Raw genomic sequence first — 922,746 nt, 5'->3', positions numbered from 1 at the left:
TCTGATTCCTTTACCTTTTTTTCCTTTTCCAGCAATAATGCAGCAACCGCCTGATCCGTATTTTTAACCATAGCACTGGTCCCGGATACAGTCGGCTTTAAAATTCCATTGATAAGCACCAGCACAGAGGGAAAGATCAGAACACAAAAACCCAAAACGAAAGGCCTGAATAAAGGATAAAAGTCCACCGGTTCTGCGTTGGCAATATGTCGCCAAATGCGGGAAGCGATATACCAGGTTGCGGCAAAACCTGCTATGCCGCGGCCGACACCGATCAGCTGACTGCACAAGGGGATCATCTCATTGTACAGTTGGTCTAATACGTTTTGCAGACTTCCGATATTTTCGGCCATACCGCTCTGAGCGTGTCCGATCAGAGGCATGGCAATGCCCATTACCACCATTAAGGCGGTTATAAATAAATATTTCATAAGGTTGCTGTTATTTTATGCCTGACATTTTACGTACTCCCTCTATTTCCGAAAGCTGTTTCCGGCGCTGGAGTACCAGCATGGATGTGCTTGAATTAAAGTTGTTGAGAAAGGTGCTCTTATCTTCCATATCGGCATAGATCCTGTCAATTTCCCTGATCCTTTCGTCATCGCTCATTCGCAGCTTATTTGCCGTCACCACACTAGCCAGGTCATCCAGGTTGCGCAGGCTCTCTGAAGCCAGCCTGCCATAAACGCCGCTGATGTATTCCATTTCTTTCGGATTAAAGCAGTTGGCATTTTTAAAGCGGTTGAATGCGGACTTGTAATCTTTCACCAGACGGACCTGGTAATTAATGATGCCCGAGACCTTGTAATACTTCTGCACAGCCGGGCTTACCTGTAACAGGCCGTCCAGAAACAATTCGTGCATATTAAAATTACCTTCCGAAATATTTTTGATCGTCCCGTACCCATTACTGACAATGGTATAACCCTTTTTAAGATCCGTTAGGATGGATTTGAGCTGCGCCAGTTTTTCAATGTTGAGCGCCAGCTGCGCTATCTCATCGGTCTGTGCCTTTGCTTGTGGGATATGAGCCAAAAACATTAATGCGACCCATAGCATGATTAAGTATTTTTTCATTTTAGTTTCCTTTTATACCGTACCAGGTACGGATGTTATCGAGATCATTTTTTTCGTTGCTCCGTTGAACAGCAAGCAGGATAATGGAATTGCTGAAGGCATTTGCAAAATCAAGCTGTCCGGTACTCTCGGTATACAATACGTCGATGCGTTCGATTCGCTCACTGTCCTTCATCTCCAGCTCCCCGCTTCTTACTACCTGGTCCAATTTTTCGATAGTCTGTTTACAGTCTGTTTCCAGCTTTTGGAAAACCCTATCAAAATATTTTTTTTCAAGGCTGCTGAAAATGCCGGACTGATTGTATTCCCGTTTTATGCGGTCTATCTTCTTTGCAATCAATTCCTGCTGCTCTAAAATATCCCGGCCCCTGGAATACCTGCCAACTTCAGGGTTAACCGTTTTCAGGGAATTGAAAAAATCAGAATGCAGGCCGAAGTCGCCGTTTTTAATGGCGCTAATGGTATTCAGGCCTTTCTTTGAAATATCATAGCCCTTTTTCAGATAACCGCCATATACCTTTAGGGAAGCAATCTGTTCCAGCAGGTATTTTTTCTGGGTTTTCTTTTGCCGGAGCCATTCGTCGAATGTCTGTGCTCTGATCGCCCCTGCACTCAAGAATACTAGGAGTAGCATTATTATTATCTTCATTTTCTATCGCTATTATTGGTTATTGTAATCCGTACATTTTCTTGATCACCGCTATTTCTTCGGCGGACTTACCCCGGCTCAGGCTCAGCATCGCGTTTTGATTATTAAAAACCTGCAGGTCTGCATAATTCTGTTCCATTTTCTCAGCCGCCGCGTTAATGATCTCAATGCGTTTCGCATCGGTCATCTGTGTTTTAAAGGAATTGGCTACAAGCATGATCTGGTCAATATTTTTAAGGGTTTCACCAAGGATGCCACTATAAACACTGCTCATGTATTCAATCTCCTTTAAAGTAAAGTGGCTATCGTTACGCAGGAGGCCCCAGGCATGGTTGTATTCCTTAATCAACCGGCTTTGCTTGTTGGTAATTTCTTTGATGCGCTGGTAATAACTGATGATGCTTTTCACCTTTTTCAGTTCATCAAAATACTTTTGATACAGCTCTTTTTGCTTATCAGTCCAATCCGTTATCTGATCGAGCTTTAGTTTGGACATTTCATTTTCCAGTACCTTCTGCGCATTCTGCAACCAGATCACCTTGTTCTGTTGCCGCTGGATCTTTAGATCGATAGCTTTGATCACTTTTTTTGCTGCACCTTTGATCAGGTCCAGAATGGGAATCTGAGCGGACACTTTTACAGGCTGGAAAGCAATGCAGCAAACAAGCAGCGCTATCCTAAAAATTGTTTTTATCATGACTTATCTTTTATTGTTGCACAAACTCTTCTACTTGGTATCCGTATTCAACTTCTTCTTCAATAAGTATCCGTCTATTGATACTATCGAATATGCAATAACGGTTACCGCCTATCTCAATGAGATGCCCATTGGAATGCCAACCATAGGTTGCAAGCCAGGATTTTTCCCCGAATGGTTTTTCATTTAAATAACTCGTTTCGGTAACCCGGTAAAGGCTTCCCTCCATCGTTATCTTCATAGTTTTGGGAATCCCCGGGTGTCCTGATCCGTGACCATCATTAAAGTATATAGTGTGATCTTTTAATGCGGATAACACTGCACTATGAGCTGATATAAAATGGTTTAGGACTCTGAGCAACTGCACAATCCTTTGGATTACATTTGGCTTTTTCATTCTTATTAATTTTGGATGATTAATGGTTTTTGCGTTTTCATATCAGCGACCAACGCTGCTATACCTTTTTGAATACTTCCGTATTTCTTTGTGTACTGCGCTACCAAAACCTTTTCTTTCTCTTCCGTGGAATAAGCATAATACTCTTCCGGAGAAACCTCGGTGCGGTAGACCCTGCTCTGGATACCGGCAAGGCTGATGAAAACTTCTTTGTATTTCAGACGGGGATCGTTGGCCTTGTTAACAGAAAGGACAAGTGCCTTTTCCTTATCCGTCAAGCCGAGCAGCTCCTGAATCTGGTCGAACTTATTCTGGTACTTGCTTTGGTCAAGAAGGATCTTACAATCTGAATTATTAATGATGGCCTGCTTCACTACAGGGGATGAAATAATATCTTCTATGTCCTGAGTAACAACCATTGCTTCCCCAAAGAATTTCCGGACCGTTTTAAAAAGGTATTTTATATATTCTGCGAATCCCTCTTTCATTAAAGCCTTCCAGGCTTCTTCGATCAGGATCAGCTTGCGCACACCTTTCAGCTTCCTCATCTTGTTGATGAACACCTGCATGATGATAATCGTGCAGACCGGAAAAAGAATTTTGTGCTCCTTGATTGCATCAATTTCAAAAATTACCAGGCGCTCCTGTAACAGGTTCAGATTCTCCTTTGCATTGAGCAAATAATCAAACTCACCTCCTTTGTAATAAGGACGCAGGACATACAGAAAATTATTTACATCAAAATCTTTCTCTTTTACCCCGTCTCTTTCCAGAGCCGGAACAAAGTCTTCTTTCAGAAACTCATAGAAGGTGTCGAATCCCGGAAACAGGTCTGCATTATTTTCCAGCTTTTCAAAGTAAAGCTGGATGGCATTACTGAGCGCTACATATTCACTTCTCTTGAAAGTCTCGTCTTCACTTTTCCAAAGCGCCACCAGTAAGGTTTTGATACTCTCTTTCGTTTCTGTATCCAGGCTGTCACCCTCACCAATATAAAACGGATTGAACTTAATCGGGTTATCTTCCGAGTAGGTGAAATAATAGCCGCCAACCAGGTCACAGAGTCCTTTGTAACTATGCCCAACATCGACAATAACGATATGGGTTCCTTGTTCGTAATAGCTCCTGCAAAAATGATTTGTCCAAAAAGATTTGCCGGAGCCACTAGGACCGATCAGAAATTTATTCCGGTTAGTGGTGATTCCCCGGAGCATAGGTTCATCACTGATATCCACATGCACAGGCTTTCCGGTAGGCCTGTCCCCTAAGCGAATGCCCACGGGACTAAGTGATGTGCGGGAACCGGTTTCCTGATTAAAAAAGCAGGTAGCCTGTTCGGTGAACGTGTCAAAAGAATCGTTCATCGGAAAATCTGCTTCGTTACCGGGTATGCCTGCCCAGAATATCTGAGCTGCACCTGCCGTTTCCTGTTTGGCAACGGCATCCATTTTGGCAAGTGCGGAGCTGACCTGGTTTTTCAGATCTTTCAGCTCGTCTTTGTCTTTTGTCCAGACCAGGATATTAAAATGCGCTTTTACCGGAAGCCTTTGTTCCCCTATGGCCTCGTTTAAAAAATCATTCGTGGCATCCCTGGAGATGCTATTCTCCCGGCTGTAGGCGGATAAAGACTGAAGCCGCAATCTTTTGCTTTCCAGTTTTTTGATGGTTTTCTGCGCATCATCAATAAATACATATTGATTGTAAATGTGGTTACAGGGTAATAGCTGCCCGAGGGGACTGGCAAAGCCTACGGAGAATTTCGTTTTATCGGTGCTGTATTTGTCGTAATTGATCCTGCTGCCGCAAAGGGCAGGAAGATCTGCTGCATCACCCAGGGTATATAGCTGGCAATGTTGGCCACCCACCTGTATATCTCCTTTATTGAACTGGGTATCCTTGAGAATAAATTGATCTGTTTCTTCAGCAAGGAAGCAATACCGTTCAATAATGCCCATCGTCCGTTCATCGCTATAAAAATCTGCATCCTTCAGGCGTTTCATCCCCACAAAACCGCTATCCTGCATGATCTGTCGGAATTGTCCGCAGGCATCTAAAAAATCCTGAAGCATGGTAGCTTTAAGGGTCTGCTCGGGAACAATACTGCGGCGCAGTAGGTTTGAAAACAGAGAACTTCCATTTTTCCGGCCTGCCGGTTTTTTGGTTAGGAAAATATAGCAGCTGTGATCCAAGTAAGGGCGCTCATTAAAAAAGCGGTCACTGCTCCTGGACAGGAAGCTGATGTCTTCTTTTTTGAAATCGGGTTTGAATTTGGAATCAATAAACCAATCCTGTTTGTGCAGTATGCTGTGTTTGGGCAGTACCTTGATGGCTTTTACCCAAGCCTGGTGGAACGCTTCGTATTCACCATTCGACAGGGAAAATAGTTCCGGCAGCTCTACTTTAAAACCTACTGTTATATCTCCCTGTTTGCTGAGCACACAATCGTGCTCGATACCCATTATAGGCATTAAATCATCCATCCACTTTTCCATCTCACAATTCCTTAAATGATTTACTTTTTGAACCTTATAATTTCGGTCCCTTATTTTTCTTTTCTTTAGCAGGCAGTTTTTCTTGCTCTATATCCATATCCAGCTTTTTCTCTTTCCGGTTAAACTCGATAATTTCCGGGATTGAAGTTTCAGACCAGGGTACTTCCCTGGCAATTGAATGTTGCGTGAGTCCATAACGCATTATCGTTTCCTCTAAATCCCAGCCACCGTTCCTTGCGTATCCCACCGGATCAAGGTACTCTTCCATGGGAATCTCAATGATGACAATATCTTTAGGTAATTCTATGGATTCCCTTAGATCAAGCTCACGGTATTCATGATTTAACGGGTCATAAGAAACCCAGTAGTACTTCCCATCCGGGGTGCTGTCATATGCTATATCCGCGAACTTTATTCCTTCAGAAAGGAAATCATCTTTTGGACGCAGGGCATCCATTTTTAAATCAACATAAAAAGGATGGCCCTTAATCTCAATAACCGGGAGAATTCCACTAAGCCGCTGCGCTAACGCATCCCGGTTAACTATTAACTCAAAATCGGTTTTATCCTTTAATTCTTCTATTGTCTTCCCGGTTTTTAAAGACATACCTACCGGGTCTGAATCAACCATTGAAGGGATTCTTACTTCCTTTACATTATCACTATTGTCGCTTTCAATATTCTTTGTATCCAAATCAAAATCCAGAAGGTAATGGCTTCCCTTATAATACATTTCACTATACTGTATGGCATTATTCGGTTTGTAGGCTTGCCGGATCTCTTCCTTCATCACATCCACGATAAATTCTGTTCCTTCTATCTCAATCCTTGGCAATGCTCTCGGAAGCTGATTAATAGTATCCGGAATATTATTTTCGGCAATATCAAGCCCCAGGATAGAGCTTTCTATGGGGATAATTTGTGCTACATGATACGTTATGCCCGGGTCGATATTCTCAGGATCACCATTATCTCCATGGAGTTGTTGCCAGGCCACTTCATCCAGATCGCGGTAAGCCGGAAGCACAAATTCTACAATATGTTCTGGTGGAAGATTTACCGTATTGTCCGGAAAAACAACCTGCTCCCGTTTCTGGAGATCATAATGTCCAACATACTCCCATTCATCATCCATCATGACCCTGCAATCTTTGAGATCCACAATCTTAAGACCTTCTTCAACCGGGTGCAATAGCAGGTTTTTTAAGTCTACCAGGTACACTGTTCCCGCTATATCAACTTTTACCTTTTCACGTTCCATCCTCACTAAAAATTTACTTTATCTTTTATTCGCCGGTTTCCTAAAAACCTTTCTACTGTTACACTTTACTACTTTGGGTATGCTACGGGATGCCATAAGCTTCATCATCCCATGCTCGCCATATTTATTGCTCATTCCGTAAACTTTATAAACCAGTCCAGACCCGGCGGTCAGGATGATCGCAATACAGATATACTGGTTGACCCCGATAATGTAAAGGGCGGCAAACAGCACCAGCAGCCCAAGAATTCCGCCACCGAGGTACCATATATATTGAGCTTTAAGACCTTTGAACTCGACACTCTTGTTGATCCCTTTATTGATCGCATATACACTGGCCATGGGTTATAATTTTATTTTTATTTTTCTTTCGTTTTTAATTGTCGGAACCTGTTCCTCCTCAAATTCCAGCTCTTCATCAAGTTGATAATCTGTAGCGGGTAAGAAAACGCCGAGATCCATTCCCAGCTCCTCAGTCTCGATATCTTCTATATCTATAGGCTCCAGGTCCTCTTCAACGCTCACCATTGCATCCGCTTTCTGTTTCTCCCTTATATTCTCTTCAATTTCTTTGGAGAGCACAAGCAGCTGCACTTTCATTTCTTTCAGCTCATTTTCCTTTTCAAAAGGCTTTGCTACGATTTCCTGCAGCATGGTCAGGTTCTGCTCAGCATCTTCATTTTTCTTTTGGTATTGCTCCTTTACCTTGCTCACCCTGTCAATTGCATTGAGAAAATAACGGGCTGCCAGCTTTGGATTATCAACGTTAGGGATACCGTCGTTATAGGTATATTTGATACCGGATTCGGGGCTTTCTGCGTAAAGTGAATTTTTATATACACCAAAAAAAACATCAGCCCTTTTTATGAACAGATCGAAACCGTATAGAGTACCTATTTTTTCGATCTTCGTTGCGACATCTACCTCATGAATTCCGAATTGCTGGTACAGGCTAAGGATCTGCTTGCCGATATCTTCGGATTCAGTGCTCTTTACCCCGATGATCCGGACCGGATTGAGCTTTATACCCTCTTTATCGAATTGAAGTGCCTTTTTATACCTTACCTCATCCCCGGTAAGTAGCTCCAAGGTCCTTGCATTTGCCTTCTGCTCCTCCAATTCAGCATCTATTTGGTAGCGTGACCGGGAAACATCCCTGAAGTGAGCGGTTTTCAGGCTTTCCATCACAGCGACCTTTTTCTCCAGCTTGCTTTTCTCCAATAAGGAGGTGTCGCCGGAAAGTATTGCTATGTATTCTGAAAAATTCATTCCGCTCTTTTCATCCATAGAACCTTCATCTATGCTTCTCACGTTCAGCTCGCTGTTTTTCATCTGTGAGATGAAAAGCTGTTTGTTTTTAAGCAGGTTGAACTTATAATTATCCAGGCTCTGCTCCACTGCGTAGATATAGTTCATGACCTTATCACCGTAAAATTCTTTGGCAATCCTGTTACCCTGCCTCGCTCCACGACCGTTGCGCTGCTCCAGCTCTGATGGTTTCCAAGGGATATCTATGTGGTGCATGGCTACAATGCGTTCCTGTACATTTAAGCCGGTCCCTGCCTTCTCCGTGCTTCCGATCAGGATACGGATCTCGCCCCTGTTCATTTTGCGGAACAGCTCAGGTTTCCTTTTCTCTGACCAATTATGGATAAAGGTGATTTCCTTTGCAGGTATTCTAAAATCCTTTACCAGCTTATCCTTTAAAGCGTCATAGATATTGAACTGACCAGGCTTTGGCGTTCCGATGTCCGAAAAGACAATCTGGGTTCCTTTATGCAGCTGGCTTTTGTTATACCACTCTGCTACCTTTCTTGCACAGACATTTACCTTGTTATCCGGGTGATCTCCGTACCGGTGGGGATGTATGAGCCGCAGATCTGCAGACATCTTTTTTGCATAGTTGGTGGCGATAAGCATCCTTGCCTTATCTTCCGAAGATGAAAGCTTAGGCCTGCCCAAAACGGTTGCATCACCACTTTTGGCAAATACCATGAGCCGCTTGATAAAGTCCAGCTGGTCCGGTGTGGGCTTAATATTGACAAGCACCTCATCCAGGGCTGGTTTATCCAGGCTGATATGTTGAGCAGTCTTATAATCTGTGATCTCATTATAAAACATGGCCAGCTCAGGAACCTTGATAAAATGGCGAAACCGTTCTTTGGCAATGATCTGGTTGGTAACCGAAAATTCAAAGTCGGTAGTTTTACGGGCAAATACCGCTGCCCAGCCATCGAAGTTTTCAATGTCTTGGCGGGCCATTTCCTTTGGACGCAGGTATTTGAAAATAAGGTACAGCTCGGTAAGGCTATTGGAGATCGGTGTACCGCTCAAGAAGGTAACACAGAGATCGGAATCAAACTTTTGCTGCAGCGTGCGCACGGCAAAAAGCATATTGAGCGCCTTCTGACTGCCCTCAACGTTTCCCAACCCGGCTACCCGGTTATGCCTGGTGGTAAAAGTCAGGTTCTTGAATTTATGGGACTCATCAATGAATAGATGATCAATACCGGTCTGCCTAAAATCTATGCCATCGTCTTTCTTATCCTCTATCCTGCGCTCTATAGCCCTTAATTTGCCAGCAAGATTAGCTTTACGTATTTCAAGTCCCTTTAGCATTGCTTTGGAAACATTCCCGTCCAGCGTGCGGACCGTATCTATATCCATTTCAACACAATCGAGTTCGGCAGAAAGTATTTCCTGCTGTACTTCGGCAGCCTGCGGGATTTTGCCAAACTGATCATGCGTTAGAATAATACAGTCCCAGTTATTGTTTTTGATCTCATGAAACAGCCTGACCCTTTTAGAGGACTCATAGTCATTTTCATCTGGCGCCAGTACTTTTGCGTTCGGGTAAGCCAAGCGGTAAGTATTCCGGATCTGATCCACATTAGCTTTCAGGGCAAGTATCATCGGTTTGGATACAATACCTAGCCTTTTCATTTCCTGGGCAGCAATGATCATGGTAAGCGTCTTACCCAGACCCACCTCGTGGTCTATCAGTCCGCCCCTGTTCTGTACCAGACGCCATGCAGCATCCTTTTGCGAATCATACAAATCCGATATGCCCAATGCTTGCCTGTCCAGGCCCGGAAAAGTCAGGTGGCTTCCATTGTATTCCCTTAACCGGTAGCAGTTGAATTTTTCATTATAAAGGTTTTCGAGATTTTTCTGCTCTGCTGCAGGTAGGTCTTGCAGCCAATGGATAAAACCGGTCCTGATGCTTTCAATTTTCTGATGGGCAAGCTGCGTGGCCTCGTTATCAGGCAACCGAACCTTCTCACCATCAATTGTGGTTTCATAAGTAAAATAAGGCGCTGTATTTTCCAGTGCATTTTCCAGCAGGATATTCCCATACACTTTACGTCCATTCTTTGGCGCAATGGCGTATTCCTGTTCTATCTTTGCATTACGGGACGAAGACGTTACCTTGAATGCATCCAGTGATGGCAGAAAGTTGATCTTCGTTTCAACGGCAAATAGCTGCGTTGCAAATTCTTCATAGTACCGTACCGGAATCCACCTTTCCCCCAGGTTGAAGTCCAAAAGTTCAAAGGGAATGTTTTCAGGCTGAGCCTGCTCCAGGGCTTCAAGACTTTTTTGATACTGTATAGCATCTTCGGCATCAGGTTTTATCTCCTGTAATTTTTTCAACCTGTCCACCACGTTCCCACTCAGAAAAGCATCAGCGGTCTGCCAAACACCCGATACAGGATTATGATAAACATGGTTGCCAAGTTCAGCTATTGTTTCAGCCTCGCTTTTATGGATCAATTCTGAAATATAGTCCAGGTCAACTTTGCCCTGCACGTTCAGGCAATGTGCCAGCGCATCAACGGCATCCTCCGTTTCAAAACTGGCCTGCGGCTTATTCAGGTTTACCGAAAAAATATCGGATTTGACATACTGGTCTTTTTCGCGTCGCTCCAGGGAGGAAAGCATAGTAATGCCAGAAGTTGTATCGGCCAGCAAAAGCCTTTGGTTGCTTTTAGTATTTAACAGTCCGTACTGTTTAACCAGCCGGTCATAATTTTCGTTCAATTGCTTCCTTAGCTGATCCCCCTCGTCCTGGGAATCGCCTCCTGCTTCAACAGCAAATAAGGCATGGTAGACATCTCTTGTATGGATGTACTGCTTATAGAAATCCTGGTGGTCATTTCCAGCTAACGGCTTAAATAAAGGTTCTGCATTTTCCCGGTCCGTATAAACTAAATTTCCGACCTGGCTACCCGACAGCACAAGCATACCCTCCTTATAAAAAGGCTTCATATCCTGGAAGGGAATTGCAGCACTTCGGTCTATACCGAAGGCATCTTCAAAACTTCTGTCCCCTTCGTAGGTGAAATCATAAGCATATTGCTGAAGGTCCTCACCAAGCTTCTTTATCTCAAATGCAAGTTGAGAAGCATTCATCCATTGGGCAGATAAATTGATCTCTGCGAGGTTGGAATACAGTTTATAGGTATAATAATTCCCTTTCGCCGTTTTGCCCGTCAAAAGCAAAATGCTCTCATGTTCGGGGCGTTCCGTTGTCTTTACCGTGCTGATGATCCTTACGGTCTGTTTTTGGATATAGGTATGATCCTTTTCCTGCAGATAGGAAAATGCCCTGTTGATCGTTTCGGCAGGCATAGCCTCAAAAAGACCTAATTGTACGGAAGCTTCCAACGCTTTTGTTTCCGGCAGCGGTAAAAAGGTGAGCTTTTTACCTGGGGCACTGATTTCTTTTGCTTCCTTTAAGGAAGGAAAATTCTTTTGGTTGAAATTGATATAAAAATCAGTACTCAGCTGCTCCAGAAGGGGCTGCCGCAATAACTCCAAAGAGCCGGAATGCCATACCATTTCATGTGCCTTACCATATTGGTTAAGGCCAGGACTAACCTCACCAAGATAAATGTGCTCATTTCCCGGTTTTGCTATATAGGTATTCAGATAATAATCTCCGAACTGGTTTGCTGATTGAACGGTTCTTACCAATAATTGCTCGTTGGAAGAAAGCTCCTGCTTCGATGCGTTTTTTTGAACGATAAGGAGGTGACTTGGCGCTTCGGTATTGCCGGTATCCTTCATAAGGTTATCCGGCATGACCATAAGGCTTACGAAATCCGAATGCTCAAATAAAAATTGCCGGGCAGCTTCGTTGGATGGGCTGTTCAAAAACCCGTTTGTAGTAATATAAGCCAGCAGACCGCCATCGGCGAGCTTATCAAGCCCTTTTGCAAAAAAGTAGTTATGGATCTTGCCCGTAAGCCGGGGGTTCCTGATCTCCGGATCATTAACCGAGAAATTGCCGAAAGGAATATTGCTGATCACCAGGTCATAGGTTCCATTATCAGCAGCACCGGTTTGCTCCAGGCCGGTAACATGGACTTTCATACCATTTGGGATAGTACTGCAGAGCGCTTGTAAAACCTTGCCCGTTAAGATATCCTTCTCAATTGCGGTGATCCTGGCATCCGGATAATTTGCGGCGGCTTCTGTTACAAAGACACCGGCTCCGGCGCTGGTTTCCAAAATATGCTGAGGTTCTATCCCATTTTCCTTTAAGACCTTGAATATGGTCTGGGGAATCAATTCCGGAGTATAGAAGGCGGAAAGGATGCTGTTCTTCAGGGAAGCGACTACTGTTTTATATTCCCCTTCGTCGAAATGATCCCTAAGTAGAGAATACAAAACTTCAACTTCAGCGTAAAATTTAAAATCCGAATCCGTCGCACCACGGGATGTCCACTCCGATCTTGTACCAGGCCCCAGCAATACACTTTTTATTCCGCCAAAACCTGAATACTTTTTAAGGGCGGCAACCTGGTTCTGATCCAGCACCTGGCTTTCCCGGTAATCCAGCGCTATACGGATTGCCGCTATGTTGTCATAAAGTTTATCTGCTGTATTATATGCCATCGCTCACACCTTTTCCGCCTCACTGGGGCATTGCTTTAATTCAAATACTCATGCACTTTGCCGATCACTGCATAGCGCAGAAACCGGTTGCCTTCATTTGCTTCACTGAAATCGAAAACTTCAAATGTTTCGCTGCAGCATTCCATGAGGTTGAGCACCTCATACCGCAGCACACCTATTTCCCGGAATTTTTCAAAGTCCTGTTGAAACTCTGTTTCAAGAAGTTCAAGCAGGTAGTTGTACCGGGATGGTTTCAGCACAGCGGTCATTTCATTGAGCGCCAGCTCCTCGATGATATATGCAGGTTTATCTTCGCTAAGTAGCCTGAGCACAAGCGGCATAACCTGGCTGACCTTGACCTCCAGATAGGTACTGGTTATCAAATCCCCTTCCTGCCGGATCAGCAGTTCCGGGTTATTGATAAGGATATAAGCCTTCAGTTTTTCTTTAAGGATGTTTAGCATAGCGGTTATTTTTTTAGAGCCGTTGGCCTTTCTTTTTTGTTCTCATGCTCTCGATTTTCAGGCATTTTAGCTCACGCACTTTTGGCGGGAGTAATTGTCCGGTATAGCTTGTTCCCTGCCGCTGCGCCAGCCCAACCGGGTCCAGCTCTTTTAGGGCTGGAACATAAACCTCTCTTACGGTCGAAGGATATTTGGCATGGATGCTGTAATTCCCCAGGTAGATATTTTTTGTATCGGTATCATAAAAGAACCTGGTTAAACCTTCCTGTTCTCCGATGTCACCAAGGGTCATCCTGTTGTACGGGTTATCCACCTGGCGGAATTCATGCTTTTGTATATCGACAAAAAACTCGGTGCCCTTGATATCGACAATGGGCAGTTCCCGTTCTACGGGATCAACCTGCCCGGCAGGCTTATATCCCATATATTTTTCCATGCCCATTATATTCCGAAGAACGATTTGATGATCGTTGCTACCACAACCAGGAAGATGCAGCTCCCGAACCATGCAGAGGCCACCTTTGAAGTATCCGGGTCACCCGCATTCCATTTCTGGTACACCTTCACTGCTCCTATAAGCCCCAATAGCGCCCCGATAGCATACATCAGGTCACATCCTGAATCAAAGTATCCACGTACTTTCTCGTTGGCCTCATTGATACCGGCAACTCCATCCTGGGCTGCTGCATACAAACTTGCAACAACCATTACAAGGGTTATTACACCCGCTTTTAAACTTTGGGAGATCTTCATCAATCCCTTCTTCACCTTTTCCATCTTCACTTGATTTTATCACTCCACTTGACAGCTTTTGCTATCCTTCATTTCTCTAAAATCCTTCCCTTGGCTCCCCGGCTATCAGGCCAGGGAGCGGGGAAAGTTGCTGCCGGTTTCCACCTCATCCTCTAATCAAACCAACCGCTCCGGCAGCTGTAACTTTGCGGGCAAACCTTCCCCAACATCCTCCATTTCCATCCGCTGAAGGCTGCCCGCAATTCCTTTATGTTTTGATTTTTTACAGCCCTCAGAAACGAGCAGCCGTAATTTGTATTGGCGTTTTATACAAAACGGGGCAACGATCTCCACCGCTTATCCAATTCTTCCTCACTGAACGTTACCCCACAAATACTTTCCGCATGTTGTATAATGAAATTATTAAGAGCGATCCTGTAGGCAGGTCTGCGTAACCCGCTATAGCTATCCAGTCGCTGACTAAGCTGCTCCAGCAGTTCGTCCTTGCTGATCTCTTTTCCTGCCTGCTCCAGGATGCGCTCTTTTATCTCGTCTATGATTTCTTCCAGTTCTTCAAAAGGATCAATATCCTGCCCACGGTCATCTTCCGGGGTTTCCTCTGCTACATGCCCGGCGGGGCTATCCTGCCTGCCTGCCAAATTGCTTCTGATCTGTTTCCTGTAATAGAGCACGCCGATCACGGCATAATAAACCAGAACAGCTATTATCACCGCTGTCCCATATTGCTTCCACGTAATTGCTTCGAACATCTTCATATCTTTTGGTTTCTAAATATTCCGGGTTTATTCCCGTTGTTTACGATAGCAAAAGTGCAGCAGATCTGAAGCCCTCTTTTACAACCTGTGACAAGGTTGTCCAGAATTATTTTTCAGAAGATTTTTATAAGAAATTGGCTGTGGATGATCCAACTTGAAGTACAGCCGTTGTTAATCTGGTATGAGAGATAGCAGGACCTTCTTTAATAGGTCATTTTACCGGTTCTGTTTTACAATTTGAGTGAAGGTCACAAGTCAATTCTGATTAATAATAATTCGTGAATTATCTAGCAACAGGATAAATTTTAGGCAAAAAAAAACCGCCTAGAACAGGCGGCTTAATAGGAACAATATAAGTCTGACTAAATTATTCATCTTTTTGGTCCAGCATTCTATCTAATGAAACGGTGAGATCATCAAGGAAAGGATGCCGGCTCTTTTTGCGGATCAACATTCCGTGAAATACCCGGTACGGGTTACCCACATTCACATTAAAAGCGGCTTCCAGAACATTTACGACCTGAATCACATCACCTTTACCAAAGTTTATAGCACCTCTTGCCTGTAGGGCATAGGCGAGTTCTATTAAAGCTGACTTGGAATCAGTCCAGGTCAATTGGCTCTTTCGGTCCGGGGTCGATTGATCTTGAGTAACATGAAGCGCAGGAGGATTGATCTGCTGTTTAAGGTAGGCAAGTAATTTTTCGTAAGCCTGCAGCTTTGATAAAATAAAACTATTAGGTGTCGTAAATGTCAGGTCCATATCCAGCATATACACCGGAACCTCGGAAGCATAGAGGTTTTTACGAAGAAACCACAATTCGTCCAGGTTGCTGATACCTCTGCGGTAGTAATTATAGATATGTTTATTACGGTCGAAATATGTTGCCTTGGATTCGAGGATTCTCATGTAGTAATGTTTCTGTTCCTCCGCAGATCCTATCGGCTTATGTGCTTCCGTTTCATAAAGCTCATTGTAATAAATCAGCTCACGCAAAAACATAGGTTTTACCTCTTTAAAAAAAATGATCTCTTCCTTTTCATCCTGGAAATTATGGGTTATGAAAAATTCCTTAAGTTCTTTCAATATACTATCCATAAGATAAAAGGATTGTTCGGCCTGTTGCAAATGGTTTTCCGTTTCAATCGAGATCCTTTGCAGTTCGGTATCCATTTTCGCTAACAGCGCTCTCGAAAACTTGTCCATATGTGTGTTGGTGTTTGGTGCCTGGATTGATTTCATTCTTTAATGTTTCAGTTTAATTGACTGAACGAAACTACAATGGCATTGACCCTTCAGAATGGCATCTAAGGGCTTTTTGATGGTGAGGTAGGTGAAATAGCCGGCGGAATACTTCATAAAAAGATGAAGTATTTACAAACCGACAAGTGCAAATTATTCAAGTCTGCTTTTTAGAATACGAAAAATGTATATCCGTGTAAATTTGTGATGAAAATGTAAGTTAAAGGAGTGAATTCGTAAGCAGCTGATAACTCCCGTTATGCTTAACTGGTAAATATCCCCAGGTATATACCTGATTAAATTTTATCGTCTAAAATTCCCAAAGATAAATTTTGATAATTTGTATATATAATTACACATGGAGAGAAAAAACTATTATTTTTAGAATCAAACAAAGGGGACCTGAAATGCATATTAACGACAAAAAGAAAGAACACATAGACGCCGAGGCTTTCAGGATTTTAGCACTTCTTGAAGAAAAAATTACCCCTTCAGTACAACCTAAAACTAAAAAGGATTATGGTTCATTGGATCATACTATAGGCTTTGACCTGACCGATAAAATAGTCGATGCCCCACAAATATTTTCAGAGGCAGATCATTATGGCAATACTATTTCAAAACGGGAGGTGTACGATAATAGATCCATAGGTTTAAATGAACCGGATTATGTGAAGCTGAAGAAACTAGCGAATACCATATCACAGGAAAAAAGCATAAATCATAAAGTAAGTAAGGATTTTATTGGAAATAAAATATTCGAATGGTTAATCAAAACCCATAAATCAAAAAAAGCAGACAATACTTTATCGAATTTCCTTTTGGATGAATTTCAAAAAGAAATGTCCCATCTCAAAATCCGTTTTCCAATTCTCTATTTACACATTAAAAATCCGTTTCAAATTGGTAAGGCAACTTTTGAATATTTTACCAAAGATTACTTTGACAAGCTGATCATACACAACAGAGCAAAGGGATCAATAACCAGTGATGAAAACCATGAACAGTTAAGAAAGAGTCATCAAGGAAAAGTATTTGTATCTATTTCCGTAACAGGGGAAAAGAAAAAAGCGGAGGAAATCGCACTCGAATACTGCTCACTGGCAGTCGATATACTTAAGATGTGTTCCGATACGACAGATTTCCCTTTCATAAAACTTGGTTTTGATATTGATTCAAGGGTAAAAGCTGCCACAAAAGCAGAAGTTATCATTACCAGCGCTGATAATGAACTCGAAGATTTCAATCTCAACTTATATATGCCAGCAAACCATTATAGTATTGGTCCCGACCAATGGAGGCGAAGCGTGGAAAGACAGATGGGTTTGTTCCATGAGTTTTTACTGGATCTACCCGATGAACCTACAGAGCTGCAAAGCTTAATTATAAACAGTATAAAGCGGTATGGCAATGCCATATCCAATTCTAATCTTCATCAAAGGGTTGTGGAACTTTTTACCATATTGGAATCTCTACTCCTGTTCGATAGTAACTCCCCGATCATTGAATCCGTTTGCAAATATTGCTCTAAGCTGGTTTTTAAAACTGTTGAAGATCGAAGGAACGCAATCGAGCTCATGAAAACGATGTATGATGTAAGGAGTAAGCTCATACATCATGGGAAAGAGGCAAAATTTGAAATGGATAATTTGCGGAAGCTCCAACTTATCGTAGTAATGCTCTTAGGTATCCTGGTGCAAAAAACAAAGACGCATAATACAAAACAAAGTGTTTTACAGGAAATTGAAGATGCAATACTTCAGGCGTACGGTTAAAGGACTTCTTCAGCTTAAAATTATTTGGCAATTTCATTTTTCAGCTGTTCTTCCAATGCCTTCAGCCTGTCTTCTGTGAGGGTAAAGGGTCCCTTGGAGGTGCTTTCAATATCTTCAGATATTTCCTTCATACGCCCAACAGTTCTGGCTAATAACAGAGTGGCCATTTCGTTATAGTCACTCGCCTGCCAAAGGTTTTCATTTTTTGCGAAACGATGTATATAAGATCGATTTTTTATTCGAGTTCCAATATTTCTGGTTTCCTCTTCCAGGTACTCTTTTATATAGTCTTCCGCACTGATGGATGAATATTTTTCACGAAGTGACTGTACTGTCTGGTAATAATTTGTGAGTACTTCCCTGGTTGTCTTGTCGAGTACCAGTGCGCGGTCTTCAGCTGTGGACTTATCCTGGACTGAATTCTCGACCTGGTTAATAGCAGGTTTGCGTTCAGTAATATTCGTATAAATTACTGTACCCAGCCACCCAACGCCTCCCAATAATGTCGAAAAAACGAGAATTTTCACCTCTTTCGATTTTAGTAATGCCCATATTGAATTTTCAGGACTATCTTTTGCAATACGGGCTTTCTCCTCAATTTCAGCTTTGGCCATAATAAGCAGATTGATAAGTTTACCTTTATCATTTAGCCATGCCTGGCTATTCTGGTAGTGACCTGTATTGAATATGAAATCTTTAGGACGGAATGTAATTGTGCCCAATAAATCAACATAGACCGCCTGATCGCCATCCAAAGCTCTGAAGTATCCCAACAAGCGCAGTTTTAAATTTCTAACCTTATTTAGTAAGTCTGCCTGTTTATTCTCTATTAAAACTCTACCTTCTTCACCAGAAAGATATAGATTAAACTCTTCCTCCGTAAGAATTTCGTTAGGCAGTTCCTCCACCTCCCTTAAAAATGATGTTATCCGAATTACTTCCTTCTTGTTCATTAAAATTTTGCCCAGGTTACCTTAAATTATTGCACCAATATAGTACAAATAAAAATTATGAACTACCTGTTTGCACCAATTGCTGCCATAAATTCTCTCCGGTAGGTTTCACTTATAGGAAGTTCAGTCCCCTCTTCTAAATAAACAGTATTGGTATCCACTTTAATCATTTTGTTTACGTTAATGATATAAGACTTGTGTATCCGGAAAAATGGTAGCTCACTTAATTCCCCACTGATTTCCTTAATCATTCTATTGGTTAAATATTCTCGCTGATGGGTATTTATCTGTGAATAGTTGGAGGAACCTTTAATGTACAGTATATCTTTCTTGTCGATTTTGATGTGTACATTCTTCCCATCTCCTGGAACAATTAAAAAATCTGTTTTCGGTTTAGCATTTAGCCTTTTGTTCTTAAGCCAGACTGAAGCCTTCTTAATGGCTGATTCAAATGTTTCTAGGGTAACCGGTTTCATAAGGTAATCAACTGCGTCAACCTTAAATGCCAAATGGGCAAAATTGGTGTATCCTGTCGTGAATACAAGAGCAGCATAATTTTTAATAGATTCAGCCAGGTCTATTCCATTTAAACCGGGCATATCAACATCTAAAAAAATAATATCAGCAACAATTTCTTTGCTCACTATTTTTTTAAGCGCAACCAAAGGGTCAGTTTCCCGTCCGACTAAAATCAAGTCAGGAATTGCGGCAACCAGTGTGGCCATATAGTCTAAAATATAGTCATGGTCATCAACAAGGAAGATTCTATTACTCATAAACTGATCTTTAAATCGACTTCATAAACCCCATTATGCAGCCCTGTCTGCAGTAAATAATTTTGATCGAAGTGCTTATCTAATCTCGCCTTCGTGTTTGCAATACCAATAAAGTTACTTCGGACCTGGTTAGAGGGTGATACAAAATTTTCCGAATGAAAATGCAAAATCCTACCATCATAATCAATGGAAATAAAAGCCGGATGATCCTGATCCTTTAATTGCCCATATTTAAAAACATTCTCTACGAAATTGAGGAATATCAGAGGCGGCAAAAAAATACTTTTTTCATCCGCTGCGAAAACGGCCTTGAATGTTAGGTATAGCTGGTGCCCGTTCAGCGTTTGTTGAATTTCAAGATACCTATTTATTTGAGCCAGGTCATCAGCTAATGATACTTTTGCGTTTTCTGCATTATTACGAACAGAATACTGCATCATTTCCGAAAGCATTGCAACTGTTTTTGCTATATCAGGATTAGTGGGCACTAGTTTATAATAGATAAAAGTCAGCGTGTTCAATAAAAAATGTGGATTTACCTGGCTTCTTATAAAATCGTTTTCGAGCCTGATCTCCCTTTCTTTGCTGTCTGCCAATTCTTTAACCTTTTCGATGCTGTATCTGGCAAACCAATAGCCAGTGCTTATGGACCATATAAAGAAACTGCGCCATAACCCTTTAGCAATATCTTCAGAACTTATAAGCATCCCTGGTCGATGTAGAATGTATCGGATTAAGCTGCTTATCAGGCATAGTAGGGCGGCATATGAACAAACCTCTACAACTGCGAGAAATACTTTTGATATAACAATGCTTCTTTTTCCTATTAAAGAGGGCATGTAATAGTGAGCATTGAAATAAAAATACAAAATGTCGCAGCTATAAAAAACACCAAATAGTAGCAGATTGGCCCTGCTACCTGTGAATATCAATACGCCTATTTCTGAAATTATAAAAATAGATATAGCTGTGGTGTGCCAAAAAAAAGACACTAGATTTTTGGCTTTAAGTTGAAACATAAATTGGAGTTTTTGGATTTCACATTCCCAAACCGCCATTTCACATTACCATAATGGCAATTCAGATAATGATCAAGATTTTGATGGGGACGCGTATTAATTTTATATCAGAAAAGGCAAAAGACCTAAAAAAAGAAATATGAAAACAACAAAATCAACAACTAAGATCAGCAGTAAAAGGCTATTTATTTTTAAGAGAAATAATGCAGATGAGCGCAATGGTGCCGCCAGTACTTTGCACCCTACAACAACAACAATTACTAGCCAACCCACAACAAGCCTGGGTTGCTAAAAGTCGGAAAATTATAGTCATGCCTAGGCATGACTTTATCATCAGTCTATAAAATTACATCTAATTTAAGTTTTTGTAAGTTTTTGCCTCTACAAAGTATTCAGGTTTAAACCCTCTTTTTTTTCAGGTAATTATTACCTCTCGATATTTTCATAAATGTTGGTTTATTGTGCTTGGTTCTTAAGTAAGACTACACTGTTCTATTCGCCGTACTGTTTCTTTGCTCCTTTGGATTCACTTCATTATCTAAACCAAAACCTCCCCAAATCTAAAACGCCAAATTATGAAACGTTTTAAGTTAATGCTCAGCGCTGCCGTACTGTTAGCTGCATGTTCTGCCACAGCCATGGCCGGTACTCCTAAAGGTGAAACCAAGGATGCCAAATCTGAAGTAACAACTACTACTACAGACAATCTCCATTGGTACAAAGTCTCTTATGATAACCCATCAGTATATCCGAACGGTTATATCAAAAGCGGCGCGCCAGTTCAATTTACTGGCGACAGAGAGGGTGCCATGAACGAAAATATTTGCCCTACCGGCGATACTTATGATTGTCTGCGTGGATTTTCTGGTACGCCGTCTTTACCAACTGAAAATGTAGGTACAGACCAGGTGCAAACTGATGAGCAACCTTAATTAAACAATGGGATGTAGGCATAGAATGCTTACACCCCATTTTTACCTATTTCTTAGGTCTTGCCAATAATGCTTCTTTATTTGAATGATAAGCTGGTACGAGTTTAACTGGCTTTCCGGATATAAGATCTTGCAGTTCTGATTCAGTTACATGGGTAGTAATCCCCCGAACTACTCCATCAGGGTCAATTATTATCATATAAGGCGTCGGTTTTATTTCGTATCTATGCATTAATAGTGAGTCATACGCAATAACTAGGTTTAAATTATTATCTTTTCGATTACGTTCGTACAGTTTGCGTATTGATTTATTATTAGAACCATGTTTATATTGTGATCCAGTATAACCAACCAATAAGAATTGGACTCTGCCTTTAAACTTGCTTTGTAATACATTTATTCTGGGTTGGCTGGAAAGACAAACTCCACAATACTGATTCCAAAAATCGAGTATCAGCCATTGCCCCTTAAAATCTCGTAAAAAAACTTTCTTTTTACCGTAATAGTGAACATCGTTTAGCTGGAAGTCTGGCATAGCCTTTCCTACAGTTGGAAGTTCAGTTTCTGTCTGTTGGGCTTTGCAATTAATAAAGGCAAATGCAAGGATAATATAAATTAGCTTTTTCATTTTTTTTAATTAGTATAACCATCATTTTGTATTAGGTATGGGTTTTTCTGTATCTCAGCAAAGGGAATTGGATATAGCTGGTCCGTGATTTGCCAGTTTGGAGATTTTGATAATCCAAGGACATCATCCGCTTTGCCAGTTCTCTTCAAATCAAACCACCTGTTTCCCCATTCGGCGAATAATTCAACTTGTCTTTCTTTTTGAATTGCTTTGAACAAGTCGTCTTGGTTAATCCCCGGATTTGCATTTCCAGTCTTTGTAAGCCCGGCTCTGTTTCTAATCACATCAACATCATCAAGTGCACCCGAAAGGTTATTTTGCTTTACCCGTGCTTCAGCTCTAATCAAATAGAGCTCAGCAAGCCGCTGCACAATATAATTTTCTGTGATAGGGCTTGACGTTCTAGCCTTGTATTTATTCAGATAATAATAGGCCACACCACTTAATGTGTTGCTTTTTAGCCATGCAGTTTTTCGGTTATCGCCAGGCTCAAAAGCCGCAAGTAAATTTGAAGTGACTGTGAATGTTGGCTTTACCGTGGTCGATGCAGGAATGAACTGAGCACCTTCGGCAGTATTTCCGGTAACTTTAGAGATTCCAAATATTACTTCTTTAGACGAAGCAAGAAAAGCACTATTTAAAGGCTCGAGGCTGTATTTCCCCGAACTAATTACGTCTGTTGCCATTGCTTCGGCATCTACCCATCTATTTTGATAAAGATAAACCTTTGCCAGTAAGGCAGTAGCAGCGCCTTTGTTGGGTCTTGTGCTAACTGACGTGGCGTAAGAATTAGTTAACAATGTTCTTGCTTTTTCTAGATCACTAATGATTTGTTGATACACCTCATCTTTTGATGTGCGTGGCATAATACTATTTTTCTGGAAATCAGTTGTTGTTTCGAGTGGTACGTCGCCAAACAAGTTTACCAAATAGAAGTAATGCAGCGCCCTTATGTAAAGCATTTCACCCTGCAACTGATTTTTCAATGACGGCGTTAAAGTCTTGGAACTATTCAGGCCATCAATTACAGCATTAGCCTGATAGATATTCTTATATGGGTTTGACCAGAAAGTTGAGCTTATCGTTGAATTATCGACCAGGATGGAATTAAATCTAAATGCCTCATGGCTAGGACTAGGGTTTACATTAGCGAATTCATCGCCGGACAGCCCTGTGTATAGCGTTATGCCACCATTGCAAAACGACAGCGAAGATGAAACCATGTTATAATATAATCCTACAACTGCAGCCGTGGCAGTTTGATCATCTGCAAATATTCTGCTCTGCTCTGCCAGTGTTCCGGGTGCACCTACCTGAAGATATTTTTTGCAGGAGCTAAACATGCAAGCAATTAAAATTGTGCAGATTGTTGTTTTTTGAAATTTTGATATTTTTTTCATGTCCTTACAAGTTTAGTTGAAAGCCGGCAACAATAGTTTTCAAAGGCGGGAGTACAAAGAAGTCCTGACTTTCAGGATCAGCGCCTTTGTAATTCGTTATTGTGAGAAAGTTCTGCGCCTCTGTGTAAACCCTTAACCCACTAATATGAATGCGCTGCAACCATTTAACCGGAAACCGATATGATAAGGAAACGTTCCTTAATTTTATAAATGATGCATCTGTGTACTTGCCATCTGATAACGCAAGGTATCCAGCTGCACCAGAAACTACACTTGGTCCCGAAGAGAACTTTTGAATTTCAGATACATCACTAGGTCGTTGCCATCTCTTCAGCACAATGTCCGGTTGGTTGTAAATCTGTCCTGGCGGTGACACGCCCAGCTGCGCAATATAGTTTAGCCCTGTTTGTTTGGTAAACTGAAAGAAGAAACTCAAATCCAAATTCTCGTACGATAAAGAATTTTGCATCCCCCCGTAGAATTTAGGATCTCTATTCCCGAAATTTTGATAATCGCCAGTTGCAGTCAGCTGACCATCGCCATTATAATCCTCGAAAGTATAAACGCCAGTTTGAGGATTCACACCGAGGTATTTGTAGCCTCGTATTATATTTAAGGATTGACCAACAACATAGCTATTCCTGTAGCTTGACGTTTCGATGTTGGGGAATGCTATAAGTTTATTTTTGGGTATTGATAAGTTAATACTAGTTGCCCATCTAAAATCTGCACGAGTAAAATTTTTCGTTGTCAGGACTAATTCAAATCCAGAATTTTGTACCAGCCCAGGAAAGTTCCTCACGACATTAGAAAAACCCGTTTGGCTGGGCAATACATAACTAACTAGCTGATTGCTTGAACGATTAAAGTAATAGGCAGCGGAGATAAAGACTCGATCCTTTAGGAAACCTGATTCAATTGCAACTTCGAATTTCTTACTGATTTCCCAGTTGTATTCCGGATTGTAAAGACTCCTTGGATTCAAACCAGATAAACCATTGTAGATATTAGCGGTACTTGACCAAAGATTTAAAAACTTATAGTCACCTATTTGGTCGTTACCTGTGGTGCCATAACTCGTTCTAATCTTTCCATAACTTAGAAATGATAGATTGTCTTTGATGAACTGTTCTTGGTAGAAAAGCCATGCCAACCCTAAGGCTCCAAAATTTGCCCACTGCCTATCAGGACCAAAACGGCTGGAACCGTCTTTCCGGGCGCTCAAATTCAAGATGTATCTATCTTGAAAATTATAGTTAATTCGACCAAAGAAAGCAGTATATCTATACTCCGTACGATCATTTGTAGCTCTTATTAATCCGGCTGCACCTATTGAGCCAAGTAAAAGGTCAGACGTATAGTTCGTTCCATACTGGTAATCCGTTATACCTATTTTATTCTGTAGAGTATTCCCAACTAAAACATTTAGTTTACCAAAGCTACCTTTGAGACTGTATTCCAATTGGGGCTCGATAATCCAATTTTGATTACTAGAGTTGGAAAATTCTGAGGATGGCAAAAGTCCAGAGCCTCCGTTTGGGTCGATTGAAGATTTTGGTTGCAGCGTAAACTCATCTGTCCTGAAAGTATTGTACCCAAAATTTGTCCTAATTGTGAGGTTTTTTGTAACCAAATAGTTAAGATTTAAATTGGCCGAAAGATTTTCATTTCTCGAATTATATTTCTGTTCCAACAACGATAGCGGGTTAATATGGCTGTTGAGTGAATAAAAAGTAACACCAGCCTCTGCCCAATTTAAATTTCCGGCGGCATCAAACAATTGCAAATTTGGCGGCAAATTTATGTATCTGGTCAAATCATACCTTGGCATTCTGTTCTTGTCATTTGAATACATTCCTGAAAATAGAAGATGAAATTTATCATTGGTTGTCCTATGATTAATGTTAAAATTCACAGATGCAACATTGTCCGAAAAGTCTCCTGGATATACAGTAGTTTCTCTATGGTAATTGGCACCTAACAAAAACTGGGTTAAATTATTACCACCCGAAACAGAAGATTGGATATTATTGGAGTAACCAGTGTTTCCAATAAGCAGGTTTTTGAAATCAGTATATCTTGTAGTGTCCCAAAGGGTAATGTCAGGAGCATAGCCAGGATCGGCAACATTGCTGCTTGCCGTATAACCATCATTAGCCAATGCCTCATTTCGCATCTGTACATATTGCTGGGTATTAAGCATACCCATGGTTCGACCAACATGGCTAAAGCCGGAGTAAGTATTGATATTGACCTGCGTACTACCAGGCTTGCCTTTTTTGGTTGTAATTATTATTACACCATTTGCTCCTCGACTACCATATATTGAGGTCGCATCAGCATCTTTAAGTACATCAATGCTTTCAATATCTTGTGGATTAATATTATTTAACGGGCTTAGACCACCTGTACTGATGGAAGTTGGATTATTGGCTGCGGAGCTAATTTTGTTCGTTGCCTGATTGCCAGCTTCAAACGGTACACCATCAATAATAAATAAAGGATTATTTTGGGAAAGACTCAGGTCAATTGAACTCTGACCACGGATTTGTACTTTGAACGAAGATCCTGCCACACCACTTCCTTGTGTAATGACCAAGCCAGATACTCTGCCTTGTAATGCAGCTAACGGATTTGATACTGGTTGGCTTTCTATATCTTTTGCTTTTACAGTGCTGATATTACCTGTGCTTAGTCTTTGTGTTGTTGTACCATATGCTATAACCTGCACTTCATCTAGCTTTGAATTGCTTTTGATCAGGGTAACGGTTATTCCATCTGTTGCCTCAACTTCTTTGCTTTCATAACCAACAAAAGTTATTTGCAGAATTGCTCCCGGAGGTAGATAGACAAAAGAAAATTCACCCCTATTATTAGTTAAGGTAGTAAAGTTTTGTCCTTTTACTTTTATGGATGCTCCTGGCAAAGGCCGACCATCTTGATCGATAATTCTACCTTTTATATTTATGCCCTCACGATTATCGGTCGGTATATTTATAATTGCTTGATTTCTTGGCTTCACAACAATGGTCTTCCCTTTTATCACATAGGTCAAAGCCTGATCTTTAAAACAGGCATCAAGCGTCTGAGGCAAGCTGGCGTTTCTTAGGGACAGATCAACGGGTTTTGCTTTTTTAAGCAGATCATTATCGCACCAGAACAGGTATCCGCTCTGTTTTTCAATTAGCTTAAATACGTTTTCGAGCGGTGCGTTCTTAACGTAGATCGTTATGCTTTGGCCGTACGCTGCAGCGCTGGTCATTAGGCAAAACAATGCGAACAGGGAAAAAGCGAGGTTGGTCCGCAAAAAGATTGCTATTGGGTACCGGAAGAGGACTTCCGGCTTAGACACAGGAATGCCCTTCCAGGCAGGCTTCCACTTTTTGCCATAGGCATTGTGAAAGCATGTATAAAAATTCATACTTTTGGTTGATTGGTTAGTTGATAAATTGTTGGTTACACGCTGACATGAATTAACCCCCAATTTTGCCGGCACCGTCTACAACTCGGTACCGGCTTTTTTTTAAGGGGAATCATTAACTAAAACTTTCTTTTTCTACTTTTTCATGCATTCTGGTTTAAGGTTCAACATTTGATTATTTATATTAAAAACGAACGGTCAGTAGTTTCTTACCTTTAATGGGTTCGCTGATAGCGAAATGGATATTGTTTTCCTGAAGAATCTCCAATATAGTACTGAGGTTTGAATTGCGGTATACACCACCGGTGTAAAGTTTTGTGGGTATCTTTCCTTCATAGGCTACATCAATATCATACCAGCGTGCGACCTGGCGCAAAATGCTCCTGATATCGGCATCCTTGAAATAGATTTTTCCATTTTTCCATGCCAGCGCACTTTCCAGGTCTGCCTGCTGTACTTCCATATTTCCTTCCGAGGCCAATACGGTACGCTCGCCCGGGTTGATTGTCAGATAGCTTCCACCCGAACTAACCTTAACCCTTCCTTCTTCAAGCGTAGTAACAACCCTTAGCTCATCAGGGTAAGCATTAATATTAAAATGGGTTCCAAGTACGGTGACTTCCTGTTGCCGGGTTTTTACAATAAAGGGGTGGGCCTTATCTTTCGCCACTTCAAAATAACCTTCACCGCTCAGGTCTACTTTCCGTTCTGTTAGCCCTGCAAATGTTGCCGGGTATTTTAGTGATGATCCTGCATTAAGCCATACACGGCTTCCATCCTGCAAGGAAACCTGGTAGGTCCCTCCTTGCGGAACTGCAATAGAGTTATAGCTAAGTACGGCCGGTTTACTTGTGGTGGCAATATCGTAAGCTATACGTCCTTCCTTATCCTTTGTTATTTGTAAACCATTTTCTGTTGCGATAAGCCCAGGAGCGAGCTGATCAAGGCTGATTACCCTTCCATCAGCAAGTGTAAGTGTTGCCTTATTGCTGCCGGGAAGAATTGAAGACGCGGTGATTGTCGGCGTTGACGTAGCCGGCGTACTTTTAAGATTTATATAAAGCAACAGTCCAATTAATAGGATCAGTGCGGCCGCTGCTGAGGTAATTTTTATCCATACCGGAAAACGGCGGACAATAGTTTTCTGACTTATTTTGGATTTAATGTTTTCATGCATCCTGTCCCGGATCGCAATGGGGTTGGCTGCGTAGCCTTTCGGCAATTCAAGCAAGCTGTCCTCATAGCTTTCATACCACAAATCATAATAAGCCTGTTCAGCAATCGTCTGCTTTCCATTCTTTATTTTATGGGCAATCTCTAATAATAGTTCGCGGTTATATCCGGCTTCCATAAGGTGGTATTTACCCTATAGTCAGAATAATCTCGTTTCACCCTTAGTCAGGAGAAATATTTATTTAGAGAAAAAATTTGATCCCGTAATAAATAATAGAAGACCGGGAGCAGAAATGGCAAGGCTGCCCTTTAGCTCACGTAATGCTTTGCTCATATGCGCCTCTACTGTCTTTTCAGAAATGTCAAGCGTTTCAGCAATCTGCTTATTGGTTAAGTATTCTTCCCGGCTTAAACGGAAAACGATCCGGCATTTTTCCGGCAGGCGGCCCACGATATTTTCGATCTGATCCCGGAGCTCTTTTTCGAAAGTGTAATCTTCAGGTGAAGGCGACAGCAATACAGAATAATCCGGTAATTGTGCATCACGGTTTCTTTTGCGGTAAAGATGGTCCATAAGGTTTATGATCCTGTACTTAACCGCAACGGCAAGGTAGGTTGCGATGGTGTATTTTAGTTCCAGGGTGTGCCTGTTTTCCCACAGCCGGAAAAAAATATCCTGCACGACCTCTTCAGCCTCTTCGGGGGCATTTAAGCGGTGGCAGGCCACGGAGAAAAGTTTGTCCCAATAGCGCAGATATAAAGCAGATAGTGCCTGCTCATCATCCTGCTTGAGAAGAGCAACCAAAGCAATATCAGAAAGGGCTTTATAATTATTCACGTCAGTGGGGCAAAGTGTAATTCTTTTGGTTTAACTAATATAAGAATTTTTTTACGCTATTAAAAATGGTGGAAGGGTTCTCCTTAAATTAATATGGCCCTTTTTTAAAGGGCCGGTTGTTATTGGTAATAAATATTGATCTGTAATTGTCCGCTCACCCTCAAACCCGTGTTCGGCTCAAAGGTATAAAGCAAGGCATTGCCTTTTTCCAAAAACTTAGCTCCTATAGTTACTAATGGAAACTCAATTTTGATGGGTAGCTGGTTTTCGATGCTGTCGGCAACCTCTGATGCCACGCTAGTGATAAATTTAGGATCAATCCCTACAAGATAGCTTAGCTGGCTACCATCCAGAACAAAATTATTGGTAAACCACGTTTTGAAATCTGTACGGATCTGGCTGGTTTCCGTATACAGATCTGTTGATGAGAGCGCGTACAATTCCGCTTCCTTAGTGGCAACGCCGTCTTCTGTAAATGCTTGTTTAGTCATGTAGTAAAATGTTTTAGTGAAATAATTCATTACTAATATCGTTTTTAAAAAGAAAAACATTACCATGTAATCCATGTTTTACAAAGGAAAATTATCGCCAATCTCCTATGACTGATCTTACCTTAACCAGATCCCCTGTTAAATACGAAGACCTCTACCTCCGTGTTGCGTTATGCCTTATCGCCTCGCACATCCTGATTGTATACGGTGAAAAATTGAGCACCTTTGAAATGATGCTCCTTGAGCAATATTATTACGCGGTACTTAGCAGCGCATTGATTGCGTTCATCATATTCAGTATTATCCGGTGGATCAATATAAAGCTTGATAATCGGTTTCCATGGAAAGAAATGCCACTTCAAAGGGTAGCCATGCAGTTCTTTTGTGGCTTGATGCTGCCTGCTGTAGGGGTGTTCCTGATGGTTGCCATTTACTTTAAAATACGGGGCTACGATATCCTTAGAACAAATTACCTGCGGTATGATTTTATGGTCGTACTCATGCAGTTAATCCTTATCAACCTTTATTATGTTGCCTATTATTTTTATGAGCGTTGGTCACATGCGGAGAAGATACTTTCCAAACTAACGATAAGCGAACAAGACCCTGCGTCTGCGGTGAGGGAAACATTTACCGTGAACAAGGCTACCGGCAACCTGATCCTCCACATTGACGAGATAGCATACTTCTTCCGCGATGGTGAAAGCAATTATGTGCGTACCGGTACCGGGGAGGACTATTTTATAAACAGTGCTTTGGATGAAGTCCAGCAACAGCTGCCCAATGACAAATTTTTCAGGGCAAACAGGCAGCTGATTGTTCACCGCCAGGCATTGAAAGGTTTCGACCTTTTAGCGTATGGTAAGCTAGAGGCAAACCTTGCTCCTGCTTTTAAGGGGGAAGTAGTCATTAGCCAAAAAAGAGCCAGGGACTTTAAATTATGGTTGGAAAAGTAAAACTTTAAGTAACCTTCAACGTTTCCAGTACTGCACCAATCAAGCCCGATGCCAGTTCGTATCGGCTGGAAGAATGGTTTTGCCATTGATCCCCGGTTTTAACCAGTATGTATATCGTACCGTACATTTCGATCCTGACCTCATCTTTGTTGATGGATACCGTCTTAAAGAAAAAAGTTTTATCCTGGTAATGCGCTTCGAGCCGATGGGTAGACATTATTTTTATTTTAGGGTGGCGAAGGTAATAAAAGTGAGCAATTACGACAACGCGTACACCGTTCAGACTTGATATTATTTTTTTAAATACTTAACTTGCCTTTCCTTATTATCTGCATAGTAATCAGCTATATGGAAAACACAAAAGTAAAACGGACTTATGGATCAGCAGAGTTTGCAGGTTCAGGTAAGGGTTATGGTTTAAAAGTTGGCAAGCGTTACCGGATGGGAATTGCACACCTGGTAGATTCCGGCAGCCTTCAGCTCCACCTTGATGAGGGTGATTCATTTCTATTCATCGACTATAATTCCCAAAATGATTTTGACGCAGAATGGAAAGCTTTTGAAAAAATTTCTAAAAGATTATTTTTTGAAACTAATCCAAGGTTATAATGCCGTATTTCCATTGAAGCCCGACACACATGATCATCATTTTACTGGCTTCTTCAATTCTTTTATTTCTGCCAGGATTTCGTTTACCGTACCAGAAATGTGTTGAAGTTCATGGACTTCAGGGACATTTTTTGATTGAAAACTATAATACTCCCATAGCTCAAGGATATCTGAAATCGGAACGACATAGGGTTTATATATGGGATTGAGTGATTCCATGTGTAAGCCCTCTTCATGCAAGGTTACTCTTTTAAATACAAAATCCTGTTCTCCTTTTAATATCGCGATGCATAGGGTTCCGGGCTTTAAAGTGCTCCAGTCCTGCAGATACTTACAGAGGATGTCGCTTCCTTCCGGGATGGGCAACATCGAATCGCCCACAGTTGGAAACATGCGGTAAGTACCCCCAGATGGCAAATTGGGATAGGTAAACCTGGGCAACGATGAAATAAAATCCGGGTCACTGTAGCCAGCGCGATAACCTGCTTTTGCTTTTACCGGCACATATTCTACGTTTTCTTTATTGCTCTTGTCCACCGTAATAGCTAAAATTCTCATCTTACCTCCCTGCAGGTAAATGTCATTCCCCGCTTCCAGTTCGCGGAAGCTCAACTCTGAAATTTTGGTTAGATCAACTTTTAACAAGGTATCTATACTCACCTTAAAATATTCGGAAATATTCAAAAAGTCTTCCGGCTGAGGGGCTCTTGTTTTGCCGCTTTCAAGCGCATTCAACTTAGAACGGGTTATGCCCAAGATATTTGCTAAATGTTCCTGGCTGATTTTTTTGCGCTCCCGGAGCCATTTAAGGTTGGTGTGAAAAAAAACTTTTTGCGTGTTCACTTTGTATTGGTATTATTGGAATCATACAATTGTCACTAATAATGTCAAATGTAGTAAAATAAACTGAAATAGTATGGAACGGCGAATAGTGCACTGTGATTTAGATACCTTTTTTGTATCAGTGGAGCGTTTGCAGGACAGTTCCCTTGTTGGTAAGCCGGTCTTGATCGGTGGTTCTTCCGACCGGGGGGTAGTGGCGTCCTGTTCCTACGAAGCGCGGAAATTTGGGGTGCACAGCGCCATGCCTATGCGCCTTGCCAGGCAGCTATGCCCGGAAGCAAAGCTGGTCCGCGGCGATTATGATCAGTATTCCTATTACAGCAATATGGTAACGGACATCATTTCCGAAAAGGCGCCAATTGTAGAAAAAGCAAGTATTGATGAGCATTACCTGGATATCACCGGGCTGGATAAATTTTTCGGATGCTGGAAATGGACACAGGAGCTCCGCCAGCGGATCATTCGAGAAACGGGCCTCCCCATTTCCTTTGGCTTGTCTGTAAATAAAACCGTGAGCAAGATCGCAACCGGTGAGGCTAAACCTTGCGGTGAACGCCAAGTGGCAGATGGTACGGAAAAATCCTTTCTTGCCCCCCTGTCCATCCGTAAAATACCAATGGTTGGTGAGAAGACTTATGGCCTGCTGCGCAACATGGGGGTTTCCCAAATTCTTACACTCCAGCAGATGGAAGTCTTTACCATGCGCCGGGCACTCGGAGAAAACGGCGTTTCTATTTGGAAGAAAGCCAATGCCCTCGATGACGCACTTGTTGTGCCTTATTCGGAACAAAAAAGCATGAGCAAAGAACATACGTTTGAACAGGATACTATCGATATGGATTTCCTGAAAAAGGTCATGCTAACCTCGATTGACCAGCTTGCCTTTGATCTCCGCAAGGATAAAAAGCTTACCTCATGCCTGACTTTGAAAATTCGCTACAGCAACTTTGATACACATACTATGCAGGTCAAAGTTCCCTATACAAGCTCTGAACGGGTACTTTCTGAAAATGTGCTGCAACTATTCAAGAAGCTTTATACCCGGCGTATGCTTATCCGGTTGATCGGTGTAAAATTCAGCGGTTTGATTTCCGGGAGTTATCAGGCCGATCTTTTCAACGACTCGATAAAAGACATCAGCCTATCGAATGCAATGGATAAGATCCGGGTCAAATACGGGGTAGATAAAATATTAAGAGGAATCAGTCTTTAACTATAAACAGAATACCAATGCTTTTTAACCTGCACAGTAATTATAGCCTGCGCTATGGTACACTTTCCATAAAGCAACTGGTCGATGGGCTTCAATCCAAAGGCTACTATACTGCTGTGCTTACCGACATTAATAACTCTACCGGCTCCCTCATCTTTATTAAAGCTTGCCAACAGGCAGGTATCAATGGGCTTGCCGGTATTGAAATCCGCAATGGCGATCAACTATTATATATCGGCATCGCAAGGAATGAATTTGGTTTCAGGGAACTTAACGAACTCGTTACCGAGTACAACAGAACGAAGAAGCCTTTTCCAGCTATGGCACCTAAATTTAGCCAGGTAACGGTTATTTACCCATTGGGAAAAAGATTAACGCATCCCCTTAGAGAAAATGAATTTATCGGGGTGCGCAGTATCCACCTGAACAAGATCAGGCTTGCAGATCCAGCTACTTTAACAAAGTGCGTCATGTGGCAGCCTGTGACTTTCACCAGTGCGTCCGAATACCAGATGCACATCCAGCTCCGGGCCATTGACCATAATATCCTTATCTCACAGCTTACGCCTGGTGTCCAAACGGCTGATAGCGTAGAAGTCTTTCCCACAAAGGAACAGCTGTTGGATAAGTTCAGAGACTTTCCGGTACTTATTGAAAATACGGAAAAGATGTTGTCGGCCTGCAGCTTTAATTTTGATTTTAAGCAGCATAGGAATAAGAAAACCTTTACGGGCAATAGGTACGATGATAAGCAGCTCTTGCATAAATACGCAATAGACGGTTTCAAGCGGCGTTACGATAAGTCCGATAAAAAAGCAATGGACAGGGTGCTGAAGGAATTGGAGATCATTGACAACCTAAATTTCTCCTCCTATTTCCTGATTACTGACGATATATGTCGGTATGCCCGGAGCAAGAACTTTCATTATGTCGGGCGCGGTAGCGGAGCTAATTCGATCGTCGCGTATTGCCTCGGCATTACCGATGTCTGCCCGATTGAACTGGACCTTTATTTTGAACGCTTTCTGAATCCTAAAAGACAATCTCCCCCGGATTTTGATGTCGATTTCAGCTGGCAGGACCGTGATGAAATGTATGAATATATTTTTCATCGTTACCAAAGCGGCAATGTAGCCTTAATGGGTGCTATGAGCACATTCCGGGACCGGAGCATACTCCGGGAGCTGGGTAAAATATTTGGCTTACCAAAAAACGACATTGACCGGTTGATTAAGGACCCGGAAAATATGCTCAATAAGAATGAGATCATAAACATGATCCTATCTTTTTATGGGCAAATGGCTGATTTTCCAAATATGCGTACCATACATGCCAGCGGAGTGATCATATCAGAGCTTCCCCTTACATGTTACTCTGCACTGGATTATCCGCCCAAAGGTTTGCCTACCGTTCAGTATGACATGCACTTGGCGGAGGACATTGGATTTGAAAAATTTGACATTCTTTCCCAGCGCGGCATCGGTCACATTAAGGATTGTAAAGATATCGTGCAGCAGAACCGGGGGATTACCATTGATACCAGCAACCCAAGGCGTTTTTTCAATGATCCGAAAATTGCTGACCAATTACGTTCAGCAAATACCATCGGCTGTTTCTATATCGAATCACCGGCCATGCGCCAGCTGATAACAAAATTAAAGTGTGATGATTATTTAACCCTGGTGGCTGCTTCTTCCATTATCCGCCCTGGTGTAGCCTCGTCCGGGATGATGAAAACCTATATAGAGCGTCACCGTGATCCATCGAAGGTAGATTACCTGCACCCTGTTATGGAGGAGCAGCTTAAGGAAACTTATGGGGTTATGGTATACCAGGAGGACGTAATGAAAGTGGGCCATCATTTCGGTGGACTTGATCTCGCCGATGCAGACGTTCTCAGGCGCATGATGAGTGGCAAAAGCCGGAGTAAAAAGCACCTGGAAGAAATTCAGGATAAGTTCTTTGACCACTGCGAAAACATGAAATATCCCGAGCATATTTCTAAGGAAATCTGGAGGCAGATGGAATCCTTTGCAGGATACTCTTTCAATAAGGCACATTCAGCATCGTTCGCCGTGGAAAGCTACCAAAGCCTTTACCTCAAAACATATTATCCGCTTGAATTCATGGTGGCGGTATTGAATAATTACGGTGGATTTTATCATCGTAAGGATTATATCAATGAAGCAAAGAAAGCCGGCGGGACGATCTGTTTGCCCTGTGTTAACATCAGTAGTGTCAAAACAAGCATAAAAGGTACTCAGGTTTATCTTGGGTTCGATTGCCTGCTTAACCTGGAATCTGAATTAGGCAAGATCATACCAGAAGAGCGGCTTCGCAATGGAGATTACACCAGCCTGGAAAATTTTATCCTTCGCACCGGGGCCGGGTTGGAGCAGATGGTGGTTCTGATCCGTACCGGGGCACTTCGTTTTACCGGCTATGGCAAAAAGGAAATGCTTTGGGAGGCGCATATCCTGCTTAATGGTGTCAAATATGAAAAGGACCGCAACTTATTATTCGAGCCGGAATCCAGAAAGGCCGTTCTACCCAGGCTGCACACTTCACTGCTCGAAGACCTTTATGACGAAATTGAACTGATGGGCTTCCCAGTTAGCGGCACCATGTTCGATATTATCAAGACAGATTTCCGGGGCGACACCACTGCGCTGCAGCTAAAGCAGTTTGTAGGGCAAACAATCCGGATGGTTGGTGATTTTGTTTGCGACAAATATGTCCGCACTAAAAATGGTCAGATCATGAAATTCGGCACCTTCACCGATGTTGGCGGGGATTTCTTTGATACAGTGCACTTCCCTCCCTCCCTAAAGCAGTACCCCCTTTATGGCCGTGGTGTTTACCTGATTTTAGGCAAAGTTGTATTGGAATTTGATTGCCCGGCAATTGAGGTGCAGAAGGTAGCACGGTTGGAACTAAAGCCTGATCCCAGGAGTGTTTAGCCCCAGTGCTCTCAATATCATTATTTACCGATAATCAAATATTCATAGTTTTCATCATTATTCCGGTTCAGCGCATAATTATACTTTCCCAAATTAATACTTTCTACAGACTTTTTATATTTAGAAAGCAGATCACATATTTCAGGTATAGACGGAATTCCGTTATTTCTATAAGAAATAACAATCTTCGAATTTTTATGCTTCAAAAATAGTGCTTCGAGATCAGACAAAAAATGCAATTTTGATTCGAATTCACTCTTTTTATTGATCGTAATCTCCTTATTTTTTGTTTGGTGATTTATATTACTGACGATATCGTGGTAGTTGGCTAAGCCTTCTAAAAAGTGATACTTTGAGTGATAGGTAACATGGCTGTCTTTATGAAAATATGGTGGATCAATGTATACTAAATCAGCAGCTTCATTACAATCCAGTGCTGAAAAATTAACAGATTTATTTTTCAGCCCATTGCTAAAAGTGATTGTTTTTAATTCAGTGTAAAATTTGTCGAATAATTCTTCAAATGGCCTTTCCCAAGTAGTCTTATTTCCAAATCCGCCACCATTAAAATTCGTTCTTAGGTTTAAGTTTTTTCTATGAAAAAGATTATAAGGACGTTTAATCAGACAACTTTGGAAAAGAATGTAAAAAGCAGAAGCTCTTTTATTTTCACTCTTTAAATCGAGTATATTTTGTACAACAACATCTATTAAATGGTTTTCGTCTTCTGGATAATAAATTTCATGGAAATTTTCCGAAATAGTATTGAGGTAATTTTTTTCAGGATTTTTCTGGAGTAAAGAATCCAATTCTCTTTTGGTTAACTGGAGGGTATTATTTTCAATTAGGGCTTTCCCTATATAATAATTAAACTTAAAGATGTCATTATAGGTAACTGTTTTATTATGAACCTTGGCCATGTAGGCAAATGATCCCGACCCGCCAAACATATCTAAAACTGAACTAAAGCTGATTTTACTTTTTGCTAACTCATCCCAAATTTTTATTATAAGTTTTCTCTTTGAACCGGAATATCTCGTTATTGGTAAAATTAAATCTGACATATATTTTTTAAAATCGCTTTGAGCTTATCGAACTGGGGCTCAGCTATACAAACCAAATTCTTACCACTTGAAGCAGGTATTGGTACATTAAAATAGTAAGGAATTGTTTTCAAAGGTTTACGCTCAACATTGTACCCCTCAGTCATTGATTGATCAATAAAATACCTTTTACGTTCCAGCGTATCATCGCTAAACGCAGAGATTATATAGAATTCTGACTCGAAGTCTAACTTTTTTAGGTGAGCATCGAGTTTTCCAAACTTCTCCACATATTTTTCAATATTCTCGTTGGTCAATTTAGTCTTGGCCTCGATAAAAATCAACTTTTTGTCTGATTTTATCAAGAAGTCAAGCTCCCCCGAAGTTTTTCCATTGATAAATAATTCGAAATTTTTTATGACTGCTAATCCCAACTCTTCAATTGCTTCTGATAAAAAATCTTCAAAGAATTTTGATATAAAATAGAATGCAATCTGAGGCTTTAATGTAAATACAGGTTCATTCTTGAGTGTATCAATCTTAATTTCATTTCGATAATGCTGATATTCCGTTTTATCAGGATTGGTAACCCAATGCAATAGATTATTAGTTTTGCTGTCTTTATCTGGTTTAACATCGCTATATATTCCCAGGGAGGTCTTACCCTCAGAATTGGAAATAAAAAAGTCGTATCCTGCAACGTATTTTAATCCTTTAATTTTACCGACTTCCTCAAAATACTTTTCAAAATCTGCTTTGAAAATATAGCTTTTATCAGTTAGGTAATGATTATTTACAAGATACGATAGAGTATTTGTTAACTCTGCAGCTTTTGTGTCGGCTTTAAAAGCAGTTAAAAGAGGGTCATTAATTACACCACCACGATTGCTCTCCTTTGTAAAGACAAAACTAAATAAGAACCAATAATATTCAAATACATGCTCGTCCTTTATTAGGCTTTTTAAGTCTTGAAAGTTAAACGGAAAAACAAATTCACCATACTTTAATCCGATTTCTTGTTCAGTATTTTCTGCACTTGCTAAAATACCGGGAGGTGACGTAATCCCGGCTGTTTCCAAATTAAATAGCTTTTTGATCCTTTTTTTGTTGATCCATACATCGTCACTTTCAATCAAATTTTCACTAATGAGATCCTCTTTAAAAAAGGACAAAGGTAAATAGGGAACCTGGCTATCATATTTAGGAGTTACCTGGACGCAATTTTTATAAAACTCATCATACCTTAAAGAAGAAATACTTCCAAATATTTTTTTCAGCTTCTCATTTTCAATTTTGTCGATTAATTTTTCATACAGTTTATATGATATTATCAAACTCGTAAGACTTGCATTTACTTTTTGCGCAGAGTCTTTACCGTCGTCCGACCAAAACAGAAAATTATTGGGCTTGTAAACGAACAAAACATTTGATGATTCAATTTTATCTAGTCCAGATAAAATTTCTTTGATATAGAAGGCTGCTACCTCGCGCACTAAAACCGGAACTTTTTCGTCTTCATTCAAGTACTCAAATTTTACGCCAATTGACTCAATAAATTCATTTTTAAATAGTCTTTCAATCGCAAATTCGCCCTCAACAGCATTGCCAATATCAAATAAAAGTTTACAAAAATAGCTTATGGGCTTGTCTAAATCAATTCCATACTCAAAGCAACCTATATTACTGTTATTATCAAACATACTTATAGATAATTTTGAGTGTAAGCCGAAATCACAGAAGCAAGTTGCTCCTGCTTATCTAAATTATCTCTGTACATTATCAAATAAATAAAAAGAGATTCTGGATCATAATCTATTATTTTAAAGTCAGGATTTTGTTCCCTAAACTTGATCTGGCTGTTGCTAAGTTCAAGTTTGATAGGTGAATAAATAAGTAGTTGATTATCGTTAAAAGAAGTGCTATTGAGTTTTTTATTCAACATGTCAATCTCAATATTTTCATTGAATAAAAATAAATGTGTTCTCTTGTTTAGTTCATCAAAAAAATAATTATTTCTCTTATCTAATTTATTATCTAACTCTAATAGACTATTGGCCTCTAAGTAATATTGTAATGGATCAAAAAACCTATTATGTAGCGCAGTTAATGAACCCTCAATTTCAAGTTCTTTTTTAGTTTCTAAGAAGAGGTCGGCTAATTCAAATTTTGCTATTTGTTCATCTGCCGTTTCAGTTTCTGTTGAGGTAATTAGCAATTCGCCAACATGCCTTAACAAATCGCGGTTTCGTTGATGTTTTTTCCGTAAGACTTTCTGCAAAATAACACTAATCTCACCACCTTTATTTGTTTGGAACAGCTGATCTAAAGTGACAATTAGTTCTTCAATATCTTCTTTTTTATAAATATTTGGCAATTCAACGATGTGGGGATTTATGCGGGTATAAAATGCTTCATTTGCATTTTGTAATTGAGCCCTCCCTGATGCATCCGTAATACATGTCAATAATAAATGTCCCTTTATTTTATTAAACAGGTCGATCAGTTCCCGGTACGATGTTAAAAACTGGCTGAATCTTGCTTTCGACTTTTCAAATATTTTTTCAATTTCGTCGATGGAGAAAACAACATATTTACTTTTGTGGGCAAGAATATTTAAAAATAATACCAGAACTTCTCTTCTATTGAAATTCTCAAGTTTTTGCAATCCAAAACTTGTGAAACTTCCGATGGTATATAATCTCCCGGTCCCCAAATATATTAGTTTCTTAATGGCATCTTGATCATGTACCGGGTTCCATAATTCATTTACATAATCTGATATTTGAGAGAAATTGTCCTCAAAATTATTAGCAAACTTTGCTTTAAGCCCCTCTTCATTTCGTAGGTTTTCAATAAAAAGAATAAGATCATTTGTATATTTATCCTGTATTATCCTTAATAAATATAGAATAAGGTCCGGCTGTTCAATGTCAGCACGAGTGTAGATAAAATCGACGTTTCCTTTAATGGAATCAAAGAAAAGTTTCAGATATTTCAAAAGGTTTGTTTTTCCATTTCCATATTGGCCCAAAATCATATTGGTCAGCATTCTTTCACCGTCAATCTGGCTTAAGCTGGCACCAATTTTTTCTTTTGCTTCATTTTGGTCAATAATAAAATATGGAAGCTCTGGGGCTTTACCTTCACCAAGGTCCTTTTTCAACGTTTGAAGCGTCTCTGAACGAGGTGAAAGTTTATTCCACAAGTCTTTTATTTCCATTATTATTTAATTTTAACTTTTAAAACCGGAACATTCCTCACATTAAACCTTTTTCTACCGTCGATAGAATTGACAATGTTACTGAAAAATATATGTTTCTTTCTCTTTTCATGCTCATAATATGTGTTCAAGAATTTATCAAAACTCTCATAAGACATGACCATTACACTCTTAATGTCATAAAGATTTACAAAACCCAAGTCACCCTTCCCTAGTTTTAAAAGGTTTGTGTAACGCTTTTCAAATTTGTCTTTATTTCTTCTATACTTTAAAATTTCTTTAAAACTATCACTTTCAAATAGCAAAATTTTACCTTCTACATCTAACAACCAACTCTGGTAAATCGGTGATAATGTAATTATTTTTAAATACTTTTTCTTAATGAATTTCTTTTTGTCAAGGATTGATAACGCCTGTATCCAATGGTTTCTAACCGCATTATAGTTTCCTAAACTTGCTGATGTAAAATTAAAATGCTTAATACCATAATACTCGTCTAAAAAATCAAACTGCAAGTCTACGTAATCTTTATAGTTATATTTTTTTCCAATCCTAATAAATTTACATAAAGACACGAAAAGGAGAAAATCCGTCTCAAGAATTTTATTAAAAAAAAACAGTTTTTCTGATTCCGAATAATTAAATGCGCTGCTCCTAAGAGATAATAACTGCTCACCAGCCTCAGACAACTCATTTCTCGAGCCGATTAATTTAAATTTATCTTTTGCGAAATTTACAAAATATGAAGCCGCTTTATAAGTCGAATAGATTTGTTTAGAGATCGCATCATCCCTATCAGAACTTAATATATGCTGAATCAGCTTTTCTTTTTCGTTATTAGTTAGATTAACTAAAGTAGATTGAATTTGATCTACTGCTTCTTTGCTCGGAATACCGTAATATTCAGAAAGACCACCTGCCATTCTTTTATATTCCTTAAATAGAAAATTAAGAAGAAAAACATAAAATCTATAATTGAAAGCAGAACTTGAAATCGGATGCTTTTGTTGTGAAACAAATTTGCATACCCATTTAGTCGCTTTAAGCGACTGGTTAAATGGCCTATGCAAGCTTGGTATAAAGGGAGGTATAGTCGTCAATATTTTTCAATTCGGAATTCACGAAGATAGCTTTCTTTTATTTTTTCAAAGCATGGATATTGATAATATCATAAATCACTATGATTATTAATATCTTAAAAATTATTCCAATAGAATTTAAGAAAAATAGAATGAAAATTGGAACATCATTTTATTAGGCGACAATATATTACAAAAGCGCCCTGGAAAGGACGCTTATAAATAAAATTATTGCTTAATACCTACTCAATGCTAAGGTCTAAAGCTGCCAAGCCCTCATAAGCAAAAGGTACTGCCGGATCTAAGGCATCCCGAAATTCTTTCGATACGGTACAGGCTTCCATTTCCTTTGAACTGATCTGATAAGTAGCCAATTCGATAATTCGCTCGTCATTTAGGTCACCCATAAGCCATTCCCATGCAAGGTCGTCAGGTAAAATGGTGGGCATCCTATTTTTTGAATTGTGGATCTGTTTCATAATACCATTAGCCTCTGTGGTTACTAATGCGACTGTCGGCATCACTTCGCCGGTAGTTTGATCTTTCCAATACTGCCATACGCCAGCTATGTAAAAGTAGTCACTCTCTTTGACCGTAATATGGTAGGGATAAGTATCTGGTGTCTTTAAATCTGCACCGGTCTTTTTATTTTTACGATATACATGCTGGTATTCGTAGAATCCGGATGAAAGAATCAAGCACCGGTGTTCTCTTGCTGCCACATTCCATACTTTTCCAGGATCTAAAAGTTCTTTGCCTATAGCATTCATCATGTGATATGGTGGAATATACTTCCCTTGGCTATTTTTATATCCTCTACGCATGTTCGTAGCTTGCTCCCGGTTCTTTATGTATGCAGGAATAAAACCCCATTCCATTTGTCCAATATCAAAATTGGTTTTATCCTCTGTAGGAACAATGACCGCAATCTGGCCATGATTAAATGCGTTTTGTACACCCTGGTTCAAAAAGTCATACTTAGCTACTTCTTTTTCCAGGTTCATCAGCCGAATAAATTCAGCGTGAGAAACCTTTTGTCCGTTATAGTAACACATTGTTATTTCGTTTTAAAATATGCTGTAATTAAATCCCCGATTTCTTCTGCTTCTTTTTGTCTGCCTTGGGGGATAGACATCCAGACTTTTCCCTTTACCGTTGAAGCTTTATGAATAACTAAAGGGTTCCGCTGATCTGGAAAACTAATATGGAAAACCTGCTGATTGCCCACGTCATGCTCCTTGATCTGTAATATAAGTCCATTTAAATCAACCTGGAAATGCTCATTTTCAAATAATTCCATCTGCCAAACAGTTATTTAAATTTACAAAATTATTAGCGCCATTACCAATACTTGATGTTAAAAAAGTCCCTGTTGAGATACAACAAAGACTTTTCAATTTATCCATCGGATAGGGCTAATTCTCATTTCTCATATCACAAGGATCAGCTTCTTCAAAAAATTCACGGGCTCTTCTCAGTCCAGGCACAATGGGAATGCCTTATCTAACACCTTCTTCAAAAAGAACATTGGCAATCTCAACGGCTTTTTCCCGGAACAGGGCTGGCTGGTGTTTATAAGAAGGTGGGTAATCCCCATTGTACCAGGCATAGGCCTATTTATTTTTTGAAAGATATTCCTCAACCTTTTCGCGGTTATTGCCGACGGCCGCAATAGCATCTTTAACTTGCTGGCGGCTAACACCCAATTTTTCTTCCAGGTAAGCTAATTCATAGTCTTCACCTGCTGCAACCTGGTTGCGGTCGCGTGCATCTCTCTTATTTTTATCGTCTGCCATGATATTATATTTTATAGAACAACATTTATTTTTGCGTTTTGTTTCCTTACAACCCTGTTACACAGCGGCCTTAATCGGTTTTATAATATGATTGCAACCTCAACCAGTATTTCCGAAAAGATCAGCAGCGCCGGGCAGCTGGAGAAAGCAGGTGACCTTAAAGGTGCGGAGGATATTTACCTCAACCTTTTAAAAAAGAACAAGATAAATATCGTTGCCTATTCCCGTCTGATGGTTATCTACAGAAAACAGAAGTTCTACCGCAAAGAGCTGATCATCATCAATAAAGCAATCAAATCCTATCTGGAACAGCAAAAAAGTGAGCAAAAGGATTGGATTGCGGAAAATAAAAAAGCGGCATGCATAAGCATGGGGCTTGCAAAGGCCCTGGGGCTGTTAACCGCTAAAGGACATCCTTCTCATGATGATCCGATAATAGCTGCCTGGAAGAAAAGGAGAGAAAACCTGCAAAAAAAGATGAAAGATTGATTTCTTTTATCAGCTTGAGCTACCAGGATTTACTTTCCACAATGCTTACAGGGGATAAAAAAATATTTCAATGTTTATTTGCTTTTTGCACACCCATTGGATATGTTCTCAAGATTCTAAGGGAGGGAAGATTCCAAATTGTTTCTGCTGGCAGACAGATAAGTTACAAGGTAGTCCGCTAGGTCACCAGGTACAATTACTGCATCAGGATGATCTTTGTTTACAATAGTTCCTGGCATCCCTTTAAAATCGGCTGTCTCCGGGTCCTGAACAAGCAGAAGCCCGCCTGCTTCTTTTATAACCTGTGACCCGGCAAAGCCGTCATCACCTGATCCGGAAAGGATAACAGCTATACTTTTATCCCTGTAAGTTTCTGCCATAGATTTATAAAATATATTGACCGCCTGGTTTATCTTTTCGGATTCCAAACGATCCCTTACCTGTATTTGTCCATCTTCAATGGTCGCAAATGTATTTTCCGTAAGTACGTAAATATGATCAGCCTGGGGAACCATCGCTGAAGTGATTTTAACGACGGGCAATTCAGTTTTACTGCTCAATATGTCCGTAAGAAAACTCTTGTGATCCCTTTGCAGATGCATCAGGATAACATAAGCTATGCTTGAGGTTTTTTTAAGACTTTTGATCACTTTGATCATCGGTTCAAGGCCGCCGGCCGAAGCGCCGATGGCTACGAGATATTCTGCTTTATTCATCGTTAGTAAATCTTCCTTTACTATATAGGCTTAATAATTCTGTTTAGTTTGTTCATTCAATTTTAATCCATACCGGGGCATGGTCGCTGCTCTTTTCCCAGCCTCTTACCCCTTTGTCAACTCCAGCATCCGTCAGTCGGTCAATTAAGTGGGGGCTGAGCAGAAAATGATCTATCCTCAGTCCGGCATTACGGCCATAGGCATTCCTGAAGTAATCCCAAAACGTATAAATTGTTTCTTCCGGATATAATTTGCGTATGGCATCTGTCCAGCCTTGGCTTGTAAGCTTTTTAAATGCGGCCCGGACCTCTTTCCTGAATAGCGCATCATCTACCCAGCGTTCGGGCTTGTATACATCCTTTTCCGTTGGCATTACATTAAAATCACCTACCAGGATCACCGGTACATTTATTTTCTTTAATTTATTGGCGTGAGCAGCCAGGCGCTTGAACCATTTTAGCTTATACTCAAATTTTGGACCGGGGTAGGGATTTCCGTTGGGCATATACAGACAGCAGATCACAACATTGTTTACGATGGCTTCCAGGTACCGGCTTTGCTCATCCTCGGGATCTCCGGGAAGTTCCCTCCTCAGTTCTTTGATCTCGTGCTCTCTTGATAGGATGGCTACACCGTTCCAGCTCTTTTGTCCCTTCCATATGGCCTGGTACCCGGCAGAATTGATCGCAACCAGTGGAAACCTCTCCTGCGGGGCTTTCAGTTCCTGGAGGCAGACCACATCCGGCTGCTCTTCTTCTAGCCAGCGTAACAGAACCGGGAGTCTACCATTGATCCCGTTCACATTGTAAGTAGCTATTTTCATCGCTTCCCCACCTTTTGATTTTGCTTTTGCTTTTTTCTTTGGAGCTGCTGCTGCTGCTGCTATCTCTTTTTCTTCCTTTGGCACCTCCCTGACTACATCTGTAGCTTTCTTATCAGCGCGAAATCCCAGGAATGTAGCGGGCTTCCTGATCCTGCCAGTTTCTGTCCAGGCTGCAAATTCGAAATTGGCGACGAGCTCCGGCCTGGCCCAATGGATTTTCGCTCCTTTGGTGTCCAGTACCTTATTGATGAAAGGGCTTTCCTCAATTTCCAAGGACTGGAGCTTTTTGAGTATCCCGGGCATTTCTTTTTCCTTGAAGCCGCCGCCCGAACGCCCGATCCAGGTAAGGTTACCATTTTCATAAGCGCCGAAAAGCAAAGATTTAAAAGAACGGGCCTTATCGGACTCTGCCCAGCCTCCGATTACGAACTCCTGCCGTTTCCTTGTAGGTATTTTCAGCCATTCGTTTCCCCTGGCGCCGGGTATATATTCACTGTCTTTCTTTTTCATCACGATGCCCTCCAGGTCCCGGTCCAGCATCTGCTGATACAGTGCTTTGGCGTCATCGAAACTTGCACTGAACTGCAGCACGTCGCTTCCTTTAACCAGCTGTTGCAATAATTCTTTCCTTTGTGATAGCGGCAGTGCCATAAGGCTATGACCATTAAGGTATAAGAGATCAAATAGGCAGTAGGCTATTGGTGTTCGCTTACCATTATATAGCTGTACTGCATTAAAATCTGGTTTACCTTCACTAAATACAACAACTTCGCCATCAAGAACAGCATCGTGGCCCAGATTCACCAGTGCCTCCGCTATTAAAGGATATCTATTGGTATAATCCAGTCCGCCCCTTGAATTCATGATGACCTTCCCCTTCTGTACAGAAGATATAATACGATACCCGTCCCATTTGATTTCGGCAAGGTAACTGTCCAGGGTGGGGATATCGCTCACCAACCGACAGAGCATAGGTGCAATATTTACGGGCATTTTTTCCTTTGCCATTACCCAACATCATTTTTAGATACTGAAAGCTGGTCTTTTGCGTACTGTGCAGTTGCATCATCCTCCGTTGGTCTGTCTATTCGCTGGTATAAACTCCGCTCCCAATCCTGGAGGGCTTTTGCCGGGGTATTGCCTGAGCCGATAATACCGGTATCAAGATCCGGCCCCAATAGGCAGCTATATCCCGGCCCGTCTTTAAAAAGAACAGGACGCAGTTCGCGTACCGGCCTGGAAAGGTCTTTGGCTTCATAGTTCAAAGTCACTTTCAATTCTTCTGCAATGTTCATCTGTTCCATCGTATCAATGAATTAGGTAATAAGCATAACATGCTCTTTTCCGATTTGTTTAGCTGGTTTGAAATCAAAAAAACTTACGAATAAAGTCCAGACATCGTATGTAATTTTTTATTTCTATATTAGTCGGGAGAGCGTTAATTTAACGGGGTGCGGCCTTGCTGCATTCCGTTTTCCTTTTTTTATCCGGCCGTTCCCTTCGGGCCGGGCTGTCCGCTCTAATTCCTCGCTCAGGCTGCGGGATATCCGCCTCCATCCCTAACGGACATTCCAAAGATCTACGAACACTATATTTCCCCGTTTAATATTCATTCCTATCCCAAAGTGGATCCCTGGTCCCATTTTTTCCCTTTAGCACCACTATAGTACTATACAATTTTAAAGCTCTTCCAAATACCGGCTCTTCATAAAAAGATTGAAGCCAACTACCATAAATACATTTTTCGCATTCGAAACGGATAAAAAGGCAGCGAATCTCGTGTAGCCAAGCCCCCGCACAAGGGCTGCAAAAAAATTTTTGAATGAACGGTTTCCCCCCTAAAGGGACCCCCCATTAAATCAAATATTTTTTGGCTTTCTCCATTTGGCTCCACGAAACTGATTGCTTTCTTTTTTTCCGTTTTTTCTTTTGAAAAATGCTCTTTCGGGCAGGCGGCTGAAAAGGAAAAAAGCGAGTAGCAAACAATTTTTTCATCATTAAAATCAACCGTTATGCAAATCAAAGGCAGGTTAACAGCAGATGCAAAACTGCAGACCACAAAAACAGAAAAACAGGTAGTCAATTTCAGTATTGCCCACAACCAGGGCTACAAACCCAAAGGCCAGGAGTACAGGGAGGAACCGGTATACTTTAATTGTTCATACTGGCTGAACCCCTCGGTGGCGGAACAGCTACTAAAAGGGGCATTGGTAGAAGCAAAAGGCCGCATAGGCACATGGGCCTACATCAACAAGGCAGGCGAACCCATAGCGCAGCTGACTTTCCATGTGGATGATATTGAAATCAAAGCCTACGCAAAAGATCGGGAGCCTTATAACATCCCGGTTAACATGGAAGCAACTGTTCCGGCAATTGGTGCAGATACTTCCGAAGACCTCCCCTTTTAATCCAAACTCAAACCAAAAAATCTTTAATCAAATTCAATTAAAAAATCATGGCACATAACATTTTTTTCAACGAACAAACCGGCAGGCATTCATTTTTTTCCGTTAAAGAGCAGGCATGGCATGGACTGGGGCAGATCGTAAAAGACTATCCTACCAGTTCCGAAGCGATTAAATATGCCGGACTGGATTACCAAGTTGTAAAGGCTCCGCTTTATATTAAAACGGATGGTCTTGCTATTACTGATGCAGGTATAACCGCCCAGGATACTACGTTAAAGGTTCCCGATTACTATGCAACAAAAAGAAGGGACAACAACGCAATACTCGGTGTTGTGGGCAAAGATTACCAGGTGGTACAAAATGCTGATGCCTTTGCCTTCTTTGATGCAATTGTAGGTGGTGGGGATGGTATCCTATACGAAACAGCAGGAGCGTTAGGCCAGGGAGAACGTATTTTCATTACGGCCAAGCTGCCCGATTATATCCGGGTGGGCAAAGAGGACATGATCGAAAAGTATCTGTTCCTTACAACCTCACATGATGGCAGTGGCAGCATTACCGCAGCCTTTACCCCGATAAGAATTGTGTGTCAGAATACCCTCAACGCTGCGCTCGGCAAAAGTTCCCACACGATCAAAATCAGGCATACCGCAAATGCAAAACAGCGTTTGGAAGAAGCTCATAAGGTTATGGGGCTGTCCAATACCTTGTCCGTTCAGATGGAAGGCATCTTTAACCAATGGGCAAAGGTTAGGATCACAGACAACGAGGTGCGCAAGCTGATCCTAATGGCAATGGCACCTAATAAGGAAACCTTAACCAACTTGATCCAAGGTAAGGACGATGAACTATCCACCCTTTATAAAAATACCTGTAATGATGTACTGGCTTATGCCATGAACAGTGAAACCCAACAAATGGAAACAACGAAAGGTACTGTCTTTGGTGCCTATAACGCAGTTACCGGGTACTTTCAGAATGTCCGCAATTACAAAGACGATGAAGCAAAAGTAAAGTCAACCCTTATGGGTGGTACCGCACAGCTTTACAGCCAAAAGGCTTTTAATCTTTGTGTTGATTTTGCGAGTAACGGAGCGGATATTTTCCAGTTCAATTAATTCACCGGGGAGGGCTGTCCCCGGTCGCCCTCCCTCTTTTCATTTAATCTTTCAGCCTTAACAATTATCACTAACGGCCAACCCCTGGGAAGGCACAAACACTAATAACATGTCCATACAAATCATAGAGAAAACCGTATTTCTTGCCGTAGCAAGAAAAATGTTTGAAGCCAGTATAGCAGTGAAAGTAAACGAAAACTTTTATCCCTGTTGCCGGGAAATGTCTAGTGAGCGGATTATTGACATTGTTGCATCCTGGCATACCTTAAACTGGGATTCTTTTGAAAATGAATACAGTGAAGGCGAGCAGATGCCTGAACGGGAGGAACTGCTTATTGGCATAACGCCCCCGCCGCCTACGGCAGTTCAATTTTTGAAATGGCTTCATTGCATCCGCTATAATATTAACCACAACTGTATTCCACGACAGAACACAACGGACTTACAAGATATCCTATTCTTAGACCGGCTGATAAGGGATGTGTCAAAGGCCATTATTGAACAGTTGCCTGATTATAGGGCTGCACTGTGGTCAACTTATAACCTAAACCATCTTTAAACAATGCTATGGGAAGGGAAGGAAAATTCAATGAGGAAAGGCTTTTTAAAATCCGGCGGATGCGTAAAGCGCGCAGACTGTTCAAGCAGATGCCATTATTTGCCTTCGTCATGATGCAGGCAGAGTATAGCGGATACAGTCTTGTACAGTTCCAGGATGATCTAAGGCGCAGGTCAAAACCAAAGCCGAAGAAAAAAGGCAAAAGCCCTTTGGCAAGGTTCGGCAGGTACTGGAGGATACAGCAGCTTATTGCCCGGTATAGCTATACACAAGACGAATCCCTGATCATTAAGGCGATGAAACTCCGGCAGAGGATAACCAAGCCTTACCGGCTGGAGGTACGGCTGAAGGGTATGGTACATGAAATTACCCTCTCGCCCATGACACCTATTCAAGACGTTGAAAGCCTTATTGCAAAATTCAATTTATGTAAAACAGAAAAAGAAATAGACCGGGTATTTGCCGACTTCCAAAAGTTGGCGCACCTGCGGTGAATTTTCTATTCATTAATAAATACAAAATATGGAAAGGCTACATATCTGCTATGACTTCAACTTTAATATTAAAATTGAAGCAGCGAAAGGAAGAATTTATAAAAGGTATTTCACATCTGCTATTGGCAGACACTACGAAGCCGCATTGTGGAGCCTTTATTTTGATCTTAAAAAGAAGCGCAAAAAATTGATTAGCGTAAATGAAGTTAAAGTAACCCGGATTTGCTTTGCCTTCAATGAGGCGTTAGCATCCATCAAGATTAGCCTCGCCGATTACCCGCCACAAATCCCCGGAGATTTAAACGCAGAGGTTAAACACCTGCCAAAGAAAAATAACCATTAACAACCTAAATCAAACAACATGTATATAACTGATTTAACAGGACAGCAAATAGAGGTAACCGATCTGGAAGCAGCCCTTGACATGGTGGAAAAATTCCTAAGCTATACCAAGGTAGAAGAAATTAAATCCCTACAGGAATTTGAGCAGCAAAGACAAAGGTACTGGCAGGACATGAAACAAAAATTATTAACCCTTAAAGAATATTAAAAAATGGAAGCACTATTTCATATCAGAACCGCAAAGTTTGTAGGCCTTATACTTGTCCTGGCAGGTTGCCTGCTCAGGCATTGGATGAAAAGCAGAAGTTTTAACCGCCGCAATAAAATGGGCGTTGAACTTTTCCGCAACCATACCCATCAGGTTTTGCTTACCTCGTTTGAACGTCTGCTAAAACTATTGGGAAGATTGCTCATGATCCTGGGGCTGATCATTATTGGTGCCGACTGGATCAAACATCACTAACAATACCTAAAAACATAAAACTTATAGTTATGGGACGATATATGACTGTAGAATTGAAGGAGAAATATAAAACTGAAATTTTCATCCAGTTACTCAATATGGAACTTGCGGCTCAATATGGTGGGAATATCGGAACGACATTCAACACCTGGGAACATTTAGAGGAACAAGCTGATTATATCAATCATGATGCCGAAGGCCTAAAACAGTTACCCGACTGGAAGCGTCCGATTTCGGCGCAACAGCTTCACCGGAATTTCTTTTGGTTACGGTTTGGCTCATTTTCCTTTAAACTTTCAGGGGAGGGAAACAGTGACGAAGCTAGGGATGCAGTTGCGGTCAGCAAATGGATCGAAAATACAGAAGCAAAATTCATCAATCTATCTGCTTCGGATAATTATAGCCAGGAAATCGTTAAGGAATACCTCAACTATATTTTTGAAGAGGCAGGATATGATCTGTCCGAACTATGGAAAACAACCTAAACAATCTAAAATAAATTTTTATGGAAACGAATTTCTTTAAACAAATAGCCGCTATGCAAGCTAATGGAGAATGGGTAATCGTAGTAAAGCCCATCGGAACAGAAAAAATAATTGTATCCGTACTATACAACGACGACAGCTGCGGAGATAATGCGAGAAAATCCATACCTCCGCTTACGTTTTCCAATACCGCAGCTGCATTGGATGATGCTTTCTTCGCAGATATAAGGACAGCCTTTACGGGAACCATTCAGCTGCATAACAGCATGGAGCATTATCTTAAACAGCAGGAGGCGGCAGGCCAACAGGCACAGATGAATAAAAAGCCGTCCGCTACCATAAAACAAAAAGCAGAACCGATCAGTAAATACGATGCTGCCATCCAAAAGGTAGCGGAGCTGGAAGCACAGGAAAAATACCGGGAAGCATGGATGAAAGTACCCGATCCTGCCGAGTATCCCGACAAGGCCGATTTCCTGCGCAAGCGCAGGGAAGAACTGTCTGTTCATTTCGCACCTGATCTCTTTAATATTTAATCTCCAAAATTTTAAGTCATGTTAATAGCAAAAGCACTCCCCCGGATTTTTTTATACAAAGTCAAAAACGAAGAAGTTAAACTTCCCGATCCCGAACTAAGCCTAAGCCCACAGGCAGTAATGAATTTCTACACAAGGACATACCCTGAACTGGTTACCGCCAAACTTGAAGGCCCGGTCATTCGTGAAGATGAAGTGCAATATAAATTCACATCTACTGTAGGGACAAAAGGATAACCATGAAAAATCAAGTTAAAAAACCCTTCCGGGTAGTATCAAAAACCATCAATTCAGATTTATGGAAACAATACAACAAGATCGGCCAGTTCGCAAAAGATTTAAACAGGCTCAAAAATGCCGCCGAGATACCACAACAAAAATACAGAAGCGTTCCGGTAGCAGATTTGCCGATGCTTTTTTAAACAATACTTTTTGTCCTGTTATATGCGACCCGAAAATTGGCAGGAACTGGAAGCAACAGGAAGCCTACTTTATACAATGCCTCCGGCACTTGGAAGCGGATTTCAAACTAAAACCGATCTCCCTCACAGATGACCCGTATCCGTTCAATATCAAGGCTGCATTTGAGCAGGCAAAACCAATGGTAGCAGAAAAATCCTACTACAAAAAACTGATGCTTATAGAAAATGGTAGCCATCCATTTTGCCTTGCTATCGCTGAGGAGTTTGGGTGTAGCTGCACGCTTTATTATATCCCTCTTGATATGCTGCTAAAGATTATGCGGAACAAAAAGAGAAAAGCTGAAAGCAGGTTATTGGTTACGCTTTGCGCTTACCTCTATTTCATAATTAAAATCCCTTCATATACCAAGGGGGATTTTATAAGCGGCATTTACGACCAGTTCAGGGAATGGGTAGAAAACGATGAGGAGCAATTGGAGCAAAAAGACCTGCAAACGGCAAGGAGTGCTCTTAATGCAGCTGAACATTTTGCAAGACGTTTTCACCGGATTTTAAGTCACCCATCCCATCACGAAAAGTGGCAGCAGCGGCACGACTGCTATAAGCCAAAAGACCTTTTGGGCAAAAGGGTACTTTCTCTATCCCGGAAATTCCATGCCCTTTATAGAAAATACCCCTCCAGGAAGATTTATGATCAGTTCAACTGTGTACAGTTTCCCGACGAATACGACGAAATCATGTCGGCAGACCAGTATATTTCCTTTGTGTGGACTAATGACGGATGGCTTGGAGCGGAAACCGTTAATTACATGAATGATAGCGCAGGTAATTATTCCGGTACCGAAGCGCCTTTGGAATACACCATTTATGATACGCCAGGAGGACGCAAGCCCGAAAATTTAAAATTTGAAAAACAGCTATTCCTTTTAATGGATGATTTGGTAACCCTTTTATATGACCTTAACGATGATAAAGATTAATCAGACATTTGAGCAGGTTTACGAGCCTAAGAAAGCACTGTTGGTTTACGAATCCGTATCCGCTGACAATTTTTATATTGAGGCCTTTGATATCGGGAACAACGGCAAACCTTTAAATGCCCATCCCCTTTCTGTTTCCGAAAGTATTACACTCGCAAAATCCCTTGCCAATACCGCAGAACTGAGCAATACATTCCTGCAGTCCCGGAACCTGTTGCCGGAAAATTTATTGTATACCTCGGCAGGGATGGAAGGCTTTGCCATTTGGTTTACGCCACCACAAAAAGTAGGCCTCCGGTTTATTGAAACCCTCGGCATTCCCTGCGGCAGCGTTGCTGTCCCGGCTATGATCTGGAAGGCCAATAAATCCAGCCTTTCTGTTTATGCGGTCAAGTCCACAAAAAAGTTAAAACCGGACGCCAACCAAAAGTTATATCATGCCCCCTTTTTTAATGTTTATGAAAGCGGAAAGGTCTGTATGGGTACAGTCGAAATCAAAATCGAAGAAGAATGCGGCCTTGAGGATTTTATGGAGCTGTGGCAGGCCTATTTCTATAACTCTTATTTCAGCCATACTATGCATGGCCATGTTCCGGTGAAAGGAAACATAGTCCAGCTTTGGCAGGAACTTTATAAAACCGGGAAAGCGTTCCCGGTAGAACACCTAATCGCTACTTCACTAAAAATAAAAGACCTGTTATGAAAAACGTTAAAACACCAATGCACCTTACCCATAATTTCCTGATCAATCCAACCAACCCGGTAACGGTTAACCTGATCGGCGGTGGGGGTACCGGAAGCCACATGCTGACTGCGCTGGCTAAGATGAACTATTCTCTAAACCATGTAGGTCACCCAGGCCTCCAGGTAAACCTTTGGGATGATGATGTAGTAACCCAACCCAATGTTGGCAGGCAGCTTTTTGCGGAGGCGGAAATTGGCCTCCCCAAATCCGTTGCACTGATCAATAAAATCAATCGATTCTTTGGGTTCAACTGGAAAGCAAAAACGCAACGTTTTGAAAAAAATATGCAAGGCTGTCCTGAAATACAGGCCAACCTGTATATATCCTGCGTAGATACGGCAACTGCCCGGTTTGAAATAGCTGAGATACTTTCCTGCTTCCGACAAAGAAGTGCCATCAATCGGGACGCACCGTTATATTGGCTGGATACCGGAAATTCGCAAAGTACCGGGCAGGTAATCCTGGGAACCATCCCTGAGATCAAACAGCCCCCAACAAAACGGTACAAGCCCGTATCCGTTTTACCTTTCATTACAGATGAATTTAGAAATTTATTGGAAGCAACCGAGGATCAAAACGAACCCAGCTGCTCTACAGCTGAGGCATTGCAAAAACAGGATTTATTCATCAATCCCCATATTGCCATATTGGGTGCATCATTAATATGGAATATTTTCAGCACAGGAATGACCGATAACAGGGGCTTTTTTACCAACCTGAAGGATTTTACGTCTGCACCCCTGAAAGTTGCCTGACAGGGTTTAAAATTGCTCCAGCACCTATAATCCGTTTATAGTTGCGCCTGGAAAAGGAGCAGCCGCCAACCCCTCTTGCTGATTTATTCCTTTTGGAATCGGGGTTGGCGGCTGCGCGTTTGTTGATGGTATTTTATTTACCTAAAACCCATCAGGGTACCACCCGGTATAATATCCGCATAGCTCACTCCAGGTAACCGTTTCCTCTATTAGCACATCGTACGGCGATCCCTTGACCACATGCCAGCCCACTACCGTTGCATCCGCGGCAATGGCTGTTATCACGCCCGCTATTTTCCTTAAGATTCCCAGTATACCTCTTTTTGGTTTTATGCCGGAAGAAAAAATTTTCATCCAATAGTATCCCGAATGCCGAAGCACAGAAGCGGTAGCCAGAATATATTTTGCTTCCCTAACATCCAACCGGGAGATCAATACGGAATTTTCTATAGTGATCAGCTTATCCCGGTAAGCTTCAAAATGTTCCGTGTCCCTGATGCCATCGAGTATAGTCATCATTTCCAGGATATACTTTTGCGCCTCTTTTGAAAAGCCCGGCTGCTGCATAAATTTATGGTAGTCCTGAATGATTGCAATTCCGGTTGCTTTCTCTATTACCGGGTAAACCCTAACCCCTTTATACTTCAGGAAATATTGTTGCAGGTACTTTACCGCGCCTGCATGCGTGGTATCGTTACTGACGGCTACATAATTCCTTAAAGAATCCAGGATTTTATTGTGCGCAATGCCTACGCTGTCATAGGGGTTTCTGTTATTTGCCGCAGGGCTACTATAATTCTTCATAGGATCGGGATTCACCTCACCAACAACAGGATCATTTTGCCGACCCTGATTTTTTTCTTTTGAACAGCCAATAAGTATTGCCAGCACGATCAGCAACACACTCATTTTTAATTTTGATTTCATACGCTTTTGAATTTTATTTTTTTCAAAAGAGCAGATAACCGCTAAGCACATTTGACAACCCCTTTCAACCTTGTATTTTTTGTCTGCCCGGAAATGAAAAAACGGGCATGGGGTACAACCCCATGCCCGCTCTATTTCTTTCAATTCTTTCCTAAGCAGATAGCTGCTCCAGCTTGAGCTTGACTTCTTTTAGTCCGGCTTTGCTAAGACAATCTTCCGCAAAATCCTTGATTTCAGAAACTGCCTCTTTGGGCAGCACCGAGAGTAGCTGCGATATGCTGCCATCTTTTGACTTCAGTCCTCCTTCGATTACATGGCTCAGTAGCAGTATTATTTTTCTGCTGATCCGCTTATCCATCTTAATCATTTCATCCATACTCGGCACGCTTAACAGGGTATCGTAAACCCTTGAAATTTCGTTTGTGTTCATCCTGCTCTATTTTAAATCCTAATCACTATTGATCACCCTACAAATGTAAGGGCATCACCTTGTTTTTACCTCCGTAGAATTTTATCAGGTCGCTGTAATACGCCACCAGCCTGATATTTTTGTCCTGAACTCATTGATTTTGGGAAGATGATTTTGAGGATGATGGAAAGAAAAATGCATACGGTTTCCTGCGGGCAAGCCAGGAATAAGGATATGGTAGATTACCTGGCATCGCTGGGTATTCAGGCGCAAAAAATAAGAGGCTACAGTTACTGGTATTTATCTCCGCTCCGCATAGAAAAATCGGCCTCCTTTAAAATTAATCGGCGATTAAATAGGTGGTATGATTTTGGTCTGGGGCAGGGTGGTAACCTCATTGATTTTGGCATCCTTTACTTCCGGTGTTCCGTCAGCGATTTTTTATCGGGCCTATCTAATGAATCTACTTCTATTCCTGTTCCAGAATTAGCCATCGCAGCAACGCCGGATACCAGGATAAAAATAAGTAACACAAAGCCGCTTTCACACCCGGCGCTCCTCGAGTATATATCCTCCCGGAAGGTATCCCATAAATTGGCCTTTCAGTATTGTAATGAAGTTGACTTCAGTATTGCCGATAAAAAATATTTTGCCATTGGCTTTGCCAATAAACTTGGCGGGTACGAGTTGCGCAATAAATTCTTTAAAGGCAGCAATTCACCAAAGGCGGTAACCTGGTTTAAAAATGGTAATACCCGGCTATGCGTCTTTGAAGGATTTTTCGACTTCCTTTCCTTTCTGACCCTTCAAGCAACCGCAGCCGGAAATAATGATTTCCTGGTGCTCAATAGCCTCGCCTTTTTTGAGGGTGCAACAGAAGAGATGCTGCTGTACAATGCAGTCCATCTCTACCTCGATAATAATCCGGCAGGCCAGACCTGCACCAGGTCGGCTGCAGCGCGGAGCTCAAAATTTCAGGATCGTTCCTTTCTCTATAAGGATCATGAGGACCTGAACGATTTCTTATGCAGCGATCACAGGCTTCCGGATGCATTGGACGCCATGCCTGAAAAGCCACCATGATCAGATCATTTCCCGGGATCATATAACAGCCTTCAAAATAAAAAAGAAGGACCGATGACCTGTGAGCCCCGTCATCGGCCAGATGTACGGTTGTAATACAACCGGTTCTGGCTGCCCTTTTACTCCGGAGTCGTGGGCAGGCTCTATTCGATAGCAATACTTTTTTGAAGTGAAAACGATAACGTGATGGAAGATCAAAAAAACAACCGCATTAAGCTGCTGCAGGTGCGCCTGACAAAAGCGGAGCACAATGCCATTTTAAAAAAATTTTCAAAGACCACAGGTCGGAAATTAAGTGATTATGTCCGCAAAATAATCCTGGGCAAACCCCATATCGGCAAGGTCAGGAACGAATCCCTGGATGACTTTGTAACCGTCCTGGCCCAGCTCAAAATGGAACTCAAAGCCGCCGGTAATAACCTGAACCAGGCAGTGAAAAAACTGCATAGCCTGAACCAGGGCGGTGAGCTGGAGCAGTGGTTGGTATCATGGGAACTGGGCAAAAGAACCTTCCAAAAAAGTGTGGATGCCATTACCCGTCACCTGGATAAAATCAACGACGAATGGTTTCGGTAATCCACCTGGGCAGCTCCTTCCGGCAGGTGTTGAACTACAATGAGAACAAGGTAAAAGAAGGTGTTGCCACATGTTTTGAAGCAGCTTACTACTTAAAAGAGGCCGATAAATTATCTTTTAATCAGAAGCTGGGCAGGCTTCAGCAACAGGCCTCTAAACGCGAAAGCGTAAAGGTAAACTGCGTTCATATTTCGCTGAATTTTGATCCTTCTGAGCACCATTCCCAGGACAGGTTAAAGGAGATTACGGCAGCTTATTTGGATAAGATAGGCTTTGCCGGACAGCCTTACCTTCTCTATGAGCACAGGGATGCCGGGCATCCACACGTCCATATTGTCACCACCAATATCCGTAATGATGGCACACCGATTAGCCTCCACAATTTAGGCAAGATCCATTCTGAACGTGCCCGGAAAGAAATCGAGATTGAATTCAGTTTGGTTAAGGCTGAGGACAGTCCCAAACGGAAAGCCAATGATATAGAGCCGGTAAATATAAGGGCGGAATATGGCAAATCGGAAACGAAAAGGGCTATAACCAGAGTACTCAACTCTGTGCTCAAAGCATATAAATTCAGTTCGCTTCCCGAACTGAATGCAGTGCTCCAACTCTATAATGTCATAGCCGATCAGGGCTCAACGGAATCCCGTGTATATAAAAATGGCGGCCTTACTTACCGTATTCTTGATAAGGATGGTAGCCTGCTTGGTGTACCGATTAAGGCCAGTGATTTCTATAATAAGCCCACCCTAAAGAACCTCGCTCCAATATTTATCGCTAACGATAAGGCTAAGCAGTCGGGTGAAAAATCCTTAAGGACCGCTATAGACCTTGCCTTGTTATCGCCCAAAACCACCAGCCTGAACAGGTTGATACAGGTCCTTGAACAGGGTGGTGTAGATACTGTTATCATGAAGACAAAAGAAGGTACGGTCTATGGGCTCACCTATGTCGACCACAATTCCAAAACTGTATTTAAGGGAAGCGACCTGGGTAAAGCCTATGGTACAAAAGGTATAATTGACCGGCTGGAACCAGCAGATGTACCTTCTGGTCAGGAAAAAATTATCCTCCCAAATCCCCTGCATCATACCCTCGAACAAGGCGGTACTGCTGCTCATTCATCCTCCTTACCTCCTCAGTTTTCCGGGCCAAACTCTGCCCCGGACAATTTCATCGCCGGACAATTGCTGGAAGAACTGGCCCAGCACGATTCTACTTCCGGCTCCACTCCATACGAACTCAGCGGAAAGAAAAAAAGAAGAAAAAAACGAAGATCCATTAACAATTCAAATCCATAAACATCATGCAGACAGGTGAAAACGAACAGGCGCTCAGGAAGATTCTCGACATGACAAGGCTTATAAGCATCATCATCCTATTTATTCATTGTTACTATTTTTTATACGCTGCCTTTAAGGAGTGGCAGCTCACAACCATTTTTACAGACCGCATTTTAGGCAACATCCGAAACACCGGACTGCTCACCGGCTTCCATAAGTCCAAACTCATCTCCCTCGGATTTTTGGCTATTTCCCTATTGGGTTCTAAGGGAAAAAAGGATGACAAGCTGGGTTATAAAACTGCATTTGCATACCTCCTTTCCGGCCTGGCAATTTACTTTTTTTCCTACTTGTCCCTACTGCCGAAGATGGACTATTCCCTCCAGGCAATGACCTATATGGCCATCCTTTCGATTGGCTACTTGCTCATTTTATCCGGTGGCACACTGTGTTCGAGGATATTAAAAAGCAGCTTTAATAATAAGGACATTTTCAACCTGGAGAACGAAACCTTCCCCCAGGAAGAGCGGCTTTTAGTCAATGAAAACTCGGTGAACATCCCGATGAAATACCGCTTAAAAAACAAGTGGCGCAAGGGCTGGCTGAATTGCATTGCGGTTTATCGTAGTGTTTTAATCTCCGGATCTGCTGGTGCCGGTAAGACTGCATTTTTAATCCGGCAGTTTATAGCGCAGGCGCTGGGAAAAGAAAAAGATCCGTTTACCATGCTGGTTTACGATTTTAAATTCCCTGATCTCTCCATTATTGCCTACAATCATTTTTTAAAGAACAAGCATAAGTATAGTGGTAAGCCGGAGTGCCTGTTCATCAATTTTGAAGACCCTTCCCGGTCCCATCGTGGCAATCCATTAGAGCCGCATGGTATGGCAGATATTACCGATGCGTCGGAATCTTCGCGCACCATATTACTTGGACTTAACAAACAATGGCAAACTAAACAAGGGGATTTTTTCGTAGAAAGTGCCCTGAATTTTGTTACTGCGATCATCTGGTTTTTGAGAAAGTACCAGGATGGCGCCTACTGTACCCTACCGCATGTAATCGAGCTGATCCAGCTGGATTACGATAAACTTTTCACTATTTTAAGGCTGGAAAAGGAGATTGAAGTTTTAATCAATCCCTTTGTCAATGCTTATCTCAACGATGTGATGGAGCAGCTTGAAGGCCAGATCGCTTCCGCCAAAATAGCGCTCGCCAGGTTGGCTTCTCCGCAGCTTTATTATGTTTTGACAGGAAGCGATTTCAACCTGGAGATCAACGATCCCGAAAATCCAAAGGTGCTTTGCATCGGGAACAACCCGCAGAAGCAACAGATATACGGAGCTGTTCTTGCCCTGTTTGCAAATCGCTTATTAAAGGTGATCAACAAGAAGGATAAGCTGAAAAGCATGTTGATCTTTGATGAATACCCGACCATCTTCGTTGACCTGGTGCCAACGATTTCAACCGGGCGGAGTAACCGGATCTGCTGCCTGATGGGGGTCCAGTCAATTAATCAGCTGCGAAAAGAATATGGCAAAGAGCAGGCTGATGTCATCATGTCCATTGCCGGCAATATCTTCGCCGGGCAGGAAACCGGCGACAGCGCCAGGCAGCTTTCAGAACAGATCGGTAAGATCATGCAGGAGCGGGAAAGCCTTTCTATTAGTGATAGCGGTACCTCAATCAGCAAGAGCAAGCAACTGGAAGCGGCAGTTCCACCTTCCAAAATTGCCAAACTTTCTTCCGGCCAGTTTGCCGGAATTCTCTCCGATCTGCCACATCAGAAAATAGAGCTTAAGGCTTTTGACTGTGAGGTGATCGCAGACTTTGAAGCTATCAAAAAGGAAGAAGATGCTTATCAGCCCATTCCGGTTATCCGGAAGGTAAACCAGGAAATGGTACTGCGCAATTACCATCAGGTGAAAAATGATGTACAGGAAATTGCCAATAATGAGATCAGGCGGATGCTCAATGATCCTTCTTTAAAGCACCTGGTTATCAAAAAGAATTAATGAATAATGGCCTCCAATCGGAGGCCATTATTCATTAAGGGGGACAAACAATTTTACAGATTTATTTTCTACATTGCATTTACCAACCAAATTATTTACCAATAGTCTTACTGTTGATTTTGTCCCAAAATAAAGCCCTATATGTTTCACCCAATTGAATGCTCATCTTTAGATTCCTCAGAATGATTTGGTTACCCTCAACTCGATCAATGTTGGGCAACGGAATAATAAAAGATTTGTGAACCCTTAAAAATTTGCTTTGTGGCAGTTCACCTTCTAACTCTTTAAGGCTTATATAAACCGGCGTTGCTGTGCCGTTGTGGTAAATAGTAACGCAATTTTTTATACTCTCGATATATTCGATTTCCGATAGCAATATCTTTACAAGCTTGCTTTTCATTTCTGTTTTGACATATATAAAGTCTTCCTCCATTTTTACGGGAACTTGACTAGATGAAAGGGAAATTAATGTCGTGACTTTATGGACGGCTTTTAATAGCCGAGGATAAGAAATTGGTTTTAGAAGGAAATCTACAATGTTAAGATCGTAACCCTTAAGCGCATACTGCTCGTAGGCAGTTGTCAGAATAATTTTGCATTTTCCATTAATTACTTCAGCCATTTCAAGACCTGAAATCCCAGGCATCTGTACATCCAGAAAGGCAAGCTGAATATCCTGGCTAGCAATGATCTCGAGTATCTCAGTGGTATTTGTTGTCGCAATTACAATATTTAAGTTGCTGATCTGAGAAACATGAGCAACTAAATTGTCTATTGAGTGTTGCTCATCATCTACAATGACACAATTTATCATCGGATTAGGAAATTAGTTTAAGTTAATTGAGAGCTGGGTTTTAAACATCGTTTCATCCTTTTCGTTCAAGAAAGTAAATCCGGTTCCATAGACTCTTTTAAGTCTTTTAATGGTATTGCTAATTCCCATGCCGGAGGTTAACTCTTTCGGGCCTATTCTAATTTTATTCGTAGTAACAAAAACTAGGGTGTGATTTAGTTTCACCTCCAGTTGTACTTTTGCAGGATGCTCCGGGTCATTTAGATCCCCGAATTTAAACACATTTTCCAGCAGGGTGATAAGCACCAAGGGTACTATTTTCACATTTTCCGTTTCTCCTTTGATGTTGAAATCAAGATGTAATGTTTGATTATACCTAAGCTGATTAATCTTGATAACATTTTCGAGATGTTCTATTTCTTCGGTTAGATTAGTCATTCTACTATAGCCATCTGGTTTAATAGAATAGCGCATGACGTCCGCCAATAAGAGAATGGCTTCAGACAGTTCCCTGTCTTTGACCCGTGCTTTAGCATACAGCATATCCAGCGTATTGTAAAGAAAATGGGGATTTATTTGAGCTCGTAACGCAGAGGTTTCTTCCATGTATTTTTCATCCTGCATCGTCATAAGGTCTCGCTGCTTCTGAAGAATTGATCTCAACAGAAAATATGCAAATGAATAGAAGAAACAATTTATGATCCAAACAAAACAGGTCGGAAACCATTGTTCAAATGGTAGCATACCGTACTCCGGTTGAAAAAACCTTGCTAAAAAATAATACCTAATCGCATATCGAATACATATCCATATTACAAGAATAACAACAATTCTACATACACTTATCAGTACATCAAATTTTGATTTGGTAGAAAATTTTTTCAGGCAATAGTACAGTGAGTAGAACAGCAAAATATTCTGGCTCAGGAAGAAAATTATTTCCTTTAAAAGAGTTGAGTCTTTATCCAGCAAGGAGTCTATAATATAGACCGCAATAAAATAGGTTCCCCAAAAAGCAACATGCCACTTAATGTTTTTCATAGTACTTTTTTACAAAATCTATCCAATCCTTTTCTGTATCGGCAATAGGAACATCGGGATATATGCCGGTTCCGTCCAGCTTGTTTTGGCCTGCCGGGATAATACGGCGGGATGTAGCAATATATAATTTATATTTACCAGATGGCAGATCTTGCGCATAGAAATTCAAATAATCAATCGCACCCATCGTATGCTCACCAAAAAGTTTCACTTTCGTACTTTGTTTCGCATCCAGCAAAAATATTTCACATGCACTCTGGCAAGCAAAATTGATAACTATTCCCACGTTCTTGGGATGTGCATAAATGGTATCAAGTTTCAAAGTATCATTTTGCCATTCCACATATTTGCCAGCGCTGTCGGTATGATACTTTATCATAGTGTTGGTGTATTTGATATAAGTGGAATCCTTCCCTCCCTTCAAAATATAGTCATCCAGGACTTTCTTCTGATAGATTCCTTCATCAACAGAACAATATTTTGCAGCATTGACATACGTTATTGGATTTGTATATAGGAGAGGCATAAGCGGGTCATAAGCATTCACAGAACCCCCTGTGTTATTCCTAACATCAATGATCAAGTTTCGACATTTTAGTTTAACGGCAGGATTCCGGTTTAGTATTGTATCAATAAGTACTCCGTTAGCTGTTGAACTAGCAGGAACTGAAACCATGAATGTAATACTGTCTAACCAGCGTCCGGATGCAGAGTCCGAATTTCTTTTTAAAAGGGGCAATAAGGGTGCCTTGTATTTGTTAATTTTCTTCCATTTATAATAGGGACCTGTAGTAAAAACTGAATCGTTCCGGAAAAGAGAATGGACATAATATGTCCATCCTGTGCGGGTGCCAGTCGCTTTGGTGAAAAAATTGTCTTTTGATTCCTGTTTAAAATCTAAAAATAACATACCAGGAAAGATCATAATGCTGTCAAGGCATTCGACAACGTAGGCACGGTATTGCAAGGGCTTTTCCTTTACACATTCTATTCCGATAATACAATGATTTGCTTCTGTCTTCCAGTAACCTTCATAGCGCTTCTTTTTTTTTCCAGAATTGAGATAACTATTAATACGAATCAGGTTCTTTTCGCAAAGGCTTTTGTCAATAGAATCCTTGGTTCTGAAAAGGTCAAGATGGCGATCGTGGAAATAATCCACGATCGTCGCCATCATCATGAAAGTATCGGTTCCGTTCTTTCCTATAACCTCATTAATAAACTGATCAAAATTTATATTTTTTGTTTTCTCAGCATATCCTGGATAATCGACCTTTATTTTCTGAATTAGGCTTTCCAAATCTGTTCGTTGTGAAAAACAAGGCGAGAACAGCAATAAGGATACAAGTAGAATACTTAATCTTACCATAAAATAAACATTAATAATCGCAAGGAATTTAACTCAAATATAGGTCAATCAAAATAATCAGTTCGCTTAATTCCGAAGTTTGGATCATCACTTAGCCTCCCAATCCACCTCCCATTACAGTGCATTCGCCATCGGGTACTCGCGATGCAACAGTTCCGGGCTTTTCAGGACCTGGTATAGGAACCGGGACGGGATCTGGCTTGGGCGGAGGTATTGGAGGGTTTGGCGGATTGCCTTTTATAACCCCTCCTCCTTTGATAAATTCCGCTTGATTTGAAGTTAAACCGACAATGACAATCTTTTTTAACCTCAGTTTTTTGCCACGGGAAAGTTCATTTTTTGTTTTCATAAAAAGTGCTTTTGGTAAATGATATACAAATTTAACTTACTACACATTGCAAAGCGTCAACAAAATTAAATAGGATTATTACCGGGACAATCTGGCATATTGTCGATATGAAATCTTTCCAAGCTTTATTCTTTGCCTTCTATAACCCATCATTCACTTTCAATTTCACAATGAGCAAAAGGGAATATATCGGGAAAAAGCCTCTTTCGTATTGACAATAGAACCGTATAAATGATTTCTTTTTTTTAAGTAAGTGCATATATAAATTTGTTTCACCGTAGCGCTTTTATTAGCTATTGCTTAATGATTATAAGTTCCAAATTCTTTATACACCACTAATTACTTTTAAATATTTAGGAGATCCGGCACATAGGATCAAGCAGGAATCAAGCAGTATAATATTTTGCCATACAGGGTGTTCTTTTCATAAGTGGGTTTTGGCTTGGTTTAGGTGCAGGGGTGAATGGCCCTCTCCATAAAAAGAGAGGGCTTTCTTTAATTTTAAGCATGAAATGCTAGATAAAAACTAAGGTTTTTACCTGTAGGCAATACAAATAAGTTACTTGATTTTTGCCTTCATAAAGAAAAGGACTATTTTTTATGAGTTTCTTAAGTTTAAAAATATATCATGCAAATGCGTAAATAGTCGAATGCTTTTTTTATATCCCAATTTCAATTACGGTCCAATTTGCTCTATCTAAAAACTAAGCTTAGGCGTCGAATGAGCAAAAACAATATTGTATTGCAATACATCCCGCTGAATACTTACTCCATGGCGGCAAGAAAGGAGTAAATCACTTTAAATCAATCAATATGAAGCTTGAAAGCATGAAAAGTGCAAAATTTACCCCACTATCAAAAGACCAGATGGTGAAAATAAGAGGTGGTGAAGAAACTGCAGGCGCTTCAAAAGTTATCGGAACTTACGATATAATGTTGCCATGTTCCGGCCAAGCAGGAGGCGTAGATTATGTTCATCAAACGATGGACAAGGTATGGGTTTACAGTTCGGATATTAAGAATGGAGACGGTACAGTGTGCTACAAAAACGAAGGATATGGATGGGTAGAGCATCCACCAAGCAAATAAATTTCCAATTTCCTATTATGCTTGGCGTCTTGCTATATTTTTTAATCTTCAAAATTAACGAAATGAAATTAGAGAGCATAAAAACGGCAAAATTTAAGCCGCTCACCAAGAAAGAAATGTCATTCATTGCCGGAGGTACTCCAACTGATGGAGGAACTAAACAGAACGGTTTACCGGTAGGACAATATGGGCCGGATGGAAAGATATTGTATTATGAGGTTCCTCTGAGGGTTTGGACATCTGATGAAACTTCTAACGGTATTACTTGCTACATTGGAGAGCGATTCACCTCTGTGGGCATGCCAACACCTCCAGGTAATCCTTATAGTTAGTGATATTAAAATGTTTATCCCGCAAGTCGGGATAAACATTCTCTTTTTCCAAACAATGTAAATCATATGAAGACTATAATTTTCATTGCAGAACTCTGTGGATTGCTATTAATATGCTCAGGGAGCAATGCATATCCCTCATACAACGAAGAAATTAATAGGGCTGAGCTGGATATAGTTTCAAATAATTTTGTTGAAGCTAATAAACACTTTAAAAATGCCTTCGATATAAACAATCATCCACAGCCTATCGATGCGGAAAATGCGGTGATCAATGCTGTTATAATAAACGATTTTGATCAAGCCTTCGCATTCGCAAAAAAGATAGCAGAAACAGGGGTTGGGAGAACTTATTTTGAAAAATTAAAGAGATTTTCAATTCTTAAGTCAAAAAAGGAATGGGCTTTATTACTAACATATGCCAGTGAGCAAAAATTAAGAATTGACACTGAGGGCCATAAATTGATAATAGAGTTAATAGACCTCCAAAAGAAGTACCAAAAAATTATATCCCTCGGATTCAATAAAAATACTTCCAAAGAAAATTTAGGGAAACTGACGGACGAAAAATTGGCTATCGAACAGACATTACATAATCTTTTCGTTAAAGAGGGATATCTTTCAGAATATCAAATTGGAGCAAATATAAAAAACGATACACTGTTTTCTTATCCCATTTTCAGTGATATTATCATCTACAGCTACATGCCTGACTTAAGTAAAAAGGAGTTTGTTTATAAAGAACCTGATCAAGCATTCTATCTTTTTATGGATGAGATGAAAAAGGGTACCATATCGTTTTATTATTTACAGGATATCATTACAAATCAGCAAGTAATGAATTTAAGGTTACCATCCATTGGTCAATTTGGTTGTTCATTTTATGCTTGCAAAAAAAGCGAACTTTCTCCTTTTGAGATTGATAATAGAAGAAGAAAAATTGGACTTTGTTCATATGATGATTATATGAAAAAGTTCACTTTTGTCATCGAGAATCCAAATAGTCCTTTCACCATTTTTCCTAAAAACACTGGATTAAGTCAAGACGATGGTCTAACCGGACAGCTCTCTTTACCAAATGTCTGCTCACTCGTATACAAAATTCCAAACTGTAAATAGGATTTATTCACATTTCATAAAATGGTTTTAATTCATTCCCGACAAACCGACGACACTACCGTTGAAATTATTCAGTGGCTCTTTCAGCAAGGTAAATCTATTTTTAGAGCTAATGTGCCTCGGGATATAAAATATGTGCAAAAGGCAATAGATCAGTCTACATTAGATTCGGTTTATATGAACGGTTTAGGCATGATATACCATAATTTAGAAATTGATAACGATGAATTAAGAAGCCAAACCCAAAACTATATTGCCAAAGACATAGAGATTCTTTGGACGAATCTATTCGAACAGGGGTTGGCGGGCTTAAGAACCTTTGGAACATTACCTTTTAGTAATAACAGCTTATCAAAACTTAATGTACTATTAATTGCTAAAAGTCTGGAGTTAACCGTCCCACCTTTCGAAATAATTTATACAAAAAATAGGCTTAAGGAGGTTAAGGATAAGTGGAAAAGGATTATTTGTAAAGGTATGGCAGAAGGAATTAGTATTATGACAAAAGAAGTTATGATCTTTGGGCAACGGACTGAGGAAATAACATCAGATGCCATATCAGACTTCCCCGATAGCTTCTCCCCAACGTTTGTTCAAAAACTTATTGATAAGGCTTTTGAGCTTCGGGTTTTCTTTTTTAATCATCAAATTCATTCTTTAGCATGCTTTACCCAAGCCAATAAAATCTCCCAGATTGATGGCAGAACAGTTGATGCTGAAAGACCACAACGGAGAGTGGTATTTAACTTACCAGAAGATTTAAAAGTAAAAATCACAATGTTAGCAGAGAAATTAAAATTAAATTATGGATCATTTGATTTTATTGTAACCCCAGATCATGAGTTTTATTTCTTAGAAGTAAACCCTTACGGTCAATACGGCTTTTTATCAAAACATGGGAATTTTTATCTTGAAAAAGCAATTGCGGAATTTTTATGAACATAAATGAAGTTTTCAACAATAGCACTAAGCCGTTATTACCACTTACTATATGGTACTTAAAGCCATTAGAGAATAAGAAGGTTTTTATAGTGAATCGTTATGTTTCGATACCGAAATATCAAAGCTATCGATGTAGTGTTTATGCCCCATTGAAACCAATATCAAAAGTACTTTAGTATCATGGATTATAACTTACCGTTCAATTTATTTTCAAGTTGTATTATTGTAAAAGGTGTTAACAGAAGCACTATCTGCGACCTTCAACGAAATAGAGTTCATCTAATTCCAAACTCCCTTTCGAAAATACTGGAGGATTGTAATGGCTCAACAATTTTAGAAGTTAAATCGAAATTTGAAATAGAAGATGAGCATGTAATCAATGAATACTTTGAGTTCCTTAAGCAAGAGGAATTGATTTTCTTTTCAACAAAGCCTGAATGGTTTCCTAAAATGAGTCTCCAATGGGATTCACCACTTGCAATCAATAACTGCATAATCGACATAGATAACTGTTCTAAATTATCTTTTTCGGAAATTTTCCGATCTCTTAATATTTTAGGCTGTCAGTTCCTTGAAATCAGAAGTTATAGTGTTTTCGATATATCATTTTATGAATCCATTTGTGCTCATGCAGAGGGTTCTACAATTATTTCAATAGGTTTTATAGTTCCTTACAACCAAAATTATACCTTAGCAGATTGGGATAGCTTTTGTGATAACAATGTTAGGGTGACCAGTCTTGTCATACATACCAGTAACAAACATGAAAACACAACTTCTACACGATTATCCATTCCTATAGTTTTTTCAGACAAAATTATTTTGGACGAAAAATGCTGCGGAATTATAAGCGATGATTATTTTACCGCCTATATCGAAACCTTTACCGAATCATTAAAGCATAATTCCTGTTTAAATAAAAAAATAAGTATTGACCGGAACGGCAACATTAAAAACTGCCCATCCATGGCACAAAACTTTGGAAATATCGTTGATACGCAATTGGAGAATGTAATTGCTTTTCCTGAATTCAAGAAGTTTTGGAACATAAATAAGGATAAAATAAACATATGCAGTGATTGCGAATTTAGGCACGTCTGCACGGATTGCAGGGCTTATATTGAAAATCCTAAAGATTCATATAGTAAACCTTTGAAATGCGGTTATGACCCATATACATGTGAATGGGAGGATTGGAGCACCTTACCTTTTAAGCAAAATGCCATTAAATTTTATGGCCTTATAAAAGTTGAAAACCAATGAAGAAATTGTTATTAACAGCTTTGGCATTGCTGCAAGTTTCTCTAATGTATGCCGGAGTTTATGATCTGAAAAAATATGGTTCATTAATCAATCAGGCGGAGCTTAATATCATTGAAGGAAAGTATGTCCAAGCATTATCAATTTACGATTCTGCCTTTAGTTATTACACATCCTCGCCATTTACACAAGATCTATATAATGCAAGTTTATGCGCACTAAAAACGAAAAGATCTGATAAGGCAATTTCCCTATGCAGGCAATTAGCGAGCAAAGGTGTTGGCATTCCTTTTTTTAGATTTAACAAGGCTTTCCTCCCTTTATCAAAAAGAAAAGATTGGAACAGCACAATGAATTACGCCAGGACAATAAAAGATTCCTTCGAAAGAGTGAACGTAAGTTTACTTAGAATAATTGATAGTTTAGTAGCCAAGGATCAGAGGGGGAACGCAGAGTGGAAAAAAGCAGGTATGACTTCAAATGCAAAATTGAAGATGTATGCCACCAATGATTCTATAGCGAAAACCTTAAGTAAAATTTTTGAGCAGAAAGGATTTCTGTCTGAAGATATTATAGGCGCACCTTTAACGAAAGAAGGTCACTTAAATAGCATGTTGCCGTTTGATGTAATTTTAGTTCATAATTTTCAATCAGGACAATGGGGTGATACACTCTTTAGTTCTATTTTGGAAAAGGCTTTGAATGCTGGTCAAATCAGTCCATCCTATTATGCATCCATTGTAGATATGGGCTCCAATACTGGAATCCGTCCATACTTTGGAGAAACGAGATTTTACATGCAATATAAATGTAAAATTTACCTCGATCCATATACAAAATCTATAGCATTGACCGTTGACAGTAATAGGCGCAGCATAGGGCTTTGTTCTATCGATGATTTACTTAAGAAAGTTATATTTCGTTCCCAATATCCCAAAAGCGACTTTAAAATAAATGTACATCTTTCTATTATTGGAAGCTACGCGGATAAACTTTCTGAAGAAGCTATGATGAATGAAAGGACATTAATTTATGATCTAGGCAATAATTGCGGAAACAAGATGTGATAATTGGTGGCATAATTTACGTTTTACATCACAAGTACTAGTTGGAAAATCACTGCCTTTTCAGGGCTATAGTACCTACATCCATTTTTGCACCCTTCTTCTGCCCGCCGCCAAAAGTTTGAAAGATGTTTATAGTATCCTTCTTATAACCTTGCTTTTCGATAATTTCCATAACCATTACCGGAGGCGAACCAATATCCACTTTTTATTCCTCATCCTCTTCCCTGTTAATTTGAGATTTTGGAATCTGAACAAATCTGTTCATTTTATCAAACTCTATATTATAGGCATATACCAGATCAGGCTCATTTGGGACTTTTATTCTGATGGATTCGTATGAAGGCAGCTCTTTCTCCTCTCCACCCATGTACACATGATCATCCCACCTTTCTTCCGGATCATGATACACTGTTTCCAGCAATACCTTATCATAAAAGTCCTCGGTATAGATCTGGTAGACTTCACCATCCCTGTTTTCGGCAAAGACTAACAATTTCTCTTTGTGATTTCCCTGGTAACTAGGTTTAGTTCCCAATACCAAAGCAAGCTCATGCTTACCTTTTCCTGTAAAGCTTCCGAAACGCACTAATTCGCTATGTACGCGTTGATCATAAGTTATAAATTCAAAATTCTGCCCCTCGCTGCTGTTTAGGAAATTGACAATTTTTTCTTTGTATGGTGATGGAATACTTCTAGTATAGGCCGCTCCAAAATAGTTTTTATATTTATCATCAAAAGATTGCCTTTCCAAAATCGACGAAGAAGTCAATTTCGGGAACTCCGCTTTTCCCAGCTCTGCTAACTCAAGGAACGCAGCTAGAAGTCTATTATGCTCCGAAATGTATTTATTCTCCTGGTTCAGTTGTTTTTGATTTCTTGCACTTGAATACAAAGAGTATGTAGAGAGCTCCCGGTTATATGGTTTGGCTATGCTATTTACCGCCACGGCAACCTCGCCATTATCTTCAAGTTCATTATGTAAATCGCAGTTCGCACAATAAAGAACATCACCAAATTGAATTTCAGCTAACGTATCCGGTAATCTTTCAAATTGTTCTTTGTAGTTTTTGTCCAATAGTTTTCCTTTCAATAAGTAGGCTTTATCCCCGGTAAATACATCAACCTCCCTTAAAGTATCAGGGTAATTATTTTCACTATGAGCATTGTAATGATGATTAAATTTGTTGGGATCGAGGTAGAAATAATAAAGCGTTCCGAAGAGGATTATAGCGACAATACTTACAGCAGTGATCCATAAAGTTTTTCTTTTCATAGCATTTAGATGGTTTATATTGGCTTTTCAAAAAGAACAAAAGTTATACCAACATATATAAGTAAGCCAAATCTAAAAATTATCAATTCCTATTGTTGACAATTAGAGACAACCTTGGTGTTTTAATCTTTCCTTATAAATATTTTAATGCAAGCATGTAAATGGCTTTTCCTTATTACCATAACAATAAATAAAAATGGGTAAATTTGTATGAAGCAATATTTCGATATGAGAAAAAAGTTTTTACTGGAAGTGCCGATCTCAGACAAGCCATTTCTTGAAGATCTTCAAAAGCAAGGTCATGAAATTGAAATTGTAGAAACCTCGAACCTTCAAGGGATCAATGAAATTGTAGAAGCCATTGTTAAGCTTTCTGCTGCACTGACACCGATCTTAGCCCTTTTCCTAAGCAAGAAATCAAGTTCTTCAGGGCAGAAAAAAATCACAATAGATGGTAAAAAGAAAGTTTTTGAAAACTATACCGCCAAAGAAATTCAAAAATTGCTTGAAGATCTAAAGGATGAAGATTCCTTAGCCAGCAAAAGAATACATTAATCTTCGAAGCGCAACACTCTTATTGGAAGAGAAAGGGTCGCCATTGGTACAGCTGATAGAAAACCTTGAAGCTCGATTACCGGATGTAGAAATTATTCCCATCCGGTCGGCATCCAGTAATATTTTTCAGATTAAACTGTCCGGTACTTATTATATTTTCATCGACGATACTGCCATTGAAAGTGCAGCAAATCTTTATGACTATATATTTAAGGTAGGTTACTCCCATGAGAAAACCATTTTGATCAATTTTGCTATTGATTGCAAGCGCCTGTGCCGTATTTTTCTTGAAAATGGATATGGCGTACATGCTTACAGTGCAATGGATATGGGCCAGAAATTTATACCAGAACTATCTTATACCAGCTATCAATCGGGTTTGGAAACTTCTCTTACAACAGTAGATAAGACCCGCTTTATCGACAACTATTGCCGCTTTTCCATCTTTCATGAATATGCTCATGTATTGTTGAAAAAGGGGAAACTAAACCGGGAACGATCAGCGGCATATTTCAGGGAGCAGATTTCCCAATCCCCCATAATAAAGATGACTGTGGCCGAAAGGCGTGCATCACTACTGGAAAAATCCTTAAAAAGCAATAGTAAATGGTTTGAGCGAGAAGCCTCACTATTTGCACAATCGAAGGAATTTGAAAACTTTTACTCAAGTAACCCATTAGAATATCTTTCTGACCCTCTTTCACTCGATGAATTTATCTGCGATGATTATGCATGCGAGCAGCTGATCCAGGACGCCAGCGACAATATGACTGAGCTTACCGAATTAATCAGCAATCTGACTCTGATGCCATTTATGCATAAGTTCAATAATATGCTTGTCTACGAAATGCATTGGATGATGCCTTTTTTAGCACAAAGAGATGTGCATATGCCAGAGCTTTCGGATGAAGATATCAATGTTGCCCAACGTGAGTATTCACAAAACAATATTTCCAGATATCGTTATGTGCAAGAGCTTTTTCTTCGTTGGGAATTTTTAAAGATGAAGATCAGCAATTCAATTTCGCAAAACTTCCCCTTATTGACACCTCATATGGATACTTTTGTTGACATTATGGAAACAACTGTCAGTAAGGCTACAGAAGCTTCATTCGACTATACAGGCCCTATACATCTATGGCACAATGAGCCTAAGCTCAGTGTTCTAAAAATGGCGGAACACCTCCAAGCTCAAATTGCAGATTACAAGTTTCCATTTCAACAACAGGGAAGACTAGAAGGAATTAAATTCGGCGTTGAAGAATACAATAATTATCTACATCCCGATCTACTTATATTGAACCGAATGAGGATCGGTGAACTGCAAATGTTGTAAATGCCTTCAACGCCATTTATTCTATAGTGATCAGAAAATAACATTACAGCCGTACAAGCTTTGCAATCAGGGACAGATCAGACGCATCCACGGACAACTTCGCTCCGGATGGATATTCGATGGTAACCTGTTGCTTGATTTCCCGTTTTCCAATGTATATATCAGAACGCTCCACTATTTGTTGAGTATATGCCAGCTGCCTTTCTTTATGTCCGCGCAAAACTTCTCCTTGCTGTAAACCTTTGGTAACAGATTGATGAACTCCATAGCCTGATGTTGACTGCAAATTTTCACTGATTCCTTCTTTTTCCACTGATAAAAAATTATGAATATCAGGGTTTGCATCTCCTTGAGCGAACCATTCTGTTTTTGTCTCTTTATATTTTGTAGTATTTGCTGCAGGCCCTCTTAACGGTTTCGGTTATGTATAATAAGTCGTTGATGGCCTTAATTGAAAATCGACCAGCCATGCCAAAAGTTCAATATTTCTTTCATGGCTTTTTATTCCGTTTTTTAGAAAATTATTAAGTGGTTTGAATTTTTCAGGATCACATCTTTTAATTGCTGTATCATATAATTCCTCATCATCCGGCCTTTCTAAGAAGTCCTGCAGCATACGGAGGTCTGACCTTTTACAACCCTGCCGGTAACGAGCCAGGCATTCATTTCTTAAATTGGCACACGTAGGGTGTGTCATGTTAATTGAAAGCACGCCGGCTTCTTTCTTTTCCCGGTACATACGCAGTACCGCAAGTCTATACTCTTCTATCATCTCTCATTATTTAGATAAATAAATCTAACCGAATTTTTCTAAAACTGAAATTGATACATTTGAGCGTAAGCTAGACCGGGCAAGAATAGCAAACCAGTAAGAGGGAAAAGAAACGAATTTTCATGATTACGGAAAACCGTAAAATAATACTGTGCCCATATTATAAATTTGACAAAATGAAAAATTAAAAACTATGCAAATCGACTTTAACAAAAAATATGATATCGTTAAGATTATTGATATCCCGGAAAATGAAATTTCCGAAGAACTAAAAAAGGAATTAAAGAATATTATTAGGTACAAAGATTCCCACGCGGATGAGAACATTTACAATACTGATGATTATATTAATGAACCAGCCTTTAATGGTTCTCAGGAAGCTATAAATGAACTCGAGGCCATTGCGACACTTTGTTTTAATAACGGCGCAATTTATTTCCGGATAACGGAGGCATAGATTATCTTTAAAGTGGAGAAGGCTCCTGCGGCATGCGACACCGATACTTCCGGTTGGAACGACACATAATTCCAACCGGTGTAGAATTACACTATGGGTGAGCTAAATAGGTATTCCGCCTCTTAAATAAATTATTTTTTCCTGCTCTTTGGAACATATTCGTAAGCATGGGAAAATGGTTCTTTATTTCTGATTGATCTTTTACGCTCTAAATCCCAATTACCATCAATGGGATAATAATCTCTTTCACCCCAAACCAACTGAAACATTGTTAGTTCATTTTTATTGAGGTATTTATCCAAAAGATCTTTTCTCAGATAAGTAAACTCTTCCTGGTCAACATACTCCACCTCATAATTATAATTAAAACTGGCAAGTTCGCCATGCGAATCATATAAATCTTTTGAATCCGGCCCTGTAGAAAGTCCCAACTCGTCGATAAGGTTCTTACAGAGATAAATCTTCTGTTTATGTCTATGAAGCGGTATTAAAACATCAATTGTCGCTTCTGTATATACGGTCTCTTTCTCCGTAAACTTTTCTTCTACCAGCTCAATATTTCTACTCCTAAAAATATCCTCAAAGTTTTCGGCCAAACTACTATCAGACGAAGAGGAATATTTAATTATCGGCATCAGTCCATTTGCCAAACTCATTCTTGAGGGAGCGACATAATTAGCCTCTTCAAGAACTTCTATCCAAATTTTGTCAGCTTTTTTTTCGGATAGACGTTTCCCATTTTGCACCAAAACGATTTTGATGTATTCCTTATCCTCAATCTTTGAGCTAGCACTGTAATACCACTTTACAAATTCGTTATGTGGCACGCGCTCACCATCGGGAATTTCTGCTTCGTGTAGCTTGTCCGTATGCGGAAGATTACGGCCGCCATGGGCTAGCTGGCTGTCTGCTAAAAAAGCGGTCCTTACAGTTTTCAAGTCTTTATTGCGAACGAGCACAGTATCAGCCTGGAAAAAGAATTGTCTTTCTTTCGCTTTATTATGCTGGTGCACTAAACCGTAAAGCAAAACCCATTCACCCCTCTTTTGTTGAAAATCCTTACGTTCCAGATAATCCGAAACATCGGGATTCGAATGATCTCCGCACCATGCGGAAAGTGAAATTTTGGTATCTATAAACTGCCTTACTGGAAATCGATCGGATCGTAAGGAATGGTCATCGACCGTCGTCTTTGCTGTAGGATCATGTTTGGGTTCGAATGCATGCAGGAAGCCGATTTCATCATAGGAATCAAACTCATCCTGTCCATCAAGATAGCCGCAAAATTCATAAAAAGCAATATCAATATACTTATCAGCATAACGTTCTGTCGAGGCATGGTTTTCACCCCAATGCTGATAGCTCACAATTTCGATGTCAATCTTTCCAAAAAGTTCAAATTTATAGCCTAGTTGATAGGCACGCCATCGCAAATTTGCCTGGATAGCCAGATACTCTGGCGTTTTGTTATACTGATGGCCCTTACCACGCGCGATATGGCTCATTTTTTCTTTGTCGAAATAATAACCAATCAGGGAGTTACCGTCTCTATACTGACCAGCATTTACATCCACGGCCTGTTCCCATTGGATTATGCCTATTTTGCTGAAGTTTTTTCTGATTGCAATAAGATCGACCACCTGCGCCAGTTTGGAAAACTTACGACAAAGTAATTTTAATGTACCGTAAGCATAATTGCGGGTAATAAGATGGTTCGTCGAGTGAGTTCCTTTAGGATTAAAGACCTCATCACTGAGAAACTTGGACAGGTCTAAAAATTCATTCTCGTATTTATTTTCTCGCTCTTTAAGCAGCACGATACTGGCCGTATTAAGCACCAGACACATCCATTCGAAAATAGTCGGATCGTTAAGTGCTGCACTGGCGTAAAAATCTTTTAAGAACAAGGCTGGAAACTTTAATGCAAACCGGTAAAGCGCGTTAGCAGACTTGCCTTTTAAGCTCTTACTTGTAGAAGTAAAAGTCCATTTTAAAAAATCCGCTGCAAGAAAAATCTTTGCATTCTGTTCTTCGGTAAGGACACTATTGGTTTGCAGTATATCGAACTCTGCAAAAAGGTCTTCTAAAAAATCTTCGCGCAGGTTACGCAGATATTCTGTCCAGGTGATATCCCGATCCTGCATCGTAAGTTCTGCAAGCCTCAATGACCAAAAAGAGAAATTAAATGGATGATCGACAACAAACATTACGTCCTCACTCAAAGTTATCAGCCTAGTTAAATTTTTCGGATGCTTTGACAAGCCTCTTAAATAGCGAACTTGTTTTTCTAAAATAAATTCAGGCGATAGCAATATGGTAGCCGCTATTGATTTATTGTACAAGCGTTGTTTTATATTGCTATCGCCTTTTTTGGGTTTCCCAATTATTTCGTGGACAAACTGTCTTTTCTTGATCGGAAGGAGACTGCAAAGACCGTCTACAATATCTTCGTGATTAGGATGAAGTTTTGTACCATCATCGCCGATTAACACCCTTATCTGTTCACTTTCAAAGAAAATCTCAAAATCTGTAACATTATCTATGAGATACTTTGCAATAAAGTATCCTGCCATAAGATCGTATGTTAGATACACATGTTCACCCCCATTATACCAGTTCCGGATAAATAGTAATTCCTCATCAAGCAGTTTTTTGGTTATAGAATACTTATAATCCGTTCTTGAACCTTCATCAATAAATGCAATCAGATCATCCAAAAGAAATGCTCGTTTATGCTCTTCCCAAAGCTCTTTTGCTATACGTTCTAACGCATGCGATGCAAGGTTTCTGGTGGCAGGGGTTGGCGCAATTTTTCCTTCTTTTTTAATACGCTTAAAAATATTATCATTACACCGTGCGACAAAGTTTTCGAATATGGAATAGATGGAATCAAACCCAAGGGTTACCTGCTTTATATTTTTCCGCTCACTATTGATCGATTCACAAAATATTTTTAAGTACAATGGTTTTGTAAACCTTTCCAGGGAAAGGAAAGAAAGATCCGCCTGGATTTTATAATGTTTGAAATAATTCCGGGTCAATTTCTTTTTGTCTTCGAGATTTGTAAACCCGTAAATGGGATGGAATCTTTTGTCCGATTGATTTACATTCTCCCAAATTGCTTCCCTGTAAGAGGCGCGGCATGTGGTTAAAAGCACCAGGTTCTTGCGTTCGAGGATGTCAGTTTCTATTTGCGGCAAGTCAAGGCTTAGCCGGTCATTGAGAAAACCATTTACATTTACAGACTCATTTAGCCCGTCAAGTATAATAGGAATGCGTTTGTCGTATATCCTACCAAGTGTATCAACACAGTCCAGAAAATCACCAAATGAATATCCGGATTTTATATCCAGGATATTAAGGATCTGATCGCTTAAAGGGTTGTCCCCGGTAAATAGAATTGCGGGTATATAAATTGCAGGAAAGCCTTTGTCTATGAATTCTTTTGCCAATCCCACCGAAAAATTTGTTTTGCCATCGCCGCCATTCCCGTGATAATGGGCCAGGCGCCAGGTGATTGGCATATTACTATGGGAAACATAATATTTAAGTTCCTCTAATATCTGCTTGTGAGTACTTTCTAAATCCCAGATTTTCCTATACTGCTCATCATCGCTCTGTTTTTCAAGCCCGCTTCGCTCCAACCCCTCTCCCGTCGGCCAATTTGGTTTTAAACTGTCGAGCTCATGTTTAATGTTATTAAAAAACAGAATTTCCTGCTCGTAATCATCACCGATCAGTTTTTCAAAATTATTCGGCGTAATATTATTCAGCCTCTTTTTTAATTTTGGAAGAAGCTCTTCAAATGCCTTATTGAACTTTGAATAGCCTTGGATATACTGGTTAAACACAGGCCTCCAAAGCTCGGTAGTATACTCAAGACGTTTTAGCTTTTTCTTTGCCTCTATCCACAATTCTTCCAGTTTTCTAGGATAGTAAGAGATCCTTTGCTCAATAAATTTTTCATTGCAAAGAATCGGGTTAACATAGTAAACCTCAAAATGCTCATTGGGCACATAAAGTATAGCATCAAACTTATTTTTTACGATGCTGAATGTCTTATTGAATGTGTTTTTGAACCATTCTGTGGAAAGTTCAAGTTCATTAAAAAAGGACTGTTTCAATCCATTGAAAAGAGGCTCGTTTATTTTGCCATGTAAAAAGCTTTCATCCCAGATAACAATTTTAGTTTTACCTCCCTTGGGGATTTCATTTATCAGTTCCGTATTGACCCAAAGCTTTTCATCAGGCGTGAGGTCCATTGAGATGCAGAGAAACCATAATTCAAGACCGGGGTGCATCTTTAAGGCTTTGCTTAGTGAAGATTTAATGGCCGATTTTCTATTACTAACATTTAACCTTGCAGATCCTTCATAGTATTTAGCCTGCCAGCCCCACTCTGTACCATGTGGCATCGTCAGATAAAATTCAACCCCATCACCTCCACCGCTGTCATCTACCGGCGTAAAAACTCCTTTCTCACGATAAATTTTTGATGCAACCTGATAGCAGAGCTGCTCAAAGCTTTTCGCTTTTGTAGTTTTATATGGTTGTAATTTGTTCCAGTCTATAATCATTTTCTGTTTGCTCGTTTTCCTAATTTCAAATATACATTGACTAACCTATACATTCTTACACCAAAACTCGGTCTAAAAATCTTTACCCGGTTTTTCGTCCATAGATGAAGATAAAAAACATCTTAAGATTTGTCCCGCAAACGACCTTTCCGAACTCTGCTTAATGATCTCAAACTTATTTCTTCCAATGCACTAAAATCAACCTGTATATTTAAGTCTTTTTCATTTTTATAAATATTGCCGTCATAAAGGAGATCATAGATATTGGCAGTCTGTAGGTCGTAATCCTTTAAGTCCGCGCCCTGAATCCACACCTGGTAGCTGTCCTGCCCATCCTCCACTTCTTCCCTGACAAGGAAAGATCTAAACCTGCTCCCAAAAAGCGGCTCTGCAATGACGGTATATTTTATCAGTTCAACAGCCCTGTTAATAACTTCCTGTTCACTTTGATGAGCAATTTCTTTCACTGGAACATCAATTACAACTATGGACATTTTTTCCTTAAAGAGCAGCTTTATAGCTGGCAGATTTCTTTTTTGGCAGTGGTCAGAAAATATCCCTGCGAAGTGATCCAACTTTTCCTTTTCCGATAACGCTGTGTCGCTCCAGGTACTTTCATAATGGCTGATTTTTCTTTCTCTTAATCGCACTATTGTATCGGCATCTGCGACCCCACTTAAAAAGTACCCTGACAACTCTTCGTCGGTGGTGATTAAATCTACGGCATCGAGTCCGAAAATATTTATCGCAATAGCGACTGCGGTCATAAAGTCAACCATCGAATATATGTATCCTAACAGATCTTCATTTTTTACTTCTACAATACCGGTTATTTCCGGCTTGGAACTTCTTTTGATGTTTCTAAAAATAATTTGATTTTCTTCGTAAACAACGCTGTCCGTACCGGAATGGGAAACAGCATTTCTTATTATCGGATTATATCCTGCAAACAATGTAGTACCTTTTAATCTTGCAAGCGCGAAATTGATTTTATCCCTTTCGGAGAATCCGAGATTTGCCTGAACGAATGATTCAAATAAGCCCTCTTTCAATTTTAAACATGCAACGATGATCGAAAGATAAGGATCATAAAGATCGGCAACCACGTTGCGGTATAGGTTCACGATTTGAATCTGAGTTCTTCTGTTCCAATTCACCTGATTGGCCTTCGTAAAATCAATCTTCTCAAAAATTTCTTCTTCATGGTCCTTGATTAGCCTTAAAGCTATTTGGTTTTCGAAGAAAATCTCTTTGATAAAAACCCTGCTATCGGCATCGTATGCCTCATGAAATAGATGCATAACCTCACGCAACAGTAATTCGCCATTTTCAGTCGTGGTAAAATTTTCCAGAGCTTGCTTATTCACTTCTTCAAGAGAATCAGTTATTGCATTGGCTGTATGAGGTGTAAGTTTAAAATAGTTTCTTAAATTCATTTTATTAAGGGCGTTAATTCCGTACTTTAGCAAAGATAACAATCATACTGCGCAGCCTATTTGCGCACTCATTTTTTTGTCCTAAAATATGTTTTAAACAGCACCTAAACTAAAACGTCCATTTGATAGTTTTTCCAAAAGACCTAACCATTTACTAAAAGTGACTACTTTTTCTTTCTTTTCGTATTACGATCATCGAGTATAATCTTAGTTACAATCTTCGGCCCTTGTAACTTTACATAATTGCCGTGAATCTCTCGAGCTGGATCTTCTTCAATATCTGTTTCCAATTTAGGATCGATAGGCTCTATTACCTCCTCTGCAGCCTCTACCTCATTAAGCTCAGAAATATTATTTGTTGTTATTTCTTCATTTTTAGATACTCTTCTTACATCAAATGCAACTAGGCCTTCAGGGCGAAAGCCAACACGAAAAGTAACGTCAACAGTTTCATCCTTCATCTGTACAAAGCTGCCCTCCTTTGGAACAAAAAACGCATCAAGTCCACATTTTAGCGCGATTTTTCCTTCTTGTCTTGCGCTAATTTTAGCAATAGTGCCCTCCAATCTTTGATATTCCTCTTCTTCTGTGTCTCTTACCGATCTATGATTTATAAGCGCTTTAAACCCGTCACCATAGCCAAGGTGCTCGAAAATAAACTTTTTGTTATAGGAATTATTAACGCTTTGTTCAATGTAAAATTCACACTGGGTACGTGCTACGGGACTGAACGAATCTCCAGCGTCTATCAGTTCCACCGCATAAAGAATAAAAAGATAGAAGGCCGCCTCTGCGCGTAAAATGCGCGACTGCCCCGCATTTTCAAACCACGACCTTAGATTCGCGATGAGTTCTTCTTGTCCAATTTCGATATTTGAAAACCGAACGAGCTTGAACCATAGTTTAAAACTCAATACATGTGATGGGTCTTGTAGTATATTTTCATCTAACATCTTTCGAATGGCAAGTACTTCGTCGCTTTTTAGCATTCCCCAAGCTAGGTCAACTCTTTTCCTATTCCCTTTCACTTTGCCCATCAGTATAGCATAGATAGCCATTATGCGGCTGTGTGGCCTATGCTCACGTTCTACCGTATCAATAATTGACTTGTAGACATCCAGTGAGGCATTGAATTCTCCCATCAGATCGAACGTTCTAGCCTCCCCAATTTTGATATGCTTTCTGGTCTTTAAAACACGATTGGAAAGCCCTAGGGTTTCCTCATTTTCCATAAGTGATTTAGTCGTCTCCATCAATCGCTGGATATCAACGAACTTTTCCATATACCACCGCTTGTCTGGAGCATTCAAAAAGTTCCATCTATCTTCCATGCCCGACATCTCCCGTCCATAGTCTATTGCTTCCATCAACATCTGGAAATGGGCTACATAACCATGCACATTGTAATTGTTGATATGAACGCTGTCAGCAAAATGTTGTGATCCGATTTCTACAAGCTCTTTAAGCCTGCTTTCAGTGACCAGGGATGTCCCTAAACGCCTATAGTTTCTAAGCAGAAATCTAATTTCTCTGCTTTTACACATTCCAGCAATATGATGTAAGTTATAATCGTTCTCTCCTTCTTTTGTGTCGAGTGCTTCACTTATCAGTTTTTCAGCCTCGCGGAATTCCTGAAATTCTTCTGCCTTTTCAAAAATAAATCTACCTAATTGCCCGTGAAAATGACTTTCATTTGGGTAGGCTTTGATTAGGGACTGTAAAACTTCTAATTGTCGTTCTTTTGTCCCTATATCGGACATAAGGCGCGAAAACCGTTCAACACTAAGGTTGGGAGTTTGTTCGCCATTTTCTGGTAGTTCATCATCTCTGTCAAAGAATACCGCCTTAAGAATATCCCGAGTTTCTGCAACCAAAAATTCATTATTCAATCTAAAGTCCTCGATAAATTTTTTTGCGTACGATGCAATATGATCCTTCCAATTCTCACCCGTCCCATGACCAAGAACATGTGAAAGTACAACTTCCGCGAATTTTGCAAACCTAGGGCGCCAATACTCTCCCAACTCTTGACTTTGGTAGTCGAATTGTTGGACAAGTATTTTATGGATATATCTTTTTGCAAGTGGGATTTCTTTTAACTCCCAAATCAGACTCTTTTTAAATAATGAGCGAAACACATAATGGGAAACGCTCTTTTGCGAATAATAGTAAACAAAACATACATATACAGTGAAAGCGACATGGCTATCTGACATCATGTTTATATACTCGCCAACATACTGGTTAAGGCGCTGGCTGTTAAATTCGTTTTCGTTAATGGAAAGGGTAAAGTCTATAACTTCGAATGTTGAGGGCTGCCTATTTAACTCAGACATTTTACGTGCCGTATCTTCCGAACCATACATCTTTACAAGATGCATAAACTGTTCCATTTCAATTCTATCAGCCATGGAGTCGTTCAAAAAGAAAGTGAAATCCCGAGATTTGTCAACCTGTAGAGAGCGGCGAATATGCAGGAATACAATATTGAGTCTTCTCGCATTGAGTTCACGTATGAGCTCATCTAGGCTACCTATGTCAAATACTGATGCCTCAACTATGGCGAGCACTGTCTGATTAACCCTATCAAGTAATGTGGATAGGGCCTGGAATGTCCTTGCGCTTCTTTGAGAAATCAGAACCACAGGAAATTGGCCGCGTAAATCGAAAGCAAGCCTATGTCCCAATATTGTTCCACCACCACCTGGTTTATGTATCAACTCAAATCTTCTTGAACGCTTGGTCGTGCCGAGCAAATTGCGAATCGAATTAAAAAGATCCTGATAGCGGTGACGTTTAACATCTGTGTCAAGTGCAAGCTCATTCCAATTAATATCTTCACCCTTTAGAAAGGACGGTACTTGGGAAACGTCGTCTAATGGCTTCTCACGATAAATAGACTGATGAACAATATTGACTCCATCGTCAGCAAGACGGTAGTAGATATCAGTGACATCAACCGTATCATTCTCTTGAATTTTTGTTCTTCCAGGAACTAAGTAGCGTTGATCGTCTAGATCTGGAAAGACTAAAAATTCTTGTAATTTGCCTATAAACGCCGACGTAGTAATCGGGATTACTGTTACGTCGAATCCAAGACCCACATAGGTTCTAAACTTATCTGCTGAATTTAGATTAGATGTTATAAAAAGGTGCTTCCCCCTGTCTTGAGCAAGCTCAACGTTATCCCATATTTTTACCAGTTCGTTAATATAATCTAGATTGTCCCAAAGATATATAAATACATATGGACGGGTTTCTCTCGCGAAAAACTCCCTCATCATTTCCTGGATAAAGCGATGATAATTTTTAGAACGCCAAGCCTCCAAGTTTCTACAAATAGTATCAGGCATGGATTCGATCCCATTTGCAAAGAGCCAATTTGTACTACCAAGTCCACCGTTCCCAACTAGGTTTCTTTGTCCCCTATTTTGTATCGTAATGTTTACAATACTCCTTGCACCCTGATTTTCAACGTGAGTGTGCAAGCCACCATCCTTTTTGGTAAAAGGATCGAAGTCTAGTACGAAAGACCAGTCTATCCTTGATAATGGCAATAAATAGCTATTATCAACCCCTTCAAAACGGGGTGGAGAAATAAGTACATACCGATTCGTACGATCAAAATTATCAGTTAACTCGCATACTTTTGCCCAGGGATCTTCACTAATAGCGGAGCCATTTCCACCTACTGAATCTCCTTCAAAAGCCAAAAGAATATCTGACGGCTCAGGCTGAGATAGTCTGTCTGAAAGAAATTTAGAAAGGACACGCATATCAGCTAGGCAGGACGCCGAAATAGCAGAATAGTCGGTCGGAGCGTTAGGGTTATGAGCACCGGGATGTGTTCTTTGCAATCTAGTTAGCGCCTCTCTTATCGCGCTATTTGCCAATGAATTTTCATTGCAAATTGTAAGCATATTAAAGTAAGAAAGGGAATCACCTTTCCCCTCATTTATCCCGTCATGATCGAGAAAGCCGGTTATTATCCCGTGGCCGACATCATCACCAAAATGACCAAGTATCAATATCTTCATGAATGCCTCTATGGCGTCACGAAAATCTCCTAGCGCGTGTTTGTGTCTTTCATCATTATGAAAAGTAAGTCCAGAAAAAAGGCTTTCATTAAACTCTCTATATTTTCTATTTACCATCTGAGTTGACATCGATGCTAGTAATTTTTGTTGTAAAGTTGGACTGGCAAAATACCATTAAATCTAAAAAGTTGTCAATATAAGAAAAAGTAGAAGAAGATATTAAAATGACATTGAAGGATTTTTTTGAAATATACGCTGTACCAATATGCATGCAGTGAGTGTCGATTTTCTTATCACTATTAAGGCCGTTCTTACACAGTTGACTTAAGGAATGCCGCAGTCGGAATCTAACAACAAAGTTTGCTCCAGATAAAATAAGTGCCATAGCGAATTTTGAATCATGTACTGAAAATTTGTATCTTTGAATAGATAAGGATTGAAGTACTTTGAATCATTTTTTAAGTATTGCAAGCTTTTCGCATTAAGTAATTAAATATCCTGCTTATCTCATTACAAGAAAGCGTCAATCGTGCGGCTAATGCTTTCTGAATAGGATAATACTTGTAGATCAGCGAGTTAAGAACACAGTTCGATTTCCGCCCCGAAATAATCCCTAAGACTTTAGTAACAACCTGCTTAGTTATTTGGTACCCATACTAGCTTAATATTAGACGTCACATTTTGATTATTCCAACCATATTGAATATTGTCTGATTTTACTAAGGTTTCATTTTTTAAATTTAGCCACTTATCGTCCAAAATAATTCTAATTCTATCAGATGCATCTCTTTTAAGCTTATCTACAATTTTCACATAGATCATAGTAGTTTTAATATTTTTGTGACCAAGTAGTTTTGAAAGAGTTACAATGTCGGTACCAAATAAAAGCTGCAGTGTAGCAAAGGTGTGCCTAAAGCAATGGAAAGTAATATGCTTACCAATTCCAGCCATTTTTAACCATCCAGGCAATGTCCTGTCTGCTAAATGATAAGATAGCCCTTTAAAAACTATACCTACCTCACGATTTCCCAACAGCGTAACAGCTTGGTCAGAAATCGGGTGATATTCAGCCTGCCTTGTTTTATCAATAGAAAATTGAATAAAGTATCTTCCCTTACCACCCCTAATCTCAGACCAATCCAACGTAAGGCAATCTGAAAAACGTAAGCCAGTTAACACTGAGAAAAGCGACGTGCGTTTAACTACTTCTGATTCGCAGGGAGTATCAGCTAATATTTGAAGTTCATCCTGAAATAAAAATTCCCGGTGTGTGTCTTCTGGAGTAATGCTGTCAATTATTTGACCAAGATTAACAGGTATTAATCTTTTTTTAAATGCCACCTTTAAAGTAGCTTTAAACTTAGCAAAATAACTATAAGCCGTATTAATCTTTATAGGTCTTCCTGCTCTTCCAATTGCAGGGGCTGATAAAAGATAATCAGCATACTCTTCACACAGCGTTTCATTTAATTGCGGAAACAAAATTTTCTCACCTACAAATGCTTTAAAGTAAGCAATAGCACTTTTCCAATTGTCACTATTAGAGTTATTAGGTCTTTTGCTTCGTTCTAATTCAAAAAACTCTATAAAATTACCATTGAGCATTCTTTGGGATAAAAACCCAAACCTGAGATTTTGAACGTCTACCTGACGCAATGCTGCTTCTGTTCTAGCAAGTTCTAAGGTCTCTTTATTATGAAACCGTTCCTGAGTTGTATTGGGATTTCCGTAAAGAAATATCTTTAAATAATGTTTTCTCTGCAGTTTCCCTGTATCAGGATTAATTACGGGTGGATATATATCCAGGAATAAAGATTTCCTGCCCTTCCCTATTTTCTTACTTCTTAATGTTACCTTGCTCACTGTCCTTCCCCCCTTTTTAATGATTTGAATACTCTATCAACGGCTATTTTTGAATAGTAATTTACAGTTCCTATTTTAACCTTTGGAACTTTCCTCCTATCAAAAAAACTATAAAGATTACTACGCTTGTCATTAAATTTTACCTCACACTGTCTAGTGGTATAACAATCCTTTTTATCCAACGGTTTCAACGCAAGCTTAGTATTATACTCCTTATCTTTAGCTAAAATACTAGGATCTTTAGGTAGTATCCATTTCTTATAGAGTTGGTCACATGCACGCTGATCAAAGAAAATTTCCTTTCCAATTTTGATTTTGGGAATCCCCTTTCTTTTAAGCAAAATATATAAGGCATCTCTTGAAGTTTTGAATATATTTTTCAGCTCGTTTATTGAGTAACAGTTTTCTCTAGTCAAAATTTCATCTTCTGAATTTTTCACTTTATTAACTTTCAGGGGGAGCGGCTGTAAAATATCTGGCTGTTCAAAAATCGCCAAAAGATTTGCACGTAAAATCCTGAACTTTCTTATCCCAAGATTTGTAGCTTTTAAACGTCCACTATGAATCATTGCATACACAGCTTCGGGCGTGCATTCTAACAAATCTGCTACATCTTTAACTTTCAAAAATTCCTTCGTTACAGATTGCTTTTTTATTTCCACTGTACGCTCTATTGTTTGAACCTTACTTGCCTTTATTTTTTCTTCCTTAACCTTCCTCTTATGATTTTTACTATTGCAAGTGTGACTACAAAATCTTGTCACAGTAGTTTTAGCCATAAAGAGGCTACCGCAAAATTCACATCTTCTGGGAACCGATATATTAGTGCTCATAACTTCATTATTAACTGATAAGACTAAATAAGACAGAATAAATGTTGATAAGCCAAATGATCTCTCCATATCTAACAAAGTGCGAGAGATTAAAACATTGAATTTTCATTTGGGGGACAACTGAGGGACAAACTTACTTAAAACATCGATATATATCCAAATAAAAAAACCTGCAAAAAAGTGACAAGTCACATATTTACAGGTAATTATATCAATTTATCTATTTTTATTTTTGGTTATTTGATATCGTTACTTTCCGATACAAAACTTCGTAAAAATATTCTCCAGTAAATCATCAGTGGTAACCGTTCCAGTGATTTCGCCCAGGTAATGTAAAGCCTGTTTGATATCCATCGCCAGGAAATCAGAAGTTACCGGGTTATCTACATTATCCAGTACCCGCTGTAAGGCATTTTCAGTTTGTTTAAGTGCTTCCACATGGCGGATATTGGTCACCAACGTTTCACTTGTATTAATATGATGCAGATTCACCTGTTCCAGTAAGGTGGTTTTCAACTCATCTATGCCAACCTTTTCTTTCGCCGATAAGAAAACAACATCTAAAGCCTCGAAAGCCTTGCGTTGTTCGGAAGAAATCAGATCTGCTTTGTTGAGTAAAATGAGGTAAGGAATTTCAAGTTGCTTTAAGCCCCTTACCTGCTCTTCAATTTCGGCAGTGGTTTGTGCCACATCAGCCATATAAATGATCAGCTTGGCCTGTTTCATTTTTTCAAGCGTCCGCTCTACCCCAAGGGCCTCAATAATATCGGCAGTATCGCGGATACCTGCAGTATCGATAAAGCGAAACACCACGCCACCGATAGTAAGCTCATCCTCAATGGTATCACGGGTGGTTCCGGCGATATCAGAAACAATGGCCCGCTCTTCATTCAATAAGGCATTTAAAAGAGTCGATTTGCCTACATTCGGTTTTCCGGCAATCACAATCGGAACACCATTTTTAATGACGTTTCCCATTTCGAATGAAGAAATCAATCTGCGCAGCACATGGTTGATTTTGTTCACTAAATTCGTAAGCTGTTCGCGGTTGGCAAATTCGACATCCTCTTCTGCAAAATCCAGCTCCAGTTCAATCATCGAAGCAAAATGAATCAGCTGCTCTCTTAAAGCTTTGAGTTCATTTGCAAAGCCACCACGCATCTGCTGCATGGCTACATCGTGTGATGCCTTGGAATTGGAAGCAATTAAATCGGCCACTGCTTCTGCCTGACTTAAATCAAATGCCCCGTTTAAAAATGCCCTTAAGGTAAATTCACCAGGCTTTGCTGCACGTGCACCCTTGCTGATCAGCAGGTTAATAATCTGTTGAATGATATAATTGGACCCATGACAGGAAATCTCCACTACATGCTCTTTGGTGTATGATTTGGGAGCAACAAACAACCCTGCAACGACCTCATCTATAATATGATTACCATCTTTAATTAATCCAAAATGTAAGGTATGAGAAGCTTGCTGTGCTAAATCCTTCCCTGCAAAGACCTCGTTGGTCAACGAAATGGCATCCGGGCCTGACAGGCGGATTACGCCGATAGCGCCAGACCCTGATGGGGTAGATAAAGCAATGATGGTATCCTGATCGTTCATGTTCAATTTAAAAAATGTAAAATTAAGGCTTATTAACGGCTTTATCGTTTTCGAGAAGTAATTTTTCACAAGGAAAAACTGTAAAGGTATAAATGCTGGATAAAACTTAAGTGCCTAACCTAGCTCACCCTCTGCCCCACTTTTCCATTAATAAAACATTTTCTACAGGTGCGTGTTTACACATCAATCAGATAAACCGTATATGATAAATAATTTTCCCCTAACTGTAAAGCGATCAATAGAACTCCTCGGATTGATGGCCGTAGTGACTGTGATGGTCATTGCAAAAGATATTATTATGCCCATGCTCATGGCATTTTTCATCAGCATTATGCTGCTTCCCGTATACCGTTTCCTGAAAAGAAAAAAGGTACCTGAAACTTTAGCTATTGTTTTACCTATCCTTCTGGTGGCCCTGTTTGTAGCCCTGATTGTATGGTTTTTCTCCAACCAGATTGGAATTTTGGCTAAAGATTTTCCGCAGATTAAAGCCAATGTAACACAGCACATCAATTCGTTAAGCGATTGGGTGAGCAGAATCACGCACTATAATGATAAACAGCAAAAGGCTTTTATTCAGGATAAGAGCGATGACCTGATGAACATGGGTACCTCTTTGGCAGGTGGTGCGGCTGTTACCTTAAGTGGGGTCTTTGTTTTCATCGGACTATTGCCGATTTATATTTATTTAATGCTTTTTTACAAGGATATTTTACTGAGATTTATTTTCATGTGGTTCAAAAACGATGACCACCCTAAAGTAAAGGAAGCCATTTATGAAACGGAATCCATCATCAAGAGTTACCTGATCGGACTATTGATCCAGATTACCTATATGACCGTATTATTGGGCGGAATATTAATGTTGATCGGCATTAAGCACGCTTTGTTAATCGGGGTAATATTTGCCATTCTGAACCTGATCCCATATGTGGGTGCCTTGCTTGGAAACCTGATTGGTGTATTGTTAACGCTGACTTCATCTCAGGAATTATGGCCGGTTATCACGGTCTTAGGTGTTATTGCTTTTGTTCAGTTCCTTGATAATAATATCCTGATGCCCAGAATTGTAGGATCGAAAGTAAAGATCAATGCACTCTTTGCCATTCTCGGGGTATTTATCGGTGGAAGCATCGCCGGCGTGTCCGGAATGTTCCTCGCACTCCCGATTGTAGCGGTATTGAAAATCGTGTTCGACCGTACCGAATCTTTCAAACAATGGGGTGTACTATTAGGTGATGAACGCCCTTCGAGAAGCCCGATGACATTCCCTGCTTTTAGAAAAAAGAAAAATATAGAAACCCGGTCCGGTACAGAAAAATAACATCCTTTATGAAAACTTTATGAAAAAAATAAGCCTGATCATCGCGTGCTGCAGCATTTTATTTTCTGCCTGTAACAGCGACAAAAAGAAAGAAGCGGCCGGTGGCCAGCAAGACACCACATTGGTGCCTGAAGCCGCAGTGCAGAAAAAGACCGATCCTATTACAGGAAAATTATCGGTAATTGGTGAACCTAAACTTGGCGGACCGATAAATATGCGTTTTTCGGTGTACAATAACTCGGATACTGTTGCCAAATTTTGCATCTGGCATACACCTTTTGAAAAATTATCCAGTAAATACCTGGATGTGAACTTAGAAGACTATACTCCTGTTGATTATAAGGGTGCCATGGCAAAACGAATGATGCCACCATCGGCAGACAGTTACCGGAAATTAAATGCCGGCGACAGTACCAGTGCAGATTTTAACCTGGCAGATGCTTATCACATCACCAAAGCCGGAAATTATACCATTAAATACAATTCAGCTACTGTGAGTGGAATTGTAATGACTGACAGTTTAAAAATTTATGTAGGACATTAACCTGATTTTATTGACTGCAATCAAAAAGCATCGTTGTTGAATACCAGCGGTGCTTTTTGATTTAGCATTTAGCTATCGCACCCTTGATCTTTGGTTCCTCCAGGTAAAAGTGCCACAATATCATGACGGCTATGGTTCGGTAGGGCTTCCACTGTGTGGCTATAGCAGAAAGTTCCTCCTTACTCGTATCTTTTGGTAAGTTCTTCAGGTTTTTAAGGGCATTCACGGCAGCAAGGTCACCCAATGGAAAAATATCACTATGGTGTAAGATAAATAATAAGTAAATATCTACTGTCCAATCTCCCACACCCTTCACCCTTTTAAGCTGCAGTCGGATTTCATCTGCAGAAAGTGATGCCAATATCGCTAAGGAGAGTTCTCCGTTAATGATCTTTTGTGCCAGATCCCGAACGTAAACGGTTTTCTGTCGACTGAAATAGCAAGCTTTGAGTTCTTCATCAGTAAGCCTGAGGAAGGCCACAGGATCGATTTCTCCGATTTTAGCCTTCAGTTTATTCAGGGCAGCAAGTGCCGATGCCAGTGAAACCTGTTGTTCCAGAATAATATGGACCAGTGATTCGAAAGTATTAGCCCTAGACCAGAATGGTGGATAGCCATATTTCATCAGAACATGATTAAGATCAGGATCTTGTGCCGCTAATGTATTGCAAAGCGCATGATAGTTGTCGATATCAAAAACTTTAAATCCGGGCATTTACTTGAATAAAATATCATAAGCAAATCTCAGGATTGTTCCGAAAACAACGATGAGGAAAAAGACCCTAACAAACTTATTGCCTTTAAGTAAGGCCAAGCGCGTGCCGAAATATGCACCAAACACGTTAAAAAGTGCCATGGGCAATGCATATTGGTAAAGGATATGTCCAGAATAACTGAAATAAATAATCGCCGCTAAATTGGTAGCCATATTTACAATCTTGGCATGTGCACTGGCACCAACAAAGTCAAATCCTAATGTAGCAATAAAAACCAAAATCAAAAAAGAGCCTGTACCCGGACCAATTAAACCATCGTAAAAGCCAATAACCAAGCCGAATAGCGCAGCCATGAATACCTGCTTTTTTACAGCATGATTTTTTTCCTGATGAATGCCAAATTGCTTATTGAAATAAGTGTAAAGTGCAACCATTATCAGCACGACCAGAATGACAGGCTTGATCACCGCATTATCAATACGGCTCACCAGAAAAGCACCGTAAAGCGCTGCAATGAATGCCATGATCGCACATATTGCCAATACTTTAAAATTGAATTTAACGTGTTTGGAATATTTGAAGGCCGCTAAGGTGGTACCAGCGAGGGAAGGAATTTTAGTGGTTCCTAATAAGGTAGCAACAGGATAATGTGGTAAAATGAGTAAGGTGGCAGGGGTTTGCAATAAGCCTCCGCCACCTACAATAGCATCTATAAAACCTGCGGCAAAAGCAACGAGGCAAAGTAAAATCAGTTCATTTATCAAGAAATATCTTTTTTTTGATCAACACCTGTATGTTCTGTTCTCCCTTTCTCTACTCCTTGTTATCTATTTTGCTATCTCCCGTTTTGTGATTCCTCACTTCCTATTCAGGATTCCCAATTCAATACTCGCCCTACATCCGCTCCGGTGAGGTAATGCCTAAAATAAGCATTCCGGCAAAAATCACATCGGCCGTTTTTTTGCAAAGGTTTAATCGGAACTGTTTGGTATCGCCTGCTTCCGTTTTTACAATCGGCGGAACATCATGGTAGAACTTGTTGAAAAGTTTAGCCAACTCGTATAAGTAATTCGCTAAACTCGCCGGACTGTATGCTTTGGCTGCAATAGCAATTTCTGAAGGATATTTAGCCAGTTGCAAAATCATTTCCAGTTCTATAGGCAATAAATCGCCTGGTCTTAAATTGCTGACTTCAGACTGATATTCCGCTTTGCTCAATAAAGACTTAATCCTGGCATGTGTATACTGGATAAAAGGCCCGGTATTCCCCTGAAAGTCAATACTCTCTGCAGGATTAAACAACAAGCGTTTTTTGGGTTCTACCTTTAGCAAAAAGTATTTCAGTGCGCCTAAACCAATATTTTTATACAGTTCTGCCTTATCTTCTTCCGGAAAATCACTGGTTTTACCCAGTTCTTCTGTTTTTTCACGGGCTGTGGTAATCATACTCTCAATTAACTCATCTGCATCCACCACCGTTCCTTCCCGGCTTTTCATCTTTCCGTTTGGCAAATCCACCATCCCGTAAGATAAATGGTATAAACCCTTCGCCCAGCTTTTCCCTAATTTTTCGAGAATTAAAAACAATACTTTAAAATGGTAATCCTGCTCATTCCCCACCACATAAATCGACTCATCCATATTGAAATCGTCATGCTTCATTTCGGCAGTACCTAAATCCTGGGTGATGTAAACTGAAGTGCCGTCAGCACGCAAGACCAGTTTTTCATCCAGGCCGTCTGCAGTTAAATCAATCCAAACCGAACCATCTTCTTTTTTAAAGAAAACACCTTTCGCCAGGCCTTCGTCAACTGTATCTTTACCCAACAAATACGTGTTACTTTCATAATAGAACTTATCAAAATCAACGCCCAGGTTTTGATAAGTGACATTAAAGCCGGCATAAACCCAATCATTCATGGTTTTCCAGAGTGAAACTACAGCCTCATCCCCCTGCTCCCAGGCCAGCAACATTCGCTGCGCTTCTCTAATTAAAGGCGCATTTTTCTTTGCTACTTCTTCGGTTTCGCCTTCAGCCTTTAAAGCTTCGATTTCCTTTTTAAACTCCTGATCAAAAATCACATAGTATTTGCCTACCAGGTGATCACCTTTTAAACCTGAACTTTCTGGTGTTTCACCATTGCCCCATTTTTGCCAGGCCAGCATTGATTTACAGATGTGAATTCCACGGTCATTGACCAGGTTAACTTTTACCACATCATAACCATAAGCCTTGAGTAATTCAGAAACTGAATAACCCAATAAATTATTACGTACATGCCCCAGGTGAAGTGGTTTATTGGTATTTGGCGAAGAATACTCCACCATTACTTTTTTCCCATTCGACGGAAATACACCAAAATCAGCCGCTAAAATTTCTTCATTAAACTGGTTTAAAAAATAGCTTTCTGCAATACTTAAATTTAGAAAGCCTTTAACTACATTGAATGTAGTGACATTTTCAACATTAGTTACTAGATATTCGCCAATTTCATTAGCCGTTTGCTCCGGCGATTTTTTAGAAAGTTTGGTTATCGGAAAAACCACAATCGTAACCTGTCCTTCAAATTCTTTACGCGTTTCCTGTATATTGATCACACTTTCAGCAACTTCTTCCTGATAAAGTGCAAGAATGGCTTTCTGTGTTTCGGTAATAATAAAATTCATGGCGTAAAAATAAGAAAAAAGTCCGAAGTCGGGAGTGAGAAGTCTGAAGTTCAATTGCAGATTAAATTGTCGCGGAGAGACCCAGGCAGAAACACCTGGGCGATTAAAATAAAGCTAAAGCGAGCCATCATCCTGATACCCGATACTTACTACTTGATACTGCTCTAAAACTTGATACTATTCTAAAATTAAATAGATTTGCAATAACTAACTTATTTTATGAGCGAGCAGCATCTGAATTTTAAAGTAAATGTAACTACCGAAATCGGTCGGTTGCGCAAATTATTAATCCATAGTCCGGATAGTGGTCTTGGCAAAGTGGTGCCTTCAAAAGCACAAGACTGGCTTTTTGAAGATATTGTACACCTGGATACCATCCGTAAGGGTGAATATGACTACTATATTAAGCTATTGATGTACTTCCTTGATCCTGAAAAAATCAAGGGAAGACTCGCCCAGATTGATTCGGAGGAAGGAAACCGAAATTTCTACAAGCCCAATCATCCTGATTTTCACCATTCAGGCTCGGTAATAGAAATTCAGAACTTACTGAGCGAAATGCTGGAAAATGAATCTATCCGTAAAAAATTAGTTGCTGCTGTATGTGCCATTGAAGGATGTACGTATAAAGTTCAGATCGAGTTGAGTAATACTGATCCAAAAGAACTTGCCGAAATTCTTATTTCGGGAACACTGGCCAATGATACCATGATTTTTGCACCTATTCCCAACTTAATTTTTACCAGGGATGTGGGTACTACCATTAACAATTACATTTTATTAAATAAGCCGGCAAAAAAGGCACGTGTTCGCGAAACGCTTTTAATGCGTTATATTTTCTTCAACCATCCACTGTTTACTGATTATCAGAACAATGTATTGGAAATCCCGGATGTAACCATGCACTTTCTGCGTCCGGGTGATGAACCTGCGTTTAGCACCACTTTAGAAGGTGGAGATGTGATGATGGTGAGTCCAAACCATGTTTTAATTGGTTGCAGCGAAAGAACTTCAGAGCATGGCGCCAATGAAGCCATAAAATTATTATTCGACAATGATGTGGTAGAGAAAGTAACGGTAGTTAAAATCCCGAGCAAGCGTGACTATATGCACCTGGATACGGTTTTTACGCAGGTTAAACGCAATACCTGGGTGATTTTAAATTCTATTGCCCATTCACCAAAATACAATCCTTACGAGCCGATCAACTTCTTAAAGGAACCTGAAAAATCAGAAGCGACAACTGCCATTCAGTTTACCAAAGCTAATCCACAGGCACCCAAACATTTTGAGCACGTGGAAGCTTTGCTCAACGACATCAGTCAGAATGATTTAAAAAGCACGGAACCTACCAAAATCATTTACAGTGGAAATAACCAGTTTCCTTATGATTCAAGAGAGCAATGGACCGACTCCTGTAACCTCCTGGCCATTAAGGAAGGCGTGGTTTTGGGCTATGACAGAAATGATAAAACTGTTGAAGCATTTAAAGCTGCAGGATTTGATGTGGTAGATGTGAAAGATCTGATTCAGGATTTGGAAAGTGGTAAGGCAAATGCAGAAACCATTACCGATACGTTAATTTTAATGCCATCGGCAGAACTATCCCGTGCCCGTGGAGGTTTTCATTGCATGAGTTTACCAATATGGAGAGATAATCTTTAAGATAAAGGAGCAAAGAGCGAGGATAAAGCAATAAGGCCAGAACGAAATGCTGGCTTCGCTTTGTCTATCAAGAGCAGCAAAGCAAATCGTTGTTCGCAGAGATACAAGCTTGAGCTTAGTACGATTTATAAAAAGTTTATTAGTGATTTGCTTTAACAATAAACTATTGACTAATGAACTGCTGAACCATTAACTATTGACTAATGAACCAAATAACCAAGCATCTTTTGATGATCCGACCGGTTGATTTCAAATTTAACGAGCAAACGGCAGGCAATAATAAATTTCAGGTAGCATCAGGCCAAAGTGATGTACAAAGTCTGGCTTTGAATGAATTTGATGGATTTGTGGATCTGTTGAGGAAAAACGACGTAGATGTTACTGTAGTTGACGACACTTTAGAACCGGAAACACCTGATTCCATTTTCCCGAACAACTGGGTGTCTTTTCATGATGATGGTTCGGTATACCTCTACCCTATGTTTTCAGAAAACCGCAGACTGGAGCGTAGAAAAGAAATATTGGACGGATTGAAAGAGAAATTCGAAGTGAATCATGTGAGCGATTTAAGCTTTTATGAAACCCAATATACCTTTTTAGAAGGTACAGGAAGCATGGTACTGGATCGCGTAAATAAAATAGCTTATGCCTGTTTAAGTGTGCGTACCGACCAGGAAGTACTGGATAACTTCTGCCTGTTAACAGGATATGAATCCGTTTCTTTCCAGGCGGTTGACAGTACCAATTTCCCGATTTACCATACCAATGTGATGATGTGTATTGGAGATCAGTTTGCTGTAATTTGTTTAGATGCTATTCCAAATCAAGAAGAAAGATTAGCTGTTACCTTGAGCCTGAACAGCACAGGAAAACAAATAATTGAAATAACTTTAGATCAGATGAATCACTTCGCCGGCAATATGCTGCAAGTTGCTAACCAAAGCGGAGAAAGTTTATTGGTGATGTCCGAGCAAGCTTATTTATCTTTAACTGCAGATCAAATCAATATTTTAGAAAAATATGCCAGAATAATTTACGCACCACTTTATACCATCGAAAAAAATGGAGGCGGCAGTGCAAGGTGTATGCTGGCAGAGATTCATTTGCCCGAAAGGTAAAACTTTTTTGGAAATTAGCAGCTTCAGGTCACTCCATCTAAACAAACTACATAACACGTTTTAAAAGACTTTATTATTTTGCTCCTGCTGATTTCGGAGATTTACGCAGAGAAACCACTCTCTTATCTGCGTAAATCTTGAATTTATGGGCTATTCTTTCCTTTGCATAAAACTTAACGTTCTTTGTGGTTAAATTAATTTACGAATCACATTCATGATAGCTACGTCATTATTTATTCCGAATAGTTTTAGTATTTTCGCGAAAACTCTAATATCAATATGTCTTTAGTACAAGAATTACAAACGCGATCAGGTAACAAATGTGAATTATGCAATCAGGAAAATGCTTTAAACATTTACGAAGTGCCCCCAACGAGCAATGCAAATAGCGATAATAGCATTTTAGTTTGTAAAACCTGTCTGGATCAGATTGAAAAAACAGAGCAACTTGATGCCAATCACTGGAAAATACTAACTGAAACCATGTGGTCTGAGTTTCCTCCCGTACAGGTAATGGCCTGGAGGATGTTAAGCCGATTGAGAAATGAAGGCTGGGCATCAGATAGTTTAGATATCCTATATCTTGATGAAGAGACCCTGGAATGGGCAAAGAAAACCGGCGATCACGAATCAGATGGAACAGTAGCATTTCATCAGGACAGCAACGGTACCCGCTTATATGAAGGTGATACGGTGGTATTGGTTAAAACGCTGGATGTAAAGGGATCAACAATAAGTGCTAAATTAGGGACCGTAGTTAAAAATATTCGCCTGGTTCACGACAATACCGAACAAATTGAAGGTAAAGTAGAAGGCCAAACCATCGTCATTCTGACTAAATACCTGAGAAAGGGATAAATTTAATTGTTATGCTGAGCTTGTCGAAGAACATTCATAGAAAGGTGTTTCGACAAGCTGCACTTGACAGGATATACAATTTACCACACCGGTGGTGCATAGAAATTCTGCAGATTCTCACAATCATAGCCAAACCTGGTAATTAAAGATACGGCATCACCAATTTTGTCCACACTCGAATCTATTCTCAAAATTTTATCTGAATCTAATAGGTCTACACTCCAGGTAGCTCCTGAGAGTAAGTGATTTAAATGTTGAGCAATTTTATTTAACTCAACTCCTGTTTGAATATTGGTTTTAAAAATCGAGATCATAGCGCATTTTTTAATAATCTGTAAGGTTTTATTACATAAAGACGAATGAACTTTAAAATTACTTTAAAAAATTTTTAGATTAAACATAAAGCTTTATTAACCAATATTTTAATTAAGACACTTAAATCAGATTTATCGTTTAATTGAATAATAACTATGCCCCCGCGGATATAATTGATTTGCGCAGAACAATAAAATCTGCGGTAATCATCCTGATCTGCGGGAAACCTGATTACGGTGAATATAAATGCTAAATTTGAGGTTGCTCAATATACTCCCGCAGATATAATTGATTTACGCAGAACAATAAAATCTGTGGTAATCATCCTGATCTGCGGGAAACCTGATTACGGTGAGTATAAGTGCTGAATTTGAGGCTACTAAATATGCTCCCGCGGATTTAATTGATTTACGCAGAACAATAAAATCTGCGGTAATCATCCTGATCTGCGGGAAACCTGATTACGGTGAGTATAAATGCTGAATTCAAGGTTGCTAAATATGTTCCCGCAGATATAATTGATTTGTGCAGAACAATAAAATCTGTGGTAATCATCCTCATTTGCGGGAAACCTGATTACGGTGAGTATAAATGCTGAATTTGAGGTTGCCAAATATGTTCCCGCAGATGTAATTGATTTACGCAGCATAACAATAAAATCTGCGGTAATGGAGACCTTCCTTTTCATTATAATTTAAACACATACTGCCTGTTCGTGTTTATAAACATAATGTGAACATGTGTTGAGAAAAACTATTGCGTTGCTCTACCGTAAAAATATTTTCAATACCGATTAATTCTCGATTTAAAATTACATTTTTGCAAAAATTATTTAAAGTAAATGCAGAGTTACTCAGAATTTCTCGATCTAAGCGTTGGCTTTCCACAAGAAGGCTTTGATGTGATAGATGATGAATTATATTTTCAGGATTTAAACCTGATGGAAATGATTGAAACATACGGTACACCCCTGCGTTTCACGTACTTACCAATGGTAACTAAGAAAATTCAGCAAGCGAAGATTCTTTTCCAGACTGCCATTTTAAAGAACAATTACCGTGGCGATTACAAATATTGCTATTGTACAAAAAGTTCACATTTCCGCCACATTGTTGAAGAAGCTTTGAAGAACAATATCCACCTGGAAACTTCTTCGGCTTTTGATATGCCTATGGTTGATGCTTTGGAGAAAAAAGGACATTTAACTAAGGATACGACGATCATTTGCAATGGATTTAAAACTTATCAGTATAAGCAATACATCATTGATATGTTGCATGACGGTTATAAAAACATCATTCCGGTGTTGGATAACAAAGAGGAATTTAACCTTTTTGATGATGAAGTAGATATTGATACGCCTTGTAACCTGGGTATTCGTATAGCAGCTGAGGAGCAGCCTGATTCGCAATTTTATACTTCGCGCTTAGGTGTGCGTATGGAGGATATTATCGATTTCTACAACAATAAAATCGTTCATAACCCGAATTTTCGCGTTAAATTATTACACTTTTTCATCAACTCTGGCATTACCGACTCACCGTATTACTGGAATGAGTTGGAGAAATATGTCACGCTTTACTGCAAGTTCAAAAAGATCAATCCTGATTTAGACACTTTGGATATTGGTGGTGGCATGCCATTTAAAGACTCGTTGGTTTTCGATTTCGATTACGAATATATGGTAAACGAAATTGTTAAACGGATTAAAGAAATCTGCGCCATCCATGAAGTAATGGAGCCGGATATCATTACCGAATTCGGCAAATATACAGTCGCTGAAGCATCTGGTATTTTATATAAAGTTTTAGGCCGTAAGCAACAGAACGACCGTGAACGTTGGTTAATGCTGGATGGTTCTTTCATTACCAACCTGCCGGATGTTTGGGCATTAAATCAAAAATATATTCTTTTGCCCATCAACAACTGGGATGCAGAATACGAACGGGTGAATTTAGGTGGCATCACCTGCGACGGACAGGATTATTACAACCAGGAAGCACATATGAACAGTGTATTTATGCCTAAAACACGTAAAGTGCAATACTTAGGTTTCTTCCACACTGGTGCTTACCAGGAAGTGTTGAGTGGTTATGGTGGTATTCACCATTGCTTATTACCTAGTCCGAAACATGTACTGATCCGCAGAAACCGGGATGAAAGCTTCAATTTTGAAGTTTTTGGTGAGGAACAAAACAGTAAGCAGGTATTGAAGATTCTAGGTTACTAGGTCAGTTGGGAATTTGGAGAGTTCAAAAACAAAATTTCATTACAATTCACAGATACCTCAGTTTTTTTACTGAGGTATTTTTTTTATATTTGAGTATGGCACATGAACAAATTAAGTTATTCGATCGGATCATTGCTACAGATGGTTTGATGGGAGGAATACCTACAATACGTGGGTTAAGATTTCCGGTTTCTGATGTACTAGAATTATTAGCAAGCGGCATGAGTGAGGAACAAATCCTGGAGGAACATCCCATCCTCGAAAAGGAAGACATTAGGGCAGTTCTCTTATATAGCGCACAAAAAGTAAATGAAGACTTAATGTATGAATAATTGGGAAATTTGGACCGACACCAATATATCCCCTATAATTGCTAAATGGATTTCAGAATACACAAATTTTGAAACAAAATCTTCTTTCAGTCTAAATTTGCATTCAGTAGATGACTTGACCATTTTTAGAATGGCTCAAATTAAAAAGAATGTCATAATTCTTTCTAAGGATTCAGATTTCAAAGAATTAATCGATTGGTTTGGTGCTCCTCCAAAACTTATTCTTATTAAATTCGGGAATTGTTCAAATAAACTATTTTGGCAAAAATTAGAACCAAAGATTAATTCAGCATTAGAAGTTCTTTTAAATAAAAAAGAGGAAGTTAATATAATTAGTATCACATAACATATTTTAAATGCAATTCGGTAAAGTAGATGACCCATCAATTATAGATTTCACACTTCCTGCTGATGCGCCGGAAACGGAAGCTATCCTGAAAGCAAATAAAGCCAGGCAGGATTTCAAGGCATACGTAGGCTGTGCGAAATGGAATAAAGCAGACCTAAAAGGTTTTTATCCAAAGGGCACAAAAGACGAACTCACCTACTATTCTACTCAGTTTAATTCCATTGAATTAAACGCCACATTTTACGGAATGCCAAGTAGTGAACAGGTAATCACCTGGACGCAAAAAACTCCGGATGATTTTAAATTCTTTCCAAAACTAACCAATACCATTAGCCATTTTAAAAGGCTAATTAATGTGAAGGAGCCTGTAGCGCAATATTGCGATGCCATCAGTAATTTTGAAGATAAACTCGGAATGGCTTTTCTTCAGCTTCATGATAATTTTAAACCCAAAGACCTGGAGCGGCTGAAAATAGTGGTCAAGGAGTTTCCAAAAGTAATTCCGCTGGCTGTTGAGGTCAGAAATGTTGAATGGTTTTCCAATCCGGCTATTTCAAATGAGTTTGCCAAATTATTTGAAGATAATAGCATTACGAATATTATTGTTGATACCGCCGGACGAAGAGATATGCTCCATATGCGCTTAACCACACCAACTGCTTTTATCCGGTTTGTTGGAGCCAATGATGATCATATTGATAAAAAACGCCTGGATGATTGGGTGGAAAGAATTGTAGAATGGAAGAAAAAAGGTTTGGAAAACCTGTACTTTTTCGTTCACCAGAATGTAGAACTTTCCTCACCATTATTCTCAGCTTACTTTACTGAGCAGTTAAACAAAGCTGCAGGAACTGATCTTAAAATTCCGGTTATGGCCAATTCAAAACCCGCTACCTTATTCTAGACATACGAAGCATCTTGCAGCATAAAAACCTGCAAGACTTTTCTAGTTCACCAACTGCAGTTTCTCTCTTTTACAGGCGATGGCAATAGCCAGAATCAGCCCCAGAGCTACGATGCATAAACTAACTGGAAAAAGATAATCCATGCCAAATCCAATAGAAACAGTACCCAGTAAAGGTCCGGTGATACCTAAGGAAAGATCGATAAACAAGCCATAGCTACCTAATGCTGAACCCTGACTGGATGCGGGAATTAAGCGAACCGCTTCTACTCCAAGTGCCGGAAACACCAGTGAAAACCCTAAGCCCGCAACACCGGCTCCAAAGAGTGTAATCACCGGATCTGCAGCCAGTGCAATAATACTCAAGCCAACCAATTCCATCGCCAGGCAGGCAATAGCAGTTTTCATCCCTCCATATTGATTAATTGCCCCTGCAAAGATCAACCTGCCTAAAACGAACATCACACTGAACAATGAAAGGCAAAGCACGGCACCTGTCCAGTGTAAATAATTATAATATAAGGTGATAAAAGTTGAAATGGCACCAAAGCCAACACCGCCGGCAGCCAGGCAAAGTCCGTATGGTGTTACTTTTTTAAGCACATGCAAAAAGGATTGTGGTGCCTCCTTGCTCGTTCCCATCAGGTTAATTTTACTATGGGCATAAATCAATCCTCCGATACCAATGAGGATGATAAAAACGGCAATGTAGACAATACCGAAAGTATTGCTGATAATCACACCAAGCGGCGCACCTGCGGCAAGGGCGCCATAATTACCAATGCCATTATAACTGATTGCTTTTGCAGTGTGCTGACGACCTAATTTCAAGATAGCCCAGTTGATCGGGCTTGTACCAACCAGCCCTTCAGAAAAACCGGTTATTAAGCGCATCACCATCATTAAGCCTAAGCTGATCATCCGGAAATCCTGCAGGAAAGCCACCGCAAACAATATGATTCCACTTATGATAAAGCCTGCCATGCTCATCATAACCGCAGGCTTCGGTCCGCTTTTATCTACTATTTTCCCTCCAAAACCACGGAATAAGAAAGTGGCTGCATATTGCAGGCTGATCACAATGCCTGCCACCATAGTATTGAATCCCAAAGGACCATGCAGATATTCAGGCAATACGGCTAGCGTAAGGCCAATGGTAAAATAGCCTAAAAAAGTAAAAGTAACATAACTAATAATGGTTAAGTTAATATTTTGCCTGGTCGTATTCTGGCTTTCAGCTTGCATAAAATGTGTATTGCAGCTGCAAATTTGTTTAAAATTATACAAATAATACTTATAAAAGATCAGGGATGACTTTCGGTAAAAACTTCGCTTGAAAAATATACTAATAAACTACCTAAATACGCTTATAGCTACTTTCTATGGCTATTGTTTCTGCTTCTCCGGGCATGATGTTATAGGCACTAAAAATGATTTCATCATCACTAATGATTTCGAGTGCTGTACGCCATCCAAATAACTGATCGCCATATTCAGGATTTCCCCACGAACCTAAGATCGAAAATCCCTTTTCCGTAGCCTCACCGGTTGCCTGCATCATCTGCGTCCCCATATGGAATGTGTCAATCCAGCTCAATGTAAATTTTTGGTAAGGAATGTCAAAGCCAATGATCATTTTGCCTGTTAACGGTTTCCCCCCTAAACTGCTTTGGTAATCATAAGAAATGAACCGGCCATCTAAAATCGATGTAATTTCTGCAATTGAAGGAGATTCATCAGCTAAAACATCTTTTTCGAACCAGGTTTTTGAAGTTCCTTTCCAGTTGCCTGCTAAACTTTTAATCTTTTGGTGAGCGCCGTCCTCCATTGATTGCTCAAATTTACCTTTTGCCATACTCAAATTTAAAAAATATAATAGCATTATTTCTACGAGATGAATATAAAATTCAACCTGAAAATTGATAACTGAAAATTATTTTTCTATCTTGTTTTATGCTAAAAAACCTAGATTTAAGTCAGGTAATTGTACTAGACATAGAAACTGTTCCGCAATACCAATCTTATGAGGATGTTCCCGCCCATCTGCAGGAGCTTTGGGATCATAAAACCAGTCATCAGCGCAAACCTGAGCAAAGTGCCCATGAATTTTATGAGCGTGCCGGCATCTTAGCAGAATTCGGTAAAATAATTTGCATCAGTCTCGGGATTTTCAGTTTTCAAAACCAATCTTATTCCTTACGGCTGAAATCTTTTGCAGGCGATAACGAGAAGGAAATATTAAATCAATTTGCAAGCCTGATTGAAAAACAGTCACCCTCACTCCTTTTTTGTGCACACAATGGAAAAGAATTTGATTACCCCTATATCTGCAGGCGATTATTGATAAACGGACTGGAAATTCCGGCACATCTGGATATTTCAGGTAAAAAACCATGGGAAGTAAAGCACCTGGATACGATGGAAATGTGGAAATTCGGCGACTATAAGCATTATACCTCCCTAAGCTTGCTGGCTGCTATTCTGGATATTCCGACACCGAAAGATGATATTGACGGTAGCCAGGTGCGACAGGTATATTATGAAGAGAAAAATCTGGAGCGCATTGTAACCTATTGCCAGAAGGATGTTGTCACCACGGTCCAGGTATTGTTAAAATTTAAAGGCATGGATATAATTTCAGCAGAAAACATTACCATTGTAAACTGATGCTAAATGTTGAAAACTTAACAATCGATTTTTACAACCGGGATGAAAAGACCTGGTTCAAAGCTGTAAAAACTATTAATTTTAATGTTAAGAAGGGAACGGTTTTAGGAATTGTGGGTGAATCAGGCTCTGGAAAATCCGTTACTTCATTTTCCATTATGCGCCTGCATGACGAACGTACAGCCAATATCTCCGGGAAAATAGATTTTGAAGACATCAGCCTGCTTCATTTAAGTTCGAATGAAATCCGCCAGATCAGAGGAAATCAGATTTCTATGATTTTCCAGGAACCGATGACTTCCCTGAACCCTGTATTTACCTGTGGAGAACAGGTAGCAGAAGCCATCATACTGCATCAAAAAGTAAATAAGCTTACCGCTAAGGAACGAACCATTAAACTGTTTAACGAAGTTCAGCTTCCACGCCCTGAAAAAATATTTGACAGTTATCCGCATCAAATCTCCGGTGGGCAAAAACAAAGGGTGATGATTGCAATGGCTTTGAGCTGCAATCCTAAATTGCTGATTGCAGATGAACCAACAACTGCACTGGATGTTACCGTTCAAAAGACCATTCTGCAGCTGCTTTTAAAACTAAAAGAAGAACGCGATATGGCCATGATTTTCATTTCGCATGATTTAGGCGTAGTTAATGAAATTGCAGATGAAGTAGCTGTTATGTATAAAGGCGAAATTGTGGAGCAGGGCCCTGCAAAAACGATTTTCGAACATCCACAGCACCCATATACGAAAGGATTGCTGGCTTGCCGTCCATCACCTGTCCTGCAGTTAAAAAAACTTCCTGTAGTTGCTGATTTCCTCACCGGAAAAACAGCGGATTTAAATACACATTTGCAGTTATCTAATCAATTAACGGATGAAGAAATTGCATCCAGAAGAGCACTACTTTATGCCAGCCAACCTTTACTCGAGGTAAAAGAACTGTCTACCTGGTATCCGATTTACAATGGATTGTTTGGCAAAGTTACTGATTATGTAAAGGCTGTAGATAAAATCAGTTTCCAGGTTTTTCCAGGAGAAACCCTAGGCCTGGTTGGCGAATCTGGTTGCGGCAAAACCACACTGGGCCGAACAATTTTAAGGTTAATTCAGCCAACATCCGGTAGCATTAGCTTTAATGGGTTGGATATTACCAATATCAGCAAATCTGAATTAAGGAAACTGAGAAAAGACATTCAGATCATTTTTCAAGATCCTTACGCCTCATTGAACCCAAAACTCAGCATTGGACAGTCTATAATGGAACCTTTACAGGTTCATCAGCTTTACCGGAATGATACGGAAAGGAAACAAAAAGTGATGGACTTATTGGCTAAAGTTGGCCTGAAACCTGAACACTTTAACCGCTATCCACATGAATTTAGTGGAGGTCAGCGACAGCGTGTAGTCATCGCCAGAGCACTGGCACTGGAACCTAAATTTATTGTTTGTGATGAATCTGTTTCTGCACTGGATGTTTCGGTACAGGCACAGGTGTTAAATTTAATCAGAGACCTGCAACATGAATTCGGGTTGACCTATATTTTCATTTCTCATGATCTGGCTGTGGTTAAACATATCTCCGACCGCATTCTGGTGATGAATAAAGGTAAAATTGAAGAAGAAGGATTTCCTGAACAAATTTTCCATGCACCAAAAGCAGTTTATACCCGAAAATTAATAGAAGCCATCCCTGGAAGTTAAACAAATACATGCTACGTCATATTCTTATTATGTTGTGCATTGCTACGACTGTAACTAAAGCACAAAGCGTCAAAATCATTCAATCTACCTATCTTTTCGGAAATGCACCATTTGCTGCCTGCCATGCCTCTACCCTTGTAGATTTGGGTAAAGGAAATGTAATGGCCGCATGGTTTGGCGGAAAACATGAAGGCAGTAAAGATGTTGTGATCTGGTCAGCACTTAAAACCCGCAATAAATGGACTGCGCCTATTGAAATCGCAAACGGAATACTGCAGGATACCATGAGGTTTGCCTGTTGGAATCCGGTACTTTTCAAATCAAATAATGGAATGTTAACTTTGCACTACAAGGTTGGGCCAAACCCAAGGGAATGGTGGGCCATGTACAAAACTTCTAAAGACAATGGAAAAACATGGTCTGCTGCCATGAGGTTACCTGACGGATTTCTGGGGCCGATTAAAAACAAACCCATACAACTGAATAATGGCACAATTCTTTACCCCTCCAGCACGGAGAGTTTAGATGAGAAATCATGGAAGGTTCACCTTGAAAAAACAGATGCGAAAAATAACAACTGGAGAAGGATTGAAATAGATTGTGATACTTTTGGTGTTATCCAACCATCCATACTTACTTATGCGGATGGCCGCATGCAACTCCTTTGCCGAAGCAGGCAAAATGTAATTGCAGACAGCTGGTCAGCCGATCAGGGTGAAACATGGTCTAAAATTAAAGCCACTCAACTCCCCAATCCCAATTCCGGCAGCGATGCTGTCACTTTAAAAGATGGTCGGCAGTTACTCATTTATAACCCTTTAAGGGCCGGAAAAAACTGGTGGGAAGGCCGATCGGTATTAAAACTCGCCATATCAAAAGATGGTAAAACCTGGAAGGACATTTATACATTTGAAAACCATGACACTGGGGAATATAGCTATCCGGCAATCATTCAGGATCAGCAAGGGAATGTACATTTAAGCTACACAGCGTTACGTACAAAAATTAAATATGTCATGCTAAAGATAGCAGACTAATCATTTAGATCCAGTAAGACTGAGGCAGTAAGAATTGCTTTTTTTGACGTTCAAAAATGGCCGCTTCAGCATCTTTTCTGTATCTTCGGTAAATTCAGTTTTAAACTATGGCAAAGAAAAAATCGGCAAATATAAAATTCGTTCTGAATCAATTGGTTAGTGATGTGTTCGAAAAAAACAACAATCAACTGCTAAATTATAAACAGGTTTCAGCCAAATTAAATCTTAATGATCAGGAATCTAGAGAAACGATTTTAGAAATTCTGAAAGAAGGAAAAGGCACCGGTGTTTTTCTGGAACCTGAAAAGGGAAAATTTAAACTTAAAGAGCTACAAAATTTCATCATCGGTACGGTGGACATGACTGCTGATGGTTCGGCCTACATTATTCCGGAAGATGAGTTTGAAAAAGATATTTTTGTGGCACCAAAGAAGCTCAAAAATGCTTTGCATGGCGATACTGTAAAGGCTTATGTTTTCGCCAAAAAAAGCGGCCGTAAAAATGAAGGCGAGGTGGTTGAAATCATCAAAAGGGCAAAATCTGATTTCACCGGCGTAATCAAAATCTCCGATCGCTTTGCCTTCGTCATTGCTGATGATAAGAAAATGATGCACGATATTTTTGTGCCGCTGGCAGATACCCTTGAAGCTAAAAATGGCCAGCGGGTTTTAGTAACCCTTTCCGACTGGCCGGAAAGTGCAAAAAATCCAATCGGTATGGTAAAACATGTATTGGGCAATCAGGGCGAAAACAATACCGAAATGAACGCCATCCTGGCACAATATGGTTTTCCGCTGGAGTTTCCACCGCAGGTAGAAAAAGAAGCCAATGCCATTCCGGAAGAAATTCCGGCAGCTGAAATAGCTAAACGTAAAGATTTTAGAAATATACTCACCTTCACCATTGATCCGGCAGATGCCAAAGATTTTGATGATGCCATTTCTTATCAGAAACTGCCCAATGGCAACCACGAGATTGGCGTACACATTGCTGATGTTTCACATTATGTAATCCAGGGAACTGATTTAGATAAAGAGGCTTATAGTCGCGCTACTTCTGTTTATCTGGTAGATCGGGTGATTCCGATGTTACCTGAACGGTTGAGCAATGGCGTGTGTTCCCTTCGTCCGCATGAAGATAAATTGTGTTTTGCTGCGGTATTTGAATTAGATGAGCAGGCCAATATCCAGAACGAATGGTATGGCCGCACCGTAATTCATTCCGACAGAAGATTCAGCTATGAAGAAGCGCAGGAAGTGATAGAAAACAAAGCTGGCGATCATGCAGAAGAAATTCTTAAACTTAATGAGCTGGCATATATCTTACGCGACCGAAAATTTAAAAACGGTGCCATCAGTTTTGAAAGTACAGAAGTTAAATTTAAACTGGACGAATCTGGAAAACCTATTGGTGTTTATGTGAAGGAACGTAAGGATGCACATAAACTCATTGAAGATTACATGCTTTTAGCCAACCGGAAAGTGGCCGAATATGTAGCCAAGAAACAAAAGGGAGAAAAAAAACTCACTTATGTTTACCGCGTACACGATTCCCCTAATATGGAAACCCTGAATACCTTCGCCACTTTTGCTTCCCGTTTCGGATATAAAATCAATACAAAATCAGACAAGGAAATTGCAAAATCACTTAACCACCTCATGGCGGATGTAGAAGGCAAAAAAGAACAGAATATCCTGACTTCACTGGCTATCCGTTCAATGGCCAAAGCCATTTACTCCACAAAAAAAACCAGTCATTACGGATTGGCTTTCGAATACTATACCCATTTTACCTCACCTATCCGCCGATACCCTGATGTGATGGCACACAGACTTTTACAAACCTATCTGGATGGTGGTAAATCAGCAGATGCAGAATTTTATGAAGTAGCCTGCGTACATTCATCTGCCATGGAAAAAAGAGCCGCTGATGCGGAAAGAGCTTCTATCAAGTATAAACAAGCTGAATACCTTGAGGAAAATATTGGTACAGAATACAAAGGCATTATTTCTGGAGTGACCGAATGGGGCATGTATGTTGAAATTGAAGAGAACAAATGTGAAGGGATGATCCGTCTGCGTGATATTTCTGATGATTTTTATGTGCTTGATGAGAAAAATTATTGCATTGTAGGCCAGCGTAAAAAGAAAAAATACCAGCTTGGTGATGAAGTGATGATCCGTGTAAAAAAAGTCGACCTGGCTAAACGTCAGATTGACTTTACGCTTATTGCAGACTAACTGTCTGATGAATAGAAAATACTTTATATCTTCTATCATCGCGCATTATTGTATGAAATGATTGACGTAAAAACAACATAAAATATGATTAATAATGTTGATTTTTGAAATAGAATCCAACCATAAACAACGAGAAGAAGAGGTTATAGATTTGAAAGAAACCTCAATAATAAACAGTGCATGCATACAACAGAGCAATTACAACAAATTTTAGATACAGCAATACAAAATTTAAGGTTTCCGGATCAGCCCAGACAGCTTTACGATCCCATCACCTATATCATTAATCTTGGCGGGAAACGTATACGTCCATTATTGGTCTTAATGGCTACCGAACTATTTGGTAAGGATGCACATGATGCTATCCATGCCGCCATGGCTATTGAAGTTTTTCATAATTTTACACTTGTTCATGATGACATTATGGATAATGCACCCCTACGCAGGGGAAAAGCAACCGTACATGAAAAATGGAGCACCAATACAGCCATTCTCAGTGGTGACGTGATGATGGTTGAGGCGAATAAAAACCTGGCGAAGGTTAATCCTATTTTCTTGAAAGACGTTCTGGATACTTTCAATGCGACAGCTCAGGGCGTTTGCGAAGGGCAGCAACTGGATATGGAATTTGAAAATCGTGATGATGTCAGTATTGAGGATTACATCAATATGATCCGATTGAAAACGGCTGTTTTATTGGGTGGTGCATTAAAATTAGGTGCCATTATCGCTGGTGCATCAGAAAAAGATGCTGATCTCATTTATCAGTTTGGTGAAAATATCGGGATTGCATTTCAGCTGCAGGATGATATTTTAGATGTTTACGCTGATCCAGAAAAATTTGGCAAACAGGTAGGTGGCGATATCATTGCCAATAAAAAGACATTTTTATTGTTGAAAGCCTTATCTAAAACTGATTCTTTCGTACTTCAAAACTGGATCAACAGAAAAGACTTCGAGAATCAGGAGAAAATTCAGGCCGTAACCGAGATCTATAATGAGTTGGGTATACCGGATGAAGCTGAAAAGGAAATGAAAAAATATGCCGCAATTGCGTTTGAAAACCTGAATGAGATTAGCGCATCTCCTATATATAAACAAGATTTACATCAACTGGCAGAACAAATTTTAAAACGAAATAATTAACTTCAGCATTCATCTAAATTAACCCTCATGTACGCCAACTTACCAAACCCAGGAATATCCTTCCAGGTGAAACGATTTTTAAAAATAATAGCTTTTTTATCTTCTGCCTTTCTCCTTGCAACGGGATGTCAGGATACAAAAAGCAGGATGACTGATTTCGTAACGGCTTACAATAAAGAGGCAGCATACGTCAGCAGTCAGTTTGTAAGGAGCACATCCGCTAAGGCAGATTACCGGCAACGGATTATCCAGATCAGGGTGGTCACCACTTATAACCTGAATGATACTGAAAATGAATTCATTAAACAGGTAATGCCAGGCATGATGATGGACTTATTAAAGTCGCAACCCTTAGCTAAAAAACTGATAGAAGCTGGCATCAAATTCGAAATCACCTATTTTACACAATCGTTATCTGAAATTTCTGTTGTTACGATCGATAAAAAGAAACTGGAGGAACTGGACAAAGTTAAATCAAACTCACTTAATGAACCTGGATTTAACAATCCTGGCAAAAATGAACCAGCAAGTCAGCTGGATATGATGCTCGTCACATTAAACAAAAGTCTGCCTTTTACAGATAAATCTTCAGGGATGATAATTTTCAAAGTCGACCAGAACAGCACGGGTGATCTGGTTTACCATGTACATACCCCAAAAGCACTTGAAGCACCGGTTAAAACAAAGGCCGGAATAGAATTAATGAGAAGTGAAATGCTGAGATACGGTAACCTTCAAAAAATCATGCATGAGTTCAGCAGGTTTAATATATCAGCCATTAAATATGTATACTACGATCTGAAGGGAAAAAAACTGAATGAAGTGCGTTTAACAGCTGCCGATATTCAACAGTAGAAATGGAAGACGAAGAATATAAGGAAAGACCAGTTTGGCGAACGATTTTAGCCATCGCTTTCGGCCTGTTTGCCATTGTCCGTTTTGGCATTTTATGCCATAAAATGAATTCGAGGCCTGCTAATGATGGTGTAAAAATTAATTTTAATGAATCTGATTTTCAGGCTATGCCTCCTCAGTCATCAACCATTTCTAAAAAAGCTTTTAATAAACGGCTTTATCAAGACTATCAATTACTCAACCAGCTTAGTCCATCGCAGCTAAAGGCATCCTATATAACTAAACTCACAAAGGATTCATTGGTGGGCCTGAATGTAAATATCTGGTTAAAAATAAACAAGGGTTCCCTTTTCCAAAACACGCATGATGATTCATTAAAATTTGCTTTTAAAACACCTAAAAATTTAAATGTGTTTGTACATGATTTTGAAAGTAAGTTCGCTGTAAACACTACATTTAAAAAATTAAAATCAGGGAATAAAATAAAAAAATACAGAGATTTTCTTAAACTTAGCAAAAATACAAAACTGGTTTCCTACAGCATTATCCAGGCTGGCGTTCAATTCAAGGGAGTGGCTTATGCCTTTAATGAAGGTGATTATTACATGTTTATTGAGTTTGAAAGCAGCATCCTGCCACAGATGGAACTGGAGCATCAGGCACTAAGCTATATTTCCAAACACATTAAAGGAAAAAAGTAAAAGGGAAATAATTATCATGATTAATCAGCAGGAAAACAATTCTGTACTTCATTTCTCCCATTTTTATCCTACTTTAATTTTTGCCCCTCAGGCTTTTGCGAGTTTATATTTGATCCAGAAATCTGAAGATTTCATACCGGCCGTATTTTCTCCAGCCCCTTCAGGAAGATGTTGCCGTCCGGCACCCCGGTTACCGCCCATTCCGCCGCCACTCATACCAACGTGATTCCCACCCATCCTGCTTCTACCTCCTTTTCCACCAGACATGCCCTCACTCATTGATCGGTTGCCGTCTTTTCTGAAAGCTGACGGACCAGGTTGATTAATTTTAATATTATACACAAGTGGTTTTTTAAAATCAAGATTTACCTGCAATTGAGCGAGAGGAATACTTAATTCATAAATCAGATCTTTGTTGGGATGAATATGCATACCCGTTGTAATCCCGTAAGGATTGATGGCTGGCAAATTCCCATCTGTAATATTTTTAAATCCGGAAACCTTAATGCTTTTAGTCATGGCATTTGGATCATGCATTTCAGAGCTTTCACCTGGCCGGGGCCGGTCTTTTACTTCAGCTGTTGCTGGTATCGGCGATTGTTCAATTAAAGGAAATAACAGTTTTACACCGTCCTTCTTTTTACCCTGGGTATTGATATTCAGCGTAATTCCGCCACGCAGAACACTAAATGTAGTTTGGGGATCTAACGATTCAATAATGATATACAGATGCTGATCATCATTGGCCAATGCAAAAGCCAGTTTGGTCGCATCGTTGTACTGGTTAAGGGGCTCATTCCATTCGTTTGAGATGCCATCAGCTTTAAAGGGTTTATCCATCCGGATATTTTCTTCCACTTCCTGGGCACTCAAAGAATAACTGCAGGAGATGATAGCGAAAAGGGACAAGGCAATCAACTTAAAATTCATCTTGATATATTTACAGGCGAATTTATACGGTTGATTGGTTAAAATATGTTATTTAACAGAATTTAACGATGTTAAAAAAACAGCTTAACGCAAAAAGTCCCGGTTTTCACCAGGACTTTCTATGTTATTTTTTATTGATTATTCTGCAACTGCAGCTTCTTCAGCAGCTTCGTCTTGTTTAGCTGCTTTTTTAGCAGGTGCTTTTTTTACTGGTGCCTCAGCAACAACTTCTTTTGCTTCTGCTTCTTTTTTAACAGCTGGTTTTTTAGCTAATGCTTCTTCAATTTCAGCATCAGAGATAGGAAGTACAGATACATAAGATTTGTTATCCTGTTTCTTTCTAAAAACTACTGTACCATCAATCAAAGCAAATAATGTATGGTCTTTTCCTAAGCCAACATTTTTATCTGGATGGTGTTTTGTACCACGTTGACGTACTAAAATGTTTCCAGCGATAGCTAACTGACCTCCGAAAATTTTAATACCTAAACGCTTACTATGCGATTCACGTCCGTTTTTCGAACTACCGGCTCCTTTTTTGTGTGCCATGATTTTATATTTTGTAACTCGCTAAAAGCGAATTATTGGGTTAACAATTAATTATAACGTGATGTCAGAGATCTGAATCTTAGTGAAAAACTGGCGGTGACCATTTTTCTTTTTGTAACCTTTTCTACGTTTCTTGTGGAAAATGATTACTTTATCACCTTTTAAATGAGATACGATCTTAGCTGAAACTATAGCACCTTTAACTGCAGGAGCACCTACAGTGATTGCACCACCATTATCAACCAACAATACATTATCAAATTCAATACTAGCGCCTTCATCTCCTTGCAATCTGTGTACAAAAAGGTGCTGGTCTTTAGCAACTTTAAATTGCTGCCCTGCTATATTTACTATTGCGTACATTGTTTAAATATTAGTTTTTTAATTTTTATTTAACGAGGTGCAAATATAGAACAAATTCAATTAACACACAAACACATATCAAAAATATTTTTATAAAATCCGCAGGAACCAAAATTTAAAGGATTAGGTTTCTCCACATTAATTGAGTTCAAGATATAATCTCCTTAAACATCTTGAAATAATTCAAGTACTACAGAGACAACTTCTGCCCTACTGTGTGCCAGACCTTCATTACACGCCTAAATTTTCATTCAGCTATATTTCTTTTTAAAAGCATTCAAGAAAAGCAGAACGACAAACCAATTGGTTAAAAAATGTTAAAACATTTCTTTATTACGAATAATTCGTAGATTTACGAAAATTAAATAGTTAACCTGATTAATAAAACTTTTATGAAAAAAATTTTAATGACTTCAATCGCCTTATTGGCTGCTATTTCTTCGTATGCGCAAAACCCTGATAAAGCGCTGGCCAGAGTAAGATATACCTTTACACATGTTTGGGATACTACTCAGCGGGATAAGCCCCATATAGAAAATATGTTGCTCATTACCGGAAAAAATGCATCCGTTTACACCAGCTATGACAAACTGAACCAGGCAATCAATACACAAAAGCAGATTCAGGAGCAGATGAAAAACCAGACCGGTAATAATAACGTCAGATTCAACATTAAGAGTGAAACGAAAGTGCCGCTTACCCCGGTCGATTATTTCTTCTTTGCCAATGAACATAAAATGATAACCAAAGAAAAATTATTCAACAATTACCTGGTGGAGGAACCTGCATCACAAATCGATTGGAAAATTTTAAAAGATACCATGAGCTTTTCAGGTATTTCCTGCCAAAAAGCAACGGCTAACTTTAAAGGCAGAAACTGGGTGGCATGGTTCGCAACCGAATTGCCTTTTCAAAGTGGTCCATGGAAGTTAAATGGTTTACCGGGATTGATTATAGAAGCGTACGACACAAAGAAAGAAGTAAAGTTTGAATTTGCAGGATTGGAAAAGGTAAAGGATGAACAAAAAAATGCTGAAGAAGATGCCAAAATAACGATGGGAAATGGTGCTGTTGGCACAGTCAAAATCATGGGGATCGAAACAAGCACTGCTTATTTGGGTCCGGAAATAAAACTGCCTGCCGATGCCATTAAAACCACCCGCAAAGAACTTGATAAATTAAGAGCTGCCCGAGATAAAGATCCACAAGGCTTTCTGCAAGCACAAATGGCTGCAAATGGCATGCAAGGCTCTTTTAAAATGAATAACAATACTCCTCGCCCAGGCGGAACTTCAACAACAGTAAAGGCAACAGAAAATAATCCCATTGAAATTCTCCAGAAAAAATGAGCAGGTTCCTTTTATTCGCATTAGTTTTCTTTACCGGCTTATGTGCCTCATTTGCTCAAAAATCAATCAAGGGAACGGTAAAAGATGATCATGGTAAAGGTATGGAATCCGTGAATGTAAGCCTGAAAGATCCTGAAGGCAATATCATCGGCTATACGCGGACCAATAAAAATGGTGATTTTACCATTGCCATAAATAACGATCAGCTTATTGGTTATCAAATCGAGGCATCAAGTATAGGCTATAAAAAACAAACTGTTTCGATTGCAGATGTAAGCAAAAGTCAGGATTTGATGCTTCAGCCAAGTGAAACCAGTCTGGAAACCGTAACGGTCAGAAATAGGCCATCATTAAAGGCAAAAGGCGACACCCTTAACTACAGCACTGCTGATTTTGCCAACAAGCAAGACCGCAGTATTGGCGATGTACTTAAAAAAATGCCTGGAATTGAAGTTGCCGAAGATGGAAAAATCAGTTACAATGGAAAATCGATTTCGAATTTATATGTTGATGGCGATAACTTGTTGGATGATAAATACAACATCGGAACGAAAAGCATTCCGCAAGGTGCAGTAGATAAAGTGCAGGTTATTCAGAATGATCAGCCGATAAAGATGATGCGGAAGAATAACATGAGCGATGATGTTGCCTTGAATTTAGTTATTAAAGACGATGCTAAACTTAAAGTTATGGGTGATGCAACTGTTGGTGTCGGCATGCCCGATCGCTTTGATGAAAATCTTTCAGCCATGCTCTTCAACAAAAAACTGAAATTTATTAATAATGTGAAGGCAAATAATATTGGCAACGATCCTGGTATTGATTTAACCTCGCATAACTTATCAGATTACCTCCAAAAGATAGGTAACAATAAACCTAATGGATTACTATCCATAGGTGCAGCAGGCGTTCCATCTTTACCACAAAGCCGGTATTTATTTAACCAGGCAGGTTTAATTAACCTGAATAATCTGTACAAGTTCAACAAAGATTTACAACTCAGGGCCAATATTTCTTACTTATACGATCAACGCAAACAGCAGTATAATAAATTTTCGCAAACCTATTTATCAGATCAAACCATCAGTTACACTGAATATCAGAATAATAAAATCAACCCCCAAAAGTTGAGAACCCAGTTTAACCTGAATGGTAATGCCGAAGCATATTACCTGAATAATAATTTTATTTTAGATTATATTCCATTTAAAACTGAATCAGCTTTTTCTATCAACAATATTGCTGCAAACCAAATGCTGAGGCAGCAAACGCTGGATATTTCTAATGAATTCAATTACCGTAAGAAGCTTAAATCTGAAAACATAATCAATTTATATTCTTATTTAAACAGAACAACGCAGCCCGAAACACTAAATATTAATCCGGGTTTAAATGCCGATATCTTAAATAATGGAAATCCGTATTCGGGTTTAATACAGTATATCAGGCTACCAACCTGGTATACAAATAATTATGCATCATTTGCTTTTGTTAACGGAGGTTTTGTGCAGACTTACAAAACGGGCTTCAACATTCAGCTTCAGGAACTTAATTCTGCGCTTTACCGCACACCAAATAACCAAGCCCAGGAAATTGTATCTGATAGTACCGTAAATAACCTCAACTGGCTTAAAACCAGGATTTATGCAGATGCCACCTATGAGTACTCCAGCGAAAAATGGAAAGCGGGCTTAAGTCTTCCTTTAAGTTATAATTATATTGCTTATCATGATCCGTCAAATCATTTAAATAAAAACCTGAATAAAGTGTTTCTGAATCCTTCAGTCAATGTAAAATACCAAACCGGAACTGAAAACTATGTTGTGGCGAATTACACTTTTAAGAATGATTTGGGTGGAATTGATGATGTTTATCGTGGAACAGTCCTAAAAAACTATCGATCTCTTTTTTCAAACAATGCGCCAATTTCAGAATCAGAAACACATAATGTCGGTGCTGGCTTTAACTTTAGAAAAGCCATGCAGATGTTTTTCTTTAACATCTTTGCGAACTATAATGACATGGAACTGAATACCATATCATCTTATCGTTTAAGCAATAACATTCAAGAGCGAATAGTGCTCCCATTACAAAATCATTTTAAAACCCTGTCTTTTAATGTAAATGCCAGTAAATATCTTTTTGCATGGAAGAGTACTGTTAATGCAGGCCTGAACATTTCTCAAAGTAAATATAATCAGTTACAAAATGGCGACTTGCTTCCTTTTAATACCTTAAGCATTTCTTATAACACAGGAATTGAGGCAAAGCTGAACAATTTCATCAATTGGTCTTATACGGCAACTTATTCCGTCACGAATAATAAAGCTAAAATTGCAGATGCCATTCAAACTAATTTTCAGCAATTGAGGCAGCAATCGGCTTTGGCGATAACCACGGTTAAAAATGTATATATCAATATATTGGCAGAACATTTATTTACACATCAATCTACCCAGCCTAACTTAAAATATCTTTTTGCAGATCTGAATGTAAAGTATAGGATTTTAAAGATGAAAACCGATTTGGAATTTGGCATAACCAACCTGACCAACATTAAGAGGTTTGATGCGGTTTATCTTTCTTCCAATTCACTTACCACCGGAACTTATGAAATTCCAGGAAGAGTGGCCATGTTGAAGGCAACCTTTAACTTTTAACCATAAGGTCTCATCAGAATTACTCTTGAGACCTTATGTATTTTACAATTACTGTTCAGTGGTAAACTGAAATGACGTTATATCGTTTTTACTCACTTTAATATCCGAAATTTTACCAGGATCAATCTTATCTATTTCTTCCTTAGATAATTGATTACCATTAAGCACAAAGTTATACCGGGCATTTGCAATAAGACGTTTTCCAGCCAATTCCTTCACAATTCCATTTTTTACATCCGGCTTCTGATCAGTTGTTCTTATGATAACAATCTGTTTTATGGTACCTTTTTTCGGTTCTTCAGATGAAGATAAATCTGTATTCTGAAAAGATGTTACCACCACATTATTCAGATTTGAATCGAACTTTAAGCTATCTTTTAAAATGAAATGACGCATGGTCTCTTTTTCACCAACATTACCATTCATTTTAAAACTTAATATTTTAACTTTCCCAGCAAGCTTATTTAATCCGTCTGCAATGGATTGGCGGGTGGTATCTTCAGTTTCTAAATTGGTTTTAAAGACAAATGTAAAGTGTTTTATAGCATCTGTAGATAACTTTGTGCCTGTTTTAGCTTTCCTGTTTACAGTGATTTTTTTCATTAATGGTTTGTCAATTACAGGCTGCGACTTGCTTTGTGGCAAAACATTTTTAACGATATCTTTAACTGGCATCAAACCTGATTGAACATCTTTTTTATTGATCGTAAAAGCGAGTGTTACCATCAGCAAAACCGGCAACACAAACACATATCTGGTTAAGTTTATTTTTGATGAGCGTTTGGCATTCATCATTTTTATTCTTTTTTTAAGATCTGATAAGTTGAAGTTGTTTACGATCGAAACCGAAGCTTGCAAAGCACCAACATCCAGCAGACTATATTGATAGGCTTTTTTATCGATTCCCTTGTTCAGTATTTTCGCATCTGTTATAAATTCAATATTTTCCCTTACTGCTTTTTTCATCAACCAAACACCAGGATTAAACCAGTAAAAAACCACGCATATTTCAGCCAGAATAATGTCCAACGTATGCCATTCTTCAATATGTATCTTTTCGTGCTCGAGAATATTGCTTAAGTCCTGTGGTTTGTGCAGGCCTGGATTGATATAAATCGCTTGCCAGAAACTAAAGGGACTTACCTGATCATCTAAAAGCCGAACTTTGATATTTTTCAATTGACCGGGTTTCGATTTCTGGTGCATGCTGTTTAGCGAAACAAACTGTAAGATTAACCTGAATGCCATCAAAATTACACCCAAATAAAACAGAATGGTTAAAACTTGCCAGCACATAGAGATATCATCTTGCTGAACGATCTGCCTTACCCCCTGATTGAGTTGTGGCACAAAAGCTGGCAATGACTGATTATTGGCAAAAAGTTCAGTGAGGTTTATAAAAGGATATGCGGAGGAAAATATAATCCCAAAAATTAAAAATAACCGGTTGATGACATAAAACGTTAATCGGCGTAAAACAAGGTAATACGCCATTGCGAAAAGTATAAGAACGATGTTGATCTTAAATAAAATGAGAAAGAAATGAGGCATGGCATTTACTTATCAGGGTTTTCAATCAGGTTGATAATCTCTTTTAATTCTGCTGCACTGATCTTTTTATCCTTCGCAAAAAAGGCTACCAATTCTTTATATGAGCTTTGAAAATAGTTATTCACAAAACCACTCATAAAGCGTTTTTTGTATTCTACCTCCTTCACCTTGGCACTGTATCGGTTTGCATTGGCAAAACGCTCGCTCACTAAATAACCTTTGCGCTCCAGGTTTTTGATAGTGGATGCCAAAGTTGTGTATGGTGGTTTTGGCTCTGGCATGGCATCCATAAAATCCTTTATAAACCCACTGCCGATTTGCCAAACGGCAAGCATCGCTTCTTCTTCCTGTAATGTTAACTTTTCCATTTATTACGAATATATCGTAAATATACGAAATCATCCTAAAAAAAAAGAGACTTAATAAAGGGCAAATAATTAGCCTTTTATTAAGTCCCTTAACATTATTATTTTACCTATCTACTTACCTGATCTTCTTTCTGCCTGTACCAATGTTTCCTGAATAATCTTTCTCATCTGAACAGCTGCATCCAGCAATTTCGGATTGCCATCAAAATCGCCATAAATGGTTACATGTTTTGATTTCTCTTTATAATTAAAGGTAATATCATATCGTGGAACCAATTTAGATTTATCGCTTTTCTTACCAATTGTATCCGGAAAATTCCATAAGCCTATTTCATTTGCTTTTCTGTGCATGTATAATATATCATCGCTTTTTAAAAAAAACTTTTTAGTGATCACAGAATCCTTGGTATTTACATAATGGTATACGCCTGTTTTTGAATCATAACTATTTTCCAACGTATCTTTCAAACCATAGCTAAACTGCATCGACACAAAATCATCCTTCCTGAAAGGTGCATTCTGAATAATGGGTTTATAATAGATGTAACAATAGATGATCATCGGCACGATGATGGTAATGGCTAAGAATATTTTTTTTCCTCTGGTTGACACAATTTGAATTATTGAATGAATGAATTGTTGAATGAATGAATTATTGAATTATTGAATTATAAATGGACAGATGGAGTAAATAAACAGTTGGTTTTAAAACGCTGCAAAGTTTGCATTTTTCCTGAAAAATCTTCTCATCCCAAAATCATTTAATGGCCTAATAAGCTATAGAAATACAGACGCTTGACTCACGACTCCAGACTCCAGACTCCAGACTCCAGACTCAGGACTCCTTCAACTCCCCTTCCCATTTACTTACTACTGCAGTTGCAATGGAGTTACCCACCACATTAGTGGCAGAACGACCCATATCCAGCAAAGGATCAATCCCGATTAACAAGGCCAAACCAGCCTCTGGAATATTAAAACTGGCAATGGTACCTGCGATAACGACCAGCGATGCACGAGGTACACCTGCGATTCCTTTACTGGTGAGCATCAGAATAAGTAACATGGAAATTTGTTGTTCGAAACCCAGGTGAATCCCATAAGCCTGTGCAATAAATAATGAAGCAAATGTCATGTACATCATCGAGCCATCCAGGTTGAAGGAGTAGCCCAGGGGAAGTACAAAACTTACAATTTTATCCTTACAGCCGAAACGTTCCAAAAGCATCATCGTTTTCGGATAAGCCGCTTCACTGCTTGCCGTACTGAAAGCCAGAATTGCAGGCTCCTTCATGTCGTTCACTAAACGGAACACCGGCTTTTTTAAGATTAAGAATCCTATAAAGATCAAGAAAGCCCATAAAATGGCTAAACCGAGGTAAAATTCACCAATAAATATGGCATAAGTATTTAACACATTTAAGCCCTGCTTGGCTACAATAGCCGTCATGGCACCGAAAACCGCTAATGGTGCAAAGTTCATCACATAGCCCGTCATTTTCAGGATCACATGTGCAATGGCATCAAAAGCTTTAATCACCACCTGACCTAAATCACCAATAGCAGCAGTAGCTACCCCAAAGAATAAGGAGAATACCACGATTTGTAAAATCTCATTGGTAGCCATGGATTCGGCAATACTTTTAGGAAACACATGCGCAATGAAATCCTTTACACTCATAGAAGCCTTCTGGATTCCGGTGTTTACCAATTGATCCGGCAGGGTTAACTGCATGTGTTTTCCGGGCTCAAATAAGTTCACCAAAATTAAACCAAGCACGAGCGACATTAAAGACATTGCCATAAACCAACCTAATGTTTTCCCGCCAATACGGCCCACAGCCTTTATATCGCCAACTTTTGCAACCCCTACTACCAATGTGGTAAATACGAGTGGTGCTACAATCATTTTAATCAACCGGAGAAAAATATCACTTAACAGCGTGAAATACTCCAGTTTCTTTTCCCTGATATCCTCATTCTCTCTTTTGATACCTGCATTCAATTTTCTTTCGGCCTTGAGCTGACGATAAACAGCAGATGTAGTATCAGTAGTTTTGGCAATACTGACTTCAATGTTTTTAACTTTCGCATCAGCATTCAATATATTCTGATTGTAAACATCAATTGAATTAACGTTCAAAATGTAGCCTAAGGCAATACCGGCAATCAGCGCAATGAAAATAAAAAGCGTGAGTTTGTTTTTCTTCATGAATAAAAAAGTTTGTAGCCCTGTTAATTTGGTAAAACTACGATAATTACGTGGTGTAACAAATTTGATTTTCTACTGCAATCCTAAATACTTTAATTTTATCTTCGCTGTAACATTAATATCTAAATTATATCTAAATACCGTTACACGCCCTTAAATGGAACAAAAAGACAAATTATTTAAAGAAATCTTTGATGCCAATTCCAAAAAGATATTCCATTTATGTTATGGTTATACCGGTGATACCGATGCCGCAAATGATCTGTTGCAGGAAACATTCTTAAAAGTATGGCAGAATTTAGATAAGTTCAGAAACAAGTCTTTAATCTCAACCTGGATTTACAGAATTGCGGTAAATACCTGCCTGACCTACTTAAGATCAGAAAAAAGACAGGCTAAGGATGAGTTAACGGAAAATATTATTGAAAATAAAATCGAAGAGTTTTCTGAAAAAAATGAGCAGGTTGCCCTTTTATATAAATGTATTTCTAAACTCGAAGAAAACGATCGTCTCATCATCACCATGGTACTTGACGAGCTACCCTATCATGAAATTGCCGATATATCAGGCATTAGCGAAGGCAATTTAAGGGTTAAAATTCACCGTATTAAACAAAAATTAACAGAACTATACAACCAATATGCAAGCGTTTGATCAAATACAGGAGTTGTGGCAAAAGCACGAGGTAGAAGTTAAGTTTTCTGCTGATGAAATGCTGCAACAGGCTAAAAAGGAGGTAAATGGTTTGAAGTTCAAATCTGCGCTCAATATTATAGGTATGGCAGTTTCATGTATTGCCATTGCAGCTTTATGGTTATTCTTCCACTTTGATTCCTGGACAACCCATTTAGGAATTAGTATCACTATTATTACCATCGGAGTTTATACACTAATTCTGTACAGGGACTACAGGCTGATTGCCAAAGCAGATTTTACGGCTCATCCGCAGGAGTATCTGAATAATTTAAAAACTTACCAGTTAAACCGTTTTAAACTTTATAATTCATTATATTGGTTCTACACGATAGCACTTTCTACAGGTATTATCTTCTATTTTATTGAGATACTGAGTTACCTGAATATGATTCAAAAAGTAGGTGCAATTGGCTTCACTTTTATATGGATTTTGTTTTGCTCAACCATTCTGCGTAAGGCAGTGATGGAGCGGGAAAAAGAAAGAATATCCTTATTGATTGAAAAATTTGAACGGATTAGCCAGCAGATAGCTACACCATAAAATTTAGGCACGGTTTTTTCATAATAAAAGCAGAATGAAAAAACTGATTATACCTATTCTTTTTTTGCTTGTGCTCCCCTTTAACTTTGGGTTTAAAACAGATTTTACTGAACCTGTTCAGATTAATTGGGAAACGCATTTCAAGGGCCAAGCCGATATGAATTCTCCTTTTTTTGCATTAACCGCAATGACCTGGGAATACAGTTATGAATCTGTTGTTTACAGAAAACGCGTTACCATTAAGCTGAAAAACGAAGTCAGGATTGACAAAGATCGTTCTTGGGTAAAATGGGATAGAATCAGAAATCCGCAGGTCAGTGCTGATTTGCTTCACCATGAGCAGGGCCATGTAAACATTCAATATATTTTGCTTTCTGAAGCTGAAAGGGTTTTAAAGAACAGAACTTATTCTGTTAATAATTACAAGGCGCAAATTTCACAATTGGCAAATGAAGTAAGTACTTACTTTGACACCATGCAGCGTAATTACGATGATGAAACAGAGCATGGTAGCAACCACAAAATGCAGGCCCGCTGGGATCAGATTATTCAAGATAAAATGGAAGAATCAAGAGCGGCCACTTTAGCCGATGCAGGCAAATAATTTTGGTAAAAAAATAATCAATCCCACCGCAACGGCCACAAAAGCTGCAACCAATACGCCTGCAGCAGCCAAATCTTTAACAGTTTTAATTTTAGGATGATATTCGGGAGAAACGACATCTGCCAGCTTTTCTATTGCTGAATTAATGATTTCAGCAATGATAACCATAGCGATAACCAGCAGAACAGCAATCCATTCATAAGCAGATAGCCTTAAACAGAAAGATAATGCAATGGCCACAATGGCTGCAAATAAATGAATTCTGCCATTGTGCTCGTTTATAAAGAATAATTTAAATCCATTGAACGCATATTTAAAACTTTTAGCCCGATCAATAATGGAGAATTTCTGATTTTCGTTCATTTCATATTCATTGATTAGCTCGGGGAAAGTCCAGGAATAATTTTTATTATATTTTCAATTACCTTATTCCATCACCTATCAGTACAGAATGGCTCTTTCAGCCAATAAAGTTATCATATTTTCTGGTACTATTTTATCACTTCACTCGCAGAGAAGCTATTGCCACTTAATTTATACTGATAGGTTTTCGTTGCAATTTTCGTTGAATCCGCTGCATCTTTAACAGGAAATGACCTGAATAGATCTCCATTCTTTATGAAAAACTTATCATTCCCGGAATATCCCTTTTTCTGGTTTGAAGTCAGCGATGGGAAACTGATTTTATTAAAACCACCACCAGCATACTCAAACACATTTAAATCCAGCATATTCTTTTTCCTCTGCAGTTGCACATAAATCTCCGGGCTGCCATCATTATCAAGATCCATATTCCAGGCATCGTTTAAAATGCCATTTCTTTCAACCGATTGAGATTTGTAATTATTTCGAACTGAATCCGACATTAGAATCTGGTAGCCACCAACTGAATCTACGCCTTTACCCCAGCTTAATACTTCGAAATTCAAACCTGGCTTTACTTCAATGTCTTTATAGAATCTGAAAGGACTTTTTTCCACTTTTACAGGCTCAATTTTAGCAATAACGGGCTGTTCATCCGTACAGGCAAAACAAAACAGCATCCCTGCAGTGAGCAAGAGATGCTGTAACGTATATCGATATGGTTTCATTTTATCAGGTTATATTTAACCCTTCCAAAATAATAAATTTAGCATTTTATTACAAGCTATATTTTATTTCTTCGCTTCTGTCTTTATTTCAGGCGCGCCATTATTTAAAAGTGTTTCCGTGGTGACACTTCTTTTTCCACTTGGTGCAATCACGATGGTTTTCAATACTCTTTTCTCTCCTTTTGGTACCACTACTTTAAATGGAACGCTATACAAAAATGCATTTTCTGATGGCCGCGATGAATCCAAAGAGTAATAAATTTTACCACCCTGAACAGGCACTTTCAGATCGATCATAAAATCGTCGCCATTTAAGGCTTTGTCACGCTGACCAATTGGTGTAGGCACCCAGAAGTTAACACCCATTTTATCCAGGCGGGCCAGGTGCACGGGCAAACGGTCTTCAGAGAAGTTTTTTAAATCTTTACGCTCAACCGGGCTCCATGCAATTTCAGCAAGCGCCATCAAACGTGGGAAAGCGTGATTTTCTATTTTATTAGTGGTTTTGATGTATTCGGTCCACATATTTGCCTGAACACCTTTTATGTATTTTTTTTGATCAGCAGTCAGCACTTTTGGAACAGGATCATAAGCGTAAATTTTTTGGTAAGGTGCCAAACCACCGATGGTTACAGGTTCATCAGGCGATTCGGATTGCTGATGATCGATATATAATCCCATAGAACCCGGCGTCATAATTACATCGTGGTTTTGTTGTGCAGCTGCAATTCCACCAGCCTCGCCTCTCCAGCTCATTACCGTTGCATTTGGCGCGAGGCCACCTTCCAGAATTTCATCCCATCCGATAATGGATCGGCCTTTTTCATTCACATGTTTCTCAATAGTCTGAATGAAATAACTCTGCAGTTCATGCTCATCCTTTAAGCCCTTCTCTTTCATTAAGGCCTGGCAAAATGGAGATTCTTTCCAATAGGTTTTGGGTGCTTCATCGCCGCCGATGTGAATGTATTTAGATGGAAAAATGGCAATTACTTCGTCCAGAACGTCGTTCAGCATTTTAAATGTATTTTCTGATGGCACAAAAATATCGTCAAAAACGCCCCAGGTTTGCTGTACCTGTTTGCCTTTTCTTGATCCGGCCCAGGCAGTTTTATCACTTACAAAAGTATCACGGTCTGGAAAACAGCTTAAAGCAGGGTAAGCGGCAATTGCTGCTGATGCATGTCCGGGCAATTCAATTTCAGGAATAATGGTGATATAACGTTCAGCTGCATACTTCACAAGTTCCTTTGCTTCATCCTGCGTGTAAAAACCTTTTACTTCTGTAAGATAATTTCCCGTTCCGGGATAACGACCAATAATAGATCCATTTCTTACTGAACCCACGGATGTTAATTTTGGGTATTTTTTAATCTCTATCCTCCAGCCCTGGTCATCCGTTAAATGCCAGTGGAAAGTATTGATTTTATAATAAGCAAGCTGATCAATATATTTTTTGATGAAAGAAATCGGAAAGAAATGACGACAAACGTCCAGCATCGTTCCACGATAGCTAAAACGTGGATAATCATTAATGGTAACTGCCGGAATCGTAATTTTATCACCGGTTTTTTCAGGCATCATTTGCATCACAGATTGAACAGCATAAAATAAACCTGCACCTCTGCCTGTGATAACGATCTGATTAGAATTAACTTTAATGGTGTATCCTTCATTGGGTAACTGATCTGCACCAACAGAAGTTAACAGAATACTTTTTTGATTGGGCTGGATAATTTTACTTTCTCTTAAAGCAAAACCTGCTTTGTTAACAATAAAGGCATTTAATAAATCATTCATCCTGGTGCCATCAATGCTCTGGTTGACTAATACTGTTGTTTTGTCCAGGATGAAATTTCCATTGGCCCTTGTAATAGACACCGGTGCAGGAATGATGCCTAGGTTTGGATCACTTTGTGCAAATACACTTATGCTCATTAATACACCAATAAAAACGTGTAATGCTTTGTTCATATTCAGGTTTAATTTTAAGGTTTTCATTAAATTTATCTAATATAGAAATTACCTAAAGAATCTCCATCACACTTTTTTGTTACGCAAAAAAAAAGAGAAACCTGAAAGGGCTTCTCTGCATAAATATTACTAAATAATTTTAGGCTTCAACAGGGTGTTCCTTAGCGGCCAGGTATCTTTCTGCATCCAAAGCAGCCATACAACCAGATCCTGCAGCAGTAACGGCTTGCCTGTAATACATATCCTGCACATCTCCACAAGCAAAAACCCCTTCAATATTAGTCAAAGTTGAACCTGGCTTAGTTAACAAATAACCGGTTTCATCCATATCCAGCTGACCTTGAAAAATATCAGTATTTGGTTTATGACCTATAGCTACGAAGAAACCTTCTACAGCAATTTCTGAAACTTCATTAGATTGGTTATTAACCACCTTAACTGCGGTCACATTTTTACCATTACCCAGAATTTCCTGTGTTTCGGTATTATAATGTACTATAATATTTGGTGTGGCCAATACACGGGCTACCATGGCTTTTGAGGCCCTGAATTCATCCCGGCGAACCAATAAGTGAACCGTTTTACAAAGTTTAGCCAGATAGGTGGCTTCTTCTGCAGCAGTATCACCGGCACCAACAATGGCTACGTCCTGCCCCTTAAAAAAGAAACCATCACAAACTGCGCAAGCGGATACGCCAAAGCCATTATACTGTTGTTCGCTTGGTAGGCCCAGCCATTTTGCTGTGGCACCTGTTGCGATAATAACAGTATCAGCCGTCATGGTTTTAATTTCATCAACCACTACCTTGTGCGGCGTTGAAGAAAAATCTACAGAACTGATAAAACCGAAACGGATATCTGTACCAAAACGTTCTGCTTGTTTACGGAAATCTTCCATCATTTCCGGCCCCATGATGCCTTGTGGGTATCCCGGGAAATTTTCTACATCTGTAGTTTGGGTTAACTGACCACCAGCTTGCATGCCAGTGTACATTATAGGCTTTAAATCAGCTCTGGCGGCGTATATTGCTGCTGTATATCCTGCAGGACCAGAACCAATGATTAAACACTGAACGTGCTCGTTTTCTTGTGACATTATAGTGTGTTTTTGAAATTCTTAAACTGAGGAACAAATTTAATGCTTTAAACATTTGTTAACAAATATACATTGTCAACATAGTTTACTTATTAACATTGCAATAATCAGGTAGATTAAGTCAAAGACAAACCATTACACTAAACCTGTTTAATTTTTATTTTATTTTAGTGACATAACTTGCCGCTCCGGAAACTCTTGAAATGGCCTTACCATTTTTATTTGGGCTTGACGTATAGGTAACACCAGAATCAGCTCCCTGTACATGAATTATTTTGACGCCCTGCGCTTTAACCTTTATACCTGCCCCGGTTACCTTAATGCTATTACAGTTTCCGGTAATCACCACATTAATGCTACTGCCCGCGATATTGATATTTTCCTTTCCTGTAGCTTCTATATTCTTGTTAAGACTACTACCTGTAACGTTGATGGTTTCGCCTGTCTCCTGTGTTCCTGTGCTTACTTTTTGGGCTTTGGTCAACAGCGGCGTGGTGAATAAAAGGGCAAGAGCTAAGCCTACAATCGTTTTTTTAAAGTTTTTCATATTTAGTCATTTTAGCTTTCCCAATCAACAAAGATTATACCACTGATGCTCTAGCTCAAGTTTGTATAACCCCAACACTAAATTTCCTGGTAATTGGTGATTGATTCGCTGCCTCAATCCCCATGGAAATTACCTTCCTGGTTTCCAGTGGATCGATAATTCCATCAACCCAAAGTCTGGCAGCAGCATAATAAGGTGTAGTCTGGCTATCGTATTTATCTGTAATTTCTTTCAGCAATTCAGTTTCTTTTTCTGGTGTGATTACCTCACCTTTTGCCTTTAAAGATGCCTGTTGTATCTGCAACAGCGTTTTTGCCGCCTGTGAACCACCCATCACTGCAATTTTAGCAGTTGGCCAGGCATAGATTAGTCGTGGATCGTAAGCTTTTCCACACATGGCATAATTACCAGCACCGTAAGAATTGCCAATCACAATGGTAAATTTAGGTACGACGGAATTGGCTACTGCATTCACCATTTTAGCACCATCTTTAATAATGCCACCATGTTCTGAGCGACTTCCTACCATAAATCCAGTAACATCCTGTAAAAATACTAGCGGAATCTTTTTTTGATTGCAGTTCATAATAAATCGGGTCGCTTTATCTGCACTATTAGAATAAATCACACCGCCAAATTGCATCTCTCCTTTTTTAGATTTCACTACCTTCCGTTGGTTAGCAACGATTCCGACAGCCCATCCATCGATGCGAGCTAAACCACAAACAATGCTTTGCCCGTATCCTTTTTTATATTCTTCAAATTCCGAATGATCAACCAAGCGGTTGATGATGTCCATTATTTCGTATTGCTTATCCCGGTTTTCCGGAATAATTCCATAAAGTTCTGCTTCATTTTCTTTAGGTTTTGCAGGCTGAATTCGATCAAAACCCGCATTTTGTGGTGTGCCTAACATACTCATGATGTTCCTGATGCTATCCAAACAAGCCTGGTCATTTGGATGCTTATAATCGGTAACACCGGAAATTTCGCAATGTGTGGTGGCTCCCCCCAGGGTTTCATTATCAACGTCCTCTCCTATTGCTGATTTTACCAGATAAGAACCGGCTAAAAACACCGAACCTGTTTGATCAACAATCATGGCTTCATCACTCATGATGGGAAGATAGGCCCCTCCAGCTACACAAGCCCCCATAATGGCCGAAATTTGTACAATTCCATCTGCAGACATCATCGCATTGTTGCGAAACATCCGTCCAAAGTGTTCTTTATCCGGAAAAATCTCATCCTGCATGGGCAAATAAACGCCAGCACTATCCACTAAATAGATTACTGGGAGTCGATTTTCCATCGCGATTTCCTGCGCCCGAAGATTTTTCTTGGCGGTTAATGGGAACCAGGCGCCAGCTTTTACGGTTGCATCATTGGCCACAATCATGCATTGTCTACCTTTCACATAACCAATTCCACAAACTACACCAGCAGATGGACAGCCACCTTGTTCTGCATACATGCCGTCGGCAGTAAAGGCACCAACTTCCAGAAATTCTGAATCTTTATCAATGAGATAGGCAATTCGTTCACGAGCCAATAACTTCCCTTTCTCTTTTTGTTTGGCAGCATTTTTTTCACCGCCACCCTGATAGATTTTTTTGAGTCTGGTTTTCAGTTCGTAAACCAACTGTTTGTTTACATCTTCGTTCTTGTTGAATTCGATATCCATGGAGGCAATTTAAATCTTATTTTGGAATTAAACATAGCGACCAAATTGGTTTCTGGTCTATACCCGATTTTAATCGCTAAGAAAGCAGAGAGGAAGATACAAGGAACACCAAGTTGGTGTTAACACAGCGCATTAGATTCTTGCATCCACTATATGTGATCTATAAATCTCAGCCTTTTTTGTGATAAAAACCTAGTGTCTTAGTTGCAATTATAAATAAAAATAACCACTGATGAAACAGCGAAAAAAGTTCCAAGTAAACACAGAGATAAAGGTTAGAATCTCTGTGCTCCTTCGGTAAACTCGGTGGTTAAAAATTTATACACCCAGCTTAGCGGAAAACGATCTGAATTTTTGATTTTAAATCAACTTATTATTTTATTCAGCAATAAAGTGATACAAGAAAACCACTTCACCTGTAAAAGCAGGTTTTTTCTGACCCTCAATTTCCATTTCAATTGCCATGTGTACCTTTGTTACTCCCCGTAAGTTGACAATAGAAGCCAGTTTAGCTTTAAGCCTGATTTTTGCATTTACGAGTACAGGTTGTGCAAATCTTAAACTTTCGATACCATAATTGATCTCCATTTTGAGATTCTGAATATCTACAATCTCTTTCCATAAATATGGAATAAGTGAAAGTGTCAGGTAGCCATGAGCAATAGTAGAGCCGAAAGGCCCCTCATTTTTGGCTTTATCTTCATCGGTATGAATCCATTGAAAATCAAGCGTGGCGTCTGCAAACTTGTTGATCTGTTCCTGAGTGATCGTATGCCACGAAGAAACACCAAGTTCTTTACCCAAATGTTGTTCAAATTCTGCGTGAGATGTAATAATTTGCATTTTTATAAATTATTTTATTACTAAATTTTAATTGATAACATTTTAAACCTTAAAATAAGACCATCTTATATGAGGTCTTTTTCTTTAAACCAAACTTCATCCGGAACAGCCGAAAAATGATCCATTTTTTCAATTAATACGGTTGCATCCGATTCATTGAAAACCAAATCACGATTTGCAGGTTTTAAAAATTTACTTTGGACCATTATTTCCATCTGAGCAAACAGTGGATCATAAAATCCATTTACATTCAACACCCCGATAGGTTTATTATGTAAGCCTAACTGCAGCCAGGTAAGTACTTCAAAAAATTCTTCGAGGGTACCAAAACCACCAGGTAAAATCATAAAACCATCACTTAAGTCGGCCATTTTCTGCTTCCGCTGATGCATGTTTTCAGTCAGGATCATTTCGGTAACGCCTTTATGTCCTACTTCTTTATCCATCAGAAACTGAGGAATTACCCCTGTAACCAGCCCACCCAAATCCAATACATCATTGGCTAAAAGCCCCATCACACCTACACTTCCTCCGCCATAAACGAGTCTGATTTCTTCTTTAACTAATATCTCTGCTAACTGTTTAATGGCATTACGTAACTGTGCATCACCATTAAAGTTTGAACCACAGTATACGCAAACTGCTTTAAGCTTATTCATTTGATTCTAAAAATTTACCGAAGTTAATATTTTCCGGGCGCTCTGTAAATTTTTATTCTGCAAAAAACTGTTGCAGGTATATTTAAGCCTACGCATGTTAATTGTAGCAACAGTAATTATAGAAAATTTAGTTTTATCTTATAAATTTAATTAGCACATACCTGAAGTGAAATCAATAAAAAAGCGCCAAAAAATTGGCGCTTCTAGCAAGTGCAAAAAGAGAAAATTAAAAACTGTATCGGAAAGTAGCACCGTATGTTCTTGGATCACCTAATACCCCGGCGTATAAACCTGAATTACCTGCTGCAGCCTGTAACTGCTCGTAATAGTTTTTATTGGCTAAGTTTCTGCTCCAAACAAAAACCGAAAACTTATCCGATTTAAAGCCAAGTCTCGCATTCAAAAGTGAATAGCCCTGTACATTTAGTACGCTTGAAGGTGTTGGATTAGAAGAATAAGTAGAACGGTAGCTGGCATCACCGGCAATAAAATAGCGACCTGCTTTAGTAGCCAAATTTCCGGGTGTGCTAAACTCTGCACCACCAGAAACATTCCATTTTGAGATCCCGGGCAACCTTCCACCAGATGCATCTTTAAAGGCTACCTGAGTAGCCACGCCATTCACTAATTCGGTATGACCGGTTTCTTCCAGCGGAAGCGGTGCATTGGTAAACGTCACATATTTTCCGTCAAGATAAGCCAATGCCGCATTTAATGTTAAGAAACGTTCCAGCTGATAGGTTCCATCAATCTCCAAACCTTTAACGTTCACTTTCTCCGCATTGGCCAGGTACCCCCTGTTTACACCCAATTGCGGCGATTGCACATTGGTTTGATAATCTTTAATATCGGTATTGAAAGCGGTTACATTCAGGATTGCGCCTTTGAAAGGTTTCGTTTTAACGCCAAGTTCATAGTGCTCCACATATTCAGGTTTTACTACCGCTAATGATAAATCGGCTTGTCCGTTAGGTGTGGTTGGCAAACCACCTACATTTACGCCAACTGGTTTGTAAGCAGTAGAAAAGGTTCCATATACATTTAATTTAGGGTTTGGTCTGTAGGATACTGTGATGTTACCTGATAAATTATTATTTTCCGTACTGGTATTAAATTGCTGGTTGCTGTAAACAGCTGCTTTCAGCGCCAGCAGTGCAGCATCAGTAGTTTGTAAACCACCGTAAGTATTTCTGTCATAGTCAACGTCTTTTTTATCATAGGTAAACCTTAACCCTGGGAGCACATGTAAATGATCAATCACTTCCCAATCTACCTGACCAAAAACGGCGGTGCTTAATGATTTAATGGTTGAATTGGTTCTGATTCCATAACCATCCAACAAACCTGGTGTCGAATATAGTGCCTGAGCACCTGTGTTACCTGTTTGTACAAACCTCCACTGATCTTTGCCCACTTCTTCCGTCTGCCCCAAACCCTGAAGATTTTGACTTAACGCGAAAACTCCAATAACACCACTCAGCTTTTCTGTGATGTTACCTGCATACCTGATTTCTTGAGAATACTGGTCGTGTCGCGAATTTCCCTGCGATTTTGTTAACGCTGAAAGTTCAGAGAAATCTCTGTCGTTGGTTGGATCCCAGTTCCAGAATCTCCAGGCTGTTGTTGATGTTAATGTTCCATTTCCTATTTTATAATCAACGTTTAAAGATATTCCACCTATAGATTGATTGTGTCGCCAAGGCGTATTGGTATTAATTTCTCTGGAAAAAGGATCAATTTTAGGTTGCTGATAACCCAGGTCTGATACGATCCTGGCATATTGGCGATATGCACTTCTTTCGGTGGGGCTTACCCCGGCAATTACCAGCGGATAACCTGCAGGATGCTGAATACTGACATCACCACTCAACAAAATTTTCAATTTATCTGACGGTGTGAAATACAATTGTCCTTTAAAACCAAGGTTATTCTGCCCGCTGTATCTTCGCTCCTCTCTCGTATTGTAAATGGTACCATCTCGCTGTGTACCGGAAATGGAGATTTTTGCAGCGAGATTTTTTGCCACACCTCCGGAAACTGATGTTTTAGCCTGTATGAAATTATAGTTACCTACACTCATTTCCACTTTAGCGGTAGGTGTTTGCGTTGGTTTTGTTGTGGTGATATTGAAGGCACCCGCAGTTGTGTTTTTGCCAAAAAGCGTTCCCTGAGGTCCGCGGATAACTTCTATTTGTTCAATATCAAGAAAATCTGTCGACGTGGCAGCTGGACGGGCATGATAAACTCCATCAACATAAAAACCCACTCCTGGGTCAATCCCATCATTGGTTAAACCAAAGGTAGAACCCAATCCTCTGATATTTAACGTCGTATTTCGGGCGTTTGAAGCATATAGCTGTACAGATGGTACCAGTTCCTTTAAACGGTTTACGTTGAAAGCGCCGGCGTTTTCTGCAGCCTGACCGCCAATCACCGTAATGGGGATAGGTACATCCTGCAGAACCTCAGATCGTCTTCTGGAAGTTACCACAATCTCGTCTAGCTGAGTATCTTCTACCAAAATAAGTTCAATAGGTGTTTCCTGGAAATTTAAAATCTGAAAATCCTGCGGTTTGTAGCCCACATAACTGATTCTGAGATAAAATGGCGGTTGTTGCCTGGCATCAATAGTAAAGGCACCGTTTGCATCGGTTAGGGTGGCAGTTTTGGTCCCCCTGATGGTAATGGTAGCTCCAGGAATGGTCATATTATTGGCGCCTTTGACAATACCCTTTACCGTATTTTGAGCGAATATTGTACTTGTGGAAATGATGATGGTAAATAAAATAAGTAAACTTTTCTTCATGATTAATTTAGTGTTGTTTGGTTTATATTTTTAATTGTCGTGCCGTACGGAAAAATTTCGAAGAGTGTTTAAACAACAATAATAATTAGCGCAATTCTGAATATCTCTCATTATACGTTTTATATTAAATCTATAGATTTAGTAGGCAAATATATTAAAAAAAAGCATTCTCCAAATTTTATGCTGCAAAAACTGTGATTTGACGTTTTGCTGCAGAAAAAGCTATGTTTCATAAACATGTAGTAACGTAAACAATTTTGTAGCTAGATAATGAATTAATTTGCATGTAATGGCCACAGATTTAGATAACTCATCATTTCAGTACGTGATGAATTCTATGCAGATTTGACTTATTAATGGGAGAAAAAAGTAAAAAAAGTGGGGCTATCTTTTAGGATGCCCCACGTAGTAATATTGTTCGTTAGAAGATTTCCCAATGCCGCTGAATATGCAATTGAATGGAAAGCTTTAACGCTTTTGACTTTCAGCTTATCTCGTATAATTAGGTGCTTCTTTGGTAATGGTGATGTCGTGTGGATGACTTTCTCGCATCCCGGCTGCTGTAATCTGAACAAATTGTGCTTCCTGTAATGCCTCAATCGTAGCTGCACCACAGTAGCCCATGCTTGCGCGAAGTCCGCCGATGTACTGATACATCACCTCTGCCAAAGTGCCTTTAAAAGGAACACGACCAACAATTCCTTCCGGAACTAATTTCTTAATATCATCTTCCACATCCTGGAAATAACGGTCTTTAGAACCTTGCTCCATGGCCTCAATAGAACCCATTCCACGGTAAGATTTAAATTTACGCCCTTCGTAGATAATGGTTTCACCTGGAGACTCTTCTACTCCGGCGAATAACGAACCAGCCATTACCGTATCTGCACCAGAAGCAATTGCTTTTGCGATATCGCCAGTGTGTTTAATACCACCATCGGCAATTACCGGAACACCTGTTCCTTTTAATGCCTTCGCACATTCGTAAACGGCATATAATTGTGGCACACCTACACCAGCAATAATTCTGGTGGTACAAATTGAGCCCGGACCAATACCCACTTTAACGGCATCAGCACCAGCATCTGCTAAAAACTTAGCTGCTGCACCGGTAGCAATATTACCAACAATTACCTGCAAATCAGGATATTTTGCTTTTACTTCTTTTAATTTATCAACAACACCTTTCGAATGCCCGTGAGCGGTATCAATAGTAATGACATCAACACCCGCACTAACCAAAGCATCAACTCGCTGAAGGGTATCGGCAGTTACGCCAACCGCGGCACCAACACGTAAGCGACCACGTTCATCTTTACAGGCAGCAGGGTAATTTTTTACTTTTGAAATATCTTTGAAAGTGATTAAACCACTTAAATAACCATCTTTAGAAACAACTGGCAATTTCTCGATTTTATAATTTTGAAGAATTTCTTCTGCCTGTACCAGGTTTGTTCCTTCCGGGGCAGTGATCAGATTTTCTTTTGTCATGACTTCAGCAATTGGCCTCGCCATATTTTTCTGGAACCGCAAATCACGGTTGGTGATAATGCCAACCAATTTATTATCGCTACTCACTACCGGAATGCCACCAATTTTGTGTTCTTTCATAATTTTGAAAGCATCGGCAACTACCGCGGTTTCTAATAAAGTAACCGGATCCTGGATCATTCCGCTTTCTGAACGTTTAACCTTACGAACTTCTTCGGCTTGTCTGTCAATCGTCATGTTTTTATGCAACATCCCGATACCGCCGTTTTGCGCAATGGCAATGGCCAGTTCAGCTTCTGTTACCGTATCCATTGCGGCAGAAATCAATGGGACGTTAAGCTTAATTTTTTTAGTTAAGAAAGTGGCTGTATTTACATCGCGGGGAAGAATTTCAGAATATGCGGGTACCAGCAGTACGTCGTCATAAGTTAAACCTGTTGCAATAAATTTTGTGGAGTCGAGTTGCATAGCAAATAAATTACGATTTATTATTTGCCAGGCAAAGATAAGATAAATAAGTTGATTTCTAAAACTAGATTGTGTTTTGGAAATGTAAAAAGGAATAAAAATGACCCGAAGATAGTTAAGGCGCTAAATGTTTTCACAACGGAATAATCCTTATTGTGATTTGCTTTCAAGTCAAAGATATACTTAATTTTAATATACCATATACGGGAAACCGTAATGAATTAAAATTAAATGAATTTAAGTTTGATTATGATATTAACCATGTTGGTTTGTTAGGATTGAAAAAATTAAACCAGATATTGTTTGGGTATTTCGGCAAAAATGGCCGCCCGTTCCGCATTTAAATTGTCATCCCATTTCGCTTTAAAGTGACTACCTGTTCAGGAGAAAACAGACCGTTCTGATGTTTTGATAAGCTTTTTTCGCAACTAGATTCGGAAATAATTTTTCAATTTCTGCATAAAATAAAGACTCTTGGGAGCATATCTGCAATTTGATATGGACTATGGTAGCTTCGTTGCTGTGGAGAGATTATGGCATTTTTTTTAAGCGTGAAAATATCTGCGAATGGATTTTGATCTTTAGAAAGGTCTGAATAGAAGATAATCCGGCAGTAGGATGGATTAAACCGAAAAGTTAGGAGGAAAATGGATTTGGATCCGAAGTGAATATTTGTTCAGAAGGAAAGGAACTTAGATGTGCATCATCCGGTAATCAAATTGGTGGCCAGTTTGGCCCGAAACAGAAGGGTCACTTTCGCCGAAATACACAATTCATGCACATCTATAAAAACTTGAGTGTTTTTTTAAACCAACAGTAGAATATAGCTTCAAGCAAAAAGGGTCTCAGCATTAACCAAGACCCTTTTTGTTTCATACTCACGAAATATTATTTTTCAGAGTTTTTCTTTTCAGTTACTTCTGCACGGATTTCTTGTGCTAATACTTTAAGATCTTGCATCGCTTTACGTACACGAGTACCAGCAGCTGCATTGCCAGCATTATAAAATTTTTCCACATCTGCTTCGATAGCAGCAACAGCAGCTTTAACTTTTGAGAATTTTTCCATCGCTAATTGATGTTTTTAAGGTTTAAAAAATTTATTTTTTTCCAATAATACATATTTACCTTGAATTAACAAGAGAAAGCATATTTTAATTTAAAATAAGTTTTACACATATTCACAATCTAAAAATGCCCCTGGCGTATTATACAAGTATTTTATTTAATAATGTGAGAAAATATGTTCACTTAATTTATTTGTTTCGAAAGCCTGATCAGATTATCAAAAGTTTGATTAGCGCTATTTACACAAACTTCATAATCAGCTTCCTCAACCTTTTCATTTATTATACTTACAAATTTTTTCCATTTAGCACCTAATTCTGTCCCATAAACACCGTAATAATGCAAACCATCCCCATTATCTTTAAAATTTGGATTAGCTAAGATATGTTTCTTAATTACGTTTCCGCCTAATGTAGCTCCTTCTAAAACATATAATGCGCCCAAAATCGCTGCATTGTTCTGGTCAGGAATAAATAAGTCAAAATCTAAAGCCGGTAAGGTTAAGCTGTCAATATTCCAATATGCTAAATCTTTTTCCAGTGCATTAAGTTTTAATCGGCTATTCATATCCAATTCCTGCGCGAGATTGGTTTCAAGCATGTTGGCCAGCTTATTTTCCAGCCTTTGATGGATAATATAATTGATGGTAAGGAGTTTCTTATAATCATTTACACTTAGCGTGTGATTCATAATGTCGTGAACAAACATTAACGATTCCAGTTTTTTATGTTTTTCTGCTGTTTCTGTTCTTAATATATCGGCAATCATTCTATTCGTTATTTTTAAATTAAAATGGATATAAAAATAAAAGATTCGAATAAACCATCCGAATCTTTTATTTTTATTTTATTATATTGAATTAATTCATTCTCAGGTGCTTGTTAAACCAGAAATCGTGTACCGAATGTACACATTTCACCAGGTTATCATAGCCATCAGGCTTAGTAAGATATGCATTGGCACCAAATTCAATAGAAGCTTTTACATCATCCGGATTATCTGAAGTAGAAAATAAAATTACTGGTATAGATTTTAAATAAGGAATATCGCGTATAAATTTCAGCAAATCCAATCCGGACAATCCCGGTAGGTTTAAATCCAATAAAATTAATTTGGGTTTGATTTTACTTTCTGCAAACTGTTGCAGTTTGGCCAAAGCTTTGGCGCCGTCTTCAACAATTGCAATCTTCAATGTATCTCCTACCTCCTTGATGGCACTCTGCATAAAAAAAGCATAATCTTCATCATCCTCAACGTAAAATATATCTGGTGTACTCATTATTGTAAATTTTTAAAAGCTACGTAAAACGTAGACCCGGCATTCAGCTTGCTTTCAAACCAAACGCGGCCGTGATGCCGCTCAACCACTCGTTTAACAATGGCTAAACCAACACCAGTCCCTTCAATTTCCTTAACATTATCCATGCGCTTAAACAGTTCAAAAACCCTGTCGTAATACCTGTTATCAATTCCTATACCATTATCTTTAATGGCATAAACCGTTTCTCCTCCCTCAATATACGCAGAAATCTCTATGACAGGTTTTTCTACCATTAAAGAGTATTTGACCCCATTACTCATCAGATTGGTAAATACTTGCGCAATCATGGTCCTATCTCCCTTTATATTTGGCAAATGGCCTAAAATCAATTCGGATTTGTCTGCTTTGAAAGCCGCCCATACTTCAGATTTGATTTCTTGTATCAAGGATGGCATATCAATGGTTTCAAAATTAATTTCAGAACGCCCTACCCTTGCTAAATTTAAGATTTCCTTAATGAGGAAATTCATTTTATCAGCACCAATTAAAATCCTGCTCAACATCTTGATTGCATGATCATCAAGACTTTTGTTTTTCAGCATTAATTCTGCATATGTTTTGATAGAAGTTAATGGTGTTCTTAAATCATGAGAGATGGTATAACTGAAAGTATCAAGCTCTTCATAAGCAGATTGCAATTTTTCATTCAATAACCTGATTTCATTGGCCTTTTTATTTACATCCGTAATGATAATTTCACGAATCCTTAAAACGGAGGCAATTTCTTCTGCCATCCATTTTTCAGAGGTATTGCTGACCACTTCTGACCAGGCTTCAAAAGATTTTCTGGGTGATAGATTAAGTAAACCATTTTCAGACAATACAACTTCTTTATCTGGATTTCCAGCCCAGTTTATGGTTGTTATGAGTTCAGGCTTAAACCAAATAATCATTTCGCCAAGATCTTTACTGATATTACAGGCCAAGATTCCTGAAGCAATGTCTTTATATTTCTTTGCCGGCGAATGTATTTCTGATAAACGATGGGTATAGTAGATGGATTCATCGTTGCTGGCTTTCAACCATTCTGCCAATTCTAAAATATCTTCATCAGCCGGAACCTGCCCAATTGTTTTTAGTCTCTTTTCAAAAATTATAGCTGCACCCGTTGCATTGGTAATAGATAAAATATTTCTTTGATGATCGGTAAGGGCATCAATCAAATACTTATCCTGGCTGAGGTATTCAGAAAGTATGGCTGCAGTGCTTTTAAACTGTTCAACCATTTCAGAATCTTCTTCGTCCTGGCGATATTCCAATGCGGATGACAAGATCTGACCAATCAGTTTCGCACCTTCCCTTGCTTTATAATCAATAAATTTAGGTGAATAATTATGGCAGGCAATTAATCCCCATAGTTCACCATGAGAGATCAGCGAAATACTGAAACTGGAATACACACCCATATTTTTTAGATATTGGATATGAATCGGTGAAACTGCCCTTAAATTAGATTTTGTTAAATCTAATGGCTGATCGGTTAAATAAGTTAAGATATCGGAATCCTGCTCATTAACATCAGCTATTAACCTGGTTAAATTTAGTTTATATAATTCCCTTGCCTGTTTTGGAATATCGGATGCCGGATAATGAAGTCCAAAAAAAGGTTCAAGTTCATCATTTTTTTCTTCTGCAACTACTTCTCCATGACCATCGTTTAAGAACTTATAAATCATGACACGATCATAATTGATGAGTTTTTTAACTTCAAGCGCTGCACCTTTTAATAAAGAGGAAACACTCCTGCCCTGCAACATGGCAGATGCCGAACGTCCGATTATGCCTTGAATGTCATATTGTAAGGTTACAGGTTCAAATTCTATCAGCCAGTTATTTTCAGATTCGGAAATTGTAATATAAAACGGCTTTTTATCAATATTAATCGGATGAGGGTTAATGGCATCAAAATTTTTCCTGATTATACCTAGTTTAAGTAAATCCTCTATGTTGAATTCTGGTTCCTGCTGCGTTAAAAGATGGTCCAGTGCCGAAAGCGGCTGATCAAGAAGACCACTCGCCTGTTTGCTCAAAAAATAATTAATATTCTCACTTACATAAGTAATGTGAAAATCGTTTTTATGTACGGCAATTAAAAAACCATGTGCCTGAACTTTTCCAGGGATATGAATGGGCTCTTTATCGCAATTTGTAAGATCTACAGAAAATTGATTCATATTAAATTTAGATGCTACAAAAATATTAGAATTTTTCAATTAATAAGTATGAAGCATAGGTTTAGCAGTAGTGCAATTTAAATGATTGAGCTTAACATTTATTTTTTATTTTATATTTGTTAAAATTTTAAAAAATCAATTGCAAAACTTGGCAAAAAAAAACATTCTGGTTGTTGAAGATAACCATGCTATTTTAGATGTAATTACGCTCATTCTAGAAAGTGAAGCTTTCCATGTTGAAGGCTTAAATAATGGAACAAATTTTCTAAATCATGTACAGGAATTCAAACCTGACGTGATCATAATGGACATTATGCTTCCTGATATTGATGGTCGGGTGCTCCTTAAAGAGTTAAAGAAAGCAAAGGCTACAAGTCATATACCTGTATTGATGATTTCTGCACGTTATCACTCAAATAATTATATTCTCGATAATGTTTCTGCGGACGATTTCATGGCAAAGCCATTTAATATTGATGAATTAATGGATAAAATTTACGCATTATTAAAGGCTTAGCATATAAATTTTATTCCAAAAAGGCGTAATTTACTCCTTTTAGTTTAGGTGTTCAGTTATCGGCAAGAAATAAACCTTGCAATAATCATTTATTTCCTGACTGCATAATTACAATTTTACAGATTAATCCTTCTTTTTAGCTACATCAACTTTCTTGGCATCTTTTGCTGAAGTTACCTTTTCATCTGCACTTTTAGCTTTCCCATTTTTGGGTGCTGTTGCTTTATTTTTTTCTGCTGCTGTTTTTGAATCTTTCATAATAATATTTTAATTAATGTAATTTAATCTTCGGTGGCAATCCAGGCTTTGGCTTCATCTATTTCATCAGGTTTAAATCCCCTGGAGTTGCCTGGTGTTAAAAAAGTAAAAAAATCAGAAAACCATTCTACACTTTTTTCAGCACTTACCACAGCAATTTTCTTCCACTTGGTAAAGTTTTGCAAACCTGCTTTAGCATCCTGAATCCATGCGCCTGTAGTGAAATTTTTAACTTCAGTATCCAGTACCAGTAAATACCTGATTTCTCCGAAACGATCTGATGTTCTGGCCAGGCCAGGAAGCAGAACATCTTTCAAATCATCGGCACTTACCACACCAGTAGCCCGAACGCCAAAAATATGATCGGGTAATCCCGTAATTTCAGTTAACATATAAAATGGTTTTACTTAGAACAGCACGAACACTTAAGAAGTTTGAATAATATTAAAAATCTGTAAAGTTGTAAAGCATTTAAAACTCTTATCTTCCTGATAACGTTATTAAAACAACTTTAATAAAAACAATAAATTAAACCTATGAAAAGCAATTTAAATAGGCTACTGATAGCCGCACTGTCTGTAGCCATTACAGCTTCCGCCTGTACAAACACGACCAAGACCAACACTTCTACTGATTCTTTAACTGCAGATTCAACAGCGAGTACCGGTTTAAAACCTGCTGGTCCGCCACCAGAATGGGGACAAAGCATTAAGCCGGAAATGCAGTCAGTGATTGAAAAATTAGCAAGCTATGGTGATAAACCCATAGAAACACTTAGTGCTGCAGATGCCAGAAAAAATCATACGCCTACTGATGCCGTTATGGATCTGATCAAAGTAAATCACATAAAATTACCTGCTCCAATGGTTGATACTACCGGAAAAGACATTGATGTTCCAGGTGGAAAAGTTCATTTACGCATTTATACACCGAAATCAGGCAATGGTCCCTTTCCTGTAATTGTTTATTATCATGGCGGTGGTTTCGTTATTGCAAATCTTGATGTTTACAATGCTTCTGCTCAAGGCCTTGCAGAACAGGTTAATGCAGTTGTAGTTTCAGTAGCCTATCGTTTGGCACCAGAAAACAAATTCCCCACCGCACATAACGATGCCTTTGCCGCATATGAATGGGCGATTAAAAATGCAGTGAGCCTGAAAGGAGACCCGGCTAAAATTGCCGTTGTTGGAGAAAGTGCTGGTGGAAACCTGGCTGCAAACGTTTCCATTATGGCCAGAGATAAAAATATTATGGTTCCGGTACACGAAGTTTTGGTATACCCTATTGCACAAGCCAATATGAATACGGAATCTTATAAAATGTACGCCAATGCCAAACCATTAAATAAAGCCATGATGACCTGGTTTACGGAAAAATACCTGACCACAATGATTGAAGCACAAAACCCTAAAATTTCCTTGGTAAATGCTAAGCTGAAAGGGTTGCCACCAACCACTATTATCACTGCAGAAATAGATCCTTTGCATGATGATGGCACCATGTTGGCCAATAAACTGGCTGAGGCAGGCGTAAAGGTAAACAGCAGAAATTATGAAGGTGTAACACATGAATTTTTTGGAATGGCAGCTGTTGTACCGGAAGCTAAAGCGGCCCAGGCATATGCTGCAGAACAATTGAAAGCAGCCTTTAAATAGAACTTCATTAAAGTTAAAACGCCTGTAAAATTACAGGCGTTTTATTTCACTTCATTGTCTAGTCCTGAAATAGCGATGCAAAAACGCATCGTTATAACAATTATTACAAATTTGGGATACCAAAAGCATACCCAAAAAGACTATTCTTATCCTTTAAACATCAGATTATTTTCGAGATTGAACAGGGTGAACTATCTACAACAGGCGCTTTAAAGAAATAGGTCATCCAGTCTCGCTCGACCATAGTGGGCTGGTTGGATACAAGGAATCGGCATTACGACCGAAAGTTATCATCAGCGTGGAGGATGCTATCAAGCGTATTGATGGAAATTCATATGAATTTTATGTCAGCACTCCCCAAGGTACTGCTTATGTTAAAGTCGAACGCCCTGCGGGCAGAAGGGCTTACATCAGAACAGTTCCAGACAGAACCCAAAAGGATAACCTTTTAAGTTTACCGCAGTGTAAATAATGATTAAATAAAAAGAGCTACCGATGGTGGATCAGTAGCCCTTTTATTATCCTACCTTACCCAAAGCCCCATATACCCGCAAAGTGAAAAAGCCAATGAGATTATTGTATATCCAAAGTCCGGTTGCTTACCCAAGTCATATCCTTAAAGTGCCCGGCTCCCTCAAAATCAAAATACCGCTGTTTTAATAACCGCAATCTATATTTGACTGGGAGATAAACTGCCCATTTCGATGCTGTCAATGCTCCGGGATTTGCATAAAGAAAATTCTCCAGGTGAAAATCCAGATCTTCTGATGAGGGAATGAGAAGCTTGTCAAATTCTCCGGTATCCAGCACCTCACTTTCAATTTTAAAACGGCTCTGATCATCATTGAGACTAACATCAATACCGCTCAGATTCCAAAAGAAAGAAAGCGTCCTGTTGATACGTGATCCACTGAATGAATACAGGCTGATTTCTCTTGCTTCAATAAGCATAGGACGCTGTAAATTGGGATCCACGATAAGAAAAACACTGAATTCTGTTCTTAATTTTTCGATCTCTTTTGCACTGTTTTCATCGAGCATCGGATATATTTCCTTGCTGTAAAGGATCTCCATCATTTTTTCACGGATCCGCGGATGTACATCTCCTCCTTCACCAAAAAACAAAGGTCTTCTGCCATCATTTGCCGGAACTACCTCGATCTTTTTGGCATCATGGTCCACAAACCTGATCTTCCAGATTTTAGCCGCCAGTAAAATGTTCTCATTTTCCCTCACCTGGGCAGTAAACGGGATCTGGCCGATCCCGGTACCGGAACTGACGACCTTATAATAGGTCTGCGCATTGAAAACGGTATAAAAATCACGTCCGTTCACAATCTTCTCCCCCTCTACCCCAATAATCAGCTCCCTTCCGAGTTCTTCTAAAAAATCTATCGAAATCAGGTAATCTACAATCTCCACAATTTCAACCTCCGCTATCAATTTAAAAGCATAATTGGATTTTAAACTCCCGACCAGCTTTTTTTTTGTGTTTCCTGAATGCTCCTTGGTGATCGAAAGCGCCTGGTGGAGCAGGATATCATAGGGATAGTCAATGATTTCAGGAGGTTCGATAAAGCCTTCCAGGTATAAAAGCCAGCCTGCAAGTGATTGCAACAGGCTCCAGGGATTCGTTGCATATAATAAAAGCCTGCTTTTCGCCCCTTCCCTACGCCCACTTCTGCCTACACGCTGTATGAGCGACGCAATACTATGCGCCGCATCTAGCTGCACCACCTGGTCAACCGATCCGATATCAATTCCAAGTTCAAGCGTTGAGGTACAGGCAATGGTAAAATTCCTCCGTAACTTGCTCTTCGCAAATTCCTCCACATATTCCCTTACCTGTTTATCAACGGAAGAATGGTGAGAAAAATAATTCGCATGTCCGCCTACCCGCTCCGCTATTTTCATCAGGCTGACCGCGACATCTTCGGCCCTTCCCCTGCTATTGGGAAAAACCAATACTTTGGAATCCCTGCTTTCCCTATAAAGATCCTTTAGCAGTTCCAGCGGCAGGGTATTACCAGTCTGCTCAAAATATTTAAAAACGGTATCCAGGTCCTTTGCGGCCGGATCCTTCAGCACAACCGTTCTTTCGGCTTCACCGGTAAACTTTTTGGCCTCGGCGAAATCGCCCAATGTGGCCGATAGACCAATAACCGAAAAGCTGCCCGAATTGATATCCTGAATCCTGGAGAGCAACGATTTCAAATGAACACCCCTGTCCGAACCAATGAACGAATGGATCTCATCGATCACCACATATTTCAGCTGCGAGAAGAGATTCTTAACATCGTATGGTTTATTGACAAACATGGCCTCCAGTGATTCGGGCGTAATCAGCACGACACCCTGCGGAGCCTTGAGCAATTTGTTTTTGAGCGATTTGTTTGCTTCTCCGTGCCATTTGGTCACTGTAATCTCCATATCAGAGCAGAGGTCTTCCACCCTCATGAACTGATCGTTGATGAGCGCGATGAGCGGGGAAATGTAAAGCACGGCAACCCCGCCCTGGTTGAAATCCACCTTGGACAATATCGGCAGAAAAGCCGCTTCGGTTTTCCCTGAAGCAGTCCTGGATGCCAGGATATAATGTCGGTCATCGCCCATGATCTTTTTGATCGCGGCTGACTGGATATCACGGAAGCTTTCCCAGCGTTTATCCCTGACAAATTTCCTTACCGCAGGAGATAACAGGTCGAACGCTGTCACAGCTCTTCGATCCCGTCCAGGATCAGGTCATCAGGCCTTTCATCGGAAATCTGCACCTGGGAGAACAGGCGGTTTTTATCCAGTCCCGGGTTCTGCCGCAGTATATTGAGGATATTCAGGAAATCGCGGATTACCTCCCTTGGCGTCAAAAATTCATCTGCCCCGGGCTTATTGAACAGCTCTTCCATAAAACTTAAAATGTCCTCATCAGTGATTGCTATTTCCGATTTATAGTTAAAATCAAAGATCAGCTTGAGCTTCTTTAAAAGCACAAATATCTCATTGTTATCCAGCGGCAATAGCCTGATCACCGGTTGGGCAAAATCCCTGATCCCTACAGTCTCAAACTTATTGGTTTCAAGCCTTGTTTTCAGCGCATTATAGCTGAATAGTCCCCGGCGCTCGTTCTGAAGGAATTCAAAAGTGCCGGCAAAGTTGAAAAACAGGTTGGAAACCTTTCCCTGAAAACAGTCGTTATAAATACTTAATATCTTTTCATAGTTTTTCTCCCTCATGGCAGCAGTGGAAATCTTATAAAGGTTAATCGCCTCATCAAGATTGATCATAAAGCCGCTATAACCTATGCTCACAAAAAGTCTGGTAAAGTTCTTGAGCATATCATAATAGTTCAGGTCATTGATGATCTCGCGCACACCCAGGTCTTGTCTGGCCTCGGTTCTGGTGCTATATTCACCCTTTAGCCATTTTAACGCATTTCTCCTGAGCATATCATCGCCTGAAATATAGGCCTGATAATACTTTAGCACTACTGTCCCAAAATCAAATCCACCGCTATCCGAAAGTTCATTGATCGTTTTCATAATCGCATTCTGCACAAGCGGCAGATTGGCCTCCTCACGCATCGAATGTATCGGTAGCTGGTTTTCTTCTGCCGTTCTGCTCACCACCTGCTCAATCCATTTCTCAAGCAATGTCGGCAATGCCCCCCCTTCGGGTTTGGTCTGGATGGCGATGTTATCCATGATGGCAGCATAAAGTGCAAGTCCCTTCCCATCATTGGCATACAGCCTGTTATCTGGGGTAAAATCGGCTTTTGCTACCACAAATTTTTGCTTCAAGGCGACCGTATTGAGCAGGTGCAGGATAAAGGATTTCCCTGAACCGAAATCCCCAATCCAGAACTTTACCATACTGTGTCCATTCTTTACATCTTCAAGTGCAGCAACAACTGCATCGATCTCCTCGGACCTTCCCACAGTAATATGCTGTATCCCGATCTTTGGGACTACACCGCCAATAAGTGAATTGATGATCGCTGTAGCCTCTTTTGGCTTTAAATTTTCTATCATTTTGCTAAAATATTTTGATAATAATTTTTGTAAATCACGTAATTGTCCTCCTCTTCCTCAATCAGGACATCATCGATAAAATCATAACAGCTTTCATTGATACTGTCTATAAGCTGGTTTTTAAAAACACCTTTTTTCCTGGCCATCTCTTCGATCTCATCCTGCGGTACCGCAAAATTATTCCTTTCAAAATGAATAAGAATTTCACTTTGAATAGCAGAGAGTTTAACCTCATCTGTAAACACCTTAGTTTTGTACTGGGCAACAGATACCAGCACAAGGTCCGGCAGATCAGGCACGGTCAAAACCGGCATGACAACCTGTTCATCTTCATCCTGCAGATATTTTTCCAGCAGTTTTACTGTACCGGAATGCTTTTGCTTGATCGTCTCGATTGCATCAGCGCTGAGTGAGATTTTCCTGCGTTTGGGAAGCAATACCGTTGATACTGCAGAAAGGGCCTGTGCTAAATCCCTGTTTGCAATAAGGTTTTCGATCACCACCTGGAAATCATGCAATTGCTCATCGGTTTTAAACAGCTTTTTGATATTGGTTTTGTTCAATGGCCTGTTATCAAAAGTTTCTGATAACAGATCGCAATGGATATAATGCACATATAACCTCAATGCCGCCTGTGGGTCTATGGTAGCGATGTCCTTGGACGCCTCATAATAGATCATCTCTTTAGATGGATTGGAGCTGTTCAATTCCGCCAGGTCCAGTACCATGTCAATATAACGCTGCGTATCTTTTTTAAAATCCCTGCTGATCACCTCAAAAGCCTGCTTCCATCTTCCGGGGCTCTGGGCATACAGTAACCGCTCTGTTTTCCGATCGGGCATATCGACCCGGGGAATCCATACCTGCAGGACCTGCGAGAGCTTATCGCTTATCCGGGAATTGTATTCACGCAAGACCTCTTCATCATTGATATCCAGATCGGTATTGATCTTGCGGGTGTGCCCGTAATGGGCACGCAGTGCATTCTCTGCATGCTTGAAAATATTATAGTGGATATCTAATAGGGAAGATAGCATCGTAAGTTTATAACTATAATCATTCAGTCCGGTTTTAAAACGATTCCGGGTCATCAGGTCGGCTACCGTGTTGAATTCAACTTCGATAGCCGTCCCCTGTTTCCTGTATTTATAGGACAGGTCTTCTAAAATGAGCACGAAAAGCTTAACGATTTCTTTCCTGCAGAAAGGAATGCTGCTGAAATTGTTGCTGGGATACCATAACTGGTTCAGGATATGTACCTGCTGGTCATTAAGGTTTAACTGTTTTTGATATTCGTCACCCAACTTATCTAGCTGCATGGTACCGTTGTATCCAGGATTTGAAAACGGGATCCGTTCACCGGCACCGGTAACGTCGATTATGGATAGTTCCATTTATGTTAATGATGAAGAGTCCTTAATTTAGCGTCTGACAATTGTAGAAAGATAAAAGCGTCCTACATTACCATAGCCACTAATATAGCCAAATTCTGCCCGGATTTCCAAATCAAATCAGCTATTATTTACCCTCACAATGTAGCTCTAAACCAGCTATCAGAATGAGCAGCTGAAATACTATTGATTGTTATTGTTACTTACGAGCCAATTGAATATGCTAAGACAGTTATTTCCATTGTAAATACACTAGCTGATTGGGGGAATAATCACAGAAATAAATTACAGAATGACTTTCATTTGTAAAGGAATCAAAATGAACAGAACTTTATTTAATAATGCCCATCATCATTCTTCATAAGAGCATAATTAATGTCCGTTTAAGGTTCTGAATGATTAATGTGCTTTTATTCCTGCCGTAATATGGCCAACTGCAGGTTTAGATTCCCTATTGCAATTGTGTATAACCAATCCTAAAAATCCTGTTCCAAAAAAAAGAGACAGAACTCCGTTCTGCCTCTCTACCTCAAACTAAACATTACCTAATCAATAATGTAAATGTTTTTATTATGCTAATTTCTTACCCGTCTTGATAAATAAATTCGCTATTTTCTTCACATCAGAACCTGTCAAGAATTCATCGAAACATTCTGCTGCGTGAGACTGTGTAACTGCTGTACCATTAATACCTGTAATCTGAACGCCAGCCTGAGTTGTATTTTGCTCTCCTGCATAAACTGCGTCTACTGCCGAAACACCAGTATCATTACCATTTGAAGTGTAAGCGATCCAAGGCTTTAACGCAGATGCACCTGATACATTCGCAGCCACCATTTGGCGGATATGTGATGCGTGACGAGCCTCTACAGAGTGAATTTGTAAAGCAGTTGTCAATACTGGCATACCTTTCAAAATTGGTGCCTGACCTTTGTAAGCCCTAACACCTGTATCTTCAAAAGCCAATGCTACTTTTAAAAATGTTTGATAATTGGTATCCACGTCTGCAAAACCACCACCGGCTGTAAAATCAAAATCAGCATATACATATTGATCAGCACCACTGATGTTCAAAGCACCTTTCAATAAATCTACGTGTGCACGTTCATGGTTACGAATGGTTGTGATTGCTTGTCTTGCAGGTCCGTCAGGGATATAAGTAGAATTGGCCAATGTTAAGGCATGGTTATAATAATTATATTCCAGGTATTCTAATGCTAAAGCAAAATTTAATACATCATTAACAGAAGATGGATTAGTTTGTCCATAAGCTTTTTGAAATAATGAACCCATTGCTAATGGTAATGCAGCCATAGAAATTTTCTTTCCAACATTGAAAAAATCTTTCATTGCACTGCGTCGCGGACTTAATCTTTCATAGATCTCTCCATCCACTTTTTCTATTTGGTCTAATATATTTAAGATATTCATGATTGCTGAGTTTTAAAGATTAAAGGTTAATTACGTTAATTTTTGTTTTGATATATTTTCCGGCCGCGGCTAACACTTTATCTGGCGTAAGTGCCCCGTCTAATCCACCAGCAACGTTAGCACCTAATGAAGTCAATTCATTTAAATTTGCAAAACTTCCATTAGAAATGATGTCTCTGATATAAGCGGCGTGACGTGCTTCTACCGATACGATTTTACCTGCCGCTACCAGGTAAGCGTCTGTTGTAATCCGTACACCAGCACCGTTATACGCGGCTACACCTAAATCTTCAAATGTCATTGCTGCACCCAAAACGCTGCTAGCACTTGTGAAATCAATAGAAGAGAAATCTACTTCAAGGCTTCCAATCGCAGCTGTACTTAATACATTTTTCAAAAACTCTCTGTGTGCAATTTCGTGGAATTGAATATCCTGGAAATAAGCTTTTTGAGCAGTAGTGAATGACGATGGTGGTGCAGATGCCACTTTAACATAAAATGCAGCTTCCAGTTGTTCTAATGCATAAGCATAATTTAAAACACCAATTTCATTTTTAAAATCTAAGGTCGCCCCAGTCATTACGTTTTCAACACCACGGTCTTTTCTACAACCGGCCGCAACCAAGGCAATACCAGCTGCACTTGCTCCGGCATACTGAAGAAAAGATCTTCTGCCTAGTGAGCCTTTAAATAAACTTTCTTCCTGAAGTTCACTTTTTGTTTCTAGTTCATTGTTTTTCATAGTCATCTATGTTTTAGGTTTTTGAATTCGTTTGATGATACATACGTGACAATTAATCCGCTGGTTTTTCATTTTTGATTTTTTTTTATTAAGTGATTTTAATACATTCACCAACCTATAGCTATGATTACACTAAAAGCCATTATTGTTGATGATGAAGAGTTCGCACGATCGTCGTTATTTTTTTTATTACAACAAAATTGTCCGCAGGTAGAAATCACAGGAATCGCTAAATCGGTAGCCGAGGCCAGGGAATTTTTAGCCCATCATCCCATCAATCTCATTTTTCTGGATATTGCGATGCCGGGTGGTAATGGTTTTGAACTCATTCCTGATGCCCAAAAACACCATGCTGCAGTAATTTTCACCACCGCATATGATCAGTATGCCTTAAAGGCTATTAAGGCAAATGCACTGGATTACCTGTTGAAGCCCATCGACATTGATGAATTAAAAATAGCTGTTGATAAAGTTGCCGAATACCTCAAACGTTTTCAAAACCAGAATGAAATTGATGAACGGATTTCTAATCTGGCCTCAACCCTCAACAATAAATCTGAAATTAAAAAGTTAACCCTACCCTACGGACAGGGCTTTAAAATGGTTGATGTTGATGATATCATTTATATTGAGGCAGACAGCAACTATTCTGTACTTCATTTTGCCGATCAGGATAAAATTACCGTTTCGAAAGTTTTAAGGGAGTTTGAAGAACTTCTTCCTTCTGATCAGTTTGTACGCATCCATAAATCGAGTATTATTAACCTCAATCATTTAAAAGAATATAATTCTAAAAACGGATTGCAGGTTTTCTTAAAAAACGGAGAGAGCATTAATATATCAAGAAGAAGAGCAAGCGATTTTTTTGAGAAAATTAAACTTTTTATCAAGGCTGGAAGTGATAACTAATTTCCTTTCAACACTATTAAAAGCAGATCAAATGGTTAAGAAAATGCAGGTTTTTCATCATTATTCTTTCATTTTTGTCTTGCTGTTGTTGCTTTTGCAGCCTGCTGATCTATTTTCTCAAACAACCTACCTGCCACATTATACTTCGAAAAACGGCCTGGCCAGTAATAATTGCTATTATATTCTGCAAGATAAAAAAGGCTTCATCTGGATTGCTACCGACAATGGGGTTAGTCGCTTTGATGGAACCAACTTTCAAAATTTCACCATTGAAGACGGCTTGCCTGATACACAGATCCTGCAGATGAAGGAAGACAAAAGTGGCCGGCTATGGTTCTTTTCACTAAACGGGCAACTCAGTTATTTAAAGGATGGTAAATTTTATAATAAAAATAATGACCAGCTGCTCAGAAAACTTAATTTCAATACCGTAATTGTATCTTTTCTGATTGACAGAAGCGGAAAAATATGGCTGGGTACCAACTCCAATTTAATTGTTTGCTGGGATGGAAAAATGATCAGAAAGTACATTTCTCCTAACCCTGATGATAAATTTATCAATGCTTTTATTCATGAAGACGAACAGGGAAATATCCTGGCCTATAGTGATTTAAGCGTTCAACGGTTTAATGGCAAAACATTTTCAATCCTCCGGTCAAAAGTACGCCCCATTTCCTATATGACGGCCTGTAACATGCCTGACCAATCTCTCATTTATCTTGATCAGGAAGGACTTAAAATGTTAAAATCAGGCAAAATAAATAACCTGATTTCCATTCCACAGAACCTGATTAAAAACATGTCTGGCTATTTTTATTATGATCAGTCATTAAAAGAAGTATGGCTGGCCAATGCGAATGGCACTTTTGCTTTGAATAAAAGCGGAAAAACAATACAATACCTTCAGGATATTGCGGTAAATCAGGTAATGAAGGATAGTAACCAGAATATGTGGTTTGCCACAACCACAGGAATTTATATGCTGCCGAATGCCAGTAACAGACTTTCCATTATAGATGCAGAATCCGGCCTGAGCAGTAATGTCATCAAGAGCATTACCAAAGACGCGAAAAACCGCTTATGGCTGGGCACTGATGACGCTGTTATTGATATTCTGAATATTCATAATTACCAGATTATGGAAGTAGGTTTAGATGATTTTAAAAAGTACAAAACCATTAAACAACTCTCCTTCGATGCACAAAATGAATCGATTTATTTTGCATCTGATTACGGAATGGGTGTTTTTAAAAACATTTATAAAAATACAGATGATGTCAGCTACCTGAAAGAAGCAAATAATTCCATGTTTGTGATTAAGCATTTTAGTTTAAGTGGAAATAATAATCACCTGGCTTTGGCATTATCATCCGGTGTTGTTTTCTTATCCGATAAAGCACGAAAATTTGAATTTAATTCACTGAAATATAAAGAAAAAGAAGATTTTTTTAAAGACAGGTCTTACCACGTTTTTTATGACCATAAAGGAAATTTATGGTTTTCGAATATTAATGGTTTATCTGAGTTTTCGAATGGCCGCCTGATTAAACATTATGAACATGAACCGCTTTTAACCAAACGGATTAATGATATCCAGCAACTGGCTGACGGCACGCTGATTCTGGCAACAGATGGCTATGGCTTAATCTTCTATCACGAAGGCAAAATAACCAAACAGATTACCCAGGAAAATGGGTTAACCAATAACATCTGTACCAAACTTTTTATTAAAAACAACGAAATCTGGGTACTCACGAATAAAGGCGTAAACAAGATTACCAATTACCCGCAGGCCCCGGCGGTAGCCAATTTCGATTATGGGAAAGATTTGCTGAGTGATGACATCAATAGCTTATTTATTGATGATAGTACCGCCTATTTTGCTACAAATAAAGGGCTGATATTATTTAAATACAACAATAAAAATATTAGCAGGAATTTACCAAAGGTTTACGTTACCTCTGTAATCAAAGATAATGAACGCTTACCTATTGATAAGGAAAACTTCACCTTCGAAAGCGGAAACAGTACTATCCTATTTACTTTTAGCGCTGTAGATTTTACCACCAGCGATATTACCTATCGCTATCGCTTAAACGATCATTCTGCCTGGTTGGAAACCAGAACCAGAAGGTTAGATTTTTCATCCCTGCAATCCGGAGATTATGTTTTCGAAGTATGTGCAAAAAGCCAAAACGGAAACTGGGGCCCGTCAGCCAAGATCGCTTTTACGATTAAAAAGCAATTCTGGCAAAGCCTATGGTTCCTGTCAGTTCTGATTTTATTAGTGGCTTATATTTTTTACAAGGTGGCTGTTTACATTACCCGCAAGCAGAAAGATAAAGAACAGGAACAATTACTCCTGAAAAATAAAGTGCTAATGCTCGAACAACAGGCACTTCAGGCGATGATGAATCCGCATTTTGTTTTCAATGTAATGAACTCCATCCAGCATTACATCAATACGCAAAATACGGCATCAGCAAATAAAGTACTAACTGGTTTTGCACGCCTGATCAGAAAAAATCTGGAAATTTGTACCAAAAGCTATATCTCACTGGAAGAAGAGCTCGAATACCTTAATCTTTACCTGAAACTGGAAAAAAACCGTTTTGGGGATAAACTACATTATATTTTTTCAATTGACCCGGAAATAGACCTTGGCGATACTTTTATTCCCTCCATGCTGTTGCAGCCTTATGTAGAAAATGCTATCTGGCATGGTATTATGCCAAAGGAAACGGAAGGCCAAATCCAGATCAACATTAAAATGCTTGATTCCTTTTATCTGAACATCGAAATTATAGACGATGGTATTGGAATCGAAAACTCTTTAAAAAATAAAAAGGATACCCATATCAGTAAAGGTATGCAACTGACGAAAGAACGATTGAACCTGTTGGCGCAGATTGAAGCAAAACCTATACACTTAAATGTGCACCAAAACGCTATAAATGGTACAACCGTGTCAATTTCCATATCGCTAAAATAATAATTTACCGTTTACTCAATTATTAATACCACTCACTAAATAGAACTTCCCGGGATCATGGTTTAGCCTTAAACTTGTGTTAGAAATAAACGATAGTGTTTATCAAAGACGTTCTTATAGGATTGATATAGATATTTAATAACCTAACCTAAAGCTATATCTTAATTCAGGTTTCATTTGTGTGTTGAAAGCGGTCTTGTTTTTTAAAAAGCGAGACCGCTTTTTTTATGCCTGAAAATTATATTTTTGTATATGCTCCAGCAAGACATTAGCAAACACATTGAAGCCCTTATTTTTTCTTCTGTTCAGAGTATCAGTATCCAGGAGATTAATCTGGCTTTAAATTCGGTATTACAAGAGGAATATACTGAAACGTATATCCTGGAGTGTATAACGATGATTGAGGAGAAATATAATCAGGATGAATTTGCGATTGAACTGGTAAATTTAAACAATGGATACCAGTTTCTCACTAAAAAGGATTTTCATGAAACCGTTAATCAGCTTCAGTTACACCGTTCCAAGAAAAAATTAAGTCAGGCCGCTATGGAAACCCTGGCAATTATTGCTTATCGCCAACCCATTACCAAGCTGGAAATCGAACAAATCAGAGGTGTAAATTCAGATTATTCTGTGCAGCGTTTGCTGGAAAAAGAACTCATCAGCATGGAAGGAAAAGCGGAAACGCCCGGCCGTCCAATTCTTTACCGGACCAGTTCATTATTCATGGATTATTTTGGTTTAAACCATTTAAACCAACTTCCACGGTTAAAAGATATCGCAAAAGATGAAAATGCAGTCGGTGAAAACATAGAGTAAAATAATTTAATTTCTTTGCTGTCAGATTGTTATTAAAAAAGTTTTTTTTTGTATTTTTAAACTATAAAATCAATCTTTATTTTTGTGTTATGAAAGCGCCAAAGAAACTCCCAAACAAGCCAACTACTAAAAAACAGGTAGACGAAGATGACGATCTTGAAGATGACGACATTCAAACAAAGAAAGTAAAGTCTCATGATGAGGATGAAGATGATTTTGATGTTCCATTAGATGACCTGGACAATTTTGACAACTTTGATGATGATGATGACGATTATTAATATTTAAAAAATGATATATTTGAAAAAGCATCCTGCCTGTTGGTTGGATGCTTTTTAATTTTAAAAACATTTCATGCAAATTATACAGGTAAATAATTCAGCCCTTAAAAAAGATTTCTTAGACGTTCCGAAAGTGCTTTACAAAAATGATAAGAATTGGATCTGTCCTTTAGATAGTGAAGTTGAAAATGTTTTTGATCCGCAGAAAAATGTTTTTTTCACCCATGGTAAATGTACCAGATGGGTTTTAAAGGATGAGTCAGGAAAACTGATTGGTCGAGTGGCTGCCTTTATCAATGAAAAAAAAGCATTTCAATATGACCAGCCAACAGGTGGAATGGGCTTCTTTGAATGCATTGATGATCAGCAGGCTGCTTTTTTGTTATTTGATACCGCAAAAGCCTGGTTAATGGAAAATGGGATGAAAGCCATGGACGGACCAATTAACTTCGGAGAAAATGATTCTTTCTGGGGCTTACTGGTGGAAGGTTTTACTCCTCCTTCTTTTGGAATGAATTATAATTTCCCATATTATAAAAAGTTTTTTGATGCCTATGGTTTTACAACAGCATACGAACAACTGACCAATCACATCAATTTAACCGTTCCTTTTCCGGAGCGATTCACCAAAATTGCAAATTGGGTAAGAAATAAACCAGGTTACACTTTTGAATATTTCAGTAAGGCAAATGCTGAGAAATACATTAATGATCTGATGGAAATCTATAATGACGGCTGGCAAGACTTTGAAAATTTTGTCCCCATTAAAAAAGAAACATTAGAGGCGAGTTTTAAAAGCATGGAACCTATCATGGATGAACATTTGATCCAGTTCGCCTATTTTAACGGGGAGCCTGCTTCTTTTGTGGTATTAATTCCGGATGCAAACCAAATGATTAAGGGTTTTGACGGGAAACTGGGTTTGATTGAAAAACTAAAATTTGCTTACCGCAGATGGGTTGGGGTAACCAGGATGCGTGCCATTGTAATGGGAACCAAACCCAAATTTCAGAAACATGGCTTAGAATCGGTTTTATTCATCAGATTAGGAGAATACGTACTGCCTAAAAACCAATATAAAGAACTAGAATTAAGCTGGGTGGGAGATTTCAACGCGCAAATGATTGCCATCCATAAAGCTACAGGTGCTACTTTTGGCAAGAAGCATTTAACCATGCAAAAGGTTTTTAATAAACAGGATTAAAGATCAAGGAACAATGAGTAAGGAGCAAATTAAGCCGTAATATCTTTACTCCTTGCTCATTGTTCCTTATGCTTCAATTCACATTCCCAATTTATCATACAAGTCGATGACCTTCTTGCGAAGTTTATTGATTTCCTCGTCTTTTGCTGCCAGTTGCTCGCGTAATTCATTTGAATTGACAGATGATGAACCCTGATCTACGGTTTCACCAGTCAATAACATCATTACAGGCACTTTAAATGTTTTGGCGATTTGCAGTAACCTGGAAATATTAAGATCCGTTTGGCCAGTTTCAATTTTGCAAAAAGCAGGAGTTGAAATATTCAGCTGTTTGGCAGCTTCTGCCTGACTTAAACCAAGTGCTACCCTACGCTTTTTAATCCGATCTCCAATGTTGTTCATGTTTTTCAAATTAGAGGTGAAATAAGAGAACCTGAATCCGTCTCCTATCTAACATCTCACGTCTTCTATCTATTTCTCCAAAGCAGCAGCCAATTCAGGCAGATCGAAACCCGCATAATTTCCTGAACTCATCATCAATAAATTACTATTTCTATAATTCAGGCTCAACAAATAATCTTTTAGTTTATTTGCATCATTAAAGAATTTAAGCTTTGGGTTAGCAAAAGCTTGCCGTACATCGTCTTCAGAAAATGGCTCCATCCTCTTCTGTTCAAAACTTTTTAAATCGATAAAAACAATGGCTTCATCCGCCTGATTCATCGCACCAGTATACTCTTTCAGGAAATCTTTATTCAGGCTGCTGAAAGTATGTAATTCTATGCAAGCAACTAATTTTCTGGCTTCAAACTGAGCTTTAACCGCATCAATAGTGGCTTTCAGTTTAGATGGTGAATGTGCAAAGTCTTTATAAACATTTGTCGATTCATCAGCAGAAATAACCTCTAATCTTTTAGCTGCGCCAGTAAAAGATGCTATCGCAGTATCAAAGTCGGCCTGGCTGATATTCAGTTCTGCACAAACCAGTTTGGCAGCATTTAAATTCATCAGGTTATGATCACCAAATATTTTTAAAGCCGTTTGCTCTGGCAATAAATAAGTAATTCCATTGTTAATTTCGTGGTCAGGAATGGCATAACCGATCTTTTTGACTTTTGCTTTCGATTGATCTACAATATTGTTCAAATCCTGATCAGCTTTGCAATAAATCAAAGTACCATTTTCTTCAATGGTATCTATAAATTTATCAAACTGAGAAGTATAATCAGCATAGGTAGGGAAAACATTAATATGATCCCAGGCTATACCACTAATTACAGCCACATTGGCCTTGTAAAGATGGAATTTTGGTCTTCTGTCAATTGGCGAAGATAAATATTCATCGCCTTCTATGATCATAACAGGTGCCTCTTCGGTCACTTTCACCATGGTTTCAAAACCAGCAAGCTGTGCGCCAACCAAATAATCAAAATCACGATTATAATAATTCAGCACATGCAGAATCATACTGGTAATGGTGGTTTTACCATGACTGCCGCCAATTACTACGCGCAACTTATTTTTGCTTTGCTCGTAAATATATTCGGGGTATGAGTAAATTTTTACGCCAAGTTCCTGAGCTTTTAACAACTCCGGGTTATCAATTCTGGCGTGCATTCCTAAAATAACGGCATCTAAATCTGCAGAAATCCGGCTTTCCTCCCAGCCCATTTCAGCAGGTAGTATGCCATATTGATCCAAACGTGATTTAGCAGGTTCGAAAATCACATCATCAGCACCTGAAATCTGATATCCTTTTTTATGTAAGGCAATGGCCAGGTTGTGCATCGCACTGCCACCAATTGCTATGAAATGTATACGCATATTAATTAATTATTGAATGAGGGAATTAGTGAATGATTGAATGGTAGTGCGTCATAAACTAAAACATTCTATCAATCACTCATTCAAAAATTCAATCATTATTTCTTTTCAAACTGAGCCGCAACCCAATCGCCATTTTGTTTGTGATCAAGATATTTAATGCCATACTTGGCACATTCAGCGGTAATCATGCTTAAGTCGGGTTCCAGGTAAAAGCCACTAAAGAAAATTTTTCCTTCAGCTTTCAATACTTCTGCATAACGATGGATCTGATCAAGCAAAATATTTCTGTTGATATTTGCAAAAATGACATCATATGTTTCATCCGGAATCACTTCTTTACTGCCGCAAAGTGCTTTTAAGTTGATGACGTTATTCAAAGTAGCGTTTTCTATGGTGCTTTCATAGCAAATATCATCGTAATCAATGGCCATTAAACTTTTAACACCAAGCTTACCTGCCAGGATAGCTAAAATTCCTGTACCACAACCCATATCAAGAATATTTTTGTCGAGCAGATCGGCAGATAAAATATACTGTATCATCATGGTTGTGGTTTGATGGTGACCAGTTCCAAAAGCCATTTTCGGATCAATGATTATCTCATACGGATAGGATGGTTTCGGCTCATGAAAAGTTGCCCGCACATAACAAACGTCATCAATAATCAGCGGACTGAAGTTTTTTTCCCATTCGGCATTCCAATTCTCATCTGCCACATCTTCTAAAATGTATGTGGTCGCAAAATCGTCAGCATACCCGCCAAGCAAATCTTTTAATTCTTGCTCGTTGAAGTTATCTTTAATGACGAAGGCCGTAAAACCACCCTCACTGTCTTCGAAAGTATCAAAACCTAAATCAGCAAGATCACTGATGAGTAGATCTTGCTGAAATTCTTCAATACTATTGAATTTAAATATTGCTTTTATATATTGCATCTAGCTGTTTAATGCTTTAATAATGTCTGTAAAATCGCGTGATTTCAAAGATGCACCACCTATCAAACCACCATCGATATCCTTTTGTGAAAATAAACTTGCAGCATTCCCCGGGTTGCAACTTCCTCCGTAAAGAATGGTCGTATCATCTGCGGTGTTAAAACCATAGTTGGCTTCAATTTCTGAACGGATAAATGCATGAATATCCTGTGCTTGTTCTGGTGAAGCGGTTAAACCTGTACCAATGGCCCAAACCGGTTCATAAGCAATAACAATTTTAGCGAAATCAGTATCGCTTAAACTAAATATACCTTCAACTAATTGCTTTTTCAATACTTCATAATAACTTCCGTTGTTACGTTCATCTAAAGTTTCGCCGATACAGAAAATTGGTGTTAAGCCATTGGCTAAAGCCACCTTAGTTTTTTCAGCCAGTAAAGCATCACTTTCTGCAAAATACTGCCTGCGCTCTGAGTGACCTAAAATAACATATTCTGCCCCAACAGACTTTACCATCTTAGCGGATGTTTCGCCGGTATAAGCACCATTTTCCTTATCACTGATATTTTGAGCCCCAACTTTAACATCATTTCCACCCAACTTTACCAGGCTGTTTAAATGAATAAAAGGTGAGCAAATAATAGCAATTTGATCGCCTTTGCGCTCATCTTTAACCATATTTACAATTTCACTAAATAACGAAACACCTTCATTATAGTCTAAATTCATTTTCCAGTTACCGGCTACTATTTGTTTTCTCATTGTATTTAATTTATTGGTTTGAAGATCCCATTAAAAAGATCATATTAATATTAATAGTTTCTATGAGCGGATGTTAATTCAAAAACTCTCGTTAAAATATCTTTTTCTATGCTACCAAAGGGCAAAGATTTCCTTGCAAACACTTTTTCTGCAGTTTCGAACATTTTTTCTAATTTATAAGATTCGAAGCAATTTCCGCCACCCCAGCTAAAATCAGGGATATGATTTGGAGGAAGGCCGGCTCCGAAAACATTGGCACTTACGCCAACTACGGTTCCTGTATTAAACATGGTGTTGATGCCACTCTTGGAATGATCAGCCATGATCAAACCGCAAAATTGAAGCTGTGTATTTCGCATAGATTGGCTTTCATAATCATAAAGTTTCACTTCTGCGTAATTATTTTTGAGGTTGGAGTTATTGGTATCAGCACCGATATTGCACCATTCGCCCAATACAGAATTACCTAAATAGCCCTCATGGCCTTTTGCCGAGTTTCCCCAAATCACTGAATTATTAATTTCACCACCAGCACGGCTATTGGGGCCGATCGTTGTTCCTGAATAGATCTTCGCGCCCATTTTGATGGATGAATTTTCACAAAGTGCAAAAGAACCGCGGATAAGGCTTCCTTCCCAGATTTCAGCATTCTTGCCCATGTAAATCGGGCCATAAGTGGTATTCAGCACACTGCATTCAACTTTCGCCCCTTCTTCTAAAAAGATATCATGGCCTATTAATTGATTGGTACTGCTGATTGCCGCTGAACTCCGTCCTTTAGTTAACAACTCAAAGTCTTTTCTGATCTCCGTTGGATTATTTGAAAAAATCTGTTCCGGATAGGTCATTTTTAAAAATTTCGAATTAAATTCGATAGGTTTTAACTGATGTCGGGCCTGCTGATAAGTGAAGACATCACTGGAATTAAAAGCAAGAACGATATCACCAGCTAAAAGGATCTCACCGTTTTTAAGTGCTGCTATAGATTGAAGTAAATCTTCATCCGGACATAAGGCACCATTGATATATAAAGAAGCTTCAACCGAAGCAAATTTTGCAGTTAAATAGTTTTGAGTGATAAAACCATAATCGGCTTTCAGGTACTTTCCCCATTTTTCGGCAATGGTTAAAATACCAATGCGCAAATCGGCCACGGGCCGGGTAAAGGTTAGCGGACGTAAAGACATCCAGCTGGCATCATCAAATAAATTGATTGTCATAAGCAGCAAAAATAAAAAAAGTCCCGATGCTTTTGGCAAAGGGACTTCAAAAAATGCTTTTTGTTGCTAAAATTATTTCTTAGCGTAACGGTTTTTGAATTTATCGATACGTCCTGCTGTATCAACCAATTTCATTTTACCGGTATAGAAAGGGTGTGAAGTATGAGAAATCTCTAATTTATAAAGAGGATACTCGTTACCATCTTCCCATTTAATTGTTTCTTTAGTATCTACGCAAGATTTTGTTAAGAAAGCATATTCGTTAGACATGTCTTTAAAAACAACTGGTCTGTAGCTTGTTGGGTGCAAATCTTTTTTCATCGTGTTTTTTAATTTTCTTTTAATTGTGATGAAGCTATCTCGCTAATGCTTCGATGGTTTCATTTGAATATTATTTTAAGTTATTTGTGTGAAAGCATCAAGAACATTTTTGCAATTTGCTGGCAACAACGCTTATGACAATTTCTATTAATCTTTCTACTTCTATTTTAGAGGATGCAAATATCCTAATTTTATTTTTGATTTACAAGCCAAAATTGAGAATTTTAATTTATAGGCCCATCCCTTACAGAGAACACGATAATTATCTTTGATAGAAGCAATGCCAACTCCTTAACTATTAACTCATCAGGCTACAAACTTAAACTTTTTTGAATTCAAAATTGTTTATCCAATATTTAAAAAATATAACTAAATTTGAAATATGAGAAAAGACGGCGCATTTGATGGCATTATCCACTCAAATAGTAGTGGGAAGCTTTATATTAAAAGTCCTGATTTTTTTGCACAGCCACGCATTAAAGAAATGGTTGGCGCATTAATGGAATCCAGTATTTTTAAAAAAATAGAAAAAGATAAAAATAAGAAATAACCTGTAGATGCCTTTTAACCTGCTTTTGTTTCCGCTTGTGGGTGGCTACTATATTCTAATCAGGTTTAGATACCTCCGTTATATCCAATACCGGCTTGAGAGTCAGCGTGTATTACTAAATTCTGCTATTGCCGGCATCATGCTATTAGCTGTGTGTTTTCTGTTACGAACACTATTCATCGCAATATTTCCTGAAACAGTTGCTTATTTAAGCACATTATTACCCATTCGTACACCATATTTTGGTACCACCAGTATGTCATTGTTTGTTGCGGTAGGTGCAACTGAGTTTGCCAACCTGTTTATTAACCGGCTTGACGCGATCAAAAAGGCCATATTTACCTCAGGCAATGAATTTGAACTTTTATTGAGTTCATCCTTTTTTGATGCACACCTTTTACAATTTACGATGGATAGTGGTAAATTTTATATTGGCTGGGTGAAAGAGTTACCAAAACCCTTTACTACCAGTTATATCCGCATTACGCCCGCCTTTAGCGGTTACAGAAACAATGATAAAGAACTCGTTTTTACCACTCAGTATTTAACCGTTTACGCCAGTTATATTGAAGATGGTTCTGTTGCCAACACCAATGAACTGAAAACTGATCTCGTACTTAAAGCGGATAAAATCAATTCCGTTTCATTTTTTGATATGGATATGTACAACCGGTTTAATCCTGTACAGGAGTAATACTTAAGCTAATTCTTTCGGCTATATTTTTCCCAGGTTTCTACCTTGGCTTTTTGCCTCGCCATGTAGGTGTCCGCTATTACCTCTGCAGCACTTGAACCTTCAACCGTTTCCAGCAATTCTTTTAATTTATACTGATCTACATCTGCTTTATAAAGGATTTGAATCAGTTTTGGAAAATCGTTATCGATCAGGTAAGCGAATGCATCAATCAGCACATTGCGCAATTCCTCTTCAGATAAACGCTCTTCGATATCAAAATCTTTGCTGATGATTTTAAGAATAGACATTTTTTTTGATCGTTTTTTCGTATTAGTTGATTGTTGTTTTAGCTAACTGTTTATTGTCTTTCTTTCTAACCGATAGTCATTAGTTCTCTTTGCTCCTTAATCTTTGTTCCTTTATCTTTACCCCCTCACTCCTTACCCACTACACCCATTTAATTTCCTGGCAAAGCTCGATCAAAACGCCATTGGTACTTTTTGGATGAATAAAGCAGACCATTTTATTATCCGCACCTTTTTTCGGAACATCGTTTAGAAGTACAAAACCTAAGGATTTTAACCTTTCCATCTCTTCCAGAATATTATCTACTGCGAAAGCAATATGATGAATTCCTTCTCCTTTTTTCTCCAGAAATCTGGCAATTGCACTATTATCATCTGTTGCCTCAAGTAGTTCTACTTTATTCTCTCCGGTTTTAAAAAATGCGGTTTTCACCTGCTCTGAATCAACTATTTCCGTTTTATAGCAGGAAGTATTCAACAGTAACTCATAGAGTGGAACGGACCTAGAAAGGTTATTTACCGCTATTCCGATATGTTCTATCTTATTCATCGTTTACAAAGGTTGGTTGAATGTAAAAATGCGGCTTTTCTCTATAACCTCATAGCTATTATTTATAATTCTTAGGAAAGTTTTTTTGTATCTTTGTATTATAATTAACAGAATAGAGATGAAACAGCCGATATATTTAGATAATAACGCCACAACACCTTTAGATCCAAGAGTGTTGGAAGCGATGCTACCTTACTTTACTGAGAAATTTGGAAATGCCGCAAGCCGTAATCACGCTTTTGGTTGGGTGGCTGAAGAAGGAGTAGATTATGCTCGTGAGCAGGTAGCCAAATTAATCGGCTGTACTGAAAAAGAAGTCATTTTTACATCAGGCGCTACTGAAGCCGATAACCTGGCGATTAAAGGTGTGTTCGAAATGTATAAAGAAAAAGGTAACCACATCATTACTGCGGTTACTGAACATAAAGCCGTATTGGATACCTGTAAGCACCTGGAGAAAAACGGTGCAAGGGTAACTTATTTAGGCGTTAAAGAAGATGGTTTAATCGACTTAGCTGAATTGGAAGCAGCGATGACTCCTGAAACTATTTTAGTTTCGATCATGTATGGAAATAATGAAATTGGCGTTATTCAGCCGGTTAAAGAAATTTCTGCTATTGCACATAAGTTTGGTGCATTATTCATGACTGATGCGACTCAAGCGGTAGGTAAAATTCCGGTTGATGTAAATGCAGATGGAATAGATTTAATGGCTTTTTCTGCGCATAAAATGTATGGTCCGAAAGGCGTTGGTGCACTTTACGTTCGTAGAAAAAACCCAAGAGTTAAAGTAACTTCACAAATGGACGGCGGTGGTCATGAGCGTGGCATGCGTTCCGGTACCTTAAATGTTCCAGGTATTGTGGGTTTAGGTAAAGCCTGTGAACTTTGCCGCTTGGAAATGGAAAGCGAAGCCATTCGTTTATCTGGCATGCGTGATCGTTTAGAGTCGACTTTAAATAAAATGGAAGAAAGTTATGTGAATGGTAATACACAACACCGTTTACCACATGTGGCTAATATTTCTTTCAAATATGTGGAAGGTGAAGGCTTAATGATGGCCATGAGCGATTTAGCGGTATCATCAGGCTCAGCCTGTACATCTGCTTCTTTAGAACCATCGTATGTATTAAAGAGCTTAGGTTTATCAGATGATTTAGCACACTCTTCTATCCGTTACGGATTAGGACGCTTTACCACTGAAGAAGAAATAGATCAGGCCATTGCAGTTACTGAAAAAGCGGTAAATCACTTAAGAGAACTTTCTCCACTTTGGGAAATGTTTAAAGAAGGAATCGATTTGAGTAAAATTGAATGGGCGGAACACTAAATCAGTTTACGATTGTAGATTGACGAATTGCGATTTGAAAGCTACAATCCAATAAAATAAAAAATTTAATAATTTACGGTGGAAGGGCAATCTAAAATCGTAAATCTAAAATCTAAAATATCATGGCATATTCAGAAAAAGTAATTGACCATTACAATAACCCACGTAACGTAGGTACACTAAATAAAGACAGTAAATTTGTCGGAACAGGATTAGTTGGCGCACCTGAGTGTGGCGACGTAATGCGTTTGCAGATTGAAGTAAGTGAAGATAATGTTATCACTGACGCTAAATTTAAAACATTTGGTTGTGGTTCTGCTATCGCATCTTCATCTCTGGCAACAGAATGGTTAAAAGGTAAAACCATTGATGAGGCTTTATCTATCGACAACATGGATATTGTTGAAGAATTGGCTTTACCTCCGGTAAAAATTCACTGCTCTGTATTAGCAGAAGATGCAATTAAATCGGCCATTAACGATTACCGTGTAAAAAATGGCTTAGAGGCAATTGTTTTAGAAAAATCACACCATTAAAATAGATGTGAGAATTCAGATTTGAGATGTGAGTATGACTTCACAAGTCTCAAATCTCAAATCTCATATCTCATATCTCAAATCTATATCATTATGATTACGATAACCGATAAAGCAAAAGATAAAATCGACCACTTAATGCAGGATTCTGAAATGGGTTCTGATTACTTTTTACGCGTTTCTGTAAAAGGTGGTGGTTGTTCTGGTTTATCTTATAATTTGGATTTCGATAACGAAGAACAAAAAGGTGATCAGTTTTTTGAAGATAGAGGAATCAAAATTGCATTGGATATGAAATCATTCCTTTATCTGGCCGGAACGGAATTAGATTTCACTGATGGCTTAAATGGAAAAGGATTTAATTTTGTAAATCCCAATGCCAGCCGCACCTGTGGTTGTGGAGAAAGTTTTTCAGTATAAATTTAACAGCAAAAAGAAAAAAGCGGCTTGAGAGATTTTTCAGGCCGCTTTCTTTGTTATTTGAGTTGGGATGGCTTACTGCTCATCGTGTTTCTTTCGATAATCGCAGTGGTTTTGCTATTAAAATCTGTAGGTTCAGAAGTATAATCGCCATCAAAGGCAACTCTGCCTTGTCCCTCTCCAATGGTAAAAGGTCCGCTGTGAGAATCGTCGATGTTTATGATGCCACCAATTCCGTTTTTAATATTACTTCCATCTTTTTCTCCAGACATTAAAAAAGCGTAAAAATTATAACCACCATTTCTGTACGCTTTTACCTTTCCGTAAACGGTAAATTTATTTCCACTTCCGCTAATGGCGGTTACGACACTGGTATCTGCTGCACCAATAAAGTTTTTGCCCAACATTTTAATACTGAAATCGCTAGTACTTTGCTCATAAAATTTAACTACGCCATCCATAAGTACATAACCAGGCGTATAGGAGTCGTTGGGTATATTACTATTTTTTATGGTGAAAGGCTTAAATAAGTAAGAGCCATCAATATTTGGGGGCGTAGTACCCTTATTGATAGTAAAACCCAGTTTGGTTAAGCTATCTACATACTGTTGAGGAATAATATCTTCTATTTTCTTAGTCAAGATATCTTCATCGCTTGGATTAATATCTTTGTTTTTGGAGCAAGCTGCAAATTGCAGCACTACACCTACTATTAAAGCAAATGCACATCCCTTGGCTACCATTGTTAAGTTTGTTGTTGTTTTCATCATGCAATTTTTAATTCTAAGTTTTTTAAAATGCCCAATTGCAACTGTAGTGCCAATAGCCATAATCTGTCTCAAATAGATTAAAAACAACTATAAACTACTATATAGATCTACCTAAAATCAGGTATTTCCATTAATTTTTAAACAAAACTGCTGTCCTTTTTTCTTATGGTCTTTTTGTAGTCGCCTTAAATTTTACATTTTTTTATTTAATTTTAGAATAGGTTTATCATACTGTTGCCATTATTAAAGCTAAAAGTATTATTATTGTTAATTATAACGAACACCAAATAACGAGCAATGCCATTAATTAATGAATTTTCAACAGTCCCTACCCTGTTGAGAAATGTTGTAAAAAACATTCATAAACCTGCGGATACTTTTTTAATCCACAAACAGGGAACTGAATGGGTTGAAATTTCATATGAAGATACCCTCAAACGCGCTGATGCCGTATCTGCATACTTTTTAAGCAAGGGTATCAAAAAAGGTGATTGCTTAGGTTTGATGATTGAAAATTCGCCAGAATATGTTTATTACGATCAGGGCATTCAGCAAATAGGCGTTGTTAATGTTTCCATTTATCCAACGCTTTCTGAACAGGAAGTTGCCTATATTATTAACGATTCAGGAATAAAAGGAATTCTTGTGGGGAATAATTTTTTATATCGAAAGGTGCTTAAGGTAGCTTCGAACTGCAAAGCCTTAAAATATATCATTCCGGTATTTAAAGATTTTGAAAAAGTGACCATCCCGGCAGATGTGAATGTTGAGGTGATTGCATTTTCAGATATTCTTGCACTTAAGCACCAGCTTACCGCCGCTGAAAAAGCAGAGATTGAACAATGCCGAAATTTGGTCGAGCCGGATGACATTTCCTCACTCATCTATACTTCCGGTACAACCGGCACGCCTAAAGGAGTTATGCTCACCCATTATAATTTTGTTAAGAATGTTGAAGTTTGCTTGCAGCAGATTCCTGTAATCGATCAAACAGAAACTTTTCTTTCTTTCCTGCCCCTATCTCATGTGTTTGAACGTACGGCTACCTATCATGTATGTTGCGCTCAAGGATGTAAAATTGCTTTTGCGCAAAGTTTAGAATTGCTGGCTAAAAATATGGGTGAAGTTCGCCCGACCGTGATGAGTTGCGTGCCCAGACTATTGGAACGCATTCATGATAAGGCCATAAAATCCGGAACTGCAGCAGGTGGTACTAAAGCTAAAATATTTACATGGGCATTAGAGACAGGAAAAAACTACCGTGTGATCAAAGAAGCAGGTAAAAGCCCGGGCTTAATTTTATCCGGGAAAAAAGCCCTTGCAGAAAAACTGGTTTTTAGTAAAATCAAGGAGAAAACCGGTGGCCGCTTAAAGTTTATGATTTCAGGTGGCGCAGCATTGCCTAAAAATGTAGGCGAATTTTTTGGCGATTTAGGTATTAAAATTTTAGAGGGTTTTGGCTTAACAGAAACTTCACCTGTTATGTCGGTTACCGAATATCACCGTCAGGTTTACGGCACTGTTGGCCGTGTGATCCCTGGCATTGAAGTTGGCATACAGGATGTAGAAACGAAAGAAATTATCAATATCCAAACGCATGATACGTTTAATGAAACATTTGATTGTGAAGAGGGAGAAGTGATTGTTCGGGGCCACTGTGTAATGAAAGGTTATTTTAATAAACCTGCAGAAACTGCCGAAGCTATAGATAAAGACATGTGGTTCCATACCGGAGATATTGGCCGGTTTTATAAAGGAAATCTTCAAATTACCGATCGCCTAAAAAACATGATTGTTAATGCCTATGGAAAAAACGTTTATCCTACACCAGTTGAAAATATTTATTTAAAAAGTCCGAAAATTGATCAGCTATTTTTAATAGGCGATAAACGTGAATTCATTACGGCAATCATTATTCCCAACAAGGAAACACTGGAAGAAACATTTAAACTAAAGCCAACTTTTTTTGAACAGCCCGAAGCTTTCATCAGTGAGAAGGAAATTATCGACTGGATGGAACTTGATATTAAGAAAATCTCCGGTGAGTTGGCAAAGTTTGAACGGATTAAAAACTTCAAAATCAAACGTAATCCATTTAATATTGATGAAGGTGAAATTACGCCTACCATGAAAGTGAAACGCCGCGTGGTAGAAAAGAAATATGCTGAAGCCATTAACGAAATGTATGAGGAAGGTATAGAGGTCGAATCATAAAAAAACAGGAATTTTATTTCATTGGCATATTTAGAAATACAGCCCCACCCGGCATTGCAACCTTATATCGATGCCTATTGGATCTCTGAAATTACAGAATGTACACTTAACCAAACCAAAATTCTTCCTGATGGCTGCGTGGACATCATTTTTAATATTGAAGATGAATACCGAACCGAAGCAGGCCGTATATTAATGAAAAGTGAAGCCATTTACCTTATAGGCACCATGATGCGCTTCAAAGAATACAAAACGATAGGTAAAGCCAAACTATTAGGTATCCGTTTTAAACCCGGAGCGTTTTCTTATTTTTTTAACCTTTCTTCATTACACGAATTTACAGATCAAAGCATTGAACTTAAAAATATTGCACTTCCTGTAATTCATCGCATCGACGAATATACAACTGCATATCTTGATCAATTTCTTCTTCATAAATTATCTCCACCTAAATATTCAATTATCCACATCATTAAAGATATACAGAATCAAAATGGCCAATCAAGAGTAGCTGATATTGCTAAGAAACACTTTACTACACCAAGGCAATTGGAAAGACACTTTAAAAATTCAGTTGGCGTAAGTCCAAAAGACTTTATCAGGCTGGTGCGCTACCAGTTTGTCAGCTCGAAAATTAAAAACAATACTTCAGGCAAGTGTTTAGCCGAACTCGCATTCGAATCTGGTTACTACGATCATGCGCATCTTACAAAAGAAATCAAAAGATTTACCGGATCGGTTCCTTCACAACTATAGATTTTGTCGCTTTTTTACAAAGTGAAATACTGGCCACGCCGTATATTTGATAAAAATAACTATGGTAAAATTTAGCTACACAATACTTTACGTTAAAAACGTATCCGAATCGATTGAGTTTTATGAAAAAGCATTCGGTTTTAAAAGAAAATTGATTACCCCCGAAAATAATTATGGCGAATTATTAAGTGGTGATACTATTATTTCATTTGCTGATGTGCAACTCGCCAGTTCAAACCTTTCGAATGGCTTTAACTTAAGTAAAAGAAATCAAAAACCATTTGGCATAGAACTGGGTTTCACAACGGAAAATGTAGAAATTGTTTTTAATCAGGCAGTGAAAATGGGCGCAACTCCACTGGAAAAAATAAAAATAAAACCCTGGGGGCAAGCAGTAGCTTATGTTCAGGATATTAATGGATTTCTGATTGAAATCTGTTCTCCTATGTCATAATAATTAGCTACCTAATAAATAACTGATTAAGACTGACAAAAGCTGGCTCATTTAATGCTATGGATAAACTAGCTTTTTTAATAAGGAGGGGTGAACCACTACCCCTCCACTATTAATCAACTAATTAACCTAATAAACTCATCAAAAATAAAGATCACAATTGGTTATTCCAAACAAATGCAACAAAATTGCTTTAAAAAATAAAAGCTGAGTTTTGGATGGTCTTAATGATTAAATTATGCAAATACCAGATAATCAGAGATAGGAAAAACTTCAAATCTGTTTATTGAGCAGCTGTATTTTCCTGAAAGTTTGATAAAACAATCCTTTTTACGTTTTTCTGCGCCAATGCTTTTCCAGCGTAAGATGGTTTGTTTGGTCCCCAAATAACTTCACTGTTATTCACACTGATGTTTCCGGTATTTTCAAAGTAAAAGCCAGCAATTGCACTTTTCACCAAACCTTCCACATTACTTGGCCGGCGGTCATAAATACCACCTGTTTCTTTCGTGGTTTTATTTATCTTCACACTCACCTGGTCGAAATGAATATTGGACACTTTATCCTGACTTTCAGCACTGATGTAAACGCCGCTTTCTCCTGTACAACGGATATTGCTGAAATAAATATTACTTACCGCTCCAACATTTCCTTTGGTTTGTCCCTTAGGTAAACGCCAGCCCGCATCTTTGTTATTGGTAGTTGCTCTCGGGTAAGCAGTAATATAAATGGGTTCAGATTTCCCCCACCAAACATCTGTAAAAAGCCTTGATTCAATAATTAAGTTTGAAAAAATAACGTCACTTACCGTTCCTTCATCTCTGTTTTGAATACCCACACCCCGATTACTGTTTACAATGTTGCAGTTATTGATCAGAACCTTACTGATCCGATCCATATTCTCTGAGCCAATTTTAATGGCACAAGAACTGGAAGTCATGGTGCAGTTACTGATTACAATATTTTCACAAGCACCATATTCCTCAAACTCACGCCTGTTTTTAAGACAAATGCAATCATCACCTGATTCGATGTGACAATTTGTGATTCTTACATTTTTACTATGATCTAAGTCTATTCCATCGCTATTTCTGATTTTGATGCTGTTCAATAAGGTAATATTAGAGATCGAAACATCATTACAACCAATGAGGTGAACGGTCCAGTAGGCTGAATTTTGAAAGGTAACGCCATCAATATTTAGCTTTTTACAATCAGTAAGCGTGAGCAGATGTGGCCTCGGGTCTACGATTTCAAAAGGCTTTAATACATAGGAGTCTTCAATTTCTGTTCCCATAAAGGATATACCATTACCATCCAAAATTCCGGTCCCGGTAATACTCACTTGTTGTAGTTTTTCGCCTCCTATCCAAATGGTTCCTTCTCCTTTATTTTCTCTGAATGCACTTTTGGTATATAATTTCTCATCCGGACTGGCAAGAATTTTTGCTCCACCTTCAATTTTTAAATCCACAAAAGATTTTAGATCGAAGGGGCCAGCAAGGAAAACATGACCGGCGGGAACCAATACCTGACCACCACCAGCAGCAGAACAGGCATCTATAGCTTTTTGAATGGCTTTGGCATCATTCGTTTTGCCATCGCCGATAGCACCATAATTTTTGATATTAAACTTTTGTTGGGCAGTGGCATGGAAGGAAATCAGCAGCGAAAAAATAATCAGGATCTTAAATTTCATTTTAGTTAAAGTTGGTTCATTTTTAAAGATTATCATTATGAGAAAGACTACCAGAACACGGTATAAAGTGCAGCCAAAATACCACAAATAATTACCGCAGCAACTGTAAAAGCAGGTGTTACTTTGAACATGCTGCGATCAATCTCAAGACCCTGTGGATTGTCTTTACTTTTGGGATCAGTTAAGGTTACCAGTACCATCAGTATCATAATAATGACAAATACCCATGACATTCTGTTCAGAAATGGAATCGGAGCGATCCATCCATCAGTTAATATGGGTAAAAATTTAAATAGCATTGACAATGGAATGGTGACAAGTGCTGCTGATAATGCGGCACGTGAAGTGGTTTTTTTCCAAAAAAAGCCAAATAGAAAAATCGCAAAGATGCCTGGAGAAATAAACCCTACGTACTCCTGAATAAACTGATAAACCTGATCAAAACTACGTAATGCCGGTGCCACAACTATTGCAATTAAGGAAGCCACCACAACCGACCACCGTCCGATGGCAACCAATCTTCTCTCAGAAGCATCTGGTTTAATAAATTTTTTATAGATATCAAGCGTAAAGATAGTCGCTATACTATTTGATTTTCCGGCAAGTGAAGCTACAATAGCGGCCGTTAACGCCGCGAAAGCCAGACCTTTTATACCCACCGGCAATAAATTCATCAATACAGGGTAAGCATGGTCTGGCTTGACAATGCCACTCGCATCAAGCATTTCCTGTTGAAAATAGCCGCGCTGATAGAGTACAAAAGCAGCAATACCTGGAATAACCACAATTACAGGAATCAGAAGTTTTAAGAATGCGGCAAAAATTAATCCACTCCGGCCTGTTTTTAAATCTGCACCCAATGCCCGTTGTACAATATATTGGTTGCATCCCCAGTAGTTCAGGTTATTGATCCAAAGTCCACCAACTAATACTGCAATGCCTGGCAATTCATGATAAAACTTATCTCCTTTAGAAAAAATCATGTGAAAGTGATCTGAAGCTTCTGATCGCAAAAGCGGAAGTGCACCCAGCACCGTTTGCGTATCCAGTTTTTCAGCAACGAGTTTCAATGCCATGTAACAGGTAATCAATCCGCCAGCCACTAAAACAATCACCTGTATCACATCTGTGTATCCTATCACCTTCATTCCGCCAAGGGTGATGATGGCAGAAAAAATCGCCAGAAATATGATGCAGGTACTAAAAGGGATTCCGGTAATGGTTTCAATGGCAATTGCACCTAGAAAAAAGATAGATGTTAGATTAACAAATACATAAACCAAAAGCCAGAAAACAGCCATTAGCGTACTTACGGTATTGTTATAGCGCTGAGACAGAAACTGCGGCATGGTATAAATCTTGTTCTTCAGGTATATGGGCAGAAAAAATACCGCTACAATAATCAATGTTGCTGCAGCCATCCATTCATAACTGGCTATAGCCAGCCCCATAGCAAAACCAGAACCAGACATCCCGATAAAATGTTCAGCCGAAATATTGGAAGCGATAATGGAAGCACCGATTGCCCACCAGGTTAATGAACCTTCTGCCAAAAAATAATCTTTCGTATCTGTCTGCTTCTTTTTCTTACTTCTGTAAACCCAATAACCGTAGGCCGATACGATAATAAAGTATATAAAAAATACGGCACAATCAAGTGCAGAGAGGTGATTCATATTAGATCCTTATATATTTGGTTTTTTCTAAAAATCAGAAAAAAATTGAATGTTAACTGCCGAATGCTTTTATTTAATTACTTAAACGTTTTCGGTTAAGCGATGATAAATTTTACTATTCAGGTATTCAGCAACTGGTAGATTCCCTTTTAATCAATGTTGATTTAAGGATAATATCCTGGTTATCACCATGGCCTTTTTTATTTAAAATTTTAAACAAACAAGTGGCAGCTTCACGCCCAATCTCAAAAGCGGGTTGTGTAATCGTTGTCAATGCGGGGTTGAGCAAGTGCGCCGTAGCCTGGTTAGAAAAACTGATAATTTTAATATCTTCCGGAATCCGGAACCGGAGTGCCTTACATGCCGTGTAGGCAGGAATGACAAACTCTTCTATTGATGAAAAAAGGGCATCTGGCTGATGCAGACTTAATAATGCGCTGATCTGATGCAGATTTTGTTCCTCATCATTTACATATTTAATAATCAAATTCGTATCCACCGTTAATCCCTTGGCTTCAAGGGCATCTTTGAAACCTGAAAACCTGGCTTTACCGGCAGGCAAATTTTCTAAACCATACAGATAAGCTATTTTTTTACAACCGCACTCAATTAAATGAACGGTTGCGTCGAATGAAATTTCATAATCATCAGTGGTCACATTGTAGGCATCAAGATTTTTATAAACCCGGTCAAAAAAAACCAAAGGTACTTTCTTAACCAGGTTTTTGTAGTAATCGCCATTGTATTCGCTGCTCGATACTGATGTTAAAATCCCATCTACCCTCCCATTCAGCAAACTATTAATGAAAGACATTTCCATTTCAATGTCTTCGTGGGTTTGATAAATCAGTACATGATGGCCATATTTTCTGACAATTTCTTCAATCCCCTTGATGGCGCGCGAAAAGAAATTATTCGCCACAAACGGAATAATTACGGCAATGGTTTTAGTTTTATTACTTCTTAAATTACTGGCTGCAGGATTTGGCGTATAGTTGAGCTGCTTGGCCAGATCCCAAACCCTGTTTTTTGTTTTTAAACTGATTTCGTAGCTATCATTAAGTGCCTTTGAAACAGTTGCAATAGAAATATTGAGTTCCTGTGCCAATCGCTTAATATTAACCTCTCCAGACATTCTTTATTATTTATGTTTTGTTTGATTTATTATTCAGATAGTTCCAAAGTCCATTCTTGAAGTGCCGAATATGAAATGAACTTATCAGGGATAACCGGCTGAATTTCATAAAAATACTAATTCCCTTAACCTTATCTGATTTCAATTACGAAAATATAAAATAATTGTCATAATAATACTTCAACCAAAACAGGAAAGACATTATTAAAACTCACTGACTATAAGCAAACTAATCATGAATTCAACAATATTTATCTAACAATTAATTTCTCCACTAGTAGGTTTAATCTGATTTTACGTAATCGTTTAAGTAAATAAAAACCCTTGATCATGAAAATTTAAGCATTCAAAAACTCAATTTTATACCATAAAAAATTTAACCAAATCATTTCTAATCTTATGGGAAACGAAAATATAGTTTCGAAGGATGATCACAATCCTTTAAAAAACCTTGATCAATGGGAAGAAGATTTATTAGTCCGTTATCCTGATCCAACCAGCATTAATGCAGATAAAAAGGAAGATCAGTTCAGAAATTATGAAGAAACTGAAAAAGATGGTGTAAAAGAATTTTACCGGTTGAACCATACTTACCAAACCTATGATTTTGTGCAGCAGAAAAAAGCTGATTATTTGAAGTTTGATAAAGAAGAAATGCCCATCTGGAGTGCTTTTGATTTCTTAAATAAACTCGTTGATGATTCTGATCCGGATACAGATTTAGATCAGATGCAGCATCTTTTACAAACTTCTGAAGCCATACGCAATGATGGGCACCCGGACTGGATGGTTTTAGTGGGATTGATCCACGATATGGGAAAAGTACTTTGCTTATATGGTGAACCACAGTGGGCAGTGGTTGGAGATACCTTTCCGGTGGGCTGTGCCTATTCAGATAAAATTGTTTATTCAGAATTTTTCAGTGCAAATCCGGATTTTAACAATCCCGTTTATCAAACCAAACTGGGTGTATATACCCAAAACTGTGGTTTGGATCAGGTGCATATGTCGTGGGGCCATGATGAATATGTATATCACATGATGAAACCATACCTTCCGGAACAGGGATTATATATGCTTCGTTACCACTCCTTTTATGCGCAGCACCGCGAAAATGCCTATGATCATCTGATGAATGAAAAAGACCATGAGCTATTTAAATGGGTAAGGTTATTTAATCCATATGATTTGTATTCCAAAAACCCGAACCAAAAAAGCTGGGAAGAGTTAAAGCCATATTATCAGGCATTAGTGGCAAAATACCTGCCTGCTACCATTAAATTTTAAGTAAAAAACAATATATACAAATAAAACAAACCATTTATGAACTTAATTTTACCCTACCATGCGCATTAAAATGATCAGCTTAAAACGTAGTAGCATATTTTTGTTGCTATTTTTCATTGGGCAGTCTTTTAATATTGCATATGCTCAATCAGAGCGAAAAATCTCTGGAAATTTATTAGACAACACTAACCAACCGATTATTGGCGCTTCAGTTTCCGTAAAAGGAACGGAAAAAGTTACCTCTACAGGAGCCGGCGGTTCATTTAGCATTTCTGCTAAAACCGGTGATAAAATCCTTTTTAGTTTTTTAGGTTACCAAACAAAAGAACTTACCGTAGGTGCACCCTCAACCTATCAGGTAATGATTACCGAATCAACCGCTTCATTAACTGATGTGGTGGTAGTAGGTTATGGTAAAAGTTCAAGAAAAGCATTAACCAGCTCTATCTCTACGGTTAAAGGTGATGATTTAAATAAAGGTGCAATTAGTGATATTGGCCAGATGTTACAAGGTAAAGTACCGGGATTAAACATTACCAGAAGTGGAGATCCAAGTCAAAATGCAGCAATCATTATGCGTGGTGCATCAACCCTTCGTGAAGGTGCGCAATCGCCATTATTTGTTATTGACGGCGTAGTTGGTGCAGATATTTCTATTCTTGCGCCAGATGATATTGCTTCAATCGATGTACTGAAAGATGCTGCCGCTGCCGCTATTTATGGTAACAGGGCTGCAAATGGTGTAATTATGGTCACCACCAAAAGAGGTGTTGCAGGTGCAACACAAATTACTTACAATGGGTACTTTGGTATTGAAAACGTATCTAATCGATATGACATGATGAATGCTGATCAATTGAAGGCATTTCTGGCAAAGAACAATTCTGCCCTTACCCCAGCAAATGATAAAGGTGCCAATACCAATTGGCAAAATGAGGTACAAAGAAGCGATGCTTTATCATATAACCATAACATCTCTTTAAGTGGAGGTACCGAAAAGACTACTTACAATGCCAGTTTAAATTATTTTAAACAAGATGGAATTATTAAAACTAGTGATTTAAATAGATTTATCGGCCGCATCGGAATTGAACAAAAAGCATTAAATGATAAGTTAAAAATTGGATTGAACATTAGCAATTCTATAACCAACGCTAATCTGGTTCCGTATCGCAATACGGTACTTTCGCAAATGCTTACCTACCTGCCAACATCGCCGGTAAAGAATGCAGATGGGTCTTATTTCGATAACTTAATCCAGACCAGTTATTACAATCCGGTTTCTATGCTTGAAAACGGTAGAGAGAACCTGAAGAATAAAAATATCTTAGGGAATTTAACTGTTAACTTAAAATTACCATTCGGCTTCTCTTACGATGTTTCAGCATCATACCAGAATAGCCAAAACGTTTACGGTGCATTTTATAATAGCATTTATACTTCCAGGTATAACAATGTTAGAAATACGCCAGAGCCACCTGCAACTCCATCCTTTGTAACCTTGGTGGGTAAAGATGGTTTGGCAGTAAGAAATGCCTATCAAAACACCAATAAAATTATAGAAACGTATTTAACCTGGAATAAAAAATTCGGCGATCACGATATTAATGCCGTGGTAGGTTATTCCTATCAGCAATCGTTAAATAATGATGGTTTTCAGGCTACCTCTACAAATTTTCCAATTAACCAGGTTAGTTATAATAATTTAAGTTTGGGGAACCCGTATGCGGTAACTGATTTTAGAGTCGATTTTAATCCAAATGTAACGTATCAGGAAATTTTGATGATTTCTGATTTTGCAAGGGTAAATTATAATTATAAAAACAAATACCTCATTCAGGGATCGATCAGAAGAGATGGGTCTAATGTATTCGGAATAAATGAAACTTGGGGCTATTATCCCTCTGTTGGTGCAGCATGGAACATTGATCAGGAAAATTTCTTTAAAAACGTAGGCGTTATCAAAACCCTTAAATTGAGAGGTAGTTATGGTATTGCCGGTAACTCGCTTGGTTTTGCCCCGTTGACTACTAAACTCATTTATGGACAGGTAGGACAATTTTATTATAACGGTTCGCCAAGAGAAGGTGCCTATGGTGCAATCCAAAATGAAAACCCTGATTTAAGATGGGAAAGAACCGCTACAACCAATCTTGGCTTAGATTTCGGACTATTTAATGGCAGATTAACCGGATCAGTAGACGTGTATGATAAAAAAACAACAGACCTGATTTTGACATTTCCTGTAGATAATAACTTGTATCCAGGGCCACTTTATACTGCCAATGTGGGTAAACTGAGTAATAAAGGGATTGAAGTGGTTTTAAACGGTACACCAGTAAGCACTGATAACTTCAGCTGGACTACCGGATTTAATCTGGCACATAATCAAAATAAAATCATCACCTTATCTGATGATAGTAGATTCAATATCGAAGATCGGCTTACCGTTTCTCCTGACGGCGCAGGACAAAGTGGTGCTACCTTGCAAATACTTAAGCCAGGCCAACCAATCGGAACTTTTTTCACTTATAAATATGCAGGTAAAAATGCCAATGGTGTTTCACAGTATTATGATGCTGCAGGAAACATAAAAACACAGAACCTGCTTAATAAAACAGACTATTATATTCTTGGAAATGCACAACCGAAAGCTTTATTGGGTTGGTCAAACAATATCAGATATAAGAATTTTGATTTAAGTGTATTTATGAGAGCGGCATTAGGCGTTAAAATTATGAACGTTACACGTGCTGATTTATTCAGACCGAGCACTGCCCAATTCACCAATATTCCTGTAGAGGTTGAAAATGAGTCAACAGCTGATTTCAACTCTTATAAATATTCAAGCAGATTTATCGAAAACGGAAGCTACCTGCGTCTGGATAATGCTACACTAGGTTACACTTTTAAGAAGGGAGTTATTCCTGGTGTAAATTCTATCCGTTTGTATACTACAGCGAATAACTTGTTTGTAATTACGGGCTATAAAGGCATCGACCCGGAGATCAACCAGGGCGGTACTGCTCCAGGGGTAGATACCAATAACTTTTATCCTAAAACCAGAACATTTTTATTCGGGTTAAACGTATCATTTAATTAAAAAATACAAAAGATGAAAAATCTTATTAAATACATAGCAGGTACAGCTTTATCTCTAAGCCTGTTAACATCTTGCCATAAACTGGATTTGAAAGTGGAAACACAGCTAACGCCTGAAACATTTCCTCAAACAGACCAACACTTTATACAGCTAACCGGTCAGGTATATGTACAGCTTCGCCAAAACTGGAGTACCGATTATTTCTTTATGCAGTCCTTAAGTACTGATGAAGCGATTATGCCGGCCAGGGGCGGTAACTGGTACGATGGTGGCGTATTTGAAAACCATCATAAGCATACCTGGAATAAGGATAACGGCCATGTGAATAGTGGCTGGTCGTGGCTTTCCGCAACCATCAGTAAAGCAAATCAAAGCTTGTTCTTACTGAAAGACGCGCCTGAATCTCAGGGAAAAACAGCAGCAGTAGCAGAAGTTAGGGCTACCAGAGCCCTGGCATTTTTCATGATGATGGATTTATGGGGCAATATTCCTGTTGTAACCACTTTCGGGCAAACAACGCCGCCTGAAACCAAATCTCGCCTGGAAGTTTTCAACTTTATTGAAACAGAACTCAAAGAAGTATTGCCTAATTTAAGTAATGTTGTTGGAGCTGCTACCTATGGCCGCCCGAATAAATATACAGCCTATGCTATTCTGGCCAAAATGTACCTGAATGCAGAAGTTTATATTAATACACCAAAATACAATGAAGCGGTAGCCATGTGCGATGCCATTATTGGTGCTTCAGGTTCTCCTTATAGTTTAGAAAGCGATTTTAAAAAGATGTTCTTTATTGATAATGGGCCGCAAATCAAAGAATTTATATTCGCAATCCCTTTCGATCCGGGTTTTAGTAATGGTACCATGATTTTTTCGCGTTACTCCATGCCTCGTTCCTTACAGAAAAAATACAGCTTAAAATTTACGCCAAGTGCACCAATGAGTACCTTGCCTGAATATTATGCTAATTTCAATGATCCTAATGATAAAAGAAATGGACAATGGATAAAGGGATTGCAGACTTATTATGATGGCTCACCGGTAACAGTACCTACCACAAAAAAAGGATATGACCAATTTTATGCAGGTTCTGATGGTTCAGTTGCACTTACCTATCAGGTGAATATCACACCTGATGTTACCCTAAGAGATGCATCAAGACCTTTTGATGCAGGAAATGATGAAATTGCCTGGAATATGGGATACAGAAATAATAAATTTTACTGTGACAGCACCTCATCCAGCAGAAACCAGAATAATGATGTACCGGTTTTCAGATATTCTGATATTTTGCTAATGAAAGCTGAAGCGATACTTCGAGGTGCATCACCTACATTAGGTCAGACTGCACTGTCTTTGGTTAATCAACTAAGAGCGGTTCGTACCACCTCACCAGCCTGGACATCAGTAACGCTGGAAGATTTATATAAAGAACGCTGCAGAGAAATGTCGTGGGAATGCTGGCACCGGAACGATATGATTCGCTTTGGGAAATATGAAGACAAATGGGGCTTTAAAACCGATGCACAAACCTTCCATCGTTTGATGCCCATTCCAGCATCAGCTATGATCTTAAACCCTAAACTGAAACAAAATCCTGGTTACAACTAAATTTAATTTTTGATAAAAGAACTTTCTCTGAAAACTATTTAGAGAAAGTTCTTCTTCATTACAGCTTATCTCAGAAAAATTACCCAAATTCATCTCTATGATTAAACGATTACTTTTCTTTTTCCCACTATTTGCCCCTGCCTTATTACAGGCACAGGTTTTAACAAAATCTCCCGCAGAAATCAATATCACAACCAAATCATTAATTAAAGAACCTGCTGCCTTAAACTTTATTGCCATGGGCGATTGGGGTCGTAATGGCGCCGATCATCAAAAACAGGTTGCTAAACAGATGGGTATGACCGCGGCTGATGTAAAAGCACAGTTTATCATCTCTACAGGTGATAATTTCTATCCCAGTGGTGTGATTAGTCCGCAGGATCCATCTTTTAAGTATTCATTTGAGGATATTTATACTGATTTTTCATTACAGTGGGACTGGTATGTAATTTTAGGTAATCATGATTATAAATCTAATCCGGACGCACAGGTAGCTTATTCAAAAATCAGCCGGAGATGGAAAATGCCCGCCCGTTACTTTGCCAAAAAATTCCCAATTAATGGCGACCTCAACAGCCAGGTTTTAGTTGCATTTATAGATACCAATCCCCTTATTCCGGAATTTTATAAAAACGCTGAGTATGGTCCTAATGTAAAAGGTCAGGATACCACTGCTCAAAAACGCTGGCTGGCTAAAACCCTGGAAGATAAAGATCCTTCTATTAAATGGAAAATAGTGGTTGGCCATCACCCCATGTATACCGGTGGTAGCAGGACAGATGGATATGACACCAAAGCCATCAGAAGTTCGCTTAAACCGATGTTGGATCGTTATGGCGTAGATGTTTATCTTACCGGTCATGAACATAGCTTGCAATACCTCAAACCAGAAGGCAAAACACATCACTTTATATCTGGTGCAGCATCTGAAAAAACTCCGGTAAAACTAATTCCAGATGCACAAATGGTGGCTTCAGAATATGGCTTCATGTTATTTTCAGTTACCAATAACCAATTACGGGTACAAGTAATTAACGATGAAGGTTATATCATCTACAATACCCTCATCAAAAAATAATAAATGGACACTTTACCAATCACCACACCAGTATTACCTGCTCAGAAAAGCAAACGGTTAATTTCACTGGATGCATTAAGGGGTTTTGACATGTTCTGGATTGTAAGTGGCGAAGGCATTTTTCATGGATTGGCAAACGGTGTAAAAGAAAAATACGGATTGGTGCAAAACCCTAAAGATTGGACCATCGCTACAAATGAGCACCTGTCTATGTTGGAGCGGATCTTGATTAATATCAGCAATCAGTTACACCATTCACCCTGGAATGGCTTTACCTTTTATGACCTTATTTTCCCGCTTTTTATTTTTATCTCGGGGGTATCCATGCCATTCTCTTATCAGAAATATTTTGACCAGAAGAAAGCAGGAAATCATTCATCAAAAGCCATCTACAAAGCTTTAATAAAGCGAACACTGATCTTAATTTTATTGGGTATCATTGTAAATGGCTTATTTAAATGGAATGGATATGAAAATACCAGGTTTGCCAGTGTACTGGCCAGAATTGGCCTATCAACATTTTTTGCAGCATTAATTTACCTCAATTTTTCACTACCTAAGCAAATCATCTGGTTTTTTTCTATTCTTATAGCCTACTATTTGATTATGGTTTACGTGCCTGTACCGCATTTTGGCGGTGGCATTTTAACCCCAGAAGGTAATCTCTCCGCCTATATAGACAGGTTATTATTACCGGGTAAATTGCACCGGGTGGTTTATGATCCTGAAGGTTTGCTCAGTACCATCCCTGCAATCTGTTCTGCAATGATGGGTATTTTTGTTGGTACTTTTATCAAGTCTGCCTCTCCTCTTTTAAATACCTCCAAAAAGCTGGCAGGTTTATTTATTGCCGGTACTTTATGCTTAATTGCTGGCTTAGTCTGGGGATTATTCTTCCCTGTCAACAAAACCATGTGGACCAGTTCTTTTGTCCTTTTTGCAGGCGGTTGGAGTATTTTACTTTTCACCATCTTCTATTACATCATTGATGTAAAGTCACTAAAAAAATGGAGTATGCCTTTTGTTTGGATAGGTACCAATTCCATTCTCATTTATATCTCTGCACATGGCCTTTTCAATTTTGAATCTACATCACAATTTCTTTTCGGAGGACTCATCAGCGATATACCAATGGCCTGGCAACAAGCGGGCTTATGGACAGGTGTTTTGCTTGTACAATTATTACTGTTAAAATTTCTTTACGATAAAAAGTGGTTCCTAAAAATCTAACATGAAATTAAAATTTATATTCGCTGCCTTACTTTTCATTCTGACTTCCCGCCAAGGTTGGTCGCAAAATGATGTTGAATCTGCTAAGCACTTAATTCAACGGGTACTACCTAAATTACAAAATTCCTTTATTACTGAAAGTATAGCTGCTAAGAACGGAATGGATGTTTTCGAAATAGAAAGCAGAAATAAGAAGATTATTTTAAGGGGAAGCAGTGGTGTAGCCCTGGCTTCTGCCTTTTATTATTACCTCACCGAATATGCGCATTGCCAAATTACCTGGAATGGCACCAATATGAATATGCCTAAAACGCTTCCGATGGTTGCAAAAAAAGTAAGAAAAGAAACACCTTACGAATATCGGTATTATTTGAACTACTGCACTTTTAATTACAGTATGAGCTGGTGGGATTGGGAAAGATGGGAAAAAGAAATCGACTGGATGGCCTTACATGGCATTAATATGCCATTGGCGATTACGGGTGAGGAATACACCTGGTATTTACTTTACAAAGAAATGGGATTTTCCGATGAAGAACTTAAAGGCTTTTTCACCGGGCCAGCTTATTTTTCGTGGTTTTGGATGGGTAATATAGATGGCTGGGGCGGTCCGCTTCCGGTATCATGGATGAAGAGCCACTTCGAATTGCAAAAGAAAATTTTAAACAGAGAACGTTCATTGGGAATGAAACCTGTATTACCGGCATTTACCGGTCATGTACCAGCGGCTTTTAAAAATAAGTTCCCTAATGCTAAACTAAAGGCTACCAACTGGACCAATGGATTTGCTGACACGTACATTCTGGATTCAGAAGATCCGATGTTTGCGATGATTGGAAAAAAATTCCTGCAAAAACAAACAGAAATGTTAGGTACCGATCACCTCTACTCTGCAGATACTTTCAATGAAAATGAGCCACCATCTGCCGAACCTGAATTTTTGAGTAAGTTAAGCGCCAGAATATATGACGGCATGTCGGCAGCAGATCCGAAAGCTGTTTGGGTAATGCAGGGATGGCTTTTTTACAGTGATAGAAAATTTTGGAAAGAGGCACAAACAGAAGCACTCTTAAAAGCTGTTCCAAATGACAAGATGATTCTGCTTGATCTGGCAACAGAAATAGAACCGGTTTGGAAACGCACAGCAGGGTTTTATGGCAAGCCCTGGATCTGGAATATGCTCCATAATTTTGGTGGAAACACTAACCTGTTTGGTAGAATGGATGTAGTGGCCACGGCTCCGGCCCAGGCCCTAAATGATCCAAAGAGTGGGAAGATGAAGGGAATTGGCCTAACGATGGAAGGCATTGAGCAAAACCCTGTTCTGTATGAACTGATGATGGAAAATACCTGGCAATCCACTCCTATTGATTTAAATACCTGGTTACCAAAATTCGTGTTCAATAGATACGGAAACAAAAACCCCAATGCCTTAAAAGCCTGGGGAATTTTAAGAAAAACAGTATATACCGTTCCTGAAAATAAATACATCAGGGATGGTGCGGAATCCATTATCCAGGCCAGGCCGACTTTTGATTCACTTACGCGCTGGGCCAAAACAACACTCAATTATAATGAGCGTGATTTATTACCAGCATGGGATGAGTTTGTAAAAGCAGCACCAACATGTAAACAAAGCGATGGTTTTCAATATGATATTGTGGATATAACCCGCCAGGTAATGGCCAATTATGCACTTTCAGTTCAAAGAAAAGTGGTTGATGCCTACCTGAACAAAGACCTTAAAAAGTTTAATGCGGAAAGCCAAAACTTTCTTCAGCTTATTACAGATATGGATAAACTACTCGCCACCAGAAAGGATTTCCTGCTTGGACCATGGGTAAGCGAAGCCAGAAAATGGGGTACGAATCCGGAAGAAAAGGCACGGTATGAATTCAACGCTAAAGACTTGATCACGCTTTGGGGCGATAAGAAAAGTCCGCTTAATGAATACGCCTGCAGGCAATGGAGCGGATTATTAAATGATTTCTATAAACCACGATGGGAACTTTTCTTTAACCGTGCAGTAAAATCATTAAATGAAAAAACAACTATAGACCTTAAAAAATTTAACGAAGAGGTAAGTGACTGGGAATGGAAATGGGTAAACCAAAGAAAAGATTATTCCGTTCAACCTATCGGTAACCCGGTAAATACTTCAATTGAAATGTACCAGAAATACCGTAAGTTAATGGCTATAGCACATCAATAACCTCATTTTCCTTTGTAATTTAACCCATTAAAAAAAGATACCGTATTGAATACCATGATAAAAAAACATCGCACTAAATACGGTATCAATATCCTTTTAATAGTTTTCTTACAGGTTATCTTGTTGAGCTATTTCTCTTATAGCCAAACGCCATCTCTTGTAAAGTATGTACAACCATTTTCAGGTACTTCAGCCAGTACCACATTGGCCAGTCAACATATCGAAGATAAAACGGAAAGGTTAGCGAATACCATACCCGCGGTTGCTCCTCCATTCGCCATGACCCAGTGGACGCCGCAAACACAGCTTACAGAAACGAAATGCCTTGCACCCTATTATTATAACAACAGGAAAATTTATGGATTCAGGGCTACACACTGGATTAGTGGTTCCTGTACACAAGATTATGGAAGTTTCACGATCATGCCCACCTCAGGCCGACTAAAAACCAGGTGGAATGAGGTGGCTGATAATTACAGCCATCAAAATGAAGTGGCTAGGCCTGATTATTACAGCATTATTTTGCCAAAACATCAGCTTAAAACCGAAATTACAGCTACCCTTCGCAGTGGCGTAATGAGGATTACCGCACTAAAAACTGACAGTGTTTATATTTTAATCAGCCCGAACAGTGATCAACATAAAGGATTTATTAAAATTGATCAGAAAAAAGGTGAAATCTCAGGTTATAATCCGGTGCACCGGATTTATCAGGGTTGGGGACAACCCACCGGCTTCAGTGGATATTTCTTTATTCAGATTAAAAGGACATTCACAGTAAGTGGCACCTATACTGAAGGAGCGGTTTCAAATCAGCCATCCATCGGCAATAAAAAAGATATTGGCGTATTCGCCGGGTTTAAACTTCAAAAGGGCGAAGAACTCGTAATTTACTCAGGAACCTCATTTACCGGCATTGCAGCGGCAAAGGCAAACCTCCAAAAAGAAATCAATTCTGCTGGTTTTGAAGCGGTAAGAAAAAACACCAAAGCAGTTTGGGAAAAATCTTTAGCGCAAGTTAAAATCAATGACAGCAATGAAAAAAAGAAGAGAATCTTTTATACGGCTTTGTATCATGCCCAGCAACATCCAAGGCTTTTTAATGATGTTGATGGCACCTATCCCCGCTTTGCAGGCAACTATCAGACAGAACAGCTAAATAAAGGCAGCTATTACGATGACTTTTCCATGTGGGATATTTACCGGGCACAATTACCGCTGGTTGAATTGCTCCATCCCAGACTGGCCAATTCTTTTGTCAATTCATTAATATTGAAGGGAAGTCAAGGCGGATGGCTTCCTATTTTCCCCTGCTGGAATAGCTATACTGCCGCCATGATCGGCGATCATAGCACGGCCTTTATTGCTTCGGCTTATCAAAAAGGGATCAGGGATTATGATGTAAAAGAAGCCTACCGTTTAATGCGGCAAAATGCTTTTGAAATGCCGGATTCTGCAGATTACCTGAATGGTAAAGGCCGACGCGGTATCAACAGCTATCTAAAATATGGCTACATTCCAATGGAAGACAGTATTCCTCATGCTTTTCACAAAAAGGAGCAGGTGAGCAGAACACTAGAATATGCTTATGATGATTATGCACTTGCCACAATAGCGAAAGACTTAGGAAAGGTAAATGATTATAATTTACTGGCCAAAAGGTCATTAAACTATCAAAATATTTTTGATAATAAGGTTGGAATGGTGAGAGGTAAATACAGCGATGGCAATTGGTACAAACCCTATCTTCCCGATCACCGTGAACCTTATATTACAGAAGGAACACCCAGGCAATACACCTTTTATGTACCTCATGATATGCCCGGATTAATCTCGCTGATGGGTGGCAAAAAAAGTTTAGAAAACGAACTGGATTCTATTTTTTTAAAGAAAGAATACTGGCACGGAAATGAACCCGGACATCAGATTCCGTTTTTATATAACTATACCTCTAATCCCTGGAAAACACAGAAACAGGTGTCCAGAATTTTGGATGAAGAATATGATGAAGGTGCAGGCGGTTTAAGTGGAAATGATGATGCAGGACAAATGTCAGCATGGTATGTATTTGCATCATTGGGATTTTACCCTGTGGATCCGGTTTCCGGGATGTATCAAATCACCAGTCCTTCTTTTAATCAAATGATCATTTCCTTCGATACAGGTAAAAAATTAAATATTAAAACGGTAAGATCAACCCAAAATGCCATTTACATTTCGAAGATTATGTTAAATGGAAAAATCCTGCGTAAAAATGAGATCACGCATCAACAATTAGTAAGTGGAGGTCTCCTGACTTTTTACCTCCGGGAAAAGCCAACATTGTCGAAATAACGGATCAGTATTATTTATGGAATCAGGTGAATGAAATATTATGATCAGGTGCGATTATATTTCCAAAATCATTACTTTTGCAAAAAATACCCGAAATGAGTATAGGATTATCAGAACAAGAAATATTACGACGTGAATCATTAAAACAATTACGTCAGTTAGGTATAGAGCCTTATCCGGCAGAGGCTTACGACATTAATGTAACTGCCGCAGATATTTTAGCAAACTACGAAAAAGATAAAACTGCTTACAAGACGGTAAGTTTAGCTGGCCGGATTATGGGCCGTAATATCATGGGTGCCGCATCCTTCGCTGAAATACAGGATTCAACGGGCCGTATTCAGGTTTATTTAAAAAGAGACGAACTTTGTCCGGATGAGGATAAAACCTTATATAATACCGTATTTAAAAAGTTATTGGATATTGGAGATTTTATCGGTGTAAAAGGCTATGTGTTTACCACCCAAACCGGAGAAATTTCTATACACGTGACCGAATTTAAGGTTTTAGCTAAATCCTTGCGCCCATTACCGATTGTAAAACGTGATGATGCCGGAAACGTATACGATGGTTTCACCAATCCTGAATTACGTTACCGCATGCGCTACGTCGATTTAACGGTAAACCCGGATTACAAACAAATCTTCATCAAACGCAGCAAGGTGATTAACTCGATGCGTAATTATTTCGATAATCAAGGCTGGATGGAAGTGGAAACACCTATTTTACAGCCCATTCACGGTGGTGCTGCCGCACGTCCTTTTGCCACACACCACAATACTTTGGATATGCCGCTCTATTTGCGTATTGCAAATGAATTGTATTTAAAGAGATTAATTGTTGCTGGTTTTGATGGTGTTTATGAATTCGGGAAAATGTTCCGTAATGAAGGAATGGACCGCACACACAATCCAGAGTATACTTCTATGGAAATTTATGTAGCCTATAAGGATTATATCTGGATGATGGCTATGGTAGAAGAATGTTTAGAAAAAGTAGCTATTGCTACCAACGGATCTGCTGTGGTTAAAGTGGGCGAAAATGACATCAACTTTGAAGGCCCATACGAGAAGCTTACCATGTATGAATCCATTCAGAAATATACCGGTATAGATGTTTCTGCCATGACGGAACATGAACTTATTCAAACCTGCAAAGATTTAGACATTGAAACTGATTCTACCATGGGTAGAGGCAAGTTAGTCGATGAAATTTTCAGTGCTAAGGTAGAGGCCAATTTAATTCAGCCAACCTTCATTACTGATTATCCTATTGAGATGACCCCGTTGGCTAAAAAACACCGTTCAGCTGAAGGTTTGGTAGAGCGTTTTGAGATATTTGTAAATGGTAAAGAAATTGGCAATGCCTATTCGGAATTAAATGATCCCATTGATCAAAGAGAACGTTTTGAGGATCAGTTAACACTTGCTGATCGTGGTGATGCTGAAGCCATGGCGATGGATGATGATTTTGTTCGTGCACTGGAATATGGGATGCCCCCTACCTCAGGTTTAGGTTTTGGTATCGATCGTATTGTGATGTTAATGACCAATCAGAGTACTATTCAGGAAGTATTGTTCTTCCCGCAAATGCGTCCGGAGAAAAAGAAAATTGAGATGACTGCTGAGGAAACAGAACTTTACTCACTGATCAATGAAGATGAGCAACATCTTTTAACAGATATTAAAAGTAAGTTAGCCAACTGGAGCAACAAGAAATGGGATACTACTTTAAAAGCATTAACTTCAAAAGGTATTTTAAAAGTGACTAAAACAGATGATGGTTTATTCCTTTCACATAAATAAACGTATACCATGAGGTAATGCATCTTAACAAAAGCATAACATAAAATTAAAAGGCTTGCTAACAACTGTTTAGCAGGCCTTTTATATATTTACGGCAATTGATAACTAAATCACTGCTATATGAATACTTCAAGTTTAGAAATTAACGAAAGAGAATATTGCATCAAACTAAGTAAAGATGCATTTGATCTAACTTTGGTACGCCAACTGATCAAGAGAATCCAGGCTGAAGCCTTATTTTTCTCCAGAACACAGCATGACGATGACGATATCTTAAGCAAAAGATCTCAGAGAGAAGAGCTGGAAGGCTATGATAATTTAGATGATAAATAAGTTAAAGGTTTCGGGTTACAAGTTCTGGTTAAAATCTCAAAACATGAGCTGAACCTGAACGTGCACCTTTTAACCTTTAACTGTTAATGATTTTAGTTTTAGTCGATATCTAAAGATCCTTCTACTGAATCATCCATTGTTTTTCCGGTTACTACAGAGGCTGCCATTTTTAAGAAAGCAACAGCAGCACCGTTTTTCGTATCCCAATAATAACCTTCAGAAGGAATAACTTTGATCAGGGTAATATTTGGATCTTCTTTTCCACCCTGAAACCAGGTTTTGAGTAGCGGAGTCCATAACTCATCTATTTTCGCCTGGTCTCTGCTGATCTCTGAAATTCCGTAAATATTCACGAAGCCAGAATGTGCGCCAGCCTGAAATAAAAGGTGCGTAAACGGATCAGATGAAATTTCATCATTTTTATGACTATCCTTTAAACTCATGAACCAAAGGTTGCCTTCGTCGTCAACCTGTTGAATGGCCATAGGCCTTACTGATAGAGGCACCCCCGTTTTGATATTGGTACAGAAAAAACAACTCTCTGCCTTCTCTGCGAGGTTTCTAAGTTTTTCAACAGCTTCTTTTCCCCCTAAATCCTGAATGTTATCTTCTTCCTGAGTATGATTAGTACTTCCTTCTTGTGATGTTGCCATAGGTATATATTTTCTATAGACTACAAAATATTTTTTGATTTGGTTTTAACTATTTCAGAAATGAACTTGAATCAAAATTTTTTACATCCCTCGCCCGTCCTCCTCATCTGGATTCAGAATCTTTTATCCGAAGGACATGTATACTCCTTTTAAAGAACAAGTAATTGCAGCAATCCGGGGATTTAGTGCCGTGAGTGAACGAACATCCAAATTCCACAGGTTAGAGATATTTCATAACAACAAACTTGTGCTAACAAGCTTTATGATATGAAATTGCAAATAGAATCCCAAATCCTTAACATCAAACACACTAAACCTCTTCCACAGAAAGCACTCTCTTAGCCAGTTTACCCACCGTTAAACCTTGCACAATAATAGAAAATACAACTACGAAATAGGTAATCCCTACCAACAAAGGCTTATACGGGCCTTCATCCATAGATAAAACCAAAGCAATGGAAACCCCTCCTCGCAAACCTCCCCAAACCAAAACCTTAATGGTACCGCTGCTAAATTTATTTTTAAACGGAATAAGCACCACCGGAATATAAATAGATAAGAACCTGGAAAACAACACAATGATGATACAACATAAACCAATTAACCAATAGTCGGTAATGTTATGAATAATCAGCAGTTCGAATCCGATAAACAGGAATAAAATGGCATTCAAAATCTCATCGATCAGTTCCCAGAATTTGTTCAGGTAATCTTTTGTAACGGCAGACATGGCGGTTCTCTTTCCATAGTTACCAATTACAATCCCAGCGGCAACCATGGTTAAAGGCCCTGAAATATGAATGGAATGGGCAATGAGGTAACCACCCATCACCACTGAAAGGGTGATTAATACCGAAACTTTATAATCATCAATTTTCCGCATGGCATTGGAAGCCCCTAAACCTAAAATAGTTCCTAAAGCAAAACCGCCCAAGGCTTCCTTAATTAATAACCATGAAATATTGGTTGCGCTGATATCAATATCACTGCCCTGTGCCAGTTGAAGGATTACAGCAAAAATCACTACAGCCACCCCGTCATTAAATAAAGATTCTCCAGCAACTTTTGTTTCCAGTGACTTACGTACATTGGCATCTTTAAGCACGCCCATTACGGCAATAGGATCAGTTGGGGAAATAAGCGCACCAAACAATAAGGAATAAATAAAAGGAATTTTAAAACCGAAGAATGGCGCAATATAAAAAACCAATGCACCGACAGCAAAGGTTGAAATCACAACACTTACCGTTGAGAATATAATCACCGGTGCCCTTTGCTCCCTTAAATCAACCAGGTTAATATGAATGGCACCGGCAAATAGCAAAAAGTTTAACATTGCTCCCATTAACACCTCCGTGAAGTCAACATCCTGAAGCAATGTAGAAAAATGATCGAAGGTTTTCGGAAATAAACTACCTGTTAAAACCAATACAATTGAACTGATCATCGCAATGATCATAATTCCGATGGTAGATGGAAGTTTGAGGTATCGGAGATTTAGATAAGAAAAAAATGATGCTAAAACAATAAGCACCGAAAAGGAGTAATATAATTCCATAATTTGATTGAGTACCGGTAAAACCCCAAAATATTAAATAATTTCGACTCGTCTAAAATTATTTTTAGATTATGACATCAATAAGCCGTTTATAGATATAAAAAAAGGAGCCAAATACATTTGGCTCCCTTAATCTTGATGTAATATCAATTAGCGATAACGAACTTGTTGTTGTTTGTCCATCATGCCCATCTGATCTTTCATTTGTTTAATCTGATCGGCCAATAACTTATTCTTATCAGCCTTTTTAGCTTCAGCAAGATAAAGTGTTGCTTCACGTTTATTACGTTTAGCCATCGCAATTCCGGCCAGGCTCAATTTAGCCAATGCAATGTTGTGATCCATCTGCATCCCTAAGCTTAAAGCTGTTTTAAAGTATTTTTCAGATTTCATTGGTGATGTTCTGCTTTCAATTAAACCCACCAATAAATTGTAATATCCATGCTGAACTTTAATTAACTGCCTTTCATAATTGGTAATCCGGTCCAAAAACATTTTTGCTTTAGGCATATTGTCTTTTCTTAAAAACCATTGTGCCAATAACATGTTTTCATTAAAGAAATAAGTTACCAATACGATTAGGCCTAATAAAATAGAAACGATGCCCCAAGGCCAGAAACCGAAAACAAATAAAGCTACTGCGCCACCCAGTAAAGCAAACCCCGCAATTAATCTGATAATATTTGGCATAAATTTTATTCTAATTATTTTTTTTGCAAATATCGTTTTTAAATGGCAGAAATTAGTTTTTAAAATAATAATTTCATTAAAAATTTCACTCATACAACAATTCTCCTCTTAAACATGAAAAAACTCTTCACTATTATATTAATCATATCCGCCATGAATGTTTCCGCACAAGAAATAAATAAAAAAATACATGATCAGGTTCACAATAAAGATATTCTGATTAATGCCTGCACCCGGGATGGCATGGTTACGTTTCCGGAATTTAAAGAGATGTACGAACCATTGTATGCAGCATATACCCCGGACGCTGCTACCATGATTGAATTAAAAAAGCTGGTTAAAAAGGAAAAAATAAAAATCGTTTTTGGTACCTGGTGTGGAGACAGTAAAGTAAATGTTCCAAACTTTTTGAAGATCATGGATGCGTTACATGTTAAAGAAAAGAATATTGAATTTATTGCGGTTGACGGAAATAAGAAAGCTGAAAATGGAATCATAGATGGTTTGGATATTAAAATGGTTCCTACATTTATTATTTATGATCAAAAAGGAATAGAATTGGGCAGAATTGTTGAAGGTCCGAAAACAACACTCGAAGGAGATTTATTGGCTATTTACAAAAAGAAATCATAAACCATTTCAATCTGATTGGAGTTAATATCTTACTTAGATCAGCCTAAATTTAACTAATATATACATTATGTCTGCTGCATTAGAAACCGGTTGGTTAGCCGTTTTAGATCAAGAGTTTGAGAAAGATTACATGAAAAATCTAAAATCTTTTTTAAAGGAAGAAAAGGAAAAAGGTGCAACGGTTTATCCGAAAGGTCAGGATATTTTTAGGGCTATGAATACCACTCCTTTTGACCAGGTTAAAGTGGTTATCTTAGGTCAGGATCCCTATCATGGAGTTGGTCAGGCGCACGGCCTCTCATTTTCTGTACAACGCGGCATGACCATCCCACCTTCCCTAAAAAACATTTACAAAGAATTAGAAACTGATATTGAGGGCTTTAAATCACCACCACACGGAAACTTAATGCATTGGGCAGAACAAGGTGTATTGCTCTTAAATGCCACACTGACTGTTCGTGCCGCCGAAGCCGGTTCACATCAGAATCGCGGATGGGAGATCTTTACCGATAAGATTATAAAATCCCTTTCTGAAAAGCGTAAACACCTTGTTTTTTTACTTTGGGGAAAATATGCGCAGCAAAAAGCTTCCTTAATCGATCAGAAAAAACACTATGTGCTCACTGCGGCTCACCCTTCTCCTTTTTCTGCTTATAATGGTTTCTTTGGATCAAAACATTTTTCAAAGGCAAATCAGTTGCTGATCCAAAATAACTTAACACCTATTGACTGGAAATTGCCGGCTTAATGAACGCTTATTTTATTAGTGGTTTAGGTGCCGATAAAAGAATTTTCTCCAAAATTAAACTTGATGAACGGATTCGTATCATTCATGTAGATTGGATCGTGCCATTAAAAAGAGAATCACTTCCAGATTATGCAAAACGATTGAGTGAAATTATAGACATCTCATCACCATTTATACTGGTTGGCGTTTCATTTGGAGGAATGATCGCTGTTGAAATTTCAAAGATTTTAAAGCCTTTAATGACAATAGCCATATCAAGTACAATATTAAGTAACGAATTACCTTTTCTTTACAGATTGGCTGGCAAACTCCATTTGATAAGATTAATTCCACCAAACCTAATGAAGTCGTCAAACAAATTCAGTCAAAACTTCTTTTTTGGTATTAAATCTACTGAAGAAAAAAACTTATTAACCAAAATTATACAAGATACCGACCCTGTATTTTTAAAATGGGCAATCGCCAGTATTATAACCTGGAAAAACGATATTAGACCAGATAATCTGATTCAAATTCATGGTAATCATGATCGAATTTTGTATTCTAAAAGTGCCATGGTTGATTTCACAATTGAATATGGAACACATTTTATGGTTTATCAAAACGCGAAGGGAGATTTCAGAAATCATCAATAAACTAATCTCGGAGTTCCTTTAATTGATTTTGTCAATAAGAGGAGGAACGACGAAGATATCTGTTTTCAAAAATTAGATTGCTTCACTCCATTTGCTAAGCCATACCCTTCGGTTCGCAATGACGACCAGCCGTATTATTAAGTTGCTTCGCTTAATGATTGGCAATTAAGTTTTTGGAGTTAATATTCCAAAGGCACAATAGGTTCCTTCTTTGTAGTCGACATGATCATCATTGTTTGAAAAGTTTTAACTACAGAAATTTTACTAATCTTCTCCATAATTAAACGCTCATACGATTTGATATCCTTCACGTAAACTTTCAAAAGAAAATCTGCCTGACCGGTAACGTGATGGCATTCTGTAATTTCCTTAATCTGATTCACTTCATCCAAAAAGATTTGAATCGTATTATTTTTATGAAAATCCAGTTGGATCTGAATAAAAGTTTTAATACCTAAACCAAGTTTCTCTTCATCTACCAGGGCATGATAGCTTTTGATAAAACCAGCCGTTTCCAATTTACGAACGCGTTCTAGTGTTGGCGCTGGAGACAATCCGATTTCCTGAGATAGTAGCAAATTCGTAATGCGGCCGTTCTCTTGTAAAATTCTTAAAATTTTAAAATCAATTTTATCTAATTCTGAAGCCATATAAATTCAAAGGTATTGAGAACACAAACATAACCAAATTAAATTCTAAATTTTAACATAATTTATCTAATAAATTTTAATAAATTATTTTTAGATTTACCTAAAAATATAATTAGATAAACATAAATGCAAAGTTTCACTGAGGAGAATTACTTAAAGATAATTTACCACTTAGCAGAAAAAACCGGTAATGTTCAAACCAATGCCATTGCAGAGCAGATGCAAACCAAACCTGCATCTGTAACTGATATGATTAAGAAGTTAGCTGAAAAAGGCTTTGTAGATTACATCAAGTACCAGGGGGTTACCCTTACCGAAAAAGGAAAAAATGCTGCCATCGAGATTGTGCGCAAACACCGTTTATGGGAAGTTTTTTTAGTGGATAAGCTTAATTTTAAATGGGATGAAGTACATGATGTTGCTGAAGAACTTGAACATATTAAATCTACTGCACTGATAGAAAGGCTTGATGAATTTTTAGGTTTTCCAAAGTCAGATCCACATGGCGATCCTATTCCAGATAAGAACGGACGCTTTGCGGTAACACAATTTATCAAACTGATCGATTTAAAAGTTGGTAATCAAGGCACAATTACCGGCGTAAGTCAGCACAGTTCTGCTTTTTTAAAGCACCTGGAAAAATTGGGCTTAACCCTCGGCAAACAAATTGAGATCAGTGATGTTACCGATTTCGATGGTTCAGTAGAAATCCTGATCGCCGGGAAGCAAATCAACATCAGTAGAGAAGTAGCAAAACACATTTTAACAAGCAGTAATGGCAAAAACTGAATCGCTTAGCGAAGTACATCAGAGTGTAAATACCAGTAAAAGAAAAGGTTGGCGGCGAATTTTAGCATTTATTGGTCCTGCCTATTTAATTAGTGTTGGTTACATGGATCCTGGAAACTGGGCAACCGATCTGGCCGGGGGAAGTAAATTTGGCTATCAACTGATCTGGGTATTACTGATGTCCAATCTGATTGCGCTATTGCTTCAGTCACTCAGTGCAAGATTAGGCATTGTTAGGGGTTTGGATCTGGCACAGGCCTCTAAACAGGCTTATCCCCGCTGGGCAAATATTCCGCTATTTGGTTTGGCACAAACGGCCATCATTGCATGTGATTTAGCAGAAATCATCGGCATGGCTATCGGTTTACAATTGCTCTTCGGTCTGCCTTTAATCTGGGGAATTTCAATCACAATTTTTGACACCATATTACTATTATTTTTACTAAATAAAGGCATGCGGGCCATGGAAGGTTTTATCGTATCCATGGTTTTTATTGTGGGCATCTCTTTCCTGGTGGAAATGTTTATTGTAGAGCCTTCTTTAAAAGAAATTGCAAAAGGATTTGAACCTTCTGTCCTCAACGGAGATGCACTGTATATCGCCATCGGCATTATCGGGGCAACCGTTATGCCACATAATCTTTATTTACATTCCTCACTGGTTCAAACCAGAAAAATAGAGCGCAGTAATAAGGGGATTAAAGAAGCTTTGAAATTTAACCTGATTGATACGACCGTTGCCCTAAATCTGGCGTTCTTTGTAAATGCAGCCATCTTAATACTGGCAGCAGCCGCATTTTACAAAAACGGTTTGCATGAGGTGGCAGAGATTCAGGATGCACATAAACTGCTTTCCAATATCTTCGGAAATATAGCCCCAACTTTGTTTGCAATTGCATTAATTGCCGCCGGACAAAGCTCAACTGTTACAGGTACACTGGCTGGTCAGATCATTATGGAAGGCCACATTAATCTTCGTATTCAGCCCTGGTTACGCAGATTGATTACCCGTTTATTGGCCATTATTCCGGCATTTTTTACCATTTTACATTATGGCGATGATGCACTTGGAGGCTTACTCGTATTAAGTCAGGTGGTGCTGAGTTTACAATTAGGTTTTGCCGTTATTCCTTTAATCCATTTCAATTCAGATAAAAAGCTGATGAAGGATTTCGCGATCAAAACCTGGGTAAAAGTTCTAGCCTGGGCCAGTGCGATAACCATTATTGCATTAAACGTAAAATTAGTTATAGAAGAAATAAGTGGCTGGGCAAAGGACGCAAACAACTGGTGGATTTATGTTATTGTCGTACCTGCATTAATTTTTATCGTATTTCTGCTTTTGTATGTATTCTTCCATCCTCTGATTGAAAAGAAAAATCGCGACAGGCAAATGGTGCCTCATGGCAATGCTCTTGACATTGGTAAAATTGAAAAAATCAGTTATAACAGAATTGGTATCGCCGTAGATTTTTCTAAAAATGACGGCAATACGATCAGGCATGCACTTATTCAGGGTGGTAAAGATGCACATTATTACCTGATCCATGTGGTGGAAACTGCTGCTGCCCGTTATCATGGCCAGGATGTGATGGATCACGAAACAGAGAGTGATGCCAGAAATCTGGAAAAATACAGGGTCAATCTGGAAGATTTGGGATTTGATTCCACACCGTTTATTGGCTTTGGAAGCACAGCAAAAGCCATTGCAGAAATCAGCAATAAAAATGAGCTGGAGCTTTTAGTAATGGGTGCTCATGGACACAAGGGCCTGAAAGACCTGATTTTCGGAACCACGGTTGATTCAGTCAGACATAAAGTCAACATCCCTGTACTTATCATCAGATAAGGTTATTTATTAATTTCTTTCATGATTTTTTTAATGCCACCGTCACCAGCGTTATAAACCAATAATTTATTGGCAGGTGAATACAGGTACATGGCAGGATACATCTTAGGAAGGAATGCCGGAATAAACATATGGTTTTTATCCTGCATCACGGTAACATTGGGTTTCTTGTTTAATCCTTTTGCATAAATATCAAAAAACTGAGGAATAATATAGGCTTCATCCAGGGTAATGAGATAAATGTTAGCCTTCTGAAATAGTTTATAATTGGCATTTAATGACTTCATTTCCCGCTGGCAATGCTCACATGTACAATCAAAAAGAATAAATAAATTTTGCTTGCCCTGTTTCAAATCTTTATTAGAAAATGATTTACCATCTAATTTAAAGAAGGTAAACTGAGGCAGTAAAGTAGGCTGTTGCGCTTTAACCTGATAGGTAATGGCTATAAGAAGAACTAGAAGGAAGCTTTTAACTTTCATTTTTAACATTTAAATCCAAACTTAATTGATTTATGAGCAAGATAATCAAATTCCTTTCAGCTTTTACAAACAGATGAACATTCTAATTGTTAATTTAGCCGTTGACGAAATGGAATAATATCAAAATATCACATCAATTTTTAAGATATTTGCAACCCGGCAAATGAGTCTGGATAAATGTAGCGCCATTTGCTGCAAAAATTAATAACAATATCAGCTTTGAAAAACGACATTAATATAAAAAATAAAAGAGCCTATTTCGATTACAATTTACTGGATAAATATGTAGCCGGAATTGCACTTCTTGGAACTGAAATAAAAGCCATCAGGCAAGGTAAAGCCAATATGACTGATGCATTTTGCATGTTTATTGGTGGAAACCTTTATGTACGAAACCTCCATGTTTCTGAATATAGCCACAGCTCATTTTATCATCACGACATAAAAAGGGACCGTGCCTTGCTGCTGCAAAAAAAGGAAATCCGGAAGCTAAAATTAAAGGGCGAAGAAAAAGGCTACACGATTGTACCCCTTCGTATTTTTGTTAATGAACGGGGCTTCGCGAAAATCGAAATCGCTTTGGCACAGGGCAAAAAAGAATTTGACAAACGTGACAGCATTAAAGACAGAGATACCAAACGAGAGCTGGACCGGGCGATGAAAAGATAGTTAGTTTCAGTCTGGAGTCTTTAGTCCTGAGTCCAAATTGACTTAATACTGAGGGCTTTGGACTAAAGACTCAACTACTACCACGCCTGGTCGCCTACTAAAGGTACAAACCTGAAGGTATCCAGTACTATTTTTTCGTAATCAGTTTCGCTTACCCTAATTACCGTAACCATTTTTTGGGTTTTTTCATCACCTACCGGAATAACCAGAATCCCACCGATCTTAAGCTGCTTCAACAAAATTTCAGGAACCAGTGGCGCTCCAGCGGTTACAATAATTTTATCATAAGGCGCATGTTCTGCCACTCCTTTTGAGCCGTCGCCACAACAAAAAACTGGTTTATAGCCCATGCCCGGCAAAACCTTAATGGTACGGTTATATATGTTTTGTTGCCTTTCTATCGTAACTACATTGGCCCCAAGTTCCATTAAAACACAAGTTTGGTAGCCAGAACCTGTTCCTATTTCTAATACCTGATCGCCTTTTTTAATGTGTAGCAATTCACTTTGATAAGCCACGGTGTAAGGCTGTGAAATGGTCTGCCCATCCCCTATCGGAAAGGCAATATCTTTATAAGCCTGGTTCCAGAACGTTTCATCAAAAAAGAAATGACGGGGAACCTTGCCCATTGCTCTTAATACATGCTCATCCTCTATTCCGCGAGATCTTAACAGTTCTACCAGTTTCTTTCTCGCACCACGCTCTCGGTAATTATCAACAAATTTATAGGCCATGAAGTCTCAAAATTAACTTTTTTATATGGTGATGCAAGATAAAGAAATCCACATTAGCCTAAGTTGCAGAAAATCAAAAGCTAAATATACCATTGATAAGTTTGCTTAAATCATCATACTGAAGTGCGGAATTATTTCTACTTTTGGAATCAACAAATTTTAAAGAAAATCAGTATCATTATATCATATATGAAGAAAATCTTACTTAGTTTATTTGCACTGTTTATCTCCATCACCTCATTTGCACAAACAGGAGCAGATTATAATTATACCATAGGCTTCCGTGCCTTTAGTTTAATGCAACTGCCTAAAATATTAAATCAAACCAATACACAGGATTACACCAAGGCTTATGCAAATGGTGCCATGCTTAAGTTCAATGATAACCAAATCAGTTACCGGGTGAGTGGTTCCTATTACCGCAATGATATTCAGTTTGATAATACCTGTGCAACCTGTGAAATCGCTTATGGAAAGGTAACCGATTATTCTTTTAAAGTTGGTTTTGAAAAAAACTTTAACTATTCCAGGGTTCAGCCTTATTTTGGATTCGATCTAGGTTATCGTTCAAACCGCTTTACCGGAACCATAGCACAGCGAAACCAACAAACAAACAGTGCTACACAAACGGCTGATGCCAGTAAAAATGGTTTGGTTCTTACCCCATTAATCGGTTTAAAAGTAAACATCATTTCACAGCTAAACTTCTTTGCAGAAAGCAATCTGGATTTTTATTATTCTTACGAAAAGCAGGATATTACTGGAACCGGTGGTGTAGCCAGAACAGTTACCACCTATAAAAAATGGGAGTTTTTATTAAATCCGGTTTCCCTAGGCTTACAGTTTAGTTTAAATGGGAAAAACTAATAAGGATCTACATCAATCTGCATAAAAATACCTTTAAATTCTTTCGTGGCATTAAATTGTGTAAGGGTCTCGCGTAAAGCATCTTTAACCTTTTGAATGGCGGTATGTTTATCTGCCTTTATAATGATTTGCCTGATATAGAGATTCCGCACCCGGCTTACCAATGGTTGCTCCGGACCAAGTACACGTTTTCCAAATTTTGCTTTTAAAATATTGGCCAGCGAAAGAGCGGCATGATCAAGCACATGTGCATCTTTATGTTTGATGTAAAGAAATATCATTCTTGAAAACGGTGGGTACAGGAACCTCTCCCGTTCTGCAATTTCATCATGATACATACCCTCATAATCATTCTCCACCACCTGTTTAATAATCCGGTTTCCGGCATCGTAGGTTTGGATACATACACTTCCCTGGTCAGCTCTCCTGCCGGCCCTACCTGCTACCTGCGCGAGTAACTGGTAGCTTCTTTCATAAGCCCTAAAATCAGGATAACCTAACAATGTATCTGCATTAATTACACCAATCAGGTTTAAATTATCAAAATCTAATCCTTTAGCTACCATTTGAGTGCCAATTAAGATATCTGTTTTCTTATCCTGAAAATCGTTCAAAATTTGTTGCAATCCGTTTTTTGTTCTGGTACTATCCATATCCAGCCTGGCAATGGAAATATCGGGATATAATAATTTTAACTCCTCTTCTATCCTTTCGGTACCGAAACCCTTTTGCTCAACATGTACTGAGCCACAAGCCGGACAAATATTTACACTGCTTTGCTGGTAGCCACAATAATGGCAATGTAGTTTGCCACTGCTTTTATGATAAGTTAAACTCACATCGCAATTCACACACTTTGGTGTATATCCGCACGTTGCACAAATCAGAATGGTTGCATATCCTCTTCTGTTTTGGAAGAGAACAATTTGCTCCTTTTTCGAAAGTGCCAGGTCAATATCTTTAATTAACACACTGGAGAAATAGGAAACCATAGTTTTTCTCTTGGTTTCTTCAGAAATACTCACCACCTGTTGGTTAGGCAATTGCACACCACCAAACCGCTCCTTCATTTCTACCAGGCCATATTTGCCTTGCAAAGCATTATAATAACTTTCAAGAGATGGAGTAGCTGAGCCAAGGATAACCTTGGCCTGATGCAGGTGTGCCAGGTAAATAGAAGCATCCCTCGCCTGGTATCTCGGTGCCGGATCATATTGCTTGTATGAAGGCTCATGCTCTTCATCCACGACTATCAATTTCAAGTTTTGAAAGGGAAGAAAAACGGCAGAACGTGCGCCAAGAACAACCTTATAAGCACCTGTTCTAACCTTATTCCAGATTTCTACTCTTTCACTATTATTAAATTTTGAGTGGTAAACGCCAATAGCATTACCAAAATAACGCTTAATTCGCTCAACAATCTGTGTGGTAAGGGCAATTTCCGGCAATAGAAATAGTACCTGACCATTTGTATTCTGAATAATTTTTTCAATCAGTTTAATATAAACCTGGGTTTTGCCAGATGCCGTAACGCCATGCAGCAATACCACATCTTTTTCCTTAAAGTGGCCGTTAATCTTCGAAAGTGCATGTTCTTGGGCTTCGTTAAGCTTAAAATTTACGCTAAATTCCTCATCATGTGCAGCCAAACGACTTACTGGTCGTTTAGTAATCACGAAAATATCTTTATCGGTGAGTGCTTTTAAAGCGCCTGGTCCGCAATTGCTCTCTTCTAAAAGTTGCTCCTTTGAAATTGGCAGATTTGTTTTTTGAAGCTTCAGATAAGCCAGCAAGGCATCCAGTTGTTTAGGCGCACGCTCCAAAACATTAAAAAGTTGTTTTAAATTTTCCTGGTCGCTGTAAAAATCGTTTAACTGAATGAACGATTTAAGTAGTGGTTTATATTTCTGTACCACTTCTTCTGCCACCAGTATCAGGTCTTTTTCCAACAAATTATTAATGATGGGGTAAATTGTTTTCTGCCCCAGCAGTTTGGAAACTTCATTAACGGTTAACTTTTCCTGCCTTTTAAGCGCAGTAATGATCATTTCTTCTTTTTCATTGAGCACTACGTTCTCACTAAAACCTTCCGTAAGCATCAGGATGGTTTCACTGGCCAGCTTTAAGCTGGCTGGCAATGCTGCGGTCATAACATCGCCCTCATTACACATGTAATAGTTGGTCATCCAGGTCCAGAACTTGAGTTGCGTGGGCGTTACAACCGGTTCTGCATCAATCACATCAATGATATATTTAGCTTCGTAAGCTGCAGGTGGATTTTTAGATACGGCGCAAATTAATGCAGAATAAATTTTGTGCTTCCCGAACTGAACCACTACCCTTTTTCCTACCGCCACCTGATCATTTAAATCGAAAGGAATTCTGTAGGTGTAGTTTATCGCCAAAGATAAAGGCAAAATCACTTCCACAAAAAGTGTTTCTCTCTCTGTAAAAATATCGTTCTCAAAAATTTCCATTATTTATCTTTAAAGGCAGCAAAAAACAGCATGATCCAACCGAGTACAAATAATAATCCTCCGATGGGTGTTAAAGGGCCAATTAAATTTACAAAATCCAGTTGTAAAATACTTCGCGTAGCGAGTAAATAAAGCGAACCCGAAAACAGGATAATGCCGAAGGTAAAACAAAAATAAGCAATGTTGATGAGCTTATTCCTGTAGCGGGCGAAAGTTGATAAATATAACAGTGCAAAGGTATGATAGAACTGGTAACTCACACCTTTCTGCCAGATTTCCAGAGCTGACGCATCAACCAAAGCTTTTAATGCATGCGCACCGAATGCCCCTAGTAAAACAGCAACTAATCCAAAAAAAGACGCAGTAAGTATTATTCGTTTATTCATAGGTATTTTGCCCTAAGCAGTGGCTAAATTAATAAATTGGTCAAGAACTTCTCACTAATCAATGTAATAAATTAAATTTGTTGCCTAGCAGATGAGAAAAATCATAATTTTAGTAAGCGTATTGTTATTGGGTGTGGCATCAATGTCCTATTTATACTTTTCTAAATTAGGGGTTGAAAACGATGCCAAAGACCTGGCCCTCCAATCTGCTACCAACAATGCGGCCATCCTTTTTTCCTTTCAGAATGATAAAGCCTTTTATGAAATTATGGCAGGACAAGGCCTTTTACAGCAAGCTATTGGTGAAGAAAAAACAAACTTACTTAAACAACTGAAAGAAAGTTTTATTAATAAAAAGCTGATCAATAATTTTGTGCAGGACCAGGAGATTTACATCAGTCTACTGCCTGATACGAATCAAACCCTCAACTTTCTAATTACTGTACAGATCAGGCCTGATCAGGAACTCATCAATTTTCAAAACAAACTTCAATCGATCGTTAAGCCTGTAGTAAAAGAAAAAAATATTTATACGCTCCAAGTGAATGATAGTCTGAATGTATTTTTGGGCATGCAACATCAGGTTTTAACCATATCAACTTCCTTAAAATTAATCAAAAATGCGGCAATCAGGCTTAATGATAACCCTTTTACAGCCTATATTAAAGAATCCAGGCTGCTAAACAAAAACATTCTGGCACAACTGTACATTAATTTCAATCAGGCACCGTTATTATTAAAGAATATTATTGCCGGAAGTATTAATGGCGAAATGGCTTTATTTAAAACACAAAACAGCTTTGCTACCTTGAATTATAATTTCAGCAAAGAGAAAATTTTGTTTAATGGCAATACAGAAATTAAGTCGGCAGATAACTACTTAAAATTGTTTGAGCAGATACCTGTTCAAAACACCAATATTCAGAATATTATTCCCGATCGTACAGCCAGCTACACCGTATATGCCTATGATAATTACCAATCCTGGCAGCAAAAATTAGTCCGCTGGCAGACACTTAAAAACTTAACCGATAAAAGAAATGTATTGATCAAGAAGGTTAAAACAGAATACCGCACAGATTTAAACGCTATATTTCCGTTATATCTAAAAAATCAATTTATCACCTTTCAGTTAAATACCGGAGAAAAATTAGCTGCAATCTCATTGATTAACGGCGAAAAGGTAAAGCAACTTTTATTTGATGTAAGTGAGGACTATAGCGAAGAGATTAAACATTTTAAAACAGCTGATATTCTTTTTACTTACCTGGGTGAACCTTTTAAAAATTTTGTAAAGCCTTATTATGTTATTATTGATAATCAATTTGTTATTGCCAATAATGCAAGTACCGTTCAGTCTTTTTTAAATAGTTATAAAAACAATAAATTACTGATTCAGGAACCAGCCTATCTGGACGCCTTGAATCAGTTACCAAATACTTCAAATATTGGTTTTTATATTAACCTGAAAAACGCAAAGAATATCTTCAGAAGTCAGCTTCTGTTAAAGTATTACCAACATTTACAAGCAGATAGCGGATGGAAAGAATTCGACAGCTTTTATTATCAAATGAGTGCTGATCAAAACAAATTCATCACAAACATGCTTTTAAATAAATACATCAAGCCGAACCCGTCAGATTCGGCAAGTACCCGTTAAATAAGCGATAGCTAAAACCAATTTAAATGAAGAAATTTCTACTTACCATCACATTAATGGGCTGTGGCTATTTTGCTAACGCGCAACAATATGCCTTATTTGGAACCAGAACCATGTTTGATGCTTTCGAAAACGTTTCTCAAAGATCTTTCACTTTGGATTCTTCGCGAAAATTTTCATCGAATTTCTTTCTTCCAAATTTTGGTGCCAATTCAGCCAATATTGGAGAAGCAGAGTATTCCATCAGAAAGTTAACGCAGGAAGGTGTTAATGATACCAGAAATCTTCCGCTAGGTACAGGCGCTATCAATCACTTCTACTTAAATAGCAACGTTTATGTCGTAACTTTTCGCCTTTTCAAATCTTACAAATATCAGAAAGAAATAGGCTTAGCATGGCAGGTAAGAACAGATTCACATATTGATTACACTAACGAAACACTGGCCATATTTGATAATTATGATCGATTTCCTACAGCTACACCGCTAAATGGGATTTTTAACACAAAAGGTTATCAGCAATCTTATCATCAATTCAGTTTTACCTACAGAGAAAATTATAATAAACGGTTAGCCTTTGGATTAAAAGCAAGTGTATTGAGTGGCATTTTATACAACAAACTGGATATCACCAGTTCAAGCTTACGCGTAAATCCAGCATTAAACTCACTCGACATTACTTTTAATGGGAACTATGCGAGTAACTTTTCAGACACTGATGAAATAAACAAAAATACTTTTTTCCCAAATTTCAAAAACCCCGGTTTATCATTGAGCTTCGGCACAAATTATACCACAAAAAAGGGCTTGTTCCTAATGGCTAATGTTAAAGATTTAGGATTTATCTGGTGGAGGAGCGGCACCATCAATAATTCCATTAACAACCGGACAACAACGCTTAATGAGCTGAATGATGAATCATCTAACAACAATCAGGAAATAAGAGATATATTTTTAGGCGGACCAAGCGGAAAGTTTTTAGCAGCTACCAATGCCAAATTTGATGCTTATGTTTCCCGGCAATATGGTTTTTATAAGCCGGCACTGATTGTTTCAAAAAATCTATTTTACAAAGGGGGTGATATTGCATTTGTGAACACCATTATCTATAATAATTTCTCCGCCAGCGTAACCCCGGTTTATAACCTGAACAACATCCTAATGATCGGACTGCAAGGGAAGTATCAAACCCCAAACTTTGAACTTTTTGCTGGTACCGATAATTTATTTTCAACCTTTAACCAGGCCAGAGGGATTTACAATAAAACGGCAGATGTAGGCACAGGCCCTAACGGTGCTTCGGTTTATATGGGGGTAGGCATTAAGTTTGGCAATGTTGTTAACCATCCTCAATTTAGTGATGTAATACCCGGAATCAATGATCAGCAAGAAGGAAGTTTCTTTAAAAACCTGTTTTCTATCTTTAAAAGAAAATAATTAAACTTTTGGTTTAGGCTGGGTCACCACAAAATCTTTTAAATAAAAAGGCTCGAAGTAAGCTACATCCTCAAAGCAACTCTGATTAAAAGCATTAAAGGCTAAGGCCGACATATATTGGGCAGAATTAAAGTTGGATGGATGAAAAACTGCATTTGGATGATTCAGTGCTTCAGCACATTTCGCTGCACCATCACCCAAAAAGCTAACCTGATGTTGTGCCAGTAAATCAGCAAAACTGGTTTCATCAATAATTTTTGCGGAAGTAGGCTCCAGCAATTTTAAAGATGCATCAAATGTGGCCGTATAAACTTCCATTCTTCTGGCATCAATCATCGGACAAATCAGCGCCTCGTATGCAGGATTTTCAATCATAAAGCCGGCAGCCATCATTTCCAATGTTTCAATGGCAATTAAAGGTTTTTCGAGGGCATAGCATAAACCTTTTGCAGTGGAAACGCCAATTCTTAATCCGGTATATGATCCGGGTCCTTTACTAACAGCCACGGCATCCACATCCTGATAAGTTAAACCAGCTTTCCTGATTACTTCTTCAATAAAGAGCGTCAGATTAGCGGCATGTAGGTTTTGTCCGCTTTCCTCTTTCAGTACAACTGTTTTTCCATCAATTGATAAAGCCACTGAACAAACCTGCGTAGCAGTTTCTATCTGAAGTATTTTAGCCATATCACAAAGGTATTAAAAAATGTAAGAAGGTGTTGAGTTTGGAATTTGGAGTCCAAAGTCTGAAGTCCTAAGTCAGAAGTTTGTGAATGAATAAACAACGAACCATTGACCAATAAACTCAGCTAAGGAACCGGATCATGGCCATGTTCTCCCCAGGGATGGCACCGGCCAATTCGCTTCAGAGCCATCCAGCCGCCTTTAAATGGCCCATGTTTGCGAATTGCTTCAATTCCATATTGCGAGCAAGTTGGCGTAAACCTGCAGTTTGCCCCAAGCATCGGGGATATGGCATATTGATAAATCCTGATCAGACCTAAGAATAGCCAGGCAAAAACTTTATTCAACAACTTCATTTGGCTGAATTAAAGTTTTAAAACGCTTGAAAGTAGCAATCAATTTCTTTTGGATGAAGGTAAACTCATATTTCTGTTTTCCTACATATTGAATAGAAAACAATAATAACCCTTTATCGGCTGACAATTGATTATAAAAATATTCTTGTTTATTCAGGCGATAAGCTTCGCGGATGCGTCGCTTAAGCAGGTTACGGTCTACCGCCCGTTTATATCTTTTCTTAGGAACATTGATAACCACCTGCGCAGGAACGCCTGCTGGTTCATCCAAAAAAAGATAAGAAATGCGAAAGGGGTATAATAAAAAAGAAGAACCGTTTTTAAACAGCAGATCTAAATGTTTTCTGCTGCATAACCGTTCTTCTTTCCTGAATGTGTACATATATTTTTGATTGATAATTGCAGATTTTGCTCTGCCGATTCCGAATCCGGAAAAGCAATCAAAAACTATGCTTTATGCTTGCGTTCGTCAGAAACTGTTAATCTTTTTCTTCCTTTAGCACGACGTGATGCTAATACTCGTCTGCCGTTAGCTGTTGCCATTCTTTCGCGGAAGCCGTGTTTGTTTCTTCTCTTTCTTTGCGAAGGTTGGTATGTTCTTTTCATGACTGTATATTATCTTATTAATTTCAAAATTAAGAGGTGCAAATATAAAGTGATTTCTCTACAAATGCAAGTGTGTTTAGTTTTTATTTTTAATTCCGTTTAAATCTTACCGTTTTTAAAAACATTTAAGATTTAATATACGCTAATTATAATCCCAAAGCTGCTTTCAGCTTCACATAACCCGTTTTACTTACCGGCAGCCAGATATCCGATTTCAGCAAGACCACGTAACTATCCTTTTCTTTCAGTTCTATCTTAGTCACTTGCGCCAGGTTAATAATATAAGAACGGTGTATACGAATGAATTGACCGGCATCTAAAGTCTGCTCAAAATAGGCCATGGTTTTATTTTTATAGAAAATTCCATCCACCGTATTCATTTTCACATAATCATCATCGGCTTCCAGGTAATTAATATCAGCTGTTGGAATAATTTTGATTACACCATCTTTTTTAATCACCACCCTGTTGTTTTGCGCAGGACTCAAAGCTGCCGCATCTAAAACAGCTTCTGTATTTTGCTGTTGATTCAACCGGCCGGGAAGTTTTTTCATGGCTGCTTCAAACCTGCCCTTATCAATAGGTTTAAGCAGATAATCAACAGCATTTACCTCAAAAGCTTTAATGGCAAATTCATCAAAGGCAGTGGTAAAAATTACTGCAGGTTTATCATCTACCAGTTCCAGCATTTCAAAGCCACTTATTTTAGGCATTTGGATATCCAGAAAAATAAGATCCGGCTGGTGCAGCGTAATGGCCTTTAATCCTTCAAATCCATCGCAACACTCTGCAACCACCTCTATTTCAGTATGATCAGAAAGATAAAACTTAACAATATCTCTGGCTAAAGGTTCATCATCAATGAGTATCGCTTTGATCATTTTTTTGTGGAATTTTTAAGGTGGTAATATATAAATTATTTGCCTCAATTTCTGTTTGCAATAAGTGCGGATTAGCAAATAAAAGATAAAGCCTCCGCTTGATGGCACTTAAGCCAAAACCCGTTCCGCCAGCGGCCTTCATTTCCGGATCGAATGGATTTTGCACCCTTAAGGATAAAACATGATTCGCTAATGTAACATCTACCTTAATGGTGATTCCGGCTGATGTATTGTACAATCCAAATTTTATGGCATTTTCTACAATGGGCTGCAACAATGTTCCGGGCAGGCTTAAGTTCAACGTATCCTCGGCAACATTAACTTCTATATTCAAACGGTGGCTGAATCTCACTTTCTCTATATCAAGATAAAGTTGAATATATTCCATCTCCTCCTCCACCGTAACCCATAATTCATCATCACGCTTAAGCGTACCCCTGAGGAATGAAGCCAGTTTCGTAATCATTACACCTGCTTCCTTAGGATTTATCATCGTTAAAGCAAAAACAGAATTCAGGCTATTAAAAAGAAAGTGTGGCTGCAGCTGATGCCTTAGCTTATTTAATTCAGCTTCTTTGGCGAGGCTTTTGGCAGCCGTAAGGCGTTCGTGGGTTTCTGTTTGCTCTTCCAGCCGGTACCATAGAATATTGGCTATGGCGCACCATCCGAGGCACATAAATGTAATCAGTCCGCGGAAAGCAAAAGAAAAATTATAAAATTCCTTGTATTCCTTAAAATCGGCGAACAAATAAAGCAAGATATACTTTGCCGTGAAAATAACCACAAATGTTAAAGCCAGACTGACAATGAGCACATAAAGAATACGTTCATTTTTAGGCTGATAATAACCCAGCATATTGCTGATTCCGATACAGGCTGCTGCTAAAAGCACATTACTGACAGCGCTATCAGTAAAGGCGATTATCCATGAAAAGTGAATTACATAATGCAACCCTATGGCACACAATATAGTCCACGCTACAGCAAAGCTGAAGGAGATCTTTTGTATCTGCGGAATAGATAAAGGTCTGGTTGTCAAAACAGTTTGGTTTAGTTTAGTAATGATTAGTTTAATGCAATCGGCCCTGGTAAAAAGCCGAAAGTATGCGTTTATGATAAATGGTGGTAAATCACTTATCTTTGGTTCACTGTCAGATGTTATGCTTCAATAACTTGAATCTCTAAAAACTTTTAATTTCTATCCCGCCAAACATTGCTGTTCCATCTAAGATCAAGGTTTTTTGAATATCACCTGTAGGCGTTAAATGCGATCTTTTATCTTCTACACTGCCAAAAATTGCTGTAACATTTGATTTAATGGCCCAGTTTTGTGGAACGATTAATTTTATCCCACCAAAAATTGCCGTAACATCTAAACTGGCCGTTTCAGCAAAATCTGCCTGAGTCATGATGATATCTGCACCGCCAAATACAGCTGAAATATCGCCACCCTTAAAATTTTTAGAATAAACCGTTTGATTGTTACCTCCAAACACAGCCACAACATCTATAACATCATGATCAAAAGCATGCTGATCCGCCGTTTTAAATTCTTCTTCATTTGTATCGGCAGTATTGAACTGATCTTTGAATTTAGCTTTCATTTTTCGTTTTACTTTAACGCGATCATTGGGTCTCATGATTAAAAAAGCACCAATAATCACCAAACCAAACCCCAGTGCATATTTTGAAAGGTCAAAATCAAAATCCATCCTATCAATGGTATTATACGTACCTATCAAAACTAGAATCAGCCAGCCTATACCTTTAAAATTCCGGCGAATACCTAAATATATCCCCAATACGATAAGCAGACTCCAGATGCTGAATATCCACCTCGGAAAATCCAGGCCAAGGTTATTTAATAAAAAAATGAAGCCAATTGCCGCGATGACGAGGCCGCCAACAACCCTACCCGAAGTATTCTGACGATTATTATGATTGATGTTTTCCATTTCGATTACTTACTATTTATACATCAAAGATGTTGATAAATTAAGTCCTTCAATATACCTGCACCATAAAAAATGGCTAAACAGCGGTGAACAGCCTTATTTTATCGGTAAAAAATATTTCTTAATTTGAGCCCATGAAATATTTACTTGGCTTACTTTTTCTAATTGCTGCTATTGGATTGAAGGCGCAAAACCTTAATTTGCCTTATAAAATATATGATGTAAGAAAACAAAAGGTAATCTCTGTTGATGATATTATTGCTGACATGAAAAATACGGATGTATTATTTTTCGGCGAAGAGCATAATGATTCAGTTGGTCATGATCTGGAAGCAAAGATTTTTGAGAAGCTCAACAAAACCTACTCACAACAAGTAGCACTTAGTATGGAAATGTTCCATACTGATGTTCAGCCGATCATGAACGAATTTCTGGCTGGCTTAATTTCTGAAAAAAACTTTATTAAAGAAGGCAGGGCCTGGGAGAATTATAAGGATTATAAGCCTTTAATTGAATATTCAAAAGCAAATAAATTACAGGTTATTACTGCAAATGCTGCAGCCCGATACAGTAATGCCGTTACTAAAGAAGGCTTGGTTATGCTTGAAAAATTTCCTGCAACATCATTAAGCTTTTTGCCTCCCTTACCAATAGATACTGCAACAGGCAGATATTATCAGAAATTTAACCAATTATTGGGTGGCCACGGCATGGGCACAATGAAAGTTTATCAAACGCAAAATTTCTGGGACGCTACCATGGCCTGGTCTGTTTCAAAATTTATCAATGCCAATAAAGGCATCAAAGTCTTTCACATTAATGGCCGTTTCCACAGTGACGAAAAATTGGGAACACTGGCGAAACTACAGCAATATTCGCCAAAAATTAAGATCCTGAATATATCAGCCTTTTCAGACCCTGCATTTGAAAAACCAGATTGGGAAAAATTTAACAACTTAGGCGATTACATCATCATCACTGATCCAAAATTGAAAAGAAGCTATTAACTAATCATTTAATGCTATTTATCCCCCTTTATGAAAGCGGGGGTATTATATGCTGGCGATGAGCTCAGGGTAACATTTCAAATTTATGAGCCCTATGTATGTTAAGACTTTGCTTTAAGCAAGTCTCTGATTTCAGTTAACAGCATTTCTTCTTTTGGTGGAGCTACTGGTGCAGCAGCAACAGCCTCTTCCTTACGTTTCATTTTATTAATAGCCTTAATCATCATAAATATAACTAAAGCCAGTAATATGAAATTGATTGCTACTGTTATAAAATTACCATAGGCAAAAATTGCTGCCCCTTCAATTTTTTTCGCATCTGCTAAAGCAGTACCCTCTGGTACAGCCCCCCTTAATACCAGGTATAAATTGCTGAAATCTGGTTTCCCGATGATTCCGGCAACCAGCGGCATAATTAAATCATTAACCACACTGTCAATAATCTTTCCGAAAGCGCCTCCAATAATTACACCAACAGCCAGATCCATAACATTGCCTTTGATTGCAAATTCTTTAAATTCTTTTACAAAGCCCATTATATCTGTTTTAATTTATTTACTAAAGTAGCAAACATTAAACTCAATACAAACGTTTAGCGAATAATTTAATCCGTAACCAAGTCATTTGGTGTAATTCCAAAAAAATCTGAAATGATTTGTTTATTTTTGACGCCATTCTACTATATCATATGCTAAAGCAACACTTACAACAAAAATTATTACAAAAGTTATCACCACAACAAATCCAGTTTATAAAATTGTTGCAAGTACCAACCGTTGCTTTAGATACCAGGATTAAAGAAGAATTGGAAGAAAATCCTGCATTGGAAGATCCGAGTTTAATGACGCAGGAAGAACCAAAAGGTGAATATGATGACCTGAATGATGGTCCGGAAGAATTTGAAAGTCAGGCTGAAGATAATAATACGGATGAGTTTAATGTAGATGATTATCTGCAGGATGACAATACCAATGACTACAGCACCAATTACAATAATGGCGATGATGATGAGGAGAAAAAGGAAACACCTATTGCAATAGAAAGTACTTTTTTCGAAAGTCTTCAGGAACAATTAGACCTGGTTCCCCTTTCAGATCAGGATTTTATTATCGGAAAACAGATTATTGGAAGTTTGGATGATGATGGTTATTTACGCCGTCCCTTAGGCTCGATGATTGATGATCTTGCATTTTCACAAAACGTAATGGTGGAAGAGGAAGATGTATTGGAAATGCTGAAGCTGATTCAAAGCTTTGATCCTCCGGGTATTGGTGCACGCGATTTAAAAGAATGCCTGCTGATCCAGTTAAAAAGGAAAGATCCCGCAAATCCGATCATCATAAAGGCAATGAATGTGGTTGAAAATTACCTGGATGAATTTACACGCAAACATTATGACAAACTGGAGAAAAGCCTGGGTTTGGATAGTGAGGAATTAAAAGAAGTTGTTAATGAAATTCTCCGTTTAAATCCAAAACCTGGAGATGCCAACCAGGTAACCACTAAGCAAATGCAAATTATTCCTGATTTTCACATCAGCAATAATGATGGCGTCCTTATTTTAACCCTGAACTCCAAAAATGCACCCGAACTTAAAGTAAGCCGCTCCTACCAGGAAATGTTTGAGCATTATGATAAAGCATCTTCAAAAGATAAAAAGCTAAAAGAAGCGGTTCAGTTTGTAAAGCAAAAATTAGATTCTGCCAAATGGTTTATTGATGCCATTAAGCAAAGGCAACAGACGCTGCTTAAAACCATGAATGCCATTATGCACTATCAGTATGAATACTTTTTAACTGCTGATGAACGTAAAATGCGTCCGATGATTTTAAAAGATATTGCCGATAAAATCGACATGGATATCTCTACGGTATCCAGGGTGGCAAACTCTAAATATGTTCAAACCGAATTTGGTACATTTTTATTAAAATCATTTTTCTCTGAAGCCATTCAGACTGAAAATGGTGAAGAAGTTTCCAATAAGGAAGTTAAAAAAATTCTGGAAGATTGTATTGGGAATGAGGATAAACGCAAGCCCCTGGCCGATGAAAAGCTGACTGAGATCTTAAAAGAAAGGGGTTATAATATTGCCAGAAGAACTGTAGCCAAATACCGGGAACAGATGAACATTCCGGTGGCCAGGTTAAGGAAAGAATTATAGTTGTTTATTTGGGTATTGGTTAGAGACGATTTTTTTCCAGGCAAATTTTAATAAAATACAGACATCATTATTTCGATTGGTGAGACACCCAACTGATAAATAATTGTTATTGACTCATCATTCTCATCCTGGTTGGTGTCTTGCCAGGCAGCTGCACTTTATTCATTAATCTGTCATATACAGGAATATAGACATGATTCTTCCATGTTAAGTGAATAATCGACAGGTAAATTATTAGTTACCGGCTTGATCTGACTGGTCACCACTGCCCAGTTTTTCTGAGAAATCTTTTGCCCGATCATCTGCAGCAGTATCGCCCTGTTTTTCTGGTTCTAAGTTTTCATCCAGGCGGTCATTCCAGTCATTTAAACCTGTAGAAGGATTTTCCTGGGCTTGCTTAAAAAATGTTGATTTTTCCTGATCTTTGTTTTGATTTTCCATTGCGGTGAGTTTACATTCAGAACACCCCAATAGTGGAAAAGTTTATTTCGTGCTGATTATTTGTGAGCAGGCTCATCCTTCGCATTTTTAAACGCTTTCACACTTCTGCCGATTCCGCGCATCAGTTCCGGCAACTTTTTACCGCCAAAAAGTAACAGGATTATAACACCAATTAATATGATTTCTATAGCCGACATAAATTATTTTTAAACAAGATACGCTAAAATAAGTAATATTGTTTTTAAAATATGACTTATACTAAACCAATAACGCTTTTAATGCCCTATCTTTAATCACAGGAACTTTGCCATGCCTGATAAATTCTGCAAGTCCACGCAATTGTTTGATGGATTTTATGGCTTCATACCCTTCATATGTTGTTCTGATTTTATTCAGCAATAGTGTATCCGTTTTAAACATATCACTTTTGGTAAGTAATCCTTTTTTTAAGAAGAGTTTAATCAGTTCAGTCATTTTTCCATTTGCATAGAGATGAACCGGGAGTTTAAATACATCATCATTTAATTTTTTAAATGTCTCATTGATCCATTGCACTTCAGCATCATTATTTACGGCAATTATGCCATTGCTCAGCACCACCGCATTTAAAAACTGCTTAGCCCGCTGGCGGGTAATGATTTCCCCATGAATGCCATCACGCAACGTATAATCCAAACGATCTGCACAAAGCGATGGCATCGGCTGTTCTAAAATATTAAAAACACCATGAATAATCTGATTAGCAGTATAGCCATATTTAAGCAGCACATCCGGAATTTCAGATTTATAGATCACCTCAGCAAAAATCTGCTCATGGTAATCCTCTTCAACATACTCAAATACATAATCACCTACATGGGAAAAAGCCGTATGCGAAACATCATGTAGCAATCCGGCAATTTGTTCAAGTTCAGTGCCTCCCATTTTCTTGATCAGCATGGCTACTCCTATTGCATGTTCTAAACGTGAATGACAAATAGATGGATTAACCAGGAAAATTGCTCCGCTCTGGTGTATGCCAGCTAAACGCTTTAAAGCATCTGTTTGCAAAAGCGCTTCAAATACCTTTGGAAATTCCATATTTCCGTATAAAAAATCATTCAGCTGAATCATATTGATGAGAATAAATACCAAAGCACAATTATACTAATTTATTTAGCATATAAACTAAAAATATTTTCTTTTGATTTTTAATTTGCTATTTAAATTAGTCAAAAAACAACTTTCAAATATTTTGAAAGCTATTATTACAAAATAATGATCTACAATTAAAAAGATATAAAACAAGCAAATTAATAAAACGTTATTATTGTAAATAAACGATAATATGGCAACTGCTCAACAGATTAGAAAAGCATATATAGATTATGTTTTAACCCATGATGAAAAACCAAAAACGGTTTATTCTTTTGCAAAGAAGATTAAAATTACCGAAGCTGAATTTTATCAGTTTTTTTCTTCTTTTGAAAGTATAGAGAAGACCATTTGGTTTGAATTCACTTTTGAAACCATTCGTAAAATAAAGGAGCAGGAAGTTTGGCTACAATATACTTCGCGTGAGAAAATGCTTTCTTTTTTTTACAGCTTTCTGGAAAATCTGAAAAGCGAACGCAGCTTTGTTATTTATAGTTTAAAAAATTACAGGGGTAAATTTTCCACACCTGATATATTGGCGGGTGTAAAGCCAATTTTCGAGAACTTTGCACAGGAAATTATTGATGACGGCCTGGAAAGTGGCGAATTGGCTGAACGTAAATTTTTAACTAAACGTTATAAGGATGCCCTTTGGATTCAGTTTTCATTTATCCTTAATTTTTGGATTAATGATGACAGTGACGGCTTTGAGAAAAGTGATGAGGCCATTGAAAAGGGAATCAACGTTACATTCGATCTTTTTCAGCATTCACCTATTGATAACCTGATTGATTATGGAAAGTTTCTATCCAGAAACGGGAAGTTTAAAGAAAAAATGGGATTATAATCATTAATGAAGACACAACAGAGTATTCCAACTACAAAAGTAGAGCGCTCGGCAAAATTTGTGAAAACAGGTTTTCAGATTGGCGGAAACTATATCAAGCATTATTCAAAGAAATTGTTTAATCCGGATATGGATAGAGATCAGTTAAATGAAGATAATGCAACTGATATTTATAAATCGCTGAGCGAACTTAAGGGTAGTGCCTTAAAAATAGCGCAGATGTTAAGTATGGATAAAAATATCCTACCAAAATCATATGTAGATAAATTTACCCAGTCGCAATACAATGCACCTCCCCTTTCAGGGCCTTTAATTGTGCGTACATTTACCAAAAACTTTGGCAAAACACCTGAGCAGATTTTTGATACCTTTAATCTGAATTCCAGCAATGCCGCATCTATCGGACAAGTACATCAGGCTACGCTCAATGGCAAAAAACTTGCCGTTAAAATTCAATACCCGGGTGTTGGCGACAGTATTTCATCAGATTTAAAACTGGTAAAGCCATTTGCTTTCCGCCTATTGGGAATGTCTGAGCGGGAATTAAATATTTATATTAAAGAGGTTGAAGAACGCTTACTGGAAGAAACTGATTATGAGCTTGAGGTAAGGAGGTCTATCCAGTTCTCTGAAGACTGCAAAAACCTTGATCACGTGGTTTTTCCGAAATACTATCCTGAGTTATCGGGTAAGCGAATCATCACCATGGATTGGCTGGATGGATTACATTTAAAAGAGTTTTTAAAAACTAATCCTTCTCAGGAACTGAGAAATAAAATTGGCCAGGCTCTTTGGGATTTCTATAACTTCCAGCAACATGAGCTTCGTGCTGTGCATGCAGATCCGCATCCCGGCAACTTTATGATCACGCCAGATGAAGACCTGGGTGTCATTGATTTTGGATGCATTAAAGAATTGCCAAATGATTTCTATTACCCTTTCTTCTCGCTCATTTCTACAGATGTAATCAACGATAAAACCAAGACGATTGATGCCTTTAGAAAACTAGACATGATTCATACCGATGATACTGAAGAGCAGGTAGAATTCTACTATAAAGCATATAAGGAAATGATCAGTCTTTTTGCAAAACCTTATATCAGCAAGGTGTTTGATTTCAGTAAAACAGAATTTTTTGAGCAACTATATCTTTATGGTGAGAAGATTTCAAAAATGCCTGAATTTAAACAGGCCAGAGGTGTAAAACATTTCATTTATGTGAACCGCACAAACTTTGGTTTATATCAAATTTTACACGAATTAAAAGCAATGGTGAATACAGACACTTACGAGCCAACCTTAAACCGGTAATTAACAGTTTTTTTTCACCACATTGATCATGTGATCAATGTCAAACGGTTTTTCAATATAATCATCCGCTTTGCATTCCTTTGCTTCTTCTGGCAATTTATTGGATGTGGAAGTAAGCACTGCAGATACATCTTCTGTTTCCGGGTCAGATTTTAAGTCCTTAATAACTTCTGACCCTTTTTTTTCACCTTTAATGTGGTCATCCACTACTACTACATCAGGGTCAATCTCATCTATTTTTTCAACCGGATCGGTCGTTAATGATGCCGTAACATCAAATCCCTCCTCCTCCAGCACCTGGTCCATTATTTCAAGAATTTCTTTATTATCCTGAATAAGCACAACCTTTTTCTTCATATTGATTGTAAGAATATTTTTTTAAATATAGGAAAAAGGAAGTATTCAAAATCCAATTGCCCGTTTTTTTACAATCCGTAAAAGGAAGCACCAAAATTTCGTCTTGAATTAAAGCCCGTTCGTCGAGAATTTTACAGCAATGGTATAAAAGCGAGTAATGGTCTGCAACGTTTTGGTGTCCGTTACGTCTTATCTACAAACAAATAAATTACTTAAATAATTCAATAACAATTAATTAACATTAAATTATTAAACAAAAGATATTATGAAAACTTCAATCAAAACCCTGATTGCAACAACATTAACAGCCATCGTTTTATCAACAGCTGTATTTTCAACAAGCGTTTCCGCTTCAGAAACTCATCCTTTAAAAGTTTCGGCTGTTAATGGCTTTAAAAAAGTTTCTGTGAAAGGAAATGTTGAAGTTATCTTAATTCAAAGGGCAAACAGCGGCGTGGCTTATGCAGAAGATAATACCGGCACCGCAAAAATTTTACAAAGCGGCGATATGCTCCGCATCACTTCAACTGATGGAACTTTTGCAAAATTAATTGTATATGTAACAGATATTTATAGAATTGAAGCTACAGATAATGCAGTAGTTAAAACTGAAGGCAAGTTAAATTCACTGTATCTTCAAATCTTTTTAAAAGGAAACGCACATGCTGAAATCAATACCATTTCAAAAGGCTTATACACCGTAATTCAGGATGATGCCGATTTAAAATTAAGTGGCTCAACAGATACTCATACTTTAGTGATGGGCAACACACAAAAACTTACCATTGATAAATTTGCTGCACTGAAAACCAATATCAAATCCACTGAAATTACAGCTACAGGTAAAGAAATTGCCGCTGTATATTAACCAAAAAATACCCACATAAAAATGGCTTTCTGACTTTCCAGAAAGCCATTTTTTTTGAAAGATTCAGACAATCTTCAGAATTGAAGGGTATCTTGCGCAAATTATTAACCCAATGAACCACTTAATCAAAGGCCGGTATTCAATTCTGTTAAGCTTTATTGCCTATTTTTTAACCTGCTCTTTTGTTATCCGCACCATCCTGCTTATCTTATCTTTTTCACATGCAGATTTCAGTTTTTTCGAAATCCTGAGGTGCTATGCTGTTGGTTTATTTTTTGATGCCGGAACAGCCTTGATCATGACCTCATGCTATGCCTTATATTTATTGCTTCTTCCTGATCGCCTTTACAGGCAGAAATGGAATAGCATTTTAACGCTTTCCATATTTTTTATCTTCGTCATACTAACACTTTTTTCGTTCTTCGCCGAAATCACCTTTTGGCAGGAATTTGAAAGCAGATTTAATTTTATAGCTGTTGATTACCTCATCTATACCTATGAGGTGGTCCACAACATTAATGAATCTTATCCGCTTCCCTATTTAATTTCTGGTATTCTCGCTATTGCCTTAATCATTACCTACCTGTTTAACAGGTTAAAAATTTTCAGCTTAAATGCTGAAAGTAAAATGCCTTTCAAAAAACGCCTTGTTTATACTGTTTCGCTGATGCTGACAGCTATATTGTTCTCACTCTTTGTAAAAAACAGTGCTGCAGAACAGGGCAATAACCGCTATGCCAATGAACTGGGTAAAGCTGGTATTTATTCCTTTTTTGCGGCATTTAAAAATAATGAATTAAATTACCATGAATTTTATCAGCTTATTGATGGCCAAAAGGCTTTTGCCATCGTCAGAAACCAACTGGCACAAAATGGTACAAGCTTTAAAAACGGACTGACGATTTCTAGGAATATTAAGGGTACAGATTCCACTTACCGTCCAAATGTAATCATGATTACGGTGGAAAGCCTGAGTGCTGAATTTTTAGCGCACTATGGTAACAAACAGCAACTTACTCCCCGCATAGATGCCCTGGCAGACAGCAGCATTTTCTTTAGTAATATGTATGCAACCGGAACCAGGACAGTGAGGGGAATGGAAGCACTTACCTTATCCATCCCACCAACTCCCGGCAGCAGCATTATCAGGCGAAATGACAACGAAAACTTGTTTACCGTTGGCCATGTCTTTAAAGATAAAGGTTATATCAATACCTTCTTTTATGGTGGAGATGGTTATTTTGACAATATGAACCATTTCTTTGGCAACAATGGTTATAATATTGTAGACCGCGGAAGAAAATTACTGGATGAAACCTATCAGGGCAGCCGGACATTAATTGCCGACCAGGAAGTAACCTTTGAAAATGCCTGGGGGATTTGTGATGAAGATATCTTTAATGTGGCGATAAAGGATGCCGACGAAAAATATAAGCAGCACCAGCTATTTAATGATTTCATCATGACCACCTCCAACCACAGGCCTTTTACTTTTCCGGCAAATAAAATTAACCTACCCGTAGGAACAAGAGAAGCCGCCGTACGGTATACAGATTATGCCATTGGAAAATTCATCGACAAGATAAAAACACGACCTTATTTTAAAAATACGGTGATCATTATTGTTGCAGATCATTGCGCCAGCAGTGCCGGAAAAAACGAGGTTGATATTTCTAAATATCAGATTCCCTGTATGATTTTAAATTTAAGCCACCAGCCGAATAGGAATATCAGTAAAATGACTTCGCAGATTGATTTATTCCCAACACTCTGGTATTTATTAGGCTGGAGTTATGATAGTGAATTTTATGGTCAGAATGTCCTGGCGGATCATTATCAGCCCAGGGCATTTTTAGGTACTTACCAAAAACTCGCCTACCTGAAGGGCGATAGTTTGCTTTTACTCAGTCCGCACCGAAAGATTGATACCTATTTGTATAATCCATTGAAAAATACACAAAAACCGCATCAGCTATCTAAACAAATGATAAATGAAGGCATTGCCAATTATCAAACAGCTTTTGATTTGTTCAAAGATGGTAAATTGAAACTATAATAAAAGGTAAACAGTAAGAATTTAGCTTTCCATTATGGAAGCAATCTCTTTCTCCATAGATTCCAGTTCTTTCGCCTTTAATTTTTTTACGGTTTCCTTTTTAGGTTCAACGTATTTAACCCCCACACGCAATGCCCTTAAACCGGAAACACCTTGCAACTCTTCGAGTTCAAGTTGTTCTAAATCATCATTAAAATAGCCCTGAACCTGCATGTATTTGATATACTCCATATATTCTTTGGCTTCATCCGGATTAAAATAAACCATTGAAATTTTATCCGGCTGGGTCAGGCGTTCATTCTTTCCTTTGATTAATACTTTATCAATCCGCTTCTTCACCACTTCATAACGGATATTATAGGCACCTTCTACATCGAATCTTCGCTCATCGTTCCTGAAACTAATGTCGATAGGATTTGAATGAATAAAAATTAACTGGGTCGTTTCCAGCGGAAAAGGGATTTCTCCGATTAAACCCTTGGACAGCCTGGCAATCTCCACCATTGAAGTCAGCTGCCATAAGCGGATATTTTTTAAGTATAATAAATCAAAAGGTTTCTGCGGCGCAATTTCCTGCCCGATATAAATGTCATACTCCACCCCGTCTGTTCTAAACTTGGCAAAATAACAAGGATAAGATTCCTGCAGGTTGGCTTGCGATTTTTCCAGGTACTGGCTTACCTCGGTATTGATCATCTGCATGGAAACTTCCAGCTTTCTGCGGTTAGAATAAGCACTCCCGGTTTCAGGAATAATGACCTTAAAATAATCATCTACAATTTCAGCCGTTTGCGGATAGTTGGCCTTGATAATGGAAAGGAAAGGGTAAACCTCAGCAGCAAGGAATTCGTTGAGCTGACTCTCTTCATTTGAAGAAGTCAAATGATCTATCCTTTTAGTCCAGTCTTTACAGTTAAACAAAATTTTCTCTGTAATTTCAAGGGAAACAACTTTCTTGATTGCTTTCAATGCCTGTATTAGACTCTCCAGCAGCACACTCAAATCATCCTTTAAAGCTTTATTCCGCTCAATGGTGGAGTTACGGATATCAATGGCACCAAATAATGGATACATGTGTTTAAATGTAACCGTTTCAATTTCTTTAATCTTGTTTTTACTGCTGTTCTTTTGAAGAAAGTGCCATACGGCCTCATTAAATTTCCACTGTACAGAAGGTTGTAAGGCCGTGAATTTATCCATCAGCACTTCATCCATTTTAGCATTAAAATCCTCGATATTATATTGGAAAAGTTGCCCGATCAAAGGCATAGCCGGGCGCAATCTCGACAATAACCTATCATCAATAATTACTTCATTATCAGAATAAACCTCCAGTACACCGGCCAGCTGGGTATTATAATAAACCGGTAATACAGAATAAGAACATACCCCCGCCTCTTTCAATACCTTTAAGAAAGGATCTTTCAAAATCAGCTCATCATTAATGGAACTTACAAAAATGGCTTTGGGGTTTTCCATATATTTATCAACCAGGGAGTAGAACACCTCTTCTTCTACATAGGAAGCTTTTGCCGAATTGATCAGCTTGCTTTGAGAAAATTCCAGGTGATCAAAAACCAGTTTGTTATTTACCGTTAAAAATGGCATTAATCCAAATTCCAGGTTGCCATCGCCACTTAAGCTTTTCAGTGCCTGGATAACGTGCGTATAAGCATCATTCTGATAATCATGATTAACGAGGGCATCACGAATACCATCAATAGCATGCTGTAGCGTTACATCGGTGATGGAAATGATACTGAATCCATCGAAAGAAAAATCATTTAGTGGCAAATGCTTCAGCAGGTATTCCAGTTCATTATCCTCCTGAAAATATTTTCCAAGTTCTTCAAAATTAAGTTCAGGAAGTTCTCCTTTATACTGGATGTCTACAAACTTGGTATCCGTTTGAATGTTGTAATATTGCGTAAGCTTGGTTTTCTCATTTACATGTCCATAAATAACTTCATTTTTAATTACAGAGGTAAAGTTGTAAAAGCGCAATAAAATAATATTATAAATAAACTTAAGCTGTTTCTTTTCAACCGGTTCGCTATCCTTGGTAATCTTATTTTTAGGATCGTGATCCTTAAAAAAATTGTAAAATGCATTTGTACTGAAGAAAATTTCATCCGGAACCGGGGTACTCAAGGCCCAGAACAAATCATCCTCATTATCCATCAATGGTGTAAGGATGGTAAAAATAAGTTCTAAAGTATCTTTATATTGAACCAGATCTTTTGCCTTGATATTATTTAGGAGTAACTTCTCTTTCTCAATTTTTTCCAGCAGAAACCTGTAAAACTCAGATTTTACGGATTTCTCCGTTTTCAACCTTCCTTTTAAATACTCCACCAGCGGGCGAAAGGAAAGCGACGAATCTATCTGATGCTTGAAACATTCGTTTTTATGTATTTGAATTACGTTGGTATTCATGACGGATTTCCTTTCTTGGAATATTTACAGTTATCTTATTCAGTACAAAGATATTACCTCTTCCTTTAATAATAGGTCTTTATAACGTAATACTTGGAGATGGTCCCCTGACTAAAGCTTTACAAATTTAATACCTAAAGTTTAAAGAAACGTATGGGTACCATCCTTCTGAAGAATGTCCCATTACAAATCGTACAACTGTGAGTGATGCCGGTGCAAAATACAAGCCACCACCTACACCGTGATGCCAGGTGGTAGACACTTCATTCCGTTGCCAAACCCGGCCAACATCATAGAAGCCCAGCAAGCCAATTTGTCCGGGTAAAACATAACTGACCAAATCACCCAGTTTCGCCCTTAACTCTAAATTATTGTAAAAAATATGTTCACCGGCAAACCTGAACTGCCGGTAACCCTGAAGATTACCCTGCCCACCAAGGTATAAGGCCTGATAAAATGCCGGTTTTCCAACCGTTACACCACCACCAAAACGATCGGCCAGAATAAAATTTTTCCTGCCGTCTAAATTTTTATATAAGGCAATACTTGCTGTTAACTGCCCGAAAGAATTTGAATATTGGTTAACACCCTTATAGCCAAGCAATTTAAAATCTACAAAACTTCCCAAGGTAGGTAGGAGGTCATTATCCCTGGTGTTATTGGTGAAATTTACAATCGCCCCGGCAAACATTTTTTCGTTACGCACCGTTAAGCTATCTGCAGAGTGCAACTGATCAGCATTGAGGATAAAACGGCCTTCGTTATCTTCGCGGTTGAACTTATAATACTGATAAGAGGGTCCTACAGAAAAGGTTGATTTGGGTTTACGCCACCTGATGGCTGCATCTACCTGGTACAGGTTAAACCTGGCCCTATAGTAGCGGATATCATCACCATGTTCATCAAAATGAGTATCATTACCTAAACCGAAGAAATTCTGGTTATTATTGGGGGCAAAAGCATAACCGTTTACCAATAAATCTCCCTTACCCAATGCTTTTAACCATTCGCCCTTATAATTAAAACGGAATGCCCTGGTAGAGAAAGAATGCAAAAATGAAACCGTTTGTGAATTGCCCCAGGGTTGCTTACGGAACCCCGGATTGGTTTGCTTGTAAATTAAACCCAATAAAATTCCATCATCCCTGTTGTAGCCTGCGTTTAAATTATATGATCTCCGCACATACATATCTTTAGGGATGTAACTGAAGTTTGCCGTATCATTGGAAATAATTTTGTTGATTTTATTCTGATCATTACCAGCGTAAGTTGCCTTATCTGTACGACCGTATAATTTTACCCTGCCATTGCTATTTGCAAAATCGTAATATTTCTCCCCCTTGCCTCCAATTATCCGGATTTTAATGGCAGAATTTTTATTGTCGAGGATTAAGCTGTCATTCCCGTTGTGCATATACACCCGAATTTCCTTCGTCACTTTGGGATCGAACTTCCGGTCAAACAATTCATCTTTGATATTGCCTTCTTTTGATATTTTATTAATCTTCACCCGCAAACCATTTTCTTTGGTATCGTTGATTTTAATGCGCTCATTTTTATTGGTTACTTCTATATCAACGATGCGGTTAAAGAAATGATAGTAATCATTCATCAGTTTAGGCAAACTGGCTACCCGCTCACGCAACCTTTTTAAAAATTCGTCATGATGTAATGAATAGCTTGGCTCAGGAAGTTTCCGCAAGGCCTTTTCAAAAACGGCATCATTGTAATTGGCGCAGAAATCTTTCACTATCTGATTAAATTCATCTTCCGTTATATTTGCGGTCCAGCGGCTGCTGATTTCCCTGCCTTCCCATAAAAACCAGTTAATATTTTGTATGGGGCGTTCGTAGCCCTGCATCATTGGGAGCAAAGAGGATGATTGTGTAAAACGTTGTAAAAAACCATCTGAACGGAAAAAAACCTGGTCGCGGTCTCTTGGTACAGGTGTATAATTTGAACCATCTTTGGTTTTGGTTTCTTTCCAGCGCCACTGGTCTTCATGCCTGTCCCAATCGCCAAGCAATACATCAAGTGATCTTGCCTTTACCCAGGCCGGGCCATCTAATTTATTATCGTTGTCATCCGTTAATTTTTTATCCATTTTCGGTGAACTGTCTGATTCTCCTACAGGCTCGCGCTCCTCGAATAAGCATAGTGTATTGGCAAAAGCAGATTCAAACTCGCCTAGACCATCATCAGGAGAAACCCAGCCGATAACCGGATTGGTATGTGGAATTTTAGCTGCATCTGCCAGGTCAGGAACAACCAAAGCTGAGAAGGGATGCTGGGCAGACATGTTATCCTTAATTACGTCTTTTGCAAAGGTATTCCGCAAGGCCTCAGGCAGCAGAACCTCCGGGTATTTTTCTATGCTACGCAACACATATTCCTTCCCGTCCTTGTCTTCCAGTCTTAAAGAGCGCGACTGGTTACCTCCTCCACGTTGAGTGGCTTTAAGGCCACCTTTCATTTTTGAGACATGCAACACCGGAACTTTAGTTCTTTCGGCATATTCCTTCCGGTAATTTTCACCAAAAACATACCGATGAAAACGCCCTACGCTATCGTACTCCGGTTTAATGCGTACAAAAATACTATCGGCTGTAAGCGGCTTATCCCTGTTTCTAATTTTTGAAGGAATTTCTGCAAACTTTTTAATATAGCTGTAAACCTGTTTAACGCTGGTATCCGAATAAATGTAATACGCATAGCGCATATCATTATTTTTCAACTGATCAGCAATGACATAGCCCTGCTGCATTTCCTGAAATAAGGAATTTTTGCCCTTTTTATTCGGCGAAACCTTTGAGCCGGAACCACTGATAATCTGCAGTTGTTTCCCTTTAATCATTTGTAAACCATGCTCATGACCCGCCACATAAGTTACATTCGGATAATCGCCAAAAACACCATTTACAGATTTGATCATGTCTTTATATGCCGGATGATTTAAATCTTCAGGACTTAAAAGCGTAGATCTTAACAAAGGATAAACCGAGCCCAAAACCGGCATCGGGATATATAAATTCTTATTTAGGGAAGTCAATGGAAAAAGGTGATTTCTTAAATTAAAATAGCCGCCATGTGGCCCATAACTCTGAAATGGATGGTGTGAAGCCAATAAGATCACCTTGTTTTTATTTTGTTCCAGCATTTCTTCCATGCGTACCAGCACTTCATCTTTGGTATTGCAATCACATTCACCTGCCGGATTTGATTTTTTATATGGAAATAGCCACCACTCACTGTCATAAGCAATGATGGTGAGTTTATCGGTGAGGTTGATGGCTACCGGATCAGGACACCCGTTCGCAGGAATTAATTTAAGCAATGGATCGTTCTGCGCTTTTAAATAATCATCCTGTGCTTTGATTTTCGCCAAACCATCTGGTCCGGATTTATCCCAGTCATGATTACCCGGAATGAAATAAACACTTGCGCCCATATTGCGCATGGGTTCAAATTGTGACCGTAATATTTTTTTTGTCTCCTCTTCTTCAATACTTCCAGGCAAACCCATTCCTGTGGGATAAATGTTATCGCCAAGATAAACCACAGTGGTTTTTTTTGGAATAATCTGCTTGGCGGCATTTTTTAAATCCTGCATCTGGGCAGCATTCATTTCTCCGGCATCGCCGAAAAGAATTACACGGTATTTAACATCATCCTGAGCGAAAGAATTAAAAACAAATAAAAAAAAGAAGGCAATAAATAGGGTAAACGTTTTGATCATCGCTTAGGGGTTATTTCAGATAAAGATAATTAATTTTAATAAAGCCTATCTGACCTTAAACATTAAAATATTTCCTGCAGCTAAAGACCCACCTTCATTTGAAATATAAAGATTATTGTCCCGATCAAACGCAATGCCTTCAGGTTGGTTAAAAGCATCTCCTTTTAAGGCTTGAGTTGATTTTATCTTAAAGTCGGCGTCAGTTATCACCAATAACTTATTCATGGAAGAAAGGATATACCACTCTCCTGTTTTCGGGTTTTTGGCCAATGCCGAAGGGCGGAAATTCATTTTAGATGTACCTGCCGCAGCAGCAATTTCCTGATGAGAAAGTTTAAAAGTTCCTGCAGGCGTAAAAGTGCCTTCATTAAATTTAAAAGCAAATATTTCGGTATCCGACTTTTTACCTTTTTTCACTTCTTTGGTTAAAATATAAACCATACCAGCCTTCTCATCTGAAGCCAAACCTTCATACTCAGCTTTTGGCACCAGGTCTTTTGTTTTAATAACGTCAGCTACTTCCGGAGTATTAATTTTTGAAATGGGAAAAGTATGCAGTTCTCCATTACTCTTAAGCACAATTACCTGATCATTAATGATCGCCAGGTCTTCATAATCACCTTTCCCTCCAAATTTGGTAAATTGTGCATCTTTATCATTTAAGCCCAAATGAAATAAATCACCATCTTCATCCTGAATGGCAAAAACCTGTTTCGGATCTCCATGATGAAAAGTAATGCCCGAAATTTCAAATAAATTCTGTGGCATATTATATTTTACCGGATTAGCCAGATCATAAGGAAAATCTGCTTTTTCAATAGTGGAAACAGCATTTTCTGTTGTCATTTTATCCTTCTTCTTTCCCTCATCATCATGTTTTCCGTTTACACATGAAACCCCGATAAATGCTACGGTGAAAAGTGTAATAATAGCGGTTAGTTTTGTTTTATTCTTATTCATAAAATGAAAATTTAATACTTGTTTTTTAAAAATTGATAGATGGCCAGTTGTGAAGCAATGGCAGGTTCACCAGTTTGAACGGGAACATTTTCCATTTGATCATTTATTATAACAGCCTGCATGTTATCCTGTTTTTGAATCTCGATAATTTCCAGGATTTCTTTTTTAATTTGCTCGTCATAAATAGGAAAGCAAACTTCTATCCTGCGGTAAATATTCCGGTTCATCCAGTCGGCAGACCCCAGATAAACATCGTTTTTACCTTCATTATGGAAGATAAAAATCCGTCCGTGCTCCAGGTAACGGTCTACAATTCTGGTGACTGTAATATTTTCGCTCATTCCCTTCACCCCCGGAATCAACCTGCAGATGCTCCGCACAAACATGTCTATCTTTACCCCACTTTGCGATGCCTCGTATAGTTTATTGATTAAAACCTTTTCTTCGAGGTTATTCATTTTAATGGTGATGGCTGCCGGTTTACCTTGCCTGGCATGTTCAATTTCCCGCTCAATCAACTGAAGAAAAGCCTGCTGCAGGTTAAACTGGGCCACCAGCAAATGCTGAAAAGGAATGAGATCAGCAGAAGCAGGCTTTATGCGTTTTGCCAGAAAAATAAACAATAACTCCACTTCGCGCAGCATTTCTTTATGGGCGGTCATTAAGATATGGTCTGTATAAAAAGAAGCCGTGCTTTCATTAAAATTTCCGGTAGCAAACAATCCCAGATAATGCATCCGGCCCGCTATTTCACGTTTTACCAATGCTACCTTTGCATGCACCTTAAGGGCTGTTACGCTGTAAATAATGTCGACTCCAACCGATTTCATTTTTTTAGCCCACTTGATGTTATTCGCTTCATCAAACCGGGCCTTCAACTCCACCAGAACGGTTACTTTCTTCCCGTTTTTAGCGGCACTGATTAAGGCATTCACAATTTTTGAATCGCTCGCTACCCGGTAAAGTGTTACATAAATCTCCTTGACATTTTCATCTATAGCGGCTTCATTGAAGAACCGCAGCACGCTATCATAACTTTGAAAGGGTGTATGAATGATGATATCCTTTTTGGTAATGGCTGCTGTAAGTGTCTTTTCTACGAAATCAGTATTGCAGATTTTGCGCCATGATGCATTTAAGAGCTGATCATTTTTCACCGGAAAAGCCATCAGGTCTTTCAGGTTATGGTATTGACCACCTTCTACCCTGTTTGCTTTTTTAAGGTTGAAGAGCTTTTTCATCTCCTCAAAAACATTTGGAGGAATGCCCGGCTGATGCAGAAAACGGGTGGCTAAACCCAAATCCCGCTTCATCAGCTGCTTTTCCAGCTGATCGGATAAATTTCCGGAATACTCATCCTTCAGGTCAATCTCCGCATCTCTTGTAATTTTAAAACTAAAACAACCCAGTACCTCATCCAACGGAAATACCCGATCCAGGTGAAACCTTACGATATCATCAAGAAACACTACGAAAGTTTCATTTTCCCCTTCTGTTTTATAAAACCGCGGCAATTCATTGGATGGGATATTTAAAATTACCGACTTGGTTTCATGCTCATTTTTTAAAGTAATGAGGAAATACAGCTCATTATTTGCAGGAAAAAAATTGGTCTCCTGATCCAGGTAAACCGGTTGAAGAAAGGCCATCACCTGGCTCAAAAAATATCTGGTAACTGGTTTTTGAATCTCCGGTGGAAATGGCTGTCCGTAAAGCAGGTTAATCTGCTTTACTTTTAACTGCGGAATAATCTCCAGCTGCAGGATTCTGCCATATTGCTGCTGCTGACGGGTAATTAAATGATTGGCACTTTTCAGCAGGTCTTCTTCAATATGAATATCATTGTTTTCCTTATTGCTTAATTTTTCGAGTGCCAGTAATACAGGCATCCTGACGCGATAAAACTCGTCCAGATTGGAGGAAAAAATGGAAAGAAATTTAATCCGCTCCAGTAATGGAACCGTGCTGCGTCCTGCTTCTGTTAAAATTCGTTCATTAAATTTCAGCCAGCTTAGATCTCTGTTGAAAAAAGCAGTTTCTGTAGTTTGCGCCATTAAAGTTTACCGTAAGCTGCGTATGCAATAACAAAAGCCAATACCGCCGCAATTAACCCAAACATAAAAATATTATAAGCCAGGCGGATCAGTTTGTATTTCCGACCTAAAACTACCCCCTGAGAATAGACATCTGTGATCAATGTGCCATACAAAAAGTCCTTATCATTCATGACCTGAATCATGCCATCAGTATAGCGGGGTAAGCTCATTTTATAAAAATTACCGAAAAACAAGAGGTTAACTTTTTTATTGTCCATGTCTTCCTGGGTAAACTCTCCTTGTGGAATTGACGGGCGGGTAGATAAGATAGATACCACCACACAGGTTAAACTCACCATGAGCAGGATAAACGTGGGGATAATCAGGTTTCCGTGATCTTCCAGTCTCCTGAGCAACAAACTTACAATCAGTGAAAGCATGATGGAATTTACCGTTATCAGGATGTGTGCTTTATTATCTGCCATATCGCTTAAGCGTTGGTTGTTGGCCGAGGTAATCCTGAACATGGTTTCAATTCCTTTATCCGGCCGGTCGCCTTTGCCTTTCTTTTTACCCTCTTTATCATCCAGCACCAATGAAGGTGCAAAATTTTTAGGTTCCTCCTGTTCGGTGGCGATTTCTTCCTGTGCAGTCAGCTTGCTTTTAAGCTTACTGATATTCGCCTGTTTCTGATCGTTGAGCAACAGGGCGGCATAGTCGGTTTGGTAATGGTGCGACTCCATAAACTGGATGTCTCTTTTGCGCCAATCCAATTTGCTGATTTTTTTTTTGTATATCAGTTCAACTTCTTTGTGCATCAGCTTTCCTTTCTTACGGAAATCAGGCAGGCCAAGGTGAAATAAATCAGCATCGCAAATGATTTTGTCGAGCTGACTTTTAGGGTTTTGTGGAATCCTGGTGGCTAAAATCGCATTTTTAACCTTTTCTTTGATGTCTTCCCCCACCTGGTGTTCGCTTAAGAATTTTGCGGCCAGCTCTGCTCCTTTTTCCTCATGTTTCAATGCATCATCGAAATAGCCGGTATCATGAAAATAAGCCGCAACAGTAATGGTGAAAAAATCCGCTTCATTTAACTGGTAGTGATTGGCAATTTGCTGCGCAGCATTGACCACTTCACGGGTGTGTTCCAGGTTATGATAAACCAGGCGTGGATCATGATGGGTATGAAAATAATTACTAACCTGTTTTTCTACCTCAAGTTGCAATTGTTTATAGTCTTGGGACATAGTGCTCTAATGTGATCTTTTTTTATGGTTCGCTCACGCAGTTTTCTGCTTCTTGAAAACAAAAAAAATGACGGGTGATACCGGATATAAAACTACGTTAAATTTAAATAAAATCAAGCCTTTAAACATTTCACAAAATCCGGACCTGGTGGATTTATGCTCCCTGTTTCTTACTCAATCAGGTGCGTCCTGAAAGTTATCAATACAATCACCTGAAAATTAGATTGATGACACATTTACGTTATTTTTTGAAAAAAAGTTTTTTAAAAGCGGATGCAAATTTGTAACATTGCACTCGCAAAAAACAAATGTTTTTTCGGGGCCTATAGCTCAGTTGGTTAGAGTAGAAGACTCATAATCTTTTGGTCCCTGGTTCGAGCCCAGGTGGGCCCACTAATAAAAAGTCGCCCTTCAGTTACACTGAAGGGCTTTTTCATGCCTTTAAAAGCCATTTTATGGGCTATTACTCGTTTTTCGATCCAATATTATTGTTTAGGTTCAACATGATTTTTTGCTTAACTTGGTAAAAAAAACTTAGGAAACGCTCAGAACTTAGAGAAAACTTAGGAAAAACTTAGGAAGTTTTTTTAACCAAAAATTCAAAATGTGACCAAAAGACCCAAACTCTTTTGGTCTTGTCAACTCCATAAACTCGAAAAATATGGCAACGATATCAGCAACAATAATCAAAAAAGAAAGGAGAGCCGATCAAACCTGGAATGTCAAGATCAGAATTTGGCACAATAGTAAACCAGCATATATTGATACGGAACATTTTGTCGGCATTTCACAGTTAAAAAGAAAAAGCAGGGAAAGCGAATCTTTGGTTATCAAGGACAATTTCATTCTCGATCGTGTAGCAGTTGACCTAAAGAAATACCGTGACTGGATCAGCGATAATGCAGCTTTTATTGGCCAACTGTCTGCACTGCAATTACGGGATCAATTGTTAACTATGGATAGAAAAGACATCCCTGATCAAATTGATTTCTTAGCCTTCTGTAATGATTTCATTTCCGCGAAACAAAAGTCTGCTCAGGCTAGCAGCGCAAAAACACTTGCAACCGTCAGAAATAGCCTGGTCGATTATTTCAAATCACCATTTATCCCAATTACCGAAATTAACTATAATTTTCTCAAGCGATATGAGGTATATCTTCAATCAGATAGGGAACTCACCAGAAATAATCACAATGGATGTCCTAGAACCTACATACAGAAAGGTATTTCTGACTCCGGACTGCACAACCATATGCGAGATTTGAGGTTGCTATTCAACGAAGCCAGAAACAAATATAATGATGAGGATCTTGGCATTATGAAAATTTTACACTATCCCTTCAAAAAATATAAAGTAGGCTCAGCACCGATTACCGCACACAGGGACCGTCCGATACAAGAAATAATTAAGATAAGGGATGCTGAGCTTCCCAAAGACTCCAGGGCAGAACTTGCACGTGACCTTTGCATGCTTTCTTTTTATTTGTTGGGGATGAATGCAGCCGATCTTTATGAATTGCCGTTGGCAACTGAGATTAATGAACGGATTAATTACAATAGGGCTAAAACAAGAAAAAAAAGGAAGGACAATGCCTTTATCAGTATAAAGGTGATCAGTGAAGCAGCTCCTCTGCTCGAAAAATATGCGGGTAAACTTCAATTAAGATATTCTTCAACATCTGGCCTTAATTCAGCACTTGATGAAGGATTAAAAATTGTTAGCGAGGTTACAGGAATACCTGATATTGATTTTTATGATATGAGGCACTGTGTGGGAACTTGGGCAAGAAGGAAACTCGGATACAGCAAGGACGATGTGGCGGAAGCTTTAAATCAAACCGACAGAACGGTTACCGATATCTATATTGCACAAGACTGGAGTCTGATTGACAGGATACAAAAGGATATTGTAAACCTGATCGCAACGAAAAGTGAGGCTAAGGGGTAAGCCGATCGCTGTTCAAAATCCTCACAACCTGTATTGACCTGGAGATGGCTTCAAGATCCAGTCGTTCCATCCTGTACACAGCTGAGTGTTGACCATCTTTGATTGGCCTGATCAGACCCTGGTCCACCCAGGTTAAAATATTATTTCTTCCATACAAACGAAAGGCTTCTGACTTACTCACGTATGATTTGATATGACCTAACCTAATCATCGTTTCAATGCTGGCCAGCCCCGTTGCCTGCTCTAAAATATAACTAAGCTGAAAGTCTGTAATTACCCAATTGCCCATATCATCTATCGAATACTCGCAGGTAACTAATTCGGTTACTTTTTGAGGCAACTTTTTCGAGCTCGGCCAACTTTAAAATGTTTTTGTTCTGAGCTGTCTTAAATATAGTAATCAGCTTTTCCTTAAGCCAACGATCTACTGTAGACCTTCCATAGCGCCTGTAAGCCTCACTTTTATTAACATACTCAACCCGTGCCCCAAATAATGAAGTTTCTTTCTGCACGCTTACTTTAGTTACATTTCTCATCATTTCAATAATTTCCTTAAGCCTTGAGCTTCCCATTTGCCTGACCTCCAAACTAACCATCAATCCCTTTCCCTATGTTGCTTACAATCATAGATTATAAAATTATCTAAACTGTATCCTGTCAGAAAAAAAGGACGGAAATAGGCTAAATTAAACCCTATATGAACTCGGAATGAACCAACACCCGTAGTTTTTATTTAGCTGGCTAAGGTTTGTTTATAGAACCCCGCATTGATATTGATGATAAACTCAAAAAAAATGCCTAGCGTTTGTAGAACGCGAGGTTAGAGCCGTTCTGCGGACATCCGTTTTTCTTTAAATTAAATGGCTATTGGCTGCACTCGGTAATCAATAAGGTTAATTGTTTCATTCTCCATTACAGATCAGTTTTGAGCTTTTCGATATCTGCCTTTTTATCCGGATAATCTTCTGCACTGGGAATGATGCCCATGGCTTCTGCATATTTACAGGATGCATTCAGTGCATTGATTTCCTCAAGGATGTCCTCGAATTTTGGCTTATTCAAAATAGTTTCCGAAGGTTTATGCTTTTCAACATTCGCAGCCTGTTTTTCAGCTTTGGGTTTAGCCAGCAGTTTTGACTTTGCTTTTTCTATACCTTTGTTGTAAGCGGAGATATTGGCAAAAAGGGGTCTGGTTTCCGTAACAGGTTGCGTCAACCCCTCAAGGATTTCCTCGTCAATCTCCTGTGCTGTGCCTTTAAAAACCATTGGCGGCAACTGGCATTTTTGATTTACTCCTTCCTGAGATTTTAACAGAACAGAAACGATTAATTCATTCTCTGCGCAGAAGCTAACATTGATTAGCCATGCCCCTGCACTTGGCAGACATTGTAAGGCTAAAAAAAATGCTTCTCATAATCTCGGTCTAATTAAATAAGTTCCCCTGCGTTTAGAGGTACACACCTCATATCCGTTATTTACAATAATGCTCTTGATGATATTTTCAGCATGTCTGATGCGCACGGCATCCCCTCCCGAGATTTGCAAAAGGTCAAGGTTTGAAAAAAAACGCAGTGATCTGGCAATCTCCTGTAAAGCTTTTCTTTCTGTGGTTTCGGCTAATATACTCATGACGTTTTATTTATGGGGCGGCCTCACCGCCCCGGTGAATCAATTGAACTGAAAAGAAATGTGATCATTTTTACCAAGATCTAAGCAAAGATCAAAGGCCACCTGTCCCCTCTGCCTGGCTGTCCCCTCAATAATGGATTTAAATTTGGCCTCATTATCCTTGAACTTGCGAACGTTTTGAAAATAACCAGTAACCGCATTATATGCCCCAAACAGAGTGCCTTTAGTGGTGTCAAGCAATTGCGAAGAATCATTCATGGCATAAGCAAAAACATCATCCACTATATTTCTATACAGGCTGGAGGTTTCATCTACTGTACCATTGCGCAGCTTGTCGAGTACCTCCCGATTTGGAGCCATTGCCAACTGCACCAATTTCTTCACCTCTGCATCACTAATGCGCACCTTTGCCCAATGGTTGAAAATCTGCTCGACCTCCTCCGCGATCCTGCCCGAAATTCCAATCAGCGTATGCGCTTGTTTCAGTCTTTCCCCCGCACCCGAAGAATGGCGAATGCGTATAGCGTTGGTCGAAGAACGCAAAGCAGCGTTTAAGGTATTATTGCACACTATCCTCACAGGCGTAAAAGCAGCAGTAATACTCCCGAAGCCATCATGTGAAGTGGTTAAAAACAAATACTGCTCGATCAGATCATCCTTCCCAACCCTAATGTAAGAAGGAAGCTTGGCGGTGATAAAAATCCGTTCCCCCTTACCTAAAGCACCTGCGGTTTCATACAGGATGCCATCACCACCGCCAACGATACTATCAAAAAAAGCAAAAGCATCACAGTTCTGCACCACGCCGTAATCCTTACCCACTACCCCCAAAACCGTGTCGGAATCGGTGCGTACTGTGGCAAAATAATTGGAAACGGGAATGTCCGAGGATGCCCCGAACAAAATCGCATCGGGATCGGGTTCATTAATCAAGCGCAGGTTTGCACCATCCACGGTGAACAGCGGGCGTTTCTCTACCGAATAATCAAGCCCGGCAAATTGGAGCGCTTCCGCTGCTGTTGGATAGTCTTCCACAATAGTTCCCAATCCATGCCATGCTTTCTCCCTCACTGAGAAAAAATTGTGCCTGTCTTTTTTTTGGTTATAAGCTAAATTGTGTGCCATAATCGTATCGTCTAAAAATTAAAGAATCAGCTAAAAATCAAAATGGCAGATTATCATCAATGCCCTCAAAAGTCGAATTTCCCTCTACTGAAGCAACCGCTTCTGCTCCTTTCGCCACTACATTCGGCAACTCCAAATTACGGACAGCAGCCCCCAACAGTTTAATTGCCGAAGTGTGAAAAGTCAGTGACGCTTTCGCTTCATTGTTTCCACTCATGTAAGCGTTTACACCGATACGCCCGTAAAGCTGAACCCACCCCCCTTTTTTCAAATACTCCGCAATCCCCGTATTTAGCCAATACGAGCAGTCAATAAAGGTGGTAATCTTCTTTTGCTCCCCATTAGAGCGAAATGTGTCATTAATCGCAATTGAGAAGCCTACAACTTTTTTGTCTTCGCTTACTTTTCTAACCACTGCATCAGCGGTCAATCTTCCTGTGATTTCCATCATTTAAAAAATTAAGTGTTACATTTTTTTAGTTCCCTTACCTTTTCCCAAAAAATCTTTTCAAAAGAAAAAACGGAAAAAAGAAAGTCCGGAAAAACGGGTGCCTAGCAAGCGGAGAGCTATAAGTCCCGGAGGGTGATCCGGCGAAGCCAAGATCATTATGCGCTCGCAGCAAGTGAAGCGCCCGAAATTCACGGCCTTTTTATCCGTTTTATTGGAAAGTCTATAGGCATTTTTACGCCCGCATGCCTAATTCAAGACCGCCAAAACTTAAGCCCTACCGCAAATTGGCTCAAAATCAAAAAGAAACTTAATCCACCGCACACATCCTTCTACCCAGTTCAAGTGCCGCCAGAATCGCGGAGGATTTAGCAAGTCCAATCCCCTTAAATCGTGAAAGGCTTTTATGGCCCTGGGCAGCCAGCAAATCCAGTCTGCCACCGACAGCCTTTAAAATCGCTTCGCATAGCGCAACAGCACTCTGATTAGGCCTCCCAGATCCGATTAGTATCGCCATCAGTTCCGCATCACTAAGTGCGTCTGTCCCATGAGCGATAAATTTTTCACGTGGACGCATATCGGGTGCCCAGGTTTTAATCCCCTTAATTCCTTTTTGACTACCTATTTTTTGGCTATCGCAATATTCTGTTCCCTCCAGATGCGAATGGGCAGCAGCATGAAATAAAGAAGAAAAAGCAGAGACCAGAAAGTGAAAGTCTTCTTCGAAGACGACCACATTGGACCTTCTGTAACCTCCATCTAACAGTTTATCACTTCGGGTGATACAGATATAGTGGCTATTGTTAATTGCCCGTTTGAAATCAATGAAGTAATTACGGTTTGCTGAAGAAAAATTTTCAGTTGTAAGATTTGGGTTTTTCATGTCTAACATTTTTGGTACACACAAAATTGCAGATTTGAATTCCCGCTAATCGGTTGTATATTAGCCTATCCGATCAGATCGGATAAAAAAAAGATAACAAAAAACCCAACATTCATTCAAGATGCAACAACTCAGAGAAAGCCAGCGGCTCTGCAGTTATCAGTACTGCGGCAATACATTCGAGGGACGAAGCGATAAATTGTTTTGCAGTGATCAATGCAGAAATCGTGCAAGACGTGATCAGCTAAAAGAGGAAAGATGGAATGCTCCTGTATTTTACGCCAAGATTGGTGAAATTCTACAAAACAATCGTAAGATCCTCAAAGACCTCTACGAAGAAAAAGGCGACTCAGTAATTGTAACCAATTTTCTTCTTAGGGATAGCAGATTTAATTTTGAGTTTATCACCCGAATCCTGAACACTTCTAAGGGCATTTACAAATTTTGTTTTGACTACGGATGGTTATCGCTTGAGAATGGAAACATTCTTATTGTCAAGAACGAAAAGATGGTAAAAATCTAGATCAAATTTTATGGAGTCATCCTGGGTTAGTGTTAAAAGTAAATACATACTTTACTAATAGCAAAGAGTTGACACCTAATCCAGAAACTCTCCCCAGCCCCGTTTTTGTTAATGAATACCAGGATTTTGTTTATTCCTTGCCACCGAATTGATGGATCTTTGTAAAAACAAAAAACAAAGAGATGAATATCGTATTAACAGGTTCTTTAGGGAACATCGGAAAACCACTTATAAGATTATTGGTCGGTAAAGGACATCAGGTAGTAGTAATCAGCAGCAATGCTGAAAGAATATCTGCTATAAAAGCCTTGGGCGCAACTCCAGCAATTGGGACCATAAAAGACGTAGACTTTTTAGCGGCGACATTCTCAGGCGCTGATGTGGTTTATTTAATGGAGGCTTGGGAAGCAATAGGAGGTCTTTTTGATAAGGATATTGACTTTCTTTCGGAATTTATGAAGATCGCCAATAACTATGTTGCAGCAGTGGAAAGGTCTGGAGTAAAAAACATTATTCATTTAAGCAGTATAGGTGCCCATTCAAGTAACGGAACAGGCAGTCTTTTGGTGCACCACAAAGTTGAAAATATCCTTAAGACACTTCCTGAAAACATCAATATTAAGTTCATTCGCCCAGTTGGGTTTTTCAGCAATATTTACCGTTGGCTGCCCATGATTCAATCTCAAAACGCAATCATTCAAAGCTATGGCGGTGATCGGAAAGAGCCCTGGGTATCCCCGTTAGATATTGCGCAAACAATTGCCGATGAAACGGAAAAAATATTCAATGGTAAAACGGTTCAATATGTTGCAAGCGATGAAGTATCTCCAAACGAGATCGTACAAGCCTTAGGAAAAGCAATCAACCAGCCAGAATTGCAGTGGAAAGTTGTTCCTGCAAAACAACTTTTAGATCAGATGATTTCTGCAGGAATCAATGAATGGATTTGTAAAGGATTGATCGAGATGCAGCGGGCGCAGCAAGACGGCAGTTTGTATGAAGATTTTTACCAGCACAAACCTGAACTTGGCAAAGTAAAACTAAAGGATTTCGCAATGGAATTTGCAGAAACCTACAACAAAAAATAGACAATTATAAGATGCCATCGCACAAGCAAAAATGGCTTGCAGCGAATGACATACTCGTTGGAACAATCTTGATAAATAATAATTTATATTTGATCCCTGCAACATCCATCAATAATGGGTGCTGTAATCAACTGACTGGAAATGAAATATACCGAAAACAAGCTACAAAAGTTTAGGTCATTAACTGAGTTTCATGAAACATTTGGCCTCCCGAAACCTGAGCATCCATTAATCAGTTTTATTCGCTTGGAAGACATGACACTACCTGAAAAGGCGTTAGCCGATCATCTGGTCCTGGATTTCTATAAAATTGCTTATAAGGATACGATTGGAAAAGCCAAGTACGGTCAGCATCATTATCACTTCGGTGAAGGTGGTTTGGTTTTCACTGCTCCTGGACAAGTGTTTGAAAAACCCAGAAGCAATAAAAGCAAAGGTCGTATTTTACTTATCCATTCGGATTTTTTTCTTTCCTATTCCTTGTCAAGAAAAATCAAACAGTCGGGATTCTTCACGTATGCTACGGATGAGGCACTTCATTTATCCGAAAAGGAGAAGGAAACCATATTTTCTTTATTTAAGATTGTTGATGATGAGCTTAATAGTCGCATAGATGATTTTAGTCATGACTTAATTATTTCGCAGATTGAATTATTGCTCAATTACAGCAGCCGATTTTACAAGCGACAATTTATTACCCATAAAGCGGTTCACACTGATCTGGTAGCAAAATTTGAAACCATACTTGAATCTCACTTTACACCTGAAATAGCGCTACAAAATAAAACACCTTCTGTTCAATATATTGCAGAACAATTAAACGTTTCCGCTAACTACCTTAGCGATCTGTTACGAACATTAACAGGACTCAATACGCAGCAACATATTCACAACAGACTGATTGAAAGTGCAAAAGCAATTTTATCTACGACAACCCTTTCTGTATCCGAGATCGCTTACCAGTTAGGGTTTGATTATCCCCAGTCGTTTAGCAGACTATTCAAAACTAAAACCAGCTTAACACCTTTGGCATTTAGGAAGTCATTCAATTAAAGCAACATCGCCCAGCCCGAAATCGGACTGGGCGATGATTCCCAAAACAGTAATTTCAATCGATTACTTTGTGTTTTTCTTTTCAGTTACCTCAGCTCTGATTTCCTGAGCCAGATTTTTCAGGTCCTGCATACCTTTACGAACACGCGTTCCTGCAGCAGCATTTCCTGCGTTATAAAACTTTTCAGCATCAGCCTCAACTGAAGCTACAAGCGCTTTAATTTTTGAGAATTTTTCCATAATAAATCAATATTTAAGCAGCAAATATATCAGAATCCCTCAAATCCAAAAAATTTGGACGTAACAAAGCAGGGGGCAAAAGCCCCCTGCTAAGCCTCAACAAAACTAAAACTAAATACCAAGGACTATCTGCCCCTTCCCTTTTTTGCTTCAATCACCACTTCCGGTTCCTGGATAACTGCCTCACCGGCCACCTGTTTTTGATCCACAGCTTTACTGTAAACCGACTTCATGCCCGCATCATAAAAGTCCAAAGTCTTATATTGCGGATTGGCAGCAACAAATCCTTTAGTCTCTCTGCCATCCTTTGAAAAAGAAACCTCATGCACATTACCACGCTGCAAAGACTTCATTAACTGATCCTTAAAACCAGGTTTTTCCAGATCAGCGATCATGAAACGATCAATGGTTGCCGAAAGGTCAAAGCCATACTTCTCCCCAAAGTTTTTCATCGCATATTTACCATCTATCTTCTCTGCAAAATCCAGCTTTAGCCATAGGTTTGCTTTCTCACCACTCTTCAGCACTACATCTTTATTAACTGCACGACCAGAAAGCAAGTTGAACGATTCTTTCGCCGTTACGCCCTTACCCTTATTGATATAAAAGGTCTGGGATATAAGATCAGTTATGTCTGCCTTTTTAAGCGTTGCCTCGTAACTATTAAAAAAATACATATCGGTTTCCTTACTTTTGGAAAAATTGAGTACGTATGAAACTTTGTCCCCAAACCCCGGCTCGTACCTTTTAGCAGGATCCTGCATTTCGATCGTTGGAGACTGGAGGTTGAAGTCCTGTGGGGCATTTGTGATGGATTCTTTTAAAGCTGCATTCAGCTGCTCCCCAAAACCAAGGTATTTCAGATTATTCTGCAAATACACTAAATTCTCTTCATTCATAGATTAAAGATTTAAGATTAAAAAAATTAAGATTTAAAAATTGTTATTGTATTCAGCGACCAGAGCGCAGACGATCCAGAAAACTGTCCTCCCCTTGAGGCCTTTTCATGCTGGAATAATCCCGCAAACCGGTGGCCTGTTTAAATCGGGAAAGACTGAAGCCCTCTACTGGAAAAATATACGAGCGGCCACGAAATTGACAGGACAATTGATCTTCACTAAGCCAAAAATTAACGGAGAAACCCTTTAATGAAACACAGATTTTCACGGCCCGCAGGACATCCAACAGATCTCTGCCAAAAAGCAAATTGATTTTTCGACCAAAGCAAAATTCCGGAACAGCACCAGGAATCTGACAATTCAGTCCAAAAGCGACCCAGCATGATTCATCCAGATCAGCTAACTTCGCATCCTGCAACAAGGCAAAAGCAACCGCCTCCATTGCTGAAGAACACACATAAAGCGAACTACCTGCTGACAAACCGTGTTCATTGTACCAGATCCCTGAAGAAATGGCCATCTGGTGTTTACCAAGATGAAAACTTTCAGAAATACCGTCAGAAAACACAAAATCCAGTTTCCCATCATGACCCCGTTCATAAGTACCTTTAAAGTACTTTTTCAAAACTGCATCCATAGCCCCATCCATTCCAAACCTAAAGGAATTACCTAGAGAATCCAGACCTTCCATAGCTTCGCTGCTGTTCGTTTTTACCAGAAATCATTTGCGCGGACTCCGCTTTTTCTACCAGCTGAACATACGCTCCTGCTTCCGGTTTTTCAAAACGTTCCAAGGCTTTGGAATAAGCTTTTCCAAGCGCTTTCTCCTGTAATGTTTCCCCTTGTTTGTCAATCAAGGCATTAAGTCCCTGGTAAAGCAGATAAGAAATCCCGCCGTCCATCAAAATGGAAACCACCAGCGCCATGCGGTTGCTTCGAAATCCCTCGGGTGCAGTACCGCTGGCCTGAACCATCGAACCATCTGGCATTTCAATTTGCCTGCCTGATAAATAACGGTCTTTTTGATACGGCGTTAATGGCTGCCCATTGATTTCCAGTGGCGCCTGGATCTTTGAAGTATCCGTTACTACAAATTCCCTGGTATTCCAGTCATACTCGATGAGCATATCCCGATACACTCCTCCACGTTCCAGGGATTTAACGACATTCCCCTTCAAGCCGGTAAGCAACTGATCCGCTTCATTTGACGTAATAAATGATGGCGTAATCGCCTGCTTGTATACCGGATGAACCAATAAATCCGGATGCACTAAGCTATCCCGCGAGAGCGAAAGCTTCACATCCATTTCTTTGATTTCAACCCCAGCCCTCGAGATGTTTTCCAACCTGATTAGATTGGTTCTCGATCCTGATAACAGCGCATGAATATCCCTGCGATCCAGCAAGATTTCTTCTCCCCTGGCCAGCCCAATCTCCCGGAGCTGATCCATCGGGAGATCTTTTTCATTTAAAATTTTCCCGTACATGTGCTAAAAATTTAATGTTTTGTATTATTGTTTAACTCGCTCAGGAACCTGAGCGGGTTGACTGCCTGGCCTGCGTAATTCACCCCAAAGTGAAGATGCGGCCCGGTAACCCTGCCTGATTTACCACTAATTGCTACTGCCTCTCCCACATGAACCTGCTGTCCAGGAGCGACCAAAGCCAATGAAAGATGCCCATAGGTCAAAATAAAATCGCCGCTTTTGATCCGGAGATAGTTTCCAATTACAGGGCCATAACCGACATTCACTACCTCGCCATCCATCACTGAATACACTGGCTCATAAAAAGCCCGGAGATCAATGCCATAATGAAACTTAGCGCCCTCACCCGTAACCGGATGTTTCCTTGGTCCATAGGTAGAAGTCAATACAAAAGATTTTAAAGGAAATGTAACTATAAAGCCTGAATCAATTTCCAATCCGGCCTCCTGTCCCCACACCAATCCCATCTGACCAAAAAAGCAAACCAGAAACCAGTTAAGCAACAAAGCTTTATTTGAAAAGCCCGACCAGATTCTCCATTTCCTGATTGATGCGCAAAAAATTGGTGCGCAGAATCTGTTCCTTTCTCCCTCCGAAATCATAAAAAACAGGCAGTTCCTGATATCCCTTCTCTTCATTTTCGACTTCCTTTAAGTTCAGGTTCACCCTGCAATTGACCGCTGAAGTTTCAAATTTACCGGTGTAATCCCCCTGCGCATCCGCGGCAATGATGCCGACCATTTCTCCCGCACCAAGTGATGCGATCTTACCAGCGGGAATCAGTACATCCAGTTTTTCATTGATCGAGACCGATACCTTACTGCGGTCTATCGACAGGCTTTCTCCCCGCTGCTTGCTCTTTCCGAAAATCCGTTCCAGCCAGTCCAGCGTTTCCTTGTTTCGAACCGATCCGGAAAGTACATTTCCAACGACTGCAGTAATTGTGGTCGCTGTATCTTTTCCATATTGCTGCTTGAACTGGGGCAATTCCTGAAGTCCCATCAGCACCGCCACCTTATTGGATCTGGCAGTTGCAATCAAGTTTTCAATCCGGTGCACAAATAAAGTCGGCACTTCATCCAGGATCAATGCCGATGGCAAATTGCCCTTGGTATTAATTAATCGCGTGAGTCTATTCAGTACCACCGAATAACAAGCCGAGTTGATGTTCTGGGTATTTGGATCGTTGGCCAGCACCAAGATCGATGGCTTTTTTTGATCCGAAATCTTTAGCTCGAAATCATCGCCAGAGAAAACCCAGTAGGTTTCTTTGGTAGCCATCCTGGAAATAAAGATTTTAAGCGTTCCCACCTGTCCTTCCAGCTGATCAAAAGCCTTTGCTGTAAAGGCAGTCATAAAAGGAGAAAGCAGTGAAACCAGTTCAGGCTCAGAAAAAAGCGTATTGAAAATCTCTTCATAACTTCTGTTTAAAAAAGACAGGATATGCGGCAACGAAGAATATTTTCCTTTTTCATGACGACTAAGAAAATAAATGGCCGAGGCCAAAAAATTGATGGCTGATTGGGTAAAAAAGGCATCACTTCCACTAGCCTTATCTCCTTTCTTTAGCGCCTCCACTAGCGCCTCCGCAGTTTCCGAGGCATCAGCCAGCGTGCGGATATAATCTGCCCGAAGCGGATTAATGCGCCTGCTTTTTTCCACTTCATTTAAATTGATTACATGAAAAGCCACATCTTTTAGCTTGCCCGACTTTTTTCCCAAAAGAAAATGGTAATAGGCAATTTTGCCCAGGTCAGGATGCTTAAAATCGTACAAACAAATCGAAAATGCCTTGCCAATCAACTGCCTGATAAAGGGGTTCACCACAGAGAAACTCTTTCCAGATCCTGGCGTACCGATGAGCAGCGTTGCCCGGAAGGGATTGACCAGATTGATCCAGCCTTTTCTCACCCTCCGGTTATAATAAAACAGCATCGGGATATTGACCGAATACGGCGTTTCTATTTTCCGTACCTGCTGCATAAAGCTTTCTCCTTCGATATTCCATTGATCCTTTCCCAATGCTGAGCGCAGCATTTTAGAAATATTATCCATTGAAAGACTGATCAGTATCGCCCCAAGTAGCGAAGCACACATATACAGCAACTCATACCAATGGGTATAGCTGAACACCATTCCAGAAGGAAGCCCAAAAAAATACAGGCTCCCGAAATATAGCAATAGTCCAGTACCCAAAGGATACACAATACTTTTTTTAGGATCCAGCTCCGGAGATTTCTTAGCCAACGTGCCGATACTCACCAGGCAAATCAGCATCAAAACAAAAAGCTTCGAATAGATCAGCTGCTGATAGATTGGTATTGCAAAGACCCTAACAATCGCTACTTGGAATAAACCCCAGAACGGTGCATCGGGATAGATAAAAACCGCAAATTCTACCAATATGAAAAAGTAGATCAGGCACCGCATAAAGCCATGCAGCTTCTGAATTTCCCTGGTTTCTTCCATACGCCAATAAATCAAAGTAAATACTAATACAAGATCACGTCCGCATCCAGCACATCACTGTAGCGAATGGGAAAGCTGATACTTCTCCCTGAAAGTTGTTTCTCGCTCAACTGCACCTGCAAAATCTTGTTGCCAGGGAAAGTGAACTTTTTGAAAACAAAAATATTCCGGTAGAGCCGCTTGAACGAGCCATTATCGAATAGCGAAAGTTCCGGAAATATAGGTACAGACTGCGAATTGGTCGCCTTTGCGATCTTTTTATCTTCCAGTGAAAAACGGAGCTGGTCAATATCATAGCCAATATTGCTCTTATTATAAAAGCTCAGGTCAATAAAAATATAATTGCCCAGCGATGCGATCTTATTCAGCCGCGCTTTGATCCCGTAGCGATCTTCACGAGTTTGAAAGATACCCTTACGAGACTTAAGCAGGTCATGCGCCAGTTCTTTCAGTTCCTGCACACCTAACTCCTTCCCCTGACCAATGAATGGTTTCCAATCGTCCAAACCAATCCTGACACTTGGCCGAAACACGCTGTCGGGAAAGGAGTGATTATAAATCAGCCGGAACTGCACAAATCCCCGCTCGCCCGCTAAAGTGAGTATGCCATCGCCATAAGCAATACTTGCGCTATCGGCAAGACTAATACGGATCAAGCCATCAGTAGGTTGATCTAATCTGACACCTGAAAGCGAGCTGTTCAAATAGCGGACGGGCTTATCTGAAACCAGATGCACGGAAGCTGATTTTTTCAGAAAGATCACTGGCAGATCTGTAAAGACTGCAAGCGACGCCATTTGCGAAAAAACCGTCGACATATAAAGACAGCATAAAGCCGTTAGAAAAATTATTTTTTTCATCACAAATATTTTAAATAAATTATAAATGGATCACTGCAGGCCAGCAGCATCAATGAGCAGTACATAGGTACTATATTTCACTTTGGCCCTGTTTTTTTTAATCAGCCCGGAAATGGCTGAAGAAGTGGACTGGAAAAGACGGTCAACTGTACTCATCAGGAACTGCTGACCCGAGGCGGAAGAAACCGATACCCCTTGAATGGATTCGCCACCAATATTTTTGGAAAACTCCCTAAAAAATGAGGATGGTACGTAGAGACCCGACAACCCATCCAAATCATAAACCTCCAGCTTAACCGGGAAGATCTTTCCTGCAAAATGTACGGAGGAAATAGAGAGCTTGATCCGCTGATCTGAAAAGCCGCTCACTAAGGCATACAGCAAACTACCACTGGGCACCCTCACCTCACCTACCACCATATCTTCCAACAACCGGATACGTATCCTCGAACCGGCCAGGGCGGTCACATCCTGATCAACGAGGGCTTTAATCTGCAAAGACACTTTCCCCTGAACATTCCCGGCAGGTTTAACGCGAAGCGAATTGCGGTCCGAAGATTCCTGGAGCTGTTTTAAGCGCAACGACTCTTCCTTTCTTTTGTTTTCTTCCTGAAAAGCCGGATCATTTTGCTTGCTCACGCTATCCATATAGGACATTTGTTTTCGGAAAATCTCCATCGGATCAGCAGCAGACTGCGAAGTAAGCCGGTCTTTTTGGTCCACCCGATCAACAGACTTTCTGGCGGCAGCCAGATCAGAAAGTGCTTTAGCCATCTGCTTATCCTGAGGATTCATCGCCTCATCATGAGCATTCACCTTACTTGCCGAGGTACTTCGTGTCACAGGTATTTGACCACCCACATAGCCGGCAGCCGGATCATTTCTAATCCGATAGCTTCCAGCACCTGATTTAAGTGATGCCGCGATGGAATCCAGACTCCTTTTTTCCGCATCCGAATAACCAGAGCGCAAAACCGTATCCCGTACCACTTCTTCTGAAATCGGATTGATTCCTGAATAACCATCACTGGCCTTATACCGATCACGGTAAGCATCCAGCTTTCCAGAAAGCCCCTGATCCCGGACCTGGTCCGAGATATCTGCAATCTGCCCGTTCATCCCATTAGTGGGAACTTGCTGCTTTTCTTTTCCTGAACGGCTACTGTACACACAAAAGAACAGGCATAAAAACGGCAGGGCCAGCAGCGGCAGAATATACCGGGGCTGTTTAAAATTGATTTTCATACTGTTAAGAATTAAAGGATAAGAAGAATAACAATAAAGCATTAGCGCTCCAGGGATTCAAGCGTTCGTAAGAGCCAGAGCGAATCCAGAGCGGTGAGGTGCTTTTTATTAAGAAGCGTATCAACTTTTTGATTAAGCTCAACATTACGTTTCACCTTTGCAGCCGTACCAGAAATCTCCTCCAGTCCCTGATAAAAGCCACTAGCTCCCAAATCCATAAACCTAGAAACTTCTCCTGCTGGCTTAGCGTTGACACCCATATTTTTACTACCGAAGATGTCCCTAGCTAAAACCAAAAGCGAAAGCCCGATGGATAGTATCATTATGGCAAAAACTGATCTGGGGTAATGGATCATGAATGATCTAACTCTCGCCAAACACCGGTTCCATAATGGGCTAAAAGCATCATTGAGCTCTGATAAAAACCTTTTATCAGCCAGCCTAAAGTGAATTTTTCTGAACATTTTCCAGGTCTTTATTTTCCAGTATTTTCCACTGGGTGATCAATACCCCGTGGGGATTATTTTCACTTCTCGGCATATCCCGCAGAGTGCCTTCGGTAATGAGCGAGCGCACCACGGTTGCACTTCGGCGATCAATACGCTGCTTCCCATAAAACCGGAAATATCGTTTGTGCACGTCCAGAAAGATCGAATCGGTTTGCAAAGTCAGCACCGAAGAAGAAGAAAGCACAGAACTGAAATAACCCTTTTCCTTCAAATCATTGTACTGCCTGGCTCCGGACTCATCCACCAGGTACATTGCCTTTTTCATCTGGTATTCAATGAAGCGGTCATCCGGAGTGAGCGAAAAAAACAGGGAATGGAACAAATCCACGTCTGCCCGGTATTCCGCGGGCCTGTTCATCTGTAAATCCGTTTGCTTGGCCAGCATCGGTACATGGTTATCCAGAATGTAAATGCTCCGCCTGGCAGAACTCACCTGCCGGTAGGCAAAAAAAGATACTACAATAGCGATCACTACCGAGGCCATCAGACTTCCCACCGACACGATAGTGGCCAGACGGATCTTGGATTCTATATTTTTGATCATCATAGTCGAAAAAAATAAAAGGTTAAAAATCAAAAAGACTTTAGCTAAAAGAAACTGCCTCCAGTTTTCTTCGCTACGCCCATCACGCTTTGAGCACCCCTGCCAAAATTGGAAGCGGCAGAGCTTATACCAGAAGTGGAAATGATCCAGGTGGAAATGCTGGGCACAGTAAACATGCAGACTGCTCCAATTACAAAACTTAAGATCACTGTACCAAAGGAAAGTATCCCGTTTCCGGCAAACCAGGCCATTTTCTCCAGATTCGCCGCCGAGCCCTCCTCTCCGATGAGTTCCTTATAGCGGTTAATCTCCACGGTCATCGCATATTTTTGCATTAAAGCCACCAGGTACATCACCAGGTATCCAATGCCCACATATAGGTTTACAGAAATGAATCTGGCGATCCATGTTGACATCGAATCACGGAAAGAAGGCAGAATACTCGCAGCAACAGCGAAGGGTCCAAGAATAATCAGTATGGAAGCGTACAGGATCTGGATCATAAAAAGTACATAAACTGCTATTCGGAGTATCCATATCCCAAGCAATTCCAAAAGCTGCGTCAGTAGTAACTGCATGCCTATTTTCAGGCGGTTCTTGAGCTCAATCACAGGGCTTACCACCGTGGACATCCCTTCCTTAATGGTGGAGCTCACCGAATCCCAGGCCTTTCCCGCCCAGGTATCGGATTCCTTTTCCGCCAGCTCCGTCTCCGCTTCAAAACTATAAAGCGCATTGGCTACCTTTTGCATATAGTCCGCCCTAGTCAGCCGCAATACATTCACATTACTTTGCTCCGAGGCGAACATCTCTTCTGTCTTCACGGCGACCAAGTCCGTTGGAAAAGCAATCATTTTGGTAAAGCTACCCCACCACATGATCACCATTACCAGACCAAAAGGCCTGAGTAGAGGCATAATCTCCAGCTGTTTATCCCCCGAAATCATATCGTAACTCTTGATCGCAAAAAAAATGATCATAAAGATCGCAGCTAACGCCTTGGCATCAGTGATAAAAAGATCAAAGTGCGTCCAGATCGATTCCCGGAGGCCTTTTAAGAATACCATCATACCTTCTTCATACACCCCATTGCCTTGCAAAAATTCAAAAGCGCTCTTATTGTCAGGCTGCTGCGCCACCGCTGAAAGCGCTCCACTCATTATCGTCAGCATGAGCAGAATAAATTTCAAATTTTTCATCATTTAAAAGATTAAGCATTAATATTTCCGATCTGAAAGTACTTTCCTGGCGACTTCCTCATCCGACATGGAAGTCGAAACACCAGCATTCTGACCAGCACCCACCTTTGATTTAACAGCAGACAAGCGGATCATTTTTTCAGCAGTTGCCCGTTTAGAAGTCCAAATCCCCTGGATTTTTCGAAACTCCAATAGCAGCCGCTGATAAGATAATATTCTCGATCCCCGGTCCTGATTGGTTCTTCTGCTTCCTTCCAGCCGCTCAGCAAGCATGGCCACCTGATCTTTGTACCAGCCATAACTTCCCTCGCTGATCAGTTTAGCCTTTACGGAAGGCGAAAGTCCGGATAGAATGTCCACCCGACCGGGATCGGTGACCGGCCTGAACTGCGAGGAATAATAAAACAGCCACAGCGGATCCGCAGCAGAAAATAAACCTGCATTTGCGCTGATCTGATCCAAGGCAACATTGCGAATGGTATCGCTACCCAACTCCATATTCTTATCCGCCCACTGCATCCCTGCTTCCATCCCCATACGAATCGTTTCATGACCTGTGGCTGAAAGCGGCCGCAGATCTGTCTTAGGATAATTCGGATGCAATCCCCAGGTTAGCCAGTAAAAGGGATTGAGCCCCAGAAAACCTCGTGTTGGGGTAAACTTGCTCCTGTCCCAGGATTTAAAGACCATGCGTTCCTGCTGGTTGACCATGCTTTCATCCCTGATGCTGGTTTGGCCCATCGCAAACGAAAACCAAACTAAAAGACCAATCCCCGTCAGCAGCAAATGCCTGCTTAATCCCCTATAAAATCCGTTAACACTATAATTTTTCATCTCTTTAAATATTTAGCTTTTATTAAAATATCCTCCACCATCCGTTTATCCGAATTAATAAAACTGGCAAATGGATTCAGCGCCCTAATGATCCCGCGTTGTCTCGCCGAGTACATTGCCCGCCAGGCCCCATAACAGAGTCCGGAAATAATATGCAGTTCATCACTAATCCTTTTCATCAGCTCATCTCTCCCATTATAATCCATCAGCACATTTTCCCCCTGCTTTAATACAAAACCGCTTACCTCGGTGATCAGCCTGCCCGAACGCCACGCCACTTCCCTTGCCATATTTTCAGCAAAAACAAGCAAATAAGGCTCCTTTCTCCCAATTTCCACCACGGCAGTTGAATAAATCACAATCTGATCACAAGTGCTGTACATACTTTGCAGCATCAAACCATTTCGAAGTGCACCATTGACATTGGAAAGACCAGAATAAATCAATTCCTGTGCGGTGACCACCGTTGCAGCATTCAGGTTAATGTCATTCAGGCTACTTTCAATCTTTTCCAGATAACGCTGGTGACCGAGCGCTGCCGAAGTCCTGACAAATGCATTTTCGGTGATGATGGCGTGATGTCCTGCATCATAGACGATGCGCTGGGAAAAAACTGAAAGTGGAATCACACAGATTATTCCAATCAAGGCCCTGAGACATGACCAAATCCGAACCATAAAAATCCTCATACCAACCCTCATAACCCCATTGCTTTAGCATTGCTCAAAATATCCTCCACCACGCTTTTATCCATACTGATATAATCTGAAAAGGGATTGATAGCCATCAAAATCGATGAAAGCGCAGCTTGATCCAGCATCCGGACCAGTCCCGAAGACAAAGCCGCGATCTGTTGCAGCTCGGTGATTACATGATCAAATAAGATTTTTCTGTCCGAAATTTTCATCTGGTTTAATGACCCATAACTTAAAACCAGCCCAAGCAGGTATCCAGATAAATCCTTTGCCCGGAGTACAAACTCCACTTCGGTTTGGTAAACCAAAGGCAAGAGCAACGGATCACGAGCGGCAGCATCATACAATCTGGACTGATCGGCAATGATGCGGGAAACCAGCGGCGATGCATTCAATCCCACTTCAGCAGCAGAAACCGCCTTCCCCAGAAATGAAAACCTGCTTTGCAATAAACGGTAAGAATCCTTAAGCTTAAAAAGCAGTGTTTTGTTCGCCTGCTCATTCGCTGTATTCTGGGACTGGCGATTCCGCGCCGTTTTCTGTCGTTCATGCTCTGATTTGGAATCCGAAACCAGTTGGTGAATCCCCGCAATATTAAGTGCCTTTCGCTGGGCAAACCCAGCACCGCCATAAAGACCAACCAAACCAAATAACAGGTAAACAATCAGATTAAAAACCTTTTCCATATCAATCATCTCTTTAAGTATTTAGCCTCCGTCAATACACTGTTTGCAATTCTTACATCCATATTGATCCAACTGCCCCATGGATTAAGCGAAGCAAAAACCCCCTTCATTTTTGCCCAGTACATCGCACGCTGCATCCCGTAAGCGATTCCACGGAGTATCCGCATTTCATTGGCAACATGGTTTAGCAACCTGGAGCGTTCCCCTGCATCCAGCAGATTATCCCTGCCCCCTTTCAGCACAAATTCCCCAACCTCAGCAGAAAGCTTTACTGCCCGGAGCTTAAACTCCCTGGCCCCTTCCTCCGCAAAAAGCAACAGCAAAGGATTTGCCTTAGCCAGACTAACCGACTTCTCTACATCACCGGCAATATCAATCCCGATGTCGGCAATCTCTTTAACCGAAAAAAGGTTATTCATTACCGAACTTACTTCAGATAACCCCCGGTAGATCCTGTCCTGCAAATCATTAACAATTACCAGCTGCCCGGTAATGGCAAGCTGCCCCTTAGCAATCAGTGATAAACGTTCATTATTTTTATCCAGCTGATGATTGATCACTGAAGCATGCACAGCGATTGCACCGGAAGTCACAGGGTCTATATAAAGTGCCTGCGCAGCCGCTCGGAAAATAAAAAAGCCTGACAGCATCACCATCAAGCTCAGGGGCACAATACCCCATAATAAAAACCTTTTCATATCCATAAAATTAAATCACCAAAACCTTCTGCTAAACAGAGAAACCTGCACTACTATTTACCAGGGTGACAAAGCTGCCCAGGTCCTTTCCCGAAGAAAGAAAGTCAGCGATAAATCCTTCAATCGCCTCCTGGTAAGACCCAAACCTTAATCGGTAATATTCCACCGCCCTTTTCTCTGGCTTTTCGGTGGTATAACATAAATACTGGGCAAGCGACACCTCAATCCCATAAACCTCTCCGACTGATCCCCTCCTGATGTAAACTTCCTTGAAAGGACCTCGACCTGCCTGGTTATCCAGCTGATTGATGGAGAAAATCTTTCTTCGCTCGACCTCACTGATGGAAAGCAATGCCGCGATATCCGCATAGTTATCCCGGAACTTTCGCTGGTCCAGCAGACAGACCGTATCAGAATTGGAAATAATGCTATCCTTAACAATCGCGTTTCCAATAATATCCCCAAGTTCCTGCGTCACTACGATCACTTCTCCCCAGAATTTCCTTACGGTTTTAAAAAGGAACAGGATATTATCTGCCATGAGTGGAGAGGCTAAACTTTTCCAGGCCTCTTCCAGGATGAGCGATTTCCTAAAGGCATTGCGAAACCGCATTTTCTGGATAAAAACATCCATAATGATCAGCGTGACGATCGGAAAAAGCACCTTGTGGTTTTTGATCGAATCAATCTCAAAGACAATCATTCGCTCGGTCAAAAGGGAAGCATCAGCATCCTCGTTGAGGATTTGCGCAAATTCGCCCCCTTTATAGAACTTTTTCAGAACATAGCGGAACTCATCGATGTCAAAGGTGATTTTTTCCTGTTCCTTAATCTCCGGGATCCTACGCAAAGCAAACTCATAAAACGAATCAAAGCCTAGCTTAAACTCATTCACTTTAAGCCCCTCAAAAACATACAAATAATATCCATTAATCACTGCTGAGATCACATCTTTTTCCACCTGGGTGGCTACGCCATCAGTTCCCTTCCAGATCAGGCAAACCAAAGTCACCAGGAAATCCTTTTTTTCGATATTGTACTCTTCCTTTGAAATCGAAAAGGGATTCATCGTGATCGGCGCGTGCTCCGAATAAGTCAAATACTTTCCTCCGAAATAAGCGCAAAGCCCGGAATAACTGTGCCCGGTATCCACGATCACTACATCCATATCATAGCGTAAATACTGCTCAATGAGCGCATTCATGAAAAATGACTTTCCAGAGCCTGATGGTCCCAGCACAAACTTATTGCGGTTATTGATTCTACCTGTTTTCATCGGCAAATCCATCGGATCCATGGCCAACGGGATACCTTGACGATCCGTGAAGCGAACCAAAAACGAAGAATCCTCATCCCTCTGCAACGATTCCTTAAAAAAAAGACATAGCGCGGCTTCGGCCGTAGTCATAAACCAATCATACTTTTTAAGCTCTACTGAATTGCCCGGCAGCACCGTTCTGAAAAGTTCCATCTGGTTATAGGCATTTGCCGAAGGAATGATCCCGATCTGAAAAAGTGCAGATTCCAGAAAATTGCAGGCCCTGGAAAGCTTTGCATTATCCGCACAAACCAATACATTAAAATGGGCATGCACCAGCAGACGGTTATCCCTGGCTACATCATTCAGTAGCGAAGAAATATCCTCAACGCAGATCAGGTTCGCTGCATCGGGAATACCCGAATGGCGTTTTTGCTTGAGTTCCAGCCCCCGCAAGAGTGAAGACTGCGCCGGCACCTCGATCACCTGGTTAAATACCATCACCGAAAAATCCGGTACCTTGAACAAAAAAGGCAGGAAATCTGCCGGAAAGCCTGCTAATGCATCAGACCCTGATAGATATCCGGAAGTAGCAAGCGAAGCAGGCAAATTGATCTGATCGATATCAATCAGCGAAACTGACCGAAAAGACCGCTTCCCCATTCCAACCTCACTTTCGCCGGGCTTAAAGTTATCCAGCACCACATTTCCATCAGAAAAATTCAGCGAAATTATCCGCATTATATAGCGGTTGATTTCTTTTTCCCTAAGCAGTATTGGTAAACAGCCCGCTTGTTCCAATATCCCCATTACCTTTAATACCATCACCTTAAAATCCCGCAGCATCGCCGGATCATGCACATAAAACCTGCCGCGTGGCACCTGCCGGGTCAATACCAGAACCGTTTCCAGGCCAACATATTCCCGGCCTGAGAAATGCGTAAAGTAAGCCTCACTCAGATACCCGGCTTCTGCCTGCTTATGCTCATAAGCCGCCCTGAAAAACACGTCCTGTTTTTGCAATACATAACCTTCACCCAACATCTTCAAAATCCCCAGAAACAGCGAATGAAAGCCATCATAACCCGAAGCATCCCCACTGTATCTCAACACCGGATTCACCATGCGGATCAATACCGAAAACTCACCGTTCATCCCGTAAAGCAAGTCCATGTCCGCAGATAAATCAATGCCCAGATAAGGCAGCCTGAATTCATTTTGCTTTTGCATACCTGTTTATTTTAGAAAGTTGATTAACCGGATAAAAAACGCCCTTTGAAAAGGCCTTATCATGAAGCCCCTTTTTTTGCCGGGCACCGATATAGAAAAAGCCCGCAATGATGATCCCGGCCATTACCACCGCTCCAAGATACATATTGATCAGGGCCATCATCAAAGCGCCAATCACCAGCGCACCGAGCAGCAGGCCCAGGCCCCAATAAATGAACTTGCCTTTAAAGCCCTTATAGACCATCGGCTTTTGCAGCCCCTTATATACCGGAAATGACCTGGCCATCCTACAAACCAAAAAAAGCCTTCACGATCAAAGAACTCAATACCAAAAAGAGGCAGGATCCGCCCCAGCCCATCAGCTCCTTATTGATATCCTGATCTCCGCTGTTCCACTTCGAATATACCCTGATCCCACCAACTATCCCGACGATCCCCCCAATCACCAGCGCGATATTCGTTGCCGGATCCACATAGGTCTTTAGTGTGGAGGTTGCCGTGTTCAAGCCCGTTACCCCGCTTTGCGCAGAAGCATAACCAAACATAAATAGAAACAGGCCCATAAGCCCGTAAGAGAAATTCCTTTTCATTACCAAAAAATTTAAGTTAAATCCAACCCGAGTAGAAAAACCAGGGCATAAAAAAAGCCGCATCAGCGGCACTATACATTTAAACCATTATCCAAATCAACCAAAAAAAACCAACCCGCTAATCTTAAAGTCCAAAAAAGCCGGCAACCATCAGCCCCAACACCAATACAAAAAGTGAAGAGAAAAACCAGGCCGGCACATCCATACTCACGTCCCTTCCCATTTGCCATTTATGGTAAACGCTGACGGCACCGGCTATCGCGATCAAACCCGCAAGCACGAAGGAGAGGTTGCGGAAAGAAAAAAACGATCCATGCAGGAAGCTTTCTGCCTGCTGCAGCTCAGCCATTCCATTACCTGCACCGGCCTGTAAGATCAGCAATACTTGCAATGGTATTCCAAGAAAAAAACTCCAAATACTTCCCATAGCCACCTCCCAATAAATTGCTAATATGTAACCTTTCCCGTAAACTCAATAGTTTCTGACCTGGCCAACTCAAAGAGCTGCTTTAAGTTCACCCCTGCAGAAGCATAAATCGGCGATTCCGGTACAGGCGTATTTTCCTCATCAATAAAATAATCAATCTCCTCCCCGTCACGCACCTGGAGGGGAAGCAAGACCTCATCCTCCACATCCACCCTGACTGATACCAAGCTATTATCGGCAACATTAGCTGGCTGCCCATTTTTCAGTAAATCGAAGCCGATATTGGCGGAATAATAAAAAAAGTAGATGCCCAGCACCCACGAAAAAAAACTGATCCAACTCATCATTCAAAATTTTCAAGTGATTCCTTAATAAAACTTTTAATCTCGGGATGCCTTTCAAAAAGATATACAATCGAAAAGGCGATCACCCGGTTCATCTCCAGGCCCGAAGCCAGCTTTAGCCGGCCAAGCAAAGCAACCGTGCGGGCATCTACCCTGGGATGAAGCAAATGCCTCTGATCACTACAGTCAAAATCCCGTATCCGGGAAATGATATCCAATGCTTTCCTACCCTTAGCAGCCGCCGCTTCATTCTTAGCATCATCAGGCTTTTTCTCTTTAGCAACTATAACCGGATCTTTATTGGAGGGAATTACCTCCCCCGTGCCGATACTTTTTCTGAGCTCATCCGCCAGAGACTTCATTTGTGTTTTCATATTGAACCATTTAAAAATTAAACCAAAAAACTTAAGAAGACTTGAACTCCAGATATCGCGCATAGACCTTTTCAAAGACCGGTAAAATCAGCGGAAAGATCATCATCGGCGTCTGAAAAGTATTGGTCCGCTGGAAATCAATCCGGTCGGCAATCGCGGCTGATATTTCACCGAATTTAGAAAGCTGCAATTCTACCTCCCTCTGGGTTTCATATTTCACATTTCCCTTGATCCTGTTGGGCACAAAGACCAAAGGCGCATTAGGATTGATCTTTCGAAAGACTACTGAAAAAAGGATTGTAGAATCAAAACTCAGTTCATCATAAGAAAAAGGGCAAAGGGTCAATTCAGCCGAAGAGAATACCGGCAAAAGCCCGTCATCATCCAGTTTTCCGGGCAGATCGATAATTACGATGTGTTCAGGCTTTGCACTAAGCACCGTATACATCGAAGGAAAATGTTCCAGACCTGCCGCAATCACCTCATAAGGCGCATCATTTTCCAGCACTTTTCCCTTTTCATATTTCTGAGCCAGCGATTGCTGATAATCCATATCAATCACCGTCACCTTCCTTTTTTTGACCATCGTTAAAAAGTTGGCCAATAGCAGCGTGAGCGTACTCTTCCCCGCACCGCCTTTCTGGTTTCCTATTATTATAAGCATATCTATAAAAAAATTAATTTATCTGGTATTGGTCCTCGCCATTCCCTTTCTGGCCCGTTTGCGGCCAAGAATAGCCTCATCATCGATATCATCCTTCAGTTCCAGTGGCGTGATCTCATTCGCCCCGTATTCAGCAGCCCGTATTTCCTCCCTAAATTCCGAAACATTGCCAGGATCCGGTTCCTCAACGGTTTGCTTTAAAAGATGCAAAACATCTAGCCGATCCAAAACCTTAACTTCGCAAGACTGAGATGAAACCTCAATGGAAAGCATCTCCTTTAAAGGCATCACTTCAGAACCTTTAAAAACATGCTGACTATGGTGATCAATTATCGTATAGCCATAAGGCAGTTTCCCTTCAGCGCTATGAAAAACAATTTCAAATCCAAGCTTTTTTAATGCAAAGGCCGAAAACTCCGAACTATACCGGACCGGAGAAAGCGAACGGTAATCAGAAATGGGAACTGGAACCAGCCGGGGGGAATAAGCAGGAAGATATTTAAAAAATATTTGTCTGAGCTCAGCAGCCCGCTTTTTATCCAACGCCGAAAGCCGGGCATTAATCAAATTCATATCGACCCTACCCAGCACTTGTCCATAGCGAAAAAGCTCCAGCTTTCCATCAACCGCCTGAAGACCATATCCTTTATTTTCCAACAGCAATTTGAACTGAGCAGTGGTAGAAAAATGGTAAGCCAGCGCCGAATCAATATCCTTTTTACACACCATCTCTGCATCAATTCCCTGCAAGGCATTCAGCGCCGCTACCGCCCTGATCCGTTCAAAGCCAGATGAAATCTTTTTGCCATCCCGGTCTACCCGGCAAGAAACCAGATGTACATGGTGGTGATCGGTGTCCGCATGAAAAACAATCAGGTAAGGATTCTTTCCATATCCCATCTTTTCCAGCCACCGTTCAGCTAAAACCGAAAGCTCCCAAGCAGAGGCAGATTTCCCATCAGCAGAAATCACCGCATGAAACTGAGGCTTGGATATCCTGCTGTTTCCAGCGGCCAAAAGCTTAAAGTAATTGATATAATCCTGCGGACGGATACCAGAGAGATGATCCAATGCACCAAAATTCCTGGCTACCATTAGTTCCCCCATACCCCGGTCAATCTTATCGGTATTGTACCTCACCGCAGAGAAGCTAACCAATGAACTGAGTATCTTGATGATCATATCGCTAGCGATTTGGGTATCAGCAGCAAATCATAGCAAGCTAACCGGATACCTCGTTATAGAAATAGCAAATGAACTTGATGGGTATGGATCAGGCACGGAAAGTACACAGAAACCTAAAGTTCAAAAGAGCATTAGCGCAGACTATAAAAAGAACAAATGAGCTAATTACCTTGCTCGATAATAAGCAAGCTAACATGCTAATCCGCTTACTGAATAGCCAAAAAGCAAAAGAACCAGCGAACCCGATATTCATATAGCTGGCTCACCAAGTAACAATGCATTGAAATAACAAGCTACTCGGTCATCCACTGAACTAACTACTGAGCAACCTGATGAGCTTTCTCATCAATCGCTCAAGTTCCATCTTGATTTTATTGTATTTTCGAAGTTCAAGCAGGAACCTGTCCACTACGACAGCTGAAAGCAGTCCATCCTTATTTAAGATATTGGCATACCTGGCCAGCTGATTGACATTGTTCCCAGCCTTGGAAAGCTCCAGACCTATACCATCTATACTATTCATTACTGCTTTGGAGTCCACGAGCAACCTTTCCCCCTCTCGAAGCAATTTCCTGCGGATCAGATCTGCTTTTTTCATGCCAGAGGATTGTTCCATCTGTAGAATCAATTCAAACTCTTCGTGGGTAAAACGGACATCAATTTTTTTGACGCGTTTTCCGGAAACTAGCGGCGGTCTCCCTTTATATCTCATCTGCGAACATCCTAAACCCACTAATAAAACCTATATAAAACTTCCAAAAGGAAACGAGTTGCGAGTTTCCTGCTCCCTTTATACAGAGCGGATCCCGCGAAAGGATAAAGGCAAGATTCTTTTTGTCCGACAAAAAGACATCTTGCCAATAAAAAAACAAACACACCCCTTCTATATTACATCACCCTCATCTATACTAACCGTGCCACACAGCGCACTTAAGCAAAAACAAAAAAATAAGGCAAAAAAAAGGGGCCTTACGGCCCCTCCCACCTTAACCAAACACAAACAAACCATGCGTTTAAATAAAGTTAATACGGAATTACTCACGTCAGTCTATACAGACCGGGTCCTCACCTGCCCCTGCGCTTTCGTGTATTGAAATCATCTCAACTTCACAGGATTTTCCGTTGCTCACAGAATAATGTTTCATTCCCCAATGTCAAAGATCTTTCCACCGGAAGTATACATCGCCATTAGGCTAAAGAATATCTCCGGTGATCAAATCAACCTAGCCGCATAACCAGCTACACGGTTTCATAGAGGCAAACGTATCAAGGAATCAGTGGGCAGAAAACTTTTGGACTGAACTGGGCTGAATCGGGCCTTCAGTGAACCGGATATGAGCTAAAAATGTTTATGGAACTCAAATCAAGACAAAAATTGATCATGTATATTCATTGTCAGAACCAGACATTTTTTTAGAGATAAGTAACCAGGCAGGGCGATCGGTCCCAACGTCCAATCGCTGAAAAGTTCATCAGCAGCAAGGGAAAACCGAATTTAATGGCCATCGAAACAATGGCCTTTTCAAACTGTTCTGCTTATACAAGTGGTTAAAACCAAAAGCATAAAGTCAAAAACGCAATTTGAAACAGCATTAGCGCTTGAAAAATCAGGTGATCATTCTGCTGCACTGAAGCGCTATGAGCAAGCTGTTTCCACTGATCCCACAAACACAGCAGCCTGGAACAGGCAAATGATCCTTTTTCGCAGATTAAAAACAAAACAACAGGAAGCACAACTCATTAAAAAGGCCATAGTAGCCTATCAAAAAGTGGTTGATACGCATATGCAGGAATGGATTAATGCGAACAAAGATAAAGCTGACCATACCAGAGAACTGGCTACCATGCTTGGCCAGCTTGAACCCAACGGAATGCCCAAAAGGGATCACCATATTTTGGAAAGATGGCAAACCAGGTTATACCTGCTGGAATACCGGCTGAAAAACGCTAAAAAGAAAATAACACCTGCACAAAAGCCAATAGAAAAAAAGAAAATAAATAAATCCCAACCGAGCGCTAAACCATCGAAAAATAAACGCCAGCGAAACAAAAATCCCACAACCTAAAAGCCAGTATTAATAAATAATGTTTTTTGATAGCTAAGTCTAAAAACTTGATAAAACTGCATGGTTCACGAAGCCAGCTCTTCCATGCATGGATTCATGTATATCTTGTGGAAGGATAAGCACTCAACAGGATATTCACTAACAATCTTTGATCAAGGAGATACCTTTTAACCGCACCAAAAACATAAGCCCAGTAGGATTACCATTATTGGAAAATATCTTTACCTCACCCTCTATACCATAATCATCATGTTAATCATTATAAACCCAATCCTTAGGGAGATTACTTAAAAAAACAATCCAGATTCATCTTCAATTAAATGATAAGGTGTTCTAGCTCCCATCTTGGGAAGTGATAAAACTTTAATATTTACTAAGCAGTGTTCAAGATCAAATGTAGATAACTTTACTAAAATTGTTAGTAAAAACTAACAATTTTAGTAATAGCTTTGTTATTACTAAAGTCTTACGTAAGCAGGGCTTGCAAGAAAGGTGATGATGACAGCGGAAAAACAGGAAATATTAACCAAGCTCAGAGCGCAGATCTCAGCAGCGCAGGGATTTAAACCAGCTACTCACGCCCAAGGCGATGGTTTTGGACTGGGCAAAATCGAAGCCTGCTTCCCCAACAATGTTTTCCCAATCGGTACCATCCACGAGTTTCTGGCCGAAAATGCAGAGGATGCAGCGGCAAGCGAAGGCTTTATTGCGGGGCTACTGGCCAAGCTCATGGAAAACGGAAGCTCCTGCCTGTGGATCAGCCGCAACCGAAAATTGTTTCCACCCTCCCTAGAAGCTTTCGGCACCGATCCCCAGCAGATCATCTTTATCGACCTGTACTACACTAAGGAAATCCTTTGGGTCACGGAAGAAGCCCTGAAATGCGAAGGCTTAGCCTGCGTAATCGCTGAAATTTCCGATATTGATTTTGCCCAAAGCAGGCGCTTGCAACTGGCAACAGAGAAAAGCCATGTTACCGGACTGTTACTTCGAAAAGAGCCAAAGCACAGCTTATCTGCAACAGCATGCACCGCACGCTGGCAGATCAGGCCCCAGCCAACAGCACTGATTAATGGAATCCCGGGCGTAGGCAACCCCAGATGGGAGGTGAACCTATTGAAGGTAAAAAACGGAGAAGGCGGCAAATTCTACATCGAATGGGCAGAAGACAGGTTTGCTCCTTTCAAAAACCCAGAATATAGAGCTCAGCCAGAAACCATTTCGCTACCAGAAAGGGGGCTGACCGCATGAGCAGGTTTTTAAGCATTTACTTTACCAATCTACTTTGTGATTACCTGGCCATCAAAAAACCAGAACTTAAAGGCAAAGTTTATGTATTCACCATGTCTCAAAAAAACCGGATCATGGTCACTGCCGCCTCCAGGGAAGCTGAAAAACAAGGCATAGCTGCAGGCACGGTACTAGCCGATGCCAAGGCCATCATACCTGATATCCTTGCCTTTGATGACGAGCTTGATTTCAATAAAAAATTACTTGTTCGCATTGCTAAATGGGCAGTCCGGTATTCCCCAACGGTAGCCATTGATCTTCCTGATGGCATTATTATTGACTCCAGTGGCTGCTCGCACCTGCTTGGTGGTGAAGAAAGCTACCTTCAAACCATAATAGGTAAATTAACAGCATCAGGCTATCACTGTAGCGGTTCGATTTCAGATACCATCGGCACCTCATGGGCAATAGCGAGGCTGGGCAAAAAATCACCGATCATCGCGCCCGCTCAGCAATATAACGCACTTTTAAATTTGCCACCCATGGCTTTGCGACTTGAACAGCCTATTATCCAGCGTCTGCACAAACTTGGTTTTGACAAGATTGGAAAGTTTATTCAGCTTCCTTCCGCCATGCTGCGCAGAAGGTTCGGACAAGAATTTATGCTCCGTCTGGGCCAGGCCCTTGGCACAGAAGAAGAAACCATCACCCCGATTATCATCAAAGCCCCATATGAAGAAAGACTGTATTGCCTTGAAGCTATCCGAACCAAACCCGCCATAGAGATTGCGATTGAAAAACTGCTTCAATCGTTATGCGATCGACTTGCAAAAGAAGGTCTTGGCATCAGGTCGGCAGCACTTAAAGGCTACCGCTTAGATGGACGGGTCACCGAAACGATGATCGGAACCAACCAGCCTACCCATCAGGTACCGCATTTGGCCAAACTCTTCGAGCTGAAGATTGCCCAGATCGAACCGGCTCTTGGCATTGAACTTTTTATACTGACCGCTATCAAGACCGAACCCGTGCACGCCATCCAGGAAAAACTCTGGAGCGGAAAACGAGGTCTTGCTGACCAGGCCCTGGCTCAACTGCTGGACAGGCTTGCCGGAAAGGTTGGTCAGCAGGCGATCAGGAGATATATCCCACAGGCGCACTACTGGCCGGAACGTTCACTCCGCCCAGCGGTATCACTCGAAGAAAAGACAGAAGTCAAATGGCAAAAATCAAATCCAAGACCCATGGAGATCCTGCATAAGCCAGCCGCCATACAGGTCACCGCGCCCATTCCGGATTATCCGCCAATGAACTTTCGCTATAAGGAAGAACTGCACCTGGTTGCAAAGGCAGATGGACCCGAGCGCATCGAGCAGGAATGGTGGATGCAGCAGGGCGAGCATCGGGACTATTATATTCTGGAGGATGACAAGGGCAGACGCTACTGGGTGTTCCGTTCGGGGCATTATAACGAAGAAGGGTCCGCCTGGTTCCTGCACGGATTTTTTGCATAAAAAAAGAAAAGGAGAAAACGATAATGGGCTACTGCGAACTACAGGTCACTTCCAACTTCAGCTTTTTAAGAGGCGCTTCACATCCCGAGGAACTGATCGAACAGGCAGCCGCCTTTGGCTATCCCAAGATTGCCATTACCGACATCAATACGATGGCAGGGATCGTTCGTGCACATTCCGCGGCAAAAAAACATCACATCGAAATTATCCCCGCCTGCCGTCTGGACCTGCTGGATGGGCCATCCCTGCTCGCCTATCCGACCAACCGGGAGGCCTATGGACGTTTATCGGCCCTGCTCAGCGAAGGCAACTTCCGTGCGGAAAAGGGAAAATGCTTCCTCTATAAAAATGATGTTTACAACAGCCAAAAGGACATCGTTTTCATTGCCATACCTCCGGACGCTTTAAGCAAAGGTTTTGATTTCGAGCTCAGCTTCCCCTCAGCACTAAAAGAATACAAACAAAATTTGGGCGGCTCACTTTACCTGGCCGCCAACAGAAACTATCACGGCCAGGACCAGAAAAGATTGTTCAGGCTCAATGAGCTTTCCAAAAACCTGGGTATACCAATGGTAGCGACCAACGACGTCTATTACCACCATCCCCATCGCAGGGAACTACAGGACATCCTCACCTGCGTGAGGGAAAAATGCAGCATCCATACCGCCGGCTTTCGATTGATGATGAACGCAGAAAGGCACCTCAAACCCGTTGAGGAAATGCAGCGGCTTTTCCGACAGTATCCTGATGCGATTGAAAGGACCCTTGAAATTGCAGAAAGATGCCAGTTTTCACTTGATTCTTTGGAATACGTTTACCCAGAGGAAATCCTCTCAGGTGAGCGGGCGCCGCAGGAAGAACTGGAATATCTGACCTGGAAAGGTGCAGAAGAAATGTTCGGGCTTCCCCTGCCAGAAAAAGTGGTTACCAACATCAACTACGAAATGGAATTCGTCAAGGAAATGAATTATGCCAGCTACTTCCTGACCGTGTATGATATCGTTCGTTTTGCCCGGGAACAAAAGATCCTCTGTCAAGGCAGGGGTTCTGCCGCTAACTCCACCATCTGTTACTGCCTTGGCATCACCTCAGTCGATCCCACCAAGTTCGATCTGCTTTTTGAACGTTTTATTTCCTCGGCAAGGAACGAACCACCTGATATTGATGTGGATTTTGAGCACGAACGGCGCGAGGAAGTCATCCAATACATCTACAATAAATATGGAAGGGACAGGGCAGCAATTGTCGCCACCGTTACCCAGCTCCACCAAAAGGGAGCGCTAAGGGATGTGGCCAAAGCCATGGGGCTATCTGCGGATACCATCGACAGGCTTTCGGCCTCGATCTGGGAATTTACAGATGAATGGTTTGAGAGCAACAGGGTTTCCGAGCAGGGCCTCAACCCAAGGGACCCGCTGCTCGTTAAAGTGCTTGAGCTTACCCGTCAGATGATGGGCTTTCCGCGCCAATTAGGCCAGCATACCGGAGGTTTTGTGATCACCAGCGGCAAACTCACTGACCTCTGCCCCATTTTTCATGCCCGCATGGAAGACCGAACGAATATCGAATGGAACAAGGACGATATCGATGCGCTGGGATTTCTGAAAATTGACGTACTGGCCTTAGGCATGCTAACCTGCATCCGTAAGGGATTTGACCTGGCCAAAAAGCATTACGATCTGGACCTGACTTTAGCCTCGATTAATAAAGAAGATGATCCTAAAGTCTATGAGATGATCTCCCATGCCGATACCATTGGCGTCTTCCAGATCGAAAGCCGTGCCCAGCAGCAGATGTTGCCACGACTTCGCCCGTCTTGTTTTTATGACCTGGTGATCGAGGTGGCCATCGTGCGTCCGGGGCCGATCCTGGGCGATATGGTGCATCCTTATTTAAGAAGGAGAAATGGCGAAGAGCCTGTGGAATATCCTTCAAAAGAACTGGAAGAAATACTAGGTAAAACCCTTGGCGTACCGCTTTTTCAGGAACAGGCCATGAAGATTGCCATTGTCGCTGCCAGCTTTACTCCAGCCGAAGCGGATGAGCTACGCCGATCCATGGCTACCTTTAAGATGCATGGCATGGTGACCAAATTCGAGCAGAAACTCGTTGAAGGCATGACCAAGAAAGGTTATAGTGAGGAATTTGCCAGGCGTGTGTTCAAGCAGCTCGAAGGATTTGGTAGCTATGGATTTCCCGAAAGCCACGCGGCAAGCTTTGCTTTGCTTGTGTATGTTTCCTGCTGGCTCAAATGCTACTATCCTGATGTATTTGCCTGCGCGATCTTGAACTCGATGCCGATGGGATTCTATCAGCCCGCGCAGCTGGTCATTGATGCGCGTAACCATGGCGTGGAAGTAAGGGAAATTGATGTCAATGTTTCCAGGTGGGATAACCATTTACAGGAAAAGTCCGGCAAATATTGTGCGCTAAGACTGGGCTTTAGGCAAATATCAGGCATCAGGGAAGATGATGTGGAAGCATTGGTCTTAGGACGGGGTGCTGGCTACCACAACCTCCATTCGTTATTGGATGCAGGCGTTTCTTTGGGCGCTCTGGAAAGGCTAGCCGATGCAGACGCCTTCCGGTCGATGGGCCTGGATCGCAGAGAAGCGCTTTGGGAAGTATCTGCACTAAAAGACAGACCTGTGGCACTGTTTGAAGGCCAACCCTCAGCATCGGACAAAGAGCAGCAAATCCAGCTTCCGCTGATGAGCAAGGGTGAACATGTTGTCCAGGATTACGCCTCTACTTCGCTTTCTTTAAAAGCACATCCAGTGAGTCTGGTGCGAGAAAAACTGAAACTCTTTAATGTCAAATCATCCCAGGACATCAAACAGATCTCCAACGGAAGCCTGATCAAGGTGGCCGGCCTGGTGATCGTCAGACAGCGACCTGGAACAGCTGGCGGGGTCTGTTTTATCACCATCGAGGACGAGACCGGGTTTTCAAACCTTGTGGTCTTCGAGAAGCTCTTTGAAACATACAGAAAAGAAATCCTACATTCGCGCCTCTTGATGGTAGAGGGAAAGGTGCAAAAAGAAGGCGAAGTGGTACACGTGATCGTATCCAAATGCTTTGATTTCACCAAACTGCTCAAAGGGCTGACCACTAAGGAAGATGACCAACTGCCAATCTTAACCTTATCCAGAGCCGATGAAAAATCGCCACCTTACCCTACTGAGAACAAACGCTCACAGCTCAGACAGCCTTCTCCACAGGAAATATTTGATGGCGGAAGGAATTTCAAATAGTCATCTGCCGGTTAAATTTAGATTTTGGAGACTGTTCGAATGGATACCTCTTCAATTGCAAGTTCTAATTTCTCAGTAGACTATTTAAAAAAAATAGTTGAAGACATCAAATTACCTACTATATTCTTCCTCAATATTCTCTCCTAATGCAAGTTTGAGAATAATTTCAAAAAATAATTCATCATCATTCGTAGAGAAAATAACATCTTCGAAATGCGCTCTGGACCGATAGCGAAAGCTTGTATTCCTCAACGACTGTACAAACAAAACATATCAGATTCTGCGTAAAGTAAATAACCAACAAATCTTGCCATTCTTCATTTACTTCTACTAAACCAGAAACAAACCGATCTTGATAGCCTTCAATAGGCAGTGGTTTAGTGATTTCTGTTAAACTTAAGTACTCACAAAAGAGAGGCTATCCCATAATGAGCAGGTCTTTAAATATTAAGGCACCTGCTGGATTATATGCTTAATGAGACAATAGCGCAAAATCAGCGCCGACATTTACCAGCGGATGCGCTGATCATCCATTTCAGGATTTTTGCTTATTTTCATACTATTATATGCTTGTATCCTTGTCGGCATTGTGATAATGTTTCCTCTAAAAATAAGTGGAGTTATGAGTGATTTATTTTTTTGCTAAAAAAAATTTTCTTGAAAGCAACGTTGCATAAATTAGATTGTCTTTTTAATATATTTTTTATAAAAAAATGACTTCATATAAGCCGACCCTAATACAATTGACTATAGGCAATTTAAAATTTGCAACACTAAAAATATTTTTAGTGCTTTTTACAAATGCGATAGCCTGTCTGTCACATGAGTATTCGTACCCGTTTCTTACTTGGATTTTAGGCTTTAGGCAAAATCCTCTTGCACTTGACTATGTCAGTCCAACATCGCATAATATTATACTGTCAGGTGATATCGGGAAAAACGTAAATTACAAGCAAATTATAGACAGTAGAAATGGTGTACGGGGAGGAATAATCGCACTTGCAGGTGCTGGCATCGGTAATGCCCTGCCCTATTTTCGATGTTACTTGCTAACTAAACTGAAACGTATAAGATCAAGTCGTGGGGCAGCAGCGTTTTTATTTTGGCTATATTAAATGGGATCTGCAATCTTATTAAGTTATGCGCCGCTAAGAGTTATTACTGATCATAGAGATATGGCTATAGCTGCGAGGCGCTTTCGTATTTCGACATGGGTATTATTGCCTTTCGTAACAGCGTTCATGGATGAACCGGCCAGTGGGCTTGACCCGCGCGCGGTCGAAGACTTTAGTACACATGTCAAGGCTTTCAATGCCCTTGGTGGTGCAGTCCTGTTAACTACCCATGACCTATTCAAGGCCATTGCGATTGGCACGAGGTTAGGGATTATGCGCCGGGGAGAACTGGTGCATACTTTGGACAAGGGTGGAATATCAGCCGCCGATCTACAAAAAATTTACTTAGAAAGGATATGAAAGTTAGAATCATCATTTTTATTTCCGGTTGGTTGTTTGGTGCCGCCGGATTTTGGGCCTTCCAGCGATTGAACGCCAGCAGCCCTTCTAGTGGTTTCATCTACCCGGTAACGGCGCACTTGTACCGTATGTCTATCCATCAGGATAAGCAGGCGATCTTTAAGGACTGGGTGAACTGGCACTCGCGAGAAAAGGAAGCGATCAATGCCACTATGGAGCGAGAGAAAATGTATGCGGAAGCTGTTTTCCGCGACACGGTCAACGACCCCGGCGTGATTTATTGGCTGGCGATCAGCGGCGAAGGCGGTAAAAATTATGATATCTCACCCTTGCCTGCTGATCAAAAACACAAAGCTTATATGAAACAGATTCTAGTCAAAGGATCAGGTAGCGTATTAAAAACAGAATTCCTGATGCTGCCGCCATTTGCGGAAAGCAGTATTGGCATTCATCAATTGCAGGAGAAATGAGAAAGATCAGCTTAATGATTATATTGTTTTCAATGCTTGCGTTACAGGTTCATGGGCAGGACATGCCGTTGAAAGGGCAAGTTACCGGTCAGGGCACTCCATTGTCCGGTGTCACAATCCGGCTTTATTTGCTGCCAGATACACTTTTATTGAAGCAAATCACCAGTGACTTTCAGGGAGGGTTTAGCTTTAGCCTTCAGGAGCGCCAACATTACCAGTTGAGGTTTACTGCGGTTGGTTATCAGCCTGATGTGCGAGAAGTAAATAAACTTACTTCTGCTTTAAAAGTAGCACTAAAGCCTTCGGTAACCAAACTAGGGGAGGTTATTGTCAGTTCATCACCCAGTGCAATTAGTGTCCGTCAGGGAAAACTAAGCTATAACGTGGAGCAAAGTGCAGGAGCTACTGGCAGTAATGTACTTGAACTTTTACGGCGCACACCCGGTGTGAATGTAGACCAGGATGGTAATATCGTGCTGAAAGGGTCGCCCGCTGTGAACGTAATGCTGGATGGGCGAATGACCTATCTTTCTGGCCAGCAATTGAGCCGCTTACTAGAAGGAATGAATGCCGGGACGGTCAGCAAGATTGAGGTAATTACCACGCCATCCGCTCAATTTGATGCAGCCGGGAACGCGGGCATCATCAATATTCTTAGCCGCCGAACAGGTAAAGCGGGATATGCCCTCAATATCAGCAGCGGGATGACAGTTAGCCGCTACCTGCTGCATTCAGAGAGTATGAATGGAAATATCCGCACCGGTAAAGTCAATTTTTTCGGTGGCTTCGGTTACAATCATAGGCGACGATTTCTGGAAGAAACCAGTACGCAGTTATCCGGTGGTTCGACGTTCTTACGGGATGGGATCAACCCGAACCAAAGCCATTTTTACAGCTATAGCGGTGGTGCCGATATCAGCTTGTCGTCCAGGCAGCAGCTGGGCTTCAGCTATACCGGCACAACTGACGACTGGAGTAAAGATGCAACCGGAACATTAACGAAATTGAATAATGCGAATCAGGTGACTTCCAGGGTACAGAGTCATGACTATGCGAAGGAGCCTTTTTACAATAATATCGTTAATTTAAATTATCAATTTAAGATCGATACGACGGGCAAGGTACTGAACGCCGATGCTAATTATATCGGCTACCGGAATTTTTCGGACGGCTACCTAAACAGCAACAGCTACGATCCGCAGGGCAACCTGATCGGAGGCTTTCAACAATTGAATTTTCACCAACCAGGTAAAATCCATATCCTGTCTTTCAAAACCGACATGGTCTTACCCTTCAAAACCTGGATATACAAAGCCGGACTGAAATACGCCGCTATAGCGACAGATAACAATTTTAGGTATGACTCTCTGGCAAACGGCATCAGCACTTATGCGCCATCACTCAGCGATCATTTCCAATACCATGAACGTATCGCAGCCGCCTACACTACTGTTTCCGGCAAATGGAACGGTACTGATTGGGAAGCCGGTTTGCGTGCCGAACAAACCAACCTGGATGCCAATGCCATCGCTGCGGGTCAGCGCAATACCGCAAGTTACCTGAACTGGTTCCCATCGCTCGCCATCACCCAAAAGTTGGATAAAAACCAGCAACTTGACCTTTCGATCAGCCGTCGCATCAACCGTCCAAATTATGCACACCTGAACCCGGTACGTTACTATACTGATAAATATGCGCTATACCAGGGTAATCCCCGACTCGTTGCCGAAACTTCCTGGCTCTCCCAGCTCTCCTATACCTGGAAAGGCCGTTACATCGCCAGTCTGAACTACAATCATTCAGTTCATTTCATCGGGCGGACAGCCACCTTCAACCCGGTAAGCCAGCTCCTTACCTTAAGCAATGGCAATTTTCCATACCGGGACCGCCTGGAACTGCAATTGATTGTGCCAGTTAAGCTGGCTGCTTTCTGGGAAGTCCAAACCACGACCACGTTCAGCTATACGGCTTATCCCATAGCGCAACTTGAAGGGCCATTAACCGTGACAAAAAAAGCAGTGGATCTGTTTGTCAATCAAACCTTCCGCCTGCCCGCCAGAATCAATTTTGAATTACAGACCCGTTATACTTCGCCAGATCTGAACGGCATCTATATGTCCCGCTATTATTTCACGATGGATGGCGGATGTAAAAAGAGCTTCCTGAACAACAAACTGGATGCCCGTTTGGCCTTTGCCGATCTATTTCATACCGGCTGGTACTGGGGGTATTCTTTGAGCGATACCTTACCTTACAGTTATAAAAACACGCCTGACAGCCGTAGGCTTAGTTTCAGTCTCGTCTATCATTTAGGTGGCAAACTAACGCCCGGAAAAACACACCGAACTGAAGAACAGGATCGATTATAATATGAATAAAATTAAATTATTGCCTCCAAAGAATTCCGCAGCAGTTTGCGGTCAACCCACATGTTTCTAATATTTGACATGTACAGTGGAGCAGTGTTTTCCTATATCCAACAAGTAGAATATAAAGATGATAGGACCAATTTTGTTTAAACTTTTGATAAATTTAGAGATCCCAGAGGCCTTGTTTTTTATTCTGAGAAGGGATGGCAATATCAATACTACAGATATAGAAAGTCCTTAAAAAAATAGAATTATACAGAGCATATCATAGAAATAATAGATAGATAAAAGCCCCGCTAAATGGAAGAAGTCCCGTAGAATACCTGGCGCTCGCTAAAAACAATGAACTTTCTCAAAAGCCCAACTTTTTAAAGGTTAAGTCAATTGCTAATTTTAACTAGATAGTTATTGTTTTTGTAAAGTTGCAATAGTATTTCCTCAGTCAAATAACTGGGTCAAAATGGCTTGAAGGCTCCTTCAGGCTAATTTTTTCTGGGATACATGTTATTACCATAATCCACGTTTAACAACTTAAAATATTCTTAGACCCTGGTCTTTCAGCATTTAAGCAAGGTAAACTGGATCATAGGAATAACTTTATTAATTAGTTATGACGAGGAAAACCCGTCAAAATAAGATGATCTGCCCTAATACAGCCTCATCTATCATAAGGGTGGACTTGCTATTTTAAGATAAAACCGCTAAGCTATATTCGATTCCGGGCAGAACAATTGTATTGTTCAAAACCTGTTCCAGGAGAACAAATTTTCCACCTTAAACAAATAGCGGCTATACCAGAAAAGGTACAGCCGCTACTTATCACTATAAGGGTTTAAAAGAAAACATTACTTGTTTTCAAATAACCTGGCTAAAGCCTTATCTAAATTATCTCCGTAAAGGTTTCTATCCAAAAACTTGCCGTCTGGGGAAATAAGGAAATTCGTGGGAATCGAAGTTATAAAATAGCTTTTGGCAACGGTTCCGGCAAAGGCGTTCTCATCTATTAACTGCGTCCACATTCCAATCTGATCGTTTTCAATCGCGTCTAACCATGCTTTTCTCGCTTCCGCTTTGTCCAAAGAAACGCTGAGTACCGTGAAGCCTTTGTCTTTATACTTCTGATATTGCGCTTTAACATTGGGATTTTCTTTCCTGCAAGGCACGCACCAGCTTGCCCAAAAATCAAGGAATACGTATTTACCCTTGAAATCGGAAAGTTTAACAGTCTTGCCGGAGGCATCCTTTAAGGCAAAGTCAATAATAGGCTTGCCCGCACCTGTCGCTTTAGAAATTTGGAGTTCCTGTTTGAGTGAAACCAATGAGGGATAAGACTGATATTTTTCAGGTAATGTCGAGAGAAGTTGCTCGATAAGTTCGGGTTGAATTTTTTTGCGGGGCCTCCATACCGGCTCAGAGGCATACTCGTTCAGGGCTAATACCGAGAGTAAACTATTAGGATTTTCCTTAACTTGCTTTAGGAATACCCGCTCATCACGGACAGCAAATATAGAATCCATATTTTTAGTATATCGTGCTTCTTTGGCTTCTTTTGGAAGATTAGCCGGAACCGCCCTATTAGCCGCGCTAATCTTTGATATATAGTAATTCAGCGAATCGAAATAAGCCCTGTATTCTTTATTGCCGATGGTGCCGGATCCCGAAACATCTGTTTCCTTAAATTGACTTGAACCAGTCATTTTTACTTCCCCTGGATTCAGGTAAAAACTTTCATAGTTTCTAGGTCCGCCCCTTCCAGGTTCTTTACCCTTAACTTCAATCGTAAGAATTATAGGTTCCTTGGTCGCTTTTTTGAAGCTGAACAGGCCGTTTACTACTTTTGCGCTGTCAAAGTCCATCCTACCGCCCCCAATCTTTCTGTACTGGAGGCTAAGTTCAAAATTTACCTTATCATTAAATTTGCCTGAAACCTCGATTGTGCTCTCCGCTTTCTTCTGACCACTGGCATTAAGTGTCATGCAAAGCACCGTGGTTCCCATCAAATATGGCAGTATTCTAATATTGAACATTTTCATAATTTTATTTTTTATAGATTTCAAGTGAATATTTTATTCTTGGCGGTGACTTTAAATCTTTCGAAAGCAACTCTTCAGCACTGTTTTTATCCAAAAAGCCAAAAAAGACATTAACAGGTAATTCCAACTATTTTTTTTCATCAGGACAATTACAGTTGCAAGGTTTCCAGGTTTTATCTAAAAATTCATTCGATCACTTTTATACCAGTCAGTTATGCGTTCAGCCACAAACTCGTCAAAAAGGCAGCTGTTACTTATACCTTACTTAACACATTATTGGTAGCTTTTAGATTATTGACAGTTGTAAAGCGCAAATGGAGTAGTGGAAATTAAAAAAAGTAAAATTTATATAAAGGAAAATCATCTCAACCTGGATTAGTAATGGTGTTAATTGGGCATTTCGGTGAAAATGAACATCCGTTCTGCGTATGGCTGATTTATCCTTGAATCTTTCTATACATTCCTTGTTTGTCTGGCCCTAAATGACTTGCCGAAATAATAGGTCAGGCTTAGCTTTAAAAATCTTGTGGTAAGTTTATTCAGTGATTCCATTGAAAGGAAGTTTCTGTACATGGACACTGGAAATTTCTGCGTATTAAGGACATCTTTCAAACCTAGAGCAATGTTCAATTTATCGGATAGTGCTTTCTGTTGAATTCCCACAGAGTGAGCACTGATTTTGATCCATTTTAATTATTAAGAAACGAGGAATTAATGGTAGGAATAACATAGTATATGTAGATATTGTCATCAATGACAAGCGTAGATCTGCGTCTACATATGCAGATCAAACAGATCCGGGATGTTAATTATAGTTAAAGTTCCCGGGCACGCTTATCCCCTTCGCTAATTTTAATTAGTTTCGGATTAAAATAGGATCATGTATAGACTTTTATTTATCGCTTTTTTTTTGCTCATAACCGAGTATAGTTTTTCGCAGAGTCTTTCCTATAATAGAGGCGGAACAAAATCTACTCATTATTTTGAGGAAATACCCTATCAGGATATAAATGGCAAAATGATAGTCAAAGTCAAAATCAATGGGATCGATTATAACTTCCTGTTTGATACGGGGGCTCCGATGTGCCTAAGTTCAAAAATCTTAACGGCAGTAAATGCAGAGAAACTTCAGAATAATCAAGTAAAAGATGTAAATGGTAAAAATATATCTAGCCAGACGGTCATCCTTAACGATATTGCCTTCGGTAACCTTAACTTCAATGGTATACCAGCCGCTGTCGGAGTTCCGGACTTTTTTAAATGCTGGAATGTCGACGGTATTTTAGGAAGCAATTTACTAAGGAATTCGATCATCCAAATAAACAGCCAGAAAAAGACTATAGTCATTACCGATCTGGTTGAAAAACTTCAACTAGCCGACAAAAAGGGAATTAGTCTCTTCTTAGACACCATTCAGAGCTATCCTGTATTTAAAGTGCAGCTCTCAGGGAATACAACAATGCGTGTAAATTTTGATACAGGTGACAATGGCCTGCTCTCACTTTCTGAAACTTCGATGGACCAACTTAAAAAAGCGAAAGTTTACGAAACAGTCTATAAGGGTTATGGGGCCAATCAGATAGGAGCATTTGGTTTGGAAAAAGATAATCAGAAGTTCTTATTGAAATTTCTAACCTTCAACATTGCTGACATACATTTGAAAAATGTGATGACTGTAACAAGTAAAGGCTCAGGAGCAAGATTGGGCACTAAAATGCTTGATTATGGGATTGTTACAATTGACTTCCTAAAACAGAAGTTTTATTTTGAAGGAAATGCGAAAGAGATAGACCTGGCTGAAAAGCAGTGGCCGTTTCGTCCAACTTTTAACAACAATAAAATGATTGTGGGCCTAGTCTGGGATGAAGCAGGTAGCAGTGTTTCTTTGGGTGAACAGATTGTCGAAGTTGACGGAACATCTTTTGAAACCGTAGATCTATGTGATCTGCTCAATAAAAAGTCAATCCTTGAAGGGAAAGAAAAATCTACTATAACGATAAGGTCTAAGGACGGCAAATTACGAAAATTAGAAATTGAAAAGAAATGATACGTTTCCTGGTAGCAGAAAGACAGCAAAGAAACATTGAAGCATTTGCAAAGCTATACGGTTATGTCCAATATTTTCACCCTTCCGGTGAAGCGCCTAGAGACTGAGCTGTATCTATAGTATATGGCAGCAAGAAAATGCTTTCAATAGGCAATGATACCGAGCTTATCACTGAGCTCAACAGTATATTTAATAGAGTAGCACCATCCGTTCAAATCTTTGCCTCATCCACGTCAAATCGATTTGATATTAAAAAAATTGCCCCTGCGAATATCGAAGGCTATAGCATTGTATCATGGCAACACCTGGGGTTCAGTCTTCCTTTGTATTTTGTTATTTATAAGAGCATCAAGATAAATATTCCTCATGCGACCAAGGATAAAAAATTCCCGGAACAGCTTTTTTGAAACAAGAACAAAGATCAGATCATATTTGGGGTTTACTCATTTGACACCATTACATTTTCGATGACAACCGCATCAATAATATTGCAAGATTAGGTTATGTTTTTCACCTGCCCTACCTCGAACTATTTGGACTGGTGCTGCTTGGGCATAACACCTTCGACCGCTGACGTCTCGCTGATACTTCAGAAGTAATTTCTGTTCTTCAAATCCATAAAACATTTAAAGTTAGAAAGGAACTTTAAAGGGTTCAGCTTTTTAAGCGCTATAAGTACAACAGTCTGTTAAGCACATTTATTTTAGCTTATTAAACTCAATCCATTGATATTCTGGTGAACTTTCCAGCAATTGCCTGAGAATTGAGGCATGTCCATTTCCAAATATCACCAGGATTCTGTCCTGAGCGCTTTCAGTAATATTCTGAAGATTTCTGAATATGCGTAAATTCCTGCTGTACCAATTGGTTGCAAGAGCATTTGCTCCTCTTTTATCGTCTAGCCTGAAATCCCCTACCAAATAAGACCCATATCCAACCTGATGATAAATTCTCGAATTGATATGTTTGAAGAATGCTAAAAGGCTCATTTTAGTACGCAATTTATCCTCACTTGCGTAAAAGCGTCCGTACATTTTAGTGTACGGATCGTCACTTTTATAATCATAATCTTTAAATAATGCTTTAACATAGTCCGGGTTTACCTGCCTTAACTCGGAAACCATAGAATCATCATCGATTGAATAAATTGTATCTAGTTTCATTTCAGCAGCAATACGCATCCCCAGCTGGTACCTTTCATCCCGTTCTAAGCGATGTGCCCCTGTTTTATATTCTCTAAACTTTTTTGTCGCATGCCAATCAGGCCCCGCTTCAATCGCAATTTTTGTAGGATTAAATTTTTTGATATAATTTACAAGATCTGTAAGCTCTTTTTTTCTTGAAGCAGAAAGCACATCTATTTTATCCTTTTCCGGTATCACATGAGCATCTAATCCAGGATAGTCGAAATGGAAAGACCCAACAAATAGCACCTTTGTCCGATCTTTTGGAAAGAATGATTCTGGTGATGGAACCTCTTTAGTTTGCTGCGCAGATATCGCTGTAGCATAAAAAACGATAAGAATAACTAAGAGAAATGAATGTTTCAATAACGTATTGTTCATATGATTTTTTTGAGTTTTAGCATAAGACACACAATCATTTTATTATGTTGCACAGGGTTGCCTTTTTTCAGCAATTTGATGGCATTAATGCTTAGCCAATGGAAGCACGAAGTTGAAAGCCGAATCCTTACCCAATTCACTGTACATCTTAACTCACTGTGATGATGACGGATAATTTCAAAGCACAAACCGCCCTATAGTGAGGCATCATATGCTTTTCTGACGTACACAAGCAATTTATGAACTATTGTAAAACTATAAAATTTAGTTCTGTTACGGTTTAAATGCTAATTTATCAGTACCCACCTACCCATGGACTTATGTACAGATATTCACTTCTATATTAATGCTGGTTCCCTGGCCATAAGATGACATGATCTCAAATTTGCCGTTTAAATAAGCTACCCTTGCTTTGATATTGGTCATGCCCATTCCTGTTTTGTCATTCAGGCTTTCAGGCTCAAAACCCACACCATCATCCTCAATGGTGATCATAAAACTATCATCATACTGGCTGCATTGCAACAACACGTTTTTTGCGCTCGCATGCCTGACTACATTATTTAACAATTCCTGTACGATACGGTAAATAGTTACCTGCTTGTCTACAGGGATATTGTCCTTAAGGCCGATGCACTGGAAATCAATATTTAAATTATCTGAGATAAAAGATTCACACAAATCTTTCAAAGAAACTTTAAGGCCTAAATGGAGTAAAGATGCGGGCATCATATTGCTCGCTATCGCTCTCAATTCAGTCATGGAGCTATCGAGCCGGCTGATAATTAAATCCAGCTCCTGGTCATTTTCCGAACTCGATTTCGCTGCATATCCTGAAAGGTGTATTTTAACAGCGGAAAGCATGCCGCCCAATCCGTCGTGTAAGTCGCGCGCCACCCTTTTACGCTCTTCATCCTGACCATGGATCATAGCCCGTGTGAGTTTAACCTGATGCTGCTGATCGATGTACTTCAGCTCCTGCTGGTAATTCAATTCTTTTAGTTTCCTGTTCTTTTGAACAAAGAAATAACCGGCAACCAGTATAATAGTGAGAAACGAACTTACCGTGCCCAGCAACCAGTTCATTAAAAGCCTGTTCTTAGCTTCAAGATTCACTTTTTCATTGGCGGCAGTAAGGTCAGAAATCCGTTTCCTGTTTTCCGCACTCCTGAATTTCGCCTCGAGTGCGTTGATTTCTTCAGTTCGCCTACTTTGGTAGAGGCTGTCAGTTAACTTTAACTGACGTTCCAGCCATTGATAGGCAGTTTTTACATTACCCAAATGTACATTGTTCTTAGCCTGCTCCTTAAAAATAGCCTTACTGTTATTAGCGGAAGACATAAAATCGCTGTCTTTCATTACACTATCCAATATAAGCTGGGCACCTTTATAATCTTTAAGATAGGTTAATGAAGAATATTTTTGAAGCAACAGCGAATTTACCATATAAGTTTGTTTGAGTGCTCTTGCCGCGGCAATCCCCATATCATAACTATTCAATGCAGCCTTGAATTGACGCTGGCCGTGGTAGTAGTTTCCTTCAGAGAAATAATAATCGGCTAGTAAATTTGATTTGGGATAACGGATTAAAATAGCTTTTGCCTTATCCAGCATCGCCTTTGACTGCGGAAATTTCCTCAAATAGTTATAATTCAAAGCCGCAAAAACATATGCATTAAGTAAAACCGGTGAATTAGCGGATTTATCTTTTGCCATTTGAATAGCCAGATTATAATAGGTTTCCGCTTTATTGCGTTCTCGGATATTCGTAAAAACCATGGCCAGCTGTGAATAAAAATTTGCAAGTTTAAGTTTATCGCCGCTTTTTTCTGTCAGGGGAATGGTCTTGTTGAGCGTGATATCCACCATCCCCTTTATATTATCCTTTCTTTGTTCAATGATAGCGGTATTATGCAAGGCACGTGCCCGGAAGAGATAGGCTTCCTTATCAGAATAGCCGGAAAGCAGTTTGTCACAAGTTAGGGCAGCGATCCGGCTTCTTTCCAGATCCAGCTCCAGGTACACAATGGATTCATAAAAATAGTAGACCGCTCGCAAATAGGGATACCTTTTTCCAAGTGCGCTGCCCTTGTCCAGGCATAGCTTTGATTTTTTAACCTCATTAATAGTAATGTAATAGTAGGACAAGAGAAAATATGTCCTGGCCTTTATGCTGTCAGATGTATTTAATTTCAAACTGTTACTCAGGCTGTCAGCATAGGCTTTCTGATCCAGCGGCACCTGCGCCTTAGACCACATCGCACAGGACAGCAAAACAAAAAGAACAAGTGTATATTTTCTGGCCATTTATATCATTTAAGCTAATTTTACGGACCTAAATTATCAATTAATATTTATCGCACCACATCTTAATTTTCAATCCCGACCCGTTTTTAATGATACGTTCATTTTATTGCCCGAAATTGTAATTTAAGCTGATATTGAATATTGTAAACAACTCAAGTACTCACATTCCTTCCAGAACTGCGGGTCAATGGTGGATATTCCAAAGCTATCGGTCAACTTATTTTAGAATAGTGTACAATTGATTCTTAGACACTTTGACCATATGGATCTATTGGTTAATCAATTGCAGTTTTCTAAATAGGAGCAAACAAATCGAGTACAGTTTTTCAAAGTAAACTGGCGAGCTAAAGTTTTGTATGAATGATTGGGATTCAGTATGACCAGCCAGACCGAGTTGCATTATCAAATGTCCATCTCCTATTCTGTTGACTATCATTGAAGCGGTCGGCTCTAGTGTTATAAATATCGAACAAGGAGATACCCTAAACGTAGTTCGTGTCAATTCCAAAGCCATTCCATAACAATTACCTATTTTTAAGGTTTCCCATATACTGGTATTTCGGTATTTTTGAAATTCAGCTACAAAACCATCAAACAGTTTAGATCTCCCTTAAAGAATTTGCCTTATAATTGTTCATATTAAATTTTTTATGTTAAATAAAATAATCGAAGGCCAATCTAAGTTCCGCATAATATTGCTATGCTTTTTAATTCTCTTAACTTATCAAGCTTCTGCCCAAAACTTAGATACTTTGAAGCATCGTATCAATCAAATTCTGGCATCAAAAAAAGCTGTTGTTGGCATATCTATTATCGGAAATGATGGTAAAGACACGCTCTCTTTAAACGGTGACAGGCACTTTCCCTTACAGAGTGTATTCAAATTTCATATTGCTTTAGCTATGCTATCGAAGATAGATAAAAGGCAATTTTCCTTGAGTCAAAAAGTTCGTATCACAAAAAACGAGTTATTACCTGATCTTTGGAGTCCGTTAAGAGAAGAAAATCCAAATGGAGGCATGTTTCAAATCTCAACATTAATACAATATGCTGTTTCTCAAAGCGATAATGTTGCATGTGATGCTTTATTACGATTAATTGGCGGCCCAAAAGTGGTAGAAGAATACATGAAAAATAACAATATTAAAGATATAGCCATAAAATTAAATGAAGAGGATATACAAAAAAAATGGGACTTGATGTTCGAAAACTGGACAACACCTAAGGCTGCGTGTGAGGTATTGAAGAAATTTTATAATAATAAAAATAAGCTGCTTTCTGAAAAAAGTTATGGTTTTATCTGGAAGACAATGAAAGAAACTCAAACAGGAGAAGAAAGAATAAGGGGGCTGCTTCCTAAAAATGCTATAGTTGCTCACAAAACGGGTTCATCTGGCACAAACAAAGAAGGTATAACAGAAGCAGTTAATGACATTGGAATCGTATTCTTACCCAACGGAAAATATTTTATTATCAGTGCTTTTGTTAGTAGTTCCAAAGAAAGTAATGAAACTAATGAAAAAATAATTGCGGAGATAACCAAAGTTACTTATGATTATTATAAAGGATCCCTGTGATATTAAATTAATTGACGAAAAGCAACATTACCTACGATGATACTATCTAATGGGCTAGTCTGAAAAAGAGCAAATGTAATTACTATCGAAAGGAAAAATAAAATTAACCGATCGAATTACTGTTCATAAACCTCTGCGCTTACGGTTTCCATAGTTTTCTTTTTAGCCCGCAAAATTCCCGTTACGGTTTTGCGTAGAGTTTAATAAAAAACAATGTAAAACCTTTAAAGAGGGCTATAAAGCAAGATTGCTGACGGTAACCAGAATTAGAAAAACAAAACCGTCACCAAATTTCTTCGTTTGACGGTTTTTTAGAGTGGGCGAGCCTGGCTCAAGCCAGCGACCAAAGAGATTCTGAGTCTACCATAAATAACTGATGTATGCAATTACGAATTTTTCCGCAATCTGCTTGAGACAAATTTTTCATGCTTTTTACATCTTTTTTTGTCTTTGGAGAACCCCAAACATGTTCAAAGTTGCCCGATATAAAGAGCTTTTTGTCAATTTTTTTAGCTCAACGATTATAATTTTTTTAGCCTAACCGATCTATTATGAGGCAAAATGTATACAATTCTAATTTAATAAAACGCATCAATTGGTTCCTTCAGAAGTCATCGAAATTCTTTTAATAGTTTCATCAGGATTATATCTTAACCGGTCGATACAGATAGAGCGGCTAAAGCTTCCGCCATTGGTTTGAATAGCTCCGTTATGATAAATAAAATACCATTGATCCTTAAATTTAACTATAGACTGGTGGTTGGTATTACTGTTTCCCGCTATTTCATTGATTATCCCTTTGTAGCTATATGGTCCATCGATCGAATCGCTTGTTGCATATGCTATCTTCTCGGGAAAACCCGTTGCGTAGGACAAATAATATTTGCCATTATTTACATGAATCCAGGGAGCTTCCGTATATTCAAAGCCCTTCGTGTTTAGTTGCTTCACCTCACCATCTATTTCAATCATATTTTCTTTCAATTTAGCATAATAGCATTCGCTATTTCCCCAGAAAATCCAGGAATGTCCATCTTTGTCCGTAATAACCGTAGGATCGATGCAGGCCCATGCATGGCTGGATGAAAAACAATCTTTATTCACCAACAATGGTTTTCCTAAAGCGTCCTTATACGGACCTTCAGGTCTGTCAGCGACCGCAACGCCTATACCCGACCAGTTCGTACTGATGTACCAATAATATTTGCCAGCTTTTTCTATCACCTGACCAGCGTAAGCATCGCCACTTTTTGCCCAGCTAAAATCTGTGATTTTCAATGGAACAGGGTATTCTATCCAGTTCTTCAAATTTGTAGAGGAATACACCAGCCAATCTTTCATTTTGTATCCCGTTTGCCCACCGGCATAATCATGTCCTGCAAAAAGCCATAGCGTATCACCCAAAACTAAAGCCGAGGGATCTGCCGTGAATTCATGTTTGATAATGGGATTGCCTGAAGCGGTAAAATTATACCGGTCATCAGGCTTCACAGGGCGCAACAGGTTTTCAGGAACTCCTCCCCAAACAGACTGTAAGGAGCGAGCTTCATTGCGTGTAATACTAATCACACTGCCATGCCGGGGATTGAAGTTCTTGGTAAATTTCTCAGGCTTTGAGCTGAAATGAATAAGGTCGGTGCTGCGCTGAAATTCGTAACGAAGATTGGCATACAGGTCATACATCAGAACATATTCTTTAGAATTATTCAGTTTGAATACACTAGATCCCTCAACGACAATCTTTTGTTCAGAATAGGCATCCAGATATTTAAAATCTTCTTTCCAAGGACCCCAAAGGGACTTGCTGGTCGCTTTCTGTATTCCATTGCTGATCTCCTTTCCGGAACTATCTTTGGTATTGCCTTTAAAGAACATGTTATAGGTACCATCTTTATAGACAATATCACCATCTATAGCACCGTATTTTGAGCGAAACATCAATTTTGGTTCTTTTTCGAAGCCGGAAAAATCCTTGTTGGCATAGGCGCCATAAAAATCTAATCTTTTACTATTATTAAATCGAACAGTAAAATAGACCAAGTATTTTTTTACTTGAGGGTCATAAATGGTTTGAGGTGCCCAGACCCATTTAACATCACCAAACTTCGCTGGATAGCTTTTGGCCAGGTCCACTACGCTATGTTGCCAGTTAATTAAGTTTTTGGAATGCAGCATAACTATTCCCGGATTACTTCCCCATCCATCTTTAAACGTATACATATCTGTTGCCGTGATATAATATGCATTTGGCTCTTCTCCACGCAATATGTGCGGATCGCGAATACCGCCGGTAGCTGATATTTTTTCAGAAGCGATAATTGGTTTATTGTCATTCAGGGCAAACCAGTTTATTGCATCTGAACTTACTGCAAAACGTAGCTGTTCCTGTATATTTTTATCCCCGGACCCTTCAAAATACGCAAAAAGATAACCATCAAAATCCGGTAGTTTTTTTTGCTGGCCGACACTTGTGTATGAATTAAGAACAAACAATATAAATGCGAAGAAAAAAGAATTCTTACTCATAATTAATTGATTAATAGTGTTATTTACGAATATTTTATTTAAATCTTTTGATTAATTGTATTGTTTAAAAACTAAAGGTTGTCAATTCGAACCTCAAATTTCATTTTGATCTCATTAATTACGTTGACTATATTTGGTATATTCAAATCTAAATAATAAACGTTATAATAACGATTATAAAATTTAATTATCTTGGTGGACTTAAACGCTCCTGGCTATAATGAGGTTCGTTACTCTCCAAATAGCTATGAACACGATCAGATACCAGATGATCGGGGTATTTTTATAGCTGTGTAGCGCTTTTGGATCACGGATACTTCCGGTGAATAGCCATTAAGTTTCCATAAACTGGCAATGTAGAAGGATTTATCGCTTTAGGGATGTTAATTTTTATGTATTTCGTAGCTCTTAAACTGCTTATATTCCGGCATTTTAATTAATATTGTGAAAAGAATTTAGTGAATTGGCTACAATAAAATCTGTTAATGTGCCAAGTTGGGAGTTGAAGTATGGATAGGTTAAGTGAACTAACGGATGACCAGTTATTACCCTTATTAAAGGGTGGCGACGAGCGTGCGCTACGTTTGATCTATTACAAATACTGGAAAGTGCTTTACAATGAGTGTTGCCGCCGCCTGAATGATCCGCAGCAAAGTGAAGAGCTGGTACAGGATATATTAGCTGACTTGTGGGAGAGCAGGGCGGACCGTGAAATTATCAACCTGGAGGCATATTTAAATACTGCCGTCAAATATGCAGTCTACCGGCAATACCGCAAAAAAAAGATAATGCCCTTTTTTGAGGAGCCATTGGAACATCTCCTTTACGAAAATAATGGTGCCGATTCCGCTTTGTTTCTGAAAGAATTAAATCTGTTCGTAGCGCAGTGGCTGGCCGCACAACCAGAAAAACGCAGGGAAATTTTCATAAGGCGTTACATGGAGGAACAGTCAACAGAAAAGATCAGTCAGGAAATGGGCGTCCCTCAAAAAACGGTACAAAATATACTGCGCAATACCGAAGTAGCCTTAAGGACGGACATCAACAAGTTTCTCGCATTACTACCTTTGCTAATACATAGTCTGAAATAAAAAAAATCACTTTGGTTGGGAGTTTCTGAAAAATAAGACACTGTATTTAGAAACAGTGGTAATTATGTCCGGCAAAAATCAAAAAGAATTTCAGAAACTCGTACAGAAATATCTGGATGGTGAGGCCAGTACTGATGAAACAAATGCGCTTGATGATTATTACCTGCTATTTCGCGATGAACCTGACCAGACTAGCTTATTAAGCGACAAACAATTGTTCTTGCTGGAACAGCGCTTAGAGAACGGCCTGTTCACCCGAATACATCAGCCCGCGAAAGCCTGGAGAATGTGGCCTCGTATCGCATCTGTCGCTGCGACTGTTGCTGTAATTGTATTTGGAGCAAGTTTGTTTGTGTATCATAAACAGCAAAATACAAACATCACAACGAACGCAACTGATATCACTCCCGGAAAAATCGGGGCTACACTTACACTCTCCAACGGTAAAAAGATCCGTCTAAGTGATGCGGCAAATGGGGAGATCGCAAAAGAGGCTGGCATCAGTGTAACCAAGACTGCAGACGGCCAGATAGTTTATGAAATCAAGGAAACTACTTCTATTGAAAATAATATCAATACTTTGACCACTGCCAAAGGCGAAACCTATGTTTTAACCTTGCCCGATAAATCGAGGGTTTGGATGAATGCAGCCTCGAGTTTAACTTATTCTACCAGTCTAAATGAACATAATGAGCGAAGAGTGAAACTTGATGGCGAGGCCTATTTTCAGATCGCGAAGGACAAAGCCCATCCTTTTATTGTTGAGAGTAAAGGTCAGGAGGTGGAAGTTTTGGGTACCCATTTCAACATCAACAGTTACGTTGATGATAAGATTGTCAGAACGACCCTTCTTGAGGGTAGTGTAAAGGTTGTGTTTCAAAAAGGAGAAAGAACTGAAAAAATCTTGAAACCAGGTCAACAGTCAATTCTATTGCCTGATAACCGCATAGCCGTCAAAGAGGTTGATGTGAACGAGGCTGTAGCATGGAGGGATGGTAAGTTTATTTTTGACAGAGAAGACATGGGCACGATCATGCGTAAGGTAGCCAGGTGGTATAATGTCGAGGTAATATTTGAGGACGATATACAAAACAAACAAATTACCGGAAGCGTGTCCCGGTATGCAAATTTATCCGAACTCTTAAAAGTATTGGAGGCGACAGGCAGAGCACACTTTAAAACAGAGGATAGGAAAGTAATCATTACGAAGTAGAATTGGCATAAGCAAAAAAATAGAACTCATTACCAAATCAACATAAATCAACAAACCTAATCAATTAAAAAATGAAGAAATTTTACAGAAAAGTTCCCTAAACCTCATCCCTTCAAGAACAATATAGTAGTAGCCGTCTCCAATCTAATAGAGGCACCGATAGCTATATAAAGCTGATCCCAATTCGCAGTCGGGACCAGCCAATGTTCAGGTTAACCTAGTTAACAATGTGAATTAGACAAACAAGTAAAACCCAAACAGTTCAAACTTAATAAAACTGCCCGAGAACCAAGCGAATATAAATGAAATAAATGTTCGTAAAAGGCATTTTTAAGGGGGCTACTCGTTCCCTTTTGAGCTGTTTAAAAACAATGAAATTTATGATTTTTAAACAATTTGTATGTACGCCGCCTAGCTGCATCAAAAAATCACTCCTAGTTATGAAATTGACTATGATTATCCTGATAGCTGGATTTTTGCAAGTTTCACTGGGTGCCAGTGGACAACGTGTCACCCTCAAAGAGCGTAACACAAGTATTGAGAAAATATTAAAAAAGATAACCGTCCAGACAGGATACGACATTATCTACAACAGTGAGATTTTTGATGCTGCTTCTCCATTAGATATCTCAGTTGAAAATGCCAGTCTAAAGGTTGTTATGGATCGCTGCCTTCGTGGGTTACCACTTACGTATGTAATTAGTAATAAGGATATTGTAATCAGAGAAAAAGAAAAGACAATCTTTGATGATTTGAAGCATTATTTTGGAGAAATTGATGTAATTGGTGTAGTGCTGAACGAAAATGGACTGCCCATGCCTGGTGTGGTCGTCAAAGTCAAGGGCACAAATAAATTGGCAGTGACTGGCGAAAGTGGTCGGTATTACCTCCATACAGACGACAACCAAATTTTGATTTTTAGTTATTTGGGGTATAAAACGACCGAATTAAAGGCAAAAGCTCAGCTTGATGTCAATATGACACTGGATCCGGCGAAACTTGATGAGGTTTTGGTGATCGGCTATGGTACCACTACCAGGAGATTAAGCACAGGTGCTCAGGTTGGAATTACGGCAAAAGACATTGAAAAGCAGCCTGTCACCAACGCTTTGCAAGCAATGCAGGCAACATTGCCAGGCGTACAGGTAATCCAAACCAATGGTTTGCCTGGAGCGGGAATCAACGTTCAGATAAGAGGTGTCAATTCTATTGGAAAAAATAACCGTCCTTTCTATATTATAGACGGTGTCCCATTTCTTTCAGAACCGATTAACAACGCATCTTCGATAACTTCTGTTTTACCCTCCGCGGAAGGAAACACTAGCCCATTAAATGTCATTAATCCTTCAGATATAGAAAGCATTGAAGTACTTAAAGATGCCGACGCCACTGCGATTTACGGTTCTCGTGGAGCCAACGGGGTTGTGCTGATTACTACTAAAAAAGGCTCAGCCGGAAGAACTAAGTTTAGTGTCAATGCGTCTAGCGGGGCATCCGTTGTTGCTAATTTTGTCGATTTGTTAGGTACCGAAGAATACCTGGCCTTGCGTAAAAAAGGTTTCGCCAACCTGACAACCAGTTCCAACACACCTACTACTACCAATGCGCCGGACCTAACGGTATATGACCAGAATCTGAGTAAAAACTGGCAAAAGGAATTGATTGGCGGTACCGCCCGGACACATGATATTTCAGCTAATGTATCGGGAGGAGACGCAAACACCAATTTCTACCTTAGTGGCGCTTATCATCAAGAAGGTAATGTTTATCCGGGAGACCAGGGGTATAAACGCGGAGGTGTAAATGTGAATTTAAACCACAGCTCTTCGAACAAGAAATTTAACCTAGGATTTTCTGCCCTGTACTCAACCGATAAAAACAACATTTCTACCTTAGATCTGTCAAAGTATTCTTATTCTCTGCCTCCAAATTTTTCGGTTTACAAGGCCAATGGCACACTAAACTGGGTAGGAGGTTCAAATCCATACGGTTATCTGCTTCAAACTAATGATAACCGTTCAAGCAATTTGCTGGGAAATCTGAACCTCAGATACACGATACTGGAGGGGCTGGATATCAAATCTGCTTTTGGTTACAGCAAAACAGACATGAACCAGGTTACTTTGAGACCACTAAAATCTTTAAGTACTGAATATTTTGCACCTGCATCAGGAACAGCAGCTTATTCCTACACCTATTCAAATAACTATATCGTAGAACCTCAGATCACTTATAATCATAAAGTATGGAAGGGTACATTAAGTGCGCTTGTTGGCGGCACTTACCAATTTAAACAGTCTAAGCAGCCATACTACACACTTGCTTCCGGATTTAGTGATGATAATTTCATGAGAAATGTAAACCAAGCGACTTCCATTTCCACAAGTAATTCGTCTAAGGATTATAAATATGCTTCGTTGTTTGGACGGTTAAATTACAATATAGAAGATAAATACATTGTTAACCTTAATTTTAGAAGAGATGGTTCCTCCCGTTTTGGCCCAAATAAAAGATTCGGAAATTTTGGTTCCGCTGGTGCGGCCTGGATTTTTTCTGAAGAGGATTTCCTTAAAGATAAAATAAGCTGGTTTAGCTTTGGTAAGCTACGCGGGAGCTATGGGATTATTGGAAGTGACGAGATTGGAGACTATCAGTATTACGAAAGTTTTTCTTCCTATCCGTTTCTCTATAATGGCAACACAAGTTTGGTTCCTACCAGGATCGCTAATAATGATTTTCAATGGGAAAGCACTAAAAAATTTGATTTAGGACTGGAACTTGGCTTCTTTCATGACCGGTTGTCTTTAAGCGCTTCTTATTACAACAACCGGTCGGGGAATCAGCTAATCGACTATCCTTTGAGTACGCAAGCAGGCTTTTCAAGCTATCAGAGCAACTTGCCTGCGACCGTTCAGAACTCAGGATTAGAGCTAAGCATAAACAGTACAAACGTTAAGATCAAAAATTTTTCCTGGACCTCGGCCTTCAACATCAGTAAAAACAACAACAAGTTATTGTCGTTTCCAAATATCGAGAAAACCTCTTATTACACTACTTATCTTGTCGGTAAACCACTCAACGGATACTATGTTTACCAGTTTACAGGCATAAATCCTGCCACCAATTTACCTGCTTTTACCGATTTTGATGGCATAGGCGGGACAGCCAATCCTACATTAGGATTTGCAGCTACCGGAAGTGGAGACCAGTATTTTGCAGGTACTTCTTATCCCAGCTTTTTCGGTGGTTTAACGAATACGTTTACTTACAAAGGTTTAACCTTTGATTTTACTTTTCAATTTGTTAAGCAAAAAGGCGCAACAACAGCAGCTGCGTTTAATAACCCTCCGGGATATGGGTTAAACTCTACTAAGAATTTAGTGGAGCAATATCTGGCTCTTGGCTCTCCCGATTACCTGGTTACAGCAGGCACTTTCAGTGCAAACGGTAGGGCGGCATATAATGCCTACCGTGCATGGTCTGCATCTGATGCCAATATCGTTGATGCCTCATTTATTCGAATGAAAAATGTGAATTTATCTTATTCGCTGCCTTCAAAATGGATTTCTAAAGTGCATGCTCAGCAGGTCAGGGTATTTACCCAAGCCCAAAACTTATTTACAATTACAAAGTATAAAGGTTTCGATCCGGAATCCAAAGGTATCGGGACGCCGCCATTGCGTACAATAGTTGCAGGTTTACAGTTTACATTTTAAAATTTCAGTTATGTCAATAATAATAAAAAAAATATTCTTAGGAACTGCCGCATTCGTAACCGTTGCTTTATCGGCCTGTGAAAAGATGGTGGAAGTCGATCCGCCTATTAATGAAATCAAGAGTGAAGTTGCATTTTCCTCTGATAAACTGGCAGCCAATACGTTGTCAGGTATGTATACTGGTCTTGCTCAATCTTCAACCCAAACTGTTTATCTATCGCTGTACAATTCTCTTTTTGCCGATGACTTAATTTACAATGGTCTCAATGAATCTAGTAATGACGCCTACAATAATAGCTACACCACGATTAGCCTGCTGCAAAACAACATTTTTTCTGACTGGTATTCAACGATCTACAAGGCGAACTCCATCATTGAGGGGCTGCAAAAATATAAGGGTACTTCCGACCTTGTTAAAAAGCAATTAACTGCTGAAGCCAAATTTTTCAGGGCGTACTGTTATTTCAACCTCGTGAACACTTTTGGTGAAGTGCCTTTAGTGCTGACTACAGAGGTAAGTATATCCTCACTGCAACCCAAAGAAACAGTTGACAACATCTATAAGCAGATCATTATCGATTTAACGGCTGCCAAATCAGACCTCTTGCTGGATTATTCAGCTTCATCAAATACAGGAAACGCTTCGAATAAAAGGTTAGGTGTAAATCATTACGTAGCCACAGCTTTGCTGGCCAGAACTTACCTTTTTACAGGCGACTATGCAGCTGCTGAAAAGAATGCTTCTGAGGTGATTGCGGCAACCAATCTTTATTCGTTGATCCCATCGGGAAATATGGCGACTGGTGTATGGGTAAAAGATAACCTGGAAAGCATCTGGCAAATGTCTTCTCCAATTGCGCCTACGAATCAGTACACGGATGAGGCGGGTGCATTTTTACCTTTTTCCGGCACAGAGCCACAGTTTGATATCAGGAAAACATTCAGAGACCTTTTTATTTCAGCTGATCTTCGTGGACAGAAATGGATGGTCAGCTATGGATCGGGTACGTCTCTCAAAGTACTACCTTATAAATATAAATATACTTCAAACGCAACGGCCGTTGCAGCAGGTGTTGCTGAATCTCAGACCGTTTTGCGTCTTGCGGAACAATACCTGATCAGGGCTGAAGCAAGGGCCCGTATAGGTGTTAACCTTTCTGGTGCCCGTGATGACATGAACATGATCCGTTCCCGGGCTAAAGCGACAGAAAGTACAACAACCGTTAAATCGGACTTGATCGACGAAATCCTTCTGGAGAACCGTAAGGAGTTTTTTTGTGAGCAAGGATACCGTTGGTATAATTTAAAACGTACAGGACAGGCAGACTTGGTACTACCCACTTTGAAGCCTGCATACCGCCCCGCTGCAAAACTATTGCCCTTGCCCACCGTAGCCATTAACGCGAATCCCAATCTGAAACAGAACCCTGATTACAGATAAACAAAAATATAAATAACCTAAGTAGCAAAAATCAATTTGACGGTGCTGCTTAGGTTATATTTTAAGTACTATATAATTTCAATTGAATGGATAATAAGATTGTAAAAATCACAAACCTTTCTCATCGCTATGGAACTGCATGGGCAATTCGTGACATCAACTTCGAGATCAATGAATTGGGTGTCCTCGGTTTGCTCGGCTCGAATGGCGCGGGAAAATCAACGACCATGAACATCATGTGTGGAGTACTCAATCAAACAGAAGGAACTGTTGAGGTAGGCAGTTACATGATGCATAAAGACCCGATCTCCGCAAAAAAACTAATTGGCTTTCTTCCGCAAAATGCGCCGCTTTATATGGATCTCACCGTTAAGGAATACCTAACACAATGTGCCTTTTTGCGTTTGGTTGATAAAAAAATGGTAAATGCCGCAGTGGATAAAGCAATGGCTAAATGCGGTGTATCTCATTTTAAGAATCGTCTGATTTCCAACCTGTCTGGTGGCTACAAACAGAGGGTCGGAATTGCACAGGCGATCATCCATGAACCTAAATTGGTCGTACTCGATGAGCCAACAAATGGCCTGGATCCCAATCAGATCTACGAGGTACGCAAGTTGATTAAGGAAGTCGGAGAAGAAAAGGCCGTTATTTTTTCCTCTCATATCCTTTCAGAAATCCAGGCGACTTGTAATCAGGTTAAAATGATTGAAAGCGGAACAATGGTCTTTTCAGATACCATGGAAGCTTTTGACAACTATATAGAACCAAATAGTCTCGTTATGACCCTACTGAACCCTCCGGAATCGATCATTCTGGAAAATCTTAGTGGCGTTAATTCAGTAGAACTGCTGAGGCCTGGAAAATTTAGGATCGGGTTTGATGCTGGACAGGAAATTAGCGAGCGGCTCATTCAAACCAGCGCCGATCAGGGATGGCGTATGCGGGAAATTACACTTGAAAAAAGCTCTCTGGATCAAATTTTTGCACAATTATCAAATAAACAAGCTTCCCGGAAATGAAAAATATATTAAGGATCGCACGCATTGAACTCAGTCAGTTGTTCTATTCGCCTGTGGCATGGATCGTATTAATCGTGTTTATTTTTCAGTCCGGATGGCAATACACTGCAACATTGGAACAGGTGGAGCGGGCCCAACAGATGGGACAGCCAGCGGTTAACCTAACTAGATGGGTGTTTGCCGGATTTTCATGCCTTTTCCCAAATATGCAGGAATACCTTTACTTGTATATCCCATTGCTTACGATGGGACTCATCAGCAGGGAAACCTATAGTGGATCCATTAAGCTGCTTTATTCTTCACCAATAAGGGTACTCGACATCGTGGTGGGCAAATACCTGGCAATGATCACTTATTGCCTAATCCTTATGGCTGTGTTGTCGGGTATAGGTATGACTTCAGTATTTACAATTGACCATGTCGATTTTTGGTTTATTATCTCCGGTATTATCGGTCTATATCTGCTGATCTGCGCATATTCAGCGATTGGGCTATTCATGTCCAGTTTGACCAATTATCAGGTTGTCGCCGCCATCAGTACCCTGGTTGTGCTTGCCGCATTAAATTTTATCGGTGGATTGTGGCAGGATATAAATTTCGTTCGTGACATCACTTATTTCCTTTCCATGGCAGGCAGGGCGCAGGAATCCATAGGCGGATTATTAGGGAGCAACGACATCTTTTATTTTCTGATCGTAATTGTGTTGTTTATCGGACTGACACTATTCAAGCTGGAGTTTGAACGAAGAACGATCTCTATGCCTGCGAAGATAGTTAGATACCTGAGTTTTACACTTTTTATGTTGCTGCTGGGATACCTGAGCACAATGCCACGGTTTATTTTCTATAAAGACATGAGTGCGACAGAAAGTCGTACGCTGACTGCCGAGAGTCAGCAAGTCATCAAAAAGTTTAAAGGACCAATTGTAATCACTACCTACCTGAATTTACTTGATGATAATTACTTTTTCGGCTTGCCGAAATTCCAAAACAGCGACAAGAAGAATTTTGAAATGTATTCTCGATTTATGCCCGATATGCGTATGAAATATGTTTTCTATTGGGCACATTCAGAAAATGAACTTCGATACAAGGAAAATCCAGGTTTGAATGATGAGCAAATCGCAAGAAAAATAGCGAAGGCGATGCAAGTGAACTTCGAAGATTTTTTGCGGCCTGAAGAGATTAACAAAGTGATTGACCTTAAAGGGGAGCGATATAGGTCTGTACGTACGGTTTCTTATCAGGACAACACAACGTTCCTGCGCATCTATGACGATTTGTACAGACAACCGGGGGAGAAAGAAATTACCGCTGCTTTAAAACGGTTGCTTGTAAGCCCACCAAAGGTAGGTTTCGTGAGCGGACGTGGTGAAAGAAGCATCGGCCGTTCTGGAGATAAAGATTACAAAACTTCCACCACAGAAGTCAGTTTCCGGTATTCACTTATTAACCAAGGTTTCGATGTCAAAGAGGTTTCTCTAACGGATAGTATGATGGACAAGCATGTTGACATCCTTGTGCTTGCTGATGCCTTAACCGCGTACAATAAAACTGAACTGGACAACCTCAAAGCTTATATAAAACATGGTGGAAATCTGCTGATTGCCGCGGAACCCGGAAGCGGGCAGATAAACAATCCTTTGCTTGGTTTAGTGGGTGTATCATTAAAGGATGGAATACTCGTTCAAAAAAGTTTAAACTTTGAACCTTCTTTCGTTCTCAGTAATGTGGTCAGTAAAAACTGGACGAGTTTTTTGAAAAACAGTGTATTTGAAAATAATGACAGTGCTTCTGTTACCACTCCAAGTGTGGCAGCATTGGAAGCCGTTTCTAACGCTGGCTTCGAACTTTTTCCAGTGCTTGTAAGTCGGCCTGCAGACACCTGGCTTATTCCAGGACTTCCCACTGATAAAACACAGACGTTATCAGACCCTCGCAAAGATGTAGACAAGAAAAGTTACCCGATTGGTTTTGCTCTGCGAAAAAAAGTTGGAAAAAAAGAGCAGCGTGTCTTCGTAATCGGAGATGCTGATTTTATGAGCAATGTAGAGGTGGGCAGACAGATACCAAAATCATTAAATTTTTCTTTTGTGACAGAACTATTCAGATGGTTTAGTAATGATCAGTTTCCCATTGATACCACTCGCGAAATCCCGAAAGACAATAAATTGATAATCAATAATAGTCAGCTGAAATGGATTCGCTGGGGCCTTTTAGGCTTATTGCCGGGAGCGATCGCGGCTTCGGTATCCTTGATGCTGATTTACAGAAAAAGAAGGTAGTAGAAATTAAAAGAATAGAGATGAAGAATTACACTATTTTAAGCGTACTTTTCTTATTGTGCTTGATTACAGGATTGTCTTTCGCTAAAGCACAGGCTGTGAAGACTACTGATTCGCTGCTAATCTTAACAAACGCAAATGTAATGGATGTGAAGCTTGGTCGCTTCATTAGTGGAAAAGACATTGTAATTTCTGGAGGGCGAATTATCGCGTTGGCTCGAAGAGGTAAAAAATGGAAAGGCGCCAGGGTAATCGATTTTAAAGATAAGTTTATCGTTCCAGGCCTGATTGATGTACATATTCACGTTACTGCACCTTACCAGAACAATATAGAAAACACCTACAGTCACCTTGAATATTATCTAAAACACGGGATCACTTCAATAAGGGATCCCGGAGGAGACGGCTTAGCACAACTCGAGGCTCAGACCAACATTCGGGAAGGGAAGAAAATTGGTGCAACTATTTACTTTGCCTCTTTTATGGCGGGAGACTGGTACTTTAACAGAAATATACACCTCAGGACTAAACCTTATCGGCCCTGGGAGCAACTCATCGTTCCCGGCACCAATCTAGACAGCGCGATGGCAGTAGCTAAGAATTTTGGTGCTACCGGTGTAAAATTATATCACTCTTTTGATCGGGTGTTTTTGCCAAAAGTGGTTGCTGCAGCTAAAAGGCATGGTTTAAAAGTATGGGGACATACGATGATGTATCCTGCGACACCCATAGATGTGGTTGGAGCAGGTGTAGAAGTGCTGTCGCATGTTTCTATGTTAGAAAACCTGACTACGGATACTTTATTCTTTAAGAACCAAACCCCGGCCTCGTATAAAGACAGTGTGATTGCCAACCTCGACATCAGTACTTTCTGTAAGATGATGAAAAAGAACAAGGCCATTTTGGATGCCACCCTTGTAGTTTCAGAAGAACGTGATCCATGGGTGTTTTCACTATTGAAGAGAGTACATCAGCAAGGCGTGGAAATTGCTGCAGGTACAGATAAAGTTGTAGGAATTATCCGGGATTACCCTGTATTGCTTGATGAGCTAAATTTCTTTGTAACCAAATGCGGTTTTACAACCGCAGAGGCATTACGTGCTGCAACAGTGGTTGGCGCCAGAGTCATAGGCCGCGAAAAGCATCTCGGAAAGATTGAAAAAAATATGGATGCTGATCTACTGGTGCTGAAAGGAAACCCACTTAAGGACATTATGGAGTTAGCGAATATCGAAATGGTGATAAAATCAGGAAAGATGGTTAATTAAAGTTCTTTACTGAGCACAATTGGTATCACAAAAAACTCCTCCTCTTACAAAGTAGTGGAGGAGTTTTAAAGTTTCTTGATTGGGATAATATCAACTTAGGATAGTCGATTCTTTTAAATCCCTACCCTTAAGGCCATTAGCCCGAAAACATCTTTTAAGTCTTCCAGATGCAAAACCTCTACATTCCCACGCAAAATACCTTCCTCCTGTAATATGCTTATGAGATGTAAATACTCTGTTTTAATGTCATCATCCTGATATACAATAGCTATTTTACCAGGTTGATTCAACCTTTCCGTGCTCTCTTTAATGCATATCTTATCGATTCGCTTTTTAATTATTTCATAATTGATATTATCTGCTCCTTCCACATCAAACCGCTTTTCATCATTACGGAAAGTAATGGAAATGGGGGTGCCGGGCACATATATGAGTTGAGTGGTTTGCAGCGCAAATGTAGATAATAATGACATTTGATTGGTGTAATTACCAATCAACGCGATATGACGAAGCTGCAAAGCCCGATACGCCCGGATTTTACCGCCATCTAAATTTGACCTTGGCGTAATGGACTGACCGATATAAATATCACTTTCAATTCCGTCAGTTCTAAAGGTTTTAATGTAGCTCGGATGTAGCTGCTGCAAATCCTCGATCATCGCTGCCATAAATCCCGTTATATCCTCATTTAACTTTCCGATTTTTTGCTCTAAAATGTAACGGTTAGCATACCTCACGCCATTTTCAGAATCAGCCAGTCCAAGGTAAGCATTAATATAAGCTAAATAATCCGGGTCTTCAGCAGCTAAGGGCGTTATGAGCGGCCTTAAATTACCACGAAGATAGGTTAGAATAGCTATTTCAACCTCTAAGGTAACTTCCTGCTGGTATCGGGATTTGAATTCGATACATGATATTTTGATCTCTTCCGCAGGACACCCTGAAACGATCAACTTATCTGATATTCTTATGGATTCATCCAGCATACTATGTATATCTTTCAATAGCGCATCGTTGCGTTTTAGTGTCGAGTCTTTAATATCAATTGCACCATAAATCGCATAAACGTCGTCAAATGTGATGGATTCTATTGAGGCACCAGATCCCTTTTTCTGCTCCTCCTGCAGGTAATTCCATGCCGCAAGATGGAATTTCCAAAGGACAGCTGGCTGCAAAACGGTAAAGTGTCGCCGCACAACATCATTGATCTTATCTGAAAAGTGATCAGCACTATTTTTTGTTAACTGGCTGAGCAGAGGCAACGCCGCTGCTATTTTCGCCAGGATGTTTTCGAAAAATGATAGCTCTTTGAAAGCATATATTTCTAAAATACCTACAACCTTTTGTTTGAAAAGCAGTGGCAGACAAGCATAAACTTTGACTTTTTTTGATTCCAAAATATCCTGAATAGGAATTTCAAAATTGTTTCCAGCATTATCCGCTGTAGAATAGTAATAGGTAACAGGATTTTCCTCGTATCCCCTGACGAGTGATTGAAGCAATATTTCGTCTTCGAATTGTTGGCTTGAATCCATCATGAAACTGTATATTTCAGGGTTGATATCCACGATTTTCTCATTATTTAACCTGGCCAGGGATTTTAAACTGAAATGAACAGCGTTATCGCCGCTGAGCACCCCTAAGCTTTTAATCACCTGTTTGTAAATATGCTCTTCGCGTTCCTGGTTTACAAGTTCGTTTCTGATTTGATCAATTGCGAAGGCATCAGTAATATTTTCCAGTACAATCACAGCAAATCCCCTGAGTTCAAAAAGGTGCAGAGGTAAAATCTTCTCCAGTAATAGTAATGGGTCTATACGCGTTGGACCGGCCTGGATTATACTGTCCATGGTAATATCAGGCAATTCACCTGTAAACACAACCTCTATAAACCTGGTATCAATATTTACCTTGTAGTATTCTTCCAGACCGGTTTCAGGATTGATGTAACTATAATGTTCAGGTTCCAGTATCTGAAAGGAAAAGTGGTAGCACTGGCTCAAGATCAGGCGGTAGATATAATTCTTATATTCATTTAACAAATTTACTTCCGGATCTGCGCCACCAACGCTTTTTGCCTTTGCCATACCATTTTTAAAAAGATGATTATATGCATCTGTGCAATAATGTATCTTCCCGGGCAATGGCGAGGTTATGGCAAAAAAACAATCACTTTCATCGGCAAGTAATGGGTTCAGTGCAAAGTAGATTAAATCAAATAGGGATTGGTCATCGGGGCCTGGCAGCAAAGATGAACTCTCCTTGTTACAAGGCAAATATTGTTGCAGCGTTTTAATCAGTTCTTCTATCATTCCCCTTCTGGCCGGGGAAGAGCTGTTTAATTTTTTTAAATAGTTTTCGAGTGGACTAAATGACAAATCACTCTTTATCAGTCTATCAATGGCTGGATTAGAGTGAAATGTAAACGCAGGGGTTTGCATAATTAGTTAATTAAAATATTACCAAGGCATCAGCATAAACAGTCATTGCTGTAATTTATAATAGGATATTTAAGGACGTTTTTTTGCGCGTATAATCAACCGCAGGTTGGGATCATTCGTTAGAAAACTCCAAAACCAGTTGTATGCCAGCTTTGCCTTGTTCCTGAAACCAGCTATTGGTATGATATGTACGAACAGCCAGGTCAGCCAGGCGAGGTAGCCCTTAAAAGAGCCAAAAGGAAGATCTACAACTGCCTGATATTTAGTGATAATGGCCATATTTCCTTTGTTCAGATAGGTGAAAGGCTTCATCCTTTTTTCGTCTATTGAATTCAACAGATTAGCTGCAAGTAACTTACCCTGCTGTATGGCAACCTGTGCCAGTTGAGGATGGCCGTCAGGATAATTTTTGTCTGTAGTCTGACAGCATATATCACCAATGGCGAAAATCCTATCAATCCCTGAAATCCTGTTATACTCATCAACATTTAACCTTCCTCCACGGCCCCTGGATTTATCAGGTAAACCGTTAACGTTGACTGCGACAACACCCGATGCCCAGATAAGGGAACAGGTACTGATCTTTTCACCGTTGGAAAGGATCACCTCGTCATTAATATAATCCTTAACAGCCACCCCCAATTTGATTTGAACCCCTAATTTAAGCAATTGTTTATAAGATTCCTGTTGTGCCTCTTTGCTCATGGGACCTAACAGTTTATCTCCTGAATCTACGAGGTAGATGTTTCCTGCAGCTTCACCCAGTTCAGGATAATCTTTTCGAAGAATATTCCTGCTCATTTCGCCTGCCATGCCGGCCAATTCTACCCCGGTCGGCCCACCTCCTGCAATAACGAGATTAAGCAACTTAGCCCGTTCTTGCAGATTGGTCGTTTTAACGGCTTTTTCCATATTCATTAACAAATGATTACGCAGATACAGCGCATCTTCAATTGTTTTGATTGGCAAAGCTTTATTTTTTAAGGTCTCCAGGCCGTAGAAATTGGTTTCTGTCCCCATAGCCAACACCAAAAAGTCATAGTCAAGTTTACCGCTATCGGTGATAATTTGTTTTTCCTCTTCATGGACACTTAGCAATGTCCCATTATAGAAGCGCACATTTTGTTTTCCTTGAAACATTTTCCGAAAGGGGTAGGTAATGTTGGACGGCTCAATAAAGGAGGTGGCTACCTGGTATAGCAGCGGCGGAAAAAAATGGTAATTATTCTTATCCACCAATACCACTTCGATACCTTTTTTACCAGCCAGTCCTTTTATCAGGTTGATTCCGGCGAATCCACCGCCTACAATTAAAATTCTCTTCATAATTTTATGGTTAGCTTATGGGTAGTTTAGTAAACCTGATGAGCTCGTCCGCCACATGTTCATTGTAGAAATCTGACATGAAAAGTTGTCTATGCCATTCTGTAGAGTTGGGCAGATCAACCAATACTTTATTTGCCATTTGAAACAGATAAGCAAATGCGATAAACCTAATATCACCATTGTATTGTTTTAAGATATGCTCTGTCTTTTCAAACTTATGATTAACGGATTTTGCAAGGCAATGCTTTGCATGCACCAACGGATACGAAGCAGGAGCCTTAAGGTAAGCGGCTATGAGCCGCCCCTTATGGTAATGAGTAGTATAAAACTCCACCAATGTTATCCAAAAAGCTTCCATACCATTCATATTATTGGGTCTTTGTTCAACGTTTATTGATAAATTTTTGGCTAAACTATCAAAACTCAGCGCAAGGCAAAAAGCTATCAGATTATTCAAATTTTCAAAATTATCAATAATTGTATTTACACTAATTTTTGTAACAGCCGAGATGAGTTTAAAAGAGACCTGTTCAATACTGTGTTGGCTAATTACCCTAATCACGTTTTCGGCTATTTGAACACGAAATTCCGTTTTCCTAAATATTTCCATCGGGTCAGCTATGATAAATAAAGCTTATTTACTATTAATCTTACCGATCGCATATTCATACACAACTTTTTTCACTTGAAAATCTGAGTAAGCGGTATTCAGTGTTAATGCGGCCTGTTGATAGAAAGCCTGGGCATCCAAAACATCAGTTGCAGTACTTAATCCCGCTTTATAGTTATCCTGATTTACTTTCAGATTTTCTGTGGCCTGTAACAAGTTCTCTTTAGCGTATCGGATCTGCGTTAGCTCATCTTTCATATCGTACCAGTATTTTAATTAATTAAGATATGGTTAAGATCAACTGTCATATTTAGAATTGAATTTCTTGTAAGATCGCAGTTCATTGCAATCAAACTCAACTCAGCTATTTTTAAACCGTGGTTTATAACGCAAGATGGGCAAAATAAATAATCTATCCTATCATCCCTATACCGATAAACAGCCTTAACTTACTGCGCTGATTCACCAATTGCTTTTTTGAGTATCGCTTCATTGATTCTGTATTCTATCCTGGCATCAATGGTTTCATTATAGGCCTGCTGCCAGATGGCCTGGGCTTCGGATACATCCTTTCCAATTACTGTTCCTGCCTTAAACCTGTCCTGGGTAATCCGCAGGTTTTCTGAAGCCTGTTTCAGGGATAAGTCGGATAGTTTTATTTTTTTTGAGGCCTGGTTTAACTGAAGGTACGCTGACTGTATTTCCAGGTTTACCATTTCGCGGGCTTCTTCGAGCTGTTGTTGCTGAGAGGCAATCTTGAAAGTCTGCTCCTTAACTCTATTGCTCTTTCTGCCCCAGTCAAAAACAGGGATACTAATATTGGCCAAAGCATAATATGATCCCATAAAATTAGACCCGTCTTTGATGTTGACGCCTTTACCCACAGAGGTAATACCACTAACAGATAACCCGAAAGTTGGCCGCCTGTCGCCTTGAAGGATTTTTTTCTGGAATTCCTCAGCTTCAATTGACTTTTTCATAATGAGCAATTCAGGTCTGCCGGCCGATACTGATAATATAGACGGGTTTTTAAGTTCATCAAAATTTCCAGCTAATGAGTCTGTAATAATAAAATCAGATTGCCCTGCCAGGCCGATGACCTGTGCAAGACTTAACCTGGCCAAAAGCAGGCCGTCCTCTGCCTTTTGGATATTGAGGTTAGCCTCATTCAGGTTTACCTGAACCCGCAGCAGATCGTTTTTATAGATAAGGCCTGCGTCGAAAGCATTTTTAAGGTCTTTCTCCAGCGCTTGTAGCATATCCCTATATTGATTAGCTACTTTAATCCTTTCCTTTACCTGAATTACCTGCCAATAAGCTTTATCGACGTTTAGTTCAACCTCTGAAGCTGTGAGCTTTTTCTGTGTTTCACTGATTTCGACACCTTTGGCAGCTGCAGCCTTGCCATTCTGAAGTTTTCCACCGGCATAAATGGGAATGGTTCCTGTTAAAGTTGTACTCCCAAAAAAGTCCGGTATTGCACCATTTAACGCGCCTCCAATTGGTTTGCCCAGATGAACGCCCATAGCGGAACCGTCAATTGCGGGTTTTGCGCTTGCAATAACCGATTGTGACTGCGCTTTTGCGGCATCAATGTTGAACTGAGCGGCTTTCATTCTTTTGTTCTGTTCAATAGCCAGCTTTCTGCATTCCAAAAGTGAATACTTTTTATCCTGACTGTATGTTTGCTGTACTACAAATAGCATAATTGCAGTAATTGCGATTCTAAGATTCATACGTTTATTTTTAAGTAACCTTTAATTGAGCTATTGGAAATTTTACTTTCCAATAGGCACTATCCAGGTTTTGTTTTTATGAGTGTGTATGTGATGGCTTATATTGAATATCAGCTTCCGAATCGGACTCATCATGAATGGGCTGTTCTGGTTTGATGAAGCGGTAGTATAGTACAGGTACAACAAAAAGTGTCAGTATCATCGACACGATCAGACCAAAGGCCAACACGCTGCCCAAAGGTGCCCAGAGTGGAGATTTCCCGGCAATCATAGGAACCACACCTACAGCTGCAGCGGCCGATGTCAGAAATATCGGACGCATACGTCGTTTTGCGGATGCCAGCGCGGCGGCTTTTATGGTGTATCCGTGATCTGTTACCAGTTCGTCGGCATAATCCACCAGGATAATCCCGTTTCTTACCACGATACCGATCAGACTGATAATTCCCATAAAGGCTGTCATTCCCATCGGGTTGCCCGTTACGTATAAACCAAGGAAAGCTCCAAGTAAACTCAAAGGAAATGTTGCCAGGATAATAAGACTTTTTCCAAAGCTTTTAAACTGGAACAGCAGGGTGATAAAGATGAGTATTAGACTCACGCCGAGCGCGGTCATCATTCCAGGCTGGTTCTCGCTGCTTGATTCTGCATCGCCGCCATATTGTAAGGTAATACCTTCGGGTAGCTTAAGCTTGTCAATTGCGGGCTTTACAGTTTTTAGGATCTCGGACGACCTGATGCCATTCTGAGCTTCTGAAAGTACGGTTAAAGTCCGTATGCCGTTACGATGCGCGATTACACCGGTATGCCAGGAGGGTTTTAGTTCAGCGACTTCTTTTAATGGGACTTTTGTACCATAAATCGTGCTCAAATGGATATTTCCCAATACATTGAAATCTTTGCGGTTATTGCTATCAAGCCTGAGGAATATATCAACAGGTTTATTACCTTCCCAAAGCTGGGAAACGGCAAAGCCTTTAAGGCCAGCGCCAAGTGTCTGTGTAATGGCCTGGTTCTGAATGCCCAATCGCGAGGCAACATCTTCTTTTATTTCCAGGTTGGCTGCCAGGTAATCATCCTCATAATCGCGATGTACCCAGTTGGTTCCCTTTGCCTGTTTAAGGATATTCTCAATTTGTGTAGCAACGCGTTTCTGATTGTTCAGATCTTTGCCGATTACGCGAACGGCAATTGGTGATCCCTCCTGAAAACTGAGCTGTCTGAAGCGGACATAGCCATCCTTAACAAACCCTTCAAATTTTTTGCGGTATTCATGCACGATTTCATCTGTTGCCTTTGCACTTTCGGTCGTGATAAAAATCTGTGCAAAATTTCTGCGCGGAATTTCAGGAGCGTATGAGCTCTGAAAGCGTGGAGAACTGGTACCCACGAAACTCGCGGTACCTACAACGCGTTTATCTTTGGTGAGGATAGCTTCTATACCGCGAACGGTTTTTTCTGTTTCGCTAAGAGCGGTACCATTGGGCATCCATACTTCGATATTGAACTGGTTGCGTTCGCTGGTAGGAAAGAACTCCTGGCTTACCTGTCCCGCTGTTACAAAGGAAAGTAGCACAGCGACTACCGCTGCCGCCATGGTAGACTTCGGCCAGCGGAAGCAGAATTCTGCTCCGGCATTAAACACATTCTGCAGCCTGTCCAGTAATGATGTTTTTGCTGGCCTGTCGCTTACCTGGTGCTTAAGTCCTTTCTTGATGAAAACATATGACATATAGGGCGTAAGCAACAAGGCCACCAGCATAGAGGTAATGAGCGCTATCGCGACCGTAGTGGGCAATGAGGCCATAAAATCTTTGGTAATCCCGTTCATAAAAATGGCCAGTGGCGCAAAAGCGAAAATGATAGCCAGGGTCGCAGTAAAAATGGGTACACTCAATTGTTTTGCGGCCTGCCATGCAGCTGTCCAGGGCGTAATACCCTCATCCAGCTTCTCTACATAATTGTCCACTACTACTATGGCATTATCCACAACCATCCCCAGAACGATGATCAACGCTGCAAGAGATACCTGGTGTAGTTCAACGCCCACGATGTACATTATCCCAAAGGTGATCAATATAGCGATTGGAGCGGCAACAGAGGAAACCGCTGCGACCCTGATTGGCAATAGTAGCATTACAACGATGATTACCGAAAGGATAGCCAGGCCAAACTCGACCATAAAATGACTGATACTTTCATCAACAACTTTGGGTTGATCAACTATGGTATCAAATTTAACATCGCCAGGCAGTGTCTTTTTAAACTGAGCTAATTTTTCGTCCACCTTTTTCCCAAAAGCTACAATGTTATTGCCCGGCTGCATCTCTGTTGTAACTAGCATTACTTTATTGTTCCCTATCCTGATAAAGGATGCTTCTTCTTCGTAACGACGTTTTATTTCAGCTATATCTTTAAGTCTTACAACCGTTCCCTGGGGCGTTGTATAAATAATCTGATTGGCAATATCTGCCTCAGTTTTATACTGGCTGTTGGTGAAAATGGGAATGGTATTGGAGTTTATAGTCATTTCTCCCGAATAACCGGTCACGTTCTGACTTTGCAGCGTTCTTACAATTGTTGAGAGATCGAATCCATATTGGTTCAGTTTTTTGTCGTCGATTGTAACGTAGATCTGTTGTCTCTGTCCGCCGGAACGATTAATTTTGGAAACTTCTGGAATGGTTTTCAGCACATCCTCCATCTGGTCTACATAAGCTTCTAGTTCAGCATAACTTCTTGATGAGGAGGAGACGGCAATAATCTGCGCAGTTACATCTCCAAAGTTACTGTTTACAACAGGCCCCATTACAGCAGATGGAATATTGGCATGCAGGACAGTATTTAACCCGTGCTGCAAGGTTGCCCAGAATTTTTTACGGTCTTTTACATTAGCGTTCAGCTGTACGGTGACAAAAACACTCCCATCTTTGGTTTGCGATTTTGTTTTTGCCTTATCTACTTCCTCGAAAGAAAAAAGATATTGTTCAAGCTTATCGGTAACCTGTTTCTCCATCTGGAGTTCGTTGGCACCGGGGTAGAATGCATAAACCATGGCTACCGGCGGGTCGATTTTAGGATCCTCGGAACGTGGCATGTTCAGCAGTGAATACAGCCCGAGCAATAGCAACATCCCCGTGATAACAAAAGTCACCTGTTTATATTTCATAGCAGCTTCTATGAAATTTATATTTCGTTTTTTCATTAAGAATAAAATTGATAGTATTGTGTGTATTTACCTGGATATCAAGCGCGGGCTAAAACGATACTGTGATACCTTCTTTTAAGTTAGATTGCCCGGCAACAATCAGATTATCGCCCGGTGTAAGCCCATCTGTGATGGTCACTTCATTACTACCGCTAAGGTTTCCCGTAGTTACCCTTCTTTTTACCGCCTTTTTATGTTCTGAAGCGATAAATACATAGGTAATGCCATCCGCATCCCGAACAATAGCCGAGGTGGGTATAATAGTTGCGTCTATTTTTTCCCCGGTATTGACGTTCACATTAGTAATCATACCGGGTAATAAAATACCACTGGGATTGTCTAACCTGATTTTCACAATAAAAGTTTTAGAAACAGCGTCTGCCTGTGGATTAACAATAGAGATTACACCATTAAAACTCTTATGTAGCGTAGGCACCTCTACAGTGACCTTAAGCGATTTTTTCATTTCTCCGACTTCACTTTCCGGAACTGATATACGTGCATAAACCTGGTCTGTCTTAATAATGGTAAAAGCGACAATACCTGGCGCCGCAGTACTTCCCCTTTCTACTGACTTGGAACTGACTATGCCCGAAATCGGAGCATATAACCTGCTGTCTGATACTCTTTTGGAATTGATATTTTTGCTGGCTTTAGCCTGGGCCAGTTTGGTCTTTATTTCTATAAAATCCTTTTCCGGCAAACTTCCTTTTTTGTATAACCCTTCCAGGCGGTTAAACATATCCTGGGCCTGTTCCAGCGCCGCGTTCGCTATCGCTACTGAATTGGTGTATTCAGTGGCATCGATGGTTGCCAGTAACTGGCCTTTATTAACATGCTGGCCTTCCTGAACGGAAATGCTACTCACCACACCTGGTACGGCAAAACCTATTTGTGCGGTATTGTCTGGGTCTATTGTTCCGGAATAGGAAAGCTTTTTGGTTTCCGCTACGTTGGAAATCGTTTTGACTTCAACGGGAACAGGAGTTTCTTCCTGTGATTTCTCTGTTTTTTTTCCTCCGCAAGCGGCAAATGTTACAGTTGTAACAATTGCGAGTGCCAATTGGAAAAGGTTGTTCCTAAACATGGTATTTTTAGCTGTTGTTTGCATTACTTTGAATTTGTCTGCAAATATGCTATCAATACCTAAAACCTAACAGGTTTGAATGTTAGGGAAATTGGTCAAAAACTCTGATTTTTGATATCCGGTGATTAAGAGAGGTGTTGATTGTAAAGATAATAACTATCGCTAGCCAATCTAAAAAAAACATTTAAAATGGTTGACTATGAGGCGTTTTTGACTTGGATCGATAGGAAGAAGGGGAAAGACCAGTGTGCCGTTTAAAAAACTTCCCAAAAAAAGACTGGTCGCTAAAGCCTAAACTGAATGTCACCGTCGAAACATTTTGTGCCGGAGATTCTAACAAAATTTTGGCTTCACGTATAATGAATTCATCTATGATCTCCCCGGCAGTCTTATCGGTAACCTCTTTAGTCACCTGGGATAGATATCTTGGTGTAATGAACAATAAATCGGCATAAAAAGTAACACTCCTTTGCTTTGCGTAATGGGTCATCAGTAGTTTTAAAAAACCAGATACCAGTGCTTCCCGTCGGGTGAAATTAGTATTTTGGTTTATCTGATGGTATTTTCTGAAAATAATTCCAAAATCCGAAAATATGGTCAAAATCAGGTATTTGATAGGATCCCATGGATCAGAACGGTCTCCCAGGGACATTGTCTTTTTCTTCAACAACGACATTTCAGCACAAAGATCAGCTGTTTCATTGTCGGTTAATTCGTAATGTAATTGGGTCGTGGAATTGAATAACTTGAAAATATCATCTGTGCTTAATGATATTGCCAGTTGCTCCAAAAAATCCAATGTAAAAGCGAGGCAATGAAAGGAAAAATCTTTCGAAATATGCTCAATCTGATTAAGCGAGTTGTGTAGGATAAGGCAAGCCTGACCCTTTTTTATGCTTTGAGGTAATAAGTTGTGCTGAAATACGAATTCTCCTCTGGTACATACAATCAGTGCGAAATGTTTTGAACGAAATGCTTTTTGAAGCGGAAGCTTTTCAACATCGACTTCGGTCAGTACGTAAAAGCTTTCCTTGAATGTAGAGAGATAGTCTGTATGACGAGTGTCTTCCATTTTTTATTCTGGCTATATTTTTTTTAGAAAATTATTATTTGAAATGGCTAAATTTTCTCAATGCTTTAATTATGGTAGCTAAATGTAGGAATATTTTTTTTGACGGAACAGAAAATTGTTATCCTCAGGACATGAATCAGGCGTACCATTACAGTATGTTTTATTTATAACCTGAGTTCCAAAGAAGAAATAATAATTGAACTCAGGTTTATAATAATGACGTCCACATTTCTGTAAAGCTTCCGTTTATCTTCCGCTGAAATAATGACTTATCAATTCAATTTTTGACGTACCTGTTTTAGACCAATATTCCAATCAAAACGACCTTTCCCATTCAATTTATAACTCCCAGTTTTGTATGTAAAGGTAATTACTAATATATCTGATAATATGGATCAAAAATATGATTATATAGTCCTGGGAGCTGGCTCCGCAGGCTGTGTTTTAGCAAACCGACTTTCGGCGGATAAAAACAACAGGGTACTTCTGGTTGAAGCGGGCCCCGAAGATAATACGATGTTCATTAAAATACCCATGGGTTTTGGTGTTCTTGTAGGGAGTGAAAAGTACGCATGGCATTATCGTACCAAAACCTTTGGGAAAGCGAATATTTATGAGCAATGGGCACGAGGAAAGACGCTTGGCGGTTCCAGCGCGATCAATGGGATGGTTTACAACAGAGGATCACAGGCGGACTGGGATGGTCTTGCCGCAGCCGGAGGTGCAGACGACTTTACCTGGAAACATATTATTGAACACTATAAAAAAATAGAAGACAATCGCCTTGGAGCTACCGTTACCCGCGGAAAAGGTGGCCCTTTGGGTATAGGTCCGCTCTCGGATCCTGACCCATTGATGGAAGCTGTAATCCAAGCAGGAACGAAAGTTGGGTTGAAGAGGCTTGTGGATGTCAATGAATCAGATGAAGAGCGAATCGGGCATACGATGTGTAACATCAAAAACGGTCAACGGGTTAGCGCGGCCCACGCGTTTTTAGAACCCGTACAAAATAGAGAAAATCTGACTATTTTTACTGAAACACTGGCAGAAAAATTAATTTTCAAGGGCAACAGAGTGATTGGTGTACAGATATCACACAAAGGAACAACGGAAAAAATATTTGCCGAAAAAGAGGTCATACTTTCATTAGGCGGAATAAAATCGCCCAAGATACTGATGAACTCCGGGATAGGTCCCGCTGAAGTATTGAAGAAGGCTGGTGTAGACGTAAGACTTGATCAGCAGCATATCGGCCGGCATCTGGTAGAGCATAGAGATCTTGTTTTAAAATACAGGCTCAGGGAAAATATCGGAATGAACAAGTATATCAATAATCCATTGGCACAAGCCGTTTCGGGAATAAAATACTATCTCTCTGGAAGACAAGGCATTATGGCGAAGCCATCCTATCAGGTTATGGGTTTTTGTAAATCAGGCCCGGAAAAGGAGCGTGTAGATGCGCAGATGCTAATGGCACCTTTTACAGTAAATGAATATGCACCGGGGCAGTCACCAACAATAGAAAAATGGGGAGGCGTGCAGGCTTTAGGTTATCCATTGCGCCCTACTTCTGAAGGATATCTGGAAATCACAGGAAAGGACGTTCATTCCGAATTATATATAGACCCCAACTACTGTGCTACCGATCATGATAAAGAGATTCTTGTAAACCTTTATTCAAGACTTCGGGACTTGTTCGCCTCAAACCCGATTGCCGAATATCTTGATCATGAAACACTTCCAGGTGCGAACATGGTTTCTCCCGAGGATTTAATCAACCTGGTTCTTGACAAAGGTTTCTGCGGGTACCACGCAATTTCCACCTGTAAGATGGGGCCTAACGATTATGATCCAGTGGATGGAAAACTTCGTTTGAGAGGCTTTGAAGGAATCAGGATCATGGATTGCTCCATACTTCCAACTATGGTATCAGGCAACGGAAACGGACCGATGATGGCAATGGCTTCCAGAGCGGCAGAGATCATTTTATATGATAAGGAGTAGGTAGCCATTTTTATATATGTAAACGTCCTTTCATTTGAGATATTAAAAGTCTGACAGATGAAAGGACTTTTATTTATGGACTATCAGCCCTAAGTTCTTCGGTAAATTTTCGAATTTCTCGAAATTTACCACGACCTCGCCATGCTTATAAATTTATCACATATTGAAACTTGACTCTACTGATTAAGCTCATAGAGCGATTTTTTTTGTTCAGACCATTAGTTTGACGTGGACCTTAGCGAGCTGCTAAGACCAGCGTGGGGCTGTGTTATCTCACGCGATTGTCATGCTGATCCGATAGCTATCGGATTTATTTTATTAGCAGTTTCCATTGTTTAAAGGTCTAATAGCTAATCGTGGCCAGCATCTTTCATGCTATTAAGAAATGTTGTATTCTTTACTAATTACTTTTGCGCTAGATATTGTGCGAGAAACAGATACACCGAACCTCATTGGTGCAGTATATTTGGTTAGCCCAACAAGGTATCGTGCCATATCATTGATTGAAGAAAAGCTAAAAATACAATAATCAACCCAAACATAAATACATTATAAGCTGCCCTTAATAACCTATATTTTCTGCCGAGAACGACCCCTTGTATATATTCATCTTTAATAAGGGTTTGGTATAAAAAGTCATTATCGCATAATACATGAGTCATTCCTGCAGCATAATCATTCATCTTCATTTTGTAGAAATTTCCAAAAAAAAGAAGGTTTACTTTTTTAGTTGATAAATCTTTTGCCGTGAATTTGCCATTTGGAAGTGAAGGTCTGGTTGCCAGAATAGCAAGAATCAAGGTAATAAGGCTAGTGGCTAGTAGAATGAGCGATGGAATGATCAAATGAAGGGTATCCTTCAAACGTCCAATCCCAAGACTAACAATCGCTGATAAAATAATAGAGTTAACCGTAATCAGAATTTGTGCTTTATTATCCGCCATGTCACTTAGGCGGTGATCATTGCCAGCCGTGATTTTAATGAGCATTTCAATGGAAGATTTTAAATCAAAATCTGACACAGGCACTATATCTATTAATTTTTTATCATTATTCATATCAAGGGGTAGTAGATTTTAAGGAATTCGGTTTTCTTACAAAGATATCAATCATTTTCAGAATGTTAACTGAAAGCGCTGACCTATCATATGCCTATTTTGTTAAGCAATTAAGCCATTTGATGAATTATTATTACCATTTCATGCTACATCATTTTGTCATGATAATCATCTATATTTTTTCATCACCTCAAAATGATGTTCCCCATCCCGTGTCATAAATAAAATTAGAGCATCATTGAATAATATTCAGTGACCAGACTTGTGATCTACGGTCTTTCCTACTTTGAAGTTGTCCTCGAAATGGATCAGCAGCGCTAAATCCGTTTTTTCTATTTCCTTGTTATGCTCTACAATATGTTTCCATGCAAAGTCATCGGTAACTCCTGGTTTAAGACAATACTTATGGTGCGCTGTCGCAGATCAATCGATGCAACTTATAGTGGATTTAAAGAGAATAGCTATTAAGGAATAGTACGGATAAAAATCTTTTAAATAGAGAATTTCTAGTTTTGGATTTAATAACGTCAAACATAGTCTGAAGCTTTTCGCCAACGTATGGCCTTTAATAAAAACTATAGATTACAATTCGCAATTAGCCTGATTCAGACCAAAAATGGCTTAAAATTGACCTACTTAATTTATGGATGTTTTCTGACATTTGACATATTAAATCATTTAAAATGAACAGATTAAAAAACAAAGTAGCGATTATCACCGGCGCTGCCGGTGGGATGGGATTAGCCATAGCAAGAATTTTTGCAGAAGAAGGTGCAAAAGTGGTTGCCACTGATATTCAGGAAGATCTTTTATCAGAGGAAATAGAGAAATTAAAAGCTAATGGATTAAGCGTAGAACATATGGTTTTGGATGTTTCCTCTAAATCCAATTGGCAGGAAGTAGTGGCTAAAACAGCAGAAAAGTTTCAAAAAATAGACATCTTAATCAATAATGCAGGTATTCAAATCGTTAAAGGAATTTTAGAAACCGATGAAAATACCTGGCAAACAATAATTGACATCAATTCCAAATCAGTATTCTTAGGTACCCAGTGCGTAATACCCGAAATGCAAAAAGTTGGAAAAGGCTCAATCGTAAATATTTCTTCAATAGGAGGTATTTTAGGAGGTCAGCGTGCAGATGGAGGAGGTGCGGCATATTCTGCATCAAAAGGTGCTGTTCGTTCTTTTACGAAGCATACTGCGCAGATGTTCGCTAAAGATTCGATTCGTGCAAATTCCATCCATCCTGGAGGAATTGCAACACCTATGGCTTTAGAAGTTGTAGGTGTAGAGACGATTGAAGAACTTAAAGCTTTAGGGGTGAGCCCGCTTCCTCCAAAAATGGGTGATCCTGAAGATATAGCTTACGGTGCTTTGTACTTAGCAAGTGATGAGTCTGGCTTTGTTACAGGTACTGAATTGGTTATTGATGGCGGTTTTATTTCTCAATAAATTTCACTGAAACATAGAATAACTTATTAAATATCAAATCAATAACTTATAATTTGTTTATACAGCTCAAAATTCGCGGGACGGTGTCAAATAAATTGGATTGTCCACCTTTGTTATATACATAGTAGTGAAATTACAAAAAAACGCTACTAGGGAACATTAGTTACTTTAATCCAATTCACTAGCCAAATTAATTATAAGCTTTAGATCTGACACAAAGGTGTTCGAAAATGTCAGTAAGGTTCACTTTATGGGAAAGACTAGAAAAATCTAGTTCTTTCCCATTTTTGTTTTCAGTTAACTTATTGTCTACGAAACTGGTACAACTGATTACCGTTCAAAGCCATGTAGCTGATTAGCCAGCGCATTGAGATAAAGGATTAATTCTTTTTACCAGCTTCCAGCCCTCAAAATTTCGGCCAGGTGTGTAGTAAATTCAATTACATGCATAATTTATAAATGTAATATGCTTGTGTTAGGCATGTTTAATTTTTAGCGGCATACAATGCCGAATTTTTATCGAACAAGTTTTTACAACTGGCAGAACAAAAGTGATAGTCTTTTCCTTTATAGGTAGAGAAATATTTTGAATGCCCCTTTGGCACCGTCATCCCACAAACTACATCTTTCTCTTCGGTATTGGTGGTTTTAGCCATACGCTCATGAGCAGTAGTATCAACCATATGGTCGTGCTTCATCTTTTTCATATCCATCACCTGGTTTACACCCATCACTTTTCCATCTGCCGGTTTCCATTTGTCATACTCCATAATTGAGGTGACAAACAAAGCCTCCTTTAGTCCTTTAAGTTTTTCTACTACATGCAAAGCACCGTCAATACCGGCCGATACACCCGCATTAGTGAGGATTTTGCCATCCTCAACAAACCTTACATGACTGATAAATTTAGCCCTGGGCGTAATTTTTTGCAGGTGCTGATTTAGGTCTGCGATATGAAAGCTGGTTAAGAAACGGTGAATCCACATCGTTCTACGGCGTAAGAATAGCCCTTGCAATGGCATTGTAAACAAAAATAAATTTGGCGAGCGATAAAAAACCCTGAGATCTCCACAAAAGAAATCCCAGGGTAATGTATCATTTTTTAAAAGCGAATTGACGACCGTTATCCTCCAAGCGCCCTGAAAAGGTTAATCAGTGAGGAGTAGGATTTTTGTTTTAGATCAACCTGCTGCATTTCCGCATCAAGCACGCTGCGCTGGGCAACAATAACCTCCAGATAACTGGCATATCCCGATAAATACAAGTCATTAGCCGTTGCAACCGCTTTCTTTAGTTCCTCAACCTCATTTGATTTAAAACGGTATGCCTGTTTATAATTTTCTATCGCTGAAAGCTGAACAGAGACTTCCTGGTAGGCTTTGATAATCCGGCGCTGATAATTGTAAAAAGCGGAAAGTTGTGCGGAGTTCGCCACCAGGCTACTGTTTTTGAGCGCTGCCCTGTTGAGCAAAGGGGCGCTCAGGCCGCCGAGTAATCCCGCAGCCATTGAAGCAGGCGAGAAAAGTAATGGAAGCTTAAAGGAGTTATAGCCAGCATAGGCATCAAGGGTCAGCGAGGGCAGAAATGCCTTTCTTGCGGCATTCACATCTGCCTTCGAGGCAGCGAGTTGCAGTTCCGCTTCCCTTACGTCCGGCCTTGCGAGAATAACTTTTGCAGGAATCCCGGCATAAATTTCCCGTGGCAAGACTTTAGTAATCGCGCTGGTGTCACGCTCGAGGTTTCCCTGGTACCTGCCCATCAGCAGGTTGAGCTCGTTCTCGATCCTATTGATCGCCTGGCGGATTTCAAACTGCCTGCCCTGGGTGGCCAGGCGTTGGGCACGGAACTGACTGACCGCAAGCGCAGTTGCCCGGCCGCCGGCCATCTGGGCCTCCACAATTTCCAGCCCCTTATTCTGCAACTGGATGTTTCGCTGCAAAATCTCCAAACGTTTATCAAGAGCAGTGAGTTCATAATAAAGCGTTGCAACCTGGCTGACCATTTGTGTTTTGTACCACTGCAGACCAGCCTGACTCGAAAGATAGCGGTTATAAGCGGCCTTTTTCCTCTCAGATAGCTTTCCCCAGATGTCAATTTCCCATGAACTCCTAAAACCCGCAAAATAATCCGGCGTCGGGCTGGGGATGCGCTGCTTGTCATTCAAATTATCCGAAAAATTGGTATCGTAATTCCCTACCCCATTCATGGTATAGTCTCCATAATGATCGAGCCCGGCAGATATGCCAGCACTAAGTGAGGGATAGAGCTTTGAGCGGCTAAGGCGGAGATTCAGCCCTGCAACCAAAACCCGCTGAACCCCGGATTGCAGGCTAAAGTTGTTTTTAAGGGCGCTATCAATAAGCCCCCTGAGGTCAGGCTGCGTGAAGACCACCTTCCAGTTCAAAGCCTCAACAGGCGCAGAAGAGAGCCGGCTAAAGGAATCAGGAAGCTTTTTAAGTTCAGGAATTTCTGCCTGCCTGACGGAGCTGCAAGAAGTGATGACTGCGATCAGGCAGGCCATGATCGAAAAGGGGATAATGATTTTAATATTGAGTTTCATTTTAATTAATTTTTAGCGTAGAACTTTTAGCTGCCGACTGTTTTTTACGGGCTGCAAATACCGCGTATAGTCCCGGGATCAGGATTACCCCAAAGAGCGTTCCGATGAGCATTCCCCCTACTGCAGTCATACCAATCGAACGGTTTCCTACCGCGCCTGCGCCAGAGGCTATGCAAAGTGGAATAAGGCCTGCAACAAAGGCGAAAGAAGTCATCAGTATCGGGCGCAATCTGGATACTGCGCCGAGGGCTGCAGCCCTGGCCACTGAAAAGCCAGCTTTGCGCTTCTGTTCGGCAAACTCAATAATCAGAATCGCATTCTTTCCAAGAAGTCCGATAAGCATGACCAGCGCCACCTGGGCGTAGATATTGTTTTCAAGTCCTGCCAGTTTCAGGGTAAAAAATGCCCCGGCGATTCCGGCAGGAAGCGAGAGCAGAACAGGCAGGGGCAAGAGAAAGCTTTCATACTGCGCAGCCAAAATGAGGTAAACGAATATTAGGCAAATGATAAAAATGTAAATCGCCTGGTTTCCAGAAAGGATTTGCTCCCTGGTCATTCCAGACCATTCGATATTAAAACCACGTGGAAGCTTTTCCCTGGCGGTTTTCTCCACTGCCGCAATCGCATCGCTGCTGCTGAAGCCTGCCGCTGCATCACCATTGATCATCGCCGAGGGGTACATATTATACCGGTTGATTTGTTCAGGTCCGTAAACCCTTTCCATGGTGATAAATGCCGAGTAAGGTATCATCTCGCCCCGATCGTTTTTCACATAAAGGTTTAACAGGTCTGTAGGCTTGCTCCGGTATTGGGGATAGGCCTGCAGCATCACCTTATACATCTGCCCGAAACGAATGAAATTGGTGGCGTAGTAACTTCCTACAAGGGTCTGAAGGGTACCCATTGCATTATCGATCGTCACCCCCTTTTGCGCTGCCATGTCCTGATCGACATGAATCATATATTGCGGAAAATTAGGATCAAAACTGGTGAATGCACCAGAAATGGCGCTGCTTTTACGGAGCTCGGCAAGGAAGTCACTGGTTACCTTCGCCGTTTTCGCCATATCCTCGCTCTTGTTTTTATCCAGCAGCCTGAGCTCAAAACCACTCGCGTTTCCAAAACCGGGAACAGTAGGCGGGGAAAAGAATTCAATTGAAGCATCACTGATTCCGCGGGTCTTGGCTTTAAGCGCTACCATAAGCTCATCCACACTCTCCTCCCGGCCGTCCCATGCGGCAAGATTGATCATCGCCATGCCATAAGAAGCCCCTGTGATATCACTCATCAGACTGTAGCCTGCCAAAGTACTGATGTTTTCAACGGATTGGAAACGGCTTGTCACCCGCGCTATCTCATCGAGCACCTGCTCTGTACGTTCAACCGTAGCGCCCGCAGGGGTGGTCACGTTCACATAAATCATACCCTGATCTTCAGTTGGAATAAATCCTGACGGAAGCATGCTCGAGCACAGCCAGCTCAGGAAGATAAAAAGTAAGAGCAAGCCGATAGTGACCACCCTTCGGGAAATGATCAACCTGACCAACCGTCCGAATTTTTTTTCTATCCGCTCGTAGCCCTTATTGAACAGATTAAAAAACCGCTGGAGTACCCCCTTTTTGCTAGTCTCGACATTATGCCGGAGCATTAGTGCGCAAAGCGCCGGAGTTAGCGTTAATGCATTTATTCCTGATATGACAATAGAAATGGCCAAAGTAAGCGAAAACTGGCGGTAAAACACCCCAACAGGCCCGGAAAGAAAAGCTACGGGGATAAACACTGCCGACATCACCAGGGTAATGGCCACAATTGCCCCGCTGATTTCTTTCATCGCCGCGATTGTTGCTTCCATCGGCGGGAGGTGTTCTTCACTCATTTTCACATGCACGGCCTCAACCACGACAATCGCATTATCCACCACTATCCCTATAGCCAGCACCAGCGCGAAAAGGGTCAGAATATTAATGGAGAACCCCATGACCTGCAGAAAGGCCAGCGTACTGATCAACGCAACGGGAACAGCGAGCGCTGGAATCAGCGTGCTCCTGAAATCCTGAAGAAAAATAAAAACAACGATAAATACCAGTATGAAAGCTTCCAAAAGCGTCCTTAGAACCTCATGGATACTGGCATCCAGGAAACGGGAAACATCATAGGCATAATTATATTCCATGCCCGGAGGAAAACTGGTTGATTTAAGTTCAGCCATTTTGGACTTGATGTTGTCGATGACCTCACTCGCATTTGAGCCTGGCCGCTGCTTGATCATAATCGAGGCGGAAGGCTTACCATCGGTCTTGGAAACCATGTCATAGCTGACCGTCCCAAATTCCAGATCCGCGATATCCTTTAACCGTACAAGCGCCCCGTCCCGCCCGGCACGAAGCACCATATTCTCATAATCCTCTTTGTTATTGAACTTACCGCTATAGCGCAGCACATACTGCTTTACTTCTTTGCCCTTGCCGGAATTCTCACCAGCCACACCCGGCGCCGCCTCAATATTCTGCTGACGCATCCTATCGATAACCTCTTCAGCGGAAATATTGTACGAGCGCATCCGATCCGGCTTCAGCCATACCCGCATGGAATAGTCCCTGGCACCCATAATTTCCACAAAACCTACCCCGTCTATTCTTTTAAGTTCCTGCAGCACATTGATATCCGCAAAGTTATAAATGAACTCCTCGTTCATTTCTTTATCGCCGCTGGTGATATTCAGGTAGAGCAGCATGCTGTTTACCTCCTTTTCGGTGGTTACACCAGCCTTAATGACCTCCTCGGGAAGCTCATCAAGCACAGTTGTTACCCGGTTCTGTACATTCACCGCCGCCTGGTCAGGATCAGTACCGACATTAAAAAACACCTGAACCAAGGTTACGCCATTGTTGCTGCTCACCGTATTCATGTAAGTCATACCCGGAACACCATTAATCGCGCGCTCAAGCGGGGTCGCCACAGCCTTGGCACAAACCTCCGCATTGGCGCCGTTATAGCTCGCCGTGACCACCACAGAAGGCGGAACAATGTCCGGAAACTGCGTAATCGGGAGCTTAAAAAGGGCAAGAACGCCCAATAAAATCAATATAAGTGAAATGACCAGTGAAAGTACTGGTCTTCTAATGAAGGTCTCAACCATTTATTTTGGGTTATACCCATCCTGTCCCGCCGGAAAAATTTCCGCAGGAGGAATGGAAAATGAAAAAAAGAATTACTTTCTGGCCAGCAGAGGTTTATCCGAGGTATAGACCGGTTTAATGACAGCGCCATCCCGGATATTCTGTATACCTTCATAAACAATGGTCTCCCCCGCATCAAGGCCGCTTGAGCAAACAAAAAAACCAGGCAGACGCAACTTGGGCACGAAACTTTTCATTTTGACCATATTGCCCTTACCCACAACAAAAACATAGTTTTTGTCCTGGATTTCAAACACGGACTTTTGGGGAATGAGGATGCTGCCTGCAAGTTTAGAGTTTAGCTGCACTTTTCCAGAGGCGCCATGCTTCAGGATATTTTTGGGGTTAGCGAAAACGGCCCTGAAGGCAATTGACCCGGTATTTCCCGAGAATGCATTTTCATGCGTCTGGATCTTGCCCTTTACCGGGTAGACTGATCCATCCGAGAGGATAAGCTGAACCGCTTTATTCTGCTCAAAGCGCCCTTTTCCACTGCGCGTAAATTGCAGGTACTCATTTTCCGAGATGTCAAAATAAGCATACATCTCTTTGGTATCAGAAATGGTGGTGAGCAGCGCACCCTCATCAATGAGGCTCCCGGCCTTCAAAGGAATGCGGTCTATGGTCCCCTGGAAAGGAGAGCGGATACGCGAATAGGAAAGCTTTTGGTTGGCATCATCGATCATCGCCTTTGCCGTTTTGATCTGCGCTTCAGCCTCAGAGAGCCTGGCCTGTCCAAGCGAGCGTTCAGAAGAAGAGATCACCTTTTTATCCACAAGTGTAGCAATCCTTTCCAGCTCAACCTGGGCAATACTGGCTGCAGAAACCGCACTGGCCAGGTTTGCCTTGGCTTTATTGAGTGCAATAACATGTTCCCGGTCGTTCAGCTGAAAGAGCAGCTGTCCTTTATGAACCTTTTCTCCCTCATCTACCAGCACTTTCTCTATAAAGCCATGCGTCCTGGACCTAATGTCCACATTTTTGTAAGCCTGAATATCAGCTACGTAATCAAAGAAAAGTGAAGTATCCTGCTTTGTCAGCTTTAATACCGGTATCTCGGCAATTTCATTATCTTTTTTCTGGGCCGTCCCCCCTGTGCATGCCTGCAATGCGGCAGCCAGGATAGGAATGGCCATCCATTTAATTTTCATTCGTGTGTTTTCCTTATTTTCTCATGCCGTGGCCATAACCAAAGGTTAGCGCACAGCAGCTTAACTGATATCTAATTTAATCCGGCAAATAATATGTCATCCAAATGGAATACATGGGCGGGAAAAACTAGAAGTAAGTCAGCCTGTACAGGAAGGCGTGTTGACCACAAACAAATTGTGGTGCCTCATAACCAGCTAAAGTTGAAACCGGAAAATCGTAGCGCACCTGAAGGCGTTTCTCGAAAGGCTGAAGGTCACTCGCGGCATCATTAACATGCTTAAATTTCTTACGGTACTTTGGCTCTTTATGGTCTACCGCGGAGAGCGATGCCTGCTCGTAGTCCTCCCCTGAAACGGGGCTCACAATAGTGGTAAACTTCACCGAAACAGCCGAAATCTCCCGGGAAAGATCCCTGGTTAGCGGGGAAAAACGTAAAAAACAGGAAGCCAGCAGCAGCAATAGCAGTAACGGGAAATGTTCCGCAACAGCAGAGTGGATTTTAAAGAATGAATCTTCCCTTGTTTTAACCATCGATGCACACTGATTTGGATGCAAAACTACAAATCGCACTACAGAATCCAGTTAAATTACTGTAACAGATATGAAACCTAAAGCTTTTTTCAGGAAAAATGCCCAAAAAACACGATCAGCAAAAGCCTCCCGGAAAATCAGATGCACAACAAGTTATCCCCCCAGTATAAATGCCAGAACAATATATTTTCAAACTTTTTAGCCTCCTATCCGTCTAATTTATATGTTAACAACACAAGAAACCTTTAATTACACCACAATGCCCCTGGTGAGTGGCATCTTAGCCCTTATTTTCGGGACCTTTATTTTCACCTTCGCCATCTGGCGAAGAAACAAACGGCGAAAACTCGTTGGAATTAATGCATTCACCTGCTCAGACAGGATGGTCAACACCAAAAGCACCGAAAGGGTATTGCGATTTTTAGCAGTAGTGCTTCTGCTATCTGGTTTTATGCTCATCACCTTCGAAGCAATAAGCATTGAAGATAAGGTGATGAATGAAATCACAGCAAACTAAAAAAGAACCGCCTAAGTAACAGGCTTTCCAACACAGTTCTCTGCTCCCTGATTCCCTATCAACCAACGCACCAATAACATCAAAAATCCACCCGTTTAATTTCTTTTTTTATTCAATGCGGGGCATAAAGCTAAAATAGTTGCTAACACCACTAGCATTCATATCAGGAATCTCCAGGGCAAGTACAACCAAGGGAATGCAGCAATACAATCAACATCACACCCTGCCCCTTCTCCTGCTTTCCTTATACTCCGAAAGCAATTCACTCTTATAAAACTTATCACCGCCGGGAAGCTTCATCGGCTTCAGCCGGCCCTGCTTCACCATCCGTTTGTACGTACTCTCACTAATGCCCAGATAGTCCTTCACCTGCTGGCGGTTCATTTGCGGATCTTCCTCAAAAACAAGATTCCCGTGATATTTACTGTTATACACCAGCACCAAAATCTGGTGTATTTTAGACAAAAGATCCAAAAGCGCATCCATCCTATTCATGAATCCAAAAATTAAATTCAACATCAAACCCTCGCCTGCCCACAGCCCTTATCAAACAAGCCTCAACAACATCACAAAGCATTAAGACCAACCAAACAACCACAGCATAAGACACTCACCAGCAGACAACTCAGGCAAATAAAAAACATTTCTCCACATCTGTCAAGTTGCCGTAGGGTTGCCATCATGCGCAACCCCAAAACATCCAACCCCGCAAACCTTCTGATGCCGAAAATCCCCACCAAACTTTCCAGTCTCGCGGCAGATCTCACCACGAAAAAAACCCACCTGACCACGGACAGCAAACCAGCTGTAAAGAAAAAATTATATTAAGCAAAAAAAAAGAAAGTGAAAAAATGAATGAGGAACACCTGAATTTCAGGCTAATTGTTGAAGCCCTGGCAAAAATACCCGAACAAACCACCCTTCCAGCCTTTGAAAGCGAAATCAAACTGGAATCCCGCCGAATGACCGACGCCCTGCTTAATGCCCTTTGCCAGGCTACCACAAAAAAGGCAAGAAATCACATCCGTCAGTACCAGCAAGGCCTGCTTAGCTTGCTGTCAGCAGTACAAAAAGCAATCCATGCCTCCCCGGCAAAGACCGCGGGAAATAAATTCAGGCGAGAAATGCTCAACACATTTAGCAATACCATAGCGGAAAACCTGCAACAACTCAGCACCCATTTCCCAGGCCATTTCAACTGGGACAGCCCCCTTCCTGCCCTATACTGGGAGCAAGAACGAATGCAATTAGAAAAGCAGGCCAAAGCAATTTTTCAAAACATGACCACCCTGCAAATAGATACGCAAATCACCAGCTTTCTGCAAAACATCATTACAGTAACAGATGAGGATACCCAGAGGCCCACCTACCGGCAACTCCATTACTGGCGTCTCTTCCTGCCAGCGCTCAGCAAAATGTTCAAAAACGCCGTGCAGAAACCCGGATCACTCGAAACCATTTGCATGCTCATTTCCCTGAACCTCAACCATCCGGCCTTTTATACCTTTTGCTGCAGTTTCATCCAGAGCGAAATACAATCCTGCGAAGACCTCACCACACAATATAAAACCAGCTACTTAATCAAAAAATGCATTAGCCAGGCCGCACCCGCCATTTCGTGCCACCATTCCCCTCACCTGCCCCCAATCAATACCACACTTCTGGAATACATGACCGCCGAAATCACCTACCTGCAATCCATCGACAGCATCGCAGGCGAACTTAGCCATCAGGGCCTGTTAAACAACAGTTACAAAGTTACCCTTACCGTAAAACAACTCGCCATCTTCATCCAACTCCAGGTCAGCGCAAAAATCATCAGCCCCGGAAGCCCCAAACTGCTCCATGAATACATCTCCCGACACTACAGCACCCTGGAAACCAGTCACATCTCCGCCAAAAGCTTTAAAAACGCCTACTACAGCGCATCTACCACCGACCTTGAAAAAGTAATCGACAAACTCCTCACCATGCTGGCCATCGCACAGGAAAAACGCTAGTAACGATCCGGCATCTGCTATATTTTAACCCGGACAGAACCATGAGCCCATGGCTTTATTTATTTCTATAAAAAATATGTTAAAGTCCTGCACTTATTCAAATCCTGCATAAACTATCCTCATCTATATATCAGCTTGTTTTATACTGAACAGGTATACCCTTTGTTCCTTACATATTGACCATGAATGTGATCTGACCCGCTGCGAGCAATTTCTCCTGTCAAAAGGATATTAAATATTCATGAACGGATCCTAAAAACTGCCGCAAATAATCATGGCCCAAACCTGATCCCCTAAATATATACGCTTTCGTCTGAATCATCATTGTTAACGATGACCAGGGCTTAAATACACACCAGGAATTTATGCCGTTTCTCTCCACTAACAAACTATGAGTCATACATTCAAAACCCATACCACATGTATTTTTTTAAACACAAAAATACAAGCTTCATATCTTTAGCATATATTTTTAAAATGTAATATTTTAGTTAGTCATTAAAATGTGACCCTACTGCTTAGACAGACACTTTAGCTTTGTAGCTTTCCAATTGTCAATTCAGTTCATCCATTTTTTGTGAGCGATGCAGGATTTCTAAAACCTCAACACCAGGCTTATTCCCCTGCATTACCCATGTGATTATCACTATTCGTTTATGCGTTATCCAATTTTTTTACTTTTTATTGCCTTATTTACCCTTCCCATGTTATCATCCGCACAGCTTCGAGGCTGTTACAGCCAGCCTTCAGGAGGAGGGCTGGGCAGGTTCTATTACCGCAATATATCCGGCAATAATTATAATGCCACCCCTTTTGCCACCAGCGGCTCAACAAGCAGCTGTAACACATTTACCAGTATTTCAGTGAGCTCGACCCCCTGCCAGGTTGGTGGCTCAAGTGCCAGCTTCTTATTTATTGCGACCGCAAACGTACCAGTCACCTGTTTACCGATAGATGATTATGTTTGGCTTTTTTTTCCCCTGGTCCTAGGCACTGTACTCGTAATAAGGTCACAGGAGCAAAAGAAGAGCGTAAACTGACCTCCTGAAAGGTCATCCCATTTACCGGGAAAGCCAGGTCATGGTTAAAACCTTCTTTAATAATGACCATAGTCTCTGGAGAATATCCCAGTTGATGGGTTTCGAGTGCCGCAAAGTTTTCAGGTTGAATGATAACAGACTGAAAAGCCTAGTAAGAACAGTCTCAAACATCATTACCCGGACAACCCGATTAGTCAAAGCTTATTCATCTTAAAAAAAATAAAAAAAAAGAAACCATTAATTACCTTTACCACAACAGCACCATACCACATTAACCATCCAACCCCACCAGCTATGATTTCTTATCAGTATTTTGTCTACGATCAAGGCTCCTATCTTTTAAAAAGCAAAAAACCAGGCGTAATCATACTGGGTGCATTTTTTGTTTTATTCGGCATGTTGTTTTTTACTTTAATTTTCAAAAGCCCGATCGGCGCCATTTTAGGCGGATCAGCCTTCTTCCTATTTGGATTTTTTTGTATCGCTGCAGCCTTTACAAAAGTCATTTTTAATAAAACAGCGCAAACCATTGAAAGAACCGGAACCCTGGCTTATTTAAATAAACATTATCATTTCAAAGACTTCATCAGCATCGAAACCGTCAGGATCTATACAAACTTTATTTACACCAGAACCGCAGTCAACTTAAGGTTCAAAAAAGCTGGATCGCCTGAGAAAACCGATCTGTTAACCATCGCATCACTTCGAACCAGCAAACAACTCGAACAGTTTATTCATGAATTTCATGAAATCACAGGCTTAAAAAACCAGGAAATCAAACAAGACATGGGCTTAATCCATCAGTAACCCGAGTTCAACCAGAAAACTTTAACATAAATTACGATCCGATCCTTTTTCACCCGCATGTTGAAGATGGCCCTTCGGGTTGACATATCAGGCATTCACCGTCTCCGCAACTGAAGCACCTTTTTCAATTACCCTTCCTGAAGCATCAGAAAGCATCAAACCAACCAATCAACCAAACCTGATTCTATATGAATCAACGCTAATCACCTGGAAAGTCCATCCAGTTTAATTTCTATCTTTTTTAAGGCTATGCATAAAGCTTAAACAGTCGTTAAAACCATTGATTTGATTTATCTTTGAACCTTAAATATCACGAAATGACAGCAGAAGAAGTGAATAAATTAGAAGAATGGTTTAGCAATGCCCCGCGGCCACAAATGCCAGTATATTTAAATGCTGCTGTAATGGTTACCGACTATGACCTGTTCCTCGAATCCCATTTTGTTCCTTTGAGAACCTATCCGGACACTAAAATCAATAAGCCGATCATTTACCGATTAGCGCAGATGAAGCTCATCATTGAAAGCAACATTTAGTATTTCCAAATTAAACTTTTACTTAAAACTATGGTGAAAATAAATGAACAGAGACATTAGCCAGCAACTGAAAAAGTGAGGTTTTCAGGTTACGTTTCCTGGATTAGCCGGCAAATAATATTTTATCAAACTTTAGGTATTTATCATCGTTGATTTTGAAGAAATAAATGATCGCATGCTCGGTCTCACTAATTGCATTTCCTTTTTCATCCAATTCCCCCGAAAATACTACTGAAAGCTGAAGCATTGCAGTCGGCTTATCGAAATTTGCAACCATATGATAGCTCTCAAGTTTACCTTTGATATCATCAGTAACAGATTCATTTGTTTTATATAGTTTGTCGAGATCTACCCTACCAATGCTTTTAATAAATGGCGCATTAAAAAGCGATGTGCAATGATCCTTAAAGTCATCTTCTGTAAATATTTCCTTATACTCCTTCGGCTTTTTATCTTCCTCCACGCCATCATAAACGGCTGACCAAATCTGAGTTGTATCATCCACAAGCGGAAAGTTAAAATAGGTCTTCATTTTTTCTAAATCACCTTTAGATACCGCTGTGCGAAGATTTTTCAGATCATCAATCCATGTGTTGGTCAAACCATAGCCAGCCTCAGTCTTTCCTTCAATTTTGGCCTCTGGCTGATTAGTGGATTGTCGCTCTTGATTAGATTTCCTGACACATGAAGACAATGATATCATTATAGCCCCTGTAAGCAATAACGTAAGTTTATAATTTAATTTCATCACGAAATGGGATATACTCCAATAAGTTATTCGAAGATAATGAAACTTTATAAAGAATATTGTAGCGTATAATAATTAGCATCACTAAACGACCTAAAACCCTTTCAAAACAACGAACTTATTATAACAATGCTTGGCCTAGCGATACTAACAAAGAAACCGTTCCAATCACTTCCCCCTTATTAAACCTTATTCCTTCCTGAATATTCATGTCAGCCTATAGATCATCGAAATTATCTTGTTTGGAAACCACAACATCAGGACTGATATATGGATAATAATTCCCATTTCGATCGCTTTCATAACCTGTGGTCAATGCTAAAACAGCATCAAAGGGCAAAGGAAAAGAAACATTGCCTGTAGTAAATCCAGCCGTATGCCCACCGATAAAATCGTATTCGGCATGCCCCTAAAAGCAAGCGCAGTAACCTCTCCTGAACTTCCCGTAAATATCCCGGTGATCAGCGCCACTCTTTCCTGGTCAAGTAATATACCACTTGGATATGGGCGCGCCATTCTTTTTATGAAATTAATTTTGTTGAGTTTTATAGGACTTTAAGGCAATTGAACGCAAGTGTATAGTTTGCATGAACATAGCTAATCCTCCTATAATCGGTAATGGGAGTAGTTTGACATGATTGATGCCGGTTAAAATACATAGTGACACCCATCCAATCCCTAAGACCATCAGAAAAAACAGACCATTTTTAGTTGCCATAAAAGTCGGTTGTATTGAAATCGTATCCTGACCATAGACTATATTGTAATTTTTAATATAATTCAGAAAATAATCCAGGACATGAGCTTCTCCTGGAGATTTATATTCAAAATTAAATGATTTTTTCTTTCCATTTTTAAAATATAAAACGAGGTATGGATTACCATACCCCTCTTCATACTTATACTTCAATACGTTTTGAAATCTAATCTCATATTTACAATTTTCTTTTAAAGATTGTCCATCATATGAAATAACAATAGACTCGTCTGAAAATTCAAAGATTGTTTGCCTTGAAAACCTTGTCATTAGATACCTTTTCCCTATGATTGGCAATAAAAGGAAAATTGCACATCCTGTCCAGAGAATGAATAAGGCATGAAAGTACCAAAAAAGGAAAGTGGAGAGTAGCATACCAAAGACAATATAGCTATTCATAAAGAGCACATATCGCTTAAAAATTAACACTTTAGCGCTGACCAACATATTTTCCATTAAAATAAAAATTTGTTACATGAATGATAACCGCCAGCAACTGATATTGCGTCGTTAACCGCGTCCTATTTAACCACCTCCGAACCCACCAGCCCCTGGCATACTAGGATGTTGGATTTACTTCTTATATCGTAGGGAAAACACGAATAGCATTCGGACTCCCTGGAAATCTAGGTCCAGCCGTACCTATCGAACTTCCACTACCTGCCATGACGGATCTCATTTCTTCTTGAGTGAGCTCATTTTAGATAGTCTTAAAGCTCATTTTCTTAATTTTCATGTATTCGTCTAAAGAGCATATAATATTTTGATGATGGCGCAAAAGAGGTCAAATTTTGACGACAAATCAAATATAAATCCGATTTGGTATATTAATAATTGTAATTAGTTAGGCTTCAACCGAATAATTTTTATCCTTATTTGTAATAACGATTTCACCGATTTTGTAGCATTAAATGAAATAAATTTAAAAGTATTTAGATAGACAAACTTTTCCTAATTGTATCCAAATGATTGGAACAAATCATCATAATGATTCAAACCCTTCCTTATACTTACTTTAAAAGAAAATACAGTTCAAAAACCTGCGGTAATTTCAGCCAAAATATTGACTATTTCTGATAAAGCACTTGTAGTAGATGCGATCACCGATAGGGATTACCAACTCCATTTTCAGAATCAAAATGAAAAATTGATGACCCTAAGCGTGAAGAATCAGCTTAGGGTTATAACCTAGGCGCCAGATTTAGCCGATGGAAAGATACTCATCGTTGGATCACCCCGGTGATGAAGCCGAATCGAAAGTAACATCTCTCATCTTATTTGCAATAGTAAGCCTCAAAGTGCCCTTTAAAATCAATATTATGTTCCGGCCATTTCACATTAACCTGGCCGCTCACCTTATCCCCTGTGATGGAACTGATGGTGATAATGGTTTGTTCTGAAGAGAATAATGAACCATTCTGACCGCTAGGATCGCCCGGATCATTAACCAGGATATAGGTATCATTGCCAGAAAAAGTGCCTACCTTTTTGGGCACCGTCAGGCGTATCGAAAAATCACTCAATGGCGAGCTACAGTTTTTGGCCCCATCTCCTGCCAGGTATATACTGAACAGATCTTCGGGGCGATAGTTGTTCATACCAAATTTTGTATAACGCTCCAGCGTCACTTTCGCCGTAAAAGGCGATCCGTATAGCTTTCCTGTAACTACCGTCGGCACATCTACCTCGGGTTGGGGTTGATCTTCCTTTTTCTTACAGCAGGTGAATATACTGATCAGGAAGATCACACAAAAGAATCGTCTTAGGAGCTGATAAAAAGTCATTGTCATTGGTGTTAGGTAAAAGTATAGGGAGTTGATAGGATTGATTAATGCATCATTAAAAGACCGGGATGTGCTACGATTTCATCCTGACCGAGCCCAGGCAAACTTCACCTTCTTCGATTCCCGTAACCCATACACTTAAAAATTTAATCCGGTCCCTGGTCAGCGTTTCCAGGTATATCGATTCGCACATGGGTTCCACCGAACCATAGGTTCCGCTGTTGGGGTATTTAGCGGCCAGTTCTGCATCACGAAGCTAGATCCAGAGCCGCTGAGCATTCCTGAATTTTTTAATAAAAGTAGTTTCCCTGGAATAGCTTTTCAGGATCTTTTGGTACACGCCATTTAGTTCCGCATCTGCCTTTTTATAGTCCGAATAGGCCTTCATATTCATGGCAGTTTGTGACTGTGCAAAAGTCGGAGCGATAAAGAGCATCGTCATGACGACAAAAGCCAACAGGAAAATCGGGGATTGGTACAGGTTTCTCATGGATTTGATTACGGACATTCCCAATCAAAACCACAGAAAGATCCTTTTGTTTGAGCAATTTGTTTACCATGCCTGGCCATATCAATGCATTTGACCCCTCACGCCAATTTACAAATACGCAGCCAATCAAAAACTTACAACAAATCTATTCCTGGTGAGACGGGCCAATTTATCCCCGTTTATCCACATATTTAGAAGCTATTGATTTTTCAGTTGTGCTTTCCGATGGCAATGATTCCCAGGTTAACATTTCTGTTTGAATATCACCAAAGGAAACAAGACAGGAATGCTGGTACGATAGTTTTCAATAAAACGCATTAAAAATGATGTCTTTTTATCAGATAAGAAATCAGACAAACTGAGTGTCTTACTCAGGTTTTTTACCTGGATTGCAAACAATAAATCATTGTTATCGTCCAAAATATCCAGGTCTTCGATACCCTCCAGTCGGAAATAATAATTTTTATCCTGATTGGACAGGATAAAATACAATGAATATAAGAATTGGGTGCGGCAACCCATGAGCGCGCTGATTGCTGACATATAAACTAAAACCTAAAAGTAGTAAAAATAGCATGTTTTGTTTCCCTCGTTATTCACATCATCCTACCGGGAATATTATGCTGAAAGCTGATTTATCTCGTTATCTTGCTTCTCATTGATAGTTGCACTCAACCCTTCAAGCGGTATCAAATTCATTAAAACCCTTCTTGTTTCTTGCAACTTTTAGTCGAATTACTCAATAGTTATCAAATTAAGTATCTTAGCGGTACAGCGCTTTAAAAAGTTATTCATGTTAAACTGGAATAAATTACAACCCTACGGAACCTCTAAAGAAAAAAGTTTTGAACAGCTTTGCTATCAGATTGCTAATATACTTTATGAAAATGACAACAACAGGATTACCCCTATTGAAGACCGTGGAGGGGGTGATGGAATTGAATTTTACTTAACTGAGGCTTCAGGACAGGAATGGGGATGGCAAGCTAAGTATTACGAAGGAAGCCCCAGACTAAATGAGCATAACCGAAAAGCAAGTATTATCGGTTCTTTGAAGAGAGCACTAGAGGTACATCCAGCTTTAGTGAAATGGTATCTGTGCATCCCCATGGATTTCACACCAGCTGAACAAAAATGGTTTGATGAAACGCTTCCCACACATATCCCTGATGGTCGCATCGTCAAATTGGTACCGTGGAACCAGTCCCATATTCATAAAATGCTGAACAAACCTGAATGTTATGGTCTCCGCAATGCATTCTTCAATGACCTGGAACTGAGCCCAGACTGGTTTCAAAATGCTTTTGATAACTCCTTTACACTTGTTAAAAATAAGTTCGACGAACTGCTCTACATCCCTGACGAAGAATTTGAATACTGGTATTTAAATCCTGTTCTGTGCAACGATGGTTTCCGGCATCGGATAAGTGCTTATCCAAGGCAGATTCAAAAATTATTTTATAAGCAGCTTCAAAAATTTAAAAGCCTAGAATATACCGCTAAGGAATTTAGGAGCGTCATGGATATCTATAGGTTTGAAATGTCTGGTTTTAACGACCTATACCTGGAAATAAAACCAACATTGGATGCCCTAATGGAACTTTGTTTTCCCAATAATATCAAATCACAGCTCTCAGCGGATTTTGACGATAGTGTCAGAAAACTACAGGAATTCTGCAATGACGGAATGGAAAAAATCAGGCCAGAGATGGCTGCTATCTTCGATGGTGTTACTGACGAGGAAGTTTTAAAAAGACGAAACAATGCCTACTCGGAATTGTCGTCCCATCATTCTGAATGTAAAAAAATTATCGAGGAGATAAAGTACTTTATTCGGGACGCCCGCATTCCATTGAAACGACAACTTGCACATTACCTTGGTGGAGGTGGAGCGGGTAAAACCAACCTGTGCGTCGCAATTGCCAAATCTTATCTTGAAAAAAAACAACCAGTTATTTTTCTACCTGCCGTTAAACTTAGTGGAGATACCCCATTGCAAGATCAGATCTTAAAGATATTTGATATTTTGTCAATATATACTTTTGCCGATTTTCTGGACACCATCAATGCGCTGGGAAAAATATATAATCTTCGCATCCCCATCATTATTGATGGGCTAAATGAAGCCATTACGGCAAGTGGCATTCTAAACCCCAAGTTAAATCAGGATCTGCCAGCCATTGAAAACGAAATAAAAAAAAGAAACAACCTTGTACTGATCACTACTTGCCGGGCTACCTATCAGGAAGCCATATGGCCTGGTACGAGCAAGCTACAGGACAAAAGATTCATTCCGTTACACGGTTTCAGCAATTACGATGAGATTAAAAAACTAGTGAGGAATTACTTTGACCAGTATAAAATACAAGCAGAACTTTCATTTATTTCCCTCAAGCAGTTTTCAAAACCTATTTATCTCAAAATTTATTGTGAAACAGCTAATCCGCAGCGCAGCACGCTAAAAGAGGTTACCTTGGGCCACGATTCCATTTATTCAATCTTTGAAAGTTTCATCGAAATCTGTGATAAGCAAGTATATCATAAACTTGTAAATTGGGGAAAGCCCCCCATAAGTACATACAAAAAGGCTGCTTCAAAAATCCTGCTTGAAATCGGTGAATTTCTTTGGAACAATCCAAAAAGGGCAATCCTTTTACAGGACATTATTGCTCTGGCTGATCCTGATGGATTTACAGACTTTAACAAGAGTGTAACCAATGCACTTTTGCAGGAAGAACTATTGTTCATGAGGGATTATCAGAGCGGTCAGGAATACATATATCTTACTTATGACCTCATGAGCGGCTATTTTATAGGAAAATACCTATTGGAAAGTGCGCCCGATTTTAACGCGCTTTTGAAAAGCGAACAGCTAGAAATGATTACCAGTCATGAACACCTGGCACTATATCCGCATCATGATGATATTGTTGATTGTTTATGTGCCTTGCTGCCCATACATAAGCAGATCTTTGTGCATGATCTGATTGCAGATGAACAACAGACCGAACTCTGGAAACAATTATTTAGCAGCTCTATTAAGGCAACGATTTTGCTATCCCCACAATACATTCCTGAGCGTCAGGTGCAGTACATTTCTGAACTGATTACAGATCAAAAAAATCTGATTTCTATTTTCACTATGTCTGAAGACGTGCTCTTTGTTACAGATCACCCCTTTAATTTCAGTTTTTTTGAAAAAACACTGAGACCAATGGCAATGAATGAAAGAGATATTAGCTGGACTCAGTACATTCTGGATAAGGGTCCAAAGGGACAGAAAGAATTGCTGGCGGAATTTATGCGCTTGCAGGCGAAAGAATCCCATTCCACTGAGCAAAGAAAAAAAACAGCATTGGTTGCCAGTTATCTAATGTGGACACTGACCACGACCGATGAAAACCAGAAATATGAAATTTCTACGGGATTGTTTCATTTTGGGCATAAATATCCTGAAGATTTTTTTGAGCTGGTATATAGTTCCCTGACCATTAATGATCCAACCATCAAAGCCACGATGCTAATGATCGGTTATAATCTGGTGCTAACACTTTCCAGAAACCGCGTTGGTCAACCTGGGCAGTTATTCGACGATATTGTTCAGCAATTACAAAAGAGCATCTTTGATAAAGATTCTGCTTTGTCTACAAATCACATTCTTTCCAGGGAATATGCTTATATGATATTACAGGCCATATCCCGTAAAAACCCCAATCTGATCAACGCTTATACTCTGACAAATATTAAAAAAAGCTTTAGAACCCTCGGTGTAACAAGCTGGGAGGTGGCTCCAGACAAAAATAAAGGTCAATACCGCGAAGGCAATTCCTTGTTTCATTTTCATTTTGAAAAGGAAAACATGTATGCCTTATGTCCCAAAGCAGATCAGTATAAACCCAGTCCTTTGTATAAAAAGCGTCTTGGTAACTTACGATGGAGGGCTTATCAGTTAGGCTATGACTTTGAAAAATTCGGTGAATCTGATAAAAATATTGCAAGGCGCCAAGGTTATGCTGGAGACTATGAAAAAATCAAACGTTTCGCGGACAAATACGTATACATTGCTTATCAGGAGCTCTGCGGCTATTTAAAAGATAGAGGCAAACTTAACGATTCCGTAGATGACGGATATATCCGGCTCGAAATGCCCAGCTTTGAAGCAAAAGCAGCTGAACTGAGATCAGAAACGGCATTGCCTAAAAGCCCCTATTTGGACATTGATTACATCTACGAAGACAAAAGCCTACGCCAATGGTGCAGCGATGATTCCATCCCGAAGTATCAACATCTGCTAAACACCGGGCAGTTCTTGAATAAAAAAGGGAACTGGGTCTTGCTCCGAGGCAAAATTACCCAGTATAAACCAGATCAGGAACGTAAGTTTTATCTCACGATTAACGCTGTATTGGTAAAAGCTCGGAACTTAAAGCTGATGACCAAGCATTTTAGTGAAAACCAAGGCCCCGTAACCTCGATCCCATTTATTTCCAATATCCATGATGCGGAAATACCTGATAGCGATATAATTCCTCAAAATGAATTTTTAGACTGGACATATACAGCTGGAACAACGCCTTATACGCAAAGGACACACAAAAGCACTTTCTTCCGTGATGGCATTCCATTAAGTAAAAAAGAAACCCAAAAATTAAAGCAACTGATTGAAAAGCAAACAGGCATATACGACTATTCATTTGAGTACATCGAAAACTTCCCACAAATCATTATTATGATGAAAAAAGAGGGAACAGAAAAGTTATTGACACCTGAAGAAGTCATCAGACAGGCTGGCCTTGAGGAGCGCATTGAAATCATCGAGGAAGTAAAATACGCCAATGACCGCAAAAACATCAAAGTGTTTCATCCGGTAACCAGCTTCATGAACGAAATCCATCTTTGTAAAAACATTATTGATTTTGCAGGCTTGGAAAGAACCAGCTTTAGTAAAGACCTCTATGATGTAAACGAAGAACTAGCAAGTTTCAACCATACATACGAAAGTTCTAAAGACAACGATGAAGCTTTTACATATATCCGCAAAGATATACTTGATGCTTACCTGAACAATCACGGGCTTAAAATGGTATATATTGTATGGGGCGAACGCGACTATTGGGCGCATGAGGACAACTGGGCAAAAATGGATCGAATGAACAGGCACAGGACTTCTAAAAATATTTACGACTTTTTAATTTATTGACAAAGTGCCTAATCCAAACCCTATACCCGGTCCAAAAGAAAAATTATTGAATCTTCAACTAAAGAGATACATTTATAAGCAGAAATGTTAAAATTATAGCACTATTTTTCATTAAAAAATTGAAATGATAGATTTTAAGGAAATAGCCTCTGGGGAGAATTGGGAATTATTCACAAGAGATTTTTTTCAACAAGAAGGATTTTTTATAGAATCTACGCCTGACCGCGGTCCAGACGGAGGCAAAGACATTTTGTTATCTGAAATCATCAAGGGCAAAATAGGCCAATATAAATTTACATGGCTTGTCAGCTGTAAACATAAAGCCACAAGCAAAAGGGCTGTCAATGAGATTGACGAACAAAATATTCTGGAACGGGTTGCCAGTTTCAAAGCAGATGGCTTTATAGGAATGTATTCAACTGTACCAAGCTCAGGACTCGGAAACAGACTTAAACAATTAAAAGAAAATGGACTGCTTAAGGATTTCAGAGTCTATGACCACAAGTCGATTGAAAATATCTTACTAGGTGTGGGCTATTCAAAATTAATGCTCAGATATCTACCAAAATCCTACCAACAGGTTAAGCCATTACATTCTATATTCTTAGATTATGAACCCCTGGAATGTGCCGGATGCGGAAAGGATTTATTGATTGCAATGACAAAAGAGAATTTATATGCGAATGTAATCTTAGTGACCAAAGGCTCTCCAAGGCATATTGTAGATGTTTATGCTGCGTGTACAGCTTGTGACACTTTACTTCAGAAAAAGTATCTGGCTAATGAAATGGATCCATTCAGTTGGTACAGCTTGAACGATCTAATGAACCCCGCGATATTTATACAATACTTTACTACTATGGTTAATCAGATTAGAAGTGGCAGCCACACCTATGAAGATGAGGCTTTTGACAAAGAAAAAGTGATTTTTCTCAAAATGGCACAAAAGGTAATGCGAGAGATGACTGAACTCGATAGAAAGAGACACAACTTGCTTTCAATATATAAACTTATATAAGGTTAAGGTTTTGGAAAATGAAAAAGCATAACTTCTATTTGAATGATCTTTCTAGAATCGTCGGGTAAACTGAATTCATAGCTTAGTGAATGATCATACGTATCTTTAACATAACGGTAAAAATGCGGGTGATCTTTGATCGATTCTTTAACAGTTTCGACAACTTCCATAAATTCTTTTTGGTCTACAAACATCATCAATGCTGTCTTGGAATCCCTATGCGTTAGATAACCCAAGAGTTGGTTTATAGCTAAAAGGAAGCTTTTTTGACCTTTCCAGAATTTGCATTCTGCAACAAAAAGATTTGAGCCGTCTTTTGCATACTTGAGCAAAATATCCGTCTTTCCTTTTTTATTAAATGCCTCTCCTACTCCAGAGGCTGCCTCATATCTGCTTTCTAAAAAGAGCAGAAAAACGTCACGAAGATCTTCTTCATACTTACCCAAATATAGCGAAGGCTTTCTTTCGATTGATCTACCTGAGTTGTAGAGCACTTCTTTTATATCTTTGTACACCTGATCCTGTAAGACCGGAATCGCTTCTCTTTTTACTCCTGAAGTCGTATCGGAAACAGGAATAGGAATTACTTTTTTTGTAACCGTTGGAGGAATAAGATGTTCACCAGAAGCGGGATTCACCTTTAGACCGATCTTTTCCATAAAATCAAACTTTTGAGAAACTACCCCCTTTCTGGATTGAAGAGAGCTTTCGACCAAATTTTCCAACCCATTATTCCATGGACTAATTTCCGAATGTATGATTGGGAGATTGCATTTTAAAGTTCCTAGAACAGTATTCAGCTCTGCTTGATACTTTTCTGGCTCAAGTTTTTCTAGGGTAATTTTTACCGAAATACTATCGCTACCGATAGACGCATTTTTATCTAAATAAACGACAGTAGACCTCGAAGGAGAGCAATAAAAAAGATTTTTATTTCCTTTAAATGGGATTACTACTGAAATTTCGAATACCTTCTGCTCGTAAGTTTCATTCCAGCGATTAGTCATTTTTCTAGTGGTCTCAATAGGTTGCGATGGTTGCGGCTCCATAATTTCAATAGGCTCGATCGTGTATTCTTTGACGAGCCTCTGCACCATAGCTGGCATATTCGTAGACTCTGTAATCTCCAATTTATCTATATGTTTTAAGCATTCCTTTCTATAGTTCGCGACATATTCGCTTAAAAAGTATTTATTGAACAGGTTCCCCATCATGAGCGTAAAATTAAAACACACTAATATAAGATATTTATGCAAATGTTAACTCCATTTAATTGTGACCTATCAGACTGATTTTTTAAGAGATAAATATTAAGCGAAATATTATGGTAAGTGAATGAATTAACTCAGAATACGTAATTTTCTGTTATAAATGTTAGTAAAAAATTACCGCGAAGAATGATCTTAAAAAACATAGGTGACATTAATATCGACGATTTTTAAGACTTAGTCGCTAATGGGGTTAGGAAGGTAAGACCATCGAATATAAACAGGATATCCCGTTATCCAATGACCAGGATAAACGAGAGTTTTTATACGATGTATCTTCTTTTGCGAATGCTGGTGCGGGCGATTTGATTGTTGGGATTACAGAGGACGGAGCAACAGGACTATCCAATGGATGTCCAGGGGTAGAAATCGACAATACCAATGAATTTACCAGAAAGATAGAGAACCTGCTACGGGATGGTATCGCTCCCGGATTGTTGGAATCAGATTGGAGTCTTTAAGGTCGATCACACACACAATTCTACTGATCAGGATGCCTAAAAGCTGGAATGCTCTCCATCAGGTTATATTTAAAGGTGCAGTATCTTCTGTTGACATCACCTTCAACTGCTTTACAACAACAAATCCAACTCAATCTGGTTAAGGACGGGTGTCATCAGATCGACATCCACATTTGCAGTCTCCAGAGTGACCAGCAGGCTATACCTGACTATCGAATCCGTTTTCCCTAGCTTCTTGCGGCTCCTGTACCACCCGGGTTTTGGATAAATGGCGATCTTGTTGCGTACGGCCATATCAGCTCCCGACATCGTTACAAAATCTTTTTTCACTGACCCTCTTGAACGAACACGCTTGATCGACCACCGTTCCTCTGTATTGTCCACTTGGTCTTCGTCGAGCTCGGCCGCTTTGGAAATCCGCCGCTTAAACTGATCCAGGGTTTCACGTTCCTTTATTACCGCAAATTCCAAAGCATGCGAATGATAATGAAAATTGTTTACATAACGTTTGTTCTTACTGCCTGGGTTGGGTTCAATAAAGTAGGATAAAGTGACCTTTAGGGTGACATCCTGATCAAAAAGTTCTCCTGAGAGCACCTCATCCGGCCATGGAAGATCAAACAGGTGGTATTCCTTGCTCTTCCCCGATGACTTTTCTAAATGATAGGGCTGAATCTCCCGCTCGGCAATTAATGTCAGGCTATTGCTTGCACTGTAAAGTGCATCATCCAGGACAGGAACGCCATATCCAACAGATCTAAGTAAAAGTTTCCTATCAGCTTCATTGAGTTCATTAAAATCCCGGTTCCCAAGCATATTTGCTGTCCAGTCAGCCGAATGAACCATCAGAGCCCGTATGGTCTCCGGCCAGAAACTGGGGTATGCGGTCCTTAACTGAGCGGCCATTTTAGCTGCAAGTCCGGCGGCACCGCTGGTATCTCCGAATGGTAGAAAGGTATACTTCGGATACTCTTTATCAGCTGTCAACAACTTTAGACTATAGTGATCAGACACTGCCACACCGTCAGTACTGCAATTTCCGCCTTCCATCACAATGTCCGGTTTAATTGGCCACTGGCTTTCCCATAATGTGGAAGTTGAATTACTTGGAGCCATTCCGCCATTGGGCGCAAGATGGATATAACCTGTTGTGGGATCAATTCGGTCTTTTCGGGTATAGCTACCAACGGTAACAGCATTATAGGCCTGAGCAGGATCATGTACTGACTCCATCATGTTTAAGTTGGGATAGTCTTCGTGGTTCACAGAAACAACGTTTCCGCTGCTCACTATGATCAGTTGCGGCGCAGTAGGATCTAAGGCAGAACCAAATGCAATCTTATCCAAGGCTGCAGACCAGGCAGAAGGGCGGCCCTTAAAAGCAAAATCTTTGTCCGTAATCGTTAAACAGAATACCCTTGGGTTAGCAGGACGGTCGACAAAAGGTGTACTGGCCGCGTACTCAGTAACGGCACCATAAAGTTCGGGATCATTGGGATCAGAGAGGTTAATGATCTTAAAAGACTCCAGTCCGTGCGTGATCCTAATCCTTCCCCTTTCGGCAAGTACATCAACCATATCGCCATAGAGTGCAAGTCCTGCAACCCCGGTACCGTGTCCACCATTTGGCCAATCGTCACCAGAGCCCCAATCATCTGGTTTATAAGAATATAAGCGCTCATCGGGTAGAAAACTGCTAATCAAGGGATGTAGATTGTTGACGCCACTATCCAAAAGGCAGATTAATACCGAATTTTCATCCAGCGCCATATCGGTACGGCCGATAAGTTCCTCCATCCACTGCGCGTTATCTTCATATTCCTGATCCTTATGACAGATGAAATCAGCCGTTTCCTGAGGCTTACGAATTTCTGAGAGATTGTCCAACAGCATCAATGAACCTGAAAGTTGCTCGGCTGTTCCCTTTACCAGCCTTACCCGGTGCTCTGCAAAAACCAGCTCTGAGGATCCGATCAAAACCCCTGCTGCAGCCAGGTTTTCCAGTACCCTTGCGATCCTGAACTGATCATTTCCGGTTTTACGGAACCAAACCTCCCACCACACAACAGCACCCTCATCCGGAAAGGGAAACTCAGGCTCATCCGCCCAGAAAGATTTAAGGGTCGCAGACCGAATATTTTCAATATTGGTAAAAAGCGAGTAATAGCTTGGCCTTCCAGTATCCTGCCCGCGGTAACGGCCATTCCTAGTCAAATAATCCTGCACCTTATCGATAAACATGCCCACGCCACCTTCAGTCATCATCAGGGTAATGCAATACCTGTATTCCAGCCCATCCTCAGTTTCCCGAAATTCCTCCCTGATGTTGAGTATCTGAAAAAGCGGATCGTCCCGGTCCTGATCCATGTTTTTATAGTCCAATTGAAATCCCCATTCTGAGATAAAATCTACATAAATGGCATCATCACGAACGATCCCTTCGGGCAAGTCGACATCGGCAGGGATACCAAACCGTTGCCTGATGGCCTCGAGTTGGTCAAGAATTCGGTTTCCGTGTAAATTTCTGTTTCTCTGGGCAAGTTCGAGGCCACTTCCAAAAGGGGTTCGTGGGTAAACATAGTCCAGGCTCTGGGCAAAGCCCTCGAGTTTAATGTGTCTTTTGGGATTCTGTCTGGCCATATTTGAGAGGTGCTTTTTTAGATAACGATTTTTGTATTTCTAAAGAATCCAGTTTCATTGAACCAGACAAAATCATTTCCTTAATAGCCTCTTCACATGCCTTAGTAATATCCGAATAATTCAGCCCGACAGCCAGTTCGGCTATCTTCGCATAATTCGGTTTCTTTGAAAATGAGTACCCTTTTGTTGCTTTTTTTATTGTATCACTTACCTCCTGCAGGTCGGGCAGCGGATAACTTACCACGTCATCAAATCTGCGAAATAAGGCCCTATCAAGACTTTCCGGAAGGTTTGTTGCCGCCACGATGATACTGTTGCTTTGATCTTTTTCAATGTTGATCAGAAAACTGTTAAGTACCCTTTTGATCTCACCAATATCCTGCCCCCTGTCCCTGTGCGAACCAATAGAGTCAAACTCATCGAACAGGTAAACCGCCCTGTGATCTTCCATGGCATCAAAGATCATCCTCAGCTTTGCAATGGACTCACCGAGGTATTTGGACATCAATCCATCCAATCTGATAATATATACAGATAAACCCAGCTCACCGGCAATGGCTTGTGCAGTCATCGTTTTTCCTGTCCCTGGAAGTCCGGTAAGCAGCAGTTTTCTTCTTGGGGAAAGATTGTGTTTCTTCAGCAGCTCCCAATTTTTTTGTTCATGGATCAGCTTGGTTAACGCCTCTTTCACAGTAGGTGCCAGTACCATGTCACGAAGGTCTATCCGCGGATTAAAGACCTCGATCAGCTCTTTCAATTCCCGTTTAGGCGCGGAGATGGAAACAGTTTTCGGTGATTCTAAAAATGCAACAGACTTGTCTTTTTTTGCCTTTTCGATTAATTGCTTAAGCTCTTGGGCGACCATAGTATGGCCCTGCCGCGCCTCAGAAGCCGCAATCTGCATAGCAGTAGCGAAGAAACGATGTTCATCGTCCTCCGCGTAAGATTTAATAAGGCTCTTGATTTGATCTGCTGCTGCCATTTTGCAAAAGTATACATTTTTTAGCTGGCGTTAATATCAAAAGCGCCAAATCTTTAGTCCTATAATATCGTGAATTAATTCTGTATTATCTGCTGTTGCTACACCCTTGTTACATCGGATGCATGGCATACGATAATAAATAGTTCATCGGAGCTATCTGAAATTATAAATCTACCTCGTGATTTTTTCAAGCACCGTAAATTCCTCAGAAAGAAACCGAGTTGCAAGTTTTCTTAAACCTTTTAGCTTTTGGAGGAGGAACAGCGGGAAAGCTAAATGGCAACATCCTTTTTGCTCGACATCATTCCGACTCCATTAGTTATACCAAAAACTCGCTCACTATTTATTTAGGAATGTTGGTCGTTTTAGCTGAATCATATTTTGCCGAGACATTGGAGAGTGTAACCTTTCCATTTATTTTCTCTACCCCCATAATGATGTAGCGGTCTTTTTCTGTGTCGGCATCAGTAAAGGCCAGCATATTTTTGATCATATCCTCCTTATTCTGTTCGTTATACTCCTCTCTTTTAAAATCAAGTTTACTGGTTGAGTTCAATCTTCTCCCTCAATAAAATGTCCGTTCTTAGATGCGAAATTTTTATTGAATATTGTTTACGAAAGTGACGAAGAACCCGATACAGCGAAACAGCGTGGTCGCTAGCGCTGGAATTGCCACATTTGTGATTCTTAGGCTCAAATGTCTAAAAGATCCCGGCCCACAACATTTCTATTCGTGAAAATTTGCAATCAATTGCTTTAAAAAGCATTTATTTCATCCCAGACTTTTTCAGGGTTTTGAAGTTCTTCGATTAGATGATGAACCCTTGTGGATGGATTATGGGTTGCGTATTTGTTATCAGAGAAGTTTTTAATCAGTTTCTCAGCCCATTGAGATGCTTGCTTCTGATTGCCATGAAGCAACAGAAAAGAATGCATATTGGGATCATTTTTTTTGTATTTATATTTTTTTCCTGTAATTCGTTCAACTTCCCTTTCCAGAAAACCCTGATAGTTTTTTCTATCCATACTATGATTAACATATTGAAAGTGAAGAAGAAACCACAGTTCGAATGCTTCATTTGTCCATGCCGTTTTGAATCCATTATTCAAAGCATTTTGGATGGCATTATTGAAGTTTTTATCAGAGAAACTATCCTTATCGAATACTACCCATACCCTATCATATTTAACTGTACTATTTTTACGGTATTTTTCAGCATACTCAACAAGGCTATTGGTATTTCTTGCAGCCCCTTCGATATCCATAGTAACCTCAACAGCGCCCCTAGGCAAGGACTTACTCAGTTGATTAAAATAATTAGGTTCAGTTTTCTCGCCTTCGCATACGATTAAAAAATATAGACGCCTAATCCTCGTCTCCACTCCACGCATTTTCTCCCTGCGTGCAAATTGCTTTTTTATTGCATTATCAATTTTGATTATTCTAGCCATTCTTGACAAGTTCGGAAAAATTACCTAAGAACGGGATTGCACCATATCTACCCTGGATATAGTCTTTTTCAAAACTTCGATCTTTTCTAACTTTCTTTTGATCTTCTAATTTATATTCAACTAAAGAATATAAATCCGAAGCTTCAAACTGGTCTTTTTCAGCGAAATAGATCTGATCTCTTCTGAAGCCCCCATGTGTTAACAGATTGGTATCATGGGTTGCAAAGATTAATTGACCATTATTGGGATTAGTTTTCGGATCATTAAAAAGCTTCACAATCTTTTGCGTGATCAGTGGATGGAGTTTTGCATCAAGCTCATCGATTACAACAACCTCTCCCAGAAATAGTCCAAACCAAATGTGAACGGACAAATCAAAAAGTTTGTTGGTCCCTGATGATTCCTGGGAAATCAACGAAAATTCCACATCATCAATATGATTGTTGTTTTCATCATACTTTTTATGATAGGTTACCATAGTTCCGTCTTTAGAGTTTTCCTGATCTCCTTCAAATTTAATATGGCCGAAACCTAAGTTAAACTCCTCAAGGAAATAGGTGAGATGTTCTCGATAATTAGGGTCGCTGATAAAACTGAGACTCATATATCTGGAGTTCTCATGTTTTATACCTGATACGATGTTATGCTCCCCAAACCATTTTAATATAGTCGTCGCAATTTCGACATTAAACTGGTCCGCAACAGAGAGAAATAGAGCATTGCTCCTAGTTCTCATCTCCAATCCAATACCCCCGGGAAATGATGTAGAAATATCGATATCATCCCCAACCCGAACAAATAATTCTTCCTCGTTATCCTTAATACATTGAAACAGCCATTCTGAGTAAACCTTGGAATCGTCTACTTCGAAACCATATCGGTATCTTATACCCTCAATAAGGAATAAGACTTCGAAGTGAGAAGGTTGATTTTCTGTTGCTGTACTCAACAAGAAAGGAACCACCTTAATTTTATCAGTTGAGCCCTTCTTAGCAGAATCCTTCACAATTTCATACATGTTAATCAAAGCATTAATGAAATTACTTTTACCGCTTGAATTTGCACCGTAGATCACAGCACTTCTTAATATCTTGTAGCCCGCTTGTTCGACAACATTATGCTGAAATTCAGTAATTGCCGCAGCCTCTAAACTGAGTGTTTTCTTTTCTTTAAAGGAAAGAAAATTACCAACTGTAAATTCGATTAACATATATCCCACGTGAGAAAATTACTCACTTTGTTTGAGCAAATGTAGTAATATAACAGGAAAGGCCATCATAAAGTGAGAAAAAAACTCATTTATTATAACTCTCGATTTACACTCTAAATGAGTTCGCTTTAAAATAGCATTACTTGTGCCCGTAATTACAAATTACGTAGTAACATCGGCAGAATAGGATATATATTAAGCGGGACTATTTTCAGATACAACGAATTGTATATCATACCTCATTTTGTATATTTCAACGGAAATGATTACTTCCTACTTTTATGAAAATAATCATTTAGGCATTTATTATATCCAACAAGCCTCTGGAAAATCAGAAAGCATTCACCACATCTCGCAAAAAGACAATAACCCCAGCAGACTTGAGACAGGACAAAACTAAAATCATCATTTCAAAATCTTTTTATACACCTTGTCCGCATAAGCGTCGCCCGTCTGCTGCACAGCAGCAGTGGGCGACCCGCGGTTTTCGCAGGCTAAAGAAACGGCCACTCAAAAAACTCAATCAGATAAAGTTCTAAGGGTTTACCCCCGACAGAAAATTTTGGAATTATTATACGAAAGCACATTTACCTCCCATTTATTGAAATAGTGGACGCGATAAATTTTAAGCAAACAGATAAAACACACGCAATGCCACCAATATCAGTGTGGACATCTTTAGATTGCATAGGAAGAAACTGATTCCACAGTCCGATATTTAGCAAATACCATCATTACCCGAATAATTAATTATATTTATCTTCAATCAGCATAAGATCAAACATTATGGCAAAGAATCAGAAAACAACATCTCCCGAGGTTGCATCAAAGGCATCTGAGATATTAAGAAATCCAAACTCTTCAACAATTGCAAAGGAACTTGCAGGATCTGCATTATCACAGAGAACAAAAGGCAACCAGACCGGAAGCATAATGGAGGAAAAAGCATCGAAGGTACTCACCAGTGACAAATACAGCAAAGACACCAAAGAAATGGCTGCGTCTGTTTTATCGCAATCCAATAAGGATAGGTAAATTACGCATTTGATCACCATCGGACTTTCTATAAGTAAATGAATATTGAACATAAAATCTTGATAACCAAATAAGGCGCACTGCTCAAACCGCATGAAAATTTCTACATAATACTATTTTATAAAAAGTTAATGCTTCCAATATTTTCACAATCTCCCAATAATTGGAAAGAACTACAAAAAAAAGTCGCCAAAGTTTTCTCGGACATGGGATTCGATACCGATATAGAAAAGGATATCAACACTGTTTGTGGAAAGGTAAATGTAGAAATTGCCTCTACCTACGGTATTTCCTATGTTCATATTTTGATACGCTATTAAGAAAGAGCTAAGATAAGCATGCTTTTTTACATTTGCTTCGGCAAGTTACTAGCAGTTTATTAACAAATGGCGTAGATTTTAGATGTTTAGCACCTTGCATTTGTAAGTATGATGTACAAGGAAAATCGTGATCTGAGGTTTGCAGGATGAATTAGCGGCATCTACCAGAATTTAAGTCTGAATTCAGTTACTTACTCTTATCTACAGTCCAAGAGTGTATACTATTATGAAATTTCACTGAGCCTTTGCTAAACCATATATAGAAAAGCTCGTCTTCGCTACAATGAGAGTTTTAGAAAAAATTGAGTAGAACTGATTCGTTTAAATGATTAAAAAAGAGGGCCTACTCAATATTTTCAAGAGGCTCTTTTGTTATAATTTACGAATAGTGTCCATCGCAATGAACATCTTGCTAGTGTCCGGTAACCTGATAAAACCGTACTTTTCATAAAATAGTGAAACGATTTCATCTATTGGATCTACCACAACTGCCAAAGATCCCAGTTGGTCAGACAATCCCAAACAATTCTCCAATGCATCCATTAACAGGTTTGCGCCGTAGCCCTTTCCTTTTGCCGCCTTATCGACCGCGAGTCTACCTAACAATATAGTTGGCAGATCCCGGTAGCTTTCAGGGAGTTTCAGAATCAATTCGCTTGGCATATCTTCCCTAGGGATGGAACTGCTAGATAGAGTGTAGAACCCTACAACTTTATTGTCATCATCTGCAAGAACATAGCATGCTGAGAGATTTCTCCTCACATCCTGTGAAGCCTGTTTTGTAATATAGTTGTCCAGCAAAGGAGTTTCACTGTCGAATTTATCCTTTTTATGTAACTTCTGTAATAATTCTATTTTTATTGCCATTCTCGTCTTTAAATTTATTGTAATTTAATCGAGCTTGCTTAAGTGCCGCATTTGGCTCCCGTGGGTTTAAAATGGCATCTAAAAATACTCTCTTATCCTCAATCGTATTAAGGATAGTATTTGTATCCTTGATGATCTTATGGGCCTGGGCCTGAATATGGTAAACAATAAATTCGGACAGGCTTTTAAATCCACTTAGTTCAGAAGCGTACTTAATCAACTCTTTTTGTTCCTTGCTAATGCGAACATCAATTCTATCGTCGATTGTAATTGCCATGTTTTATTTAATTATCTTGAGTATGTATGTATGTATGTATGTATGTATGTATGTATAATTGAGATTTTTATTTTGCTTTCTTTTCTGTTTATATATTATTTAAATGTGTGTTTGAATATGATTATATACTTGCTTAATAAGACCTTATATTATTGATTAATAGCTATTTAATGATATATTTTTTTGTGGACTGAGCCTCGGTGTTTTGATTTCTGATTTTTTATTTATTGTTTTTAATTTATTCGATAGTGACCACATCTAAATGATCCCATTCGCATTAGCAAGACAAATGTACGGAAAATATACGTACAAAATAATTTTTAACTTTTTTTTATCCTCTTTATTTGGTAGAGTAAATTACTAAGTGATCAGATAATTACTTAGTAATTCATTTTAATTGCACGCACAACCAGCAATATATTAGCGTATATGTCATCGTGAATGTGAATTCATTCGCAAAATCAAAAACATTTGTGTCAAAATGTTCAACAATTTTTAGAGTCATCTTCAAGGTCTGAAAAGTTTAATAACTCATCAACCGTGACATCTAATGCTTTCGCAATAAGTAGAAGATTAAATGCAGTTGGATTCGCTCCTTTCAATTCATATGTATTAACGATTTGCTTATCTTTAAAACCAATTTTTATAGCTAGGGCAGATTGAGTTAGCCCAGCTTTTTGTCTTAAATTCTTTATCCTATTTGCCAGCTTGGTTTTAAATTCAGTTATTTCTGTTTTTTCCATGCAGCAAACTGTAGAATATCGAGAAAAATTAAGTCAATATTTATATTGACTTACAATAAAAAAGTTTTATATTTGACTTAGTAAATAGGTATTAATAAGAGTCTTGCAACTACAAAATCTCAGGCCGTTGAAGCAAGACAGCAGTTTAATACCCATATCTATGTGTAGATGTATATCTTTGTACATCGAAATAGATGTGGGGCTGCTGTAAATCCATGTCAACGTAAGGCCTGAGAAACTTTCATGTAGTTATGGTCTGCAGCCTCACATGTATTGTGAAGAGCTTTTCCAACCAAGACTCGTAACCATACGAGCAATGAGAAAACAGACAATCAACCAGTACACCGAACCATCCTCTACGGATCGATCCTGCCCTGCTTGTTACTTTTCCCTGCCCGACACTCAACACCACATCAAATCGTCCCTATCCTCCTGTCCCTTTGACCGGCTCTACGCCCTGAAACCCAAAAATCCCGTCTAGCATACCAAACAGCCTGCCTTAAAGAAAAACAGGTTCTTTAATTCATGGTAAAAGGCAGGATTTCTTTACGCTCACTTAACCATTCCAACATCACGCTCAAACCAACTCCAAATGAAAAATCCGCATAACAAATTCTTTACCCTCATCATCTGCCCCCCAGAGTGAACATCCTAACCAGCTAAAGCCAGACTAAAGAAACACCATCCGCAGCCTAGCCAAAAGCGCATCCCCAAAGCCGCTCACCCAGCGACCTCTTTCCGATTTATCAAAATAAACCCACATGAAAAAAATAACGATATTCATTGTGCTGGCCACGCTTTGCCTGATCCCAAAGCTCCAGGCACAAACACCCCTGCCACTCAGCGGACAACTCCACACACCTAACGGAACACCCTTGAACGGCGCAACGCTAGTGATTCAAGACACCAAACTCCGCACCACCACCGATGAATCCGGAAACTTCAATTTCGCTAATGCTCCAGCAGCAGGCACATTAAGCGTCAGCTATACCGGCTATATCGCTCAAAACATCCCTTTTAATGCACAAAACCGGAACCTCAGACTCCTATTGAACAGCAAAGAAAATGCCCTCGAAGAAGTCCAGATCAACGCCGGATACTATAGCGTCAAAGACAAAGTCAGAACCGGAAGCATCGCCAAAGTCAGCGCCGCCACCTTATCCCGCCAACCCGTCAGCAATCCACTCGCCGCCCTGCAGGGAAGAGTAGCAGGCCTGGTCATCACCCAGCGAAACGGCCTGCCCGGCTCAGAATTCAACGTCCAGATCAGAGGCAGAGGCTCCATCCAGTCCGGCACCTCCCCGTTATACCTGGTCAACGGCGTACCCTTCATTTCCGAAAGCCTCGCCCAAAACAGCTCCCTGGGTGCCAATAGCCCCTTAAACAGCATCAACCCCAACGACATCGAAAGCATCGAAGTCCTTAAAGACGCCGATGCCACCGCCATCTACGGCTCCAGAGGCGCAAACGGCGTGATCCTGATCACCACCAAAAAAGGAAAAGCCGGCGCCACCACCGCCGATATTAACCTCTCCAGGGGTTTTGGACAAATCACCCGCGCGGTAGAGCTGATGAACACCACAGAATTCCTCGCCATGAGAAAAGAAGCCTTCGCCAACGACAAAACCAGTCCAACCCTTGCCAACGCACCAGACCTGCTTGCCTGGGACAATAACCGCTACACCGATTATAAAGACCTGTTAATCGGCGGCACCGCCCGCAGCCAAAACGCGCAGCTCAGGCTCTCCGGCGGCAGCCCCCAGACCAGCTATTCCTTTAGCGCCAATTACTATAAAGAAACCACCGTTTACCCTGGAGCGGACAACCTGCAAAGAAAAGATGCCAGCCTCAACCTCAGCCACCATTCTTTAGACAACCGGTTTAACCTCAACCTCACCACCAGTTACGGCATCAATACCACCGCTTTGAGTAATATTGAACTCTCAGGCGCCTTAAGCCTGGCGCCCAATTCCCCGAACCTATATGATGCCAGCGGAAAACTCAACTGGAGCGAACACGGGATTTCCTTTGCCAACCCCCTGGCCAAAACACTGGAAACCAATAGATTTAAAACCGACCGGTTCAGCTCAAACGCCGTGATCGGCTATCAGCTGCTCAAAAATTTGGAACTCAAAACCACCGCCGGATTTAATTCCATCGCCGTCAACCAGTACAGCAATGTTCCCATCCGTGCCCAGAACCCGGCTACTGCGCCCACCGGACAGGCCAGTTTTGCAGACAACCTGAACCAGACCTGGATCGTAGAGCCGCAAATCAATTATTCGCTCTCGCCCACCCCTGCCGGAAAACTCTCCGTGCTGCTCGGCGCCAGCTGGCAAGGCTCCACCAATACCGGATCTATGGTGCGGGGAACAGGCTATACCAGTGACCTGCTACTGGGCTCGATAGAAGCCGCAGCCACCAAAGTACCCGCCAACACCTTTGGGGAATACCAGTACCAGGCGGTATTTGCCCGGTTAAACTATAACTTAAAAGACCGCTACCTGCTCAACCTCACCGCCAGAAGAGACGGATCTTCCCGATTTGGTTCAGGCAGGCAATTTGCCAACTTCGGCGCAGTTGGTGCCGCCTGGGTATTTTCGCAGGAAAAGTTCCTGAAAGCGATCCCTTTTTTAAGTTTTGGAAAAATCCGCGCCAGTTACGGCATCACCGGAAATGACCAGATCAACAATTACCAGTACCTGGACAGCTATATCGCTACCCTTCCCTATGGCGGCCAAACCGGACTGATCCCCAATAAACTCTTTAACGAAAATTACGGGTGGGAAGAAAACCGTAAAACAGAGGCCGCTATTGAACTCGGCTTTTTCAAAGACCGGATTCGCCTCAATGCCGGATGGTTCAACAATATCTCTTCCAACCAGCTGGTGTCTTACTCCCTGTCCGCGCAAACCGGTTTCCCTTCCATTCTGCAGAACCTGGATGCCAAGATCCAAAACCGGGGACTGGAATTTGATTTAAGCAGCACCAACGTAAAAACAAAAGATTTCAGCTGGTCGACCTCCGCCAATTTAAGCCTTACTAAAAACAAACTACTGGCTTTTCCTGGCCTGGAGCGGTCCAGTTATGCCAGCACCTACGTCATCGGCCAGCCCTTGAGCCTGATCCGGGGATACCATTACACCGGCATTAATCCAGCAACCGGCGCTTACCAGTTTGAAGACAGGAATGGCGATGGGCTTATTAATTCCGCAGATTTTTACAACATCGGAACCAAAGACCCCTCGTTTTACGGCGGAATAGAAAACACCTTCCAGTACAAGTCCATCTCACTGAACATCTTTTTTCAGTTCGTCAGACAAAAGGGAACTGATGTGGTTTTTGGCTCTTATAACCTCATCGGCTCATCGGTCAATGCACCCAAAGCGCTATTAGACCGCTGGACCCCTGAAAATCCAACAGCTAAATACCAGGCCTATTCCCAGTCCAGTTCCGGCCCAGTGAGCCAGGCGAGACTGATGATCCCCACCTCTGATGCGGCCCTGGTGGATGCTTCTTTCATTCGCCTTAAAAACCTCGCGCTTTCTTATCAGCTGCCGAAAGCGCTCATTCAACGGGCCCACCTGAAAACCGCCAGGATCTATATCCAGGGACAGAACCTGCTTACTTTTAGCCCTTACCTGAATCTAGATCCCGAGAGTCAAAACATCAGCGCCTTGCCACCCTTAAAGCTGTTTAGCCTCGGCCTGCAAATCACCTTATAATTCATCCAGAAAAAAGAAAAACATGAAAGCCAAAATAACCCCCTACAATAAAATGCATCACCTCCTGCCGGTGCTGATCCTGCTCAGCTTTTCCGGCTGCAAGAAGTTCGTCGAAATTGACCCGCCCATCAACCAGATCACCAGTGCATCCGCATTTTCTACCGATGCAACCGCGACAGCGGCCATCGTCGGCATCTACAGCAGACTGAGCCAGAGCGGAATCATCAAAGACATCACCCCATACAGCAGCATGTACGCAGATGAGCTCACGAACTATACCGAAGGAAACGCCAGCGAATTCGCCAAAAGCCAGCTTACCCTGGCCAACTCGCCCAGCCTGAACGCGCTATGGTCCGCCGGTTATCAAAACATTTACCCGGCCAACCTCGCCATTGAAAAGCTCAGCCAAAGCGAATCCCTAAGCCCGGCGGTTAAAACCAGTCTCAGCGCAGAAGCTAAATTCCTCAGGGCTTACCTTTACCTGCAACTCAGCAACCTCTTTGGTGATCTTCCCCTGATTGAGCAGACCAATTACACCCAAACCAGCCAGCTGCCCAGCACTTCCCGCGCCCAGTTGCTTCGTTTCATCATCAGCGACCTTCAGGAGGCCGCAACGATACTCCCAGACCGCGTCGATCCCGAAAAGATCCGGGCAAACCGCTGGTCCGCCAAAGCCCTGCTGGCCAGGGCATACCTTTATGACGGTCAATACCAATTGGCTGAAAAGGCGGCTAGTGAAGTGATCGAAAGCAATAAGTACAGCCTGGCGGGTGATCTGAACAAAGTATTCCTGAAAAACAGCACAGAAGCCATCCTGCAGCTTTACCCCACCCAGGCCAATCAAAATACCCTGGACGGGCCGAGCTTTCTCCCGGCTACCGCCACAGAAACACCAAAATACTACCTGACAAATAGTTTGCTGAATGCTTTTGAGGCCGGAGACCTTCGCAAAACTGCCTGGATTTCTTCCAGAACATTCCTGGGACAAACCTATTATTATCCCAGCAAATACAAAGTGATCAATAGCGCGGTACTCACCGAATACCAGACCATCCTGCGCCTGTCCGAGATGTACCTCATCCGCGCAGAAGCCCTGATCCAGCAGGGACAGATTTCAGCGGGCATCAAAGACCTCAATACCATCAGAAAAAGGGCCAGGGCCGGCGCTACCAGCAGCCTGCCCAACCCCCTACCGGATTTAAGCCCGGGTCTTAACCAGACAGAAGCATTACTGGCTGTGGAAAAAGAAAGAAGAATGGAGCTGATGAATGAAATGGGCCACCGCTGGATCGATCTGAAAAGGACCGGACGGGCTGGTGCCGTCTTAGCACTGCTAAAGCCAGCAACGTGGAAAGAATATGCCATCAACTGGCCCCTGCCCGATGAACAATTGCGTTTAAACTCCAGCCTTACCCAAAACGAAGGATACACTAAATAAGTAAAGTTACCCTAAAACATCATTTATGAAAAACAGACCATTCCATATTCTCGCGCTTGCGCTGCTCCTTGGCATCAGCCTCTCGCTATCTGCCCAGCAAAAGCCAGCGCAGTTTCTAAAAATCGGCGATACCCTGCCTGATATCGACATTCAATATACCCAGAATGGGAAACTCCAAAAAATCAACACCCAATCCTTGCGGGGAAAACTCGTGATCCTTGATTTCTGGAACATCTGGTGTTCGGTCTGCATCAGCGCCATGCCGGAGATGGCCAGACTTCAAGACCAGTTTCCTGGTGAGCTCAAAATATTCACCGTCACGGATAATACCCCCCAGCAGATTGCTGATCAGTTCAGGAAAATCGCAGAAAGACAAGGCAAGCAAACCCCTGTCCAGGGCATACCCGTAGCGCTATCCTCGGTTACCAGCGATACCGTTCTGCACCGGCTATTCCCTCACCGGGCCGTTCCCCATCACATCTGGATTAATGGGGAAGGTAAGATCTGCTACATTACCTCCGGCGGCGATACCAACGAAGAAAACATCCGCGATGTATTGAAAAATAAATCACTGAATGTGGTGGAAAAAATCGACACCGGAAAGTTTGATTTCGATGTCCCGCTTTACCAGGAGGGCAAGGGCCGACAACTCAAAAACCTGAAATACTATTCCATGCTCTTTAAGCAGGCCCGGGAATTTAGCAATTCCCGCATCATCTGGCAAAGAGATACGCTTCAGGAGACCTACCGCTTGAGTTGCTATAACTTCACTTTATTTGACCTCTATCAGCAGGCCACAAAGGATACTTACCAGCGGACTTTCTTCTCGCCCAAAAGAATCATGCTGGAAGTGGCCGACACCACGCAATTTTACTGGCCTAAAGATCAGTCCAAAGCCGGAAGATGGGCGCTGGAAAACCTCTATTGTTACGACATGAGGATTCCTTTGAAAGATAGTACAAGCGCTGGAAAAATGATGTTTGAAGATTTAAACCGCTACCTGCCCTACCGGGCAAGAATCGAAAAAAGGAAAAAGAAATGCCTGGCGTTGGTGAGAACCGGGAAGAAAGACCATTTAAAACCTGAAAACAAGACCAGCGGAGCGCTGGCGGGTAAAAACCGAAAGACCTTTAAGATGGAAAATGAGCCCCTAAGCAGCTTAATTTATAACGGTCTTGGCGCCTATGCCGGCCGGAGCCCGCTTCCACTGGTAGATGCTACGAATTTTAAAGGAAAGGTCACCGTTAGCCTCACCGATAAGCTAAATCTTGAGGCGATCAGATATGATTTGCAAAAGGCAGGATTCGATCTCATCGAGCAGACGCTCGACATTGATATGCTGGTTATTACCGACCGTTAAATTCAGGCACGCCTGGATAGGCGTGCCTAAAATGATCAATTCAGCTACGCATTAATTTGCTTTATTGGCAAACACCGTAATGTTAGCTAAATCAGGGTGTGCTGCATCACCCGATTGCGGCTCAGCCAGGATGGCGCAACGAACATTGCCACCACTGCATTCAGTAGGTGCACTGGCGGTTGCCGTGTAAGATTGCGGATCATCCTGATCCGTTCCATCAAAGCGGTACCATTGCGGCACCAAATTAGCATGACCACTTTTTAATGATGAAGCGTAAGTGGCTACGCTTCCGCCTACAGCTGTTACAGCCACAAGCATTCCGAAAATTAACTTTTTCATGTTTATAAATTTTGGTATTGTGTTTTTACGTCATATTTCTTTTTACAGGCCATGACTTTACCTGCTTCCTCGCGAGAATATCTTGTTGATCGCCCTGAGTTTCTTGTCCGCGAGGATTCCGGCGAAACCCAGTAAAATAAAACCAATATTGAAAATGACATGCTGGGGCCAGCTCAGCCCCGAGATCACCCCACCGCAACTGCAGGGCAGTTTACTCTTTACCGCAATATGATAGCTCAGATACAGGGTAAATAAAATCATTAACGAAAGCGAGCACCAGAGCCCGCGGATCCTGCTGGCAGGAAAGATCAGCAGCAAGCCAAATAAAATTTCTGAAAAAATCACTGTTAAAGCGATCAGCTCATGCCATTCCCCGATCACAGGAAGATCGCTGAGTACCTTCAGGAAAGAAGGGTAAGTAATGAGCTTACTAAAGGCGGTATAGAAAAAAAGCAAAATGTGACTATAGACCGCAAAATCAATAACCCGCTCGTGCCAATTGCCTGGTTTATTGCTGCGCGGATGGTTGGAAAGGGTAGTTTGCATATGTTTGATGTTTTAGAAGTAATCCTCAGACCCGGCGTTTATCCTGACTGGCATGTTTTCCACGACCGCCTGTAATTCTGATAGTACGGGTCGCTGGTCCGGATCAGCCTTCAATCCGCGGGCAATGACCTCTGCAAGCGCCTGGTCTTCGGTTTTGGCCAAAACAAAGGCCTTTAGGTACGCATTGTCCTCCATCCGGAATTCCCTGGGTTTGATGCCAGTAAAGCAACTCAGCATTAAGGCTGAGAGTCCATAGATGTCTTCTTTGACCGTGGGGATCTTGCCTAAATTTTGTTCCGGGGAAATAAAACCAGGTGTACCGAATCCAAAAGGAGGCAAAGGATATTGTCTTTGCAGATCAAAGGCCAGTTCCCAGTCGATCAAATACACATCACCCTTTTGATCCAGCAGGAAATTCGCTGTGCTCAAATCCCGGTGCAACAGTCCCCGCAGGTGTACTTGCTCCACCATTGATAGGATCTTGACCATAGCAGCAATCAAGCGAAACCGCTGCTGCCTTTTCAGCATTGACCAATCCTTTCCGCCATACACTTTTTCAATCACTTTGCCCATGGATTGACCTGAAACCCTTTCCAGGACCAGATAGGTGTTGCCATTCTCAGTGAACAGCTCCAGAACCAGGGGAACAGCAATGATGTCTTCCAGGCGATTAAGCAATGCTGCCTGCCATTTCAGTCGATCCCCCATATCCCGCAGCGCAGCATCACAAATCATCAGCGCTTTTCCTTCCTTGATGATGCAGCGTTTTGGACAAAACCACCCCGATAGATACAGTGCTTTAAGCACCTCCCCTTTGGGATCCTTCTTAAGCGAGGAAAGCACCAGGTATTTTCCCGCCAATACCTGCACTTTTGGTTGGTCAGGCTTCAATCCGGTGACTTCGCGATCGATATAGACATGACCGGCCAGCCGGCACTTGCCTGGGACAACAGGGCCCCGAAAGCCTGTGAGCACCGGCCCGATCAGCGAAAGGAAATTATCCAGATCTTTTGGAATTGGAATCATGAGCACTTTTCCGACATGGGCTGCTCCTGCCAAGCCATTCAGGATGGTGATAGCTGATTGCTCATCCTTAACCACGGCAAAACTGATCTGCTCGCTCGCCAGTACCGGAATCAACTGGCTAAGGAAAGCAGGAATCTGACTGACCACTACAGAAAAGTACATCTTATGGGTTTCAGTGGTGATCCTGTCTCCGCAAAGGAGATAATAGCCATCCAGCTCCCAGCTCAGCCCGTGATCTAAAAGGAGTTGGCTGAAATCAACATTGGAAACCGGACGAGATAGGGCTGGACTGGAGTGCGTCATGTTTTTTAGATTAAGCAGTTTTCGGTGTGATTAAACAATAGCTAATTTCGCCATCAGCCAAAGCGCCTGACATCCCAAAAAGTATGCATCTGCACATTTAAAAAACAATTACTTCAATAGGATCATCAAAGCCGCCCCTGATGGATTAACTTCATGCGCACGTTTCGCAGGGTTTGCACCCCGATCAGCAAGTAGGAAGCAATGTCTATATCCAGCAATAATCCACCTGTAAGAAATTCCGGATAATTCTGATAAAAGGACAGAATCACTTTCTCCGCCCGCTCTTTTAGCAGCAGCAGACGAAGCTGTTCAGCTTCCGCATAATCCGCCATAATGATCCTGGCCACCTTTTCTGTTCCATCGAAACGCCGAAAAATCTGCAAGACATCCGCATGGCTCATCAGCAGCAGATAGGTGCCGGCAAGAGCCACCAGTTCCAAATCAGAGGAGGTCTGGCGGGTAAAACTTTTGCTGAGCAGAATACGGCCACTTCCCTGAATCCCCAGCAACTGCCTGTCCCCCATTTCATCAAAGCCATAAATTAGCAGAAAACCGGAATAAACAAAAACCGCATCCCGGACTACCCTCTGGTGATCGTAAAGCACCTCCTTTGCGGCAAAAAAACGGGCACGTACTTTCTCCAGCAGATAAAAATGCAGCGCCTCAGGCTGGATTTTATAGCTACACAGGATAGCAAATAATTTTCTTACAGGTTCGCGGTTATCCTTCATCACTGAAAAGTTAATGTAGAAAGCCAGGACCTGAACTGATCAGCCTTCCCGGCAGACCGATTATCGTCAGCAGCACCGAAACCAAAGAACCGCCTTGGTCAAATGCTCAAACAGCGTGGCCAAACCTGCTGATCTGCCAGAAAAATCCCATACCGGTACGGTTAAAAATGCGCATGCCATGGGCTTTAGTTCCTTCACGAACAACTCATACGGCAGAGGGGGACAATTGGGGTTGCTAATCCAGCAACTTGACAGCTTTCCAAAAGCGCCTTTCTTTGCATAAAAAAAAATATGAAAACTGAACGTTACCTCAGGGCACTCGCCCGGCATCATGAGTTGCCCTTAGGCCTGGCCAGCTACCTCACCGTTGCCCTGCAGGAATTCAAGTATAAAAAAGGCACTTTAGTGAATGCGCAGGAGCTAAACGACCTGTATATCCCCTGTATCGACAGCGGACTTGCCATGCTTTGCTCCAAAACCATCGCGGGCCAGGAAGTAGGTGTACATGAATTCTATGCAAAGGGTGATTTTCTACCGGCCTTACCGCCAGCTGATCCGGCACTGGTTCAACAAGCAAAGCTGTTATTTTTAGAGGATACAACCCTGCTCGCGCTTGAAGAAAAGCATTATACCTTTTTGCCGAAAGTGTTGATCACCATCAGCTTAATCTACCGGAAAATCAGTACGGGCTCGCTTAGCAGGCAAATCAACAAAGAAGCCGTCCTCCAGATCAAAGCGGGAGAAAAAAGATTGGAAGCCTTTTGGCATTGCAGGCCGGAGCTCCGTGGCCGGATCGAGGAAAAATACCTGGACCGCTACCTGAGGCTCAACGATGGAGATTAGCCACTGGCTTACCGCACGACAGCATCCTTGTCATGAACAACGAGCTGAAACCATATCTATGGGCGGTCATCACACAAACAGGGCAACCCAAGTAAATAATCGCCTAAATCATTGAACTATGGGTAAAATGCTGCCCTGTTTTTGCTCTTACCTGAAGTAAACGTATCAAAAAAAATTGAAAATGTCAAGTAATTACCTGACATCTTAAAATAAATAAAATTTGACATTGGACGACTCAAAAGTTATCCATGATCAGTGAGAAAGAAAGAGAAATCCTGAAAAAGTTCGGCGCACACTTAAAGAAACTCAAGGAGGACAGAAATCTATCTTACCGACAACTTTATGCCAATAGCGGCGTCAATACCGGGGAGATTATCAAATACGAAAAAGGAGAAACAGCACCGGATTTTATTACCCTCAAGCGCCTTGCAGTAGGTCTCAAAATCCATCCCTCAGAACTGACAAATTTTGATTACGGAATTGATTTCCAGGCGGGCCTCGACTAAATTAATCCAGTAACGAATCTTGTGTCCCAACAGGCTGTTCTATCGAAACATCACGTTCCACTATTCTGCGAATACAGTCACCCCCTTGCTCAAAAACTTAACCTAACACTATCGAACCCTTTGTTGCTTTTTTGTACCATCTGAACTGCGAAAGCTGTAGGAAGATATTACAGACCATCATAATTTTACTGCAATAACCGGATGGCAGTAAGGTAAGCTAAAAGATCATTCCATTGGCCAGCGAAATCCTCATCAACATTTCATTAGCTTGCTTATTTGATTCATTTGGTCACACCTGAATACCCATCCTTTTACAAATACACCCCTTAAAGGAATATTTCGTAATTTAGGGCTAGCCTAACTCATTGAATCTTATGGAAAAAACTATTCCTTGTCTCATCATTGATGATGAAGCCGGCGCGATCAATACCCTGAACGACTACATCACCGAGCTACCAGGCATCTCGTTAAAAGGAACCTATACCAAGGCCATCACCGCATTAGCAGCATTAATCCGGGAAACCGTCCCGCATTTGGTCTATCTGGATATCGACATGCCAGGTATGTCGGGAATCACGCTGGTGAAGAGTCTGAAAGATTCTCCGCATCACATCATCTTTACCACCTCGCATCCAGATTATGCTATCGAAGCATTTGATTTAAGGGTCAGACACTATCTACTCAAACCATTCGACCTCTCTGAGTTCGCGCAAAAAACCAATGTGGTCATCCAGGAATACTTCCAACCCCACAGGATTGATACGGAAACCGATGAGGCTTTCATGCTTAGAAAAAACCCGGAAACAAAAAGACTCATCAAAGTGCTTAAACGGGACATTATCTATATCCAGGGGGCCAACAACCACATCCATTTTTATACTACAGGTGGTGATTACTCTGTATATATGACCTTTACAGAAATAGAAGAGCGTTTAGCGAACGATCTAAAGTTCTACCGCGTTCAACGCTCGTATATCATCAACTCGGATCAATTGGACGAAGTAGAGGGGAACACCTTATACCTGAAAGGTTATCAGGTGATCATGTCCCCCAACTATAATGCTAGTTTCATGGACTGGTTTAAACAGGTTTATCTGAAAACCCGCCGAAAATAGCTTTCACTTTTTGCCCAAATTACCATCGTGCGTGGTGGTAATGATGGTCAAGGTTGTGGTGGTGGGATCAGTGGTTTGACGATCCCTTTTTGCTGCTGAGCGGAAAACAAACACGGTTTTCCTACTCAATTTTGGAGTATTGATTGCTTTCATTCCGGAAAACTAGCCGTACTGACCGCCCTAAAAGATCGCCCGTGGCCAAGTCCTCAGTTCCCTTGGTGAAAGCCTTAAAAAGAAGGAAAATATGAAAACATTATTTAGAAAATACCGCTGGCATCCCCTGCTATGGGCACTGTTTGCTGCTTATGAAATTATTTCCATCTATACGGTACATGATAAACTGGCTAATTTGGAAAACTATTTAGTTCACTATGCCATCAATATTTCACTGGCCTACACCCTTTCCGGCTGGATTCTTCCATTTAGTTTGGGAGGAGACAGACGGCGGATAATGACATTGGCCATAGCCATACCCTTCGCACTGATGTTATATTTGATGGCAAGCAACTTTGCCGACAGGCTCCTGGGCTATATCAGCGAGGCTGATTTTTTTGCAAGCGCAGGTCTTGATGAAATTTTTATTGCGGCAACAATATGGCGGGGGATTTATTTCATGGGAATAGGCAGTACTGTTTTTCTTTTTCAAAACCGGGTCACCATACTCCAGCAAGCAGCGGAAATGCAGCAAGCTGCATCGAACGCGGAAGTGCAAAAGTCAAAACTCGCGCTGGAACTGGCCAATGCCAGAAATGCCTACCTGCAAGCACAGATCAACCCACATTTTATGTTAAGCAGCCTGAGTTACATTTATGACCATACCAGAAAGTCAGCACCAAGGATTGCGCAGACTGTGCGTTACCTTTCCAAGCTCTTAAGATATGCCCTATCAAGTGAACGCGGACCAGAGAAAATAAATATCAGTGAGGAAATTGAACAGGTGGAAAACCTGCTTAAGATTACCCATATCAAAAAGCATAACTCCTATGTTCGGTTCGACTGCGAGCCCGGCTGCCAAAAAGCACAGATTATCCCATTTGTTTTATTGTCCCTGGTCGAAAATATGCTTAAGCATGGTGATCTGAGTAACGCTACTATCCCGGGCAGCATTTTAGTTTTCAGACAGGAAGAAACCTTAGTCATTGAAACCAAGAACCTGAAAAGTGACGGCATTAATGATACCGGACTGCATACCGGATTATTAAATATTCAGCAGCGTTTGACACATGTCTATGGGAACCATGCCTCCATCAGCTACTTTTCGGAAGGTCAATATTTCCTGACAGTAGTGCGCATTCCCTTTGAAAATTATTCGTCACTTCAAATACCATCTTCCTTTTAAGTGGATAGGAAATTGAATTTCATCTGTTCAGTTCATGTTACTACAATATGCATAATCAAGGCTGTTTGACAGACCTTTGATTTACCGGAAGGGAGCACATGCACTGGATACAATCTCGCAAACTGCAGAAAAACGGTGAATAATTAAAGATCTCTAGAGAGCAACCAAGAAATAGCACATAGGATTGATTTATACATAAAAAAGCTGCCTCATTTAGTAAGACAGCTTCTTAAGGTTTTAATTTATCTACCAGAAACTATGGATGATTAGTTTATAGTTCTCTCATTAGATTCTTTTATTACAAAATCTACAACTAAAGAATCACCCTTTACCAGGTTAAGCGATTTGGTTGATGAAAGCAAATAGCCAATGTAAGAAGCACGTAAAACAAATTTTCCTGGTTTGAGTTCTAATTTGTACTGCCCATCCCGATCGGTTCGTGTCAAAAATGTAGTATCAGTAGATTTTATGGCCACACCTGGTAAAGTTCGATTATTCCTTTCTGTGTCATACACAGTTCCAGTAATAACTACTTTATCGCTTTTGGTTTTAAATAAAGATTGACTATATGTACCTTGACGGTTTATCGAACAGCCAACTAAACCAATGTATATTATTGTTATAAACAAAAATTCTTTTTTCATAATTATTTTATTTAAATATCTAACATCCGGATGGTGTTCCCTTACCTGCCTGAGGTGTTCCAGTTCTATCCGTACCATACTGCTCAGCAACTATAGTATCCAGAATTCTATTTTGATCCGAAACACTAAGGCTCTTATATGCCGGCGTTTGTTCTAATCCTCCCCAGGCCATATCACTGTAGAATTGATTCTTCTCTTCAGGACTGGAGAAACTATAATTATGCATATCACCATATTCTCTCAAACCAGCAGCTATATCATTTTTGAATTCAATCGTCATTTCAATATGCTGCACATCATTTAGAGTTGGGTGTTTTTGTTTTTCCCATTCTACTAACATATCTGGATAACTTAGTTGAGCAAGAGCTGGATTATTTGCAAAATACGATACAAGATAAGCATGTACCGCTTCATGAAGCAAAGTCCTTGCTAATGCTAGATCAGTACCATTTTTATATTTCGCTATATCTATTGTGGTACTGGCCCCCCCGGTGGTTTTGTTTGTAGAACCATTTACATAATCAGGTAAGGTTCCATTTTTTAAATTCCAAGTATATCCTGGCACCTCGCCGGAAAATTTTTGAATCATTGCCACTACCGATCCTTGGCTTTGGTACATAAGTGAACTCAATACTGAGGACGCACAGGGACTTAATTCAGCCAGGTTAATTCTTTGATTGAATTCCTCGGTTGTTGTTCCTGAATCTCCACCACCACCACCAGTGCCTCCGCCGTTGTCTCCAGGGTCTGTAGGTGGGTCCGGAAACCATTGATCCTCACATACAGTAACCTCGCTGGAATCAACTAAACTATAATTACCTCCACAATTTCCTTGTGGCCAATTACAATCGGGGCTATAAATAATATGAACTGTACCCGAATTACAATTAGTTGGTCCATCGGAAGCGAATTTACAGAATTTTAGTTCTGTTCGACATATACTTTCCCAATATGAAATACTCCCTGGTTTAGTGATAGATTGTTTATTCAATGCAAGCATTTTTTTCTTTTGGTAACCTTGACTGACCTTCCCGTCGACGTAATCTAACAAATAACTTTTGCCATTTTCAAAATTTGTTAAGAGCAGATTACCGGTAAAGTTATCGATGGCCAACTCAGATGTTTCTGTATTTGCAGAAGAGATAGACTGATAGTAAAATGCTTTATAAAATTCCTTTTCATTTTTTACCATTAAGTAATTTGCAGATCTAAGCTCACTTATCTTTTTTGGTTTATTATTTTCTGTTACATATGCTACGAGTGGAAAAAACACATAGGAAACTGTATCATTTACAATTTGTGACCTGGGGTGTTCCCAATCTGGTACCCAAGAGTATTTCTGGTTAACATTAGCTATTAGCCTCTGATCAAATTTAAAGCTATAATACTTTTCTTTAATTGCACTAAGCCTTTTCAAATAGTCTGGCGAATTTTTAGATAGGACGGTATTATTTTCATCCACTGGTGCTAACCCTTTATCTTTCTTACAGGATATAACGATAAGTGTTAACATTGACACTAGGAATAAGTAACGCCTCCATTCCGATAATAATAGTTTTTTTTTCATATATATATATATAGATTTAAGGTTAAGTTCAAAGAAGATGGTACCGATGCGTCATATATTTACATAAATAATTAGTATGATGATACAAATTATTCTTCATTTATATTACATGTTTTATATAAATATACATACTTAATTATTATATAAGTAGTGTGCGAAATAAATTGTGATAACTGTCTAAAACAAAATGGGACAAAAAGATGGGTAAACTGTTAATAAAACAAATGATGATGAACGTTCTTAAAAAACGGTGAATTTTTGATAGGTATTCAGATTCGCCTTTAAATTAGTCTCACAAAACGAAGAAATAAAAAAACTACAGAAAAAATGATCAACGGTATTTAGATACTATTTAGCGAGATTCTAGCAATCTTTATGCTCTGTTACATCATAAACTTCTTGATGTCATCAATAAACCGTTGTTGCTGATCCACAAATGGATAATGTGAGCAGTTATCTATAAGATCAAAGCGTTTGTCCCCAATAAGCTGTCGAATGTCGGCCAATTGCTTCCTGGAAAAAATCTGGTCCTGCCTTCCATAGATGCCGAATAGTTTTACCTTCGTTTTCTGAATGCCAATCAATTTTTTTTTGATATCAATATTTACTTGCCTTTCGTTTTTATAGAAAAGCAGTGGGGCTTTGTCATTGCGGATGTTAGTCCTTCCATACTCGCTATTTTGGTAGTGCAATTCTAGCTGCTTAGATTCTGAAGTAGGATAAGGCATATTGAAATAACCATATGTAGAAGCAAGATCGTAGCAGAGTTTGCGATAGTCTGCACTTCTACGGTCTAAGGAGCTGATAAGAGAAATACTCCTCAAGGAAGCGGTATCTTCTTTTGCTCTCGCAAGTTTCGTGATACTCCGCAAAATATGATCATAAGTTTCTTGTTGGGAGAACAATGCGTCAACTAGTATTAGTCGTTCAACTTTTTCTGATCGGGCAGATGCATAAAGTGTGGCAACGATACCGCCAAAACTATGACCAATTATTGAAGTCTTCTCTATTTTATACTTTTCCATGAGCTGGTCAAGATCATTGATGGCCTCGGTAAAAGTAATTGCTGCTGAAGAGTCGATGGATCGTCCTTCGCCTCGGCGATCATAAACAATGACATAGTACCCCTTTTTAGCAATTAATCCTGCGGTTGTGCCTTCAAACAACGTTGCATTGCCTCGTGGTCCTCCATGGATAAAGATTATAGAGGGATTTTTAGGATTTCCATAGGCTTTGGAGTAAATCTCCTGGCACTGAGCCAGGCTGTTTAACAAACTGAAAACAAACAGCAACAAAAAGGGATACCTCATTTTAAATATTGTCTTAATTCGGCTGGAAGATAATATATTTTTTGAATTAGAAGCATTTTCTCATTCAACGGTGATTTCTTGAAATACACTTTGTTTCAATACACAGCTTGATTCGTTTCAAAAAACGAAGGAATGATTCGTTAATCTATTTTCTCTCAGTTGTATTTTAATTAAATGCTAATTACGCCAACGAGGAAAACGATCTACAAAAACTAGGGAACAAAGGAATCAGCCAAGGCTCCATTAGGTCACAATCTAAAATTCGCGAATATCGTTACGAATGCCTAAATCTATAATAGTTACTTTAGTCATACTGATGCCAAAACGTAAAAACTTAAAGGGAATACCTCATAACAAAGAGCTTTTTTGGAACCGAACGTTATTACAACGGAAGCTAATATGGGCGACTAGTTATTAAACGCTACGAAGCACCTTCACTTAGCAGAAGCTTCGTTGGATGTCATGAAAGCCACATTCAGTCCGGAAAATTAAATATACGGCCGTTGATACAGAATGTAGAAGAATTAAAGGAAATTATAAATAAGGAATTAACAGCAAATGGATTTCACAAAGATTTCATAAAAGAAGCTGTTATTGACTTTCAGTTTCCAGATCTTAAAATTAATAATACCAGATTTTATTGCTTCCCATATTTAATCGATACCGATGGCAATAGGTATGAAAGTGGTCGAATTATGGAGGAAGGACTTGAAGCCGAGTTTGATCCATTTGAGGAATCAAATATTTATTGAACGAAAAGCTAGATAGGTATTTTAGTTTAACAAAACTAACCTCCTTAAAACAAAAAAGTCGGAAAAAAAATCTTCCGACCATGACTGTATCAAATACCGCCCTTGTTTATTAATAATATTTCGCCACTGATAATTATACCAATAGATAATAGGTTTATTTATTTGGTATAAAATTTAAAATAATTATTTATGCTATCCATGATAAAGTATTTTACCTTGATGAGGACTTCTACGCCCTCCTTGAGTATCTGTAGATGCAACTTCTGGATGTGCTACTCCATTAGAGTCATATGTATATCTACAAAGGTTACCATCATCTTGGAGTACCCACTTAAAAGTGAGATATGGTGCAGACATTCTAACGTTTGCTTGCCAATATGTATAACCTCCAGCCAAATATAACTCACCATCATAACGAAAATCGGCTCGCAAAATTCCACTCATGCCCTGAGTGTTGGATGCCCAAAGCGCTGAATTTGAATAATTGTTATAGAGAACTAAATTATGATCTGTCTGCATTACTAACTTATATCCTCCGTTGTTAGAGACACAGATTGTAGCTCCTAAATAATAAGGACCGATTGCTTCATTTGTAGGTATTCTGTTTAGGATTGAAAAATTTTCATTTTTTTTAGTTGTGGCATTACAATCTTTGTGGTTTATAACGGTATTCACTGGTTTATTTTTAACATTAAAACCCATAGAGATAAAAGGTAAGAGAATTGCAAAATAGAGTGATTTTTTCATAAAAGTGGTTTAATTCTTGTTTTAAGTGAATTGCAATTTACATATAATTAACGAATCATTTTAATAATACTTTAACAATCTGGAATTAATAGTGAAAAGATTCTTCTTATGATCTTTATGCTAAACTAAAACTGGAGAGTGACCCCAAAAAATTTTCAATTAAATCTTTGGCAACTTCTTGTAAAAAAGGTTTCGTTTGATGATTTTTTGCAGGCAACTTAATTGCTTCTTAATTTAAATGATTTACCTCCGAAATCTGAAAGATTATAACTCAATGCGAAGGTGATAATCCTCATTACCTGATTGTTTCTACTTTCAATAATTGAATTTCCCAATACTCTTTGTGAGATATTATTTCCTTCATTCAGTAAATCATTCACGTTTACGGAGCAAGACAAAACTTTATTTTTCAAAAAGGATTTTCCAAATCCAAGGTTAACTATCAATGGATTTATATTAGCCAGGTTATAACCTTTGTTAATTCTTTTATTAGCGCTGTAATTAAAATTCCAGGATTTAAACAGGTTCCCATTTCCTGATGTACCAAAGTTAAGTGATTGTGTTTTGGTATTCACATTAAAGGGATTATTATCGTCAATATTATTGTTATGGCTTGCGCTGAAATTCCCATTAAACGAAAACCGGAAGTTCTTTAAACGCAAAGATGCAGAGAGATTGCTATTAAAACTTTTGGTACTAAAGAAAGATTGACCTGTATTAAGCAACAGATTATAAGGAGTTTGTTCTGGTACAGAAAATTGGCCAAAGTTTTCATTGTTATTATTGTTAGCACTCACACTATAAGTTATTCCCATATTTGCTGTAAACTTCTTTAAATTTATTGAGCTGCTAATGTTCTGTGAAAAGTTGGTTCCGGTATTAGCCGTTTTATTATTATTTATAATCGCAATTTTTCTCGATGTACCAACAGATCCACTTAAGCTAATCGCGTACTTTCTTTCCTTAAACGGAATATTTAGGTTGTAATTTCCATTAACGCCATAATTTCCATTTACGTTTTCAAAACGTGTTTCTTGTTTGTATGCACCTAATGTATCTGGAATTAAAATGATGTTGTTAATAATTTCGTTTGAAATTGTATTAATTCCAAGGCCACTTTGAAAGGAGATATTCGACTTCTTATCAAAGTAATTAAAGTTGGATGAAAATGAATGATTGAATGACGATTCGAGATTGGGATTGCCGATAATAATATTTTGCAAATTTTGCGTGTTTTTCACAGGCTGCATTTGAAATATTGAAGGATTGCTATTCCTTCCATTATAGCTAAAAGAAACAGATTTTGAAGAACTAATATTTCTATTGTAGTTTATATTGGGTGAAATATTAAAAAAAGTATTTTTATAGGTCGCATTTAATTCAGGGTAGTTATTTCTAACAACATTAGGGCTGATATTAATTCCCATATTCAATCGTGTTTTCTTCCCGCTTTGTTGGTAATTGAGGTTAAGGGACTGATTAAATGTATTGTTCTTTGTAAATATACTTAATGAATCAACCCTGGTGGATGATTGTGTAGCTGGATTAAACACAAAGGTCTGTAAATCATTTTGACTAACATTAGCAGAGCCATTATAATTGAATGATAGGCTTTTTAAGGAAACGGTATCATTTGCCAACAAAAAGCTATAACTGATGCCTAAATTAATGCGTTTGTTGTTCCCTGTATTATACACATTCCGGTTTAATAAAGAGTCTTTTTCCAAACCTCCATCAGGCCTATAATATAACGTATTGGTTATTAGATCTTGTCTTGATCGATTTGAGGAATTAGAAAAAGCAAAGTTACCAGATAGGGTATTCTTCCTGAATTTTTTAGAAATTTCTAAACTTGCATTTAAGTTTGGAGAACTGCTGCTATTAACAGAATTGTTTTTAAAGTCTTGTCTGATAAAGCCCGATTGATTGTTCAATGAGTTTGAAATAGTTTCATTATTGTTGTTGATGAAGCTCCCAGACCCAAAGATATAAATATCCTTATTGGTCCGATTTAAAGTAAGGCCTAGTCTATGACCGCCATTTGAAGCAAAATTCGTGTTTTGGAGCTGACTATTTAATTTGCCCAAATTGTTCACAGTTTCTACTATTTGCGTGGAGCTAGAATTATTATCATTCTTTGTGTAACCATAGCTAGCACCAAATCGCATCGTTTTGTTAATCTTATTGTTAATATTTACGGCTGCGTTTCTACTTTGCGAAAGTCCTGCGCCATTATCTGCTATATTATAGCCTGTATTTACACTAATCTGTTTTGAAGATTTCCAGAAATTTCCATTTAAATTACCTCCAATTTGTTTATTTGTTCCGCCATTTAAATATGCATTTCCGAATTGTCCGTTATCCATTTCTGGCTTGGTTACAATGTTTAGCATTTTTTGAGCATCACCGGTTTTTATTCCGGTAAAGTTTGCCTGATCTCCAAAATCTTCTATTACCTGTATCTTGGCTACAATGCCTGCTGGAAGTTGTGAAATGAAATCTTTAACATTATTGGTAAAGAAATCTTCACCATTTACCCTCAGCTTTGTCATTGATTTTCCCATTGCGCTTACATTATCATTTTCATCAACCTCGATGCCAGGTAGTTGCTTCAATAAATCGGTAACACGGTCATCATCTTGAACATTAAATGCATTAGCATCATATTCAACCGTATCTTGCTTGTATTTTATGGCTATCGGTTTTGCCTTTATAACAACATCATCAAGGTTAATTGCTCCGCCTTTAAGCTGCAGTTTTCCTAAATCTATCTGCTGTGCATCTTTAGGGATTTTGTATTGCATAATTAATGTTCGGTAGCCTATCCCTCCAATATTTATGGTAAACTCCTTGCCGGTTACTTTCGCAAATGAGAATTGACCATTCGCAGTTGTAAACGTGCTTAAAGAATCATTTTCTGAATAAAATTTAACGGTCAAATTCCCTATAGATTTTTTTAGCGAGTCTATGGCCGTGCCTTTCACTTCGCAACTTTGCTGTGCTAAAACCTGCGTGCCATACAGGAGGCATAGTAGCATAATTAAAATCTGACAGTTCTTCAAGGAGGTGCGTTAAATTACTTTTAGATGGGGTGTTTAGATTTAGATGAAGAGTTCGGTAAGTTTAGACCGATTTATAGTGTAAAAGATCAACTTATACTAATTAAACGTTGAAGTTATCTCACAATATAATATATCAATCTCCTATCAAATGGCGATTTTGGATAGGCCAAAGAATTCTACACTATAAGTTTTTTCTTAAAAGACGAACAAAAACGACTCATCGGCAATTAGCCGTGAGCTGTCAAGAAACTAAAAATCATTATCAAGTTTTTTACTCATTTCCCTTTGAACCAAGTTAAAGGTTGCTAACATCTTATCATTTAAAGTCTTTAGGACCCTCATTCTTTGTCGCTTACCATTTTGTCGAGCGTTTGCCAAGGCAGAAACAGGCATGCTTTGCGATTGAAAGTCAGAATATGATCGGTATCGAGAGGTCTGACCATATGTGTATTTTGGTACTTCCATTTTGATTTTATATTTCCCATCCTTTACTATAATAGAAATCAGCGCATTAAAGTAATATTGATCTGTACTCGGATTTGATCCTAATGCACTTAAAGCAGTCATATCACTGATATCATAGAAGTTGTTTATGCTGCAAATACCAGCTTCTGCATCATAATTAGATGTACCCATTTTATTACTGGTAAAAGTTTTTTGAATGGCTATTTTAGCGCGAGAAAACATTTCAGCTTTAGAAATACCTGGTAACTCGACAATGGTCTCAACATACACTTCGTTATCTTTCAGAGGCAAGTAATCTCCTAGTGCAACAGTATCGGCAACTTTGCTGCCATTACGGAACGTGCTCCAAGTAATTGCATCTTGTGCATAGCCACTAAGTCCAAAAGATAGACTAATGATAGATAAGAGAGTTAATTTTCTAAATTTCATAATATATAATTTTAGTAGCGAAGTTATTAATATTATGAGCATTTTAAATCCCTGATACTTCGGAATTGCCTAATAACTTTGAAGCTCACCATTTAAGTGATAACATGCCGCAAAAATGAAGCTTAATTTGGGAGCTGCTCCTGATCAGATTCAAAAGAAACTGGGTGAAGAGTAAAGTCTGTGAACAAATAAAAATCTTAATAAATGATCTTAAATAAATTTTAATTACTCACACTATTGGTACTTTCTAGTCTAACGGGCTGGAGCCAAGTAACAGACTTGCTAAAGTCAAGAATTGAATTCTTTAATAGCTTATTATAATGCACAAGGAAGCATAATCTCCGATCTGCCAATATATAAAAACAAAGCGTTTTCCTTTAGTTTTTCAATTTTCATAAATCAACGAGGAAAAATTGACTCAATAACATTTACAAACAAATCTAAAACTTTAGATAGTTTAATATCTTTCGAAAACATTGAGAAGCGCATACGAACTCAGGAAGATTTGTTTTTAAGTCATAAAAATAGCATAATGGTTGGAATAGCATTAGTTAGAAATCATGAAGACAGGAAAATTGAAAATTTATATGACAACATAGTCAAAGGTTCAAACCCAGAATTAGTAGACTTCGATAACAGTTTTTAGAAAATGTTACCCTTTATACCCGATAACGACCCAAGAAAAATCTACCTATTACCAGCTTTTAGTTTAGTTCAAGTAAGAGGTAAACCATGGTTAAACATACACCATTAGGTAAAAACAAACTATCAACTACTCTAGCCAATTAGTTCATTTTTTTTGATTGATTATCGCTTTTATAGTATTTCATTCGAAATTGGTTTGGAAAAATGCCAAATAAGATTGGTTATCAATTATTTCTAAGTTTAGGTGGGTTAATCAATCAAAAAAATTTCTGCGTAAAACGCCTGAAGAGGCAAGTGAAATTAATTATTTGCTGTTATTTTTTCGGGATAAATGAACATGTGGTTAACTGCTTTCAGGGACTCTTTTGAATTCCTTTGCTTTTATTTTTCAGGATGATTTAGCTTTAAGTCGGGAAATTTAAAGGCTTTCAGTTACCTTAACCCGCCCCTTGATTTTAATGAAAGTGTAGAGTTCCCGGATGATCCGGTCGAGTGGAGGTGATTCCATCAGGTCAGCCCAGCTATAGGTTCCTTTTATGATCTGTTCATAAACATACTGAGAGAGTTTTGATTTATAATCACTTTTTAAAGTTCCGCCAGATTTAGCCTGGATGACAACTTTTTTTCCTTTCTTTTTAACGCCGTTGAAAATAATACCCATTTTGTCTGTGACGTTTGTGATTGGAAATATTGGATTGACACTGATGGGGTCACAACCCAGGTGGTTCAATAGGAAGTCTTTCAGGATTCTATCAGGAATAATGTTTTCAATTTCAGGGAGATCAGTCTGTTCATATCTGAAATTTGGCCTATTGATTTTGCTGTATTTTTCATGTCTTAAGGGATCAAAGTCATTGTCTGCCAATAGAAATACATTGGAGTTGATGAAATATGCCGCGATGTTATCATCCCCTTTCTTATCAAAATCGTAATGGACCAGGTTTTTGCCGCCATATTCCACAAAGCTGTAGTCGTATCCTTCGCTGGGAATGAAATCATCCTGTTCCAGTGTTTTGCAAAAAGCATTCAGGAAAGCCCGGAGGTAGAAACGGTCGGTCACCCCTTCGACCCAGACGCTACAGTTAGTAATGAGTACCGAGGTATTCATCACCCCAAGCAGTTCTAAAGTCTGGTATTCGTTCTGGCTGAAATGTGGGATATTGGAAGCTTTTTCATCCCTTTTTGAAAAAACGAATATTGCAGGGTCACTGCCGGATAAAAAGGATTCAGAAAGGATGTGGTTGGAATGGGTATTGATGAAATAACGCAGGTTTTTGTTTTTCAGGTATTCATTCTGGGTAATTGCCCGGATAAATATGTTCTGAAAACCCGGGTGGAGGTTATTTTCAGGTTCATCAATGCATATCCATTGCAGAGGGGATGCTGTGAAAATGGGGAAGAGCAGGTTAATGATTGCCTGTACGCCTTCACCCAGGTCATGCATGTAAACATTTTCGATTTCGCCCGGTATACTTATTTTTATCCCATCACTTTCATTCCCTTTTTTTCTGTAAGGAATGATGTGGATGTCTTCTGAACCAAAAAAAGTGGTGCCAATGAACTTTTCAAAAGCGTGAAAATTCCGGATGTCTTCGCGGTTACCGTTCCTTGCCAGATCGATTTTCTCATATAGTTTAAGGCCGGTTTCTATCTGCACCCTTATTTCATCACTTTTAAAGTAGTTTTCTCTGATGGTTTCCTGATATATATCAGTTCCGTTTGTTCCGCTAAGTTTTCTGGAGGTACGCAGCGCAGGGATATATAAAGTGTTTTTTGTGTATTTATGAATGATGAGGCTTTCGTAGTGATCTGACCAGGCTTTGATTTTCTCAATACAGCTAATTAATTCAGCGAGATTTATAATTTCATTACCAAGTTCATGATTTGGGAAGTTCCCGACAAGGTACTGGAAGAGGTCATCTTGTGGGTAAGAATTTTTGTGAACAATCTTGTTCCCATGATTGCTGAAATGTTTATAAAGATAAAGCATGGCCCTTGAAAGGATATTAAGGGTTTTTAATTTATAAACTCCAGTGTCAAAATTTGCCTCGTCGAGTGCCGTCTGATACGATTGTGTGATCGACTTGATAAGCTCGGCCAGATTTTCTGCAACTAATGTTTTTCCGTCTGCGCTACTGTTATGTAAGTAGTTTGATATTATTGCAGATTCTTCATTGCTGAGGGAAACAGGATCAAACTGGATGAGGCCAACTCCAAAATCTTTTGAAACTTCCGTCAGTTCATCTATCAATTCCCCCTGCTTTATGGATTTGCTGGTTAATGTCAGCAGCAGATTCAATTATTACCTTGTGTGAAATACGGATAACAGTGCGCATAAACCTGCTTTTACGGGTATTGTTAGCACCAACTATGATGTTGAGGTCTTTTATGCCACCTAAAAAAAGTGACTGGGTGTTCCCGCTGTAAAATTCCTCTACTTTTGGATTGGATTCTGAATGGTTTAAGAGTCTAAGGTTATGCATGCGTAATTGGAAAGTTATTGGGCATAATCTAATGATTATTGATGTAAAGAGAAAATAATTGTCAATCTTGATTTCCTGATACATAAACCAACTATTGTATGATTTCATGAATCTTTTTCCATCTCCTAAATATGTTGGTAAACGAAAAACCATAGTAAATAGGCCTCAATAGATATCAATAGCGGAGCCTCAATACTAAGTAATCCCTAGGACTTTATTATTTCGTCGAGTAGGGTCAGGTGGAATAGTTTATCCAGTAATACGGCTTTTGTCTCACAAAACGAACGCATAGTTTTATTTTTAACACTTAATTTGATAGTTTATGGACTGTTAAATTTTCTGTTATGTATATTTGTTGGTGGTTTCATCTTTTGAACATTTAAAAACCATTTCAATTTAACTTATGATTAACGGTCAAGATAATGAAAGTGAAGAAATCGATTTCGAAGGCGAGCAAACTTTAAGCATTGACGCATTAGAAGATACGGAGAGCAATGAAGAAGATGTTTATCCGTATAAAAACATAAATATTGCTCGGGATACTCTTTCTGCATTTCAACTTTTCAGAAAATACAAAAATGACATAATTAAGCTTGATCCTGAGTTTCAACGGGAGGGTGTATGGAACCAAAAACAAAGATCTGAGCTCATTGAATCTATTATTATAGGAATACCGTTGCCGATACTCTATATTAAAGAAAACAAGGATGGAAATTGGATTTTAATTGATGGTAGACAACGTCTTTCAACTATTTTCGATTTCATGGGCAATCGATTTTCCCTATCTAACTTAAGTATCTTAAAAGAATTCAATGGTAGAAAATTTAGTGAGGAAATAGAGCGGAGTGTTTCACCAGAAAGTAAGCACAAAGAGTTTTTAGACTCAAATATTAGAGGTAAAATCGAAGACGTTAATCTTGTCCTACATATAATTAAAGAACCTACCCCAGAAAGACTTACTTATGATTTATTTGACAGAGTTAACCGCGGAGGTACTCGACTAAATAATCAAGAAATGAGAAATGCTATTTACCAAGGAAGTTCGACAAAATTCTTAAAGGCTCTAAGCAAAATTGATACCTTTAAACTTGTAACTTCAAACATTCCCACAACTAGAATGAAAGATAGGTATTTAGTATTAAGGACAATTTCATTTTATCTTTGGAAGAAAAAAATGAGCAAGGAAAATGGGGCTTTCATAGAATACAGAAGTGATTTGGAAGACTTTTTGTCGAAATCTATGAGATTCTTAAATCAGTACTCTTTTGATATTAGCGCATTGGATAAAGATAATTATTCGATTGACGAAATTGAAGAAAAAATTCTTTCGATAGGTTCACCATATTCAAATTTGTTAAAGTCTTTCGATAAAGCTATGCAGAATGCCTACTACTTGTTCGGAGATGATTGTTTCAGACTCCCCAGGGATGGTAAAATCAGAAGACCAATTAACATGGCCTTATTTGAAGTGTTAGTTTACTTTTTTATAGAATTAGAAAATGAGTTTTATACAAAAGAAGAACAGATAAGACAGGCCTATAAAAATTTGATTGAAAACACGAAATTCAAATCTTCTAATTTAGAAGATGATAATTTTGTAAAAAGCTTAACCTATACTGTCGACAGCAATAAAGCTGTGCAAAGGAGATTTTCACTTGTCGAACAATCCATAAAATTGATAAAGGCGAACTGATGATAAACAAATTAATAGTAGACAATTTTAAATGCTTTGATAAAATAAAAATTGATTTAAAGAATCTAACATTGTTCTGTGGAACGAATTCGTCAGGAAAATCTTCAGCCATCCAATCACTACTTTTGATAGATAATTGCTTGACGACAGATTACTCATTAAATAGTCACTGGCTTAATCTAGGTCATTTTGAAGAGATTAGGAATTTCATTATCCGTAGAGAACGAGTTTATATCGAAATAGTACAGGAAGCAAGCATATGCAAAATTGAGGTAGCTGAAGATGAAATAATCAGTTCAGCCGAAGGGAACTACAAAGTTATTTACTATATATCTGCAAACAGGGTTGGCCCTAAAGATTTTTATCATAAGATAACCTCAAACAAAAATTTTATTGGGGAAAATGCAGAATTTTTGATTGATTATTTCTATAAAAACTCACGAAACATTGTGGTAAATGAAAGAATCGTCGATAATAGTAGCAGTACCCTAGACTTTCATGTAAACTATTGGCTTAATAAAATTCTAAATGTAACAATCGCACTTGACAATATTATTTCAGGCAATATCATAACTGCAAATTATTCATTCAAAGGTAATAAAAATGTTCGCCCCTACCACGTTGGAGCTGGAACCAGTTACATCATTGGTATACTTATCTTATGCTTAAATATTGAAAAAGGAGCCACCGTAATTCTTGAAAATCCAGAAATCCATCTCCACCCTAAAGCGCAATCTGAATTAGCCTCATTTCTAGCATTTATTGCAAAATCTGGAGTGCAGATTATTATTGAAACTCATTCGGATCATATTTTCAACGGAATTAGGAAGGCAGTTTACAGGAAGGAAATCTGTAATGATGATATCAGTATTCAATTTTTCGAAATGAATCAAAACAACCTATCCGATAACATAAACGTTAATTTAAATAGTATGGGGAAAATTTTGGATGTAAGAGACGACTTGTTCGATCAGTTTGACAATGATCTTGACGAATTATTAGGATTGGTATAATATGGAACTTTTACTAAATGAACTCTCATTTCAAAATCAATTTGAATCTTTTGAACATTTTCAAAACACTGCTTTAATTGAACTTTTGCATTTTTTCAATTTGCAAAAAAGCGGTGTCACCACACTATTGAAAAAATCTGATATATATTCAAAAAGAATTTATGATAAAAAATCTTTACATGAAATTTTAATATCAAAAGATAGAGAGGGAAAGTCTGATGAAATTAGAAAATTAAAATCTCAGCTTAGTGCTATAATTAATGATCCATTTTGGGATAGTAATAAGAAATGTGGAGGGCAATATAAATATGAATATTTAGGTAAAGATGTTAATGATAGCTGTTTGGCAGAGGGTTACGAACGAGATTGTCATATTATATCATTAAAACCATCTGATTTCCTAACAGACCAGCTTGAGGTATTTAAAGACAAGAAATTAAAAAACCTTCTTAACTATTATTCTTTTACATCTCTTATTGAAAAACAGTACAATGAGCAAATTATAAAATTTGAACAATATTGTAAGTTTTATTTCAAAGACACTAAACTTGATTTTTCTTTAGTAAATACTGAGAAGAGCTTTGAGTTTTTAGGAACAAAGGCCGATGAAGATGAATTTTTTAACAGTTTCAGGATGTTCCGCGACATGAGTTGGAGTGACATTCTTCAACAGGGTGGCAAGGGAGAAAATAAAGCTGGATTAGCTTATAAGAAATATGAGCATCAAGATTTATTCTCTAGTTATTATCCTAAAAGTCATATCTATAAGTTCAGAACAACACAAAAATATCGTGTATTTGGCTTTAGATCAGAGGATAAATTTTATGTACTTGAATTCGACTTAACTCATAGACTAAGTGATTAAAGGAGATTATCATTTTTGCAAGAAATTATCAATGGATGTTACGTTGCTAATGCGAAAGGACAGATAATTTTAGTAAAATGGAGCTTAACATATTATTCGACACTCAGGATTGGGATGAATTTTTGCTTTACTAAGTAACAAATACTATTTGGTTCCTGACCGAATATATCATCTATATACTTGCTTGAACAAATAACATAACAACGTGTCTCAAAAAACGAATATTTTTACTTGATAATTTTTTATCAACCACTCATTATCAAAAACCCGTAAGACCTATTTGATTAAGGAATGCGTTTCCGATAATTGGTAAAACAGAAACATATAAATTTGGCTGTTTTTAAACGAATTTTTATTATTTCAAACAGTAAAGTTGATCGAATTATCAACTAACCATCGAATAGTGAGAATAATTAAGAAAATGCATCTACAGTTTTTATAAACCAATTCACTATTTATCTTTATAGAATGAAAATTGATGATGGTATTTGAACTAAATAACTACAGCGCATTATTATTATTGCCATTTTCACAAGCTGTTTTGTTTGGTATACTGCTCATTTGTAAAACGGGAGATAGATTCAAGATATCAAATCTACTTTTGGGCATTATACTTTTGCTGATGAGCATCAGGATAGCTTTCTGGATGCTCGGTTTTGCAGGTTGGTACGATTCACATGACGCTTCTACTAGTTTCATGTTCTATTTTCCGTTTAATACAATCTGTTTAATAGGACCGTTGATTTACTTTTATTTTTTATCTGCCACCAATCAGGATTTTAAATTTGAAAAGAAACATGCCTATCATCTCTGGCTACCTATGATCTGGGCCACTATTATTCTTAGTAAATTAGCAATAGATTATATCCTTTATTTTCCATTTCCAAAAACGCCATATACCCAATTCGGGACCAGGGGGCCATTGGCTGAGATTGACAAAACTTTGCTTTTTACCCTGATAAGCTACTGCTCACTTATATATTATTTAATAATAACCTTTAAATCGTTCTATGCGTATAAGCGATATGCAGTTCAGAACCTTTCTTCACTTGAAAACCTGGATTTCATTTGGCTTAGAAATATACTTTTAGCACTTGGGACAGGGCTGGTTTTGATGTTTGTTTATCAAGTGACAAATTGGGTTACGCCTCTCTCTTACAAGACAGACTGGTATAGCTATATGTTTTTAGGGATACTGATCTACTATCTGGGAATCAAAGGCTACATGTTTCAAGGATCAAATAAACCTGCCTTGTATTTTTCTCAAAAAGCAAGCAAGAGCGACCATGATCAGTTAAATGAGCCAAAGGTTCTTCCAGATTTGGCAATACATATGAGGATGCTTACCGAGTTGTTGGATCAGCAAAAGCCGTACTTAATAGCAGATCTCACTTTAGGTCACCTAGCATCCCTGATGATGTTGAATTCCGGTCTTCTATCTAAGGTGATCAATTCGGGGTATGACCTTAACTTCAATGATTTTATAAACGGCTATCGAATTAAAGAAGTTATTTCCAGGATTGATAATCAGCAGCATAAAAAAGTCACACTTCTAGGGATTGCATTGGATAGTGGATTCAATTCAAAGGCGACATTCAACCGTGCGTTCAAAAAACAAACTGGGAAAACACCTTTGGAATATATTAAAAATCGAGAAAGCGCTTAGTGAGTTAGTCTCAAATTATGATTTGCAGCGACGAGTCAAACTATTTGGACAACTTTTGCTTTCATGATGAGAACATGCACACTTGCCCTTTGTTTATTGTGGACCACTTTATTATACAGCCAAGAAAAACAAAATTTCTTACCCGTAGCTCAAATGCATTCGGACTTAGCGATATTAAAGTCTGCACTCATATCACTCCATCCTGGGATTTACCGATACCTGACGAGATCAAAACTGAACCGTTATTTCTCAGAGATTGAAATACAAACTAACAAACCACTCAGCCTCAAAGATTTTTACATAAAACTTTCTCAACTGACTGCCAAACTGAAGTGTGGACATACTTATCTAAATCCATATAACCAACAAAAGACGCTCACAGCCCAACTACAGTCTGGTTTGGTAATTCCACTTCTTTTTAAGGTCGTCGATAAAAAAATAATTGTGACCCACAATTTATCAGAACATGCTCAAATAAAGGCAGGAGACGAGGTAGTCAGCATCAATGGCCTACCAACCACAGAAATTATTGATTCACTGTTGACTGCTAGCCGTTCAGATGGAAAGCATGGGTTAAACAAAAAACTTGATAACGTTGGGATTCCACCTTCTTTAGCTAATAAAGATAGGTATGCATTATTCGATATTTATTTCCCATTATTCTTTGCTGATAATCCATCCGCTGATTATTATGAAATTGGTGTGAAACCCTTTAAGAAGAACCAAGTAATTAGGTATGATTTCCGCATTATTAGTAAACAGATTAGGCAACAGCGGTATCAGGATCGTTATCAAGCAGAATCTATACAGCCAACAGGTACTTTTAGGTTGGTCTCACCTGAATGTGGCTACTTGAAAATTCGAGACTTTACCACTAAGGGATGGGAAAAAAAATATGACTACTATCTTGATAGCATTTTTAATAAATTGAAAACTATAAAAGCAACCCAATTAATTGTAGACATTAGAGACAATGAAGGTGGGGACGATCAGGTACGCAACAAGGTCATTAGCTATTTGATACCTCATCCCGCTTATCATGCAATAAGGCGTTACTATAGGTCCTTGGAAGTTCCGGATAGCTTAACACCATACCTGCAAACTTGGGATCAATCTTTCAAAATGCCCAAACTAGCTTCCGATTATGTGAGAACGAAAACAGGACTGTACTACAAAAAAAGCAATAATTCAATTGAATCTATTATACCGAATCAAAATTACTTTGCTGGTCAGGTATATCTTCTGACAAATGCAACGAACAGTTCAAGCTCTTTTTTTATGGCAGATATTTTACAGGAAAATAAATACGCGAAGTTAGTTGGTGAGGCTACCGGAGGAACCAAACAAGGAATCAATGGAGGGCAATTCTTTTTCTTGTATCTACCATCATCTGGAATCGAAGTAGATATTCCTTTGATCTATCAAGCCCCCATTGAAAGACGAAAAGATGAAGGCATAAAGCCTGATATACCAGTTAAGACCAAGGCAAGTGATATCGCAAAAGGAGTAGATGCACAATTAAATTATATCATAAGGCACCTTCTATTATCAAAAAAAATAGATTAACTTTTAATATAATTCACGAAATATTAATCACTATTACTATTAACGTTAAGTATATACATAAGGACTTAATTCCCAAAAAACGGTGGATTTTTGATAGCGCCAGAAATTTTTATTATTTATTATCAACTCAGAAAAAGAACATGAGCCATTCGCGAGCTGTTGCTGATCAAATAGGAATTGAAACAGGTAAATTAAGTTAGAGAAAACGAAAAATTCAACAATGATCAATAATGACCATTCTGATTTCGACCTAATCCAGATCAATAGTATCTATAATTATCAAACTGTGTCGGTAGATAATTAAATCCTCCAAGACATAAGAAATATTTCCTCAACTATATTCTTATGTGTTGTGAACTATTGAAAAAATTGATCGCTCCCTTGCATCTAAGTTATCCTGCCATTGATTACATTTGATCTCACTTTGCTTATTTCTTTTTGATGACCCATCATCTTTCTGCCCTATCCAATGATGCACTTATTAAAATATTTTTACAATCCAGCGAACCTATTGCTATTTATACCAGTTCTGAGCTAGAAATTGGAATGGTCAATCAATCCATGCTTTCAATATGGGGTAAGGAAGAAACAGTCATCGGAAAAACGTTTGAACAAGCCATTCCAGAGATGAAAGGTCAACCATTCACTTCCATTTTGAAGCAGGTATGGCAATCCGGTGAGCGATATCAGGCTACCGACACAGCGGCCACCCTGGAAGTTGATGGACAACTCGTTACCTCCTATTTTGATTTTATCTATCAGCCCATAAAGGATGAAAACAGTGCGGTATATTGCATATTGCATACAGCGCTGGAGGTAAGCAAGCGTGTTGATGCATGGAAATTGGTAAAAGAAAAAGAGGATAATGAGCAACTCATCAATGAAGAACTTAGTAGAGTCAATGAAGAGTACCAGGCAACCAACGAAGAATTGCTGGAAACCAATGAAATCCTGCAGCAGACCCATAACCATTTGCGCTTCACAGAGCACCGCATGCAGGAGCTTATCCGGACCACGCCCATTGGGCTAACCATTCTCCAGGGAAGTAATATGATTATTGAGACTGCCAATCCCTATATATTGAATATCTGGGGAACTGGCGAGCAGACTGTGATCGGCTCGGCGCTACTGGATGTTTTTCCAACATTGAAAAACCAGCAGTTTTCAAATCAGCTTGACCAGATCTTTACCTCAGCAGAGAAAATTTCGCTTAAAGAGATCATTCACACTTCAGGCAATATAACTGAATCCGAAAAACGTTATCTCAACGTCGATTTTTATCCGCTCCTTAATCGGCAAGGTAAAGTGGATGCGATAATGGCTACCATTTTGGACGTAACGCAGCACGTTGAAAGCAGGTGGGCACTAAAAGAAAGTGAGCAGCTGTTAAAGGAATACAATGAGGAACTAAGCGTACTGAACGAGGAACTGCAAACCACCAATGAAGAACTTGCTGTAGTAAACGAGGAATATACATCTACAAATGAACAGCTTGAGAAATTCAATGAAATCAACAAGAATCTGACCCATCAACTGGCAATAAAAAATATTGATCTGGAAAAATCAAATTCTGCTTTCCAAAGTCTAAACCTGGAATTGAATGATTATAACAGTGGTTTAGAACAGCGAAATACCGATCTGGTAGTACTCAATAATGAAATTTCTGACCTTAACACCAAATTAAGCGATAGTGAGGATGGTTTTCGCAGCCTTATTGCCCAGGCGCCAATAGCCATGATGCTGGTAAAAGGAGATGATTTTTTAGTTGCTATGGCCAATGGCCCCATGCTGGAACTTGTCGGCAGGGATGAATCCATTATTGGAAAGCCTTTATTTGAGCAGATCCCTGAATTGATTGGACAACCGGCAGCACTTAAATTGATTGAAACCTATCAACATGGCAGGGAATGCGCAGAATCTTCTACACGCGTGACTTTGCGAAGAAATGGAAAACTTGAGGAAGGTTATTTTAATTTCAATTATGCGCCTTATATTGAGGGTGGCCAAGTCGCCGGAGTAATAGATATGGCGCTGGAAGTTACCGAACAGGTGCTCACCATCCGAGAACGCGAACAAAGACTGGCTGAAAAAACGATACTAGAAGAAACCCTTCGCAGCAGTGAGCAGCGACTTCAGGGCATCCTGGAAACTATGGCTGAGGGTGTAGGCATAATAGATACCACCGGACAACTGGTTTACGCCAACCCTATGGCCCAGCAGATCCTCGGCCTGTCCCATAGCGAGATCAAGGATCGCACCTACGACGACCCAAAATGGCAAAATCTGCGCCTGGACGGAAGTGACCTTCCTCAAGAAGAGCATCCGATGTCAATCATGATGAGAACCGGAAAGCCAGTTTTTGATCATGAAATCGGAGTACAGCCACCAGAACGTGAGTGTTTTTATATTTCTATAAATGCCGCACCGATATTTAATATAGACGGTGAGCTTACTGGCGGAATAGGCACCTTTATGGATGTCACCACCAGAAGGATGATGAGCCAGGGCAAAGATGATTTCATCAGCATAGCCAGCCATGAGCTTAAAACCCCGGTTACTTCTTTAAAGGCATCGCTTCAGCTATTGGAAAGATCAAATGGACATTTATCAGATGAGCGGCGTGAGAAACTGATAAGGCAGTCTATCAGGAGCCTTGAGTCGCTCTCAAAACTCATCAATGATTTATTAGACACCAGTAGGATGGAAAAAGGGCAGGCGCGACTTGAAAAAAAGATATTTGCCCTCCCCGATCTGCTTGAACACTGCCAGGTGCACTTGGAGCCAGCCACCAGCCAGAAACTTGTTTTCATCTGTGAGAAAGCCATCAGCATTTATGCAGATGAACAGCAGATTGGACAGGTATTAATCAATTTCATTACAAATGCAGTCAAATATGCCCCCCAATCACCGGAAATCATTATTGAGGCTATAACTGTTGGTAATCAAGAAATAAAGGTGACTGTTAGTGACTTCGGACCGGGTATTCCAAAGGAAAAGCTTTCGCATTTGTTTGAACGCTACTACAGAACAGATTATAGCGGACAGCAGTTCTCCGGACTTGGACTTGGCCTTTACATCAGTGCAGAAATTATAAAAAGCCATGGCGGAAAGATTGGCGCAAATAGTGAAATAGGAAAAGGTAGTGAGTTCTGGTTTACACTTCCTTCTGAATCCTAACGGAACTTTCATACAATCAGCATGATTATATGAAAACTAATTTTGAAAGTTAGTGTTCATGAAGATAATATGAGAAGAATTTTTTTATTGGAGGACGATCAGGGCATACGTGAGGTGTTAGAAATTCTTCTTGCTTTGGAAGATTACGAAGTTCAATCCTTTGCAAGCATTGCTGAATTCATGAGCAGGGACTTAAATATTCGTCCTGATCTTTATCTTTTTGATGTGAATCTCCCCGATGGTTCTGGGATAGATGTATGCCGTAGTTTACGCCAGGATAACCAAGATGAAGAAATTCCCGTGGTTATAATGAGTGCTCATGCACACATTGGTGACTTGGAAGGAATATGCGAACCCCAAGATTTTATCAGTAAGCCTTTTGATATTAATTTTCTTCTTTCCAGAATTGAGGCTGCTATCCTTCAATAACAGATTTTATCACTATTAAATTATAATATAAAATATATGTGATTAAAATAAATCAACTGAAACTCAATGATCTTTTAATTTAAGTTAAAAGTGTTTATTAACTTCAGGTCTAAAAATGAAAGGCTCTGCAAAAAAGCTTACACTCCCCTACAGAGTTCAATTTGAACATCTTTACTTATCCTGAAAGATTTATTTATAAAGCACCACCAAATCCATAGGCGCAATAGTTACGGATTTAAGCCCTTTTTTTGAAAAAACTTCCTTATACCTGCTTTCCTCAAATATGGTATTTTTATATTGTATAGGCTTATCTGATCGGTTAACGAGCACCAGTACTTCCTCACTATTGTATTTACAGCTAAAAACGTAGAACCTTTGCAGATCATTTTTTTCAATCGTAGCATAGTCTCCAAGTTGCAAGGATTTATACTTTTTACGCAAGCTCATAAACTTTTGGTACCAGTCAAATAGCACCTTATTGAATTCAACGTGGTCAGCCTCATGCCTGGTCTGGTCCGGATTATGGGTCTCAGGATCGTATTTTTTGCCTTCCCAAATCATGGGCTTGCGGCAGTCAGGATCATTGCCGCCCCAAATTCCTGCCTCATCTCCATAAAAAATCATAGGTGAGCCTAAATATAGCATCTGAAAAGCAGCAATGAGTTTTTGCGTCTGTATCTGACTGGCAGTGGGCTTGCGCGCGTTATAATTCTTGTTATTGCTCTTCTGGCTCCAGCTGAAATAATTTCCCCAATCGCCAAATTTCAAGCCGTCAGGATTTGCAACCGCACTTGCCAGGCGGGTAGCGTCATGGCTGTTCATCAGATTCTGCATATTTAGCGCAACATCATTTCCAAACGCCTCACGCAGTTCTCTCAAACGGGCATCGAACGCAGTTACCGAAGACCCGGTTTTCTCCTGGATAAAAAAATCGTGCATAATAAAAGCAAAATTGTAGTTCATGGTCGCATCAAACTCATCACCCTGTAGGTAGGGCCTTGTTTGATCGATAGGATACACCAACTCTGCCGTCATGTAAGCGGTTGGGTTGATGCTGCGTACCCATTTTCTCCAGTCTTTCCAAAAGGGATGCCCCACATCATATGCCACATCTAGGCGCCATCCATCAATTCCGTCTTTAATGCCCTTATCCATAGGGTTCATCCAGCGTTCAGTGGCATTAAAAATATATTGTTTTGGGCCAGCCACGATACCATGATCATCTTCCTTAAACTCTGGCAATGTCTTAACGCCAAACCATCCGTTATAATCAAAAGTGGTACCCTTGGCGGCATCGTTCCAGCTCTTCACAGAAAACCAACCAGCGTATGGCGAAGCCTGCTGGTTATTTTCCACATCACGGAAGGCAAAACTTTTTACGCCCATGTGGTTAAAAACACCATCAAAAATGATGCGCATATTGCGGGCATGAACCTCTTTAATCAGCCTCAAGGCTAAAAGATCGGCCTTTGTCCATACCCAGGTTTTTACATCGAGTGGATTTTCCTTTTCCATTAAGGCTATATCGCCTTTAGGGTCGGGCCCAAAGGTGGGATCAACGTGGTGGTAACACAGCGCGTCATATTTATGAGAGGATGGAGACCAAAAAACAGGCGTCATGTAAATCGCGTCAACTCCTAAAGACTTGATGTAATCCAGTTTATCAATAACGCCTTTCAAATCCCCGCCATAACGGCGACGTTGCAGGTTGTAGTAAATATCCTTACCATTTCGCTGCTCGTAAGGCTGCAATTCATACCAGTCGCTCGTCCAGGGGTGAATTTGAAAAGGGGATGTGGTATCAAATGGGTAAGCCCCGTCCTGGTCTTCAGCCTTGGGGTCATTTGTAGGATCGCCATTATTGAACCGTTCCGGAAAAATCTGGTACCACACAATCCCCTTGCTCCATTCGGGCGTGAAACGCTTCTGGGCCGAAGAAGTGAGCGAGATTAATAATAGTCCCCCCAGAAAGGATGATCTGAGTATATGCTTCATAAATTATTGGTATATTAAATAATTCACCTGACCGAAGGTAAATTCATCTAAAACGCAATAATAAGGAAAAACAATTGAACAAATAATCATACGCAAATGATGGTCTTTTGGTGACCTATCAAGTTAGCTACCTGCAACCCAGGTTTAAAAATGAAATTTGCTTTACGCGAACTCATTAGCTGTCATGAAGAGCGCCTTTTTCGCAAACTGGCACTGTCTGCCGAGCTAGATAGCTCACTGAGCCTCGGGCCGGATTAAAAATGTGTTCCATTTTAACGCACGCACAGCGTGGTGTATTCCCAAAAAGCAACTTGCTTATCATATATATAATAGGACATTACATATTAATCGAAAGAGGGAACGATCATAACCATGGAGATCATCACAACAACACGGATGTTTACATCAAAATATTCATGATCGTAGACACAATCATTTAAAAGCCCTTCGCAGCAGTGCGTGATAAAAAAGCGTGCTAACAAAGAAGAAGTAGATTGATACAAAAACAATAACTGGTTCTTTCCGCTTGATTTTTAATATTGCTGCTTTTGCACAGATATTCGATATATCTAATAACCCATAGATTACATTAATAAAAACACGGTTTACTGAATTAAAAGCTAATTTACAGCAATTATACTCTGGCAAATTTTACGGATGTATCCACTTCGATAATATGACTATAAGTCATTTAAAAGGGCTATCAATTTTTAGAACAGTCTATTGCTGTCCACGTAATTTCTGATAATGACTTTAAAAGACTGACTGATTTTTCTTACTCATATATCCAAAAATCTGATGATTGAAAATCATAATTACTTATCAAATATTTTACAAAAAAAAGTTTAAATTCTTTTGTAATTTCTACAACTTAGCAAAATATATCTGACAAAGGTGGTCTATTATATAGTAATTTATGAAGTTAGATAATAATACAGGAGAAGTTATCACGTTAGATGAAGCGATAAAATTCACTACCTCGTTTCAAGATAGAAACCCCAGGCAGTTGAAGGCGCATTTTGCAGGCGCAGAAAAAATAAAAATCATTCTACAACAGGAAAATTGTATAGGAATCAGAATATATAATGGATTTGATCCTGATAGGAATGAAGCTAATCTTATTTTGGTTGGTGTAGATAAAGACGGTGAAGACCTAACAAGTGGTGTATTAGTAGAACGCTTAGCTGCTTGCCCTTCTGAGTGCCCTGTAAATAGCAAATTGATAAAACGATAAATTGTATCAAATTTTATTTTACATAACTTTATTTATTGGAGTCATCCCCTTAATTATCATATTGGTTGAAAAAAAAACTTTTTTATCAGCCTCAAAGGGTATTGCTCCATTCCTATATCTCACAGCTTTTGCATCTTTGTATGAATTTGTAGGAACTGTAATGTTGCAAATTAATACCAGTTATTGGTTTCAGATTTATACTTTATTAGAGTTTGCTGCGATCTATTTTTATTATTTTCAATTGCTGGGTAAACACTATAAAAATAGTTTTATAGTATCCGTAATAGTGTGGATTATCTTTTATGGTATTTCTTTTTTATTCTGGGATAAAGATCATAAAGCCCTATCTCTAGCCGTAAACAGCTTTTCAATTTCGCTTTTCGTTTTCTTCTTTTCCTTTTGCTATTTTAAAGATTTGCTCGATGCTACTGATACAGTTTTATGGAAAAAGCCATCATTCTTTTATAACGTTGGTTTCTCGATTTACTATGCCAGCACATTATTGCTTTTCCTCTGTACTTCTCATTTCTTCAAAAACGGTGATTATTACTATTGGTTAGTAAACATCATTGCTACGCTTATTCTAAGATTACTATTAATTGTTGGAATATGGAAAACGAAATAGGCTTAAAATTATTCTTTTGGTTGGGAACAGTGATATTGTTTGCTTCTGTATTGAGTGTGGTAATTATTGTTCTGCTCCATCGCAATAAATTATTCAGGATGAAGAAGGAAGAATCTGAAAAATTACTGAAGATCTCTTTAGCTTCTGAGAAACGGGAACGTAAAAGGATAGCCTCTGATCTTCATGATGGGATTAGTGGTGATTTAAATGCCGTACAGAATTACATTACAATTTTACAGCAGCACAAAAATAATGGCGATACAGCACCATTATTAAAAGAAATAGGAACTATAGTTACCAACACGCTCGAAAATATTCAGGGCATCAGTTACAATTTAATGCCTTCCATGCTAGAGACGCAGGGCTTAATAGCAACCTTAGAGAGTTATTTTTACAGAATTCGAAAATGGAATCATCTCTCCGTTTCTGAATATTATAACATGTCATCAATCGAAATACCAGCAGCCGATTCTTATGAGCTATATCGGATCATTCAAGAGTTGGTTACCAATGTAACCAAACACGGAAATGCAGATCATATATCGCTCTCTATTAATCGAATTAGCGAATCTGTTTTGATTGAACTGACCGACAATGGAAAGCGTTACGATTTTTTCGAGAACTTAAAGAACCCATCAGGTATGGGGTTGAAAAATATCACATCCAGGGTTGCGCAGATCAAAGCCAAACTCAAACAAATACCCGGTGAAACGGGAAATACAATTCAAATTTATTATTATGATACGGATCGCCATAGCAGATGACCATATTTTATTTAGAAAAAGCCTCCATTTATTGATCGGCACTTTTACAGATATGACCGTTGTCTTAGAGGCAGGCAATGGACTAGAACTTATACAAAAACTTGAGACTACTACAGCGGATATCCTTATGCTTGATTTACAGATGCCTGTAATGGATGGATTTGAAACCTCGAGTAAAATAAAGAAGCTATATCCTGACATTAAGATCTTAATTCTTACCCTTATGGATGAGATTGAAAGCATAAGAAAATGCATTACAATGGGTGTAAATGGATATTTCACCAAGAATACTGCTCCGGCAGAACTTGAAAATGCAATTTGGAAACTACAAGACAGCGGCTTTTATTTCGAAAAAAATCTAAGCACTGTCATTAATGAAATCCGGAGTAACAAAAATCTTAAATTTGAACAAAACAAAGAAATTATATTCACAATCAGAGAGCAGGAAATATTAGCACTAACTGCTATGGGAATAAAAGCTAAAGAAATTGCAGAAAAACTCTTCATAAGTACAAAAACCGTTAATGCGCATAAGCAAAATATACAACAAAAGTATGGTTTCGAAACTATGCTCTCTGCTATATTATATGGTATTAGCAACGGGATAATTGAGTTGGATAAACTTGAAAAATAGTTAAAACTCCTATAGCTTGTCATTGTAAGTTACGCTAGTTTTATGAAATAGTTGTGTAGCTACAAATACTATGAAAAACAATAATTATCTCAAATCTTTAATTTTAATAACATGGCACTCTATCCATTCACTCCAGAGGGAGTACAAGCGAAACAAAAAGAATTGTATGCGCTTGACGGCAAAGAATTAACCAATCAGGCGGTCGTTATTTCACGAGATGCAAGAGCTTGGGTACTCAACAATTTCAAACTTACTGATGAACAGGCAGCATATTACAAATCAATCCCTGATGATTTTAATTACTTACTTGGATGGCAACTGGCATCTAATGTAATCGGTAAACAGCCAATTAAATTAGAACCAGTTCCAGCGGACACTTCAAAAGCTAGCAATAGCAAAAAGAAAACTTCTGTTTCTATAAGTGGTAATACAAATTATAACCCACAGACAGGGACTATTACCTATGGTGCAACAGCAACTTTAGGATTCACCTGGTAGAAAACAATTAAAGCCGGATTAATATCCGGCTTTTTGCATTGCCCTAATTTTCGTTATAATCTGATACAGATTAAAGCCTTTTAATTAAAAATAACTTAAAACTATAAGAGCAAGAAATAAGGAACATAAAAAATCATAACATCGAAAGGCAACAACAAATTATTTTTCTAATTCATCTCTCTTACGCAAAAGAAAAAATTTGAGGTTTAATGACACCCGATTCTGATTTCAGAATTTATTATTGAACAAAATGTCAATAGGTATTAGAAAAATTAACGACATCGTTGGTAACATCTCTATTACTTTTTAGCCAAGATTTCTTCAAAAAAAATAATCAACAAAAAAGTAGACATAAGTCCCTTTTTAATTGAGTTCTGAAATTAATTATTAAGCAATTACAATCATCAATCTCTCATCATTAATTAAATTTAAAAACCGCCCAAAAAATCATTGAAATTGTTATCACACTAGTAAATAAAACTGATGCTAATTTATTAAAATTATGCTTTAAGAACACATAAGCACACCCTAAATAAAAGTAGGCAAGTAGTAACATTAGAGATTCCTTAATTTAATTATCCATGATACCCATTAACAATTGCCTCTGCTTCCATGCTTATTTTGAAAAGTTAAGCTTTGATCAACTTTGCTACTTGCAGATGCAGAGGAATACGCAGAAAAAAGTCATATGTTCTTTCTATCCTAACGTTCAATTGTGACCGATTTGATTTTTAATTTGTTTAATTGTGCATTCATTTCAGCCACATTCTACTATCTAAATGACTTCATTCCAACACCCAAATAACTATTTTTCTAATAACATCTATTTTTATGCCCTTTAATGTTTCTAAAGAGCATAAACAGATTAGCGTATCGAGCGTTTTACATACGTCAGGTAAAAACGATAGAAGGTCTATTCCCCATCGATCACATACTGTCAATTGAACGTTTTCGGCTTTTCAGACCACTACCGATGATAAATAAAGCCAGCACGGTCATCACCGCATAACAGGCATATACCATGTACCGCCCTTCAGGATTATCCTGGTTAGAAACAGAAATGGCAAATAATGCCCATATGCCCACGGCTCCAAATTCACGCAGATTCCTGGTATATACCATGATCATATTGACTACCCCCGCTACACAGATCATTACAATTGCCCAGCAGACTTTAGAGATGCCCCAGCCCTCCCATCCTATCTTGGTCAGGTAAGCGGAGATATTGGCTATAAAAGCCACCGTAACCCATCCCGAATACAATGCAAACGGCCAGTATACAAACAGATAGTCCTTCAGCGGATGACTGTCAAGTTCCATCCGGGTATTGATTATAATCTTGACCAGGCAAAAAAGAAGAACACCCATGATCACAACAGAGAGACCAATATAATCATATAACCAGGCCACCACCCAGCAAGAATTCACTATAGAGGAAAGCACGAACCACCAACCGATTTTCAGCAGCACAGCAGACCTGCCGGGATGCTTTTTGCCCATAAGCCCGGTGTACAAAACAAAACCCAATAGACCGAGATAAATAACGCCCCAAATGGAAAATGCAAAGCCAGCAGGCGTAAAATAATTGACATACCGGTCAGAAATTGTTTTCATGCTATTACCATTGAGCAGCCCCGCATTCGACAGGTAGCTCATGGCGACCATTAAGACAAAAGCAAAACCATTAGCAAAGAGCAGATTTTTTCTGGCGTTTTTCATAGAAGGATCAATATCGCATTTGAGGGAATCAAGGTAATGCTTTATCAGCAAAGTGCAATGAGATCTATTTAAAAATGCTCGCTATTTTTTTTTAGAAATCCCAATCTGATCTAAAAACATGGATAAATTTAGACTGCCGCTAATTGACTAGCGCACTAGATATAAGGATGATAAGGAATAAAACTTATAAAAAAAAGACAATGAAGAGATAAATATAAAACCATTGTTCAAAAAGCTGCGCAAACAAAACATCAGTTTTATAGTTTAAATGCTAAAAATCAAAACATGTCAGAGCACAAAACAGCGACCGATATTCAAAAATTCATCGAAAAGTTCGAACCTTCGAAATTCAAAATGCTATCTCGCGGCATTGAAGTACGCGGGATCAAAGACCTGAACAAAAGCATCAATTTCGCAAAGGAAGTGATCGCGAAATTAAAACTTAAACTTGTCATATCACACAGCGCAGAAATGGCAATGTACGGCAGCTTTGAGGTGATCTATCAATAGCATCCACATCCTAAAGTTATTCAAAGCAGTGGCACCGTTCCAGAAAAAAGTTTAGGCAATGCCTGTTAAGAAAGACTCATAAAACCGGTCTAAAGCGACTTGCAGAACTTTTGCCACCCATATAATCGCTTTGCTCCAAATGATCAGCATGGGATGATAACGGACTAAAATGAAAAACCGATACAGTTGTTAAAGCGCCTGTTACTGTCAATGATCGAGTCCAAAAACTTATTAAAAACAGAAAATAACCCCATCACAATAGCCATAAATGGAATTTTATAAAAACAAAAAAAAATCTGCACAACTTATCTTCATCTGTTCAGCCATTCTGCTTGCGCTGACAGCAGTATTTTTGTACAGCATCGGATTATTCACCGGTACCATTGCCACTAAGCTGGCCGGGGTATCCGCTGTTTTAGGCCTCCTTCTGCTCATTGTCATCATCAGAATGCTGATTTCGCTGAACCGTTCAGCTCCAATGCTAGTCCTAAGCCAGGAAGGGATAAGCTCAGCGGTCACTGCAGTGAGCAAGGCTGCAGGCCTGATATACTGGAAAGATATCCAGCACATTTCCCTTACCAAAGTTGGATGGGACACACTTGTGGAACTCACTGTAAGCAGACCTGAACACTATATGCCCGTTATTAAGAAAAAACTTTCCGCTATGGCAGTCAGCGGCATAGAGGATTCAGCCGGGAAGCTGCAAATTTTTCTGACCGCATCAGAGCTGGACATGGACGCAAACAAATTGTTTGAGACCATTCAAGACTACCGAAAAAATAAGTCAATATGATCAGGCCGAAGTCTGATATCCTTACTGATGTTTCCTCACAGCAGGATAGAAAAGTCAATTAATTTATCAAACCTTTACGATACTGATGTGTTATTCACATCATTCCGGAGTGGTTACCGGGATACATGAGTTTGGTTGGTTGATAAGGGATGAGGTAATCCCTTTCTTTTTATCCCCCTACCTATTTGCAATAACAGCATAACTTCCAAATGGGAAAAACCTGCGGCGCAAGTAAAGAAAAAGGACTTGAGCATATAAACATAAAGTTAAAAAGACCTGCAACAGCGAGCGTTGCAGGTCTTTTTGATAGGAGACAGGCGCTGCCTGTTGAGGGCAGAATTTAATTTTAACTCAGGCTAAGAAGGAAGTTCAATAATAAAGGTAGCACCTGAACCTTCGCTACTTTCAATTCTGATCTTTCCTTTGTGAAGTTCAATGATTTCTCTGCACAGGTAAAGTCCAATTCCAAAACCGGCGATCGATCCCATCGTCGGACTTTTTATCCGGTAATAGCGCTCAAAGATCTGTTCCTGGTCCTGCTCACCGATGCCCATCCCGTTGTCCTTTACCCTAATCGAGATTGTTCCCTTCGCACTTATTGAATAGGAGATATTGATGTCGCTACCAATTGGTGAATATTTCACCGCATTGCTGATCAGGTTATGAATGACCTGTGAAATCTTTTCCCTGTCGGCATAAAGGTTGATGCTTTCGGCCTGTTCAAAGACAACCCTGTGCGTATGTACAGTGGAATGAATTTCATCCTCGAGTTCTGAAAATAGTGATTTAAGATCAAAAGCAGATTGATCCAATAGCATTTTACCAGAATCCAGCCGGGAAATATTGAGAAAGCCATCTATCATGGAAGTCATATTGCGTACCTGCCTGAGCGATTTTTCAAGCATGTCCTCCAACTTCTGATCTCCAGAAAGCCTGGCGTTTCGTAGCATAAACTGCAGATAAGCATTTTGCGAAGTAATAGGTGTTTTAAGTTCGTGACTAACCATCGCCATAAAGTCATCTTTCCGCTGCTCATCCTTTTTTTTGCTCGGTGATATCCCGTAGGGTTCCGTTTAAACTTGTCAAATTCTCCTGCCTGTCACGAAATACCTTACCACGGGCTTGTACAAGTCTTCCGTTTGGATCCCTAGGGTGATGGATACGGTATTCAATAAAATAATTTCTGTCAGAGGTATCGCTTAATGACTCACTAATGGCTTCTTCTACCCTAGTCCTATCTTCATCCAAAATACTGGAAAGTGCAATTTTTAAATTAATGGTGTCGGCTTCGGGAAGTCCAAACCATGACTTCAATAATGCATTACCAGAGAAAAGATTTGTTTTGGGCTCATAAAAAAATGTCGCAAGGTCTCCTGCCTCTACAGCCATCAAAAGCATCTGTTGATTTTTCTCATTTGCACGCCTGTCAACTACCTGCAGTGTAATTTCTTCCAAAATAACCAATACCCCGCTGACCAATCCATCAGAAGATAATACGGGTTGATAAATCGAATTGACAATGGCCTTACGCAGGCCATTTTTGTCCTTTAAGTAAACTGAAAATTCGTTATTTGTTCGCTGCTGACCCGTGTTAAATACTTCGTGAAGCCATTTGTTAATGGGCTGACCGATCAGTTCCGGTCGGGCAACCTCATGTGGAAGTCCCTGAACTTCTTTAAGCTCATGCCCCCAGATCTTTAAAATCGCGGGATTAGCGATTTCTATGATATGTTCTGGTCCTTGCAACATGGCGATGCCTACCGGGGCCTGTTCAATGATTGTCCTGATATGCTCACGGCTTTCCCCAAGGAGCTTCAGAGAACTGTTTAACTCATCGTTAGTCGAGCTCAGTTCTTCCATAGTCGCCGCCATCTCCTCCACCATTGATTGTTCTTTTTCTTCCTTTCGCTGTATCCGTTCCAGATATTCCCGTCGTGAACTTACCTTACGTGCGGTATTCAGGATACACCAGGTTTGGCCATCATTGTCCAAAAGCGCCTTATATTCATAGTCATAATATTCAGTGGTCGTTTTTCCGTTTTTGATCACATGAACTGGTGCATCACTTACCGAATAAGTCTGACCTGAACGCCATACCTGCTGGAGCAGGCCGAGAAATGGTTGCCCCTCCAACTCCGGAAGCGCCTGCAACAGCGGCTTTCCGATCACGGTAGGGTTCTTACCCCAGACCTCCAACATTCCCTCGTTTGCGAAACGGATGATCATGCTTTCATCTGTATATATGGCCGTTGCCTCTGGAGAGCATCCAAGTGCCTGGATGATTAACGCTCCACTAAAATCCTCCCGGGATGATTGTTTCTCGATATTCATGGAAGACCAAAGATATGAAAATTGCACCAATGGAGAAGATATGCTGACGCTATGCCACACGCCTGATCATGGGATCTTGTCCGTCAATAGACCAAGGCAGCAAGGAACCGGTCTTGGGCTTTATGTAGCCTCACAGATCGGAAAAGCACATGGAGGAACTTTAAATGTAAGTTCGACTGTGCAGGAAAGGGTAGTTTATTATTTTCAATTTTCATCGTTTAAAATTAATCAAGCTATAACCAGAGTTGTTTTGTGTAATCCTAAATAGCAGAATTGAAAAAAGGATTCCCAGTTTTTCAAGAATCCTTTTCATTAATTTATTTTAGAAAAGAGTTTAAATATTCACCCTCCGAAGTCCATTCTATTTCACCATAATTTTGATTGTCTAGCTTTGGATGTTGCGTAGTGAACATAGAATACATGTATTGTGCCTGTTGCCATTTGGCATACAATTCCTGCTCACCGGAAGGATTTTCTAACCTTTGTTTTTTAATGTTTGCGGCAAATTCGTCCAAGTCCGAGAGCTTTTGCAAGGAAAAATCCTGTCCAGTAATCGCTTTAACGCCTTCTTTCAAAATTCTTGGGCTGATTTGAAAACTGGCAATGTGTAAATCCCTGGGGGTTTCATCATCTAAAGCTGCCAAAGCCGTAAATGCTGCCGTGTTTTCCATCGTGGTGAAATCAAGTTTCCAATTGGCTTTATCCCCCCAATAGGCAACAGATTTATTTTTAAGGTTTAAAATTGGAGTGTTGTATTTCAGAATATCAGCAAAGGCGCCGTTAAAAATGGAGGTGGGCCGAATATCTTTTTCATCGATATAACCTTTAAAAGCTCTCCGAAGATCAAAATTTCTGCTTTCTCCCGGCGTTAATGGCTGATAATCCGTACAAAAATCAGATGGAATAAACCGTTTAACGCCAGCGGTAATAGCACCATCAAGAAGTGCTTTTTGAGTATCGATTATCACCTCGGCAAGTCCGGCGAGCGCAGAAACCACGCAGTCTACTCCTAGGCAGGCTTTAGTAATTTCAGAATCCTTACTAAAATCCACTTCAATCACCATGGCTCCCAGTTGAGAAAGTGATTGTATTTTTTCTGTATCGCTTTCTCTTCTCACCAGTGCAACCACATTGGCGCCCTGGCTGACCAAAGCCTTGCAAATCATTAAACCCAGATGACCTGTAGCCCCTGCTACCAAAATATTTTTTTTCATCCTTTTTTAGTTAAGCTTTTAAAAAACTATAGATAGCCTCAATTACCTGCTCCGGGGTTTCCTCAAACATATAATGACCACCGTTAGAAAGAGCGATTAAATTACTGTTTTGGCTAATGTAAGGCATCGCCATCTGCATAAACTGATAGCTGACATTACTGCCAATGCCTAAAACGGGCATTTGAAGTTGTTGATAAGTTTTTGAATCCTCAATGTCCTGGCCAAATGACTGATACCAAGCGTTGGAAGACCTGATACTCTCTGCATCATTGTAAGCTTCAGCATATATACTTCGCTCCTTTTCAGTCATTTTGGTTTCATCAATCATCACATAATCAAACAGCCAGTCAATGAGAAAACGGAAACGGCCTTCCAAAATCTTTTCAGGCAAACTTTTTACCTGATTAAAACCCATCCACCAAGCATAAGGCATATCGGTATTCATTTTTTCGCCAAAACTTCCAGGCGCAGGTAAAAGCGGCATCTGAAACATGCCCTCGTTAGGGTGCAACCCGTCTGCTACAATCAGTTTTTCCACAACTTCGGGATGATTGAAAGCCAGGCTCATCGCAACCATTCCACCGATATCGTGACCAACAACGGTGACTTTTTTTAAACCCAACGAATTTATTAATTGTTTAATATCTTCCGCCATCGTCTTTTTATCATAACCACCTTGCGGCTTATCAGAAGTCCCCATTCCTCTGATATCTAACACAATAACACGATGCGTTTTAGCAAATTCTGTGGCGATGTTTCGGTAAGAATACCAAGTCTGCGGCCATCCCGGCAGACAGATTATGACTTCTCCGGAACCACCATCTATGTAATGCAGACGAATGCCATTAACCTCTGCGTAATGATTGCTAAATCCGGGAAAATCCTGAATGAGTTGTTCATCTAAAAATTTTTGCTGCGTTGTTCCACTAGATATTGTCATTTGATTTCTTTTTAATTGATTCCATCAAATGTACGGCGATGCATCTCCGGCAAAACTACCAAAAGGTAGAAAATGAGCTACCTGATGTTTTTTCTAATGCGGCTCAATGCGTTGGGCGTAATACCCAATATAGCGGCAAGTTGTTTTACCGGAATTTTTTGTACCAGCTCACTGTTTTTCAGAAATTGTAGATAACGCTCTTCTGCGGTCAGCGTCTGGAAATTCAATAATTGATCTACCATTCTTGCTGTTGTAGCCTCCCAGATCTTGCGCCCGAATTCTTCCCAACTACTTAAGTGGGCATAGAGAAAGTCCATGTCTTTTTTATCGATGACGATCAGCTCAGTCTCCTCGATGGCTTCAATATTGAACCGGGTAGGTTTTTGTGGATGCAGGCTGGATATTTCAGTAAAAAACTCATCTTTTAAACAAACCCACGTAGTATTTTCCTGCTCGCCCGATGCATCGTAAAACCGCAGGCCGCCAGCTATGATGAAGTAATACTGGTTGGCAACCTGTCCGCATTTTAACAAAAGCTTACCCTTTGGAACCACTTTTTGCCTGCATTTTGATTGGACGAGTTGCAAGTCCCGTTCATCAATTGCCACTACACTTTTTACAAATCTAACAAACTGATCAATGCCCATTTATTTAATTTATTCGGCTGTAAAACCAACTCCGAGCCGCACAAATTTAATTAAAGTAAAATAGAAGCAATCCATTCCAGAACAATAAGTTCTCTTTAAAAACCAGATATTTCTCCATCGCCCTATCAATACACCAATCGGCTTAGAAGCTATGGCCTTTCAGACCAGATGATATATGGCACCTTTAATCTTGGGGTGGGGATTGCCTAAGCAGCGTTTGATTTCCCATCTAAAAAATGTAATGTGGTGTGGCATTTCCTTCTTGAGAACCGCTCCAGGCTTCCAGCGGATTGAAATTATCAACAAACTTCCATCTTTGGTCTTTGGCCTGTTGAATCCGGGATCTGTGTATCGAAAGATCCTTCAGCCAGTTTTCATCTTATTTGAGGATTCATGACCACAATTAGACGATAAAAGACGCACTGAGGTTGATGGCCTCGGTGATCCGGTCGATCTTTTCCTCACTCACTCGTTCATCTGTGTATTTCTTGACAGCATAACGGCTGCTGGTTAATTTTTCAAAAGCCAAAGTCTAGCACTTAACCTAATGTCTTGATTTTTAGTTTTGCAATCAGGTCATGGAAATAACCTGGAGACCATATCTCCAGTACTTTTGGATCCTTTATAAATCTGGAGATATCAGCTTTGACAAAGTCCATCTTGACACTTTCGATCTTTTCGCCCAATAATTTCCTGAACTCCTCTTCGCTGATGGTATCTTTTTTCCAGTCACCGCTATCGGTCGCCCTTAGCCAAAAATGGTCAAGGTTGAGGGAATATCCTTTTTTAATGTACCATTCCATATCATACCAATCCCGTCCTTTTACATTCGTGCCCCACTTGCGAAAAAGCAGCGCATGCATCTTGCCGGCAAAAAGGTCGGGGAGCGACAGGCATTTCACATAAAACGAAAAAGGCTTGAGCAATAACTTTTCCTCCGTAGAAAACCCCAATGGCGGTTCTTTATCCACCTCTATCTTGATCTTGATACTGGCTACTTCCTTAAGTCCGTTCTGCGGGATGACATCCTCCAACACAAGTTCCTTCCAAATGGTTTCGGATTTTAAAAAGGCTGAGTTGATGTTGCTCTTTACTGACTTCTGTTTTTCCGAAATCGATACGCGCATTCCCAGGGCAGCAAACTCATTTATGATAGCATCCTGATATTTTTCCAGCGAAAAATCCGGATCAACGGTAAGCAATGAAAAATCCAGATCCTCTGAAAATCGGTCCAGCCCATAGAATATTCTGAGCGCAGTTCCGCCATAAAATGCCGCCTTTTCAAAAAAACCGGCACGGTTAAGTCCTGCCAGTGTGATCTCCTGCATGATTTCCCTCAATGCATCTTTAGCTTCTTCCCTATTTGCGGGATGATAGTTTTCAAGCCATTCCTTTATCATATTTTTTCGATCATTTTGATTAACATTTCCAGGCTTTCCCTTTTGGGCGCATTTTCCAGCCAGCTTAATATCGCATCTAGATCAAACTTAGCAAGATCTTCTTCCTCCATTCGCAGGTTTCCAAAAACATAATCTCTTGCAGAAGACTGGCTTCTTAAGGTTATGCCTGCTGTTGTCGCTATTTTATCGCATAATGCCTTTTCCGGGATTGCCATGATGGCTTGCTGATCTTTAGAGAGGCTTATGGTAGCAAGACCAAATGCATAATAAGGCAGTGGCAGGTTGGTATAGGTATATCGTCCTATGCTGGTTTGAAATTTTCTCGATGCTTTTGTGGTCATTGAAGTGACCGCGAAAACCTTTTCCGGAATCAGTCCATAATGGGCGAGTGCACTTTCCATGGAGAGATAGCTTGGTCCAAGTATGTGATTGGCAAGTAATGCATTTTCAGGTCGTTCAGCGCCAAGCGATTTACCAGCTATATAAAGTCCCTTTTTGACCGGTTCGATCAGACCAGCTGATTTTAAAGACAGTATCTTATCATTTGGCCGTTTATAGTCTTGCAAAAGGCCAGTTAGTAGCTGATGGGTCAGCGGCTGATTAGATAACGTTTTTAGTGCTGTCTGAATATCCATTGTAAAATATCAATAAGATAAACGGTTTATTTTCGTTTATCTTGTCTCAAAAATACATAAACTATTTAAATATGCAAAATATCAACAAGATAAACGACTTATAATCGTTTATCTTATATTATTTCAACAGAAAAACTGCATTAAAAGATAGAAGCACTTGCCAAAATAGACAGGGCAGGAAAAGTTTCTTTTAGTAGTAGTAGCTATGAAGCTTATTTGAAAGCATCAGACCATCCCCGACAATGGCAACCCCTTTGCTTTCTCTGTACATAAATATTAATAAGGTCAGCCTGGTCATCTACAGAAACCTCTTTAAAGGGGGCAATCGAAAATGCTTGTGTTATCCATTAGAAAAAAACATATAAAAGGTTAGCTGATCATAAAGTCTAAGACCATTAAATAGAAATGTGCCAGCTATTTTTTTTAAGGTTCAATATTTGGCATAACAAATTAAGTCACTTATATCAACGAAAAATATGTTCTACCTACTGTTAATAGATCAGCATCTCCATTAATTAGACCTTCCAACATATATTTTTTCATCACGTAGGGGTAAGTATGACCTTTGTTGTCCCATTTTAAATGAACAATAAGATGAAAACAACAATCAAAAACATTTCAAACATTAAAACCTACCTCACCAGAACCTCAGGTTATATCGCATTATGCCTGGCGCTAATAGTCGTTACGACTCCTAAAGGTTTTGCACAGAAAAAAACAAAGACACGCGTAAATATTGGTTTAATGTATCCTCTCAGTATAAATGGAAGGCATGCCGGGCTTGATACCAATGTATTTTCCTTCAGTGCGCTGGTAGGCGTTTCAGCAGCAGAAAAAGGCCTTTCCTTTGCAGGCATATCCAACATTATCCACAAAAGTGCATGTGGTGTTCAATTCGCAGGATTTTCCAATCATATTGGTGGTAAAGCAAAGGGCACGCAGTTTGCTGGCTTCATCAATACTTATGGTTCTGATAGCAGATCAGCTATAGCAGGTTTCTCCAATATAGCCAAAGGTAATAGCGGACTACAACTTGCAGGCTTTTTGAACTTAACGTCTCATAAGGTATCCGCGCTTCAAGCCTCAGGTTTTCTAAATAAGGCGGCGGATGTAAAAGGCGCACAAATTGCTGGTTTTATTAATATTGCCAAAAAAGTTAAAGGCATTCAGCTGGCAGGTCTTATTAATGTGGCTGATAGCAGCGACTACCCGATCGGAATTATTAACATCGTAAAAAATGGAGAAAAAAGTATTGCATTAACCACCAATCAGAATTTAACTGCCATGGCCACTTTCCGCTCGGGCGGAAAAATATTGTACGGCATTATTGGAGCGGGATATAATTTTATAAACAAAGACGCGATATATGCCCTTGAAGCAGGTTTAGGTGCAAATTCTTTTCAGTCCCGTCATTTCAGACTACGTACCGAGCTGACGGCAAGTTCCTTACAGAATTTTAAAAAAGGCAACTATTTTAAATCCACCCTGCAATTTTATCCTGCGTGGAGAGCGGGTAAACATCTGGAACTATTCGCTGGTCCGTCCTTTAACTTCATCTCGACCAATACTACGGAAGGCAAAACCTTACAGAAACACTATATAAAGGAATGGGATGAGCATAACGGTACCCTATATGGCATGTTCTTTGGGTATACAGGCGGGTTAGCCGTTAATTTCTAAAAAATTAAATACCCTTCTCTAGTCCTTCTATTATTATATTTGAAAAATTTTAGCGCAGTGAAATTAACGCCGGAAGCTCCCCCGAGCAAGCATGTGTACGATAATGATACCTCATTTGAGCATTTATTTAAAACGCATTATCATGCATTGCACGCCTATGCCCAGGTGATGTTGAAAGACGAAGATCTAGCGGAAGAAATTGTTCAGGGTATGTTTTTAAAATTTTGGGAGAAAAGGCAAAATCTCCAGATACAGTCGATAAAAGCCTACCTCTACAAGTGCGTGTACAATGACAGCCTCAACTACCTTAAGCAGGAGAAAACCAAGATCAAATACCAGGAATTCACCCTACATACTATGAATACTGAACACGAATCCGCAGCGGCAAAAATAGAACTCACAGAATTGCAAAAGCGCTTAAGAGAAGCGCTTTTGCAATTACCAGAGCAATGCCGGACCATATTCCAAATGAGCAGGTTCGAAGAGTTAAAATACCGCGAGATTGCAGAACGCCTGGGGCTATCGATTAAAACTGTAGAAAACCAGATGGGAAAAGCCTTAAAAATAATGAGGTTGAGACTGGCTGATTTCTTGATTTTATGCGTAATCGGGTTATGGTATTTCAAAGTAGTATAAATTAATCAATAAGAAGCATGGACGATGAATTATTAGCTAAATTTCTGCTGAAAGAAAGCAGTGAGGATGAAGATAAACAAGTCAGGGATTGGCTTGATGCTGCCGAAGCCAATCAGCAACATTTTGATCAGATCAAAACCATATGGCAGTTAAGCCATACACTAAAAAACCAAAACAAAAGGGATGAGCAGCAGGCATGGGAAAGCTTTAAAGAAAGAAGAGAAGATATACAGACCAAAGAACAAAAAAACCGAAAACTGCGGACAATTTGGTTAAGGGCAGCGGCCATACTTGTAGTGGCTATTGGTGGCTGGCTATTGTACAATGTACACCGCCCAGGGCATGATATTGAATTAACGGCACTAAACAGGGTGCGCAATGCGCATTTACCCGACGGATCTGTACTTACCCTGAATAAACATAGTAAAATTTCCTACGCCTCTGATTTTAAGGATAACAGGACACTTAAAATGGATCAGGGCGATGTATTTTTTGAAGTGGCCAAAGATAAATCCCACCCCTTTGTCATCCATATAGACCAGATGCTGGTAGAGGTGGTAGGTACCTCTTTCCACATCAGGCATGCTAAAAATAACATCGAATTAAATGTAGAAACAGGTATCGTGAGGGTACGACATGGAAGTGAAGAAATCAAACTTTACCAGGGTGATAGGATGTCATTTTCAGCTGGTATGCACAAATTAACCAAGGAGAAAAGCACCGACCAGCTTTACAACTATTTCCGAACGCAAGTATTTCAGGCAAACAATATTTCATTGAGCAGACTTGTGCGTGCCTTGAATGAGGCTTATTATACGCATATCATTCTTGATGAAAGGGTGAAGCACCTGGCCATCAGCACCACTTTGAAGTTCGGCGATGTGAATGAAAATTTACGTGTGATCTGTGAAACCTTAGATTTAAAATTAGCTCGTCAGGGTAACCAAATGATACTGGCCTTAAAAGGTTAATGAAAACTATATTAATTACCCTACTTCTCTTCCTATCATTTTTTTGCCACGCACAGCACACTAAAGTAACCAGCCAGCGAAATTTATCAAAAACCGTAACCTTAAACGTAAAAAATGAGCGCATCAGCGATATTTTACAAACGATAGGCAAAGCCGGTTCTTTTTATTTTTCATATGACGGAATGCTGTTCAGCCAGGATAAACTGGTAGACCTTAATATTAAAGGTGTTCAGGTGAGGCACGTTTTGGATCAGCTCTTCAATGGACAGGTTGAATATATTGAAGATGCAAATTATATCATTCTTCGTCACGCCCGGAACCGTCTCACTATTCAGCAAACCCTGATTGAAAACAATGAACAGGAATACATGGTCAGCGGTTTCGTGGTTGATACACAGACCGGAAATAGGCTTAAACAAGCCAGTGTCTATGAAAAGCAGCTGCTTCAATCTACCCTTACAGATGAAAATGGTTATTTTAAAATCCGCTTTAAGGGCAGGCAAACAGGGGTAATCTTAACCGCCAGTAAAGAAAACTACCATGACAGCACACTTGTTTTCCTTGCAGACGTCAATATCCAGCCTGCAAAATACCAGGATCGTAATAGTAATGGCAATACTATTTTCTCCAATGCTTTTAGTGGCAACGGCATCTGGCGCTTTTTACTGTCTTCCCGGCAGCGGATTCAAGACCTGAATATTTCCAGTTTTTTTGCACAAACCCCTTTTCAGGCATCCTTAACACCCGGCTTAAGTTCACATGGCAGTATGAGCGCCAATATTATTAATAAGGTGTCATTAAATGTTATGGGCGGCTACACAGGTGGAACGAATGGTATTGAGATTGCAGGACTGTTTAATCTAACTAAAGGTGACATCAAAAAAGTTCAGTTTGCCGGCTTATTTAACATCGTAGGCGGATCAGTAAAGGCTATCCAGATAGCAGGAGTCTATAATAATGTTAAGCGTAATACTGCAGGCATACAGGTCGGCGGTATTTTAAATAAGGCAGATGGAAATGCCTGTGGCATACAACTGGGCGGACTCTCCAATATCACCAGGGAGAAGGTTCAGGGCTTTCAGGTAGCCGGAATGGTCAATAAGGCTAAAGCAGTTTCAGGTGTTCAACTGGGAGGCTTGTTCAATAAAGTCGCTGACCGGTTGGAGGGAATACAGTTCGCTGGATTGATCAATTATGCACGGCGAATGGACGGCTTACAAATCAGCGTACTTAACATGGCTGATTCAGTTTCTGGAGTAGGCATTGGCCTAGTTAACCTCTACAAAAACGGCTTCCAGAAGCTAAACCTATATTCCAATGAACTGGTCAATACCAATATCGCTTATAAGACAGGGACAGCGAAGTTGTATTCCTTACTTATAGTGGGTAAAAACTTTTCTGATACCACATCATTATTGACTTTTGGACTGGGCTTCGGTCATGAATTTATATTGAACAAAAATATTAATATTGCTGCAGAAGGATCCATACAATCCTTATCGCCAGACAGATTTAAAACAGCTGATATACTTTACCGTATGCAAGCCCTTGTTCAGGTCAAAGTGTTATCCAGGGTTGAAGTTTTTGCAGGACCGGCTTATAAGTATATAACAGCATTATCAGATGTTGCATCCATTCATAATTACCGGAAGTCATTTTTCAGAAGAAGAGATGATAGTACCAATCACGCTTCCGCAAGCGGGCTTGGATGGAACTTTGGTGTTTCCCTTTTGTTATAGTGATGACAATGTTTCATTTAATCTTATTTCATTGAGTTGCTATCAAAAAACAGTCAATTTTTAACGATCACAGCAAATGGCCCGGTCTCAGGGCAGCCTACATTAGATTTAAGGTCAACATTCTTTCCTTTTTAAAAAATAGTAAACGAAAAAACCATAAGACTCTTAAATTTGTATTCTTGCATACCAATACAGAAAGCGGAAATAACCTGGAGAAATGGAATGGACCAAACAGCAAAAAGATATTATACACTCCAGTGGGGATATCAAAATAAACGCCGTAGCCGGTTCCGGAAAAACAACTACCATCATAGGATACGCCAAAGCGAGACCATCCGATAGCCGGATATTATATCTGGCCTTCAACAAAGCTGTAAAAATCGAAGCGGCACAGAAATTCAGTGAAAAAGGATTGCAAAACGTTACCGTAGAAACTGCCCATTCCTTAGCCTTCGCTCATGTGGTAAGGAGAAGCAAATACCAGGTCAGGAAACAGGATTATACCACAAACGACGTGGTGAACCTCTTGCAATTGAAGGGCAACGGCGAGAAACACAGCGAACTGCTCATCGCCAGCCACATCCTGAAACTCATCTCCTATTTCTGCAATAGCGATCAATTGAAGGTACAAAGCCTGGATTATCTAAATTTGTTGCCGGACGAAGAATCCAAGACTTTCGTCAGCGAGGTTTACGGTTACATTGTTACCCAGGCGCGCATCCTTCTGGGAAAAATGGATAAAGCAGAAATCGACATCACCCATGATTTTTACCTGAAAAAGTTCCAGCTACAGCAGCCACAGCTCCCGTTTGATTATATCCTATTTGATGAAGCCCAGGATGCCTCCCCTGCCATGCTGGATATCTTTTTAAAGCAAAAGGCCACCAAGGTGATTGTTGGTGATCAACATCAGCAAATTTACGGCTGGCGCCATGCGGTGAACTCCCTTGAAAAAGCAAATTTTAAAACCTATCAACTCTCCACCAGTTTCCGCTTTGGGCAAGACATCGCCAACCTGGCCATGGAGACCCTTCGACTAAAAAATATCCTGCAGCCCCATCGTCCCATGACCATATTGGGTAAAGGCAGCGAACGAAAAATCAAGACCAATGCCGTCATCGCAAGGACCAATCTTGGTCTGCTGATTAAAGCCATTGAATATGTCACCGAGCGAAAGAAAATTAAACATATCTATTTCGAAGGCAATATCAATTCCTACACCTATGCTGATGAAGGCGCCTCACTGTATGATATCCTAAGCTTATCTAATGCCAATCAGGCGCAGATCAGAGATCCGCTCATCCGATCCATGCAGGATCTGGAGGAGCTGGAAACCTATGTCGAGCAGACCGAAGACAAACAGTTATCCATGATGATCGAACTGGTCCGACAGTATGGCAACGCCATTCCCGGCATGATCAAATCCATCAAAGAAAAGCATGTGGAACATCATGAAAGAGCAAAAGCTGAGATCATTTTCTCGACCGTTCACCGCTGTAAAGGAATGGAATATGATGCGGTGCTACTGGCTGATGATTTCGTAACAGAAGAAAAACTGAGAAGAGTACGGGAAGATAAAAATGCGGAGCAGGAACATTTCAACCGAATGAACGAAGAAATCAATTTATTGTACGTCGCCATCACCCGCGCCAGAATGGGCATTTACCTGCCCGAGACACTTGTGCCCAAACATTTCCCAGCCTCCCCTCACATTTACCTGATCGCCCCACCCAAGGATTCAAAAAACACCAACGGCTCATCCAAGAGCTACCCAAAAAATCAGAAAATAAAAACCGTGGACAGCAGAAAGGACAATACTGCGGCTAACCAATCCTGGACAGTCGAACTAGATAACGAACTCACTGTCATGTACGCTGACGGGTACAGCCCGGCTGATCTCAGCATGCACTTTGGACGATCCAGAACTGCCATTAGCATGAGAATCAAAAAATTGAGGCTGGAAGATCTATATTATTAAGTCAAGTTCAATAAAAATAGCCAGGCACCTAAACGTTTTGTTAACTAACATCCAACTATACCAATAAGAATTTCCTTACCAAAAAGACGAGCGTCATAACGATTCGTCAAAACAAGGGAATGATAGATTCCGGGTTAGGCAGTCCGATTACCTTAGGATATTACTTATCGTTCCGCATTGTAGATGTCGTGTAGAAAATCCCCATCTGAATTATTTAGCATAGTCTCCATTCCCAGACGATCATTCACATAAATTAACTTCAAATGTCCGCTATCCCCACCATAAGCATTAAGCGAACTTACACCATCAAGGAGACATAAAAAACCAAAAACGCTGATATTAGCAGCGTTGAGAATAATTTCTTTTAGAACTGATTTTTGGTCATCTTCCAGCGCCTTATAGAAATTCGACATTCTCAAAAGGCTTTCCGAAGGCTGTCTCCCAGGAGGATTTTTATATGTCTCAATCAAACCTTCGACACCAGACTCCACTACATTTTGTTTTACAACCGCTACAAACTGTTCCTGATTCATATCTATTTTTAGCAACCATTAATTCACTAAAGATAAAAATTTTTCAATCCAGCAGTCGCGAAACAATAACGTTTTCGTTGCATACCTATGTTATCTTGCGTATGTAACTCATGATTTCCGTCCTATTATCGGCAAATAATAGACTTAACATATACCACAACCCAATCAACATAGCGAAAGAACTTTGCCCGCTCCTGTAATTTGATTTATCGGGATGTTGATATTTATTTTGCCTGGCCATCGCATTTCCGCCTAACTTTGCGTTTGAATACAAAAATGATCTTTAGTTAGCGCAACTCCTTAGACATTTTGAAAAACAATGAAACTTAGAAACATCCTTATCTATTCAGGATTTATTGGCATCCTGTCGCTATCTGCCTGTTCCAAAAAAACGAGCATTACAGAAGACCAAACCGAACCAATCAAACCACCTGTGGCCTATGCGATTACCGAAACTTTTGAATCAGGAACCAAAGGCGCCTATGCTTTGGACAGTGTGCAGCTATTAAGTGGAAAATGGACATTCAGCGATGGCCTGATCGGGAATCTTGCTGCCGATGCCAAAATCGGCGCAAAATCCGTCCGGCTACGTGCCGGATATCTATCCATGAACTTTGATGTAGCCGGCGTCAAAATGTTATATGTTTCACATGCAAAATATGGCACTGATGCCAATTCGACCTGGCAGCTTCTCGCCTCTACCGATGGTGGTAAAACCTACACACAGCTCGGCCCGGAAATGACCGAATCGGGCACCACCCTGGTAACCGACTCCTTCAAGGTTAATACGACCGGCAAGATCCGCTTCCAGATTAAAAAAGCAGGGACGACCCGAATTAACCTTGACGATATCACCTTTAAAGGATCAGGCGATCCCGGCATTACCGTTGGCGTACCAGATACAGATCCGGCAGATACCGGGGGGAGTACCACACCAACCGCAGGAAGAGGCACACCGGAGGCAGGACCAGATGCACCACCAGCAAATGGCGACAATTCAAACCTGCTCTTTGGCAACCCCTCTGGTGCCGTCGCCGCGATTGTTTCTCCTGAAAATTACCTGATTGATCAGAAATATTATCAGGAGAGCTATAGCATGAGCCGCGGTACACCAAACTGGGTAAGCTGGCATTTGGACCCCAGTAATTTCGACGGGACCGCAAGCAGGAAAGATGATTTCGCCTCGTTCACAGATTTACCTACCAATTGGTACCAAGTGCAAAGCAGCAGCTATTCCGGTTCAGGCTTTGACAGAGGACATAACTGTCCAAGTGGCGACCGTACCAGCTCAAGCACGGCGAACTCCGCAACATTTCTGATGACAAACATGATCCCGCAAGCACCAAACAACAACCAGAAAACCTGGGAATCCTTTGAAAGCTACCTCCGTTCACAGGCATTGAATGGGTATGAGGTTTATGTGATTATGGGGAGCTACGGGACCGGGGGTATTGGTTCGGCCAGCGCATCGGTAGTCAAGACCATTAACAATGGAAAAATCACGGTGCCATCTAACGTTTGGAAAGTAGCGGTACTGCTAAAAAAAGGGGATAATGATATCAGCAGGGTGAATTCTTCCACCAGGGTGATTGCCATCAATACCCCTAATGTCAACAGCACCAGTGCAAGCTGGAAGGACTACATTGTAACGGTTCGAGATATTGAAGGGGCAACGGGCTACAACTTGCTGTCCAGCCTGCCACAAGGCATTCAGGATGTGGTGGAAAAAGTGAAAGACACAGGTAATTAACGCCCAAGAAAATAAATTAAATTTTCATAATGAGGGTGTCAAAAGACACCCTCATATGTTCAGATCAATCCTTCATCTTTAAAGCTATAGTAGCGATCCGGACAGATGATTATATGATCAAGAATGGGAAGTTCAAGCAATGCACCTATTTGTACCATTCTGTTGGTGAGCTCGACATCCGCCTGACTCGGCTGGCACTGGCCAGAAGGATGGTTATGGCTGAGGATGATTCCGCTGGAGTTGGCTTTCAGGGCAATGGAAAATATGATTTTAGGATCTACGTAAGTTCCTGCCAGTCCGCCCTGAGAAATATTCACTATGCCGAGCACATGGTTTGCCCGATTGAGCAATATAATTTTGAATTCTTCCAGAAATTCAATTTTATCGTCACTCCAATTCGAACAAAGAACATTGAAAGCCTTGTTTGAACTGTCAATCTTCGGTCTTTCTGAAGCTTTGAATTTAGGTTTGTAACTGATCTCAATTTCTGAGACCTGATAGGTTGTCTTTTCCATAATATTTCGATTTAATTATGGTACCGGGCTGGTTTGCGTTCCGCCAAAGCAGTGGAAGCAACGGAATAAATGGACGTGCGTGTAAAGGCGACTGGCGGGTTTATGCCGGAATTTCTACCTGCGTGCCGGAAAACAACACCTAAATTTGTAGCGGATTAAATGAATGCCCAAGGCAATAAAAATCAAAAAGCTATGGATGAAAAAGAAAAAAACCTATATTTACCAACGAGAGCGTTAATTTAGATTTGGGCAATAGGCAATAGCTGGTTGCCCATTTTTTTGATCCTTAGTTTTTAAGGTAATTCCCCGCTTTTGAGCAGGCGTTTGCTATTTCATGTGAATCACCAGAAGTTTCCGGCCCTATTTTGCTATTTATATTTCGAACGTATTTTCGATTATGGCTAAACAATAGCACTCCTATCTAGTGTTTTGCAGCATACAATGCAGAATTTTTATGGAATAATTTTTACAAATGGCAGGACAAAAGTGATAGTATTTTCCTTGACAGGTGGAGGAGTATTTTGAAAGTCCCCTGGACATTGTATGCCTGTATCCTGACCTAATTATCAAGAAACGGTTTGGATAAGTACAAAAATCACCTCAGATTGATTTTCCTGTTGAGGAACATTTTGGTCCTGCTGTTTTTCATCCTTTTCTTTAGGGTCTGTCATAGCATTGATTTTATGTTTGAATAATAACAAAGCTGCGCTGATATAGTTCGATAAATGATTGTGCAAAGTTAGAGCAAGCTGATGTTTATGTACACATAATTGGTTTTGAGATTTTATATACTATATCTCCCTAAGCTAAAGATTATTAGTTGATTTTTAAGCTAGTTATTCTTAAATTCGATAAACAAATCACTCAACCATTGATATGGCCGTTTTTGGGATTAAACTTAAAAACAAATTTAGAAAAGATCTATTCCACATTTTAAGCCTAAAGACGATTACTATGTCAGGGAAGAAGCGACCTATGTATCCCAATAGTGAAGAACTAAATTTAACCCAAGGACTTTGGAGTGGTTTATTAATATGAAACATCTATGGAAGAGAGGAAGCTCGGTACCATTAGATACTTTATCGGTATTGACATTGCTAAAGCAACATTCAATTATTGCATCCGATACGGTGAAGGACAGGTGATTAATGGAAAAGCAGCCAATCACCTGGAATCAATCAATGAATTTATATTGATGCTGAAAGATCTAACAGGATGTAAGGTAAATTATATTGTCTTTGGAATGGAGGCTACTGGTATTTACGGGAACCTCCTAATTGAAATGCTTTGCAAACTTAAAGCGAAATTTGTAGTTGAACCAGCTTTACGAATTAAAAATTCGCTCGGCCTAGTCCGAGGGAAAAGTGATAAACTGGATGCTGCACGAATAGCACGGTATCTTATCAAAAACCTTCATGAACTTAGATTGTGGGTTCCAAGACGTAAAGTAATAGCAGAGCTGGATAGCCTGTCAACCTTAAGACGAAGAATTGTGAAGATCCATGGAATCATGACCGTACCTTTAAAAGAAGATGAGAGTTTCATTATTCAGGAAGTCTCGCAAATGAATATTGACCTATGTAATCCGTTAGTTAGTGAACTGAAGCGGTCACTATCTGAAATTGATTCGCGGTTGAAACACTTATGGACTCAGGATGAAAAATGTAGGCGATTAATGCAAATCATGCTTTCGGTAATGGGAATTGGACCTGTTACAGCGCTGCAAATACTTATTCATACCAATGAATTTAAATCCATTACTAACGCAAGGGCATTTGCATCCTTTTGCGGCGTCGCCCCTTTTGAATATGATTCAGGAACCAGTGTGAAGAAAGCTTCCAGGGTTTCCCATTATGCCAATAAAAGAATCAAATCTTTACTGCATACCGGAGTAATCGTTTTGATAACCAATGACCCTGAGACAAAAGCATATTATAAAAGGCGAGTAGAGGTCGATAAAAAGAATAAAATGTCTACCATGAACGCTATTAAATTCAAGTTGATCTGCAAAGTTTTTGCCTGTGTTCGAGGAGACAGGCTTTATGATAGAAATTACATTTCTGTTAAATCAGAATAATTGTAAAAAGTCTCCTTTCCCGATAAACCTCCAGTATGAAGCATATTTATGCTTCTACCAGCGCTGATGAATACCATTTTTCAAGCCCTGTGCCCAGGCGAATGTCTGGAAAGACAAAACCATTACTTTTTCATCCCTGAAAATAATGTCCTTCGGTATACTCAGGCAATAAAATTGGAAAGGCCTACCTTTAGGATGATATTGGGGTTATTTAAAAATCCCTCCCATTTTTATGCCAATTGGAAATGTTCATAACATTTGGTAGTGGATATATAAGTCATTTGTTCCTATTGAGGATCTGCAGGTATATAAGCTTAGGCATCTTGCTCATTTTACATTTTTTTCACACACCAGGTCGTCATGCTTCGCATGTTCTGCACATTGGTCGTTTTGATAGGTTCATGTAGCTCCCCTCCCAGTTTTTTGGTCAGGCGAAGCAGCATTTCCTGATTAACCAGAAAGCGTTCGGATTCATCAGGCAAAATATATCTTCCATTTCCTATAAAACGCACCATTGATTCTATGCCAATATCAGAGGCTAAACGACAGAAAAAATAACCACCGGGTTTTAGTACACGCCACATTTCAGCCAGCATGGCCTCAAAGTGTTCCAGACTTTCGGCAAAATGTAACACCGCACTGCTAATAACGAGGTCAAATTTCCTTTCTTCAAAAGGCAGTTTATCTATTGTGGAAAGCTGATAGTTTTGAGCTGTGTCGTCTTCGGAGAACTGAGCAGCAAATTCCTGAATCTTGAATACAGCCTCCGGATTTCTGTCCACGCCATAAACCTCGTATTCGTTTTTTAGAAAGTACAGTAGATTTCTCCCTTCCCCACAGCCCGCATCCAGAACAGTATGGCAATCTACATAGGTGCCTTTAAGCAACTGATCTAAAAGGTAAATATCGATGTTTCCGAAAGTTTCCTGGATTTGAAATTTTATACTCATTACGAGGTTCAAAGATAAAAAAAAATGAAAGCGTTTGAGATTATATATAATGATTAATTCTATTCCTCTATTACTAAGATCTTTTCCACTTCTTATTCCGAACTGATAAAGCTTCCTTAAGATACCTATCTCGTAAGAACGCATCAATTGCATAAAAAATACTAGGCAGACTAGATCTCGGGTTGAGCTACTTTATCAATAACGCTATTCATATTTTCGGTGCTTAAATATAAAATCACGTCCATTCGATGGTTTAGCTATTTAAGATTACGGCAGATCCTGGAATCTGCCGTGATTAGAAGCATTGTTGGCAGTGCAACCAATCTATTTCTACATAACCTGTTGCACAATAAACAAGTATTTCATTTCAATAGCTACCTTTTTCTGTTTTACTTTAGAATAAATTTGTGTGGTTCATATACTGGAATGTCCCAGCATGTGTGAAACACTCTCTATAGAAACACCCTTTTCCAAAGTAACGGTCGTTGCGAAAGTATGCCTGGCAGTATGGAAAGTAAGGTTTTTATTTAAACCTGCTTTTTCCGCAACAACTTTTAGCGCCCTATTAGTATACTGATTCGAAGGACAAGGAAAAACCGTTTCTCTGTTAATCGCTTCTGGCGAAACACGATACTTTTGAATAAGCGCAAGGGGAATTGGTAAAACTAACACATGAAAACTTCGCTCATTAGTAGTAAGCGTTTTTTTTCGCTTCATTACAAGCCAAATTGCCCCTTCATTATCTGTAGTGACGTGATGTTAGGAAAGTGCACTAATCTCACTATAGGCAAGTCCTGTATAGCAGCTAAAGACGAACATATCTCTTACAACTGCCTGCATACAATCTGGAAGGTCGACACTCTGAATTAAAGCTATTTCTGCATCATCTAGGATTTCCCTGTCTTTTGTCACCAACTTTCGGTTAAAATGAATGAATGGATCACGTACTATCCATCCAAACTTTAAAGCTGGCCCCATTAATTTTTGGAACCGCTCCATATCTTTCATTACCGTATTATTAGTACAAATCCTTTGCCCCTTGTCTGGAGTTTTTGTCCGTAGGTACACACCAAAATCAGTAATAAACTTAAAATCAATTTTCCCCAATTGAATATCTGATAACTTTTTTCTCTTTAGAATTCCGAAAGGAATCGTTCAGTCGAATAATAATTTTTAAGTGTCCCGGGGGCTAATAGTTTACCAGGTTGATACGATTTGTATCTGCAAGTGTCGGGATGGCAGGATGAAAAAAAAATAGAGAAATTTCATAAAATAATTGTTACAAAAAAACTTAAGAAATACTTAAGAAAACATAATTTAAAAAAAATAATTACCTTTATATCAAACACTTACGAATAAAATCGAGAAGACTCATAATCTTTTGGTCGCTGGTTCGAGCCCAGCTGGGCCCACAAACCCTCTTTACAATCCGTAAAGAGGGTTTTGTTTTTTAGTTAAAAAATTAATCTGCCTTAATATTAGTTTAAAGGCTGTTTTTCGATTCGAGTCCACTTGGGGTTTTTCTGTTTTAATAGATGTGTTCAATTGTTGAGTAAATATCCGTAGCAGGTTTATTACGGACGTCTGGAAGAGAAAAATCTGATATAACGATTCTATTTAGAAGTTCAGTATTTGAAATGAATACAAATGTGCATTTTAGAAACTACCGTTTTTTGATAGCGCTCATAGTAACTAAATTCTTATACTTACAACCTATTCAATGTTATCATCGTCATTGATTTATGCGCTTATGCGATTGTTGTGAAAGAGGATTTCATACAGCAAATCAATAACAATTACTAGGCTGAACCACAAACCCCTAAAAATTAATCATGAAGCTTTTAACTTACCAGATTTTACTCACAACTATTTTTATATTGTTTCAGCCTAATGATAGCTTTTGTCAACAAGTAGCTTCTAAAAAAACTATTCGAAGTAAAACTAATCTAAATGATCTCGATGCAAAAATCGCACAGTGGCAAAAAGATTTAAATATTCCTAATGTTGCAGTTAGTATTATCGAAAATGATAGGGTAGTAAAGTCAAACGTATATGGAAATTTAAGTAATGGAAAACCCGCTCCCAAAAACATGATTTTTGAAGTAGCTTCAATAACTAAAGTTGTGTTTTCTACATTAGTGCTTAAATTGGTACAGAAAGGAGAATGGAACTTGGATGAACCCCTGGCTAAATATTTTGTTGATCCTGAAGTTGCCGCAGATCCTTTTTCAAAACAGATAACAACACGTCATGTATTGAGCCAGCAATCTGGATTTGATAACTGGCGTTGGATGAATAATAGCGGGAAGTTAACTTTCAATTTTGAACCAGGTACAAGATTTAACTATAGTGGAGAAGGAATGCAATATTTGCGAGCTGCAATTGAACACAAATTTCATAAATCTTTATCCCAACTTGCTGATTCATTAATTTTTAACCCTTTACATATGCTTGACACCCATCACATGTGGGACGGCAAGACAAATTTTGACAGATATAGCAGGATGTATGATGCTGATGGGAAAGAAATTAAAAAGACAGATTTTTCAATTCAAGCTAGTGCTGCAGCAGGTTTAACTACAACTATTGATGATCTTTCGAAATTTGCACTTGAGGTTCTAGGCGGGGCACATCTATCAAAGTCCTTATATAATGAAATGGTTAAAACCCAATCAACCATTAACCCTAATCTTCAACAAGGCCTGGGATGGCGGATAATTAATGGTTTACCTAATAACGAATATGCACTCCAACATGGCGGAAACGATCCGGGGGTAGCAGCAATAGTGGTATTGCTACCAAAATCGAAACGTGGTGTTATCGCGCTAACTAATGCTGATAACGGTTTAATTATGTGCAATAACATTGTGAGGGCTGCATTTCCAGAAGGTCAAGAAATTATACATAAGGCATTCAAAAGCACCAAACCGAATGAAGTACCAAAAATATTGAAATTGTCAAATAGTGTTTTAAAATCTTATCAGGGGAAATATAAAAGAGAAGATGGAGTAGATGTTACTGTTACCTTGAAAGATAATGGATTGGTCCTAAGAATGTCTGGAATACCTCTTCTTAATTTGCTGCCACAAACTGAAGAAAACTTTTTCCTGGTGGATTTGGATGCGACAGTTTTCTTTACAAAAAACAATGATGGAACCGTCAACGCCGTTTCAATAAAAGATGGCGAGAATATTATTAAATGTCTTAAGGTCGTTGATTAGTTCAATCACAAAACCCTCGTTTTTTGATAAGAGGCTGACTTAAGATATAATTGAATTTAAATGGTTTTATATGTCCACCTGCATCGTGTTTTAATTATGGCTTATCATAAACTCATTCCATTAATCAAATCTAATTTTTCGTTTTTGATGATGAGTATTTGATAATTTGAATTATACCCTTCTAAGTTCTTTTTCCATAAGGATATGAAAGATTATTTGTAGTAAAGTCTATGCATTTTTTTTGCTAAATCAGCGATTAAATCTAAATCGGATAGGAAATGATTCGAGCCCAGCTGGCCCCACAACCCGTCAATAATACTGGAGGTTTTTTTGTATGCAAAATTTTCTATGTTTTTTTTGCGGATCCTGGCGCGCGTGCAGTTTTATATTAATTAACTAATTTAATCTACTGGTTGATGTCTCACCAAGCTGCTAAGTTTTAGCTCGTCGATCTGTGCATATCAATTAATGTACAGCCTTGAGTTTTGCAGTTGGTGAGCTACCAACCTGGATTTCGCCTGTAGTGGTGCCGGTGCATAAACGGTAAGTCGAATAGAGGCCGGACATACCCGCCCCTACTATGGCTACATCCGGATCCGCATCTTTCCATAACCTATATTGAGGTTGATCTTTCTTAATTTGTTAATATCATCTTTTATAATAACAGTAGGATCATCAGTTTGGTAATATAATTGATCTGTATAGCTGCAAATTGTCAAACTTATAATTGCGGAACGCCCGGAGTGTCCATTACATTCTCAGCGGCAGAAGCTTTCAGGCTTTCCACAGCTCCTAATTCGGATACGGCATGCATGCGCTTCAGGGTACTCACGGTGATATGCGGCCAAATGATAGGTTCAACCGTGCCGGTGGCCGGAAATACCAGGTTAATGGTTTGAGTGTATTGCAGAAGTTCCGTTTCGCTGCCGCCGGTGATGTTTTCAATCCAAAAAATTGCATCCATGGATGTTGCTGTAACATTGGTTTGAATAAACGGGATGTTCAGAATTCCACCCGTGGCATCAGGGTGTTTGGTAGACATCGGAAGAACCGTCATATCGGTGATGGAGCCTTTTCCTACGATGCCATCAAGTGTTGTTTTCAGGAAGCTATTCGGATCAGATTGTGCAAAGCCAGGGAACTGAGGAACACCGATGATCTTATCATTATACCCAAGCGCCGTAATCGGGCTGCCATCAAGATGCGTGCATTCTGCAGAGGCCACTTCGAAGAAATTCGTATCCGGCGCAGGTACTGTTAAAGCTTTACCAAGCGCCAATACCGCGTTACCATGAGGGATGGTACCTAAGCGGGCAATATCAAAGCCGCCGTTAAAATTTGTTATAAAAAGCATTAAACCTGTTTCAGCATGTATGATCTGGCCATTGCCAAAGCCCCTGGTGTTGCAAAAGTCGGTATCGCATACGCTGATGATCTGCTGCTCATAAAACAGGCCGAATATCTGCTGATCAAATTCCTTTCCATTCAGAACAGGCCCCCTGTTGCCTGCGCTAACAGCCACGGTAGAGAATTTCAGGTTTTCTTTATAAGGTATCACCTCAAAAATAAATCCGTCAGGGTGCGGTACGGATATTACATTCCATCCACTTGGCGTAACGCCTGCGGTTCCATTTATGACTATGCTTTCCCATTCGCCTACCAATTGTTTTAAAGGGCCAAGTTCTGCAAGCCCGAGTGCTTCAGCAGGCACAAATTGTGCACCCATGCCAAAACGGTTTAATTTCTCAGTCATATATTGTTTGTTTAGGTTTATACAATTAAAATGCATTACCACACCCCCTGTCTTATCCTTTGTCGGTTTACATTTAATGTTTACACAAGGGGGTTGTAAAGGTGGTTAATTAAATCTATTCATATAGTTTTAAATTCCTATTAAATATTTAAAAAACAGGTGATTGTACGTAAATAAAGCAGGTGATTTTACCCTGTTCAAGTAGCATTGTTTGTGCCGGCCAGTTGATTCCGAACACCACCTGTATCTGTGGATCACTACACTAAATTATTATTAAGGAATTTAAAATTGCCTTTCTGATGACCTCTTTGATTGTTGAGGAATAGACTTGAATACTTTTCTTTTGGACGCTGGTTCGAGCCCGGCTAAGCACATAAAACCTTCAATAATACTGGTTTTTGAGAAGTGCGGAATTTTCTATGCAGACAATTTTAGACTGAAGCGGCCAATTTCGAAGAGAAACAAATTCAGGAGAAACTTTTTTTTGTTTCTCGTAAAATTGTTTCTCCTACCCGAAACGTTTTTTTCCGAAACTTTTTTTTGTTTCGGAAAAAAACGTTTCGCTTTCTGTCCGGCGAATATGGAAGGTATTTTTAAAAAGATTAATCTGCTGTTTGATTTCTCACCCATCAACCTAAGTTTTATCTCGTCAATTTGTTCATATCCATTGATGTATAGCCATGAGTTTTTAGGTTGATGAGCGGCCAACCGATAGATGAATAGCAATTCTTGAAGCAAAGAAGAGTATTGTCAGAAAAAGCAGGAGACGCAAGGAAACGTTAAAAAATCAGTTTTTTTCCATCTTCTTCTGTGGAAGTTTATTGTTTAAGTTTCACAGGTCTGGAGAGTTTAGAAAATGTGAGAGAACCCATAATCCACTTGCCATTTTTTCTGATGTATACTTCTGTTACCATGAAAGGATTGATCACCTCATTATTACCCAAGGCAGCTATCAAATCGATGTCGTTTAATAGAATGGCAGTATTGTCGATGATTTTAACCGAAGCTGAATAGACCTCTGCTTTTTTGTAGTGAATGCCTCCTGATTTAATGATATTCAGTTCCTGAGTTGTTCCCCAACTGCCTCCCATGTGTACGAACATGGCTTTTGGATCAAATAACAGTGCAAGTGAATCTACATTTTTATCTGCCATCCAAAGCCATTTCTTTCTGGAAAGGTCCAGTAGTTCCTGTTCAACTTTTGTGGGCGTAGCTACATTTGCGGTTGACGCTTGTGCATGAGCGTACTGAACACCTCCGAAGAGGATAAACAATGCATAAACTAGTTTTTTCATGATCTGTGCTTTAATTGAGGGTTCTATATTCAGCCGGGGTACTGCCCACACGCTTTTTAAACAATCTGATGAAGTGCTGCGGATACTTGAATCCTAAATCGTAAGCGATTTCATTTACCGTCTTACTGCTGTCAAAGATTTTATTTTTAGCCACGTCAATGATCTTGACCTGGATAAATTCCTGGGCAGACTTACCTGTTTCTTTTTTGATAAGATCCCCAAAATAATTGGCAGAAAGGTGTAGTTCATCGGCGCAATAAGCCACACTGGGTAGTCCGATAGTGTAAGGCTTTTCTGAATTGAAATAGCCATTCAGCAATCCTTCGAATTTTTCGAGCATTCCTTTATTCACCGTATCCCTGGTAATAAACTGCCTGTCGTAAAATCGCTCACAATAACTCAAAAGTAATTCAATCCCCGAGGCAATCACTTTTTTACTATGCTTGTCGATGGTTTGATGCAATTCGCTGTGTAGCTTAGCAAATAAATCAAGCACCAGTTTACGCTCCTTTGCTGAAAGATGCAGTGCTTCATTGGTGTAGTAACTAAAAAAATTGTAATCACGGATGCTTTTCCCCAATGAAGTGCCCAGCAGCAGATCAGGATGGAAAACTAAGCCGTGTCCCATTGGCTGGTATTCGTCTACCTTGTTTTCAACGTCAACCACCTGGCCCGGCGAGATGAACACCAGCGTTCCTTCCTGGTAATCGTAATGCTGACGACCATATTTCAAATCGCCGCATTTTACGTCTTTCAAAAAAATGCAATACAGTTCAAAGTGCATTTTTGATCCTGTTCTTTTCGCTGCCTTTGAAAAATCAATAACACTCACCAAAGGATGACCGGTTTCATGATTATTGAAATCATTGTATTCGCTGACCGTCTGAAAGTTAAATTCCCTTTCCATACATTTTTCAAATTTGTTGATCAAAGTTAATCATTACTGCCACGTTAATTTACCATCAGCAGCCCGATCAGTAATATTGGTAGTATAAGCAGTAATTTATCTACCTGTTTGGGGTTTCTAAGACACGAACTTTGTACCCGATAATGGGTTTAGTTATTAAAACAACTTATGATATATTGTCATTAATAATGAATGTTATGAATCATGTAAAATTAAATAATGGACTGCAAATGCCTGTTTTAGGATTTGGCGTATTTCAGGTAACTGACCTGAATGAATGTGAGAGAAGTGTTTTACAGGCAATTGAGGCAGGATACCGTTTAATTGATACTGCGGCCATCTATGGAAATGAAGAAGCTGTAGGCAAGGCCATAAAGGAAAGCGGAATTGCCAGGGAAGAACTTTTTATCACCACTAAATTATGGGTTTCAGATGCGGGTTATGAAAAAGCTAAGCTGGCCTTTGAAAGATCACTAAAAAAACTTCAGCTGGATTACCTCGATCTTTACCTGATCCATCAGCCTTACGGCGATGTGCATGGGGCATGGCGGGCAATGGAAGAAATTTATGGGTCTGGAAAAATAAAGGCTATTGGTGTAAGTAACTTCCATCCTGACCGGGTTATGGATTTAATTATACACAACAAAGTGGTACCGGCAGTGAACCAGGTAGAAACACATCCCTTTAACCAGCAAACAGATACACAAGCTTTTTTAAAAGAAAACGGCGTGCAGATTGAGTCCTGGGGACCGTTTGCAGAAGGCAAGAACGAAATATTCAGCCATCCGTTGCTATCCTCCATTGCAGGTAAACATAACAAAAGTGTCGCCCAGGTCATACTTCGCTGGATGATTCAGCGCGACGTTGTTGTTATTCCGAAATCAGTTCGAAAGGAAAGGATCAATGAAAATTTTGATGTTTTTAATTTCAGGTTAAGCGAAGAGGATATGCAAGAAATCGCTACGCTGGATACCGGGAAAAGTTTGTTTTTTGACCATCGCGATCCCGCTATGGTTAAATGGCTTGGTGAAAGAAAAGTAGGTGAATAAAATTTAATCATTAGAGATTATGCAAAAGAGAATATTAGGTGGAAGTGGATTGGAAGTATCAGCATTAGGATTAGGTTGCATGGGATTGAGCTTTGGCTACGGCCCGGCTGCCGATAAAAGTAAGGCGATCGAATTGATCCAAAAGGCATTTCAGCTTGGAGTGACCTTTTTTGATACCGCAGAAGTTTACGGACCATATACCAATGAAGAACTTCTAGGTGAAGCACTTGCACACTTTCGTGATGAAGTGGTTATCGCGACTAAATTTGGTTTTAAAAATGCCAGCACCAGCGAAGGATTGGATAGTCGTCCAGAAACAATAAGGGCGGTAGCAGAAGCGTCCTTAACCCGGCTAAAAACAGATCGTATTGATTTATTTTACCAGCATCGCGTAGATCCGAACGTACCCATTGAAGAGGTGGCGGGAACAGTTAAAGAGCTGATTGCTGAGGGCAAAGTAAAACACTTCGGACTTTCTGAAGCTGGTGCGGGGTCAATTCGTAAGGCACATGCTGTTCAGCCAATAGCGGCATTGCAAAGTGAATATTCATTGTGGTGGCGTGAACCCGAAAAAGAGATAATCCCTCTTCTGGAAGAACTTGGAATTGGCTTTGTTCCGTTTAGTCCGCTTGGCAAAGGATTTTTAACTGGCAGGATTGATGAAAACACCAGGTTCGATACCACTGACTTCCGAAACACCGTACCACGTTTTTCTGAGGAAAACCGCAAAGCCAATCAGACATTGGTAAACCTGCTGGGAAGTATCGCATCAAAACAAAACGCCAGTCCTGCACAAATCTCACTTGCCTGGTTACTGGCACAAAAGCCATGGATAGTGCCAATTCCCGGAACAACCAAATTACCCCGACTGGAAGAGAATCTTGCTGCGGCAACCATCAGTCTTACTAAAAACGAACTTACTGAAATACAGGCTGCTTTGAATCAGATTGAAATACATGGACATCGCTACCCGGCGCAGAGTCAAAAAATGGTAGGTGGGTAATTTTAATAAACAGAACAAATTATGCGTAGACTTTAAAATAAGAAAATGAATAAAAAATTATATGTACTGATCATGCTGGCATTAGCAGGTATTACAGTTAAAGCACAGCAAACGCCGATATTTCCGAAAGGAGAAAAGGCGCCAAATGTCCATCATGTAGGTAATGTCTGGCTTACGGAGCTTCAGCCGGCAGACAGCGTTTTCAGCTATGGTACTTCTGTGGCCATATTTGATCCCGGTGCCAGATTGGATTGGCATACCCACCCCGGAGGACAGATTTTAATTATTACTGAAGGAGTGGGTTATTACATGGAAAGAGGCAAAACCAAACAAACAGTGCGCAAAGGACAGGTCATCCGTTGTATGCCCGGAGTTGAACACTGGCATGGAGCAACTCCTGAAACCGGGGTAACCTATATTGCCACCTCACCTACTGAAAAAGGGAAAACCGCTTGGCTTGAACGGGTATCTGATGTGGTGTACAAAGAAAAAAAATAGTCGTAAATACGATAAAAAATAAAAATCAATCAACGATGAAAATGAAGGCAGGAAATATCAGGATAAAGGTCGGATTAACAGTGGTAATAACATCGGTAATATTGTCAGCATGTACTATTATAAATGCCGGAGTTGATCATAATGAGTTAGTCATTCGCCAACAAGGAAGTTTTGCCATTGGCGGCATAAAGGTTTCACAGCCTGGTCAGTTTGAGTTAGCTAATGCACTAAAGCCGCAGGGACAAACTTTTCATGGAGACCATGCTTATGTTTTTTATCAAATTCCTGTGAAGGCACACAAATATCCCCTGGTATTTCTGCATGGTGCGGGTCAGTCTAAGAGAACATGGGAAACCACCCCCGACGGAAGGGAGGGTTTTCAAAATATTTTCCTGCGCAGAGGCTATGGTGTTTACTTATTGGATCAGCCCCGGCGCGGAGAAGCCGGTAAAAGCACTGTCGCTGCTGAGGTAAAGCCAACCGCTGATGAGCAGTTCTGGTTTACCCAGTTCAGAATAGGCAAATATCCGGATTATTTTCCCGGCGTTCAATTCCCTAAGGACAATGGCTCGCTGGAGCAGTTTTACAGGCAGATGACCCCGAACACCGGCGCTTTCGATGGCAATGTTGTTGCTGATGCGGTTTCACAATTATTTAACAAAATCGGCGATGGGATTTTAGTCACCCATTCCCAGGGAGGTGGCCCCGGTTGGACAACAGCCATTAAAAATGATAAAGTTAAGGCCATCATAGCCTACGAACCCTATAGCGGTTTTGTGTTTCCGGCAGGAGAACTGCCAGATCCCATCAAATCTGCAGGACTTTTTGGGGAACTGAAAGGAGTAGAAATACCGAAGTCAGACTTTGATAAACTGACTAAAATACCGATTGTAATGTACTATGGTGATAACATCGCCGCTGAGCCAACTCCAGTTTGGAACATGGATCATTGGCGTTCAGGATTGGAAATGGCAAAACGCTGGGCAGCGGCCATAAACAAGCATGGAGGTGATGCGCAGGTCATACATCTACCTGAAATTGGAATTAAAGGCAATACCCATTTCCCATTTTCTGATCTTAATAATGTGCAAGTAGCGGATGAGCTGTCCAAATGGCTAAAGGATAAGAAATTGGATCAGTAATATTGGTCATCATCTCCGTAACCCGTCTACTCCTATCTGATCAATCTTTCGGATCTTTACATCATTAAAGGATTGATTATGAAATAAAAATTTACCTATGAAGCTATTTAAAACAATACCGGCATTAACCTCACTGATGATCTCGCTACTTATATCCACTGCTGTAAATGCCCAAACAAAAGCCGGGCAGACTTTAAACGGTCAACAGCAGGCAATTGTCCGTATTTCGGCACTCACCGGCAAGGGGGAGTTAGAGAAACTTAAACCGGCACTGAATGCAGGGCTGGATCAGGGATTGACGATCAAGGAGATCAGGGAGATAATTGTTCATGTTTATGCGTATGCCGGATTTCCCAGAAGTATCAGGGGATTACAAACATTCATGACTGTGCTGGATGAGCGTAAAGCCAAAGGAATTCATGATGTACCTGGCAGAGAAGCTTCAGCGATCAAAGACGGGCGCAGCAAATATGACCGGGGCAAAGCCATTTTAGATACACTTTTAGACGCCCCGCAAGGCTCCACCCAATCCGGTTATGCTGCATTTGCACCTGTCATAGAGGTATTTCTGAAAGAACATCTGTTTTCAGATATTTTTGAAAGGGATGTCATCAACTATATGCAGCGGGAGTTAGCGACAATTTCTGTACTAGCTGGTATCGGAGGTGTTGAACCAATGCTGCAGTCGCACCTGAAAATTTGTCTCAATATGGGACTAAGCGACGGTCAGCTACAGCATTTTACTGAAGTCATCAAGAAAGAATTGGGTAAAAATGAAGCCACCGAGGTACAACAGGTATTGAGCGAAGTGCTAAAAAGTAAGAACTAAACTGAGTAGGAAGACGATGAAAAAAATAACATCAATAATCGCAATGGCCATTTCAGTGGGCGCTACGGATGTAGTATGTGCACAATCCGGTCAAAAGGGAAAACAGCAAAACCCCTACATGCTGGTATACGAGGGAGCGATTACAAAAAATGAAAAGGGAAAAGTAAATGTTCATCCGGTGAAATATAAATTGAACGGTATTGAAATAGCTGCGAACGTTTATACACCTGCCAATTATGATGCATCAAAAAAATATCCGGCAGTTGCGGTGGCTCATCCAAATGGTGGGATTAAAGAACAAACGGCAGGTTTATATGCGCAGCAATTGGCAGAGGCAGGCTATATTACCATTGCGGCCGACGCCGCTTACCAGGGTGCAAGTGGTGGCGAACCACGTCATACAGATAAACCAGCTTCCAGGATGGAAGACATTCATGGCATGGCAGATTTTATCACCCGGTATCCAGGTGTTGATGCGAGCCGCCTGGGTGTTTTGGGGATCTGTGGAGGTGGCGGCTATACGCTGAAGGCTGTCCAGTCTGACAAACGATTCAGGGCGGTGGCGACTCTAAGTATGTTTAATTCGGGTGAAGTAAGGCGTAATGGCTTTCAGAACTCTCAGGTTGCCACTATCCAGGAGCGTTTGTTGAAAGCTTCACATGCACGTGCAGCGGAAGCTGCCGGAAAAAAAATAACTTATGCCGGAGTAGCAAGCATCACAGACGAAGAAATCGCCAAAATACCTACTGATCTCTACCGGGAAGGATATGAATATTATTATCGCACGCATGCACATCCAAATTCTACCTTTTTGTATACCACGAGCAGTCTGCTTGACTTAATGACCTGGGATGCTACACCCAATATGGATCTGATTGAGCAGCCCCTACTCATGATCGTTGGAAGCAAGGCAGATACAAAGTACATGACAGATGAGGCATTTCCTAAAGCAACAAAAGCGAAAAACAAGGAGCTTTTTGTTATCGAAGGCGCTACTCACATACAAAGCTATTGGAAACCGCAATATGTATCACAGGCCGTAAATAAATTGACTGAATTTTACCAGGCCAACCTTTAAATAGAATGAATATGAAACATCATCTGAAATACATCCTGCCATTGGTGGTCATCTTTCTGGTAGCTTGTAACGGCAATAAAAAAGCAGAAAGCATAAGTCAGAAAAATGAACTTCTCTTTCCCCGGGGCGATAAAAATACAACTGATAATTTTGAAGGAGATGTATGGGTAAAATCCCTTGTAGATGCAGACAGCATAAATCAAACAGCGGTTGGTAATGTGACCTTTGCTCCGGGAGCAAGGAGTAAATGGCACATCCATCCAGCCGGACAAATTCTATTAGCGACGGATGGCGTGGGCTATTATCAGGAAAAAGGTAAATCAAAAATTATCCTTCGCAAGGGTGATGTAGTAAAATGCCCGCCAAATATTTCTCACTGGCATGGTGCCAGCCCGGATACGGCATTTGTTCAGGTTGCCCTTACAGGCAGGGAAAAAGGAGCCACGGTATGGTTGGATGCTGTTGGTGATGATGATTATGCCGAACGGGCGGCCAGAAAGAAAATATTATAATTAAGGTAGGGTTGAATCTGTTTGGGCTATAATTGTCACATGCATTCCTAAAAAATATTTCTTCATAACCTATTGTCATAAACTTATGCCATTGTTCAAATCAACATTTTGGTTTTTGATGATGAGTTTTCGATCAGTTGCATTCAGAAACAAGAACTGTTAAATATCGACTCTGAACAATCACATTTAAAAAGAAATCCTCCGTGAATAAGGTAACGTAAAGCAGCCACTTCAACATTATTTTTATATATCCTGTTATACGTTTGAAAATTAGTGCCCGGCCATATCCATTCGGATAACATTTTCACTGAGTATCGGTTATTTTATATTGATGAGAATACTCATAGCGACTGACAGGGAAGATTTTATCCCTAATTCGTAGACATAAAACAGTACGTTGAAAATAGTGGAAAATTGAACAAGTGATGTGCGTGTATTCAAACACTCAGGGGGATGTACCTCCTGTTGTGGAAGAAGCCCATTTTGCTTGCGCCAAATACCTGATCTCAAATCAGTTCTAAAGTACGGTAAGCAGATAGATCCTCACCATATGGCCTTGCAGTATTCCACCAGCTAACCGTTCTACCCTTTTTTTTCCCCTCCTGGTATGCACCACCTGGCTGCTCACTCAGGAATGAAAATAAAAAAAGATGGTGCTCAGGGAAAGCAATTTCCTCGTCCTTGATACAAGGGACTTCCTTTAATTGCTTGCTGATGTACATCACCAATTGCGTCGGGTCTGAAGCAAAAAGGGGCATACCCTGAAAATGAAGCCGTTTCGCCCTGTCGTCAGCAAAAACCTCCACCAATTGATTGCCTTTATATTCCAGTGATATTCCTGAATCCATGAACACCCTCGAGATATCATCCCGGCTATCTCCGACCACCTGCATTGCTTCAAGTACATTATTTAAATCCTCCTGACTGAAAAATTCACTGAACTGATTAAAGGTATCATATAGTTGCTGTTGCTGCTCCTGCAAATTTTCGTTTTTTTCTGCCGTGATCGATCCGAGTTCTTCGTGATGTGTCTGCAGCACTGATTTATCCGTCAAAAACCGTATCGGCCCTAGGCCTTTAAGCGGCAATAGTTCCCAAAATGACGAATGTAGGTTAAGGTTGCACATATCACGAAATTAAGTATTATTTGAAGGAAAACCACAGGCATAAATGGGGCATTACTTTAAGAAAGAATAACTAAACCCTTTATTACGTTAGATGATCTGGATTTTATAATTATTCCAGCAAAAATGACTTTGGGCAATTTATTTTTCCAAAATTTGTTTTGGCAGAAAAGGGAATTATGACTAGAAGTAATAAACAGGAAAGACATAGAATTAGCGCCTATCCACCATGGGACAATGTGATAAAAAGCCGCTCAAATTTAATGTTGCAGGATTTATTTCTAGATTTGGCATATAGAAAATACCTCATATTATATACTATCGGCATAAGTTGTACAGCATTTAAAAAAATGACCATCACAGATCAAGAAATACAAGCTGATTATCAAAATCGAATTAACCGGGTGTTTGAATTTATTGATGAAAACCTGGATGCTGATTTGTCATTAAATAAAATTGCAGAAATTGCTTTTTTCTCTCCTTTCCATTTTCATAGGATTTTCAAATTTATTACAGGTGAGACATTGAACGAATACGTAAGCAGACAGAAGATAGAAAAATCAACTTTGGCCCTGTTGCATAAAAATATAACAACATCTGAGATAGCACATCGATACGGATTTAGTGATAATTCTTCATTTTCAAGAGCTTTTAAAAAGTATTTCGGAATAAGTCCAACAGAATTTAAACTGCAAAATCCGAATAGACATAGCAAGATTTGTCAACTTGAAAGCAAGGACGGACAAGCCTATCCCAGCTATGAAAAATACATTTGCATCATTGATAACCTTAAAAAATGGATCAACATGAATGCAAAAATTGAAATTAAAGAAATGCCAAAAATGGATTTGGCTTATGTGTCAAGTATTGGAACACAGAACCTTGAATCTGCCTATCAAACATTAATGAAATGGGCTACACCTCAAGGTTTGATAAATGCGCAAACTAAAATGGTTACGATTTACCACAACAGTTTTAAGGTTACAGAAGCCAGCAAAGTAAGAAGGAGTGCTTCAATTTTGCTAAATAAACCGGTTGAAGTAAAGGGCGAAATTGGATTAACTTCAATTCAAAAAGGAAAATTTATTGTAGGTAGTTTTGAAATTGGCCTGAATGAATTTGAGAAATCATGGACGGGATTGTTTTTATGGATGAACGAAAATGGATATAAAAAAGCGGATAAAAAGCCTTTTGAGATTTATCACAACAACTTTAATGACCATCCGGAAAGAAAGGCAATTGTTGACTTTTGCATACCAATTGAATAATAGAAAAGCGGTACAGTGTGTATAGTTAACGGCGGTTTTGTGCTAATTAAAGGTTTTTAACATCTAATAATCTTCTCGTTAAACAAAAAGTAAAGTACTTATAAATCCGCCACCTAACTATACACAAACCGTTAAACCATGCCTCTTATTTCATGATTTAAATACAGCCTGGTTTTGCTTTCCATGCATGCCTCTGCTGAAATGCCATTGCAGCACCGATCATCATGATATTGGCAAAAAAGTGTCGTTCCAAAATGTGCTGATATGATAAATTGATTATCTTGGCAAACGATATGTTACCTTTCCTTTCTGATCTAAAAAATTCAACTGTGCATTACCATTTGAATCAACCTGCATTTGTAAACGCGGTCTACCCATACGGTCAGCCAAAGTAACCATCGCTGTTTTTTCATTATCTTTGCCAACAAATACCCGTTGCGCATATGCCCTGTGGCCTGCTTTGGGCTCAATCAATTTTTTAAGCAGTGCTTCCTTTTCCTTACCCTCCGGAAGTTTTTGAGCCTTCTTGTACGCCGTTCGCCAATCCCAAAAATCAGGTGAATTTTGCCAATCATCGATATGCAGCCCAGTATTTTGACTACCATTCGTATCTGAGTATTGAAGGTAAATTACCTGATTCTGGTTATATTGATCAAATGACAAATGGCCTGTAGCATTGTAATTTCCAATACTATCCTTACCACCCATAAATACTAACCCGCCATTCTCCGTACCCTCATCATTAAAAAAATTAAGCGCGGTCTTAATCCACCTGGTATAGGAGGCGTCAAACCTTTTCCATAAGCAAGAAACTCTGGTGACCGGCTTTTATTGGAAAGCACCATCCTTAACTTACCTTCTTTTTCAAGTATATTGATTCTTTCTACTGATATCTCTTCAAAATGTTTAACTCCTGACGGCGTAAAAGAAAAAACAATGCACCGATAAAAAGTAGTGTAATGCCTAAAGCATACCACTTTAGCAGCCTCAAATCTTTTTGCATTTTTATAATCCGTTCGTCCATATAGTTGAAGCTGTATTTTTTATTTTATGAATTTTTTTGCAAAAAAAACAGTTATTGAGTGAATAATTTCCCCTAAACTTTTATTGCATTTTTGTAAATTAAGCTACAAATAAAACTTCCTGGTATAACCAGGGATTGAAATTAATGTTGTGTTTAATTGCCAAATCAAAACACCTCAGTTATTCCATATCAGCCTTTATAGGGAAACTCCTATTTTTGTTTATTCAGTGAGATACAATACCATGAAGAAGATAGCATTTTTAACGGATACACATTTGGGGCAACAGGTTTTCCTGATAAATGAAGGGTCTGGTTCAGAAAAAATGGTTTACCGTGAAGCGGCTGATGCGCATCAGGAAAATTTACGGACTGTTCTGAATGACATTGTAAAAAAAGGAATCTCTGAAGTGGTATTCGGTGGCGATATTGGTTCCGAAAAATCCAATCAGCACTTCTTTGATCTCATGAATACATATAGGCTTAAACCCAGGATTATTCTGGGAAACCATGATACTTATGCAATAGTTTCAACATATTATCGCCATGAGGATACAGATGATACACAAGAACTGAAATATGCACAGGAAGATGAACATTACAAGTACATCTATCTGGATACTTCTTCAAATTCCATTAGCGGCACACAATTGGCCTGGTTTAAAAACGAATTGAGGACAGAGAAAAAAGTGATTATCTTCATTCATCATCCAATTTTGGGAATCATCACGCCCATAGATCATCTTGGCGCAGCACTGGGCAGGCGTGACGAATTAAAACAGGTATTGCTGACCCTTAAAAATGAGGTAACTATCTTTTGCGGGCACTATCATATGGAAGATAGATGTGCCGAACAAAATATTATCCAGTATTCAACTCCTGCATGCGCCTATCAAATAGAAAAGACGGTTCCATCCATTATGATTAATGACCGGATATTTGGCTATAGAATCATCACTATTGAAGATAATCAGATCGACACAATGCTGGTCAACTTTGATAAATGAGATATTAGCTCTGGCATGTTTTCGGACGTCTTTTACAAAATTCAAGTGTGTTCGAAAGATTACATGACCATCTCCGCAAATAACCATTTTCTGGAAATTTATCTGGCAATACAGTTCCATTTATTCCTGTCTATAATTGCTATGCTATAGACACTAAGGCTAAAGATCGTATAATAATGGATTGGTTCTGAGAATGTCTGGAATACCTCTTCTTCATTTGCTGGCAAAAACTGAAGATAATTTTTTCCTGACGGATTTGGATGCAAAAGTTTTCTTTACAAAAAATGGCGATGGAACAGTCAATGCCTTTTCTATAAAAGATGGTGAAAATATAATTAAATGCCTTAAGGTTATTGATGTAGTCAACGGCACGGCGGCGCTGTTTATTTACATCTGCAACTATTCGAATTGTAATCAATCATTTCCTTTCTTATCGCCCGCACCACTCCACAAACCGTCACGGATACTCAGCTGAATTTTCCCTTTAGCAGTAGTGCTGAATATCAAACTCATATTAGCATCCTCAATAAAAAACCTGCTGGCACTTTCGGCAAGCATCTTTACCGGCGGCTTATGGTTGGTTGCAATGAAAAGCTGATTGTCTTTTAAACTAATGGTAGTGATATACTCATCAGAAATATCATACTTCCCGACGTACTTCGCTACCTGGTCAGTAGTAAGTGCGATCGCCTGTTTTGGTTTGGGTAGGCTATATTTTTGGCCATATAACAAGGCGATAACTTTTGAACCAATGCTTTCTATAGTCGTACTGGTTTGGTTAATCAACATGATAATACAAATATCATCTTCCGGGATCCGGCAAAAGTAGCTTGTTGAACCTTCTACATTACCTGCATGATAGGCCATCTTCCGATGTGCCACGCTATCTATAAACCATCCATATCCATAATCTCCTTTTACTGATGTGTAAGATTTGTTGAGACTGGCGGCGGAAATCAGTTTGTTTTCTTTGAGTGCCCTATTCCATACCGCTAAATCTCTGGCGTTGCTATACAATCCGCCAGAAGAATAGGTTGTACTGGCATCCCATACTTTTGCAGGGACAATGCGGGTGGAAGAAATGTAGGCATAACCTTTTGTTTTTAAGCTGCTTTTTAGTTGAGCATAATCAAAACCACTATGGCTCATGCCCAATGGCTTAAAAACAGATTGGTTCATGGCTGCTCCGTATGACATTCCCGTCAGCTTTTCAATAACCATTCCTAAAAGATTATAGCCTGAATTGCTATAAGAGAATTCAGTTCCAGGTTCAAAATCCAGCGGTTCGGCAGCATACAGGCCGAGCATTTCCTGTTTGCTTACACGCTGGCCGGATAATACTTTAGCACGGAATTCTGCATTCCGCAGCTCTTCGCGGATCCCCGATGTATGGTTCAGCAGTTGTGCTATGGTGATTTCCTTTTCGGGATGGACTGCGGGAAAAAATGTGATAATCCTGGTGTTTAAACTAAGTTTCTTTTTTTCCACAAGCTTCATAATCAAAACAGCAGTAAAGCTTTTTGTCAGCGAACCTAACTGGAAGATATCATTTGTTGTTGCCTTAATGTGTTTTTCCGCATTGCGGTATCCATATGCCTTTTCAAAAATAGTGTGTCCGGATTTCGTAATTAAAATGGTGCCGTTGAACTTATTGAGCTTTCCATAAGTACTGATGAGGGTATCTATTTTTTGTGGTAAAGTTTGGGATTTGCTAAGGATGCTGCTGAAAAGGAAAAGAATCGGCAAAAAGTATCTCATGAAATTGTTGAATGAATTTCCTTTTAGATAGAAATTGCAGATAAAAGTTACAGGTTTAGGTTTGGTCTTTGTTCAATTAAAATTATATTCTTCTACATCCATTTAAATAGCATCCTCCCCGACTTTGGCAGGTCATCTTCTTCTTTATCAAATCAACACTGGGTTCTGGTGGAACGTAAAACCATCCTCTTCGCCACGGCTATTGTAAAGTCAAATCATAGATAAGATTATTTCTGTATCCCATATGCTCTATTTTAAAGCATCCAATACCGAATTTTATCGAATAAGTTTTTACAGCTGGGCAGAACAAAATTAGTCGTCTTTTCCTTGATAGGTAGAAAAGTATTTTGAACGCCCCTTAGACACTGCCGTGCTCTAAACTATATCTTTCTGTATTATTGGCTTCAGGCATACGGTGATTTGCCTTCGCCTCAACTTCCTGTTTAAATGCTGCTGAAATCAAAAATAATTCTGAAAAATTTATGCTTCCAGCCCGGCAAACCTCATAAAATTCTGGCATAAGGGTCAAATCACCCCAGATTTCCGGAATAATCATGGAAAATTCACAGGTGATTGATTGTGAACGCCAACAACATCAATTTTGTGAAGCTAAAATAAGTTTAACATAAACTTCCCATAATGAACCAAATTGCATACCTAGATAACGCGGCTACGACTCAGCTTGCCCCAAAGGTTCTCGAATCGATGATCCCTTATATGGAGGAATATTACGGAAATCCATCATCCATATATGCTTTGGGCAGACAGAGCAGGCTGGCAATTGAATCCTCAAGAAAACAGGTTGCAGAAATGCTTGGTGTTAAAGCCACTTCTATTTATTTTACAAGCGGAGGAACAGAAAGCAATAATACAGCAATTGCGGCTGCAGTTAATGAACTGGGCTGCACACACATCATTACGTCACCGATAGAACATCATGCTGTGCTCCATACTGTTGAACACTACTGTCAGTACAATAAACTCAGCTGTTCTTTGGTTAAGCTCAATGCGATGGGAGAAGTTGACCTCCCGGATCTGGAAAATCAACTGGCAGCATATACCAAACAAGGTCATAAATGCCTGGTTAGCCTGATGCATGCGAACAATGAGATAGGTGTTTTGCTGGAAATTGAGGCGGTTGGCGTTATTGCCCGCCGGCATGGTGCAATTTTTCATTCAGACTGCGTACAAACCATAGGACATTACCCCATCAACCTGATTGACTATGGCGTTCATTTTGCTTCGGCATCAGGGCATAAGTTTCATGGCCCTAAGGGGACAGGCATTCTTTATGTTAGCGATGGAACAAAGTTCGGTGCGCTTATCCATGGCGGAAGCCAGGAGCGTAAGAAACGGGCTGGCACAGAAAATGTTCATGGAATTATAGGTTTTACAAAAGCACTTGCCTTGGCTATGGATAACTTTTTACATGATCATTCATACATCAAATCTCTTAACAAAAGAATGAGGCTTGGACTTAAAGCTATCTCGAAAAATATCAGCTTCAACAGTTCAGAAAATTCACTTTATACGGTTCTGAGTGTCAATTTTCCTGCCGGAACTCATACCGATTTAATGCTGGCATTGATGGACAGGAAAGGAATTTACGCATCTGGCGGGAGTGCCTGCAGTAGCGGTGATGAGGGTGGAAGTCATGTGATCACCGCCTTAAAGAAGGATCTTCCAGGTGCAACCATCCGGTTTTCATTTAGTAAAATGACCAGTGTGGAGGCTATCGACTTCACGCTTGAATTCATCAGCAGTATGTTGTTACCTAAGGATCAGGCTGTCATCTTATAATAGATATGGATACAGGCAATTCATCCATAACAGGAATGCGTCAGTGCTGGCGAATGATGACATTAAAAGGATCAAAAAAACATCCAGCCGGTAAAATTTTGAAATTCAATAGATAGTTGATTCATCCGAAGAGTATTTGGTATATTGCGGTGATGGATAACGGTTCATACGTTTCATGTTAATAATGAATTGGGCCGGATACAACAGAAGCATAAAATGTACCGGAGATTCCGTGCCATTCGATCATTGCAAAAATAATCCGGCATTTATCCTTTTAAACAGATCAATAATCATATGACAGAGCTAGATGTAACAGATAAAGAAATTCTGAGAATTCTCCAAGTGGATGCGAGCATCACACACAAGCAGCTTTCAGGCCAGCTGTATAAATCAGTAGCCACTATTCATGAAAGAATCAGAAGGCTAAAGAAGTTAGGCTACATCAAGCGGACGGTCGTGATTCTGGATAGACGAAAGATCGAAAGGAACCTGATCGCATACAGTCAGGTGCTGTTAAATGACCATGCCGCGGAAACACTTAAAGGCTTCGAAGATGAAGTCGTAAAATTTCCGGAAGTAATGGAGTGTCTTCAAATGACCGGAAGCTTCGATTTTGTATTGAAAATTGCCACCCGTGATATGGATGCCTATCACGACTTCTATCGTCAAAAACTGGCAACATTGCCTAATATAACCACTGTACAAAGTTTTTTCGTACTCTCTGAAGCCAAAAGCGATACCGCCTATCCGATCTCATAAACGACCGGATTTACCTCGAATATAACTGGCTTTACCCTATTGACTACGCCATATGAATGGATGTTTGCGCCTGTACCTGATTAGCTGAAAAAACTTAAAAGCTGGCAGGTAAATCATTGAATTGAATATCGATCTCACCTGTATCAAAGATTTATATCCTGAACATTCTTCATTTCAGCAGGCTTCGACGTTAATAAGTGGCAAGCCATCCAGCTTGCCCCCTTATTCATCATTAACTAACTAAAAATGCTGGCTTAACTTCTACAAAACGCCAGTTTAACTTTCCGGTACGCCTATAATCCGGCTTTCAGGAATTTGATATAATTTTCAACATAACCGGCACCCTGCGGGCTGATCATGGCTTGCTCCGTTCTTGGATCCAAAAGCACTTAAAACGGCGGTGAATTGGAATTGAATTTAACAGTCTGAAGGTTAGACCAAAGATGGCAAACCGGCTGCCTTAACACAACGGAACCCCTTAACTTCCATAAAAGATTGCCTAAATAAACGTTAATGCCAGAAAATTTTTGCTTTCAGACGAAAGAAAGGCAACCATCCTGAAAAAAGAGCAAGTTGTTCCTAAAGCTATTGGTGCATTTGAAGGCTTTTAAATTACATAGGCCTAACCTGGCATCACGATACGCAAGATTACCCTTAGCAAGGTCTCTATATTTTTTTGCTCGATCTGCGATTGAAGCGAAATCGCAAAGGAAAGGATTAGAGCAGTACATGGCTTGGATCAAAAACCCATAGCATTTGTTTTCCTAAAAAAAGAAGCACTGCTTTCCCCCACCTGAAACAGCAGCTAAGTGCTTTTGCCTTTCTTTCTGTTGTACCAGATCAAAAAACCAGTTAAGGGTAAAGATGCAGAAATCAGTGATCCCAGGAAAGCAAGTATTTTACCGGGTAAACCCAGAATATTTCCGGTATGGATATCATAATTCATTGCGCTGAATCGCTCACCGATACGTTCGTCTTCAAACCTACTGGTTTCTAACAATTGCCCTGAAAGCATGTCGTAACGGTTCGTAACTGTTTTAAAAGTCTGATCATAGCTGGCAAGCACCATTACCGTTGACAGCTGCTTAGCCGGAAAATAAAAATGGTAGGCCTTTGCTGTAGGATATTTCTTTTTGATCTCCTTAAAAATAAGATCTAAACCCTTACTTTCAGCCTTTTCAGGCAATCGATGTACCATCGCTACTTTTGTCTTGTTCGAACTTTCACTCAAATTGAGTACCTTCTGCAGTCCCCTATCCAGCATCGGAAATGCCCACATCATTCCGGTGAGGGCAATGACCAGCCCCAGGCTCATCACGTAGAAACCAAGAATATTGTGGAGATCATAGTTCCTGCGTTTTAAACCGGTATTCTTCTTCCACTTAAACCAAAACCGAACCCGCCGGGCCTTTTTATTTTTTGGCCACCACAAATAAAGGCCGGTGAGCAAGGAAATAACATACAGCAGGCTGACCACGCCAACAACAGGCTGACCCAGTTCTGTTTTTAATAACAAACTCCAGTGTAAATACAAGATCACCCTGAAAAATTCAAATTCAGACTGTTCATGAAAAACCAATTCACCGGTATAAGGGTTCATAAACAGGGATTCATAGAACTTTTTCTCATGCCAATACCAATTTCCAGCGTTGGTATTGTTTTCCCGGTAAGCCCTGAAATGCCATGTTTGCATGGGATCATTATCAATCTCTAAGGCCGATACCGGCTTATCTTTACCCCAGATCTCCTGCGCCTTCTGCATCATTACAGTTATGGATAATGGTTCGCCGGATGCTGGTGAAACCTGCATTCGGTCTGCATAAACCAGGGGCTTGATTTCATCGACAAAAACAAGGATACAGCCCGTTAATCCCAATATCATCACAACCAGCCCTGATAGCAGCCCGATCCATAAGTGGATGGCAATTAGTCTTTTTCTTAAGTCCATATACTAATCAGGCAACCAGGGAATTAAACCTTGGTTGCCTATTCACGCATTTAAAATCGGAAGGAAAGGTTCGCCGCTAAATTTGCCGGTGCCTGCGCATTTGCCCAACTGTCCCAATATTTTTTATTAAAAACGTTGTTGGCTTTAACCTGTATGCCCCAGGCCTGCCTATTGTAAAATACTACGGCATTAACCAGGGTGTATGACGGAATAAAAAATTTGTTATTTGAAGCTTTGTACATTTTATCTACATAATTCATTCCTGCACCAAATCCCAGTCCCTTAAATTGATTCTGAAAAGCATATGAAGCCCAGAAATTCGCTACATTTTCAGGTGCATTTGCAGCTTTATTTCCATCAATATTAGCATCCAGAGCTGCTTTAACAATACGATTATCATTATAAGCATATCCCGCCAAAATGTTCAGACCGGCAACGGGTTGCGTAATCAGTTCCAGATCTAAGCCCTTACTTAATTGCTTCCCATCTTGTATGGTAAATAACTCCTCATTCAAACGGGTAGCATTATCAATATTGATCCGGTAATAACTGGCGGTAAAGCTGAGTTTCTTTTCGAAAAGCTCTGTTTTGATCCCACCTTCTGCCTGGGTAGCGAATAAGGGATCTAAAACCTGCCGGCTGCCATTCGGCTGCGATACCGGAGCAACATTCTGGAAACCACTCATGTAATTGGCAAAAAGTGAAACTGATTTAGGCAGCAATTCATAAACCAGACCAAATTTAGGTGCATAAGAAGTTTGATTATAACCATCTTCATCACCTTCAACGGCCTGCCTTTTATAACGATCCAAACGCAGTGATAACATCGCCGAAAGACGCGGTAACAGGTTAATCATGTCTGATGCATAAACACTGGCCGTTTGCTGCGTTGGGGAAGGAAAAGGTGCAAAGCTTACCAGTTTATCAATTTGCTGGCTAACAATTGGCTTGAAGGCTTTTGTAACATCAATCTGATCAATGGGCTGGATATCCGCAAATAGAAAACTTGAAGTATAATGACGGTAATTTGCACCAATTAAAAGATTATGGGTGAAACTCCCTGTTTTAAACTTGCCATTAAAATTCTGCTGGATATTTGTGTATCCGTTATAAACCGGACCATACACATAGGAAGCCCGGGTTACATTACTGGGAGAAGACCAAATCACCAAACGCTGATAACTGTGATCTACATTTTCAGAAACAAAAGAAAACAGTGTAGTCGACTTAAAGTTATCTGATAGTTTATACACCCCTTCAGCAAATATACGCGTCGCATAATTTTGAACATCAACATTGTCATGAAACAATGTTTTCCGGTAGTCCAGTAATAAATCGCTCGGTTGTTTAATGGCTGCAGATCGGAATACATAGTTCATCGGCTGCGTATTATGTACCTGCAACAACTCTGCATCAACATTTAATGACAGCCTTTCATTGACGTGATAGGTAATGCTTGGTGCCAGTAAAAAAGTGTTGTTAAAACCATAATCCAGAAAACTCCTCTCCCGATTCAGGGCAGAATTTACCCGGAAAAGCACCTTTTTTTCCTGATCAAGCGGTGTATTAATATCTAGTGTAAGGCGGTTTAAGCCAAAACTCCCCGAAGTATAGCTAAATTCCGTACGTTTTGCTTCTATCGGTTTTTTTGTCACCACATTCACAACCCCGCCAAAGGACGAAACCGACGCACCAAATAAAGTACCTGAAGGTCCCTTCATCACTTCAATGCGTTCGATGTTCGCTAAATCTACAGCAGAACGGTCTGAAGTAGATTCCATGCCGTTACGGGCATTAATTCCGGTTCCAAATCCCCTGAAATATGCGCTGACGCCGCCAGAAGGGTTGGTGATAGAAACGGCCCCCCCGGCATTGCGTATGGCATCTGCCACGGTTACCACCACCTGTTCCTGCATCAGCTGTTTGGTTATTACGCTATACACCTGTGGATTTTCCAGGTTTGTTAAGGGTAAACGGGAAACATATTCAGTCGTTTTGTTTGCAAATCTATTTACGCGCTCGCCATTCACAACCACTTCCTGCAGTGCCCGCATATCCTCATATAAAGTGAATAAAACTTCCACTGTAGCATTTGCAGTAACCTGAACGCGCTGTTCCTGCTCCTTTAACCCAACATACCTGGCTGTGATGGTATAGCTTCCAACTTCTACGTTATTAAAACTAAAAAGACCATTTTCATCTGCCTGAATTTTGCTGCCGCCCATATCGATGTTAACATATGCCGCAGCCAGGCCGTCGCTCGTAATCACCCGCCCTTTAATCGTTCCCTTACCATTTGAAGGCTGAAGGTTAATCTGGTTTCCTTTTACCTCTATTCTCCTGATCTCTTCTCCAAAAATTCCATGAAGAATAGATTCTACAGTGGCATTTTGATAAGTTAAGTTCACTTTTCTATTTGCATTCAACAAATCCGGACTATAAATAAAACTGCAACCTGCCTTGGTTTCTATTTCTTGCAAAGCCTGGGCGATAGAGACATTGTTAAGCTGAATGCTGATTCTTTTTTTCAAAGCTGTGGTTTGTGCCATAGCTGAATTGGTAATTAAAATGGTGAGTAAAATTAAAATGATTGTTTTCCCCATGCGTGAAAACAATCTTGTGCTAAATAGCAAAAAGTTCATATTTTTGATTTGAAGTAATGTGATTGATTATAGTGCATTGCTTATACCCGGTGAACAACTTTAGCGACGCGTACACCGGGTATTTATGTTAAAAATCTACTTATCTGGACAATGTGACCTCCTTATCTTTTATGTTGTATTTTATATTAAGTGCAAAACTGATATCCTGAAGTACATCAGTCAGTGAGGGATTATCAAATCGGGCCTTTACCCTATAATGAAGCAAAGCCGGATCACGGAGGTGAACTTTAACGCCATACCAGCGTTCCAACTCAGCCGCAACTTCGCTTAATTTACGATCATTAAAAATCATGATACCTTTGGTCCAGGCCACGATATGCGCACTGTTAATCGTGGTTTGCTTTAGTGAATGACCATTAAATGTGCCCTGCATATTGGGATATAAAATCAGCGTATCGATACATCCGGCAGCTGTTAACTGTACCCTGCCCTCTTCTACAGCCAATTGATCAAAAGGACCTTCCCAGCTCTGAAGATTGAAGCGGGTGCCCAGCACGCGTGTAGTGGTATGTTGGGTTTGAACGTAGAACGGTTTGCCTGGATTTTTAGTTACCTCAAAAAAGGCTTCTCCTTTCAGAAACACCCTTCGCTCCGTTTTTGAAAAATGATCGGGATATTTCAACCTGCTTCCTGCATTAAGGTACACCAGGGTGCCATCAGCTAAGGTAATCCTGGCTTTTTTTCCATATGGAAGCATTACTTCCCTATAAGTGAATGAAGCACCGGCAGGTGATTGTTTGTTTGACAGATATAAGCCCAAGCCTGCCAGTAAAATAAATATTGCCGCTATCGATATTCTTTTATACCATACCGGCATTCGAATAACCTTGTCCGGTTCATCATAGCCTTTTACTTCCGGATGCGCTCCTGCAATACGTTGCCACAACTGCTCCTTTATTTTTAATTCTTCTTCTGAGGAACGAAGTTCATAAGGCTTTTCGGGACTTCCATCCAGCATCCATTGTTCTACGATCTTCCTTTCCACAGGGCTACATAAACCCGCCCAATATTTTTCTAACAAATGATGATCTACCGACATGAACTGCTTTTAGAATACAAGTCGGAGATCGGGAGATTTACCCTTAGTTAAAAAAAAATATTTTTGCTATTGGTTAAAGCCTGTTTAAAATAAAACTTATTTCGTATGTCAGTGTGAGTGTATTCGAAGACCATTTCAACGCATTAATAAAGCAATCGACCAAGGCTACCATTGACAGACTCCAAAAAAAACTCGTCATTTCGAGGAGGAACGAGGAAGCAGTCTTTATAGCAAGGATTACCAGCATGATAGATTACTTTGTCGGCTGAAAAAGTCTTTTCGCAATGACGATCCCTCCAGGAGATATTTCGATTAAATTCTACTATAATTGATTTTTATACAACAAATTATCCCTCCTGTGACAACAAAAGGCTATTTATTCCTGTTATAAAAAATTAAAATAGGCACTTAATGTAAATGAGTTTTGAGAAAACGCAATGCTTTGGTTAAATGTGCTTCTACCGTTTTTTCTGAAAGCTCAAGCTGTTCTGCAATTTCTGGTATAGTCAAACCACTGTTGCGACTTAACGTGTACACCTGTTTGCACCGGCAGGGCAGCCTGTTCACGAGTCCATCGACAAAATGATCCAGATCCTTAAAAAGAATAGTTTCTTCTGTGTTGTTGATGCTTTCGCAGAAATTTTCTAACAGACACTGGTTCTGGCTTTCCCTTTTAAATTTTTCACGGTAGTAGTCACTGATTTTAATCCGTGCTGCCCGAAATAAATAGTATTCCATCCGGGTTTCCACATGAAGAGCATCTTTACGCCGCCAGAGAGAACAAAAGATATCCTGAACAATATCCATCGCCACTTCATCATCATGGATATGGTGCTGACAAAATGCAAGTAAGGGTTTCCAGAACTGTTCAAATAAGGTGCGAAAACTTGAATCATCAATTTGATTCAGTAATTGACCATTTTTATTACCCTTAAAAATTTTCACAAATGCGCTTGTTGCTTATACAGAATGGCAAATATAAACCATTATATTTAATAAGTCTAAATAGTTTAAAGATAATTCATTCGGATCATCTTCCAATGCTCCCGTGAGAGAAGTATTCAGATTAAAAGTGATTTGATATTTTACTGCTTAAATAATTCTTCAACTGCACCGGGAATCAACTTCAAGCCGATATCCCTTTCCGCGTATCACCACAATTTTGAGATCAGGATCTGATTCCAGTTTTTTTCTGAGTTTTGAAATGAACATATCCAGACTTCGGCCTACTATAATACCTTCATCTTCCCAGATCTCTTTCTGCAACCGGCTTCTCTCTATCGTCTCGTTCGGAGACAATGCAAAAATGCGCAATAAACGGTTTTCTGTTCCGGTCAGGTCTATGGTGTTTCCATGTATCACGAGCTTCCGGTTTTTCGCATCAAATAACATGGTGCCTAAAGTGATCATTTCATCATGCTCACGGTGAGTTAAAACCCGAATCGGCTTAACGGCGCTCAAAAAGATAAACCCAAAAAAGGCTAAAAATGGCAGACTGCTGAGCAGGTATACATGCCTTGTTGTACGTATTCCTGCCGGTTTGAATGTAATATTGATCATATAATATGCTTTGGGTTGCCTTCTTCCGATACAGGCTACTATATCATCTTTTTTATTTTTGGATATCGCATATCCATAGGCCACGCTGGAGTTGCCACGATTCAGTACATTCACCACATAATCACCGGCCAGCGGATCTTTATCCAGCCAACGCCGGCTGATATTCACCAGAGCATCTGTTTGAAAACTAAGCGCATGTTCAAACCTGATCTGGTAATTATTTTCTCCGGTTCGCTTTACCGGAAGCACCCTGGATGTACTGTCGCCTGACTGCAGAAGCAGTTCATGTCCGATTTTGCGGAGTAAAATTTCCCTTCTGGCGAAGTCGAAGCTATCATTCCCCGTTACACTCAAAGCGGCACACAGCACAGCAATAAATGATATAAATATTCCTGCGAACAGGTATTTGCGTTTTCCGGAAGGGGGTTTTAGACTAAGTTGCATATTGTCAAGCCTTTATTTACAAAGTTTACATTTTTATTTACAATCCTGATGCTGCCGACGGAAAGATACCAAAGTAATTTCGCTGAATCAATTTTAACAGGGGATAAACCATCATCTACAAACAATCATAAAGATTGCCCGTGATGGCTTCATCCCGCAAAAAAATTATATCAAGATGAAAAATAACAGAAACTTTTGTTACAGCCTGCTGATCATTCTGGCAGGCGGAATTTATTTACCTGTACAGGCCCAGCAAAAAAAAGATGCTCAGGATGTCATTGAAACCAAAGTGCTAAACATTTCTCATGCCCCAAACAGCATCGTTCGTACCATCAAACAAGATCGCCATGGAAACATCTGGATGGCCTCATGGGCGGGTGTTATTAAATACGATGGAAAATCTTTCAGCAATATCACCGGTAAGGTTAGCCCGGCACGCTTTTTTTCTATCCTCGAAGATAGAATGGGAAATTTTTGGTTTGCTTCTGTTGGTTCAGGAGTTTATCACTATGATGGAAAATCTTTTCGAAATTACACCACCAGAGACGGACTTGCCAATGATCGGGTAACTAATATTTATGAAGATAAAACCGGTCAGATCTGGTTTGGTACTGAAGGTGGTGCAAGTCTTTATAATGGAAAATCCTTTCGCAATTTTAAAATGAATGAGGCTCCTCCCTTTAAAGCGGCTGATTCTGTCCATGTTTCTGTTTACCAAAAGTCACTTCCTGAAGTGAGCTGGATGCATCATGATGTGAATGCCGTCATTGAAGACAATACCGGAAAATTTTGGCTGGCTACGAGGGGCCATAGCTACTGGTATGATGGGAAAACATTCACTAAGATCAACAATAACGAGGGCAAACCCTTTTTAAATGTTCGTTCGATCATCAAAGATCAAAAAGGCCATATCTGGCTTGGTGGTGCCGATGGGCTTTGGCGCTATGACGGCAAAACATTTACCAATTTTACCCAAAAATTTGTGGGTTATATTTACGAAGATAGAAAGGGTAATATATGGACCAGTTCAGAAAGTGCGAAGAGTCAGAATTGGGTACTTTCCCGTTATGATGAAAAGTCTTTATTAAATAAAAAACCGATGGTCACCGAAATAAAAACAAATGATAAAATGCTTTTCGGAATTTTAGAAGCTAAGGATGGCAATATCTGGTTTGGCGGTTTAAAGGGGGTGTACCGTTATGATGCCAGCCTGCCTGACGGACAGCAAAAATCAATTACGCACTTTAAGGGCAAAGAAGCTGAGCAATAAAAGTATATAAAATTGGTATCACCAGGCTGGAGTTTGGTCGGGATGCTAAATTTGAAATGTCATCCTGAGCTTGTCGAAAGACTTGTAAAACCATCTCGTTAACAGTGTTTCGATAAGCTCAACATCAAATTTAATCTACATGAATGATGATGATATAGCCGCTTTGTATTAAAAGTAAATAATTAGAACTTGATATGTGCAGGTTTTATGCATCTCTTCACTTAAAAATATTTTTTTTCGATTTTTAATTTTCGCTGGTCGCCTTTTTTAAATTTTATAGTTACCGTTGCCTGTTCTTTCCCCTCAAGAATTGGCTTGTTAGTAAGCAGATTACATAGATCAACATCTTTAAAGGAAATACCGTCAATTTCGACAATTTGTTCCCCAGGTGCTACGCTCTCCCCTGCTTCCTGCCAAACGATACCTACAACCATTTTGTTGTTACTAAATGCCGGCTGAAAAGGCCATTGCTTTTCGGCCAGGTCTATTTCTTTGTCGTCACCTTATTATAGGTAAGATGCTGGGAAAAACCATCCTTCGACAGGATCAAAAAAAACAAGAGAAAAATTAATTTATACATGTATATCATTTAAAACTGAAACTTGTTCAAAATAGCTAAATAGAAAAACATATGAAGATATTTAACGATAATTAACAGCATTCATTAGCACAGCTGTTGATCATATCTTAACTGAACAATTGACAAGATATTGGGAACGATGTTAAATGAACTCACTCTGGGTTTTGAAGTTTACAAATTCAACCGAAGTTCCTGCAACTTCCTGAGCACATACGCTTTATAGTTCGGGCCAATGGGTATCGTTTTGTTACCGATCGCAATATCATTGGCGGTAAAAGAGGTCATCTTAGCCATATTGACAATAAACGACCGGTGGACGCGCAACAGCGAAAATAACCTGATATCCGTTTCCAGATCGCTGATCTTGTATTTAATGTTGATCGAACTGTTCTCATAAAACACCCGTATATCATCCTTAATACTTTCAATATATAAAATATCAGCCATATTTAATCGGTGACTTCTCAATCCTGATTTTAAAAATAAATAAGAATTTTGTGTTGCGACAGCAGCTACAGGATTTTCAGCATTCCGCGACCGCAGATACCGGTCAACAGCCTTAAAAAACCGCTCGAACGTAATGGGTTTTAGCAGATAGTCGATGATGTCCAGGTCATAACCATCAATGGCGTATTCGCGATATGCGGTTGTGATGATCACTGCTGGCGGATCCTTTAAGCCTTTTAAAAAGTCAATACCTTTTATTTGGGGCATTTCAATATCCAGAAACATCAGATCTACCGCAAGAGTTCTCAGCAGCTCCAGGGCCTTTACTGCCGTAGAACAGGTAGCCACCACTTCAAAAGCATCCAGTTGCGCAAGGTGATTCTGTAACAACTTAATCGCCAGCGGTTCATCGTCAACCAAAAGACATTTTATTTTCATAGCGTTAAAGCAATTAGGTTATACATCCACAAGATTAATTTCCAGTTCCACATCATAAGTATGGTTGATCATTTTTATATTTAATTTATACCGCGAAGGATAAAGCAGATCAAGCTGCCGCGTAACATTGTTCAGGCCGAGGCCATTCCCTCCTGTTGCGGGCTTCTCTTCCACAATACTGTTAGTCACCTTAAAACGGAGGCGGTTATTTTTCAGGTGGAGATCAATATCAATAAAGGGATTGCCGGCATCCATACCCGCACCATGTTTAAATGCATTTTCCACAAGTGATAATAAAATCAATGGTGCGATAGTGGCCGCTTTGTCGGTAACATAATCAAAATTTATCCTTAGCCGTTCATCATATCTGAGCTTTTCCAATGCAAGATAATTCTCAATCAGTTTAATTTCTGATAACAGCGGAACATAAGCCGTATTACACCTGTAAAGTACATGATCCAGTATCTCGGATAATCCGGCAATCGATTTTGAAGCAACCGGAGCATTCATGAGCGACAGCGAATAAATGTTGTTTAAGGTATTGAATAAAAAATGCGGATTGAGTTGGCTTCTCAAAGCTTTAAGTTCCGTTTCTGCCTTTTCTTTCTCCAGCATCAATGAACGTTGCTGAACCACGTACTGGTCACGGATCAGTTTGACAAAAGCGAATACCCATGCCGCAGAGAATGACAGGGTAAAGTAATGCGTTACTAATTTGGGGATATCGGATAGGATCTGCCATAGTGATTCCTGTGCGAAAGGCGGTGTTCTGATGAGTGGTTCCAGGAGATATATTACCGCAGCACGTGAGCAGGCAGAAATGAGGTAAGCACCTGCAATAAAAAAGACGACCACTTCAAAATAGTTTTTTGAGCGCATTAATTTTGGAATGATCAGGTAGGCCAGAAAATAAGAGGCCAGCATGGTCACGGAGATATAATAAATCTGACGGTACATAATGTTGTCGAATTGCTTATATTCTTCCATATCATACCGGTTCATAAAAAGCAATGCGACGATCAGCCAAAAGATGACATGAGTTTGAAAACGGCGAGTCAGGCTGAACTTAACAATTCTTTCAATCAATGGCATAACCAAAGATAACACATAGGCCGCTTATCCTGAATAAACACGACGGAATAACCGGAAACCAGCCTGAAAACGGCAAATACACAGATGAAATGGAATATTTCGCTAAATAACAGTTTCTGTATATCATTTTGGCTTTTGCGGCAGGGCCATGTTGCAGACCAATTATTTTGTTCGATTTTCAGCTAAATTTTCAAAAATCATCAGAATGAGATCACAAATTTATATTATTTCCCTGCTGCTAGGCATGCTCATAAGTGCCACCGCCTGCGGGCAGCAGATTGAGCAATTACCCTTAAAATCCACCAATGCAATTGATAGTGTTATCCTGAAAAAAATGAGTAATGCGCAACTCGTAGGCCTGGGTGCAGCCATTATCATCGACAAAAAACTTGCCTGGTCTAAAGGCTACGGTTATGCCGACCGGGAGAACAAGATACCATTCACCACATCGACCGTCATGAATATAGCCTCTGTATCCAAAACCATTACCGGGGCCTGCCTGATGAAAGCCGTGGAGCAGGGAAAACTTTCCCTTGATGAAGATATCAATACCTACCTGCCCTTTAAAATTCATCACCCATTCTTTCCAAAAGAGAAAATCACTTTGCGTCACCTGGCTACCCACACCTCCGGTCTGAATGACAGGTTCCCTTTTTATAACTCCGACAGTTTATATGTTAACGGAAAAGATTCGCCGGAGAAGCTGGCAGATTTTCTGCGCAATTATTTTTTGCCTGGCGGAACACATTATGCTAAAGAAAATTTCATCAATCACAGGCCGGGTACATTTCGGGAGTATTCCAATATCGCGACCGCCCTGGCAGGTTACATTATCGAAGTGCAGACAGGTAAAAAGCTGAACGACTACAGCCGGGAATATCTATTCAAGCCATTGAAAATGAATGACACAGGATGGTTCCTGTCTGAGATCAACCTGAAAAAGCACGCCAGGCTTTACCAGAAACAGGCGGATAGCAGTATTAAAAGAATACCACTTTACGGACTGACCACTTATCCCGATGGTGGCGTACGTACATCGGTCAATGACCTGTCCCATTTCTTTATCTGCTTGTTAAATGGCGGAAAATTTCAAAACAGACAGGTGCTCAGGGAGAAAACGGTGCAGGAGATGCTCCGGTTTCAGTTTGATGACGCGCATAAGCCTGAAAATATAGCACCAGCTCAACTTAACTCCGGTATTTTCTGGTCTACCAAGATGGGTGGAAAAAGGATCGGGCACAACGGCTCCGACTTTGGTGTAAGAACTTTCATGCTTTCTGATCTTAAAAAGGAAGTGGCGGTGATCATGTTCATCAATACCTCATTGCTGGAAACAGAGGAGGCCCAATTCTTTGGTATCTACAACGAACTCTATCAATATGGCGTTAAAATCAGAAATGGTGATCATTAATAGCAATTATGTTGATCACCATTCAGCCAGCCGGGCAGCAATAAAAAATATACCCAGATGGCATTTGAAAGTGCGAATGGACCAGTTGAAACTATCCTCAAACTAAGCTCTCAAACACTGATGATAATAAATTTCTTAGCATATTTCATCAAACATTCAGGTACCGGTAACCTGCATGCTTTGTTCAAATGCTGATAAAAATTTGCTGACATGTACGCCATCGCAAAGTGCGTGGTGTACATGTACAGAAACAGGCAACAGCACTTGCCCGTCTTTAAATAAGAGTTTACCAAAAACGATTTTAGGAACATGATCACCCGCTTTAAGCATTTGTGCATGTTGCATGCTGGTGAAATTTATACCTGGCAGAATAGAATAATGTATCATATTCATCACATCCGGCTTTAAGGTCAATCCAACCGCAGCTTTTTCCAGCATGATCACATTCCTGGTCTCCTGGCAAAAAATTTTAAAATCCCGGTGGTAATTAAAATAAGCAAAACCAAATGTTTCATCATTTCTTAACACGGTAATGGAGCCTGAAATCAAGCTATACTCAACAACTTCATCAGCCTCAATTCTGTACCGAAACTCTTTAATGTGGTTTGCGGCCAAAAGTGATTTATGCAGATAGTACAAAAAGAATGGTATTTGGTATGCTTTACAAAAGTGGTATGCTTCTGTACAATTTATCAAACTCGTTACGCCAAAAAAAGGCTGATCAAACGTGCTGAAAAAATTATAGTGCGCCTTGCGTTTCCAGGTGCTGATATCTATTATATCTTTGGTAGGTATTTCCATGTCAGCAATTTGCGGCTTATGATTTTAATGCGATATACCAAAAAGGATTAAGAATATACCAAAACGGATTATGTACCAATTATCAGGAAATGAGTTTAAAAACTTAGTTAAAAGAGAATTTACTACAGATATCATGACAACTGATTCATCAGTAACGCTGCCTGATGTTTTTAGCTGTCAAACGAAAAGTTTGAGGACCACAGATTTCGACCTATTAAATTTCTATGGTACTTTTAATGAAGATACCCGGGTAAACCATTTTCAGGATAACACACATGTAAGCCTGCACTTTCAACTCGCAGGTAGTTCTGGTGCCTTCATTTCAGGCATGCCAAAGGATCAGTCCATGCGGCAAGGACAATTCAATGTTTTAAATTGTATAAACCCAACCAGTTCCTTTATTTTCCCTAAACAACAGCAGTACGAATATATGTGCATTGGATTAAAAACTTCTTTTTTTAATGAAGTATTGCATGAATGCGGTACTCCATACCAGGAATTAATAGCCCGGGGCGAAGACATGAAAAGCTTTGCGGTTTTTGATTCACCTATGCATACCAATGCTTTCCAATTGTCGGCCCTACGACTTTTACAAAACCCGCCAATAGCCGATAACCTGAAAGAAAACTATCTGAAATCGAAAGTGAAGGAGTTGATTTTACTTTGCATGAATGCCTACTCCACAAACAGCAACCAACCTGTTAAATCACTAAACAACGTAGACATTGATAAGTTGAAAGCTGTGAAAAACTACCTGTCCATAAATTACTTATCTGCTTTGACCCTGGAAGGCATCAGTAGGGAATTCCTCCTGAATGAATTTAAGTTAAAGAAAGGCTTCAAACAAATTTTCGGGTTGACGGTGTTCAGCTATATTCATGAATTAAGGATGCAGCATGCTGATTCCTTAATCAGTGATGCTAAGCTTAATATCGGAGAGATCGCTGCCATTTTGGGTTACACATCCGATTCCTCATTTATCCGGGCATTCAAGTTATTCTATGGTCAATCACCTGGAAAGAGGATAGCCTCTCACATAAAATAGCTTGGATAAGGGAAATCAGAGCACGATTACGGCTTAATAAGCTATCGGTTGCAACCGCGATGCAATACTCAATTTTTTTTCTTTTAACTGCAGCTTGATTATAAATTAAGTATTTCCACCTTAAAATGATAGTCCTCATGAACTGATACAAACACAGCCAAATAAATGCCTGACAATGGAATTTCATCATTGCCCTGCCCCATTTTGCGCCATAAAAATTCTGTAATTTGAAGCTATGGATACCAATCAATATACTATTAACACCAGTTTCCTGGATTTCGCAGTGTCGCTGGCCAACCTGGAAGAGGATGCAAAAGCTGCCCTGACCTGCAGATTGTATAAAAAGCAATATGACAAAGGAGAATTGATCCTGGAAAAAGGAACTGTCTGCAACCGAATTTACTTTGTAGACAGCGGCCTGCTCAAGACCTTTTTTTATACGGAAACGCGCGAATTTATCATGCGCTTTTTTCCTGAAGGAAATATGTTTACCGTGTTGGATAGTTTCCTGACCCGGCAACCTTCCTCCTATTCTATCTTAAGCCTAGAAGCTACAACACTTACCTGCCTGAACCACGATGATTTGGAAGCACTTTGCGCCCGCTACCATTCGGTAGAAACATTTTTCAGAAAACTAGTGTCGTTGGCTGCCGTAAATATGATGGACAGGATCAGCAGCACCCTGGAAGAAAAAGCACAGGGCGCTTATCAGAACTTCCTAAAGGAACACGGGAGATTACTGCAAAGGATCAGCCTGGCAGACCTTGCCTCCTATTTGGGAATTACGCAGGTTTCGTTAAGCAGAATCAGGGGAATAAAGTAGTTTTTATCATTTGATAAATGCAGAACTAGCTTAGCAATGTACCTTTCACGCATATTAAACATCGTGATGAAAAATCCTCTTTCCCTTCCTCAGACAATAAGCCTTTTAGCAGCATGTCTTTTTACAGTTGTCGCTCCGGTTATGGGTTATCTATCCATTGGTCTGGCTCCCGTAATAATTGTGGGAGGCTCTGCCCTCATAGGACTAATCTGCTGGTACAAAACCTATCTGAAAAACCCTGTTGAACCTGGGGTGATCTTTCCGCTTTTTATTCTTACCGTAGCCGGTTTACAGATCCACATTGTAGAAGAGTACCTGATGGGCTTTGCACCGGCCATGAGCCGTCTATTTGATATTTCCTGGAGTGAAAAAAGCTTTTTGATGGTCTTTGCACTGGTGGGTCCAGTCATTTATACCCTTACATCACTCGGATTGTACTATAAAGTTCATATCGCGGGATTTGTGGCCTGGTTTATCTTTATCGGTCCCGGCGTTGCAGAATTTACTCATTTTATCTTTCCACTCCTTTCACCGGAAATATTGCCGCATGATCCTCATTCCATTACGACTGTCATTAATGGAAACTCAATCCCGCAAATGCCTAATTTCTATTTCAAAACCACAGGACATTATTATTTTCCGGGAATGTGGACCGCAATCCTTCCCATGATTCCTGGTTGTATTGCCATCTATAGGCTGCTGATTAGGAAAAATTATCACGTAAACATCCTAAATTAAAATACACTTGCTTAACATCTTAATTCCGGATAAGTACCTAAGGAAAAGGCTGCAGATGAACTGAAAACCATTTTTTTGATCATTTAAGTTGATTTTTCAGTTGCCTGGGTTTCCCCTCCATACTGCATCAAAGTTCGAGGATATTTAACACACCTCACGTTTTAGCATTGAGTGGACGGAAACCTTTTGACATAAAATTACGATGATATTATTGTGCTGGTAAGTTTAGCCAGGTAGGTCTGCAATAAACCTGATGGCTTCCTGATTTTTTCTATGTCAATCAAATTTTTGATACCAATCGCCATTTTCGAAACAAAATTATTGGAAACATTTTTTTGTTTCGGGAAAAATTGTTTCGAAAACTTGAAACATTTTTCACGGAAACTTTTTTTTGTTTCAGCAAAAACGTTTCAAATTGCGCATAAAAGCATATTTACATCAATTTAAAAAGAAAAGGAAAATATTGGATCGAACTAAAATCACTTTCTATCACAGATTAAATTTTTACCCGAACCCAATTGTAGCTTTAATTATACAAACTAAATATATTGTATTTTCAATCTTGTTTTACTAACCTGAAGCCTATTATTTACAATTAAATCTTTACAAAAAGTTTTTCCTTTATACCAGTATTTTATTCAGGAATATTATATTTGATAGTTAACCAAATATCTATGATGAATAACAAAACGGTTTATGATGCGATAGTTGTTGGCTCCGGCATTAGTGGTGGATGGGCTGCGAAAGAGCTAACTGAAAAGGGAATGAAAGTATTGCTTTTGGAACGTGGAAGGAATTTCGAACACATCAAAGACTACAAGTCTGCGCAAGGTGATCCTTTTTCATTTCCGCATCGCGGTAAAACAACTGTAGCACAACAAAAAAATTATCCTGTTATCCATCGTGGATGGGCAGCACATGAGCCGATCATGGATTATTGGGCAAATGAAAAAGATAGTCCTTATGTAGAAACCAAGCCCTTTACCTGGTGGCGCAGTTATCAGATGGGTGGCCGCTCCGTGCTTTGGGGCCGCCAGAGCTATCGTTTGAGTGATCTCGACTTTGAAGCCAATCAAAAAGACGGCATCGCTGTCGACTGGCCCATCCGTTATAAAGATATAGCCCCCTGGTATGATTATGTAGAAAAGTTTGCAGGAATCAGCGGTTCCAAAGAAGGCCTCGCACATTTACCGGATGGCATGTTCCTCCCGCCTATGGATTTGAATTGTGTGGAAAAGGACGTAGCAGCACGACTAAAAGCACATTACAAAGATGAACGGCATTTAATTATCGGCCGCGTGGCAAACCTTACCGCAGCCATTCCGGGCAGAACCAAATGCCAGTTCAGAAACCGTTGCTGGGAAGGATGCATTTTTGGCGGCTATTTCAGTACGCAATCTTCTACTTTGCCTGCAGCTTTAAAAACCGGTAATTTAACCATCAGGCCATTTTCGATTGTTACGCAGATCCTCTATGATCAAGACACTAAAAAAGCAAGGGGTGTAGAGGTGCTTGATGCCGAAACCAATCAAACCTATACGTTTAATTCTAAAATTGTATTTCTCTGTGCTTCCGCATTAAACAGTGCCTGGGTATTAATGAATTCGGCAAAGGATATCTGGCCGGGCGGCCTAGGCAGCAGCAGTAATGAGCTTGGCCATAATGTAATGGACCATCACTATAACCTCGGTTGTTCAGGAACCGTTGAGGGTTTTGAGGATAAATATTATTACGGAAACCGTGCCAATGGATTTTACATCCCCCGGTTTGTGAATCTGGGTGATGATAAACGGGATTACCTGAGGGGTTTTGGTTTTCAGGGCAGTGCAAGCAGAACTGGCTGGAGCAGCAACATACCCGAGCTGGGCATAGGCAGTGCCTTCAAAGAGGCCCTTACTGAACCCGGAGGATGGTCGATTGGTGCCACCGGCTTTGGTGAAATTTTACCCGACCACCGCAATAAAATATCTTTGGACCAGCAGGTAAAAGATAAATGGGGACTTCCCGTTTTAAACATGGATGCCGAACTGCAGGAAAATGAGATTAAAATGCGTAAAGATATTTTGAAGGAGCTCAAAGCCATGTTCGAAGCTTCCGGTATTAAAAACATCAGCAGCTGGGATAGCGGCCACGCCATGGGGCATGGTATACATGAAATGGGTACGGCAAGAATGGGCCTTTCGGAAAAGACATCCGTATTGAACAGTCAGAACCAGGTATGGGATTGCAAGAACGTGTTTGTAACCGATGGCGCTTGTATGACATCATCTGCCTGCCAGAATCCATCGTTAACTTATATGGCCCTTACCGCAAGGGCTGCAGATTTTGCGGTAAGGGAATTGAAAAAAGGAAACCTTTAAGGAAACGAACATGGACAGAAGAGATTTATTAAAATCAATCGCCATATTAACCGGCGGAACTTTGATCGGTGCAGATGCCTTGCTTAGTAGCTTTACTTATCCAAACAGTAAAGCCATTGGCATATTATCCCAAAACCAGATCAGTTTGCTCAATGAACTTGGTGAAACCATTTTACCTGGAACTGCTAAATCTCATGGTGCCAGGGCTGCTAATGTGGGTGCCTTAATTAATACCATCGTATCTGATTGTTATACCAAAGCACAACAAACCACATTTTTAACAAGCCTGACACAAGTTAATGCTGATATTTTAAAAAGCTTTAAAAAGCCATTTTTAAGTGCCAGTAAAGCAGAAAAACACAATTTTTTAACGGTATTGGATCAGCAGGCCTATAATTTTCAAAAAGAGAAACAGCAGAAAGACAGGGAAAGCAAAAAAGATAATGAGAAGTTTGTTGCCACCCCAAACCATTACTTTACCGGTTTAAAACAACTGATCCTCTGGGCTTATTTCAATTCAGAGATTGGTGCAACTGAAGCACTGCGCTTTGTTTCGGTTCCTACCCGCTATGAGGGTTGTGTACCCTATCACAAAGGTGACCGTGCGTGGTATTAACATGCAGATCAGAAATGTGATGTATCTTTTAAATGCATCTTAAATTCACGATAAAAGTGTAACCTTTTAAGGAAGTTCAATAAAGAAATGACCAACATCAGTAGGCCTAACATGGAATTAAATACCATGATACATTGGTTCATGGTGTTTTCGTGCACAAAAGTGCCGGCATATTTCATACAAATGCGTAAAAAACAAGGCATACCAATAACAAAAAAGTATTACTAATCAGTCATTTAAATCAAAACCAAATAATTTTTTCAGAAAAATTTTGTAGATTATCATATAAATTTCCATTTTTGGCGACCAAACAAAATAATTCATGCGCCCTCACACCTCTAAATTGCAGTTTTCTGCAATTGGTAAATTACATGCTATCATTATAGATATAGCTATTCTTTTTGCATCATTCAATACTGTTTACGCCCAAAATAAAATTGATACAACTAAAGTTCAGACCAATACATCCAAATTTGAGATCGGTGTGGCTGGTGGATTAACAGTAAATAAATTTAGCAATAGTCAGCCTCACACCGGAACCCATACCGGTTATACTGCCGGCCTTTTGTTCACCTATAATGTGTATCAGCAATGGAGTATCCAGCTGGAGACAAACTTTATCCAACAAGGCGGCCAGCTATTAAGCTTTAAAGATGATACCAGATATGGTTTACCCGAGGATTTTAGCACCAAAAATGTAAAGAACAGTTCAGTATATTTAAACAGCCTGAATTTTCCCTTATTGTTAAAATACACGATTCCATTAAACAAAGACTGGCAACCGGCCCTATATGCTGGTGGAAGTTATGCCTATAACTTTAATGTCACAGAGCATTATCAAAAAACCGGCAACTTGCTTCCCGGAGAAGATGTCATCACCACTGTTACAGATTCAGAGCATGTTACCGGCAGGTATAAGCGGGATAGGCTAAACCTGATTATTGGGGCAGATTTGCGTTTACCCCTGTTTAGCAAGGTGAAATTACTCTTCGACTTTAGATATGAAGACGGTGTAACTCCTGCAAGAGAAAATTATTCTTACATGGAGAAGGTAGGTTTCGGAAGCAACATCAGATCCATCTCTTTTATATCCAAACTAGGCCTGATCATTCCGGTACAGTAGCCAAAAATTCTTAATCAAGAACCAATTATATGAAATTAAAATTTACCAGACTATTTTTAGTTGTCCTGGCGCTTTATGCTACAGGCTGTTCAAAAGATGAGTTTTCAGAAGCAGATGCCATTGCTGCACAGAAAGAATTATTAAACCTGAAGTATCAGCATGAGCTGGATTTAGAAACCCTAAAACAAAAAGGTGCAAGCGCATTGCAACAACTTATAAATACCGCTGCGCTTCAACAACTTAAAATGAACGACAGTCTGGCCCGTGCAAGTGCCGTTGCCGCTGCTAAACAGGATTATAGCGTAGCTGTTACTGATGTAGTAACCAATGCACCAGTTGTTGATGCTGAGGTGATTGTCTCATCAGAAGGCAAACTCTTTTCCAGCAAAACCAATGCACAGGGTATCGCAACGTTTTCTTCTTTGTATTTGTTTCCTACCAGTACATTCTTAATTACCAAAACCGGCTATGCTGCCACGCAAATTATGCGCAAGGACATCACTTTAGGGACAGCAAAATTGTGGAATACTACAGAACTTTCGAACGAAATTTCAGGGACATTATACATCGAAACCGATTTAACCAATACCACACCTGAAAAGGTTGGCGGAAATGTATTGGTTACAGCTTCCACATCTGTTCCTAACGGCTTTAATGGTTCCTATAGTGTACAATTTCCAACTTATACCACAGCAACGGGTGCTTATTCCTTAAAATTACCAGCTGCGCCAGGCGCATATACCTTTAGTTTTGCACAGGTTGAAGCTGATCAGAAATTATACATCTATGGCACAGAAGACAGTACCGTTGCAGTTCCTTATCAATTACCTTATTTAGCCACTGTTAAAACCTATTTTAATGTTAATGCTTCCAATGTAAATATCCCTAGTGTTGTTGGCCCTGTCTTTCTGAAATTTCCAAAAGATAAGCTGGGAAGGGAACTTTATATGCCGGTAAACGGATATACAAACAGTACTGTTTATTTAAGTGCTGTCACAGATGGCTTTCAGGTGGAACGCCTTAACGTAAATGCTTACAACTACTATAATGGAGTGTATTACGACCTGAATCAAAGCACGTTTGATGCCAATACAAAATTAGATGTTACAATGGTTGATATTATAGGTAATATTATCAAAAGTCAGCCACTGCTAAGCGCCACCACCAACAGTGCCGGAAAAATTGCAATGACCAGTTCTGCAGAAGGCGGATACGGGTCTGTGCATTTAAGAAGAGATGCTACCGGGAAGTTAGTAGCAAATGCCAAAGGTTTATTTTCAAAAGCCGCGGTATATGATGTTAACCAAAACTCATATATTTTAAATTACAGTTCAAATTTAAATTTCGCTTCAAATTTGATTACCGGCTTAAACTACTTGTTGCCTAACAAGGGTGATAAAAAGATCATTAACTTTTACTACGGTTCAGGCGAAAGCAGGGTAAAGAAAGTTTACTAATTATATTTTCTCTCCATAAAATTTTAAGAACCCCTGCAAGTCTTTTCTTGCAGGGGTTCTTTGTTTTATGAATTAAGTTTTTATTGTGTTAACGAAGCAGTACACTTTTATTTCAATTCTGATTCGTATATTGACGGTGTAACCAAAAAAAGATATAGCCTCATCTATAAACCTACCGGATATGAAAAAATTAATATTGAATTTCCTCCTCTTCACCTCCCTCGGCGCTTATGCCCAGGAGAATTTAAACTTCAACAACCAGAAAGAAATTACATCACCAGAAATCCATGCAGATAAAAGTGTGACATTCAGACTCTCAGCGCCTCAGGCAAAAAAAGTTGAATTACAGGGCGATTTATTGGCTGCACCTGGAATTGCTAGGATGAAAAAACAGGCAGATGGACTGTGGACCTACACCACTTCGCCACTTAAGCCGGAATTATACAGCTATTCTTTTATAGTAGATGGCTTAAAAATCAGAGATGCCAGCAATGTATACCAGATCAGGGATGTAGCTTCAGTAGTAAATGTTTTAATTGTGGGCGGTGGCAAGGCCGATAATTATTTAGTGGCTGATGTGCCACATGGTACTGTGGCCAAAAGGTGGTACAATTCTCCTGGCAATGGAATAGAAAGACGAGTGACGATCTACACCCCGCCAGGATATGAAACCGGTAAAACCAAATATCCGGTACTGTATTTATTGCATGGCATGGGCGGCGATGAAGAAGCCTGGGCCGCACTTGGCCGTACCCCTCAGATTTTAGATAACCTGATTGCAGCAGGTAAAGCAAAGCCCATGATTGTAGTGATGCCAAATGGTAATGTAGCCCAGCAGGCTGCACCAGGTGAAGATATAAAGGGTTTCTATAAACCTACGATGCAATTGCCTCATACCATGGATGGCAAAATGGAAGAAACATTTCCCGATATTATCAAATTTGTAGAAAGCAATTACCGCGTAAATGCAAAGCCATCACAACGGGCAATCGCAGGCTTATCAATGGGTGGGTTTCATTCCCTGCATACCTCCAGGTTTTACCCAAAAACCTTCGATTATGTTGGCCTGTTTTCTCCGGCCATCATGCCATTTGGTAAAACAGAATCACCTGTTTATGCCAATGTGGATGCAACACTACAGAACCAGTTTAAAAACGGTGTAAAATTGTATTGGATCGGTATTGGTAAAACTGATTTCCTGTATCAGGCGGTAAGTGATTACAGAAAAAAACTCGATGGAATAAATGCAAAATATACCTATGTAGAAAGCGAAGGCGGTCATACCTGGTCGAACTGGCGCGATTACCTGGTACTTTTTGCTCCTCAACTTTTTCAATAAGGTAACCTCTAGCAAATACTTGTTAAAATCTAATCTCTTGCCTGATCCAGCAACATTTTAAATATCATCAACCTTTTAAATTTTAGTTCCCTGTCGTACTTTAGACGGGGAACTGATGTTTACCTGCTCAGCAATATTAGCACGACAAACCTTTTCATTTCCCAGCCAGCAAGCCACTGATGCTCAAAACGTAAGCATCCGTAATTGTTTTTATTTTTTAGGTCATTCTGAAAAACCAATCCACCCTCCTGTCGGTTGTAACAGGTATCAGATCATCATTAACAGAAAACCTAAAATCACTACCATGAAAACAAAATTTAACCTGATTGCCTTAGCAGGATGCATGCTGATGGCCGCTGCCTGTTCAAAGGATCCGGAAACAGGCTCCGTAATTGGCCCTGGTGTAGAAACCAACCCGCCCAATACCAGTTACACACCAGCTTTTGCAGGCCAAACCAGAATCACAGCTGTAAGTACCGGTACTTCCATTCAGGGTACGGCTATATCCACGGCGCTCACTGCACCATGGGGCATCACCGCACTACCTGATGGAAGGTTATTAATTACCCAAAAGGCAGGTACCTTGCGTATCGCCACCACAAGCGGAACATTAAGTAGTGCCATCACCGGACTTCCGGCGGTAAATGCCAACGGACAAGGAGGGCTGTTAGGGCTTTGCATCGACCCCCAGTTCAGCACCAACAGAATGGTTTATTGGGTATTCTCCGAAAATGTTGCAGGGGGTAACCAAACTTCAGTAGCCAAGGGCAGATTAGCACAAAACGAACAAAGCATTGAAAATGCAACCGTTATATACCGTGCAGGGCCAGCCTATAACGGTACACTTCATTATGGTGGACGTATTCTTTTTGATCGAACAGGCAACCTGATTGTCAGTACCGGCGAACGCTCAGACCTGGCTACCAGGCCACTGGCACAATCTGTTACTGCCGGACTCGGAAAAATAATCCGCATTAATACCAATGGACAAGCAGCAACAGGAAACCCTGTTTTTTCAACGGGTGGAGCACTTCCTGAACTGTATAGTATCGGTCACCGGAACCCTCAGGGATTGGCAGTTCATCCGGTTACGGGAGACATCTGGCAGAGCGAGCACGGCCCGCGCGGCGGGGATGAACTCAACAGGTTACAAGGTGGACGAAACTATGGCTGGCCAACCATCACCTATGGTATTGAATACAGCGGTGCTGCCATTGGTGCTGCCATCCAGCAACAAAACGGATTGGAACAGCCCGTGTATTACTGGGATCCAGTTATTTCGCCAAGTGGAATGGTTTTTTATACCGGCAGCCGCATCGCCGAATGGCAAAATAACCTGTTTATCTGCTCCCTTTCTGCTACACATATTGCAAGGCTTGTTATTAAAGATAATGTAGTTACCGGTGAGGAAAGGTTGCTTGCCAGCGAAGGACAGCGTTTCAGAGACATTACGCAGGGTACAGATAATGCCTTATATGCGGTAACGGATGGCGGAAGGTTATACCGGATTGACAGAAATTAATCTTTAATTAATAAAAGGATTCTAACCAGTTCCTTAACACAAAAAGCGCACAAGAATAACAATCCTGTGCGCTTTTTATCATCTTCAGACCAAAAAGCCTTATTAATGGATTTTCCGATTTAATTCCTCTTCCAGTTCTTTGAGTAATTCATCATAACCTTTTCTATCAAAAAATGATGCCGGGCGATAGGCATCCCCGGGCTGATGCTTTTTATGAAGTTCGAACTGACTGGCATGAGAAGCAAGCCAGATATCGAAATTCAGTTTTTTCATTGCGGCCAGGGTATAAACATAGTCCTGAGTAATGTCCGGGTAATCCGTAATTTCAGAAAATTTCTTTTCAGTAACAATGGTCGGCATATTGGCAATTAATACCTTATAACTCCTGTCTCTATCTTTAACATCAAATAAAAAACTGCATGAACCCTTGGTATGTCCGGGGTGATGCAGCATTACCAGTTGCATGCCACCCAGACGCACGACATCACCATTATGCAATAAGCGATCAGCTTTAATTGGCTGAAAGGCTGTACCATGACCTCCCAATGCATAATCCGAACGTCCGCCATCTGCAGCAACAGAAGCATCTTTTTCATCCACCATAAATTGAGCACCCGTAATTTTTTTAATCCCGGCCATGGCTCCCATATGGTCATAATGCGCCTGCGTGGTCAGCAGGATTTTTATATCCTTAAATTTAAACCCCAGCGTTTCTACATTCGATTGAATTAAAGGCAGTGAAGCCGCTAGCCCGGTATTGATGAGGATATTACCCTTTGGTGTAGTAATCAGGTAGCAAGCCAGATCGGCTGTCCCCACATAATATAAATTACCCGCAATGCGGAAAGGCTGGTAAGGTTCGGACCATTCTGCTGGGATATTTTTAGGTTCTTCCACTTCTTGTGCCTTTACCAGAATAAAACTGAAGAGTAAACAAAAAGCCATTAAAATACGATTGAAGCAATGTCTAAGCATAAAATTAGTCATAAAATAATGGCGTAATAATAGTGATTTTTTGCAACATGTTATTGATCATGGATAAGGTAGTTTTTACCTCTGATTCATTCATTATGCTATCGGATAACAATATGTTTAAGCACCTGCCACTTTCTTTTTAACTACTTATTTTGCAGCAATACCGCTAAATAAGAAATACTTTCAGATCAGCCTACCTTTTTTACAGCATATCATCGGATTTTTAACGAAGATGAATCGGGTGCGATTGTCATAGTTACGTATAACATCCGAAGGAAATCCATATTAAGTCCGTGATAATGCTTAGGATCGGCACTGTTTGTTATCCCTGAATAATACGCTATTTTGTTTATGGTCTAATTACTTCTTATTCTGCTAATGAGCTGGGTCTAAATTGATAAGAAATTTAAACACCAGTCACAGGCTGGCACCAGCAAACCGACCAAACACATCATTGAACAGCGGTGAGCTTTCACTAAATAAATAGTAAGGCCCGACATCTCTGCCTGGCCTTACTACAATTTTATTTATCTCTCACGCGCGATATGCATGCACCAGCTTAGGTACCTTTCTAAAAAGAAAGATACCTAAAGGGCGGGGTTGCAAAAAATGAAATAAACTAAATATAGATTTTATACTAATTAGATACCAGTGTAGTTACGCTTGAAGCGGCCAGGTTAATCCCAAAATTTCCACCTGAAACAGTGAGGCTGTTAGAAGCCAGATTAGAAGTACTGGTGGTAACATAACGGTTAAATCCGCTAACGCTTATTCCGCTGTAACCAAATGTCTGGTAGGTGACGGCGTTATTTTGGTTTACGATTACAATAACCAGTTTAGATCCGCTTTTGTAGGCCGTTACGTAAACCCCTGGTGTTGGATTAGAAGTGCAGGAAATTTTGCTATATCCCGGACGCACATAACGGGCATAATGTGCCATCACATAACCTACTTTCTGGATGTTTCCGCTCTCACTCATTGGCCCGTAACTTCTTCTGATGTACCACCATACATAGGCGCTCCAGCCGGCATTCATACAATCGTGTATTTCTTTGGCAGCATTCATGGCATTCGCCCAGTCATCACCGCTGATGCTGGAATTGGTATAATGTTCTGTCATCCAAACCGGTTTGCCCACATTCCCTAAGTTGTAAGGCGTTTTACCATAGATGTGGCCGCATACAAAACTGGTTTTCAATTTTGCAGTGGCATTGCTGAGATAGGTATTGATGTAGCTTTGATTCATTTGAAAAGGTTCTGGTGCCATAATAGGGGCGCCACAATTGCTACCTTGAGCAGCTACGAAATCGGCAACTTCTGACGCAGTTAGTTCCATTGATTCATAGTTGACCTTATAATCTGGCTCATTGGTAGGACTAATGGCTGCGAGGCCGCCAACAGCACTGTTAAAAGCACTTAAATGTGCCGCATATGCACCATAAGAACCGGTATTAATTTTACCACCAACAATGCTGTTATTTGTTTTCATGGAAGCGGGTGCAGACCATGCCGATGCAATAGCCGATCCGCCAAATGATTTACAGACATCGATAGTTGCTTTTTCAGCAGCAAACTCTGAACTGGAATTAGGCACACGTACCCGGACAATACTTAAACCGATACCGTTTGTTGGTGAAAACGCAGTAGTTCTCTGCGCGCTGGTCAGATCTCCTGTCCAGGCCACAATATTTGCCCCGCCAAAACCCTTAATGGTTTGCTGTACTGCTGATGCATCAATAGATGCGTTTCCTTCTGCCGTAGCCTTTTTTGAGGAATCTGCCTGAACATTGACGTTCTTATCCGATAGATCTTGTGGCTTTACGTTGTCAATATCATTTTTTGAACAACCTGCCATGATAAGTGCAATGGCAAATACACTGAATAGTTTTTTTTTCATGTAAATTTTTTTTGGTTAGATAAACATTTAATTTATATAAAATTAGCCAATCCACTATTTCATAAATGGATCGATTAACTAATTTTCTAGCAAATATGTTTACCTCCTAAAGGTTGTTCGGCTTACAATTTTGTACATTTATGATGAGTAAATGATTAAATGAATTCATTGTATCATCATAAGAGGCAAATTCCCATACCCATTCCACGCCAGGCATGAGACATCACAAGAAAATATTAATCATACATTTAATTACTGAAAAATAAATACATAAAATAAAAATTAAGCTTACAAAAATTTATTTAAGCTTTGGGTAATTACATTTCAAAACTGAATATTTATTGTTTTCATTAACGGGAAAGCGCAATGATATAACGGGCTTTTAGATTGATCATTATATTTGATGCCGGTTAATTTATTTGCAAGCGAAAATGTAATATAGTGAAGAATGAGGAGCCAGGCGGCCTCATTAGGTCAATTGATCTTCATTGAGCCAGTGTGCCCATATTAATAAGTCAGTCTTTTTATCTGTTATTATTTTTCGAAATCTTTTTTTTACCTTATCAGTTTATGGATAAACTTATGCGCTTTCTGATCAGACTTTAGAATTTGGGATCAAAATTAAAGTAAATTGGATTAGACAAGCTTACCATCTTCTCGCTTAATGCCATTGATTTAGGAACTTCAGGATAATCATTTACTTTACCTTCTACCATTACCCGATAATACGTTCTTCCCTTTAAATCAGGAACATCTGTAAAGGTAGTAACCGGAGCGTCCCCCTTTATTTGATAGGTATTAAATGTCTTTCCATTTTTAATCACCGTAACCGAATAGGTTTCACCAGGTATAGTGTTTCCCATCAACTGAATCTGAAATTTTACTGGCTTGCCCGTTGAAACGGTGTTGTCTCCCATCATCATGTCGAATTTACCGGTTCCAGTAACATCGGCATAAAAAGCTACATGCGGCGAATTTGGATTTGCACTCACAGCTACCCTTCCATGGTTTAAGGCATCAACAATGCCACTCAAACTTCGTGTCTTTGCATATACCCAGGTAGTTGGCGTTCCAATATAATTATAGGCTGCCTGATAAGTATTTTGGCTTGGTTTTTCTGAAGCGGTTGGCGTTCCGTGGTGTGCATCACTTCCTCCTCTACCCGTCATCATCCTGCCTGAAGAGAGCATATCATCCCAGATCATCATGGCATTTGCATTTTTAGTCCACATGGCCGAGTTCCATACTTCAATTGATTGCACCAAATCGTAAGAAAACCCAAAATTATCTTTACCGCTCGGGTGGTTGGCTGATAAATGGATATTTAAAGATTTTTTAACCTTGCCGATATTGACATCACGTTGATCTCTTACATCAAACAGTCGCTGATGATCATATGGCTTTGCTGAAAATACATTTCCATGGCCCCTGGTGGTGGTCCATTCGGCACCATACAGCAATAACAAAGTATCTGATTTAAATTCCGGATCGGTCCAGGTATGGTGCGCTACGTCGCCATTGACATGGTTATCATGATCCGTGATGCATACATAATCCATTTTTACAGCTTTCGAAAAGTTGATAATTTTCGCTACTGCGTTATTGGAAGATTCTGTACTGTGCCTGGAATGGACATGCAAATCACCTTTTAACCAAATGCCGGCACCCAAATCAATTAATTTCGATTTATTGTTTTCTTGCCCGCTTGCATCATTAAAGTTTAGCAACAGCATAACAAAGCCAATTGACAAGGTGTGCTTTAAATTATAGATCATGATAAATTTAAGGGTAAATAATAGCAAAAAGAGCCTGTATCATAAATCCGAAATATCATCCTGAGCTTGCCGAAGGACTTAAAACAAATGTCCCTCATGATGTTTTGACAAGCTTAACATCACAGATCTTAGAAATTATGGATTATGATACAGTCTTCTGATATTTGAATGTATAATATTTTTAAGCTTTTACTAAAAATGTTTCCGGCATTTCTGCTGCTTTAAGCATGAAATTATGAAGTTCATAATTTTTAACAAAAGGTTTCAGGTTTTCAGATCCGGGACCAAACATGGTTAACTCCACATAATCTCCGGTATGGTTCATTCCCGCCCACTGTACATCCGTATATTTGCTTAGAATTTTTCCATATTCATAGAACGGAAGGTTTGATTCATTATAAAGCTGCCCCGGAACAATATCTTTAAAATGCACCAGCAGCGATTTCACATCATCAGCTTTCATCTCGAAACCCTGGTTTTCTTTAATTAAATCGATAATTTTTTGCTCGCTAAAAGATTGATTCAGCTGTGCTAAAAGCCAGGTGTTGCTATGTTTAAAGTGCTGCAGGGTATCGAATTTCTTATTGGCTTCATCGGCATAGAATAGACCCGGATTCGCGTTGCCATGATCTGTGGTGATGATCACCAAGGTTTCGCCATCCTTTTCAGCAAATTCAATTACCTTTCCAACAGCTTCATCAAAAGCCAGCTGGTCAAAAATCAATCCACTCAAATCATTGGCATGAGCAGCCCAGTCTACCTTACCACCTTCTACCTGTAGTGCAAAACCAGCTTTATTATTTTTCATCAGTTCAATGGCTTTAACCGTCATCTCTGCTAATGTAGGGGTGCTTTTAATTAGTTCCTGGTCGTGTTTGCGATCGACTTCGTATGGCATTCCATCTTCAGCAAACAGGCCCAGAACCGGCTTGTCCGACCCTAAAGCCAACATTTCAGCACGGTTTTCTGCAACCTGATATCCCTGGGTAAGGTATTTAGGAATCAGGTTACCACCTTCCCTTTTCTCACTAAAATATTTATGCCCGCCGCCCATCATCACATCGAATTTCAGCCCCAGGTACATTTCAGCAATAATATCCTGTCCGCCACGGTTATTAATATTAATGCAAAATCCCGCTGGTGTGGCATGGGTAATGGGCACCGTTGTTACACAGCCTACCTTTTTACCCTGCTCTTTAAATTTTTGCAGAATGGGCTGTGGTTTTTCACCATTCATCCCCACATTAAGGGAACCATTTTTCACCCGCATTCCCCCGCCCCATGAGGAGCTTGCCGCGGCTGAATCGGTAACCATTGAGCTGGCAGAAGCCGTATCCATTAAAGCCCTCACCGCCTTATTGTCGCGATACAAACCCAGCCATCTGCTGCTTTTACCAAAGGCACGACTGGCATATAAATCTGCCATGTTCAGGGTACCTATACTCATGCCATCACTGACCATCATAATGATGTTCTTTGCTTTTTTACCGCCAATCAGTGGTTTGGCTACCACATCTTTTAATCCTACAAAAGGTAAGCCCAAACCGGTGAGCAAACCTCCTTTTAATAATGATCTTCTGTTCATATCTTTTCTGGCCTTTTAAAACAAGGGATTTCTTCTAAAGTACTTTCCGCCCGGAAAGCTGATTGCGTATGTAGATGTGAAATGTGTACTTTTTTGATAATAATCTGTCGTGATAATTTGTGCACCTGACTGGCAGGCCGCTTCAAAATCACTGTAATCGTTTTTTCTGGCCTGCTTCGTATCCGCATCTGCCCTGGTTCTGATGATGTATCCTTTCTTCACCAATTCAGGAATTTGTTTATCCTTCGGGTTATTTTTAATCATCATTGCGGCTTCAGGTGTTCCGGGGTCTGCATTGGCAAACATCACCCGCCCGGTTAAGGAAGCATGGTTAGCGATATAGGTTGACCGCTTTCTTCCGGCAGCATCTAAAACAAACATAAATTTACCTGTTGCCTTGCTCAACAAAGGCCAGTTCTGGTGTAACACAGCCGCTTCTAAAGTTTTGTATTTCCCTCTCACATCTGCAGGTGTAATTACCTTATCAGGACCTAAATTTTCGAGAATAGCCGCATCCAGCTGATCAAAAGTTTTACTTGTAAATACTTCAGGAATAGTAAATCCTTTACTCCTGATGGTATCATCCTTTGCTTCTAAAGTGATAAAAACCGGTGTATGCCCTGGATGTGCCAGCGACCATTTTTTTAATTGCTGTAACGCGGTTTTGAAGGTAAGCGCAGATGACCTGAAATCTAAATCCGGAACATGTAAAACTTTAAAACCAGGTGCATTCATTTCCCCTTGCTGATCAAAAGCTGGCTGACCTTTTACTTGCTCAAAACCTTTTGGATGTGCGTATTTACCGCCCTTTTCATCAGCATACACATCAATCTCTAAGTTTCTTAAACCCAGATCCAACTGTGCCGGCATTGGGATATGTTCGTAATCCAACGCATTGGCCGCAGTAGTATCCTGAGATTTAAACACTTTAAACAATGCCGGATTAATGGCTTGTTTATAACTGTTATGAGAACCGATTACCTGAATCTGATTAATCGGTAAATCTTCTTTTTTAGTCATCAGGCCTATTGCAGGCAACACCATCAATAAACCAACACAGGTAACCAGTCTCATATTTATAAAATTATATATTAATTAATAACCAGGATTTTGTTTCAAATTGGTATTTAGCTTTAGCTCATTTGCAGGAATGGGATAAATCCTCCTGGTGATGTCTTTATTCATAAAAAGCACATCATTTGGGAGCGGATATTCGGTTTCAAATTGCCCGAAACGGATTAAATCGTTCCTTCTCCAGGCTTCCCAGCTAAACTCGCGTGCCCTTTCATCAAGCAAAGTGCTTAAGGTTACATCCGTAGCTGCTGAAGCGCCGGCACGACTTCTTATTTTATTCACCAGTAACAAGGGCGTTTGCAATTCGCCATTTACGGCGGTGGCTGTTGCGCCTCTTAAAATAGCCTCTGCCTTCATCAGCATCACATCAGCTAAACGTAAAACCGGCATATCGTTTCCGTTTAAACGGGTAGCCTGAATGGCATTTACATCCGGCCAGTATTTTACAGAACGCACGCCTTTTGCCTGATCGGCCACGGTATTGCCCAAATCCATTGGTTTACCTGGCTTAAGAATTAAATCTGGTGTAATTTCAATTTGGGTAGTGGTACCTGCCACAAAGATTGGTTTTGACAAATCTGGCTTACGGTTGGCATCAGGTGCATATTGTTTACCAATTAACCAGAAGCTATTGCGGATATCATTGGTTAAATTAAACCGTTTGTAGTATTCCGGCGTGGTGCTCATGGAAATACTGAAACCTACATTGATACCGTAAGCTGCGGCCAATGCCGGATAGAAACCAAACCGTGTCATCTGGTTGCCCGGAATCTGCTGGTCGTAAGGAATGGCAAAAATGGTTTCGTTTACCTGTGGCCCATTATTGACGTCAAAAATATCACTGTACTTCGCATCAAGTACATAATTGTTGTTTTTCAAGATTTGATCGGCCATGGTTACGGCATCATTGTATCTTGCCTTTCCGGTATATACTTCTGCATTCAGGTACATTTTTTCCAGTAAGGCATAAACCATTGCCTGCGTTGGCCGGCCATAAACCAACATACGGTTATTATTGTCTTTTACCGGCAATTGTGCCACAACGGCTAAAAGTTCCTTTTCAATAAATTCAAATACCTTTTCACGGCTCTGATTTCCAGGAAGTGTACTCACCGGGAAAGTATCAATAATGGGTATATTCCCATATAAATCCATCATGAAGTAATAATATAAAGCCCTCATGGCTTTCACTTCAGCTAAACTTGCCGTTTTTGAAGCCGCAGAAACGGCAGATTCATTGGTAAGGTTAATTAAACGGTTGCAATTGTTTATGCCACCGAAACCCCATTGCCAAATGTCGCGAACGTTTGGATGATCGATGGTCCAGGTGTGATAATGCAACTGGCGATACTGACCACCGTCATCAAAATTCCCATCACGTGCCGGCAGAATAGCTGCGTCAGTAGAAAGCTCCTGCATCCTCCAGTAAGGCACACCATACTGAGAGGATAAATTAGAATACATGGTACCAAAAAGTGCTGCATAATCAGAATTGGTAACCGGAAAATTATCCTTCACATATTGCGACTCTACATCGACATCTAGTTTGCTGCATGATTCCAGCACCACCAGGCAGGCAAAAATATTAAATAGGATGATAAACTTTTTCATTTTTATAATTTTTAGAATGATGCACTTACACCAAAACTATAGGTTCTTGTTTTTGGATAATAATTGTTATTGTCTATGCCCGGCGTTAATCCTCCGATGTTAATTTCAGGATCTATTCCAGTGTAATTGGTAATGACAAAAAGATTGTTTGCGGTCACATATAACCTGATGGCTTTAACAGAAGGTGTTTTAGGTTTAATGGTATATCCCACTGTGGCGTTATCCAAACGCAGGTAAGAACCACTTTCCAGGTAACGATCGGAAATGAGGTAGGCATTGATATCGTTAAAAGATTCGCCTAAGGTACTGCGTGGGATATTCTGCAATTTTGCATCAGCCGGGTTATTTAAAGACGCTGCTGTAGCATTTAAAATTTTATTTCCCAACACGCCGCGAACAAGGAAATTCAGATCCCAGTTCTTATAGTTGAAACTATTTGCCCAGCCATAAATTAATTTAGGTTGTGCATCACCGGCTATTTTTGCATCAGTGGTTAAAGGCTGGGTGGCAATGGTTTGTCCGGCAGCATTAATATAAGTACTTACACCAGCGGCATTTTTACCTGCGTAATTCCATAGGTTAAACGTACCCAGGGCATAACCTGGCTGAATGAGCTGACTGAAATTTCCGGATTGACCCTTACCGCCCAACTGTGCTGTTGGTATGGAAGATATTTTATAAAAATCATCTGATAAGGTGACGATTCTGTTTTTATTGGTGGCGAGGTTTGGCGAGGTGGTCCACTTAAAATTGTTTGTTTTAACCGCCACTGCGTTCAATGTTAACTCTACCCCTGTGTTTTTGATTTTACCTGCATTTGCGGTAATGGTAGGTAGAAAAAACTGAGTCGTTGAGACTGAATAATCGTTGTAAATTAAATCCGAAGTTTCCTTGATGTAAAAATCAACCGAACCTGAAATCCGGTCTTTAAACAAGCCAAAATCTAAACCAATATTGGTGGTGGCTGTACTTTCCCATTTTAAATCAGGATTTTCATTTCTCACCGGGCCGATGGCATTACTAACGTTGCCATTGTTTAAAAATTTATTACTTCCAGATGGTGTTCCATAAATAAGTAACGCAGTGAAGGCATCAAAGCCTAAACTGTTACCGGAAACACCATAACCGGCACGCAGTTTTAAATCACTGATTACAGGAACAGCCTTCATAAAGTCTTCGCTGATAATCCTCCATCCTGCAGAAACAGCCGGGAATAATCCCCAACGGTTGTTTCTGCCAAAGCCTGATGAGCCATCATTTCTTAATGAAGCCTGCAACAAATATTTTTCGTTGTAATTGTATTGAACCCTTCCATAGTAAGAAATTAACCTCAAAGTAGAAATTGGAACATTGGCAAAAGTAATCTGCGATAATGTACTGGGATTGGAAAGAAACAAATTATTATAACGCAAATTATCATTAGAGAAGTTCTGCGTAGTTACGCCAAAACCATCATTGGTTCTGTCTTCCTGCCATGAATAACCACCCAGTAATTTCAGACTGTGTTTTCCAAAAGTTTTATCATAATTAAAATAGCCTTCCAATACCTGACTTTTATTTAAAACATCAAGTTTTATTGCCTGACCATTTACACCCCTGGCCAAACCAGACTGGCTGTTCAGGTAAGTACTAGAATTGTTCTGATCTCTTTGCGATGATACACTTGCTGTAAACTTTAATCCATCGATAATGTTTAGCTGTGCCATTCCATTAATCAGCGTTTTGTTGTTCAGGTTATCAATTTCATTATTATCTACAATAGAGAGCGGATTACGGGTACCACTTCCGGTACGGTTATAATTTTCTTTATAAGTACCGTCGGTACTAAAGGGACTCACCGTTGGCAGATAAAACAGCATGTTAGACAAGGCCTGCGATTGGTAGATATCTGAACTTTTTGAATTGCTATTGGTAATGGTTAAACCGAGTTTCAGCCTGTCATTAAAAAATTTCTGATTCAGGTATCCCCTTACAATTGTCCGCTTTAATGAAGAGTTTTTTAAAATCCCCTGATTGTCCAGGTAATTTACGCTGGCGCCATAATCTGAAGCCTGACCCGAACCACCAAAGGAAACATTATGATTTTGAGAATAACCAGTTCTTTCCAATAAGGATTGCCAGTTGGTATCAGAACCATCATCATCAATCGGGTTTAAGGTCTGCTTATTATCTGCCAGATATTGTCTCAATTCAGGTGCAGAAAGCATGTCATATTTTTTGGATACCTTTTCTACCGCAGCGTAGCCATTATAAGAAAGTCTTGCCTGACCATTTTTAGACCTCTTCGTTGTCACGATGATTACGCCGTTTGCTGCCCTTGAGCCATAAATCGCCGTGGAAGAAGCATCTTTCAAAATGTCGATATTTTCGATATCAGATGGGGCCAATAAATCAATTGATGCTCCAGGCACGCCATCTATAACATAAAATGGTTCTAGTGCGGCACCTTCTCTTAATGTAGATGGACCTCGGAGAATGGTAGAAGGCTTGGTATTTGGATCGCCACTTTTAGTTACATTCAGTCCGGCTACCTTTCCTTGTAAAAGTTGTGCCGGATTCACCATTACCCCCTGATTAAATTCTTCAGATTTAATGGAAGTCACTGCCCCGGTTACATCTTTTTTATTTGCCGTGCCGTAACCGATCACCACTACATCTTTCAGGCTCTGGTTATCCGGCATAATGGTTACATTAATCTTGGTTTGATTACCAACATTTACTTCCCTGGTGATGCCGCCAAGCATGGAAAAAACCAGCATATCAGTACTTTTAGCCTGGATATTGTAAAGTCCGTCCGAATTAGTAGATGTGCCTGTGTTACCCCCTTTAATTCTGATGGTAACACCAGGGATGGGTTGATTGGTTTCGTCTATAACCTTACCTGTAATCAGTTTATTACTTTGGGAAAAGCTATTTAAGTTGAAAAGTAGCATTAACATTGCAAAACACTGCCACCTCACGGAAAAAAGCAAAGAAATGAATTTGTAATTTGATTTCATGAATGAATGAATAGTTATGATTTGTTGGTTTTTAACCCATCAGGCTACCTGAATCAGGTGCTTGTTAGGTGCCACAAAGATGGAATCATAGCATTAGGAATTTGGTTAGTCAGGGTTATGTTATTGTTAACATATAGCGCGCTATTTTAACATAATATTAAAATTTTGCTCATTGTAAATCCTTTTAGCTGATCAATTAGCAGTTTTTTTTTATGGATATAAACATTTCAAAGTTAAAGGATACGCACAAATGCTTTCAAATCCATTATATGCGATTAATAGTTATTGATAAGATAACATCAACTGCGTAATAAGTTAAAGAGACTTTACGTGCTTTGCGATGATTTAAATAGAATCTGAATATGCAAAATACGTCTTCAAAAATCAGTGCCGATCTTCAGGCCTTCATCAACAAATTTGAGCCTTCTAAATTTAAGGTCATGTCTAAAGGCATAGAAATCCGCGGGATTAACGATATACACCGAAATATTACTCATGCAAAAGAGATTATTGAAATGCTGGAGCTCAACCTTGAGGTTTCTCACAATGCGGAAATGTTAAGTTATAAGGGTTTTGAAGTGAATAACCTTCAGATAACTTTATAAAGCATTACTGCAGACATTACCAAAAAAAATTAGTCGTTCTGCTCGTAAAACCTTTGCTTCTTTCGAGATGTTGTTTGAGTATACAAAGCTAAAATAACAGCAATTTATGATGGAAGAAAATAAAACAATCAACAGCAATTTACTTGAACTATCTACGAGCGATTATCGTTTAACTGAAGGTGAACAAAACATCAAAGGATGGAAAGTAAGAGGTGAAAGCGGCAGCATAATTGGTGAAGTAAATGATCTTTTATTTGATCCCGAAAACAATGTGGTGCGTTATATCTTAGTTACCCTTAAAAATATGGGCAACGAACTTGATGAAAAACCTATTCTGATTCCGATAGGTTTGGGGAATCTGCATGATAATGTAGTCATTGTACCTGATTTTCATACCGATCAACTTCATGCTATGCCATTGTATATTAAAGACGAAGTTACCCATCAACTGGAAGATACCATCAGGGATGTTATCGGTAGCCCTGCAGCGTTGAGAATGGAAGAAAAAATGACTGAGCTGGATCGTAAGTCTTTTTATGACCACCATCATTTTGACCGGAACAGGTTCATGAAAAGAACAGATACTAGTAATCAAGGTATATCTAGCGATGCTGATTCAACAGATCGTGTGGAAGAACGCAAGACCATTCATGAACTGATTGACCAATCGAAAATATCGTAACCCACCTTGCGAAGTCTTAAAGATCATTGTAACTGAAAGACTTCGCAAGTTTCATCCAGTGAATTGCGAAGTCCCTCCTTTCTGCTATTTGATACAAAATGACGTTAACGGTTTTCTATAATTTTATTGATACCGATAATGTGTGAGGCTCTTCCATGCATATCATATCTTGGCTTGCCAAATGCACTGATCCAGTGTACCGATCCATCTTTCCATTTCACTTCATATTCTGCCCGATATACACCATTATTTTCTATGGCATGTTCAACAGATTTTTTAATTTGCTGCCTGTATTTCGGTAACATGGCTTCGAAAAGATCAGGATAATTAAATTGTTCATCAATATGATAACCGTAATTCCGCTTAAACTGATCATTGGAAGTCATTTTTCCTGTTGCGAATTCTACTACAGTATATCCCATTTCACCGGCATCAATGGCACTCATCAATACAACATTGGCTTCTTCGTTCAATTGCTTTGCAATAACCTGCTCAGTAATATCTGCCAGTATAAACATGATGCTGTTTCCGCCTGTTTCCAAGTTTTTGGTAAACTGCAGGGTTATGTTAATGTATAAACTCCTAAGCTGGTTTTCATTCCATACCAATAGCCGTACTTCATGGCCGTGTACAAGTTTTCCGGTCTCTTTTACGTTGTCTATTAACCGTAGAAAATCCTGATCTTCCAGATCTGGAATGACCAAAGAAAGCGGCTCACCTATTAGTGCTGAATCGCGACCCAAAATATTCAGCAAAGTCTGGTTAGCCTGTTCAAAAACATGATTTTCTTCAGAAATAATACCGATAGCTACCGGAGCCTGCTGAAAAAGTATTTCGAAATTATCCTGAAGACTTTCGAGATCACGGTTAGCTTTCGCAATTTGTTGCTGGTAATCTATCAATCCGGCATTTCGAGCTGCAATATTTTCGTTTTCAGAAATCAGATGACCGGCTTGCTCCCTTAATGCAGTCTGATTCATTACCAACTTTGCCAGTCCGACTAAAATCTCCTGCTTTTTTTCATCAAATTTCATTGGTTCATACCCCATCACACACAGCGCACCAATTCGGTATCCATCATTGGTAATCAATGGTGCACCTGCATAGAAGCGTACCTTATATGGGTTATTCGCCAGTTCCGGTATATCAAAAACATCCTCAATAACGGTTATATCTTTACTTTTAATTACCTCATTGCAAAGACTATCTCGTTTATAAGATGAAACATCATGATCAAATCCAATATTTGCCTTGAAAAATACCTCATCTTTATCTACAAAAGAGATCAGGCAAATCGGAAGATCAAAAATCCGGGTAGTCACTTCTGCCAACTGATCAAAAGTGGATTCAGCTGATGTGCCCAAAATTTGATAACGGTTAAGTGCTTTCAGCCTATCGGCTTCAGTTTGTGATGGGTAATTTGAATTTCTCATATTTTGTTGTTCGATATTTTGGTTATTGCAAAGTTTGTTTAAATCGTTTTAGCTAAATTACTAATGGTTATTCAGTAAAAATTATCCAAAGCATGAAGTCATGCGCCGGATTAATCTGAGCGCTCATATAAATTCAGCTTATTGATGTGGCTTTTCTTAATTAATTTTTTGCCAGCGGCATATTAAGTTTTAAGTTTTGTTGATTCAGCGTTACTATTAATCGTTTTGTTAGAAAGTTCCTTTTTCGTTAGAGTAAGTGTACCGAATAATGAAACAGGAATAAAAAAAATCCATACATCATTATCAATGGGACAGTTTGCAATCTCGATCCATCCGCTACTGGCCGCATCAGGATATAAGGTATAACTGCTCTCCATGTCTACATCACCGCTATTGTAGAGCCTGCAATTGCTGGTGTTGCCCACCCTTTGAAAACCGCATGCTGAGGTGCGATTACCTGGCGACCGGAGAAAGTAATTAAGGCCTTTGCCCGATTGTTCCGTGTAAAGCACATTACCAACCAGACAGCCCCTCGTTTGCGCAAACATCACGTTTGCACACCAAGTGTTAATTAACAAAAATAAAATAATTTTTTTCATAAAATACCTAAAACGGTATGTATTAGCAATGTTTAAATAAAAAAATGGGAAATAAAGAAATAGTCTGCTGATCGGCTAAAAGGAAAAGGATATTGGACAAATCTATACAACATTAACCATTTTAGACTTATTAAACATACAAATAGTAGTCAGTGTTGTACGTAATGACTTTACCATGAAAATCACTAATAATCAAAAATGATGTGCCAAATACCTTAAAGTGAATAAGAGCATTACTAAAACGAAATAGTAGCCAAAACAGCCATTTTTTTATGACGCTAGCGGTAAAAGATGAATGATATGCTGTTTTTAATAAAAATATATGTGACAAGAAATTTATAGGCGGACATATAATAAAGCATACAGTAATGCCTGAACAGGCACAAAAAAACAGGGAAGGAACCACTCTCCCCTGCTATCATCAACTAAACTAAACTGTTTAAAATTAAACACAAGATAACAGACATCCAAAAAAAAAGCAACAATGTTGCAATTAAATGATTATTTGCTACATCCCCCCTATTCAAACGTGGCATTGATTCCTTAAAGAGTCAGTTCATATTAATGAAAACTAAATAGGATGAGTAAAAATAAGTTGTAAGATCAGCAATCATGCCCATAAGTCCAGATCTATATTTAAGTTTTTTGTATTTGCTATAATTTGATTTTAAAAAACCAATTTTCAAATCCCTTATTCAATAGGTTTACACGCCTTAAGTTTTCGCTATATCATTATTGTACGCTTTTCAAAATCATCAGCTGCTTTTTTAAGTTTGAATAACCTAAACATGCCACAGCAGGCCTGTAAAAGGCAAAATGAATGAAAGGAATGGCTTATCAGGTGGGTACGCTCGATAGTTTTGTAAGTATTCAGATCACTATTATATGTCTTCTTACTTATGAAATCAATATCTAAAACGAGTTTTTTAATTGTTTTTTTTCTCCTGTTATCACATTATGGTTATACACAACCTATAGGTTGTCAGCCTTTAAATTCTACCGAAATCTATACATCTAATGTTTTGGGTATTTGGGGTGGAACACCTTTACTACCAACCTGTGGTCCTACTTCAACTATTACCACGCAATATGCGGCAAATGTTAGAATAAGGCCTAACCGGGGTTGCAATATTAACATACTTGGCGCCGGAAATGAGGTATATTACAATGTTGCTTACTGTCCGTTAGATGATTACCTGGTTTACTTTGGTTGCGGACTGGGCGTATTAGGCTTCAGAATGCTCTCCAGACGGCTGGCCTAATACCCAATGATAAAAGAATGATACCACTGTATATTTCTCCGGCCCAAAAATTGGATAAAATTAGGAATCCGAAGAGGTAAACATTCTACGATATGAAGCAGAATGCTTCACGCTCTGGCTGCAAGCCTTCCTTCTCTCGCAATGTGCCCATAAAGAGAACATTGCGGGAAGGATTTTTTTATTTAATCGCCCCATACGAATCCATCAAAATGTTCGATCACTTTTGTTTAAATCTGCTTTTCCATTAAAAAAATCATTAGATTTTAATAAAAATATTTTCTTCAAACAGATCAATTCTTTATCGGTATTCCTTTTGTTCAGTTTAAAAATCAAGCAAAAAAAATGCCTTTGGGCATTAATAATCTGGTCTTATAAAGCATTTCATGATTAACATATATAATAAATGGGTTTAAGTAAAAGTATTGCGGCTGCTTGTGAATTTGTATCTTCTGGAACAACAGCTGAAAGGGCTGCTTTTTCACTTCCTATCTATACCATTGAAAATAGAAAATTACCCGAGATTACTCTTATTATGACAATTTTGAAGAAGAGATAAATTGGAAGTGAGTCACCTGCAGCATGAGGAAATACAATCGTAAGTATTGACGCATTTAAAATGCAAATGCGATAAGACTTGCTTATCGCATCGCGGAAACATACTAGCGATGTTTAGTTGAGAGCATTGCTGTTTCTGTTTTAGTTAATGATGATACGAATGTAGTATTTTTCAGATTATCATACAATCATAAAATACTGTTAAAGTATCCTAAAAAATACAATCAAAAAATATAATCCAACAAAAAAAAATATAAATAACTAAAATACAACTACTTATATAAAAAAAATTATTAACCCAATTGATTTTGATTTGATTTTTATCAACAACTATATCTGGTTTCACCATATTTTGAGATGAATCTTCTTCTAACATATAGCATAAATGTTTAATAAGATGAATGATACAGCCCGACAACAGATTTAATTGCCTTTAACGGCTATCTGAAATCTTTTTTCAATTCCCGAAAGAGATTTGCTTTATCATTCAAACAAAGCCTAACTTTTAGAGTTGTATTCAAAAATAAAATGAATGGAAAATCATACAATGCTTCAATATTTCGAATGGTATTACCCTAAAGATGGTAGCCTTTGGAGAAAAGTAAGTCAGGATGCAAAAGAATTAAAGGAAATGGGAATAGATTCAGTTTGGTTGCCGCCTGCCCATAAAGGGATGGATGGTACTGAATCTACAGGTTATGACTCTTATGATCTATACGATCTGGGTGAATTTGACCAAAAAGGAAGTGTTGCTACCAAATACGGAACAAAAGAAGAATATATTGAGGCCGTAAAAACAGCAAAAGCGGCCGGGCTTCAGGTTTATGTAGATATTGTGCTCAACCACCTTGGTGGTGCCGACGACTTTGAACCGGTAATGGTAAGAAAGGTAAATCCCGAAAACCGCAACGAATTTATTTCAGAACCTTTTGAGATTGATGCCTATACCAGGTTTACCTACCCCGGCAGAAATGGCAAATATTCTGAATTTAAATGGGATTACCAGTGTTTTACCGGTGTAGATTATGATGCCAGAACACAGGAAACAGCTATTTATAGCATTCAAAATCAATATGGCGAGGGTTGGGAAGAAGTAATGGATAACGAAAATGGCAACTACGATTACCTCATGTTAACCGACATAGATTTCAGAAACCCGGCGGTAAGAGCAGAACTGAAAAGATGGGGGAAATGGTTTTATGAAACGGTGGGTTTTGATGGTTTCAGACTGGATGCCATCAAACATATGCCGCATGCTTTCTTTAATGAGTGGCTGGATTATCTCCGTGCAGAACTGAATGCAGAACTGTTTACCGTAGGTGAATACTGGTCGCCATATGATTTACAATCGATGCTGGATTATATTGAGGCCACAGAAGGACGCATGTCGCTTTTTGATGCCTGTCTTCAGGCAAATTTTTCCAGGGCTTCCAAAGCAGGGGAAGAATTCGATCTTTCTACCATCTTAAACGGAAGTTTGGTTCAGGTACGTCCGGAACTCGCAGTTACACTGGTTGAAAACCACGATACACAACCGCTTCAATCTTTAGAACAAACGGTAGAACCCTGGTTCAGGGCACATGCTTATGCCATTATTCTACTACGTGAGGCGGGTTATCCATGTGTATTTTATTCGGATGTTTACGGATCTTCCTATACAGATAAAGGAACAGACGGAAAAGACCATGAAGTAACCATGCAATCGCTTCCGCAACTGGCGCAGTTATTACACTTAAGAAAAAACAAAGCCTACGGTTTTCAGCGAGATTATTTCGATCATGAAAGTTGCATTGGATGGACCAGGGCCGGTGATGAGGAACATCAGGGTTCGGGTGTCGCCGTAATCATGTCCAATGGTGAAGCAGGCACAAAACATATGGAAATGGGCGAGGCATTTGCCGGGCAAACCTTTACGGATTGTTTAGGTCATGTTGAGGGTGAAGTAACCCTTGATGAACATGGATGGGGCGAGTTCCGTTGTGATGCCGGTTCTGTATCAGTCTGGGCCGTTTGCGGTTAAACGACCAGGAAATTATTAAATGTCTCAAAAACGAAAAACTAATGGAAAAATTTGAATTGAACCTGAATGGACTGAACTATGATGTTCTTCCCCAGGATAACGGTACTTACCGAATTATGAATGGCGAAGAAAAAATTGGTGTCATTTATGCGGAACCTGGTGATGAGGGGCCGCAATGGAAAACGCTCGATGATCTCGATACGGATCTGGTTAACGATTTGGGCAAAGCCATTACAGATCATAATGCTTAATAGCTTCAATTAATCTCATCTGGTCTGAGGTCTGAAAAGACAAAAGCCGTATTCCTATTGTCCATTGCATCAGCGGTTAAGCATTTGCAATGGACTTTTACATGAAATGCCACCTGACATTAGGAATTAGTTTCAGAAACCGAGATCCATTTAATAATTCGAAAATCCATTGCCTGATCGATCTATCAGTTTACACTAATTCGATAATTATAAAACAATGTAAAGATCACATCGGTTGCTATAGATAATATTCCAATGGATAAACTTGTGTATTCAACAAACATTTGTTGTACTATAACGCTCCTGATGAATTAGCCTATGATAGATAAAAAAATAAGAGAAGCGGAAATCCTTTATGAAGAATTAAAAGATAGTGCAACTTTACAACTGGAATTACTGAGGCTAGATGCCATACATTATATTGCCAAACTTAGCGCCAATCTGATCACGAATATATTTACCTTAATTTGCACCATTTTAGCTTTTCTGTTTGGTACCGTTACATTAGGTTTTCTATTTTCAGATTTATTAAACAGTTACACATTGGGCTTTGGCGGACTTACCTTATTCTACCTATTGGTTGCCATAGTGACAATCAAAAAGGCAAACTTTATAGAAGCCATCATTATTAATTTTACCATCCGGAAATTTTTATTGACCAAAGGAAATAAAAACGATGGATATCATAACCCGTCGGATCCTGAGTAAAGCAACTTAAAGGGAGATCAAGGCTATTATCTATATTAAAAACGAATACCATTATTACAATGAAATTTGCTGTAAAACCAAAATGTATTTTCTTTATTTTGCTGATGCTTGTATCCACCAGCATCTGGTGTCAGGCACAGCAGGCAAAAACCAAACCAACTGATTCTGTTAATACCATTCCTGATACACTCCTCTTTAAAATTCAAACGGCCCAGTCTGCCATTACGGAAATCAACGCGGCCAACAAAAAGGGATATAACCTGGATGCCATTCAGCGCCAGTTTAATACGGTAAAAGAAAATGTAAACCCATTGGTTATATCTTTTAAGGCTAAGGAGGAACTTGATACCAAAAACCTGTTGAGTTTTGATCTTATTTTGCGAGATGCAGATACCAGATTAAAAAATATTACGGCTATTTTAGTACAAAACAGCAATGCTCTTCAAAAAATGTCTGACCAGGTAGTTAGCCTGAGCAGCGATACCCTACTGCAAAACAACAATGGCGAGGATGGCCGGAAACTATATCATCAACAGATCAGTGAAATTAAATCGCGATTACAGGAGGCTGGAAAATTAACAGGTGAAAACCTGAGTCAGGTCAATGTACTTCTGGCCAATATTTCTGCATTAAATGTAGTGGTCAATGATTTGCGTGCACAAACTGCTGAAAAACTGGCGCTTTCAGGCAAACTCGCTTTGCGCAAACGGAATCCATACCTTTGGCATGCCACGCTCCAAAACCCGGCCAGCCAAACCACTGGTAATTTAATTGCATCATCATATCAGGGGCAGCAACAAATTCTCAAATACTTTATTCATTCTACCTGGGATAACCGTTTTCTGGCCATCTTAATTTCCGTTGTTTTTTTTATCTGGGTGCACCGAAACTTCAAAAGTTCCAGGCGTGCGGCAATCAGGCGCCAGCTTGGTGACCTGAAATTCGAATACCTCAAACCCTTTCCGATTTTTTCAACGCTGATTGTATTGTTAAACATTACGCCGCTTTTCGAACCCGATGCACCAGCACTATACATTGAATTGATTCAGCTTTTATTACTGGCTGTGATGTCGGTTCACCTCTGGAACACTTTAGAAAAAAAACAGCTGCGTTTCTGGCTGATGCTCATGGCTTTATATACCATCATGATTATCGGAAATGCCGGAGTAGATGATACGCTTCCACTTCGTGTGGTGCTGATTGCCATTAACATTTTCTTTATATGGATTGGCATTCAGCTATTTAATAAGGTAACTTTTAAGGAATTTTCCAAAAAATATGTCCGCACTGTACTGATAATCCTCATTTTAATGAATGCACTCTCCGTATTGCTGAATCTTTTTGGCAGGGTTGATATGGCCAAAGTAACCAGTGTTACCGGAGTGATTGGCCTCATTCAGTTAATTGGTTTGAGTGTGTTTATGCAGATTATGCTTGATGCACTGGATCTGCAGATGAAAATCAGTTCCTGCAATAATGGTCTTTTTTCGAGAATCAACCACATGAAAACAAAAGCCAAATTTAAAAAGGGGCTTTCTGTACTATGTGTTTTATTATGGGTAATCGTATTGCTTATCAACCTGAGTCTGATTGGAGGCCTCTGGCAATGGATCAGCGAAATACTGTCAAAACCGAGGGTATTCGGCAGCATTCACTTCAGCCTTGGTAACATCGTATTTTTTATTGTCATTATCTACATCGCCAATAAACTACAGAAACATGTTCCCTTATTGTTTGGTGAGGAGCGCATTACCTTTAATGAAGATAGTGGTCATAAGGGGTCAAAAGTGGCATTGGTTCGCCTGGTGATCATTGTTTTAGGTGTATTACTGGCCGTAATGGCTTCAGGTTTACCAATGGATAAGCTTACGGTTGTTTTAGGTGCATTTGGTGTAGGTATTGGTTTGGGGATGCAGAATATCGTTAATAATTTTGTTTCCGGAATTATTCTGATTTTCGAAAAACCCTTCCGTATAGGCGATTATGTTGAACTCGCCGATAAAAAAGGCAAAGTTCGGGATATCGGAATCCGCTCCAGTAAACTCCTTACCCCCCAGGGTTCTGAAGTCATCATTCCCAATGGTGATTTACTTTCAGGACGTTTGGTAAACTGGACCCTAGGGAATGATTTCATTAAAACCGAACTCGTTTTTAAAGTAAGTGCAGAAAGTGATTTTGAAGACATCAAAAAAATTATCTCGGGCATGTTAAATGAAGCGGAAAATACCGTAAAAAAACTACCTCCTGAAGTTTTACTGAATAACATTACAGCCGACAGTTTAGAAATTAAGGTCCTGCTCTGGATTAACAATATTTATGTGGAAGCAGAATTTAAGAGTGATTTCCTGCAACAGCTGGTTAAAAAATTAAAGGATGCCAGCGTTAAAATCATGTAGTTGCTGATGCGTGTATTTTATATTTGTCAGAGAGAATTTTAGCATCAGGTCATTTGTCTAAAACTTTTTTCAAATGTTTAAAGTTGTGTAATTGGGGATCTCCGAACTACAAAACAGATTTACAATGACAAAAACAACACTAAACGTTAACCAGCAACGTTATGAGCTGAACCTGCTTCCATGGGTTTCGTTACTTGATGCCTTGCGTGAACACCTTAAACTTACCGGGACTAAAAAAGGTTGCGACCATGGTCAGTGTGGTGCCTGTACCATTATTTGTGATGGCAAGCGAATATTAAGCTGTATGACCCTGGCGGTAATGAAAAATGATTCAGAAATCACCACTATAGAAGGTATTTCTGATGGTGAATCCCTTCATCCCATTCAGCAAGCTTTTATCGATCACGATGCATTTCAATGCGGTTATTGTACTCCCGGACAAATTTGCAGCGCTATTGGAATGTTGAAAGAAGGTCATGCCCATACGCGTGAAGAAGTTCAGGAACTCATGAGTGGCAACATCTGCCGTTGCGGTGCAAATGTGGGTATTATTGATGCGATTATGCAGGTTAAAGACGGAGGTACGCATGAATAATTTTGAATATAAACAAGCTACCAATATTCACGATGCTTTAGATCTGGTTAACCAGAAACCTGATGCCGTATTTATTGCCGGGGGAACCAATTTAATCGACTTGTGGAAATATGACCTTACACATCCTTCCCAACTGATCGATATCAATCATATCCCTGAAAACGATGAGATTTCTATACAAAAAGATGGTAAAATCCGTCTCGGGGCTGCAGTAAAAAATGCAGACACCGCATATCATCCTTTAATTGAACAAAAATATCCCCTGCTTTCCAGAGCTATTCTGGCTGGCGCTTCGGCGCAGATCCGAAACATGGCCAGTAATGGCGGTAACCTGCTGCAGCGCACCAGGTGCTATTACTTTTATGACCCGGATGTACCATGCAATAAACGCAATCCGGGATCTGGTTGCCCGGCCAAAGCCGGGTACAATAGAATCCATGCCATTCTGGGTACGAGTGATGCATGTATTGCGGTTTTTCCTTCAGATATGTGCATCGCCCTCGCCGCACTTGATGCTACTGTTAACGTGAGCGGACCAAATGGCAACCGCAGCATTCCTTTCGCATCCTTTCATCGGCTACCAGATAACCGCCCTGACCTGGACAATACTTTAGAGCAGGGAGAAATCATCACTTCCATCGATCTGCCTCAAGATGATTTTTCCGAAAATTATTCTTATCTGAAACTGAGAGACCGGCACTCCTATGCTTTTGCATTGGTATCAGTAGCCACAGCATTTAAGCTGAATGGAAATACCATTGAATTAGCCAGAATTGCTTTAGGTGGTGTAGCCCACAAACCCTGGCGCAATATTGAAGCGGAAGAATTCTTAAAAAATAAGGAAGCAAATGCTGAAAATTTTTCTGCAGCAGCTGATATGATATTAAAAGGTGCAAAAGGATTTGGTCATAATGATTTTAAAATCAGCCTTGCTAAAAAGGCCATTATCAGAAACGGACTTATGGCATTAAACCCGTCCAGTCAGTTGCCTGGTGCTCAACCATCAGCATAATAATTTTACGAGAACACATGGAAATGGATACAAATAAAACGGTAGGTAAGCCAGTTAGTCGTTTAGAAGGTAAACTCAAAGTAACCGGAATAGCCAAATATGCCGCTGAATATGAGGTTGACAATTTACTTTATGGTTATGTAGTAAACAGCACGATCACCAAAGGAAAAATTTTAAGTATTGATGTAAGTAAAGCAATGGCACTGCCTGGTGTGATTGAAGTACTTACCCATGAAAACCGGACCAGGCTGGCTTGGTTTGATTTGCAGTATACTGATATGGATGCCCCTCCGGGAACGGTTTTTAAACCGCTTTATGATGAAAATATTTTATACAATGGCCAGCCAATTGCCTTAGTGGTGGCCGAAAGTTTTGAAATGGCACGCTTTGCAGCTACACAGGTTATTTTTAAATATAAAGAAGAACCTTTTCAAACCAGTCTGGAGCATCACCTGGATCAATCAAGAGTAGCAAAAAAAGGATTTGCTACTGCATTGAAACCACCTCCACCACCACCAACAGGCGATTTTGAAAAAGCCTATCAACAGGCTGAGGTGAAAGTAGATGCGACCTACATCCACGGTACAGAACACCATAACCCTATTGAACTTTTCGCCACCACAACCGTTTATCAGGGCAACGGTAAACTCACCATTTACGATAAAACACAGGGCACCATTAATAATCAGTTGTATGTAGCCAACATTTTCGGACTCAAATATAAAAATGTAAGGGTACTGGCACCATTTGTAGGTGGTGGATTTGGCTCAGGCCTTCGCCCCCAATACCAGTTATTTTTATGTGTAATGGCGGCACTGCACCTCAAACGCAATGTTCGGGTGGTATTAGACCGAAAACAGATGTTTTCATTTACCCACCGCCCGCCAACCGTACAAAACCTGCGCTTTGCAACCGATACTGATGGCAAACTTACGGCGATGAATCATTCATCGAAGAGCGAAACCTCTTCATTTGAGGATTACTTTGAACCGATTGCCTCCTGGAGTCACCGGCTTTATCCGGCACCTCATACCTTATTTGAACAGGAACTTGTGCCACTGGATGTTTATACGCCAATGGATATGCGTGCACCTGGCGGAAGTACAGCCCTACATGCTATTGAGTGCACCATGGATGAACTTTCCTATAAGCTTAATATCGATCCGTTGGAATTACGCTTAATCAATTATACAGAAATGGACCCATCTGCCGGCAAACCCTATACCAGTAAAGCCCTGAAAGCCTGCTACCTGGAAGCTGCTGACCAATTTGGCTGGAAAAAACGAACGCCAAAACCAAGAAGCATGGAACGTGGCAATAAGTTGATTGGTTATGGCATGGCTACCGGAATATGGGATGCCTTTCAGTTTCCATCGCGTGTAGAAGCCATGATTACCGCAGATGGAAAAATGATACTGAATAATGCAGTAACGGATATTGGTACCGGTACGTTTACGGTAATGACGCAGATTGCAGCAGATGAACTCGGACTTCCGCTGGAAGAGGTGGATTTCCGCTATGGGGATAGCAAAAAGCCATTTTCGATGTTTCAGGGTGGTTCAGCGATGACCTCCTCTACCGGGGTAGCCATTGTAATCGCAGCAAAGGAACTCAGAAAAAAATTAGCAAAGAAAGCCAGGGAAATGCCCCACTCTCCTTTTAAAAAGGTTGAAGACGCGGAGCTGACTTTCAGCAATGGTAACATTATTTTAAATAACGATCCGAATATTTCCGTATCATTTAAAGATATCATCGCCTTTAATAAAGGCAAGGTAATCAAAACAACCAATATGGGGAAGCCACATCTGCTTAAACTTAAAAAATACAGTCTGGCAACACATAGTGCCTCTTTTGTGGAAGTGGAAGTGGATAAAGATTTGGGCACTGTTACCGTAACCCGGGCAGTAACCGCTGTTGCGGCAGGAAAGATCATTAATCCTAAAACAGCTAAAAGTCAGGTTTATGGATCGATGGTTTGGGGAATCAGCAAAGCGCTCCATGAAGAAACCATTATGGATGAAAACCTGGGTAAATATATCAATGCCAACCTGGGCGAATACCACCTTCCTGTTCATGCCGATATCCGCCAGCTTGAGGTTATTTTTGCTGAGGAAAATGATGAGCTAATTAATGAACTTGGCGTGAAGGGTGTTGGTGAAATTGGCCTTGTAGGTATGCCTGCTGCCATTTCAAATGCCATTTATCATGCCACCGGAAAGCGCATTAATAAATTACCTATTCATTTTGATGAGCTGATATAACTTTTATCAGCGGCCTTGCCGATAGTAGAAAATGAACCTTAGTAAATTATGGATAATGGTCATTCCATTGTTGATCGCATTTCAAACAGCCGCCCAGACTGAAAATACCGGGTGGCTGTTCATTTCCCACAGTCAGCAAGTAAGCCAGAAATTTGACATCCTGGCTGATGTGCAAGTCAGGTCAGCTGATCAGTTGAATGGTTTTTCAGCATTGCTTCTTCGCACAGCTTTAAATTATAATTTTAATAAACACCATGCTATTGCTGCTGGCTATGCTTTTTTAGGAAAATGGGAAAATGATGAATCAGCAATCAAGATACTTCATCCCGAAAACCGGATTTACCAGCAATATCTTTTTAATGCCAATACCGGACGTACAGAATGGACGCTAAGGTTTAGGCTGGAACAACGTTTCATGACACAGCAAGATCAGACGGATTTTTCACTACGGAGCCGTTTTTTTACTGCAGTGCAGGTTCCGCTCTTGGCAAATGAAGATTTCAGTAAAGGTTTTTATACAGGCTTTCAGAATGAATTATTTCTGAATGTCATCAACAAGAAAAATGTAAACGGCAGCATATTTGATCAAAATCGCTCTGCTGTTTCTGTGGGCTACCGGTGGAACAAAAAAATAGATATGGAATTCGGCTACCTCTTATGGGCACAAAAGGAAGAGGACAATTCTGCTAAAACCAATGTTTGGCAGTTAATGATCACCACCAGTTTCTGATCCTTTGAGGTAAGTTTATGCTTCCATTTTAAATACTGCCGGCGATGGATCAAGTATTTCATCGTCATGTGTCACCAGCAATACCGTTGTGCCCTGAACTAAGAATAAGGCCTGGAGTTTAGCGAGCAGTTTACTTTTCAGTTCCCTGTCAAGCGCTGAAAAAGATTCATCCATCAGTAACAGATCAGGTTTTGTGGACAAAGCTCTTAAAATGGCCAGCCTTTGCTGTTGACCACCTGATAGCTGAGCAGGCAGGTGCTGACGAAAAACTTCCATCTCACCCAACTCCAGTAACTGACCGATATATGCCTGATCGGACGTGCCATAGGCCAACTGTTCTTCAACCGTCATGTTCGGAAACAAGGCATAATCCTGAAAAACAAACCCAACATTTCTTTCCTGAATTCTTTTCGAAAACTTCCTTTCAGCATCAAACCAAAGGGTATCCTCAAATTTAATCATTCCTTTTTCGGGGGTAATTAATCCGGCAATCATCTTCAGCAAAGTTGTTTTTCCTGCACCCGATGGTCCGGTAATCTGGGTAACTTTTCCAATATCGAATTGGGCTTTCACCCTTAAATCTTCCCAGCCTTTATAGGTTTTTATACGCTTATTAATATCGACTTCTATCATTCAAATGGATTTTTGACTGCTTTTTTATTAAAGATGAAGACAGCCAGTACGATCGCAAAAGTAATGGCAAACAGTATCAGCGCATACTGATTGGCAGCCTGATAATCCATGGTTTCCACCGCATCATAAATGGCAATGGAAGCCACTTTTGTTACACCAGGAATGTTTCCTCCAATCATCAGCACCACGCCAAACTCACCAAGTGTATGGGCAAATGTAAGTACCGCAGCCGTATAGATGGATGCCTTTATATTGGGCAGCAGCACATAAATAAAGGTTTGCCATTTGCTTTTACCCATGGTATAAGAAGCCTGTGCCAGTGTTTCAGGTAGATGTCCGAATGCGGATTTCACCGGACTAATCATAAAGGGAAGGCTATAAATAACAGATGCAAAAACCAATCCCTGAAAAGAAAAAACCAGCTGAAGGTTTAAATGCTCATGCAGCCACTTCCCAAAACCGTTATTCGGACTAAAGGCCAGCAGCAGGTAAAAACCTAAAACAGAAGGTGGCAGTACCAGGGGCATTGTGATAAAGGCTTCCAAAATAATTTTTGCCATGGTACTCTTTCCGGAAAGCCAGTAAGCAACCGGAATTCCGATTAACAGAAGTATTGCCGTGGTAATCAAGGCAAGTTTTAAACTGAGGTAAATCGGTTCAAAATCCATTTAACTTTTTTTTACTACAGGTAAATGATAGCCACTTTTCCTGATAATTTGTTGTGCAGAAGCAGAAGAAAGATAATTAAAAAATTTTGTCGCTTCCACAAGCTTTCCTTTTTTCGCATAGGCCAGTAAAATGGCACCTTGAGAGATCGTGTGATAACTTTCAGCGTCTACCCTGGCCCATTTCAATTTTGATTGATCACTGTTTTCATATAGAAAGGATTCTGTAGTAAAACCTAATTCTACCGCTCCCGTTTGGATATAGGTATTTACTTGCGAAATACTTTCTGCATAAACCAAGTTGGAGCTGATCTTGCTCTTTAATTGATAATGTTCCAGTGCCTCTTCCGCAGCTTTTCCATAGGGTGCAGTTTTTGGATTGGCAATGGCAATTCGTCCGGCCTTATGAGCAGATAGTATTTTTGGCCAGTTTTTTAAATCAAGATCGGTTTTGCCGCAAATAATCAAACTTCCTAATGCATAAATTTTTGGGGCTTGCAATCCGAATTGTTTTGCATATAATTGCTCCGGAAACGCTGTATCTGCTGAAAGAAAGATATCGTAAGGTGCGCCATTCATGATTTGGGCAGTTAATTTTCCTGATGCACCCACTATAGCCTCCGATTTTATCCCGGTTTTTCGCTCGAAATCTTTTTGCAGCCTTTTAATCAGTTGCTGCGCATTTGCTGCCACCGCAATCCGCAATACCTGTGCAGAAAGTTGTGCAGCAGCAGTTAGGCAAACCAATAGTGTTAAAATTAAAATTCTGAATGCAAAAGTCTTTTTCATGAATCAAAATAAATGACGCCATTTTGAGCGGCTAATTTAGCTAAATTAACAGGTAATCGGGTCAAGGGTTTTGGTGATGCTTAAAAAGCAGTTGAAATATCGTCTAAAAATTAAATTTTTTCAAAATATCAAAACATTGATGCTAAACATTGTTTTTAATTTATAGCAATAATCCATTTCAAAATATAGTAGTTAAATTGCTTAATCTGAAAATTACCCGATGAAAGAAATCGCAGACATTATTAAAGCGCATGCTCAGGCCAGGAAAGATGGAAAAAAAACAGCGCTGGCAACAGTAGTTAAGGTAGAAGGATCATCTTATCGCCGGCCTGGTGCCAGAATGTTGATCACGGAAGATGGCATGTTAACCGGTGCCATTAGTGGTGGCTGCCTGGAAGGTGATGCTTTGAGAAAGGCGCTTACAGCCATCCACCAGCAGGAAAATAAACTGGTTACTTACGATTCTATGGATGAAGATGATGCAAAATTCGGGGTACAGCTGGGTTGCAATGGCATTGTTTACATCCTTTTTGAGCCTATTTTTGATAATAGACAAGCAAATCCGATCAGCATCTTAACTGAACTGGAAAGCAAACGCGAAAATGCAGCCTTGGCTGTATTATTTTCTCTTGAAGGTCAAAAACAAATTGGCACGCACTTGCTCCATACACAGCATGGTCAATTTAGGCATAATGAAAATGGTCATTTCCCTTCACTTTCTGTTGATCTTCAACAAGTTTTGACTGAAAGAAAATCAACATTTTTAGATTATAAAGTAGGTCAAGAACTAATTACTGCATTTCTGGAATTTATCAGTCCACCCATTGCGCTAATTATTGCGGGTGCAGGGAATGATGCACAACCACTCGCCAATATTGCAGATGTACTGGGCTGGAACGTCACCATTGCCGATGGACGCCCCACCCATGCCACGAGTCAGCGCTTTCCCAAAGCCAATCAGATTTTAGTCACCAAACCTGGGCAACTTTTATCACAGATTACGATAGACGATCATACCGCTTTTGTATTAATGACCCACAATTACAATTACGACCTGGAGTTGTTACACCTCCTTCTATCAACCAATGCGCCATATATTGGTTCCTTAGGTCCTAAAAAGAAATTAGTCAGAATGCTGGATGAACTTAACCAGAATACCACTGAAAATCAATCCAGGGTTCATGGTCCGGTTGGTCTGGATATTGGTGCAGAAACAGCTGAAGAAATTGCCATTTCGATTGTAGCTGAAATCAAGGCTGTTTTATCGGGTGCCTCCGCAGGCAGACTGAAAGAAAAAACTGCTCCTATTCACGTTTATGAAAATAAAAACAATTGATGCATACAGGTATCGTGATCCTGGCAGCAGGAAATTCAAGCCGGTTAGGCCGACCGAAGCAGTTACTGGTATTTAAACAAAAAACACTTATTGAACAGACTATTAATGCCGCGTTGCAAACTTCTTTTCAACCGATCATTGTAGTGCTTGGCGCTTATGCAAATGAAATTCAGGAAAAATTATCTGCTGAAGTGAACTTTGTGATTAATGAAAACTGGTCGGCAGGGATGTCATCCAGCATTGCTGTTGGAGTAGCAGCACTCATCAAAAAATCACCACTGATCGAAAACATAATGATAGCCGTTTCGGATCAGGCATTTATCACAGCTGAGATTTTCAGCGCATTAAAACAGAAACAAATCAGCACAAAAAAAGGTATCGTTGCAAGCACTTATGCCAAAACAACTGGTACACCTGTGCTGTTCAATAAACAATACTTCCCTCAGCTTTTATCCTTAACCGGAAATAATGGTGCTAAATCAATGCTAAAATTACACGATAATGATGTAGAAACAATTGCATTTGCGATGGGTAATGTAGATATTGATACCGAAACCGATTACGATAATTTAATTAAGCAATAATGATAGCAGATTCGTTTGGAAGAGTACATGATTACTTGCGGATATCTTTAACGGATAACTGTAACTTCCGCTGTTTTTATTGCATGCCCGAAGAAGAGTATGATTTTACACCTGCTTCCAGGTTGATGCAAACGGATGAAATTATCAGACTGGCCACCATCTTTGTTAATCAGGGCGTAAAAAAAATCAGGCTAACCGGTGGCGAGCCATTGGTAAGGAAGGATGCTGCTGCCATTATTTCGGCATTAGGCAAACTCCCTGTTGAGCTGGTTATCACCACCAATGGAACCCGGATTGCCGAAATGCTTCCCGTATTAAAAGAAGCCGGAATAAAAACCGTCAATATTAGCCTGGATACGCTTCAGGCAGAGAAGTTTTTCATGATTACCCGCCGTGATGTTTTTCACCAGGTACGCAGCAATATTGAGTTACTTTTACAGGAAAAAATTGCCGTTAAAATTAACATGGTAGTGATGAAAGGACTCAACGATGGCGAAATTAAAGATTTTATTGCCTGGACAAAACACAATCCCATACAGATTCGGTTTATTGAATTTATGCCCTTTACTGGCAACAAATGGACCAGCAATAAAATGTTCTCCCTTCAGGAAATTTTAACAATGGTTGAAAAAGACTTTACGGTATTACCTGTTGAAGGTGCTCCACATGATACGGCTAAACATTTTATGATTCCTGGCCATGAAGGTTCTTTCGCCATCATCAGCACCATGACGGCTCCCTTCTGCAGTACCTGCAATAGAATGCGACTAACTGCCGATGGAAAATTAAAGAATTGCTTGTTTTCTAACGGTGAAACGGATTTACTAACGGCCCTGAGAAACGATGAAGACGTGCTTCCTTTAATTATGGCCTCCATTTGGGATAAGAAGGAAGCGCTCGGTGGTCAACTCATTTCACATTTTGAATCGTTAGATGCAGACACCATTAATAATCGAAGTATGATCACAATTGGAGGGTAAAATGATTACGGTAGACCAGGCAAAACAAATTATTCTTGATAATATTACCATTTTAGATCCACAAAAAATCCCATTACAAGATACCCTGGGGCATATTCTAGCTGCAGATGTTTATGCCTCGGTTGATATTCCTGCATTCAGGCAGTCATCAATGGATGGCTATGCGATAAAGTTTGAGTCAGCATTAAAAACCTATACGCTGGTTGGAGAAATGGCTGCCGGAGCCACACAATCCATCATTATTACCAATGGTGAAACCAGCCGGATTTTTACTGGTGCCCCATTACCCGAAGGCGCAGATACCGTGGTGATGCAGGAAAAAGTAAGCCGAACTGCAAGGCAGATCACTGTGGAAGATCCTAAAATGGCTAAAGGTTTAAATGTGCGGGAAAAAGGTGCTGAAATTAAAGCCGGAGCATTAGCCATGCAGATTGGAAGTTTACTCACACCTGCTGCAATAGGCTTTCTGGCCGGAATTGGCATCAGTGCGGTTGAAGTTTTTCCTATGCCAAAAGTAACCATTGTGCTTACTGGAAATGAGTTACAACAACCCGGAGAACCACTGGCATTTGGTCAGGTTTACGAATCTAATTCTTATTCCTTATCTGCAGCGTTAAAACTGGAAGGCATTCAGCACATTGAAGTGCTTTGGGTTAATGATAACCTGGAATCACTTACAGAAACACTGCAGGTAGCACTACATCAAAGTGATGTTGTGCTTTTAACCGGAGGCGTAAGTGTTGGTGATTATGATTTTGTCATTGCTGCTGCCGAACAATGTGGGATAACACCAAAATTCCATAAAATTAAACAGAAGCCAGGTAAACCCCTGTTTTTCGGCACGCAAAACCATAAACTTGTTTTTGGCTTGCCCGGAAATCCATCTTCTGTATTAAGCTGTTATTACAATTATGTTTTACCAGCCATTAAGGTTTTATCAAATTTGCCAAACAGTGTGGCTGAGGTAGAAGCAGAACTAGAAAGTGATTACGAAAAGTCCCCTGGTTTAACCCACTTTTTGAAAGGAATTTATTCAAATGGTAAAGCAAAGCCGCTAAATGCACAAGAGTCATTTCGATTGAGTTCATTTACGCATTCAAATTGCCTCATTCGTTTGAAAGAAGATCAGCAGCATTTCATGGCTGGAGAAAAAGTAATCGTACTATTGCTACCGAATAACTCACCTTAAACCAATATTTTTACCAAAATGATTAAATACTTATTTGCCATTTTTATTTTATGTGGCATGAAGATCCAGGCACAGGAAAGCAAACAATTTACAATTGAAGGCGATGTAAAGCAAAAGCTAACCATCAATCTGGCTTCACTTTCCAATTATAAAAAAGTTAGTATTGACAGCATAAGTATTTTAAATCACCTCTTGCAGCGAAAAAGCAGCATTAAAAATATTAAAGGCGTACCTTTGAAAGAGATTTTAAGTCAGGTGGAGATTAATGAATCATCGCCTAAAAAATTAAGTGAATATTACCTGGTTTGTTCTGCTACCGATAACTATAAAGTGGTTTTTTCATGGAATGAGGTTTTCAACGCAAAATCAGAAAACAACATTTTAATTTTAACCGATTTCATTGCTGATCCTGAAAAAGCTGAGAAAGGTAATATTGCCATGATTGCGACAACTGATGTAGCAACGGGCAGAAGGTTTGTAAAAGGCCTGAATAAAATAAGTATTCATAAAGTAAATTGATATGAAATTAGAGATCATCAGTTTTGGTAAAATTTCTGAATTTATCAGGCAACAGCAAATCGAAATTTCGGATGTTATAAACACTGATCAGCTTAAAAGCTACCTGGAAACATCATTTCCGCAGTTGGCAGGAATGAAATACAAACTGGCCATTAATCAAAATGTGATACAGTCCAATCAATCCCTTAAAAACGAAGATAAAGTGGCCATTATGCCACCATTTTCTGGAGGTTAATACGTGATGGATCATGAACGTTACAGCAGGCAACTGGTTTTAAAAGGCTTTGGAGCTATAGCACAAAACAAACTTATCAATTCAAGCATACTGGTAGTTGGAGCGGGTGGTTTGGGCTGTCCGATAATACAGTATCTTGCCGCAGCCGGTATCGGCACAATCGGAATAGTGGATAATGACACTATTTCACTTTCCAATCTGCATAGGCAAATTCTTTTCACTACAGAAGACCTCGGCCAGCCTAAGGTAAAAGTTGCTGCGGAAAGATTGCGGTTAATGAATCCGGAAATTTCTATTGTAGAACATTCACTTCGGCTGGATAAAAGCAATATATTCAGCGTTATAGAACACTATGATATCGTGATCGATAGCACCGACAATTTCGATTCGAGATACCTCATTAACGATGCCTGCGCATTGCTCCAAAAGCCATTAATTTTTGCAGCTGTATCTGGTTATGAGGGCCAGCTCGCCATTTTTAATGTAAAAGATAAACAGGGTATTGCAACCAATTACCGCGACATCTTCCCTATTCCGCCTGCACCTGGTGAAATTCAAAACTGCGCCGAGAATGGCATATTGGGTGTGCTCCCTGGAATTATGGGTACAATGGCTGCAGCAGAAGCCATTAAACTGATTGCCGGAGTTGGCCAGCCGCTGATTAATACCTTGCTTCATTACAATTTGCTCGACCAAACACAATATACTTTAAATATTTCTGTAGGTAATGATTATGTTTTACCCAAAAGCAAAGCTGACTTTTTATTAATGGAAGATAACCGATCGCATTTTATTGCACCTGCCTACGAAGAAATAGACCTTACACAAATGCTACTGTTGAGGGAGCAAGATTTGGCCTTGTTAATTGATGTAAGGGAAAAACATGAATTTCCCATATTGGATCAGGATGTGTTTCTGCAAGTACCAATGTCTGAATTTAATACCTTTATGCAAAACAATATTGATGCAGAAAGCATTGTATTGCTTTGCCAGCATGGCATCAGAAGTGTTGCCGCTGCAGAATTGCTTCAGGACAAATATGGCGATACAAAGAAAATTTATAGCTTAAAGGGGGGCATTGCAAAATGGAGAAATCATTTTCTAAAAAGATAAAATGAGTGAAAAGAAAATAAAAAACATCTTTGTGAACGGGGCGATAAGCCCTTCGTTTATAGCTGAAAGCATTGCCAAGCATGCCACAAAAACAGCTATTGGTGGTCATAACATTTTTATGGGGCAGGTAAGAAAGGATGAAATAAATGGCAAATTTGTAGCCGCTATTGATTACACGGCCTACGAAGAATTGGCACTTACCAAAATGGATGAGATTAGAGAAGATATTTTTGCTAAGTACCCGCTCAACTGCATGCATGTGCACCACAGTTTAGGTTCAATACAGGCAGGCGAAATCTGTTTATTTGTCTTTACCTCTTCCGCTCACCGTAAACCTGCTATGGAAGCTTGCAATGAATTGGTAGAGCGCATTAAGGCTGAACTCCCGATCTGGGGCAAAGAAATATTCGAAGACGAAACCCACCAATGGAAAGAAAACATTTAAGATGGTAAATATTACTAAAAAATCAAATTCCTTAAGGATTGCCATAGCCACGGCTACGGTAAAAGTTTCAAAACAAGAAACAATTGATGCCATTGTGCAAAGAAAAATCCCTAAAGGAGATGTTTTTGAATTTGCCCGCGCTGCCGGATTATTTGGCGTAAAAAAAACCAGTGATGTGATTCCGGATTGCCATCCCCTTCCGATTGAATTTACGTCTATTACCTATGAAGTGGTAGATTTAACCATCCTGATTACAGTAGAAGTCCATACCGTTTATAAAACCGGGGTAGAAGTTGAAGCCATGCATGGTGCTTCGGTTACCGCATTAACCATGTACGATATGCTGAAGCCGATTGACAAGGGCGTAGAGATTCAAAATATCCGTCTGCTTAAAAAGTTGGGAGGCAAGTCAGATTTAAAAAAACTGAAGTTCCCTGAAATTAAGGCTGCAATAGTGGTGTGTTCCGATTCCGTTTTTGAAAAAACTGCTGAAGATGCTTCGGGCAAGGCCATTATTAACCGACTGGCGCAATTGGGCATTGATACAGAAACCTATACCATTGTGCCCGATGTATTGGAAGATATCCAAGATACGGCTAAAAAACTGACAGACAATAACATTAGCTTACTTATCTTTACCGGAGGAACAGGCTTATCACCTCGGGATGTGACTCCTGAGGCCATTAGTCCGCTCATTGAACGCAAAATTGAGGGAATTATGGAAACTGCCAGAAAGTATGGGCAGGAACGCATGCCTTATGCCATGTTATCACGGGGCGTGGCCGGCTTTATCGGTAACACTTTAGTATTAACTTTTCCAGGATCTAAAAATGGCGTGGAAGAATATATGGATGCGCTTTTCCCCCAAATTCTACATCTTTTTAACGTGAATAAAGGGCAAAAGCATTAAAATGTTTATCCGATAATATTATCTTTTTAAAAGTTTAAGCAACACACCATTGGTCCAGCCGAATCCATCCTGTAAGGGATATTCTCCACCACCACCACCTTTACTTTTTGATTCGACCACATTATATTTTTCCATCAGTTTACCGGTTTCCTTAAAAACCGAAATATTCAGGTTCACCCATCTATTGCTTATTGTATCAGCTAGTTTATGATAACCATAATGATGTAATCCTTGTATACTCACCCATTGCAGGGGTGCCCAGGCGTTCGGTGCATCCCATTGCTGCCTGGTGGTTTTTAATGTAGTGATTAATCCACCAGGCTTCAGGAAATCCTTTTCCAGTTTTTCTGATACCGCTTTGGCCTGAGTAGCTGTAGCAAGCTTAAAATACAATGGAAAGGCAGCTGCTAAAGTTAACTGCTTAGAGAAGCTTTTATTTTTCCAGTTATAATCTGTAAAGAAGTTTTGTTGTGCATTCCAAAAATATTTCAATATTGCGGCTTTACGCTTCTTGGCGATAGCAGAAAACAAATTAGCTTTTTTTGTATCCCCTGCCTCTTTATTGGCTGCTGCAATTGTACTTTCTAAATGATACATCAATGTATTTAAATCAACCGGTAAAAGATCGGTAGTGATGATCTGGCTAAAACTTAAGCCATCAGCAAACCAGCGGCTGCTAAAATCCCATCCAGACTCTGCAGCAGATCGCACGTGCCGTAGGAAGGTGGCTGGGTTTTGTTTGGTTGACCTGGCTGCTTCAGCATCTTCCAGGTATGATTCTTCTCTGGGCTGATCATCAGCATCATAATAACGGTTTAATAGCGTTCCATCATTAAGTCTGACTACATGATTAATTGCTTTTCCCGGTTTCAGCTGGTCAGCACCCTTCATCCAGAACTGGTACTCCTTTTCCAAAGCATTTTTGTATTCGCTCAGTTTCACTTGCGGATTGTCCTGACAAAGTAATTGCACCATAGCCGCAAAAAAAGGTGGCTGCGAACGGGTAAGGTAATAACTCCGGTTTCCATTGGGGATAAAACCATAGGTATTGATCAGGTAAGCAAAGTTATCAACCATATCTTTGATCAGTTTCGTTTTACCGGCCTCTTTTAATCCCAGCATGGTAAAGTAAGAATCCCAGTAATACACTTCACGGAATCGTCCTCCCGGCACCAGATAGGGCTTTGGCAATGGCAGTAATGAGGTTTGATAGGCAGAAACGGTATCAGGATTCCGCTGCAGCACAGTCCACAAAGTATCCAGATGTTTTTCAATGCCCGCTTTGATATCCGACTGGTATAAAGCAGTATGACTTTCAGGTAGATTAAAATGTGCGTCCACAAAGCTTTTCAGGTTAAAATCTTTGCTGTTTCTTTGAGCAAGGTAAGCTTTCATAATTACCGAAGGCTCAGCTTTAGGAATCGCATCAGGAAAAGATTTCCCGTCAGCATAGATCCTGGAAAGCTGAACAGCCTCAAATAAACCCGGATAGGTTGATCGTGGTGATTTTTCATGCTGGGCAAATAACTCAGCTGAAACAAATAGTAAAAGAAAGAAAATAATTTTTTTCATAAATTAGAGATTCATAATGCTGCATTTCATAGTAAAGCTCAAAGATAAAATCTGTGCTCTTTTTTGCGTTCACCTTTGTTTAATATAGTATTTATTCCATAATCAAACCTGGTCGCGTACATCAATAATATTTGCATCTAAAATACATCATCCGGGCGAAGCGTTTTACATTTTATTTATTAACAATGCGGTATTTTGAATCCCGTAGCGTAACCTGATCAGGAGCATAAAAATGTTACGCTATTTTAAATAGTTATAAAAATATTGTATAAATTCATGCCAAGTTTTTTTTAATTTAGCCTTTCGAAATTGATGCTGCTGGTAGTAGGTAACAGTAAGCAAAGCCTTACGCGTCAGGCGCCCAGCAAATGATGTGGTGAGGTCAGGAAAACCTGTTATTGAGAAGGGACAAAATCTACGTGATCAGCGTTTCTTTAACAGCAGCATCAATTTTCATTTTCAGTATTGCTGAACTGCGATAAGGAAATACCTTTATACCTTCTGAAAGCGATACCAAAGTTTGCCGCATTTGAAAAACCCAGAATGATAGCAATCTCATCTACAGTATATTCACTATCCAGCAACAATACTTCAGCTTCTCTCATGATCCGGTCTTTGATTAAGACAAATAAGCTTTTTCCCAGCACATGATCAAGGAAAGCATTTAATTTTCTAGGACTCATCCCCATCTCTCTGGCATAAAACCGGATAGCCTTTTCTTTTTTATAAAAATTTTCCAGAATTGCTTTAAATCTTATGGTCTGCTGTAATTCATCAAGTGTCAGTGCAGCCAGATATCCGTCAAATCCGGCTGTAAACCCTAAAAAAAGCGACAAACATTGCGAAAGAAGTGCTAAATCCCTATTTACTTCAATTTCCTTTTTCAACTGATCCAGTAAATTGAATGCTTTCTCAAGCTTGTTGCCGCTAAGGTCTCTAAAGGATAAATTAAGGAAAAGATTTTTAGCTAAGGGATCTAAATGTTGTTTTAGAAATTCGGCATACAGCGAACTGCAGAAATTTAACCAGTAGCCGGTAGTAATTTCACCTTCCAAACGAACCAAACCTTCTTCAGGAATGAAAAATATCCTGCCGTTTTTCAATTCATAATCACCGGAATTCATACAAAGTAAACCATTGCCTTCTTTGATCACTAAAATTCTCATTGGATGCGTTGCGGCTAATGCGAATTCTCTTTTAAAAGTACCTTTTATAAGTTTCAGTTTAACCATCATCTTTAAATGAGCTGTTTTTGCATTAGATTAACTTCCCGTTGTTTGGTTACATATTATTTATGTGTAAACAATAAAAAGACAAAAATTAGAATAATTGTATAGTATTAAGCTCAAAATGAATAAAAAAAAGGCTTACTCATCATATCCAGCAAATGGAAAAACAGCATGTAAACATAAAAACTTATCATCAATAAACCATTAAATTGTAATTTTAATCTGGCTAATAGTCACCATAAAACGCAAACTTAATACACTTAAACAAGATTGCTGAAAATTGATCAAGCAAAAAATAATTTAATCCAGTAAACTGATTAACTGATGGCAGTACAAATTGGATTTATAATAATTCTCATGCTGCAAACGGTTTTCCCGAAGTTAAAACGATAGGCTCACCTGCGCAGCTTCACCTGATGAGTAAAAGCAAAACTTATATTCAAAACAGCGCAGCAAAAATATTCGATTGGCTTAAATAAGTGCATATCCAAATTGATAGTTTTTTATATTTGAATTACAGCTTATCTATGATCAATTCAGTCTAAATTGAAAGTAATTTCTTTTTATACTATTCATCTTGTCCTATCTTTATAAAACTAATTTATATTACATAGTGTTCTTATAAATAAGTATACATCTATAAATCATGAAATATGAAAAATGTGAATAAAAAAACACCTTCACACTTGCTTGATGAAATTAAACCTGGTGATATTATCAGGGATGAAACCGGCAAGATTGGAGAGGTTGTGGAAGTAGAAGTAATTAACCGGAAAATGGAAACACAGTATTATTATAAAACCAAAAACAATGGTACTGTTTTAGTTATTAAATAACTTGATCAAAAAAGATGAATGAATTTTAAGGTGGAATGAATTGTTAACTTATAGCAGCATCCGGATTAAAGAATCATACCGCCATGAATAAATTTCATTTTATGGCTTTTTATTGATTCAGAAAATTGTAGGGCACACTATTTAATGATGATATTTGCAAAAAGTTTACACACGTATGCAACATATTAAAAACATCATTTTCGATTATGGCAATGTAATTTTCGATATCGATTTTAAAATTGCCCAGGCATCATTTCAAAAAATTGGCATTACAGATATAGAAAATTTCTTTGCACATAAAAGCCATAATCCATTGTTTGATGATTTTGAAACCGGCGCTATTTCTCCTGTAGAATTTCGTGAAGGCATTAGAAAAGCGGCAAACAAGCCCGGGCTTACTGATGCCCAAATAGATGAGGTCTGGAATAGTTTGCTGATTGGTACACACCAGGAAAATCATGACGTACTTTTAAAAGTAAAAAATAACTACCGTACATTTTTATTAAGTAACAATAATGAAATCCATTACGACTGGATCATCAATTACCTGAAAACCACTTTCAATTTAAACAATTATGATGCGTTTTTTGAAAAGGCTTATTTCTCTCAGCACATGAAATTACGCAAACCCAATACCAATATTTTTGAACAGGTTTTGAGTGAAAACCATCTTAACCCTACAGAAACTTTGTTTATAGATGATAGTCCGCAACACATTGAAGGCGCAAAGAAGGTTGGGTTAAATACACTTTTAATGACTGAAAAACCAGCACAATTGGAATCCTTTTTAAAAGCTAACGGAATTATATAGCATGGAAGAAAAAAAGTTTAAATCATTAAAAGATTTCTATCCTTTTTATTTATCTCAGCACACCAATACCACTTCGCGTATCCTCCACTTTATCGGAACGGGCTTAGTTGCTTTAACATTCTTCGCCGGATTTCTGTTTCACCAGTGGCTTTTCTTTTTAGCCATCCCCCTGCTGGGTTATGGCTTTGCCTGGATAGGTCACTTTTTTTTCGAGAAAAATAAACCTGCTACTTTTCAATACCCGCTTTATAGTTTAGCGAGTGATTTTATATTTTTCTATGATCTCCTTAATGGCAAGCAAGACTTTACCGTAAAAAAGTAATACCATTGGCAATCTTATGAGCAGTGATCACTGAAAGCTGTTGATTGCCAATGGAAAATTAAATTTTTCTTCGCTTCAATTCCCTTTCAATCAAACCTAGCTCACGGCCGGTTTGCCCTGCCACTGAAGTATTTTCCTGAGCCCTTCTGAATAAATAGGGCATTACCGCCTTAATCGGTCCGTAAGGAACATACTTTGCTACATTATAATTTGCATCAGCAAGATTAAAACTCAAATTATCACTCATACCCAAAAGCTGTGAAAAATAAACATGCGGATGGTTATGCATGATTTTTTTCTCATCCAAAAGATAGGTTAATAATCGACTGCTATCTTCATTATGGGTTCCGCAAACGATGGCTATTTCATCAATATGATCAATACAGTACCGTAATGAAGCATTATAATCCTCATCGGTTGCTTCTTTATTTAATTGAATTGGGGATGGATAACCCATTTCTGCAGCACGCTTGCGCTCTTTCTCCATATACGCACCACGAACCATTTTTACACCTAAAATAAATCCGGCAGCTTTTGCAATGAGGTGATCCGCCTTCATATCAGCCAGTTTATCCTGACGATACATTTGATAGGTATTATATACAATGATGCGTTCCTGGTTAAATTTACGCATCATATCTAATGCCAGTTCATCAATTGTTTGCTGGATCCAGGTTTCCTCAGCATCAATCATAACCGGTACTCCCTTTTCAAAAGCAGTGCGGCAAATCATTTCACAACGCAATTTTACTTTATCAAATTCTGCCTGCTCATCTGCTGATAATGTTCTCTTAGCATCTAATTTCTCCAATAATGCAAAACGCCCTATCCCGGTAATCTTAAATACCGTGATGGGAATATCAGGATCACCATCTGCACGGAGAATGGTGCGAATGATTTCCTGGCAAGTTTCGTCAAATACCGTTTCTTCTTCTTCACCCTCAACAGAGTAATCCAGAATGGTTCCAACACCACCTTTAGCCAGTTGCACGATAGCATGATCGCATTCCGCAATGGTTTCACCACCACAAAATTGCTGAAAAATTGTAGCTTTTATGGCACCCTGAACAGGCAAGCCTATGTTTAGAAAGAAATTGGTAATCGGTGGGCCAACCTTCGTCAAAAAGTTGCTGCCAATCATTTTGAAAAGCCAAAAAGCTTTTTTAAGCTCAGCATTTGTTTTTTGACGGAACGCCACTTCCGTATTGTCGAAATTAGGCTGTTTATTGGGGGATAAATCCATTCTTAGTTATGTAATAAGTCAGTTGGATGCAAAATTATAAAAAGCATCCGTTGTTAAAACTAAAAACCTGTAAATAATCGTATTTTTGTGACAAAATGATACAATTCAAATTAGATGGCGAATTTATTCCATTAATCCAGTTGTTAAAGGCGACAGGATTGGTGGGCACCGGCGGAGATGCTCAGGCTGCCGTAATGGATGGATTAGTAAAATGCAATGGTGAAGTAGAGTTTCGCAAGCGTTATAAAGTCAGGGTTGGCGATATCATCACTTTTGAACAAGATAAAATCGAAGTCGTATGATGGAAACTTTAAGCAGCGCAGGCCATTCAATTTATTTCGAAAGTAATTTGGATGCCTTAAAAAACCTTTTAGAAAGCAACAAATACAGCAAGGTATTTATTCTTGCTGATGAACATACCAGTGAAATTTGTTTACCGGTTTTTCAATCGATGATGGATGATTTTTCAGACTTTGACCTGATTGAAACCTCCGCAGGAGAGGAAAACAAAAACATCGATTTTTGTATTGGCATCTGGAAAACCCTGCTAGATTTTGAGGCCGACCGTAAGAGCCTGCTGATTAACCTGGGTGGTGGTGTCATCACCGATATGGGAGGTTTTATCGCCTCGACCTATAAACGTGGTATTGATTTTATCAACGTTCCTACTACCCTGCTATCGCAGGTGGATGCATCAGTTGGTGGCAAAACCGGCATTGATATCGATAACGTGAAGAACATGGTGGGCACTTTTACCCTGCCGCAGATGGTTTTCATTGAAACGAAATTTCTGGAAACACTGCCGAAGCGTGAACTATTATCGGGTTTTGCCGAAATGATCAAACATGGTTTGATTTATGATAAAGCTTACTATGAAAAGTTAAAAAAAACTGATTATTTAAATCCTTCGGCTGAAGACATTTATCGTTCGGTGGAAATTAAAAATGAAGTGGTAACCATTGATCCGCATGAAAGAAATCTGCGTAAAATTTTAAATTTTGGTCATACCATTGGCCATGCGGTGGAAAGTTATTCACTGGCAAATGATGAAAATCCACTAACACATGGTGAAGCCATTGCTATTGGATTTGTTTGCGAGGCGGCTTTATCCATCAAAAACAGTGGATTATCAAAAGAAGAACTGAAAGATATCAGCGAGTACATTTTATCTTTATATCCAAAATATCTTATTAAAAAGGAAAGCTTTGAAACACTTCTGGAATTAATGCAAAGTGATAAAAAGAATGAAGATGGAAACATTTTATTTTCACTTTTAGAAACAACAGGCAAATGCGCGTTTAACTGCCGTGTAAGCAATGCCGATATTTTAAGCAGTTTGGATTATTATAACAGTTTATAAAAATGACATTTACCGGAAGTGATATTTCTGTAGGCGGATTATTTGGCTTTGTAATCGTTTTGACATTGGTTGAAATGTATTTTAGCTATGCGCACGACAAAAAATTATATACGAAACGCGACACCTGGAACAATATATACCTGATGACAGCAGCTGTAATCATTAATTTGGGTATGAAAACGGCAACATTCTTTTTGCTTGAATATTGCTACCAGTTCCGTTTGTTTCAGATATCAAATTTCTGGATTTACTGGCTGATTCTGATTTTAGCCCAGGATTTTCTGTATTGGTTCCTGCATACAGTGGGTCATTATGTCCGTTTTTTCTGGGCCATGCATGTTACGCACCACTCATCAGAGCATTTTAATTTAACCACAGGTTTTCGTTCAACCGTTTTTGAGCCTTTATACCGCGTATTTTTCTATTTGCCTTTGGCATTTATGGGTTTCACGGCGATGGATATCCTTTTCGCTTACCTCGTAACGCAGATTTACGGAAATCTTGTTCATACGCAATATCAAATCAATTTCCCTAAATGGTATGAATATATTTTTGTAACGCCTTCACACCACCGTGTTCATCATGCCAGCAATGTACGTTACCTGGATAAGAACATGGGGATGGTTTTAATTCTCTGGGACAGGTGGTTTGGTACCTTCCAGGCAGAATTACCTGAAGATAAAATTAAATACGGCTTAACTTCTCAGCCAGAAGACATGGGACCGGTTAATATTATTTTCCATGAATTTATTGCTTTATCCGCCGATGTAAAGAAGGCCCCAACCTTTATGGATAAGTTGAAATATATCTTTAATCCACCAGGATGGAGCCATGATGGCAGTACCAAAATCGCTAAAATCATGCAGCAGGAATTACATGAGGCTGAAGCGAAGGAAAATCAAAATCAGAAAAATGATAACATTAAAGACTTCAATGAAAAGCAACGAACGTTAAGTTCAACGGGATAGGCAGATGTTTTTTAAACAAAATTAAATTTTATTCAAATTATTTTCAATTTACTATTGACAAATTAAATTTTGTTATTACATTTGGCTCATTCAAAAAGAAAAATGAAATTATTCAACACATATTACTTTGGTTACTTTTACTATTTTAGTGAGAGCCGGGGCTAATATGCAAAATGATAGATAACAATATTAAAATGTATAAAAAAGTCCCGGCAAAAAGCCGGGACTTTTTTGTTTTATGCAAAAATGGAAACGACAAAAAAAGTAGCAATTCAAGGTATTAAAGCATCTTTTCATGAAGAAGCCGCCTACAAATTCTTTGGTAAAAACATCGGAACTGTAGAATGCAACTCATTTAAAGAAACCTGTGATAAGCTGGAAAAAAACGAAGCAGATTTCGTGGTTATGGCTATCGAAAATTCCATTGCCGGGAGCTTATTACCAAACTACACCTTGATTCGTGATTACGGCTTTTCTGTAGTTGGTGAGGTTTATTTGCCCATTCAATTGCACTTAATGGCTTTACCAGGTGTAAAATTTGAGGACATTAAAGTCGTAACCTCTCACCCTATTGCCATCCGCCAGTGCATCGATTTCTTTTACGATTATCCGCATATTAAAATTGTAGAAAGCAATGATACTGCTGCCTGTGCCAAACGGATTCAGGAAGAAAAACTGACGGATACCATGGCGATTGCTAATAGTTTAGCTGCTGAACTTTACGGCTTAAACATATTAGAGCGCCGTGTAGAATCAAACAAGAAAAATTACACCCGTTTCCTGATCCTTAAAAAGGACAAAACAGACGAAGGTAAAAAAATCAATAAAGCATCCATCTGTTTTCAGGTGGGTCACAAAGCAGGTTCTCTGGCAACCGTTTTAAATATTTTTGCAGAGCAAGAGGTAAGCTTAACAAAAATACAATCTATGCCGGTATTGGGTAAACGAAATGAATACTACTTTTACGTTGACCTGGAATGGCCAAGCACAGAAAAATATGATAAGGCAATCAGAAAAGCCCTAAAATATACATCGAACTTTAATATTCTCGGCGAATATCAAAAGAATGATAAAGTCTGACAGCGTTACGATTTTAGATTTACGAATTACGACTCAATAATAAATCAATACAACAATTAAACAATCGAATTATAAAATATTACAAGCCCCAAATCATGAAACTTAATTTAAACATCCAACCCTTAAACACCTGGTTAAACGTCAACAACGAACCATTAATTATCTCTGGCCCATGCAGTGCGGAAACGGAAGAGCAATTATTAACTACGGCACACTTATTGGCTGCAACCGGCAAAGTATCTGTGTTAAGAGCAGGTATCTGGAAACCACGCACCCGTCCGGGAGAATTCGAAGGTATCGGAAGCATTGGTTTAGAATGGTTAAAACGCGCTAAAGCAGAAACGGGCTTACCAACAGCTGTAGAAGTAGCAAATGCAAAACATGTGGAAGAAGCCTTGGCTGCTGGTGTAGATATCCTCTGGATTGGTGCACGTTCCACTGTAAATCCTTTCACAGTTCAGGAAATTGCGGATGCTTTAAAAGGTCATGATGTACCTGTATTAATTAAGAATCCGGTTAACCCTGATTTACAGCTTTGGATTGGTGCTATCGAGCGGATTAATGGCGCAGGTATTACCAAAATCGGAGCCATTCACCGTGGTTTCTCTTCTTTCGAGAAAAGCTCTTTCCGTAACGAACCAATGTGGGAAATGGCAATTCAATTGAAAACTTTATGCCCTGAATTGCCTATCATCAATGATCCAAGTCACATTTGTGGTAACCGTGAATTAATCCCATACATTGCTCAAAAAGCGTTGGATTTAGATATGCAGGGGTTAATGATCGAATCTCACGTTGATCCATCAGTAGCCTGGACAGATGCCAAACAACAGGTTACGCCGGCTGCATTAGCAGAATTGGTTGATCGTTTAACTGTACGTGAACCAGAAGCACCAAACGAAGCCTTTGCAGATAAATTAGCGGATCTACGTAAATCAATTGATAAAATTGATGATATTTTATTGCAAAAATTAGCAGAACGGATGTCCATCGTGGAGAAAATCGGTGAGTTTAAACGCGATAACCAGGTAACCATTTTACAGGTGAACCGTTGGGATGCCATCATTAAAAAAGGCCACGCTTTTGCAAAAGCTTTAAAATTAGACCTAAATTTCACTGAAAAATTCTTAGAATTGATGCACGGTGAATCCATCCGCAAGCAAACTGAAATCATGAATGCTGGTAAAGCAGAGAAAGGTATTGCTGCTGAACAACATAACGAGATAAAAGCTTAATGATGGCAAAGGCTGGGAGGTTAAAGGTGGAGGGTGTCAAGTCCAAAGCTTAAAGACCAAAGTCTAAAGTACCATATCATGGTGAGGCAGATCACAATGATAATTTAAATAAAATAATGGCGTTGTATCTTGCGAATTATCATTTTGAGTTTGTCGAAGAACTTTTTAGCAGGTGTTTTCGACAGGCTCAACATGACGATGATCCAAAAACAACCTGTTTAGAATAAAACAGAATAAAATGTCGAAAAACGCCTTAGTTTCTTTTAAAGGAACCAAGAATATTAATACGGAAATCCAGTTAACAGGTTCGAAAAGCGAATGCAACAGAGCGCTGATTATTAGCGCTTTAAGCAACAAACTGGTTAAGGTTGATAATTTATCCAATGCGGCAGATACCGTTACGCTTGATGGAATCTTAACCGCATTAAGGGAAGACTCAGAACTCAAAACTGAAGACTCAAGACTGGTAGACGTTGGCCCAGCAGGAACAGCAATGCGTTTTCTATCTGCTTATCTATCGGCAAAAAACGGAAATTTTCTGTTAACCGGAACCGAACGTATGAAAAAACGTCCGATTGGTATTTTAGCAGAGGCACTTAAAACCATTGGTGCTGATATTTCTTATGCTGAATCTGATGGTTTTCCGCCTTTAAATATCAATGGCCCATTAAACCAGAAAACGGCAGAAGTGAAAATCAAAGGTGATATCAGCAGTCAGTATATTTCTGCACTATTGATGATTGCCCCTATCCTTCCGCAAGGCTTAACGTTAGAAATTGAAGGTGAACTGACATCAAGACCTTATGTAGACATGACTTTGGATATGCTTGCAGAAGTGGGGATTCAACATTCATGGACTGGAAATTCAATTACCATTGAACCGCAAGCTTTTAAGGCAGGAACCCTTATTGTGGAGCCAGACTGGAGCGCTGCTTCTTATTGGTACAGCATTGCCGCTTTGGCTGATGAGGCTGAAATTTCTTTACCGGCCCTGAAAGATAAAAGTTTGCAGGGCGATAGCCAGATTCAAAAAATCATGAAGATTTTTGGTATTGCCACGGAAAAAACTGAAAAAGGAATTTCCATCAGCAACCTGGGCTTATCCCTGGAAACCGATCAGGCACTGGACTTGAAAACCTGCCCTGATTTGGCTCAAACCGTCATTGTTATTGCAGCTGTCCTAGGAAAAAACATGTCTTTTACAGGCTTGGAAACCTTAAAAATTAAAGAAACGGATCGCATTGCTGCCTTACAAAATGAACTGGCCAAGATTGGGGTAACGTTAACGGAAGATAATTTAGTTTATACACTGAATACGGATGAACTTCATTTCCCTGAAAAAATTACAGTAGCTACTTACGAAGATCACCGGATGGCTATGGCTTTTGCTCCCCTTGCTTTATTAATCAGCGAAGTGGAGATTGAAGACATGCAGGTGGTAGAAAAATCATATCCTCATTTCTGGGAAGATTTGAAAAAGGCAGGCTTTGACGTAAAGGAAATATAAGAAAAGATATTTGAGAAATGAGAACCTCGCAACACCTTTAAGTCTAACTTTACGCATATAAAAGTGGTAATAAACAATTAAAATTTAATCAGATTTGAATGAAATTTGGACAGAAAATCTCATATCTCCTGTCTAACTTCTCAAATCTAAATCATCAATTTAAAATAATATGGCAGGCAACTCATTCGGACAACTTTTTCGCATCACCACTTTTGGCGAATCTCATGGCGTAGCGATTGGGGTAATTATTGATGGCTGTCCGGCGCAATTGGGTATTGACATGGATTTTATTCAGTCGGAACTGGATAAGAGAAAGCCCGGTCAATCGAAAATTACCACACAAAGAAAGGAAAGCGATACGGTTCAGGTTTTATCAGGTGTTTTTGAGGGGAAAAGTACCGGAACACCAATAGCATTGTTAATTCCGAATGAAGATCAGCGATCAAAAGATTACGGGCACAATGTGGATGTTTATCGTCCCAGCCATGCCGATTATGTGTATGATGCTAAATATGGTATTCGCGACCACCGTGGTGGCGGGCGTTCCTCAGCACGGGAAACAGCTGCACGCGTAGCAGCTGGTGCGATTGCCAAATTATTTTTAAAACAGCAAGGCATTGAAATTTTTGCACATGTTACCGCAGTAGGAAGCATTGAGGCACCAAATTTAGAAAGTAACGACTTATCCGCCTTACTGGAAGTCAGGGAAGAGAATATTGTACGTTGTGCCGACCCGGCAACTGCACATGAAATGATTGAATTTATTGACGCCATCCGGAAAGATGGTGATACCGTAGGCGGTAAAATCGGCTGTGTAATTAAGGGTTGCCCGGCTGGTTTGGGTGAGCCGGTTTTTGATAAATTACATGCTGATTTGGGCAAAGCAATGTTAAGCATCAATGCAGTTCATGGTTTTGAATACGGTTCAGGCTTTGCCGGAAGTGAATTAAGAGGTTCACAACATAACGACCGCCCCATCCCAAACCCTTCCCCTGATGGAAAGGGCTTCATCACAACTACCAATTTTGCCGGAGGGATTCTGGGCGGCATTTCAAACGGGATGGACATTACCTTCAAAGTTGCTTTTAAACCTGTAGCTACGATTATGCATAGTCAGCAAACCATTAATGCTGCCGGTGAAGCATCAGAAATTAAAGGAAAAGGCCGACACGACCCTTGTGTGGTACCTAGAGCGGTGGTGATTGTCGAGGCCATGGCCGCTTTGGTTTTAGCTGATCAGTTTTTAAGGAATAAAATGAGTATTATCTAATATTATGTTGTTCTTGCGATGCAAGAAGCAATCTATTTAGCAAGAGAGGTCGCTTTGTGCATCGCAATGACGGCAATTTTAATTTATAATTAACAAAGTATGAAAATCCTCCCCATCCTACTGCTCTTCATCAGCTTAAACACACTTGCTCAATCCTACTCCGGGCAGATTGCCAAACATCGCGATAGCTACAAACAGGATTTTATCAAAGAATCAAATTCACCTTTGAAAGAAAGTGATTTGCAACATCTTCATTTTTATGAGGCAGACAGTATGTATAAAGTCATGGCCAAAGTAGATATCTTAAAAAATGAAAAGATTTTCAAAATGCCTACTTATGATGGTACCAGTAAAGAATTTTATCGTTTTGCTAAAGTCAGCTTTAATTTAAACGGAACGCCAATAACGTTAACGCTCTATAAAAATATAGCACTGGCTGCTAATCCGGCTTATAAGTATTTACTTTTTCTGCCTTTTACAGATCAAACCAATCAAAAGGAGACTTATGGCGGTGGCAGGTATATTGATTTAAGCGAAAAAGAAATTAAAAATCATCGAATCGAGATTGATTTTAATAAAGCTTATAATCCATATTGCGCTTATAGCGATGGTTATCGTTGTCCTGTACCACCGGAAGAAAATGATCTTCCGGTAGAAATAAAAGCTGGTGAGAAACAATATACCGGTGATAAAAAGCATAAAAATTAATCAGTGCACAGAAAACGTATGATTACAATGACTTTGATCCATTAATTTGATTTATATTTAACAGATATACACTAAAGTATTATTCTGATATTTAAATAAATCTATCCAAATGCGGTATAAATGCCTTGTAGTTGATGATCATGAGATTGAAAGAGATGCCCTGGAAATGCACCTCCGAAAAATTTCACAACTGGAAATTTTAGCAGTTTGTAAAGATGGCATGGAAGCCGCTGGTATCTTATCACAAACCAGCATAGACATTGTTTTTTCGGATATTGATATGCCTGAGCTTTCAGGAATTGGTTTATTAAAAAGCATCAAAAAACAACCTCTATTCATATTTATTACTGCCCATGGCCAGTATGCGGCTGAAAGCTATGAGGTGGATGCTATCGATTTTGTGGTAAAACCTGCTACATTTGAAAGGGTATTAAAGGCAGCGAACAAAGCCATAGAATACCTCGAATTAAAAAAACAAGTAAGTCATGTAAACGAAAATGTTTACAACGCCCCGGCTAATCAAGATGATCATTTCTTTTTTAAAGAGACCAAAGGCATCACCAAGCTAAAATATGATGAGGTGATTTATATGGAAAGTATGGGCGATTTTTCCAAAATATTTACTAAAAATGAGATGCATGTCATACTGGTGAGTTTGAAAAATCTCGAGAAACAACTTCCTGAACATTATTTTGCAAGGGTTCATAAGCAGTTTATGATCAATAAAAATCACATCATTACTTTAACCAATCATGAAGTACATCTGACTCATGATTTCGTGGTTCCGATTAGTGCAGCCAACCGCCAGCATTTACTTGAAAATGCGATAGACCAAAAAATCCTGTCCAGATTTATAAAATAAAAACGAAATACAATCCGAAAAACCGGAGACTGCATGACATCGGAATCTAATTTATTTAGGCATGGTGATGGTGAAAATTGTACCTGCTGGATTATTTTTAGCGGCACTAATTTTCCCGCCCATCAGTTCAGTAAATGTTCTGCAAAGTATTAATCCCAGGCCTGTACCCTTTTCTTTTTCTGTACCCGGAGTGCTGATTCCAGCTCCCTGATAACCCGTTTTATTAAAATGTTCCAATTGATGGTCACTAAGACCGGTGCCATTGTCAGCTATACGGAGATACACTTCATCGTCTGAACTTTTAACTGATATGCTGATCATTCCGTATCTGGGTGTAAACTTAACGGCATTGCTTACGAGGTTCCGGACAATCAGCGAAAGCATATTGGCGTCAGCTTTAAACTTTATATCCGGGGAAGTATTATTTTCTATTTTTATATTTTTGGCATCCGCATGGTGTAGCACAGCATCTATTATCCCACTAATTAATTGATGGATATTCAAAGTTTCCATATCAGGATGAAATCCCTGCATCTGGCTGGCTGCCCAATTTAAAAGATTCTCCATCATGGTTGAAGTATAACTCAGATTGGTTTTTAAAGTTGCGGCATATCTGGTGAGTTTATCCTGATCAATAGCTCCTCCTTCCAATAGCTGAATAAATGAAATTAAGGCATTTACCGGCGTACGCATATCATGGCTGACCACACTAAAAATTTTGTCTTTTACCCTGTTTAATTGCTGAAGCTCCAGTGTCTGCAGATTAATAACCTTATTTAAACGGGCGGTTTTACGCTGATTATAATAGATAATGGCTGCAATAAACAGAACGAGTGCAATCCCAATGCTAAGGTAAATCTTGATTCGCCAGTCGAAACGGATCTGTTGCTCCTGTTTTGATATTTGCTTGTCTCTAAGGGAGGTTTCATACTTCGCCTGGAGTTTGGCTCGTTCAAATTTCTCCGTTTGATTTTTTTGGGCGATTTGCAGGTCTAACTGTCTTTTTAAAAAAGTAAGTCGCTGCAGACTTTTTTCCTGATCACTTAAGGCCAGCTGTTGCTTTTTTACATAGAGTTCTTGTTGCTGCTGCCTGGCCAGGAGCATCTGTTTCTGCAATTCTATTCCTGTTATCTTTTGCTTATAGCGATAGTCTTTTTCTTTGAAGTCAAAATCAATTTGCATTTGTCGCCTGGTAATTTCTTTCTCTTTATCTTCATTAAAAATCTGATCCCTCAGCACAACATATTGTTTATAAAAGTTAAGCGACTGGTTATAGTCTTTTAATTGATAGTAGGTATCACTTAAACCAAGTGCAGCATTTTTCTTCTGGTCTGTAAAGTTATTTTCATCAGCCATTTTATAGCTTTCCGTAAATTGGGCTAACGCATTGGCATCATCGTTCTGTTGCTGATAAAACTTTCCTAAAGCATAGAGACAATCTACGTAGCCTAGTTTATCATCCAGATTTTTACCAATTTGAATGGCTTTCTGATAGGTGATTAAGGCCAGGTCTTTTTTACCCATTTCATTGTAAACATCAGCTATACTTTTCCTTATGGATGACATGATGTTTTCATCATTTAAGAGATCGGCCACCCTTAATGACTTTTGATAGTATTGTAATGCTATGTTTAAGCGATCCTTTGGAAGGATGCCCATTTTTTCCAGTTCAGACGGATTAGCCTCATAATATGCTGTCCCTATTAATTCATTAACGACTGCAACTCCCCTCGACTCTTCATTCTCACGCGTAAAGATTTTAAGTGCCATTTTCAGATAAACCAGCGATTGACTTTGGTTGCCGAGATCCTGATAAACACTGGAAATATTGGTATAGCAACTCGCGAGATCGGATTCATTGCCCAGCTGTTCATAAATGGCAATTGCTTTTTGATTAACTTCCAGGCATTTTGCATAATCAGGAATTGTAGCATACAAAGCGCCTAAGTTTAAATAGGTTCCGCCAACCATATCCAGGTTTTTTGCCAGTTCAAATTCAACAATTGCCTGACGATAATATTCTTCGGATTTTATAAAAATACTTTTTCCGTGATAAAATTTTCCACGGCGATACAAAGCGAAACCAGAGATGTTCCGTAATTTTAACTTTTGTGCAAGGGCAACAGTTTTGTTGGTATATTCTTCAAACTTACCAGCATCCTTTAATCCAAGATAAACTTTAGAAATCTGTTCCAGGAGTTTTACTTTCACTGAATCAAGCTGTGAATGCGATTGATTCAGCACCAACAGGCTATCTAACTTTTGAATATTACTTTTCTTTTGTGCATGTCCTTCCAGCTTAAAAAGCAATACAATCAGCAAAAACAGTAAAAGCCATTGTTTCCAGAATTTTGAGCAGGAATACAATACATCAACGAATATATTTTTCAACTTCTAAAATGTGCTAAAATTAAAAAAGTTTAAAATTGGGGGTAACTGATCGTTTTATGCTTTTAATGGCAATAACATGAGACATACAAATGGAATGATAATGATAGATAACCTCGTCTAAGGTATCTATTTTACCCTAAATTACATCAATTATTAGAATTTAAACAGCAACTTTTATTACGCTATTCAACTATCCATCTTTACGGATCACAGCATTAATACATCGCAGGAAATTGGTCCGGATGGGTTTCATGCATCATTTCGTAAATGGTTTCGATAATATCATCTACAGATGGTTTGCTGAAGTAATCGCCATCTGATCCGAAAGGCGGACGGTGTGCCTTGGCAGATAATGTTCTTGGTTTTCCATCTAAAGTAAAATAACCATTCTGATCTTCCAGTACTTTTTGCAAGATATAAGCTGAAGCACCTCCCGGAACATCTTCATCAACCACCAGAAGTTTATTGGTTTTAGCCAGTGAGGTAGCACATACTTTATCCAAATCGAATGGCAATAAAGTTTGAGGATCAACAATTTCTACGGAAATGCCAAAATTGGCCAGTTCTTCTGCGGCTTCCTGTACCAACCTTAAAGTTGATCCGTATGATACTACTGTAATATCAGAACCTTTTTCCAGCACTTCTGCCTTGCCTAGCGGTACCGTAAAATCGCCAACATTGCTGGGTAATTTTTCCTTCAGCCGATAGCCGTTCAGGCACTCAATCACCACAGCGGGCTCATCAGCCCTGAATAAAGTATTGTACATGCCGGCAGCCTGAGTCATATTTCTTGGCACACACAAATGCATCCCCCTTAATGACCCCAGTAACATGCTGATTGGTGACCCTGAATGCCATACACCTTCTAAGCGATGGCCTCGTGTTCTTACAATAACCGGTGCCTTTTGAACCCCCTTAGTCCGGTAAGAAAGTGAGGCCAGATCATCGCTTAAAACATTTAAGGCAAAAATCAGGTAATCTAAATATTGTATTTCGGCAACCGGTTTTAAACCACGCATGGCAAGCCCAATACCTTGCCCCATGATCGTCATTTCCCTAATGCCTGTATCAGTTATCCTGAGTTCACCAAAACGGGCCTGTAATCCTGCAAAACCCTGGTTTACGTCACCAATATTCCCTAAATCTTCTCCAAACGCCACCAATCGCTGATCACGTGCGAAGTTTTCATTAAAACAGGCATTAAGCACTTCTCTTCCATCTACCATTTTAGAAAGCTCATCATATACCGCATCAACTACGGTAATCTTATCCGGACTTTCCAATCCATTGGTATGCAGTTTAGAATTATACCGCTCGAAACTCAAAGCTTCCTGGTCTTTATACCAGGCCAGTATGTCTTCACGTTCTCTGGTATTAAATTTAGCTGATAAACGAATGGCCTTACGTGCAGCACTGAATACTTCCCTTCGCTGTGCATCAGCCGTTGCCGCCAATTGCGCACCTATCCTGGCTAATTCCGGCTGGTGTTTGGCCAGGCCGCCAATGAGATCGATCACTGTCTTCTGTTCCGGTTTAATGCTGTCCAAGAACTCATTCCAAGCTTCTTTTTGCGCATCACGGACAAATATTTTTGCTTTTTTCTCAATGTCTGATATTTCTTCATCCGTTGCAATGGCAGAATCGAGCATCCATTCCCGCATCTTTAAGAGGCAGTCATGTTCGCTTTCCCAGATCAGGCGATCTTTTGATTTATACCTTTCATGAGAACCAGATGTAGAATGCCCCTGTGGCTGCGTGAGTTCTGTAACATGGATCATTACCGGCACATGCTCATCCCGGCAAACCTGGATGGCTTTTTCGTAAACTTCGCATAAAGCAGGGTAATCCCAGCCTTTTACTTTATAAATTTCATATCCGGGTTGATGAGCATTACGCTGGAAACCCTTAAGGACTTCAGAAATATCTTCTTTAGTGGTCTGGTATTTTGCCGGCACCGAAATTCCGTAAGCATCATCCCAGATGGATATGGCCATTGGTATCTGCAGTACACCAGCCGCATTTATTGCTTCAAAAAAAACACCTTCAGAGGTGGATGCATTACCGATGGTACCGAAGGCTACCTCATTACCATTCACGGAAAAATGCTTTAAATAATCGAGTTCCTTATTGTTTCTGAAGAGCTTGGAAGCATATCCCAGGCCAACCAAACGAGCCATTTGTCCGCCTGTTGGCGAAATATCTGAAGAACAGTTTTTGATCTGTGTTAGGTCATTCCATGATCCGTCTTCGTTAATGGATTTAGTTGCAAAATGACAGTTCATTTGCCTTCCACCTGAAAAAGGATCGGCACCATTTGTCGGATTTGCATATAGTTGTGCGAAAAACTCTTTGATGGTAGATATACCTGTTGCAAAGGCGAAAGTCTGATCCCTGTAATAACCTGAGCGCCAGTCTCCTTTTTTGAAAACCTTTGCCATGGCCACTTGTGGCACCTCTTTACCATCACCAAAAATGCCAAATTTAGCCTTTCCTGTTAACACTTCCCTGCGACCTAATACACTAGCTTGCCTGCTTTCATAGGCGATCTTATAATCATTCAATACGATGGTTTTAAAATCTCCAAATGTCAGCTCAGAATTATCAATAGAATTGGTTATAAATTTTTCATTCTGCATCATAATCAAATATTGGTTCTGGCAAATATATGCAAAATTAAAAGCTTGCCTTAAAGTTCGATTGTAAAATTATATATGGAAGAGCAAAATATAATTGGAATAGTTTTTGTTTTAGATTGAAATTATTAAATTTGTTTTAAGAATTTTAAAAAAATAATTTCAAATATAACATGAAAAAAATCTTAGTATTATTCGCCTTCGTTTTAGGTTTTGGTGTGGTTGCCAATGCGCAATCAAAACCTGCAGATTTTAAATTTGAATCAGAAACCCATGATTTTGGTAAAATTCCGATGGGTAAACCGGTAACTTTCGATTTTAAATACACAAATGTTGGAGAAGAACCATTAATCATTAGCAAAGCTGAGGCAAGTTGTGGTTGTACTGTTCCTAAATATACTTCAACACCTATCAAAAAAGGTGAAACCGGTGTAATTTCAGTAACTTTTAATGCTGCCGCGGGTCCATCTGCATTTTCAAAAGCGGTAACTTTAACTTCAAATGCAAAAACACCTATAAAAGTACTTTATATTAAAGGTGAAACCGTTGCGGCCAGTTCGAAATAATTTTTCAATAAATATTATAATTAAAGTCCCGATAATCATCGGGACTTTTTTATTTTTGTGCCATGCCAAAGATTTCACTTAAGGGGGCGCAGATGCCTGCTTCACCAATCAGAAAGTTAACACCATATGCTGATCAAGCAAAAAGAGATGGTAAGAAAGTTTATCACTTAAATATCGGTCAGCCGGATATTGAAACGCCGGAAGGCATGCTGAATGCCATTAAGAATATTGATTTCAATGTCTGGGCTTATACACCTTCAGAGGGAACACTAGCCTATCGTTTAAAGCTTGCGGAATATTATAACAAACTGGGATATGGCATTACACCGGAAGACATCCTGGTAACGGTAGGCGGATCAGAAGCCATTACGATTGCAATGCAAACCTGCGTGAATGAAGGTGATGAAATTATTATTCCCGAACCTTTCTACGCGAACTATAATGGTTTTGCCTGTATGAGTAATGTGGTGGTAAAACCCATTCTATCTTTTATTGAAAATGGATTTGCCTTGCCTCCAATTGCTGAATTTGAAAAACTTATTACAGAAAAAACGAAAGCCATTATTATATGCAACCCCAATAATCCTACAGGCTATTTGTACTCCAGGGAAGAACTGGAAGCCTTAAAAATGCTTTGCAAAAAATATGACCTGTTTTTATTTTCAGATGAAGCTTACCGGGAATTTTGCTATGACGGGCGTGAATTTATTTCACCGATGCACCTGGGTGGGCTGGGAGAAAACGTGGTAATTATGGATACCGTTTCTAAAAGATATAGTGCCTGTGGTGCGCGTTTGGGTTGTTTAATCACCAAAAACAAGGCTGTGATTGCTTCGGGCTTAAAATTTGCACAAGCCAGATTAAGTCCTGGTATGGTGGAACAAATTGCCGGTGCGGCCGCTGTGGATACGCCTGATAGTTATTTCGAAAAGGTAAATACCGAATATACATTACGTCGTGATACTTTAGTAAGCCGTCTAAATCAAATTGACGGTGTTTTTTGTCCGAATCCGGGTGGCGCCTTCTATGTGGTGGCCAAATTTCCTATTGATGATGCGGATCTATTTTGCCAATGGATTTTAGAAGATTTTACACATGAAAACCAAACGGTAATGATGGCGCCAGCAACTGGTTTCTATTCTACCAAGGGTTCTGGAAAACAGGAAGTTCGCATGGCTTATGTATTAAATACAAGTGATTTAAATGCCGCAATGGATTGTCTGGAAATAGCCTTAAAGGAATATCCAGGAAGGACAATCTAGTTTACGATTTCTGTTTACAGTTTTTATAATAAATGCCAGATAAGCAGTTTACAGCTGTATTTGGCATTTTTTTTGTACATTTGCAACCAGGTTTTCAACTTTAGACTTTAGACCTAAACCGGGGCCGTTCTTGGATTTGACAGGGTGGCGAAGGTTATGTTAGCATGCAGTGCGTTGTTCGGAGAGCACTTAAAGTGAACGATCACATTTTAGTTGGCGAAAACACTTACGCCTTAGCTGCCTAATTTAGAATTAGATAGCTTTTGTCCCTCTGACTGTTGCATTGTTGGGTTAGAATCCGGGGCATCGAAACAACAAAGCTGGCTTTAAGGAGATACGACTTAAAGTGAGATCAAGTATCTAAGGTGATGAACAAGGTCGGTTTTCAGCCCGTTTATCATTCGAAAATTAATTGAAAAATAAGCATGTAGAAGGTATAATTTATCTCACAACTGGACAAGGGTTCGACTCCCTTCGGCTCCACAATCTTCAAAAGAATCCGCGAAATTTCAATAATCTCGCGGATTTTCTTTTTTTTTTATGGTTTTTAAGTCTGGTACAGATCTGAAAACCATATTCACCCTAATTCTGTCAGAAGGTATGAACCTATATTTAAAAAATAACCTTAATGATGATTTGATGCTACCGAAAAACTTTTTATCAATGATATGAATATGAAGTTTCATTAACTGGCGGTCGTTTTTATGATTAAGGTTCCGGAGGTGGCATTATCTACCATTTTAATGACCTGTAAATCGAAGACAATTGAAATTAATAGTTTCACAAAACTTAAAAATAACACTTCGGTCTCCGGCTCTTTTTAGTTTCAATATAATATCCAACCGATATTTCATGCGAGCCGTAATCATAATTATTTAGCTTGTTCAGGCTATAATCATAACCATAACCAATACGCAGGTTAGACCGGATAAAGAATTCACTGATGAAACCAGCAGCAGCCTTACTGTTCAGACCGCGCTGCAGATTGCCTTTGGGATAAAGTTCTAATGAAGTCCGGTAAACTGCGCCAAGCCAGAAACGCTCTTTGATTAATATAAAGGCATTTAAATCTAGAGAAGTTGGTCCATGTAAATCATCCTTAATTAAAAAGGTAGGTTTAAAAACGAAATCCTCATTTACAGGAAATGCCATGCCTGCTGTGAGGTAAAAATGTGGTTGAACTTTTACATTAAGCGCATTGTAATCGCTAAATAATGATAGTGATTTGGCCAGAAGATTGTTGGCAGAAAAGCCAATAAAAAACTTTTCGTTGGAATAATGAACACCGGCTCTTACATCAGGTGTGGTTTGACTGACCACTCCCGTAACGATACGGTTATCACCTTCTTCAATAGCCTCCAGCAAATTACCGTTTAAGGATGATTGAATTACACCTACGCCCAAACCAAAGGCAAGGATATTGGATTCGGTACGATCCAGTTTTATCCGGTAGGCAAAGTTTGCAGATGCATTTAAACTACTTTGTGCACCAATTTTATCTTTGGTGATGATCATGCCGAGGCCTAAACTTTCATCATTAACGGCTTCATCTGCAGATATGGAAAGAGTTTGCGGTGCACCTCGAACGCCGGTCCATTGTGCCCTGGCAAAAGCCTGAAGATAAAGTTCTTCCTTATAACCCGCATATGCCGGGTTGATATACATGCCATTAAATACATACTGTCCAAACTGGGCATCCTGTTGCGCCAAAAGCTTAAAAGCAGATGTAATCATGATTAAAACAAAAAATATCCCTCTCCAAATGTTCATGCTTATATATTTTATCATATTTACCGTATTACGGTTATGTAACCTTTGTAATCCTGCCAGGCTGATGTTCCGTTCTTCACTTTAACTATATAGAAATAGGTTCCGTCTGCCAGTCCCTGAGCAGTCCAATCATTTTGGTAATGATCGGATTGGTAAACCGTACTTCCCCAACGGTTAATAATGGTTACTTCATTTGATTCAAATGATTCCAGGAGTTGGATATAAAAAGTGTCGTTTTTGCCGTCCCCATTAGGCGTAAAAACATTTGGTATTCTTAAACCTGAAATCTCTTTTTGATCGGTTGATGTATTATTGGCCAAATTCGGATCAAACTCTTTAACCGTAACCACGGCTGTATTACTCACTATACCAGATTGTTTCGCTCTCACTTTAACCACCAGTTCAGCAAACTTACCGTTTGCCAGTAAAGGAATATTCCAGTTGATGGTTTGTTTAGATTGATCGAAGGTGGCTAAGCCATCTGTAGGCTGTTCAAGGCGTTCCAATAATAAGTTATTTGGAAGCGCATCTTTAATTTCCAGCTGGGTGGCATCATGTGAACCATTATTAATGACGTTCAGATAATAATCAAAGACCTGGTCAACGACTACAATTTTTGATTCTGAACGCTTGGTGATGGCTACATCGGCAACAGATCTATGTGGCACAACGACTTCCATTTCATCAGAGATATCTGAGAAGCAGCCCAGCGCATTCCATGTAGCCACTCTATAAATTCCTGCAGTTGCGGTAATCAGTGTCTGTTTATTTTGCCCGTTCACCAATACATTATCCTTATACCAGACATACGAAGCTGCCCCCGCCGAATTTGCACGCAAAACCACTGACGATCCTGGTGAGATCGCAATCGTTTGCCGCCCTTCGGAAGCAATCTGGCCCATTGCTGTTTGAATAAAAAACAACATCAAAGCCAATGACAGAAAGGAGCATACCCTTCGTTTCATTTATACCTTATATTTCAGAAAATGTAACCTTCAACCTAGAAAGTAACTGCGGTGGCAGTACCTGTAATGGTTCCTGGCGTAATGGTTGGTTTTGTTGGCTTAGCTGTAACCGTAATATCATGATCTGCAGTTTGCGCACAATAGTTTTTGCTACCAATTACATAACCTACTTTTAACCTGTGTTTTTTTGTTCCAACTGTAGCAGGCGCAGATGGTGTATAATCTTTTGCTGTTGCACCTGCTATTGCAGTTTCTACAGTACCATCAACAGTATACCATTGATAGGCCAATGTAGTGATGGTAGGATCTTCCGGATTGGTAACTGAACCAACCTGTGGCAATGGACTTTCCAAACAGAAATTGGCAGGTGTAAAATCAACTACCAAAGGTTTAAGTACATATACCGGTATTTCCTGCAATTCAGACTCACAGGCACCCGCAGTGGTTGATTTGGAACTTAAATAATAATAGCCGGTATTTAAATCAGCTGCTGCAATTTTATTTCCTGACACTAAAGTAATACCTGTACCTGGCGTAGTGGTTTGCGTTGCACTATACTTCACAATCCAGTCTTCTCCGGAAGGAGGAGATGGCAAAGTAAGGTCTGAACCCTTACAGAATAAACTCACCCCAGGGGTGTTTGGAAGTACCTGTGCAGATACTTTTGAAAATGTGCAGATGATAACGAAAATAACTGCTAGGATGGTTTTTGTAGTAGAATTTTTCATGGGGACTGATTTTTTTGTTTAATTAATATTGAGATGTAGTTTGCACCAGCACATGCGGCGCTGATGGTTTAGGATTTATTTTAATGTTAAAATTAATTTGAGCACTGCAGCCTGCTGCATTTTTTATGGTTAGTATGCCCGTATGCATACCTACCGGGGCATTAACAGGGATGTTAAAAGGAATACTTCCTACTGGTAAAGTCTGGCTGATCACAGGATCAAAACCAGCTGTATTCCAGTTAATGCTATATGTTACAGGGTTATTTACCGGGTTGGTATAACTTAATGATGATGCCGTAAAGCCCTGACAAATTTCAGGTTCAGTACCAGGCATTAAACCGGGCAGGCCACTTATCACTACGATAAAATCTGTTTTTTTCTCTTCGCAACCTCTAGCAGTAGCAGTTATCGTTGCCGTACCTGAAAAGGTATCATTCCAGGTTACCTGACCACTGGTGGCATCAACAATACCTGCCGCTAAAGGCAATAGCGAGTACACTATTTCTGTAGTGTTGCTTGCAGTTGCCCTATAAGTATCTGTGCCAGCACCAATACAGCGTTTATCAGTTAATCCGCTGTTAAAAACGGGTGTGCTAACCTTTCCGTTTACTGTAATATTTCCGGTTATGCTTAATGCATTTCCGGCAGTACCAGTTACGGTGTAAGTTTTTGCTGAACCTGCGGTAGTGGGTGTACCACTAATGGTTAATTTTTTTGTTGAACGATTATAGGCTGAAGTTATGCCAACCGGTAATCCCGCAACGCTAACGTTAGTCGTACCTGACGGGATGTCATAAATAATATCATCCATCGCCGTACCTACACAAACTATTCGATCGCCAGAACCTGTATTGGTGGTAACCGAGCTTTGATTATTATTGGATACCTGATCAGATTGAGTACCCGTAATGGTCGCAGTATTTACATTCTGGCCTGTTTTTACCACCTGGGCCGTAATCGTTAAACTTATGCTGGTATTACTGGCTAAATCGCCAATGGTCCATACTCCAGAAGCTGGATCATAACTGGTGCCCTGTGGTGCTACGTTTGATACATAGGTAAACCCGTTAGGCAACAAATCCGTAACTGACACCCCTACCGCATTGCCATTACCTAAATTTTCGGCCTTTAGGGTAAATACGACATTGCTGTTTAATTCCGGGTAGGCTACGTTAACCGTTTTAGTAATGGAGCGGTCGATATTACAAAGGGAGATATTTAAAGGTAATGAAGGGGCGCTGATACCACATTCTAACTGCGTAGTCACACTGTAATTTCCAGATAATGTGGCAACGTACGTATTGTTCGTAGCGCCGTTTATCGGCTCACCATTCAGATACCATTGGTACGGGCCTGCATTTGGCTTAACAGTTAGTGTTGCAGCAGTACAATTTGTTTGACTGACAGCAGGTTGTTCTGCCTTTTCAGGGAAACGGGAAATAAAATTAGACATCGAAAAGGCATTACTTTGCTGCACCATCGAAACCGTAAGCCTGCTTGCACTAGTGAGTATAATGGTAGCGGGCTCTCCGATATTAGTACGCGTAAAACTCACTAAAGATAAGCCCGTACTGCCCAGTGGTTTGCGACTGTTTATGCCCGCTATAGTTTCAATGTCTTTATTGTTATGAGGCGGGTTGCCATTTGAAGTCAAAAAAATTCTATCTGTACTACTTGTAATAATATAACCGAAATAATCCAGGTTAGTATTTTGGTTATAGGCTGTAAATTTAGTGGTTTCTACCTTTTTAGACCCAGAACAACTGGATATCGGGACTAATGTAGCCACATCCACCTCACAACCTTTGCCGCCAGAAGCACCTGCCGTACCCGAAAACACTTCAATATTTTTAGTCGAAGAGATATAGGTAGAGGAATATCTACCGGTATTTTTTGCCGGATCATAATCTCCGTTCAGATAACCATGGTTAAAGGTTTGCTTATCTCCGGGCTGTGCTAAGGTGTATGTTGTTGATCCTTTCTGAACTCCGTTTTGATCAAAATTGATCACCCTTATGCTGGTGTTTGCCTCCGTTGCAATTATTGTAGTTTGCTCTGCAATCATATTACCTTCGCCCCTAACCACTACATACTCCTTACCCAAGGAAGCAATTGGCGGAATAGGATTGTAGGCACCATCACCGCAGCCACCCGGCGCATCCAGATCTGCAGAAGTGTTCATTACGGTAGATTGTGAAGATTCAACCAATGTTCCGATAGGTGCATTGAATAAATAACTCTGTCCGGCATTTAATGTAGCTGTAGCCACTCCGCCTATCTTAACAATAGTATTATTTTGGATGGCCATAATGCTATAGATTGGCGGGTGTGCAGAACTTGCAAGATTTCCATCCCGATAATAGCCTACCCTAAAAGATGTTCCTATTGCCGCATCACCAAAACTAAAGAGCGAAGCATTTCCTTTAATATTTTCATCAGTACCATCAGTCCCTAAATTATCAGAAGCTACATTTCTTAAGTTCACCGAAATTGTGCCTGTAGCGTTTACTATTAAACCTGCTGCGTTAATTACGGTATTCAGTGGGTATGCGGGCGCGTCTTTAGGTAACCCGCTAAAGCGTTGTACATAAGGAGTACCCTGCGTGCAGGTAAAATTAAATAATACAGTACCATCGCTTTTAGATATGGTTCCGGTAACGGTTCCACTTTCTGATGCAATCACAATCTCATTGGCCTTGCTCCAGTATTGCCAGGGTGCTGGAGCAATATAATGTACAGAATAAGGAGGTGGAGATAACAGTTTTCCGGCATGTATGGTTGCCGAATAGGAAAAAGCAGCTAAGCTGATGTGTGTTTTGGTTTTACATTGCACAGCAGTATTACTTACCGCAATAAGCAATATTAACCCTGCTAACCTATTAAATAAAAACAGTAGTAACCCTTTAACCATACACCAACCTTATAAAGCCCCTTATGTGCCTAACATGGTTCTGAGATTTATTAAAATGTATGGATACATCTTAATAAATTTTACACAATCAGGTTAATCACCTTTTAAGCGGATCACCTATTTACGTAAATGAAAAATGTATGGTTTTTGGGGATTTTACAGGCCAATTTAAAGAAATATTTTGCACTAAAAAACACCCTAAATATTAATTTTAATGCATTTTAAAGCGGTTTTAAATCAATTAACACACAACTAAAATTGGCTGTATTTCTATTGATACGCGAATCAGCATAAAAATAATTCAATTTGTTTGTTTTTTGAGTTTTGATTTGTTTTAAATATCTTTTATTGAGGCTTTTAAATTATTTCTGTACTTTAAATTTACATGAGAAAAATTTTTTAAGTTTTTTTCTTAAAAAAATCCATGAATGCCAACGTCATTTTAAAATTATAGGTAAATAGAAAATATAAGGCCGGTGATCTTGCATTATTAGGTTTAATTTCCTTAAAACAATCTTCGCCTAAGTTGGCCAGGGATTTTGTATCTAAAGAAGCAACATGGTATCAGTACCATGAGGGAGTATCTGATCCAACACTGATTGCGCCAGAAACCTACACTTTGGATCAACACTTTTTGGATCGCCCTGGAAATATTGAAATACAACTCGATCTCGTAAAACATTATAGCACTAACGGAGCCATGTATCCAAAATTTCATGCCTATTTCAGGGCTTATCATCCACAACTTTTAGCCGTTTGGGGGAATAAAGACCCTTACTTTTTACCTGCTGGTGCCGAAACCTATAAACGCGATAGTCCTAATGCAACGGTTAAATTCTATCACACGGGCCACTTCGCCCTTGAAACAAACGCTAAAGAGATTGGCCAGGATGTGCTAAACTTTTTAAATGGATTGCCTAAATAATGTCATGCCTGATAGCGGAAATGCTCATTTTTTTGAATGAAAGCTAATGTGGCGTAAAATTAATTTAGCCATTGTACAGTGGAATCCGCTAGAGACATCTTAATATCAATTGTTAATAAAATAAGAGGCTGTATCATATTTCCAGATTTGTCATGTTGAGCCTGTATAAACACCATTCGGGTATTTTTCTAAAGTCCTTAGACAGGATGACATTTCGAATTTATGATACAGCCTCGTTTTTCGTCGCATTTGTTATCAGGATTCCCTGTTTCCGGGAGTTCCTTAACTTACGTATCGGAATAACTCTAATCCGGCTTTTCGTTGTTGTAGATTTTCAGCACTTCATCGGCACTCAAAGCTTTATTATAGTACCTGATATCATCCATAGATCCTTTAAAAAAAGCAGCATTGGAAAAATAAAACGGACTGCTTTTATCTGTAAAGCTTAATATGCCTTTGGGCAGAATCTGGCCAATGGCTAAATTTACAGGTATGGTAAGGACAGATGCATTACCGGCAGCACTTTCAGATCGTGTTTGCACACCATCTACATAAAAGCTTATGGTACCATTCCCTGCCGTAACCACAGCGTGGTGCCATGTTCCCACTGCCATTTTCCCAGGATTACTATCCCTATCATAAGTAGCAGCTGGGGTTTTCAGTGTCATGAATAAAAAATTATCAGACTGAAGCTGGAATTTAAAACCGTTCCATTTATTTAAAGAAAGGAGATAATTATCAGCAAAAGCTTCTTTAACATTAATCCAGAGGCTGATACTTAATACCTGCGGGTTAAGTGCTGGGCTGTAAGGAACTTCAATATAAGCGCCCTGCTCGAAAGCATAAGCATTGTTAGCCTGACCAAAGCGATCGGTAGTGGCCACGGGCAAAACTCCGCCATCCTGGTGATTGTCAGCGGTTCCGATAATCCCTGTCATTAAAGTTCCATTATGACCATTGCCTGTAGCATCCGCTGCATTACCATTAAAAAGCCATTTCGCCACCAGGTTGGCTGCAGCTACTTCTTCAATTTTTCTTGCGCGAAAGTCAGTAGCGGCACGCCTCAAATTGGCCAAGGCATTATTCACTTCCTCTTGAGTATAAGCTCCTGTAACAACTGTTGCGGACAGATCAATAGCAGATTTAAACTGCAGCCTGGCTTGTTTAGGGTACTGACCGATATCGTGGCCTTCCACACTTTGATTATACAGTTGCTTAACAGAATCAGTAAGTTGGGTAAGGCTTGATTTATTGGAAGCATAATCTGGCAGATTGGCTTCATTTTTACAGGATGCAAAAACAGCAATAGCCAGCAGCAAATAAAACGGGTATTTCAATGATGGTTTATAATTTTTAATATTCATTTTAATGGTATTAAAGTTTACCGTTGGCGTTTAATTCCGTTTGAGGAATTGGAAAAAACCGGTTGTTTGTATAATTAAAGTTTGGCGCACCAGGCTTTATTGCAGCATTGGCATATGCCTCGCCATAACGGATCACATCAAAGAAGCGTTGAAACTCCAATGCAAGTTCCGAGCGTCTTTCCCTGCGGATTACCTCCCTTAAATCGGATTGATTAATCACTGTTACCGCAGCTAGCAGATCGGCCGGAGGCGTACCGTCATAATTTTTTCTTGCCCTTTCACGCACTTTATTTAGCGGCACTAGCGCAGCAGCAGATTGACCTGATTCGTTCAGTGCCTCTGCCTTGATAAGCAATAGATCTGCAAAACGCAAAGCCTCATAATTCAGGTTTCCATCGTTTTTAGTGGTAGCAGGTACCTCACTCAATGGTTGAACATGTTTTTTAGAGAGATAACCTGTGCTGCTCCATGAAGGGTCAAAAGTATTATCATAATAGGATTTTCCTGTCCTTGCAATAGTCAGATCAAGCCGGGGATCATTCGCTTCAAAATTATTGACCAGACTTTGTGTTGGAAAATAAGTACCTGCTCCATTTAAAGCCCGGGGTGCAAACCAGTAATTCAAGGAATTTCCCTGTGAAGGTTGTGCCCCGCGGCTGTGCCATACTGAAAATATGGCTTCACTATTGGTTTTGGCAGATGCATTAAAATTATCGGCAAAGCGGTCTGTTAATGCATAACCTAAAGCTTCTACCTGTTCACTGTATTGAATGGCCTGCGTATATTTTTGTTGAAATAGAGAGGCCTTGGCCAATAAAGCCAGTGCGGCACCTTTAGTTGCCCGACCCAGATCGTTGTTTGATTCCCATTTTTGGGGTAAACCGGCGGCGGCTTCCGTGAGGTCTTTTTCAATCTGAGTGTATACTTGTGCCTGCGGAGATGCAGCTACGGCAGCGTCCTCAAGCGTACTCACTTTTAAGCGCAGCGGAATGTTTCCATAAAAATTAGTCAGCAGGAAATAATAATATGCCCGCAGAAATTTCGCCTGGGCAAGCAATTGCGTTTTAGCAGGTTCATTGATTGCTGTATTATCGGTCTTAAGCCCATCAGTGATCACATTACAGCGGTTAATGCCATCATAATACCTGGCCCATAAAGATTGTACGGCAGCATTTCCCGGCAGGATATTGTACAAATCAATAGCGGTATAATCTGCCTGTTCACCCGCATTTCCTCCGATAACAACATCATCCGTAGCCACATCACCTAATACCCAAACAGGATTACTGGAAGCATCCGTAAAAGTAAGCGGGATATAAGCTGCATTCACAGCCGTTCTGGCCGTAGACTCATTGCTGAACAGATCTGCATCAGAATAGTAACCCAGCGCAGGCTGATCTAAAAATTTCTTGCAACCCGTTATAGAAATCAGGCACAAGGCAAAAGAAAGTATATATATTTTTTTCATCAGATTAGAAGTTAAGGTTCAGGCCAAGTGTATAAACTCTTGCAGATGGATAAGTTCCCCAGTCAATACCAACAGCCCTTACACCATCGCCCTGACTATTACTACTGGTATAAATCTCCGGATCAAGCCCGGTATATTTTGTAAAGGTTAAAAGATTTTGTCCGCTCATATAAATGCGCATTGATGCTATTTTCAAGGCAGAGAGCACTTTCGGGCTCAAACTATAGCCAATCTGCAGATTTTTTAATCTCAAATAAGACCCATCTTCCAGAAAACGGGTTGATGGTCTTTTATTGTTTGTGGAAGAAGCAGAGCTCCAGGTAAGGCGTGGAAACTGATCGGTACTGCCCGCCCCATTCCAGCTGCCCGTGGCTACACGTTCGGTAATGTTAAAGGCACGATAAAAACCTTCAATATCTGTGGCCACCTGGTTATACAACTTATTGCCATATGCCCCCTGAAAAAATACACTAAGATCAAACTGTTTAAACTTCAGGTTCCCGGTAAAGCCGTAAGTGAGTTTTGGAATAGGACTGCCGGCAAACTGCCGGTCTTTCTCATCAATAATCCCATCTCCATTGCTATCCTTATACTTCACATCGCCTGGCTGAATGCCATTACCCTGATAAGCATGTGTAAAGATATCCAGATTGTTTTGAAAAATCCCTTCCATAGGAAGCAAATAAAATGCCCCTATTGGTTGCCCTACTGCAGTAAGCGTAGCATAATATTCATTGTCTATTCTTCCACCAACAATCGGTGATCCAGCCAGCGAACGCACTTTATTTTGAAGCGTAGCCATATTTCCTGATACATCGTAACTCCAGTTTTCAGAAATCTGATCACGGTAAGAGATTTGAAGTTCAAGCCCCTGGTTACGCACTTTACCGGCATTCACATAAGGACTTCCGCCCCCGCCTGCACTTGGTGGCAAAGGATTGGCAAAAAGAATATCGGAATTATCCCTAATGAAATAATCCGCGCTGAACTGAAGCTTATTATCAAAAAATCCGGCATCTAAACCAAAGTTACTTTGCGTACTGGTTTCCCAGGTGATGTTTGCATTCCCCCTTGAGGTAAGCGAATTACCTATTACCGGTGTACCACCAAAGGGATAAAACCCAACAAAAGAATTCAATGAGGTATACGCATAATTGCTGATTTCCTGGTTGCCTGTTTGACCGATACTAGCCCTTAATTTTAGCATGGAAAGCGACTTGAAATTTTTCAGAAACGCTTCCTGATCCAGCCTCCACCCTATTGATCCGGCATAGAAATTACCATAACGGTTAGCCGGATTTAACCTGGACGATCCATCCCTGCGTACAGTAAAGCTCGCCAAGTATTTATCGGCATACTGATAATCAGCACGACCAAAAAGGGAGAAAAGTGCCCATCTCGATTCGTTCTCGCCATTTTGCTGTATGCCAATTCCGTTATCAAGGTATTGAAAATCTTCAGATTGGTTTGGGAAAATTGATCTGGATGCAGAAAGGCCGTTCGTGCGGCTTTTGATATTTTCTGTTCCGGCAAGAATAGTTAAATCATGCTTTTCACCAAACTTCAGGTTATAGGTTAATGTATTGGTCCAGTTATAATCTAACTGGTTCGCATTAGAACGGGCCAGACTGCCAGGGGAGTTTTGTGCACGGTCTCCCCAAATTTTAAAGAACTGTTTAAAATCAGTGATAACCAATGTTCCACCCAAAGTCGTACGGAATTTTAGTCCGTCGATAATTTTAGCCTCTACAAATACATTACCTAACGCGCTATAAGCATTATTGTTCCGGTCGAAATTATCTGCATAACCCACTGGATTTAACCCATCACCAAAGAAATTTGAATTTTCAGGCAGATCTACATAATCGCCATTGGCTTTAAACACCGGAGTAGCCGGCGTACGGAAAAGAGCATAGCGCATGACGCTGGCTCCTTGATTGCCGTTTCCAAAACCATCACCCGAAGCACCTACCTGTTTGGTTTTTGCATAAGAAAGATTCAGGTTTATTCCTGTAGAAAACACTTTGGACAGGGTGCTGTTTACCGCTGTGCGCAGGTTAAACCGGTCATAAGCGCTATTATTGATCAATCCATCTTGTTTGTAATAATTGGCAGCCACCAGGTAATTCCCGGTTTCATTGCCACCACTTACGGAAAGGTTGCTGTTATTAATCAGTGCCGGTTGTAACACTTCTTTCTGCCAATTTACATCAGGCAAGCTTGCAGCAAGTGAAGCAGGAATTGGTGTCCGTCCATCAGCAACGGCGGCAGCATTAAAGGCTGCAACATATTGCGGCGTATTGGCCATCTTGATTAAATCGCCATGAACCTGAACGCCGGTATATTGTGAAAGATTAACCGTTGATTTACCAGATTTCCCTTTTTTAGTGGTAACTACCACAACTCCGTTCGATGCCCTTGCGCCATAAATGGAAGCAGAAGAAGCATCCTTTAAAATGCTGATGCTTTCAATATCTGTCGGAGAAATCTGATTGATGCCTGAAGTACTGGGTACACCATCAATCACATACAGCGGATTATTATTGTTAATTGTTCCTACACCGCGAATCCTTACGGCAATACCCTCACCCGGAGCACCGGTGCCTTGCGTTACGGATACGCCGGCAGCTTTTCCCTGTAATACCTGATCTACCCCGCCTACAGGCATATTATCTATATCGGTAGACCTGACCTGGGAAACGGCTCCGGTAAGATCCTTTTTTTGCTGGGATGAATAGCCGGTAATTACCACATCATCTAACTTCTTGCTTACCGGCATTAAAGAAACGACTATTTCCATTTGATTACCCGGTCGCAAGATTTTGGTATTATAGCCAATAAACAACACCCGAATGGATGAATTACGGTCAGGAAGGTTTATGCTAAAGCGGCCATCAGCATCAGTATTTACTTTATTTGTTTTTCCTACTACCTGTATAATGGCACCAGGAACAGGATTTCCTTTTTCATCTTTTACAATACCTTTCAATACTCTTGAAGTGGTATCGGAAACATTTGGCCGGGAAGTTTTAGTTAGTGTATTTTGACTAGCGGAAGCCGGGACAACAGATTTGACCGGGCTGGAAGTTGGAGGAACGTTAATTGGCGGTACTGATGTAGCTGGTACTTTTGGAACCGGATCTGGCGGAATTTGTGTTTTCGCCGTAGAATCCGGTCGCCGCCCGAGCGAATCCGGAGTAGTCTGAGCCTGTACATTGACAGCAGCAGCAGCTAACATAAGAAATAGGAAATACCTTCGTAACAGTAACTTCATCTTAAATTTCGGGTTAATAATCTTAATCGTACTGCAATACAATCCAGATGATAAAAATGTTTTAGTAAAGCATATTTTATTTTCCACAGGCAGGCAGAACATTCTGATTTTGAAGTATCATTATAAACGTTATTAGGACATTTATAAAAAAGTAATATATTTACATTTCTTAAGCAGCGTTTCAATCTGTTCATTTCCATGAGCCGATGTTTGAATTTTCGCTGCCAAGGATAACCAGATATGATCGCCATGCTTCAAAAGCCCAACGTCTACTTTCCCATTTTTACAATGTTGAAGTGCTGTATACATCCAATTGATGTATTCCAGCAAACTTATTCCATTAAAAAGTATTCCAGGCAACAAGCATCCCTACCCTATCCGTTTTTATAGAAAATTTATCAACCTCCTAATATGACCATCATTAAAAACATTTTTTCAGCGTGCATTTTGCTATTATTTTGGTTTAACACCCATGCACAGGATCTTCAGGTTTCCAGTCCTGATGGCAAGTTAACTGTGCAACTGAAGTTAAATCAAGGCAAGTTGTTCTATCAGGTTTCTCTAGACGGGCAGCAAATGCTTGCCGATTCTCCATTAGGTATCAGGGGAGCCGGAGCAGACTTATCTCAGCAGCTTCAGTTAGAAAGCAAAGCATCGCGCCAAATAGATCAAACATACCAGGAACCTAAAATAAAAAAAAGCAGTGTTCATTACCAGGCAAATGAGCTGACCTGTACATTTAAGAATGCGGGCAAGAACCAGCTGAACGTGATTTTCAGGGTAAGTAATCATGATATTGCTTTCCGTTATGGTCTTCCTCAAACCGGAGAGACTGCCACCATGATCATTGAAGATGAACTCAGTGGTTATCATTTTCCATCTGTTACCACCACCTTTCTTACCCCTCAGGCTACGCCAATGATTGGCTGGATGAAAACGAAACCCAGTTATGAAGAAGAATATACAGTAGATGCGCCAATGGGTGTGCCTTCTAAGTATGGTGTAGGTTATACCTTTCCTGCTTTATTTCGTGTGGGTACCCAGGGCTGGGTTTTACTTTCAGAAACCGGCGTAAACGGTGCTTATTGCGGGTCAAAACTCAGCGAAGGCACAAAAGACGGAAATTATAAAATTGCATTCCCGGAAACGGGTGAAAATAACGGTATGGGTCGTGCCAATCCTACCATTTCATTACCCGGCGCTACACCATGGCGCACCATTACTGTGGGCAGGACTTTGAAGCCGATTGTGGAAACCACTATCCCATTTGATGTAGTCGAACCTCAATATGCGGCAAGTAAACCATATACTTTTGGCCGCTCTACCTGGAGCTGGCTGCTTTGGCAAGACAATAGTGTGAATTTTGAAGATCAGAAAAAGTTTATTGATCTGGCCGCTTCCATGGGTTATGAATTTACCTTAATTGATGGTTTATGGGATAAGCAGATCGGACGGAAAAAAATTGAAGAACTTGCAGCTTATGCCCTTGAAAAAAATGTTTCGGTAGCACTCTGGTATAATTCAAACGGTTTTTGGAATGATGCACCACAGGGCCCTAAGAACAGAATGAATACCGCCGTAGCACGTAAGGAAGAAATGGCCTGGATGCAGCGTATTGGCGTTAAAGGAATTAAGGTAGATTTCTTCGGTGGCGACAAACAGGAAACGATGAAATTATATGAGGATATTCTTGCTGATGCAAATAGTTATGGTATTACAGTGATTTTTCACGGTTGTACACTTCCAAGGGGCTGGGAAAAAATGTATCCTAACTACGCGGGAAGTGAAGCCGTACTGGCCTCAGAAAACTTAATTTTCGGACAGCATGCCAATGATATGGAAGCTTTTAATGCCAGTTTACATCCCTTTATCCGTAATGCTGTGGGTGCCATGGAATTCGGACCCGTTTTACTTAACAAACGCCATAACAAAACCAATTCTGGTGGTACCATCAGAAAAACTACCGAAACCTTTCAGCTGGCTACTGCTGTATTGTTTCAAAGTCCGATTCAAAACTTCGGAATTACACCAAATAATTTAACGGATGTGCCTGCTCATGCGATCGATTTTATGAAGCATGTACCCACTACCTGGGATGAAACTGTTTTGATAGATGGCTATCCGGGAAAATATTGTGTGCTTGCCCGTCGTCATAAAGACCAGTGGTATATCACCGCCATTAACGCCGAAAAAACGACGAAAACCTTAAACCTCTCCTTGCCCATGCTGACAGAAAAAACGGTTACCCTGTATGCTGACCAGGAAGACAGAAAGCCTGAAAAACTGACCCAGACGCTAGGGAAATCAAAAACGATGAAGATCAGATTGTTACCGGATGGTGGTGCTGTAATTGTTGGAAAATAACGTACCAGCCAATTGGCCTGCAGTGCAATGTGCCCGGTAAAAGACAAAAAATACTAAAAACTAAACAGCGTATTCAAGCACATTTCGCCAAACTTTGGCTTCAAAAAGTCTGAAAATTTCAATATTTTCAGGCTTTTTTTGGTTATAAATGTCTAAAAAAGTTTATCACTCCTGCTATGATAATCTTCCTTAAGGTGTCAAGCAAAATTAATTTCAATATTATTTTAATTTTCCTATTTTAGTTGATCATCTTCTGTCAACCTGCTCTCCAATGAAAACAATTCTCACCTTACTGTTTGCCTCCATTACTTTATCCAGCTTAGCTCAAAAAAAATTACCCATTGTTCTGGCGAGTGCCAAAAGTGCCAAAATTTATGAAGAAGGCAATTCGGTATCAGGTTGGGGCATTAACCCGAAAATTGCACGCGATACCTATACCACCAACAAATTTAGCAAAAGCAAAACAGTAAAGTTTAAAACCGATGTTGATTCCATTACTTTTCGTCTTAAACCGGGAGGGCATCATGATTTTGTGGTATTGCTGAAGGGTAAAGATTCCTGCCTGACCCGAATTCAGGCGCGCCCACTTCAAAACTTCAGTAATCTAACACCTGAAGTGCATGATTCTATACCCTTTTTCGTTAATTCCTATAATACGAATCTGGTTCACATTGTATTAAATAAAACGGATTCATTAGTGATGAATTTTGACAGTGGCGCAACTGAAATGTCACTCACTACCGATGTACTACAGCAAAAGGTCAGGTCAAAGCCAAAACTTTATGATACTTTCCACGAAATCAAAGTAGGTCAGAAGATTTACAAAAGCAAGATTTACGACACACAGGTGGTTGGCAATGAAGCAGATGGATTACTGGGATGGGATCTTTTTGATGGGATGGTTGTAGAACTGAATTACGACCTTAACCTCATGATCGTGCATTCCAGGCTACCCAAAACGGTAATTAAAAATAACAGATTCTCCAAATTCAATATCCGCTACATTAATGACAGGCCTTTTATAGAAAGCAAAATCATCCAAAATGGTATCAGCCACAAAAACTGGTTTTTATTTGATTTGGGTTACCAGCGAACGGTTATGCTGGATAATGACCTGTTAAAAGCAGCTCGGTTCCCGACAGAAAAAATGGAGGTGATTAAAAAAGTGATGATCCATGGTACCCGTCAGAATGAAATCCCGGTTGTAACAGCAAACTTAAATACTTTAAAAATCGGCGCATTTGAATTGAATAACGTACCTGCACAGTTATTGACGCAAAATAAACCCATGCGCGGCATCAATGTTCACATCCTGGGCAATGAAGTGTTAAAACGCTTTAATACTTTTCTTGATTTTCAGCATAATGTTATCTATATGCAGCCAAACCATTTATACGATATGGAGTACACTGATAAGTGGAAAAGTTAAAACCATAAGCCTTGCTTAAATAGATTTATCTCCGCAGGATTTTACCTGAATCAACGAACTACTTCTTTCTACCCTGAGATCTGGTAGTGAGGTATTGCTGCGTTTTGATGTTTTCCCACATGATTAATTTATCTTCAATCTTTGAAAACGCACGGATATCACCATCCTGTGAAATCACCAGGCCCAAAGCTGTGGGATGGTTCCAGCAATATGCAATCATAGAGCGGTGTCTGGTTCCATAGTAGCGCGGATCATGTGCTTCCAGCGACTTAGGTGTAGCCGTAGCGGTAGAAGAAACATAAATTTTGCGCGGCATCTTCTTGGCCCGTAATACCGCACCAAAGCCATTGGTTACCATGCTTCTGTTAAAAAGCACAACCCCATCCACACAACTCTGTGAAGCAATGAAATCTATGGCTCCCTTGATTTCATCAGCTGTTCCTTTCTTATGATAAAAAGATGCCGACTCGCGCAGGTACAGATCCTTGCTGATGGTTCTTTTGCCGGTATGCATGCCTCCCTCAATGATATTTTCAGAAACATAATTATCTACAGCAGCCTTGGCATGTGCAACCATGGCCAACGTCAGCCGTTCATAATGTATCCGGTACTTTACATCCAGGTCGGCACTGTCATCCGCCAGTAATATCGCGCCGCCATGCTGATAGTTCTGAATCTTGAGGAGGAGCCTGGAAAAAGTTTGTATCCACAGCCCGTCCAAAAAATCTTCCCACTCGGCATATTGTTCCTCCGGATGTTCTTTTTCAAGATATTCACGAAGGTTAACCTTTAAAAATTCCGCATTCTTTCTCAGTATCTTTGATATCGGCCCAATGGTCAGCACATCCAGGTAGCGCTTAACCAAAACATTTTGCTTTAATGTAGCCAGCAGTTCATAATCAAAAAGCACATGCAAGGTTCCGATATCACTTACTGCCACCTGGAATAATCCCGGTTGTTCGGAACCGGTATCGGATTCATAATTCAGGAAGTTCTGATAATGCATGGCCTGATCAATCATTCCCCAAATATAAAGCTTGCCATTTTCATCATAATAAACCGCAAGGGATGAACTTGCAGGGTCGGCAGCCTTTGAAAGCTTGGCCAGGGTTTTGGTATCCATACTTAATGGATGCTCAAAGGCGATGCAACTCCATCTTTCGGGAACAATATGTGTCGGAGGTGCCGGATCCGGGTTGGATGGATCAATAAAAGTTACCGTAACCCTGATCAGATCACTTTCTTCCTTACACATGCTTGAATAAAACAAGCAGTCAAAAAAATCAGAAAGCACCTGAAAATCAGGAAGAGGGAATTTTTGCTTCGTGAGCCTGAGCTTATCATGTACCAGGACGGCCAGGTCCTGAGGGCGTGAATTTTCCAATTGATCTACTTTTATAGTATAACACCTGCCAGCGAAAATCGTTTGGCGATAATGAACAGCTATTCCTTAACATTAAATTTCCATCATTACAGCAGTATTTATTTAAATGCTATACTACACCACCCATTAGGGGATCTGTTTTGCCCACACGGCCGGTTTCTACCCTGCCTGCATAACGCTCGATGTATTGCTCTTTTCCCGCTACGCTGATACTGAAATCATACCAATTATAACTTTTAGTCAAATCAACCAGATAATTTACTGTACTTTCTGCAGCAACTTTAATCACTTTATTTCCAGTCTTATAACTTAAATCATTCAAAGTTACACCTACTGCCTGCCGGCTGGTATTTCTGATCAACAACATGATATTACCCGTTAATTTTCCTGCCTGATTTTCATAAGTACAAGCTACTGACAGGGCAGGATTATGCTGATCACCGGCAAACTCTCTCATGAATCCGTTAGGGCCATGAACTTTTAAATGATAATGGCCATTTTCAAAATCTGCCAGGGCAAATTCGTCCGTTAACTTATCACCAGCTTTCACGGTATAATCCCATACTTTTAATTGTTCTCCCTTAAATGGCTTCATGCCATATACCGTAAAAGCCGAACCTGCTGCCTTTTTAGCAAATGCGGTATTGCCGGCACTTAATTGAAGCTGGAAATGATCTCCATTTAGCCTTCCACTAACATAAAGTTCGTAGGGTAATGCACAGGCCGCCCGGATTCCTTTTTCCTGCTGCGGAAAATATGGTGAAAGGCGATGATCCGTATTAATTACCTTAATTTCTTCCTGACTTAATTTACGGTAATTATCAGGAAGCTCTTTGAATTTAGCAGAATAAATGGTTTGCATAAAAGGCTCTTTCTCCATTAAGGCGGGATGGGTAATCTTTTCACCGTTATAGGGCCTGAAAACCGAGCTTAAATCTCCGCAAATCGTTCTCCGCCATGGACTGATATTCTCTTCCACGATTTTTTTATTATACTTTTTCTGAATAAAGTTTTCGAGAAACTGAAGTGAAGAAGTATGATCAAACACTTCCGAGCATACCAAACCGCCTCTGGTCCATGGCGAAACAATTACCATTGGCACGCGGTAGCCCAGGCCAATCTGGCTTTCCCTGATATTACTTTCTTTTGTAGAGGGATTGGTTTGCTGATCTTTCGCTGCATAATCCAATAAGGTATCAATTCCATCCGATACTTTTCCCGCATCTTCTTTAAAAGGATGTGGCGGCACAAAAGGCGGTACATGATCAAAATAACCATCATTTTCATCGTAAGTCATGATAAAAATGGTTTTTTTCCATTGTTCCGGATTCTTGGTCAGGATTTCCATTATTTCACTTACAAACCACGACCCAAACCATGGCACGCCCGGATGATCAGAGAAATTAGCCGGGGTCATTAACCAGGAAACCGTAGGCAAGGTTCCATTATCCACATCCTGACGAAACTGGTGAAGAATATCTCCCTTAGGAATATTCAACACTCTTTCCACGCCATTTTCATCATACTTTAAAGGACTTAACTGGTGAAAATCAGGATCATTTGAATTAATTCCAAAGGCTTTTGCGTTTAAGTTTTTAGACAGATCAGATAAGTCAGCATGATTTTCCATGGTATAACTTTTCATTTCCTCTTCTGTTTTTGCCAGCAATTTTCTGATGGCCTCCACTTTATTTTGCTCCTCTTCAGTAAGTGGCTGTTTCGCAGCCTCTGCAATTTGTTTCAGCAGCAAGGCTTTCTTTTCTGTCAGGTTAGCAATTGCTCCCGGATGCAAACGAACATTATATTGCTGAAAATATTCCATCACATTGGTACCAAAATTGCTCAACCAGGAGCTTTCCTCTCCATTAAGACCAAAGCCCATGGTTAATTCATTCTGATAAATTTTCCATGATACATCATTTTCTTCGAGGCGCTCCGGAAAGGTTTTCCAGTTTAATGTTGGTTTATCATAATTGCTGTTATTCCATAAGTGCGCTACGCCTTCTGGCTTATTGCTTTCCCTTACTGTTCCTGTCATCCAGTAAAAACGGTTGGGGTGTGTTCCTGCAATAACAGAACAAAAATTCTGATCGCAAACGGTAAAGGCATCGGCCAGCGCATAGTAGAAGGGAAAGTCTTCCCGTTTGCAGTAGCCTATGGTAAGCGGCATATGGGCGTAAGTTGCTATATATGCCTTTTTTACATCCAGCCACCGGTCATATTTGCCACCATTTCTTGCATCAGTCTGATCGGTCCAGTTATGTCGCGTTGAACCCATCCAGGCAATTTTGGTTTCTTTGATATTCAGGTGCCATGGTGCATAGGTTTCACCTTCTTTATTGGATTGAAGCCAGACTTTATTCTGATTGGCCAAAGTAATGGCTCGTGGATCGTTAAAGCCCCTCACCCCCTGCATCATGCCAAAAGCATGATCAAAAGAGCGGTTTTCCTGCATCAGGAAAACAATATGCTCTGCATCATAAAAGGTACTTCCAATGGCAGGGTCGATGGCAAGCGCCTTTTGTATGGCTGGTGGCAACATGCCGGATAAGGCAGCACCGCCTGATAACAGGGCTGCCTTTTTTATAAAATCTCTACGGGTATCCATTATATTTATTTATGATCTTAAAACGAGTATCCGTGGCAAGTGGTATCTGGTACGGTGTACCCACTGCCTGCTTATCCTCAACATTTTCACTTACTTCGTATTCATATTGTTTTTTAGCCCGATCAAAACGGGTAACCAACTGCAGGGTTTAAGGTGTAACACACCTTCAGACATCTATTTTTCAATTCGCAGAATCAACATCTTGGTTTTTTTAATGGAGCGCTGTACCAGTGGTAAGTATGGACACCCTGCAAAATAGTTGAACTCAGAACATTGTCTATGTTTTTCATCTTCTCTCATCATCCTGCTGAGAAAGGCAGATAAAGCTTTCAGAGCTTGTTTGTTGGTTTTACATTTACTTTACCATTGGCCGCCACAAAATTACCACACGGTGTATTAACCTAATGTTAAGTATTCATTGCCGAACAGCTTTGTTACAACGCATCCTGTCCGCCAGTAGGAAACTTTCTCTTAAAAGGAAAACCTCAATAGAAAATTATGTTGTTGAGTCCCATTCTTATCTTCTAAGCGGTTTAGAAGTGGTTTTTAATTAAAGTCTGCCAGTGATTTCCTTAAACAGTTTGTATTCAGTCTAAATAAGGATATATTTGCAAAAATTACATTTAATATCAATATTCCCTATTTAAGCCATTACTGATAATGTTTAGCAGAAACTATTCCTACTTATTACCTTTTAGTCCATCTACACTCCTATTTTCTTTTATATTATTTTTGCTTATTCCGTTAAATTCCACGGCACAGCAGAATGATTTGATCAATGCCTCTATATCCGGTACGGTAAAAGATACAGAAGGACAACCCTTGCCAAATGCAACGATAAGCCTCAGTAATGGAAAAAAGAGCCAGACCGATACCTACGGAAAATTTATTTTAAAGACATTATCATCTGGCAAATACAGTTTATCCATCAGCTTGATCGGCTACGAAACTTTAAAACAGGATGTTGCACTGATCAGTGATTCCACTCTTAATATCGCTTTCGTACTTCAACCAGCAAATGCCCTAAATGAAGTCATTGTAACAGCAGGAAGGAAAGCTGAAAGTTTGAAAGATGTACCATCTTCTGTAACCATTTTGAACGCACATGATGTGAAAGAACAATTAAACGTTAACCCATCTGTTACCGCCATACTTGGTAATACCGTTCCCGGCCTTGGAACTTCTAATAATAAAGCAACCAATTCGGGGCAAACCCTAAGGGGCAGGCAGGTATTGGTTTTAATTGATGGTATTCCGCAATCCACTCCTTTAATGAATGGTAGTCGTGATATCAGAACGCTTGATCCATCCGTAATTGAAAGAATTGAGGTAATCAAGGGGGCAACCTCCATATACGGAAATGGCTCTGCAGGCGGTATTATTAACTTCATCACTAAAAAACCAAATACTGATCAAACTTTAAGCGGTACTTCGAGCATGGGAATAAGTGGTAATTTAGCCCATCCATCCAATACTTTGGGATACCGTTTTTCACAAGGTTTTTCAGGCACAATAAACAAGTTTTCATATGTAGTTAACGGCACTTACAATTACACCGGTGTACAGAAAGACGCAGATGGCAATGTCATTGCCCAGCCTGACGGACTTGGAGAAAATTCATTGTATAATGCCTTTATCAAACTGGCCTACAAGCCCAATGCTCATAGCGAAATGGTGGCTTCCTATAACCTTTTCAGAAGTGTACAAAACAGTGATTATGTAAATGTAGTTGGCAAATATGGCATTACCCCGTCAGTAGGGCAAAAAGGTGATGATCCAGGCGAGGCGGCAGGCACCCCTTATAATCATAATGTACTAGTGGCTTATCGCAACACGGCCTTACCCCTATCGAGCAGCCTGGACCTTTCCGCCTATTATAATGGATTTGTTTCCATGAACCGATATGTTGCGCAGGGAACAGCCTGGTATGGCCCCGGTCAAACCAAAATACAATCCTTCAAAAAAGGCGTCAGGCTGACATTAAATACGCCATGGAAAGCCGGAAGTTTGGGCAATGGTGAATTAACCTATGGCCTGGATGTATTAAATGACCGCACCAACCAGGTATTAACGGATGGAAGGGTTTACATCCCTGATATGAACATGCTCAATATAGCACCTTATGCCCAGATGAAATTTGATATCCTCACCAATTTCATCCTGAAAGCAGGCATCCGATATGAAAATGCGACTGTTAAAGTAAAAGATTTTAATACCATTGCCCGCGGACCTAACGGGCAGGGAAGTATCCCGGTAAGTGGTGGAAAAATTCCTTATCGTGCCACCACCTTTAATGCTGGTTTAAGATACAACAAATATGACATTTTTAACCCCTTTGTTAGTTTTTCACAAGGCTTTGCCATCAACGAACTGGGCCGGATCCTGCGAACAGCTACCAGCAGCACGCTGGAAAGTATTGCAACAGATCCGATCATCACCAATAATTATGAAGCTGGTTTCAGTAGCAGGTTAGGAATTTTAAATGTAACAGCAGCCTATTTCATCAGCACCTCAAAACTGGGCGCAAACCTGGTAGATGTGGGTGGCTTTCTGGTACCACAGCGTGAGCCGGAAAAAATAAAGGGCTATGAAATTACGGCAGACTTAAACTTCAGTCCGCAATGGGCGCTTGGAGGCAGTTATGCTTATACAGAAGGAAAGGCAGAACAAGCCAATGGTACCAAAGTTTACATGAATGGGTTACGTATTGCTCCGCCTAAAGCAACGGCTTACCTGACTTATCGTCCGGTATCAGCACTTGACCTGAAATTATTCTGGGTATATACCGGAAGCCGCGACCGCTTTGATGTACGTGCCAATGGCTTGTTTGCCAACAGTGAGGGTGATGTAAAAGAGGTCAGTCTTTTTAACCTTTCTGCAGGCTACCGCTTCAGTCAGAAATGGTCTGCTGGTTTAGGTGTAGAAAACTTACTGAATAACTCATATTATCCAGTAGTCAGCCAGTACCGTGCCATTGATGCAGAGTATGTGCGTGGCATTGGCGCAACCATGAGTTTAAACTTAAATTATTCTTTTTAGTAATGCTTCGGAAATCGTTTTTCTGGTTACATAAATGGATGGGCCTAATTACTGGTCTGGTTGTTTTCATCGTAAGTATAACGGGTTGTATCAATGTTTTTTCAGATGAACTTAAAGCATTTTTTTACCGGGACAGATTATATGTTGAAAACAGGCCAAACGATCGTTTTTTAAGTTTTACTCAACTGCGTGATGCTGCACAGAATGCGCTGAAACCAGGCGTTAAGATTTCCCGGGCAGAAATTTATCCGGGCAAAAACCGCAGCTGGGTATTTCGCGCATCCGCGACCAATAAAAAGGCTTTCGGTTACTGGAAGCAGTACAAATATTATTATCGTGTTTACGTTAACCCCTATACTGGCAAGGTGATGTATGTGGAAAACACCAAAAATGAATTCTTTCAACTGGTGCTGAATCTGCATATGAATTTACTGCTTGGTGATTCCATCGGCACCATGATTACGGGAATAGCAGCGGCATGTTTTTTTATTTTATTATTGAGTGGCCTGGTGTTATGGTTTCCCAGGAAATGGACAAAAAAAGGTTTCAAAAAGGGCTTATTGCTGCAATCAGGAGTTGGAAAAAAGCGCTTTAATTATGATCTGCATAATGTAATGGGATTTTATATCCTGATCCCAGCCATGCTGATGTGTATTACAGGACTTGTTTTCGCTTTTTCATGGGCAGATCAGTCGGTACAATACCTGGCAAACGGTGCTAAAACGGTCAAAAAGCGAAGTATTCCGGCATCAACAGCCAATAGTGCTTACCCTGCCCTGCCAACAGATCGTGTAGTGGAGAGTTTACTGACCAAACACCATACTGCGGATCTTTTTTCCATCCGTTTCAGGGAAAAAGTAACCGACCCGCTTGATGTGCAGGTGAGGCTGGCCAAAAACCGAATACACCTTTTTGAGTGGTACTATTTTGACCGGAATACCGGAAAATTGCTGATGCAGTATAATGATAAAACGGTTATTGGCGGAGAGAAATTCAGAAGCATGAATTACGACTTACACACTGGTGCCTATGCCGGAATGCCTTCTAAAATACTGGCTTTTATCATTTCTCTTATTTGCGCCACGATGCCGGTAACGGGATTCATCATGTGGTATAATAAAAGTCAGCCGAAGAAACGAAAATCAGGCAAGTAAGTTTATTCACGCTAAAATACCGCAGCCATCAAGATGGCAACCATGCTTTTAACCCTGGTGAGTGGCGCTATGAGATCGGGATAAAGTTAAAGGGGTGCAAGTTTCTTCCACAAATACTTCAGTCTTTCTGCCTGCCAAAATGAAGACATTAACTGGTCATCAATGATTTAATCGTTAATTCCTTACCTTTCCAGGTGAAACGGCAAACTTTTGCTTGAATGCATTGCTGAAATGCTGGACGGATGAATAGCCCAATTGAAATGCAACAGATTTTATGGGTGTACCCTCCAGCAGCATTTCCCTGGCCTGCTGCAGTTTGTGATCATTTAGATAACCGAATATGCTTTTATCAAAAAGGCCTTTAAATCCCTGTTTCAGTTTATACTCGTTTATACCACAGATCCTGGCTAAAGCCGCAACAGATGGCGGTTGATGAATATGTTTAATTAAATAATCCCTGGCAAAATAGATACAGTCCTTATCGTATGCAGACGGCAATGGTAAATTATTTTTTTTAGCCACTGCCCTTTCAAAAGATTCGGCCTGGAGCACCAGTAATTCTGTGCATTTTGATTCAATGAAAAGAAGTTTTAATCCGCCGGTGTATTGACAATGTAGAATTTCCTGCATACAGTTTTGCATGGCCCAAGAAACCGGAAGATCCTGTTCAGCAATTTGCGCATAACGCCCGCTATCCAGATGCTCAGCTAAAACCTGAAGGGCCTGATTAGAGTTTTCAGCGAGCTGCAGGAATTTTTCTTTAGCAAAATGCACTTCAAAGAAACGGTAATTCTGGTTGGTATCATACACACCGGTACCATCCAGTTCAGGCATATAAATAATGTTTTGCTGGTTCGCGTTAAAATCATATTGTTTTTTATTCACCTGGTTGTATATCCTTGCACTTCCTGATAAGGTGAAGCGCAATTTAACCATATCCGGAACATCACGGCCCGGGCTAAAATAGATCTGATTTTGCTTGAAGCGAATATCACCATATACAATATAAAGGTCTGGCGTGCTCATCTGTACCAGTTCAGCCTCACTAAAAGAAAAACTATATTGATTTCTGCGCTCCTTGATAACCTGTTTCTCATCTGGAAACTGCTCAAAACGCCCACCCACGTTTTTCCAGGCGCCATAATCTTTACCAACATTAATCCCCATATGGGCAATAATGATAAAAAAAACGGAACTATACCCTAATGATTTTTAAAATTTACATTTCTTGCAAAAAAGAATCCTTTTTATGTAAATCGTTTAAGCTGTCAATACTCACTTTTGCAGATCAATATATATTTCAATAATTAAAGCACAAAGTAATTTTTTGATGGAAAGAGATTCACAATGCCGTATGGAAAAGTCAACTGATTATAAAAAGAAGAGCCAACAAATAGCAGCTATTGCGCATAAACCAGCCAGAAAAACCAAACAGAACATATCACCAAAACCTCAAACCGCCATTTATAAAACGATAGAAGCGCTTAACCTGTCTGACCATTCTTTTGTACTTGAGATTGACCGGCAAAACAACCACCACCTGCCATTCCTCTTACAACAGGCCAAGGGGATTGGTTATTATGGCATACAGTTTTCTGAAGAAGTGAAGGAACAAACCAAAACAGTTGAATTTTTAAAAAAAAATGATGGCTACGGCGAATTGATAACCTTACCAAATGATGGAAAATTAAATTTTGAGGATCGCTTTTTTGATTGTTGTTTTATGGCCAATACCGTTTATTTCTGGGCACAACCGATACTCATTTTTAAAGAGATTTACCGGGTTTTGCGTACTGGCGGATTATTCAATCTGACTTTTATCGAAAAAGAATTTGGAAGAGATTTGCCCTGGACGCAAGCAGATTTTAAATTTTATGAACTTAACGAGCTGAAAACATTCTTCAGAATATCTGGCTTTGAAACCATCGAAGTGAAGCAAATGACGGAAGAATTGATAGCTGCAGACGGCCAAAAGATGGTGAGGCCTTTTATACAAATCAGCGGAAAAAAGTAGATTTTCTAATTTTAGCCATTAATAACAAGGTAAACCACCTGGTCTGGTCTGTTCCGGAATATTTAAACCAATAGAACAAAAAAATGCAGGCGACATCCATCAACCTGCATTCGTCATCATTAACTAAAAAAAATTTTACTTAGATTTATTTTCATAAATCGCTTTTATTTTCGCTTCGAGCGCAGGGCCGCGAAGTTCCTTGGCAATAATTTTTCCACTTGGATTGATCAGAAAATTCATCGGAATGGCCTTAACATCATATTGAGCTGCAGCTGAATTTTCCCAGCCTTTTAAATCTCCAACCTGTTTCCATGTCAATTTATCATCAGCAATGGCTTTAAGCCATTTTGCTTTATCGGCAGCCTTATCAAGTGAAACGCCTAAAATTTCAAATCCTTTTGATTTATATTGCTCATATACTTTAACGAGGTTCGGGTTTTCCCTTCTGCATGGTGCACACCATGATGCCCAGAAGTCAATCAGCACATATTTACCTCTGTAGTCGGAAAGCTTAACCATTTTACCGTCCACATCAGGTTGGGAGAAATCCTGTGCCTCCACACCTTCCTGCGTTTTTTTAAAGCTAGCAATACGTTCAGCCACCTGCTTTCCTAAAAAAGAAGTCCTGAGTTCAGGAGAAATATTGGCGAAGATTTTCTCCATCTCTACGGCGTCGAAACCCGGACCTAATGTGGAGTTAAGCGCCATCAAAGCCATATACTTATTGGGATTTTGCTTCACATAATTAATTTTGGCATCAAAAATCTCTTCCTCGATCACTTTTGCTCGTTTTTCCAGGTCCATGATATAGGTTCTATCCTGTTTTTTAGCTTCTGGTTGATCAGCAAATTCTTTATCCAGGGCTTTCAGCTTTCCATAAATAGGACTTAAAAATGCATCAACTTTTTTACTTTCATCGGTTAAAGTTGAACCTTTGATTGTAGCTGTTTTAATGGAATCTTTCCCGGTAATGGTGATATTTTCGTTTCCTAAAATGATGGCCATGCCATCAATTTTAATCCGTCGTCCGGGTGTATCGATGGATTTGTCGTGTTTTAAGCGAAGCGTAGCCTCCATTGGTGAAGGCACTGAACCTTTAAAGGTGAAAGCCCCGTTAACCAGTTCTACTGAATCTAGTTTTTCTTTGCCTTCCAGTTTAGTTAAGAGAAAGGCTTTTGCGGGTTTGCCCAGTTTGCCGATCTGGCCTTTGATCACATAGCCTGTTTGTGCAGAGGCAACAAAAGCACTTATCACTAATGTTGCTGCCAATACTGTTTTTTTCATGGTTTATAGATTATTTTTTCGTGATTTTGGATGGAGCGGTTGTATTTTTGGAAGGTTTTGCTTCCAGGAATTGATTATAAATCTTTTGGTTATTTAGGATATCTAATGCTGTACTAAAGGCCGTACTCGCTTCATTCCGAACACGAAGCGCATAGCCTTTACCCAGATAGAGCATATCGGCCATCTCTGCCTTTAATTCTACAGCAATGGTTTTTCTTGCTACCTTATCGCTTACTGGCGGAAGTTTAAGCCCCTGCTTAATCGCACTGGTCATGATCTGATCAATCATTTGCTCCTCTATCTTAAAGGAATGATCAAAAGCATCAAAGTCAGCATATTTGTCTGTTAAGCTTTTTCGGTTTTGTTGTACATAATTGAAAGCCGCCTGTGTTACGCGCCCGCTGTTCATCAATTTATTTAACCATACGCTGTAAATCGCCGTATCAATTGGTATGAACTTATCGGGCATAATCCCGCCTCCGCCATAAACCGTTCTTTTATTTAAGAGGGTAGTATGTTTTAAAGAATCCGGAAAGTTGATGTGGCTGCCTTCAGTCAGTTCACCAGAGGCCATACGCCTGTTAAAATCTTCAAAGTAATCTGTTTTACCTTTAGCATAAGACTTTTGAATTGATCTGCCCGATGGTGTATAATAGCGTGCAGCTGTCAGTTTGATTACCGAACCATCGCTCAATTCAAGCCCTTTTTGCATGATACCTTTACCAAAGCTTCTTCTGCCGATGACCACTGCCCTGTCCCAATCCTGTAAAGCACCTGTTAATATTTCGCTTGATGAAGCTGTTGACTCATCAATCAAAACCACCAGATCACCTGTCATAAACTGGCCAAAACCACCCGTCATATAGTTATCTTTTACACCGGAGTTGGTTACCGAATAGAAAACCAGTTTCTCCTTCGGAAGGAATTCATCCGCTACACCAATAGCAGCTTCAACAAGTCCGCCACCGTTAGATTGTAAATCCAGGATTAATTTGGTCATGCCTAAAGCCTTTAACTTCTTTAGTGCTGCATCCATTTCTCTCCTGGTTGACTGGCTGAATATAGCCAACGAAATATAGCCTATGTTTTTGCTGACCATGTAACTGGTATTGATGGAGAGATCAGCAATCTGTTCCCTCATCACATTAAATTCAAGCGGTGCGGTTTGCAACTTGCGCATAATGCCTAACTTAACAGCCTTCCCTTTTTCGCCCCGCAGCAGTCGCATCACATCCTGGTTTCTTAAACCTTTGCCGAAAATGGAGGCGCCATCAACTGTACTAATCCGGTCGCCTACCTGCAAACCTGCCCTTGCCGCCGGGCCATCAGGATTAATACCCGTTATAAAGGTGCTATCAGCCACCATGGCAAATGAAATCCCAATACCGGCAAAACTACCGGTCATTTGCTCATTCATGGCTTCAATTTCTTCCCGGCTGATGTAACTGGAATGCGGATCGAGGCTGCTTAACATCGCTTTAATGGCCGCATCAACAACCTGCTCATCATTTACCGGATCTACATAGTTATCCTGGATCAGTTTTAAGGCATCCTGCAGCTTAATCTTCGGGTTCATCTGTGCCTGAACAGAAAGCCCAATCCAAAAGGAAAAAAAGGCTGTAATTATCGTTTTTCTTATCATCATTTCTCTGCTCTTAAAATCTCAATCGCGGTAGATAATTCATCGCGTAACTGGCTCGGACTACCGGAATATCCTTCTGAACTGTAGCGTACAACACCGTTTTTTACGATGATTTTGCGTGGGATAGAGGACTGTTTAAACAATGGTAAAAGGCTCTTAAATACTTGATCCTGCGTCCCTGTCTGACTAATAGCATCATGCAAAAGATTGAAACGAAAGCCCTGACTTTTTACATAGTTTACAGATTTGGCTTTATAATCGCCAAACTGCATGGTACCAATCATATATACGGCAACCTTCGGATCTTTAGCATACTGGTCAACCAGAAGTTGCATACCCGGGAAAGCTTCAATGCATGGTCTGCACCATGTTGCCCAGAAGTCAATCACCACAATCTGGTCTGCCCAATCTTTAGAATTAACCATTTTACCGTCGGCATTTTCTAAACTAAATGGCGTAAGCGGGTAGTTAACCATGTTCGCCATTACATGCACCTTCATTTCATTTTTCTTGTCTGATGGTGTTAAACTGGCAAGGTACTGCTCATAGCCTTCTTCCTTACCGCCATGTTCGCTTTTATACAATTCCTTAAGTTTGGTAAACATAACCGGCGTTACGGCATTGGCAGCCACGCTCGATTCCAATAAGGGCTTAATGGCTTTGGTATCGTTCAGTTTTTCTAACACATTAACATGCATTTCATTTAAATCCGCATTTCCGAAAGTGCCTTTTTCAGATAAATATTTGAAGTACTGGTTTGCCCCGGCATAATCACCCTGGGCATTTGCAAGAGCAATGTGCGTAAATAAGCGATCATCCATTTGATTATTCGCATTTTCCTGGGCTTTTTCGGCATCATCGAAATCGCCTGAATAGGATTTATCCTTTTGTCTTTCCAGCAGATAAGGAATAATTATGCGGCTATCGTTATAAAGTAATTTCTGATCGCTTTTTCCCGCCATTTGATTTCGGGTGATGTTCCAGCGGTAGATTTCGTTGGCAGTTTTAAAATCAATATCCTTAAATAAGCCTAAAAATTTTTCATTTTGCCCGTCGTCAAAGTATTGTGTCGCCAGGTTTCTGAATATCGTATAGTAAATATATCCCTGATTGTCTGGCGATTTCTTCCAGTCGCTGTATGGAAAAGCCTTAAGAAAATCTTCAGCACCTGTTTCAAAATCCTTTCCGTATTTTCCCTGCGTATTTTTTCTGAAGCTTAAAAACCTGGCCGTGCTGCTTTTTGGGTAATCTTTCAAAATAACTGATGCTACTGCTGCTGAACCATTTTTATCTTTTAATTTATCGTAATAGCGTTGTGCCTGTGCTAAAAACTGTTCGTTAAGTTTCCCATTTTTTAGTTCGCCCTTTAACAGGTTATCTGCCATTACGCTGAATTCAGCAGCGGGCATGGTGAGTTGCTTCAAATCGAGATAATTGAACAGAAGTGACCTTGGTATACGTTTAGACAGCTTTTCTTCCTTTTGCAGCAAAGAATCAATCATCTTTTGGTCCTTGGAAGGACTAACAAAGCTATTCAGTGTCCAATCGCCGGTTGCGCCTGCTTTCAAACCGGCTTCTGCCAGGTAGGTACCAGGAATTATTTTTCCCTTAGTATCCATAACCTGATGGTAATAACCCTTGCCGTTTTGATTGTCAACTGCTTCAGGATTTTGAAGATCACCCTGATAAAATTTCAAAGCGATTAATAGGGCATGATCCGGAAGCTGATAGTTTCCTGTCCAGATGTCGCTCTTTTTCGCTAACTGAACAGGGACAGTAGTCCATTTGTTACCGTTGTATACGGCCGCGAGTGCTTTAGGCCCGTCACTAAATTCAAGATCGCCACCTTTCGGTTGGTATTGAAAGCTGATTTTCTGGTTTTGCTTTAGTATTTCGGGCTGCCAGGTTACCGTTTGTGCAGCTAACTGCTGCCCGAAAAATGGGCAAAGCAGTAGCATACATTTTCTAAAAAAATGTTTTTTCATGGATTGATTTTCTATCTAGGGTTTTGTTGCAATTCGGGGTTCAGAAGAATGTATTTATCTCCGACAGGATATAAGTAAAGGTTGCTATTGGGTTGTAAAGTATAATTAACCCCCTTGAAACTGCGATTCTTTGTTATTGCGAAATCGTTATCAAGATTCAGACGTTTCTGGTCAAACCAGCGCATCCCTGTTCCAAAAAATTCCCTTCTTTTCTCTTCAACAACGATACGAAGCGCATCACCGGCACTTGCCGCTGTTAATGGAACATAATTGGCCGTTGTAAAGCGCTTAATTCTCAAATTATTGACCAAACTCATTGCATCTGCAGTTTTTCCAGCCCTGGCTAAACATTCTGCTTTAATCAGCATCATTTCAGGCACAGTAGGGCCATTGTTGATTACAAATTCATTAATCAGGTATTTGGTGGATGCCCTTCCGGTAAAAGAGGTGCTAAACTGATTGCCAAACTTGCTTCTAACATCTGAAAACAACTTATAGCGCAAGTCTGTCGTTCCTAAGGAAGTCAGTAAGTCACTACTTAGGGAAGTAGCAGGGTAAACTACATTTGAAATCTTGGAAAACAGGATTTCAGGATTCAATAGCCTAACAGGAATGGCTACAGGTGTATTTTCGTAGGTTTTTAAGTCGAGTAAGCCACTTTGCAATGCCAGGGCGCTATCCGCGTATAACGCTGCATTATTAAAATCGCGCATGTTGAGGTATGTTTTGGCAAATATGGCATAGCCTGATACTTTCGCCGGGCGTACATTATACGCTGCAACCGCGGGCAAACGACTTATTGATATTCTTAAATCATTTAATATCTGCTTATACACATCGGCAACAGAGGCTCTGTTGAGTTTAGCAAATAAATTTGGTGTGGTCAGCAGCGGAACGCCCAGGTCAGTTGATGCTGAGGCTGCATTATATTGCTTGCCGTATGTATTTACCAACACCAGATAAGTATATGCCCGGTGTACCAAAGCCTCTGCATAAATCTGCTGCTTTTCTGCTTCCGTCCCGTCCTGAGATGCTAAAACACCGTCTAACACCTGGTTGCATACATAAATGGTTTTATACAGCTTGTCCCAATCGGCATCGCTTTGGCTTTCAGAAGTATACTTTGGTGCCCAGGTGTACACATTGCCTAAAATATCGCCAAGTGCGTTTTGCCTTGTTGCATCTGTTATTTCTATATCATCACCTGAAAGAATCGGATAAGAATAGGTCGGTTCCAGAACACTATTATTATTCATGGTATTCCTGAAATCGGAAGTATATTTTAGTGTCCTGACTGAAAGCTGATCAATCTCCACATATTTTCTGCAGCTCGCCAAAGTAATTGCTAAGGCAAACAATATAATTGAATATCTATTTTTCATGTTGATTAAAGCGTTGCATTAATTCCAAAAACATAACTTGGCGTAGGTGTTACGCTACCAAAATTTCCTGTATTGATAAATTCTGGATCGATACCATCTTTATTTGCCCGCCAGACAATCCCCAGGTTTCGCACATTTGCCGATAGCGACAAAGATTTCACAAAGTTGCGGGGCAGGAAGCGCTGTGGAACGATATACGCTAGAGAAATCTGTTGTAAACGGATGTTATCTGCATTTCGAACCAAAGCATCTGAAAAACGGTAACGGTTAATGCTGTTAAAGTTCAAATCTGTCAATCCTGGAATAACATCAGGATTGGCTTCATCACCTGGTTTTCTCCAGCGATTATCTAGTTCTCCCTGACGACCAAGCACGCCTGAATATGTGCCTGCAAAATTTGGATAATTGGTCACGGCATTTTTTAAGAAAATATGGCCAAAATAACCTACAAATCTTACTCCTAACTCCAACTGACCATAGCTGAAGTTGTGGTTGAAACCGGCCGTATAAGGCGCAAAGCGTCTACCCACGTAAACTAAATCATCTTTGGTAAATGCATTGGTAAGATTGGTTGTATTGTTGATGATGTTGTTGTTGCGGTCATAAATCTGCGATTGACCTTTATTATCAAGTCCTGCCCAGCGATAAACATAGGTAGCCCCTAATGGCATGCCCTCAATTGTCGCTGCTGTCCCTGCGATACTACTGGCGTTATTGGCATATCGCTGATCAGTAACCTTATTGGTATTATAGCCAAAATTCAATATCGACTTCCAGCTGAACTTGCCAGCCCTGATAATTTCACCGTTTAAAGTGAATTCATAACCACTGCCGTTTAAGGTGCCACTATTGAAATTAAGGTTCGACCATCCATATGTCGGGTTGTAGGCAAAGTTCCCTAAAATGCCTGTTGTTCTTTTTAAATATACATCAAAGCTTCCATTTAATCTGCCTTTAAAAAATCCAAAATCAACTCCCAGGTTGGCCATTTTTGTGGTTTCCCAACCCAGATCAGAATTGGCAGGTAAATCGATATTGCCTACTGGCTGGTTGGTGCGTGGATCGGTACCTGTTATTGTTAATATAGGCACATTTGTGCCAGTCAGTGGTGCTACACCTGCCGTACCTAAAGTTGCACGAACGCTAAGTGCATTCAGCCATTCTGTATTCTGTAAAAATTCTTCTTTGTTCGCATTCCACCTCAGACCAACTGACCAAAATGGTACGGCTCTTTTACGCCTGTCAACTCCCAGTAGCGTGGCATCGTCAAACCTTAAACTACCAGTAACAAAATATTTTTCCTCATAACTGTATGATGCATTACCATAATAGGATAAATACCTCTTACGGTAAGCAATTAGACTACTTAAATTAGTACCTAAAGACTGTCCATAACCATAAATATCCGGATATATTTGTGTAGGATTAACTGTTGCAGTTGTACGTGTATCTGCGTTAAATCCGTACCTGGTTTCAGATGTATTATCAGAATTGGTTTCTCTGATTTCGGCACCAGCAATGGCATTGAACTGGTGTTTACCGCCGATATTAAAGTCAGAGTTTAGCTGACCTCTTAAAGATGTTTCTGATGATGTGTTCCCATAGGTAATGTAGCGTCCACCTGCAAAAGATGGTGGAACTGCCCGGCCATTAACAAGCGGGGTAAAGTTATTTGTAAGCAGTCTGCCTGCATAACTATTTGCATCATCCAGTGTATAGGAGCTACCAAACTGCCGCTGATTAGATATGGAAACATCAGCATTTAGCCATTTTGCAATTTTACCATTTAAACCTGCACTCATCCTGAGTACATTATTTTTAGCAATAGAATTTGAATAATTTAACTCATCCAATGTATTGTAAGTAAATGGCAGATAACCCTGGCCTACCAATTTGTTTGCGTAAGCATCGGTAATGATAATATTTCTGCCAATACTATTGCCATTTGCCTCCTGCAATAAATCATAAGGACGGAGCGCTGTAGTACTTACCGAAAGTGCATTTACTGCAGCCTGGTTAAACTGGGACCTGGAATACTGGTAATTAAACAATGCCCTCAAGGTTACTTTTTTATTAAAAAAATCGGTTGAGGTATTGGCATTTACAAAAGCATTTTCGCCATAATTGCTTCTAAATATTGGAGTATCTTTGGTGTAATTTCCAGAAATATAATAGGTACTGCTTTCAGAACCGCCTGAATAAGAAAGATTATACTGATGATTAATCGCATTCTGAAGTAAATATTTTTCAATCTGCTTCATGCCATCTCTCGATGCAATTTCAGCCAGTGCTGCATCGCGCTGTGCCACAGTTGCTGTACCCCTTTTAACCCGGAACATCCATTCGGTAGCTTCACTGTTGTTGGGCGCGTAAATTTCATTCCCCTGCCCTGCTGTTAAAGGGTCTACAAGTATCCCTTTATCCACCATCTCCTGCTCCAAATTGATGTATTGAGCACTGGTCATCCAATGCAAATCGGCAATGGAAGGATTTTTTGATATGCCAAAAATATAACCAACGTTCAAGGACGGGGCAATCTTTTTTCCTTTCTTAGTTTCTATAACAATTACCCCGTTTGCTGCTCTTGAACCCCATATGGATGTAGCTGAAGCATCTTTAAGAAAGGTAATCTGCTCAATATCTGCCATATTAATGTTACTGATAATTGAGTTGCCAAAGGTATTTCCACTTACGGGTGAGGTTAAGGTTGCACGGTCACTCGGATTCATTAAAGGAAATCCATCTACTACGATGAGCGGGATGCCGTTGCCGGCTCCATAATTATTTACACCGCGAATTTGTACAGCGTTGTTTTTAATGTCAAATTTAACACCCGCTACCTGCCCTTCCAGGCGTTCCAGAATATTTACAGCCGGGTTAGCTGCCAGTTCTTTACCGGTAATAACCGAATAGGCACCTGCGGCACGCTCCTTACTTATTTTCTGATATCCGTTTGAAACTACCGACACTTCCTCCAGCGCAGCTGAAGACTGTCGGAGTATGATGTAATAAGTAATGGTCTTCCGGTCAACGAAAATCTCCTCGCCCTTAAAGCCCAGATAATTAATTTGCAAGACATAACCATTGGCAGGCACATCATTAATCACCAAGTCTCCGTTTTTGTCGGTGGTGTACACCTTATTGATTGTTTTGTTGTACACATTGGCTCCGGGAAGTGGTCTGCCCGAAGAATCCCTTACCGAAACCTTTACATCAACGGCCTTTATAATATCAACCAGTTTATCCGTTACACTTTTTTCTTTAATTACAATGGTTTTGCCATCCAGCGAAAAAGTAAGGCCCTGGTTGTTTAATGATTTTTGAATAGCCTCGAATACGCTAACCTGGTTAACATTGATAGATACAGGCTTGGCATCCAGCACAATGCTGAGATCATAAATAATGTCGTAACCACTTTGCTTACGAATCTCTTTCAGGATGCGTTCCAGTGGTGCATTTTTTTCCACAATAGAAACTTTCTGCGCCTTGGTTGCTGCGCTCAGTTGCATAAAAGCAATCATTAAGATCATGGCTGTAAGTCGCATAACAAGCAACAGTTTGCTGAGCTGCCTGTGGAGCAACCCGAGTGAAGTAAAATTTTTATACATTTGTTTGTTTGGTTTAGCACCATGCTTACGTTTCGAAGGCTTTGCATGATGTGGTTAATAGTTGATAGTTATTATCAGCATCCAAATTTCTTCCAGAGGTGCCGCCAAGCACTTCTGGTTTTTTTTAGATACCGAATGATTATTTGGAAACGGTGATCCTCCTTCCTTCTAATTTAAAATGAACTTTTCCGGTTAATTGAATATGGTTCAATACTTCAGATATATTAGTTGCTCTCGACATCCATCCGCCCAGCATGAGCTGTTTTGGTGCAGATTCGTCATAAAATACTTCTACATCATACCACCTGGCTATCTTACGCATCGCACTTTGTAAGTCCTCCCTAAAAATAAACTCGCCGTTTTTCCATGCCACCGCTTCCTCTGTATCCGCATTCCGCAAATGCATTTTCCCCTTGTCAACCTCAGCTTGTTGTCCGGGTTTCATTAAGGCAGTCTGGCCTTCCACTCCTTCAATCCGCACACTTCCCTGAAGCAGGGTCGTTTTTATAGCAGGCTCATCCAAATAAGCATTAATGTTAAAATGTGTACCCAAAACCTGAACACTTTCATATTCAGCATTATTTTTTTTCACTGAAACGGAAAATGGTAATCTGCCACTTTTGCCTTCTATGTGTTTGATTTCAAAATAACCTTCTCCGGTAAGTGTAACGTTCCGCTCATTGGAAGCAAATTTAGTCGGATACGTTAATGATGAGCTCGCATTTAACCAAACGGTTGATCCATCAGGTAAAACGATCTTGTATTGCCCCCCGGCAGGCGTTGAAACGGTATTAAGACCTGAATGACCTTTTGCATCGGCTGTTACATTATAAATTAACTGACCATCTGCTGTTTTAATAATTTCTAAACCATTCTCTTTAATCATCTGGCCATTGACCATTTGAGCAAGATCTATTTTTCTTCCATTTGACAATGTTAACAAGGCAATATTTTTACCTGGAGCAATGTCTTTTTCTTTAGCAACCACAAAGTGATCCTGATCTTCACGGCTATTTTTAGTTAAAATAACGGCCAAACCCATCATTACAAGCAATGATGCTGCAATTCCAAGCTTAGTGAAGGTTGATAATGATGCGATAAAGGATCTTTTTTCTTTTCCTTTGAAAGCACTTTGATCTAATTCAATGTTTTGGTTGATTTTTGTCCAAATGTTGTTTCCAACCTCCGGGTAATTAATTTCTATTTCCTGATCTGCTGCTGCTTCAGCATTTTGCAAGTACCAGGTCTCCAGTCGTGCGCTTTCCTGAGCGGATAACTTATTGCTCAGGTAATCACTGACGGGTTGACTTTTGCTATTATTATTCATGCGCTATCATAGGTGGTATATTAGCATGACAGGCAGCTCTACACAATGTTGTATGCCGTATTAAAAAAAAGTTATTTTTTTGTTATTTTTTTGAGGAGATTATAAAAAGGCAATAAAAATGCCGAGGTGATTTCCAAATTTAGTTCTTAAGGTGGAAATGGCTTTATTCATTTGGGTTTTCACGGTGAGTTCGGAAATATCCATTTTTTCGGCTATTTCTTTATAAGAAAGGTTATGCTTGCGTTTCAATTCGAATACTTCACGCATTCTGGACGGAAGTTTCTGAATTTCAGATTCAATGAGATGGGCTAAAATATTTTCCCTCACCCTGTGGTCTGCTATTTCATATCCTTCTTTCATAAAACTTCGGATCTCAGCCAGGTAATTATCCTTTACCGTACTTCTGCTGAAAATATTTAATATACCATTTCTTGTGGCAGCATACAGATAGGCTCCAATGGATATATTTTCATCCAGTTGATTCGCTATTTTCCATAATTTCACAAAAACATCCTGAACAACATCTTCACTCTCATCGTGATTTTTCAACATTTTTAAGGCATGCCGGTATAGTATGGGCCAATAGCGATTGTAAATTTCTGCAAAAGCATCCTTATCAGCGGTTTTAATCATCGCTAACAACTTTTCATCAGTAATTGAAGCGTAAAAAGCAGGCATTTTGCAAAATAGAATTTATTTGAAAAAATCAGGAATATATTATTTGAACTCTAAATATAGGGAATAATTTTATTCTCATTCCTCATTTCTGGCGTTAGTCATTTCAAAAAAGACGCCTATAGCAGTTATTTTAAACAGATAACCGCTAAATACTGCAGAAATTATCATTTATAAAAAAGTGACCATTACCAAGTGATCAAAATGAATGTGATTTGTAGTATTAGTATTACTAAAATTTCAAATATCGTTCACCAAAACAAAGCCTTTATTTTCACACTATTGCCCCTCAATAAAAGATCGCAATCATAGAATCAAATGAGAATTTTAGTTTTAATCTTTTCACAAAAAAACCGATGTTGTTAAACAATCGGCTGAATTAAAAACTAAAAATTATAACTTAAAAAATATAGAATTTATTGAAGCAGCGGTAACATTTAAACCGCCTTACCGGAATAAACGTGAATACTGAACTGAAAAGAAATCCTCTTTTCACCCTATAAGTTTCAGGGTTCTTACATTTAGGGCATTTATGCGAAACAGCAATCAATTTGTTTGGGGTTTATTGGAATAGAGAACTATTATGCAAACATACCATCTCGTTGGAAAGTAAAATAAGAATATAGATATACTACTGATATAAGTAGATAAACAAATGAAAATTATCGTTAATGTTAAATCATTGCAAAGCCATTCTTTATTTAATATTAAAATGTATTATAATCTGCTTTCTAAAAAATAATAACTACAGTTTTAATATCAATTCTGTTTCAATTGACGTTAATGGGTTATGAAACTTCAAAAATTTTTATTCGTTACTTTATTAATCATTGGCAGCGACCGTCTGTTTGCACAATCAACTTCTCCATCCTCTACCATGAACCCATTGGAAAGTAATAGAAAGAAAATAGATTCCCTAGATCGGCAACTCATTGAGCTATTGGGTCAGCGCGAACTTGTAGTGAAGGAAATAGGGATCTATAAAGCAAAGAACCATATCCCACCCCTACAGGCCGCACGTTTTCAGCAGGTGCTGGAGAAAAATATAGCAGCAGGTAAAAAGCATGATTTATCGCCTGATTTTGTAACTGAAGTTTTCAATGCCATTCACAAAGAAAGTTTAAGAAAAGAAGAGGAAATAAAATCTGCCAATTCTGGTCAGTAAGCCATTAAGCTTTTTGATTGATGTTCAATAAATCCAGATTTTATTGAACATCAATTCATTTTTCAAGCAGCCTCTCTCATTTATTGTTGCTTTAGGGCAGCAATTTCTACAGATCCGCTGATCAGTGACTTACCTTTCACTTTTAAGATCATATTGCCCGGCTTACCTGTAGACTGTACCAGGATGACCAGTTTACCGCTAAACAGTTTCATGGTCGGTTGATCGAACATTTCCAATGAGGTGGCATCTCCATTACAAACGGCTTTGAATTTGCCTTCACCCTTCACTTCAAAATTCAATCTCTCGCTAGTGGTCGGACAAGGGTTTCCATTTTGATCCACTACTGTTGCGGTAACGAATGAGATATCTTTTCCATCAGCAACGATCTGTTTCCGGTCAGGATCAAGTACAATGCGGTAAGGTTTACCCGCGGTAGTTTTCGTTTCCTCTGCAACAGCCTTGCCATTTTGATCATAGGCTACCACTTTCAACGTACCCGGCTCGTACTTTACATCCATCCACATTAAACGGTAACGGTTTTGAGGCGTGGCCTTGTTCTTCTTTTGCACCCCTAAGCTTTTACCATTTAAAAAAAGCTCTGCGCTTTCATAATTTGTGTAAACAAAAACGGGTGTAGTTTGTCCTTCTCTACCCTCCCAATTCCAGTGTGGAAGTAAGTGTAAGGTTGGCTTTTCTGTATTCCACCTGCTTCTGTATAGATAATAACGGTCTTTTGGAATCCCGGCTAAATCACACATACCAAAATAAGAACTTCGTGAAGGCCAGCTTTCATCATAAGGTGTAGGCTCACCCAGGTAATCAAAACCGGTCCATACGAATTCGCCGATTACCCAGGGCTTATCGTCCTGCATCACGAAGTCATCATCCGGCACGTTAGACCAATCACAACATTCCAGATCGTAAGATGAACTCTGGAAATCAGGATAAGTTTTATTCTTAGCTTTAACAACCGGGAATTTATAGATCCCTCTTGAACTTACCGTTGAAGCCGTTTCAGAACCCAGTAACATGCCTTGAGGAAAAGCTTTATAAGCTTCATCGTATAAATGCACCCTATAGTTTAAGCCCGGAATATCCAGCAAGGCACCAAAACCAGAAGCCATGGTGGCTTTTACCTGATCCATGCCTACCGTTACCGGACGTGTTGGATCTTCCCGGTGGAAAATTTCCTGTAACCATTTAGCCCTTTTCACACCCTCTGCGCCAAACTGATCCGGTACTTCATTGCCCGAACTCCACATGACAATGCAGGGATGGTTTTTGGTGGCTTTAACTAAATTCACAACATCTTTTTCCGCATCCTGCTGGAAGAAGCGGTGATAACCATTTTCTACTTTTGGCTTGGCCCATTCATCAAAAGTTTCGGCCAGGAACATAAAACCAAGTTCGTCACACAATTCCAGTTGCTCTAAAGATGGCATATTGTGCGAACTGCGAATGGCATCGCAACCCATATCCTTTAAAATCAGCAGTTGTCTGCGCAATGCAGCAACATTAATGGCCGTGCCCAGCGGACCTAAATCATGGTGCAGGCAAACGCCCTTAAACTTCCGAACCTTTCCATTTAAACTGAAGCCAGTTCCGGCAAGGTAGCTGATTGATCTGACACCAAAACGGGTCGTTACTTCATCTAAAAGTTTGTCCCCATCATATAAGCTAGAAACAGCGGTATACAGATAAGGTGTTTCAGGGCTCCATAAATTTGGATTCAATAGTTTAATATTTTGATCGGCTTCATTACCGAAGTACGTTTTGGCCGTATCTGTAGCAACCAACTTTCCCTGGCCATCTAAAATTCTGGTGATCAGTTTAGCCCCCGCAGCAGAAAGTTTGGTTTTGATGTTCACCTTGGTGAAATCTTTGTTTACCTCTGGCGTAGTGATGCTTACACCCCACTGTTCAATGTTTTCTTTATTTTTAGTAATCAACCGAACATTGCGGTACAAACCTGCACCAGGATACCACCTGGATGACTTTGGCTGATTACTCAGGTGAACCGCCAATACATTCTTTTGGCCGGCAAGTAGGTGATCGGTAATATCCATATAAAAGTAGTTATAACCGTAATTCCATTCGCCCACTTTAACACCATTTAAATACACTTTGGGTTCACTCATTGCCCCATCGAACTGCAAAATTACCTGCTTGTTTTTTGCGCTGGCTGGCAGGCTAAATGTATTTCGGTACCAGGCTTCACCAATATAAGGCAATGCACCGGTGCGACCGGTTTTCTCACTCGGCTTTGATTCTCCATTTTGCACAATGGCCACCATTTGCTTATCAATTTCCTTATCAAAAGGCCCTTCTATTGCCCAGTCATGCGGAACGGTGACATTTCTCCAGGCCCGGTCATTAAAATCTTTTGCAAATGAGGCTTCATTTTTACCTTTAAAAAACTTCCATCCGTCGGTAAGCAGTTGTTCAGTTCTATTTTGTGCAAATGAAGTAAACGTAACAGTGAATAGGAAAAAGATGATCAGTGCACTTTTTAAAGAATAAATTTTCATAAAGGATCAAAGTAATGGAGTAAGGTATCAAGCTAAAATGGAAGTAATCGCTTATTTAAAGTAAACGGAAGATATGGTTAAGTTAACGGGTTGAATTTTGTCGCTGTAACCAAAAGTAACTTCCAGTTTTTCGATTCGGTTTAAATCAAACCCGGCGTTTATTGGCGATTGATAATATAAGGGCAGGAAACCAGGATATGGTCGTGGCAATAACAATTGCTGGTCTGCTTTCAACTGGTTTAACGGAATCTCTATTTCCCGGAAATCGTGGTCAGCTGAAATTTCTTTTGAAAAGAAATGTGCATCAGTATCAATCAAACCCACTTTTACTTTTGTGTTTTTAAGGTTCGATTTCATCCGGATCACCAATGTGCTCATGCCGGATAAGTCAGTCATTCTTCCCGACAGGTAATCTGCAATAAAACTTTGAAAACCTATTATGGCTGCCTTTTCTGGTGCATTCATTGAAAGTTTTAATTCCAGGTTTAGCGGATTTTCAGAGGAAGTAAATTCCATTTTATTATTCTTCCAATCCGGATTATAAATGTTGATGTTATTCCGGTCTGATTCGGGATTGAGAACTTCCAGATGCGCATTTTTCGCCCCTACATAAGTCTGGTAGCTTTCCGTTTCCAGCTTATCCCATGCATCGGGAGTGCCTGGAACATTCCCTGGAAAAGTATGGTATTTTCCATTGGCCTGGTGAACCATAACCCGGTAATTTAATACTCCAGGCTTTAACATTTCGGCAGGAACTATTGCCGTGAAATGGTACGGATCTATTTTATTTAAGCCCATGCTTTTCCATTGGCCAGGCGCATTATTCAATTCCATATAAGCAGAATCTTTTTGATCAAGACCAAAAATTTCCATTTTAAGTGCCATATCTACATTTTCACTTGCAGTTTTTAAAGGTTGATGTTTCACAAAAACACCCTTTAAACTGGCCTTTGGCGCAACGAAATCGCCAAGGACAATATTTTCATAGGCATCTTTAGCTTTCCATTGTGACTTCAGCCCTTTCTTTATGAGCAAATAACTTCCGGGCGAAATATTGAATCGACCAGTCTTTGTTTGAGCAGCATACTGATTACCAGCATTTAGGCCTTTAATTTCAAATGCTGCGCCCAAATCATTCAGTTGAACTTCCATTACTGAATTTTTCCAATCAATTTGTGTGACCGTTTTTTGAGGCGAAGCTTTTGCAAAAGGATCATTGACTGGAATGGCATCAGGCATCACTTCTAAACGCCAGATTCCCTTTGCCACTTGATCAATAAAATAAGCGCCATTGCCCTGGTATTGAACTACAGGAGAACTGCCTACTCCTGCAATATGTTTGATTTTTTGGGTGTTAACCGGCTTCGAAACGGTTGAATTGGTATAATAAAAAGCTTCTTCAGTATTCATTTCGCTAAGTGCCTTTTTGTAATCAAGTTTAAAAGCACCAAAACAGGTTTCACTATCGGATTTAAATAACCTTGGAAGCTGATGGAATGCTTTGGAGGCAATTAATAAGCTAATGGCTTTTGAAGGCGTGTAAGCCAGGTTTAAATAATGGGTTTGGTACTCGGTATTCGCATAGGCTGTAGCCATTGGATCATAGGCAAATTGTGTGGCCCATTGGAAACCTGCAGCCCTGAAGCTTTTCGCCATGGCGGGATACATGATGGGGGTCATCACATCGCCTGCATCAAATTCATACACCACTTTTGCGCGGTTGGCAAAGGCAGGAATGGTATCAAATGGAATTTTATACGCAGCTACATTTGGCAGAAAATTGCCTTTTAAGGTATGGCCTGCTACTAAACCGGTTGGGTACCATTGAAAACTATGTCCCTGCACATCGGCTTTAACAATGGCTGCCGCGTACTTAGGCGATTCGCTGATGTTGTAAAAAATGGGTTTGCTCCACCCGGTACTTTTGATGGCACTCACCATTCTGTTGATGTATTCTGTTGTGCGTTCAGGTGCGCCACTATGCTGGGGTTCATTGTTCACTTCTGTTGCCAGAATATCCGCATCTTGCTGATACGTTAACCCCGTATATGGATTTTTATGCTTGAAGAACTGTTTCAGGTAGTTTTCCTGAGCCTTAAAAGCTGCTTCATTCGTTAACGCATCATGTTTACCGTATTTACTGGAGAAACTTCCGGTACGTTCATCTTTTTCCGGGTATCCATTGCCCCAAAAAGCAATGGGTGTGACTAATGTTTTGATTTTTCTCTTTTTCAGCTCTGCCAGTAAAAAATCGAACAGGCGTAAATGTTCATTGTTTAGTAGATTCCCCAATGAATCTGAAATTTCCGTATCCCATACATGTACCCTGAAGGCATCTAAACCTAAACGGGAGAAATGATAAACATCATCTTTAATAGCCTGTTCTGCAGTAATTCCCGTTTTCAAGATAGCCCGATTGCCATAGGCAAAGGGCACTGTGTAATTGGTACCGAAAAAGGCAGCTTCCTGATGATTTTTTTCCCAGCGGATCACCCCTTTCGCATCTACATAAATGCCTTGCTTATTTTGTGCCCGGACAAAGCCGGACATCAAAATAAAGGCCAGAATAAATAAATATTGTTTATTTAAAATCATGTAAGAAGTTTTTGATCAAATGTATTTTTTGTCACCACTCCTTCCCTTTGGATACCCGTCAAGAGGGAATGTTTACGACTTATACAGCTTGCAAATTAAGGCAAAAAGGCATCCATCGCAACGGTGGGTTTGCCCGAATCGTCAAATGCGCCTAACTTGTAGCCATTCCAGCTGTTGTAAGCTTGTGGTTCCCAGTAAAAAACACCTAAGCCTTTATTATTGGCAAGCGATTTATTTTTCGCCATAATATCTTTAATAAAGTCTCTGCAAGCAGAAGCATCCGTAACCGGCATCCCCACTTCACAAATCATCACTTCAGAACCATAACGTGTAACCATATCATTCATATTAGCTAAACATTGGGTGTTTTTTGCAGACCAATCTGCCGCAGTTGGGTAAAGCGACATGCCCACTACGTCCCACTTGGTACCATTGGCTTTTAATCCGTCAAAAATCCACCTGAATAAACTATTATCATATCCATTGGCTATATGTATCACCACTTTAGAAGCTGGATCTACAGCCTTCACGCCTTCATAACCTGCCTGAATTAATTCGGCAAAATTTTTCATGCTTACAGATGCCTTTCCATCATTCCACAACATACCATCGTTGGTTTCATTCCCTACCTGCACCCATTCCGGGATAATGTTCTCTGTTTTCAAAGCCGTTAAAACGGCAACAGTATGGCTGCGAACGGAAGCTTTTAAGGTCGTGAAATCCTGATTGGCCCAGGCTGCTGGTTTGTTCTGCTGCGCAGGATCTGCCCACGTATCGCTATAATGAAAATCGACCAGCACACGCATGTTCGCAGCCTTCGCCCGTTTTGCTTTGGCCAATACATCGGCGGTATTACAATATCCCGAAGCCGGATTAACCCAAACCCTTAAGCGGATGGTGTTAATACCTTTATCTTTTAGAATTTTAAACAAATCCTGTTGCACGCCGGCGCTGTTGAAAAACTTCCGCCCTACGGCTTCCATTTCGGTTACCCAGCTTACATCGGCACCTTTAGCGTAGGTACCTACCGCATCAGCTTCAGGGTAAAATTGCGTTTCACCTTTAATGGTTTTCTTGCAACCAGCACCTGTTAAAATTATGATCACCACTAAAGTAAACCATTTGATGCTTTTTATATAATTTGCGAACATATTCATTTTATTTAATGGTATAAGTATAATTTCCGTCGCCCGCACTTAAATCTAAAGTAACAGTAAACACGCCGGTTTTGGTAACCGGGATATTGATTCCACCCCACACTGGTGCACCTGCAAAGACCAAATTGCCAGAGGCATCAACTTTGTAGCTAATGTCATAACCACCATTACAGGTAAATACAAATGATTTTCCGGCGGTTAGTGCTACGTTTGCGGCTTCCAGTTTTCCGGTTGTGGCATTGTAATTCAATGGTGTAGCAGAGGTACTCCAGCCATTATCATCTCCAGAGATGAAAAATTTAACCGGTGTATAAGTGATGGTTAAAGCTGCTACATCAGCATTAACTTTCATATATGCTGGTGAAGGTGAAAGGTATAAATTACCACTATTCAAGCTCATGGTTGTTGCCGTTCCGCCCCAGCCATATACTTTACTCGCATCCAGGGTTGATACCAGTTGAAAAGCATCACCACCATAACCATCTGCGTTGGGCAGGTTCAGGTAACCTTCGTATTTACTGTTAAACTTGGAAGATGCCAGTAAAAAACCATTGGTTCTAGTGGCTGGTGTTTTCCATGAATTGCCTCCTTTAACCAGCAATGCCGGATATTCTACAATGGCTTTGTAAGGGTTTACCGTCATGGTTAGGGTGGAGTATACTGGCTTAATGGCAGAGGCCACTCCCGTATTTTGGTTTACTTCTGCTTTTAACCTTACAGCGATTGTGCTGGAAGTACCTGTTGGCAATGTGAGTTGCACACCGCTTAATGCATTAAAATCAGCACCGGTATATGTTTTCTGTAAGGTGCCTGCAGGAATTTTCACCACCACTGCATTTGCCCAGGCATTGGTGCCACTGGTATCTGCAGGCAGATCAAATTCCAAAGAATAAGCCGTTACTACATTTGCTCCAAAATTTGCTGCATTAAAACTAAAGGTTACCACATTGGCTGCATCATTGGCAGGACTTAATACTACCGCAGCAGATGAAGTTTTAAATGCTAAAGCTGAAGTTGATGGATTGACGACCACGTTATTACTTTCATCCTTTTTGCAACCCGGCATAAAAATGCTAAATAGCAGAAGGGTAAATAAGGAGTTGAATATTTTTTTCATTTTGCTGAAACGTTAATTAATAACCAGGATTTTGACGAAGGTTTGGATTGGCAGATAAATCTGTCGGAGGCAGTGGATACAATGAAAATCTGGCATTTACCGCCGTTCCGTTTCGGGTACCACCTTTCCATGCCCATAAATAGTTAGCCGAGGTAAACTTGCCAAAGCGAATCAAATCGGTTCTCCTGAAGGCTTCGTACCACAGTTCTCTGCCACGTTCATCCAGAATAAAATCAGTAGTTAAAGCGCCAGAACTAATATTTCCTGCGGTACTTCCATTGTAAGCTCTTGTGCGCAATTGGTTCACATAACCCAATGCAGTACTTAAACTTCCGCCAGTGCCACCTCTCAAAACAGATTCTGCATAAGTGAGATATATTTCGCCTAAACGGAAAAGCGGGAAATCAATATCAGAGAAATCTTTCGCTACATCCTGATGAGGTGCTGGTCCGCCTGAACGGGTTTTGTTTCGGTATTTGGTACTCGAATAGCCATCAGTAGAGGTATACAGATCATTCACTTCCAGATTTTGTCCGCTCATGTAAAACTGTGCCCTGCTATCTGTCGCCCCTGTTTTATCGGCAAAAAGATTCACAAACTGCTGCGTAATGCGCAGTCCACCCCAGGTTCCGCTAGAACCTGAAACCTCTGCAGGTACACCAGCCGGACCATGCATCAGGTAAGTGGTACCGCCATAATTCTGTGTACTGGTACCATCGTAGTTAATGGTTAAAATAAATTCATCTTTATTCAAATGATTATCAGCAATGGTTAATTCACGGTAATTGTTATGTAAGGCATAACCTGCACCCGTAATTTTATTACAATAGGTAATGGCATCAGTATATCTCGGCGTGCCAGTGTATACTTCAGCATTTAAATAAATCCGGCTCAATAATGCCCAGTCAGCCGCCTGATCTGCACGGCCATATTCGTTGGTTTTGGCCGGAGCCAGTTCGGTTTCTATGGCTTTAAGTTCTGACTCTACATAATTAAACACTTCTTTACGCTGCATCTGTAATGGCAAATCTTTCCCGCCAATCTGCGTTTGTTCCGTTACCATTGGTACGTTTCCATAAAGATCCATTAAAACCGAATACTGAAATGCCCTGATGAAACGTGCTTCTGCCCTGAACCTGCGCACCGCTACAGCATCTGCTCCTGTAATTCCATGTTTGCTTAAATTATCATCTGATGATTGGTTAATGAAATCATTACACAAGGTAATCTGAAAGTAGGAACGGTAATACAATCCGTTGATGATTGCATTGGTTGATGACCAGCTCATTTCATGTAAACCCTGAATCCCGGCATCACTTTGCCATGACCAAACAGCCTCATCTGTGGTGAGCTCCTGCAAGTTCCAGTATAAACGAAGGAAATCAGAGTTACCCTCATCCTTAATAATTTCAGTAGGGATATCGGGCTGGCCAACAGAGGCATTTCCGGTAAGTGCAAAGGCACCATAAACCTTGGCCAATGACTGTTTATAACCGCTTACGCTGGTGTATACATTATCGGCAATTAAATCATTGGTTGGTGTAAGATCCAGTTTGGTGCAGGAAACCATCAAGAATGAAGTGATGCAAACCAGCAGGAACATTTTTAAAACACGTAGTTTCATATATTTTGGATTAAAACGGTTCATCATATTTCAATATAAATCGTTAGTAATTGAGGTTTAGGCCTATAGAATACACACGAGGCCGTGGATAGATGTTGTTATCTATTCCTGAAGCTACCTCAGGATCAAGGCCTTTATATTTGGTGATTACAAATACATTCTGCACGCTGGCGGTTAGCTGCAAATTGGCTTTGCTTTTAAATAACTTTTCAAAGGCATGACCCAGGTTAATATTATCCATCCGCAGGAATGATGCATTCTGAACATAATAATCACTTAACAATTGCTGTGTCTTGAAATTGGTAGTGAGGTAGTTTGGTGATGCATTCAGGATAACTGATGTACCCGTAATTTGTGCCAGGTTACCGCTTTGGCTGTAATTATTATTGTATACGTAACCACCTAAATTCGCTCTCAGGGTAAAGGAGAGGTTCCATTTTTTATAGCTTAAATTATTACTGAAACCGAGGAACAATTTCGGGTCTGCCTGTTTACCTTTCTTTAAATCGCTGGCGGTAATGGCACCATCGCCATTTTGATCAACATAGACACCCTCAATCGGATTTCCAGCCTGGTCATACACCTGTTCAAAAAGGTTAAAGGTATTTTTCGGTCCGCCAACGGCATTTATAAATACGAATTGTCCGCCTACACCACCTGCTATTGAACCGCTTGGAAAGCCTGCATAGTTAGGATCGTTCGGAACTACGGTTAAATTGGTAATGGTATTTTTATTGTATGTGGCATTTACGCTGAAATCCCAGTTGAAATCTTTTTCTTTTACCGGATTAAAGTTCAGCGTCATCTCCACCCCTTCATTCTTCATATCGCCTACATTTACAATTGCCGTAGCGGCGAAATTGGTTCCTGCAGGTTGCGGAATCCGGTTTAACAGATCACTGGTTTTCTTCTGATAGACATCCAGGCTACCACTAATGCGGTTATCAAATAAACCAAAATCAAGCCCGACATTGGCAGTTGCAGTTTCTTCCCATTTAATATTGGAAATGTAAGCACTTGGCCGGTACATCTGGTAAAAGGTATCGCCGAACTGATATTGTGCATTCAGTGAACTTAAACCATAAGTGGAAAGGTAGCCATAGTTATCAATTCCATCCTGCTGACCAGTAATACCATAACTGGCGCGAACTTTCAGGTTGGATATGGCTTTAACATCTTTTAAGAACGCTTCATTTTTAGCGGTCCAGGCTAAGGCAACAGATGGGAAAGTACCATACTTATAGGCCGGGCCAAAACGGGATGATCCATCACGGCGAACTGTTGCTGTTAACAAAAAGCGTTCATCATAATTGTAGTTAAACCTGCCAAAATAAGAGATGAGGCGATATTGAGGTTTATTAAATGGAAAGGCCGGATCTGAATTGGCTACTTTATTTCCCCGGGCATCAAAAACCGGATAGAAATATTGCGTAGTTAAATAATCATTATAAGAATAACCAGCTGTAGCATCAACCCTGCTCTTGATTGATTTAAAATCTTTCACATAGTTCAGGTAAAAATCAACAACGGTATTTTGCCTGTTGGTTTTATATTGATTGCTTACCCCATTGCTTAAAATAGATTCGGCTGCATTCGGGTCAACATAAACAGTTCCTTTTCCCGTAGCCACATCATAAGCAGCATTGAAATTAGCATGTAATTCCGGAAGAAATGGAAACTGGTAATCCAGTTGTAAATTACCAATACTTCTCATGGGTTTAGCCCGATCTGCTCTCTGCTCCAGCAAACCAACCGGATTGCGGCCCACCAGATTAACTAAACCCGTAGGACTGGTTGGATCTAACCATTCCCAATAGCCATTGTATGCTGAGCGGTTGGTATAAGTGGCCTGCGTAGGATCAAAACTTACCGCACCACCAATAGCAGCGGTGTTGGCAAAGCGTGTTTTTTGCATGCTGCCCTTTAAGTTTAAATCTACCTTTAAGTGATTATCAAAAAAGCGTGGATTGAGTACCAGTGCCGCAGAAGTTTTTTCCAGCTGATCGGTTCTTAATAAACCTGTTTGATTCTGGTACCCTACAGAGATGCGATAAGGCAATTTCTTGATTCCGCCACTTATGCTTAAGTTGTTATCAGTAGAGAAACCATCCTGGTAAATCAGGTCCTGCCAATTGGTATTAAAACTACCCAATTGTGCTTTTTGTGCAGCAGTTCCTTTTGAATTTACAATGGAACGGATTTCATCAGCACTCAATACCTCCAATTGTTTTACAATTTTAGAAATGGAATTAACCGAGTTGAAACTCACTTTCAACTCATTGCTTAATCCTTTTTTGGTGGTGATGATGATGACCCCGTTAGATGCCCTGGCACCATAAATAGCCGCTGCCGATGCGTCTTTTAATACCGTAAAGCTTTCAATATCATTTGGATTGATGAAACTTAAAGGATTGGAAGCACCAGAAACGCCACCATTTTCTAAGGGAACACCATCAATCACGAATAAAGGATCATTACTGGCATTTAAAGATGAACCTCCACGAATCCGGATGGTACTTCCTGCACCCGGCTGACCGCTATTGGAAGTAATGGCCACCCCTGAAACCTTGCCAGAAAGCATTTGCTCCGGCGTGGTAATGCTTCCCTTCTGAAAGTCCTTCACGCCAACTACAGCAACCGAACCCGTTAAATCTTGTTTTCTGGTAGTACCATAGCCCACTACAACCACATCATTTAAAGTGGAAGCATCTTCAATAAGGGTAATGGTTAAACTGGTTGATTTAGAAACCGGAACTTCCTGCACTTTGTAACCTACAGCGGTAAATACTAAAATTCCATTCGATGGAATTTTAAGGGTGAAATTTCCGTTTCCATCAGTTGAAGTTGCGGTAGCCGTTCCTTTTAATCGAACGCTTACCCCAGGCATCCCCAAATTATCTGGAGCAGTTTTCACCACGCCGGTAATGGTAGCCTGTTGAGCGAAAAGATATCCATGGGTAAAAATCAATAGTAATAGCATAAACATTCGCTTGTTACTCTTGAAGAAAATTGTAATCATCTGCATAGAAATATCGGTTAGAATTATGGCCACAAATAAAGCCTTTATCCCTGTTTTTGATTTGTGCTATCGTCCATTTTTTTTGTGCTAATCGTCATAATATCGCCCTATTTACCTATAAACCATGTAAAGTATACGTAAGCTGCTGAAAAATAAATTACATTTGATTTCAAAAAAATTGCGTCTGGCGAAGCACAAGAATGATCCGTATTGTTAAACTTATTTTCTCTTTTCTCTGCGTTACGCTTGCCCTAAACAGCTACGGACAAAATTTAAAGTTTAAGCACATTAATGTAGAAAATGGTTTATCAAACAGCACCATCGAGTGCATTTTTCAAGATAGCCGTGGCTTTATCTGGTTCGGTACAAGAGATGGCCTGAACCGTTATGATGGCAATGAGATTACCGTCTTTAAAAGCACGGGGAAAGCCGGAAGTCTCAGCGATAACTTCATCAGGTGTATTTTAGAAGATCAGGACAAAAATCTCTGGATCGGAACTTCAAACGGTCTGAATAAATTTAATCCGGAGCAAAACAAGTTCACCCATTACCCAGGTTCCGGGCAGAATAGCAATATCATTACTGCAATTGTGCAAAATAAACAAGGCATCTGGGTGGGTACTTATGGTGGTGGTCTTTTTAAGGTTAACCAGCAGCAGCAAAACCTCAAGCAATATGCCTTCGGAAATACGCAGCATATAGGTACGAGAAAAGATTTTATCAATGATATTTATACCGATCCAGGTAGTCAACTCTGGATTGCCAGCGACGCTGGTGTTGAACTTTTAAATACAACAAATGGTATTGCTCAACCTAAGTTAAACAATTATAAAATCAGGACGATTAAAAAAGCCAAAGACAATTCTTTCTGGCTGGCAACTGAAGAAAATGGCCTGATTCATTTTAACACAGCGAATAATACCTATAAAACCTACCTGCATGAAGAGAAAAACCGCAACAGCATGGGCAGTAATTTGGTCAGGGCCATTGCATTCGATCATCAAAACGGAGTATGGATAGGCGGCATTAATGGTGGCTTAAATCATTTCAATCCTTTAACAGAAAATTTCACCCATGATCAGAATCAGGCAGGTAATGCTTTCAGCCTTTCTCAAAGAACCGTTTCGGCTCTTTTTGTAGATAAACAAGGTAATCTTTGGGTGGGTACACATCGTGGAGGTGTAAATCTTTATAGCCCACAGGCGGAAAAATTTAACTTGTTCAGGCAGGAACCCGATAAAAACAGCTTAAGCTATAATGATGTCAGGGCTTTTTATGAAGCAGATAACGGAGAGATCTATATTGGTACGGATGGCGGCGGACTGGATATTTACAATAAAAAAAGTAAGGTTTTTAAGCATTTTAAATTTAGCCCTTTCGATGCTAAAACAATAGGTGCCGATGCCATCTTAGACATTACCAAAACCAAAGGCGGATTACTGATTGGTACCTGGGCAGGAGGATTAAACCGGATGAATGCAGATGGAACCTTTACCCGGTACCAGCACGAGGACAGCGACCCTAATTCCATTTCTTCAGATTATGTTCAAAGATCTTTTGAAGATAGTGAACACCACATTTGGATCGGTACCTATTATGGTGGATTGAACCTGTTTGATCCCGCAACAAATAGATTTAAAAGGCTTACAGATGGTACAAATGGCACACATTTAACCGGCAATAACATCGTTTCCATTAACGAAGATCAGGACAAAAACCTCTGGATTGGTACAGATGATGGTGGTTTAAACCGGTACAACCTCAAGACCAAAGTATTTAGTCACTATTTTACTGAAGGTGGCAAAAAGCCTGATTTACGTGTTATCTTTGTTGATGCTAAAGGTAATTTATGGATCGGCCAGGCCGGACTTTACCGCTTTAATGCCAGCAAAAATAAATTTGTACCGGCTACTCAAAAAGCTGGACTTAGCACCGCTTTCATTAAGGGGATTACAGAAGATGAACAGGGAAATTTATGGATTTCTACCGCAAATGGCCTGACTAAATATCATCCGCAGAAACAGACTTATAAGCAATACAACATGGCAGATGGCCTGCAGGGACAGGAGTTTGAATCCAATGCTTATCTTAAAACTAAAAGCGGTGAAATGTTTTTTGGCGGCATCAATGGGTTTAATTCCTTTTTCCCGAAGGATATTAAAACCAATGCCTTTGTGCCTCCGGTATACCTCACCGAGCTGAAAATATTTAATAAGGTGATCTCCCCGCAAAGCGATGAAAACATCCTGAAAAGTGATATCAGCTATACTAGAAAGCTCAAGCTGGACTACGATCAGGCAACAATTACCTTTCAGTTTGCAGCACTGAATTACGTATCAAGTGAAAATAACCATTACGCCTACCAGTTGGAAGGTGAAGACAAGGAATGGATTAATATTGGCAATAGCCGACAGGCGGTATATACCAATCTTGATCCGGGCACCTATATTTTTAAAGTTCGGGCATCCAATAATGATGGCATTTGGAACAACGTTGGTGTAGCCATTGAGGTATACATTGCTCCACCCTTCTGGGCCACCTGGTGGTTCAGGTTACTGGTTATTGGTACAGCTGTTTACTTCACCTATCTGGCCTTAAGCTTCAGGCGCAGACTGGAACTGAGGAAAATAGAGGAAGAAAAGCGGGAAGAAATCCACCAGACCCAACTTCAGTTTTTCACTAATATTTCTCACGAATTCCGAACACCACTTTCTCTGATCCTGGGTCCGATTGAGCGTTTGCTGAGTGAAGATAAACAGGAATCTTTTCAAAGCTATTACAACACCATCCACCGCAACGCCAACCGCCTGCTGAGGTTAATTAATGAACTGATGGATTTTAGAAAAACGGCTGCCGGTGCGCTAAAACTAAACGTTACAGCCGGAAACCTTAACCTTTTTATTGATGAAATTGCAGAAGAGTTTAAGGAAATGGCCGCTGATAAAAACATAATATTTACGGTTGAGAAAGATCCTTTACCAACGGAAATATGGTTCGACCGACAGATTATCGAAAAAATTATCCTTAACCTGGTTAATAATTCATTGAAGTATACGAAAGCTAATGGTACATTAAAAATTCAGATCCTTCATTCTATAGAGGGTGTTATGCCATTATTTGCCAACCAACTGAACATTGAAAGTGATTATAAGGGAACGGAATATGTTTATTTCAGGGTCATTGATAACGGAATTGGTATTTCGAAGGCTTCTATCCAGCACTTGTTTGAACGCTATTACCGGATAACAGAATCACATCTGGGTTCGGGTGTCGGTCTGGCCTTTGTTAAAAGTTTGACCCTACTTCACAAGGGTTTGATCAAAGTATCAAGTGAGAGAAATGAAGGAACGGAAATCATGATCGGGATTCCGGTGCTTAAAGGCGATTACCAAATGGATGAGTTGTTTACCCAAAGTGATACAGCTGGCGGAACACGACTCGAAAGCATCATGTACCAGGTGGAAGCTGATCACAAAACAACCATTCCTGTTGTGGAAAACAATCAAAATGAAAAACAAAGGATATTAATTGTAGATGATAATGATGAATTGCGCAATTTTTTAATGCATGCGTTAGCCAATCAATATCACATTCTGGAGGCTATAGATGGCATTAAAGGTATGGAAGTAGCCCGGCAAAACCTTCCCGACCTCATCATTAGCGATGTAATGATGCCGGGTATGAGCGGAACGGAATTTTGCAGCCTCATTAAGGAAGATATAGAAACCAGCCACATTCCATTTTTAATGCTCACGGCAAAAAATAGTGTAGAAGCTGAAATTGAGGGTGCCGCATCTGGTGCAGATCTTTATTTTACTAAGCCGATAAATACAAATCTGTTGCACATCACCATCCGCAATATTTTTGAACAACGACAAAAATTAAAAGAGCATTATTTAAAAAACAGGGAAATTCAACCCAGAGAACTGGTCAGTTCTGAAAAGGATAAACTTTTCATGAATAAATTGCTGGCTATTATTGATGCCCAAATGATTAACCCTGAACTGGATATTGATTTCTTATGTAAGGAAATTGGCATGAGCAGAACGAAACTTTACCAGAAACTAAAATCAATTACAGGGCAATCGATTGGTGAGTTTGTGCGTTCAGCCAGACTTCGTAAAGCGATAGAAATTATGAAAAATGAAGATGTGTTGATGACTGAGGTGATGTACAGAATCGGGATCCAAACGCAATCTTATTTTACCAAAGCCTTTAAAAAGGAATTTGGTGTTACGCCTACAGCTTATATTCAGGGGTTGGGCAAAAATTCTTAATATTTAGCCACTTAGCAATTCTATAAAACATCCGTAATGGCCTGATTCAGTTTCAGGTGCAATCGTATCATTTTTGTTTTGATCAAAACCAGGCGTTTTTATTGTTGTTCTACAGGTAATAACTTTTAAGCCAGCTCCTGCACTCCTGTCATCTCAAAAACAGCTACATGAAACAAAACACATCACCACTTAGCCCTGAAGAAAAAAAGCTTTTCGGCGACCTTATGCCAGAAGAGCTTAATGAAGTATTGCGTTCGGGCCTTCAGCGTCGACATTTTTTAAAATTAATGGGCCTTGCCTCCGCCGGTTTGCTGGTCAGCCATATGGTTGGTGCCGAGCAGCTTTTTGCCCGCTCGGTTGAGTTTGATGAGATTCCGGATCTTATTCCTGCTGCGATAGAAAATGGCATCAATGTGAGCTTCAAAGTGAATTCAAATAACAAAAAAGTACTTATTGATTCCCGAATGACCTTATTGGATACGTTACGTGAACGGATCGGTCTCACAGGTTCAAAAAAAGGTTGTGACCATGGCCAGTGCGGTGCCTGCACGGTGATTGTTGATGGCAACCGGGTACTCTCCTGCCTGACACTTGCGGCAAGTTGCGATGGAAAATCAATTATTACCATTGAAGGGCTGGCAAAAGATAATGAACTGAACCCCATGCAACAGGCATTTTTAAAACATGATGGCTTTCAATGTGGTTTTTGTACACCAGGACAAATCTGTTCTGCAGTGGCATTGATGAAAGAAGCGAAGGAAGGACAGGCCAGTTTTGTTACATCAAACATCAGGGAACAGGCCGGTGCAGTAATGCTTTCAGATGAGGAGATTGCCGAGCGCATGTCGGGCAATATTTGCCGTTGTGGCGCCTATCCCAATATTGTTGCCGCCATTAAAGAGGCCCAAACCGGGAAAAATATCGAACAGAACTGGCTTTTTGCAGGCTAACTAACATTAACCCATCAGATTATGATACCATTTAAGTTTTCAATAGCAAAAAATCCATCAGAAGCTTTGGGTTTAATTCATCCGCATGCAGCGTTTTTAGCTGGCGGCACCAATATCCTTGATCTCATGAAGGAACATGTGGCCCAGCCCACTGAAATCATTGATTTGGGTCGCTTACCTTTAAATACCATTAAGCCAACCGCCACGGGTATAAGTCTTGGTGCGCTGGCTAAAAATACGGAAACGGCCAATCATCAGCTGATCAGGAAAGATTATCCCATGTTGAGTAAAGCTATTTTAGCGGGTGCATCTGCACAAATCAGAAATATGGCCAGCAATGGTGGTAATTTGTTGCAACGTACCCGATGCAGTTATTTTTATGACATCAACATGCCTTGTAATAAAAGGGTTCCGGGAAGTGGATGTGCGGCCATGAAAGGCTTTAACAGGATGCATGCCATTTTTGGATGGTCAGATCAATGTGTGGCAGTTTATCCTTCAGATATGGCTATCGCGCTATCGGCTTTAAACGCCAACGTTAAAGTGATGCAGCAAAATGGCAGTGAAAGAAGCATTCCATTTACTGATTTTCACCACCTTCCTAAAGATCATCCTGAAAAAGACAACAGTTTAAAACACGGAGAACTAATTACCTCCATTGAGCTTCCTAAAAATAATTTCGCTGGCCATTCTGCCTATATCAAAGTTCGTGACCGCAATTCATATGCCTTTGCGCTGGTTTCAGTAGCTGCAGGTTTTGAGCTTGAGGGTAATAGCATTAAAACAGCACATATTGCCATGGGTGGCGTAGCGCATAAACCCTGGAGGGCATTAAAAGCGGAAGCCTTTTTAAAGGATAAAGCGGCTACGCTGGCTAATTTTACCAAAGCTGCAAACTTGGAAATGAGTGCGGCCAAACCACTTGCTCATAATAAATTTAAAATAGAAATGGGTAAACAGACTTTAATCCATGCGTTTGAAGTGGCTTTAAAAGGTTAAGAGATCGGGAACATTATGGAAAATACGAACAAAATCATTGGCAAAGGCATAGACCGGATCGATGGCATCATGAAGATTACAGGTAAAGCCACTTATGCAACGGATTACCCCGCTAAAAATATGGCTTATGCCGTGCTTTTCAAAAGTACCATCGCCTCCGGAAAAATTGTAGAGATGGATACTGCCGATGCTGAAAAATCTCCGGGCGTAATTCAGGTGATTACTCATAAAAATGCGCCAAAATTAAATGTTAAAGGTGGATTAAGGGGTGGCGCCTTATTACAAGGGCCCGAAATTACTTTCCATGGCCAGCATATTGGGATGGTGGTTGCCGAAACATTTGAACAAGCCACTGCTGCCTCACACCTCATTCAGGTTAAATATCAGCAGGATAAAACAGAGAAAATTGATTTTGATGAACTGGCCAAAAAACCGGAGATGCCCAAGGGAAAAGAACTGGCCGACCTGGTGAGGGGGGCAGGAAAATCAGCCCTGGCACAGGCTGAAATTAAAATTGAAGAGGCATACGAAACACCTATTGAACACCACCATCCCATGGAACCGCATGCTACGTTGGCCGTTTGGGAAGGTGAAAACCTGATTCTTTATAATGGTTCGCAGATAATTAATGGCGCACAAACGGCCGCCGCAGCTACGTTAAACTTAAGGCCTGAACAGGTAAGGATTGTTTCACCCTATATTGGAGGTGGTTTTGGTTCAAAGGGCGGACAATGGGCCAATTTGGTGCTTACAGCTGTTGCTGCGCAAATGGTTAAGCGCCCGGTAAAACTTGCACTCACCCGCCAGCAAATGTTTAATTCTGTGGGTTTGCGACAAAGGAATATACAGAAGATAAGTTTGGGTGCCACAAAAGATGGGATGCTGACCACTTTAGCACATGAAACCATTTCACATACGGCTGTAGATTCAGAATATATCGAACCCTGCGGTGATTGTTCCAAAATCATGTATGAGGTACCCAATTCCTTGATTTCTTACCGGGTAGTATCCATGAATCTGATTCTGCCAACCTACACCCGTGGCCCAGGAAAATCTACTGGTAGCTTTGCGCTGGAATGTGCGATGGATGAACTGGCACATCAATTAAAGATGGATCCTATTGCCTTGCGGATTAAAAACGAACCTAAAAAAGATCCTTCAAATGGCAAACCATGGAGTTCCAGAACTACCGTAAAATGCTTGGAAGAGGGTGCTAAGGCTTTTGGCTGGGAAAAACGTAAAGCCATTCCGGGCACTCATTTCTCCGGAGAAAATTTAATTGGTTACGGTGTAGCCTGCGGTACCTATCCGGCCCGCCAGCGAGACAGTTCGGCAAATATTAAACTTACCTTAAAGGCTGGCCAGGCGTATGCCATAATAGAGATTGCAGCATCTGATCTTGGAACAGGCACCAATACCATTCTGGCACAAACCGCTGCCGATGGATTGGGCATTCCCCTATCCCGGATTACCATGAAAATTGGCGATTCAGACCTTCCACCTGCTGCCGGATCAGTAGGTTCGGTTGGTGCCTCCAGTTTTGCCAATGCAGTAAATGATGCCTGTACCAAAATTACGGATGAGCTGCTGGCTAAATCAAATAAACAATTTTTCGTTAGGCCAACGGCAAATGATTTAATGATCTCAGAAAAGATTGCTGCCTTTGAAACCCAATCTAGTTCTAAAGCCCCTGCAGAAGCCGAACAATATTCAGCACATAGTTTTAATGCGAATTTTGCTGAAGTAAGCATCAACAAATTAACCGGAATGGTAAAAGTAACCCGTTTTCTTGCCGTAACGGGTGCAGGAAAAATTCTGAATCCGAAAACAGCCCGGTCGCAAATTATAGGTGGAAACATCTGGGGCATTGGAATGGCACTCACCGAAGAATCAGTTATTGACCCACGGTACGGAAATTTCGCCACCCGCTCTTTTGCAGATTATCATGTGCCCGCTAACCTAGATGTTGGACAGTTAGATGCCATGTTTATCAATGAAGTTGACATGATCCCAAATAAAATGGGTGTAAAAGGTATTGGTGAAGTGGGGATTGTGGGCGTTGCAGCAGCAATAGCCAATGCCGTTTTTAATGCAACGGGTAAAAGAATCAGGTCTTTACCCATTACACCTGATAAATTGCTGCCTTCCTAAATGAATCGTTTGATTAAGGCAACCTTTTGTAAGGAAGTAGCAAGAGTTTATAATCCAGTCACCGGATAAATATTTATCCGGTGAAAACCAATGTTTATACTATTCTCCCCAACTTACCTGGATGTTGTGCTTTTCTGCATAAGCTTTACCTTTAGCCATTAAAGCATCGTGCTTTTGCATAAAAGTTGGCCCGTATTTGGTATCGATATTTTTAATGATCTCCTCTTTGGCACTTTGATCACCTTTTGTATCGCAAAGTTTCGCGTAAGCCAGATATTCGTTTTTATACACCGGAATCACATATTCATATAAATCAACAGCTAATTTTTGAATTTCTTTCTGGTCATCTCCGGAGGCGGATACCTTTTTAATTTTTTCTAAGGATTGTTCCAGAAATTGAGTATTCAATTTTATACTGTTTACGGCCTCATCACCTTTTTTCTTACTTGATGGAATATTTGGAAATTCCTTTGCTTCAGCATCAAGACGTTGAGCCAACACCGGACTGGCAAAGTCTTTAATCGTATTGGTATTCAGAATCGTAATCTCGAAAAATTTTGTAGGTGATTCCGAGCAGGAAGATAAAAACAGGAGCCCCAGGGCTAAAAAGGATAATAATCGTTTCGGGAAAAATACGTGTAGGTTCTTCATCTTTTTAAAATATTATTGCTTTAAATTTGAGTTGGAGCATAAGCAAAGATGATGCCGTGTTCATGCTCAGAACCTTGTCTACATTACAAAGAAGCAGGTTTTAATGGTATGAATTAATTTAATGAACAATATCCATCTCATTTTCAGGGTCTAATACTGCTTTTGTTTTCCGGCACGATAATATAAATCTGCCATCACTTTCTGAAAACTGGAAATCAGTTCAGCACGCTTCACCTGCATATCCATTAATTTAGTTTCCCGGGTATTAATGAGGAATAAATTACTTTCTCCGAGTTCAAATTTTTGTACTTCGGCTTTGACCAATGTACGCTGGTTCTCCACATTTTTGGATAGCAAATTTACCTGAGCCTGTACAGCTTTAAGTTCTGTAAATGCAGTGATTACGCCCGTTTGAATTTCACGGGTGGTTTGCTGAAGACCATAGGCCATTTCAGCTTGCTGAATCTTAACTTCACGAAGTTTACCACGTTCTTCCCGAAGAAATAAGGGAAAAGAAAAATCTATGCCCACCTTATAATTGGCTAACCTAAAATCATAATCATTGGGTACATCAGAAAAATCTTTTCGTCCGGCGAGGAATGCACCTTTTATATTAAGCTTAGGCTTTAACATCTCCAGCCGATATTTTTGTTCGATATCAAGTTTAGCCGTTTGACTCTTAATTTTTAACACTTCCGGATGTGTTTCAGTTGCCTGCTGAAGCAAAGTATCTACACGTAATTTTTCCAGGGCCATTTCTGCTTCTGCTATATCTTCAGGAACTGCTTCAGCAGGAAGTTCCTGAGGTTGTGCATTCGAACTCCATAAGTGATTGGATAATAAAAGCCTGGAGTTGATTAGTTTTACGGTAGCTTCCTGAAACTGAATTTTTCTATCCTGAAGCGTAATAGCGGCTTCTACTGAATCAATTGGTGGCTTGTCTCCTATCATTACCTGTGCCCGAATGGCCTGAAAGCGTTTTTGTGCCAGTTCTACCCCTTCATGAGTAAATCTACTTTGTTGAAAAGCATAGTACCAATTCCAGTAATCCTTCTGCACATCAAACCAGACCCCATTAATCTGTGCCACTTTTTCGGCATCAGCATAACCCACCATAATTTTAGCCTGGCGGAGGGTATTTCGGCGGGCATCAATGAACAAACCCTGCCCCAATGGAATGGTTAGGCCAACTCCTGAAAGGCCGGTGCTACTGGTTCGGGTTTCGGGATTATTGTACACGCCAACGTTTCGGTCATAACCCACATTCAAATCTGCACCAGCAAGCCACAGTGGTACTTTTAATTCACTATCCCAATGGTTATAATAATCTGTACCACCAAAAGTTTTCCTTCCGAATGAGGCCATCAAAGCCGGATCAAATTTACCGAGTGATTGAAACACCCTTGCCTGGGCTTCCCTACTCAGTAATGCAGCCTGCTTCACTATCGGATGGTTGAATAAAACCAATGCCTGCAAATCCTTTAAGAGGAAAGTTTTTTGATGGGTGAGATCAAACTTTTCCTGTGCAAAAGCTGAACTGAACACAGTCCATAACAGGAAAATTGGTAGGCACATTTTGTTAATGGTTCTTTGTTTAACCCACATAGATTTAAGTAATGGCTGAAATAAAACCACAATTATTTGTTATTGATATTTTCTGGTGTAGGTGCCTTATCCAAGCTTGGGGGAAAGCCATTTAGCTGTCGCCAGATTTCATACCAAACCGGAACTGTTCTTAAAATTACCCTTCCGTATACCCCTGAACCCTGACGGAGCTGGATTGGCCAGGGTTCGTCGTTTTTGGGGGTTTGATTAGGCTGCCTCACCAACACGCGGTATTTACCATCTGTACTTACCCGATCAATTACAGAAACCTTCCCGGCAAAAGTACCGATGGCAACTGATGGCCAGCCGGAAAATTGTACCGACGGCCAACCTTCGAACTGCAGGCGCACATTACTGCTATCCAGAATAAGCGGAACGTCCATGGCATCAACATATATTTCTGCAGCCACTAAAGGTGAGCGCGGCTGAAGGGTTGCAACCGATTCTCCTTCTTTGATATTCTCTCCGATTCCGGCTTTGAGGGTTTTCACAATGTAACCATCCTGAGGTGCCCTAACTACGTACAATCCACGCCTGATGTTTATGTTTGACATCTCGTTTCTCAACTTCGCGATCTCTTCCCTTACGGAAGCTTTCCCGGAAAGGGCGGAACTTTTATCTGATTGTGCTGATGCCAGCGACTGGCTGTATTTTGCACGGATGTTATCCAACTCGATATAGGCATTGGCTAAACTCTGCTTCGAACTGTTAAGCTTATTTTCCTGACTGACTTCTTTAGCTTTGTCTTCCTGAAGTTTCAACCGACGTGTTTCAATATCGGTGAGTGAAAAGAGTCCGTTTTTATACCCAACCTCATAACGTTCTAACCTGGCTTTACTGGTTTGGTAATAGTTTTTCACCGCAACCAGCTCTGCACTGTCTATTCTTACTGTGTTACGCGCCTGCACCACATTATTTTCAGCGGCAGATAACTGAATCCTCAAACCATTAGTTAGGGCATTAATCTGTGCGTCTGTTGCTGAGATTTTTTGTTCAGCAGCCATTTCACTTCCTTTTTTGGCGGACAGTTGTTCATTCAACCTGTCTGGAAGATCCGGATTAAAATAGGATTGGTTTGTTTCTGAAAGAATTAAAATGGTGTCTCCCTCTTTCACCTCTTGTCCTTCCCGAACGGCCCAGTGTTCAATTCTGCCACCAATTTGATTTTGAATGGTTTGTGGTCTATCCTCCGGTCTGAGTGCCGTGACGATTCCACGTCCGGATATGGTTTGTCTCCAGGGCAAAAGCAAGATGATAATGAAGAGGATCAATACACCGATCATCACCCTGCCCAATAACCTGGGGCCATTGGAGGAAATGAGTTTTGCTTTGGATAATAAAGCATGTTCCTCTATCTTTTTTTCGATAATTTTCTTTGTTCTATTAACCATTTTCCTGCGCTCCTTCCTCTATTTCCAGATCAGTAACCACAGCCAGTTTTTCACTTCCGGTAACCATATCAAATACGGTATTTAAGCTGGTCATGAGTTTTTCTACCGCATAAGAAATCTGCACAATGATTACCTCGGCAGCTACAAACTGACCGAAAGTCATTTGCCGTTGCACCACGAAATAGGAACCCATCAGCAACAAACCTCCCATTAAAATCGTCCGCAAAACGACTGCACTGGCAAACAGCCTTTTTAAAATGCTGAAGTGATCATTTCTGGCACCAATATATTTGGAGGTAATCTCGTCTGTAATGGTCATTACCTGATCCATTTTTTCTGATCGACCGCGGTAAGCATCTAAATCAGCAGCTACATTTTCCAGATAGGCCACCACTTCATATTTATATTCTGATTCTTCTATACTGGTATTCACACCCCTGCGGTAATAAATAAAAATGATAATGGCAATACAAATGATGGTAAACAAGCCAAATCCAATAAATACCGGGTGATAAAATGAAAGCAGTATGGCACTGAAAAAAATCAATACCGCAGCAGCTACAATATCGATTAAGAGCTTCGTAAGGCCTTTTTGTATGGTTAACACATCGAAGAAACGGTTCACCAGTTCTTGTGGATTTTCGCCTTCGAGCTCCTTTTTCTTGATTCGGGGTAACCGGTAAGCAAAATCGAGTGCGGCCTTGATAAAAATCTTTTGCTCCAGAAATTCTACCAGGCTAAGCTGCCCCAGCAACAAGATACCACCAACAATAATTCCGATTAAAATCGCCGCGATTAAAATGTAGGTAGAGCCATACATGGAGCCATTAGACAGGAGATTAAAAACGGCCGCTGTTCCGAGTGGAAGCGAAAGGCCGATCATCCCAATGAACCCGGCATAGATAAAAATATAGTTGATCGTGGAACGCTCTGCATGAAGCATTTCGACGAGCCGCTGCCAGGGTGTTGGGCTGTTGGAGAGGTGGTGCTTTTTCATAAATCTAGAACGTAACATCATTTTTATAATAATGTTTTGTGATAAAGATTTAATTATCGTATACAAACAATAAAAGGCGATTTTATTCTCTGGAGTGGTAAATTAAGGGGTTCGGTTAAAAAAAATGACCGTATATACTTTGAATTTTGATTGAAAATTGGTTGTATTTATTTGGGCTACATTTCATAAATATCCATTTCACTAAACATGCAATAACATGTAACCATTATGCCTTAGAACTGGGCTTTGACCAGGATAGGAATGCAGTCTGGATAGGAGGATTAGTGGAGGTGATTTTTAAAAAATTGAGTTAGTTAAGAAAGACTTTATCTGACTTTATTTAGAAAACATTAAATTTAAACCAGAATATTAGTTACACAAATAACTAAGCCAGTCGTCCACTTCAAAATAAAAATTTTTATGCTTTTGGTAGACCAATTGCAATCCATCAGTAAATAAAAAAGCGACTTTAAGTCGCTTGATATTAATTTTTGTTATAGTCTGGCGGGAGCTAGTTATTTTTTTGTTCATTATCTATGTACAGCCACATATAGCCATGTTGCTGCCTCCCAATAACTTTAGTTTATTCATTGCCTTTTTTCTATATCTACAATATGTCATCCAATAACTGAGTTGAGAATACCGATTTGGATATTAAATTTAAAATATCAAACAGTTTCGAACATCTCCTAAGAACACTCTTTTGTTAAGAAAACTTATTTTATTATCTTCCAATTTATATAATAGGCCGAAAGAATAACCAGAATCCTCATCCACATTATAAATTTGAGAAATTATCCCGTCAAAGCTTCCGTCATTTAATTTTATAACATCCTTATATATAAGAACAACTGTTTCCTCCTCCAAACTTCCGATTTCTTCTAGTGCCATATCTATAGCATCATCTAATGAATCAGCCTTAAACTTTTTGATCTCCTTTTCATCAAAAATTATAAACGGAGAAAAATCTATACCTACCTGAATATTTTCTATTGCAACCTCCTCTGCCTTTTCTATTGCTGATTGCAATTTGGTTTCTAATTCTTCGAATTCCATAGCTTTAGCTTATTCTATTTTTCTGTTGAGATTTGGCTAAGTTCAGTTTTATCGGATTATTAATTAAGAAATTAGATCTTGAATTCTTTCTTTACATTTTTGTTTTTCATTTTGAATATCTTCATCTGTAAATTTTTCATTATTTCCCATAAAATCAATAAATAACAATTCTTTAAAAAAAGGAACACTATATAAAAGCTCCAAATTAGAATCATTTGAATTGACTGCTGAAACAATTTTGTCTCTATTTAATAACTGTCCAACAAGTCTACGTTGAAAAGTCTTTCTTTTTAAATTGTTTTTTTGTTCATCATCGTCATGACTTAAAGTTTCTAAAATTCGGTCTTTTAAGGATTGTTCACCTCCCATCTCTAGTTTGAGTAAAATACCACCTTCAATCCAAGTCCATTTGTCATAATTTCCATCAAAATGTTTTGTTAAAAGAAAATCCAAAAATAGATTTGCATTTTCATAGTCTTTTTGAAAGTAAAGAAAATATGAAGACCACATTAGCTTTTTCAATGTTTCCGGGTCATTTAAGTCTAGATTATCAAAATTTTTAATGACTAATGAGAAAGGAGGTACGTTCTCAAATTTTTCTTTTACTATTTTAATTATGTTTTCCATTTTAAAGATAAAAATCGTGTTTTAGACAAATTAATAACCAAAATCATCGTCTTTTAATGAGATTAAGATGTTATCGCCGACAGGATCATATTCGATATGCAAAAAATCTTTTGGAAAAGAGATTTCTTCGTTTCAAAAATCTCGAGCAGCTTTTTCTAAATTTCTTTCACTATACTTAAGAAATAAAGTTTTTAATGCCAACAACTTGAATCAATCTATTGTAATTTTCCTTTTTCAGGATAACTACATTATTCTTTAAAAGATTTTCTTCATAATTTTAGATTAACAAACTTATTAATAACTGCTTTTGGCACCTCAGCCAATAACTAAATACTAAGATAGCTCACAACTTGTTCAAATTTTAGTTTTTGGATTTAGAGAGCTTATTATTAATCATCCATACCATCATAGAGGATTTCTGCGTCATCATCATCTCCATCAGGTTTATAGAGGATTGCAAGAAGTTCTGTAAAATTAACTGCTACAAAGTCTAGGTAATGCTGTTCATAATCGTTAACCTCATCATTTATTACAATTTCATCATCTACAATATGAAATTTTTGTTCATGATCCCAAAATAAAATTCTTAGGGCAATTTTATTTTTATTAAAATCAAAACAGAGATAATTTCCTCCTGCATCACCCGCAAATGGGTACACATTATTAGGTAACCTATCTTTAATTAATTCATATTCGGTAAGGATGTTATATTCCCTATCAAGGTTAAAATCAAGCAGCTCACCGAAGGATCTTCCTTTTAAATGTTTGGTATCAAAAGTTCCTGGATCTGCAGTTCCATGATTATATTCCTTTATTAAATCAATAAACTCTAAAGGAAATTTTATACCATTTTATCTTAGTCTTAATATTATAATCTACTATCACACAACCAACGGCCTATTAATATCCTGAATTTCAGCATTACGATTAATGAAGAGATTTTCTAATGCTTTATATCCATTTTGCTCCAAAAATATTGCTTCACTATCTGACACTGGTATAGCTAATAAAAAATGTACTTCTTTACTTTCTAATAAAATTGGGTCGGTTAATTTTTCTCCCCAAGGAAAAGGGCGGGTAAATAATATGTGTGGAAGCTTAACATCTGGAGCATAATCGTTTAATATATTTTTAAAAATCGTTCCCGGCTCAGCAGACCAACTATTTTTAGTAATATAAAAACCTGTAGTTGATAATATATTTCCCCATTTATCTGTGCTATTATTCCCAATCATTAAAATCTCAACACGTATATCCTTGAATGAATTATCTTTCATTTCAATTTCATTGAATGCATCTGACACACCTATTGTACTATAGAATTTAATGTTATTATCCAATGGATCTTTACAGTCTAATATATAAATCATATTTTTATTATCCTGATCAAAATAAGGATACACGTGTGGCTCTAAGCCAATTGCAGCTGCAATATTTTTACCTAATTTTATATTATCTTCAGATGGCTTCATTATTTTTATTTTAAAATCCAAAATATGTATCTGCAGGCGCCTCGCCTACATGAGATGTGTTTGAGCTTGGTAATTCAGGCGAAATATGCTGGGAGGTATTATATTCACTTCTAAAGTCTTTGACGCCTATATTTCTTGCTGCTGCACTTTGTTGATGTTTAGAAAATTCATAGCCATAATCATGCCCCATATGCCATTGGTCTCCTCTTGGTTTACTCCTATCCCAATTTATCTCTTGTTCTGAAATTCTATCAATTACTTTCCCATTTTCATTTTTAGCATTATCCCAAACATCATCAACTGTTTTATTTCGCCACCCAGGCCTGTTGTAGTACCATTTTCCATATTCAGTTATATTTCCATCCTTGTCTAAAACTGGGTGTTCAGGATTCTTTGGTCTTCTACCTGAATACCCATTATGCACCAACACTCCATCCTCGGTAACAAAATAATTTTCGTTATCTAGTACGTCAAAATTGTAAACAACAGCACTTTTGCTGATGAAACCAATATTCTTAACGGTTATCTTTTCACCATCAACAAGTTCCAGCTTGTCTAACACCGAAATAGATTGGATTTCCTTCCACTCCTCATTTACTAAGAAGCGATGCTCTGGCGTTACCTCAAAAATAGTTCCATTTTCCAGTTCTACCACCATCATGCTCAAAGTTGTTCTGCGGTGAGTTTGGGTAATGGGTTTTAACTCCCTTTGTCCGTTTGCTTCGTTAACCGTCCACACCATTGTGCCAACGGCAATATCCTCAATGAACATTAAACCATTACCCGTATGCACTTCTGTACCTGCCGGAAAACATACTAAAGAAGCACCTTTAGCTGCGAATATAGCCAATACTAATTCCTGACCACTAGCCAGCAATTTATCACTGACACTCATTTCATCGCTACTCCAGATATCATACTGGCCCTTGTAAGCACCAAACATACCTAAACCACGCATTGACCGACAGAACCAGCCCATTTTACCAAAAAGTGAAGCCGGATTAAACATAGCCCCCATTTCGGTACGGGCTATTGTTAGAAATTCTGCACCAGCTGCTCTTACGCCTTGTGTACCCAATGTACCCGCCATGCTGCCCATGCCACGCCCAGCTAAAAAGCCAAAGGCAAAATTAGCGATATGCCCAACATTGTTCATGGTGGTACTCATCATGGCTTCCCAGAAGGTTTCTTTTATATCAATTAAAGCATTTTCTGGTGGACAGCTTAATTGGCTCTGGCCTACAACCAAGCCTTCTTTATTGTGGATAATCAGATTTGGTGAAGAATTCACCCATATTCTTGCAGCTGCATTTGTTTTACATTTTAAATAGCCTGCTCCAATGGCTAAAAGTAAGGCTGCTCCTATAATTAGTGCCAAGGCCCAACCCGCAACGGGTACAGCTAATAATGCAAGTGCAGCCACCAGCAAACCCGCTATTGCACCTGCGGCAAAGGCCATACTACCCAGACAAATGAAAACATTAGCCTTCATCGTATCTCCTGTAGTGGCGACTTTATTGCCACTAAAAGTTACCTGGTTCTGGCTGGTGACCTTCATTTGCTTAAACATGGCACCTTTTGGGCAAACCAAATAATGCTTCTCTGTAAGCCATTGTAAATCTTCAGCTGCCATATCTATTCGCTTTCCAGATTTAAATATAAATCTGATTTATAATCATTGTTTATTTGCTCAAACACTTTCATTTCAGCAGAATTTAATGTACGGTTCTCCGTATAATTAAAGCTTGCTTTGGTGTAGTGTTTAATATCAAAATCTTTTTGTCCGGTTACTTTTCCAATAAGCTGCTTATCTATTTTTCTGCTTTCGTCAATCGTAGCTTCAGCATGTATAATATACCCATTTTCCAAATGCTCAGAGGTAAATGTCTGCTCTATAGGGATCATAAAGCCTATGCCCATGCGATCACGCACCTCCGTTTTAATTTTATATTCTGCCCCATCAGGCATGAAACTAATGGCATATAAAAATAAATGCATAAAATGCGTATTCTCTAAATTCTCTATTAATTCTGGTGGATTGGAGAGTTCTCTTTCCTTATGCCTGATGATTTCAAATGCCGCAATTGGATTGGTTTGCATAAGTTCTTTCTTTAGCTTATCCCATTTCGTTTTGATTTCTGGAAGATTTAATAAACCTTTGATTTTTCCAGAGCTATCAATGCATATATGCTGCTTACTGTAAATATAGGCAAGCTTATTTACGTATTCTATAAGTTGAAATGTATTGGGATCATAATATTCGGTTAATTCTACCTCTCGCTCTTCCAATACATACTCTTGCAATTCAGGTTTAATTTTATTTTCTCCATAATGAGAAAGAAGATAATGGCCTGTTGTAGAGAAGCTATCCATCATGGTTAACATTTTCACATTTCCCCGCACTGTGAGTTGATATTCTTTTTCTGATTTAATGTTCATAAATGCTAAGAGTTAATTTTTACAGGACTACCATCTATAGTGGTTTTGCTTCCAACGATATTAATTTCTTTACCATTTGCATTTAATTTTTTCTCGCCGTTTAATGAGAGATCATTTTTAGATACGATGGATAGTTTAGTCTCAAATTCCATACTACCATTTTTACTTGGCGCACCATCACCCGTTACCTTAAAATCTTCGGCAGCTCGTATTTCTATATTTTTTGCTTGAATAATAATTTTATCTGCTGCTTTATCCATAATAAGCATCACATTACCGGTTTGAAGTTTAACAATATTATCAGAAGTAACCGTAATTTCATTATTGCCATCTATAAAAACATGATTAAGACCAGTTTTATCTTTCATGAGCATACCCCCCGCATCATCCATAGTGAATGTATGCCCGCTTTTAGAAGTTAAACTTTTGCTATTATTACTGGCGCTTCCTCCTGATCCGCTTTTACCATGGAAAACGGAGCCCAGTACAATTGGTCGGGCAATATTACCTTCTTCAAAACCTATCGCAACCTGGTCACCAATTTCAGGAATAAATACAAAGCCCCTGTTTTTGCTTACCTTTTCGCTGCTTCCGGCATCTGGGGTAATTACCCTTAGCCATTCAGTAACATCGTTAGTTTTACAGGCCCATTTGAACTTCACTTTAATCCGGCCATTTCCCTGTGGATCAGCATTGTCGATCACATCAGCCAGTTGCATATCCGGATTCGGTTTATCATAATTTTTCACCAGGATGCGTTCGGTATTGGATACCACACCTTCGAAGGTATTGTGGTATTTTCCTGTTCCATCCAGGTTATGGGTGATACTGGTAATTAAAAACTGGCCCAGGCTTTCTGTTAAAAAAGCAACTTCCTGCCTGATGCTCATGGTAATTTCGGCGATGGTACCAATGCCCAATGCGGCATTATCGCCACTGGCATTCACTTTTAAAAGGTCACTGATGTGTGCCTTTTCTTCATTATCTACATGGCTTTTAATGTCACTATTGTTATCTACCCTGATGAGCGAAGGCTGATTAAAGGTTTTGCTGTACATCAGGTTAGAAGCCTTGATGGCATGTGCCAGATCAGGATTACCATCGGCCTGACCACTGCTTTCGCTTTGCAGCATTTCATCCTGTTTAGGGTTATACGCAAAGCGTTTATTCTTGATGGGGGCAACTTCCATCGCATATTGCAGGTTATGTACATCCCGGCCGTAAAATAAGGCAACATCTTTCTGCACGTCGGGTTTACCAAAATTCAATTGCTGACCATCATAGTACAGCCATTCATAATATTCTCCGGAGAGGCGGTTTAAAAATTCCCAGTCGCTTTCTTTATACTGAATGAGATAATCTATAGTGGATTGCCTGCTGGCATTCGCTACTATTTTGAGGTCGTTGGCCGGTGTATCGCTGGTGGCCAGTTTTACAATATCATTCAAATCTTTATCCAGATAAGAGCCCAGATCCTGGCCACGATCAATCAATATGGTGGGACTGTAACCACTTACAATTAATACACCATGATAGCCATGGCTTTGTGCCAGCTCTACCCGGGTAACCAAACCTGAAAAGTGTTGGAGTTGGTCTTGTGAATATCCGAAAGATGCGGTTAAGGTTTTACCCACAAAATCCCGACTATCATTTAAATTAATCAAACCTGGTGCACCCATTTGATCATGGTTAAACCGCAATTCAAAATAATGGTGACTGTTAAATTCTTGTTGAAGGCTGAAGGAGGCAAAATGGGTAATGGCCTTATCTTCTATATTGATTTCGGTGATGAGTTTCTTTTCCATATGCATGTCAAGCTTAGTGGCAAGGGGCAGTGAAACCCTAAAATTTCATTGCTGCTGCAACTTCTACCCAGGTGAAATGTGAAGATTGATTTCAGGTGGCAGGTGTTAATTTTTTATATGCTAAACTCCAGTTATGATTTTGAAAAATAAAAGCTAAGCTATTTGAAAAATGGAGCATGAGTGGCAAATTAATATAGATTTGCACTGTTGGTGAAAGGGTTTGATACACCAAAAGCAACAGGTAAAACCCGTTACTTTTGGCGATATCAAGTGGAGAACTATGCCTTTGGCCAGTCATTTTCGTGTTCAGCGTTACCCAGTTTGAGTTTTCTGGCTGATACCACGAAAGTAAGTGTCATCGGCGTATTATCATTTACGGCGATACCCTCGCTGTATTGGATAATGTAGCCATCCTCAAAAGTTAATTCCTTCATTTTCGCATCTTCTTCACCTTTTTTGAAGACGATGGTACCTGACTGCGGCTTATACTGGTTGTTCACCATTGATTCGATGACTGAAGTATCTTCAGTTGATTCGATTTCAATGTTGATGGTTCCACCGTATACCCCTGATGACGGACGACCCTTAGCGTCTACATCCCTGTTTAATGAAAAGCTGCACTGTAAAACATCAAATTCCTTTGAACCTAATGTTAATCTGGTTTTAAATGCCATTTTTTAAGTGTTAAATGTTTTGAAAAAATGAATTGTGTTTAGCGGTTGGCGTGTGGTGAAGAGCATGGTCATGAGCATTCGGCGTTTAATTAACCTTATCCCTTTAACCTTTTTATCTTCTACCTCCTTTACGCTTTAGGCCAATCGTTTAAATGCTCTGCGTTTCCGAGTTTCAGCTTTCTGGCTGAGATCTGGAATTTCAGTGTCATCGGGTGATCGCCCACAATGTTGATTCCTTCGGAATACTTAACAATGTAGCCATCTTCAAAATCAACTTCTTTCATTTTGGCATCTTCTTCAGATTTCTTAATCAGAAGGGTTCCGGTAATGGGTTTGTACTGGTTGTTTACCATTGCTTCGATAATGGAGGTGTCTTCGGTCGACTCGATCTCAATATCAATGGTACCGCCGTAAACTCCGGAAGAGGGTCTTCCTTTAGCATCTACATCGCGGTTTAACGCATAGGCGCAATGAAGTACATCGTACTCCTTGCCCGAAAAATTCAATCTAGCTTTGAAAGCCATAAGTTTTAAATTTAAGGTTAAATAATAGGTTTATTTGTAGCATCCGCCACACTTAATATAAACCAAAAATTAAGCCAATTATTGTGTATGTCACTCATTTATAACAGATAAACAGTAGCACCCGTCCTGTAAAATGGGGTCTGCGCCTTTTAAAACGCACATTTTTAGCCAGACAGAAATTGTATGTAAACGAAAATTATTTTTGTATTCCTATCATGATAGTAGCTGGACTGTAGAATTTATGGACAATGTGTGGCTTTATGCTACATCAAATTGTACAGTATACCTGGTTACCAATCCATTGGTGCTATCAACTAATCAGATTTAAGAAGCGCTACCAGAGGATTGTCTTCAATAGCAGAAAAAATGAAAATGATTTTAAGGTTGAGATCCGGAAGAATCCATGGGAATATAACTTGCCATAAGTGGAGTGCATTCAAGATTAATCATAAAAAAGCCCCCATCAAGAATTTAACTTTTGGGGGCATTGCAATATACAATCAATAATATTTATTTTACCTCGTTTACCTGATCCAGGATGGGCTTCGCTAAACTGGTCAGCACATTATTTTCAGGTTTATTCAACTCCAGTATAATGATTTCATTATCTCCTTTCTTTAACCATTCTGCCGGAAGATAAATGGTTTGCTGAGGGCCAATACCCCAGTATTTACCCAGGTTATGTCCGTTTACCCAAATCACTCCTTTACCCCACTTCCTTAAATCAAGATAGGTATCTTCAGGGCTTGTAACCTTAAATGATCCTGTTTTTAATACCGGCGTATTGCTTCTGGCCTTTGCGGTATTTATTTTTGAGGTTTCCACCTGATCAAAAGGTAATGAATACATGGTCCATGATTTAAGCGCAGTGCCAGCAAAAGAAACCTCACCAACAATACCTTTTTTGTTTTTCAACAAATTCGGGCCGAAGTTAATTCTGCCCATATTTTCTACAAATATTTCCAGCTGATGTTTTCCGGCTGGTACATCCAGCGTAAGGCTTTCCTGTCCTAATCTTCTGTCTAACGTACCTTTGCGCATGCCGTCAATGAAGATGATGCCGTAATCCCGGAGGCCATCAATTTTCAGTTCACCTTTTTTGCCTCCATTGATTTCAGTTTTATAAAGCATATAGCCATATGCCTGATTCATGTCTTCAAATGTTAATGGATTCTGGCTTTGCTTTCCTTTTCCAATATAATCAAAAATACTGATTTCTTTAGTGAACTGAATAGGCTCCATTGCGGCAGCAGGTTTTGCTTTTGGTACTTCCGGCAACTTTTGTCCCTTTGGCAAATGCTTTTCAATCACCGCCCTGAACTTCATAAATTTATCCGTGGCATTTCCAGCTTCATCCAGTGGTGCATCATAATCATAACTGCTGATTTGCGGTTCAAACGGAATGGTATCCCTGAAGTTTGCGCCATTCATAAAACCGCGCGTACTTCCACCATGAAACATATACATGTTGATTGACATTCCATTGGATAATACGGTATCTAACTTCCCGGTATATTGTTCTGCAGGAACTTTATGGTGCGGTGTGCCCCACCAATCGAACCATGCCGGGTACCATTCGGCTATGAAAAACGGGCCTTTCCCATCATTCAGACTGCGGATGGCTTGTTTTACTTTTACCGGATTATCCTGACCATTAATGGCCGGCATTAAACCTTTTAAATGTCCTTTTACAATATCCTTTTCCGGATCACAAGTGTATAAAAGTCCATCAAAACCTGCATCCACAAACATTTTCCGGTTCATTTCCAGGTACACCTTATCCGCTCCGTACGAACCGTATTCATTTTCTACCTGAACCATAATGATGTTTCCACCGTGGTTAATCTGAAGCGGTGCCAGCTGCTTACCTACTTCATCTATGTATTTCTTGTATTCTGCCAGGTATTGTTTTTCACGGCTTCTTACTTCAAGTCCTTTTTCATTTTGTAACCAGTATGGATAACCGCCAAATTCCCACTCGGCACATACATAAGGGCTTGGCCTGAGGATTACCCATAACCCTTCTTCCTTTGCAATTTTTACAAATTCTGCAATGTCATGATTGCCTGTAAAATCAAATTTACCCTTTTCAGGCTCATGTAAATTCCAGAAAACATATGTTCCAATGGTATTTAAACCCATTGCCTTGGCCATTTTCATCCTGGCACGCCAGGCTTCACGTGGTACCCGGGGATAATGAATTTCTCCTGAGATGATTTGAAAGGGCTTATTATCCAGCATAAATGTGCTGTCTCCCAGTGTAAAAGAGTGCTCATTACTTGCATTTCCACATCCGAAAAGCATCATGGCCAGCATGATGGCATTAAAAAAAAGTATCTTGTGTTTTATCATGGTATTTAAATTTAGGATCAGCTCACTGAATATTCTTGTTTCTATTTGTTGACAATAATGGTGGTAACGGATTTCGGAAGAAGATCTAAATGATCTGCATCCGCTACTGACCACTTCAGGTGTTTCCCATCAGCAGTGGTATAAAGGGTGATGTTTTTCTGTTTCGGATGGATTCCTGAAAGCTCCAGGTGAATGGCTTCCTCGCTATTATTTACAGCTACGGTAATAAGTTTATTATCTTTAAGATAAGCGGAAATATAAAAATCCTGATCATTCGAAACATCCATATTTACCCTTAAGCTACCTGGTGCTATAAAACGGCTATAGTTCCCTAATGCCCAAAGCGTCTGGCTGTCATAAACCTTTCCGCCGGTTTTGCTTTTGTCTATATATACAAGGCCATCTTTATAATCACCTGTTGAAACGGCGAGCCACCATTGCCATGAAGTGGCGTTGGCATAAGTTAAATCATGATGGATCAGTTTGGCAATAAACAAAGCTGTAGTCATGCCCAGGTCGCGCCCCTCTCCTTTTAAAGAACTATCGCCTAGCACACAATATTCTGACATCCAGAATCTGAGCTGATCATATTTTGCTACTTCATCCTTCACTGAATTTCTGATGGCTATAGCCTTTTGTTCCGGGCTGGTGGTGAAATAGCTATGTCCGGAAATACTCTGGTCCAGGTGATTCAGATTTCCCAGGTAGCCAGGAGAATTGCGATTAAAAAAATATTCGATCTGTTTACTTTTTGCTGTATCAGGATGATTGGTAAGGTAATTCAGCTGACCGGCTTCGGCAATCTGAATTTTTGTTTTCAAATGTGCCTGATCCAATGTGTTGCTCAGTTTCTTAACCAATACAGATATTTCACGGTTGGTATATGGACAACCCTCCTGGTTACCTTCATTCCATTTCCATTGCGGTTCGTTAATCGGACTTAAGTAATCTAGCTCGATACCTGTTTTCTTTTTGAGGATTTGAATGGTTTTAGAAAGGTCATGCGTAAAAGCATCCGCTTTGCTGAAATCAAGGTTACTATTTCCATCACCAGAAAATGCCTTTTGATTGCGTGTAAAATTAACATGAGGACTATTTACAAAACCAATAAAGTGTTTTACGCCTCTTGCTTTTGCAGCATTCATAAACCAAACCTGGCCGGGCATGGCATCTTCATTATAGGTTTTATTTAAAGTTAAAAAGGAAGCCTGTCTTCTCCATTCATCTTTTATTCCGCTGGCCTGACCTTGTTCAGCACTTCCCCCACCTATGGCGAAACGCCAGAAATTCAGCCCTATTCCCCGCGGATTCCCTTCCTGATCTGTTTGTGTACTAAAAAGCAAATCAGCCATTTTATTTTTTTCGGTATCGGGCCATAAACCTGCAAACTGGCAGGTCCACGCATCAGAGGCACCGAAGCCTTCCATGATTTGGGCAGGCTGATTAAAATTAAATTTAGCTTTAACGATACGTTGATTTTGGGCGCTGCTCACTACCGGAGCGGTAATGCCCAGCAGCAGTAGGAAAGCAAATGCCTTTTGTTGGAGGAGCAAGTTCATGATGATGGGTAGATTTGAATAAGAGTATAGATGGCAGCAAAAGTGATTTTATACAATGCTGCCATCTACACTTCCAATTTATTATAATAGTATGGAAAAACACAGCGATACATTGATCGCTGTGTAAAATTTTAGTAACCAGGGTTTTGTTCGAGTTTTCCGTTTGAAGACAAAATTTCTGCTCTTGGAATAGGTAACCAGTATTGTTTATCCTGAAAAGTTTTGCCATCTAAAGCCACCTTAGTCGCATAGCTTAAACTGCTTCCATTTTTAGTGATGATGATACCATTGGCAGCTTTGTTCTCTACAATGTTTGCAATTTTCCAACGGCGCACATCATAATAGCGGTGTTCTTCAAAAGCCAGTTCTACCCTGCGCTCATAACGAACAGCATCCCTCATTTGCGATTGACTTAAACCATTGGCCAGTGCCGGCATGTTTACATCTGGTCTGGATCTGATCATATTTACCGCATCTCTGGCTGACATTGATGATCCGGCAGGAACCGCATCAGGGCCATAAGCTTCATTCGCCGCTTCTGCAAAATTTAACAGGATTTCCGAATAGCGCATGTAAATCCAGGGTTGCAAACCTGCTACATCCCATGGGTTATCAATCGGGAAGGCATCATTCATGAATTTTTTAAGGTAATAGCCTGTTTTAGAAGTATTCCAGTTGGAGTTTCCATCTTTACTGTCTTTTCCACCCGGCACAAAAGCTTCCATGTTTCTTCCGCGGTAACTTGCGCCATCATAAATAACTGTATAGCCAAATCTAGGATCTCTGTTTGCGTAAGGTTTAGCTGGATCGTAACCCGAACCTGTTTCTGTAATGGCCTTACCACTCGTTGTTTGATAATCATCAACCAGGTTTTGCATCGGAGTATTGCCCCCCCAGGCATTGTACCCGTTTGGTCCGTTTGCAATTTCTAAACACACGTGTCTGGCGTTAGTGGTATAGAGCCTTTCAAAAATCATTTCATTGGTCTCATTTTGCAGGAACATTTTATTATAGCCCCCGGTGTAAATGCCATATTTGTTCAGGCTAATTACCGCTTGTGCAGCTGTAACAGCCGAAGTCCAGGTGCCTGCATTGTATAATGGACTGGCAGCATAAAGGGTTAACCTTGATTTTAAGGCCAATGCTGCACCTTTCGTAGCACGACCCAGTAACCAGTTTCCGGAATTATCTACCGGGAGTAAAGCAGCAGCCTGATCCAATTGTGCCGTTGTATAGTCGATGCTTTCTTTTAAGCTGGCCCTTTTAAATAGTGCATCATCCTGTAAATTATCTTGTAACTGCGTTACTTTATCACCTATTAAAACTGCTCTGCCATAATTACGGATGATATCGTGGTAACGGTAAGCCCGGATAAATTTAAGTTCACCCTCTAACAATTTTTTGTGACCTGCACTCATCGTAATGGTTGATAAGATTTGTAGCGCATAATTACATTCGCGGATACTGCGGTAACTTCTGGCCCAGAAGGAGGCTGTACTGCCCAGGTTATCTGGTGAGATCTGCCCGCGTTGCATGGCCCAGGTTCCATCATCATTGGTATAGAGTGATTCATCAGTATTGGAACTCATTAAACTGTATTCGAAACCGCGGCCAAAACCTGGTCCGGAACCTTCACCTTCTTTTTCCTGAAGCCTTGGACTTACATAACGGTTAAGAACGAAAGCTTCAAATATAGTACTGTCCTTTTCAACTACTTCGGGGGCAACAACCGCAGTTGGGGTTATCTCTAAAAAATCTTTTTTGCATGATGCAAACAGTAATGCTGCACCAAGGGTAAAATATAATGGTTTATATAATTTCATGATGTTAAAATTTAACGTTTGCACCTATGTTAATAATTTTTTGCTGAGGATAAAATTGTCCGCTTTCGTTATCTCCTTCCGGATCATAATCTTTCACTTTCGAGATGGTGAACAAGTTGAAAGCACTGGCATATAACCTCACACCAGAGATTTTAATTTTAGATAAGAGGCTGGAATTGAAATTATAACCCAGTTCAATATTTTTTAATCTGAGAAATGATGCATTATTTAACCAGAAATTATTTTGAAAAGCACCACCACTAATGGCATTCGAAGCACGTTCGGTTACCCTTGGGAAAGTTCCGTTCGGATTACTTGGGCTAAAACGGTTATCGGCCCAGCTGCTGTAAAAGTTTCCAACGCTACCTGATTCTGGCAACACATACTGGCTTACACGAGACTGACCTGCAAAAAGTACGGCTACGTCGAAATTTTTATAAGATGCTGTTAAGTTTAATCCATAAGTAATTTCCGGTACATTACCGTATTTAGTTCTGGTTCTGTCTTTAAAATCGATTACGCCATCACCGTTATAATCTTCATATTTTAAATCACCTACTTTGGCACCTGTAACATGTGGATAAGCATCTAATTCCTGTTGTGTGCGGAAAATGCCAAGTGAGTTAAACAACAGGTAACTACCAATCGGGCGACCTGTTTGACGTTGGTAATCTAATGTTCCTGAAGCTTCATCAATGAAGATGATTTTGCTTTTCGCATAGGTAATATTTCCGGTCGCTCCCCAGCTAAAGTTTTCGCTTGAATGGTTATAACCCAATGAAGCCTCTACACCTGAACTGTTGATTTTACCAATATTTTCTGATGGCACTAACGGAAATACTGCACTATTATTTGGCTCTGGAAAAGGATTCACAATCCCTGAAGTACCTGGGATGGAAGCATTTCTGGTTAACAAAATATCACTACGTTTCTGATTAAAATAAATGGCTTCTAAAGTGAAATTTTTAAGGAAGGTTGCATTAATACCAATGTCGAGTTTATTGGCCCGCTCCCAGCCTACAATCGGGTTGGCCAGTTTCACCAAATTAACATTTGGCTGAATGACATTTACACCGCTACCCGGGTTTGAAGCGACAAAGCCGTTTCCGATTAATGTGTAATTATCAAAGTATTGGTATGGTGAAATTAAATCACTACCCAATGAGCCATATGAACCCCTGATTTTTAAATCATTAATAAAAGAAACGTTATCACTAAACCATTTTTCTTTGCTTACTCTCCAGGCTCCTAAAATGGACGGAAAATATCCGAAACGTTTACTTTGCGGAAAGAGCGAAGAACCATCAGCACGCATCTGGCCTTCTATGATATACTTTTCGTCATAATTATAGGTTACTTTTCCAATATAACTTTGTCTTGGATAGTCGGTACTGCTACCCGAATTTCTTAAATCCGTTGCAGCTGCACCACCTTGTGAAAGTTCAGGCAAACTGGTTGAAATGTAATTTAAGCGTTGTGCATCAAAGGTTTCAAAACGCTGTCTGCTCTGTTCATAAGCTACAAAAGCATTGATTGAATGTTTCCCAAATTTCTTATCGTAATTTAATTTAACGTTGGATGTAATGAGGCTGGTATTGGCCTGCGACTCATATAAAGTAGCCTTGCCGCCGCTTCCACCTACCACTACCGTATTATAAATTCCGGTAGATTGATCGTAGGAATACAGGTTGTAAGGTTTGTTGAAATTTTTCTTAAAGCTAAACGTTTTGTCAACCGAGAAAAAACCATCTACCGAAAGTCCTTCCACACCTGGAATCTGGTAGCTACCTCTTAAAATGGCATTGATTACCTGTGTTGGGTTTTTGGCTATTCCACCTAAATCAGTCACCTGAACGGCAGGGTTGCTATTTTCAATTCCTGTTGTAGGCAAACCATTTGGATAGTAAGCGGCTACAATTGGTTTTGCACGATACACTGATCTGAAAATATCACCTGCACCTGAAATCGGGAACACACGATCTTCTTCCCTTCCTGAAACGCCTAATCCGATTTTTAACCTTTTGGAAATATTGGCATCGATATTTGTTCTGAAGTTGTATTGCTGATATTTGGTTGCACCGTCTTTATAAATCGCATCCTGGTAAATTTTCCCCAGGGAAACGAAATATTTTACATCTTCGGTACCACCGCTAACCGAAAGGCTGTGCTGATTTTGAAGTGCTACACTTTTCAACGTTTGTTTGGTCCAGTCGGTATTTGGATATAACAATGGATCGGAACCATCTCTGAATTTCTGAATCTGATCAGCCGTGTAAGACTGATTAAGACCACCACCCGGATTGGAATCATAATTGATTTCATTCATGATCTGTGCATACGTTGCTGCATCAGCCATTTTCGGCAGGCGTGTAGGCATACTGAAACCCTGATTGAAACTATAGTTTACTGTGGGCTTACCAATTTTACCTTTCTTGGTGGTAATTAAGATTACACCATTCGCTGCACGGTTACCATAAACCGCTGCCGATGCATCTTTCAGTACCGAAATACTTTCCACATCATTAGGGTCAATCCTTTCCAAACCGCCTAACTGGCCTGGAATTCCATCTACCACAACCAATACATCAGAGTTGGTGGTGGTTCCTAAACCACGGATTAAAATCTTCGATCCATCATAACCTGGTTCGCCACCACGGTTATTGATCACCACGCCTGAAACCCGACCTGCCAATGAGTTGGAAAGATTGGGCTGTGGACTTTTTACCAGATCACTACCTTTAACTACAGCAACTGAGCCGGCAAGTGTTGATTTTTTTTGTGTACCATAACCTACCACGACCAACTCATTAAGTGATTGTGCATTGGCCGTAAGTTGTGTATTTACGGTGGTTTTGCCTTTTGTAAGCACTTCCTGTTTGTTATACCCTACATAAGTGAATACCAGTACTGCATTATCATTTGGAACTTTTATGGAATATTTACCATCGGCATTACTGATAGTAACAATTGAGGTGCCCTTAACGGATACACTTACTCCGGGTAGTACCCCACCTTTTTCATCGTAAACAGTACCACTTACTGTAATTTCATCTCTAACTGATACTGGATTTGTAGTGCCTGAAAGTGAGGTTGCCATTGCCATTTGTGCAGACAGCAAGGAAACACTACTGAGGGATACAATGAATAGCGTTTGTTTTGCACTACGACAAAACAGAACAGCTTTGCGCCGTAAAACTTTTCTCATGTTGGTTTAATTTGGTTATTTATAATTACCACTTTCTTTCGAACGCTTTCGTTCACTTCGCATAATTGTTTTGCGAGTTGGGAATTCATTTGAAAACGCTGCTAAATTCTACCAAATCAAGCGAACACAAAGGGGGTAAACAGCTAATATTAGAGGGGGAAAAAACAACCGATAGAGAGGAAACAGCCCTTTTGACGCAAAATTAGTTTAGGGAATATAAATTGAACGCTTTTGTACCCGACATTTTTTTGAAATGCGGTGCGTATTAAGATGTAGAAACCATAATCTTTTACTAACCAAAATCCGATAATTATAAATTGATTTTTACACCACCAGTCTGTGCTACCTATCTAAAAGAGAGGAATTACTACCGCCATTCCCCTCCTTTAAACTATCAGATGATACATCTTATGGAATGGTGTGAGATTGACAAAGCATTTTGGTAATTGGCGCTTCCAAAATGCGCAACATTCCTGAATACTAGGTTTTTATTTTTTTTAAACCCGGGCTGATGGACTTATTATTGGAAAAATTCTTTCGGTATTTTTTAATGTAATCTGATGGATTCATTTCGAATACTTTTTTAAACTGTTCCCTGAAATATTTGATATCACTCATCCCAACGGTATACATCGTTTCAAGTATGGTTTTATCTGTACTGATGAAAATTTCAGCAGCCTTCCTTAACCGGATGAAACGAATAAAACTACTGGATGAATGCCCCGAAACAGATTTAATCTTATTGAACAGGTTAGCCCTCGACATGCCAATTTCATCTGCCAGCATCTTGATGTTAAAGTTCGGATCTTCTATATGACGTTCCACGATACTGATGCAGTTTTTTAGAAAATCCTTGTATTCGGCAGAGATCTTGGAACTGCTTGGGTTTAGTGTAATCTCGCTATAAAAGTATTTTTGCAAACTATTTTTACTTTTTAGAATCCCGGCAACCCTGGCCATGAGCAATTCCTGATCAAAAGGTTTACTGATATAATCATCAGCACCAATCTCTACACCCTTCAGTTTAATTTCTGCCGATGTACTGGCGGTGAGTAAGATAATGGGGATATGGCAAATAGATTCATCTTCCTTTACAATACTACAGAGTTCTATTCCACCCATACCCTGCATCATCACATCACTGATTACGATATCCGGAAGAAACCCACGGATAATAGCTAAACCGCTTTCGCCATCATGGGCCTGATAAATTTGATATTGTTCTGAAAAAACCTGGCTGAGGTAATGCGCGATTTCTTCATTATCGTCTACAATCAGAATAGATTTCTTCTCCTGTATAATCATATCACTTAAAATCACATCTTTCTTTCTGACCGGCTCCGGGATCAGATCATCCTGACTAAGTTCTTTCAGGATCAGAGAGGTTTCCTGCCGGTCCGGAACAATGGACACAGGATTAATATGTTCATTCCCTTTTAATAATTTCAGGTGAAATGAAGTGCCCTCCCCTTCATTATTCTGACAGGAAATGGTTCCGTCATGCATGTCTATAAAATTCTTAACCAAGTACAAGCCAATTCCAAACCCGCTTCCTAAAGAGTGGTTTTTATCAGGCTCCTGGTAAAACCTGTTAAAAATTTTCTCTGTTGAATCTTCTGCGATGCCACAACCAGAATCCGTAATCAAAATATCAACATGCTGATCTGCTTCAGACAGTGATACTGTGATACGTCCGCCATCAGGCGTAAATTTGAAGGCATTTGACAATAAGTTAAAAATGGCAATTTCCAGTTTTTCACGGTCAGCAAAAATTTCTGTTATTTCAGAAGCTGCTATAAATTCATACTGAATATTTTTTGTACGTGCCTGATGAGAAAAACATAGAAAAACTTCTTTCAGCAGGCCTGTGAGGTTTAAATGAGATACTTTTAAAGTATCACCCTGCGCATCAGCCTTTCTAAACAGCAATAACTGATCAACCAGGCTTAATAAACGCTTGGCATTTCTGTACACAATATTCATGCTGCTGGTATCAATATTTTGGTTATCCTGATAAAGCAATTCTTTCACCGGGTTAATAATTAAGGTTAGCGGCGTTCTAAATTCGTGTGATATATTGGTGAAAAAAGACAATTTACGCTCATTCAGCTCCTTTTCCTTTTCACTTTCAATATGTGCAATTTTGATTTCATACCTCAGTTTTTCTTGTTTTTTCCGGTAAGAAATAAAGCCATACACACTCAATCCGATTAATCCGGCATACAGCAAAAAAGCCCACCAGGTAAAGTACCAGGGCGGATTAATTTTAATCGTAATGGAATAACCTTTATTATTCCAAACCCCGTCATTGTTAGATGCTTTCACCTCAAAACGGTATGTGCCCGGGTTTAGGTTGGTATAGGTGGCTTTTCGCTGGTGACCTACATAATTCCATTTTTGATCAAAACCCACCAATCGATATGCGTATTCATTTTTCCAGGAATAGGCATAGTTAAGGGCAACAAATTCTAAAGAAAAAACACTCTGATCATAGTTCAGGGTAATTTCTTTTGCCACATTCAGGTTCTCGTTTAAAGGACTTTCTGCGCCCGGAAGCACCGATTTATTAAATATCTGGAAATCGGTCAGGTAAACGGGTGGAGCCACATGGTTGAATCGGATTTGCTTCGGGTTAAAGGAAAAATAGCCTTTGTTACCGGCAACAAAAATAGAAGAACCCTGGTTTTTAATGGTGGAATTTACCAAAACGCCATCCGCCTCATCAAAGTTCCTTACTTTTTTGCTCAAAGGATCTAAACTCGAAATTCCATTTTCGGTAAGCACCCAAATTTTACCATCCGTATCTTCTGTAATGTCATTAAAAACATTGCTCGCAAATCCATTGGCTTTGGTGTACACTTCAATACCATTGCGCTTTGGCGAAAACTTATTCAAACCATCTTGCGTACACACCCACATGTTTTTTCTGGAATCGGCATGGATGGCTTTGATGATGTTGCTGCTTAACCCCTTACCATTACCGTTTAAGGTTTCCAGTGCGCGAAAATGCTTGGTACGCAGGTTAAAAATATTAACGCCACCACCATAGGTTCCAATCCAGATTTCGCCATCAGGTGCCTTACAAAGCACATAGGTATGGTTATTATTGATGGAATAAGGATTTTTAGGCTGATTGTAATAATGCTCAAATGTGTTTTTACGACGATCATAAATCTTGATTCCGGCATCGGTAGCCAAAATATAAACCCCGTCTTCCACTTCCAGAATATCTCTGAATACATCTTCATTAAACAAATTCCCAATCGCTGAATGATGAAAATGATGCGTAAAAGTATTGTGCTTCGGATCATAACTGTCGAAACCATTTTCAGTCAGTACCCATAAAATCCCTTTGCCATCAAAGTATAGCTTCAGGATTTCGTTGCTGGTGAGGCTATTGGGATGGTCACTTTTTACAAAGGTTTTCATCCCCCCAGTTTGCTGATCAACTGCGAAAAGCCCGTTATTGGTGCCCAGCCACATCACACCATTACGGATAGCAATACTCTTAACATCACGATTCCCCAGAGGAAGTAAATTAATTTTAAATTTATATTGCTGATGATCTATTTTTCTAAGGCCGTTGCGCCCATTGAGCCAGATGATGCCATCACGATCCTGATAAGAATTGCCATAAGAATAATTTGGTACATCATTAATTTTCTCCCAGCGTTTCGACAGGGTATGATACCAGTAGAATCCATTATTTCCACCCACCAGTAAGAGGTCCTGACCAAGAGGCATCACGCTGAAAACGGAATAATTATCCCGATCCGGGATTTGTACTTTAGTAAACTGACCTGTTTCCGGATTGAAATTAAAAAGACCGTCCCAATAGGTACCCACCCAGATATGACCGTCGGTTGCATAAGCTAAGGCCCAAACATCATTCGGATTTTTAGCTCCGGACTTCTGATTTTGAGCATAATTGGTGAATGCTTTCCTTTTTTTATCAAATCGATTCAAGCCTGCACTCCAGTTGCCCAGCCATAAATCACCTTTAACGTCTTCTATGATGGCGTTTACAGATTTTCCCTTCATACTTTTTTCAGATGCCGGATTGGGCTTATAAACGATAAAATCCTTTTTCGAAGCCACATACTGATTGAAACCATCATCTGTACCGAACCACATCTGGCCCTTTTTATCACATAATATGGACCATACCTTATTATGGCTTAAAGAACGGATATTATGATCATGGTGCAGAAAACGCGTAAAAGTTTCATTAAGTGGATCTAACAAGTTCAGGCCATCCATCGTGGCTACCCAGATTTTGCCCTGATGATCTTCTACAATGGCATTGATAAAATTATTAGAAATAGATGTACTATCGCCGGCATGGTTGGCAAACACTTTAAAAGTGTAACCATCAAAGCGGCACAATCCGTTTTCGGTACCTACCCAGATAAATCCACGTCGATCACGAAGGGTTGCCGTGGTATTTTTTGAAGGCAGGCCATCATTTGTACCATAGGTTTTCATCTCGCTCTTATTTTGCTTCGTGATGGCCGAAGCATTCATATACTGAGCGAAAGCACTATTATAGTTGGAAAAAAGAAAGCAGCATAAGATGACTGTTCTTATCAATTTCATTGTGATAATCTAAAATCTAAAATTTTAATGTAAAATAAGAGCCATCAAATAATTTACGAATATAAAGTTAAATGCATGATATTTAATTACCGCATGCAGATCATAACTTAAATAAGCACATCATTATGACCTAATGAATTGAAATGACAAAAAAAAATTGCTCCGATCTCATCTGGATTTTCATTAATTTGACGTTATTATGAGCAAAAATAATAACCTGTTGACTTCATAAAATTAGAAAGCACATATATTTGCATCTCTAAAAATGGAAGGATTAAGAAATAACTTGCTCAAACGATTTTTTGCCTTAACGCTATTAAGTGTTTTGCTGCTTAAAGTTTGTGCGTTCTCCATTTCCTGCTTCTCAGTCTCTGCAGATGCCTACTCAATAGAAAAAAATGCAGAAGAGAATAAAGACAAAGAGGGTGAAGCTTTAGAGAAAAACAAGAAGAAACTTCTGATTTACGAATCTTCCATGCTGGATACAGGTCATTTGTTTCTGAGCCTTCATACTCCGCAGCCTGAACAAGCTTATTATTTACAAATGGGTACCCATCCGCCCAAAACCGTGCCTACGCCTCCGCCTGATCATTTTTCTTAGGTAACGTCATTACTTTGATCTGAAAATCAGCCAGACTGATTTAACGCGTAAGTTTATGCGTTTTCGATTGTCAGATCAGGATGATGTGCTTTTATCGCCGGTATGATTTACCTGCAATCTCCCATAGTTTATCCTTTAAGTAAAATATCCATGAAAAATCATCATGTTGCCGGTATGCCTACGCCCTGGCAAAGACTTATACGCCTGTTGTACTACGAACGCAGTACCATCAATTATATTTACATATATGCCATGTTGATTGGCCTCATTGGCCTGTCTCTGCCACTGGGCACCAGTGCCGTTTTCAATTTGTTATCAAATGGGGCCATGTACAGTTCCACCTATATTCTCATTGCTGTTATTTTAGCGGGTATAGTGGTGGGAGGGCTCCTGCTCATTGGTCAGCTAACATTGGTGGAGGTGATTGAGCAGAAAATTTTTGCCAGAACGGCGATAGAATTTGCCTTTCGCTTACCCCGCATTAAAAAGAAAGCACTGGAAGGTGAAAATCCTTCAGAACTGATTAACCGTTTTTTCGACATTTTAACCATTCAAAAAGGGCTTACCAAATTACTGGTTGATGTAGTTGCTGCTGCCGTACAGATTTTTTTTAGCGTCATTCTGCTATCTTTCTATCATCCGGTTTTTATGGCATTTGGCATGTTCGTTCTCATTGTAATCATCCTCGTACTCATTTTGTATTATCGCCGCGGTGTTCAAACCAGCATTGAGGAGTCAGAATATAAATATGAAGTAGCCGGTTACCTGGAAGAGATTGCTGCTGATTTAGATACCTATAGAAACAGTGCTGATAAAAGGAAAGAAATCATCAACAGAACAGATGAGATTACAGCCAATTATATCCAGGCCAGAAATGATCACTTTAGTGTTTTAAAGAAGTTTTTCATCAGTGCAGTAGCCATGCGTACCATTTTAATGGGTTCATTGCTGCTCTTGGGATCATATTTCGTAGTTGAAAGGCAAATGACTTTCGGCCAGTTTGTTGCGGCAGAAGTAATTATCGTTCAGATCAGCTATGCCATAGAAAAGTTAATGACCAATTTAAACACCGTGTTTGATATGGTAACCGGCAGTGAAAAGCTTGCCGTGGTTACTGATCTTGAACTGGAGGAAGGAGATTTAAGTCATGGGTAAAATGAGCAACAACCTTGCACAACTTAAAAACTGGCAGGAATTATCCGTTCATACCAACCGTAAAATTCTGGATGCGAAAGGGCCAAAACTACTGGGCAGGGTACTCCTCTTTATATTTATTTTCTTCGCCATTTTACTTTTCCTGCCTTTTCGGCAAACCATTCCGGGCCGGGGTACGGTTACTGCGCTCCGTCCGGAAGACCGGCCGCAAACTGTTCAAAACCAGATTGGTGGAAGGATAGAACACTGGGCTGTACGTGAAGGACAGGAAGTACAAAAAGGTGATACCATCCTGGTGATTTCAGAAACCAGCCAATCATATTTTGATCCTGAACTCCCTACCCGCTTAAATGAGCAGCTGGATGCGAAACGTGGAAGTGAAACCGCTGCATTGCAAAAGATAGACGCCACCAAGAGCCAGATGCGGGCCATGAATGATGGCTTACAATTTCAAATGAAGGCTGCAGAAAATAAAGTACGCCAGGCCAGAAATTACGTCAGCATTGACAGCGCAGAATTATTGGCCGTTCAGAAATTTTATGAAACCACCAGAACCAGGCTGGAACGCTACGAAACCGGTTACAAAAACGGACTTTTTTCGCTTACTGATATCGAAACCCGAAGACTGAAGCTTCAGGAGGATAATGCAAAAGTAATCGGTCAGCAAAATAAACTGAGCAATTCCACTCAAAACCTGCTTAATGCCAGCATCGAACTGGATAATATCCGGGCGAAATATCAGGAATCAATGGCAAAAGCACAGTCTGATATGAGCTCTGCCGTTTCCAGCAGGGCCAGTGCACAGGGCGATATTGCAAAATTAAGAAACGACATTTCCAACATCAGCATTCGCCGTGGCTTATACGTGGTAAGGGCGCCACAGAGTGGCTTTGTGGTAAAAACCCTTAAAGCAGGGATTGGGGAAAACATTAAAGAAGGTGAATCTGTAGCCACATTACAACCAAAATCACCTTTAGTGGCGGCAGAACTTTATGTGAGTGCCATGGATGTGCCTCTGATTTTAGACACCAGCGATGTCCGTTTGCAATTTGAAGGCTGGCCATCGGTTCAGTTTTCTGGCTGGCCATCGGTTGCCGTAGGTACCTTTGCCGGAAAAGTTTCTTCCATTGACCGGGTGAGCAGCACCGGCGGAAAATATCGCTTATTGATTAGTCAAACCAATCCCGTTCCGTCAAAAGATGAACCATGGCCGGTACAACTTCGCCAGGGTTCTGGCGTTTACGGACGTATTATTTTAAGATCAGTACCGCTGTGGTACGAGATCTGGCGGCAGCTTAACGGTTTCCCGCCAAGTCTGGAAAAAGAGCCTTCAGCAAGTAGTAAAGAAAAAACATAACGGTGAAGACTAATATGAAAAATGATTTTAAAGCATGCCTGATTATTTTAATGCTCTTGCGCTCACTGTTTACAGCACAACCTGCACTGGCACAAAGTGCCGCTATGGTTAGGGCTGAAGCAGACAGTACCAAAGTTTTTTCAGTTGACGATCTCCAGATGCTGGTGTTCAGGTATCATCCCATTGTTAAGCAAGCTGCTTTGCTTAGCGAATCGGCACGGGCGAATGTATTACAGTCGCTTGGCTATTTTGATCCTGCACTTAAAGCCGGTTTCGCCAGGAAACTTTTTGGTAACACTGAATACTATAATAAATGGAACAGTGAACTGAAAATACCGCTCTGGCTGGCAGGTGCCGATTTAAAAATTGGCTACGATCGTAATGTAGGTACCTATGTGAATCCGGAAGGCCGTACCAATTCGCAAGGTTTATCTGCCATAGGGCTGAGTATTCCTTTAGGACAAGGATTGGTGATTGATGCCCGCAGAAATACCCTCCGTCAATCAAAAATTATGGTGCAATATGCAGAAGCCGAACAGCTGAAACAGATTAACGCTGTATGGTATGGTGCAGTAAAAGATTACTGGAACTGGTATTATACCTATAAGCAATTTAATTTAATTACCGAAGGCGTAGAACTGGCCCAGCGAAGATTTACGGCCATGAGCAGGCAAACCATCATTGGTGATAAACCGGCAATTGATTCGGTAGAGGCCTATATTACCGTACAGGAAAGGATTATTCAAAAGGAAAAAATGAAAATTGAGCTGCAAAATGCACAGCTGGTGTTATCCAATCACCTCTGGAGTGAAGATGGTAATCCATTGGAACTGCCTGCAGATGCTGTACCCCAACAGGTTAATCCGGCTGCAGCGAAACCTAACCCGCTGGTTTTGGATACACTGCTTGGTCAGGCCGCCAGCCAGCACCCCGAATTGTTAAAACTAAGAAGCAAAGGCGAGCAACTGGCAGTTGAACGGAGCTACCGGCAGGAACTTTTAAAGCCCAAACTAAATGTTACCGGGAATCTGCTTTCGAACAGGACTGATTTTAACAGTTTTATTCCTGGCGATTATGATTTTAACTGGAGCAATTACAAAGTGGGGATAGAATTTTCCTTTCCGCTTTTCCTCCGGTCTGAACGGGGTAAGCTCAGGGAAGTAAAAATTAAACAGCAGGAACTTAACTATGATATTCAGCAATATGGAAGAACCATCAGAAATGACATCAATGCAGCATATAATGATTTATCAGCCTATGCTGCGCAACTGGCTGTTCAGATTAAAAGTGTGCAGAATCAGCAAATACTCGTAACAGGTGAAAACCAAAAATTTAACCTTGGAGAAAGTACACTTTTTTTAATCAACAGCCGAGAAACGAAGTTAATCGACATGAAAATTAAACAGGAAAGTATGATTTCAGGTTATCAGAAAACGCTTGCAGAACTTTATTATAAGTCCGGAACCAGGCAGGATGTCCGCTTAAATTAACCTGTGGTAAAAGGATAAAAAACTTCTGCATCAAGCATTAGAAGCGATGAGCGGATTTTTTTTATCCCAGTTTAAAAAGCAGGCAGGTTATTTCATTATATTTATCGGATGAATCCATTTCAGCTGACCGACATCTATATTTACCCCATAAAATCACTTGGCGGAATCAGGGTGGAACAAGCTTTAATGGAAGATGAGGGGCTTCAGTACGACAGGCGCTGGATGTTAGTTGATCATGAAGGAACCTTTGTTACCCAACGCAAACATACACTGCTATCGCTGTTGCAGGTGCATATCGAAGATGATCGGCTATATGTCAGCCATAAACTGAAGGAGAACCTTAAGATCTCTTTTCAACTGGATGAAACTACCGGTAAGCGTATCGAAGTAAGGGTTTGGGATGACGCTGCAGTTGGTTTAGAGGTGAGCAAATCTGTTAATGACTGGTTTACAGCGTACCTGCAATTTGAGGTCAGATTGGTGCGGATGTCTGAAGATGATAAGATCCTGGTAGATCCAAGGTATGCTGCAAACGGAGAGGTTAAAAGTTTTTCAGATGGTTACCCTACTCTCCTTATTGGCCAGTCTTCATTGGATGCGCTGAATGAAAAATTAACGGAACCGGTCAAGATGAATCGCTTCAGACCAAACCTGGTTTTTTCAGGTAGCAAGGCGCATATAGAAGATGATTTTAAAACTTTTTCTTTGGGTAATGTGCTTTTCACAGCCGTAAAACCCTGTGCCAGGTGTGTGTTGATTACCGTCAACCAGGAAACCGGAATTCGGGGAAAAGAACCATTAAAAACATTGGCTGGTTATCGAACATTCAATCAAAAAGTCATGTTTGGCCAGAACCTCCTCCATAAAGGTACCGGCATCATTCATGTTGGCGATGAACTTAAGATAGAAAGCTGGAAATAACATGCGTTAGATGATGATTGATTTTCTTCATTACCGGTATTCGGCCAACATGCTTAAGCAGCGAAATCAGATTGGCCTTTCCCCCTTCAAAGGTTACCACAAAGGCAGCATGGTTAAAAATTAAAACTATTTGTACCGTGCGAACGTATATCATTAATCTTACGGACATTTATAATTTAATAAAAACCTATTTAATTAGAAAGATTCTAAATAATTATCAGCATTTTTGATAGATCTTTACTTGAATTATATTAAGATATGTAAAACTTATTTAACTACATTGCCCTTCAATGGCTAAGCCCGGGCTAAGTAATGATTAGCAAATAATAATGAACCTGAAAGATAACAGATATATTAATAAGAGTAAATCTGTTATAACATCTATAAATGAGCTTAACGAAGCATAAATAATGAATAATTTTAACCAGGAGTTTCCGGAATTTTTAAAAACATTTGAACAAAATCTAAAACATCTCTTTCAGGAAAAACATAATATTGATCAGCTAAGTCTGCAAAGAGGCCTTCCTCCGGAATTGCTGACAGAAATCATGGATCATGTTCCTTTATCAGTAGCCGTTCCATCAGCATTTGGAGGCAGAGGATGTAAGGTTAAAGAATGTCTCGGCATCCTGTCTGCAGCTTCCTATGAATCACTATCACTTTCTTTAACTTTTGGAATCAATATCGCCTTATTTTTAGAACCTGTGGCCAAATATGGAGATGATGAGATAAAAAAGGGAATATTCGATAAGTTTTTGAAAGCACAAAACATGGGTGGTTTAATGATCACTGAACCTAATTTTGGAAGTGATGCATTGAACATGCGCACCACGAGTAAAGAAACTGAAAGCGGTTATAAAATTAAAGGGACAAAACATTGGCAGGGACTCACCGGAATGGCCAATTACTGGATTGTAGCAGCCAGAAACGAAGGTGCCGACGGTTCATTAGCCCGGGATATCGATTTTTTTGTATGTGAGGATGCTATTGCAGCACAACAGATTCAAGTAGAAGAATATTATGATAATGCCGGTTTATATCTGATTCCTTATGGATTGAACCAACTGGACCTTACCGTACCTAAAAACCAAAGGCTTAAACCTGAAACGACAGGCATTAAAATGATGCTGGATATTCTGCACCGAAGCAGAATGCAGTTTCCAGGAATGGGAATGGGCTTTATTAAACGCATGCTGGATGAAGCTTATCACCAATGTGATAACCGAAAGGTTGGTGTGGGTAATTTGCTTGGCATGGATAATGTAAAGTTTCAGATTTCCAGGTTGCAGGCAGCTTATACCATTTGTTCTGCCATGTGCGCCAAGAGTTCATCCATCAGTGGCATTGAAAACAATTTGGCTACCGAGGGATTGGAAGCCAATACCATGAAAACCGTGGTAACCGATTTGATGCAGGAAAGTGCACAATTATTGGTGCAGTTATCAGGTGCAAAAGGTTATCGCACCAGCCATATCGGCGGACGTGGCATTATGGATAGTCGCCCTTTCCAGATCTTTGAAGGATCCAATGAAATGCTTTACGCACAAATTGGCGAAATGATTATCAAAGGCATGAAAAAGCAAAAACAGCCTCAGCTTTATCAGTACTTAAAAGAATTTCCACTCACAGTAAAATCTGCTGATTATTTCAAAGCAGAACTTTCGTTCTCACCAGATGAACAACTGGCGCAAAGAAAACTGGTTGACCTCGGCAGAATCGTAGCCAGAATCATTTGTGTAGGATATGTTATTGAGCTTGCAGAAAAAGGATTCAGAAAAGAACTGGTAGAGAATTGCATCATCATGCTGCAACAGGAAGTGGCGAGTTTAATCACTTCCCTCCGATTTAACAATAAGGTGGTAGAGGTTAGTGATTACCATATGGACAGTTTATGGCTTGATTTTGCATAATCACACGTAAAAAATATAGCATAACTGGAATTGATTTCCTGAATAGAAAATACAAGTCGTAGCCTTACACTACGACTTTTTGCTTTTGGTAAGGGGTGATATGCCCCCTATCCGCCTATCGCCTATCTTTCTCCTTAAAGGGAAAAGCCTAAAAAAAACCATTTCTCGAAACCAAATCGTAAAATTATATGCGACTCTTTTTTTTAAGAAGGGTGCCTGAAAGGCGGGGTGGTTGACCCCTATCCGCCAATCGGCACCTTTCCCCTTGAAGGGAAAGGGCGAAAGAAAATAATATTTATCGAAGCTAAAACTTAATTTCGGTCGGTGAGACACCGACCGATAGGTTTTGGCGATCGCTACTCCCCTCCTTTTTTAAGGAGGGGTGCCCATCGGGTGGGGTGATTCGATTTGAAAAATCTCGTCATTCCGACCGCAGTGGAGGAATCTTTGAAATCGTAAATTATGATTATCAATAAACTCTGATTTCAAAGATCTCTACGTTTCGCTGCTGCCTGAAAAAGGCAGATGCTCCAGTCGAGAAGGACGACCTTGAAGTAAATTAACCCCTATCCGCCTATCGGCACCTTTCCTTTGGAAGAGAAATGCCTTATTTGTTAATTTTCACCTCTTAGCAGGATAGATCAGGATGGGTTAACAAAATAAAAGTCATAACCTCGTAACTACAATTAACCAGATATATTCTAAACGCTAAAAAAACCAATGATAAGTGGTTATGAAACAATTTTGTATTGAAATCAATTCAAAATGAGTTGCCTGATCTCAAAAAAAGAAAAACAACCAGACCAAGACTATTTCCTGCCTTAAAAATCAGTATCGGAAATCTTTTATCACAATTAATTTACAAAGAAAAATTGATCAGGGATAGCCATGATTCTTAATGGTTTTATGGCTGAAATAATTTTCACTACATGATTCAGGCAGGCTTAAACTTAACCTAGCCAGGAAAAAAAATACCATACTAACTAAATATATCTAACCAATAATTAAAAATTATGTATTTCACTTTACATTCAAAGCCACATTACCGGCAAAATATGTCTGGAAGTAAAAAATTCCTGATTATGGGAATCTCTGCCCTTTCGCTGATGATAACGGGCAATTCGGCGCAGGCAGCCATCACCTATAAAACGGAATCGCTCATCATTAAAAAAGGGAAGAATTTCGATGATACAGTAAAAGGAAAAATCACTGATGATAAGGGTGCCACGCTGGTAGGCGTAATCGTTAAGCTCAAAAATACCACTTTAGTTACCACAACCGATGCAAATGGTGCATTCTCCATTACCATCCCTTCAGGCACTTCCAACCCTGTTCTGGTGATATCATATGTGGGATATACCACTCAGGAAGTTCCGGTAAACGGCCAGGCAAACATAACCATTCAGATTAAAAGTGCTATTAATGACCTGGAAGAAATTGTAGTGGTAGGTTACAACACGGTGAAGAAAAGTGATTTAACCGGAGCGGTGGTAAGTGTTGGCGCAGAAGAAATCAGATCCAGACCGGTAACCAACGCTTTGCAAGCCATTCAAGGTAAGGCTGCAGGTGTTGATATTACTTCAAATGAGCGTCCGGGGCAATTGGGAAGCATCCTGATTCGTGGTGTGAGATCACTAACGGCCAGCAATTCTCCTTTATATGTGGTGGATGGAATTCCTTTACAAGCAGGTGGCATAGATGCAATTAATCCGAATGATATTGAAACGATTGATATCCTGAAGGATGCATCAGCAACAGCAATTTATGGATCGCGTGGTGCCAACGGTGTGGTTTTAGTGACGACCAAAAAAGGTAAAGCCGGAAGGTTAACATTGGATTATGTAGGTACCGCAACCATCGAAACCCTGAATGACCGAATGGACATGATGAATTCTGGTGAGTACATTGAATTTCGCCGTGATGCTTATCGCCGCACGGCATATTTAAACTCCATAAACGGCACCAATATACAACCCATTTATGCCTATCCGGTGATTGCAACCCAGGCTGCCGATAGAGAGATTTTCAAACAAGATCCCAATATGCTGACCAATCTGGATAAAGGCTGGGTAAATGGCGTATTTGATGGCAGTTTAGTGCCCACAACCGATTGGGGCGATCTGGTAACCCGAACTGGCGTTACACAAGATCATGTATTGAGTGTAAGTGGTGGCACAGATAAAATTAAAGCTTATGGATCTTTTGGTTACTTAAATCAAACTGGTACGCAACTGGGGCAGGATTTTGAAAGATACAGCGGCAAACTAAGTGTCGAAATAAACCCGGTAAAGTGGTTTAGAATGGGTGCAAATCTTACTGCAACCTATGGTTTACAAAACTATGGCTTCCAGGCCGCCAGTGCATCAGGGGCAGGAAATATTTATGCCGCCGCACGCGGCATGCTTCCATTAGCTATTCCATTTGATGCCAATGGCAACAGAATTAATTTGCCTGGCGGAGACATTAACATCCAGAATCCAGTTTTAGAAGCCGATTACAACATCAACCTTCGTAAAACTTTAAGAACGCTGGGCTCTGTTTTTGCTGAGGTTAATTTATTGAAGGGCTTAAAATACCGCATCAACTTTGGTCCTGATTTTTCGAATTTTTACAATGGCAGGTTTCAGGACGCCAAGTCGGTTAATCGTGATGCTGGTGTACCGGGATCCATCAACAACTATGCGCAGTTAAATCAGAGCAATCGGTTTGCCTACACCTTGGATCACTTGTTATATTATGATAAAACCATTAATAAGCACAATTTTGGCGTAACCTTATTACAAAGTTCCTCTTCCTTCCGTGAAGAATCTTCTTCATTAACCGGAAGCAAGATCTCCTTACCCAATTCACTTTGGTATGGTTTAAATACCGGAAACATTACAGGCTTAGATGCCTTTGACACCAACTTAAGAAAATCAACTCTGGTTTCATACATGGCCAGAGCCAACTACAGTTTCAACAGCAAATACCTGTTAACGGCATCAGCACGCTGGGATGGCGCATCGCAACTCGCGGCAGGAAACAAATGGGATTTCTTCCCTTCAGCGGCATTGGCCTGGAGACTGGAGCAGGAAGATTTCATGAAAAATATTAAATGGATAGATCAGCTAAAACTGAGATTAGGCGTAGGTAGCACCGGCAACTCATCAGTAGATATTGGCAGCACCCTCGGATTGTTACAACCCTTAACTTATACTTATGGCAGTTCAGCCCAAACCGGCTACGTTTCATCAGATGCCTCATTGGCCAACCCGATTCCATTACCAAATAAATTGTTAAGCTGGGAAAAAACCTTACAATACAATTTAGGTTTGGATTTTGATATCTTAAAAGGAAGAATCAGCGGATCATTGGATATTTATAAATCTAAAACCACAGACCTTATCCTACTCAAAAAAATCGCCTCTGTTAATGGTTATACTACTTCTTACGATAATATTGGTTCAACCAAAAACAAAGGTCTTGATTTGACCTTAAATACCGTGAATATCAAAACCAAAGATTTCACCTGGGAATCTACACTGAATTTCTCTACCAGTAAAGATGAAATTGTTAAGTTAGACAATGGCGATATGGTTATTGATCGTTTCTTTATCGGGCAAAGAAATGGCGTGGCCTATGATTTTGTGAAAGAAGGCATCTGGCAGAATACGCCGGAAGATTTAGCCGAAATTGCGAAATATAAACAAAATGGAGTTACGTTTAGTCCCGGAAGCATTAAGGTTAAAGATTTAAATGGCGATTATAAAATAGATGCCAACAATGACCGTCAGATTTTGGGCCATTACAATCCAAGCTGGACGGGTGGTTTAACCAATACCTTTGGCTACAAGCAATTTGACCTATCCATTTTTATTGTTGCACGTTACAATTTACTGATTCAAACCGGAGCAGAAGCACTTCAGGGCCGTTTCGCACAAAGGGTTGTAGATTACTGGACACCAACTAACCCCACAAATGCTTATCCGGCACCCAATTATGCCAGTGCCAGCGGAGATCAATATGTAAGTGCATTAAACTATCAGGATGCTTCCTTTATTAAAATCAGGAATATCTCGCTGGGTTACAACTTTGCATCAGAGATGGCTAAAAAATTAACCTTATCCCGGTTAAGGATTTATGCACAGGCCATTAATCCGGGTTTAATTTATTCAAAAGTAAAATGGATTGATCCGGATTTAGGTGGTTCTACTTTTAACAGAGGATTTGTTTTCGGCATTAATGCTAGCTTCTAACCAAAATAACATGAAAAAGATTATCAATATATTATCAGGAATGGCCCTGTTAAGCGGGTTAATGATTTTACCAACCTCCTGCAAAAAAAGCTTTTTAGACGAAGAGGTCATCAATTCACACAATACCTCTGATTTTCAAACCGCGCTGGGTCTTGATGGCTTAGTGATCGGGATGTACCAGAGTTTAAAGTTTCATTTCAACTATACCTGGGCTTACACCACCACCAATTATGGTGTAGATGAATTTACGGTTGGTGGAGACCGCACAGAACAAATGTTTAACTCTTACGATGGAAATTTAAACTCCCTTTCCGGCGATGTGGCAGCCGTTTGGGATAATATGTATGGCAGCATCAACTCGGCTAACATTGTTATTAAAAATGTGCCGGTTTACTACGACGGTGCCAATAAAAATACCCGTTTGGGTGAAGGCTATTTTATGCGCGCCTTTGATTATTTCAAACTGGTTAAACAGTTTGGTGCAGTGCCCTTAAAACTTGAACCTTCTGAAGTTATACAGGAAGAGTTTACCAGAAGCCCGGCAAAAGATGTTTATGCCCAGATTATACTGGATTTTACAAAAGCCTATGATCTGTTGCCTGCCACCGTTACGGAAACCGGCAGAATTTCAAAAGGGGCAGCCGCACATTTTTTAGCAAAAGCATACCTTTTCCGTGCCAGTGAAATTAACAATGCCTGGAACAGCGACACCAAAACAGCCGATTTACAAAATGCCATTAAATATGCCGACCTGGTGATCAACAGTGGTAGTTATACACTTGCCACGAATTTCAGTGATTTATGGAACTTCACTACAGTGGATGGAGCCAATGAAACCAACAGGGAAGTGATTTTGGCTGCGCAATTTTCCAATAACATTACCACGCAGGGCCGTTATGGCAATCAAATCCATTTATATTATCCGTCCGTGTATCAAACACTTCCGGGCATGGTACGTGACCTTGCTGGTGGACGTGAATTTCAGCGATTAAAATCTACAGATTATGCTTTGGATGTTTTTGACCGGGTAAATGATTCCAGATTCTGGAAAAGCTTTAAAACAAGATATGTATCCAATAATCCGGCGAGTGCACCAAAATGGACCGCTGCAACAGCACCCACGCCTGCCCAAGTGGGCCAGGCTAAATTTGCCGGAGGAGAAGAAGCTGTTTTGTATATTGTGAATGATGCCGGTGATACACGATACACTCCACTTGTTGCCAATGCCAATAACCCGCTTCCAACTGACATTGGTCGACGCAAACCAAGTATGTTTGTGCGGTATTTTGCGGGCCAGCCACAAAGCTATTTAAATGCACATGGCAACTACGGTGTGAGCCAGTTTGTCGCTTTATCTAAATTTATGGATGGCTCCAGGAATCTGGTGGCTTCTCAATTTGGACAGCGGGATGGTATTCTGGCCCGTTTAGCCGAAACCTATCTCATTGCAGCGGAGGCTTACGGACGGTTGGGCCAGTATGCACAAGCCCTTCCTTATTTAAATAAAGTAAGAGACCGCGCTGCTTATAAAGATGGTGAAAACCGGGAGAGTTATGTTGACGGAGGCATTTCATATAAAACAAACCCGGCTACAAATGCCACAGCCCTTTCATCCTATTCGGATAAAAACACCTATTTTGAATCGAATAACATTCCGGTTACCTCTGCCAGTACCTTAACTTCCATGCACTTAAACAGTGATGGAGATATCTTTAATTCTAACAGAGAATTTTTTGATAAAATCGGGGCAACTGCTCAGAGCGATAAATTTATTGCCTTCGTATTAAATGAACGATCGAGAGAATTAATGGGTGAGCTTCAGCGATGGGAAGATCTGGCCCGTACCAAAACATTGGTGGCCCGAACAGCTGCATTTAACAGTGAAGCGAAACCGATTGAAGGTAAACATTATTTAAGGCCGGTTCCGCAGTCGTTTCTGGATGTGATTAAAAACAACGGAAGTGCACTAAGCCCTACGGAAAAGCAGGCCATGCAAAATCCGGGCTGGTAATTCAAATACACTTTGTTTAGTTGATAGGGAGTATTATTGATTTGAAATGCGGGTTAATACTCAGACTTCATCTATTGATTGTTTTCATCTACTGGTTGGTGTCTCACCAACCAGTTTAAATGTATTAATCATTTTTTTCGGTTAGTAAGACACCAAACGATAGCATTCTTGCCATGCTCTGACTATTTTTCATCTACTGGTTGGTGTCTCACCAACCAATTTAAATGTATTAATCATTTTTTTCAGTTGGTGAGACACCAACCGATAGCATTCTTGATACGCTCTAACTATTAGATACTTCGCATTTAATGAACTATCGCTTTTCCATTCACCATCACATTTTCAAATTGCACGTCTTCATACTTATTCTTAAGCACCGGATTTGAAGTGATGACCTCAACATTTATGAAGCTAAAATCCGATACCTGATCCAGTGGATTACCCTGCATTACTCCAAACTTTGTGCTCTTCACTTTGATATTGGAGACTTTAATGTTTTTAATGATGCCAAAGGGTTTTGCTTCAGTTCCTCCTAAATCAAAAAACTGACTCCAAGAGTTTAAATCAATCACTGAACCACAAGTTCCTGTGATGTGATCGATAGTGATATTTTCAAATACCTGGAAGGTATCTCCACGCATTTTAAATTTTAAGATGGGACAATTATTTTCCATCACACAATTTTTCATTGTAATGTTTTTGGCATGGATGCACTCGCTCCCAATGGTCAGCGTGGCATGTGAAGGACCAAACCTGCAGTTTTCAATCAGCACATCCTCTACTATTCCATTTTGTGGCAACTGATGTGCCGTAGGACCTTTTCCACCCTTAATCACAATGGCATCATCATTTACGGAGATGTAGCAGTTCCTGATTGTAACACGCTTACAAACATCGAGATCTATACCATCAGAACTGGGTGCAGGAATGGGTTTAAAAGGCGATTGAATGTTGGTATCTTCCACCAATACGTCATTACACTGGTACAGATGGGTTGTCCAGAAACCCGAATTGCGCAACTGTACCTGTTGAATTTTAACATGATCGCTCTTCCAGATAAAGATTAACCTTGGTCGGCTGACTTCGAGATTATTTGACGTTTTACCCAATTTTTTCATTTCCTCCCGATGTGCCCAAAAGGTTTTCCAAAATTTCAATCCATTGCCATTGATGGTACCGGGCCCTTTTATGCTAAATCCATCTACACCATAGGCATTGATCAGGGCTGCATAATAATCCAAACTTTGCCCTTCCATTCGGGAAGGAATAAATGGATAATCCTTTATCTCATCCGAACCTTTTAACACCGCCCCTTCCTGCAACACTAAACTGGTTTTTTGCTTAAAAAACAATGCCCCGGTTAAATAAGTTCCTTTGGGGATAACAATCACCCCACCACCTTTTGCAAAGGCTTTATCAATTACTTTTTGAATCGCCCGGGTTTGAATGACCGTACTATCTGACCTTACACCGTAATGCAAAATATTATATTGCTGCGCCTTTACCGGACGTAAAAAAGCAGTAAGCAAGGCAAGTATGTATAAAGATTTCATCATATTTAAAAAATAACCTTAATTTATGGGTAGGGTGTAATCATCACCGGACCGATTAAACCGGAAGGCATTACAGACCAGTTCGAAGCGTCAAAAGGTTTGTAATCAATGTTTACGAAATTGATTTCATGATAATTGCGCCATGGAATTTTCCTGATATCCATATCCCTTATCCGGTTAGCCATCAGGTTTACCACTTCAATTTTAATGGTATTATTTCCTGCTTTTAAATACTGACCTATACGGGCTTCAAATGGAATGCTCCACAATATCCCGACTTCCTTTTCATTGATCCATACTTTTGCACTTTCATTTACCTGCCCAAGGCTGAGCACATATTCTTTAGCCGTTTTCGATGGTAAATTAAAATGACTGGTGTACAAACCTGTTCCGGAGAACACGGCAAGTTCAGGGTCTTTTAAGTCTGTCCAGGAAATTAATTTATTCAATGTTTGATCTGCCGGAAGTACTGGTCCACCCGTCGTAAAATGCAGTGTCCATGGCTGGGTGATCAAAATAGGTTTCCCTCCTTGATCAAGATAGTTCCAGGCTAAATTTTGAGTATGCCTGGCAGAAACATTCAGGAAAAGCGATTGCCCCGATTTGATCTGCACCCGAACCTGATTGCCTTTCATGGTACCCGAACCAATTGATCCGCTTTGCGGATCCATGATCACCACCTCACCCACTGTATTAACTGGCAAATCAGTGTCTATGTCTTTTGCCGTATGGTTCACCAGGTAATAATAAGTATCGCTGTTATTTTTTCGCCGGATGAATTTCAAACCTATATCTGTCAGTGTTTCACGGTTAATGTGGCGTTGCAACAGTGCGCGCCTCACATCCTGAGCTAAAATCATTTCTCCTTTTCCGGTTTTAAAGCTTGAAAGGCCATTTCCATCTGGTTGAAAGTTCAAGCTGGCCAATGCCAATTTCAGCTTCGCTCTTCTGTTTTCCAGGTCATTCAACCCCGGAACATCTGTTGGCAATTGCTGAAAAATAACCGTTGCACCTTTGTTCGCCAATTGAATAATATGATTCAAAGTTTCTAGGTTCATCAGTTTACTTTCTGGAATGATGAGTACTTTATAAGGGGATGCATTTTCTGAAGTTTGCAGCAAGTGGCCAGTGGCCTTTGTTCGAATTAACACCCGGTCAGAAGCAAAATCGTATGCATAACCAGTTTTCGATAGGTCTTTAGCCAGTTGGTAAAAAGCGGTTGGATGCAACCATTCATCTACATCGTGTACTTTCAGTGGCATATCCAAACCCTTCGCCTTATTCCATACATCATAAACTGGCCAGTAAATCAATAATTCATTATCGGGTTTTCCAGATTGCAGGATGGATTGACACCGGGCAATGTATTGATTAAGCCCATTGGCATGCGGCCACAAACTATTATTGGGATTCATTTCCACAGACGCATAAAACAACCATCCCGGCCAAGGTATATCTTTTGGAGAGTTGGTGGTACCATGGTAGAAGATATGATTAACACCTGATAAAAACAGTTGCTCGGCCTCGGGTTTACACTGTGAATAGGAGGTTTTAAAATGCTCAGTCAGCCAGGTAAACGTTTCAGAAGACACCAGTGTTTTGCCATTGGTATGCGCTGCTGAGGCCGCAAATTTACTCATCACCGGGTCAGGATCTACATTTCTGATATCTGCCGCATCTCTGCGCAAACCCGGAATATCGAAGTGACTTGACCCAAAGGTTTCCGTTTCGGGAATATCCACGGCACCATAAAGATCAAGCAGATTACCCGGTGAACCGTGCGATTGATTTTTAGTCATTGATTTTAAGCCATGTGCCCAATTGGTCCAGTTTTTAGTAAAGTTATGGAGCAACAGCTCGTCCATTGTTTCCCGGTAATCTGATTTTAAACGGGCGATATTTTCATCTGTACTATCCTTACCGGCAAGCTCCTTAAGGTGTTTTTCAAGTGCGTAACCCCTGTTTTTTTTAAATTCAATAAAAAAATCCGGGGTCCAGGTGGCGCCATACACTTCATAGCTATCATTGAAAAAAGACCTGATGCCTTGTGGTTGATGATGGAAAGCTTCCGTGAATCGCTTCAGATATACATCAACAGATTTCCGATCCAGGTGATCGAGTGTAAAACCCTCTCCGCCCGGAGCAGCACGCTTGACTAATTGCCTTGTTTTTCCAGAAAAAGCAGCATCAATATTCCACATGCCTGATTTTGGCGACCAGGATACAGTATTATCTTTTTGAAGAAAAGGAAGCAGGTTTTCTGTTTCACCATTGGGACCATAAGCTGTTAAAGCTTGTAAGCGGGCAAAATCCTGCTTTTCTTCCTTAACCTTTATGGGGCCAGGCAGTTGCTCACCAGCATTCAGTTTATAATCCTGAATAATCAGTTTGCTTGCGGCATATTCCGGTTTAATTTGGGGTCCGCCAAAGGGCCATCCTGTTCCGGTATTCATATCTACGCCCATTCCCAGCAGATTTGCTTGTTTTACTGTGTAATGCAAGGCATCTATCCAGGCGGGTGAAAGAAATTGGAGGTACTTTTTTTCGAAACCCACGGCACCGTATATGGGCGTGATTTCTACCCCACCTAAACCAGCTGCAGCATATGCTTTTAAAACATCATCAAGATTCTGGTTATCAACGGCATTTCCCATCCACCACCACCTGGTCCATGGCTTCATCTGCTTTTCCACTTTAGGCCAGCCCACCATTTTTTTTGCAGGCAATTGTGCTTTCACATTAGTCAAAAGGGTAATGGCAGCCAAAAGTAATGTAAAGAATCTTTTCATTTTATCAGACTTAGTCGAAGTGAAATACCATGGTTAAGGGCTGCGATATGGGCGAGTGATCCGGATTCGTTTCCATAATATCTGCCATATAAGCCCACCATTTCTGAACAATAGCCGCACTTCCAAGGTCTTGTGATGAATTTCCGTTCTGCTGCTGTACTGCAAATAAGGTATTGGTTTCTTCATCTAAAAAGATAGAATAATCACTTACTCCGTTTTCTTTTAATAATGCAGACAATTCAGGCCAGATTTCATCATGGCGTTTTTTATATTCATCCGCAAAACCGGATTTCAGTTTCATTTTGAATGCAATTTTCATTTCTATTTGTCTAAATTTCGTAAGGTGAATCCTCTATCTAAAAGGTTTAACTTAATTTATCTTCAGGACAATATCCTCTTCATTATTGCCAATTGATTTGATCCAAAGGATTTTATTTTTTTGATCATAATACCACCCTGCGCTTTCATCCAGCTGACCTGCGTTTTTTACCGCATCCACATTACTGGCATTTTCAGAAACTGCCTTTGGGGCCATATTATTATTCCAGTGGATTTTGGCCAGGTAACGGTGTGCTGCAGATTTAAATGTTCCGGAGGGCTTTGCGATTTTCAAAACCAAAGCATTATCAGTTAATGAAGAAGTAATTTTGGTTAGGGCAAAATTTCCGGTTTTATATTTTGCGCTTAGGTTATCATCCTCGTAAAATTTATAGTTCGATTCTCCATGAGGAAAAACATCTAGAGTCATCACATCAACAGGCTTTTCACCGGTATAAATCATTTCCGGCTGCATAGGAATAATAGCGCCTGCCTTCACAAAAAGCGGTATGGTATCTAATGGTGCCACGACGTGATGATAGCTTTTGCCTTCATACTTTTCTCCTGTCCAATAATTAAACCATGTTCCTTCCGGCAGGTATACGGATCTGGTAATGGCACCTTTGGTAGTTACCGGTGCCACCATCAGGTGATCGCCCAACATATACTGATCGCCGATTTCATATACATTTTCATCATCCTGGTCATTCAGCACCAAAGCCCGCATCATGGGTAAACCTGTTTCGTATTGCTGGTGCATGCTGGTGTACAAGTACGGGAATAAACGGTAACGCAAAAGATCATACTTTTTAAAATTCCTCAGGGCATCTTCACCATAATTCCAGGGTTCTTTATAACCCGGATGATCCATTCCAAAAACCAATGCAATCGGACTAAACATGCCAAACTGTACCCAGCGGATATATAGCTCTGGATCGGCCTGGTGCTCAAATCCACCCATACAATGTGCCCATAAACCTACGCCTGAAAGACTAACATTTAAACCGGCTTTAATTACAGGCGCAAAATACTGCCACTCACTTGGCCAGTCGCCGGCAAAAATGTAAGGGTAACGCTGGATACCGGAATAACCTTCGCGGGTTTGGTTTAGCCCCCTGAAACCATTAAATTTTTCAAATTCCAAAAAGGGTGCCTTAGCATAAGCTATTGGAAAAACATTGTGTAAGCGTTCAGCATCCTGTCCTACAGGCCCAACCTTTTCGCTTTCATTGGCCAAAGCGCCAAAAGCACTCCCTTCATCTGTTTTAAGAAATTTTGCACCTAAATTAGCCACACGCATCACGCCGTTTTCCCACCACCATTGCGTTGCCTTTTCATCAAAGAAGTTCACAAACTCCCCGGGCTTTCCATGCTCCGGATAGGTATAACCTTTGGCCCGGGCCTGATCAAGTAAATTTAACTTTTTTGCATTATCAAACCGCGGACGAAGATGTAAGCCTACCATTTTATAATTCATGGCATAGAGGCTGTCGAACATTCCTTTGGGATTTTTAAAAGTTTCCCTCCACTCAAAAGAAGTAGCTCCTTTACCGCCGGTTTCTCCGAACAACCTCCAGGTAGAGTCCAGCCAGAGTAAATCGACCGGAATACCTAATAACCTGTACTTTTTGGCTAGTTCAATCACATATTGATCGGATGTTTTTTCTTCATGCCCCCAGGTACCACCACTATACGTACCAGCATGCAGGCCTAAGGCAAACTGCGGCAACATCGGTGATTTTCCGGTTATGGCGGTATAAGCATTTAAGATAGCCGGAAAGGTTGGTCCATAAATAAAGTAATAATCCAGTTCGCCATCAGCTGCGTTAAATGTATATTGATTTTTATTTGTGGCGCCCATATCCCAGGTGGTGGCAAAAGAATTGTGCATAAAAATGCCATAACCCTTGGTACTCATCAAAAATGGTATCGGGCAATAGTTGGCTTCTAAAATATTATAGGCCCCGATGGCATGTGGCAAACCTTTTCCACGCCCAACATTTAAGGTCAGTTTTTTGAAGCGGCGATCCATGAAATCCATGCGTTCCCCAAAACCAAAGAAATGCTCATCAGCCTGAAGTTTTTTGATTACACCAACCTCCGTATTGTTTTTAACCATTGAACCACCACTTTCAGCTATAAGTATTTTTCCTTTTAAATCAGAAACATCTATCTTAAACGGACTTTTATTGATCCTGATTTTCAACTTGGCAGTAGTCAATAAGAAATGATCTTTCTGCTCTACTACTTTAGTGCTCACATTTTCCCAATCGTATTTAATGACCATCAGGTTTTCATTAGGCTCAAACTTTCCATTCCAGCTGGTTCTGATCCTGAACATTCCTGGTGTACATAAATCAAGTTTAACCACACCATTGGTCATGTTCATGGAAATCGAATTACCCTGCCTTTTAAAGGCATTTTTGTAATCGCCGATGGTTTGTCCAAAAACAACAGTCGACAAAAACATCAATAAAAGGGTAAAAAATTTATTCAACATGGTGATTATTTTGGAATTTTACAGGCTTACTTTATTTTTTTATTTTATAAACTTCGGTGCCCGCCAACAGGAAGCAACCTAAACCATAATCCTCAAAATCAGGTGTATGGGTGAAGTTTACCGGTTGTCCGTCTTTTGGTTCTTTTCCTGTTCCCTGTACATAGCCCAAAACTCCATTTGGATGAACGGCATCTTTCGCCATGGCATTCCAGGCTTTGGTAATCACGGGCAGATAAGTTTCTTGATCTAAAATGCCCTGATTTACCCCCCAGGCCATGCCATAAGTAAATAAAGCTGTACCAGATGTTTCCTTTCCGCCAAAATGATTGGGATCATGCAGACTTACATTCCAGAAACCATCAGCACGTTGCAAAGGCACCAAAGCTTTAATCATTTCGTGATAGGTTTTTAAATATTCCGCATAGCCAATGGCATCTTTAGGCATCGTTTCCAACACCCGAACCAGGGCTGCCACTACCCAGCCGTTTCCACGCGACCAGTAACAGTTTGCCCCATTTGGTTCTTTGTACGGTGGGACAAAATCCTTATCCCGCCACCAGAGTCCATCTTTTGCATGGTACAAACCACCACCTTCTACGTTTTTGCTGTGGAGATACATTTTGTACATGTGTTCATAGTAAGCCGTGTCATTATAAACTTTACCTAATTTTGCAAATACCGGCATGGCCATTTGCAAAGCATCAATCCAGGTCCAGTCTTTCACCTTATTCGATAAAATCATCAAATCCATTGAGGCTTTAATGTCTCTGATGCGTTCTGGTTTTTTATCGATGTTGTACAGATCAATATAGGTTTGTCCGCAGGCCTGGTTATCGGCATCGCGGGTTTTAACGCCATCCCTCAATCCCCATTGATGTTTATCACCCCATTGAACGGCATAATCATAATAAGTTTGATCAGGATAAATCTGATACAAAGCCATTAAACCTTCGTAATAAACCGCCCTTGTCCATAGATTACTGGGTCTTTCCTTATTGGTGATGATTGATTTACCGGCATCAGGCCACTTATGCATAAAGTAAGCATTGGTAGATTTCAGGGCTTTCAAAATGGCTTTCTTTTTGGGCAGTTTCTGCGCAAAAATGAGCTGACAGGATAAGCCCATCAGTAAGGCAAAGCAGCATATAAATTTCTTCATGTCAACATATTGGTTAGTGTTTTCAATGCAATGGAATCTTTCGCGCCTTTTTACTTCAGGCTTAAGGCTGATTCATTTTCTGCAATGTCATTTCTTATTTTAATTTGTTTTTGATTTTGGCTTTAATTCATCGGGACTATCCTTTGTAAAAGTATCAAACTGAATTTTGGATGGACTTTCAAAAATGTCTTTCACCTTCTCAAAGGCAACTTCATATTTTGGGTTAAATTTATCTGACATCATGTATTGCTGCAAGCTAAAATACAATTGTTGGGCTGCAGGTACATCTTTTAAATCAGGTGATAGGTTTGCACTGGAAACCATAAGCTTCCCCTTGCCTACTTTCGCTTCCATTACTAAGGCTAACCTCCGGTTTAAAAACCAAGTATCGATTGGCTGGATAATCGGCCTGAATCCTGAAGGAAAATCTTCAAGGTTCATCACCTGTGCCTTATTTACAATTTCCCACCATTGCATATCACTGTGATTTTCAGTAGGGAAGTTTTCAAAAGCCGGATGTTTAGGATCGCAAAGAATACCTAAAGTATGCGGTGGACGCATCTTAAACCAGGAAGTATTCCAGAAAACTGGCAGGAAAGTTTGAACCACTTCCTTCCCTTTTACCACTTTGCCTGCCGCATTTAAAAATACATTTCCGCCTTCGTCCAGTATTTTCCTGGCCTTTTCATCCAATTCGTCTGTATAATAGACATTGGTTTTCAATTGCGGAAGTGTGACCGGATAAACCCAGAAATTCCAGTCGTTGGCAAATTCAGTACCTTCAATAGATACCTCCAGGTTAATATGCGTGGCCTTTTGAATGGCTTTTAATGGAAAACGGATATCGCCTACCTGAATGCAGTTGCCAATGGGTAATGTCCTTCTGCCAAATTTCCCTTTGCCCAAAACAGCACCCGCGTCGTTTTTAATGGTCCATAAAATGTTTGTATTTACCAAAGGTACCTTGCCGAAATGAGCCACTTCTACGGCCGCATCCAAACTTTCTGCATTGGTATAGACAAACTGCAGAACCTTCAGTAACGGAACCGTACTGTTAGAAAAACGTTTAAAAGCTTTTGCCGTAATGTATCCCTTTTCATCCCAAAAAGCATCCAATACTCCAACTAAAGCCGTTCCCTGTCCGGGATAATCATTTAATGATAATAATTGGTAGCCGTTGTAATTGGGTGTTCTCAACGCTTTCTCGATTTCATTTTTATAACACAGTGCCTGCAATTTGCCCGAAGCCATTAAGAAATCCTTTGCCTGATTGGCCATATCATGATCGGCTAAATCTTCCTGAAACATTTCAAAGTTCTTCGCCCGGTAAACGCCGGTATATTTTTTTATTTCTTCAAAATCCGGGAACGCACAGTACTGTCCCATTTCATGTGCCACAAACGGAACGGTAAATTGTTCAATCTGTTTGGCATAAGTAGACATGCTTTCCGGCTTTTTAGCCCAGTCCAAACCTCTTGCCCCCGCCCTAACCATAAATTCATTGTTTGGAATGACGGGCCAGCTTCCGCCAACCGAAGCACCGGTATACAGTCGGCGTGAATCTTTCGCTTTCCAGTAGTTATTGAATTTAGTTAAGTATTCTACCTGCCGGCCCCGAGGTTCGTTGCCGTAAGCCATCATACAAAAAGAAGCATAATTGCCATAGCTCTTGGTCATCCGGTTGGTTTCATCATAAATGAACTGATCAATAGGCTTTCCTTCACCAATAGAGGTACCATGATTGGCCCAGCTTGGCCCTTCAGGCTGCAAATAAAAGCCTGTTAAATCTGCCGCAATAAAAGCAGCTTCGGGCGGGCACCAGGAATGAAAACGCATATGGTTTAAGCCATGTGCTTTCGAAATTTTAAAAATTCTCTCCCAGGCCGCCACATCCATGGATGGGTAACCCGTGAGCGGAAATTCGCAGTTGTTTACGGTTCCACGCAAAAAAACCGGGCAACCATTGATTTCAAAATTTCTACCTACAGCTTTGAATTCACGCATCCCGAATTGAATTTGTTTTTCATCTCTTTTACCGTCATCAGCGAGCAATGTCGCAGTCAAGCGGTATAGTGCAGGATCAAATTCATCCCATGTTGCGATTTTATTGCCCATGGGTAAGTCAATTTCCAGTAACTCAGTTCCGTTTTTGAGCTGATAAGGCACCTTAACCGACTTTACCTTAAGGATATTTTTAGTGTTGAAACTTTTGGCTGATAAGGTGATTTGACCATTTGAAGCAAGCTTATTTCCTGATTTTAGCTCGATCTTAACTTTTACAATTTTGTTCTTCAGATCAGGATAAACCTGAATGTCCTCAAAATAAACCGGTGAGCCAGCCTGCAGAAACATTTTGCCTACTACCCCATTCCAGTTACCCTGTGTATGATCCGTGAGGCTATGCGAGTCCTGCCCTACGTTAATGGCTTTGATTCGATTATCAATTAAAAGTGTAAGGGTATGTTTGCCTGGCTTAAGGTGAGCCGGAAGTTCAAAATTTTGCGCCACCACAAAAGTATATTGTGTGCCGATTTCCACATCATCCAGCCATACACGGGTTTCTGAGTGTGGATATTCCAGTGATAAAATCACTCTTTTACCTTTCCAGTTTGCCGGAATGTCTACATCTTTTTGGTACCAGGCAGCACCGGTATAATGCTTAGCTGGTGTAAGCCAAAATGGAATTTTGATGTTTCCGGGTTGGCGATATTTCTCCAACCGGGGATGGAAAAAATAAGAGCTGTCGTAAATACTTCCCGTCCATTTTGTTTTTAAAGTAATATCATCTCCTTTAAGGTTTTCGGCCATCGAACCAGGCAAATTAATCGATTCCGGTAAGGTTGATGAATACCATTTTGCCAGGATGCCTTCATCACCGGCATCTGTTTTAAACCTCCACTTTCCCTGTAGTGAAATGGTTTGCGCAGAAGCCGCTATTGAATATATAGAGATGAAGCAAAATGCTGCAATAAACCACTTCAAGGATAAAAATCTTTTTATTTGCATAATTTTTAAGCGAAATAAATGCAAAAGCATTCGGTATATCTGGTTAAAGCCACTATTATAGGATTAAAAATACAACCGGGCAACCTGTAGTGTCCTGCTTAAGAAGAATGATCCTGTTAGAAACGTTTAAATTGGGTTTATGGCTTCTGTAAAATATTTGCGATGCGATGAATAAGGTTAGAAGCAGCTCAGAGCTTTGCCAGTTTTAATATGGTTTTCATTTTATCTATCAGGTTTGGTGTCTCAACAAAAAGAATCATTTCAAATACCTTTTTAACTGATTTAATTTGAGCGTCCTAACGCCTTCAGCAACCAGGGATGCATTTAATTTTGCGCCTTCTTCATTGGTATGGGTATGGTCTTTTTCTGTGAAAAACATTTGCACTTGCGTTGCTGATAATTTTGCGTATTTATCCTTGATCAATTGATTTAAAGGAATAAAACCGATCTTTTCTGCATGAGCCACCTCTTGTGCCCAATCGGCATATGGATCATTAACCAATACCACTTTTCCATCTCTTAACGGATTCCTTGGGATAGCAGAACATATTATTGCGATAGCCCCTTTTGCCTTAATATCATCAATAAATTTACGCAGGTACCAGCCATAAGTATACACTACTTCTTGCTTTTGCTTTATGGGATTGTAGATATTTTTGCTTTCCATTCCAATCCCTTTAATGGTTCCGCGGGCTCGTGCCGTATCGTCAAGCGGACTGCTGTCATTGTGCCCAAACTGCATCATCACAACATCACCTTTCTTAATTTTAGCCAGCACAGGTGCCCATAAACCATTGGTTTGGAAGGTTCTGCTGCTTGTTCCGCCAAGGGCATCATTTTCTACATTAATTTTATCCGTATCAAAAAAATCACTGATAAAACTTCCCCAGCCCCACAAATCACCATCTCCTTTCCCCTTTCCGTTTTTCACAGTAGAATCACCAATTAAAAATAGCGTTGGCTTTTCCGGTTGTTTTAACGTGATACAGGAAGAAATGATGATGCAGGCAGCCAATAAGATGAAGCATAAGGATGTTTTGTTTGATTTCATTGATGTAATTTTTCTTTTCTGGAATGATGATAGAGTTTTGTTTTATAAGGGTGCAGATTTATAAGCGTGCTGCTTGCTATAAAAGATAGTTTTTCAATGTACATTTTTTTAATGCTTTAATCCCTTTTACTACTGATTGCGCATTTAATTTAGCCCCTTCCAGATTGGTATGGGTATGGTCGCCAGGAAAAAAAGATTTTACTTTTTCCGGTCCCAGGGCATCATATTGATCTGCCACGATTTTATTCAGATCTATAAAGTAAGCGTTTTCCTCTTGTGCCACTGTTGCGGCCCATTTCCCAAAATCCTGATCGGCACGAAGCACTTTTCCGTTTTTAAATTCATTTCTGGGGATCATGGAAACCACAATGGGTATTGCTCCTTTGGCTTTTGTATCGCGAATAAATTTGCGAATGTACCAGCCATAGGTGTGCACAGTTTCTGCCTTTCCATCTGGCCAGGTCAATATTTTTGTCTCTTCGCCTGTGCCTTTTAAAACACCTCTTCTACCTGCTTTTGTAGTATCGGGGATGCTTCCATCGTTGTGACCAAATTGCATGGTTACAAAATCTCCCGGCTTCAGGCTCTCTAAAACCTTATCCCATCTTCCTTCAGATAAATAAGTCCTGGTACTTCTTCCGGCCATGGCATTATTTTCCACATGGATTTTTGTGGTATCGAAAAGTGCGGCGATTGGTGTGCCCCAACCCCAGGTTTCCCGGTTCAGATTCCGAACGGTAGAATCGCCGATCATATGCAAGCTAGGCTTAACCGGTTTGATAAAAGCAGCTGAAACCATTAGAATGGCAGCCGTAAAAAGTAATTTTAAGGTTGTTAATTTCATTTGATCTTATTTATTCAGGTTAAGCCATTCTAAAAGTAAAAATATGCTAACCGCATGTTACTTTTTAGGTTCTACCAATACGATATGAGGTTTTGGTGCCATTTTCATTCCATGACCGAAATAAAACCCTGTATGTGGTGGCTGGTTATAGCCTACATTTTGCCAGGCAATACTCAACCGGTATTGTGGATCATGCATTAAGGTATAATTCCGGTATTCAGTTGGAATGGTTGTGGTGTAAATCCGAAGGCTTTGATTGTCGGCAGCGCGAAGGATCAGTTCCTCACGCCAGTCGCCGAGGATATCTGCACTCAGTACCGGCGTAGCCTTAGTGCCGTTATTGGCCAGTGCACCATCAGCAGTTAAAAGCCTACCATAGTTATATTTATCAATGTGGTTTCCATCTAAAAGTTCGCGCGAAAGATCGGCATCCCAATAAATTAAAAAATTGGCTGATTTTGGTTCCTCACCAATCCTGTTTCCCTTAATATCAAACAAGCTGTTTGAACCCGTCCACCACATTTGTGCCCCCGTACGGCTATTGTCAATGTTATCGGCCACGCCTCTGCCCACATCCTGATCATCAGCTCCATGCCATAAAATTTCGCCAGTTTGGGCATCATAAAGTGCGGCCCCCGGACCTTTTGTACCTTCTTCAATTTCATGCACACCAAAAACCTCCAGTCCGGGCCGTTCAGGGTCAAGATCAGTAACATGCATCGCATCCCCATGTCTTAAACCAGTGGTATATAAACCTTTGCCATTGTCATCAACACACATAGCACCGAATACGATTTCATCTTTTCCATCATGATCTACGTCTGCAACTGTCAGGTTATGATTTCCCATTCCAGAATAAGGATTTGCTCCATTTTTCGTATCAAAAACCCACCTTGAGCTTAATTTTCCATTTCGCCAGTCCCATGCTGCCAATACTATTCTGCCATAATAACCACGCCCCATCACCACACTGGGATGAATACCATCTAAATAGGCAATGCAAGCCGTAAACCGGTCTACCCTGTTACCGGAGTGATCATTTTTTCCATTTCCGCCTTTGCCACCCCAGGCACCAATATTGCCCCGGCCAGGAATGTAGGGAGTTGTAGCCAAAGCCGCTCCTGTTTTGCCGCTGAAGATGGTGAAATATTCGGGACCTTCCAGTATTTTACCCTCAGGGTTGCGGTAATCTTTGTTGGCATCACCAATCACTTTTCCTTTTCCGTCTACTGTTCCATCTGCAGTTTTACAGGCAAATTCTGCAAGGCCATCGCCATCTAAATCGTAGACCATAAACTGGGTATAATGTGCACCTTCGCGAATGTTTTTACCCAGGTTAATTTCCCATAAAAATGTACCGTCTAATTTATACGCCTGAAAAATCGGGGGGTCTGTAAATCCATCCGAAGCATTGTCGCGGCTACGACCTGTTTGGTGCAAGATGATTTCATATTCACCATCACCATCCAGGTCGCCAACAGATGCATCATTAGGCGTATAACCTGCAGGGGTTTTTAACGGGACAGTTAAATATTGCCGAACAGGTGTGTTAGCGGCCAGGGTAAATGCCTGGCTTGCGCTTTGTTCAAGTCCTTTAATGATCGGTTTTACAACATAATGTCGGTCTGAACCGGTATTCACATTCGTATCAGTAAAATTGGTGCCCTGGCTTAATGGATGGGGATTTAGTTTTTGCTCTGTTTCATTTCCCGATTTGGCATAAAGATTAAAGGCAATGTCGTCCGGATCGGTTCCTAAAATCCGCCAGCTGACGAAAACAGCATTGGCACTTTTCCTCACCGCAACTAATCCACGTCCTAAATTTTCCATCTGGCGTTGTGCAAGCGTATTCACGGTAAAAAAGAAGATAAAGGACAGTAAAAAGCAACCTGTTTTATTAAGCATAATGATTCTTATATTTAGGTTATCGGTTTTCGCAGCAGGCTTTAATATAAACATCAGTAAAAAATATACCCAAATTTACATGTTGATAACATAGAATTCCTGGTGCAAATCATTTGAGCACCTTCTTTTTCAAACTTAAAGCATTCATTCATCATTCGTATCCTGTGGTATCCTGTTTATTCCGGGATACCTGAAGGCAAATCATCTGGCCGATTGCTGCAGTTTAAAAACTTTACAATAGCTTTGGCTGCAATATTCATCCTGAAATCATGCCTGTTTGAATCATTATCCAGTACAATTATTACAGAAAATAATCGTATACATAACGTTTATTATCCTAAATATTTTACTTTTACATTTAGAACAGACCAGATATTAAACCCAATGAAATTAAGTACCACATTAAAAAGCATTCTATATACCTGCATTTCCGCTTCATTCAGTATCATAACCATTCCGCAAACCTCAAAAGCACAAACCACCACCATGGTTAAAGTTAAGGTTGATCAACCTATAGCAAAAGTTCAGCCTAATATGTGGGGTGTCTTTTTCGAAGACATCAATTTTGGTGCTGATGGGGGTATTTATGCCGAACTCATTAAGAACAGATCATTTGAATTTACCAAACCACTAATGGGCTGGACCGTTCAACGCAAAAAAGCGAACGAAGGAGAGATTCTGGTTGTCAACCGGAAAGAGGTTAATTCCGCCAATCCACGGTATATTCAAATCAACAATGAGGGTGGTGTTTTTGGAATCACGAATGAAGGTTTTAAAGGCATAGGCGTGAAGAAAGGGCTTAAGTATCATTTCTCTGTGATGTATCGCCAAATGACACCTGGTGTAAAGTTGCGCCTGCAGCTTTTAGGCGCTAATAATGAAGTCATTGGCGAAGGCGAAATGACTCCGGCAAATAGTGGTGCGGAATGGCAAAAACAAGCTGCAGGTTTTACCGCCACCCAAACAGATCCAAAAGGAAAATTCGCTATTACTTTTGAAGGAAAAGGTAGGATTGATTTAGATATGATTTCCCTGTTTCCGGATGATACCTGGAAAAGCCGTCCGCAAGGTTTGCGCTCGGATATGGTACAGCTTTTGGCCGATATGAAGCCTGGATTTATCCGCTTTCCGGGTGGCTGTATTGTAGAAGGAACAGACCTTGCTAACCGCTATCAATGGAAAAATACCATCGGCCCCATCGAAGACCGGAAAATGATCATCAACCGCTGGAACACTGAATTTGCAAACCGTGCCGCTCCGGACTATTTTCAGAGTTTTGGTTTGGGTTTCTTTGAATATTTCCAGCTGGCAGAAGATATTGGCTCAGATGCCCTGCCCATTTTAAATTGTGGTATGGCCTGCCAGTTTAATTCGGGCGAGGTGGCAGCGCTGGATGAGCTGGATCCTTATGTACAGGACGCGCTAGACCTGATTGAATTTGCCAATGGTGATGTAAATACCAAATGGGGAAAGAAAAGAGCTGATCTGGGTCACCCGAAACCTTTTAACCTTAAAATGATGGGCGTTGGAAACGAAAACTGGGGGCCACAGTACCTGGAGCGATTAGCCATCTTCACCAAAGCCATCAAAGCAAAATACCCTGATTTCAAAATCATTAACAGTTCAGGAACAGATCCTGAAGGTGATCGTTTTGATTTGCTCAATACAACCTTAAGAAAAAACAAAGCTGATTTTATTGATGAACACTATTATCGCCCGGCAGATTGGTTTTTGAAAAATGCAGGCCGCTATGACAATTATCCAAGAAACGAAACCAAAGTTTTTGTAGGAGAATACGCTGTTCACGCCAATCAGGATTATGTGGGCAGCAACCGCAATAACTGGCAAAGTGCACTGGCATCTGCATCATTGATGACTGGCCTGGAAAGAAATGCCGATGTGGTTCAGATGGCCTCTTATGCCCCACTTTTTGCGCATATTGATGCCTGGCAATGGGCACCTGACATGATTTGGGTGGATAATCTCAGGTCTTACGGCACACCGGATTATTATGTGCAGAAGCTTTTTTCCACCAACAAAGGTACGGATGTAGTTGCCATTACCCTGGATGGAAAAAACATCACCGGCCAGGACGGACTTTACGCTTCATCTGTGATAGACTCAAAGAAAAAAGAACTGATCATTAAAGTTTCAAATAGCTCTGGTCAGCCAAAGATGATAGATTTTGATCTGGAAGGAAAAAGAAATTTGAAAAATAAAGGTACCGTAGAAGAAATGGCCAGTACCAATCTAAACCAGCTCAATTCTTTCACTGATCCTGAAGCCGTTAGCCCTAAAATATCAGCGATAAAAATTAAAGATAAGAAACTGATTACCAACCTGAAACCCTACTCATTCAACGTTTTCAAGATTCCGTTTAATTAATCATCCTAACCAAATATCATATGAAAAAGACACTTCTCTCCATAGCATTGCTTTGCAGTGCTATGTTTTCCGGTGCACAAACAGAAACCCTGCTCAGCATTAAGCCGGCGGGTGATCAAACCGTGAGCAGGCATATTTACGGCCATTTCTCTGAGCATTTAGGCCGGTGTATTTATGATGGTTTCTGGGTGGAGGAGAATTCTACCATTCCGAATAAAGGCAGAATCAGACTGGATGTGGTTGAAGCTTTAAAAAAAATTAAAGTGCCTAATTTGCGGTGGCCTGGTGGCTGCTTTGCCGATGAATACCATTGGAGAGATGGCATTGGCCCCAGAAATCAACGCCCGAAAATGGTCAATACCAACTGGGGTGGCGTAACGGAAGACAATAGTTTCGGTACCCATGAGTTTCTGGATCTCTGCAAAATGCTGAATTGTGAACCTTACATCGCCGGTAATGTAGGTAGCGGAACGGTAGAAGAAATGGCCAAATGGGTTGAATATTTAAATTTTGACGGCGTGAGCCCGATGACAGCCATCCGCAAACAAAATGGAATGGAAAAACCCTGGAAAGTAGCCTTCTGGGGCGTTGGAAATGAAAGCTGGGGATGCGGTGGTAACATGACAGCGGATTATTACAGTGATTTATATAAAAGATATGCCACCTATGCCAGGGATTATCCCGGGGCGCCCTTAAAGCGCATCGCCAGTGGCGCCAATGCTGAAGATTACAACTGGACAGAAACCTGCATGAAAAATATAGGTGCGGGCAGAATGTGGGGACTTACCCTTCACTACTATACCCTACCTACAGGAAACTGGAATGCCAAAGGCTCTGCAACAAAATTTGATGAGGAACAATACTTCAATACCATGAAAAATTGTTTACGCATGGAAGAAATTGTCAGTAAACATGCCGCCATTATGGATAAGTACGATCCGAAAAAGAAGGTGGCCCTGGTGGTAGACGAATGGGGAATCTGGACGGATGTAGAACCCGGTACAAACCCTGGATTTCTCTACCAGCAAAATAGCTTGCGCGATGCCCTCGTAGCGGGTACCACCCTGAACATTTTCAACAATCATTCAGACCGGGTGAAGATGGCTAACCTGGCCCAAACTGTAAATGTATTGCAGGCACTGATTCTAACCGAAAAAGACAAAATGCTGCTCACGCCTACCTACCATGTATTCGATTTATATAAAGTACATATGGATGCAAAGTACCTGCCAATTCAATTTACCAGTCCGGATTATACCTTAGGCGATAAAAAAATGGCGGCCTTGAATGTTTCCGCTTCTCAGGATTCTACCGGTGCCGTTCATATTTCACTGGTTAACCTGGATCCAAAAAATAAAATCTCGTTAAACACCAATCTGGGTAATTTGAAATGGAAAACTGTAACCGGACAAATCCTAACTTCAGCGCAGCTAACGGATGTGAATACCTTTACCGCAGCCAATAAAGTTATAAATGCAAAATTTAACGGTGCTAAAAAATCAGGAAATATGCTTAAAGTAGAATTGCCTGCAAAATCGGTAGTGGTTCTTGAATTAAAATAAAATGAGGGATAATAGCATCAAGATTACCTTTTCTATATTCGCCATTCCTCACCAGGTTAAGGTCCAAACTATTTATGATACGAGCAGATCTGACCAAACACTAAAAGTCAATGTTATTTTAAATAACCAGCAGCTGTTTTAACAGATGAGAAGATTATTTCATATCACAATACTACTCTTCTGCACACTTTATAATGTTCAGGCACAATCAAAAAAAGAGGTTTACCTGTTCGCCTATTTTAAAAATAACGGCCAGGATGGTTTGCACCTGGCCTATAGCCATAATGCCTATCAATGGACCGCTTTAAAGAATGATTCATCTTTTTTAAAACCTGCCGTAAGTAAAGATAAGTTAATGAGAGACCCTTGTATCATTCGTGGTGCAGATGGATTATTCCATATGGTGTGGACGGTAAGCTGGAAAGATAAAGGAATTGGTTATGCCAGTTCAAAAGATCTTATCCATTGGAGTGAACAACAATTTATTCCGGTCATGATGAAGGAAGAAGGTACCAGAAATACCTGGGCACCAGAAATTACGTATGACAGCGACACGAAAAACTATATGATCTACTGGGCATCTACTGTAACCGGAAAATTTACGGAGACGGCTTCTGCCAGGGAAGATGCATATAACCATAGAATATATTATACCACCACGAAAGATTTTAAAACTTTTTCTGAAACCAAACTGCTTTATGATCCTGGGTTTAATGTCATTGATGCATCCATTATAAATGATCAGGGAAGATTTGTAATGTTTTTAAAAGATGAAACTCCTGAACCGGTACAGAAAAACATTAAAGTGGCTTATGCAGATCAGCTTACAGGCCCCTATTCAAGGGCGGGCGAGGCAATTACCGGAAATTACTGGGCCGAAGGGCCTACCGCAATAAAGCTGGGAAAAAATTGGCTGGTGTATTTTGATAAATACCGCGATCATCAGTATGGCGCTGTCTTATCATCTGATTTAAAAAACTGGAAGGATGTTTCCGATCAGATTGCTTTACCAAAAGGATTAAGACATGGAACGATTTTAACCATCAAACAAAAGGAACTTAACAGATTGCTGAAACAGTAACTTCAATTTTAAAAGCCTAAAAATTGGCAGAACTTTGCAAGTTCTAAAACCGATTGTTGTTCTACATTTAAACTGACGAAGTTCCTCCCTTCATATGGCTACCTCAATTCGCAAGCCGGTATTTAGTTTCCGTCAGGCTTAATCAAGCTGCTTTTCGGACTTTCAGGCCACCTCCAGCTCATCGGATCATCTGGCTGAGCTGGATCAAAAGTTGGCAAATCATTTATCAGATATTTCACTAATCCTAATTTTTGCTGTTGAATGCCAAGCACCACACATCTGGCAATTTCATAAGCCCCGAAGGGGTTAAAATGGGTATTGTCAGCCAAGGCTTTATCTTGTCCGGGATAACGGTTTGCCGGGTAATGCACAAAGGCTTTTTTAGATTGTACTTCTCCCATGGCATTAAATAAACTGGTGGTCATGGCATTTAAATCAATTAAAGCCACATTTTCAGCTGCTGCTACTTTTCTGGCGGCATCCGGAAAATCGCCCAAAGTATTTTGAATTTTACCTTCCTGATCAAATGATCTTCTGCTGGTTGACGTTACAATTACCGGAATCCCACCTTTCTTTCTGGTTTCCGCAACAAACGTTTTAAGCCTTTCGGTATAAGATTGATAAGCACCATCGTGAGCACCCTTCTCTTTTTGGTCATTATGCCCGAATTCGATAAATAAATAATCACCCGGTTTCATTACACTCAAGATTTTGCTTAGCCGCCTGCTGCCGATAAATGAGCCCAAAGTTAAACCAGATTCTGCATGATTGGCAATGGCTACGCCGGGTTTAAAAAACCGCGGAATCATCTGACCCCAGGAGGCCCAGGGTTCATCATCCTGGTTTACTACAGTAGAATTTCCCGCCAAAAATACCGTGATCTGATCATCCACTTTGGTAAGTTCCATGGTCTTCAGCACCGTATGCCCGTCAAATTCCAGTGTAAGCTTATCATCCCAATCCAGTTTAGTAAGTTCACGAGGTTTTAAAGCAACCATCTGCCCTGCTGCAATATTCCTGTTTTTAATATTCACGATAAAAGTCTTGGTGACGAACTCCCCCTGCTTTGTTTTCACTTCCGCCAGCATTAACCTGCGCGATTCAGCCTTAACTGTGCTGGCAGTAGCATCATTTGCATCTCCCATGGTTAAGGTTACCCGGTAATTACCCTCAGGCACTGCTGCTGAAAAATAGAAAGGTTTTTCGCTTTTTATACCGCTGCCTGGAAAAGCTTTTTTACCACTATACTTTACAGCTTGAACCACCGAGCCAAAATCAAAGCCATATTGTCCATTACTTTCAAAGCTGGTTTCAGGTAAAACATGCACATCACCTTTTAGGCCTTTTTCGGCTCCAAAGTCAAATCTCCAATGCGTTTGCTGTGCAAAAGAAGTGCCCGAAAGCAGTGTGAACAGAACCATTTTTAGCAACGCAGACTTTGTATTCATAGGAAATCAGAATATTTTAAAATGAATGCCAAAACATTTACTGCTCATAAAATTGCCTGCGGATATACACATAGATGACCATTAATGAAACAGATTGGTTCTGGCTTAAGCCAAAGCTTAACACGCAAATATCCCAAAACTCATACATTAAACCATCCTGTGCCAACCTGTAACGGCTAAGGATACTTTACAGCATATTGATGATACTGTGGTAGTAAACACTTGACTGGGCGGGCTGGTCTTGTTCAAAGGCCATTAATGCAAACTTTACTTTATGCACTTTCTTCCGGCTTAGATTCAGTTTAGTGTAAGGGATAAAAATAAATAATCCATCATTAATACTCGGGCTTATTGAAGTAGCTTGATTGGCTGTTGAAATTTTTCCGTTATCACAGCAATAAAAGTTAGTAAAACGTGTCAGTTCCTTTCCATTTTCTAGATAAAAACAGGTATTAAATAACAGATCTCCGGCATTATTTTTCCGCCAATGAAATTTAGGATATATTTTCATTCCTTTTTCCGCATGATAAACCGCATCGTATACCACCTTAGCCGTTAATGCTTTATGCTTTTGTTGGGCATTAACCCTTGTAATCAGAAACAGGAAGATAAATAAAGACAATAATGGTTTCATAATCAGATCATTTCATACGAAACTACCTAAGGTGAAGTGCAATCAAACCACTCTTACCCATTATGATCAAAAATAGTATAACCTGCTTCACAGAATTCTACAGAATTACACACCTTTAAGCACCTTATTTTGATATTGTTTACATCCATTCCGGCATGACCTGTTGGTACAGGGGCCAATCACCTTAAATAAGAATTTTCAAGACGGGAATTGAAAATAAAAAAGCCCTTCAATCCTGAAAGGGCTTTTTTTAGTTGTCTATCCCTATAAGTAGGAACCCAAAACTAAATAATCACTTTAATATTTAAGGGGTCTGAATAAACTGAACAGGAATAAATTCAGTTCATTTTTAGCACTTCAACTGAATAAGGCTGAAACAACAAAATAACACCCTGTTATTCAACGCCTTTCATATTGGTTTTTATCATATAAAGCGACTTTGATGCCGTAATAAAAAGTATGTTGCGGTCTTTTCCTCCAAAACAAATGTTCCCGCACCAGTCTTCCGGAACATCAATATGTCCGATTTTTTCGCCATCCGGTTGGTAAACATCAACCCCTTTTCCTGTAATGTAAATATTTCCGGCATTATCTAAAGTCATTCCGTCTGAGCCTTGTTTAAAAACCAGTTTCCGGTTAGCTAATGATGCATCAGGATTAATGTCATAGCGATAGGTAACACCGGCTTTTATATCAGCAATATAAAGAAACCTGCCGTCAGGTGTGCCTACAATACCATTCGGACGCTCAAATCCTGCGGCAGCTATCTGAGCGGTCTTTTTACCCTTAGCCAGATAATACACTTTCTCGCCATCCAGTGCTGATGATTTTCTCGTCCAGTAATCACGCTGATAATAAGGATCGGTAAAATAAATTCCACCTTTGGCATCAATCCAGAGGTCATTCGGACCATTTACTTTTTTCCCTTCAAAATCAGAGAATAAAACCTTCACCTTTTTATTCCGGTCAACTGACCAGATCTGGTTATCTTCATCGGCACAAACAATCAGGTTGCCTTTTTGATCAAAATAAGTTCCGTTTGCCCGGCCTGATTTTTCCATAAACAGACTCAGCTTTCCATTGGTGTCATATTTCCAGATGTGATCATTGGGTTGATCAGTAAAAAAAACATTACCCTGCCGGTCGACTGAGGCACCCTCGGTAAACTTAAACTGTGCCGAAATCAACTTTAAACTATCCTGTACCAAAATAGGGCGGGTGGTCTGCGCAACTGCCGAGGAATAAATAACGGTTGTAACTAAGAGGATTAAATAAAACTTTTTCATAACATCATATTGAGGCTGCAAAGAGCAGATTAATTTTGATGCCTGCAAATAAAACAACCATTAATATTTTTCAATACCCTAATTGATCGGCTTCCAATCCGGATGTAAAGTCAAATAGGTATTGTTCAGGGGCTGATTAGCCGGATGAATCGTTAGCGCAATACTTTTTCCGTTCAGGAACTCGAAACTGATGCCATCCTGCATGGAATCATATATCACAACGGTATCCTGCTTTTCATTGAGGTACGAAGCCATTTGCTTCATGCCCGGAAATTTCAGTTGCGTATCATTTAGACTTCTACCTGTCGAAAATCCGTCCCTTGTTTTAAACTGGCTGGCAGTAATCCGGATTTGCTTTACCTCCTTTATCCGCATACTGGTATCACGATAAGCAGAATAGATGGCCACTTCATTGCGTTTTCCATGCGTTGAATCCCGACTGTACCAGATACCCCAGGCTTTGCCCATTGCAGCATCGCTTAGATCGGCTTTTCCTAAAAGTTTAGCCACCACCTGCACATCATCACCCAAAGAAATTTCTCCTGATGAACGGCCCGGAACAATCAAGAATTTTTCTGCAATTTTAATCTTTCCTTCATCTTTTACAGTTTCGGCCACAGCACTTACCTCCGCTTTGCGGTTGGATGTACAGGCAAACAGGCTTAGGCTTAAACCCAGGAAGATCATTTTATAAAGTTTCATCACTGAAGAACAATGCCTTACAAATTCTGTTTGAAAAATTGCCGCCCCCATGAGTTTTAGCGCAATATTTTCTAATTTTACCCCTTATGGAAAATAAAACCATTGCCCGCACGCTACGCTTTTTATCGCAGTTGATGGAGCTGCATGAAGAGAATCCTTTCAAAATAAAATCAATAGCCAATGCTTATTTTAAAGTAGATAAATTGCCTTTTGCTTTAAAAGACAAACCATTGGAAGAAATTGATCAGATTGAAGGGATTGGTAAAGGACTGGCATCAAAAATAACCGAGCTGCTGCAAACAGGTGAATTAAGGGAACTGAATAAACTGATACAGCAAACACCTGAAGGTGTGATAGAAATGTTGGGTATTAAAGGTATCGGACCAAAAAAAATTCTGATTATCTGGAGAATACTTGGCATTGAAAGCATTGGTGAGTTGTATTATGCTTGTAACGAAAACCGCTTAATTGAGGCTAAAGGTTTTGGTTTGAAAACCCAGGAAGAAATCAAAAATGCCATAGCGTTTAAACTGGCAGCGAACGGCAGATTTCTTTATGCTCAGGTAGAAGGCTTTGCCAACACGCTGTTTACACAGATTTCTGAATGGCTGATTAACATAGATAACCATTCGCTACTGGGATTTGCAGGGCAATACCGCCGGGCCTGTGAAATTATTGATGAGCTGGAATTGGTAATTGGAGCTGAAAACATGGAAATTGTAGCCGGACAATTAACATCTTTTGGGCCACTATCGCTTATTGCTGGTGATGAAGCTTTTATTACCACTACTGAAGCTGGTTTAAGAATTAAAATCTTCCTGGTAAATAAAGCTGATTTTTATCTGGAATGGTTTAAACTTACAGGAAATCCTGAGCATGCAAAAAAAGTACTTACACTTGCTGGTGATGGTCCTTTTGCAAACGAGAATGAAATTTACAGCAAAGCCGGACTCTCTTATATCGAACCCGAACTTCGAGAAGGTTTTGATGAAATTGAACTGGCTAGAGCTGATCAGCTGCCTGTTTTAATCACTGATAAGGATTTGAAAGGCAGCCTGCATAATCACTCAACCTGGAGTGATGGTGTTCATACTTTGGAACAAATGGCTGTGTATTGCAAGGATGTATTAAATCTTCAATACCTTGGTATCTGCGATCACTCCAAAACGGCGGTTTATGCGAAGGGCTTAAATGAACAAAGGGTATTTGGCCAGCATCAGGAAATAGACGAATTGAATCAAAAACTGGCTCCGTTTAAAATATTTAAAGGCATTGAGAGTGATATTTTAAGTGATGGTTCTTTAGATTATTCAGACAATATTTTAAAAACATTCGATTTTGTAGTGGCATCGGTTCACAGTAACCTGCGGATGGATGAAGCGAAGGCAACAACTCGTTTGTTGAAAGCTATTGAAAATCCATATACCACCATTTTGGGGCACCCCACCGGACGTTTGTTATTAAGTCGTGCAGGTTATCCCATCGACTATAAAAAAATCATTGATGCCTGTGCAGCCAACCAGGTGGTGATTGAAATTAATGCAAATCCGCTTCGCCTGGATTTAGATTGGCGCTGGCATCGCTATGCCCTGGAGAAAGGTGTGCTACTTTCGGTAAATCCCGATGCACACCGAACAGATGGTTTCCATGATACACGTTATGGAATTCTGGTTGCCCGAAAAGGTGGACTAAGCGCAGACAAATGCCTGAACGCTTTTTCTTTGGAAGAAATAACCGCATATTTTGATGGAAAAAAAAGATAACCGTCTTTAGTCTTTAGTCTTTAGTCTTTAGTCTTTAGTCTTTAGTCTTTAGTCTTTAGTCTTTAGTCAAAAGTTAAACCTCCTTTATTTGTTTTAATCTTTTCAAATTAAATTTGTGTCATCATGCCGAAGGGATCTGTGTAATCACTCCGTAGGTAATCATCCTAAATTTAATATCTTTGCTACATGATCAGTGAAATTGCCAACCGCATATTTAATCAGGTTATTACCGATTACCATCAATTTGACGATATCGACTACCCAGTTGAAAATCCTTACGATGCTGAAAGCCTTGAACATCTTTTATATGTTAAAAACTGGATTGATACCGCACAATGGCATATGGAAGATGTAGTGCGCAACCCCAATATTGATCCTGCTGAAGGCTTAAGCTGGAAAAGACGGATTGATGCACAAAATCAGGTACGTACGGATATGGTTGAATTTATAGATGGCTATTTTCTGAATCTTTACCGCGGAATTACAGCTTTGCCTGATGCGAAAATCAACACGGAAAGCCCGGCATGGGCCATTGACAGGCTTTCGATCCTGGCGCTGAAAATTTACCACATGCAGGAAGAGGCAGAACGAGAAACGGCATCAGCTGAACACCGTGAACAATGCCAGGCCAAGCTGAATATTCTATTATCTCAACGTGAAGATTTATCGACCAGTATTGATCAGTTACTGGCCGATATTGAAGCTGGAAAGAAATACATGAAAGTATATAAGCAGATGAAAATGTATAATGATCCGAGTTTAAATCCGGTGTTGTATAATAAAGCGTAGTTCCAAATCGTCATTGCGAGGTATCAATAAAAGCCAATGTCATCAATGGAAAAAATTATCGTTTTACGCTTTTCAGCCATGGGCGATGTGGCAATGGTGGCTTCGGTATTGAAAGAATTTGCTGCACAAAACCCTGCGGTTGAAATCATCATGGTTAGTCGAGCGGCATTTAAACCATTTTTTAATAAAATAAAAAACCTCACTTTCCATACCATTCAACCTGAAAATACCCACAAGGGCCTTTTGGGCTTGTTCAAACTTTTTAAAGAACTTCAAAAATATAAGCCTGCTGCTATAGCCGATTTGCACGACAATTTAAGGAGCAGATTCATATCAGCATGTTTTCGTTTTACAGGAATAAAAATTAAGAGGATTGATAAAGGAAGGGCCGAAAAAAAGGCACTAACACGTTCAGTTAATAAAATTTTTAAGCCACTCCGCCAAACGGTAGAACGTTATGCAGATGTTTTTCGTGAACTGGGCTATCCGATTGAATTAACGCATAAGATAAATCGCAAACCGCAGTTATTACCTGCAAATGCGGAATACTTGTTTCGTAATCCACTGCAAAAAAAGATAGGCATCTCCCCTTTTGCACAGCACATTTACAAGGTTTATCCTTTAAAAAAAATGGAGAAAGTGATTGCGCTGTTAAGCGCATCAGGCCATGAACTTTTCATTTTTGGCGGAGGAAAATCTGAACAAGCCATTGCAGAAAATTGGGCAAAACATAATGCAAACACACATAATTTAATCGGAAATTTCAGCCTGACGGAAGAACTTGCGATCATTTCAAATCTGGATTTAATGTTAAGTATGGATTCGTCGGGTATGCACATGGCATCCCTGGCTGGTGTTCCAGTCGTTTCAGTATGGGGCCCGACACATCCATATGCCGGTTTCTTAGGCTATGGGCAGTCTATAAACAATTGTGTGCAGGTTGATCATCCGATGCGGCCAAATTCAATTTACGGAAACAAACCCTGTATGTGCGGTGTTGAAAGTTGTATGGACATGATTGACCCACAAAGCATTGTAAACAAAATTAAAGAGAACTTAAATGGCTAAGCAATTATTGTTGGTTCGGCATGGGAAATCCGATTGGGGGAATTTAGATTTAAAAGACTTCGATCGCCAACTCAATAAACGTGGTAAAGAAAATGCGCCTGAAATGGCAGAACGCTTGTTAAAAAGAGGGTTCAAATTTGATTTGATGGTAAGCAGTCCTGCTAAACGGGCGAAATCTACTGCAAAGTTTTTCGCTGAAGCCTATCAGTTTGATCAGATTCAGTTTGAAGCGTCCATTTATGAAGCCAATACCCAGGCACTTTTAAAGGTGATTAACAGTTTAGATGATGATGCAAATACCGTTATTATGTTTGGACACAACCCAGGTTTTACCGATTTGGCAAATGCATTAAGCGATGCTGATATTTATAATATTCCAACTGCCGGAATGGTACTGATTTCTTTTCCTTTTGATTCATGGGCAATGGTGAGCAAAGGCACCGGAGACCTGGTGTTTTTTGATTACCCAAAGAATAGTGATGAAATGTAATTCCTGATTGCCACTGAAACACAGCGTACATGGAAAAATTAAAGAAGTTGTTACTTTGATCTTCGTATTGAAGGAACTTTTCTAGTTCACTGATACAAGCCGTTCATTTTCAATAACCTTTACATTTCGCTGTGCTTCTGCCGGGAGGGCGATGCAACAGGTTCAAAAGAACCAATATCTTTGTTAAATAAACCTGATTGCAATGGAAAGCCCCAATTTTTCATTGGGCTTGTAATGAAAAGCAGGACTAAAAAATCAAAAGCACTACTGAGCCTACATTTACAAAAAAATAAGAAATCCCATTAATTTTACTACAATTGTTATATTTTGCTATCTTTGAATATAAATAACGAAAGTCCGGCAATAGACATTTCGGTGAATTCATAACCTCATCTCCTCCTGGTTATTTCATAATTCGTATCGCCGGAAGATTGATCCATTAAATTATCTATACATGAATTTTGATTATAATACGACGCGCAGTCACCTGATTTTATCAGAATATGGCCGCAACGTTCAGAATATGGTAAAGTACATTTGCGAATTACCCACCATTGAAGAACGCAATAAATATGCCCAGGCAGTTATCGACCTGATGGGATTCTTACAACCACACCTGCGTGATGTGGCCGATTTTAAGCATAAACTCTGGGATCACCTGCATATCATCTCTGGCTATCAGATTGACGTAGAAAGTCCTTACCCAAAGCCGCTTCCTGAAAATGCTTTTAAAAAACCAGAGCCGCTTCCTTATCCGCAGCAACGCATTACCTATAAACATTATGGTAAAACGGTAGAAAACCTGATTGAGAAAGCCATGCGCGAAGAAAACCCTGAAAATAAAAAAGCCATGGTTCAGGGAATTGCCAACTTTATGAAAATGGCTTATGTTACCTGGAATAAGGATAATGTGAGTGATGATACCATTATTAAAGATTTAAAATACCTTTCAGGAGGATTATTATCGCTGGATGAAGGTGTAAATCTCGCAAAAGTTGAATTCAGGGCACAGAATCCACGCCAAAATAACAACAATAATAACAACCGTGGAAGAACAAATAACAACAACGGAAAAAACCGCCAGAACAATACCAATAATAACAATAACCGCGGAAGAACAAACAACAACAATAAACCAAAATATTAAAGGAAAGGTAAAAGGCGGAAAGTGAAAGGAAAAAGGTTATAGATCTACGCCCACACTGATTGCTTGAGAATCGATACAAAATACTATAAAAATATATGAACGCATTTGAAATAACAGGCGGAATTAAATTAAAAGGCGAAATTACCCCACAAGGCGCTAAAAATGAAGCTTTGCAGATTTTATCGGCCGTATTGCTTACCGAACAAAAGGTAACCATCAGCAATATTCCAGATATTAAAGACGTAAATAAGTTAATTGAATTACTAGGCGATTTAGGTGTTTTAGTGGAACGGATTAATAAAGACACTTATACCTTTGAAGCTAAAAATATTAATTTAAACTTTTTTGAATCTGACACTTTTAAAGCTAAAGGTGGTGGTTTACGTGGTTCCATCATGATTGTAGGTCCGCTATTGGCCCGCTTTGGCAAGGCCGCCATACCTAAGCCCGGAGGCGATAAAATTGGCCGGAGAAGATTGGATACACACTTTATCGGTTTCGAAAAATTGGGTGCCAAATTTGTTTACGACAGCAAAAAAGCCTTTTTTAACGTTGATGCCACCAACCTGCAAGGCGCCTATATTTTATTGGATGAAGCATCAGTAACCGGAACGGCAAACATTGTGATGGCCGCAGTTTTGGCCAAAGGAACAACCACCATTTATAATGCAGCCTGCGAACCTTATTTGCAGCAATTGTGCAAAATGCTGAACCGCATGGGCGCTAAAATTTCGGGTATTGGCTCCAATTTGTTAACCATTGAAGGTGTTAAAGTTTTAGGTGGAACGGAACACCGGATGTTACCTGATATGATTGAAATCGGATCTTTTATCGGTATGGCAGCGATGACAGAATCAGAAATCACGATCAAAAATGTGTGCTATGATGAGCTTGGCGTTATTCCTGAAGTATTTAAGAAATTAGGTATTAAATTGGAGCGCCGCGGTGATGATATTTATATTCCGTCTCAAAAACACTATGAAATTGACACCTTTATAGATGGTTCGATTTTAACCATTGCCGATTCCCCGTGGCCTGGTTTTACGCCAGATTTATTAAGTATCGTTTTGGTGGTGGCTACACAAGCGAAAGGAAATGTGCTTATTCACCAGAAAATGTTCGAAAGCCGTTTATTCTTTGTGGATAAACTAATTGATATGGGTGCACAAATTATTCTTTGTGATCCGCACCGTGCAACGGTTAATGGTATTGATAAAAAATATAAACTTCGTGGAATCAGCATGACCTCTCCTGACATCAGGGCTGGTGTTTCCTTATTGATTGCAGCGCTTTCTGCAGAAGGTAAATCAACCATTTACAACATCGAGCAGATTGAACGTGGTTACCAGGATATTGATACGCGTTTACGTGCCTTAGGTGCACAAATAAAACGCGTAAATGCGGATGCACCAAGTCATTAGAAAGCCGAGGGTTTAAGGTAAAACCCACCGCTAAAGCATCGATTAAAAAAAAGCCCAGGTAAAAATTTTACTCGGGCTTTTTTTTGTTCTCGTCCTTGCGAGGAGGTACGACGAAGCAATCTTACAATGATCGCTATTCGAAGCCTAAAGCACTAAGATCCCTTCCGTAACTCGGAATAACGATTTTTTTCTGTTCTACCCAGAAATCGCATTGATAATATCATATTGTGTAATAATCTCAATCTTACCGGATGCATCTTCAACCAAAACAGCAGAGTTTTCTTTATTAATTAATGATGAAATTTTATCAATTGAAGTATTCAAATCAACAAAAGGAAAAGTAGCGGTCATAATTTCTGAAATCGGTGCCGATTTCAAACCTGGATTTTCGAGTAATGCGGTTAAAATATCACTCTCTGCAATTTTACCTACAATCATGCCCTGCTGTGTTACCGGAATCTGAGAGATATTCATTGATTTAATGGTATTGATCGCTTCTAAAACAGATTTCTGTGTATCAAGCGTCACAATCTCTGTAGATTCTTTCTTTGCGATGATTGATTTTGCCGTCAGTTTTTCATCCTGTAAAAACCCACGTTCACGCAGCCAGTCTTCATTATACATTTTACCCATATAACGACTGCCATGATCATGAAAAATCACGACTACCACATCTTCTGGTTTTAATTTATCCTTTAACTGAATTAAACCACCGATGGCTGCTCCTGCTGAGTTTCCTACAAAAATCCCCTCTTTGCGGGCAATATCGCGGGTCATTAAAGCTGCATCCTTATCCGTAACCTTTTCAAATAAGTCGATGACATCAAAATTGACGTTTGCCGGCAGAAAATCCTCTCCAATTCCTTCGGTGATATAAGGATAAATTTCATCCTTATCGAAAATGCCGGTTTCCTTGTATTTTTTAAAAACCGAGCCATATGTATCTATTCCCCAGATTTGTATATTAGGATTCTTTTCTTTTAAATATTTACCCGTACCGGAAATGGTGCCACCGGTACCTACACCAACTACGAGATGGGTAATTTTACCTTCTGTCTGCTCCCAAATTTCCGGACCCGTTTGCTCATAATGCGCCTGAGAATTGGCCAAATTATCATACTGATTGGGTTTCCATGAATTGGGTACTTCACGCTCCAGACGAGACGATACCGAATAATAAGAACGCGGATCTTCAGGCTCAACATTGGTAGGGCAAACAATTACCTCAGCACCAAAAGCACGCAAAGCATCAACCTTTTCTTTCGATTGCTTATCTGTGGTAGTGAAAATACATTTATAGCCCTTAATAATGGCGGCCATGGCCAAGCCCATTCCGGTATTACCTGAAGTACCTTCGATAATGGTTCCACCTGGTTTTAATTTACCACTACGCTCTGCATCTTCAATCATCTTAACCGCCATACGATCTTTGATTGAGTTGCCTGGATTAGTCGTTTCTATTTTGGCTAAAATTGTACCCGGAACATTCTTTGTTATTGTATTTAATTTTACCAAAGGCGTATTGCCAATGGTTTCTAAAATATTATTGTACCACATGCAACAAATTTAAGCAAAGGCATTAAGGATTTTACCATCTATATTTTATTTGAAACATAATTTTAAAAACAATGAATAAATAGAATTAAATTCTAAAAACTACAATTTACATGGGCTTTATAGATTGAATATTGGGTGAAATACAATTGCAACTTTTATTTGCTATAGATTATATGTGTTTGTTTTAGTCCACCGGTAAATTTTATAACATCGTCTGACAGTTATGGTTCTGCGTTAATCATCTGAGTTTGCGTGAGTTTATATAAATCATCAGATAATATTTTTTGGCCGCGAATTTTCGATGATCACCGTTCGAAAACATTAAAAATTATGCCAACTTATAAACCTTCCCGGGTAATGAAATGATAATTCCCTGCATTTCCAGCGTGAGCATTACAATCGCGAGCTTACTCTGCTGGAGGTTGGTAACAATTGAAATTTCGTCAATTGCCATCTGACCATTTTGCAGCAGATCAACCACTTTCTGCTCATTTGCCGTGAGGTTAATTTGCAAAGTAGTCTGGGCATTTTTTTTCTTTTCCTTTACCTCATTATCCCAGCCCAGGTAATAGATTAAATCATTTGCACTATTAATCAATCCGGCGCGGTTAGTTTTGATCAGGAAGTTACATCCTTCGGAAAAAACATCATTTGTTCGTCCGGGAAAGGCATAAACATCCTTATTATAAGAGTTTGCAATTTCAGCAGTTATCAAAGCGCCGCCTTTAATGGATGCTTCAACCACAATGGTTGCATCAGCAATACCTGCAATAATCCGGTTACGCTGCGGAAAATTGGGCCGATCCGGATTGGTTAATGTTGGAAATTCTGAAAGCAAACCACCATTCAAAACCATTTTCTGCGCAATGCTTTTATGTATCTGCGGATAAAGTCTGTCAAGGCCATGCCCCAACACCCCTATGGTTGCCATTTTATTGGAAATACATTCTTTATGTGCCGTTACATCAATACCATAAGCCAATCCACTTACAATTAGAACCTGATAAGGAGCCAGCACTTCACAAAGCTGCCTGCATAAAGCCTTTCCGTAGTCGGTGGCATTTCTCGCGCCTACTATGCTGATAATACGTGGATGATTAAGATCTGCCTTGCCTTTAAAGTAAATCAGGATGGGGGCATCGAAACAGTTTTTTAATCTTCTGGGATAATTTTCATCCGTAAAAAATAAAACTTCTATGCCATGACGCTCCACAAACAGTAATTCCTGCTCAGCTCTTTTCAGAGCATCAGTATTTAAGATTGCATCAACAGTTTTCTCTCCAATCCCAGGTATCTGAAGCAGCTGTTTCCGGCTTGCTGAAAATACGGCCTCAGCACTGCCACAATAGGCCAGTAGGTTTTTAGCCATTACCGGACCTATAGATTTGATAAAAGTTAAGGCGATTTTATGAATCGTACTCATTTCATTTCAGGTTAAGGTAAATAAATGCGGGATGATTTATTGGCCTTAAGATTTAACCTAAAATTCGATATCAATCAGGCTTTTGAGTGGGATGTGAATATTATTTTTAAGTTGAATATATTTTTCTGTTACAGACCAGACAGTGGTATCTACCCTTTTTGGCCCTATTGTCGTGTTAAATGTAATGATCGCTTTTGATTTAAATTCATTCCCCAACCGCTGAGCTTCATTAAGTCTTGTTTTCAGGGTTGTGGTTTGATCTTCTTTTGCTTCGATAATGTTTAAATAACCTATATGTTCTTTCGCTATAATCTCTATTGACATAATTGCTGCTGACTAATAATATTAAACAAGCTTATTAAATTTTAGCAGAAAAAACAAGCCCAAAAGTGCATTTAATATCATATTTAAGAAAATCCGGAAATTATTCTCAGCCAGCTATTCTTATTTTGATATTTATTTCAACGTCAACTTTCTGGTTTCCACCATACCTTTAAACTCATGGTTTAACTGCTCATTGTTATGATCAATCGATGTCCTGGAAACACCAGATGTACTACTCAATGTATTTTCTTTTAAGATTGAAGTAAAACTTCCTGTAGCTGAATAATTAAGGGCCTGTGCCAGTAAACTTTCTGATGCATCACCAAAATCCTTTGTTAAATCATCAGCAATGTCCTTATCTACAACCATTCCATCGAAATAATCGCCAAAGTCTGCCTGATTTTTAGTCTGGAACTGCGGAATGTACAAATCATTTTTATCTATGCGAAGTGAAAAGAACCCTACAGGCTTGCCATAGGTTTTACGGCCAATTAACTTTACATCCATTACAGGTTTCAAATTATTAATTAATAATTCACTGGCAGAGGCTGTTCCACCGGTGACCAGAAAATATACCCTGGAGATACCATTAAGCGTTCCGCGCTTTTTGAAAAACTCCTGATTGCCCGAAGCTGCAATAGGCTTATAATCATAATCAAACATGGAATACAAACGTTTTACACCATCTGAAGTCGTTTGATAAAACTTTTGATTCTGAAGTATGGTCGCCTCTTTATCCTGCATGGTTTTGGTCCAATATGTAGTGTACATGATTTTTCCATTTTGTGCAGACGGAGCAATTAAATTGGTAAATGCTTCAGAGGTAGCCACAGATCCGCCACCATTATAACGCAAATCAACAACCAGTTCATTAATTCCATCCGTAGCGAATTTACTGAACACCGCATCAAGCAAAGGAACGGAGTTTGTGGTAAAACTATTAAACACCACATATCCTATCTTTTTTGCACCAACGGTATAAGTATTGCTAAACAATATGGGGTTGATGTTGTAAGAACCCCGGTTAATAACCAGATTTTGAACCGTTTGGTCTGCCTTTGTGATGGTTAGAGAAACCGATGCATTATCACCGAAAACGCCATCATTAATATTATCAATATCAGATTGGCTTGTTCTTAAAGTAGTTCGACCATTCACTTTTGTAACGACATCGCCTCTTTTTAAGCCTGCAACTGCTGCCGGAGAGGTTGCATAAACATATTTTACCCGTAAAATGTTGGCTCCGTCATAATTCACAGAAAATCCGTAATCGCCGCTCACTCCGCCCAGTTCTCCGGCAACTGTACCATCATCAATAAAAGAATATTTATCCTTTCCACCTGTGCTGGGTAAGGCCTTCAAGGCTGCTAAAACCTGCTCATTGCTGCTGTACTTTCTAGGATTGAACCCATCATAAGAGGGCATCCCGATGTTCCAGAAATAGGTTTGCTTCGCATATAAAAAAATTGAATCTTTTGTTAACGCCTCCCGGTTGGTTGTCGGCGTCTGGAGGGTATTGGCTTCTTTGGTTTGACCTGGAGATTCATCTGCAGGGTTATTTTTTTTACAAGAGGTGATTAACCCGAAGGACATCATCAGAAAACACAAAATATTTTTTTGCGAATAAACTTTTTTCAGCATACTTATTTGAAAATTTCAAGTGACCTAATATACGGCAAATTAACAATTTTAGATTGTTGCGCATCAAAATTATTTGCACCGATAACTAACGCATCATCAGCTAATAAATTATTGTCGTTTAGGATGTTCTGAAAAATTTCTGATTTCTGCTGTTTCAATTCATAAGTAAAATAAACGGTGAGGTATTGCTCCAGTCCGTTCCATTCGATTTGCTTAATTTTATTCAGTTGCTGCTCTAGATCGCCCGCTGTAACAATAAAGATTTTTTTCCTGTTTACCACCAGTTCCTGCATCAAATCTAATATCGTTTGATATAATAATAATTTTAAAGGTAAACGGGCATTTTGGTGCAACAGCTCAAAATTATACTTGTATTTTGAATCAAGTCCAAATTGATTGGCTGTTTTATCAAAAAGGTCTTTCACGCCATTTTGTTCAAATTCTCCTCGTAAAAAGGCTAAAGTGGCCCCTGCATCCTTTTGCTCGCTATATTCTATAAATTGAGCAAACAAATAATAAACCTGCAACAGATAATCTTTTTCCGGAAACAAAACATCATCCAATTCAAAAATGACTGCTTGTTTGTTTTTTAAAATTGCTGCGATATCCATCATTGCTAAACCGTAAAAAGTTTTAATTCATCATCCGGAGCGTTGTAGCCAAACACACCATTCAATTCATCTTCACGACGGATAAAAATTTCTCCCCCGCTTGAAAAAACACATTCACCATGAATGAATACGGCAAAGTTTTTAAAGGTGTTTTTTTCGGGAGAGCGGAACAAATCGATCAGCTCCGGTTGTGGTGCTAAAACCTGAATGCCATATTCGCCAAATAACACCGCAGATTTGGCCAGTGGCTCCACCTCATAATCATGCAACGGAATAATACTATCAATTGATTCTGTAATGCAAAAATTAAGTAAGAGATGTGCGATACTATCCCGATTAAGTAAGCCCAGCGTGGTAAAAGCATAATTTTCGGTGATGACGCCCGGTACATCGCCATAATCGGCCAGTAATACAAAATGATTTGGGAAGGCTTTTAAAAGCTTTAATGCTTTTGCACTGTTTCCGCCTGTGATCAGTATTTTCAAAATTTATAAATAAGATTGAATAAATGAATAAGTGAAAAAATGATTGAATGAATGAATGAATGATAGAATTGTAAAAAATTGAATTTACTTCTTTGTAATCTACAATTGAATTTGTCTTATACAATTAATCCATCTTTCATGGTTACCACACGATCGCTGGTTTTAGCCAAATGTTCGTTATGGGTAACAATGACAAAAGTCTGCTGAAAATTATCTCTCAAACTCACAAAGAGCTGATGCAAGGCTGATGCATTTTCAGAATCCAGGTTCCCGGACGGCTCGTCTGCCAGAATAATAGACGGATTGTTAATTAAAGCCCGGGCAATTGCAATACGCTGTTGCTCACCACCTGATAATTGATTAGGCTTGTGATTGGCCCTATCTTTAAGACCAAATAAATCTAACAGTTCCAATGCCCTGGTTTCTGCCTGTTTTTTATTGGTTTTGGCAATAAATGCCGGAATACAAATATTCTCAATGGCGCTAAACTCTGGTAACAGGTGATGAAATTGAAACACAAAACCAATATTCTGGTTTCTAAAAGTGCTCAGTAAATCGCCATGAAGTTTGCTGATAATCGATCCTTTTAATTCTACATCACCCTCATCTGGTTTATCCAAAGTGCCCAGAATGTGCAGTAAAGTACTTTTCCCTGCACCAGATGGCCCTATGATACTCACGATCTCTCCTTTTTGCACTTCAAAATTTACCCCTTTAAGGATTTGAAGATTCCCATACGATTTTTTTACTCTGGTGGCTTTTAGCATGCCGTAAAAATAGTTAAAAGTTGCAAGTTTTTGGAAAAGTTTAAGCGGAAAGGTTAAAGCGGTGGGCGGTAAGCGGGGAGCGTGTGGCGGAGAGCAAAAAACTAATCGGTGTAATCCGCTCATCTGTGTAATCATCCCGAAGGTAAGAGCGGAAAACGTGTGGCGGTGAGCGATGAACATAGAAATAATCACAGTAATCCTTCCATCTGTGTAATCATCCCGAAGGTAAGAGCGGAAAACGTGTGGTGGTGAGCGATGAGCATGAAAAATAATCACAATAATCCTTTCATTTGTGTAATCATCCCAAAGGTAAGAGCGGAAAGGGTGTGGCGGTGAGCGATGAGCATAGAAATAATCACAGTAATCCTTCCATCTGTGTAATCATCCCGAAGGTAAGAGCGGAAAGCGTGTATTGGTAAGCGATGAGCATGGAAAATAATCACAGTAATCCTTCCATCTGTGTAATCATCCCGAAGGTAAGAGCGGAAAGGGTGTGGCGGTGAGCGTATGGCGGTGAGTAGCGGCAAAAAATGACAGGTATAATCAAACCAAAATAAATTTGCAGTTATCATTTTATTACTTAACTTTGAAAAACAAAGCACTTTCAAATGAGTAATCAAGAAGAACAATTAAATGCCCTTAAGGATATCAGACAAATGATGGAAAGGTCGTCACGTTTCATTTCTTTAAGTGGTTTATCTGGTGTTTTTGCCGGTGGAATAGCTTTAATCGGTGCTTATTTCGCACATGAGGAAATTGAAAAATTCTTTGCAAAGCGAGGTTACAGTTATGGTGTAGAAGGCGAAATGGACCTTGAGTTTAACTTAATCAAACTCGGATTAATCGTACTATTTGTGGCATTGGCTGGTGGTATTTTATTTACTTATAGAAAAAGCCAGCAAAATAACCTACCCATCTGGGATAAAACATCTAAAGCTTTATTATTTAATTTGATGACTCCCCTGGTTGCCGGTGGTTTATTTATTATCGGTTTACTGATTAATCATCCGGATACCTACAGCATTATTGCTCCAACTTGTTTAATCTTTTATGGTCTTGCACTCATTAATGCGAGCAAATACACCCTTAGAGACATCCGGTATTTAGGCTATCTTGAAGTGATACTGGGTTTAATCTGCATGTTTTATATTGGATACGGATTATGGTTCTGGGCATTTGGCTTTGGTGTGCTCCATATTATTTATGGCCTGGTCATGTACTTCAAATACGAAAGAGGTGCTTAAGATGAAAAATCCGATAGCAGATTTAAATAAAATTTTCGACAGCAGGATCAGGCTGGGTGTAATGTCTATGCTTGTGGTAAACAATGAAATTGGCTTTAACGACCTGAAACAAATGCTGGAACTTACTGATGGCAATTTAGCTTCACATCTAAATACGCTGGAGCAGGCAGAATTTATCAAGGTACATAAAGGTTTCATCGGCAGAAAAACCAGTACTACCTACTCTATTACAACTTTGGGCACGCAAGCTTTTAAAGCACATTTGGATGCACTTGAAAAAATGATCAAAAAGCTATAAACTATTTTTTTTGATCAATCACTTTGAAATACAAAGCACTTTTAAAAAACAAAATGATATGGAACCACAGATTATACCCATTGGAAAAAAGGTCGCCCTTTACTCAGCCGTGATTGGAACATTACTTCTCGTCTCTTACCTCATCAGCAAGGATAATTTATTAATCAAAATAGGTTTTACTTATATTCTATTTGCTATTCTGGTAAATATTTTCATTCTACTGGTATTATTTATAGCCCTTTTTTTACATGAGGCACACTGGAAAAATATTGTGGCAACCATCATTTGTGTTTTGCTCAATATTCCGCTAACAATCTTCTACCTGACCATTATAGCACATTAAAATCACCTGTTAACATTCTATTATGAAAAATAAATCCAACCTCTTGCTCCTTGCCGCCTTATTTGGTGGCCTGCTGTTTAACTTTTTATTCTGGAAAGAAAGACTGGCCCTTAATTTATTCATCTACAGTATTTATATTTTAGCGGTCACCTACTTTAATCCTGACGTAAACAAAAGCACAAAATTTAAAATTTATGGCTTAACACATCTTTTGTCTGCCATTTTGGTAGTGATTAACAATACAGATTTATCTATCGCAACTTATTACATCAGCTTATTGGTATTTATTGGCTTCAGTCACAACCAACAAATCAGAACCGTATTTGCGGCAGGGTTGGCAGCTATTCTTCAAATGATCACAACTCCTTACAATGCCATTAATAACCTGAGTAAAATAAGTATTGGCAATTTTAACCTGAAACCTGTTTTTAGATTAATCAGGTATATTATCATACCAACGATTGTAGTGATCTTTTTTACTTGTTTATATGCTGCCGCTAACGAATTATTTGCACACTATGTAAATACCATTTTAAGCAGCATTTTTAATTTCTTTGAAAGTATTCTTCAATTCTTTTTTGAAGACCTGGACATAGAGCGCTTCTTTTATTTCTGCTTCGGATTATTACTGACAGGTGGTTTATTGTTACCGTTTTTTAATAAAGCCCTGGAAAACGCAGAATTAAAGGCCCCTGAACAATTAAAAAGAATCAGAAAAGAATCGAACCAAAAGACGCTATGGTACCAGGTTATGGAAACGTTTTCCGGCAATTTGTTATCACGCAAAATGGCACTTAAAACCGAATATATTACTGGTGTAATTATGTTTGCAGCACTTAATATTTTATTGTTTTTACTCAACACTATTGATATCAGCACCCTTTGGTTTGGCTATAAACCAGCAGGGAATTTCTCGAGTTTACTTCATGAAGGCACCAATTCTTTGATTTTCAGTATTGTGATGGCCATGGCTGTGATCGCTTATTTCTTCCGGGGAAATTTAAATTTTTACCGTAAAAGCAAAATCCTTAAGTCCCTCGCCTATGCCTGGATGTTTCAAAATGTAATCCTTATTATTTCAGTCTTCATCAGAGATGGATATTACATTGAGTTTTATGGCCTCACACACAAAAGAATTGGCGTTTTAGTATTTGCGCTGCTCTGCATTATCGGCCTGTGCACAGTTTACCTAAAGGTAGCCCGGCAGAAAACTTTATTTTATCTCTTTAGAATTAACGGCAGCGTATGGTTTTTCTTGCTTCTGGCCTTTAGTGTAATAAACTGGGATGTTGCCATTGCAAAATACAACCTGGCACAAAGTCATAACATTTCTCTTGATGCAGATTATCTCCTTTCCCTTTCTGATAAAACCTTACCTGTTTTGGATAAAAACAGATCGAAACTGCACTACTCGCCATCGAAAGTGTATGATGAAAGGGAAATTGCCCAACCTCAAACTGCAGATGACTACAGGAACCAACTGGATGAACGAATTGGCTATTTTAAGACACGTTATGGGGAGGAAGGCTGGCTGTCATGGAATTTGCAGGATTGGAAAGTAGCCAACTACTTTGGAATAAGGCATTCCAATTAAATCACTGTAGCATTCATAATTATAAAACATTAAATTTAATACATCATGACAACTCAACAAACACTCCGATCAGCTAAAATAAGAATAAGGATTATTTTTATTATCACTGGTTTAATTTTAAGTATTCCATTGGTAGCCATGCAGTTTACTAAAGAGGTAAACTGGACAGTTTCAGACTTCATAATCGCAGCAGGATTACTGTTGGGCACAGGCTTAGCAATAGAACTGGTGATCAGGTATGTTAAAACCAATCTTCCAAAAACCATATTATTAGTGGTTATACTCTTGCTTTTGTTTCTCACATGGGGAGAATTAGCCGTAGGAATTTTCGGAACACCTTTTGCCGGAAGTTAGTTAGCCAGACTGCTGCTAATTTAAAGCCTACAATGGTTACACAAAAAAATGAAGATGGAAAGAACTACTTTCTCGGATTCACATAAAACCTTCATTTTCTTTAAAAAATCAGTAAATTCTATTTGTTTAAAGGCTTTAGAATTGTAGCTTTGGGCAAATTTTGTAGCAAATGAACCCGATACTATTAAAATAATTATTTTAATAGTAATAGGCTCCATCTGACAGATAAAGACAAAAATATAAACAGATGAATATTCACGAATACCAGGGTAAACAAATATTAAAAAGTTTCGGTGTTAACGTTCAAGAAGGAATTGTTGCCGATACTCCGGAGCAAGCTGTTGAAGCGGCCAAGCAATTGAAGATCGATTACAACTCTGATTGGGTGGTAATTAAGGCGCAAATCCACGCTGGTGGTCGCGGTAAAGGTGGCGGTGTTAAATTAGCTAAAAACCTTGATGAAGTTAAACAACGTGCTACCGATATTATTGGTATGCAATTGGTTACCCCTCAAACCGGACCAGAAGGTAAATTGGTGAGTAAGATTTTGGTTGCTCAGGATGTTTATTATCCGGGTGCTTCAGAAACTAAAGAATTCTATATCTCTGTATTGTTAGATCGTGCGGCCGGCCGTAACATCATCATGTACAGTACTGAAGGTGGTATGGATATTGAAGAAGTTGCTGAACATACACCACACTTAATCTTCAAAGAAGAAATAGATCCTAAAGTTGGTTTACAAGGTTTTCAGGCACGTAAAATTGCTTTTAACTTAGGTGTTAGCGGTGCTGCTTTTAAGGAGATGGTTAAATTTGTAACCGCTTTATATAAAGCTTATGAAGCAACTGATTCTTCGATGTTCGAAATTAATCCGGTATTAAAAACTTCTGATGATAAAGTAATTGCTGTTGATGCTAAAGTTAATTTAGATGAAAACGCATTATTCCGCCATGCGGATTATGCAGCAATGCGTGATGTAACTGAAGAAGATCCGATGGAAGTGGAAGCCAGTGCTTCTAACCTGAACTTTGTTAACCTTGACGGTAACGTTGGCTGTATGGTAAATGGTGCTGGTTTGGCTATGGCCACTATGGATATTATTAAATTGGCCGGTGGTGAGCCTGCTAACTTCCTAGATGTTGGTGGAACTGCAAACGCACAAACCGTTAAAGCTGCTTTTAACATCATCTTGAAGGACCCTAACGTTAAAGCCATCCTGATTAACATTTTTGGAGGTATCGTTCGTTGTGACCGTGTTGCGCAAGGTGTGATTGATGCTTATCAGGAAATCGGAAATATTCCTGTGCCAATTATCTGTCGCTTACAAGGTACAAATGCAGAAGAAGCTAAAAAATTAATTGACGAGTCTGGCTTACAGGTTTACTCAGCAATTGCATTGAAAGAAGCGGCAGATTTAGTGACCAAAGTATTGGCTGAAAAAGCATAATTAAAAGTAAAGTTAAAAGCTAAATGACGAAAGCAAAAAGCTAGGTTATATTTAGCATCATTATATTAGACAGCCTGTTCATCAATGATGAACAGGCTGTTTCGTTTTATATCTAATAATTTTTTGGCTGGTGAGACACCAACCAATGGATGATCTCTTAACCTACTGGTGGTGCCTTACCCAATAGACTAAGTTTGCTCGGTCAATTTATTATATTTTTAATTTGATTTTTCTCTTATGATTTTTATTTGGTGAGATACTTGTTTGATAGGTACAAAGTATCATACCTATAGGTTTTAAGCATGTAAATAAAACCAGCTATTGGTGTAGTTTTTTAATTTTTTTATTGTATTTTGTAGGACACAAAAACACAAATGAAAATGAAAAAACAACTACTATCGCTGGCTATGCTATGCGCTGTTGCATTTGCCTCAAATGCACAAACAGAAAAGGGAAACAATTTAATTGGCGGAAGCATCTGGTATAGCAAGGATAAACGAACCCCGGACAATCTTACGGCCTTAAATTCACTAAATTCAACGACCTATGGCATCACTCCCCGTTTTGGCCATTTCGTAAGTAAAAATCTGGCAATAGGTTTGAGCGTTGGTTTTAACAGAAATAAAAATCTCAATGAATCAATCTTTTATACAGGTAATAATACACTAATCACCAATTCTGAAAATAAAAGCAACAACTTCAATGTCGGCCCTTTTGTAAGGTATTATATCAATATAATCGATAAATTTAAATTTTTTGGTCAGGCTAATGCATTAGTTGCTTTTGGAAAGTCTGTCTCGCAAGATGGTGGATCCCTTACGGTTATTCCGCGGAGTACCAAATACAAAACTACAGCGTATTTGGCAGCGGTTAGCCCGGGTTTTGCATTTTTCCCGACAAGGCATTGGGCATTCGAGTTATCTCTCCCTTTACTCTCCTATAACAAGTACAAGATGAAAGATGACGGAAATAATATAAATTCTCAGGCTTATAAAAATGAAAGCTTTCAGTTTGGATTCGATTCATTTAATCCCAGTATAGGATTGAATTATCACTTTTAATATAAAAAGCTCCGTCTTGCTGAAAGGTCGGAGTTTTTTACTACTCGTTAATGCCTCATCAACGAGTAGTAAAAAAGTATTATTAAAACACTTATTTCCTATTACAATACTAATTATTCCTATTTTATATTACTTTTTCTTAGTCTCAATATTCGGCAAAAAGCCGGTCAGTAAACCAATCAGCGGGAGAAAAGCACAAATACTAAATACATAAGCTATTCCTTTCGAATCTGCCAATTTACCCAATAAGGCAGAACCTATTCCCCCCATCCCGAAAGCAAAGCCAAAGAATAAGCCCGCCACCAGGCCCACTTTTCCCGGAATCAATTCCTGTGCATAAACTAAAATGGCAGAAAATGCTGAAGCTAAGATCATCCCAATTGGAACGATCAACACTCCTATCCAAAACAAATTGGCATGAGGCAGTAACAGTGCAAAAGGTGCTGTCCCTAAAATGGAAGCCCAGATGACATATTTTCTCCCGATTTTATCCCCTATTGGCCCACCCAGTAAAGTCCCTGCAGCTACGGAAAACAGAAAAATAAACAGGTAGATCTGAGAAGTCTGCACCGAAACCTGAAATTTTTGGATCAGATAAAAAGTGAAATAATTGGTCAAACTTGCCATATAGAAATATTTCGAAAAGATTAAAAGCAATAAAATAGCGACAGAAAAAATTACTTTACTCCGAGAATTGGCTCACTTCAGTTTGAATGACAACTTTCTTACTTCTGGCAATCATAAAACCTTTATACCAATTGCCTACGTAACTTAATATAACAATAGCCAAAAGTGCAATTGCCGAAAACCAGATCACACTAAACTGACCATACGGCACGATGATCCATGCAGCCAGCAGTGGCCCTAAAGAACTACCAGCATTTCCTCCCAATTGAAAAACAGATTGTGCTAAACCTCTTTTCCCTCCCGACGCAGCATGCGCCATTCGGGAAGCCTCTGGGTGAAATATGGACGAGCCAATACCAATAAAGGCAACAGAAATGAGCATGGTATAAAAATGAGCTGATTGAGAAAGTGTAATCAATCCAATCAGCGTGAAACCCATCCCCACGGCTAAAGAATAAGGCTGAGGCTTTTTATCGGTATACAAGCCCACAAAAGGTTGCAGCAATGATGCCGCCATTTGAAAGGTTAGTGTTATTAATCCAATCTGAGAGAAGCTTAAACGATAACTTGTTTTGATAACAGGATAAATCGCAGGAATTAAGGATTGAATGGTGTCGTTTAACAAATGAGAAAAACTCAGGGCAAACAAAATAGGGAAAACAGTTTTTTCTATAAGAGGAGAAACGCTATTATTTTCTGACATATATATTTAATAAATGAATTGCAACAACTATTATTAATCTTTAATCATAGTGTAGCTACATAATAAAGAAAAAAACTTTTATAGGCAACCTCCGTTTAATAAATATGGAAAAAAATAAAAAAATAATCGGCCTGTGCGGGAGCCTTCGCAAAGGTTCCTATAATGAAATGTTGCTAAAAGTAGCGGGTGGCTTGTTACCTGAAGGTGTTGATTTCGAAATTGTAAGATATGATGATATTCCTGTTTACAATGAAGATCATGATACACCGAAAGCAAATGAACGACCGGCAAGCGTAACTAAATTCAGGGAATTGCTCGGTATTGCTGATGCATTTATCATCGCATCGCCAGAATATAATTATTCTATTCCTGGCGGATTGAAAAATGCCATTGACTGGGCCAGTCGTGGAAAGGATAGTCCGCTCATGCATAAACCTGTTGCCGTTATGGGGGCTACACAAGGTCTTTGGGGTACAGTAAGAATGCAGGCTGCATTTCTTCCGGTATTTACCTTTTTGAATATGAATCCGGTTTTACAGCCAGAAGTATTAATTGCCCAGGCTCAAAATAAATTTGATGAAGCTGGAAACTTAAACGATGACATGGCATTAGACTTAATTAAAAAGAAACTAGCACATCTGGTTTCCGCCAGCAAAGTATAATAATAACGCCGACATTCCTAAAAGTGCTGCCATAATAACAGTTAAAAAAGCTGACATTTATGCCAAAAAAGTCAGATTGTCAACTTTTTTAAAGCTAAAAATTAATCAATTGATTAATTTTTAGTCACACAAAAATAATAATGATTTAACCCCTATTTTATATATCGTTATCAATTAAGCAGTTAATATAAAACTGATTTTTTGATGACGATATGATATTTTATTGGCATCGATATTGACTTTTAACCAAATATAGTCAGAAATTAAAAAAGTAAAATTGACTATATTTTTAATAACAAATAAATAATAAAACGATGAAAAAATTATTATTATCATTAGTTGCAGTTGCAGGTTTAGTTTATGGTGCAAATGCACAAACTGAAAAAGGAAAAGTGATGTTGGGCGGAAGTGTAGGTTTCAATTCTACAAAAGTAGAAGGCGCTGCAAAATCTGATGTCAGCTTTAACATTGTACCAAATGTTGGTTATTTCGTAAGTGATAACTTTGCTATTGGTACAGGTGTTGGTTATACATCAGATAAAGAAGTAAGCAGAAACAATATCAATCAGGCATTTAAAGTAGCACCCTTCGGTCGTTACTATGTTAACTTATCAGATCAGTTTAAATTCTTCGGTCAGTTATCTGTACCAATGGAATTTGGAAACAACAAATTTGTAGATAACAATGGTGATACCGGAGCTAAAATTGGAAAAACGACAGAAATTGGTGTTAACCTTGCACCAGGTTTTGCTTTCTTCCCAACCAAAAGAATTGGTATCGAAGTTTCTGTTAACGGTTTAGGCTACACTAACCTGAAAGTTAAAAATGAAGTTACAGGCAATGAAATCACAACTAATTCTTTTGGCTTAGAGGCAAGTACCTTAGCACCAAAATTAGGCGTACAATTTCACTTTTAGTATTTTTACTTAACACTAAAATAATTAACTTTTTTTTATAGCGCATCCCGATTTAAAGTCGGGATGCGCTTTTTTATTTCTTTTCTCTTATGGCTTTAAATTCTGAACCTGCTTTCCATTTTGGATAAACGTCTTCATTGCTCAGGCGATAACCTAAATCAAAAACCAATCTTACATCTTCCACAATTCCGGATAAATCCCAGGTTTTTGCATCGAAATTATCCTGAGGAGAATGATATCTGAACTTGGTAAAGTCTGCTACCTGTTTTAAGCCCCATTCTCTTCCATTTTTCATATTATCTACACCAGAACCCATAAATAGAGATGGCACCCCCACTTTAGCCAGGTTAAAATGATCAGATCGGTAATACAATCCTGAAGATGGAACGGGATCAGGAACGACTACCCTACCCTGCTTTTTCGCTGAAGTTACGGCATAATCTTCCAGTTCTGACTGACCAAAACCATACACCACAATATCTTTCGTTTTGCCAGCAATGCCCATCATATCCATATTAATATTCGCTACTGTTTTAGCCAATGGGAAAACCGGATGTTTGGCATAGTACTCAGATCCCAAAAGTCCCTGTTCTTCAGCAGTATAAGAAATAAATAAAATGCTTCGTCCTGGTTTATTTGGCAACTTTTTAAATGCTGTTGCCAGTTCTAATAAAGAAGCAACTCCTGTGGCATTATCTACCGCACCGTTGTAAATGGAGTCGCCCTTTACCTTTTCACCAATACCTAAATGATCCCAATGGGCAGAATATATAATGGCCTCATCCTGACGCTTACCTCCCGTTACTTTTGCCAGCACATTGTAGGACACCGATTTTTTGATCTTGTTTTTAACAGTCAGCGAAGTGGTTAAACCTAAATCAACAGCCTTAAAGCCTTTCTTCTTTGCCCTAGCCATTAAGTCATCACTTTGCCCTGCCATTTTAAAAAGTGATTTTGCCTTGTCTAAGCTGATCCAGCCCTCAATCGCCGTTCTGTTCATGCCATTATCTGCCGATTGCAGGTTGAGTTTTGATTTAGACCATCCACTTCTTACCACACTCCACGGGTATGCAGCAGGCTCAGTATCGTGAATGATCAGTACTCCAGCTGCACCCTGCCTGGATGCCTCTTCAAATTTATAGGTCCACCGACCGTAATAAGTCATATTTTTGCCTTTAAACAAGGTAGAATCTGCAAAACCTGGATCGTTAATCATCACCACCACAGTTTTACCTTTTACATCCAAACCTTCGTAATCATTCCAGCCATATTCTGGTGCCACGATTCCAAAGCCTGCAAATACCAAAGGAGAATTAGCGATACTTACCTTCTCTTGTAGCCTTCGCGATCCCGCAACAAAATCAGTCAGGTAATTTAAGCTTAAAGAACCAGATTTACCTTTAATCAACATCTGATCTTCCGGCACCGATTTTATCTCTACCATGGGTACTTCCTGAAAATAACTATCCCCGTTTCCAGGTTCGAGACCTAATTTTTCGAATTGAGTTTTTAAGTAGTTTATGGTTTTGGTTTCACCATTGGTAAAGGGCTTCCTACCTTCTAAACTATCTGCGGCAATAACAGAAAGGTAGTGGGTCAGGCTGGAATCGTTAATTGCTTTTACAGAAAGTGAATCAGGAGAAGTGCTGCTTTTTTCGCTTCCTTGCTTGCATGATGTGAGCAAAAGAAGTGCACAACCTGATAAGAATATCGCTTTTTTTATCTTAATCATGTTTTGAAATTACAAAGAAATTAGCAAAAGCGGGGATAAAAACTTATCCTTAACTATTTAAGCATTTATCTTTTAATCAGTTTAATTTTCTTTACCTGCTCACCATTTTTATTAATTACGCCTACATAAACGCCGGTAGCCAGTGCAGATAAATTAAAGCGGTTCGTACTTGCTGCCCTTTCTTCAAAAACTTTCTGCCCTAAAATATTAAATACTGAAAGACTATAATCTTCAAACGAGCCACTTAAAACTGTTAAGTAGTCTGTTACCGGGTTTGGATAGAAAGAAAATTCATCTTCCTTAAGAAAGGTGACAGCAACCAGATCACTAGCGACATTTCCAGCTGCTGTTTCAAAGGTTACACGGTAAAATTGTATTCCAGACTTAGGCTTATCATCAAAAACAAAGTAGTTCAAAACATTATTTCCTGGCTTTGTTTGTTGGAGAGCGGTATAAGTATTCACGCCTGTTTGTTTCTCCCAAATAATATTTTTAATACCCAGAGTGGTTCCAATACTGAGGTCAAGTCTTATTTTATTATCTGCGGTAGTGGATGCAAATAAACTTCTCACATAACAGGCTACACCTTGCTGTGTATAATCTATTGTATAACTCTTCAAACCGGTAAAACCCGATCCATTTGCTGCAACTGCAAAGTATTTACCAGGAATACTGCCCGTATTTAGCTTAACTAAAGTATCAGCAACAGTTAAAACCGGCGATAAAATATTATTGATGATACTATAAATTGTATAATCTTTGGCACCAGCTTGAGGATTCCAATTTAAAACTACCCCATCGGCGCATACATAACCTACATTTAATACTTTGGGAGAGGATATTACAAAACTTTGACTAGAAACCACCTCACTGCCTATTTCCATTTTAACGATGGCCTTCGAAAATAAATCTGGTGTGCCCCACTTATAAAATCCTTTTGCTAAATTAACGTCCGCACCTATCAATTTCCAACTCAAACCATCATCGTAACTCACCGAAATTTTACCTGTTTTCTCAGAATAGGTATTTTCCCACCGGATATAATTATCTTCATTGGCAAAAAAGAAAACATCTTTTCCTGGTGTGATAAAAGAAAAAGTGTTTTTAAATTTATATTGATAAGCCAGGGCAAAATTTTGCTGGGCACCTTGCGTAATGCGGTCGCCTTTTACATGAATGCTGAAGTTTCCTTCCTGTGGATGATCAATACTCAGCTGCTGAATAGTATTAATCAGATCTGCTTTTCTTTTTGCAGGTAACGCAATCGAATCCAGATTAGACGCACTGCTTAATACCCAGGGAAGCGTGATTTCTCCCGAAGGACTTTCCATACTTAGATCCAAACCATTAACCAGGCTTTGTACCGCATTTACTGCTGCCGCAGGGTCATTCCAGGTGATGGTAAGTTTCACCTCAGCAACATTTGCAGGAATAGTAAGCGGAACAATTAAATCTTGCCCCCTGGCAACACTATATAATGCCACACGATTTTCATCAATGGTTTTTAACGATTGAGCTACGTTCAATTTCCCGTAACCAAAAACATAATCAACCTGTGGCGCACCCAAATCATCAGCTGAGTTTATCAGGGCTGCCCTGATTAAGGCAGCGGAAGGTGCTTTACCAAATTTCTGATGATAAAACTGCTCCAGCAAGGCTACTGATCCACTGCTTATGGCAGCAGAACCTGAGGTACCATCCTCGCCTAATGCAACTAGCTCAGGCTTTACCCGTCCATCATACGCCGGGCCTTTACTACTTAGATTTTCAGAAACATTCTCCCGGTTAATCCCCCCGATGACCAGTATATTTTTGGCCTGTTTAAAATTCCCGGTTAAATTGGCGCGGGCCGTTAAGCCCTGATAAAAACCACTAGCCGGGGTTAGCGTACCACTGTTACCAGCAGAAAAAACATGCATTAAAGTATCAGTTTCAAAAACCTGCTGATCGTACGCCGCTGCTTCAATGCCATAATTATTATCGATTCCTGTCCCGTATGAATGATTTTGCACTCGGATCTGAAGGCGACTTAGTTCAGTCAATTGATCAGGCAATAAGCGGTCAAAACTGGAAAATGCCAGTTTAGCTGCTGGTGCTGCACCAAGTCCGCGGATAAATGAATTGCCATTCCCCAGGGCAAGTGTGGCCATTGTGGTGGCATGTGAAGTTGCTGTACCTCCGGTAGTAGCTCCTGAAACTGTTTTTCCTAAAAGATCTAAATCCGTTATATCATACATGTCTTCTTTAAAAGAAATATTGATTCCGGTTCCGTTAAGACCAGGAAAAAGATCCCGGACATTGCTGATCTGATTCAGGCCCAGATCCAATCCATTAATCACCACTTCAGGCCTGGCAATTGGGATAATATCAGCATATAATATCTCGTCAAGGGCCAATACTTCAAGCAAATCATCAGGCAGAATCTTAATGGTATAAATGGCATGCTGCTGATCTACAGAAATTATACTTAACTGTTTTAATACTTCCTGAATCATACCGGTACTTTTAAGCGCAAGCCTCACGGTTATTGAATCGCCTTTTCTATTATTTTTTTGAAGGAGACTCATCAAGCCGTCGCTGGCTTTCCATAAACCATTTGCCGGCGCCTGAAAAACCACCCCTTCGGTGAAGGAGGAAATATCACTTTTGCGCACAATAAAACAATCTGCAGTGAGCTGTTTTTCAGGGCGCATTTTCTGAATCTCTCTGGTGCTTAAAGGGTGATCAAACCTGACGATCAAAGCCTCATTTACCCGAAATTCGTTCTTATTTCTGTTGGAAGAAATAAATTTTTGAACTTTTTTTTCTACACCACCAGGTTGTGCATATGCATTTAAATTAAATACACAGAGAAAAAAACATATTATTAAATATACAGTATTGACTTTCAAGAAATATTTTATTGTAAAATTTTGTTTACATCATAATAGTTCCCTAAATTAGCATTTATAAGGTAATTCGCAAATTATATTAACTAACTTATCTAATAGTCCCAAATTAAAACTAAACTAAAATGAAAAGAACCAAATTTTTATCAGTTGCAGCGGCATGTTTACTGCTCTCAAGTTTATATTCTTGTAAGAATAGTAATACAGAAAATGCAGTAGAAAACAAAACTGATATTTCAACCAGCACTTTAGAAAAAGTTAAATCTCTAGGATTTAGTACCGAAAACATTCGCAAAACCAGCGAAGGTTATTTGGTAGAAGGCGACATCCTTTTAACAGAAGAGAATTTAACTGAAGCATCTTCAGGCGCTAAATTGAGTATTGCTGAAACTGAGCAGTACCGAACCACCAATGTAGTAACATCATTACCTCGCGTAATTACGGTATCAGTTACAAATTTACCTCAGGTATACAGTGATGCTGTAAATACCATGATTTCCAGATATAATTCATTAGGCTTAAGAATCACTTTCCAAAGGGCAAATGCAGGTACCACCGGAAATATTAATGTGGTTGGTTTTAATGAAGGTCCAAGTGGAGGCTTTATCACCCTGGGTTCAGCTGGTTTTCCTACCTCTTCAGGCAATCCTTATAACCAAATCAGAATGAACACCAATTCTGCTGCTTATGGTTCAAACCCAAATTTATTATACCTTGCTTCTGTGATCCAGCACGAAGTAGGTCATTGCATCGGCTTCCGTCATACCGATTACATGAACCGTGCATTTAGCTGTGGTGCAAGTGGTGCAGGAAACGAAGGTGCATCAAACGTTGGCGCGGTATTAATTCCGGGAACACCATCCAGTCCTGATGCAGCATCTTTCATGTTGGCTTGTTCAAATGGAGGTAACCGCACATTTAACTCTAATGATGTTGTTGCCTTAAACTACATTTACTAAAAAAACCATTGCGAATTACCTTATTTAGAGCTCCGGATAAATCCGGAGCTCTTTTTATTTTAGTAAAACCTGGTGCTAAGCGATCTGTGAACGGCTTAATCAGCAAGTTCTTTAATAAATTTACCATCAGCACTGTACCAAACGTTAACATCTGGCGTACCTTCTATATCTACCTTATAGGTTATTTTACCTCCTGTGCTAATCCAATCCACATCATCTATTCTTCCCTGAGGATATTTCGCCTTAATACTTTTAGCAATGGCCGCCGGAAGCTGGTTGTTCGGAATATCTTTTTCGAATGAAATAATTTTCCCCGTAGCAGCGTATGTTGCACTGTGATCGGTTTTACCTAAATCAAAATCTACTTTATAATCTGCACCTTTCTTTTCCCAATCTACATCGGTAGCTTTTGGATATGCTTTTGCAAAAGCGGTTTTCACAGCTGCCGGAACATTTTTACTATCTATATCCTGGGCTAGACTATTGGCTATTCCTCCAACCAGAAGAAACACTGCCATTGTAATACCTTTATTATTCATATTAAAATAACATGAGAAAATAGTAATTGTTTCGCGCTTGAATTGGTACCGCGGGCAATTAAAACTCATCCTCATATCGTTTTCTGGGAGAAATTAAGCCAGGATTTTTATAAAAAAAATGGCCTGCAGTATCTACAGACCATTAAAATGTATTCGTATTATATTTATTTTCCGGTTTGTTCAATATCCCGGTCCATTTCTACCAGGTCAACATCTCCCGGTTCAGAGAAATCGCCTATCAGGTATTTATTAAAGTGATCGGCTAATTTCCAGAAAGCATATTCGGTCATGTCTCCAAAACCGTGTCGCTGACCAGGAATAATCAGAAAATCAAACCGTTTACCAGCTTTCATCAAGGCATTGGCCACACGGATTGAATTGGCCGGGTGCACGTTGTTATCTACATCGCCATGCATCAATAATAAATGGCCTTTCAAATTTTTAGCTAAATCAGGATTTTTATCAATACTATATTTAAAGGAAGTATCTCCTTTTAAAGAAATGGTTTCTTTTACGCCGTGGTGTTTTTCACTCCACCAACGGTTATAAATGCTGTTATCATGGTTACCTGCATTCGAAACCGCGGCTTTAAAGAAATCAGGATAAACCAACATGGCTGCTGTAGACATGAAACCACCACCAGAATGCCCTGTAATACCTACTTTTGATTCATCAATAAAAGCATATTTAGCTGCCAGTTGTTCAATAGCGGTTTTCTTATCTGCCAATCCATAATCACGAAGGTTACCATAACCATAAGTGTGGTACCATTTGGAACGCGATGGATTGCCACCGCGGTTGCCCACAGTAATGACGATATATCCAAATTGTGCCAGGCGCTCCGTACGATCCATGCTTTTGCTAAACGCCTTATTTACGGCTTCGGTTTGTGGCCCCGGATAAACATATTCAATGATCGGATATTTCTTCTTCGGATCGAAATCAAATGGCTTGTACATTACACCATATAAATCAGTGATGCCATCATCAGCCTTAACTTTAAATGGCTCAGGGTATTGATAGCCCGCAGCCATTAATAAAGAAAGATCAGCGGTTTCCAGGTCCATTACTTTTTTGCCATTCCGATCGTAAAGCGTAGATTTTGGCGCCGTATTTACCCTGGAATAGTTATCTACAAAAAAGGTATTGTTATCATTCATAAATGCCGCATGGTCAAAATCACCGGCATTAAGCAGCTTCATATTTGAACCATCGAAATTGATACGATACAAATGCAAATAGTATGGATCTTCTTTCCCTTCTCTCCCATTGGCTGTAAAATACAACATACGGTTCTTTTCATCTACATTTACAATGCTTTCACAATGAAAAGCACCTTTCGTAATTTGATTTTTAAGTTTGCCAGTGCCATCAAAAAGATAGAAATGCGCCCAGCCATCACGCTCACTCCAGTGGATAAGTTCTTTACCATCATTTACCAGACCCGGACGGTTCACTTCCACATAGGTATTGAAACGCTCATCTATTATTGGCGTTACTTTTCCTGTAGCAATATCAATGGTTCCGATATCAATTCTTTTTAAATCACGACTGGTGCGTGAAAAATAGAAGCGACTGTTATTTCCCAGCCATATGGAAGGCCGGAACTCATTATCACGGTCTTTAGCTAAAACCGGCTTGCTCCATACGGATACACTCTGATCTTTAAAAGCCGAAACATTTAACTTTTTATAACTTTTTGCCATGAAATCAAAAAGCAATACTTCATCCTGCGGGGCCTCCATTTCTCCCGGCATCTGATATTTATAAGTTTCGAGTGTTGGCCGCCCCGGAGTAACACTATTAATCACCCAAAGATCTTTTACCTTTCGGGAATCAGTCCTATCTAAAACAAAATATTTTGAATTTGGCGACCAAAGCACATAAGCTGCTCTTCTTTTTTTGTTATTCTTTTCGTTTTCTACATTGTTTTCGCCATCGCCATCACTTCCATAAGAATAAAACTTAACGCCATCCTTTGTTAGCTGATGTTCTACAATGGTGCTGTCCTCATCATTTTTAACCGCTTTTTTATAATTTTCTTTATCCATCCAGTAGAGGTTATAGTTACGCGAAAATATAATGGCTGATGAATCCGGTGCGACTGAACCCCAATCTGGCTTTGGCTTAGGCTTACTAAAGTTCGGCACTTCCGTTAGTTTTGATGAAGCTAGCTCATACTTAAAGGAGTAGACCTTCTTCTGCATAGAATCAGCAGCCTTCTTATCTTTACGATCTTTTTTTAATTCATCAACAGAACTTTTCACCTCGAATGAAATGCTTTTCTCATCCGCGGCAAATTTTAAATTTTCCAGCGGTAAATGTTCCGCATCAAACGGATCGCGCACAATTAGCGTAATCTCAGCAGCCAGCTTTGCATTATCAAACAACTGCTTTTTAGTTTTAGAGGCAGGATCTACCAGATACCAGAATTTCCCCTTCGGACTTTCAAAAGTGTACCAAAAGCGGTTGCTTAATTTTAACCAATGTGGATCAACAGCAGTTGAATACACCATTTTTTTTAACTTGTTTGGCGAAAAACGCGAGGCAAGCTGGTAATTTGCTTTGGGTTGTGACTGAATATTCTCCGTGATGGTAAAAGTTTTGGTTTGTGCGAAGACAGTTAGCGACAAAAATTGTGCACAAAAAAGTAATTTGTAAATTTTATTCATTAATAAAGGTTTGGAACGGCTAAATTATTTAATAAAAGCCAATTATAATGGTCGAAATTTGTAATAAAAGCGTTATTGATAAAGAAATTCAGGCTACAAATATTTTATTAACAAGCGATTATTTGATAGGTAAATACTTGGTAGAATTTATAGTTTTGCATTAATATATTATAACTATGAAAAACGGCGTACTAACCGCAATAACAGCTGGCGTAATTTTGCTGGCAAGCTGCCAATCCAAATCTACAGCAGAAACTGCAAAAACTGCAGATTCTACCGAAAATACAAATGTTAACGTTGCTACAACAGCTACACCTGTTGATGTATCCAAAATCAAAGTAGCTGATGCTAAAACCATTCTGGCCCGGAAACAGGTACCTATTTTGTGCTACCACCAGGTAAGAAACTGGAAACCTACAGATGGTAAGGTTGGAAAGGACTACATTGTTGAAGTTCAAAACTTTAAAGATCAGATGAAAATGCTCGCCGATAGTGGGTACCATACCATCCTGCCCGATCAGCTTTATGCCTATTTAAACACTGGCGCAGCACTTCCGAGCAAACCCATTATGCTAACCTTTGATGATACAGACCTCGATCAGTTTACGATTGTAAATCCAACCTTGAAAAAGCTGGGCTACAAAGCGGTGTATTTCATCATGACCGTTTCTATTGGCAGAAAAGGAAAATTTGTTGATTATATGAGCAGCGATCAGATTAAGCAACTTTCGGATGAAGGAAACATCATTGGCTCACATACTTATGACCATAAAAATTTTAAAAAATATGCCGGTAAAGATTGGGAGGAGCAGTTAGATAAACCAACGAAAAGACTGGAAGAAATTACAGGCAAAAAAATGACGGAGTTTGCTTATCCGTTCGGGCTATGGAATGCTGAAGGTATTCCTGAATTGAAAAAACGTGGTTTCAGAATGGCTTTTCAACTATCAACCAAGCGTGATGAAAAAGATCCTTTATTTACCATCCGCAGAATTATTGCCAGTGGTTACTGGAGTCCGAAAACATTAAGTAACAGCATTAAAAACAGTTTTTAATTTTTTTAACCTCGGCATTAGCCGGGAAAAAGCGAATGTTTAAATTCTTAACATCCTTGTTTAAAGGCTAAAAACGAAGCAACAGACTAAACCTATATGAAGCATAACGCATTAAATTTAGGCATCCTAAAAAAGAGCAGGAAACAATTAAAAACTTTAGTTTATCTGAAAACGCAGTATCTTTAATTAAATCATGTTACCTTGAAAAAGAGATTAAAACCAGCATCAGGGCTTTCCCCCTTAATTTTAGCCTTATTTATAACCTTACTTTCTACTGCTTGCAGCGATTCGCAGAATAGGGAAAAAACCATTAAAACGACCTCTACCGCTGAAGTTAAAGAAGATACACCTAAACAAAAGCCGGCAGATGCCAAAGCCATTATGGCTAAGCGCGAGGTTCCTGTTTTATGTTACCACCAGATCAGGAATAACCTGGCTAGCGACAGCAAAAGGGCACACGATGATATTATTTCGCCTGATAAATTCCGTGAGCACATCAAAATGCTTGCAGATAGTGGCTACCATACTATTTTACCAGATCAATTGTACAATTACCTGGTGTTTAATGGCAAACTTCCTGAAAAACCCATCATGATTACTTTTGATGATACGGATATGGATCAATTCACTGTGGGAAATGCTACACTGAAAAAATATGGCTTTAAGGGTGTGTATTTTATCATGACAGTTTCCATAGGGCGCAAAGGGCGGATCAGTTATATGACTAAAGAAAATATTAAACAGTTATCAGACGAAGGAAATACCATTGCCAGCCACACTTACGATCATAAAAATTTCGCGCAGTTTACCGATGAAGACTGGAAAATCCAAATTGACGAACCAACAAAGAAACTCGAACAGATCACCGAAAAAAAAGTAGAATATTTTGCCTACCCATATGGTGTTTATAAAGCTTCGAATTTACACAAACTGAAGGAATATGGCTTTAAAGCTGCTTTTATCCTTTCTACCGCCAGGGATGAAAATTACCCCCTATATACCATTCGCAGAATTATAGATCCGGGAAGATATACCGCAAAAAACCTTTATTATAGTATTAATAAGAGCTTCAACAAAACAAAATCATAAGTTCAACTGTCAACTATAAATCCTGACTAACCGGACTTATGAAAAAGCACTTATTATTTTACCTTTTATTATCTGTCATTATTTCTGCATGCAATAACAATAAAAGTAAATCGAATCATCAGGAAACCGCAGATACTGCCCAAAATGTAAAACGCGAATTTAAAGGAAACTTTTACAAACGACTGGAAGGTACGATTGCCGGGAAACCAGTGGTGATGAATCTGCAGCGATTAGATGGTGATTTAGATGGAAATTATTATTACGATGGTTCGTGGTTAAATTTATCAACTGATACCGTAATCTCTCAGGATAGCCTGATCTTATCAGAATACAGTTTTTACACTTCATATTTTGATCAAAATTCTAAGGAGCCTCATCTGCATTTAAAATGGACTGGTAACGGCTTTAAAGGAACCTGGAAAAGTGGTGATGAAAGTAAAAGCTTTCCCATCCTGCTAGAAGAGAAATATCCTGAAGGCAGTTATGAGCTTACTACTGGTATTTACCAGGATTCAGTTGTTGCGTTTACCAATAAATCAAATTCTCCAACAGCTGAAATTACTTTTGAATACCTAAAAGCTACTGCTACAGATGATTCAGGAAATTGGATCAATAGTGAATTGAAAAAAATAGATGGCTTAAAAGCATCTGCCGATCGGGAAGTCAGTTTTAAATCTATTGCTGCAGCATATTTTAAAGATTATAAGTCTCAAATAGCTGAACAGCAAAAAGAAAGCAAAAATGATGACTTTGAAGGCTGGATGAATTATACCAACAGTAGTCAGCAAACGGTGTTATATAATGAGAACGGCTATGTGGTGATTGATTTCCTGGCTGATGCCTACACCGGGGGAGCGCATGGAAACTACAGTAGCACCATGTATTGCCTGGACGTTAAAAACAAAAAACAACTGGTATTAGGTGACATCGTTAAAATTGATTCCAATAATCTCCAAAAGCTATTGGAAAAAAACCTCAGAAAACTGTATAATATCAAACCAAATGATGCAATCAGCACTGTTCTATTTGACGATTATCTCAAACCAAATAAAAACTTTTATTTCAACTCAAAAGGCCTGGCATTTATGTATAATCCTTATGAAGTAGCCAGTTACGCACAAGGACAAATTGTTGTTTTTATTCCTTTTAATGAATTAAAAACATATTTAGTGCCGTCATTTGCAGAAAGGATTGGTGTAAAATAATCAACAGGCGAAGTTTAAGGGCACTATAGTAAAAGAAAATTTCAGTGGTTCAATAAAGTCATTTCAAAATTGACAAACCTACAACCGGATAGCCGAGTGAATATGGTAAGTCAGGTCATTAAAGTATTTTTATCAACACATATTTTTTACCATTAAAACCCAGTTCATCCCCTACTTTCTTTCCGATAAAAAGTTTACCAATAGGCGCGGCCTGAGAAACAGCAAAGAACTGTTGCCCATCTAAATGAAGCTCTCCGGCACTGATGCTGATGTAAAAATTCCCTTCTGAAGTAAAGACTAAACTGCCATTTTTAACCTCTGTTGAAACATCAACACTTTCAATCTGTTGCAGGGAAATTTTCTGCTGCCCGGCTTCATACAACAGTTTACTGTTCCGGTCCATTTCCTGCTGCATCATTTCACGTGTGGTTTCGTACTTATCACCAGCACTGCTTTTGGTATCATCATTTGATGCCTGGCGAGCCTGCTGTAAGGAATATTCAATATTTTCTATCCGGTTTTGAATAAAAGTTAAGCATAGCTGATACAGTTGCGATTTTAAAGTAGGCATATTTTTGATGGAAATCTGAAATGGGTAATGGAAAATATAATATAGACAATAAATTTGCTGTAACAGAGCCTTAATCCTCCATCCATTTTACTTTTTCTGCCATCGAAGTACGGTTAGGTTGCCAAGGTTTTTCATTGTGATAGCCCATGTAAAAAAGTCCGATGCACTTTTCATTATCATTCAATCCTAAAAATTCGCCTAGATCATCAATCAATGGTGGCGAACTCCAATAAGCACCAACATTTAAACTTTCGGCGGTTAATGCCATATTTTGAACTGCGCAGGATACTGCAGCCAGTTCTTCCCATTCCGGAATTTTGCCACTTACGGCCATATTTATCGCAATAATACAGTCAGCCTGGCCGGTTTTTTCCGCAAAGCTATCGAACTTTTTCTGCAGGAACTGTTCAGGAGTTACCAATGTCTTATATAACCGCCCCAGTTCCATGCCCAACTTTGCTAATCCAGCTTTTCTGATGACGGTGAAGCGCCAGGGTTGCGTTAACTTATGTGTTGGTGCATAATTGGCAGTTTCCAATATTTGATTAATTACCGCTACAGGAATTTCTTTTTTAATATAACTCGCCGGAAAAATACTACGGCGTTCTTTAATTACTTTTGAGATGGTTTCATATACTGTACTCATTTGGTAAAAATAGTAAAAAGCAAAAAGACTAGCGATTAAAGAGAAGATCTAAATGATAAAACAGAAAGATTTGACGCTTTGTTAACTGAAAAGTTATCCTGCAAATCAACGATCAGAACGGACTGATTAATGATTCATCAACTCATTCCTTGTTGTCAATTTTCGCGTTCGAAAATTTTATCTCCAAAAACGTCTGTTTTAAATTCCGCAATTTTTTTTCCATTTCCATCTTCAATTACATCATGACCAAAAATATCCTTTTTGTAAACTCGGATGGTTTTCCCCTTCCCGTCTTCAACAACATCGTTTCCAAAAATATCCTTTTTATAAATACGTATGGCCTGACCTTTTCCGTCTTCAACAACATCATTCCCGAAAATATCCTTTTTATAAATACGTATGGTATGGCCATTCCCGTCTTCAACAACATCATTCCCGAAAATATCCTTTTTATAAACACGTATGGTATGGCCATTCCCGTCTTCAACAACATCATTTCCAAAAATATCTTTTTTATAGATACGCATGGCTTGTCCATACTCGTCCTCCACGACTGTGTTTCCAAAAATATCCTGTCTTTGTTTAATGATATTTCTTTTTCTTCCATCTCCTGAAAATAAATCATTGTCATGACCGGTTTCCTGCGCCCGCGGTGTCAGCCCGCTTTCAGTTTTGATAACGGTATTTCCGAAAAAATCAACGGTTTTTTTGCCCAATTTCCGGCCAGACTCATCTTCCAGTATGGTCTGATGGAAAAAATCTTTTTTCTGTTCAGCAATTTTTTTCCCTGCCTGATCCACGATGATGGTATTCCCGAAAAAGTCTTTTTTTTGCTTGCCGATTGTTTTGTTATTGGCGTCAACCAGAATGGTATCGCCAAAGAAGTCTACTTTATACTGGTACTGATTGGTCTGACTATATCCAATAGCCGAAACGCCAGACATGAGGATGCCTAATGTTAATGTTTTCATCTTGTTTCATTTGTGTGTGTTCTAAAATAGCAAAAAACAAATAAAAAGAGGATTAATATTCATTTTGAAATTACTAAACTTAAACCTTCCACCTTTTTACCCTCAACCTTTTTCCCTATCTTTGCGGCTTATTTTATTTGTTTATGATTTCAGTTTCTAATTTATCTTTACGATACGGCAAACGCACATTATTTGAAGATGTTAACCTAAAATTTACACATGGCAATTGCTATGGTGTGATTGGGGCTAACGGCGCAGGTAAATCCACTTTCCTGAAAATTTTATCGGGAGAAGTGAACCAGACTTCTGGTAGTGTTGCCTTTACTCCAGGCGAAAGAATGGCGGTTTTAAAACAAAACCATTATGAATTTGATGAAGTTTCCGTACTTGAAACCGTAATGATTGGTCATAAAGAGCTTTACGCCATTATGAAAGAGAAAGATGCCATTTACATGAAGGAAGATTTCTCTGAGAAAGATGGTGAACGTGCCGGGGAGCTGGAAAACATCTTTGCTGAAATGGACGGTTGGAACATGGAAAGTAATGCAGCAACCATGTTGAGCAACCTTGGTATTACAGAAGACAACCATTATAAATTATTAAAAGAGTTAGACAATACCCAAAAAGTAAGGGTTTTGCTGGCACAGGCCTTATTTGGTAATCCTGATATTTTACTACTGGATGAGCCAACCAACGATTTGGACATTGAAACCATCGCCTGGCTGGAAAACTTCTTAGCTGACTATCAGAATATTGTTTTAGTGGTGAGTCACGACAGGCATTTTTTAGATGCAGTTTGTACACACATTGTAGATATTGATTTTGCTAAAATGAGTATCTACACGGGTAACTATACTTTCTGGTATGAATCAAGTCAGCTGGCTTTAAAACAACGTAGCGACCAGAACAAAAAGATGGAGGATAAGGTGAAGGAACTGCAGGAATTTATCCGGAGATTCAGTGCCAACGCATCAAAATCCAAGCAGGCCACTTCACGTAAAAAGGCCCTTGATAAAATTGACATCGCCGAAATTAAAGCTTCCAGCCGTAAATATCCGGCTATTATTTTCAATAACACCGGTCGTGAGGCGGGTGATCAGATTTTACAGGTAGAGAATTTAGGCAAATCCGGAAACGATGGTATTTTGTTTGATAAAATCACTTTCATGGTGAATAAAGGTGATAAAATTGCTGTACTCTCGCAAAATAGTTTAGCTACTGCGGCATTCTACGATGTTTTAACTGGTAGAGATACTGATCATCAAGGTGAATTTAAGTGGGGTGTAACCATCAGCACAGCAGATATCCCTAATGATAACTCTGAATATTTTGCAGGTAAAGATGAAAACCTGGTTGACTGGTTACGTGAATATTCAGGAACAGATGCAGACGAGCAATTTGTAAGAAGCTTTTTAGGCCGGATGCTATTCTCTGGTGAAGAGGTTTTAAAGAATGTAAAAGTGCTTTCAGGAGGTGAAAAAATGCGTTGCATGTTCTCCAGAATGATGTTACAACAGGCCAATCTTTTAATGTTTGATGAACCGACCAATCACCTAGATCTGGAATCTATCGAAGCATTAAACAATGGCATGAAAGATTTTAAAGGGGCCATATTATTTACTTCAAGGGATCACCAGTTAACGGAAACCGTAGCCAACAGAATTATCGAAATTACACCTAAGGGTACCATTGATAAGCTAATGACTTATGATGAATACATTAACAGTCCCGATGTTGCCAAACTTCGTGAGGAAATGTATGCATAATCCTTAATAAAAATATAATATTGAAAGAGTTTTGATATCCCGTCAAAACTCTTTTTCTTTATATAGCTATGAAGACCTTATTAACCGCTCTGTTTTTAACTTTCAGTTTAACTGCCTTTGCACAGAAAAGTGATTCAACAACTTTCCGTTCTACCAATATCCGGAAAAGATTTATGGAACGTTACACCGTACTAAAATCAAATAAGAACATTAAAAATGGATTTGCCGAAGTATTGTTTAACCAAAAACAAATTGCTTCAGGTGATTATCAAAATAATGAAAGGGTGAATCAATGGAAATTTTATTTCTTAAATGGTGAAGTGGAACAGATCTATAATTACAGCACTAAAAAGGTTGAATTTGAATTGGAAAGTAAATCCACAACTTATCATTTAGAAAATGTAAAAGAAGGAGATGAAATTATTAATCCAGTTAAAATTGGCGGTGCATATGGCGCTATTTTAGTGATGAACAAAATCTCTTCCCCTGTCACGGATCTCAGAAATAAAAGTGGAAAGTATCAAGTAAGCAATTCCTATTATTTGGATGAGCTTGGTAATGTAACCAAACTAGAACAAAAAGTTGTGGGTTCCAATTATAGTAATACCAAAATTATTGACCAAAATTTATTCAGACCTGAAGAACTGGCCTGTAATCCTGGTTATGTGAATGGTAAGCCGGTAAAAAGCACGATAACCATTTCTCATCATTTAACAGTAAATTAAATTTTTGCTATTGTAGCGTTTTCATTTACTTAATCGTTTTATCATCAAAAGCGTTAATGGCCATTAACCAATTTTGTGAAAAAGATTGATTTAAATACATTATGAAAACTAAAAACTACTTAGGCTTAAGCACTAAAATAATATGCGCATTATTTGTGATCACACTCACTTTTTCTGCTTGTAAAAAAGATTGGAACAATGATCCTATTGAGGCGGCTGGTATAGGCTTTGTACATGCCTCTCCTGGCACAGCTGCCTTAGATTACATCCTGGACAATCAAAAAATCGGGAGTTTCAGCTATACCAATGACCGTGGATATTTTGCGGCCTACCCTGGCACCAGGCTGGTGGGGGTTTCTAAAAAAGATTCGCTTAAATATTTAACCAACGGAACAGCTGCTTTAAAAGGTGGTTCATTTTATTCCGTATTTGTCGTAGATACTTTAAAATCAACTAAACTTTTACTGGTTGAAGATGATTTAAAAGCTCCCGAAACAGATAAGGCAAAAGTTAGGTTCATTAATTTAAGTCCTGGTTCTTCTCCTTTAGATTTGGCAGTGGAAGGAAATGCCACCGCATTATTTACTTCAAAAGCGTTTAAAGAGTTTACTCCATTTACGTCCATCAATCCATCGGATAATTATACTTTTCAGGTGAAGCAGGCTGGAACGGTAACAGCAACGCTACCTGCTGTAAAAATAGAAAAAGGCAAAATTTACACCATTTGGGCTAAAGGATTAAGCAGTAAAACAGATAGCACTAAATTTGGTTTAGCCATCATGACCAATAAATAACATCTACCAATTGAATTTAACGCCATTCGGTAAAATGGATGGTGTTATTTTTTAATTTTGTAATAAATAAGCTTTAAGCATTAAAACGAATCAAACCCTAAACCGGCCTTTACAGCGTGATCAAAAAAATACTCAGATTTGAGGAGATTTTAAAGGGCTGTGTAAAAAACGACAATAGCTGTAAGGAAATGATGTATAAATCATTTTATGGCTACTTAATGGGTATTATTTTAAGGTATACCAAGAACACTTCTGACAGTGAAGAACTTGTAAATGATACCTTTATCAAGATATTTAAGCATGTTGCGGGTTTCAAGCCGCCAGCAAACCCTGAAGAATTGCAAAAATCATTTCGGGGCTGGATTGCTCAGATTGCATCAAGAACGGCAATAGATAAAATCAGAAGCTCGAAAGCGCATTTTTATGTGGATGAATTAAATGAAGATCAACATCCCATTACGCAGGTTTCAATAGCATCCGAACTTCATGTCAGTGATATTATGAACCTGTTAAATCATTTACCGGAAACGCAAAGGCTGGTATTTAACTTATATGAGATTGAAGGCTTTGCACACGAGGAAATTTCAAAGTTGCTCAACATCCCCGAAAGTTCGAGCCGTGTTTACTTAACCCGATCAAAAAATAAGTTGCGTACACTTTACACCAACACGCTAGTTGGTTCATATAAAAAAAATGGATAAGGAATTAATAGAACATATTACCACCCAATTACAAAATCACGAGGAACAATATGTTCCTGGTGCCTGGGAGCGCTTCTCTGAAAAAGAGAAAAATAAGCGCAGGGGTTTTGTTTTATGGCCATTATGGACAGCTGCAGCCATTATCTTCATGATTTCAGGCATATTTTTGATTCATCAAAGCGAAGAATCAAAACAACCGAGTGTGGTAAAATCAAAAGTTCAAAATACGGAATCACCAGTAAGCACAAAAACAGGAGAAAACACCAACTCTCATGAGCCGTTTGTTGAGGGTACAAAATCAGCAGGCATCAATCAGGATAAAAAGCAGGCCTATCTTCCATCCTCTTCTCAACCATCAGACAGCAACCTAAATCATAAGCTTGATTTGATCACTCCCGAGAAGCATCCTGTGGAGGCATTGATAGCATTAAATAACGATAATTTTGCTACTCAATCATCTCATATCAAAAGCATTGATAACAATCAAAGCGTTGCAGATGCTCAGTCAGAAAAGCAAAAACCAGAAGCCAATAAAAAGTTATCTTTTGAAGATCTGTTAGCGGTTGATAGCAAGACTGATCAGCAACATCCAACCAACAGTAAAACTGAACAGCATTCCAAATGGCAGCCAGACGTGTATGTAGCGCCTTCAATGGGTAACGATAACAAGTTAAACATGAATTATGGATTCTCCTTATCTTATGCCATTGCCAATAAATTATCCATTAGCTCTGGTGTTTCATATGCTTCCATCAGTTCAACAGAATCCCAAAATGCTACCGCACCCCAATCGTTATCCGGTAAAAATCTGGAGTCTATCAATGCAAAAGTTCAGGGCATTAACGTGCCTTTAGAGTTACGTTATAACATTTCGGAAAAGTTATACACCGGCGTTGGTGTTTCTGCGCTCGCCATTTTAAGCAATTCACAACAAAATACTTATCTGGTCAATCAGGTTCAAACACTGTCAGCTCCATTAGCCAATGGCATGATGGATTCTAAAAGTTTTATCGTAGCAGAGAAACAAAGCGAGCCGCAGCCAACATCTACCATTGATCCGGATAAATACATCGGCTTTTATAATTTCTCCCTGGGCTATAAACAAAAAATCTCCAAAAAGAACAACATTGCTATTGAACCTTTCCTAAGACTTCCAATGAAAACCTTCTCCCGCGAAAACCTCAACCTCACCAATGGGGGCTTACGTTTAAAGGTAGATTTTTAGGAATTGTATTGATTCATTTAACCCTGAAGGTTATCTCTTTTGTATATTTGCCTTTCAGATAAAATTCAGATGAGATTATTAACTATTTTATTATTCCTTTTTATTGGTTATTCGGCAAGTGCACAGCATGACCCCAGCGACCAGATGGATTCGCCCAATTGGGATATTATTGGTGAGGTTAAAATTAAAACAGTAAAACCTACTGAAACCTATGCCATTTATCATGCAGGCATTCAAAAATATGAAAGCAAGCCATTTGAGCTATCGGGCTATATCGTACCGATAAAAGATGGCATGAAGCAAACCAAGTTTATGCTTTCTACCTTACCCATTAACCAATGTTTTTACTGCGGAAAGAACGGAATTCCAATTATGGTATTGGTAGAAATGGCTGAACCCATTAAATTTACCTATCAGCCAATTACCGTGAAAGGAGTTTTGAAGCTGAATAAGGGAAATGCGATGAATAACCCTCCGGTTGAACTGATTACGGCTAAGTTATTATAAAAAAATCCCGATGAATATCGGGATTTTTTAGTTTTATCAATTGAATTTACGATTTTACGATCGATCTAGTGATTGGCATGTCCATCCGCACCATGTGCATGGCCATGAGCCAATTCATCCTGAGTGGCTTCGCGAACATTTAAAATAGTACCTGCAAACAATAAATTTTTACCAGCCATCGGGTGGTTCAAATCTACCGCAACCGTTTCTTCATGAACAGCGGTTACACCTGCTCTGAATTGATTACCATTGTTATCTTGCAAAGGAATTACATCACCAACAGCCGGAACTTCGCCACCTGCTTCAGTAAACATGGTTTTTGGCAAATCAGCAAAAGCACCCGGATCAAGTTCTCCGTAACCATCAGCTGCAGATAGTTCAAAACTATACTCATCACCAGTTTTCAAGCCGGCTAAGTGCTCTTCAAATTTAGGCAACATCATGCCTACTCCATATAAAAATACTAAAGGATTTTGCTCATCAGCTTTTTCAACAAAAACTTGTTGTCCTTCTTCGTTTGTAGTGTGCAATTCATAAGTTACTGCGACTACTGAGTTTGGTGAAATATTCATTCAGATTTTTTTTATTGTAAATACACTAATGCTTCCTCAACAGTATTAACCGGTAACTGGCACACATTATTTCGGCAAATATAAACTTTTGTTTCATTGCTTTGCTTCCCTTTTAACAGCGGCAGGTTACTTTTTGTTCCGCCTAAAGTAATTTTATTAGGAATATAATGATTGCTTAACTCCAGTTTAACCATAGCTGTTTCCAATCCTGTAATGGCAATTTCATTGATGCCATAAATTTCATTCAGCAGTAAAATGGCCCAGTTGGAATAAGCAGAACCATATGTTTTGATTTTGGGATGTACCGCAGCAAGCATTTCCGACGCCTTTTCACTGTAATTTTTTAAGTCAAACAACAAACCCAGTTTTTTCAAATTTAAGGCCATGGCTGAATTTGCTGCAGGAATCACATTATCCATTACCTCATGTTTGCGCGCAATCAGATCTTCACCTTCTGCTGAGGTGTAAAACAACATCGGTGAATGATCATCACTAAAGTTATTTAAAACATAATCCGCAAAAGATTTTGCTGCAATCAACCATTGCTCATTAAAATCACATTCGTAAAGAGCAAGTAAAGCCTCGATCATAAAGGCATAGTCATCTAAAAAAGCAGTGATAGATGCTTTACCGTTTTTATAATTACGATACAAGCCACCTGTTTCTGATTTCATATTGGTCAGGATGAAATTTGCAGCTGCAGAAGCTTTTTGATAATAGAGATCGTGTCCTAATACCTGTGAAGCATCTGCCAGTGTTTTAATCATCATGCCATTCCAGGCGGTTAAACATTTATCATCCAAGCCCGGCCTAACTCTCTTACTTCTTACTTCGAGTAACCTTGTTTTTGCATCACTTACTTTTTCAAATAAATCTTCAGCAGTTATCCCGTATTTTTCCAAAAGGGCATTATCCTCAATGGTTTTTCTTAAGATATTGGTATGCTCTTCCTCCCAGTTGCCCTCTTCGGTAACATTATAATATTCTGCCAGCAGTGTAGCATCATCTCCTAAGATTTGATTAAATTCGGTTTTATCCCAAACATAAAATTTACCTTCAACCCCTTCGCTATCTGCATCTAAAGCTGAATAAAACAACCCTTCTGGTGAAGTCATTTCATTAAAAACCCACTCTATACTTTCAACAGCAGTCCGCCTAAAAGAATCAAACTTAGTACATTGATAAGCTTCAATATATAAACTGATGAGTTGTGCATTATCATAAAGCATCTTTTCGAAGTGTGGCACATGCCACTTATCATCAACCGAATAACGGGCGAAGCCTCCGGCCAGCTGATCGTAAATTCCACCCCGGCTCATTTCTTCCAATGTATGGCAAACTGCTGTAAAAACAGATTCATCATCGTTCAGAAAACCGTAGCGCAGGAGGAAAACCCAATTATTAGGTAATGGAAACTTAGGAGCACGATTATAGCCGCCGTAGCCCATATCGAAATGGCGTTTCCATGGATCAATAATTTCTGTTAGATGATCTTGAGTATACGCTTCTTTACGTTCAACAGCAATGATTTTTTCACTATCTTTTATACCGGCAGTTAATCTTGCTGCATATTCAATCGCCTTATCTGGTTCATTCGCCCAAAGTGCAGCTACATTTTCCAATACATTAATCCAGTCGGTTTTACGGAAGTAAGTACCGCCATAAATCGGGCGCTGATCTGGTAAACAGATGCAATTTAATGGCCAGCCGCCACTCCCTGTCATCAGTTGAATGGCATACATGTAGATCTGATCAATATCCGGGCGCTCCTCGCGATCTACCTTGATGCATATAAAATGCTGGTTCATCACTTCTGCCACCTCATGGTTTTCAAAACATTCCCGCTCCATCACATGGCACCAATGGCAGGCCGAATAGCCAATACTGACTAAAATCAATTTGTTTTCTGCCTTTGCCTTTTCCAAAGCTTCGGTACCCCATTCATACCAATGCACCGGGTTATAAGCATGTTGTAACAGGTAGGGCGAAGATGCGTTAATTAAACTATTGGGTTCTGAATGTGTATTCGACATGAAATAATGATTACAATATTAAACAGGTAAAGCTATAAATTATCTACAATGCTGCTCCCTTTTAGTTTTGTTTTTCTATTTTAGATGTCGATCAATTTGTGTTTATGGAATTAGCTAAAAGCGATTTATTCAGCATTGTTAAGAAAATTATTATTCAGTCTCGTCTGAAAGTTTACAGGGCAGCAAATGCTGAATTACCTGAATCATACTGGCAAATTGGTAAGTTAATTATTGAAGATGAGCAGGAAGATAAAGCCAGGGCAGATTATGGCAAAAGTACATTAAAGAATTTATCGCAACAGCTTACGCTTGAGTTTGGAAAAGGATTTGATGAAAGTAATTTGAGAAATATCAGAAGTTTCTTTAAGGCTTTTCCAATTCGTGACGCATTGCGTACCGAATTGAATTGGATACATTAACGACTTTTATCCCAAATAGCAAATCTTACACCTTCAAACTTAAAAAAATGAAAATCACGCATACCGAAATATATCGCTTTAGTATCCCGATGGAACCCTTTGTCATTGCAACCGGAACCATGCATTTCGCACAGAATGTATTGATTAGAATTTATACGGATGCGGGCATCCACGGCATTGGCGAATGCTCGGCTTTCCCGATGATTGTGGGAGAAACACAGGAAACCTGCATCGCCATGGCCAAAGACTTTGCCGCGATTTTAAAAGGCAAAGATCCTTTGGAAATTCCTGAAAGAATGAATGACCTCCTGGCTTATGCCGATCATAACAGTACCATAAAAAGTGCATTCGACATGGCTTTGTTTGATATTGCGGCCAAACATGCAGGTTTGCCACTCTATAAATTTCTGGGCGGAACAAAAAGAACCATTGAAACTGATATGACCATCGGTATTGATTCCCCCGAGGGAATGGCGAAAACAGCATTGAATTACCAAAATAAAGGTTGCCGGATTTTAAAAATCAAACTCGGGAAAAATGTTGAAGATGATATTGAGCGGGTAAAACAAATCCGTGAAGCGGTTGGTACTGAAATGATGTTACGTTTGGATGCCAATCAAGGCTGGGGTTTTGATGAGGCTTTATTTGCGCTTGGTGAACTGGAACAATACAATATTGAATTTTGTGAACAACCCATGCGTACCTGGTATGATGACCGGCTTCCGGAACTGAACATCAACTCTCCTATTAAACTCATGGCTGACGAAAGCTGTTATAACCATCACGATGCCAGAAAACTGATCAACAGTCAATCAACCACTTACCTGAACATCAAATTTTCGAAATCCGGCGGAATTTTAGAAGCACAAAAAATTCATGAGGAAGCTTTAAAAAAAGGGATTAAATGCATGATTGGAAGCATGTTGGAAAGCCGGATCGCTTTAAGCGCAAACCTGCACTTTGCTTTGGCCAGTCCGAATGTAGATTTGTTTGATTTAGACACCGCATTACTTGGTCATCTGGTGGATCCTGTTGTGGGGGGATTGACCTATAATGGTTATTTCCTTGATGTACCTGATGAAGTTGGTATTGGCGCAGAGGCAGATGAATTTTTTCTTGAAAAATGTGAAAGCTGGGTAGTTTAGTTCATTGGCCATTGGTTCATTAGAAAATTAGTCAGATGGCAATAAGTAATAATAAATAAAATTCCCTTAAATCTGTATTTATCTATGATTTTAATTCGTTGAACCAACAACTGATGACAATTGAGCCAATGAATATTTTACTTAGTGAACCAACATATTCGCAAGTGCGGTACTGTCCCCGTTAAACGCATTAAAATCAACTACATGACCGATTCCATTTATTTTGGCCTTATCTGAATGTTGCCAAAACTTCCAGCGGCTTTTATCTAATTTCAATTTGGGTTGGTAATAATGGGCAATCCATAAGGGATATTCATCTAACTTTCCTTCGAGATTATCCTCATAAAACTTTAAACCAGTGTAGATGATCGGCCGAACACCTGTTTTCATTTCAACGTAGGTCAGAAAATCTGAAAGCTCTAACCGCATCCTAAGCGGAGAAACACCATCTAATGTTTCAATATCCACAACAGGTGGTAAATCGCCTTTTTCGATATTTACCACCTGTAAGAAAAATTTTGCCTGTGCCCGTCCGCTTTTTTTAGGTCTGAAAAAGTGATAGGCTCCACAAACAATTCCGGCCTTTGGTGCTTCACGCCAGTTGCGCTGAAAATACGGATCAACCTGCAAAATACCTTCGGTAGCTTTAATAAAAGCAAAGCTGACTTTCACTTCATCTTCCTTCATGGCTTTCACTTTTGACCAGTTTATTTTACCCTGGTAATAGGAAACATCGATGCCGTGCACCGTATATTTCTTCGGGATTTTAATATTAAAGCTTTTATAAGTGCGGTAATTTGGGTCTTGCCCCCAATCTTTTATCCACCGCCAGGAGGCAACAAAACCACTTAATACATAACCATAGTAAAGTGGTGAGAGCAAAATCAATAGTAAGCCTGCCAACGCCATTTTCATCTGCTTAGAAAACACAGCTGGCTTTTTCTTCTTTAGCGCAGGCTTTCTGGTAGTTTGCTTTCTGGCAACGGGCTTTCGTTTTTCTGGCGGCATAAATATTTTATGTCGCTAAGTTGAGGAAAATGTAGTGAAATAAAAAAGGGATTGCCGGATTAGATTAATCCACATTCTTACTAAATGATTCTTAAATCTACAATGGTATATTTGGGTAAATAGATTGTCGACGATGTATTTAATTAATTATCAATAAACTATGAACTTATCTTTTCGCTAGCATAAACAATGAAGCCAGGCTTTTCGGCTGCGTTATATTTAAAGATAAGGTCATCCCCGATCTGATGCTCCAATTTTACTTTTTCTAATAAATTCAGGGAAGAATCTTCATAACCTAAAAAATTATCCCGATATATCTTTAACTCAGTAGAATAGTAAAGCTCAGCAGGATCAATATTATTAATGTTCACTTTTATCTCATCAAAGGCCCATTTTTGCCCTTCAGATTGATCAATAATCTCTTTCATTTTATCCACATTAAAATTGATCAGTGTTTTAAGCTTTGCTGGCTTATTTTCACTTCTCTTTTTTGCACATAGGTTTACCGTAATTTCCTCTGGTAAATAAACTACGTCCCTGCCTAACTGACTGGCCAGATTTAACATGATAAAAACCTGTGGCTCTGTAATAAGCGCCCTATTTAATGTTTCACTAATTACAATATCTACGTCAATATCTTGCAAAACATAATTGGTTGCATCGGCAATTTCAATAGCTTTCACGTAACTGTTTAAATCAAAAGCAGTAATCACATCCACCAACTTATTATAACTGTTCTCATTAATTTCAAGCAAGGTAAACTGTACTTCGGCAGGACTAAACTGTACCATTACCGGAAGTGCCAGCGTGGCAAAGGGACCTGTACCCGCATAAAGAACATGTATGGGACCATCTCCTTGCAGCAACTTATCTTTAATGGCTAAGTATAATCCCCTCACAAAACGTTGGGTTCTTAATACCTCTTTCACACAGTTAGCTGCCCAAAATGTACCAATGGCACGACCAAATTTTGATTGAATATTTGTTCTGTCTGATATTTCATCAGGCCTTATTTCACCAAGTTCAAATAGAAGTTGAGTATAAGTAGTAATGGCAGGTACTAGTTTATCATGAAAATCTTGAGGTAGAAGCAAATCATTACTGATGTTAACCAGTTTTTCTTTCAGGTTTTGAGATGGAAACATTAATTTAAGGAGATTAGATCGTTAAATAAAGAATACTTAAAGATAAAAAAGAATACAATTACTTGCATCTTATCTGAAAGATTTTCTGATAAAATTGATGCCCAATTTAATAAGTACAACTATCTTTTTATTTTAATATAAATCGGCAAGGCTTTATTACTTTTGTGCGCCGGAAAAATTATTATGTTCAAACTCATTTTAAATACCTATAAATCATCTTTTAGCGGACTAAGCCGTGAAACCTGGTTACTGAGTATTGTCATGATGTTTAATCGTTGCGGCAGTATGGCTGTCCCATTTATGGGCCTTTATGTTACGCAAAGTCTCCATCGCTCCGAAATGGATGCTGGATTAATCATTACTTTATTTGGCGTAGGTTCGATTCTCGGTTCTGCAACTGGGGGTAAACTCACCGACATGATTGGCTTTCGGCCCGTACAAATTTTATCATCAATTATCGGCGGACTGCTTTTCATCTTTTTCTCAACCATTACACATTTCTCCACACTTTGCGTTTTGGCAGTTGTTATCAGCTTTTTTTCAGAAGCCTTCAGACCTGCAAATTTTACAGCGGTTGCCCATTATGCTACTGAAGGCACTATCACCAGGTCATATTCACTTAACAGGTTGGCTGTAAATATCGGCTGGTCAATAGGAATCAGCATGGCAGGTATCATTGCCTCTATCAATTACAAGCTGCTGTTTATTGTAGAAGGCGGCGTAAGTATTATCGTTGGTATTTTAATCTTATCGTTTTTGCCACAGGTGAAAGGTTTTATTCAGAAGGCAAAAGAAAATGCCATCAACATGGTTATTATGAAACCCTGGAAAGATATTTTTTATGTGAAATTCATTTTGCTTACCACTGTTTTTATTACCTGCGCATTCCTGATGTTCAGGGTTGTACCTGTATTTTTTAAAGAGCAATGGCACATCGATGAATTTGCCATAGGCATCATTATCGGCATTAACGGATCGGTTATCGCCTTGTTTGAGATGATTATGATTAATAAAATAGAAGCCAAAAGATCGCCGATGTTTTTCATCATCATTGGTGCCGTATTATTTTCGATTTCATATATCTTGCTGGGTGCTCCTGTTAGCTATCATCTGGTTGCGGCAGTGGTTATCATTATCATATTTACAGGTGGGGAAATGTTCTCATTACCCTTCATTAATACAATTGTAATTAGCAGAAGTAATGAACATAACAGAGGGCTATATGCGGCTGGCTACACTTTGAGTTGGTCATTTGCCCAGGTTATCGGGCCTTTGTTTGGCTTTTTTGTTGCCAAAAATTTTGGTTATAACTGGCTCTGGTTCGGGTTGGCCTGCCTGTTATTGTTATGTGCCTGGGGGTTCAACATGCTGAACAATAAGAAAGGCGAAGTTATGCTGGAAGAAAAAACAAATTAGCTGGAAGTTTTACTGAACTTCCAGCTGATGAAAACTATTTTACCTTTTGAGCATGAACACCTTCGTTGGTGATCCTCACTGGCAGAATCATTCCATTGTCATCAAATTTCATTTCATCAATGCAAGTAACACGATGATTTCCGTCAGTTTCTGTTAATGGACGGCGGTGATATACAATATGGTAGGTGCCTTTTTTCTCGTTAATAATCACAGAATGGTGTCCGGCTCCTGTCGCAATAGCAGGATCTTGTTTTAAAATCTCACCTACTCTTTTAAACGGGCCAAAAGGAGAATCGCCAACAGCATAGGCTACTGAATAATCAGGGCCAGTCCATCCGCCTTCACTCCACATAAAATAATATTTTCCGTTTCTGATGAACATATATGGTCCTTCTACATATTTATCTGGTGTAATTTCTTTAAAAATGGTTCCGTCTTCAAATGGCAGAAATCCTGTGAAATCTTTATTAAGTCTGGCAATATTGCAATGTTTCCAGCCACCATAAATGAGGTAATACTGACCGTCTTTATCTTTAAATACAAATTGATCAATGGGTTGTGCACCATTGTGAAATTTATCTACCAGAGGTTTTCCAAGATGATCTTTGTACGGTCCTTCCGGCCGATCAGCTACGGCTACACCAATGCCTCCAATTTCCTGATCGCTCTGGATATCATTGGCTCCAAAAAACAAATAATATTTTTTATCTTTCTTAATAATGGCCGGTGCCCACATGGCCTTGTTTGCCCACTTCACTGCCGAAGTATCTAAAACATGGTCATGTTTCTTCCAGGTAATTAAGTCATCTGATGAAAATGCATCCAGAAAAACCTGTTCTTTATACTTGGCAGAATAAGTTGGATATATCCAATATTTATTATCGAAAATGGCTGCATCAGGATCTGCATACCAGCCTTTGAATATAGGATTACCTGATTGCTTAATCGTTTTAGTAGACTGAGCAAAAGAAGCCAAGCCTGCTAAAAGTAAAAGAGAAGAGATTGAATATTTCATGGCTACAATTTATAAAAAAACAGCTTAATAAATTCTCTTTTTTTAAAAAGCAATTGTAACGTTTCATTGATAATGAGTTCTGATCCAAAGTCAGTGTGGTAAATACCGGCAGCCTGGTGTTGATGAAAGTTTGCCCGCACATAATAAAACTGACAGCGTTAAATAGCCCGGAATGAGGTGCAATGAAATGAGGACTATGAACAATAGCAGGACTGCAGCCCAAATGAAAAACTGATTTTTCATATTCCCAAAAAAAATCCCTGTCTGGAAATTACCAAACAAGGATTAAATTATTTTTGAAATAGCAAAGCCTATTTACTCAACTCAGCAAAATATTTATGAAATAAAGGTAGCGTCTCTATGCCTTTATAGTAGTTGTAAATGTCGTATTTTTCATTAGGTGAGTGTAAAGCATCACTATCCAGACCAAAACCAAAAAGCACTGATTTAATGCCTAACACATCCTCGAATAAAGCCACAATCGGAATGCTTCCACCTCCACGTGTTGGAATGGCTTTTTTACCGAAGCTATCTTCTATCGCTTTTTCAGCAGCCTGGTAAGCGATGCTGTCTGTTGGCGTAACTACAGGTTCGCCACCATGGTGAGGTGTTACTTTTACCTTTACATTTTTAGGGGCAATGCTTTCAAAGTGTTTAGTAAAGATATCTGCAATCTCTTCTGAACTTTGATTAGGCACCAAACGCATAGAAATTTTAGCATTGGCCTTGCTTGGTAACACTGTTTTTGCACCTTCACCAATATAACCACTCCATATTCCATTTACTTCTAAAGTTGGACGTGTGCCTGTCCGTTCTAAAGTAGAATAACCTTTTTCACCCCAAACTTCTGCAATATCAAGATCCTTTGTATATTCAGCTTCATCGTAAGGGGCCGAATTTAAAGCTTTCTTTTCTTCATCAGACAACTCTACCACCTGATCATAGAATGCAGGAATGGTAATATGATTATTTTCATCATGCAGGGAAGCAATCATTTTACAAAGAATAGTGGCCGGGTTAGCTACAGCACCACCGTAAACACCAGAGTGTAAATCACGGTTCGGACCAACAACTTCCACTTCCATGTAAGCTAAACCACGCAAACCAGTTTCAATAGATGGATGTTCCATGCTGATCATTGAAGTATCCGAAATCAAAACGACATCTGCCTTTAAACGATCAGCATTCTCTTTAACAAAAATACCAAGGTTTGCAGAACCAACTTCCTCTTCACCTTCAATCATAAATTTAACATTGCAGGCCAGGGTATTGGTCTCCATCATCAATTCAAAAGCTTTTACATGCATATAGAATTGACCCTTATCATCGCAGGCACCGCGAGCATAAATCTTGCCATCGCGTACAGTAGGTTCAAATGGTGGTGTATGCCAAAGTTCCAGCGGATCTGCAGGTTGAACATCATAATGGCCATAAATTAAAACTGTAGGCAATGAAGGGTCAATTATTTTTTCGCCATAAACAATCGGATAACCAGCGGTAGGACAAACTTCTACTTGATCTGCACCGGCATCTCTTAATTTTTGCGCCACGTAATCTGCCGTTTTGAGTACATCGCCTTTATACTTCGGATCTGCACTAACCGATGGGAAACGCAACAGTTCAAACAACTCGTCTAAAAAGCGTTCCTTGTGCGTTTCTACATATTTTTTAATCTCTTGCATAACAAAATGAATTTAGACAAATATAGGGTTTTAACCCAAAAGCAATCGGAGAATATAAAAATTGGACTAGGCAATACACCTCCGGTAATGCTTTTTTTAAAACATATTGATGTTATTTATTTAGGCTAAACTTGTTGAAAATTAGAATTTTCAGGCAGATAAAATTTTACTTCAGAAAATCGTTTTAATTCATTTTTTTGTAAATTGCGCCATTATTTAGATATCTAAAAATCAACCAGAATGGCCATTTGTAATGAAATTTAGCACGAGATTAATCTTCCTTCTGCTATTGCTTTTTTCTTTAGGTATCTCCGTAGTTGCATATTCTCAAAACCCATCTCGTATAAGCTGTCCTGAAGCGGCCCAGTTTTATGCTAAAGACAGTATTAACATTGTCACTTTTGGGGCCAGTACTGTAGAGGGGGTTAAAGGAGTTGGCTTTCAGACGATGCTGAAGAGTAATTTTGAAAACTGTTATATCAATAAGGTGGTAGACATTACCAATCAGGGTATTGGTGGCCAAACAACTATACAAGGATTGCTCCGGATAGATAATGCAGTAAAAGACCGTACAGGTTTTATTGTCATTTCAATGGGTATCAATGATGCCCTTGCGATTACCAGCGGCAAAGGAAGCTTGGCAGAAACAGAAGCAAATATGCGGCAGTTAATTACCATTAGCTTAAAGCAAAAGCTGGTACCTATTTTATGTACCCTGCAAAATGTAGATGACCGTAATAACCCCACTTTAGCTACATCCAATTCAAACATCAGGGCATTAAATGCCATTTACAGGCGTTTGGCTACTGAATACAAAATTTATCTGGCTGATGTAAACGCCGCGATGAGACGAGATTTTACACTTTATCAGGATGCCTTTCACCCTAACGCAAGAGGATACAGGTTGATCAGTTATGTAATATTTGATGCTATTAACAAAGCGATATTTGATAAGTTTTTAATGTTTGTGGTTTCACAAAACTACCCGAATCCTGCTGCTTCCCAAACATATTTGGATATTGTTTTACCTGAAACCGATAAGATCAACCTTCAGGTTTTTGACCTAATGGGCCGTTTGGTTAAAACAGTTATAAATGAATATTTAAATACAGGGAAACATACACTTGAAATTAATACAGCTTCATTCGTTCCGGGGATTTATATCTTCAAAATTACATCTGATTCAGGTCAGTATAATGTGGCTAAAAAATTTATTGTTGCTCGTTAAATTCCACTAATAAAGCACACTCATTCCTAATAAATACATTAAAGTACCATAATCCCTTTAATAGTTGCCGATTGTTTATAAATTGAAATAACTTCATCTGCATTTTGCATTTGTTTTTTTACAGTGATGGATACATATTTACCTGTTTTCGAAGGTTGTTCAATAAATTCATCATCAGGTAGTATCTTGCGCAATTCATCTACTTTATCCAATCCGCCTGTTATAATAAATTTAAAATTGTAAACACCCGGAAACTGCTCTACACTTTCCAGTTTCTCTTTTAAATTGGCATAAATATCTGTAGACTCTCCTTCTGGCACATCAGTAAACTCAACGTTTTTATTAATTTTCTTCTCGTTCATAGCGAAAACATATCAAATTCTATTCCCAAATGGGAGATCTGTAATTTTGGCATAACGTCAATCCATTTTGGAAATTAAAATATTCATTATCAATACTAACCAGACCTAAGAAGCATATAAGGGTGCGTACTTGACAACATTTCTAACTATATGAGCTTGAATCTCCATATGGTTGGAATTTCTTGACAGTAGCAGGCTAAATAATTAAGAAAATCATTAGTAAAATTTATTTAACGATTTAGATTTCATATTCAATATGAGCTTACATTACTGATGTGTGAACTTTTTAATAATTACCAACACCTATCCAAAAAAGAAATGAAATTGTTATTTTTGAACCTTAAAAATACAGGAGCCGATTTGGATTATTTAGAAGGATTAAACCCACAGCAAAGAGCAGCAGTAGAGAACACTAAAGGACCGGTAATGATTGTTGCTGGCGCCGGATCGGGCAAAACCAGGGTAATTACCTTTAGGGTTGCTCACCTCATTCAAACCGGAACTGATCCTTTTAACATCCTGGTGCTAACCTTTACCAATAAAGCCAGTAAGGATATGCGTGAGCGTATTTCGAAAGTGGTTGGCGCAGAGGCGAAAAACATTTGGATGGGAACCTTTCACTCTGTTTTTGCCAAGATTTTACGTGTGGAGGCTGAAAAAATAGGCTATCCCAATAACTTCACCATTTACGATACCGACGATAGTAAAAGCGTGATCCGTGCCATTCTGAAAGAAATGCAGCTGGATGATAAATTATATGCTGCCAACTTTGTTTTCGGCAGAATTTCCTCTGCAAAAAACAACCTCATCTCCTGGGGCGAATACCAGGCCAATGATCAGATTCAGGCAGAAGACATTCAAAATAAACGTCCGCTGATTGGTCAGATTTATGAGCAATATGCCAAACGTTGCTTCCGTGCCGGTGCCATGGATTTTGACGATTTACTCTTCAAGACCAATATTCTATTGAAAGAACATCCTGAAGTTTTGAACAAATACCAGCAAAAATTCAGGTATTTGATGGTAGATGAGTACCAGGATACAAACTTTTCGCAATATACCATTGTAAAAAAACTGGCTGCAGCTTATCAGAATATCTGTGTGGTTGGTGACGATGCACAGAGTATTTATGCTTTTCGTGGCGCAAACATTCAGAATATTCTAAATTTTGAACGTGATTATCCGGATTTAAAAGTTTATAAATTAGAGCAAAACTACCGCTCTACTCAAAATATTGTAGATGCCGCGAGTAGCATCATCGCCAATAATAAAAATCAGCTGGAAAAAAATGTTTTCTCTGAAAATGCTGAGGGCGACAGAATTAAAGTTTCGCGTGCTTTTACGGATAATGAAGAAGGTAAACTGGTGGCAGAATCCATCATCCAGGAACGTGGTTTAAAAGGCTATAAACATAGTGATTTTGCCATTTTATACCGCACAAACGCGCAAAGCAGGGCGATGGAGGAAGGTTTACGCAAGCTCAACATCCCTTATAAAATTTATGGCGGGCAATCTTTCTATCAACGCAAGGAGGTTAAAGATTTAATTGCCTATTTCCGCTTAACCTTTAATCCGAAGGACGAAGAAGCCATTAAAAGGGTCATCAACTATCCAAAACGTGGAATTGGAGATACCTCTATTGATAAAATTATCGTATCCGCTGCTCAACATAATATTACCATGTGGGATGTCATTTCCAATGCACATCAATATGTAGACGGACGTTTAGCCAACCAGCTGAATGATTTCTCTATGATGATTCAAAGCTTTCAGGCTGAAGCCAAAAAATTAGACGCTTATGATTCTGCCTTGTTTATTGCACAACATGCCGGAATTTTAAAGGAACTGTATACGGATGATAGTGTAGAAGGCCGTTCGAGATATGAAAATATCCAGGAGCTGTTAAATGGTATAAAAGAGTTTGCAGAACGGGAAGATATTGAGGAAAAAGGCCTGGATATTTTTATGCAGGATGTGGCCCTCTTAACCAATGATGATAAGGATGGCGATAAAAACAAGGACACCGTTTCATTAATGACGATTCACTCAGCAAAGGGGCTGGAGTTCAAAAATGTATTTATTGTGGGTTTGGAGGAAAACCTTTTTCCATCTCAAATGTCAGTAAACTCCCGCTCTGACCTGGAAGAAGAGCGACGCTTATTTTATGTAGCCATCACACGTGCAGAGGTAAAACTGACAATCACTTACGCAACATCCAGGTACCGATGGGGAACCCTCACCAATTGTGAGCCAAGTCGTTTTATTAATGAAATTAATCCAAGATTTTTAGAATTGGATGTTAAACCTGCCAAAAGCAATGTTATGGAAGGTAATTTTGATGATGAGCGTAAAACCTGGACTTCGCAACCGCGTGATTTTTACAGTAAACCGAAGCCAGCAAGTACCACCTCTGCCCCACCGCCGCGCCCGAAAACAACCTCGCTGTTGGCTAAAGCTCACGTACCTACGCCTGGATTTGCACCTTCTCAGCCACATGAATTTCAAGGTGGTATGGAAGTAGAGCATGAAAAATTTGGCTTCGGAAAAATCATCAGTCTGGAAGGTACTTTACCCGATGTGAAGGCTACGGTATTTTTTCAGGGATTAGGAAACAAACAATTATTGTTGAAGTTCGCTAAGCTGATGATTGTGAGAAATTAATAATAAAGTTCTTAAATATAAAGATGTATAGTTTAAAATTTAGCCCCTTTTTCCAGATACTTCTTAAACCCTAACACTAACTGTTAGTATGAAATAAAAGACGTGAAACACATAATAAAATTTTTATTTATTGGAATTTTTCTAGTTTCTTGCGCTAAAACTGAGAATTCGATCCAAAAAGATCCCTTTAATGAGCCATTGATAAAGAAAATGAGGACGAATGTATTTTATCCGGGTTCATCACTATACAATAATAATCCAGACTTCACATTTAACTTTGAATATGATACGTATTCAAGACTTATTAAAAAAATTGGAGGTGATTTAACAATCCCTATTTCATCGGGTAACGTTAAAGTGTTTACGGATAAAATATACACTACATTAGTTTATTCAGGCCAAAATGTTACTGTAGAAGACTTTTCTTCATCAGCTGATTTTAGTGCAGTATTAAATACAAAATATTTTACGCTAAACGATCTGAATCAAATTGAAAAGAAAGAGATCCCTAATGAAAATAATTATCTGCTCAAAAAACAGACATTTAATTATTCGGATAAACATATTACTGAAATAAAAACTTTTTTTCCTAATCTACCTTACATCCCAACTGATCCGGACAGCTATATATTAACATACTTAGAAAAATTTTATTACGATATAAATGGAAATTTAATTAGGTCAGAATATTTCAGACAACAAAATGGGATAAATAAAGGAGAAAGAATTATTAGAACTTTTGAAGACTATGACAATTCTATTAATCCTTGTAAGAGATTACAGTTATTGGATGAGTTTTTTTACCGTTCGCTTTCAAAAAATAATTATAGAAAATATACTGAAATTCATTATTACAATGAAATTTTGGGTTCAGCAAGTACAACAACTTGGTCTTTTAACTATGATGGAAAAGGACAAATAATAATCCTCTAAGACATACTTGGCAACATGGGTTATACAATTTACCAACAATCGCCAAAGTGGGAGTAGTAGTTTTACTAAAAAATCACTACTCCCATTTTTTTTAAAACTGACTCAACACTGGCTTCGTGCCCATAATTTCTTCTACTTTTTCCATTATCTTATCGGTTAACAATGGAACCACTTCTAGTGCGGTTAAATTTTCTTTAAGCTGTGCGCTTTTTGATGCACCCAAAATGACAGAACTAACATTTGGATTTTTTAAGCACCAGGCCAGAGCGAATTTAGCTAACGATATATTAAGATTATCGGCAACTTCTTGCAATTTCTCCACTTTATGAAGTCTATCGGCTTGCATCACATTCTCTTTAAGCCAACCTAATTTTACATCAGCCAAACGAGTATCTTTTACATCTCCTTTGGTATATTTACCGGATAGTAAACCGGATGCTAGAGGAGACCAAATCGTTGTTCCTAGTCCATGATCGCGAAAAAGAAGCAAAAAGTCATCTTCCATTTTCTTTCTTTCGAACAAATTATATTGTGGCTGTTCCATTGTAGGGCCAATTATTCTATAGTCTTTTGCAACAGCTATAGCTTCAGTAATTTCAGCACTGCTCCACTCAGATGTTCCCCAATACAAAATCTTACCTTGTTCTATTAAGGTATTCATGGTTAAAACTGTTTCTTCAATTGGGGTATTTTTATCCGGTCTATGGCAAAAATATAAGTCCAAATAATCAACCTGCAAACGCTTTAGTGCGCCATGACAAGCCTCTGTTACATGCTTACGAGATAAGCCCATTTGATTTGGCCCCTTATTTTCAGCCCCAAAGAAAACTTTACTCGATACTACAAAAGAATCTCTTTCCCAACCCTGGCTTTTAAAAATTTTGCCCATCACCATTTCAGATTTTCCCTCTGCATAACCTTCAGCATTATCGAAAAAGTTTACACCAGCATCGTAAGCAATCCCCATCAGTTCATCAGCCACCTTATCACTAATTTGAGCGCCAAAAGTTAGCCAACTTCCTAAACCTAATGAACTTACCTGTAGGCCAGACTTACCTAATCTTTTATATTCCATAACAGTATATTATTAAAATTTATACAAAACTGTAATTTAACTATCAATAGTACTCAGAATTGGATTGGAATGTTTTAACTGTAGGACTTTTTACATTTTATTGAGGATATTAAATTGTACAATTACCTTTGAAATAATCAAAACACATTGTAAACTTTATACTTCCATCCTAAATTTTCAAAATTTATCCTTATTATTGAGTTGAGTTCTCCCGAATACAAACCATGCAACTTACCAGATTAGAAATTAAGGGTTTCAAGAGCTTTGGTGACAAAGTGACCATCAATTTTAATGAGGGTGTTACCGCTATTGTTGGTCCGAATGGTTGTGGAAAATCCAACGTAATTGATGCTATGCGCTGGGTTTTGGGCGAGCAAAGCACTAAAGCTTTACGCTCTGAAAAGATGGAAAACATCATCTTTAATGGTACAAAAAATCGTAAACAGGCACAACTGGCCGAGGTTTCATTAAGTTTTGACAATACAAAAAATATCCTTCCTACAGCTTATTCTCAAGTGACTGTTACCCGAAAATTGTACCGAAACGGTGATAGTGAGTATCGCTTGAATGATGTGCAATGCCGTTTAAAAGATATTACCGATTTATTTCTGGATACGGGAATCGGATCAGACAGCTATTCGATTATTGAGCTGAAAATGGTAGATGAGATCATTACCAATAAGGAGCATAGCCGCCGTTCTTTATTCGAAGAGGCATCAGGCATTTCCAAATACAAGTTACGTAAGAAGCAAACGTTCAATAAATTAAAAGATACTGAAGCCGATTTAGAACGCGTGGAAGATTTGCTTTTCGAAATTGAAAAGAACTTAAAAACACTAGAAAGTCAGGCCAGAAAAGCAGAGCGTTATTATAAGTTAAAAGAACAGTATCGTGAACTGAGCATTCAATTGGCCACCCATAGAATTGCTTTTTTCCGCACAGACCTTGATGCATTAGAAACTCAGGAACAAAATCAGCAGGTAAACAGATCAGAACTGAGCACCAGAATTGATCAGCAGGAAGCCGAATTGCAAAAACTTAAATTAGGCAGTATTAATCAGGAAAGAAATCTTTCAGTACAACAAAAGGCCACCAATGAACTGGTCTCTAAAATCCGTACTTATGAAAGTGAAAAGAAGATAAAGAATGAGCAAATGCGGTTTTTGCAGGAAAAAGAAACCCGTTTAGCAGGTGAGCTTGAAAAAGACAAAAATCAACTTAGCCATATCAAATACAATATTAAGCGTTTAAATGAAGAGGTTTTAACAGAAACAGAGGTTTTCAATCGTTTAGAAGCTGACTTAAAATTATTAAAATCAACACTTAACACGCTAAGGGAACAGCAACAAACCGAAAAAAACAGGACTGATCGTCTGATCAAATCGCTAAATGATTTGCAAAATCAGGTTTACCAGTCGCAAAAAGAAATCGACATCCTTAATATTCAAAAAGATGCTTTGGTGCAGGAAACCAACAGAAATGAGGGGGATGCAGAAACTAAAACACTGGAATTGAAAGCTTTTGATCATGCCCTGGCAGAACTCGACATCCAGGTTTCGGAAAAGCAGCGCAACATCAAACAGCTTAAAGAAGCTGAAAAAATCCTTAAAGAAAAATTAGCGGCATCAGAAATTACCTTAGCGTCAAACAAAGAAAAACTCAATGCCGAGAACCGTAAAAAAGACGCTAAACAAAATGAATATAACCTAACCAAATCTCTTGTAGAGAGTTTAGAAGGTTATCCTGAATCGATTCGTTTTCTTAAAAAAAACAACAGCTTTTCAAAGAGTGCCCTACTCCTCTCTGATATCTTGTTTTGTCATGAAGATTATCGGATCGCCATAGAAAATTATCTGGAACCGGTAATGAACCATTATGTGGTTGATGAATATGCGGATGCGGTTCAGGCTATTAATTTGCTGACTGATTCCAGCCGCGGCCGTGCAAACTTTTTCATATTGGAAAATGTCCCGGACAAAAACCCGGTTTTAATACCACAGGAAGGATTAGTTCCGGCACTTTCAGTTATCGATGTTGATAAAAAGTACCAAAACCTGTGCAACCTGCTGCTACAAAATGTATATCTGGCTGTTGCAGCGCAGGAACAAATTTTCAGAGAAAGCCCAGCTGAAAGCCTGACTATTCTCGCAAAAAACGGAAAATATGCACAAAGCAGGTTTACGTTATCTGGTGGGTCTGTCGGTTTATTTGAAGGAAAGCGTATCGGACGTGTTAAAAACCTGGAGAATTTAGCCAAAGAAATTAAGGCCTCCGAATCTTTAATTAATCAGTACACTGCAGTCATTAAGGCAGAAAATGATCAGATTTTCAGTCTGAAAGAAGCTTCAAAAGTTAATGTAATTAACACTTTACAGCAGGAATTAAATCGTTTAAGCAATGAGCAGATTTCAGTTCAAACCCGGCGAGACCAATACCAGGAATTTATTACTACCAGCGAAAACCGGAAAACAGATATTGCCCAAAAAATTGCTTCTATTGAAAAATCGCTTCAGGAAAAGTTACCTGCGCTAGTTGAATTGCAGCAAAAACAACAACAGGAACATCTTAACTTGCAGGAACAGCAATTAAATTATCAGGAACTTGCCGATCAGGTCAATGATTCTGCCGGCAAATATAACCAGGATAATATCCGCTTTCACCAACAGCAAAACAAGCTGGCTGGCCTGGAAAAAGATTTAGATTACCGCTTTGTGCAGGAAGAAGCGCTGGATAAAAGAATAGCGCAAAACGACAAAGAACTGCAGGAAACCTTAACGCAAATTACCGCTACTTTACAGCATACCGATTTAAGTGACGATACGCTTTTAGAGATGTATCAACAACGTGAAGATCTGGAAAAAGGCCTTGCTGACATTGAGAAAGAGTATTTTGAAAGCAAAGGAACCATCAATGATTTAGAAGGAAACATTGCGGTTATTCGTAAAAACCGTGAAGAAACAGATTTTTTATTAACGGAAATCAAGGATAAAAAAAATAGCCTGAAGATAGATCTAAATTCATTAAAGGAGCGATTGGCAGTAGAATTTAACATCGACATTAATGATCTCCTGGAAACGGAAATTGCCATAGAAACATTGGAAAGTGAGTTTGAAATCAGGCAGAAGGTAGAAAAAATGAAACGCCAGCTGGATGAATTTGGAGCCATAAATTCAATGGCAATGGAGGCATTTAAAGAAATGGAAGAACGTTATGTCTTTATTCAAAATCAGAAAAAAGACTTAAATACGGCTAAAGCAGATCTGCTACAAACCATTAAAGAAATTGACGATACGGCCAAAGAAAAATTTATGCAGGCCTTTACCCAGGCCCGGGAGCATTTTATAATTGTTTTTCGTTCGCTCTTTAATGAAGAAGATAGTTGCGATTTGATTTTATCTGATATCAATAATCCATTAGAGGCCGATATTGATATTATTGCCCGTCCTAAAGGCAAAAGACCGCTATCCATTAACCAGTTATCAGGCGGAGAAAAAACACTTACTGCAACAGCACTTTTATTTTCATTATATCTTTTAAAACCTGCCCCCTTCTGTATTTTCGATGAGGTTGATGCGCCTTTAGATGATACGAACATTGATAAATTCAACAATATAATCCGAAAATTCTCAGATCAGTCGCAGTTCATTATTGTTTCGCATAATAAGCGTACCATTGCCAGCACAGATATCATTTATGGGGTAACCATGGTTGAACAAGGGGTTTCCAGGGTTGTAGCAGTAGATTTGAGGGAAGTTGCAGCTTAAGGTTAAAGACTAAAGCAAAACCTGATATTTCTGTCTGTGCAAGATAGCTTTCTAGCTGATGAAGCAATATGCCAATCCATTTTTGAATAGCAATAACGAAAATGTATATTTGTTTAATAACAACAAGGACATGTTAGCTACAATTAAAGGATATTACGAAAAAGGGAAAATCATTTTGGAAGAAACCGCACCAGTACAGTCTAAAACTGATGTTATAGTAACTTTTTTAACGGATGAAAAACCTCAGCTTTTGAAAAGAGTTCCTGGTGCACTTAAAGGTAAAATATCAATACCGGATAATTTCAATGATCCTTTAGAAGATTTAAAAGAGTATATGTAATGGCATCTAATCACTATCTTTTAGATACACATTGTTTATTATGGTTTCAGGAAAATAATCCGAAAATCCCTAAAAAGATTCTAGATATTATTCAAAACATAGAAAACCTCATTTACTTTAGTCAAATTAGTCTATTTGAAATTTCTATCAAACAGTCACTAGGTAAACTTCCTCATTTCATTGTAACCGCAGAAGATATCTACTATCAGGCATTATTAGATGGCTTTACCTATTTACCCATAGATAACCCATCAATTTTTAACTATAACAACATTCCATTATTAAATGAGCATAGAGATCCATTCGATAGATTAATTATTTCAGTATCAATACAGCAAAATGCTACCTTGTTATCCGCTGATGAAAAATTCAAGTTGTATCCATCCATTTTAAAGTTGCTTTGGCAATAATTCATGATTATAAACTATGAAAATCCTATATATTATTCCTTTAGCCATGATGCTCAGCTGCTGTTCATCGGTTAAAAATCAAACGACAACCGGCTCAGGAAAATTAGATGTGCAACTGCTTAAAGATGTAGAAATCCTGTCATCTGATGCTTATCAGGGTAGAAGAACCGGCACCAAAGGTGCGGAAATGGCAAGAGCTTACATCATTGAGCGTTTTCAGAAACTGGGATTAAAATCATATCCCCAAAATGTGAACTACGCACATGAATTTACCTTTAATTCCAGAAATGGGGCGAAGATCAACGGTACCAATGTAATTGGCTATATTCCTGGAAAAGGCAAAAACATAATCGTGGTTTCTGCTCATTATGATCATTTGGGTGTGCTTAAGGATGAAGTCTTTAATGGTGCTGATGATAATGCTTCGGGAACTGCAGGATTGCTTAAGATTGCAGCATATTTTTCAAAAAACAAACCCAATAGTACCATTATTTTTGCCTCATTTGATGCTGAGGAAATGGGCTTGCAAGGCGCCAAAGCCTTCGTGGCCAATCCACCTGTACCACTCGGATCAATTGCTGTAAATTTAAATATGGATATGATTGGGCATAGTGAGAAAGGTGAACTTTATGTTTGCGGTACATTTAGGTATCCCGCACTAAAAAAATATGTTGATACAACCAGAAAAGACATCAAAGTTATTTTAGGTCATGATGACCCCAAACTTGGCCACGATGACTGGACAAATCAAAGTGATCAGGGAGCATTCAATGCCAAAAACATCCCATTTCTTTATTTCGGTGTAGAAGATCATAAAGACTATCACAAGGCTACGGATGAGTATTCAACCATTACAAAGCAGTTCTTTAGCGATGCCGCAAACACAGTATTAGAAGTCGTCAAAAATGTAGATGCACAGTCAGGCCTTCAACAATCATTAAAAGATAAAATGATGATGATGGATAACCCTAAAAAGAAAGAAAGGCTTTAATCCTTATTGCGGTACGTAAACCACATATTTGGTTTCAAAAAAATCTTCTTCAAAATAAGCTGAAAGCGGGTACAATTCTGCTTTCAGTTTTGACTCCTTGATCTCTTCATCCAAATCACCACCTTTTAAGTACAAAATTCCATTCGGAATGGCGTTTACAGCGTCCTTTTTAAATTTTCCCTGAATCCATGGATAAAATTCACCTAAACGGGTAACCGCCCTAGAAACCACGAAGTTGAACTTTTCCTTGATTTGCTCTGCCCTTAGATGGTCTGCCCTCAAGTTTTCCAGCCCCAAAGCAGAAGCTACTTCTTTCACCACTTTAATCTTCTTGCCAATAGAATCGACCAGATAAAACTGCGTATCAGGAAACAGAATGGCTAGGGGAATGCCTGGAAAGCCTCCCCCGGTGCCTACATCTAAAACAGATTCGCCGGCTCTAAAAGTGCAAACCTTTGCTATTCCCAGAGAATGCAAAACGTGACGTTCATAAAGCGCTTCAATATCCTTTCTGGAGATCACATTAATTTGAGCGTTCCAATAAACATACAGATCAAATAATTGCGAAAACTGATCAATTTGTTTCGCTGTCAAATCAGGAAAATATTTTAAAACAAGATCTGGTTTTACGTCAGCCATATGATAATTTTTATAAGTTAAATCTATTTCCAATTCACTTTTTTCCGGCCAAACATGGCTAAAAATCCGTTTAATGTTAAAAACAGGAACAAAAGTATATCTAATATCGGGAACCACCAACGCAAATCGCTATAGTTTAACCGCTTCAACAACTTTGGATAAATTAAACTCCTGATGATAATGCTCAGTAAAAGTATACCCCCTGCTATATATTGTGCTTCCCGGCTTAAAAACATCCCCCCTACAAAAAAGCCATAAAATAGAAACTGAAAAATAATTTGCAGGCTTAAAATAAACTTATGCTTTGACTTGTACATTTTACCTGCTCCAAAGTGGCGCTTTTTCTGTTTAAGGTATCCGCCCCAGGTACGATTGGGTTCACTCCATACATGGCTATCTGGATGGATGCGAATCTCTGTATTATGTCGCTTAGCATTGGCATTTACAAACAAGTCATCATCACCAGACGGGATATGCATGTGTGCCGCAAATCCTTTGCTTTTAAAAAACAACGACTTTTTGTAAGCCATATTCCGGCCAACCCCCATATAAGGCATACCTTTTAAAGCGAATGAAAGATAATTTACTGCGGTAAAGAATGTCTCGAAACGAATCAGGGCATTTAATAAACCACGCTTTTTTATGTATGGTGAATAGCCTAGAACAATTTCAGTGTTATCATCTTCCGGTTGTTGCATATCCATCAACCATTGATCTGATCCCGGGGTGCAATCCGCATCTGTAAAAACAAGCCATTCATATTTTGCTGCCTTTATTCCCATGGTCACTGCGAACTTTTTACCGGCTAAAAACTTATCGTTATCCAAAACTTTAACCACTTTCAGGTTGGGATATACTTTTTCCATTTCCTCCAGAAACTCTTCTGTTCCATCCCAGGAGCGATCGTTCACCACTACCACTTCATATTCAGGATAGTTTTGAGTCATTAAGGTGGGGAGGTACTCGCGTAGATTTTTAATTTCATTTCTGGCACACACAATTACGCTGAGCGGCTTTCTGGCTGTAGACGGTATTGCTTCTACCGTAGCATTAGCCAGCTTTAAGTGCACAAATAAAACAAAATAAAGCTGAACTAAAAGGCAAAAAGCCAATATGGAAAGCAGAATAATTTCAGGTAAAGTTAAGATCACGATGATAAAATAAATAGGCGCAAATTTCCTATTTTAAATCTGCAATATCCCTGATGTTGAAAAAAACATCCTAAATATTATTTCAGCTAAAAAGAAGCTGTATTTAACAATGCATCCTTTTAGCTTGCTGAAGCTGAAAACCTGATCATTTTTATTATTGATTTAAGCCATTAAACTAACCAACAGTATATGTAGCTGTGGTAAATTTGTTACTTTTGCATTCTATATGAAATTTACTTTACAGGCAAACGATCCTTTATCAAAAGCCAGAGCCGGGACCGTTACTACTGCCCATGGCGAAATACAAACGCCTATCTTTATGCCGGTTGGCACGGCCGGAACAGTAAAAGCTGTTCACCAGCGCGAGCTTAAGGATGATATAGATGCCAAAATTATTTTAGGGAACACCTATCATTTATACCTGAGACCAGGTTTGGATATATTGGAAGCAGCCGGTGGTTTGCATAAATTTATCGGATGGGATCGGCCGATTTTAACTGATAGTGGTGGTTATCAGGTGTATTCTTTAAGTAAAGTGCGTAAAATTAAAGAAGAGGGGGTGACTTTTCATTCGCATATCGACGGATCGAAACATCTTTTTACGCCTGAATACGCAATGGACATCCAGCGTACCATCGGAGCAGATATTATTATGGCTTTTGATGAGTGTACGCCTTATCCATGCGATTATACCTATGCGGCACAGTCTATTAAAATGACACACCGTTGGTTGAAACGTTGCTGTACTCATTTCGACAATACTGAACCTAAATATGGTTTTGACCAAACCTTGTTTCCTATTGTTCAGGGTTCGGTATACAAGGACCTAAGGATCAAATCTGCAGAGTTTATAGCCAGTATGAACCGCGAAGGAAATGCCATTGGAGGCTTATCTGTAGGTGAGCCCGCTGAAGAAATGTATGCCATGACGGAAGTGGTTTGCGATATCCTTCCATATGAAAAACCACGTTATTTAATGGGGGTTGGAACACCAATTAATATCCTCGAAAACATTGCCTTGGGTGTGGATATGTTTGATTGTGTAATGCCTACCAGAAATGCAAGAAATGGGATGCTTTTCACCAGAAATGGCATTATCAACATCAGAAATAAGAAGTGGGAAAATGATTTTTCTCCGCTGGATGCTGAAAGTGATCTACATGCTGATCTGGTCACCAGTAAAGCGTATTTAAGACACCTGGTACATAGTAAAGAAATGCTTGGCGCACAAATTGCAACGTTACACAACCTACATTTCTATTTATGGCTGGTAAAACAAGCCAGAGAAAAAATTATTTCAGGTGAATTTTACGAATGGAAGAACAAAATGGTTAAAGTTTTAGGAAATAAGCTATAAGAATGAGTTTGTTAAAAGGGAGGATAAAAATTATTGACCAATATATTATCGGTAAATACCTGGGTACATTTATATATACCCTGGCCATTTTCGTAATCATCATTGTCGTATTTGATCTGTCCGAAAAAATGGATGACTTTATGAAAAGCGGTCTCAGTTTTTGGGGCATTCTTTCTAAATATTATGCCGGTTCCATTCCCTTTTATGTAAACATGCTATCACCATTGATTAACTTTATTGCCGTTATTTTCTTTACGGCTAAAATGGCTGATCAAACAGAGATTGTACCCATCCTAAGTGGGGGTGTTAGCTTTAACAGGTTTTTATTGCCTTATTTCGTTTCTGCAACGGTTATATTTGCAGCCAATTTAGGGTCTAATCTTTATATTTTACCTTATACCAATACGCTCAAAAACAGCTTCGAGAATACCTACGTAAAGCGCAACGACCCTTCTACGAAAACAAATATCCACATGAAGCTGGATGATAAAACTTATATTTACATTGAAAGTTTTGATAACAAAACCAATTACGGATATCGGTTTTCGTTAGACAATTTTAACGGGGATGTATTGGTTAGAAAGATTGTTGCAGACAATATCAAATGGGATTCTACCAAGAGAAAATGGCAACTTAGCAACTACTCTATTCGAAAAATTGATGGTTTAAAAGAATCCATGATTTATGGAAACGGAAAGCTTAAAGATACCATTTTAGATATGCGTCCTGACGACTTTTCGGCCTACGCCAATGTGGTTCAAAACCTCTCAACGAGCGAGCTGGCAGATAAAATCCGAAAAGAAAAAGTCAGGGGAACAGGCATTATGAACGACCTGGAGTTTGAACAGTTTAAACGTTACCTGCATCCGCTATCTGCATACATTTTAACGCTAATTGGTGTGGCCCTCTCCTCTCGTAAAGTGCGGGGCGGAGTAGGAGTTTCATTGGGCATTGGTATTTTAATCAGCTTCACGTATATTGTGTTTAATCAGTTTACACAGATGTTTTCTACCAAAGGCGGATTACCACCAGTGGTTGCCGTTATTTCACCTACTATTGCATTCGGTTTACTCGGGATCTATTTGCTAAAACGGGCGCCAAAGTAGGAATGGACAGCACAAAAAAAAACTTACTGATTCTTCATTTTACCGTACTCATCTGGGGCTTTACCGGCGTGCTTGGTAAGGTAATTTCTATCGATGCAGTACCATTGGTTTGGTATCGGGTTTTGATTGCAACATCAACTCTTTTTGCGTGGTTTCTCATCACGAAAAAGAACATCAAAATTTCAAAAAAACAATTTATTCAGTTCTTTTTAACCGGAGCCATTGTAGCCATTCACTGGATATTTTTCTTTCACGCGATTAAAGTTTCTACCGTTTCAGTGACTTTAGTTTGCCTTTCTTCTTTCACATTATTCACGGCCATTCTGGAGCCCCTGATCAAAAAACAGCCCATTCAGATTGGAGATATTTTGGTTGGATTGATCATTATTCTGGGCATCTACATGATCTTTAAATTTGAAGGTCAATATACATCAGGCATTATTTTCGGGCTTCTTGCTGCGGTAGCTTCAAGTCTTTTTTCAACGATAAATTCTACTCTTGTTCAAAAAAGCGAACCTTCTATTATTGGTTTTTATGAATTAGTAGGCGGGCTTTTTTGGATTACATTGTGCCGTCTATATGACGGATCTTTAATTCATTCCTCGTTCAACCTGAGCCTGAATGACTGGTTTTACATTAGCCTTTTAGGTACACTTTGTACTTCAGTCGCCTACGTTGCAGGGGTATCTGTGATGCGAACTTTATCAGCATTCCGAGTGGCTTTGATCACAAATCTGGAGCCTGTTTACGGGATCTTGTTAGCCTTTATTTTCTTCAAAGATAAGGAGCAAATGACAGCTGGATTTTATATCGGGGCAGCCATTATTTTAAGTACTATTTTCTTCTATCCCATCTATAAAAAAAGAAGAAACAAGCACTAATAAACTACACCTTTTAAAATACATTTTAACGCTTAATTTTCAACATTAAAACCCTATACAATCGAATAATTTCCAAGGCAATTAATGCCTGAAATAGCCGCTATTAAACATCCTAATTTAACACATCAACACCGATCAAAAAAGGATATAATTTCCCCTAAAATCTTTATGTTTCTAGCTTGAATTAGTGTATATGCTAAATGACTTTTATACCTTTTTAGAACCTCTAAAATACCATCAAAATATCACCTGTTAACACATCCAGTATTCCATAAATATTAATAAATCAGGCTATTAATTTTAGATTCATTTAATGCAAAAAGTGCAGCAATTGTACGCATTTCAAGTACTTAAAAGATTCAAAAATTTCGCATGTTAAATCAAAATTTCAAACATTGTGTAGCTAATTTTGATTGTGTCAGCTGACTTTTAGCATGCAGCCTTACCATTTTTAATAAATCTAAAAAACAGCTAAAACAACCATATAAAGAACTCATTTAAAGGCTTTTAAATAAATAAAAACACCATTATTTAGAATTAAGGTTAAAAATGAAAAAACCGGCAGTTGCTACCAAATATTCCAAAGAATTGCCATTAGGAAGGCTAAATTATACATATTTATCATGCTGACACATCTGAAATTCATACATAATTTCTGAAAATACTACCCGAATTTGATAGAAAACGAACCTACGGAATGCAGTTAAATAGTATGGAATAACCGGAAAAAAAAGTCTTATAGCATAACTTTAACCTTCGCTAAAAATTTGATAAACAAACTCCTTTCCTATTGACCCCTGTATGCTGACATTCGATTTCACGATACAGATTTCAGTCAAATGACATAAAGTCATATTATTATTTATCTACAAGCCCAGAAAATTTTCAAAACATAGCAATCACAGGTTGATCCTTTTTAAAAAATTTTCGACTTAAGAAGAAGTTGCCAGGTAATTATTATCTGTTCCAACTATTCAGATGTATCAGATATCCTTATGCCAGGTTTTAAATTTCCAATTGCCATCACCATTGTTTCGATGTTGAGCTGTTGCAATTTAAACCAAATCTCTGCATAAATGTGAGAACATTTAACATGGCTATTGCCATCATTATTTTAGAAACAGCGAAAAATTTTTGCTTAAAATCGATTAATAAGTGTAATTTAAAGCGCTGATTTTAATTCCTTAAAAAAACGCAAACCGAAGCATTCTAACATACAAAATAGATTTCAATATTAGTTATCACGACATTAAAAACTAATTTAAATCAAAAACATAAACAATTGATTATCAAATTTTAAAACATCAATTATTAAATCAAAAAAACACACATTAACCACAATTGAAATTTTAAAAAACTAACAATTTTAGCATACCCAGTAAATGAAGTTAAATAAACGAAACATAAAACTAATTATCAGTTACTTAACATCAATTTCATTAAGTATTATTTCACATCCTGTTTTCGGACAAATATTCAGCACTGCACAGAACCCACTTAGTGTACATTGGAACTACATTGAGTCTGGCGGTTTTAAAATCATCTACCCAAAGGAACTTGAAAATGATGCCCAGCGAATGGCAAGGACGTTACCTTTCATTTACCCAAAAGTTGGACTCGGGTTAAGGCAGCAGCAGACCTCCATCCCACTCCTGCTTCAAAACCAGGGAACCATTGCCAATGGCTTTGTTCAGCTCGGTCCAAAGAAATCGGAATTCTATGCTACACCACCTCAATATTTTGATAGCCAGGATTGGCTGAATAACCTGGCGGTTCATGAACTTCGTCACGTTGCACAGTTTGACAAATTGACAGGAAATAAAAATCATCCTTTTCCTGAACTGGTTTACTTTGCTTACTTCGGGGCTAGCATACCTATCTGGTTTTTTGAAGGTGATGCGGTGGTGAATGAAACCGCATTAACGGAATCAGGCCGGGGCAGACAGCCCAACTGGATCATGCCTTACCGGGCATCAACTTTAGAAGGAAAAAAATTCTCTTACAGCAAAGCCTATTTTGGTTCCAATAAAGACCTCACTCCCGGATATTATCAAACCGGGTATTTGATGGTAGCAGACATGAAGGAAAAATTTGGTCAGTTCATTTCTGACAGCTTACTTTCAGATATCAGAAGGCGCCCAATAAGGCTCTATCCTTTCTCAAAAAGTTTAAAAAAATATACCGGTAAAAACACGAAAAAATACTTTGAGGATACTCAGGAAAAACTAGAGAAAAAATGGACCAATCAGCAAGAGTTTTTATCAACAGAAAATTATGTATCACTTAATCAAAAAACATCACTGGCTACCCATTATTTTCTTCCTGCAAGATTAAATAAAAAACAGATTTTAGCACTTAAAGAAAGTAAGCAGGAAGCAAGACATTTTGTGCTCATTAATCAAGATCAGTCTGAACAAAAATTATTTGGAATAGGCTATCAGGAACAACCCTGGTTTAGCTTAAAAAACAACATTCTGGTATGGGATGAAATACGATACGACCCAAGATATAAACAGAGAAGTTATAGTGTGATTTGCACTTACAATTTGATGACCGGAAAGTTTAAAAAACTGAGCAGTCAAAGTCGCCTCTTCTCTCCTACCCTTTCTGATGACGGAAAGAAAATCATAGCCGTAAAAGTGGAACTGAATAATCAATTCAATCTGGTTGAAATTGATGCCCGTTCAGGAAAGATTTTAAAATCAATTCCGAACCCGGATAATGAAATCCTGCAGACACCTTGCTTCGATCAAACCGGAAATCAGATTGCTTACATCAGTGTTACTGAAAAAGGGAAAAGCCTTTGGGTAGTAGATGGCGAAAAAAAGAGATCACTCATTTTAAACAGCAGACAGCAGTTGAGCAGACCAGTTTTTATTGATCATAAAATTGCCTTCAATGCACACTTTAATGGCATTGATAATATTTACACAATAGACACTTCTACTAAAAAAATTAATGCATTAAGCGCATCTAAATATGGTGCTTTTAATCCAACAGAAAGTGGAGACGGAAAAATTATTTTCAATGATTATAAAGTAAATGGATATGAAATTGCAGAACAAATGCTTACTGAAAAACCCGTTGGGGAAAATACATTTGTAGATTTCTCCAGTGAAGCCGAAAAACAGGAAAACGTTGGCAATGTATTTGCCCATATTCCCGATACCACCTTCCAATCCAAACACTACCGGCAAGGCTTAAATCTTTTCAGTTTCCACAGTGTGATTCCGGTTATTGATAACGAATATGTTTTTGGCTTAGAATTACAATCAAATAATTTATTAAACACGATGGACTTCTATACAGGTGCAAAATACCACCGGGATTTAAAGCGTTTTGAATATACAGCAGATATTAGCTATAAGGCACTTTATCCTGTATTTAGTATTCTCTACCGCAATCGACCAAAAAGAACGTTCTATCGATCTAAAAACACTATTCAGCAAGGCGATTGGAGAGAGAATTATATTAAGCTTAATGCCTCGGTTCCTTTATCATTTAATGCACGAAATCATAACTATTCTTTCACGCTCAATGCAGCCACCAGTTTTACGCAACGTTATCTACCAGAAAATTTGCCTTCCAATTTTATAACAGCATTAAAATTTCCAATGGAATATAACTTTACCTTCAATCATAGTGTGCGAACCACAGAAAGAGACATCGCCCCAAAGTGGGCACAAATTTTAAGGGCAACATACAATCATCAACCTTTTGATAAAAATCTTGGCGGTGAAATTGTGGCACTTGAAAGTTTCTTCTATTTTCCGGGCTTTGCAAAAAATCATTCCTTCCTCGCTAGTTTTAATTACCAGAAAGCAACTGGCGTAAATCAGTATGCAACAGAAATTGCAACAGTTTACGGCTACAATAACATCCTGGCAAAAAGTAAACTACAGAACAGTATGCTTTTTAACTACCGTTTTCCTTTTGCCTTTCCAGATTGGGAATTGGGTCCACTGGCATACATCAGAAATTTCAGAGCAGGTATATTTTCCCATTATGAAAATATAGGGAAAGACACAAATATTGGCGAACCAAAAACTTATGGCATAGAATTGAACAGTAGTTTAAACATTTTGAGGTATCAACCTGTTGTTGATGTTGGAGCGAGATTGGTTTTTGTTAATAAGATTTACCATCAAAATCCGATATTAGAGTTTTCATTTAATTATAGCTTTTAACCCATGAGCGGAAAAACCATATTCATTATCATCCTGACAGCACTACTTACTGCATTTTTATTTTTAAACAGCGATGAAGTAGCATTTAATTTTATAGTGGTGGATGGCGTATTTGTCTCCAAATTACTGGTAATAGGCATTTGTGTCATCATCGGTTTTATCATTGGCTTTATTGTTGGCCGACCTAAAAAAACCGTGAGCAGTTACGATAATGAAATTGAAAGGAATCAACCGGTTTCAACTAAAAAGGAATTGAGTGATGAAGATAGAGATTATATCTCTTAATATCTTTGGATTATATTGATTTTTCGAAAAGTTCAGTCTGGATTGCAGTTAATCTTCGGCCGGGCTTTTCGATGAATCTTTGTGCTGAACAGAATTTCTAATATCTGAAGTTTACTATTGATCCATGGCCTCAGTTAAAGAGCCGACATGATTTCACCATACAACAGCCCACTGCCTCCGCCATAATGCTGAATGATTTTGACATCAGGTTTAATCGCTTCTAATTCTGATCTTAAAGCCTGTTCACAATCCTGATTGATGCCATTACCAAGTAATACCAGATCAACAGCTTCCTTTTTAAAAACTAAAATGGCTTCTTCATCCGTACAAACACAAATCCCTTTCCATTCTGGTCGAGCGTTCAAAAGGCGGTTCATTACAATGGTAATTTCAGGATCTCTGCCGATATAAAGTATGTTCGTTTGCATATTTTTCATGTTAAAAGCTATATGTTAAAAGTTGCAGGCTTAGCCTATCGACCTGCAACTTTCAACGATCACTTAAATTATAATTCCATCGGAACATCCATTAACAATACTTCTGCATCCGCAGAAATTGCTTTGAAGTTGATTCCGTCAGTATCCCAAATACCAATAGCATCTCTTCTGCTTAATGTTTGCCCGTTAATGGTTACTTCCCCACTAATGACGAAAGCATAAACACCATTCCCCTCTTTTTTGATTTTATATTCTGTTTCAAAGCCTTCATCAAATTTACCTAATGAAAACCAGGCATCCTGATGAATCCAGACATTATCATCTTCACTATTCGGAGATAAAATCTGCTGGAAGTTGTTTTGACGTGCAGTAACATCTAAAGCCCTTTGATCATAACGTGGTGTTACATTTTTCTTATTCGGAAATAACCAGATCTGTAATAAATTCAACTGCACATCAGGCAAAGCATTAAATTCACTATGACTCACCCCTGTACCGGCACTCATCACCTGAATTTCACCTGCTTTGATTTCTGCGGTATTGCCCATGCTATCCTGATGCGCAATGGCACCAGCTAATGGAATGGTAATGATCTCCATGTTATCATGTGGATGTGCGCCGAAACCCATTCCACCGTCAATTAAGTCATCATTTAAAACTCTTAAAACGCCAAAGTGCATTCTTTCAGGATTGTAATAGTTCGCAAAGCTGAATGAGTGGTGAGCGTCTAACCATCCATGATTGGCATGGCCCCTGGTGTTTTCTTTGTACAAAATAAACTGTGACATAAATTTCCTTTCTTGTTTATGATACAAATTTACTTTAGGTTTAGCCGCTGTACATTGATGTAGGGTAAGAAAGTCTTCAGTCTGAAGCCTGGAGTCTTTTTAAAATTCAATAACAAAAAAAGCGGCATAAAAATGAATTTCATACCGCTTTGATTATTTTAATTCGCTATTATGCTTTCAATGCCTGTTCAATATCAGCTAAAATATCATTGATGTGCTCCAAACCTATTGACAAGCGAATAGATCCCTGCTCAATACCAACGATATTCCGTTCTTCCTCAGTCAATTTGCTATGCGTACTGGTTGCAGGATGCGTGGCAATAGACCGTGTATCTGCAAGGTTTGCAGAGATGGAAAACATTTTCAGGCCATCCATAAACTTACGGGCACCTTCTACACCGCCTTCAACAACAATCGTTACGATACCTCCACCCTGTTTCATTTGCTTTTTAGCAATTTCATATTGTGGGTGAGAGGGTAAAAAGGGGTATTTAACCAGTTTGATTTTGGGATGCTTTTCTAAATATTCAGCAACTTTTAAAGCACTTTCACAATGGCGATCCATCCGCACAGCCAGGGTTTCTAAACTTTTAGACAAAATCCAGGCATTAAATGGAGATAAAGCCGGACCACTGTGGCGGGCGAACCCTATAACCTCTGCAATCAGTTCCTTATTACCTAAGATGATACCACCCAATACGCGTCCTTGTCCATCAATGTACTTTGTAGCCGAATGGATAGAAATGTGTGCACCTAACGCAATTGGCTGTTGCAAATAAGGCGTAGCAAAACAATTATCGACTACTAAAAGTTGATGGTGTTTTTTGGCTAAATTGCCCAGGAAAGCCAGATCAATAATATCAATACCTGGATTAGACGGTGTTTCAACGAAAATCATTTTGGTGTTCGGCTTAATCAAAGCCTCCCAGTCTTCTGGCTTATCTAAATCGGCGTAATCAAAGGTTACCCCCCATTTAGAAAAAACATTGGTTAACAACTGGTGGGTAGATCCAAAAACAGAACGACTGGAGACAATATGATCGCCGGCTTTTAAGAAAGCACCAAATGTGGTGAAAATAGCCGCCATGCCAGTTGCCGTAGCAAAACCATCTTCTGCACCTTCCAGCAGACACATTTTTTCTATAAATTCTGAGGTATTAGGATTGGAATAACGACTGTAAACATTCCCTTCTTTTTCATTGGCGAATAATGCCCGCATTTCTTCAGCATCATCAAACTTATAACTGGAGGTAAGATAAATTGGCGCAGAATGCTCCTTATGTAAACTTCGTTCGGTTTGCGTGCGGATGGCTATGGTTTCAAAATTTTCGGATTTCATTTTATGCTAGATATGAGTATTGAGATGTGAGCTGCTAGATTTGAGATAGGACATTTACTCCGTAAACCCTATACCTTAAACCTCCATCCTACACCTTATTTATTTTATAAGTAAAATTAATTTTTGCTGAGCGGCCTAAAATATTTGATACGGAACAATATTTATCGAAAGTCATGGCCAGGGCGCGTTCTACTTTTGTTGTACTTAAATCGCCATATAAGTCGAAGTGAATATCGATCTGATCAAAAATTGGTGGCATCTCTTCTTCTTTTCTGGTGGCGTTGATGGCAATTTTAATATCATCCAGAGGCTCTTTTTGTTTCGTTAGCACATTTACCATGTCAATGCCGCTGCATCCTCCAAGTCCCACTAAAAGCATTTCCATTGGCCTGAAACCTTTACCCTCACCACCAATGGCAGTCTTTGCATCCAATTCTACAGTGAAACCGCTTTCATTTTCTGCCTCAAAATTAAATTTACCGCTTTTGCGGATGAGATTTATGTTCATATTAATAGTATCGAGATGTCAGATTTGAGATATTAGATATGAGACATTTCAAACGCCTTAAACCATCTATCTTCCAACCTTCTACCTTAATTTAAATTTATTATTTAATACCCTAATGTTTTGCTATTCGAACACCATGCGCCATGCGCTCAGCTTAAATACCATAAAATACTAAGTTGTTTTTTTCCAGTTCCTGCAGTTTAACAGGTTTGTTAAAAATGGCAAAAACCGACGAGCCGCTCCCACTCATTAAAGCGAATGTTGCGCCTGCATCGTATAAACTGGTTTTTATTTGATGAATTTGGGGATACCTCGCGAATACCGATGGCTCGAAATCGTTGATAACCTTATCTTTCCATGTTGTTGGCGACAAATGTATGATTTCTTTTAAAGATTGCAAAGGCTTTTGAGGTTTTACCAGAGCATAAGCATCAGCGGTGCTAACATGTATAGGCGGCTTTACCAGAACTTTAAACCAGCCTGATAAGTCAACTTCGCATTTTTCAAATTCATCTCCCTTGTTAAAAGCGTAGACAGGTTTATTTTCTATAAAAAAAGCGCAATCAGCACCTAACCTGCGGGCATAATCTTCCATTTGATTCACAGATAAACCCAAATTAAACTTTTCGTTGATCAGTTTAATGACGAAGGCGCAATCTGCTGATCCACCGCCTAAACCAGCACCCACCGGGATGTTTTTCAAAAGATTAATCTGCTGCGCAGGAATATTATAGTCATTCTTAATCAATTGGTACGCGCTAGAACACAGGTTATCATTCGCCTCTCCGGGAATATCTATACCATAAATTTTGCATGATGTTTCTGCAGCATCTACAATTTCTACAGCGTCTTTAATATCAACCGGATAAAAAACAGTTTCGAGATTATGATAACCATCGGCCCGTTTCTCGGTGATATTTAAACCTAAGTTAATTTTTGCGTTTGGAAAGGATAACATTCAGATTTGAGATTTGAGATTTGGGATTTGAGATTTTCCCTCAAAGCCAAATAAGTTCTGATGCAAACATACAAAAGTCAGGCATGTTTAAAAATCTGTTATTGTAGAAAACTAAAAGATTTCGGGATTAAGATTTTTCACATATTTGTACCTGATAATTTATTCACGATTAAAATCCCCTCAGGGTTTGGAATATGAAACAATATTTAGATTTAATGCAGCATGTGTTGGATCATGGTGCGCAAAAACATGATCGTACAGGAACTGGAACCATCAGTGTTTTTGGTTATCAGATGCGTTTTAACCTGCAGGAGGGTTTTCCGATGGTTACCACAAAAAAGCTGCACTTAAAATCGATTATCCATGAATTGATCTGGTTTTTAACGGGAGATACCAATATTAAATATTTGAAAGACAATGGTGTTCGCATCTGGGATGAATGGGCAGATGCAGATGGAAACCTGGGGCCGGTTTACGGTTCGCAATGGAGAAGCTGGCCAACGCCTGATGGACAACACATTGATCAGATCACCAATATCATCAATACCATTAAAAACAATCCTGATTCACGCAGGATTATTGTGTCGGCCTGGAATGTAGCGGAGATTGAAAATATGGCCCTTCCGCCTTGCCATGCCTTCTTCCAATTTTACGTAGCTGACGGGAAGTTAAGTTGTCAGTTATACCAACGCAGTGCCGATATCTTTCTTGGCGTTCCTTTTAATATTGCATCGTATGCTTTATTAACCATGATGGTGGCACAGGTTTGCGGCTTACAGGCGGGCGATTTCGTGCATACCCTAGGTGATGCACATTTATACAATAATCATATTGAACAAGCCAATCTTCAATTGAGCAGAGAACCGAAACCACTGCCTACGATGAAAATTAATCCTGATGTAAAAAGTATCTTCGATTTTAAATTTGAAGATTTTACATTGGAAAATTACGAAGCACATCCTCATATCAAAGGGATTGTGGCAGTATAATCAATACAAACAATTAATGGTTAAAAGAATTATTATATTTGTATATGGAAACTTTTTCAATTAGTGTACCCGATAAAAAAAGCAATTTAGTGAAACAGCTTTTAAAGGAATTAGGTGTAGTAATTAATACTGAATCAGCTAAAAGCCCGAATAAAACCACACGCACATCTATGGCAAAAACAAGCAAGGGTGAAGGTCTTACAAAATCTTCGAGCCATGAAGATTTAATCCTGAAGTTAAATTCATAGTATGTACGAAATATCTTTTTCAAATCAATTTAAAAAAGATTATAAACGTTGCATCAAAAGAAATTATGATATTTCTCTTTTAGAGGTAACTCTGAAAATATTGAGAGAAACTGGCAAGCTACCATCAAACTATAAGCCGCACATTTTAAGTGGAAATTATGCTGGTTTTTGGGAATGCCATATCAAGGGAGATTGGTTAATGACCTGGCTCCAGGATGATATTAAAAAAGAAATTTACCTTGACAGGCTTGGTACCCATTCAGACTTATTTTAATCATTATCAACAATGACCATTGCAATCGCTGTTGCCATAGGCGAAAACCTCGCAATTGGCAAAAACAATCAACTCTTATGGCACATGCCGGCAGATTTAAAGTTTTTTAAACAAACAACATCCGGACATACCATAGTGATGGGCCGCAAAACATTCGATTCTGTTGGTAAACCGTTACCTAACCGCAGAAACATTGTGATTACCAGAGATGCGTCGCTAAAAATTGATGGTGCAGAAGTAGTGAACAGCTTAGATGAAGCCCTAAAAATTACCCAAAATGAAAAAAAGCCGGTTTTCATCGTAGGTGGTGCTGAAATTTATCGCCAGGCTTTACCGAAAACAGATACGCTTTATTTAACCACGATTCATCATACTTTCGATGCAGACACTTTTTTCCCTGAAATTAACCGAAGCAAATGGGAAGTGGTAAGCAGAGAGCCCCATCAGGCGGATGAAAAAAACAAATACGATTATACTTTCGAGGTTTTAAAAAGGAAATAGTTTTATCAGCTACAGAGATTTTCACAGAAAACGCTGAGCATTTAATGAGGTAAGACAAACTTCTTTCCTGAAAAGTTGGAAATAGCTGTGCCTGGCAATGATGATGTTGTATTCCACTTAGCCGGAAACAGAAATACTTTCCCAGCCAAGCTAAACCCGACATCAGCGGCAGCCCCGGTTTTTTCTACCGGGCTACAGCGTTTGGCGGGGCCGAACCCAAAACAAATGTTGCTGTTCTTGCTTTCCAAACGATTCAGCCGGAATAATTGAACATTAAAATGGATTCAACGTAACGATTGCATCCGTATTACTCCCTCTTAAAAATTAATCTTAATAAATTATCAATTAAGGGGTTCTATAAATTAAAAATTTAATTAGATTTGCCGACTTGTTAAAAAACAGCGAAAGACAAATTATTTTAAACAAACAATGCAAGGAAAAGGTTTTATTAAGTTTATAGCGATAGTTTTAGCTATCGTTTGTGCGTATGCGCTCTCTTTTACTTTGGTAGCATCCAATGTAGAAAAAGCCGCCAAAGACTATGCGAAGGGTGATCTGGCTAAAGAAAAAGCTTATTTAGATTCAATGAGCACCGAAAAAGTTTATCCCGTTGTTGGATTTACTTATGGTGAAGTTAAAGCTAAAGAGATTAATTTAGGTTTAGACTTAAAAGGTGGTATGAACGTAACGATGGAGATATCGTTAGCTGAATTGGTTAAATCATTAGCGGGCAACCCTACTGATGCTAACTTTAACAAAGCCGTTCAAAATGCACAAATTCAATTAAACGCCGGTGGTAAAGATTACATCAAAATTTTTGTTGATGAATTCGAAAAATTAAGCCCGGGTGTTAAACTTGCAGATTATTTTTCTAACCAGGATAATGCCTCTCAGTTAAAACCTAGCGCAAGCAATAACGAAGTTGAATCTTTCCTTGAAAAGGAAGCAACCAGCGCTATTGACCGCTCATTTACCGTTTTACGTTCACGTATTGATGGTTTTGGTGTGGTGAGTCCGAACATGCAAAAACAAGAAGGCAGCAATCGTATCTTAATCGAGATGCCAGGTGTTCAGGATAAAGAACGTATCGCTAAGCTTTTACAAGGATCTGCTGAATTGCAATTCTGGCAGGTATATCAGGTACAGGAAGTTGTTCCTTTGCTTGAAAACATTAACAAAACATTGGCTGTAACATTAAAGGCTGATGCTCCGGCAACAGCTAAAGATACTACAGCTGCTCCTGCAGGGGGTAAATTAGCTGGTTTAGAAAAAGCTGCTGCTAAAGATACCACAGCCAAAGGTGGAAAACTTGCCGGTTTAGGTAAAAAAGATTCAACTGCTGCAAAAGCAGAACTGGCCAAATCAAATCCATTATATGCTGTGCTTAGCCTTCCTGTTTATCAGGGAGAAAACGGACAACAACAATTAATGCCTGGTGCTGTTGTTGGGATGTCTCTTCAAAAAGATACGGCTAAAGTTAATTCATATTTAAGAATACCTGAGGTTGCTGCTGCTATTCCTTCTACCATGAAGTTTATGTGGAGCGTTAAACCTAGAGAAGGCTCAAAAGTTTTCGAACTTTATGCTATCAAAGCGGTTAGCGCGGATGGTAAACCTGATTTAGGTGGTGAAGCCATCAGTGATTCGAAAGATGATTTCGATCAAAAAGGTAAACCAGAAGTAACCATGTACATGACCAGCGAAGGTGCTGCAAAATGGAAAAAAATTACGGCTGAAGCTGCTGCTGATCCAAATAATAAAAAATCTATTGCCATTGTATTAGATAACCAGGTTTATTCTGCCCCTACCGTTCAAAATGAAATTGCAGGTGGTGTTTCTTCCATTACAGGTAACTTTACACAAGCAGATACTAAAGATTTATCAAATATCTTAAAAGCAGGTAAATTACCAGCTCCGGCACGTATTGCAGGTAGCTACGTAGTAGGTCCTACTTTGGGTGCACAAGCTATTCATGATGGTTTAATCTCTTTCGTGATTGCCTTTATTGTGATCTTAATCTTCATGGCGTTATATTATCACCGTGCAGGTTGGGTAGCTAACTTTGCGTTGTTAATCAACTTATTCTTTATCATTGGTATCCTGGTATCACTTGGTGCAGTGTTAACCTTACCTGGTATTGCCGGTATCGTACTCACCATTGGTTTGTCTGTAGATGCAAACATCCTGATTTTCGAACGGGTACGTGAAGAATTAGCTCTAGGCAAAAATATTCCTACTGCAATTAAAGAAGGTTTCAAACATGCTATGCCGTCTATCTTGGATGCGAACATTACCGTATTCATTTTGGGTGCCATTCTTTATGCATTCGGTAGCGGACCTGTTCAGGGTTTCGCCACAACATTGTGCATTGGTATTCTTTCTTCGTTATTTGCCGCTGTTGCGATTTCAAGAGTGGTATTTGAATCGATGTTGGATCGCAAAATTGAAATCAGCTTCGATAATAACTTCACCCGTAATGCATTCAAAAATCTGGCTTTTAATTTCGTAGGTCGCCGTAAAATATATTATGTAATCTCTACCATCATCATTGTGGCTGGTATTGGCATGTATTTCAAAAATGGTGGTTTAAACCTTGGTGTAGACTTTAAAGGTGGCAGAACTTATTTAGTTCACTTTGATAATGCAGTAAATACAGAAGACTTAAAATCAAAATTAACGCCTGTTTTTGGAAATGAAACACCAGAGGTTAAAACTGCTGGTGAAGATAACCAAGTAAAAATCACTACTACTTTCCACATTGAAGATCAGGATATCAAAACTGATAAAGTGGTTGAAGATGCTTTAAATAAAGGTTTAGCTGGATCTAAGTATGAGGTGGTAAGCTCACAAAAGGTAACACCTATTATTGCCAGTGATATTGTAAATGGCGCATTTTATGCCGTATTGATCTCTTGTATCTTCATGTTTATCTACATCGTAGTGCGATTCAAAAAATGGCAGTATGGTTTAGGTGCTGTACTTGCATTGGCGCATGATGTTTTAATGGTATTATCTTTCTACACGATTCTAGATGGTGTGATGCCATTCTCATTAGAAATCGGCCAGGATTTTATTGCAGCCATTTTAACCGTAATGGGTTATACCATGACAGAAACTGTTGTTGTATTTGATCGTATCCGCGAGAAACTAAAAGAATCTGGTAAAGAGGATTTACATGGTGAAGAACGTAATCAATTAATTAATTTCGCATTAAACAGTACATTAAGTCGTACCATTTTGACTTCATTAACGGTATTCTTTGTGTTATTGGTGATCTTTATTTTTGGCGGTGATAGCATCCGTGGATTTATCTTCGCCTTATTGATTGGCCGTATCATTGGTACTTATTCATCATTATGTATCTCTACTCCTATCGTAATTGACTTGGGTAGTTCTGCAGAAAAAAAATAAGATTTTAAGATCTTGAATATACGAGCGCTCCGATAATCGGAGCGCTTTTTTTTTGTATCATCTTCTCAATATCATATTCATTGATATCCCTGTCAAAACTTCAATACTTAAACCTTTTGGGTCTCTTTTTGTTAGATTAGCAAACAAAAAAGCATAGAGAATGGATTTACAACTTCCTAAAAGTGAATACCCGAGAGTAGTAATTATTGGTGGTGGATTTGGCGGAATTGAGCTGGCTAAACGACTGAAAAACAAACCTTTTCAAGTGGTGATGTTGGATAAACATAATTACCACACCTTTCAGCCATTGCTTTATCAGGTAGCTACCGGCGGACTTGAAGCTGAGTCTATTGCTTTTCCACTCCGAAAAATATTTAAAGGACAGAAAAACCTGATTTTCAGGGTAGCAAAAGTTACCGAAATAAATGCCGTAAAAAATTGCCTTAAAACCGATATCGGTGAAATCAGTTACGATTATCTGGTTTTGGCTACCGGATCTACCAGTAATTTTTTTGGCAACACCGAAATTGAACAAAATTCGATGCCAATGAAATCCATTCCAGAGGCACTGGATTTAAGAAGTTTAATTTTGCAGAATTTTGAAAAGTCGTTGATAGAAACTGATTTTGATAAGAAAAGTGCACTACTTAACTTTGTTGTAGTAGGTGGTGGACCAACAGGCGTGGAGACTTCCGGTGCAATTGCAGAGCTTAAAAAACATGTTATCCCAAATGATTATCCTGAAATGGATTTGAATCAGGTAAACATTTATCTGATTGAAAATTCACCCGAACTATTGGGGCCCATGTCGCCTCAGGCCCAGGCTAAATCAAAAGAGTTTTTAACTGAAATGGGTGTGCGGGTGATGAATGAAACCAGGGTATTGGGCTATGATGGATTTACGCTTACTTTACAGGATAAGGCCCCAGTTTTAAGTTCTACCGTAATCTGGAGCGCAGGTGTTAAGGGTCAGCTGATTCCAGGCCTTGATCTGGCAGAAGTTGTTAGAGGAGGCAGATTAAAAACGGATGCACAAAACCTGATTGTAGGCTATCAAAATATCTATGCTATCGGCGATGTAGCCTCCATTATTGATGAGGAAACGCCAAACGGACATCCGGGCGTTGCACCGGTTGCCATTCAACAAGGTCATCATTTAGCAAAAAACCTGGTTAATATCATTGAAAACAAACCCCTAGAAAAATTTAAGTATTTTGATAAGGGTTCAATGGCTACTGTAGGTAGAAACAAAGCTGTTGTAGACATAGGAAAAATTCGTTTTCAGGGCGTTTTTGCATGGTTTACCTGGATGTTTGTCCACCTGATGACCCTCGTAGGCTTTAGAAATAAAATTATTGTTTTTGTGAATTGGTTATGGAGTTATTTTAGTTACGATAGAGGAACCCGGTTAATCATCAGAACTTTTGCTAAAGACAGAAGTGTGGATTATAGAACAGAAAATACTCAGGTGAAAGATGAAGTTAGTCATTAGTCATTAGTCATTAGTCATTAGTCATTAGTCATTAGTCATTAGTCATTAGTCATTAGTGAAAACTTTTAGTACCAGAAACGGTTTGATTTACTTCTTTCCTTTGCGATAAACTTTACGCACTTTGCGGTTAAATAACCTGGAAAATCATGAGCTTAAAAAAAATTAAACTAGTGGAATGTCCGCGTGATGCGATGCAGGGTTTGCATCATTTCGTTCCAACCGAACTGAAATCAGCATATTTAAACCTACTGCTTCAGGTTGGGTTTGACACATTAGATTTTGGCAGTTTTGTTTCGCCCAAAGCCATTCCGCAAATGGCAGATACGCAGCAGGTATTAGAAAACTTAGATTTATCACTTACTTCAACCAAACTTCTTGCTATTGTGGCCAATTTAAGGGGGGTAGAAAGTGCTATACAACATCAAGCAATTGATTATCTGGGTTTTCCTTTTTCTATCTCAGAAACCTTTCAACAGCGAAATACCAATTCAAGTATTGAGCAATCACTAAGCACCGTTGAAGATATGCTGGCTTTATGTGCCAAAAATAATAAAAAAGCTGTCGTATATCTATCAATGGGTTTTGGAAACCCTTACGGTGATGAATGGAACGATGAAATTGTAGAAAAATGGACGGATATTTTAGTGGATAAAGGTGTAGGAATTATTTCCTTAGCGGATACAGTTGGCATTTCAACTCCCGAAAAGATAAATCATATCTTACCGAAATTAATTTCCAGGTTTAGCAATATAGAAATTGGTATTCACCTACACTCCACTCCTGCCGAAAGGTTTGAAAAAATTGAAGCAGCCTATCATTCGGGCGTGAAAAGAATTGATTCAGCATTGAAAGGCTTCGGTGGCTGCCCAATGGCTGCTGACGACCTTACAGGTAACATAGCTACAGAAGATGTAATTGCCTATTTAAATGACAAAGGAGAAAATTTGAATCTAAATATGGATAAGTGGAATGAGGCGATGGTTTTATCCGGAAAAATATTTGGGTAGTTTTCAGCTTCACGTCATTGCGAGGCACGAAGCAATCCTACAACTGTGGGTGGGGAAATAAATTTATATGATAGCGATCGCATTAAGATTGCTTCGTGCCTCGCAAAGACGATTTATCTTTCTAATTTTAAACCTTCTTCACCATTTTAAAGTGCTGAATTCCAGCCTCCTCAAATTGCTCTCCCTCGGCCACGAAACCAAATTTCGCATATAAACTCATGGCATCTAACTGTGAGTTCAGGTAAATATAATGGGCATCTTCCGGTAAATCAGATAAGGCTTCGGCAATTAATGCACGTCCTACGCCCTGTCCTCTAAAATCTTTCAGTACTGCAAACCGCTCTAATTTATATCCCGCATCAGTTTTTCTCCAGCGACAGGCACCACAAGGCTGACCATTATGTGTGGCTAGAAAATGTATTGATTCCTCTTCATATTCCCATTCCAATTCCGGCGGGCAATTCTGCTCATCTACGAATACAATTTTACGTATCGCAAATACTTTATCCAATTCCTCAGGATGGATAACTTTCTGAACCTGCAAACTCATTATTTCTGGTGTTTAAAATGTTTATTCTTTTCTAACTTCAACTCATTTAATGCTTCAGCCACATCAATAGAGTGCGAACAGTGAATATCGGCCTCTTTTTTGGCAAGTGCAGCAATTGTAACGTAAAATTTATGCAGTTGATCAAGCTCTTTTTCACTTAAATCTTCAATATCTACCATCCGGTTGCTGGCGCCCTGCTGGGCAGCTATCAGTTCATTTAATTTTAATTGGATCGCCTTCCCATCTTTGTTCTGCGCTTTCTGAATCAGAAATACCATTAAAAAAGTGATGATGGTTGTTCCGGTATTAATCACCAGCTGCCAGGTTTCAGAATAATGAAAAACCGGACCTGTCACCGCCCATAAAATTACAATGGCTGTTGCTGCGATAAAAGCAACCGAGCTGCCTGTAAATTTCGTTGCGGCATTGGCAAACTGCTCAAAAAAGTTATTATCGTTTTTAGATTTTTTCATCAGATAATGTTTGCTTAAAAGTAACTATAAAAACAAACAAAAGCGCCATCAGTTTTTAAACCAATGGCGCTTTTGTTTGATTATTGAATGAATGATTCTTAAATGACTGAATAGGTATTCAATATTAAAAATCCAATTTGTTTACAACTTATCATTTGCATTAATGCAATTCAAATCTTCAAATGCAGCAGTTAAACGCTTAACGAATGTTTCCTCACCTTTACGTAACCAAACACGTGGATCGTAATATTTTTTATTTGGTTTATCATCACCATCAGGATTACCAATCTGACCTTGAAGAAAAGCTTCATTCTTTTTGTAATATTCTAAAATACCCTCCCAGAATGCCCATTGCATATCGGTATCGATATTCATTTTAATGGCACCATAAGAAATGGCTTCTCTGATTTCTTCCTGAGAAGAACCAGAGCCACCGTGAAACACAAAGTTAATTGGTTTCTCAGCAGATAAACTGAATTTCTCTTTAACGAAATCCTGAGAGTTTTTCAAAATAACCGGCTGTAATTTTACGTTACCTGGTTTGTACACACCATGAACGTTACCAAAAGCTGCAGCTACTGTAAAACGTGGTGATACTTTGCTTAATTCTTCATAAGCATAAGCCACTTCACTTGGCTGAGTATATAATTTTGAACTATCTACATCACTGTTATCCACACCGTCTTCTTCACCACCGGTAACTCCTAATTCAATTTCAATCGTCATGTTCATTTTAGACATGCGCGCTAAATATTTTGCAGAAATTTCCATGTTTTCTTCGATAGATTCTTCAGAAAGATCCAACATATGTGAAGAAAATAAAGGTTTACCTGTTTCAGCAAAGAATTTTTCACCGTGATCTAAAAGGCCGTCAATCCAAGGCAACAATTTTTTAGCGGCATGGTCAGTATGTAAAACCACGGCAACACCATAATGTTCTGCCAATAAATGTACATGCTTAGCTGCAGATACTGCACCTAAAATACATGCCTGTAATTTCTCATTATCTAAAGATTTACCTGCGTAAAATTGCGCACCACCATTAGACAGTTGAATCATAACAGGCGAATTTACTGCCTTAGCAGTTTCCAATACCGCGTTAACCGTATTTGTACCGGTTACATTTACCGCTGGTAAAGCAAACTGATGTTTTTTAGCCTGCTCAAACAATTCTTGAACGGCATCTCCGTAAATTACGCCTTTGTAGCCTTTTAAACTCATCTCTTGTTAATTTTATTAAGTCCGAAGTTATAAAAAAAAATAACATTACAAGCTTTTGTAACAACAGAATTATTTGCCTTACAATAGAATAAGGGCTATTTAGTGTATAAAACACATTATCCTTAGTGTAGAAAACACACTAAATAGAAATACTTGAGTTAAAATAATTTTTCGTTTCTTTGCAGTCCAATTCTTTAAAAAATTATATGGCCTGGTTTAAGAGAGAAAATAAAGGTATTATTACCACAACAGAAGAGAAGAAAGAGGCACCGGATGGTGTGTGGAATAAGTGTCCGAACTGTAAAAAACCGCTACATCAAACAGAATTGCAGGAAAACAAATATGTTTGCCACTACTGCAATTACCATTTGAGGGTAGGTTCAAAAGAATATTTCGAAGTATTGTTCGACAATAATGAGTTTAAAGAACTTTTTGCCAACTTAACTTCTGGCGATCCTTTAAATTTCAATGATAATAAACCTTATACGGATAGAATCCTAGAAAGCCAGGCAAAAACCGGACTTAAAGATGCCATTCGTGCAGGTGTGGGCAAAATTGAAGGTCAGGAATTAGTAATTGCCTGCATGGACTTTGCTTTCATTGGCGGATCGATGGGCTCGGTAGTGGGCGAAAAAATTGCTCGTTCAATTGATTACTCGATCAAACATAAGGTTCCCTTCCTGATGATTTCAAAGTCTGGTGGTGCCCGAATGATGGAAGCTGCATTTTCATTGATGCAGATGGCCAAAACATCCGCAAAACTGGCCTTGTTAAGCCAGGCAAAAATTCCATACATTTCTTTATTGACAGACCCAACTACTGGTGGCGTAACAGCCTCATATGCCATGCTTGGCGATATCAATATTGCAGAACCAGGTGCTTTAATCGGCTTTGCCGGCCCAAGGGTAATCAAAGAAACCATTAAAAAGGATTTACCAAAAGGCTTTCAAACTTCAGAATTTGTGCTGGAACATGGTTTCCTTGATTTTATTGTAGACAGAAGGGCGATGAAAGCTAAATTAGGCGCTTTTATCAAGATGATGAATAATTAGATTGGTTCAATAGTCATTGGTTTATTGGTGTAAATCGCCTGATAAATAAATGCCAAAATGACCATAACTATAATAAGAAAAGCAGGGCTTGAATAAATCGGTGAATTCAGTCCTGCTTTTTGTTTCAAGTCCTCGCTGCGCTGCGGGCTTTCCACTTCAATCAGGTTTATCTTGCAGTGGTTCAGTAATACTTAGAATCGGCAGTTTCCTTTCTATAGTCTAAAAATCACTCCGCCTTTCATTGTTCCGCAGACAGCAAACCTGCCATCTGCAACATTTCCATTAACATCTGTTTCCACAGCCCTTATTCATTAAATTAGCGGATCATTAACTAATCCTATTATGAATAAAAAACTACTCTTACCTACTCTACTCCTGTTTACCTCTTCTTTTGCTTTTGCGCAAGACAAAAAAGTGATCGATAAGATTGTAAAAGAGGTAAATGAAAACTCACAATTAGAAAAACTTGCTCATGAACTTTTAGATGTTGTTGGACCACGTTTAGTCGGGTCTCCACAAATGAAGCAAGCCAATGACTGGGCAGTAAAAAAATACAGCGACTGGGGCATCTCTGCGAAGAACGAAAAATGGGGTGAATGGGCTGGCTGGGAACGCGGCATTACGCATATTGATATGGTAAGCCCAAGGCTAAGAACACTGGAAGGAACGCAATTGGCATGGAGTCCTTCAACAAATGGACAAGCGATTAATGCTGAAGCAATTATTCTTCCTGCGATCACCGATTCGGTGGCCTTCCAGAAATGGCTGCCAAGCGTTAAAGGTAAAATTGTGTTAATTTCGATGAACCAACTTTCAGGCAGGCCTGAAAAAAATTGGGAAGAATTTGCTACCAAAGACTTGTTTGATAAGTTTAAAAAAGAAAAAACCGAAGCATTGAAATCCTGGACGGCCAGTATGGCAAAAACAGGTTACAATGCCAAAACACTTCCTGTAGCATTGGAAAATGCCGGAGCAGTGGCTGTGATCATCAATAACTGGTCGCAGGGTTTTGGTGTAGATAAGATCTTTGGTGCCAATACTACAAAAGTGCCCACTTTAGATTTATCTGTAGAAGATTACGGATTGGTTTATCGTTTGGCTTTAAACGGTAATAAACCAATCCTTAAAATAGAATCCGAATCAAAAAAATTAGGTACTGTACCAACCTTTAATACGATTGCTGAAATCAAAGGAAAGCAGAAACCAAAAGAATATGTGATGTTATCTGCGCATTTTGATTCCTGGGATGGGGCAAGCGGCGCAACAGATAATGGTTCAGGAACCATCATGATGATGGAAGCTATGCGTATTCTGAAAAAGTTTTATCCTAACCCAAAACGCACGATTTTAGTTGGACATTGGGGAAGTGAAGAACAAGGATTAAATGGTTCCAGGGCTTTTGTTGAAGATCATCCGGAAATTGTTAACAATCTGCAGGCTTTATTTAACCAGGATAACGGAACAGGCCGGGTAGTCAATATTGGCGGTCAGGGATTTGCCAAATCCAAAGATTACATCACCCGTTGGCTAAATGCAGTACCGGATACCATTAAAAATCAGATCAAAACCAGTTTCCCTGGCATGCCTGGTGCGGGCGGATCAGACTTTGCCTCTTTCGTGGCGGCAGGTGCTTTGGGTTATTCATTAAGTTCTACCAGTTGGGATTACGGAACCTATACCTGGCACACCAACCGCGATAGCTACGATAAGTTAGTTTTCGATGAAATTCGAAGCAATGTCATTTTAGCAGCAATTATGGTTTACATGGCTTGTGAAGATGCTGAAAAGACATCAACAGAAAAAGCGACAGATTTACCGGTGAATGAACGTACCGGAAAACCTGCCACTTGGCCGGAACAAAGAAAAGCAACCAGAAAAGGTGGATTATAGATCATGACTAAACCTAAATAAGAAATGAGCATCTGGAAACAGATGCTCATTTTTTTATGCATCAGATTTTAGATTTAATGTATTACTTATCATAAACAAACATCTTGAACCTATTTTTTTAATTTGTCTTGTTAGAAAACTATTTCTTGTTTCGCAACGAGGTTAAGAGGTGTCGTCATTGCGAACTGTAGGGTTGGGTCAAGCGATGGCGTGAAGCAATCAATCTAAAAAGAATAGATAATTAAAAGATTGCTTTGTCGTACCTCTTCGCAATGACGAATTTCTGATGGTTATTCCTCTTTCTTTTTAAACTTATAAAATAAATACCCTAAGAAAGGCAAGATCAAAATACTACCTAATAGCAAAGCCAAACCTAAACTATAAATGGTTTTCTGCGGACCTATCGTCTCAAAGAGCGAAATCGCATCTCCGTTCTTTAATCGGATAAAATTAGGAAAGTGCGCATAACTGATGGCTACCAGAATCATGGTTACCTGAAAACCTGCCAGAACACGTAAAATCTGTGTTTTACCTTTAATTAAAAGGTACCACAATAAAACCAAAGATAAACTGGCCAGAATAATTGCCGTTAAACCAACCGGATTTTTAAAAACCCAATCCATAAGCGGAATTTTATCCAGCTGTGCTGCTATAAAAACCATTGCTCCAAATATAACTGCAGCAATGTTCATGTATTCGGCCTTCTGAATAAAACGACGCTGATCGTGTACGTCTTCCGTTTCACCAATGAGGTAGATGGCGGCCAGAAATCCACACAAAGCCACTGTAAAAAGACCAACAGAAACCGAAAACCAGTTTAGCCAGCTCCAGATATAGGCTGAAAGAAAATCATTTGCTTCGGTATCAATATGTCCGGATATGACACTGCCCGCAATGATGCCCAAAAATAAGGGAGTTATAAAACTGGAATACCTGAAAATTCGATTGTAAAGCCATTGCATATCATCTTTTATGGCATCATAATGCCTGAAAACGAAAGCTGTTCCACGGGCAATAATGCCAATAAGCATAATGAGTAAAGGAATATGCAGGTAAACCGACATCGTGGTGTAGATGTGCGGAAAGCCAACAAACAAAATCACAATGGCTATAATCAGCCACATGTGATTGGCTTCCCAAACCGGACCAATGGCTTGATACATGGTTTTTCGGGTTCTGCTTCTGTTTTTTGTAGAAGTAAACAACTCAATAATTCCCGCGCCAAAATCCGCTCCTCCAAGTAAAAAGTATAACAGTATGCCCAAACATAAAAAGGTAATTACAACATATTCCATAATTTAATGATTAGGGGTTTCGGATACAGGATTGTTGTATAACACCGGAACCATTTTAATCTGCCGGTAAAGCAGAAAGGTTACAATAACACTCAGAGATAAATAAATCGCTGAAAAGATGTAAAATGAATAAGCAATTCCCGGCATTGGTGTTACGGCATCTTTGGTACGCATAATGCCATAAATAATCCAGGGTTGACGCCCCACTTCTGTCACTACCCAGCCGGCTTCCAGCGCTACATAACCTAAAGGAATAGCAAGCACAAACAATTTAAGCAACCAGCGCTTCTCTAAAAGTGCTTTCTTTCTAATGAGATGAATAAAATATACAAGTGAAATTAAGGCCAGCAAGGTTCCTATTCCAACCATGATTTGAAAAGCATAATGCGTAATAGCGACTGGTGGTTGCTGATCTTTAGGTATTTGATCAAGGCCCTTTACTTCGGCCTTAAAATCACCGTGAGCCAGGAAACTTAAAGCACCCGGGATTTTAATCGCACCCTTTACAGTTTGGTCTTTTTCATTTACAATCCCCCCTATTAATAATGGAGCAGGCTTTTCGGTTTTATATAGCGCTTCCATGGCAGCAAGCTTTGCCGGTTGCCGTTTGGCTACATCTTTAGCAGAAATATCACCACTTAAGGGCTGTAACAATGCACCGATGCACGCAAACACTGCAGCAATCTTAAACGCCTGCGAATGAAAGTGCTTATTTTGATTTCTTAAAATCATCAAAGCATGAACACCTGCTACAGCAAAGCCAGTAGCCGTAAATGCAGCCAAACACATATGCAAAGCCTGTGAAAACCAGGCCTTATTAAACATGGCCTGAATAGGATCAACATGGAGGTATTGACCATTTACAAAATCAAAGCCCGCCGGACTATTCATCCAGGAATTGGCCGCCACAACCAGAATTCCGGATGCCAATCCACTCACGCCTACCACCATTCCGGTAAACCAGTGAAACCATTTATTTAATTTGTCCCATCCATACAGAAAAAACCCTAAGGCTATGGCTTCGATAAAAAAAGCGGTTCCTTCCAGTGAAAAGGGCATCCCAAAAATCGGACCTGCATGTTCCATAAATTTTGGCCATAATAAGCCCAGTTCAAAAGATAGCATCGTGCCAGACACTGCACCGGTAGCAAAAAAAATGGCAACACCTTTACTCCAGGCCTTCGTAAGATTTTTATAAACCTCATCATTTGTTTTTAACCATTTATAGTGCGATACCGCCATAAAAAATGGCATAACCATACCAATGCAGGAAAAAATAATGTGGAAGCCTAATGATAAGGCCATTTGGGAGCGGGCAGCTAAGAAATCATCCATATCTGATATCCGATTGGTGTATCGCAAATATAAAAGATATGGATTGAGTTGGTGTTAATTTAGATATGCTGTTCAGATTTATTTTAAATATAGAACGTTTATAAATTGAAAATAGATTTGGACAGGTATTGTAAATTCATGAAAGGATGATCAGCAACCAAAGTTAAGCCCCTTTTAATTCTTCATATGCAGCTGTCAAACTTCTTTGAATTCCCTCTCCCTGCCATTCCGGTGCATTTGGAATTGCCGTGGCCTTTAAAATTTCTTCTTTTGATTTGCCTGCCTTGATTTCTGCACTTACAAAGGTGAGCAGCTGTTGAAGGTAATTCTGAAAAGCTTTCACATCCGCTTTGTTGCCAGTTACCTTTTCAGGATCTCGGCTATGTCCGAATATAAATAATGTATCCTGGTCAAACTGTTGGTAAATTTTATCTAGAGCGATCATCCAATTTCCGATATGCGCACCATTTTCACGATCAATGTACGGATATTTCCTATTAGAAACCAAATCTCCAACGTGAACTATATTGGCATTTTCAAAATGATAGATAGCATCGCCATTGGTATGCCCTGAACCATAATAATAAGCACTGATTTTTTCACCACCCACCGGTGCTTTCCATCCTGTACCAAAGGTGGTATCCGGCAACAATTGCTGATCTAAATTATTCGCCTTCTCCGCTGCCCTCTTTTGATTTACCAGGGAATTCTGGTGCGCCACAACTTTTTCTGCCAGGCCTTTAAAAGCAATGTTCCCTGCGGTGTGATCGCCATGGTGGTGCGTATTAAGAAGGTATTTAAATGGCTTTTCGCCCATTTTTTTTAATTCTGCAATCACATGTGGCGCCGAAGCTGGAAACTGCGCATCAACGACTACAAATCCGCTTGAAGAATTTAACCAGCCGATTGTTCCACCCTGTTCCGTAAAAATCCCTACATTATTTCTAATTGTTTTAAAGTTGTAGCCTAATACCGGAGATTGTGCAAACACATCTGTCTTGTAAACTGAAAGCAAAGCCATGGCTAATGCAGAATTTTTGATAAAATTTCTTCTTTCCATTTTAAGTCATATTTAAAAAGCCACAACATTTTTGCTGTGGCTTAAATTTAATAATTCTTTCAGAAATTAGAGGTTAAATCCCTGAACCTGGAGTGGTTCCCGGCTCGTGGCCCGGACCAAATGAATTGTTTTTGCGCCCTTTATCTTTATCAAATAAGTTTGTTGCTACTTTAGATGACTTGTTATCATCCAGATTTCTATTTTCTTTAACATCTTCGGCTGTCTTATCCAGCAATTCATTCTCAATAACTTTGCCTTTTTCTTTATTCGTTTCCATAGTGATTTTAAATTGATGTATTATAGGAACACATGAGAAATAATATTGTTTTAACAGTAATCTTTGCAATCTGTGACTTACAGGGACAGCGATTAATTGATTAAAGCTGGTGGGTTAACAACTAATGGCAAGAAATGATTAAACAAAAAAGTCCCGGATTACTCCGGGACAGTTCCTATTTGGTTAATGATATTTTAGGCTAAAGCATTCTGCTTTACTACCATTTTTACTTTCTCTATCACATAGTCCAGTTCTTCTTTTGTAGTATATTTACTGAAAGAAAAACGTACAGACGGACGATTGGGATCGGCTTTAATAGCGTTTAGTACATGTGAACCAATGTTAGAACCTGATGAACAGGCACTGCCACCGGAAGCGCAAATGCCGTTAATATCTAAATTAAACAGCAGCATATCTCCCATATCCATTTCAGGAAAAGAAACATTCAGTACTGTATACAGACTTTTATCCGCATCAGTTTCTCCATTAAAACCAATACCTGGAATTTCTGCAATTAATTGCGATTTCAGATAATCTTTTAAACCTTGAATATGACTTTGATGTGCTTCCATTTCAGCATAGGCCATTTCCAAAGCCTTTGCCAAACCTACTATACCATACACATTTTCAGTTCCTCCACGCATGTTACGTTCTTGTGCGCCACCATAAATCATTGGTGGAATTTTAATGCTGCTATTCACATACAAGAAACCCACACCTTTTGGTCCGTGGAGTTTATGTGCGGCACATACAATAAAATGTGCTTTCAGTTCACGCACATTATGAACGTAATGCCCCATGGTTTGAACGGTATCGGCATGGTAAATGGCATTATATTTTTCGCAGATATCACCCACTTTGACCATATCTGTAAGGGTACCCAATTCATTATTGGCATGCATGAGGGAAACAAAAGTGCGTCCGTTATTTTCCAATAATTCTTCTAAATGCGCGTAATCAATATTGCCTTTTTCATCTGTATTTACAAAACTCAGCTTATCAATCTCGCCATTTTTCAGCATGATATTTAAAGTATGTTCTACCGCATGGTGTTCAATTTTAGAGGTAATGGCATGCTTAATTCCATACGCAAAAATACCGCAACGAATGGCTGTATTATCTGCTTCTGTTCCACCTGAAGTAAAAAATATTTCAGAAGGTGATGCACCCAAAAGGTTAGCGACAGTTTTCCGGGCCTTTTCCACCAAAGTTCTTACCTCACGTCCCAGCGCATGAATGGCTGATGGATTACCATAGTAGTTTTCCATCACGTTACTCATTTCAGCAATTACTTGTTTATCTAATGGTGTGGTAGCTGCGTTATCTAAATAAATCCTTTTCATATTGTGATTGTCACCTTTTAAATGATTTCATCTATAGAGATGAAATCACGAATTAATGTTGTTCTTTTAATTATTGCCTTTAATTCCAGTTACAAATGCAATATTTCCTTGATATCAGAAATAATTTTATTTGCCAGACTTTCTGCAATGGTTTCATTTTCTGCTTCGCTATAAATGCGGATAATCGGTTCGGTATTAGAACGGCGCAAGTGCACCCATGTCTTATCGAACTCTATTTTTAAACCATCAATAGTGCTGTAAGGCTGCTTTTTATATTTCTCTTCCACTTGCTTCAACAAATTGTCGATATCCATTTCTGCAGTGAGTGTTATTTTATTTTTAGAGATGTAATATTGCGGGTAGCTACCTCTTAATACGGAAATAGATTTACCAAATTTTGCCAAATGAGTTAAAAATAAAGCGATCCCCACCAAAGCATCTCTGCCATAATGAGAAGCTGGATAAATGATTCCACCATTGCCTTCACCACCAATGATGGCGTTGCTTTCTTTCATTTTATTCACCACGTTCACTTCGCCAACCGCTGAAGCATGATATTCAGCGCCTGCTTTTTCCGTTACATCACGAAGTGCCCTGGTTGATGAAAGATTGGAAACCGTATTTCCGGGGGTGTTTCTCAACACGTAATCGGCTACGGCAACCAAAGTATATTCTTCACCAAACATACTTCCATCTTCATTAACAAAACACAAACGGTCAACATCCGGATCTACCACAATACCTAAATCTGCATTTTGTTTTTGAACTTCTTTTGAAATCTCCGTCAGGTTTTCCGGAAGTGGTTCTGGGTTATGCGGAAAATGTCCGTTGGGTTCGCAATATAATTCTGTAACCCTGGCCACGCCCAAAGCCTTTAATAAAGCCGGTACAAAAATACCACCTGTAGAATTTACAGCATCAATGACAACCTTAAAATCAGCCTTTTTTATTGCTTCTACATCAACAAGCGGCAAAGCCAAAACCTTATCGATATGTTTTTGAAGATAAGTGTCATTTTGAATAACCTTGCCTAATTTATCCACCTCTGCAAATTCAAACGCCGCGCTTTCAGCCAGTTCTAAAACTTCAATACCATCGGCATCGCTGATAAACTCACCATCCGCATTTAATAACTTCAGTGCATTCCATTGTTTGGGGTTATGACTTGCGGTTAAAATGATACCACCACCCGCATGCTCATCAGGTACGGCAATTTCAACCGTTGGTGTGGTTGATAAACCTAAATCGATCACCTCAATCCCCAGTCCCTGCAAGGTACCGATCACCAGATGATTAACCATTTCGCCCGAAATCCGGGCATCACGACCTAAAACAATTCTTTTAACTCCTGTTTTTTGGACTACCCAGCTTCCAAAAGCAGCGGTAAATTTCACTATGTCAATCGGTGTTAAGCCATTTCCAGCCTGTCCGCCTATCGTTCCTCTTATTCCCGAAATCGATTTTATTAAAGTCACTTATTCTATCTAATGTTGAGCATCAAAAATAAGAAAAAAAACAAGATAGCAGATATCCTAACTGCGTTACAGAAGTTAATTTACATTTAGTTTATATCTATTTATACGATGTATTTAGTAGGAATACAGCCGCTTTCCTGACAAAAAAGACAAAGCATTTGCGCCTCAAGAAATGCGCGAAGGCCTTACTTAAAAAATAATTATGCAATATTGTTGCAAAAAAATCCACATTAGCCATCTGGCAATAGTAAAATCTTATATTTGCAGAAAATTTAGTAATTTAATGATTACACAGGGAATGATATAGATGCTTCGGCTTAAAATTAATCTGCTGCGTTTAATCGAATTTTATCTAAGTTTGCATCCTTTTAAAAAATACAAACAGCTTTTTATGCAGCGCAAATGGTTTCAATATTGGTTTAATTCGCCATATTATCATATTCTTTACCAACAAAGAAATAACGCTGAAGCTGAATTCTTCATTGACAGGTTAACGCTTTTTCTTCAGCCAAAACCCGATTCCAGAACACTTGATATTGCATGTGGCAAAGGCAGGCATGCCATTTACCTCAATAAAAAGGGATTTGATGTTACCGGAATTGACTTATCTGAACAAAGCATTAAGTATGCCCGGCGGTTCGAAAACAACAAACTGCATTTTCTGGTGCATGATATGCGAAAGCTTTTCTACATCAATTATTTCGATATTGCGCTAAACCTGTTTACCAGTTTCGGTTATTTTGATACAGAAAAGGAACATGTTAATGCCCTGAAGACATTCAGAAAATGCCTTAAAGCGGATGGGGTATTGATTCTTGATTACTTTAACACCGAAAAAATTATCCGGAACCTGAACACCTGCGAAGTAAAATCACTGGACGGGATTGCTTTCAATATTTCTAAACACGTAACAGACGGAAAGATCATCAAGAAAATCAATTTTGAAGATAAAGGGAAGACGTATAATTTTGAAGAGCGTGTTCAGGCATTCAGTTTTGAAGATTTTGAGCGGATGATATCATCAGCCGGGATGGTAATCCATCAAACCTTCGGTAACTATGAACTGGATGATTTTGATCAAAACACATCAGACCGGTTAATTTTAATCTGTAAAAAAGCATGATAGAAAGCATACAGCAGTTTGATCTGGCCTTATTTATCAAAATCCACCGGGGGCTTTCCAATGGCTTTTTCGACTGGCTCATGCCACTCATGCGGAACCGGTTTTTCTGGTCGCCACTTTATGTTTTCATCATTGTTTTCTGCATTAAACAATATAAAAAACAGGGCTACTATATTATTGGCATGATCCTGTTTACCTTTGCTTCGGCTGATTTAATTTCTTCGCGTGTGATCAAACCCTGGGTTTCGAGGGTTCGTCCATGCAATGATTTAACGATAGCCAATGACATTATTCACCGTGTGCCCTGCGGAAGCGGTTTAAGCTTTCCTTCGGCACATGCCACCAACCATTTTGCCATTGCTGTATTTTTAATTTGTGTTTTTTATAGCCGGTGGAAGCCCATTTTACCCATCGGATTGTTTTGGGCCTTTATCATTAGTTTTGCACAAGTGTATGTTGGCGTTCATTATCCTATTGATGTTACAGCAGGCGCATTGCTCGGAGCATTAATCGGCTTCATCTGTTCAAAAATGTTTAAAAAATTACAACCTGATTTTTAAGCGATGGAAATCTGGAAACTCTGCGTACTTTTCTTCTGCGCCTTTTTAGGCGGAACAGCTATATTTTTGGTTAAAAGCGATAAATCTAAGTTGCTGAAACTGATCTTATCTTTTAGTGGTGCCTATTTATTTGCCATTACCGTATTACACCTCATACCAGATGCTTTTGGCGGACCAGATAAAAGCGAAATCGGGATTTTCATCCTGATAGGCTTTCTTTTACAGGTATTTCTGGAACAATTCTCTGAAGGTGTTGAACATGGTCATATCCACAAACACCATGATGGGCATGTATTTCCATTCGGCATTATGATTAGTTTGTGTTTACATGCATTTTTAGAAGGTATGCCTTTGGCAAAAGAACAGCATAATGAATTAATTTTTGGCATTTCCTTACACCATATCCCTGCTGCATTTGCTTTAGGGAGCATTTTAATGCAAAACCATTTCAAAAAAGGAAGTATAATTCTCTATCTGATCATTTTTGCAATTATGGCTCCATTGGGCTTTTATGTCAGTATGGGCTTAAGTAACGGCAGCATTGGCGGTGTGGAGGCTTATTTTAATAAAATTATGGGGGTGGTGATCGGAATCTTCCTTCATATATCGACCACTATCTTATTTGAATCCAGTGCCGACCATAAAATCAACCTCCGCAAAATGATCGCTGTTTTATTAGGAATCGGTGTCGCTTTAATAGGCTTCTTTGCCGGGAATCATTAAAATCATACCATCAGCTGGAAAAAGTAACAATAAAAAATCTACAATTTTGATTATCTTGCTTTATGGATGAAATTGTAAATGAACCAGCAGTAGTCTATCACAAAAGACGCTATACTGTTAAGGAATACCTTACGATGGAATAGGTATCACCAATAAAATACGAATATTTTGAGGGTGAAATCTTCCCGCTTCATCAGGAAGATAGTGCGTTAGGTGTAACCTCCATGTCTGGTGCGACGCTTAATCATAACTTTATATTCTCGAATACTTTCGGTTTTCTTAGCCAAAAATTATACGGATCAAAGTGTATTCCTTTTGGAAGTAATACGAGAATAAACATTCCCGAAAACACTTTATTCACTTATCCTGATATATCAATCTACTGAAATAAAATCAAGCACCCGGAGGAAGATGAAAATACAACTCTCCTTCCGACTGTTATCATTGAAAATCTTTCACCTTCTACAGAAGATTATGACAGGGACAATAAATTTAAACTGTATAGAGATATTCCGTCTTTAAAAGAATTTATCATGATCGATTCCACAGCGATTTCAGTTGAAGCTTTTTACATTAATGCGCATCAGAACTGGGAGTTAAAGGAATATAAAAATATGGATGAAAATCTGGCTTACCACAGCCTTGGTTTTAATATACAGCTGAAGGACATTTATCAACATGTTAAATTTTAGGTCAGCAGAAAAAGATAAGCGAAATCATAAATCAGCTATTTCTTCACCTTCTTTTTCCCGTAGCCCCAGGGGCAATGCTTACATTTATTTTTACAGCAATAACCCCGCTTTAAATGATAAGCTTCGGTAAAAACCATCAAACCATCTTCATTAAAATAAAAGTCTTCGCCTTCTTTCATATTTTAAATTTCGAATGAGAGAATGAATGAATGAGAGAATGGGAGAATGAGGGAATGAGATTTTTCAAGTCACAATGCCTTCATTCAATTATTATCTGATTCCTTCAATCAATCATTTTTACTGTTCAGTATTTTAACTTCTAAGTTTCCCTTAAAATAGTCTTTCAGCTGCTTACCGTCACCATGTAATGTCCATATCTGTTTCGGTTTTACTTTTTCAGTGGTTTCCAATATGGCTTCCCAATCGGCGTGATCAGATATATATAGTGAAATTCCGTTTTGCTGCTGCAGATTTTTCCACCCTGAAGCAAAAGCCCTGACCACATTAATCGCTTTATGATAACTATGAAAGACCATTGGTGGCACAATATAAACCTGATGCTGCTGGTTATTCTTCATTACTTTACGATCATACATTTTATATTTACCTAAGTTAATGCCATAATCTTCGTAAATGTTCACAAAAGGCATGATGCTGTGATGCACCATTATATTTTTAGTTGGGCAGTGATGATTGAGCAATTGAATAATCCTTTGGCTTTTACCTAAAGCATAAGCACCCAGCATAATGTTTGCATTTGTATCATTCAACTTTTCTATTTCCGTAACTGGAGACGGATGTTTGGTATCCGGATTGGCAAAGGTACTTTCTGTAATCAACACATCAGCCTGTACAAATTCGAAGGGTTCGCAGGTTGCATCAGGTTCTATCTTATAATCTCCCGTATAAAGATATTTAATTCCCTGATATTCCATTAAAACCTGTGCAGAGCCCAGGATATGTCCGGCCGAATAAAAGGTGATGGTAACCTCCTTTATCTTAAAGGATTGATGATAAGCTTTGATATAAAAATCTACAGCAGCAAACTTACGGTAACGGTGTTTCATGAACGATTCTGTAGCAGCTGTACAATATACATGCTCACTGCCACCAATGGCATGATCGCCATGGGCATGAGAAACTACTGCCTCTTTTACCGGTTGCTGCGGATCTAAATAAAAGTCTCCGTAAACACAATACAATCCTGTTGACGTAATGGTAATAAAATCATCTAAAATCATAATCGGGATTAATACATGTAGAATATGCCACAGATTTGCAGGTCGTATTTTTAAATTTCATGATGGGATGGATAAATGATCAGGCTAAACTTGATGCATCAGCTGCTTTTTTCAGAAATTGTTTATGCAAAGCCAGCACCTGTTCAATAATGGAATGTTCCTCATCATTAACCATAAAATGACCGGATAATTTAGCCTTTTGCTCATCAGTAAACTGTTTATCCATTCTGGCCTTCACCTGTTCAGCAGAAACCTGATCACGCTTCATTACGCGCGCTAGTTTCAACGACAGAGGAGCAGTTACCAGAACAGATGTATCGCACATTTTATATGAACCGCTCTCAAAAAGCAGCGCAGCCTCCTTCATAGTATAAGGTACACGCTCATCAATCTGCTTCTCCCAATCGTCAAAAGCCCTGAATACCGCAGGATGAACCAAAGCGTTCAGTCTGGCCAGTTCCGTTTCATGACTGAAAACTATTGCCGCCAGGTGTTTGTTGTTGAGTTTGCCCTCTGCAGTATAACTTTCCTCACCGAAGGCAGATTTAATACCAGCAATCAGTAATTGATCCGTTACCATAATTTCTTTTGCCACCGTATCTGCATAAAACACCGGGATGCCTAAAACTTCAAAAACCTTACAAATGGTTGTTTTACCACTGCCAATTCCACCTGTAATTCCTACTTTATACATTATTTTTCTACTACAAAATCTACTTTTGAAGGATTGATATTGATCAGTTTACAATAATCCGGGAACTCCGTAATCTTTACAGTAAACTGCTTGTGCGCTAAATCCTGCCATTCATTCACATCAACGGTTGCAGTAATGAAGTTATCATTTACCTGACTATAATTACCCAAAGCAACTAAAAAAGTTACCTTAATTTTCTTTGGATAAAGCTTGATGCTGTTGTAATTTTTATTATTAATGATTTTTAATGGCACCTCAACAGTCTTTTCTGTAAACTCATCCACCGGAAGTTTCACTTCTACGGATGAAGGATAAATGCTGACATTTTTTTGTGGACTATGCTGCAGCCCGATCCTCACGGTTGTACTCCCCTGAATTTTACTTAGCTTTAAGGTATCTGTCGGCCAGATCGAAATTTTGCTTAATTCTTCTGCCGGACCGGCCACTTTTACGTATTGAGGGTTTAAAATGATGTCGCTGGAAATCCCATACTGGCTGATGAAGTCCAGCTTGCTGACCAGTTTAATGGAAACCTTCTTTACCGTTCGCTTGGTGAAATCAAAATATAAAGTATCAGGCTTTACAGAAATCACTTTTTGGGTGCTTTCCAGTTGCCTGTTTACATTGTACAACTGATCTGAAAACGTAATAAAATCTTTGGTATTTAACTGGCTTAAGCTCACGGATATGGATGGCGGACTAATCCGTAGCCTGGAGAATATTAATTGCCAGCCTGTTCCTTCTACCTGTAAGTCAACCGTATCTGATTGAAGCGGATAAAATGCCCGGCGGGTAGGTGTATTTTTAAAAACGAGAACTGTTTTAGCCGTGTAGATATACTTGTTGTTCAGCGCCATAAAAAGCCATGCCGCAATTGCCAGAAACAAACAGGCCAAGAGTGTAAAAACACGTCTTTTCTCTATTTGGGTTAATCTAATAAAAGGCATATTAATTATCTTAATCTCAATGGATGATGAACCAACTACAACAATACCGCCAAATGTAGCAAAAGTAAACAGGTGCTCAAATAGAAATGGTATAAAGAACCCAAATAGCTGCTGGTTGCATATTTCTAAATTTGCGAAAATAAAAAAACCGTCGATCTGCTGAACGACGGTTTTCTTAAATAATGATGATCTTAAGCCTTAGCTGGTGCGGTTACTGCTTTCGTCGCATCTAATGATACAGCAGATTTATCGAAACGGATTTTTACGCCGCCTTCCACTTCGATTAAAAAAGTAGTGTCGTTCATGTCTGCAATACGTCCGTGGATACCTGCAGTGGTAATGATTTTATCACCTTTTTTCAGCTCTGCCACTAATTTTTTATGCTCCTTAGCTTTTTTAACCTGCGGGCGGATCATGAAAAAGTAGAAAACTACCATAATTAATACCATAGGTACAATGGTAGTGAGCATGTTACCGCCACCTGCTGCCTGTAAAATTACTGTTGATGTCATTTTTTTATTGATTTGATTGTATGTTAATATTGGTTCAGCCAAAGTTAGCTGGCTGCTTATTTTTTCTCCCTTACATCACCCACCAGGTGAACGGTTGAGATGGAAGGGTTAGCATTAGAATTAATGGTAATCACTTTATCCTGCATCCCTTGTTTTCCTGTGCTATTAAAAACCACTTTAAGACTACCTTCTTTACCCGGCAAAATGGGGTCCTTTGGTACTTCAGGAACCGTACAACCACAAGTGGCTGTAGCATTTGAGATAATCAGTGGACTTTTACCTGCATTTTTAAATTTAAATTCATGATTAACCTTATCACCTTGTACGATCTTTCCAAAATCAAAAATTTCTCTTTCAAAAACAATTACGGGTGCGTCTGCCGACACTTTAGTGCTGCCTGATGATGGCGCCGTTTCTGTGGTGGAATTATTAGCATTGCGGCATGCTGTAAAAGACAATGCGGCAATAGCCAGAATGAATACCTTCTTCATAATTACTCTTCGATTAATCCGCGACCGATCTTTTTAATGGTATTATTTTTCTTAAGGTCGCCTAAAATTTTGTCTAAAATACCATTTATGAACGAATTACTTTTCGGCGTACTGTAATCTTTTGAAAGCTCTAAATATTCGTTAATGGTCACTTTCACCGGGATAGATGGGAAATTTAACAATTCGCAAATGGCCATTTTCATTAAAATCGTATCCATTAGGGCAATACGTTCAGACTCCCAGTTTTTTGTCCTTTCAGCTATCATTTCCTGGTACTTTGCATCATTTTGCAAGGTATGCACAAAAAGATCCTGTACAAATTTGCTGTCTTCCGTCCAGTCTGCACTGATTTCAGTTAACTTATTTTTGAATGGATCATCGAAGGTAAAATTCTTGAGCGTTTTAGCCACCATGCCTTTCATCACTTCATGATCTACCTGCCAGTTGATAAATTTTTCTTCAAAAACCTGTAAAATAGCCTGATTCTTTAAGATAATTTTTCTAAAAATGTACTTGATGATGTCTTTGGATGATTCTAAACTTTCATTGGGATCAGCCAGATATTCTGCATATTCTTTTGAAGCCTTTAAAGAATTGAATACGGTTTTACGAATTTCCGGATCAAATCCCCAGTCTACCTTGTATTTTTTGACTGCTGATACATATTCAGGGTTTTGCTGCATTAAAACACTAAACTTATTGTGAAGCAGTTTTAAATTGGGATTAAGATCATCCGCAGTTTTCAGGTGTTTATTTGCACGCTCTGCAGCGTCATTGGCCGTAAACTCGGTCACTTCTACCATAAGTGATAACATCCAGATGTACATTTCGTACACGCTGTCAATGCTTTGCATCAGGAGTTTTAAATCTCCTTTAATGTCTTTTTTGTCTGCCATGTGCCATGCAAAAATATTTTGCAAAGCTTTGATCCTTAAGTGCCTTCTGTTTAACATGAATGTAAGAACGAGTGGGTTTTTTAAAACCTTTTTTTAATAATTATTAATATGACGATTTAATTTTTTTAATGTCGGCAATCCGTTTTTCAGCAATCCGGTTTGCAGCGATGTTGGTTGATATTTTTTCTGATTTACTCAGTTTAATGACACTTCTTGTGGCATCATAAATATTTTCGGTGAGCTGAACAGTGCGTTTTTTACCAAAACCAGTCCATTCAGAATAGCAGGCAATTAATCCCCCCGCATTAATCAGGTAATCAGGAGCAAATAAAATTCCTTTTTTAGAAAGCAGCTCACTATCCAGAACCTCATCCTTAAGCTGATTATTTGCAGAGCCTGCAATAATGGCAAATTTCATGCGCTCAATGGTTTTGTTATTTACTGTAGCTCCCATGGCACATGGCGCATAAACATCGGCATCAATACCGAAGATTTTATCAGCTTCAATAGGCTTTGCTTTGTATTTACGGGCAACGTAAGTGAGTTGTTCCTGGTTAATGTCACTGATCAGCACCTCTGCATTTTCCTTTCTTAACAAGGCCACCAGGTGTTCGCCAACATTACCAATTCCCTGTACTACAATGGTTCTGCCGGCAAGCATATCGGTACCAAAAACTTCTTTTACACTGGCTTTAATACCGAGATAAACACCCTGAGCAGTAAAAGGTGCCGGATTTCCTGCCCCGCCGATGGATTCAGGAACGCCCGTAACATAATTGGTTTCCATGCGGATATACTCCATATCCCTGGTATTGGTTCCCATTTCTTCTGCAGTAATGAACTCGCCATTCAGATTTTTAATAAACCTTCCATAGCTGCGCATCAGCGTCTCCGTTTTATCCTTTCTGGAATCGCCGATAATTACGCCTTTTCCACCACCCAGGTTTAAACCTGTAATGGAAGCTTTATACGTCATTCCTCTTGATAAACGCAAGGCATCTTCTAAAGCTTCTCCTTCGGTGGCATAGCTCCACATCCGGGTTCCGCCCAAAGCCGGCCCTAAAGTGGTATCATGAATGGCAATAATTGCTTTCAAGCCAGTATCCGGATCATTGCAAAAAACCAATTTCTTATGCCCGTAGGCACTTAATTGAGCTAATATGGATGAATCGGACGGAGAATTTGCTGGCATATTTAACGATCGGCTAACTTCCTGCAAAATTAAAATAAAAAAACCATTAATACATGCATTTAACTTAACTATAACAAAATATATTTCGTTCTGATCACCTCACAATCGTTTTGCATTTTGAAAACTGATGAGGATTAACAATATAATTATTGAGTTTGAAATCGTGAAATTGCCTAAGTTTGTACCACATGAAACATCTGCGCAGATTAAATAAGTATTTTCTGAAATATAAATGGTGGATTATACCCGGAAGTATTTTTGTAGTCATCTCTAATATTTTCGGTGTTGTTCCTGCCCAGGTAATTGGTTATGCGGTTGATCTGATCACAGAAAACATACAGATCTATAACCTTTTTAATGGCTTTGACCGACAGGAGATCATTTATAGCATATTCAGCAGTAACCTTCTGTATTTTGGGCTATTGGTCATAGCACTATATATACTTAGAGGCCTGTTTCTGTTTTTTATGCGTCAAACCATAATCCTGATGTCGAGGCATATTGAATTTGACATGAAGAATGATATCTATCAGCATTATCAGGAGTTAAGCCTTGGGTTTTACCGCAGAAATAATACCGGTGACCTTATGAACCGTGCTACGGAAGATGTAAACCGGGTCCGGATGTATGTTGGTCCGGCCATTATGTATACCATCAATACCTTTGTTTTATCGGTATTAATTGTATGGTCAATGTTTGATGTAAACTCCAAACTGGCCATTTATTGCCTTCTACCCCTCCCCTTCCTTGTGGTTATTATTTATTATGTAAATACGCTTATTTTCAAGAAAAGCGGAAAAATCCAGGAAAGGCTTTCTGAATTGTCAAGTTTTGTACAGGAGCGTTTTTCAGGCATACGCATTATCAAGTCCTATGTCAGGGAAGATTACACCCGGAACATGTTTGAGATTCAAAGTAATGATTATAAAAAAGATTCCATGAGTTTGGTAAAGGTTTCGGCGCTGTTCTACCCTACCATGATGCTATTAATCGGATTAAGCACCATTTTAACCATTTACATTGGCGGCATACAGGTGATGAATGGAAGCATCACGGCCGGAAATATTGCAGAGTTTATCATCTACATTAATCAGCTTACATTTCCGGTAACCATGCTGGGCTGGGTCACTTCTTTGATTCAACGTGCAGCAGCTTCGCAAAAAAGGATTAATGAATTTTTAGATATTCCATCTGATATCCAGTCGACAGAACTTAATGCTAAAACAATTAATGGACATATCAAATTCAACAATGTAAGTTTCACTTATCCCGATACCGGTATTGAAGCATTGAAAAATTTAAATTTTGAGATTAAAGCAGGAGCGTTTGTGGCCATTATTGGCAAAACAGGTTCTGGGAAATCTACATTGGCCAATTTAATCATGCGCATGTATGATGTTCAAAATGGAGCTATTTTGGTTGATGGTAATGATTTAAAATCTCTCAATCTGAAAAACTACCGCAGCCAGATTGGCTTTGTACCACAAGAGGTTTTCTTGTTTTCTGATACGATAAGAAATAATATTGCCTTTGGTTTAGACCAGGTTACAGATGAAGAAATTTACACCGCCGCCAAAAATGCTTCCGTTTACCACAACATTATTAATTTTGATGAAAAATTTGAAACGATGCTTGGTGAACGTGGCATAACATTGTCTGGCGGACAAAAACAGCGTGTATCTATTGCCAGAGCTTTAATCAAATCGCCTGGAATTTTAATATTTGATGATTGTCTTTCAGCTGTTGATACCAAAACGGAAGAAGAAATTTTAAATAATCTGGGTAAAATGATGAGCGGAAAAACCAGTATTTTAATTGCGCACCGCATTTCTACCATTAAGAATGCAGATAAGATTCTGGTGCTTGATCGCGGAGAAATCATCGAGCAAGGCACACACAGCGAATTACTTAGCCAAAACGGGAGTTATACAGAACTTTACAATAACCAGCTTTTAGAGGAAGAATCACGAAGTATTTAATTTTATTTTGAACTTTAAATATTTGCTTTATATTTACCGAAACCAAAAACCAACATCAATACCAACCATGGGAGAATTCGACAACAAGGAAAGAGAAGAAGTTTTTTCAAAGAAAGTAAGAGCAGGCAAGAGAACTTATTTCTTCGATGTGAAGGCTACTCGCTCAGGTGATTATTATTTAACAGTTACCGAGAGCAAGAAAAGATTAGAAGACGGTGTGTTTGTAAAACACAAAATTTTCTTATACAAAGAAGACTTTGAAAAATTTACGGAAGGCTTAAACGAAACGGTTGATTATATTAAATCTCATCAGGATGTTATTGAAAAACGCTATGAATATTCTGAAAACGGAGAACATAGTGCTAAAACATCTGACGATTTTTCGTTTTAATCTAATCATATAAGAAAAGCCTTTGCGAAAACAAAGGCTTTTTTATGCTTTAAATATTTACTGTATACAGATTTGATCAATAGTGGCTATGCTACGGCCAATCCTGCTCCCATTAAAAAGATCAATAGAAAGTAGCCGACAATTACGGTGATTGTAATAATTCCCCAAAATTTAAAAAGCGACTTTACATGTTGAATAGCGCTGTTTAAACTTTCCTGATTTCCAAACAGCACGCCTTGTTTTCCTTGATTTGAAATCCTAAACAATAACAAACTCGGGTAAAAATAAAACAGGCCCAGAAATAAATAAACGATCGTGATTGCAGTTGAACTTCCCTGCCCCAATGTACCCAATTGTTTGGCCAGCATTGGATTGCCCGCAATCATTGATGGGATTGAAAACGAAATTAAAACCATCATCGCTGAAAATACAAATCCAACAATTGATAGAAATTTCGCCCATTTGGTAATATCGTAAAGGTAACTACGCATTTCTTCCGTTACCACTAATTTCACTTCCTGAGGTACACCCTCCGCTAAATCTTCCATATTAATCACTGTAATTTTGGATAAACTTAGATAAAATATCTAGCTGTAACAAATAACCAGCTTTAATTAAAGAGTTTAAAAGCTTATCTTTGCCGCCTGAAAAAGGTGAAAGGTGAAAGGTGAAAGGTGAAAGGTGAAAGGTGAAAGGTGAAAGGTGAAAGGTGAAAGGTGAAATCGTAAATCGTAAATCGTAAATCGTAAATCGTAAATCGTAAATTAAAAAATATAAATGGCATTACAATGTGGTATAGTTGGTCTACCAAACGTAGGTAAATCAACGCTTTTTAACTGTTTATCCAATGCAAAGGCGCAAGCTGCAAACTTCCCTTTTTGTACTATAGAGCCTAATGTTGGTGTAATTACGGTACCGGATGACAGACTAACCAAACTGGCTGAGCTCGTTAAGCCTAACAAAGTACAGCCTAATACTATTGAAATTGTAGATATTGCAGGTTTAGTTAAGGGCGCATCAAAAGGTGAGGGTTTAGGTAACCAGTTTTTAGGCAACATACGGGCTACAAATGCGATCATTCATGTTTTACGGTGTTTTGATGATGGTAATGTGATCCATGTTGATGGCTCTGTTGATCCGATCCGTGATAAAGAAATTATCGATACAGAATTACAGCTAAAGGATTTGGATACGGTTGATAAGCGCATCCAGAAGGTAGAAAAAATGGCTAAAACCGGTGGTGATAAAGATGCCAAACGCACTTATGAAATATTATCGGTTGTAAAAACACACTTAGAAAATGGCAAATCTATCCGTACTGCTCCTCTTGCGCAAGAAGATTTCGATTTCATCGAAGATTTGGGTTTATTAACCCAAAAACCTGTAATGTACGTGTGTAATGTGGATGAGGTTTCTGTCGTAAGCGGCAACAAATATGTTGATCTGGTAAAAGCAAGCGTCGCTGATGAACGTGCAGAGGTGCTGGTTATTTCTGCTAAAATAGAATCTGAAATAGCAGAATTAGAAAGCTATGAAGAGCGTCAGGAATTTTTAGCTGATTTAGGTCTGGATGAGTCTGGTGTAAATAAATTGATCCGTGCGGCCTATAAATTATTAAACCTTTATACTTATTTCACTGCCGGGGTTCAGGAAGTACGTGCATGGACCATTACCAAAGGTTTTACTGCTCCTCAGGCAGCCGGTGTAATCCATACTGATTTCGAAAAGGGCTTTATCCGTGCAGAAGTAATCAAATACAACGATTTCGTCACTTTAGGTTCGGAAAATGCCTGTAAAGATGCTGGTAAACTGGGTGTTGAAGGCAAAACTTACGTGGTAGAAGATGGAGACATTATGCACTTCAGGTTTAATGTTTAATAATCAAGAGTTACTAACTTTTACTGTCAACCGACTGGGAAAGTTAGTAACTCTAATGTTTAAATATTCACAATATTAACAGTTCAAATACTGTTTTAAACCTCCAATCCATAAGCCGCAAGCTGCGCCTTGGTATCTTCATAACTGGTGTGGTAGATCCCTTGCAATCCCAAACCTTCAGCTACTTGCACAAAAAGCATCCGGTCATCAATATATAAACTGGTGGCTACATCGCTTTGTGAAATATCTATCGCAACTTTGAAAATATCTGCATCAGGTTTGCGGAAGTGTACAAAACTGGATGAGACAAAGAAATCTACAAATTCATTCAGTTTAAAAGTATTGATCCTGTACTGGTTAAGTTCCCTGCCTTCATTACTGATAACCGCTACCTTAAGCTGATACTTCTTTTTCAAATCACAGATTAATTGAATCATTTCCGGGTAAGGCAATGATTTTTTGAACATAAATTCTTTAAAATCATCGTAGGTAAACTGACGAGGCTTGAAGAAGACGATCCGCTCAAGATATTCATCGAGGGTTAATTTTCCAACTTCGTAAGTGTCGAAGGTTAAATGGTGGCGTTCTTCTAAATCAACCGAATCCAGATCAAAAAGTACAGAGGCTTCTCCCCTGGCGTGCCTGTCCCAACCATTGGTAAGCAACACGCCGCCAATGTCTGTAAAAAGTGTGGTTATTTTCTTTTCCATCATTTATTTTATAATAAAACTCCTTTTAAAATCAATACGGCTACGCTAAAGTAAATGACAATGCCGGTCACATCCACCATTGTGGCCACAAATGGTGCTGATGAAGTTGCCGGATCGAGCTTCAGCTTTTTGAGGATAATGGGCATCATAGAGCCGATTAAACTTCCCCATAATACAATGCCTACCAGCGTAAAAAATATGGTGGTGGCGATCAGGAAAAAGTGAGGTCCATAATCATACAGATGCAGTTCCTGCCAGATCACAATGCGCACAAAGCCAATGGTCCCCAATATAATCCCCAGCATTGAGCCAGACACCAATTCGCGACGCATTACGCGCCACCATTCTGCAATGGTAACTTCACCAAGTGCCATCGCCTGAATAATCAGGGTTGAAGCCTGCGAGCCACTGTTACCACCACTACTCATAATTAAAGGAATAAACAGGGAAAGTACCACAGCCTTTTCGAGTTCAATTTCGAAGTGCTGCATGGCTGTTGCCGTTAACATTTCCCCTAAAAAGAGTACAATTAACCAGCCTGCACGTTTCTTTACCAATTTTAAAATCGGAATATCCAGGTAGGGCTCATCTAAAGCTTCTGTACCCCCGATTTTATGCATGTCTTCTGTATATTCTTCATTGGCAATCCAGAGGATATCATCTACTGTCACAATCCCCAGCAGAATATTGTTTTCATCTACAACAGGTAAAGCTACCCGGTTATTCATCCTGAAAATATTGATCGCATCTTCCTGCGGATCATTTGCCTTTAAAGCGATAAATCGTTTGTCTGTTAATTCTCCGATGATAGAATCCGGATCGGCCAACAAAACTTCCCGAATCCTGATATCATCCAGCAATACGCCATCTTTATCGATCACATAAACCACATCAATCGTTTCAGAGTTTTTTCCATAACGACGGATATGGGACAGCACTCTTGCTACAGACCATTCTGGCTTTACAGCAATATAATCGGGCGTCATTAAACGTCCGATACTATATTCGTTATAACCTAAAAGTGCCAGTGATTCCTTACGTTCTTCCGAAGGTAAAAGAGAAATCATTTTCTTTACCACATCGCCTTTCATTTCACCAAAAAGCGCGGTACGATCATCAGGTGGTAAATCCTTTATAATTTGATTTAACTTATTACCTGAAAGCTTTTTAATGATCCGCTCCTGCGTAGGAAAATCCAGAATACGAAATACGTTTACAGCCCTGTTGAGGGAAATGGTTTCGATGAATTTGGCTGCACATTGTGGAAGTTCATCAATCAATTCTTCTACATCAGAGATATTCAGTCCGTCGAGATATTTCTTTAAGGCAATATCATCTTGTTTTTCAAGTAGTTCCTGAACCTCTTCTACAACCATTTCTTCCATAAACAACTATTTAATTTAATACATGCCAAAACCTCTGCTAGCGGTTCGCAAAGGTGCATTTTTATTTTTTAAAAAGCCAACTGTGCACCTGTTAATTCATTTATAATGTGGCTTAAATAATCGCTATGAGCCTTTAAACGAAATGATACTGATCATCAATCATGATGATTTAATAATTCTTTAATATTATGGATATACCAATTGGATGCTTTAAAAAAATTGGAAGTATTTTTATTTTCTACTCCTTCATTAAAATATCGTTTTCATTTTTCATGCAACTAAAATAACCTATCGTATTATCATGTTTAAAGTGTAAACTTCATTCGGGTTATGCTCAAAAAATATAAAATTATACCTTAAGTTCATCATTGTCAGCATTTCATACTTCCCTCCAATGCATTTAACATTTGCGTAATATTTTTGTTAAATTATGGTTAATACCTGATAAAATCCTCTAATGATCTGGTTTGCAAGTCGCCTAAATTTGGGCAGACTAACAACCAAACCACATGATAACTAAACTCAAAACTGCTTTTCTGGCAGTAGTCATGCTCTGTTTTATACAGCTGCAAGCCCAAACATCTCTCATTAGTGGTAAAATTACGACTAAAGATGGAATGCCCATACCTGGCATTTCAGTAAAGGTAAAAGGTACATCCCAGGGCGTATCTACAGATGCTCAAGGGAAATTTTCCATCAGCGGCGCAAATCCTTCTGTACTGGTCATCAGCGGAATAGGCTACCAGACCCGGGAATTTGCGTTCAACGGGCAGCCTGCAGTGTCTATTGTGCTTCAGGAAGATCAGCAGAACCTGAGCGAAGTAGTGGTTACCGCATTAGGCGTTAAGCGTGAAAAACGCAACCTTACCTACAGTTCGCAGGAGGTAAAAGGTGAACAGTTAACTCAAACCAAAGAGCCCAATCTGGTAAATGCACTGGCGGGTAAAGTTTCAGGTGTACAGATCACCAGTTCATCAGGTTCGCCGGGCAGTTCATCCAGAATAGTAATCAGGGGTGCCAATTCCCTTTATGGAAATAATGAAGCTTTGATGGTAATTGATGGAATTCCGGTCAATAACGATGAAACCGGAAACCTGAATTCTGGCCCGGGAACGAATAGAATAGCAGATTTGGACCCTAATATTATTGAAAGTATCAACGTTTTAAAAGGAGGAGCAGCAACGGCCCTTTATGGTTCTGATGGTGCAAAGGGAGTAATTATCATCACCACTAAAACCGGAATGCAAAACAAGAAACCAACATTGAGTTTTTCATCTTCCCTGTCTTTAGAAACCCCTCTACTGCCGGAGATTCAGAATAAATACTCATTAGGATCAAACGGTGTATATTTTGATGGCGTAAACCAAAAAACAAGTACTTCCTGGGGAGCAAGAATGGACACCCTAAAAATAAACGGACAACCAGCAACGGTTTACGATCAATCAGATTTATTCTTTAAAACCGGTAAAACCTATACCAATACCATTGGTATAAATGGTGGTGGTGCTTCAGGTACTTATTTCCTATCCTATACCAATCTTTCGCAAGATGGTACGGTACCACAAACCTCCTTTGACAGAAACACGGTTTTTGGAAAATTCAGCACGCAAATACTTAAAAATCTTGACGTTACCTTCTCCCTTAATTATGCCAACACTAAAAACAACAGGTTACCTGAAGGTTATGCTTTAGAGAGTCCGGTGTGGACAATCTTTACGGCACCGGTTTCTTACAATCTTCAACCTGCCCTTAATCCAGACGGAACACAAAGACTTTACCGTTTCTCAAGAAACAATCCGTACTGGGTATTGGATAATATCAGCAACACATCAGTAGTTAACCGGTTTTTACCCACTTTTAATGCCAGTTATAAGCCCCTGAGCTGGTTAACTGTAACAGAACGCTTTGGTGCTGATGTATACACCGAACAAGGAAAGTATCATGAATCTTCACTCTCCGTATCTAATCCTAATGGTCGGATCGTAAATAGTAACACCAATTTCAGGCAATACAACAACGACTTAATTATCGGAGCCAATCAAAGCTTTGGTGATTTTAACATTGATGCCATCTTAGGTAATAACATCATCTCTACCTATTCTGAAAATGCATATGCCAACGGGCTTGGGATTACCGTTCCGGGATTTGATAACATAGGATCTACTTCTACGGTTAAATTTACGGAAACCAGCTACTTAAGCAGAAAAATAGGGTTTTACCTGCAATCTAATATCGACTATAAAAAATTCCTGATCCTCTCCCTCACCGGACGATATGACGGAACTTCCGTACTGGCCAGAAACAATAGCTTTTATCCTTATGGCTCTGCTGCTACAAGTTTTATTTTCTCTAACTTCTTTTCAAAAGAAGTTTCTGATATCATGAGCTTCGGAAAGTTAAGGGTATCATATAGTACCGTTGGAAATGCCAGTATTGGCCCATACAGCCTGCTTACACCTTATGAATCACAAACAGTAAGAAACATCGCCTTTCCATATCAAGGTCAATCCGGCTTTCTGATCAGTACGGTATTAAGTGATCCCAACTTAAAAAATGAGCGGATTAATGAATTTGAGGTAGGCCTGGAAACGGGTTTCTTTAAAAACCGTATAGGTTTGGAAGTCACATATTTCGATAAAAAGACCGTAAACGGAATTATTCCCAATGTAGCACTTGCACCTTCAACCGGATTTAATTCTACCAGTGTAAATACTGCATCCATGCGCAACAGAGGTATCGAAGTACTTTTAAATGCTAAACCCATTAAAACAGAAAACTTTAGCTGGGATTTGACACTGAATTATAGCAGAATCAGAAATAAAGTATTGTCTATTTACAATAACCTTAACCAGATTGGTAATGGCTTTACTTTTATTTTGGCCAATCAACCTTATGGCGTCATTTATGGAACCCGTTATGCCAGAAACAGTGAGGGTAAATTATCTATTGGTGATGATGGATTGCCATTCGCCGCAGATGAACAGGGCATTATCGGAAACATCAATCCGGATTGGATGGGCGGCATTATCAATAACTTCAAATACAAGCAGTTTACCTTAAGTTTCTCTTTTGATATGAAAAAAGGTGGCGATATCCAGAACAATGTTGATGGCTATGGCTATTTTTATGGTACCCCAAAAGTAACCGAAAACCGGGAAAACCGAGTAGTAGAAGGCGTTAATGCCACTACCGGATTACCCAATACGGTTTCAGTTTCAGGTCAGGCTTATTACCAGCGTATCAACAGTATACTTGAATCCGTTATTCAGGATGGTACTTACGTAAAATTGAGAAATGTAAGTTTCGGCTATAACTTAAAACCAACATGGCTGCAAAAAACGCCTTTCAAAACACTAGGAATCCAGGTTACGGGTAGAAATTTATGGATTTACGCACCACACTTTACTGGTGGGGACCCTGAAGTAAGTTCATTTGGCTCTTCCAATGGTTCACAGGGAATTTATTCCTTCTCTATTCCTACCTCAAGATCTGTAGATTTTAGTCTGAAGTTAACATTGTAAGCACCACATAGCAATAATCAACATGAAAAAGATATATTATATTTTAAGTTTTACACTGATCACAGCTTTTGCCGGCTGCAAAAAATATATAGATGTGAACAATGATCCTAACAGACCGATAGATGTGAAGGAATCGTTGATGCTTCCGCCTATTCAAATGCTCATCTCGCAAAATATAAATGCTTCAGGGGATGGAAACCTGAGTGTGATTCTTCAGCAGTACCTGCAGGTAATGGCCCTGAACCAGGTAGCACCCAATTTCGGCACGTATCAAATGTATCACATAGATATGGATGGTGATTGGAATAGCATCTACGTGCGCACATTAAATAACCTGAACTTGCTGAGTATAAAAGCGACAACCAATGGCAATTTAAATTATGCCGCGATTTCGAAAATACTCAGTGCTTATACTTTGGGTTATGCCACAGATGCTTTTGGCGATATCCCTTACAGCCAGGCTTTTAAGGGAAAAGAAATGCTTACGCCTGTGTATGACTCGCAACAGCAGATTTACATACAATTGCAGCGCTTACTGGATGAAAGCATTGCAGATATTGATAAAAAGACGGGTTTAACACCTGGTGCAGACGATCTTATCTATCTTGGTAACATGGCGAAATGGAAAATGCTTGCCTATACCCTAAAAGCACGCTTCTACATGCATCTGACCAAGGCACCAGGTACTTCTGCAGCAGCACAGGCACAACTGGCCTTAACAGCACTAAGCAATGGCATGCAAAATAATGATGATGATTTTAAAATCTCATTTAGCGGTTCTGCAGGAGCTGAAAACCCATGGCAACAGAACTTTTTACCCGGCAGTACATTCGTGCTGGCAAATACTTTTGTGGATCAGCTGAAATTAAGAAATGATCCCAGACTCAGTAAGATGGTGAAACCAGCTACTGAAACAGGTTTGTATACCGGCAGGCAGATTGGACTGGAAGAAATCGGTAGCCTGGAATCCTATTCTATTCCGGCAGATTTTTATGCAGGTGCCAGTGCAAATAACTACCTCGTTAATTACACTGAAGCTGCTTTCTTAAAAGCTGAGGCTACTTTTATTATTTCCGGTGCTGATGCTGCACAGCCATTTTATGCCGAAGGTGTTCAACGCCATATGGAAAAATTAGGAGTAAGTACAACCGACATTAATAATTACCTTGCTGCAAGGGGGCCACTTCGTGCAACTAATGCCATACAATTAATTATGGAGGAAAAATCGGTGTCTAACTTCCTGAACCCGGAAAACTACACCGACTGGCGCCGCACCGGGTTTCCGGTTTTAAACAAAGTAAAAAATGCATTATCAGAAATTCCGAGAAGGGTTTTATATCCAAATTCAGAAATGATCTCTAATCCTCAACCGCAGCAAAAAGCGAAAATTACCGATCGCCTTTGGTGGGATAATAATTAGAAAATATTTTCAACCATTTTACAAAGGAGGTTGCATCATTGATAAAATGATCAGCCTCTTTTTTATACCAGCTGTTTTTGAGGATTATCTGATCTCTTCATGTTCATTCTGAAAGTAGTTAACAGGTTACAACTGATATGAAAAACAGCGCGATTTTAAGAAGAGAAAGCAGACAGGTCAACCATTTTGAACATAAACTCAGTAAAAAACAGTAAATTTTTGCACGATCTTCCCACTGATCAGTTTCCAAAACAATTAAAAAGCCATTAGTAATAAGCGCTTAATCATATCTGAAACACCGTACATCAGGATTTATTCACTGCATAAAAATCCTATTTAATAAACAATAGAAACACTTTTTCATTAAAAAATAAAAAAATAGCAGGTGATGTAGCAGCATCTGGATCACCACGGTTATGAAATTAATTCTACTCAGGTATTTAAAAGCTTACAACTTGATGAAAAAAAAGGATTTAGTTTACAGAAAAGAATATACTAATTCACTAATTTTGACATTTGATTTATCTCAATAACTTAAATCCCCAAACAAAACGGTAGATTACCAAACCAATGGCCAAAATTTTTCTATTCATTATTATTATTCTATTTTCTATAAATACCTATGCCCAGGAGAGCTTTATTGGAAATATTAACTACATGCTTCTGGAAAAGTATGTTGATTTGGCCAAGCAAAACTACCCTAAAAGGAAAATGTATAAGGCCAGTGAGTTGAGCGCAAAGGCTAAAGTTGGCGTAGCAAGGGCTACTTATTTTGATGCTTTTACAGCTTCTTATAATTATAGTCCAACCAATGCTTCAAAAATTAACACGACCAATAACTATACATTAAACGGCTTGCAGCTTGGTATTTTTTTTAACGTAGGTATTTTATTCAGAACTCCTGCTTATGTAAGGCAGGCGAAAGAAGAACATAATGAAAAGATTTACCAGGCACAGGAGTACGACATATTACTGGCCTCAGAAGTGAAGAAAACCTATTACGAATATTTGCGTGAAGCTGCAGATCTGAAAGTTAAGGCGCAAACCTACACCGATAATAAAGCGGCCAGTGACGCACTTCGATATAAATTTGAGAAAGGCGAAACCAGTCTGGATGATTATACCAAGGCGAAAACGATAACATCATATGCCAATTCTGAACGCTTGCTGGCAGAACTTAATCTGCTCAAAGCTAAAGATTCACTCGAAGCATTGATTGGTGAGGCATTAGAGGACGTGAAATAAAGAAGTATGAACATTCAAGAATTTTTAAATCTTACACGTAAGTACAGGTGGCTGATCATTTCAATCCCTGTACTGACACTCATCATCACGTTTCTCTTTGTGAGGAATCTACCGAAAGAATATAAATCTGTGGCACAGATTTCTACTGGTTTACTAGATCCATCCCGGCAGGTGGCATCGGAAGTACAAGGTTATTCGGGTCCTGATATCATTATAAAACTGAACCAACAGTTTACCACCATTATCGATGTGATGCGGATGCCGAAAAATATGAGTCTGCTGTCTTACAGATTAATATTGCACGACCTCAAAAACCCACAGGCACCTTTTAAGCCGCTAAGTAACGACCTCAAAAATCTGAATGCTGCCCAAAGACAAGAGGCTATTAATTTGTTCGAGAGCCGCTTGATGAAAAGAGAGGTACTAACCCCCCTTGATAATGGCAGGTTAATGTTGTTCAACCTTGTTGAATCTATGGGCTATGGTACGGTACAGCTGAATAAAAAGCTGAATATTACGCATGAACAGAACAGTGATTTTATATCCGTAGAATTTATTTCTCAGAATACCTTGCTTTCTGTTTTTGTGGTGAATACCCTCGCCAATGATTTTATCAATAATTATAGTTTAGATCAGATCAGCAATAAAAACACATCCATACTGGTGTTGGATTCGCTCCTGAAGAAAAAAGAAACTGTGATGAACGACCGCATACGCCAGTTGAAAGATTATAAAATTAAAAACGGCGTATTAAATCTGGATAAGCAATCACAAATCATTTATCAGCAAATTACTGATAACGAGAATAAAAAAAGTCAGGCCTTAATTGACAGGCAAGCTGCCCTGGCCGCCCTAAAAAATGTAAACGATAAGTTAGATGGCCGGAATACAGATAAATATCTTGGAGCTGAAGTAGTGGCTGATAATCAGGATATCATCAATTTAAAAAACAAAATCGAAACTGCAGAGAATATATACCTGGATGGTGGCTATAAAGCCCTTGATAAAAAGAAAGTTGATTCATTGCAACTGCTGTTGAGCGCAAAGTTATTAAAGTCAAATGACCGTTACGTAAGCGATCCGCTCATTGCCAAACAAACTTTAGTTCAAAGACGCATAGCTATAGGAATCGATTTAGAAAAAACGACGGCGGGTATTAAAGATATCGACAGGGAGTTAGACAAGTTAAATGCAAAATTCACCGGAATGGTTCCCTTTGATGCAGGCGTTCAGGATTATGAACGCAATGCCGATGTAGCAACTAAAGAATACCTGGAAATACTAAGCCGCTACAACCAAACCAGCCTGGATAAAAATATTGGTCTGCGCTTGCAGCTCGTACAGGAAGGTGTGCCTACCGTTGCGGAATCGTCAAAAAAACCGATTTACATGGCATTAAGTGTTATCGCCAGCTTCGCTATCTGTTTTTTCCTGCTATTTATCATTTACTTTTTAGATCATTCTATTAACAATGCGCAGGAACTAAAAGCAGCTACCAATAGCAAGGTAATAGGTGAGTTAAATTTCATCAAACCTAGAAACAGGGATATCACCAAAATCTGGGAGGAGGAACATACAGACCAAGAAATTTCCTTGTTTAAGGACCAAATGCGTGCACTCCGTTTTGAAATTGACCGTTTGCTTGCCACAGAAAACCAGAAAGTTTTGGGAATTACAAGTCTGAAATCTGCCAGATCTCCAATTTTTACACTTGTTGGCTTAACTTATGCTTTTGCTTCATTGGGCAAAAAGATTTTAATCATTGGTCATGCTGAAATAGCCGTGGAACTGGAAACATTGAAAATTCCGACCAACCAATCTATCGGCAATATTTTATCAGGAGCAACCATTGTAGCTGATCAGTCCATTACTTTTTTAAGCAATGATTTAGGAGGTAAGTCGCTACTGGAAAAGGGAAATCAGGAAGGCATCCAGCAAATATTCAATACATTTAATGCACAGTTTGATTTAATCCTGGTGTATTTAGATCCGGTAAACAGTTTGTCGGCCATTAAAGAGTGGATCTTCTTTACAGATCAATACATCGCTTTATTTATGGCAGGCGACTCCATTGCCAACCATGAAAAGGAAAAGGTTACACAACTGAATACGGACAAAAAGTTTGCAGGATGGATCATCAGCGGCGTTAAAGCTTAATCAGCAGGCTAATGCTTGATAAACTGAACACCTATATCACGGATAATAAAAAAAAGATTATTTTTTTTATTATCGCCATGTGCCTTTCCATATTAGTTGCTGGTTCCATCAGCAAATTTGGATTGCTTGGTCCCCTGTGTGCAATAGCCATTGCGGCCTCAGGTACTTTTCTGGTGTATGCTGTCAAAAATCCACGCCTTGCCTTTTGGGCCTATTTTGCCTATTGCTTTTGTCTGGGATTTCTGGTTAAATCCTTTTTACAGGTTCCGGTCGGACTTGCTTTAGAAGCGCTATTGCTGCTCACCTGGTGTAGTATCCTGATCAATATGGATAAATTCAACTGGCAAAACATAAAAAATGAACACGTAATATTATCATTAATTTGGTTTGGCATCAGTTTCCTTCAAATATTAAATCCCTACGGTGGAAGCATTGTTGCCTGGTTCAATGAATTAAGGTTTGTGGCTTTAAACTGGTTGCTCATTTCACCACTGGTATTTTTAATATTTAATAGCCGGTCAGACTTAAATAAGTTTATTATATTCATTTTCTTATTTTCTTTTCTCGCCTGTTTATATGGTGTAAAACAACTTTATTTTGGCCTCACCAGCGGCGAACAGCAATGGATGGGCATGGGTAACGAGATGACGCATATTATAAAAGGTAAGCTCCGGGTATTTTCCATTTACTCGGATGCGGGGCAATTTGGTGCCTCGCAGGCCATTATGGCTGTGATCTCGCTGGCACTCCTTATTGGCCCGTTTAGCTTTGGAAAAAAAATAATTATCGCATTATTCACCTTTGTATTTCTATATGGCATGGCCATTTCAGGTACCAGGGGTGCACTATTCGCGCTGGCAGCCGGCGTAGCAAGCGCCTTATTTCTAAGTAAAAATTTTAAGGTATTATTTGTAGGTATCTTGTTATGTGGAAGCGGATTTTTTATCTTAAAATACACAACCATTGGCGAAAATATATTTCAGATCAGTCGTTTACGCAGCGCATTAAATCCGGAAGATGCCTCTTTCAAAGTACGGCTGGATAACCAGAAAAAGCTAAAATCCATATTAAAAGACTTGCCTTTTGGCGCAGGTTTAGGAATGAGCGGGATGAATGGAATAACCTACAACTCCGATAAAGTCATTGCCAATATACCACCAGACAGCTACTGGGTAAAGGTATGGGTAATGTATGGCGTTGTTGGCCTCATCTTCTGGTTTGCCATTACCTCCTATATTATTGGGAAATGCAGCGGCATTGTTTGGAAAATTCAAGACCCGGGGTTAAAGGCAAAGATGATTGCCCTTACGGCCGGAACAGTAGCCTGTTTTATCTGTAGTTACGGCAATGAAGTGATGAATGGAATGCCATCATCTGTAATCATGTTCATGTCATGGTCTTTTGTATATATTGCACCATGGCTTGATAAAAAGTTAAACCAAACTGAACCTGATGGAAATAATCATCATTAATCTCTTACACATAGCACTTTGGATTTTAGGCATTTACCTGCTTATCAATTGCTTGTATCTGGCTTTTTTTGCGATCGCCGGCCTTTTTAATTTACCTAAATCACAAAAACATGCCATCACTTATAAAAAGATTGCCTTGCTTTTTCCTACCTACAGGGAAAATAGTGTTATTATCGAAAGTGTAAAATCTGCATTAAACCATCATTATAACGGAGACTTTGAAGTTGTCGTTATTGCAGACGGCTTACAGCCCCAAACCATTGCCATTTTGAAAGAAATGGGTGCAAATGTTATCGAAGTTTTTTTTGAAAAAAGCACCAAAGGGAAAGCTATGCACTTTGCCATGGAAAAGCTAAAAGATAAGGGTTTCGATATTGCAATGGTATTGGATGTTGATAATGTATTGGGAGCAGATTGTTTGCATTACATCAATTATGCCTTTCAACAGGGGAACAAAGTCATTCAGGTACACCGAACAGCTAAAAATGTAGATACCAGTTTTGCTTTCCTAGACGCTTGTAATGAAGAGGTGAACAACCAGATCTACCGCAAAGGTCACGCTGTTTTGTGTTTATCGGCCACACTTATTGGGTCGGGAGTGGCTTTCGATTTTTCATATTTCCATAGCAAATTAGGTTATATTGGAGAAACAGTGGGCGAAGATAAAAAACTGGATTTTATGATGGCCAGTGATAAAGTTAAAGTGGCTTACCTAAATGATGTATTTGTTTATGATGAAAAAGTAGAAAATGCACAGGTGTTTACCAATCAGCGAACAAGATGGATTGCATCTCAAATAGAATTCCTGAAAGAATATGCTTTAGAAGGCATCTTGATGTTATTTAAGGGAAACATAGCGTTTTTCAATAAAACATTTCAAACTTTTCTAGTACCCAGGATCTTGCTACTGGCATTGCTATTCATCATGGCTGCACAATCATTTTTTAATCCTATCGGACCGGGCAGGGAATTCTGGATCACATTATTCCTTAGTCTTTGCATTACCTTGTTCATCGCCGTACCCAGAAAATTCTATGTAGATAAAAGGCTTTATCTGGCTATCTTACAAATTCCGAGAGCAATGATTGGAATGGTGATCGCATTATTTAGTATTGGCAAGGCCAAAAAATCTTTTATGGTCACGCCGCATCACAATAAACCTGTTAAAGATAATCATTAATCATGCCGATAGAATTGCTGGCCATCATAGGCACCCTGTTTGGAATAGTGGGTTTCATCAGAGGACTAAACACATCAGAACATACAAAAAAGTAAGAAAATGTCGATTTTAAAGAACAGAGACATTATTATCGTTGGTCAGCAACCCTGGGACACCGCAATTGGCAGTAATTGCAAAGATCTGGCGCTTGAATTTAGCAAAAACAACCGGGTACTGTACGTGAATGCACCTTTAGACCGAAGGACGAGCTTGCAACAAAGAAATGTTGAATTGGTAAAGAAAAGGTTGCGCATTATTGCCGGTAAGGAAGAAGGCCTCGAACAGGTATCGCCAAATCTGTGGGTGTATTATCCTAAAGTCATAGTCGAATCCATTAACTGGATCAAAATCATGCCGGTATTCCGCTGGTTAAATAAATTAAATAACAGGAAATTTGCCCGGGACATTCATGTCGCATCAAAAAGATTGAATTTTGAAAATTTCGTTCTGTTTAATGACAATGATATCTTCAGGAGCTTTCATTTAAAGGAATTTTTAAAACCTGGGATAAGTGTTTATTACTCCAGAGACTATATTATTGCTACCCCCTATTGGCAGTATCATGGAAAATACATGGAGCCACAACTGATTGAAAAAAGTGATTTATGCGTGGCAAATTCAGTTTTCCTGGCCAACTATTGTAAAAAATACAATCCGAATTCTTTTTATGTTGGACAGGGTTGTGATTTTAAGTTGTTCAAACATGATGATCCTATTTCTTTACCAGATGATCTTTCTGCAATCAAAGGTCCGAGATTGGGGTATGTCGGTGCCATATTATCATTAAGGCTTGATGAAGCCATTCTTTTACACCTGGCAAAAACACGACCAGACTGGAGTATCATATTGGTTGGACCAGAGGATGATGATTTTAAAAGAAGTGAACTTCATCAATTAGACAATGTACACTTTTTAGGAAGCAAAAAAACGGAGACACTGGCTGCGTACATTAAAGGATTTGATGTTTGCTTAAATCCGCAGGCGATAAACCCGCTTACCATAGGCAATTATCCTCGTAAAATTGACGAATATCTGGCCATGGGCAAACCCACTATCGCCACCAATACAGCAGCCATGAGCATTTTTGAACAGCATGTTTACCTGGCTGAAACGAAAGAAGATTACGTGACATTGGCAGAAAAAGCATTGGTTGAGCACAGCGAAACTTTGGCTACTGCACGAATTAACTTTGCACATACCCATACATGGGCCAAAAATGCCGAAGAAATTTACCAAGCTATAAATGAAGTCTCAGCAAATAAAAGTTAGATCGCATCTATGAAATCGATTATCAAAAGCATTTAGATTATTTTTGCCAGGCAGATTAACATCAATATTAATAAAACGCCATGTCCACCACCTCCATCATTACCGTCAATTTTCACCAGGAAGCCGTAACCATCGCACTACTCCAGTCAATCGGTAAACATTATGATGGAAAAGATGTTGAAGTGATCATTGTAGACAACGGGGCTAAGCAAAACCAGGAAAATGTTTTTCAACCTTACTTTGAAAACATTAAATATATTCAATCGAAGGAGAATCTGGGCTTCGCTGGCGGAAATAATTTAGGAATTAAGCAAGCCATTGGCGATTATATCTTTTTATTAAATAACGACACCGAATTGCCTGCCGGATGTATCGAAACCCTTTGCGCAGAATTTGAACAACATAAAAACATAGGACTTTTGTCGCCGTTATTATTGTATTACGACCGAAAGGATGTAATTCAGTATGCAGGTTTCACGCCTGTAAATCACCTCACAGGCAGAAATGCCACGATTGGCGAACTGGATCGAAATGAAGGGCAATATGCCAATAAAAGCCATCAAACCGGGTATTGCCATGGTGCCGCAATGATGTGCCGTAAGGAAGACCTGCTCAGAGCAGGCTTAATGGAGGAAAATTATTTTCTGTATTATGAAGAGCTGGACTGGTGTGAAAAATTCAAAGCAATTGGCAAACAAGTTTGGTTTACTGGCAAAACCCATGTTTACCACAAGGAATCAATAAGTGTTGGCATAGACAGCCCGCTAAAAATCTATTTCCACACGCGCAACAGGATGCTCTTTATCAGGAAGAATACAGGCTTAATGAATACCGTTCTGTTTTCTGTGTACTATACTTTAATAGCCTGCCCGAAGGCGGTGTTTAAATATCTATTTAATCAGCAGTCGCACCTGGCAAAATGGGTATTAAAAGGCCTGTTATGGAATTATACCCATCATAAGCACAGCAAAAATTTAGGATTCGATCTGCAGAAGTAAGTTTTCAATTAATCTATCTCAGCCTTTTCAAGACCGTTAACACAGCATAATTGCTGAAGTGATATACAGACTTTACAAGACCAAGTTTTTCACTTTCCCTAAAAATTTTCCAGGTTTTGACAATGGCCTTCATTTTATTTGATGACTGGGAATGTTTCCTGATTCTATACAAGGCCAATGGTTCATTGATTCCGTATCCCAGTTTACACTTTTTAAGCAACTGCAGGAAGAAAATCCAGTCTTCATGGCCCGCCTTCGAAAATTGTAAATCTCCGATAGTGCTTTTCAGCATCATGGAAGTTGAAAATATGATGACATTATGCGACAATAATTGGGTGTAGCTTACACTAAATGGCGCCGGAATTACCCCTGAAATGATATCGCCATCTTCATTAATTCTATTGTAGGCACAGAAGGTTAAGCTGAGCATTTCTTTTTCCATATAAGCCACCTGGCGGCCTAGCTTATTTTCCAGCCAGATATCATCACTGTCCAGAAACGCAATATATTTACCGCCGGCTTTTGCCATCCCAAGGTTTCTCGCATGTGAAACACCTTTGTTTTCCGGTAAACGAATCAATTGTATGTTATTGTGCTGATTAGCAAACTTTTCTACAATGGTGCAGGTATCATCTGATGATTTGTCATCGATGATAATTAATTCCCATGAGGTATAATTCTGGGCAATCACTGAATTTAAGGTTGCCGTAATAAACTTAGCAGAATTATGGCAGGGTACAATTATCGATACGAGTGGTTCCAATTGATTAAAAAATTAAAATCTTGCGTTTGAGGACTAAAATAGAGAATTATTGCAAACCTTTTAAGTGCTTGTATAAATTAAATAAAAAACCACTACTTTAGTCATCCTTTATTTATGGATAGAAGACGCTTCGTAATTAACCTGGTTTCCAATCTTTTTAGTGCCCTTTCCGGCATCGGAATCTCTTTCTTTTTAACGCCATACATCGTAGCGCATTTAGGTAAGGAGGCTTATGGTTTTTTTCCGTTAACCAATAACTTTATCATGTATGCAGGTATTATCACCACTGCATTAAACTCCATGTCCAGCCGGTACATCACTATAAGTTTAGAGAAAAAAGAAATCAGGGAGGTAAATACCTATTTCAATTCCATATTATTTGGAAACCTGTTGATTTCGTTCTTTTTTATTATTTTGAGTGCATTGTTCTGCTATTTCATCAGCAATATACTTGATATTCCTACCCGACTATTTGAAGATGTAAGGTTACTCTTCATCTTCATGTTTATCAGCCTGGTTATCAATGTATCATCAGCAGTTTTTTCTGTAACGGCTTTTGCGCTGAACAGATTTGACCGCTTAGCCTATATCAATATTGCTTCTAACATCATAAAACTGGGTACCATCATACTACTGTTTTATTTTTTCACGCCGAAGATTTACTTTTTAGGTTTAGTTACGGCCATACTGTCGCTTTACACCCTCATCGCGAACTACAGGCTTACCAAAAAACTACTGCCAGAAATTGTTATCGATTGGGCTTTCTTCGCTAAAGGTACACTGTCTGTAGTTGTTGGCGCCGGAATCTGGAATTCCATCATGGCACTTTCTAATGTGATTAACACCCAATTGGATTTATTGATTGCCAATCATTTTTTTGGCGCATCAGGCATGGGCTTTTTATCCCTCACCAAATTTATTCCGAACGCCATTTATATCCTGCTGGGAATCATCGTCCCCATATTTTTACCGGAAATGTTTAAGGCCTATGCCCGAAACGATATGGAGAAACTTAAGCATACCTTAAATCAGTCTTTTAAAGCCATATTCCTGGTGGTTTTAGTACCCCTGGCGGTATTTTTTGTTTATGGAGAAGATTTTTTTCATCTGTGGTTACCCACGCAGGATGCAAAAGGGCTGCACATTCTCTCTATTATTACACTTATTCCCTTTATCGTTCATGGAACGGTAGAAACGGTATATCATGTCTTTGTTATTACCAATAAATTAAGAATGGCTTCCATATGGGGAATTTTTATCTCTGTACTAAATTACGTTTTAGTAATACTCCTATGTTTATACAGTAATCTGGGTGTATATGCCATACCCGTTGCAGCACTGATCAGTGGTGTATTCAGTCACCTTACCTTTACCCCATTATATGCAGCCTATTGCCTGGAAGAAAAGCGATGGTATTTTTTCATCAAAATGATCAAGGGCCTTGCAGGATTTATGCTGCTGTTATTAATTGCATATGGCTGGAAAAAACTCAATCTGTTTACCATTGACTCCTGGATTACCTTTTTAACCAATGGCTTGATCATTGGCACCATACTTTTTCTAATTTCCCTGCTGATCAAGTTTGAGCGTACCGAATTATATGAAGGCTATCAAAAAATAAAAAGGAAAGTGATACGATGATACCAAAAATTATACACTACTGCTGGTTTGGAAAAGGAGAAATGCCAGACCTCGTTTTACAATGCATTGCCTCCTGGAACCGTTATCTTCCGGAATACGAAATTATGGTTTGGAACGAAGAAAACTTTGACGTGAACCTATATCAATATTCAAAGGAAGCCTATCAAGAACGTAAATTTGCCTTCGTATCTGATATTTGCCGTTTATATGCCCTTAAAACAGTGGGTGGGATTTACCTCGATACTGATGTAGAATTTCTCAGGCCGCTGGATGACGCCATGCTTCGGGATGTTGCCTTTACCGGATTTGAAGGGAATTTGTTACTGTCTTCGGCAATAATGGGAAGTATGAAGGAGGGCCAATGGATCAATGAATTATTATCTTATTATCACAATAGAAGTTTTTACCTGGCGAATGGCGCATTAGATCTTAATCCAAATACGGAGAGTATAACGGCATTCATGAAAGAAAAAAAATCCCTCAAAACGGATAATACTTTACAAATCTTGTCAAACTATTGCACCATCTACCCAAGTGACTATTTCAGCCCGAAAAGTTGGAAAACGCTAAAGATAAATATCACCGGAAATACTTACAGCATTCATCATTTTGCGGCTTCATGGCTTCAGCATTCCAACTATAGCACGCTCGGCAAACTGGCTAACCTGTTATTGGGAAAAAGAATTTCGGATTTTTTATCCAAACATTACCGAAAGCTTAAGGGATCATAATCATCTTTTAAAAACATCCAATTTTCAGATCAGGTAGTGGATAGCAAAGCTCAATATCAACCGTTTCTTTTTTGAATTTCCACCTGAAGCTCATCCATTACCTGTTTAAGCACACGATTAACCTCCTCAATCATGGAATGCAGCTCCGCTCCACTTCCATCTTCATTCAATGCCTCGATGCTTCTGATGGTGCGCTGAATTGATTTGATTTCCAGATGATCAATAGTGGATTTTAACTTATGCGCCAGTTTAGAAACCTGAGGAAGATCATTCTCCCGGAAACAGGCATTAAGATGATTTAATGTATCAGGTACCTGTCCACAAAACAACTCAATCATTTTAGTTACAAAATCTTCCCTCCCCTTGCTGATTATTCTGAGGCCTTCTAAACTATATAAAGGTTGTGTTAGCTCCGGCTCTGGAATATGAATTGGTTTCTTCTTCATCCAGCTATCTATCACCTTGATCAGGAGTTCTTCATTAATGGGCTTGGTAAGGTAATCATCCATCCCCGCAGCAATACACCTTTCCCTTTCTCCCGCAACCACAGAAGCCGTAAGGGCGATGATCGTGCCGGGGTATCCCTGCTGCCTCAAAATGCTGGTTGTTTCATACCCATCCATTACAGGCATTTGAATATCCATCAGGATAATATCGTAAACTTCATCCTTGACCATGTCAAGTGCCATCTCACCATGCTCGGCATTCAATACCTGAGCGCCATAATTCAATAAAATTGCACTGGCCACCAGTCTGTTGGTTTCATTATCGTCAACAACCAGAATTTTTCTACCCGCAAACAATTCTTCATTCTGGGTTACGATAACATCATCCGGAAGGTGGATATCAGTGCCTTTCTGAAGTTTGAAAATAAAAGAAATTTCAGAACCTGCTCCTCTTTCGCTTTTCACATCGAAATGCCCACCCATCTGTTTCACCAATTTCTGAGAAATACTCATCCCCAACCCTGTTCCGCCATGTTTACGCGATACAGATTCATTTTCCTGACTGAAATTGTCGAAAAGCCGGTTCACGAATTCCGGGGCCATTCCAATTCCGGAGTCCTTCACCAGAATTTTAATTTCCTGGCTTCCCTGATCCTCTTTCAAAACTGCGGCGGTTAATGATACAAAACCTTTCTCGGTAAATTTTATAGCGTTACTCAGCAGATTCATGACTACCTGATTGATCCTCAAGGGATCTCCTATTAATACTGGTGCAATATCAATGTCTTCCGGAAGGATAAAGTCTATTTCCAATCCCTTCTTTTCTGCCTGATCCCGCATTAACTGCGTAACCTTTGAAAGAACTACCGGAAGATTAAAACCTATATGCTCCAGTTCTACTTTACCGCCCTCTATTTTGGAAAGATCCAGAATATCGTCAATAATTCCCAACAGGTTGGTTGATGCTGTTTGTATGGTTTGAAGATAATAATCCTGTTCTTCAGTAAGCTTGGTTTTAGAAAGCTGACCAGCCATGGTGATGATGGCATTCATAGGCGTTCTGATCTCATGACTCATATTGGCCAGAAACAGTTCTTTAATGTCGCAAGGTTTTTCATTAACTGTATTTGCCGTCATCAGTTCCTGGTTATTGTTGCGCAAAAATTTTTCTCCGGCAAATAAAAATGATTTCTGGACACTGATTTCCTCCCATTTTCCTAAAACTTTTCCATCAACATTTTTTATACGGAGCGCTGTATCTCTGCCCAAAAAAATCAGATTGTCCATATCTTCCTGATCAAACCGCTCAAAATGATCTGTGAAATTTTCTCCGATATAATCTCCATATAGTGTTTTCAATACCTCACCCATCTGAACGATGTTCAGATTTTCATCTAATAACAAAAAGTAAGGATAAAGTCTGTTTAATTGAGCGAAATTGAGTTGTAAAAAATTGGTTTCCATTAATCAGATGGTTATAAGATGCCTAAATTTATGAAAATACCGATAAAATCAGAATTTAAATAGACATACTAAAAATAATGTGTGACCGGAATCGTGAGATAATGCTGCTCCTGCAATTTAAACTGTTTATTAAAACTAAGATCAATAACCATTTTGTCCATTCTGAGTTTTATATGCTTGAAACTGTTTTTTAACTTTAGGCCAATATTAAGAATCTCTAAAAGACGATGCTTTTATGTCTGTACAAAAATACCGGGTTTAAATATTTTGTAGAAAATGTGGTCAGTATACCACTATAAGTTTTGTAATTGTAGGCTATGTATGTAGATTTGTCATGATAATAAAAACAATTAAAATATCTACACCCTAAAGGAGTAAAACAGATAGCAACGATTAATTTTTTCTTATTATTGTGTGTTACCAGTAAAGATTTAATATGATTTTCCGGATGATAAATGTATTTATATACATTACTTATTTAATGATCCGGACAATGAAAATTAAAGTCAGTTTGGTGATTACTTAATGTTAATTGCTATTTTTCACTAAACTATCCCTGGTAATACCTGTAACAAGCTCTATCATACGTCTTTCCAATGAGTAAAACTAACAATCCCAAAATACACATACTCCTAGTTGAGGATGATGAATTCATGCAAGCCATACTTGATGAGATTTTGAATGTAAATTATCGCATAGATATCAGACCAGATGGCTTGCGTGCGTTAGCTTTTTTACAAAGCGGAAACATTCCTGACCTCATTATTTCAGATCTGAATACACCAAACATGAATGGGCTCGAATTAATAGAGCAACTTAAAGTGAGCGATTTTTTCAGTTCACTTCCTATCATGATTTTATCAGGTGAAGAAAGCTCCGATAAACGTATTAAATGTCTTGATGCCGGTGCCGATGATTTCGTGGTGAAACCTTTTAACCCTGCAGAATTGGAAGCTAGAATTAAGATGGTGTTAAGACGGGCCGGAAAAAGTGTGATCTAATGGAAACTACTGATAGAGCCAATACGCATGCACAGATCATAGCCTTTGTTGGCTTCGTTGATGATTTTTTACATTCTTTTCTTGAAAGTTGTGACTTCAATGGCATACAGCTGGTGCATTTTGAGAATGGAATGGTGCTTGTTCAAGAATGGGAAGCTAAAAAGCTGCCTATAGTGGCAATTATTTCTCATAGCGAAATATTATCCAGCGGAGGCCTTTCGCTGATGGAAACAATTAAAAACAGGAAGATGCCAGCCGTGCCTTTCTTTTTAGTTGTAAGGTATTTTAATTCAAATCTGAGGATATTAGCACTTACTGCAGGTATCTCTGACGTTTTCAGACTTCCTTTACAAAAAGACCGTTTGGAAAAACGTGTACTTTTCTTCATCCGGAATGGGGCTTCGTTAATTAAAGAACTGCCTGCTCACAGCAGGCCGGTATATCATACCGGATTGGCCAAACGCATATTTGATGTTTTTTTTGCCGGCATGGCACTGATTATGCTGTTTCCCCTATTCATTTTGGTTGCGATTTCCATACGTCTGGAATCTAAAGGGCCTGTATTTTATTATTCTTTACGCACAGGAACAGGATTTAAGATCTTCAGATTTTATAAATTCAGATCAATGTACATCAACGCTGATCAGAAAGTTAAAGACCTGATGCACCTCAACCAATACAATATTGACGAAAAGAAGGAAGAAAAGCTTACGCAGGAAAATCAGGTGCTTTGTGATACTTGTATGCAAACAGGTAAATGCCAATATCCTATTTATGCAGATGGGGCAAAATGGTGTGAAAAAGATGATGCTTACGTTAATTCAATGAAAAACGGATCTGCTTTTTTTAAGATTACCAACGATCCAAGAATTACCAGGGTGGGTAATTTCATCAGAAATACGAGCATTGATGAATTGCCGCAGCTTTGGAATGTTATAAAAGGCGACATGAGCATTGTTGGTAACCGGCCATTACCCATTTATGAAGCAGAAAAACTAACGACCGATAAGTCTGTTCTGAGATTTGCCGCACCAGCTGGATTAACCGGTTTATGGCAGGTTGAGAAACGTGGTAAAGGAAAAATGAGTGAAGAAGAACGATTGATGCTGGATAATACCTATGCAAAAAATCAAAGTTTTAAAAACGATATTAAACTGATTTTAAGAACAATACCTGCCATTTTCCAGAAAGAGAGTGTTTAAATATAAGCTGATCAGCAATAGAATACCATTATTTAGAGTTTCTTATTCAGAAGAATTTATTTCAGAACTGCTTATAAAACCATATCTTCAAAACCAAAACAAACTAACCAACTATTTTCTTCCAATAGCGCAAAAATCAAACAGTATTAGAATATATTAATATCTGCAGGTAGCCTGATAACAGCTGCATGCAGATATAGAAAATGGCTTAAGTAAACCGGCTTATAGTGATTACCACTATGCAAAACAAATTGAAATGCAAGAAAAAGAATTAGCCCGCCTGCGTGCACTGTATAGTTACGATATCATAGACTCCGATAAAGAGCGTGATTTTGATAGGCTCACAGAAATTGCCTCTTTGATCGCCGATTGCGAAATTTCATTAATTTCCTTTATTGATAAAAACAGGGTATGGTATAAATCAGCTAAAGGGCTTTCTGTAGAGGAGGAGCCTAGAGGATTTACCATGTGTGAATGCGCCTTACTATCTGATAAGCCTTTCATTGTAGAAGATACACTGGAAGATGCGCACTGGTGTACGCATCCAATGGTACAGGAGGGAATTAAAGTACGTTTCTATGCCGGTTTTCCACTTATTGATCCTAATGGATTTACACTCGGCTCATTTTGTGTAATCAGTACAAAACCAAATAAGATATCGCTATCACAGCAAAAACAGCTTTCACTTCTCGCAGAGGAAGCCATCACCGTTATTGTAGACCGTCGGAAAAAGCAGGAATACAAAAACTTCAGTCACCTGATCAATAACTCTGAGGATCTGATCTGCATTTTGGCTCAGGATTGGACTTTTAAGATGGCCAACCCATGCTTCAATGAATGCCTGGGATGGAGTGAAGAAGAGCTGCAATTCAAAACTATTTTTGATATTGTTCCGGAAGAAGATCAAGATAAGGCAAAGGCATTTTGGTCTAACATTAAAAAGGGCCAGGCAGATGAGCAAAATACACATCAGATAGCAATAAAAACAGGTGGTCACCGGATAATTGAATGGAGTGCTACAGCTGAAAAAACAGATAAAAATATATTTGCAATTGGAAGGGATGTTACGGCTGAAATAGAAAAAAACCAGGCGTTAAAAGTTAGTGAGCAAAAGTTAAAGGCATTTTTTGAAAGTTCACAAGGACTAATGTGTACGCATGATATCCATGGTAAATTAATTTCCATTAATCCTATCGGCGCCAGAACATTAGGCTATTCCAGGGCGGAGCTTATTGATAAAACGCTTTTTGACATCGTTCCGATAGAACAGCACGATGATCTACATCAATATCTTGCAGATATCTTATCAAATGGCTTTTCTAAGGGCTATATGGTTATTAAACGCAAATCGGGTGAAGAACGGTTGTGGTTATATTCAAACATACTGGAAGGTGACCTTAATGGTGAACCCTATATTATTGGAAATGCTGTAGATATAACTGACCAAAAGAAATTAGAAAAAGATCTTCTTCATACGAAAAATTTACTGGAGGAAACCAGTGCCCTGTCAAAAATTGGTGGCTGGGAACTTAACTTAGTTGATCATCAGCTTTACTGGTCCAGTATCACACGCGAAATCCATTCCGTACCAGATGGGTTTATTCCGACTAAAGAAAACGCAATTCAATTCTACAAAAGTGGAGAAAGCAGAGAAAAAATCATGCAAACGGTACAGGAATGCTTGCTTACAGGTAAAGACTGGGACCTGGAACTTCAGATTATCGACTTTAATGGTAAGGAAATCTGGGTACGCACAAAAGGCAATGTACATATTGTAAAGGAAGAACCAATTCGTCTGTATGGCACCTTTCAAAATATTGATGATCAGAAGCGTGCACAGCTGGAAGTAACCGCTTCTAAAAAACTGCTGGATGATGTCCTTTCAGCAGCTACCGGAGTAAGTATAATCGCTACAGATTTAGAGGGTACCATCACCGTGTTTAACGAAGGTTCAGTACAATTATTAGGCTATACTGCCGAAGAAATAATAGGCAAGCAAACACCAGTCATCTTTCACGACCCGAAAGAAATAGAAGAACTTTGTACCGATTTCAGTTCTTCATTAGATTTCGAAGTTTCAGGATTTGGCTTTTATAAACAGTGTGCAGATCATCTTCAAAAAGAAAGAACATTTACTTTTATTACCAAATCAGGCAAACGGCTAAGGGTATCATTATCCATCACGTCTATAAAAGATAGCAACGGCAATATCATAGGTTATTTAGGTATTTCGATTGATATTACGCAGAAAGAAGCCACAGAAAAAGAACTGGCAACAGAAAAAGCATTATTACTGGCTTTCATTGAAAATGCACCTGCATCTGTAGCCATGATTGATGCAGATATGCGTTTTCTGATGACAAGCAAAACCTGGTTAAAAGACTACACCCAGATTGAGGGAAATATCAAGGGATTATCGTATTATGATGTTTTCCCTAATTTATCCGATGAACGCAAAGCTGTGCATCAAGAGGTGCTCAATGGTAGGGTTGTTAAAAAAGAGGAAGATGTATATGTTGACGTCAAAACCAATACACCAAATCATATTTCCTGGGAAATGAGACCCTGGTTTAAAGCAGACAACTCTATTGGTGGCATGATGATCTTTACACACAACATTTCAGCAAGTGTTCACCATCGGCAAGAGTTAACTGTAGCCCGATTACGCGCCGACCTGGCTAACATGGCAAAGTCTGAATTTCTCGCCAATATGAGTCACGAAATCAGAACGCCATTAAATGGCGTGATTGGTTTCACAGATCTGGTATTAAAAACCCAGTTGAATCATACCCAAAAGCAATACTTAAAGATTGTCAATCAATCTGCCAATGCACTGTTGAGCATTATCAATGATATTTTAGATTTCTCAAAAATTGAGGCTGGAAAATTTGAGCTTGATATAGAAAGATGTGACCTTTATGAAATTGCAGGACAAGCGAGCGATATCACCAACTACCAGATTCAAACTAAGAAATTAGAAATGCTGTTGAATGTTCAGCCAAATCTTCCAAGATTTATCTGGACTGACGCACTTCGATTAAAACAGGTACTGATTAATTTATTGGGGAATGCAGCAAAATTTACGGCCAAAGGAGAAATTGAACTTAAGATAGAATCCCTGAGCGAAAGTCAAAACCATCACTTACTTCGGTTTAGCGTTCGTGATACCGGTATCGGAATCGCAAAGGGAACGCAGGCAAAAATTTTTAATGCATTTTCGCAGGAAGATTCTTCTACCACAAAAAAATATGGTGGTACCGGCTTAGGACTAACAATTTCAAATAAATTATTAAAGATGATGGATAGCCGCCTCTATCTGGAAAGTTCTCCCGGACAAGGCAGTATTTTTTACTTCGACTTAAATCTGAAGTCGGAAGAGGGCGATCCGGTGGAATGGCTTGGTCTGGAAAACGTCACTAATGTGCTCATCGTAGATGATAACGACAACAACAGGAACATCTTAACAGACATGCTGCTGTTGAAAAACATCAAGTCTGATCATGCAAGAAATGGCTTCGAAGCACTACAATTTCTGGCCGAAGGCAGAAACTACGATGCAATTTTGATGGATTATCACATGCAATATATGGATGGGATAGAAACCACAAAGAAAATCAGGGATAATTTTACACATGGAGATGAAAAGCTTCCTGTAATTCTGCTCCACAGCTCTTCAGATGACGGTACAATTATCAAAGCCTGCAACGAACTTGAAATTGAAAACAGGTTACTTAAACCAATAAAAATAGATAAGCTTTATCATGCTTTGGTGAGACTCAAAACAAAGGAACCAGTACCGAGAAATCTGGAAATTTCAGCACCAATAGTATCGCATAAAAACCATGAATACAGTTTTTTGATTGTTGAAGACAATGAAGTAAACAGATTCCTCACACGCTCATATATTGAAAAACTTTATCCGCAAAGTATAATTGTGGAAGCGGAAAATGGCCTGGTAGGTATCAAAGAATTCGAAAAAATGCCATTTAGCCTTGTTTTTATGGACATACAAATGCCGGAAATGAACGGTTATGCATGTACAAAAAAAATCAGATCACTAGAAAAAGGTAAAAGAACGCCAATAATTGCTTTAACCGCTGCCAATGTAAAAGGAGAAAGAGAAAAAAGCGTTGCTGCCGATATGGATGATTTTATGACCAAACCCGTTCTGGAAGAAAATATTGAGGCCATATTAAGCAAGTGGCTGGTTCAGCCCGAAACGCCTGAACGTGATGCAACCGAAAATGAAACCGATCAGGATCTGGTTCATTTTAATATTAAAAAACTGGCATCCTACTTTAGTGAAGATGCCGTTAAATTGCAAAAAATCATCGGGATCACACTTAATCAGCTTCATCAGGCACAACAACAGCTGGATAAGAATATATTACCTGAAGATGCCGAGATGGTACTTTCAATATCACATAAGTTGTACGGCATGTCTACCTCTGCCGGACTTGAGAATTTAGCCGGGATAAGCAGGGAATTACAAAAGGTTGATGTGGCAGATCATATCTCACTTCAAAAGGGAGCAGCAGCACTCCTTGCAGAGATAAAATTGCTGATTCCGGTATTAATGAAACACAAAAAGGAAGAATAATGCTTAGGGCGGCTCCGCGTGTTGGAGTCGCTTAATGCCTTTTGTAACTACAACCATGTGGTTAAATGAACGGCCTTTCGCTATTACCCAGTTCCAAAAATTAGAGGCTTAAAAAAATGGAGTCAGTTATACCTAGATAACTGACTCCAACCAAGTGTTCCCAGAGGGATTCGAACCCCCATCGGTGGTACCGGAAACCACAATTCTATCCATTGAACTATGGGAACTTTGAGCGGCAAATATATAACTTGCCATCCAAATTTGACGTATTTTTAAAAAAATAGTAGAATATATTTCTGCTACCGGCGTCTAACAATCTTTTCGCCATATGATTTAATCTGCCATTCCTGGTTATTTCAGTTGTTAAATCATTTCTATATAAAGCAACACTGCACAGTTAAAAAAGGATAGATCGGGTATGAAGGAATACTGATCAAGCCCTTCAATTCGTTATTTAAGTTAAATTCAGTAAATGTTCACCACTTATATATACTCCCGTTCGTCATAACCGAGATATTTCAATATTTTTACTGGCTTCAATGTTAATATTGAAACGTGATTGGATTAAAATAACTGATATATACAAAACAACATGATATCAGTTCAATAGGAAAAAGATACATAACCCCTGATAGCAAATGCCTGAAAATAAAAATTACGACGCACAATTTTGTGGAAACCTGGCCATACACCAAACCAATTCCATACAGGATTATGGCTATTTACTGGTATTAGTGCAGGAAAACCTCGAAATCATACAAGGCAGTGAAAACATCGATCAAATTTTCGAAAATACAATCCAGGCGCTCATCGGCACCAACATCGCTACATTCCTTCATGCGGAAGACCTTACCTACCTCAAAACGGAGATCAGCAAAGGTGAACGTAGCCGCCTGCCCTTTAACTTTACTTTAAATTTCCCTTCTGGTACTGTGCCGGTGAATATACTGGCACATGTAAAAAAAGATTTTATTATCCTGGAGATAGAAAAAGAGGCAGATACTACAGAAAGAAGCTTTACGGATGTTTTCCAGGAGGTTCGCTCTTTTATCTCTACCATTGAGAAAACCAGCAGCGTTATAGAAATCTGTGAGGCCAGCATCCGCGAAATCAGGCGCATCTCCGGCTTCGATGGCATCCGGATGTACAGTTTTGATGAGCAATGGAATGGTACCGTTATTGCCGAAGAAATTACCGGAAAGCTGGAAAGTTACCTCGGACAAACCTTTCCTGCATCTGATGTACCAAAACAGGCCCGTGCACTTTATATCCAAAATCCTTACCGGTTAATTCCAAACAGACTTTATCAGTCATACCGCTTATATCCGGTAATCAACCCCATATTTAACGGCTTTTTAGATTTATCAGACTGTAACCTCCGCAGTATTGCAGGCGTGCACCTGGAATACATGAAAAATATGGGTGTAACGGCTTCCATGTCTATCCGTGTGATGGCGGAGGGGAAACTCTGGGGACTTATTTCCTGCCACCATGAAACACCTAAATACCTGACCGTGGAAAACAGGTCTATATTTGAATGGTTAAGCATGGAAATTTCTCATCGCATTTCCGCTGTTATCATACAGGAATCGTTAAGCCGTTCTGCCGCACTGCTTCAGAAAAAAACCTTGATTATAGAAAATATCTATTCAAAAGGAAATATCCTAAACGGAATAACGGAAGATCAAAACCAAAACCTGCGCTCTTTGTTTAACGCTACAGGATTTTTAGTTCATGCTGACGGAATAGTATCCAGCGGCGGAACGGTACCTGAAAATGAGGTGCTGGATAACATCATATTATGGATCAAGAGCAAATCTCTCGTAAATGTATTCCATACCAATAACCTGAGTGATGTGTTTGAAGATGCAGATGATTATGCAGATGTGGCCAGCGGAATGCTTGTTATCCCGATCAATCCGGGTCTGGGTGATTTTATAGTTTGTTTCAGGCCTGAAGTAGTGAAGCAAATTAAGTGGGGCGGTGATCCCAATCAGGCCATCAATTTTGAAAAAGACGGCAAAAGTTACCATCCCAGAAACTCATTTAAGCTTTGGCTGGAAACCGTTCACGGACAATCTGAAGCATGGTCGGAACAGGAAATGGAAACGGCAGAATCATTAAGGAACTTCCTTTTTGAATTTAGTACCACATCACTATACAATTAGTGTACAATGACTGACAAGAAAACAAAAGAAGGTATAAAAAGATACGATAAATACATTGTTGCCATAGGTGCATCGGCCGGTGGACTGGAAGCCATTCATGAGTTTTTTGATCATATGCCTGCCAATGCAAGCTTTTCTTTCGTGGTGATCCAGCATTTATCATCCGATTACAAAAGCCTGCTGGTAGAACTGGTGGGCAAACATACACACATGAAAGTGTTTGAGGCGGCCAATGATATGACTATCCAGCAGGATTGTGTTTACATTATCCCGAACAATAAGCTGATGACGATGAGTCATGGCCGTTTAAGATTGGCAGAAAAATCACTTGTAAAAGCGCCAAATACCGCGATTGACCACTTTCTTTATACCCTGGCAAAAGATAAAAAAGAAAAAGCCATTGCCATTATTCTTTCCGGTACAGGTACGGATGGCACCAAAGGTATTCAGGCCATCAAAGAAAACGGCGGCATGGTCATCGTTCAGGATCCGGCTACAGCCAAATTTGATGGCATGCCCAATAGTGCCATTGCTTCAGGAAACGCAGATTTTATCCTCCCTCCTCCTGAAATGAGCCATGAGTTGTTTATTTATGTGAATGAAGAACCGGTAAAAGTGCTGGAGAACGGCAAAATAAATGAGCCGCTATTGGAAGAGGTTTTTAAAATTGTTCATCTTCAAAGCGGCAATGATTTCAATTTGTACAAAACCCCAACCATCATCCGTAGAATTGGGCGAAGAATGAATGAAAACGGCATTAAATCCCTGGATGATTATGTTGAATTTTTAAAAACAAATAAACGTGAACCCGGCATCCTGGCACAGGATTTCCTGATTGGTGTCACCAAATTTTTCAGGGATGATAAAGCTTTTGAAGCCTTTGGCGAACAGTTGGAGCAGGTGGTTAGCAGCAAGCAAAATGGCGATAACATTAAAATCTGGGTTTGTGCCTGCAGTACCGGTCAGGAAGCCTATTCTGTAGCCATCCTGGCCAATGAATATGTAGAAAAATCAGGAAAAAAAATAGACATTAAAATTTTCGCGACTGATATTGACGAAAAGAGCATAGAAATTGCCGCTAAAAACCAATATCCTGAAAGTATAAAAAAGGAAATTCCCAAACCGTATTTTAAAAAGTATTTTGTTCAGGATGGCGTTTTTTATAATGTACTCCCCGCCATACGGAAAATGGTGGTTTTTGCCAAACATGATGTCATAAAATCGCCGCCATTTATCAAAAATGATATGGTAACCTGCCGGAACATGCTGATTTATATGAATAATGTGCTTCAGGAAAAAATACTCTCCGTATTCCACTTTTCGCTGGTAAAAGGGGGCTATTTGTTTTTAGGTTCAAGTGAAACAGCTTCATCCTTAAAAGATGGTTTTACTGAAATACCAGGCAAATGGAAAATTTACGAAAAAACAGGAAGCATCAATTATGCCAGTTATAATACTTATAATACGGGTGCCAGGTCTCAGCTGGTAAAAGATAAAAAGAAAACAGTTGCCGCAGATTTTGTAATAAGTCCAATTGAGAAGAGTTTTAGTAACTTCTTAACAAAAGACCTGGGTTATGCTGGTATATATGTCGATAAATCCTATATCATGCAGGATGCCATTGGCGATTACCGCAAATATCTTTCCCTGCCCGAAGAAAAAATAGAATTAAACGTGCTGAAAATGGTACCAAAAGCGGTATCTATTATGCTGAATTCGGCACTTCGCAAAGCCTGGAAAAACCAGGAGGCTACACATTTAAAAAGAGTTTATTTTAACACAAAAGATCAGGCAACTTATTTAAACATTTCGGTGCAGCCTCCCGAGCAGGACAGCGGAATAGGTTTCACGCTGATTATTTTTGGGGAAAGTACCGTAGAAACCATCCAGGAAAAGGATGATATGGGCATGTTTGAGATCCATGATGGCAATCAGAATGAATATATTTTTGAGCTTGAGGCCGAACTGAATGAAACCAGGAGCAATCTTCAGCTGGCGGTAGAAGAAATGGAAACCACCAATGAGGAACTCCAGTCTACCAACGAAGAGTTGCTTTCTGCCAATGAAGAACTGCAATCCAGTAATGAGGAGCTACAATCACTGAATGAAGAGCTGCACACGCTGAATACCGAACACCAGCTTAAAATAAAAGATCTGGTAGATTTGAATGACGACCTTGACAACTATTTCAGAAGTACGGATATCGGGCAGATTTTTGTTGACGCCGGCATGTTTATCAGAAAGTTTAATGGTGCAGCCATTAGTATGGTCAACCTCATTGAAGCAGATATTGGCCGGTCTATAGAACACATTTCCAATAATATTAAGGCACAAAACCTCAACGCCGATATACAGCAGGTATTAAATAACGGGCACATTATTGAAAAGGAAGTGCAAATCCGCAACGGGCAGAGCTGTTTGATGCGCATTATGCCTTACATCAGGAAAGACAGGAAAACCGATGGTGTGGTGATTACCTTTGTAGATATTTCTAAATTAACAGAGTTAAATAACATCATCAGCGGGGTATTTAATGCCAGCTTAAACGGCGTTCTGGCTTTCAAAGCGGTCAGGAATAAACAACATTTTATCACCGATTTTGAATGCATTTCTTTTAATGAAGCCGCACTCCGCATCCTGAAAAAGACCCATGAATCGCTGGATAAATCCAAACTCACAGACGGCTTGCCTGAACTCTCGGGCAGCAACCTCATGGAGAAATATATTGAAGTGGTTGAAAAAGGAAATACCTTCCAGATCCAATTCAGGTTAAATGATCACCTTTGGATTGAATTGGTGGCGGTTAAAATGTCTGATGGCTTTGCAGCAACCGTAACCGATATTACCAAACAAAAAGTTGCAGAAGAAAAACTGAAAAAAAACTATAATGAATTGCTTGGTACCCGCGAAAACCTGAAGCATTTAAATGCAGCACTGGAGCAAAAGGTACAGGAGCGAACCATGCGCTTATCAGAAAGCGAAACCCGGTTTAACCTGGTTGCACAGGCCACCAACGATACCATCTGGGATTGGAACCTGGCCGATAATACCATGTGGCGGAGCCAGAATTTCACTACCATGTTTGGTTATGAGAATATACCTGATAACCAGAACATTTCTTTCTATTTCGAAATCGTCCATCCTGACGACAGGCAGAGGGTGAAAAAAAGCGTTTACGATGCCATTAATCAGGGCAGTGAGCAATGGACTTCCCAATACCGTTTAAAAAAGGCCGATGGCAGCTTTGCGACCATTTTAGACAGGGGAAGTATTCTGCTCGACGAAAACCAGGTACCTTACCGCATGGTAGGCTCCATACTCGACATTTCGGTGCTGGCAGATACTGAAACAAAACTCAGTTCAACGGAGCGTAAATTCAGGAAAATATTTGATTCCAATGTAATCGGAATGATGTTCTCCAATGTTGATTCCGGTAAAATTGAAACAGCCAACCGAAGCTTTTTAGAAATGCTGGGGTATACACCTGAAGATTTTGAACAAGGCAATATCAACTGGAGAAAACTTACTCCGGATGAGTTTATGCCCATCAGTAATATTTCTGCCGAATTGTTAAAATCAAAAGGTTTTTGTCCCCCATTTGAAAAACAATATTACACTAAAAGCGGTAAAAAGCTAGATGTACTGATAGGTTCTGCCATCCTGGATGATGAAAACAGGAGTGATGCGGTAACCTATATCATCGACATCAGCAAGCAGAAACACAATGAAAAGAGGCGGAATGAACTTCAGCACCTGATCAGAAAACAGCAGGATGAATTTTACAGCATTTTCAAGAAGGCGCCGGCATTGATCAGTATCCGCAGGGGCAGCAACCTCTTGTTCGAATTTGTAAATGAGTCTTTTGCGAAATTTGATGGTGGCGATCATTATGTTGGTGAAACCATGAGAGCCGATTCTTTATTCGCCAATCCGGAACTTAAAGCCATGGAACAGCAGGTAATGAAAACGGGTAAAACTTTTCTGGCCAATTCCTATTTACTCCAGCTAAAGGATAAGGAAACAGGACAAATAACAGACAGCTGGTTCGACCTGATCCTGAATCCTGTATTTTCTGCAGATGGCCTGATTGATGGAATTTCTTTCTTTGGTTTTGAAGTAACTGATTTAATGATCGCTCAGCGTGCCACCAGGGCACTGATGAATAAGAAAGATGAATTTATGAGCATTGCCAGCCATGAATTAAAAACACCAATTACCAGCATTAAAGGCTATCTTCAATTTGCCATGAAAATGGCCAGGGAAGAAAAATTTGGTCATACGTTGGAGTTTGTAAGCAAGGCTAACCGCCAAATCGGGAAACTGACCCGGTTAGTTGATGATTTACTGGATGTAACTAAAATCCAGGCAGGAAAACTCACTTTTACCATTTCTAACTTTAATGTGGAAGAGATTATTGCCGAGGCAGTTGATGGCGTGCAGGGAAATCTGGGCAAACAGAAAATCATAAAAGATGTAGATGACGTACCCATTTCTGCTGATAAAAACAGGATAGAACAGGTGATTTCCAATTTCCTTTCCAATGCATTAAAATATTCGCCTGAAGGAAAAGAGATCAGAATTTCGGCAAAATCAAATGGCAAAACCCTCAGACTGGCTGTTAAAGACCAGGGTATTGGCATTCCGAAAGATAAGGCCGAATTAATTTTCGACCGCTTTTTCAGGGTGGATGAATCGTCTAACCATTTCTCCGGACTTGGCCTCGGGCTTTACATTTCAGCACAGATTATAGAACGGCACCATGGCAAAATAGGTGTAAACAGTGATATCAATACCGGGTCTGAATTTTGGTTTGAAATCCCATTGGTTCAGCCAACCTAAAATACATGGTTAGTGATTGTTATCACAAGCAATCACTAATCATTTACTGCATAAAACAGGCCATATGGCTGAAATGAAGATAAAATATTTAATTTACAAATCAATCCGGGGCAATTGCTGTTATTCAGATGAAGGGTTTTATTAACCTTTCATTACAAAGCCGGACCATCCAAATTTTCAGCATGCTTCAATACAAAAATATACCTACCCTTTTCTTATACACAACCACCTCAGTTGTAATTGTTGAGTGCTGATAATGGATATTTTAAGCAAGAACCCTGGTTTGACAGCAAAGTTTGAAAAAACAGATCTGGCAGAAAAAACAGCAACAATTAAAACGTGGAATTCTGAATTAAGATTAGACCGTAGCGGCTGGTTACTTATCGCCTTTTTTGGTTTGCTGAAATTCTGTATTCACTTAACTGGTATTTCCAACTATGGCCTTCATGCGGATGAGCTTTATTACATCTCGCTCAGTGAGCACTTTGCCTGGGGATTTTTAGACATTTCGCCTTTTGTAACCTGGATGGCAAAAGTATCTTCTACCCTATTTGGTACTGCTGTGATGGCATGGAGAATCATCCCCTGCCTGTTCAGTGCATTAACCGTGATGCTTACCGGTTTAATGGCGCACCATCTGGGTGGCAGAAAACTGGGCATTACCATTGCCTGCTCTGCCATCATTTGTTCACCTGCATTTTTAGCCACTTCATATCTTTTACAACCAGTTGTGTTTGATGAATTTTTCTGGACACTTCTGGCCTTTTCGGCATTAAGGTTTCAGCAAACACAAAAACCAATCTTCCTGTATCTGACAGCCCTCGCCTTAGGATTGGGGATGTTAAACAAATATACCATTGCCATGTACCTGGCAGCCATGATATTGGGCTGGTTTATAACTGGCAAACGCCATATAAAAATCAATTGGCATAGCGTAGCAAGTTCCTTTCTTCTTTTTTTCCTCCTCATCATCCCCAACCTGATCTGGCAATGGGCATATGGTTTTCCCATTTTCGGATATTTGAATATTGTAGGAAGCAAAGCATTTTCAATTGATATTTCCGACTATCTTTTCCAGCTTTTTTTCTTTCATGGTGCCGGTGTTGCCGTATGGACAGCTGGTTTTTGCTTCCTCCTCATGAAACAAATCAGAGATAAACTTAATCTCACCTGGCCAGTCACTTTCATCATTCTTGTAATTTCACTGGCTTTGCTAAAAGGAAAATTATATTATGGTTTGGGTATGTTCCCCATTCTTTTTGCTGCCGGAGGTTGCTGCTGGGAAATGCTTTTCCGAATGCGGATATTTCCAAAATACATATTTGTAGCTTCTCTTTATCTTTTTGGCTTACTGAGCCTACCACTGGTTATTCCGGTTTTGCCGGTGGATGTATGCCGAAATTACATTAAAAAAATGGTAACCTATACCAACTTTTCCAGACCAATGGTTTGGGAAGATGGCACAAGCGGATCGATTCCGCAATTTTTTGCAGATATGTCTGGTTGGCAAACACTTTCCGGTGAAATTGACAGCGCATCGCTTAAAAGTCTGAGTCAAAAACCCAATGCCATACTTACAAACAATTATGCGATAGCAGGTGCATTAAAGTATTATTCAAAATTTTTAAGTCCACGTGTAATTTCTGCCAATAATAGTTTTATGCTGGAGTCGCCGGGTAGTCTGCCATCCGGCACTATCCTCTATTTAAGCCGTGACCGGCAGGAGCTTGTGGTGAAAATGGCCCGCCACGTTTCCCTTTACAAACAATTAAAAATGGAAAATTCGCATTTGAAAGGCATCAATATCTATATCCTTTATGATGTGAATGAGTTGTTTAGAAAAAAATACGCATCAGACCGGAAGCAATTTTTCCACCCGGTGGAAGTTATGTATCCTGATAAAATTTCTACCCAACTCAGCAGGTTTTGAAGAGGCAGAACCCTTATTTCCTGTAGCAGATACTTCATTTGCGCCTTGCATACCTAATGATGCTATTTACGGATTTCCATAAAATTAAATCATCTTTCAGCTGTAAATTTATTCCAACCTACAATACACAGCTATCAGTATTGTAGGTTTAAAAAATTGCCGCTAACTTATCACCTTTAATTTACTTAACATACTAAAACGACGCTCTATTTTGAAATTAATTATCCTGATGGTGTTAAGCCTAACACTCTTTCACACCGCTCCCACTAAAAGTAAAGTAAAAGCTGTAGTTTCTACCTGCTATGGGTATGACCCTTGTACAGCATGTTCCAATTGCAGTGCATGTAAACGCTGTGGTGCCGGTGGTAGCTGTGGTGTATGTGCAGCTAAAACATCCGGGATAATGAATACCTTTTCAGCAGTTAATCGCGCTAAAAATAAAACCACCAATTATACCGGGCAATGTAAAGCCTTAACTAAAAAAAGAAGCCGCTGCAAAAGAAATGCAAATGGAACGGGTTATTGCTGGCAGCATGTTCAGTAGATTAAAACCTTCTTAATAATGTATTATATTTTACCTTCCTGATTTAACAACCTGGTTGGGTTTTCAAATTTTATAACATGTCTGCGCAATTTCTTCTATCAGGCGATTTAAATTTTTCATGATTAAACTATTTCTTTGTTGAAATCAATTTATTATCTTATATACCAGCCACCTATTTTATTCCTTACTCAAACGTTCAACTTCATCGTTTAATTCCTGATCCCAAATAAATTCTATATCGAAATTTCCAGTTGAAAATAATGTGAATATCGCTCGGTTCCATTTGTTATTTCCACCTTCTGTTCTACCAGCTACCTATTTTATTCTTTGCTCAAACGTTCAATTTCATCGTTTAGTTCCTGATCCCAAATAAATTCCATATCGATTTGCCTATTAAGAAAGAGCTGGCCTTCGCAGAATTTTTTATGTTGGTTATAACCTTTCCTTTCAAAGAAAACGATTATACACAAGGCCCTCTTTGAGGGTTTTTGTGTATAATTTAAATCTGGGATATTCTCTTATTTAGTGACTAAAATCCTTCAATAAGTTCTCGTTATTAATAAAATCTTTTATAAACGATTCAAGCGAATCTGCTATTTTATCTTTAAAATAATAAATTGCATTCTTGCCATTCTCATCTTTTTTATCAATGGCTAAATAAATGCCCTCGTTTACTTCGAAAAATAGTAATTTATCACTATGATATAGTTGGTCATATAATTCCAAATCAGGATCGAACTCGTAAAAATCTTCCTTGAGGTTTATTTGTGCAACCTGATTTGCGGCTGGAAACCTATCAAAACTGCTTTTATTTAGCTGCCAAAAAAACCGTATCCAATTTGGGTATAAAAATCTTTTAGTTCTTTTGGAAGCGAAAAACCTAATTTATCCTCGGAAATTGCAATATCTGACAAATTTTCTGAATATAATTTATGATCCAATGCACTATACTGATTGACATCAATTACTTTAAACTGTTCTAAAAATCTAAAATCACTCATCATGCTAATTTGTAAATTTTCATCTATTCATAGCCTCCGTGAAAAATGGTGTTTCCTGAATATTTCAAAGCTAAGAAAGTTTAATTTTTTAATAGAATATCATTCAACCATTCGGGTACCAAATCCTTATCTCTTGGGAAAACTTTCAAATCATCAATAAACTTATCGGGGCTGGGATCATATTTAAATTCGGGCTTTTCATCATAATCAAAATCTATGTTAAATTTTCCGTCGCTAGTTACAGTTATTATACATGTATACCAAGCTCCCTTATTAGGAGATAACTTGTATAATTCTTCGCGCAATTTTTTAATTTTTAACGTTACATCCTCGCCATTTTCTTCTGGATCAAAAGAAATTATTTCCCCATTTTTCTCATAAAATGATTTAACTGAAATCATTTTATTTATCGCATAAATGTTCAAGGTAAAATTATCCCAATCATCTGATGGGATATTAGAATTTGAAATTTGAATTATTTCGTTTATTAGATTATTTGTGATATCCATGAATTTTATTCCTTACTTAAACGCTCAATTTCATCGTTTAGTTCTTGATCCCAAATAAATTCCATATCGAATTTGCCTGTTGAAAATAATGTGAATATCGCTCGGTTCCATTTGTTGTTACCGCCTTCGGTTGTAATCTCATGAAGTTGGCTTAACCAATCAGTAACATCGTCATCGATGTTTTCAACTTCAATATCTTTTTTATTATTATCATTAACGTAATCACCAGTATACCCTACAACTCCCTCTCCAACAAATTCAAATTCCAAGCAAGCTTTATCCCAGTCATCATTAATTACGTTTAGGATTTCTTTGGCAATAGCCTCATAAATTTCATCAACTGTCATAATATTGCCTTAGGTTCTTGGTCAATGTAATTATATGTTTAGGACTAACTTTGTTAATATTAAATCTATTGGTCAGGTCAATTGCCATATCTTAGTCTTCCAAATTACTGATTAAGTCTTGATCAACTAAAAGAGCTTCAATGAAATCGTCAAAGGAATCAAAAATTTTCTTCTCAAAATAATAAATTGCATTTTTGCCATTAGTGCTATTTTTATCAATTGCTAAATATAATCCCTCATTCACTTCAAAAAAAAGCAGTTTATCTTCATTGTAGATATCATCATAAACCTCTAAGTTCGGATCGCTCTCATAGAAGTCTTTTTTTAAATTTATTTGGGCGATTTGTTGTGGGGATAATAATCTATCGAAGCTGTCTTTGTTCTGTTACCAGAAAAAACCATATCCAACTTTTTCAAAAAATACAGCAAGTTCTTGTGGTAAAGAAAAACCTAATTCTTCTTCCGCGATTCTAATATTTCTATTTTCTATTGGATAGAAAATATGATCCAGATTATTTTTATCTGACACACCGTTAACTCTAAAGGCGATTAAATTTGAGAAATTTAGCATCTTAATTAAAGTAATTTTATTTAAACAAAGATTTCGATGGGGCTCCTTTACCATGAATACCTCCTTGGTGTTCAGATAGAGATTTCACTGGATGAATATTCCACCATTTATCAGGACCTCCGTGAGTATTCTCTATGACTTGATGAGCATCATATTTATCTCCGATTTTTCTATATATCTCACCATTTTTATCAGGAACATTTTCGGTATAAGTTGGCCATTTTTTTCCAGTTTCCTGTTCCCATTGTTTTATAAGTTTATTTTTCAATTTACTGAATGCTATCCTTTTTTTTGCTGTTTCAGCTGGGCTAAGTTTTTTATAAACATTCTGCCGCAATGCATTTTTTAACTCTTGAACTTGCTTAGGATTAAGTTTTCTTCCAGTAACTTCTTCTAAATGTTTAATGTATTTCCTTATCAACTGTAAGTCAACATCCTTACTTGCAGATACCACCTCCCCAAGTGTCCTTGCCTTTTTAGCTTCTTCAGCTGCCTTGGTGGCTTCCAAAGCTTTTGTTGCGACATTGGCTTCTTTCCGCTATTTTACACGTCCAGCAATTCGCTAAACATCTCGGTTATGCTATCCTGATCAAAATGCTCCCGGTCGATCTCTCCATTTACTATCAATCTTAATATTAAAAGCACAAACCTTTGCTAGTTCTTTTAATATTGATCAAAAAAATTATTTATTTATCTAATCCAATAAACTCCAATTATTATTGCCCTTAGCAGGTGGGATAATATCTAATCCAAACGTTAAGCCCGGGTTATCATTTATTAGTTTTGCCTTGCATTTTAAAACCAGTTCATCTTCCTCTAGTGGAATAATAGTATTAGGCAATTGGTTAATTTCCAAGCGCATTAAGTCATGTTTAGACTCATAAGCAGCCAAACCCAATTGCTTTCTAATGACCAGCCAGGTAAGAATTTCTACAGGGAAAATAAAATAATCAGAACTTGAAAATTCAGGACTATATTCATTTCCATATTCGTCTGTGGTTACATCCTCATCAGATTGTTTAATATGAAAATCGCAGAGCTGATTAATCAAATTATCCAATAAATTGGCATCAGCAGTATTCCAACCATCTATTGCTGCCTGGTAAATACTCATATCTTCAGGATAGTGCAGTTTGCCTTTATCTAAGTCGATATCTTGCCATTTGCAAAACAAAGTTAAAATAAACCAGGGATGTTTTGCCTTGGCATTACCCCCGGTATAATGTTTGCTATAAAGCATTTTAATCAGAAAATTCCCATAGGCTTTAGCCTGATCTACCCAGTCCAAATACAGCAATTGTCCTAAATGCATAGTGCTGTATTGAAATAATACTGCAGAATGATAAGTTGGAGACGTACTGCCTAAAGCATAATGCCAATTATTCGCTTCTAAAGTAAGATTAGTATTCTTAGAAATTAAAACAAAATTTAATTCCTTTGTCTGTATATAATTATCTAAAAATTGCCACAAGTAAAAACTGGCAAGTCTTTCAAAATTCAACCCTACAGAACTTCTATGCTTTTTATCTTTTAAATATCCATCAAGGTCTTCCAATGGTTCTTCTAAAAAGAAATCTACTTTCTTTAATTGATGTGTTTTCTTTTTAATAGTGTAGGATATTGCTTTCTCTAAATTGTCCATATTTGTTATGCTATATTCTAAAATTAAGGTTTTAACCAGTCTCTTTTTTTAGTACCTAAAAGATTTTCATCTACATATACATCATGTTTTTCTACATCAATCGACTTACCTTCGTCCTTTGCCTGTTTTAATGCATTTTTGGCTTCTTTATAGCCTGTTGCATCGCCTCCTTCTTTCAAAATCATCAAGGGTTTATTTTAGCATTAAAATCAAAAGCACAAACGTTTGTCTGTGCTTTAATATTGATCAAAAATTACTTATTTTTCTATTCCAATAAACTCCAATTATTATTCCCCTTAGCAGGTGGGATGATATCTAATTCAAACGTTAAGCCCGGATTATCATTGGCTAATTTTGCCTTACATTTTAAAACCAGCTCATTTTCCTCGAAGGGAATAATAGTATCTGACAATTGATTAATTTCCAAACGCATTAACTCATGTTTAGGCGTATAAGCAGGCAAACCCAATTGCTTTCTTATGGCCAGCCACGTTAAAATTTCTACCGGAAAAATGAAATAATCAGAGCTTGAAAATTCAGGTCCATTTTCTCCTCCAAATTCATCCATACTAACATCCTCGTCAGAATTTTTAATGTGAAAATCGCAAAGCTGATTAATCAAATTATCCAATAAATTGGTATCAGCAGTATCCCAATTATCTATTGCATCTTGATAAACGCCCATATCTTCTGGATAATGCAGTTTGCTTTTATCTAAAACGATATTTTGCCATTTGCAAAACAATGTTATAATAAGCCAGGGATGTTTTGCCCAGGCATTACCCCCAGTATAATGTTTGCTGTAAAGCATTTTAATTAGGAAATTACCATATGCTTTGGACTGATCTATCCAACCCAAATACAGTAATTGGCCTAAATGCATAGTACTATAGTTAAAAAGGATAGCGAAATCATAGGTCGGAGCAATCATGCCTAATGAATACTCCCAATTGTTTGCCTCTATAGCATAATAGGTACTTAATAAAAGTACATCATGGTCTACATTTTTTGTATTAACATAATTATTTATGAATTGCCATATATATTGATTTGATAATCGTTCAAAATTTAGACCAACAGAACTATCATCTTTTTGATTATTGATATACTCGATCAATGCATTTTTACGATCTTGCAATTTTATATCATTATCTCTAAGTTGAAACTTCTTCTTCTTTTCTGTATATTTTAATGCGGCTTCTAATGTTTCCATATAATTTTATAATTAAGGTTTTAACCAATCTCTTTTTTCAGTACCTAAAAGATTTCCATTTTCATCTACATATACATCATGTTTTTCTACATCAATCGACTTACCTTCGTCCTTTGCCTGTTTTAATGCATTTTTGGCTTCTCGCGCTTCTCTAGAACTAACGCCATCAGTATATCCATCATCCTCGCGTGCTGCACGATTTAACCTATCGTTGGTATAATCTTCACCACCCATCGTTTTTTGATCGCCTTTTAACAACATCTCCTTTTTGGCACCATCTGCCCAGTAGCGTTCCTGTTGGGTGGTTTTTACATTTATCTTTTTCATTGCCACGGTTTCTGAATTCCGGGATAAAATGTCTACATCTTTACCAGATTTGTTCTGTATCATGTAAAATTTATCAAAAACCTCTGTTTCCAGTTTGGTATTTATCACTCTTTCTCCAAAATCACTAACGGCGTCTCTTCTTTAAAACAAAATAATTATATTAAGCTCCTAAAAGTAAAAGCTCCATTATGGAGCTTTTAAATATTTGTAATTTGATCATGAATATTCTTACGCTTTTGGCGCAGGTGTGGTTTCTAATATTTTCAAGAAATCAGAAAAAGACTCCGCAATGAAATAAGTATTTAATTCATCAGTAGATTCTTTAAAAAAATATGTATGATCATAATACCATATGCCATCATTCTCCCCATCAAATACCAGTAATAAAAAGCCTGACCCAATATCATTTCCTATTAAAAAAGATGACTCTGCTATATCGTCTCCGTACTCTTTATTAATCCTGACAATATCTGCGGCCTTATGTTTTGCATCTATGCCGAAAAAATAGCCCATTGGTATTGTTTGATTTATTTCTTTGACATAGAAAAATCCATTTTCAATATCAGCTCCATTGTTTTCAATTAAAAAATTCCTGTAATCAATGGGTAACTCAATTGAAAATTCATTTTCTAGAGAAGCTATGTTTTTTGCATCACCATTTTTATATTTAATCACTTCCATAATCTTTTTTTTTAAATATATTATTTTTTTCCAAAAGCCACTTTTTTTCCATTTGACACGCCACCTTGATGTGTAAATCTATCGTGTATAGTACGATCAACTTCCTGCATGGTTTTGCCATCTTCATGATGATGCCATACAGTTTCTTCTTTATCTAATTTAGGCGGTTTTTTGTTTGATAATCTTTCAGCATCTGAATAATCAGTGGTATAATTTCCTTTTTGTTCTCCTATATTGACAGATTGTCTTGAATGAGGGCCAAAATCTGGAGAGCCATTGATATAACGCACTTTATTTCCTTCCCAATCAATGTATCTCCAAGTTCCATCATCTAGCACCTCAATTTTCCCTCCTTTTCTAAACCATTTGGCAATATCTGGTGAATGCAATGGCTTCTTTAATTTTAAGATATCCTCCATAAGATTTGTAATGACCTTTGGTCTTACACCAACCTTAAAAATACCAGTCACCTTGCTTGCCAAAGCCTCCAGCTTCATAGCTTTTTGCAATTTAGCAATTGCAGCCGTAATTTCGGCTAGGCGGTCTGCGCCAATTACAAATTTACCTGCCGTGGTGATGCCTTTTACAGCTGCACCTGCACCTTTAGTGCCCACAACAGCTTCCAAAACCCCTTCGTAAACCTGTCCCACTACCTCGCTGCGTTCCTCGGTAGTGCCGTTTACCACCTTTTTATCCCAACCATCGGCTATGGCATCGCCGATCGCTTCATGCGTAGGTGCCAGATCAGTACCAAAAACCGAATCAAAATCTTTCAGCCGCTGTTCAGGAGTAGAAAATTGCCCTGTAGGAGACTGCGTGCCATAACCTACCACAGCGATACCCACCATTTTAGTCAGCCCTTTTGCCGTTTCTACAGGATGGCTTACCATTTGCACGAGGCCATTCCAGGTGCCTTTTAGGCCTGCTCTAAAGCCACGGCCTACACCTTGGGTAACATCCTCTCCGCCATCGGTAAACGCATCCAATATCGGACCAATTGGTGAGGTTAAGGCCGAACCCAATGCACCATCCAGCCAGGGGATGCCGTCCACACGGCTCTCTTTATCTCTCTCTAGATCGGCTTTTGCATCTTCAGTACTCTTAAAGATTTCGATGGTACCGCCTGCCTGGCATTTGCAATAGGACGAAAACAATAAGGGTGCCTGGCCCAATACTTTTTGTGCCCCATCATGTGCCTTAAGCCACTCAGGTGCCACTGGTATACAAGCACTTCCGGTAATGGAACACACGCCGAAACTTGGGATATTAACGATCGGAACATTATCAGTTACCGTAGCAATCTGGAGTTTACTCACTGCATGCTTCTTTGGTGTGGTTAAAAGGGGCAAAACGGTTGCACCCTTATCACACTTTAAAATTACCCCCTGAAAGGCATATAAATCATCCTTAGCCATTTGCTACCTCCTGACTGACTTCTTTAATGATAATTTGTTCTTCTTTGTACCAGCCACCAGCAATAATGGTTTCCAGATAGTGATCGGCATAAGTTAAATTTGTCACATTAAGAGCCTGGTTTGACCTAAAACGGTATTGCTCAGCAAAATCTACATTTAACTTACTGCCAATATTAAAATTATCATTCAACGTACTAAGCCAGGGGCTTAAGTTTTGTTTTTCATACTGCACTTCATCTAAACCACCTAGTCGTAACCAGGTTAGTGCTGTGCTATTATCATTTGCAGGCTTATACAGCCAACAGGCCTTGATGGGCAATATGGCCTCGTTGCCAAAGTAGCCGGGAATGTGGTAAGGTGATGCGATCTGATCAAATCCCGGTTTGCCGTTGTGCAGGTTAGCAGCCAGCATTGCATTGATCAATGTTTTGATGATTGGATTATGCGGGATGATTTTTTGTAAAAACTGCTGGTTAGATAGGTTTGCCCCAAAAAATCGCTTAAGATTACCCGCCTGCTTTTCGTCTTTAACGTGTTTTGAAATTTCTTTTTGCTTCTCTTTTAAAAATATCGATTGGCTTATGGGATATAGGGTGTCCAGTAACTGGCCTCGTTGATCAACATAAATCTCTATCCTTTTTATGCAATTAAAAAACAGGTAAATTTCAGGCAAACAGTTTAATTCCCAGTCGCATTGTACATTGTGCATCAAAATGCTCCATTTTTGTGCTCCCGCCCTTTCAGATTGTATTCCAATAGCAATATCGCCGGTTATATGATGTGATACATCACGATTGGCCAGCCAGTGTTTGTGGGTATAAACAAAGCTGAAATGTTGCTTATCGCTTCCAATAACATCAGGATAGGTTTCTTCTTCTATTACGGAGGCACTTTTTCCTGACCCAAAAAAATGATTTAACCAACCCATCCCTAATTAGAATTAATAATGGTTGAACTTAGGTTGATTTGATCTATCCCATCAATATTAACTGTTTTACCCTTTATATTGGTGAGGCCTTTTTCAGCGTTGCCCAGATCTACTGTTGGCGCCGTATTTTCAATGCTTTCTTCGCCTTCTATAGTAATTACCTTTCCTTTAATATCAACGGTGTTCGTGGCTGCCGCCGTTTGTTCTGGTGTAGCACCTTCTGCCGGGGCCAGGTTACCCATGGTAATTTTCGGCGATTGAATATCGATGCTTGCTCGTCCGTTAATACTGATATGCTCGCCACTGATATCAATATTCCCTTCCTTATCCATGGTAATGGTACTTTTACCGCTATGAATCACAATCTTGCTGGCTGCCTGTGCTGTAATTAAACCCGGGCCATTTTTAATGTTCACAAAATTAGCCGCATTGGTACCCATATTTAAGGCATGGTTTAAATCATCAAATGTTAAAGCACTGCCTTTTCTGGAGGTCAAACCCTTGGTGTTGCTGTTCTTAAAACCGCTGCTGTCACCACTTTTGCCATGGTACACACTGCCCATTACCACGGGCCGCGCCACGTTGCCTTCTTCAAAGGCGATCATCACCTGGTCGCCTTTTTCGGGGATGACGTGAAAGCCTCGGTTTTTCCCGGTATCGCCCGTGCCCGCATTCGGGCTGACCACGCGCAGCCATTCGGTTACATCATTGCTGTGGCATTTCCACTTAAATTTTACTTTAATGCGGCCCTGCCCCTGCGGATCGTCATTGTCAATCACGTCAGCCAGCTGCATATCCGGGCTGGGTTTAGTATAATTTTTCACCAGTATCCGTTCAGAACTGGCCACCACGCCTTCAAAAGTATTGTGGTATTTCCCCGTGCCATCCAGGTTATGGGTAATGCTGGTAATTAAAAACCGCCCCAGGCTTTCGGTAGCAAAGGCGATTTCCTGCCTGATGCTCATGGTAATTTCGGCCAGGGTACCAATGCCCAGTGCTGCATTATCGCCACTGGCGTTTATCTTTAACAACTCGCTGATGTGCGCTTTTTCTTCATTCTCTACATGACTTTTAATATCGCCATCATTATCCACCCTGATCATGGAGGGTTGGTTAAAGGTTTTGCTGTACATCAGGTTCGATGCTTTGATGGCATAATCCAGGTCAGGATGGCCGCCGGCCTGGCCGCTGCTTTCACTTTCCAGTATGGTATCCTGTTTGGGGTTATAGGCAAAACGTTTGTTTTTAAGGGGTGCCAGTTCCATGGCGTATTGCAGGTTGTGGACATCCCGGCCATAAAACAGGCCAATGTCCTTTTGGGTGTCAGGCTTCCCGAAATTCAGCTGCTTACCATCATAATACAGCCATTCATGGTATTCGCCAGAAAGGCGGTTTAAAAATTCCCAGTCGCTTTCCTTGTACTGGATCAGGTAATCAATACTGGCCTGGCGGCTGGCATTGGCTACAATTTTTAAATCGTTTGCCGGGGTATCAATGGTGGCCAGTTTTACAATTTCATTTAAATCTTTATCCAGGTAAGAACCGAGGTCTTCCCCGCGATCAATCAAAATAGTGGGGCTGTAACCACTCACAATCAACACCCCATGGTAGCCGTGGCTTTGGGCCAGCTCTACCCGGGTAACCAGGCCAGCAAATTGCTGCATCTGTTCGGTTGCGTAGCCAAAGGAGGCGGTTAGGGTTTTTCCTACAAAATCGCGGCTGTCATCCAGGTTAATCAGGCCGGGGGCACCCATCTGGTCGTGGTTAAACCGGAGTTCAAAATAATGGTGGCTGTTAAATTCCTGTTGTAAACTAAATGAGGCAAAATGAGGTATCGCCCGGTCTTCTATATTGATTTCGGTGATGAGTTTGTTTTCCATAGGGCTAAGCTGTTCACCATTTTAATTTAAACCTGCACCCAATATTGCTGATGAATCTGTTTATTGACAATGAGTGCGTTGGCGTAAAATTTAATGATGGTTGATTTGGTTAAACGATATATGCTTTTACCAAATATTGAGCCAATGAATGATCTATGTTGCTCATTTACAGCTGTTCAATCTGCCCAAGTTTTGAAAAGGTTTAATGTGAAGCATTTAAACATAGATTTTATCAGGAAAAGATGCTTGTATTTATTTTAAAATAATTTTCGTATCACTTATCATACTTCATATAAATCAAAATGTTGTGGGTTTTCAGGGCAACGTGTAGTGCTTTTATACACAGCACATTGGGATCATAAACTCAAATCATTGATGGCATGGCTGCGAATTTAGACTTGATGAGTTTTAAAAAATTAATCCTGCACTAACCGGAAATTTATAAACCGGAAACAAGCGATAGCAGATAATGCCAATAATAAAATGATGAATTCCCGAAACAAAAAAAGCCGAAACATTTTTTTGTTTCGCGAAAATTTGTTTCCAAAATCCGAAACGTTTTTTCTGGAAACAAAAATTTGTTTCGCTAAAAAACGTTTCAACATTCGCTTTACATACAATAAATGGACTTTTTTGAAAAAAACACGCCTGAATAATAGTCAATAATCATGATTAAATTAAAATTTCGGGATATTTGACAAGTAGTACTAATCATATAAGCAGACTAAGTTAATGATTAGTGCCTCGCCAACCACATAAGTTTTGGATCATATGCTTATATCTTTCAGGAAGAGGATTTGGAGGGGAATTTTTAACCTCTGCAAATGAGATTATTTCGGCTTATAAAAAGCTTTATAATTCGTTTTCTAATGGTAATGAATGGGTAAATTCTTATAAAACAAAAGGAAACCGGTGCATGGTATTAAATCAGATAAATTAATTTCTTAAATAATACGCAGCAAACCTTACCGGTTTTAAAACCAGTAAGGTTTGTTGGTTATCATAAAAAATTTATTTCGTTTTTTCATTAACCGGGGCGGGAACGGGTTCATCCTGCTGGCCTTGCTTAAATTCTTTAATTCCTTTACCGAGGCCTTTCATCAGTTCCGGAATTTTCTTTCCTCCAAACAATAATAATATGGCTATGCCAAGGATAATCATTTCCGGGCCGCCCAATAACGCGGCAATTGTAAAATCTTTCATAGGTTCTATGTTTCTGGTATTTTCATATACGACAGAAACCAGCCTTTGGTTTTTAATTGATGATCAGCTTTCCCGATAGAATTGCACCATCCGTTTTCATCTCCGGCCTTCCTCAACATAAGTTCTTTTAAAAAGAATCGTTATAGCTATAATCGGAATTTTGTATGTTTGATTTGAACAAAACCTTAACACCAAAAAAAATGAACATCAGTAAAAACATTTTATTCACCTCACTTATCGCATTATCAACACTAAGCATGTATTCATGCAAAACCAAAAAACTGGCAGCCAAACCAGCACCTGCACCGGTAGCTCAACCAGCTCCACCTGCAGAAGCCAAAAAACCGGCACCTGAGCCTGAAAAAGAACCTGAAGCAGCGCCATCAGATCAGCCAAACTTCAATCTGGATAATATTCAGTTTGAGTTTAATTCCTTTGTGCTCAAAACCTCTTCCTTTTCTATTTTAGACAAAGCGGTTGCAGAAATGAAAAAATCGCCAAATACCCAGTTTGTATTGAATGGTCACTCTTCTGCGGAAGGTAGTCCGGAGCATAACATGTCGCTTTCAGTAGATCGTGCAAATGCTGTTAAATCATATTTTGTAAATGCAGGTTTAAGTGCCGATCGTTTTACCATTGTAGGCCATGGGGAAAAAGAACCCATCAGCACCAATAATACCGAAGAAGGAAGAACCTTAAACAGAAGAACGGAGATTAAGATTAAAAATTAATCGCATCCTTCCATAGTAAATATTAACCTGAATATGCAATAACTGAATAGCATACCCGGTATGCCCAACCGCAGTTCATTGCATGTTTTTTCTTTTCATTCATTATTTTATTTTATTTCTGTTTCCGATCAACAATATTTAATTTCATTGAATATCCCCACATTAAGCTGAATTAAACCCGAATATTGTGCATCCCGTTTTAGTTAGAAATAATATTAAAATTCTTGGTGAAGGTAGCCAGATCATTGTTTTTGCACATGGTTTTGGCTGTACACAAAGCACCTGGAAATACATTACCCACTCGTTTCTGAAAGATTATAAGGTGATTTTGTTTGACTATATAGGATCTGGAAACACCGACATCAGTCAGTATGATTACCACAAATATGCTACTTTAGAAGGTTATGCCTGCGACGTTCTTGATATTATAGCTGCACTTCAGCTTCAGGAAATTATTTTTGTCGGCCACTCGGTTAGCGCCATGATCGGGATGATTGCCGCAATACAAAAACCAGATGTTTTTAAGAAATTGATTTTTATCGGGCCTTCCCCTAAATACCTGAATGATCAACATTATATTGGCGGATTTAAAACTGAAGATATAGCAGCCCTTTTTAACCATATTGTAAATGATTATTCCGGATGGGCCAAAGCGATTTCACCAGCTGTGCTGGATTGTCCTCATAAACCTGAATTAACAGAATTTTTAATTGAATGCTTCGAAGAAACCAATCCCAGTATTGCATTGGCCTTTGCCATGGCTACCTTTAAAACAGATTGCCGGGAAAAATTAAAAGAACTATCCGTTCCAAGCCTGACTTTAGCCATGGCCAATGATCCGCTGGTTCCACTGCATATAGGCGAATACATCAGGGAGTATACACCCAATAATTTTTTAGTTGTGATGAAGGCCACCGGTCACTTCCCACAGATTTGTGAACCGGAAGAAACCGTGAAAGAAATCAAAAAATTTATTATGGATGAACACATGTGCTAAATCATAATAATATCTTCTTTACTTATGCTCTGAAGAAATTGTTGAATATATTGTTCAGTCATCAGGATTTAGTGCCCTAATTCCCGGCTCTTCCATGGCAACAGCTGCACGAATAATCTTGATTAGCCACAAAGCTTGATCACTCCAAAATAATCAAGTTTTGTACTCATGAGATTTTTATTTTCCTGTTTTCCAAAAATAGCTGCTAAAATGCCATGTAAAATAGGTTGAATGATAACAACGACGCCTCCTTCTCAAATGTGATATATAATTTTTAAAGGAGAGATAAAAATTATAAGGTTCAATCATTATTATAGCATTTTCGAATAATCATATTTTTCCGATATAATACCGCACTTGTTGGCATATTATTTGTAACAAAAGCAACGACATTCAAAATGAATGATATGATCATCAATATAATGAACAAAATGAATAAATCTGTTCATTTCAAAAACCAGACAAAATATAAACCCGTATATAAGCCAAAATCATTTATTATTTATGCTCCTCTGGCGCTTTTGGGCATGAATAAACTGAATGGATAACTATAATTTATCATCATAAAAAAATAACACACATGAACACTATCAAAAAAATCTTCGTTTTCTCGTTAATTATCTTTTCTGCATCGGCCAGTAATGCACAAAATGGTATGCGTGAACCTATCAATTATTCGTTAAAAAATGGTATGAAAATTATCGTTTCAGAAAATCAAAAGTCCCAGGGTGCATTCTCGAGTTTTACCTTAGATACCAGAGCATTTCAAAATAAGAAGGATGGCATTGTAGAATTGCTTAATGCGACATTAAATGAGCGTGCCTCAAAAAATGATCAGATCCTGTTTAAAGATAACAGTGGCAGGTTGGCTACCAATAATGCCCAGCTGGAAAAAGGATTAACAGAAATGGCCTCCATCATTCAACATACTGACATCAACCAAAAAGCATTCGATAGCGGCAAAGCGACATTACTTGCCAGCTTAAAAAAACAGGATTACGATTACGACCAAACGGTAAATGAAAATACGATAAATGCTATATCGCTTGGAGATCTTCAGGCTTTTTATAATGAAATCTCACCTGAAAAAACATTTTTAACCGTTGCCGGTAATGTTGAAATGAATACGGCAAAAGCAGCCGTAAAAAAAGCATTTGGAAACTGGAAAAAAGCGAATAAAGAAGAAATTTCTTCAATAGCGAAATAATATTATCCTACTTCAAATAAAAAGCTTTCTGATTAAAATCAGGAAGCTTTTTATGCTTAAAATGTTACATGATTTTGTCCGGCTCCGGATCAGATTAATTAAACATTCGATATCTTAGCACATCAATTATCCCGCTATGAAAAAGACCACTGTTATCACACTCTTTTCTTTTTTGATCACCTCACTTCATGCACAAACTGTAGTAAACCGAAATCAGGATATTGATCAAATGGTTAAAGCTGTGAGCCAGGATTCATTGAAGTCATATATTGCTCAAATGGTTTCCTTTGGCACCAGAAATACGTTAAGTGATATGAAAAGCAAAACCAAAGGAATTGGGGCAGCCAGAAATTGGGTGGTTGGAAAGTTTAATCAATTTGCAAAACAAGGTGATGGCCGGCTCTCGGCATATTTAGATACCACTACTTTTAAACCAGACGGTAAACGGGTAGACCAACCTACCCTATTGGGAAATGCAGTGGCCATATTAAAAGGAACTGATCCAAATGATAAAAGGGTTTATGTGGTCAGCGGGCATTTGGACAGTCGCGTTACAGATGTAATGAACCGAACCAGTAATGCGCCCGGAGCAAACGATGATGGCAGCGGGGTAGCCGGCGTAATAGAAGCCGCAAGGATTATGAGCCGGTATAAATTTCCTGCCACCATTATTTTCGTTGCCGTTAGCGGCGAGGAACAATCGTTATTAGGTTCGGGGTTTATGGCGGATAAAGCTAAAAAAGAAGGTTGGAATGTTGATGCGATGCTTAACAACGATATGATTGGCAGCAATAACAGCAGTGAAACACAAATTATAGACAATACCCGGTTACGTGTGTTTAGTGAAGGCCTGCCGGCGTACGAGCTGGATAAAAACGCTAAAAGCATCCGCCAGTTTGGATTGGAAAATGATGGTAAAAGCCGTCAGCTGGCAAGATACGTAAAGGAAGTTGGCGAACGTTATGTCGATCAGCTGGAGATTAAACTCGTTTACAGAAATGACCGCTTTTTAAGGGGTGGCGATCACACGCCTTTTGTTGAAAATGGCTTTACCGCAGTAAGAATCACTGAAATGAATGAAAATTTTGATCATCAGCATCAGGATTTGAGAACGGAAAATGGCATTAAATATGGCGATTTACAAGAATTTATGGATTTTGAATACCTCAGAAAAAATACGGGTGTTAATATCGCCGTCTTGGCCAATTTAGCCAAAGCACCTTCAGCACCCATAGAAGTTAAAATAGATGTTAAAAACCTGAGCAATGCTTCACAATTATATTGGAAAGCACCGTTAAGTGGCAATGTGAAGGGTTATTATGTGCTCATGCGCGAAACCAGCAGCCCCGTTTGGGAAAAGAAATTTTTTACTTCAGCCACTAAGATAACGCTACCCTATAGTAAAGACAATTATTTATTTGCTGTACAAAGTGTTGGCAATGAAGAGAATGAAAGCCTTGCGGTTATTCCCGGCATTGGCAGATAGAAAATATTAAGCTTTACCAAAGTTTAAGCTTATTTTTAGGCCATGAAATTTAAGCCTTTAGCATTCATTTTAAGCATACTGATCACCCTGAGTATTGGGGCATTGGGCGGTTATGCTACAGCGCAATCGGTCAGAACCTGGTATCCTTTATTAAATAAGCCCGCTTTTAATCCACCTAACTGGCTTTTTGCGCCGGTTTGGACAAGCCTGTATGTATTAATCGGAATAGCTGCTTATCTGGTTTGGGTTAAACGCGATCGCATTGTTCACTTCCCCAGAACGGTAGCCATTTATTTCATCCAGCTTATTTTAAACCTGGCCTGGTCTTTTATTTTCTTTTACCTGCATGAAATTGGTTTTGCCCTGGCAGAGATTATTGTGCTCCTGGCGGTTATCATTCTTAACGCAATGATGTTTTATAAAATAGATAAATGGGCAGGGCTACTATTCATCCCCTACATACTTTGGGTTAGTTTTGCATCATTTTTAACTTATAACCTATTCATATTGAATTAATTTTAAAAGAAAATCTTATTTTAGGAGAGTGGTAGCTTTTAAAAGAATTTTGCTGATACTCTTCGTTTTATGCTATACCCAGTTGCATGCGCAAAAGGTGGGTCTTGTTTTTAGCGGTGGCGGTGCAAAGGGCCTGGCGCATATTGGCACTTTAAAGGCGCTTGAAGAAAATCACATCCCCATAGATTATATTACCGGAACATCAATGGGCGGCATTGTTGGTGCCATGTATGCCGCAGGCTATTCACCGGCAGAGATTGAGAAAATAGCATTAAGTGATGATTTTCAAAACTGGGTAAACGGGCGCTATACTAGCGATTATACTTACTATTTCCAAAAGAATGCACCCAATGCTTCTATGCTTACAGCTAAAGTGGCCATAAATACAGGGTTCCATTTTAGTTTCCGTTCCAACCTGATTAATGATATTCCTTTAAATTTTGCCTTTCTGGAACTTTTCTCACAGGCATCAGCTGTATCTAAGGATGATTTTAATAAGCTTTTTATCCCCTACCGCTGTATGGTGGCCGATGTGCTTTCTCAGAAAAGTATTACGGTGAGCAAAGGAAGTTTAGCAGAAGCAGTGCGGGCAACAATGACGGTTCCGATCATTTACCGTCCGATTAAGCTGGATGGAAAATATGTTTTTGATGGTGGTTTGTATAATAACTTCCCTGCAGATGTAATGGAAAGGGAATTTAAGCCTGATTATATGATCGGGGCCAATGTTTCTTCCAAAACCTATAATGAATATCCTAAAAATACCGATGACCGTTTAATGAACCGTTTCCTGGTGTACATGTTTTTGTCCAAATCAGACTCCACCATGATTGGAAAAAACGGCGTTTACATCCAGCCTGATCTGGCCGAATATACCGCAACCAACTTTGCCCCCGTAAAAGAACTGATTAAAAGAGGATATGATGCAACGATGGCAGATATGCCCAGAATTAAGCTATTGATCAGCAGAAGGGTCAGTGATGAGGAACTGGCAAAAAAAAGAGCCATCTTTAATTCCAAAAAACCTGATTTCAAGTTCCGTACAGTCTCTGTATCCGGCGTAAACGACCAGCAGAAAAAATATATCGAGCGCTTATTCAAAAGTGACCAGCCTACATTTAACCTGCAGGATATTAAGCGCGGCTACTATAAACTGGTTGCCGATCAGACTTTTGAAACCGTTTATCCCAAAATATCTTATCAGTCTGTTACCGACAGCTATACTTTTGAAGTGGTGGCTCAGCCCAAAAAAAGCTTTAAACTGGATTTGGGTGGCAATATATCCACCCGTCCCATCAGTAATGTTTTTCTGGGTGCCGAATACAATTATTTAAACCGCAAGGCATACACCTTTGGAACGAGCTTTTATTCCGGTCGCTTTTACGAATCGGTTCAGTTGAACGGCCGGATAGATTATCCTACAAAATTACCGCTTTTTCTGGCTGCAGAAATGACTTATAACCACTGGAACTTTTACAATACCAGCCAGATTTTTATTGAAAATCCACGTCCTATTTATATCGAGCAATCTGACCGCAAGATTGACCTGATGATGGGTGTTCCATTAAATTACAACACTAAAATAGTCCTGCACTCCAGCTTCATCAATAATACGGATCGATATAGCCCGAATAATACCTTTGCGGTGGGCGACTTACTGGATCAAACCATTTTTAATGGCTTCAGGGGTTCACTTAATCTCGAAAAAAACTCTTTAAACAGGAAACAATATGCCACCAATGGTCAAAATTTCTCTCTCAGCTTCAACTATACCACCGGCAGGGAAAATTATACGCCAGGCAACATCTTTCGCAATACACTTGGTTATGTTAAATCACCTGAAGTGAGCAGATTGCACCACTGGGGCAGTATTAAAATCACTCAGGAGAACTATTTTCTGCACCTGAAGAAGTATACGCTGGGCTATATTGTGGAAGGCGTGATTTCCAATCAGCCTTTATTCAACAATTATTACTCTACGTTGCTTGTTGCTCCTGCCTTCTACCCTATTCAGGATAGCCGTTCGCTCTTTCTCGATAAATTCAGGGCCACTACTTATGCTGCCGGAGGGATTAAAAATATTTATAGCCTTAAAAAAAATATTGATTTAAGGGCTGAAGCTTATTTATTTTTACCGCATAAGGAATTTGAACGTGTTGGCCTGCAGGATGTTGATTATGCAAAGGCCATTACAAAAATTCGCTATGCGGCAACAGCCGGAGTGGTTTATCATACACCGCTTGGCCCCGTAAGCCTGAGTTATAATTTATATAATGATGCAGTTAAAAGAAATGGTGTATTATTGCATATCGGTTATTTAATTTACAATAAACGTTCTATCGAATGAAACAATTAATCTTATTTTGCTCACTTTGTTTGGTGGCTTTCATCAGCTCGGCACAAACCGCAACCATTAACAATTTCCTGGTGAAGGAAAATTTAATTAAAAATAATAAGCTCGCCATTATTGCCGCCGATTCGCTGAATGTTCCGAATGAAAATATTAATGGGACATATACCTTTAGCGTAAGTGGTTTTACCCAGGTTCTTAAATTCAATGATGGCATCGCAGTATTGCCCTTGCCCATAGATAAATCTACTTTTGTTTATATCAAACATCAAAACGATTTCGGTACACATAGTAAACTTGTTTATGTATACAAAAAAGACAATGACCTGAATCCATACACCATTAATAGTTTATGGCTGTTCATCATTCCAATTGCGCTCGTGATTATTGCCTTTGCCTTTAGGAAACTCATCATTTTTGTGGTGATTGCCTTCCTGGTTTTTGTGTATTTCAACCACAGTTCCGGCTTAAATATCTCTACATTTTTTGAGAGCATATTTGATGGCTTGAAAAATCTGGTCTGAAATTAAATGCTAAACACTTTAACTTATTATCAGCTATGCGTATAGCGGTTATTGATCTGGGCACCAATACCTTTCACCTCTTGATTGCGGAGGTCAGCGGGCAAAATTTTGAAGTACTTTATAAAACGAATGTCCCTGTTAAACTGGGTGAAGGACGCATCAATGACAACATCATCATTCCGGAGGCATTTGAAAGGGGAATTAACTGTCTTAAAAACTTTAAGGAAACTATCTTAAAGTTCAGGGTAGAGAAGATCAGGGCCACTGCTACATCAGCGGTGCGCAGCGCCGGCAACGGGAAAGATTTCGTACATATCGTTAAGGAACAGACAGGAATAGAGATCGAGATTTTATCCGGTGATGAGGAAGCTGCATTAATTTATGAAGGCGTAAAATTAAGCGGCGCAGTAGAAGATTTAGCCTTAATTATGGATATTGGTGGCGGTAGCGTGGAATTTATCCTATGTAATACAGAAAAATTAATCTGGAAGAAGAGCTACAATATTGGTGCAGCCCGTTTGATGCAAAGATTTTTTAAGTCAGATCCCATTTCGGATGGGGATAAAAATAATATTTTAGCACACATTCAAGAGGAACTGACAGACTTATTTAGCGTATGTGCACCGTATCAGCCAAAAACATTAATCGGATCAGCGGGTGCTTTTGAAACCTTTGCCGAATTGGTGAGCAGCGCTAAAAAATCGGTCATTAATTTAGATACACTCCAATCCTATCATTTCGATTTTGATGAATATATTACCCTCTCTGTTAAGTTGATTAACTCTACGCATCAACAGCGATCAGAAATGCCGGGTATCATTCCTCTTCGGGTAGATTTAATTGTAATTGCAGCCCTCATCACTAACTACGTTCTGGGCAGACTTCAGATTAACCAGCTAAAACTATCAACCTATGATTTAAAAATGGGCATGCTGTCGCAAAATTTATTCGAGGGTTAATTTTTTAGCTGGCATAATCACTCTTCCCATAATGATTGGGCTGCTTTGCAAAGCTAAATCTTTTTGCTTGACCTTGCTGTAATCGAGTATCATTGTTGCGGCAAAGCGTGCGCTCTCCACAGAAAGTACATTGCTTTTAAGATCTAAACCATATTTAAAAACAAATTCATACCGACCAGCTTCATCTGTTATTGTATGATATTTGGTGTTCAAAATGACCACACGAATTCCGGACCTGGGCTTTTTATCTAAACCTAAAATCACTCCTGATATCCTGGTCACAGTATCTGGCTTTTTATCGTCCTCTTTAACTGTAGACTGCGCTGTAATTTCTGTAGCCACGCGAGGAATAGCAGCCCTGGCATCCTGAGTAAAAATGGCTGCGCCAATGACCAGTACACCTAGGTATTTCATCCAGTTTCTATTCGCTGGTTTAACTAATAAGTAATAGTTCAACTGATTGAGCTGTGTAACTGTTAAACGGCCACATATCGAAGTGCTGGCTTGAGTTAATACAGAAATGATTTCTGCGTTGGTATAATTCGTAAAGTCAATCACGTTTTTTGAACAGGCTGTACAGAAAGCAAAACCTGATTCTTTTTCCATCTCATCCCAATGCTGAGTACAGGGTTCTGCAATGGTCACTTGTGCTGGCGAATTTTTCATCTTTTAGATTTGTTAACATGATGAAAAAGAAATCAGGATTCCATAAGTATTTGCCATTTTAAATCTAAATATATTACTGCTGTTGCTGTTTTGGATATCTTAAAAAATCAGCCTCACTGTGTAATACGCTATTTATATTCATATATTTCGTTGAATATACAATAGGGACTTCCTGATTTAGATAAAACTTTTCAAATTCAGTTTTTGATAATTCCACTTTTAGCCTATGCTTTATGCCAGTTATATCCGTAAATTCCACAGATATATTACTAAGATCAATACTACGAATAGTCAAAGAGCTACCATCAACAATTTTTGCCATTACAATCACTCCGTTTGTTTCTAATTCCTGAGATTCTCTATTAACTTCTACCCAAAGGATTAAGCTCACATTTCCAAAAAGTGAAACTAACAATATAATCATTAAAAATATCCCTTGAATTGGTCTTTCTTTAACTTTTCCATTCTCATCATATTTATCAAATAAAATAAATAAACCAGAAAAAAGAACAAATACGCAAACTGTTATGCTTATGGCTCCAGTAATGGCTAGAAGCGTTGTTGCTGATTGATAAGTACCGATTGGAATCGCAAAATAAAATATGTAAACTAATAACAGACATACTATTCCCCAGATAGTAAGTTTCTTAAATATTATTTTATTTTTAACCATTTAGAGCGTCTTTTTTATAGATTAAATATTACTTCTACTCAAAATCAATTATTATTTATGTATTGTTTAAATAATCTGATGGTTAGACAAATTTTAAAAGTTCTTGATACAGTTTTTCAGTAGGCAGCCCCATTACATTGGTGTAAGAGCCTTCAATTCGCTGTACCACTACCAATCCCCACCAATCTTGCACACCATAACTCCCGGCCTTATCATATGGCTGATATTGATCAATATAGAAATCAATCTCCTCACTGGTAACTGACTTACAATAAACTTCAGTCCGGTCATAAAAAGAATAGATTTTATTGCCTTTAGCTAATGTCACACCCGTATAAACTTCATGTTTATGACCAGATAATTTTGCCAGCATTTCCTGAGCGTGTGCACGATCTGCTGGCTTGCCTAATATTTCGCCATTTAAGGCCACGATGGTATCAGCCGTGATGACGATTTCATCATCAGCCTTAAATGCTTTTGCTTTTTGTTCTGAGATGTAAACAGCAATTTCTGCAGGAGATAATCCATCAGGATAACTTTCATCGACATCTTTCAGTACCACTTTAAAATTTAAGCCCATCAGGGTTAAAAGTTCCTGCCTGCGTGGTGATTTTGATGCCAGTATGATGGGTGGGAATGTAATTGCCATAACGTAAATTTTTGCTAAAATAATAAAAGCGACCAAAAGCCGCTTTTATTATCGAATGTTTTAACAGATTAATTACTTCCACCCTGCATACGCTTCTGCATTTCAGCGCGTTGCTCTTTCTGCCAGGCCTCATAAGTTTTTTTCTGATCATCATTTAGTACTGCAGAAACCTTTGTATCATTTTCCGCACGCAATTTCTGCATCTTCTCCCTCATGGCATCCCGATCAGCTCCCTGCATTTCTTCACGCATCTTTTTCATGGCTTCAGCTTGTTCTGTAAAAACAGTAGTAAGCTTCGTTTTCTGGTCATCACTCAGCTTTAGCTTTTCATCCAATAGTTTTACACGTTCTTCAGGTTTCATCATCATACCTCTTCCGCCCCCCTGTTGTGCCTGAGCGAAACCAGCTATGCCCAGCATTAATCCGCAGATCATTAATAATTTTTTCATCTTGTTGTTTTTTGAAGTTTAGACAAGTTGGAGCATTAGCAGGAAACAAAGTTTAATGGCATAGTGTAACTTCAATGTTGCAAATTAAAACAGATCAATCTTTTAAGTGCAATTCTGCCACAGACAATGGATAAGATTACATTTTCGTCATTGCGAGGAGGAACGACGAAGCAATCTATTTTGCGAAGAAAGATTGCCTCACGCCATTACGGAGCCTGCCCTTCAGTTCGCAAGGACGAATTTCCCTAATGATCCAACTTACTTACCCGAATCAGCAGCATTTGGATTTTCATCATGCCATCTGCCCTGTACTTTCATTACCTTTTCAATAATGTCTCGTGCAGCCATTTTACCACCGTTGTAGGGAGATATAAATGTAGATATGGCCTTAATCTCCTCAGCCGCATCAGCCGGACAAGTGGGAAGCCCAACCAGTTTCATCACTTTTAAATCCGGAATGTCATCACCCATATAAAGCACTTCACTCGCGGTAATGCCTTTTTCTTTTAAATATTGGTTAAAGATCGAAACCTTATCACCTGCAGCTAAAAAAATATCGCTTATGCCCAGATTGAGAAAACGTTTCCGTAAGGCAATACCATCTCCACCCGATATGATGCAAAAATGATATCCCTTCTTTACGGCCAGTTGCATGGCATAGCCATCTTTAATATTAAAAGTACGCAGTGATTCCCCGCTCTCTGTTACCTGAACAGATCCATCTGTTAATACACCATCAACATCAAAGATGAAGGTGGTGATTTCTTTTAGTTTTTGAAAAAACATTTGTGCGTATGATGTTTAGCATTAGGCGTTCGGAACCGATTCAAGGCTTAGGACTCCGAACTCATGACTTACTTTACTGATTATCTCTCCATTCGTAAACCCAGGCAGATTGTATTTGCTCTAAATGCCCTTCGCTGCTTTCTTCACGGGTTCCTTTAAAGTTCGGTAATTCCAAAACCCACTCTAAAAGCTCCGTGAAACGGATGCGATAGATTTTGGCTTCGGTAAATTCATCACCAAATTTCTCGTATAAAGACATGGCGATATCTTCATAATCATTCCAGTAAAAAGGCAAGGCAAATTTATCGTTGTTCATGTTGTTGTAAAGTTGAAGGTTAAAAGTTAAAGGTTGAAAGTTATGAGTTAAAAGTTACCGGTCTGGCGTACTACATCTATAGCTTCATCATTTTCGAAAGAATGCTGCAGACTCGAGACTAAAGACTATTGACTCCAGACTAATCTAATGTCCCATAAAGCCAGACTGATCCGGAATGGTTACTTCAATATCTCCATTGATGACTACACACTGGCAACCCAAACGGGATGTAATTTTTGGGCGAACGGCTCTATCGATAAAGTCTTCCTCTTTATCAGAAATTTCCTCCAAATTATCCATACCCTTTGTTACGTAAACATGGCATGTACTGCATCCGCAAACGCCTCCGCAATTGTGCTGAAGGTCTATTCCATTATCCAGGCAAACATCTAAAACCGATTCTCCGGCAGCTATAGGTAATTCTATAGATTCGTGATCAGCTTCTTCAAAATTTATTTTTAATTTAAAAATGCTCATAATTATATTGCAAAAATAGTAAGCTAAAGCGGTAAATATGCTATTTGTGCATTAATTTTATACTATCGCTTAAAGTTTGATAAATATGCTGTAGTTCGGGCATGTGGTTTAACATGCTCAAATGCTTGTTTAATGTGGTTTCATCTACCCTCACTGCCGGCCCGGTTTGTACATTTTCTGGTAAATTCATCATCACCTTATCTGCAGTTTCTTTAATTAAGGGTCTGATGATTTCGAAATCCAGATGGTTTACCTGAAGCAACTGATGGGCTAATGCATACAGATGATTGGTAAAATTACAGGCAAAAACGGCTGAGAGATGCAGCACCTTCCTTTGGTCTCCACCCAGGTGATATACCTTTTGACTTAATTTAGAAGCCAGGCTTTGTAAAATGCTTAAATCAGCTTCATTTGCAGCTTCAATACATAAGGGAATGTCTTCAAATGAAATTGTTTTCGATTTAGAAAAAGTTTGCAGCGGATATAAAACGCCCGGATGTTTAACTTTCGATGATAATACCTGAATATCTGTAGTGCCTGAAGTATGAACAACAAGACCATTAACCGTTTTCAACTGATCAGCTATGCTTTCAATCGCATCATCTTTAACAGCTATAATGTATAAATCAGCATTGGTTTTAAGTAACTTCCAATCATTAACAGGTTCACAGGGAATGCCATCAGCCAAAAATTTAGCATGATTCAAATCCTGACTATAAATCTGAAGGATCTCTTCACCCCTACTTTTTAAAGCTTGTGCAAGATGAGTCGCTACATTTCCAGCACCTATTAAAACAATCTTCATCAGCTATGCGATTTTAGCCTCTTTTCTTCTCCTGAAAATAGATAATAAGAAACCAATCACCATTACAATGGTACCTGCCCAGTATAAGTTGATAAATGGAAATTCAATGGCTTTAAAAACCACCCAGTCCTTCGCCTGCTGAGGTTTTTCAAAAATCTGTAATTCTACCTTTTTCTCATCAGGTAAAACCTTAGAGAAGCGGAATTTAAGGTCTAATCCTTCTACTTTACGGGCAAAATCGAAAGTATTGTTCCCCTTGATTAAAAACATCGGTTCAGCGGTATAAATTTTTCCGGCTGAGTTAATTTCCAAAGGCAAACCTACGGCATAATCTCCTTGTGCCAATACCAGGTCTTTAGCCACTGGTTTGTTATTTAAAGCTTTTACAGTTACCACACCGCTAGAGGTATGAATCGTATCACCCACAGCAACCTTTACAATTCGTGGTTCTTTGTAATTTTCATCATCAGAATGACCTTCATGATCGCCATGATCGGCCTGTTTAATCGCCGCACTGGTGATGTGTGTATACACATCGTAAGTTAAATAATGCTTGGTATCAGGCGAAGCAATCAACCCCATCTTTTCATTTTCTTGCACGTGCGGATGCAAATTAAAATCTTCTTTAACTTTACCTGTTTCTTTATCGAGAACCTTAAAATTAAGGGTATAAATCGTATTCGGTGCTTCAGTGGTATCGCTAACATATGTTACCGTATACTTGCCCATTTCTTTAGGCTCATTTTTATACAACATGATGTTTTCACCCGGCTTTTCTGTTTTTTCAAAATCCTTTACCGGGATAAAGTTATTGGCATTGATGGATAGCGGCTTATTGGTTGCCGCTGAAATCAATGCACCCAGAATTAAAAATGCGAAACCGATGTGGGCTACGGCAGAACCGGCCAGTTTCACCTTACCTCCAAATGCCTGGTATAAGATCGCTGAATTAGACAACACCGCAAATAAACAACTGAAGGTAATCAGAATATACATCGTGTTGGTGTAAATATCTGCTACCCAAACCAAACCAGCAGTTAGTACCAATGAAAACAAAATAGCCGAAATCAGGCTACTGTAGAATTTACGCGGATCAGTCCGTTTGTATTTTAAATATTGTGAAAAACCCGAAATTAAAGTGATCAGTACGGCGAATGGTGCCTGCCACTGGTTATAGTATTTCACTGCATCAATGGGTGGTGAAAAGTTGGTTCCGAAAGCTTTATTGAATACCGGAACTGAAGTAGAAAAAATGATCTGGATACAGGCAACCGTGACCACTAAGGCACCAATAAACATCCAGAATTCTCTGGAATAGGTCTCTTCATCTTTAGTCGTGATCGGTAATTCTTTCCACCTCACGATAATAAGGGCTATTGCAATCACGGCAAATACCACATTATACAGAATCAGGTGGCCAAACATGCCCATATCTGTAAATGAGTGTACGGAGGTATCACCTAAAATACCACTTCTGGTTAAAAAAGATGCATAAAGCACCAGCAAGAAACTTAAGAACACCAATGCAATGGCAGTGAAATAAGCATGACCGGTATTTTTATACGCGATCATTACGTGTACTGCACCAATTAGGGTTAACCATGGAATTATAGAAGCATTTTCTACCGGATCCCAGGCCCAGAAACCACCAAAGTTTAAAGCTTCATAAGCCCAGAATGAACCCATGATGATACCCGTTCCCAAAATCATGACAGCAAAAAGCGTCCATGGCATTGCAGGTTTAATCCATTCTTTATATCTTTTTTGCCAAAGGGCAGCAATACCATAAGCAAAAGGAACCACCATACTTGCAAAACCTAAAAACAGCGTTGGCGGGTGAATCACCATCCAATAGTTTTGCAGCAATGGATTTAATCCTCTTCCATCGGTAATAAATTTTAAATAATTGGCAAAATTCTCCGGATTGGCGAAAACCACAGGAGCCATTGATTTCAAATCCAGGGAATCTCTTAACAGGATAAATGGTGAACTTCCGATCCGCTCGCCTAAAATTTCGACACCCAACAGCATGGAGGTTAGAAAAACTTGAGAAAATGCAACTACCGTCATAACCGGGCGCTCCCAGGTTTTTGCTTTCCAAATCAGCAAAGCGCCTAAAAACGATTGCCAGAAAGCCCAAAGCCAGAAACTTCCTTCCTGACCTTCCCAAAAGGCAGATACAATATAATAAACGGGTAATTCTTTAGATGAATGCCAATAAACGTAGCTGTATTCGTTATAGTGACCTAAAATCAGGTAAAACAATGTTGCACCAATACCGATGATACTGGCCCAATTGATGAGGAAACCAATTCTACCTAAATTAAGCCATGAACGATCTGTTAGATTTTTATCACGGGTAGCAAAAAAATATGATATGGTTGAAAGTAATGATGCACTAAAAGCCAGCACAATAAAAAACTGTCCGATTTTACCCGGCAGCAGGTTCTCACCTACAAATTGAATATCCATTAAAATTAATTATATTTTTTTTCGCCGTACTTACCCACTTCTTTAACCTTGCCATCCTGATTTATTTCGACCAGGTTATCATTATATTTAGATGGACACTTCATCAGAATTTTTGAAGCATAAAACTTATCGCCATCCATTTTACCAATCAACACTAACTTTTCTGATTTTTCGAAATCCTGAGGCTTCGTACCATTGTAAACAACTTCTCTGATTTCACCTTTTTCATCTTTCATGTGAAAAGCAAAATGATTGGCATCTTTAATGGCATCATAATACATCCCTTTGGATTTTTCCCAATAGCCCATTACATGTTCTTCTTTTTGAGAAGTAGCGGCCTCTTTAAAATTCGAGTAAGTATCCGTATTGGCATTTAAGCTAAAAAGAATCCCTACAGAAATTGCAATAGTAATTAATCCAATGATTGCACTTTTTTTCATGTTGTGTTATTGTAGTAAAAGCTGGCAACAAAGATAGAAAAATAGCCATAGCGAACCTTCTTTTACCGTTTTCGTGTCGTTATATTGACAATTAACTGATGATAGGATTAGATCATTAAAAATTTTAGAATTTATCAAATCAATGATGATTTTAATATGATATTTCTAAAATACTTGCGGTATGGGACAATTATCTATAACATCAGATTAGATATGCATTAAATTCAGTTAAATGAGTATGTTTGACAATCAGATCATTGTTATTTTAATCGTGGAAATCCTAATTATTACCTCCTATGAAACTCAGGCAACTTTATAAGCTTATTTTATTTATCCTATTCATTCCTGCATTAAGCTCCTGTTTTGAAATTGTAGAAGAAATAAATATGCGGAATGATGGAACCGGCGATGTAACGCTGACCATTAACCTTAGCCAAAGTAAAACTAAAGTGGCTTCTGTGATGCTATTGGATAGCGTTCAGGGATATAAAGTTCCCAGCAAGCAAAAAATCCAGTCAGAACTGGCAGAAGCAGTTGCTTATCTCAAAAAATGTGATGGCATTTCAAATGTAAAGAGCAGCAGCGATTTTAATCATTATATTGCCACCATCGGCTTTACCTTTAAAGATGTATCTAACATCAATAATATCACTAAAAACATCCTGGCCAAACAAAAAATAAAAGCCACCAACACCTCTTCCTACAGTTTCAATAAAGCTACCAAAGTATTTTCGAGGAAATACCAGCCCGTGGCCAATGCAAAGTCTGAATTCAACAAACTTAAAAATCAGGATAAAGCTGTTTTCAACGGTGCCACCTACACCAGTATCTATCGTTTTGAATCTCCTGTAACAAATGTGACCAATCCGGCATCAAACCTATCAAAATCAAAAAAAGCGGTAATGCTAAAAAGTAATATCATGAATTTAATCAACGGAAAAGTTAACGTTTCCAATCAAATACAACTCCTAAAATAACCTAAGATTGCAATGATCCCGAAATCTTATTAAGAAGAAAGTACACGATCATAACCAGCTACCCACCTTTGAAAACAAATTTATAAAAATGAAAAAACTTCTCGTTGCACTCTCCTTTCTATTCTTTTCCAGTTTGACCTATGCTCAGGATTTGGTAAAGAAAATCCCTAAAAATGCCTTTACTGTGGCTACCATAAAAGGTGATAATGTATTTAAACTCATGTTTGTGAAAGATTTTAATGAATCTTTTGTCGGTAAAAAATTATTAACAGAGACCTCAAAATCCCTGGATAAAAATTTCAGCAGCATAGAAGACTTTGGGATTAACCTGGAGAAAAATATGTATTATTTTAATCAGCTGAGCGACAGTATCACTTATAACTGCTTCCTGATTCCGCTTAAAGATGCTTCAAAATTTGAAAACCTCATCACCGACAAAGACAAAAAATTAAAGGTTGAGGGCGAAATCAGAACAATGTTTCTGCCTGACAGCACCAGCTTGATTAAATGGAACAATACCATGATGTACTATGTTACGGGTAGCATTAAAAGTTCTTTCTTTGCTGATTCTCTGAAGTCTGCAAAATACGGCATTAAAGATATCCGCTATCAAAGCGATGATGTGCTTACAGATAGTGCCACAGTTGCGGTAGATTCCACCTATGCGGCAGAGCCAATGGTTGAAACAGAAATTGCGCCACCTGTTCTACCGAAGAAAAATCACAAAACAACGGGTAAGAAAAAACCGGTGACCAAGAAAAAAACAGGGAAAAGGAAAAAGTCCGGCAAAATTAAAAAAGCCCCAGAGGCTGAAGAAGTGAAAATGCTGGAAACTACTGACGATGCTGCTACGGATGCTGCAGGATCAGTAAGTGATTCGGACCAGTATGATAACTACCAAAAAGAAAAAGCTGAACAAGATGCAAAAATAAAAGCACTGACCTATATGTGGATCAGCGAACAGGCAGATAAAATCTTCAGTACCAATTACGAATCAATTGAAAGCAATAAATCTTACAGTGCCAGTCTGGATAAAAATGCCATTGCAGAAGTTTGGATTTCAAGCTTGCAGGATGTTTATAATTCCATCTCCCCTGAATTTGGCCGCTACGGAAAAGCAGGAATAATGAAGGGTTACGGAAGTTTAACCTCGAAATTATTTATGGATAAAAAAAGTTTCCGCATTTCTACAGGTCTGGAATTGGCAAAAGAACAGGCCGATTCATATAAAAAAATCATGAACCGGAAATTGAATAAAAAATTCCTGAAATATGTTGACAGTGAAAAGGCAATTGGCTTTATGGGATATGCCATTGATACGAAGGCTTATTTGGAGGAATTACCTAAATTGATGCAACAAACCTATGGTTCATTTTTAGGCAGCAATAAAATGGATGAAGAAATTGCGTTGGGTTCAGAGTTATTTTCACTCCTGCTGGATGAAGAGGCCGTAAGTAAAGTAGTAAAAGGCGATGCCTTATTTATCATCAATGGTTTAAACAGCCGTGATGTGAGTTATACCACATATGATTATGACGAAGACTATAATCAAACAGAGGTAACTAAAACCAAAAAAGAAACCCTTCCCGACTTTCTTTTTATGTTCTCATCAGAAGACCAGCGTTTAATGAATAAGCTCATTAAATATGGAATAAATAAAAACAAGGTTAGTGTAAGCAATAACATCTATAAGATTGAAGAAAAGAAAAGTCCGATAGATATTTACTTCATGATTAAGGATGGCATTGTATTTTTTGGAAATTCATTACCAGAAATGCAAAGCATTAGCAACAATACATTTAATGCGAGAATTAATAAAGCACATCAAAAACTATTGAGCCAGAACAATTTTAGTTTCTTATTTAATGCAAAAAACCTGGTGGGTAAAGTGCCGAACGAAGAAATAGGTGGCGAAGAAACAGCAAAAAAGTTTAACGAAACACTGGGCAAAATGGGTAATGTGTACATGAAATCAAATCCAATTAAGGGTAACCTGGTTTCTGCAGACATCAGTGCAGAAATTCCTAACGGGCATGAAAATGCATTGAAATATTTGTTTACTTTAATTGAAAATGCATCGAAATAACATTTGTTAAGAAAACACAGAAGCCACGGAAAGTGCTTCTGCACTTTCATGATTCCGTAGCAAGATCATTTTGAAATAAATTATGAAGAAATTTTTTAAAACAATAGCAGTGATCATCCTATCACTGCTTATTTTTTTTGTGGGGATCTTTAAATCCAGGCAATATCATGCCAATCAGATTGCTGTTCCGAAAGCGGCTACTGCAGTAATTAAGCTTAGTATCGATGAAATATATAAAAGTCTGGCGCTGAATATGCTTTTCAATCCGGACTATTATTTAAAATCTGATCCTGATAAAAAAACTGACAGCATTACCGGAGACTTTCGCCATGGCTTAAAAATCCCGGCGAGTGTATATTTTTATACCATGAAAAATCAGCCGGAAATGGCGCTGTTTTCCCGATTTGAAATTAAGCAACTCCGCAATTTTCAAACATTTATTCATAACAAGTTTAGGTTTAAAATCCTCAAGAAACAAAATGAAATTACCTTTGCTGGATCAGGAAATGTGTTTTTTTGCTATGATGCGAACCATGTTGCTGTTGTTGTATCTGGTGAAGCCAGAAATTTTGATGCAGTACTCCTGGATATTTTGAAAGCAAAAAACTTTCAACAAATTGGTGTGGGTAAATTTAAATCCATAAAAGAATCAACCCATCACATTGCCTATTCTGATGCCAAAAATGGTGTTACAATCGACTTCAATAGTGGGGAAATAAATATCTCTGCTGATTTTGCTAATCATTCTATTATTCCGGCAGTCAAACCCTTTCATCGGAAGTTTAATCAGGAAAGTACAGCAAGTGCCTGGCTCAATGCTGATTTTGCTAAATTACCAAATAAAAAAATTCAACTAAAAAGCAGCACTTTAGATCGTGATAGCTTGTTGAAATATTATAAAGGTTATCTGGATTTTGAATGGACCAATACCACCACACAAACTGATTCTATTGTTACGTATGAATACAATGATGACTTTGAAAAAACGGCTAAAGTAACCTTACAGAAACGTAGCGTACCAAACCTGATGCTTAATATTAAAGCTGATCGAAATCTATTGATTAATTATCTTAATGAAAAACAGGTGATTAATCTCGATAGTGGAACAATACGCAATACAGTATTTCCACTTTATAAAGTTTTTCTGGGTGGCCATCAAAATCAGCTTCAGCTAACGACTCAAAAAAAGAATAAAGCAGATAATATGCTAATCCCCTCGAATGCGTTCTTTTCACTAAATGTTGATTTAGTGAAAATCAATCAATCAATGCGTATTCCAGGTTTAACACAACACTTGAAACTCCTGAAATACATGGATATAAAAGGAAGGTCAATGCATGACAGGCAGATCAGGCTGGATGGAAAAATCACTTTCGTGAATGATCAAGTGAATGCCTTGTATCAGATTGTCAAAGATTTTTAATCTGCCTGCTGCTTTTAGTTTCAAATTCTGATATATTTAGGGATATAGATTTACATCTCATTAAATGCTACACGATAATTTAATTCTCATTCTGGTTTTATTGCTTGGCGTAACCCTTCTGGTAATGATGGGGCAAAAGCTTAAAATTTCTTATCCCATTTTTTTAGTGGTGGCCGGTTTATTTATTGGCTTTATTCCAGGTATGCCACATATCAAAATAGATCCTGATCTTGTTTTTCTGTTGTTTTTACCACCACTATTATACGAAGCTGCCTGGTTTACCTCTTGGAAGGCTTTCTGGGAATATAAAGGCGCCATTTTTCTGATGGCGGTAGGGCTGGTATTTATCACTTCAGTAGCGGTAGCTTATGCATCTGTTGCCTTCATACCAGGCTTTACACTGGCACTTGGCTTTTTACTGGGTGGAATTGTATCTCCACCTGACGCTGTTGCCGCAGCAGCTGTACTTAAAGAAATGAAACTTCCTAAAACTGTTACGGCACTTTTAGAGGGCGAAAGTCTGGTAAATGATGCATCCAGTTTAATCGTATTCAAATTTGCACTGGCTACAGTAACTACGGGAACTTTTATTTTGCAGGATGCAGCAGTAAATTTTATTTCTGTTGCAGGGTTGGGTATTATAATTGGTTTAGCCATAGGCGGTGTATTTTACGCCATTCACCGCTGGCTGCCCACTACAGAAAACATCGATACCGTGCTGACCTTGCTTACGCCTTACTTTATGTACATCGTTGCGGAACATTTTGAAGCTTCAGGTGTCATGGCTGTGGTTTCAGGAGGCCTGCTACTTTCCAGTCAGTCACACTTAATCCTCACCTCAAACTCCAGAATTAAAACGGTTTCGGTTTGGTCAGCCCTGATTTTTTTACTGAATGGCGTGGTATTTATCCTGATTGGCTTGGCATTACCTGATATTGTAGCAGGCTTAGGTCCGGATTATCCTATTGCAAGGGCAATTGGTTATGGCATTGGCATTAGTATACTGGCACTTGTGGTTCGTTTCATCTGGCTTTTTTCAACCGCAAGAATTACCAGTTTTTTTAATAAAAGAACACGGGTACGTTATCAGGATTTAACCTGGCACTCCTCATTGGTCATTGTTTATGCGGGCATGAGAGGAGTGGTATCGTTGGCTGCTGCGCTTTCCATTCCGGTCATGATTGCTGATCAGACGGCCTTTCCGTTGAGGAATTTGATTTTATTTATCACTTTCGTAGTGATCTTTTTTACACTGGTGGTTCAGGGCTTAACACTTCCGCTTTTTATTAAACTGTTAAACATACCTGAACCAAAGCATAAGCTTTCTGAGCAGGAACAAATCAGCCAGATTAAGCTGAGGTTGATTGATCTTTCACTGGAAAAGTTAGTGGCTGATTACCAGTATCAATGTACCCACAATGAACTGATGGTGAATCTGAAGGCTGAATTGCAGCATTCTTTAAATGAGAAAAAAGATACACTTCAGGCTTATAAAAAAGGTGAAATCAACAAGCATGATTTAAAGGCCTATAATGAAATTGTAATTGCATTAATTCAGGTTCAGCGTGACGAACTGCACCATTTAAAGCGCAATAAAAATTACGATGATGACATTATCAGAAAAGAAGAATGGCGGTTGGATTTGGAAGAATTAAGTATTACTTCTTAGTTGGTTTGATCAGGCAACATCTGCTATAACATTAGCTAAACAAAATTGATGTATCTCAACCAGATTGTGGCAGATGCCGGTTTTTTCTGTCCGGAAAAGCAAAAAATGGAGGACTAACTCTTGTCCAAAATTACTCAGAACCGTACCCTTCCAACACAAAAAATCCTTGCAAGGATCTTTTGCAAGGATTTTCGTTTAAGCTTTAACTTCCCTATGGCCAAACGCCCAAGTTCATATAAGAAACTGCAATTTTATCAATAGAATTTACAAAAGCAGCAGTTCTTAATGTTTGTGTACCCGGTTTTACTTTCAGGGTTTCACGGATCTCATGGTAAGAATGGATCATGGTATCTTCCAGCCCGGAATTGACCAATTCCATTTCTGAAGCACCTTTCACAATCATTAAACGGTGTTCCGGAAGAATGGTTTTTCCTGTTAAGTTTTCTAAAGTTGCAATCAGGTTAGCGTTTGAATTTGCCGCATAACGGTTTTCCATACGACCAAAAGCTACGTGAGAAAGGTTCTTCAACCATTCGAAGTAAGAAACGGTTACACCACCGGCATTGCAATACATATCCGGAATGATGATCCCACCCATTTCAGTGAAAATCAATTCAGCTTCAGGTGTAGTTGGTCCGTTCGCACCTTCAGCAATAATTTTTGCTTTGATGTTGCGGATATTCAGTTCAGTAAACTGATTTTCCAGCGCAGCAGGTACAATGATATCACAATCCTGCTCTAAACCTTCCATTGAATTTCTGAAATCTGTTGCACCAGGGAATCCTAAAATCGAACCTGTATTTTTACGGTGCGCAAAAACCTCATCTACATTTAAACCATTTGGATTATAGATGGCACCTTCATACTCACATAAACCAACGATGGTTGCCCCAAATTCGGCCAGGAATTTTGCAGAGTGATAACCCACATTACCTAAGCCCTGAACAATTACCCTTTTATCACCTAAACCAGCCTTGAAACCGATTTTAGCCATATCCTCAGCCACATCAACACATTCACGAACGGCATAAGCCACACCACGACCGGTAGCCTCTTTACGTCCGCGGATACCATGTAAGGCAATTGGTTTACCGGTTACACAACCCAATGCATCCAGCTGACCAGGATTCATGGTCATGTAGGTATCTGCAATCCAGCTCATTTCGCGTTCACCAGATCCATAATCCGGAGCCGGGACATCAATACCAGGGCCAATAAAATTCTTTTTGATTAATTCAGTTGTATATCGGCGGGTGATGGTTTCCAGTTCAGCTACACTATATTGTTTGGTGTTGATTTTAATACCACCTTTTGCACCTCCGAAAGGTACATTTACGATGGCACATTTATATGTCATCAAGGCTGCAAGTGCCATTACTTCATCCTCATTAACCATTTCACTGTAACGGATACCACCTTTAGTTGGACTCATGTGATGCGAGTGCTCTACTCGCCAGGCATCAATTACTTCAAAACCGTTTCCTCTGCGAATAGGGAATTGGAAACGATACACACTATTACATGCTTTAATCTGGTTCAATAAACCTTCAGGGTGATTGGTGAATTGAGCCGCACTGTCAAAGTTCTTACAAACATCTGCAAAAAACTTGTTCTCGTCTGCTAGATTAGCCATTTATTTATCTTTTATGAATTAAGTATGCCGCAAAATTGGCTAAAAAAACAGCATATATCCAAATGAAAAAATACTTAGTGTAAAGGAAACACCAATTGAAAATGACTGAAAAAATGGCTTTAAAACGTTTAAGCTTACTTTTTGTCCGAATTTTCTTTTTCTATTTTTTTTAATCTTTTATCAATTGAGAAAAGATAAGCCAGTAAACCGACTAAAATGATCACAATACAGGTAACCACTACATAAATTTTACCATCGCTGCGCAGTCGATCTGCCATTTCCACGCCATTATCCTGCGCAAATAATTGTACTGCAGTTAGCATTAATATCAGTGATAAAAATATCTTCTTCATGTTGGTTATTGAAATATTGTGCTGTTAAAAATTTTAATTTTGAGAGGTAAAAGATAAAAAAGGGCAGTTCTGCATCTTGCTTTCTGCACTTCAATCTTTGCTCTTTGTTCCTTGTTCCTTACTCTTTGCTATTAGTTCTGTTGCTGTTTAGTTTCGATGGAACGTATTCTGAAACGAATGGTATAGACCCAGTAGCCGATCAAAATCCAACCCAAACAGGCTGGGTAGAATACCATGCGCATGCGGCTATCCAAATCATAGCTGTTAAAACCAGGATTACCACCGTTACCAGGATGTAATGAATCCTTTAACCGTGGCAATACGAAAAGCAAAACCACCATCATCGGAAAAGCAAAAATGTTATAAATGGCTGAAATTTTAGCTCGCTTTTGCTCTTCATCTATGGCATTACGAAGAATGAGGTAAGCAAAATAAAGCAATACTGAAATGGCAGCAAAATTTTGCTTAGGATCAAAACTCCAGAATTGCCCCCAGGTATATTTCGCCCAGATGGCGCCCGTAACTAAGCCTAAAAGGCCGAAAACAATTCCTGCATTTACACTTTCTACGGCTTTAATGTCATCAATTTCACTTTTGGTGCTCAGTGATTTGATGCTGTAAAAAACAGAAATAGAGAACAAAACAATCATGGAAAACCACATCGGTACATGGAAATATAAATTCCGGATTGATTCATTAATGATAGGCAAACGCGGCACACCCATTAACAAACCTGCTATTGCCGTGTAAATAACCAGCACTGAACCTAAGATTTTCCACCAAGTTTTATTCATACATATATAATTTTGAATGATCAAGTTTTGAATGGGAGAATATTCTTTTATTACGCCTTAAAAATCATCAAGGATTTATACTGGCGAATTTCTCATTCTATAATTCAATCATTCTTTCATTCAATCATTCAATCATTTTTTTAATCCCGCCAAAGGTAAGGAAATAACAATAAAGAGGTGGCAACGGTTAGTACATTTACCAACAATAACATCCCAATTTCATCGTAACTATTTTCCCATGGCAGACCATCTACTGCATTTTTAGCCAGTTTTATTAACAGAATTAATACAGGAATGATGATCGGAAAACTGAGAATCGCCATCAGCATTCCGCCGTTACCCGCCTTACTCGCGATGGCCGAAACCATCGTAAAAACAGTAGAAAAACTGATACTACCCATCATTACAGCTACATAATATAAAAGTAAATCGGGAGGTGTAAAAGAATCAAATACCAGTGTATAAAACCCCAGTGCTATGGTGGTTAAAACCAGCATTAATATTGTATTATATACCGTTTTTGAAATTAATATTGCTGCCGGACTTGCCAGAATATAGTTATATAATTGCTGACCTTTCGTTTCCTGCAGAAAGCTTTTGGAAACACCGTTTATGGAGGCAAAAAGTATAATAATCCAGAACAATGCATTCCAGGCAAGCTTATCACCAAGACTTACAAAAGATAAATAACAGGTAAAAATAGTGGAAACTACATACAATAGGATTCCATTGATGGTATATTTGGAGCGCCACTCTAACAGTACTTCCTTATGGATTAAATATTTAACCTCTTTGGCCAGTTGCATAACCGCAAAGATACTTTTATTGAGAAATTATCGGTGCGTAATTTTGTTGGATTGTTGTAATATTGTTTAAAGATTAGGTTGCTGCCGACACATTTAAATAAATAATTATTATCTCATTAAGATTAAAGAATTTAGCTATAAAATGCACTGAAAATTATCCCGTAAACTTTTCTGTTGGATGTAAAGGAATTGATTCTTTTTATTCCCCGGGCGATGCGTTTCAGTGGCAAAAAATAAATCTATGAATTATGCATCAGTAATAGCATCGCCTATTGGCAAATTAACCATCTTAGCTGATGATGATTTTGTTTGCGCCATAACTTTTTCAGCAACGGAAAATGATGGATTAACTGAAAACGAATTGACCAGAAATGTTGCCAATCAGTTAAAAAACTATTTTAACGGTAACTTAAAAAAGTTCGATTTCCCCATTAAACAAAAAGGCACTGATTTTCAACAACAGGTTTGGCAAAACTTACTGAATATTCCTTATGGAGAAACCGTTTCTTATGCGAAGTTTTCTGCACATCATCCACTGGCCATCCGGGCTATTGCAGCAGCTAATGGCAAAAACAACATCGCCATTGCTGTTCCATGTCACAGAGTGATTGGCAGCAATGGCAAACTGGTTGGTTATGCCGGTGGTTTATGGAGAAAGCAATGGCTCCTGGAACATGAAAGGGAAATAGCGCAAAGGGGACAAACCACAATTAAATTTTAATTATATCAATTGAAGATGACATCATTACAAAAAGCCGGAACGAATAAATATTTAAAAGCCATTAGATTGATCAACCTGGATAACGATGATTGCAGCTTTGAAAGCGGAAAAATTCCGGTACAACAACACATCAATGCCAGCTATTTTTTCGCCAAAACGGATGTTTCCACCCTGGAAGGCATTCCGCATCCGGCACCTCGGCGGCAATATGTAATTACCTTAAAAGGAAAATTAAAATTTGGCGTAACCAACGGCGAAACTTTTATCATTGAGCCCGGAATTATTTTAATTGCGAACGACACAAAAGGCATCGGGCATACCTGGGAAATTATCGAAGGCGAGGAATGGGAAAGAATCTATATTCCACTAGAAGAGGGTACAGCTGATTTATTTATTGCCGACTAATTTATCCGAATCTATTTTGAAGCGCAATCTAAACCTGAATCTCGATCATGCGTTGCCATCAAACTTTATAGATTGCAACGCATGATCAGGCAATACAAATGAAGGGCCGCATCATCCAATAATTAACCTTACTTCAATACGTCAGGATTGCTTGTGGCAGTTATCTTATCGCCACGTTTGGTGCTAAAAAGCATAAAAAGAACACCTACCAAAAGAACAATCCATCCCCATTGGAAATGAACAACCTTACCGATTAATTTATTGGCGAAGCCATATTTGGTATAATTGTTAGCTGTAAAATAAACGGCTATCACTGCCAATACATACCAGATAGCCATTACAAAACTCATGAACCTGAATGCACCAGCCTTTCTGATAAAGAGAAAAAGTACTGAAATAACAATGATGGCATAAGTGATCATAAACAAGCGGGCATCAGATTGATATAGATTCCAGTTTCCTTTAATCGGCACTTTCAACATCGGACAAAAACCTGCAATGATACAAAGTAAAACACCTATAAAAGCCCTGAATTTATTTAATACTAACATAGTTAAAAATGATTACACTGATTTTAACGATTCCACCGATTGGTAATTGTTTGTAACGGAAGTTAATGGTTAAATCGCTAACTTACCTGGTATTTTTAATGACTAATGACTAATGACTAATGACTAATGACTGATGACTAAACTACTGCCCTTCTACAATCCCCATTTTCTCTGCGAAGTGCGCACAATAATCACGCAGGTCTTCCACAATCAGCGTTTCATTAGTGGCTTTTAAAAAGCTGTCGCCCATGGTTTGTAAAGTTTCGTAAAAGAAACGTTTCATTTCATCAACAGGCATATCCTTGGTCCAGAGGTCAATTTTGAGCGTGTTTTTATAGTTATGGTCCCAAACAGACAAGAACATTGCTTTTGCCGGTACTTTATCTGCATTTCCAGAATCTGTACTTTCCCAAAGAATGTTATCTGGATTATTACCTTCGTCTAACTCAACTGTTAATTTTATTTCTGCTGTCTTCATAAAATGATTTCACTGATTGTGGAGATTCCACAGTTTTAATTTATGGCGCAAAGATGCTGAATTTTTATTTTGATTATACGCTTGAAAAGCCTGCGAGAATATTTTTACGGTTTAATTACGAGATCCTTTGGATGATCAGCATCAACACTGCGGTAATGACAATAAAAATGGATTCCACCATCCAGATTTTTTTTAAATCCTTAAGTGTAAAACGGAAGATCAAATCAGTAATAAAGGTGACTAAAATTAAACATCCCAGTATTAAAAGATAAAAACCACTAAAATCTACCTGTCTTGGCGCATGCTTTTCCGGACTTAAAATAGTAAAGGCTACCAATCCTAATCCAATAGCTCCAATAATATTCAGGGGCGTAATCCTCAGCTTCATGTTACCTACTTTTTCTTATCGAAACGTTTACCCTTTTTAAAAGATTTTACTTCTTTTCCAGCTTTTGCCTTGGCCTTTTCGCGAACTTTCTTCTCTATGGCGGCAGCGTGTTTTTTCTCATGGAAAGCACCTTTAAAATCAGGATCTTCCTTGCGTTTCTGCATATCAATTTCCTTGGCAATCTGCTGGCGTTCCTCATAAGGCGTTTCATCAACATAAACCCCTTCAGGGATTTCAGCCACAGGAATATACTGGCGAATTAATTTCTCAATTTTACGGATATAATATTTTTCCGCATCGGTAGCAAAAGTAATGGCGTCTCCTTTCGCAAAGGCCCTACCCGTCCGCCCGATTCTGTGCACGTAATCTTCTATAATAATCGGAACATCGAAATTAATCACATGGCTCACATCACTCACATCAATTCCTCTACTGGCAACATCGGTAGCAACAAGCACCCTGATATTACCTTCCTTAAAGCTGTTGATAGAATTAATACGGGTATTTTGTCCCTTATTGGCATGAATTACACGAACATTTTGTGCACCATATCTACGCTCAATAAAGCTGAAAATATTATCGGCAACCGTTTTGGTTTTGCAGAAAATAATCAGGCGTGAAAAAGCTTCATCATTTTTTAGCAAATGCTGCAACAAATTTATTTTCGTTTTAAAATTCGGAACATAGTATAATGCCTGCGTGACATTAGCTGCTGGTGTAGCCTGTGCTGAAGCTTCAATAACAAGCGGATTATTTAAAAAATCACCTGCAATCTTTTGTACCAGTTCGCTCATGGTGGCAGAGAAAAGCAAGTTCTGGCGTTTGCGCGGCACAATTTCCAATATCCTGTGGATTGAACCAATAAAGCCCATATCCATCATTTTATCGGCTTCATCCAGTACCAGAAATTTTAAACTTTGTGTATTAATGTCTCCTGCAAGATATAAATCCAAAAACCTTCCAGGCGTAGCAATCAAAATATCTATCCCTTTTGCAATCTCTTCTTTTTGTGTTTTCGGACCAATTCCGCCAAAAATAACCAGGGAGCGCAAATCTGTATAAGTGGAAAATAATTTTACCTGCTCAGCAATTTGCATGGCCAGCTCACGTGTAGGAGATAAAATCAAAGCCCGTGGATTATCCCCCTGAGCGTATTTCAACTGCATTAAAATTGGCAAAACAAAGGCGGCTGTTTTACCCGTTCCAGTTTCTGCAATTCCAAAAATATCCTGCCCGGATAACACCGGGGCAATTGCTTTTTCCTGTATTGGTGTGGCAACAGTATAACCTGCATCGGCAACTGCATTTAATATTTGCCTGTTTAACTTAAATTCTTCGAACGATTTTGCCATAGCGCACAAAGATAGGTTTTTTAAGCCGAAAGGCTTGAGCTAGTCTGAAGTTCGGACTCTGAAGTCTTGAGTCTTAAATTCAAACATAAAGTCAAAGCTTCATTAAAGAGATTAGGCGTAAAGCAATTCCGGTAATTTTTTGGCTATGGTAGTCCTGCCATTCGCTTTACTTCGTTACACTCGTGCACACTGCTGTCGGGTTTGTTTAACTTAAAACAGCAATGCTAAACCCAGTTTCTTCCTTTCATCCGTCCAAATTTCACCTCCTATTTCTCAAATCCCGTATCTGACTTCTCAAATCTATTTTTACCTTTGAAGCATGAATGCTTACCTGATAAAAGCCGCCACAATTGTAAACGAGGGACAAAAAATTGTTGCTGATGTATTAATTAAAGATGGATTAATTGAAAAAATTGGTCAAAATCTTTCTGCACCCGAAGCACAGGAAATTAACGCTGAAGGACAATACCTTTTACCGGGAATGATTGATGATCAGGTTCATTTCCGTGAGCCAGGTTTAACACATAAAGCAGATATATTTACGGAGAGTATGGCCGCTGTTGCAGGAGGAATTACCTCTTTTATGGAGATGCCGAATACAGTTCCGAATACTTTAACTCAGGAATTACTGGCTGATAAATATGCCATTGCAGCAGAAACTTCTTTAGCCAATTACTCTTTTTACATGGGTGCCAGCAATGACAACATTGATGAAGTGTTAAAAACTGACCCTAAAAATGTATGTGGCATAAAAGTTTTTATGGGTTCATCAACCGGCAATATGCTGGTGGATAATGAAAAAACGCTGGAAAATATTTTCAGCAAAGCCCCCATTTTAGTAGCCACACACTGTGAGGATGAAGCAACGATCCGCCATAATCTGGCCGCATTTAAAGCAAAATACGGTGATGATTTAACCATTGATATGCATCCGCTGATTCGCAGCGCAGAAGCATGTTATACCTCATCGTCATTAGCTGTTGAACTAGCGAAACGCTACCAAACGCGTTTGCATATTCTTCATATTTCAACGGCTAAAGAAATAGCCTTATTTGATCATACAACTCCATTAAAAGATAAAAAAATCACGGCTGAGGCCTGCGTACATCACCTCTGGTTTAACGATAAAGATTATGCTTCAAAAGGAAATTTCATTAAATGGAATCCTGCAGTAAAAACCGAAGATGATCAAAAAGGTGTATTACAGGGCGTTCTCAATGACTATATTGATGTAATTGCAACGGACCATGCGCCTCACACCCTGGAAGAAAAAAATCAACCTTATGCGCAGGCTCCATCGGGCGGACCATTGGTTCAGCATGCTTTGCCTGCCTTATTGGAAATGCATCTGCAGGGCAAAATTTCTTTAGAAAAAATTGCAGAAAAAACGGCACATAACCTGGCGATCTGTTTCGATATTGAAAAACGTGGGTTCATCCGCGAGGGATATTGGGCTGACCTGGCTTTGGTTGACCTGAAAGATTCCTGGAAAGTAACCAAATTGAATAATTTCTACAAATGTGGCTGGAGTCCGTTTGACGGAGACACCTTCCAGGCCAGTATTACTCACACTTTCGTATCAGGAAATCTGGCTTATCAAAATGGCAAATTCACGACTGATCAGATTGGGAAACGCCTAACTTTTGCACGATAGATTTGTTATATTTGTCTACCACAATGATTATAATATGGAAACACTAATCATACATCCAAAAAACAAAGACCAACTCTCAGCTTTAAAGGCATTTGTAAAAGCTTTAAAAATTGAGTTTACTACAGAAAAAAGCCCATACAAGCCTGATTTTGTTGCTAAAATAAAAGGAAGTCAGAAGCAAATGAAAGAAGGAAAAGGGGTCAAAATTGCTGTAGAAGATTTATGGAAATAAGTTATTTGTTACCTTATGTATAAGCCGTGATTAAAAATCCATTATGCTTTCAATACTATGGAAATCATATATTTATGATGAAGCATTAGCTGACATCAAATTTTGGAAGAAATCAGAAAATAAAACCGTTCAGAAGAAAATTGAACAGTTGATTGTAGATATTTTGGAACATCCATACACATACACAGGAATTGGCAAACCAGAACCTTTAAAATATGATTTATCCAATCTATGGTCTAGAAGAATAAATGGAGAGCACAGAATCATCTATCAAATATTAAACAATGCTTTACACATCCATTCGTTAAGAGGTCATTATAAATAAATAATGATAGCGCGCCCAATACTAATCAAATTAATTGTTTTACTTGGCCTTGCTTTCTTAATTTTTTTCTTTGGCTTCTTCCCTACCCTGGTCCAAAAATATTATTCAACAGGTTTTTATCCTTACATTTCTTCAGCACTAAGGTTTATATCATCTATTTTTCCTTTCGCCATTGGCGATATCATTTATGCCTTATTGATTGGCTTTGTACTTTATAAAATCATTAGATTTTACAAAAGACGGAGATCACTAAAAAAGCAGGATAGAATTCTTGTCCCCTTACAGATTTTAAACTTTTTTTTAATTCTTTACATTGTTTTCAAACTGTTTTGGGGATTAAATTACAGCAGACCGAGCGTAAGTGACGAGTTAGGGATAGGAAATGAAAAGTATAATGTTAAGGAGCTTGTTTCGCTTGGAGAATATTTCATAAAAAAAACGAATGCTTTAAAAGTAGAGCAAAACAAGAACGTTGCCTACGCTATAACTGATTTAGAAACTAATTCCGCAAAAGCTTACGATCTGATGGAGAAAAAAAATCCATTATTTGCATACCAAAGCCCCTGCTTAAAATCAGTTTTAATTCCATGGATGTTGAGTAAAGCTGGTATTGAAGGCTATTACGCACCGCTTTCTGGCGAAGCCAATATGAACATGAACCTACCTGACTTTGTTAAACCTTATGTTTCCTGTCACGAGATTGCACATCAGCTAGGCATTGCTTATGAAGATGAAGCAAACCTTTTAGGTTATTTAACAGCCAGCAATAGTCCTGATGTGAATTATCAATATTCAGCGAACTATGAAATGATCAGGTATATCTTATTCGAAATCAGAATGAAATCACCTGAAGATTACAAGCGGCTCCATGATACATTATCACCCTTAGTTTTAGCTGATTTTAAAACTGAAAAAGAATTCTGGCGAAAATATAATGGCGAAATGTTCGCCTATATGGATGCTGCTTTTGACCGCTTTCTGAAACTCAACAACCAGAAAAAAGGAATCGACAGTTACCAGGATATTGTGATTTGGCTGTGGAATATACATAAAAATGAGTTGAAAGTTAAGAATTGAAAGCCTAGGCGTATATAACCTGCATGGATGGAAAGGTATCCAAACTTACCACCTATAACTTACAACCTACAACTTTTACCCATGTATCGCCTCTTTCGTTCCAAAACTTTGAATCAATTCCCCTTCAAAATCCAGCCATTCCTTCCAGCGTTTATCTACATCGACATCCGTACTGTATTTACGGGCAAAATTTAAGAATGTAGTATAATGCCCCGCCTCTGAAACCATTAGCTCATGGTAGAATTTAGCCAGTTCTGCGTCCTTAATATTTAATGAAAGTACGCGAAAACGTTCACAACTTCTGGCCTCAATCATCGCTGCAAACAAAAGCCTGTCGATAAAAGCCTGATTACGGCTACCATCCTTTTTACTGAATTTTACCAAACGGCCAACATAATCATCCTTACGTTCACGGCTTAAGGTATAACCACGCTGTTTAATAATCTCAATTACCATTTGGAAATGCTGCATCTCTTCAATGGCAATGGCCGTTAATTCATCAACCAGATCCTGGTGTTCTGAATTTTGAGTAATTAATGTAATCGCATTGGATGCTGCTTTTTGTTCGCACCAGGCATGGTCAGATAAAATTTCTTCTAAATTAGATTCCGCGATATTTGCCCAGCGTGGGTCTGTCAACAATTTTAATCCTAACATGTGGTGGTGTAATTGAGCCGCAAAATTAAGAATATTTAAGATACGTTTATATATCCCGCAGGTTTAATCGATAATCGCAGATCCAGATTTTAATCTGAGAAAATCACATTTATCTGCAGGAGCAAAAAAAAAGAGCTTATTTTGTAGAAATGAGTAGAAGCGTAAAAAAATTATTGATTATTGGATTAGTCTGGCCCGAACCAACCTCTTCGGCAGCGGGAACACGGATGATTCAACTGGTCGATTTATTTTTGAACAAAAATTACGAAATCACTTTTGCCTCTGCAGCATCAAAAAGTGATTTCAGTTATGATTTCGCACAAACTCCTGTTATTGAGCAGCAAATAAAGCTGAATGATGAAAGCTTTAATTCATTTTTAAAAACACTAAACCCTGAAATTGTCATGTTCGACCGTTTTATGGTAGAAGAACAATATGGCTGGAGGGTTCAACAGGAATGCCCTGATGCATTGAGGATTTTAGATACGGAAGATTTACATTTCCTGCGAAGTGCCCGCCAGCAAAGCGATAAAAAGCAAACCGAAATCAATTTGTTTTCTGATACTGCAAAGCGCGAAATGGCTTCAATTTTACGTTGCGATTTATCTTTAATCATTTCAGAAGTGGAGATGGATATCCTGAAAAATCAATTCAAAGTTGATCCTTCACTGATTTATTATTTACCATTTCTGGAAGAAGAAATCAATCAGCAAGTGATCGAAAAATGGATTCCCTTTGAAGACCGGACAGATTTTGTTTTCATTGGCAATTTCCTTCATGAGCCCAACTGGAATACTGTTCAGGTTTTAAAAACCAGGATCTGGCCTCTGCTCAGAAAAAGGCTCCCAAACACAAATTTGAATATATTTGGATCTTATGCCTCGCAAAAAGTGCTGCAACTGGATAATAAAAACGAAAAATTCTTAATTAAAGGAAGAGCTGCAAATGCTAAGGAAACCATTGCTAAACATCGAATATTACTTGCCCCTATTCAATTTGGCGCAGGTGCAAAAGGTAAGTTTATTGATGCCATGCAGGTTGGCACGCCGTCTGTAACTACATCTGTAGGCGCAGAAGCCATGAAAGGTGATTTAGATTGGAATGGTAGCATTGAAAATGATCTGGAACTTTTTATAGAGGAAGCCGTAAAACTTTATCAGGATAAAAATTCCTGGCAAGTCGCGCAGCAGAACGGTGTCCAGATCACTAACCAAAGATATTCGGTAAAACATTTCGCTGACCCATTCATACAAGAAGTTGAGAGACTATCTTCAGGTTTAACTACACACCGGCAAAATAACTTCTTCGGTCAGATTTTAAACCACCATACCACACAAAGTACAAGATACATGTCACTTTGGATTGAAGAAAAAAACAAGAAATAGTCTATTTCTCCATCTTACCTCACATCATTCTTCCCAACTCACCTAAAACTCCGATTATTTATTTTCCTTTTGTAACATTTCAGAAATATATTAGATTTGCGCATTATTTAAAATAAGTCTAAATAAAATCCAAACAAATTTCAATGTCTAATCTTTATAAGAAACTGTTATTTTTAATTGTTTTTAAGGGTATTTATGCCCTTGCCGCGGCCCAGGAATTGGTAACCATCAATGGTAAAGTAACCAATGAATCCGGTGAAGTGATTCCTGGCGTTAATGTATATGCTGATCATGGAAACGAAAAAACAACTACCGATCAACAGGGAAATTTCAATTTATCTGTGAGCAAAACCACATTAACTATTAAATTCAGTTATGTCGGCTATATCACCACCAGCAGAAATATTAACATGAATCGTGATAAAATCACTTTGAATGTGAGCTTATCTCCAACAAAATCAGATTTACAGCAAGTTGAGATTACCGGGAGAAAAGAGAAAACCTACAAAAACACAGCTACTTTCATTGGTAGCAAATCAGAAATCCTGTTAAAAGATTTACCTCAATCGGTTTCTTATGCCAGTAAGGAATTAATTGCAGATCAGGGTGCTGTACGGGTTGGTGAAGTGGTCAAAAATTTCAGCGGCGTAAATCAGTTCACTTTTTATGATGACATCACAATCCGTGGTTTCAGAATTAATGGTGGTAGCAATACCCAGTTAATTAATGGCATGCGTACCAGCACCGGTTTCTGGAAACAGCCCCTGGCCAATTACCTGGAGCGTGTTGAGGTATTAAAAGGACCCTCATCAGCACTTTATGGCAATGCGAGTCCGGGTGGTGTAATTAACCGCGTAACCAAAAAACCTTTGGCAGAAACGCGTAAATCACTGAGCCTTTCTATGGGAAGTTACAATACTTTCCGTGCCCTTGCCGATGTAACCGGACCAGCAAATAAAGATAGTACTTTGCTATACCGCGTGAACTTTGGTTACGAGGATGCAAATTCATTCCGCGATTTACAATTTGATAAAAATGTGGTTATTGCACCATCACTTACGTTCTTACCTTCGAAAAACACCAGTTTAAATTTCGACCTGGTGTACAATGATTCCAAAAGCCGTTTAGATCGTGGGCAATCTGTTTTTGGGAATGGAAACCTGTATTCCACGCCGCAATCAACTTCACTAAATACAGGGAACGACCGGCTGAATGAGAAAACTTATAATGTTGCGCTTTCCTTAAATCACCGTTTTAATGATAACCTGAATTTTACAGCTTCTTACATGAAGACAGGATACAGCGAAGATTTGTATGAACATAGAAGTGCCAACGCCTATGCTTTAGATGCGACCGGAAAACCAGTAGATAATCTAATCGCCATGCAAATTTTTAACCGTATCCGTAAAAGGTATATTGATAACTTCTCCGGCTTTATTAATTATAAAATAAAAACGGGAAAAATTGAACAAACCATTGTAGCAAGCTATGATTTTGCCAGCGAAAAACTTCCGGTTGGCGCTTCCCAACTGACGGCTAATAACTATCGCAATGCAGCCAATACCGGCGCAATCAGCTTTGTAAAATCAGACTATGATAAGGATCCTACCAACTATATCAAGCGGTTCCTTGTGGTAAATAATTTGCTGGTACCGAATGTACCATCGTTCAACCTGAATGATGTAATGGCGTCTCAGCGTATGCAAGACGATAGCAAAAACTTTTTTACCCAGGCGGCCTATGATCCAACCTATTATTTTCTACATGCTGGTTACGTACAGGACAATATCAAATTTGGAAAACTGCAGGCCTTGCTTGGACTTCGCTACGAATATTATACCGATTTCGCCAATTACCTTAAACCGAATGAAGCAAAAGCACATTCTAAAGCATTACTACCAAGATTTGGTTTAGTGTACTCAGCTACACCAAACATTAACCTTTACGGAACTTATGTAATGGGTTACACGCCACAAACTGCTTCGGCCATTTCCAACCCAAATGCCGGCGGACCATTTGATCCTTTAAAAAGCAATATGATTGAATTTGGTGCAAAAACGAGTTGGCTGGATGATCGCTTAACAGCTTCTGCTGCCATTTACCAGATTAAACAAACCAATGTGCTTTATCCTGCAAATGTTTCCGGCCAACCAGATCTTTTGCGTGCAGTAGGCGAAGAACGTTCAAGAGGCATTGAATTCGACATTATTGGGCGCATTATTCCTCAATTGAGCATATTAGCATCATATTCTTATAATCAGGCCATGATTACGGATAGCCCTGTTGCATCAGAAGTTGGTATACAGAAACCAAATGCACCTCATCATACCGCCAACATCTGGGCAAAATATAACTTTAGTGATGGTATCTTGAAAGGACTTGGCATTGGTGCTGGTTCAAATTATGTAGATTCCAGAATCTTATCTTTGAATTTTAATCAAACCATTCCAAGCTATACTTTATTCAATGCTGCACTTTATTATAATGTTGGTAAGGTACAAGTACAGTTTAACATGAATAATATTACGAATAAAGTGCATTGGGTTGGCGGGTACGATTACCTAAGACTTTTCCCGGGTACACCTTCAAATTATTTATTTACTTTGGGTTATACATTCAATTAAAATCTTGAAAAAATTTAAAAAAACAGCTGCTTTAATACACCTCTGGCTTGGACTGATTAGTGGTGTTGTCATTACCATTGTAGCCATTACCGGCTGTATATACGTTTTTGAAGAGGAGTTGTTTAATTTTTTCCATCAGGATATTGTTTATACAAAGGCAGCGGGCAAACCATTGCCTTTGTATATCTTAGAAGACAAGGCACAGAAGGCACTTCCAGTTGACGAAAAATTTAATCGTGTGGAAGTAAAATCAGATCGGTACGCTTATATATTTTCAGCTTCTAAAGTCAATAAAAAGACTAAATCAATTTTTTATCTTGCTCAGGTAGCCTATAGTAAAGAGGTGTATATCGATCAGTTTAGCGGTAAGGTTCTAGGTGTTATTGATCTTAAACATGAATTTTTCAGTATTGTCAGACTGATTCATCAATATTTGCTATTTAAGAAGCCTATTGGAAGTTTTATCGTAGGCTCTTCTGTACTCCTGTTTCTGGTGATCATTATTACAGGCTTTATCATCTGGCTTCCCAAAAAGTTAAAAAACATCAGGCAACGCTTAACAGTAAAGTGGAATGCAAGGTTTAAACGACTTAACTGGGATTTGCACAGTACATTTGGTTTTTATGTGATTCCATTTGCACTGGTAATGGTTATCACTGGCCTGGTGTGGTCATTTAAATGGTGGGAACTGGGCATTTATAAGTCATTGGGCACACCTAAAAAGCCAAATTTATTAAGAGAATACGTACAATCTCCGGCTGAACATAAAACCAGATTAGCCAGTAACCTGGCCTTAAATACCCTGATCAGGTTGAATAAAGGGAATTACGAAGCGATCCTGCTAAATTATCCTGAAGAAAAAAAGGCAAGTATGATGGCTACCGTTCAGATCATTCATTCAGGAGATGCCTGGCGGGGATTAAGTTATTTTTACTTCAATCCAAATACGGGTTTACTTACGGATCAAATCTTACATCAGCATAAGCCGTTGGGATTAAAATGGCGCAATTCCAATCTCGATATCCATGATGGTGGCTTATTGGGCTGGCCTACTAAGATACTGGCCTTTCTGGCTGCCTTAATTATTGCAACCTTGCCCACTACCGGATTTTTAATCTGGTGGGGGAAAAAGAAAAAAAGAGGCTTCTGATCTGATCAAAAGCCTCTTTAACATCGATATTCAGCTGATTTTAAAAGTTAAAAGCCAATTTGGTAAAGAGCCTGCGACCATTAAAGCCCATTTGAACAGCATCCCATGCACCGCCTGTCTCGCCATCATAAGCCGAGAGTTTAGCACCTTGAACATAGCCATAATCCGGGTGAATATTGAATACATTATCTACACCAAAAAACACGGTCATCCTTTTTGATACTTTGTAAGAACCATAAAGATCAGTAACCATTTTACCAGAATAATTGAATTGCTCCAATACGGTTGTGGCCGGATCGTTATCCAGCGCAACCAAGGGTGGGTAAGTATTTTCATAGCCATAACCCAAAATCGAAATTTTACCATAGTACAAAAAGCGTGTTCCCAACATCCAATTGCCAAAACCATAATCTAAGTTTAAGCCTAGTTTTACAGGAGGTGCAGACGCTTTAATGTAAGCCTGTTCACGATCGCTAAAAAATGCCTGTTGATTTTCATAAGAACCATTTAAAGCATTAGGAATGTTAATTTTATCAATATTTAAGTGGTTTAAGTTTCCGGTAAATAAAACCCTGATGCTCTTATTATCGAATCGTTTGTTATAATCTACCACTAAATCCAAACCATAATTTGTGGTGTTAACCGCATTTGCAAAGAACTGTGCCTGTGATACATTCAATTGATTTAATATCGGCTTCAACGCTGGAATACTTTCATCAAACTGACCTGACAAAACTACCCTATCTTTAATATTGATGCGATAACCATCCAAGGTAACGTTAATCTCCGGTACAGGCTTCCATGAAAATCCTAAACTGGCATTCATAGATTTTTCCTGTTTTAAATCAGGAATTCCTGCAGCTTTGGTAATTGGACTATAGTTTGGTGCAATTTTAACCTCGAAAACATTACCTCCCTGTACATTGGTAAAGGTATTGCTAAAATTAATTTGCTGTAGCGATGGTGCCCGGAAACCCGTACTTAATGATCCCCGAATATTAAAATTATTCGTTAGCTTGTAACGGGTAGCGAATTTGTAATTGCTGGTGAAACCAAAATCGTTATAGTTTTCGGCTCTCACCGCAACACCAATCAGCCATTTATCAGTTGCATCTAATTCAGCATCAACATAAGCCGCCACGTTTGATCGGCTGGCATTCACTTCATCACCTGGCTGATAACCAGGAAAACCTTGTGCCCCGGTAGCTTTATCAGGGTTATAGTTGGCATAGGAGTCTTTTTCACCAGCATAAATCTGATAATTTTCATATCGATGTTCCAGGCCAAATGCTAAATTTAATCCTGATGCAACATCAGGTATTGCTTTACTTAAATTGAAGTTAACCGTGTTCTGCAAAAATGAGAAACCGCCATCATCAAAATGCGTTTTTCCGGCACCCAAAGAAGCATTGAAAGTCTGATCACCATAAAAATGGAAATTATTCCGTCCCAATGTGTTGCTTAAATCCCAGTTCCAATCGTTACCCCAAATGCCTTTTACTCCCGCCGCAAAAGAAAGATCCTGAATTTTAGTCTGAATGATCGGATCAAAATAAGTTTCTCCGTCTATTGTAGTTTGTAAAATAGGGTTTCCTGCAACTCCATCAGGAAAACGCTCCGGCCTGTCTGATAAATTTCGGGTGTAAGCATAGGCATCAGAGGCTTTTATATTACCACCTCCAAAAGAGTAAATAGTTGTTTTAGTATGTGCAATCGGCAATTCCATATTGTACATTAAACCACCGGAGGTTACTGACCCATCTCCTGTAGATCTCCTCACCGTATTAATAGGCAAACCATCTTTGGTACTTAAATCTGTATTCAGGTTTTGCCTGAATGTTTTTCCATTGGCAAAAAAGTTACCGGAGAAATTGATAAAACCATTATTTTTCCCCAGTGCCAGACCATAATTAGTGCCCAATGAAAAAGCATTGCCATCTATTGCGCCACCATGGCGATACTGACCCAGCTCTTTAGCATAATAAGTATTATTTCTCGGATCATAATAGCCCGAGTAGCCGGTATTGACACTTAAAACACCAACATCTTTTTTTAAGATCAGGTTGATTACGCCCGCAATGGCATCAGATCCGTATTGGGCTGAGGCCCCGTCTCTTAAAATCTCCACCCGATCTATTGAAGATTCGGGAATGGCATTTAAATCCGTTCCTGAATTTCCCCTTCCACGGGTTCCGAATACGGCAACAAATGCCGTTTGGTGACGGCGTTTACCATTCACTAAAACCAATGTCTGATCTGGCCCCAAACCTCTAAGCGTAGCCAAATCTATCTGATCGGCACCATCTGACCCACTTTGTTTATTAAAATTAAAAGATGGAGAAGCCGCATTTAAAATAGAGGTTAAATCCATTTTTGCGGTAGGCATATTTACCTGGTTAATTTTAATCACATCAACAGGAACTGGTGTTAACATGGATGAGCGACCTTTTCCACGTGTTCCAACCACCACAAAATCACCAAGATTTTGTGAACCTTCAGACAGCGTAATTGATGAAGCCATAGCGGCAGTCACTTCTTTGGTTTCATAACCAATTGCACTAATCACTAAAATAGCCTGATTGGAAACTGAAATCTGAAAGTCTCCATTTTGATCCGTAACCGCACCCTTACCAGTCCCCTTTTCTTTAACAGAAGCGGCAATAATTCCTTCTCCTTTCGTAGTTAAAACCTTTCCCTTAACCAAATTCTGGGCTAAGGCAGTAATCGGAAGCATAAAAGCCGCCATTAACACATAAAGTAATCGTTTTTTCATATTTATTTCGCTAGATACAAGCAATATAAATTAAAAAACCATTCATTTTGTTAAAAAATAAATTAATAAACAAAATAAAAACCACAAACAAACGAATTAACTTCAATTAAACCCAAAAACGTATATTTAATACAACAGATTTATAGATTTTCTGTAGAAATTGAATAAAAATCATTCAAATAAAAAGACTAAAACTTATGCATTCTTGCTAACAAATGAATGACATAACCTTTATTTAAAAAGCATATTTTTGTTGCTATGGCAAAAATATCAATCAACCTTGCTACAGGTTCATTTCAAAAGGAAGAAATCATAGTCGGAATCGATTTAGGCACAACCAATAGTTTAGTCGCTTTTATTAATCCAGATAAAAATCCGCAGGTGATTAACGATGCCGGAAAGGGATTATTGGTACCATCTGTGGTTTATTTTAACAGCCAGAATGAAGCTATTGTGGGGAATGAAGCTAAGGAATATTTAACTACTGATCCGGCCAACACTATATTTTCAGTTAAAAGATTATTAGGCCGCTCCTATAAGGATGTTGCTGAACATGCTGCTATTTTCTCTTATAAGATCATTGATGATGATAGCGATGCCCTGGTAAAAATTCAGGCAGGTGACCGTTTTTATACCCCTATTGAACTATCTGCAGAAATTTTAAAAGAACTGAAAGCCAGGGCAGAACATGCTTTAAAGACACCTGTTAACCGGGCTGTAATTACTGTTCCAGCTTATTTTAATGATAGTCAGCGCCAGGCCACCCGCGATGCAGGTAAACTCGCCGGTTTAGACGTAATGCGAATTGTAAATGAACCTACCGCTGCTAGTTTAGCTTATGGAATTGGTTTAGATCCTACGCAACAAAAAACCATTGCCGTTTATGATTTAGGTGGTGGAACATTTGATGTTTCTATTCTTCAAATTCAGAATGGAATTTTTGAAGTACTTGCTACAAATGGAAATACTTATTTAGGTGGTGATGATTTTGATAATGCCATTTTAAACCATTGGATAGAAAAAAATAATTTAGACATTAAGGTATTGGCTGAAGATAATATCCTGATGCAAACCTTGCGTTTACAAGCTGAAGCAGCAAAAAAAGCATTGTCTTCGCAAAATTTATACAATGAAAAAGTTGGTGAAATCTGGTGTACATTAGATCAGCAAACTTTTGAACAGCTCATTGCGCCGAAGGTTGAAGAAACCATTAGCGCTTGTAAAAATGCTTTAAAGGATGCTGAACTTAAGGCTGATGATATTGATGAGGTGATTTTAGTTGGTGGCTCCACCCGTACCCCATTTGTCAAACAACAGGTAGAAAATTTCTTTGGCAAAACACCTCAAGATAACATTAATCAGGATGAAGTGGTGGCATTGGGTGCAGCCATTCAGGCTGATGTATTGGCCGGCAACCGTTCTGATATCTTATTGTTAGATGTAACCCCTCTTTCTTTGGGCATCGAAACCATGGGTGGATTAATGGATGTGATTATTGCCCGCAACAGTAAGGTGCCCACAAAAGCAGGTCGCCAGTATACGACATCCATTGATGGGCAGGTAAACATGAAAATCTCCGTTTTTCAGGGCGAACGCGATCTGGTAAAAGAAAATCGTAAACTGGCTGAATTTGAATTAAGAGGCATTCCGGCTATGCCTGCCGGATTACCTAAAGTTGATATTAACTTTTTATTGAACGCCGATGGCATTTTAACTGTTCAGGCAATTGAACTGCGTTCTGGCGTGAAACAGGAAATCGAAATTACACCAAGCTATGGTTTAAGTGATGACACTGTAGAAAAAATGCTGATTGATAGCATCACCCACGCCAAAAGCGACGTTGAGCAACGAATGTTGATCGAAGCAAGAAGTGAAGGTGAGCAATTGGTTTACACGGCCGAAGGTTTTATCAAAAAACATGCAGAACATTTAAGCGAGACCGAAATTGCAGAAACTGTGGCACATATCGAAGCGTTAAAAACAGCTTTAGCCTCACAAGAAAAAGATACCATTTTAAAGAAAGCAGATGAACTGAATGAATTTACCCGCCCATTTGCAGAACGTGTAATGGATGCGGCGGTTTCTACAGCGATGAAGGGGAAGAAGATTGAGTAGTAAGTCCGGAGTTCAGCATCGTTAGTCTAGTAGAGTCAATATGTAAATTTAAGGCATAAAGTATCGTTCTGAATGAGATTCCAAATTTCTTATTAAGCATTTGCCATATAAGAAAATGAAGGGCGATTATCCCGTGAATATTTTCTTATATGGTAATTCCCGCTTTCTTATCATACATCAAAAACCGCTAAACCTTAATCCCCTATCTTTGTTAAATAAATTTTAGCATTATGGAATTAGGTATTGGCATGTTCGGCGATTTGCAAATTAATGCAAAAGGAGATATTCAACCCGCACAACAAAGGCTTCAGGAAATTATAGAAGAAATTAAATTGATGGACCAGGTTGGTCTTGATTTTTATGGTATTGGTGAGCACCATCGCCCTGATTATGCAGTTTCCAGTCCTGAAATTATTTTGGCGGCCGCAGCAACTGTGACCAAAAAAATCAAATTAAGCAGTGCAGTTTCCGTTTTAAGCTCCTCAGATCCCGTAAAGTTGTACCAGAACTTTGCAACAATAGACTTAATCTCAAACGGCCGGGCCGAGCTTATGGCCGGTCGCGGAAGTTTCATCGAATCATTTCCTTTGTTTGGCTATGACCTTCAGGATTACGATGAGCTTTACGAAGAAAAGCTCGAATTGCTTTTAAAAATAAACCGTGAACCCAAAGTTAACTGGAAGGGCAAATTCAGGGCCGGTTTGGTGAATCAGGAAGTTTTGCCACGTGCAGTAAATAATAACCTCAAGATTTGGGTTGCCGTAGGTGGTACGCCACAATCTGTTGAACGGGCAGGCAGATTAGGCTTACCTGTCATGTTTGCCATTATCGGTGGTCAGCCAAATCAATTTAAACCCCTTTTTGATTACTATAAAAAAGTTTATCAGGCCCATGGTCATGATATGGCTAAATTTGAAGTGGGCGTACACATGCATTCCTTGTTTGGAGCGAACAGCCGGGACATTTCAGATTATTACTTCCCCTTGTATTCAGCTCAAATGAATAGAATTGGAAAATCACGCGGCTGGGCACCTTTTCAGAGAAACCAGTTTGAAGCCGGCCGGAGCCCCGAGGGTGCTTTAATTATTGGTGATGTCAATGAATCCGTTGATAAAATTTTAGCCATGGAAGCCACATTTGGCTTAACCCGTTTTTCAGCGCATATGGATGTTGGCGGGCCATCTCATGCGGCCATGATGAAATCAATAGAGCTCTTCGGAAATCAGATTGCGCCTGCCGTTAGAAAAGCCCTGCAGCCATAAATGAGGTCAGATAATCTTGGGAATTGGCATAAAACTTGAAACAGAACAGTTATGCATATTACTTAAGGTTTGGCTTTAATTCTATACTGAATGGATTATTATATCTATAAATCGTTTTTAAACTTTTAAAATTAAGATGATCAGATGAGTTTTTTAAAAAAATTATTTGGTTCAGATGCTCCTGAAAGGGAAGAACCAGAAGTACTCATGGAATTGAGAAGTCCGGCTTGTCCGATTACCGCTATTGTGGAGCAGGATAATCAAGTTGCTTATTTTTATTTGTGGGGTGATGAAGATTCCGATTTCGGAGTTAAAGCCTGCTGGATCAGAAACCTGGATGAAGCCCCCTTAAATGCAGATTTAAAACAAATGGAAGAAGGAATTCCGCCAATGTTAACCAAAGCATACTGCAGGTTTCCAGAAGGACAGACACCTTTGCACGCAGATGATTTGGAAATTGTTTGGCTTGAGGAAGGTGATGGTGCTGCTTTAATGGAAAAGGGAGAAGTTATTGCCCTTATCCCATCCTGGGCTGGTATGAATGGTTTTTCAGGCTATGCCAGAGACTGTGTTGGTGAAGGAGAATATTGCTGGGAACTCAAATCTTCTAATATCTTATTAGAAAGGGTTAAAAAAGCGAAAGATTACTGGCAATTGTGGGATCAGGAAATTAATCCATTTCAAATGATTCAGCCTCAGTTACTTCAACAATATGAAGATCATTTAGGTAAAAGTGATCAATATTTTGCGATAGATGGAAACGAATGGCCACCAAGGGGCTTATTCTTAAAGAAAGGAGAAGTTAAGGATGTATTTGTAACCGTTGGACTATCGTTGCTACCTATGCCGGTGGCTGAAATGTATAGCGAAGACCCTAATACGGTAAACAGAATAGAATTGGGCTTACTCTTAAATGCTGGCTTGACGCAGGCAGAGCTTAACCTTATTGGCGGTTGGATCAGCGGTCAGGCGGGCATTCCGTGGAAGAGAATTTCCTGGCTTGGTAACGGGCACACCATTACTTTTAATATTTTTGAGCACACAAAAATGACGTCAGTAGTACTGGTGAAACATTTAAATAACTTACCTGATATCCCGCTTGAAAATTACCGTGATAGTCAGGTGAATATATTATGGATGGTACCCATTACTGAAAAAGAGAGAAATTATATTACAGATCATGGATTTGAGCCCTTCAGTGAAGGGTTAAATAACATCGGATCAGAAATTTTCAATATTCACCGTGATGAAATTAATTTAAGTTAAAATCAGCACAAATAATATATATTTTTTATCTTAGGATATGAAAAGATTAACGATAACAATGGCGTTAATCATCCCTTTTCTAATTTGTACATCCTGGGGTTTCTTTGCACATCAAAGAATTAACCAACTTGCTGTTTTTACCCTGCCTTCCGGCATGATTGGTTTTTACAAAAAAAACGTCAAGTACATTACCGAACATGCCGTAGACCCAGACAAACGAAGGTATGCGGATACGCTCGAGCCACCGCGACACTATTTGGATGTTGAAAATTACACATCAAATATAGATAGCATTCCTGAAAAGTGGAATGATGCATTGGCCAGATACGGATCAAAGTCATTAAATGCAAATGGTATTCTTCCCTGGCAAATCCAGCGAACATACTATAGCCTGGTTAATGCTTTTGAAATCATGGATTCTGTAAAAATACTGAAGTATTCGGCAGACCTTGGACATTACATCGGAGATGCACATGTACCGCTCCATACTACCGCTAACCATAACGGACAACTCACTAAACAGGTAGGAATTCATGCGTTTTGGGAAAGCCGTTTGCCTGAATTATTTTCAACGCAATATAATTTTGTTGTAGGCAAAGCCAGTTATATTGAAAACCCATTAAAGGAGGCATGGAAAATAGTGAAGCATACCCATCGCTTAGTGGATACCGTGTTAATTTTTGAAGCGCAACTGGCCGCATCTTTTCCATCTGACCAGAAATATAGCTTTTCTGAACGGAACAATGTGGTTTTAAAACAGTATTCTATTGCCTATGCAAAGGCTTATCATGACCGGATGAATAATATGGTGGAAAAACAAATGCGGTTGGCTATATTGGAAACCGGTAATTTTTGGTTTTCAGCCTGGGTTGATGCCGGACAGCCGGAACTTAAAAATCTAGTGAAGATTCAGCCCGAACCAGACTTAAAAAAGGAAGAATCTGAAACAGAGCAGAAATATCAAAAAGGCATCATCATCGGACGAGAAATATGAATAAAACAAAGCGGCGAACATCAAATGCCCGCCGCTTTAAATTCTTTATCAGTATTTATATTATTTTTTGGCGTCCTCACCTTCTATAATTTCTTCTATTTTTTTTGGTTGAAGACGGCTTTTTACCGCAGCCCATATCGCCGGAACAAAAGTTACCACCCCAATGAATACAATTACAAGTTCGAAATTATTTTTGATCACAGGAATCTGGCCCAATACAAAGCCACCCAATAGTAGCGCGACGATCCATGCCACACCGCCTATAACATTGAAATAGGTAAACCGGCCGAATGGCATCTTCGCAATTCCGGCCACGAATGGCGCAATGGTTCTGAAAATAGGCAAAAAGCGACTAAAAATAATGGCCTTTCCGCCGTGTTTTTCAAAAAACTCGTGTGATTGTTCGTAATATTTTAATTTTAAAATTTTATTATTCTCCTTGAACACACCAGCTCCGAGCACACTACCTAGCTTAAAGTTTACAGTATTACCCAAAATAGCCGCAATAATTAAAATGACCAGCATTATCCAAATACTAAGGCCGGTTTCATGCTCACCGGCAATTAGGGCACCCATGGCAAAAAGCAAGGAATCACCAGGTAAAAAAGGTAAAACCACCAAACCGGTTTCTGCAAAAATAATCAGAAACAGAATCAGGTATGTCCAGGTTTGATAATCATTAACAATTTGTGCGAGATGTACGTCGATATGAAGGATAAAATCCAGAAGTTGATGTAGTAATTCCAATTGATCTAATTTTGGACAAAAGTATGAATATGAAAAGGATTTAGGAGCGATTAATTAAATAAATCTGATTAATCAGTTACTGGTTACCAAACGTTTCTGAAGATCTCCTGTTTTAGAACCGTCAATCAGCACCGTATAAACTCTACCTTTAATTATTGTTGTAGAATCCAATACCGTAACAACTGGCTGTGGATTAGTGGTGGTTGGTGTAGTGAGCACAAATGAAATTTTGGTTAACCTGCTTACCTTTATTTTCTTTTCAACCCGATCGCCGTAACTCATGGAGAATTTATTAAAACTGGCAGCTGTATCTGTTACAATAACCGGAGACTGAAGGGTATAACCCAGATTTAAAAATACAACTTTAGCAGTTGCCGTATCTATTTTCACATCATCCTCATACATGATTAAATTTGGTGGTGAGGTTATCGTCTTTCTGGTGAAAAATACAGAATAATTTTTTCCTATTCCAAATCGCTGATTATCCAAACTGGTTAAATCGTCAGATGAGGTAATGTTCCTGGAGCTTACTTTGTAGGAAGAGTCTCCTGCAATTACAATATAACTGCTATTGGTTCCGTAAGTTGTAGCAGAACCAAGCTGCCGGCCACTAAGAAAAAAATTTTGCGTGGTATCCAAAGCCGAAGTTTGAAATATCCTGATTTTTGCATCTCCCTTAATGAAATTATCATTTTTAATGCAGGCACTGATACAGATAGTCCCCAGGGTTAACAACAGTAATTTAGGAATTAGAAATAATTTATTCTTCATAAACAGGTATAACACAATTAAAACGTAAAGATAGCAGAAAGCATATTAATACTGATAATTAATTATCTGTAATCACATGTGCCGTTAAGCTGGCAGCGGTATTGCCACTGAACCAAATGGTATAAATCTTACCTGCCTGAAAATTAGAATTATCAATGGTTTTAACTGTTCCGGAGCCTACTACATTATACCTGAGGTTTAAATCGGCATCTACAGAAAAATAGGTTGACGACTCTTTGTATTGTAATCCGTTTACGAATAAGGTTCCTGCCTGTACACTCACATTAATTCCTGTTGTAAAATAAGGCGTAAGGCTGATCAGTTTAATTTTAGCTTTTCCTGATTCGGTATTGCTTAAATTATCTTCATAGGATACAATTTCTTTTGCTCCTGAACGGTTACTGATCAAAAAAGTAGTATAGGTAATGGAAGGTGTATATTTAATAGAAGCTTTTGTTTCAACGTGATTATCCCCTATAAATTTAATATCCCTGCTTCCGGAAACCAGCTTCATATAATCTGTTGATTCGGAGAAAGCCAGTGCGGAATTAGAAAGCTTTTCGTCATCAATAAAGATATCCTGAACTGCATTGGCCTGAATCGCATTCACTAACTTCACTTTTGATTCGCCTTTCACCTCGACATTTGGATCCGCTTTTTTACAAGAGAATAAAGAAGTAAGGATTAAACATGCGAAAAGAATAAAGAAAAGAGCGGAATGGCGTTTCATAGCGGGGTTTGGTTATAACAAAAATGGCTTGGTCAAAAACCAAGCCATTTTTTATATTTAATGAAACAGATTAATAGCTGTTATTCAGCATCACCGGCATCACCAACATCAAAACATCTTCATTTTCATCATTGGTTTGAGGAATGAGTAAGCCGGCCCTGTTTGGTGTTGAAAGTTCTAAAGTAACTTCATCACCACTAAGGTTGGTAAGCATTTCAATGAGAAAACGGGCATTAAAGCCAATTTCAAGATCTTCTCCATCGTATTGACAGCTTAAACGTTCATGTGCTTCATTGGCAAAATCCAAATCTTCAGAAGAGATATTAAGTTCACTTCCATTGATTTTTAACCTCACCTGATGAGTGGTTTTATTTGCAAAAATCACTACCCTGCGAAGGGTATTTAAAAATAATCCCCTGTCAATTACCAGTTTATTTGGATTGTTCTGAGGAATCACCGCCTCATAATCTGGATAACGTTCGTCTATTAAACGACACACCAGGTTGATGTTATCAAATTTAAAGAATGCGCTCGTGGCATTATAATCAACTGACACGTTAATATCTGTTGATGGTAAAGCTGCTTTTAAAAGTGTCAGTGCTTTTTTAGGAAGAATAAATGAAGTGGCTTTATCGGCCTTACTATCCATGCGGCGGTAACGCACCAGCTTGTGGGCATCAGTTGCTACGAATGTGATGTGCTGAGGCGATAGCTGGCAAAATACACCAGTCATTGCAGGGCGCAACTCATCATTACTTACCGCAAATATGGTTTTGGTAATAGCTTCTGTTAAAACAGACGCCGGTAAATTTACCGAAGAAGCATTTTCTACCACCGGAATTTTAGGAAAATCATCCCCGTTTTCACCACTTAATTTATATTTACCATCACCAGCACTGATTTCTATTGCAAAGGTGCTGTCGTCAATATTGAAAGCAATGGGTTGATCTGGTAATGTTTTAAGGGTATCTAATAAAATTTTAGATGGAACAGCTACTTTACCTTCTTCCTTTGACTCTACAGCTAATGAGGTGGTCATGCTGGTTTGTAAATCGGTAGCTGAGATCGTGAGGTTTCCCTCTTTAATTTCAAAAAGAAAATTTTCTAGTATAGGTAGAACTGTACTGCTGCTTGATGCACCATTTACAGTTTGCAGGTGTTTTAATAAGGTTGATGTGGATACAATAAATCTCATGATATTATTTAGTCTTCTTCAAAAATATAAAAATTATTTAGCGTACTTGTATTTGCGGTAATAATGTTGAAAAATCGCAAAGAATATTAACAATAACAAAGGAACTGCAATATTTATAAACTGCCATCGGGCTTTTTCGAGTTTTATTTTGGTTTTATCCAGCAACCTGATTTTCACTTCTTTGTTTCTGAGTATAATCAGGTTATCATCGTCGGTAAAATAATCAACAATATTTAACAGTAGTGCTTTATTGCCATAAGTGCGCTGGCTAAACCTGTCAAAACCCAAAGGAAAAGGTGAATGGTCCCTTTCAGAAACCTGATTCCTGAAGACATCCCCATCGCCGATGATGATCATTTTTGTAGTTTTACTGTTTAAATCCTGGGTATAAGGTACTGAAATTCCAGCCGGCAATGGTCTGCCCGCAAATACAGAAGGAAAATGGCCTTCCATCATTAAACCTACGTGCTGTGGTACGCCTTGAAATGCACGGGGGTCCAGCTGTTCACTAATCATCTGTAAACTGAAAGGCTTAGGGGTATTGTAAACCTTATTAAATGCTGAAGTATTGAGAATGAATGATTTCGTAACACCCTTAACCCCTATGCTATCTACCGTTCCTGGAAACTCCGACTTTATACCATCTAGTTTTTTCACCACACTTTGGCTCGTATCCGGAAGTAAGATAGGGTAATAGATCCATGGCAAGAGTTGCATCTGGCTTTGTCCGCCAACAGGCCCTGTTGAAACCGGAATTTCGGCACAATTTGCCGGATCAGCAATCAGATTATAATTAAGTCTCGCCCCATACATAAAAAGCATATCATCCAGGTTCAGGTTGCGGCTGGTCGCCATCTGCCCGCTCCTCTGCCTCAAACTATCCAGTTCTGCATTTACCTGATCAATGCTCCAGAGTATACGCCCGCCATTCATCACAAAATAATTGATTTTGTATTTTTCCGTTTCCGAAAACGGCTTAACCGGCTTGGCAATAATCATCATGTTCAACTTATCCAGCCCGGCCTTATCAATGGTGTTCAAATCCACGCGTCCTACTTCATAACTACTGGAAAGCGTTCGGATGGCATCTCCAATCTGTAAATCGTTAAGTTCTCCATTTGATTCGGTAAATCCAATCCTGGGATTTTTTCCGGTAATTACCTTTTTTAAGCTTGCTGTAAAAACATATTCCAGGTTTTCAATGGCCCGGTTTATATTATCTTCATAACTGCCGCGGGTATCTAAATTCTGAAAAAGCTTTACCGGAAATTCCTTATTGTCCGTTTCAATCATGGCCATTGGATACACTAATTTCTGTGTCAGTCCGGCTTCTGTTTTAACACTTAAATTGGTTGCCTCAATCCCTCTTTCATATAAGTTATTGATCACGGTGTCCTGATCGGATTGATTTAATCCGGCCAGCGGATCAACAAAAACAATTTTCAGATCGGCATTAGAATAAGCTTTATAATCTGACAAAATATCATTTACCGCGGCCTGAAGACGTTTAAATGCAGGAGGCAATTCACCATCTAAAAAAACAGTGACGGTAATGGGCTTCGTATTTTTAGCCAGAATGTCTTTTGTTTTATTACTTAAAGTAAACCGCTTATCTGTAGTAAAATCAAAGCGGTAAAAAATATAATTTCCAATAATATTGATGGCAATGATTGCGATAAAAAACAAGATCATATACAGCCATTTTTTCCCTTTTTCCATTATCGCTTCCCTCCTATTATTAATCTGGTAAACAATAAAAAAAGCAGCGTAAAACTGATGAAGTACAGTAAATCCCTGGTATCCAGCACACCTCTGCTCATTGAGCTATAATGTGCACCGATACCGAAACTTAAAATGGTACTTTGGAATTGCTGTAAAAAAGCTACCTGACTGGTATATTCAAATCCTAAAAAGGCAAATGCACATAATGCGGCGCAAATCACAAAAGCAATGACCTGATTTTTCGTTAATGCAGAAGCAAAAATGCCTATTGATGTAAAAATGGCGCCAAGAAAAAATAAACCGATGTATGATCCGGTTACCGCTCCTGAATCAATATTTCCTTCCGGAAATCCCAGTTTTGAAATGGAGTAAGAATAAACGAGTGTTGGAATTAACGCAAAAAATATCAGCACCAGGCAGGCCAGAAACTTCGCAATGATTATCTGCCACAGGGAAACGGGCCGGGTGATTAAGAGTTCGTAAGTTCCCTCCCTGCGTTCTTCGGCAAAAGACCTCATGGTGATGGCCGGAATCAGAAACATAAATAAGTAAGGCACCAGACTAAAAAAGCCATCCATTTCGGCATAGCCATAATCCAGAATTGATGTGTCAGGAAAAAACCAGAGCAACAAGCCAGAAATAAGCAGGAAAATGCCAATGGTGATATAAGCCACCATTGAACTTAAGAAACTGAATAACTCGCGTGTAAAAACTGCGTACATACCACGTTAAAATGCCGAAGTTAATTAAATATTCGGGCATATTAAAGGTACAAAACGGCTAATTCGTTCAGAAAGCGTTGTTGCTATTCCGCTTTAATGAAATATATTACCTTATCATTGATTAAAATAAAAGCCACCGTTAACAGCATACACTTTATCTTTTCATTAGTTAAATCTAACACTTAGCCGAGTTATCATTTTAACCCAAATCAGATCTTTCATGAAGTTACTCCATTATTTAACTAATAGCTGGCTGTAAGATTTAGCATGAAAATATTTCTTAATATAGATACCAGCACTTTCATCCTCCCGAAACAAGGATTAATAAAGCAATCAGGCCGTAAGTTTTCTGAAAATATCCTCCAGTGAGATCTGATGATGCACTTTTTTCAGGCCTTCAAGCGTATCGTTCGCTACAATTTTACCTTTATTGATGATGATGATGTCATCGCAAATGGCTTCTACCTCTTGCATAATATGTGTAGAAATGATAACCGTTTTATTTTTACCCAGCTCCTTAATTAAAGCACGAATATCTATTAATTGGTTAGGATCTAAACCTGAAGTAGGTTCATCCAGAATCAAAACATCGGGATTATGAATAATAGCCTGTGCCAGTCCTACCCGCTGGCGGTAACCTTTTGATAACATCGCAATTTTCTTGTGTTGCTCTGGTGTTAAACCCACCAGCTTAATTACTTCATCCACACGGCCAGGTATATCTTTTAACTTATAAGTATGACCCACATAGCCCAGATACTCCCTTACATACATTTCCGGATAAAGCGGTGTATTTTCGGGCAAATAACCGATGTGTTTTTTAGCTTCAAGAGATTGCGTAACGATATTTTTATTTGAAATCTCCGCACTGCCGGATGTTGGTTCCAGATAACCGGTTAACATGCGCATAGTTGTTGACTTCCCCGCACCATTTGGTCCCAAAAACCCTAAAATACGCCCCGCCCTGGCTTCAAAACTAATTGAATCAACAGCCTTTTGTGCATCGTAATGTTTGGAAATATTTCTTACTGAAATGCTCATTTTGTTTTATAATAATCGCAAAGAACACTAAGTTTTTCGCAAAGGCTGTAAAGTTAGCCAAGTAAGACGTTTCTAATTAATGCGTGCTGATTTCAACTTTTTATTGTACCTGAATTTATCAAGCTGCTCAGCTGCTTGGGGGATATTATCGCCAGATAAGATGTCCGCTCCATTGTTTACCAGGTGGTAATAAATATTTCTGGCCGGACTGGCAATCGCACTTTTATCAATGTTACCCATGGTTCCTAAAATGGTGGTAATACCCCTGGCGTGGAGAAATTGATATAATTCCTTATCAGGTGCCGAAACGCCAACAAAAGCTACAATTCTATTGTCGGGAATACCCAGAGCATTGAGCCGTTTCAACTCTGATTGTTTCTGTACCGATGCAGAAATCATTAAATCCGGCGCCAGGCGATGAACCTCTTCTGCCTGATTTGCATTATAGGTAATGAGGATAGCATTACTTTCTACCCGATATTGTCGCACTTTTTCAATCACTTTCGCATAAGAAACACCCTTTTTCAAATCGATTGTTAACAATACCTTTCCTTTACTCCAGCTTAAAACACTATCAAGCGTGGGGATCTTAAAACTGGTTTCTTTCCCTTCATTATCTTTCAGGTTAAATGATTGAAGTTCTTCGTACGTGTAATTTCCAATCGGGCCTTTTCCCGTGGAGGTCCGGTCTAAATTATCATCATGCATAATCACCATTACCGAATCTTTGCTGTAAGCAATATCAAATTCGATGACCATGGGATTATAAGTGGTTGCATTATTAAAGGTTTCAATACAATTTTCAGGAAAACCGGGCATCGGGCCACCTCTGTGTGCACTGATTAATGGAAAACGGTTTTCCGGACTCCATTTTAAGAATTGATAGAGTTCCTGAGTATTATTAAACTTAATATATTGATGAGCTTCCTCCTGGCCGCATGCGGCGAAAATGGTCAGAAAACTCAATAAAATGAGATGATAAAATTTCATAAGGCAAAAATAGTAAAAAATGGATGATGTATAGGGTTACAAGAAAAATGGAAGAAGGGGGAACAAACTTTCATTATTACACCACTTTTGCAAACTAAACCCGATGGCAGCAAGCACGAAGTAAAGCGTACAGCGGGACTGGAGCAACCGATCAGCATTACCATTGCTTTACCACTAAATCGCCTAAAGGGAGACCCTGTAAACCGCATAATGGTTTCGTTCAAAAACCTTCAGCCTTATACCTTTAAACCCTCCGCCTTTTTATTATCTTTGCTGCATTATGGCTCAAAAGAATAACGACGAACAATTTAAAAATGTAATCTCACATGCAAAGGAATACGGTTTTGTATTTCAAAGCAGCGAAATATATGATGGCTTAAGTGCCGTTTACGACTACGGGCAATTGGGTGCCGAGTTAAAAAATAACATCAAATCGTACTGGTGGAAAGCCATGGTACAAATGCATGAAAATATTGTAGGAATTGATTCTGCGATTTTTATGCATCCTAAAGTTTGGAAAGCCAGTGGTCACGTAGATGGTTTTAACGACCCGATGATTGATAACAAAGACTCTAACAAGCGCTATCGTGCCGACCAGCTACTGGAAAATAAAATTGATGAATTATATTCTGAACTGGCCAATTTCAGTGTTGAAAACAAAGCTAAGTTTCAGGAGTTTCAACATGAAATTTTAGGTCTGAGTGATGAAGGTCAGGCCGCGTGGATTCCTGGTTTTAAAGATGAAAATGACATTTTAGAGCATGAGAAATATCCTTTTATTAATGAAGCCAGCTGGAGATTTGTAAAAAAAGGCTTAGCACTTGAGGTTGAAATGAACCTGGCACTTAAATCTGAAAATTTAGCACAGCTAAAGGATTTAATTGTTGATTATAAAGTGATTTGCCCGATCTCTAAAACCTCCAACTGGACAGATGTACGCCAGTTTAACCTGATGTTCAGCACACAATTTGGTGCCATGGCAGAGGGCAGTGATGAAGTTTATCTTCGTCCGGAAACGGCTCAAGGTATTTTTGTAAACTTTTTGAACGTTCAAAAATCAGGAAGGATGAAAATTCCTTTCGGGATTGCCCAAATTGGTAAAGCCTTCAGAAATGAAGTAATTGCCCGTCAGTTCATTATGCGCATGCGCGAATTTGAGCAGATGGAAATGCAGTTTTTCGTTCGCCCTGGTGATGACAAAAAATGGTTTGAATACTGGAAAGAAGCCCGCTTGAAATGGCATAAAGCTTTAGGAACATCGCCTGAGAAATACCGTTACCATGACCACGTAAAACTGGCGCATTATGCCAATGCAGCCACAGATATTGAATTTGAATTCCCATTCGGATTTAAGGAAGTGGAAGGAATTCATAGCCGTACAGATTTCGATTTAACGCAACACCAGGAATTTTCCGGCAAGAAAATGCAATATTTCGACAATGATTTAAATGAAGATGGCAAGCCTTACGGAAACTATGTGCCATATGTGATCGAAACTTCAATCGGTTTAGACCGTATGTTTCTGTTAACCATGATTAATGCTTTTGAAGAGCAGGACTTAAGTACAGCAGAAAAACAGGACAGTCGTACATTGTTACGCCTGCACCCTGCTTTGGCACCTTATAAAGTTGCAGTTTTCCCATTGACCAAAAAAGATGGTTTACCGGAAAAAGCCCGCGAAATTATGGATACCCTGAAGTTCGATTTCAATTGCATATATGAAGAGAAAGATGCCATTGGTAAACGTTACCGCCGCCAGGATGCGGTTGGTACACCTTTTTGTTTAACTATCGATCACCAGAGTTTAGAAGACAATACCGTAACCATCCGCCATCGCGACAGCATGGAACAAGAACGTGTTGCTATTGCTGATTTAGCCGATATTATTGGCAAAGCAGTGAGTTGGAAAACACTACTTGCCTAATTGATCACCTAAGAACATTTTAGTTTGGTTATCATATTTAGTCGCAGGTTTTAACCTGCGACTTTTTTTTGGAAAAATGAATTTATCAGCACATTACGACAAACTATATCAGGAATCGAAAACCAAAATAGCCAATGGCCATTATGAGATTGATGAACTGATTGATTCGAAAGATGATTATCGTTTCGGAATTACCTTGGTGATCAGGCCGGACGAAAGCACCAAGACTAACATCCAACAATTTTTGAATGAAGTTAAAGCCATTGATCCACACCAGTATTATTATCAAAACAGCGATCTTCACATTACGGTGATGTCCATCATATCCTGCTATGTTGGTTTCGATCTCCGGCACATCAATGTAGCGGATTATGTTAAAGTAATTGAACCGATAATAGCCAAACACCCAAATTTCAAAATTCAATTTAAAGGAATTACGGCCTCTCCTTCCTGCATTTTGCTTCAGGGATTTTTAACTGATACGCTAAACGAAATCAGGGATGATTTGCGCATTGGCTTTAAAAACACTGATCTTCAACAAAGTATAGATAAACGTTATGCCATTCAAACAGCACATTCAACCGTTATCAGGTTTAGGCAAATGCTAAAAAACAAAGATCAATTATTGAAACTGGTAGAAAAATACAGAGACTTTGATTTCGGCACCTTTGAAGTACACAACATGGAGTTAGTTTACAATGACTGGTATCAACGCAAAAAATTCGTGAAAAAACTACACGAGTTTGATTTATAACAAAGCAGGTTTCGAGATAATGCGAAAGTCAAAAAAGAATGGTTTTTATCTATAAGGATCCTGGTTTTATCGTTTGTAGATTATATTTGTCACGGTCCTAATCATATCACCTGATGAAACTTCCTCAAAAATTTTTTGCCCGTCGCCATGAAATTGCGGCCGATTATATAAAAGAGTTAGATAAACATCTTGATGATATTGTATCCGGCCGGGCAACAGAAATGTTTGAAGTCAGGGACTTTGCCGATTTAATCCATGTCCACCCGGTTCATTTAAGCAACACCATTAAAGCCGCTACCGGCTATGCGCCATGTTATTTCTTTGAAAAGCGTTTGATGGATATCTCAAAATCCATGTTGGAAAACACTAATATGCCCATTTCAGAAATTGCCAGAATTTTAACTTACGATCCTTCCAACTTCACCAAGTTTTTTAAACATTTTGCTGGCAAAACGCCAAAGCAATATCGTGAAGCATATTTAATTTCTTTAGCAAATAAAGCCCTTACTACCGCATAATACTTAATCTCTCACCATTTTAACTTAAGTAGTCACCATTTTTCCCATCACTTTCCATTTAACTTTGTTTATCAAATTAAAAGAACATGGAAAAACAACATAAAATTGCATTAGTTACCGGTGGTAGCCGTGGCTTAGGAAAAAATGCAGCGATTAAAATCGCCGAAAAAGGTATTGATGTTATTGTTACTTATCAATCAAAAAAAGAAGAAGCTGAAAATACGGTTAATGAAATTAAAAAATTAGGTGTAAATGCCGCAGCACTTCAGCTTGATGTTGCCAATAGTGGAAATTTCGATGCTTTTATTACTGAAGTGCAATCCACTTTAAACACGGTTTTCAGTGCTGATAAAATGGATTTTATCGTAAATAATGCAGGTATTGGTATCCATGCATCATTTGCAGAAACCACAGAAGATCAATTTGATACTTTGGTAAACATCCAGTTTAAAGGTCCGTTTTTTCTGACACAAAAAGTTTTACCTATCCTGAATGATGGTGGTGCGATTATTAATATTTCATCAGGCCTGGCCCGTTTCTCTTTACCAGGATATGCGGCTTATGGTGCGATGAAAGGAGCTATGGAAACTTTAACCAGGTACCAGGCAAAAGAATTGGGTGCAAGAGGTATAAGGTCAAACATCATTGCCCCTGGAGCGATAGAAACTGACTTTGGTGGTGGTGTGGTACGTGATAATGAACAAATGAACGCAGGAATAGCCTCGCAAACTGCTTTAGGCCGTGTAGGCTTACCTGATGATATTGGTGGTGTAGTGGCATTTCTTTGTACAGAAGAAGCCAGATGGATTAATGCGCAACGCATTGAGGCTTCAGGCGGCATGTTCTTGTAGAATGGCTGAAAGTTCAGTTTGTCGAAGGCCATTGGGTACTTCGACAAATTTTGATTAATGTCCTATTGACCAATAATCACATAATTAAAATAAAGCATTCTTCCGGGCGTTTTCATTACAAATCCCGTCTTGAATGATCAGATATTTTTTATTCACACTCTTAATTCTTTCTTTAGCCGTTATTGCTCAGGCACAAAAATGGACAGATGCTGAGTATCAACGTGCCAATACAGCAGCCAACGCATCATATCTCAGCAATGAAGAAAAAAACATGGTGCTGTACATGAATTTGGCGCGTATGGATGGCGAGAAATTTTATCACACCCTACTGGAAGAATACATCAATGATTACAATGCAAAAGTTCGTAAATACCGCAATTACAATGATCTGAAAATTGCTAAAAACAACCCTTATTATTTATCACTACTCATACATTTGCGCAAGATGAAAGACCTGCCAATGTTTTATCCGGACGATAAATTATCAATAGTGAGTCGTAATCATGCATTGGATTTAAGCAAAAATAATCTGGACACACATGAGAGCAGTAATGGCGATAAGTTTTCAAAAAGAATTGCTACATATTACCCAAATAGAACGATGAGTGAAAACATCGATTTCGGGAATGATAAGGGATTGGATATTGTATGCCACCTGCTTCTGGATTGTGGTGTGCCATCACTTGGTCACCGCCTGACCATACTGGACCAAAGAAACAGGTTTAATATCGTTGGTTTAAGCATACAGCCACATCCCTCCTATGTATGGTGTGCGGTGATAGATTTTGTTGCGCTCCCTAAATCAGACCGTTAAACGCCATAATGACCTATTCAATTCATTTAACCGTTTAACCTTAGCAAAAATTTGAAAGTAATTTTTGTTAAAAAAACTACCTTTGCGACTGAACCATATCAAAATTCATGCGGAAATTTATTTTAGCCATTATCGATTTTTTCTATCCACCATTTAAAAAATACATCTCACTGCATAATTTTCGATATCTGGCTACAGGTGGCAGTACTTTCGTTCTTGGGCTGGTGGTTTTCTATGTTGCGTATAATGATGTCTTCATGAAGGAAGAATATCATATTTTATTCATGACTTTGAAAAGAAATACCGTTGCGCTTGCCGTGGAGTTTGCCATTGTCATTCCCTACAGTTTCATTTTAAATAAATATGTAATTTTTACGCACAGCGAAGTAAAATCACATGTTCAGTTATTTAGATTTTTAAATCTGCAACTGATTAATATGCCGCTTAATTATATTTTGCTCAAGTTCTTTTCAGAAATTTTAGGTATTTATCCCACCATATCCCGCCTGGTTGTACAATTCCTAATCGCCGGCTTCAGTTACCTTTATCAACATTACTTTACCTTTAGTGTAAAAAAACTAGGCAGCAATAGCAAAATCAATAAAACCGGCACTAAATACTGATTCTTCGATTCTGCTTTAACCATTTATTACCTATGGCTGTTAATTTATAGGATGGCTTTCTTGTTTAGGTAAGGCTAACATCATAACTTAGCCCTCGACCAACTTATTTTCATTTCAACCATGAGCCATTTTAATGATTTTAATAACGCGCAGGTAGCAAAATTACCTAATCATTTAAAACAATTTATAGTTAATCAGAATTACGAAAAATACACCCCTATTGATCAGGCGGTTTGGCGTTATGTCATGCGTCAGAATTATAGCTACTTAAAGGATGTTGCTTATTATCCTTACATTAAAGGTTTACAACGGGCCGGCTTAAGTATTGAACATATTCCAGATTTACAGACCATGAATGATAACCTCGGCAAAATTGGCTGGGGTGCCGTTACAGTTGATGGTTTTATTCCACCAGCTGCTTTTATGGAATACCAGGCCTATCGGGTCTTGGTCATTGCTGCAGATATTCGCCAGATCAACCATATTGAATATACACCAGCACCAGATATTATTCATGAAAGTGCCGGCCATGCCCCTATTATAGCAGATACAGATTATAATAATTATTTGAGTTATTTTGGTGCTATTGGTGCCAAAGCGATGTTTTCAGCCAAAGATTTTGAGCTATATGAAGCCATCAGAAAATTATCCATATTAAAAGAAGCGGTTAATACTAATGAAGAACAAATTGCGAAAGCAGAAAAAGCATTGCGCACCATTAGTGAAAACATGGGAGAGCCTTCCGAAATGGCACTGCTTGGCCGCCTGCACTGGTGGACAGTTGAATATGGCTTAATCGGAACGTTGGAAGATCCGAAAATTTATGGTGCAGGTTTGCTTTCATCCATTGGAGAAAGCGCTTCCTGTATGAATAAAGAAGTTAAAAAATTGTGGTACAACATCGATACCATCAATTACCAATATGATATCACCAAGCCTCAGCCCCAGCTTTTTGTAACAGAAACTTTTCAAAATCTAATTGATGTACTGGAACAATTTGCAGATACCATGGCCTTTCGCCGTGGCGGAACAGAAAGCATCATGAAAGCGATTGCCTGTAAAAACGTGGCAACAGCAGTTTATTCTTCAGGATTACAGGTGAGTGGTGTATTTACCGATATCGGGATTGGCCTGGCAGATGAGCTTACCTTTATTAAAACTACCGGGGTTTCTGCCCTTGCTTTTAATAACAAGCAACTTCCGGGTCATGGAAAACAATATCACGCTGATGGGTTTTCATCTCCTGTTGGAAAGCTGAAGGATGTTACAAAACCGTTGGAAGATTACAGTGATGAAGAAATCAGAACATCAGGAAATCATCAGGGTAACAGAACCCAAATGATTTTCAGCAGTGGCATCTGTGTTGATGGCAGGGTGACAGATATTTTAAGAGAAAATGGAAAGGTTATCTTAATCACATTTGTAGACTGTACTGTAAACGAGCGCAATGGTAATATCCTTTTTAAACCCGAATGGGGCAATTATGATATGGCTGTGGGTGAAAAAATTATTTCTGTTTTTAATGGTGCGGCAGATAAGGATGCCTTTGAAGAGATTGCCCTGATCAGCAAGGAAAGTACACATCAGATTATTTATGAGGAAAAAACAGTAGCATTGCATCAGCTGTATCAACAGGTTAGGGAGATCAGGGAAAGTGGTCAAAACCTGGATGCACTCGCTGGAATTTTTGATCAGCTGAAACGGAACCATCGGCAGGACTGGCTTTGTTCATTGGAGATTTTAGAAATCATCTTTCATCAAAAAATTTATCACCAGCTGGAAAAGGAAATTCAGGTTTATCTGGAAATTAAGGCGGGCAAAGAGTTAGATCATAAAAAACTTATTAATGATGGTTTACATGTGATTAAAAATCCGGTGAGTCAATTATTAATAGATTAACACAAAAACCTAACCTGTGAAATTTGATATTAATTAAGTAAATTTGAGCATGATCATTGAAATCCAACAACCTATCACGAAAGAAAAAGTTCAAGATGCCATAAAAAATTATCAGAAACGGGTGTAAAAAACCTTGCATAAGCATTTTAGAAAATTGCAACGTGGTTTGGATGAAGTAGATTACCAGAAAAAAATAAGAAATGAGTTCATTTAGTTTTGTAGCGGATACAAACTTCCTTATTAATGTTCTGGGCAACGCTTTAAAGTAAAAACTCCCGATGCAATTATAGCAGCTGTTCAAGTTTTTTGCAAATACCTTTAGTCAATTCTGATACAGGATTCTAATTTATCGATGATATTGAATTAATTTTAATTTAACTTACCCCAGAATTTTGAAGATTACTAAGCTTAAAGCTATTTAAAACTTAAATCAATAGATGAAGGATATTCATCGCAAATATACCTTACCCATGAACATTATCATTACCGGAGCAAGCAGCGGAATCGGATTTGAAACTGCCTTAGAGTTTAGCTTGCAGAAAGAAAATAAAATTGTTGCCATAGCCCGTTCTGCGGATAAATTACGTAAACTGCTGGAAATTGCCAAAGGGATCAACCCGGATTGCACACTGCTGCCTGTTGAATTTGATATCGTAAATGACGATTATGCCGCACTGATTCCATTTTTAAAAGAGCGCCTCGGCCATATCGATATCCTGATTAACAATGCAGGCGCATTAATTAATAAACCTTTTTTAGAAACAACTGAACAAGACTTAGGCGAAATGCTGCAAAGTAACGTGATCAGTCATTTCAGAATGATCCAGGCTACATTACCTTTAATGCAAAAGGGCAGCCATATTGTCAATGTCGGAAGCATGGGTGGTTTTCAGGGGAGTGTTAAATTCCCCGGACTTTCTGCTTACTCTGCAAGTAAAGCTGCGCTTCATGCCTTAACCGAATGCCTCGCTTTTGAATTAGCGCAAACAGAAATCAAAATTAATTGTTTAGCCTTAGGTTCGGCACAAACGGAAATGCTGGAAGCTGCTTTTCCCGGCTATCAAAGCCCTGTAATGGCTTTTGAAATGGGGAAATACGTAGCAGATTTCGCAAAAACAGGGCATAAGTTTTTTAATGGAAAAATTTTGCCTGTTGCAGTGTCAACACCTTAATCATTAAGACTTTAAAAACTGATGAACTTTATTGGTTTAATTAAAGTCTATGATTTAATATGAATTGCATACCTTTAAATTAATCATATGGAAAACTCAAAATTCACTACTACTCCAGACAGCGGCAAAAATGCTGCAATTGTTAGCTACATCTTCCTGATTGGCTGGCTTATTTCTTACTTCGCCATGTATAAAGACAATAAAACGGCTTTATCCAGTTATCATTTAAGGCAGTCGCTGCTGCTGCACTTGGCTATCATTGTGGTTAATATCTTACTCACCATTCTGGTGGCGATTTTCCCGGTAGCATTTTTAGGCTATTTGAGTTATCTGATTTACATTGTGTACATTATCTTCATCATTTTAGGTGCAGTTAGTGCAAACAATAGTCAGTTAAAGCCACTTCCGGTAATCGGAGATAAAGCTCAGGGCTTTTTCCCAAGTATCTAATCAGCACTAATATTTAATCAGGCCCGGACATTCAATCCGGGCCTTTTGTTTTAACGAGTTTTCCACATTTTTAACCTGCTTTATATTTTTTTTATATCTTGCCAGTCAACATATGAAGAAAATAACATTTGCCTTTCTGTTTTTCATTTTGTCTGCAAGTGCAGTGAAAGCTCAAAACATCATACCTGCCCAATATCAGGAACTGGTTAAAAAATTAGTTGCTACCTTACCAAAGAATACTACTGCAACATTTAAAGATGGTTCATCTACAGATTCTGAATCTTTAATCGATTTTGCCAAAAGCATGCTGGGCATACGTTATCGCTATGCCACTAGCAATCCTAAAATTGGTTTTGACTGTTCAGGCTTTGTGAGCTATGTATTCAGTAATTTCGGTTTTAAAGTGCCGCGTTCATCAAGAGAATTTAGCGGGGCAGGAACTGAAACCACTTTAGAAAACGCGAAAGTAGGTGACGTGTTAATTTTTACCGGAAGCAATTCAAAAATCAGGAAAATCGGCCATGTAGGTATTGTGTATTCCATTGATGAAAACGGAATTAAATTTATTCATGCCTCATCAGGAAAAGCGCACAGCGTTACCATTACTGAACTTAATGGCCATTATAGAAATCGCTTTATGAAAATCGTAAGCATCATCTAGCTTATTATTTGTATTTCCACATTCTGGTTTTACCTTCACCAATCCATTCAATAGCTGTGGCCAGCCGCCTTGCTCTTGTACCTTCAGTTTTGGCTTCTTCCAGCCACAGCACATAGTCTTTTTTATTTGAAGGGCTGAAGTCTTGAAATATATGCATAGCTACAGGATCTTCTTGTAGTGCTTCCATAAAATATGCCGGAATAATCAGGTTTTGTGCGCCTGCCTTAGGCTTTGCAGGAAGCTTAATCCCATCTTCATTTAAGCGAATGCCTTCCTGAATATAAGCGATCAGTATTTCATCGTCAGGCAAATCACTTAGGCTTTTGATTTTACCCAACATTCCCATTGCACTGCTGCGATCTTCAAAAATATTAAATTCGTCTGTGATTAAAGCGCCTTTCCAGAAACCAAAAGTACAATGGTTTTTAAAAGCCGCCATATGGCATACCGCACCTTTATATTCAAAAAAAGGCATTCCCCATTTTATCTTCTCCTCTATCCTGGCATCTGCATGATGCACAAGTATTCTTAAGCGTTCCAATATCGGAATGGCAAATGGAGCAGATTTGATGATGTATTGATCAACTTGTACGGAAGTATGCATAAGCCTGGATTTTTAAAATTAAATTTAAAGCAAAACAACCTTCAATGCTAATGCTACATTCCCCTGTCTGAGGTATTGCCGGGCGAGCTCATGTAATTCACGTTCCCTGTTCATGGCATCACCAATGGTGGCATCTAAAACTTCTTTTACATCTGGATTTAAAGTAACCAAATCAACTTCATGATCAGTTGGCAAATGTTCCACATTCCCTAACATACCCAAATCGTTTCCGGTTAATACTTTAGATAAGCGTACAGATTTTGGCAAGGCATCTACACCGATCCCTAATTTAGCCAGTGGTTTGGCTACTTTAAATAGATTTTTTGCAGTTACCCTGCAGTACCAGTCGCCACCTAAACGGGCTACCAAATCTATTTTCTCCTGATCTATTTTCCCTTCGCTATTTAGAATATCTTCATTAATATGTATGAGCTTAACCTCTGCTAAAATTAAGTTTCCGGCACCATGCTGATCACCTAATGGAATTACTTGATTCACCACACATTCAAACTGCACCGGGGCTTCTGCTACTCTTGGTGGTTTAACCAAATCAGATTTAAGCATGGTAAAACCCGCTTTTTCAAACTCATTTACTCCTTTTGCATATTCGGTACTGGCCAGACTCATTTGCTGTACCATCTCATAATTTACAATATTGATGACGCACTCTTTTACCTGGAGTACATTCTCCAGCGTATGCTTCGTCGTATTATCCCGCACCCGCCGGGCTGGTGAAAAAACACAAATCGGCGGCTTGGTACTAAACATATTGAAAAAGCTGAACGGACTCAGATTGATGTTTCCATCATCATCAATGGTTGATGCAAAACAGATTGGCCTTGGTGCTATGGCATATTGCAGATAATCCTGCAGCTGCATCGCAGATAAATCTTCAGTTTTTAAGGTTAGCATGAGCTGATGAATTGGTAAAATTGTTTTTTTACAGTTGGTAAGTTGGGGCATAGTAAGTTGTGCAGTTGAATAATCAATCTCGCAATAAGTTTAAATTTTGGAAATCGGCACATCCCCCCTCCTTTCTTACATATCGGCACCTGTGGATTTCACTTACTAAACGCCTAACCAACTTACCGCCTGCACCACTATTTCTTCAAAGCTAAAATAGAAAAATCAGTATCAGCTTTGGTTATGGTATTGGTTAAAGCACCTAAACCTGTAATTTCCATTTCTACCACATCGCCGGGCTGTAACCATTGTGTCTGATAATTTGGATCGTTTAGTAAACCTGTACCATTAAGTTCCAGGAAACATCCGGTTCCAACCGTACCTGATCCGATGACATCGCCAGGCAGGATATCCACACCATAGGCACAACGCTCAATAATTTCGGCAAAGGTCCAGTCCATATCTGCCGCATTACCCTTTGATACTTCAATACCATTTACGCGACAAGTCATTTTTAAATTATAGGCATTTCCCGTGTGGCCATCTTTCGCTGCAACTTTGTAGGGTTCCAGTTCATCTGGTGTAACCAGCCAGGGGCCAATCACTGTAGAAAAATCTTTTCCTTTTGCCGGACCTAAATTTAACAACATTTCTTCCATCTGCAGGGTCCTGGCACTCATATCGTTCATCACCATATAACCGGCAATATACTCATCCGCTTCTGCAGCTTTAATATTTCTTCCTTTCTTACCGATGACAATGGCCAGTTCCAGTTCAAAATCAAGCTTTTCGAAATGATCAGGCATACATTCAATTTCTCCTGTACCCTGAATGGCATTGTGGTTGGTGAAGTAAAAAATCGGATATTCATCAAACTGCGGAATCATATCTACTTTACGGTTTCGCCGAGCCGCAGCCACATGTTGTCTGAATGCGTATCCATCCCTACAACTGGTTGGATTTGGTACCGGTGCGAGAATTTCATAGAAAATTTCTTCTTTGGCTTCCAGGCTTCCATCTTTTATCTGTGCATCAACCTTTTTTGCTCGTTCCATCAGTACCTCTCCTCCCTGCAAAAATTCATTCATATTGTCTGGCAGCAATTTATCGCAGCTATTTAAATTATAGATATGTCCGTCGATAAACAGGCCTAAGTGTATAACATCTTCTGTTTTATAGGATACGAATTTCATATATGATTTGGTTAAATTACGGGGTAAATATAGTAAAAAGGAATAGCGTTCAAAATCAACCCAACCTGGATAAAGCAACTGCAATTAATTTTAAGTAATTGATTATCATCGTAAAATCCGGTTAAATTAAAATGGTTAAAAATTTCTTCCTCTTAAAGAATATACTTATTTTAGCCGTATCAAAACATGATTTTAAAAGCATTACATATCAATTTAGTAAACGATGCCATCGCTGCACGTCGCTATAAAATGCTATCTAAACTAATCATGGCCCAGTATTCTTTGTAAAATCCAGCATCCTTCTTCTTAATTAGACGCTTCACGTTTTTAATTAATTTTTCCAGTAGATTTTATTTCTAACCTAACATTAATTATATGCCTGTTTATCATAAATTGGGGCAGATACCCGCAAAACGCCATACGGTTTTCCGCAAACCTGATGGAAACCTCTATGCCGAAGAATTGGTTTCTACAGAAGGTTTTTCGAGTTTATATTCGCTTGTTTATCATGCCCATCCACCAACCATGGTGAAGCATTTGGGCGAACCTTACAGCGTTGAGCCTAAAATTGCCAGAGAAAAACACCTGAAACACACCAGCTTAATTGGTTTTAACATTCAACCGGAAGACGACTACCTGAAAAGCAGGAAGCCGGTTTTAGTGAATAGTGATTTACATATTGTTTTGGCGGCACCCAGGAAATCCATGACCGATTATTTTTATAAAAACAGTCAGGCGGATGAAATGATCTTCATCCACGAGGGTTCCGGAAAACTTAAAACAGGCTTCGGGGAGATTAAGTTTGGCTATGGCGATTACCTGATTATCCCGAGAGGAACCATTTATCAAATGGAGTTTGACCAGGAGCAGAACAGGTTGTTTATCGTAGAAAGCTTCAGCCCATTACGCCCGCCTAAACGTTATTTAAATCAATACGGGCAGTTGATGGAACATTCGCCTTATTGCGAACGCGATTTACGTTTACCTGAAAACCTGCAAACACATGATGAATATGGTGATTTCAAAGTGCTTATTAAAAAACAAGGATTAATTTATCCCTATACCTATGGCACGCATCCTTTCGATTATATCGGATGGGATGGCTACCATTATCCATATGCCTTCTCCATTCATGATTTTGAACCGATAACCGGACGTTTACATCAGCCACCACCTGTACACCAAACCTTTGAGGGGCATAATTTCGTTGTTTGTTCTTTCGTACCGCGTAAATATGATTATCACCCTGATTCGATTCCTGCGCCCTATAACCATAGCAACGTTGATAGTGATGAAGTGTTGTATTATGTGGATGGCGATTTTATGAGCCGTAAAAGCGTGGTTAAAGGTCAAATTACCTTACATCCGGGAGGAATTCCTCATGGCCCTCATCCAGGCACAGTAGAAAAATCAATCGGTAAAGAAAAAACTGATGAACTGGCTGTGATGATTGATCCTTTTAAACCGCTGATGCTGACAGAAGAAGCCATTGCAATAGAAGATGAAAATTACCACAAAAGCTGGCAGGAAGGGTAGGTTGAGTTTGGAGTTGAGCGCTTGGAGTCGAAAGTCTTAAGTCCGAAGTCGGGATAATGAGATATCCAACATATTCGAAATATTATAATATTAAAAAACATTACAACAACATCAAAATGGAAACACAGACATTTGCAGAAAAGATCGCTAAGGCACCAGATTTTCTGCCTATTAACGGAACAGATTATATTGAATTTTATGTAGGCAATGCCAAACAGGCCGCGCATTATTACAAAACCGCATTTGGCTTTCAGAGTTTGGCTTATGCCGGTCCGGAAACAGGCATACGTGACCGCGCCTCTTATGTTTTACAACAGGGAAAAATCAGGTTAATTTTAACTACTGCATTAAAATCAGATCATCCGATTTCTGAACATGTAAAAAAACACGGAGATGGTGTTAAAGTACTGGCCCTTTGGGTAGATGATGCCTACAGTGCATTTGAAGAAACGACAAAACGCGGTGCTAAGCCTTATATGGAGCCTAAAACACTAACAGATGATCAAGGTGAATTAAAAATGAGCGGGATTTATACCTATGGCGAAACCATCCACATGTTCATTGAAAGAAAAAATTACAAAGGTACTTTTATGCCGGGTTACCGCGTTTGGGAAAGCGATTATCAACCTGCTGATGCCGGCCTTTTATATATTGACCATTGTGTAGGTAACGTGGGCTGGAACAGGATGAACGAGGCTGTACAATGGTACGAAGATGTGATGGGATTTGTAAATATCCTTTCCTTTGATGATAAACAAATCAACACGGAATATTCTGCATTGATGAGTAAGGTAATGAGCAATGGAAATGGTTTCTCAAAATTCCCGATTAATGAGCCCGCTGAAGGTAAAAAGAAATCGCAGATAGAAGAATATTTAGAGTATTATGAAGGCGAAGGCGTTCAGCATATTGCTGTGGCCACCAAAGATATTGTAAAAACTGTTAAAGAATTAAAATCACGTGGCGTGGAATTTTTAAGTGCCCCACCGGAAGCTTATTATGATATGATGCCACAACGGGTGGGCAAAATAGATGAAGAAATTGCTTTATTGGAAAGCCTGGGGATTTTGGTTGACTGTGATGAAGAAGGTTATTTACTACAGATCTTCACCAAACCTGTTGAAGACAGGCCTACCTTATTTTTTGAAATTATTCAGCGTAAGGGCGCACAAAGCTTTGGTGCAGGAAATTTTAAGGCTTTATTTGAGTCATTAGAGCGTGAACAGGAATTAAGGGGTAATTTATAAATAGTAAAATCACTTCTTCACTAAAACTTCATAAATGAAGTGCACCTTTGATATAACAAAACACCAGAAGCGATTTCCGTTTTGTTAAATTCTAAAAACTTCATAATTAGTTTTTTAGTTTTCCGGTTACCCTTATCTGATACCTCATGTATTGCAAAATACATGAGGTTTTTTATTTTTATTCAGCATTCTCTTTCAACATTTCAAATAAATCTTCAGGACCGCCATCAAATTTAGTTTCATTTACATAAAATGATGGCGTTCCATTTACCCCGCTTCTCACACCGCTCTCAAAATCATCTTCCACTTTTTGCTTTACCGCTTCAGTATTTATATCCTCATCAAATTGCTCAATGTCTAAGCCAATGGTCTCTGCAAGTTCCTGAAAGAGTTCATCATTTAAACGGTACTGGTTATCATAGATGGCATCGTGCATTTCCCAGAATTTACCCTGAAGTGCTGCTGCTTCTGCAGCCAAAGCTGCCTGAAATGCAAACGCATGAGATTCCTGTAGCGGAAAGTGCCTGAACACAAACCGGATCTGATCACCAAAAGCCTGCTGAATTTCTTTTATAATCGGATAAGCGTGGGCACAATGCGGACATTGATAATCGCCAAATTCCACGATGGTAATTGCTGCTGAATCAGAGCCTTCGGAATGATCGCTGCTTCCTATTGCTGGTTTTAATGTGCTCATGATATATTATTTTTGTTCTAAACTTTCCAAAGCATCCAGTATGCCATCAGCGCCAGGGTTCACTGCTGTTGGTGATAAATAACTCCAGGCAATTTTTCCTTCCTTATCAATAACAAAAAGTGCCCGCTTACTCTCTCCTACTTCATCATCATATACGCCATAAGCTTTTGAAACTTCCCCTTTAGGCTCAAAATCTGCCAGAAGCGGAAAATGTAATTTTCTATCTTTCTGAAAAGCATTATGGCACCAGGTGCTATCTACTGATATCCCGATCATCTGCGCATCATGTTTACTGAAATATTTCAGCATTTCATTATATAAGGCCATCTGGTCGCCACATACCGGACTCCAGTCGGCAGGGTAAAAAGCCAGGATCACATTTTTACCTTTGAAATCGTTCAGCTTAATTTTCTGATCCGGTGTGGCATTCAATTCAAAATCTGGTGCTACTTTTCCTTTTTCGAGTATCATTTTATATTTTTTTATTCCGGACTATAATACTTCGCCCAAATGTTTGTAATTAGATTTTATGGTATCAAATACCTCACTCATTTTACCGCCAAGCATTAATTTGGTCATGGAAATGGTCATTCCCTTTACTTGCTCCCATTCTATTTTTGGTGGCATTGCTAAAGCATTCGGGTTGGTCATGATATTCAATAAAACGGGACCATCTTCAGCAAAGGCATTGGCGATGGCAACTTCTACATCGTCAGGCTGGTTAATCGTAATGCCTTTAAAACCCATGGCCTGTGCCACCAAAGCAAAATCAGGATTAATCATGTCCGTTTCATTATCAGGCAAACCATCAACTTCCATTTCGAGCTTCACCATGCCTAAGGCACGATTATTAAAAACGATAATTTTAATAGGTAGAGTATATTGTTTAATGGTGGCCAGATCACCCAGCAGCATTGATAAACCACCATCTCCGCAAAGTGCGATTACTTGTCTTTCAGGATGCGCAAGTGCAGCCCCTATCGCCATGGGCATGGCATTGGCCATTGAACCATGGTTAAAAGATCCCAGCATTTTCCTTTGACCTGTGCCATCTATAAACCTGGCGCCCCAAACGCAGCACATCCCGGTATCTACCGTATAAATTGCATCCTGATCGCTTAACCGGTTGATGGTATCTGCTACAAATTCAGGTTGAATTTTATTTTCCTCTCCGCGGTCTTTCACATAGCTCAGTTGATTTTCTTTTACTTTTCCGTAAAACTCCAGTTGTGCTTTTAAGAAACTATCATCAGTTTTAGTGGAAATTAATGGCAGCAGGGCAGCTATTGAATCTTTGATATCACCGCACAAACCCATGTGCAGTTTTGCCCTTCTGCCTATTCTCTCCGGACTTTCATCAATCTGAATGATTTTATTTTTTTCAGGCATAAAATTCTGGTAAGGGAAATCCGTTCCAAGCAGTAACACTACATCCGACTCATGCATACTATGGTATGCAGATGGCTGACCAAGTAAGCCGGTCATGCCAATTTCGTAAGGATTGTTGTATTGGATGCCCATTTTTCCACGGAAGGAAAAACCTACCGGGGCCTTCAGTTTTTCGGCCAGTGCAACAACTTCATCATGCGCTTCAGCCGCGCCGATACCACAGTAAATGGTGATTTTTTTACCTTCATTTAAACAATTAGCCAGTAAGTGAAGATCGCTGTCTTGGGGCCTGATGACAGGTCTGCTTTTAAAAAGCTGCATAGATGTTTCACTTTCTACCGCGTCCATTTTGGCAACATCACCTGGTAAACCAAATACAGCTACACCTTTTTGATGAACAGCATGTTGAATAGCAGCCTGAAACATTCTGGGTACCTGCGCAGCAGTTGTAGCAATCTGGTTATAAGAACTGCAATCGTCAAATAATTTAGTGGTATTGGTTTCCTGGAAATAATCCATACCAAACTGCCCGGTATCAATGGTAGAAGCGATGGCGATCACCGGAACATGAGATTTATGTGCATCGTACAAACCATTAATCAGGTGAACGTGCCCGGGTCCGCAGCTTCCCGCACAGCAGGCCAATCCATCCAGTTCCGCTTCAGCAGCGGCAGCGAAGGCACCCACTTCTTCATTGCGAACATGAATCCATTTGATTTTTCCGTTTCGGCGTACAGCATCATTAAAATAATTCAAGCTATCGCCTGTAACCGCATAAACTCTTTTTACGCCAGCCTCCACAAGCATTTCTACCAGTTGTTCTGCAACATTTTTAGCCATATAGTTATTCTTAAAGTGGAGGTTATTATCCTCTATTAAATATGATTACTATTTATACTTTAAAAATGAGGCTATTGTTTGCATGGATTTACAATGTTTTGTAATTTTTGATCTGGTTGAGTTAAAAAAAACTAACCTATTTTTTGCCTTTTGATGAGATAAGCCTGAAGTACAGGATAAAAACCTGCTTTTATATCGGCATCTATCAGGTCAATTTTGTATTGCGCGCACTTTAAGGCAATTTGCTGTCTGTATGTTATTATGGCGTCCTTATAATTATCCTTTACCTGATTGGTATGCACTTTAATGGTATCACCTGTTTCCATATCAATAAACTGATGCGGGCGGTTCTCAAATTCAAAGTTGACTTCTTTAGACTGATCCACTACATTGAAAACCACAATTTCATGCTTATTGAATTTGAGGTGCTGCAATGCATCAAAAAACTGATCGGTTTGTTCAGGGCTGCTTTGGGTGTTGAATAAATCACTAAAAATAACCACCAGAGACCGTTTGTGGATGAGGTCTGCCACCTGGTGAAGCGATTCACTTAAATTCGTTCTTGCATTCACCTTTGGCGTGTTTAATAATTCTTCAAGCTTGGTAAACAAGAATTTCTGATGAACCGTTGTTGATTTAGCAGGGGTATTTAATAAGATTTCATCTGAAAAAAGGCTTAGTCCAAAGGCATCTCTTTGCTTTTTGAGCAGGTACATGAGTGCTGCAGCTGCCTGAATGGAAAAAGTAAGCTTATTGTTTTGGGCTTCAGGGAAATACATGGATGAAGAAACATCCACTACCAACTGACAGCGAAGATTGGTTTCTTCTTCGAAACGCTTGCTATACAGCTTATCTGTTTTGGCGTATAATTTCCAATCAATGTTTTTAACATTATCACCATTATTGTACTGACGGTGTTCGGCAAATTCTACAGAAAAACCATGAAACGGACTTTTATGTAATCCAGTGATAAAACCTTCTACTACCTGGCTCGCCAGCAATTCCAGGTTTCCAAAACTGGTTTCTTGTTCATCATTTACGGCCTGCATATCGTAAAGCTAATAAAAAGATTTTATGAAATGATGGCCCGTTTGTTACACCCCGAAACAGATATTAACATATTGGCTGGTGAAACACCAGCCAATATGTTAATATACTTGCTATTTTGCAGCTATTTTATAAAGTTTTCCATTATCGGTTACGGCATATAAAGCACCGTCTTTTTCTACTAAATCTCTGAAACGCTCGCCTTTTCCTTCCAGCAGTCTTTCTTCTCCAACAATTTTATTGTCTTTAATTACCAGACGGATAATATGCGAGCCACTCAATGCACCAACAAATAAATTACCTTTCCATGCCGGAATTTTATCACTGTTATAAAAAGCAATCGAGCCCGGCGAAATTACCGGATTCCAGTAATAAACTGGTTGTTCCATACCTTCTTTTTGCTGAATACCATCACCTACAGCTTTGCCACTGTATTCAATTCCATATGTAATTACCGGCCAGCCATAATTTTTACCCTGCCTGATTAAATTAATTTCATCACCACCGCGAGGGCCAAACTCAGCCTCCCATAAATCGCCGGTTTGCGGATTAATTGCCAGTCCGTCAGGGTTCCGAAGTCCGTAAGCGTAAATCTCTGGTTTGGCGCCCGCTTTACCGGCAAAGGGCCCGTTCGGCACAGGTTTACCTTCAGGTGTTAAATGCAGAATTTTTCCGAGTGAGGAATTTAACTGTTGCGCCTGAACCCTGATTTCTTTATCTGATCGTTCTCCGGTACTTACAAAAAGATTTCCATCTTTATCAAAAACGATTCTTGAACCGTACTGAAGTTTCCCGGTATGTGCAGGTGTAGCCCGGTAAATAATTTTCTGATTTTCTATTTTTGTTTCGCTTGCAGATAATTTCCCCTTCGCAATGGCCAATAAAGAGCCTTTAGCCTGAGGTTCGGCGAAAGCCCAGTAAACCATCCTGTTTTTTGCAAAGTCAGGATCTAAAGTGACATCCAGTAAACCACCCTGACCCGAGGCATCAACCTTCGGCAAGCCTTCAATTTTCTTTAACAGCTTTCCATCAGCCCCTAAGATAACCATCGATCCCTGTTTCTGGGTGATTAAAAATTCACCATTTGGAAGAACGGCTATTCCCCACGGATTTTCTAATTTTTCATTGATGATTGAAACAGACAAAGGCGTTTCTGTTTTTATTCCGGCAATCCTGGTTTGTCCGGTAAAAGCTGGCTTATAATCTGCGGTAGGCTTCTCCGTTTCCACTGGATTTTGAGCGAAAGCACAGGCCGTATTTAGGCAGTTTAAGGCGAAGCCTGCTATGATAATCCCTACTGTTTTGCTGTTGAATAGATTGACAGACATGATTCTATATTTTTATTAAATAAACAAAAAAATACCGCAATAAAAAACCCGAATACCTTAAAATGGTTTCGGGTTTTAAATATGTTACACGCAGTGCGGATAAAATAGTTAGTATCCAGGATCAAGACCTAAATTATTAGACCTGTATACCTACAACCTTCCTATGCCAATTGCTTGTTCAGTTTATCTGCTAATACAGATTTTGGAACTGCACCAACTTGTTTATCTACGATCTGACCGTTTTTGAAATATAATAAGGCCGGAATGTTACGGATACCAAACTGCATTGAAATTTGAGGGTTGTTATCAACATTTACTTTTCCAACTATTGCCTTGCCATCGTATTCTTTAGCGATTTCTTCTACAACAGGACCAACCATGCGACAAGGGCCACACCATTCTGCCCAAAAATCTACTAATACGGGTTTATCTGATTTTAATACAAGCTCCTCAAAGTTTGCATCTGTGATTTCTAATGCCATAATTATTTTTTTTATGTTCAAATATATGTATTCAATTGCAATGCCAACTACTCTGTAATGTCAATTTGACATTATTTTGGTAAAGCGTGGGGCGGTTGGCGTGGGGCATTCGTAATTGAAAATGCCTTGCGCTAAACACTAACCGCTAGTTCAGCTTGTAATTAACAACATTAAGCCCCAGTAATTGTTCTAGAAACTTATTGTTAGGGTTTATTTTTAAATTTTTGGAAGATAGATCCAGCATAATCTGTTTTTCACTATCGAAAACAGCGAAATTAAGCTGGCAGTTCTGCTGATCAGAATTTGCCTTATTGTCTGCTAAGATCAGTTCAATTTCCTTCATCAGTTCATCATTAACCCGCTCAATCGGCACTTGTATGGTTAAACTTTTGGTAAGCTTATCCCTTAATTCTGACATCAGGTTAATGGCTGTGATTTTAAACTCCCAGTCGCCTGCCTTTCCAAATCTTTCACCCACCCTGCCTCTGATTTGAAGGAAATATCCTTCTGTTAAAAAGGATTTAAATTTGAGAAAATCTTCGCCGAACAAAGCCATTTCACAGGCATCTTCATAATCTTCAAATACAAATGTGCCAAAGGGTTTGCCGGTTTTGGTTATCCGCTGAGAAGCCGCCACCACTAATCCACCCACGCAAAGTTCGCGGTTTTGCAGCTTTGAAAATTCAGCCAAAATCTCTTCATTGGTATCACCCATTCTCACCTTATTGATGATGCTCAACTGCCTGACACCATGCGTACAGAATCTATCCAGTTCCAGTTTGTAATTATCCAGAGGATGCCCCGAAAGGAAAATTCCGATGGCATCTTTTTCATATTTCAACCTGTCCATGAGTGCCCATTCCGGTGAAACAGGTAATGAAGGCTCCAGAATCAGATCTGCTTTTGATCCGCCAAATAACGATCCCTGCGAGGTATTTTCATTATTCTGAAAATCATTGGCAAACTTGATAATTTTTTCAATGCCATTCATTTTATCATTAGGTCCGATGTAAAAGTATTGCGCACGGTGCCCGCCAAAGGCATCAAAAGCACCGCTATACACAAAACTTTCGTAAGCCTTTTTATTCACGATGCGGGTATTAGACCGTTTGGCAAAATCATAAACGGATGCATAGGCCCCGTTCGAAATCCTTTCTTCGATAATACTCTCCACAGCCTTCTCTCCTACACCTTTCACTGCCGACATTCCAAAACGCACTTCACCTCTGCCATTTACGGAAAATTTAAGGTCAGACTCATTCACATCAGGCCCTAATACCACTACTCCCATCTGGCGACATTCTTCCATAAAAAATGCTACTTGTTTAATATCGCTCATGTTGTTGGAAAGCACCGCAGCCATATATTCTGCCGGGTAATGGGCTTTTAAATAAGCCGTTTGATAGGCAATCCAGGCATAACAAGTGGAGTGTGATTTATTAAAGGCATAAGAGGCGAATGCTTCCCAATCTTTCCAGATTTTTTCTAAAGTTGCCGCATTGTGGCCCTTTTCTGCCGCCTGCTTTACAAATTTAGGTTTCATCTTATCCAGAACATCCTTTTGCTTTTTACCCATTGCCTTCCGCAGAACGTCGGCTTCACCTTTGGTAAAACCAGCCAGTTTTTGCGATAAAAGCATCACCTGCTCCTGGTATACGGTAATCCCGTAGGTTTCTTTTAAATATTCTTCACAGGCATCTAAATCGTATTGAATTTCTTCTTCTCCATTTTTACGCCGAACAAAACTTGGAATATATTCCATTGGACCAGGACGGTATAATGCATTCATGGCAATTAAATCGTCGAAAACGGTCGGCTTCAGTTCCTTCATGTACTTTTGCATACCCGGACTCTCGTACTGGAAAATACCAATGGTTTCACCGCGCTGGAAAAGTTCATAAGTCATCACATCATCAATCGGAAAATTATCCGGATTAAGATCAATGCCATGCCTTTTCTTCACCAGTTTAACGGTATCTTTAATCAGGGTTAATGTTTTTAACCCCAGGAAGTCCATTTTTAATAAACCGGCACTTTCTACTACAGAGTTATCAAACTGGGTAACATATAAATCAGAATCCTTTGCTGTAGCTACCGGAACGAAATTGGTGATATCGCTTGGCGTGATGATTACTCCACAGGCGTGAATCCCGGTATTTCGCAATGAGCCTTCTAAAACCTGTGCCTGTTGAATGGTTTCGGCACTTAGGTCTTTTAGAAGTCCCATTGCCTTCAACTCCTGAACACGTTCATATTCATCAGGTCGTAAAGCATCCTTTAAACTCTTTTCGTCGAGATTAAAGATTTTAGCGAGCTTCATATTCGGAATCAGCTTCGCAATTTTATCGGCCTCAAACAGTGGCAAATCTAATACCCTGGCCGTATCACGAATAGATGACTTAGCCGCCATGGTACCATAAGTGATGATTTGCGCAACCTGGCTGGAACCGTATTTATTAATTACGTATTCCATTACACGACCACGCCCCTCGTCATCAAAATCGATATCAATATCGGGCATGGAAACCCGGTCTGGATTCAGGAAACGCTCAAAAAGCAGATCATATTTAATCGGATCGATATTCGTAATCCATAAGCAATAAGCCACTACAGAGCCTGCTGCCGAACCACGCCCGGGTCCAACTGACACATCTCTTCGGCGTGCTTCAGCAATAAAATCCTGTACAATCAGGAAGTAACCCGGATAACCTGTTTTCTCAATGGTAGCCAGCTCAAAATCTAAACGCTCAATAATTGGCGGTGTAAGTTCTCCATATCTGATTTTCGCGCCTTCATAAGTAAGGTGCCTTAAAAACTTATTCTCACCACGTTTTCCACCGTCTTCCTCATCTTCCGCGACTAAAAATTGTTCGGGGATATCAAATTTTGGCAGTAATACCTCCCGGGCAAGCTTGTAAGTTTCAATCTTATCAACAATTTCCTGTATGTTCAAAATGGCTTCAGGTAAATCGGCAAAAAGCGCTTTCATCTCCTCGCCCGATTTAAAATAGTATTCCTGGTTAGGTAAGCCATAACGGTAACCACGTCCACGACCAATTGGTGTAGCCTGCTTTTCACCATCCTTTACACACAATAAAATATCATGCGCATTCGCATCCTTTTTATTGATATAATAGGTATTATTGGTGGCTACAAGCTTAACATCATGTTTTTTAGCCAGTGAAATTAAAGATGCATTTACCCGATCTTCATCTTCCTGACTGTGGCGCATCACCTCAATATAAAAATCATCTCCGAACTGTGCTTTCCACCACAGCAAAGCTTCCTCTGCCTGGTTTTCACCCATGTTTAAGATTTTATTTGAAATTTCGCCAGACAGATTTCCGGAAAGTACAATGATATTATCTTTATATTGCTCAATTACCTCCCTGTCAATTCTGGGCACATAATAAAATCCCTTGGTATAAGCAATGGATGACATTTTAGCCAGGTTGTGGTATCCTGCTTTATTTTTAGCCAACAGCACCATTTGGTAGCCATTGTCTTTTGTGGTTCGGTCTAAGTGGTTGTTACATACGAAAAACTCTACACCAACAATTGGTGTCATCACCACTTCTGTTGGTCTTTCTCCGGCTTCTATAGCAGCAGCGTTTTTGGCCTCGGCAGCTTTATTATGATTTAAAACATGGTTTACAAAATGAAAGGCTCCCATCATATTGGCATGATCGGTCATGGCTACTGCAGGCATTTTCAACGATGCTGCCGCCTTAATCAATGCCGGAATACTGATGGTACTTTGTAAAACAGAAAACTGGGTGTGATTGTGCAGGTGTACAAAATTCGCCGAAGCCAGTTCCTGCTTATTCTGTTCAAGTTCCTGCCTGGATACCCCACCACCCTCTGCTTTCTGCAGGCGCTTGCGAATTTCATCAGAAGCCGATTTTAAATTCACATGCGGAATCCCAAAGCTTGGGATAGACGCCGGATTTATTTCCCTGAAACGTGGAAAATATTCTGCATCAACCAGTAATTCTTCCTTTTTAAAAACTTCTTTCTTGATCAGTTCCAGAAAACAACGTGTTGTTGCTTCCACATCGGCAGTGGCATTGTGTGCCTCATTAAAAGGTACGCCAAATAAATAGGAATGCAGTTCGGTTAAGGTTGGCAGTTTAAATTTACCCCCCCTTCCCCCTGGTAACTTCAATAATTCGGCAGTTACTTCCGTACAGGTATCCAGTACGGGCATTTCGGCCATGCGGTTTTCCATACCAAAACGGTAAAATTCGCAGCCCATAATGTTGATATCGAAACCAACATTCTGCCCGACTATGAATTTTGATTTAGCAAGGACAGCATTAAATTTTTCCAGTACTTCTGCTAAAGTAATTCCTTGTTCATCGGCCAGTTCAGTAGAAATTCCGTGAATACGCTCGGCATCATAAGGGATGTTAAAACCCTCTGGCTTAACCAGGTAATCCTGATGCTCCACCATCCTCCCCATTTCATCGTGCAATTGCCAGGCAATCTGAATACAACGCGGCCAGTTATCGGTATCGGTAATGGGCGCATTGTAATTGCGTGGCAAACCTGTGGTTTCTGTATCAAAAATTAAGTACATATGGTATGGTCAAGAATTAACCGTTCGGGAATCATAACGGTTTTTCAAAAATAGGAAATTTGAATGCGGATGTTGTCAGCAAATTATCAACAAACCACTCCATTTTGAAACGACTAAGATAATCAACTACATCATTTAACATGATATAAAACGAAATTTCAGTTAAAAAACATTACTTTTTGTAAAAATTTATTTCAAGAAAAAAACTTCATTGCCATGATGAAAACTATTTTAGCTATATTATTTCTTTCTGCGCCCTTCTCCGGTCTGTTTGCGCAGAAGCAATTTAATCTGGAATTGAAGAAGCAACTGGATACCATTCTGCAACTTGATCAGGGGATCAGGGAATTTGGTGATACAGAAACCACGGAAATAAGAAAAGATACACTTGCAGCAATGTTTAAATACCCGAAGAAAACCCTGACTGAAAACCTATGGAAGGTCATGAATGAAATAGATTCTGTTAATTTAATCAAAATAGAGGCCATAATATCAAAATACGGTTACCCGGGAAAAAGCATGGTGGGTGAACCGACTAATACAGCCGCTTTTTTTGTCATCCAACATAGCCCTAACCTTATTCCAAAATATTATCCACTTATTGAAAAAGCTGGAAAAGCAGGTGAGTTACCATTTAAATACACGGCAATGATGTTAGATAGAAAGTTAAGTAACGAAGGGAAAGAACAACTTTATGGCACACAGATATATGGTGTAAAAATTCTGAATAAAATAACCGGCAAGAAGGATTTCTTTCGGTATGTAGTCCCGATTAAAGATACCAAAAACGTGAACAAAAGACGCAAAAAAGCAGGTTTTGATACCACTGTTGAAGAGAATACCAAAAGATTTGGCTTTAGTTATAAAGCCTATACGCTGGAAGAAATAAAAAAAATAACGAAACAAACGCCATAGGTTTATTAAAACAGGAACGGTTTATCCATGTAAAGTTTCCAATAAGGATTTTTTAACCTTATATTTATTTCTACCTTCGACTTATATTAGTGAAGCAAACCATTAAAATTATAGATATATGAAAGTAACGGTTGTAGGTGCAGGCGCTGTTGGTGCTACCTGTGCAGATAATATTGCCCGGAGGGAATTGGCTAACGAACTCGTTTTACTGGATATTAAGGAGGGTTTCGCCGAAGGTAAAGCAATTGACATGATGCAAACGGCTACGCTATTGGGTTTTGATACAAAAATCAGCGGAGTAACCAATGATTACAGTAAAACCGCGGGCTCGGATGTTGTGGTCATTACATCAGGTTTGCCACGTAAACCTGGAATGACCCGCGAAGACCTCATCGGAATTAATGCCGGCATTGTGAAAGGCGTGGCCGAAAGCATCCTTGAATTTTCGCCAGAAGCCATTATAATCGTGATCAGTAATCCGATGGATACCATGACCTATTTGGCTTTAAAATCTTTAGGATTACCCAAAAACCGCATCATTGGCATGGGTGGAACTTTAGACAGCTCCCGTTTCAAATTTTATTTATCTCAGGCTTTAAATTGCAATCCGAATGATTTGCAGGGTTTTGTAATTGGTGGCCATGGCGATACAACGATGATTCCTTTAACCCGTCTGGCTACTTACCAAAGTTTACCGGTAAGCCATTTACTGGATCAGGCTACGCTTGATAAAGTAGCGGCAGATACCATGGTAGGCGGTGCAACACTAACCGGACTAATTGGTACTTCCGCCTGGTATGCGCCAGGTGCAGCCGGTGCAGCTTTAGTAGAAGCCATTGTTCGCGATGAGAAAAAATTATTTACCTGCTGTGTTTCTTTAGAAGGCGAATATGGTCAACAGGATATTTGCCTGGGTGTTCCGGTAATTATTGGCCGTGATGGATGGGAAAAGATTATTGATTTCAAATTAACCGATGAGGAACAGACTGCATTTAATAAAAGTGCTGATGCAGTGAGAAATATGAATAACGTACTGGCCGAAATGAAATTGGTATAGCTATGAAGTTAACCACCTGAGCAACCCAAATACAGCTAAGTTCAACTTGCCTAAATAATATTAAATGTCTCAGGTGGCAAAATTAAAGCCAATGAACTAAGGATTGGCTAAAGTGACTTATAAAAGCTGAAATTTTAGGCGTTAAAAACCATGCATGAAATCAATACCGATCCCACTTAAACTCATCAATCTGCAAGATGACGGCTTCCACCTCCTGGTAGAAATTGTTGTTTTTAAGGAAACGCATTTCGCAGTATTGGATACCGGTGCATCCAGAAGTGTATTTGATAAAGCCATTATAGAAAAACACCTTTCAGAAACCCTCCATGTATCGGAAGAAATAAATGCCGCAACATTATTTACCACCACCACTACCATACAAGCCACTATTCCGGAAGTTAAAATTGGCACACTAAAAATAAAAAATTACGAAACAGTTGCCTTTGACCTGCAATCGGTTAGTGCAACATACCAGCAATTTGGCCATCCTCCTATCGCAGCCATTATCGGAGGCGATATTTTAATGCAATACAATGCCGTTATTCATTACAGTAAACTTTTGATGAGGCTTTACCGATAGTGCTGGCATAATGATCCCGGTCATTTTTTACAAATCATTTTATATGATCTTTGTTACCATAAAAATTGCATGATGAATGATATTGAAAACAGAACAGATATCATCCTTTTGGTTGATCGCTTTTACAACCATGTACAAGAAAATCAAGAGATCGGTCCGATTTTTACTGAGATCGCACAGGTAAACTGGGTGCACCACTTACCTAAAATGTATGATTTCTGGGAAAGTATTCTTTTCGGAAAAGCCATTTATAAAGGAAACCCGATGCTTACACATTTTTCATTAAACCAAAAGACACCACTACAGGAAGCAGAATTTAGCATCTGGAAAGCGATTTTTATTCAAACGGTTGATGAATTATTTGCCGGTGAAAATGCTGAAACCATTAAACAAAAAGCACAATCAATTGCAGATCTAATGCATTTTAAAATCAATTCGCCCAAAACAGACCTTAACATTATTTAAAAATCAATCACTATTTCAGGGCATGAAGCACAGCTAATACTTTTACTCGTCTGTTAAGATTGCTTTATCGGACATCTATACCATACGCCCACTTTGCGCCTGTTGCACGACTGAAAACCATACTCATCTTTCAGGAAAAACGATTATCTTGGGGAGATTACAAAAATTAAATTTTGTTAATTCCCCGTTTTTTAATTACTTGTACTTAGATGAATTTATTACTTGTAGAAGATGAACCCAATGTGGTTTCGGTCATTTCAAGAGGTTTAACCGATGAAGGTTTTACGGTGAGTATTGCTCCCGACGGACTGATTGGCAAACAAATGGCCATCGAAAATCATTTCGATTTAATTATTCTGGACATCATGCTCCCCGGCATTAATGGTCTTGAGCTCTGTAAAATGATTAAAGAACAGAAACCCGGTATCCCGGTCATTATGCTTACGGCTTTAGGTACTACCGAAAATGTGGTGAATGGATTGGATAACGGTGCAGATGATTACCTGATTAAACCTTTTAAATTTGCGGAACTTTTTGCCAGAATCAGAATGCTTTTAAGGCGTTATCAAGGCACTGTTAATCTCGATCAGATCATCAGCATTGCTGATTTAAAAATTAACCTCAGTGCAAAAACCGTTAACCGGAACCAGACTGATATTGTACTCACGGCAACAGAATACCGCTTGCTGGAATACATGGCAAAAAATAAAGGCAAAATCCTGTCAAGGATCGATATCCTGGAAAATGTTTGGGATATTGATTTCAACCTCGGCACCAATGTGGTGGATGTTTATGTGAATTACCTGCGTAAAAAAATAGATAAAAACGCCAGTCAGAAACTCATTCATACCGCTGTTGGATTAGGCTATGTTTTAAAAGAAAAATCATGAAAATTGCCCAGAAAATCACTTTACTTTTCGCCATTTTATCGGCCGTAATTATTTCATTGTTAAGTGGTTTTGTCTGGTATTTTTCAAATGAATTTGCGTTTGAAGATTTTTACAAACGTTTAGAAGCCAGGGTGAACATTGCGGCACAAATCAAATTGTATGAAGATGATAATAACGCTGTTTATGCCAAAATGCGCAATCAATACCTGGAGCGCCTGCCATCAGAACAGGAGTTTATCATCGATCCCAAAAAAGCCACTTCACCAATAGACCGGGAGTTGCCCAAAACTTTTTATAAAAAGATTAATACAGGTATGATGGCCCGCTATCGCATCGAAAATCATTTTTATGCCGGCAAATATTTTAAAACGTCTAAGGGGGGCTACATTGTAATCATTTCTGCAAACGACCCGTTTGGTTTCAGGGAACTGGAAGATTTACAAAAAATCCTTATTATAGGTTTTTTCCTTTCCATTATTCTCTCTTTTGTGGTGGGCTGGAAATTTTCTGATTATATGCTTACCCCACTGAGAAACATCATCAAAAGTGTAAAAAAAATAAAAGCAGAGAATTTGCACATGCGCCTGGATGTTAAAAAAGGAAGCGATGAAATGTCGCAACTGGCACAAACTTTCAATAACATGCTAAACCGCCTGGAAACGGCCTTTGAAACCCAAAATAACTTTATCAGTAACGCATCGCATGAGCTGCGTACGCCGCTAACCGTAATCAGTGCCGAGGTGGAATTGGCCATGAAACATGATCAGCATCCGGAATACCAGCAGAAGGCATTATCCAGAATAAAAGATGAGGCGGAACGGCTGGAGCATATTTTAACCAGTTTGCTTGGCCTGGCACAATCTGGTTTTAACGGTAAAAATCAACCTTGGGAAGAAGTAAGGATGGACGAATTGCTGTGGGAAATTAAAGGTTCAGTTAACCAGGTATACCCCAATAGCAGCATCCAAATTGATTTCAGTAAACTGCCGGAAGAGGAATCATTACTGACCTTGAAGGTAAATAAGAATTTAATTAAACTGGCCATATCCAATGTGGTAAGTAATGCCTGTAAATATTCAAATGAAAATGTAGTGCTTATCGGCATTGAAAGTACTGGCAAAACACTATCTATTGCCGTAACTGATCATGGAATAGGCATACCACAAACGGATATTCAACATATTTTTGAGCCTTTTTACAGGGCTTCCAACACCAATGATTATAAGGGTTACGGTGTTGGTTTACCGCTTTCACTGAATATTATCCGGCTGCACAGGGGAAGTATTGCCATTAAATCACAGGAAGGCATTGGAACCGAAATTAAAATCATGCTGCCGTTAATTGGTGTATAAACCTATATTGATTATATTTGCTTATTATCCTTCCTTTATACACAACTCTAATCGTATTCTAATCTCATTCTTAACTGGCTGTAATGTCATTGGCCTAAACTTGTATCAATTGATTAATTCACTTAAACAAGTTGGCAATGAAAACAGTATTGGTACCCACCGACTTCAACCTAGAAAGCACAAAAATTATTGATGCCCTTGTAGAAGCCCAGCCTAATGAAAGCCTGAATATTATCTTTCTGCATGCTTTTAAGTTATCAGATTCAATTACAGATATGTTGATGCTAAGTCGCCGCAGCCGCGATTATGAAAATGTAAGCGATGAATTCTATCAGAAACTGGAGACTTATAAAAGGCAATATGCCAATCAGATCCATAATATAGGCATTGAATATTTTTATGGCAGCACAGTATCTGCCTTTAAGAATTTTATAGAAGCTTTTGAGGTAGACTACATCGCCTATCCAAAAAATTATAATTTCCAGGCCATCAATAAATATAGCATCAATCCGAAATATTTAACGGAAAGATCTGGCTGTGAAGTGATGTATCTAAATATGATGAAACTTCATGTTCAGGAAAACCTGATCGAAACCCGCATTCCTGAAACCCGTTTACAAGGATCTAATGCCTAACCACTTACTCTTAAAGACATTTATTTATGCTGCTACGAAATAACATCCCGCTCACCTACATTTTTGGAAAGATTAAATCGGAATTACTTTTTGTGATCAGTTATTCGGTAGGTATTGTTGTGCTTTATCAGAATTTCCATGTCACCAGAATTTCAATACCGGTTGCCGTGCCCGCGCTTTTAGGAACGATCATATCGCTACTGCTGGCTTTCAGGTCAAACCAGGCTTACGACCGTTGGTGGGAAGCACGAACACTCTGGGGGGCAATTGTAAACGATTCGAGATCAATCTCCCGGCAAATTTTGTCTTTTGTTGAAAATCCATATGGAATGAACGAGGTGGAAGAATTCAAAGAACGCTTTATTAAAAGGCAAATTGCCTGGTGTTATGCCCTAAGTCAGGCACTAAGAGGCTTTAATGCCCGTAAAGGACTGGAAGAATACCTGTGCGCCGAAGAACTTGCTTTTATTAAAAAAAGAAGAAACGTAACCACATCATTGCTGGAGTTACACGGAATGGATTTAAAAAAAGCCCTCAGCGAAGGCTGGATTAACAAATACCAGCAAATCGAAATTGATAAATCCATTACGGCTTTATGCAATCACATGGGTGGCTCAGAGCGGATCAAAAACACCGTTTTTCCGGTTACTTACAGCAAGTACATCAACATGTCTATTCATTTATTTATTGTGCTCCTGCCATTCGGGCTGATTGAGTATTTCGGATATATGGAAGTACCCCTGGTAGTGGCCATTGCCGCATTCTTTTTATTGGTTGAAAAAATGGCTGTTCATTTGCAGGATCCCTTTGAAAATAAACCTACAGATACCCCCACCACCACCATCTGTAGAAATATTGAGCGCGATCTTTCACAAATGCTTGATGATGATAAAATATATGAAGATAAACCGCAGACCGAACTGGCATCAGTCGGGTCTTATTATATCTTATAGAAAAGCTTAATTCTTAATGCTGTTCCGGTTTGGAATGGGTTAGTTAATGCCAAAAGTCTTGTCTCTGGATGGAAATAAGCTTAAACGGCACATGATTAATGATCACTTAATGCGGCGATCTGATTGCCGCATTAATTTTTTAAGCACCTTATTTAATTTCGCTATTTAAACCTGATGGCTTTTAAAGGGGAAACTTTACTGATTAAGAATGATGGAATGATCAATACCGCCAAACACACCACTACAGTTACAACATTTAATGCTACCACATCAATAAAATGAAATTCTATCGGGGCATAGGCCAGAAAATAAGATGCCTGGTTCAGCTTGAACAGATGTGTGGATTGCTGAAAAAAGCCCAGGCCAAGCCCCAAAATATTCCCTAGTAACAAGCCGATTCCGATTAAGTAAGCCGAATTAAACAAAAATATTTTCATTATAGACCAGTTGCTGGCACCAAACGATTTGAGCATGCCAATCATATTGGTCCGTTCCAGAATCATAATTAATAAGGCTGTTACCATATTAATTACCCCAACAATTAACATTAAAATCAGCAGCACCCTGGTATTTACATCCAGCAAACCCAGCCAGGTGAATATATTCGGGAAATTTTCTTTAATGGAAAACGACCTGAGGTTTTGGGGTAAATCTTCAAAAATTTGATCAGCAACCGGCTTTAGTTTGTTAAAATCCTTAATTCTGATTTCGACACCGCCAATTTCTTCTGGTTTCCAATTGTTTAATCGCTTAATAATATTCAGATTTCCCAGTACAAAACCCTTATCTATATCTTCTACGCCTATATCATAAATACCTACAATTTTAAACTTTCTTGGCCTCAACTGGTTCTGCACAAAGTACATGATAAAGTCATCACCGGTTTTAAGTTTTAACCGGTTAGCCGTATAATTGGAGATCAGCAATTCCTGCATTGCAGCCGTACTGTCAGAAAAATCGATGATGGTACCGCTAATGATATGCTGTTTAATATAGTTCCAGTGATAAGTTTTATCTACCCCCTTAAAATTGATCCCTTCAATTTCGTCATTGGCAGAAAGAATGGCCGGTTTGGTTGCGAAGGGATAATAAAAATCAATATCCGGATTATTTTTCAGCTGTTTTTTTGTTTCAGCATCCAGTATAAAAGGCGAATGTTCAAAAGAATTATTTAAATCATAACGCGTAATCTGAATATCACCCAGATAGCCCCTGACTTTATCCTGAATTTCAGTTTTAAATCCTTTAATGATCGCGATAGACAGAATCATTACAGCAAGGCTTAGCATCACCCCTGCAATGGCAATGCGCACAATTAACTTTGAAAAAGTTCGCTCCGATTTAATGGCTATACGGCTGGCTATGAAATATTCGAAATTCAATTCTGATAATTTTTAACAGCAAAAATGCTTAAATCCTTTTTAAAAATGGCATATATTTGGAATATTATGCCCTTATAATGATAAGTAAATCAATATGGATGAGGGATTGTTTTAATGAATTACCTTTATCTCTATTGAGCATCATTTAACCTTGTATTAAATGCATTAGTATAAATGCTTATAAAAGGTATTCCGAAAGGTCAAAAAATATAACAACATGAAAAGATATCTATTTCTTGCTTTTACCAGTTTACTTGCACTATCCGCCTGTGGTCAACCCAAATCAACAGAAGAAGATTCAGGCACAGGGAAAGGAGATCAAAAATCCACCATCAGACGCATGAATTTACCTGATACTATAGGGATTAAAACAGGAGCCGAGCAAACAGAAAAATATTTGCCTTTGCTGAAAGGAAAACGTGTGGGCATGGTGGTTAACCCTACATCTATTATCGGCACACAAACTGTTGTGGATAGTTTGCTGAAACTGGGTGTGAAGATTCAGAAAATTTTTGGCCCTGAGCATGGTTTTAGGGGTGATGCGAGTGCAGGCGTTAAAGTAGATGATGCAGTTGATGCCAAAACAGGAATAAAAGCTGTATCGCTTTATGGTAAACATAGTACACCAACTACTGAAGATCTGGCTGATGTAGACATCATGATATTTGACATTCAGGATGTGGGTGTACGTTTCTATACTTATATTAACACCTTACAAAATGTAATGGAAGCCTGCGCAGCGAATGGGAAAACACTGCTGATATTGGATCGCCCAAATCCAAACGGATATCTGATAGACGGACCGATTTTAGACCCTCAATTCAAGTCAGGTATCGGCGTACAACCTATTCCCATTGCACATGGCTTAACGGTTGGCGAATATGCACAAATGCTGAACGGCGAGGGCTGGTTAAAAAACAAGGTTAAATGTCATATCGTGGTAATTAAAAACCTTCATTACAATCATGATATGGAATATACTTTACCAGTGAAGCCTTCTCCAAATTTAAATACACAACAAGCTATATTGCTTTATCCATCTACCTGTTTATTTGAGGGCACCTATTTAAATCATGGTCGCGGGACAATGTTTCCTTTCACCATCATCGGTGCGCCTTACCTAAAAGGTAAATTTAAATTCAGCTTTACCCCTAAAAGTATCAAAGGAATGTCTGAAACGCCGCTCTTTCAAAATCAGCTTTGTTACGGACTTGACCTGAGGAATTATGATCCTGCTGAATTAAGAAAATCTAAACAGATTAATATTTCATGGCTCATTGCACTCTACAATGCCTCACCTAAAAAAGAAGATTTTTTCAATACAAAATTAAGTAAAGAGATGGGAGTTATCGAGCGGCTGGTTGGCGTTGCTGATTTCAGAAAACAGGTGATGGAAGGTCAGAGCGAAAAAGAAATCAGAGCCAGCTGGGAACCAGGATTAAGTAATTATAAAAAAATGCGCCTGAAATATCTGCTTTATAAGTAATGAGTGAAATTTGAATAGCTGAATGAGTGAATGGTCAATGAGCCTGTAATGGAATGATGAAATTTGAGAAACAATTCGCATTCTGACATACCAAACTAAACAATCCGGATTTGGCTTTGTTACTTTAACAATCGATTTTAAACATTATCATTCAAAATTCAATCATTAAAATTATGAGCGGACCAAAAGAAACGAGCGACAAACCAGGAAGTAACTATAAAGAGGAAGTACCTAAAGGACGAAAGCCGGTAGATCATCAAACCGTTCGTAAACCTAATGACAGTACACCGAATAAGCCTGTTAAAACAGATGATCCGGCAGCACAAAGAGAAACTGAAGAGCAACCTGTTCATCCGATAAAGAAAGCACCTAAAACGGATTAATGATCAGGGGATTTTGATGGTATTAAAATCCCCTTTTTGCACTATGCTTTAATTTTTAAAGCGAAATAAAAGGTTGAACCTGTACCAGCTTCGCTTTCCAGCCAGATTCTGCCACCTGTATTTTTTATAATTTCCGCAGAGATGTACAGCCCTAAACCCAGGCCCGGATACGTATGTTGCTGATGGCCGCTGACACGGTAAAACTGGTCGAAGACATACTGTTGCAAATCTTCTGAAATACCGATTCCATAGTCTTTCACACTTAAAATCACTTCATTTCCTATCACCTCACTTTTAATTTCGACATTGTCCGCATCATCAGCATATTTAATGGCATTGGATAAAAAGTTGGTGATCACCTGCCCAATCCTTTCGCGGTCTGTTTCTACCTTCACGAAACTGTTTAGTGTAGCATTTAGCTGGTGTTTTAAAGTGGTATGCTGCATTTCTTCCACAATATCCTTCACCAGGTTATCGAAATCAAATGTTGAAAGGTTTAAGACCATTTTACCTGCCTGGATTTTAGTTACATCTAATAAATCACCAATCAATCCGGTTAAACGGTTTAATTGCTGATCCATTTTATGCACCATATTGGCTTTCTTTTCATCCCCTTCCAAACGGATCATGCGTTCCAGTACTTGAGTATAAGCCTTAACACTGGTTACCGGCGTTTTCAGCTCATGACTTGCAATTCCCAGAAACTCATCCTTTTGCTGCTGCAGCTGGACCTGTCTGGTTACATCTATTGCGGCATGCAGAATGCCATAAACTTTCCCTGTAGCATTCCGAAGCGGTTTATATGTAAAATTAAACCAGCTTTTGGTGGGAACACCATCCATAACCAATACTGCCTCCTGCTGATCTGCATGATAAGGAATACCTGAGCGGAACACTTCTTTTAAAATGGGGATAAAAGGCTGACCAGCCAACTCCGGAATACCTTCAATCATAGGTTTTCCAATAATGCTTTTATCTTTATCCCATAACTTAAGCATTTCGTTATTGGCTATTTTAATGACAATATCTTCTGTTTCATAGAAGGCAGTAGGCATAGGATTATCCTGCACCAGCGTTCTGAAACGTGCTTCGCTTTCCTTTAAATTAAGCTGTGAATTTACCTGTGCGGTAACATCACTGGCTACAATCATAATACCTGATACTTTTTTATCCTGATCAAAAATGGGATCGTAAACAAAGTTGAAATAATAATTACCCAACACTCCGTCACGTTCCACACGCGCCAGGGTTTCATAGCCGTAATATGGCTTCCCGCTTTGGTATACCTGTGCCAATATTTGGGGGAATTGCTGATCGGCAATTTCAGGTAAACCATCCAGCAGCTTCTTACCAATAACCTTTTCCGTTTTACCCCAGATTTTTAATAAATCAACATTGGCATCTTCAATAATGAAATCTTGTCCGCGTAAAACGCCAATGGCAATGGGTGCGTCGTAAATCATCTGCCGAAACAAGGCTTCCTTTTCCTGATATTTTAACCTGGCTTTCACCAGTTCAGTCACATCGGTGGCATTGTTCAGTATGGCCCATACCTTTCCGTTTTGATCAAAGAGTGGCTTATAAATAAAATCGAAGTAAAATGTTCTGAGATCGCCATCCACCATCAATTGCACCATGTCTTCCTTCGCCTCATAGGCTATTCCGGTCCGGATCACCTCTCTGAGAAGCTGCAGGAAAGGCTGGTTGGCCAGTTCAGGAAGTGCCTTGGCGAGTTCCATTCCTTTAACCGAATCATCCTTGCCCCAGGCCTTTAAAATCGCCTTATTGGCAACACTAATGATCAGATGATCCCCTTCATAAAGGGCAATCGGCGTTTTTGATTCTTCTATTAAAATGTTAAAGAGATCTGAATGATCTGTAGGTTTTTCTTGCATATGGAAAAACAAATATAAAAATTTACTTGCTTCCTGTCGATTTCAGAAAGGAAAGCAATACCTTTTCATCGTGTTCCAATCCCAATTTACCAACAGTTTTATGGTTATTCATTTTTTTCATATACTTCACCAGTTCATTATTTTCATAAGCCGTGATCAGCAAAGGATATACATATGAACTTTTACAAACGGCCCGGGTATTGCCCAGTTTTTTGGCTACACAATCCAAAACATTTATCACTGTTTTCTTGGTATTCAATGCTACATCAACATCTACTGAACATTTCGCAAACTGGCGTAAGGCTTCTAATGTACCCCCCCAGGTTCTGAAATCTTTGGCGGTGAAATCGTTCTGCGTGATTTCTTTAATGTAATTATTGATTTTACCCGAATCGATTCCGCGGTGTTCCTTGCCATCGGTATAATATTGAAAAAGATCCTGACCGGGAATATCGCGGCATTTTTTAACCAGTTTGGCCAGGCTGCTGTCGTTCAATACAACCGTTTGCCTTACCCCTTTCTTGCCAATAAAATCAATATTAATTTTGCTGCCTTCAATTTTAACATGCTTATCCCTCAGGGTACTTAAACCAAAGGAGCCGTATAGCTGCTTATAATTTTCATTACCTACCCTGATCAAAGATTTCTGAAGAACATCTACTGATATGGCAAGTACTTTACGCTCGTCCAGTTCCTTACGTTTAAGGTCTTTGGCAATCTGTTTTCGGGCTTCAGGCAATACTTTTCCAAATTCAAAAAGTCTGAAATACTTATCTTCCGACCGACGGCTCGTCCACTTGGCATGATACCGGTATTGCTTTCGGCCTGCGGCATCAATTCCGGTCACTTGCAGGTACGCATTGGGTTTATTGGCAATCCATACATTTTGCCATGCCGGCGGAATAACCAGCGCTTTAATGCGGTCGAGGTGCCTTTCTTCTGTAATTTTATTTCCTTTTTTATCTTCGTAGTAAAATTTACCGGGTTTGCCTTTTCGGTAAATACCAGGCATGGCATCGGTTACATAAACCAATCCGCTTGCTTTAACCACATCTTCACCTTGTACCATTTTTACTTATCAGGATGAATTAATTTTTAGTTATTTTGTAAAACTTAAGGTGACTGATCACGTTATTTTAGAACACAACACACACGTATGAAAATAGTTTTTATGGGTACGCCCGATTTTGCAGTTGCTTCCCTTGATGCCCTTGTTCAGGCCAAATTCGACATTGTTGCAGTGGTAACGGCTCCTGATAAACCTGCTGGGCGTGGGCAGAAAATTAACGAAAGTGCCGTAAAAAAATATGCTGCAGCAAAATCAATTCCGGTACTCCAACCCGAAAAACTTAAAAATCCTGATTTTTTGGCTGAGTTAAAAGCTTTTAAAGCCGACTTACAAGTGGTGGTTGCCTTCAGAATGCTTCCGGAAGTGGTGTGGAACATGCCGCCAAAAGGAACCATTAACCTCCACGGATCTTTGCTGCCACAATACAGAGGCGCCGCCCCGATTAATCACGCCATCATCAATGGCGAAAAGGAAAGTGGTGTAACGACCTTCTTTTTAACACATGAAATTGACACTGGTGATATCATTTTAAGTGACCGTACCCCTATTGGTGACGATGAAACCGCTGGTGAACTACATGATAAATTAATGGTAATCGGAGCCAATCTGCTGGTCAAAACAGTTACCGCCATTTCAAAAGGAGATTTTACCGAGCAACCACAGCCACAAAGCGACGAATTAAAACATGCGCCAAAAATATTCAAAGAGGATTGTAAAATAGACTGGAATAATTCTTCAGCCATGATTCATAATCTCATCAGAGGGTTGAGTCCTTATCCAACTGCTTTCACCCTGTTAAATGATAAAACATTAAAAATTTTTAAAGCGGAGCCTGAAGAGAAAGAACCAGGTATTGCCGCTGGTGGCTTTTTAACAGACGGCAAAACTTATCTAAAATTTGCCACGAAGGATGGATTTATCAAATTACTGGATATTCAGTTTGAAGGTAAAAAAAGGATGCTGATTGAGGATTTTTTAAGGGGGATGCGGTTGTAGAAATTTTACAATGATATAAAACGATGATAGCATGACTATCAAATTTTGAAACCTCCCGTAGCAGCAGTTTTAATAAAACTTAACTGCATTTATAATGCATTCAACTTCTCATTCAAAAATTTAGAAAACTCATTAAAATACCTTTTTCGGCCATAACCCATAATCCATTGAATACCCTGCGTAGCATTGGTAATAAAAACTTCTTCGGCTTCTTTTAAAATTTCAGGACTAATCTGCGCTTCAACCAGGGGAATATCGTTCATTTTACAAATCTGCATCACCGTGCTGCGCATTACACCACTAATACAACCTTCAGTTAATGCAGGCGTATAAATTTGCTTATCATATACAATGAAAATGTTTGAGCTGATGCTTTCACACAAAAAGCCATTCTGATTTAATATCATGGCTTCATCTAACCGGTTCTGTGTCTTAAAAAGACCAGCCATTACATATAGCAGGGCATTTGAGGTTTTGAAATTAGCTAGCTTATTGATGGATTTGGTCATTTCATCATAAACATCAATAATTAAACCTTTTGCATTTAATTCATAATCAGTAGCCTTTAGCGGAATACCTTCTAAAACATAGCCAGACTTGCTACTTTCAGGCGTGTAAACCCCTGCACCCTGCCGGTAAACAGAAAGCCGGAATCGAACATTGCCATTCCACTTATTTTTCTTCACCAGGTCTGCAGTTTTCTGCCGAAGAAAATAATCATCCATTAAAACATGACCATCAATCTTCAGTGCTTTCATACCTGCAGTAAGCCTGTCGGCATGCAAATCCGCAAACTGAAGCTTATGATTAATCATCCGCATGCTTTCAAAAAGCCCGTCGCCAAATTTAAACCCACGATTAGAAGTCGTTAAAACAGGAAAATCATCCGCATGAAATTCATCATTAAATAGAAGGTACGTTTGAGACATATTTTATGATGTGGTGATGTAATTTTCCCATTTCGTTAAAGCTGCTTTAAAATCTGCAGGTAATGGCGATTCAAAGTGCATGTATTCTTTTGTTGTTGGATGAATAAAACCCAGACTTTGTGCATGTAACGCCTGCCTGGGCAACAATTCAAAACAATTATCTACAAATTGTTTGTACTTATTAAACGTGGTTCCTTTTAAAATCTTATCGCCACCATACATGGCATCGTTAAAGAGCGGATGCCCAATGTGTTGCATGTGCGCACGAATCTGGTGCGTACGGCCGGTTTCCAGTTCACAACTGATTAAGGTCACATATCCCAGGCGTTTTAAAACTTTGTAGTGCGTAACCGACCATTTTCCTTTTTCTTCCTCCTCATAAATATCCATCACCCTTCTGTCTTTCACACTTCTGCCAATATAGCCGGTTACGGTGCCATCGTTTTCAATATCGCCCCAGGCCAAAGCAATATATTTACGGGTGATGCTGTGGTCAAAAAACTGTCTGGCCAGGTGCGTAATTGATTTTTCATTCTTACTGATCAACAGTAAACCTGAGGTATCCTTATCAATCCGGTGCACCAAACCTGGTCTGCCATCATTTCCAGGCAATTGTGGCAATTGCTCAAAATGGAAAGCCAATGCATTGACCAGTGTTCCGGTATAATTATTGAAACCGGGGTGTACCACCATTCCGGCTGGCTTATTAACCACCAATAAATCGCTGTCTTCATAAATGATATCCAATGGAATATCTTCCGGATAAACTTCGGTATCGCGGGGCGGATGGGGCAGAACAATCGAAATTTCATCATAAGGCTTAACCTTATAACTTGGTTTGATCTGCTTCTGGTTCACCAAAACATTCCCGGCATCAATGGCATTCTGAATGCGGTTTCTGGAAGCATTTTCCACACGAACCATTAAAAACTTATCGATACGTAATAAAGATTGACCCTTATCAACAATAATTTTTAGGTGTTCATATAATTCCTGCTCTTCTGATTCCTGCAATTCTACCACATTTTCCATCTTACAAAAATAAACTTTTAGCCCTAAGATTATCGAAATGATTTTATTATTAAAAAAACTGGGCTATCTTAGTGATACAAACCGTTCTAAACCATTCTACCATGAAAAATCCCTACGTAAAAGCCCTTCTGGCTTTCTTGCTATTTGCTTTCGCACCTCGGGCAAATGCGCAAAAAGATGTTGGAAACCTATTCGTTTCCGGTCCTGCAGATGCAACAAAACTCATTAATGCCTACTTTGATCCATTGTACAAAGGCTTAGGTCAGGGCCTGAATGATGGCTGGAGCAACACCGCCAGGTCAAAAGGTTTTCTAAAATTTGAAGTCGGGGTTTCTGCCTCCGCAGCATTCGTACCACAATCAGCCCGCACTTATGATGTAAATACCTTAGGTTTAAATAACATTAAACCCGCCCCGGGAGCCTCATCAATCGGTCCGACTGCTTTCGGGCAAAATCAGGATGGCGGCCGGATGGAAGTTTACACCAGTGATGGCATTCCCACCGGAAAATTCTTTAGCCTGCCAAGGGGTGTTGGTTTCCATGTTGTGCCTTCACCACAAATTCAGGCCACTTTAGGTCTGCCCAAAAACATCGATATCTCTTTAAGGGCAATGCCAAAAATTAAATTGGGTAGCGATTTGGGCAGTATTTCGATGATTGGTGTTGGTGCAAAGATTGAATTGTTACCTTTAATTCTGGGAAAAACAGAAAAGTTAATCCCTGTAGATATTGCCCTGGCCGGAGGTTTTACCCAATATAAATATAACCTCGACTTAAATATCAATAACGAAGCAAATTCGGATCAGCGCATTGATGCCAGATTCAATGGTGTTAATGTTGATGCCATTATTTCGAAGAAAATTATGTTTTTTACACCTTTCGCCAGTATTGGTTACCAAACCGCTAAAACCAGTTTAAAAGCCCTGGGTACTTATCGCTTTGAAACCAGCCCTGTAACCACGGTAACTTATGTAGATCCTGTTTCAGTTGGCCGGACAGATATCGATGGCATCCGCGGCAGCTTAGGTTTTCAACTGCAATTTGGATTTTTTAAGTTATACGGATCTTATACCCAGGCAAAATATAGCATGGTTAATGCGGGTGTAGGCTTTGGTATCGGACAATAACAAGTCCGTCGAAACATTAAACACTAAAAAACGCCTGAAATCATCAGGCGTTTTTTAATTTTACACATGTTCAAAAAAATATATAGTCAGGTTCAAAAGATTGATTTTCATCCACTCAGCAATTTATATGTAAAAAGGGATGACCTGATTGATCCCTATATTTCTGGAAATAAGTGGCGCAAACTAAAGTACATTCTGGAAAAAGCAAAAGCAGAGCGGAAAAATCACCTGGTTACTTTTGGAGGTGCCTATTCCAATCACCTGGTGGCTACAGCTGCCGCAGCTGCCCGGTCTGGCTTACAGGCTACAGCCTTTGTGCGAGGGGAGGAAGTAAAAAATGAAATGCTTTTAATCTGTTCCCTCTACGGAATGAATCTCATTTTTGTAGACAGGGAATCTTATAAAAATAAAGCTGGTTTATATCAGCGGCATTTTGGTTCCAATGACAGCACTTATTTTATTGATGAAGGGGGCGCATCAGCAGAAGCAGTGATTGGCTGTAGTGAAATTATCTCAGAACTCACAGAAACTTATGATCATATTTTTGTGGCTGCCGGTACGGGCACCACTGCAGCGGGTTTATTAAAGGGGATTCAAGATGCGCGTTTAAATACAAAACTGCATGTTATTCCGGTTTTAAAAGGTGGAAGTTTCATTGCTGATGAAATCGTCAGGTACACTGCGCTTTCCAACCACCTCATTTTGCATACCGATTATCATTTTGGTGGCTATGCCAAAACTACCCCGGCGCTTCTGGATTTTATTAAAAAATTCACTCAAGAAACTGGCGTGCTGATCGATCCGGTTTATACCGCAAAAATGTTTTATGCCATTCTGGATTTATATCAGCAAAATCAAATCCTGCCGACGGATAACATCCTGGCTATTCATACCGGTGGGTTATTGGGTTTACTGGGGATGAAGGATAAATTTCACTTTCCATAGTAAAATAATTAAATAAGCCATATCTGCTGTAAGCTAGGTTAATGTTTGTTTCAAAATACACAAGTCACTTGCTAACCTTACTGGCGCATGTGCGTTTTATATCCTACATCGCGGTGCACAGGTGAGGGGAAACATTTTTTCTTTTCCTGACTCATCGTTTCCAAAATAGCTTTGATTAATCTGGATGCACTTTTTTAGAACATGATCCAGTCGATCTATTAAAAATCAATGTGTAATCTCAATTTTTGAGCTTTAATGATGCTTAAACTTATTTAGCATCATCCTCAAACAAAGTATAAATAAGTTAAAAGAATCTGTTGGGTGGTAAGTATACCTGTAGTAATGCTTCTTTCCTGATTGGTGAATTTTCAAACAGATATGACCTCCTATCTGATCGTATTCTCATTGAGTTGATGTTTTTCAACCAAAAAAGTTTTCCACATTTCTGAAGTCTAAAATCCGAATTTGTCTATAATCATACTTTAAACAGTTTAAACCTATTTTTTGACTAACTCCTGCAAAAAGTGCTTAAATTTTGATTCCAGGCACATTTTACTAAATTTGAATTATACCAAAACCAAGTTTATGTACGAGTTAACCATACCTGCCGACCAAGTAAAAGAATCATTAAGCAAGCATATTTTAGCGGATGGTTTCGACCTGACCTATGATATGGAAAAGAGTCATGGAGCCTATATCTATGATGCTAAATATAACCGGACACTTCTTGATTTTTTCACCTGCTTTGCATCCGTTCCTTTGGGATACAATCACCCAAAAATGGTAGATGATGAAAACTTTAAGAAAAACTTATTACTGGCAGCGATGGCTAATCCATCCAATTCTGATGTTTATACCCAGCAATATGCCCAGTTTTTAGCAACCTTCTCCAAAATTGGTATTCCGGATTATTTACCACATGCTTTCTTTATTGCAGGCGGAGGATTGGCAGTAGAAAATGCCATTAAGGTAGCTATGGATTGGAAAGTTCAAAAAAACTTTGCCAAAGGCTATACCGAAGAAAAGGGCTTTAAAGTATTACATTTCGAAAAGGCCTTTCATGGCAGAACAGGCTATACCTTAAGCCTGACCAACACCCTTCCTGATAAAACAAAATGGTTTGCCAAATTTGATTGGCCAAGGGTTTCGGTGCCAGAAGTGAAATTTCCGCTTGCCGGAGAAAACCTTGATCATGCAATCCAAACGGAAGAAATATCTATAGCGCAGATTAAAAAGGCTTTCATAGAAAATAAAGATGATATCTGTGCCATTATTATTGAACCCATTCAATCAGAAGGTGGCGATAATCACCTGAGAGAAGAATTTTTGATTCAGCTAAAGACACTGGCTGATGAAAACGAAGCTTTCCTGATTTACGATGAGGTACAAACTGGTGTAGGTTTAACCGGTAAATTCTGGTGCCACCAACATTTTAGTGAAAAAGCGAGACCTGATATTATTGCATTTGGTAAAAAAATGCAGGTTTGTGGAATACTGGTCGGTAATAAAGTTGATGAAGTAGAGAAAAATGTATTCAAAATTCCGAGCCGAATCAATTCTACCTGGGGTGGTAACCTGGTAGATATGGTGCGTTCATCACAGATTCTACAAATTATAGCAGATGATCAGCTTTGTGAAAATGCGGAGAAAGTGGGTACCTATTTAAAAGACAACCTGGCTAATCTTGCTCAGCAATTTGATAAGATGACCAATGTCCGCGGGCGAGGTTTGCTCTGCTCTTTTGATTTCCCGAATAAAGATATGCGCAATACTTTTATCAGCAAAGGATTGGAGCACAATGTGATGTTTTTAGGTTGTGGAGAAAAGACCATTCGTTTCAGACCCGCACTTTGTATCGAACAAAAACATATTGACGAAGGCCTGACGGTTATGGAAAAAATATTGCCTTTATTGTAAGCATGCGCAGAAAATCCCTTATTTACGTCATTACGGCAATCGTTCTGATTTTAGTTTTCTTTATGGTTAAAGATACCTTTAATCAACCCGGAGCTGAAGATATGAAGGCTGGCTTTAAAGAAATTGCTAAATATAGAAATGCGAACAATACTGGTCCGGTACAACGTATTTATGTGGTAACGGTTAAAGATTCTGTTTGGAAGGAAATGGAAGATTATGGTAATTTAATGCCACATACCAAATATGGCAGTACAAAAGTTTATTTCTTTATGGCGAATGCAAACGTACCTAACACGTTAGAACCCGGAACGGTAAACTTCGATCCTTCATTTAATAAGGATTGTATAGCCTTGTATGAAAAAAGTGCCATGAGTCAGGTGGCATTTAATAAATATCCTCTATAAAATTCCAGCAGATCAAGATAACCGCAGAAAAATTAACGAAAATCACCTTGATCTGCTGGAAATTTAGAGATTACACAAATGCCGAAAAACCAGTAATTGCCCTACCTACAATCAGGGTATTAATTTCTTTGGTGCCTTCGTAAGAGTAAATGGCTTCTGCATCAGCCACGAAACGGGCCACATTATATTCAAGTAAAATACCGTTTCCGCCCATCACTTCACGGGCTTTGCTCACTACATCACGGGTCCGTAAAGAACAAAACACCTTGGCTAAAGATGCATGCTCATCTTTCAGTAAACCCTGATCCTGCAATTGAGAAAGCCTGAAACATAAGGTTTGCATGGCCGTCAGATTGGATAGCATTTCTACCAGGTGATTCTGAATCAACTGAAAAGAAGCAATGGGTTTACCAAACTGTTTCCGGGTTCGGGTATATTCCAAAGCATTTTCATAAGCACCACGAGCACAGCCAACAGCCTGCCAGGCCACCCCTGCCCTGGTCATTTGTAAAACCTTCGCCGTATCTTTAAATGAATTGGCATGTTGAAGTCGGTCTGCTTCCTCTACCTCACAATTGGTTAGTGTAATTAATCCGTTTTGAACAATCCGCAAGGCCATTTTATCCTGCATCTTTTCTACTGCAAAGCCCGGATTATCCTTTTTTACAATGAAACCTTTCACTTCTCCATCACCTTCATCACGTGCCCAGATAATTAAAATATCAGCAAAAGTGGCATTACCAATCCATTTTTTCTGACCATTTAACACCCACTTATCGCCAACCTTTTTACAGGTGGTGGTTAAACCGCCCGCAGCTGCAGAGCCTACTTCAGGTTCTGTTAATCCAAACGAGCCAATAATTTTAAACTGCTGCATTAAAGGCAGCCATTGCTGTTTTTGTGCTTCCGATCCGCAGAGGTAGATGGAGCCCATGGCAAGCCCACTTTGAACACCAAAAAAAGTAGAGATTGACGTGTCTATTCTGGCCATTTCCATCGCCAGAATCCCTTCCATCAAATTTGATTTTCCCGGGCAGCCATAACCTTTATAGGTTAATCCACAGATGTTCAGCTCCGCCAGTTTCGGAATGATCTCAAATGGAAATTCAGCCTTATTCCAATAGTGGTTCACAATCGGCTTCACTTCCTTCTCTAAAAATGCACGAACCTTCAGCTGGAGTTGCCTGTCTTCATTTTTCAAAGCTTCGTCGCCCAGGTGGTAAAAATCACCTTCAATTGGTGGTAATTCTCTTTTTTTGCCAGATCCACCCATCATTTTCATCATGCCCTGGATTTGTTTATCATCCAGGCTAGAAATCGTTTCGACCATTTTGGGCAGATCTACTTTTTTAGAAAGCGCTTCTAACTTATCGAAATCTACATGTTTGAAAAGGTTGTATGCGTTTTTGAGTGAAGAGAATATATTTGCCATGATTATTCGTTTGGAGAGTAACAAATGAAGGGCAATTTTGTTGGGGATTCCCATTTAAGCAATCACATAATACGAAGAGAAGGCACAAAGGAACACTGAGCTTAAATATAATTCAGCTCAATATTCTCTGTAAAAACCTGGAGCATCCGGTGATCTAAAAGCTCGGCGTCCTTTGCGGTTAATAAACGAGATTACCTCAAATCAAACAGGTTATCTACGCCCAGCAATTTTCTGGAAGTAAACCCCTCACCAAAGGTTGCACCAATACTTTTACCAAACTCTCTGGAACGGCCAATTACGGTTTCAAAAAACTCCGGAGAGGAAATATAGGTTTGCAAACCATCTACATCTGGATTGTAGAATTGCGTTTTAAAAGCTTTGATTGATTCAATCTTTTGATCCATATGCTCCGAAATATCAACGATGATATCAGGTTTCAGATAACGGTCCTGAATATATTGCAGCAATAATCTTGGTCGGTGGGCACCTTGATTGATACCATCTATTTTTGTTTCGATTTTAGGTAATCCGGAAAGAAAAACAGCATCGTAAACCAGATCTCCCGCCCGACCATGGTCTGGGTGACGGTCTTCCAATGCGTTACTTAAAATAATTTCCGGTTGATATTTCCTGATCACCTTAATCACTTCCAGGCGATGAAACTCATCATTCTGAAAAAAACCATCTCTCAGGCGAAGATTTTCCCGGGCGTGCAAACCTAATATCCTGGCTGAATCTGCCGCTTCTTCATCACGGGTTTCAGCCGTTCCGCGGGTACCCAGCTCTCCACGGGTTAAATCTACAATTCCTACTTTCTTACCAAGTGCAATATGTTTTAAAATTGTTCCTGAACAGCAAAGTTCTGCATCATCAGGATGTACAGCGATAACTAAAATATCTAATTTCATGATGATTGATTGGCATTTTCGTTCAGCAACTGCTGAACTTTCTTTTTAATTTTTGAACTCAGGGGTTTGGTAAAGGGCAGATAAAAATCAACCAGTTCGCCTTTTTTGTTCAGCAAATACTTATGAAAGTTCCACCTGGGTTTGGAGCTTAACCTTGCATTCTTTTTTTTATCACTTAAGAATTGATAAAGCGGATGTGCGTGTTCGCCACGAACCATGATCTTATCAAAAACAGGGAATTTTACACCATGGTTAATTTCGCAAAATGAGGCGATATCATTACCAGTTAAGGGTTCCTGTTTTCCAAAGTCATTTGTCGGAAATCCTAAAATCTCGAAATCCGGGTGGTTAATTTCATCTTTCAGTTGCTGCAGTTCCTTTAGCTGTGGGGTAAACCCACATTCAGATGCGGTATTCACCACTAAAACAACTTTATTCCGGTATGCGGAAAGGGGTTGCTCTTCCCCATTGATTTTCTTAACCTTGAAAGAATAAATATTCGGAATGCTTTTCTGCATTTGATTTATTGATAAAACCCTGAAGTTCTGATGATCGATTCAATATCACGATCTTCATTAGGGTTGTAAGTACTTTTTAAATTATGACCAACCACGCGGGCAACAATCTGATAAGAAAAAGCCGCAAAACCACCTTTGGTTTGCTTCACAATATCATAAGTGGTTCTTCCAACTTCCCGGTCAATGAGTTTGGTTAAAATCTGGCCTTGTGTAATGGTGAGTTCTTTAATTTCGCGGTTAAACATGTCTTTAATTTCTTTATCACATTGCTTAACCAGTTTCTTTTGATCTTTTTTTTCAGGTGTGCGTGCAATATCTTCCTCCAGCTGCTGGTAGCGACGTTTGGCATATAAGGCATACGGCATCACTTTCAATACGTTATACCTCAACCTGTTATAAGCCATTTGTTCTGCAGGAGATTTCCAGATTCTATTGGCAAAAATACTCACATCCTGTAGTTGCATCCAGGGAATCATCACGCCGTTATCATTGGTAGAGGCCACCCTGATCGTATCTGCTTTGCTCATTTTAGGAAAAACCGGAGCTGTAACGTCCTGGGCTTTTAGTGTAATACCAAAAATCATGACAATAAACAGAAAGATTGACCCTTTAAAATTCATAAATTTATACTTTAACAAAGTTAGGTGTTATTTCATATATTAGTCGTGTGACAGAACTAATATAAGTTTTATTCATAAATAAGACGCAAATTTTTACGCAAAAAAAACAAATGAAAACAGAGTTAGTGATTGATTTAGAGGCGGAAAAGCAGGAGATTTTAAAAAGATACAGGGCGTTGCTACGGGCCAGCAAATCTACATTGCAGAAAGGGGATAAAAAAGAAATCAGAAAAGCTTTTGATATGGCACTGGAAAGCCATAAAGATATGCGCCGTAAATCTGGCGAACCTTACATCTATCATCCTATTGCGGTGGCACAGATTGCCGCTGAAGAAATTGGCCTGGGCACCACTTCTATTGTTTGCGCATTATTACATGATGTGGTGGAAGATACTGAAATCACTCTGGAAGATATTGAACGCGAATTTGGCAAGAAAACAGCCAAAATCATAGATGGATTAACCAAAATATCAGGGGTTTTCGACACGAACAGTTCCCTGCAGGCGGAGAATTTCCGTAAAATGCTGCTTACCCTCGCTGATGATGTAAGGGTGATTCTGATCAAACTGGCCGATCGCCTGCACAATATGCGTACGATGGATTTCATGCCCCGCCACAAGCAGCTGAAAATTGCATCCGAAACCATTTATCTTTATGCACCACTTGCTCACCGATTAGGTTTATATGCCATTAAATCAGAATTAGAAGATCTTTCCATGAAATATCTTGATCCAGATACCTATAAATTTATCGCCAAAAAATTGAATGAGAAAAAAGCTGAACGTGCACTTTTCATCAAAAAATTCGTAGAACCGATTGATGAAATTGTTCACGAGCAGGGCTTGGTTGCTGATGTATATGGCCGGCCAAAATCCATTCATTCCATATGGAACAAGATGAAAAAGAAAAATATTCCTTTTGAAGAGGTTTATGATCTTTTTGCCATCCGGATTATCCTGGATAGTGCTTATGAAAATGAAAAAGCCGATTGCTGGAAAGCCTATTCTATTGTAACCGATCTTTACCGTCCAAATCCCGACCGCCTGCGCGACTGGGTGTCATCACCGAAAGGAAATGGTTATGAAAGTTTACACACTACGGTAATGGGCCCCAGGGGGCAATGGGTAGAAGTTCAGATCCGTACGCAACGAATGAATGAAATTGCCGAAAAAGGTTTCGCTGCGCACTGGAAATACAAAGAATCGAGCAATGATAATGGCCTTGACCAATGGATCCAAAAAGTGAGGGAGATGCTGAGCAATCCGGAAGCAAATGCTTTGGATTTCCTGGATGATTTTAAAATGAACCTTTTCTCTGATGAGATCTTCATTTTTACGCCAAAAGGTGCCCTGCTGCAGTTGCCTTTAGGAGCAACAGCCTTAGATTTTGCCTTTGAAATCCATACTGGTGTTGGGGCTACCTGTATTGGGGCAAAGGTTAACCATAAGCTGGTGCCCATATCCTATAAGCTCCAAAATGGCGATCAGGTGGAGATTATCACCTCGAACAAACAAACGCCTAAGGAGGATTGGTTAAATATTGTGGTAACGGCAAAAGCCAAATCCAAAATTAAATCATCCCTTAAAGAAGAAAAAAGAAAAATTGCCGATAATGGTAAAGAGATTCTGGAACGGAAACTTAAATCGCTCAAAATCACCTACAACACCGATAACTTACAAAAACTAAGCTATTTCTTTAAACTGCCATCTACCCAGGAGCTTTTTGTAAATGTGGCACTTGGAAAAATTGAGCTTAAAGATATCAGAGAATATTTAAATAGCGAGAAGGAGGTAGAGACCCGTGGACCAGAGCGCCCTGAAAATTTATCTGTAGACGGTGTTAAAAGCAAAATAAAAGGCGGTGAATCGGATATTTTACTCATTGGTGAAGATATGCAACGTATTGATTATACGCTTGCGGCCTGTTGTAACCCTATTCCGGGTGATGATGTTTTCGGCTTTATCACCGTTAGTGACGGGATAAAGATTCACCGGACAAATTGCCCCAATGCGGCGCAGCTGATGGCCAACTATGGCTATCGCGTGGTGAAGGCAAAATGGAATAAACAACAGGAACTAACTTTCCTAACGGGATTACGCATTATGGGTATTGACGATGTGGGTTTAATCAATAACATTACCAGAGTTATTTCAACAGACTTTAAGGTGAATATGCGCTCCATTACCGTTGATACCAATGAAGGTATATTTGATGGTTCAATCATGATCTTCGTCAATGACACCGAACATCTTGAAAATTTAATCAAGAACCTGTTAAAGGTAAGAGGGGTGACAGGGGTGACGAGATTTGATGCTTAAAAGAGCCTGAAAGTCTGGAGTCCGAAGCCTGAAGTAGTATAGTCCGACTTAGGATTCCAGACTTTTGACTTCAGACTAATCTTAAAACATTTCAACAATAGAATAATATCATAATCAAACAATTACCAAATCTTTGTAATCATTTCACCGGGGTAATCATTTTTAAAACAATTTACCTACCTTTGATTGGAGTTTAAACACTATGCCTGAACAAAAAACAAATGAGCTCGTTCGTAAGATTTTTGAAGCTTATTTAGAAAACAAGAATCTGCGCAAAACGCCTGAGCGTTTCGCCATACTGGAGGAAATATATTCTAGAAACGATCACTTCGACGTTGAAACCCTCTATATTCACATGAAAAATCAAAAGTATCGTGTAAGTCGGGCTACGGTTTACAATACTTTAGAATTATTGGTTTCATGTGATTTGGTTACCAAACACCAGTTTGGTAAGAACATGGCACAATTCGAGAAATCTTACGGCTACCGTCAACATGACCATGTGATCTGCATTGAATGTGGTAAGGTAGTAGAATTCTGCGATCCCCGTATTCACCAAATTCAAACCATGGTTGGCGATCTTTTAAAATTCGATGTAAAACACCATTCATTAAACCTGTATGGATTCTGCTCAGACTGTAGCATGGCCAGAAAAGTAAATGAGTCGGCCAAGACAGCCAAACCTGAAGAAAATTAAATCAATCCACAAAATAAAACCAGCTTAAATTTTTAATAATGACGCAAGTAGATGTACTTCTCGGCCTGCAATGGGGTGATGAAGGAAAGGGAAAAATCGTTGATGTACTCAGTCCAAAATATGATCTTATTGCCCGCTTTCAGGGTGGCCCGAATGCCGGACACACACTTGAATTTGATGGTAAAAAATTCGTTTTAAATACCATTCCATCAGGAATTTTTAATGAAAAAACCATGAACCTTATCGGTAATGGTGTAGTGATCGACCCAATCATTTTAAAAAGAGAGTTAGATAACTTAAAAAAAGCTGGTCATGACCCTGTTGCCGATGGCAAACTGGTAATTGCCCGTAAGGCACACTTAATTTTACCTACCCACCAGTTATTGGATGCCGCTAATGAGGCACGCATGGGTAAAAATAAGATCGGCTCAACACTTAAAGGAATTGGCCCGACTTATATGGATAAAACCGGCAGGAATGGTCTTCGTGTTGGCGATACTACACTTCCTGATTTTAAAGAGCGTTACAACAAATTAGTAGAAAAGCACACCGAAATTCTCTCCCATTACGAAGGTTTTGAATATGAACTGGCAGAAAAAGAAGCCTCATTCTTTGAAGCCATTGAATTTTTAAAATCAATCCCTCATGTAGATAGCGAACATTATGTTAACGGTTTCTTAAAAGAAGGAAAAGCTGTTTTAGCCGAAGGTGCGCAAGGAACTTTATTAGATGTTGACTTTGGGTCTTATCCTTTCGTAACGTCTAGTAACACTACTACAGCCGGTGCTTGTACAGGTTTAGGTATTGCACCGAACAAAGTTGGTGCTGTTTATGGTATTTTCAAGGCTTATTGTACCCGCGTTGGGGGTGGTCCATTCCCTACTGAATTGGACAATGAAGTTGGTGAAAATTTACGCGCTTTAGGTCATGAATTTGGTGCAACTACAGGTCGTGCCCGCCGTTGTGGCTGGATTGATTTGCCTGCATTAAAATATGCCATCATGTTAAACGGTGTAACCGAATTGATTATGATGAAAGCCGATGTGTTGGATACTTTCGAAACCATTTACGCCTGTACACATTACGAATACAATGGTGAAACGATTGACTATATGCCTTACGATATCATTTCCATCGAACCGAAACCAGTATTAAAAGCTATTGACGGATGGGCTACTGATGTCACTAAAATCACTTCAGTTGATGAAATTCCAGCGAAGCTAAACGATTATATTGCATTCTTAGAAAAAGAACTGGAGGTGCCAATCAAATTCCTTTCTGTAGGGCCAGATAGGGCACAGACTCTGGAATTACGCTAGATATTTTTCATAACTATACAGCAAAAGCAACCTTTTTCAGGTTGCTTTTGCTGTATATAACATTTTTTAGTTTTTAAGTAGCATTTATCTATCTTAGAACTCCCTGTCAATAACATACATCTCATCTATATAATTATTGTACTAAGTTTAATTTAGATAAAATGAGTGAACTTAAATTAGTTGAAGATAAGGCAGTACCTTACAAAGCCAAAGGATACAGCGATGAACGGATTGAAAAACGAATCCGCCATATTCTTGTTCGCGATGAACTCACTAACATATGGAAACAAGGAGGCGTTAAAAAAAGATAAAGAATATGCCATTTTAACCGCCGCAAAAGCAGGTGGCAATGTTGCGGGCAAAGCCCGAAAAGATTTAGCGCAATAATCAGGTAAAAAGATAGTGAGCAATCAAAGCTTTAAGGAGCTTAAATAAAAAAGGGATGAGAAACCTGGAATAGCTAAACAATAACCTTATACCGAATAAAAAAAGCATTATTGAAAACCATACAAAATATCTTTGATTTCAAACAAAAAGCATTACACTGGGCCAACCAGTTTGAAGTATGTTGCTTATTAGATTCAAATCAATACGCAGACCCCTACGGTAAATACGATTTTCTGATCGCTGCTGATGTTCAGGCTCAATTAAAATGTGCAAGCGGAACAGCATTTGAGCAACTCAAAATTTTCTATGAAAATCATAAAAAATGGAGCTTTGGCTTTTTGAGCTATGATCTTAAAAATGAAATAGAAGATCTTCAATCAAACCATGCTGATCATTTGAATTTTCCGGAATTATTTTTCTTTGTACCAAAATACCTGATTGCCCACAAAGATGGTAAAACAGAGATCTTGGTTGGAGATGACGCTATTTTAGAGGAGATAAATAATTTCAAGTTTGAAAATGAAATGCCTCCGAAGGTCATAGATATCCATTCAAAACTTTCAAAAAAGACATACATCGAAAAGGTGGAGGCTTTAAAAAACCATATTATCCGGGGCGATATTTATGAAGTTAATTTTTGCCAGGAGTTTTTTGCTGAAAATGCCGCAATTAACCCGTTGCAAACCTTTAGTTTACTAAATGAAGTTTCTCCTACCCCATTTGCCGGTTATTTTAAGATTGATCAACATTATATACTATCTGCTACGCCTGAACGTTTTGTGTGCAAGCGTGGTGCAAAACTCATTTCCCAACCTATTAAAGGGACGGCAAAAAGAAGTGCAAACCTGCTGGAAGACAAGCTGATTAAATCACAATTGAGAAATGATATCAAGGAGCAGTCTGAAAATGTAATGATTGTTGATTTGGTGCGTCACGACCTTACAAAATCAGCGGTAAGGGGATCAGTTAAAGTTGATGAATTGTTTGGAATCTATAGCTTTCCACAGGTTCACCAGATGATTTCTACCATCAGCTGCGATTTAAATTCAGATGTTTATTTTATTGATGCCATCAAAAATGCATTCCCAATGGGCTCTATGACAGGTGCACCAAAGGTAAAAGCCATGAGATTGATAGAGGAATACGAAGAAACCAAACGGGGAGTTTATTCAGGATCTTTTGGCTACATAAATCCGGCTGGAGATTTCGACTTCAATGTAATCATCAGAAGTATTCTTTACAATTCAGCGAATCAATATCTATCCTTTCAGGTAGGCGGAGCAATAACCTATGAATGTAATCCGGAAAAAGAATATGAAGAATGTATGCTTAAAGCCAGTGCAATGCTGAAGGTGTTTGGCGGTTAGGCCTGATTGGAGTATTATTAGAAAACAAAAAATGAGTCTTTGCCAGTCGTAATGTTTAGCTATGACTTAATTAATAATCAGGCCGACGACTATATAAAAAAGGTGGAAACTTCTACACAATGTAAGAACCTTCCACCTTTTATCTTTTATCTTTTATCTTTTATCTTCAACCCTACTTCTTATAGTACTGTTGTGCTTCAGGTAAATATTTTTGAATCTGAGCAATACGGGTTGCATCACTTGGGTGCGTACTTAAAAATTCTGCTGGTTTTTGTGCGCCTTCAGATGCAGCAGACATTCTATTCCAGAAACTGGTGGCATTCTGTGGATTGTATCCGGCCATCGCCATAAAAATCAAACCTAAACGATCCGCCTCCAGCTCCTGGTTACGACTGAATTTCAACATGGCTACCGGTGTACCCACACCATAAAGGGTATTGAAAATCGACTGTGTTTTAGGATTTTTAGATAAAGCTACCCCTGCTGCAGCACCAACGCCCTGAGCCACCATTTCCTGCGACATGCGTTCGGCCGAATGACCTGCAATAGCATGCGCAATTTCGTGCCCCATTACAGTTGCCAGCCCCGCGTCATCCTGTGTCACGGGTAAAATTCCGGTATACACCACAATTTTTCCTCCTGGCATACACCAGGCATTCTTCTCTTTGTTTTGAACTACGTTAACCTCCCACTGGTAATCTGCAATTAAATTTCCATAATTATTGCTGTTCATATAGGATTTTACCGCATTGATCAATTTGTTTCCAACAGTTTTAACTTTTAAAGCCTGCGCATTTGATGCAGGTAAAACAGTATTTTTATTTTCTGTTAAAAATGTATTATAGGCCTGAAATGCCATGGGCAACACCTGATCATTACTTACCAAATCAAATCGACTACGTCCGGTTAGCGGAACGGTTGAACATGAATTAAATAATAAAATACCAGCAACACCTGCCGTTAAAAATAACTTTTTCATAATGCGATTTTAGTTGATTGATAAACCCTTCGGGCACAACGGAGATTAAACATCATGCCAGCAAATAAGTTTTAATGAATGTGTTTTTGTTCATTAGTTTGCCTTTTTCCTAAACAAATACACCTTGGATTCTTTGCCCTTCAGCAACCTTTCGAGATTTTTTTGATGCGTAACCAGAATCAGCACACAAACCACCATGCCATAGAGCACTTCTGATTTTATGGAAACCTGAAACAGGAAGACAACACTGAGCGGAAATGTAAAACCCGCACAAATTGAACTTAATGAAACATATTTTGTTAACAATAACACAATCACAAAAACCAGAACGCAAAGCATAGATGCTTCAAAGTTAACTGCCAAAATCATTCCAAAAAGTGTAGCCACTCCTTTTCCTCCCCTGAAACCTGCAAAAACGGGAAATAAATGTCCCATTACCGCCGTTACACCCAGGGCAAGCTGATAATTTACAAACACTACTGAATTTTGTGGTCCGGTAACAGACATGCCTATAAGATAGGCTAAATTGGTAGCCGTATACCCTTTCGCAATATCAATGATCATTACGGCTATGCCCGCCTTTTTACCTAAAACCCTGAAGGTATTGGTTGCGCCCGCATTACCACTTCCATACTCTCTTACATCAATACCATAAAAGGCCTGACCGAGCCATACAGCTGTAGGTATAGACCCAAATAGATACGCGAACAATAAGGCGCTGAGCGAATAAACCGTAACCATAGCCTACAATGATACAAAAAATAAACTTTCAATTTTATAGCACATCAATTTAGTATGCTTTTAAGCTGATGTCCAGGCTTTTTACAGAATGTGTAAGTGCACCCATTGAGATAAAATCTACACCGCAAGCAGCATATGCTAACACATTTTCTTCTGTAATGCCGCCAGATGCCTCTGTTGTAAACCGCCCGTCGATTAATGCTACAGCTGCTTTCAATTCCTCAAAATTAAAATTATCAAGCATAATCCGATCTATACCTCCAATAGCCAATACCTGCGATAACTCATCCAGATTTCTTACTTCAATCTCTATTTGCAAAGCTTTTTGATGATCAGCTAAATATTTTTTAGTGGAATGAATGGCATTTGAAATTCCTCCTGCATAATCTACATGATTGTCTTTTATCAGGATCATATCGTACAAACCTATCCGGTGATTGACACCTCCGCCAATTCTTACTGCCCATTTCTCAAGGTAACGCAAACCCGGGGTTGTTTTACGCGTATCCAGAATTTTAGTCTTCGTATCTTTTAAAAGCGAAACGATATGATTTGTCTTGGTTGCAATGCCACTCATCCGTTGCATGCAGTTTAAAACCAAACGTTCTGCAACAAGAATAGAATGGGTACTTCCGGATACCGTTAAACCAATATCACCTACATTTACCTTGGCACCATCCTGTAACAACACCTTCACGTTTAAATCTGCATCAACAATTTTGAAGATCTCTACAGCCAATTCCATTCCTGCCAGAATCCCTTCCTCTTTGATAATGAGTTTTGCCTTTCCCTGAGTTCCTGCCGGAATGGTTGATAATGAGGTATGATCACCATCACCAATATCTTCAGCAAGTGCGTTTTTTATAAACTGATGTACAAGTAGAATATCCAAAGTATAGATTTTATGCAGCAAAAATAAGAATTATTTGTGAGCGGGCAATTTACAGATGGATTTAAAGCAACCGGATTGAGGAAAATATATAGATTGGAAATCTGAATTTCTGCTATTTCCAGATCTTAAGTCAGCTGATATGGAGGACTCTGACACCTAGTCTTTAGCAGGTTCAATTCTTAATTCGGTAATTAAAAAACTGTTGTTAAATTTCTTCATGGTGATGGATACCCTGAATGTTTCTTTTGAAGTATTTAAGATAACTACTCCGAAGCGATAGTTTGGACTATTGTTGATTTTATGAAAAACACTTGTTTTGACCGCAGGATGCTTAATGAAAAAATCTCTGAGAATTTGTTCACCCTGTGCTTTAGAATAGACATCTTCTTCATCAATAATAATTAATTCAATCGTTGAAGCGAAACTTTTCGCGATCTCTTTCGCATTGCCGGCTTTAAAATATGACGATAAATCATCAATAATATCGGCCTGGATGGCATTAGAACTATATAATGATGATAAACCAATAATAAATAAAAATAAGCTCCGGATCATTTCTGTATTTTATACAGAATGGTTAGCTAAAATTATGCCATTAGCTGATCAAAAAACAGATTTCTTAATTTGTATAACCTTCAATAAAGCTATATTTGCCATATGAATAGAATACTAAAACAGGTTTTACAATAAAATGTTTTGGTAATAATTATAATTTTGAATAAATATGGTAAATAATAAAAAACTCGCACTTATTATTTTAGATGGTTGGGGCTACGGACGTCAGGATAATGCTGATGCAGCATATGCTGCAAAAACACCCTTTTTCGATTCTTTATTACAGCACTATCCAAATTCGAAGCTGGAAGCATCCGGCGAAGCAGTAGGATTACCAGCCGGACAGATGGGGAACTCTGAAGTTGGACATATGAATTTAGGTGCAGGACGTGTGGTTTATCAGGAACTTGGCCGAATAAACAAAGCCATTACCGATAGAGAACTTCATGTTAATCCTGTTTTGCTTGACGCTTTTAATTATGCAAAGCAAAACAATAAGGCGGTTCATTTTATTGGTTTAGTTTCAAATGGCGGTGTACATGCGCACATTGAGCACCTGAAAGCGCTTTGTGATGCAGCAAATGAAGCCCATGTGGAAAAAACTTTTGTACATGCCTTTTTGGATGGAAGAGATACGGATCCGAACGCTGGCTTAGGCTTCATTACCGACTTGCAAAATCACCTTCAACACGGTAACGCAAAACTGGCTTCAATGGTTGGACGTTACTACGCCATGGATCGTGATAATCGCTGGGAACGTGTAAAACGTGCCTACGATGTAATGGTAAATGGCATTGGCGAAACCACACAGGATGCCTTGAACGCCATTCAAAATTCATATCAGAATGGCATAACAGATGAGTTTTTAAACCCGGTGGTACTTACCCAGGCCAATGGTGCACCCGTGGCTACCATTCAGCCTGATGATGTGGTGATCTGCTTTAATTTCCGTACAGACAGAGGACGTGAAATTACTACTGCATTAACACAAAAAGATTTTCCGGAGCAGCAGATGCATAAATTACCATTGTATTATGTCACCATGACCACATACGATGAAAGCTTTGAAAAAGTGAATGTCATGTTTACTAAAGATGACCTGACCAAAACCATTGGTGAGGTTTTAGCCCAAAATCATAAAAATCAGATCCGCATTGCAGAAACAGAAAAATATCCTCATGTTACCTTTTTCTTCTCAGGTGGAAGAGAAAACGAATTTGAAAATGAAAAACGTATTTTAATTCCTTCACCTAAAGTAGCCACCTACGATCTGCAACCAGAAATGAGTGCAGCCGGCATTACCGAGGCCATTACGGCAGAAATGGAAACCGGATGGGCAGATTTTATTTGCTTAAACTTTGCAAATCCGGATATGGTGGGCCATACCGGTGTTTTTGATGCAGTGGTAAAGGCTGTAGAAACTGCAGATCAATGTGCGGAAATAGTGGTAAAGAAAGGTTTAGAAAATGGTTATTCCTTTATTTTACTGGCAGATCATGGCAACTCTGAATTTATGGTTAATGGCGATGGATCTGCAAATACAGCCCACACGACTAACCTGGTTCCCTGTATCCTGATTGACCATGATTATAAAACCATTGCTGATGGAAAGCTCGGTGATATCGCGCCTACTGTGCTTAGGATTTTAGGTGTGGATATTCCTGCAGAAATGACTGGAAACGTTTTAGTATAATGATAAAAAACCTTTGTATACTGGTATTTGCTTTGGCATTTCTTTCGTGTAACCCACATGAAGAACCTAAAGCAAATACCGGATTACCCTATTTCGATTTAAAAGGTTACTTCGGAAAGGAGATCATGCGTTTAAAGAAGGCTAAACCTAAAGTCAATAAAACAGTTAGTATAAATGGCGTAGAAGAAAATAAATCCCTTCAGGTTAATGACTGGGATAAGGAACTGGCCATTTTTATAGATGCCGATATCAATAAAAATTCATGGAAAGGTAGCTTTAAGACTAACCGGAAAGATGACATAATCACCTACACATCTGACAATAAAAAAATCCCGGTAAAAAAGATTTCGGTAACGGAAAAGTCATCGAAAATTAGCAGAATTGAAATCATTATTAACCAAAAGAATATTTTATTTCAATCACAGGATACACTTACCTACCTCCCGGATCAGTTATATCAAATTAAAAAACAACAGAAAATAAGATTTCTTTCAACTAAAAATTACGCCGTAATAGCCAGTTTTAATCCATAAAAAAAGCAGATTAGAATCTGCTTTTTTTATGGATTTCCAATTCTATTTTAAACTGACGATCTGCGCTTTATCGTAAGCTACCCAATCGATAATGTCTTTCCTTAAAGGCTGCATGGTAAGCACTTTTTGAAAATCTGCAATAGAATTGTTAAATAATGCAACACAGGCTAGCTTTTCGGTGTTTTTCTTTACTTTATAGGATTTAAAAATTGCATAATCTTTATAGGCCAGTCCACGGTTCTGAAACATTTGTGTATCCTCATCCCCGTTAATTTCAATGGCTTTGGTAAAATCCTTAATGGCAGCTGTATAAAAATTTTCACGCATGGTATTTAATGATTCTTTCGGATCATTTGCGATGTTTAACCTGGCTTTTCCACGATAATAATAAGCAGACACTTCATTAGGCTTCATGGCCAACAAACGACTATAAGTAGCAATACACTTTTCATATTCTCCGTTTTGAAAATAAGAATAGCCCAGCATTTTTAAAACATTGGCATTATCGGGTGTTTTGGTATCGGCTTTTTCTAATTGTGTAACTGCAGTTTTATAATCGCCTTTCATCATGGCCTGCATGCTTTTCTCATAATTGTTCTGAGCAAAACTGGTGGTTGAAGAAAAAATGATTAAACCTAAAATCGCTTTTTTAAAATAGTTCATGTATGAATAATAATTTAGATGAATCCAGCACCTTCAGGGTGTTTTTTTTTTGCAATATAATCCTATTATGATAATTTAATAGTTTTTAATTTTCTTTATCTAAAAAACGGAAAGACGGAAAGCCCAGATATTAGCTTAAACGATCAATTAGAAGAAATATGATATTGACTTAAAATTATATTTCTCTGCCTTTTTAACATAAGATTAATATAGTTTTTACTTTGGCACAAGAGTTGAATTTATTATATTACTAACATAATTAAACAATGTGAATACGATTAAACTGCCAGTTTGTCGTGAGAGGAAAACGTGAAAATGAGTAAACAAGATATATTTGATTTCCATTCTGCTATGCCAATTATAAATGAGGATACCGAATTCTTCCCTTTAATGTCTCAACAAGATGAGGAGGAAATGAACAATGAGGATACGCCTGAAACATTGGCTATTTTACCCTTAAGGAATACTGTTTTGTTTCCGGGAGTGGTTATTCCCATTACAGTTGGGCGGGATAAATCCATTAAATTAATTAAAGAAGCTTATAAGGGAAATAAAATCATTGGTGTGGTTTCTCAAAAGGATGTTTCCATCGAAGATCCTACCTTTGAGCAACTTAACTCAGTAGGTACTGTGGCCAACATCATCAAATTGCTGCAGATGCCTGATGGCAACACCACTGTAATTATTCAGGGTAAACAGCGGTTCAGCTTAATTGAAGAAGTACAGAATGAGCCTTATATCAAAGCTGTTATTAAAAAATTTGAAGAGCAAAAACACAAGAGCGACAAAGAGTTCAAAACCTTAATTGCGTCTATACGCGAAATGTCGGCACAGATTATTCAGCTTTCTCCAAATATACCAAGTGAGGCCAGTATCGCGCTGAAAAACATTGAAAGCAATTCATTTCTGATCAATTTTATTTCGTCAAACATGAATGCCGAAATGGCCGACAAGCAAAAGATTCTGGAAATGAATAAATTGCTTGATCGCGCACAAAAAGTGATGGAATTGTTGATGGTAGAATTACAGATGCTGGAGTTGAGAAACCAGATTCAATCTAAAGTTCGTACCGATCTGGATAAACAACAACGTGATTATTTCCTGAACCAGCAATTAAAAACCATACAGGAAGAATTAGGCGGCAACTCTGCCGACCTGGAATTTGATGCCTTACAGGAGAAAGCAAAACTGAAAAAATGGTCGAAAGAAGTTAATGCGCATTTTGATAAGGAACTGGATAAATTAGGCCGAATGAACCCGGCTGCACCAGATTATTCTGTACAGTTGAATTATCTTGAATTACTTTTGGATTTACCATGGCGTGAGTTTACCAAAGATAATTTCGATTTAAAAAGAGCGCAACGTATTTTAGATAAAGACCACTTTGGCCTTGAAAAAGTAAAACAACGTATCATAGAATATCTTGCCGTGCTTAAACTTAAGCGCGACATGAAAGCACCTATTCTTTGTTTAGTGGGGCCTCCGGGAGTAGGTAAAACTTCTCTGGGGAAATCAATTGCAAAAGCTTTAGGCCGCAAGTATGTCAGAATGGCCCTTGGTGGAATCAGGGATGAAGCAGAAATCCGCGGTCACCGTAAAACATACATTGGTGCCATGCCCGGACGGATCATTTCATCAATTAAAAAAGCCGGTGCTGATAATCCCGTATTTGTTTTAGATGAGATAGATAAGGTTGGAACCGATCACCGTGGCGACCCATCTTCGGCCCTCTTAGAGGTACTTGATCCGGAGCAAAACAATGCTTTTTATGACCACTATGTAGAGATGGATTACGATCTATCTAATATATTGTTCATTGCTACCGCCAACTCGCTTAGTACCATTCAGCCTGCTTTACTGGATCGTATGGAAATTATTGAAGTTAACGGTTATACCATTGAAGAAAAAATAGAGATTGCCAAGAAATACCTGCTTCCTAAGCAGAAAGAAAATCACGGTTTAGAGAATAAGCATATTACCCTTAAACCAGCACTGATTGAAAAGGTAATTGAAGATTATACCCGTGAATCTGGTGTGAGGGGATTGGAAAAAAGAATAGGCTCTCTGGTTCGTGGTGTGGCTACAAAGGTGGCTATGGAAGAAGAATACAGTGCAACTTTAACAAATGAAGATGTTGAACGCATACTAGGTGCACCAATTTACGATAAAGATTTATACGAAGGCAATGAAGTAGCCGGTGTGGTTACCGGTCTGGCCTGGACAAGTGTTGGTGGCGATATTTTATTTATCGAATCCAGCTTAAGCCCCGGAAAAGGAAAATTAACCTTAACCGGTAATCTGGGTGATGTGATGAAAGAATCTGCTGTAATTGCATTGGCTTACTTACGTGCTCATGCTGCAGAATTTGGAATCGATTATACCTTATTTGATAATTGGGATGTTCACGTACACGTACCTGCCGGCGCGACACCAAAGGATGGTCCATCTGCTGGTGTGACCATGTTAACGGCCTTAACCTCTGTCTTTACGCAGCGAAAAGTAAAACAACATTTAGCCATGACCGGTGAAATTACCCTCCGTGGTAAAGTGCTGCCTGTGGGTGGAATCAAAGAAAAAATCCTGGCAGCCAAAAGGGCCAATATTAAGGAGATTATCCTTTGTAAAAGTAACCGCAAGGATATTTTAGAGATTAAGGAAAGCTACATCAAAGACCTTACCTTTCATTACGTAAATGAAATGAGTGAAGTCATAGATTTGGCTTTAACTAAAAATAAAGTTAAAAAACCTTTGGATCTGAGTATTAAAGCCGCACCTATTGTAAATTAAATGGGAAATCTTTGGGGTGACCTTTCGAAAATCCAATAACAATAAATACATTTATGGCCCGGATAATCATCCGGGCTTTTTTATGAAATCAATTTTCACCACAGCTATTTTTTGCTTCATCTGCATGACAGGATTTGCGCAGTCATTTAAAAACGAATTTGGTTTTAAAACCGAAAATGATGCTTACCTGGCCACCTTAAATGACCGGTACTATACCAATGGCTTATTTATTTATTTCCGCAGAGCCATAGATTCAACAAATTTTTCAGATAAAATAGAAAAGAAAACCTATGAAATTTCTGCTGGTCAGAAAATGTATACCCCATACTGGGGTCAGGTGGCGAAAAAAGAAGATCAGGACAGACCCTTTGCCGGCTATTTATATGCTGGTGCAGCTTATTCCATATTCTACAAAAATGAAAGTGTATTGAAAACCAGCATAGAAATCGGAACTGTTGGACCAAATTCACTGGCACAGGATGCCCAGAAGTTTTTGCATAAAACTGTTGGCTTTTATACACCTGCAGGATGGGAATACCAGATTAAAAATGAATTTGCTGTAAATTTAGGCGCAAATTATAGCAAATTACTTTTCAGGCCTGAAGATCCGATTATTGATATTAGCGGACAGGGTTATGCAAACCTTGGTACTACATTTTCCGGTTTGGGTGCTTCCGTATTATTCAGGGCTGGAAAATTAAATCAACTATTTAACAGTGCCTACCATCATGCAGTAATTGGAAATTCGAAAACAAAGCGCTTAAACAAATCTGAGCTTTTCCTTTATGTAAAACCACAGCTTAACTTTGTGGCTTATGATGCGACTATCCAGGGAAGCTTATTTAATAACAATAGCCCGGTTACATTTGACGTAAAACCCATTGTTTTCGAACAGCAGTTTGGTGTGAACTACAGTTCAAAAAGATTTACCGCAGATTTTAATGTTATTTTTAAAACAAAGGAAGTTAAAAGTGTTGCCAAAGCACAGAATTATGGCGGATTAAGTTTGTATTATAGGTTTGGGAAGTAAATTGCTTACCTGTTAAATTGCATTACTGCTTTACAATACCGTAATATTTAATTAGGTTCTATTCCCCCTTTAGGAGCCTGGGAGGTTTTCTGTTTTTCTTTCTATCCGAATGAACGGCTTTATTTTTCAATCTATTCTCTACCACACCTTTCGGAATTTTTGTTGGCTTTCTTTTTTTTTGCACATGAAGCGATTTTTTAAGGAGTTCAATCAGTTTGGCAATAGTTTTTTCCTTGTTCAAAAGCTGACTTCTATCTTCCTGAGCTATAATATGAAGCAAGCCTTCACTATCTATTCTATTTTCCAGGCGAGATTTTAGCAGCGTTTTCTCTTCATCACTTAAATATTCGTTTGCTGATAAATCGAAGATCAACTCAACTTTACTGGAAACTTTATTTACATTTTGCCCACCTTTACCCCCACTTCTGGAGGTTTTGAAGGTTACTGATTTTAAAATTTCTGCTCTGGTGGGTAACATTTTACAAAAGTAAAAAGAATCGTCGGCTAAAAAAAGTTAGTAAGTCGATCGGCTTTTTTTACCTTTGTAGCAGAATGAAAAAGAACCTGGTTATAGCTATTGATGGCTATTCATCTTGCGGAAAAAGCACACTGGCAAAGGCCTTAGCTAAAAAATTAGGCTTTATATATGTAGACAGTGGTGCAATGTACCGCGCAGTTACCTTATATTTTTTACGGAATCATATTGATGTGCGTGATGATCATGCTGTTGCAGATGCCCTACAACACATAGAATTAAATTTTCATTCAAGGGATTATGAATCACACATCACTTTAAATGGGGAAGAAGTTTCTGATGAGATACGTTTAATGCCTGTTTCCCAAAATGTGAGTGAAGTATCTGCCCACAAAACGGTACGCCATGAAATGGTGAAACAGCAACAGCGCATGGGGAAATCAAAAAGTA

General features: G+C 39.4%; 788 protein-coding genes, 2 tRNA genes, 1 other RNA gene and 3 pseudogenes (2 of these 794 running past the window's edge). 373 read left to right on the top strand and 421 right to left on the bottom strand.

Features of this window, described 5'->3' with window-relative positions; genetic code table 11:
• From traJ to OQX64_RS04080, 14 genes are all read right to left on the bottom strand, one after another.
• Window positions 1-431, bottom strand: partial view of a conjugative transposon protein TraJ gene (traJ, locus tag OQX64_RS04145; protein ID WP_265817759.1) — the 5' portion only. It extends 799 nt beyond the left edge of the window; the window shows 431 of its 1,230 coding nt (coding positions 1-431); its start codon is at window positions 429-431; the stop codon falls past the left edge of the window.
• Between the two features lie 10 nt (window positions 432-441).
• Window positions 442-1,077: a TerB family tellurite resistance protein gene (locus OQX64_RS04140; RefSeq protein WP_265817758.1), complete on the bottom strand. Its 636-nt coding sequence runs from the start codon at window positions 1,075-1,077 to the stop codon at window positions 442-444.
• Between the two features lies 1 nt (window position 1,078).
• Window positions 1,079-1,711, bottom strand: coding sequence for a hypothetical protein (locus OQX64_RS04135; protein ID WP_265817757.1), 633 nt, complete (start codon window positions 1,709-1,711; stop codon window positions 1,079-1,081).
• 34 nt (window positions 1,712-1,745) lie between these two features.
• On the bottom strand, window positions 1,746-2,423 hold the full coding sequence (locus tag OQX64_RS04130) for a conjugal transfer protein TraI (RefSeq protein ID WP_265817756.1): 678 nt from the start codon (window positions 2,421-2,423) through the stop codon (window positions 1,746-1,748).
• A gap of 10 nt (window positions 2,424-2,433) precedes the next feature.
• Entirely contained in the window at window positions 2,434-2,820 is a 387-nt protein-coding gene (locus OQX64_RS04125; protein ID WP_265817755.1) for a hypothetical protein, read from the bottom strand.
• Between the two features lie 5 nt (window positions 2,821-2,825).
• Window positions 2,826-5,312, bottom strand: a complete 2,487-nt coding sequence (locus OQX64_RS04120; protein ID WP_265817754.1) for a TraG family conjugative transposon ATPase — start codon at window positions 5,310-5,312, stop codon at window positions 2,826-2,828.
• 34 nt (window positions 5,313-5,346) lie between these two features.
• Window positions 5,347-6,573: a hypothetical protein gene (locus OQX64_RS04115; protein ID WP_265817753.1), complete on the bottom strand. Its 1,227-nt coding sequence runs from the start codon at window positions 6,571-6,573 to the stop codon at window positions 5,347-5,349.
• Between the two features lie 18 nt (window positions 6,574-6,591).
• The gene (locus OQX64_RS04110; protein WP_265817752.1) at window positions 6,592-6,915 is read right to left on the bottom strand and encodes a DUF4133 domain-containing protein; all 324 of its coding nucleotides are present in this window, start codon (window positions 6,913-6,915) and stop codon (window positions 6,592-6,594) included.
• A gap of 3 nt (window positions 6,916-6,918) precedes the next feature.
• Window positions 6,919-12,474, bottom strand: coding sequence for an Eco57I restriction-modification methylase domain-containing protein (locus OQX64_RS04105; protein ID WP_265817751.1), 5,556 nt, complete (start codon window positions 12,472-12,474; stop codon window positions 6,919-6,921).
• Between the two features lie 35 nt (window positions 12,475-12,509).
• Window positions 12,510-12,938: a hypothetical protein gene (locus tag OQX64_RS04100; RefSeq protein WP_265817750.1), complete on the bottom strand. Its 429-nt coding sequence runs from the start codon at window positions 12,936-12,938 to the stop codon at window positions 12,510-12,512.
• A 13-nt stretch (window positions 12,939-12,951) separates the two neighbouring features.
• Window positions 12,952-13,362, bottom strand: a complete 411-nt coding sequence (locus OQX64_RS04095; RefSeq protein ID WP_265817749.1) for a hypothetical protein — start codon at window positions 13,360-13,362, stop codon at window positions 12,952-12,954.
• Window positions 13,363-13,379: 17 nt separating this feature from the next.
• Entirely contained in the window at window positions 13,380-13,646 is a 267-nt protein-coding gene (locus OQX64_RS04090; protein ID WP_265818288.1) for a DUF4134 domain-containing protein, read from the bottom strand.
• A 350-nt stretch (window positions 13,647-13,996) separates the two neighbouring features.
• On the bottom strand, window positions 13,997-14,440 hold the full coding sequence (locus OQX64_RS04085) for a hypothetical protein (RefSeq protein ID WP_265817748.1): 444 nt from the start codon (window positions 14,438-14,440) through the stop codon (window positions 13,997-13,999).
• A gap of 373 nt (window positions 14,441-14,813) precedes the next feature.
• Window positions 14,814-15,689: an RteC domain-containing protein gene (locus tag OQX64_RS04080; RefSeq protein ID WP_265817747.1), complete on the bottom strand. Its 876-nt coding sequence runs from the start codon at window positions 15,687-15,689 to the stop codon at window positions 14,814-14,816.
• Window positions 15,690-16,096: 407 nt separating this feature from the next.
• Here OQX64_RS04080 and OQX64_RS04075 point away from each other — a divergent pair, with 407 nt between their 5' ends.
• Entirely contained in the window at window positions 16,097-17,464 is a 1,368-nt protein-coding gene (locus OQX64_RS04075) for a HEPN domain-containing protein (RefSeq protein ID WP_265817746.1), read from the top strand.
• Window positions 17,465-17,484: 20 nt separating this feature from the next.
• Here OQX64_RS04075 and OQX64_RS04070 read toward each other — a convergent pair whose 3' ends face one another.
• The 3 genes from OQX64_RS04070 to OQX64_RS04060 form a co-directional block, all read right to left on the bottom strand.
• Window positions 17,485-18,417, bottom strand: coding sequence for a hypothetical protein (locus tag OQX64_RS04070; RefSeq protein WP_265817745.1), 933 nt, complete (start codon window positions 18,415-18,417; stop codon window positions 17,485-17,487).
• A gap of 62 nt (window positions 18,418-18,479) precedes the next feature.
• Window positions 18,480-19,193 (bottom strand): LytR/AlgR family response regulator transcription factor, encoded by a 714-nt coding sequence (locus tag OQX64_RS04065; protein WP_265817744.1) that lies wholly within the window; start codon window positions 19,191-19,193, stop codon window positions 18,480-18,482.
• Window positions 19,190-19,900: a sensor histidine kinase gene (locus tag OQX64_RS04060; RefSeq protein WP_265817743.1), complete on the bottom strand. Its 711-nt coding sequence runs from the start codon at window positions 19,898-19,900 to the stop codon at window positions 19,190-19,192. Before OQX64_RS04060 ends, OQX64_RS04065 begins: the two co-directional genes overlap by 4 nt.
• 451 nt (window positions 19,901-20,351) lie before the next feature.
• On the opposite strand from OQX64_RS04060, the gene OQX64_RS04055 reads away from it, so the two are divergent.
• Both OQX64_RS04055 and OQX64_RS04050 read left to right on the top strand, forming a co-directional pair.
• Window positions 20,352-20,504, top strand: a complete 153-nt coding sequence (locus OQX64_RS04055; RefSeq protein ID WP_265817742.1) for a hypothetical protein — start codon at window positions 20,352-20,354, stop codon at window positions 20,502-20,504.
• Window positions 20,505-20,787: 283 nt separating this feature from the next.
• A complete protein-coding gene (locus OQX64_RS04050) occupies window positions 20,788-21,144 on the top strand; it encodes a hypothetical protein (protein WP_265817741.1) in 357 nt (118 codons plus the stop codon).
• 46 nt (window positions 21,145-21,190) lie between these two features.
• Here OQX64_RS04050 and OQX64_RS04045 read toward each other — a convergent pair whose 3' ends face one another.
• The 6 genes from OQX64_RS04045 to OQX64_RS04020 all read right to left on the bottom strand — a co-directional run bounded on the left by OQX64_RS04045 (window position 21,191) and on the right by OQX64_RS04020 (window position 29,095).
• On the bottom strand, window positions 21,191-21,772 hold the full coding sequence (locus OQX64_RS04045) for a TlpA family protein disulfide reductase (protein ID WP_265817740.1): 582 nt from the start codon (window positions 21,770-21,772) through the stop codon (window positions 21,191-21,193).
• A gap of 5 nt (window positions 21,773-21,777) precedes the next feature.
• On the bottom strand, window positions 21,778-23,172 hold the full coding sequence (locus OQX64_RS04040) for a RagB/SusD family nutrient uptake outer membrane protein (RefSeq protein WP_265817739.1): 1,395 nt from the start codon (window positions 23,170-23,172) through the stop codon (window positions 21,778-21,780).
• 4 nt (window positions 23,173-23,176) lie between these two features.
• Window positions 23,177-26,434: a SusC/RagA family TonB-linked outer membrane protein gene (locus tag OQX64_RS04035; protein WP_265817738.1), complete on the bottom strand. Its 3,258-nt coding sequence runs from the start codon at window positions 26,432-26,434 to the stop codon at window positions 23,177-23,179.
• A 343-nt stretch (window positions 26,435-26,777) separates the two neighbouring features.
• Window positions 26,778-27,944, bottom strand: coding sequence for a FecR family protein (locus tag OQX64_RS04030; protein WP_265817737.1), 1,167 nt, complete (start codon window positions 27,942-27,944; stop codon window positions 26,778-26,780).
• Between the two features lie 60 nt (window positions 27,945-28,004).
• Window positions 28,005-28,604, bottom strand: a complete 600-nt coding sequence (locus OQX64_RS04025; protein WP_265817736.1) for an RNA polymerase sigma-70 factor — start codon at window positions 28,602-28,604, stop codon at window positions 28,005-28,007.
• A 119-nt stretch (window positions 28,605-28,723) separates the two neighbouring features.
• Window positions 28,724-29,095: a hypothetical protein gene (locus tag OQX64_RS04020; RefSeq protein ID WP_265817735.1), complete on the bottom strand. Its 372-nt coding sequence runs from the start codon at window positions 29,093-29,095 to the stop codon at window positions 28,724-28,726.
• 107 nt (window positions 29,096-29,202) lie between these two features.
• Here OQX64_RS04020 and OQX64_RS04015 point away from each other — a divergent pair, with 107 nt between their 5' ends.
• On the top strand, window positions 29,203-30,051 hold the full coding sequence (locus tag OQX64_RS04015) for a LytTR family DNA-binding domain-containing protein (protein WP_265817734.1): 849 nt from the start codon (window positions 29,203-29,205) through the stop codon (window positions 30,049-30,051).
• 4 nt (window positions 30,052-30,055) lie between these two features.
• Here the strand turns inward: OQX64_RS04015 and OQX64_RS04010 are convergent, their stop codons facing one another.
• Window positions 30,056-30,268: a hypothetical protein gene (locus OQX64_RS04010; protein ID WP_265817733.1), complete on the bottom strand. Its 213-nt coding sequence runs from the start codon at window positions 30,266-30,268 to the stop codon at window positions 30,056-30,058.
• Window positions 30,269-30,399: 131 nt separating this feature from the next.
• On the opposite strand from OQX64_RS04010, the gene OQX64_RS04005 reads away from it, so the two are divergent.
• On the top strand, window positions 30,400-30,660 hold the full coding sequence (locus tag OQX64_RS04005; RefSeq protein WP_265817732.1) for a hypothetical protein: 261 nt from the start codon (window positions 30,400-30,402) through the stop codon (window positions 30,658-30,660).
• 36 nt (window positions 30,661-30,696) lie between these two features.
• On the opposite strand, the gene OQX64_RS04000 is transcribed toward OQX64_RS04005, so the two are convergent.
• Window positions 30,697-31,503: an XRE family transcriptional regulator gene (locus OQX64_RS04000; protein ID WP_265817731.1), complete on the bottom strand. Its 807-nt coding sequence runs from the start codon at window positions 31,501-31,503 to the stop codon at window positions 30,697-30,699.
• Window positions 31,504-31,576: 73 nt separating this feature from the next.
• Between OQX64_RS04000 and dinB the strand changes: the two genes are divergently transcribed.
• Together dinB and OQX64_RS03990 are read left to right on the top strand one after the other, a co-directional pair.
• Window positions 31,577-32,716 carry a DNA polymerase IV gene (gene dinB, locus OQX64_RS03995; protein ID WP_265817730.1) on the top strand — a complete coding sequence of 380 codons (1,140 nt, stop codon included), beginning with the start codon at window positions 31,577-31,579 and terminating at the stop codon, window positions 32,714-32,716.
• A gap of 17 nt (window positions 32,717-32,733) precedes the next feature.
• Complete coding sequence (locus OQX64_RS03990) at window positions 32,734-35,676, top strand: DNA polymerase III subunit alpha (protein WP_265817729.1); 2,943 nt, start codon at window positions 32,734-32,736, stop codon at window positions 35,674-35,676.
• A 20-nt stretch (window positions 35,677-35,696) separates the two neighbouring features.
• Here OQX64_RS03990 and OQX64_RS03985 read toward each other — a convergent pair whose 3' ends face one another.
• From OQX64_RS03985 to OQX64_RS03955, 7 genes are all read right to left on the bottom strand, one after another.
• Window positions 35,697-36,740, bottom strand: coding sequence for a DNA adenine methylase (locus OQX64_RS03985; RefSeq protein ID WP_265817728.1), 1,044 nt, complete (start codon window positions 36,738-36,740; stop codon window positions 35,697-35,699).
• Window positions 36,728-38,419, bottom strand: coding sequence for a hypothetical protein (locus OQX64_RS03980; protein ID WP_265817727.1), 1,692 nt, complete (start codon window positions 38,417-38,419; stop codon window positions 36,728-36,730). Before OQX64_RS03980 ends, OQX64_RS03985 begins: the two co-directional genes overlap by 13 nt.
• Window positions 38,420-38,421: 2 nt before the next feature.
• Entirely contained in the window at window positions 38,422-39,939 is a 1,518-nt protein-coding gene (locus OQX64_RS03975; RefSeq protein WP_265817726.1) for a hypothetical protein, read from the bottom strand.
• A gap of 2 nt (window positions 39,940-39,941) precedes the next feature.
• The gene (locus OQX64_RS03970) at window positions 39,942-40,862 is read right to left on the bottom strand and encodes a hypothetical protein (RefSeq protein WP_265817725.1); all 921 of its coding nucleotides are present in this window, start codon (window positions 40,860-40,862) and stop codon (window positions 39,942-39,944) included.
• A gap of 398 nt (window positions 40,863-41,260) precedes the next feature.
• Window positions 41,261-42,073, bottom strand: coding sequence for an SOS response-associated peptidase (locus tag OQX64_RS03965; RefSeq protein ID WP_265817724.1), 813 nt, complete (start codon window positions 42,071-42,073; stop codon window positions 41,261-41,263).
• A 2-nt stretch (window positions 42,074-42,075) separates the two neighbouring features.
• Complete coding sequence (locus OQX64_RS03960) at window positions 42,076-42,318, bottom strand: hypothetical protein (protein ID WP_265817723.1); 243 nt, start codon at window positions 42,316-42,318, stop codon at window positions 42,076-42,078.
• A 313-nt stretch (window positions 42,319-42,631) separates the two neighbouring features.
• Window positions 42,632-42,814, bottom strand: coding sequence for a DUF3606 domain-containing protein (locus OQX64_RS03955; RefSeq protein WP_265817722.1), 183 nt, complete (start codon window positions 42,812-42,814; stop codon window positions 42,632-42,634).
• 87 nt (window positions 42,815-42,901) lie between these two features.
• Here OQX64_RS03955 and OQX64_RS03950 point away from each other — a divergent pair, with 87 nt between their 5' ends.
• A complete protein-coding gene (locus tag OQX64_RS03950; protein ID WP_265817721.1) occupies window positions 42,902-43,303 on the top strand; it encodes a hypothetical protein in 402 nt (133 codons plus the stop codon).
• Window positions 43,304-43,419: 116 nt separating this feature from the next.
• Here OQX64_RS03950 and OQX64_RS03945 read toward each other — a convergent pair whose 3' ends face one another.
• From OQX64_RS03945 to OQX64_RS03930, 3 genes are read right to left on the bottom strand one after another with little or no spacing between them, the layout of a single operon-like run.
• Window positions 43,420-44,019 carry a chemotaxis protein CheB gene (locus tag OQX64_RS03945; protein ID WP_265817720.1) on the bottom strand — a complete coding sequence of 200 codons (600 nt, stop codon included), beginning with the start codon at window positions 44,017-44,019 and terminating at the stop codon, window positions 43,420-43,422.
• A gap of 52 nt (window positions 44,020-44,071) precedes the next feature.
• Entirely contained in the window at window positions 44,072-45,850 is a 1,779-nt protein-coding gene (gene ligD / locus OQX64_RS22395; protein ID WP_322974919.1) for a non-homologous end-joining DNA ligase, read from the bottom strand.
• Window positions 45,850-46,146 (bottom strand): hypothetical protein, encoded by a 297-nt coding sequence (locus OQX64_RS03930; protein WP_265817719.1) that lies wholly within the window; start codon window positions 46,144-46,146, stop codon window positions 45,850-45,852. The genes ligD and OQX64_RS03930 overlap by 1 nt, the downstream gene beginning before the upstream one ends.
• A 708-nt stretch (window positions 46,147-46,854) precedes the next feature.
• On the opposite strand from OQX64_RS03930, the gene OQX64_RS03925 reads away from it, so the two are divergent.
• The 14 genes from OQX64_RS03925 to OQX64_RS03860 all read left to right on the top strand — a co-directional run bounded on the left by OQX64_RS03925 (window position 46,855) and on the right by OQX64_RS03860 (window position 54,149).
• Window positions 46,855-47,250 (top strand): single-stranded DNA-binding protein, encoded by a 396-nt coding sequence (locus OQX64_RS03925; RefSeq protein WP_265817718.1) that lies wholly within the window; start codon window positions 46,855-46,857, stop codon window positions 47,248-47,250.
• A gap of 47 nt (window positions 47,251-47,297) precedes the next feature.
• Window positions 47,298-48,368, top strand: a complete 1,071-nt coding sequence (locus OQX64_RS03920; protein ID WP_265817717.1) for a DUF932 domain-containing protein — start codon at window positions 47,298-47,300, stop codon at window positions 48,366-48,368.
• Between the two features lie 109 nt (window positions 48,369-48,477).
• Window positions 48,478-48,927, top strand: coding sequence for a hypothetical protein (locus OQX64_RS03915; RefSeq protein ID WP_265817716.1), 450 nt, complete (start codon window positions 48,478-48,480; stop codon window positions 48,925-48,927).
• Between the two features lie 8 nt (window positions 48,928-48,935).
• Window positions 48,936-49,421 (top strand): hypothetical protein, encoded by a 486-nt coding sequence (locus tag OQX64_RS03910; RefSeq protein WP_265817715.1) that lies wholly within the window; start codon window positions 48,936-48,938, stop codon window positions 49,419-49,421.
• Window positions 49,422-49,449: 28 nt separating this feature from the next.
• Window positions 49,450-49,764: a hypothetical protein gene (locus OQX64_RS03905; RefSeq protein ID WP_265817714.1), complete on the top strand. Its 315-nt coding sequence runs from the start codon at window positions 49,450-49,452 to the stop codon at window positions 49,762-49,764.
• Between the two features lie 18 nt (window positions 49,765-49,782).
• Entirely contained in the window at window positions 49,783-49,971 is a 189-nt protein-coding gene (locus OQX64_RS03900; protein ID WP_265817713.1) for a hypothetical protein, read from the top strand.
• Between the two features lie 3 nt (window positions 49,972-49,974).
• A complete protein-coding gene (locus OQX64_RS03895) occupies window positions 49,975-50,226 on the top strand; it encodes a hypothetical protein (protein WP_265817712.1) in 252 nt (83 codons plus the stop codon).
• A 29-nt stretch (window positions 50,227-50,255) separates the two neighbouring features.
• Window positions 50,256-50,711 (top strand): hypothetical protein, encoded by a 456-nt coding sequence (locus OQX64_RS03890; RefSeq protein ID WP_265817711.1) that lies wholly within the window; start codon window positions 50,256-50,258, stop codon window positions 50,709-50,711.
• 20 nt (window positions 50,712-50,731) lie between these two features.
• Entirely contained in the window at window positions 50,732-51,247 is a 516-nt protein-coding gene (locus OQX64_RS03885) for a prtrc system protein e (protein WP_265817710.1), read from the top strand.
• Window positions 51,248-51,265: 18 nt separating this feature from the next.
• A complete protein-coding gene (locus tag OQX64_RS03880) occupies window positions 51,266-51,484 on the top strand; it encodes a PRTRC system protein C (RefSeq protein WP_265817709.1) in 219 nt (72 codons plus the stop codon).
• Between the two features lie 2 nt (window positions 51,485-51,486).
• Complete coding sequence (locus OQX64_RS03875; protein WP_265817708.1) at window positions 51,487-51,669, top strand: hypothetical protein; 183 nt, start codon at window positions 51,487-51,489, stop codon at window positions 51,667-51,669.
• An 89-nt stretch (window positions 51,670-51,758) separates the two neighbouring features.
• Window positions 51,759-52,649, top strand: a complete 891-nt coding sequence (locus OQX64_RS03870) for a hypothetical protein (RefSeq protein ID WP_265817707.1) — start codon at window positions 51,759-51,761, stop codon at window positions 52,647-52,649.
• Complete coding sequence (locus tag OQX64_RS03865; RefSeq protein WP_265817706.1) at window positions 52,636-53,352, top strand: PRTRC system protein B; 717 nt, start codon at window positions 52,636-52,638, stop codon at window positions 53,350-53,352. Before OQX64_RS03870 ends, OQX64_RS03865 begins: the two co-directional genes overlap by 14 nt.
• A complete protein-coding gene (locus tag OQX64_RS03860; protein ID WP_265817705.1) occupies window positions 53,349-54,149 on the top strand; it encodes a PRTRC system ThiF family protein in 801 nt (266 codons plus the stop codon). The genes OQX64_RS03865 and OQX64_RS03860 overlap by 4 nt, the downstream gene beginning before the upstream one ends.
• Window positions 54,150-54,290: 141 nt before the next feature.
• Here OQX64_RS03860 and OQX64_RS03855 read toward each other — a convergent pair whose 3' ends face one another.
• Entirely contained in the window at window positions 54,291-55,076 is a 786-nt protein-coding gene (locus OQX64_RS03855) for a hypothetical protein (protein ID WP_265817704.1), read from the bottom strand.
• A gap of 151 nt (window positions 55,077-55,227) precedes the next feature.
• A complete protein-coding gene (locus tag OQX64_RS03850) occupies window positions 55,228-55,506 on the bottom strand; it encodes a hypothetical protein (RefSeq protein WP_265817703.1) in 279 nt (92 codons plus the stop codon).
• A 159-nt stretch (window positions 55,507-55,665) separates the two neighbouring features.
• Between OQX64_RS03850 and OQX64_RS03845 the strand changes: the two genes are divergently transcribed.
• From OQX64_RS03845 to mobC, 4 genes are all read left to right on the top strand, one after another.
• On the top strand, window positions 55,666-56,568 hold the full coding sequence (locus OQX64_RS03845) for a toprim domain-containing protein (protein ID WP_265817702.1): 903 nt from the start codon (window positions 55,666-55,668) through the stop codon (window positions 56,566-56,568).
• Window positions 56,569-56,754: 186 nt separating this feature from the next.
• Complete coding sequence (locus OQX64_RS03840; protein WP_265817701.1) at window positions 56,755-57,144, top strand: plasmid mobilization protein; 390 nt, start codon at window positions 56,755-56,757, stop codon at window positions 57,142-57,144.
• The gene (locus OQX64_RS03835) at window positions 57,132-58,445 is read left to right on the top strand and encodes a relaxase/mobilization nuclease domain-containing protein (RefSeq protein WP_265817700.1); all 1,314 of its coding nucleotides are present in this window, start codon (window positions 57,132-57,134) and stop codon (window positions 58,443-58,445) included. The genes OQX64_RS03840 and OQX64_RS03835 overlap by 13 nt, the downstream gene beginning before the upstream one ends.
• A gap of 5 nt (window positions 58,446-58,450) precedes the next feature.
• Window positions 58,451-60,442 carry a conjugal transfer protein MobC gene (mobC, locus tag OQX64_RS03830; RefSeq protein WP_265817699.1) on the top strand — a complete coding sequence of 664 codons (1,992 nt, stop codon included), beginning with the start codon at window positions 58,451-58,453 and terminating at the stop codon, window positions 60,440-60,442.
• A gap of 91 nt (window positions 60,443-60,533) precedes the next feature.
• Here the strand turns inward: mobC and OQX64_RS03825 are convergent, their stop codons facing one another.
• The 4 genes from OQX64_RS03825 to OQX64_RS03810 form a co-directional block, all read right to left on the bottom strand.
• Entirely contained in the window at window positions 60,534-61,256 is a 723-nt protein-coding gene (locus tag OQX64_RS03825) for a LytR/AlgR family response regulator transcription factor (RefSeq protein WP_265817698.1), read from the bottom strand.
• Between the two features lie 12 nt (window positions 61,257-61,268).
• Complete coding sequence (locus OQX64_RS03820; RefSeq protein ID WP_265817697.1) at window positions 61,269-62,276, bottom strand: sensor histidine kinase; 1,008 nt, start codon at window positions 62,274-62,276, stop codon at window positions 61,269-61,271.
• Window positions 62,263-63,576 (bottom strand): S41 family peptidase, encoded by a 1,314-nt coding sequence (locus OQX64_RS03815; protein ID WP_265817696.1) that lies wholly within the window; start codon window positions 63,574-63,576, stop codon window positions 62,263-62,265. Before OQX64_RS03815 ends, OQX64_RS03820 begins: the two co-directional genes overlap by 14 nt.
• A 160-nt stretch (window positions 63,577-63,736) precedes the next feature.
• Window positions 63,737-63,994 (bottom strand): hypothetical protein, encoded by a 258-nt coding sequence (locus OQX64_RS03810; protein WP_265817695.1) that lies wholly within the window; start codon window positions 63,992-63,994, stop codon window positions 63,737-63,739.
• An 813-nt stretch (window positions 63,995-64,807) separates the two neighbouring features.
• Here OQX64_RS03810 and OQX64_RS03805 point away from each other — a divergent pair.
• The 6 genes from OQX64_RS03805 (at window position 64,808) to OQX64_RS03780 (ending at window position 69,803) form a co-directional block, all read left to right on the top strand.
• Window positions 64,808-65,083 carry a hypothetical protein gene (locus OQX64_RS03805; protein ID WP_265817694.1) on the top strand — a complete coding sequence of 92 codons (276 nt, stop codon included), beginning with the start codon at window positions 64,808-64,810 and terminating at the stop codon, window positions 65,081-65,083.
• A gap of 62 nt (window positions 65,084-65,145) precedes the next feature.
• Entirely contained in the window at window positions 65,146-65,415 is a 270-nt protein-coding gene (locus OQX64_RS03800) for a hypothetical protein (protein WP_265817693.1), read from the top strand.
• Between the two features lie 66 nt (window positions 65,416-65,481).
• Window positions 65,482-66,534: a hypothetical protein gene (locus tag OQX64_RS03795; protein ID WP_265817692.1), complete on the top strand. Its 1,053-nt coding sequence runs from the start codon at window positions 65,482-65,484 to the stop codon at window positions 66,532-66,534.
• Between the two features lie 21 nt (window positions 66,535-66,555).
• Complete coding sequence (locus OQX64_RS03790; protein ID WP_265817691.1) at window positions 66,556-67,473, top strand: hypothetical protein; 918 nt, start codon at window positions 66,556-66,558, stop codon at window positions 67,471-67,473.
• A gap of 183 nt (window positions 67,474-67,656) precedes the next feature.
• Complete coding sequence (gene gwsS, locus OQX64_RS03785; RefSeq protein WP_265817690.1) at window positions 67,657-68,739, top strand: grasp-with-spasm system SPASM domain peptide maturase; 1,083 nt, start codon at window positions 67,657-67,659, stop codon at window positions 68,737-68,739.
• Complete coding sequence (locus OQX64_RS03780) at window positions 68,736-69,803, top strand: hypothetical protein (protein WP_265817689.1); 1,068 nt, start codon at window positions 68,736-68,738, stop codon at window positions 69,801-69,803. The genes gwsS and OQX64_RS03780 overlap by 4 nt, the downstream gene beginning before the upstream one ends.
• 49 nt (window positions 69,804-69,852) lie before the next feature.
• On the opposite strand, the gene OQX64_RS03775 is transcribed toward OQX64_RS03780, so the two are convergent.
• Both OQX64_RS03775 and OQX64_RS03770 read right to left on the bottom strand, forming a co-directional pair.
• Window positions 69,853-70,005, bottom strand: a complete 153-nt coding sequence (locus tag OQX64_RS03775; RefSeq protein ID WP_265817688.1) for a hypothetical protein — start codon at window positions 70,003-70,005, stop codon at window positions 69,853-69,855.
• A gap of 3 nt (window positions 70,006-70,008) precedes the next feature.
• Window positions 70,009-71,076: a hypothetical protein gene (locus tag OQX64_RS03770; RefSeq protein WP_265817687.1), complete on the bottom strand. Its 1,068-nt coding sequence runs from the start codon at window positions 71,074-71,076 to the stop codon at window positions 70,009-70,011.
• A gap of 210 nt (window positions 71,077-71,286) precedes the next feature.
• On the opposite strand from OQX64_RS03770, the gene OQX64_RS03765 reads away from it, so the two are divergent.
• Window positions 71,287-71,631 carry a hypothetical protein gene (locus OQX64_RS03765; RefSeq protein WP_265817686.1) on the top strand — a complete coding sequence of 115 codons (345 nt, stop codon included), beginning with the start codon at window positions 71,287-71,289 and terminating at the stop codon, window positions 71,629-71,631.
• A gap of 22 nt (window positions 71,632-71,653) precedes the next feature.
• On the top strand, window positions 71,654-72,967 hold the full coding sequence (locus OQX64_RS03760; protein WP_265817685.1) for a hypothetical protein: 1,314 nt from the start codon (window positions 71,654-71,656) through the stop codon (window positions 72,965-72,967).
• Between the two features lie 43 nt (window positions 72,968-73,010).
• Here the strand turns inward: OQX64_RS03760 and OQX64_RS03755 are convergent, their stop codons facing one another.
• Window positions 73,011-73,280, bottom strand: coding sequence for a hypothetical protein (locus OQX64_RS03755; protein WP_265817684.1), 270 nt, complete (start codon window positions 73,278-73,280; stop codon window positions 73,011-73,013).
• A gap of 108 nt (window positions 73,281-73,388) precedes the next feature.
• Window positions 73,389-73,739: a hypothetical protein gene (locus OQX64_RS03750; RefSeq protein ID WP_265817683.1), complete on the bottom strand. Its 351-nt coding sequence runs from the start codon at window positions 73,737-73,739 to the stop codon at window positions 73,389-73,391.
• Window positions 73,740-73,932: 193 nt separating this feature from the next.
• On the opposite strand from OQX64_RS03750, the gene OQX64_RS03745 reads away from it, so the two are divergent.
• Window positions 73,933-74,196, top strand: coding sequence for a hypothetical protein (locus OQX64_RS03745; protein ID WP_265817682.1), 264 nt, complete (start codon window positions 73,933-73,935; stop codon window positions 74,194-74,196).
• Window positions 74,197-74,327: 131 nt separating this feature from the next.
• On the opposite strand, the gene OQX64_RS03740 is transcribed toward OQX64_RS03745, so the two are convergent.
• The 6 genes from OQX64_RS03740 to mnmE form a co-directional block, all read right to left on the bottom strand.
• Window positions 74,328-78,773 carry a hypothetical protein gene (locus tag OQX64_RS03740; RefSeq protein WP_265817681.1) on the bottom strand — a complete coding sequence of 1,482 codons (4,446 nt, stop codon included), beginning with the start codon at window positions 78,771-78,773 and terminating at the stop codon, window positions 74,328-74,330.
• A 122-nt stretch (window positions 78,774-78,895) separates the two neighbouring features.
• Window positions 78,896-80,209 carry a hypothetical protein gene (locus OQX64_RS03735; RefSeq protein WP_265817680.1) on the bottom strand — a complete coding sequence of 438 codons (1,314 nt, stop codon included), beginning with the start codon at window positions 80,207-80,209 and terminating at the stop codon, window positions 78,896-78,898.
• Window positions 80,210-80,373: 164 nt separating this feature from the next.
• The gene (locus OQX64_RS03730; RefSeq protein WP_265817679.1) at window positions 80,374-84,375 is read right to left on the bottom strand and encodes a hypothetical protein; all 4,002 of its coding nucleotides are present in this window, start codon (window positions 84,373-84,375) and stop codon (window positions 80,374-80,376) included.
• A gap of 507 nt (window positions 84,376-84,882) precedes the next feature.
• Window positions 84,883-86,109 carry a site-specific integrase gene (locus OQX64_RS03725; RefSeq protein ID WP_265817678.1) on the bottom strand — a complete coding sequence of 409 codons (1,227 nt, stop codon included), beginning with the start codon at window positions 86,107-86,109 and terminating at the stop codon, window positions 84,883-84,885.
• The gene (locus OQX64_RS03720) at window positions 86,106-86,942 is read right to left on the bottom strand and encodes a helix-turn-helix domain-containing protein (protein WP_265817677.1); all 837 of its coding nucleotides are present in this window, start codon (window positions 86,940-86,942) and stop codon (window positions 86,106-86,108) included. Before OQX64_RS03720 ends, OQX64_RS03725 begins: the two co-directional genes overlap by 4 nt.
• A 249-nt stretch (window positions 86,943-87,191) precedes the next feature.
• Window positions 87,192-88,550 (bottom strand): tRNA uridine-5-carboxymethylaminomethyl(34) synthesis GTPase MnmE, encoded by a 1,359-nt coding sequence (mnmE, locus tag OQX64_RS03715; RefSeq protein ID WP_265817676.1) that lies wholly within the window; start codon window positions 88,548-88,550, stop codon window positions 87,192-87,194.
• Between the two features lie 205 nt (window positions 88,551-88,755).
• On the opposite strand from mnmE, the gene OQX64_RS03710 reads away from it, so the two are divergent.
• Both OQX64_RS03710 and OQX64_RS03705 read left to right on the top strand, forming a co-directional pair.
• The gene (locus tag OQX64_RS03710) at window positions 88,756-89,874 is read left to right on the top strand and encodes an AI-2E family transporter (protein ID WP_216359221.1); all 1,119 of its coding nucleotides are present in this window, start codon (window positions 88,756-88,758) and stop codon (window positions 89,872-89,874) included.
• Window positions 89,875-89,893: 19 nt separating this feature from the next.
• Window positions 89,894-90,418, top strand: a complete 525-nt coding sequence (locus OQX64_RS03705; RefSeq protein WP_265817675.1) for a protease — start codon at window positions 89,894-89,896, stop codon at window positions 90,416-90,418.
• A gap of 61 nt (window positions 90,419-90,479) precedes the next feature.
• Here OQX64_RS03705 and OQX64_RS03700 read toward each other — a convergent pair whose 3' ends face one another.
• From OQX64_RS03700 to argS, 3 genes are all read right to left on the bottom strand, one after another.
• Entirely contained in the window at window positions 90,480-91,133 is a 654-nt protein-coding gene (locus OQX64_RS03700; RefSeq protein ID WP_265817674.1) for a DNA-3-methyladenine glycosylase family protein, read from the bottom strand.
• A complete protein-coding gene (locus tag OQX64_RS03695; protein WP_265817673.1) occupies window positions 91,134-91,898 on the bottom strand; it encodes a sulfite exporter TauE/SafE family protein in 765 nt (254 codons plus the stop codon).
• A gap of 130 nt (window positions 91,899-92,028) precedes the next feature.
• A complete protein-coding gene (gene argS, locus OQX64_RS03690) occupies window positions 92,029-93,801 on the bottom strand; it encodes an arginine--tRNA ligase (RefSeq protein ID WP_265817672.1) in 1,773 nt (590 codons plus the stop codon).
• A gap of 219 nt (window positions 93,802-94,020) precedes the next feature.
• On the opposite strand from argS, the gene OQX64_RS03685 reads away from it, so the two are divergent.
• From OQX64_RS03685 to OQX64_RS03675, 3 genes are all read left to right on the top strand, one after another.
• Window positions 94,021-95,466: an arginine deiminase family protein gene (locus tag OQX64_RS03685; RefSeq protein WP_265817671.1), complete on the top strand. Its 1,446-nt coding sequence runs from the start codon at window positions 94,021-94,023 to the stop codon at window positions 95,464-95,466.
• A gap of 203 nt (window positions 95,467-95,669) precedes the next feature.
• A complete protein-coding gene (ctlX, locus tag OQX64_RS03680; RefSeq protein ID WP_265817670.1) occupies window positions 95,670-96,584 on the top strand; it encodes a citrulline utilization hydrolase CtlX in 915 nt (304 codons plus the stop codon).
• A 279-nt stretch (window positions 96,585-96,863) separates the two neighbouring features.
• Entirely contained in the window at window positions 96,864-97,442 is a 579-nt protein-coding gene (locus OQX64_RS03675) for a PhnA domain-containing protein (protein WP_265817669.1), read from the top strand.
• A gap of 80 nt (window positions 97,443-97,522) precedes the next feature.
• On the opposite strand, the gene OQX64_RS03670 is transcribed toward OQX64_RS03675, so the two are convergent.
• Entirely contained in the window at window positions 97,523-97,756 is a 234-nt protein-coding gene (locus OQX64_RS03670) for a hypothetical protein (RefSeq protein ID WP_265817668.1), read from the bottom strand.
• A gap of 842 nt (window positions 97,757-98,598) precedes the next feature.
• Between OQX64_RS03670 and OQX64_RS03665 the strand changes: the two genes are divergently transcribed.
• From OQX64_RS03665 to OQX64_RS03650, 4 genes are all read left to right on the top strand, one after another.
• Complete coding sequence (locus OQX64_RS03665) at window positions 98,599-99,987, top strand: arginine decarboxylase (RefSeq protein WP_088300462.1); 1,389 nt, start codon at window positions 98,599-98,601, stop codon at window positions 99,985-99,987.
• 95 nt (window positions 99,988-100,082) lie between these two features.
• Complete coding sequence (locus OQX64_RS03660) at window positions 100,083-100,319, top strand: DUF433 domain-containing protein (protein ID WP_138821638.1); 237 nt, start codon at window positions 100,083-100,085, stop codon at window positions 100,317-100,319.
• Complete coding sequence (locus tag OQX64_RS03655) at window positions 100,312-100,665, top strand: DUF5615 family PIN-like protein (RefSeq protein ID WP_265817667.1); 354 nt, start codon at window positions 100,312-100,314, stop codon at window positions 100,663-100,665. Before OQX64_RS03660 ends, OQX64_RS03655 begins: the two co-directional genes overlap by 8 nt.
• Before the next feature lie 10 nt (window positions 100,666-100,675).
• On the top strand, window positions 100,676-101,572 hold the full coding sequence (locus OQX64_RS03650) for a DUF72 domain-containing protein (RefSeq protein ID WP_265817666.1): 897 nt from the start codon (window positions 100,676-100,678) through the stop codon (window positions 101,570-101,572).
• 42 nt (window positions 101,573-101,614) lie between these two features.
• Here the strand turns inward: OQX64_RS03650 and OQX64_RS03645 are convergent, their stop codons facing one another.
• Both OQX64_RS03645 and OQX64_RS03640 read right to left on the bottom strand, forming a co-directional pair.
• Complete coding sequence (locus OQX64_RS03645) at window positions 101,615-102,817, bottom strand: MFS transporter (RefSeq protein ID WP_265817665.1); 1,203 nt, start codon at window positions 102,815-102,817, stop codon at window positions 101,615-101,617.
• 112 nt (window positions 102,818-102,929) lie between these two features.
• Complete coding sequence (locus tag OQX64_RS03640; RefSeq protein WP_088301303.1) at window positions 102,930-103,427, bottom strand: DUF1579 domain-containing protein; 498 nt, start codon at window positions 103,425-103,427, stop codon at window positions 102,930-102,932.
• A 98-nt stretch (window positions 103,428-103,525) separates the two neighbouring features.
• Between OQX64_RS03640 and OQX64_RS03635 the strand changes: the two genes are divergently transcribed.
• The 7 genes from OQX64_RS03635 to OQX64_RS03605 all read left to right on the top strand — a co-directional run bounded on the left by OQX64_RS03635 (window position 103,526) and on the right by OQX64_RS03605 (window position 111,921).
• The gene (locus OQX64_RS03635; protein ID WP_265817664.1) at window positions 103,526-104,239 is read left to right on the top strand and encodes a 3'-5' exonuclease; all 714 of its coding nucleotides are present in this window, start codon (window positions 103,526-103,528) and stop codon (window positions 104,237-104,239) included.
• Window positions 104,239-105,942, top strand: a complete 1,704-nt coding sequence (locus tag OQX64_RS03630) for an ABC transporter ATP-binding protein (RefSeq protein ID WP_265817663.1) — start codon at window positions 104,239-104,241, stop codon at window positions 105,940-105,942. Before OQX64_RS03635 ends, OQX64_RS03630 begins: the two co-directional genes overlap by 1 nt.
• 8 nt (window positions 105,943-105,950) lie before the next feature.
• Window positions 105,951-106,979 carry a sialidase family protein gene (locus tag OQX64_RS03625; protein ID WP_265817662.1) on the top strand — a complete coding sequence of 343 codons (1,029 nt, stop codon included), beginning with the start codon at window positions 105,951-105,953 and terminating at the stop codon, window positions 106,977-106,979.
• A 107-nt stretch (window positions 106,980-107,086) separates the two neighbouring features.
• Entirely contained in the window at window positions 107,087-109,219 is a 2,133-nt protein-coding gene (rnr, locus tag OQX64_RS03620; RefSeq protein ID WP_088300468.1) for a ribonuclease R, read from the top strand.
• A gap of 180 nt (window positions 109,220-109,399) precedes the next feature.
• Window positions 109,400-110,365, top strand: coding sequence for a polyprenyl synthetase family protein (locus OQX64_RS03615; protein WP_265817661.1), 966 nt, complete (start codon window positions 109,400-109,402; stop codon window positions 110,363-110,365).
• 27 nt (window positions 110,366-110,392) lie between these two features.
• Window positions 110,393-111,220, top strand: a complete 828-nt coding sequence (locus tag OQX64_RS03610; RefSeq protein ID WP_265817660.1) for a hypothetical protein — start codon at window positions 110,393-110,395, stop codon at window positions 111,218-111,220.
• 2 nt (window positions 111,221-111,222) lie between these two features.
• Window positions 111,223-111,921, top strand: coding sequence for a hypothetical protein (locus OQX64_RS03605; protein ID WP_265817659.1), 699 nt, complete (start codon window positions 111,223-111,225; stop codon window positions 111,919-111,921).
• Between the two features lie 87 nt (window positions 111,922-112,008).
• Here OQX64_RS03605 and OQX64_RS03600 read toward each other — a convergent pair whose 3' ends face one another.
• The 3 genes from OQX64_RS03600 to rplU all read right to left on the bottom strand — a co-directional run bounded on the left by OQX64_RS03600 (window position 112,009) and on the right by rplU (window position 113,763).
• Window positions 112,009-112,851, bottom strand: coding sequence for a hypothetical protein (locus OQX64_RS03600; protein WP_265817658.1), 843 nt, complete (start codon window positions 112,849-112,851; stop codon window positions 112,009-112,011).
• Between the two features lie 138 nt (window positions 112,852-112,989).
• Entirely contained in the window at window positions 112,990-113,400 is a 411-nt protein-coding gene (gene rpmA / locus OQX64_RS03595; RefSeq protein ID WP_088300474.1) for a 50S ribosomal protein L27, read from the bottom strand.
• 51 nt (window positions 113,401-113,451) lie between these two features.
• On the bottom strand, window positions 113,452-113,763 hold the full coding sequence (gene rplU, locus OQX64_RS03590) for a 50S ribosomal protein L21 (protein ID WP_088300475.1): 312 nt from the start codon (window positions 113,761-113,763) through the stop codon (window positions 113,452-113,454).
• 392 nt (window positions 113,764-114,155) lie between these two features.
• Here rplU and OQX64_RS03585 point away from each other — a divergent pair, with 392 nt between their 5' ends.
• The gene (locus OQX64_RS03585) at window positions 114,156-115,112 is read left to right on the top strand and encodes a GLPGLI family protein (protein WP_265817657.1); all 957 of its coding nucleotides are present in this window, start codon (window positions 114,156-114,158) and stop codon (window positions 115,110-115,112) included.
• Window positions 115,109-117,772, top strand: a complete 2,664-nt coding sequence (locus OQX64_RS03580) for a TonB-dependent receptor (RefSeq protein ID WP_265817656.1) — start codon at window positions 115,109-115,111, stop codon at window positions 117,770-117,772. Before OQX64_RS03585 ends, OQX64_RS03580 begins: the two co-directional genes overlap by 4 nt.
• Before the next feature lie 48 nt (window positions 117,773-117,820).
• Here the strand turns inward: OQX64_RS03580 and OQX64_RS03575 are convergent, their stop codons facing one another.
• The 4 genes from OQX64_RS03575 to OQX64_RS03560 form a co-directional block, all read right to left on the bottom strand.
• Window positions 117,821-119,266 (bottom strand): M56 family metallopeptidase, encoded by a 1,446-nt coding sequence (locus OQX64_RS03575; RefSeq protein ID WP_265817655.1) that lies wholly within the window; start codon window positions 119,264-119,266, stop codon window positions 117,821-117,823.
• 62 nt (window positions 119,267-119,328) lie between these two features.
• A complete protein-coding gene (locus OQX64_RS03570; protein ID WP_265817654.1) occupies window positions 119,329-119,691 on the bottom strand; it encodes a BlaI/MecI/CopY family transcriptional regulator in 363 nt (120 codons plus the stop codon).
• Between the two features lie 111 nt (window positions 119,692-119,802).
• Entirely contained in the window at window positions 119,803-120,303 is a 501-nt protein-coding gene (locus OQX64_RS03565) for a hypothetical protein (protein ID WP_088300480.1), read from the bottom strand.
• A gap of 223 nt (window positions 120,304-120,526) precedes the next feature.
• Entirely contained in the window at window positions 120,527-121,903 is a 1,377-nt protein-coding gene (locus OQX64_RS03560; protein WP_265817653.1) for a dicarboxylate/amino acid:cation symporter, read from the bottom strand.
• A 157-nt stretch (window positions 121,904-122,060) separates the two neighbouring features.
• Here OQX64_RS03560 and OQX64_RS03555 point away from each other — a divergent pair, with 157 nt between their 5' ends.
• Genes OQX64_RS03555 through OQX64_RS03545 form a run of 3 tightly spaced genes read left to right on the top strand, consistent with a single transcriptional unit; the run spans window position 122,061 to window position 123,745 of the window.
• Complete coding sequence (locus OQX64_RS03555) at window positions 122,061-122,558, top strand: RNA polymerase sigma factor (RefSeq protein WP_088300482.1); 498 nt, start codon at window positions 122,061-122,063, stop codon at window positions 122,556-122,558.
• Window positions 122,545-123,141, top strand: coding sequence for a hypothetical protein (locus tag OQX64_RS03550; protein WP_088300483.1), 597 nt, complete (start codon window positions 122,545-122,547; stop codon window positions 123,139-123,141). The genes OQX64_RS03555 and OQX64_RS03550 overlap by 14 nt, the downstream gene beginning before the upstream one ends.
• Window positions 123,142-123,175: 34 nt before the next feature.
• Complete coding sequence (locus OQX64_RS03545) at window positions 123,176-123,745, top strand: DUF922 domain-containing protein (RefSeq protein ID WP_265817652.1); 570 nt, start codon at window positions 123,176-123,178, stop codon at window positions 123,743-123,745.
• Here OQX64_RS03545 and OQX64_RS03540 read toward each other — a convergent pair.
• The 14 genes from OQX64_RS03540 to OQX64_RS03475 all read right to left on the bottom strand — a co-directional run bounded on the left by OQX64_RS03540 (window position 123,725) and on the right by OQX64_RS03475 (window position 140,966).
• On the bottom strand, window positions 123,725-124,108 hold the full coding sequence (locus tag OQX64_RS03540) for a diacylglycerol kinase family protein (protein WP_265817651.1): 384 nt from the start codon (window positions 124,106-124,108) through the stop codon (window positions 123,725-123,727). The two genes, OQX64_RS03545 and OQX64_RS03540, sit on opposite strands and share 21 nt — an antisense overlap.
• 128 nt (window positions 124,109-124,236) lie before the next feature.
• Complete coding sequence (locus OQX64_RS03535; RefSeq protein ID WP_265817650.1) at window positions 124,237-124,836, bottom strand: hypothetical protein; 600 nt, start codon at window positions 124,834-124,836, stop codon at window positions 124,237-124,239.
• A 63-nt stretch (window positions 124,837-124,899) separates the two neighbouring features.
• A complete protein-coding gene (locus OQX64_RS03530) occupies window positions 124,900-126,837 on the bottom strand; it encodes a family 20 glycosylhydrolase (protein WP_265817649.1) in 1,938 nt (645 codons plus the stop codon).
• 112 nt (window positions 126,838-126,949) lie between these two features.
• Window positions 126,950-127,906 carry a thioredoxin-disulfide reductase gene (gene trxB, locus OQX64_RS03525; protein ID WP_088300488.1) on the bottom strand — a complete coding sequence of 319 codons (957 nt, stop codon included), beginning with the start codon at window positions 127,904-127,906 and terminating at the stop codon, window positions 126,950-126,952.
• Window positions 127,907-128,063: 157 nt separating this feature from the next.
• On the bottom strand, window positions 128,064-128,453 hold the full coding sequence (locus OQX64_RS03520) for a DUF3060 domain-containing protein (protein WP_265817648.1): 390 nt from the start codon (window positions 128,451-128,453) through the stop codon (window positions 128,064-128,066).
• Window positions 128,454-128,508: 55 nt separating this feature from the next.
• A complete protein-coding gene (locus tag OQX64_RS03515; protein WP_265817647.1) occupies window positions 128,509-130,137 on the bottom strand; it encodes an acyl-CoA carboxylase subunit beta in 1,629 nt (542 codons plus the stop codon).
• Between the two features lie 378 nt (window positions 130,138-130,515).
• A complete protein-coding gene (locus OQX64_RS03510) occupies window positions 130,516-130,980 on the bottom strand; it encodes a MaoC family dehydratase (RefSeq protein WP_088300491.1) in 465 nt (154 codons plus the stop codon).
• A 65-nt stretch (window positions 130,981-131,045) separates the two neighbouring features.
• A complete protein-coding gene (locus OQX64_RS03505; protein WP_265817646.1) occupies window positions 131,046-131,639 on the bottom strand; it encodes a TIGR00730 family Rossman fold protein in 594 nt (197 codons plus the stop codon).
• 226 nt (window positions 131,640-131,865) lie between these two features.
• The gene (locus OQX64_RS03500; protein WP_265817645.1) at window positions 131,866-134,445 is read right to left on the bottom strand and encodes a TonB-dependent receptor; all 2,580 of its coding nucleotides are present in this window, start codon (window positions 134,443-134,445) and stop codon (window positions 131,866-131,868) included.
• A 489-nt stretch (window positions 134,446-134,934) separates the two neighbouring features.
• Window positions 134,935-136,404, bottom strand: a complete 1,470-nt coding sequence (gene guaB / locus OQX64_RS03495; protein ID WP_088301304.1) for an IMP dehydrogenase — start codon at window positions 136,402-136,404, stop codon at window positions 134,935-134,937.
• Between the two features lie 888 nt (window positions 136,405-137,292).
• Window positions 137,293-137,472 carry a hypothetical protein gene (locus OQX64_RS03490; RefSeq protein WP_029285984.1) on the bottom strand — a complete coding sequence of 60 codons (180 nt, stop codon included), beginning with the start codon at window positions 137,470-137,472 and terminating at the stop codon, window positions 137,293-137,295.
• 182 nt (window positions 137,473-137,654) lie between these two features.
• A complete protein-coding gene (locus OQX64_RS03485; protein WP_265817644.1) occupies window positions 137,655-138,239 on the bottom strand; it encodes a biliverdin-producing heme oxygenase in 585 nt (194 codons plus the stop codon).
• 91 nt (window positions 138,240-138,330) lie between these two features.
• A complete protein-coding gene (locus OQX64_RS03480) occupies window positions 138,331-138,750 on the bottom strand; it encodes a response regulator (RefSeq protein WP_265817643.1) in 420 nt (139 codons plus the stop codon).
• Window positions 138,750-140,966, bottom strand: coding sequence for an ATP-binding protein (locus OQX64_RS03475; protein ID WP_265817642.1), 2,217 nt, complete (start codon window positions 140,964-140,966; stop codon window positions 138,750-138,752). Before OQX64_RS03475 ends, OQX64_RS03480 begins: the two co-directional genes overlap by 1 nt.
• A gap of 148 nt (window positions 140,967-141,114) precedes the next feature.
• Here OQX64_RS03475 and OQX64_RS03470 point away from each other — a divergent pair, with 148 nt between their 5' ends.
• The gene (locus tag OQX64_RS03470; protein WP_088301305.1) at window positions 141,115-141,483 is read left to right on the top strand and encodes a response regulator transcription factor; all 369 of its coding nucleotides are present in this window, start codon (window positions 141,115-141,117) and stop codon (window positions 141,481-141,483) included.
• A gap of 123 nt (window positions 141,484-141,606) precedes the next feature.
• Here the strand turns inward: OQX64_RS03470 and OQX64_RS03465 are convergent, their stop codons facing one another.
• Both OQX64_RS03465 and OQX64_RS03460 read right to left on the bottom strand, forming a co-directional pair.
• Window positions 141,607-141,741, bottom strand: coding sequence for a hypothetical protein (locus OQX64_RS03465; RefSeq protein WP_256387651.1), 135 nt, complete (start codon window positions 141,739-141,741; stop codon window positions 141,607-141,609).
• A 23-nt stretch (window positions 141,742-141,764) separates the two neighbouring features.
• The gene (locus tag OQX64_RS03460; RefSeq protein ID WP_265817641.1) at window positions 141,765-142,133 is read right to left on the bottom strand and encodes an STAS/SEC14 domain-containing protein; all 369 of its coding nucleotides are present in this window, start codon (window positions 142,131-142,133) and stop codon (window positions 141,765-141,767) included.
• Between the two features lie 144 nt (window positions 142,134-142,277).
• Here OQX64_RS03460 and OQX64_RS03455 point away from each other — a divergent pair, with 144 nt between their 5' ends.
• Together OQX64_RS03455 and OQX64_RS22530 are read left to right on the top strand one after the other, a co-directional pair.
• Window positions 142,278-143,396 carry an alpha/beta hydrolase gene (locus OQX64_RS03455; protein WP_265817640.1) on the top strand — a complete coding sequence of 373 codons (1,119 nt, stop codon included), beginning with the start codon at window positions 142,278-142,280 and terminating at the stop codon, window positions 143,394-143,396.
• 193 nt (window positions 143,397-143,589) lie between these two features.
• Window positions 143,590-143,868 carry a DUF3892 domain-containing protein gene (locus OQX64_RS22530; RefSeq protein ID WP_416240464.1) on the top strand — a complete coding sequence of 93 codons (279 nt, stop codon included), beginning with the start codon at window positions 143,590-143,592 and terminating at the stop codon, window positions 143,866-143,868.
• A 101-nt stretch (window positions 143,869-143,969) separates the two neighbouring features.
• On the opposite strand, the gene OQX64_RS03450 is transcribed toward OQX64_RS22530, so the two are convergent.
• From OQX64_RS03450 to OQX64_RS03430, 5 genes are all read right to left on the bottom strand, one after another.
• A complete protein-coding gene (locus tag OQX64_RS03450; protein WP_265817639.1) occupies window positions 143,970-146,111 on the bottom strand; it encodes a DEAD/DEAH box helicase in 2,142 nt (713 codons plus the stop codon).
• On the bottom strand, window positions 146,108-147,421 hold the full coding sequence (locus OQX64_RS03445) for an ATP-binding protein (protein WP_265817638.1): 1,314 nt from the start codon (window positions 147,419-147,421) through the stop codon (window positions 146,108-146,110). The genes OQX64_RS03450 and OQX64_RS03445 overlap by 4 nt, the downstream gene beginning before the upstream one ends.
• Window positions 147,418-148,815 carry a tellurite resistance TerB C-terminal domain-containing protein gene (locus OQX64_RS03440; RefSeq protein WP_265817637.1) on the bottom strand — a complete coding sequence of 466 codons (1,398 nt, stop codon included), beginning with the start codon at window positions 148,813-148,815 and terminating at the stop codon, window positions 147,418-147,420. Before OQX64_RS03440 ends, OQX64_RS03445 begins: the two co-directional genes overlap by 4 nt.
• 567 nt (window positions 148,816-149,382) lie before the next feature.
• Window positions 149,383-150,243, bottom strand: coding sequence for a ferritin-like domain-containing protein (locus OQX64_RS03435; protein ID WP_265817636.1), 861 nt, complete (start codon window positions 150,241-150,243; stop codon window positions 149,383-149,385).
• Between the two features lie 19 nt (window positions 150,244-150,262).
• On the bottom strand, window positions 150,263-150,985 hold the full coding sequence (locus tag OQX64_RS03430) for a ferritin-like domain-containing protein (protein WP_088300508.1): 723 nt from the start codon (window positions 150,983-150,985) through the stop codon (window positions 150,263-150,265).
• A 123-nt stretch (window positions 150,986-151,108) separates the two neighbouring features.
• Here OQX64_RS03430 and OQX64_RS03425 point away from each other — a divergent pair, with 123 nt between their 5' ends.
• The 5 genes from OQX64_RS03425 to OQX64_RS03405 all read left to right on the top strand — a co-directional run bounded on the left by OQX64_RS03425 (window position 151,109) and on the right by OQX64_RS03405 (window position 157,190).
• Entirely contained in the window at window positions 151,109-151,894 is a 786-nt protein-coding gene (locus tag OQX64_RS03425; RefSeq protein WP_265817635.1) for a LytR/AlgR family response regulator transcription factor, read from the top strand.
• 31 nt (window positions 151,895-151,925) lie between these two features.
• Window positions 151,926-154,886 (top strand): ligand-binding sensor domain-containing protein, encoded by a 2,961-nt coding sequence (locus OQX64_RS03420; protein WP_265817634.1) that lies wholly within the window; start codon window positions 151,926-151,928, stop codon window positions 154,884-154,886.
• Window positions 154,887-155,138: 252 nt separating this feature from the next.
• Window positions 155,139-155,705 (top strand): SMC-Scp complex subunit ScpB, encoded by a 567-nt coding sequence (gene scpB, locus OQX64_RS03415; RefSeq protein WP_265817633.1) that lies wholly within the window; start codon window positions 155,139-155,141, stop codon window positions 155,703-155,705.
• Between the two features lie 89 nt (window positions 155,706-155,794).
• Complete coding sequence (locus tag OQX64_RS03410) at window positions 155,795-155,986, top strand: hypothetical protein (RefSeq protein ID WP_265817632.1); 192 nt, start codon at window positions 155,795-155,797, stop codon at window positions 155,984-155,986.
• A 73-nt stretch (window positions 155,987-156,059) separates the two neighbouring features.
• Window positions 156,060-157,190, top strand: coding sequence for an N-acetyltransferase (locus OQX64_RS03405; RefSeq protein ID WP_088300511.1), 1,131 nt, complete (start codon window positions 156,060-156,062; stop codon window positions 157,188-157,190).
• 78 nt (window positions 157,191-157,268) lie between these two features.
• On the opposite strand, the gene OQX64_RS03400 is transcribed toward OQX64_RS03405, so the two are convergent.
• The 6 genes from OQX64_RS03400 to OQX64_RS03375 all read right to left on the bottom strand — a co-directional run bounded on the left by OQX64_RS03400 (window position 157,269) and on the right by OQX64_RS03375 (window position 162,255).
• Window positions 157,269-157,592: a helix-turn-helix domain-containing protein gene (locus OQX64_RS03400; protein ID WP_265817631.1), complete on the bottom strand. Its 324-nt coding sequence runs from the start codon at window positions 157,590-157,592 to the stop codon at window positions 157,269-157,271.
• Between the two features lie 69 nt (window positions 157,593-157,661).
• Window positions 157,662-159,014, bottom strand: a complete 1,353-nt coding sequence (locus OQX64_RS03395) for a UDP-N-acetylmuramate--L-alanine ligase (RefSeq protein ID WP_265817630.1) — start codon at window positions 159,012-159,014, stop codon at window positions 157,662-157,664.
• 98 nt (window positions 159,015-159,112) lie between these two features.
• Window positions 159,113-159,952 carry a 50S ribosomal protein L11 methyltransferase gene (prmA, locus tag OQX64_RS03390; protein WP_265817629.1) on the bottom strand — a complete coding sequence of 280 codons (840 nt, stop codon included), beginning with the start codon at window positions 159,950-159,952 and terminating at the stop codon, window positions 159,113-159,115.
• Window positions 159,953-160,714, bottom strand: a complete 762-nt coding sequence (gene tpiA, locus OQX64_RS03385; RefSeq protein WP_265817628.1) for a triose-phosphate isomerase — start codon at window positions 160,712-160,714, stop codon at window positions 159,953-159,955.
• A gap of 50 nt (window positions 160,715-160,764) precedes the next feature.
• Window positions 160,765-161,934: a GlmU family protein gene (locus tag OQX64_RS03380; protein ID WP_265817627.1), complete on the bottom strand. Its 1,170-nt coding sequence runs from the start codon at window positions 161,932-161,934 to the stop codon at window positions 160,765-160,767.
• 72 nt (window positions 161,935-162,006) lie between these two features.
• The gene (locus OQX64_RS03375) at window positions 162,007-162,255 is read right to left on the bottom strand and encodes a type B 50S ribosomal protein L31 (RefSeq protein ID WP_025142617.1); all 249 of its coding nucleotides are present in this window, start codon (window positions 162,253-162,255) and stop codon (window positions 162,007-162,009) included.
• 382 nt (window positions 162,256-162,637) lie between these two features.
• Between OQX64_RS03375 and OQX64_RS03370 the strand changes: the two genes are divergently transcribed.
• Window positions 162,638-162,805, top strand: coding sequence for a hypothetical protein (locus tag OQX64_RS03370; RefSeq protein ID WP_172406462.1), 168 nt, complete (start codon window positions 162,638-162,640; stop codon window positions 162,803-162,805).
• A 7-nt stretch (window positions 162,806-162,812) separates the two neighbouring features.
• Window positions 162,813-163,499, top strand: coding sequence for a hypothetical protein (locus OQX64_RS03365; RefSeq protein WP_088300517.1), 687 nt, complete (start codon window positions 162,813-162,815; stop codon window positions 163,497-163,499).
• Between the two features lie 8 nt (window positions 163,500-163,507).
• On the opposite strand, the gene OQX64_RS03360 is transcribed toward OQX64_RS03365, so the two are convergent.
• Complete coding sequence (locus OQX64_RS03360) at window positions 163,508-163,789, bottom strand: hypothetical protein (protein WP_088300518.1); 282 nt, start codon at window positions 163,787-163,789, stop codon at window positions 163,508-163,510.
• Between the two features lie 139 nt (window positions 163,790-163,928).
• Window positions 163,929-164,336, bottom strand: coding sequence for a methylmalonyl-CoA epimerase (mce, locus tag OQX64_RS03355; protein WP_265817626.1), 408 nt, complete (start codon window positions 164,334-164,336; stop codon window positions 163,929-163,931).
• 118 nt (window positions 164,337-164,454) lie between these two features.
• Between mce and OQX64_RS03350 the strand changes: the two genes are divergently transcribed.
• From OQX64_RS03350 to OQX64_RS03340, 3 genes are all read left to right on the top strand, one after another.
• Window positions 164,455-165,666: an IscS subfamily cysteine desulfurase gene (locus OQX64_RS03350; RefSeq protein ID WP_088300520.1), complete on the top strand. Its 1,212-nt coding sequence runs from the start codon at window positions 164,455-164,457 to the stop codon at window positions 165,664-165,666.
• Window positions 165,667-165,788: 122 nt separating this feature from the next.
• The gene (iscU, locus tag OQX64_RS03345) at window positions 165,789-166,202 is read left to right on the top strand and encodes a Fe-S cluster assembly scaffold IscU (RefSeq protein ID WP_010602054.1); all 414 of its coding nucleotides are present in this window, start codon (window positions 165,789-165,791) and stop codon (window positions 166,200-166,202) included.
• A 93-nt stretch (window positions 166,203-166,295) separates the two neighbouring features.
• Window positions 166,296-166,622, top strand: coding sequence for a HesB/IscA family protein (locus OQX64_RS03340; RefSeq protein WP_088300521.1), 327 nt, complete (start codon window positions 166,296-166,298; stop codon window positions 166,620-166,622).
• Between the two features lie 56 nt (window positions 166,623-166,678).
• Here the strand turns inward: OQX64_RS03340 and OQX64_RS03335 are convergent, their stop codons facing one another.
• Complete coding sequence (locus OQX64_RS03335; protein WP_265817625.1) at window positions 166,679-167,392, bottom strand: hypothetical protein; 714 nt, start codon at window positions 167,390-167,392, stop codon at window positions 166,679-166,681.
• A 297-nt stretch (window positions 167,393-167,689) separates the two neighbouring features.
• On the opposite strand from OQX64_RS03335, the gene OQX64_RS03330 reads away from it, so the two are divergent.
• The 3 genes from OQX64_RS03330 (at window position 167,690) to OQX64_RS03320 (ending at window position 170,816) form a co-directional block, all read left to right on the top strand.
• Window positions 167,690-169,606: an AMP-dependent synthetase/ligase gene (locus OQX64_RS03330; RefSeq protein ID WP_265817624.1), complete on the top strand. Its 1,917-nt coding sequence runs from the start codon at window positions 167,690-167,692 to the stop codon at window positions 169,604-169,606.
• Window positions 169,607-169,627: 21 nt separating this feature from the next.
• Complete coding sequence (locus tag OQX64_RS03325; RefSeq protein WP_265817623.1) at window positions 169,628-170,362, top strand: helix-turn-helix domain-containing protein; 735 nt, start codon at window positions 169,628-169,630, stop codon at window positions 170,360-170,362.
• A 61-nt stretch (window positions 170,363-170,423) separates the two neighbouring features.
• Entirely contained in the window at window positions 170,424-170,816 is a 393-nt protein-coding gene (locus OQX64_RS03320; RefSeq protein ID WP_265817622.1) for a VOC family protein, read from the top strand.
• 283 nt (window positions 170,817-171,099) lie between these two features.
• On the opposite strand, the gene OQX64_RS03315 is transcribed toward OQX64_RS03320, so the two are convergent.
• From OQX64_RS03315 to OQX64_RS03305, 3 genes are all read right to left on the bottom strand, one after another.
• Window positions 171,100-172,515 (bottom strand): glycoside hydrolase family 28 protein, encoded by a 1,416-nt coding sequence (locus tag OQX64_RS03315; RefSeq protein WP_265817621.1) that lies wholly within the window; start codon window positions 172,513-172,515, stop codon window positions 171,100-171,102.
• Between the two features lie 47 nt (window positions 172,516-172,562).
• Window positions 172,563-174,191, bottom strand: coding sequence for a sodium/sugar symporter (locus OQX64_RS03310; protein ID WP_265817620.1), 1,629 nt, complete (start codon window positions 174,189-174,191; stop codon window positions 172,563-172,565).
• Between the two features lie 127 nt (window positions 174,192-174,318).
• Window positions 174,319-175,326 carry a LacI family DNA-binding transcriptional regulator gene (locus OQX64_RS03305; RefSeq protein ID WP_265817619.1) on the bottom strand — a complete coding sequence of 336 codons (1,008 nt, stop codon included), beginning with the start codon at window positions 175,324-175,326 and terminating at the stop codon, window positions 174,319-174,321.
• Window positions 175,327-175,725: 399 nt separating this feature from the next.
• Here OQX64_RS03305 and OQX64_RS03300 point away from each other — a divergent pair, with 399 nt between their 5' ends.
• The 9 genes from OQX64_RS03300 (at window position 175,726) to OQX64_RS03260 (ending at window position 190,319) form a co-directional block, all read left to right on the top strand.
• Window positions 175,726-176,613 (top strand): inositol oxygenase family protein, encoded by an 888-nt coding sequence (locus tag OQX64_RS03300; protein ID WP_265817618.1) that lies wholly within the window; start codon window positions 175,726-175,728, stop codon window positions 176,611-176,613.
• A 70-nt stretch (window positions 176,614-176,683) separates the two neighbouring features.
• The gene (locus OQX64_RS03295; RefSeq protein ID WP_265817617.1) at window positions 176,684-179,716 is read left to right on the top strand and encodes a SusC/RagA family TonB-linked outer membrane protein; all 3,033 of its coding nucleotides are present in this window, start codon (window positions 176,684-176,686) and stop codon (window positions 179,714-179,716) included.
• 12 nt (window positions 179,717-179,728) lie between these two features.
• On the top strand, window positions 179,729-181,327 hold the full coding sequence (locus tag OQX64_RS03290; protein WP_265817616.1) for a RagB/SusD family nutrient uptake outer membrane protein: 1,599 nt from the start codon (window positions 179,729-179,731) through the stop codon (window positions 181,325-181,327).
• 97 nt (window positions 181,328-181,424) lie between these two features.
• Window positions 181,425-182,405 carry a purple acid phosphatase family protein gene (locus OQX64_RS03285; RefSeq protein ID WP_265817615.1) on the top strand — a complete coding sequence of 327 codons (981 nt, stop codon included), beginning with the start codon at window positions 181,425-181,427 and terminating at the stop codon, window positions 182,403-182,405.
• Window positions 182,406-182,408: 3 nt separating this feature from the next.
• Window positions 182,409-183,635 (top strand): acyltransferase family protein, encoded by a 1,227-nt coding sequence (locus OQX64_RS03280; protein WP_265817614.1) that lies wholly within the window; start codon window positions 182,409-182,411, stop codon window positions 183,633-183,635.
• A 1-nt stretch (window position 183,636) separates the two neighbouring features.
• On the top strand, window positions 183,637-185,847 hold the full coding sequence (locus OQX64_RS03275) for an alpha-N-acetylglucosaminidase (protein ID WP_265817613.1): 2,211 nt from the start codon (window positions 183,637-183,639) through the stop codon (window positions 185,845-185,847).
• Window positions 185,848-185,901: 54 nt separating this feature from the next.
• Window positions 185,902-188,181, top strand: coding sequence for a GH92 family glycosyl hydrolase (locus OQX64_RS03270; protein ID WP_265817612.1), 2,280 nt, complete (start codon window positions 185,902-185,904; stop codon window positions 188,179-188,181).
• A gap of 95 nt (window positions 188,182-188,276) precedes the next feature.
• Entirely contained in the window at window positions 188,277-189,986 is a 1,710-nt protein-coding gene (gene lysS, locus OQX64_RS03265; RefSeq protein WP_265817611.1) for a lysine--tRNA ligase, read from the top strand.
• Between the two features lie 120 nt (window positions 189,987-190,106).
• The gene (locus tag OQX64_RS03260; protein ID WP_088300536.1) at window positions 190,107-190,319 is read left to right on the top strand and encodes a hypothetical protein; all 213 of its coding nucleotides are present in this window, start codon (window positions 190,107-190,109) and stop codon (window positions 190,317-190,319) included.
• A 98-nt stretch (window positions 190,320-190,417) separates the two neighbouring features.
• Here OQX64_RS03260 and OQX64_RS03255 read toward each other — a convergent pair whose 3' ends face one another.
• From OQX64_RS03255 to OQX64_RS03245, 3 genes are all read right to left on the bottom strand, one after another.
• Complete coding sequence (locus OQX64_RS03255) at window positions 190,418-190,972, bottom strand: pyridoxamine 5'-phosphate oxidase family protein (RefSeq protein WP_088300537.1); 555 nt, start codon at window positions 190,970-190,972, stop codon at window positions 190,418-190,420.
• Between the two features lie 310 nt (window positions 190,973-191,282).
• Window positions 191,283-192,530, bottom strand: coding sequence for a cation:proton antiporter (locus OQX64_RS03250; RefSeq protein ID WP_029284363.1), 1,248 nt, complete (start codon window positions 192,528-192,530; stop codon window positions 191,283-191,285).
• A 150-nt stretch (window positions 192,531-192,680) separates the two neighbouring features.
• Complete coding sequence (locus OQX64_RS03245; protein WP_088300538.1) at window positions 192,681-193,220, bottom strand: DUF2892 domain-containing protein; 540 nt, start codon at window positions 193,218-193,220, stop codon at window positions 192,681-192,683.
• A 114-nt stretch (window positions 193,221-193,334) separates the two neighbouring features.
• On the opposite strand from OQX64_RS03245, the gene OQX64_RS03240 reads away from it, so the two are divergent.
• The 3 genes from OQX64_RS03240 (at window position 193,335) to OQX64_RS03230 (ending at window position 195,236) form a co-directional block, all read left to right on the top strand.
• Window positions 193,335-193,853, top strand: coding sequence for a TlpA family protein disulfide reductase (locus OQX64_RS03240; protein WP_088300539.1), 519 nt, complete (start codon window positions 193,335-193,337; stop codon window positions 193,851-193,853).
• Between the two features lie 67 nt (window positions 193,854-193,920).
• Complete coding sequence (gene ung / locus OQX64_RS03235; RefSeq protein WP_265817610.1) at window positions 193,921-194,601, top strand: uracil-DNA glycosylase; 681 nt, start codon at window positions 193,921-193,923, stop codon at window positions 194,599-194,601.
• Window positions 194,601-195,236 carry an alpha/beta hydrolase gene (locus tag OQX64_RS03230; RefSeq protein WP_265817609.1) on the top strand — a complete coding sequence of 212 codons (636 nt, stop codon included), beginning with the start codon at window positions 194,601-194,603 and terminating at the stop codon, window positions 195,234-195,236. Before ung ends, OQX64_RS03230 begins: the two co-directional genes overlap by 1 nt.
• Window positions 195,237-195,415: 179 nt before the next feature.
• Here OQX64_RS03230 and OQX64_RS03225 read toward each other — a convergent pair whose 3' ends face one another.
• Complete coding sequence (locus OQX64_RS03225; protein ID WP_029284374.1) at window positions 195,416-195,886, bottom strand: Lrp/AsnC family transcriptional regulator; 471 nt, start codon at window positions 195,884-195,886, stop codon at window positions 195,416-195,418.
• A 126-nt stretch (window positions 195,887-196,012) separates the two neighbouring features.
• Between OQX64_RS03225 and OQX64_RS03220 the strand changes: the two genes are divergently transcribed.
• Together OQX64_RS03220 and OQX64_RS03215 are read left to right on the top strand one after the other, a co-directional pair.
• Window positions 196,013-196,675 carry a metal-dependent transcriptional regulator gene (locus tag OQX64_RS03220; protein WP_265817608.1) on the top strand — a complete coding sequence of 221 codons (663 nt, stop codon included), beginning with the start codon at window positions 196,013-196,015 and terminating at the stop codon, window positions 196,673-196,675.
• A complete protein-coding gene (locus OQX64_RS03215) occupies window positions 196,662-198,524 on the top strand; it encodes an Nramp family divalent metal transporter (protein WP_088300543.1) in 1,863 nt (620 codons plus the stop codon). The genes OQX64_RS03220 and OQX64_RS03215 overlap by 14 nt, the downstream gene beginning before the upstream one ends.
• Before the next feature lie 2 nt (window positions 198,525-198,526).
• On the opposite strand, the gene OQX64_RS03210 is transcribed toward OQX64_RS03215, so the two are convergent.
• Window positions 198,527-199,006: a TlpA family protein disulfide reductase gene (locus tag OQX64_RS03210; RefSeq protein ID WP_265817607.1), complete on the bottom strand. Its 480-nt coding sequence runs from the start codon at window positions 199,004-199,006 to the stop codon at window positions 198,527-198,529.
• A gap of 219 nt (window positions 199,007-199,225) precedes the next feature.
• On the opposite strand from OQX64_RS03210, the gene smpB reads away from it, so the two are divergent.
• The gene (smpB, locus tag OQX64_RS03205; RefSeq protein ID WP_029284382.1) at window positions 199,226-199,675 is read left to right on the top strand and encodes an SsrA-binding protein; all 450 of its coding nucleotides are present in this window, start codon (window positions 199,226-199,228) and stop codon (window positions 199,673-199,675) included.
• A gap of 77 nt (window positions 199,676-199,752) precedes the next feature.
• Here smpB and OQX64_RS03200 read toward each other — a convergent pair whose 3' ends face one another.
• Window positions 199,753-200,409, bottom strand: coding sequence for a protein-L-isoaspartate(D-aspartate) O-methyltransferase (locus OQX64_RS03200; RefSeq protein ID WP_265817606.1), 657 nt, complete (start codon window positions 200,407-200,409; stop codon window positions 199,753-199,755).
• A 189-nt stretch (window positions 200,410-200,598) separates the two neighbouring features.
• Here OQX64_RS03200 and OQX64_RS03195 point away from each other — a divergent pair, with 189 nt between their 5' ends.
• Complete coding sequence (locus OQX64_RS03195; RefSeq protein WP_088300546.1) at window positions 200,599-201,276, top strand: hypothetical protein; 678 nt, start codon at window positions 200,599-200,601, stop codon at window positions 201,274-201,276.
• Here OQX64_RS03195 and priA read toward each other — a convergent pair.
• Together priA and OQX64_RS03185 are read right to left on the bottom strand one after the other, a co-directional pair.
• The gene (gene priA, locus OQX64_RS03190; protein WP_265817605.1) at window positions 201,273-203,753 is read right to left on the bottom strand and encodes a replication restart helicase PriA; all 2,481 of its coding nucleotides are present in this window, start codon (window positions 203,751-203,753) and stop codon (window positions 201,273-201,275) included. The genes OQX64_RS03195 and priA overlap by 4 nt on opposite strands.
• The gene (locus tag OQX64_RS03185; protein WP_088300548.1) at window positions 203,753-204,139 is read right to left on the bottom strand and encodes a DUF423 domain-containing protein; all 387 of its coding nucleotides are present in this window, start codon (window positions 204,137-204,139) and stop codon (window positions 203,753-203,755) included. Before OQX64_RS03185 ends, priA begins: the two co-directional genes overlap by 1 nt.
• 91 nt (window positions 204,140-204,230) lie before the next feature.
• Here OQX64_RS03185 and OQX64_RS03180 point away from each other — a divergent pair, with 91 nt between their 5' ends.
• On the top strand, window positions 204,231-205,799 hold the full coding sequence (locus OQX64_RS03180) for a hypothetical protein (protein WP_265817604.1): 1,569 nt from the start codon (window positions 204,231-204,233) through the stop codon (window positions 205,797-205,799).
• A gap of 26 nt (window positions 205,800-205,825) precedes the next feature.
• Window positions 205,826-207,235 carry a DUF5723 family protein gene (locus tag OQX64_RS03175; protein ID WP_265817603.1) on the top strand — a complete coding sequence of 470 codons (1,410 nt, stop codon included), beginning with the start codon at window positions 205,826-205,828 and terminating at the stop codon, window positions 207,233-207,235.
• Here the strand turns inward: OQX64_RS03175 and tsaB are convergent, their stop codons facing one another.
• The 7 genes from tsaB to OQX64_RS03140 all read right to left on the bottom strand — a co-directional run bounded on the left by tsaB (window position 207,236) and on the right by OQX64_RS03140 (window position 211,717).
• Window positions 207,236-207,922, bottom strand: coding sequence for a tRNA (adenosine(37)-N6)-threonylcarbamoyltransferase complex dimerization subunit type 1 TsaB (gene tsaB, locus OQX64_RS03170; protein ID WP_265817602.1), 687 nt, complete (start codon window positions 207,920-207,922; stop codon window positions 207,236-207,238).
• A 122-nt stretch (window positions 207,923-208,044) separates the two neighbouring features.
• Window positions 208,045-208,275 carry a membrane protein insertion efficiency factor YidD gene (yidD, locus tag OQX64_RS03165; RefSeq protein WP_265817601.1) on the bottom strand — a complete coding sequence of 77 codons (231 nt, stop codon included), beginning with the start codon at window positions 208,273-208,275 and terminating at the stop codon, window positions 208,045-208,047.
• Window positions 208,259-208,657 carry a ribonuclease P protein component gene (locus OQX64_RS03160; RefSeq protein WP_265817600.1) on the bottom strand — a complete coding sequence of 133 codons (399 nt, stop codon included), beginning with the start codon at window positions 208,655-208,657 and terminating at the stop codon, window positions 208,259-208,261. The genes yidD and OQX64_RS03160 overlap by 17 nt, the downstream gene beginning before the upstream one ends.
• A 65-nt stretch (window positions 208,658-208,722) precedes the next feature.
• Window positions 208,723-208,881, bottom strand: a complete 159-nt coding sequence (gene rpmH, locus OQX64_RS22415; protein ID WP_010601723.1) for a 50S ribosomal protein L34 — start codon at window positions 208,879-208,881, stop codon at window positions 208,723-208,725.
• Window positions 208,882-209,027: 146 nt separating this feature from the next.
• A complete protein-coding gene (locus OQX64_RS03150; protein WP_265817599.1) occupies window positions 209,028-209,762 on the bottom strand; it encodes a LytR/AlgR family response regulator transcription factor in 735 nt (244 codons plus the stop codon).
• Window positions 209,740-210,801, bottom strand: a complete 1,062-nt coding sequence (locus tag OQX64_RS03145) for a sensor histidine kinase (protein WP_265817598.1) — start codon at window positions 210,799-210,801, stop codon at window positions 209,740-209,742. Before OQX64_RS03145 ends, OQX64_RS03150 begins: the two co-directional genes overlap by 23 nt.
• Before the next feature lie 142 nt (window positions 210,802-210,943).
• On the bottom strand, window positions 210,944-211,717 hold the full coding sequence (locus tag OQX64_RS03140) for a LiaF transmembrane domain-containing protein (protein ID WP_088300555.1): 774 nt from the start codon (window positions 211,715-211,717) through the stop codon (window positions 210,944-210,946).
• Between the two features lie 134 nt (window positions 211,718-211,851).
• Between OQX64_RS03140 and OQX64_RS03135 the strand changes: the two genes are divergently transcribed.
• On the top strand, window positions 211,852-212,724 hold the full coding sequence (locus OQX64_RS03135) for a ChaN family lipoprotein (protein WP_265817597.1): 873 nt from the start codon (window positions 211,852-211,854) through the stop codon (window positions 212,722-212,724).
• A gap of 101 nt (window positions 212,725-212,825) precedes the next feature.
• On the opposite strand, the gene mscL is transcribed toward OQX64_RS03135, so the two are convergent.
• A complete protein-coding gene (gene mscL, locus OQX64_RS03130) occupies window positions 212,826-213,260 on the bottom strand; it encodes a large conductance mechanosensitive channel protein MscL (protein ID WP_088300557.1) in 435 nt (144 codons plus the stop codon).
• 152 nt (window positions 213,261-213,412) lie between these two features.
• Here mscL and rpoN point away from each other — a divergent pair, with 152 nt between their 5' ends.
• Entirely contained in the window at window positions 213,413-214,885 is a 1,473-nt protein-coding gene (rpoN, locus tag OQX64_RS03125) for an RNA polymerase factor sigma-54 (protein ID WP_088300558.1), read from the top strand.
• A 234-nt stretch (window positions 214,886-215,119) separates the two neighbouring features.
• Here the strand turns inward: rpoN and OQX64_RS03120 are convergent, their stop codons facing one another.
• The 3 genes from OQX64_RS03120 to OQX64_RS03110 form a co-directional block, all read right to left on the bottom strand.
• Entirely contained in the window at window positions 215,120-215,326 is a 207-nt protein-coding gene (locus tag OQX64_RS03120) for a hypothetical protein (RefSeq protein ID WP_088300559.1), read from the bottom strand.
• A 56-nt stretch (window positions 215,327-215,382) separates the two neighbouring features.
• Entirely contained in the window at window positions 215,383-215,523 is a 141-nt protein-coding gene (tatA, locus tag OQX64_RS03115; protein ID WP_265817596.1) for a twin-arginine translocase TatA/TatE family subunit, read from the bottom strand.
• Between the two features lie 61 nt (window positions 215,524-215,584).
• Window positions 215,585-216,439 carry an HD domain-containing protein gene (locus tag OQX64_RS03110; protein ID WP_265817595.1) on the bottom strand — a complete coding sequence of 285 codons (855 nt, stop codon included), beginning with the start codon at window positions 216,437-216,439 and terminating at the stop codon, window positions 215,585-215,587.
• Window positions 216,440-216,653: 214 nt separating this feature from the next.
• Here OQX64_RS03110 and OQX64_RS03105 point away from each other — a divergent pair, with 214 nt between their 5' ends.
• Window positions 216,654-217,307, top strand: coding sequence for a TetR family transcriptional regulator C-terminal domain-containing protein (locus OQX64_RS03105; protein WP_265817594.1), 654 nt, complete (start codon window positions 216,654-216,656; stop codon window positions 217,305-217,307).
• A 6-nt stretch (window positions 217,308-217,313) separates the two neighbouring features.
• Complete coding sequence (locus OQX64_RS03100) at window positions 217,314-218,618, top strand: ABC1 kinase family protein (protein ID WP_265817593.1); 1,305 nt, start codon at window positions 217,314-217,316, stop codon at window positions 218,616-218,618.
• Here the strand turns inward: OQX64_RS03100 and OQX64_RS03095 are convergent, their stop codons facing one another.
• A complete protein-coding gene (locus OQX64_RS03095) occupies window positions 218,619-218,975 on the bottom strand; it encodes a response regulator (RefSeq protein WP_088300564.1) in 357 nt (118 codons plus the stop codon).
• 265 nt (window positions 218,976-219,240) lie between these two features.
• Here OQX64_RS03095 and OQX64_RS03090 point away from each other — a divergent pair, with 265 nt between their 5' ends.
• Both OQX64_RS03090 and OQX64_RS03085 read left to right on the top strand, forming a co-directional pair.
• Window positions 219,241-219,843, top strand: a complete 603-nt coding sequence (locus OQX64_RS03090; protein WP_265817592.1) for a GIN domain-containing protein — start codon at window positions 219,241-219,243, stop codon at window positions 219,841-219,843.
• A 112-nt stretch (window positions 219,844-219,955) separates the two neighbouring features.
• Window positions 219,956-221,899, top strand: a complete 1,944-nt coding sequence (locus OQX64_RS03085) for an LTA synthase family protein (protein ID WP_265817591.1) — start codon at window positions 219,956-219,958, stop codon at window positions 221,897-221,899.
• A 21-nt stretch (window positions 221,900-221,920) separates the two neighbouring features.
• On the opposite strand, the gene OQX64_RS03080 is transcribed toward OQX64_RS03085, so the two are convergent.
• The 5 genes from OQX64_RS03080 to OQX64_RS03060 all read right to left on the bottom strand — a co-directional run bounded on the left by OQX64_RS03080 (window position 221,921) and on the right by OQX64_RS03060 (window position 232,314).
• A complete protein-coding gene (locus tag OQX64_RS03080) occupies window positions 221,921-224,335 on the bottom strand; it encodes a GAF domain-containing protein (RefSeq protein ID WP_265817590.1) in 2,415 nt (804 codons plus the stop codon).
• 127 nt (window positions 224,336-224,462) lie between these two features.
• Window positions 224,463-228,071: a BamA/TamA family outer membrane protein gene (locus OQX64_RS03075; RefSeq protein ID WP_265817589.1), complete on the bottom strand. Its 3,609-nt coding sequence runs from the start codon at window positions 228,069-228,071 to the stop codon at window positions 224,463-224,465.
• Window positions 228,072-228,116: 45 nt separating this feature from the next.
• The gene (locus OQX64_RS03070; protein ID WP_265817588.1) at window positions 228,117-229,031 is read right to left on the bottom strand and encodes an SdiA-regulated domain-containing protein; all 915 of its coding nucleotides are present in this window, start codon (window positions 229,029-229,031) and stop codon (window positions 228,117-228,119) included.
• 11 nt (window positions 229,032-229,042) lie between these two features.
• Window positions 229,043-231,085 (bottom strand): polyphosphate kinase 1, encoded by a 2,043-nt coding sequence (gene ppk1 / locus OQX64_RS03065; RefSeq protein WP_265817587.1) that lies wholly within the window; start codon window positions 231,083-231,085, stop codon window positions 229,043-229,045.
• The gene (locus tag OQX64_RS03060; protein ID WP_265817586.1) at window positions 231,085-232,314 is read right to left on the bottom strand and encodes a Pycsar system effector family protein; all 1,230 of its coding nucleotides are present in this window, start codon (window positions 232,312-232,314) and stop codon (window positions 231,085-231,087) included. Before OQX64_RS03060 ends, ppk1 begins: the two co-directional genes overlap by 1 nt.
• A 319-nt stretch (window positions 232,315-232,633) precedes the next feature.
• On the opposite strand from OQX64_RS03060, the gene OQX64_RS03055 reads away from it, so the two are divergent.
• Together OQX64_RS03055 and OQX64_RS03050 are read left to right on the top strand one after the other, a co-directional pair.
• A tRNA-Ile gene (locus tag OQX64_RS03055) sits at window positions 232,634-232,707 on the top strand.
• A gap of 268 nt (window positions 232,708-232,975) precedes the next feature.
• Window positions 232,976-234,262 (top strand): site-specific integrase, encoded by a 1,287-nt coding sequence (locus tag OQX64_RS03050; RefSeq protein WP_265817585.1) that lies wholly within the window; start codon window positions 232,976-232,978, stop codon window positions 234,260-234,262.
• Here OQX64_RS03050 and OQX64_RS03045 read toward each other — a convergent pair.
• The 6 genes and pseudogenes from OQX64_RS03045 to OQX64_RS03020 all read right to left on the bottom strand — a co-directional run bounded on the left by OQX64_RS03045 (window position 234,252) and on the right by OQX64_RS03020 (window position 238,347).
• Window positions 234,252-234,602 carry a hypothetical protein gene (locus OQX64_RS03045; protein WP_265817584.1) on the bottom strand — a complete coding sequence of 117 codons (351 nt, stop codon included), beginning with the start codon at window positions 234,600-234,602 and terminating at the stop codon, window positions 234,252-234,254. The two genes, OQX64_RS03050 and OQX64_RS03045, sit on opposite strands and share 11 nt — an antisense overlap.
• A 572-nt stretch (window positions 234,603-235,174) precedes the next feature.
• Window positions 235,175-235,654: pseudogene (locus OQX64_RS03040) on the bottom strand (PRTRC system protein E); the annotation flags it as partial.
• An 18-nt stretch (window positions 235,655-235,672) separates the two neighbouring features.
• A complete protein-coding gene (locus tag OQX64_RS03035; RefSeq protein ID WP_265817583.1) occupies window positions 235,673-235,891 on the bottom strand; it encodes a hypothetical protein in 219 nt (72 codons plus the stop codon).
• Between the two features lie 39 nt (window positions 235,892-235,930).
• Window positions 235,931-237,016 (bottom strand): DUF932 domain-containing protein, encoded by a 1,086-nt coding sequence (locus OQX64_RS03030; protein ID WP_265817582.1) that lies wholly within the window; start codon window positions 237,014-237,016, stop codon window positions 235,931-235,933.
• A gap of 37 nt (window positions 237,017-237,053) precedes the next feature.
• Window positions 237,054-237,467, bottom strand: coding sequence for a single-stranded DNA-binding protein (locus tag OQX64_RS03025; RefSeq protein ID WP_265817581.1), 414 nt, complete (start codon window positions 237,465-237,467; stop codon window positions 237,054-237,056).
• Between the two features lie 307 nt (window positions 237,468-237,774).
• A complete protein-coding gene (locus OQX64_RS03020; RefSeq protein ID WP_265817580.1) occupies window positions 237,775-238,347 on the bottom strand; it encodes a UPF0758 domain-containing protein in 573 nt (190 codons plus the stop codon).
• A 121-nt stretch (window positions 238,348-238,468) separates the two neighbouring features.
• Between OQX64_RS03020 and OQX64_RS03015 the strand changes: the two genes are divergently transcribed.
• From OQX64_RS03015 to OQX64_RS03005, 3 genes are all read left to right on the top strand, one after another.
• Window positions 238,469-238,870 carry a hypothetical protein gene (locus tag OQX64_RS03015; protein ID WP_265817579.1) on the top strand — a complete coding sequence of 134 codons (402 nt, stop codon included), beginning with the start codon at window positions 238,469-238,471 and terminating at the stop codon, window positions 238,868-238,870.
• A 182-nt stretch (window positions 238,871-239,052) separates the two neighbouring features.
• The gene (locus OQX64_RS03010; RefSeq protein ID WP_265817578.1) at window positions 239,053-239,958 is read left to right on the top strand and encodes an SDR family oxidoreductase; all 906 of its coding nucleotides are present in this window, start codon (window positions 239,053-239,055) and stop codon (window positions 239,956-239,958) included.
• 141 nt (window positions 239,959-240,099) lie between these two features.
• Window positions 240,100-241,011, top strand: a complete 912-nt coding sequence (locus OQX64_RS03005) for a helix-turn-helix domain-containing protein (protein ID WP_265817577.1) — start codon at window positions 240,100-240,102, stop codon at window positions 241,009-241,011.
• 63 nt (window positions 241,012-241,074) lie between these two features.
• Here the strand turns inward: OQX64_RS03005 and OQX64_RS03000 are convergent, their stop codons facing one another.
• The 24 genes from OQX64_RS03000 to OQX64_RS02885 all read right to left on the bottom strand — a co-directional run bounded on the left by OQX64_RS03000 (window position 241,075) and on the right by OQX64_RS02885 (window position 260,160).
• Window positions 241,075-241,251, bottom strand: a complete 177-nt coding sequence (locus OQX64_RS03000) for a histone H1 (protein WP_265817576.1) — start codon at window positions 241,249-241,251, stop codon at window positions 241,075-241,077.
• 125 nt (window positions 241,252-241,376) lie between these two features.
• On the bottom strand, window positions 241,377-242,150 hold the full coding sequence (locus tag OQX64_RS02995; protein WP_265817575.1) for a hypothetical protein: 774 nt from the start codon (window positions 242,148-242,150) through the stop codon (window positions 241,377-241,379).
• A gap of 52 nt (window positions 242,151-242,202) precedes the next feature.
• The gene (locus tag OQX64_RS02990) at window positions 242,203-242,841 is read right to left on the bottom strand and encodes a hypothetical protein (RefSeq protein ID WP_265817574.1); all 639 of its coding nucleotides are present in this window, start codon (window positions 242,839-242,841) and stop codon (window positions 242,203-242,205) included.
• On the bottom strand, window positions 242,816-243,637 hold the full coding sequence (locus OQX64_RS02985; RefSeq protein WP_265817573.1) for a DUF4099 domain-containing protein: 822 nt from the start codon (window positions 243,635-243,637) through the stop codon (window positions 242,816-242,818). The genes OQX64_RS02990 and OQX64_RS02985 overlap by 26 nt, the downstream gene beginning before the upstream one ends.
• An 11-nt stretch (window positions 243,638-243,648) precedes the next feature.
• Complete coding sequence (locus tag OQX64_RS02980; protein WP_265817572.1) at window positions 243,649-244,140, bottom strand: M23 family metallopeptidase; 492 nt, start codon at window positions 244,138-244,140, stop codon at window positions 243,649-243,651.
• 7 nt (window positions 244,141-244,147) lie between these two features.
• Window positions 244,148-246,106, bottom strand: a complete 1,959-nt coding sequence (locus OQX64_RS02975) for a type IV secretory system conjugative DNA transfer family protein (protein ID WP_265817571.1) — start codon at window positions 246,104-246,106, stop codon at window positions 244,148-244,150.
• A 23-nt stretch (window positions 246,107-246,129) separates the two neighbouring features.
• Window positions 246,130-246,966 carry a DUF4138 domain-containing protein gene (locus tag OQX64_RS02970; RefSeq protein ID WP_265817570.1) on the bottom strand — a complete coding sequence of 279 codons (837 nt, stop codon included), beginning with the start codon at window positions 246,964-246,966 and terminating at the stop codon, window positions 246,130-246,132.
• Window positions 246,967-246,996: 30 nt separating this feature from the next.
• Complete coding sequence (gene traM / locus OQX64_RS02965; protein ID WP_265817569.1) at window positions 246,997-248,211, bottom strand: conjugative transposon protein TraM; 1,215 nt, start codon at window positions 248,209-248,211, stop codon at window positions 246,997-246,999.
• 41 nt (window positions 248,212-248,252) lie between these two features.
• Window positions 248,253-248,675 carry a hypothetical protein gene (locus tag OQX64_RS02960; protein WP_265817568.1) on the bottom strand — a complete coding sequence of 141 codons (423 nt, stop codon included), beginning with the start codon at window positions 248,673-248,675 and terminating at the stop codon, window positions 248,253-248,255.
• Window positions 248,653-249,267, bottom strand: coding sequence for a conjugative transposon protein TraK (gene traK, locus OQX64_RS02955; protein ID WP_265817567.1), 615 nt, complete (start codon window positions 249,265-249,267; stop codon window positions 248,653-248,655). Before traK ends, OQX64_RS02960 begins: the two co-directional genes overlap by 23 nt.
• Before the next feature lie 41 nt (window positions 249,268-249,308).
• Window positions 249,309-250,463, bottom strand: coding sequence for a plasmid transfer protein (locus OQX64_RS02950; protein WP_265818286.1), 1,155 nt, complete (start codon window positions 250,461-250,463; stop codon window positions 249,309-249,311).
• Between the two features lie 18 nt (window positions 250,464-250,481).
• Entirely contained in the window at window positions 250,482-251,297 is an 816-nt protein-coding gene (locus OQX64_RS02945) for a hypothetical protein (protein ID WP_265817566.1), read from the bottom strand.
• Complete coding sequence (locus OQX64_RS02940; protein WP_265817565.1) at window positions 251,294-251,926, bottom strand: hypothetical protein; 633 nt, start codon at window positions 251,924-251,926, stop codon at window positions 251,294-251,296. The genes OQX64_RS02945 and OQX64_RS02940 overlap by 4 nt, the downstream gene beginning before the upstream one ends.
• Before the next feature lie 68 nt (window positions 251,927-251,994).
• Complete coding sequence (locus OQX64_RS02935; protein WP_265817564.1) at window positions 251,995-252,678, bottom strand: hypothetical protein; 684 nt, start codon at window positions 252,676-252,678, stop codon at window positions 251,995-251,997.
• A gap of 5 nt (window positions 252,679-252,683) precedes the next feature.
• Complete coding sequence (locus tag OQX64_RS02930; protein WP_265817563.1) at window positions 252,684-253,376, bottom strand: hypothetical protein; 693 nt, start codon at window positions 253,374-253,376, stop codon at window positions 252,684-252,686.
• A 31-nt stretch (window positions 253,377-253,407) separates the two neighbouring features.
• A complete protein-coding gene (locus tag OQX64_RS02925; RefSeq protein ID WP_265817562.1) occupies window positions 253,408-255,864 on the bottom strand; it encodes a TraG family conjugative transposon ATPase in 2,457 nt (818 codons plus the stop codon).
• Entirely contained in the window at window positions 255,848-256,150 is a 303-nt protein-coding gene (locus OQX64_RS02920) for a plasmid transfer protein (RefSeq protein ID WP_265817561.1), read from the bottom strand. Before OQX64_RS02920 ends, OQX64_RS02925 begins: the two co-directional genes overlap by 17 nt.
• A gap of 1 nt (window position 256,151) precedes the next feature.
• A complete protein-coding gene (locus OQX64_RS02915) occupies window positions 256,152-256,454 on the bottom strand; it encodes a DUF4134 domain-containing protein (protein WP_265817560.1) in 303 nt (100 codons plus the stop codon).
• A 124-nt stretch (window positions 256,455-256,578) separates the two neighbouring features.
• The gene (locus OQX64_RS02910; protein ID WP_265817559.1) at window positions 256,579-256,881 is read right to left on the bottom strand and encodes a DUF4134 family protein; all 303 of its coding nucleotides are present in this window, start codon (window positions 256,879-256,881) and stop codon (window positions 256,579-256,581) included.
• Between the two features lie 20 nt (window positions 256,882-256,901).
• Complete coding sequence (locus tag OQX64_RS02905; RefSeq protein WP_265817558.1) at window positions 256,902-257,228, bottom strand: hypothetical protein; 327 nt, start codon at window positions 257,226-257,228, stop codon at window positions 256,902-256,904.
• Entirely contained in the window at window positions 257,225-257,599 is a 375-nt protein-coding gene (locus OQX64_RS02900) for a hypothetical protein (RefSeq protein WP_265817557.1), read from the bottom strand. The genes OQX64_RS02905 and OQX64_RS02900 overlap by 4 nt, the downstream gene beginning before the upstream one ends.
• A gap of 31 nt (window positions 257,600-257,630) precedes the next feature.
• Window positions 257,631-258,263, bottom strand: a complete 633-nt coding sequence (locus OQX64_RS02895) for a ParA family protein (RefSeq protein WP_265817556.1) — start codon at window positions 258,261-258,263, stop codon at window positions 257,631-257,633.
• Between the two features lie 18 nt (window positions 258,264-258,281).
• Window positions 258,282-259,445 (bottom strand): relaxase/mobilization nuclease domain-containing protein, encoded by a 1,164-nt coding sequence (locus tag OQX64_RS02890; RefSeq protein ID WP_265817555.1) that lies wholly within the window; start codon window positions 259,443-259,445, stop codon window positions 258,282-258,284.
• 316 nt (window positions 259,446-259,761) lie between these two features.
• Window positions 259,762-260,160, bottom strand: coding sequence for a plasmid mobilization protein (locus OQX64_RS02885; RefSeq protein WP_265817554.1), 399 nt, complete (start codon window positions 260,158-260,160; stop codon window positions 259,762-259,764).
• 832 nt (window positions 260,161-260,992) lie between these two features.
• On the opposite strand from OQX64_RS02885, the gene OQX64_RS02880 reads away from it, so the two are divergent.
• The 7 genes from OQX64_RS02880 to OQX64_RS02850 all read left to right on the top strand — a co-directional run bounded on the left by OQX64_RS02880 (window position 260,993) and on the right by OQX64_RS02850 (window position 271,826).
• Window positions 260,993-261,514 (top strand): tetratricopeptide repeat protein, encoded by a 522-nt coding sequence (locus tag OQX64_RS02880; protein WP_265817552.1) that lies wholly within the window; start codon window positions 260,993-260,995, stop codon window positions 261,512-261,514.
• A 495-nt stretch (window positions 261,515-262,009) separates the two neighbouring features.
• The gene (locus tag OQX64_RS02875; RefSeq protein WP_265817551.1) at window positions 262,010-262,765 is read left to right on the top strand and encodes an ImuA family protein; all 756 of its coding nucleotides are present in this window, start codon (window positions 262,010-262,012) and stop codon (window positions 262,763-262,765) included.
• On the top strand, window positions 262,762-264,258 hold the full coding sequence (locus tag OQX64_RS02870) for a Y-family DNA polymerase (protein WP_265817549.1): 1,497 nt from the start codon (window positions 262,762-262,764) through the stop codon (window positions 264,256-264,258). The genes OQX64_RS02875 and OQX64_RS02870 overlap by 4 nt, the downstream gene beginning before the upstream one ends.
• Window positions 264,259-264,281: 23 nt before the next feature.
• Entirely contained in the window at window positions 264,282-267,512 is a 3,231-nt protein-coding gene (locus OQX64_RS02865; protein WP_265817547.1) for an error-prone DNA polymerase, read from the top strand.
• 1,115 nt (window positions 267,513-268,627) lie between these two features.
• On the top strand, window positions 268,628-268,987 hold the full coding sequence (locus tag OQX64_RS02860; RefSeq protein WP_265817545.1) for a hypothetical protein: 360 nt from the start codon (window positions 268,628-268,630) through the stop codon (window positions 268,985-268,987).
• Complete coding sequence (locus OQX64_RS02855) at window positions 268,984-269,457, top strand: DUF6176 family protein (RefSeq protein ID WP_265817544.1); 474 nt, start codon at window positions 268,984-268,986, stop codon at window positions 269,455-269,457. The genes OQX64_RS02860 and OQX64_RS02855 overlap by 4 nt, the downstream gene beginning before the upstream one ends.
• Before the next feature lie 32 nt (window positions 269,458-269,489).
• Entirely contained in the window at window positions 269,490-271,826 is a 2,337-nt protein-coding gene (locus OQX64_RS02850) for an outer membrane beta-barrel protein (RefSeq protein WP_265817543.1), read from the top strand.
• Between the two features lie 845 nt (window positions 271,827-272,671).
• Here OQX64_RS02850 and OQX64_RS02845 read toward each other — a convergent pair.
• Entirely contained in the window at window positions 272,672-273,859 is a 1,188-nt protein-coding gene (locus OQX64_RS02845; protein ID WP_265817541.1) for a TlpA disulfide reductase family protein, read from the bottom strand.
• 453 nt (window positions 273,860-274,312) lie between these two features.
• The gene (locus OQX64_RS22525; protein ID WP_416240461.1) at window positions 274,313-274,522 is read right to left on the bottom strand and encodes an outer membrane beta-barrel protein; all 210 of its coding nucleotides are present in this window, start codon (window positions 274,520-274,522) and stop codon (window positions 274,313-274,315) included.
• A 217-nt stretch (window positions 274,523-274,739) separates the two neighbouring features.
• On the opposite strand from OQX64_RS22525, the gene OQX64_RS02840 reads away from it, so the two are divergent.
• Entirely contained in the window at window positions 274,740-275,906 is a 1,167-nt protein-coding gene (locus OQX64_RS02840) for a retropepsin-like aspartic protease (RefSeq protein WP_265817540.1), read from the top strand.
• A gap of 698 nt (window positions 275,907-276,604) precedes the next feature.
• Here OQX64_RS02840 and OQX64_RS02835 read toward each other — a convergent pair.
• Complete coding sequence (locus OQX64_RS02835; RefSeq protein WP_265817539.1) at window positions 276,605-277,471, bottom strand: DUF5694 domain-containing protein; 867 nt, start codon at window positions 277,469-277,471, stop codon at window positions 276,605-276,607.
• 318 nt (window positions 277,472-277,789) lie between these two features.
• A complete protein-coding gene (locus OQX64_RS02830; RefSeq protein WP_265817537.1) occupies window positions 277,790-279,778 on the bottom strand; it encodes a sensor histidine kinase in 1,989 nt (662 codons plus the stop codon).
• A 650-nt stretch (window positions 279,779-280,428) separates the two neighbouring features.
• Here OQX64_RS02830 and bla (OQX64_RS02825) point away from each other — a divergent pair.
• A complete protein-coding gene (bla, locus tag OQX64_RS02825) occupies window positions 280,429-281,355 on the top strand; it encodes a class A beta-lactamase, subclass A2 (protein ID WP_265817535.1) in 927 nt (308 codons plus the stop codon).
• Window positions 281,356-281,946: 591 nt separating this feature from the next.
• Here bla (OQX64_RS02825) and OQX64_RS02820 read toward each other — a convergent pair.
• The gene (locus tag OQX64_RS02820) at window positions 281,947-283,881 is read right to left on the bottom strand and encodes a family 43 glycosylhydrolase (RefSeq protein ID WP_265817533.1); all 1,935 of its coding nucleotides are present in this window, start codon (window positions 283,879-283,881) and stop codon (window positions 281,947-281,949) included.
• Window positions 283,882-284,390: 509 nt separating this feature from the next.
• Here OQX64_RS02820 and OQX64_RS02815 point away from each other — a divergent pair.
• From OQX64_RS02815 to OQX64_RS02785, 7 genes are all read left to right on the top strand, one after another.
• Window positions 284,391-284,972 carry an RNA polymerase sigma factor gene (locus tag OQX64_RS02815; RefSeq protein WP_265817531.1) on the top strand — a complete coding sequence of 194 codons (582 nt, stop codon included), beginning with the start codon at window positions 284,391-284,393 and terminating at the stop codon, window positions 284,970-284,972.
• Between the two features lie 64 nt (window positions 284,973-285,036).
• Window positions 285,037-286,185, top strand: a complete 1,149-nt coding sequence (locus OQX64_RS02810; RefSeq protein ID WP_265817529.1) for a FecR family protein — start codon at window positions 285,037-285,039, stop codon at window positions 286,183-286,185.
• A 440-nt stretch (window positions 286,186-286,625) separates the two neighbouring features.
• Window positions 286,626-289,901, top strand: coding sequence for a SusC/RagA family TonB-linked outer membrane protein (locus tag OQX64_RS02805; protein ID WP_265817527.1), 3,276 nt, complete (start codon window positions 286,626-286,628; stop codon window positions 289,899-289,901).
• 10 nt (window positions 289,902-289,911) lie between these two features.
• Entirely contained in the window at window positions 289,912-291,342 is a 1,431-nt protein-coding gene (locus OQX64_RS02800; protein WP_265817525.1) for a RagB/SusD family nutrient uptake outer membrane protein, read from the top strand.
• Between the two features lie 86 nt (window positions 291,343-291,428).
• A complete protein-coding gene (locus OQX64_RS02795; protein WP_265817524.1) occupies window positions 291,429-292,364 on the top strand; it encodes an ABC transporter ATP-binding protein in 936 nt (311 codons plus the stop codon).
• The gene (locus tag OQX64_RS02790) at window positions 292,361-294,649 is read left to right on the top strand and encodes a Gldg family protein (RefSeq protein ID WP_265817523.1); all 2,289 of its coding nucleotides are present in this window, start codon (window positions 292,361-292,363) and stop codon (window positions 294,647-294,649) included. Before OQX64_RS02795 ends, OQX64_RS02790 begins: the two co-directional genes overlap by 4 nt.
• Window positions 294,562-295,917 carry an amidohydrolase family protein gene (locus tag OQX64_RS02785; RefSeq protein WP_265817522.1) on the top strand — a complete coding sequence of 452 codons (1,356 nt, stop codon included), beginning with the start codon at window positions 294,562-294,564 and terminating at the stop codon, window positions 295,915-295,917. Before OQX64_RS02790 ends, OQX64_RS02785 begins: the two co-directional genes overlap by 88 nt.
• A gap of 113 nt (window positions 295,918-296,030) precedes the next feature.
• On the opposite strand, the gene OQX64_RS02780 is transcribed toward OQX64_RS02785, so the two are convergent.
• The 8 genes and pseudogenes from OQX64_RS02780 to OQX64_RS02745 all read right to left on the bottom strand — a co-directional run bounded on the left by OQX64_RS02780 (window position 296,031) and on the right by OQX64_RS02745 (window position 307,397).
• A complete protein-coding gene (locus OQX64_RS02780) occupies window positions 296,031-298,358 on the bottom strand; it encodes a hypothetical protein (RefSeq protein WP_265817521.1) in 2,328 nt (775 codons plus the stop codon).
• 69 nt (window positions 298,359-298,427) lie between these two features.
• Entirely contained in the window at window positions 298,428-299,684 is a 1,257-nt protein-coding gene (locus tag OQX64_RS02775; RefSeq protein WP_265817519.1) for an NAD(P)/FAD-dependent oxidoreductase, read from the bottom strand.
• Between the two features lie 10 nt (window positions 299,685-299,694).
• Window positions 299,695-300,294 (bottom strand): hypothetical protein, encoded by a 600-nt coding sequence (locus OQX64_RS02770; RefSeq protein WP_265817517.1) that lies wholly within the window; start codon window positions 300,292-300,294, stop codon window positions 299,695-299,697.
• Window positions 300,295-300,318: 24 nt separating this feature from the next.
• Window positions 300,319-300,555: pseudogene (locus tag OQX64_RS02765) on the bottom strand (TolC family protein); the annotation flags it as partial.
• A 188-nt stretch (window positions 300,556-300,743) separates the two neighbouring features.
• Entirely contained in the window at window positions 300,744-302,030 is a 1,287-nt protein-coding gene (locus OQX64_RS02760; protein ID WP_265817515.1) for a TolC family protein, read from the bottom strand.
• A 76-nt stretch (window positions 302,031-302,106) separates the two neighbouring features.
• On the bottom strand, window positions 302,107-305,199 hold the full coding sequence (locus OQX64_RS02755; protein ID WP_265817514.1) for an efflux RND transporter permease subunit: 3,093 nt from the start codon (window positions 305,197-305,199) through the stop codon (window positions 302,107-302,109).
• Window positions 305,200-305,287: 88 nt separating this feature from the next.
• Window positions 305,288-306,349: an efflux RND transporter periplasmic adaptor subunit gene (locus tag OQX64_RS02750; protein ID WP_265817513.1), complete on the bottom strand. Its 1,062-nt coding sequence runs from the start codon at window positions 306,347-306,349 to the stop codon at window positions 305,288-305,290.
• Between the two features lie 160 nt (window positions 306,350-306,509).
• A complete protein-coding gene (locus OQX64_RS02745; protein WP_265817512.1) occupies window positions 306,510-307,397 on the bottom strand; it encodes a helix-turn-helix domain-containing protein in 888 nt (295 codons plus the stop codon).
• A gap of 390 nt (window positions 307,398-307,787) precedes the next feature.
• Here OQX64_RS02745 and OQX64_RS02740 point away from each other — a divergent pair, with 390 nt between their 5' ends.
• Window positions 307,788-309,401: a GMC family oxidoreductase gene (locus OQX64_RS02740; RefSeq protein ID WP_265817511.1), complete on the top strand. Its 1,614-nt coding sequence runs from the start codon at window positions 307,788-307,790 to the stop codon at window positions 309,399-309,401.
• 470 nt (window positions 309,402-309,871) lie between these two features.
• Here OQX64_RS02740 and OQX64_RS02735 read toward each other — a convergent pair whose 3' ends face one another.
• Entirely contained in the window at window positions 309,872-310,459 is a 588-nt protein-coding gene (locus OQX64_RS02735) for a Pycsar system effector family protein (RefSeq protein WP_265817510.1), read from the bottom strand.
• A 683-nt stretch (window positions 310,460-311,142) separates the two neighbouring features.
• On the opposite strand from OQX64_RS02735, the gene OQX64_RS02730 reads away from it, so the two are divergent.
• Complete coding sequence (locus OQX64_RS02730) at window positions 311,143-311,913, top strand: SDR family NAD(P)-dependent oxidoreductase (protein ID WP_265817509.1); 771 nt, start codon at window positions 311,143-311,145, stop codon at window positions 311,911-311,913.
• Between the two features lie 485 nt (window positions 311,914-312,398).
• Here OQX64_RS02730 and OQX64_RS02725 read toward each other — a convergent pair whose 3' ends face one another.
• The 5 genes from OQX64_RS02725 to OQX64_RS02705 form a co-directional block, all read right to left on the bottom strand.
• A complete protein-coding gene (locus OQX64_RS02725) occupies window positions 312,399-312,935 on the bottom strand; it encodes a YHS domain-containing protein (RefSeq protein WP_265817507.1) in 537 nt (178 codons plus the stop codon).
• A gap of 101 nt (window positions 312,936-313,036) precedes the next feature.
• The gene (locus tag OQX64_RS02720; protein WP_265817505.1) at window positions 313,037-314,473 is read right to left on the bottom strand and encodes a TolC family protein; all 1,437 of its coding nucleotides are present in this window, start codon (window positions 314,471-314,473) and stop codon (window positions 313,037-313,039) included.
• 1 nt (window position 314,474) lies between these two features.
• Window positions 314,475-317,612: an efflux RND transporter permease subunit gene (locus OQX64_RS02715; protein ID WP_265817503.1), complete on the bottom strand. Its 3,138-nt coding sequence runs from the start codon at window positions 317,610-317,612 to the stop codon at window positions 314,475-314,477.
• A 72-nt stretch (window positions 317,613-317,684) separates the two neighbouring features.
• Complete coding sequence (locus tag OQX64_RS02710; protein WP_265817501.1) at window positions 317,685-318,803, bottom strand: efflux RND transporter periplasmic adaptor subunit; 1,119 nt, start codon at window positions 318,801-318,803, stop codon at window positions 317,685-317,687.
• A 127-nt stretch (window positions 318,804-318,930) separates the two neighbouring features.
• Window positions 318,931-319,335 (bottom strand): hypothetical protein, encoded by a 405-nt coding sequence (locus tag OQX64_RS02705; protein ID WP_265817499.1) that lies wholly within the window; start codon window positions 319,333-319,335, stop codon window positions 318,931-318,933.
• Between the two features lie 223 nt (window positions 319,336-319,558).
• Between OQX64_RS02705 and OQX64_RS02700 the strand changes: the two genes are divergently transcribed.
• A complete protein-coding gene (locus OQX64_RS02700) occupies window positions 319,559-319,852 on the top strand; it encodes a hypothetical protein (RefSeq protein ID WP_265817498.1) in 294 nt (97 codons plus the stop codon).
• A gap of 216 nt (window positions 319,853-320,068) precedes the next feature.
• On the opposite strand, the gene OQX64_RS02695 is transcribed toward OQX64_RS02700, so the two are convergent.
• Window positions 320,069-320,347, bottom strand: a complete 279-nt coding sequence (locus OQX64_RS02695) for a helix-turn-helix transcriptional regulator (protein WP_265817497.1) — start codon at window positions 320,345-320,347, stop codon at window positions 320,069-320,071.
• A 356-nt stretch (window positions 320,348-320,703) separates the two neighbouring features.
• Between OQX64_RS02695 and OQX64_RS02690 the strand changes: the two genes are divergently transcribed.
• The 3 genes from OQX64_RS02690 (at window position 320,704) to OQX64_RS02680 (ending at window position 324,235) form a co-directional block, all read left to right on the top strand.
• Window positions 320,704-321,852: a hypothetical protein gene (locus OQX64_RS02690; protein WP_265817496.1), complete on the top strand. Its 1,149-nt coding sequence runs from the start codon at window positions 320,704-320,706 to the stop codon at window positions 321,850-321,852.
• A 1,334-nt stretch (window positions 321,853-323,186) separates the two neighbouring features.
• A complete protein-coding gene (locus tag OQX64_RS02685; protein WP_265817495.1) occupies window positions 323,187-323,699 on the top strand; it encodes a hypothetical protein in 513 nt (170 codons plus the stop codon).
• Between the two features lie 317 nt (window positions 323,700-324,016).
• A complete protein-coding gene (locus OQX64_RS02680; RefSeq protein WP_265817493.1) occupies window positions 324,017-324,235 on the top strand; it encodes a DUF6965 family protein in 219 nt (72 codons plus the stop codon).
• A gap of 103 nt (window positions 324,236-324,338) precedes the next feature.
• On the opposite strand, the gene OQX64_RS02675 is transcribed toward OQX64_RS02680, so the two are convergent.
• The 6 genes from OQX64_RS02675 to OQX64_RS02650 all read right to left on the bottom strand — a co-directional run bounded on the left by OQX64_RS02675 (window position 324,339) and on the right by OQX64_RS02650 (window position 328,557).
• The gene (locus OQX64_RS02675; RefSeq protein WP_265817492.1) at window positions 324,339-324,983 is read right to left on the bottom strand and encodes a hypothetical protein; all 645 of its coding nucleotides are present in this window, start codon (window positions 324,981-324,983) and stop codon (window positions 324,339-324,341) included.
• Window positions 324,984-325,301: 318 nt separating this feature from the next.
• Complete coding sequence (locus tag OQX64_RS02670; protein ID WP_265817491.1) at window positions 325,302-325,499, bottom strand: hypothetical protein; 198 nt, start codon at window positions 325,497-325,499, stop codon at window positions 325,302-325,304.
• A gap of 13 nt (window positions 325,500-325,512) precedes the next feature.
• Window positions 325,513-326,010, bottom strand: a complete 498-nt coding sequence (locus tag OQX64_RS02665; protein ID WP_265817490.1) for a hypothetical protein — start codon at window positions 326,008-326,010, stop codon at window positions 325,513-325,515.
• Window positions 326,011-327,014: 1,004 nt separating this feature from the next.
• Window positions 327,015-327,530: a hypothetical protein gene (locus OQX64_RS02660; protein ID WP_265817489.1), complete on the bottom strand. Its 516-nt coding sequence runs from the start codon at window positions 327,528-327,530 to the stop codon at window positions 327,015-327,017.
• Window positions 327,531-327,780: 250 nt separating this feature from the next.
• Window positions 327,781-328,014 (bottom strand): lysozyme inhibitor LprI family protein, encoded by a 234-nt coding sequence (locus OQX64_RS02655; protein ID WP_265817488.1) that lies wholly within the window; start codon window positions 328,012-328,014, stop codon window positions 327,781-327,783.
• Window positions 328,015-328,257: 243 nt separating this feature from the next.
• Entirely contained in the window at window positions 328,258-328,557 is a 300-nt protein-coding gene (locus OQX64_RS02650; RefSeq protein ID WP_265817487.1) for a hypothetical protein, read from the bottom strand.
• Window positions 328,558-328,807: 250 nt separating this feature from the next.
• Here OQX64_RS02650 and OQX64_RS02645 point away from each other — a divergent pair, with 250 nt between their 5' ends.
• Window positions 328,808-333,214 carry an ATP-binding protein gene (locus tag OQX64_RS02645; RefSeq protein ID WP_265817486.1) on the top strand — a complete coding sequence of 1,469 codons (4,407 nt, stop codon included), beginning with the start codon at window positions 328,808-328,810 and terminating at the stop codon, window positions 333,212-333,214.
• Between the two features lie 124 nt (window positions 333,215-333,338).
• Window positions 333,339-334,232: a restriction endonuclease gene (locus OQX64_RS02640; protein WP_265817485.1), complete on the top strand. Its 894-nt coding sequence runs from the start codon at window positions 333,339-333,341 to the stop codon at window positions 334,230-334,232.
• Between the two features lie 2 nt (window positions 334,233-334,234).
• Here OQX64_RS02640 and OQX64_RS02635 read toward each other — a convergent pair whose 3' ends face one another.
• On the bottom strand, window positions 334,235-335,446 hold the full coding sequence (locus OQX64_RS02635; protein ID WP_265817484.1) for a hypothetical protein: 1,212 nt from the start codon (window positions 335,444-335,446) through the stop codon (window positions 334,235-334,237).
• 263 nt (window positions 335,447-335,709) lie between these two features.
• On the opposite strand from OQX64_RS02635, the gene OQX64_RS22520 reads away from it, so the two are divergent.
• Entirely contained in the window at window positions 335,710-335,961 is a 252-nt protein-coding gene (locus OQX64_RS22520) for a helix-turn-helix domain-containing protein (RefSeq protein ID WP_416240463.1), read from the top strand.
• Window positions 335,962-336,072: 111 nt separating this feature from the next.
• Here OQX64_RS22520 and OQX64_RS02630 read toward each other — a convergent pair whose 3' ends face one another.
• The 5 genes from OQX64_RS02630 to OQX64_RS02610 all read right to left on the bottom strand — a co-directional run bounded on the left by OQX64_RS02630 (window position 336,073) and on the right by OQX64_RS02610 (window position 342,245).
• Complete coding sequence (locus tag OQX64_RS02630) at window positions 336,073-338,601, bottom strand: S8 family peptidase (RefSeq protein ID WP_265817483.1); 2,529 nt, start codon at window positions 338,599-338,601, stop codon at window positions 336,073-336,075.
• Window positions 338,570-339,583, bottom strand: a complete 1,014-nt coding sequence (locus OQX64_RS02625) for an AAA family ATPase (protein WP_265817481.1) — start codon at window positions 339,581-339,583, stop codon at window positions 338,570-338,572. The genes OQX64_RS02630 and OQX64_RS02625 overlap by 32 nt, the downstream gene beginning before the upstream one ends.
• A 343-nt stretch (window positions 339,584-339,926) precedes the next feature.
• A complete protein-coding gene (locus OQX64_RS02620; RefSeq protein ID WP_265817480.1) occupies window positions 339,927-340,139 on the bottom strand; it encodes a hypothetical protein in 213 nt (70 codons plus the stop codon).
• A gap of 200 nt (window positions 340,140-340,339) precedes the next feature.
• The gene (locus tag OQX64_RS02615; protein WP_265817479.1) at window positions 340,340-341,035 is read right to left on the bottom strand and encodes an RloB family protein; all 696 of its coding nucleotides are present in this window, start codon (window positions 341,033-341,035) and stop codon (window positions 340,340-340,342) included.
• Window positions 341,028-342,245: an AAA family ATPase gene (locus tag OQX64_RS02610; protein ID WP_265817477.1), complete on the bottom strand. Its 1,218-nt coding sequence runs from the start codon at window positions 342,243-342,245 to the stop codon at window positions 341,028-341,030. The genes OQX64_RS02615 and OQX64_RS02610 overlap by 8 nt, the downstream gene beginning before the upstream one ends.
• 786 nt (window positions 342,246-343,031) lie before the next feature.
• On the opposite strand from OQX64_RS02610, the gene OQX64_RS02605 reads away from it, so the two are divergent.
• On the top strand, window positions 343,032-343,280 hold the full coding sequence (locus OQX64_RS02605; protein WP_265817476.1) for a hypothetical protein: 249 nt from the start codon (window positions 343,032-343,034) through the stop codon (window positions 343,278-343,280).
• A 692-nt stretch (window positions 343,281-343,972) separates the two neighbouring features.
• On the opposite strand, the gene OQX64_RS02600 is transcribed toward OQX64_RS02605, so the two are convergent.
• From OQX64_RS02600 to OQX64_RS02590, 3 genes are all read right to left on the bottom strand, one after another.
• Complete coding sequence (locus OQX64_RS02600; RefSeq protein ID WP_265817475.1) at window positions 343,973-344,467, bottom strand: GNAT family N-acetyltransferase; 495 nt, start codon at window positions 344,465-344,467, stop codon at window positions 343,973-343,975.
• Complete coding sequence (locus OQX64_RS02595) at window positions 344,430-344,744, bottom strand: DUF1778 domain-containing protein (RefSeq protein ID WP_265817474.1); 315 nt, start codon at window positions 344,742-344,744, stop codon at window positions 344,430-344,432. The genes OQX64_RS02600 and OQX64_RS02595 overlap by 38 nt, the downstream gene beginning before the upstream one ends.
• 485 nt (window positions 344,745-345,229) lie before the next feature.
• On the bottom strand, window positions 345,230-345,487 hold the full coding sequence (locus tag OQX64_RS02590; protein WP_265817473.1) for a helix-turn-helix domain-containing protein: 258 nt from the start codon (window positions 345,485-345,487) through the stop codon (window positions 345,230-345,232).
• A 761-nt stretch (window positions 345,488-346,248) separates the two neighbouring features.
• On the opposite strand from OQX64_RS02590, the gene OQX64_RS02585 reads away from it, so the two are divergent.
• Genes OQX64_RS02585 through OQX64_RS02575 form a run of 3 tightly spaced genes read left to right on the top strand, consistent with a single transcriptional unit; the run spans window position 346,249 to window position 352,010 of the window.
• On the top strand, window positions 346,249-349,212 hold the full coding sequence (locus OQX64_RS02585) for a SusC/RagA family TonB-linked outer membrane protein (protein ID WP_265817472.1): 2,964 nt from the start codon (window positions 346,249-346,251) through the stop codon (window positions 349,210-349,212).
• A 22-nt stretch (window positions 349,213-349,234) separates the two neighbouring features.
• Window positions 349,235-350,650 (top strand): RagB/SusD family nutrient uptake outer membrane protein, encoded by a 1,416-nt coding sequence (locus tag OQX64_RS02580; RefSeq protein WP_265817470.1) that lies wholly within the window; start codon window positions 349,235-349,237, stop codon window positions 350,648-350,650.
• 25 nt (window positions 350,651-350,675) lie between these two features.
• Window positions 350,676-352,010, top strand: coding sequence for a TlpA family protein disulfide reductase (locus tag OQX64_RS02575; RefSeq protein ID WP_265817468.1), 1,335 nt, complete (start codon window positions 350,676-350,678; stop codon window positions 352,008-352,010).
• Between the two features lie 51 nt (window positions 352,011-352,061).
• Here OQX64_RS02575 and OQX64_RS02570 read toward each other — a convergent pair whose 3' ends face one another.
• The 4 genes from OQX64_RS02570 to OQX64_RS02555 form a co-directional block, all read right to left on the bottom strand.
• Complete coding sequence (locus OQX64_RS02570; RefSeq protein ID WP_265817466.1) at window positions 352,062-352,349, bottom strand: hypothetical protein; 288 nt, start codon at window positions 352,347-352,349, stop codon at window positions 352,062-352,064.
• Window positions 352,350-352,406: 57 nt separating this feature from the next.
• Window positions 352,407-352,895 (bottom strand): MauE/DoxX family redox-associated membrane protein, encoded by a 489-nt coding sequence (locus OQX64_RS02565; RefSeq protein ID WP_265817465.1) that lies wholly within the window; start codon window positions 352,893-352,895, stop codon window positions 352,407-352,409.
• 12 nt (window positions 352,896-352,907) lie between these two features.
• Window positions 352,908-354,224 carry a serine/threonine protein kinase gene (locus tag OQX64_RS02560; RefSeq protein WP_265817464.1) on the bottom strand — a complete coding sequence of 439 codons (1,317 nt, stop codon included), beginning with the start codon at window positions 354,222-354,224 and terminating at the stop codon, window positions 352,908-352,910.
• A gap of 125 nt (window positions 354,225-354,349) precedes the next feature.
• Window positions 354,350-354,955, bottom strand: a complete 606-nt coding sequence (locus OQX64_RS02555) for a Crp/Fnr family transcriptional regulator (protein WP_265817463.1) — start codon at window positions 354,953-354,955, stop codon at window positions 354,350-354,352.
• A 291-nt stretch (window positions 354,956-355,246) separates the two neighbouring features.
• Here OQX64_RS02555 and OQX64_RS02550 point away from each other — a divergent pair, with 291 nt between their 5' ends.
• The 3 genes from OQX64_RS02550 to OQX64_RS02540 all read left to right on the top strand — a co-directional run bounded on the left by OQX64_RS02550 (window position 355,247) and on the right by OQX64_RS02540 (window position 357,419).
• Window positions 355,247-355,798 carry a hypothetical protein gene (locus tag OQX64_RS02550; protein ID WP_265817462.1) on the top strand — a complete coding sequence of 184 codons (552 nt, stop codon included), beginning with the start codon at window positions 355,247-355,249 and terminating at the stop codon, window positions 355,796-355,798.
• Between the two features lie 248 nt (window positions 355,799-356,046).
• Window positions 356,047-356,304, top strand: coding sequence for a helix-turn-helix domain-containing protein (locus OQX64_RS02545; RefSeq protein WP_265817461.1), 258 nt, complete (start codon window positions 356,047-356,049; stop codon window positions 356,302-356,304).
• Window positions 356,305-356,678: 374 nt separating this feature from the next.
• Window positions 356,679-357,419, top strand: coding sequence for a LytR/AlgR family response regulator transcription factor (locus tag OQX64_RS02540; protein WP_265817460.1), 741 nt, complete (start codon window positions 356,679-356,681; stop codon window positions 357,417-357,419).
• 3 nt (window positions 357,420-357,422) lie between these two features.
• Here the strand turns inward: OQX64_RS02540 and OQX64_RS02535 are convergent, their stop codons facing one another.
• Window positions 357,423-357,572 (bottom strand): hypothetical protein, encoded by a 150-nt coding sequence (locus tag OQX64_RS02535; RefSeq protein WP_265817459.1) that lies wholly within the window; start codon window positions 357,570-357,572, stop codon window positions 357,423-357,425.
• Window positions 357,573-357,663: 91 nt separating this feature from the next.
• Between OQX64_RS02535 and OQX64_RS02530 the strand changes: the two genes are divergently transcribed.
• Window positions 357,664-358,758, top strand: coding sequence for a sensor histidine kinase (locus OQX64_RS02530; protein WP_265817457.1), 1,095 nt, complete (start codon window positions 357,664-357,666; stop codon window positions 358,756-358,758).
• Window positions 358,759-359,024: 266 nt separating this feature from the next.
• On the opposite strand, the gene OQX64_RS02525 is transcribed toward OQX64_RS02530, so the two are convergent.
• From OQX64_RS02525 to OQX64_RS02515, 3 genes are all read right to left on the bottom strand, one after another.
• Window positions 359,025-359,402, bottom strand: coding sequence for a carboxypeptidase regulatory-like domain-containing protein (locus OQX64_RS02525; RefSeq protein WP_265817456.1), 378 nt, complete (start codon window positions 359,400-359,402; stop codon window positions 359,025-359,027).
• A 19-nt stretch (window positions 359,403-359,421) separates the two neighbouring features.
• A complete protein-coding gene (locus tag OQX64_RS02520) occupies window positions 359,422-360,969 on the bottom strand; it encodes a hypothetical protein (protein ID WP_265817454.1) in 1,548 nt (515 codons plus the stop codon).
• 383 nt (window positions 360,970-361,352) lie between these two features.
• A complete protein-coding gene (locus OQX64_RS02515; RefSeq protein WP_265817453.1) occupies window positions 361,353-362,279 on the bottom strand; it encodes an alpha/beta fold hydrolase in 927 nt (308 codons plus the stop codon).
• Window positions 362,280-362,782: 503 nt separating this feature from the next.
• Here OQX64_RS02515 and OQX64_RS02510 point away from each other — a divergent pair.
• Entirely contained in the window at window positions 362,783-363,031 is a 249-nt protein-coding gene (locus tag OQX64_RS02510; protein ID WP_265817451.1) for a hypothetical protein, read from the top strand.
• 192 nt (window positions 363,032-363,223) lie between these two features.
• Here OQX64_RS02510 and OQX64_RS02505 read toward each other — a convergent pair whose 3' ends face one another.
• The 5 genes from OQX64_RS02505 to OQX64_RS02485 form a co-directional block, all read right to left on the bottom strand.
• The gene (locus tag OQX64_RS02505) at window positions 363,224-363,778 is read right to left on the bottom strand and encodes a hypothetical protein (protein ID WP_265817450.1); all 555 of its coding nucleotides are present in this window, start codon (window positions 363,776-363,778) and stop codon (window positions 363,224-363,226) included.
• 218 nt (window positions 363,779-363,996) lie between these two features.
• The gene (locus OQX64_RS02500) at window positions 363,997-366,840 is read right to left on the bottom strand and encodes an outer membrane beta-barrel protein (RefSeq protein WP_265817448.1); all 2,844 of its coding nucleotides are present in this window, start codon (window positions 366,838-366,840) and stop codon (window positions 363,997-363,999) included.
• 249 nt (window positions 366,841-367,089) lie between these two features.
• Window positions 367,090-367,734, bottom strand: a complete 645-nt coding sequence (locus tag OQX64_RS02495) for a DUF4468 domain-containing protein (RefSeq protein WP_265817447.1) — start codon at window positions 367,732-367,734, stop codon at window positions 367,090-367,092.
• 1,063 nt (window positions 367,735-368,797) lie between these two features.
• The gene (locus OQX64_RS02490) at window positions 368,798-370,630 is read right to left on the bottom strand and encodes an AAA family ATPase (protein ID WP_265817445.1); all 1,833 of its coding nucleotides are present in this window, start codon (window positions 370,628-370,630) and stop codon (window positions 368,798-368,800) included.
• Window positions 370,620-370,862 carry a hypothetical protein gene (locus OQX64_RS02485; RefSeq protein WP_265817443.1) on the bottom strand — a complete coding sequence of 81 codons (243 nt, stop codon included), beginning with the start codon at window positions 370,860-370,862 and terminating at the stop codon, window positions 370,620-370,622. Before OQX64_RS02485 ends, OQX64_RS02490 begins: the two co-directional genes overlap by 11 nt.
• A gap of 403 nt (window positions 370,863-371,265) precedes the next feature.
• On the opposite strand from OQX64_RS02485, the gene OQX64_RS02480 reads away from it, so the two are divergent.
• The 7 genes from OQX64_RS02480 to OQX64_RS02450 all read left to right on the top strand — a co-directional run bounded on the left by OQX64_RS02480 (window position 371,266) and on the right by OQX64_RS02450 (window position 381,271).
• Window positions 371,266-372,555, top strand: a complete 1,290-nt coding sequence (locus OQX64_RS02480) for a DUF262 domain-containing protein (protein WP_265817442.1) — start codon at window positions 371,266-371,268, stop codon at window positions 372,553-372,555.
• Window positions 372,555-373,568, top strand: coding sequence for an AAA family ATPase (locus tag OQX64_RS02475; RefSeq protein ID WP_265817440.1), 1,014 nt, complete (start codon window positions 372,555-372,557; stop codon window positions 373,566-373,568). Before OQX64_RS02480 ends, OQX64_RS02475 begins: the two co-directional genes overlap by 1 nt.
• 1 nt (window position 373,569) lies before the next feature.
• Window positions 373,570-374,433, top strand: a complete 864-nt coding sequence (locus OQX64_RS02470; RefSeq protein WP_265817438.1) for a hypothetical protein — start codon at window positions 373,570-373,572, stop codon at window positions 374,431-374,433.
• A 478-nt stretch (window positions 374,434-374,911) separates the two neighbouring features.
• Window positions 374,912-376,099 (top strand): helix-turn-helix domain-containing protein, encoded by a 1,188-nt coding sequence (locus tag OQX64_RS02465; protein ID WP_265817437.1) that lies wholly within the window; start codon window positions 374,912-374,914, stop codon window positions 376,097-376,099.
• A gap of 63 nt (window positions 376,100-376,162) precedes the next feature.
• Window positions 376,163-377,665 (top strand): S41 family peptidase, encoded by a 1,503-nt coding sequence (locus tag OQX64_RS02460; protein ID WP_265817435.1) that lies wholly within the window; start codon window positions 376,163-376,165, stop codon window positions 377,663-377,665.
• A 441-nt stretch (window positions 377,666-378,106) separates the two neighbouring features.
• Window positions 378,107-380,842 (top strand): PAS domain-containing protein, encoded by a 2,736-nt coding sequence (locus tag OQX64_RS02455; RefSeq protein WP_265817433.1) that lies wholly within the window; start codon window positions 378,107-378,109, stop codon window positions 380,840-380,842.
• Between the two features lie 42 nt (window positions 380,843-380,884).
• A complete protein-coding gene (locus OQX64_RS02450; protein ID WP_265817432.1) occupies window positions 380,885-381,271 on the top strand; it encodes a response regulator transcription factor in 387 nt (128 codons plus the stop codon).
• Window positions 381,272-381,460: 189 nt separating this feature from the next.
• Here the strand turns inward: OQX64_RS02450 and OQX64_RS02445 are convergent, their stop codons facing one another.
• Window positions 381,461-383,266, bottom strand: coding sequence for a glycoside hydrolase family 13 protein (locus OQX64_RS02445; protein WP_265817431.1), 1,806 nt, complete (start codon window positions 383,264-383,266; stop codon window positions 381,461-381,463).
• Between the two features lie 916 nt (window positions 383,267-384,182).
• Between OQX64_RS02445 and OQX64_RS02440 the strand changes: the two genes are divergently transcribed.
• The 5 genes from OQX64_RS02440 (at window position 384,183) to OQX64_RS02420 (ending at window position 387,021) form a co-directional block, all read left to right on the top strand.
• Window positions 384,183-384,500: a hypothetical protein gene (locus OQX64_RS02440; RefSeq protein ID WP_265817430.1), complete on the top strand. Its 318-nt coding sequence runs from the start codon at window positions 384,183-384,185 to the stop codon at window positions 384,498-384,500.
• Window positions 384,501-384,561: 61 nt separating this feature from the next.
• Complete coding sequence (locus OQX64_RS02435; protein ID WP_265817429.1) at window positions 384,562-385,125, top strand: hypothetical protein; 564 nt, start codon at window positions 384,562-384,564, stop codon at window positions 385,123-385,125.
• The gene (locus OQX64_RS02430; protein ID WP_265817427.1) at window positions 385,110-385,889 is read left to right on the top strand and encodes a sensor histidine kinase; all 780 of its coding nucleotides are present in this window, start codon (window positions 385,110-385,112) and stop codon (window positions 385,887-385,889) included. Before OQX64_RS02435 ends, OQX64_RS02430 begins: the two co-directional genes overlap by 16 nt.
• Window positions 385,864-386,523 carry a response regulator transcription factor gene (locus tag OQX64_RS02425; protein ID WP_265817426.1) on the top strand — a complete coding sequence of 220 codons (660 nt, stop codon included), beginning with the start codon at window positions 385,864-385,866 and terminating at the stop codon, window positions 386,521-386,523. Before OQX64_RS02430 ends, OQX64_RS02425 begins: the two co-directional genes overlap by 26 nt.
• A 111-nt stretch (window positions 386,524-386,634) precedes the next feature.
• On the top strand, window positions 386,635-387,021 hold the full coding sequence (locus OQX64_RS02420; protein WP_265817425.1) for a hypothetical protein: 387 nt from the start codon (window positions 386,635-386,637) through the stop codon (window positions 387,019-387,021).
• Window positions 387,022-387,948: 927 nt separating this feature from the next.
• Here the strand turns inward: OQX64_RS02420 and OQX64_RS02415 are convergent.
• Complete coding sequence (locus OQX64_RS02415; protein ID WP_265817424.1) at window positions 387,949-388,740, bottom strand: hypothetical protein; 792 nt, start codon at window positions 388,738-388,740, stop codon at window positions 387,949-387,951.
• A gap of 285 nt (window positions 388,741-389,025) precedes the next feature.
• On the opposite strand from OQX64_RS02415, the gene OQX64_RS02410 reads away from it, so the two are divergent.
• Both OQX64_RS02410 and OQX64_RS02405 read left to right on the top strand, forming a co-directional pair.
• Window positions 389,026-389,250: a hypothetical protein gene (locus OQX64_RS02410; protein ID WP_265817423.1), complete on the top strand. Its 225-nt coding sequence runs from the start codon at window positions 389,026-389,028 to the stop codon at window positions 389,248-389,250.
• Between the two features lie 268 nt (window positions 389,251-389,518).
• Complete coding sequence (locus OQX64_RS02405; RefSeq protein ID WP_265817422.1) at window positions 389,519-390,043, top strand: STM3941 family protein; 525 nt, start codon at window positions 389,519-389,521, stop codon at window positions 390,041-390,043.
• Between the two features lie 356 nt (window positions 390,044-390,399).
• Here the strand turns inward: OQX64_RS02405 and OQX64_RS02400 are convergent, their stop codons facing one another.
• The 7 genes from OQX64_RS02400 to OQX64_RS02370 all read right to left on the bottom strand — a co-directional run bounded on the left by OQX64_RS02400 (window position 390,400) and on the right by OQX64_RS02370 (window position 397,210).
• Window positions 390,400-391,056, bottom strand: a complete 657-nt coding sequence (locus OQX64_RS02400) for a sensor histidine kinase (RefSeq protein WP_265817421.1) — start codon at window positions 391,054-391,056, stop codon at window positions 390,400-390,402.
• A gap of 19 nt (window positions 391,057-391,075) precedes the next feature.
• Window positions 391,076-392,374, bottom strand: a complete 1,299-nt coding sequence (locus OQX64_RS02395) for a PAS domain S-box protein (protein WP_265817420.1) — start codon at window positions 392,372-392,374, stop codon at window positions 391,076-391,078.
• 317 nt (window positions 392,375-392,691) lie between these two features.
• The gene (locus tag OQX64_RS02390; protein ID WP_265817419.1) at window positions 392,692-393,588 is read right to left on the bottom strand and encodes an SDR family NAD(P)-dependent oxidoreductase; all 897 of its coding nucleotides are present in this window, start codon (window positions 393,586-393,588) and stop codon (window positions 392,692-392,694) included.
• A gap of 10 nt (window positions 393,589-393,598) precedes the next feature.
• Window positions 393,599-394,528, bottom strand: coding sequence for an alpha/beta fold hydrolase (locus tag OQX64_RS02385; RefSeq protein WP_265817418.1), 930 nt, complete (start codon window positions 394,526-394,528; stop codon window positions 393,599-393,601).
• 77 nt (window positions 394,529-394,605) lie between these two features.
• The gene (locus tag OQX64_RS02380; RefSeq protein ID WP_265817417.1) at window positions 394,606-395,175 is read right to left on the bottom strand and encodes a Crp/Fnr family transcriptional regulator; all 570 of its coding nucleotides are present in this window, start codon (window positions 395,173-395,175) and stop codon (window positions 394,606-394,608) included.
• Window positions 395,176-395,714: 539 nt separating this feature from the next.
• Complete coding sequence (locus OQX64_RS02375) at window positions 395,715-396,575, bottom strand: nucleotidyl transferase AbiEii/AbiGii toxin family protein (RefSeq protein WP_265817416.1); 861 nt, start codon at window positions 396,573-396,575, stop codon at window positions 395,715-395,717.
• Window positions 396,572-397,210 (bottom strand): type IV toxin-antitoxin system AbiEi family antitoxin domain-containing protein, encoded by a 639-nt coding sequence (locus OQX64_RS02370; RefSeq protein WP_265817415.1) that lies wholly within the window; start codon window positions 397,208-397,210, stop codon window positions 396,572-396,574. Before OQX64_RS02370 ends, OQX64_RS02375 begins: the two co-directional genes overlap by 4 nt.
• A gap of 594 nt (window positions 397,211-397,804) precedes the next feature.
• Between OQX64_RS02370 and OQX64_RS02365 the strand changes: the two genes are divergently transcribed.
• From OQX64_RS02365 to OQX64_RS02345, 5 genes are all read left to right on the top strand, one after another.
• Window positions 397,805-398,890: a hypothetical protein gene (locus tag OQX64_RS02365; RefSeq protein ID WP_265817414.1), complete on the top strand. Its 1,086-nt coding sequence runs from the start codon at window positions 397,805-397,807 to the stop codon at window positions 398,888-398,890.
• A gap of 39 nt (window positions 398,891-398,929) precedes the next feature.
• Window positions 398,930-399,526 (top strand): RNA polymerase sigma-70 factor, encoded by a 597-nt coding sequence (locus OQX64_RS02360; RefSeq protein WP_265817413.1) that lies wholly within the window; start codon window positions 398,930-398,932, stop codon window positions 399,524-399,526.
• 17 nt (window positions 399,527-399,543) lie between these two features.
• Window positions 399,544-400,497 carry a FecR family protein gene (locus OQX64_RS02355; RefSeq protein ID WP_265817412.1) on the top strand — a complete coding sequence of 318 codons (954 nt, stop codon included), beginning with the start codon at window positions 399,544-399,546 and terminating at the stop codon, window positions 400,495-400,497.
• The gene (locus OQX64_RS02350) at window positions 400,497-402,236 is read left to right on the top strand and encodes a hypothetical protein (protein WP_265817411.1); all 1,740 of its coding nucleotides are present in this window, start codon (window positions 400,497-400,499) and stop codon (window positions 402,234-402,236) included. Before OQX64_RS02355 ends, OQX64_RS02350 begins: the two co-directional genes overlap by 1 nt.
• Before the next feature lie 217 nt (window positions 402,237-402,453).
• Window positions 402,454-404,214: a UvrD-helicase domain-containing protein gene (locus OQX64_RS02345; RefSeq protein WP_265817410.1), complete on the top strand. Its 1,761-nt coding sequence runs from the start codon at window positions 402,454-402,456 to the stop codon at window positions 404,212-404,214.
• A gap of 164 nt (window positions 404,215-404,378) precedes the next feature.
• On the opposite strand, the gene OQX64_RS02340 is transcribed toward OQX64_RS02345, so the two are convergent.
• Entirely contained in the window at window positions 404,379-404,747 is a 369-nt protein-coding gene (locus OQX64_RS02340; RefSeq protein ID WP_265817408.1) for a hypothetical protein, read from the bottom strand.
• Between the two features lie 319 nt (window positions 404,748-405,066).
• On the opposite strand from OQX64_RS02340, the gene OQX64_RS02335 reads away from it, so the two are divergent.
• The gene (locus tag OQX64_RS02335) at window positions 405,067-406,497 is read left to right on the top strand and encodes a DNA/RNA non-specific endonuclease (RefSeq protein WP_265817407.1); all 1,431 of its coding nucleotides are present in this window, start codon (window positions 405,067-405,069) and stop codon (window positions 406,495-406,497) included.
• 59 nt (window positions 406,498-406,556) lie between these two features.
• Here the strand turns inward: OQX64_RS02335 and OQX64_RS02330 are convergent, their stop codons facing one another.
• Window positions 406,557-407,012, bottom strand: a complete 456-nt coding sequence (locus OQX64_RS02330) for a JAB domain-containing protein (RefSeq protein WP_265817405.1) — start codon at window positions 407,010-407,012, stop codon at window positions 406,557-406,559.
• A gap of 17 nt (window positions 407,013-407,029) precedes the next feature.
• Here OQX64_RS02330 and OQX64_RS02325 point away from each other — a divergent pair, with 17 nt between their 5' ends.
• Window positions 407,030-407,155, top strand: coding sequence for a hypothetical protein (locus OQX64_RS02325; RefSeq protein ID WP_265817403.1), 126 nt, complete (start codon window positions 407,030-407,032; stop codon window positions 407,153-407,155).
• 902 nt (window positions 407,156-408,057) lie between these two features.
• Entirely contained in the window at window positions 408,058-409,089 is a 1,032-nt protein-coding gene (locus OQX64_RS02320; protein WP_265817402.1) for an IS110 family transposase, read from the top strand.
• A gap of 332 nt (window positions 409,090-409,421) precedes the next feature.
• Here the strand turns inward: OQX64_RS02320 and OQX64_RS02315 are convergent, their stop codons facing one another.
• The 3 genes from OQX64_RS02315 to OQX64_RS02305 form a co-directional block, all read right to left on the bottom strand.
• Window positions 409,422-410,039: a class I SAM-dependent methyltransferase gene (locus OQX64_RS02315; RefSeq protein ID WP_265817401.1), complete on the bottom strand. Its 618-nt coding sequence runs from the start codon at window positions 410,037-410,039 to the stop codon at window positions 409,422-409,424.
• A gap of 414 nt (window positions 410,040-410,453) precedes the next feature.
• Window positions 410,454-410,756, bottom strand: a complete 303-nt coding sequence (locus OQX64_RS02310; RefSeq protein ID WP_265817400.1) for a tyrosine-type recombinase/integrase — start codon at window positions 410,754-410,756, stop codon at window positions 410,454-410,456.
• A gap of 42 nt (window positions 410,757-410,798) precedes the next feature.
• Window positions 410,799-411,107 (bottom strand): hypothetical protein, encoded by a 309-nt coding sequence (locus tag OQX64_RS02305; protein WP_265818285.1) that lies wholly within the window; start codon window positions 411,105-411,107, stop codon window positions 410,799-410,801.
• Window positions 411,108-411,871: 764 nt separating this feature from the next.
• Between OQX64_RS02305 and OQX64_RS02300 the strand changes: the two genes are divergently transcribed.
• Window positions 411,872-413,260, top strand: a complete 1,389-nt coding sequence (locus tag OQX64_RS02300; protein ID WP_265817399.1) for a serine hydrolase — start codon at window positions 411,872-411,874, stop codon at window positions 413,258-413,260.
• Between the two features lie 721 nt (window positions 413,261-413,981).
• Here OQX64_RS02300 and OQX64_RS02295 read toward each other — a convergent pair.
• From OQX64_RS02295 to OQX64_RS02285, 3 genes are all read right to left on the bottom strand, one after another.
• On the bottom strand, window positions 413,982-415,013 hold the full coding sequence (locus OQX64_RS02295) for a heme-binding protein (protein ID WP_265817398.1): 1,032 nt from the start codon (window positions 415,011-415,013) through the stop codon (window positions 413,982-413,984).
• An 818-nt stretch (window positions 415,014-415,831) separates the two neighbouring features.
• A complete protein-coding gene (locus OQX64_RS02290) occupies window positions 415,832-416,308 on the bottom strand; it encodes a nuclear transport factor 2 family protein (RefSeq protein WP_088300575.1) in 477 nt (158 codons plus the stop codon).
• Window positions 416,309-416,318: 10 nt separating this feature from the next.
• Window positions 416,319-417,215: a helix-turn-helix domain-containing protein gene (locus OQX64_RS02285; protein ID WP_265817397.1), complete on the bottom strand. Its 897-nt coding sequence runs from the start codon at window positions 417,213-417,215 to the stop codon at window positions 416,319-416,321.
• 197 nt (window positions 417,216-417,412) lie between these two features.
• Here OQX64_RS02285 and OQX64_RS02280 point away from each other — a divergent pair, with 197 nt between their 5' ends.
• The 7 genes from OQX64_RS02280 (at window position 417,413) to OQX64_RS02250 (ending at window position 423,326) form a co-directional block, all read left to right on the top strand.
• Window positions 417,413-418,264 carry an aldo/keto reductase gene (locus OQX64_RS02280; RefSeq protein WP_265817396.1) on the top strand — a complete coding sequence of 284 codons (852 nt, stop codon included), beginning with the start codon at window positions 417,413-417,415 and terminating at the stop codon, window positions 418,262-418,264.
• 19 nt (window positions 418,265-418,283) lie between these two features.
• Window positions 418,284-419,267, top strand: a complete 984-nt coding sequence (locus tag OQX64_RS02275; RefSeq protein ID WP_265817395.1) for an aldo/keto reductase — start codon at window positions 418,284-418,286, stop codon at window positions 419,265-419,267.
• Between the two features lie 45 nt (window positions 419,268-419,312).
• Window positions 419,313-419,765 carry a cupin domain-containing protein gene (locus OQX64_RS02270; RefSeq protein WP_265817394.1) on the top strand — a complete coding sequence of 151 codons (453 nt, stop codon included), beginning with the start codon at window positions 419,313-419,315 and terminating at the stop codon, window positions 419,763-419,765.
• Between the two features lie 35 nt (window positions 419,766-419,800).
• The gene (locus tag OQX64_RS02265; RefSeq protein WP_265817393.1) at window positions 419,801-420,907 is read left to right on the top strand and encodes an alpha/beta hydrolase; all 1,107 of its coding nucleotides are present in this window, start codon (window positions 419,801-419,803) and stop codon (window positions 420,905-420,907) included.
• 97 nt (window positions 420,908-421,004) lie between these two features.
• Window positions 421,005-421,736, top strand: a complete 732-nt coding sequence (locus OQX64_RS02260; RefSeq protein WP_265817392.1) for a carboxymuconolactone decarboxylase family protein — start codon at window positions 421,005-421,007, stop codon at window positions 421,734-421,736.
• 16 nt (window positions 421,737-421,752) lie between these two features.
• The gene (locus tag OQX64_RS02255) at window positions 421,753-422,814 is read left to right on the top strand and encodes an alpha/beta hydrolase (protein WP_265817391.1); all 1,062 of its coding nucleotides are present in this window, start codon (window positions 421,753-421,755) and stop codon (window positions 422,812-422,814) included.
• A gap of 11 nt (window positions 422,815-422,825) precedes the next feature.
• Window positions 422,826-423,326, top strand: coding sequence for a cupin domain-containing protein (locus OQX64_RS02250; protein WP_265817390.1), 501 nt, complete (start codon window positions 422,826-422,828; stop codon window positions 423,324-423,326).
• A 506-nt stretch (window positions 423,327-423,832) separates the two neighbouring features.
• Here OQX64_RS02250 and OQX64_RS02245 read toward each other — a convergent pair.
• Window positions 423,833-424,453 carry a hypothetical protein gene (locus OQX64_RS02245; RefSeq protein ID WP_265817389.1) on the bottom strand — a complete coding sequence of 207 codons (621 nt, stop codon included), beginning with the start codon at window positions 424,451-424,453 and terminating at the stop codon, window positions 423,833-423,835.
• A gap of 158 nt (window positions 424,454-424,611) precedes the next feature.
• On the opposite strand from OQX64_RS02245, the gene OQX64_RS02240 reads away from it, so the two are divergent.
• Complete coding sequence (locus tag OQX64_RS02240; RefSeq protein WP_265817388.1) at window positions 424,612-425,718, top strand: AraC family transcriptional regulator; 1,107 nt, start codon at window positions 424,612-424,614, stop codon at window positions 425,716-425,718.
• A gap of 276 nt (window positions 425,719-425,994) precedes the next feature.
• Here OQX64_RS02240 and OQX64_RS02235 read toward each other — a convergent pair whose 3' ends face one another.
• Window positions 425,995-426,426 (bottom strand): hypothetical protein, encoded by a 432-nt coding sequence (locus OQX64_RS02235; protein WP_265817387.1) that lies wholly within the window; start codon window positions 426,424-426,426, stop codon window positions 425,995-425,997.
• Between the two features lie 558 nt (window positions 426,427-426,984).
• Here OQX64_RS02235 and OQX64_RS02230 point away from each other — a divergent pair.
• Complete coding sequence (locus tag OQX64_RS02230; RefSeq protein ID WP_265817385.1) at window positions 426,985-427,746, top strand: metallophosphoesterase family protein; 762 nt, start codon at window positions 426,985-426,987, stop codon at window positions 427,744-427,746.
• Window positions 427,747-428,160: 414 nt separating this feature from the next.
• Here the strand turns inward: OQX64_RS02230 and OQX64_RS02225 are convergent, their stop codons facing one another.
• A complete protein-coding gene (locus OQX64_RS02225) occupies window positions 428,161-429,504 on the bottom strand; it encodes a serine hydrolase (protein ID WP_265817383.1) in 1,344 nt (447 codons plus the stop codon).
• Between the two features lie 639 nt (window positions 429,505-430,143).
• Here OQX64_RS02225 and OQX64_RS02220 point away from each other — a divergent pair.
• Complete coding sequence (locus OQX64_RS02220; RefSeq protein ID WP_265817381.1) at window positions 430,144-431,304, top strand: cysteine desulfurase family protein; 1,161 nt, start codon at window positions 430,144-430,146, stop codon at window positions 431,302-431,304.
• A gap of 294 nt (window positions 431,305-431,598) precedes the next feature.
• Window positions 431,599-432,063, top strand: a complete 465-nt coding sequence (locus tag OQX64_RS02215; RefSeq protein WP_088300587.1) for an Lrp/AsnC family transcriptional regulator — start codon at window positions 431,599-431,601, stop codon at window positions 432,061-432,063.
• A gap of 805 nt (window positions 432,064-432,868) precedes the next feature.
• On the opposite strand, the gene OQX64_RS02210 is transcribed toward OQX64_RS02215, so the two are convergent.
• The 5 genes from OQX64_RS02210 to OQX64_RS02190 form a co-directional block, all read right to left on the bottom strand.
• The gene (locus tag OQX64_RS02210; RefSeq protein ID WP_265817380.1) at window positions 432,869-434,011 is read right to left on the bottom strand and encodes a PepSY-associated TM helix domain-containing protein; all 1,143 of its coding nucleotides are present in this window, start codon (window positions 434,009-434,011) and stop codon (window positions 432,869-432,871) included.
• Window positions 434,012-434,061: 50 nt separating this feature from the next.
• Complete coding sequence (locus OQX64_RS02205; RefSeq protein ID WP_265817379.1) at window positions 434,062-436,653, bottom strand: TonB-dependent receptor; 2,592 nt, start codon at window positions 436,651-436,653, stop codon at window positions 434,062-434,064.
• Window positions 436,654-436,753: 100 nt separating this feature from the next.
• A complete protein-coding gene (locus tag OQX64_RS02200) occupies window positions 436,754-437,713 on the bottom strand; it encodes a FecR family protein (protein WP_265817378.1) in 960 nt (319 codons plus the stop codon).
• A gap of 408 nt (window positions 437,714-438,121) precedes the next feature.
• Window positions 438,122-438,658 (bottom strand): RNA polymerase sigma-70 factor, encoded by a 537-nt coding sequence (locus tag OQX64_RS02195; protein ID WP_265817377.1) that lies wholly within the window; start codon window positions 438,656-438,658, stop codon window positions 438,122-438,124.
• A gap of 159 nt (window positions 438,659-438,817) precedes the next feature.
• Window positions 438,818-439,717, bottom strand: coding sequence for a winged helix-turn-helix domain-containing protein (locus OQX64_RS02190; protein WP_265817375.1), 900 nt, complete (start codon window positions 439,715-439,717; stop codon window positions 438,818-438,820).
• Window positions 439,718-439,892: 175 nt separating this feature from the next.
• On the opposite strand from OQX64_RS02190, the gene OQX64_RS02185 reads away from it, so the two are divergent.
• Entirely contained in the window at window positions 439,893-440,987 is a 1,095-nt protein-coding gene (locus OQX64_RS02185; RefSeq protein WP_265817374.1) for a ligand-binding sensor domain-containing protein, read from the top strand.
• Window positions 440,988-441,208: 221 nt separating this feature from the next.
• Here OQX64_RS02185 and OQX64_RS02180 read toward each other — a convergent pair whose 3' ends face one another.
• The 3 genes from OQX64_RS02180 to OQX64_RS02170 form a co-directional block, all read right to left on the bottom strand.
• Window positions 441,209-441,421, bottom strand: a complete 213-nt coding sequence (locus OQX64_RS02180; protein ID WP_265817373.1) for a hypothetical protein — start codon at window positions 441,419-441,421, stop codon at window positions 441,209-441,211.
• A gap of 317 nt (window positions 441,422-441,738) precedes the next feature.
• A complete protein-coding gene (locus tag OQX64_RS02175; protein WP_265817372.1) occupies window positions 441,739-442,452 on the bottom strand; it encodes a LytR/AlgR family response regulator transcription factor in 714 nt (237 codons plus the stop codon).
• An 18-nt stretch (window positions 442,453-442,470) separates the two neighbouring features.
• On the bottom strand, window positions 442,471-443,439 hold the full coding sequence (locus OQX64_RS02170) for a sensor histidine kinase (protein ID WP_265817371.1): 969 nt from the start codon (window positions 443,437-443,439) through the stop codon (window positions 442,471-442,473).
• Between the two features lie 310 nt (window positions 443,440-443,749).
• Here OQX64_RS02170 and OQX64_RS02165 point away from each other — a divergent pair, with 310 nt between their 5' ends.
• Window positions 443,750-444,955: a serine hydrolase domain-containing protein gene (locus tag OQX64_RS02165; RefSeq protein ID WP_265817370.1), complete on the top strand. Its 1,206-nt coding sequence runs from the start codon at window positions 443,750-443,752 to the stop codon at window positions 444,953-444,955.
• Window positions 444,956-445,111: 156 nt separating this feature from the next.
• Here OQX64_RS02165 and OQX64_RS02160 read toward each other — a convergent pair whose 3' ends face one another.
• Entirely contained in the window at window positions 445,112-445,756 is a 645-nt protein-coding gene (locus OQX64_RS02160; RefSeq protein WP_265817369.1) for a chloramphenicol acetyltransferase, read from the bottom strand.
• Between the two features lie 70 nt (window positions 445,757-445,826).
• On the opposite strand from OQX64_RS02160, the gene OQX64_RS02155 reads away from it, so the two are divergent.
• The 9 genes from OQX64_RS02155 (at window position 445,827) to OQX64_RS02115 (ending at window position 456,779) form a co-directional block, all read left to right on the top strand.
• The gene (locus OQX64_RS02155; RefSeq protein ID WP_265817368.1) at window positions 445,827-446,801 is read left to right on the top strand and encodes a helix-turn-helix transcriptional regulator; all 975 of its coding nucleotides are present in this window, start codon (window positions 445,827-445,829) and stop codon (window positions 446,799-446,801) included.
• A 235-nt stretch (window positions 446,802-447,036) separates the two neighbouring features.
• Window positions 447,037-447,624: a Crp/Fnr family transcriptional regulator gene (locus tag OQX64_RS02150; RefSeq protein ID WP_265817367.1), complete on the top strand. Its 588-nt coding sequence runs from the start codon at window positions 447,037-447,039 to the stop codon at window positions 447,622-447,624.
• A 66-nt stretch (window positions 447,625-447,690) separates the two neighbouring features.
• Window positions 447,691-448,362 carry a hypothetical protein gene (locus tag OQX64_RS02145; RefSeq protein WP_265817366.1) on the top strand — a complete coding sequence of 224 codons (672 nt, stop codon included), beginning with the start codon at window positions 447,691-447,693 and terminating at the stop codon, window positions 448,360-448,362.
• Window positions 448,363-449,036: 674 nt separating this feature from the next.
• The gene (locus OQX64_RS02140; RefSeq protein ID WP_265817365.1) at window positions 449,037-450,722 is read left to right on the top strand and encodes a GMC oxidoreductase; all 1,686 of its coding nucleotides are present in this window, start codon (window positions 449,037-449,039) and stop codon (window positions 450,720-450,722) included.
• Window positions 450,723-450,732: 10 nt separating this feature from the next.
• A complete protein-coding gene (locus tag OQX64_RS02135; RefSeq protein ID WP_265817364.1) occupies window positions 450,733-451,338 on the top strand; it encodes a gluconate 2-dehydrogenase subunit 3 family protein in 606 nt (201 codons plus the stop codon).
• 322 nt (window positions 451,339-451,660) lie between these two features.
• Window positions 451,661-452,461: a porin family protein gene (locus OQX64_RS02130; protein WP_265817363.1), complete on the top strand. Its 801-nt coding sequence runs from the start codon at window positions 451,661-451,663 to the stop codon at window positions 452,459-452,461.
• Window positions 452,462-452,490: 29 nt separating this feature from the next.
• Complete coding sequence (locus OQX64_RS02125; protein WP_265817362.1) at window positions 452,491-453,918, top strand: hypothetical protein; 1,428 nt, start codon at window positions 452,491-452,493, stop codon at window positions 453,916-453,918.
• 181 nt (window positions 453,919-454,099) lie between these two features.
• Complete coding sequence (locus OQX64_RS02120; RefSeq protein WP_265817361.1) at window positions 454,100-455,257, top strand: alpha/beta hydrolase; 1,158 nt, start codon at window positions 454,100-454,102, stop codon at window positions 455,255-455,257.
• A gap of 304 nt (window positions 455,258-455,561) precedes the next feature.
• Window positions 455,562-456,779: a PQQ-dependent sugar dehydrogenase gene (locus OQX64_RS02115; protein ID WP_088301319.1), complete on the top strand. Its 1,218-nt coding sequence runs from the start codon at window positions 455,562-455,564 to the stop codon at window positions 456,777-456,779.
• Window positions 456,780-456,881: 102 nt separating this feature from the next.
• Here OQX64_RS02115 and bla (OQX64_RS02110) read toward each other — a convergent pair whose 3' ends face one another.
• From bla (OQX64_RS02110) to OQX64_RS02080, 7 genes are all read right to left on the bottom strand, one after another.
• The gene (gene bla / locus OQX64_RS02110; RefSeq protein ID WP_416240460.1) at window positions 456,882-457,766 is read right to left on the bottom strand and encodes a subclass B3 metallo-beta-lactamase; all 885 of its coding nucleotides are present in this window, start codon (window positions 457,764-457,766) and stop codon (window positions 456,882-456,884) included.
• 625 nt (window positions 457,767-458,391) lie between these two features.
• Window positions 458,392-459,651, bottom strand: coding sequence for a glucuronoxylanase (locus OQX64_RS02105; RefSeq protein ID WP_265817359.1), 1,260 nt, complete (start codon window positions 459,649-459,651; stop codon window positions 458,392-458,394).
• A gap of 602 nt (window positions 459,652-460,253) precedes the next feature.
• Window positions 460,254-461,426, bottom strand: a complete 1,173-nt coding sequence (locus tag OQX64_RS02100) for a CehA/McbA family metallohydrolase (RefSeq protein ID WP_265817358.1) — start codon at window positions 461,424-461,426, stop codon at window positions 460,254-460,256.
• Window positions 461,427-461,607: 181 nt separating this feature from the next.
• Window positions 461,608-463,011 carry an alkaline phosphatase gene (locus tag OQX64_RS02095; protein WP_265817357.1) on the bottom strand — a complete coding sequence of 468 codons (1,404 nt, stop codon included), beginning with the start codon at window positions 463,009-463,011 and terminating at the stop codon, window positions 461,608-461,610.
• Between the two features lie 15 nt (window positions 463,012-463,026).
• A complete protein-coding gene (locus OQX64_RS02090) occupies window positions 463,027-464,085 on the bottom strand; it encodes a phosphatidylinositol-specific phospholipase C1-like protein (protein ID WP_265817356.1) in 1,059 nt (352 codons plus the stop codon).
• A gap of 21 nt (window positions 464,086-464,106) precedes the next feature.
• Window positions 464,107-465,696: a RagB/SusD family nutrient uptake outer membrane protein gene (locus tag OQX64_RS02085; RefSeq protein ID WP_265817355.1), complete on the bottom strand. Its 1,590-nt coding sequence runs from the start codon at window positions 465,694-465,696 to the stop codon at window positions 464,107-464,109.
• Between the two features lie 11 nt (window positions 465,697-465,707).
• Window positions 465,708-468,629, bottom strand: a complete 2,922-nt coding sequence (locus OQX64_RS02080) for a SusC/RagA family TonB-linked outer membrane protein (RefSeq protein WP_265817354.1) — start codon at window positions 468,627-468,629, stop codon at window positions 465,708-465,710.
• A 428-nt stretch (window positions 468,630-469,057) separates the two neighbouring features.
• Here OQX64_RS02080 and OQX64_RS02075 point away from each other — a divergent pair, with 428 nt between their 5' ends.
• Together OQX64_RS02075 and OQX64_RS02070 are read left to right on the top strand one after the other, a co-directional pair.
• On the top strand, window positions 469,058-469,300 hold the full coding sequence (locus OQX64_RS02075) for a hypothetical protein (protein WP_088300608.1): 243 nt from the start codon (window positions 469,058-469,060) through the stop codon (window positions 469,298-469,300).
• A 106-nt stretch (window positions 469,301-469,406) separates the two neighbouring features.
• Window positions 469,407-469,982: a PRC-barrel domain-containing protein gene (locus OQX64_RS02070; RefSeq protein WP_265817353.1), complete on the top strand. Its 576-nt coding sequence runs from the start codon at window positions 469,407-469,409 to the stop codon at window positions 469,980-469,982.
• A 104-nt stretch (window positions 469,983-470,086) separates the two neighbouring features.
• Here OQX64_RS02070 and OQX64_RS02065 read toward each other — a convergent pair whose 3' ends face one another.
• Complete coding sequence (locus tag OQX64_RS02065; RefSeq protein ID WP_265817352.1) at window positions 470,087-471,415, bottom strand: PAS domain-containing protein; 1,329 nt, start codon at window positions 471,413-471,415, stop codon at window positions 470,087-470,089.
• A gap of 182 nt (window positions 471,416-471,597) precedes the next feature.
• A complete protein-coding gene (locus tag OQX64_RS02060; RefSeq protein ID WP_265817351.1) occupies window positions 471,598-472,014 on the bottom strand; it encodes a hypothetical protein in 417 nt (138 codons plus the stop codon).
• Window positions 472,015-472,913: 899 nt separating this feature from the next.
• Here OQX64_RS02060 and OQX64_RS02055 point away from each other — a divergent pair.
• The 9 genes from OQX64_RS02055 (at window position 472,914) to OQX64_RS02015 (ending at window position 483,804) form a co-directional block, all read left to right on the top strand.
• Complete coding sequence (locus OQX64_RS02055) at window positions 472,914-473,276, top strand: hypothetical protein (RefSeq protein ID WP_088300613.1); 363 nt, start codon at window positions 472,914-472,916, stop codon at window positions 473,274-473,276.
• Between the two features lie 1,087 nt (window positions 473,277-474,363).
• On the top strand, window positions 474,364-475,851 hold the full coding sequence (locus tag OQX64_RS02050) for an alpha-amylase (RefSeq protein ID WP_265817350.1): 1,488 nt from the start codon (window positions 474,364-474,366) through the stop codon (window positions 475,849-475,851).
• Between the two features lie 41 nt (window positions 475,852-475,892).
• A complete protein-coding gene (locus tag OQX64_RS02045) occupies window positions 475,893-476,102 on the top strand; it encodes a hypothetical protein (protein WP_265817349.1) in 210 nt (69 codons plus the stop codon).
• A 318-nt stretch (window positions 476,103-476,420) separates the two neighbouring features.
• Window positions 476,421-476,810 (top strand): hypothetical protein, encoded by a 390-nt coding sequence (locus OQX64_RS02040; protein WP_265817348.1) that lies wholly within the window; start codon window positions 476,421-476,423, stop codon window positions 476,808-476,810.
• 104 nt (window positions 476,811-476,914) lie between these two features.
• The gene (locus OQX64_RS02035; protein ID WP_265817347.1) at window positions 476,915-479,206 is read left to right on the top strand and encodes a mechanosensitive ion channel family protein; all 2,292 of its coding nucleotides are present in this window, start codon (window positions 476,915-476,917) and stop codon (window positions 479,204-479,206) included.
• A 124-nt stretch (window positions 479,207-479,330) separates the two neighbouring features.
• A complete protein-coding gene (locus tag OQX64_RS02030) occupies window positions 479,331-479,801 on the top strand; it encodes a (2Fe-2S)-binding protein (RefSeq protein ID WP_088300617.1) in 471 nt (156 codons plus the stop codon).
• Window positions 479,794-480,813 (top strand): FAD binding domain-containing protein, encoded by a 1,020-nt coding sequence (locus OQX64_RS02025; RefSeq protein WP_088300618.1) that lies wholly within the window; start codon window positions 479,794-479,796, stop codon window positions 480,811-480,813. Before OQX64_RS02030 ends, OQX64_RS02025 begins: the two co-directional genes overlap by 8 nt.
• A 17-nt stretch (window positions 480,814-480,830) precedes the next feature.
• Window positions 480,831-483,074 (top strand): xanthine dehydrogenase family protein molybdopterin-binding subunit, encoded by a 2,244-nt coding sequence (locus OQX64_RS02020; protein ID WP_265817346.1) that lies wholly within the window; start codon window positions 480,831-480,833, stop codon window positions 483,072-483,074.
• 31 nt (window positions 483,075-483,105) lie between these two features.
• On the top strand, window positions 483,106-483,804 hold the full coding sequence (locus OQX64_RS02015; protein ID WP_265817345.1) for a DUF2490 domain-containing protein: 699 nt from the start codon (window positions 483,106-483,108) through the stop codon (window positions 483,802-483,804).
• 15 nt (window positions 483,805-483,819) lie between these two features.
• Here the strand turns inward: OQX64_RS02015 and OQX64_RS02010 are convergent, their stop codons facing one another.
• Genes OQX64_RS02010 through modA form a run of 3 tightly spaced genes read right to left on the bottom strand, consistent with a single transcriptional unit; the run spans window position 483,820 to window position 485,891 of the window.
• Window positions 483,820-484,437 carry an ATP-binding cassette domain-containing protein gene (locus OQX64_RS02010; RefSeq protein ID WP_265817344.1) on the bottom strand — a complete coding sequence of 206 codons (618 nt, stop codon included), beginning with the start codon at window positions 484,435-484,437 and terminating at the stop codon, window positions 483,820-483,822.
• Window positions 484,434-485,105, bottom strand: coding sequence for a molybdate ABC transporter permease subunit (gene modB, locus OQX64_RS02005; RefSeq protein WP_265817343.1), 672 nt, complete (start codon window positions 485,103-485,105; stop codon window positions 484,434-484,436). The genes OQX64_RS02010 and modB overlap by 4 nt, the downstream gene beginning before the upstream one ends.
• A complete protein-coding gene (gene modA / locus OQX64_RS02000; RefSeq protein WP_265817342.1) occupies window positions 485,106-485,891 on the bottom strand; it encodes a molybdate ABC transporter substrate-binding protein in 786 nt (261 codons plus the stop codon).
• A gap of 220 nt (window positions 485,892-486,111) precedes the next feature.
• Between modA and OQX64_RS01995 the strand changes: the two genes are divergently transcribed.
• From OQX64_RS01995 to moaCB, 9 genes are read left to right on the top strand one after another with little or no spacing between them, the layout of a single operon-like run.
• Window positions 486,112-487,227 carry an XdhC family protein gene (locus tag OQX64_RS01995; protein ID WP_265817341.1) on the top strand — a complete coding sequence of 372 codons (1,116 nt, stop codon included), beginning with the start codon at window positions 486,112-486,114 and terminating at the stop codon, window positions 487,225-487,227.
• Window positions 487,227-487,811 (top strand): nucleotidyltransferase family protein, encoded by a 585-nt coding sequence (locus OQX64_RS01990; RefSeq protein ID WP_265817340.1) that lies wholly within the window; start codon window positions 487,227-487,229, stop codon window positions 487,809-487,811. The genes OQX64_RS01995 and OQX64_RS01990 overlap by 1 nt, the downstream gene beginning before the upstream one ends.
• Entirely contained in the window at window positions 487,811-488,791 is a 981-nt protein-coding gene (gene moaA / locus OQX64_RS01985; protein WP_265817339.1) for a GTP 3',8-cyclase MoaA, read from the top strand. Before OQX64_RS01990 ends, moaA begins: the two co-directional genes overlap by 1 nt.
• Before the next feature lies 1 nt (window position 488,792).
• Window positions 488,793-489,980: a gephyrin-like molybdotransferase Glp gene (gene glp, locus OQX64_RS01980; RefSeq protein ID WP_265817338.1), complete on the top strand. Its 1,188-nt coding sequence runs from the start codon at window positions 488,793-488,795 to the stop codon at window positions 489,978-489,980.
• Between the two features lie 18 nt (window positions 489,981-489,998).
• Window positions 489,999-490,499 carry a molybdopterin-binding protein gene (locus tag OQX64_RS01975; protein ID WP_265817336.1) on the top strand — a complete coding sequence of 167 codons (501 nt, stop codon included), beginning with the start codon at window positions 489,999-490,001 and terminating at the stop codon, window positions 490,497-490,499.
• 1 nt (window position 490,500) lies between these two features.
• A complete protein-coding gene (locus OQX64_RS01970; protein WP_088300627.1) occupies window positions 490,501-490,734 on the top strand; it encodes a MoaD/ThiS family protein in 234 nt (77 codons plus the stop codon).
• Between the two features lie 6 nt (window positions 490,735-490,740).
• Window positions 490,741-491,847 (top strand): ThiF family adenylyltransferase, encoded by a 1,107-nt coding sequence (locus OQX64_RS01965; RefSeq protein ID WP_265817335.1) that lies wholly within the window; start codon window positions 490,741-490,743, stop codon window positions 491,845-491,847.
• A gap of 1 nt (window position 491,848) precedes the next feature.
• A complete protein-coding gene (locus OQX64_RS01960) occupies window positions 491,849-492,292 on the top strand; it encodes a molybdenum cofactor biosynthesis protein MoaE (RefSeq protein ID WP_265817334.1) in 444 nt (147 codons plus the stop codon).
• A 1-nt stretch (window position 492,293) separates the two neighbouring features.
• Window positions 492,294-493,202: a bifunctional molybdenum cofactor biosynthesis protein MoaC/MoaB gene (moaCB, locus tag OQX64_RS01955; protein WP_265817333.1), complete on the top strand. Its 909-nt coding sequence runs from the start codon at window positions 492,294-492,296 to the stop codon at window positions 493,200-493,202.
• A gap of 18 nt (window positions 493,203-493,220) precedes the next feature.
• Here the strand turns inward: moaCB and treF are convergent, their stop codons facing one another.
• A complete protein-coding gene (gene treF / locus OQX64_RS01950) occupies window positions 493,221-494,774 on the bottom strand; it encodes an alpha,alpha-trehalase TreF (protein ID WP_265817332.1) in 1,554 nt (517 codons plus the stop codon).
• 446 nt (window positions 494,775-495,220) lie between these two features.
• A complete protein-coding gene (locus OQX64_RS01945) occupies window positions 495,221-496,009 on the bottom strand; it encodes a helix-turn-helix domain-containing protein (protein WP_265817331.1) in 789 nt (262 codons plus the stop codon).
• Between the two features lie 647 nt (window positions 496,010-496,656).
• Between OQX64_RS01945 and OQX64_RS01940 the strand changes: the two genes are divergently transcribed.
• From OQX64_RS01940 to OQX64_RS01930, 3 genes are all read left to right on the top strand, one after another.
• Entirely contained in the window at window positions 496,657-496,839 is a 183-nt protein-coding gene (locus tag OQX64_RS01940; protein WP_088300633.1) for a hypothetical protein, read from the top strand.
• Between the two features lie 175 nt (window positions 496,840-497,014).
• Window positions 497,015-497,650, top strand: a complete 636-nt coding sequence (locus OQX64_RS01935) for an HAD family hydrolase (RefSeq protein ID WP_265817330.1) — start codon at window positions 497,015-497,017, stop codon at window positions 497,648-497,650.
• Window position 497,651: 1 nt separating this feature from the next.
• Entirely contained in the window at window positions 497,652-497,972 is a 321-nt protein-coding gene (locus tag OQX64_RS01930) for a DUF962 domain-containing protein (RefSeq protein WP_088300635.1), read from the top strand.
• A 58-nt stretch (window positions 497,973-498,030) separates the two neighbouring features.
• Here the strand turns inward: OQX64_RS01930 and OQX64_RS01925 are convergent, their stop codons facing one another.
• The gene (locus OQX64_RS01925) at window positions 498,031-499,215 is read right to left on the bottom strand and encodes a proline dehydrogenase family protein (protein ID WP_265817328.1); all 1,185 of its coding nucleotides are present in this window, start codon (window positions 499,213-499,215) and stop codon (window positions 498,031-498,033) included.
• A gap of 95 nt (window positions 499,216-499,310) precedes the next feature.
• Here OQX64_RS01925 and OQX64_RS01920 point away from each other — a divergent pair, with 95 nt between their 5' ends.
• The 9 genes from OQX64_RS01920 to OQX64_RS01880 all read left to right on the top strand — a co-directional run bounded on the left by OQX64_RS01920 (window position 499,311) and on the right by OQX64_RS01880 (window position 508,205).
• A complete protein-coding gene (locus OQX64_RS01920) occupies window positions 499,311-499,517 on the top strand; it encodes an RNA-binding S4 domain-containing protein (protein ID WP_088300637.1) in 207 nt (68 codons plus the stop codon).
• A complete protein-coding gene (aroB, locus tag OQX64_RS01915) occupies window positions 499,517-500,575 on the top strand; it encodes a 3-dehydroquinate synthase (protein ID WP_265818284.1) in 1,059 nt (352 codons plus the stop codon). Before OQX64_RS01920 ends, aroB begins: the two co-directional genes overlap by 1 nt.
• Window positions 500,576-500,577: 2 nt before the next feature.
• Window positions 500,578-501,543 carry a sterol desaturase family protein gene (locus OQX64_RS01910; RefSeq protein WP_265817327.1) on the top strand — a complete coding sequence of 322 codons (966 nt, stop codon included), beginning with the start codon at window positions 500,578-500,580 and terminating at the stop codon, window positions 501,541-501,543.
• A gap of 246 nt (window positions 501,544-501,789) precedes the next feature.
• Window positions 501,790-502,623 (top strand): prephenate dehydratase, encoded by an 834-nt coding sequence (locus OQX64_RS01905; protein ID WP_088300639.1) that lies wholly within the window; start codon window positions 501,790-501,792, stop codon window positions 502,621-502,623.
• Between the two features lie 95 nt (window positions 502,624-502,718).
• Window positions 502,719-503,858, top strand: a complete 1,140-nt coding sequence (locus OQX64_RS01900; RefSeq protein ID WP_088300640.1) for a chorismate mutase — start codon at window positions 502,719-502,721, stop codon at window positions 503,856-503,858.
• Window positions 503,859-504,096: 238 nt separating this feature from the next.
• A complete protein-coding gene (aroA, locus tag OQX64_RS01895) occupies window positions 504,097-505,365 on the top strand; it encodes a 3-phosphoshikimate 1-carboxyvinyltransferase (RefSeq protein ID WP_265817324.1) in 1,269 nt (422 codons plus the stop codon).
• Window positions 505,366-505,534: 169 nt separating this feature from the next.
• Complete coding sequence (aroC, locus tag OQX64_RS01890; protein WP_265817322.1) at window positions 505,535-506,635, top strand: chorismate synthase; 1,101 nt, start codon at window positions 505,535-505,537, stop codon at window positions 506,633-506,635.
• 99 nt (window positions 506,636-506,734) lie between these two features.
• A complete protein-coding gene (locus OQX64_RS01885) occupies window positions 506,735-507,343 on the top strand; it encodes a DUF1684 domain-containing protein (RefSeq protein ID WP_265817320.1) in 609 nt (202 codons plus the stop codon).
• Window positions 507,344-507,452: 109 nt separating this feature from the next.
• A complete protein-coding gene (locus tag OQX64_RS01880) occupies window positions 507,453-508,205 on the top strand; it encodes a LytR/AlgR family response regulator transcription factor (RefSeq protein ID WP_265817318.1) in 753 nt (250 codons plus the stop codon).
• Window positions 508,206-508,256: 51 nt separating this feature from the next.
• Here the strand turns inward: OQX64_RS01880 and OQX64_RS01875 are convergent, their stop codons facing one another.
• Both OQX64_RS01875 and OQX64_RS01870 read right to left on the bottom strand, forming a co-directional pair.
• Window positions 508,257-510,596 carry a tetratricopeptide repeat protein gene (locus OQX64_RS01875; RefSeq protein ID WP_265817317.1) on the bottom strand — a complete coding sequence of 780 codons (2,340 nt, stop codon included), beginning with the start codon at window positions 510,594-510,596 and terminating at the stop codon, window positions 508,257-508,259.
• Between the two features lie 215 nt (window positions 510,597-510,811).
• Window positions 510,812-513,235, bottom strand: coding sequence for an alpha-ketoacid dehydrogenase subunit alpha/beta (locus OQX64_RS01870; protein WP_265817316.1), 2,424 nt, complete (start codon window positions 513,233-513,235; stop codon window positions 510,812-510,814).
• Window positions 513,236-513,402: 167 nt separating this feature from the next.
• Between OQX64_RS01870 and OQX64_RS01865 the strand changes: the two genes are divergently transcribed.
• From OQX64_RS01865 to ssrA, 3 genes are all read left to right on the top strand, one after another.
• Window positions 513,403-513,795 (top strand): DUF1573 domain-containing protein, encoded by a 393-nt coding sequence (locus tag OQX64_RS01865; RefSeq protein WP_265817315.1) that lies wholly within the window; start codon window positions 513,403-513,405, stop codon window positions 513,793-513,795.
• Between the two features lie 62 nt (window positions 513,796-513,857).
• On the top strand, window positions 513,858-515,057 hold the full coding sequence (locus OQX64_RS01860) for a pyridoxal phosphate-dependent aminotransferase (RefSeq protein WP_265817314.1): 1,200 nt from the start codon (window positions 513,858-513,860) through the stop codon (window positions 515,055-515,057).
• A 120-nt stretch (window positions 515,058-515,177) separates the two neighbouring features.
• Window positions 515,178-515,543: a transfer-messenger RNA gene (gene ssrA, locus OQX64_RS01855) on the top strand.
• A 303-nt stretch (window positions 515,544-515,846) separates the two neighbouring features.
• Here the strand turns inward: ssrA and OQX64_RS01850 are convergent.
• The 4 genes from OQX64_RS01850 to OQX64_RS01835 are packed head-to-tail and all read right to left on the bottom strand — an operon-like array spanning window position 515,847 to window position 521,431.
• Window positions 515,847-516,827 carry a type IX secretion system membrane protein PorP/SprF gene (locus OQX64_RS01850; RefSeq protein WP_265817313.1) on the bottom strand — a complete coding sequence of 327 codons (981 nt, stop codon included), beginning with the start codon at window positions 516,825-516,827 and terminating at the stop codon, window positions 515,847-515,849.
• Between the two features lie 20 nt (window positions 516,828-516,847).
• Window positions 516,848-517,792, bottom strand: a complete 945-nt coding sequence (locus OQX64_RS01845) for a gliding motility-associated C-terminal domain-containing protein (protein WP_265817312.1) — start codon at window positions 517,790-517,792, stop codon at window positions 516,848-516,850.
• Between the two features lie 35 nt (window positions 517,793-517,827).
• Window positions 517,828-518,520: a hypothetical protein gene (locus OQX64_RS01840; protein ID WP_265817311.1), complete on the bottom strand. Its 693-nt coding sequence runs from the start codon at window positions 518,518-518,520 to the stop codon at window positions 517,828-517,830.
• Between the two features lie 22 nt (window positions 518,521-518,542).
• Window positions 518,543-521,431, bottom strand: a complete 2,889-nt coding sequence (locus tag OQX64_RS01835) for a hypothetical protein (RefSeq protein WP_265817310.1) — start codon at window positions 521,429-521,431, stop codon at window positions 518,543-518,545.
• A 526-nt stretch (window positions 521,432-521,957) separates the two neighbouring features.
• On the opposite strand from OQX64_RS01835, the gene OQX64_RS01830 reads away from it, so the two are divergent.
• Window positions 521,958-522,356, top strand: coding sequence for an alpha/beta fold hydrolase (locus OQX64_RS01830; RefSeq protein ID WP_265817309.1), 399 nt, complete (start codon window positions 521,958-521,960; stop codon window positions 522,354-522,356).
• Window positions 522,357-522,661: 305 nt separating this feature from the next.
• Here the strand turns inward: OQX64_RS01830 and OQX64_RS01825 are convergent, their stop codons facing one another.
• Genes OQX64_RS01825 through OQX64_RS01815 form a run of 3 tightly spaced genes read right to left on the bottom strand, consistent with a single transcriptional unit; the run spans window position 522,662 to window position 528,462 of the window.
• Window positions 522,662-523,720, bottom strand: coding sequence for a LamG domain-containing protein (locus OQX64_RS01825; protein WP_265817308.1), 1,059 nt, complete (start codon window positions 523,718-523,720; stop codon window positions 522,662-522,664).
• A gap of 10 nt (window positions 523,721-523,730) precedes the next feature.
• Window positions 523,731-525,188, bottom strand: coding sequence for a RagB/SusD family nutrient uptake outer membrane protein (locus OQX64_RS01820; RefSeq protein ID WP_265817307.1), 1,458 nt, complete (start codon window positions 525,186-525,188; stop codon window positions 523,731-523,733).
• Between the two features lie 4 nt (window positions 525,189-525,192).
• Entirely contained in the window at window positions 525,193-528,462 is a 3,270-nt protein-coding gene (locus OQX64_RS01815; RefSeq protein ID WP_265817306.1) for a SusC/RagA family TonB-linked outer membrane protein, read from the bottom strand.
• Between the two features lie 447 nt (window positions 528,463-528,909).
• Between OQX64_RS01815 and OQX64_RS01810 the strand changes: the two genes are divergently transcribed.
• Entirely contained in the window at window positions 528,910-530,826 is a 1,917-nt protein-coding gene (locus OQX64_RS01810) for a glycoside hydrolase family 97 protein (RefSeq protein ID WP_265817305.1), read from the top strand.
• 271 nt (window positions 530,827-531,097) lie between these two features.
• Entirely contained in the window at window positions 531,098-532,255 is a 1,158-nt protein-coding gene (locus OQX64_RS01805) for a hypothetical protein (protein ID WP_265817304.1), read from the top strand.
• Window positions 532,256-532,313: 58 nt separating this feature from the next.
• On the opposite strand, the gene OQX64_RS01800 is transcribed toward OQX64_RS01805, so the two are convergent.
• Both OQX64_RS01800 and OQX64_RS01795 read right to left on the bottom strand, forming a co-directional pair.
• Window positions 532,314-533,639: a putative sensor domain DACNV-containing protein gene (locus OQX64_RS01800; RefSeq protein ID WP_265817303.1), complete on the bottom strand. Its 1,326-nt coding sequence runs from the start codon at window positions 533,637-533,639 to the stop codon at window positions 532,314-532,316.
• A gap of 109 nt (window positions 533,640-533,748) precedes the next feature.
• Complete coding sequence (locus tag OQX64_RS01795) at window positions 533,749-536,247, bottom strand: phosphocholine-specific phospholipase C (RefSeq protein ID WP_265817302.1); 2,499 nt, start codon at window positions 536,245-536,247, stop codon at window positions 533,749-533,751.
• A gap of 660 nt (window positions 536,248-536,907) precedes the next feature.
• Here OQX64_RS01795 and OQX64_RS01790 point away from each other — a divergent pair.
• Window positions 536,908-539,286 carry a TonB-dependent receptor gene (locus OQX64_RS01790; protein ID WP_265817301.1) on the top strand — a complete coding sequence of 793 codons (2,379 nt, stop codon included), beginning with the start codon at window positions 536,908-536,910 and terminating at the stop codon, window positions 539,284-539,286.
• Window positions 539,287-539,288: 2 nt separating this feature from the next.
• Window positions 539,289-540,440 (top strand): PepSY-associated TM helix domain-containing protein, encoded by a 1,152-nt coding sequence (locus OQX64_RS01785; RefSeq protein WP_265817300.1) that lies wholly within the window; start codon window positions 539,289-539,291, stop codon window positions 540,438-540,440.
• 174 nt (window positions 540,441-540,614) lie between these two features.
• On the opposite strand, the gene OQX64_RS01780 is transcribed toward OQX64_RS01785, so the two are convergent.
• Window positions 540,615-541,607, bottom strand: coding sequence for a helix-turn-helix domain-containing protein (locus tag OQX64_RS01780; protein WP_088300662.1), 993 nt, complete (start codon window positions 541,605-541,607; stop codon window positions 540,615-540,617).
• A gap of 187 nt (window positions 541,608-541,794) precedes the next feature.
• Between OQX64_RS01780 and OQX64_RS01775 the strand changes: the two genes are divergently transcribed.
• A complete protein-coding gene (locus OQX64_RS01775) occupies window positions 541,795-542,454 on the top strand; it encodes a class I SAM-dependent methyltransferase (RefSeq protein WP_265817299.1) in 660 nt (219 codons plus the stop codon).
• Between the two features lie 135 nt (window positions 542,455-542,589).
• On the opposite strand, the gene OQX64_RS01770 is transcribed toward OQX64_RS01775, so the two are convergent.
• The 7 genes from OQX64_RS01770 to OQX64_RS01740 all read right to left on the bottom strand — a co-directional run bounded on the left by OQX64_RS01770 (window position 542,590) and on the right by OQX64_RS01740 (window position 554,360).
• Window positions 542,590-543,738: an AhpC/TSA family protein gene (locus OQX64_RS01770; protein WP_265817298.1), complete on the bottom strand. Its 1,149-nt coding sequence runs from the start codon at window positions 543,736-543,738 to the stop codon at window positions 542,590-542,592.
• A 10-nt stretch (window positions 543,739-543,748) separates the two neighbouring features.
• On the bottom strand, window positions 543,749-545,383 hold the full coding sequence (locus OQX64_RS01765) for a S41 family peptidase (protein WP_265817297.1): 1,635 nt from the start codon (window positions 545,381-545,383) through the stop codon (window positions 543,749-543,751).
• Window positions 545,380-547,365, bottom strand: a complete 1,986-nt coding sequence (locus tag OQX64_RS01760; protein WP_265817296.1) for a TlpA family protein disulfide reductase — start codon at window positions 547,363-547,365, stop codon at window positions 545,380-545,382. The genes OQX64_RS01765 and OQX64_RS01760 overlap by 4 nt, the downstream gene beginning before the upstream one ends.
• Before the next feature lie 11 nt (window positions 547,366-547,376).
• Window positions 547,377-548,747, bottom strand: coding sequence for a RagB/SusD family nutrient uptake outer membrane protein (locus OQX64_RS01755; protein ID WP_265817295.1), 1,371 nt, complete (start codon window positions 548,745-548,747; stop codon window positions 547,377-547,379).
• A 5-nt stretch (window positions 548,748-548,752) separates the two neighbouring features.
• Complete coding sequence (locus OQX64_RS01750) at window positions 548,753-552,355, bottom strand: SusC/RagA family TonB-linked outer membrane protein (RefSeq protein WP_265817294.1); 3,603 nt, start codon at window positions 552,353-552,355, stop codon at window positions 548,753-548,755.
• Between the two features lie 139 nt (window positions 552,356-552,494).
• Window positions 552,495-553,682: a FecR family protein gene (locus OQX64_RS01745; RefSeq protein WP_265817293.1), complete on the bottom strand. Its 1,188-nt coding sequence runs from the start codon at window positions 553,680-553,682 to the stop codon at window positions 552,495-552,497.
• A 99-nt stretch (window positions 553,683-553,781) separates the two neighbouring features.
• Window positions 553,782-554,360 carry an RNA polymerase sigma factor gene (locus OQX64_RS01740; protein ID WP_088300668.1) on the bottom strand — a complete coding sequence of 193 codons (579 nt, stop codon included), beginning with the start codon at window positions 554,358-554,360 and terminating at the stop codon, window positions 553,782-553,784.
• A 787-nt stretch (window positions 554,361-555,147) separates the two neighbouring features.
• Here OQX64_RS01740 and OQX64_RS01735 point away from each other — a divergent pair.
• Entirely contained in the window at window positions 555,148-555,522 is a 375-nt protein-coding gene (locus tag OQX64_RS01735) for a chorismate mutase (protein WP_265817292.1), read from the top strand.
• Between the two features lie 80 nt (window positions 555,523-555,602).
• Here the strand turns inward: OQX64_RS01735 and OQX64_RS01730 are convergent, their stop codons facing one another.
• The 6 genes from OQX64_RS01730 to OQX64_RS01705 form a co-directional block, all read right to left on the bottom strand.
• Entirely contained in the window at window positions 555,603-558,050 is a 2,448-nt protein-coding gene (locus tag OQX64_RS01730; RefSeq protein ID WP_265817291.1) for a DUF4982 domain-containing protein, read from the bottom strand.
• Window positions 558,051-558,101: 51 nt separating this feature from the next.
• Window positions 558,102-560,645 carry a membrane or secreted protein gene (locus tag OQX64_RS01725; protein ID WP_265817290.1) on the bottom strand — a complete coding sequence of 848 codons (2,544 nt, stop codon included), beginning with the start codon at window positions 560,643-560,645 and terminating at the stop codon, window positions 558,102-558,104.
• Between the two features lie 95 nt (window positions 560,646-560,740).
• Entirely contained in the window at window positions 560,741-561,796 is a 1,056-nt protein-coding gene (locus OQX64_RS01720; RefSeq protein ID WP_265817289.1) for a glycoside hydrolase family 53 protein, read from the bottom strand.
• A gap of 7 nt (window positions 561,797-561,803) precedes the next feature.
• A complete protein-coding gene (locus tag OQX64_RS01715; RefSeq protein WP_265817288.1) occupies window positions 561,804-562,919 on the bottom strand; it encodes a SusE domain-containing protein in 1,116 nt (371 codons plus the stop codon).
• Between the two features lie 16 nt (window positions 562,920-562,935).
• Complete coding sequence (locus OQX64_RS01710) at window positions 562,936-564,543, bottom strand: RagB/SusD family nutrient uptake outer membrane protein (protein WP_265817287.1); 1,608 nt, start codon at window positions 564,541-564,543, stop codon at window positions 562,936-562,938.
• Window positions 564,544-564,586: 43 nt separating this feature from the next.
• Entirely contained in the window at window positions 564,587-567,568 is a 2,982-nt protein-coding gene (locus tag OQX64_RS01705; RefSeq protein WP_265817286.1) for a SusC/RagA family TonB-linked outer membrane protein, read from the bottom strand.
• A gap of 194 nt (window positions 567,569-567,762) precedes the next feature.
• On the opposite strand from OQX64_RS01705, the gene OQX64_RS01700 reads away from it, so the two are divergent.
• From OQX64_RS01700 to OQX64_RS01685, 4 genes are all read left to right on the top strand, one after another.
• Entirely contained in the window at window positions 567,763-571,839 is a 4,077-nt protein-coding gene (locus OQX64_RS01700; protein WP_265817285.1) for a hybrid sensor histidine kinase/response regulator transcription factor, read from the top strand.
• 167 nt (window positions 571,840-572,006) lie between these two features.
• The gene (locus tag OQX64_RS01695; protein WP_322974915.1) at window positions 572,007-572,789 is read left to right on the top strand and encodes a (2Fe-2S)-binding protein; all 783 of its coding nucleotides are present in this window, start codon (window positions 572,007-572,009) and stop codon (window positions 572,787-572,789) included.
• A 21-nt stretch (window positions 572,790-572,810) separates the two neighbouring features.
• Entirely contained in the window at window positions 572,811-573,788 is a 978-nt protein-coding gene (locus OQX64_RS01690) for an FAD binding domain-containing protein (RefSeq protein WP_265817284.1), read from the top strand.
• Between the two features lie 15 nt (window positions 573,789-573,803).
• Window positions 573,804-575,939: a xanthine dehydrogenase family protein molybdopterin-binding subunit gene (locus OQX64_RS01685; protein WP_265817283.1), complete on the top strand. Its 2,136-nt coding sequence runs from the start codon at window positions 573,804-573,806 to the stop codon at window positions 575,937-575,939.
• Between the two features lie 99 nt (window positions 575,940-576,038).
• On the opposite strand, the gene OQX64_RS01680 is transcribed toward OQX64_RS01685, so the two are convergent.
• The 18 genes from OQX64_RS01680 to OQX64_RS01595 all read right to left on the bottom strand — a co-directional run bounded on the left by OQX64_RS01680 (window position 576,039) and on the right by OQX64_RS01595 (window position 602,715).
• Window positions 576,039-576,590 (bottom strand): hypothetical protein, encoded by a 552-nt coding sequence (locus OQX64_RS01680; RefSeq protein WP_265817282.1) that lies wholly within the window; start codon window positions 576,588-576,590, stop codon window positions 576,039-576,041.
• A gap of 150 nt (window positions 576,591-576,740) precedes the next feature.
• On the bottom strand, window positions 576,741-578,195 hold the full coding sequence (locus tag OQX64_RS01675) for a TolC family protein (protein WP_265817281.1): 1,455 nt from the start codon (window positions 578,193-578,195) through the stop codon (window positions 576,741-576,743).
• Between the two features lie 32 nt (window positions 578,196-578,227).
• On the bottom strand, window positions 578,228-579,586 hold the full coding sequence (locus tag OQX64_RS01670; protein ID WP_265817280.1) for an HlyD family secretion protein: 1,359 nt from the start codon (window positions 579,584-579,586) through the stop codon (window positions 578,228-578,230).
• On the bottom strand, window positions 579,579-580,583 hold the full coding sequence (locus OQX64_RS01665; RefSeq protein WP_265817279.1) for an ABC transporter transmembrane domain-containing protein: 1,005 nt from the start codon (window positions 580,581-580,583) through the stop codon (window positions 579,579-579,581). Before OQX64_RS01665 ends, OQX64_RS01670 begins: the two co-directional genes overlap by 8 nt.
• Before the next feature lie 660 nt (window positions 580,584-581,243).
• Window positions 581,244-581,639 (bottom strand): hypothetical protein, encoded by a 396-nt coding sequence (locus OQX64_RS01660; protein ID WP_265817277.1) that lies wholly within the window; start codon window positions 581,637-581,639, stop codon window positions 581,244-581,246.
• A gap of 63 nt (window positions 581,640-581,702) precedes the next feature.
• A complete protein-coding gene (locus tag OQX64_RS01655; RefSeq protein WP_265817276.1) occupies window positions 581,703-582,266 on the bottom strand; it encodes a DUF6707 family protein in 564 nt (187 codons plus the stop codon).
• A gap of 389 nt (window positions 582,267-582,655) precedes the next feature.
• Entirely contained in the window at window positions 582,656-583,111 is a 456-nt protein-coding gene (locus tag OQX64_RS01650; RefSeq protein ID WP_265818282.1) for an SMI1/KNR4 family protein, read from the bottom strand.
• 36 nt (window positions 583,112-583,147) lie between these two features.
• Complete coding sequence (locus OQX64_RS01645; protein WP_265817275.1) at window positions 583,148-583,738, bottom strand: suppressor of fused domain protein; 591 nt, start codon at window positions 583,736-583,738, stop codon at window positions 583,148-583,150.
• Window positions 583,739-583,748: 10 nt separating this feature from the next.
• On the bottom strand, window positions 583,749-585,371 hold the full coding sequence (locus OQX64_RS01640) for a polymorphic toxin-type HINT domain-containing protein (protein WP_265817274.1): 1,623 nt from the start codon (window positions 585,369-585,371) through the stop codon (window positions 583,749-583,751).
• A gap of 2 nt (window positions 585,372-585,373) precedes the next feature.
• The gene (locus OQX64_RS01635; RefSeq protein WP_265817273.1) at window positions 585,374-586,177 is read right to left on the bottom strand and encodes a hypothetical protein; all 804 of its coding nucleotides are present in this window, start codon (window positions 586,175-586,177) and stop codon (window positions 585,374-585,376) included.
• Between the two features lie 5 nt (window positions 586,178-586,182).
• Complete coding sequence (locus OQX64_RS01630; protein WP_265817272.1) at window positions 586,183-587,982, bottom strand: type VI secretion system Vgr family protein; 1,800 nt, start codon at window positions 587,980-587,982, stop codon at window positions 586,183-586,185.
• Between the two features lie 278 nt (window positions 587,983-588,260).
• Window positions 588,261-588,656: a type VI secretion system tube protein TssD gene (tssD, locus tag OQX64_RS01625; protein WP_088300686.1), complete on the bottom strand. Its 396-nt coding sequence runs from the start codon at window positions 588,654-588,656 to the stop codon at window positions 588,261-588,263.
• A 128-nt stretch (window positions 588,657-588,784) separates the two neighbouring features.
• Entirely contained in the window at window positions 588,785-589,180 is a 396-nt protein-coding gene (tssD, locus tag OQX64_RS01620) for a type VI secretion system tube protein TssD (RefSeq protein ID WP_029288480.1), read from the bottom strand.
• Window positions 589,181-589,690: 510 nt separating this feature from the next.
• Complete coding sequence (locus OQX64_RS01615) at window positions 589,691-591,532, bottom strand: glycoside hydrolase family 35 protein (RefSeq protein ID WP_265817267.1); 1,842 nt, start codon at window positions 591,530-591,532, stop codon at window positions 589,691-589,693.
• Window positions 591,533-591,573: 41 nt separating this feature from the next.
• Window positions 591,574-593,091, bottom strand: a complete 1,518-nt coding sequence (locus OQX64_RS01610; protein WP_265817265.1) for a glycoside hydrolase — start codon at window positions 593,089-593,091, stop codon at window positions 591,574-591,576.
• Window positions 593,092-593,222: 131 nt separating this feature from the next.
• A complete protein-coding gene (locus tag OQX64_RS01605; RefSeq protein WP_265817263.1) occupies window positions 593,223-594,914 on the bottom strand; it encodes a RagB/SusD family nutrient uptake outer membrane protein in 1,692 nt (563 codons plus the stop codon).
• Window positions 594,915-594,918: 4 nt separating this feature from the next.
• Window positions 594,919-598,119, bottom strand: a complete 3,201-nt coding sequence (locus OQX64_RS01600) for a SusC/RagA family TonB-linked outer membrane protein (protein ID WP_265817262.1) — start codon at window positions 598,117-598,119, stop codon at window positions 594,919-594,921.
• Between the two features lie 480 nt (window positions 598,120-598,599).
• Window positions 598,600-602,715: a two-component regulator propeller domain-containing protein gene (locus OQX64_RS01595; protein WP_265817261.1), complete on the bottom strand. Its 4,116-nt coding sequence runs from the start codon at window positions 602,713-602,715 to the stop codon at window positions 598,600-598,602.
• A gap of 265 nt (window positions 602,716-602,980) precedes the next feature.
• On the opposite strand from OQX64_RS01595, the gene OQX64_RS01590 reads away from it, so the two are divergent.
• From OQX64_RS01590 to OQX64_RS01555, 8 genes are all read left to right on the top strand, one after another.
• Entirely contained in the window at window positions 602,981-603,316 is a 336-nt protein-coding gene (locus OQX64_RS01590; RefSeq protein ID WP_265817259.1) for a hypothetical protein, read from the top strand.
• A gap of 150 nt (window positions 603,317-603,466) precedes the next feature.
• Window positions 603,467-604,471 carry an ABC transporter transmembrane domain-containing protein gene (locus OQX64_RS01585; RefSeq protein ID WP_088301330.1) on the top strand — a complete coding sequence of 335 codons (1,005 nt, stop codon included), beginning with the start codon at window positions 603,467-603,469 and terminating at the stop codon, window positions 604,469-604,471.
• A 1-nt stretch (window position 604,472) separates the two neighbouring features.
• A complete protein-coding gene (locus OQX64_RS01580; protein ID WP_265817257.1) occupies window positions 604,473-605,828 on the top strand; it encodes an HlyD family secretion protein in 1,356 nt (451 codons plus the stop codon).
• Window positions 605,829-605,842: 14 nt separating this feature from the next.
• On the top strand, window positions 605,843-607,318 hold the full coding sequence (locus OQX64_RS01575) for a TolC family protein (RefSeq protein WP_265817255.1): 1,476 nt from the start codon (window positions 605,843-605,845) through the stop codon (window positions 607,316-607,318).
• A 108-nt stretch (window positions 607,319-607,426) separates the two neighbouring features.
• Window positions 607,427-608,239: an MOSC domain-containing protein gene (locus tag OQX64_RS01570; protein WP_265817253.1), complete on the top strand. Its 813-nt coding sequence runs from the start codon at window positions 607,427-607,429 to the stop codon at window positions 608,237-608,239.
• A gap of 410 nt (window positions 608,240-608,649) precedes the next feature.
• A complete protein-coding gene (locus OQX64_RS01565) occupies window positions 608,650-610,149 on the top strand; it encodes an acyl-CoA dehydrogenase family protein (protein WP_265817252.1) in 1,500 nt (499 codons plus the stop codon).
• A gap of 1,055 nt (window positions 610,150-611,204) precedes the next feature.
• The gene (locus tag OQX64_RS01560; RefSeq protein WP_265817250.1) at window positions 611,205-614,384 is read left to right on the top strand and encodes a SusC/RagA family TonB-linked outer membrane protein; all 3,180 of its coding nucleotides are present in this window, start codon (window positions 611,205-611,207) and stop codon (window positions 614,382-614,384) included.
• 10 nt (window positions 614,385-614,394) lie between these two features.
• Window positions 614,395-616,395 carry a RagB/SusD family nutrient uptake outer membrane protein gene (locus OQX64_RS01555; protein WP_265817248.1) on the top strand — a complete coding sequence of 667 codons (2,001 nt, stop codon included), beginning with the start codon at window positions 614,395-614,397 and terminating at the stop codon, window positions 616,393-616,395.
• Window positions 616,396-616,700: 305 nt separating this feature from the next.
• Here the strand turns inward: OQX64_RS01555 and OQX64_RS01550 are convergent, their stop codons facing one another.
• The 9 genes from OQX64_RS01550 to OQX64_RS01510 form a co-directional block, all read right to left on the bottom strand.
• Window positions 616,701-617,951, bottom strand: coding sequence for a glycoside hydrolase family 28 protein (locus OQX64_RS01550; RefSeq protein ID WP_265817246.1), 1,251 nt, complete (start codon window positions 617,949-617,951; stop codon window positions 616,701-616,703).
• Window positions 617,952-617,971: 20 nt separating this feature from the next.
• Window positions 617,972-620,737, bottom strand: coding sequence for a glycosyl hydrolase (locus OQX64_RS01545; protein ID WP_265817244.1), 2,766 nt, complete (start codon window positions 620,735-620,737; stop codon window positions 617,972-617,974).
• A gap of 10 nt (window positions 620,738-620,747) precedes the next feature.
• Entirely contained in the window at window positions 620,748-621,056 is a 309-nt protein-coding gene (gene rhaM, locus OQX64_RS01540) for an L-rhamnose mutarotase (RefSeq protein WP_265817243.1), read from the bottom strand.
• Between the two features lie 51 nt (window positions 621,057-621,107).
• Entirely contained in the window at window positions 621,108-623,555 is a 2,448-nt protein-coding gene (locus OQX64_RS01535) for a glycoside hydrolase family 31 protein (protein ID WP_265817241.1), read from the bottom strand.
• 31 nt (window positions 623,556-623,586) lie between these two features.
• Complete coding sequence (locus OQX64_RS01530) at window positions 623,587-624,714, bottom strand: glycoside hydrolase family 88 protein (RefSeq protein ID WP_265817240.1); 1,128 nt, start codon at window positions 624,712-624,714, stop codon at window positions 623,587-623,589.
• 99 nt (window positions 624,715-624,813) lie between these two features.
• A complete protein-coding gene (locus tag OQX64_RS01525) occupies window positions 624,814-627,720 on the bottom strand; it encodes a sugar-binding domain-containing protein (RefSeq protein ID WP_265817238.1) in 2,907 nt (968 codons plus the stop codon).
• A 256-nt stretch (window positions 627,721-627,976) separates the two neighbouring features.
• Entirely contained in the window at window positions 627,977-628,771 is a 795-nt protein-coding gene (locus tag OQX64_RS01520; RefSeq protein WP_265817237.1) for a rhamnogalacturonan acetylesterase, read from the bottom strand.
• 76 nt (window positions 628,772-628,847) lie between these two features.
• Entirely contained in the window at window positions 628,848-629,615 is a 768-nt protein-coding gene (locus OQX64_RS01515; protein WP_265817236.1) for a rhamnogalacturonan acetylesterase, read from the bottom strand.
• A gap of 57 nt (window positions 629,616-629,672) precedes the next feature.
• On the bottom strand, window positions 629,673-631,520 hold the full coding sequence (locus OQX64_RS01510) for a rhamnogalacturonan lyase (protein ID WP_322974914.1): 1,848 nt from the start codon (window positions 631,518-631,520) through the stop codon (window positions 629,673-629,675).
• Between the two features lie 384 nt (window positions 631,521-631,904).
• Here OQX64_RS01510 and OQX64_RS01505 point away from each other — a divergent pair, with 384 nt between their 5' ends.
• The 3 genes from OQX64_RS01505 (at window position 631,905) to OQX64_RS01495 (ending at window position 636,548) form a co-directional block, all read left to right on the top strand.
• The gene (locus OQX64_RS01505; RefSeq protein WP_265817234.1) at window positions 631,905-633,905 is read left to right on the top strand and encodes an alpha-L-arabinofuranosidase C-terminal domain-containing protein; all 2,001 of its coding nucleotides are present in this window, start codon (window positions 631,905-631,907) and stop codon (window positions 633,903-633,905) included.
• A 20-nt stretch (window positions 633,906-633,925) separates the two neighbouring features.
• On the top strand, window positions 633,926-635,467 hold the full coding sequence (locus OQX64_RS01500) for an alpha-N-arabinofuranosidase (RefSeq protein WP_265817233.1): 1,542 nt from the start codon (window positions 633,926-633,928) through the stop codon (window positions 635,465-635,467).
• Between the two features lie 145 nt (window positions 635,468-635,612).
• A complete protein-coding gene (locus OQX64_RS01495) occupies window positions 635,613-636,548 on the top strand; it encodes a glycoside hydrolase family 43 protein (RefSeq protein ID WP_265817232.1) in 936 nt (311 codons plus the stop codon).
• 122 nt (window positions 636,549-636,670) lie between these two features.
• On the opposite strand, the gene OQX64_RS01490 is transcribed toward OQX64_RS01495, so the two are convergent.
• The 4 genes from OQX64_RS01490 to OQX64_RS01475 all read right to left on the bottom strand — a co-directional run bounded on the left by OQX64_RS01490 (window position 636,671) and on the right by OQX64_RS01475 (window position 640,669).
• Window positions 636,671-637,996, bottom strand: a complete 1,326-nt coding sequence (locus OQX64_RS01490; RefSeq protein WP_265817230.1) for a rhamnogalacturonan acetylesterase — start codon at window positions 637,994-637,996, stop codon at window positions 636,671-636,673.
• A gap of 187 nt (window positions 637,997-638,183) precedes the next feature.
• A complete protein-coding gene (locus OQX64_RS01485; RefSeq protein WP_265817229.1) occupies window positions 638,184-638,630 on the bottom strand; it encodes a hypothetical protein in 447 nt (148 codons plus the stop codon).
• Window positions 638,631-639,025: 395 nt separating this feature from the next.
• Window positions 639,026-639,916: an SMP-30/gluconolactonase/LRE family protein gene (locus OQX64_RS01480; protein ID WP_265817227.1), complete on the bottom strand. Its 891-nt coding sequence runs from the start codon at window positions 639,914-639,916 to the stop codon at window positions 639,026-639,028.
• Between the two features lie 78 nt (window positions 639,917-639,994).
• Window positions 639,995-640,669 (bottom strand): hypothetical protein, encoded by a 675-nt coding sequence (locus OQX64_RS01475; RefSeq protein WP_265817226.1) that lies wholly within the window; start codon window positions 640,667-640,669, stop codon window positions 639,995-639,997.
• A gap of 35 nt (window positions 640,670-640,704) precedes the next feature.
• Here OQX64_RS01475 and OQX64_RS01470 point away from each other — a divergent pair, with 35 nt between their 5' ends.
• From OQX64_RS01470 to murA, 6 genes are all read left to right on the top strand, one after another.
• A complete protein-coding gene (locus tag OQX64_RS01470; protein ID WP_265817224.1) occupies window positions 640,705-642,381 on the top strand; it encodes a DNA polymerase/3'-5' exonuclease PolX in 1,677 nt (558 codons plus the stop codon).
• Between the two features lie 186 nt (window positions 642,382-642,567).
• Window positions 642,568-643,170 (top strand): DUF4254 domain-containing protein, encoded by a 603-nt coding sequence (locus OQX64_RS01465; protein ID WP_265817223.1) that lies wholly within the window; start codon window positions 642,568-642,570, stop codon window positions 643,168-643,170.
• A gap of 45 nt (window positions 643,171-643,215) precedes the next feature.
• Window positions 643,216-644,238, top strand: a complete 1,023-nt coding sequence (locus OQX64_RS01460; protein WP_322974913.1) for a glycosyltransferase family 9 protein — start codon at window positions 643,216-643,218, stop codon at window positions 644,236-644,238.
• On the top strand, window positions 644,231-644,728 hold the full coding sequence (locus OQX64_RS01455; RefSeq protein WP_265817220.1) for a SixA phosphatase family protein: 498 nt from the start codon (window positions 644,231-644,233) through the stop codon (window positions 644,726-644,728). Before OQX64_RS01460 ends, OQX64_RS01455 begins: the two co-directional genes overlap by 8 nt.
• A 454-nt stretch (window positions 644,729-645,182) precedes the next feature.
• Complete coding sequence (locus OQX64_RS01450) at window positions 645,183-645,875, top strand: DUF4290 domain-containing protein (RefSeq protein ID WP_088300732.1); 693 nt, start codon at window positions 645,183-645,185, stop codon at window positions 645,873-645,875.
• Between the two features lie 95 nt (window positions 645,876-645,970).
• Window positions 645,971-647,296 (top strand): UDP-N-acetylglucosamine 1-carboxyvinyltransferase, encoded by a 1,326-nt coding sequence (gene murA / locus OQX64_RS01445; RefSeq protein WP_088300733.1) that lies wholly within the window; start codon window positions 645,971-645,973, stop codon window positions 647,294-647,296.
• A 195-nt stretch (window positions 647,297-647,491) separates the two neighbouring features.
• Here murA and OQX64_RS01440 read toward each other — a convergent pair whose 3' ends face one another.
• The 8 genes from OQX64_RS01440 to OQX64_RS01405 form a co-directional block, all read right to left on the bottom strand.
• Window positions 647,492-648,853, bottom strand: coding sequence for a pyridoxal-phosphate dependent enzyme (locus OQX64_RS01440; RefSeq protein ID WP_088300734.1), 1,362 nt, complete (start codon window positions 648,851-648,853; stop codon window positions 647,492-647,494).
• Between the two features lie 328 nt (window positions 648,854-649,181).
• Window positions 649,182-650,276, bottom strand: coding sequence for a DNA-processing protein DprA (gene dprA / locus OQX64_RS01435; RefSeq protein WP_088300736.1), 1,095 nt, complete (start codon window positions 650,274-650,276; stop codon window positions 649,182-649,184).
• A 57-nt stretch (window positions 650,277-650,333) separates the two neighbouring features.
• Entirely contained in the window at window positions 650,334-650,600 is a 267-nt protein-coding gene (locus OQX64_RS01430; protein ID WP_088300738.1) for a hypothetical protein, read from the bottom strand.
• Between the two features lie 132 nt (window positions 650,601-650,732).
• A complete protein-coding gene (locus tag OQX64_RS01425) occupies window positions 650,733-652,241 on the bottom strand; it encodes a S41 family peptidase (protein WP_265817215.1) in 1,509 nt (502 codons plus the stop codon).
• A gap of 2 nt (window positions 652,242-652,243) precedes the next feature.
• Window positions 652,244-652,855: an HAD hydrolase-like protein gene (locus tag OQX64_RS01420; protein WP_265817214.1), complete on the bottom strand. Its 612-nt coding sequence runs from the start codon at window positions 652,853-652,855 to the stop codon at window positions 652,244-652,246.
• Between the two features lie 2 nt (window positions 652,856-652,857).
• Window positions 652,858-653,337, bottom strand: coding sequence for a hypothetical protein (locus OQX64_RS01415; RefSeq protein WP_265817212.1), 480 nt, complete (start codon window positions 653,335-653,337; stop codon window positions 652,858-652,860).
• A gap of 116 nt (window positions 653,338-653,453) precedes the next feature.
• Window positions 653,454-654,104 (bottom strand): ABC transporter ATP-binding protein, encoded by a 651-nt coding sequence (locus tag OQX64_RS01410; protein WP_265817211.1) that lies wholly within the window; start codon window positions 654,102-654,104, stop codon window positions 653,454-653,456.
• A 272-nt stretch (window positions 654,105-654,376) separates the two neighbouring features.
• Entirely contained in the window at window positions 654,377-654,676 is a 300-nt protein-coding gene (locus tag OQX64_RS01405; RefSeq protein ID WP_265817209.1) for a hypothetical protein, read from the bottom strand.
• Between the two features lie 36 nt (window positions 654,677-654,712).
• Between OQX64_RS01405 and OQX64_RS01400 the strand changes: the two genes are divergently transcribed.
• The 7 genes from OQX64_RS01400 to OQX64_RS01370 all read left to right on the top strand — a co-directional run bounded on the left by OQX64_RS01400 (window position 654,713) and on the right by OQX64_RS01370 (window position 660,445).
• Entirely contained in the window at window positions 654,713-655,348 is a 636-nt protein-coding gene (locus OQX64_RS01400; RefSeq protein WP_265817208.1) for a hypothetical protein, read from the top strand.
• Between the two features lies 1 nt (window position 655,349).
• Window positions 655,350-655,646, top strand: a complete 297-nt coding sequence (locus OQX64_RS01395; protein ID WP_265817206.1) for a winged helix-turn-helix domain-containing protein — start codon at window positions 655,350-655,352, stop codon at window positions 655,644-655,646.
• A 58-nt stretch (window positions 655,647-655,704) separates the two neighbouring features.
• Window positions 655,705-655,989, top strand: coding sequence for a hypothetical protein (locus OQX64_RS01390; RefSeq protein ID WP_088300748.1), 285 nt, complete (start codon window positions 655,705-655,707; stop codon window positions 655,987-655,989).
• A gap of 22 nt (window positions 655,990-656,011) precedes the next feature.
• Window positions 656,012-657,583 carry a DUF4173 domain-containing protein gene (locus OQX64_RS01385; RefSeq protein ID WP_265817204.1) on the top strand — a complete coding sequence of 524 codons (1,572 nt, stop codon included), beginning with the start codon at window positions 656,012-656,014 and terminating at the stop codon, window positions 657,581-657,583.
• 45 nt (window positions 657,584-657,628) lie between these two features.
• The gene (locus OQX64_RS01380) at window positions 657,629-657,937 is read left to right on the top strand and encodes a hypothetical protein (RefSeq protein ID WP_265817202.1); all 309 of its coding nucleotides are present in this window, start codon (window positions 657,629-657,631) and stop codon (window positions 657,935-657,937) included.
• A gap of 247 nt (window positions 657,938-658,184) precedes the next feature.
• Window positions 658,185-659,384 carry an ADP-forming succinate--CoA ligase subunit beta gene (gene sucC / locus OQX64_RS01375; RefSeq protein ID WP_088300752.1) on the top strand — a complete coding sequence of 400 codons (1,200 nt, stop codon included), beginning with the start codon at window positions 658,185-658,187 and terminating at the stop codon, window positions 659,382-659,384.
• A 380-nt stretch (window positions 659,385-659,764) separates the two neighbouring features.
• A complete protein-coding gene (locus tag OQX64_RS01370) occupies window positions 659,765-660,445 on the top strand; it encodes an outer membrane beta-barrel protein (RefSeq protein WP_265817201.1) in 681 nt (226 codons plus the stop codon).
• Window positions 660,446-660,574: 129 nt separating this feature from the next.
• Here OQX64_RS01370 and OQX64_RS22515 read toward each other — a convergent pair.
• Window positions 660,575-661,775 (bottom strand): annotated as a pseudogene (locus tag OQX64_RS22515) (MFS transporter).
• A gap of 104 nt (window positions 661,776-661,879) precedes the next feature.
• Here OQX64_RS22515 and OQX64_RS01360 point away from each other — a divergent pair.
• Complete coding sequence (locus tag OQX64_RS01360; RefSeq protein ID WP_265817200.1) at window positions 661,880-662,437, top strand: NADPH-dependent FMN reductase; 558 nt, start codon at window positions 661,880-661,882, stop codon at window positions 662,435-662,437.
• Window positions 662,438-662,751: 314 nt separating this feature from the next.
• Window positions 662,752-663,354 (top strand): outer membrane beta-barrel protein, encoded by a 603-nt coding sequence (locus tag OQX64_RS01355; protein WP_088300756.1) that lies wholly within the window; start codon window positions 662,752-662,754, stop codon window positions 663,352-663,354.
• Between the two features lie 73 nt (window positions 663,355-663,427).
• On the opposite strand, the gene OQX64_RS01350 is transcribed toward OQX64_RS01355, so the two are convergent.
• Both OQX64_RS01350 and OQX64_RS01345 read right to left on the bottom strand, forming a co-directional pair.
• Window positions 663,428-665,086: a M28 family metallopeptidase gene (locus OQX64_RS01350; RefSeq protein ID WP_265817198.1), complete on the bottom strand. Its 1,659-nt coding sequence runs from the start codon at window positions 665,084-665,086 to the stop codon at window positions 663,428-663,430.
• Between the two features lie 65 nt (window positions 665,087-665,151).
• On the bottom strand, window positions 665,152-667,977 hold the full coding sequence (locus OQX64_RS01345; protein ID WP_265817196.1) for a S8/S53 family peptidase: 2,826 nt from the start codon (window positions 667,975-667,977) through the stop codon (window positions 665,152-665,154).
• A 122-nt stretch (window positions 667,978-668,099) separates the two neighbouring features.
• Between OQX64_RS01345 and OQX64_RS01340 the strand changes: the two genes are divergently transcribed.
• Window positions 668,100-668,933, top strand: coding sequence for a M57 family metalloprotease (locus tag OQX64_RS01340; RefSeq protein WP_088300758.1), 834 nt, complete (start codon window positions 668,100-668,102; stop codon window positions 668,931-668,933).
• Window positions 668,934-669,028: 95 nt separating this feature from the next.
• On the opposite strand, the gene OQX64_RS01335 is transcribed toward OQX64_RS01340, so the two are convergent.
• Both OQX64_RS01335 and OQX64_RS01330 read right to left on the bottom strand, forming a co-directional pair.
• Window positions 669,029-669,472 carry a PepSY-like domain-containing protein gene (locus OQX64_RS01335; RefSeq protein WP_172406473.1) on the bottom strand — a complete coding sequence of 148 codons (444 nt, stop codon included), beginning with the start codon at window positions 669,470-669,472 and terminating at the stop codon, window positions 669,029-669,031.
• A 164-nt stretch (window positions 669,473-669,636) separates the two neighbouring features.
• Window positions 669,637-672,144, bottom strand: coding sequence for a S9 family peptidase (locus tag OQX64_RS01330; protein WP_265817194.1), 2,508 nt, complete (start codon window positions 672,142-672,144; stop codon window positions 669,637-669,639).
• A 176-nt stretch (window positions 672,145-672,320) separates the two neighbouring features.
• Between OQX64_RS01330 and OQX64_RS01325 the strand changes: the two genes are divergently transcribed.
• The 3 genes from OQX64_RS01325 to OQX64_RS01315 all read left to right on the top strand — a co-directional run bounded on the left by OQX64_RS01325 (window position 672,321) and on the right by OQX64_RS01315 (window position 675,493).
• Window positions 672,321-673,199 (top strand): polysaccharide deacetylase family protein, encoded by an 879-nt coding sequence (locus tag OQX64_RS01325; protein WP_265817193.1) that lies wholly within the window; start codon window positions 672,321-672,323, stop codon window positions 673,197-673,199.
• Window positions 673,200-673,400: 201 nt separating this feature from the next.
• On the top strand, window positions 673,401-674,288 hold the full coding sequence (locus OQX64_RS01320; RefSeq protein ID WP_265817192.1) for a polysaccharide deacetylase family protein: 888 nt from the start codon (window positions 673,401-673,403) through the stop codon (window positions 674,286-674,288).
• A 38-nt stretch (window positions 674,289-674,326) separates the two neighbouring features.
• On the top strand, window positions 674,327-675,493 hold the full coding sequence (locus tag OQX64_RS01315; protein WP_265817191.1) for a DUF3298 and DUF4163 domain-containing protein: 1,167 nt from the start codon (window positions 674,327-674,329) through the stop codon (window positions 675,491-675,493).
• Between the two features lie 118 nt (window positions 675,494-675,611).
• Here the strand turns inward: OQX64_RS01315 and OQX64_RS01310 are convergent, their stop codons facing one another.
• The 3 genes from OQX64_RS01310 to OQX64_RS01300 form a co-directional block, all read right to left on the bottom strand.
• Window positions 675,612-676,064, bottom strand: coding sequence for a 3-oxoacyl-ACP synthase (locus tag OQX64_RS01310; RefSeq protein ID WP_265817190.1), 453 nt, complete (start codon window positions 676,062-676,064; stop codon window positions 675,612-675,614).
• Between the two features lie 70 nt (window positions 676,065-676,134).
• Window positions 676,135-676,710, bottom strand: a complete 576-nt coding sequence (locus tag OQX64_RS01305; RefSeq protein WP_265817189.1) for a nitroreductase — start codon at window positions 676,708-676,710, stop codon at window positions 676,135-676,137.
• A 155-nt stretch (window positions 676,711-676,865) separates the two neighbouring features.
• The gene (locus OQX64_RS01300; RefSeq protein ID WP_265817187.1) at window positions 676,866-677,681 is read right to left on the bottom strand and encodes a hypothetical protein; all 816 of its coding nucleotides are present in this window, start codon (window positions 677,679-677,681) and stop codon (window positions 676,866-676,868) included.
• A gap of 143 nt (window positions 677,682-677,824) precedes the next feature.
• On the opposite strand from OQX64_RS01300, the gene OQX64_RS01295 reads away from it, so the two are divergent.
• The 6 genes from OQX64_RS01295 to OQX64_RS01270 all read left to right on the top strand — a co-directional run bounded on the left by OQX64_RS01295 (window position 677,825) and on the right by OQX64_RS01270 (window position 683,399).
• The gene (locus OQX64_RS01295; RefSeq protein WP_265817185.1) at window positions 677,825-679,447 is read left to right on the top strand and encodes an ABC-F family ATP-binding cassette domain-containing protein; all 1,623 of its coding nucleotides are present in this window, start codon (window positions 677,825-677,827) and stop codon (window positions 679,445-679,447) included.
• 68 nt (window positions 679,448-679,515) lie between these two features.
• Complete coding sequence (locus OQX64_RS01290; RefSeq protein ID WP_265817183.1) at window positions 679,516-680,172, top strand: hypothetical protein; 657 nt, start codon at window positions 679,516-679,518, stop codon at window positions 680,170-680,172.
• Window positions 680,173-680,273: 101 nt separating this feature from the next.
• Window positions 680,274-680,966, top strand: a complete 693-nt coding sequence (locus OQX64_RS01285; RefSeq protein ID WP_265817181.1) for a DUF4397 domain-containing protein — start codon at window positions 680,274-680,276, stop codon at window positions 680,964-680,966.
• A gap of 116 nt (window positions 680,967-681,082) precedes the next feature.
• Entirely contained in the window at window positions 681,083-681,667 is a 585-nt protein-coding gene (locus OQX64_RS01280) for an RNA polymerase sigma factor (protein WP_088300768.1), read from the top strand.
• Window positions 681,660-682,892 carry a hypothetical protein gene (locus tag OQX64_RS01275; protein WP_265817179.1) on the top strand — a complete coding sequence of 411 codons (1,233 nt, stop codon included), beginning with the start codon at window positions 681,660-681,662 and terminating at the stop codon, window positions 682,890-682,892. Before OQX64_RS01280 ends, OQX64_RS01275 begins: the two co-directional genes overlap by 8 nt.
• A 69-nt stretch (window positions 682,893-682,961) precedes the next feature.
• Window positions 682,962-683,399 (top strand): hypothetical protein, encoded by a 438-nt coding sequence (locus OQX64_RS01270; RefSeq protein WP_088300770.1) that lies wholly within the window; start codon window positions 682,962-682,964, stop codon window positions 683,397-683,399.
• A 65-nt stretch (window positions 683,400-683,464) separates the two neighbouring features.
• Here the strand turns inward: OQX64_RS01270 and OQX64_RS01265 are convergent, their stop codons facing one another.
• Together OQX64_RS01265 and OQX64_RS01260 are read right to left on the bottom strand one after the other, a co-directional pair.
• Window positions 683,465-683,971: an FKBP-type peptidyl-prolyl cis-trans isomerase gene (locus OQX64_RS01265; RefSeq protein WP_265817177.1), complete on the bottom strand. Its 507-nt coding sequence runs from the start codon at window positions 683,969-683,971 to the stop codon at window positions 683,465-683,467.
• Between the two features lie 11 nt (window positions 683,972-683,982).
• Window positions 683,983-686,004: a thioredoxin domain-containing protein gene (locus OQX64_RS01260; RefSeq protein ID WP_265817176.1), complete on the bottom strand. Its 2,022-nt coding sequence runs from the start codon at window positions 686,002-686,004 to the stop codon at window positions 683,983-683,985.
• A gap of 104 nt (window positions 686,005-686,108) precedes the next feature.
• Here OQX64_RS01260 and OQX64_RS01255 point away from each other — a divergent pair, with 104 nt between their 5' ends.
• Complete coding sequence (locus OQX64_RS01255; protein ID WP_265817175.1) at window positions 686,109-686,423, top strand: DUF1016 N-terminal domain-containing protein; 315 nt, start codon at window positions 686,109-686,111, stop codon at window positions 686,421-686,423.
• Between the two features lie 47 nt (window positions 686,424-686,470).
• Complete coding sequence (locus tag OQX64_RS01250) at window positions 686,471-687,568, top strand: mandelate racemase/muconate lactonizing enzyme family protein (RefSeq protein ID WP_265817174.1); 1,098 nt, start codon at window positions 686,471-686,473, stop codon at window positions 687,566-687,568.
• A gap of 141 nt (window positions 687,569-687,709) precedes the next feature.
• On the opposite strand, the gene OQX64_RS01245 is transcribed toward OQX64_RS01250, so the two are convergent.
• Together OQX64_RS01245 and OQX64_RS01240 are read right to left on the bottom strand one after the other, a co-directional pair.
• Entirely contained in the window at window positions 687,710-688,576 is an 867-nt protein-coding gene (locus tag OQX64_RS01245) for a glycoside hydrolase family 25 protein (protein WP_265817173.1), read from the bottom strand.
• Window positions 688,577-688,734: 158 nt separating this feature from the next.
• On the bottom strand, window positions 688,735-689,721 hold the full coding sequence (locus OQX64_RS01240) for a hypothetical protein (RefSeq protein ID WP_265817172.1): 987 nt from the start codon (window positions 689,719-689,721) through the stop codon (window positions 688,735-688,737).
• A 183-nt stretch (window positions 689,722-689,904) separates the two neighbouring features.
• Here OQX64_RS01240 and OQX64_RS01235 point away from each other — a divergent pair, with 183 nt between their 5' ends.
• The gene (locus OQX64_RS01235) at window positions 689,905-691,137 is read left to right on the top strand and encodes an MFS transporter (protein WP_265817171.1); all 1,233 of its coding nucleotides are present in this window, start codon (window positions 689,905-689,907) and stop codon (window positions 691,135-691,137) included.
• Window positions 691,138-691,171: 34 nt separating this feature from the next.
• Here OQX64_RS01235 and OQX64_RS01230 read toward each other — a convergent pair whose 3' ends face one another.
• Both OQX64_RS01230 and OQX64_RS01225 read right to left on the bottom strand, forming a co-directional pair.
• Window positions 691,172-692,152, bottom strand: coding sequence for a glycoside hydrolase family 43 protein (locus OQX64_RS01230; RefSeq protein ID WP_088300776.1), 981 nt, complete (start codon window positions 692,150-692,152; stop codon window positions 691,172-691,174).
• A gap of 311 nt (window positions 692,153-692,463) precedes the next feature.
• Window positions 692,464-693,834 (bottom strand): dipeptidase, encoded by a 1,371-nt coding sequence (locus tag OQX64_RS01225; RefSeq protein ID WP_265817170.1) that lies wholly within the window; start codon window positions 693,832-693,834, stop codon window positions 692,464-692,466.
• Window positions 693,835-694,087: 253 nt separating this feature from the next.
• Between OQX64_RS01225 and OQX64_RS01220 the strand changes: the two genes are divergently transcribed.
• Complete coding sequence (locus OQX64_RS01220; RefSeq protein WP_265817169.1) at window positions 694,088-695,062, top strand: SGNH/GDSL hydrolase family protein; 975 nt, start codon at window positions 694,088-694,090, stop codon at window positions 695,060-695,062.
• A 38-nt stretch (window positions 695,063-695,100) separates the two neighbouring features.
• Here the strand turns inward: OQX64_RS01220 and OQX64_RS01215 are convergent, their stop codons facing one another.
• Entirely contained in the window at window positions 695,101-695,424 is a 324-nt protein-coding gene (locus tag OQX64_RS01215) for a DUF493 family protein (RefSeq protein ID WP_088300779.1), read from the bottom strand.
• 360 nt (window positions 695,425-695,784) lie between these two features.
• Here OQX64_RS01215 and OQX64_RS01210 point away from each other — a divergent pair, with 360 nt between their 5' ends.
• Together OQX64_RS01210 and OQX64_RS01205 are read left to right on the top strand one after the other, a co-directional pair.
• Complete coding sequence (locus tag OQX64_RS01210) at window positions 695,785-698,085, top strand: ATP-dependent helicase (protein WP_265818280.1); 2,301 nt, start codon at window positions 695,785-695,787, stop codon at window positions 698,083-698,085.
• A gap of 102 nt (window positions 698,086-698,187) precedes the next feature.
• Window positions 698,188-699,018, top strand: a complete 831-nt coding sequence (locus OQX64_RS01205; protein ID WP_265817168.1) for a hypothetical protein — start codon at window positions 698,188-698,190, stop codon at window positions 699,016-699,018.
• Between the two features lie 91 nt (window positions 699,019-699,109).
• On the opposite strand, the gene OQX64_RS01200 is transcribed toward OQX64_RS01205, so the two are convergent.
• On the bottom strand, window positions 699,110-700,093 hold the full coding sequence (locus tag OQX64_RS01200; protein ID WP_265817167.1) for an aldo/keto reductase: 984 nt from the start codon (window positions 700,091-700,093) through the stop codon (window positions 699,110-699,112).
• A gap of 224 nt (window positions 700,094-700,317) precedes the next feature.
• Between OQX64_RS01200 and smc the strand changes: the two genes are divergently transcribed.
• The 4 genes from smc to OQX64_RS01180 all read left to right on the top strand — a co-directional run bounded on the left by smc (window position 700,318) and on the right by OQX64_RS01180 (window position 705,598).
• Complete coding sequence (gene smc / locus OQX64_RS01195) at window positions 700,318-703,857, top strand: chromosome segregation protein SMC (RefSeq protein ID WP_265817166.1); 3,540 nt, start codon at window positions 700,318-700,320, stop codon at window positions 703,855-703,857.
• Window positions 703,858-703,987: 130 nt separating this feature from the next.
• Entirely contained in the window at window positions 703,988-704,197 is a 210-nt protein-coding gene (locus tag OQX64_RS01190) for a DUF2281 domain-containing protein (protein ID WP_088300783.1), read from the top strand.
• The gene (locus OQX64_RS01185) at window positions 704,197-704,607 is read left to right on the top strand and encodes a type II toxin-antitoxin system VapC family toxin (RefSeq protein WP_265817165.1); all 411 of its coding nucleotides are present in this window, start codon (window positions 704,197-704,199) and stop codon (window positions 704,605-704,607) included. Before OQX64_RS01190 ends, OQX64_RS01185 begins: the two co-directional genes overlap by 1 nt.
• A gap of 16 nt (window positions 704,608-704,623) precedes the next feature.
• Window positions 704,624-705,598: a M28 family peptidase gene (locus OQX64_RS01180; protein ID WP_265817164.1), complete on the top strand. Its 975-nt coding sequence runs from the start codon at window positions 704,624-704,626 to the stop codon at window positions 705,596-705,598.
• Between the two features lie 3 nt (window positions 705,599-705,601).
• Here the strand turns inward: OQX64_RS01180 and rsmG are convergent, their stop codons facing one another.
• Both rsmG and OQX64_RS01170 read right to left on the bottom strand, forming a co-directional pair.
• The gene (gene rsmG, locus OQX64_RS01175; protein ID WP_265817163.1) at window positions 705,602-706,237 is read right to left on the bottom strand and encodes a 16S rRNA (guanine(527)-N(7))-methyltransferase RsmG; all 636 of its coding nucleotides are present in this window, start codon (window positions 706,235-706,237) and stop codon (window positions 705,602-705,604) included.
• A gap of 23 nt (window positions 706,238-706,260) precedes the next feature.
• Complete coding sequence (locus tag OQX64_RS01170) at window positions 706,261-707,388, bottom strand: glycosyltransferase (protein WP_265817162.1); 1,128 nt, start codon at window positions 707,386-707,388, stop codon at window positions 706,261-706,263.
• A 226-nt stretch (window positions 707,389-707,614) separates the two neighbouring features.
• On the opposite strand from OQX64_RS01170, the gene tgt reads away from it, so the two are divergent.
• The 5 genes from tgt to OQX64_RS01145 all read left to right on the top strand — a co-directional run bounded on the left by tgt (window position 707,615) and on the right by OQX64_RS01145 (window position 715,204).
• Window positions 707,615-708,745 carry a tRNA guanosine(34) transglycosylase Tgt gene (gene tgt, locus OQX64_RS01165; protein WP_265817161.1) on the top strand — a complete coding sequence of 377 codons (1,131 nt, stop codon included), beginning with the start codon at window positions 707,615-707,617 and terminating at the stop codon, window positions 708,743-708,745.
• 2 nt (window positions 708,746-708,747) lie between these two features.
• Window positions 708,748-709,851, top strand: a complete 1,104-nt coding sequence (locus tag OQX64_RS01160) for an LptF/LptG family permease (protein ID WP_265817160.1) — start codon at window positions 708,748-708,750, stop codon at window positions 709,849-709,851.
• A 2-nt stretch (window positions 709,852-709,853) separates the two neighbouring features.
• Window positions 709,854-710,732, top strand: a complete 879-nt coding sequence (locus OQX64_RS01155; RefSeq protein WP_265817159.1) for a DMT family transporter — start codon at window positions 709,854-709,856, stop codon at window positions 710,730-710,732.
• Between the two features lie 1,382 nt (window positions 710,733-712,114).
• The gene (locus OQX64_RS01150) at window positions 712,115-714,919 is read left to right on the top strand and encodes a TolB family protein (protein WP_265817158.1); all 2,805 of its coding nucleotides are present in this window, start codon (window positions 712,115-712,117) and stop codon (window positions 714,917-714,919) included.
• A gap of 3 nt (window positions 714,920-714,922) precedes the next feature.
• Window positions 714,923-715,204, top strand: a complete 282-nt coding sequence (locus tag OQX64_RS01145; protein WP_265817157.1) for a hypothetical protein — start codon at window positions 714,923-714,925, stop codon at window positions 715,202-715,204.
• Window positions 715,205-715,338: 134 nt separating this feature from the next.
• Here the strand turns inward: OQX64_RS01145 and OQX64_RS01140 are convergent, their stop codons facing one another.
• From OQX64_RS01140 to ispE, 5 genes are all read right to left on the bottom strand, one after another.
• Entirely contained in the window at window positions 715,339-715,632 is a 294-nt protein-coding gene (locus OQX64_RS01140) for a hypothetical protein (protein ID WP_265817156.1), read from the bottom strand.
• A 77-nt stretch (window positions 715,633-715,709) separates the two neighbouring features.
• Complete coding sequence (locus OQX64_RS01135) at window positions 715,710-716,429, bottom strand: pirin family protein (RefSeq protein WP_088300792.1); 720 nt, start codon at window positions 716,427-716,429, stop codon at window positions 715,710-715,712.
• 169 nt (window positions 716,430-716,598) lie between these two features.
• Entirely contained in the window at window positions 716,599-717,768 is a 1,170-nt protein-coding gene (locus tag OQX64_RS01130; RefSeq protein WP_088300793.1) for an O-succinylhomoserine sulfhydrylase, read from the bottom strand.
• Window positions 717,769-717,856: 88 nt separating this feature from the next.
• Window positions 717,857-718,276 (bottom strand): OsmC family protein, encoded by a 420-nt coding sequence (locus tag OQX64_RS01125; RefSeq protein WP_265817155.1) that lies wholly within the window; start codon window positions 718,274-718,276, stop codon window positions 717,857-717,859.
• A gap of 154 nt (window positions 718,277-718,430) precedes the next feature.
• The gene (ispE, locus tag OQX64_RS01120) at window positions 718,431-719,234 is read right to left on the bottom strand and encodes a 4-(cytidine 5'-diphospho)-2-C-methyl-D-erythritol kinase (protein ID WP_265817154.1); all 804 of its coding nucleotides are present in this window, start codon (window positions 719,232-719,234) and stop codon (window positions 718,431-718,433) included.
• A gap of 194 nt (window positions 719,235-719,428) precedes the next feature.
• Here ispE and OQX64_RS01115 point away from each other — a divergent pair, with 194 nt between their 5' ends.
• The 7 genes from OQX64_RS01115 to OQX64_RS01085 all read left to right on the top strand — a co-directional run bounded on the left by OQX64_RS01115 (window position 719,429) and on the right by OQX64_RS01085 (window position 727,156).
• Window positions 719,429-720,223 (top strand): thymidylate synthase, encoded by a 795-nt coding sequence (locus OQX64_RS01115; protein WP_265817153.1) that lies wholly within the window; start codon window positions 719,429-719,431, stop codon window positions 720,221-720,223.
• A gap of 44 nt (window positions 720,224-720,267) precedes the next feature.
• Window positions 720,268-720,471, top strand: a complete 204-nt coding sequence (locus OQX64_RS01110; protein WP_265817152.1) for a hypothetical protein — start codon at window positions 720,268-720,270, stop codon at window positions 720,469-720,471.
• A gap of 1 nt (window position 720,472) precedes the next feature.
• Entirely contained in the window at window positions 720,473-720,745 is a 273-nt protein-coding gene (locus tag OQX64_RS01105; RefSeq protein ID WP_088300798.1) for a type II toxin-antitoxin system YafQ family toxin, read from the top strand.
• 12 nt (window positions 720,746-720,757) lie between these two features.
• Window positions 720,758-721,246, top strand: a complete 489-nt coding sequence (locus OQX64_RS01100) for a dihydrofolate reductase (protein WP_265817151.1) — start codon at window positions 720,758-720,760, stop codon at window positions 721,244-721,246.
• 429 nt (window positions 721,247-721,675) lie between these two features.
• The gene (gene secDF / locus OQX64_RS01095; protein WP_088300801.1) at window positions 721,676-724,657 is read left to right on the top strand and encodes a protein translocase subunit SecDF; all 2,982 of its coding nucleotides are present in this window, start codon (window positions 721,676-721,678) and stop codon (window positions 724,655-724,657) included.
• 160 nt (window positions 724,658-724,817) lie between these two features.
• On the top strand, window positions 724,818-726,149 hold the full coding sequence (locus OQX64_RS01090) for an NAD(P)/FAD-dependent oxidoreductase (protein WP_265817150.1): 1,332 nt from the start codon (window positions 724,818-724,820) through the stop codon (window positions 726,147-726,149).
• A 146-nt stretch (window positions 726,150-726,295) separates the two neighbouring features.
• Window positions 726,296-727,156 carry a hydroxymethylglutaryl-CoA lyase gene (locus OQX64_RS01085; RefSeq protein WP_265817149.1) on the top strand — a complete coding sequence of 287 codons (861 nt, stop codon included), beginning with the start codon at window positions 726,296-726,298 and terminating at the stop codon, window positions 727,154-727,156.
• Window positions 727,157-727,283: 127 nt separating this feature from the next.
• Here the strand turns inward: OQX64_RS01085 and OQX64_RS01080 are convergent, their stop codons facing one another.
• The 3 genes from OQX64_RS01080 to fbaA all read right to left on the bottom strand — a co-directional run bounded on the left by OQX64_RS01080 (window position 727,284) and on the right by fbaA (window position 729,400).
• Entirely contained in the window at window positions 727,284-727,706 is a 423-nt protein-coding gene (locus OQX64_RS01080) for a GNAT family N-acetyltransferase (protein ID WP_088300804.1), read from the bottom strand.
• Window positions 727,706-728,179 carry a low affinity iron permease family protein gene (locus OQX64_RS01075; RefSeq protein WP_088300805.1) on the bottom strand — a complete coding sequence of 158 codons (474 nt, stop codon included), beginning with the start codon at window positions 728,177-728,179 and terminating at the stop codon, window positions 727,706-727,708. Before OQX64_RS01075 ends, OQX64_RS01080 begins: the two co-directional genes overlap by 1 nt.
• 141 nt (window positions 728,180-728,320) lie before the next feature.
• Window positions 728,321-729,400 (bottom strand): class II fructose-bisphosphate aldolase, encoded by a 1,080-nt coding sequence (gene fbaA / locus OQX64_RS01070; RefSeq protein ID WP_088300806.1) that lies wholly within the window; start codon window positions 729,398-729,400, stop codon window positions 728,321-728,323.
• 206 nt (window positions 729,401-729,606) lie between these two features.
• Here fbaA and accD point away from each other — a divergent pair, with 206 nt between their 5' ends.
• Window positions 729,607-730,452, top strand: coding sequence for an acetyl-CoA carboxylase, carboxyltransferase subunit beta (gene accD / locus OQX64_RS01065; protein ID WP_265817148.1), 846 nt, complete (start codon window positions 729,607-729,609; stop codon window positions 730,450-730,452).
• Window positions 730,453-730,794: 342 nt separating this feature from the next.
• Window positions 730,795-732,342, top strand: coding sequence for a M20/M25/M40 family metallo-hydrolase (locus OQX64_RS01060; protein WP_265817147.1), 1,548 nt, complete (start codon window positions 730,795-730,797; stop codon window positions 732,340-732,342).
• 290 nt (window positions 732,343-732,632) lie between these two features.
• Here OQX64_RS01060 and OQX64_RS01055 read toward each other — a convergent pair whose 3' ends face one another.
• From OQX64_RS01055 to glmM, 6 genes are all read right to left on the bottom strand, one after another.
• Entirely contained in the window at window positions 732,633-733,637 is a 1,005-nt protein-coding gene (locus OQX64_RS01055) for a cytochrome d ubiquinol oxidase subunit II (protein ID WP_088300809.1), read from the bottom strand.
• Window positions 733,638-733,640: 3 nt separating this feature from the next.
• Window positions 733,641-734,972, bottom strand: coding sequence for a cytochrome ubiquinol oxidase subunit I (locus OQX64_RS01050; RefSeq protein ID WP_265817146.1), 1,332 nt, complete (start codon window positions 734,970-734,972; stop codon window positions 733,641-733,643).
• Between the two features lie 163 nt (window positions 734,973-735,135).
• The gene (locus OQX64_RS01045; RefSeq protein WP_265817145.1) at window positions 735,136-736,032 is read right to left on the bottom strand and encodes an MBL fold metallo-hydrolase; all 897 of its coding nucleotides are present in this window, start codon (window positions 736,030-736,032) and stop codon (window positions 735,136-735,138) included.
• A 73-nt stretch (window positions 736,033-736,105) separates the two neighbouring features.
• The gene (locus tag OQX64_RS01040; RefSeq protein ID WP_088300812.1) at window positions 736,106-736,309 is read right to left on the bottom strand and encodes a hypothetical protein; all 204 of its coding nucleotides are present in this window, start codon (window positions 736,307-736,309) and stop codon (window positions 736,106-736,108) included.
• A gap of 194 nt (window positions 736,310-736,503) precedes the next feature.
• Window positions 736,504-737,652 (bottom strand): cysteine desulfurase family protein, encoded by a 1,149-nt coding sequence (locus OQX64_RS01035; protein WP_265817144.1) that lies wholly within the window; start codon window positions 737,650-737,652, stop codon window positions 736,504-736,506.
• 89 nt (window positions 737,653-737,741) lie between these two features.
• Window positions 737,742-739,127: a phosphoglucosamine mutase gene (gene glmM, locus OQX64_RS01030; protein WP_088300814.1), complete on the bottom strand. Its 1,386-nt coding sequence runs from the start codon at window positions 739,125-739,127 to the stop codon at window positions 737,742-737,744.
• Window positions 739,128-739,518: 391 nt separating this feature from the next.
• On the opposite strand from glmM, the gene OQX64_RS01025 reads away from it, so the two are divergent.
• The 4 genes from OQX64_RS01025 to OQX64_RS01010 all read left to right on the top strand — a co-directional run bounded on the left by OQX64_RS01025 (window position 739,519) and on the right by OQX64_RS01010 (window position 742,225).
• On the top strand, window positions 739,519-740,250 hold the full coding sequence (locus OQX64_RS01025; protein WP_265817143.1) for a class I SAM-dependent methyltransferase: 732 nt from the start codon (window positions 739,519-739,521) through the stop codon (window positions 740,248-740,250).
• Window positions 740,247-740,810 (top strand): phosphatase PAP2 family protein, encoded by a 564-nt coding sequence (locus tag OQX64_RS01020; RefSeq protein ID WP_265817142.1) that lies wholly within the window; start codon window positions 740,247-740,249, stop codon window positions 740,808-740,810. Before OQX64_RS01025 ends, OQX64_RS01020 begins: the two co-directional genes overlap by 4 nt.
• Before the next feature lie 3 nt (window positions 740,811-740,813).
• The gene (locus OQX64_RS01015; protein WP_265817141.1) at window positions 740,814-741,533 is read left to right on the top strand and encodes a ZIP family metal transporter; all 720 of its coding nucleotides are present in this window, start codon (window positions 740,814-740,816) and stop codon (window positions 741,531-741,533) included.
• Between the two features lie 392 nt (window positions 741,534-741,925).
• Window positions 741,926-742,225 carry a Uma2 family endonuclease gene (locus OQX64_RS01010; protein WP_265818279.1) on the top strand — a complete coding sequence of 100 codons (300 nt, stop codon included), beginning with the start codon at window positions 741,926-741,928 and terminating at the stop codon, window positions 742,223-742,225.
• A gap of 35 nt (window positions 742,226-742,260) precedes the next feature.
• Here OQX64_RS01010 and OQX64_RS01005 read toward each other — a convergent pair whose 3' ends face one another.
• The 8 genes from OQX64_RS01005 to OQX64_RS00970 all read right to left on the bottom strand — a co-directional run bounded on the left by OQX64_RS01005 (window position 742,261) and on the right by OQX64_RS00970 (window position 748,198).
• Window positions 742,261-742,404 carry a DUF5522 domain-containing protein gene (locus tag OQX64_RS01005; protein ID WP_172406475.1) on the bottom strand — a complete coding sequence of 48 codons (144 nt, stop codon included), beginning with the start codon at window positions 742,402-742,404 and terminating at the stop codon, window positions 742,261-742,263.
• A 108-nt stretch (window positions 742,405-742,512) separates the two neighbouring features.
• Window positions 742,513-743,466, bottom strand: a complete 954-nt coding sequence (locus OQX64_RS01000; protein WP_265817139.1) for an exonuclease — start codon at window positions 743,464-743,466, stop codon at window positions 742,513-742,515.
• A 79-nt stretch (window positions 743,467-743,545) separates the two neighbouring features.
• Window positions 743,546-744,160 (bottom strand): dephospho-CoA kinase, encoded by a 615-nt coding sequence (gene coaE / locus OQX64_RS00995; RefSeq protein ID WP_265817138.1) that lies wholly within the window; start codon window positions 744,158-744,160, stop codon window positions 743,546-743,548.
• Entirely contained in the window at window positions 744,160-745,107 is a 948-nt protein-coding gene (locus OQX64_RS00990; protein ID WP_265817137.1) for a CdaR family protein, read from the bottom strand. The genes coaE and OQX64_RS00990 overlap by 1 nt, the downstream gene beginning before the upstream one ends.
• 191 nt (window positions 745,108-745,298) lie before the next feature.
• Window positions 745,299-745,619, bottom strand: a complete 321-nt coding sequence (gene yajC, locus OQX64_RS00985; RefSeq protein WP_265817136.1) for a preprotein translocase subunit YajC — start codon at window positions 745,617-745,619, stop codon at window positions 745,299-745,301.
• 56 nt (window positions 745,620-745,675) lie between these two features.
• Window positions 745,676-746,110, bottom strand: coding sequence for a DUF1573 domain-containing protein (locus tag OQX64_RS00980; protein ID WP_088300821.1), 435 nt, complete (start codon window positions 746,108-746,110; stop codon window positions 745,676-745,678).
• Between the two features lie 2 nt (window positions 746,111-746,112).
• Entirely contained in the window at window positions 746,113-747,063 is a 951-nt protein-coding gene (nusB, locus tag OQX64_RS00975) for a transcription antitermination factor NusB (RefSeq protein WP_088300822.1), read from the bottom strand.
• Window positions 747,064-747,109: 46 nt separating this feature from the next.
• Window positions 747,110-748,198, bottom strand: a complete 1,089-nt coding sequence (locus OQX64_RS00970) for a Glu/Leu/Phe/Val family dehydrogenase (protein WP_088300823.1) — start codon at window positions 748,196-748,198, stop codon at window positions 747,110-747,112.
• A gap of 188 nt (window positions 748,199-748,386) precedes the next feature.
• On the opposite strand from OQX64_RS00970, the gene OQX64_RS00965 reads away from it, so the two are divergent.
• Window positions 748,387-750,177, top strand: coding sequence for an ABC transporter ATP-binding protein (locus OQX64_RS00965; RefSeq protein ID WP_088300824.1), 1,791 nt, complete (start codon window positions 748,387-748,389; stop codon window positions 750,175-750,177).
• Between the two features lie 67 nt (window positions 750,178-750,244).
• On the top strand, window positions 750,245-750,568 hold the full coding sequence (locus OQX64_RS00960) for a DUF3276 family protein (protein WP_088300825.1): 324 nt from the start codon (window positions 750,245-750,247) through the stop codon (window positions 750,566-750,568).
• Between the two features lie 86 nt (window positions 750,569-750,654).
• Here OQX64_RS00960 and OQX64_RS00955 read toward each other — a convergent pair whose 3' ends face one another.
• A complete protein-coding gene (locus OQX64_RS00955) occupies window positions 750,655-751,116 on the bottom strand; it encodes a DUF5362 family protein (protein ID WP_265817134.1) in 462 nt (153 codons plus the stop codon).
• 229 nt (window positions 751,117-751,345) lie between these two features.
• Between OQX64_RS00955 and ychF the strand changes: the two genes are divergently transcribed.
• On the top strand, window positions 751,346-752,446 hold the full coding sequence (gene ychF / locus OQX64_RS00950; RefSeq protein WP_265817133.1) for a redox-regulated ATPase YchF: 1,101 nt from the start codon (window positions 751,346-751,348) through the stop codon (window positions 752,444-752,446).
• A gap of 95 nt (window positions 752,447-752,541) precedes the next feature.
• On the opposite strand, the gene OQX64_RS00945 is transcribed toward ychF, so the two are convergent.
• Both OQX64_RS00945 and mgtE read right to left on the bottom strand, forming a co-directional pair.
• Window positions 752,542-753,159 (bottom strand): HAD hydrolase-like protein, encoded by a 618-nt coding sequence (locus tag OQX64_RS00945; protein ID WP_265817132.1) that lies wholly within the window; start codon window positions 753,157-753,159, stop codon window positions 752,542-752,544.
• A 5-nt stretch (window positions 753,160-753,164) separates the two neighbouring features.
• The gene (gene mgtE / locus OQX64_RS00940; protein ID WP_088300829.1) at window positions 753,165-754,541 is read right to left on the bottom strand and encodes a magnesium transporter; all 1,377 of its coding nucleotides are present in this window, start codon (window positions 754,539-754,541) and stop codon (window positions 753,165-753,167) included.
• 509 nt (window positions 754,542-755,050) lie between these two features.
• Between mgtE and OQX64_RS00935 the strand changes: the two genes are divergently transcribed.
• From OQX64_RS00935 to OQX64_RS00900, 8 genes are all read left to right on the top strand, one after another.
• A complete protein-coding gene (locus OQX64_RS00935) occupies window positions 755,051-758,062 on the top strand; it encodes a SusC/RagA family TonB-linked outer membrane protein (RefSeq protein WP_265817129.1) in 3,012 nt (1,003 codons plus the stop codon).
• Between the two features lie 22 nt (window positions 758,063-758,084).
• On the top strand, window positions 758,085-759,482 hold the full coding sequence (locus tag OQX64_RS00930; protein WP_265817128.1) for a SusD/RagB family nutrient-binding outer membrane lipoprotein: 1,398 nt from the start codon (window positions 758,085-758,087) through the stop codon (window positions 759,480-759,482).
• A 570-nt stretch (window positions 759,483-760,052) separates the two neighbouring features.
• Window positions 760,053-760,727 carry a TolC family protein gene (locus tag OQX64_RS00925; RefSeq protein WP_265817127.1) on the top strand — a complete coding sequence of 225 codons (675 nt, stop codon included), beginning with the start codon at window positions 760,053-760,055 and terminating at the stop codon, window positions 760,725-760,727.
• Between the two features lie 6 nt (window positions 760,728-760,733).
• Entirely contained in the window at window positions 760,734-762,884 is a 2,151-nt protein-coding gene (locus tag OQX64_RS00920) for an exopolysaccharide transport family protein (protein WP_265817126.1), read from the top strand.
• An 11-nt stretch (window positions 762,885-762,895) separates the two neighbouring features.
• Entirely contained in the window at window positions 762,896-764,356 is a 1,461-nt protein-coding gene (locus tag OQX64_RS00915; RefSeq protein ID WP_088300834.1) for an O-antigen ligase family protein, read from the top strand.
• Window positions 764,337-765,536: a glycosyltransferase gene (locus OQX64_RS00910; RefSeq protein ID WP_265817124.1), complete on the top strand. Its 1,200-nt coding sequence runs from the start codon at window positions 764,337-764,339 to the stop codon at window positions 765,534-765,536. Before OQX64_RS00915 ends, OQX64_RS00910 begins: the two co-directional genes overlap by 20 nt.
• Window positions 765,537-765,635: 99 nt before the next feature.
• The gene (locus tag OQX64_RS00905; RefSeq protein WP_265817123.1) at window positions 765,636-766,844 is read left to right on the top strand and encodes a glycosyltransferase; all 1,209 of its coding nucleotides are present in this window, start codon (window positions 765,636-765,638) and stop codon (window positions 766,842-766,844) included.
• An 80-nt stretch (window positions 766,845-766,924) separates the two neighbouring features.
• Window positions 766,925-767,842, top strand: coding sequence for a glycosyltransferase family 2 protein (locus tag OQX64_RS00900; RefSeq protein ID WP_265817122.1), 918 nt, complete (start codon window positions 766,925-766,927; stop codon window positions 767,840-767,842).
• Between the two features lie 13 nt (window positions 767,843-767,855).
• On the opposite strand, the gene OQX64_RS00895 is transcribed toward OQX64_RS00900, so the two are convergent.
• Complete coding sequence (locus OQX64_RS00895) at window positions 767,856-768,605, bottom strand: glycosyltransferase family 2 protein (RefSeq protein WP_265817120.1); 750 nt, start codon at window positions 768,603-768,605, stop codon at window positions 767,856-767,858.
• A gap of 114 nt (window positions 768,606-768,719) precedes the next feature.
• Here OQX64_RS00895 and OQX64_RS00890 point away from each other — a divergent pair, with 114 nt between their 5' ends.
• Complete coding sequence (locus tag OQX64_RS00890; protein WP_265817119.1) at window positions 768,720-770,246, top strand: lipopolysaccharide biosynthesis protein; 1,527 nt, start codon at window positions 768,720-768,722, stop codon at window positions 770,244-770,246.
• Window positions 770,243-770,977 (top strand): glycosyltransferase family 32 protein, encoded by a 735-nt coding sequence (locus tag OQX64_RS00885; RefSeq protein WP_265817118.1) that lies wholly within the window; start codon window positions 770,243-770,245, stop codon window positions 770,975-770,977. Before OQX64_RS00890 ends, OQX64_RS00885 begins: the two co-directional genes overlap by 4 nt.
• Window positions 770,978-771,033: 56 nt before the next feature.
• On the opposite strand, the gene OQX64_RS00880 is transcribed toward OQX64_RS00885, so the two are convergent.
• Window positions 771,034-772,887 carry a hybrid sensor histidine kinase/response regulator gene (locus OQX64_RS00880; protein ID WP_265817116.1) on the bottom strand — a complete coding sequence of 618 codons (1,854 nt, stop codon included), beginning with the start codon at window positions 772,885-772,887 and terminating at the stop codon, window positions 771,034-771,036.
• 596 nt (window positions 772,888-773,483) lie between these two features.
• Here OQX64_RS00880 and OQX64_RS00875 point away from each other — a divergent pair.
• The 3 genes from OQX64_RS00875 (at window position 773,484) to OQX64_RS00865 (ending at window position 779,690) form a co-directional block, all read left to right on the top strand.
• A complete protein-coding gene (locus tag OQX64_RS00875) occupies window positions 773,484-773,888 on the top strand; it encodes a response regulator transcription factor (protein ID WP_265817114.1) in 405 nt (134 codons plus the stop codon).
• Complete coding sequence (locus tag OQX64_RS00870; RefSeq protein ID WP_322974818.1) at window positions 773,888-775,090, top strand: sugar transferase; 1,203 nt, start codon at window positions 773,888-773,890, stop codon at window positions 775,088-775,090. The genes OQX64_RS00875 and OQX64_RS00870 overlap by 1 nt, the downstream gene beginning before the upstream one ends.
• A gap of 256 nt (window positions 775,091-775,346) precedes the next feature.
• Window positions 775,347-779,690, top strand: coding sequence for a PAS domain S-box protein (locus OQX64_RS00865; RefSeq protein ID WP_265817112.1), 4,344 nt, complete (start codon window positions 775,347-775,349; stop codon window positions 779,688-779,690).
• Between the two features lie 155 nt (window positions 779,691-779,845).
• Here the strand turns inward: OQX64_RS00865 and OQX64_RS00860 are convergent.
• Window positions 779,846-779,917: transfer RNA gene (locus tag OQX64_RS00860), tRNA-Arg, on the bottom strand.
• Window positions 779,918-780,328: 411 nt separating this feature from the next.
• Here OQX64_RS00860 and OQX64_RS00855 point away from each other — a divergent pair.
• The 4 genes from OQX64_RS00855 to OQX64_RS00840 all read left to right on the top strand — a co-directional run bounded on the left by OQX64_RS00855 (window position 780,329) and on the right by OQX64_RS00840 (window position 789,171).
• A complete protein-coding gene (locus tag OQX64_RS00855; RefSeq protein WP_265817110.1) occupies window positions 780,329-781,858 on the top strand; it encodes a GAF domain-containing protein in 1,530 nt (509 codons plus the stop codon).
• Window positions 781,859-781,864: 6 nt separating this feature from the next.
• Window positions 781,865-786,697 (top strand): chemotaxis protein CheB, encoded by a 4,833-nt coding sequence (locus tag OQX64_RS00850; RefSeq protein ID WP_088300845.1) that lies wholly within the window; start codon window positions 781,865-781,867, stop codon window positions 786,695-786,697.
• 256 nt (window positions 786,698-786,953) lie between these two features.
• Window positions 786,954-788,627: an ArnT family glycosyltransferase gene (locus OQX64_RS00845; RefSeq protein ID WP_265817109.1), complete on the top strand. Its 1,674-nt coding sequence runs from the start codon at window positions 786,954-786,956 to the stop codon at window positions 788,625-788,627.
• Between the two features lie 211 nt (window positions 788,628-788,838).
• Window positions 788,839-789,171, top strand: coding sequence for a DUF5763 domain-containing protein (locus tag OQX64_RS00840; protein ID WP_265817108.1), 333 nt, complete (start codon window positions 788,839-788,841; stop codon window positions 789,169-789,171).
• Between the two features lie 812 nt (window positions 789,172-789,983).
• Here OQX64_RS00840 and OQX64_RS00835 read toward each other — a convergent pair.
• From OQX64_RS00835 to tatA (OQX64_RS00770), 14 genes are all read right to left on the bottom strand, one after another.
• Window positions 789,984-790,175: an SMI1/KNR4 family protein gene (locus OQX64_RS00835; protein WP_265817106.1), complete on the bottom strand. Its 192-nt coding sequence runs from the start codon at window positions 790,173-790,175 to the stop codon at window positions 789,984-789,986.
• A 77-nt stretch (window positions 790,176-790,252) separates the two neighbouring features.
• Window positions 790,253-790,681, bottom strand: a complete 429-nt coding sequence (locus OQX64_RS00830) for an immunity protein YezG family protein (RefSeq protein WP_088300850.1) — start codon at window positions 790,679-790,681, stop codon at window positions 790,253-790,255.
• Between the two features lie 5 nt (window positions 790,682-790,686).
• Window positions 790,687-791,028, bottom strand: a complete 342-nt coding sequence (locus OQX64_RS00825; protein WP_088300851.1) for an immunity protein YezG family protein — start codon at window positions 791,026-791,028, stop codon at window positions 790,687-790,689.
• A gap of 385 nt (window positions 791,029-791,413) precedes the next feature.
• Complete coding sequence (locus tag OQX64_RS00820) at window positions 791,414-791,599, bottom strand: hypothetical protein (RefSeq protein ID WP_265817105.1); 186 nt, start codon at window positions 791,597-791,599, stop codon at window positions 791,414-791,416.
• Between the two features lie 16 nt (window positions 791,600-791,615).
• On the bottom strand, window positions 791,616-792,107 hold the full coding sequence (locus OQX64_RS00815; RefSeq protein ID WP_265817103.1) for a hypothetical protein: 492 nt from the start codon (window positions 792,105-792,107) through the stop codon (window positions 791,616-791,618).
• Between the two features lie 186 nt (window positions 792,108-792,293).
• On the bottom strand, window positions 792,294-793,241 hold the full coding sequence (locus OQX64_RS00810) for a hypothetical protein (protein WP_265817102.1): 948 nt from the start codon (window positions 793,239-793,241) through the stop codon (window positions 792,294-792,296).
• A 23-nt stretch (window positions 793,242-793,264) separates the two neighbouring features.
• A complete protein-coding gene (locus tag OQX64_RS00805; RefSeq protein WP_265817100.1) occupies window positions 793,265-793,426 on the bottom strand; it encodes a hypothetical protein in 162 nt (53 codons plus the stop codon).
• Between the two features lie 80 nt (window positions 793,427-793,506).
• Window positions 793,507-794,454 carry a hypothetical protein gene (locus OQX64_RS00800; RefSeq protein ID WP_265817099.1) on the bottom strand — a complete coding sequence of 316 codons (948 nt, stop codon included), beginning with the start codon at window positions 794,452-794,454 and terminating at the stop codon, window positions 793,507-793,509.
• A 12-nt stretch (window positions 794,455-794,466) separates the two neighbouring features.
• Window positions 794,467-794,844 (bottom strand): hypothetical protein, encoded by a 378-nt coding sequence (locus tag OQX64_RS00795; protein WP_265817097.1) that lies wholly within the window; start codon window positions 794,842-794,844, stop codon window positions 794,467-794,469.
• Window positions 794,845-795,009: 165 nt separating this feature from the next.
• Entirely contained in the window at window positions 795,010-795,462 is a 453-nt protein-coding gene (locus tag OQX64_RS00790; RefSeq protein ID WP_265817096.1) for an SMI1/KNR4 family protein, read from the bottom strand.
• A gap of 20 nt (window positions 795,463-795,482) precedes the next feature.
• On the bottom strand, window positions 795,483-796,877 hold the full coding sequence (locus tag OQX64_RS00785) for a PAAR-like protein (RefSeq protein WP_265817094.1): 1,395 nt from the start codon (window positions 796,875-796,877) through the stop codon (window positions 795,483-795,485).
• A complete protein-coding gene (locus OQX64_RS00780) occupies window positions 796,870-797,805 on the bottom strand; it encodes a hypothetical protein (protein WP_265817092.1) in 936 nt (311 codons plus the stop codon). Before OQX64_RS00780 ends, OQX64_RS00785 begins: the two co-directional genes overlap by 8 nt.
• 2 nt (window positions 797,806-797,807) lie before the next feature.
• Window positions 797,808-799,685, bottom strand: coding sequence for a type VI secretion system Vgr family protein (locus OQX64_RS00775; protein WP_265817091.1), 1,878 nt, complete (start codon window positions 799,683-799,685; stop codon window positions 797,808-797,810).
• A 1,011-nt stretch (window positions 799,686-800,696) separates the two neighbouring features.
• Window positions 800,697-800,888, bottom strand: coding sequence for a twin-arginine translocase TatA/TatE family subunit (gene tatA, locus OQX64_RS00770; RefSeq protein WP_088300856.1), 192 nt, complete (start codon window positions 800,886-800,888; stop codon window positions 800,697-800,699).
• A gap of 200 nt (window positions 800,889-801,088) precedes the next feature.
• Here tatA (OQX64_RS00770) and OQX64_RS00765 point away from each other — a divergent pair, with 200 nt between their 5' ends.
• The 8 genes from OQX64_RS00765 (at window position 801,089) to OQX64_RS00730 (ending at window position 809,658) form a co-directional block, all read left to right on the top strand.
• Window positions 801,089-801,619 carry an OmpA family protein gene (locus OQX64_RS00765; protein WP_088301345.1) on the top strand — a complete coding sequence of 177 codons (531 nt, stop codon included), beginning with the start codon at window positions 801,089-801,091 and terminating at the stop codon, window positions 801,617-801,619.
• Window positions 801,620-801,806: 187 nt separating this feature from the next.
• Window positions 801,807-802,616, top strand: coding sequence for an alpha/beta fold hydrolase (locus OQX64_RS00760; RefSeq protein WP_265817089.1), 810 nt, complete (start codon window positions 801,807-801,809; stop codon window positions 802,614-802,616).
• A 580-nt stretch (window positions 802,617-803,196) separates the two neighbouring features.
• Window positions 803,197-803,823, top strand: coding sequence for an insulinase family protein (locus OQX64_RS00755; RefSeq protein WP_088300859.1), 627 nt, complete (start codon window positions 803,197-803,199; stop codon window positions 803,821-803,823).
• 136 nt (window positions 803,824-803,959) lie between these two features.
• Complete coding sequence (locus OQX64_RS00750; protein ID WP_265817087.1) at window positions 803,960-805,309, top strand: M28 family metallopeptidase; 1,350 nt, start codon at window positions 803,960-803,962, stop codon at window positions 805,307-805,309.
• Window positions 805,310-805,351: 42 nt separating this feature from the next.
• Window positions 805,352-805,825 carry a TspO/MBR family protein gene (locus tag OQX64_RS00745; RefSeq protein WP_265817085.1) on the top strand — a complete coding sequence of 158 codons (474 nt, stop codon included), beginning with the start codon at window positions 805,352-805,354 and terminating at the stop codon, window positions 805,823-805,825.
• Between the two features lie 49 nt (window positions 805,826-805,874).
• On the top strand, window positions 805,875-808,172 hold the full coding sequence (locus OQX64_RS00740) for a patatin-like phospholipase family protein (protein ID WP_265817084.1): 2,298 nt from the start codon (window positions 805,875-805,877) through the stop codon (window positions 808,170-808,172).
• Window positions 808,169-808,699 carry a hypothetical protein gene (locus OQX64_RS00735; protein ID WP_265817082.1) on the top strand — a complete coding sequence of 177 codons (531 nt, stop codon included), beginning with the start codon at window positions 808,169-808,171 and terminating at the stop codon, window positions 808,697-808,699. The genes OQX64_RS00740 and OQX64_RS00735 overlap by 4 nt, the downstream gene beginning before the upstream one ends.
• 35 nt (window positions 808,700-808,734) lie before the next feature.
• Window positions 808,735-809,658, top strand: coding sequence for an exopolyphosphatase (locus tag OQX64_RS00730; RefSeq protein WP_265817081.1), 924 nt, complete (start codon window positions 808,735-808,737; stop codon window positions 809,656-809,658).
• On the opposite strand, the gene OQX64_RS00725 is transcribed toward OQX64_RS00730, so the two are convergent.
• From OQX64_RS00725 to OQX64_RS00680, 10 genes are all read right to left on the bottom strand, one after another.
• The gene (locus tag OQX64_RS00725; RefSeq protein ID WP_265817080.1) at window positions 809,644-810,324 is read right to left on the bottom strand and encodes a hypothetical protein; all 681 of its coding nucleotides are present in this window, start codon (window positions 810,322-810,324) and stop codon (window positions 809,644-809,646) included. The genes OQX64_RS00730 and OQX64_RS00725 overlap by 15 nt on opposite strands.
• A gap of 73 nt (window positions 810,325-810,397) precedes the next feature.
• Window positions 810,398-810,997 carry a hypothetical protein gene (locus OQX64_RS00720; protein ID WP_265817079.1) on the bottom strand — a complete coding sequence of 200 codons (600 nt, stop codon included), beginning with the start codon at window positions 810,995-810,997 and terminating at the stop codon, window positions 810,398-810,400.
• A gap of 82 nt (window positions 810,998-811,079) precedes the next feature.
• A complete protein-coding gene (locus tag OQX64_RS00715; protein ID WP_265817078.1) occupies window positions 811,080-811,646 on the bottom strand; it encodes a Maf family protein in 567 nt (188 codons plus the stop codon).
• A gap of 68 nt (window positions 811,647-811,714) precedes the next feature.
• Window positions 811,715-812,095, bottom strand: coding sequence for a hypothetical protein (locus tag OQX64_RS00710; RefSeq protein ID WP_265817077.1), 381 nt, complete (start codon window positions 812,093-812,095; stop codon window positions 811,715-811,717).
• Between the two features lie 258 nt (window positions 812,096-812,353).
• On the bottom strand, window positions 812,354-812,881 hold the full coding sequence (locus tag OQX64_RS00705; protein WP_265817076.1) for a KdsC family phosphatase: 528 nt from the start codon (window positions 812,879-812,881) through the stop codon (window positions 812,354-812,356).
• Window positions 812,882-812,954: 73 nt separating this feature from the next.
• A complete protein-coding gene (gene iscX / locus OQX64_RS00700; RefSeq protein WP_265817075.1) occupies window positions 812,955-813,197 on the bottom strand; it encodes a Fe-S cluster assembly protein IscX in 243 nt (80 codons plus the stop codon).
• Window positions 813,198-813,341: 144 nt separating this feature from the next.
• On the bottom strand, window positions 813,342-813,674 hold the full coding sequence (locus tag OQX64_RS00695; protein ID WP_088300869.1) for a 2Fe-2S iron-sulfur cluster-binding protein: 333 nt from the start codon (window positions 813,672-813,674) through the stop codon (window positions 813,342-813,344).
• A 40-nt stretch (window positions 813,675-813,714) separates the two neighbouring features.
• Complete coding sequence (locus OQX64_RS00690) at window positions 813,715-814,479, bottom strand: Rossmann-like and DUF2520 domain-containing protein (RefSeq protein WP_265817074.1); 765 nt, start codon at window positions 814,477-814,479, stop codon at window positions 813,715-813,717.
• A gap of 3 nt (window positions 814,480-814,482) precedes the next feature.
• Window positions 814,483-816,951, bottom strand: a complete 2,469-nt coding sequence (gene ccsA, locus OQX64_RS00685) for a cytochrome c biogenesis protein CcsA (protein ID WP_088300871.1) — start codon at window positions 816,949-816,951, stop codon at window positions 814,483-814,485.
• Window positions 816,952-816,956: 5 nt separating this feature from the next.
• Entirely contained in the window at window positions 816,957-817,391 is a 435-nt protein-coding gene (locus tag OQX64_RS00680; RefSeq protein ID WP_265817073.1) for a cytochrome c maturation protein CcmE, read from the bottom strand.
• A 296-nt stretch (window positions 817,392-817,687) separates the two neighbouring features.
• Here OQX64_RS00680 and OQX64_RS00675 point away from each other — a divergent pair, with 296 nt between their 5' ends.
• The 4 genes from OQX64_RS00675 (at window position 817,688) to OQX64_RS00660 (ending at window position 823,546) form a co-directional block, all read left to right on the top strand.
• Window positions 817,688-818,368, top strand: coding sequence for a hypothetical protein (locus OQX64_RS00675; RefSeq protein WP_088300873.1), 681 nt, complete (start codon window positions 817,688-817,690; stop codon window positions 818,366-818,368).
• An 88-nt stretch (window positions 818,369-818,456) separates the two neighbouring features.
• Window positions 818,457-820,454 (top strand): hypothetical protein, encoded by a 1,998-nt coding sequence (locus tag OQX64_RS00670; RefSeq protein WP_265817072.1) that lies wholly within the window; start codon window positions 818,457-818,459, stop codon window positions 820,452-820,454.
• Window positions 820,455-820,536: 82 nt separating this feature from the next.
• Complete coding sequence (locus tag OQX64_RS00665) at window positions 820,537-821,877, top strand: hypothetical protein (protein WP_265817070.1); 1,341 nt, start codon at window positions 820,537-820,539, stop codon at window positions 821,875-821,877.
• A gap of 64 nt (window positions 821,878-821,941) precedes the next feature.
• Window positions 821,942-823,546, top strand: a complete 1,605-nt coding sequence (locus OQX64_RS00660; RefSeq protein WP_265817068.1) for a Na+/H+ antiporter — start codon at window positions 821,942-821,944, stop codon at window positions 823,544-823,546.
• 211 nt (window positions 823,547-823,757) lie between these two features.
• Here OQX64_RS00660 and OQX64_RS00655 read toward each other — a convergent pair whose 3' ends face one another.
• The 4 genes from OQX64_RS00655 to OQX64_RS00640 form a co-directional block, all read right to left on the bottom strand.
• Window positions 823,758-825,179 carry a Glu/Leu/Phe/Val family dehydrogenase gene (locus OQX64_RS00655; RefSeq protein ID WP_088300877.1) on the bottom strand — a complete coding sequence of 474 codons (1,422 nt, stop codon included), beginning with the start codon at window positions 825,177-825,179 and terminating at the stop codon, window positions 823,758-823,760.
• A 134-nt stretch (window positions 825,180-825,313) separates the two neighbouring features.
• A complete protein-coding gene (locus tag OQX64_RS00650; protein WP_172406477.1) occupies window positions 825,314-825,532 on the bottom strand; it encodes a CcmD family protein in 219 nt (72 codons plus the stop codon).
• Between the two features lie 131 nt (window positions 825,533-825,663).
• Window positions 825,664-826,326, bottom strand: coding sequence for a cytochrome c biogenesis protein CcsA (gene ccsA, locus OQX64_RS00645; RefSeq protein ID WP_265817065.1), 663 nt, complete (start codon window positions 826,324-826,326; stop codon window positions 825,664-825,666).
• Window positions 826,327-826,466: 140 nt separating this feature from the next.
• Window positions 826,467-827,132 carry a heme exporter protein CcmB gene (locus tag OQX64_RS00640; RefSeq protein ID WP_088300879.1) on the bottom strand — a complete coding sequence of 222 codons (666 nt, stop codon included), beginning with the start codon at window positions 827,130-827,132 and terminating at the stop codon, window positions 826,467-826,469.
• 241 nt (window positions 827,133-827,373) lie between these two features.
• On the opposite strand from OQX64_RS00640, the gene OQX64_RS00635 reads away from it, so the two are divergent.
• Together OQX64_RS00635 and OQX64_RS00630 are read left to right on the top strand one after the other, a co-directional pair.
• On the top strand, window positions 827,374-827,853 hold the full coding sequence (locus OQX64_RS00635) for a methylated-DNA--[protein]-cysteine S-methyltransferase (RefSeq protein WP_088301349.1): 480 nt from the start codon (window positions 827,374-827,376) through the stop codon (window positions 827,851-827,853).
• Between the two features lie 15 nt (window positions 827,854-827,868).
• The gene (locus OQX64_RS00630) at window positions 827,869-828,258 is read left to right on the top strand and encodes a hypothetical protein (protein ID WP_265817061.1); all 390 of its coding nucleotides are present in this window, start codon (window positions 827,869-827,871) and stop codon (window positions 828,256-828,258) included.
• Between the two features lie 128 nt (window positions 828,259-828,386).
• On the opposite strand, the gene OQX64_RS00625 is transcribed toward OQX64_RS00630, so the two are convergent.
• The 4 genes from OQX64_RS00625 to OQX64_RS00610 all read right to left on the bottom strand — a co-directional run bounded on the left by OQX64_RS00625 (window position 828,387) and on the right by OQX64_RS00610 (window position 831,027).
• Complete coding sequence (locus OQX64_RS00625; protein ID WP_265817060.1) at window positions 828,387-828,809, bottom strand: hypothetical protein; 423 nt, start codon at window positions 828,807-828,809, stop codon at window positions 828,387-828,389.
• A gap of 142 nt (window positions 828,810-828,951) precedes the next feature.
• A complete protein-coding gene (gene gldC / locus OQX64_RS00620) occupies window positions 828,952-829,287 on the bottom strand; it encodes a gliding motility protein GldC (RefSeq protein WP_056871223.1) in 336 nt (111 codons plus the stop codon).
• 115 nt (window positions 829,288-829,402) lie between these two features.
• Window positions 829,403-829,675, bottom strand: a complete 273-nt coding sequence (locus tag OQX64_RS00615) for a hypothetical protein (protein ID WP_088300882.1) — start codon at window positions 829,673-829,675, stop codon at window positions 829,403-829,405.
• Window positions 829,676-829,680: 5 nt separating this feature from the next.
• Window positions 829,681-831,027 (bottom strand): DEAD/DEAH box helicase, encoded by a 1,347-nt coding sequence (locus OQX64_RS00610; RefSeq protein WP_265817056.1) that lies wholly within the window; start codon window positions 831,025-831,027, stop codon window positions 829,681-829,683.
• 319 nt (window positions 831,028-831,346) lie between these two features.
• On the opposite strand from OQX64_RS00610, the gene OQX64_RS00605 reads away from it, so the two are divergent.
• From OQX64_RS00605 to OQX64_RS00590, 4 genes are read left to right on the top strand one after another with little or no spacing between them, the layout of a single operon-like run.
• Window positions 831,347-832,681 carry a dihydroorotase gene (locus OQX64_RS00605; RefSeq protein ID WP_265817055.1) on the top strand — a complete coding sequence of 445 codons (1,335 nt, stop codon included), beginning with the start codon at window positions 831,347-831,349 and terminating at the stop codon, window positions 832,679-832,681.
• A 34-nt stretch (window positions 832,682-832,715) separates the two neighbouring features.
• On the top strand, window positions 832,716-832,913 hold the full coding sequence (locus tag OQX64_RS00600; protein ID WP_265817053.1) for a DUF2683 family protein: 198 nt from the start codon (window positions 832,716-832,718) through the stop codon (window positions 832,911-832,913).
• A gap of 43 nt (window positions 832,914-832,956) precedes the next feature.
• A complete protein-coding gene (locus OQX64_RS00595) occupies window positions 832,957-833,238 on the top strand; it encodes a Txe/YoeB family addiction module toxin (protein ID WP_265817052.1) in 282 nt (93 codons plus the stop codon).
• A gap of 3 nt (window positions 833,239-833,241) precedes the next feature.
• Window positions 833,242-834,315, top strand: a complete 1,074-nt coding sequence (locus OQX64_RS00590; RefSeq protein WP_265817051.1) for a DUF3810 domain-containing protein — start codon at window positions 833,242-833,244, stop codon at window positions 834,313-834,315.
• A gap of 75 nt (window positions 834,316-834,390) precedes the next feature.
• Here OQX64_RS00590 and OQX64_RS00585 read toward each other — a convergent pair whose 3' ends face one another.
• Window positions 834,391-834,972 carry a tRNA-(ms[2]io[6]A)-hydroxylase gene (locus OQX64_RS00585; protein WP_088300888.1) on the bottom strand — a complete coding sequence of 194 codons (582 nt, stop codon included), beginning with the start codon at window positions 834,970-834,972 and terminating at the stop codon, window positions 834,391-834,393.
• 149 nt (window positions 834,973-835,121) lie between these two features.
• Between OQX64_RS00585 and OQX64_RS00580 the strand changes: the two genes are divergently transcribed.
• The 3 genes from OQX64_RS00580 (at window position 835,122) to OQX64_RS00570 (ending at window position 840,131) form a co-directional block, all read left to right on the top strand.
• Window positions 835,122-836,357 (top strand): glycosyltransferase, encoded by a 1,236-nt coding sequence (locus OQX64_RS00580; RefSeq protein ID WP_265817050.1) that lies wholly within the window; start codon window positions 835,122-835,124, stop codon window positions 836,355-836,357.
• Window positions 836,358-836,500: 143 nt separating this feature from the next.
• On the top strand, window positions 836,501-838,981 hold the full coding sequence (locus OQX64_RS00575) for a TonB-dependent receptor (RefSeq protein WP_265817048.1): 2,481 nt from the start codon (window positions 836,501-836,503) through the stop codon (window positions 838,979-838,981).
• A gap of 4 nt (window positions 838,982-838,985) precedes the next feature.
• Window positions 838,986-840,131, top strand: a complete 1,146-nt coding sequence (locus tag OQX64_RS00570) for a PepSY-associated TM helix domain-containing protein (RefSeq protein WP_265817046.1) — start codon at window positions 838,986-838,988, stop codon at window positions 840,129-840,131.
• A 40-nt stretch (window positions 840,132-840,171) separates the two neighbouring features.
• On the opposite strand, the gene OQX64_RS00565 is transcribed toward OQX64_RS00570, so the two are convergent.
• Window positions 840,172-842,904: a TonB-dependent receptor gene (locus OQX64_RS00565; protein ID WP_265817044.1), complete on the bottom strand. Its 2,733-nt coding sequence runs from the start codon at window positions 842,902-842,904 to the stop codon at window positions 840,172-840,174.
• A 258-nt stretch (window positions 842,905-843,162) separates the two neighbouring features.
• On the opposite strand from OQX64_RS00565, the gene hscA reads away from it, so the two are divergent.
• The 4 genes from hscA to OQX64_RS00545 all read left to right on the top strand — a co-directional run bounded on the left by hscA (window position 843,163) and on the right by OQX64_RS00545 (window position 848,541).
• The gene (gene hscA, locus OQX64_RS00560; protein ID WP_265817043.1) at window positions 843,163-845,019 is read left to right on the top strand and encodes a Fe-S protein assembly chaperone HscA; all 1,857 of its coding nucleotides are present in this window, start codon (window positions 843,163-843,165) and stop codon (window positions 845,017-845,019) included.
• 230 nt (window positions 845,020-845,249) lie between these two features.
• Entirely contained in the window at window positions 845,250-846,281 is a 1,032-nt protein-coding gene (locus OQX64_RS00555) for an Atu2307/SP_0267 family LLM class monooxygenase (protein WP_265817041.1), read from the top strand.
• A gap of 144 nt (window positions 846,282-846,425) precedes the next feature.
• A complete protein-coding gene (locus OQX64_RS00550; RefSeq protein ID WP_265817040.1) occupies window positions 846,426-847,547 on the top strand; it encodes a suppressor of fused domain protein in 1,122 nt (373 codons plus the stop codon).
• Between the two features lie 58 nt (window positions 847,548-847,605).
• A complete protein-coding gene (locus OQX64_RS00545) occupies window positions 847,606-848,541 on the top strand; it encodes a zinc dependent phospholipase C family protein (RefSeq protein WP_265817039.1) in 936 nt (311 codons plus the stop codon).
• Between the two features lie 60 nt (window positions 848,542-848,601).
• Here OQX64_RS00545 and OQX64_RS00540 read toward each other — a convergent pair whose 3' ends face one another.
• The 8 genes from OQX64_RS00540 to OQX64_RS00505 all read right to left on the bottom strand — a co-directional run bounded on the left by OQX64_RS00540 (window position 848,602) and on the right by OQX64_RS00505 (window position 856,459).
• Window positions 848,602-849,288: a DedA family protein gene (locus OQX64_RS00540; protein ID WP_265817038.1), complete on the bottom strand. Its 687-nt coding sequence runs from the start codon at window positions 849,286-849,288 to the stop codon at window positions 848,602-848,604.
• Window positions 849,289-849,360: 72 nt separating this feature from the next.
• On the bottom strand, window positions 849,361-850,059 hold the full coding sequence (locus OQX64_RS00535; RefSeq protein WP_265817037.1) for a hypothetical protein: 699 nt from the start codon (window positions 850,057-850,059) through the stop codon (window positions 849,361-849,363).
• Window positions 850,060-850,117: 58 nt separating this feature from the next.
• The gene (locus tag OQX64_RS00530) at window positions 850,118-850,789 is read right to left on the bottom strand and encodes a DUF4397 domain-containing protein (protein WP_088300899.1); all 672 of its coding nucleotides are present in this window, start codon (window positions 850,787-850,789) and stop codon (window positions 850,118-850,120) included.
• 70 nt (window positions 850,790-850,859) lie between these two features.
• Window positions 850,860-851,984 (bottom strand): DNA polymerase III subunit beta, encoded by a 1,125-nt coding sequence (dnaN, locus tag OQX64_RS00525; protein WP_088300900.1) that lies wholly within the window; start codon window positions 851,982-851,984, stop codon window positions 850,860-850,862.
• Window positions 851,985-852,017: 33 nt separating this feature from the next.
• Window positions 852,018-853,703: a gliding motility-associated ABC transporter substrate-binding protein GldG gene (gene gldG, locus OQX64_RS00520; protein ID WP_265817035.1), complete on the bottom strand. Its 1,686-nt coding sequence runs from the start codon at window positions 853,701-853,703 to the stop codon at window positions 852,018-852,020.
• Window positions 853,703-854,428: a gliding motility-associated ABC transporter permease subunit GldF gene (gene gldF, locus OQX64_RS00515; RefSeq protein WP_265817034.1), complete on the bottom strand. Its 726-nt coding sequence runs from the start codon at window positions 854,426-854,428 to the stop codon at window positions 853,703-853,705. Before gldF ends, gldG begins: the two co-directional genes overlap by 1 nt.
• 333 nt (window positions 854,429-854,761) lie before the next feature.
• Window positions 854,762-855,469 (bottom strand): ATP-binding cassette domain-containing protein, encoded by a 708-nt coding sequence (locus tag OQX64_RS00510; RefSeq protein ID WP_265817033.1) that lies wholly within the window; start codon window positions 855,467-855,469, stop codon window positions 854,762-854,764.
• A gap of 72 nt (window positions 855,470-855,541) precedes the next feature.
• Window positions 855,542-856,459: a glycerophosphodiester phosphodiesterase family protein gene (locus OQX64_RS00505; RefSeq protein WP_265817032.1), complete on the bottom strand. Its 918-nt coding sequence runs from the start codon at window positions 856,457-856,459 to the stop codon at window positions 855,542-855,544.
• Window positions 856,460-856,546: 87 nt separating this feature from the next.
• On the opposite strand from OQX64_RS00505, the gene OQX64_RS00500 reads away from it, so the two are divergent.
• The 11 genes from OQX64_RS00500 (at window position 856,547) to OQX64_RS00450 (ending at window position 866,125) form a co-directional block, all read left to right on the top strand.
• Window positions 856,547-856,756: a hypothetical protein gene (locus OQX64_RS00500; protein ID WP_265817031.1), complete on the top strand. Its 210-nt coding sequence runs from the start codon at window positions 856,547-856,549 to the stop codon at window positions 856,754-856,756.
• Window positions 856,740-858,383: a glycine--tRNA ligase gene (locus tag OQX64_RS00495; protein WP_265817030.1), complete on the top strand. Its 1,644-nt coding sequence runs from the start codon at window positions 856,740-856,742 to the stop codon at window positions 858,381-858,383. The genes OQX64_RS00500 and OQX64_RS00495 overlap by 17 nt, the downstream gene beginning before the upstream one ends.
• Before the next feature lie 76 nt (window positions 858,384-858,459).
• Entirely contained in the window at window positions 858,460-859,137 is a 678-nt protein-coding gene (locus OQX64_RS00490) for a 2'-5' RNA ligase family protein (RefSeq protein ID WP_265817029.1), read from the top strand.
• A 113-nt stretch (window positions 859,138-859,250) separates the two neighbouring features.
• Window positions 859,251-859,655 carry a helix-turn-helix domain-containing protein gene (locus tag OQX64_RS00485; protein ID WP_088300908.1) on the top strand — a complete coding sequence of 135 codons (405 nt, stop codon included), beginning with the start codon at window positions 859,251-859,253 and terminating at the stop codon, window positions 859,653-859,655.
• 86 nt (window positions 859,656-859,741) lie between these two features.
• Window positions 859,742-860,506 (top strand): SDR family NAD(P)-dependent oxidoreductase, encoded by a 765-nt coding sequence (locus OQX64_RS00480; RefSeq protein WP_088300909.1) that lies wholly within the window; start codon window positions 859,742-859,744, stop codon window positions 860,504-860,506.
• A gap of 133 nt (window positions 860,507-860,639) precedes the next feature.
• Window positions 860,640-861,320, top strand: a complete 681-nt coding sequence (locus OQX64_RS00475; RefSeq protein WP_265817027.1) for a CAP domain-containing protein — start codon at window positions 860,640-860,642, stop codon at window positions 861,318-861,320.
• Between the two features lie 107 nt (window positions 861,321-861,427).
• Window positions 861,428-861,943, top strand: a complete 516-nt coding sequence (locus tag OQX64_RS00470; RefSeq protein ID WP_265817026.1) for a GtrA family protein — start codon at window positions 861,428-861,430, stop codon at window positions 861,941-861,943.
• A gap of 120 nt (window positions 861,944-862,063) precedes the next feature.
• The gene (locus OQX64_RS00465) at window positions 862,064-863,842 is read left to right on the top strand and encodes an aromatic amino acid hydroxylase (RefSeq protein ID WP_265817025.1); all 1,779 of its coding nucleotides are present in this window, start codon (window positions 862,064-862,066) and stop codon (window positions 863,840-863,842) included.
• A 470-nt stretch (window positions 863,843-864,312) separates the two neighbouring features.
• Window positions 864,313-865,014, top strand: coding sequence for an SDR family oxidoreductase (locus tag OQX64_RS00460; protein WP_265818277.1), 702 nt, complete (start codon window positions 864,313-864,315; stop codon window positions 865,012-865,014).
• Between the two features lie 87 nt (window positions 865,015-865,101).
• Window positions 865,102-865,464: a hypothetical protein gene (locus OQX64_RS00455; RefSeq protein WP_088300913.1), complete on the top strand. Its 363-nt coding sequence runs from the start codon at window positions 865,102-865,104 to the stop codon at window positions 865,462-865,464.
• A gap of 112 nt (window positions 865,465-865,576) precedes the next feature.
• Window positions 865,577-866,125 carry a C40 family peptidase gene (locus OQX64_RS00450; protein ID WP_088300914.1) on the top strand — a complete coding sequence of 183 codons (549 nt, stop codon included), beginning with the start codon at window positions 865,577-865,579 and terminating at the stop codon, window positions 866,123-866,125.
• Between the two features lie 4 nt (window positions 866,126-866,129).
• Here the strand turns inward: OQX64_RS00450 and OQX64_RS00445 are convergent, their stop codons facing one another.
• From OQX64_RS00445 to OQX64_RS00435, 3 genes are all read right to left on the bottom strand, one after another.
• Complete coding sequence (locus OQX64_RS00445) at window positions 866,130-866,729, bottom strand: YdeI/OmpD-associated family protein (protein WP_265817024.1); 600 nt, start codon at window positions 866,727-866,729, stop codon at window positions 866,130-866,132.
• Window positions 866,730-866,753: 24 nt separating this feature from the next.
• Window positions 866,754-867,641, bottom strand: coding sequence for a flavin reductase family protein (locus OQX64_RS00440; protein ID WP_265817022.1), 888 nt, complete (start codon window positions 867,639-867,641; stop codon window positions 866,754-866,756).
• Window positions 867,642-867,829: 188 nt separating this feature from the next.
• Window positions 867,830-868,825: a fumarylacetoacetate hydrolase family protein gene (locus OQX64_RS00435; RefSeq protein WP_088300916.1), complete on the bottom strand. Its 996-nt coding sequence runs from the start codon at window positions 868,823-868,825 to the stop codon at window positions 867,830-867,832.
• A gap of 375 nt (window positions 868,826-869,200) precedes the next feature.
• On the opposite strand from OQX64_RS00435, the gene OQX64_RS00430 reads away from it, so the two are divergent.
• Both OQX64_RS00430 and hppD read left to right on the top strand, forming a co-directional pair.
• Window positions 869,201-870,361 (top strand): homogentisate 1,2-dioxygenase, encoded by a 1,161-nt coding sequence (locus OQX64_RS00430; RefSeq protein WP_265817020.1) that lies wholly within the window; start codon window positions 869,201-869,203, stop codon window positions 870,359-870,361.
• A gap of 116 nt (window positions 870,362-870,477) precedes the next feature.
• Entirely contained in the window at window positions 870,478-871,608 is a 1,131-nt protein-coding gene (gene hppD / locus OQX64_RS00425; RefSeq protein ID WP_265817019.1) for a 4-hydroxyphenylpyruvate dioxygenase, read from the top strand.
• A gap of 178 nt (window positions 871,609-871,786) precedes the next feature.
• Here the strand turns inward: hppD and OQX64_RS00420 are convergent, their stop codons facing one another.
• The 7 genes from OQX64_RS00420 to dnaE all read right to left on the bottom strand — a co-directional run bounded on the left by OQX64_RS00420 (window position 871,787) and on the right by dnaE (window position 881,970).
• Window positions 871,787-872,305: a DsbA family protein gene (locus tag OQX64_RS00420; RefSeq protein ID WP_265817018.1), complete on the bottom strand. Its 519-nt coding sequence runs from the start codon at window positions 872,303-872,305 to the stop codon at window positions 871,787-871,789.
• 6 nt (window positions 872,306-872,311) lie between these two features.
• Entirely contained in the window at window positions 872,312-872,776 is a 465-nt protein-coding gene (locus tag OQX64_RS00415) for a redoxin domain-containing protein (protein ID WP_172406479.1), read from the bottom strand.
• Window positions 872,777-872,797: 21 nt separating this feature from the next.
• Window positions 872,798-874,534, bottom strand: a complete 1,737-nt coding sequence (locus tag OQX64_RS00410) for a thiamine pyrophosphate-dependent enzyme (protein ID WP_265817016.1) — start codon at window positions 874,532-874,534, stop codon at window positions 872,798-872,800.
• Between the two features lie 131 nt (window positions 874,535-874,665).
• On the bottom strand, window positions 874,666-875,583 hold the full coding sequence (locus OQX64_RS00405; RefSeq protein ID WP_265817015.1) for a DUF58 domain-containing protein: 918 nt from the start codon (window positions 875,581-875,583) through the stop codon (window positions 874,666-874,668).
• Window positions 875,584-875,694: 111 nt separating this feature from the next.
• Window positions 875,695-876,909: a PQQ-dependent sugar dehydrogenase gene (locus OQX64_RS00400; RefSeq protein ID WP_265817014.1), complete on the bottom strand. Its 1,215-nt coding sequence runs from the start codon at window positions 876,907-876,909 to the stop codon at window positions 875,695-875,697.
• Between the two features lie 161 nt (window positions 876,910-877,070).
• Window positions 877,071-877,391, bottom strand: a complete 321-nt coding sequence (gene trxA, locus OQX64_RS00395) for a thioredoxin (protein WP_088300922.1) — start codon at window positions 877,389-877,391, stop codon at window positions 877,071-877,073.
• Between the two features lie 145 nt (window positions 877,392-877,536).
• On the bottom strand, window positions 877,537-881,970 hold the full coding sequence (gene dnaE, locus OQX64_RS00390; RefSeq protein WP_265817013.1) for a DNA polymerase III subunit alpha: 4,434 nt from the start codon (window positions 881,968-881,970) through the stop codon (window positions 877,537-877,539).
• A 216-nt stretch (window positions 881,971-882,186) separates the two neighbouring features.
• On the opposite strand from dnaE, the gene OQX64_RS00385 reads away from it, so the two are divergent.
• The 8 genes from OQX64_RS00385 (at window position 882,187) to OQX64_RS00350 (ending at window position 888,817) form a co-directional block, all read left to right on the top strand.
• A complete protein-coding gene (locus tag OQX64_RS00385) occupies window positions 882,187-882,885 on the top strand; it encodes a DUF6624 domain-containing protein (protein ID WP_265817012.1) in 699 nt (232 codons plus the stop codon).
• Window positions 882,886-883,003: 118 nt separating this feature from the next.
• Window positions 883,004-883,942, top strand: a complete 939-nt coding sequence (gene mdh, locus OQX64_RS00380) for a malate dehydrogenase (protein WP_265817011.1) — start codon at window positions 883,004-883,006, stop codon at window positions 883,940-883,942.
• A 154-nt stretch (window positions 883,943-884,096) separates the two neighbouring features.
• Window positions 884,097-884,522 carry an aspartyl protease family protein gene (locus OQX64_RS00375; RefSeq protein ID WP_265817009.1) on the top strand — a complete coding sequence of 142 codons (426 nt, stop codon included), beginning with the start codon at window positions 884,097-884,099 and terminating at the stop codon, window positions 884,520-884,522.
• 69 nt (window positions 884,523-884,591) lie between these two features.
• Window positions 884,592-884,987, top strand: a complete 396-nt coding sequence (locus OQX64_RS00370) for a group III truncated hemoglobin (RefSeq protein WP_265817007.1) — start codon at window positions 884,592-884,594, stop codon at window positions 884,985-884,987.
• A 209-nt stretch (window positions 884,988-885,196) separates the two neighbouring features.
• Entirely contained in the window at window positions 885,197-885,877 is a 681-nt protein-coding gene (locus OQX64_RS00365) for a response regulator transcription factor (RefSeq protein ID WP_088300928.1), read from the top strand.
• Entirely contained in the window at window positions 885,874-887,229 is a 1,356-nt protein-coding gene (locus OQX64_RS00360) for a sensor histidine kinase (RefSeq protein WP_265817006.1), read from the top strand. The genes OQX64_RS00365 and OQX64_RS00360 overlap by 4 nt, the downstream gene beginning before the upstream one ends.
• 137 nt (window positions 887,230-887,366) lie before the next feature.
• A complete protein-coding gene (locus OQX64_RS00355; protein ID WP_088300930.1) occupies window positions 887,367-887,864 on the top strand; it encodes a hypothetical protein in 498 nt (165 codons plus the stop codon).
• A gap of 26 nt (window positions 887,865-887,890) precedes the next feature.
• The gene (locus OQX64_RS00350; RefSeq protein WP_088300931.1) at window positions 887,891-888,817 is read left to right on the top strand and encodes a bestrophin family protein; all 927 of its coding nucleotides are present in this window, start codon (window positions 887,891-887,893) and stop codon (window positions 888,815-888,817) included.
• Between the two features lie 161 nt (window positions 888,818-888,978).
• Here the strand turns inward: OQX64_RS00350 and OQX64_RS00345 are convergent, their stop codons facing one another.
• Entirely contained in the window at window positions 888,979-890,199 is a 1,221-nt protein-coding gene (locus OQX64_RS00345; RefSeq protein ID WP_265817003.1) for an ABC transporter permease, read from the bottom strand.
• A gap of 217 nt (window positions 890,200-890,416) precedes the next feature.
• Between OQX64_RS00345 and OQX64_RS00340 the strand changes: the two genes are divergently transcribed.
• Window positions 890,417-891,685: a DUF1343 domain-containing protein gene (locus OQX64_RS00340; protein ID WP_265817002.1), complete on the top strand. Its 1,269-nt coding sequence runs from the start codon at window positions 890,417-890,419 to the stop codon at window positions 891,683-891,685.
• A 173-nt stretch (window positions 891,686-891,858) separates the two neighbouring features.
• A complete protein-coding gene (locus OQX64_RS00335; RefSeq protein WP_265817000.1) occupies window positions 891,859-892,068 on the top strand; it encodes a hypothetical protein in 210 nt (69 codons plus the stop codon).
• Window positions 892,069-892,109: 41 nt separating this feature from the next.
• On the opposite strand, the gene OQX64_RS00330 is transcribed toward OQX64_RS00335, so the two are convergent.
• Together OQX64_RS00330 and OQX64_RS00325 are read right to left on the bottom strand one after the other, a co-directional pair.
• On the bottom strand, window positions 892,110-893,963 hold the full coding sequence (locus tag OQX64_RS00330; RefSeq protein ID WP_265816999.1) for an ATP-binding protein: 1,854 nt from the start codon (window positions 893,961-893,963) through the stop codon (window positions 892,110-892,112).
• 22 nt (window positions 893,964-893,985) lie between these two features.
• Window positions 893,986-895,032 (bottom strand): DNA topoisomerase IB, encoded by a 1,047-nt coding sequence (locus OQX64_RS00325; protein WP_265816998.1) that lies wholly within the window; start codon window positions 895,030-895,032, stop codon window positions 893,986-893,988.
• An 87-nt stretch (window positions 895,033-895,119) separates the two neighbouring features.
• Between OQX64_RS00325 and fmt the strand changes: the two genes are divergently transcribed.
• Complete coding sequence (gene fmt, locus OQX64_RS00320; protein ID WP_265816997.1) at window positions 895,120-896,028, top strand: methionyl-tRNA formyltransferase; 909 nt, start codon at window positions 895,120-895,122, stop codon at window positions 896,026-896,028.
• 89 nt (window positions 896,029-896,117) lie between these two features.
• On the opposite strand, the gene OQX64_RS00315 is transcribed toward fmt, so the two are convergent.
• Window positions 896,118-896,957, bottom strand: coding sequence for an aminotransferase class IV (locus tag OQX64_RS00315; RefSeq protein WP_265816995.1), 840 nt, complete (start codon window positions 896,955-896,957; stop codon window positions 896,118-896,120).
• 3 nt (window positions 896,958-896,960) lie between these two features.
• Entirely contained in the window at window positions 896,961-897,989 is a 1,029-nt protein-coding gene (locus OQX64_RS00310) for an RluA family pseudouridine synthase (RefSeq protein WP_265816993.1), read from the bottom strand.
• Between the two features lie 101 nt (window positions 897,990-898,090).
• On the opposite strand from OQX64_RS00310, the gene OQX64_RS00305 reads away from it, so the two are divergent.
• The 4 genes from OQX64_RS00305 to OQX64_RS00290 all read left to right on the top strand — a co-directional run bounded on the left by OQX64_RS00305 (window position 898,091) and on the right by OQX64_RS00290 (window position 902,382).
• Window positions 898,091-899,116, top strand: coding sequence for a DUF6588 family protein (locus OQX64_RS00305; protein ID WP_265816992.1), 1,026 nt, complete (start codon window positions 898,091-898,093; stop codon window positions 899,114-899,116).
• Window positions 899,117-899,182: 66 nt separating this feature from the next.
• Window positions 899,183-900,061 (top strand): 1-aminocyclopropane-1-carboxylate deaminase/D-cysteine desulfhydrase, encoded by an 879-nt coding sequence (locus OQX64_RS00300; RefSeq protein WP_265816991.1) that lies wholly within the window; start codon window positions 899,183-899,185, stop codon window positions 900,059-900,061.
• Window positions 900,062-900,646: 585 nt separating this feature from the next.
• Complete coding sequence (gene lat, locus OQX64_RS00295; RefSeq protein WP_265816990.1) at window positions 900,647-901,978, top strand: L-lysine 6-transaminase; 1,332 nt, start codon at window positions 900,647-900,649, stop codon at window positions 901,976-901,978.
• Window positions 901,979-901,980: 2 nt separating this feature from the next.
• The gene (locus OQX64_RS00290) at window positions 901,981-902,382 is read left to right on the top strand and encodes a hypothetical protein (RefSeq protein ID WP_265816989.1); all 402 of its coding nucleotides are present in this window, start codon (window positions 901,981-901,983) and stop codon (window positions 902,380-902,382) included.
• A gap of 70 nt (window positions 902,383-902,452) precedes the next feature.
• Here the strand turns inward: OQX64_RS00290 and OQX64_RS00285 are convergent, their stop codons facing one another.
• From OQX64_RS00285 to OQX64_RS00270, 4 genes are all read right to left on the bottom strand, one after another.
• Window positions 902,453-903,814, bottom strand: coding sequence for an acyl-CoA dehydrogenase family protein (locus tag OQX64_RS00285; protein ID WP_265816987.1), 1,362 nt, complete (start codon window positions 903,812-903,814; stop codon window positions 902,453-902,455).
• Between the two features lie 191 nt (window positions 903,815-904,005).
• A complete protein-coding gene (bshB1, locus tag OQX64_RS00280; RefSeq protein ID WP_088300949.1) occupies window positions 904,006-904,722 on the bottom strand; it encodes a bacillithiol biosynthesis deacetylase BshB1 in 717 nt (238 codons plus the stop codon).
• Window positions 904,719-905,240 (bottom strand): glutathione peroxidase, encoded by a 522-nt coding sequence (locus OQX64_RS00275; protein ID WP_265816985.1) that lies wholly within the window; start codon window positions 905,238-905,240, stop codon window positions 904,719-904,721. Before OQX64_RS00275 ends, bshB1 begins: the two co-directional genes overlap by 4 nt.
• Before the next feature lie 5 nt (window positions 905,241-905,245).
• Complete coding sequence (locus OQX64_RS00270; protein ID WP_265816983.1) at window positions 905,246-905,860, bottom strand: DUF4294 domain-containing protein; 615 nt, start codon at window positions 905,858-905,860, stop codon at window positions 905,246-905,248.
• Between the two features lie 110 nt (window positions 905,861-905,970).
• On the opposite strand from OQX64_RS00270, the gene OQX64_RS00265 reads away from it, so the two are divergent.
• The 5 genes from OQX64_RS00265 to OQX64_RS00245 all read left to right on the top strand — a co-directional run bounded on the left by OQX64_RS00265 (window position 905,971) and on the right by OQX64_RS00245 (window position 911,948).
• Window positions 905,971-908,178, top strand: coding sequence for a RelA/SpoT family protein (locus OQX64_RS00265; RefSeq protein WP_088300952.1), 2,208 nt, complete (start codon window positions 905,971-905,973; stop codon window positions 908,176-908,178).
• Window positions 908,179-908,380: 202 nt separating this feature from the next.
• Entirely contained in the window at window positions 908,381-908,875 is a 495-nt protein-coding gene (locus OQX64_RS00260) for a Fur family transcriptional regulator (RefSeq protein ID WP_088300953.1), read from the top strand.
• A gap of 38 nt (window positions 908,876-908,913) precedes the next feature.
• On the top strand, window positions 908,914-910,194 hold the full coding sequence (locus tag OQX64_RS00255; RefSeq protein ID WP_088300954.1) for an adenylosuccinate synthase: 1,281 nt from the start codon (window positions 908,914-908,916) through the stop codon (window positions 910,192-910,194).
• 264 nt (window positions 910,195-910,458) lie between these two features.
• Window positions 910,459-910,581, top strand: coding sequence for a hypothetical protein (locus OQX64_RS00250; protein WP_265816980.1), 123 nt, complete (start codon window positions 910,459-910,461; stop codon window positions 910,579-910,581).
• A gap of 110 nt (window positions 910,582-910,691) precedes the next feature.
• Window positions 910,692-911,948, top strand: a complete 1,257-nt coding sequence (locus tag OQX64_RS00245; protein ID WP_265816978.1) for an anthranilate synthase component I family protein — start codon at window positions 910,692-910,694, stop codon at window positions 911,946-911,948.
• Window positions 911,949-912,120: 172 nt separating this feature from the next.
• Here OQX64_RS00245 and OQX64_RS00240 read toward each other — a convergent pair whose 3' ends face one another.
• From OQX64_RS00240 to OQX64_RS00225, 4 genes are all read right to left on the bottom strand, one after another.
• Complete coding sequence (locus OQX64_RS00240) at window positions 912,121-912,927, bottom strand: M48 family metallopeptidase (RefSeq protein ID WP_088300956.1); 807 nt, start codon at window positions 912,925-912,927, stop codon at window positions 912,121-912,123.
• A 93-nt stretch (window positions 912,928-913,020) separates the two neighbouring features.
• Window positions 913,021-913,668 (bottom strand): glycerol-3-phosphate 1-O-acyltransferase PlsY, encoded by a 648-nt coding sequence (plsY, locus tag OQX64_RS00235; RefSeq protein WP_088300957.1) that lies wholly within the window; start codon window positions 913,666-913,668, stop codon window positions 913,021-913,023.
• A 49-nt stretch (window positions 913,669-913,717) separates the two neighbouring features.
• Window positions 913,718-914,560 carry a carboxylating nicotinate-nucleotide diphosphorylase gene (gene nadC / locus OQX64_RS00230; RefSeq protein WP_265816975.1) on the bottom strand — a complete coding sequence of 281 codons (843 nt, stop codon included), beginning with the start codon at window positions 914,558-914,560 and terminating at the stop codon, window positions 913,718-913,720.
• Window positions 914,561-914,716: 156 nt separating this feature from the next.
• Window positions 914,717-915,115: a DUF4783 domain-containing protein gene (locus OQX64_RS00225; RefSeq protein ID WP_088300959.1), complete on the bottom strand. Its 399-nt coding sequence runs from the start codon at window positions 915,113-915,115 to the stop codon at window positions 914,717-914,719.
• 169 nt (window positions 915,116-915,284) lie between these two features.
• On the opposite strand from OQX64_RS00225, the gene gpmI reads away from it, so the two are divergent.
• Window positions 915,285-916,808: a 2,3-bisphosphoglycerate-independent phosphoglycerate mutase gene (gpmI, locus tag OQX64_RS00220; protein ID WP_088300960.1), complete on the top strand. Its 1,524-nt coding sequence runs from the start codon at window positions 915,285-915,287 to the stop codon at window positions 916,806-916,808.
• Window positions 916,808-917,341 (top strand): hypothetical protein, encoded by a 534-nt coding sequence (locus OQX64_RS00215; RefSeq protein ID WP_265816972.1) that lies wholly within the window; start codon window positions 916,808-916,810, stop codon window positions 917,339-917,341. Before gpmI ends, OQX64_RS00215 begins: the two co-directional genes overlap by 1 nt.
• A gap of 42 nt (window positions 917,342-917,383) precedes the next feature.
• Here the strand turns inward: OQX64_RS00215 and OQX64_RS00210 are convergent, their stop codons facing one another.
• Window positions 917,384-918,004, bottom strand: coding sequence for a tetratricopeptide repeat protein (locus tag OQX64_RS00210; protein WP_265816971.1), 621 nt, complete (start codon window positions 918,002-918,004; stop codon window positions 917,384-917,386).
• 315 nt (window positions 918,005-918,319) lie between these two features.
• Between OQX64_RS00210 and lon the strand changes: the two genes are divergently transcribed.
• Window positions 918,320-920,791 carry an endopeptidase La gene (lon, locus tag OQX64_RS00205; RefSeq protein WP_088300963.1) on the top strand — a complete coding sequence of 824 codons (2,472 nt, stop codon included), beginning with the start codon at window positions 918,320-918,322 and terminating at the stop codon, window positions 920,789-920,791.
• Between the two features lie 82 nt (window positions 920,792-920,873).
• Window positions 920,874-921,821 (top strand): lipid A deacylase LpxR family protein, encoded by a 948-nt coding sequence (locus OQX64_RS00200; protein ID WP_265816968.1) that lies wholly within the window; start codon window positions 920,874-920,876, stop codon window positions 921,819-921,821.
• Window positions 921,822-921,879: 58 nt separating this feature from the next.
• Here the strand turns inward: OQX64_RS00200 and arfB are convergent, their stop codons facing one another.
• Window positions 921,880-922,299, bottom strand: coding sequence for an alternative ribosome rescue aminoacyl-tRNA hydrolase ArfB (arfB, locus tag OQX64_RS00195; protein ID WP_088300964.1), 420 nt, complete (start codon window positions 922,297-922,299; stop codon window positions 921,880-921,882).
• Between the two features lie 74 nt (window positions 922,300-922,373).
• On the opposite strand from arfB, the gene cmk reads away from it, so the two are divergent.
• Window positions 922,374-922,746, top strand: partial view of a (d)CMP kinase gene (gene cmk / locus OQX64_RS00190; RefSeq protein ID WP_265816967.1) — the 5' portion only. 308 nt of this gene lie beyond the right edge of the window; the window shows 373 of its 681 coding nt (coding positions 1-373); its start codon is at window positions 922,374-922,376; its stop codon lies off the right edge, out of view.

This window comes from Pedobacter sp. GR22-10 (assembly GCF_026239715.1).
Taxonomy (GTDB): Bacteria; Bacteroidota; Bacteroidia; order Sphingobacteriales; family Sphingobacteriaceae; genus Pedobacter.
This window is presented reverse-complemented; position numbering and strand designations above follow the sequence as displayed.

Coding starts and splice junctions, on each gene's coding strand:
- OQX64_RS03965 (WP_265817724.1), bottom strand. CDS start 42,073: ATGTGTTACTATAACGGACAAAAGGTTTCTCACGCTGAATTTATTCGG.
- yidD (WP_265817601.1), bottom strand. CDS start 208,275: ATGAAGTTGTTGAATAAAGTTTTTGCCTGGCTATTCTTAGGTCTGATC.
- OQX64_RS02385 (WP_265817418.1), bottom strand. CDS start 394,528: ATGACAATATCTAGTGGAACAACGCAGCAAAAATTTTTAGATGAACAA.
- OQX64_RS02865 (WP_265817547.1), top strand. CDS start 264,282: ATGGGCTACTGCGAACTACAGGTCACTTCCAACTTCAGCTTTTTAAGA.
- mobC (WP_265817699.1), top strand. CDS start 58,451: ATGCAGACAGGTGAAAACGAACAGGCGCTCAGGAAGATTCTCGACATG.
- OQX64_RS03600 (WP_265817658.1), bottom strand. CDS start 112,851: ATGAATTTTAAGTTGATTGCCTTGTCCCTTTTCGCTATCATCTCCTGC.
- plsY (WP_088300957.1), bottom strand. CDS start 913,668: ATGGTTACGGTTTATTCGCTCAGCGCCTTATTGTTCGCGTATCTATTT.
- OQX64_RS02275 (WP_265817395.1), top strand. CDS start 418,284: ATGCAAAAGAGAATATTAGGTGGAAGTGGATTGGAAGTATCAGCATTA.
- mce (WP_265817626.1), bottom strand. CDS start 164,336: ATGAATAAGATAGAACATATCGGAATAGCGGTAAATAACCTTTCTAGG.
- OQX64_RS00465 (WP_265817025.1), top strand. CDS start 862,064: ATGAGCCATTTTAATGATTTTAATAACGCGCAGGTAGCAAAATTACCT.
- OQX64_RS03535 (WP_265817650.1), bottom strand. CDS start 124,836: ATGAAACCATATCGATATACGTTACAGCATCTCTTGCTCACTGCAGGG.
- OQX64_RS02550 (WP_265817462.1), top strand. CDS start 355,247: ATGAAAACTGAACGTTACCTCAGGGCACTCGCCCGGCATCATGAGTTG.
- OQX64_RS04015 (WP_265817734.1), top strand. CDS start 29,203: ATGACTGATCTTACCTTAACCAGATCCCCTGTTAAATACGAAGACCTC.
- OQX64_RS00625 (WP_265817060.1), bottom strand. CDS start 828,809: ATGTTAGTATTAAATAAATTCAGGGCTTTTATAGGTGTTTTACTTTGT.
- OQX64_RS02535 (WP_265817459.1), bottom strand. CDS start 357,572: ATGAAAGCAATCAATACTCCAAAATTGAGTAGGAAAACCGTGTTTGTT.
- OQX64_RS02810 (WP_265817529.1), top strand. CDS start 285,037: ATGTCCGGCAAAAATCAAAAAGAATTTCAGAAACTCGTACAGAAATAT.
- OQX64_RS00710 (WP_265817077.1), bottom strand. CDS start 812,095: ATGAAAAAATTATTAATGATCTGCGGATTAATGCTGGGCATAGCTGGT.
- OQX64_RS02335 (WP_265817407.1), top strand. CDS start 405,067: ATGAAACTTAGAAACATCCTTATCTATTCAGGATTTATTGGCATCCTG.
- OQX64_RS00335 (WP_265817000.1), top strand. CDS start 891,859: ATGAGCGGACCAAAAGAAACGAGCGACAAACCAGGAAGTAACTATAAA.
- OQX64_RS03185 (WP_088300548.1), bottom strand. CDS start 204,139: ATGAATAAACGAATAATACTTACTGCGTCTTTTTTTGGATTAGTTGCT.
- OQX64_RS03195 (WP_088300546.1), top strand. CDS start 200,599: ATGAAGAAAATCTTACTTAGTTTATTTGCACTGTTTATCTCCATCACC.
- OQX64_RS03905 (WP_265817714.1), top strand. CDS start 49,450: ATGGAAAGGCTACATATCTGCTATGACTTCAACTTTAATATTAAAATT.
- OQX64_RS03375 (WP_025142617.1), bottom strand. CDS start 162,255: ATGAAAAAAGATTTGCACCCAACAAGCTACAGACCAGTTGTTTTTAAA.
- OQX64_RS00690 (WP_265817074.1), bottom strand. CDS start 814,479: ATGAAGATTGTTTTAATAGGTGCTGGAAATGTAGCGACTCATCTTGCA.
- OQX64_RS01040 (WP_088300812.1), bottom strand. CDS start 736,309: ATGGAAACGAATAAAGAAAAAGGCAAAGTTATTGAGAATGAATTGCTG.
- OQX64_RS02365 (WP_265817414.1), top strand. CDS start 397,805: ATGAAAACAACAATCAAAAACATTTCAAACATTAAAACCTACCTCACC.
- OQX64_RS02135 (WP_265817364.1), top strand. CDS start 450,733: ATGGACAGAAGAGATTTATTAAAATCAATCGCCATATTAACCGGCGGA.
- OQX64_RS02425 (WP_265817426.1), top strand. CDS start 385,864: ATGATACGGATCGCCATAGCAGATGACCATATTTTATTTAGAAAAAGC.
- OQX64_RS03795 (WP_265817692.1), top strand. CDS start 65,482: ATGAAGACTATAATTTTCATTGCAGAACTCTGTGGATTGCTATTAATA.
- OQX64_RS03990 (WP_265817729.1), top strand. CDS start 32,734: ATGCTTTTTAACCTGCACAGTAATTATAGCCTGCGCTATGGTACACTT.
- OQX64_RS04090 (WP_265818288.1), bottom strand. CDS start 13,646: ATGGTTGTTGCAAGTTTGTATGCAGCAGCCCAGGATGGAGTTGCCGGT.
- OQX64_RS01720 (WP_265817289.1), bottom strand. CDS start 561,796: ATGTTCGCAAATTATATAAAAAGCATCAAATGGTTTACTTTAGTGGTG.
- OQX64_RS02615 (WP_265817479.1), bottom strand. CDS start 341,035: ATGGCTAGAATAATCAAAATTGATAATGCAATAAAAAAGCAATTTGCA.
- OQX64_RS00745 (WP_265817085.1), top strand. CDS start 805,352: ATGAAATTTAAGCCTTTAGCATTCATTTTAAGCATACTGATCACCCTG.
- OQX64_RS00980 (WP_088300821.1), bottom strand. CDS start 746,110: ATGAAGAAGGTATTCATTCTGGCTATTGCCGCATTGTCTTTTACAGCA.
- OQX64_RS01795 (WP_265817302.1), bottom strand. CDS start 536,247: ATGGATACCCGTAGAGATTTTATAAAAAAGGCAGCCCTGTTATCAGGC.
- OQX64_RS02820 (WP_265817533.1), bottom strand. CDS start 283,881: ATGAGTAAGAATTCTTTTTTCTTCGCATTTATATTGTTTGTTCTTAAT.
- OQX64_RS01155 (WP_265817159.1), top strand. CDS start 709,854: ATGGACAGCACAAAAAAAAACTTACTGATTCTTCATTTTACCGTACTC.
- OQX64_RS01495 (WP_265817232.1), top strand. CDS start 635,613: ATGAGAAGATTATTTCATATCACAATACTACTCTTCTGCACACTTTAT.
- OQX64_RS03110 (WP_265817595.1), bottom strand. CDS start 216,439: ATGATTCAGCTGAATGATTTTTTATACGGAAATATGGAATTTCCAAAG.
- OQX64_RS01990 (WP_265817340.1), top strand. CDS start 487,227: ATGCATACAGGTATCGTGATCCTGGCAGCAGGAAATTCAAGCCGGTTA.
- moaA (WP_265817339.1), top strand. CDS start 487,811: ATGATAGCAGATTCGTTTGGAAGAGTACATGATTACTTGCGGATATCT.
- OQX64_RS02580 (WP_265817470.1), top strand. CDS start 349,235: ATGAAAGCCAAAATAACCCCCTACAATAAAATGCATCACCTCCTGCCG.
- OQX64_RS01940 (WP_088300633.1), top strand. CDS start 496,657: ATGAAAAATGTGAATAAAAAAACACCTTCACACTTGCTTGATGAAATT.
- OQX64_RS01870 (WP_265817316.1), bottom strand. CDS start 513,235: ATGATGCAGAATGAAAAATTTATAACCAATTCTATTGATAATTCTGAG.
- OQX64_RS03270 (WP_265817612.1), top strand. CDS start 185,902: ATGATAAAAAAACATCGCACTAAATACGGTATCAATATCCTTTTAATA.
- OQX64_RS01850 (WP_265817313.1), bottom strand. CDS start 516,827: ATGAACATTTGGAGAGGGATATTTTTTGTTTTAATCATGATTACATCT.
- OQX64_RS03875 (WP_265817708.1), top strand. CDS start 51,487: ATGAAAAATCAAGTTAAAAAACCCTTCCGGGTAGTATCAAAAACCATC.
- OQX64_RS03925 (WP_265817718.1), top strand. CDS start 46,855: ATGCAAATCAAAGGCAGGTTAACAGCAGATGCAAAACTGCAGACCACA.
- OQX64_RS01275 (WP_265817179.1), top strand. CDS start 681,660: ATGGATAAGGAATTAATAGAACATATTACCACCCAATTACAAAATCAC.
- OQX64_RS03800 (WP_265817693.1), top strand. CDS start 65,146: ATGAAATTAGAGAGCATAAAAACGGCAAAATTTAAGCCGCTCACCAAG.
- OQX64_RS00415 (WP_172406479.1), bottom strand. CDS start 872,776: ATGATACTCGAAAAAGGAAAAGTAGCACCAGATTTTGAATTGAATGCC.
- OQX64_RS03200 (WP_265817606.1), bottom strand. CDS start 200,409: ATGGCCTATAAATTTGTTGATAATTACCGAGAGCGTGGTGCGAGAAAG.
- OQX64_RS03275 (WP_265817613.1), top strand. CDS start 183,637: ATGAAATTAAAATTTATATTCGCTGCCTTACTTTTCATTCTGACTTCC.
- OQX64_RS00325 (WP_265816998.1), bottom strand. CDS start 895,032: ATGGTACAAGGTGAAGATGTGGTTAAAGCAAGCGGATTGGTTTATGTA.
- OQX64_RS02350 (WP_265817411.1), top strand. CDS start 400,497: ATGAAAACTATATTAATTACCCTACTTCTCTTCCTATCATTTTTTTGC.
- OQX64_RS03395 (WP_265817630.1), bottom strand. CDS start 159,014: ATGCGTATACATTTCATAGCAATTGGTGGCAGTGCGATGCACAACCTG.
- OQX64_RS03160 (WP_265817600.1), bottom strand. CDS start 208,657: ATGTACACATTCAGGAAAGAAGAACGGTTATGCAGCAGAAAACATTTA.
- lysS (WP_265817611.1), top strand. CDS start 188,277: ATGAGTATAGGATTATCAGAACAAGAAATATTACGACGTGAATCATTA.
- OQX64_RS01710 (WP_265817287.1), bottom strand. CDS start 564,543: ATGAAACTACGTGTTTTAAAAATGTTCCTGCTGGTTTGCATCACTTCA.
- OQX64_RS02545 (WP_265817461.1), top strand. CDS start 356,047: ATGATCAGTGAGAAAGAAAGAGAAATCCTGAAAAAGTTCGGCGCACAC.
- OQX64_RS02430 (WP_265817427.1), top strand. CDS start 385,110: ATGGAAAACGAAATAGGCTTAAAATTATTCTTTTGGTTGGGAACAGTG.
- OQX64_RS03560 (WP_265817653.1), bottom strand. CDS start 121,903: ATGAAGAAAAACAAACTCACGCTTTTTATTTTCATTGCGCTGATTGCC.
- OQX64_RS01920 (WP_088300637.1), top strand. CDS start 499,311: ATGATACAATTCAAATTAGATGGCGAATTTATTCCATTAATCCAGTTG.
- OQX64_RS02720 (WP_265817505.1), bottom strand. CDS start 314,473: ATGAAACTCAATATTAAAATCATTATCCCCTTTTCGATCATGGCCTGC.
- OQX64_RS01905 (WP_088300639.1), top strand. CDS start 501,790: ATGGAAACGACAAAAAAAGTAGCAATTCAAGGTATTAAAGCATCTTTT.
- OQX64_RS03865 (WP_265817706.1), top strand. CDS start 52,636: ATGATAAAGATTAATCAGACATTTGAGCAGGTTTACGAGCCTAAGAAA.
- OQX64_RS02245 (WP_265817389.1), bottom strand. CDS start 424,453: ATGTGCAACCTTAACCTACATTCGTCATTTTGGGAACTATTGCCGCTT.
- OQX64_RS01840 (WP_265817311.1), bottom strand. CDS start 518,520: ATGAAAAATTCTACTACAAAAACCATCCTAGCAGTTATTTTCGTTATC.
- OQX64_RS03060 (WP_265817586.1), bottom strand. CDS start 232,314: ATGTCCCAAGACTATAAACAATTGCAACTTGAGGTAGAAAAACAGGTT.
- dnaN (WP_088300900.1), bottom strand. CDS start 851,984: ATGAGATTTATTGTATCCACATCAACCTTATTAAAACACCTGCAAACT.
- OQX64_RS03260 (WP_088300536.1), top strand. CDS start 190,107: ATGAATACTTCAAGTTTAGAAATTAACGAAAGAGAATATTGCATCAAA.
- OQX64_RS02210 (WP_265817380.1), bottom strand. CDS start 434,011: ATGGACTTAAGAAAAAGACTAATTGCCATCCACTTATGGATCGGGCTG.
- ccsA (WP_088300871.1), bottom strand. CDS start 816,951: ATGGATATTCAATTTGTAGGTGAGAACCTGCTGCCGGGTAAAATCGGA.
- OQX64_RS01725 (WP_265817290.1), bottom strand. CDS start 560,645: ATGATTTTAAATAAACAATATTTATTTATTCTGGCCTTTATTTTGATG.
- OQX64_RS00310 (WP_265816993.1), bottom strand. CDS start 897,989: ATGGAAAATGTGGTAGAATTGCAGGAATCAGAAGAGCAGGAATTATAT.
- aroC (WP_265817322.1), top strand. CDS start 505,535: ATGGCAGGCAACTCATTCGGACAACTTTTTCGCATCACCACTTTTGGC.
- OQX64_RS01900 (WP_088300640.1), top strand. CDS start 502,719: ATGAAACTTAATTTAAACATCCAACCCTTAAACACCTGGTTAAACGTC.
- OQX64_RS02075 (WP_088300608.1), top strand. CDS start 469,058: ATGCAAAATACGTCTTCAAAAATCAGTGCCGATCTTCAGGCCTTCATC.
- OQX64_RS01180 (WP_265817164.1), top strand. CDS start 704,624: ATGAAAATCCTATATATTATTCCTTTAGCCATGATGCTCAGCTGCTGT.
- OQX64_RS01945 (WP_265817331.1), bottom strand. CDS start 496,009: ATGATGGTTAAACTGAAACTTATAAAAGGTACTTTTAAAAGAGAATTC.
- OQX64_RS00315 (WP_265816995.1), bottom strand. CDS start 896,957: ATGTCTCAAACGTACCTTCTATTTAATGATGAATTTCATGCGGATGAT.
- OQX64_RS02815 (WP_265817531.1), top strand. CDS start 284,391: ATGGATAGGTTAAGTGAACTAACGGATGACCAGTTATTACCCTTATTA.
- OQX64_RS00265 (WP_088300952.1), top strand. CDS start 905,971: ATGAAAACAGAGTTAGTGATTGATTTAGAGGCGGAAAAGCAGGAGATT.
- OQX64_RS03075 (WP_265817589.1), bottom strand. CDS start 228,071: ATGATCAAAACGTTTACCCTATTTATTGCCTTCTTTTTTTTATTTGTT.
- OQX64_RS01530 (WP_265817240.1), bottom strand. CDS start 624,714: ATGAAGAAATTTATATGCTGCTTTGCCTTACTGATGGGCTTATCCTGT.
- OQX64_RS01130 (WP_088300793.1), bottom strand. CDS start 717,768: ATGAAATCCGAAAATTTTGAAACCATAGCCATCCGCACGCAAACCGAA.
- OQX64_RS00305 (WP_265816992.1), top strand. CDS start 898,091: ATGAAAAATCCCTACGTAAAAGCCCTTCTGGCTTTCTTGCTATTTGCT.
- OQX64_RS03445 (WP_265817638.1), bottom strand. CDS start 147,421: ATGATAGAAAATTTAAAGCCAAAAGAGGCTACAGCGATCATCAATTCA.
- OQX64_RS01420 (WP_265817214.1), bottom strand. CDS start 652,855: ATGATGGATATCGCAGCAATTTTAAAAAACAAACAAGCAGTCATTTTT.
- OQX64_RS03665 (WP_088300462.1), top strand. CDS start 98,599: ATGCAGAGTTACTCAGAATTTCTCGATCTAAGCGTTGGCTTTCCACAA.
- OQX64_RS03705 (WP_265817675.1), top strand. CDS start 89,894: ATGAAAAAAATAAGCCTGATCATCGCGTGCTGCAGCATTTTATTTTCT.
- ctlX (WP_265817670.1), top strand. CDS start 95,670: ATGAACCAAATAACCAAGCATCTTTTGATGATCCGACCGGTTGATTTC.
- OQX64_RS02600 (WP_265817475.1), bottom strand. CDS start 344,467: ATGGCAATAAAAATAGAATTATTACAGAAGTTACATAAAAAGGATAAA.
- OQX64_RS02100 (WP_265817358.1), bottom strand. CDS start 461,426: ATGATCTATAATTTAAAGCACACCTTGTCAATTGGCTTTGTTATGCTG.
- OQX64_RS02520 (WP_265817454.1), bottom strand. CDS start 360,969: ATGAAAAAAAAACTATTATTATCGGAATGGAGGCGTTACTTATTCCTA.
- OQX64_RS02220 (WP_265817381.1), top strand. CDS start 430,144: ATGAACCAAATTGCATACCTAGATAACGCGGCTACGACTCAGCTTGCC.
- OQX64_RS03240 (WP_088300539.1), top strand. CDS start 193,335: ATGAAAAAACTCTTCACTATTATATTAATCATATCCGCCATGAATGTT.
- OQX64_RS03860 (WP_265817705.1), top strand. CDS start 53,349: ATGAAAAACGTTAAAACACCAATGCACCTTACCCATAATTTCCTGATC.
- OQX64_RS01000 (WP_265817139.1), bottom strand. CDS start 743,466: ATGATTTTAGATGATTTTATTACCATTACGTCAACAGGATTGTATTGT.
- OQX64_RS02280 (WP_265817396.1), top strand. CDS start 417,413: ATGAATCATGTAAAATTAAATAATGGACTGCAAATGCCTGTTTTAGGA.
- OQX64_RS01770 (WP_265817298.1), bottom strand. CDS start 543,738: ATGAAAAAAACAGTATTGGCAGCAACATTAGTGATAAGTGCTTTTGTT.
- gldF (WP_265817034.1), bottom strand. CDS start 854,428: ATGTACGCAGTTTTTACACGCGAGTTATTCAGTTTCTTAAGTTCAATG.
- OQX64_RS01425 (WP_265817215.1), bottom strand. CDS start 652,241: ATGCTGAAAAAAGTTTATTCGCAAAAAAATATTTTGTGTTTTCTGATG.
- OQX64_RS00785 (WP_265817094.1), bottom strand. CDS start 796,877: ATGGCTAAGGATGATTTATATGCCTTTCAGGGGGTAATTTTAAAGTGT.
- prmA (WP_265817629.1), bottom strand. CDS start 159,952: ATGCAATATATAAAAGCAATATTTAAATTCAATAGTATTGAAGAATTT.
- OQX64_RS00755 (WP_088300859.1), top strand. CDS start 803,197: ATGAACACTATCAAAAAAATCTTCGTTTTCTCGTTAATTATCTTTTCT.
- OQX64_RS02390 (WP_265817419.1), bottom strand. CDS start 393,588: ATGAAAAAAAATATTTTGGTAGCAGGGGCTACAGGTCATCTGGGTTTA.
- OQX64_RS02415 (WP_265817424.1), bottom strand. CDS start 388,740: ATGAAAAACGCCAGAAAAAATCTGCTCTTTGCTAATGGTTTTGCTTTT.
- OQX64_RS02945 (WP_265817566.1), bottom strand. CDS start 251,297: ATGAAAAATTATAGTGTTAACGGATTTTATAGGGGATTAAGCAGGCAT.
- OQX64_RS00430 (WP_265817020.1), top strand. CDS start 869,201: ATGCCTGTTTATCATAAATTGGGGCAGATACCCGCAAAACGCCATACG.
- OQX64_RS01015 (WP_265817141.1), top strand. CDS start 740,814: ATGGAAATCTGGAAACTCTGCGTACTTTTCTTCTGCGCCTTTTTAGGC.
- OQX64_RS00555 (WP_265817041.1), top strand. CDS start 845,250: ATGGAATTAGGTATTGGCATGTTCGGCGATTTGCAAATTAATGCAAAA.
- yajC (WP_265817136.1), bottom strand. CDS start 745,619: ATGACATCAACAGTAATTTTACAGGCAGCAGGTGGCGGTAACATGCTC.
- OQX64_RS02680 (WP_265817493.1), top strand. CDS start 324,017: ATGACAGCAGAAGAAGTGAATAAATTAGAAGAATGGTTTAGCAATGCC.
- OQX64_RS04020 (WP_265817735.1), bottom strand. CDS start 29,095: ATGACTAAACAAGCATTTACAGAAGACGGCGTTGCCACTAAGGAAGCG.
- OQX64_RS00655 (WP_088300877.1), bottom strand. CDS start 825,179: ATGGCTAATCTAGCAGACGAGAACAAGTTTTTTGCAGATGTTTGTAAG.
- OQX64_RS01760 (WP_265817296.1), bottom strand. CDS start 547,365: ATGAAAAAACATTTTTTTAGAAAATGTATGCTACTGCTTTGCCCATTT.
- mgtE (WP_088300829.1), bottom strand. CDS start 754,541: ATGGAAGAAATGGTTGTAGAAGAGGTTCAGGAACTACTTGAAAAACAA.
- OQX64_RS03510 (WP_088300491.1), bottom strand. CDS start 130,980: ATGCAAATTATTACATCTCACGCAGAATTTGAACAACATTTGGGTAAA.
- OQX64_RS03945 (WP_265817720.1), bottom strand. CDS start 44,019: ATGAATAAAGCAGAATATCTCGTAGCCATCGGCGCTTCGGCCGGCGGC.
- OQX64_RS00630 (WP_265817061.1), top strand. CDS start 827,869: ATGACATCATTACAAAAAGCCGGAACGAATAAATATTTAAAAGCCATT.
- OQX64_RS03460 (WP_265817641.1), bottom strand. CDS start 142,133: ATGTTAACTGAAATTACGGGATTACCCGATCATATTTTTGGCGTTCGG.
- OQX64_RS00900 (WP_265817122.1), top strand. CDS start 766,925: ATGTCCACCACCTCCATCATTACCGTCAATTTTCACCAGGAAGCCGTA.
- OQX64_RS02130 (WP_265817363.1), top strand. CDS start 451,661: ATGCGCCCTCACACCTCTAAATTGCAGTTTTCTGCAATTGGTAAATTA.
- OQX64_RS03070 (WP_265817588.1), bottom strand. CDS start 229,031: ATGAATAAGAATAAAACAAAACTAACCGCTATTATTACACTTTTCACC.
- rpmH (WP_010601723.1), bottom strand. CDS start 208,881: ATGAAAAGAACATACCAACCTTCGCAAAGAAAGAGAAGAAACAAACAC.
- OQX64_RS02665 (WP_265817490.1), bottom strand. CDS start 326,010: ATGACAAGGTTTTCAAGGCAAACAATCTTTGAATTTTCAGACGAGTCT.
- OQX64_RS00210 (WP_265816971.1), bottom strand. CDS start 918,004: ATGAACTATTTTAAAAAAGCGATTTTAGGTTTAATCATTTTTTCTTCA.
- OQX64_RS03250 (WP_029284363.1), bottom strand. CDS start 192,530: ATGGAATTATATTACTCCTTTTCGGTGCTTATTGTTTTAGCATCATTT.
- OQX64_RS01220 (WP_265817169.1), top strand. CDS start 694,088: ATGAAATTTAGCACGAGATTAATCTTCCTTCTGCTATTGCTTTTTTCT.
- OQX64_RS01330 (WP_265817194.1), bottom strand. CDS start 672,144: ATGAATAAAATTTACAAATTACTTTTTTGTGCACAATTTTTGTCGCTA.
- OQX64_RS01490 (WP_265817230.1), bottom strand. CDS start 637,996: ATGAATACAAAGTCTGCGTTGCTAAAAATGGTTCTGTTCACACTGCTT.
- OQX64_RS01005 (WP_172406475.1), bottom strand. CDS start 742,404: ATGAAAGAAGGCGAAGACTTTTATTTTAATGAAGATGGTTTGATGGTT.
- OQX64_RS03530 (WP_265817649.1), bottom strand. CDS start 126,837: ATGAAAACCTTAAAATTAAACCTGAATATGAACAAAGCATTACACGTT.
- OQX64_RS04080 (WP_265817747.1), bottom strand. CDS start 15,689: ATGAAATCAATCCAGGCACCAAACACCAACACACATATGGACAAGTTT.
- OQX64_RS03835 (WP_265817700.1), top strand. CDS start 57,132: ATGGTTTCGGTAATCCACCTGGGCAGCTCCTTCCGGCAGGTGTTGAAC.
- OQX64_RS01735 (WP_265817292.1), top strand. CDS start 555,148: ATGAAACTTCAAAAATTTTTATTCGTTACTTTATTAATCATTGGCAGC.
- tgt (WP_265817161.1), top strand. CDS start 707,615: ATGAAATTTACTTTACAGGCAAACGATCCTTTATCAAAAGCCAGAGCC.
- OQX64_RS03735 (WP_265817680.1), bottom strand. CDS start 80,209: ATGAATTTAAGAAACTATTTTAAACTTACACCTCATACAGCCAATGCA.
- OQX64_RS04135 (WP_265817757.1), bottom strand. CDS start 1,711: ATGCTACTCCTAGTATTCTTGAGTGCAGGGGCGATCAGAGCACAGACA.
- OQX64_RS01825 (WP_265817308.1), bottom strand. CDS start 523,720: ATGAATATTAAAAATTATAAACCATCATTGAAATACCCGTTTTATTTG.
- OQX64_RS03900 (WP_265817713.1), top strand. CDS start 49,783: ATGTATATAACTGATTTAACAGGACAGCAAATAGAGGTAACCGATCTG.
- OQX64_RS03370 (WP_172406462.1), top strand. CDS start 162,638: ATGAGAAAAGACGGCGCATTTGATGGCATTATCCACTCAAATAGTAGT.
- fmt (WP_265816997.1), top strand. CDS start 895,120: ATGAAAATAGTTTTTATGGGTACGCCCGATTTTGCAGTTGCTTCCCTT.
- ung (WP_265817610.1), top strand. CDS start 193,921: ATGTCTGCTGCATTAGAAACCGGTTGGTTAGCCGTTTTAGATCAAGAG.
- OQX64_RS03625 (WP_265817662.1), top strand. CDS start 105,951: ATGCTACGTCATATTCTTATTATGTTGTGCATTGCTACGACTGTAACT.
- OQX64_RS02960 (WP_265817568.1), bottom strand. CDS start 248,675: ATGTTCAGAAAAATTCACTTTAGGCTGGCTGATAAAAGGTTTTTATCA.
- OQX64_RS00865 (WP_265817112.1), top strand. CDS start 775,347: ATGCAAGAAAAAGAATTAGCCCGCCTGCGTGCACTGTATAGTTACGAT.
- glp (WP_265817338.1), top strand. CDS start 488,793: ATGATTACGGTAGACCAGGCAAAACAAATTATTCTTGATAATATTACC.
- OQX64_RS01565 (WP_265817252.1), top strand. CDS start 608,650: ATGAATAATTTTAACCAGGAGTTTCCGGAATTTTTAAAAACATTTGAA.
- OQX64_RS03475 (WP_265817642.1), bottom strand. CDS start 140,966: ATGAATCAATTTTCTGTAGATCTTACAAATTGCGATAAAGAGCCCATT.
- hscA (WP_265817043.1), top strand. CDS start 843,163: ATGGCAAAAATATCAATCAACCTTGCTACAGGTTCATTTCAAAAGGAA.
- OQX64_RS02315 (WP_265817401.1), bottom strand. CDS start 410,039: ATGAGTATAAAATTTCAAATCCAGGAAACTTTCGGAAACATCGATATT.
- OQX64_RS01080 (WP_088300804.1), bottom strand. CDS start 727,706: ATGAGTTTGCAGGTTCAGAAAGTTATCCATCCTGAGGAATTGGATAAA.
- OQX64_RS00870 (WP_322974818.1), top strand. CDS start 773,888: ATGGAAACTACTGATAGAGCCAATACGCATGCACAGATCATAGCCTTT.
- OQX64_RS03540 (WP_265817651.1), bottom strand. CDS start 124,108: ATGAACGAAAATCAGAAATTCTCCATTATTGATCGGGCTAAAAGTTTT.
- OQX64_RS00565 (WP_265817044.1), bottom strand. CDS start 842,904: ATGAAAAAACGATTACTTTATGTGTTAATGGCGGCTTTTATGCTTCCG.
- OQX64_RS00775 (WP_265817091.1), bottom strand. CDS start 799,685: ATGGAAAACAAACTCATCACCGAAATCAATATAGAAGACCGGGCGATA.
- OQX64_RS00955 (WP_265817134.1), bottom strand. CDS start 751,116: ATGGAAGATTTAGCGGAGGGTGTACCTCAGGAAGTGAAATTAGTGGTA.
- OQX64_RS03215 (WP_088300543.1), top strand. CDS start 196,662: ATGGCAAAAACTGAATCGCTTAGCGAAGTACATCAGAGTGTAAATACC.
- OQX64_RS02710 (WP_265817501.1), bottom strand. CDS start 318,803: ATGAAAATTAAATGGATGGCCATTCCTATCCTGGCTGCCGCATTGCAG.
- OQX64_RS02905 (WP_265817558.1), bottom strand. CDS start 257,228: ATGATGAGTTGGATCAGTTTTTTTTCGTGGGTGCTGGGCATCTACTTT.
- OQX64_RS01755 (WP_265817295.1), bottom strand. CDS start 548,747: ATGAAAAATAGATATTCAATTATATTGTTTGCCTTAGCAATTACTTTG.
- OQX64_RS02660 (WP_265817489.1), bottom strand. CDS start 327,530: ATGACAATGACTTTTTATCAGCTCCTAAGACGATTCTTTTGTGTGATC.
- OQX64_RS01055 (WP_088300809.1), bottom strand. CDS start 733,637: ATGGAATATGTTGTAATTACCTTTTTATGTTTGGGCATACTGTTATAC.
- OQX64_RS02795 (WP_265817524.1), top strand. CDS start 291,429: ATGGATAATAAGATTGTAAAAATCACAAACCTTTCTCATCGCTATGGA.
- dnaE (WP_265817013.1), bottom strand. CDS start 881,970: ATGTACTTAATTTTTGATACAGAAACCACAGGTTTGCCACGCAATTAC.
- OQX64_RS04120 (WP_265817754.1), bottom strand. CDS start 5,312: ATGGAAAAGTGGATGGATGATTTAATGCCTATAATGGGTATCGAGCAC.
- OQX64_RS02870 (WP_265817549.1), top strand. CDS start 262,762: ATGAGCAGGTTTTTAAGCATTTACTTTACCAATCTACTTTGTGATTAC.
- OQX64_RS01835 (WP_265817310.1), bottom strand. CDS start 521,431: ATGGTTAAAGGGTTACTACTGTTTTTATTTAATAGGTTAGCAGGGTTA.
- smc (WP_265817166.1), top strand. CDS start 700,318: ATGCAACTTACCAGATTAGAAATTAAGGGTTTCAAGAGCTTTGGTGAC.
- OQX64_RS03975 (WP_265817726.1), bottom strand. CDS start 39,939: ATGGAAATAAAAGACTTGTGGAATAAACTTTCACCTCGTTCAGAGACG.
- OQX64_RS01215 (WP_088300779.1), bottom strand. CDS start 695,424: ATGAACGAGAAGAAAATTAATAAAAACGTTGAGTTTACTGATGTGCCA.
- OQX64_RS02970 (WP_265817570.1), bottom strand. CDS start 246,966: ATGAAAAAAATAATTTTTCTAACGGCTTTATGCTGTCTTTATATGTCG.
- OQX64_RS02515 (WP_265817453.1), bottom strand. CDS start 362,279: ATGAGGTATCCCTTTTTGTTGCTGTTTGTTTTCAGTTTGTTAAACAGC.
- OQX64_RS04115 (WP_265817753.1), bottom strand. CDS start 6,573: ATGGAACGTGAAAAGGTAAAAGTTGATATAGCGGGAACAGTGTACCTG.
- OQX64_RS03820 (WP_265817697.1), bottom strand. CDS start 62,276: ATGAAAAACATTAAGTGGCATGTTGCTTTTTGGGGAACCTATTTTATT.
- OQX64_RS00240 (WP_088300956.1), bottom strand. CDS start 912,927: ATGAAAAAGTTATTTTTAACGGCAGGTGTTGCTGGTATTTTATTATTT.
- coaE (WP_265817138.1), bottom strand. CDS start 744,160: ATGTATAAAGTAGGAATTACAGGTGGAATTGGCAGTGGTAAAACAACC.
- OQX64_RS02125 (WP_265817362.1), top strand. CDS start 452,491: ATGAAATTAAAATTTACCAGACTATTTTTAGTTGTCCTGGCGCTTTAT.
- OQX64_RS04095 (WP_265817749.1), bottom strand. CDS start 13,362: ATGGGATATAAGCCTGCCGGGCAGGTTGATCCCGTAGAACGGGAACTG.
- OQX64_RS03150 (WP_265817599.1), bottom strand. CDS start 209,762: ATGATCAAAGCGATACTCATTGATGATGAACCTTTAGCCAGAGATATT.
- OQX64_RS02690 (WP_265817496.1), top strand. CDS start 320,704: ATGAATGAGGAACACCTGAATTTCAGGCTAATTGTTGAAGCCCTGGCA.
- OQX64_RS00375 (WP_265817009.1), top strand. CDS start 884,097: ATGAAATCAATACCGATCCCACTTAAACTCATCAATCTGCAAGATGAC.
- OQX64_RS03930 (WP_265817719.1), bottom strand. CDS start 46,146: ATGGAACAGATGAACATTGCAGAAGAATTGAAAGTGACTTTGAACTAT.
- OQX64_RS02460 (WP_265817435.1), top strand. CDS start 376,163: ATGATGAGAACATGCACACTTGCCCTTTGTTTATTGTGGACCACTTTA.
- OQX64_RS03740 (WP_265817681.1), bottom strand. CDS start 78,773: ATGATTATAGACTGGAACAAATTACAACCATATAAAACTACAAAAGCG.
- OQX64_RS01845 (WP_265817312.1), bottom strand. CDS start 517,792: ATGAAACGAAGGGTATGCTCCTTTCTGTCATTGGCTTTGATGTTGTTT.
- OQX64_RS01185 (WP_265817165.1), top strand. CDS start 704,197: ATGGCATCTAATCACTATCTTTTAGATACACATTGTTTATTATGGTTT.
- OQX64_RS00670 (WP_265817072.1), top strand. CDS start 818,457: ATGAAAAAACTTCTCGTTGCACTCTCCTTTCTATTCTTTTCCAGTTTG.
- mnmE (WP_265817676.1), bottom strand. CDS start 88,550: ATGAACGATCAGGATACCATCATTGCTTTATCTACCCCATCAGGGTCT.
- OQX64_RS02570 (WP_265817466.1), bottom strand. CDS start 352,349: ATGAAAAAGTTAATTTTCGGAATGCTTGTGGCTGTAACAGCTGTAGGC.
- OQX64_RS02325 (WP_265817403.1), top strand. CDS start 407,030: ATGGTACCGGGCTGGTTTGCGTTCCGCCAAAGCAGTGGAAGCAACGGA.
- OQX64_RS02215 (WP_088300587.1), top strand. CDS start 431,599: ATGACAGAGCTAGATGTAACAGATAAAGAAATTCTGAGAATTCTCCAA.
- OQX64_RS01730 (WP_265817291.1), bottom strand. CDS start 558,050: ATGAAAATTTATTCTTTAAAAAGTGCACTGATCATCTTTTTCCTATTC.
- OQX64_RS03105 (WP_265817594.1), top strand. CDS start 216,654: ATGGCAACTGCTCAACAGATTAGAAAAGCATATATAGATTATGTTTTA.
- OQX64_RS03295 (WP_265817617.1), top strand. CDS start 176,684: ATGATCAGCTTAAAACGTAGTAGCATATTTTTGTTGCTATTTTTCATT.
- OQX64_RS00695 (WP_088300869.1), bottom strand. CDS start 813,674: ATGAGCATTTTTAAATTAAAAATAAATTTTGAAGAAGCTGATCACGAA.
- OQX64_RS03980 (WP_265817727.1), bottom strand. CDS start 38,419: ATGTTTGATAATAACAGTAATATAGGTTGCTTTGAGTATGGAATTGAT.
- OQX64_RS01930 (WP_088300635.1), top strand. CDS start 497,652: ATGGAAGAAAAAAAGTTTAAATCATTAAAAGATTTCTATCCTTTTTAT.
- OQX64_RS03500 (WP_265817645.1), bottom strand. CDS start 134,445: ATGAAGAAAAGTTTACTTATTTTATTTACCATCATCATTTCCACAAGT.
- OQX64_RS03575 (WP_265817655.1), bottom strand. CDS start 119,266: ATGGCGTATTACCTTGTTTTACGCCGATTAACGTTTTATGTCATCAAC.
- OQX64_RS02330 (WP_265817405.1), bottom strand. CDS start 407,012: ATGGAAAAGACAACCTATCAGGTCTCAGAAATTGAGATCAGTTACAAA.
- OQX64_RS01615 (WP_265817267.1), bottom strand. CDS start 591,532: ATGATAAAACACAAGATACTTTTTTTTAATGCCATCATGCTGGCCATG.
- OQX64_RS02050 (WP_265817350.1), top strand. CDS start 474,364: ATGGAAAATCATACAATGCTTCAATATTTCGAATGGTATTACCCTAAA.
- OQX64_RS01225 (WP_265817170.1), bottom strand. CDS start 693,834: ATGCAAGAGATTAAAAAATATGTAGAAACGCACAAGGAACGCTTTTTA.
- OQX64_RS03175 (WP_265817603.1), top strand. CDS start 205,826: ATGAAGAAATTTCTACTTACCATCACATTAATGGGCTGTGGCTATTTT.
- OQX64_RS01150 (WP_265817158.1), top strand. CDS start 712,115: ATGAAGTTAAATAAACGAAACATAAAACTAATTATCAGTTACTTAACA.
- OQX64_RS02530 (WP_265817457.1), top strand. CDS start 357,664: ATGAAAACATTATTTAGAAAATACCGCTGGCATCCCCTGCTATGGGCA.
- OQX64_RS02200 (WP_265817378.1), bottom strand. CDS start 437,713: ATGTCGGTAGATCATCATTTGTTAGAAAAATATTGGGCGGGTTTATGT.
- OQX64_RS03720 (WP_265817677.1), bottom strand. CDS start 86,942: ATGAGCACTAATATATCGGTTCCCAGAAGATGTGAATTTTGCGGTAGC.
- OQX64_RS03655 (WP_265817667.1), top strand. CDS start 100,312: ATGAATAATTGGGAAATTTGGACCGACACCAATATATCCCCTATAATT.
- OQX64_RS00355 (WP_088300930.1), top strand. CDS start 887,367: ATGAAAACAGTATTGGTACCCACCGACTTCAACCTAGAAAGCACAAAA.
- OQX64_RS03280 (WP_265817614.1), top strand. CDS start 182,409: ATGGACACTTTACCAATCACCACACCAGTATTACCTGCTCAGAAAAGC.
- OQX64_RS01035 (WP_265817144.1), bottom strand. CDS start 737,652: ATGAAAAGGATTTATTTAGATAACGCAGCTACCACACCATTAGATAAA.
- OQX64_RS03300 (WP_265817618.1), top strand. CDS start 175,726: ATGGGAAACGAAAATATAGTTTCGAAGGATGATCACAATCCTTTAAAA.
- OQX64_RS02645 (WP_265817486.1), top strand. CDS start 328,808: ATGTTAAACTGGAATAAATTACAACCCTACGGAACCTCTAAAGAAAAA.
- OQX64_RS02205 (WP_265817379.1), bottom strand. CDS start 436,653: ATGAACTTTTTGCTATTTAGCACAAGATTGTTTTCACGCATGGGGAAA.
- OQX64_RS03550 (WP_088300483.1), top strand. CDS start 122,545: ATGCAAGCGTTTGATCAAATACAGGAGTTGTGGCAAAAGCACGAGGTA.
- OQX64_RS03210 (WP_265817607.1), bottom strand. CDS start 199,006: ATGAAAGTTAAAAGCTTCCTTCTAGTTCTTCTTATAGCCATTACCTAT.
- OQX64_RS00905 (WP_265817123.1), top strand. CDS start 765,636: ATGTCGATTTTAAAGAACAGAGACATTATTATCGTTGGTCAGCAACCC.
- OQX64_RS02405 (WP_265817422.1), top strand. CDS start 389,519: ATGGAATTTTATAAAAACAAAAAAAAATCTGCACAACTTATCTTCATC.
- trxA (WP_088300922.1), bottom strand. CDS start 877,391: ATGGCATTAGAAATCACAGATGCAAACTTTGAGGAGCTTGTATTAAAA.
- OQX64_RS04005 (WP_265817732.1), top strand. CDS start 30,400: ATGGAAAACACAAAAGTAAAACGGACTTATGGATCAGCAGAGTTTGCA.
- OQX64_RS02670 (WP_265817491.1), bottom strand. CDS start 325,499: ATGGCGCGCCCATATCCAAGTGGTATATTACTTGACCAGGAAAGAGTG.
- OQX64_RS02310 (WP_265817400.1), bottom strand. CDS start 410,756: ATGAAGCGAAAAAAAACGCTTACTACTAATGAGCGAAGTTTTCATGTG.
- OQX64_RS03135 (WP_265817597.1), top strand. CDS start 211,852: ATGAAATATTTACTTGGCTTACTTTTTCTAATTGCTGCTATTGGATTG.
- OQX64_RS03465 (WP_256387651.1), bottom strand. CDS start 141,741: ATGAAAGATTCAAAAACAGCAGCAGAAAAAAATAAAGCAACAGCACCC.
- OQX64_RS01240 (WP_265817172.1), bottom strand. CDS start 689,721: ATGTTTCCATCTCAAAACCTGAAAGAAAAACTGGTTAACATCAGTAAT.
- OQX64_RS01520 (WP_265817237.1), bottom strand. CDS start 628,771: ATGAAATCAAACAAAACATCCTTATGCTTCATCTTATTGGCTGCCTGC.
- priA (WP_265817605.1), bottom strand. CDS start 203,753: ATGGAAATTTTTGAGAACGATATTTTTACAGAGAGAGAAACACTTTTT.
- OQX64_RS03120 (WP_088300559.1), bottom strand. CDS start 215,326: ATGGAAAATCAAAACAAAGATCAGGAAAAATCAACATTTTTTAAGCAA.
- OQX64_RS00290 (WP_265816989.1), top strand. CDS start 901,981: ATGCGCAGAAAATCCCTTATTTACGTCATTACGGCAATCGTTCTGATT.
- OQX64_RS03505 (WP_265817646.1), bottom strand. CDS start 131,639: ATGAATAAGCTTAAAGCAGTTTGCGTATACTGTGGTTCAAACTTTAAT.
- OQX64_RS02525 (WP_265817456.1), bottom strand. CDS start 359,402: ATGAAAAAAGAATTTTTGTTTATAACAATAATATACATTGGTTTAGTT.
- iscX (WP_265817075.1), bottom strand. CDS start 813,197: ATGAACAACGATAAATTTGCCTTGCCTTTTTACTGGAATGATTATGAA.
- OQX64_RS02990 (WP_265817574.1), bottom strand. CDS start 242,841: ATGGAAGGTCTGGATTCTCTAGGTAATTCCTTTAGGTTTGGAATGGAT.
- OQX64_RS02885 (WP_265817554.1), bottom strand. CDS start 260,160: ATGAGATATAAAGGGAGACCGCCGCTAGTTTCCGGAAAACGCGTCAAA.
- OQX64_RS02915 (WP_265817560.1), bottom strand. CDS start 256,454: ATGAAAAGGAATTTCTCTTACGGGCTTATGGGCCTGTTTCTATTTATG.
- OQX64_RS03520 (WP_265817648.1), bottom strand. CDS start 128,453: ATGAAAAACTTTAAAAAAACGATTGTAGGCTTAGCTCTTGCCCTTTTA.
- OQX64_RS02835 (WP_265817539.1), bottom strand. CDS start 277,471: ATGAACAATACGTTATTGAAACATTCATTTCTCTTAGTTATTCTTATC.
- OQX64_RS03950 (WP_265817721.1), top strand. CDS start 42,902: ATGATTGCAACCTCAACCAGTATTTCCGAAAAGATCAGCAGCGCCGGG.
- OQX64_RS01655 (WP_265817276.1), bottom strand. CDS start 582,266: ATGGAAAACATAATTAAAATAGTAAAAGAAAAATTTGAGAACGTACCT.
- OQX64_RS00595 (WP_265817052.1), top strand. CDS start 832,957: ATGCTTTCAATACTATGGAAATCATATATTTATGATGAAGCATTAGCT.
- OQX64_RS00490 (WP_265817029.1), top strand. CDS start 858,460: ATGAATTTATCAGCACATTACGACAAACTATATCAGGAATCGAAAACC.
- OQX64_RS03330 (WP_265817624.1), top strand. CDS start 167,690: ATGCCATTAATTAATGAATTTTCAACAGTCCCTACCCTGTTGAGAAAT.
- rplU (WP_088300475.1), bottom strand. CDS start 113,763: ATGTACGCAATAGTAAATATAGCAGGGCAGCAATTTAAAGTTGCTAAA.
- OQX64_RS01140 (WP_265817156.1), bottom strand. CDS start 715,632: ATGCAAACGAACATACTTTATATCGGCAGAGATCCTGAAATTACCATT.
- OQX64_RS01665 (WP_265817279.1), bottom strand. CDS start 580,583: ATGAAAAAGCACCACCTCTCCAACAGCCCAACACCCTGGCAGCGGCTC.
- OQX64_RS01370 (WP_265817201.1), top strand. CDS start 659,765: ATGAAAAAACAACTACTATCGCTGGCTATGCTATGCGCTGTTGCATTT.
- OQX64_RS01515 (WP_265817236.1), bottom strand. CDS start 629,615: ATGAAATTAACAACCTTAAAATTACTTTTTACGGCTGCCATTCTAATG.
- OQX64_RS01385 (WP_265817204.1), top strand. CDS start 656,012: ATGAAAAATAAATCCAACCTCTTGCTCCTTGCCGCCTTATTTGGTGGC.
- OQX64_RS01115 (WP_265817153.1), top strand. CDS start 719,429: ATGAAACAATATTTAGATTTAATGCAGCATGTGTTGGATCATGGTGCG.
- OQX64_RS02565 (WP_265817465.1), bottom strand. CDS start 352,895: ATGCAAACTACCCTTTCCAACCATCCGCGCAGCAATAAACCAGGCAAT.
- OQX64_RS03850 (WP_265817703.1), bottom strand. CDS start 55,506: ATGAACACAAACGAAATTTCAAGGGTTTACGATACCCTGTTAAGCGTG.
- OQX64_RS03430 (WP_088300508.1), bottom strand. CDS start 150,985: ATGAAAAACAATGAACTAGAAACAAAAAGTGAACTTCAGGAAGAAAGT.
- OQX64_RS03745 (WP_265817682.1), top strand. CDS start 73,933: ATGCAAATCGACTTTAACAAAAAATATGATATCGTTAAGATTATTGAT.
- OQX64_RS02555 (WP_265817463.1), bottom strand. CDS start 354,955: ATGAAGGATAACCGCGAACCTGTAAGAAAATTATTTGCTATCCTGTGT.
- bla (WP_265817535.1), top strand. CDS start 280,429: ATGTTAAATAAAATAATCGAAGGCCAATCTAAGTTCCGCATAATATTG.
- OQX64_RS01265 (WP_265817177.1), bottom strand. CDS start 683,971: ATGAATATTTCACCAAACTCAGTAGTCGCAGTAACTTATGAATTGCAC.
- OQX64_RS00750 (WP_265817087.1), top strand. CDS start 803,960: ATGAAAAAGACCACTGTTATCACACTCTTTTCTTTTTTGATCACCTCA.
- OQX64_RS02925 (WP_265817562.1), bottom strand. CDS start 255,864: ATGCAAAAGCAAAATGAATTCAGGCTGCCTTATCTGGGCATTGATTTA.
- OQX64_RS03845 (WP_265817702.1), top strand. CDS start 55,666: ATGATGGAAAGAAAAATGCATACGGTTTCCTGCGGGCAAGCCAGGAAT.
- OQX64_RS01470 (WP_265817224.1), top strand. CDS start 640,705: ATGGAAAATAAAACCATTGCCCGCACGCTACGCTTTTTATCGCAGTTG.
- OQX64_RS03090 (WP_265817592.1), top strand. CDS start 219,241: ATGAAAACTTCAATCAAAACCCTGATTGCAACAACATTAACAGCCATC.
- scpB (WP_265817633.1), top strand. CDS start 155,139: ATGCTCCAGCAAGACATTAGCAAACACATTGAAGCCCTTATTTTTTCT.
- OQX64_RS04050 (WP_265817741.1), top strand. CDS start 20,788: ATGAAACGTTTTAAGTTAATGCTCAGCGCTGCCGTACTGTTAGCTGCA.
- OQX64_RS01785 (WP_265817300.1), top strand. CDS start 539,289: ATGCTTCGGAAATCGTTTTTCTGGTTACATAAATGGATGGGCCTAATT.
- OQX64_RS03660 (WP_138821638.1), top strand. CDS start 100,083: ATGGCACATGAACAAATTAAGTTATTCGATCGGATCATTGCTACAGAT.
- gwsS (WP_265817690.1), top strand. CDS start 67,657: ATGGATTATAACTTACCGTTCAATTTATTTTCAAGTTGTATTATTGTA.
- OQX64_RS01570 (WP_265817253.1), top strand. CDS start 607,427: ATGAATCCATTTCAGCTGACCGACATCTATATTTACCCCATAAAATCA.
- OQX64_RS02015 (WP_265817345.1), top strand. CDS start 483,106: ATGAACCTTAGTAAATTATGGATAATGGTCATTCCATTGTTGATCGCA.
- OQX64_RS02610 (WP_265817477.1), bottom strand. CDS start 342,245: ATGTTAATCGAATTTACAGTTGGTAATTTTCTTTCCTTTAAAGAAAAG.
- OQX64_RS04055 (WP_265817742.1), top strand. CDS start 20,352: ATGAAAACAACAAAATCAACAACTAAGATCAGCAGTAAAAGGCTATTT.
- dinB (WP_265817730.1), top strand. CDS start 31,577: ATGGAACGGCGAATAGTGCACTGTGATTTAGATACCTTTTTTGTATCA.
- OQX64_RS01750 (WP_265817294.1), bottom strand. CDS start 552,355: ATGTATAAAAATTTTACTTCACTCGGGTTGCTCCACAGGCAGCTCAGC.
- OQX64_RS04105 (WP_265817751.1), bottom strand. CDS start 12,474: ATGGCATATAATACAGCAGATAAACTTTATGACAACATAGCGGCAATC.
- OQX64_RS02465 (WP_265817437.1), top strand. CDS start 374,912: ATGATGGTATTTGAACTAAATAACTACAGCGCATTATTATTATTGCCA.
- OQX64_RS03000 (WP_265817576.1), bottom strand. CDS start 241,251: ATGGAAAAATTCTCAAAAATTAAAGCGCTTGTAGCTTCAGTTGAGGCT.
- OQX64_RS00850 (WP_088300845.1), top strand. CDS start 781,865: ATGACTGACAAGAAAACAAAAGAAGGTATAAAAAGATACGATAAATAC.
- accD (WP_265817148.1), top strand. CDS start 729,607: ATGGCCTGGTTTAAGAGAGAAAATAAAGGTATTATTACCACAACAGAA.
- OQX64_RS01675 (WP_265817281.1), bottom strand. CDS start 578,195: ATGTGGGTTAAACAAAGAACCATTAACAAAATGTGCCTACCAATTTTC.
- OQX64_RS02295 (WP_265817398.1), bottom strand. CDS start 415,013: ATGACTGAGAAATTAAACCGTTTTGGCATGGGTGCACAATTTGTGCCT.
- tatA (WP_088300856.1), bottom strand. CDS start 800,888: ATGAAAGATTTTACAATTGCCGCGTTATTGGGCGGCCCGGAAATGATT.
- OQX64_RS01575 (WP_265817255.1), top strand. CDS start 605,843: ATGAAAAATGATTTTAAAGCATGCCTGATTATTTTAATGCTCTTGCGC.
- OQX64_RS00420 (WP_265817018.1), bottom strand. CDS start 872,305: ATGAGCACATTAAAACCAGCAATAGGAAGCAGCGATCATTCCGAAGGC.
- OQX64_RS01605 (WP_265817263.1), bottom strand. CDS start 594,914: ATGAAATTATATAAACCATTATATTTTACCCTTGGTGCAGCATTACTG.
- OQX64_RS03030 (WP_265817582.1), bottom strand. CDS start 237,016: ATGGCACACAATTTAGCTTATAACCAAAAAAAAGACAGGCACAATTTT.
- OQX64_RS01100 (WP_265817151.1), top strand. CDS start 720,758: ATGACCATTGCAATCGCTGTTGCCATAGGCGAAAACCTCGCAATTGGC.
- OQX64_RS01305 (WP_265817189.1), bottom strand. CDS start 676,710: ATGAGTACAGTATATGAAACCATCTCAAAAGTAATTAAAGAACGCCGT.
- OQX64_RS01125 (WP_265817155.1), bottom strand. CDS start 718,276: ATGAACATAAATCTCATCCGCAAAAGCGGTAAATTTAATTTTGAGGCA.
- OQX64_RS02340 (WP_265817408.1), bottom strand. CDS start 404,747: ATGAATCAGGAACAGTTTGTAGCGGTTGTAAAACAAAATGTAGTGGAG.
- OQX64_RS00610 (WP_265817056.1), bottom strand. CDS start 831,027: ATGGCAAAATCGTTCGAAGAATTTAAGTTAAACAGGCAAATATTAAAT.
- OQX64_RS01805 (WP_265817304.1), top strand. CDS start 531,098: ATGAAAACAATTCTCACCTTACTGTTTGCCTCCATTACTTTATCCAGC.
- OQX64_RS03585 (WP_265817657.1), top strand. CDS start 114,156: ATGAAAAAAATTTTAATGACTTCAATCGCCTTATTGGCTGCTATTTCT.
- OQX64_RS01310 (WP_265817190.1), bottom strand. CDS start 676,064: ATGCCTACTTTAAAATCGCAACTGTATCAGCTATGCTTAACTTTTATT.
- OQX64_RS03420 (WP_265817634.1), top strand. CDS start 151,926: ATGGTTAAGAAAATGCAGGTTTTTCATCATTATTCTTTCATTTTTGTC.
- OQX64_RS00800 (WP_265817099.1), bottom strand. CDS start 794,454: ATGGAAACATTAGAAGCCGCATTAAAATATACAGAAAAGAAGAAGAAG.
- OQX64_RS00510 (WP_265817033.1), bottom strand. CDS start 855,469: ATGAGCATTTCAGTAAGAAATATTTCCAAACATTACGATGCACAAAAG.
- OQX64_RS02035 (WP_265817347.1), top strand. CDS start 476,915: ATGCTTGTATCCACCAGCATCTGGTGTCAGGCACAGCAGGCAAAAACC.
- fbaA (WP_088300806.1), bottom strand. CDS start 729,400: ATGAGTTTAAAAGGCTACAAAGGCGTAATTTACGGAGATGCCGTTCAA.
- OQX64_RS02010 (WP_265817344.1), bottom strand. CDS start 484,437: ATGATAGAAGTCGATATTAATAAGCGTATAAAAACCTATAAAGGCTGG.
- OQX64_RS03485 (WP_265817644.1), bottom strand. CDS start 138,239: ATGATTGCCGATATATTAAGAACAGAAACAGCAGAAAAACATAAAAAA.
- OQX64_RS01640 (WP_265817274.1), bottom strand. CDS start 585,371: ATGGCAGCTGAAGATTTACAATGGCTTACAGAGAAGCATTATTTGGTT.
- OQX64_RS02730 (WP_265817509.1), top strand. CDS start 311,143: ATGAACAGATTAAAAAACAAAGTAGCGATTATCACCGGCGCTGCCGGT.
- OQX64_RS03635 (WP_265817664.1), top strand. CDS start 103,526: ATGCTAAAAAACCTAGATTTAAGTCAGGTAATTGTACTAGACATAGAA.
- OQX64_RS01970 (WP_088300627.1), top strand. CDS start 490,501: ATGAAATTAGAGATCATCAGTTTTGGTAAAATTTCTGAATTTATCAGG.
- OQX64_RS01290 (WP_265817183.1), top strand. CDS start 679,516: ATGAAGACCTTATTAACCGCTCTGTTTTTAACTTTCAGTTTAACTGCC.
- OQX64_RS01630 (WP_265817272.1), bottom strand. CDS start 587,982: ATGGAAAAGAAACTCATCACCGAAATCAATATAGAAGATAAGGCCATT.
- rsmG (WP_265817163.1), bottom strand. CDS start 706,237: ATGGCTGACGTAAAACCAGATCTTGTTTTAAAATATTTTCCTGATTTG.
- OQX64_RS00930 (WP_265817128.1), top strand. CDS start 758,085: ATGAAAAAGATATATTATATTTTAAGTTTTACACTGATCACAGCTTTT.
- OQX64_RS02345 (WP_265817410.1), top strand. CDS start 402,454: ATGGAATGGACCAAACAGCAAAAAGATATTATACACTCCAGTGGGGAT.
- OQX64_RS00825 (WP_088300851.1), bottom strand. CDS start 791,028: ATGACAGTTGATGAAATTTATGAGGCTATTGCCAAAGAAATCCTAAAC.
- OQX64_RS01790 (WP_265817301.1), top strand. CDS start 536,908: ATGTTTAGCAGAAACTATTCCTACTTATTACCTTTTAGTCCATCTACA.
- OQX64_RS02085 (WP_265817355.1), bottom strand. CDS start 465,696: ATGAAAAAGTTTATCATCCTATTTAATATTTTTGCCTGCCTGGTGGTG.
- OQX64_RS03895 (WP_265817712.1), top strand. CDS start 49,975: ATGGAAGCACTATTTCATATCAGAACCGCAAAGTTTGTAGGCCTTATA.
- OQX64_RS03410 (WP_265817632.1), top strand. CDS start 155,795: ATGAAAGCGCCAAAGAAACTCCCAAACAAGCCAACTACTAAAAAACAG.
- OQX64_RS01775 (WP_265817299.1), top strand. CDS start 541,795: ATGGAAAAGTCAACTGATTATAAAAAGAAGAGCCAACAAATAGCAGCT.
- OQX64_RS02930 (WP_265817563.1), bottom strand. CDS start 253,376: ATGAAAAGGTTTTTATTATGGGGTATTGTGCCCCTGAGCTTGATGGTG.
- rnr (WP_088300468.1), top strand. CDS start 107,087: ATGGCAAAGAAAAAATCGGCAAATATAAAATTCGTTCTGAATCAATTG.
- OQX64_RS02695 (WP_265817497.1), bottom strand. CDS start 320,347: ATGAATAGGATGGATGCGCTTTTGGATCTTTTGTCTAAAATACACCAG.
- OQX64_RS01525 (WP_265817238.1), bottom strand. CDS start 627,720: ATGCAAATAAAAAGATTTTTATCCTTGAAGTGGTTTATTGCAGCATTT.
- OQX64_RS03025 (WP_265817581.1), bottom strand. CDS start 237,467: ATGATGGAAATCACAGGAAGATTGACCGCTGATGCAGTGGTTAGAAAA.
- OQX64_RS04035 (WP_265817738.1), bottom strand. CDS start 26,434: ATGACCAGCGCTGCAGCGTACGGCCAAAGCATAACGATCTACGTTAAG.
- OQX64_RS03435 (WP_265817636.1), bottom strand. CDS start 150,243: ATGAATATCTTAAATATATTAGACCAAATAGAAAAAGTGGATGGAGAG.
- OQX64_RS01295 (WP_265817185.1), top strand. CDS start 677,825: ATGATTTCAGTTTCTAATTTATCTTTACGATACGGCAAACGCACATTA.
- OQX64_RS03645 (WP_265817665.1), bottom strand. CDS start 102,817: ATGCAAGCTGAAAGCCAGAATACGACCAGGCAAAATATTAACTTAACC.
- OQX64_RS03100 (WP_265817593.1), top strand. CDS start 217,314: ATGAAGACACAACAGAGTATTCCAACTACAAAAGTAGAGCGCTCGGCA.
- OQX64_RS01880 (WP_265817318.1), top strand. CDS start 507,453: ATGCGGTATAAATGCCTTGTAGTTGATGATCATGAGATTGAAAGAGAT.
- OQX64_RS03545 (WP_265817652.1), top strand. CDS start 123,176: ATGAAAAAACTGATTATACCTATTCTTTTTTTGCTTGTGCTCCCCTTT.
- OQX64_RS02060 (WP_265817351.1), bottom strand. CDS start 472,014: ATGAAAAAAATTATTTTATTTTTGTTAATTAACACTTGGTGTGCAAAC.
- OQX64_RS02185 (WP_265817374.1), top strand. CDS start 439,893: ATGAAAAATAACAGAAACTTTTGTTACAGCCTGCTGATCATTCTGGCA.
- OQX64_RS00875 (WP_265817114.1), top strand. CDS start 773,484: ATGAGTAAAACTAACAATCCCAAAATACACATACTCCTAGTTGAGGAT.
- OQX64_RS00575 (WP_265817048.1), top strand. CDS start 836,501: ATGTCTAATCTTTATAAGAAACTGTTATTTTTAATTGTTTTTAAGGGT.
- OQX64_RS01700 (WP_265817285.1), top strand. CDS start 567,763: ATGATCCGTATTGTTAAACTTATTTTCTCTTTTCTCTGCGTTACGCTT.
- tsaB (WP_265817602.1), bottom strand. CDS start 207,922: ATGGCTAAAATACTTCAGATAGAAACTGCTACGCAGGTTTGTTCAGTG.
- dprA (WP_088300736.1), bottom strand. CDS start 650,276: ATGAGTACGATTCATAAAATCGCCTTAACTTTTATCAAATCTATAGGT.
- OQX64_RS00405 (WP_265817015.1), bottom strand. CDS start 875,583: ATGCAGGCCGTAAATGATGAACAAGAAACCAGTTTTGGAAACCTGGAA.
- OQX64_RS04065 (WP_265817744.1), bottom strand. CDS start 19,193: ATGAGTAATAGAATCTTCCTTGTTGATGACCATGACTATATTTTAGAC.
- OQX64_RS00915 (WP_088300834.1), top strand. CDS start 762,896: ATGCTTGATAAACTGAACACCTATATCACGGATAATAAAAAAAAGATT.
- OQX64_RS02560 (WP_265817464.1), bottom strand. CDS start 354,224: ATGACGCACTCCAGTCCAGCCCTATCTCGTCCGGTTTCCAATGTTGAT.
- OQX64_RS03335 (WP_265817625.1), bottom strand. CDS start 167,392: ATGATGAAAACAACAACAAACTTAACAATGGTAGCCAAGGGATGTGCA.
- OQX64_RS00605 (WP_265817055.1), top strand. CDS start 831,347: ATGAATGCTTACCTGATAAAAGCCGCCACAATTGTAAACGAGGGACAA.
- OQX64_RS00455 (WP_088300913.1), top strand. CDS start 865,102: ATGGAAAACTCAAAATTCACTACTACTCCAGACAGCGGCAAAAATGCT.
- OQX64_RS01355 (WP_088300756.1), top strand. CDS start 662,752: ATGAAAAAATTATTATTATCATTAGTTGCAGTTGCAGGTTTAGTTTAT.
- OQX64_RS02175 (WP_265817372.1), bottom strand. CDS start 442,452: ATGAAAATAAAATGTCTTTTGGTTGACGATGAACCGCTGGCGATTAAG.
- OQX64_RS02160 (WP_265817369.1), bottom strand. CDS start 445,756: ATGGAAATACCTACCAAAGATATAATAGATATCAGCACCTGGAAACGC.
- bshB1 (WP_088300949.1), bottom strand. CDS start 904,722: ATGAAATTAGATATTTTAGTTATCGCTGTACATCCTGATGATGCAGAA.
- OQX64_RS00255 (WP_088300954.1), top strand. CDS start 908,914: ATGACGCAAGTAGATGTACTTCTCGGCCTGCAATGGGGTGATGAAGGA.
- OQX64_RS00460 (WP_265818277.1), top strand. CDS start 864,313: ATGAACATTATCATTACCGGAGCAAGCAGCGGAATCGGATTTGAAACT.
- OQX64_RS03570 (WP_265817654.1), bottom strand. CDS start 119,691: ATGGAAAAGTTAACATTACAGGAAGAAGAAGCGATGCTTGCCGTTTGG.
- OQX64_RS00340 (WP_265817002.1), top strand. CDS start 890,417: ATGAAAAGATATCTATTTCTTGCTTTTACCAGTTTACTTGCACTATCC.
- OQX64_RS02400 (WP_265817421.1), bottom strand. CDS start 391,056: ATGGCGATGGTTAGTCACGAACTTAAAACACCTATTACTTCGCAAAAT.
- OQX64_RS01965 (WP_265817335.1), top strand. CDS start 490,741: ATGGATCATGAACGTTACAGCAGGCAACTGGTTTTAAAAGGCTTTGGA.
- OQX64_RS02480 (WP_265817442.1), top strand. CDS start 371,266: ATGATTAACGGTCAAGATAATGAAAGTGAAGAAATCGATTTCGAAGGC.
- OQX64_RS02070 (WP_265817353.1), top strand. CDS start 469,407: ATGATGGAAGAAAATAAAACAATCAACAGCAATTTACTTGAACTATCT.
- ispE (WP_265817154.1), bottom strand. CDS start 719,234: ATGTTATCCTTTCCAAACGCAAAAATTAACTTAGGTTTAAATATCACC.
- OQX64_RS01780 (WP_088300662.1), bottom strand. CDS start 541,607: ATGGGGATTAATGTTGGTAAAGATTATGGCGCCTGGAAAAACGTGGGT.
- OQX64_RS02950 (WP_265818286.1), bottom strand. CDS start 250,463: ATGAAAAATTTGAAATTTATTCTGCTCATGCTGACGATAATGAGTGGA.
- OQX64_RS00215 (WP_265816972.1), top strand. CDS start 916,808: ATGATAAAAAACCTTTGTATACTGGTATTTGCTTTGGCATTTCTTTCG.
- OQX64_RS02855 (WP_265817544.1), top strand. CDS start 268,984: ATGAAAGTTAGAATCATCATTTTTATTTCCGGTTGGTTGTTTGGTGCC.
- OQX64_RS03770 (WP_265817687.1), bottom strand. CDS start 71,076: ATGAAAAGAAAAACTTTATGGATCACTGCTGTAAGTATTGTCGCTATA.
- OQX64_RS03910 (WP_265817715.1), top strand. CDS start 48,936: ATGGGAAGGGAAGGAAAATTCAATGAGGAAAGGCTTTTTAAAATCCGG.
- OQX64_RS01535 (WP_265817241.1), bottom strand. CDS start 623,555: ATGTTGAATAAATTTTTTACCCTTTTATTGATGTTTTTGTCGACTGTT.
- OQX64_RS02225 (WP_265817383.1), bottom strand. CDS start 429,504: ATGAGATACTTTTTGCCGATTCTTTTCCTTTTCAGCAGCATCCTTAGC.
- OQX64_RS04110 (WP_265817752.1), bottom strand. CDS start 6,915: ATGGCCAGTGTATATGCGATCAATAAAGGGATCAACAAGAGTGTCGAG.
- OQX64_RS03380 (WP_265817627.1), bottom strand. CDS start 161,934: ATGACAATCAATTTATTTGATGATGCCAGCTGGATGTCTTTACGTCCG.
- OQX64_RS03005 (WP_265817577.1), top strand. CDS start 240,100: ATGAAATATACCGAAAACAAGCTACAAAAGTTTAGGTCATTAACTGAG.
- OQX64_RS02260 (WP_265817392.1), top strand. CDS start 421,005: ATGAAGCTATTTAAAACAATACCGGCATTAACCTCACTGATGATCTCG.
- OQX64_RS03400 (WP_265817631.1), bottom strand. CDS start 157,592: ATGAACAACATTGGAGATCGGATTAAAAAGCGTAGGGTAGCACTTGGT.
- aroB (WP_265818284.1), top strand. CDS start 499,517: ATGGAAACTTTAAGCAGCGCAGGCCATTCAATTTATTTCGAAAGTAAT.
- OQX64_RS01740 (WP_088300668.1), bottom strand. CDS start 554,360: ATGCCTGCTTTTTACGCTTCAATTACTGATGAAAAGTTGTTAGCGATG.
- OQX64_RS03840 (WP_265817701.1), top strand. CDS start 56,755: ATGGAAGATCAAAAAAACAACCGCATTAAGCTGCTGCAGGTGCGCCTG.
- OQX64_RS02025 (WP_088300618.1), top strand. CDS start 479,794: ATGAATAATTTTGAATATAAACAAGCTACCAATATTCACGATGCTTTA.
- OQX64_RS02685 (WP_265817495.1), top strand. CDS start 323,187: ATGATTTCTTATCAGTATTTTGTCTACGATCAAGGCTCCTATCTTTTA.
- OQX64_RS03640 (WP_088301303.1), bottom strand. CDS start 103,427: ATGGCAAAAGGTAAATTTGAGCAATCAATGGAGGACGGCGCTCACCAA.
- murA (WP_088300733.1), top strand. CDS start 645,971: ATGAACGCATTTGAAATAACAGGCGGAATTAAATTAAAAGGCGAAATT.
- OQX64_RS03670 (WP_265817668.1), bottom strand. CDS start 97,756: ATGATCTCGATTTTTAAAACCAATATTCAAACAGGAGTTGAGTTAAAT.
- OQX64_RS01250 (WP_265817174.1), top strand. CDS start 686,471: ATGAAAATCACGCATACCGAAATATATCGCTTTAGTATCCCGATGGAA.
- OQX64_RS00615 (WP_088300882.1), bottom strand. CDS start 829,675: ATGAAGCTGAGGATTACGCCCCTGAATATTATTGGAGCTATTGGATTA.
- OQX64_RS02640 (WP_265817485.1), top strand. CDS start 333,339: ATGATAGATTTTAAGGAAATAGCCTCTGGGGAGAATTGGGAATTATTC.
- OQX64_RS02675 (WP_265817492.1), bottom strand. CDS start 324,983: ATGAAATTAAATTATAAACTTACGTTATTGCTTACAGGGGCTATAATG.
- OQX64_RS03955 (WP_265817722.1), bottom strand. CDS start 42,814: ATGGCAGACGATAAAAATAAGAGAGATGCACGCGACCGCAACCAGGTT.
- OQX64_RS02705 (WP_265817499.1), bottom strand. CDS start 319,335: ATGGTTAAAACAAGGGAAGATTCATTCTTTAAAATCCACTCTGCTGTT.
- OQX64_RS02290 (WP_088300575.1), bottom strand. CDS start 416,308: ATGAAAAAACTAGTTTATGCATTGTTTATCCTCTTCGGAGGTGTTCAG.
- OQX64_RS00725 (WP_265817080.1), bottom strand. CDS start 810,324: ATGAAAAATTCGCCAGCACAAGTGACCATTGCAGAACCCTGTACTCAG.
- OQX64_RS03050 (WP_265817585.1), top strand. CDS start 232,976: ATGGCAACGATATCAGCAACAATAATCAAAAAAGAAAGGAGAGCCGAT.
- OQX64_RS02630 (WP_265817483.1), bottom strand. CDS start 338,601: ATGGCCAGACAGAATCCCAAAAGACACATTAAACTCGAGGGCTTTGCC.
- trxB (WP_088300488.1), bottom strand. CDS start 127,906: ATGTCACAAGAAAACGAGCACGTTCAGTGTTTAATCATTGGTTCTGGT.
- OQX64_RS03350 (WP_088300520.1), top strand. CDS start 164,455: ATGAAACAGCCGATATATTTAGATAATAACGCCACAACACCTTTAGAT.
- OQX64_RS01025 (WP_265817143.1), top strand. CDS start 739,519: ATGCAGCGCAAATGGTTTCAATATTGGTTTAATTCGCCATATTATCAT.
- OQX64_RS03605 (WP_265817659.1), top strand. CDS start 111,223: ATGGAAGACGAAGAATATAAGGAAAGACCAGTTTGGCGAACGATTTTA.
- OQX64_RS02830 (WP_265817537.1), bottom strand. CDS start 279,778: ATGGCCAGAAAATATACACTTGTTCTTTTTGTTTTGCTGTCCTGTGCG.
- OQX64_RS02230 (WP_265817385.1), top strand. CDS start 426,985: ATGAAGAAGATAGCATTTTTAACGGATACACATTTGGGGCAACAGGTT.
- OQX64_RS00880 (WP_265817116.1), bottom strand. CDS start 772,887: ATGGAAACCAATTTTTTACAACTCAATTTCGCTCAATTAAACAGACTT.
- aroA (WP_265817324.1), top strand. CDS start 504,097: ATGTCGAAAAACGCCTTAGTTTCTTTTAAAGGAACCAAGAATATTAAT.
- OQX64_RS00830 (WP_088300850.1), bottom strand. CDS start 790,681: ATGGATATCACAAATAATCTAATAAACGAAATAATTCAAATTTCAAAT.
- OQX64_RS02890 (WP_265817555.1), bottom strand. CDS start 259,445: ATGATCATCAAGATACTCAGTTCATTGGTTAGCTTCTCTGCGGTGAGG.
- OQX64_RS02045 (WP_265817349.1), top strand. CDS start 475,893: ATGGAAAAATTTGAATTGAACCTGAATGGACTGAACTATGATGTTCTT.
- OQX64_RS01335 (WP_172406473.1), bottom strand. CDS start 669,472: ATGAATAATAAAGGTATTACAATGGCAGTGTTTCTTCTGGTTGGAGGA.
- OQX64_RS02420 (WP_265817425.1), top strand. CDS start 386,635: ATGGCACTCTATCCATTCACTCCAGAGGGAGTACAAGCGAAACAAAAA.
- OQX64_RS00680 (WP_265817073.1), bottom strand. CDS start 817,391: ATGAAAAAAAGTGCAATCATTGGATTAATTACTATTGCAATTTCTGTA.
- OQX64_RS02770 (WP_265817517.1), bottom strand. CDS start 300,294: ATGGAAATATTTAGGAAAACGGAATTTCGTGTTCAAATAGCCGAAAAC.
- OQX64_RS01680 (WP_265817282.1), bottom strand. CDS start 576,590: ATGAAGAACCTACACGTATTTTTCCCGAAACGATTATTATCCTTTTTA.
- OQX64_RS01580 (WP_265817257.1), top strand. CDS start 604,473: ATGAGCAACAACCTTGCACAACTTAAAAACTGGCAGGAATTATCCGTT.
- OQX64_RS02095 (WP_265817357.1), bottom strand. CDS start 463,011: ATGAACAGAAGATCATTATTAAAAGGAGGTTTGCTCACCGGTTTGGGC.
- OQX64_RS00410 (WP_265817016.1), bottom strand. CDS start 874,534: ATGGCTAAAAATGTTGCAGAACAACTGGTAGAAATGCTTGTGGAGGCT.
- OQX64_RS00480 (WP_088300909.1), top strand. CDS start 859,742: ATGGAAAAACAACATAAAATTGCATTAGTTACCGGTGGTAGCCGTGGC.
- OQX64_RS00810 (WP_265817102.1), bottom strand. CDS start 793,241: ATGGACAATTTAGAGAAAGCAATATCCTACACTATTAAAAAGAAAACA.
- tatA (WP_265817596.1), bottom strand. CDS start 215,523: ATGTCGGCTATAGAAATCATATTAATTGGTGTTATAATCCTGTTACTT.
- OQX64_RS04100 (WP_265817750.1), bottom strand. CDS start 12,938: ATGCTAAACATCCTTAAAGAAAAACTGAAGGCTTATATCCTTATCAAT.
- OQX64_RS02995 (WP_265817575.1), bottom strand. CDS start 242,150: ATGAATGAAGAGAATTTAGTGTATTTGCAGAATAATCTGAAATACCTT.
- OQX64_RS00715 (WP_265817078.1), bottom strand. CDS start 811,646: ATGGCAATTACATTCCCACCCATCATACTGGCATCAAAATCACCACGC.
- OQX64_RS01550 (WP_265817246.1), bottom strand. CDS start 617,951: ATGATGAAATCTTTATACATACTTGCCTTGCTTACTGCTTTTTTACGT.
- tssD (WP_088300686.1), bottom strand. CDS start 588,656: ATGGCATTTAAAACCAGATTAACATTAGGTTCAAAGGAATTTGATGTT.
- OQX64_RS03750 (WP_265817683.1), bottom strand. CDS start 73,739: ATGATAGAAGAGTATAGACTTGCGGTACTGCGTATGTACCGGGAAAAG.
- OQX64_RS01315 (WP_265817191.1), top strand. CDS start 674,327: ATGAAAAAGCACTTATTATTTTACCTTTTATTATCTGTCATTATTTCT.
- OQX64_RS02445 (WP_265817431.1), bottom strand. CDS start 383,266: ATGAAGCATATACTCAGATCATCCTTTCTGGGGGGACTATTATTAATC.
- OQX64_RS01145 (WP_265817157.1), top strand. CDS start 714,923: ATGAGCGGAAAAACCATATTCATTATCATCCTGACAGCACTACTTACT.
- OQX64_RS00635 (WP_088301349.1), top strand. CDS start 827,374: ATGAATTATGCATCAGTAATAGCATCGCCTATTGGCAAATTAACCATC.
- OQX64_RS02585 (WP_265817472.1), top strand. CDS start 346,249: ATGAAAAAAATAACGATATTCATTGTGCTGGCCACGCTTTGCCTGATC.
- OQX64_RS00795 (WP_265817097.1), bottom strand. CDS start 794,844: ATGATACAGAACAAATCTGGTAAAGATGTAGACATTTTATCCCGGAAT.
- OQX64_RS01545 (WP_265817244.1), bottom strand. CDS start 620,737: ATGAAAAGATTCTTTACATTACTTTTGGCTGCCATTACCCTTTTGACT.
- OQX64_RS01465 (WP_265817223.1), top strand. CDS start 642,568: ATGATCAGTGAAATTGCCAACCGCATATTTAATCAGGTTATTACCGAT.
- rhaM (WP_265817243.1), bottom strand. CDS start 621,056: ATGAAAATTGCATTCAAAATGAAACTGAAATCCGGTTTTGCGGATGAA.
- OQX64_RS02030 (WP_088300617.1), top strand. CDS start 479,331: ATGACAAAAACAACACTAAACGTTAACCAGCAACGTTATGAGCTGAAC.
- OQX64_RS01340 (WP_088300758.1), top strand. CDS start 668,100: ATGAAAAGAACCAAATTTTTATCAGTTGCAGCGGCATGTTTACTGCTC.
- OQX64_RS01660 (WP_265817277.1), bottom strand. CDS start 581,639: ATGGAATTCGAAGAATTAGAAACCAAATTGCAATCAGCAATAGAAAAG.
- OQX64_RS01460 (WP_322974913.1), top strand. CDS start 643,216: ATGGAAAAAATTATCGTTTTACGCTTTTCAGCCATGGGCGATGTGGCA.
- OQX64_RS03915 (WP_265817716.1), top strand. CDS start 48,478: ATGTCCATACAAATCATAGAGAAAACCGTATTTCTTGCCGTAGCAAGA.
- OQX64_RS00970 (WP_088300823.1), bottom strand. CDS start 748,198: ATGCCAGCAAATTCTCCGTCCGATTCATCCATATTAGCTCAATTAAGT.
- OQX64_RS03885 (WP_265817710.1), top strand. CDS start 50,732: ATGGAAACGAATTTCTTTAAACAAATAGCCGCTATGCAAGCTAATGGA.
- OQX64_RS00640 (WP_088300879.1), bottom strand. CDS start 827,132: ATGCAACTGGCCAAAGAGGTTAAATATTTAATCCATAAGGAAGTACTG.
- tssD (WP_029288480.1), bottom strand. CDS start 589,180: ATGGCTTTCAAAGCTAGATTGAATTTTTCGGGCAAGGAGTACGATGTA.
- OQX64_RS00925 (WP_265817127.1), top strand. CDS start 760,053: ATGGCCAAAATTTTTCTATTCATTATTATTATTCTATTTTCTATAAAT.
- OQX64_RS02190 (WP_265817375.1), bottom strand. CDS start 439,717: ATGCAACTTAGTCTAAAACCCCCTTCCGGAAAACGCAAATACCTGTTC.
- mscL (WP_088300557.1), bottom strand. CDS start 213,260: ATGGGCTTTGTAAAAGAATTTAAAGAATTTGCAATCAAAGGCAATGTT.
- OQX64_RS02040 (WP_265817348.1), top strand. CDS start 476,421: ATGATAGATAAAAAAATAAGAGAAGCGGAAATCCTTTATGAAGAATTA.
- OQX64_RS02985 (WP_265817573.1), bottom strand. CDS start 243,637: ATGTACGGGAAAATTTTAAATGAAAAAGATCTCCCGATGGATCAGCTC.
- OQX64_RS02080 (WP_265817354.1), bottom strand. CDS start 468,629: ATGCTACTTTTCAACTTAAATAGCTTTTCCCAAAGTAATAAACTGATT.
- OQX64_RS02540 (WP_265817460.1), top strand. CDS start 356,679: ATGGAAAAAACTATTCCTTGTCTCATCATTGATGATGAAGCCGGCGCG.
- OQX64_RS00445 (WP_265817024.1), bottom strand. CDS start 866,729: ATGCATACTTCCGTACAAGTTGATCAATACATCATCAAATCTGCTCCA.
- OQX64_RS00845 (WP_265817109.1), top strand. CDS start 786,954: ATGGATATTTTAAGCAAGAACCCTGGTTTGACAGCAAAGTTTGAAAAA.
- OQX64_RS03780 (WP_265817689.1), top strand. CDS start 68,736: ATGAAGAAATTGTTATTAACAGCTTTGGCATTGCTGCAAGTTTCTCTA.
- OQX64_RS03360 (WP_088300518.1), bottom strand. CDS start 163,789: ATGTCTATTCTTAAAATCATCAGCAAAGATTTTGATATCGAAGAGCGT.
- OQX64_RS01255 (WP_265817175.1), top strand. CDS start 686,109: ATGGAATTAGCTAAAAGCGATTTATTCAGCATTGTTAAGAAAATTATT.
- OQX64_RS02635 (WP_265817484.1), bottom strand. CDS start 335,446: ATGATGGGGAACCTGTTCAATAAATACTTTTTAAGCGAATATGTCGCG.
- OQX64_RS02935 (WP_265817564.1), bottom strand. CDS start 252,678: ATGGAAAAGGTTTTTAATCTGATTGTTTACCTGTTATTTGGTTTGGTT.
- sucC (WP_088300752.1), top strand. CDS start 658,185: ATGAATATTCACGAATACCAGGGTAAACAAATATTAAAAAGTTTCGGT.
- OQX64_RS00820 (WP_265817105.1), bottom strand. CDS start 791,599: ATGCTAAATTTCTCAAATTTAATCGCCTTTAGAGTTAACGGTGTGTCA.
- OQX64_RS01885 (WP_265817320.1), top strand. CDS start 506,735: ATGAAAATCCTCCCCATCCTACTGCTCTTCATCAGCTTAAACACACTT.
- OQX64_RS01485 (WP_265817229.1), bottom strand. CDS start 638,630: ATGAAACCATTATTGTCTTTATTTATCTTCCTGTTTCTGATTACAAGG.
- OQX64_RS03425 (WP_265817635.1), top strand. CDS start 151,109: ATGATTACACTAAAAGCCATTATTGTTGATGATGAAGAGTTCGCACGA.
- OQX64_RS00330 (WP_265816999.1), bottom strand. CDS start 893,963: ATGCAAGAAAAACCTACAGATCATTCAGATCTCTTTAACATTTTAATA.
- OQX64_RS02145 (WP_265817366.1), top strand. CDS start 447,691: ATGAAAAATCCTCTTTCCCTTCCTCAGACAATAAGCCTTTTAGCAGCA.
- OQX64_RS01765 (WP_265817297.1), bottom strand. CDS start 545,383: ATGATGATAAGAAAAACGATAATTACAGCCTTTTTTTCCTTTTGGATT.
- OQX64_RS03180 (WP_265817604.1), top strand. CDS start 204,231: ATGAGAAAAATCATAATTTTAGTAAGCGTATTGTTATTGGGTGTGGCA.
- gldC (WP_056871223.1), bottom strand. CDS start 829,287: ATGAAGACAGCAGAAATAAAATTAACAGTTGAGTTAGACGAAGGTAAT.
- OQX64_RS00495 (WP_265817030.1), top strand. CDS start 856,740: ATGGCTCAAAAGAATAACGACGAACAATTTAAAAATGTAATCTCACAT.
- OQX64_RS02725 (WP_265817507.1), bottom strand. CDS start 312,935: ATGCCATTGCAAGGGCTATTCTTACGCCGTAGAACGATGTGGATTCAC.
- OQX64_RS01440 (WP_088300734.1), bottom strand. CDS start 648,853: ATGTGGTACAATAATATTTTAGAAACCATTGGCAATACGCCTTTGGTA.
- OQX64_RS03490 (WP_029285984.1), bottom strand. CDS start 137,472: ATGGAAAAATTCTCAAAAGTTAAAGCTGCTGTTGCTGCTATCGAAGCA.
- OQX64_RS01200 (WP_265817167.1), bottom strand. CDS start 700,093: ATGGAATATAAAAGATTAGGTAAGTCTGGCCTACAGGTAAGTTCATTA.
- mdh (WP_265817011.1), top strand. CDS start 883,004: ATGAAAGTAACGGTTGTAGGTGCAGGCGCTGTTGGTGCTACCTGTGCA.
- OQX64_RS01050 (WP_265817146.1), bottom strand. CDS start 734,972: ATGGATGATTTCTTAGCTGCCCGCTCCCAAATGGCCTTATCATTAGGC.
- OQX64_RS03810 (WP_265817695.1), bottom strand. CDS start 63,994: ATGAAAACAAAAAATGAACTTTCCCGTGGCAAAAAACTGAGGTTAAAA.
- gpmI (WP_088300960.1), top strand. CDS start 915,285: ATGGTAAATAATAAAAAACTCGCACTTATTATTTTAGATGGTTGGGGC.
- OQX64_RS00835 (WP_265817106.1), bottom strand. CDS start 790,175: ATGATGAGTGATTTTAGATTTTTAGAACAGTTTAAAGTAATTGATGTC.
- OQX64_RS00270 (WP_265816983.1), bottom strand. CDS start 905,860: ATGAATTTTAAAGGGTCAATCTTTCTGTTTATTGTCATGATTTTTGGT.
- OQX64_RS03255 (WP_088300537.1), bottom strand. CDS start 190,972: ATGGCAACATCACAAGAAGGAAGTACTAATCATACTCAGGAAGAAGAT.
- OQX64_RS02285 (WP_265817397.1), bottom strand. CDS start 417,215: ATGGAAAGGGAATTTAACTTTCAGACGGTCAGCGAATACAATGATTTC.
- OQX64_RS03855 (WP_265817704.1), bottom strand. CDS start 55,076: ATGAAATCAAAATTAAAAATGAGTGTGTTGCTGATCGTGCTGGCAATA.
- OQX64_RS01270 (WP_088300770.1), top strand. CDS start 682,962: ATGAGATTATTAACTATTTTATTATTCCTTTTTATTGGTTATTCGGCA.
- OQX64_RS03890 (WP_265817711.1), top strand. CDS start 50,256: ATGGGACGATATATGACTGTAGAATTGAAGGAGAAATATAAAACTGAA.
- OQX64_RS00400 (WP_265817014.1), bottom strand. CDS start 876,909: ATGTCTGTCAATCTATTCAACAGCAAAACAGTAGGGATTATCATAGCA.
- OQX64_RS03305 (WP_265817619.1), bottom strand. CDS start 175,326: ATGTCTGGAGAGGTTAATATTAAGCGATTGGCACAGGAACTCAATATT.
- OQX64_RS02105 (WP_265817359.1), bottom strand. CDS start 459,651: ATGAAAAAAAAACTATTCAGTGTATTTGCCATTGCACTTATCATGGCA.
- OQX64_RS02745 (WP_265817512.1), bottom strand. CDS start 307,397: ATGGAAGACACTCGTCATACAGACTATCTCTCTACATTCAAGGAAAGC.
- lon (WP_088300963.1), top strand. CDS start 918,320: ATGAGTAAACAAGATATATTTGATTTCCATTCTGCTATGCCAATTATA.
- OQX64_RS01860 (WP_265817314.1), top strand. CDS start 513,858: ATGCCAAAGATTTCACTTAAGGGGGCGCAGATGCCTGCTTCACCAATC.
- OQX64_RS01045 (WP_265817145.1), bottom strand. CDS start 736,032: ATGGAAAGAAGAAATTTTATCAAAAATTCTGCATTAGCCATGGCTTTG.
- OQX64_RS01690 (WP_265817284.1), top strand. CDS start 572,811: ATGATACCATTTAAGTTTTCAATAGCAAAAAATCCATCAGAAGCTTTG.
- OQX64_RS03985 (WP_265817728.1), bottom strand. CDS start 36,740: ATGTCAGATTTAATTTTACCAATAACGAGATATTCCGGTTCAAAGAGA.
- OQX64_RS02900 (WP_265817557.1), bottom strand. CDS start 257,599: ATGAAAACACAAATGAAGTCTCTGGCGGATGAGCTCAGAAAAAGTATC.
- OQX64_RS01595 (WP_265817261.1), bottom strand. CDS start 602,715: ATGAAATTGATAAGAACAGTCATCTTATGCTGCTTTCTTTTTTCCAAC.
- OQX64_RS01135 (WP_088300792.1), bottom strand. CDS start 716,429: ATGTCACAGTTTATTTTGTACAAAGAAAACACCAGGGGCCATGCCAAT.
- hppD (WP_265817019.1), top strand. CDS start 870,478: ATGGAAACACAGACATTTGCAGAAAAGATCGCTAAGGCACCAGATTTT.
- OQX64_RS01085 (WP_265817149.1), top strand. CDS start 726,296: ATGAGCTTAAAAAAAATTAAACTAGTGGAATGTCCGCGTGATGCGATG.
- OQX64_RS02055 (WP_088300613.1), top strand. CDS start 472,914: ATGAAATCAATATCTAAAACGAGTTTTTTAATTGTTTTTTTTCTCCTG.
- OQX64_RS00530 (WP_088300899.1), bottom strand. CDS start 850,789: ATGAAACGCCATTCCGCTCTTTTCTTTATTCTTTTCGCATGTTTAATC.
- OQX64_RS03290 (WP_265817616.1), top strand. CDS start 179,729: ATGAAAAATCTTATTAAATACATAGCAGGTACAGCTTTATCTCTAAGC.
- OQX64_RS01820 (WP_265817307.1), bottom strand. CDS start 525,188: ATGAAAAAAATATATATACTTTCTTTTGCCTTGTGCCTGATTTCTATA.
- OQX64_RS03315 (WP_265817621.1), bottom strand. CDS start 172,515: ATGAAATTTAAGATCCTGATTATTTTTTCGCTGCTGATTTCCTTCCAT.
- OQX64_RS01745 (WP_265817293.1), bottom strand. CDS start 553,682: ATGAATAATAATAGCAAAAGTCAACCCGTCAGTGATTACCTGAGCAAT.
- OQX64_RS03095 (WP_088300564.1), bottom strand. CDS start 218,975: ATGAAGAAAAAGGTTGTGCTTATTCAGGATAATAAAGAAATTCTTGAA.
- OQX64_RS01670 (WP_265817280.1), bottom strand. CDS start 579,586: ATGGTTAATAGAACAAAGAAAATTATCGAAAAAAAGATAGAGGAACAT.
- OQX64_RS01455 (WP_265817220.1), top strand. CDS start 644,231: ATGGCTAAGCAATTATTGTTGGTTCGGCATGGGAAATCCGATTGGGGG.
- OQX64_RS03480 (WP_265817643.1), bottom strand. CDS start 138,750: ATGAGTACACCAGATATATTTTACGTTGAGGATGATGAAGATTATGCT.
- OQX64_RS01590 (WP_265817259.1), top strand. CDS start 602,981: ATGGAAGGATTAAGAAATAACTTGCTCAAACGATTTTTTGCCTTAACG.
- nusB (WP_088300822.1), bottom strand. CDS start 747,063: ATGTTAAACAGAAGGCACTTAAGGATCAAAGCTTTGCAAAATATTTTT.
- OQX64_RS01645 (WP_265817275.1), bottom strand. CDS start 583,738: ATGAAGCCATCTGAAGATAATATAAAATTAGGTAAAAATATTGCAGCT.
- OQX64_RS00475 (WP_265817027.1), top strand. CDS start 860,640: ATGATCAGATATTTTTTATTCACACTCTTAATTCTTTCTTTAGCCGTT.
- OQX64_RS01400 (WP_265817208.1), top strand. CDS start 654,713: ATGAGTAATCAAGAAGAACAATTAAATGCCCTTAAGGATATCAGACAA.
- OQX64_RS00780 (WP_265817092.1), bottom strand. CDS start 797,805: ATGGGTTGGTTAAATCATTTTTTTGGGTCAGGAAAAAGTGCCTCCGTA.
- OQX64_RS02700 (WP_265817498.1), top strand. CDS start 319,559: ATGTTAACAACACAAGAAACCTTTAATTACACCACAATGCCCCTGGTG.
- OQX64_RS02020 (WP_265817346.1), top strand. CDS start 480,831: ATGGAAATGGATACAAATAAAACGGTAGGTAAGCCAGTTAGTCGTTTA.
- OQX64_RS02735 (WP_265817510.1), bottom strand. CDS start 310,459: ATGAATAATGATAAAAAATTAATAGATATAGTGCCTGTGTCAGATTTT.
- OQX64_RS02760 (WP_265817515.1), bottom strand. CDS start 302,030: ATGAATCTTAGAATCGCAATTACTGCAATTATGCTATTTGTAGTACAG.
- OQX64_RS02595 (WP_265817474.1), bottom strand. CDS start 344,744: ATGGCAATTACAATCGACGATAGAATTGATGTTCGCATTAGCAAGGAA.
- OQX64_RS01685 (WP_265817283.1), top strand. CDS start 573,804: ATGGAAAATACGAACAAAATCATTGGCAAAGGCATAGACCGGATCGAT.
- moaCB (WP_265817333.1), top strand. CDS start 492,294: ATGGTAAATATTACTAAAAAATCAAATTCCTTAAGGATTGCCATAGCC.
- OQX64_RS02860 (WP_265817545.1), top strand. CDS start 268,628: ATGGGATCTGCAATCTTATTAAGTTATGCGCCGCTAAGAGTTATTACT.
- arfB (WP_088300964.1), bottom strand. CDS start 922,299: ATGTTACCCACCAGAGCAGAAATTTTAAAATCAGTAACCTTCAAAACC.
- ychF (WP_265817133.1), top strand. CDS start 751,346: ATGGCATTACAATGTGGTATAGTTGGTCTACCAAACGTAGGTAAATCA.
- OQX64_RS03675 (WP_265817669.1), top strand. CDS start 96,864: ATGTCTTTAGTACAAGAATTACAAACGCGATCAGGTAACAAATGTGAA.
- OQX64_RS00730 (WP_265817081.1), top strand. CDS start 808,735: ATGCGTATAGCGGTTATTGATCTGGGCACCAATACCTTTCACCTCTTG.
- OQX64_RS00735 (WP_265817082.1), top strand. CDS start 808,169: ATGAAACAATTAATCTTATTTTGCTCACTTTGTTTGGTGGCTTTCATC.
- OQX64_RS03035 (WP_265817583.1), bottom strand. CDS start 235,891: ATGAGTATATTAGCCGAAACCACAGAAAGAAAAGCTTTACAGGAGATT.
- rpoN (WP_088300558.1), top strand. CDS start 213,413: ATGCTAAAGCAACACTTACAACAAAAATTATTACAAAAGTTATCACCA.
- OQX64_RS00885 (WP_265817118.1), top strand. CDS start 770,243: ATGATACCAAAAATTATACACTACTGCTGGTTTGGAAAAGGAGAAATG.
- OQX64_RS02625 (WP_265817481.1), bottom strand. CDS start 339,583: ATGGCAGCAGCAGATCAAATCAAGAGCCTTATTAAATCTTACGCGGAG.
- OQX64_RS03610 (WP_265817660.1), top strand. CDS start 110,393: ATGTACGCCAACTTACCAAACCCAGGAATATCCTTCCAGGTGAAACGA.
- OQX64_RS02165 (WP_265817370.1), top strand. CDS start 443,750: ATGAGATCACAAATTTATATTATTTCCCTGCTGCTAGGCATGCTCATA.
- OQX64_RS02170 (WP_265817371.1), bottom strand. CDS start 443,439: ATGGAAGAATATAAGCAATTCGACAACATTATGTACCGTCAGATTTAT.
- bla (WP_416240460.1), bottom strand. CDS start 457,766: ATGACTAATTTTATGCTTAGACATTGCTTCAATCGTATTTTAATGGCT.
- OQX64_RS02740 (WP_265817511.1), top strand. CDS start 307,788: ATGGATCAAAAATATGATTATATAGTCCTGGGAGCTGGCTCCGCAGGC.
- OQX64_RS00720 (WP_265817079.1), bottom strand. CDS start 810,997: ATGGTTAAAAATAAAATAATATTTAAGAAACTTACTATCTGGGGAATA.
- OQX64_RS00585 (WP_088300888.1), bottom strand. CDS start 834,972: ATGTTAGGATTAAAATTGTTGACAGACCCACGCTGGGCAAATATCGCG.
- OQX64_RS02250 (WP_265817390.1), top strand. CDS start 422,826: ATGAAACATCATCTGAAATACATCCTGCCATTGGTGGTCATCTTTCTG.
- OQX64_RS02235 (WP_265817387.1), bottom strand. CDS start 426,426: ATGGGTGGTAAGGATAGTATTGGAAATTACAATGCTACAGGCCATTTG.
- OQX64_RS03140 (WP_088300555.1), bottom strand. CDS start 211,717: ATGGAAAACATCAATCATAATAATCGTCAGAATACTTCGGGTAGGGTT.
- OQX64_RS02155 (WP_265817368.1), top strand. CDS start 445,827: ATGTACCAATTATCAGGAAATGAGTTTAAAAACTTAGTTAAAAGAGAA.
- OQX64_RS01160 (WP_265817160.1), top strand. CDS start 708,748: ATGAGTTTGTTAAAAGGGAGGATAAAAATTATTGACCAATATATTATC.
- OQX64_RS01260 (WP_265817176.1), bottom strand. CDS start 686,004: ATGTCGAATACACATTCAGAACCCAATAGTTTAATTAACGCATCTTCG.
- OQX64_RS02270 (WP_265817394.1), top strand. CDS start 419,313: ATGAATAAAAAATTATATGTACTGATCATGCTGGCATTAGCAGGTATT.
- OQX64_RS00920 (WP_265817126.1), top strand. CDS start 760,734: ATGAACATTCAAGAATTTTTAAATCTTACACGTAAGTACAGGTGGCTG.
- OQX64_RS00370 (WP_265817007.1), top strand. CDS start 884,592: ATGATGAATGATATTGAAAACAGAACAGATATCATCCTTTTGGTTGAT.
- OQX64_RS02140 (WP_265817365.1), top strand. CDS start 449,037: ATGATGAATAACAAAACGGTTTATGATGCGATAGTTGTTGGCTCCGGC.
- OQX64_RS00275 (WP_265816985.1), bottom strand. CDS start 905,240: ATGCAGAAAAGCATTCCGAATATTTATTCTTTCAAGGTTAAGAAAATC.
- OQX64_RS01060 (WP_265817147.1), top strand. CDS start 730,795: ATGAATAAAAAACTACTCTTACCTACTCTACTCCTGTTTACCTCTTCT.
- OQX64_RS03615 (WP_265817661.1), top strand. CDS start 109,400: ATGCATACAACAGAGCAATTACAACAAATTTTAGATACAGCAATACAA.
- OQX64_RS03310 (WP_265817620.1), bottom strand. CDS start 174,191: ATGAATCACCTCTCTGCACTTGATTGTGCCGTATTTTTTATATACTTT.
- OQX64_RS01505 (WP_265817234.1), top strand. CDS start 631,905: ATGAAATTAAGTACCACATTAAAAAGCATTCTATATACCTGCATTTCC.
- OQX64_RS02790 (WP_265817523.1), top strand. CDS start 292,361: ATGAAAAATATATTAAGGATCGCACGCATTGAACTCAGTCAGTTGTTC.
- OQX64_RS03700 (WP_265817674.1), bottom strand. CDS start 91,133: ATGCCCGGATTTAAAGTTTTTGATATCGACAACTATCATGCGCTTTGC.
- OQX64_RS00545 (WP_265817039.1), top strand. CDS start 847,606: ATGGCGTTAATCATCCCTTTTCTAATTTGTACATCCTGGGGTTTCTTT.
- OQX64_RS01430 (WP_088300738.1), bottom strand. CDS start 650,600: ATGTCAATAGAGATTATAGCGAAAGAACATATAGGTTATTTAAACATT.
- OQX64_RS01610 (WP_265817265.1), bottom strand. CDS start 593,091: ATGAACTTGCTCCTCCAACAAAAGGCATTTGCTTTCCTACTGCTGCTG.
- OQX64_RS00890 (WP_265817119.1), top strand. CDS start 768,720: ATGGATAGAAGACGCTTCGTAATTAACCTGGTTTCCAATCTTTTTAGT.
- OQX64_RS03365 (WP_088300517.1), top strand. CDS start 162,813: ATGCCTTTTAACCTGCTTTTGTTTCCGCTTGTGGGTGGCTACTATATT.
- OQX64_RS00660 (WP_265817068.1), top strand. CDS start 821,942: ATGCTACACGATAATTTAATTCTCATTCTGGTTTTATTGCTTGGCGTA.
- iscU (WP_010602054.1), top strand. CDS start 165,789: ATGGCATATTCAGAAAAAGTAATTGACCATTACAATAACCCACGTAAC.
- OQX64_RS00485 (WP_088300908.1), top strand. CDS start 859,251: ATGAAACTTCCTCAAAAATTTTTTGCCCGTCGCCATGAAATTGCGGCC.
- OQX64_RS00435 (WP_088300916.1), bottom strand. CDS start 868,825: ATGAAATTCGTATCCTATAAAACAGAAGATGTTATACACTTAGGCCTG.
- OQX64_RS03015 (WP_265817579.1), top strand. CDS start 238,469: ATGCAACAACTCAGAGAAAGCCAGCGGCTCTGCAGTTATCAGTACTGC.
- OQX64_RS01245 (WP_265817173.1), bottom strand. CDS start 688,576: ATGCCGCCAGAAAAACGAAAGCCCGTTGCCAGAAAGCAAACTACCAGA.
- lat (WP_265816990.1), top strand. CDS start 900,647: ATGTACGAGTTAACCATACCTGCCGACCAAGTAAAAGAATCATTAAGC.
- OQX64_RS01285 (WP_265817181.1), top strand. CDS start 680,274: ATGAAAACTAAAAACTACTTAGGCTTAAGCACTAAAATAATATGCGCA.
- OQX64_RS00450 (WP_088300914.1), top strand. CDS start 865,577: ATGAAGAAAATAACATTTGCCTTTCTGTTTTTCATTTTGTCTGCAAGT.
- secDF (WP_088300801.1), top strand. CDS start 721,676: ATGCAAGGAAAAGGTTTTATTAAGTTTATAGCGATAGTTTTAGCTATC.
- OQX64_RS02920 (WP_265817561.1), bottom strand. CDS start 256,150: ATGGCCAGGTCATTTCCGGTATATAAGGGGCTGCAAAAGCCGATGGTC.
- OQX64_RS02475 (WP_265817440.1), top strand. CDS start 372,555: ATGATAAACAAATTAATAGTAGACAATTTTAAATGCTTTGATAAAATA.
- OQX64_RS01560 (WP_265817250.1), top strand. CDS start 611,205: ATGTCTGGAAGTAAAAAATTCCTGATTATGGGAATCTCTGCCCTTTCG.
- OQX64_RS01230 (WP_088300776.1), bottom strand. CDS start 692,152: ATGAAATATTCAATCTCTTCTCTTTTACTTTTAGCAGGCTTGGCTTCT.
- OQX64_RS01925 (WP_265817328.1), bottom strand. CDS start 499,215: ATGGATTTATCCCCCAATAAACAGCCTAATTTCGACAATACGGAAGTG.
- OQX64_RS01555 (WP_265817248.1), top strand. CDS start 614,395: ATGAAAAAGATTATCAATATATTATCAGGAATGGCCCTGTTAAGCGGG.
- modB (WP_265817343.1), bottom strand. CDS start 485,105: ATGGATTTTGAACCGATTTACCTCAGTTTAAAACTTGCCTTGATTACC.
- OQX64_RS03580 (WP_265817656.1), top strand. CDS start 115,109: ATGAGCAGGTTCCTTTTATTCGCATTAGTTTTCTTTACCGGCTTATGT.
- OQX64_RS03730 (WP_265817679.1), bottom strand. CDS start 84,375: ATGTCAACTCAGATGGTAAATAGAAAATATAGAGAGTTTAATGAAAGC.
- OQX64_RS04010 (WP_265817733.1), bottom strand. CDS start 30,268: ATGTCTACCCATCGGCTCGAAGCGCATTACCAGGATAAAACTTTTTTC.
- OQX64_RS03790 (WP_265817691.1), top strand. CDS start 66,556: ATGGTTTTAATTCATTCCCGACAAACCGACGACACTACCGTTGAAATT.
- OQX64_RS01475 (WP_265817226.1), bottom strand. CDS start 640,669: ATGGGGGCGGCAATTTTTCAAACAGAATTTGTAAGGCATTGTTCTTCA.
- OQX64_RS00705 (WP_265817076.1), bottom strand. CDS start 812,881: ATGTTTTTTCAAAAACTAAAAGAAATCACCACCTTCATCTTTGATGTT.
- OQX64_RS02485 (WP_265817443.1), bottom strand. CDS start 370,862: ATGCATAACCTTAGACTCTTAAACCATTCAGAATCCAATCCAAAAGTA.
- OQX64_RS03320 (WP_265817622.1), top strand. CDS start 170,424: ATGGTAAAATTTAGCTACACAATACTTTACGTTAAAAACGTATCCGAA.
- OQX64_RS02255 (WP_265817391.1), top strand. CDS start 421,753: ATGAAAAAAATAACATCAATAATCGCAATGGCCATTTCAGTGGGCGCT.
- OQX64_RS02505 (WP_265817450.1), bottom strand. CDS start 363,778: ATGAAAAAATCACTCTATTTTGCAATTCTCTTACCTTTTATCTCTATG.
- OQX64_RS00260 (WP_088300953.1), top strand. CDS start 908,381: ATGCCTGAACAAAAAACAAATGAGCTCGTTCGTAAGATTTTTGAAGCT.
- OQX64_RS02650 (WP_265817487.1), bottom strand. CDS start 328,557: ATGTCAGCAATCAGCGCGCTCATGGGTTGCCGCACCCAATTCTTATAT.
- OQX64_RS02805 (WP_265817527.1), top strand. CDS start 286,626: ATGAAATTGACTATGATTATCCTGATAGCTGGATTTTTGCAAGTTTCA.
- OQX64_RS02840 (WP_265817540.1), top strand. CDS start 274,740: ATGTATAGACTTTTATTTATCGCTTTTTTTTTGCTCATAACCGAGTAT.
- OQX64_RS02395 (WP_265817420.1), bottom strand. CDS start 392,374: ATGAATATCGAGAAACAATCATCCCGGGAGGATTTTAGTGGAGCGTTA.
- OQX64_RS04040 (WP_265817739.1), bottom strand. CDS start 23,172: ATGAAAAAAATATCAAAATTTCAAAAAACAACAATCTGCACAATTTTA.
- OQX64_RS02800 (WP_265817525.1), top strand. CDS start 289,912: ATGTCAATAATAATAAAAAAAATATTCTTAGGAACTGCCGCATTCGTA.
- OQX64_RS02150 (WP_265817367.1), top strand. CDS start 447,037: ATGGATACCAATCAATATACTATTAACACCAGTTTCCTGGATTTCGCA.
- OQX64_RS01995 (WP_265817341.1), top strand. CDS start 486,112: ATGAAAGAAATCGCAGACATTATTAAAGCGCATGCTCAGGCCAGGAAA.
- OQX64_RS01325 (WP_265817193.1), top strand. CDS start 672,321: ATGAAAAACGGCGTACTAACCGCAATAACAGCTGGCGTAATTTTGCTG.
- OQX64_RS00675 (WP_088300873.1), top strand. CDS start 817,688: ATGAAACTCAGGCAACTTTATAAGCTTATTTTATTTATCCTATTCATT.
- OQX64_RS00790 (WP_265817096.1), bottom strand. CDS start 795,462: ATGGAAGTGATTAAATATAAAAATGGTGATGCAAAAAACATAGCTTCT.
- OQX64_RS03970 (WP_265817725.1), bottom strand. CDS start 40,862: ATGGCAGGTGGTCTTTCTGAATATTACGGTATTCCGAGCAAAGAAGCA.
- OQX64_RS02375 (WP_265817416.1), bottom strand. CDS start 396,575: ATGATAAAGGAATGGCTTGAAAACTATCATCCCGCAAATAGGGAAGAA.
- OQX64_RS01380 (WP_265817202.1), top strand. CDS start 657,629: ATGACAACTCAACAAACACTCCGATCAGCTAAAATAAGAATAAGGATT.
- OQX64_RS00805 (WP_265817100.1), bottom strand. CDS start 793,426: ATGATTTTGAAAGAAGGAGGCGATGCAACAGGCTATAAAGAAGCCAAA.
- OQX64_RS02120 (WP_265817361.1), top strand. CDS start 454,100: ATGAAAAAATTAATATTGAATTTCCTCCTCTTCACCTCCCTCGGCGCT.
- OQX64_RS01300 (WP_265817187.1), bottom strand. CDS start 677,681: ATGAAAACATTAACATTAGGCATCCTCATGTCTGGCGTTTCGGCTATT.
- OQX64_RS04130 (WP_265817756.1), bottom strand. CDS start 2,423: ATGATAAAAACAATTTTTAGGATAGCGCTGCTTGTTTGCTGCATTGCT.
- OQX64_RS03960 (WP_265817723.1), bottom strand. CDS start 42,318: ATGGAATTATTTGAAAATGAGCATTTCCAGGTTGATTTAAATGGACTT.
- OQX64_RS02380 (WP_265817417.1), bottom strand. CDS start 395,175: ATGGGCATTGATCAGTTTGTTAGATTTGTAAAAAGTGTAGTGGCAATT.
- OQX64_RS01960 (WP_265817334.1), top strand. CDS start 491,849: ATGAGTGAAAAGAAAATAAAAAACATCTTTGTGAACGGGGCGATAAGC.
- OQX64_RS02410 (WP_265817423.1), top strand. CDS start 389,026: ATGTCAGAGCACAAAACAGCGACCGATATTCAAAAATTCATCGAAAAG.
- OQX64_RS00350 (WP_088300931.1), top strand. CDS start 887,891: ATGCTGCTACGAAATAACATCCCGCTCACCTACATTTTTGGAAAGATT.
- OQX64_RS03245 (WP_088300538.1), bottom strand. CDS start 193,220: ATGCCAAATATTATCAGATTAATTGCGGGGTTTGCTTTACTGGGTGGC.
- OQX64_RS01360 (WP_265817200.1), top strand. CDS start 661,880: ATGGAAAAAAATAAAAAAATAATCGGCCTGTGCGGGAGCCTTCGCAAA.
- OQX64_RS02910 (WP_265817559.1), bottom strand. CDS start 256,881: ATGGGAAGTATTTGGAGTTTTTTTCTTGGAATACCATTGCAAGTATTG.
- OQX64_RS02440 (WP_265817430.1), top strand. CDS start 384,183: ATGAAGTTAGATAATAATACAGGAGAAGTTATCACGTTAGATGAAGCG.
- OQX64_RS00765 (WP_088301345.1), top strand. CDS start 801,089: ATGAACATCAGTAAAAACATTTTATTCACCTCACTTATCGCATTATCA.
- OQX64_RS01975 (WP_265817336.1), top strand. CDS start 489,999: ATGATTAAATACTTATTTGCCATTTTTATTTTATGTGGCATGAAGATC.
- ppk1 (WP_265817587.1), bottom strand. CDS start 231,085: ATGGCGCAAACTACAGAAACTGCTTTTTTCAACAGAGATCTAAGCTGG.
- OQX64_RS03650 (WP_265817666.1), top strand. CDS start 100,676: ATGCAATTCGGTAAAGTAGATGACCCATCAATTATAGATTTCACACTT.
- argS (WP_265817672.1), bottom strand. CDS start 93,801: ATGAATTTTATTATTACCGAAACACAGAAAGCCATTCTTGCACTTTAT.
- OQX64_RS00910 (WP_265817124.1), top strand. CDS start 764,337: ATGGAAATAATCATCATTAATCTCTTACACATAGCACTTTGGATTTTA.
- OQX64_RS03805 (WP_265817694.1), top strand. CDS start 64,808: ATGAAGCTTGAAAGCATGAAAAGTGCAAAATTTACCCCACTATCAAAA.
- OQX64_RS02605 (WP_265817476.1), top strand. CDS start 343,032: ATGGCAAAGAATCAGAAAACAACATCTCCCGAGGTTGCATCAAAGGCA.
- OQX64_RS03020 (WP_265817580.1), bottom strand. CDS start 238,347: ATGAAAAACCCAAATCTTACAACTGAAAATTTTTCTTCAGCAAACCGT.
- OQX64_RS04085 (WP_265817748.1), bottom strand. CDS start 14,440: ATGTTCGAAGCAATTACGTGGAAGCAATATGGGACAGCGGTGATAATA.
- OQX64_RS01190 (WP_088300783.1), top strand. CDS start 703,988: ATGTTAGCTACAATTAAAGGATATTACGAAAAAGGGAAAATCATTTTG.
- OQX64_RS01410 (WP_265817211.1), bottom strand. CDS start 654,104: ATGCTAAAAGCCACCAGAGTAAAAAAATCGTATGGGAATCTTCAAATC.
- OQX64_RS02090 (WP_265817356.1), bottom strand. CDS start 464,085: ATGAGACTGGTTACCTGTGTTGGTTTATTGATGGTGTTGCCTGCAATA.
- OQX64_RS02775 (WP_265817519.1), bottom strand. CDS start 299,684: ATGAAGAGAATTTTAATTGTAGGCGGTGGATTCGCCGGAATCAACCTG.
- traK (WP_265817567.1), bottom strand. CDS start 249,267: ATGATGATCAAAAATATAGAATCCAAGATCCGTCTGGCCACTATCGTG.
- OQX64_RS04075 (WP_265817746.1), top strand. CDS start 16,097: ATGCATATTAACGACAAAAAGAAAGAACACATAGACGCCGAGGCTTTC.
- OQX64_RS00250 (WP_265816980.1), top strand. CDS start 910,459: ATGAACTCACTAACATATGGAAACAAGGAGGCGTTAAAAAAAGATAAA.
- OQX64_RS03225 (WP_029284374.1), bottom strand. CDS start 195,886: ATGGCTTCAGAATTAGATAAAATTGATTTTAAAATTTTAAGAATTTTA.
- OQX64_RS04125 (WP_265817755.1), bottom strand. CDS start 2,820: ATGAAAAAGCCAAATGTAATCCAAAGGATTGTGCAGTTGCTCAGAGTC.
- OQX64_RS00960 (WP_088300825.1), top strand. CDS start 750,245: ATGGGAGAATTCGACAACAAGGAAAGAGAAGAAGTTTTTTCAAAGAAA.
- OQX64_RS02180 (WP_265817373.1), bottom strand. CDS start 441,421: ATGGTTGTAGGTATCGTTTGGCAGGAAGCAGGGGAGAGCGTAGCACCT.
- OQX64_RS03085 (WP_265817591.1), top strand. CDS start 219,956: ATGAACCACTTAATCAAAGGCCGGTATTCAATTCTGTTAAGCTTTATT.
- OQX64_RS03340 (WP_088300521.1), top strand. CDS start 166,296: ATGATTACGATAACCGATAAAGCAAAAGATAAAATCGACCACTTAATG.
- OQX64_RS02975 (WP_265817571.1), bottom strand. CDS start 246,106: ATGGAAGAAACCAGGGAAATTCAGAAGCTGCATGGCTTTATGCGGTGC.
- OQX64_RS02590 (WP_265817473.1), bottom strand. CDS start 345,487: ATGGAAAAAACAGAAATAACTGAATTTAAAACCAAGCTGGCAAATAGG.
- OQX64_RS02300 (WP_265817399.1), top strand. CDS start 411,872: ATGAAGCTTTTAACTTACCAGATTTTACTCACAACTATTTTTATATTG.
- OQX64_RS00945 (WP_265817132.1), bottom strand. CDS start 753,159: ATGATGGAAAAGAAAATAACCACACTTTTTACAGACATTGGCGGCGTG.
- OQX64_RS02750 (WP_265817513.1), bottom strand. CDS start 306,349: ATGCAAACAACAGCTAAAAATACCATGTTTAGGAACAACCTTTTCCAA.
- OQX64_RS01405 (WP_265817209.1), bottom strand. CDS start 654,676: ATGATAACTGCAAATTTATTTTGGTTTGATTATACCTGTCATTTTTTG.
- rpmA (WP_088300474.1), bottom strand. CDS start 113,400: ATGGCACACAAAAAAGGAGCCGGTAGTTCGAAAAACGGACGTGAATCG.
- OQX64_RS02065 (WP_265817352.1), bottom strand. CDS start 471,415: ATGAGAAATTCAAATTACCCATCACAAACTGAAGCCGATAGGCTGAAA.
- OQX64_RS00225 (WP_088300959.1), bottom strand. CDS start 915,115: ATGATCCGGAGCTTATTTTTATTTATTATTGGTTTATCATCATTATAT.
- OQX64_RS02655 (WP_265817488.1), bottom strand. CDS start 328,014: ATGAGAAACCTGTACCAATCCCCGATTTTCCTGTTGGCTTTTGTCGTC.
- OQX64_RS01705 (WP_265817286.1), bottom strand. CDS start 567,568: ATGCAGATGATTACAATTTTCTTCAAGAGTAACAAGCGAATGTTTATG.
- OQX64_RS01105 (WP_088300798.1), top strand. CDS start 720,473: ATGTACGAAATATCTTTTTCAAATCAATTTAAAAAAGATTATAAACGT.
- OQX64_RS00300 (WP_265816991.1), top strand. CDS start 899,183: ATGTTCAAAAAAATATATAGTCAGGTTCAAAAGATTGATTTTCATCCA.
- OQX64_RS00590 (WP_265817051.1), top strand. CDS start 833,242: ATGATAGCGCGCCCAATACTAATCAAATTAATTGTTTTACTTGGCCTT.
- OQX64_RS03220 (WP_265817608.1), top strand. CDS start 196,013: ATGCAAAGTTTCACTGAGGAGAATTACTTAAAGATAATTTACCACTTA.
- OQX64_RS01500 (WP_265817233.1), top strand. CDS start 633,926: ATGAAAAAGACACTTCTCTCCATAGCATTGCTTTGCAGTGCTATGTTT.
- OQX64_RS02455 (WP_265817433.1), top strand. CDS start 378,107: ATGACCCATCATCTTTCTGCCCTATCCAATGATGCACTTATTAAAATA.
- OQX64_RS02470 (WP_265817438.1), top strand. CDS start 373,570: ATGGAACTTTTACTAAATGAACTCTCATTTCAAAATCAATTTGAATCT.
- OQX64_RS01350 (WP_265817198.1), bottom strand. CDS start 665,086: ATGATTAAGATAAAAAAAGCGATATTCTTATCAGGTTGTGCACTTCTT.
- OQX64_RS02575 (WP_265817468.1), top strand. CDS start 350,676: ATGAAAAACAGACCATTCCATATTCTCGCGCTTGCGCTGCTCCTTGGC.
- OQX64_RS03765 (WP_265817686.1), top strand. CDS start 71,287: ATGAAGCAATATTTCGATATGAGAAAAAAGTTTTTACTGGAAGTGCCG.
- OQX64_RS02370 (WP_265817415.1), bottom strand. CDS start 397,210: ATGGATATTCAGACAGCACTAAAAACGTTATCTAATCAGCCGCTGACC.
- OQX64_RS03285 (WP_265817615.1), top strand. CDS start 181,425: ATGATTAAACGATTACTTTTCTTTTTCCCACTATTTGCCCCTGCCTTA.
- traM (WP_265817569.1), bottom strand. CDS start 248,211: ATGAAAATCAATTTTAAACAGCCCCGGTATATTCTGCCGCTGCTGGCC.
- gldG (WP_265817035.1), bottom strand. CDS start 853,703: ATGGAAAAAGGGAAAAAATGGCTGTATATGATCTTGTTTTTTATCGCA.
- OQX64_RS04070 (WP_265817745.1), bottom strand. CDS start 18,417: ATGAACAAGAAGGAAGTAATTCGGATAACATCATTTTTAAGGGAGGTG.
- OQX64_RS01395 (WP_265817206.1), top strand. CDS start 655,350: ATGAAAAATCCGATAGCAGATTTAAATAAAATTTTCGACAGCAGGATC.
- OQX64_RS00935 (WP_265817129.1), top strand. CDS start 755,051: ATGATAACTAAACTCAAAACTGCTTTTCTGGCAGTAGTCATGCTCTGT.
- OQX64_RS00600 (WP_265817053.1), top strand. CDS start 832,716: ATGGAAACACTAATCATACATCCAAAAAACAAAGACCAACTCTCAGCT.
- OQX64_RS01090 (WP_265817150.1), top strand. CDS start 724,818: ATGGATTTACAACTTCCTAAAAGTGAATACCCGAGAGTAGTAATTATT.
- OQX64_RS01600 (WP_265817262.1), bottom strand. CDS start 598,119: ATGAGAAAAGTTTTACGGCGCAAAGCTGTTCTGTTTTGTCGTAGTGCA.
- OQX64_RS00580 (WP_265817050.1), top strand. CDS start 835,122: ATGAGTAGAAGCGTAAAAAAATTATTGATTATTGGATTAGTCTGGCCC.
- OQX64_RS02785 (WP_265817522.1), top strand. CDS start 294,562: ATGGATTCGCTGGGGCCTTTTAGGCTTATTGCCGGGAGCGATCGCGGC.
- OQX64_RS04140 (WP_265817758.1), bottom strand. CDS start 1,077: ATGAAAAAATACTTAATCATGCTATGGGTCGCATTAATGTTTTTGGCT.
- OQX64_RS01715 (WP_265817288.1), bottom strand. CDS start 562,919: ATGAAAAAAATATTCAACTCCTTATTTACCCTTCTGCTATTTAGCATT.
- tpiA (WP_265817628.1), bottom strand. CDS start 160,714: ATGAGAAAACAAATAGTAGCCGGTAACTGGAAAATGAATTTAGACTAT.
- OQX64_RS01480 (WP_265817227.1), bottom strand. CDS start 639,916: ATGAAAAAGTTTTATTTAATCCTCTTAGTTACAACCGTTATTTATTCC.
- OQX64_RS01935 (WP_265817330.1), top strand. CDS start 497,015: ATGCAACATATTAAAAACATCATTTTCGATTATGGCAATGTAATTTTC.
- OQX64_RS03455 (WP_265817640.1), top strand. CDS start 142,278: ATGAAAAGCAATTTAAATAGGCTACTGATAGCCGCACTGTCTGTAGCC.
- OQX64_RS03405 (WP_088300511.1), top strand. CDS start 156,060: ATGCAAATTATACAGGTAAATAATTCAGCCCTTAAAAAAGATTTCTTA.
- OQX64_RS01815 (WP_265817306.1), bottom strand. CDS start 528,462: ATGAAGTTACTGTTACGAAGGTATTTCCTATTTCTTATGTTAGCTGCT.
- OQX64_RS03630 (WP_265817663.1), top strand. CDS start 104,239: ATGCTAAATGTTGAAAACTTAACAATCGATTTTTACAACCGGGATGAA.
- OQX64_RS01910 (WP_265817327.1), top strand. CDS start 500,578: ATGACATTTACCGGAAGTGATATTTCTGTAGGCGGATTATTTGGCTTT.
- OQX64_RS02265 (WP_265817393.1), top strand. CDS start 419,801: ATGAAAATGAAGGCAGGAAATATCAGGATAAAGGTCGGATTAACAGTG.
- guaB (WP_088301304.1), bottom strand. CDS start 136,404: ATGCAACTCGACTCCACAAAATTTATTGCAACAGGTTTAACTTATGAC.
- OQX64_RS03920 (WP_265817717.1), top strand. CDS start 47,298: ATGGCACATAACATTTTTTTCAACGAACAAACCGGCAGGCATTCATTT.
- OQX64_RS00665 (WP_265817070.1), top strand. CDS start 820,537: ATGAAGAAATTTTTTAAAACAATAGCAGTGATCATCCTATCACTGCTT.
- OQX64_RS00200 (WP_265816968.1), top strand. CDS start 920,874: ATGAAATCAATTTTCACCACAGCTATTTTTTGCTTCATCTGCATGACA.
- OQX64_RS01585 (WP_088301330.1), top strand. CDS start 603,467: ATGAAAAATCATCATGTTGCCGGTATGCCTACGCCCTGGCAAAGACTT.
- OQX64_RS00855 (WP_265817110.1), top strand. CDS start 780,329: ATGCCTGAAAATAAAAATTACGACGCACAATTTTGTGGAAACCTGGCC.
- OQX64_RS02115 (WP_088301319.1), top strand. CDS start 455,562: ATGAAAACAAAATTTAACCTGATTGCCTTAGCAGGATGCATGCTGATG.
- OQX64_RS02875 (WP_265817551.1), top strand. CDS start 262,010: ATGATGACAGCGGAAAAACAGGAAATATTAACCAAGCTCAGAGCGCAG.
- OQX64_RS00440 (WP_265817022.1), bottom strand. CDS start 867,641: ATGCTAACCTTAAAAACTGAAGATTTATCTGCGATGCAGCTGCAGGAT.
- OQX64_RS04030 (WP_265817737.1), bottom strand. CDS start 27,944: ATGGAAGCCGGATATAACCGCGAACTATTATTAGAGATTGCCCATAAA.
- OQX64_RS00385 (WP_265817012.1), top strand. CDS start 882,187: ATGATGAAAACTATTTTAGCTATATTATTTCTTTCTGCGCCCTTCTCC.
- OQX64_RS00990 (WP_265817137.1), bottom strand. CDS start 745,107: ATGCCTTTTATTAGATTAACCCAAATAGAGAAAAGACGTGTTTTTACA.
- OQX64_RS01450 (WP_088300732.1), top strand. CDS start 645,183: ATGAATTTTGATTATAATACGACGCGCAGTCACCTGATTTTATCAGAA.
- OQX64_RS01110 (WP_265817152.1), top strand. CDS start 720,268: ATGGAAACTTTTTCAATTAGTGTACCCGATAAAAAAAGCAATTTAGTG.
- OQX64_RS00470 (WP_265817026.1), top strand. CDS start 861,428: ATGCGGAAATTTATTTTAGCCATTATCGATTTTTTCTATCCACCATTT.
- ccsA (WP_265817065.1), bottom strand. CDS start 826,326: ATGAATAAAACTTGGTGGAAAATCTTAGGTTCAGTGCTGGTTATTTAC.
- OQX64_RS04060 (WP_265817743.1), bottom strand. CDS start 19,900: ATGCTTATAAGTTCTGAAGATATTGCTAAAGGGTTATGGCGCAGTTTC.
- OQX64_RS02755 (WP_265817514.1), bottom strand. CDS start 305,199: ATGAAATATAAACAGGTGACTTTTGTTATCACGGGGATGTTGCTATTG.
- OQX64_RS01020 (WP_265817142.1), top strand. CDS start 740,247: ATGATAGAAAGCATACAGCAGTTTGATCTGGCCTTATTTATCAAAATC.
- OQX64_RS03515 (WP_265817647.1), bottom strand. CDS start 130,137: ATGGATATCGAATTCAACAAGAACGAAGATGTAAACAAACAGTTGGTT.
- OQX64_RS02715 (WP_265817503.1), bottom strand. CDS start 317,612: ATGGTTGAGACCTTCATTAGAAGACCAGTACTTTCACTGGTCATTTCA.
- OQX64_RS03825 (WP_265817698.1), bottom strand. CDS start 61,256: ATGATAAATTGTGTCATTGTAGATGATGAGCAACACTCAATAGACAAT.
- OQX64_RS03440 (WP_265817637.1), bottom strand. CDS start 148,815: ATGGAACTATCCATAATCGACGTTACCGGTGCCGGTGAACGGATCCCG.
- OQX64_RS00965 (WP_088300824.1), top strand. CDS start 748,387: ATGAAACATCTGCGCAGATTAAATAAGTATTTTCTGAAATATAAATGG.
- OQX64_RS00650 (WP_172406477.1), bottom strand. CDS start 825,532: ATGAAGAAGATATTTTTATCACTGATATTAATGCTAACTGCAGTACAA.
- OQX64_RS00505 (WP_265817032.1), bottom strand. CDS start 856,459: ATGAAATTTTATCATCTCATTTTATTGAGTTTTCTGACCATTTTCGCC.
- ligD (WP_322974919.1), bottom strand. CDS start 45,850: ATGGCAAAGGAAAAAATGCCCGTAAATATTGCACCTATGCTCTGTCGG.
- OQX64_RS01695 (WP_322974915.1), top strand. CDS start 572,007: ATGAAACAAAACACATCACCACTTAGCCCTGAAGAAAAAAAGCTTTTC.
- OQX64_RS00550 (WP_265817040.1), top strand. CDS start 846,426: ATGAGTTTTTTAAAAAAATTATTTGGTTCAGATGCTCCTGAAAGGGAA.
- OQX64_RS04045 (WP_265817740.1), bottom strand. CDS start 21,772: ATGAAAAAGCTAATTTATATTATCCTTGCATTTGCCTTTATTAATTGC.
- OQX64_RS01510 (WP_322974914.1), bottom strand. CDS start 631,520: ATGCTTAATAAAACAGGTTGCTTTTTACTGTCCTTTATCTTCTTTTTT.
- OQX64_RS00360 (WP_265817006.1), top strand. CDS start 885,874: ATGAAAATTGCCCAGAAAATCACTTTACTTTTCGCCATTTTATCGGCC.
- OQX64_RS03010 (WP_265817578.1), top strand. CDS start 239,053: ATGAATATCGTATTAACAGGTTCTTTAGGGAACATCGGAAAACCACTT.
- OQX64_RS02845 (WP_265817541.1), bottom strand. CDS start 273,859: ATGAAAATGTTCAATATTAGAATACTGCCATATTTGATGGGAACCACG.
- OQX64_RS02495 (WP_265817447.1), bottom strand. CDS start 367,734: ATGAAATTTAGAAAATTAACTCTCTTATCTATCATTAGTCTATCTTTT.
- treF (WP_265817332.1), bottom strand. CDS start 494,774: ATGAAAAAAATTATTTTCTTTCTTTTACTATTTGTTTCAGCTGAGTTA.
- OQX64_RS02850 (WP_265817543.1), top strand. CDS start 269,490: ATGCTTGCGTTACAGGTTCATGGGCAGGACATGCCGTTGAAAGGGCAA.
- OQX64_RS03230 (WP_265817609.1), top strand. CDS start 194,601: ATGAACGCTTATTTTATTAGTGGTTTAGGTGCCGATAAAAGAATTTTC.
- OQX64_RS01075 (WP_088300805.1), bottom strand. CDS start 728,179: ATGAAAAAATCTAAAAACGATAATAACTTTTTTGAGCAGTTTGCCAAT.
- OQX64_RS00535 (WP_265817037.1), bottom strand. CDS start 850,059: ATGAAGAATAAATTATTTCTAATTCCTAAATTACTGTTGTTAACCCTG.
- OQX64_RS00285 (WP_265816987.1), bottom strand. CDS start 903,814: ATGGCAAATATATTCTCTTCACTCAAAAACGCATACAACCTTTTCAAA.
- OQX64_RS00365 (WP_088300928.1), top strand. CDS start 885,197: ATGAATTTATTACTTGTAGAAGATGAACCCAATGTGGTTTCGGTCATT.
- OQX64_RS03080 (WP_265817590.1), bottom strand. CDS start 224,335: ATGAATACCAACGTAATTCAAATACATAAAAACGAATGTTTCAAGCAT.
- OQX64_RS01635 (WP_265817273.1), bottom strand. CDS start 586,177: ATGAACATTAAATCAGAAAAAGAATATCAACTCACAGTGCGGGGAAAT.
- OQX64_RS02320 (WP_265817402.1), top strand. CDS start 408,058: ATGGAAGAGAGGAAGCTCGGTACCATTAGATACTTTATCGGTATTGAC.
- OQX64_RS03685 (WP_265817671.1), top strand. CDS start 94,021: ATGAGCGAGCAGCATCTGAATTTTAAAGTAAATGTAACTACCGAAATC.
- OQX64_RS01235 (WP_265817171.1), top strand. CDS start 689,905: ATGTTCAAACTCATTTTAAATACCTATAAATCATCTTTTAGCGGACTA.
- OQX64_RS02355 (WP_265817412.1), top strand. CDS start 399,544: ATGGACGATGAATTATTAGCTAAATTTCTGCTGAAAGAAAGCAGTGAG.
- OQX64_RS01865 (WP_265817315.1), top strand. CDS start 513,403: ATGAAAAAAATCTTAGTATTATTCGCCTTCGTTTTAGGTTTTGGTGTG.
- OQX64_RS02895 (WP_265817556.1), bottom strand. CDS start 258,263: ATGCTTATAATAATAGGAAACCAGAAAGGCGGTGCGGGGAAGAGTACG.
- OQX64_RS01390 (WP_088300748.1), top strand. CDS start 655,705: ATGGAACCACAGATTATACCCATTGGAAAAAAGGTCGCCCTTTACTCA.
- modA (WP_265817342.1), bottom strand. CDS start 485,891: ATGAAAAAGACTTTTGCATTCAGAATTTTAATTTTAACACTATTGGTT.
- OQX64_RS02780 (WP_265817521.1), bottom strand. CDS start 298,358: ATGCAAACCCCTGCGTTTACATTTCACTCTAATCCAGCCATTGATAGA.
- OQX64_RS03555 (WP_088300482.1), top strand. CDS start 122,061: ATGGAACAAAAAGACAAATTATTTAAAGAAATCTTTGATGCCAATTCC.
- OQX64_RS03880 (WP_265817709.1), top strand. CDS start 51,266: ATGTTAATAGCAAAAGCACTCCCCCGGATTTTTTTATACAAAGTCAAA.